The sequence below is a fragment of the Micromonospora sp. WMMD736 genome (assembly GCF_049179015.1).
GTDB lineage: Bacteria > Actinomycetota > Actinomycetes > Mycobacteriales > Micromonosporaceae > Micromonospora.
The window spans coordinates 4,432,207-5,349,375 of the sequence record NZ_JBMHMI010000001.1 but is presented as its reverse complement, the minus strand read 5'-3'; the positions used below and the strand labels follow the sequence as shown (position 1 = coordinate 5,349,375).

832 protein-coding genes, 10 tRNA genes, 7 pseudogenes and 3 riboswitches (2 of these 852 cut by a window edge) are annotated in these 917,169 nt (G+C 71.6%); of the genes and pseudogenes, 385 read left to right on the top strand and 464 right to left on the bottom strand.

From position 1 onward, the window contains the following. Positions 1-1,492 carry the beginning of a transcription-repair coupling factor gene (gene mfd / locus ACN269_RS24155; RefSeq protein ID WP_421474561.1) on the bottom strand. The gene continues 2,138 nt to the left of window position 1, outside the view, so only the first 1,492 of its 3,630 coding nucleotides appear in the window; it begins with the start codon at positions 1,490-1,492; the stop codon falls past the left edge of the window. Between the two features lie 408 nt (positions 1,493-1,900). Here mfd and ACN269_RS24150 point away from each other — a divergent pair, with 408 nt between their 5' ends. The 4 genes from ACN269_RS24150 (at position 1,901) to ppc (ending at position 7,994) form a co-directional block, all read left to right on the top strand. Then, the gene (locus tag ACN269_RS24150; RefSeq protein ID WP_421474560.1) at positions 1,901-2,809 is read left to right on the top strand and encodes a cyclase family protein; all 909 of its coding nucleotides are present in this window, start codon (positions 1,901-1,903) and stop codon (positions 2,807-2,809) included. A 59-nt stretch (positions 2,810-2,868) separates the two neighbouring features. Further along, positions 2,869-3,789 carry a helix-turn-helix domain-containing protein gene (locus tag ACN269_RS24145; protein WP_421474559.1) on the top strand — a complete coding sequence of 307 codons (921 nt, stop codon included), beginning with the start codon at positions 2,869-2,871 and terminating at the stop codon, positions 3,787-3,789. A 276-nt stretch (positions 3,790-4,065) separates the two neighbouring features. After that, positions 4,066-5,079 (top strand): hypothetical protein, encoded by a 1,014-nt coding sequence (locus ACN269_RS24140; protein WP_421474558.1) that lies wholly within the window; start codon positions 4,066-4,068, stop codon positions 5,077-5,079. A gap of 128 nt (positions 5,080-5,207) precedes the next feature. Next, on the top strand, positions 5,208-7,994 hold the full coding sequence (ppc, locus tag ACN269_RS24135; RefSeq protein WP_421474557.1) for a phosphoenolpyruvate carboxylase: 2,787 nt from the start codon (positions 5,208-5,210) through the stop codon (positions 7,992-7,994). Positions 7,995-8,130: 136 nt separating this feature from the next. Here ppc and ACN269_RS24130 read toward each other — a convergent pair whose 3' ends face one another. Then, entirely contained in the window at positions 8,131-8,967 is an 837-nt protein-coding gene (locus ACN269_RS24130) for a hypothetical protein (protein ID WP_421474556.1), read from the bottom strand. 54 nt (positions 8,968-9,021) lie between these two features. On the opposite strand from ACN269_RS24130, the gene ACN269_RS24125 reads away from it, so the two are divergent. Continuing rightward, positions 9,022-10,170 (top strand): DNA recombination protein RmuC, encoded by a 1,149-nt coding sequence (locus ACN269_RS24125; RefSeq protein ID WP_421474555.1) that lies wholly within the window; start codon positions 9,022-9,024, stop codon positions 10,168-10,170. A gap of 10 nt (positions 10,171-10,180) precedes the next feature. Here ACN269_RS24125 and ACN269_RS24120 read toward each other — a convergent pair whose 3' ends face one another. Beyond that, positions 10,181-10,609, bottom strand: coding sequence for a hypothetical protein (locus ACN269_RS24120; RefSeq protein ID WP_421474554.1), 429 nt, complete (start codon positions 10,607-10,609; stop codon positions 10,181-10,183). A 44-nt stretch (positions 10,610-10,653) separates the two neighbouring features. Beyond that, complete coding sequence (locus ACN269_RS24115; protein WP_421474553.1) at positions 10,654-11,637, bottom strand: 4-hydroxy-3-methylbut-2-enyl diphosphate reductase; 984 nt, start codon at positions 11,635-11,637, stop codon at positions 10,654-10,656. Between the two features lie 161 nt (positions 11,638-11,798). Here ACN269_RS24115 and xseA point away from each other — a divergent pair, with 161 nt between their 5' ends. Together xseA and ACN269_RS24105 are read left to right on the top strand one after the other, a co-directional pair. Beyond that, positions 11,799-13,037: an exodeoxyribonuclease VII large subunit gene (gene xseA / locus ACN269_RS24110; RefSeq protein ID WP_421474552.1), complete on the top strand. Its 1,239-nt coding sequence runs from the start codon at positions 11,799-11,801 to the stop codon at positions 13,035-13,037. A 30-nt stretch (positions 13,038-13,067) separates the two neighbouring features. Continuing rightward, positions 13,068-13,289, top strand: a complete 222-nt coding sequence (locus ACN269_RS24105; protein WP_421474551.1) for an exodeoxyribonuclease VII small subunit — start codon at positions 13,068-13,070, stop codon at positions 13,287-13,289. A gap of 46 nt (positions 13,290-13,335) precedes the next feature. On the opposite strand, the gene ACN269_RS24100 is transcribed toward ACN269_RS24105, so the two are convergent. From ACN269_RS24100 to ACN269_RS24090, 3 genes are all read right to left on the bottom strand, one after another. Beyond that, on the bottom strand, positions 13,336-14,187 hold the full coding sequence (locus ACN269_RS24100) for a hypothetical protein (RefSeq protein ID WP_421474550.1): 852 nt from the start codon (positions 14,185-14,187) through the stop codon (positions 13,336-13,338). A 236-nt stretch (positions 14,188-14,423) separates the two neighbouring features. Continuing rightward, a complete protein-coding gene (locus ACN269_RS24095; RefSeq protein ID WP_421474549.1) occupies positions 14,424-15,236 on the bottom strand; it encodes a hypothetical protein in 813 nt (270 codons plus the stop codon). A 115-nt stretch (positions 15,237-15,351) separates the two neighbouring features. Next, positions 15,352-16,107 carry a DUF4245 family protein gene (locus ACN269_RS24090; protein WP_421474548.1) on the bottom strand — a complete coding sequence of 252 codons (756 nt, stop codon included), beginning with the start codon at positions 16,105-16,107 and terminating at the stop codon, positions 15,352-15,354. A 158-nt stretch (positions 16,108-16,265) separates the two neighbouring features. Between ACN269_RS24090 and glpX the strand changes: the two genes are divergently transcribed. Together glpX and ACN269_RS24080 are read left to right on the top strand one after the other, a co-directional pair. Further along, complete coding sequence (gene glpX / locus ACN269_RS24085; protein WP_421474547.1) at positions 16,266-17,297, top strand: class II fructose-bisphosphatase; 1,032 nt, start codon at positions 16,266-16,268, stop codon at positions 17,295-17,297. After that, positions 17,294-18,271, top strand: coding sequence for a DMT family transporter (locus tag ACN269_RS24080; protein ID WP_421474546.1), 978 nt, complete (start codon positions 17,294-17,296; stop codon positions 18,269-18,271). The genes glpX and ACN269_RS24080 overlap by 4 nt, the downstream gene beginning before the upstream one ends. A gap of 124 nt (positions 18,272-18,395) precedes the next feature. Here ACN269_RS24080 and ACN269_RS24075 read toward each other — a convergent pair whose 3' ends face one another. From ACN269_RS24075 to ACN269_RS24045, 7 genes are all read right to left on the bottom strand, one after another. Beyond that, positions 18,396-20,009, bottom strand: a complete 1,614-nt coding sequence (locus ACN269_RS24075; protein ID WP_421474545.1) for a hypothetical protein — start codon at positions 20,007-20,009, stop codon at positions 18,396-18,398. Positions 20,010-20,074: 65 nt separating this feature from the next. Further along, positions 20,075-21,043: an NAD(P)/FAD-dependent oxidoreductase gene (locus tag ACN269_RS24070; RefSeq protein WP_421474544.1), complete on the bottom strand. Its 969-nt coding sequence runs from the start codon at positions 21,041-21,043 to the stop codon at positions 20,075-20,077. 105 nt (positions 21,044-21,148) lie between these two features. Next, complete coding sequence (locus ACN269_RS24065) at positions 21,149-21,802, bottom strand: rhomboid family intramembrane serine protease (protein WP_421474543.1); 654 nt, start codon at positions 21,800-21,802, stop codon at positions 21,149-21,151. A gap of 105 nt (positions 21,803-21,907) precedes the next feature. Continuing rightward, positions 21,908-22,582: a lytic transglycosylase domain-containing protein gene (locus ACN269_RS24060; RefSeq protein WP_421474542.1), complete on the bottom strand. Its 675-nt coding sequence runs from the start codon at positions 22,580-22,582 to the stop codon at positions 21,908-21,910. Between the two features lie 278 nt (positions 22,583-22,860). Next, complete coding sequence (locus ACN269_RS24055) at positions 22,861-24,276, bottom strand: PhoH family protein (protein WP_421474541.1); 1,416 nt, start codon at positions 24,274-24,276, stop codon at positions 22,861-22,863. A gap of 429 nt (positions 24,277-24,705) precedes the next feature. After that, positions 24,706-25,059, bottom strand: a complete 354-nt coding sequence (locus tag ACN269_RS24050) for a hypothetical protein (protein ID WP_421474540.1) — start codon at positions 25,057-25,059, stop codon at positions 24,706-24,708. A gap of 31 nt (positions 25,060-25,090) precedes the next feature. Then, the gene (locus tag ACN269_RS24045; protein ID WP_421474539.1) at positions 25,091-25,447 is read right to left on the bottom strand and encodes a hypothetical protein; all 357 of its coding nucleotides are present in this window, start codon (positions 25,445-25,447) and stop codon (positions 25,091-25,093) included. Between the two features lie 264 nt (positions 25,448-25,711). Between ACN269_RS24045 and ACN269_RS24040 the strand changes: the two genes are divergently transcribed. From ACN269_RS24040 to otsB, 3 genes are all read left to right on the top strand, one after another. Beyond that, on the top strand, positions 25,712-26,155 hold the full coding sequence (locus ACN269_RS24040; RefSeq protein WP_421474538.1) for an XRE family transcriptional regulator: 444 nt from the start codon (positions 25,712-25,714) through the stop codon (positions 26,153-26,155). A 162-nt stretch (positions 26,156-26,317) separates the two neighbouring features. Then, positions 26,318-26,671 (top strand): hypothetical protein, encoded by a 354-nt coding sequence (locus ACN269_RS24035; protein ID WP_421474537.1) that lies wholly within the window; start codon positions 26,318-26,320, stop codon positions 26,669-26,671. A gap of 67 nt (positions 26,672-26,738) precedes the next feature. After that, positions 26,739-27,563 carry a trehalose-phosphatase gene (gene otsB, locus ACN269_RS24030; RefSeq protein WP_421474536.1) on the top strand — a complete coding sequence of 275 codons (825 nt, stop codon included), beginning with the start codon at positions 26,739-26,741 and terminating at the stop codon, positions 27,561-27,563. 5 nt (positions 27,564-27,568) lie between these two features. Here the strand turns inward: otsB and ACN269_RS24025 are convergent, their stop codons facing one another. From ACN269_RS24025 to ACN269_RS24010, 4 genes are all read right to left on the bottom strand, one after another. Then, positions 27,569-28,339, bottom strand: coding sequence for an isoprenyl transferase (locus ACN269_RS24025; protein ID WP_355048880.1), 771 nt, complete (start codon positions 28,337-28,339; stop codon positions 27,569-27,571). Positions 28,340-28,370: 31 nt separating this feature from the next. Beyond that, a complete protein-coding gene (locus ACN269_RS24020) occupies positions 28,371-29,513 on the bottom strand; it encodes an NAD(P)/FAD-dependent oxidoreductase (RefSeq protein WP_421474535.1) in 1,143 nt (380 codons plus the stop codon). Positions 29,514-30,037: 524 nt separating this feature from the next. Next, positions 30,038-30,898: a hypothetical protein gene (locus tag ACN269_RS24015; RefSeq protein WP_421474534.1), complete on the bottom strand. Its 861-nt coding sequence runs from the start codon at positions 30,896-30,898 to the stop codon at positions 30,038-30,040. A gap of 37 nt (positions 30,899-30,935) precedes the next feature. Further along, the gene (locus ACN269_RS24010; protein ID WP_421474533.1) at positions 30,936-32,780 is read right to left on the bottom strand and encodes a phosphoenolpyruvate carboxykinase (GTP); all 1,845 of its coding nucleotides are present in this window, start codon (positions 32,778-32,780) and stop codon (positions 30,936-30,938) included. Positions 32,781-32,916: 136 nt separating this feature from the next. Here ACN269_RS24010 and ACN269_RS24005 point away from each other — a divergent pair. The 4 genes and pseudogenes from ACN269_RS24005 to ACN269_RS23990 all read left to right on the top strand — a co-directional run. Continuing rightward, a pseudogene (locus ACN269_RS24005) lies at positions 32,917-33,003 on the top strand (GtrA family protein); the annotation flags it as partial. A 217-nt stretch (positions 33,004-33,220) separates the two neighbouring features. After that, positions 33,221-33,757: a GtrA family protein gene (locus tag ACN269_RS24000; RefSeq protein WP_421476531.1), complete on the top strand. Its 537-nt coding sequence runs from the start codon at positions 33,221-33,223 to the stop codon at positions 33,755-33,757. A 63-nt stretch (positions 33,758-33,820) separates the two neighbouring features. Next, complete coding sequence (locus tag ACN269_RS23995; protein ID WP_421476530.1) at positions 33,821-34,531, top strand: GtrA family protein; 711 nt, start codon at positions 33,821-33,823, stop codon at positions 34,529-34,531. Beyond that, entirely contained in the window at positions 34,528-35,229 is a 702-nt protein-coding gene (locus tag ACN269_RS23990) for a MaoC/PaaZ C-terminal domain-containing protein (protein ID WP_421474532.1), read from the top strand. The genes ACN269_RS23995 and ACN269_RS23990 overlap by 4 nt, the downstream gene beginning before the upstream one ends. A gap of 49 nt (positions 35,230-35,278) precedes the next feature. Here ACN269_RS23990 and ACN269_RS23985 read toward each other — a convergent pair whose 3' ends face one another. Together ACN269_RS23985 and ACN269_RS23980 are read right to left on the bottom strand one after the other, a co-directional pair. Further along, positions 35,279-35,851 (bottom strand): PH domain-containing protein, encoded by a 573-nt coding sequence (locus tag ACN269_RS23985; protein ID WP_421474531.1) that lies wholly within the window; start codon positions 35,849-35,851, stop codon positions 35,279-35,281. Between the two features lie 181 nt (positions 35,852-36,032). Beyond that, on the bottom strand, positions 36,033-36,908 hold the full coding sequence (locus tag ACN269_RS23980) for a biotin--[acetyl-CoA-carboxylase] ligase (protein ID WP_421474530.1): 876 nt from the start codon (positions 36,906-36,908) through the stop codon (positions 36,033-36,035). A gap of 85 nt (positions 36,909-36,993) precedes the next feature. Between ACN269_RS23980 and ACN269_RS23975 the strand changes: the two genes are divergently transcribed. Next, positions 36,994-38,577 carry an acyl-CoA carboxylase subunit beta gene (locus tag ACN269_RS23975; protein ID WP_421474529.1) on the top strand — a complete coding sequence of 528 codons (1,584 nt, stop codon included), beginning with the start codon at positions 36,994-36,996 and terminating at the stop codon, positions 38,575-38,577. 127 nt (positions 38,578-38,704) lie between these two features. Here ACN269_RS23975 and ACN269_RS23970 read toward each other — a convergent pair whose 3' ends face one another. The 4 genes from ACN269_RS23970 to ACN269_RS23955 form a co-directional block, all read right to left on the bottom strand. Continuing rightward, complete coding sequence (locus ACN269_RS23970) at positions 38,705-39,550, bottom strand: hypothetical protein (protein WP_421474528.1); 846 nt, start codon at positions 39,548-39,550, stop codon at positions 38,705-38,707. Next, a complete protein-coding gene (locus ACN269_RS23965; protein WP_421474527.1) occupies positions 39,543-40,043 on the bottom strand; it encodes a SigE family RNA polymerase sigma factor in 501 nt (166 codons plus the stop codon). The genes ACN269_RS23970 and ACN269_RS23965 overlap by 8 nt, the downstream gene beginning before the upstream one ends. A 62-nt stretch (positions 40,044-40,105) precedes the next feature. Beyond that, complete coding sequence (locus ACN269_RS23960) at positions 40,106-41,089, bottom strand: ketopantoate reductase family protein (protein WP_421474526.1); 984 nt, start codon at positions 41,087-41,089, stop codon at positions 40,106-40,108. A 23-nt stretch (positions 41,090-41,112) separates the two neighbouring features. Continuing rightward, complete coding sequence (locus ACN269_RS23955) at positions 41,113-41,856, bottom strand: M50 family metallopeptidase (protein WP_421474525.1); 744 nt, start codon at positions 41,854-41,856, stop codon at positions 41,113-41,115. Between the two features lie 89 nt (positions 41,857-41,945). On the opposite strand from ACN269_RS23955, the gene ACN269_RS23950 reads away from it, so the two are divergent. Both ACN269_RS23950 and ACN269_RS23945 read left to right on the top strand, forming a co-directional pair. Next, positions 41,946-42,491 (top strand): Uma2 family endonuclease, encoded by a 546-nt coding sequence (locus tag ACN269_RS23950; RefSeq protein ID WP_421474524.1) that lies wholly within the window; start codon positions 41,946-41,948, stop codon positions 42,489-42,491. A gap of 126 nt (positions 42,492-42,617) precedes the next feature. Beyond that, a complete protein-coding gene (locus tag ACN269_RS23945; RefSeq protein ID WP_421476528.1) occupies positions 42,618-43,370 on the top strand; it encodes a GH25 family lysozyme in 753 nt (250 codons plus the stop codon). Between the two features lie 81 nt (positions 43,371-43,451). Here the strand turns inward: ACN269_RS23945 and ACN269_RS23940 are convergent, their stop codons facing one another. Further along, positions 43,452-43,679: a hypothetical protein gene (locus ACN269_RS23940; RefSeq protein ID WP_421474523.1), complete on the bottom strand. Its 228-nt coding sequence runs from the start codon at positions 43,677-43,679 to the stop codon at positions 43,452-43,454. 65 nt (positions 43,680-43,744) lie between these two features. After that, entirely contained in the window at positions 43,745-45,721 is a 1,977-nt protein-coding gene (locus tag ACN269_RS23935) for a protein kinase domain-containing protein (RefSeq protein ID WP_421474522.1), read from the bottom strand. A gap of 90 nt (positions 45,722-45,811) precedes the next feature. Between ACN269_RS23935 and ACN269_RS23930 the strand changes: the two genes are divergently transcribed. From ACN269_RS23930 to mycP (ACN269_RS23915), 4 genes are all read left to right on the top strand, one after another. After that, positions 45,812-46,006: an acyl-CoA carboxylase epsilon subunit gene (locus ACN269_RS23930; protein ID WP_421474521.1), complete on the top strand. Its 195-nt coding sequence runs from the start codon at positions 45,812-45,814 to the stop codon at positions 46,004-46,006. Positions 46,007-46,096: 90 nt separating this feature from the next. Further along, positions 46,097-46,555 (top strand): hypothetical protein, encoded by a 459-nt coding sequence (locus ACN269_RS23925; protein WP_421474520.1) that lies wholly within the window; start codon positions 46,097-46,099, stop codon positions 46,553-46,555. After that, positions 46,552-47,916, top strand: a complete 1,365-nt coding sequence (locus ACN269_RS23920; RefSeq protein ID WP_421474519.1) for a hypothetical protein — start codon at positions 46,552-46,554, stop codon at positions 47,914-47,916. Before ACN269_RS23925 ends, ACN269_RS23920 begins: the two co-directional genes overlap by 4 nt. A 20-nt stretch (positions 47,917-47,936) precedes the next feature. Further along, entirely contained in the window at positions 47,937-49,070 is a 1,134-nt protein-coding gene (gene mycP, locus ACN269_RS23915) for a type VII secretion-associated serine protease mycosin (protein WP_421476527.1), read from the top strand. Between the two features lie 62 nt (positions 49,071-49,132). On the opposite strand, the gene ACN269_RS23910 is transcribed toward mycP (ACN269_RS23915), so the two are convergent. Next, positions 49,133-50,257, bottom strand: coding sequence for an IS30 family transposase (locus ACN269_RS23910; RefSeq protein ID WP_421470828.1), 1,125 nt, complete (start codon positions 50,255-50,257; stop codon positions 49,133-49,135). 238 nt (positions 50,258-50,495) lie between these two features. On the opposite strand from ACN269_RS23910, the gene ACN269_RS23905 reads away from it, so the two are divergent. Together ACN269_RS23905 and ACN269_RS23900 are read left to right on the top strand one after the other, a co-directional pair. Then, positions 50,496-51,203, top strand: coding sequence for a Maf family protein (locus ACN269_RS23905; RefSeq protein WP_421474518.1), 708 nt, complete (start codon positions 50,496-50,498; stop codon positions 51,201-51,203). Beyond that, positions 51,200-51,853, top strand: coding sequence for an O-methyltransferase (locus tag ACN269_RS23900; protein ID WP_421474517.1), 654 nt, complete (start codon positions 51,200-51,202; stop codon positions 51,851-51,853). The genes ACN269_RS23905 and ACN269_RS23900 overlap by 4 nt, the downstream gene beginning before the upstream one ends. 144 nt (positions 51,854-51,997) lie before the next feature. Here ACN269_RS23900 and ACN269_RS23895 read toward each other — a convergent pair whose 3' ends face one another. The 3 genes from ACN269_RS23895 to ACN269_RS23885 form a co-directional block, all read right to left on the bottom strand. Next, on the bottom strand, positions 51,998-52,753 hold the full coding sequence (locus ACN269_RS23895; protein ID WP_421474516.1) for an ABC transporter permease: 756 nt from the start codon (positions 52,751-52,753) through the stop codon (positions 51,998-52,000). Between the two features lie 17 nt (positions 52,754-52,770). After that, the gene (locus ACN269_RS23890) at positions 52,771-53,730 is read right to left on the bottom strand and encodes an ATP-binding cassette domain-containing protein (RefSeq protein ID WP_421474515.1); all 960 of its coding nucleotides are present in this window, start codon (positions 53,728-53,730) and stop codon (positions 52,771-52,773) included. A gap of 152 nt (positions 53,731-53,882) precedes the next feature. After that, on the bottom strand, positions 53,883-54,494 hold the full coding sequence (locus ACN269_RS23885) for a PadR family transcriptional regulator (protein ID WP_421476525.1): 612 nt from the start codon (positions 54,492-54,494) through the stop codon (positions 53,883-53,885). A gap of 139 nt (positions 54,495-54,633) precedes the next feature. Here ACN269_RS23885 and ACN269_RS23880 point away from each other — a divergent pair, with 139 nt between their 5' ends. Both ACN269_RS23880 and ACN269_RS23875 read left to right on the top strand, forming a co-directional pair. Further along, positions 54,634-56,382, top strand: a complete 1,749-nt coding sequence (locus tag ACN269_RS23880; protein ID WP_421474514.1) for an acetyl/propionyl/methylcrotonyl-CoA carboxylase subunit alpha — start codon at positions 54,634-54,636, stop codon at positions 56,380-56,382. Between the two features lie 86 nt (positions 56,383-56,468). Then, positions 56,469-57,908: a GuaB1 family IMP dehydrogenase-related protein gene (locus ACN269_RS23875; RefSeq protein ID WP_421474513.1), complete on the top strand. Its 1,440-nt coding sequence runs from the start codon at positions 56,469-56,471 to the stop codon at positions 57,906-57,908. A 207-nt stretch (positions 57,909-58,115) separates the two neighbouring features. Here the strand turns inward: ACN269_RS23875 and ACN269_RS23870 are convergent, their stop codons facing one another. Next, complete coding sequence (locus tag ACN269_RS23870) at positions 58,116-58,667, bottom strand: TetR/AcrR family transcriptional regulator (RefSeq protein ID WP_421474512.1); 552 nt, start codon at positions 58,665-58,667, stop codon at positions 58,116-58,118. 84 nt (positions 58,668-58,751) lie between these two features. On the opposite strand from ACN269_RS23870, the gene ACN269_RS23865 reads away from it, so the two are divergent. The 4 genes from ACN269_RS23865 to ACN269_RS23850 all read left to right on the top strand — a co-directional run bounded on the left by ACN269_RS23865 (position 58,752) and on the right by ACN269_RS23850 (position 63,474). Continuing rightward, complete coding sequence (locus ACN269_RS23865) at positions 58,752-59,198, top strand: DoxX family protein (protein WP_421474511.1); 447 nt, start codon at positions 58,752-58,754, stop codon at positions 59,196-59,198. A gap of 24 nt (positions 59,199-59,222) precedes the next feature. Next, complete coding sequence (locus ACN269_RS23860) at positions 59,223-59,705, top strand: MarR family winged helix-turn-helix transcriptional regulator (RefSeq protein ID WP_421474510.1); 483 nt, start codon at positions 59,223-59,225, stop codon at positions 59,703-59,705. Then, positions 59,699-61,432, top strand: a complete 1,734-nt coding sequence (locus tag ACN269_RS23855; RefSeq protein WP_421474509.1) for an ABC transporter ATP-binding protein — start codon at positions 59,699-59,701, stop codon at positions 61,430-61,432. The genes ACN269_RS23860 and ACN269_RS23855 overlap by 7 nt, the downstream gene beginning before the upstream one ends. A gap of 122 nt (positions 61,433-61,554) precedes the next feature. Then, positions 61,555-63,474, top strand: a complete 1,920-nt coding sequence (locus ACN269_RS23850; protein ID WP_421476523.1) for an ABC transporter ATP-binding protein — start codon at positions 61,555-61,557, stop codon at positions 63,472-63,474. Between the two features lie 5 nt (positions 63,475-63,479). Here the strand turns inward: ACN269_RS23850 and thrS are convergent, their stop codons facing one another. Then, a complete protein-coding gene (gene thrS / locus ACN269_RS23845) occupies positions 63,480-64,694 on the bottom strand; it encodes a threonine--tRNA ligase (RefSeq protein ID WP_421474508.1) in 1,215 nt (404 codons plus the stop codon). 506 nt (positions 64,695-65,200) lie between these two features. Between thrS and ACN269_RS23840 the strand changes: the two genes are divergently transcribed. From ACN269_RS23840 to ACN269_RS23825, 4 genes are all read left to right on the top strand, one after another. Next, complete coding sequence (locus ACN269_RS23840; RefSeq protein ID WP_421474507.1) at positions 65,201-65,815, top strand: DedA family protein; 615 nt, start codon at positions 65,201-65,203, stop codon at positions 65,813-65,815. Positions 65,816-65,860: 45 nt separating this feature from the next. Continuing rightward, positions 65,861-66,229 carry a type II toxin-antitoxin system RelE/ParE family toxin gene (locus ACN269_RS23835; RefSeq protein WP_421474506.1) on the top strand — a complete coding sequence of 123 codons (369 nt, stop codon included), beginning with the start codon at positions 65,861-65,863 and terminating at the stop codon, positions 66,227-66,229. Beyond that, entirely contained in the window at positions 66,226-66,558 is a 333-nt protein-coding gene (locus ACN269_RS23830) for a helix-turn-helix domain-containing protein (protein WP_421474505.1), read from the top strand. The genes ACN269_RS23835 and ACN269_RS23830 overlap by 4 nt, the downstream gene beginning before the upstream one ends. Before the next feature lie 135 nt (positions 66,559-66,693). Next, complete coding sequence (locus ACN269_RS23825; protein ID WP_421474504.1) at positions 66,694-67,428, top strand: DUF998 domain-containing protein; 735 nt, start codon at positions 66,694-66,696, stop codon at positions 67,426-67,428. Here ACN269_RS23825 and ACN269_RS23820 read toward each other — a convergent pair. Continuing rightward, a complete protein-coding gene (locus tag ACN269_RS23820; protein WP_421474503.1) occupies positions 67,362-68,765 on the bottom strand; it encodes an NAD(P)H-quinone dehydrogenase in 1,404 nt (467 codons plus the stop codon). The two genes, ACN269_RS23825 and ACN269_RS23820, sit on opposite strands and share 67 nt — an antisense overlap. Positions 68,766-68,930: 165 nt before the next feature. Between ACN269_RS23820 and ACN269_RS23815 the strand changes: the two genes are divergently transcribed. Next, positions 68,931-69,386 carry a gamma-glutamylcyclotransferase gene (locus tag ACN269_RS23815; RefSeq protein ID WP_421474502.1) on the top strand — a complete coding sequence of 152 codons (456 nt, stop codon included), beginning with the start codon at positions 68,931-68,933 and terminating at the stop codon, positions 69,384-69,386. A gap of 72 nt (positions 69,387-69,458) precedes the next feature. Here ACN269_RS23815 and ACN269_RS23810 read toward each other — a convergent pair whose 3' ends face one another. The 6 genes from ACN269_RS23810 to ACN269_RS23785 all read right to left on the bottom strand — a co-directional run bounded on the left by ACN269_RS23810 (position 69,459) and on the right by ACN269_RS23785 (position 73,663). After that, positions 69,459-70,418 carry a GNAT family N-acetyltransferase gene (locus ACN269_RS23810; protein ID WP_421474501.1) on the bottom strand — a complete coding sequence of 320 codons (960 nt, stop codon included), beginning with the start codon at positions 70,416-70,418 and terminating at the stop codon, positions 69,459-69,461. Between the two features lie 77 nt (positions 70,419-70,495). Next, a complete protein-coding gene (locus ACN269_RS23805) occupies positions 70,496-70,906 on the bottom strand; it encodes a type II toxin-antitoxin system VapC family toxin (RefSeq protein ID WP_421474500.1) in 411 nt (136 codons plus the stop codon). Beyond that, entirely contained in the window at positions 70,903-71,181 is a 279-nt protein-coding gene (locus ACN269_RS23800) for a type II toxin-antitoxin system Phd/YefM family antitoxin (protein WP_421474499.1), read from the bottom strand. The genes ACN269_RS23805 and ACN269_RS23800 overlap by 4 nt, the downstream gene beginning before the upstream one ends. Positions 71,182-71,243: 62 nt before the next feature. Next, positions 71,244-71,978 carry an SCO6745 family protein gene (locus ACN269_RS23795; RefSeq protein ID WP_421474498.1) on the bottom strand — a complete coding sequence of 245 codons (735 nt, stop codon included), beginning with the start codon at positions 71,976-71,978 and terminating at the stop codon, positions 71,244-71,246. Between the two features lie 76 nt (positions 71,979-72,054). Continuing rightward, positions 72,055-73,026 (bottom strand): hypothetical protein, encoded by a 972-nt coding sequence (locus ACN269_RS23790; protein WP_421474497.1) that lies wholly within the window; start codon positions 73,024-73,026, stop codon positions 72,055-72,057. Positions 73,027-73,030: 4 nt separating this feature from the next. Next, the gene (locus tag ACN269_RS23785) at positions 73,031-73,663 is read right to left on the bottom strand and encodes an MBL fold metallo-hydrolase (RefSeq protein ID WP_421474496.1); all 633 of its coding nucleotides are present in this window, start codon (positions 73,661-73,663) and stop codon (positions 73,031-73,033) included. A gap of 93 nt (positions 73,664-73,756) precedes the next feature. Here ACN269_RS23785 and ACN269_RS23780 point away from each other — a divergent pair, with 93 nt between their 5' ends. Next, on the top strand, positions 73,757-74,719 hold the full coding sequence (locus tag ACN269_RS23780; RefSeq protein WP_421476521.1) for a DUF4349 domain-containing protein: 963 nt from the start codon (positions 73,757-73,759) through the stop codon (positions 74,717-74,719). Here the strand turns inward: ACN269_RS23780 and ACN269_RS23775 are convergent. Both ACN269_RS23775 and ACN269_RS23770 read right to left on the bottom strand, forming a co-directional pair. After that, positions 74,676-75,935, bottom strand: coding sequence for an amidohydrolase (locus ACN269_RS23775; protein ID WP_421474495.1), 1,260 nt, complete (start codon positions 75,933-75,935; stop codon positions 74,676-74,678). The genes ACN269_RS23780 and ACN269_RS23775 overlap by 44 nt on opposite strands. Positions 75,936-76,376: 441 nt before the next feature. After that, positions 76,377-77,960 (bottom strand): acyl-CoA mutase large subunit family protein, encoded by a 1,584-nt coding sequence (locus ACN269_RS23770; RefSeq protein WP_421474494.1) that lies wholly within the window; start codon positions 77,958-77,960, stop codon positions 76,377-76,379. A 206-nt stretch (positions 77,961-78,166) separates the two neighbouring features. On the opposite strand from ACN269_RS23770, the gene ACN269_RS23765 reads away from it, so the two are divergent. Both ACN269_RS23765 and ACN269_RS23760 read left to right on the top strand, forming a co-directional pair. After that, positions 78,167-80,230, top strand: a complete 2,064-nt coding sequence (locus ACN269_RS23765; protein WP_421474493.1) for a protein kinase domain-containing protein — start codon at positions 78,167-78,169, stop codon at positions 80,228-80,230. Between the two features lie 47 nt (positions 80,231-80,277). Further along, positions 80,278-81,945, top strand: a complete 1,668-nt coding sequence (locus ACN269_RS23760) for a phospho-sugar mutase (protein ID WP_421474492.1) — start codon at positions 80,278-80,280, stop codon at positions 81,943-81,945. A gap of 146 nt (positions 81,946-82,091) precedes the next feature. On the opposite strand, the gene ACN269_RS23755 is transcribed toward ACN269_RS23760, so the two are convergent. Together ACN269_RS23755 and upp are read right to left on the bottom strand one after the other, a co-directional pair. Then, complete coding sequence (locus ACN269_RS23755; RefSeq protein ID WP_421474491.1) at positions 82,092-82,769, bottom strand: GOLPH3/VPS74 family protein; 678 nt, start codon at positions 82,767-82,769, stop codon at positions 82,092-82,094. Between the two features lie 74 nt (positions 82,770-82,843). Then, positions 82,844-83,476 carry a uracil phosphoribosyltransferase gene (gene upp / locus ACN269_RS23750; RefSeq protein WP_421474490.1) on the bottom strand — a complete coding sequence of 211 codons (633 nt, stop codon included), beginning with the start codon at positions 83,474-83,476 and terminating at the stop codon, positions 82,844-82,846. Positions 83,477-83,601: 125 nt separating this feature from the next. Here upp and deoC point away from each other — a divergent pair, with 125 nt between their 5' ends. From deoC to ACN269_RS23700, 10 genes are all read left to right on the top strand, one after another. Continuing rightward, positions 83,602-84,561, top strand: a complete 960-nt coding sequence (deoC, locus tag ACN269_RS23745) for a deoxyribose-phosphate aldolase (protein WP_421474489.1) — start codon at positions 83,602-83,604, stop codon at positions 84,559-84,561. A gap of 6 nt (positions 84,562-84,567) precedes the next feature. After that, the gene (locus ACN269_RS23740; protein WP_421474488.1) at positions 84,568-85,998 is read left to right on the top strand and encodes an aldehyde dehydrogenase family protein; all 1,431 of its coding nucleotides are present in this window, start codon (positions 84,568-84,570) and stop codon (positions 85,996-85,998) included. Beyond that, on the top strand, positions 85,991-86,815 hold the full coding sequence (locus tag ACN269_RS23735) for an aldehyde dehydrogenase family protein (RefSeq protein ID WP_421474487.1): 825 nt from the start codon (positions 85,991-85,993) through the stop codon (positions 86,813-86,815). The genes ACN269_RS23740 and ACN269_RS23735 overlap by 8 nt, the downstream gene beginning before the upstream one ends. 419 nt (positions 86,816-87,234) lie before the next feature. Next, positions 87,235-87,696: a BlaI/MecI/CopY family transcriptional regulator gene (locus tag ACN269_RS23730; RefSeq protein ID WP_421474486.1), complete on the top strand. Its 462-nt coding sequence runs from the start codon at positions 87,235-87,237 to the stop codon at positions 87,694-87,696. Positions 87,697-87,703: 7 nt separating this feature from the next. Then, positions 87,704-88,609 carry a M56 family metallopeptidase gene (locus ACN269_RS23725; protein WP_421474485.1) on the top strand — a complete coding sequence of 302 codons (906 nt, stop codon included), beginning with the start codon at positions 87,704-87,706 and terminating at the stop codon, positions 88,607-88,609. Positions 88,610-88,777: 168 nt separating this feature from the next. Then, positions 88,778-90,028, top strand: a complete 1,251-nt coding sequence (locus ACN269_RS23720) for a cytochrome ubiquinol oxidase subunit I (RefSeq protein ID WP_421474484.1) — start codon at positions 88,778-88,780, stop codon at positions 90,026-90,028. Between the two features lie 11 nt (positions 90,029-90,039). Further along, on the top strand, positions 90,040-91,044 hold the full coding sequence (locus ACN269_RS23715) for a cytochrome d ubiquinol oxidase subunit II (RefSeq protein WP_421474483.1): 1,005 nt from the start codon (positions 90,040-90,042) through the stop codon (positions 91,042-91,044). Continuing rightward, complete coding sequence (cydD, locus tag ACN269_RS23710) at positions 91,041-92,717, top strand: thiol reductant ABC exporter subunit CydD (RefSeq protein ID WP_421474482.1); 1,677 nt, start codon at positions 91,041-91,043, stop codon at positions 92,715-92,717. Before ACN269_RS23715 ends, cydD begins: the two co-directional genes overlap by 4 nt. Beyond that, the gene (gene cydC, locus ACN269_RS23705) at positions 92,714-94,513 is read left to right on the top strand and encodes a thiol reductant ABC exporter subunit CydC (protein ID WP_421474481.1); all 1,800 of its coding nucleotides are present in this window, start codon (positions 92,714-92,716) and stop codon (positions 94,511-94,513) included. Before cydD ends, cydC begins: the two co-directional genes overlap by 4 nt. A gap of 68 nt (positions 94,514-94,581) precedes the next feature. Further along, the gene (locus ACN269_RS23700; protein WP_421474480.1) at positions 94,582-95,256 is read left to right on the top strand and encodes a permease prefix domain 1-containing protein; all 675 of its coding nucleotides are present in this window, start codon (positions 94,582-94,584) and stop codon (positions 95,254-95,256) included. Positions 95,257-95,266: 10 nt separating this feature from the next. On the opposite strand, the gene ACN269_RS23695 is transcribed toward ACN269_RS23700, so the two are convergent. Next, a complete protein-coding gene (locus ACN269_RS23695) occupies positions 95,267-95,599 on the bottom strand; it encodes a PadR family transcriptional regulator (protein WP_421474479.1) in 333 nt (110 codons plus the stop codon). A gap of 160 nt (positions 95,600-95,759) precedes the next feature. Here ACN269_RS23695 and ACN269_RS23690 point away from each other — a divergent pair, with 160 nt between their 5' ends. After that, complete coding sequence (locus tag ACN269_RS23690) at positions 95,760-96,731, top strand: DNA primase (RefSeq protein ID WP_421474478.1); 972 nt, start codon at positions 95,760-95,762, stop codon at positions 96,729-96,731. Between the two features lie 39 nt (positions 96,732-96,770). Beyond that, complete coding sequence (locus ACN269_RS23685; RefSeq protein ID WP_421476519.1) at positions 96,771-99,170, top strand: transposase; 2,400 nt, start codon at positions 96,771-96,773, stop codon at positions 99,168-99,170. 236 nt (positions 99,171-99,406) lie between these two features. Here ACN269_RS23685 and ACN269_RS23680 read toward each other — a convergent pair whose 3' ends face one another. The 4 genes from ACN269_RS23680 to ACN269_RS23665 form a co-directional block, all read right to left on the bottom strand. Then, on the bottom strand, positions 99,407-100,000 hold the full coding sequence (locus tag ACN269_RS23680; protein WP_334628720.1) for a GTP-binding protein: 594 nt from the start codon (positions 99,998-100,000) through the stop codon (positions 99,407-99,409). Position 100,001: 1 nt separating this feature from the next. After that, entirely contained in the window at positions 100,002-100,379 is a 378-nt protein-coding gene (locus ACN269_RS23675; RefSeq protein WP_357130437.1) for a DUF742 domain-containing protein, read from the bottom strand. Between the two features lie 98 nt (positions 100,380-100,477). Next, entirely contained in the window at positions 100,478-100,882 is a 405-nt protein-coding gene (locus ACN269_RS23670) for a roadblock/LC7 domain-containing protein (RefSeq protein WP_007455462.1), read from the bottom strand. Further along, positions 100,879-104,490: a nitrate- and nitrite sensing domain-containing protein gene (locus ACN269_RS23665; protein WP_421474477.1), complete on the bottom strand. Its 3,612-nt coding sequence runs from the start codon at positions 104,488-104,490 to the stop codon at positions 100,879-100,881. Before ACN269_RS23665 ends, ACN269_RS23670 begins: the two co-directional genes overlap by 4 nt. Positions 104,491-104,992: 502 nt before the next feature. Here ACN269_RS23665 and ACN269_RS23660 point away from each other — a divergent pair. Next, positions 104,993-105,310 carry a hypothetical protein gene (locus ACN269_RS23660; protein ID WP_421474476.1) on the top strand — a complete coding sequence of 106 codons (318 nt, stop codon included), beginning with the start codon at positions 104,993-104,995 and terminating at the stop codon, positions 105,308-105,310. 6 nt (positions 105,311-105,316) lie between these two features. Here ACN269_RS23660 and ACN269_RS23655 read toward each other — a convergent pair whose 3' ends face one another. Beyond that, positions 105,317-106,390, bottom strand: a complete 1,074-nt coding sequence (locus ACN269_RS23655) for an adenosine deaminase (RefSeq protein WP_421474475.1) — start codon at positions 106,388-106,390, stop codon at positions 105,317-105,319. A 44-nt stretch (positions 106,391-106,434) separates the two neighbouring features. Next, positions 106,435-106,848 carry a PPOX class F420-dependent oxidoreductase gene (locus ACN269_RS23650; protein WP_421474474.1) on the bottom strand — a complete coding sequence of 138 codons (414 nt, stop codon included), beginning with the start codon at positions 106,846-106,848 and terminating at the stop codon, positions 106,435-106,437. 59 nt (positions 106,849-106,907) lie between these two features. Here ACN269_RS23650 and ACN269_RS23645 point away from each other — a divergent pair, with 59 nt between their 5' ends. Together ACN269_RS23645 and ACN269_RS23640 are read left to right on the top strand one after the other, a co-directional pair. Then, on the top strand, positions 106,908-107,399 hold the full coding sequence (locus ACN269_RS23645) for a MarR family winged helix-turn-helix transcriptional regulator (protein ID WP_421474473.1): 492 nt from the start codon (positions 106,908-106,910) through the stop codon (positions 107,397-107,399). A gap of 1 nt (position 107,400) precedes the next feature. Further along, a complete protein-coding gene (locus ACN269_RS23640; RefSeq protein WP_421474472.1) occupies positions 107,401-108,459 on the top strand; it encodes a putative RNA methyltransferase in 1,059 nt (352 codons plus the stop codon). Positions 108,460-108,461: 2 nt separating this feature from the next. Here ACN269_RS23640 and ACN269_RS23635 read toward each other — a convergent pair whose 3' ends face one another. The 11 genes from ACN269_RS23635 to ACN269_RS23585 all read right to left on the bottom strand — a co-directional run bounded on the left by ACN269_RS23635 (position 108,462) and on the right by ACN269_RS23585 (position 121,797). Beyond that, positions 108,462-109,142: a DUF4272 domain-containing protein gene (locus ACN269_RS23635; RefSeq protein ID WP_421474471.1), complete on the bottom strand. Its 681-nt coding sequence runs from the start codon at positions 109,140-109,142 to the stop codon at positions 108,462-108,464. Between the two features lie 90 nt (positions 109,143-109,232). After that, positions 109,233-110,513: a thymidine phosphorylase gene (locus ACN269_RS23630; protein ID WP_421474470.1), complete on the bottom strand. Its 1,281-nt coding sequence runs from the start codon at positions 110,511-110,513 to the stop codon at positions 109,233-109,235. A 143-nt stretch (positions 110,514-110,656) separates the two neighbouring features. Further along, on the bottom strand, positions 110,657-111,361 hold the full coding sequence (locus ACN269_RS23625) for a cytidine deaminase (RefSeq protein WP_421474469.1): 705 nt from the start codon (positions 111,359-111,361) through the stop codon (positions 110,657-110,659). 426 nt (positions 111,362-111,787) lie between these two features. After that, positions 111,788-113,065: an ABC transporter permease gene (locus tag ACN269_RS23620; protein ID WP_421474468.1), complete on the bottom strand. Its 1,278-nt coding sequence runs from the start codon at positions 113,063-113,065 to the stop codon at positions 111,788-111,790. Positions 113,066-113,068: 3 nt separating this feature from the next. After that, a complete protein-coding gene (locus ACN269_RS23615) occupies positions 113,069-114,421 on the bottom strand; it encodes an ABC transporter permease (RefSeq protein WP_421474467.1) in 1,353 nt (450 codons plus the stop codon). Further along, positions 114,418-116,004 (bottom strand): ABC transporter ATP-binding protein, encoded by a 1,587-nt coding sequence (locus ACN269_RS23610; RefSeq protein ID WP_421476517.1) that lies wholly within the window; start codon positions 116,002-116,004, stop codon positions 114,418-114,420. The genes ACN269_RS23615 and ACN269_RS23610 overlap by 4 nt, the downstream gene beginning before the upstream one ends. A gap of 250 nt (positions 116,005-116,254) precedes the next feature. Continuing rightward, entirely contained in the window at positions 116,255-117,322 is a 1,068-nt protein-coding gene (locus ACN269_RS23605; protein ID WP_421476515.1) for a BMP family lipoprotein, read from the bottom strand. Positions 117,323-117,600: 278 nt separating this feature from the next. Continuing rightward, positions 117,601-117,948, bottom strand: coding sequence for a hypothetical protein (locus ACN269_RS23600; RefSeq protein ID WP_355246136.1), 348 nt, complete (start codon positions 117,946-117,948; stop codon positions 117,601-117,603). A gap of 68 nt (positions 117,949-118,016) precedes the next feature. Beyond that, on the bottom strand, positions 118,017-118,910 hold the full coding sequence (locus ACN269_RS23595) for a sugar ABC transporter permease (RefSeq protein WP_421474466.1): 894 nt from the start codon (positions 118,908-118,910) through the stop codon (positions 118,017-118,019). Beyond that, positions 118,907-120,547 (bottom strand): ABC transporter permease subunit, encoded by a 1,641-nt coding sequence (locus ACN269_RS23590; RefSeq protein WP_421474465.1) that lies wholly within the window; start codon positions 120,545-120,547, stop codon positions 118,907-118,909. Before ACN269_RS23590 ends, ACN269_RS23595 begins: the two co-directional genes overlap by 4 nt. Beyond that, positions 120,547-121,797, bottom strand: coding sequence for a sugar ABC transporter substrate-binding protein (locus ACN269_RS23585; protein ID WP_421474464.1), 1,251 nt, complete (start codon positions 121,795-121,797; stop codon positions 120,547-120,549). Before ACN269_RS23585 ends, ACN269_RS23590 begins: the two co-directional genes overlap by 1 nt. A 199-nt stretch (positions 121,798-121,996) precedes the next feature. Here ACN269_RS23585 and ACN269_RS23580 point away from each other — a divergent pair, with 199 nt between their 5' ends. Together ACN269_RS23580 and ACN269_RS23575 are read left to right on the top strand one after the other, a co-directional pair. Continuing rightward, on the top strand, positions 121,997-123,043 hold the full coding sequence (locus ACN269_RS23580; RefSeq protein ID WP_421474463.1) for a LacI family DNA-binding transcriptional regulator: 1,047 nt from the start codon (positions 121,997-121,999) through the stop codon (positions 123,041-123,043). Positions 123,044-123,116: 73 nt separating this feature from the next. Continuing rightward, positions 123,117-124,739, top strand: a complete 1,623-nt coding sequence (locus tag ACN269_RS23575) for a glycoside hydrolase family 13 protein (RefSeq protein WP_421474462.1) — start codon at positions 123,117-123,119, stop codon at positions 124,737-124,739. Between the two features lie 186 nt (positions 124,740-124,925). On the opposite strand, the gene ACN269_RS23570 is transcribed toward ACN269_RS23575, so the two are convergent. From ACN269_RS23570 to ACN269_RS23545, 6 genes and pseudogenes are all read right to left on the bottom strand, one after another. Further along, positions 124,926-125,363: a hypothetical protein gene (locus tag ACN269_RS23570; RefSeq protein WP_089017805.1), complete on the bottom strand. Its 438-nt coding sequence runs from the start codon at positions 125,361-125,363 to the stop codon at positions 124,926-124,928. A gap of 86 nt (positions 125,364-125,449) precedes the next feature. Next, positions 125,450-125,827, bottom strand: coding sequence for a GntR family transcriptional regulator (locus tag ACN269_RS23565; RefSeq protein WP_421474461.1), 378 nt, complete (start codon positions 125,825-125,827; stop codon positions 125,450-125,452). 8 nt (positions 125,828-125,835) lie between these two features. Then, the gene (locus ACN269_RS23560; protein ID WP_421474460.1) at positions 125,836-126,759 is read right to left on the bottom strand and encodes a YhjD/YihY/BrkB family envelope integrity protein; all 924 of its coding nucleotides are present in this window, start codon (positions 126,757-126,759) and stop codon (positions 125,836-125,838) included. Between the two features lie 79 nt (positions 126,760-126,838). Beyond that, positions 126,839-127,408: a 2'-5' RNA ligase family protein gene (locus ACN269_RS23555; RefSeq protein ID WP_421476513.1), complete on the bottom strand. Its 570-nt coding sequence runs from the start codon at positions 127,406-127,408 to the stop codon at positions 126,839-126,841. A gap of 27 nt (positions 127,409-127,435) precedes the next feature. Next, positions 127,436-128,461 carry a tryptophan--tRNA ligase gene (gene trpS, locus ACN269_RS23550; RefSeq protein ID WP_421474459.1) on the bottom strand — a complete coding sequence of 342 codons (1,026 nt, stop codon included), beginning with the start codon at positions 128,459-128,461 and terminating at the stop codon, positions 127,436-127,438. Between the two features lie 189 nt (positions 128,462-128,650). Continuing rightward, positions 128,651-129,625 (bottom strand): annotated as a pseudogene (locus ACN269_RS23545) (hemolysin family protein); the annotation flags it as partial. Between the two features lie 225 nt (positions 129,626-129,850). On the opposite strand from ACN269_RS23545, the gene galE reads away from it, so the two are divergent. Together galE and galK are read left to right on the top strand one after the other, a co-directional pair. Next, positions 129,851-130,780 carry a UDP-glucose 4-epimerase GalE gene (gene galE, locus ACN269_RS23540; protein ID WP_421476512.1) on the top strand — a complete coding sequence of 310 codons (930 nt, stop codon included), beginning with the start codon at positions 129,851-129,853 and terminating at the stop codon, positions 130,778-130,780. A gap of 114 nt (positions 130,781-130,894) precedes the next feature. Then, the gene (gene galK, locus ACN269_RS23535; RefSeq protein WP_421474458.1) at positions 130,895-132,064 is read left to right on the top strand and encodes a galactokinase; all 1,170 of its coding nucleotides are present in this window, start codon (positions 130,895-130,897) and stop codon (positions 132,062-132,064) included. Between the two features lie 142 nt (positions 132,065-132,206). On the opposite strand, the gene ACN269_RS23530 is transcribed toward galK, so the two are convergent. The 8 genes from ACN269_RS23530 to ACN269_RS23495 form a co-directional block, all read right to left on the bottom strand. Beyond that, positions 132,207-133,502: a sulfate adenylyltransferase subunit 1 gene (locus ACN269_RS23530; protein WP_421474457.1), complete on the bottom strand. Its 1,296-nt coding sequence runs from the start codon at positions 133,500-133,502 to the stop codon at positions 132,207-132,209. Then, on the bottom strand, positions 133,502-134,413 hold the full coding sequence (gene cysD, locus ACN269_RS23525; RefSeq protein WP_421474456.1) for a sulfate adenylyltransferase subunit CysD: 912 nt from the start codon (positions 134,411-134,413) through the stop codon (positions 133,502-133,504). Before cysD ends, ACN269_RS23530 begins: the two co-directional genes overlap by 1 nt. A 65-nt stretch (positions 134,414-134,478) precedes the next feature. Continuing rightward, entirely contained in the window at positions 134,479-135,309 is an 831-nt protein-coding gene (locus ACN269_RS23520; RefSeq protein ID WP_421474455.1) for an inositol monophosphatase family protein, read from the bottom strand. A gap of 135 nt (positions 135,310-135,444) precedes the next feature. Further along, positions 135,445-136,035 (bottom strand): aminoacyl-tRNA hydrolase, encoded by a 591-nt coding sequence (gene pth / locus ACN269_RS23515; protein WP_421474454.1) that lies wholly within the window; start codon positions 136,033-136,035, stop codon positions 135,445-135,447. 90 nt (positions 136,036-136,125) lie between these two features. Continuing rightward, positions 136,126-136,824, bottom strand: coding sequence for a 50S ribosomal protein L25/general stress protein Ctc (locus ACN269_RS23510; RefSeq protein WP_421474453.1), 699 nt, complete (start codon positions 136,822-136,824; stop codon positions 136,126-136,128). Between the two features lie 311 nt (positions 136,825-137,135). Continuing rightward, on the bottom strand, positions 137,136-138,116 hold the full coding sequence (locus ACN269_RS23505; RefSeq protein ID WP_355048964.1) for a ribose-phosphate diphosphokinase: 981 nt from the start codon (positions 138,114-138,116) through the stop codon (positions 137,136-137,138). Positions 138,117-138,173: 57 nt separating this feature from the next. Next, positions 138,174-139,733 carry a bifunctional UDP-N-acetylglucosamine diphosphorylase/glucosamine-1-phosphate N-acetyltransferase GlmU gene (gene glmU, locus ACN269_RS23500; RefSeq protein WP_421474452.1) on the bottom strand — a complete coding sequence of 520 codons (1,560 nt, stop codon included), beginning with the start codon at positions 139,731-139,733 and terminating at the stop codon, positions 138,174-138,176. Positions 139,734-139,843: 110 nt separating this feature from the next. Continuing rightward, positions 139,844-139,915: transfer RNA gene (locus ACN269_RS23495), tRNA-Gln, on the bottom strand. Between the two features lie 392 nt (positions 139,916-140,307). Here ACN269_RS23495 and ACN269_RS23490 point away from each other — a divergent pair. Beyond that, the gene (locus ACN269_RS23490; RefSeq protein WP_421474451.1) at positions 140,308-141,273 is read left to right on the top strand and encodes an acyl-CoA desaturase; all 966 of its coding nucleotides are present in this window, start codon (positions 140,308-140,310) and stop codon (positions 141,271-141,273) included. A gap of 222 nt (positions 141,274-141,495) precedes the next feature. Beyond that, positions 141,496-142,182, top strand: coding sequence for a TetR family transcriptional regulator (locus ACN269_RS23485; RefSeq protein WP_421474450.1), 687 nt, complete (start codon positions 141,496-141,498; stop codon positions 142,180-142,182). A gap of 8 nt (positions 142,183-142,190) precedes the next feature. On the opposite strand, the gene ACN269_RS23480 is transcribed toward ACN269_RS23485, so the two are convergent. The 6 genes from ACN269_RS23480 to ACN269_RS23455 all read right to left on the bottom strand — a co-directional run bounded on the left by ACN269_RS23480 (position 142,191) and on the right by ACN269_RS23455 (position 148,162). Next, positions 142,191-142,667: a DUF4383 domain-containing protein gene (locus ACN269_RS23480; protein ID WP_421474449.1), complete on the bottom strand. Its 477-nt coding sequence runs from the start codon at positions 142,665-142,667 to the stop codon at positions 142,191-142,193. Between the two features lie 224 nt (positions 142,668-142,891). Further along, entirely contained in the window at positions 142,892-143,347 is a 456-nt protein-coding gene (locus ACN269_RS23475; RefSeq protein WP_421474448.1) for a DUF4383 domain-containing protein, read from the bottom strand. Positions 143,348-143,449: 102 nt separating this feature from the next. Further along, positions 143,450-145,255, bottom strand: coding sequence for an ABC-F family ATP-binding cassette domain-containing protein (locus tag ACN269_RS23470; RefSeq protein WP_421474447.1), 1,806 nt, complete (start codon positions 145,253-145,255; stop codon positions 143,450-143,452). Positions 145,256-145,362: 107 nt separating this feature from the next. Then, complete coding sequence (locus ACN269_RS23465) at positions 145,363-146,313, bottom strand: 4-(cytidine 5'-diphospho)-2-C-methyl-D-erythritol kinase (protein ID WP_421474446.1); 951 nt, start codon at positions 146,311-146,313, stop codon at positions 145,363-145,365. 86 nt (positions 146,314-146,399) lie between these two features. Continuing rightward, positions 146,400-147,269 carry a 16S rRNA (adenine(1518)-N(6)/adenine(1519)-N(6))-dimethyltransferase RsmA gene (gene rsmA / locus ACN269_RS23460; protein ID WP_421474445.1) on the bottom strand — a complete coding sequence of 290 codons (870 nt, stop codon included), beginning with the start codon at positions 147,267-147,269 and terminating at the stop codon, positions 146,400-146,402. Next, the gene (locus ACN269_RS23455) at positions 147,263-148,162 is read right to left on the bottom strand and encodes a TatD family hydrolase (protein ID WP_421474444.1); all 900 of its coding nucleotides are present in this window, start codon (positions 148,160-148,162) and stop codon (positions 147,263-147,265) included. The genes rsmA and ACN269_RS23455 overlap by 7 nt, the downstream gene beginning before the upstream one ends. 76 nt (positions 148,163-148,238) lie before the next feature. Here ACN269_RS23455 and ACN269_RS23450 point away from each other — a divergent pair, with 76 nt between their 5' ends. Further along, entirely contained in the window at positions 148,239-149,486 is a 1,248-nt protein-coding gene (locus tag ACN269_RS23450) for a hypothetical protein (protein WP_421474443.1), read from the top strand. Between the two features lie 43 nt (positions 149,487-149,529). Here ACN269_RS23450 and metG read toward each other — a convergent pair whose 3' ends face one another. Continuing rightward, positions 149,530-151,332, bottom strand: coding sequence for a methionine--tRNA ligase (gene metG / locus ACN269_RS23445; RefSeq protein WP_421474442.1), 1,803 nt, complete (start codon positions 151,330-151,332; stop codon positions 149,530-149,532). 158 nt (positions 151,333-151,490) lie between these two features. Between metG and ACN269_RS23440 the strand changes: the two genes are divergently transcribed. Beyond that, complete coding sequence (locus ACN269_RS23440) at positions 151,491-152,615, top strand: hypothetical protein (protein WP_421474441.1); 1,125 nt, start codon at positions 151,491-151,493, stop codon at positions 152,613-152,615. A gap of 13 nt (positions 152,616-152,628) precedes the next feature. Here ACN269_RS23440 and rsmI read toward each other — a convergent pair whose 3' ends face one another. Next, positions 152,629-153,468: a 16S rRNA (cytidine(1402)-2'-O)-methyltransferase gene (gene rsmI / locus ACN269_RS23435; RefSeq protein WP_421474440.1), complete on the bottom strand. Its 840-nt coding sequence runs from the start codon at positions 153,466-153,468 to the stop codon at positions 152,629-152,631. Between the two features lie 255 nt (positions 153,469-153,723). On the opposite strand from rsmI, the gene ACN269_RS23430 reads away from it, so the two are divergent. The 3 genes from ACN269_RS23430 (at position 153,724) to ACN269_RS23420 (ending at position 157,715) form a co-directional block, all read left to right on the top strand. Then, positions 153,724-155,277 (top strand): dolichyl-phosphate-mannose--protein mannosyltransferase, encoded by a 1,554-nt coding sequence (locus tag ACN269_RS23430; RefSeq protein WP_421476511.1) that lies wholly within the window; start codon positions 153,724-153,726, stop codon positions 155,275-155,277. Between the two features lie 360 nt (positions 155,278-155,637). Beyond that, positions 155,638-156,933 (top strand): VWA domain-containing protein, encoded by a 1,296-nt coding sequence (locus tag ACN269_RS23425; RefSeq protein WP_421474439.1) that lies wholly within the window; start codon positions 155,638-155,640, stop codon positions 156,931-156,933. Then, entirely contained in the window at positions 156,933-157,715 is a 783-nt protein-coding gene (locus ACN269_RS23420) for a peptidase (protein ID WP_421474438.1), read from the top strand. Before ACN269_RS23425 ends, ACN269_RS23420 begins: the two co-directional genes overlap by 1 nt. Positions 157,716-157,767: 52 nt before the next feature. On the opposite strand, the gene ACN269_RS23415 is transcribed toward ACN269_RS23420, so the two are convergent. Then, on the bottom strand, positions 157,768-158,037 hold the full coding sequence (locus ACN269_RS23415; protein ID WP_421474437.1) for a hypothetical protein: 270 nt from the start codon (positions 158,035-158,037) through the stop codon (positions 157,768-157,770). Between the two features lie 184 nt (positions 158,038-158,221). On the opposite strand from ACN269_RS23415, the gene ACN269_RS23410 reads away from it, so the two are divergent. After that, positions 158,222-158,878 (top strand): 4'-phosphopantetheinyl transferase family protein, encoded by a 657-nt coding sequence (locus ACN269_RS23410; protein ID WP_421474436.1) that lies wholly within the window; start codon positions 158,222-158,224, stop codon positions 158,876-158,878. Positions 158,879-159,018: 140 nt separating this feature from the next. After that, the gene (locus tag ACN269_RS23405) at positions 159,019-159,858 is read left to right on the top strand and encodes a DUF4352 domain-containing protein (protein WP_421474435.1); all 840 of its coding nucleotides are present in this window, start codon (positions 159,019-159,021) and stop codon (positions 159,856-159,858) included. Positions 159,859-159,910: 52 nt separating this feature from the next. On the opposite strand, the gene ACN269_RS23400 is transcribed toward ACN269_RS23405, so the two are convergent. Next, the gene (locus ACN269_RS23400; RefSeq protein ID WP_421474434.1) at positions 159,911-160,921 is read right to left on the bottom strand and encodes a hypothetical protein; all 1,011 of its coding nucleotides are present in this window, start codon (positions 160,919-160,921) and stop codon (positions 159,911-159,913) included. A gap of 200 nt (positions 160,922-161,121) precedes the next feature. Here ACN269_RS23400 and ACN269_RS23395 point away from each other — a divergent pair, with 200 nt between their 5' ends. From ACN269_RS23395 to ACN269_RS23355, 9 genes are all read left to right on the top strand, one after another. Next, entirely contained in the window at positions 161,122-161,817 is a 696-nt protein-coding gene (locus ACN269_RS23395) for a hypothetical protein (protein WP_421474433.1), read from the top strand. 316 nt (positions 161,818-162,133) lie between these two features. Then, entirely contained in the window at positions 162,134-162,712 is a 579-nt protein-coding gene (locus ACN269_RS23390) for a hypothetical protein (protein ID WP_421474432.1), read from the top strand. A gap of 144 nt (positions 162,713-162,856) precedes the next feature. Next, positions 162,857-163,540 carry a lytic polysaccharide monooxygenase auxiliary activity family 9 protein gene (locus tag ACN269_RS23385; RefSeq protein WP_421474431.1) on the top strand — a complete coding sequence of 228 codons (684 nt, stop codon included), beginning with the start codon at positions 162,857-162,859 and terminating at the stop codon, positions 163,538-163,540. Positions 163,541-164,192: 652 nt separating this feature from the next. Then, positions 164,193-165,233: an iron-containing redox enzyme family protein gene (locus ACN269_RS23380; RefSeq protein WP_421474430.1), complete on the top strand. Its 1,041-nt coding sequence runs from the start codon at positions 164,193-164,195 to the stop codon at positions 165,231-165,233. A 79-nt stretch (positions 165,234-165,312) separates the two neighbouring features. Further along, positions 165,313-166,020: a 2OG-Fe dioxygenase family protein gene (locus tag ACN269_RS23375; RefSeq protein WP_421474429.1), complete on the top strand. Its 708-nt coding sequence runs from the start codon at positions 165,313-165,315 to the stop codon at positions 166,018-166,020. A gap of 153 nt (positions 166,021-166,173) precedes the next feature. Then, on the top strand, positions 166,174-167,073 hold the full coding sequence (gene dapF, locus ACN269_RS23370) for a diaminopimelate epimerase (protein WP_421474428.1): 900 nt from the start codon (positions 166,174-166,176) through the stop codon (positions 167,071-167,073). Further along, the gene (locus tag ACN269_RS23365; RefSeq protein WP_421474427.1) at positions 167,070-169,151 is read left to right on the top strand and encodes a molybdopterin-containing oxidoreductase family protein; all 2,082 of its coding nucleotides are present in this window, start codon (positions 167,070-167,072) and stop codon (positions 169,149-169,151) included. Before dapF ends, ACN269_RS23365 begins: the two co-directional genes overlap by 4 nt. A gap of 21 nt (positions 169,152-169,172) precedes the next feature. Continuing rightward, a complete protein-coding gene (locus ACN269_RS23360) occupies positions 169,173-170,162 on the top strand; it encodes an aldo/keto reductase family protein (protein WP_421474426.1) in 990 nt (329 codons plus the stop codon). Between the two features lie 27 nt (positions 170,163-170,189). Continuing rightward, entirely contained in the window at positions 170,190-171,335 is a 1,146-nt protein-coding gene (locus tag ACN269_RS23355) for an aminotransferase class I/II-fold pyridoxal phosphate-dependent enzyme (protein ID WP_421474425.1), read from the top strand. A gap of 69 nt (positions 171,336-171,404) precedes the next feature. Here ACN269_RS23355 and ACN269_RS23350 read toward each other — a convergent pair whose 3' ends face one another. The 8 genes from ACN269_RS23350 to ACN269_RS23315 form a co-directional block, all read right to left on the bottom strand. Beyond that, entirely contained in the window at positions 171,405-172,397 is a 993-nt protein-coding gene (locus ACN269_RS23350) for a DMT family transporter (protein ID WP_421476510.1), read from the bottom strand. 161 nt (positions 172,398-172,558) lie between these two features. Continuing rightward, the gene (locus ACN269_RS23345; RefSeq protein ID WP_421474424.1) at positions 172,559-173,194 is read right to left on the bottom strand and encodes a LysE family translocator; all 636 of its coding nucleotides are present in this window, start codon (positions 173,192-173,194) and stop codon (positions 172,559-172,561) included. Between the two features lie 218 nt (positions 173,195-173,412). Further along, a tRNA-Ala gene (locus ACN269_RS23340) sits at positions 173,413-173,486 on the bottom strand. Between the two features lie 344 nt (positions 173,487-173,830). Beyond that, positions 173,831-174,619: a hypothetical protein gene (locus ACN269_RS23335; protein WP_421474423.1), complete on the bottom strand. Its 789-nt coding sequence runs from the start codon at positions 174,617-174,619 to the stop codon at positions 173,831-173,833. Positions 174,620-174,789: 170 nt separating this feature from the next. Next, on the bottom strand, positions 174,790-175,440 hold the full coding sequence (locus ACN269_RS23330; RefSeq protein ID WP_421474422.1) for a GNAT family N-acetyltransferase: 651 nt from the start codon (positions 175,438-175,440) through the stop codon (positions 174,790-174,792). Between the two features lie 55 nt (positions 175,441-175,495). Then, positions 175,496-176,809 carry a gephyrin-like molybdotransferase Glp gene (gene glp / locus ACN269_RS23325; RefSeq protein WP_421474421.1) on the bottom strand — a complete coding sequence of 438 codons (1,314 nt, stop codon included), beginning with the start codon at positions 176,807-176,809 and terminating at the stop codon, positions 175,496-175,498. Then, the gene (locus ACN269_RS23320) at positions 176,806-177,768 is read right to left on the bottom strand and encodes a UTP--glucose-1-phosphate uridylyltransferase (protein WP_421474420.1); all 963 of its coding nucleotides are present in this window, start codon (positions 177,766-177,768) and stop codon (positions 176,806-176,808) included. The genes glp and ACN269_RS23320 overlap by 4 nt, the downstream gene beginning before the upstream one ends. Before the next feature lie 9 nt (positions 177,769-177,777). Beyond that, the gene (locus ACN269_RS23315) at positions 177,778-180,135 is read right to left on the bottom strand and encodes a diguanylate cyclase (RefSeq protein WP_421474419.1); all 2,358 of its coding nucleotides are present in this window, start codon (positions 180,133-180,135) and stop codon (positions 177,778-177,780) included. Positions 180,136-180,247: 112 nt separating this feature from the next. Here ACN269_RS23315 and ACN269_RS23310 point away from each other — a divergent pair, with 112 nt between their 5' ends. Together ACN269_RS23310 and ACN269_RS23305 are read left to right on the top strand one after the other, a co-directional pair. Beyond that, positions 180,248-180,898 carry a 5-formyltetrahydrofolate cyclo-ligase gene (locus ACN269_RS23310; protein WP_421474418.1) on the top strand — a complete coding sequence of 217 codons (651 nt, stop codon included), beginning with the start codon at positions 180,248-180,250 and terminating at the stop codon, positions 180,896-180,898. A 63-nt stretch (positions 180,899-180,961) separates the two neighbouring features. Next, positions 180,962-181,330, top strand: coding sequence for an FmdB family zinc ribbon protein (locus ACN269_RS23305; RefSeq protein WP_421474417.1), 369 nt, complete (start codon positions 180,962-180,964; stop codon positions 181,328-181,330). 73 nt (positions 181,331-181,403) lie between these two features. Here the strand turns inward: ACN269_RS23305 and ACN269_RS23300 are convergent, their stop codons facing one another. Next, positions 181,404-181,586 (bottom strand): hypothetical protein, encoded by a 183-nt coding sequence (locus ACN269_RS23300; RefSeq protein WP_421474416.1) that lies wholly within the window; start codon positions 181,584-181,586, stop codon positions 181,404-181,406. A gap of 51 nt (positions 181,587-181,637) precedes the next feature. Here ACN269_RS23300 and ACN269_RS23295 point away from each other — a divergent pair, with 51 nt between their 5' ends. After that, entirely contained in the window at positions 181,638-181,964 is a 327-nt protein-coding gene (locus ACN269_RS23295; protein ID WP_421474415.1) for a hypothetical protein, read from the top strand. Between the two features lie 37 nt (positions 181,965-182,001). Here the strand turns inward: ACN269_RS23295 and ACN269_RS23290 are convergent, their stop codons facing one another. Then, positions 182,002-182,484, bottom strand: a complete 483-nt coding sequence (locus ACN269_RS23290) for a hypothetical protein (protein ID WP_421476508.1) — start codon at positions 182,482-182,484, stop codon at positions 182,002-182,004. Between the two features lie 199 nt (positions 182,485-182,683). On the opposite strand from ACN269_RS23290, the gene ACN269_RS23285 reads away from it, so the two are divergent. Next, positions 182,684-183,112 carry a Fur family transcriptional regulator gene (locus tag ACN269_RS23285; protein WP_421474414.1) on the top strand — a complete coding sequence of 143 codons (429 nt, stop codon included), beginning with the start codon at positions 182,684-182,686 and terminating at the stop codon, positions 183,110-183,112. A gap of 75 nt (positions 183,113-183,187) precedes the next feature. Next, positions 183,188-184,045: an oxygenase MpaB family protein gene (locus tag ACN269_RS23280; protein WP_421474413.1), complete on the top strand. Its 858-nt coding sequence runs from the start codon at positions 183,188-183,190 to the stop codon at positions 184,043-184,045. A gap of 126 nt (positions 184,046-184,171) precedes the next feature. Here the strand turns inward: ACN269_RS23280 and ACN269_RS23275 are convergent, their stop codons facing one another. The 11 genes from ACN269_RS23275 to ACN269_RS23225 all read right to left on the bottom strand — a co-directional run bounded on the left by ACN269_RS23275 (position 184,172) and on the right by ACN269_RS23225 (position 192,613). Continuing rightward, on the bottom strand, positions 184,172-185,092 hold the full coding sequence (locus ACN269_RS23275; protein ID WP_421474412.1) for a RecB family exonuclease: 921 nt from the start codon (positions 185,090-185,092) through the stop codon (positions 184,172-184,174). Positions 185,093-185,136: 44 nt separating this feature from the next. Next, the gene (locus ACN269_RS23270; protein WP_421474411.1) at positions 185,137-185,751 is read right to left on the bottom strand and encodes a MarC family protein; all 615 of its coding nucleotides are present in this window, start codon (positions 185,749-185,751) and stop codon (positions 185,137-185,139) included. A gap of 41 nt (positions 185,752-185,792) precedes the next feature. Continuing rightward, a complete protein-coding gene (locus ACN269_RS23265; RefSeq protein ID WP_421474410.1) occupies positions 185,793-186,665 on the bottom strand; it encodes a PHP domain-containing protein in 873 nt (290 codons plus the stop codon). 81 nt (positions 186,666-186,746) lie between these two features. Beyond that, a complete protein-coding gene (locus ACN269_RS23260; protein ID WP_421474409.1) occupies positions 186,747-188,009 on the bottom strand; it encodes a hypothetical protein in 1,263 nt (420 codons plus the stop codon). Then, positions 188,006-188,803 carry a SigE family RNA polymerase sigma factor gene (locus ACN269_RS23255; protein WP_421474408.1) on the bottom strand — a complete coding sequence of 266 codons (798 nt, stop codon included), beginning with the start codon at positions 188,801-188,803 and terminating at the stop codon, positions 188,006-188,008. The genes ACN269_RS23260 and ACN269_RS23255 overlap by 4 nt, the downstream gene beginning before the upstream one ends. A 103-nt stretch (positions 188,804-188,906) precedes the next feature. Beyond that, a complete protein-coding gene (locus ACN269_RS23250) occupies positions 188,907-189,782 on the bottom strand; it encodes a PH domain-containing protein (RefSeq protein ID WP_421474407.1) in 876 nt (291 codons plus the stop codon). Positions 189,783-189,788: 6 nt separating this feature from the next. Next, on the bottom strand, positions 189,789-189,947 hold the full coding sequence (locus tag ACN269_RS23245; protein WP_007455302.1) for a hypothetical protein: 159 nt from the start codon (positions 189,945-189,947) through the stop codon (positions 189,789-189,791). Between the two features lie 116 nt (positions 189,948-190,063). Further along, positions 190,064-190,774 (bottom strand): DUF6758 family protein, encoded by a 711-nt coding sequence (locus ACN269_RS23240; protein ID WP_421476506.1) that lies wholly within the window; start codon positions 190,772-190,774, stop codon positions 190,064-190,066. 47 nt (positions 190,775-190,821) lie between these two features. Then, positions 190,822-191,445, bottom strand: coding sequence for a TrmH family RNA methyltransferase (locus tag ACN269_RS23235; RefSeq protein ID WP_421476504.1), 624 nt, complete (start codon positions 191,443-191,445; stop codon positions 190,822-190,824). A 39-nt stretch (positions 191,446-191,484) separates the two neighbouring features. Beyond that, positions 191,485-192,009 carry a hypothetical protein gene (locus ACN269_RS23230; RefSeq protein WP_421474406.1) on the bottom strand — a complete coding sequence of 175 codons (525 nt, stop codon included), beginning with the start codon at positions 192,007-192,009 and terminating at the stop codon, positions 191,485-191,487. A gap of 88 nt (positions 192,010-192,097) precedes the next feature. After that, the gene (locus tag ACN269_RS23225; RefSeq protein WP_421474405.1) at positions 192,098-192,613 is read right to left on the bottom strand and encodes a MaoC family dehydratase; all 516 of its coding nucleotides are present in this window, start codon (positions 192,611-192,613) and stop codon (positions 192,098-192,100) included. A gap of 548 nt (positions 192,614-193,161) precedes the next feature. Between ACN269_RS23225 and trxA the strand changes: the two genes are divergently transcribed. From trxA to ACN269_RS23210, 3 genes are all read left to right on the top strand, one after another. Then, positions 193,162-193,524 (top strand): thioredoxin, encoded by a 363-nt coding sequence (trxA, locus tag ACN269_RS23220; RefSeq protein WP_421474404.1) that lies wholly within the window; start codon positions 193,162-193,164, stop codon positions 193,522-193,524. A 153-nt stretch (positions 193,525-193,677) separates the two neighbouring features. After that, positions 193,678-194,118, top strand: a complete 441-nt coding sequence (locus ACN269_RS23215; protein ID WP_421474403.1) for a hypothetical protein — start codon at positions 193,678-193,680, stop codon at positions 194,116-194,118. Further along, positions 194,115-195,047, top strand: coding sequence for an MFS transporter permease (locus ACN269_RS23210; RefSeq protein WP_421474402.1), 933 nt, complete (start codon positions 194,115-194,117; stop codon positions 195,045-195,047). The genes ACN269_RS23215 and ACN269_RS23210 overlap by 4 nt, the downstream gene beginning before the upstream one ends. On the opposite strand, the gene ACN269_RS23205 is transcribed toward ACN269_RS23210, so the two are convergent. Then, positions 195,011-195,430 (bottom strand): thiol-disulfide oxidoreductase DCC family protein, encoded by a 420-nt coding sequence (locus ACN269_RS23205; protein ID WP_421474401.1) that lies wholly within the window; start codon positions 195,428-195,430, stop codon positions 195,011-195,013. The genes ACN269_RS23210 and ACN269_RS23205 overlap by 37 nt on opposite strands. A gap of 91 nt (positions 195,431-195,521) precedes the next feature. On the opposite strand from ACN269_RS23205, the gene ACN269_RS23200 reads away from it, so the two are divergent. Both ACN269_RS23200 and ACN269_RS23195 read left to right on the top strand, forming a co-directional pair. Further along, the gene (locus ACN269_RS23200; RefSeq protein WP_421474400.1) at positions 195,522-196,568 is read left to right on the top strand and encodes an Rv2578c family radical SAM protein; all 1,047 of its coding nucleotides are present in this window, start codon (positions 195,522-195,524) and stop codon (positions 196,566-196,568) included. A gap of 26 nt (positions 196,569-196,594) precedes the next feature. After that, complete coding sequence (locus ACN269_RS23195) at positions 196,595-197,002, top strand: CoA-binding protein (RefSeq protein ID WP_421474399.1); 408 nt, start codon at positions 196,595-196,597, stop codon at positions 197,000-197,002. Between the two features lie 103 nt (positions 197,003-197,105). Here ACN269_RS23195 and ACN269_RS23190 read toward each other — a convergent pair whose 3' ends face one another. Beyond that, positions 197,106-198,302 (bottom strand): acyl-CoA dehydrogenase family protein, encoded by a 1,197-nt coding sequence (locus ACN269_RS23190; protein WP_421474398.1) that lies wholly within the window; start codon positions 198,300-198,302, stop codon positions 197,106-197,108. Between the two features lie 176 nt (positions 198,303-198,478). Between ACN269_RS23190 and ACN269_RS23185 the strand changes: the two genes are divergently transcribed. Beyond that, positions 198,479-199,012: a DUF4190 domain-containing protein gene (locus ACN269_RS23185; RefSeq protein WP_421474397.1), complete on the top strand. Its 534-nt coding sequence runs from the start codon at positions 198,479-198,481 to the stop codon at positions 199,010-199,012. Between the two features lie 12 nt (positions 199,013-199,024). Here the strand turns inward: ACN269_RS23185 and ACN269_RS23180 are convergent, their stop codons facing one another. Beyond that, a complete protein-coding gene (locus ACN269_RS23180; RefSeq protein WP_421474396.1) occupies positions 199,025-199,930 on the bottom strand; it encodes an SDR family NAD(P)-dependent oxidoreductase in 906 nt (301 codons plus the stop codon). 117 nt (positions 199,931-200,047) lie between these two features. Between ACN269_RS23180 and ACN269_RS23175 the strand changes: the two genes are divergently transcribed. After that, positions 200,048-200,590 (top strand): DUF4190 domain-containing protein, encoded by a 543-nt coding sequence (locus ACN269_RS23175; RefSeq protein ID WP_421474395.1) that lies wholly within the window; start codon positions 200,048-200,050, stop codon positions 200,588-200,590. A gap of 78 nt (positions 200,591-200,668) precedes the next feature. Here the strand turns inward: ACN269_RS23175 and ACN269_RS23170 are convergent, their stop codons facing one another. Next, the gene (locus ACN269_RS23170; RefSeq protein WP_421474394.1) at positions 200,669-201,625 is read right to left on the bottom strand and encodes an HpcH/HpaI aldolase/citrate lyase family protein; all 957 of its coding nucleotides are present in this window, start codon (positions 201,623-201,625) and stop codon (positions 200,669-200,671) included. A gap of 126 nt (positions 201,626-201,751) precedes the next feature. Here ACN269_RS23170 and ACN269_RS23165 point away from each other — a divergent pair, with 126 nt between their 5' ends. Continuing rightward, positions 201,752-202,576 (top strand): SDR family NAD(P)-dependent oxidoreductase, encoded by an 825-nt coding sequence (locus tag ACN269_RS23165; protein ID WP_421476502.1) that lies wholly within the window; start codon positions 201,752-201,754, stop codon positions 202,574-202,576. A 10-nt stretch (positions 202,577-202,586) separates the two neighbouring features. Next, entirely contained in the window at positions 202,587-202,862 is a 276-nt protein-coding gene (locus ACN269_RS23160; protein WP_421474393.1) for a hypothetical protein, read from the top strand. Between the two features lie 18 nt (positions 202,863-202,880). Here the strand turns inward: ACN269_RS23160 and ACN269_RS23155 are convergent, their stop codons facing one another. Beyond that, positions 202,881-203,840, bottom strand: a complete 960-nt coding sequence (locus ACN269_RS23155) for a DMT family transporter (RefSeq protein WP_421474392.1) — start codon at positions 203,838-203,840, stop codon at positions 202,881-202,883. Positions 203,841-203,934: 94 nt separating this feature from the next. Here ACN269_RS23155 and ACN269_RS23150 point away from each other — a divergent pair, with 94 nt between their 5' ends. Further along, entirely contained in the window at positions 203,935-204,648 is a 714-nt protein-coding gene (locus ACN269_RS23150; RefSeq protein ID WP_421474391.1) for an HAD family hydrolase, read from the top strand. A gap of 5 nt (positions 204,649-204,653) precedes the next feature. Here the strand turns inward: ACN269_RS23150 and ACN269_RS23145 are convergent, their stop codons facing one another. Both ACN269_RS23145 and ACN269_RS23140 read right to left on the bottom strand, forming a co-directional pair. Beyond that, positions 204,654-205,184: a hypothetical protein gene (locus tag ACN269_RS23145; protein ID WP_421474390.1), complete on the bottom strand. Its 531-nt coding sequence runs from the start codon at positions 205,182-205,184 to the stop codon at positions 204,654-204,656. Between the two features lie 12 nt (positions 205,185-205,196). Further along, positions 205,197-206,072 carry a PhzF family phenazine biosynthesis protein gene (locus tag ACN269_RS23140; protein ID WP_421474389.1) on the bottom strand — a complete coding sequence of 292 codons (876 nt, stop codon included), beginning with the start codon at positions 206,070-206,072 and terminating at the stop codon, positions 205,197-205,199. Between the two features lie 33 nt (positions 206,073-206,105). Between ACN269_RS23140 and ACN269_RS23135 the strand changes: the two genes are divergently transcribed. The 3 genes from ACN269_RS23135 (at position 206,106) to ACN269_RS23125 (ending at position 209,218) form a co-directional block, all read left to right on the top strand. Beyond that, entirely contained in the window at positions 206,106-207,392 is a 1,287-nt protein-coding gene (locus ACN269_RS23135) for a magnesium transporter MgtE N-terminal domain-containing protein (protein WP_421474388.1), read from the top strand. After that, positions 207,385-207,993 carry a DUF1003 domain-containing protein gene (locus tag ACN269_RS23130; RefSeq protein ID WP_421474387.1) on the top strand — a complete coding sequence of 203 codons (609 nt, stop codon included), beginning with the start codon at positions 207,385-207,387 and terminating at the stop codon, positions 207,991-207,993. Before ACN269_RS23135 ends, ACN269_RS23130 begins: the two co-directional genes overlap by 8 nt. A 76-nt stretch (positions 207,994-208,069) precedes the next feature. Continuing rightward, positions 208,070-209,218, top strand: a complete 1,149-nt coding sequence (locus tag ACN269_RS23125) for an Mrp/NBP35 family ATP-binding protein (RefSeq protein ID WP_421474386.1) — start codon at positions 208,070-208,072, stop codon at positions 209,216-209,218. Between the two features lie 77 nt (positions 209,219-209,295). On the opposite strand, the gene ACN269_RS23120 is transcribed toward ACN269_RS23125, so the two are convergent. Next, positions 209,296-209,718, bottom strand: a complete 423-nt coding sequence (locus ACN269_RS23120) for a preprotein translocase subunit TatB (protein ID WP_421474385.1) — start codon at positions 209,716-209,718, stop codon at positions 209,296-209,298. Between the two features lie 76 nt (positions 209,719-209,794). Beyond that, positions 209,795-211,201, bottom strand: a complete 1,407-nt coding sequence (locus tag ACN269_RS23115) for a trypsin-like peptidase domain-containing protein (protein WP_421476500.1) — start codon at positions 211,199-211,201, stop codon at positions 209,795-209,797. Positions 211,202-211,486: 285 nt separating this feature from the next. On the opposite strand from ACN269_RS23115, the gene ACN269_RS23110 reads away from it, so the two are divergent. Next, the gene (locus tag ACN269_RS23110; protein ID WP_421474384.1) at positions 211,487-212,074 is read left to right on the top strand and encodes an O-methyltransferase; all 588 of its coding nucleotides are present in this window, start codon (positions 211,487-211,489) and stop codon (positions 212,072-212,074) included. 29 nt (positions 212,075-212,103) lie between these two features. Here the strand turns inward: ACN269_RS23110 and ACN269_RS23105 are convergent, their stop codons facing one another. Continuing rightward, a complete protein-coding gene (locus tag ACN269_RS23105) occupies positions 212,104-213,579 on the bottom strand; it encodes a leucyl aminopeptidase family protein (protein WP_421474383.1) in 1,476 nt (491 codons plus the stop codon). 146 nt (positions 213,580-213,725) lie between these two features. Beyond that, positions 213,726-213,893, bottom strand: coding sequence for a DUF3117 domain-containing protein (locus ACN269_RS23100; RefSeq protein WP_007455245.1), 168 nt, complete (start codon positions 213,891-213,893; stop codon positions 213,726-213,728). A 190-nt stretch (positions 213,894-214,083) separates the two neighbouring features. Between ACN269_RS23100 and ACN269_RS23095 the strand changes: the two genes are divergently transcribed. From ACN269_RS23095 to ACN269_RS23080, 4 genes are read left to right on the top strand one after another with little or no spacing between them, the layout of a single operon-like run. Continuing rightward, entirely contained in the window at positions 214,084-214,902 is an 819-nt protein-coding gene (locus ACN269_RS23095) for a PaaX family transcriptional regulator C-terminal domain-containing protein (RefSeq protein ID WP_355049029.1), read from the top strand. A gap of 4 nt (positions 214,903-214,906) precedes the next feature. Continuing rightward, positions 214,907-215,698, top strand: coding sequence for an enoyl-CoA hydratase-related protein (locus ACN269_RS23090; RefSeq protein ID WP_421474382.1), 792 nt, complete (start codon positions 214,907-214,909; stop codon positions 215,696-215,698). Between the two features lie 59 nt (positions 215,699-215,757). Beyond that, positions 215,758-217,056, top strand: a complete 1,299-nt coding sequence (locus ACN269_RS23085; RefSeq protein WP_421474381.1) for a DUF1800 domain-containing protein — start codon at positions 215,758-215,760, stop codon at positions 217,054-217,056. Positions 217,057-217,073: 17 nt separating this feature from the next. Continuing rightward, complete coding sequence (locus tag ACN269_RS23080) at positions 217,074-218,315, top strand: DUF1501 domain-containing protein (RefSeq protein WP_421474380.1); 1,242 nt, start codon at positions 217,074-217,076, stop codon at positions 218,313-218,315. Between the two features lie 162 nt (positions 218,316-218,477). Here the strand turns inward: ACN269_RS23080 and ACN269_RS23075 are convergent, their stop codons facing one another. The 4 genes from ACN269_RS23075 to ACN269_RS23060 are packed head-to-tail and all read right to left on the bottom strand — an operon-like array spanning position 218,478 to position 220,939. Continuing rightward, on the bottom strand, positions 218,478-219,101 hold the full coding sequence (locus tag ACN269_RS23075) for a hypothetical protein (RefSeq protein ID WP_421474378.1): 624 nt from the start codon (positions 219,099-219,101) through the stop codon (positions 218,478-218,480). Between the two features lie 25 nt (positions 219,102-219,126). Then, positions 219,127-219,696, bottom strand: a complete 570-nt coding sequence (locus ACN269_RS23070) for a DNA-3-methyladenine glycosylase I (RefSeq protein ID WP_421474377.1) — start codon at positions 219,694-219,696, stop codon at positions 219,127-219,129. A gap of 47 nt (positions 219,697-219,743) precedes the next feature. Then, positions 219,744-220,241, bottom strand: coding sequence for an SRPBCC family protein (locus ACN269_RS23065; RefSeq protein ID WP_421474376.1), 498 nt, complete (start codon positions 220,239-220,241; stop codon positions 219,744-219,746). Further along, positions 220,238-220,939: a DivIVA domain-containing protein gene (locus tag ACN269_RS23060; protein ID WP_421474375.1), complete on the bottom strand. Its 702-nt coding sequence runs from the start codon at positions 220,937-220,939 to the stop codon at positions 220,238-220,240. Before ACN269_RS23060 ends, ACN269_RS23065 begins: the two co-directional genes overlap by 4 nt. Before the next feature lie 153 nt (positions 220,940-221,092). On the opposite strand from ACN269_RS23060, the gene folP reads away from it, so the two are divergent. Further along, a complete protein-coding gene (gene folP / locus ACN269_RS23055) occupies positions 221,093-221,962 on the top strand; it encodes a dihydropteroate synthase (protein WP_421474374.1) in 870 nt (289 codons plus the stop codon). Positions 221,963-222,055: 93 nt separating this feature from the next. On the opposite strand, the gene ndhC is transcribed toward folP, so the two are convergent. Then, positions 222,056-222,433 (bottom strand): NADH-quinone oxidoreductase subunit A, encoded by a 378-nt coding sequence (gene ndhC / locus ACN269_RS23050; protein WP_421474373.1) that lies wholly within the window; start codon positions 222,431-222,433, stop codon positions 222,056-222,058. A gap of 127 nt (positions 222,434-222,560) precedes the next feature. On the opposite strand from ndhC, the gene ACN269_RS23045 reads away from it, so the two are divergent. The 3 genes from ACN269_RS23045 (at position 222,561) to ACN269_RS23035 (ending at position 227,090) form a co-directional block, all read left to right on the top strand. Beyond that, positions 222,561-223,991 (top strand): hypothetical protein, encoded by a 1,431-nt coding sequence (locus ACN269_RS23045; RefSeq protein WP_421474372.1) that lies wholly within the window; start codon positions 222,561-222,563, stop codon positions 223,989-223,991. 224 nt (positions 223,992-224,215) lie between these two features. Beyond that, a complete protein-coding gene (locus ACN269_RS23040) occupies positions 224,216-226,063 on the top strand; it encodes a 2-oxoacid:acceptor oxidoreductase subunit alpha (protein ID WP_421474371.1) in 1,848 nt (615 codons plus the stop codon). Then, on the top strand, positions 226,056-227,090 hold the full coding sequence (locus tag ACN269_RS23035) for a 2-oxoacid:ferredoxin oxidoreductase subunit beta (protein ID WP_421474370.1): 1,035 nt from the start codon (positions 226,056-226,058) through the stop codon (positions 227,088-227,090). The genes ACN269_RS23040 and ACN269_RS23035 overlap by 8 nt, the downstream gene beginning before the upstream one ends. A 70-nt stretch (positions 227,091-227,160) precedes the next feature. On the opposite strand, the gene ACN269_RS23030 is transcribed toward ACN269_RS23035, so the two are convergent. Further along, positions 227,161-227,805 carry an FMN-dependent NADH-azoreductase gene (locus ACN269_RS23030; protein WP_421474369.1) on the bottom strand — a complete coding sequence of 215 codons (645 nt, stop codon included), beginning with the start codon at positions 227,803-227,805 and terminating at the stop codon, positions 227,161-227,163. An 82-nt stretch (positions 227,806-227,887) separates the two neighbouring features. Here ACN269_RS23030 and ACN269_RS23025 point away from each other — a divergent pair, with 82 nt between their 5' ends. Further along, a complete protein-coding gene (locus ACN269_RS23025) occupies positions 227,888-228,370 on the top strand; it encodes a MarR family winged helix-turn-helix transcriptional regulator (RefSeq protein WP_421474368.1) in 483 nt (160 codons plus the stop codon). A gap of 9 nt (positions 228,371-228,379) precedes the next feature. On the opposite strand, the gene ACN269_RS23020 is transcribed toward ACN269_RS23025, so the two are convergent. Beyond that, on the bottom strand, positions 228,380-229,393 hold the full coding sequence (locus ACN269_RS23020; protein ID WP_421474367.1) for a potassium channel family protein: 1,014 nt from the start codon (positions 229,391-229,393) through the stop codon (positions 228,380-228,382). A 323-nt stretch (positions 229,394-229,716) separates the two neighbouring features. Here ACN269_RS23020 and ACN269_RS23015 point away from each other — a divergent pair, with 323 nt between their 5' ends. From ACN269_RS23015 to ACN269_RS22990, 6 genes are all read left to right on the top strand, one after another. After that, complete coding sequence (locus ACN269_RS23015) at positions 229,717-230,304, top strand: helix-turn-helix domain-containing protein (protein ID WP_421474366.1); 588 nt, start codon at positions 229,717-229,719, stop codon at positions 230,302-230,304. A 135-nt stretch (positions 230,305-230,439) separates the two neighbouring features. After that, positions 230,440-231,039 carry a ClpP family protease gene (locus ACN269_RS23010; protein WP_421474365.1) on the top strand — a complete coding sequence of 200 codons (600 nt, stop codon included), beginning with the start codon at positions 230,440-230,442 and terminating at the stop codon, positions 231,037-231,039. Between the two features lie 55 nt (positions 231,040-231,094). Continuing rightward, complete coding sequence (locus ACN269_RS23005) at positions 231,095-231,862, top strand: hypothetical protein (protein WP_421474364.1); 768 nt, start codon at positions 231,095-231,097, stop codon at positions 231,860-231,862. Positions 231,863-231,967: 105 nt separating this feature from the next. Further along, positions 231,968-232,318: a DoxX family protein gene (locus tag ACN269_RS23000; RefSeq protein ID WP_421474363.1), complete on the top strand. Its 351-nt coding sequence runs from the start codon at positions 231,968-231,970 to the stop codon at positions 232,316-232,318. 64 nt (positions 232,319-232,382) lie between these two features. Then, positions 232,383-232,763, top strand: a complete 381-nt coding sequence (locus tag ACN269_RS22995; protein ID WP_421474362.1) for a VOC family protein — start codon at positions 232,383-232,385, stop codon at positions 232,761-232,763. Further along, entirely contained in the window at positions 232,760-233,536 is a 777-nt protein-coding gene (locus ACN269_RS22990) for an alpha/beta fold hydrolase (protein WP_421474361.1), read from the top strand. The genes ACN269_RS22995 and ACN269_RS22990 overlap by 4 nt, the downstream gene beginning before the upstream one ends. 115 nt (positions 233,537-233,651) lie before the next feature. On the opposite strand, the gene ACN269_RS22985 is transcribed toward ACN269_RS22990, so the two are convergent. The 4 genes from ACN269_RS22985 to ACN269_RS22970 form a co-directional block, all read right to left on the bottom strand. After that, positions 233,652-233,727 (bottom strand) — tRNA-Arg (locus ACN269_RS22985). Positions 233,728-233,896: 169 nt separating this feature from the next. Next, complete coding sequence (locus ACN269_RS22980) at positions 233,897-234,532, bottom strand: serine/threonine protein kinase (RefSeq protein WP_421474360.1); 636 nt, start codon at positions 234,530-234,532, stop codon at positions 233,897-233,899. A gap of 33 nt (positions 234,533-234,565) precedes the next feature. After that, positions 234,566-235,015 carry a SitI3 family protein gene (locus ACN269_RS22975; RefSeq protein WP_421474359.1) on the bottom strand — a complete coding sequence of 150 codons (450 nt, stop codon included), beginning with the start codon at positions 235,013-235,015 and terminating at the stop codon, positions 234,566-234,568. Between the two features lie 279 nt (positions 235,016-235,294). Further along, a complete protein-coding gene (locus ACN269_RS22970; RefSeq protein ID WP_421474358.1) occupies positions 235,295-235,672 on the bottom strand; it encodes a Pycsar system effector family protein in 378 nt (125 codons plus the stop codon). A gap of 391 nt (positions 235,673-236,063) precedes the next feature. Between ACN269_RS22970 and ACN269_RS22965 the strand changes: the two genes are divergently transcribed. The 13 genes from ACN269_RS22965 (at position 236,064) to ACN269_RS22905 (ending at position 248,377) form a co-directional block, all read left to right on the top strand. After that, on the top strand, positions 236,064-236,759 hold the full coding sequence (locus ACN269_RS22965) for a Crp/Fnr family transcriptional regulator (protein WP_421474357.1): 696 nt from the start codon (positions 236,064-236,066) through the stop codon (positions 236,757-236,759). Positions 236,760-236,812: 53 nt separating this feature from the next. Next, entirely contained in the window at positions 236,813-237,535 is a 723-nt protein-coding gene (locus ACN269_RS22960) for a Crp/Fnr family transcriptional regulator (protein ID WP_421474356.1), read from the top strand. A gap of 96 nt (positions 237,536-237,631) precedes the next feature. Further along, on the top strand, positions 237,632-238,390 hold the full coding sequence (locus tag ACN269_RS22955) for a hypothetical protein (protein WP_421474355.1): 759 nt from the start codon (positions 237,632-237,634) through the stop codon (positions 238,388-238,390). Continuing rightward, positions 238,380-239,885 carry a hypothetical protein gene (locus ACN269_RS22950; protein WP_421474354.1) on the top strand — a complete coding sequence of 502 codons (1,506 nt, stop codon included), beginning with the start codon at positions 238,380-238,382 and terminating at the stop codon, positions 239,883-239,885. The genes ACN269_RS22955 and ACN269_RS22950 overlap by 11 nt, the downstream gene beginning before the upstream one ends. 26 nt (positions 239,886-239,911) lie before the next feature. Next, positions 239,912-240,220, top strand: a complete 309-nt coding sequence (locus ACN269_RS22945; RefSeq protein ID WP_421474353.1) for a hypothetical protein — start codon at positions 239,912-239,914, stop codon at positions 240,218-240,220. After that, positions 240,217-241,386: a hypothetical protein gene (locus tag ACN269_RS22940; protein WP_421474352.1), complete on the top strand. Its 1,170-nt coding sequence runs from the start codon at positions 240,217-240,219 to the stop codon at positions 241,384-241,386. The genes ACN269_RS22945 and ACN269_RS22940 overlap by 4 nt, the downstream gene beginning before the upstream one ends. 25 nt (positions 241,387-241,411) lie before the next feature. Next, positions 241,412-242,119, top strand: a complete 708-nt coding sequence (locus tag ACN269_RS22935) for a vWA domain-containing protein (RefSeq protein WP_421474351.1) — start codon at positions 241,412-241,414, stop codon at positions 242,117-242,119. A gap of 368 nt (positions 242,120-242,487) precedes the next feature. Continuing rightward, complete coding sequence (locus ACN269_RS22930) at positions 242,488-243,417, top strand: protein phosphatase 2C domain-containing protein (RefSeq protein WP_421474350.1); 930 nt, start codon at positions 242,488-242,490, stop codon at positions 243,415-243,417. Then, positions 243,414-244,418, top strand: a complete 1,005-nt coding sequence (locus ACN269_RS22925; RefSeq protein ID WP_421474349.1) for a hypothetical protein — start codon at positions 243,414-243,416, stop codon at positions 244,416-244,418. The genes ACN269_RS22930 and ACN269_RS22925 overlap by 4 nt, the downstream gene beginning before the upstream one ends. A 322-nt stretch (positions 244,419-244,740) precedes the next feature. Beyond that, on the top strand, positions 244,741-245,097 hold the full coding sequence (locus ACN269_RS22920) for a protein DA1 (RefSeq protein WP_421474348.1): 357 nt from the start codon (positions 244,741-244,743) through the stop codon (positions 245,095-245,097). Next, positions 245,094-245,675, top strand: a complete 582-nt coding sequence (locus ACN269_RS22915) for a hypothetical protein (RefSeq protein WP_421474347.1) — start codon at positions 245,094-245,096, stop codon at positions 245,673-245,675. The genes ACN269_RS22920 and ACN269_RS22915 overlap by 4 nt, the downstream gene beginning before the upstream one ends. Before the next feature lie 18 nt (positions 245,676-245,693). Continuing rightward, positions 245,694-247,109, top strand: a complete 1,416-nt coding sequence (locus ACN269_RS22910) for a hypothetical protein (protein ID WP_421474346.1) — start codon at positions 245,694-245,696, stop codon at positions 247,107-247,109. After that, entirely contained in the window at positions 247,106-248,377 is a 1,272-nt protein-coding gene (locus ACN269_RS22905) for a DUF4407 domain-containing protein (RefSeq protein WP_421474345.1), read from the top strand. The genes ACN269_RS22910 and ACN269_RS22905 overlap by 4 nt, the downstream gene beginning before the upstream one ends. Before the next feature lie 280 nt (positions 248,378-248,657). Here ACN269_RS22905 and ACN269_RS22900 read toward each other — a convergent pair whose 3' ends face one another. From ACN269_RS22900 to ACN269_RS22850, 11 genes and pseudogenes are all read right to left on the bottom strand, one after another. Further along, entirely contained in the window at positions 248,658-249,383 is a 726-nt protein-coding gene (locus ACN269_RS22900; RefSeq protein WP_421474344.1) for a hypothetical protein, read from the bottom strand. Positions 249,384-249,717: 334 nt separating this feature from the next. Beyond that, entirely contained in the window at positions 249,718-251,127 is a 1,410-nt protein-coding gene (lpdA, locus tag ACN269_RS22895) for a dihydrolipoyl dehydrogenase (protein WP_421474343.1), read from the bottom strand. Between the two features lie 75 nt (positions 251,128-251,202). After that, positions 251,203-252,396: a cytochrome P450 family protein gene (locus ACN269_RS22890; RefSeq protein WP_421474342.1), complete on the bottom strand. Its 1,194-nt coding sequence runs from the start codon at positions 252,394-252,396 to the stop codon at positions 251,203-251,205. A 30-nt stretch (positions 252,397-252,426) separates the two neighbouring features. Beyond that, positions 252,427-253,812, bottom strand: a complete 1,386-nt coding sequence (locus tag ACN269_RS22885) for a DHA2 family efflux MFS transporter permease subunit (RefSeq protein ID WP_421474341.1) — start codon at positions 253,810-253,812, stop codon at positions 252,427-252,429. Between the two features lie 63 nt (positions 253,813-253,875). Then, positions 253,876-254,658 carry a thioesterase II family protein gene (locus ACN269_RS22880; RefSeq protein WP_421474340.1) on the bottom strand — a complete coding sequence of 261 codons (783 nt, stop codon included), beginning with the start codon at positions 254,656-254,658 and terminating at the stop codon, positions 253,876-253,878. Next, positions 254,655-259,331, bottom strand: a pseudogene (locus ACN269_RS22875) (acyltransferase domain-containing protein); the annotation flags it as partial. The gene ACN269_RS22880 and the pseudogene ACN269_RS22875, both read right to left, overlap by 4 nt. A 26-nt stretch (positions 259,332-259,357) precedes the next feature. After that, positions 259,358-270,733, bottom strand: a pseudogene (locus ACN269_RS22870) (SDR family NAD(P)-dependent oxidoreductase); the annotation flags it as partial. A gap of 38 nt (positions 270,734-270,771) precedes the next feature. After that, the gene (locus tag ACN269_RS22865; RefSeq protein WP_421474339.1) at positions 270,772-281,307 is read right to left on the bottom strand and encodes an SDR family NAD(P)-dependent oxidoreductase; all 10,536 of its coding nucleotides are present in this window, start codon (positions 281,305-281,307) and stop codon (positions 270,772-270,774) included. 8 nt (positions 281,308-281,315) lie between these two features. Further along, the gene (locus ACN269_RS22860; protein WP_421474338.1) at positions 281,316-285,902 is read right to left on the bottom strand and encodes a type I polyketide synthase; all 4,587 of its coding nucleotides are present in this window, start codon (positions 285,900-285,902) and stop codon (positions 281,316-281,318) included. Positions 285,903-285,925: 23 nt separating this feature from the next. After that, a complete protein-coding gene (locus tag ACN269_RS22855; protein ID WP_421474337.1) occupies positions 285,926-298,813 on the bottom strand; it encodes a type I polyketide synthase in 12,888 nt (4,295 codons plus the stop codon). A gap of 41 nt (positions 298,814-298,854) precedes the next feature. Then, positions 298,855-300,513, bottom strand: a complete 1,659-nt coding sequence (locus ACN269_RS22850; protein ID WP_421474336.1) for a hypothetical protein — start codon at positions 300,511-300,513, stop codon at positions 298,855-298,857. A gap of 648 nt (positions 300,514-301,161) precedes the next feature. Here ACN269_RS22850 and ACN269_RS22845 point away from each other — a divergent pair. Then, positions 301,162-301,992, top strand: coding sequence for a M23 family metallopeptidase (locus tag ACN269_RS22845; RefSeq protein WP_421474335.1), 831 nt, complete (start codon positions 301,162-301,164; stop codon positions 301,990-301,992). A gap of 126 nt (positions 301,993-302,118) precedes the next feature. On the opposite strand, the gene ACN269_RS22840 is transcribed toward ACN269_RS22845, so the two are convergent. Next, positions 302,119-302,772 (bottom strand): CGNR zinc finger domain-containing protein, encoded by a 654-nt coding sequence (locus tag ACN269_RS22840; protein WP_421474334.1) that lies wholly within the window; start codon positions 302,770-302,772, stop codon positions 302,119-302,121. 178 nt (positions 302,773-302,950) lie between these two features. Here ACN269_RS22840 and ACN269_RS22835 point away from each other — a divergent pair, with 178 nt between their 5' ends. Continuing rightward, on the top strand, positions 302,951-304,168 hold the full coding sequence (locus tag ACN269_RS22835) for an MFS transporter (protein ID WP_421474333.1): 1,218 nt from the start codon (positions 302,951-302,953) through the stop codon (positions 304,166-304,168). A 144-nt stretch (positions 304,169-304,312) separates the two neighbouring features. Here ACN269_RS22835 and ACN269_RS22830 read toward each other — a convergent pair whose 3' ends face one another. Further along, positions 304,313-305,704 carry a glycoside hydrolase family 6 protein gene (locus ACN269_RS22830; protein WP_421474332.1) on the bottom strand — a complete coding sequence of 464 codons (1,392 nt, stop codon included), beginning with the start codon at positions 305,702-305,704 and terminating at the stop codon, positions 304,313-304,315. Between the two features lie 494 nt (positions 305,705-306,198). Between ACN269_RS22830 and ACN269_RS22825 the strand changes: the two genes are divergently transcribed. Beyond that, entirely contained in the window at positions 306,199-307,173 is a 975-nt protein-coding gene (locus ACN269_RS22825) for an IS110 family transposase (RefSeq protein ID WP_421472077.1), read from the top strand. A 108-nt stretch (positions 307,174-307,281) separates the two neighbouring features. Here ACN269_RS22825 and ACN269_RS22820 read toward each other — a convergent pair whose 3' ends face one another. Next, positions 307,282-307,875, bottom strand: a complete 594-nt coding sequence (locus ACN269_RS22820) for a TetR/AcrR family transcriptional regulator (RefSeq protein ID WP_421474331.1) — start codon at positions 307,873-307,875, stop codon at positions 307,282-307,284. A gap of 78 nt (positions 307,876-307,953) precedes the next feature. Here ACN269_RS22820 and ACN269_RS22815 point away from each other — a divergent pair, with 78 nt between their 5' ends. Beyond that, positions 307,954-308,862: an alpha/beta hydrolase family protein gene (locus ACN269_RS22815; RefSeq protein ID WP_421474330.1), complete on the top strand. Its 909-nt coding sequence runs from the start codon at positions 307,954-307,956 to the stop codon at positions 308,860-308,862. A 40-nt stretch (positions 308,863-308,902) separates the two neighbouring features. Here ACN269_RS22815 and ACN269_RS22810 read toward each other — a convergent pair whose 3' ends face one another. Together ACN269_RS22810 and ACN269_RS22805 are read right to left on the bottom strand one after the other, a co-directional pair. After that, the gene (locus tag ACN269_RS22810) at positions 308,903-310,138 is read right to left on the bottom strand and encodes a hypothetical protein (RefSeq protein ID WP_421474329.1); all 1,236 of its coding nucleotides are present in this window, start codon (positions 310,136-310,138) and stop codon (positions 308,903-308,905) included. Then, positions 310,125-310,658, bottom strand: a complete 534-nt coding sequence (locus ACN269_RS22805; RefSeq protein WP_421474328.1) for a SigE family RNA polymerase sigma factor — start codon at positions 310,656-310,658, stop codon at positions 310,125-310,127. Before ACN269_RS22805 ends, ACN269_RS22810 begins: the two co-directional genes overlap by 14 nt. Before the next feature lie 214 nt (positions 310,659-310,872). Here ACN269_RS22805 and ACN269_RS22800 point away from each other — a divergent pair, with 214 nt between their 5' ends. After that, positions 310,873-312,114 (top strand): PP2C family protein-serine/threonine phosphatase, encoded by a 1,242-nt coding sequence (locus ACN269_RS22800; protein WP_421474327.1) that lies wholly within the window; start codon positions 310,873-310,875, stop codon positions 312,112-312,114. An 8-nt stretch (positions 312,115-312,122) separates the two neighbouring features. Here ACN269_RS22800 and ACN269_RS22795 read toward each other — a convergent pair whose 3' ends face one another. Beyond that, a complete protein-coding gene (locus ACN269_RS22795; RefSeq protein ID WP_421474326.1) occupies positions 312,123-312,461 on the bottom strand; it encodes an STAS domain-containing protein in 339 nt (112 codons plus the stop codon). 217 nt (positions 312,462-312,678) lie between these two features. On the opposite strand from ACN269_RS22795, the gene ACN269_RS22790 reads away from it, so the two are divergent. From ACN269_RS22790 to ACN269_RS22770, 5 genes are all read left to right on the top strand, one after another. Then, the gene (locus ACN269_RS22790) at positions 312,679-313,083 is read left to right on the top strand and encodes an ATP-binding protein (protein WP_421474325.1); all 405 of its coding nucleotides are present in this window, start codon (positions 312,679-312,681) and stop codon (positions 313,081-313,083) included. A 344-nt stretch (positions 313,084-313,427) separates the two neighbouring features. After that, positions 313,428-314,798 (top strand): ricin-type beta-trefoil lectin domain protein, encoded by a 1,371-nt coding sequence (locus ACN269_RS22785; protein ID WP_421474324.1) that lies wholly within the window; start codon positions 313,428-313,430, stop codon positions 314,796-314,798. Between the two features lie 301 nt (positions 314,799-315,099). After that, positions 315,100-317,541 carry a ricin-type beta-trefoil lectin domain protein gene (locus ACN269_RS22780; RefSeq protein ID WP_421474323.1) on the top strand — a complete coding sequence of 814 codons (2,442 nt, stop codon included), beginning with the start codon at positions 315,100-315,102 and terminating at the stop codon, positions 317,539-317,541. A 200-nt stretch (positions 317,542-317,741) separates the two neighbouring features. After that, positions 317,742-318,011, top strand: coding sequence for a hypothetical protein (locus tag ACN269_RS22775; protein ID WP_421474322.1), 270 nt, complete (start codon positions 317,742-317,744; stop codon positions 318,009-318,011). A 48-nt stretch (positions 318,012-318,059) separates the two neighbouring features. Continuing rightward, the gene (locus ACN269_RS22770) at positions 318,060-319,394 is read left to right on the top strand and encodes a GAF domain-containing protein (protein WP_421474321.1); all 1,335 of its coding nucleotides are present in this window, start codon (positions 318,060-318,062) and stop codon (positions 319,392-319,394) included. Between the two features lie 21 nt (positions 319,395-319,415). Here the strand turns inward: ACN269_RS22770 and murQ are convergent, their stop codons facing one another. Beyond that, positions 319,416-320,309, bottom strand: a complete 894-nt coding sequence (gene murQ / locus ACN269_RS22765) for an N-acetylmuramic acid 6-phosphate etherase (protein ID WP_421474320.1) — start codon at positions 320,307-320,309, stop codon at positions 319,416-319,418. A gap of 243 nt (positions 320,310-320,552) precedes the next feature. Between murQ and ACN269_RS22760 the strand changes: the two genes are divergently transcribed. Genes ACN269_RS22760 through ACN269_RS22750 form a run of 3 tightly spaced genes read left to right on the top strand, consistent with a single transcriptional unit; the run spans position 320,553 to position 326,193 of the window. Further along, the gene (locus tag ACN269_RS22760) at positions 320,553-322,112 is read left to right on the top strand and encodes a sodium:solute symporter (protein WP_421474319.1); all 1,560 of its coding nucleotides are present in this window, start codon (positions 320,553-320,555) and stop codon (positions 322,110-322,112) included. An 11-nt stretch (positions 322,113-322,123) separates the two neighbouring features. After that, complete coding sequence (locus ACN269_RS22755) at positions 322,124-323,299, top strand: anhydro-N-acetylmuramic acid kinase (RefSeq protein WP_421474318.1); 1,176 nt, start codon at positions 322,124-322,126, stop codon at positions 323,297-323,299. Positions 323,300-323,325: 26 nt separating this feature from the next. Further along, complete coding sequence (locus tag ACN269_RS22750) at positions 323,326-326,193, top strand: FAD-binding and (Fe-S)-binding domain-containing protein (RefSeq protein WP_421474317.1); 2,868 nt, start codon at positions 323,326-323,328, stop codon at positions 326,191-326,193. On the opposite strand, the gene ACN269_RS22745 is transcribed toward ACN269_RS22750, so the two are convergent. From ACN269_RS22745 to ACN269_RS22735, 3 genes are read right to left on the bottom strand one after another with little or no spacing between them, the layout of a single operon-like run. Further along, entirely contained in the window at positions 326,190-327,686 is a 1,497-nt protein-coding gene (locus tag ACN269_RS22745) for an MFS transporter (RefSeq protein ID WP_421474316.1), read from the bottom strand. The two genes, ACN269_RS22750 and ACN269_RS22745, sit on opposite strands and share 4 nt — an antisense overlap. Further along, a complete protein-coding gene (locus ACN269_RS22740) occupies positions 327,683-328,939 on the bottom strand; it encodes an MFS transporter (protein WP_421474315.1) in 1,257 nt (418 codons plus the stop codon). The genes ACN269_RS22745 and ACN269_RS22740 overlap by 4 nt, the downstream gene beginning before the upstream one ends. After that, positions 328,936-329,646: a siderophore-interacting protein gene (locus ACN269_RS22735; RefSeq protein WP_421474314.1), complete on the bottom strand. Its 711-nt coding sequence runs from the start codon at positions 329,644-329,646 to the stop codon at positions 328,936-328,938. Before ACN269_RS22735 ends, ACN269_RS22740 begins: the two co-directional genes overlap by 4 nt. Before the next feature lie 105 nt (positions 329,647-329,751). Between ACN269_RS22735 and ACN269_RS22730 the strand changes: the two genes are divergently transcribed. Next, complete coding sequence (locus ACN269_RS22730; protein ID WP_421474313.1) at positions 329,752-330,309, top strand: GNAT family N-acetyltransferase; 558 nt, start codon at positions 329,752-329,754, stop codon at positions 330,307-330,309. A gap of 8 nt (positions 330,310-330,317) precedes the next feature. Here ACN269_RS22730 and ACN269_RS22725 read toward each other — a convergent pair whose 3' ends face one another. From ACN269_RS22725 to ACN269_RS22715, 3 genes are read right to left on the bottom strand one after another with little or no spacing between them, the layout of a single operon-like run. Next, positions 330,318-331,013 carry a hypothetical protein gene (locus ACN269_RS22725; RefSeq protein WP_421474312.1) on the bottom strand — a complete coding sequence of 232 codons (696 nt, stop codon included), beginning with the start codon at positions 331,011-331,013 and terminating at the stop codon, positions 330,318-330,320. Continuing rightward, positions 331,000-331,626, bottom strand: a complete 627-nt coding sequence (locus tag ACN269_RS22720; RefSeq protein ID WP_421474311.1) for a DUF305 domain-containing protein — start codon at positions 331,624-331,626, stop codon at positions 331,000-331,002. The genes ACN269_RS22725 and ACN269_RS22720 overlap by 14 nt, the downstream gene beginning before the upstream one ends. Continuing rightward, positions 331,626-333,458, bottom strand: a complete 1,833-nt coding sequence (locus ACN269_RS22715; protein ID WP_421474310.1) for a sigma-70 family RNA polymerase sigma factor — start codon at positions 333,456-333,458, stop codon at positions 331,626-331,628. The genes ACN269_RS22720 and ACN269_RS22715 overlap by 1 nt, the downstream gene beginning before the upstream one ends. 212 nt (positions 333,459-333,670) lie before the next feature. Between ACN269_RS22715 and ACN269_RS22710 the strand changes: the two genes are divergently transcribed. Beyond that, complete coding sequence (locus tag ACN269_RS22710) at positions 333,671-334,471, top strand: SDR family NAD(P)-dependent oxidoreductase (protein WP_421474309.1); 801 nt, start codon at positions 333,671-333,673, stop codon at positions 334,469-334,471. Positions 334,472-334,486: 15 nt separating this feature from the next. Here ACN269_RS22710 and ACN269_RS22705 read toward each other — a convergent pair whose 3' ends face one another. Further along, positions 334,487-335,554 carry a DUF2855 family protein gene (locus ACN269_RS22705; protein ID WP_421474307.1) on the bottom strand — a complete coding sequence of 356 codons (1,068 nt, stop codon included), beginning with the start codon at positions 335,552-335,554 and terminating at the stop codon, positions 334,487-334,489. Positions 335,555-335,892: 338 nt separating this feature from the next. Here ACN269_RS22705 and ACN269_RS22700 point away from each other — a divergent pair, with 338 nt between their 5' ends. Then, positions 335,893-336,624: an RNA polymerase sigma factor SigF gene (locus tag ACN269_RS22700; RefSeq protein WP_421476498.1), complete on the top strand. Its 732-nt coding sequence runs from the start codon at positions 335,893-335,895 to the stop codon at positions 336,622-336,624. A 7-nt stretch (positions 336,625-336,631) separates the two neighbouring features. Here ACN269_RS22700 and ACN269_RS22695 read toward each other — a convergent pair whose 3' ends face one another. The 3 genes from ACN269_RS22695 to ACN269_RS22685 all read right to left on the bottom strand — a co-directional run bounded on the left by ACN269_RS22695 (position 336,632) and on the right by ACN269_RS22685 (position 339,950). Next, a complete protein-coding gene (locus ACN269_RS22695; RefSeq protein WP_421474306.1) occupies positions 336,632-337,663 on the bottom strand; it encodes a medium chain dehydrogenase/reductase family protein in 1,032 nt (343 codons plus the stop codon). A gap of 90 nt (positions 337,664-337,753) precedes the next feature. Further along, entirely contained in the window at positions 337,754-338,296 is a 543-nt protein-coding gene (locus ACN269_RS22690) for a TetR/AcrR family transcriptional regulator (RefSeq protein ID WP_421474305.1), read from the bottom strand. Positions 338,297-338,405: 109 nt separating this feature from the next. Then, the gene (locus ACN269_RS22685; RefSeq protein ID WP_421474304.1) at positions 338,406-339,950 is read right to left on the bottom strand and encodes an MFS transporter; all 1,545 of its coding nucleotides are present in this window, start codon (positions 339,948-339,950) and stop codon (positions 338,406-338,408) included. Between the two features lie 107 nt (positions 339,951-340,057). Between ACN269_RS22685 and ACN269_RS22680 the strand changes: the two genes are divergently transcribed. From ACN269_RS22680 to ACN269_RS22655, 6 genes are all read left to right on the top strand, one after another. Further along, a complete protein-coding gene (locus ACN269_RS22680; RefSeq protein WP_421474303.1) occupies positions 340,058-340,537 on the top strand; it encodes a winged helix-turn-helix transcriptional regulator in 480 nt (159 codons plus the stop codon). A gap of 242 nt (positions 340,538-340,779) precedes the next feature. Beyond that, a complete protein-coding gene (locus ACN269_RS22675) occupies positions 340,780-343,794 on the top strand; it encodes a S8 family serine peptidase (RefSeq protein ID WP_421474302.1) in 3,015 nt (1,004 codons plus the stop codon). Positions 343,795-343,891: 97 nt separating this feature from the next. Then, on the top strand, positions 343,892-346,324 hold the full coding sequence (locus tag ACN269_RS22670; RefSeq protein WP_421474301.1) for an ATP-binding protein: 2,433 nt from the start codon (positions 343,892-343,894) through the stop codon (positions 346,322-346,324). Between the two features lie 94 nt (positions 346,325-346,418). After that, complete coding sequence (locus tag ACN269_RS22665; RefSeq protein ID WP_421474300.1) at positions 346,419-347,294, top strand: SMP-30/gluconolactonase/LRE family protein; 876 nt, start codon at positions 346,419-346,421, stop codon at positions 347,292-347,294. A 137-nt stretch (positions 347,295-347,431) separates the two neighbouring features. Further along, entirely contained in the window at positions 347,432-348,535 is a 1,104-nt protein-coding gene (locus ACN269_RS22660; protein WP_421474299.1) for an L-dopachrome tautomerase-related protein, read from the top strand. A gap of 41 nt (positions 348,536-348,576) precedes the next feature. Then, the gene (locus ACN269_RS22655; RefSeq protein ID WP_421474298.1) at positions 348,577-349,095 is read left to right on the top strand and encodes a DUF421 domain-containing protein; all 519 of its coding nucleotides are present in this window, start codon (positions 348,577-348,579) and stop codon (positions 349,093-349,095) included. 1 nt (position 349,096) lies between these two features. Here the strand turns inward: ACN269_RS22655 and ACN269_RS22650 are convergent, their stop codons facing one another. Next, positions 349,097-349,852, bottom strand: a complete 756-nt coding sequence (locus ACN269_RS22650; protein ID WP_421474297.1) for a dienelactone hydrolase family protein — start codon at positions 349,850-349,852, stop codon at positions 349,097-349,099. A gap of 167 nt (positions 349,853-350,019) precedes the next feature. Here ACN269_RS22650 and ACN269_RS22645 point away from each other — a divergent pair, with 167 nt between their 5' ends. From ACN269_RS22645 to ACN269_RS22635, 3 genes are all read left to right on the top strand, one after another. Beyond that, positions 350,020-350,943 carry an SDR family oxidoreductase gene (locus ACN269_RS22645; RefSeq protein WP_421474296.1) on the top strand — a complete coding sequence of 308 codons (924 nt, stop codon included), beginning with the start codon at positions 350,020-350,022 and terminating at the stop codon, positions 350,941-350,943. A 104-nt stretch (positions 350,944-351,047) separates the two neighbouring features. Further along, complete coding sequence (locus ACN269_RS22640) at positions 351,048-351,440, top strand: hypothetical protein (RefSeq protein WP_421474295.1); 393 nt, start codon at positions 351,048-351,050, stop codon at positions 351,438-351,440. Positions 351,441-351,469: 29 nt separating this feature from the next. Beyond that, on the top strand, positions 351,470-351,805 hold the full coding sequence (locus ACN269_RS22635; protein ID WP_421474294.1) for an SAV_915 family protein: 336 nt from the start codon (positions 351,470-351,472) through the stop codon (positions 351,803-351,805). Here the strand turns inward: ACN269_RS22635 and ACN269_RS22630 are convergent. The 9 genes from ACN269_RS22630 to ACN269_RS22590 all read right to left on the bottom strand — a co-directional run bounded on the left by ACN269_RS22630 (position 351,766) and on the right by ACN269_RS22590 (position 363,522). After that, the gene (locus tag ACN269_RS22630) at positions 351,766-353,769 is read right to left on the bottom strand and encodes an FAD-dependent oxidoreductase (RefSeq protein WP_421476497.1); all 2,004 of its coding nucleotides are present in this window, start codon (positions 353,767-353,769) and stop codon (positions 351,766-351,768) included. The two genes, ACN269_RS22635 and ACN269_RS22630, sit on opposite strands and share 40 nt — an antisense overlap. Positions 353,770-353,874: 105 nt before the next feature. Then, complete coding sequence (locus ACN269_RS22625) at positions 353,875-354,555, bottom strand: response regulator (RefSeq protein WP_421474293.1); 681 nt, start codon at positions 354,553-354,555, stop codon at positions 353,875-353,877. Next, on the bottom strand, positions 354,552-357,104 hold the full coding sequence (locus ACN269_RS22620) for a DUF4118 domain-containing protein (RefSeq protein ID WP_421474292.1): 2,553 nt from the start codon (positions 357,102-357,104) through the stop codon (positions 354,552-354,554). Before ACN269_RS22620 ends, ACN269_RS22625 begins: the two co-directional genes overlap by 4 nt. Before the next feature lie 72 nt (positions 357,105-357,176). Beyond that, complete coding sequence (locus ACN269_RS22615) at positions 357,177-358,058, bottom strand: potassium-transporting ATPase subunit C (protein ID WP_421474291.1); 882 nt, start codon at positions 358,056-358,058, stop codon at positions 357,177-357,179. Continuing rightward, positions 358,058-360,232, bottom strand: a complete 2,175-nt coding sequence (gene kdpB, locus ACN269_RS22610; RefSeq protein ID WP_421474290.1) for a potassium-transporting ATPase subunit KdpB — start codon at positions 360,230-360,232, stop codon at positions 358,058-358,060. The genes ACN269_RS22615 and kdpB overlap by 1 nt, the downstream gene beginning before the upstream one ends. A gap of 20 nt (positions 360,233-360,252) precedes the next feature. Next, positions 360,253-361,908, bottom strand: coding sequence for a potassium-transporting ATPase subunit KdpA (gene kdpA / locus ACN269_RS22605; RefSeq protein ID WP_421474289.1), 1,656 nt, complete (start codon positions 361,906-361,908; stop codon positions 360,253-360,255). Then, entirely contained in the window at positions 361,908-361,997 is a 90-nt protein-coding gene (kdpF, locus tag ACN269_RS22600; protein ID WP_036410889.1) for a K(+)-transporting ATPase subunit F, read from the bottom strand. Before kdpF ends, kdpA begins: the two co-directional genes overlap by 1 nt. Next, positions 361,994-362,170, bottom strand: a complete 177-nt coding sequence (locus ACN269_RS22595; RefSeq protein WP_421474288.1) for a hypothetical protein — start codon at positions 362,168-362,170, stop codon at positions 361,994-361,996. Before ACN269_RS22595 ends, kdpF begins: the two co-directional genes overlap by 4 nt. 311 nt (positions 362,171-362,481) lie before the next feature. Beyond that, a complete protein-coding gene (locus tag ACN269_RS22590; RefSeq protein ID WP_421474287.1) occupies positions 362,482-363,522 on the bottom strand; it encodes a TRM11 family SAM-dependent methyltransferase in 1,041 nt (346 codons plus the stop codon). A gap of 72 nt (positions 363,523-363,594) precedes the next feature. Between ACN269_RS22590 and ACN269_RS22585 the strand changes: the two genes are divergently transcribed. Beyond that, complete coding sequence (locus tag ACN269_RS22585) at positions 363,595-364,428, top strand: zf-HC2 domain-containing protein (protein ID WP_421476495.1); 834 nt, start codon at positions 363,595-363,597, stop codon at positions 364,426-364,428. 26 nt (positions 364,429-364,454) lie between these two features. Here the strand turns inward: ACN269_RS22585 and ACN269_RS22580 are convergent, their stop codons facing one another. Next, entirely contained in the window at positions 364,455-365,108 is a 654-nt protein-coding gene (locus ACN269_RS22580; RefSeq protein ID WP_421474286.1) for a TetR/AcrR family transcriptional regulator, read from the bottom strand. A gap of 113 nt (positions 365,109-365,221) precedes the next feature. After that, positions 365,222-365,449: a hypothetical protein gene (locus ACN269_RS22575; RefSeq protein WP_421474285.1), complete on the bottom strand. Its 228-nt coding sequence runs from the start codon at positions 365,447-365,449 to the stop codon at positions 365,222-365,224. A 180-nt stretch (positions 365,450-365,629) separates the two neighbouring features. On the opposite strand from ACN269_RS22575, the gene ACN269_RS22570 reads away from it, so the two are divergent. The 7 genes from ACN269_RS22570 to ACN269_RS22540 all read left to right on the top strand — a co-directional run bounded on the left by ACN269_RS22570 (position 365,630) and on the right by ACN269_RS22540 (position 371,820). After that, entirely contained in the window at positions 365,630-365,848 is a 219-nt protein-coding gene (locus ACN269_RS22570; protein WP_341870175.1) for a helix-turn-helix transcriptional regulator, read from the top strand. Positions 365,849-366,045: 197 nt separating this feature from the next. Continuing rightward, on the top strand, positions 366,046-367,206 hold the full coding sequence (locus tag ACN269_RS22565) for an acyl-CoA dehydrogenase family protein (protein ID WP_421474284.1): 1,161 nt from the start codon (positions 366,046-366,048) through the stop codon (positions 367,204-367,206). After that, entirely contained in the window at positions 367,196-368,344 is a 1,149-nt protein-coding gene (locus tag ACN269_RS22560; protein WP_421474283.1) for a CaiB/BaiF CoA transferase family protein, read from the top strand. Before ACN269_RS22565 ends, ACN269_RS22560 begins: the two co-directional genes overlap by 11 nt. A gap of 69 nt (positions 368,345-368,413) precedes the next feature. Then, the gene (locus ACN269_RS22555) at positions 368,414-368,692 is read left to right on the top strand and encodes a hypothetical protein (RefSeq protein ID WP_421474282.1); all 279 of its coding nucleotides are present in this window, start codon (positions 368,414-368,416) and stop codon (positions 368,690-368,692) included. A 129-nt stretch (positions 368,693-368,821) separates the two neighbouring features. Beyond that, entirely contained in the window at positions 368,822-370,066 is a 1,245-nt protein-coding gene (locus ACN269_RS22550) for a DUF2786 domain-containing protein (protein WP_421474281.1), read from the top strand. 147 nt (positions 370,067-370,213) lie between these two features. Next, positions 370,214-370,570, top strand: a complete 357-nt coding sequence (locus ACN269_RS22545; protein ID WP_421476493.1) for a YciI family protein — start codon at positions 370,214-370,216, stop codon at positions 370,568-370,570. Further along, on the top strand, positions 370,567-371,820 hold the full coding sequence (locus tag ACN269_RS22540; protein WP_421474280.1) for an RNA polymerase sigma factor: 1,254 nt from the start codon (positions 370,567-370,569) through the stop codon (positions 371,818-371,820). Before ACN269_RS22545 ends, ACN269_RS22540 begins: the two co-directional genes overlap by 4 nt. A gap of 19 nt (positions 371,821-371,839) precedes the next feature. On the opposite strand, the gene ACN269_RS22535 is transcribed toward ACN269_RS22540, so the two are convergent. The 7 genes from ACN269_RS22535 to ACN269_RS22505 all read right to left on the bottom strand — a co-directional run bounded on the left by ACN269_RS22535 (position 371,840) and on the right by ACN269_RS22505 (position 377,757). Beyond that, entirely contained in the window at positions 371,840-373,309 is a 1,470-nt protein-coding gene (locus tag ACN269_RS22535; protein ID WP_421474279.1) for an alpha/beta hydrolase, read from the bottom strand. Then, the gene (locus ACN269_RS22530; protein ID WP_421474278.1) at positions 373,309-373,578 is read right to left on the bottom strand and encodes a hypothetical protein; all 270 of its coding nucleotides are present in this window, start codon (positions 373,576-373,578) and stop codon (positions 373,309-373,311) included. The genes ACN269_RS22535 and ACN269_RS22530 overlap by 1 nt, the downstream gene beginning before the upstream one ends. Continuing rightward, on the bottom strand, positions 373,575-373,922 hold the full coding sequence (locus ACN269_RS22525; protein WP_421474277.1) for an ArsR/SmtB family transcription factor: 348 nt from the start codon (positions 373,920-373,922) through the stop codon (positions 373,575-373,577). The genes ACN269_RS22530 and ACN269_RS22525 overlap by 4 nt, the downstream gene beginning before the upstream one ends. A 162-nt stretch (positions 373,923-374,084) precedes the next feature. Next, on the bottom strand, positions 374,085-374,258 hold the full coding sequence (locus tag ACN269_RS22520) for a CsbD family protein (RefSeq protein ID WP_278150219.1): 174 nt from the start codon (positions 374,256-374,258) through the stop codon (positions 374,085-374,087). A 74-nt stretch (positions 374,259-374,332) separates the two neighbouring features. Beyond that, entirely contained in the window at positions 374,333-376,582 is a 2,250-nt protein-coding gene (locus ACN269_RS22515; RefSeq protein WP_421474276.1) for a heavy metal translocating P-type ATPase, read from the bottom strand. 12 nt (positions 376,583-376,594) lie between these two features. Then, complete coding sequence (locus tag ACN269_RS22510) at positions 376,595-377,533, bottom strand: hypothetical protein (protein WP_421474275.1); 939 nt, start codon at positions 377,531-377,533, stop codon at positions 376,595-376,597. Positions 377,534-377,547: 14 nt separating this feature from the next. Next, complete coding sequence (locus ACN269_RS22505) at positions 377,548-377,757, bottom strand: heavy-metal-associated domain-containing protein (RefSeq protein ID WP_421474274.1); 210 nt, start codon at positions 377,755-377,757, stop codon at positions 377,548-377,550. Between the two features lie 93 nt (positions 377,758-377,850). On the opposite strand from ACN269_RS22505, the gene ACN269_RS22500 reads away from it, so the two are divergent. After that, positions 377,851-378,147: a metal-sensitive transcriptional regulator gene (locus ACN269_RS22500; RefSeq protein ID WP_355235159.1), complete on the top strand. Its 297-nt coding sequence runs from the start codon at positions 377,851-377,853 to the stop codon at positions 378,145-378,147. 3 nt (positions 378,148-378,150) lie between these two features. Here ACN269_RS22500 and ACN269_RS22495 read toward each other — a convergent pair whose 3' ends face one another. Continuing rightward, positions 378,151-380,172, bottom strand: coding sequence for a copper-translocating P-type ATPase (locus tag ACN269_RS22495; protein ID WP_421474273.1), 2,022 nt, complete (start codon positions 380,170-380,172; stop codon positions 378,151-378,153). 312 nt (positions 380,173-380,484) lie between these two features. Between ACN269_RS22495 and ACN269_RS22490 the strand changes: the two genes are divergently transcribed. Next, positions 380,485-381,843 (top strand): YibE/F family protein, encoded by a 1,359-nt coding sequence (locus ACN269_RS22490; RefSeq protein ID WP_421474272.1) that lies wholly within the window; start codon positions 380,485-380,487, stop codon positions 381,841-381,843. A gap of 166 nt (positions 381,844-382,009) precedes the next feature. Further along, a riboswitch (cyclic di-AMP (ydaO/yuaA leader) is annotated at positions 382,010-382,140 on the top strand. Between the two features lie 4 nt (positions 382,141-382,144). Then, positions 382,145-383,164: a coiled-coil domain-containing protein gene (locus ACN269_RS22485; protein ID WP_421474271.1), complete on the top strand. Its 1,020-nt coding sequence runs from the start codon at positions 382,145-382,147 to the stop codon at positions 383,162-383,164. Between the two features lie 58 nt (positions 383,165-383,222). Here ACN269_RS22485 and ACN269_RS22480 read toward each other — a convergent pair whose 3' ends face one another. Then, positions 383,223-383,933 carry a carbonic anhydrase gene (locus ACN269_RS22480; RefSeq protein ID WP_421474270.1) on the bottom strand — a complete coding sequence of 237 codons (711 nt, stop codon included), beginning with the start codon at positions 383,931-383,933 and terminating at the stop codon, positions 383,223-383,225. Between the two features lie 160 nt (positions 383,934-384,093). Here ACN269_RS22480 and ACN269_RS22475 point away from each other — a divergent pair, with 160 nt between their 5' ends. Next, positions 384,094-384,411, top strand: coding sequence for a helix-turn-helix transcriptional regulator (locus ACN269_RS22475; protein ID WP_421474269.1), 318 nt, complete (start codon positions 384,094-384,096; stop codon positions 384,409-384,411). Between the two features lie 130 nt (positions 384,412-384,541). Then, on the top strand, positions 384,542-385,780 hold the full coding sequence (gene mycP, locus ACN269_RS22470; protein WP_421474268.1) for a type VII secretion-associated serine protease mycosin: 1,239 nt from the start codon (positions 384,542-384,544) through the stop codon (positions 385,778-385,780). Positions 385,781-385,832: 52 nt separating this feature from the next. Here mycP (ACN269_RS22470) and ACN269_RS22465 read toward each other — a convergent pair whose 3' ends face one another. From ACN269_RS22465 to eccCa (ACN269_RS22440), 6 genes are all read right to left on the bottom strand, one after another. After that, a complete protein-coding gene (locus ACN269_RS22465; RefSeq protein WP_421474267.1) occupies positions 385,833-387,185 on the bottom strand; it encodes a WXG100 family type VII secretion target in 1,353 nt (450 codons plus the stop codon). Positions 387,186-387,203: 18 nt separating this feature from the next. Further along, positions 387,204-387,767 (bottom strand): hypothetical protein, encoded by a 564-nt coding sequence (locus ACN269_RS22460; protein ID WP_421474266.1) that lies wholly within the window; start codon positions 387,765-387,767, stop codon positions 387,204-387,206. A 37-nt stretch (positions 387,768-387,804) separates the two neighbouring features. Continuing rightward, positions 387,805-389,271, bottom strand: a complete 1,467-nt coding sequence (locus ACN269_RS22455; RefSeq protein ID WP_421474265.1) for a S8 family serine peptidase — start codon at positions 389,269-389,271, stop codon at positions 387,805-387,807. 117 nt (positions 389,272-389,388) lie between these two features. Beyond that, positions 389,389-389,667 carry a WXG100 family type VII secretion target gene (locus ACN269_RS22450; protein ID WP_234590027.1) on the bottom strand — a complete coding sequence of 93 codons (279 nt, stop codon included), beginning with the start codon at positions 389,665-389,667 and terminating at the stop codon, positions 389,389-389,391. 25 nt (positions 389,668-389,692) lie between these two features. Beyond that, a complete protein-coding gene (locus ACN269_RS22445; protein ID WP_355049151.1) occupies positions 389,693-390,001 on the bottom strand; it encodes a WXG100 family type VII secretion target in 309 nt (102 codons plus the stop codon). Positions 390,002-390,217: 216 nt separating this feature from the next. After that, entirely contained in the window at positions 390,218-394,180 is a 3,963-nt protein-coding gene (gene eccCa / locus ACN269_RS22440) for a type VII secretion protein EccCa (protein WP_421474264.1), read from the bottom strand. A 166-nt stretch (positions 394,181-394,346) separates the two neighbouring features. Here eccCa (ACN269_RS22440) and eccD (ACN269_RS22435) point away from each other — a divergent pair, with 166 nt between their 5' ends. Continuing rightward, positions 394,347-395,747, top strand: a complete 1,401-nt coding sequence (gene eccD / locus ACN269_RS22435) for a type VII secretion integral membrane protein EccD (RefSeq protein ID WP_421474263.1) — start codon at positions 394,347-394,349, stop codon at positions 395,745-395,747. An 8-nt stretch (positions 395,748-395,755) separates the two neighbouring features. Here eccD (ACN269_RS22435) and ACN269_RS22430 read toward each other — a convergent pair whose 3' ends face one another. Next, entirely contained in the window at positions 395,756-396,943 is a 1,188-nt protein-coding gene (locus ACN269_RS22430; protein ID WP_421474262.1) for a type VII secretion protein EccE, read from the bottom strand. A 149-nt stretch (positions 396,944-397,092) separates the two neighbouring features. On the opposite strand from ACN269_RS22430, the gene eccB reads away from it, so the two are divergent. The 8 genes from eccB to ACN269_RS22390 all read left to right on the top strand — a co-directional run bounded on the left by eccB (position 397,093) and on the right by ACN269_RS22390 (position 403,643). Beyond that, positions 397,093-398,619: a type VII secretion protein EccB gene (eccB, locus tag ACN269_RS22425; RefSeq protein WP_421474261.1), complete on the top strand. Its 1,527-nt coding sequence runs from the start codon at positions 397,093-397,095 to the stop codon at positions 398,617-398,619. 87 nt (positions 398,620-398,706) lie between these two features. Next, positions 398,707-399,075, top strand: coding sequence for a hypothetical protein (locus tag ACN269_RS22420; RefSeq protein WP_421474260.1), 369 nt, complete (start codon positions 398,707-398,709; stop codon positions 399,073-399,075). Next, positions 399,068-400,351, top strand: a complete 1,284-nt coding sequence (locus ACN269_RS22415; protein WP_421474259.1) for a WXG100 family type VII secretion target — start codon at positions 399,068-399,070, stop codon at positions 400,349-400,351. Before ACN269_RS22420 ends, ACN269_RS22415 begins: the two co-directional genes overlap by 8 nt. Before the next feature lie 184 nt (positions 400,352-400,535). Further along, on the top strand, positions 400,536-400,889 hold the full coding sequence (locus tag ACN269_RS22410) for a hypothetical protein (protein WP_421474258.1): 354 nt from the start codon (positions 400,536-400,538) through the stop codon (positions 400,887-400,889). A gap of 236 nt (positions 400,890-401,125) precedes the next feature. Next, positions 401,126-401,923, top strand: a complete 798-nt coding sequence (locus tag ACN269_RS22405; RefSeq protein ID WP_421474257.1) for a hypothetical protein — start codon at positions 401,126-401,128, stop codon at positions 401,921-401,923. A gap of 74 nt (positions 401,924-401,997) precedes the next feature. After that, complete coding sequence (locus tag ACN269_RS22400; protein WP_421474256.1) at positions 401,998-402,336, top strand: hypothetical protein; 339 nt, start codon at positions 401,998-402,000, stop codon at positions 402,334-402,336. A 30-nt stretch (positions 402,337-402,366) separates the two neighbouring features. Next, entirely contained in the window at positions 402,367-402,774 is a 408-nt protein-coding gene (locus ACN269_RS22395; RefSeq protein WP_421474255.1) for a pyridoxamine 5'-phosphate oxidase family protein, read from the top strand. 224 nt (positions 402,775-402,998) lie between these two features. Next, positions 402,999-403,643: a C39 family peptidase gene (locus ACN269_RS22390; RefSeq protein ID WP_421474254.1), complete on the top strand. Its 645-nt coding sequence runs from the start codon at positions 402,999-403,001 to the stop codon at positions 403,641-403,643. An 8-nt stretch (positions 403,644-403,651) separates the two neighbouring features. On the opposite strand, the gene ACN269_RS22385 is transcribed toward ACN269_RS22390, so the two are convergent. Next, positions 403,652-404,971, bottom strand: a complete 1,320-nt coding sequence (locus tag ACN269_RS22385) for an FUSC family protein (RefSeq protein ID WP_421474253.1) — start codon at positions 404,969-404,971, stop codon at positions 403,652-403,654. A 180-nt stretch (positions 404,972-405,151) separates the two neighbouring features. Here ACN269_RS22385 and ACN269_RS22380 point away from each other — a divergent pair, with 180 nt between their 5' ends. Next, on the top strand, positions 405,152-405,760 hold the full coding sequence (locus tag ACN269_RS22380) for a hemerythrin domain-containing protein (RefSeq protein WP_421474252.1): 609 nt from the start codon (positions 405,152-405,154) through the stop codon (positions 405,758-405,760). Positions 405,761-405,830: 70 nt separating this feature from the next. Here the strand turns inward: ACN269_RS22380 and ACN269_RS22375 are convergent, their stop codons facing one another. Further along, positions 405,831-406,001: an antitoxin gene (locus ACN269_RS22375; protein WP_396832127.1), complete on the bottom strand. Its 171-nt coding sequence runs from the start codon at positions 405,999-406,001 to the stop codon at positions 405,831-405,833. Positions 406,002-406,202: 201 nt separating this feature from the next. On the opposite strand from ACN269_RS22375, the gene ACN269_RS22370 reads away from it, so the two are divergent. Beyond that, positions 406,203-407,357 carry an AI-2E family transporter gene (locus ACN269_RS22370; protein ID WP_421474251.1) on the top strand — a complete coding sequence of 385 codons (1,155 nt, stop codon included), beginning with the start codon at positions 406,203-406,205 and terminating at the stop codon, positions 407,355-407,357. Positions 407,358-407,372: 15 nt separating this feature from the next. Here ACN269_RS22370 and ACN269_RS22365 read toward each other — a convergent pair whose 3' ends face one another. After that, a complete protein-coding gene (locus ACN269_RS22365; protein ID WP_421474250.1) occupies positions 407,373-408,050 on the bottom strand; it encodes a dienelactone hydrolase family protein in 678 nt (225 codons plus the stop codon). Between the two features lie 159 nt (positions 408,051-408,209). On the opposite strand from ACN269_RS22365, the gene ACN269_RS22360 reads away from it, so the two are divergent. Further along, a complete protein-coding gene (locus tag ACN269_RS22360; RefSeq protein ID WP_421474249.1) occupies positions 408,210-408,404 on the top strand; it encodes a hypothetical protein in 195 nt (64 codons plus the stop codon). A 45-nt stretch (positions 408,405-408,449) separates the two neighbouring features. Here the strand turns inward: ACN269_RS22360 and ACN269_RS22355 are convergent, their stop codons facing one another. From ACN269_RS22355 to ACN269_RS22310, 10 genes are all read right to left on the bottom strand, one after another. Continuing rightward, positions 408,450-410,825 carry a glycoside hydrolase family 65 protein gene (locus ACN269_RS22355; RefSeq protein ID WP_421474248.1) on the bottom strand — a complete coding sequence of 792 codons (2,376 nt, stop codon included), beginning with the start codon at positions 410,823-410,825 and terminating at the stop codon, positions 408,450-408,452. Continuing rightward, complete coding sequence (locus ACN269_RS22350) at positions 410,822-411,595, bottom strand: HAD family hydrolase (RefSeq protein ID WP_421474247.1); 774 nt, start codon at positions 411,593-411,595, stop codon at positions 410,822-410,824. Before ACN269_RS22350 ends, ACN269_RS22355 begins: the two co-directional genes overlap by 4 nt. 61 nt (positions 411,596-411,656) lie before the next feature. Further along, positions 411,657-412,121: a DUF4442 domain-containing protein gene (locus tag ACN269_RS22345; protein WP_421474246.1), complete on the bottom strand. Its 465-nt coding sequence runs from the start codon at positions 412,119-412,121 to the stop codon at positions 411,657-411,659. A gap of 62 nt (positions 412,122-412,183) precedes the next feature. Beyond that, complete coding sequence (locus tag ACN269_RS22340; RefSeq protein ID WP_421474245.1) at positions 412,184-413,230, bottom strand: hypothetical protein; 1,047 nt, start codon at positions 413,228-413,230, stop codon at positions 412,184-412,186. A 93-nt stretch (positions 413,231-413,323) separates the two neighbouring features. After that, positions 413,324-414,625: an ABC transporter ATP-binding protein gene (locus ACN269_RS22335; RefSeq protein ID WP_421474244.1), complete on the bottom strand. Its 1,302-nt coding sequence runs from the start codon at positions 414,623-414,625 to the stop codon at positions 413,324-413,326. A gap of 132 nt (positions 414,626-414,757) precedes the next feature. Next, positions 414,758-416,968, bottom strand: coding sequence for a bifunctional glycosyltransferase/CDP-glycerol:glycerophosphate glycerophosphotransferase (locus tag ACN269_RS22330; protein ID WP_421474243.1), 2,211 nt, complete (start codon positions 416,966-416,968; stop codon positions 414,758-414,760). A 16-nt stretch (positions 416,969-416,984) separates the two neighbouring features. After that, a complete protein-coding gene (locus tag ACN269_RS22325; RefSeq protein WP_421474242.1) occupies positions 416,985-419,021 on the bottom strand; it encodes a DUF5941 domain-containing protein in 2,037 nt (678 codons plus the stop codon). Then, entirely contained in the window at positions 419,018-419,764 is a 747-nt protein-coding gene (locus tag ACN269_RS22320) for an ABC transporter ATP-binding protein (RefSeq protein ID WP_421474241.1), read from the bottom strand. Before ACN269_RS22320 ends, ACN269_RS22325 begins: the two co-directional genes overlap by 4 nt. Position 419,765: 1 nt before the next feature. Continuing rightward, a complete protein-coding gene (locus ACN269_RS22315) occupies positions 419,766-420,593 on the bottom strand; it encodes an ABC transporter permease (protein WP_357393085.1) in 828 nt (275 codons plus the stop codon). A 72-nt stretch (positions 420,594-420,665) separates the two neighbouring features. After that, positions 420,666-422,036 (bottom strand): L-serine ammonia-lyase, encoded by a 1,371-nt coding sequence (locus ACN269_RS22310; RefSeq protein ID WP_421474240.1) that lies wholly within the window; start codon positions 422,034-422,036, stop codon positions 420,666-420,668. Between the two features lie 543 nt (positions 422,037-422,579). Between ACN269_RS22310 and ACN269_RS22305 the strand changes: the two genes are divergently transcribed. Beyond that, positions 422,580-422,789 carry a PspC domain-containing protein gene (locus ACN269_RS22305; RefSeq protein WP_355049178.1) on the top strand — a complete coding sequence of 70 codons (210 nt, stop codon included), beginning with the start codon at positions 422,580-422,582 and terminating at the stop codon, positions 422,787-422,789. 497 nt (positions 422,790-423,286) lie between these two features. Here ACN269_RS22305 and ACN269_RS22300 read toward each other — a convergent pair whose 3' ends face one another. The 7 genes from ACN269_RS22300 to pdxH form a co-directional block, all read right to left on the bottom strand. Further along, on the bottom strand, positions 423,287-424,081 hold the full coding sequence (locus ACN269_RS22300) for a DUF4230 domain-containing protein (protein WP_421474239.1): 795 nt from the start codon (positions 424,079-424,081) through the stop codon (positions 423,287-423,289). Between the two features lie 99 nt (positions 424,082-424,180). Next, complete coding sequence (locus ACN269_RS22295) at positions 424,181-425,341, bottom strand: acyl-CoA dehydrogenase family protein (protein WP_421474238.1); 1,161 nt, start codon at positions 425,339-425,341, stop codon at positions 424,181-424,183. Positions 425,342-425,434: 93 nt separating this feature from the next. Further along, positions 425,435-425,740 (bottom strand): type II toxin-antitoxin system VapB family antitoxin, encoded by a 306-nt coding sequence (locus ACN269_RS22290; RefSeq protein WP_421474237.1) that lies wholly within the window; start codon positions 425,738-425,740, stop codon positions 425,435-425,437. A 187-nt stretch (positions 425,741-425,927) separates the two neighbouring features. Beyond that, a complete protein-coding gene (locus ACN269_RS22285) occupies positions 425,928-426,530 on the bottom strand; it encodes a nitroreductase family protein (RefSeq protein ID WP_421474236.1) in 603 nt (200 codons plus the stop codon). Continuing rightward, entirely contained in the window at positions 426,530-427,459 is a 930-nt protein-coding gene (locus ACN269_RS22280) for an aldose 1-epimerase family protein (RefSeq protein ID WP_421474235.1), read from the bottom strand. The genes ACN269_RS22285 and ACN269_RS22280 overlap by 1 nt, the downstream gene beginning before the upstream one ends. Before the next feature lie 18 nt (positions 427,460-427,477). After that, positions 427,478-428,776 (bottom strand): MFS transporter, encoded by a 1,299-nt coding sequence (locus tag ACN269_RS22275; protein ID WP_421474234.1) that lies wholly within the window; start codon positions 428,774-428,776, stop codon positions 427,478-427,480. After that, positions 428,773-429,402: a pyridoxamine 5'-phosphate oxidase gene (pdxH, locus tag ACN269_RS22270; protein WP_421476491.1), complete on the bottom strand. Its 630-nt coding sequence runs from the start codon at positions 429,400-429,402 to the stop codon at positions 428,773-428,775. The genes ACN269_RS22275 and pdxH overlap by 4 nt, the downstream gene beginning before the upstream one ends. 280 nt (positions 429,403-429,682) lie before the next feature. On the opposite strand from pdxH, the gene ACN269_RS22265 reads away from it, so the two are divergent. The 3 genes from ACN269_RS22265 (at position 429,683) to sepH (ending at position 433,387) form a co-directional block, all read left to right on the top strand. Continuing rightward, on the top strand, positions 429,683-430,789 hold the full coding sequence (locus tag ACN269_RS22265) for a citrate synthase 2 (RefSeq protein ID WP_088986659.1): 1,107 nt from the start codon (positions 429,683-429,685) through the stop codon (positions 430,787-430,789). A 202-nt stretch (positions 430,790-430,991) separates the two neighbouring features. After that, positions 430,992-432,119 (top strand): phosphoserine transaminase, encoded by a 1,128-nt coding sequence (serC, locus tag ACN269_RS22260; protein ID WP_421474233.1) that lies wholly within the window; start codon positions 430,992-430,994, stop codon positions 432,117-432,119. Positions 432,120-432,304: 185 nt separating this feature from the next. After that, positions 432,305-433,387, top strand: coding sequence for a septation protein SepH (sepH, locus tag ACN269_RS22255; protein ID WP_421474232.1), 1,083 nt, complete (start codon positions 432,305-432,307; stop codon positions 433,385-433,387). Between the two features lie 140 nt (positions 433,388-433,527). On the opposite strand, the gene thpR is transcribed toward sepH, so the two are convergent. The 5 genes from thpR to ACN269_RS22230 form a co-directional block, all read right to left on the bottom strand. After that, the gene (gene thpR / locus ACN269_RS22250) at positions 433,528-434,109 is read right to left on the bottom strand and encodes an RNA 2',3'-cyclic phosphodiesterase (protein WP_421474231.1); all 582 of its coding nucleotides are present in this window, start codon (positions 434,107-434,109) and stop codon (positions 433,528-433,530) included. A gap of 10 nt (positions 434,110-434,119) precedes the next feature. Continuing rightward, positions 434,120-434,629 (bottom strand): hypothetical protein, encoded by a 510-nt coding sequence (locus ACN269_RS22245; protein WP_421474230.1) that lies wholly within the window; start codon positions 434,627-434,629, stop codon positions 434,120-434,122. A gap of 121 nt (positions 434,630-434,750) precedes the next feature. Then, the gene (locus ACN269_RS22240) at positions 434,751-436,034 is read right to left on the bottom strand and encodes an MFS transporter (RefSeq protein WP_421474229.1); all 1,284 of its coding nucleotides are present in this window, start codon (positions 436,032-436,034) and stop codon (positions 434,751-434,753) included. 73 nt (positions 436,035-436,107) lie between these two features. Next, a complete protein-coding gene (locus tag ACN269_RS22235; protein ID WP_421474228.1) occupies positions 436,108-436,557 on the bottom strand; it encodes a MarR family winged helix-turn-helix transcriptional regulator in 450 nt (149 codons plus the stop codon). A gap of 117 nt (positions 436,558-436,674) precedes the next feature. Next, positions 436,675-438,153 (bottom strand): NCS2 family permease, encoded by a 1,479-nt coding sequence (locus ACN269_RS22230; protein ID WP_421474227.1) that lies wholly within the window; start codon positions 438,151-438,153, stop codon positions 436,675-436,677. An 89-nt stretch (positions 438,154-438,242) separates the two neighbouring features. On the opposite strand from ACN269_RS22230, the gene ACN269_RS22225 reads away from it, so the two are divergent. Next, entirely contained in the window at positions 438,243-438,488 is a 246-nt protein-coding gene (locus ACN269_RS22225) for a DUF2530 domain-containing protein (protein WP_421474226.1), read from the top strand. Between the two features lie 27 nt (positions 438,489-438,515). Here the strand turns inward: ACN269_RS22225 and ACN269_RS22220 are convergent, their stop codons facing one another. Next, positions 438,516-439,355 (bottom strand): DUF3027 domain-containing protein, encoded by an 840-nt coding sequence (locus tag ACN269_RS22220; protein ID WP_421474225.1) that lies wholly within the window; start codon positions 439,353-439,355, stop codon positions 438,516-438,518. 89 nt (positions 439,356-439,444) lie between these two features. Between ACN269_RS22220 and ACN269_RS22215 the strand changes: the two genes are divergently transcribed. Next, complete coding sequence (locus tag ACN269_RS22215) at positions 439,445-441,046, top strand: MFS transporter (protein WP_421474224.1); 1,602 nt, start codon at positions 439,445-439,447, stop codon at positions 441,044-441,046. Further along, positions 441,043-441,693: a futalosine hydrolase gene (locus tag ACN269_RS22210; protein WP_421474223.1), complete on the top strand. Its 651-nt coding sequence runs from the start codon at positions 441,043-441,045 to the stop codon at positions 441,691-441,693. Before ACN269_RS22215 ends, ACN269_RS22210 begins: the two co-directional genes overlap by 4 nt. Here ACN269_RS22210 and ACN269_RS22205 read toward each other — a convergent pair. After that, positions 441,656-442,498: a GNAT family N-acetyltransferase gene (locus tag ACN269_RS22205; protein WP_421474222.1), complete on the bottom strand. Its 843-nt coding sequence runs from the start codon at positions 442,496-442,498 to the stop codon at positions 441,656-441,658. The genes ACN269_RS22210 and ACN269_RS22205 overlap by 38 nt on opposite strands. Positions 442,499-443,095: 597 nt before the next feature. Between ACN269_RS22205 and ACN269_RS22200 the strand changes: the two genes are divergently transcribed. After that, positions 443,096-443,944: a 1,4-dihydroxy-6-naphthoate synthase gene (locus tag ACN269_RS22200; RefSeq protein WP_421474221.1), complete on the top strand. Its 849-nt coding sequence runs from the start codon at positions 443,096-443,098 to the stop codon at positions 443,942-443,944. On the opposite strand, the gene ACN269_RS22195 is transcribed toward ACN269_RS22200, so the two are convergent. Together ACN269_RS22195 and ACN269_RS22190 are read right to left on the bottom strand one after the other, a co-directional pair. After that, complete coding sequence (locus ACN269_RS22195; RefSeq protein WP_088986676.1) at positions 443,905-444,291, bottom strand: cold-shock protein; 387 nt, start codon at positions 444,289-444,291, stop codon at positions 443,905-443,907. The genes ACN269_RS22200 and ACN269_RS22195 overlap by 40 nt on opposite strands. A 27-nt stretch (positions 444,292-444,318) precedes the next feature. Beyond that, positions 444,319-444,942 carry an HAD family hydrolase gene (locus ACN269_RS22190; RefSeq protein ID WP_421474220.1) on the bottom strand — a complete coding sequence of 208 codons (624 nt, stop codon included), beginning with the start codon at positions 444,940-444,942 and terminating at the stop codon, positions 444,319-444,321. 84 nt (positions 444,943-445,026) lie between these two features. Here ACN269_RS22190 and ACN269_RS22185 point away from each other — a divergent pair, with 84 nt between their 5' ends. Beyond that, complete coding sequence (locus tag ACN269_RS22185) at positions 445,027-447,510, top strand: helicase-associated domain-containing protein (protein WP_421474219.1); 2,484 nt, start codon at positions 445,027-445,029, stop codon at positions 447,508-447,510. 25 nt (positions 447,511-447,535) lie between these two features. Here the strand turns inward: ACN269_RS22185 and ACN269_RS22180 are convergent, their stop codons facing one another. Further along, positions 447,536-447,772 carry a hypothetical protein gene (locus tag ACN269_RS22180; protein ID WP_421474218.1) on the bottom strand — a complete coding sequence of 79 codons (237 nt, stop codon included), beginning with the start codon at positions 447,770-447,772 and terminating at the stop codon, positions 447,536-447,538. Between the two features lie 481 nt (positions 447,773-448,253). Here ACN269_RS22180 and ACN269_RS22175 point away from each other — a divergent pair, with 481 nt between their 5' ends. After that, positions 448,254-449,933 (top strand): DNA repair helicase XPB, encoded by a 1,680-nt coding sequence (locus tag ACN269_RS22175; RefSeq protein ID WP_421474217.1) that lies wholly within the window; start codon positions 448,254-448,256, stop codon positions 449,931-449,933. An 84-nt stretch (positions 449,934-450,017) separates the two neighbouring features. Here ACN269_RS22175 and ACN269_RS22170 read toward each other — a convergent pair whose 3' ends face one another. Next, entirely contained in the window at positions 450,018-450,590 is a 573-nt protein-coding gene (locus ACN269_RS22170; RefSeq protein WP_421474216.1) for a TetR/AcrR family transcriptional regulator, read from the bottom strand. An 87-nt stretch (positions 450,591-450,677) separates the two neighbouring features. On the opposite strand from ACN269_RS22170, the gene ACN269_RS22165 reads away from it, so the two are divergent. Continuing rightward, on the top strand, positions 450,678-451,046 hold the full coding sequence (locus tag ACN269_RS22165; RefSeq protein ID WP_421474215.1) for a DUF4267 domain-containing protein: 369 nt from the start codon (positions 450,678-450,680) through the stop codon (positions 451,044-451,046). Positions 451,047-451,051: 5 nt separating this feature from the next. Here the strand turns inward: ACN269_RS22165 and ACN269_RS22160 are convergent, their stop codons facing one another. The 3 genes from ACN269_RS22160 to ACN269_RS22150 form a co-directional block, all read right to left on the bottom strand. Beyond that, positions 451,052-451,282, bottom strand: coding sequence for a hypothetical protein (locus ACN269_RS22160; protein ID WP_421474214.1), 231 nt, complete (start codon positions 451,280-451,282; stop codon positions 451,052-451,054). 193 nt (positions 451,283-451,475) lie between these two features. Continuing rightward, positions 451,476-456,461, bottom strand: a complete 4,986-nt coding sequence (locus tag ACN269_RS22155) for a carbohydrate-binding protein (protein ID WP_421474213.1) — start codon at positions 456,459-456,461, stop codon at positions 451,476-451,478. A 92-nt stretch (positions 456,462-456,553) separates the two neighbouring features. Further along, positions 456,554-457,255, bottom strand: a complete 702-nt coding sequence (locus ACN269_RS22150; protein WP_421474212.1) for a hypothetical protein — start codon at positions 457,253-457,255, stop codon at positions 456,554-456,556. A 681-nt stretch (positions 457,256-457,936) separates the two neighbouring features. Between ACN269_RS22150 and ACN269_RS22145 the strand changes: the two genes are divergently transcribed. From ACN269_RS22145 to ACN269_RS22125, 5 genes are all read left to right on the top strand, one after another. Then, entirely contained in the window at positions 457,937-458,170 is a 234-nt protein-coding gene (locus tag ACN269_RS22145) for a hypothetical protein (RefSeq protein WP_421474211.1), read from the top strand. A 247-nt stretch (positions 458,171-458,417) separates the two neighbouring features. After that, on the top strand, positions 458,418-459,833 hold the full coding sequence (locus ACN269_RS22140; protein ID WP_421474210.1) for an N-6 DNA methylase: 1,416 nt from the start codon (positions 458,418-458,420) through the stop codon (positions 459,831-459,833). Beyond that, entirely contained in the window at positions 459,830-461,548 is a 1,719-nt protein-coding gene (locus tag ACN269_RS22135; protein WP_421474209.1) for a restriction endonuclease subunit S, read from the top strand. The genes ACN269_RS22140 and ACN269_RS22135 overlap by 4 nt, the downstream gene beginning before the upstream one ends. Further along, positions 461,545-463,161: an AAA family ATPase gene (locus ACN269_RS22130; protein ID WP_421474208.1), complete on the top strand. Its 1,617-nt coding sequence runs from the start codon at positions 461,545-461,547 to the stop codon at positions 463,159-463,161. The genes ACN269_RS22135 and ACN269_RS22130 overlap by 4 nt, the downstream gene beginning before the upstream one ends. Beyond that, positions 463,158-464,072 carry a hypothetical protein gene (locus ACN269_RS22125; protein ID WP_421474207.1) on the top strand — a complete coding sequence of 305 codons (915 nt, stop codon included), beginning with the start codon at positions 463,158-463,160 and terminating at the stop codon, positions 464,070-464,072. The genes ACN269_RS22130 and ACN269_RS22125 overlap by 4 nt, the downstream gene beginning before the upstream one ends. 513 nt (positions 464,073-464,585) lie before the next feature. Here the strand turns inward: ACN269_RS22125 and ACN269_RS22120 are convergent. Next, entirely contained in the window at positions 464,586-464,795 is a 210-nt protein-coding gene (locus ACN269_RS22120) for a GntR family transcriptional regulator (RefSeq protein ID WP_421474206.1), read from the bottom strand. Between the two features lie 475 nt (positions 464,796-465,270). Here ACN269_RS22120 and ACN269_RS22115 point away from each other — a divergent pair, with 475 nt between their 5' ends. Next, positions 465,271-465,531 (top strand): hypothetical protein, encoded by a 261-nt coding sequence (locus ACN269_RS22115; protein ID WP_421474205.1) that lies wholly within the window; start codon positions 465,271-465,273, stop codon positions 465,529-465,531. A gap of 84 nt (positions 465,532-465,615) precedes the next feature. Here the strand turns inward: ACN269_RS22115 and ACN269_RS22110 are convergent, their stop codons facing one another. Further along, complete coding sequence (locus tag ACN269_RS22110) at positions 465,616-466,560, bottom strand: zinc metalloprotease (RefSeq protein ID WP_421474204.1); 945 nt, start codon at positions 466,558-466,560, stop codon at positions 465,616-465,618. Between the two features lie 218 nt (positions 466,561-466,778). Between ACN269_RS22110 and ACN269_RS22105 the strand changes: the two genes are divergently transcribed. After that, a complete protein-coding gene (locus ACN269_RS22105; RefSeq protein WP_421474203.1) occupies positions 466,779-467,441 on the top strand; it encodes a tetratricopeptide repeat protein in 663 nt (220 codons plus the stop codon). Here the strand turns inward: ACN269_RS22105 and ACN269_RS22100 are convergent. Continuing rightward, positions 467,438-468,193: a TIGR03089 family protein gene (locus tag ACN269_RS22100; RefSeq protein WP_421474202.1), complete on the bottom strand. Its 756-nt coding sequence runs from the start codon at positions 468,191-468,193 to the stop codon at positions 467,438-467,440. The two genes, ACN269_RS22105 and ACN269_RS22100, sit on opposite strands and share 4 nt — an antisense overlap. A gap of 146 nt (positions 468,194-468,339) precedes the next feature. On the opposite strand from ACN269_RS22100, the gene ACN269_RS22095 reads away from it, so the two are divergent. Further along, on the top strand, positions 468,340-469,371 hold the full coding sequence (locus tag ACN269_RS22095; RefSeq protein WP_421474201.1) for a hypothetical protein: 1,032 nt from the start codon (positions 468,340-468,342) through the stop codon (positions 469,369-469,371). A 47-nt stretch (positions 469,372-469,418) separates the two neighbouring features. Here ACN269_RS22095 and ACN269_RS22090 read toward each other — a convergent pair whose 3' ends face one another. Next, positions 469,419-469,787, bottom strand: a complete 369-nt coding sequence (locus ACN269_RS22090; protein WP_421474200.1) for a MerR family transcriptional regulator — start codon at positions 469,785-469,787, stop codon at positions 469,419-469,421. 58 nt (positions 469,788-469,845) lie between these two features. Here ACN269_RS22090 and ACN269_RS22085 point away from each other — a divergent pair, with 58 nt between their 5' ends. From ACN269_RS22085 to ACN269_RS22075, 3 genes are all read left to right on the top strand, one after another. Then, positions 469,846-470,754 (top strand): NAD(P)-dependent oxidoreductase, encoded by a 909-nt coding sequence (locus ACN269_RS22085; protein WP_421474199.1) that lies wholly within the window; start codon positions 469,846-469,848, stop codon positions 470,752-470,754. A gap of 150 nt (positions 470,755-470,904) precedes the next feature. Then, entirely contained in the window at positions 470,905-473,205 is a 2,301-nt protein-coding gene (locus ACN269_RS22080) for an esterase-like activity of phytase family protein (RefSeq protein ID WP_421474198.1), read from the top strand. 162 nt (positions 473,206-473,367) lie between these two features. Beyond that, positions 473,368-474,015, top strand: coding sequence for a TMEM175 family protein (locus ACN269_RS22075; protein WP_421474197.1), 648 nt, complete (start codon positions 473,368-473,370; stop codon positions 474,013-474,015). Here the strand turns inward: ACN269_RS22075 and ligD (ACN269_RS22070) are convergent. Beyond that, positions 474,012-474,923 carry a non-homologous end-joining DNA ligase gene (ligD, locus tag ACN269_RS22070; RefSeq protein ID WP_421474196.1) on the bottom strand — a complete coding sequence of 304 codons (912 nt, stop codon included), beginning with the start codon at positions 474,921-474,923 and terminating at the stop codon, positions 474,012-474,014. The genes ACN269_RS22075 and ligD (ACN269_RS22070) overlap by 4 nt on opposite strands. Then, positions 474,913-475,854, bottom strand: a complete 942-nt coding sequence (gene ligD, locus ACN269_RS22065; RefSeq protein WP_421474195.1) for a non-homologous end-joining DNA ligase — start codon at positions 475,852-475,854, stop codon at positions 474,913-474,915. The genes ligD (ACN269_RS22070) and ligD (ACN269_RS22065) overlap by 11 nt, the downstream gene beginning before the upstream one ends. A gap of 85 nt (positions 475,855-475,939) precedes the next feature. On the opposite strand from ligD (ACN269_RS22065), the gene ACN269_RS22060 reads away from it, so the two are divergent. The 6 genes from ACN269_RS22060 (at position 475,940) to ACN269_RS22035 (ending at position 481,289) form a co-directional block, all read left to right on the top strand. Beyond that, the gene (locus ACN269_RS22060) at positions 475,940-476,962 is read left to right on the top strand and encodes a Ku protein (protein WP_421474194.1); all 1,023 of its coding nucleotides are present in this window, start codon (positions 475,940-475,942) and stop codon (positions 476,960-476,962) included. A gap of 71 nt (positions 476,963-477,033) precedes the next feature. Continuing rightward, a complete protein-coding gene (locus ACN269_RS22055; RefSeq protein ID WP_421474193.1) occupies positions 477,034-477,672 on the top strand; it encodes a DUF4241 domain-containing protein in 639 nt (212 codons plus the stop codon). Positions 477,673-477,773: 101 nt separating this feature from the next. Then, positions 477,774-478,499, top strand: a complete 726-nt coding sequence (locus tag ACN269_RS22050; protein ID WP_421476489.1) for an FKBP-type peptidyl-prolyl cis-trans isomerase — start codon at positions 477,774-477,776, stop codon at positions 478,497-478,499. Positions 478,500-478,688: 189 nt separating this feature from the next. Then, on the top strand, positions 478,689-479,513 hold the full coding sequence (locus ACN269_RS22045; protein ID WP_421476487.1) for an SCO6745 family protein: 825 nt from the start codon (positions 478,689-478,691) through the stop codon (positions 479,511-479,513). A gap of 32 nt (positions 479,514-479,545) precedes the next feature. Continuing rightward, entirely contained in the window at positions 479,546-480,199 is a 654-nt protein-coding gene (locus ACN269_RS22040) for an HAD family hydrolase (protein ID WP_421474192.1), read from the top strand. 76 nt (positions 480,200-480,275) lie between these two features. Further along, on the top strand, positions 480,276-481,289 hold the full coding sequence (locus ACN269_RS22035) for an NADPH:quinone reductase (RefSeq protein ID WP_421474191.1): 1,014 nt from the start codon (positions 480,276-480,278) through the stop codon (positions 481,287-481,289). A 186-nt stretch (positions 481,290-481,475) separates the two neighbouring features. Here the strand turns inward: ACN269_RS22035 and ACN269_RS22030 are convergent, their stop codons facing one another. Beyond that, positions 481,476-483,110 (bottom strand): long-chain fatty acid--CoA ligase, encoded by a 1,635-nt coding sequence (locus ACN269_RS22030; RefSeq protein WP_421476485.1) that lies wholly within the window; start codon positions 483,108-483,110, stop codon positions 481,476-481,478. Between the two features lie 71 nt (positions 483,111-483,181). On the opposite strand from ACN269_RS22030, the gene ACN269_RS22025 reads away from it, so the two are divergent. Further along, the gene (locus ACN269_RS22025; RefSeq protein ID WP_421474190.1) at positions 483,182-483,673 is read left to right on the top strand and encodes an NUDIX domain-containing protein; all 492 of its coding nucleotides are present in this window, start codon (positions 483,182-483,184) and stop codon (positions 483,671-483,673) included. A gap of 110 nt (positions 483,674-483,783) precedes the next feature. Here ACN269_RS22025 and ACN269_RS22020 read toward each other — a convergent pair whose 3' ends face one another. Further along, positions 483,784-485,460 carry an MDR family MFS transporter gene (locus tag ACN269_RS22020; RefSeq protein WP_421474189.1) on the bottom strand — a complete coding sequence of 559 codons (1,677 nt, stop codon included), beginning with the start codon at positions 485,458-485,460 and terminating at the stop codon, positions 483,784-483,786. A gap of 137 nt (positions 485,461-485,597) precedes the next feature. Beyond that, positions 485,598-486,140 (bottom strand): type 1 glutamine amidotransferase domain-containing protein, encoded by a 543-nt coding sequence (locus ACN269_RS22015; protein WP_421474188.1) that lies wholly within the window; start codon positions 486,138-486,140, stop codon positions 485,598-485,600. A 124-nt stretch (positions 486,141-486,264) separates the two neighbouring features. Between ACN269_RS22015 and rfaE2 the strand changes: the two genes are divergently transcribed. Both rfaE2 and ACN269_RS22005 read left to right on the top strand, forming a co-directional pair. Continuing rightward, positions 486,265-488,061 carry a D-glycero-beta-D-manno-heptose 1-phosphate adenylyltransferase gene (gene rfaE2 / locus ACN269_RS22010; RefSeq protein ID WP_421474187.1) on the top strand — a complete coding sequence of 599 codons (1,797 nt, stop codon included), beginning with the start codon at positions 486,265-486,267 and terminating at the stop codon, positions 488,059-488,061. Beyond that, positions 488,058-488,933 carry a glycosyltransferase gene (locus ACN269_RS22005; RefSeq protein WP_421474186.1) on the top strand — a complete coding sequence of 292 codons (876 nt, stop codon included), beginning with the start codon at positions 488,058-488,060 and terminating at the stop codon, positions 488,931-488,933. Before rfaE2 ends, ACN269_RS22005 begins: the two co-directional genes overlap by 4 nt. Here ACN269_RS22005 and ACN269_RS22000 read toward each other — a convergent pair. Genes ACN269_RS22000 through ACN269_RS21990 form a run of 3 tightly spaced genes read right to left on the bottom strand, consistent with a single transcriptional unit; the run spans position 488,923 to position 491,083 of the window. Continuing rightward, positions 488,923-490,029 carry a glycosyltransferase family 9 protein gene (locus ACN269_RS22000; protein WP_421474185.1) on the bottom strand — a complete coding sequence of 369 codons (1,107 nt, stop codon included), beginning with the start codon at positions 490,027-490,029 and terminating at the stop codon, positions 488,923-488,925. The genes ACN269_RS22005 and ACN269_RS22000 overlap by 11 nt on opposite strands. 8 nt (positions 490,030-490,037) lie before the next feature. Beyond that, positions 490,038-490,586: an Hsp20/alpha crystallin family protein gene (locus tag ACN269_RS21995; protein WP_421474184.1), complete on the bottom strand. Its 549-nt coding sequence runs from the start codon at positions 490,584-490,586 to the stop codon at positions 490,038-490,040. Next, positions 490,583-491,083 (bottom strand): DUF2231 domain-containing protein, encoded by a 501-nt coding sequence (locus tag ACN269_RS21990; protein ID WP_421474183.1) that lies wholly within the window; start codon positions 491,081-491,083, stop codon positions 490,583-490,585. Before ACN269_RS21990 ends, ACN269_RS21995 begins: the two co-directional genes overlap by 4 nt. A gap of 164 nt (positions 491,084-491,247) precedes the next feature. Here ACN269_RS21990 and ACN269_RS21985 point away from each other — a divergent pair, with 164 nt between their 5' ends. Then, the gene (locus tag ACN269_RS21985) at positions 491,248-491,865 is read left to right on the top strand and encodes a pyridoxamine 5'-phosphate oxidase family protein (RefSeq protein ID WP_421474182.1); all 618 of its coding nucleotides are present in this window, start codon (positions 491,248-491,250) and stop codon (positions 491,863-491,865) included. A 4-nt stretch (positions 491,866-491,869) separates the two neighbouring features. On the opposite strand, the gene ACN269_RS21980 is transcribed toward ACN269_RS21985, so the two are convergent. Then, on the bottom strand, positions 491,870-492,265 hold the full coding sequence (locus ACN269_RS21980; RefSeq protein ID WP_421474181.1) for a VOC family protein: 396 nt from the start codon (positions 492,263-492,265) through the stop codon (positions 491,870-491,872). A 56-nt stretch (positions 492,266-492,321) separates the two neighbouring features. On the opposite strand from ACN269_RS21980, the gene ACN269_RS21975 reads away from it, so the two are divergent. The 8 genes from ACN269_RS21975 to ACN269_RS21940 all read left to right on the top strand — a co-directional run bounded on the left by ACN269_RS21975 (position 492,322) and on the right by ACN269_RS21940 (position 501,812). Beyond that, positions 492,322-492,966 (top strand): class I SAM-dependent DNA methyltransferase, encoded by a 645-nt coding sequence (locus ACN269_RS21975; RefSeq protein ID WP_421474180.1) that lies wholly within the window; start codon positions 492,322-492,324, stop codon positions 492,964-492,966. Between the two features lie 82 nt (positions 492,967-493,048). Further along, positions 493,049-493,906 (top strand): patatin-like phospholipase family protein, encoded by an 858-nt coding sequence (locus ACN269_RS21970; RefSeq protein WP_421474179.1) that lies wholly within the window; start codon positions 493,049-493,051, stop codon positions 493,904-493,906. Between the two features lie 98 nt (positions 493,907-494,004). Further along, the gene (locus tag ACN269_RS21965; RefSeq protein ID WP_421474178.1) at positions 494,005-494,259 is read left to right on the top strand and encodes a hypothetical protein; all 255 of its coding nucleotides are present in this window, start codon (positions 494,005-494,007) and stop codon (positions 494,257-494,259) included. Next, the gene (eccD, locus tag ACN269_RS21960; protein ID WP_421474177.1) at positions 494,256-495,584 is read left to right on the top strand and encodes a type VII secretion integral membrane protein EccD; all 1,329 of its coding nucleotides are present in this window, start codon (positions 494,256-494,258) and stop codon (positions 495,582-495,584) included. The genes ACN269_RS21965 and eccD (ACN269_RS21960) overlap by 4 nt, the downstream gene beginning before the upstream one ends. Before the next feature lie 11 nt (positions 495,585-495,595). After that, a complete protein-coding gene (locus ACN269_RS21955; RefSeq protein WP_421474176.1) occupies positions 495,596-496,534 on the top strand; it encodes a hypothetical protein in 939 nt (312 codons plus the stop codon). Positions 496,535-496,546: 12 nt separating this feature from the next. Further along, complete coding sequence (eccCa, locus tag ACN269_RS21950; protein WP_421474175.1) at positions 496,547-500,503, top strand: type VII secretion protein EccCa; 3,957 nt, start codon at positions 496,547-496,549, stop codon at positions 500,501-500,503. Further along, positions 500,503-500,862 carry a hypothetical protein gene (locus ACN269_RS21945; protein WP_421474174.1) on the top strand — a complete coding sequence of 120 codons (360 nt, stop codon included), beginning with the start codon at positions 500,503-500,505 and terminating at the stop codon, positions 500,860-500,862. Before eccCa (ACN269_RS21950) ends, ACN269_RS21945 begins: the two co-directional genes overlap by 1 nt. After that, complete coding sequence (locus tag ACN269_RS21940) at positions 500,847-501,812, top strand: DUF6177 family protein (protein WP_421474173.1); 966 nt, start codon at positions 500,847-500,849, stop codon at positions 501,810-501,812. The genes ACN269_RS21945 and ACN269_RS21940 overlap by 16 nt, the downstream gene beginning before the upstream one ends. A gap of 8 nt (positions 501,813-501,820) precedes the next feature. Here the strand turns inward: ACN269_RS21940 and ACN269_RS21935 are convergent, their stop codons facing one another. From ACN269_RS21935 to ACN269_RS21895, 9 genes are all read right to left on the bottom strand, one after another. Further along, positions 501,821-502,189, bottom strand: coding sequence for a hypothetical protein (locus tag ACN269_RS21935; protein WP_421474172.1), 369 nt, complete (start codon positions 502,187-502,189; stop codon positions 501,821-501,823). Positions 502,190-502,219: 30 nt separating this feature from the next. Continuing rightward, entirely contained in the window at positions 502,220-502,516 is a 297-nt protein-coding gene (locus ACN269_RS21930) for a hypothetical protein (protein WP_421474171.1), read from the bottom strand. 18 nt (positions 502,517-502,534) lie between these two features. Then, positions 502,535-503,230, bottom strand: a complete 696-nt coding sequence (locus ACN269_RS21925; RefSeq protein WP_421474170.1) for a hypothetical protein — start codon at positions 503,228-503,230, stop codon at positions 502,535-502,537. Positions 503,231-503,311: 81 nt separating this feature from the next. Continuing rightward, entirely contained in the window at positions 503,312-504,004 is a 693-nt protein-coding gene (locus ACN269_RS21920; protein ID WP_421474169.1) for a hypothetical protein, read from the bottom strand. Further along, positions 504,001-506,133: a hypothetical protein gene (locus ACN269_RS21915; protein WP_421474168.1), complete on the bottom strand. Its 2,133-nt coding sequence runs from the start codon at positions 506,131-506,133 to the stop codon at positions 504,001-504,003. Before ACN269_RS21915 ends, ACN269_RS21920 begins: the two co-directional genes overlap by 4 nt. Before the next feature lie 206 nt (positions 506,134-506,339). After that, positions 506,340-506,699: a DUF6507 family protein gene (locus ACN269_RS21910; protein ID WP_421474167.1), complete on the bottom strand. Its 360-nt coding sequence runs from the start codon at positions 506,697-506,699 to the stop codon at positions 506,340-506,342. 38 nt (positions 506,700-506,737) lie between these two features. Further along, entirely contained in the window at positions 506,738-507,040 is a 303-nt protein-coding gene (locus tag ACN269_RS21905; protein WP_421474166.1) for a pore-forming ESAT-6 family protein, read from the bottom strand. Between the two features lie 17 nt (positions 507,041-507,057). Continuing rightward, positions 507,058-507,393 (bottom strand): hypothetical protein, encoded by a 336-nt coding sequence (locus ACN269_RS21900; RefSeq protein WP_421474165.1) that lies wholly within the window; start codon positions 507,391-507,393, stop codon positions 507,058-507,060. Positions 507,394-507,795: 402 nt separating this feature from the next. After that, positions 507,796-507,869 (bottom strand) — tRNA-Thr (locus tag ACN269_RS21895). 144 nt (positions 507,870-508,013) lie between these two features. Between ACN269_RS21895 and ACN269_RS21890 the strand changes: the two genes are divergently transcribed. Continuing rightward, positions 508,014-509,750, top strand: a complete 1,737-nt coding sequence (locus ACN269_RS21890) for a metallophosphoesterase family protein (RefSeq protein ID WP_421474164.1) — start codon at positions 508,014-508,016, stop codon at positions 509,748-509,750. Positions 509,751-509,868: 118 nt separating this feature from the next. Here the strand turns inward: ACN269_RS21890 and ACN269_RS21885 are convergent, their stop codons facing one another. From ACN269_RS21885 to tmk, 6 genes are all read right to left on the bottom strand, one after another. Continuing rightward, positions 509,869-510,708, bottom strand: a complete 840-nt coding sequence (locus ACN269_RS21885) for a PSP1 domain-containing protein (RefSeq protein ID WP_421474163.1) — start codon at positions 510,706-510,708, stop codon at positions 509,869-509,871. A 353-nt stretch (positions 510,709-511,061) separates the two neighbouring features. Further along, positions 511,062-511,742: a hypothetical protein gene (locus ACN269_RS21880; RefSeq protein WP_421474162.1), complete on the bottom strand. Its 681-nt coding sequence runs from the start codon at positions 511,740-511,742 to the stop codon at positions 511,062-511,064. Next, positions 511,742-512,047 (bottom strand): hypothetical protein, encoded by a 306-nt coding sequence (locus ACN269_RS21875; protein ID WP_355049258.1) that lies wholly within the window; start codon positions 512,045-512,047, stop codon positions 511,742-511,744. The genes ACN269_RS21880 and ACN269_RS21875 overlap by 1 nt, the downstream gene beginning before the upstream one ends. Position 512,048: 1 nt before the next feature. Beyond that, positions 512,049-512,378: a YbaB/EbfC family nucleoid-associated protein gene (locus ACN269_RS21870; protein WP_355049259.1), complete on the bottom strand. Its 330-nt coding sequence runs from the start codon at positions 512,376-512,378 to the stop codon at positions 512,049-512,051. 122 nt (positions 512,379-512,500) lie between these two features. After that, entirely contained in the window at positions 512,501-513,757 is a 1,257-nt protein-coding gene (locus ACN269_RS21865; RefSeq protein WP_421474161.1) for a DNA polymerase III subunit delta', read from the bottom strand. Beyond that, positions 513,757-515,847: a dTMP kinase gene (tmk, locus tag ACN269_RS21860; RefSeq protein ID WP_421476484.1), complete on the bottom strand. Its 2,091-nt coding sequence runs from the start codon at positions 515,845-515,847 to the stop codon at positions 513,757-513,759. Before tmk ends, ACN269_RS21865 begins: the two co-directional genes overlap by 1 nt. Positions 515,848-516,164: 317 nt before the next feature. Between tmk and ACN269_RS21855 the strand changes: the two genes are divergently transcribed. After that, positions 516,165-517,370, top strand: a complete 1,206-nt coding sequence (locus tag ACN269_RS21855) for an amino acid deaminase/aldolase (RefSeq protein ID WP_421474160.1) — start codon at positions 516,165-516,167, stop codon at positions 517,368-517,370. 70 nt (positions 517,371-517,440) lie between these two features. On the opposite strand, the gene ACN269_RS21850 is transcribed toward ACN269_RS21855, so the two are convergent. Next, positions 517,441-518,031: a TetR family transcriptional regulator gene (locus tag ACN269_RS21850; protein WP_421476482.1), complete on the bottom strand. Its 591-nt coding sequence runs from the start codon at positions 518,029-518,031 to the stop codon at positions 517,441-517,443. A 226-nt stretch (positions 518,032-518,257) separates the two neighbouring features. On the opposite strand from ACN269_RS21850, the gene ACN269_RS21845 reads away from it, so the two are divergent. Then, on the top strand, positions 518,258-519,574 hold the full coding sequence (locus ACN269_RS21845) for a D-arabinono-1,4-lactone oxidase (protein ID WP_421474159.1): 1,317 nt from the start codon (positions 518,258-518,260) through the stop codon (positions 519,572-519,574). A 53-nt stretch (positions 519,575-519,627) separates the two neighbouring features. Here ACN269_RS21845 and ACN269_RS21840 read toward each other — a convergent pair whose 3' ends face one another. The 7 genes from ACN269_RS21840 to ACN269_RS21810 all read right to left on the bottom strand — a co-directional run bounded on the left by ACN269_RS21840 (position 519,628) and on the right by ACN269_RS21810 (position 528,947). Then, on the bottom strand, positions 519,628-520,854 hold the full coding sequence (locus tag ACN269_RS21840) for a CapA family protein (protein ID WP_421474158.1): 1,227 nt from the start codon (positions 520,852-520,854) through the stop codon (positions 519,628-519,630). Between the two features lie 78 nt (positions 520,855-520,932). Continuing rightward, on the bottom strand, positions 520,933-523,770 hold the full coding sequence (topA, locus tag ACN269_RS21835; RefSeq protein ID WP_421474157.1) for a type I DNA topoisomerase: 2,838 nt from the start codon (positions 523,768-523,770) through the stop codon (positions 520,933-520,935). 323 nt (positions 523,771-524,093) lie between these two features. After that, positions 524,094-524,843 (bottom strand): hypothetical protein, encoded by a 750-nt coding sequence (locus tag ACN269_RS21830; protein WP_421474156.1) that lies wholly within the window; start codon positions 524,841-524,843, stop codon positions 524,094-524,096. After that, positions 524,834-525,373 carry a hypothetical protein gene (locus ACN269_RS21825; protein WP_421474155.1) on the bottom strand — a complete coding sequence of 180 codons (540 nt, stop codon included), beginning with the start codon at positions 525,371-525,373 and terminating at the stop codon, positions 524,834-524,836. The genes ACN269_RS21830 and ACN269_RS21825 overlap by 10 nt, the downstream gene beginning before the upstream one ends. A gap of 101 nt (positions 525,374-525,474) precedes the next feature. Further along, positions 525,475-527,823 (bottom strand): sodium-translocating pyrophosphatase, encoded by a 2,349-nt coding sequence (locus ACN269_RS21820; protein WP_421474154.1) that lies wholly within the window; start codon positions 527,821-527,823, stop codon positions 525,475-525,477. 333 nt (positions 527,824-528,156) lie between these two features. Beyond that, positions 528,157-528,594, bottom strand: a complete 438-nt coding sequence (locus ACN269_RS21815; RefSeq protein WP_355049271.1) for an ATP-binding protein — start codon at positions 528,592-528,594, stop codon at positions 528,157-528,159. Then, entirely contained in the window at positions 528,591-528,947 is a 357-nt protein-coding gene (locus ACN269_RS21810; RefSeq protein WP_355049272.1) for an STAS domain-containing protein, read from the bottom strand. Before ACN269_RS21810 ends, ACN269_RS21815 begins: the two co-directional genes overlap by 4 nt. A gap of 131 nt (positions 528,948-529,078) precedes the next feature. On the opposite strand from ACN269_RS21810, the gene ACN269_RS21805 reads away from it, so the two are divergent. The 3 genes from ACN269_RS21805 (at position 529,079) to ACN269_RS21795 (ending at position 532,466) form a co-directional block, all read left to right on the top strand. Continuing rightward, a complete protein-coding gene (locus ACN269_RS21805) occupies positions 529,079-531,421 on the top strand; it encodes a DEAD/DEAH box helicase (protein WP_421474153.1) in 2,343 nt (780 codons plus the stop codon). Between the two features lie 99 nt (positions 531,422-531,520). Next, on the top strand, positions 531,521-531,724 hold the full coding sequence (locus ACN269_RS21800; protein ID WP_421474152.1) for a hypothetical protein: 204 nt from the start codon (positions 531,521-531,523) through the stop codon (positions 531,722-531,724). A 163-nt stretch (positions 531,725-531,887) separates the two neighbouring features. Further along, positions 531,888-532,466 (top strand): hypothetical protein, encoded by a 579-nt coding sequence (locus ACN269_RS21795; RefSeq protein ID WP_421474151.1) that lies wholly within the window; start codon positions 531,888-531,890, stop codon positions 532,464-532,466. Between the two features lie 278 nt (positions 532,467-532,744). Here the strand turns inward: ACN269_RS21795 and ACN269_RS21790 are convergent, their stop codons facing one another. From ACN269_RS21790 to ACN269_RS21750, 9 genes are all read right to left on the bottom strand, one after another. Beyond that, on the bottom strand, positions 532,745-533,197 hold the full coding sequence (locus ACN269_RS21790; RefSeq protein ID WP_421474150.1) for an Rv3654c family TadE-like protein: 453 nt from the start codon (positions 533,195-533,197) through the stop codon (positions 532,745-532,747). After that, the gene (locus ACN269_RS21785) at positions 533,197-533,547 is read right to left on the bottom strand and encodes a TadE family type IV pilus minor pilin (protein WP_421476481.1); all 351 of its coding nucleotides are present in this window, start codon (positions 533,545-533,547) and stop codon (positions 533,197-533,199) included. The genes ACN269_RS21790 and ACN269_RS21785 overlap by 1 nt, the downstream gene beginning before the upstream one ends. A gap of 77 nt (positions 533,548-533,624) precedes the next feature. Next, the gene (locus tag ACN269_RS21780) at positions 533,625-533,792 is read right to left on the bottom strand and encodes a DUF4244 domain-containing protein (RefSeq protein WP_234584142.1); all 168 of its coding nucleotides are present in this window, start codon (positions 533,790-533,792) and stop codon (positions 533,625-533,627) included. 22 nt (positions 533,793-533,814) lie between these two features. After that, positions 533,815-534,453: a type II secretion system F family protein gene (locus ACN269_RS21775; protein WP_421474149.1), complete on the bottom strand. Its 639-nt coding sequence runs from the start codon at positions 534,451-534,453 to the stop codon at positions 533,815-533,817. Next, complete coding sequence (locus ACN269_RS21770; protein WP_421474148.1) at positions 534,453-535,595, bottom strand: hypothetical protein; 1,143 nt, start codon at positions 535,593-535,595, stop codon at positions 534,453-534,455. The genes ACN269_RS21775 and ACN269_RS21770 overlap by 1 nt, the downstream gene beginning before the upstream one ends. Continuing rightward, on the bottom strand, positions 535,592-536,803 hold the full coding sequence (locus ACN269_RS21765; protein ID WP_421474147.1) for a TadA family conjugal transfer-associated ATPase: 1,212 nt from the start codon (positions 536,801-536,803) through the stop codon (positions 535,592-535,594). Before ACN269_RS21765 ends, ACN269_RS21770 begins: the two co-directional genes overlap by 4 nt. Next, complete coding sequence (ssd, locus tag ACN269_RS21760; RefSeq protein ID WP_421474146.1) at positions 536,800-537,900, bottom strand: septum site-determining protein Ssd; 1,101 nt, start codon at positions 537,898-537,900, stop codon at positions 536,800-536,802. The genes ACN269_RS21765 and ssd overlap by 4 nt, the downstream gene beginning before the upstream one ends. A 222-nt stretch (positions 537,901-538,122) precedes the next feature. Then, positions 538,123-539,124: a CU044_5270 family protein gene (locus tag ACN269_RS21755; RefSeq protein ID WP_421474145.1), complete on the bottom strand. Its 1,002-nt coding sequence runs from the start codon at positions 539,122-539,124 to the stop codon at positions 538,123-538,125. Next, the gene (locus ACN269_RS21750; protein ID WP_421474144.1) at positions 539,124-539,675 is read right to left on the bottom strand and encodes an RNA polymerase sigma factor; all 552 of its coding nucleotides are present in this window, start codon (positions 539,673-539,675) and stop codon (positions 539,124-539,126) included. Before ACN269_RS21750 ends, ACN269_RS21755 begins: the two co-directional genes overlap by 1 nt. 103 nt (positions 539,676-539,778) lie before the next feature. Here ACN269_RS21750 and ACN269_RS21745 point away from each other — a divergent pair, with 103 nt between their 5' ends. The 5 genes from ACN269_RS21745 (at position 539,779) to ACN269_RS21725 (ending at position 544,549) form a co-directional block, all read left to right on the top strand. Further along, the gene (locus ACN269_RS21745; protein ID WP_421474143.1) at positions 539,779-540,387 is read left to right on the top strand and encodes a DUF4240 domain-containing protein; all 609 of its coding nucleotides are present in this window, start codon (positions 539,779-539,781) and stop codon (positions 540,385-540,387) included. Between the two features lie 349 nt (positions 540,388-540,736). Beyond that, complete coding sequence (locus tag ACN269_RS21740; RefSeq protein ID WP_421474142.1) at positions 540,737-541,543, top strand: HAD family hydrolase; 807 nt, start codon at positions 540,737-540,739, stop codon at positions 541,541-541,543. 221 nt (positions 541,544-541,764) lie between these two features. Beyond that, positions 541,765-542,661, top strand: coding sequence for a hypothetical protein (locus ACN269_RS21735; RefSeq protein WP_421474141.1), 897 nt, complete (start codon positions 541,765-541,767; stop codon positions 542,659-542,661). Continuing rightward, positions 542,658-544,022, top strand: a complete 1,365-nt coding sequence (locus ACN269_RS21730) for an isoprenylcysteine carboxylmethyltransferase family protein (protein ID WP_421474140.1) — start codon at positions 542,658-542,660, stop codon at positions 544,020-544,022. The genes ACN269_RS21735 and ACN269_RS21730 overlap by 4 nt, the downstream gene beginning before the upstream one ends. Continuing rightward, positions 543,917-544,549 (top strand): TetR/AcrR family transcriptional regulator, encoded by a 633-nt coding sequence (locus ACN269_RS21725; protein ID WP_421474139.1) that lies wholly within the window; start codon positions 543,917-543,919, stop codon positions 544,547-544,549. Before ACN269_RS21730 ends, ACN269_RS21725 begins: the two co-directional genes overlap by 106 nt. A gap of 8 nt (positions 544,550-544,557) precedes the next feature. Here ACN269_RS21725 and ACN269_RS21720 read toward each other — a convergent pair whose 3' ends face one another. Further along, a complete protein-coding gene (locus ACN269_RS21720; protein WP_421474138.1) occupies positions 544,558-545,304 on the bottom strand; it encodes an oxidoreductase in 747 nt (248 codons plus the stop codon). A gap of 229 nt (positions 545,305-545,533) precedes the next feature. Between ACN269_RS21720 and acs the strand changes: the two genes are divergently transcribed. The 5 genes from acs to ACN269_RS21695 all read left to right on the top strand — a co-directional run bounded on the left by acs (position 545,534) and on the right by ACN269_RS21695 (position 554,903). Then, positions 545,534-547,498 (top strand): acetate--CoA ligase, encoded by a 1,965-nt coding sequence (acs, locus tag ACN269_RS21715; protein ID WP_421474137.1) that lies wholly within the window; start codon positions 545,534-545,536, stop codon positions 547,496-547,498. A gap of 243 nt (positions 547,499-547,741) precedes the next feature. Further along, positions 547,742-550,534 carry an immune inhibitor A domain-containing protein gene (locus ACN269_RS21710; protein WP_421474136.1) on the top strand — a complete coding sequence of 931 codons (2,793 nt, stop codon included), beginning with the start codon at positions 547,742-547,744 and terminating at the stop codon, positions 550,532-550,534. 334 nt (positions 550,535-550,868) lie between these two features. Next, complete coding sequence (locus ACN269_RS21705) at positions 550,869-553,304, top strand: immune inhibitor A domain-containing protein (protein ID WP_421476479.1); 2,436 nt, start codon at positions 550,869-550,871, stop codon at positions 553,302-553,304. 204 nt (positions 553,305-553,508) lie between these two features. Continuing rightward, positions 553,509-553,907: a hypothetical protein gene (locus tag ACN269_RS21700; protein ID WP_421474135.1), complete on the top strand. Its 399-nt coding sequence runs from the start codon at positions 553,509-553,511 to the stop codon at positions 553,905-553,907. A 63-nt stretch (positions 553,908-553,970) separates the two neighbouring features. Continuing rightward, a complete protein-coding gene (locus ACN269_RS21695; RefSeq protein ID WP_421474134.1) occupies positions 553,971-554,903 on the top strand; it encodes an alpha/beta fold hydrolase in 933 nt (310 codons plus the stop codon). 3 nt (positions 554,904-554,906) lie between these two features. Here ACN269_RS21695 and ACN269_RS21690 read toward each other — a convergent pair whose 3' ends face one another. Both ACN269_RS21690 and ACN269_RS21685 read right to left on the bottom strand, forming a co-directional pair. Beyond that, positions 554,907-555,272, bottom strand: a complete 366-nt coding sequence (locus tag ACN269_RS21690; protein WP_030486287.1) for a hypothetical protein — start codon at positions 555,270-555,272, stop codon at positions 554,907-554,909. Beyond that, positions 555,269-558,130, bottom strand: a complete 2,862-nt coding sequence (locus ACN269_RS21685) for an SseB family protein (RefSeq protein ID WP_421474133.1) — start codon at positions 558,128-558,130, stop codon at positions 555,269-555,271. Before ACN269_RS21685 ends, ACN269_RS21690 begins: the two co-directional genes overlap by 4 nt. A gap of 152 nt (positions 558,131-558,282) precedes the next feature. On the opposite strand from ACN269_RS21685, the gene mycP (ACN269_RS21680) reads away from it, so the two are divergent. After that, the gene (gene mycP, locus ACN269_RS21680; protein ID WP_421474132.1) at positions 558,283-559,500 is read left to right on the top strand and encodes a type VII secretion-associated serine protease mycosin; all 1,218 of its coding nucleotides are present in this window, start codon (positions 558,283-558,285) and stop codon (positions 559,498-559,500) included. Positions 559,501-559,585: 85 nt separating this feature from the next. Here the strand turns inward: mycP (ACN269_RS21680) and ACN269_RS21675 are convergent, their stop codons facing one another. Together ACN269_RS21675 and ACN269_RS21670 are read right to left on the bottom strand one after the other, a co-directional pair. Beyond that, positions 559,586-559,879, bottom strand: coding sequence for a WXG100 family type VII secretion target (locus ACN269_RS21675; protein WP_396800471.1), 294 nt, complete (start codon positions 559,877-559,879; stop codon positions 559,586-559,588). A 20-nt stretch (positions 559,880-559,899) separates the two neighbouring features. Beyond that, positions 559,900-560,220 carry a WXG100 family type VII secretion target gene (locus ACN269_RS21670; protein WP_357123575.1) on the bottom strand — a complete coding sequence of 107 codons (321 nt, stop codon included), beginning with the start codon at positions 560,218-560,220 and terminating at the stop codon, positions 559,900-559,902. A 290-nt stretch (positions 560,221-560,510) separates the two neighbouring features. On the opposite strand from ACN269_RS21670, the gene eccE reads away from it, so the two are divergent. The 4 genes from eccE to rarD all read left to right on the top strand — a co-directional run bounded on the left by eccE (position 560,511) and on the right by rarD (position 564,432). After that, the gene (gene eccE, locus ACN269_RS21665; protein ID WP_421474131.1) at positions 560,511-562,421 is read left to right on the top strand and encodes a type VII secretion protein EccE; all 1,911 of its coding nucleotides are present in this window, start codon (positions 560,511-560,513) and stop codon (positions 562,419-562,421) included. Positions 562,422-562,507: 86 nt separating this feature from the next. Continuing rightward, positions 562,508-562,894: a phage holin family protein gene (locus ACN269_RS21660; protein WP_421474130.1), complete on the top strand. Its 387-nt coding sequence runs from the start codon at positions 562,508-562,510 to the stop codon at positions 562,892-562,894. Between the two features lie 111 nt (positions 562,895-563,005). After that, positions 563,006-563,503 carry a GNAT family N-acetyltransferase gene (locus ACN269_RS21655; RefSeq protein WP_421474129.1) on the top strand — a complete coding sequence of 166 codons (498 nt, stop codon included), beginning with the start codon at positions 563,006-563,008 and terminating at the stop codon, positions 563,501-563,503. Beyond that, positions 563,500-564,432, top strand: a complete 933-nt coding sequence (gene rarD, locus ACN269_RS21650) for an EamA family transporter RarD (protein ID WP_421474128.1) — start codon at positions 563,500-563,502, stop codon at positions 564,430-564,432. Before ACN269_RS21655 ends, rarD begins: the two co-directional genes overlap by 4 nt. A gap of 71 nt (positions 564,433-564,503) precedes the next feature. Here the strand turns inward: rarD and ACN269_RS21645 are convergent, their stop codons facing one another. Both ACN269_RS21645 and ACN269_RS21640 read right to left on the bottom strand, forming a co-directional pair. After that, positions 564,504-565,226: an anti-sigma factor family protein gene (locus ACN269_RS21645; RefSeq protein WP_421474127.1), complete on the bottom strand. Its 723-nt coding sequence runs from the start codon at positions 565,224-565,226 to the stop codon at positions 564,504-564,506. Beyond that, the gene (locus tag ACN269_RS21640; protein ID WP_421476477.1) at positions 565,223-565,738 is read right to left on the bottom strand and encodes a sigma-70 family RNA polymerase sigma factor; all 516 of its coding nucleotides are present in this window, start codon (positions 565,736-565,738) and stop codon (positions 565,223-565,225) included. The genes ACN269_RS21645 and ACN269_RS21640 overlap by 4 nt, the downstream gene beginning before the upstream one ends. Before the next feature lie 215 nt (positions 565,739-565,953). On the opposite strand from ACN269_RS21640, the gene ACN269_RS21635 reads away from it, so the two are divergent. After that, on the top strand, positions 565,954-568,080 hold the full coding sequence (locus tag ACN269_RS21635; protein WP_421474126.1) for a PhoX family protein: 2,127 nt from the start codon (positions 565,954-565,956) through the stop codon (positions 568,078-568,080). Positions 568,081-568,191: 111 nt separating this feature from the next. Here the strand turns inward: ACN269_RS21635 and ACN269_RS21630 are convergent, their stop codons facing one another. Then, on the bottom strand, positions 568,192-568,974 hold the full coding sequence (locus tag ACN269_RS21630) for an IclR family transcriptional regulator (RefSeq protein WP_421474125.1): 783 nt from the start codon (positions 568,972-568,974) through the stop codon (positions 568,192-568,194). Between the two features lie 154 nt (positions 568,975-569,128). Here ACN269_RS21630 and ACN269_RS21625 point away from each other — a divergent pair, with 154 nt between their 5' ends. Next, positions 569,129-570,310 (top strand): MFS transporter, encoded by a 1,182-nt coding sequence (locus ACN269_RS21625; RefSeq protein ID WP_421474124.1) that lies wholly within the window; start codon positions 569,129-569,131, stop codon positions 570,308-570,310. Between the two features lie 146 nt (positions 570,311-570,456). Here the strand turns inward: ACN269_RS21625 and ACN269_RS21620 are convergent, their stop codons facing one another. From ACN269_RS21620 to mqnC, 20 genes are all read right to left on the bottom strand, one after another. Continuing rightward, the gene (locus ACN269_RS21620) at positions 570,457-571,542 is read right to left on the bottom strand and encodes a polyprenyl synthetase family protein (protein WP_421474123.1); all 1,086 of its coding nucleotides are present in this window, start codon (positions 571,540-571,542) and stop codon (positions 570,457-570,459) included. Positions 571,543-571,632: 90 nt separating this feature from the next. After that, a complete protein-coding gene (gene nuoN, locus ACN269_RS21615; RefSeq protein ID WP_421474122.1) occupies positions 571,633-573,186 on the bottom strand; it encodes an NADH-quinone oxidoreductase subunit NuoN in 1,554 nt (517 codons plus the stop codon). Further along, entirely contained in the window at positions 573,183-574,715 is a 1,533-nt protein-coding gene (locus tag ACN269_RS21610; RefSeq protein WP_421474121.1) for an NADH-quinone oxidoreductase subunit M, read from the bottom strand. The genes nuoN and ACN269_RS21610 overlap by 4 nt, the downstream gene beginning before the upstream one ends. A 64-nt stretch (positions 574,716-574,779) precedes the next feature. Continuing rightward, positions 574,780-576,705 carry an NADH-quinone oxidoreductase subunit L gene (nuoL, locus tag ACN269_RS21605; RefSeq protein WP_421474120.1) on the bottom strand — a complete coding sequence of 642 codons (1,926 nt, stop codon included), beginning with the start codon at positions 576,703-576,705 and terminating at the stop codon, positions 574,780-574,782. A gap of 12 nt (positions 576,706-576,717) precedes the next feature. Beyond that, positions 576,718-577,017, bottom strand: a complete 300-nt coding sequence (gene nuoK / locus ACN269_RS21600; RefSeq protein WP_421474119.1) for an NADH-quinone oxidoreductase subunit NuoK — start codon at positions 577,015-577,017, stop codon at positions 576,718-576,720. Continuing rightward, positions 577,014-577,784: an NADH-quinone oxidoreductase subunit J gene (locus tag ACN269_RS21595; protein ID WP_421474118.1), complete on the bottom strand. Its 771-nt coding sequence runs from the start codon at positions 577,782-577,784 to the stop codon at positions 577,014-577,016. Before ACN269_RS21595 ends, nuoK begins: the two co-directional genes overlap by 4 nt. Further along, entirely contained in the window at positions 577,781-578,422 is a 642-nt protein-coding gene (gene nuoI, locus ACN269_RS21590) for an NADH-quinone oxidoreductase subunit NuoI (protein WP_421474117.1), read from the bottom strand. The genes ACN269_RS21595 and nuoI overlap by 4 nt, the downstream gene beginning before the upstream one ends. 1 nt (position 578,423) lies before the next feature. Next, positions 578,424-579,776, bottom strand: a complete 1,353-nt coding sequence (gene nuoH, locus ACN269_RS21585) for an NADH-quinone oxidoreductase subunit NuoH (RefSeq protein ID WP_421474116.1) — start codon at positions 579,774-579,776, stop codon at positions 578,424-578,426. Beyond that, positions 579,773-582,265, bottom strand: coding sequence for an NADH-quinone oxidoreductase subunit G (locus ACN269_RS21580; protein WP_421474115.1), 2,493 nt, complete (start codon positions 582,263-582,265; stop codon positions 579,773-579,775). Before ACN269_RS21580 ends, nuoH begins: the two co-directional genes overlap by 4 nt. Then, complete coding sequence (gene nuoF, locus ACN269_RS21575) at positions 582,265-583,581, bottom strand: NADH-quinone oxidoreductase subunit NuoF (RefSeq protein ID WP_421474114.1); 1,317 nt, start codon at positions 583,579-583,581, stop codon at positions 582,265-582,267. Before nuoF ends, ACN269_RS21580 begins: the two co-directional genes overlap by 1 nt. Further along, a complete protein-coding gene (nuoE, locus tag ACN269_RS21570) occupies positions 583,578-584,777 on the bottom strand; it encodes an NADH-quinone oxidoreductase subunit NuoE (protein WP_421474113.1) in 1,200 nt (399 codons plus the stop codon). Before nuoE ends, nuoF begins: the two co-directional genes overlap by 4 nt. Further along, entirely contained in the window at positions 584,774-586,099 is a 1,326-nt protein-coding gene (locus ACN269_RS21565; protein WP_421474112.1) for an NADH-quinone oxidoreductase subunit D, read from the bottom strand. Before ACN269_RS21565 ends, nuoE begins: the two co-directional genes overlap by 4 nt. After that, positions 586,096-586,833, bottom strand: a complete 738-nt coding sequence (locus tag ACN269_RS21560) for an NADH-quinone oxidoreductase subunit C (protein WP_421474111.1) — start codon at positions 586,831-586,833, stop codon at positions 586,096-586,098. Before ACN269_RS21560 ends, ACN269_RS21565 begins: the two co-directional genes overlap by 4 nt. Beyond that, entirely contained in the window at positions 586,830-587,507 is a 678-nt protein-coding gene (locus ACN269_RS21555; protein WP_007454590.1) for a NuoB/complex I 20 kDa subunit family protein, read from the bottom strand. Before ACN269_RS21555 ends, ACN269_RS21560 begins: the two co-directional genes overlap by 4 nt. A 14-nt stretch (positions 587,508-587,521) precedes the next feature. After that, positions 587,522-587,887: an NADH-quinone oxidoreductase subunit A gene (locus ACN269_RS21550; protein ID WP_007454588.1), complete on the bottom strand. Its 366-nt coding sequence runs from the start codon at positions 587,885-587,887 to the stop codon at positions 587,522-587,524. Between the two features lie 135 nt (positions 587,888-588,022). Further along, positions 588,023-589,300: a geranylgeranyl reductase family protein gene (locus tag ACN269_RS21545; protein ID WP_421474110.1), complete on the bottom strand. Its 1,278-nt coding sequence runs from the start codon at positions 589,298-589,300 to the stop codon at positions 588,023-588,025. Positions 589,301-589,439: 139 nt separating this feature from the next. Then, positions 589,440-589,664 (bottom strand): hypothetical protein, encoded by a 225-nt coding sequence (locus tag ACN269_RS21540; RefSeq protein WP_421474109.1) that lies wholly within the window; start codon positions 589,662-589,664, stop codon positions 589,440-589,442. A 112-nt stretch (positions 589,665-589,776) separates the two neighbouring features. Next, a complete protein-coding gene (locus tag ACN269_RS21535; RefSeq protein WP_421474108.1) occupies positions 589,777-590,487 on the bottom strand; it encodes a demethylmenaquinone methyltransferase in 711 nt (236 codons plus the stop codon). Positions 590,488-590,614: 127 nt separating this feature from the next. Beyond that, the gene (locus tag ACN269_RS21530) at positions 590,615-591,865 is read right to left on the bottom strand and encodes an LPXTG cell wall anchor domain-containing protein (RefSeq protein ID WP_421474107.1); all 1,251 of its coding nucleotides are present in this window, start codon (positions 591,863-591,865) and stop codon (positions 590,615-590,617) included. A 359-nt stretch (positions 591,866-592,224) separates the two neighbouring features. Further along, positions 592,225-593,415, bottom strand: coding sequence for a cyclic dehypoxanthinyl futalosine synthase (gene mqnC / locus ACN269_RS21525; protein ID WP_421474106.1), 1,191 nt, complete (start codon positions 593,413-593,415; stop codon positions 592,225-592,227). Between the two features lie 165 nt (positions 593,416-593,580). Here mqnC and ACN269_RS21520 point away from each other — a divergent pair, with 165 nt between their 5' ends. Both ACN269_RS21520 and ACN269_RS21515 read left to right on the top strand, forming a co-directional pair. Next, on the top strand, positions 593,581-593,976 hold the full coding sequence (locus tag ACN269_RS21520; protein WP_421474105.1) for a hypothetical protein: 396 nt from the start codon (positions 593,581-593,583) through the stop codon (positions 593,974-593,976). A 39-nt stretch (positions 593,977-594,015) separates the two neighbouring features. Then, a complete protein-coding gene (locus ACN269_RS21515; RefSeq protein WP_421474104.1) occupies positions 594,016-594,543 on the top strand; it encodes a hypothetical protein in 528 nt (175 codons plus the stop codon). A gap of 185 nt (positions 594,544-594,728) precedes the next feature. Here ACN269_RS21515 and ACN269_RS21510 read toward each other — a convergent pair whose 3' ends face one another. From ACN269_RS21510 to paaA, 7 genes are read right to left on the bottom strand one after another with little or no spacing between them, the layout of a single operon-like run. Next, positions 594,729-594,923, bottom strand: a complete 195-nt coding sequence (locus ACN269_RS21510) for a DUF397 domain-containing protein (protein WP_421474103.1) — start codon at positions 594,921-594,923, stop codon at positions 594,729-594,731. A gap of 7 nt (positions 594,924-594,930) precedes the next feature. Then, positions 594,931-595,341 carry a DUF5753 domain-containing protein gene (locus ACN269_RS21505; protein WP_421474102.1) on the bottom strand — a complete coding sequence of 137 codons (411 nt, stop codon included), beginning with the start codon at positions 595,339-595,341 and terminating at the stop codon, positions 594,931-594,933. A gap of 16 nt (positions 595,342-595,357) precedes the next feature. After that, entirely contained in the window at positions 595,358-596,467 is a 1,110-nt protein-coding gene (paaE, locus tag ACN269_RS21500; RefSeq protein WP_421474101.1) for a 1,2-phenylacetyl-CoA epoxidase subunit PaaE, read from the bottom strand. Beyond that, the gene (gene paaD / locus ACN269_RS21495) at positions 596,464-596,970 is read right to left on the bottom strand and encodes a 1,2-phenylacetyl-CoA epoxidase subunit PaaD (RefSeq protein WP_421474100.1); all 507 of its coding nucleotides are present in this window, start codon (positions 596,968-596,970) and stop codon (positions 596,464-596,466) included. Before paaD ends, paaE begins: the two co-directional genes overlap by 4 nt. Next, positions 596,967-597,692 carry a 1,2-phenylacetyl-CoA epoxidase subunit PaaC gene (paaC, locus tag ACN269_RS21490; RefSeq protein WP_421474099.1) on the bottom strand — a complete coding sequence of 242 codons (726 nt, stop codon included), beginning with the start codon at positions 597,690-597,692 and terminating at the stop codon, positions 596,967-596,969. Before paaC ends, paaD begins: the two co-directional genes overlap by 4 nt. Before the next feature lie 58 nt (positions 597,693-597,750). Next, a complete protein-coding gene (paaB, locus tag ACN269_RS21485; protein WP_266248073.1) occupies positions 597,751-598,038 on the bottom strand; it encodes a 1,2-phenylacetyl-CoA epoxidase subunit PaaB in 288 nt (95 codons plus the stop codon). Then, positions 598,035-599,114 (bottom strand): 1,2-phenylacetyl-CoA epoxidase subunit PaaA, encoded by a 1,080-nt coding sequence (gene paaA, locus ACN269_RS21480; RefSeq protein ID WP_421474098.1) that lies wholly within the window; start codon positions 599,112-599,114, stop codon positions 598,035-598,037. Before paaA ends, paaB begins: the two co-directional genes overlap by 4 nt. A 371-nt stretch (positions 599,115-599,485) precedes the next feature. On the opposite strand from paaA, the gene ACN269_RS21475 reads away from it, so the two are divergent. Together ACN269_RS21475 and ACN269_RS21470 are read left to right on the top strand one after the other, a co-directional pair. Further along, positions 599,486-600,481 carry a hypothetical protein gene (locus ACN269_RS21475; RefSeq protein WP_421474097.1) on the top strand — a complete coding sequence of 332 codons (996 nt, stop codon included), beginning with the start codon at positions 599,486-599,488 and terminating at the stop codon, positions 600,479-600,481. After that, positions 600,481-601,437 carry a hypothetical protein gene (locus ACN269_RS21470; protein WP_421474096.1) on the top strand — a complete coding sequence of 319 codons (957 nt, stop codon included), beginning with the start codon at positions 600,481-600,483 and terminating at the stop codon, positions 601,435-601,437. The genes ACN269_RS21475 and ACN269_RS21470 overlap by 1 nt, the downstream gene beginning before the upstream one ends. A gap of 81 nt (positions 601,438-601,518) precedes the next feature. On the opposite strand, the gene ACN269_RS21465 is transcribed toward ACN269_RS21470, so the two are convergent. Next, on the bottom strand, positions 601,519-602,370 hold the full coding sequence (locus ACN269_RS21465; protein WP_421474095.1) for a menaquinone biosynthetic enzyme MqnA/MqnD family protein: 852 nt from the start codon (positions 602,368-602,370) through the stop codon (positions 601,519-601,521). Between the two features lie 457 nt (positions 602,371-602,827). On the opposite strand from ACN269_RS21465, the gene ACN269_RS21460 reads away from it, so the two are divergent. The 6 genes from ACN269_RS21460 (at position 602,828) to ACN269_RS21435 (ending at position 608,543) form a co-directional block, all read left to right on the top strand. Further along, positions 602,828-604,978, top strand: a complete 2,151-nt coding sequence (locus ACN269_RS21460) for a HelD family protein (RefSeq protein WP_421474094.1) — start codon at positions 602,828-602,830, stop codon at positions 604,976-604,978. Positions 604,979-605,054: 76 nt separating this feature from the next. After that, entirely contained in the window at positions 605,055-605,693 is a 639-nt protein-coding gene (locus ACN269_RS21455) for a transporter (protein ID WP_421474093.1), read from the top strand. Next, positions 605,690-606,016: a winged helix-turn-helix domain-containing protein gene (locus ACN269_RS21450; RefSeq protein ID WP_421474092.1), complete on the top strand. Its 327-nt coding sequence runs from the start codon at positions 605,690-605,692 to the stop codon at positions 606,014-606,016. Before ACN269_RS21455 ends, ACN269_RS21450 begins: the two co-directional genes overlap by 4 nt. Beyond that, positions 606,013-606,936, top strand: a complete 924-nt coding sequence (locus ACN269_RS21445; protein WP_421474091.1) for an ABC transporter ATP-binding protein — start codon at positions 606,013-606,015, stop codon at positions 606,934-606,936. The genes ACN269_RS21450 and ACN269_RS21445 overlap by 4 nt, the downstream gene beginning before the upstream one ends. A 10-nt stretch (positions 606,937-606,946) precedes the next feature. Then, a complete protein-coding gene (locus tag ACN269_RS21440; RefSeq protein WP_421474090.1) occupies positions 606,947-607,684 on the top strand; it encodes an ABC transporter permease in 738 nt (245 codons plus the stop codon). A gap of 94 nt (positions 607,685-607,778) precedes the next feature. Next, on the top strand, positions 607,779-608,543 hold the full coding sequence (locus tag ACN269_RS21435; protein WP_421474089.1) for a VOC family protein: 765 nt from the start codon (positions 607,779-607,781) through the stop codon (positions 608,541-608,543). Positions 608,544-608,562: 19 nt separating this feature from the next. On the opposite strand, the gene ACN269_RS21430 is transcribed toward ACN269_RS21435, so the two are convergent. From ACN269_RS21430 to ACN269_RS21415, 4 genes are all read right to left on the bottom strand, one after another. Next, entirely contained in the window at positions 608,563-609,351 is a 789-nt protein-coding gene (locus tag ACN269_RS21430; protein WP_421474088.1) for an ABC transporter ATP-binding protein, read from the bottom strand. After that, positions 609,348-610,445 carry a FecCD family ABC transporter permease gene (locus ACN269_RS21425; protein ID WP_421476475.1) on the bottom strand — a complete coding sequence of 366 codons (1,098 nt, stop codon included), beginning with the start codon at positions 610,443-610,445 and terminating at the stop codon, positions 609,348-609,350. The genes ACN269_RS21430 and ACN269_RS21425 overlap by 4 nt, the downstream gene beginning before the upstream one ends. A 31-nt stretch (positions 610,446-610,476) precedes the next feature. Continuing rightward, positions 610,477-611,406, bottom strand: a complete 930-nt coding sequence (locus tag ACN269_RS21420; protein WP_421474087.1) for an ABC transporter substrate-binding protein — start codon at positions 611,404-611,406, stop codon at positions 610,477-610,479. A 111-nt stretch (positions 611,407-611,517) separates the two neighbouring features. After that, positions 611,518-611,582, bottom strand: a riboswitch (cobalamin riboswitch). An 87-nt stretch (positions 611,583-611,669) separates the two neighbouring features. Continuing rightward, the gene (locus ACN269_RS21415) at positions 611,670-613,547 is read right to left on the bottom strand and encodes a M14 family zinc carboxypeptidase (protein WP_421474086.1); all 1,878 of its coding nucleotides are present in this window, start codon (positions 613,545-613,547) and stop codon (positions 611,670-611,672) included. A gap of 213 nt (positions 613,548-613,760) precedes the next feature. Here ACN269_RS21415 and ACN269_RS21410 point away from each other — a divergent pair, with 213 nt between their 5' ends. Further along, entirely contained in the window at positions 613,761-615,098 is a 1,338-nt protein-coding gene (locus tag ACN269_RS21410; protein ID WP_421474085.1) for a C39 family peptidase, read from the top strand. 124 nt (positions 615,099-615,222) lie between these two features. Here ACN269_RS21410 and ACN269_RS21405 read toward each other — a convergent pair whose 3' ends face one another. From ACN269_RS21405 to mqnE, 3 genes are read right to left on the bottom strand one after another with little or no spacing between them, the layout of a single operon-like run. Then, complete coding sequence (locus ACN269_RS21405; RefSeq protein ID WP_421474084.1) at positions 615,223-615,528, bottom strand: DUF4229 domain-containing protein; 306 nt, start codon at positions 615,526-615,528, stop codon at positions 615,223-615,225. A gap of 38 nt (positions 615,529-615,566) precedes the next feature. Continuing rightward, positions 615,567-616,004 carry a hypothetical protein gene (locus tag ACN269_RS21400; protein WP_421474083.1) on the bottom strand — a complete coding sequence of 146 codons (438 nt, stop codon included), beginning with the start codon at positions 616,002-616,004 and terminating at the stop codon, positions 615,567-615,569. Positions 616,005-616,027: 23 nt separating this feature from the next. Next, positions 616,028-617,197, bottom strand: a complete 1,170-nt coding sequence (gene mqnE, locus ACN269_RS21395; protein ID WP_421474082.1) for an aminofutalosine synthase MqnE — start codon at positions 617,195-617,197, stop codon at positions 616,028-616,030. Between the two features lie 237 nt (positions 617,198-617,434). On the opposite strand from mqnE, the gene ACN269_RS21390 reads away from it, so the two are divergent. From ACN269_RS21390 to ACN269_RS21375, 4 genes are all read left to right on the top strand, one after another. Beyond that, on the top strand, positions 617,435-618,991 hold the full coding sequence (locus ACN269_RS21390) for a C40 family peptidase (protein WP_421474081.1): 1,557 nt from the start codon (positions 617,435-617,437) through the stop codon (positions 618,989-618,991). A 112-nt stretch (positions 618,992-619,103) separates the two neighbouring features. Next, positions 619,104-620,690, top strand: coding sequence for a hypothetical protein (locus ACN269_RS21385; RefSeq protein ID WP_421474080.1), 1,587 nt, complete (start codon positions 619,104-619,106; stop codon positions 620,688-620,690). A gap of 197 nt (positions 620,691-620,887) precedes the next feature. After that, on the top strand, positions 620,888-622,876 hold the full coding sequence (locus ACN269_RS21380; RefSeq protein WP_421474079.1) for a DEAD/DEAH box helicase: 1,989 nt from the start codon (positions 620,888-620,890) through the stop codon (positions 622,874-622,876). 107 nt (positions 622,877-622,983) lie between these two features. Beyond that, positions 622,984-623,604 carry a putative glycolipid-binding domain-containing protein gene (locus ACN269_RS21375; RefSeq protein WP_421476474.1) on the top strand — a complete coding sequence of 207 codons (621 nt, stop codon included), beginning with the start codon at positions 622,984-622,986 and terminating at the stop codon, positions 623,602-623,604. Between the two features lie 13 nt (positions 623,605-623,617). Here ACN269_RS21375 and ACN269_RS21370 read toward each other — a convergent pair whose 3' ends face one another. Together ACN269_RS21370 and ACN269_RS21365 are read right to left on the bottom strand one after the other, a co-directional pair. Continuing rightward, positions 623,618-624,709 (bottom strand): PLP-dependent cysteine synthase family protein, encoded by a 1,092-nt coding sequence (locus tag ACN269_RS21370; RefSeq protein ID WP_421474078.1) that lies wholly within the window; start codon positions 624,707-624,709, stop codon positions 623,618-623,620. 22 nt (positions 624,710-624,731) lie between these two features. Further along, a complete protein-coding gene (locus ACN269_RS21365) occupies positions 624,732-625,190 on the bottom strand; it encodes an Lrp/AsnC family transcriptional regulator (protein WP_421474077.1) in 459 nt (152 codons plus the stop codon). A 269-nt stretch (positions 625,191-625,459) separates the two neighbouring features. Between ACN269_RS21365 and ACN269_RS21360 the strand changes: the two genes are divergently transcribed. Beyond that, positions 625,460-625,726 (top strand): BldC family transcriptional regulator, encoded by a 267-nt coding sequence (locus tag ACN269_RS21360; protein WP_007454516.1) that lies wholly within the window; start codon positions 625,460-625,462, stop codon positions 625,724-625,726. 75 nt (positions 625,727-625,801) lie between these two features. Here the strand turns inward: ACN269_RS21360 and ACN269_RS21355 are convergent, their stop codons facing one another. Then, positions 625,802-626,431 carry a UbiX family flavin prenyltransferase gene (locus tag ACN269_RS21355; protein WP_421474076.1) on the bottom strand — a complete coding sequence of 210 codons (630 nt, stop codon included), beginning with the start codon at positions 626,429-626,431 and terminating at the stop codon, positions 625,802-625,804. 119 nt (positions 626,432-626,550) lie between these two features. Here ACN269_RS21355 and ACN269_RS21350 point away from each other — a divergent pair, with 119 nt between their 5' ends. Next, positions 626,551-627,555 carry a terpene synthase family protein gene (locus ACN269_RS21350; protein WP_421474075.1) on the top strand — a complete coding sequence of 335 codons (1,005 nt, stop codon included), beginning with the start codon at positions 626,551-626,553 and terminating at the stop codon, positions 627,553-627,555. On the opposite strand, the gene mqnP is transcribed toward ACN269_RS21350, so the two are convergent. Further along, positions 627,552-628,526, bottom strand: a complete 975-nt coding sequence (mqnP, locus tag ACN269_RS21345) for a menaquinone biosynthesis prenyltransferase MqnP (protein WP_421474074.1) — start codon at positions 628,524-628,526, stop codon at positions 627,552-627,554. The genes ACN269_RS21350 and mqnP overlap by 4 nt on opposite strands. Next, positions 628,526-629,983 (bottom strand): menaquinone biosynthesis decarboxylase, encoded by a 1,458-nt coding sequence (locus ACN269_RS21340; protein ID WP_421474073.1) that lies wholly within the window; start codon positions 629,981-629,983, stop codon positions 628,526-628,528. Before ACN269_RS21340 ends, mqnP begins: the two co-directional genes overlap by 1 nt. A gap of 311 nt (positions 629,984-630,294) precedes the next feature. On the opposite strand from ACN269_RS21340, the gene ACN269_RS21335 reads away from it, so the two are divergent. Further along, the gene (locus ACN269_RS21335) at positions 630,295-631,113 is read left to right on the top strand and encodes an alpha/beta fold hydrolase (protein ID WP_421474072.1); all 819 of its coding nucleotides are present in this window, start codon (positions 630,295-630,297) and stop codon (positions 631,111-631,113) included. An 18-nt stretch (positions 631,114-631,131) separates the two neighbouring features. Here the strand turns inward: ACN269_RS21335 and ACN269_RS21330 are convergent, their stop codons facing one another. The 3 genes from ACN269_RS21330 to ACN269_RS21320 form a co-directional block, all read right to left on the bottom strand. Next, a complete protein-coding gene (locus tag ACN269_RS21330) occupies positions 631,132-631,320 on the bottom strand; it encodes a DUF397 domain-containing protein (RefSeq protein ID WP_421474071.1) in 189 nt (62 codons plus the stop codon). Beyond that, positions 631,311-632,117, bottom strand: a complete 807-nt coding sequence (locus ACN269_RS21325; RefSeq protein WP_421474070.1) for a helix-turn-helix domain-containing protein — start codon at positions 632,115-632,117, stop codon at positions 631,311-631,313. Before ACN269_RS21325 ends, ACN269_RS21330 begins: the two co-directional genes overlap by 10 nt. 113 nt (positions 632,118-632,230) lie before the next feature. Continuing rightward, entirely contained in the window at positions 632,231-632,785 is a 555-nt protein-coding gene (locus ACN269_RS21320; RefSeq protein WP_421474069.1) for a carboxymuconolactone decarboxylase family protein, read from the bottom strand. A 59-nt stretch (positions 632,786-632,844) separates the two neighbouring features. On the opposite strand from ACN269_RS21320, the gene ACN269_RS21315 reads away from it, so the two are divergent. Both ACN269_RS21315 and ACN269_RS21310 read left to right on the top strand, forming a co-directional pair. Next, entirely contained in the window at positions 632,845-633,321 is a 477-nt protein-coding gene (locus ACN269_RS21315; RefSeq protein WP_421474068.1) for a MarR family winged helix-turn-helix transcriptional regulator, read from the top strand. A gap of 222 nt (positions 633,322-633,543) precedes the next feature. Beyond that, complete coding sequence (locus tag ACN269_RS21310; RefSeq protein ID WP_421474067.1) at positions 633,544-633,732, top strand: hypothetical protein; 189 nt, start codon at positions 633,544-633,546, stop codon at positions 633,730-633,732. Positions 633,733-633,876: 144 nt separating this feature from the next. Here the strand turns inward: ACN269_RS21310 and ccsB are convergent, their stop codons facing one another. The 6 genes from ccsB to hemL are packed head-to-tail and all read right to left on the bottom strand — an operon-like array spanning position 633,877 to position 639,854. Beyond that, positions 633,877-634,854 (bottom strand): c-type cytochrome biogenesis protein CcsB, encoded by a 978-nt coding sequence (ccsB, locus tag ACN269_RS21305; protein ID WP_421474066.1) that lies wholly within the window; start codon positions 634,852-634,854, stop codon positions 633,877-633,879. Next, positions 634,854-636,479 carry a cytochrome c biogenesis protein ResB gene (gene resB, locus ACN269_RS21300; protein ID WP_421474065.1) on the bottom strand — a complete coding sequence of 542 codons (1,626 nt, stop codon included), beginning with the start codon at positions 636,477-636,479 and terminating at the stop codon, positions 634,854-634,856. The genes ccsB and resB overlap by 1 nt, the downstream gene beginning before the upstream one ends. Beyond that, on the bottom strand, positions 636,476-637,297 hold the full coding sequence (locus tag ACN269_RS21295) for a cytochrome c biogenesis CcdA family protein (RefSeq protein WP_421474064.1): 822 nt from the start codon (positions 637,295-637,297) through the stop codon (positions 636,476-636,478). Before ACN269_RS21295 ends, resB begins: the two co-directional genes overlap by 4 nt. Then, positions 637,297-637,863 carry a TlpA family protein disulfide reductase gene (locus ACN269_RS21290; RefSeq protein ID WP_421474063.1) on the bottom strand — a complete coding sequence of 189 codons (567 nt, stop codon included), beginning with the start codon at positions 637,861-637,863 and terminating at the stop codon, positions 637,297-637,299. Before ACN269_RS21290 ends, ACN269_RS21295 begins: the two co-directional genes overlap by 1 nt. Beyond that, a complete protein-coding gene (locus ACN269_RS21285; RefSeq protein ID WP_355048316.1) occupies positions 637,863-638,510 on the bottom strand; it encodes a histidine phosphatase family protein in 648 nt (215 codons plus the stop codon). Before ACN269_RS21285 ends, ACN269_RS21290 begins: the two co-directional genes overlap by 1 nt. 6 nt (positions 638,511-638,516) lie before the next feature. Then, positions 638,517-639,854, bottom strand: a complete 1,338-nt coding sequence (gene hemL / locus ACN269_RS21280; protein ID WP_421474062.1) for a glutamate-1-semialdehyde 2,1-aminomutase — start codon at positions 639,852-639,854, stop codon at positions 638,517-638,519. A gap of 191 nt (positions 639,855-640,045) precedes the next feature. Between hemL and ACN269_RS21275 the strand changes: the two genes are divergently transcribed. After that, positions 640,046-640,381: an STAS domain-containing protein gene (locus tag ACN269_RS21275; protein ID WP_421474061.1), complete on the top strand. Its 336-nt coding sequence runs from the start codon at positions 640,046-640,048 to the stop codon at positions 640,379-640,381. A 143-nt stretch (positions 640,382-640,524) separates the two neighbouring features. Here ACN269_RS21275 and ACN269_RS21270 read toward each other — a convergent pair whose 3' ends face one another. Both ACN269_RS21270 and ACN269_RS21265 read right to left on the bottom strand, forming a co-directional pair. Continuing rightward, complete coding sequence (locus tag ACN269_RS21270; RefSeq protein ID WP_421474060.1) at positions 640,525-642,162, bottom strand: ABC transporter permease; 1,638 nt, start codon at positions 642,160-642,162, stop codon at positions 640,525-640,527. Beyond that, positions 642,159-643,055 carry an ATP-binding cassette domain-containing protein gene (locus tag ACN269_RS21265; protein ID WP_421474059.1) on the bottom strand — a complete coding sequence of 299 codons (897 nt, stop codon included), beginning with the start codon at positions 643,053-643,055 and terminating at the stop codon, positions 642,159-642,161. The genes ACN269_RS21270 and ACN269_RS21265 overlap by 4 nt, the downstream gene beginning before the upstream one ends. A gap of 91 nt (positions 643,056-643,146) precedes the next feature. On the opposite strand from ACN269_RS21265, the gene ACN269_RS21260 reads away from it, so the two are divergent. Next, the gene (locus ACN269_RS21260; RefSeq protein WP_421474058.1) at positions 643,147-643,644 is read left to right on the top strand and encodes a GbsR/MarR family transcriptional regulator; all 498 of its coding nucleotides are present in this window, start codon (positions 643,147-643,149) and stop codon (positions 643,642-643,644) included. On the opposite strand, the gene ACN269_RS21255 is transcribed toward ACN269_RS21260, so the two are convergent. Beyond that, the gene (locus ACN269_RS21255) at positions 643,636-644,190 is read right to left on the bottom strand and encodes a response regulator (RefSeq protein WP_421474057.1); all 555 of its coding nucleotides are present in this window, start codon (positions 644,188-644,190) and stop codon (positions 643,636-643,638) included. The genes ACN269_RS21260 and ACN269_RS21255 overlap by 9 nt on opposite strands. Then, a complete protein-coding gene (locus ACN269_RS21250; protein WP_421474056.1) occupies positions 644,187-648,554 on the bottom strand; it encodes a HAMP domain-containing protein in 4,368 nt (1,455 codons plus the stop codon). The genes ACN269_RS21255 and ACN269_RS21250 overlap by 4 nt, the downstream gene beginning before the upstream one ends. A gap of 253 nt (positions 648,555-648,807) precedes the next feature. On the opposite strand from ACN269_RS21250, the gene ACN269_RS21245 reads away from it, so the two are divergent. Further along, positions 648,808-650,877, top strand: a complete 2,070-nt coding sequence (locus tag ACN269_RS21245; RefSeq protein WP_421474055.1) for a SpoIIE family protein phosphatase — start codon at positions 648,808-648,810, stop codon at positions 650,875-650,877. A 113-nt stretch (positions 650,878-650,990) separates the two neighbouring features. On the opposite strand, the gene ACN269_RS21240 is transcribed toward ACN269_RS21245, so the two are convergent. Beyond that, on the bottom strand, positions 650,991-652,349 hold the full coding sequence (locus tag ACN269_RS21240; RefSeq protein WP_421474054.1) for an FAD-binding oxidoreductase: 1,359 nt from the start codon (positions 652,347-652,349) through the stop codon (positions 650,991-650,993). Positions 652,350-652,445: 96 nt separating this feature from the next. Between ACN269_RS21240 and ACN269_RS21235 the strand changes: the two genes are divergently transcribed. Beyond that, positions 652,446-654,542 (top strand): S9 family peptidase, encoded by a 2,097-nt coding sequence (locus ACN269_RS21235; RefSeq protein WP_421474053.1) that lies wholly within the window; start codon positions 652,446-652,448, stop codon positions 654,540-654,542. A 52-nt stretch (positions 654,543-654,594) separates the two neighbouring features. Here the strand turns inward: ACN269_RS21235 and ACN269_RS21230 are convergent, their stop codons facing one another. The 9 genes from ACN269_RS21230 to ACN269_RS21190 form a co-directional block, all read right to left on the bottom strand. Next, positions 654,595-656,007 (bottom strand): bifunctional polysaccharide deacetylase/glycosyltransferase family 2 protein, encoded by a 1,413-nt coding sequence (locus ACN269_RS21230; protein ID WP_421474052.1) that lies wholly within the window; start codon positions 656,005-656,007, stop codon positions 654,595-654,597. Then, complete coding sequence (locus ACN269_RS21225) at positions 656,007-656,720, bottom strand: polysaccharide deacetylase family protein (protein ID WP_421474051.1); 714 nt, start codon at positions 656,718-656,720, stop codon at positions 656,007-656,009. Before ACN269_RS21225 ends, ACN269_RS21230 begins: the two co-directional genes overlap by 1 nt. Beyond that, the gene (locus ACN269_RS21220) at positions 656,717-657,148 is read right to left on the bottom strand and encodes a hypothetical protein (protein ID WP_421474050.1); all 432 of its coding nucleotides are present in this window, start codon (positions 657,146-657,148) and stop codon (positions 656,717-656,719) included. The genes ACN269_RS21225 and ACN269_RS21220 overlap by 4 nt, the downstream gene beginning before the upstream one ends. A 544-nt stretch (positions 657,149-657,692) precedes the next feature. Beyond that, positions 657,693-659,231 (bottom strand): SpoIIE family protein phosphatase, encoded by a 1,539-nt coding sequence (locus ACN269_RS21215; RefSeq protein WP_421476472.1) that lies wholly within the window; start codon positions 659,229-659,231, stop codon positions 657,693-657,695. Between the two features lie 2 nt (positions 659,232-659,233). Then, complete coding sequence (locus ACN269_RS21210; protein ID WP_421474049.1) at positions 659,234-660,604, bottom strand: sensor histidine kinase; 1,371 nt, start codon at positions 660,602-660,604, stop codon at positions 659,234-659,236. Beyond that, positions 660,601-661,608 (bottom strand): SpoIIE family protein phosphatase, encoded by a 1,008-nt coding sequence (locus tag ACN269_RS21205; protein WP_421474048.1) that lies wholly within the window; start codon positions 661,606-661,608, stop codon positions 660,601-660,603. Before ACN269_RS21205 ends, ACN269_RS21210 begins: the two co-directional genes overlap by 4 nt. Next, on the bottom strand, positions 661,605-662,024 hold the full coding sequence (locus tag ACN269_RS21200; protein WP_421474047.1) for an anti-sigma regulatory factor: 420 nt from the start codon (positions 662,022-662,024) through the stop codon (positions 661,605-661,607). The genes ACN269_RS21205 and ACN269_RS21200 overlap by 4 nt, the downstream gene beginning before the upstream one ends. Beyond that, a complete protein-coding gene (locus ACN269_RS21195; RefSeq protein WP_421474046.1) occupies positions 662,021-662,431 on the bottom strand; it encodes an STAS domain-containing protein in 411 nt (136 codons plus the stop codon). The genes ACN269_RS21200 and ACN269_RS21195 overlap by 4 nt, the downstream gene beginning before the upstream one ends. Continuing rightward, positions 662,431-663,291, bottom strand: coding sequence for an STAS domain-containing protein (locus ACN269_RS21190; RefSeq protein ID WP_421474045.1), 861 nt, complete (start codon positions 663,289-663,291; stop codon positions 662,431-662,433). Before ACN269_RS21190 ends, ACN269_RS21195 begins: the two co-directional genes overlap by 1 nt. 165 nt (positions 663,292-663,456) lie before the next feature. Between ACN269_RS21190 and ACN269_RS21185 the strand changes: the two genes are divergently transcribed. Continuing rightward, positions 663,457-663,813: an STAS domain-containing protein gene (locus ACN269_RS21185; RefSeq protein ID WP_007454464.1), complete on the top strand. Its 357-nt coding sequence runs from the start codon at positions 663,457-663,459 to the stop codon at positions 663,811-663,813. 13 nt (positions 663,814-663,826) lie between these two features. Here ACN269_RS21185 and ACN269_RS21180 read toward each other — a convergent pair whose 3' ends face one another. Further along, positions 663,827-665,095, bottom strand: a complete 1,269-nt coding sequence (locus tag ACN269_RS21180; RefSeq protein ID WP_421474044.1) for an MFS transporter — start codon at positions 665,093-665,095, stop codon at positions 663,827-663,829. A 50-nt stretch (positions 665,096-665,145) separates the two neighbouring features. On the opposite strand from ACN269_RS21180, the gene ACN269_RS21175 reads away from it, so the two are divergent. The 4 genes from ACN269_RS21175 (at position 665,146) to ACN269_RS21160 (ending at position 667,242) form a co-directional block, all read left to right on the top strand. After that, on the top strand, positions 665,146-665,841 hold the full coding sequence (locus tag ACN269_RS21175) for a FadR/GntR family transcriptional regulator (protein ID WP_421474043.1): 696 nt from the start codon (positions 665,146-665,148) through the stop codon (positions 665,839-665,841). Positions 665,842-665,880: 39 nt separating this feature from the next. Further along, complete coding sequence (mscL, locus tag ACN269_RS21170; RefSeq protein ID WP_421474042.1) at positions 665,881-666,354, top strand: large conductance mechanosensitive channel protein MscL; 474 nt, start codon at positions 665,881-665,883, stop codon at positions 666,352-666,354. 81 nt (positions 666,355-666,435) lie between these two features. Beyond that, positions 666,436-666,687, top strand: coding sequence for a hypothetical protein (locus tag ACN269_RS21165; protein ID WP_355048337.1), 252 nt, complete (start codon positions 666,436-666,438; stop codon positions 666,685-666,687). A gap of 186 nt (positions 666,688-666,873) precedes the next feature. Next, positions 666,874-667,242, top strand: coding sequence for a hypothetical protein (locus ACN269_RS21160; protein ID WP_421474041.1), 369 nt, complete (start codon positions 666,874-666,876; stop codon positions 667,240-667,242). 1 nt (position 667,243) lies between these two features. Here ACN269_RS21160 and ACN269_RS21155 read toward each other — a convergent pair whose 3' ends face one another. After that, the gene (locus ACN269_RS21155) at positions 667,244-668,410 is read right to left on the bottom strand and encodes a benzoate/H(+) symporter BenE family transporter (RefSeq protein ID WP_421474040.1); all 1,167 of its coding nucleotides are present in this window, start codon (positions 668,408-668,410) and stop codon (positions 667,244-667,246) included. 58 nt (positions 668,411-668,468) lie between these two features. Between ACN269_RS21155 and ACN269_RS21150 the strand changes: the two genes are divergently transcribed. After that, the gene (locus ACN269_RS21150; protein ID WP_421474039.1) at positions 668,469-669,029 is read left to right on the top strand and encodes a helix-turn-helix domain-containing protein; all 561 of its coding nucleotides are present in this window, start codon (positions 668,469-668,471) and stop codon (positions 669,027-669,029) included. Positions 669,030-669,036: 7 nt separating this feature from the next. Here ACN269_RS21150 and ACN269_RS21145 read toward each other — a convergent pair whose 3' ends face one another. Beyond that, complete coding sequence (locus tag ACN269_RS21145) at positions 669,037-670,056, bottom strand: AAA family ATPase (RefSeq protein WP_421474038.1); 1,020 nt, start codon at positions 670,054-670,056, stop codon at positions 669,037-669,039. 62 nt (positions 670,057-670,118) lie between these two features. Here ACN269_RS21145 and ACN269_RS21140 point away from each other — a divergent pair, with 62 nt between their 5' ends. The 7 genes from ACN269_RS21140 to ACN269_RS21110 all read left to right on the top strand — a co-directional run bounded on the left by ACN269_RS21140 (position 670,119) and on the right by ACN269_RS21110 (position 676,105). Next, on the top strand, positions 670,119-670,838 hold the full coding sequence (locus tag ACN269_RS21140; protein ID WP_421474037.1) for a PP2C family protein-serine/threonine phosphatase: 720 nt from the start codon (positions 670,119-670,121) through the stop codon (positions 670,836-670,838). Positions 670,839-670,941: 103 nt separating this feature from the next. Next, entirely contained in the window at positions 670,942-671,280 is a 339-nt protein-coding gene (locus ACN269_RS21135; RefSeq protein ID WP_421474036.1) for a PadR family transcriptional regulator, read from the top strand. Then, positions 671,277-672,122, top strand: coding sequence for an ATP-binding cassette domain-containing protein (locus ACN269_RS21130; RefSeq protein ID WP_421474035.1), 846 nt, complete (start codon positions 671,277-671,279; stop codon positions 672,120-672,122). The genes ACN269_RS21135 and ACN269_RS21130 overlap by 4 nt, the downstream gene beginning before the upstream one ends. Next, complete coding sequence (locus ACN269_RS21125) at positions 672,119-672,811, top strand: ABC transporter permease (RefSeq protein WP_421474034.1); 693 nt, start codon at positions 672,119-672,121, stop codon at positions 672,809-672,811. Before ACN269_RS21130 ends, ACN269_RS21125 begins: the two co-directional genes overlap by 4 nt. A 54-nt stretch (positions 672,812-672,865) precedes the next feature. Beyond that, positions 672,866-674,056 (top strand): GNAT family N-acetyltransferase, encoded by a 1,191-nt coding sequence (locus tag ACN269_RS21120; protein WP_421474033.1) that lies wholly within the window; start codon positions 672,866-672,868, stop codon positions 674,054-674,056. Between the two features lie 42 nt (positions 674,057-674,098). Then, positions 674,099-674,848: a ZIP family metal transporter gene (locus ACN269_RS21115; RefSeq protein WP_421474032.1), complete on the top strand. Its 750-nt coding sequence runs from the start codon at positions 674,099-674,101 to the stop codon at positions 674,846-674,848. An 87-nt stretch (positions 674,849-674,935) separates the two neighbouring features. Then, positions 674,936-676,105: a hypothetical protein gene (locus ACN269_RS21110; protein ID WP_421476471.1), complete on the top strand. Its 1,170-nt coding sequence runs from the start codon at positions 674,936-674,938 to the stop codon at positions 676,103-676,105. Here the strand turns inward: ACN269_RS21110 and ACN269_RS21105 are convergent, their stop codons facing one another. Next, on the bottom strand, positions 676,106-677,188 hold the full coding sequence (locus ACN269_RS21105) for an NAD-dependent epimerase/dehydratase family protein (RefSeq protein WP_421474031.1): 1,083 nt from the start codon (positions 677,186-677,188) through the stop codon (positions 676,106-676,108). Between ACN269_RS21105 and ACN269_RS21100 the strand changes: the two genes are divergently transcribed. Next, positions 677,187-677,411: a hypothetical protein gene (locus tag ACN269_RS21100; protein ID WP_421474030.1), complete on the top strand. Its 225-nt coding sequence runs from the start codon at positions 677,187-677,189 to the stop codon at positions 677,409-677,411. The two genes, ACN269_RS21105 and ACN269_RS21100, sit on opposite strands and share 2 nt — an antisense overlap. 80 nt (positions 677,412-677,491) lie before the next feature. Continuing rightward, positions 677,492-677,563: transfer RNA gene (locus ACN269_RS21095), tRNA-Lys, on the top strand. 84 nt (positions 677,564-677,647) lie between these two features. Here ACN269_RS21095 and ACN269_RS21090 read toward each other — a convergent pair. From ACN269_RS21090 to ACN269_RS21080, 3 genes and pseudogenes are all read right to left on the bottom strand, one after another. After that, positions 677,648-678,241: pseudogene (locus ACN269_RS21090) on the bottom strand (site-specific integrase); the annotation flags it as partial. A gap of 4 nt (positions 678,242-678,245) precedes the next feature. Beyond that, positions 678,246-678,702: pseudogene (locus ACN269_RS21085) on the bottom strand (replication initiator); the annotation flags it as partial. Positions 678,703-679,767: 1,065 nt separating this feature from the next. Then, a complete protein-coding gene (locus ACN269_RS21080) occupies positions 679,768-680,628 on the bottom strand; it encodes a hypothetical protein (protein WP_421474029.1) in 861 nt (286 codons plus the stop codon). Between the two features lie 217 nt (positions 680,629-680,845). Here ACN269_RS21080 and ACN269_RS21075 point away from each other — a divergent pair, with 217 nt between their 5' ends. Then, positions 680,846-681,130 (top strand): hypothetical protein, encoded by a 285-nt coding sequence (locus tag ACN269_RS21075; protein ID WP_421474028.1) that lies wholly within the window; start codon positions 680,846-680,848, stop codon positions 681,128-681,130. Positions 681,131-681,599: 469 nt separating this feature from the next. On the opposite strand, the gene ACN269_RS21070 is transcribed toward ACN269_RS21075, so the two are convergent. Further along, positions 681,600-682,067: a hypothetical protein gene (locus ACN269_RS21070; RefSeq protein ID WP_421474027.1), complete on the bottom strand. Its 468-nt coding sequence runs from the start codon at positions 682,065-682,067 to the stop codon at positions 681,600-681,602. A gap of 289 nt (positions 682,068-682,356) precedes the next feature. Between ACN269_RS21070 and ACN269_RS21065 the strand changes: the two genes are divergently transcribed. From ACN269_RS21065 to ACN269_RS21050, 4 genes are all read left to right on the top strand, one after another. Then, a protein-coding gene (locus ACN269_RS21065) for an IS3 family transposase (protein WP_421471394.1) occupies positions 682,357-683,522 on the top strand; the annotation gives its coding sequence in 2 pieces (ribosomal slippage) (positions 682,357-682,641 and positions 682,644-683,522; 1,164 coding nt in all). 68 nt (positions 683,523-683,590) lie between these two features. Continuing rightward, positions 683,591-683,830 (top strand): type II toxin-antitoxin system Phd/YefM family antitoxin, encoded by a 240-nt coding sequence (locus ACN269_RS21060; protein WP_421476469.1) that lies wholly within the window; start codon positions 683,591-683,593, stop codon positions 683,828-683,830. Continuing rightward, on the top strand, positions 683,827-684,084 hold the full coding sequence (locus tag ACN269_RS21055) for a Txe/YoeB family addiction module toxin (protein ID WP_421474026.1): 258 nt from the start codon (positions 683,827-683,829) through the stop codon (positions 684,082-684,084). Before ACN269_RS21060 ends, ACN269_RS21055 begins: the two co-directional genes overlap by 4 nt. Before the next feature lie 349 nt (positions 684,085-684,433). Further along, positions 684,434-685,282: a hypothetical protein gene (locus ACN269_RS21050; protein ID WP_421474025.1), complete on the top strand. Its 849-nt coding sequence runs from the start codon at positions 684,434-684,436 to the stop codon at positions 685,280-685,282. Between the two features lie 78 nt (positions 685,283-685,360). Here ACN269_RS21050 and ACN269_RS21045 read toward each other — a convergent pair whose 3' ends face one another. The 4 genes from ACN269_RS21045 to ACN269_RS21030 all read right to left on the bottom strand — a co-directional run bounded on the left by ACN269_RS21045 (position 685,361) and on the right by ACN269_RS21030 (position 687,180). Further along, positions 685,361-685,750: an Imm32 family immunity protein gene (locus ACN269_RS21045; protein ID WP_421474024.1), complete on the bottom strand. Its 390-nt coding sequence runs from the start codon at positions 685,748-685,750 to the stop codon at positions 685,361-685,363. Positions 685,751-685,801: 51 nt separating this feature from the next. Next, the gene (locus ACN269_RS21040) at positions 685,802-686,119 is read right to left on the bottom strand and encodes a hypothetical protein (protein WP_421474023.1); all 318 of its coding nucleotides are present in this window, start codon (positions 686,117-686,119) and stop codon (positions 685,802-685,804) included. Positions 686,120-686,284: 165 nt separating this feature from the next. Next, positions 686,285-686,788, bottom strand: a complete 504-nt coding sequence (locus ACN269_RS21035) for a DUF4279 domain-containing protein (protein ID WP_421474022.1) — start codon at positions 686,786-686,788, stop codon at positions 686,285-686,287. Between the two features lie 83 nt (positions 686,789-686,871). Beyond that, positions 686,872-687,180, bottom strand: a complete 309-nt coding sequence (locus ACN269_RS21030) for a hypothetical protein (protein ID WP_421474021.1) — start codon at positions 687,178-687,180, stop codon at positions 686,872-686,874. Between the two features lie 477 nt (positions 687,181-687,657). Here ACN269_RS21030 and ACN269_RS21025 point away from each other — a divergent pair, with 477 nt between their 5' ends. Then, positions 687,658-687,984: a hypothetical protein gene (locus tag ACN269_RS21025; RefSeq protein WP_421474020.1), complete on the top strand. Its 327-nt coding sequence runs from the start codon at positions 687,658-687,660 to the stop codon at positions 687,982-687,984. Between the two features lie 9 nt (positions 687,985-687,993). Here ACN269_RS21025 and ACN269_RS21020 read toward each other — a convergent pair whose 3' ends face one another. The 7 genes from ACN269_RS21020 to ACN269_RS20990 all read right to left on the bottom strand — a co-directional run bounded on the left by ACN269_RS21020 (position 687,994) and on the right by ACN269_RS20990 (position 694,292). Then, the gene (locus ACN269_RS21020; protein WP_421474019.1) at positions 687,994-688,566 is read right to left on the bottom strand and encodes a hypothetical protein; all 573 of its coding nucleotides are present in this window, start codon (positions 688,564-688,566) and stop codon (positions 687,994-687,996) included. After that, positions 688,563-689,885 carry a hypothetical protein gene (locus tag ACN269_RS21015; protein WP_421474018.1) on the bottom strand — a complete coding sequence of 441 codons (1,323 nt, stop codon included), beginning with the start codon at positions 689,883-689,885 and terminating at the stop codon, positions 688,563-688,565. Before ACN269_RS21015 ends, ACN269_RS21020 begins: the two co-directional genes overlap by 4 nt. Then, complete coding sequence (locus ACN269_RS21010; RefSeq protein WP_421474017.1) at positions 689,882-690,679, bottom strand: ATP-binding cassette domain-containing protein; 798 nt, start codon at positions 690,677-690,679, stop codon at positions 689,882-689,884. The genes ACN269_RS21015 and ACN269_RS21010 overlap by 4 nt, the downstream gene beginning before the upstream one ends. A gap of 11 nt (positions 690,680-690,690) precedes the next feature. Next, positions 690,691-691,497, bottom strand: a complete 807-nt coding sequence (locus ACN269_RS21005; RefSeq protein WP_421474016.1) for a zf-HC2 domain-containing protein — start codon at positions 691,495-691,497, stop codon at positions 690,691-690,693. Beyond that, positions 691,494-692,045 carry an RNA polymerase sigma factor gene (locus ACN269_RS21000; RefSeq protein WP_396800621.1) on the bottom strand — a complete coding sequence of 184 codons (552 nt, stop codon included), beginning with the start codon at positions 692,043-692,045 and terminating at the stop codon, positions 691,494-691,496. The genes ACN269_RS21005 and ACN269_RS21000 overlap by 4 nt, the downstream gene beginning before the upstream one ends. Before the next feature lie 183 nt (positions 692,046-692,228). Beyond that, a complete protein-coding gene (locus tag ACN269_RS20995; RefSeq protein WP_421474015.1) occupies positions 692,229-693,479 on the bottom strand; it encodes an acyltransferase family protein in 1,251 nt (416 codons plus the stop codon). Positions 693,480-693,683: 204 nt separating this feature from the next. Continuing rightward, complete coding sequence (locus tag ACN269_RS20990) at positions 693,684-694,292, bottom strand: NADAR family protein (RefSeq protein WP_421474014.1); 609 nt, start codon at positions 694,290-694,292, stop codon at positions 693,684-693,686. Between the two features lie 142 nt (positions 694,293-694,434). On the opposite strand from ACN269_RS20990, the gene ACN269_RS20985 reads away from it, so the two are divergent. From ACN269_RS20985 to ACN269_RS20975, 3 genes are all read left to right on the top strand, one after another. Next, on the top strand, positions 694,435-695,205 hold the full coding sequence (locus tag ACN269_RS20985) for an IclR family transcriptional regulator (protein WP_421474013.1): 771 nt from the start codon (positions 694,435-694,437) through the stop codon (positions 695,203-695,205). 441 nt (positions 695,206-695,646) lie between these two features. Next, positions 695,647-697,077 (top strand): extracellular solute-binding protein, encoded by a 1,431-nt coding sequence (locus ACN269_RS20980; protein ID WP_421474012.1) that lies wholly within the window; start codon positions 695,647-695,649, stop codon positions 697,075-697,077. Between the two features lie 101 nt (positions 697,078-697,178). Continuing rightward, positions 697,179-699,095 carry an ABC transporter permease subunit gene (locus tag ACN269_RS20975; protein WP_421474011.1) on the top strand — a complete coding sequence of 639 codons (1,917 nt, stop codon included), beginning with the start codon at positions 697,179-697,181 and terminating at the stop codon, positions 699,093-699,095. Positions 699,096-699,171: 76 nt separating this feature from the next. On the opposite strand, the gene ACN269_RS20970 is transcribed toward ACN269_RS20975, so the two are convergent. From ACN269_RS20970 to ACN269_RS20955, 4 genes are all read right to left on the bottom strand, one after another. After that, positions 699,172-700,065, bottom strand: coding sequence for a CDP-diacylglycerol diphosphatase (locus ACN269_RS20970; RefSeq protein ID WP_421474010.1), 894 nt, complete (start codon positions 700,063-700,065; stop codon positions 699,172-699,174). A 258-nt stretch (positions 700,066-700,323) separates the two neighbouring features. Then, on the bottom strand, positions 700,324-701,220 hold the full coding sequence (locus tag ACN269_RS20965; protein ID WP_421474009.1) for a bifunctional helix-turn-helix transcriptional regulator/GNAT family N-acetyltransferase: 897 nt from the start codon (positions 701,218-701,220) through the stop codon (positions 700,324-700,326). A 10-nt stretch (positions 701,221-701,230) separates the two neighbouring features. Then, positions 701,231-702,394 carry a low temperature requirement protein A gene (locus ACN269_RS20960; RefSeq protein WP_421474008.1) on the bottom strand — a complete coding sequence of 388 codons (1,164 nt, stop codon included), beginning with the start codon at positions 702,392-702,394 and terminating at the stop codon, positions 701,231-701,233. A 73-nt stretch (positions 702,395-702,467) separates the two neighbouring features. Beyond that, positions 702,468-702,641, bottom strand: a complete 174-nt coding sequence (locus ACN269_RS20955) for an SAM-dependent methyltransferase (RefSeq protein ID WP_421474007.1) — start codon at positions 702,639-702,641, stop codon at positions 702,468-702,470. Between the two features lie 43 nt (positions 702,642-702,684). On the opposite strand from ACN269_RS20955, the gene ACN269_RS20950 reads away from it, so the two are divergent. Together ACN269_RS20950 and ACN269_RS20945 are read left to right on the top strand one after the other, a co-directional pair. Further along, entirely contained in the window at positions 702,685-703,155 is a 471-nt protein-coding gene (locus ACN269_RS20950) for a hypothetical protein (RefSeq protein ID WP_421474006.1), read from the top strand. 70 nt (positions 703,156-703,225) lie between these two features. Then, entirely contained in the window at positions 703,226-703,852 is a 627-nt protein-coding gene (locus tag ACN269_RS20945; RefSeq protein WP_421474005.1) for a phosphatase PAP2 family protein, read from the top strand. Between the two features lie 4 nt (positions 703,853-703,856). Here ACN269_RS20945 and ACN269_RS20940 read toward each other — a convergent pair whose 3' ends face one another. Next, positions 703,857-704,564, bottom strand: a complete 708-nt coding sequence (locus tag ACN269_RS20940) for a prepilin peptidase (RefSeq protein WP_421476467.1) — start codon at positions 704,562-704,564, stop codon at positions 703,857-703,859. 673 nt (positions 704,565-705,237) lie between these two features. On the opposite strand from ACN269_RS20940, the gene ACN269_RS20935 reads away from it, so the two are divergent. The 12 genes from ACN269_RS20935 to ACN269_RS20880 are packed head-to-tail and all read left to right on the top strand — an operon-like array spanning position 705,238 to position 714,498. Beyond that, positions 705,238-705,804 (top strand): hypothetical protein, encoded by a 567-nt coding sequence (locus ACN269_RS20935; protein ID WP_421474004.1) that lies wholly within the window; start codon positions 705,238-705,240, stop codon positions 705,802-705,804. After that, positions 705,798-706,715 carry a hypothetical protein gene (locus ACN269_RS20930; protein WP_421474003.1) on the top strand — a complete coding sequence of 306 codons (918 nt, stop codon included), beginning with the start codon at positions 705,798-705,800 and terminating at the stop codon, positions 706,713-706,715. The genes ACN269_RS20935 and ACN269_RS20930 overlap by 7 nt, the downstream gene beginning before the upstream one ends. A gap of 34 nt (positions 706,716-706,749) precedes the next feature. Then, positions 706,750-707,409, top strand: coding sequence for an SAF domain-containing protein (locus ACN269_RS20925; protein ID WP_421474002.1), 660 nt, complete (start codon positions 706,750-706,752; stop codon positions 707,407-707,409). 2 nt (positions 707,410-707,411) lie between these two features. Next, positions 707,412-708,212, top strand: a complete 801-nt coding sequence (locus ACN269_RS20920; protein WP_421474001.1) for a ParA family protein — start codon at positions 707,412-707,414, stop codon at positions 708,210-708,212. Next, complete coding sequence (locus ACN269_RS20915; RefSeq protein ID WP_421474000.1) at positions 708,202-709,743, top strand: ATPase, T2SS/T4P/T4SS family; 1,542 nt, start codon at positions 708,202-708,204, stop codon at positions 709,741-709,743. Before ACN269_RS20920 ends, ACN269_RS20915 begins: the two co-directional genes overlap by 11 nt. A gap of 4 nt (positions 709,744-709,747) precedes the next feature. Then, on the top strand, positions 709,748-710,650 hold the full coding sequence (locus ACN269_RS20910; RefSeq protein WP_421473999.1) for a type II secretion system F family protein: 903 nt from the start codon (positions 709,748-709,750) through the stop codon (positions 710,648-710,650). 37 nt (positions 710,651-710,687) lie between these two features. Continuing rightward, positions 710,688-711,557 carry a type II secretion system F family protein gene (locus ACN269_RS20905; RefSeq protein ID WP_421476466.1) on the top strand — a complete coding sequence of 290 codons (870 nt, stop codon included), beginning with the start codon at positions 710,688-710,690 and terminating at the stop codon, positions 711,555-711,557. A gap of 26 nt (positions 711,558-711,583) precedes the next feature. After that, positions 711,584-711,787, top strand: a complete 204-nt coding sequence (locus ACN269_RS20900) for a hypothetical protein (protein WP_421473998.1) — start codon at positions 711,584-711,586, stop codon at positions 711,785-711,787. 5 nt (positions 711,788-711,792) lie between these two features. Then, entirely contained in the window at positions 711,793-712,239 is a 447-nt protein-coding gene (locus ACN269_RS20895; protein ID WP_421473997.1) for a TadE family protein, read from the top strand. Further along, on the top strand, positions 712,236-712,703 hold the full coding sequence (locus tag ACN269_RS20890) for a TadE/TadG family type IV pilus assembly protein (protein WP_421473996.1): 468 nt from the start codon (positions 712,236-712,238) through the stop codon (positions 712,701-712,703). Before ACN269_RS20895 ends, ACN269_RS20890 begins: the two co-directional genes overlap by 4 nt. Further along, entirely contained in the window at positions 712,700-713,146 is a 447-nt protein-coding gene (locus ACN269_RS20885) for a pilus assembly protein TadG-related protein (protein WP_421473995.1), read from the top strand. The genes ACN269_RS20890 and ACN269_RS20885 overlap by 4 nt, the downstream gene beginning before the upstream one ends. A gap of 14 nt (positions 713,147-713,160) precedes the next feature. Beyond that, positions 713,161-714,498, top strand: coding sequence for a LysM peptidoglycan-binding domain-containing protein (locus ACN269_RS20880; RefSeq protein ID WP_421473994.1), 1,338 nt, complete (start codon positions 713,161-713,163; stop codon positions 714,496-714,498). A gap of 489 nt (positions 714,499-714,987) precedes the next feature. Here ACN269_RS20880 and ACN269_RS20875 read toward each other — a convergent pair whose 3' ends face one another. Then, positions 714,988-715,842, bottom strand: a complete 855-nt coding sequence (locus tag ACN269_RS20875; protein ID WP_421473993.1) for a DUF2231 domain-containing protein — start codon at positions 715,840-715,842, stop codon at positions 714,988-714,990. A 185-nt stretch (positions 715,843-716,027) separates the two neighbouring features. On the opposite strand from ACN269_RS20875, the gene ACN269_RS20870 reads away from it, so the two are divergent. Further along, positions 716,028-716,828 carry a crotonase/enoyl-CoA hydratase family protein gene (locus tag ACN269_RS20870; protein WP_421473992.1) on the top strand — a complete coding sequence of 267 codons (801 nt, stop codon included), beginning with the start codon at positions 716,028-716,030 and terminating at the stop codon, positions 716,826-716,828. A 1-nt stretch (position 716,829) separates the two neighbouring features. Here the strand turns inward: ACN269_RS20870 and ACN269_RS20865 are convergent, their stop codons facing one another. The 7 genes from ACN269_RS20865 to ACN269_RS20835 form a co-directional block, all read right to left on the bottom strand. Further along, positions 716,830-720,540, bottom strand: coding sequence for a discoidin domain-containing protein (locus ACN269_RS20865; RefSeq protein WP_421473991.1), 3,711 nt, complete (start codon positions 720,538-720,540; stop codon positions 716,830-716,832). A gap of 133 nt (positions 720,541-720,673) precedes the next feature. Continuing rightward, positions 720,674-723,580 carry a discoidin domain-containing protein gene (locus tag ACN269_RS20860; RefSeq protein ID WP_421473990.1) on the bottom strand — a complete coding sequence of 969 codons (2,907 nt, stop codon included), beginning with the start codon at positions 723,578-723,580 and terminating at the stop codon, positions 720,674-720,676. 147 nt (positions 723,581-723,727) lie between these two features. Further along, the gene (locus ACN269_RS20855; protein WP_421473989.1) at positions 723,728-725,389 is read right to left on the bottom strand and encodes a glycoside hydrolase family 13 protein; all 1,662 of its coding nucleotides are present in this window, start codon (positions 725,387-725,389) and stop codon (positions 723,728-723,730) included. Between the two features lie 98 nt (positions 725,390-725,487). Next, a complete protein-coding gene (locus tag ACN269_RS20850; protein WP_421473988.1) occupies positions 725,488-726,375 on the bottom strand; it encodes a carbohydrate ABC transporter permease in 888 nt (295 codons plus the stop codon). A gap of 11 nt (positions 726,376-726,386) precedes the next feature. Then, the gene (locus tag ACN269_RS20845) at positions 726,387-727,343 is read right to left on the bottom strand and encodes a carbohydrate ABC transporter permease (protein WP_421473987.1); all 957 of its coding nucleotides are present in this window, start codon (positions 727,341-727,343) and stop codon (positions 726,387-726,389) included. An 81-nt stretch (positions 727,344-727,424) separates the two neighbouring features. Next, on the bottom strand, positions 727,425-728,804 hold the full coding sequence (locus ACN269_RS20840; RefSeq protein WP_421473986.1) for an ABC transporter substrate-binding protein: 1,380 nt from the start codon (positions 728,802-728,804) through the stop codon (positions 727,425-727,427). A gap of 292 nt (positions 728,805-729,096) precedes the next feature. Then, on the bottom strand, positions 729,097-730,101 hold the full coding sequence (locus tag ACN269_RS20835; protein WP_421473985.1) for a LacI family DNA-binding transcriptional regulator: 1,005 nt from the start codon (positions 730,099-730,101) through the stop codon (positions 729,097-729,099). A gap of 104 nt (positions 730,102-730,205) precedes the next feature. Here ACN269_RS20835 and ACN269_RS20830 point away from each other — a divergent pair, with 104 nt between their 5' ends. Continuing rightward, positions 730,206-730,421 (top strand): helix-turn-helix transcriptional regulator, encoded by a 216-nt coding sequence (locus ACN269_RS20830; RefSeq protein ID WP_354853544.1) that lies wholly within the window; start codon positions 730,206-730,208, stop codon positions 730,419-730,421. 125 nt (positions 730,422-730,546) lie between these two features. Here the strand turns inward: ACN269_RS20830 and ACN269_RS20825 are convergent, their stop codons facing one another. After that, the gene (locus tag ACN269_RS20825; protein WP_421476464.1) at positions 730,547-732,022 is read right to left on the bottom strand and encodes a dihydrolipoyl dehydrogenase family protein; all 1,476 of its coding nucleotides are present in this window, start codon (positions 732,020-732,022) and stop codon (positions 730,547-730,549) included. Positions 732,023-732,111: 89 nt separating this feature from the next. On the opposite strand from ACN269_RS20825, the gene ACN269_RS20820 reads away from it, so the two are divergent. Next, positions 732,112-733,188: a serine hydrolase domain-containing protein gene (locus ACN269_RS20820; protein ID WP_421473984.1), complete on the top strand. Its 1,077-nt coding sequence runs from the start codon at positions 732,112-732,114 to the stop codon at positions 733,186-733,188. Here ACN269_RS20820 and ACN269_RS20815 read toward each other — a convergent pair whose 3' ends face one another. Together ACN269_RS20815 and ACN269_RS20810 are read right to left on the bottom strand one after the other, a co-directional pair. Continuing rightward, positions 733,189-734,514, bottom strand: a complete 1,326-nt coding sequence (locus ACN269_RS20815) for a cryptochrome/photolyase family protein (RefSeq protein ID WP_421473983.1) — start codon at positions 734,512-734,514, stop codon at positions 733,189-733,191. Further along, positions 734,511-735,434: a phytoene/squalene synthase family protein gene (locus ACN269_RS20810; protein WP_421473982.1), complete on the bottom strand. Its 924-nt coding sequence runs from the start codon at positions 735,432-735,434 to the stop codon at positions 734,511-734,513. The genes ACN269_RS20815 and ACN269_RS20810 overlap by 4 nt, the downstream gene beginning before the upstream one ends. 64 nt (positions 735,435-735,498) lie before the next feature. Here ACN269_RS20810 and ACN269_RS20805 point away from each other — a divergent pair, with 64 nt between their 5' ends. The 8 genes from ACN269_RS20805 to ACN269_RS20770 all read left to right on the top strand — a co-directional run bounded on the left by ACN269_RS20805 (position 735,499) and on the right by ACN269_RS20770 (position 741,071). Further along, a complete protein-coding gene (locus tag ACN269_RS20805) occupies positions 735,499-736,641 on the top strand; it encodes a polyprenyl synthetase family protein (RefSeq protein WP_421473981.1) in 1,143 nt (380 codons plus the stop codon). A 28-nt stretch (positions 736,642-736,669) separates the two neighbouring features. After that, positions 736,670-738,151: a phytoene desaturase family protein gene (crtI, locus tag ACN269_RS20800; protein WP_421473980.1), complete on the top strand. Its 1,482-nt coding sequence runs from the start codon at positions 736,670-736,672 to the stop codon at positions 738,149-738,151. Continuing rightward, positions 738,148-738,768 carry an isopentenyl-diphosphate Delta-isomerase gene (gene idi, locus ACN269_RS20795; protein ID WP_421473979.1) on the top strand — a complete coding sequence of 207 codons (621 nt, stop codon included), beginning with the start codon at positions 738,148-738,150 and terminating at the stop codon, positions 738,766-738,768. The genes crtI and idi overlap by 4 nt, the downstream gene beginning before the upstream one ends. Next, positions 738,758-739,702: a MerR family transcriptional regulator gene (locus ACN269_RS20790; protein ID WP_421473978.1), complete on the top strand. Its 945-nt coding sequence runs from the start codon at positions 738,758-738,760 to the stop codon at positions 739,700-739,702. The genes idi and ACN269_RS20790 overlap by 11 nt, the downstream gene beginning before the upstream one ends. Before the next feature lie 75 nt (positions 739,703-739,777). Continuing rightward, complete coding sequence (locus tag ACN269_RS20785; protein ID WP_421473977.1) at positions 739,778-740,566, top strand: polysaccharide deacetylase family protein; 789 nt, start codon at positions 739,778-739,780, stop codon at positions 740,564-740,566. Between the two features lie 154 nt (positions 740,567-740,720). Continuing rightward, positions 740,721-740,793: transfer RNA gene (locus ACN269_RS20780), tRNA-Glu, on the top strand. Between the two features lie 31 nt (positions 740,794-740,824). After that, positions 740,825-740,898 (top strand) — tRNA-Asp (locus ACN269_RS20775). Between the two features lie 99 nt (positions 740,899-740,997). After that, positions 740,998-741,071, top strand: a tRNA-Phe gene (locus ACN269_RS20770). Positions 741,072-741,220: 149 nt separating this feature from the next. Here ACN269_RS20770 and ACN269_RS20765 read toward each other — a convergent pair. After that, positions 741,221-742,345, bottom strand: a complete 1,125-nt coding sequence (locus ACN269_RS20765) for an IS30 family transposase (protein WP_421470828.1) — start codon at positions 742,343-742,345, stop codon at positions 741,221-741,223. Positions 742,346-742,465: 120 nt separating this feature from the next. Beyond that, a complete protein-coding gene (locus ACN269_RS20760) occupies positions 742,466-743,464 on the bottom strand; it encodes a hypothetical protein (RefSeq protein ID WP_421473976.1) in 999 nt (332 codons plus the stop codon). A gap of 201 nt (positions 743,465-743,665) precedes the next feature. Here ACN269_RS20760 and ACN269_RS20755 point away from each other — a divergent pair, with 201 nt between their 5' ends. Continuing rightward, complete coding sequence (locus ACN269_RS20755) at positions 743,666-744,187, top strand: SRPBCC family protein (RefSeq protein ID WP_421473975.1); 522 nt, start codon at positions 743,666-743,668, stop codon at positions 744,185-744,187. A 20-nt stretch (positions 744,188-744,207) separates the two neighbouring features. Here the strand turns inward: ACN269_RS20755 and ACN269_RS20750 are convergent, their stop codons facing one another. Further along, entirely contained in the window at positions 744,208-744,912 is a 705-nt protein-coding gene (locus ACN269_RS20750; protein WP_421473974.1) for a DUF2786 domain-containing protein, read from the bottom strand. 128 nt (positions 744,913-745,040) lie between these two features. Between ACN269_RS20750 and ACN269_RS20745 the strand changes: the two genes are divergently transcribed. Further along, positions 745,041-745,490 carry a hypothetical protein gene (locus ACN269_RS20745; RefSeq protein WP_421473973.1) on the top strand — a complete coding sequence of 150 codons (450 nt, stop codon included), beginning with the start codon at positions 745,041-745,043 and terminating at the stop codon, positions 745,488-745,490. A 41-nt stretch (positions 745,491-745,531) separates the two neighbouring features. Here ACN269_RS20745 and ACN269_RS20740 read toward each other — a convergent pair whose 3' ends face one another. Further along, positions 745,532-745,921: a hypothetical protein gene (locus ACN269_RS20740; RefSeq protein ID WP_421473972.1), complete on the bottom strand. Its 390-nt coding sequence runs from the start codon at positions 745,919-745,921 to the stop codon at positions 745,532-745,534. 155 nt (positions 745,922-746,076) lie between these two features. On the opposite strand from ACN269_RS20740, the gene ACN269_RS20735 reads away from it, so the two are divergent. After that, on the top strand, positions 746,077-747,420 hold the full coding sequence (locus tag ACN269_RS20735) for an ABC transporter substrate-binding protein (protein WP_421473971.1): 1,344 nt from the start codon (positions 746,077-746,079) through the stop codon (positions 747,418-747,420). A 66-nt stretch (positions 747,421-747,486) separates the two neighbouring features. On the opposite strand, the gene ACN269_RS20730 is transcribed toward ACN269_RS20735, so the two are convergent. Together ACN269_RS20730 and ACN269_RS20725 are read right to left on the bottom strand one after the other, a co-directional pair. Next, positions 747,487-748,230, bottom strand: coding sequence for an enoyl-CoA hydratase/isomerase family protein (locus ACN269_RS20730; RefSeq protein WP_421473970.1), 744 nt, complete (start codon positions 748,228-748,230; stop codon positions 747,487-747,489). Next, positions 748,227-749,084: a 3-hydroxyacyl-CoA dehydrogenase family protein gene (locus tag ACN269_RS20725; RefSeq protein ID WP_421473969.1), complete on the bottom strand. Its 858-nt coding sequence runs from the start codon at positions 749,082-749,084 to the stop codon at positions 748,227-748,229. Before ACN269_RS20725 ends, ACN269_RS20730 begins: the two co-directional genes overlap by 4 nt. A 160-nt stretch (positions 749,085-749,244) precedes the next feature. Here ACN269_RS20725 and ACN269_RS20720 point away from each other — a divergent pair, with 160 nt between their 5' ends. After that, the gene (locus ACN269_RS20720) at positions 749,245-749,535 is read left to right on the top strand and encodes a hypothetical protein (protein ID WP_355048402.1); all 291 of its coding nucleotides are present in this window, start codon (positions 749,245-749,247) and stop codon (positions 749,533-749,535) included. Positions 749,536-749,580: 45 nt separating this feature from the next. Here ACN269_RS20720 and ACN269_RS20715 read toward each other — a convergent pair whose 3' ends face one another. After that, on the bottom strand, positions 749,581-750,360 hold the full coding sequence (locus ACN269_RS20715; RefSeq protein ID WP_421473968.1) for a class I SAM-dependent methyltransferase: 780 nt from the start codon (positions 750,358-750,360) through the stop codon (positions 749,581-749,583). Positions 750,361-750,413: 53 nt separating this feature from the next. On the opposite strand from ACN269_RS20715, the gene ACN269_RS20710 reads away from it, so the two are divergent. Beyond that, entirely contained in the window at positions 750,414-750,809 is a 396-nt protein-coding gene (locus ACN269_RS20710) for a PPOX class F420-dependent oxidoreductase (RefSeq protein ID WP_421473967.1), read from the top strand. Positions 750,810-750,876: 67 nt separating this feature from the next. Here ACN269_RS20710 and ACN269_RS20705 read toward each other — a convergent pair whose 3' ends face one another. Together ACN269_RS20705 and ACN269_RS20700 are read right to left on the bottom strand one after the other, a co-directional pair. Continuing rightward, positions 750,877-751,086: a BldC family transcriptional regulator gene (locus tag ACN269_RS20705; RefSeq protein ID WP_007073996.1), complete on the bottom strand. Its 210-nt coding sequence runs from the start codon at positions 751,084-751,086 to the stop codon at positions 750,877-750,879. Between the two features lie 251 nt (positions 751,087-751,337). Then, positions 751,338-752,177: a hypothetical protein gene (locus tag ACN269_RS20700; protein WP_421473966.1), complete on the bottom strand. Its 840-nt coding sequence runs from the start codon at positions 752,175-752,177 to the stop codon at positions 751,338-751,340. Between the two features lie 195 nt (positions 752,178-752,372). Here ACN269_RS20700 and ACN269_RS20695 point away from each other — a divergent pair, with 195 nt between their 5' ends. Next, positions 752,373-753,455: a Glu/Leu/Phe/Val family dehydrogenase gene (locus tag ACN269_RS20695; RefSeq protein WP_421473965.1), complete on the top strand. Its 1,083-nt coding sequence runs from the start codon at positions 752,373-752,375 to the stop codon at positions 753,453-753,455. A 302-nt stretch (positions 753,456-753,757) separates the two neighbouring features. Continuing rightward, a complete protein-coding gene (locus ACN269_RS20690; RefSeq protein ID WP_007454329.1) occupies positions 753,758-753,973 on the top strand; it encodes a DUF3073 domain-containing protein in 216 nt (71 codons plus the stop codon). Between the two features lie 142 nt (positions 753,974-754,115). Here the strand turns inward: ACN269_RS20690 and amcA are convergent, their stop codons facing one another. The 5 genes from amcA to ACN269_RS20665 form a co-directional block, all read right to left on the bottom strand. Beyond that, complete coding sequence (gene amcA / locus ACN269_RS20685) at positions 754,116-754,352, bottom strand: multiple cyclophane-containing RiPP AmcA (RefSeq protein WP_421473964.1); 237 nt, start codon at positions 754,350-754,352, stop codon at positions 754,116-754,118. Beyond that, positions 754,321-755,424 (bottom strand): cyclophane-forming radical SAM peptide maturase AmcB, encoded by a 1,104-nt coding sequence (gene amcB, locus ACN269_RS20680; protein WP_421476462.1) that lies wholly within the window; start codon positions 755,422-755,424, stop codon positions 754,321-754,323. Before amcB ends, amcA begins: the two co-directional genes overlap by 32 nt. A 126-nt stretch (positions 755,425-755,550) precedes the next feature. Further along, positions 755,551-756,705, bottom strand: coding sequence for a phosphoribosylformylglycinamidine cyclo-ligase (purM, locus tag ACN269_RS20675; RefSeq protein WP_355048408.1), 1,155 nt, complete (start codon positions 756,703-756,705; stop codon positions 755,551-755,553). Between the two features lie 62 nt (positions 756,706-756,767). Continuing rightward, positions 756,768-758,306 carry an amidophosphoribosyltransferase gene (gene purF / locus ACN269_RS20670; RefSeq protein ID WP_355048409.1) on the bottom strand — a complete coding sequence of 513 codons (1,539 nt, stop codon included), beginning with the start codon at positions 758,304-758,306 and terminating at the stop codon, positions 756,768-756,770. Positions 758,307-758,474: 168 nt separating this feature from the next. Next, positions 758,475-758,828 (bottom strand): sterol carrier family protein, encoded by a 354-nt coding sequence (locus ACN269_RS20665; RefSeq protein ID WP_421473963.1) that lies wholly within the window; start codon positions 758,826-758,828, stop codon positions 758,475-758,477. Positions 758,829-758,988: 160 nt separating this feature from the next. On the opposite strand from ACN269_RS20665, the gene ACN269_RS20660 reads away from it, so the two are divergent. Continuing rightward, positions 758,989-761,016 carry a hypothetical protein gene (locus ACN269_RS20660; protein ID WP_421473962.1) on the top strand — a complete coding sequence of 676 codons (2,028 nt, stop codon included), beginning with the start codon at positions 758,989-758,991 and terminating at the stop codon, positions 761,014-761,016. A 299-nt stretch (positions 761,017-761,315) separates the two neighbouring features. Here the strand turns inward: ACN269_RS20660 and ACN269_RS20655 are convergent, their stop codons facing one another. Genes ACN269_RS20655 through purS form a run of 4 tightly spaced genes read right to left on the bottom strand, consistent with a single transcriptional unit; the run spans position 761,316 to position 765,783 of the window. After that, complete coding sequence (locus ACN269_RS20655; RefSeq protein WP_421476461.1) at positions 761,316-762,071, bottom strand: 2-phosphosulfolactate phosphatase; 756 nt, start codon at positions 762,069-762,071, stop codon at positions 761,316-761,318. 4 nt (positions 762,072-762,075) lie between these two features. Next, the gene (purL, locus tag ACN269_RS20650; protein WP_421473961.1) at positions 762,076-764,784 is read right to left on the bottom strand and encodes a phosphoribosylformylglycinamidine synthase subunit PurL; all 2,709 of its coding nucleotides are present in this window, start codon (positions 764,782-764,784) and stop codon (positions 762,076-762,078) included. Between the two features lie 55 nt (positions 764,785-764,839). Then, positions 764,840-765,523 carry a phosphoribosylformylglycinamidine synthase subunit PurQ gene (gene purQ, locus ACN269_RS20645; RefSeq protein ID WP_421473960.1) on the bottom strand — a complete coding sequence of 228 codons (684 nt, stop codon included), beginning with the start codon at positions 765,521-765,523 and terminating at the stop codon, positions 764,840-764,842. Next, a complete protein-coding gene (gene purS, locus ACN269_RS20640) occupies positions 765,520-765,783 on the bottom strand; it encodes a phosphoribosylformylglycinamidine synthase subunit PurS (RefSeq protein WP_007454310.1) in 264 nt (87 codons plus the stop codon). Before purS ends, purQ begins: the two co-directional genes overlap by 4 nt. Before the next feature lie 357 nt (positions 765,784-766,140). Here purS and ACN269_RS20635 point away from each other — a divergent pair, with 357 nt between their 5' ends. Together ACN269_RS20635 and ACN269_RS20630 are read left to right on the top strand one after the other, a co-directional pair. Next, entirely contained in the window at positions 766,141-766,824 is a 684-nt protein-coding gene (locus ACN269_RS20635) for a S1 family peptidase (RefSeq protein ID WP_421473959.1), read from the top strand. 23 nt (positions 766,825-766,847) lie between these two features. Continuing rightward, on the top strand, positions 766,848-767,411 hold the full coding sequence (locus tag ACN269_RS20630) for a YbjQ family protein (protein ID WP_421473958.1): 564 nt from the start codon (positions 766,848-766,850) through the stop codon (positions 767,409-767,411). 93 nt (positions 767,412-767,504) lie between these two features. On the opposite strand, the gene purB is transcribed toward ACN269_RS20630, so the two are convergent. Then, positions 767,505-768,929, bottom strand: a complete 1,425-nt coding sequence (gene purB / locus ACN269_RS20625; protein WP_421473957.1) for an adenylosuccinate lyase — start codon at positions 768,927-768,929, stop codon at positions 767,505-767,507. A gap of 54 nt (positions 768,930-768,983) precedes the next feature. Next, positions 768,984-770,276, bottom strand: a complete 1,293-nt coding sequence (locus ACN269_RS20620; RefSeq protein ID WP_421473956.1) for an acetyl-CoA C-acetyltransferase — start codon at positions 770,274-770,276, stop codon at positions 768,984-768,986. Positions 770,277-770,330: 54 nt separating this feature from the next. On the opposite strand from ACN269_RS20620, the gene ACN269_RS20615 reads away from it, so the two are divergent. The 7 genes from ACN269_RS20615 (at position 770,331) to ACN269_RS20585 (ending at position 777,457) form a co-directional block, all read left to right on the top strand. Next, positions 770,331-771,689 carry a 3-oxoacyl-ACP reductase gene (locus tag ACN269_RS20615; protein ID WP_421473955.1) on the top strand — a complete coding sequence of 453 codons (1,359 nt, stop codon included), beginning with the start codon at positions 770,331-770,333 and terminating at the stop codon, positions 771,687-771,689. After that, entirely contained in the window at positions 771,689-772,738 is a 1,050-nt protein-coding gene (locus ACN269_RS20610) for a MaoC/PaaZ C-terminal domain-containing protein (RefSeq protein ID WP_421473954.1), read from the top strand. Before ACN269_RS20615 ends, ACN269_RS20610 begins: the two co-directional genes overlap by 1 nt. Positions 772,739-772,831: 93 nt before the next feature. After that, positions 772,832-773,587: an NUDIX hydrolase gene (locus ACN269_RS20605; protein WP_421473953.1), complete on the top strand. Its 756-nt coding sequence runs from the start codon at positions 772,832-772,834 to the stop codon at positions 773,585-773,587. Next, the gene (locus tag ACN269_RS20600; protein WP_421473952.1) at positions 773,584-774,549 is read left to right on the top strand and encodes a serine/threonine protein kinase; all 966 of its coding nucleotides are present in this window, start codon (positions 773,584-773,586) and stop codon (positions 774,547-774,549) included. Before ACN269_RS20605 ends, ACN269_RS20600 begins: the two co-directional genes overlap by 4 nt. Positions 774,550-774,559: 10 nt before the next feature. Continuing rightward, positions 774,560-775,522, top strand: a complete 963-nt coding sequence (locus ACN269_RS20595) for a hypothetical protein (protein WP_421473951.1) — start codon at positions 774,560-774,562, stop codon at positions 775,520-775,522. Beyond that, entirely contained in the window at positions 775,519-776,781 is a 1,263-nt protein-coding gene (locus tag ACN269_RS20590) for an adenylosuccinate synthetase (RefSeq protein WP_421473950.1), read from the top strand. Before ACN269_RS20595 ends, ACN269_RS20590 begins: the two co-directional genes overlap by 4 nt. Before the next feature lie 55 nt (positions 776,782-776,836). Then, positions 776,837-777,457: a DedA family protein gene (locus ACN269_RS20585; RefSeq protein WP_421473948.1), complete on the top strand. Its 621-nt coding sequence runs from the start codon at positions 776,837-776,839 to the stop codon at positions 777,455-777,457. 3 nt (positions 777,458-777,460) lie between these two features. On the opposite strand, the gene ACN269_RS20580 is transcribed toward ACN269_RS20585, so the two are convergent. Further along, positions 777,461-778,099: a TetR/AcrR family transcriptional regulator gene (locus tag ACN269_RS20580; RefSeq protein ID WP_421473947.1), complete on the bottom strand. Its 639-nt coding sequence runs from the start codon at positions 778,097-778,099 to the stop codon at positions 777,461-777,463. 68 nt (positions 778,100-778,167) lie between these two features. Here ACN269_RS20580 and ACN269_RS20575 point away from each other — a divergent pair, with 68 nt between their 5' ends. The 3 genes from ACN269_RS20575 (at position 778,168) to ACN269_RS20565 (ending at position 781,648) form a co-directional block, all read left to right on the top strand. Continuing rightward, the gene (locus ACN269_RS20575; protein WP_421473946.1) at positions 778,168-778,620 is read left to right on the top strand and encodes an SCP2 sterol-binding domain-containing protein; all 453 of its coding nucleotides are present in this window, start codon (positions 778,168-778,170) and stop codon (positions 778,618-778,620) included. A gap of 1 nt (position 778,621) precedes the next feature. Then, entirely contained in the window at positions 778,622-779,836 is a 1,215-nt protein-coding gene (locus tag ACN269_RS20570) for an acyl-CoA dehydrogenase family protein (RefSeq protein ID WP_421473945.1), read from the top strand. Between the two features lie 249 nt (positions 779,837-780,085). Beyond that, the gene (locus tag ACN269_RS20565) at positions 780,086-781,648 is read left to right on the top strand and encodes an AMP-binding protein (RefSeq protein ID WP_421473944.1); all 1,563 of its coding nucleotides are present in this window, start codon (positions 780,086-780,088) and stop codon (positions 781,646-781,648) included. 26 nt (positions 781,649-781,674) lie between these two features. Here the strand turns inward: ACN269_RS20565 and ACN269_RS20560 are convergent, their stop codons facing one another. Next, entirely contained in the window at positions 781,675-782,316 is a 642-nt protein-coding gene (locus tag ACN269_RS20560) for a response regulator (protein ID WP_421473943.1), read from the bottom strand. Continuing rightward, entirely contained in the window at positions 782,313-783,458 is a 1,146-nt protein-coding gene (locus ACN269_RS20555) for a sensor histidine kinase (RefSeq protein ID WP_421473942.1), read from the bottom strand. Before ACN269_RS20555 ends, ACN269_RS20560 begins: the two co-directional genes overlap by 4 nt. A gap of 146 nt (positions 783,459-783,604) precedes the next feature. Between ACN269_RS20555 and ACN269_RS20550 the strand changes: the two genes are divergently transcribed. Further along, on the top strand, positions 783,605-784,672 hold the full coding sequence (locus ACN269_RS20550) for a DUF418 domain-containing protein (protein ID WP_421473941.1): 1,068 nt from the start codon (positions 783,605-783,607) through the stop codon (positions 784,670-784,672). A gap of 89 nt (positions 784,673-784,761) precedes the next feature. Here the strand turns inward: ACN269_RS20550 and purD are convergent, their stop codons facing one another. The 3 genes from purD to ACN269_RS20535 all read right to left on the bottom strand — a co-directional run bounded on the left by purD (position 784,762) and on the right by ACN269_RS20535 (position 787,786). Then, positions 784,762-786,012: a phosphoribosylamine--glycine ligase gene (gene purD, locus ACN269_RS20545; protein ID WP_421473940.1), complete on the bottom strand. Its 1,251-nt coding sequence runs from the start codon at positions 786,010-786,012 to the stop codon at positions 784,762-784,764. Between the two features lie 72 nt (positions 786,013-786,084). Next, positions 786,085-786,312 (bottom strand): type IV toxin-antitoxin system AbiEi family antitoxin domain-containing protein, encoded by a 228-nt coding sequence (locus ACN269_RS20540; RefSeq protein ID WP_421473939.1) that lies wholly within the window; start codon positions 786,310-786,312, stop codon positions 786,085-786,087. 184 nt (positions 786,313-786,496) lie between these two features. Continuing rightward, positions 786,497-787,786: an adenylosuccinate synthase gene (locus ACN269_RS20535; protein ID WP_421473938.1), complete on the bottom strand. Its 1,290-nt coding sequence runs from the start codon at positions 787,784-787,786 to the stop codon at positions 786,497-786,499. 124 nt (positions 787,787-787,910) lie between these two features. On the opposite strand from ACN269_RS20535, the gene ACN269_RS20530 reads away from it, so the two are divergent. Both ACN269_RS20530 and ACN269_RS20525 read left to right on the top strand, forming a co-directional pair. Next, entirely contained in the window at positions 787,911-788,942 is a 1,032-nt protein-coding gene (locus ACN269_RS20530; RefSeq protein WP_421473937.1) for a diacylglycerol kinase family protein, read from the top strand. Between the two features lie 536 nt (positions 788,943-789,478). Then, positions 789,479-791,326, top strand: a complete 1,848-nt coding sequence (locus ACN269_RS20525) for a chromosome partitioning protein (RefSeq protein WP_421476459.1) — start codon at positions 789,479-789,481, stop codon at positions 791,324-791,326. Between the two features lie 45 nt (positions 791,327-791,371). Here the strand turns inward: ACN269_RS20525 and ACN269_RS20520 are convergent, their stop codons facing one another. Then, the gene (locus ACN269_RS20520) at positions 791,372-791,800 is read right to left on the bottom strand and encodes a DUF3151 domain-containing protein (RefSeq protein ID WP_421473936.1); all 429 of its coding nucleotides are present in this window, start codon (positions 791,798-791,800) and stop codon (positions 791,372-791,374) included. A gap of 249 nt (positions 791,801-792,049) precedes the next feature. Here ACN269_RS20520 and ACN269_RS20515 point away from each other — a divergent pair, with 249 nt between their 5' ends. Then, complete coding sequence (locus ACN269_RS20515; RefSeq protein WP_421473935.1) at positions 792,050-793,243, top strand: LOG family protein; 1,194 nt, start codon at positions 792,050-792,052, stop codon at positions 793,241-793,243. Positions 793,244-793,295: 52 nt separating this feature from the next. On the opposite strand, the gene fbaA is transcribed toward ACN269_RS20515, so the two are convergent. Continuing rightward, the gene (gene fbaA, locus ACN269_RS20510; RefSeq protein ID WP_088986918.1) at positions 793,296-794,321 is read right to left on the bottom strand and encodes a class II fructose-bisphosphate aldolase; all 1,026 of its coding nucleotides are present in this window, start codon (positions 794,319-794,321) and stop codon (positions 793,296-793,298) included. Positions 794,322-794,456: 135 nt separating this feature from the next. Continuing rightward, positions 794,457-794,840 (bottom strand): phage holin family protein, encoded by a 384-nt coding sequence (locus ACN269_RS20505; protein WP_421473934.1) that lies wholly within the window; start codon positions 794,838-794,840, stop codon positions 794,457-794,459. Between the two features lie 122 nt (positions 794,841-794,962). Here ACN269_RS20505 and ACN269_RS20500 point away from each other — a divergent pair, with 122 nt between their 5' ends. Both ACN269_RS20500 and ACN269_RS20495 read left to right on the top strand, forming a co-directional pair. Further along, positions 794,963-795,175, top strand: a complete 213-nt coding sequence (locus ACN269_RS20500) for a hypothetical protein (protein WP_421473933.1) — start codon at positions 794,963-794,965, stop codon at positions 795,173-795,175. Between the two features lie 134 nt (positions 795,176-795,309). Then, positions 795,310-796,878 (top strand): LPXTG cell wall anchor domain-containing protein, encoded by a 1,569-nt coding sequence (locus ACN269_RS20495; RefSeq protein WP_421473932.1) that lies wholly within the window; start codon positions 795,310-795,312, stop codon positions 796,876-796,878. A gap of 69 nt (positions 796,879-796,947) precedes the next feature. On the opposite strand, the gene ACN269_RS20490 is transcribed toward ACN269_RS20495, so the two are convergent. Beyond that, positions 796,948-798,012 (bottom strand): LCP family protein, encoded by a 1,065-nt coding sequence (locus ACN269_RS20490; protein ID WP_421473931.1) that lies wholly within the window; start codon positions 798,010-798,012, stop codon positions 796,948-796,950. Then, complete coding sequence (locus ACN269_RS20485) at positions 798,009-798,494, bottom strand: SigE family RNA polymerase sigma factor (protein ID WP_421473930.1); 486 nt, start codon at positions 798,492-798,494, stop codon at positions 798,009-798,011. The genes ACN269_RS20490 and ACN269_RS20485 overlap by 4 nt, the downstream gene beginning before the upstream one ends. 181 nt (positions 798,495-798,675) lie before the next feature. Between ACN269_RS20485 and ACN269_RS20480 the strand changes: the two genes are divergently transcribed. Beyond that, a complete protein-coding gene (locus ACN269_RS20480) occupies positions 798,676-800,223 on the top strand; it encodes an LPXTG cell wall anchor domain-containing protein (protein WP_421473929.1) in 1,548 nt (515 codons plus the stop codon). A gap of 121 nt (positions 800,224-800,344) precedes the next feature. Next, positions 800,345-801,172, top strand: coding sequence for a DedA family protein (locus ACN269_RS20475; RefSeq protein ID WP_421473928.1), 828 nt, complete (start codon positions 800,345-800,347; stop codon positions 801,170-801,172). Between the two features lie 171 nt (positions 801,173-801,343). Here ACN269_RS20475 and ACN269_RS20470 read toward each other — a convergent pair whose 3' ends face one another. The 9 genes from ACN269_RS20470 to ACN269_RS20430 form a co-directional block, all read right to left on the bottom strand. Continuing rightward, on the bottom strand, positions 801,344-801,721 hold the full coding sequence (locus tag ACN269_RS20470) for an ArsR/SmtB family transcription factor (protein ID WP_007454255.1): 378 nt from the start codon (positions 801,719-801,721) through the stop codon (positions 801,344-801,346). A 57-nt stretch (positions 801,722-801,778) separates the two neighbouring features. Then, the gene (gene pyrE, locus ACN269_RS20465; RefSeq protein ID WP_421473927.1) at positions 801,779-802,318 is read right to left on the bottom strand and encodes an orotate phosphoribosyltransferase; all 540 of its coding nucleotides are present in this window, start codon (positions 802,316-802,318) and stop codon (positions 801,779-801,781) included. Positions 802,319-802,486: 168 nt separating this feature from the next. Beyond that, the gene (locus ACN269_RS20460) at positions 802,487-803,296 is read right to left on the bottom strand and encodes an SDR family NAD(P)-dependent oxidoreductase (protein WP_421473926.1); all 810 of its coding nucleotides are present in this window, start codon (positions 803,294-803,296) and stop codon (positions 802,487-802,489) included. Positions 803,297-803,306: 10 nt separating this feature from the next. Continuing rightward, a complete protein-coding gene (locus ACN269_RS20455) occupies positions 803,307-803,963 on the bottom strand; it encodes a hypothetical protein (RefSeq protein WP_421473925.1) in 657 nt (218 codons plus the stop codon). Between the two features lie 72 nt (positions 803,964-804,035). Then, positions 804,036-804,917: a hypothetical protein gene (locus tag ACN269_RS20450; RefSeq protein WP_421473924.1), complete on the bottom strand. Its 882-nt coding sequence runs from the start codon at positions 804,915-804,917 to the stop codon at positions 804,036-804,038. A gap of 90 nt (positions 804,918-805,007) precedes the next feature. Continuing rightward, the gene (locus ACN269_RS20445) at positions 805,008-805,586 is read right to left on the bottom strand and encodes a DUF4178 domain-containing protein (protein WP_421473923.1); all 579 of its coding nucleotides are present in this window, start codon (positions 805,584-805,586) and stop codon (positions 805,008-805,010) included. 125 nt (positions 805,587-805,711) lie between these two features. Beyond that, positions 805,712-806,089, bottom strand: a complete 378-nt coding sequence (locus tag ACN269_RS20440) for a hypothetical protein (protein ID WP_421473922.1) — start codon at positions 806,087-806,089, stop codon at positions 805,712-805,714. A gap of 101 nt (positions 806,090-806,190) precedes the next feature. Beyond that, entirely contained in the window at positions 806,191-808,782 is a 2,592-nt protein-coding gene (gene clpB, locus ACN269_RS20435) for an ATP-dependent chaperone ClpB (protein WP_421473921.1), read from the bottom strand. Positions 808,783-808,867: 85 nt separating this feature from the next. Then, entirely contained in the window at positions 808,868-809,503 is a 636-nt protein-coding gene (locus tag ACN269_RS20430) for a TetR/AcrR family transcriptional regulator (RefSeq protein ID WP_421473920.1), read from the bottom strand. Between the two features lie 85 nt (positions 809,504-809,588). On the opposite strand from ACN269_RS20430, the gene ACN269_RS20425 reads away from it, so the two are divergent. Next, the gene (locus ACN269_RS20425; protein ID WP_421473919.1) at positions 809,589-810,722 is read left to right on the top strand and encodes an epoxide hydrolase family protein; all 1,134 of its coding nucleotides are present in this window, start codon (positions 809,589-809,591) and stop codon (positions 810,720-810,722) included. Positions 810,723-810,793: 71 nt separating this feature from the next. Here ACN269_RS20425 and ACN269_RS20420 read toward each other — a convergent pair whose 3' ends face one another. Next, complete coding sequence (locus tag ACN269_RS20420) at positions 810,794-811,051, bottom strand: hypothetical protein (protein WP_421473918.1); 258 nt, start codon at positions 811,049-811,051, stop codon at positions 810,794-810,796. 232 nt (positions 811,052-811,283) lie between these two features. Between ACN269_RS20420 and ACN269_RS20415 the strand changes: the two genes are divergently transcribed. From ACN269_RS20415 to ACN269_RS20400, 4 genes are all read left to right on the top strand, one after another. After that, on the top strand, positions 811,284-811,511 hold the full coding sequence (locus ACN269_RS20415; protein WP_421473917.1) for a winged helix-turn-helix domain-containing protein: 228 nt from the start codon (positions 811,284-811,286) through the stop codon (positions 811,509-811,511). Between the two features lie 66 nt (positions 811,512-811,577). Next, positions 811,578-812,078, top strand: a complete 501-nt coding sequence (locus ACN269_RS20410; protein ID WP_421473916.1) for a cation:proton antiporter regulatory subunit — start codon at positions 811,578-811,580, stop codon at positions 812,076-812,078. 5 nt (positions 812,079-812,083) lie between these two features. After that, positions 812,084-813,289 carry a cation:proton antiporter gene (locus ACN269_RS20405; protein WP_421473915.1) on the top strand — a complete coding sequence of 402 codons (1,206 nt, stop codon included), beginning with the start codon at positions 812,084-812,086 and terminating at the stop codon, positions 813,287-813,289. A gap of 209 nt (positions 813,290-813,498) precedes the next feature. Beyond that, the gene (locus ACN269_RS20400; RefSeq protein ID WP_355048464.1) at positions 813,499-813,930 is read left to right on the top strand and encodes a hypothetical protein; all 432 of its coding nucleotides are present in this window, start codon (positions 813,499-813,501) and stop codon (positions 813,928-813,930) included. Between the two features lie 178 nt (positions 813,931-814,108). Here the strand turns inward: ACN269_RS20400 and ACN269_RS20395 are convergent, their stop codons facing one another. The 5 genes from ACN269_RS20395 to dnaK form a co-directional block, all read right to left on the bottom strand. Further along, entirely contained in the window at positions 814,109-814,291 is a 183-nt protein-coding gene (locus ACN269_RS20395) for a hypothetical protein (protein ID WP_421473914.1), read from the bottom strand. A 130-nt stretch (positions 814,292-814,421) separates the two neighbouring features. Next, a complete protein-coding gene (locus ACN269_RS20390) occupies positions 814,422-814,862 on the bottom strand; it encodes a heat shock protein transcriptional repressor HspR (protein WP_355048782.1) in 441 nt (146 codons plus the stop codon). 30 nt (positions 814,863-814,892) lie between these two features. Next, a complete protein-coding gene (gene dnaJ, locus ACN269_RS20385) occupies positions 814,893-816,080 on the bottom strand; it encodes a molecular chaperone DnaJ (protein ID WP_421473913.1) in 1,188 nt (395 codons plus the stop codon). Between the two features lie 85 nt (positions 816,081-816,165). After that, complete coding sequence (gene grpE, locus ACN269_RS20380; protein ID WP_421473912.1) at positions 816,166-816,924, bottom strand: nucleotide exchange factor GrpE; 759 nt, start codon at positions 816,922-816,924, stop codon at positions 816,166-816,168. A 47-nt stretch (positions 816,925-816,971) separates the two neighbouring features. Continuing rightward, complete coding sequence (dnaK, locus tag ACN269_RS20375; RefSeq protein WP_421473911.1) at positions 816,972-818,840, bottom strand: molecular chaperone DnaK; 1,869 nt, start codon at positions 818,838-818,840, stop codon at positions 816,972-816,974. 219 nt (positions 818,841-819,059) lie between these two features. On the opposite strand from dnaK, the gene ACN269_RS20370 reads away from it, so the two are divergent. The 3 genes from ACN269_RS20370 to ACN269_RS20360 are packed head-to-tail and all read left to right on the top strand — an operon-like array spanning position 819,060 to position 823,845. Then, positions 819,060-820,901, top strand: a complete 1,842-nt coding sequence (locus ACN269_RS20370) for an ABC transporter (RefSeq protein WP_421473910.1) — start codon at positions 819,060-819,062, stop codon at positions 820,899-820,901. After that, complete coding sequence (locus ACN269_RS20365; RefSeq protein ID WP_421473909.1) at positions 820,898-822,583, top strand: GTPase; 1,686 nt, start codon at positions 820,898-820,900, stop codon at positions 822,581-822,583. Before ACN269_RS20370 ends, ACN269_RS20365 begins: the two co-directional genes overlap by 4 nt. A gap of 38 nt (positions 822,584-822,621) precedes the next feature. Further along, on the top strand, positions 822,622-823,845 hold the full coding sequence (locus ACN269_RS20360) for a hypothetical protein (protein ID WP_421473908.1): 1,224 nt from the start codon (positions 822,622-822,624) through the stop codon (positions 823,843-823,845). A gap of 50 nt (positions 823,846-823,895) precedes the next feature. Here ACN269_RS20360 and ACN269_RS20355 read toward each other — a convergent pair whose 3' ends face one another. Both ACN269_RS20355 and ACN269_RS20350 read right to left on the bottom strand, forming a co-directional pair. Beyond that, positions 823,896-824,519 (bottom strand): phosphoesterase PA-phosphatase, encoded by a 624-nt coding sequence (locus tag ACN269_RS20355; protein ID WP_421473907.1) that lies wholly within the window; start codon positions 824,517-824,519, stop codon positions 823,896-823,898. 261 nt (positions 824,520-824,780) lie between these two features. Further along, on the bottom strand, positions 824,781-825,617 hold the full coding sequence (locus tag ACN269_RS20350) for a hypothetical protein (protein ID WP_421473906.1): 837 nt from the start codon (positions 825,615-825,617) through the stop codon (positions 824,781-824,783). A gap of 522 nt (positions 825,618-826,139) precedes the next feature. Here ACN269_RS20350 and pdhA point away from each other — a divergent pair. The 6 genes from pdhA to ACN269_RS20320 all read left to right on the top strand — a co-directional run bounded on the left by pdhA (position 826,140) and on the right by ACN269_RS20320 (position 835,037). Continuing rightward, positions 826,140-827,315 (top strand): pyruvate dehydrogenase (acetyl-transferring) E1 component subunit alpha, encoded by a 1,176-nt coding sequence (gene pdhA / locus ACN269_RS20345; protein ID WP_421473905.1) that lies wholly within the window; start codon positions 826,140-826,142, stop codon positions 827,313-827,315. Then, complete coding sequence (locus ACN269_RS20340; RefSeq protein WP_421473904.1) at positions 827,315-828,304, top strand: alpha-ketoacid dehydrogenase subunit beta; 990 nt, start codon at positions 827,315-827,317, stop codon at positions 828,302-828,304. The genes pdhA and ACN269_RS20340 overlap by 1 nt, the downstream gene beginning before the upstream one ends. Before the next feature lie 5 nt (positions 828,305-828,309). Continuing rightward, positions 828,310-829,800 (top strand): dihydrolipoamide acetyltransferase family protein, encoded by a 1,491-nt coding sequence (locus ACN269_RS20335; protein WP_421476457.1) that lies wholly within the window; start codon positions 828,310-828,312, stop codon positions 829,798-829,800. A 219-nt stretch (positions 829,801-830,019) separates the two neighbouring features. Next, positions 830,020-830,160: a hypothetical protein gene (locus ACN269_RS20330; RefSeq protein ID WP_355048476.1), complete on the top strand. Its 141-nt coding sequence runs from the start codon at positions 830,020-830,022 to the stop codon at positions 830,158-830,160. A gap of 365 nt (positions 830,161-830,525) precedes the next feature. Further along, positions 830,526-833,075: an LppU/SCO3897 family protein gene (locus ACN269_RS20325; protein WP_421473903.1), complete on the top strand. Its 2,550-nt coding sequence runs from the start codon at positions 830,526-830,528 to the stop codon at positions 833,073-833,075. Between the two features lie 123 nt (positions 833,076-833,198). After that, positions 833,199-835,037, top strand: coding sequence for an NHL domain-containing thioredoxin family protein (locus tag ACN269_RS20320; protein ID WP_421473902.1), 1,839 nt, complete (start codon positions 833,199-833,201; stop codon positions 835,035-835,037). A gap of 24 nt (positions 835,038-835,061) precedes the next feature. On the opposite strand, the gene ACN269_RS20315 is transcribed toward ACN269_RS20320, so the two are convergent. The 3 genes from ACN269_RS20315 to ACN269_RS20305 are packed head-to-tail and all read right to left on the bottom strand — an operon-like array spanning position 835,062 to position 837,380. Then, the gene (locus ACN269_RS20315) at positions 835,062-835,811 is read right to left on the bottom strand and encodes a LamB/YcsF family protein (RefSeq protein ID WP_421473901.1); all 750 of its coding nucleotides are present in this window, start codon (positions 835,809-835,811) and stop codon (positions 835,062-835,064) included. Beyond that, positions 835,795-836,757, bottom strand: a complete 963-nt coding sequence (locus ACN269_RS20310; protein ID WP_421473900.1) for a biotin-dependent carboxyltransferase family protein — start codon at positions 836,755-836,757, stop codon at positions 835,795-835,797. The genes ACN269_RS20315 and ACN269_RS20310 overlap by 17 nt, the downstream gene beginning before the upstream one ends. Next, complete coding sequence (locus ACN269_RS20305) at positions 836,655-837,380, bottom strand: 5-oxoprolinase subunit B family protein (protein WP_421473899.1); 726 nt, start codon at positions 837,378-837,380, stop codon at positions 836,655-836,657. The genes ACN269_RS20310 and ACN269_RS20305 overlap by 103 nt, the downstream gene beginning before the upstream one ends. A gap of 172 nt (positions 837,381-837,552) precedes the next feature. On the opposite strand from ACN269_RS20305, the gene trhA reads away from it, so the two are divergent. Continuing rightward, positions 837,553-838,230, top strand: coding sequence for a PAQR family membrane homeostasis protein TrhA (gene trhA / locus ACN269_RS20300; protein WP_421473898.1), 678 nt, complete (start codon positions 837,553-837,555; stop codon positions 838,228-838,230). Between the two features lie 68 nt (positions 838,231-838,298). Here trhA and ACN269_RS20295 read toward each other — a convergent pair whose 3' ends face one another. Next, positions 838,299-838,586 (bottom strand): DUF6458 family protein, encoded by a 288-nt coding sequence (locus ACN269_RS20295; RefSeq protein ID WP_421473897.1) that lies wholly within the window; start codon positions 838,584-838,586, stop codon positions 838,299-838,301. 114 nt (positions 838,587-838,700) lie between these two features. Between ACN269_RS20295 and ACN269_RS20290 the strand changes: the two genes are divergently transcribed. Further along, on the top strand, positions 838,701-839,240 hold the full coding sequence (locus ACN269_RS20290; RefSeq protein WP_421473896.1) for a SixA phosphatase family protein: 540 nt from the start codon (positions 838,701-838,703) through the stop codon (positions 839,238-839,240). Positions 839,241-839,287: 47 nt separating this feature from the next. On the opposite strand, the gene ACN269_RS20285 is transcribed toward ACN269_RS20290, so the two are convergent. The 4 genes from ACN269_RS20285 to ACN269_RS20270 all read right to left on the bottom strand — a co-directional run bounded on the left by ACN269_RS20285 (position 839,288) and on the right by ACN269_RS20270 (position 843,624). Beyond that, the gene (locus ACN269_RS20285) at positions 839,288-839,557 is read right to left on the bottom strand and encodes a DUF6458 family protein (RefSeq protein WP_007454197.1); all 270 of its coding nucleotides are present in this window, start codon (positions 839,555-839,557) and stop codon (positions 839,288-839,290) included. Positions 839,558-839,785: 228 nt separating this feature from the next. After that, positions 839,786-841,642: an acyl-CoA dehydrogenase gene (locus ACN269_RS20280; RefSeq protein WP_421476455.1), complete on the bottom strand. Its 1,857-nt coding sequence runs from the start codon at positions 841,640-841,642 to the stop codon at positions 839,786-839,788. A gap of 117 nt (positions 841,643-841,759) precedes the next feature. Further along, positions 841,760-842,887: a PP2C family protein-serine/threonine phosphatase gene (locus tag ACN269_RS20275; RefSeq protein WP_421473895.1), complete on the bottom strand. Its 1,128-nt coding sequence runs from the start codon at positions 842,885-842,887 to the stop codon at positions 841,760-841,762. A 101-nt stretch (positions 842,888-842,988) separates the two neighbouring features. Continuing rightward, the gene (locus tag ACN269_RS20270) at positions 842,989-843,624 is read right to left on the bottom strand and encodes a septal ring lytic transglycosylase RlpA family protein (RefSeq protein WP_421473894.1); all 636 of its coding nucleotides are present in this window, start codon (positions 843,622-843,624) and stop codon (positions 842,989-842,991) included. Between the two features lie 186 nt (positions 843,625-843,810). Here ACN269_RS20270 and ACN269_RS20265 point away from each other — a divergent pair, with 186 nt between their 5' ends. Genes ACN269_RS20265 through ACN269_RS20255 form a run of 3 tightly spaced genes read left to right on the top strand, consistent with a single transcriptional unit; the run spans position 843,811 to position 845,937 of the window. Next, the gene (locus tag ACN269_RS20265; protein WP_421473893.1) at positions 843,811-844,362 is read left to right on the top strand and encodes a phosphoribosyltransferase family protein; all 552 of its coding nucleotides are present in this window, start codon (positions 843,811-843,813) and stop codon (positions 844,360-844,362) included. Between the two features lie 33 nt (positions 844,363-844,395). Next, positions 844,396-845,445, top strand: a complete 1,050-nt coding sequence (locus ACN269_RS20260) for a hypothetical protein (RefSeq protein WP_421473892.1) — start codon at positions 844,396-844,398, stop codon at positions 845,443-845,445. A 57-nt stretch (positions 845,446-845,502) separates the two neighbouring features. After that, complete coding sequence (locus ACN269_RS20255) at positions 845,503-845,937, top strand: ASCH domain-containing protein (RefSeq protein WP_421473891.1); 435 nt, start codon at positions 845,503-845,505, stop codon at positions 845,935-845,937. A 7-nt stretch (positions 845,938-845,944) separates the two neighbouring features. Here the strand turns inward: ACN269_RS20255 and ACN269_RS20250 are convergent, their stop codons facing one another. Then, the gene (locus tag ACN269_RS20250) at positions 845,945-846,826 is read right to left on the bottom strand and encodes an LLM class flavin-dependent oxidoreductase (protein WP_421473890.1); all 882 of its coding nucleotides are present in this window, start codon (positions 846,824-846,826) and stop codon (positions 845,945-845,947) included. Between the two features lie 131 nt (positions 846,827-846,957). Between ACN269_RS20250 and ACN269_RS20245 the strand changes: the two genes are divergently transcribed. Both ACN269_RS20245 and ACN269_RS20240 read left to right on the top strand, forming a co-directional pair. Then, the gene (locus ACN269_RS20245; RefSeq protein ID WP_421473889.1) at positions 846,958-847,662 is read left to right on the top strand and encodes a dihydrofolate reductase family protein; all 705 of its coding nucleotides are present in this window, start codon (positions 846,958-846,960) and stop codon (positions 847,660-847,662) included. Between the two features lie 27 nt (positions 847,663-847,689). Then, positions 847,690-848,334 (top strand): dihydrofolate reductase family protein, encoded by a 645-nt coding sequence (locus ACN269_RS20240; protein WP_421473888.1) that lies wholly within the window; start codon positions 847,690-847,692, stop codon positions 848,332-848,334. A gap of 63 nt (positions 848,335-848,397) precedes the next feature. On the opposite strand, the gene ACN269_RS20235 is transcribed toward ACN269_RS20240, so the two are convergent. Then, entirely contained in the window at positions 848,398-848,544 is a 147-nt protein-coding gene (locus ACN269_RS20235; protein WP_421473887.1) for a hypothetical protein, read from the bottom strand. 194 nt (positions 848,545-848,738) lie between these two features. On the opposite strand from ACN269_RS20235, the gene ACN269_RS20230 reads away from it, so the two are divergent. Beyond that, positions 848,739-849,026, top strand: coding sequence for a 2'-5' RNA ligase family protein (locus tag ACN269_RS20230; RefSeq protein WP_421473886.1), 288 nt, complete (start codon positions 848,739-848,741; stop codon positions 849,024-849,026). Further along, positions 848,963-849,232 (top strand): hypothetical protein, encoded by a 270-nt coding sequence (locus ACN269_RS20225; RefSeq protein WP_421476701.1) that lies wholly within the window; start codon positions 848,963-848,965, stop codon positions 849,230-849,232. Before ACN269_RS20230 ends, ACN269_RS20225 begins: the two co-directional genes overlap by 64 nt. Positions 849,233-849,257: 25 nt before the next feature. Here the strand turns inward: ACN269_RS20225 and ACN269_RS20220 are convergent. Continuing rightward, a pseudogene (locus ACN269_RS20220) lies at positions 849,258-850,371 on the bottom strand (helix-turn-helix domain-containing protein). 696 nt (positions 850,372-851,067) lie between these two features. Here ACN269_RS20220 and ACN269_RS20215 point away from each other — a divergent pair. After that, on the top strand, positions 851,068-851,331 hold the full coding sequence (locus ACN269_RS20215; RefSeq protein ID WP_421473885.1) for a hypothetical protein: 264 nt from the start codon (positions 851,068-851,070) through the stop codon (positions 851,329-851,331). A gap of 301 nt (positions 851,332-851,632) precedes the next feature. Further along, positions 851,633-852,295 carry a tyrosine-type recombinase/integrase gene (locus tag ACN269_RS20210; RefSeq protein WP_421473884.1) on the top strand — a complete coding sequence of 221 codons (663 nt, stop codon included), beginning with the start codon at positions 851,633-851,635 and terminating at the stop codon, positions 852,293-852,295. Positions 852,296-852,374: 79 nt separating this feature from the next. Here ACN269_RS20210 and ACN269_RS20205 read toward each other — a convergent pair. Continuing rightward, a tRNA-Gly gene (locus tag ACN269_RS20205) sits at positions 852,375-852,448 on the bottom strand. Positions 852,449-852,650: 202 nt separating this feature from the next. Between ACN269_RS20205 and ACN269_RS20200 the strand changes: the two genes are divergently transcribed. Further along, positions 852,651-853,637, top strand: coding sequence for a zinc metalloprotease (locus ACN269_RS20200; RefSeq protein ID WP_421473883.1), 987 nt, complete (start codon positions 852,651-852,653; stop codon positions 853,635-853,637). 75 nt (positions 853,638-853,712) lie between these two features. Here the strand turns inward: ACN269_RS20200 and ACN269_RS20195 are convergent, their stop codons facing one another. Continuing rightward, positions 853,713-854,261, bottom strand: a complete 549-nt coding sequence (locus ACN269_RS20195) for a pyridoxamine 5'-phosphate oxidase family protein (RefSeq protein ID WP_421473882.1) — start codon at positions 854,259-854,261, stop codon at positions 853,713-853,715. A 77-nt stretch (positions 854,262-854,338) separates the two neighbouring features. Here ACN269_RS20195 and dcd point away from each other — a divergent pair, with 77 nt between their 5' ends. After that, positions 854,339-854,917 carry a dCTP deaminase gene (gene dcd / locus ACN269_RS20190; protein WP_266247661.1) on the top strand — a complete coding sequence of 193 codons (579 nt, stop codon included), beginning with the start codon at positions 854,339-854,341 and terminating at the stop codon, positions 854,915-854,917. A gap of 82 nt (positions 854,918-854,999) precedes the next feature. Here the strand turns inward: dcd and ACN269_RS20185 are convergent, their stop codons facing one another. Then, positions 855,000-856,040, bottom strand: coding sequence for an NlpC/P60 family protein (locus ACN269_RS20185; RefSeq protein ID WP_421473881.1), 1,041 nt, complete (start codon positions 856,038-856,040; stop codon positions 855,000-855,002). A gap of 12 nt (positions 856,041-856,052) precedes the next feature. Then, positions 856,053-856,188, bottom strand: a riboswitch (cyclic di-AMP (ydaO/yuaA leader). Between the two features lie 233 nt (positions 856,189-856,421). Between ACN269_RS20185 and ACN269_RS20180 the strand changes: the two genes are divergently transcribed. Next, positions 856,422-858,377: an N-acetylmuramoyl-L-alanine amidase gene (locus tag ACN269_RS20180; protein ID WP_421473880.1), complete on the top strand. Its 1,956-nt coding sequence runs from the start codon at positions 856,422-856,424 to the stop codon at positions 858,375-858,377. 84 nt (positions 858,378-858,461) lie between these two features. Here the strand turns inward: ACN269_RS20180 and ACN269_RS20175 are convergent, their stop codons facing one another. The 5 genes from ACN269_RS20175 to ACN269_RS20155 all read right to left on the bottom strand — a co-directional run bounded on the left by ACN269_RS20175 (position 858,462) and on the right by ACN269_RS20155 (position 864,834). After that, positions 858,462-859,475: an NlpC/P60 family protein gene (locus ACN269_RS20175; protein ID WP_421473879.1), complete on the bottom strand. Its 1,014-nt coding sequence runs from the start codon at positions 859,473-859,475 to the stop codon at positions 858,462-858,464. A 167-nt stretch (positions 859,476-859,642) separates the two neighbouring features. Further along, a complete protein-coding gene (locus ACN269_RS20170; protein WP_421473878.1) occupies positions 859,643-860,644 on the bottom strand; it encodes a hemolysin family protein in 1,002 nt (333 codons plus the stop codon). Then, positions 860,637-861,959 carry a hemolysin family protein gene (locus ACN269_RS20165; protein ID WP_421473877.1) on the bottom strand — a complete coding sequence of 441 codons (1,323 nt, stop codon included), beginning with the start codon at positions 861,957-861,959 and terminating at the stop codon, positions 860,637-860,639. Before ACN269_RS20165 ends, ACN269_RS20170 begins: the two co-directional genes overlap by 8 nt. 104 nt (positions 861,960-862,063) lie before the next feature. Then, positions 862,064-864,262 (bottom strand): (Fe-S)-binding protein, encoded by a 2,199-nt coding sequence (locus ACN269_RS20160; protein WP_421473876.1) that lies wholly within the window; start codon positions 864,260-864,262, stop codon positions 862,064-862,066. A 308-nt stretch (positions 864,263-864,570) separates the two neighbouring features. Continuing rightward, complete coding sequence (locus tag ACN269_RS20155; RefSeq protein ID WP_421473875.1) at positions 864,571-864,834, bottom strand: cell division protein CrgA; 264 nt, start codon at positions 864,832-864,834, stop codon at positions 864,571-864,573. 221 nt (positions 864,835-865,055) lie between these two features. Between ACN269_RS20155 and ACN269_RS20150 the strand changes: the two genes are divergently transcribed. From ACN269_RS20150 to ACN269_RS20135, 4 genes are read left to right on the top strand one after another with little or no spacing between them, the layout of a single operon-like run. Beyond that, positions 865,056-865,859, top strand: coding sequence for a DUF881 domain-containing protein (locus tag ACN269_RS20150; RefSeq protein WP_421473874.1), 804 nt, complete (start codon positions 865,056-865,058; stop codon positions 865,857-865,859). Next, positions 865,856-867,415: a class E sortase gene (locus tag ACN269_RS20145; RefSeq protein ID WP_421473873.1), complete on the top strand. Its 1,560-nt coding sequence runs from the start codon at positions 865,856-865,858 to the stop codon at positions 867,413-867,415. The genes ACN269_RS20150 and ACN269_RS20145 overlap by 4 nt, the downstream gene beginning before the upstream one ends. Positions 867,416-867,419: 4 nt before the next feature. Then, positions 867,420-867,707 carry a hypothetical protein gene (locus tag ACN269_RS20140; protein ID WP_421473872.1) on the top strand — a complete coding sequence of 96 codons (288 nt, stop codon included), beginning with the start codon at positions 867,420-867,422 and terminating at the stop codon, positions 867,705-867,707. A 2-nt stretch (positions 867,708-867,709) separates the two neighbouring features. After that, positions 867,710-868,360, top strand: coding sequence for an aminodeoxychorismate/anthranilate synthase component II (locus tag ACN269_RS20135; RefSeq protein ID WP_421473871.1), 651 nt, complete (start codon positions 867,710-867,712; stop codon positions 868,358-868,360). Between the two features lie 2 nt (positions 868,361-868,362). On the opposite strand, the gene ACN269_RS20130 is transcribed toward ACN269_RS20135, so the two are convergent. From ACN269_RS20130 to ACN269_RS20095, 8 genes are read right to left on the bottom strand one after another with little or no spacing between them, the layout of a single operon-like run. Continuing rightward, positions 868,363-869,052: a SanA/YdcF family protein gene (locus tag ACN269_RS20130; RefSeq protein WP_421473870.1), complete on the bottom strand. Its 690-nt coding sequence runs from the start codon at positions 869,050-869,052 to the stop codon at positions 868,363-868,365. Positions 869,053-869,066: 14 nt separating this feature from the next. After that, the gene (pknB, locus tag ACN269_RS20125; RefSeq protein ID WP_421473869.1) at positions 869,067-870,884 is read right to left on the bottom strand and encodes a Stk1 family PASTA domain-containing Ser/Thr kinase; all 1,818 of its coding nucleotides are present in this window, start codon (positions 870,882-870,884) and stop codon (positions 869,067-869,069) included. Then, positions 870,881-872,287 carry a protein kinase domain-containing protein gene (locus ACN269_RS20120; protein WP_421473868.1) on the bottom strand — a complete coding sequence of 469 codons (1,407 nt, stop codon included), beginning with the start codon at positions 872,285-872,287 and terminating at the stop codon, positions 870,881-870,883. Before ACN269_RS20120 ends, pknB begins: the two co-directional genes overlap by 4 nt. Before the next feature lies 1 nt (position 872,288). Then, positions 872,289-873,794, bottom strand: a complete 1,506-nt coding sequence (locus ACN269_RS20115) for a peptidoglycan D,D-transpeptidase FtsI family protein (RefSeq protein WP_421473867.1) — start codon at positions 873,792-873,794, stop codon at positions 872,289-872,291. Then, on the bottom strand, positions 873,791-875,281 hold the full coding sequence (locus tag ACN269_RS20110; protein WP_421473866.1) for an FtsW/RodA/SpoVE family cell cycle protein: 1,491 nt from the start codon (positions 875,279-875,281) through the stop codon (positions 873,791-873,793). Before ACN269_RS20110 ends, ACN269_RS20115 begins: the two co-directional genes overlap by 4 nt. Positions 875,282-875,311: 30 nt before the next feature. Beyond that, positions 875,312-876,772 carry a PP2C family protein-serine/threonine phosphatase gene (locus tag ACN269_RS20105; RefSeq protein WP_421473865.1) on the bottom strand — a complete coding sequence of 487 codons (1,461 nt, stop codon included), beginning with the start codon at positions 876,770-876,772 and terminating at the stop codon, positions 875,312-875,314. Beyond that, on the bottom strand, positions 876,769-877,254 hold the full coding sequence (locus ACN269_RS20100) for an FHA domain-containing protein FhaB/FipA (protein WP_007454124.1): 486 nt from the start codon (positions 877,252-877,254) through the stop codon (positions 876,769-876,771). Before ACN269_RS20100 ends, ACN269_RS20105 begins: the two co-directional genes overlap by 4 nt. Before the next feature lie 6 nt (positions 877,255-877,260). Beyond that, positions 877,261-878,049: an FhaA domain-containing protein gene (locus ACN269_RS20095; RefSeq protein WP_007454122.1), complete on the bottom strand. Its 789-nt coding sequence runs from the start codon at positions 878,047-878,049 to the stop codon at positions 877,261-877,263. A 207-nt stretch (positions 878,050-878,256) separates the two neighbouring features. Between ACN269_RS20095 and ACN269_RS20090 the strand changes: the two genes are divergently transcribed. The 3 genes from ACN269_RS20090 (at position 878,257) to ACN269_RS20080 (ending at position 880,326) form a co-directional block, all read left to right on the top strand. Next, positions 878,257-878,342, top strand: a tRNA-Leu gene (locus ACN269_RS20090). A gap of 65 nt (positions 878,343-878,407) precedes the next feature. Next, the gene (locus ACN269_RS20085) at positions 878,408-879,523 is read left to right on the top strand and encodes an NAD-dependent epimerase/dehydratase family protein (protein WP_421473864.1); all 1,116 of its coding nucleotides are present in this window, start codon (positions 878,408-878,410) and stop codon (positions 879,521-879,523) included. Further along, positions 879,520-880,326: a WecB/TagA/CpsF family glycosyltransferase gene (locus ACN269_RS20080; RefSeq protein ID WP_421473863.1), complete on the top strand. Its 807-nt coding sequence runs from the start codon at positions 879,520-879,522 to the stop codon at positions 880,324-880,326. The genes ACN269_RS20085 and ACN269_RS20080 overlap by 4 nt, the downstream gene beginning before the upstream one ends. Before the next feature lie 69 nt (positions 880,327-880,395). Here ACN269_RS20080 and ACN269_RS20075 read toward each other — a convergent pair whose 3' ends face one another. Continuing rightward, positions 880,396-881,952 carry a S8 family peptidase gene (locus tag ACN269_RS20075; RefSeq protein ID WP_421473862.1) on the bottom strand — a complete coding sequence of 519 codons (1,557 nt, stop codon included), beginning with the start codon at positions 881,950-881,952 and terminating at the stop codon, positions 880,396-880,398. A 215-nt stretch (positions 881,953-882,167) separates the two neighbouring features. On the opposite strand from ACN269_RS20075, the gene ACN269_RS20070 reads away from it, so the two are divergent. Continuing rightward, positions 882,168-882,770 carry a hypothetical protein gene (locus tag ACN269_RS20070; RefSeq protein WP_421473861.1) on the top strand — a complete coding sequence of 201 codons (603 nt, stop codon included), beginning with the start codon at positions 882,168-882,170 and terminating at the stop codon, positions 882,768-882,770. Here ACN269_RS20070 and ACN269_RS20065 read toward each other — a convergent pair. From ACN269_RS20065 to ACN269_RS20055, 3 genes are all read right to left on the bottom strand, one after another. Beyond that, a complete protein-coding gene (locus ACN269_RS20065) occupies positions 882,738-883,139 on the bottom strand; it encodes a hypothetical protein (RefSeq protein WP_421473860.1) in 402 nt (133 codons plus the stop codon). The two genes, ACN269_RS20070 and ACN269_RS20065, sit on opposite strands and share 33 nt — an antisense overlap. 198 nt (positions 883,140-883,337) lie before the next feature. Continuing rightward, positions 883,338-883,559, bottom strand: a complete 222-nt coding sequence (locus tag ACN269_RS20060) for a DUF397 domain-containing protein (RefSeq protein ID WP_355048523.1) — start codon at positions 883,557-883,559, stop codon at positions 883,338-883,340. Then, positions 883,529-884,404: a helix-turn-helix domain-containing protein gene (locus ACN269_RS20055; protein WP_234584497.1), complete on the bottom strand. Its 876-nt coding sequence runs from the start codon at positions 884,402-884,404 to the stop codon at positions 883,529-883,531. The genes ACN269_RS20060 and ACN269_RS20055 overlap by 31 nt, the downstream gene beginning before the upstream one ends. A 623-nt stretch (positions 884,405-885,027) precedes the next feature. Here ACN269_RS20055 and ACN269_RS20050 point away from each other — a divergent pair. Together ACN269_RS20050 and ACN269_RS20045 are read left to right on the top strand one after the other, a co-directional pair. Beyond that, positions 885,028-885,312, top strand: coding sequence for a hypothetical protein (locus tag ACN269_RS20050; RefSeq protein ID WP_355048524.1), 285 nt, complete (start codon positions 885,028-885,030; stop codon positions 885,310-885,312). A 98-nt stretch (positions 885,313-885,410) separates the two neighbouring features. Next, positions 885,411-885,851: a hypothetical protein gene (locus tag ACN269_RS20045; RefSeq protein WP_421473859.1), complete on the top strand. Its 441-nt coding sequence runs from the start codon at positions 885,411-885,413 to the stop codon at positions 885,849-885,851. A 7-nt stretch (positions 885,852-885,858) separates the two neighbouring features. On the opposite strand, the gene ACN269_RS20040 is transcribed toward ACN269_RS20045, so the two are convergent. Next, positions 885,859-886,668 (bottom strand): PASTA domain-containing protein, encoded by an 810-nt coding sequence (locus ACN269_RS20040; protein WP_421473858.1) that lies wholly within the window; start codon positions 886,666-886,668, stop codon positions 885,859-885,861. Positions 886,669-886,806: 138 nt separating this feature from the next. Then, positions 886,807-887,508: a PASTA domain-containing protein gene (locus ACN269_RS20035; RefSeq protein WP_421473857.1), complete on the bottom strand. Its 702-nt coding sequence runs from the start codon at positions 887,506-887,508 to the stop codon at positions 886,807-886,809. 122 nt (positions 887,509-887,630) lie between these two features. On the opposite strand from ACN269_RS20035, the gene ACN269_RS20030 reads away from it, so the two are divergent. Next, positions 887,631-889,124 (top strand): hypothetical protein, encoded by a 1,494-nt coding sequence (locus ACN269_RS20030; protein WP_421473856.1) that lies wholly within the window; start codon positions 887,631-887,633, stop codon positions 889,122-889,124. A 171-nt stretch (positions 889,125-889,295) separates the two neighbouring features. Here ACN269_RS20030 and ACN269_RS20025 read toward each other — a convergent pair whose 3' ends face one another. Beyond that, complete coding sequence (locus tag ACN269_RS20025) at positions 889,296-890,774, bottom strand: glutamate--cysteine ligase (RefSeq protein ID WP_421473855.1); 1,479 nt, start codon at positions 890,772-890,774, stop codon at positions 889,296-889,298. Positions 890,775-891,055: 281 nt separating this feature from the next. After that, complete coding sequence (locus tag ACN269_RS20020) at positions 891,056-891,637, bottom strand: YceI family protein (RefSeq protein WP_421473854.1); 582 nt, start codon at positions 891,635-891,637, stop codon at positions 891,056-891,058. Between the two features lie 100 nt (positions 891,638-891,737). On the opposite strand from ACN269_RS20020, the gene ACN269_RS20015 reads away from it, so the two are divergent. Beyond that, complete coding sequence (locus ACN269_RS20015) at positions 891,738-892,235, top strand: MarR family winged helix-turn-helix transcriptional regulator (protein WP_421473853.1); 498 nt, start codon at positions 891,738-891,740, stop codon at positions 892,233-892,235. Between the two features lie 225 nt (positions 892,236-892,460). Here the strand turns inward: ACN269_RS20015 and ACN269_RS20010 are convergent, their stop codons facing one another. The 3 genes from ACN269_RS20010 to ACN269_RS20000 all read right to left on the bottom strand — a co-directional run bounded on the left by ACN269_RS20010 (position 892,461) and on the right by ACN269_RS20000 (position 898,002). Beyond that, entirely contained in the window at positions 892,461-895,127 is a 2,667-nt protein-coding gene (locus tag ACN269_RS20010) for an ATP-binding protein (RefSeq protein ID WP_421473852.1), read from the bottom strand. Between the two features lie 130 nt (positions 895,128-895,257). After that, entirely contained in the window at positions 895,258-896,406 is a 1,149-nt protein-coding gene (locus ACN269_RS20005) for an acyl-CoA dehydrogenase family protein (protein ID WP_421473851.1), read from the bottom strand. A gap of 63 nt (positions 896,407-896,469) precedes the next feature. Next, the gene (locus tag ACN269_RS20000; RefSeq protein WP_421473850.1) at positions 896,470-898,002 is read right to left on the bottom strand and encodes an acyl-CoA carboxylase subunit beta; all 1,533 of its coding nucleotides are present in this window, start codon (positions 898,000-898,002) and stop codon (positions 896,470-896,472) included. 161 nt (positions 898,003-898,163) lie between these two features. On the opposite strand from ACN269_RS20000, the gene ACN269_RS19995 reads away from it, so the two are divergent. Beyond that, positions 898,164-898,736, top strand: coding sequence for a snapalysin family zinc-dependent metalloprotease (locus tag ACN269_RS19995; protein WP_421473849.1), 573 nt, complete (start codon positions 898,164-898,166; stop codon positions 898,734-898,736). A gap of 55 nt (positions 898,737-898,791) precedes the next feature. Here the strand turns inward: ACN269_RS19995 and ACN269_RS19990 are convergent, their stop codons facing one another. From ACN269_RS19990 to ACN269_RS19970, 5 genes are all read right to left on the bottom strand, one after another. After that, positions 898,792-899,712 carry a hydroxymethylglutaryl-CoA lyase gene (locus ACN269_RS19990; protein WP_421473848.1) on the bottom strand — a complete coding sequence of 307 codons (921 nt, stop codon included), beginning with the start codon at positions 899,710-899,712 and terminating at the stop codon, positions 898,792-898,794. Between the two features lie 204 nt (positions 899,713-899,916). Continuing rightward, positions 899,917-901,254, bottom strand: coding sequence for an acetyl-CoA carboxylase biotin carboxylase subunit (locus ACN269_RS19985; protein ID WP_421473847.1), 1,338 nt, complete (start codon positions 901,252-901,254; stop codon positions 899,917-899,919). A gap of 71 nt (positions 901,255-901,325) precedes the next feature. Next, the gene (locus ACN269_RS19980; RefSeq protein ID WP_421473846.1) at positions 901,326-901,925 is read right to left on the bottom strand and encodes a TetR/AcrR family transcriptional regulator; all 600 of its coding nucleotides are present in this window, start codon (positions 901,923-901,925) and stop codon (positions 901,326-901,328) included. A 62-nt stretch (positions 901,926-901,987) separates the two neighbouring features. After that, entirely contained in the window at positions 901,988-904,852 is a 2,865-nt protein-coding gene (locus ACN269_RS19975) for a hypothetical protein (RefSeq protein WP_421473845.1), read from the bottom strand. Next, positions 904,849-906,642: an HSP90 family protein gene (locus tag ACN269_RS19970; RefSeq protein ID WP_421476453.1), complete on the bottom strand. Its 1,794-nt coding sequence runs from the start codon at positions 906,640-906,642 to the stop codon at positions 904,849-904,851. Before ACN269_RS19970 ends, ACN269_RS19975 begins: the two co-directional genes overlap by 4 nt. Before the next feature lie 121 nt (positions 906,643-906,763). On the opposite strand from ACN269_RS19970, the gene ACN269_RS19965 reads away from it, so the two are divergent. The 3 genes from ACN269_RS19965 to ACN269_RS19955 are packed head-to-tail and all read left to right on the top strand — an operon-like array spanning position 906,764 to position 909,748. Next, the gene (locus tag ACN269_RS19965; protein ID WP_421473844.1) at positions 906,764-908,005 is read left to right on the top strand and encodes an MFS transporter; all 1,242 of its coding nucleotides are present in this window, start codon (positions 906,764-906,766) and stop codon (positions 908,003-908,005) included. Positions 908,006-908,036: 31 nt separating this feature from the next. After that, positions 908,037-908,573 carry a SigE family RNA polymerase sigma factor gene (locus tag ACN269_RS19960; protein ID WP_421473843.1) on the top strand — a complete coding sequence of 179 codons (537 nt, stop codon included), beginning with the start codon at positions 908,037-908,039 and terminating at the stop codon, positions 908,571-908,573. Continuing rightward, positions 908,570-909,748 (top strand): hypothetical protein, encoded by a 1,179-nt coding sequence (locus ACN269_RS19955; RefSeq protein WP_421473842.1) that lies wholly within the window; start codon positions 908,570-908,572, stop codon positions 909,746-909,748. The genes ACN269_RS19960 and ACN269_RS19955 overlap by 4 nt, the downstream gene beginning before the upstream one ends. 64 nt (positions 909,749-909,812) lie before the next feature. Here the strand turns inward: ACN269_RS19955 and ACN269_RS19950 are convergent, their stop codons facing one another. The 4 genes from ACN269_RS19950 to ACN269_RS19935 form a co-directional block, all read right to left on the bottom strand. After that, on the bottom strand, positions 909,813-910,715 hold the full coding sequence (locus ACN269_RS19950; RefSeq protein ID WP_421473841.1) for a sulfurtransferase: 903 nt from the start codon (positions 910,713-910,715) through the stop codon (positions 909,813-909,815). A gap of 94 nt (positions 910,716-910,809) precedes the next feature. Further along, positions 910,810-911,256: an imidazolonepropionase-like domain-containing protein gene (locus tag ACN269_RS19945; RefSeq protein WP_421473840.1), complete on the bottom strand. Its 447-nt coding sequence runs from the start codon at positions 911,254-911,256 to the stop codon at positions 910,810-910,812. A gap of 2 nt (positions 911,257-911,258) precedes the next feature. After that, complete coding sequence (locus tag ACN269_RS19940) at positions 911,259-912,026, bottom strand: SGNH/GDSL hydrolase family protein (protein ID WP_421476451.1); 768 nt, start codon at positions 912,024-912,026, stop codon at positions 911,259-911,261. Positions 912,027-912,258: 232 nt separating this feature from the next. After that, positions 912,259-912,489 (bottom strand): winged helix-turn-helix domain-containing protein, encoded by a 231-nt coding sequence (locus ACN269_RS19935; RefSeq protein WP_421473839.1) that lies wholly within the window; start codon positions 912,487-912,489, stop codon positions 912,259-912,261. Between the two features lie 573 nt (positions 912,490-913,062). Here ACN269_RS19935 and ACN269_RS19930 point away from each other — a divergent pair. The 4 genes in view from ACN269_RS19930 to ACN269_RS19915 are tightly spaced (at most 56 nt apart) and all read left to right on the top strand, a layout consistent with a single transcriptional unit that may run on beyond the window. Next, positions 913,063-914,112: a transporter substrate-binding domain-containing protein gene (locus tag ACN269_RS19930; protein WP_421473838.1), complete on the top strand. Its 1,050-nt coding sequence runs from the start codon at positions 913,063-913,065 to the stop codon at positions 914,110-914,112. Continuing rightward, the gene (locus ACN269_RS19925; protein ID WP_421473837.1) at positions 914,076-915,155 is read left to right on the top strand and encodes a hypothetical protein; all 1,080 of its coding nucleotides are present in this window, start codon (positions 914,076-914,078) and stop codon (positions 915,153-915,155) included. Before ACN269_RS19930 ends, ACN269_RS19925 begins: the two co-directional genes overlap by 37 nt. 51 nt (positions 915,156-915,206) lie before the next feature. Next, complete coding sequence (locus tag ACN269_RS19920) at positions 915,207-916,976, top strand: proline--tRNA ligase (RefSeq protein ID WP_421473836.1); 1,770 nt, start codon at positions 915,207-915,209, stop codon at positions 916,974-916,976. 56 nt (positions 916,977-917,032) lie between these two features. Further along, a protein-coding gene (locus tag ACN269_RS19915; RefSeq protein ID WP_421473835.1) for a CBS domain-containing protein crosses the window boundary here: on the top strand, positions 917,033-917,169 show its 5' end (the start). The gene runs 289 nt beyond the window's last position; 137 of the gene's 426 nt are visible here — the first part of the coding sequence; its start codon is at positions 917,033-917,035; its stop codon lies beyond the right edge, outside the window.

Genomic DNA, 917,169 nt, shown 5'->3' with positions numbered 1-917,169 from the left:
CGGTCAGCAGCACGAAACGGGACGCCTCGTCGACGAATCCGCTGGTCAGCGCGCCGCAGGTGACGACCAGGTCACCGGGAGCGGGTGCGGTGGGCACGTCCTCGGTGAGCCGTGCGCCCAGGCCGGCGTCGCGCAGCACCTCCACGGCACGCTGGGCGGGGCCGTGCCCCTCGAAGACCAGCGCGATCGACCAGCCCTCGCCGGCCCAGCGCTTGAGGTCGTCGACCACCCGCGCGGTCTCGCCGTGGTAGAGCGGGGCGGGCTGGGCGGCGAGCGTCACCGCGATGGCGTCGTCCGGGGTGACCGCCGCCTGCTCGGGGGCGTCCTCCCAGGGCTGCCGCGCCTCGGCCGTCTCCGCCTCCACCAGGCCGAACGGGGACAGCGTCCACCAGGGTTGACCGAGGGTGCCGGCGGTGGCGCGTACCTCGGCCAGGGTGCGGAAGGCGGCGGCGCCGACGTCCACCGGGGCCTGGCCGCCGACCGCGGCGGCGGCCCAGGAGGCCTGGAGGAACTCTTCCGAGGTACGCACCAGATCGTGCGCCCTCGTACGGATCCGCTCCGGGTCGCAGAGCAGCACGTGGGTGCCGGCCGGCATCGCGTCCAGCAGCAACTCCAGCGAGTCGGGGCCGACCAGCACCGGGGCCAGCGACTCCATCCCCTCCACCGGGATGCCCTCGGCGAGCTTGTCGAGGATCTCGGCCAACTCGGGATGCTGTTCGGCGAGCGCGGCGGCCCGCTCACGCACCGCCGGGGTCAGCAGCAACTCGCGGCAGGGCGGCGCCCACAGCAACGGCACCTGCTCGATGGTGCGCTGGTCGGCGACCGCGAAGGTGCGGATCTCCTCCACCTCGTCGCCCCAGAACTCGACCCGGGACGGGTGCTCGTCGGTGGGCGGAAAGACGTCCAGGATGCCGCCGCGCACCGCGAACTCGCCGCGCTTGGTGACCAGGTCGACCCGGGCGTACGCCATGTCGGTGAGGCGGCGGGCGACCTCCTCCAGATCCGCTTCCGCACCGGCGGCGAGCTGCACCGGATCCAGGTCACCGAGGCCCTTGAGCTGCGGTTGCAGCAACGAACGGACCGGGGCGACCACCACCCGCAGGGGACCGGTCCGGCCGTGCGCGTCGGCCGACTCGGGGTGCGCGAGGCGACGCAGCACGGCCAGCCGGCGGCCCACCGTGTCGGACCGTGGGGAGAGCCGTTCGTGCGGCAGCGTCTCCCAGGAGGGGAAGACCACCACCTGCTCGGGCGGCAGCAACCCGCCGAGCGCGGCGGCCAGGTCGTCGGCCTCGCGGGTGGTGGCGGTCACGGCCAGCACGGGGCGGCCGGCACCGTCGGTGTCCGCGGCGACGGCCGCGACGGCGAACGGGCGCAGCGCGGCGGGAGCGGTGATGTCGAGGCCGTCGACCTGGGCGGCACCGGAGCGCGCCAGGTCACGCGCCCGGGCCAGCCCGGGATCGGCCAGGGCGGCGGAGAACAGACCGGTGAGCAAGGGAGTCCTTCCAGGGGATTCGACGCACACGACGGGAGCCCCGCGTCCAGCCGGACGGGGGGTGCACGTCCTCAAGCCTATCTCCGTCCACCGACACCCACCCCGTTCCGCCCAGGTCCCACGCGCGTCGCCCGCCCCGCGCCCCGCGCCCCGCGCCCCGCGCCCCGCGCCCCGCGCCCCGCGCCCCGCGCCCCGCGCCCCGCGCCCCGCGCCCCGCGCCCCGCGCCCCGCGCCCCGCGCCCCGCGCCCAAGATCCTCACAACATCGGCGAAGTTGCTGCCTCAGCGGCCCCGCAGACAGCAACATCGGTGAAGTTGCGCGGATCTTGCGCTGCGAGCCGGCCGTGCGAACAGCGCGAGCCGTCGCAGGGATCTTGACCAGGGCGGGGTGTCGTGGTCGAGTGCGTGGATGGGCGAGCAGTGGCGGGTGCAGTTCGACGCGGAGGTGAGCTTCGCCAACGGCGGCGGGCTGCGTACCGAGGGGTTCCGGCTGGACGTCCCGGGGCGGGAGATCGACGACGACGACCTCGCCGCGCTCTTCGTCGGGCATCTTGGGCTGCTCATGGTCGACGAGGTCCGGATCAGCGCGAAGACGATGATCCAGGAACCGCACAAGGGTGGCCGCGCCGTCGCCACGACCGGCGGCGGTCGTCGGCTGGTGGAGTTGAGCCACGTGATCAGTGACGGGATGACCACCCTGCCCGGGTGGCCGGGCCCGCGGGTCACCGACTGGCTGACGTACGCGGCGTCCCGGGAGCGGTACGCCCCGGGAACCGAGTTCCACGTGGCCCGGATCGACATGATCGCCAACACCGGCACGTACGTGGACACCCCCGCCCACCGCTGGGATGGCCGCGAGGATCTGACCGGGGTGCCGCTGGACCGCCTCGCCGACCTGCCCGGGGTGGTGGTCCGGGTGCCGGCCGACACCCGAGCGGTGGATCGGCTGATGCTGGCGCCGTACGAGGTGGCCGGGCGTGCGGTGCTGCTGCACACGGGGTGGGACGCGCACTTCGGCACCGAGCGGTACTCCGCGCCGGAGGCGCCCTTCCTGAGCGAGGACGGCGCCCGGGCACTGGCCGACGCGGGCGCGGCCCTGGTCGGCATCGACTCGATCAACATCGACGACATGAGCCCGGCGGCGCACGGCGTACGCCCCGCACACAGCATCCTGCTCGCCGCCGGGATCCCGATCGTGGAGCACCTGACCGGCCTGGAGGCACTGCCACCGACCGGGTTCCGGTTCACCGCGGCGCCGCCGATGGTGGCCGGGATGGGTACCTTCCCGGTCCGCGCCTTCGCCGTGGTCGAGAGCTGAGGCCGTGGCGGTCACGCAGCGCCGGGCGGTCCCGGGCCACTCGGGAGTCAGGGGAAGCGATGCCCGCTGAGCAGTTCGGCAGTGATCCGCGTCGGCACACCACGCCGGCCCGTTGGCGGGTGCTCGGGCACCCGGACGGAATGCTGATCTACCAGGTGCGCTGCATCGTCGAGAACCACGGGTGGACGGAGACCGTCACCCAGGATCGCCACAAGATCATGCTGGGCCGGTCCGGGGCGTACCGGCGGCGGCTCAACGGGCGGGACGAACTCTCCGACGCCACCTCGGTGCTGCTCACCCGACCAGGTGACGACATGGCGGTGGCGCACCCGTTCGGCTGCGGCGACTCGTACACCTGCCTGGAGATCGATCCGGCGGTGCTGGCGGAACGGCCGGACGCCCAGCGCTGGATGGACCGGAGCGGCTGGACGGGCACCTCGGACGCCACACTCGACCTGGCGCACCGTCTGCTGGTGGCCGAGTTCCGGCGCGGGCTCGACCGGTTCGAGATGGCCGAACGGCTCCAGCGGTTCCTGGCCCGCCTGCTGCACCACAGCGACCTGGCTGCCGACGAGGTGGACGCCGAGGTCGAGCGGGCCGTCCGCCGACGCCCGGCGACGTTGGCCGCGCACCGGCGGCTCGCCGACCAGGCGCGCGAGGTGCTGGCCCACTCCGGTTTCACGCTCGGCCTGAGCGAGGTGGCCCGGGAGGTGGGCAGCTCACCGCACCACCTCAGCCGGGTGTTCCAGCGGGTGACCGGCAGCAGCCTGACCGCGTACCGCAACCGCCTGCGGGTCCGCGCGGTGCTGGACACCCTCGCCGAGCCCGACGGCCGTCCGCTGGGCGCGCTCGCCACCGAGTACGGCTTCGCCGACCAGGCTCACCTGACCCGGGTAGTCCGCGAGCAGGTGGGGCATCCGCCCGCGCGCCTGCGTCGACTGCTCGCCCCCGCCGGATCGGACCCCACCCTCGCCGCCTGACCTCGGACGCGGGATGGAGGTGCCGTACCTGGGGGTGTACGGCACCTCCATCGGGCGCGGGTCCGGCCGGGCTTCGGGCCTCCCCGAACAGGCCCGCCTGCTCCGGTTCGGCCACCCCGGCTGGGGAGACCTCCGGACCGACGAGAGTCATCGTCGCCGTGTCACCTTGAACAGGTCTTGAAGAAAATTGCTCGGCTGCGCGGGATGACGGTCAGGATCGGACGCGCGCCGGCAGAAACGCCGCAAGTAGGGCAAAACGCACCCTAGGCTGGCCAGGTGGACGAGTCGCCGGAGATCCGGATACGCGACCAGCTCCCCCGCACCGCCGGACTGCTGCTCGGCACCCTGGCGCTGGCCGTCGCGTTCATCACCGCGTACGTCGGCGCCCTGCACCAACCCCACCCCCGCGACGTGCCGGTCGGCGTGGCGAGCGGCGACCAGGCCGCCCGAACGGTCCTGACCGCCGTCCGCGACCGGACCAACACCATCAAGGCCATCGAGTACGCCGATCCGGGCGCCGCCGACGACGGCCTGAACAGCCGAGAGGTGTACGGGGTACTCGGCTCCACCCCCGATGGCGGGCTCGTGCTGACCACCGCCAGCGCCAGCGCGCCGGCCGCCACCGAGGTCGTCGTGCAGGTGCTCACCGCCGCCGCCGCGCAGTCCCGGATGCCATTGCGGGTGGCCGACGAGGTGCCGGTCGCCGACACCGACCCGCGCGGTCTGGTCCCGTTCTACCTGGCGATCGGGTGCGTCCTCGGCGGGTACCTGGCCTCGACCGCGCTCGGCATCGCCGTCGGCACCACTCCGCGCACCCTGCGCCGCGCGGGCGTACGGATCGGCGCGCTCGCCGTCTACAGCGTCCTGCTCGGCATCGCCGGCGCGGTGATCGTCGGCCCGGTGCTGGACGTCTGGCACCACGACCTGCCGGCCGTCGCCAGCACCGGCATGCTGGCCGCCTTCGCCGCCGCGATGGTGGCCGCCGCCGTGCAGGGCTGGTTGGGCGTGCTCGGCACCGGACTGGTGATCCTGCTGCTGGTGGTGCTCGGCAATCCGGGCTCCGGCGGCATCTACGCCCCGGAGTTCCTGCCCACCTGGCTGCGCGGCATGCACCGGTGGAACGTGCCCGGGCTCGCGACCGATCTGGTCAAGTCGGCGGTGTACTTCGACCGGCGGTCGATCGGCTGGCCACTGACCGGGCTGGTGCTGTGGGCGGTGGTCGCCCTGGCGGCCCTGCTCGCCGCGACCGTGGTGCGGGGAGGCCGGGCCGGCACCCGCGCAAGACCCTGAGGTGATCTCCGGGGTGTTTCGTCTCACGACGCGGCACGCCCGGAGCCCCTCCTGCCAAAGGGCCGGACGCGGATACCATCCAGGGAGTCGGACAGCGCTGTCCTTCGTACTCACGTAAGGAGCGCATCGTGACCGACCAGCACGACCACGACGGCCCGGACGCCGCGCTGCGCGCCGACATCCGCCGGCTCGGCACCCTCCTCGGCCAGACCCTGGCCCGTCAGGAGGGCCGCCCGCTGCTCGACCTCGTCGAGGAGATCCGCGCCCAGGTACGCACCGACGTCCCGGCCGCCGCCCAGCGGCTCGGCGGGCTCGACGTGACCACCGGCACCAAGCTGGCCCGCGCCTTCTCCACCTACTTCCACCTGGCCAACATCACCGAGCAGGTACACCGCGCACGGGACCTGCGTCGCCGCCGCGCCGTGCAGGGCGGCTGGCTCGACCAGGCGGCCAAGATGATCGCCGAGCGGGGCGTACCGGCCGAGGAGATCGCCGCCGTGGCCCGCCGACTGGCGGTCCGGCCGGTCTTCACCGCCCACCCGACCGAGGCGGCCCGCCGGTCGATCCTGTCGAAGCTGCGGGCCATCGCCGACGAGCTGGACACCGAGACCGCCAACGCGATCCTCTACGGCGCGAGCGACGAGGGCCCGGCCAACCGCCGGCTGGCCGAACTGCTGGACCTCATGTGGCAGACCGACGAGCTGCGGCTGGACCGGCCGGACCCGACCGACGAGGCCCGTAACGCCATCTACTACCTGCGCGACCTGTACGCCGAGGCCGCGCCGCAGGTGCTCGACGACCTGGCCGACACGCTGCGCACCCTCGGCGTGGAGACGTCGCCGACGGCCCGCCCGCTGAGCTTCGGCAGCTGGATCGGCGGCGACCGGGACGGCAACCCTTTCGTCACCCCGGCGGTCACCCGCGAGGTGCTGACCATCCAGCACGAGCACGGCATCGCCGCCACCGAGAAGGCGATGGACCACCTGATCAACGAGGTTTCGGTCTCGCGCCGGCTGCGCGGGGTGTCGCTCGACCTCTCCGCCAGCCTCGCCGCCGACCTCGACGCGCTGCCCGAGGTGGCGCCCCGGTTCCGTCGGGTCAACGCCGAGGAGCCGTACCGGCTCAAGGCGCGCTGTGTGAAGGCCAAGCTCGCCAACACCCGGCAGCGACTGCGCCAGGGCACCGCGCACGTCCCGGGTCGGGACTACCGCGGCTCTGCCGAGCTGATCGCCGACCTGGACCTGCTGCGCGCGTCGCTGGCCCGCAACTCGGGGCAGCTCACGGCCGTCGGCCGGCTGGCCTCCACCATCCGGACGGTGTCCGCGTTCGGCCTGCACCTGGCGACCTTGGACGTCCGGGAGCACGCCGAGGCGCACCACGCGGTGCTGGCCCAGCTCTACGAGGCCGTGGGCGAGGTGGCCGACTACCCGTCGTTGAGCCGGCTGGAACGCACCAAGCTGCTCGCCGACGAGCTGACCGGCCGCCGACCGCTCTCCACCGCGGACACGCCCCTCTCCGAGCTGTCCCGCAAGACGTTCGACGTGTTCACCACGATCCGGGAGGCGCAGGACCGCTTCGGCAGCGAGGTCATCGAGTCGTACATCATCTCGATGACCCTGGGCGTCGACGACGTGCTCGCCGCCGTGGTGCTCGCCCGCGAGGCCGGGCTCGTCGACGTGCACAGCGGCCGGGCCCGCATCGGCTTCGTGCCGCTGTTGGAGACCCCGGCCGAGCTGAACGCCGGCGGCGAGATCCTCGACGAGCTGCTGTCACTGCCCGCGTACCGGGCGCTCGTCGCGGCCCGTGGCGACGTGCAGGAGGTCATGCTCGGCTACTCCGACTCCAACAAGGAGGCGGGGATCACCACCAGCCAGTGGTCGATCCACCGGGCCCAGCGCGCGCTGCGTGACGTGGCCGCCCGGCACGGCGTACACCTGCGCCTCTTCCACGGCCGCGGCGGTACGGTCGGGCGCGGCGGTGGGCCTACGCACGAGGCGATCCTGGCCCAGCCGTACGGCACGCTGGACGGCGCGATCAAGGTGACCGAGCAGGGCGAGGTCATCTCCGACAAGTACACCTTGCCCTCGCTGGCCCGGGAGAACCTGGAGCTGACCCTCGCCGCGGTGCTCCAGGCGACGCTGCTGCACACCGCGCCCCGGCAGCCGGCCGAGATGCTGGAGCGCTGGGACGCGACGATGGACGTGGTCTCCGAGTCGGCGTTCCGGTCGTACCGGTCGCTCGTCGAGGACCCGGACCTGCCGGCGTACTTCTGGGCCTCCACCCCCACCGAGCTGCTCGGCGCGCTGAACATCGGCTCCCGGCCGGCGAAGCGTCCCAACACCGGCGCCGGACTGTCCGGGCTGCGGGCCATCCCGTGGGTGTTCGGCTGGACGCAGACCCGGCAGATCGTGCCGGGCTGGTTCGGCGTCGGCTCCGGCCTGGCCGCCGCCCGCGAGGCCGGGCTGGCGGACGTGCTGGCCGAGATGCACCGCAACTGGCACTTCTTCCGCACGTTCCTGTCGAACGTCGAGATGATGCTGACCAAGACCGACCTCAGCATCGCCCGCCGGTACGTCGAAACCCTGGTGCCGAAGAAGCTGCACCCGATCTTCGAGCAGATCGAGCGGGAGTACGAGCTGACCAAGCGCGAGGTGCTGGCCGTGACCGCCTCGCCGGCCCTGCTGGAGAACTCACCGGTGCTCCAGCGCACCCTGGCCGTCCGCGACACCTACCTGGAGCCGCTGCACCACCTCCAGGTGGCGCTGCTGCGCCAGTACCGGGAGTCCGGAGCGGCGGGCCGGGCGGTCGCCACCGCGCCGGGCGGTCGACGTGCCCCGAGCGACGGCACGGCCCTGGAACGGGCGCTGCTCACCACCGTGAACGGCATCGCCGCCGGCATGCGCAACACCGGCTGACCAAACCCCAGGCCGGGCCCGGCCGGCCCGGCCGGCCCGGCGAGCCCGGTCGATCATGGAGTTGTGGTGCCCCGCAAAGGCCGCCAACAGCGGCGAAGCGGCCACCACAACTTCATGATCGTCGGATCGGGCGGGGTCAGAAGTCCCCGCCGCCGAAGTCGCCGCCACCGAAGTCCCCGCCGCCGAAGTCGCCGAAGCCGCCACCGCCGAAGTCGCCGCCGGCGTAGTCGCCGCCGCCGAAGTCGCCCGCCTGGTCGCCACCGAAGTCGCCGCCCTGGTCGCCGTAGTCGCCGCCCTGGTCGTCGGCGTAGTCGGCGCCGTCGCCGAAACCCTCCTGGTAGCCCTGGTCGTAGCCGTACCCCGGGTCGGCGAAGGCCGGCGAGAACAGCGCGTCGGCGATCAGAATGCCGCCGAGCACACCGGCGCCCGCGCCCAGCGCGGTCTTCCACCACGGCGTCGAGTACCAACCGGCCGGCACCGGCCGGCCCTGGTACCGGCCGCCGGGGTAGTAGTAGGGCGTGTCCCGGCCCGGCTGTGGGCCGGCCCGGAAGGTCTGGCCCTGCACGTCGACCTCGCGCTCCTTGGTGAGCTGCCCGACGCCCCGCGCGGCGGCCAACGCCGGCACCTCCGGCCCGGGATCGATGCCCAACGCCGTCCGCGCCGCCCGGATGTACGCCAGCCCCTCCAGCGCGGTCTCCCGGGCGAGCGCGAACTGGTGCGGCGTCCGCGCCTGCTCCAGCTGCGAACCGGCCGCGTTGTAGCGCTCCCCGGCGTCGGCCAACGCCTGCCGGACGGCGGGCTCGTCGCCGTGCAGGGTCATCAACTGGCCACCGAGACGCTCGTACCACCGTTGCGCGTCCGCGCGGGCGTCGCCGAGCGCGGCGCGTCGCTGGGCGTTGACCCGGGTGTAGGCGAGCAGGCCGGCACCCACCACGCCGACGAGGACGACCGCGAGGCACAGCAGAGCTTCCATGTCAACGAACGTACCCCCGGGTGTCACGTCGTACCCGTCTGGCAAGCTCCGGTGATGGACGTCTCGACGTTGCTGGTGGTGGTCGTGTGCCTCGGTGCCGGCGGGGCGGTGGGTTGGTTCGCGGCCCGGTCCCGGTCGGCGGCCGACATCGCCCGGCTGGACGCCACCCTGACCGCTACCCGCGAGGGCGAGGGGCGGCTGGAGCAGTCCATGCGCGCACTGAGCTACGAGGCGACGGCGCAGTCCCAGGAGGCGGTGGCCCGGGCCGTGGCGCCGCTGCACGACAGCCTGCGCCGCTACGAGCAGCGGGTGGCCGAGCTGGAACACGACCGCGTCGACGCGTACGCCGAGCTGCGCGAGCAGGTCCGCTCGATGAACGCGGTCTCCGGTGAGCTGCGCACCGAAACCAAGCAGCTGGTGGCCGCGCTGCGCGCGCCGCAGGTGCGGGGCCGCTGGGGCGAGCACCAACTCCGCCGGATCGTCGAGGCGGCCGGCATGCTGGAGCACTGCGACTTCTCCGAGCAGGTGACCGCCGCCACCGACGATCAGGTCGTCCGACCGGATCTGGTGGTACGCCTGCACGGCGGCCGGTCGGTGGTGGTGGACGCGAAGGCGCCCTTCGACGCGTACCTGACGGCCATGGAGGCCCGCGACGAGCGTGGCCGGGACACCTACCTCGACGCGCACGCCCGACATCTGCGCGGGCACGTCGACGCCCTGGCCGCCAAGTCGTACTGGGCCGCGTTCGACAGTTCACCCGAGTTCGTGGTGCTGTTCGTCCCGGCCGACCCGTTCCTCGACGTCGCGCTCCAACGCGACCCGACGCTGCTGGAGCACGCGTTCGCCCGCAACGTCGTGCTGGCCACGCCGGCCACCCTGGTCGCGCTGCTGCGTACGGTGGCCTACTCGTGGCGGCAGGAGGCGCTGGCCCGCAACGCGGTGGCGGTGCACACCCTCGCCCGGGAGCTGTACGGCCGGCTCGCCACCCTCGGCGACCACGTGGGCAAGCTCGGATCGTCGTTGACCGGCGCGGTGACCGCGTACAACCGGGCGGTCGGCTCACTGGAGGCGCGGGTGCTGGTCAGCGCCCGCAAGCTCGCCGAGCTGGGCGTCTCGGATGACGAGCTGGCCGCCCCCGCCCAGGTGGAGCTGACCCCGCGCCAGCCGCAGGCGCCGGAGCTGCTGGACGACGCCGACCGCTGACGGCCGCGGGCTAACGGCGGTTGGCGCTCTCGACGACGAACGGGGTGCCCTGCTGACAGGTGGTCATCGTGCCCTTCTCCACCCGGCCGGTGACGGTCACTCGGGCACCGGGGGTCAGCACGTCGCGGGGACCGCCCACGAGCAGATACCCGTCGAGGAGCACACAGTTCGGCTCCACTCCGGCGGTGATCGTGCCGGTGAGTTCGGCGCTGCCGGCCGGCGGCGGAACGGTGGGCCCGCCGGGCGACTTGATCGGCGGGGCGGGAGTGCTGGGGGACTCGGGAGTGCCGGGCGACTCGGAACTGCTCGGCGACGCGGGGGCGGACTGCCCGGACGACGCCGACGGTCCGCCGGGGGTGGCGGGACCGTCGGTTCCACCGCAGGCGCTCAGCGCCGCGCAGACGAACAGGGCGGGGACGACGAGCCGAAAAGTCCTCATGCCGTCTTCGACGTATGGCACGGGCGCGGCGTTCCCAGCGCTTCTCAGCCGCGGGCCGCGGCGGCCTTCATGTCCCGCCTCAGCTCCTGCGGGAGCGAGAAGGTGAGCCGCTCGTTGGCGGTGGTGATCTCTTCGACGTCGGCGAAGCCACGCTCGGCCAGATGTGCCAGCACATCGCGGACCAGGTCCTCGGGGACGCTCGCGCCGGAGGAGACGCCGACCGTACGGGCATCCGTCAGCCAGGCGTCGTCGATCTCGTGGGCGAAGTCGACGAGGTGACCGGCGCGGGCGCCGGCGTCCAGGGCGACCTCGACGAGGCGGACCGAGTTGGACGAGTTCGTCGAGCCGACGACGATCACCACGTCACACTCCGGGGCGATCTCCTTGACCACGTGCTGCCGGTTGGAGGTGGCATAGCAGATGTCGTCGCTGGGCGGGGACTGGAGCAGTGGCAGCCGCTGCTTGAGCCGGGCGACCGTCTCCAGGGTCTCGTCCACCGAGAGCGTGGTCTGGGAGAGCCAGACCACCTTCTCCGGGTCGCGCACGGTGACCTTGTCGACGCCGTCCGGGCCGTCCACGAGCTGGATGTGCGCGGGTGCCTCACCGGCGGTGCCGACGACCTCCTCGTGCCCCTCGTGGCCGATCAGCAGGATGTCGTAGTCCTCGGCGGCGAAGCGCTTCGCCTCCTGGTGCACCTTGGTGACCAGCGGGCAGGTCGCGTCGATGGCCTTGAGCGAACGCTCCCGCGCCTGCTCGTAGACCTCGGGTGCCACGCCGTGCGCGGAGAAGATGACGGTCGAGCCCTCCGGCACCTCCTCGTTCTCCTCCACGAAGATCGCGCCCTGGGCCTCCAGGGTCTGCACGACGTGCTTGTTGTGCACGATCTGCTTGCGGACGTAGATCGGGGCGCCGTACAGCTTCAGCGCCTCCTCGACGGTCTGCACCGCGCGGTCCACACCCGCGCAGTAGCCGCGAGGCTTGGCCAAAAGCACGCGCTTGCCGGTCCGGAGATCAGTCACGTCCCCCATCCTACGTGCCCACCCCCGACCCACCACCGTCCACAACCCGGGCCCCCACCCCAGCTCGTCGATCATGAAGTTATTGCCACGACACGCCGCCACCGAGCGCAATAACTTCATGATCAACGGGGGCCGGCGGGGTGCCGGCGGGGTGGTCGTAGGGTGGGTGCGTGAGTGGTGGGGGTGGCGAGGGCAAGAGCAGCGCCGAGGAGCCTTGGCCGGTTCGGGTCGTCTCGCAGAAGGTCGGGGCGTGGATCGCCAAGCTGGGCTGGGTGTGGGTGGACGGGCAGGTGGCGCAGATCAGCCGCCGTCCCGGGGCCACCACCGTCTTCCTGACCCTGCGTGACCCGTCCGCCGACCTGAGCCTGACCGTCACCACCAACCGTGACGTGCTCGACGCCGGTGCGCCGGAGTTGCGCGAGGGCGCCCGGGTGGTGCTGCACGCCAAGCCGGAGTTCTACGCCGCCCGGGGCACGTTGAGCCTGCGGGCCGACGAGATCCGACAGGTGGGTCTCGGTGAACTGCTGGCCCGGTTGGAGAAGCTCAAGAAGCTGCTCGCCGCCGAAGGGCTCTTCGACCGGGCCCGTAAGCGCCGGCTGCCGTTCCTTCCCGGCCGGATCGGTCTGATCACCGGCCGGGCGTCCGCCGCCGAGCGGGACGTGCTGACCAACGCGCGACGGCGCTGGCCGGCAGTGGAGTTCCGGACCGTGAACGTGGCGGTGCAGGGCCCGTCCGCCGTGCCGCAGATCGTGGACGCGCTCAAGGTCCTGGACGCGGACCCGAGCATCGATGTGATCATCATCGCCCGGGGTGGTGGCGGCATCGAAGACCTGCTGCCCTTCTCCGACGAGGCGCTGTGCCGGGCCGTCTTCGGCTGTCGTACCCCGGTGGTCAGCGCGATCGGCCACGAGACGGACGCGCCGCTCGTCGACTACGTGGCCGACCTGCGGGCCTCCACCCCGACCGACGCGGCCAAGCGGGTGGTTCCCGACCTCACCGAGGAGGTACGCCTCATCGGTCAGGCCCGGCACCGGCTCCAGCGGGCGGTGCGCAACCTGGTCGACCGGGAGTCACACCGCCTCGACGGCCTGCGGTCCCGGCCGGTGCTGGCCCGACCCCAGGTCATGGTGGAGCACCGCGCCAGCGAGCTGACCGCGCTACGGCAACGCGCCGGGCGCTGCCTGGACCACCGGATCGCGGCCGCCGACGACGACCTGCGGCACACCCTCGCCCGACTGCGCGCCCTCTCCCCCGCCGCGACGCTCGACCGGGGGTACGCGATCGTGCAGCGCGCCGACGGGCACGTCGTCCGGGCGGCGGCCGAGGTCGGCAAGGGCGACCCGCTACGGGTACGCCTCGCCGAGGGCGAGCTGGCCGCGACGGTCGACGGGGACGTGGCGACGCGGTGACACCGACCGGCGTGTGCTGAGATGGACGCGATGACTGACGACACGAAGGCCGGGCCGGACGAGCGGCTCAGCTACGAGCAGGCCCGCGCCGAACTGGCCTCGGTGGTCGAGCGGCTGGAGGCCGGCGGCACGTCCCTGGAGGAGTCGCTGGCGCTGTGGGAGCGCGGCGAGGCGCTGGCGGTGATCTGCCAGCGCTGGCTGGACGGGGCCCGGGCGCGGATCGACGCCGCCCGCCAGGACCCGTCCGCCTGACCGTCGTGGGGGTGGGATGGCCGGAGCCACCCCACCCGTACGACGGTCAGTTGAACAGGCTGTACAGCTCGGCGGGGGCCTCGACGACCTGGTCCGCCGGCGGCTTCTGGGCCGGGCTGGCGGAGCCGTAGTCGGAGTACGTCATCTTGATCTCCTGGGCCGTGGTCTGCCCGGAGGCCGGGAGTTGCAGCACCAGCTCGCTCAGCCGGCCCTGCGGGTCGACCTTCGCGGTGAACGGGACCGTCTTCGCCTGGGTGCCGAGCGCGGCGATGGTGGCCGCGTTCAGCGAGCCCGCCTCGGCGGCCTTGGTGACGTCGATGGTGCCGGCGTACGTGCCGGTGCCGGTGCTGCGGACCTCGGTGATGCCCTGGGTCAGCACCGCGCTGCCGGCCGGGTCGACCTTGTCGAAGTCGAAGCCGAGGTTCTTGTTGCCCTTGATGCGGGCCTGGTCGAGGTGCTGGTACTTGCCGAGGTTGAGCTGCTTGATCGCGGGCAGGCTGTCAGCGGTGGGGCCGGTCAGTTCCAGCTTCACCCAGCTGTCCGGCTTGGCGTGGATCACGTCGAGCTTCATGGCCAGGTCGGAGGAGGGGCCACCGATGGCGAACTTCAGCGCCGCGCTCTGACTCGGCTGGTGCACCTGCCCCTCGGCCGTGGAGCCGGCGCCGGACAGGGTGAACCGGAAGTTCCCGTCGCTGATCGCCTTGGTGGAGTCGAGCAGGGCCTGCTTGGCGTCGCCGGACACCGGCGCACCGCCGGACTGGCTCGGCGCACCGGACGCGCTCACCGTCGGGGACGCGGTCGACCCGGCCGTACCGGTCGTACCACCGGCGCAGGCGGCCAGGGCGGGCGTGAACAGGGCGGCGGCTACCAGGCCGGCACCCAGTCGTCGGACAGTCATACGTGTCTCCCAAGGGGGTCACCCGACGACCTGGTCGGCGCCGGAAACCGGGCGACGCGGCAGCCCTTCGGCCACGTCGCACGATCCGGGCCGAGCGGCACGCCCGGATCGCTCTCTTCTTGTTCCCTGTCGACGCGTCGGACAATCACCCTTGTTGTCCGGTTGTTCGCGGACAACCGGTGCCGAACAGAGGCGGGCCGGGGTGACCCGTGGTCACCCCGGCCCGCCCCGCCGGCCTACTTGAACATCTCGTACGTCTCGGCCGGGGCCTCGACCACCTTGTCCGCCGGCGGCTTCTGCGCGCCGGTCCCGGCGCCGTAGCCCGCGTATCCGATCTTGATGTCGTGCGCGGCGGTCTCACCGGCGGCCGGCACCGAGATGACCAGCTCGGTGAGGCGACCCTGCGGGTCCAGCTTGGCGGTGAACGGCAGCGACTTGGCCTGCGCGCCGAGCGCCTTGACCACGTCCTCGTCGAGGGCGACCGACTCCGCGGAGGCGGTGATGTCGATCTTGCCGGCGTAGCTGCCCTCGCCGGTCTTCTGCACCTCGGTCACACCCTTGACCAGGGTCTCGCTGTCGACCGGGTCGAACGTCTCCGGGTCGAGCTGGAAGTCCTTGATCTCCTTGGCCTTGGTCTTGTCGAGGTGCTGGTACTTGCCCTTGTTCTTCGCCAGCTCGGGGACCATGGCCGCCATCTCGCCGCCGAGCTCCATCTTCACCCAGCTCTCCGAGTCGATGTAGATGAGGTCCATCTCCATCGAAACGTCCTGGGAGGCGTCGCCCATCTTCATGGTCAACTGGGCGCTGTTGCTGGGCTTGTGCACCAGGCCACCGCCGGTCAGGTCGGCGCCCGCGATGGTGAACGTGAAGTCGCCCTTGGCCATCTCCTTCGTGGAGGCGAGCAGCGCCTCCTTCGGGTCGGCCGGTACGGCCGGAGCGGACGCGCTGGGGGCGGCGGCCGGCTCGGCCGCGTCGGACTTGCACGCGGCCAGGCTGGGGACGAGCAGGGTGGCGGCGAGGAAGCCGAAGCTCCACCGTCGAATGTTCACGGAGTTCTCACTTCACAGAGATGGACGTGGCCCGGCCCCGATGTACGGGCCGGACCGAGCCGAGGGAGCGTACCGGACGAGCCCCTCGGCGTGTGTCCCGTCGACTGTGGACCGCTCAGCGGAGGGAGCCGGCCAGCTCCCGCAGCTCGTTGTCCCGCGCGTCACCGATCACGAGCACCGTACGGGTCGGCTCCAGCAGGGCCAGCGCCTGCTGGTTCCCCCGGGCCGTGTACCGCTGCCAGGTGCGGCCACCCAACTCGGTCGGACCCTGTGGCTGCCCCTGGTCGGTCAGCTCGGCCGGGAGCAGCCGCTCGGCCGGCACGCTGCTCTGCACGAGCTGCACACCCCTGCCCTCCGGCGTCAGGTAGCCGATCCGCAGCGTCGCGCCGCCGTCGACGCTCTGGTAGCGGGCGCTGACCGTACGCCAGCCGGACCCGAGCCCCTGCGGCTCGCTCACCGGAACCGTGTTCGCGGACCGCGCCTGTTCGATCGCCGGGGCGGGGTCGACGGTGGTGGCCTGGTCCCCGCCCAGGAAGCCCCGGTAGAACGCCAGCAGCAGCGCGATCGGGATGAGGAGCACCAACAGCGAGATCGCCATGTCCTTGGGCGACCGCTCGGACCTGGCCGCCGTCGCTGTCGCGCGGGGCGGCGACGGCCGGGCCGCCGGCCCATCTCCTGCGCGGGTCGGCTCGGCCACGGGGGTCGCCTCGTCGGCGACCAGGGCCGGCTCGCCGGTGGTCGGCGCCGTCGGATCCGCCGGGCCCGTCGCGGCGGACCGGGCGCCGGGGGCGTCCGGGTGGTCGGCCGGCGGCTGGCCGTCGGGCGGCGTCCGGTCGGCGGGTACGCGGTCAGCTGGCTGTGCGGGTTCCACCCTGCCATCTTCGCAGCTGCCCGACCGGCGGTATCCGGCCCATCACCGCCCCGCACCGGCGCTCGGTCGGCCATCGTGTGAGGATCAGCGACAAAGCCGGCGGCGGCACCACCGAGCCGCCGGCCGTCCCCGCACCGTCGCGAGGAGGAGCAGCCGTCATGACGAACACCAGGACGCGGATCCCACAGGATCTCGACCGTAACCTGGCCCTGGACCTGGTCCGGGTCACCGAGGCCGCGGCCATGGCCGCCGGTCGCTGGGTCGGCCGGGGTGACAAGGAAGGCGGCGACGGCGCCGCCGTCGACGCCATGCGCAAACTGATCAACTCGATCCAGATGCGCGGCGTCGTGGTGATCGGCGAGGGCGAGAAGGACAACGCCCCGATGCTCTTCAACGGCGAACACGTCGGCGACGGCACCGGCCCGGAGGTGGACGTCGCGGTCGACCCGGTGGACGGCACCACTCTGATGAGCAAGGGCATGCCGAACGCCCTCGCGGTGCTCGCCGTCTCGGAGCGCGGCGCGATGTTCGACCCCAGCGCGGTCTTCTACATGGAGAAGCTCGCGGTCGGCCCCGCCTACGTCGACGTGATCGACATCAACGCCGGGGTCGCCGAGAACCTGCGCCGGATCGCCAAGATCAAGGGCACCGACGTCTCCGAGGTGACGGTCTGCGTTCTGGACCGCAGCCGCCACGAAGACCTGGTCACCCAGATCCGCCGGGCCGGCGCGGGCATCAGGTTCATCTCCGACGGCGACATCGCCGGCTCCATCCTGGCGGCCCGTGGCGAGTCGGACGTCGACGTGCTCATGGGCATCGGCGGCACCCCGGAGGGCATCATCTCGGCCTGCGCGCTCAAGTGCATGGGTGGCGCCATGCAGGCCAAACTCTGGCCGCGTGACGCCGAGGAGCGGGAGAAGGCCCTCGCCGCCGGGCACGACCTGGACCGGGTGCTCGGCACCGACGACCTGGTCACCGGCGACAACTGCTTCTTCGTGGCGACCGGCGTGACCTCCGGTGACCTGCTGCGCGGGGTGCGGTACCGGTCCGGCGGCGCGTACACCCAGTCGATCGTCATGCGGTCGAAGAGCGGCACCATCCGGGTCATCGACTCGTACCACCGGCTGGAGAAGCTGGCGCTCTACTCCGCCGTCGACTTCGACGGTCGTCCGCTCGCCGAACAGGAGTGAGCGGCACCGGCACCGCGGCTCCGCCGACCCTGCCAGCCGCCCGCCGGATCATCGGTGTCGCACTGGCGTCGGTCGCCGGGGTCGCGGTGGCGGCGCAGTCCCGGATCAACGGCGAACTGGGCGTACGCCTGGCCGACGGTTTCGCCGCCGCGGTGGTCTCGTTCGGGTTGGGCCTGGTGGTGCTGCTGGTGCTGGTGCCGGTCACCCCCGGCGGGCGGCGCGGGCTGCGCGCCGTACGGCGGGCCCTCACGGCCGGCACGCTGCGCCCGTGGCAGTGCCTCGGGGGAATGTGCGGCGCGTTGCTGGTGGCCACGCAGGGGCTCACCATCGGCTCGCTGGGGGTGGCGGTCTTCACCGTGGCGGTGGTGGCCGGCCAGTCCGGCAGCAGCCTCGCGGTCGACCGCGCCGGGATCGGCCCGGCCGGGCGGCAGCCGGTCACCCGGCAGCGCCTGGCCGGCGCGGTGCTCACGGTGCTCGCGGTCGTCCTGGCGGTCGGCGACCGGCTCGGCGACCCGGGCGCGCTGGCGCTGGCGCTGCTACCCCTGGTGGCCGGGCTGGGCATCGCCTGGCAGCAGGCGGTGAACGGGCAGGTCCGGGCGGCGGCCGACAGTGCCTTGACCGCCACGCTCGTCAACTTCGCGGTGGGCACGGCGACCCTGCTGGTCGCGTTCGCGGTCGACGTCGCCGTACGCGGTTGGCCGACCGGTCACGCGCCGAGCGAGCTGTGGCTCTACCTGGGCGGCCCGATCGGCATCGTGTTCATCGCGATCGCCGCCGCGATCGTGCGCTTCACCGGTGTGCTGCTGCTCGGCCTGGCCACCATCGCCGGTCAGATCGTGGGGGCCGTGCTGCTGGACCTGGTGCTGCCCACCGCGGCCTCCCACCCCAGCGTGAACAGTCTGCTCGGGGCCGTGCTGACGTTGGTGGCCGTACTGCTAGCCGCCCTCGCCCCACCCGCCGCCCGGCAATCCTGACCAGCGCCGGCAGCACACCCGCCCGCGCCGATCTTGCGGTTACTGTCGCGACATGAGCCGCAGATGCACACACTTCGTCGACAGAAAGCGCAAGATCGGCGCGGGCGGGGGTCGCAAGCAAGAATCAGCGCAGCGGCACTCGCGGCGGCAGGGGTTGGTACGGCGGGTAGGGCGGCGTGTCGCGCCGGTTCTCTTCGCGGGCCGGGTCGGCGAGGCTGGCTAGCCGGACGGCCAGCAGCAGTCCCGGCACGGTGGCCAGCAGGGCCAGCGCGACCGCCACCGGCGTCTGCTCGGGAGTGCCGTTCACCCAACCGGCCAGCGGCAGTCCGGCCAGGAGCACGGTGAGCAGGAGAGTTCCCGCGGTCCACCCGACCCAGCTCCCCGGAGCGCTGCTGAGCCACGGGACGAGGAGCAGCCCCGCCACCGCCAGCGCGCCCAGCGGAACGATGATGATCAACGCGGTGTACACGGTGCTCGTCTCGTCGACCCAGAACCAACTGGCCCCCAACTGAAGTCCGCCGAGCAGGATCGCGAAGGCCCCGGCGATTCCCCAGCCGTGGCTGCCGCCGCCGCGTCGAATCGCCAGGTGTCCGGCGAGCACGGTGACCGCGCAGCCGAGGAGCAACACGAGCGCGATGGCAAGCCACACGTCGACCTCGCGTTGCACCCGTCCACCGTCGTACACAGCGGGTAGTTCGGGCGTGACAGCCAGGGGCGACTGGCTTTCGAGGAATCCTTCGCGTCGCCACCCGCCGTCCGACAGACGGCGCAGGAATCCGTCCCGGCCGTTGGCGACCAGGACCTCGTGGCCGCCCCCGGCGTGCGGGTAGACGACGAGTTCGCGGGATGAGAAGTGGCGACGGACGTCACCCGGCTCTTTGTACCGGCGGGCCAACTCGTCGCGCCGCGGATCCGCCACCTCCCAGGCCACCTGCCAGGTGACTCCGGCGTCGTCGCTCTGCTCCACCCGCAGGTGCCCGGCGACCACCCGGTAGCAGCGTCGGGGGTCGTCCGGCGCGCACGCCTGCTGGCGTGGGGAGTCCTGGGCGTCCAGCCGGGTCTTCTCGTCGTCGGTGGACTCTCGCCAGGTGGTCGCGGCGTCCTCGCTGACTTGCCAAAGGCCATCGGCCGGCTCGTCCGGCATGGACGAATTCTCGTAGCCCAGGCCGACCGAGATCGCCGGACGGCCGTCGAGGGTGGTGGCACCGAGCGCGTAGGGGTAGCTGGCCGCGCTGGTGGCGGCCACCGCCAACACCGCCGGCGGCAGCACCACCAGCAGCCGGACCAGCCGAGCCGTCCGGTGCCGCACCGGTCGCCTCCGCGCCCGCGTCCAGCTCCACCACGCCAGGCCGAGCGCCGGTAGCGTGAACAGGTCGGTCCGGTCGGCCCGAACCAGAGACGGCCCGGCCAGTGCGGTCCATGCCGAAGAGGCCAGCTCAGCGGCGTACCCACTGGATTTGACGACCGCGAACCCGGCACCTGCCGCGACCAGGCCGACCAGCGCGGCCGTGCGGGCCGCCAGCCGCGGCAGCAGCAGCGTGAGCAGCACCGCGACCAGCGGCGGAGCGAGCACCAGGCCCGCGACGTCGCTCAGCTTGCCGGTCACCAGGCCCGGGTACGCCGCCTTCCACAGATGGTCGTTGACGACCAGCACGACGAGCGCGAGCAGGGTCGCCGGGTGGCAGAGCCACGCCAACGTCGTCGGTGCGCCATCGCGTGGTTTCTCGGTCCCCGTCATCCCCTCAGGGTCCGGTGGACCCGTCTCGATCCGGGCACGGACCGGTCAGTGTCCGGTATCGACGGTCAGCCCGCGTCGGACGAGTGCCCGGGGAAGAGGTGGGCGCTCGGGTCGATGGCGACCGCCGCGTTGTTGACCGCCGTGGCGGCCTCGCCGAAGCCGGTGGCGATCAGGCGCACCTTGCCCGGGTACTCGGTGATGTCGCCGGCCGCGAAGACCCTCGGGAGGTTCGTCGCCATCGCGCTGTCCACCACGATGTGCCGGCGGTCGAGCCGGAGCCCCCATTCGGCGAGGGGGCCCAGGTCGGCGGTGAAGCCGAGGGCGGCGACCACCGTGTCCACCGGCAGGGTCTCGGCCGCGCCGCCGCGCACCGTCACCTCGGCGCCGGTCACCGTGGCGTCCCCGATCAGGCGGGTGACCTCGGCGTTGACGACCACCCGCACCGGCAGCGACAGCACCCGGGCGACCGTCGAGGCGTGCGCCCGGAACTTCTCCCGCCGGTGCACGAGGGTCACCGAGCGGGCCAGCGGTTGCAGGGCCAGCGCCCAGTCGAAGGCGGAGTCGCCGCCGCCGACGATGAGCACGTCCTTGTCGGTCAACTCGGCCGGGTCGGTGACGAAGTAGACGATGCCGGCACCGGGGGCACCGTCGGCGCAGGGCAGCGGCCGTGGGCTGAAGCTGCCGAGCCCGCCGGTGACCACGACCGCGCCGCAGCCCAGATGCTCGCCACCGGCCAGGCCGAGCACCGGCCGGTCATCGGTGTACGAGAGCTTCTCAGCCCTGGTGCCGAGCAGGTACCGCGGGGCGAAGGGCGCCGCCTGGGCGACCAGGTTCGCGACCAGGTCACGGCCCTTGACGGCGGGAAACCCGGCCACGTCGAGGATCAGCTTCTCCGGGTACATGGCGGTGACCTGGCCGCCCGGCTCCGGGAGCGCGTCGATCACCGCCACGGACAGGCCACGGAATCCGGCGTAGTACGCGGCGAAGAGACCGGCGGGACCGGCCCCGATCACGGCGACATCGACCTCGCGCATGGCGTACCGTCGCTTTCCGCTCGCGGATCAACGCGTGCTGATCTCGACGGTAGGCGGGGCGCAGCGGTCGGGCAAGCATGTCCCAGAGGCGCGTCGACGGGCAGGTCAGGGCAGGCTGAGGGTGGATCCCGAGTAGTCCGGACCGTCCACCGTGGGCCGGCGGCGGCGGAACAGGATCGCGGCCACCACGCCGCCGAGCAGCCCGAACAGGTGACCCTGCCAGGAGATCCGCTCGTCGGTGGGGAGGATGCCGACGAGTTGCCAGCCGTAGAGCAGGCCGACGAGCAGGAAGACGGCGAAGTTCCACCAACTGCGCTCGACGATGCCCCGGGTGAGCAGGATGCCCAGGTAGCCGAAGATCACGCCGCTCGCGCCGACCACCACCGAGTTGGGCGAGCCGGTGAACCAGACCCCGAGACCGGAGACCAGGATGATGATCAGGGTCGACCACAGGAACCGCCGCGCGCCGGCGGCCAGCACGAAGGTGCCCAGCAGGATCAGCGGGATGCTGTTGCTGTAGAGGTGGTCGAAGCCGTGGTGCAGGAACGGCGAGAAGAAGACGCCGTCGAGGCCGTCGATGCGGTGCGGGATGATGCCGGCCGTGGCGTCCAGGCCGAACGCGAGCCCCTGGTCGATCGCCTCGATGAGGAAGAGGAACGGGACCACCGCGCACATGGCGACGAAGGCCCGGCCGAGGGCGGCGTAGAACGCCTCGGTGCCGAACCGGAACGGGTCGCCGCTTGGCGGGTGCAGGCTCACCCCCCAACTGCTATCAGCAAAAGGGGCCGACCGCCACTCACGTCCCGACCGGCATACGCGACGGCGGGGCGGGTGGTCGCCCACCCGCCCCGCCGTCGTACGTCGTCAGTAGTGGTTGTTGTTCTGGAAGTAGGTCCAGGCGCCACAGGGCGTCCGGTACTTGCCCTTGATGTAGCCCAACCCCCAGATGATCTGGGTGGCCGGGTTCGTCCGCCAGTCGTCCGCGACCGTGCCCATCTTGCTGCCGGGTAGCGACTGCGGAATGCCGTACGCGCCGATGGGGTTGGCGGCCTTGTGGTTCCAGCCGCTCTCCTTGGTCCAGAGCTTCTCCAGGCAGGGGAACTCGGAGATGGGGAAGCCCTTCTCCAGCATCAGCGCACAACCGATCTTGCGGTTGCCGCTGTACTCGGCGCAGGATGCCGGGATCGGTCCGTCGTACGGCTTGGCGGCCTGCTCCGCGGCCTCCCGCTCGCGCTTGCGCGACGCGGCGGCGGCCTCGGCCTTGCGGGCCCGTTCGGCGGCCTCCTTGGCCGCCTGGGCCGCCCGCAGCTTGGCCTGGTACTCGGCGGCCCGCTGCCGGGCGAACGCGACCTGGTGGTTGGCCTGGCGCTCGCGCTGGTAGGAGAAGTCGACGCGATCGACTTCGACGCCCATCTGCGCGGTCAGGCCCTGCTGCTGGATTTCCCGGTCCTGGCCCAGGTAGAAGCCACCCGCGACGCCCACGGAGAGCAACGCGACAGCGGCCGTACGGGCACCCAACCGGCTCCACAGCCGACTCACGAAGTGGTCCCTTCGTCGGGGGCAAGGACACGGCGCGGCACCGGGCCACGTCAGCCCTCAGCCGTGCCGTGAGCGCCCCGACCGGTGAGCCGGTCGCGCCGACGCACCGACCGTCACTGATGCCGCCCTGACCTCGGGCGAGCGATCACCGACGATGCCTGTGGTGCGTGGGCGCTCGTGGGACACCATCGCGCACAGTGAGGCACATGGGAAACCGACCGCGCCGTTTGTGACCTGCGCCACATCCAAAATAGGGACGAAAGGTTACGAATCACCCATCACTGCGGGATGTCCTCCAGGAGATCCGTCACCATGGCGGCGATCGGCGACCGCTCCGACCGGCTGAGCGTGACGTGGGCGAAGAGCGGATGGCCCTTCAACGCTTCGATCACCGCGGTCACACCGTCGTGCCGGCCGACCCGCAGATTGTCCCGCTGGGCGACGTCGTGGGTGAGCACCACCCGCGACCCCTGCCCGATCCGGGACAGGACGGTGAGCAGCACCCCGCGCTCCAACGACTGGGCCTCGTCCACGATCACGAAGGCGTCGTGCAGGCTGCGACCCCGGATGTGGGTCAGCGGCAGCACCTCCAGGATGCCGCGTGAGGTGACCTCCTCCAGCACGTTCTCGTGCACCACCGCGCCGAGCGTGTCGAAGACCGCCTGCGCCCACGGCGACATCTTCTCCGACTCCGACCCGGGCAGGTAGCCCAGCTCCTGGCCGCCGACGGCGTAGAGCGGCCGGAAGACGATCACCTTCTTGTGCCGGCGACGCTCCATCACCGCCTCGAGGCCGGCGCAGAGCGCCAGCGCCGACTTGCCGGTGCCGGCCCGGCCACCCAGCGAGACGATCCCGATCGTCTCGTCGAGCAGCAGGTCGAGGGCGATCCGCTGCTCGGCCGACCGGCCGTGCAGCCCGAACGCCTCCCGGTCACCCCGGACCAGGCGGACCGACTTGTCCGGCAGCACCCGGCCCAGCGCGGAGCCGCGCGTCGAGTGCAGCACCAGGCCGGTGTGGCAGGACAGACCCGCCGCCTCGTCGAGGTCGAGCGTCTCACCGGCGTACAGCGCGGAGATCTGCTCCTCACCCAACTCCAACTCGGACATGCCGGTCCAGGTGGGGTCGCCGGCCTGACCGTGGCGGTACTCGTCGGCGCGCAGACCCACCGAGGCGGCCTTGACCCGCAGCGGCATGTCCTTGCTGACCAGCGTGACGTCCCGCCCCTCGGCAGCGAGGTTGAGCGCCACCGACAGGATCCGGGCGTCGTTGCTCTCGGTGCGGAACCCGGGCGGCAGTACGCCGTCGTCGGTGTGGTTCAGCTCCACCCGCAGCGTCCCGCCCGCGTCGTTGGCGGGTACCGGTCGGTCGAGGCGGCCGTGCCGGATGCGCAGTTCGTCGAGCATCCGCAACGACTGCCGGGCGAACCAGCCCAGCTCCGGATGGTGCCGCTTGCCCTCCAGCTCGGTGATGACCACCAGTGGCAGCACCACCTCGTGCTCGGCGAAGCGGTGGAACGCCGCCGGGTCGGACAGCAGCACGGAGGTGTCGAGAACGAAGGCCTGCCCCGCTGGTCGGGGCTCCTTGTTCTCGGCCGGCGCGGCGTCCGCCGCACGGCGGCTCCGGGTGGCACGGCGGGTCGTGGCAGTCGCGGCCGGGGTCTGGTCGGCACCGGCGGTGGTACGGCGAGTCGTCACAGGCCTGCTCCGACGGATGGGCACCCGGCCACCCGTTTTCCGCCTCGTCCGGTACCCGGAGGGGTCGGATGCGGAACCCCGTGCGCGAGGTCGCAGATCCGGGTGGACCGGCTGGCTCGGGAGAACCCCGCGCCATGCCTAGACGCTAGCTGCGGCGGACCGTCCCGGCTAGGGGCGATCGTGGATCTCTGGGGACGGCCGTGTGAACAGCGCCGAACGGACGAGCCGGCGGGGACGACGCGCGGTGTCCGTCAGCGTGGCGGCCGGACGCGGCGAGCCGGCCGGGATGCATGCCCCCTGCGCGCATCCCGGCCGGCGGGGCCGCCGTCACCGGTCTGACGTGGCCCCGACGGTGCGTGTCCGCGGACGACGCACCGCGTTCTCCGCTTGCCGGTCGGCGGGACGCTCGGGGGCGACCCGCCAGCCGGCTCAGCCGGTTCGTCGAACCAGCGTGCCGGTCGGGTGCCGCCCGGTGATCGGGGCGGCCGGCGCGGTGAACGACGAGCCGGTGTAGGTGGTGCCGGGGCGGGCCGCCGCATCGGGGCGGACGACCGTGCCGGCGGAGCGGACGGCAGCAGGCGAGGAGACCGACAGCGCGGAGGCGATCGCCGCCTGGGCATCGCGACGACGACGGTTCCAGGCACCCCGGTCACCGTCGAAGTAGCCCTGGCGGTAACCGAAGCGATAGCCGACGCGGTAGCTGAGTTGCCCGTGCAGGCGACCGGCGGCGTAGCTGGTGGCACCGAGCACCAGGACGAGGAAGACCACGAGGAACGGGCTCATCGGGCGGCCTCCGCCCGCCCCGGACGCCGGCTCATCGCTCCTCCGGCTCAACCGTGGTGGGGTCGGCGGTGGGGTCCGCGACCAGCAGCCGGTCCAGGTCGTCGGTGCTGACCTCCTCGACCAGCTCGACGGTGATCCGGCAGCCGTCCAGCATGACCTCGGCGACCGAGGATCGACGGATCTCCCCGCCGGCGTCGTAGACCCGGACGCTCAACTCGGGGCAGCCGAGGTGGGTACGCCAGGCGTTCCACTCGGTGCGGTCGCCGACGCTCAGCGACAGGTATCGGCAGCCTCGGGCGAGGTAGAGGCGCCACGGGGCACTGAGCCCCGCTGCCACTCCCTCGGCGATCAGCCCGAAGGCCTGGGCTCGGGTGGCGAGCTCGGTCACCACACCCCCTCGGCACCGGGAGCGTGACGCATGTGAGCACCAGTCGTCTCATGCACGTGACACACCGTAGATTGTCCCATGAGCGTGACAGTATCAGCTTTTCGTCCCCTTACATTCACCACGACGGGCATCTATTCTGCCCGGGTGACACCCCTCCAAAACGGCGCTGGATCGTTGACCACAAATCCGAGCGTGTCGTCACGTCCGCGTGACAGCAGCGTGCCTGGGCAAACACCCGCGGACGGCTGGCCGTACCGTCACGGGGTGACCGAGACGGCCAACGCGCGAAAAATCGCCTTCGCCACCTTCGTTCGGCGCGCCCTCGACGAGGCGCGGGCCACGCGCGCCTGGAGCGGCACCGAGGTGTCACGGCGGACCGGCGTCTCCCGGCAGACCATCAACCGGTGGGTCCGGGGCGACTGGGCCAGCGACCCCGAGGCCGAACGTGTGGTCGCCTTCTGCGAGGGACTGGGCCTGAACCCCGCCGCCGCCTTCGCCACGCTGGGTTGGGACCGCACCGCCAGCGGCCCGCGAGCCGGCCAGCCGGCCCCTCCGATGGACCCGGACGTGGAGGCCCTGCTGCGCCGCCTGGTCGACCCGAACGTGTCGGACGCGGAGAAGTTCCACATCCGCGAAACCATCAGATACCTCGCATACCGCCCAACGCTGCCGGTCGATGTCCGAAAAAGAGGCAATCAGGCGGGGTAGTTCCTCAGATGGCGAAAGAACGCCTGGTCAGGTTCATTCGTTTCGCTCCGGGGCAGGAACGGGCACGCTAGCGTCCCTATTCGTACTGCTTGGGCTCGTCATCGGCGGGGGGACGGGACAAGGCCGAACCTAGCCCTGCGGGACAGAAGGAGGGGTCTGTCCATGACCCTGAAGTGGTGGGGAGTCGTGGTCGCCACGGTGTCGATGACACTGTGGGCGACCGGCAACGTGGTGACCCTCGCGGTCAACGGTGGGCAGCTGCCGCTGCTCGTCAACCTTCTCGCGCTCACCAGCGCCGGCACGGCGGTCGTCCTGGCCGTCGTCGCGGAACTGCACGAGCGGCTCAACGACCGGATCAGCGCACTCACCGAGTTCCTGGTGGCGCGCCTCAACGAGATCGAGACCCACACCGGGGATCGCAACACCGGGTTCGTGGAGGGCTACCTGCTGAGCCACGGACAGGAGGCGGCGGTGGTGCCGTTCGGACGCCGTGGACGAGGGGCCGCCGAACGCTGACCCAGCGCCGCCGAGTGGGTCCGCTCGGCCAGGAATGAGCCCCCGACGCCGGGGTACGCTGACGCGCGTGCCGCCGTTGAATCTGGGCAACCACCAGCCGAGGATCCCGTTGAACGCCGACCAGGCTTGGCAGATAACCGCCGGCCGGGCCGGTGGGACCGTGCTCTTCTTCGACTTCGACGGCACACTCGCGCCCGTCGACGACGATCCGACGGCGGTCCGTCCCGCGCCCAACGCGCTCGCCGCGATCGAGGCGCTGGCCCCGGTGGTGCAGCGGATCGCGATCGTCTCCGCGCGGCCCGTCGAGTTCCTCCGCGACCGCCTCGGTGAGCTGAGCGGCGTGGACCTGTACGGCCTCTACGGCCTGGAGCACAGCCACTCCGGCGGCGAGACCGTCACCGAGCCCACCGCCCTGCCCTGGGTGCCCACCATGGCCGAGCTGGCCGACCTGGCCCGGGAGGAGCTGCCACCCGGCGCGCTCGTCGAGTTCAAGCGGCTCTCGGTGGCGCTGCACTGGCGTACGGCCCCGCAGCTCGGTGCGACGGTGCAGCAGTGGGGTCAGTCGCAGGCCGACCGCCTGGGGCTGCGGGTGCAGGCCGGTCGGATGGTGCTGGAGCTCAAGCCACCGGTCGACCGGGACAAGGGGATGGTGATCGGCGAGGTGGTCCAGAGCGCCACCGGCGCCTGGTACTTCGGCGACGATGTCTCCGACATCAAGGCGTTCGCGGCGCTGCGCGCCCGCGCCGAGGCGGATCCGGACTTCTTCGGTGTCTGCGTGGCGGTGGCCAACCCGGAGACCGGCCAGGAGGTGGCCGACGCCGCCGACCTGACCATCGAGTCACCGACCGCGCTGGGGGACTTCCTGACCCGGGCCCTGGATCAGCTGCCCTGAGGCCCTCAAGCGCCGTAGCGGCGCTGGCGGGTGGCGTACGAGCGCAGCGCCCGCAGGAAGTCGATGTGCCGGAAATCCGGCCAGTTCAGCTCGCAGAAGTAGAACTCCGAGTGCGCGGACTGCCACAGCATGAACCCGGACAGTCGCTGCTCCCCACTGGTACGGATGACCAGGTCGGGGTCGGGCTGGCCACGGGTGTAGAGGTGTTCGGCGATGTGCTCGACGTCCAGCACCTCGGCCAACTCCTCGAGCGTGCCGCCGGTTGCGGCATGCTCCAGCAGCAGCGAGCGGACGGCATCGGTGATCTCCCGCCGGCCGCCGTAGCCGACCGCGATGTTGACCTCCGCGCCACCGCTGCGGTCCCGGGTACGCTCCTCGGCGCCCTTGAGCGCGGCGGCGGTCTGGGCGGGTAGCAGGTCGAGCGCGCCGACGATGCGCAGCCGCCAGGGGTTGCCCTCCTCTGCCAGCTCCACCACCAGGTCCTCGATGATCTGCAGCAGCGGGTCCAGTTCGCTGGCCGGGCGGCGCAGATTGTCGGTGGCGAGCAGGTAGAGCGTGACGTGGCCGATACCGGCCTGGTCACACCACCCGAGGACGTGCTTGATCTTCGCCGCGCCGACCCGGTGCCCGTCGTTCGGGTCGACGTAGCCCATTTCCCGGGCCCACCGGCGGTTGCCGTCGCACATCACCCCGACGTGCCGGGGCACCGGCTTGCCCGCGAGCTTCGCGGTGAGCCGGCGCTCGTACACGGAGTAGATAAGGTTCCGCAGCGTCATCACCTAGCAGCGTAGCGACCCGCCCGCCGGATCACCCCTTCGGAGGGCGATCCCCGCCGGACAGTTCGATGCCGATCATGCCCAGCGTACGGGCGGTGAGCCGCCCGTCGCCGAGCCCCAACTCGACCACGTCGTCGAACACCCGGTCGTCCCGACGGGCCGCCCGGACCGCCGCGTCGACGACTCGCCGCCGCCGGGCCAACCAGGCGGCCACCGAACTGTGGCGCAGATGTGTGCCCAGGCGGCGGCGCAGACCCGCGGCGTAGCGACGGGCCGCTGCCTCCGGTTCCCGAGCCGCAGCGGCTCCGGCCAACGCCCCGGAGAGCAGCGCGTAGAAGATGCCCTCCCCGGTGAACGGATTGATCAGTGACAGCGCGTCGCCGGCCAGCAGGGTGCGGTCCCGACCCGGTGCCGGCCGGTGCGTGGACAGCGGCAGGTGATGGGCGCGCAACGCGGTCACCGTCGACAGGTCGGTGCCGGGCAGCAGCGCCGCCAGCCGATCCAGCAGGTACGCCCGGCTCAGCGGCTCGCCGCGCAGCACCTCCCCGTACCCGACGTTCGCCCGTCCGTCGCCGATCGGAAACGACCAGGCGTACGCCGGCCAGCGCGCCTTGGAGGTGACGATGAGCTGTTCGGCCGGGCCGGGCAGCGCGGGCGCGTACCCACGGATGGCCAGCGCGAGGTGCCGGTCGGGGTTGACGGGGTGACCGAGGGCCCGGCGCACCACCGACCCGGCGCCGTCCGCGCCCACCACCACGCGGCCGGACAGCTCCCCGTCGAGCACCACCCGGTCGCCACGCGGCTGCACCCGGCGGACGCTGTGCCGGTGCAGCTGCGCGCCGGCCGCCACCGCTGCGGCCACCAGCCGCGCGTCGAAGACCTCCCGGGGCACGGTGTACGCCGGCCGGGGCAGCGCCCGAGCCACCGCCTGGCCGCCCGGCGCGACCATCCGCAGCGCGGGCAGCGGGGCGTAGCCGGCTACCGCCTCGGTCACGCCCAGCTCGGTGAGGACGTCCACCGAGTGCGCCGCGATCCCGTCGCCACACGCCTTGTCCCGGGGAAAATCGGCACGGTCCAGCAGCAACACGCTGGCACCTGCCCGGCGGGCGGTCAGGGCGGCCGCCGCTCCGGCCGGCCCGGCACCGACCACCACCACGTCGAACTCGTCGCTCACCGCGCGCCTCCCTCCGACCGGGGCGACACGGCTGGTATCCGTCCCGCCCAGCGATCACCTGGGCCATCGACACCGGCCACGGTGACCGACGTCACCCGTCATCCTGCCCCCTGGCCGCCTGCCCGCACGCCTGCCGCGCTGCCGCGCTGCCGCCTGCTGCCGACCTGTGGACCGGCGGATCCGAGACGGCACCCCTGCCGCCTGCTGCGTTGCCTGTCGAGCTGCCCCATTGGTGGGGCAGGGCAGGGGCTCCGAGCGCGCCCTGCGCGACCGCCACGCCCAACGGCACGATGAGCGCGCCGACCGACTGGCGCGAGTTGGCGGGTCCTCAGCGCGCATCGGATCGCGCCGAATCCTCGCCACCGCCCGGGAGGCCTACCGCCGGGGGACCGCTCACCGGGAGACCTGCCGCCGGGGCCACGGGCAGCCGAGCCGGTCCATATCCGGGGCAGCTCGACAGCGCTCGCACAACCCCCTGCCAGCCCCGCGCCCGCCGACCGCTGAGCCGGCCCTCGCGCAGGCTGTCAGACGGGGACAGCGGCGTCCGGCGCACGCGATGCCCGACGCAGGCCGTAGAGGGTCAGGGTCGCGGCGGCCAGCAGCGGGGCGCCGTCGCGGACCAGGCCGTCCAGGCCCAGCAGCCACCAGCACAGCGGCAGGTCCACCGCGAGTACGCCGAACGTGACGACGACCAGCAGACCGCGTGCCCAGTCCTTGCCACGCATCAGGAACGCGGTGCAGAACAGCACGGCGTAGCTGGCCGCGATGCCGGCACCGAACCAGAACAGCACGGCCGGCACGGCGGAGAGACGATCGTCCAGGATGGCGCCCCCGGCCACCAGTGCCGGCACCAGCATCAGCGGGCTGTAGGTGAACGCCGCCACCCGGCTGGTCAACAGCCACGCGCTCGCCTGCGGCCGGCGCGGAGGCGTCTCGCGCCACGAGATGCCGGTCTTGTCGATGACCAGTCGAGGCCGGTGCCGGACCAGGTGCCCGGCGAGCGCCGACGAGCGGTAGAGCAGCCAAACCACCGCCACACACAGCGCGGTGAGCGCGGCGAAGCCGAGGAGTCCCGGCAGCGGTGGCACTCCCTGCCGGGGCACGATCAACCGGCCGACGGCGAAGATCGTGGTGACCGCGAGGATCAGCCCGAAGGGACGGGCCACCGTCCGGCCCCGGCGCACGTGCCCGATCAGCAACAGGAAGCCGAACGAGCGCAGCATGGCCCAGCCGGTCCGTACGGCCAGACCGAAGCCCTGCTCTGGGGCGTACCACCAATTGAGCAGCTCGACCACGACGGTGGCCGCCGCCGTCGTCGCCAGCAGGAGGGTGAGCGCCCGGACGGCGGACGGCCGCCGGACCTCGGTCTCGGCGGCCGTCCTCATGGGATCCGATGATGCCCGCAGCGGGCGATGTTCACACCTAGCGCTGCGGCTGTGCCGCATCCAGGCGGGCGCGCAGCGCGTCCAGCTCGGCCCAGAGCACGCCGGGCAGCTTGTCACCGAACTTCTCGAACCACTCGGTGATCATCGGCAGCTCGTTGCGCCACTCGTCCGGGTCGACCTTCAGCGCGATCCGGACGTCCTCCGGGGTCATGTCCAGTCCCTCGACGTCGAGCGCGTCCTGCGCCGGGACCATGCCCACCGGGGTCTCGACCGCGTCGGCCGTGCCCTCGATCCGCTCGACGATCCACTTGAGCACCCGGGAGTTCTCGCCGAAGCCCGGCCACAGGAACGAGCCGTCCGGGTCCTTGCGGAACCAGTTGACGTAGTAGATCTTCGGCAGCTTGGACTCGTCGCCGTCGGCGCCCTTGCCCATCTCGATCCAGTGCCGGAAGTAGTCGCCCGCGTGGTAGCCGATGAACGGCAGCATCGCCATCGGATCGCGGCGGACCACACCGACCGCGCCGGACGCGGCGGCCGTCGTCTCGGACGAGAGCGTCGCGCCCATGTAGACGCCGTGCACCCAGTCGCGGGCCTCGGTCACCAGCGGGATGGTGTCCTTACGGCGACCACCGAAGAGGATCGCGTCGATCGGTACGCCGTTCGGGTCGAAGTACTCGTCGGCGAGGATCGGGCACTGCGTGATCGGGGTGCAGAACCGGCTGTTCGCGTGCGAGGAGAGGCTGTCGCTGTCCGGCGTCCAGTCGTTGCCCTTCCAGTCGATCAGGTGCGCCGGGGGCTCCCCCATGCCCTCCCACCAGATGTCACCGTCGTCGGTGAGGCCCACGTTGGTGAAGACCGAGTTGCCCCGGTCCAGCGTGCGCATGGCGTTGGCGTTGGTCTTCCAGTCGGTGCCGGGCGCGACGCCGAAGAGGCCGTACTCCGGGTTGACCGCGTAGAGGCGGCCGTCCGGGCCGAACCGCATCCAGGCGATGTCGTCGCCGATGGTCTCGACCTTCCAGCCCGGGATGGTCGGCTCCACCATGGCCAGGTTGGTCTTGCCGCAGGCGGACGGGAAGGCCCCCGCGATGTGGTGGACCTTGCCCTCCGGAGAGGTGATCTTGAGGATGAGCATGTGCTCGGCGAGCCAGCCCTCGTCCCGGCCCATCACGCTGGCGATCCGCAGCGAGTAGCACTTCTTGCCGAGCAACGAGTTGCCGCCGTATCCGGAGCCGTACGACCAGATCTCACGGGTCTCCGGGAAGTGCGAGATGTACTTGGTCTCGTTGCAGGGCCACGGCACGTCCTGCTGGCCCGGCGCGAGCGGGGCGCCGATCGAGTGCAGCGCGTGCACGAAGTCCGCGTCGTCGCCCATCGCCTCGAGGATCGCCGCGCCCATCCGGGTCATGATGCGCATCGACGCCACCACGTACGGGCTGTCGGTGATCTCGACACCGAACATCGGGCTCTCGGCCTCGACCGGGCCCATCACGAACGGGATGACGTACATGGTGCGACCGCGCATCGACCCGCGGTACAGCTCGGTCATCGTCCGCTTCATCTCGGCCGGCGCCATCCAGTTGTTGGTGGGGCCGGCGTCCGCCTCGTCGACGGAGCAGATGAAGGTGCGCTCCTCGACCCGCGCTACGTCGGACGGGTCGGTGCGCGCGTAGAACGAGTTCGGCTTCTTCTCCGGGTTCAACCGGATGAGGGTGCCGGCCTCGACCAGCTCATCGGTGAGGCGACGCCACTCCTCGTCGGACCCGTCCACCCACACGACCCGGTCGGGGGTGGTCAGTTCCGCGACCTCACGGACCCAGGCAAGCAGTTTCGGATGGGACGTCGGGGCCTGATCGATACCCCGCACTACAGCCGGAGCAACCATGACACATCTCCTTGTGGTCGACGCTGACCGATCTATGGGATGCACGAGTCTCAGCGACGCGAAGCGCCGCCTTCGTGGAAACCTGGGATTGGGCTCAGCGTAAACCGGGCAGCCTTCCGAGTCAGTGGGACTGGTTGTGAAGAACTGCACAAGGTACGGCCACGCTGCGGCATCACGATCTGATACCCGCTTTCCTGCGCAGTTTCACGCAAATCTTGTTGTGCACCCCCGGTCGACGCGCGTTGCGGTCGGGCCGTCAACCCACCCCGCCGACCGGTTGGTGGATTCCCGTTCCGAGGCGCATCAGTCCTCCGACTGGTTACGCTGCGTTCAACAGCGGCACACCGGGTGAATGGGTCGCGACGGGCGACGATGTCCCCTCGCCGTTGCTCCCCCGCCGACACCTCCACAGCCGGTAGGCTCGCCCCGTGGCCGCCACGATGACCGGGGAGCAACCGGGCCCCCGGCAGACCCGACCGGGTCTGGTCCGCGCACTGCTCGACCGTTTCGGGCACCTAGTGCGCGAGCTGAGCAAGTTCGCCACCGTCGGCGGGATCGCCTTCCTCGTCGACTTCGCGCTCTTCAACTACCTGACGACCGCGCGCGGCATGGAACAGGTGACGGCCAAGACCATCTCGACCGTGATCGCCGCGACCTTCGCCTTCCTGGGCAACCGCTTCTGGACCTGGCGGCACCGCCAGCGCAGCAACCCGGCGCGGGAGTACGCGCTGTTCTTCTTCTTCAACGCTGTCGGCCTGGGGATCGCGGTGGCCTGCCTCGCGATCAGCCGCTACGGGCTCGGCAGCATCTGGCCCGCGGTCTTCCAGACCCAACTGGCCGACAACATCGCCAGCTTCGTCGTGGGCACCGGCCTCGGGACGCTGTTCCGATTCTGGTCCTACCGGCGGTTCGTCTTCGTCGAAGCGGGAACTCCGATCGTTCCGCAGGTGGAGGACGACCGGGATCACGGGGCGTGACCTGTCGCCCACCTCGTCCGGCCGGTGACCGCCGGCTTCACCGACTGCCCTAAGGTGTCTCGCATGCGTCTTGTCCGTCTGCTGCCTGAGCGCTGGCAGAAGTTCATCCACGAGGCGCTCAAATTCGGCATCGTCGGCGGCATCAACACCGTCATCAATTACGCGGTGTTCAATGTCCTTGCACTTACCGTTTTCGTCAACGGTCAGTTGAAGGCGACCGTGATCGCGACGATCGTCGCCACGATCACGTCGTATCTGATGAATCGCCACTGGACGTACCGGGATCGCCCGAAATCGGCGCTTCGCCGGGAGTACGTCCTGTTCTTCCTGTTCAACGGTGCCGGCCTGCTCATCGAACTCGGCGCGGTGGCCGCAGCCAAGTACGGGCTCGGCGTCCACGGCCTGCTGGCGCTGAACGTGGCCAAGACCGCCGGTGTCCTGCTGGCCACGCTGTTCCGCTTCTGGTCCTACCGGACCTTCGTCTTCCAGCCCGTCACGCCGGCCGAGGACGCCACCAAGACCGAGCCCACCTGGCACGACATCCCGCGTGACGAGTGGGACACCATGGCCGAGATGGACCCGGTCGCCGAGCTGGCCGAATCGGTCTCCGAGCTGGAGGAGGCGCAGTCCGCCGACCGGCCCGGCCCGACACCCGGTCCGACCGGCGCCGCTCCCGTGCAGGGACGACCGATGACCGCCGGCCTCCCCGCCGATCTGGACGCGGAACTCGCCGCGGAGCTGCACGCCGGCACTCGTCGCGCACCCCGCCGGTGACGGCTCCCGCCCCCCGCTCCGGCACCGGAGCGCCCGCCGAGCTGTTCTTCGAGGACCTCGTCCCGGGGCTCACCGTCGACCTCGGGACGGTGACCGTGGACAGCGACGAGATGCGGGCCTTCGCCCGGCGCTTCGACCCGCAGTGGTACCACCTCGACCAGGAGTTGGCCGAGGCCAGTCGGTACGGCGGAGTCATCGCCAGCGGCTTCTACACGGTCAGCCTGTTCATGCGGGCGTACGTCGATCACCTGCTGTCCCGCGCGGCGGCGGACGCCTCTCCCGGCCTGGAGGAGTTGCGGTGGCTCGCCCCGGTCCGTGCCGGGGACCGTCTCGCCGTCCGGGTCGACGTGATGGGTGCGCGCCCCTCGGACGCCCGCCCGGGGCTCGGCACCGTCATCCTCACCGGCACGATGCTCCGCCTCGGCCCGGACAACCAGCCCGAGCAGGAGGTGCTGCGGACACGCTTCCGCGGCTGGTTCGCGCTCCGGCCGGTCGAGCCGACCCCCGGCCCTGTGCCGTCCCCGACCGAACCGGCCTCGCCAGGGTCCGGGGTTGGGGAGCAGCCCTCCGCAGCGCCGGGCGAGGCCGGTCCTGCGCAGAACGGCCCGACGCAGGACGGGCCATCCGAGGCGGGGCCGGTGCAAGCCGCCCCGGTGCAGGCCGGACCGGCGGCGGCCGGGGCCGGGCAACACTCCTGACCACCCCGGCCCGGTGCTCGGGCCGGGGCCGGTCAACGCCGATCCGGGATCAGCTCGTGGTGTCGCGCAGCGGCTTGCCCTCGCGCATGTCGGCGAGGATCTCGCGCATCTCGCCGTCGCCCAGCGAGTGCTTGTCGTGCTGCGCCTCGACCAGCTCGTAGAGGGTGGTCTGCACCCGGCTGACCCCCGGCACGTCCTTGAGCACCGACTGGCCGCGTTCGCCGGCGGACTCGATGGTGAGGGTGCCGCAGCCGAGCAGCCGCTCGAGGAAGTGCTGGTTCATCGAGTGGTCGTTGATCCGGGTGAGCGGGAGGTCCCGCCGATCCCGGGAGAAGACACCCTGCTGCAACAGCACACGCTCGTTGGTGAACAGGTAATGGGTGGTACGCCAGACCAGGAACGGCCACAGACCGAGCCAGAGGACCGCGACCAGGCCGATCGCGCCGATCACGGCCAACGCGATCGAACCGCCGGAACTCTCGGGCAGCAGGAGCACGCCGACCACCACCGCGGCGATGGCGAGGACCAGCACCAGGATCGGCCGGACCAGAGCCTTCCAGTGCGGGTGCAGGTGCAGCACGACGTGCTCGTCCTTCGTGAGCACGTCTTCGGGGAACGCCACGACAACCTCCAACGCCGTTACTTTGACGCGCCGACGGTAAACCCCAGAAGCCACCGGACAACATCCGCCACGCGGCCCCACCCCAGCTTCCGTGATCTTGGACTTTCGGTCGCCGTTACGCGGCCTTGAGCCCGGTACGGCACCACAGAAAGTGCAAGATCGCCGAGGGCGGGCAGGCGGGCTAGCGGAGGTGGAGGACGTCTCCGGCCGCGATGGTTCGGGTTTCGGTGGGGGTGGTCAGGTGGAGTTGACCGTCGTCGTCTATGCCGGTGGCGGTGCCGGTCCGGGTCTCCCCGTTGGGTAGCAGGACCCGTACCTCGCGGCCGATCGTCGCGCAGGAGGCCAGGTAGGCGTCGCGCAGCCCGCTCGCCTCGGCGTCCCCGCCGGCGGTGCGCCAGCGGTCGTACCAGTCCGCCACCGAGCGCAGCAGCGCCCGCAGCAGCGGGTCCCGGTCGGTGGCCACCGCACCGGCCAGTTGCAGCGACGTGGCCGGCAACCCGGTCGGGTTCACCGGCAGTTCGTCGGCGCGCAGGGTCACGTTGAGGCCGATGCCGAGGACGATGGCGGGCGGTTGGGCCGGTGAGCGCCCCGGCACCGCCTCGGCCAGCACACCGGCGCACTTCGCGTCGCCGATGAGCAGGTCGTTGGGCCACTTCAGCGCGGCGTCCAGCTCGGCCAGCCGGGCCACCGCCTCGACCAGCGCGACGCCCGCGAGCAGCGGCAGCCAGCCGTACCCCGTGGCTGGAACGGCCGCCCACCCACGGTCCGGCACGGCGTCGCCGGGCCGCAGCAGGACGCTGGTGGCGATGCCCGCGCGCGGCGGCGACTGCCAGACCCGACCGCGCCGACCCCGCCCGGCGGTCTGCCGCTCCGCGACCACGACCAGGCCCTCCGGCTCGCCCGCGGCGGCGGCCTCGGACACGTCCGCGTTCGTGGAGCCCGTCTCGGCGTACAACTCCAGGCGGGTCCACGGCCCGTTCGGCGCGACCAGCGCGCGCCGCAGCCGGGCCGCCGACAGCGGCGGTCGGTCCAGATCGGTGTACGGGGAGCCCGGCATCCCGTCAGCCTACGGCGGCGACCGGTACCGGCGTTGAGGCGTACTGCACAGCCGCGCTGACCTGAACCATCGTTATATTCCCTGGGTGACTACCGAGACCGGGACCAACATCCACAGCACTGCCGGCAAGCTGGCGGACCTGGAGCGTCGGGTCGACGAGGCGGTGCACGCCGGATCGGCGCGCGCGGTCGAGAAGCAGCACGCCCGGGGCAAGAAGACCGCCCGCGAGCGGATCGAGATGCTGCTCGACGAGGGCTCCTTCGTCGAGCTGGACGAGCTGGCCCGGCACCGGTCCACGGCCTTCGGGCTGGAACGCAACCGCCCGTACGGTGACGGCGTGGTGACCGGCTACGGCACGGTCGACGGCCGGCAGGTGTGCGTCTTCGCGCAGGACTTCACCGTCTTCGGCGGCTCGCTCGGCGAGGTCTTCGGCGAGAAGATCGTCAAGGTGATGGACCTCGCCATGAAGATCGGTTGCCCGGTGATCGGCATCAACGACTCCGGCGGCGCCCGCATCCAGGAGGGCGTGGTGTCGCTCGGCCTCTACGGCGAGATCTTCTTCCGGAACGTCCGGGCGTCCGGGGTCATCCCGCAGATCTCGCTGGTGATGGGTCCCTGCGCGGGCGGCGCGGTCTACTCCCCGGCGGTCACCGACTTCACCGTCATGGTCGACCAGACCTCCCACATGTTCATCACCGGCCCGGACGTGATCAAGACGGTGACCGGCGAGGACGTCGGCATGGAGGAGCTGGGCGGGGCCCGCACCCACAACACGCGCAGCGGCAACGCGCACTACCTCGCCAGCGACGAGGAGGACGCGGTCGACTACGTCAAGGCGCTGCTGTCGTACCTGCCGTCGAACAACCTCGACGAGCCGGTCGTCTTCGAGGCCCCGGCCGAGCTGGAGGTCACCGACGAGGACCGCGAGCTGGACACGCTCATCCCCGACTCGGCCAACCAGCCGTACGACATTCGCACCGTCATCGAGCACGTCCTCGACGACGGGGAGTTCCTGGAGGTCCAGCCGCTCTACGCGCAGAACATCGTCATCGGCTACGGCCGGGTGGAGGGTCGGCCGGTCGGCGTGGTCGCCAACCAGCCGATGCACTTCGCCGGCACCCTGGACATCGCCGCCTCCGAGAAGGCAGCCCGGTTCGTACGCACCTGCGACGCGTTCAACATCCCGGTGCTGACCTTCGTCGACGTGCCCGGGTTCCTGCCCGGCACCGGCCAGGAGTGGGACGGCATCATCCGCCGGGGCGCCAAGCTCATCTACGCGTACGCCGAGGCGACCGTTCCCAAGGTCACCGTGATCACCCGCAAGGCGTACGGCGGGGCGTACGACGTGATGGGCTCGAAGCACCTCGGCGCCGACCTGAACTTCGCCTGGCCGACCGCGCAGATCGCGGTGATGGGCGCGCAGGGCGCGGTGAACATCCTCTACCGCTCCGAGCTGGCCGGTGCCGAGGACCCGGCGGCGGTCCGGGCCGCGAAGATCGCCGAGTACGAGGACACCCTGGCCAACCCGTACGTGGCGGCCGAACGCGGGTACGTCGACTCGGTGATCGCCCCACACGAGACGCGTACCCAGATCGTCCGGGCGCTGCGCGTCCTGCGGACGAAGCGCGAGACCCTGCCCCCGAAGAAGCACGGCAACATCCCGCTCTGACCGCCGACGCCGTCGCGCCTCGCGCCTCGCGCTTGATCCGCGCAACTTCGGGGAAACTGCTGCTTCCCGGCGCCGGGAGGCAGCGACAACCCTGAAGTTGCGCGGATCTTCGCCGGGCGGCCGGCAGTCAGCAGGCCGGGTTGGCGGCGGCGCACATCCGGCGGGCGGCGACCTCCGCCAGGCGGGGCAGATCCAGCTCGGTGCCGGCCTCCCCCACTTTGAGCACCGTGATCAGGTCACCCACGCGGACCACGGCGGTAATGTCCGGCTGGGGCACCGAAGCGATGGGCTTGCCCGTCTTCTGGTCGACGGCCTGCGTTTGGGTGTGCCGCAACAGCACGGCCCCGTCGCCGGCGAACCCCCGCTGGACCACCGCCCACCGGTGCGTCGCCATCCCGGTGCCCCGCGCGCCGCCCGCCTCGTACTTTCCAACGCTGGTCCACTCGGCACACGGGGCGATCACGTCGTCCAGGGTGGCGAGAAGCTGGACGGCCGCGTCCGGGGTCAGCCGGAACAGATCCTGCGTGACCACGCCATCCGATTGGGTGAGGTTCGGCGTCGCGCTGGGCACGAACGTCTGCGAGCGGGACAGGATCGAGTACACGTTGCCGGACGAGCGCCCCTGGCTCGTCCGGCAGACCTCGAGCCGGTAATCCATCCGGACCGGCTCGCCCAGCCCCGATTGGCTGAGCTGCGCCTCGACCTGCTGCGACAGGTCGGCCGGCTGGAGGAGCGCGTCGAGGGGAATCTCGTGCCGGGTCGGCGCGGCCGCCGGTAGACCGGGCGCCGGGGACTTTCCCGGGGCGGCGACCGCCACCGCGGAGACCCCGGCGAGAGCCAGTACGACGGTGGCCACCGCGATCCTGCGCTGGCTGCGGCGACGGGCTCTGACGCGGATCTCCTCCGGGCCAGGCCAGCGCACGTCCCGCAGCTCCCGCTGGATCTGTTCGACGAACGTCGGGTCGTCAGGCATCGGTGGCCTCCTCCAGATCAGAGACGCCTAGCAGGCCGGCGAGCGCGGCGCGCCCCCGGGAGAGCCGAGCCTTGACCGTGCCGACCGGGGCGGCGGTCTCCCGCGCCACCTCGGCGACCGGCATGCCCACCAGGTAGTACAGCGCGATGGCCACACGCTGCTCCTCGGGCAGCCGACGCAGCGCGGCGACCACCGCGACGGTGTCGGTGCCCGGCCCGGGGACGGTCTCGGTCGCACCGTGCCGCAGGTACGCGCGGGCGCGACTGCGCAGGCTGCGCCACCGGCTCACGGCGATGCGGCTGGCCACCACCCGTACCCACGCCTCCGGGTCGTCGTACGCGCTGATCGTGGACCACCGCTGCCAGGCCCGGATGTACGCCTCCTGCACGGCGTCCTGAGCCTCGACCCGGTCGCCGGTGAGGGCGTAGACGAAGCCGAGCAGCCGTTGTCGGCTCCCCCGGTAGAACTCGTCGAACCCGTCGACGTCCGGCACCCGCTACCTCCCCGTGTCGGTCGCAGGGAACACGCGCCGCGCGGGGTCTCCGGTTGCCCGGTTCAGGCGAACATCTTCTCCAGCTCGGTGAGCGGGAACGCGCCAGCCGCGATCCGATGCCGCGCGGCCCGCCGAACCGCCCGCTGCACGGCCACGTTGACCGGCGTCGGTACGCCGTGCAACCGGCCGAGCAGCGCGATCTCCCCGTTGAGGTGGTCGACCTCGGTCGCGCCGGTGCCCCGGGCGAGGCTCTGCCAGGTGGAGCCGCCGGACCGCTCAGCGCCGCCGACCGGGCGCTGCTGGACCAGGTCACCGCGTTCGGCCCGCTCCTCGTCCGGGGAGGTGTGCGGGATGCGGGCGGCGGCGAGCGCGGCGACGCCCTCGGCGCGTACCCGCTCGGCGAGGGCGTCCGGGATATCCTCCCCGAGCAGCGCCTGAAGGCCGTTGCCGAGGTTGCTGAGCAGCTTGCCGTACTTCCAGCGCAGCACGTCCTCGCGGACCGGCGCGACGAACCCGGCGGCGGTCAGGTCGGCGGCGATCGCCCGGTCCGTGTCGTCGGCGCCGCCCGGATAGCGGCCGATGTGGAGCATCCCGGGGTGCGGGTGCCCGTTCGCCACCACCACGCCCGGGTTGAGGTGGGTGGCCGGCAGCCAGACGCAGACCGGGTGCACGTCGGCGAAGAGCCGCAGGGCGGCCCGTTCGTTCGCCACCCCGTTCTGGGCGGTGACCAGCGGCAGCCGCTCGCCGGCCATACCACCGCCGACGACCGGTGCGTCCACCCACGCCGCCAGCGCGCCCTCGGTGTCCTGCGACTTGACGGTGAGCACCAGCACCGTGTCGGCGGGCAGCGGCCGGTCACCCGGGCCGTCGACGGCGGCGAGCCGGGCGGTCACCTCGCCGTCGGGCTGCCGCAGCGTAAGGCCACGCTCCCGGATCGCGTCCAAATGCGCCCCGCGGGCCACCAGGGTCACGTCCCGGTCGGCCTGCGCCAGCCGCACACCGATGGTCCCGCCAACCGCGCCCGCCCCAATGATCACGTACCGCATGGGCCCATTCTGCCCGGGTGGGATCAGAGGGTCAGGCCGGCGTCGGTGAGGATGGGGCCGGTCAGCAGGAGGGCGCCGGCTACCAGTGCCACCAGGTTGACCAGGGCGAAGACCGTGACCCAGAAGAACGCCGGGAACGGCGTCAGTCCGGCGAGCTGGTCGGCGTCCGAGGCGGGCATCCGGCCACGCGCGCGCAGACGTTGCAGCTCCACCACCGGCCGCACCCCGCCGAGCAGCAGGAACCACACCCCGGTGTACGCGAAAGCGGCCTGCACCTGCGGCGTCGCGTACCACGAGACGGCGAACACCAGCGCCCCGGTGACCAGCAGCGACACCACACCGAACGCATTGCGGATCATCACCAGCATGGCGAGCAGCAGCGCAACCGCGACCCAGAGCAGCAGGGTGATCCGGTTACCGCCGAGCAGCCAGGCACCCGCCAACCCGATCAGCGGTGGGGCGACGTACCCGGCGAGCAGGGTCAGGATCATGCCCGGTCCGGTGGGTCGACCGGCGGAGAGCGTCAGCCCGGACGTATCCGAGTGCAGCCGGATGCCGCGCAGCTTGCGGCCGGTGAGCAGGGCGACGAGCGCGTGCCCGCCCTCGTGGGCGATGGTGATGGCGTTGCGGGCGATCCGCCACGGCAGCCGGGTGGACACCACCACCAGCGCGACGGCAGCGGTGATCAACACCAGCAGCGGGGGCGGGTCCGGCTGCGCGCCGAACAGCGTGTCCCACATGTCGCCCAGTCCGTCGATCGACATCATGGGGCGCGAGCCTACCGGCGGCGTTCCGCGTGGCTGCCGAGGCACCGGCTGATGACGCGTCAGGCTGATTGGACGAGGAGGGGATCGCGGTGAGACCTGTGTCCGTGGAGCACCACATCGGCCCGTGGACCGAGGCCGACTACTTCGCCCTGGGCGAGACCCCGGACCGGATCGAACTGCTCGACGGGAGCCTGCTTCTGAGCCCGGTCCCGACCAAGCGGCACCAGTTGGTGTCACGGCGGCTGGCCGACCACATCGCGCGTGCCGCCGGCGATCTTGCGGTCTTCAACGCGGTGAACGTCCGGCTCACCGTGGACCGGATAGTCATCCCGGACGTCGTCGTCGCAGACACCGACGACGAGGGCACGGCGGTCGAGGCCGCCGATGTGGTGTTGGTATGCGAGATCGTCTCGCCCGGCAACGCTGCTGCCGATCGGCTGGTCAAGATGCAGCTCTACGCCATCGCACGCATCCCCTGGTACCTGCTGGTTGAGCAGGACGGTGACGGTCACTCGTTGCGCCTGTACCGGCTCGACGGCGAGCACTACGTCGAGGACCAGGTCGCCAAGGCCGGCGAGACGTTGACCCTGGTCGAACCGTTCCGCTGGCAGCTCGACCCCGCCACGCTGCGCTGATCCGTTCGACTCCCGCCCCCGGGGCGATCGTAGCCCGTCGATGAAAGTTTTCTCTACAACTCTTGCGATCAAGGGCACTTAGCTCCAAAGATGGGCGTCAATAGACCGGCGTCCCTGGAGGCACTCATGGCCCGTACCCGATCATCGCTGCGCCGCGCGCTCGCGGCCGGCCTCACCGTCCTCGCCGCCGCGGCGGCGACCCTGGTCGCGACCGCCGGCCCGGCGACGGCGGCCACCACCGCCGGCGTCGACGTGTCCCGCTACCAGGGCAGCATCAACTGGTCCAGCGTCCGGAACGCCGGCATCGAGTTCGCCTTCATCAAGGCGACCGAGGGCACCAGCTACAAGGACCCCAACTTCAACACGAACTACGTCAACGCCTACAACGCCGGGGTGATCCGTGGGGCGTACCACTTCGCCCGGCCCAACATCTCCGCCGGCTCGACCCAGGCCGCGTACCTGGCCTCCAACGGCGGCGCCTGGTCGGCGGACAGCCGCACCCTGCCGGCCGCGCTGGACATCGAGGCGAACCCGTACAGCGGCGGCTACTGCTACGGCCTCAGCACCACCGGGATGCGCAACTGGATCCAGGACTTCCTGAACACCTACCGCTCGCGCACCGGCCGGTACGCGGTCATCTACACCACCACGAGCTGGTGGAACCAGTGCACCGGCAGTTGGACGGGCCCGTGGGCCAACCACCCGCTCTGGCTGGCCCGCTGGTCGAGCACCCCGGGCTCCCTGCCGGCCGGCGCGTCGGTGTGGAGCTTCTGGCAGTACACCAGCACGGGTGCCGTCTCCGGGATCAGCGGCAACGTGGACCGCAACTACTGGAACGGCGACCGGAGCCGCCTCATCGCCCTCGCGAACAACACCTGATCGGGCCGTTGGCGGCAGCGGGATCGACTGTCACCGCACGGTGCACAATCGGTCCGGCTGCCGCCACACCACCGTTACGGGTCAGGCCCGCCGTCGACTCAGGGCCGGCACCTGGCTCTCCTCGGAGGCCAGTGCGCCCCGCCGGGTCAGCCGCCACGCGCCGACCCCGCAGACGGCAACGGTCACGACGCTGAGCAGGGCGATGAACGCCGGCAGTCCCATGGCGATCAGCAGCAGGACCGCGTCGCCGAAGGCGACGAGCATCCACAGTGCCAGCCGGGGCCGAGCATCCCTCCGTCGGTAACCCATGTCGTACCTCCTTCCGTCGTCGAAGGTCAATTACCCACGACAACGGAAAGTCATGCGAATGAGTTTCAGTCCTTGCGGTCGGGCACGAATCCCTTGGCGATCCGGTCGAAGTTCGGCAGGTTGGCCTGCCAGTCCTTCTCCGCGACCTCCCACCGCAGGGCGTACCCTCGGTTGCTGGCCGTCACGAACCCGCGGTTACGGACGTGGATCCGCTGCCCGTCGCGGGTCTCCAGCCACTCCCAGTCACCGCACGTCTTCCAGAAGTCGCACGGCTTGATGCTGAGGTACTGGTAGCTCTTGACCAAGTTCTTACGGTTCGGCTCCTGCTCCCGCCAGTCCGCGACCGCATCGTCCTTCGGGGTGCTGGTCCACTGCACGAGCAGCTTTCCCGGCCCGCTGGACTGGTTGAAGACGACCGTGTTGCTGTTGACCTGGCTACGCACCCAGCCATCGGGGATCGGCAGGGCGAAGCCGGTCGGGTCCTTGTGCAGCTTCCAGCCCGCCGGCAGCGCGTTGGGGTCCACGGACGGCGTGGCCGACGGAGTCGGGCTGGGCGGGGCGCTCGTCGGCGGGGGTGCCGCCGGGGCGGTCGTCGGCGCAGCGGAGGTCGCGGCGGCGGTCGTCGGATCGGCCTGCGGGGTGTCGTTGTCGTCGCCCTTGGTCAGCATCGGCACGATCACCACGAGGCCGACCAGCAGCAGGGCCACCAGCGCGCCGATCAGCACGTTCCGGCGACTGTTGTTCGGCTTCGTACCCGCGAAATGCGGGACCGCCGCGCGCCCGGCCGGACCCACCGGCGGCATCAACGACGTGGGCGTCGAGGGTTTGCGCTGCTCCGGCGCGACCGGCGGCGGGCCGTCGACGACCGTCGGCTCGTCGTCGCCCACCGTCGTACCGTCATCGGGTTTCTCGTCGGCGGCCGGCACCGTCGCGGTCGGCTCAGCCTCGGACGAGCGGTCGATCTTCGCCGTCGGCTCGGCCGGCACCGCCGCCGTCGGGTCCGCGGCGGGCGGCACGACCTCCGTCGGCGTCGCGTCGGCCACCGCCGGGCCGGACGCGGCAGCGGCTACCGGACCCGGGGTACGCGGAGCCGGCGGCGACACCGGGCGGTCGGTGACCTCCTCGGCCGGGCGGGGTGCCGGCACGAGCGGCGGGCGCGGCTCGCGCGGACCGTTCGGCCCCGGCCGGCGTACGCCGTCGAGAAGTGAGATGGCCCGCGTCCGCTTGCCACCCGCACGACGCAGCATCCGTTCCGCCACCTCGGCGGTGATGCGCTCCTTCGGGTCCTTCTGGAGCAGCCCGTTGAGCACCGGCTTGAGCGGGCCGGCGTTCTTCGGCGGGGGCATCGGCTCGGTGGCCAACGCGGCCAGCGTGGCGATGGCGGACGGCCGCGCGTACGGCGACTTGCCCTCCACCGCCGCGTACAGCGTCGCGCCCAGCGACCACAGGTCGGCCTCCGGCCCGGCGGTGCCCTCCCGGGCCCGCTCAGGCGAGATGTACGCGGGCGAACCGAGCACCATGCCGGTACGGGTGACGTTCGGGTCGCCGGGGATCGTGGCGAGACCGAAATCGGTCAACACCACCCGGCCGTCCTCGCCCAGCAGCACGTTGCCCGGCTTGACGTCACGGTGCATGACGCCCGCCTTGTGCGCGGCGTTCAACGCGCCGAGCACGCCCAGGCCGATCTCGACCGCGCGGGCCGGCGACACCGGGCCATCCTCGGCGAGAGTGTCCTGCAACGACCTCGACGCCACGTACTCCATGACGATCCACGGGTCACCATCGGTCCGCAGGACGTCGAAGATGCGTACCACGTTGACGTGGTTGAGCCGGGCGATGGCCCGCGCCTCGCGCAGCGACCGTTCCCGCATCTCACGGCGTTCCTCGTCGGTGAGACCGGGCGGCGGCACCAACTCCTTGATGGCGACGTCGCGGTGCAACACCTCGTCGCGCGCCTTCCACACCCGACCCATGCCACCCTGGCCGAGCGGCGACAGAAGCCGGTATCGGTCAGCGACGAGTTGGGGAAGCGCGTTCGACATCGCTGAGACGGTACCCGGACCCGCCGACGGTCACACCGCCGGCACGCCACTGTGCGCTTGACGTGACTTCGGGCCGCGTACCCTGGCGGCATGTCTGCCGAAGAGCCGCTGTTCCGGGTCGTCCGCGGCGTGCCCACCGCCGAGGAGTTGGCCGCCCTGGTCGGGGCGGTCATCGTGCGGTCCCGGCCGGCCACCGCACCCGCGCCGGCGGCCACGTCCGCCTGGGCGCGCAGCGGCCGCCCGGCGCGCCCCGACACCTGGCGCGCGTCCGGTCTCCCGCGCTGACCCCGGTTGCCCCTTGTGGGGGCTGCCAGGATGGCGTGCAGCCGTTAACCTCACTGAGGGAAACGGTGCGGTGACGGACAGGGAGGACCGATGATTCCCGAAGAGGACCAGCCGGCGCCCTGGCTGCGCGGCTACGGCGGCATCGAGGCCGACATCCGTCAACTCCGCGACTTCGCCGACCGGCTCGCCGCCGAGGTCGAGAGCAACTACGCGCCCCACCTGTCGTACATCGCCGAAGACATGTCCGCGAAGGTGCCCAACCCCTGCGACGCGTTCGTCGAGCTGGTCACCTTCCTGCATGCCCACCACGAGACGCAGCAGGCCACGACCGACATGGTGTACGCCGTCCGCGGCGCCACCGGCCACCTGGCCGCAGTCGCCGACCGGGTCGCCACCCAGTACGCCGACAGCGACGCCTTCTCCGCCGCCCGGGCCGTGGACGTCCGACGCGCCCTCGCCGACCCGGGAACCGTCCTGCCCGGCAGCCGGACGCCCGCACTGAACGACCCCACCGGCCCCGACAGCGAAAGGCCGGTGGTCCTACCGTGATCGAGCGTGGAGGCGGCCGCACCTCCGGCCAGACCGACTGGCACCTCATGGACCTCAACAGCATGTGGGCCTGTCTGCAGGACCACGACACCACCAACCACTGGAAGCAGGTCGCCGGCTGGCGCAAGGTCTGCGACCTGGCCCAGATCCACCTCGGCCGACTACAGGAGTACCGGCGAGGTCTCGCCGAAGCCTGGCCCCCCGAGACCAGTGCCGCCTCCGCCACCTACCTCGCCCAACTCGACGACCTCGTCGCCAAGGTGCGCCACACCCACGACGCCGCCGCCGCCAACTACACCGCGCTGTCCGCCGCCACCCAGGCCATCGGCGCCACCCGCGCCGAGCTTCGCAAGCTCCACGAGGAGTACGCGACAAAGCTCCAACAGAAGCGGGCGTACGAGGCCACCGCCGCCGATCCGAAGGCGGTGATGGGCAATCGGGTCGTGGACGCGCCGGTGACGGATAGCGATCTGGAACGGCTGAACGTGCAGGCGCGGACGATGATGTTCAACCTCAGTGGCGAACTACAACAAGCCCAAGCCACCCTCCAAAAACCCCCACCCCCGCCGCCGCGGTTGCGGCGAGATCCGTCCGGCACAGACGTCTATGACTATGCTCCGGGCCCAATCATTCCGCCGATTGTTCCCGTTCCCGTTAGACGGGAGACAGCCGCGCCAAAGCTCACGCCAAATATTGCGGCCAAGTCGAATCCCATTCAATCCGTTGGCGGAGTTGGACCAGTACTTGGCAGCACCGGGCCCGGCACCGCACCAACTCCGACAAACACAGGATTGCAGGGCGTCACTTCAAATAACTCAACTACCGGCTACGGTACGGCTCAAGCATCGCTGGGTTCGCTTGCCCGACCGCACATGCCACCACAAGGTCAATCGAACAGTTTGGAACGGTTTACTAGGGGAGCCAACAGGGGGGTTCCACCTGTTTCACCGCCCCGACCTACACCGACCAACGGCATAATTGGTGCCACGCCCGGCTTCGGGGTTAACTCACCTTCACCTGGCAGCAATTCCGCCCGAAAGGTAAATCCGATCGGCGGCGTAATCGGCGGTGGCGGCGCCGGGACCACGCCGACTGGCGGTGCCGGCACACGCCCGGGCGGCGGTCGAGGCATTGCCGGAGCGCAGAGCTTGCCACCCATTGGCGGCACCCCTGGCATGGGGGGCAGTTCTGGCGCTTACCCTCCCCCCGGCCGTACAGCCAACAGGGAGGGCGACAGGAATGGGAGCACGTGGGACCCCGACCACCCTTGGCGGACCGACAAGGGTGTAAGTCCAGTCGTCCGCCCTCCGGACGAGACCGGGCCAGTTGACCCAGGGCCGGCCATCGGCCTCGATCGGTGACGTACTTCGTTTCGCAGGGTTTGGCGGCGCTAGCCGCCTCGGTTGCCCTGATCGCGCCGATCGCAGACCAGACAGCCAGCCAGCTAACCTTTGAGCCCAACGAGGCAGAACTAGTCCGGGTAGATCAGTGGCACCTTAATTACCTCAGAATCCCCGACGCCCAGCGGATTACGCAAGGAGCGGGGATTGTCGTCGCAGTTCCGGACACGGGAGTTCAACCCCATCCTGATCTAGACAAGAATCTGCTGGATGGTATCGATTTGATTTCCGGAGACGGCGACGGCAAAAACGACCAGAACAGTCACGGTACTGGCATGGCCGGCTTAATCGCTGCCCACGGACGAGGAGGCGATTTAGGCGCCCTAGGCGTGGCCCCAGGCGCAAAGATCTTACCGATTCGCGACACCTCCAGTGACGGCCAAGGGGAACCCGACGCCCTAGCAGCCGGCATCGATTATGCCGTTCGCAACGGGGCAGATGTGATCTGCATATCTTCAGTCGGTGGCGCCGGAATTCAGTTGCAGCGATCGATAGAAGCAGCAATTGCTGCTGACGTGGTTCTGGTCGCAGCCGCCGGCAACAAGCCAGGGGATGCCGTTGTTGGTTACCCGGCATCAGAGGACGCAGTCATCGCGGTCGGAGGGGTAGGTCGCGATGGGAATCATGCAGACATCTCGGTAACCGGGCCGGAAATTGACGTCGTCGCACCGGCAGTAGACATCTACAGCACCAGCATTAACGGCAAGTACCGCAAGGGCACCGGTACGTCCGATGCTACGGCGATTGTGGCTGGGGCGGCGGCGTTGATCAGGTCGAAGTACCCCTACCTGCCGGCACAGGAGGTAGCCCACCGGCTCACGGCCACGGCCGTCGACAAAGGCCCGCCCGGCCGAGACGACGAGTACGGATATGGCGTGATCGATCTTGTGGCGGCTCTGACGGCAGACGTACCTCCGGTGGGGTTTGAATCGGTGAGCGCTCCGGCCGGCGGTGGCCCACCCACGGCGGCCGGTGCTCGCCCGGGGGATGGTGATGGCGCGACCCTTCGTGGGCTTGCCACCCTCGGTGTGATCGTCGCCGTCGGCGTCGGGTGGGTGTTCGTGGCGCGTCGACGGCGGCGCGGCGAGGATCCGCCGCCCAGAATCAGCCGTTAGGCGGCTCAGGGGCCTCGATCGACTCGGGTTCCTTGAAATCGCGGTGTCCGTGGGTGGCGGTTTCAAGTGGTGGTTGCAACCAGGTGTTTGTGGAGTACCTCGGCTGGATTCTGCCAGTCGAGGGTTTGGCGTGGTCGTCCGTTGAGTTCTCGGGCCACGGCGTCGAGGTCGTCCTGGGTCCAGGTGCGAAAGTCGGTGCTGGAGCGGGGGAAGTACTGGCGCAGGAGACCGTTGGTGTTCTCGTTGCTGCCGCGTTGCCATGGGCTGTGGGGGTCGCAGAAGTAGACCTTGCAGTCGGTGGCCAGGGTGAACACCGGGTGGTAGATCATCTCGATGCCCTGGTCCCAGGTCAGGGTCTTGCGCAGCTCGGCCGGCAGCCGGCGCATGAGACCGGTGAGGGTGTCGATGACCTGTTCACTGACCCGCGATTCGGGCAGAGCGCCAAGCATCACGTATCGGGTGGCCCGCTCGACCAAGGTGATGATCGCGCTGGAGCCTCGGGCGCCGATGACCAGGTCACCTTCCCAGTGCCCGGGCACGGCCCGGTCTTCGACCTCGGCCGGGCGGGTTGAGATGTGGAAGTCACGCACCCACGGGCGTCCCCGCAGCGCGCCGGCCTGGCGCGACTGGGGCCGTCGGCCAGCGCGTCCCGAGCGCAGCGCGACTTGCCGGGCGAGTTCCTGGCGCATTCCACCTCGGGCCTGGAAGTAGATCGCTTGGTAGATCGTCTCGTGTGACACCCACATCTCCGGCCTGTCGGGGAACTCCCGCCGCAGCGACCGAGCGATCTGCTGCGGCGAGTGCCGCTGACACAGACGATCCTTGACCGTCTGCCACAACGGCGGCCACGCCCGCCCCCACCTCGGACGCAACTTGCCCTCACGAGGACGCCGCGCCCGCGCATCCGCCTTGTCCTGAGCGTTGCGGTGAGAGTACTTCCACCGGTACGCCCCACCCCATCCCTTCGGATAGCCCACCCCGGCCACATAACCCGGGTCAGGCCCGAACGGATGCCGCTGACCCGCCGGCACCCGACCCCCGGTGCCACAGTGATTCCGCGACAACTCCCGCCAAACCGTCGAGCGATGCCGCCCAATCACCTCCGCGATCTGCGGGAACGTCAACCCCTGACCGAACAACACCTCAATCTGCGCCCGCTCCGCGGACGACAACCTCTGCCCCGGCATGACCCCTCATCCTGACGAGAATCCACCCCGTTGCAACAACCACTTGAGCCCAAGGGTGTGGGATGCCCCGGTTTGCGGGAAGCCGAGTGGATCACGGTTGCGGGTGGCTTCGATCGACTCCAGGTCGCCGATGTGGGGGTTTTCTTACAGGCTGATGGCGCGCGATATCGGCGATGTGGAGTGGATCAAGTGCCAGCACGCGGGGACGATCGGGGGGCGGGCCGGTAACGTCGGGCTGGTGTCTGACACTCTGCCGCTGCGCCTCGTGCTGGCCTCTGCCAGTCCTGCTCGTCGAAAGTCACTCCGGGCCGCCGGCATCGAGCCGGACGTGCTGGTCAGCGGGGTGGACGAATCCCTGGTGGTGACCGATCGCGCTGAGGATCTCTGCCTGGAGTTGGCTCGGCTCAAAGCCGAGGCAGTGCTCGCCCGGCTGAACCTGACCGCCACAGCGAACAGCGCAACCACCAGCAACACGGACCCAGCCGGTCAGCGGACCCTGGTCATCGGGTGTGACTCGGTGCTCGAGTTCGACGGGGAAATTCTCGGCAAGCCGGCGGATGCCGCTGACGCGACGCGGAGGTGGTTGCGGATGCGGGGGCGCAGTGGAGTGCTGCACAGCGGACACTGCCTGATCGACGGTGTCGCCGGGCGGCGAGCGGAGGCGGTCGCCTCGACGGTCGTCCACTTCGCCGAGATCAGTGACGACGAGATCGCCGCGTACGTGGCCACGGGTGAGCCGTTGGCGGTGGCGGGCGCGTTCACCATCGACGGGTTGGGCGGGCCGTTCGTGGAACGGATCGAGGGTGATCCGGGGACCGTCGTGGGATTGTCGATGCCGTTGCTGCGTCGGCTCCTCGCCGAACTGGGTCTGCAGATCACGGACTTGTGGACAAAGGTCGCGCCGGGCGGCCAATCGGTCGAGCCGGTCGGTACCGTCCGCTCATGACCACGAAGTCGATCCCGCTCACCGACGAGTTGCACGCCTATCTGGTCGCGCACGGCGCGCCGCCTGACGAGATCATCCGGGATCTGGCCGAGGAGACCCGGTCGGTGCTGCCGGAGCACGCCAGCATGCAGGTGGCGCCGGAGCAGGCGGCGTTCCTGACGTTCCTGACCCGGCTGCTCGACGTACGGCAGGCCGTCGAGGTCGGCACGTTCACCGGCCTGTCGGCGCTGGCCATCGCCCGGGGCCTGCCCGAGGGTGGGCGGTTGACCTGCTTCGACATCTCCGAGGAGTACACCGGGATCGCCCGGCGTTACTGGGCCCGCGCCGGGGTGCAGGACCGCATCGAGCTGCGGATCGGCCCGGCCGGCGACACGCTTCGGGAGCTGCCGCAGGAGCGCCACCTGGACTTCGCGTTCATCGACGCCGACAAGACCGGATACCCGGTCTACTGGGCCGAGTTGGTGCCGCGGATGCGGCCGGGCGGGGTGATCGCCGTCGACAACGTGCTGCGCGGCGGGCGGGTGATCGCTCCGCAGGACGTCAACGACCGGGCCATCGCGGCGTTCAACGACGAGGTGTTGGCCGACGTACGGGTCGACCCGGTGATGCTGCCCATCGCCGACGGCCTCACCCTCGCCCGGGTGCGCTGACCTGGTGCTCTGATCCACTCGGGTTCCTGGAAGTCGCGGCATCCCCGACGGTAGGACACCCCAACTTCCAGGAACCCGAGTCGATCAAGCCGGGCCCGCCCCAGGGCCGGCCGGGCCCGGGCCAAGCCGGGCCCGGGGCGAGCGTCAGCGGACGCTGCGGGCGAACTGGCGGGCGGCCCAGAAGACGCCCAGCGCGGCGAGGACCGCGGTGATGGTCAGGCCCTGCCAGACCTTGTCGCTGCCCAGGTCGCCGGCGAACAGCGCCCGGGTGCCGTCGACCGCCCAGGAGAACGGGTTCCAGTCGGCGATGCCCTGCAACCAGCCCGGCGCGAAGGTCAGCGGCAGCAGGATGCCGGAGAGCAGCAGCACCGGCTGTGCCACGGTGTTCATCAGAGGGGCCAGCGCGTCCTCGCTCTTGACCTTGAGCGCGACGCCGTAGGAGACGGCCGAGGTCATGAGCGCGATGAGAGCGAGCATCAGGTACGCCAGCAGCAGGTCACCGATGAAGACGCGCAGGTCGAACAGGAGCGCCAGCAGGGTGATGATGACGGCCTGCACGATGAGCGAGACGACGTCGCGCAGGGAGCGGCCGAGCAGCAGGGCGAGCCGGCTGATCGGGGTGACCCGGGAACGTTCGATGACGCCGGCACGCAGTTCGGCGATCAGGCCGAAGCCCTGGAAGAGACCACCGAAGATGGCCAGCAGCACCAGCAGGCCGGGTACGAAGATCTTGTACGCGGCGGCCTGGGTGGGCGCGTTCAGGGCCGGCTTGAGCAGGGGGGCGAAGAGCAGCAGGTACATCACCGGCTGGAAGACGCCGACGAAGACCCAGACGGGATTGCGCAGCAGGAGCTGGATCTGCCGCTGGAAGATCAGCCACGTGTCGCGGGCGAGTTTCATGAGTCGTCTCTCCGGGGTCAGGACTCGCGCAGCGAGCGGCCGGTCTTGGTCAGGAAGACGTCGTCCAGGCTGGGCCGGTGCAGCTCGATAGAGCGCAGTTCGAGCCCGGCGTGGTCGAGGCGGCGCAGCACCTGGGGAATGGCGGTGGCGCCCTCGTCGACGTAGAGGCGTAGACCGCCCTCGTCGGCGGTCTCCAGCTTGTTGACGTACGGCTCGCCGTCGAGCGCCTTGGCGGCCTGCGGGGTGGCGGCCAGGTCGAGGCCGACGAGCACCACGTCGCCGGAGATCTCGCGCTTGAGCTCGGCCGGCGTGCCCTCGGCGACGACCTCGCCATTGTCCATGATCGCGATGCGGTCGCAGAGGGCGTCGGCCTCGTCGAGGTAGTGCGTGGTGATGAAGACGGTCATCCCGTCGCTGCGCAGTCGCCGGATCTCGTCCCACATGTGGGCGCGGCTCTGCGGGTCGAGGCCGGTGGTCGGCTCGTCCAGGAAGACGATCTTCGGCTCGTGGATGATGCCGAGCGCGATCTCGACCCGCCGACGCTGGCCACCGGAGTAGGTCTTGCACTTGCGATCGGCGTACTCGGTGAGCTGGAAGGCCTCCAGCGCGCGGACCGCGCGCTGCTGCGCGTCGGCCTTGCCGATGCCGTACATCCGGGCGTGCAGGACCAACTCCTCGCGGGCGGTCGACTCGTCCCAGGTGCTGCCGCCCTGCGGCACGTACCCGATGCGGCGGCGGACCTCGGCCGGGTCCTTGCGCAGGTCGGCCCCCGCGATGGTGGCCTCGCCGCCGTCGGGCTCGATCAGCGTGGCGAGCATCCGCAGCGTGGTGGTCTTGCCGGCGCCGTTGGGGCCGAGGAAGCCGAAGATCTCGCCCTCGGCGACCTCGAGGTTGACGCCGCGCACGGCGTCCACCGTCTTCGTCTCTCGACCCGCGCGGGAGCGGAACGACTTCCGCAGCCCCCTGGTCTCGATCATTTCTACTCCTGGTCGGTCGGGCCGGCCGCGCCGGCCGTCGTGTTTCGGTCGGGCCGGTGGGCCGGCCGTCGAGTGGGACGACGCCGGACGGCGCACTCCCCCGCTGTGCCGACAGCAGGCTAACGCGATATAGCGTTTCTAGTCAACGTTGATTATTTCGCGTCAGGGTCGACCCGCTCCTCGCCCTCCCGCCGACCCGACCAACCCTCGGCGTTCGCCAGCTCAGCAGGCAGGTACGACACTCCGGACTCGATCCGCTCGGCAATGCGCTCACACCAGCTCAGCTCCGCCTCCGCCCGCGCCGACCACAGCTCGAACATCCAACTGACGTGCACCGGCTTGGTGTTACGCACCCAGTCCGACTGGAGCGAGGCGCGCATCGACTCCATGCCGGCCCGCAGCAGGTTGGCCCGGTTGCGCAGCGCCGCCGCCGCCTCCGACCGGGGCATCGCGGGCAGGAACGAGAAGGCCGCGGTGAAGGGGTCGACGGGCTCGGTGAAGTTCCACCAGAAGTTGCGCAGCAGGGTCTCGAACTCGTCGTCCCCCTTCGGCGTGACCTCGTAGGTCGTACGCGCCGGACGGGCGCCGACCTGCTCGGTGGCGACGGCCCGCAGCAAACCTTCCTCGGTGAGTTTGCGCAGCGCGTGGTAGATCGAGCCGGGCTGCACGTTCGCCCACTTGTCGGCGCTCCAGCTCAACAGCTCGCGGCGCACGTCGTAGCCGTGCACGGGCTGCATCCACCGCACCAGGCCGAGGATCATCATCCGAGTCGCAGACACCAGACAAGCGTAATAGCCAAGTTTGACTACACCAGTGCCCCATCCCACACTGAGCGATCGTTAGGGGCCGCCCGGGCCGGCCGATACACTCCCCGTCAGTAACCTGCCGGGAGGAGCCACGAAGGTGCGCAAGGTACTGATCGCCAACCGCGGCGAGATCGCCGTCCGGGTCATCCGCGCCTGTCGTGACGCCGGCCTGGGCAGCGTCGCCGTGTACGCGGACTCCGACCGCGACGCCCTGCACGCCACTCTCGCGGACGAGGCGTACGCGCTCGGCGGCGACAGCGCGACCGACACGTACCTGCGCATCGACAAGCTGCTCGACGTCGCCGCCCGCGCCGACGCCGACGCCGTACACCCGGGTTACGGCTTCCTCAGCGAGAACGCCGACTTCGCCCAGGCCGTCATCGACGCCGGGCTGACCTGGATCGGCCCGACCCCGCAGGCGATCCGCGACCTGGGCGACAAGGTGACCGCCCGGCACATCGCCCAGCGCGCCGGCGCACCGCTCGTCCCCGGCACCCCGGACCCGGTGGGCAGCCCGGACGAGGTGATGGCGTTCGCCGTCGACCACGGCCTGCCGGTCGCCATCAAGGCGGCCTTCGGCGGCGGCGGTCGGGGCCTGAAGGTCGCCCGCACGATGGAGGAGATCCCCCAGCTCTTCGAGTCGGCCACCCGCGAGGCCGTCGCGGCGTTCGGTCGGGGCGAGTGCTTCGTCGAGCGCTACCTGGACCAGCCCCGCCACGTCGAGGCGCAGGTCCTCGCCGACCAGCACGGCAACGTGATCGTGGTGGGCACCCGGGACTGCTCGTTGCAGCGCCGGCACCAGAAGCTCGTGGAGGAAGCTCCCGCACCGTTCCTCACCGAAGCCCAGCGCGCCCAGATCCACGAGAGCGCCAAGGCGATCTGCCGCGAGGCGGGCTACCACGGCGCCGGCACGGTGGAGTACCTGGTCGGCAGGGACGGCACGATCTCCTTTCTGGAGGTCAACACGCGACTTCAGGTCGAGCACCCGGTCACCGAGGAGACCGCCGGCATCGACCTGGTCCGCGAGCAGTTCCGGATCGCCGACGGCGAGAAGCTGCGGATCACCGAGGACCCGACGCCGCGCGGGCACGCGATCGAGTTCCGGATCAACGGCGAGGACCCGGGCCGCAACTTCCTGCCCGCGCCCGGCACGGTCACCGCGCTGCGCCTGCCCAGCGGCCCGGGAGTGCGGGTCGACACCGGCATCTCGGCCGGCGACGTGATCGGCGGCAACTTCGACTCGCTGCTCGCCAAGGTGATCATCATCGGTGAGACGCGCACCGAGGCACTGGAGCGCGCCCGCCGCGCCCTCGACGAGATGGTCGTCGACGGCATGGCCACCGCGCTGCCGTTCCACCGGCTCGTCGTGCGGGACGAGGCGTTCACCGCCGAGCCGTTCACCGTGCACACCCGGTGGATCGAGACCGAGTTCCAGAACACCGTGCCGCCGTTCGCCGCCGCCGCCGCCGCCGACGCGCCGGCCGAACGCGACACCGTCGTGGTCGAGGTCGGCGGCAAGCGCATCGAGGTCAGCCTCCCCGCCGGCTTCGGCGGGAGTACGACCACAGCCGCACCCGCCTCCCGCAAGCCGACCCGGCGCGGGGGCGGCGCCAAGGCCGGCGTACCGGTCGGCGGCGACGCGCTCACCTCCCCGATGCAGGGCACCATCGTCAAGATCGCGGTCGCCGACGGCGACACGGTGGCCGAGGGCGACCTGGTGGTGGTGCTGGAGGCGATGAAGATGGAGCAGCCGCTGCACGCCCACAAGGCGGGTACGGTCAGCGGACTCGCCGCCGAGGTCGGTGCCGTGATCACGGCGGGCGCGGCAATCTGCACCATCTCCTGACCTCTTGCTGGCGGTTTGTCCGGGCAGGTGGGTGGTTTCCCGCACCGGGGTGGGCGTGGGCGGCCGCTGGCGGGAATGATGGCCGGGTGCGGTTCCTTTCCGGCGCGGCCCCCGCGCACGACCTGACCTACACCGACGTCTTCATGGCGCCGGCCCGCTCCGACCTCGGCTCCCGCCTCGACGTGGACCTGTCCACCGGCGACGGCACGGGCACCACCATCCCGCTGGTGGTGTCGAACATGACGGCGGTCGCCGGCCGGCGGATGGCCGAGACGGTGGCTCGTCGGGGCGCGATCACCGTGATCCCGCAGGACATCCCGATCGAGGTCGTGGCGAACGTCGTCTCCTGGGTCAAGCAGCGGCACCTGGTCTACGACACACCCATCACCCTCGGCCCGACCGAGACCGTCGGCGACGCGATCCACCTGCTGCCCAAGCGGTCGCACGCCGCGGTGATCGTGGTCGACGAGGCCGGCCGGCCGGTGGGCGTGGTCACCGAGGCGGACACCGTGGGCGTGGACCGGTTCGCCCAGCTGCGTCACGTCATGTCGACCGAGCTGCACACCGTGCCGGCGGACGCGGACCCGCGTACCGGCTTCGACCGGCTCTCCGCCGGCCGGCGTCGACTCGCTCCGGTGGTGGACGCCGACGGCCGGCTGGTCGGGGTGCTCACCCGGCAGGGCGCGTTGCGGGCCACCCTCTACACGCCGGCCGTCGACGACCGGGGTCGGCTGCGTATCGCGGCGGCGGTCGGCATCAACGGGGACGTCACGGGCAAGGCCGCCGCGCTGCTCGAAGCCGGGGTGGACACGCTGGTCGTGGACACCGCGCACGGCCACCAGGCGCGGATGATCTCGGCGTTGCAGGCGGTCCGCAAGCTGGACCCGGGCGTACCGGTGGCGGCCGGCAACGTGGTCACCGCCGAGGGCGTACGCGACCTGGTCGAGGCCGGCGCGGACATCATCAAGGTCGGTGTCGGCCCGGGCGCGATGTGCACCACCCGGATGATGACCGGCGTGGGCCGGCCGCAGTTCTCCGCCGTCCTCGACTGCTCGACGGCCGCCCGGCAGTTGGGCCGGCACGTCTGGGCCGACGGCGGCGTACGCCACCCCCGCGACGTGGCGCTCGCGCTCGCCGCCGGCGCGTCGAACGTGATGATCGGCTCCTGGTTCGCCGGCACCTACGAGTCACCCGGTGACCTCTACACCGAACCGGACGGGCGGCGGTACAAGGAGAGCTTCGGCATGGCCTCGGCCCGGGCGGTCAGCGCCCGTACGGCCGACGACAGCCCGTACGACCGGGCTCGCAAGGCCGTGTTCGAGGAAGGCATCTCCTCGGCCCGGATGTACCTGGACCCGCACCGGCCCGGCGTCGAGGACCTGATCGACGAGATCATCGCCGGGGTACGCAGCGCCTTCACCTACGCCGGCGCCCGCAACCTGACGCAGTTCCACGAGCGGGCAATCGTCGGTGTCCAGAGCGCCGCCGGCTACACCGAAGGAATGCCCCTCCCCACCAGTTGGTGAGCCCCCGCTACCCGCCGTCGCCCGCCACCCGCCCGCCGCCCGCCCGCGTTGATCATGAAGTTATTGCCATGACACGCCGATGCGAGTGGCAATAACTTCATGATCAACCAGGGTGGGGCCGACGGGCAGGGTGCGGGAGGCGGCCTGGGCGAGGGCGGGGCGGGGGCCGGCCTGGGCGGAGTGGGGCCGGCCTGGGCGGGGTGGGGGTTAGGCGGTTAGGCGGCTCAGGACTTCTTGGGCTGCCTTGCGGGGGTTGTCGCCTACGCGGTCCGGTAGGGCGCCGGCCAGCCAGAGGGTGGCGAAGCCGTGGGCGATGGACCAGGCCGCGAGCGAGTCGTGGTCGGGGTCGCCGGATGCGCCACGGGCGGCCACCCCCGCGCGGAGTGCCGTCCCGGCGCGCTCGCGTGCGGCGGTCAGCTCGGGGTCGTCGGGCCGGTACAGCTCGGGCCGGAACATCACCTCGAAGTAGGCGCGATGCGCCACGGCGAAGTCCACGTAAGCGACGCCGGCCTTGAGCAGGTCGTCGCCGGCGGCGACCAGCGCCTGCGCCAACCGGTCGAAGCCCTGCGCGGCGAGGACGGTGAGTAGCCCCGCCTTGTCACCGAAGTGGTGGGTGGGCGCGGCGTGCGAGACACCGGCCCGGCGAGCCAGGTCGCGCAGGCTCAGCGCGGCGGGTCCCACCTCCTCGATCGCCTCCAGTGCCGCATCGAGGAGGGCGCGGCGAAGGTCGCCGTGGTGGTACGCACGCGTCTCGGTCATCCCCGAATCCTAATCTTGTCATTGACAAGATGTCATCGGCGGCCGCAATCTTGTCACCGACAAGTTTCCGCGAGGAGGATTCCGATGGCACCCCTGATCGCCCTGATCGTCGGCAGCGCGCTGGCCCGCCTGGCCGGCCTGGCCGGCATCACCGCACTCGACGGCTGGCATCCCGCACTGCGGGTGGGCCTGGCCCTGATGTTCGCGGTGACCGGCATCGCGCACTTCGTGGGCCGACGCCGCGTCGACCTGATCGCGATGGTCCCGCCCCGACTGCCCCGGCCGGATCCGCTGGTCACGCTCACCGGCGTGCTGGAGCTGGCCGGCGCGGTCGGGCTGCTCATCCCGACGACCGCCCGGCTCGCCGCGGCCGGGCTCGGCCTGCTGATGCTCGTGATGTTCCCGGCGAACGTCTCGGCCGCACGCCGGAGGCTGACCCTCGCCGGGCGCCCGGTCACCCCGCTGGGGCAGCGCACGATCCTGCAACTCGTGTTCGTCGCCACTGCTGCGGCTATTTCGTTTGGCCCCTGACTATCAGGGGGCTAATCTGCGCTCGTGGAACTCATCACCCTCCAGGATGTGCCGCTGGGCCGACTGCTGGTCGTGGCCGGGCACCTCGTCGGGCAGCGGTGGAACCGCTACCTCGCCGAGGAGCACGGCCTCACCCAGGCCGGCATGATCACCCTGATGACGCTCGCCCGGCACGGCGAGCTGCCCCACCGCCAGGTCGCCGAGAAGGGGTTCGTCCGCCCGGCCACCCTGACCGGCATCGTCGACACCCTCGAACGCGACGGCCTGGTCGAGCGCCAGCGCGACGACAGCGACCGGCGCAGCATCCGACTCGCCATCACCCCCGCCGGCCGGGAGCGGGTCGCCGCCCTCGGCGCCCTCATGCACTCCGGACGCCCGCTCACCTCGGTCGACGCCGACCCGGCGAAGGCCCAGGTGATCCGGGAGTTCCTACTTGAAGTCATCGGCAGCGGAGACGACCCGCGGCTGACCGGACGACCCACCGACGCGGAGGAACCGTCGTGCTGATCCGACTGTTACGCGGCCAACTGCGCCCGTACTCCAGACCGCTGTTGGCGGTGGTGCTGCTCCAGTTCGTGGGCACCATGGCCTCGCTCTACCTGCCCAGCCTCAACGCGGACATCATCGACAAGGGGGTGGCCCGGGGCGACACCGGCTACATCGTGCACACCGGCGGCTGGATGCTGCTGGTCAGCCTGATCCAGATCGTCTGCTCGATCGCGGCCGTCTACCTGGGCGCGCGGGTCGCCATGGGATTCGGCCGGGACGTCCGGGCCCGGCTGTTCGGGCACGTCAACAGCTTCTCCGCCCGCGAGGTGGCCCGGTTCGGGGCGCCGTCGCTGATCACCCGCAACACCAACGACGTCCAACAGGTGCAGATGCTCGTGCTGATGAGCTGCACCATGCTGGTCGCCGCACCGATCATGAGCGTCGGTGGGGTGGTCATGGCGCTGCGCGAGGACATCGGGCTCTCCTGGCTGATGCTGGTCAGCGTGCCGGTGCTGGCCGTCGCGTTGAGCGCGATCATCCGCCGGATGGTGCCGGGCTTCCGGCTGATGCAGACCCGGATCGACACGGTCAACCGGGTGCTGCGCGAGCAGATCACCGGCATCCGGGTGGTCCGCGCGTTCGTCCGCGAGCCGTACGAGACGCAGCGCTTCGGCGTCGCCAACGCCGACCTGACCGCCACCGCCCTGCGTACCGGACGGTTGTTGGCGTTGATCTTCCCGGTGGTCATGTTGGTGCTCAACGTGTCCAGCGTGGCGGTGCTCTGGTTCGGTGCGCAGCGGGTCGACTCCGGCGCGATCCAGATCGGCGCGCTCACCGCCTTCCTGGCGTACCTGATGCAGATCCTGATGGCCGTCATGATGGCCACCTTCATGCTGATGATGGTGCCCCGGGCAGCCGTCTGCGCCGAACGCATCGTCGAGGTGCTGGACACCGACTCCTCGGTGGTCCCCGCCGCGACGCCGGTCACCGAGCTGCCCAGCCGGGCCGAGTTGGAGCTGCGCGGGGTGCGGTTCCAGTACCCGGGCGCGGTCGAACCGGTGCTGCGTGACATCTCCTTCCGTGCCACCGCCGGCACCACGACGGCGATCATCGGCAGCACCGGCGCCGGCAAGACGACCCTGCTGTCGCTCATCCCCCGCCTGGTCGACGTCACCGACGGCGCGGTACTGGTCGACGGGGTCGACGTACGCGAGTTGGAACCCGACGAGCTGTGGCGACGCATCGGGTTGGTGCCGCAGCGGCCGTACCTGTTCACCGGCACGGTCGCCAGCAACCTGCGCTACGGCAACCCGGACGCCACCGACGAGGAGCTGTGGGCGGCGTTGGAGATCGCCCAGGCCCGGGACTTCGTGGCCCAGATGCCCGGCGGGCTGGACGCGCCGATCGCCCAGGGTGGCAGCACCGTCTCCGGCGGGCAGCGGCAACGCCTGGCCATCGCCCGGGCGCTGGTCCGGCAGCCGGAGATCTACCTGTTCGACGACTCGTTCTCCGCGCTGGACCTCGGCACCGACGCCCGGCTGCGGGCGGCGTTGCGGCCGGTCACCGCGCAGTCCGCGGTCGTGATCGTGGCCCAGCGGGTGTCCACGATCGTCGACGCCGACCAGATCATCGTGCTCGAGAACGGAGGGGTCGTCGGAGTGGGACGACATGCGGAGTTGCTGGAGACCTGCCCGACGTACGCCGAGATCGTGGCCTCTCAGCAGACGGCGGAGGTGGCGGCGTGAGCGAGCAGAACGAGCCGCGCGCCGCGGCCGTACCCAATCAGAAGGCCGGCGGCGACGGGCGGACGCCGAAGCGGCTGCCGGCGGGCCGGCCGGGCGGCGGACCGCCGTGGATGAGCGCGGGGATGCCCGCCGAGAAGTCGATGAACTTCGGGCCGTCGGCCCGGCGGCTGCTCGGCCGGCTGCGCCCGCACCGGCTGCACCTGGCCGCGATCATCACCCTCGCCGTGGTGAGCGTCGGTTTCAGCGTGGCCGGTCCGAAGATCCTCGGCCACGCCACCGACCTCATCTTCAGCGGGGTGATCGCTCGGCAACTGCCGGCGGGCACCACCGCCGACCAGGCCGTCGCCGCGGCGCGGGCCAGCGGCAACGAGAGCTTCGCCGACATGCTGGCCCGGATGGACGTGGTGCCCGGGGTGGGCATCGACTTCGACGCGCTGGGCCGGGTGCTGCTGTTGGCGCTCGTGCTCTACCTGGCGTCGAGCGTGCTGGCGTGGTGGCAGGGCTGGCTGCTCAACGGGGTGGTCCAGCGCACGGTGCTGCGGCTGCGCGCCGAGGTGGAGGAGAAGCTCAACCGGCTGCCACTGCCCTACTTCGACCGGCAGCCCCGCGGTGAGCTGCTCAGCCGGGTCACCAACGACATCGACAACATCTCCACCAGCCTCCAGCAGACCCTCAGTCAGCTGCTCACCTCGCTGCTGACCGTGGTCGGCGTGCTGGCCGTGATGTTCTGGATCTCGCCGCTGCTGGCCCTGGTGGCACTCGTCGCGGTGCCACTGTCGGTGCTGGTCACCCAGCGCATCGCCAAACGCTCGCAGAAGCAGTTCATCGCGCAGTGGACGCACACCGGCGCGTTGAACGGCCAGATCGAGGAGGCGTACACCGGGCACGAGCTGGTGAAGGTCTTCGGCCGGCAGCGCGAGGTGGAAGCCGCCTTCCACGAGAAGAACGAGGAGCTGTTCCGGGCCAGCTTCGGCGCGCAGTTCATCTCCGGGATCATCATGCCGTCGATGATGTTCATCGGGAACCTGAGCTACGTGGCGATCGCCGTGGTCGGCGGTCTGCGGGTGGCCTCCGGGGCGATGAGCCTCGGTGACGTGCAGGCCTTCATCCAGTACTCCCGCCAGTTCACCCAGCCGCTCACCCAGCTCGCCTCGATGGCCAACCTGCTCCAGTCCGGGGTGGCGTCGGCCGAGCGGGTCTTCGCCGTGCTCGACGCCGACGAGCAGAGCCCCGACCCGGTCCAGCCGGCCCGGATCGCCGACCCGCACGGCCGGGTCGAGTTCGAGCACGTCTCGTTCCGGTACGCGCCGGACAAGCCGCTGATCGACGACCTCTCGCTGGTCGCCGAGCCGGGGCACACCGTGGCGATCGTCGGCCCGACCGGCGCCGGCAAGACCACCCTGGTCAACCTGATCATGCGCTTCTACGAGCTGGACGCCGGACGGATCACGCTCGACGGGGTGGACATCACCACGCTGCGCCGCGACGACCTGCGGGGCCGGATCGGCATGGTGCTCCAGGACACCTGGCTGTTCGGCGGCACCATCCGGGACAACATCGCGTACGGCCGGCCCGACGCCACCGAGGAGGAGATCGTCGCCGCGGCCCGGGCCACCTTCGTGGACCGGTTCGTGCGCAGCCTGCCCGACGGCTACAACACCGTGATCGACGAGGAGGGGAGCAACGTCAGCGCCGGCGAGAAGCAGCTCATCACCATCGCCCGGGCGTTCCTCGCCGAACCGTCGCTGCTCATCCTGGACGAGGCCACCAGCTCGGTGGACACCCGTACCGAGGTGCTGCTCCAGCGGGCGATGGCGGCGCTGCGCTCGGACCGGACGAGCTTCGTCATCGCACACCGGCTCTCCACCATCCGGGACGCCGACCTGATCCTGATGATGGAGGACGGTCGCATCGTCGAGCAGGGCACCCACGAGCAACTGCTCGCCGCCCACGGCGCGTACCACCGGCTGTACCGCTCACAGTTCACGCAGGCGGTGGTCGACGAGGAACCGGCCACCGCCGCGCAACCGGCGTCGGTCTAGCGATGTCAGCCCGGGAGCAGCGCCGCCGAGCGGGCCGCGACCTGCCCGCCGATCAGGGCGATCGCGGCGCCGGTCGGCATCGGGGCCAGGGCGCGGCCGTCGCGCAGCCGGAGGGCGAGCGCGCCGGCCGCGACCTCCCGGGCACCCAACACCCCGAGGTACGGGACGCGGCGGCGGGCCGCGTCCCGGACCCGGGCGCCCAGCGAGCCGGCGGTGTCGACCTCGACCCGCAGCCCGGCGTCGAGGGCCCGCCGGGCCAGGTCGGCCGCCGCGTCGGCCTGCCCGTCGTCCACCGGCAGCAGCACCAACTGGACGGGCGCGTACCAGGCCGGGAACGCGCCCTCGTGCGCCTCGATCAGGTACGCGAACAGTCGCTCCATGCTGCCGACCAGGCTGCGGTGCAGCAGCACCGGCCGACGCCGGCTGCCGTCCGAGTCGGTGTACGACAGGTCGAACCGCTCCGGCTTGTCGAAGTCCACCTGGACGGTGGAGATGGTCGACTCCCGCCCCGCCGCGTCGACGATCTGGATGTCGATCTTCGGGCCGTAGAAGGCGGCCTCACCCGGCGCCTCGACGTACTCCTCCCCGGCCAGCGCGCCGCGCAGCAGGTCCTCGGCGTGTGCCCACTGCGCGTCGTCGCCGACGTACTTCCCGCCCGGCCCGCGCAGCGACAGCCGGAGCCCCGCCGGGCGTACGCCGAGCGCGGCGTGCGCGGTGCGGATCAGCCCGAGGATCTCGCCGACCTCCGCGCCGACCTGCTCGGGAGCGCAGAAGATGTGCGCGTCGTTGAGGGAGATGGCGCGAACCCGGGACAGCCCGCCGAGCACCCCGGAACGCTCCGAGCGGTACATCCCGCCCAGTTCCGCGACCCGCAGCGGCAGCTCCCGGTAGGAGCGGCCCCGGGCGCGGAACACCAACGCATGGTGCGGGCAGAGCGCCGGTCGGAGAACGAACTCGTCGTCGGCGCTCAGCCGCAGCGGCGGGAACATGTCGTCGGCGAAGTAGCCGAGATGGCCGGAGAGTTCGAAGAGTTCCCGCTTACCCAGCGGCGGCGAGTAGACGTGCTGGTGTCCGCAGCGGCGCTCCAACTCCCGGACGTACTCCTCGACGGCGTGCCGGGCGGCGGCGCCCGCCGGCAACCAGATGGGCAGGCCGGCGCCGGTCAGCGGGTCGGAGACGAACAGGTCCAGCTCGCGGCCGAGCCTACGGTGGTCGATCATGTCGGGCTCCTGGATCGGGTACGACCCGGAGGCGACCTGGACACCGAACGCCGAACGGCCCCCGGGGGCGGATCGCCCCGGGCCTGGTCGACGGTGGTTACGTCAGCGCGGCACGCCGGGGACACCCGGCGTCGTCGTCATCACTACCGCCCTGCGCATGCCGCGACGCTACCCGCGGGGTGCTCGGGGACGCACCCGGATTTACGGCGGCGGGAAAAGGGGCGGGCCGCCGGCGCGGGACCCGCCGGCGGCCCTGGGCGGCCCGCATCGTCAGGAACGGGGGACCCGGCGTGCTGGGCCGCGCCGACCACGGTACGCCGAGGCACGCCTATCCGGCGACCACCTCGGGCCGCACTGGAACCGTCACCAGCGGGAGGCTTGCCTCGTTGGGACAGGGTGGCCCTGTGGTGTCCGCAATCACGACACAGCAGGCCCGTCCACGGTGACGCCGGCCATGCCGTCAGGCTCAAGACACCCAATCGGCCGCATCCGGCGAGGTGGCAGGCGTGCCCGAACTACTGACTGACGTCGCGTCGCCGACGTGGGCGTACCTGGTGCTGCTCGGGCTCCTCGTCGCCGACGCCTTCGTACCCGTCATCCCCACCCAGATCGTCATGATCACCAGTGGCGCGCTGACCGTCTACGGCGGTCTCAGCCTGCCGGTCACCATCGCTGTCGGCGCGCTCGGCGTGTTCGCCGGTGACCTCGCCTGCTATCTGCTCGGCCGTCTCGCCCCGGACCGGCGGGCACCCCGGCACGCGGAACTCAGCCGCGCCCGCCGCGTCGCCACCCGGGTCACCCAGGGTCTCCGACAACCCGGGCCACTGGTCATCCTGCTCTGCCGGTTCGTGCCGGGCGGACGGATGGCGGCCTGCTTCTCGGCCGGCCGCAGTCGCTACCCGTACCGGCTGTTCGCGCTCTACGAGACGATCGCCGCGCTGGGCTGGGCCAGCTACGGCGCGCTGATCGGGCACCTGGGCGGCGCCGCGCTCACCGAGTCGGCCTGGCGGTTGGCCGTCATCGCCGCCGCCGCGGCGGCCGGGTTCGCGGCGGCCGGATGGGCGATGACGGTGGTCAGCGCCCGCCACGCCCGCGCGGCCGCCGAAGTCCCCGTGGACTGAATGTCACCCAGCCCTGCGGGTATAAGGTTGACTTATATTGACGATATGTGGGAGGTCAAACTTCACCCCGAGGTTGAGAAGTGGTTCCTCCACCTCTGCGAGACGGCACCGGCCAGCGCCGACCTCGTCAGCGAGGCCATCGACCTCCTCGCCGAACACGGTCCCGCTCTCGGCCGCCCTTTGGTCGACCGCCTCAAGGGCAGCATCTTCCACCACATGAAGGAGTTGCGACCCGGCTCGGCCGGCTCCACGGAGATCCGCATGATCTTCGCTTTCGATCCCGTCCGGGAAGCAGTCTTCCTGGTCGCTGGAGACAAATCGGATCAGTGGCAGAGTTGGTACAGGACGGCGGTCTCTCTCGCGGACGACCGATTCCAGGAGCACCTCTCGAGGCTGAAGGAAGCGCAGAGATGACCGACGGAGTGGACTGGCGGGACGTTCGGGCCAAGGCCCGAGAACTCGATCCGTCCTGGGAGCACCCAGACCGGATCGCCCGACGAGCGCAGCACCGCGAGCAGATGTTGGCGCTGGTCAGCGGCGCGCAACTGGCGGAGATCCGCAAGCACCTGGGGATGACCCAGGCTCAACTGGCCGAGGCCGCAGGGTTGAGCCAGGCCAGGATCAGTCAGATCGAGAACGGCGAACACACCAGTCTGGACACCCTTCGCGCCTACGTCACCGGCCTGGGCGGCCACCTCGACGTCGTCGCTCGCATCGGGAACATCCACCTCAACGTCGCCTAGGGCACCCGGGCCAATCCCGACCAGCTGTCCCGCCACGGCACGGTGGGGAGGAGCGGCCTCTAGGGGTGGGTTTTGGGGGCCGGGTCGGTGGCGGTCCCGGATCTGGCTGGGGTGTCAACGGCGACAGGCTGAGGCATGCCTGGAACCCGGAGCACCAACCTGCTGACCCTCGGCGGGATCGCCGTGGCGGCGCTGCTCACCGTGATCGGCCACCTGGAAGTCAACGACGACCTCAACCCGTGGGCGCTGACCATCAGCGACTTCGCCGTCTCCGACCGGGGCGGCGTCATCGACGTCGCCATGGTGGTGCTGGCGCTCGCCACGGTGGCCCTGCTGTGCGGGCTGCGCCGTACCGGCCCGCCTCCCGGACGGGCGGTGGAGCTGCTGCTCGGCGCCTGGGTGGTGGGGCTGCTGCTGGCCGCCGTCGTGCCGACGAACGAGCCGGGCACCGCCATGACCGCGTCCGCCTACGTGCACCGGTACGCGTCGGTGGTGGCCTTCCTGGCTCTCCCGATCGGCGGTTGGCTGCTCGCCCGGCGTCCCGACCTGACGTCCGCCGCCGGGACGCTACGCGCCCTGGTCGTGCTGAGCCTGGCCCTGTCAGCGGCGATGGTCTGGTCCGCCTATCCCGGCGACCGGCTGCTGATCGGCCTGGCCGAACGCCTCCTGATCCTCACCGAGGTAGCGGTCCTGGCAACGGTGGCGGTCCGGCGCGTACCCGTCGATCATGAAGTTGTGCTGCCACACGAAGGGGGTGTGGCGGCACAGAACGGCCACCACAAGCCCATGATCGACGAGAACGGCTACTCGAGTTCGTGCAGCATGAGCTGGCGGGCCGACTCGGTGATGGAGCCGGAGAGGCTGGGGTAGATGGTGATCGTCTGAGCCAGCTCGTTGACCGTCAGATTGTTCTCCACGGCCATGGTGATGGGCAGGATCAGCTCGCTGGCCTTCGGTGCGACCACCACGCCGCCGATCACCTGGCCGCTGGCGGGCCGGCAGAACAACTTCACGAAGCCGTCGGAGAGGTCGTCCATCTTGGCGCGGGCGTTGCCGGACAGCGGCAGCATCACCTGCCGGGCCGGCACCTTGCCCGCGTCGACCTCGTCCTGCGAGACGCCGACGGTGGCCAACTCGGGGTCGGTGAAGACGTTCGCGGCCACGGTCCGCAGCCGCAGCGGGCGGACGGCCTCGCCGAGGGCGTGCCACATGGCGATCCGACCCTGCATGGCGGCCACGCTAGCCAGCAGCAGGACCCCGGTGCAGTCACCGGCGGCGTAGATGCCGGGCACGTTCGTCCGGGAGACCCGGTCGACCGTGACGTACCCGCCCCGGCCCAGCTCCACGCCGTACTCGGCCAGACCCAGCTCGGCGGTGTTCGGGATCGAGCCGACCGCGATGAGGGCGTGCGAACCGGTGACCCGGCGCCCGTCGGAGAGCTCCACCTCGACCCCGTCGGCGGTACGCCGCACCGCGTCGGCCCGGGAGTTGTTGAGGATGTTCATCCCCCGGTTGCGGAACACCCGCTCGATGGCCGACGCCGCGTCGGCGTCCTCGTGCGGCATCACCCGGTCGCGGCTGGAGACGAGGGTGACCTCCACCCCCATCGCGAGGTACGCGCTGGCGAACTCGGCGCCGGTCACGCCCGAGCCGACCACGATCAGGTGCTCCGGCAGCTCCGACAGGTCGTACACCTGACGCCAGGTCAGGATGCGCTCGCCATCGGGTACGGCGGTGGGCAGCTGCCGGGGCGTCGAGCCGGTGGCCACCAGCACGGTGGACGCGTCGATCGGGTACTCCTCGCCACCGTCGGCGGGCGTGACGAGGACCCGGTGGGTGTGCCCGAGCGCGTCCTCGCCGAGGCGGGCGGTGCCGGCCACGAAGGTGACACCCGCCTTGAGCAGCTTGGCGTGGATGTCGGCGGACTGCGCCAGCGCCAGCCGCTTCACCCGCGCGTGCACGGCCTGCGCGTCGACGGTGACCGCCTCCAGGCCGTCCGAGTGCACCCCGAACTCCTCGGTGTCCCGGTAGCCGGTGACCACCTGGGAGCTGGCGATGAAGGTCTTCGACGGGACGCAGTCGGAGAGCACGCAGGCCCCGCCCGCGCCGTCGGCCTCGACCACGGTGACATCGGCGTCCAGTTGGGCGGCGACCAGTGCCGCCTCGTACCCGGCCGGCCCACCGCCGATGATCACGATCCGGCTCACAGCGCCATCCTTTCGCTCGCTGCTGCGGGGCTCCGCTGCGCTGCACTCCTCGCGCTCACCACGTTCGCCCTTCGTTGATGCTCACAGTGACTTTCTTCTCCCGAGCGCATCCGACACGCACAGTCGTATTCTCCCCCACCCGTCCGCCGGGCTATCGTCATCGCCGTGGGTCATCACGCCGCCTACGGCTCAAACCTCGATCCGTCCCGGATGCGGGCCTACTGCCCGCACTCCCCGATGGTGGGCACCGGCTGGCTGGAAGGGTGGCGGCTGACCTTCGCCGGGGAGGACGTGGTCGGCTGGGAGGGTGCGGTGAGCACCGTCGTCGAGTCTCCCGGCGACCGGGTGTTCGTGGCGATCTACGACATCCACCCGTACGACGCGGCCCAGCTCGACGAGATCGAGGGCGTGACCGCCGGCACCTACCGCAAGCTGCACGTACGGATCTCCACCCTCGACGGCGACGTCACGGCGTGGATCTACGTGTTCGACGGGTACGAGGGTGGCCTGCCGACGTCGTGGTACCTGTCCGAGATCGCGAACGCCGCCGAGAAGGCGGGCGCGCCGGACGACTACGTCACCGAGCTGCGGTCCCGCCCCACCGGCACCGCGTCCCCGTAGCGCGTATCCCACGCCCCCAGTCTGCTACCGGCACCGACCCGGACGCCCGTCGGGCCCGGCCGGGGTCGCCAATCACACACCGGCGGCCGGGACGACCCGCTCGTACATGTCGGTCCACTCCGTCTCCCGCAGGCCCACCGAGCGGTAGAGCGACAGCGGGGCCGTCGGGTTGGTGAGGTCCACGCCGAGGCCGGCGAACTGCCGGCCCTTGTCGGCGTAGCGGGCGAACGCGCGGCGCAGCAGCGCCGCACCGACACCCCGGCGACGGTACGCGGGCAGCACCGACAGGCTCTTCACCCAGCCCTCCTGCCGGTCCAACGCCTGGTCCGAGGACTGCAACGCGCCGGCGAGCACCCCGTCGACCTCGGCGACGAACCACTCGTCCCAGGCGGTGACATCGCCGATGCGGGCCCGCCACCGCTCGTACGACAGCGGCTCGTGGTCCGGGGTGTCACCGAAGGCGATGTCGTGGATCCGGTGGAACTCCCGCAGCTCGGCCTCGTCGTCCGCGCGAACCGGCCGCACCGTGACACCGGTCGGCGTGGCCGGCTCGGCGGGCAGGTCGGCCAACGGACAACGCATCCGGACGTACCGCTTGGCCAGGGTGAAACCGGCGGCCCGCAGGTCCCGGTCCCAGTCGCGTTCCGGGGCGAACACCGCGCAGCGGGCGGTGAGCGCGGGCAGTCCCCGCTCCGCGGCGCGCTCGGCGACCCGGTCGAGCTGGCGGGCGAGCAGCGGCGCACGGAGCGTGGCGGCCCGCTCGGGGTCGACGTAGACCTCCACGAACTCCCGGCCGGTCCCCGTCGGGTTGTCCACCGTCGCCCAGCCGACGACGGTGCCGTCCGGGTCGAGCGCCAGCCAGGAGTCCCGGCTCGGGTCGAAGTAGGGCGCGCTCAGCGCCTCCTCGACGTCCTCGGCGTCGAAGTCGGGGTAGCCGATGGCGAAGGTGTCGGCCGCGTGCACCACCGCGAGGATCGCCGGCACGTCGTCGAGGGTGGGCCGGCGCGCGGTCCAGCCGGCGGGAAGCGTCACGGCAGGAGATCCTGGCAGCCGACGGCCGAGAGCGCCGCCCATTTTCCGCCGGGCGGGCGGATGTACCGACCCGTGGGTCAGTTCTGGCCGGGGCTCGCGACGGGCAACCCCGCTTCCTTGGCGCATTCGAGCAGTCGGCGATCGTAGGTGACGAAGGCGACGAGTGCGGTGCCGGACTCGTTGGTCAGGAGCTGGGCGGTGGCCAGGTGGATGGCATCGAGACTGCGGAGCATCGGTTCGGCGAACGCGGCCGCGGTGGCGCGGATCGTAGCGTCGATCTCCAAGCGAAAGAGCCGTCCGACGGCCGCGGGCACTCCGATCAACGCTTGCGGAGCGGATCGGCGCAGGGCCCTGGGCACCTCCACCTCGACGAGGGCGGAGGACACCAACGGCACGTCGGGGTGGCTGTTGAGCCAGGCGACGAGGTCGGCGCTGCACGCCTCCTGCCTGACCAGCTTCACGACGGCGGCGGAATCGAGATAGATCACCAGCGCTCCTCGTCCCGCAGCGCGGTGAGCGTGGCCGCCACGTCGACTTCCTCGTCGCCCAGCTTCGGTGGGAGTGGCACCGGCCCGCCGCCGGTGGGGGCGACGGCCCGACCGGACGCCACCAGCTTGGCCAGCATCGACCTGTCGTCGCTCACGGGCACGAGTCGGGCTACCGGGCGACCGCGATCGGTGATCTCGACCGTCTCGCCGCCACTCACCCGCGCCAGCACCTGACTCGTGTTCTGGTTGAGCTCCCGGACACCGATGCGCTCCATAAACGAATTGTAGAACCAGATGTTCTACACTGCCACCTCTTCCGGTCCGTCGCTCGGGCCGTTCAGGTGCGGGCGGTGTGGGTGTGGTGCAGCAACTCCACCAGCTCGGCGCCGTCGGCGGGGCCGAGCGCCACGAACGCGGGCGCGGCCAGCCGGTTGGTCACCGCCTCCGCCCACAGCCGCCGACGCACCAACGGCCCCACCGCCGGGTACGGCGGCGGCCAGCCGCACGCCACCGCGCCGGCCTCGCCCTCCGGCCCGGCCAGCACCGCCTCCAGCGGGGTCATGCCGGCGGCCCGTACCGCCAGCAGGTAGGCGCCCGTGAAGTGTTCCCGCAGCAGTCGCAGCCCGGCGGCGCTGCGGGCCCCCGGCGAGTGATCCGGCAGCGGCATGGTCCGCCATGCGGCGAAGAGCGGCATGCCGCTGCTGTCGGCGGCGGCGACCGCCCGCTCGACGAGGTCGGCAAGGCGCTCGATCCCGGGCAGCACCCCCAGCATCTCCGTCCCCCACCGGCAGCACTCGGCGAGACTCGCGGCGGCCACCTCGACCGGCGGCAGGACCCGGGCGGCGGCGTCCCAGCCGTCGGCGACGGCGTCCGGCGCGACGAAGCCGATCGCCGCGGCGGCCGTCTCCGCGCGTACGTCGCCGAGCGCCCCGGCCCGACCGCTGATGTAGAAGGCCCAGCCGGAGATGCCGAGTAGCCGAGCCCGACGCAGCGTGCTCGGGCACCTGCTGAACCCGTCGCCGAGGTCGAGGACGGCGGGTTTGCTGGCGGCCGCGAGCTGCTCTGGCGTCATCCGGACGCCCTCGGCGAGCGCCGCTCGGGGGCACCCGGCCACCGACGGCCCACCCACTCGTCGTCGTCCATCGATGTCAGTCTGCCGCCCCACCGCCCGCGTCCGCATCCCCCTCTTCGGCCACCAACGCCTCGACGGCCGCCTCGACCTCGCCCGCCCGGCGGCGGGCCACGGTCACCGCCCGTTCGGCCGCGCGCCGGGCCAGCTTGGCCCGGCTCAGGTCCTGCTCCGCCACCGCGCGCCGACGTTCCAACTCGGCCAGCTCCGTCTCGATCCCATCGAGTACGGCGACACCGTCGCGCTCCTGCCCGGCCGCCTCGGCCAGCTCGTCCTCGGCCCGCTGCTGGTCGGCGCGGGCACGGTCCAACTCGCGGTCCAGTGCCCGACGGCGGCGGGCCCGCTCGGCCCGGGCCGCCCGCTGCGCCGCCCGTTCGGCCTGCGCGGCGCGTTCCCCGGCCCGGTCGGTACGGCGGGTCGGCTCCGGGCTCTCCCGCTGGGTGCCCGGGCGTCGGGCCGGAGGCTCCTCCTCGTCGCCGGTGACCAGTCGCAACTGCGGTCGGGGCACCTCACCGAAACCGGCGTAGGTGGCCGAGCGGAGCAGACGCCCCGCGCGTACCTGCTCGGCGACGTCGGCGTCGGACAGCGCGGCGTTCAGGGTCGCCTCCACCTCGGCGAGCGGCAGCCGGCCGGCCGGTGGCGCCTCGGGCTCCCGCGCGGCGAGCGTGCGGACCTCGGCGACCAGGGCCGCGACCACCGCACGGCGCTGGGCCGACAACTCCCGCAGTCGGGGGCCACGCAGCTCCCGCTGGGCCGCCCGTAGCGCGTCGGCGAGACCTACCAGGTCGGCCACCAGCTCGGGTCGTTCGATGGCGAGCAGGTTGACCAGCCAGGCGGCGACGGTGGGGCGGCGCAGCCGGGCCAGTTGCCGGGCGGTGGTCGCGTCCCCGGCTCGCCGGGCCTCGGCCACCGCGGCGTCCCGGGCGGCCACGAAGCGGTCCGGTGGGGTGCGGTAGAGCTGCCGCACCAGCTCCACGGAGGGGCCGGGCATCGCGTCAGACGTCGACCCGGGTACCGGGCTCCAGACGCTGGTACTCGGTGCCGGACAGGGCCGCGTACTGCCGGTTGAGCACGCCCAGCCCGTTGTGGTTGAGCAGGGCGTCGTGCAGGGCGTACGCGCGGCGCGGGGCGACCGCCCGGATGAAGTCGAGCACCTCGGAGAACTTCGACCAGGGTGCGTGGATCGGCGCGAGGAGCGTGTCGACCGGCGTCTCCTGCGGTACGACGAGCGAGTCACCGGGGTGGTAGACCTCGTCGTTGATGAGGTAACCGATGTTGTCGATCACCGGGATGTCCGGGTGGATGACCGCGTGCCGCCCCCCGTAGGCGCGGACCGCGACCCCGGCGGCGGTGAACGACTCGCCGGGCTCGACGGGGCACAGCGCCTCGGCCGCGTCACCCAGGGCGTCGGCGAGCGAGGCGGGGCCGTAGATCGGGAATGGCCGCCGGTCGAGCTGGAGGCGCACCGCGGCCGGATCGAGGTGGTCCGGATGCTCGTGGGTGACGAGCACCGCGTCCGCGCCGTCGAGCGCCGTCGCGGGATCGCTGAACACTCCGGGATCGACCACGAGCACTCCGCCGTCGTGTTCCACCCGGATACAGGAGTGGGCGTACTTGGTGAGCCGCATCGTGACTCCTCGACTATCGAATCGTGATGTCCTCAGCGCAGTCTGCCGGAACCAGCCGGTGGACGCGTCGCGTCCGAACTATCGCCACCAAAGCTGACGACGATGGGAGCGGGGATGGACGGACGGAGAGGACGACGCCGCAGCGCACTCCTGGCGGCGGGAGTACTCGTGACGGCGCTGGCCCTCGCGGGGTGCAGTGCCGGCGACAGCGGATCAGCGGACTCGGCGGGTGTGGCGGCCGAGGCCCCGCCGGACGCACAGGGCGCGCTCGACAAGGGCAGCGGCGCGGACGCGGCCGGAACCGCCGGGGCCGGCGCGCCGGATCTGCGGGTCGACCAGCGGGCGATCATCTACACCGGATCGATGCGCGTGCAGGTGGCCGATGTGGACGTGGCGGCGCGCGAGGTCAGCGCGATGGTCACCCGGGCGGGTGGTTTCGTCGGCGGCGACCAGCGGCGCAGCGCCGAGGCCGACGCGGTGGCCGAGCTGGAGTTGCGGGTGCCGGCGGCCAAGTTCGGCCAGGTGGTGGAGGAGGTCGCGAAGCTCGGTCGACAGCAGAGCCGCGAGATCAACACCCAGGACGTCACGGAGGAGACCGTCGACCTGGAGGCCCGGATCGTCACGCAGCGGGCGCGCGTGGAGAGCGCGCGACGGCTGCTCGGCCGCGCCAACTCGATCTCCGACCTGGTGTCCCTGGAGAACGAACTGGGTCGCCGGGAGGCCGACCTGGCCTCACTGGAGGCCAAGAAGCGCCGGCTGGCCGACCTGACCGCCCTGTCCACGATCACGGTGTCGCTGGCCGGGCCGGCGGCGAAGACCAGCGAGGAGAAGGCCGAGACCGGTTTCCTGGTCGGGCTCAAGGGCGGCTGGGAAGCGTTCGCCACCTCGATGACCATCCTGCTCACCGTCCTGGGCGCGCTGCTGCCGTGGCTGGTGGCGATCGGCGTACCCCTGGCGGTCGTGCTGCTGGCGCTGCGCCGGCGACGGAGGTCGCCGGCGCAGGTCACCGAGGTCAGCGGGCCGCCGCCAGTGCCCGCAGCGCGGTCTGCACCATGACGCGGACGCCGGCCGGGATGGCCCGCTCGTCCACGTCGAAGGACGCGCGGTGCAGGTCGACGTTCGGCCCGATACGGCCGACGCCGAGGCGGGCGAGTGCGCCGGGGACGTACTCCAGGTACCAGGAGAAGTCCTCGCCGCCCATGCTCTGCGGCGTCTCGGCGACGCCGTCCGGGCCGAGCGCCGCACTGGTGGCGGCGGTCAACACCTCGATGGCCCGCGAGTCGTTGCTGACCGGCGGGCGGCCGCGCAGGTACTCCAGGTCGACGGTCGCGCCGGTCGGGGCGATCACGTCGCGCACCACCTGAGCCACGATCTTGGGAGCCTGCTCCCAGGTGTCGCGGTCCATCACCCGAAGGGTGCCCGAGGCGGACGCTTCGGAGGGAATGACGTTGTAACGGGTGCCGGCCGAGGCGTGGCCGAAGACCAGCAGCAGCCCGCTGTTGGCCGGCACCCGGCGGCTGACCAGGGCCGGGACCTCGGTGACCAACCGACCGAGGGCGTCGACCAGGTCGACGGTCAGGTGCGGGCGGGCGGTGTGCCCGCCCGGCCCGGAGAGCCGGACGGTGACGTTGTCGGCCGCCGCCGTGATCGGGCCGACGCGCAGGCCGACCTGGCCCACCGGCAGGTTCGGGTCGCAGTGCAGCGCGAAGATCTGCACCACGTCGTCCAGGCCGCCGGCCTCGATGACCTCCAACGAGCCGCAGGGCAGGATCTCCTCGGCCGGCTGGAAGATGAGCCGGACCCGGCCGTCCAGCTCGCCGAGGTCGGCGAGCTGGGCCAGCAGCATGCCGACGCCGAGCAGGATCGAGGTGTGCACGTCGTGGCCGCAGGCGTGGCAGACGCCCTCGATGGTGGAGCGGTACGGCACGTCCTTGGGGTCGTCGAGCGGCAGGGCGTCGATGTCGGCGCGCAGCGCGACGACCGGGCCGTCCGGACGACCGTTGACGTCACAGATCACGCCGTTGCCCTTGGGCAGCAGCCGAGGGCTCAGGCCCGCCAGGGAGAGTTCCCGGGCGATCAGGGCCGCCGTCTCGAACTCCGTACCGGACAACTCGGGATGCGAGTGGAGGTGACGGCGCGTGGCGATGAGTCCGGGTACCCGAAGGGCGAGCAGGTGGTCCAGGTCGCGGGGCAGGGGCTGGGACCCGGGCGGAGTCTCCAGCCAGGACGACGCCAGCTGGCCGCCAGTGGGCAGCGTCAACGCACTCGTCACGTCGAATTCTCGATCACTAGAGATGGATGGATCATCGGGGACAGCAGACAGCCTAGACCTCCGACGGTGACGCTGCGCAACCTCGTTACGGTGATGATCGGACCGCGTAGCGTCACGTATGCCCTGCTGAGCGCGCTCGTCGAGGTGCGGGACCGCAGGTAGATCGCGTTCGAACGCCGCCATCTGCCCCCTCACCTCCTACAACGCGTAACCAAGCCGCGTGGCCACGAGTTGCGACGCCACCCATGGACCCACGCTGCGAATTGTCGCATTAGTCGGGGTGATGAACTGACACTCCGACAATAAGACGACCACTCTCCGCAACGGGCTGGACAAGGACGCTCACATGACCTCGCCGGGGCCGACCGCACACCGTGTGCGTTCCGGCCCACCTGTCGGCGTACCCCCGAAGCCGGGCGGGCACACCCGGCGCCGGTCGCGTCAGAACCGGTCGGTGGGCCGGTACTGCCCCCACACCTCGCGCAGCGTGCCGCATACCTCGCCCACCGTGGCCCGGGCCCGCAGCGCCTCCCGCATCGGGTACAGCACGTTGTCCGAACCCTCGGCCGCGGCCCGCAGGTCGGCCAACGCCCGCGTCACCGCGTTGGCGTCCCGCCCGGCGCGCAGCCGGGCCAACCGCTCGGCCTGCGCCGCCTCGATGGCCGGATCGACCCGCAGCGGCTCGTACGGCTCCTCCTCGTCGACCGTGAACCGGTTGAGCCCCACCACCACCCGCTCGCTGGAGTCGATCTCCTGGGCGATCCGGTACGCGGACTGCTCGATCTCCCGCTTCTGGAATCCGGCCTCGATGGCGTCGACCGCCGAACCGTGATCGGCCACCCGCTCCATCAACTCCACGGCGGCGGCCTCGATCTCGGCGGTCATCGCCTCCACCACGTACGAGCCGGCGAACGGGTCGACGGTGGCGGTCAGGTCCGTCTCGTACGCCAGCACCTGCTGGGTACGCAGCGCGAGCCGGGCCGCCTTCTCGGTGGGCAGCGCGATCGCCTCGTCGAAGCTGTTGGTGTGCAGCGACTGCGTGCCGCCGAGGACCGCGGCCAGACCCTGCACCGCGACCCGGACCAGGTTCACCTCCGGCTGCTGGGCGGTGAGCTGCACACCGGCGGTCTGGGTGTGGAAACGCAGCATCATCGACTTCGGATCCCTGGCGCCGAAGTCGTCACGCATGAGCCGGGCCCAGATCCGCCGGGCGGCGCGGAACTTCGCCACCTCCTCCAGCAGGGTGGTGCGGGCCACGAAGAAGAACGAGAGCCGGGGCGCGAAGTCGTCCACCGCGAGCCCCGCGGCCAACGCCGCCCGCACGTACTCCACGCCGTTGGCCAGGGTGAACGCGATCTCCTGCGCGGGCGTCGCGCCGGCCTCGGCCATGTGGTAGCCGGAGATGGAGATGGTGTTCCACTTCGGCACCTCCTTGCGGCAGTACGCGAACGTGTCGGCCACCAGGCGCAGCGACGGCTTCGGCGGGAAGATGTACGTCCCCCGGGCGATGTACTCCTTGAGGATGTCGTTCTGGATGGTGCCGTTGAGCGCCGAGCCGGCGACCCCGTTCTCCTCCGCGACGAGCTGGTAGAGCAGCAGCAGCACCGAGCCGGGCGCGTTGATGGTCATCGAGGTCGAGACCCGGTCCAACGGGATGTCGGCGAAGAGCAGCCGCATGTCCTCGATGGAGTCGATGGCCACGCCGACCTTGCCGACCTCGCCGTGCGCGATCGGGTCGTCGGAGTCGTACCCCATCTGGGTCGGCAGGTCGAAGGCGACCGAGAGACCGGTAGTGCCGGCCCGCAACAGTTGGTGGTATCGCGCGTTGGACTCGGTGGCGGTGCCGAAGCCGGCGTACTGGCGCATGGTCCACGGACGGGAGGTGTACATGGTGGGGTACACCCCCCGGGTGTACGGGAACTCGCCCGGACCGCCCAGCCGGGAGTCCAGATCCTCCGGAAGGTCGGCCGCCGTGTAGACGCCCTTGATCGGATAGCCGGACTCGCTTGACCGCCGTTCGCTCATCCTTCGGATGGTAGGTCGCCCTGGCTCGTGGTCGGGTGAGGGATACCGCACAGTGCGTCCCGACCGGTCGACGGGAGGTGAACGCTCGGGCACGATCTGTCGACTTCGGTAAACGTCCGCCGCGTCGGCTTTCGCATCGGGCGTCGGAACCAGCAAGATAGGGGGGTTGTGTCCCAGCCCCCTCGATTTCCCCCGGTGGCTTTTCTGTGACTCAGATCCCGACGTGGAGCGGCGGACAGGTAAGTCCCGCCAGCGGACGAGCAGCGCCCGGCACCACCATCGGTGACCGGTACTCGCTGCGGTCCGCGGTGGGCAACGGCGGCATGGGCACGGTCTGGCGTGCCACAGACACTCTGTTGCGCCGCGACGTGGCGGTGAAGGAGGTGGTGCTGCCCCCGGGCCTGGCGCCCAGCGACCGCGACGCCATGTACGAGCGGACGCTGCGCGAGGCGCGTGCCGCAGCCGCCATCCAGCACCCCGCCGTGGTGCAGGTGTACGACGTGGTCACCGAGGCCGGTCGGCCGTGGATCGTCATGGAGCTGCTGGACGCCCGCAGCCTCGCCGACATGGTCATCGAGGACGGCCCGGTCGCCCCCCGCGCGGTCGCCAAGATCGGCATCGCGCTGCTCGGCGCGCTGGAGGTCGCGCACGCCATCGGCGTCCTGCACCGCGACGTCAAGCCCGCCAACGTGCTGATCTGCTCCGATGGCCGCTGCGTGCTGACCGACTTCGGTGTCGCCCGGATGCCCACCGACGTGCAGCTCACCACGCCCGGCATGGTGCTCGGCTCCCCGCACTTCATCTCACCCGAGCGGGCCATGGGCCAGGAGTTCGGCCCGCCGAGCGACCTCTTCTCGCTGGGCGTGACGCTCTACACGGCCGTCGAGGGGCGTCCGCCGTTCGACAAGGGCGACCCGATCGAGACGATGCACGCCGTCGTCGAGGACCCGCCGGCCCCGCCGCAGCGCAGCGGCCCGCTGACCCGGGTGCTGATGGGTCTGCTGGAGAAGGACCCGGCCCGCCGGCTGGACGTGCACACCTCCCGGGGCATGCTGCGGGAGTTGCTCGCCGGCCCGTTGGGCAGCACCGCCACCGCCGTGCACTCGGTCACCGACCCGTACGCCGTGGTGCCGGTGCAGCAGCGCCCGGCCCCCGTGCACGCGCCGGCCCAGCCGGAGTCGAAGCCGGACAGTCAGATCGGCGGCCGGGCCATGCTCGGCCCCGGCGAGTCGTTGACCGACCGGTTGGCCTCGCTGCGCCGGGGTGAACGCCCCCAGCCGGCCGGCGCGGCCGCCGCCGCGGCTCTCGACGAGACCAGCGCCGACGCTCTCGCGGGCCCGCTGCACACCCCCACCGGCGCGATGCCCGCCGCGGGTCGCCCCACAGCGGGGCGCACCTACGGCGGCAGCGCGGACGCCACCCAGCGGGTGGATGCCGGCGCCCACCCCGATGCCACCCAGCGGGTCACCTACGGCAACCGGCCCGACGCGACGCAGCCGGTCGGCTACGGCGCGCCCGAGGCCACCCAGCGCATCGGCGGCACCTACGGCGGCGGCAACCAGTGGTCGGTCCCGGGCACCGGCCAGCCCTGGACGACGACGCCACCCCCGGCCGCCGGCGGCGGCAGTGCCCTGGACAAGGTCCGCGCGACCGGTGGTCAACTCGTCACCACGGTGAAGGGCTGGCCGCGCAAGATGCAGCTCGCCGCGGCCGGTGGCCTGGCCGTGGTGCTGCTGATCAGCATCGTGGCGCTCTCCGGCGGGGACGACCCTCAGCCGACCGCACCGCAGGCGCAGCCCACCCCGTCCGCCCCGGCGGGCCCGGCCGTCGAGATGCAGGAGCACACGGCCCGGGGCATCCAGGTGATGGTGCCGAAGGGTTGGAAGAAGGCCACCGGCGGCTCGTACACCGACTACATCGACCCGGAGAACGACGGTCGCAAGATCCGGATCCTCACCGAGAAGTGGACCGGAACGCCCACCCGCTGGGCGGAGAGCGCGCAGAACTTCCTCCGCACCAAGAGCACCAACTGCAAGAAGCCGTACGAGCAGGTGGCCATCGCCGAGCAGCAGTTGGCGGGCAGCCCGGGCGTCGAGTTCGAGTACACCTGCGGCTCCGGTGGCGAGATGCGCCACGGGGTGTGGCGCGCCGTCGTCAAGGACGGCAAGTCGTACTCGTTCTACCTCTCCGTCACCGAGGACGCGTTCGCCGAGAGCAAGCCGATTTTCGACGAGATGGTGAAGACGTTCCAGCTCACCGGAAACGGCTGAGCCGAGGGAACCGACAGCGGTGGTCCGCCGTCGTGCTATCAAGGGGCATGGCGGCGGACACCACTGACATCGACGACATTCGCGAGCAAGCTCGGCGCTGGCTGGCCGACGATCCCGACCCGGCCAGCCGGGACGAGCTGACGGCGGTGCTCGACGGGCTGCCGGCGAGCGCTCCGGAGCTGGCCGACCGGTTCGCCGGCCCGCTGACCTTCGGCACGGCCGGTCTGCGCGGCCCGCTGCGCGCCGGCCCGAACGGCATGAACCTCGCCGTGGTCACCCAGGCCGCCGCCGGCCTGGTCACGTGGCTCGCGGCTGAGGGTGGCGCCGGGCCGTTGGTGATCGGGTACGACGCCCGGCGCGGCTCCCGTCAGTTCGCCGAACGCACCGCACAGGTGGCGACCGGCGCCGGCCGTCCGGCATTGCTACTCCCCCGCCCGCTGCCCACCCCGGTCCTCGCGTACGCGGTGCGTCAACTGGGCGCGGTGGCCGGCGTGATGGTCACCGCCAGCCACAATCCACCTCAGGACAACGGCTACAAGGTGTACCTCGGCGCGGAGCTGGGTGGTGAGCTGGGTGCCGGGGCGCAGATCGTGCCGCCGGCCGACGCCGGCATCGAGGCTGCCATCCGGGCGGTCGGCCCGCTGACCCAGGTGCCGCTGGGGCGGGCCGGCGAGGTGCTCGGTGACGACCTCGTCGCCGCGTACGTCGAGCGGGCCGTCGCCGTGATCGACCCGGACGGCCCACGGGACCTGTCCGTGGCGTACACCCCGCTGCACGGGGTGGGTGCGGCGGTGCTCACCGCGGCGTTCGCCCGGGCCGGCTTCCCGGTCCCGGGCGTGGTCCCCGACCAGGCGGAGCCGGACCCGGCGTTCCCCACCGTCTCGTTCCCCAACCCGGAGGAGCCGGGGGCCGTCGACCGGCTGATCGCGCTGGCCGACGCCACCGGCGCGGACCTCGCCATCGCCAACGACCCGGACGCCGACCGCTGCGCGGTGGTCGTCAGGGACAGCTCTGGCGGTTGGCGGATGCTGCGCGGCGACGAGGTGGGTGTGCTGCTCGCCGACCACCTGATGCGGCGCGGCGTGACCGGGCTCTACGCCACCACCATCGTCTCGTCGTCGCTGCTCCGGGCGATGTGCGCGGCGCGGGGCCTGCCCTACGACGAGACACTGACGGGCTTCAAGTGGATCGTGCGGGCGGGCGGCGGAAGCGCGCCGCTGGTCTTCGGTTACGAGGAGGCGCTCGGTTACTGCGTCGCCCCGGAGCACGTCCGGGACAAGGACGGCATCACGGCCGCGCTGACGGTGGCCGAGCTGGCCGCCGGCCTCAAGGCGCAGGGTCGTACGCTGACCGACCGGCTGGACGAGTTGGCCGCCGAGTTCGGCGTGCACCAGACCGACCAGCTCTCCGTCCGGGTGGACGACCTGCGGGAGATCGCCGACGCGATGGCCCGGATCCGGACGGCCACGCCGGCCACGCTGCTGGATCAGCCTGTCGACAGTGTCCGGGACCTGCTGCCCGAGTCGGACGTGGTGATCCTGCGTACCGCCACGGCCCGGGTGGTGATCCGTCCCTCCGGCACCGAACCGAAGCTCAAGGCGTACCTCGAGGTGGTGGAGCCGGTGGCCGACGGCGCTGTCGCCGCCGCCCGGAGCCGGGCCGGTGCGGCGGTCGCGCGGCTGCGGGCCGACGTCGCCGCCGCCCTCGGCATCTGACCGCGACCGACCCACCGGGATCGACCCCACCCACCTGTCACGCTCCCTTTGCTCTGCTTCAGCGGAGGCAACACCCGGCGGCCGAAAGTGTTGCGCGGGTTGAAGCAGAGCAAAGGGGGCGGCGGAGGTGGTTTGGCCCCGGCGGTTCAGGCGCGCTTGCCGAGTGCCTGGTCGACGGCGATGCCCAGGGCGGCGACGACCAGGCCGACCGACGGGCGGACCACCGAGTCGTCGGTGCTCACCTGACCGGAGAAGCCGGCACCGGTGGCGATCTCCTCCAACCGGCGGCGGGCGGTGGCGGCCTCCTCGCCGCTGACCCCCAGGGCGGACTCCATCCGCAGCACGACGACCAGGGTGGCGAGGGCGGCGGTCCGCTCGTCCGGGGCGGCCGCGCCGGCCAGGGCGTCGGCCAGCCGGCGGCGGGTGTCCGCCTCCACGGAGGTGTCCACCACGGGGTAGCGGTGTACGTGGATGAAGCCCAGCTCGGTCTCGTCGACGTCGCGGACGACCCCCTGGGCGCAGAGGTCACCGAGGATCTTGTCGCGCAGGCCGTGCCGTAGGCGCTGCACCCACGAGGCCGGCGTGTGCGGGGTGTCGGCGCCGATCCGGGCGAGCACCTCGTCGGTCACCGGCTCGCCGGTGGGCGTCGGGTCGACCACGGTCAACGACCCGTCGGCGTATGCGATCCGGCCGGCCAGTGCCAGCTCGACCAGCACCGCGGCGGCCATGCCCAGGTCCAGGCTGATCCGCGGCATGGTCGCCTTGCCGGTCGAGTCGTCGTAGGCGAGGAGCAGCAGTTCCTCGGCGAGCGCAACACCAGTCATGGCCGGAGACGGTAGCGGGTCCGCGCACCACCGCGCGCGGACCCGCCGGACCCGGCACCGACCGGGTGTCACGCTCAGAACCGGGGCATGCCACCGAACTGGCGGTCGCCGGCGTCGCCGAGCCCCGGGACGATGAACATCTTGTCGTTGAGGCCCTGGTCGATCGAGGCGGTGACCAGGCGCAGCGGCAGGCCGGAGCGCTCCAGCCGCTCGATGCCGACCGGCGCGGCGAGCACGCAGAGCACGGTGATGTCGGTGCAGCCCCGGTCGGCCAGCAGCCGACAGGAGTGCTCCAGCGAGCCGCCGGTGGCGAGCATCGGGTCGAGGACCAGCACCGGCAGACCGGTCAGGTCCCGGGGCAGCGACTCCATGTAGGCGCGCGGCTCGTAGGTCTCCTCGTCGCGGGCCAGGCCGACGAAGCCCATCGAGGACTCGGGCAGCAGGCCGAGTGCGGCGTCCGCCATGCCGAGGCCGGCCCGCAGCACGGGCACCAGCAGCGGCGGGTTCGCCAGTCGGGTGCCCTCGGTGCCGGTGACCGGCGTCTGCACCGGGTACCGCTCGACGGGGAAGGTGCGCGCCGCCTCGTACACCAGCATGGTGGTCAGTTCGTGCAGCGCCGCCCGGAACGTCGAGGAATCGGTGCGCGCGTCCCGCATGGCGGTCAGCCGGGACTGGGCCAGCGGGTGGTCAATGACGTGTACGTCCACGATCGCTCAACCTACCCGTCCGGTCGGCGTGCCGGTGGGGGTGCGGGCGGACCGGCGACCTCGCTCACGCCGGGCACCCGCCGTGACCAAGATCACTCAGCGGTTCCGTGCGTAGACTTCTCGGCATGACGGCGACAACGACGTCGGCCCGGTCGGACCTCTCCGAGCTGGGACGATCCGAGACCGCTCTGCGGACCTTCCTGCACGGCCTGCCCGGCGTGGACCAGGTCGGCGCGGAGCAGCGGGCGGCACAGCTCGGCACCCGCTCCATCAAGACCACCGCCAAGGCCCAGGCGATCGACCTGGCGATCCGGATGGTCGACCTGACCACCCTCGAAGGGGCCGACACCCCCGGCAAGGTGCGCGCGCTGGCCGCGAAGGCGCTGCGCCCGGACCCGGCCGACCCGTCGTGCCCGCACGTCGGCGCGGTCTGCGTCTACCCGGCGATGGTCCCGTACGTCGCCGAGGTGCTGAGCGGATCCGCTGTCCACCTCGCGAGCGTGGCGACCGCGTTCCCGTCCGGCCAGGCGCCGTTGGAGATCAAGCTCGCCGACACCCGGGCCGCCGTCGAGGCGGGCGCCGACGAGATCGACATGGTGATCAACCGGGGCGCGTTCCTGGCCGGGCGCTACCAGGAGGTCTACGACGAGATCGTGGCCACCAAACAGGCCTGCGGGGACGCCCACCTCAAGGTCATCCTGGAGACCGGCGAGCTAGCCACCTACGACAACGTGCGCCGTGCCTCCTGGCTGGCCATGCTGGCCGGCGGCGACTTCATCAAGACCTCCACCGGCAAGGTCCCGGTCGCGGCGACCCTGCCGGTGACCCTGGTCATGCTGGAGGCCGTCCGCGACTTCCGCGCGGCCACCGGTCGGCAGGTGGGCGTGAAGCCGGCCGGCGGCATCAAGACCACCAAGGACGCGATCAAGTACCTGGTGATGGTCAACGAGACCGTCGGCCCGGACTGGCTCGACCCGGACTGGTTCCGCTTCGGCGCGTCCAGCCTGCTCAACGACCTGCTGATGCAGCGCACCAAGCTGACGACCGGCACCTACTCCGGTCCCGACTACTTCACCCTGGACTGATAGCCGATGTTCGAATACGCCCCCGCCCCCGAGTCCCGCTCGGTGGTGGACCTCAAGCCCTCGTACGGGCTGTTCATCGACGGCGCGTTCGTCGACCCGACCAGCGGCGGCAGCTTCAAGTCGATCAACCCCGCCTCCGAGGAGGTGCTGGCCGAGGTCGCCGAGGCCGACGCCGAGGACGTGGAGCGTGCGGTCCGGGCCGCCCGCAAGGCGTACGACAAGGTCTGGGGTCCGATGTCCGGCCGCGACCGGGCGAAGTACCTGTTCCGGATCGCCCGGCTCATCCAGGAGCGCTCCCGCGAGCTGGCGGTGCTGGAGTCGCTGGACAACGGCAAGCCGATCAAGGAGTCCCGCGACGTCGACCTGCCGCTGGTCGCCGCGCACTTCTTCTACTACGCGGGCTGGGCCGACAAGCTCGGTCACGCCGGCTTCGGGCCGAACCCGCAGCCGATCGGGGTGGCCGCGCAGGTCATCCCGTGGAACTTCCCGCTGCTCATGCTGGCCTGGAAGATCGCCCCGGCCCTCGCCGCGGGTAACACGGTGGTGCTCAAGCCCGCCGAGACCACCCCGCTGACCGCGCTGCTGTTCGCCGAGATCTGCCAGCAGGCCGACCTGCCGGCCGGCGTGGTCAACATCGTCACCGGGGCGGGCGACACCGGCCGGGCGCTCGTCGAGCACCCCGGCGTGGACAAGGTCGCCTTCACCGGCTCCACCGAGGTCGGCCGGGCCATCGCCCGGTCGGTCGCCGGCACCCGCAAGAAGCTCACCCTGGAGCTGGGCGGCAAGGCAGCCAACATCGTCTTCGACGACGCGCCCATCGACCAGGCCGTCGAGGGCATCGTCAACGGCATCTTCTTCAACCAGGGGCACGTCTGCTGCGCCGGCTCCCGCCTCCTCGTCCAGGAGAACGTCGCCGAGCGCGTGCTGGAGTCGCTCAAGCGGCGGATGGCCCAACTGCGCGTCGGGGACCCGCTGGACAAGAACACCGACGTCGGCGCGATCAACTCCGCCGCTCAGCTGGACCGCATCCGCGAGCTGTCCGACGCCGGCTCCGCCGAGGGCGCCGAACGCTGGTCGACGCCGTGCGAGCTGCCCGACCGGGGTTTCTGGTTCGCGCCGACCATCTTCACCGGCGTCACCCAGGCACACCGCATCGCCCGCGAGGAGATCTTCGGGCCGGTGCTGTCGGTGCTCACCTTCCGCACGCCGGCCGAGGCCGTCGAGAAGGCCAACAACACACCGTACGGGCTGTCGGCCGGGATCTGGACCGACAAGGGCTCCCGGATCCTGTGGATGGCCGACCGGCTGCGCGCCGGAGTGGTCTGGGCCAACACGTTCAACAAGTTCGACCCCACCTCGCCGTTCGGCGGCTACAAGGAGTCGGGCTACGGTCGCGAGGGCGGCCGGCACGGGCTGGAGGGGTACCTCAATGTCTGAGCGGGTCGCGGTACGCAAGACGTACAAGCTCTTCATCGGCGGGAAGTTCCCGCGCAGCGAGTCGGGACGGTCGTATCTCGTGCAGTCCTCGAATGTGTCACTGGCCTCCCGCAAGGACGCCCGGGACGCGGTGGTCGCCGCCCGCGCCGCCGTCAAGGGCTGGGCCGGCGCGACCGCGTACAACCGGGGTCAGATCCTCTACCGGGCCGCCGAGATGCTGGAAGGCCGCCGCGAGCAGTTCGTCGCCCTGGGCATCGGTGGCGACGAGGTGGACGCCGCGGTGGACCGCTGGGTCTGGTACGCCGGCTGGGCCGACAAGCTCGCCCAGGTGTACGGCGGCGCGAACCCCGTCGCCGGCCCGTACTTCAACCTCTCCGCACCCGAGCCCACCGGCGTGGTCGCGGTGGTCGCCCCGGAACGCCCGGCGCTGCTGGGCCTGGTCAGCGTGATCGCCCCGGCGATCGTCACCGGTAACACGGTGGTGGTCGCGGCGTCGCCGTCCGAGCCACTGGCGGCGGTGACGCTGGCCGAGGTGCTGGCGACCTCCGACCTGCCCGGCGGTGTGGTCAACATCCTGACCGGTGCGATCACCGAGACCGCGCCGACGTTGGCCTCGCACCTTGACGTCAACGCGATCGACCTGACCGGCGTGGCCGACGCGTCCCTCGCCAGCGACCTAGAGGTCAAGGCGGCCGAGAACCTCAAGCGGGTGCTCCGGCCGGCCCCGGCCGACCACGACTGGACCGCCGACCCGGGCCTGACCCGGATGACCACGTTGCTGGAGACGAAGACGGTGTGGCATCCCAAGGGGGTGTGATCTGGGTTGTTGGCGGGTTGCGCAGGGGGTTTTCCGGGGGAGCCCGCCCACTCCGGGCGGTCAGGCTTGATCCCTGCGTGGGCGGACTCCCCCGGAAAACCTGACCTGGGCCACGCCCGTCGGGTGGGTCAGCTTGCGTGTCCCGCCCGACGTCGAGTCGCCGGGCTGCGGGGCCGATCGGGCGAAGCCGACCGCGCGACCGCTACCGCCGGCCGCGACGGGTACGGCCGGCCGCGCGGTCATGATCTGCGCAGCTTCAGGGATGTTGCTGCCTCCGGGGCGCTGGAGGCAGCAACATCCCTGTTCTTGTGCGGATCTTGCGCGGCGGGCGAACGGGCGCGGGCGAACGGGCGCGGGCGGTGGGCGGCGGGCACCGGACGCGGGGGTGGGGGATCTACTACCGGGGGTAGGATTGGGCTGTGACTCGGTTGGGCGATCTTGAGCGTGCGGTGATGGACGTGCTGTGGGACGTGGTCCCGGGCACGTCGGACGGTGTGACCGTGCGCGAGGTCGCGGACGCGCTCGACGGCCGGGAACTGGCGTACACGACGGTGATGACCGTCCTCGACCGGCTCGCCGGCAAGGGCATGGTGCAGCGTGAACGCGAGGGCCGCGCCTGGCGGTACCGGCCGGCGGCCAGCCGCGAGGCGCACATCGCCCAGCTCATGCTCGACGCCCTCGACCTGGGCGGCAGCCGGGACGCGGCGCTGGTGCGCTTCGCCCGCTCGGTGACCGGCACCGAGGCCGAGGTGCTGCGGGCGGCCCTGGGCAGCGAGGCCGGGCTGACCGGGCCGGTCACGACCGGCAGCGACGCCGGGCTGACCGACCGGGTGGACCCGCCGACGGGCCGACGGCCGGCCGACGAGACAGCGGAGCGGTAGGCGCGCCATGGCCTTCGCCGTGCACTTCGCCGCCACCATGCTGGCCTGCTATCTGACCGCGCAGGTGCTGGCCCGTTCCACCTGGACGTGGCGCAGTCCGCGGGTGGCGATCGTCTGCTGGCAGGCCGTCGGGCTGGCGTTGGGTCTCTCCGCGATGGGGCTGCCGATGGCGCTCGGGCTGGCCGCGTACGACCGGCCCACCGGGAGCGCCCTGCTCGCCCTGACCAACGATCTCGTCCACGGCACCCTGCCGGTCGGCGTGACGGCGCTGCACCTGGGCGGCGTCGGGGTGGGCTTCGGCATCGGCGCGGTGCTGGTCACCACGACCGTCCGCAGCATCCACGGCACCATCCGCGCTCAGCGCCGGCACCGGGACCTGCTCACCCTGGTCGCCCGGGACGACCCGGCCGCCCCGGGGGCGCTCGTCCTGGACCATCCGAGCGCCGCCGCGTACTGCCTGCCCGGGGTGAAGCCGCAGGTGGTGGTCAGCGCGGGCACCCTGAGCCTGCTGGACCGGGCCGAACTGGCCGCCGTGCTCTCGCACGAACGCGCCCACGCCCACGAGCGGCACGATCTGGTGCTGCTGCCGTTCACCGCGCTCTGCCGGGCGCTGCCGTGGTTCGGCTGGGTCCGCGACGCGCACGAGCGGGTCGCCCTGCTGGTCGAGATGCGCGCCGACGACAAGGCCCGCGAGCTGCACGCGGAGGCCCCGCTGGCGGGTGCGCTGCGTCGCTTCGCGGCCGCCGGGCACCGGGTCACCCCGGCGGGCGCGCTGGGTCTGGGCGACCGTGACCTCGACGTACGCGTCCAGCGCCTCCTGGTCGCCGACCGCCCTCCCCGCGCCCTCGGCGCCACCGCCCTCGCGGTAGCCACCACCCTGGTGGCCCTCCCCCTAACCCTCTTCCTGACCTAACCCCCACCCCCACCCACCTCCGGGCGCGGTGATCAACAGGTTCGCGTCAAGAACCGCTCGATATCTGACGCGAATCTCTTGATCACCGCTTTTGGTGATCAGACGTGTAGGGAGACTACGTGTAGGGTTGCTATGACAAGGGAGCCAACAGCTAGGAAAGAGCCGGCCATGGACACGCTGCTCCTCGCTCGCCTCCAGTTCGCCACCACCACGTCGATCCACTTCCTGTTCGTGGTCGTCACGCTCGGGCTCGTCACCCTGCTGGTCGGCATGCAGACGGCCTGGGTGGTCACCGGCAATCCGAAGTGGGAGCGACTGACCCGGTTCTGGGGCCAGCTCTACGTGATCAACTACGTGCTGGGCATCGCCACCGGCATCGTGATGGAGTTCCAGTTCGGGCTGAACTGGAGCGGCCTGTCGCGCTACGTCGGCAACGTCTTCGGCGCGCCGCTGGCGATCGAGACGCTCGTGGCGTTCTTCCTGGAGTCCACGTTCCTCGGGATGTGGATCTTCGGCTGGCACCGGCTCCGCAAGGGCGTCCACCTGGCACTGCTCTGGGGCGTGGCGCTCACCGCGTACGCCTCGGCCTTCTGGATCATGGTGGCCAACTCCTGGTTGCAACACCCCGTCGGGTACGAGGTCCGCGACGGCGTCGCCCACCTCACCGACTTCGGCGCGCTGCTCACCAATCCCAGCCTCGGCATGGCCTTCGGGCACGTGGTCTCCGCCGCGCTGCTGGTCGGCGGGATGCTGATGGCGGCCGTCAGCGCCTGGCACCTGATCCGGCGTACGCCGGACTTCGCCCTGTTCCGCACCTCGCTGCGGATCGGCCTGGTCACCTCGGCGTTGGCGATCTCGCTGGTGCAGGGCTTCGGGTTCGCCCAGTTCGGGCCGGTCGGCGAGGTGCAGCCGACCAAGTTCGGTCAGGGGCCGGAGGCGCAGGCGTTGATCGCCGACTGGACCGCCCGGTTCGGCCCGGGCGACTACACCCCGCCGGTGCTGGCCAACGTCGGGCTCGGCTTCATGATCCTGATCGGCTTCACGCTCGGGTGCGTCTGGTTCCTGCTGCCGCTGCTCTTCCGGGACTGGATCATCCGGCTGCGCTTCCCGCTCTGGCTGATCCTGCTCGGCACGCCGCTGCCGTTCGTCGCGGTGATCCTCGGCTGGATCGCCCGGGAGGTCGGCCGCCAGCCCTGGGTGGCGTACGGGGTGCTCCCGACCGAAAAGGCCGTCTCCGCAGTCGGCGCACCGGTGATGCTCACCTCGCTGATCGGCTTCAGCCTGCTGCTGGGCACCCTCGCCGTCACCAACTGGGTGCTGCTCGCCCGGCACGCGGCCCGCGGCGCCGCCGACCCGGCGCTCGGCCGCCCGCCGGCACCACCCACCGAACCGGCCCAGCCGGAACCCGTACTCGCCTGAGGAGATCACCCGTGGACCTCGCCTGGTACGCCCTGCTCGGCCTCTTCTTCGCCAGCTACCTGGTGCTCGCCGGCTACGACTACGGCGTCGGGCTGCTGCTCGCCCGGGGCGGCACCCCGGCCGGACGGCGGGCCGCGCTCACCGCTCTCGGGCCGTTCTTCCTCGGCAACGAGGTCTGGCTGGTCGCCACCGTGGGCATCCTCTTCGGTGCGTTCCCGGTATTGGAGGGGGAACTGCTCGCCGGCTGCTACCCGGCGGTCGCCGGTGCGCTGGCCGGGGTCGTCCTGGTCACCGCCGGGGTGCAACTGCGCAGCCGGCCGGACGAGCGGGTCCGCGCCCGCTGGGACCGGGTCATCGTGGTCGGCAGCGCGCTCGCCGCGCTCGGCTGGGGTGTGCTGCTGGCCGCGCTGCTCCAGGGCGTGCCCCGGGCGGCCGACGGGCACGTCCTGGGTGTGTCGCACCTGGCCACCCCGTTCGCCGCCGCCGCCGGGCTGGCCATGCTCGCCCTGGTCGCGGTGCACGGTGCGACCTTCCTCACGCTGCGCCTGCCGGCCGACGCCGCCGCCGTGGCCGGGCGCACGGCCACCCGGCTGATCCCGGTGGCGCTCTGCGCGGTGGCCCTGGCCACCGCCGTGGGTCTGCTCTCCGAGCGGGTACGCGACGCCGTCCAGCGACCGGCGGTGGCCGTACTCCTGCCGGTGGTGCTGGTGGCGGCGCTGCTGGCGGCCCGGACGGCGCTGGTGCGGCGGCGGCCGGGGTGGGCTCTGGTCGCCACCGGCGCGGCGCTGGCGCTGCCGGTGGCGCTGGTCGGCGCGGCCCTCTGGCCCTACGTGCTGGTGTCCACGGCGGACGCGGACGCCTCGCTGACGGTGGCCGACGCCGCCGCCAGCGCCCCGACGTTGCGTCTGCTCGGCTGGGTGGCGCTGCCGCTGCTGCCGGCCCTACTAGGCTTCCAGGCGATGTGCTGGTGGGTTTTCCGGGGACGGACCGACGGCAGGGCACCGGTGTACTGGTGAACCGCCGTCCGTTCGACCCGCGTCTGCTGCGTCGGGTCCCCGCGGCCCGGCGCGACCTCGCCGTGCTCGCGCTCCTCGGCGTGGTCGCCGCCGCGTTGATCGTCGCGCAGGCCACCGCCCTGGCGGCGGTGCTGGCCACCGCCTTCGACGGGCGTCTGAACCGGCCGGCGCTGACGGGCTTCGTGCTCGCCGTCGCCGCCCGTTCGGCGCTGGTCTGGGCGCAGGGCACGGTGTCCGCGCGGGTCGCCGCCACGGTCAAGGCCACCCTGCGGGCCGACCTGCTCGGTGCGGTGGGCCGGCACGGGCCGGGCTGGGTGGCCGGGCAGCGGGCCGGCGAGCTGGCCACCCTCACCGGACGCGGGTTGGATGCGCTGGACGCCTACTTCACCGGATACCTGCCGCAGTTGGTGCTCAGCGTGACGGTGCCGGTGGCGGTGCTGGCGCGGATCGTCTTCGCGGACTGGAGCTCGGCGCTGATCATCGCGTTGACGCTGCCGCTGATCCCGGTCTTCGGCGCGCTGCTGGGCTGGCAGGCGCAGGCCGCCACCGAGCGGCAGTGGCGGCGGCTCGCCCTGCTGGGCGGGCACTTCCTGGACATGGTCGCCGGGCTGCCGACGCTGCGGGCGTTCGGGCGGGCCCGGGCACAGACCGACGTGGTGCGCCGGATGGCCGACGGGCACCGGGTCGCCACCATGAAGACGCTGCGCATCGCGTTCCTCTCCGCGCTGGTGCTGGAGCTGGTCGCCACCCTCTCGGTGGCGCTGGTCGCGGTGCCGGTCGGCATCCGGTTGCTCGGCGGCGGGCTGGCCCTGCACACCGCCCTGCTGGTGCTGCTGCTCACGCCGGAGGCGTACCTGCCGCTGCGGGCGGCCGGCAGCCGCTTCCACGCCAGCATGGAGGGGCTGACGGCACTGGACGAGGCGCTCACCGTCTCCGCCACGCCGGCCACCCCCCGCGCCGCCGAGGGCGCCGCCGTCCCCGACGGGCGCGGCGAGATCCGCCTGGACGCCGTGACCGTGGCGTACGAGCGGACCACCGCGCTGCGCGATGTGACCCTGACCATCCGACCCGGCGAACGGATCGCCGTCATCGGACCCAGCGGCGCCGGCAAGAGCACCCTGCTCGGTCTGCTGCTCGGCTTCGTGACGCCGACGTCGGGCCGGGTCACCGTGGACGGGATCGACCTCGCCGCCGCCGACCTGGACGCCTGGCGTCGACAGCTCGCCTGGGTGCCGCAGCGCGCCCACCTGTTCGCCGCCTCGCTGACCGACAACATCCGCCTCGGCGCTCCGGACACGCCAGCAGAGGCGGTCTTCACCGCGGTGCGGGACGCGGCCCTGGACGACGTGGTCGCCGGCCTGCCCGACGGTCTGGACACCCGGCTCGGCGAGCGCGGCCACGGGCTGTCCAGTGGGCAGCGACAGCGGGTGGCGCTGGCCCGCGCGTTCCTGCGGGACGCGCCGGTGGTGCTGCTCGACGAGCCCACCGCACGGCTCGACACGGCCAGCGAGGCGGTGGTGCTCGACGCCACCCGCCGACTGGTCGCGGGCCGGACCGCGTTGCTGGTCGCGCACCGGCCGGCGCTGCTGGCCGACGCCGACCGCGTCCTGCGCGTCGAGGACGGGCGGGTCACCGAGCTGACGCCCGAGCCGACTCCGAAGGTGACGAGATGAACACCGTGCCCGAGCCGGTGGACCCCGCGCCGGGCGTCGACGCGGCACCGAGCGGGCGGGTCGCCGCCGAACGTGCCGTACTGCGGCTGGCCCGCCCGTACCTGGGTCGCCTGGCCGGTGCCGGGCTGCTCGCCGCCGCCACCGAGTTCGCCGGTCTCGCCCTGATGGCCACCGCGACATGGCTGCTGATGAGCGCCGCCGGCCGACCCCCACTGGACCGCCTCACGGTGGCGATCGTCGCGGTCCGGGCCCTCGCCATCAGCCGGGGCGTCTTCCGGTACGCCGAACGGCTCGCCGGGCACGACGCCGTGCTGCGCATGATCACCGACGTCCGGGCCCGGGTCTTCGCCACCCTCGCGGCCCGTCGCCACACCCGGCACCGCTCGGGGGACGTCCTGAGCCGGCTGGTCTCCGACGTCGAGGCGGTCCAGGACCTGCTGCTGCGGGTCCTGGTGCCCGGCGCGGCGGCGGCGCTGGTCGGGGTGCTGGCGGTGCTCGGAGCGGCACTGATCTCGCCACCGGCCGCCGGTGTGCTCGCCGTCGGCCTGGTCGTCGCCGGTGTGGCGCTGCCGGCGCTGGCCACCGTGGTCACCCGACGCAGCGCGGCCGAGGTGGCGCCGTTGCGTGGCGCGTTGGCCACCGATGCCGTCGACCTCACCCACGGCGCCGCCGACCTGGCCGCGTTCGGGGCGACCGACGCCGCGCTGCGCGCCGCGGAGCGGCGGGCCGACCGGTTGGCTCGCCTGGAACGCCGGTTGGCGGCCACCGGCTTCGCGGTGGACGCGGCCGGGGTGCTGGTCGCCGGGCTGACCGCCGCCGCCGTGGTGCTGGTCGCGTTGGCCGCCGACGTGCGGGGCGTCCTGGTCGGGGTGCTGGCCGTCGGCACGCTGGCCGCCGTGGAGGTGGCGCTGGCCCTGGTCTCGGCCGCCCGGCAGTGGACCCAGCTGCGGCCCGGCCTGGCCCGGGTCGCCGTCCTGCTCGACGCCGCCCCGCCCGCCCACACCGCTTCCGCCGCCGGGGCCGAGCCGTCCGGGCCGCACGACCTGCGCTTCGCCGAGGTGAGTGTGCGGTACCGGGCCGGCGCGGCACCGGCGCTGGACCGGGTGAGCCTGGACCTGCCCGCCGGCCGGCGCATCGCCGTCGTCGGCCCGAGCGGCGCCGGCAAGAGCACCCTCGCCGCGGTGCTGACGGGCGCGGTCCGCCCCACCGCCGGCCACGTCACCCTGGCCGACCGCGACCTGACCGCGTACGGCGAGGAGGAGCTGCCCCGGGTCGTGGGTGGGCTGCTCGCCGAGGCGTACGTCTTCCACGCCACCGTCCGGGAGAACCTGCTGCTCGGCCGGGCCGGCGCGAGTGAGGCCGAGCTGACCGGGGCGATGACGGCCGCCGGACTGCTGGACTGGGTCCACGCCCAGCCGGCCGGCTGGGACACCCTGGTCGGCGAGGAGGGCGGCCAACTCTCCGGCGGTCAGCGCCAGCGGCTCGCGCTCGCCCGGGCCCTGCTCGCCGCGCCGCCGGTGCTGGTGCTCGACGAGCCCACCGAAGGGCTGGACCCGGCCGCCGCCGACGCGGTGCTCGCCTCGGCCCTCGCCGCCACCCCCACCGGGCACTCGGTCCTGCTGATCAGTCACCGGCTCAGCGGGCTGGCCGGCCTCGACGAGATCATCGTCCTCGACGGCGGTCGGGTGATCCAGCGCGGCCGGCACGCCGAGTTGATCGCCGCCCCCGGCTGGTACCGGGACCAGTGGCTGCTTCAGACAGCGGCGGAGCACGGCTACCTGGCGCTCGCGCCCTGAGGTGTCTCGGGGACGGACCAGGGTTCTCCCCGACGTCGACGCTGACGCGCCCGTGGCAGGGTGGTGCCATGCGGCATGCGGACGACTTCCTGGTCGAGGAGCACCTGCGGGACCTGGAGTCCCGGTTGCAGGGCCCGGCACGGTTGAAGTCCGAGCTGTTGACCGAGGCGCGTCACGACCTGTTGGACGCCGTCGACGCGTACCGCGAGAGGGGTGTACCGCCCACCGAGGCGCAGCGTCGGGCGGTGGCCGAGTTCGGCGCACCGGCGCAGGTGTTGCCCTCCTGGCAGGCGGAGCTGGCGGTGGCCGCCCTGCGTGGCCTCTCCCTGCGGATGCTGGCCGTCGCCGGGGTGGCGGTGGTGGCGGGCGACCTCACGTGGCGGGGGTCGAGTTGGAGCGCGGGTCCCCAGCCGCCCACGGCCTACCGGCTGCTGTCCGCCTCGGTCGACTGGATCTGGTCCGGTGGGCTGCTGCTCGCGGTGGCCGGCCTGCTGGTGGTCTGGGCGGGCGCGCGGTCGGCACGATCACACCTGGCGGTGGCGCAGCGGGCGGTGGGCATCGGCCTGACCGGCACGCTCGCGCTCGGCATGGTGGCCGGTGGTGCCCTCTTCGCCTGGTCGATCGACCTGTGGGACGCGGCGCTGACCTGGCCACCGATGATCGTCGGCATGGTGGTGGCCGGCGCGGCGTACTTCTCGCTGACCCGCGCGGCGCGCGGTTGGGTGCGGGCCACCGCGGGCTAAGGGTCGCCGTTCAGGCGGGGGCGCTGCCGGGGTCGAGGAACCGGCCGACCGTCGCCGAGAACTCCTGCCACCCGGCCCGCTCCCCGGCCAGGGCGCGGCGGCCGGAGTCGGTGAGCTGGTACGTCCGCCGCTCCCGACCGTTGACGGTGCTCCAGCTGCTGGCCACGTGCCCGGCACGCTCCAGCCTGCGCAGCGCCGGATAGATGGTGCCGGTGGGCAGGTCGAGGCTGCCGTCGCTGCGTGTGCGCAGGGACTCGATGATGGCGTAGCCGTGCAGCGCGCCCTGTTCGAGGACGGCGAGCAGAAGGGCGTCGAGGTGACCGTGCAGCGACTGGGCCTTCATGTGTAGCTACGCTACTTGTCCGGCGGCCGGTCCGCCACCACCGCGCACCCGCAGGTACGAGACGTTCCTCGGCCGGCCACCGGGGTGCGGGCTCCGGGCTTCCCGAGTCGCCGACTAGGGTATGTGCCCAGAGTCACTCGCCGGTCGGAGACCCCGGTGGGTGGGCAACCCGAAGCACACGGAGGTCAGCGTGGCCCGCCAGTCGCCCCAACGGCCCGACGCCGACGAGCCCGAGCTCGACGACACCACCGGCCCGGCCGAGCCAGACGCGGCCGAGGAGGCCGACGACAACCCCCGCGCGTCGGTCGACAGGTCGCTCTGGGAAGAGCTGCGGATCGACCCGGTGGAGATCGCCCTGCCCGCCGGCACCGGCTTCACCCTGCGCGCGTACCGGCCGGCCGGCTCGCTGACCCCGACCGACGTGACCGAGCGCGACCAGGACGACCCGTTCCTCGCCCGCCGCCAGGTCGTCGAGGAGGAGGACGACGAGACCGTCGTCATCCTCGACGAGGAGCTGGCCGAGGAGTTCGCCGACGCCGACGAGGAGGAGAAGTCCTCGCGTCGGCGCCGCGACGGCGACGCGGACGCGGACGCGACCGCCGACGAGGACGACGACGAGGACGACGCCACCGACGAGGCGGACGACGAGGAGGTGCCCGTCTTCCTCAGCCACCGGGGCAAGCTGCTGCTGTTCAAGACCCCCGAGTCGCTGGTCAGTTTCGTCCGTTCCGGCGCACCCAACGATCTGTCCCAACTGGACAGCTGGAATGAATTGGCCGAACGGGTGGAGCCGGCCGACATCGCGCCGCTCGACGAGGACACCTACGAACTCGACCTCGTCGTGGAGAACCTGCGGGGCGGCCACGACACCTGGGATTCCACCCTGCTGATCGAGGCCGGCGAGGTCGCCCGCGACCTTTCGTACGCGTTGCGCCTGCCTGCGGTCCTGGACATGCTCTCCGCCGGCTCCAGCCTCGACGACCTGGACGAGGCGCTCCGCGCCTCGGCCAACGGCGGCATCGGCGCCTTCCTGGGCCGGCGACGGCTGAAGAAGATCGGGGCACAAACCGCGAGTTTGGGTTGGCGCACCATTGTCGGCAAGATCTCTGCGGTGGTGGACTGGCGCGACTGACCCGTACCGGGGAGCATCAGTTGCTGGCAGTAGGAAGACCTGTCCCGGGAGGAGGACGACGCCGTGGCGCTCGTGCGCGTGTACTGCGGTCTGGCCTCGGCGGATCCGGCTGACCGACCGGCCTCGGCCGGTTCGACGCTGACGTCCGCTGTGGTCGACGACGCAGGCCGTCTGCTGCATGTCTGCGAGATCGGCGACGACGCGGCTGGCTACGCCCAGCTCGTCGCGCTGCTCGTGGAGCGGTCGGGCGGGCCGAGCGGTGCGGCCATCGCCGCCGACAGCGACGACCACACGGTCACCTCGCTGTTGAGCGCGGCGGGTCGACCCCTGGCGATCGCCGACGACGACTCCGTCGACGACTTCGCCGAGCGCTTCGCCGACGACGACTCGCTGGAGGAGATGCAGTCACCCCCGGCCGAGCGCCGGGCCGTCGGCCTGGCCCGCGCGTTGCAGGCCGGCGCTCTCTCCGCCGTCACCCTGCCGGCTCCCCGGGACCTCGCCGGCTACAAGCAGGTGCTCGCCGCCCACGCCGCCCTGGCCAGCGGCCGGCACTCCGCCGCCGTGGCGCTGCGCGAGGTGCTGCGCGAGCTGTATCCGGCGGCGCTGCGCGCGTACCCGGACCCGGCCGAACCGGTGTCACTGGCCGTGCTGGACGCACTGCCCGAGCCCGGCATGCTCGGCGGCACCATCGCTCGTGGGCGCGAGGTCTCCGTCGCCGCCGACGCCATCGCCGCTCACCTCGCGGCGGACGGGGTCGCCGACGCCGAGGAGATCAACGAAGCGGTCACCGCGCTGCGGGTCGCCATCTCGGAGACGCCACGTCGCGCCGCCGTCAACCGGGCGCTCACCTCTGCCGTGGCCGAGACGGTCCGGCAGGCCGTCGCCTCCGTACGGGCCTGCGACGCGGGCTGCGAGGCGCTGGTCAGCGCGCTCAGCGCCCGCGTCAGCACCCCCGCGCCGACTCCCGGCCGCCGGGCCGCCGCCCGACGCGGCGAAGCGGTCGGCGAGCTGACCGGCCTCGCGGGCACGGCCGCCGGCCTGCGCTCCGTCCGACCGTCCCCAACCCCCGCCGAGCCCACGCCCGTCGGCGGTCGACGCAGCCGGCCCGAGCCCGCGCCGGGCAGCGCTCCGCTGGCCTCGCCCCGGCCACTCGGCCCGCCACCGGTCGCACCCGCTCCGGTCACCCCGCCACCGGTCGCGCCCGCTCCGGTCGCACCGGCCGCCGTGGCCGGCCCGCCGGTGTCCGCGCCCCCCGGTCGCGCCGAACCGCTCCCCAGCCGGATCGACGGCCCGACCAACCGGCCGGTCTCGTCGCCCCCGCCCCCGCCACCGGGGATCACCCCGATCGCACCGGCCCAGCGGGGCACGGTGCCGCCGGCCGAGGCGGGCGAGCCGTTCCGGCCCACGTTGACCACCGCCGCCATCAACAGCGCGCGGGCCGAGCGGCAGCGCACGGTCATTCCGCCCCGCCCGAAGACCAACGGCGAGCGGCAGAGCCACCCGCAGCGACCGTCGGTCCAGGACCCACCCACCGGTGGGTTCAGCGTCACCGACCTGAGCATCCCGGTGCCCGCTCCCCGGCCGGAGCAGGAGCCCGCGCCGCCCGGGTCGCGGGCCAACTGGCCGCTCGTCAACAACCCGGAGGACCCGGCCGACAGCTCGCCGAACAACCCGGTCGCCTACCCGTACGGCGGCAACCGCGGCGTCGACGCCCCGACCGAGCCGGGTCGGGCCGACGGGCGGGTAACGCCGCCCTGGCTGGCCGACGACCTGCCCCAGGAGCCGCCCATGCTGCGGCTGGTCGAGCCGCCGCCGCTGGCCGACCGGGCGCTGCGGGACGGGCTCAACCCGCCCACTGGGGAGTCCCGCCTGGACACTCCGCCGCTGCGGCTGGTCGACCGCGAGCAGGCCAACCGCAACGGCCGTCCCGCACCGCTCGTCGAGCGGGCCGCCGAGCACCGGCCGCCGCCCCCGGTCGAGCACCGGCCACCGCCGGTCGCCGACGAGGGGGACGGTGACCTGCTGATCTTCGCGCAGGCCAAGTCCGCCTGGTTCGTGGGCCACGGCGACGACGAGTCCGACCTGGACTGGTCGACCACCGCCGACACCGGATGGCAGGCCGCCGAGCAGGCCGCCCGCCCCGCGGTCGGTGCCGAGACCAACGCCGGCCTGCCGAAGCGCGTTCCGCAGGCCAACCTGGTCCCGGGCTCCCCGTTGCGGGAGGAGCGTCCACTCCGGATCGTGCGGGACGCGGCGAGCCTCGCGGAGAACACCACCGGCTACTTCCGTGGCTGGCGTCGCGGTCAGGAGATCGGCGGGTTCGCGGTGGGCGGTCGTCCGGGCCGCGAGGCCGCCGGTGGTTGGGACTTCAGCCGCGACCACGGGGACCGCGACGACGACCGCGAGTACGAGTACCGGTCGGCCGGCTACCAGTCCTGAGCGCCTCTGTCGCGCCCGTTCTTCCTCCCGCCCTCACGCCGACATGGCTGAGGGCGGGAGTGCGTTCAGGAGCGAACTCGGCGGGCCGCGTCGTCACCGCAGCACTGCCCACGACGCAAAGAATCCTGGAAGGGCCGCAGCGGCCGTTCCAGGATTCTTCGTCGCGTGCGCGTGGGTGCGCAGCATCGCCCGCCCGGTGGCGGCCGAAACCACCACCGGGCGCGGAAGCCTACCGGTCAGGCCGGGGCGACGGCGCGGGTACGACGCATGGTGAGCACGTACTCGACAAGCGAGATCAGCACGTGCTTCGTCGACTCCCGGTTACGGGCGTCGCAGGCCACCACCGGCACGTCACTCGAGATCGCCAAGGCGTCCCGGACGTCCTGCGGGTCGTGGTACTGCATCCCGTCGAAGCAGTTGATGGCGACCAGGTACGGCAGCCGCCGGTGCTCGAAGAAGTCGATCGCCGCGAAGCAGTCGGCCAGCCGGCGGGTGTCCACCAGCACGACCGCACCGATCGCACCCCGCACCAGTTCGTCCCACATGAACCAGAATCGGGTCTGACCCGGCGTACCGAACAGGTACAGGATCAGGTCACGGTCGATCGAGATCCGGCCGAAGTCCATGGCCACCGTGGTCGTCGTCTTGCCCGGCACCTGCCGGGTGTCGTCGACGCCCACGCCGGCCGAGGTCATGATGGCCTCGGTGGTCAGCGGCGTGATCTCCGAGACCGAGCCGACCAGCGTCGTCTTACCGACGCCGAATCCACCGGCGATAACGATCTTCGCCGACGTCACGCGCCCACTCGGGGTCGGTGGGCGGTGCGACATGTCAGAGCCTGCGAAGTCCACTCAGCACCCTCTCCAGCAGTTCAGTGCCCACCGCGTCGTCGGAGTCGTCCAGGATGGTCGGCTCGTGGACCGCGACCAGGCCGTCCGTCGCCATGTCGGCGATGAGCACCCGGGCCACACCGAGCGGCAGCTGCATCCGCGCCGCGATCTCGGCGAGCGATTGCACGCGTCCGTCACACAGCGCGGCAATGTACTGGTGTTCGCGGCCCTGGCCGCCGCTGCCATTGGCAGTGGCCCGGCCGCGCACCGTCGTCTCGACGAGCGCCTCCAGCGCGATGTCGAGCCGGGGACGGGTTCGACCACGGGTCACGGCGTATGGACGGACCAACGCTCCGGTCGGTTCGTCACGATCGGCCATGTCGCCGCTCACCTCCTTCGCACCCCGTACCGGCTCCCACCGGTGGAACTCGTCGTTCTTGTCGTATCAGTTGCGCCGACCGCACGATCGGCGAGACGTCAGCCCAGCATGCCCGCGGCCGCGCGCGGCTGCGGGGTCAGGGCGTCGCCCACCCGGTCGACCAGTAGCGCCATCTCGTAGCCGACCTGCCCGACGTCGGAGCTGCGGGCCGCCAGCACGGCGAAGGACGAACCATCCGAGATGGACATCAGGAACAGGAAGCCATTGTCCATCTCCACGACGGTCTGCAGCACCGCGCCTCCCTCGAAGCAGCGGGCCGCTCCCTGGGTCAGGCTGACCAGACCGGACGCGATCGCGGCGAGCTGGTCTGCCCGGTCCCGCGGCAGGTCCCGTGACGACGCGAGGAGCAGGCCGTCCGCCGAGACGGCGACCGCGTGTGCGACACCCGGCACCCGATCGGCGAAGTTGGCCAGCAGCCAACCAAGATCCTGCGTAGTTGTCATCCTTCTTGCTCCTTCTGCCCGCTCCCGGCCGCTGAGCCTGAGCCAGACTGCGAGGATTGCTGCCCTCCCGGAGTCTCCTCCGGGCTGGTCGGGTTGTCCGAGGTGCTACGCCCTCGCTGCACGCCCCGATGGTAGGCGGAGAGCAGGCCACGGACCGCCTCCGGGGAGCGCCGCTGGACCGAGGTGACGGGCTTCTCCACCGCGCCCGGCACCAGCTGCGCCATCGGCTTGCGCTTGGGCAGGCCGGTCGTGGTGGTCTCGTTCACCGGCACCGCGCTGGCCGCTGCCGAGGCGGCACGCCAACCGTCGTCGGCGGCGGTCTGCCACCCGTTGCTCGGCGATTGGGGCCGGCGGTTCGGTAGGCCCTCGGCGAGATCGGGGCGTGGGCCGCCGTTCGCTGTCGCCCCGTTGTCCCGCGGCGCTCCTCCGGCCGTCGGAGTGTCTGCCATCGGTGCGTTACCTGTCGTTCCGGGTGGTGTCTTGGCTGCCCGACCGGTGGCATCGACCGTGGCGAACTGCTGGGTCGCGTCGCCGCCGTTCGTCGACGGCGCGGCGCTGGCCTCCTCCGGACCCGGACGGCGGGTACGGAACCAGGCGGACTCGAGCTCCCGGAAGATCGGCAGCTCCATGGTCTCGTCCGCGTACCGCTGACGGTTCTGGGCCTGCGGCTGCTGCGGCGCCGGACGGGCCGACGCCTGGGCCTGCGGGACCGGCATCGACGCCTGCGGGGCAGCGACCGGCGGCGCCTGCGGCGCGGGAGCCGGCGGCTGGACCGCGGTGGTCGGCTGCTCGCCGGGGCGCGGCACCCGGGGCAGCTCCGTCGTCATGTCCAGGGCGGCGGCGAGCCGCTCGGGCACCGGCGGGGTCTGCGTGTCCCGCTCGCCGCCGGGTACCGGCGGCCAGGCCGGCGGCGCCGGAGTGCCGGGCGCCGGTGCGGGCGGGGCGGACCGGGGGGTGAAGCCGCTGAACGACTGGCCGGAGACCGGCGGCGCCGAGTACGGCTGACCGGAGGCCGGAGACGCCGAGACGGGCGCGGCGGACACCGGCGGACCGGCGTACGGCTGACCGGAGGCGGGCGCGGCGGACACCGGCGGACCGCCGTACGGCGCACCCGAGTAGGGCTGGCCGGAGTACGGCTGGCCGGACGCGGGCGAGGCGGAGACCGGCGCGCCGGAGTAGGGCTGGGCGGAGACCGGCGGCGCCGAGTACGGCTGTGCCTCCGGGCTGCTGGGCAGCTGCCGGGGGATGGTCGGCTGCTGGCCACCGTTCGGCTCGTCGCCGGCGCGGCGCTGCGGCAGCGGGTCGATGGACTGCCCGTTGGCCGTCCGGGGGGTGAACCCGTCGCCGCCGTTGACGCCGTTCGTCGCGCTCGCGCTCGCGCCGGTCAGGTCCGACCAGGCGGGCATCGAGCGGTACCCACCGGTGTTGGCGGGCGTGCCGGAACCGTTGCGCGACGCGGGGTCGAACGGCCGACCGCCGAGGGTGACCTGGTTGCCGGACTCGCCGGAACGTGCCCCGTTGCCCAGCGCGGGCAGCGCGCCGAGGACCGGCGACGGCGCGGCGGACTGCGGCCCGGCGGCGGGCAGGGCCGGCGGCTGCTGGACCCGGCCGGAGAGCGCCCGGGGTACCAGCACCGAGGTGGGCAGGGTCACGTCGGCGACCGTGCCACGGTCGGAGCCGGGACGCAGCTCGACGCGCACGCCGTGCCGCGAGGCCAGGCGGGCGACCACGACCAGGCCCATCATCCGGGAGACGGCCACGTCCACCTGGGGCGGCGTCGCGAGCTTGTCGTTCAGCTCGTGCAGCTGCTCGCGGCTGATGCCGATGCCGCGGTCCTCCACGTAGAGCGAGGCGCGGTCACCGACCCGGCGGGCCTCGACCATGACCTGCGAGTCCGGCGGGGAGAACGCGGTGGCGTTGTCGAACAGCTCGGCGACGAGGTGCACGAGGTCGTTGACCGCGTGCGCGGCGACCTCGATGTCCCGGTCGATGACGCCGAACTCGATCCGGGTGTAATGCTCGACCTCGGACTGCGCGGCGCGCAGCACGTCGATCAGTGCCGCCGGCTCACGCTGCACGCGGGTGGAGTCGGCGCCGGCGAGCACGAGCAGGTTCTCGTCGTTGCGCCGCATCCGGGTGGCCAGGTGGTCGAGCTGGAACAGCTCGGCCAGCCGGTCCGGGTCCTCCTCGCCGCGCTCCAGCCGGTCGAGGTGCCCGATGAGGCGGTCGACCAGGATCTGCGAACGACGGGCCAGGTTGACGAACATGGTCGCGACGGAGGCGCGCAGCGCCGCCTGCTCGGCGGCCGTGCGGACGGCTTCCAGGTGGACGGCGTTGAACGCCTCGGTCACCTGGCCGAACTCGTCCTTGCTGCGGACCGGCAGCGGTTCGGCGATCTGGTTGGCCAGCTGCACCGGGGAGAGCTGCCCGACGACCTGCGGGTCACGCAGTCGGGCCACCGCCTGCGGCAGGCCGTACTGGGCGACGGAGAGGGCGCCCTGGCGTAGCTCGCGCAGGGACCGGGCCATCGAGCGGGCGACCAGGTACGCGAAGAGGATGGCCAGGAGCAGCATGCTGAGCAGCAGGCCGGTCTCCAGGAACACCTGGCGCTGGACGTCCGACCGGATGTTGTCGGCCTCGGCGACCACGTCACCGTCGAGCTTCGTCTCGACTGCGCGGATCAGCTTGGCGTTGGCCGTCATGGCCGACTCCCACTGGTCCGGGCCGAACGGGGCGCCGCGCATGTCGCCGGTGGTGTTGCCGTCGATCCAGCCGATGTAGTTCTGCGCCTCGCGCCGGTCACCGCCGGCGACCGTCTGGTCGTGGAACTTCGCCTCGTCGGAGCTGGCCACGGCCTTGAAGCTCTGCAGCGCCTGCTGCTGACCGGTGCCGCTGGCGATGTAGTCGGTGCGCAGCGCCGGGGTCATCCGCTGACCACCCTGCACACCGAGCGCGCGGTGCACGACGACCCGCCGGAGCGACAGGAACTCCTTCTCCCGGGCGACCGCTGCCGCGGCCCGCATCCGGTCGCTCAGCTCGTTGTTGCCGGCGAGTTGGGTGGCCGAGTCCCGGATGGCGAGCAGGTCGTTGATCAGACCCTCGTACGCCTGGACGGCCTCGGCGAGCTTGAGCTTGCCGTTGAACACCTGGCTGCGGACGCCCGGCAGGTCCTTCAGGCTCTGGTCGATGCCGCCGAGCACGCCCTCGAGGCTGCCCGGCAGGTCCTCCACGTCGCCCCGCTGCTGCCGGTAGGGGGTCATCGCCTGGTCGACCCGGGTGTTCGCCCGGTTGTAGGCCTCCTGGTACTGCGCCTTCGGCTGCGTACCGGTCGCCTGCAGCAGCAGGACGGCGGAGGTCCGCTCGTCCTGGAGTTTGTCGACCAGGTCACCCGAGTAGCTCGACAGGTTGGCCAGGTCGCCGGCCCGGTTGGCATTGTTGAGCGTCTCCAGGTGGTCGACGAGACCACTGGTGCCCACAACGACCGTGGCGATGGTCGGCACGATCATGATGAGACCGAGCTTGGACCAGATCGGCATGTCCCGGAGTCGACTGGCCGGCCGGCGCAGTCGCGACAGGAAGGAGCCCGCCGTCTTTGGCCGTTTGCTCACGTCACCGCCCTCGCGATTACAGCTTGAACGCGTTGCCCCGGGCAACGCCCAGCGACCGACCCGGCGGGTCGGACCCCCGAGATTCCATCACGCCGCTCGACAAGAAGAAAGCCCAGGTTGTCACCGGCCGAGAGTGTGATGAGATGTTGATGCGATTTGATAGCAGTCCGTCTGGCCGGAGTAACTGAAGGTAATGGATCATCCCCACCGCGTTGTCCTGCTCGCCGGCCCCTCAGGCTCCGGAAAGTCGTACATAGCGCAGCAAACCGGCCTGCCTGTGCTGTGCCTCGACGACTTCTACAAAAACGGCGATGACCCTACGTTGCCGCGACGAAACGGCCAGGTCGATTGGGAATCCCCGCAGTCCTGGGACGCCCTGACGGCCGTCGAAACGATTGCGCGCCTGGCCCGCGAGGGCCGTGCCGATGTGCCGGTTTATGCGATCGGCGCGGATCGACGGGTGGCCACCCGGCCATTTGATGTCGACGGATCGCCACTTTTCGTGGCCGAAGGGATTTTCGCCGCCGAGATCGTCGAGGAGTGCCGCCGCCGCGGGCTGCTCGCCGGGGCGTACGCGCTGCGTCGCCCACGCGGAGCGACGTTCCTGCGTCGGCTGGCCCGGGACCTGTCCGAGCAGCGCAAGGCGCCCCGGGTGCTCATCCGGCGCGGCGTGGCCCTGCTGCGGGCCGAACCCGAGGTGCTGCGCCGCCAGACGGGGTTGGGCGCCGAGGCGGCCCGGGCCCGGGAGGTGCTGCGTCGGGTGGCCGGCCTGCTCGCCGGCCACCACACCCACCACCGACCGGACCACCCGCGCGGCTGACGCGGGTCAGGCCAGCAGCTTGGCGTACGCCGGCTTGATCACCTCGTCGATGATCCGGAGCCGCTCGTCGAACGGGATGAAGGCGCTCTTCATCGCGTTGATGGTGAACCACTGCAGCTCACGCCAGCCGTAGCCGAACGTCTCCACCAGCAGCGACATCTCCCGTGACATGGACGTGCCGCTCATCAGCCGGTTGTCGGTGTTGACGGTGGCCCGGAACCGCAGGTCCCGCAGGAGGCCGATCGGGTGCTCGGCGATCGAGGCCACGGCACCGGTCTGCACGTTCGACGACGGGCACAGCTCCAGCGGGATCCGCTTGTCCCGGACGTACGCGGCCAGCCGGCCGAGCGTGCCGTCCGGGGCGATGTCGTCCACGATCCGTACGCCGTGACCGAGCCGGTCCGCGCCGCACCACTGGATCGCCTGCCAGATCGACGGCAGCCCGAACGCCTCACCGGCGTGGATGGTGAAGTGGAAGTTCTCCCGCTGGAGGTACTCGAAGGCGTCCAGGTGGCGGGTGGGCGGGAAGCCCGCCTCGGCGCCGGCGATGTCGAAGCCGACCACCCCGGTGTCCCGGTGCCGCACGGCCAGCTCGGCGATCTCCTGCGAGCGGGCCGCGTGCCGCATGGCGGTGAGCAGTGTCCCCACCCGGATGGTCAGACCCGCCTCGGCGGCCTGGGCGTTCCCCTCGGCGAACCCGGCCAGCACGGCCTCGACGACCTCGTCCAGGGTCAGGTCCCGCTCCAGGTGCTGCTCGGGAGCGAAGCGGACCTCGGCGTAGACGACGCCGTCGGCGGCCAGGTCCAGCGCGCACTCACGCGCCACCCGGCGCAGCGCCGGCCCGGTCTGCATGACCGCCACGGTGTGCGCGAACGTCTCCAGGTAGCGCTCCAGCGACCCGGAGTCGGCGGCCTCCACGAACCAACGGCCGAGTGCCTCGGGGTCGGCGGTGGGCAGCTCGTGCCCGACCTCGGCAGCCAACTCGACGATCGTCGCGGGACGCAGCCCGCCGTCGAGATGATCGTGTAGCAGCGCCTTCGGAACCTTGACGATGTCCTCGTACCGGATAGTTGCGACCATGCTCAGACCCTAGTCAGCTTGCGGGGGCCGGCCACGCAGCACGCTCATCCGGGCCAGCCGTAGACGCGGTCGACGGCGAGTCGCAGGACCAGCCGCCCGTCGGCGACCATCGCGACGCGGTAGTCCGCCCAGTCCGGATGGTCGCCGCGGATCCCCCGGTAGACCTCGACCAGTTCGTCGACCGTCGCGTCGCCGGTTGCCGTTGCCGGTTCGGTGAGCGTCACCGTCCCCTCGGCGACCGCGTACGCGCCGCCGTCCGGCGTGGTCACGTGGAAGCTGGCCCGGGGGTCGCGGCGCAGGTTGCGCACCTTGGCCCGGTCGCCCGTGGTGGAGCAGCGGATCAACCCGGGGTCGGCCAGGTAGTCGAGGTTCGACAGTTGGGGTCGACCGTCGCGGCGCAGGGTGACGAGCACGCCACGGCCACGGGTGCCGAAGAGGTCCCACAGATTAGTTGACATGTCATCGACCGTAGGAGGCGATTCGATGACATGTCAACCAAGACGCTAGGCTGAGCGGCATGGACGCGACCCGGTGGCTGGACGAGCGCCAGGACCGTGCCTGGCGGGGCTACCGCCGGATGCGTCGCCTGCTCGACCTGGAACTGGCCCGGGAGCTGACCCAGGACGCCGGCCTGTCCGAGCCGGACTACGACGTGCTCTCCGACCTCTCCGAGACGCCACAGGGCCGGCTGCGTCTCAGCGAACTGGCGGACCGGATGCTCTGGTCCCGCAGTCGGCTCTCCCACCACCTGACCCGGATGCAGCAGCGCGGCCTGGTGACCCGGGAAGAGTGCCCGGACGACGCCCGCGGCGCGATCGTCGTGCTCACCCAGGTCGGTCGGAACGCCATCGAGGCCGCCGCCCCCGGCCACGTGACCGCCGTCCGGCAGCACTTCCTCGACCTGCTCACCCCGGCCGAGGTCGAGGCGCTCGGCGCGTTCACCCACCGGGTCGTCGACCACCTCGCGCAGAGCCGCGCGCCCCGCCCCCGCCGGGGCCTGGAGGCCTGACGTGGACCCGCGCATCCTCGACCGGCTGAGCTGCCCGGTCTGCGGCGAATCGCTGACCGGGACGACCTCCGGTACCGCCCGGGCGCTGCGCTGCCCACGCCGGCACACCTTCGACGTCGCGCGTCAGGGCTACGTGAACCTGCTCACCGGTCGGTCGCCGCACGTCGGCGACAGCGCCGAGATGGTCACCGCACGCGCCCAGTTCCAGGCCGCCGGCCACTACGACATCATCTCGGCCGCGCTGGCCGCAGCCAGCACTGAGGCGGTCGCGCGACTCCGCGCGACGCCCACCGCACCCCCTCCTGCCGCCCCGCCGGAGACAGCCCCGCGACCGGGCACGACGCCCCCCGCACCCCCTGCTGCCGCCCTTTGCTCTGCTTACACCGACGCAACACTTTCCGCACCGCAGTGTCGCGTGGAGGTAAGCAGAGCAAAGGACGCAACAGCAGGGGTACGCGCCGAACCGGCGCGCGCGGACTCTGACGCGTACCCCCTGGTGGTGGACGTCGGTGCGGGCACGGGCCGCTACCTCGGCGCGGTGCTGGCGGCGCTGCCGGACGCCGTGGGTCTGGCCCTGGACGTCTCCAAGCCGGCGCTGCGGCGCGCGGCGCGGGCGCACCCGCGGGCGGCCGCGGCGCTCGCCGACACCTGGCAGCGGTTGCCCCTGGCCGACGGCGCGGCGGCCGTGCTCTTGAACGTGTTCGCTCCACGCAACGGCCCGGAGTTCCACCGGGTGCTCGACCGCGAGGGCACGCTGCTGGTGGTGACGCCCGCCGCCGAGCACCTCACCGAACTGGTGGACGCCCTGCGCCTGCTGCAAGTGGACCCGGACAAGGCCGACCGGGTGGCCGCGACCCTGGGCGGCCACTTCACGCCGGTCAGCTCGACCGTGCACCGCGCGGAGCTGGCCCTGACCCGACCGGAGGTCGCCACGCTGGTCGGGATGGGGCCGAGTGCCTGGCACACCGACCCGGCCGCGCTCGCCGACCGGCTGGCCGCGCTGCCTGAGCCCGTCCGGGTGTCCGTGGCGGTCCGACTGGACGCCTACCGGCCCCGCTGACCTCAGGTGGAGAGGTCGACCTCTTCCCAGCCGGGCGGCTCGTCGTGGTACGGCCCGCGCAGGATCACCGCCCACTCCAGCGCCCAACGTCGCTGCCCGATCGCGTTGGCGTCGACCAGGCCGGGCAGCGGGCGGCCCATCCGCTCCGACTCCAGGTACGCCCAGTCCAGGCAGTAGTGCAGGTCGAGCAGGGCCGCCGCGTCGGCCGGATGCTGCGGCGCGGCGAGGATGCGTGACTGCCAGTGCCCGAACGTCTCCCCCTCGGCGATGTGCGGCAGCCGCTCGACCAGCCGCTCGTCCACCGACAGGGTCGGGTCGAGCTGCTTGCTCAGCCCCAACACCCAGGTGAGCGCGAAGAGCGCGTCGTGGTGCAGCACGAACGAGCGGTGGTCACCCTTGCCGCCCATCACGAACTGCCACTCGGGCGGGGTGACCATCTCGACCAGGTGCGAGCCGAGCAGCCAGCTCATCGCCGCCTGCGGGGGCATCCCGAAGCAGCGGGCCAGGATGAGGTGCAGCACCGCGATGCGCGCCTCGATCTCGGCCCGGGGACGCAGCTCGATCGCGTCACCCGGCTCCCACACGAGCGGAAACTGGGCCGGTGGCAGCGGCAGACCGAGCCGGGACAGCTCGTCCAGGCTCGCCTCACGCACCTCGCGGGGGTCGGGGGCAGGTACGGTCACGGGGCAACTTCCTGTCTGCACGCGACGCCTTTGGCCTGCGACAATAGCGCTCCCAGGTGACCGGCACCATGCCGGCCCGCCCCTGTTTGGTCAGCTGATCCGCTCGATGACCAGAGGCGTGCCGGCCGGCGCGGTCGGTGCAATCTGCACCGCGCGAGTTGCCTCCGCCAGAGCCGCCGGAATTCGGGTCGAATCCTCCGCGCGCAGCTCGTACAGCGGGTCGCCGGCCCGCACCGTGTCGCCCGGCCGCCGATGCAGCACCACACCGGCCGGCACGCTGACCGGGTCCTCCTTGCGGGCCCGGCCCGCCCCGAGCCGCCAGGCCGCAACCCCCATGGCGTACGCGTCGACGGCCGCCACGTATCCGTCCCGGTCGGCCCGGACCACCTCGACCTCGCCGGCCGTCGGCATGGGCGCGTCCGGGTCGCCGCCCTGCGCCCGGATCATCGCCCGCCAGGAGTCCATCGCCCGCCCGTCGCGCAGGGCGGCCTCCGGGTCGGCGTCCGGCAGGCCGGCGGCGTCGAGCATCTCCCGGGCCAACGCGAGGGTCAGCTCCACCACGTCGGCGGGCCCACCCCCGGCCAGCACCTCGACCGACTCGGTCACCTCGACGGCGTTGCCGATGGCCAGGCCCAGCGGGGTCGACATGTCGGTGAGCAGAGCGACCGTCCGTACGCCGTGCGCCCCACCCAGCTCCACCATGGTGCGGGCCAGCTCGCGTGCCTGGTCGACGGACTTCATGAAGGCGCCCGAGCCGACCTTGACGTCGAGGACCAGCGCGCCGGTACCCTCGGCGATCTTCTTGCTCATGATCGAGCTGGCGATCAACGGGATGGCCTCGACGGTGCCGGTGACGTCGCGCAGCGCGTACAGCTTCCGGTCGGCGGGGGCGAGCCCCGCGCCGGCCGCGCAGATCACCGCGCCGACCTCGCCGAGCTGGCTGATGAACTCGTCGTTGGTCAGCGCAGCACGCCAGCCCGGAATGGACTCCAGCTTGTCCAGCGTGCCGCCGGTGTGCCCGAGGCCGCGCCCGCTGAGCTGCGGAACGGCGGCGCCACAGGCGGCGACCAGCGGGGTGAGCGGCAGCGTGATCTTGTCGCCGACGCCGCCGGTCGAGTGCTTGTCGACGGTGGGGCGCCGGACCGCCGAGAGGTCGAGCCGTTCACCGCTGGCGATCATCGCGGCGGTCCACCGGGCGATCTCCGGGCCGGTCATGCCGTTGAGCAGGATGGCCATGGCCAGCGCCGACATCTGCTCGTCGGCGACGACCCCCCGGGTGTACGCGTCCATCACCCAGTCGATCTGCGCGTCCGACAGCACCCCCCCGTCCCGCTTGCTCCGAATAACATCAACAGCCGCAAAACCACTCATCAAAAGATCTTTCCTAGTCTGTTGCAGATCCCGACCCACGGCAGTCCATTACGTCGGGGCGGGGGCCGACCGTGCCCGGCGCAGGGATCAAGCCTGACCGCCCGAGGCCGGGCACGGTCGGCCCCCGCCCCCAACCGCAACCACTAAGACCACCGAACCGGGATCTCGGCAGGCGGCTCCCCCTCGCCGGCCCAGAAGATCGTGCCGGTCTCGTCCACCACGACGACCCGGGGCGTCCGGGCCATCCCCCAGGTGATCGCCTCGGCGGGATCGTCCCAGCTCGGTGCCTCCTCCAGCACACCGGTCTCGGCGCCCACGTCGTCACCGGCCGACCGCTCCCAGTACGCCGTCCAGACCTGCTGCCCGGCGGACATGTCCGGGTGCACGAAGACGGTGCCGCGACCGCGCCAGGCGGCCAGCCGCTCCGGGACGACCGGCACCGGCGTCTCACCGGTCACCGCCTCCAGGTCCTCCACGCCGAAGGCGTGTGGCAGCAGCTCGGCCATCCGCAGCGGCCGGGTCTTCGTCTCGATCAGACACTCCGGGCCGCCGTGCTCCCAGAGCAGTTGCCGGCACCGGCCGCACGGCATCAGCGGCTCGCCGGTGGCGTCGACGCAGGAGAGTGCGACGAGCCGACCGCCACCGGTGGCGTGCAGGCTGGACACCACTCCGCACTCGGCGCAGAGCGTCACCCCGTACGCGGCGTTCTCCACGTTGCAGCCGACCACGACGCGACCGTCGTCGACAAGTGCGGCCGCGCCGACGGGAAAGGTCGAGTACGGCGCGTACGCGTGCCGCATCGCCTCGACGGCGGCAGCGCGGAGACCCGCCCAGTCAATGTCGGTCATGCCGCCATTCTGCCCAAGCGGCCCAGGTCAGGCGCGGGCAGGGCGGGGTCCGCGACCTCGGCTACCCACGGCCGGAGGGGTGCACGGTGATCTCACTGCCGCGCAACCACTGGTCAGGCGGAGCAACTGTTCGTCAACCGGCCCCACTCCGCGATCTTGCAGTTTGTGTCCCGACATAAGGTGCATTCCACTCATATAGCCAACAGAAAGTGGAAGATCGGCGCGAGGGCGGGGCATTACCGATCTTCGACGATCGGCCTGCGGTACGGAGCCCAGGCCACGAAGCGATCGAACACTCGCGTGGGCTTGGACCGTCTGCGCTGCGCACCACTTCGACGACGTACCCGCAGAGGGTGTTGGTGGGCGCGGACGGCGAGCACCGCGTCGTGCCCGGCAGGTGAGTCCTGCCGGGCACGACCGTCGGTGTCAGCCCTTGATGTACGGCTTGCCGTCGGCGGCGGGCGCCCGGACCCGGCCGACCAGACCGGCGACCGCCAGGATCGTCGCCAGGTAGGGCAGCATGGCCAGGAATTGGCTGGGAATCGAGCTGTTGATCGCGCTCAGGTAGGTGGCGAGCTGGTCGGCGAAGCCGAAGAAGAGCGCGGCGAGCAGCGCCCCGGTCGGGTTCCACCGACCGAAGATGAGCGCGGCCAGCGCGATGAAGCCCTTGCCGCCGATCATGTTCTTGGTGAACGAGTAGAGCGCCAGCGTGTACGACGCCCCACCGATACCGGCGACCACACCGGCCAGCAGCACGTTGCGGTAGCGCACCCGGAGCACCCTGACACCCAGCGTGTCCGCGGCGATCGGGTGCTCGCCCACCGACCGGGTCCGCAGCCCCCACCGGGTGCGGAACAGCCCGATGTGGATCACCAGCACCAGCAGCAGGCCCAGGTAGAGGAAGATGTTGCCGCGGAACAGTGCCGGCCCGAGCACCGGGATGTCCTTGAGCAGCGGGATCTCCCAGTTGCTGAAGCGCGGCGCGCTGTTGTACTTCTCCGCGTCGGTCTGCATCAGCCGCTCGTAGAGGAAGCCGGTGACGCCGACCGCCAGCAGGTTCAGCACGATGCCCATGACGACCTGGTCCACCAGGTAGCGAATGGCGAAGATGGCCAGCAGCAGCGAGATGAACGCGCCACCGATGGCGGCGGCGACCAGACCCACCCAGACGTTGCCGGAGAGGCTGCCGAACAACGCGCCGCTGAACGCGCCCATCAGCAACTGGCCCTCGATGGCTACGTTGACCACGCCGGACCGCTCGCAGAGCACACCGGCGAGCGCGCCGAAGATCAGCGGCAGGGCCAGGATGAACGTGCCCCGGATGATGTTGACCAGCGGCATGAAGTTCTGCCCGGTCGGCGCGGCGGAGACCTGCCAGCAGAGGAACGAGAGCACGAAGGCGACCAGCCCGACGCCGAGCACCGGCAGGAACCAGCGCTTCGGCACTCCGGCGAGCAGGGCCGCACCGGCGGCGATCGTGATGATCCCGAACAGGATCGCGCCGATCGTGCCGTTGATCTCCAAGGCGGCACCGGCCGCGTCGTCGCTGAGCGTGAACCGGGCCTGCTGGTCGGTGGCGAGCGCCCCGAACAGCACCGCCGCCAGCAGGCCGAGCGCCGTCAGCGTGAGGCCGACCTTGCGGGTCCGGGTCCAGAAACCCTCGTCGACGCCGACCGCGACGTCGGGGACAGCCATGGTGGACATGCGTTACCAGCCCTTCGCCAGGCTCGTCTGCAACCGGGCGGCTCGTGCGGCCCGGAGCTGGAAGATCGCCTTCACCAGGGCGGGCGCGGCGATGAAGATGACGATCAGCGCCTGGAGCACGGTCACCAGCTCCAGCGAGATACCGGAGTACGACTGCATCCGGTTACCGCCGGCCTGAAGCGCGCCGAACAGCAGCGCGGCGAGCAGCACTCCCCACGGCTTCACCCGGCCCAGCAGCGCCACCAGGATGCCGTCGAAGCCGATCTGCGCCACCACCAGCGGCGTCAACGCGCTGGCGGTGGAGCCGAGCACCATGTTCGAGCCGCCGAGACCGGCCAGCACCCCGGAGAAGACCATGATCAGGATGTACGTCCGGGTGACGCTGATGCCGGCCGTCCGCGCGGCGTCCGGGTTGGCGCCGACCGCCCGCAACTCGAAGCCGAGGGTGGACCGGTTGAGCAGCCAGGCGACCGCCCAGGTGGCCAGCACGGCGAGCAGGATGCCGGCGTGCACGCGCAGGTTGTCACCGAGCAGGCGGGGCAGCTGCGCGGAGGTGTCCACCGCCTTGCTGATCGCGTCGGGCCGGGTCGGATCCTGCACGCCGTTCTGCACGATGAGCCAGGTCAGGAAGTACGTGGCGACGTAGTTGAGCATGATCGTGTTGATCACCTCGTGGGCGCCCGCGCGGGCCTTGAGGATGCCCGGGATGAAGCCCCAGATCGCCCCGCCCAGCGCGCCGGCGAGCACCGCCACCAGCAGGTGCAGCCCCGGCGGCAGCGGCAGCAGGAAGCCGGCCAGTGCGGCCAGGATGACGCCGACGGTCGCCTGCCCCTGCGCGCCGATGTTGAACAGGCCGCCCCGGAAGGCCAACGCCACCGCCAGGCCGGTGAAGACCAGCGGCGCGGCGTACGTCAGCGTCTCGGAGATCGGCGCCAGCACGGCCTGCCAGCCGTTGCTGCCGTTCACCCAGCCGGAGAACGCCTCGGGGTCGAAGATCGAGCCCTTGAACAGGTTGGCGTACGCGTCGCTCACCAGCGTCCAGCTCGAACTGAACGCGTCCGAGGGGCGGGCGGTGATGTAGGTGTAGGTGTGCAGCACGTCCGGATCGGAGACGATCATCAACACCGCGCCGACGGCGATCGCCAGCACCAGCGACAACAGGGTCACCGTGAAGGTGTTGGCCGCCCAGAGGTTGTCCAGGAAGAGCCGGCCCAGCGACGGCTTCGGCTCCGGCGTCTTCTCCGTGGTGGTGGTCGTCTCGGCCCGCTCGGTGTTGCCGAGGGCGTTCTGCGCCGCCTGCGCCTCGCTCGCCGGCTCCTTGTCCGGAGAGCCCGACTGCGGATTGGGGTTGGTCATGCCTCGTCCTCGCTCGCGGGGCCGTCGGCGCGCGCCGGACCCCCGTCGGCCACGCCACCGGAGGTAGCCGTGCCGGGCTGGGCTGCGGTGCCGGCGGTGGTCGCGTCGGGTTCGGCCGGTGTGCCGGCGGTGGCCGCGTCCGGGTGGATGCCGGCCATCAACAGGCCGATCTCCTCACGCGGGGTGTCCGGGCCGACGATGCCGATGATCCGTCCGCGGTACATCACCGCGATCCGGTCGGCCAGCCCGACCACCTCGTCAAGCTCGCTGGACACCACCATGACGGCGGTGCCGACGTCCCGCTCGTGGATGATCTGGCTGTGGATGAACTCGATCGACCCGACGTCCACGCCACGGGTCGGTTGGGCGGCGATGAAGAGCTTCAGCGGCCGGGACAGCTCCCGCGCCACGATCACCTTCTGCTGGTTGCCGCCGGAGAGGGTGCCGACCGCCGCCTCCGCCGATGAGGTACGGACGTCGAACTGCTCGATCCGCTCCTTGGCCGAGGACGCGATGGCGTCCGGCTTGAGGGCGAGCCCGGCACCGAACGGCGGCCGGTCGTAGATGTCCAGCACCAGGTTCTCGGCGACGCTGAACTCCTTGACCAGGCCGTCGACGCTGCGGTCCTCGGGCACGTAGCCGACCCCGGCCCGCAGGACCTTCTTGGTCGTCCAGCCGTCGATCCGGTCACCGCCCAGGCTGACCGTGCCGGCGAGCACCGGGCGCAGACCCATGATCGCCTCGATCAGCTCCGTCTGGCCGTTGCCCTGCACGCCCGCCACGCCGAGCACCTCGCCCGCCCGTACGGTCAGGTCCACGCCGTCGACCGCCCGGATCTGCCGGTCGTCGTCGACGACCAGCCCGGCCACCTCCAGCACCGGCTCGCCCGGGGTGGCCGGCGACTTGTCGACGGTGAGTCGCACGCTACGGCCGACCATCAGTGCGGCCAGTTCGTCCCGGCTGGTCTCCGGCGACGCCGTGCCGACCGTCTTGCCGCGCCGGATCACCGTGATCCGGTCGGCGATCGCCTTGACCTCGCCGAGCTTGTGGGTGATGAAGACGATCGACTTGCCGGCCGCCTTGAGCGACCGCATGACCGTCAACAGCTCGTCGGTCTCCTGCGGGGTGAGCACCGCGGTCGGCTCGTCCAGGATGAGCAGGTCCACGTCGCGGGTGAGCGCCTTGACGATCTCCACCCGTTGCTGGATGCCGACCGGCAGGTCCTCGATCACCGCGTCCGGGTCGACCCGCAGGTTGTAGCGCTCGGACACCTCGGTGACCTCGCGTCGGGCCCGCCGCCGGTCCAGGAAGCCGGCGATGCCGCCCCGGACCTGTTCCGCGCCGAGCATGATGTTCTCGGCGACGGTGAACACCGGCACCAGCATGAAGTGCTGGTGCACCATGCCGATCCCGGCCGCGATGGCGTCGGACGGCCCCTTCAGCTTCAGCGGCGTGCCGTCCACCACGATCTCGCCCTCGTCGGGCTGGTAGAGCCCGTAGAGCACGTTCATCAGGGTCGACTTGCCCGCGCCGTTCTCGCCGAGCAGGGCGTGGATCTCTCCAGGCTCCACCGTCAGATCGATGTGGTCGTTGGCGACCAGATCACCGAACCGCTTGGTGATGCCGCGCAGTTCGAGTCTCAGCGCAACCTCCTGGAGTGCGAGCGATGGTGCAGCCTAGCTGCCGTCGGGCGGACCGGAACGGCCCGGCCGACGCGGTGCGCGATCGGCCGCTCCGGACCCCACGGTCACCCGCGGGGGCCGAAGCGGCCGATCGGTCGTACCTGTGCCCCGCAGACCTTCCGATGATCTCACCGGAGCGGTCCGCCGGACGTCACTTGGTCGGCTGAGCCTTCGAGGTGACGGTGATGGTGCCGGCGGCGATGTCCGCCTTGATCTTGTCGACCTCGGCCTTCAGCTCGGCCGGAACCTTGCCGTCGAAGTCGTGGTACGGGGCGATCGAGACACCGGTGTTGGCCAGGGTGCCGACGAAGCCCGGGTTGGCCTGGAGCTTCTCGCCACCGGCGGCCTTGACGACCGCCTCCTTGACGGCCTCCGGGATGTTCTTCACCACGGTGGTGATGATCGCGGCGCAGTCCGGGGTGCTCTCGCAGCCGTCGACGTCCACCCAGATGGTGTTGTACTTGCCGCCGGAGGCCTTGGCCGCCGCGGTGGTGCCGAGGCCGGAGCCGCCGGCGACCGGCATGATGATGTCCGCGCCCTGGGCGACCAGCGCGTCGGAGACCTTCTTGCCCTCGTCCTGCTTGGCGAAGTCGTTGGTGAAGGAGCCCTTCTGGGTCTCCTTGTTCCAGCCGAGCGCCTGGACGTTCTTCTTCTTGGTGGTGTTGTAGTACGCCACGCCGTCGACGAAGCCGTCCATGAAGATCGTCACCGGCGGGATCGGCAGGGCGCCGTAGGTGGCGACCTTGCCGCTCTTGGTCATCCCGGCGGCGAGGTAACCGGCCTGGAACGCGGCCTGGGCGGTGTCGAACTGCATCGGGTAGACGTTGGCGTCACCCGGCTTGGCGTCGACGATGCCGAACTGCTGGTTCGGGTTCGCCTTGGCGATCTTCGAGGTGGCGTTGGCCATCAGGCCACCGACCGCCAGGATGAAGTCGCACTTCTGGTTGACGTACTGCGTCAGGTTCGGCTCGTAGTCGGCCTCGGCCTTCGACGCGACGTACTTGATGTCGATGTTGTCGTTGGCGGCCTTGGCCTCCTGGAGACCCTTCCAAGCGGACGCGTTGAACGACTTGTCGTCGATGCCGCCGACGTCGGTCACCATGCAGGCGCTGAACTTCTTGGCGCCACTGCCGGCGTTCTTGTCATCATCCGGGGCCTCGCCACACGCGGCGGCGCTGAGCGCGAGCCCACCCACCGCGAGGATCGAAGCGATCCGCATCCCACGCACCGAGCGCAAGACGTCTCCTTCCCATTGCACACCGCGCCTAGTGCGGTGGCAGCCCATCAGCCGACCTGCGGGTGTGCCGCCGGCTGTCCCACGTTACGGACGGGAGCGTACGCCCGCGCCCACCCACCGGCCGACAATCGTGCACGACTGTTGGGTGCCTGTTACCCGGGTGTAACCCTTGCGTGGGGCACATCACTCTTCGTGCTGCTAACCGAGCCCCAAGGTGTCGCCGAAGTCCGTTTTTCGGGGTGCGGCTCCCCCCTCGGACGCTACCGCCAAAAGACCGCCACTGCCGCGTTCACCAGGGTCAGGCCGACGATCGCGAGGAAGTGGCCACGGTTGACCACGTCCCGCTTACGGGAGAAGAAGACCATGACGAAGATCAGCAGCGCGATGACCAACTTCGTCACAAGTTTCGCCGGGTCCGGCTCGGCGTCACCGCCACCGCGCAGCGGCGCGGAGAGCCCGAGGCCGGTGAGCAACTGGATCACGGCGCCCCAGAGCATGGCGGCGTTGATCCGCAGCTTTCCGCTGACGTACTGGGCGATCGAACCGCCGAGCAGCAGGGCGAAGCCGATCAGATGGACATAGAGGAGGATGAGTCGCAGTGCTTCCACGGCACCCATCCTCCCCTATCAACGACACTTCGTAGTAGTGGGGCCGACCGATCGGCGCGTCGAGGGGTTCATCCCTTGACCGCTCCGGAGGTGAGGCCGGAGACGATGAAACGCTGGAGGAACTGGAACACCAGCACGGTCGGGATCGCGGTGAGCAGGGTGCCGGCGGCGAAGATGCCGAAGTTGGTGTTCCGCTCGGCGCCCTGCAACATGCCGCGCATGCCGACCGCGAGGGTCTTGGCGTCCGTGTCGGTGAGGAAGACGCTCGCCATCAGGAACTCGTTGATGGTGTTGATGAAGGCGAGCAGCCCGGTCACCGCGAGGATCGGCGCCACCAACGGCAGCATGATCCGGAAGAAGACCTGCGCGTGCGACGCGCCGTCCACGGTGGCGGACTCGTCCAGCTCCCGGGGCAGGGTGTCGAAGAAGCCCTTCATCAGCCAGGTGTTCACGCCCAGCGCACCACCCAGGTAGAGCAGCAGCAGACCCCACGGGGTGTTGAAGCCGACGGCCGGCCACAGGTCGGTGATCGTGCCGAAGATCAGGAAGATCGCCACGATCGCCAGGAACTGCGGAAACATCTGGATCAACAGCAGCGACAGCAACCCCACCCGTCGACCCTGGAACCGCATCCGGGAGAAGGCGTACGCCGCCAGCGCCGAGAGGAACACCGAGGCGAACGCGGCGCCACCGGCGATGAGCAGCGAGTTCAGAAACCAGTGGGCGAACTCGGTACGCGCGAACAGGTCCCCGAAGTTCTCGAACGACACCCCGGCGGTCGGCACCAACTCGGTGGACGAGAGGGTGCCGAGCGGGTTGAGCGCCGCCGAGACGACGAAGACGAGCGGGAAGAGGCTGAACAGCACGCCGAGCAGGCCGACCAGGTGCCGCCAACCGACCTGGGTGAGCCAGCGGCTCCTCCGCCTCCCCGTCGGGCGGCTCGGGTTGATGAGCGTCCTCACGCGTACACCTCCTCCTGTTGACGGCTCCGCCGGAAGCTGATCGCGGACACCACGGCGACGATGGCGAAGATGAACAGCGAGATCGCCGCGGCGAAGCCGAACTGTGCCGCCTGCCCACCGAACGCCAGCCGGTACGTGTAGGTGATCAGCAGGTCGGTGGCCCCGTTGCTGGGGTTGTCCGCCGGGAACGGCGCCCCCTCGGTGGTCAGGTAGATCGCGTTGAAGTTGTTGAAGTTGAACGCGAACGACGAGATCAGCAGCGGCGAGAGCGCGACCAGCAGCAGCGGCAGGGTGACCGCACGGAAGGACTGCCAGGGTGAGGCCCCGTCGACCGAGGTGGCCTCGGTCAGCTCCCGCGGGATGGCCTGGAGCGCGCCGGTGGCCACCAGGAACATGTACGGGTAGCCGAGCCAGAGCTGCACCAGGATCACCGCGGCGCGGGCCGTCCAGTCCTGGCCGAACCAGTCGACGCCGAGCCCGAACAGGTTGTTGATCAGCCCGAAGTCGGTGTTGAACATGTCCCGCCAGACCAGCAGCATCGCGAACGACGGCATGGCGTACGGCAGGATCAGCAACATCCGGTAGAGGTTGGTGCCCCGCATCCGGGGCGAGTGCAGCGCAAGCGCGATCAGCAGACCGAGCGCGAAGGTGCCGCCGGTGGAGCCGATCGCGAAGGCGAAGTTCCAGACCAGCGTGCCGAGGAACGGCCCGGAGATCCGCTCGTCGGTGAGTACCCGGGTGAAGTTGGCCAGCCCGACGTTCACCTTCCACCCCTGGGCCAGGCGCTCGCCGTCGGCGGCGACGAACGCGCCCGCCGCGCCGTCCGCGGTCCAGGTCCTGCCGGTGTCGCTGTCCCGGACGCAGTCGCAGCCCGCGTCGTACGCCCGCACGGCCTTGCCCTCGTACGCCCGGGACAGGCCGGACGAGCGCAGCGCGCCCCCGGCGGTCGGCACCACCAGGTCGGTGATGTCCCTGCTGCGGGCGCTGGCCTGACCGACGTTCAGCACGGTGTAGCCGTCGGCGGCGGTGACCTTCCCGCCGGCCGCGACGGTGACCGCACCGGGGTCGAGCGGACGCAGGCCGCCGCTGTCGCCGACGGAGACGGTCCCGGTCGCCAGGTCGGTGACCAGGAAGACCAGGGCGCCGGTGGCGGGATCGCCCTTCGTGGCGACGGACAGCGGGTACTGGGCGGAACCGGGGACCTGCCGCACCGAGCTGCTCTGGATCGCGACGATCGCGTCGTCCTTGCTGCCCCGATGGCCGTCACCGAAGTTGGTGAAGGCCGTGCTCGCGGTGTAGAGGACCGGCACGATCTGAAAGGCGATGAGGAAGAGGGTGCCCGGGACGAGGTACTTCGCCGGGACGTGCCGGCGCCCCACGTACAGGTAGAACAGCGCGGCGGTGGTCAGTGCCAACACCGCCAGCCCGATCCACTGTTCGGCGTCCACGAGCGGGAACGCCGCCCAGATCGCGATGCCGGCCACCAGGCCGAGCAGGATCACCTTCGCGGCGAGACCGGCCGCGGTGATCGGCGCGTGGTTCCGCGCGGTACGCAACGTGCGCGGGGACCCGGTGCCCACGGGCCCCCGGCCCGGGGCCTGCTGGGCAGTCCCCGGGCCGGACAGCGGCGTACTCATTACTTGATCGAACCGGCGATCGTCCTGCCGGCCGCGGTGACCGTGCTGGTCGGGTCGGCGCCGCCGATGACGGCGGCCTCCGCCTTGCCGAACGGGTCCCAGATCGCGGCCATGGCCGGGATGGCCGGAAGCACCTGGCCGTTCCTGCCGGCCTCGATGAACTTGGCCAGGTCCGGGTCGCTGCCCTTGACCTGGTCCAGCGCGGCGGTCAACGCCGGCGGGCGCGGGTCGGCCTGGTAGAGCGCCACCGCCAGTTCCGGCTTGGCGACGTGGTTGACGACGAACTCCTGGGCGAGCGCCTTGTTCTTGCCCTTGGCGGCCACGTAGAAGGACTGGACGCCGATGAACGGAGCGGCCGCCTTGCCGCCGGCGAAGCCGGGAACGGCGGAGATGTCGTACGCGATGCCGGCCTTCTTCACGTCGGCGGTGGCCCACGGCCCGGAGACCAGGAAGGCGCACTTCCTGCCGGTGAAGGTGGCGGTCGCGTTGGTGTCGGCGATGGAGCGCTTCAGCACGCCCTCGCCCTTCTCGCCGAGCGCGGCGATCTTCTTGAACGCGGCGATCGACTCCGGCTTGCCCACGCCGAGGTCCTTCGGGTCGTAGTCCCCGTTCGCGGTGGTGCCGAAGAGGTAACCGCCGGCCGAGGCGTACAGCGGGTAGATGTGGTAGGCGTCGCCCTTCTGTCCGACCTGGAGGCAGAGCGTCTCGGTGACCTTCTTCTGCGCCTTGAGCTGCTTGCCCGTGGCGACCAGGTCCTCGATCGTCTTCGGGGCCTCGGGGGCCAGCTCGGTGTTGCGGATCAACGCCAGGTTCTCCTGCGCGTACGGCACGCCGTAGAGCTGGCCGTTGAAGGTGACGGCCTTGACGGCGCTCTCGCTGAAGGCCGCCTTCTGCTCCTCGGGGAGCTGCACCGGATCGATCGCGCCGTTCTGGACCAGGTTGCCGATCCAGTCGTGCGCGCCGATCACCACGTCCGGACCGCCGCCCTGACTGGACACGGTGACGAAGTTGTTCTGGAGGTCCTCGTTCGGGACGGCCTGCACCTCGACGGTGACGCCGTTCTCCTGGCCGAACTTCTCTGCGAACGGCTTGAGCGCCGCGGTCCGCTTGTCGTCGGCCCAGATCACCAGTTTGCCGCCGGCGGCCGTGGGGGTTTCCTTCGTGGCCGGCTCGTCGCTGTCGCCACCGCAGCCGGAGGCGGCGAGCGCCAAGCCGAGAACGGCGACCACACCCGCGGTACGGATGCGCATCGGTACTCCTGTCGTCATGGCGGGTCCGCCGGGGGAAGGACGCCCCGCCAGTGGGAAAGCTGAAAGTTCTTGCTGATCGGCGCAGCGATTCTGCGCCGCCACCCTCATATGTTGCGGGGACGTTAGCAAGACGTTGCAGATAATGGAAGGGCTTGCAGAGAGCCCCGCAAGAACTTGCCGGTGGGCTACAGTGCCGCACATGCGCGCTCGACTGTCCGACATCGCCCAACAGGCCGAAGTCAGCGAGGCCACGGTGTCGCGGGTGCTCAACGACCGCCCTGGCGTGGCACCGGAGACCCGGCAGGCCGTTCTCACCGCCCTCGACGTGCTCGGCTACGAGCGACCGGCGCGACTGCGCAAGCGCAGCGCCGGCCTGGTCGGCCTGGTGGTGCCGGAGCTGGACAATCCGATCTTCCCGGCGTTCGCGCAGGTCATCGAGTCGACACTGGCGCAGAGTGGGTTCACCCCGGTGCTCTGCACCCAGACGGCCGGCGGCGTCACCGAGGACGAATACGTGGAGATGCTGCTGGACCGGCAGGTCTCCGGGATCGTCTTCGTCTCCGGCCTGCACGCCGACACCGCCGCCAACCACGACCGCTACCGGGCGCTGATCGCCCGCCCGTTGCCGGTCGTGATGATCAACGGGTACGTCCCCGACGTCGCCGCGCCCTTCGTCTCCTGCGACGACCGGGAGGCCGCCGACCTGGCGGTGGCCCACCTCGTCGCCCTGGGACACCGGCGGATCGGTCTGATCACCGGTCCGGACCGGTTCGTGCCGGTGCGGCGCAAGGTGGTCGGCTGGCGGGCGGCGATGACCCGGCTGGCCGGCGTCGCCGAGGCCGATCTCGCCCCCCTGGCCGAGCTGACGCTGTTCGGTGTGGAGGGTGGCGAGGCGGCGGCCGGCCGGCTGCTCGACCGCGGTGTCACCGGACTGGTCTGCGGCTCCGACCTGATGGCGCTCGGCGCGGTGCGGGCGGCCCGCCAGCGTGGTCTGTCCGTTCCGGGCGACCTCTCGGTGGTCGGCTACGACGACTCGCCGCTGATGGCCTTCACCGACCCGCCGCTGACCACCGTGCGGCAACCGGTGACCGCGATGGCGGTGGCCGCGGTCCGGGCCCTGGTGGACGAGATCAACGGGCACGGCGCCCCGCACTCCGAGTACCTGTTCCGCCCCGAACTGGTCGTCCGCGGCTCCACCGCAGTGGCCCCGGCCGCCGTGCGGTTTCCTTACGCAAGATCTGCTTGACTCTTGCAAGGGCGGGCGGCATATTGCTGGCACAGCCGCGCCCGAGCCTGAGACAGACGGGGAAACATCACCAATGACCGTCAGCACCACGACCCTGCCCCGCACCGACGACGACTGGTGGCGCTCCGCGGTCGTCTACCAGGTCTACGTGCGCAGCTTCGCCGACAGCAACGGTGACGGCATCGGCGACCTGGCGGGCATCCGGGAGCGCCTGCCGTACCTGCGCGACCTCGGGGTGGACGCGCTCTGGCTGACCCCCTTCTACACCTCGCCCATGGTCGACGGCGGGTACGACGTCGCCGACTACCGGGACGTCGACCCGATCTTCGGCACCCTCGCCGACTTCGACGCGATGATCACCGACGCGCACGCCCTCGGCCTGCGCATCATCGTCGACCTGGTGCCCAACCACACGTCGAGCGCGCACCGCTGGTTCGTCGACGCCCTCGCCGCCGGTCCCGGCTCGCCCGAGCGGGCCCGCTACCTCTTCGCCGACGGACAGGGCGCGCACGGCGAACTGCCGCCCAACGACTGGGAGAGCATCTTCGGCGGTTCCGCCTGGACCCGGGTCGCCGACGGCCAGTGGTACCTGCACCTGTTCGACCCGGCCCAGCCGGACCTGAACTGGCGCCACCCGGAGGTACGCGCCGAGTTCGAGGACGTGCTGCGGTTCTGGCTGGACCGGGGCGTGGACGGCTTCCGCGTCGACGTGGCCCACGGCATGATCAAGGCCGAAGGGTTGCCGGACGTCGGCTTCAGCACCGCGACCACCGGGCAACGCCAGGTCGACCTGCTCGGCAAGGGCCGCCTGCCCTACTTCGACCAGGACGAGGTCCACGAGATCTACCGCGCGTGGCGGCCCATCCTGGACAGCTACCCGGGCGGCCGGATGGCGGTCGCCGAGGCGTGGGCCGAGACGCCGCAGCGACTGGCCCGCTACATCGGCCCGGACGAGCTGCACCAGGCGTTCAGCTTCGACTTCCTCGACGCCACCTGGTCGGCCGACTCGTTCCGCAAGGTGATCGACACCGCGCTCGCCGAGGCGACGGTGGTCGGCGCGCCCACCACCTGGGTGCTGTCCAACCACGACAAGCAGCGGCACGTGACCCGCTACGGCGACGGCCCCGAAGGGCTGCGCCGGGCCCGCGCCGCCAGCCTGCTGATGCTCGCGCTCCCCGGCTCGGCCTACCTCTACCAGGGTGAGGAGTTGGGCCTGCCCGAGGTCCTCGACCTCCCCGACGAGCTACGGCAGGATCCGTCGTTCCTGCGTACCGGTGAGAGCCGCGACGGCTGCCGGGTGCCGATTCCGTGGAGTGGAGAGCTGGCGCCGTACGGCTTCGGGCCGGCCGGCAGCGAGCTGAGCTGGCTGCCGGCCCCGGCGACCTGGCGCGGCCTGTCGGTCAGCACGCAGGCCGGCACCCCGGGCTCGACGCTGGAGCTGTACCGGGCCGCCCTGCGTATCCGCCGCGAGCATCCGGCGCTGGCCGCCGACGACGGCGAGGTCACCTGGTCGCACACCGAGCCGGGCGTCCTGGCGTTCTCCCGCAGCGCGGGTGACACCGTGCTGACCTGCGTCGTCAACCTCAGCGCCGCGCCCGTGGCGGTCGACGGGTACGGCACACCGCTCGTCGCCAGCGCCCCGCTGACCGACCGCCTGTTGCCGGTCGACGCGGCTGCCTGGTTGGAACGGCGCTGAGCGGGTAAGCCAACCTCGACCTGGTCGTCCGTCGTGCCCCGCGCCAACGGGCGACTGGGCTGCCGACCCCTTGTGGTGGGGGGTGAGGTACACCGGCGCCACGCGGAACGGACTCCGCGCGGCGCCGGTGTTCGTGTGCCGTCCGTGGCGTGTCCCGTCGCCACTCCGAGGCGCTGACCCGCCGGGTCACTTCGCGGTGAGCAGCGCCGCGATCCGGGTGAAGCCGGCGCGCACCTCGGCCTCGTCCGGCGGCTCGGCAGGCTCGCCGTGACCCGCCTCGTCGGCTGCGGCGTCCAACTCCTCGTCGATCACGTCCTCGAAGTCCCCGTACAGGTCGGCCCCCTCGACCTGCCGGGCCTCGTCCTCGGCGGCCACCTGCGCGGCGGCGATCTCGCTGCGGATCTCGTCGGCCGACAGCGCCGGCAGCAGCGGTTCCACCACGGCCATCAACTGCTCCTCGGCCACCACCGCCTCGGCCAACGCCAACGCGTGCGGCCGTTCGTACGGCCCGCAGACCACCGGCTCCCACTCGTCCAGGTCACCGAGCGGCCCGAAGGTGATGATCCACGGCAGGCCGAGCATCGGCGAGTCGGCCGGCAGGTCCAGTGTCATGAGTGCGCCCACGGGCTCATCATGGTCCGCGAACGTGAGCGCCGGTGCCGTTCTGCTCGGTTACCGCCCGTCCGGCGGTGGATGAGAGACCGGTCGGCTCAGTCGTGTCGGGTGGCGTCCAGGGCCGCCCGCACGAGCGCGACAGCGCGGTCCGGGGACACGCCGAGCCGCCGCGCCTCGGCGGCGTAGTCGACGGCGACCCGGTGCAGCCGGTCGACGGCGTCGTCCCGGCCGGGCGCGACGAAGGTGCCGTTGCGTCCCCGGGTCTGCAACAGGCCGGCCGCCTCCAGTTCCCGGTAGGCCCGCGCCACCGTGTTCGCGGCCAGTCGCAGGTCGGCCGCGAGCTGCCGGACGGTGGGCAGGCGGCTGCCCACCGGCAACCGGCCGTCGCCGATCAACTCGGCGAGCTGCACCCGCACCTGCTCGTACGGCGGCACCGGTGAGTCCTGGTCGACGGTGATCAGCACGTCGGACATCTCCACCCTCACCCCGCACCGCCCGGAGCGCCGGGGTCGGTGTCTTCGTCGATGTCCACCACGGGGGCGCCCTCCGCCAGATCTACCACGCGCCCGCTCTGGCTGGTCGCGAGCAGCGCCGCGCCGAACAGCACCAGTTGGTTCAGCAGGTAGAGGTAGAGCAGCAGACCGACCGCGCCGGCCACCACGGTGTACGCCGGGTTCCGCTCGGTGCGCACCACGTAGTACCGCCCGAGCGTGTTGAGCAACGTGATGCCGACCGCGACCAGCAGCACCACCGGACGTAGCCGGGACCGGCTCATCCGCAGCCGGGGCACCGCGAGCAGCAGCGCGGTGGCGAGCACCGCGTTGACCAGCACGCTGAGTACGGCGCTGACGGTGGTCAGGCCGATCGACCCGGTGCTGCGCAGCAGGAAGCGCAGCAGAGATTCCAGCGCGTCCACCGCCGCCACGGAGAGGCCGAGCAGCACGAAGACGCCGATCATCACCCCGAGGTCGACCAGCCGCCGGACCACGAGGTTGCCGGGCTGCTGGTTGAGCGCGTACATGAGCCGCTGCGAGGAGCGGATCGCCTCCACCCAGCCGATGCCGGTGAACACGAGGATGACCAGGCCGACCACGCCGACCGTGCCGCTGGAGTTCGCGATCTGCTGCGCGTCCAGGAACGGCAGGTTCTCCTTCAGGAAGCCGGTTGCCGCCTCGCTGACCTCGTCGTTGTCCTCCAGGATCGCGCCGAAGACGGAGTACGCGACCAGGGCGAGAGCGAAGACGGCGAAGAAACCGTAGTACGCGATCGCCGCGGCGAGCCTTCCCGCCAACACGTCGGCGTACAGCGTCCCGGCACGCCACAGGTGGTCGAACAGGCCCGACCGGGCACGCGCGGCACCCACCCAGCGGTCGATGCCCGCCTCGATCCGGCCGATCACGTTCACGCGATCATCCTCGCCGATCTCCCGCCACCGTCCCGGCAACCAGCACAAGACCGCTCGCCATCCGGCGCGTCGCCGAACGTCAGTCGCCGAGGCGGAAGTCCCGGCGGGGCTGCCACCGGGCCTGCCCACTGTGCGAGAACAAAGTGAACGCGTCGACCTCGAACATCGCGGAGAAGTCGGCCAGATCCTCGTACACCTTGTCCAACGCCTCGGGAGCGACGTCGTGCGCGACGGTGACGTGCGGATGGTACGGGAAGCGGGTCTGGCGGTGCAGGCCCGGCGCGGCCGCGATGGCGGCGGCCAGCAACTCACATTCGCTGATGCCGGCGGCCACCGCGACGAATACCACCTGCGTCACCGGCCGGAACGTGCCGGTCCCCCGCAGGTGCAGCGTGAACGGCAGGTGCGCGGCGGCCACGGCGGCGAGGTGCCGCTCGACGCCCGGCAGCACGTCGGTCGGGATCTCGGTCGGACCGAGCAGTGTCACGTGCGCGGGCACCGCGAGGGGATCACCCGCCTCGATCCGTCGCCGGGTGAGCTGCGTCCCCCAGGGCTCCGGGATGTCCACCGCGATCCCGATCTGCACGGTGTCGCCCGACGGTGGCACCCCGCCACTGCGATCCACGCTTCGTGCCGCCACGTCGGCCACCGACTCGCCCACCCCGTCCCCGCGGCGCTATTCGCCGCGCACCGGCGGGAAGAAGCCGACCCGCTCGTACGCGGACCGCAGGGTCGCGCCGGCCACGGACCGGGCCTTCTCCGCGCCGGCGGCGAGCAGCTTGTCCAGTTGGGCGGGGTCGTCGAGGTACGTGCGCGTGCGCTCCTGGATGGGACGGACGAACTCCGCCACCACCTCGGCCAGCTCCTTCTTCAGGTCGCCGTAGCCACGGCCGGCGAACGCGGACACCAGGTCGTCGATGCCACGCCCGCTGAGCGCGGAGTAGATGGTCAACAGGTTGGACACGCCCGGCTTGGTCTCGGCGTCGAAGACGATCTCCCGACCGGTGTCGGTCACCGCGGAGCGGATCTTCTTCGCCGAGCGGGCCGGGTCTTCCAGCAGGTCGATGATGCCGGCCGGCGAGGACGACGACTTGGACATCTTGGCCGTCGGGTCCTGCAGGTCGGTGATCTTCGCGGTGTCCTTGACGATGTGCGGCGCGGGAATCGTGAACGTCGCGCCGAACAGCGAGTTGAACCGCTGGGCCAGGTCACGGGAGAGCTCGAGGTGCTGACGCTGGTCCTCGCCGACCGGCACCGCGTTGGCCTGGTAGAGCAGGATGTCGGCGGCCTGGAGGACCGGGTAGGTGAACAGCCCGACGCTGGCCCGCTCGTTGCCCTGCTTCTGCGACTTGTCCTTGAACTGGGTCATCCGGCTGGCCTCGCCGAAACCGGTGATGCAGCCGAGCACCCACGCCAACTGCGGGTGCTCGGGCACCTGCGACTGCACGAACAGGGTGCTGCGGTCCGGATCGATACCGACCGCGAAGAGCTGGGCGGCCGCCACCCTGGTCCGCTGGCGCAGCACCGCCGGATCGTGACCGGCGGTGATCGCGTGCAGGTCCACCACGCAGTAGAACGCGTCGTGGGTGTCCTGTAGGGCCACCCAGTGCCGCACGGCTCCCAGGTAGTTGCCGAGGTGGAACGAGTCGGCCGTCGGCTGGATGCCGGAGAAGACGCGGGGTCGCTCGGGAACGTCGGGCATGACGATAATTCTGTCAGCAAGCATGCGGAGCCGTCATGACGGGCCGGCGCGTCGGCCCCGGCCTGCCGGTGTCGGGGCGCTGACCTCGCGTGGTCCGCTCGTTCCCAGCCGTGGGCCCGGCCCGACCGAGCTGCCCCGCTGCTGTCCCGCCGCGCCCCGGTCCGCCTCGCGCTGATGGCCGACGGCGGGATCGCGCCGCGGCTCCGGCACCCGGGCCGCCGTCACCGCGAGCCGGGCGACCCGGCGTCCGTCCAGGGTCAGCACGCGCAGCAGCCAACCGTCGGCCGGTGCCGCCGGATCGGGCCCGCCGCCGTCGGGCGGCTCGGCGGGCACCGGCACCTCGTCGCCGGTCAGCGGCAGGCGGCCCAGGACGGCCATCACGTACCCACCCACGGTCTCGTACGGCCCGGCGGGGAGCGTCACGCCGGTCCGCTCGGCGAAGTCGGCGAGGTTAAGCCGGCCGTCGACCACGGCCGGCAGCCCGGCGTGGGTCGGGTCGGGAGGCCCGCCGTACCCCTCGTGGATCTCCCCGACGAGTTCCTCGATCAGGTCCTCCAGGGTGACGATCCCGGCGGTCCCGCCGTACTCGTCGACCACCACCGCCAGGTGGTGCCCTTCCCGGCGCATCTCGGTCAGCGCGGCCAGGACCCGCTTGCTCCCCGGCACCTGCTTGACCTCCCGGGTCAGCTCGCCCACGGTGGCGCAGGGGTCGGCGTCCGGACGGAGCAGCACGTCCCGTAGGTGCACGAACCCGACCACGTCGTCGTGGGTGCCGTCGGTGACCGGGTAACGGGAGTGCGTCTCGGCGCGTACCAGCCGGGCGGCCTCAGCGATGGTCAGCCGGGCCGGCAGGAACACCACCTCGGTGCGGGGCATCATCACCTCGCGGACGAGGCTCGCGCCGGCCACCAACACCTCGTCGATGATCCGCCGCTCGTCCGGGTCGAGCACCGTGTTGACCGCCACGAGGTCCCGCAGTTCGGCCTCGGAGATGCGTTCCCGACCGGCGGCCGGGCCGGTGCCGAGCAGGTCGGTGACGAGACGGGTCGCACCATCGGCGGTACGCACCAACACCCGGGCGACGGCCCGCGCGAGCGGCCCGGGGTCGCGGCGAGACCGTTTCCGCACCCGCCGCCGGAGCCCGGAACGGGCTGCTTCCCGCATGAAAGAGATGGTAGACACCGGGTGCCCACCGCACCGGATATGTGCGGCTCTGTTTAAACGTGAGAGATTATGATGGAATGGCGTGCGGCGCGATCCAGACTGCTCCCGAGCGCCGCCGTAGGGTGAGCTACCGAGGGCCACGTCCCGGCGGGCCAGGCAGGAGGCAACGACGTGAAACTGCTCGTCACCGGGGGTGCCGGCTTCATCGGCAGCGTGGTGACCCGGATGCTGCTCGACGCCGGCCACCAGGTCGTCGTCCTGGACGACCTGCGCACCGGTCACCGCGAGGCACTCGCTCCGGACGCGACGCACGTCGAGGCGTCCATCCACGACGCCGCCCAGGTCGTCACCGCCGACGCCGGCTTCGACGGGGTGCTGCACTTCGCCGCCCTCATCGCCGCCGGCGAGTCGATGGTGAAACCGGAGCTGTACTGGGAGAACAACACGGTCGGCACGCTCGCCCTGATCAACGCGGTCCGGGCCGCCCGGGTGCCCCGGATGGTCTTCTCCTCCACCGCCGCCGTCTACGGCAACCCCACCGAGCTGCCGATCTCCGAGACCGCGGTCAAGGCGCCCACCAACACCTACGGCGCCACCAAGCTCGCGGTCGACATGGCGCTCACCTCCGAGGCCATCGCGCACGGGCTGGCCGCCGTCTCCCTGCGCTACTTCAACGTGGCCGGAGCGCACCTCGTCGGGGACGTCGCACTCGGCGAGCGGCACGACCCGGAGACGCACCTCATCCCGATCGCCCTGGAGGTCGCCGCCGGCCGGCGGGAGAAGCTCCAACTCTTCGGCGACGACTACCCGACCGTGGACGGCACCTGCGTGCGCGACTACATCCACGTCGCCGACCTGGCCCGCGCGCACCTGCTCGCGCTGGACGCCGCCACCGCCGGTCAGCACCGCATCTACAACCTCGGCAACGGCAACGGCTTCACCAACCGTCAGGTGGTCGACGTGGTCCGCGAGGTCACCGGTCGACAGCTTCCGGTCGAGGTGGCGCCGCGCCGCGAGGGTGACCCGGCCGAGCTGGTCGCCTCGTCCGCGCTGGCCCGCGACGAGCTGGGCTGGGTGCCGCGCAAGCCCACCCTGCACGACATGGTCGGCGACGCCTGGGCCTTCTACCGCGCACACGTCCTGGAGCAGTCGTGAGCGCGAGGAGTGAGCCGGGTTTGCGAGCCCCGCAGTCGCGAACAAGGGAGGCACCGTGAGCGCGAGGAGTGAGCCGGGTTTGCGAGCCCCGCAGTCGCGAACAAGGGAGGCACTGTGACCAGCCCCACCGGTGACGTCGCCGAGCGGGCCGCCGCCGGCTTCATCGACCAGTACGACGCCACGGCCTCCGGCCTGTGGGCCGCACCCGGTCGGGTCAACCTGATCGGTGAGCACACCGACTACAACGACGGGTTCGTGCTGCCGTTCGCGCTTCCCATGCGTACCGTGGTCGCCGCCGACCGGCGCGACGACGAACGCTGGACGGTCTGGTCCGAGCTCTCCGGCGAGACGGTCACCTTCGCCGCGGACGACGTGGCCGAGCCCGGCCGGGTGACCGGCTGGGGCGCGTACGTGGCCGGGGTGGTCTGGGCGCTACGCGACGCCGGCCACGCGGTGCCCGGCGCCCGGCTGGCCATCGCCTCGGACGTGCCGCTGGGCTCCGGGCTCTCCTCGTCGGCCGCGCTCGAGTCCGCCGTGCTCGCCGCCCTGCTCGACCTCGCGGGGCTGGAGCTGCCCGCCGAACGGCAGCCCCGGCTGGCGCAGCGGGCGGAGAACGTCTACGTGGGCGCGCCGACCGGCATCATGGACCAGTCCGCGGTGATCCGCTGCCGCGCCGGGCACGCGCTCTTCCTCGACTGTCGCGACGAGTCCGTCGAGCACATCCCGTTCGAACTGGACGCCGCCGGGCTCACCGTGCTGGTCGTCGACAGCCGAGCGCCGCACCGGCACGCCGATGGTGAGTACGCGGCCCGCCGCCGCTCCTGCGAGGCCGCCGCCAAGACGCTCGGGGTGCCCGCGCTGCGCGACGTGACCGTCGACGAGCTCGACGCCGCTCTGGCCCGGCTCGACGACGCCGAGACCCGACGCCGGGTCCGGCACGTGGTCACCGAGGACCAGCGTGTGCTCGACACCGTCGCGCTGTTGCGCGCCGGCCGGGTCCGGGACATCGGTCCGCTGCTCACCGCCTCGCACGTCTCGATGCGCGACGACTTCGAGATCACCGTGCCGGAGATCGACACGGCGGTCGAGGCGGCCCTGTCGGCTGGCGCGTTGGGCGCGCGGATGACCGGCGGCGGATTCGGCGGCTGCGTCCTCGCCCTGGTCGAGACCGACCGCGTCGACACGGTGGCGGAGGCGGTCCGAACCGCCTACGCCGAACGCAGTTACACGCCCCCCACTACGTTCAAGGTCCACCCCGCCCCCGGCGCCACCCGCCTCTCCTAACCCCAACCCCGCCCCAGCCCGCGCCGATCTTGCACTTTCTGTGGCGACATAAGGTGCGATTACTGACCTATGGACAACAGAAAGTGCAAGATCGACGCGGGTCAGGGGCGGGGTTCGCGCGGGCTGGGGCGGGTGGCGCGAGTTAGGCGGCTTCGACGATCATGGCGGCGCCTACCGTGCGGTTGGTGGTCTCGTCGATGATGACGAAGCCACCCGTCGTACGGTTGCGGCGGTACTCGTCGGCCAGCAGCGGCACCGTCGTACGCAGCCGTACCCGACCGATCTCGTTCAGCCGCAGCTCGTCGGCCGACTCGTCACGGTGCAGCGAGTTGATGTCCAACCGGTAGTGCAGCCCGCGCACGATCGCCCGTGCCGAACGGGTGGTGTGCTTGATCGCGTACCGGCCGCCGACCCGCAGCGGGGCCGACTCGTCCATCCAGCAGACCATCGCCTCGATGTCCTGGGCGACGGCGGGCGCGTTGTTCGGCCGGCAGATCATGTCGCCCCGGGAGATGTCGATCTCGTCGGTCAGCCGTACCGTCACCGACATGGGCGGGAACGCCTCCGCGACCGGCCCGTCGGCGGTCTCCACGGCGGCGATCCGGCTGGTGAAGCCGGACGGCAGCACCATCACCTCGTCGCCCGGCTTGAGCACGCCCGAGGCGACCTGACCGGCGTAGCCGCGGTAGTCGGTGACCGTGGTCGACTGCGGACGGATCACGTACTGCACCGGGAACCGGACGTCGACCAGGTTGCGGTCACTGGCGATGTGCACCCGCTCCAGGTGGTGCAGCAGCGACGGCCCCTCGTACCACGGCATGTTCTCCGACCGGGCCACGATGTTGTCGCCCCGCAGCGCGGAGATTGGCACGACGGTCAGGTCCGGTACGTCGAGCTTCGCGGCGAACGCGGTGAACTCGTCGGCGATCTCCTCGTAGATCTCCTGCGACCAGTCGACCAGGTCCATCTTGTTGACGCAGAGGACCAGGTGCGGCACCCGCAGCAGCGAGCAGAGGAACGCGTGCCGGCGGGACTGCTCGACCAGGCCCTTGCGCGCGTCCACCAGGATCAGCGCCAGGTCCGCCGTGGAAGCGCCGGTGACCATGTTCCGGGTGTACTGGATGTGCCCGGGGGTGTCCGCGATGATGAACTTGCGCCGGGGCGTGGCGAAGTAGCGGTACGCCACGTCGATCGTGATGCCCTGCTCCCGCTCGGCGCGCAGGCCGTCGGTGAGCAGCGCGAGGTTGGTGTACTCGTCGCCCCGTGCCGCGCTGACCGCCTCCACCGCTTCCAGCTGGTCGGTGAAGAGCGACTTGGTGTCGTACAGCAGGCGGCCGATCAGGGTCGACTTGCCGTCGTCCACGCTGCCGGCGGTCGCGAACCGCAGCAGGTCCATCGCCCGCGCCTCGGCGGGCGGGGGCAGGGTCTCGGTGCTCATCAGAAGTAGCCCTCCCGCTTACGGTCCTCCATGGCGGCCTCGCTGACCCGGTCGTCACCACGGGTCGCGCCCCGCTCGGTGATCCGGGTGGCCGCCACCTCCTCGATGACCTTCTCCACGGTGTCCGCGTCCGAGCGGACCGCCGCGGTGCAGGAGGCGTCGCCGACGGTGCGGTACCGCACCTGGGCCTTGAACCGCTCCTCGCCGGCGCGCGGCCGGAAGAACTCGTTGACCGCGTAGAGCATGCCGTCGCGCTCGATCACCTCACGCTCGTGGGCGTAGTAGATCGACGGGAGCGGGATGCGCTCGCTGGCGATGTAGTGCCAGACGTCCAGCTCGGTCCAGTTGGACAGCGGAAAGACCCGGATCGACTCGCCCGGGTGGTGCCGGCCGTTGTAGAGCGACCACAGCTCCGGACGCTGGTTCTTCGGGTCCCACTGGCCGAACTCGTCACGGAAGCTGAACACCCGTTCCTTGGCCCGCGCCTTCTCCTCGTCGCGGCGGGCGCCACCGAACAGCGCGTCGAAGCGGTGCTTCTCCACCGCGTCCAGCAGCACCGGCGTCTGGATCCGATTGCGCATGCCGTCGCCGGACTCCCGGACCAGCCCGCTGGCCAGGGCCTCCGGCACGCTCGCCACCACCAGCTGCAACCCCAGCTCGGCGACCCGCTGGTCGCGGTACTCCAGCACCTCGGGGAAGTTGTGCCCGGTGTCGACGTGCATGACGGGGAAGGGGATGTTGGCCGGGGCGAACGCCTTCTGCGCCAACCGCAGCATGACGATCGAATCCTTGCCGCCGGAGAAGAGCAGCACCGGACGTTCCATCTCGGCGACAACCTCACGCATCACGAAGATGCTCTCCGCCTCCAGGGCGTCCAGGTGGGAGACGCGGTAGGCCGCGGGGGAGATCATGACACTCGCTCGCTCATCCGATTTCCAGACCTTTCCGGTCGGACATGTCAAGAAGTGCGCTCAGGCTACCCGGAATGCCTCTGCAGCGCTGCAAGCAACCGGCTGGCGAGATCCTTGCGACAGACCAACAGGTCCGGCAGGCGCGGATCCGCCTCGTTGTATCGAAGCGCAGAACCGTCGATCCGGGAAGCGTGCAGTCCGGTGGCCGTCGCCACAGCCACCGGCGCCGCCGAGTCCCACTCGTACTGCCCGCCGGCATGGATGTACGCGTCCACCTCGCCGGTCACCACCGCAGCGATCTTCGCCCCGGCGGAACCCATCGGCACCAGGTGCGCGCCCACGTCCTCGGCCAGGTCGGTGAGGAAGACCGGCGGACGACTCCGACTCGCCGCCAGACGGATCTTGCGCTCACCGGCGGTCGCCGCCTCGACCGTCATCGGCGGGTACGCCGGCGGATAGTCGGTGCCCAGCACCCGGTGCTGCGCCGGCAACCCCACCGCGCCGGCGACCAGCCCGTGCGGGCTCGGCGCGCTGCGCGCCCAGAGCGCCACGTGCACCGCCCAGTCCGAGCGGCCCTCCTCGGCGAACTCCCGGGTGCCGTCCAACGGATCGATGATCCAGACCCGGTCGGCACTCAGTCGGGACACCGCGCCCGCGTTCACCTCCGCCGCCCAGGCCAACCGCGAGCCCTCGTCCTCCTCGGAGAGCACCGCGTCCCCCGGCCGCCACCGCGCCAACTCGGTGCGGATCAGGTCGTGCGACACCTTGTCCCCGGCCGACTTCAGCGCCCCGGTGTCCGAGAAACCCAACTCCGTACGCAGGTCCAGCAGCGCCTGACCGGCCCGGGAGGCCAACCATCGGGCGAACGCCCCGTCGATCATCGGAGGACTGCCCATCTGCCCGCTCCCGTCGCCTCGCCGCGGCCCGTGCCCGCACGCACCGATCGGCCGCGACCCGCGTCGCCGGTCACGGCACGCCGAAAGGCGCAGACTACCGGCCCGGCGTTTCCAATCCGGTACGCACCGCCCGACTCAACCCCCGTGATACAGGTTCTGGGTCGGTTCCACGCCCTTGACGATCACCGACTCCACCACGTCGGCAGCCCGGTCCACCAGGAAATCGAGCTCCTTGCGCTCCACCGCGCCGAAATCCGACAGCACGAAATCCGCCGGATCCTGCCGCCCCGGCGGGCGACCGACCCCGAACCGCACCCGGGCATAGTCCTTGGTGCCCAACGACTTCGACATCGAGCGCAGGCCGTTGTGCCCGCCCTCGCCGCCGCCGAACTTGATCCGCACCTGGCCGAAGTCGATGTCCAGCTCGTCGTGCACCGCGATCACCTGCGCCGGGGGGACCTTGTAGAACTGCGACAGCGCCGCCACCGGCCCACCGGAGAGGTTCATGTAGGTCAGTGGCTTCGCCAGCACCAGCTTCGGACCACCGAACCCCAGCCGCCCCTCGGCGACCTCGGCCACCGCCCGCTTGTGCCGACCGAACCGCGCGCCGACCCGACCCGCCAGCAGCTCGGCCACCATGAACCCGACGTTGTGCCGGTTCCCGGCGTACTCCCGACCCGGGTTACCCAGGCCGACCACCAGCCACGGCCCCGCCTCGTCCGTCACGACCCGCCCCTCAAAACGTCTTCACTGACTCCCGATACGCCGGCAGGCGCCCCCGATGCTCGGGAGCGCCTGCCGCACGATACGAACCGATCAGGCCTCGGTGCGCGCCTCGGCGGACTCGTCGCCCTCGGCGGCCGGGGCGGCGTCCGCACCCTCGGAGCCCTCGGTGGTCTCGCCGACCTCGGCCTCGGCCTCGTCGGTAGCCGTCTCGACCTCGGGCAGCGTCGCCTCGAGCTGCTCAGCCGTCGGGGCGGCGGTCACCGAGGCGACCGGCAGCTCCGAGTCGGCGGCCAGCTCCACGCCGGAGGGCAGCTCGACGTCGGCGGCGGTGATCGTGGTGCCCGCCTCGGCGCCCTCGATCGACGCCTCCAGGTGGTCCGGCACCTTGGTGGCGTCGGCGGTCACCGAGAGGGTGTCGTGGTCGTGCACGATCAGGGTGTCCTTCGCGGCCTCACCGGTCAGCTGGACCGGGACCTCGACGGTGACCTTCTCACCGCGGCGGACCAGCAGCAGGTCCACGTGCTCGAAGGTGTCCTTGATCGGGTCACGCTGGATCGCCTTCGGCAGCGCCAGCACCTGGGTGCCGTCGGTGATGTCGATCGCGAAGAGCTGGTTGGCGCCACCCTTGCGGATCGCGGCGGCGAACTCCCGCGACGGCAGCGCGATGTGCTTGGGCTTCTCGCCGTGGCCGTACAGCACGGCGGGCACCTTGCCGGCCCGGCGGGTACGACGGGCACCACCCTTGCCGAACTCGGTGCGGGGCTCGGCGCTGATCTTTACCTCGGACACGGGAGAACTCCTGATGCTTCGCTGCGGCGGCTTGTCGTCTGGCGGTGCTGGGGCGAGGGGCTCGCTGGGGCTCATGCGTCATGAACGACTGCCCGGAGCACCGCGTCGATGACGGTGCCTCCGTGCGGCGCTCTTCAGCGGCCCGCCGGGCACCCTCGCCGTGGCAACCGCACCAGTCTACCCGAGCCAATTCCCAGGTTTCCGGCAGTCCCCGGTCGCAGCTCCAGGCCGATCCGCCGGTGGTGTTTCCCACCGGCGGATCAGCCCGTTTCGACCAGTTTGTCAGCCCTATCCGCCGGCCCCGACCCTGTTCAGCTCAGACCACCGAACAGGGTGGTCACCGAGCCGTCGTCGAACACCTCGCGGATCGCCCGTGCCAGCAGCGGCGCGATCGACAGCACGGTCAACTTGTCGAGCTGCTTCTCAGGCGGCAATGGCAGCGTGTTGGTCACCACGACCTCGCTGATCGGGCTGTTCTTCAACCGCTCCGTGGCCGGGTCGGACAGGAGCGCGTGGGTGGACGCCACCACGATCTCCGCCGCCCCCGACTCCTTGAGGATGTCCGCCGCCTTCGTGATCGTCCCACCCGTGTCGATCATGTCGTCGACGATCAGGCAGACCCGACCCTCCACCTCACCGACCACCCGGTTCGCCACCACCTGGTTCGGCTTCATCGGGTCACGGGTCTTGTGGATGAACGCCAAGGGGCAACCGCCCAGCCGGTCGGTCCACCGCTCGGCCACCCGTACCCGGCCCGAATCCGGCGCCACCACGGTCATCGGCCGACCGGCGTACCTGTGCTCCACGTACTCGGCGAGCACGTCCATCGCGAAGAGGTGATCCACCGGCCCGTCGAAGAAGCCCTGGATCTGCGCGGTGTGCAGGTCGACCGTGAGGATCCGGTTCGCACCGGCGGTCTTCAGCAGATCCGCCACCAGGCGGGCCGAGATCGGCTCCCGACCACGGTGCTTCTTGTCCTGCCGCGCGTACGGGTAGAACGGCAGCACCACGGTGATCCGCTTCGCCGAACCGCGCTTCAACGCGTCGACCATAATCAGGGTCTCCATGACCCAGGTGTTCACCCCGTGCGTCACGGACTGCACCACGAAGGCGTCCGAACCACGCACCGAATCCTTGAACCGTACGAAGATCTCGCCGTTGGCGAACTCGTACGCGTCAGCCGGCGTCGGTGCCACGCCGAGCACCTCGCCGATCTCCTTGGCCAACTCCGGGAAACCCCGTCCGGAGAAGAGCATCAGGCTCTTGCGGTTTTCGGCGACGATGCTGCCCATGGGCCCGTCTGCTCCCGTTTGTCGGCGGTACCCGGCCCGGTGGTGGTGGGCCGGGGACTATTCGGTTGCAGTATCTCCCGCGCCGGACGTACCGCCCACCGTCTCGGCCCCGCCGTGCATTGCCTCACTGTCACTTGCGGTGCCGACCGCCTCCGACGCACCCTTCGCGTCGCCGGATCCCTGCGCGCCCTTCGCCGCGCGGGCACGCTGTGCGGCCTCGGCCGCCGCCGTACCGGCCCGCCGCATCACCACCCAGCCCTCGATGTTGCGCTGCCGCGCACGGGCGACACCCATCGCGCCCGGCGGCACGTCGTCCACGATCACCGAGCCGGCCGCCGTGTACGCCCCGTCGCCCACCTGGACCGGCGCCACGAACATGTTGTCCGCGCCCGTGCGGGCGTGGCTGCCGATCACCGTACGGTGCTTGTTGACCCCGTCGTAGTTCACGAAGACCGACGCGGCACCGATGTTGCTCTGCTCGCCGATCGTCGCGTCACCCACGTAGGTCAGGTGCGGCACCTTCGAGCCCGCCCCGATCTCGGAGTTCTTCACCTCGACGAACGTGCCGACCTTCGCCTTGTCGGCGAGGCGCGCGGCCGGCCGCAGGTACGCGTACGGCCCGACGCTCGCGCCCGCGCCCACCTCGGCGCCGACCGCGTGACTGCGCACCACCGACGCGCCCTCCCCCACGATGGTGTCGACAAGCGTGACGTCCGGCCCGACCAGCGCGCCCGCGCCGACCACCGTGGCTCCGCGCAGCTGGGTGTTCTGGTCGATCACCGCGTCCCGGTCCAGCGCCACCGTGACGTCGATCCAGGTGGTGACCGGGTCGAGCAGACTCACCCCGGTACGCATCCACGCCTCGTTGACCCGGTCGCGCAGCAGCCGGCGCAGCGACGCCAACTCCACCCGGTCGTTGCAGCCCAGCGTCTCGACATGATCGACGGCCACGTGCACCGCGACCGGCTCGCCGGCCGAGCGGAGCAGACCGAAGACGTCGGTCAGGTACTCCTCGCCCTGGTCGTTGTCCGTGGAGAGCTTGCCCAGGGCGGCACGCAGCCGGGCCGCGTCGAAGGCGTAGATGCCGGCGTTGATCTCACGGATCGCGCGCTGCGCCGCGTCGGCGTCGCGCTCCTCGACGATCTGCTCCAGCCGGCCGTCGGCGTCCCGGACGATCCGTCCCAGCCCGGTCGGGTCGGGCACCTCGGCAGCCAGCACGGTGGCCGCCGCGGTGGCCTCCTCGTGCGCGGTCACCAGCGCGCCCACCGTCTCCGGACGCAGCAACGGCACGTCTCCGTTGATCACCACTACCGTGCCGGCGCCCTCCGGCACGGCGTCCAACGCGATCCGCACGGCGTGCCCGGTGCCGAGCTGCTCGGCCTGCAGGACGGGCGTGGCGTCGGGGGCGATCTCGGTGAGGTGCGCACGAACCTGGTCGGCGCCGTGACCCACCACGACGACCGTCCGGTCGGCGGCCAGCGGTGCCGCCGCGCTCAACACGTGGCCCAGCAGGGTGCGACCGAGCAGGGGGTGCAGCACCTTGGGCAGTGTCGACTTCATCCGCTTGCCCTCACCGGCGGCGAGTACGACGACGGTACGAAGGTGGGGCTGGGGCACGACGTGGCTCCCGTCGGGACGGCGGACACTCTCGCGGCCATGCTAACCACGTGGCCCGGCACGGTTCCCTCTTACCCCCAGTAGAACCCAAAGCGGACTTATGGGGACAGCTCGGCCGCCAGGGTTCGAACCTGAAATACGGGTACCAAAGACCCGGGTGTTGCCAATTACACCACGGCCGATCACATCGTCAAGGACCTCGACGCGGCAGGATGCGCATCCCGCCGCTACACCTTAACGCCCGACCTCGTCGACGCCAGCACTCATATCCTTCATGATCCCCTGGACCTTCCACCACGAATACCGCGACCTGGGCACCTCGACCAGGAGACGGTCGGGGTGACCGACGCCCGCCAAGCGCGCTGGAGACGCTTCCGCGCGATGCCGCAGGAGAGCTGTCCGACGGTGCGCAGGCGGCGCACCCCGACGACGAGCACATCGGTCGTGACCAGCAGTTTGGAACGGACGTACCAGGGTTCTTCGAAAGTTCCTCGTGCGATCTACCGGGCCGTAAGTTACGGTGACGTAGGCGTAGGTTAGTGATCTTTTTCCCCCGTTCCCCCTGCGAGGTGTCATGTCCACCACCGTGCTCGAACCCAACACCACCGGCCCCGGCCCGAAACCGCTCACCGACGGCACCCAGTCCCCCGGGATCCTGGCCGCGCTGTGGGCGTTCGTCGTGATCCCCTTCGTCGCGCTGCTGGTCGCCGTGCCCGTCGCCTGGGGCGGCTGGCTGGGCTGGACGGACGTGATCATCGGCCTGGTCTGGTACGTGGTCTCCGGGCTCGGCATCACGGTGGGTTTCCACCGCTACTTCACGCACGGCTCGTTCAAGGCCAAGCGGTGGCTGCGGGTGAGCCTGGCGGTCGCGGGTTCGCTGGCGGTGCAGGGTGAGATCATCCAGTGGGTTGCGGACCACCGGCGGCACCACGCGTTCTCCGATCTGGAGGGTGACCCGCACTCGCCGTGGCGTTTCGGCACGAGTGTCTGGGCGTTGACCCGGGGCCTGTTCCACGCCCACGTGGGCTGGCTGTTCCGTCGTGAGTTGTCCAACCGCGAGCGTTTCGCTCCGGACCTGATCGCCGACCGGGACATCAGCCGGGTGGATCGGCTCTTCCCCGCGCTGGTGACCGTCTCGTTGCTCGGCCCGGCGCTGATCGGGGGTCTGGTGACCTGGTCGTGGCAGGGTGCGCTCACCGCGTTCTTCTGGGCCGGCCTGGTCCGGGTCGGCCTTCTGCACCACGTCACCTGGGCGATCAACTCGGTCTGCCACGTGTACGGCGAGCGTCCGTTCGCGATGCGTCAGGGCGACCGCGCGTCGAACTTCTGGCCGCTGGCGATCCTGTCGTTCGGTGAGAGCTGGCACAACCTGCACCACGCCGACCCGACCAGCGCGCGGCACGGTGTGCTGCGGGGCCAGGTGGACATCTCGGCCCGGGTGATCTGGTTCTTCGAGAAGGTCGGCGCGGCGTCGCACGTGCGCTGGCCGAAGCCCGAACGCATCGCGGCCAAGCTCGTGAAGCCGGTCGCAACCCGGTAAACCGGGCGGTGCCGCGGCGGGTCGCCTGGCAGGATGGCCGGATGACCGAGCGACACGGGGGGACCGGACGGCTCGGCGGACGAGGGCCGCGCCCGATCCGGGTACGGTCGCACGGCACGGCAGGGCGGTCGAGCTGCCCGCCAGTGAGGCGACGACGTGAACGGGCACAGCGGAGACACCATTCCACGGCAGGGCGTGACCGAACGCCAGCAAGGCGGCGACGTGCCCGCAGTGAGTGACGAGCCGGCCGGCCGGCGGCCGGCGCCGGCCGCGGCGGCGAAACCCAAGGCCACATCCCGGGTACGCATGTCGGCGGCGCAGCGTCGGGAGCAGTTGATCGCCATCGGCCGGCAACTGTTCGCCGAACGCGGTTTCGACGCCACCTCGATCGAGGAGGTGGCGGCCCGCGCCAAGGTCTCCAAGCCGGTGGTGTACGAGCACTTCGGTGGCAAGGAAGGGCTCTACGCGGTCGTGGTCGACCGGGAGGTCCGGGCCCTGCTGGACCGGATCACCACGGCGCTGACCGCCGGGCACCCGCGGGAGCTTTTGGAGCAGGCGGCGATGGCTCTGCTGGGCTACATCGAGGAGGAGACGAGCGGGTTCCGGGTGCTGGTCCGCGAGTCGCCGCTGATGTCCGGCACGGCCACCTTCAGCAGCGTGATGAACGACGTCGCGCACCAGGTCGAGCACATCCTGGGCGCCGAGTTCAAGAGCCGGGGGTACGACCCCAAGCTGGCCGAGCTCTACTCGCAGGCGCTGGTGGGCATGGTCGCGTTGACCGGCCGTTGGTGGCTGGAGGTGCGCAAGCCACGTAAGGAGACGGTGGCGGCGCACCTGGTCAACATGGCGTGGAACGGGTTGTCGCACCTGGAGGCGAAACCCACGCTGATCACCGCCCGCCGGCGCTGACCCCCGTCTCAGCTCCGGTGCGCGTCCGCCACCGGGTGTTTGCGGCGTTCCAACTCCGCCTCGGCGTGCTCCGACGGGCCGACCTTGTCGTACAGGCCGGTGCCGAGCAGGATCAGGCCGAACAGCATCGACACGATCACGGTCGACATCGAGAAGTTGAGGAAGTTCGCGTCGGTCTGCAGCACGGACATCATGAGGATGCTGGTCGCCAGGAACACCACCCCGGCGGTGAGGTTCATGTAGTGGCCGAGGTTGGTGCGCCGGGACGCCCCGATGATCAGGACGACTCCGAAGACCACGGAGGCGAGCGAGAAGGCCAGGTTGGTCCGTAGTCCGAGGGCCCAGGTGCTGCTGCGGGCGAAGAGCGGGTCACCGATCGTCTCGGCCACTCCCCAGACGCCGAAGACCAGGATGTACACCCCGATCAGCCCGGAGAGCACCCGGTAGAGCGGCCGTGCCGGATGGTTGACCGGAAAGTGCGGCATCGCCGAGACCCCATCCACCTGAGTTTGACCGTTCAGGAGGATTGTCACCCAAGGCAGAGCCAACTGTCCGAAGAACCATAAAGCCGGCAGGGTCCGCCGAGAGGCTGGAGCAGGTCAGGTTTTCGCCGGAGCCCGAGCTGCGCAGGGATCAAGCCTGACCGCCCGGAGCAGCTCGGGCTCCGGCGAAAACCCACGGCCGCAACCAAGAAAGCAACCAAGAAAGCTCAGAGCACCAGCCGAGCCTTCTGGAACGCCTCCGCCTCCTCGTCCGTGCCGACCTTGCCGTACATGCCGGCCATCAGCAGCACCAGGCTGGCCGAGAGCAGCACCATCACCGTGATGACGTTGAAGTTGAAGATGTTGGCGTCGGTACGGATGAACGCGAGACCGCCGAGGCCGATCACCATCAGGGCGTACGCGAGCCACTGGTTGACCGCCACGTCGATGTTGCGACCGAGCGCGGCGCCGACCAGGACGACGAGCCCGAGCAGCACGCTGAGCAGCGAGAAGCCGAGGTTGGTGCCCTGACCGAGGACGCGGGTGTCGTCCTGCGCGAGGACCTCGTTGCCGGCGCTCGCGATGATGCCGAGCACACCGAAGACCACCAGGTACAGACCGGTCAGGCCGGCGATCGCCCGGTAGATCGGCCGCGCGGGGTGGTTGATGGGGGTGTGGGCCATGTCTGGGTCTCCAACGCCGTGGGGTGAGGTGTCGCCGATGATTGTCCCGCATGTGCCGGTGTGACGCCGCACACGGCCCCCGCGCCGGCGCGCCCGGGCAGGTCAGCCCTCGGGCAACTCCTCGGCCAGGGTCATCCAGCTCTCCTCGATCCGTTCCCGTTCGGCGCGCAGGTCCTTGAGCTGGGTGTCCAGCTCGGCGACCCGGGCGTAGTCGGTGGCGTCGGCGGCGAGTTGGTCGAGCAGGGTCGCCTCGCGCTGGTCGAGCTTGCCGAGCTGCCGTTCGAGGCGGGTCAGCTCCTTGCGGGCCTGGCGCACCTCGGCGGCGGACATGCCACTCGTGGCCGGGCCGGTGGGCGCGGCGGTCGAGGTGCCGCCCGCCCGGGTCGAGCCGGCCCGCTCGGCGGTCCGGGCGAGGTACTCGTCGACGCCACCGGGCAGGTGCACCAGCCGGCCGTCGCCGAACATCCCGTACACCGTGTCGGTGACGCGTTCGATCAGGTAGCGGTCGTGGCTGGCCACGATGATCGTGCCCGGCCACGAGTCGAGCAGGTCTTCGAGCGCGGCCAGGGTGTCGGTGTCCAGGTCGTTCGTCGGCTCGTCGAAGAGCAGTACGTTGGGCTCGCCGGCGAGCAGCCGCAGCATCTGCAACCGGCGGCGCTCACCGCCGGAGAGGTCGCTGACCGGCGTCCAGAGCCGGCGGTCGTCGAAGCCGAAGACCTCGGCGAGCTGCGCGGCGGAGACCTCACGGTCGCCGAGCTGCACGCGGCGGGCGACCTCCTCGACGGCTTCCAGCACCCGCAGGTGTCCGGGCAGTTCGGCGAGTTCCTGGGACAGGAACGCCGGTCGGACCGTGGAGCCGGTGGTGAGGCGACCCCCGTCGGGCCGGGTGATGCCGGCGAGCATTCGCAGCAGCGTGGTCTTGCCGGCGCCATTGGCGCCGAGAATGGCGATCCGGTCGCCGGGGCCGATCAGCCAGGTGGCGTCGCGCAGGATCTCCTTCGGCCCGGCGTGCAGCTCGACGTCCGTGAGCTCGTACACCTGCTTGCCGAGACGGGAGACGGCCATGCGCTGCAACGACATGGTGTCGCGGGCCGGCGGGACGTCGGCGATCAGCGCGTTGGCGGCGTCGATACGGAACTGCGGCTTGGAGGTGCGGGCGGGTGGGCCACGTCGCAGCCAGGCGATCTCCTTGCGGAGCAGGTTCTGCCGGCGGGCCTCCACGGCGGCGGCGACGCGTTCCCGCTCCGCGCGGGCGAGGGTCCAGGCGGCGAAGCCACCCTCGTACGCCCGGACGGTCTGGTCGGCGACCTCCCACGTGGTGGTGCAGACGGCATCGAGGAACCACCGGTCGTGGGTGACCACGACGAGGGCGCCCTTGCGGCCGACGAGGTGCCGGGCCAGCCAGTCGACACCGCCGACGTCGAGGTGGTTGGTGGGCTCGTCGAGGATCAACAGGTCCGCGTCGCGGACGAGCAGCGCGGCGAGCGCCACCCGGCGCCGTTCACCACCGGACATCGGGCCGACCGGCTGGTCGAGGCCGAGGTGTGGCATGCCGAGGCCGTCGAGGATGTTGCGGACCCCGGCGTCGCCGGCCCACTCGTGCTCGGCGCCCATGCCCTCCACCAGCCAGGCGGTGCCGAGCACCACGTCCCGGACGGTGGCGTCGGGAGCGAGGGTGAGCTGCTGCGGCAGCCAGAGCACCCGCAGGTCGCGGCGGTGGGTGACCCGGCCGTCGTCGGGCTCCTCCTGCTTGGTGAGCAGCCGCAGCAGGGTGGACTTGCCGGCGCCGTTGAGGCCGACCACACCGATCCGGTCGGCGTCGTCCAGGCCGAGCGAGACATCCGTGAGCAGCCGCCCGGCGGCGCCGTACCCCTTGGACACCCGGTCCAGGTTGACGATGTTGGCCACGTTCCACCCTTCAAGATCAAGGCGTCCGGGTGCCGGCGGGCACCTCGGGACGCCTGACCCAAGGGTACGCGGACGTCCCGGCCGGCCGCGCCGGCCGGGGAGCGCCGTCAGACGATGCGCGCGCCCGCCACCGGGCCGTGTGCGACCCGCGCCTCCCGGCAGACGCCGGCGCTGGTCAGCTCGGCGGCGATCCGTTCGGCGTCGGCGGCGTCGGTGGTGAGGAAGACGCAGGTGGGGCCGGAACCGGAGACGATGCCGGTGAGCGCTCCGGCGGCCTCGCCGGCCTTCAGGGTGTCGGCCAGCGCGGGACGCATCGCGAGCGCCGCGTCCTGGAGGTCGTTGCCGAGCGTACGGGCGAGGACCCGGGGATCGCGCTGGCGCAGCGCACCGAGCAGGGCGTCGGTGCTCCCGAGCGGCGTGCCGGCGGTGCCGGAGTCGCGCAGCCGGTCCAGTTCCCGGTACGCGGCCGGCGTGGACAGGCCCCCGTCGGCGATGGCCACCACCCAGTGCCACGAGGTGGGTCGGGCCAGCACCGGGCTGACCGCCTCGCCGCGGCCGGTGCCCAGCGCGGTGCCCCCGTAGACGAGGAACGGCACGTCCGAGCCGAGGTCGGCGGCGATCCCGGCCAGCTCGTCGCGGGACAGTCCGGTGCCCCAGAGCGTGTCACAGGCCACCAGCGCGGCGGCCGCGTCGGCGCTGCCGCCGGCCAGCCCACCGGCCAGGGGGATCTGCTTGCGCAGGTGCAGCCGGGCGTGCGGCAGGACCCCCGCGTAGCCGGCCAGGGCGTGCGCCGCGCGGATCACCAGGTTGGAATCGTCAAGCGCCAGCTCGCCGGTGCCCTCGCCCTCCATGGTCAGGGCGAGGGTGTCGCCCCGGCGGGCGGTCAGCTCGTCGTAGATGGAGATCGCGTGGTAGACGGTGTTCAGCTCGTGGTAGCCGTCGCGGCGCAGCGGACCGACCCCGAGGTGCAGGTTGACCTTCGCGGGCACCCGCACCCGTACCGGGCCGATGGCCCCGCGTCGCTCGTCCTCGTCGTCCGGTCGCCAGGCCTCGGTCACGGGGTGATGTCCCGCACGTGCAGGCGGATGTCGAACGGCTTGGCCACGATCAGCTCCTCGGCGTCCTCGGCGGGCACGGCGTCAGCCTACTTCGCGGCCGACGTACCGGCCGGAGCCGACGCGGCGATGGCCGCGAACTGCTCGACGGTCAGCGACTCGCCGCGGGCGCCGGGGTCGACGCCCGCGGCGGTGAGGGCGGCCTCGGCCCGGTCCGGGCCGCCGGCCCAGCCGGCGAGCGCCGCGCGCAGGGTCTTGCGGCGCTGCGCGAAGGCCGCGTCCACCACGGCGAAGACCCGCTCCCGGGGTACGTCGGGTCGGGGCGGCTCGTGACAGGTGAAGGCGACCAGACCGGAGTCGACGTTGGGGACCGGCCAGAACACGTTCGGCGGCACCCGTCCGGCGCTGCGGGCGTCGGCGTACCAGGCGAGCTTGACCGACGGGATGCCGTACACCTTGGAGCCGGGACCGGCGACGAGCCGGTCGGCGACCTCCTTCTGCACCATGACCAGGCCGTGCCGCAGGCTGGGCAGCTCGGCGAGCAGGTGCAGCACCACGGGCACGGCGACGTTGTACGGCAGGTTCGCGACCAGCGCGGTCGGCGGCGGGCCGCCCAGCTCGGCGGCGGTGACCCGCAGCGCGTCGGCGCGGTGCACGGTGAGTCGCTCGGCGTCCGCTCCGGCGTGCCGCGCGGCGGTCTCCGGTAGCGCGCCCGCGAGCGTGGGGTCGATCTCCACGGCGTGCACGTGCCCGGCGACCGGCAGCAGTCCCAGGGTGAGCGAGCCGAGGCCGGGGCCGACCTCCAGGGCCACGTCGTCGGGCGTCAGGCCGGCGGCGGTGACGATCCGCCGGACCGTGTTCGGGTCGTGCACGAAGTTCTGGCCCAGCTTCTTGGTGGGCGCGACGCCGAGTCGGGTGGCGAGTTCCCGGATCTCCGCCGGGCCGAGGAGGCTCACCACGGGCCGAAGACCCGGTCACCGTTGGCGGAGATGGCCGTGCACAGCTCGTCCAGGTCACTGCCGGTGGTCGCGGCGAGGGCGCGGACGGTCAGCGGGATCAGGTACGACGCGTTCGGCCGGCCCCGGTGCGGCGTCGGCGTGAGGTAGGGGGCGTCGGTCTCCACCAGGATCTGGTCCAGCGGTGTGAGCGCGGCAGCCTCGCGCAGCGCGGTGGCGCTACCGAAGGTGACGGTGCCGGCGAAGCTGAGCAGGTAACCGCGGCGCACACACTCGCGGGCGAACTCGGCGTCGCCGGAGAAACAGTGCAACACCACCGTGTCCGGTGCGCCCTCGTCGTCGAGGATCCGCAGCACCTCCGCGTGGGCGTCCCGGTCGTGGATGACGAGCGCCCGGTCGTACCGCTTGGCGATGGCGATGTGTGCCCGGAAGCTGTCCTCCTGCGCGGCCCGCCCCTCGTCGCCCGTGCGGAAGAAGTCCATCCCGGTCTCGCCGATCCCCCGGACCCGGTCCCGGGCGGCCAACGACTCGATCTCCCGCAGCGCCTCGTCGAGGTCCGCCAGCCGGGGCGCCTCGTTGGGGTGCAGCGCCACGGTGGCCAGCACGGCCCGATGCCGGTCGGCGATGTCCGCGCCCCAGCGCGAGGAGGCGACGTCCACCCCCACCTGCACCAACCGGTCCACCCCGACCGAGGTGGCCAGGTCGACCGCCGCGGCGACCGGGTCGTCCGCCGGCCCGCCACCCGGTACGCCAGCCTCACTCACCGTGATGTCCAGGTGGGTGTGGCTGTCCAGCACCGGCCGGGGCAGCGGCTCGGGGGCGGGCGGGAACTCTCCGGCCCGCCGGGCGGCACGCTCGCGGCGGGTTTCAGTCGGCTCGCTCATCAGCGACAGCATCACACACCGGCGTCGTCCATCCGCCCGCCACCCGGCGTTCACCTCGACTACGCCGCGCGACGCTACCGTCGCGGCAATGACGGTCACACCGCGCGCGGACGACGCCGCCGGCGAACGGACCGGGCTACGGGTGGCGTTCGGCGGGGACGTGTACCCGGCCGAGGAAATCGCCCGGGGCGCCGCGTACGAACTGTTCAGCGCCGAGGAGGTGGCCGGCTTCGACCGTGCGCCCCGCCCGGGCAGTGCCCTGCCGTGGCATCGGTTCGTGCACGTCACCGAGGTGGACACGGTGCACGGGGCCGTCGAGGCAGCCGAGGAGCCGGAGACGCCGCTGATGCTGCCGGCGCACCGGGAGCACGGTTGGTCGCACGTACACCAGCTCAGCCAGCAGCCGTCGGCGGCGGGTGACCCGGTGTTGGCCGCGGTGCGCGCCTCGGCGGTGGTGCGGCGCGGAACCCGGATGGTCAAGGTGCTCTCCGCGCGGCAGCTCGCCGGGTACGTGCGGGGCTGGCTGCCACACGGCTTCTGCTACCGGGAGCACGACGTGGCGCACCTGCGCACGCCGGTGACGACCACCGTGCTGCGCACCGACGGCGACGTCGGGCGCGACGGATCGGACGTGGCGTACGCGCTGCGCTGGCGGGCCGCCGACCCGGGCGACTACGACGTGCCGGTGGGCGAGGCGCACCGGGGGCTGACCGCGCTCCGGCCCCGGGACCGGGTGGGCCCCGCGGTGCTGGGCACCGGCTTCGTCCCGAGCAACGGGCAGCTCATCCCGGAGTTCGTGACCCGGGACTTCGCCGACCTGCCGATGCCGGCGAACGCGACGCTGCTCGCGTACACCGCCGAGGGGGTGGAGGTGGTGCTCTACAGCTACCAGGCCGAGCAGCGCGCGTGGCTGCGGATGGTGGGCCCGCAGTGGCGGCACCTGCTGGCCGCGGTGCCGGGCCTCTCCCCCGACCAGGAGTTCGTACCGACCGGCGACGCTCCGCGCTCCACCCAGCTCGTCGGCCGCTACGGCGACACCGAGTACGAGGCGGTGGCCGACCTGCCCGGGGGTTTCCGGGTGCTGGCGATGACCCGGGCGGCCCGCTACCCGGTGGAGACGGTGGCCCGTCGGCTCCGGTTCGCCACCTGGCGGGGCGTGCCGTGCCTGGTGCTACGCGAGGAAGCTGGCTGGCTGCGGCTGCGGCTGCGCCACCCCGACCCGGACGCGGTGGTCGACACCGGCGCGCAGTGCCACGACCGGGGCGTCTACGAGACCTGGGCGCCGGGCGGCGAGGTCACCGAAGGCCGGGTCATGGACACCCGGTACGCGCTCTGACGGCGCGCGGCGGCAGGACGTGCCGCCGCGCGCCGCCCGACGCTCAGCCGGCCAGGCGGGCCAACTCCTCGTCGACGATCGACGGGTCGAGCTTGCGGAACACCGGCGTCGGCGCGGTCAGCGGCCGGCCGGTCTCGATCGGCACCGACTCCCAGCGCGCGCCCACCGTGTAGTCCCCGGTGAGTACCGGGTACGCCGGGCCGCCGTCCAGGTCGTCGACCTGCTCGATGACGGGCATCGGCGCGTGTACGCCGGTGCCGCCGAGCAGCTCGTACACCTTCTGGGCGGAGTGCGGCAGGAACGGGGTGAGCAGCGTGTTGGCGTCGCTGACGACCTGGAGGGCGACGTGCAGGATGGTGCCCTGGCGGGGCTTGTCGGCCTCGGCCTTGAGCTTCCACGGGGCCTGCTCGGAGAGGTACTTGTTCGCCTCGGCGACCACCCGCATGGCCTCGCCGATGGCCTGCTTCTGCCGGTGCCGGCCGATCAGGTCACCGACCGTGTCGAAGCCGGCCCGGGCGACGGCGAGCAGCGCCTCGTCCGCCTCCGTGAGCCCGGCCGGGTCGACCGGCGGGACGGCCCCGAAGTTCTTCGCGGCCATCGAGACGCACCGGTTGACCAGGTTGCCCCAGCCGGCGACCAGCTCGTCGTTGTTGCGGCGCAGGAACTCGGCCCAGGTGAAGTCGGTGTCGTTGCTCTCCGGCCCGGCGGCGGCGATGAAGTAGCGCAGCGCGTCGGCGTCGTAGCGTTCCAGGAAGTCCCGGACGTAGATGACCACCTTGCGGGACGAGGAGAACTTGCGCCCCTCCATGGTCAGGTATTCGCTGGAAACGACCTCGGTGGGCAGGTTGAGCCGGCCCAGCTCGCCCGGCTCACCGTCGCGGGCGCCCGCACCGGAGTAGCCGGAGAGCAGCGCCGGCCAGATCACCGAGTGGAAGACGATGTTGTCCTTGCCCATGAAGTAGTAGGACTGGGATTCCTTGCCCTGGCCGTCGGCGGACCACCACTTCCGCCACGCCTCCGGGTCGCCGGAGCGGCGGGCCCACTCGATCGAGGCGGACAGGTAGCCGATCACCGCGTCGAACCAGACGTAGATCCGCTTGTCGGGGCGGTCGCGCCAGTCGTCGAGCGGGATCGGCACACCCCACTCCAGGTCGCGGGTGATCGCCCGGGGCTGGAGGTCGTCGAGCAGGTTGCGGGAGAACCGCAGCACGTTGGGCCGCCACCCCTGGCGGGTGTCCAGCCACTGCCGGAGCACGTCGGCCAGGGCGGGCAGGTCCAGGAAGAAGTGCTCGGTCTCGACGAACTTCGGGGTCTCGCCGTTGATCCGCGACTTCGGGTCGATCAGGTCGATCGGGTCGAGCTGGTTGCCGCAGTTGTCGCACTGGTCGCCTCGGGCGCTGTCGTACCCGCAGATCGGGCAGGTGCCCTCGATGTACCGGTCGGGCAGGGTGCGCCCGGTGGACGGGGAGATCGCGCCCATGGTGGTCTTGGGCACGATGTAGCCGTTGCGGTACATCCCCTCGAACAACTCCTGCACCACCGCGTAGTGGTTGCGGGTGGTGGTGCGGGTGAACAGGTCGTAGGAGAGGCCGAGACCGTGCAGGTCCTCCACGATCACCCTGTTGTACCGGTCGGCCAGCTCACGCGGGGTGACCCCGTCCGCGTCGGCCTGCACCTGGATGGGGGTGCCGTGCTCGTCGGTGCCGGAGACCATGAGCACGTCGTGGCCGGCCATCCGCATATACCGGGCGAAGACGTCGGAGGGAACGCCGAAACCGGAGACGTGGCCGATGTGGCGGGGGCCGTTGGCGTACGGCCAGGCCACTGCCGCGAGAACGTGACTCATGAGCAGCAAGCCTAGTGACCCGTCCGGCGGGCCCGCGAACCAATAGGGGGTGCCGGGCCGACGGACCGGGCCGACTCCCTCGGCCTTTGGTCCGATTTGTCGCCGACACGCGGTCCAGCTGCCCGTTCAGCCCGCACTACCGGTGTGCAATGAACATCGTGACTGGCAGACGAGCGGCCCGGGACCATGACGAGCGTCCCACCGGGCCGGCGGCCGGCGACGAGCCCGGCAGGGCGTCCGAGGCGGCCCGGGGCGGCGCGGTCGCGCCCCAGCCCCGGCTGGTGCCCACCGCCGACCCGAGCGCCGCCACCCGCCCGGAGTCCGCGCCGGGCCCTCCGCCGCGCACCGGTGCCGGGTCGCGGCCGAGCCCCACCCCCCGGCCGCCGACGCCGACCCCGGCGCGCCCCAGCCCGACGGCGCCCATCCTCGACCCAGCCCGGCCGCACCCGCCAGGCCCGGCCGCCGAGAGGTCGACGGCCGGTTCGTACGCCATGACGACGGCGGCCGGAAGCACAGCGCCCGCCACCGAGCCGGGTCAGGCGGCGACGGTCGAGGTGGAGCCGACCACCGGGGCGCCGGTGGACGCGGTGCCGCGCCGGGTGCCGGTCCGTCAGCAGAGCCGCGGCCGGAACGCGCACCGGTCCGCTGGCACGGAGCCGCCGGACGACGACGGTGTCTTCTGGGCGCCCATCGAGGAGGTGCACTGGGACGGCACCCCGGTCCGGAAGGACCCCGCTCCCCGGCCCCGCACCCCGGCGACAGGTCGTCGCGCCACCGCACGCCCGGCCGCACCGCCCGACCCGCTGGCCGGACTGTCCGTGCTGGTGCTGTTGAGCCTGGTCACCGCCTTCTTCGCCTGGGTCAGCGCGGGACCGTTCTGGCTCGCCGTCGGGCACGCGCGCGACGGCACGGTGGTGATCGACTCCTGCGCCGGCCAAGGGCTCACCCAGCGGTGCCGGGGAATGTTCACGGCGGACGGGGACCGGTTCCTGGCACCCGGTGTACGCGTCAGCGGCGTGCCCGCCGGAGGCGGGGCGTCCGGGACCGCGCACCGGGCCCGGATGACCGGACCGGACGGCGGCACCGCGTACGCCGACACCGGCGCGAGCCGACACCTGCGCTGGCTGCCCGGGTTGGTGGTGGTGTTCGGCTGCGCCGCCGGCATCGTCCGGTGGACCGGGTCGGCCCGGCTGCCCGGTCGGCGACACCGCCGCTGGGCGGTGGCCGCCGCGCTCGCCGGCCCGACGTTGATCACCTTCGGCTTCCTGGTCGCCGCCTGGTGAGCGCGGCGGCGAGTCAGCTGTGCACGATCGTGTAGACCTCGCGGCGGCGTAGGGCGTACTCGGTGGCGACATCGGTGATGGCGTCCCGGCGGGACCGTCCGGCGGCCTCCCGCTCGGCGACTGCGGCGCGCAGGGTCTCGTCGTCGGGGCGTTGCGCGGTGGTGACCGGCGCGCCGGCCACCACCAGGGTGATCTCCCCGCGTGGCTCGGTCTCCGCGGCCCAGCGGGCCAGCTCGCCAAGGGGACGCCGGAGGACCTCCTCGTACGTCTTGGTCAGTTCCCGGCAGAGCGCGGCCGGCCGGTCCGCGCCGAACGTGTCGGCCAGGTCGGTGAGCGCCGCGCCGATCCGGTGCGGCGCTTCGAAGAAGACGAGGGTGCGCTCCTCGGTGGCGAGCGCGCGCAGGCGGGACCGGCGGGCGCCCCCGGCCCGGGGTAGGAACCCCTCGAAGCAGAACCGGTCGCAGGGCAGCCCGGAGACGGCGAGGGCGGTGGTCACCGCGCTGGGCCCGGGGGCGACGGTGACCGGCGCCCCGACGTCCAGCGCGGCCCGGACCAGCCGGTATCCCGGGTCGGAGACGCTCGGCATGCCGCCGTCGGTCACCAGCGCCACCGCGTACCCGCCGAGGATGACCTCGACCAGTTCGGGCGTCCGCCGTTCCTCGTTGCCCTCGAAGTAGGAGACGATCCGCCCACCGACGGTGATGTCGAGGTCGCGGGCCAGCCGGGTGAGGCGGCGGGTGTCCTCGGCGGCCACCACGTCGGCGCTCGCCAGCACCTCGCGGAACCGGACCGAGGCGTCGGCGGGGTTGCCGAGCGGGGCACCGAGCAGGATCAGGCGCCCAGCTTCGGACATTTCACCCACAACATCGTCTCCTTAATCGACAGCGGATACCGGTATCAGGGACGACGGGCGCCACAGGACACCCTGGCAGCCTACGATCGCCGGGTGACGAGTGCGTCGACAGCGCAGAGCCCGAGCGTCGAGCCGGCAGGAACGGTCGAGGTGTCCGGCGAGCCCAGCCCCCATCAGGAAGCGGCGACACCGCGCACCGACGGCGGCGGCGTGACCGCCGTGGTCCGTCGCCGGCTCGCCACCGTCGACGGCCGGATGGACCCGTACTCGTGGCTCGCCACCGGCGTGGTGGTGGCCATCGCGGCGATCCTGCGCTTCGTCGGCCTGTCCAGTCCCAAGGGCAAGATCTTCGACGAGACGTACTACGCCAAGGACGCGTACGGACTGATCAGCCGGGGCGTCGAGTGGAACTACAAGGACAACGTCCCCTCGTACGTGGTGCACCCGCCTCTGGGCAAGTGGCTGATCGGTATCGGCGAGTGGGCCTTCGGCTACCAGGACGCCGACTCGAAGGTCTCCGTCGGCGGGCACCTGTTCACCACCGCGCCCGAGTTCGGCTGGCGGTTCTCGGCAGCCCTGATCGGCACGCTGTCGGTGCTGCTGCTGGTCCGCATCGGCCGGCGGCTGTTCCGCTCGACGGTGCTCGGCTGCGCGGCCGGCCTGCTCCTCGCGCTCGACGGTTTCCACCTGGTGCTGTCCCGCGCCGCGCTGCTCGACATCTTCCTGCTGTTCTTCGTACTGGCCGCCTTCGGTGCGCTGGTGCTCGACCGGGACGCCCGGCGTCGGCGCTGGGCACGCGCGCTGGACGACGGCCTCGATCCCGGCTTGCCCGGGCGCGCGGGCCGACCGTCGACCGGTTGGCGCACGTGGCCGTGGTGGCGGCTGGCCGCCGGCGTACTGATCGGCTGCGCCTGCGCGGTCAAGTGGAGCGCGCTCTACTTCGTGCCGGTGTTCGCCCTCTTCGTGGTCCTCTGGGAGGTCGGGCTCCGCCGGTCGGTGGGCGTCCGCAGGCCCTGGCGGGACACCCTGCTCGACGAGGTGCCCTGGCTGGTGCTGGCGGGGGTGCTGATGATCGGCACCTACCTGGCGACCTGGTCGGGGTGGCTGCTCAGCGACGACGGCTACTACCGGCTGGCGACGTCGTCGGCGTACCCGACGGGGTCACTCAGCGACACCCCGGTCATCGGCCCGCTGGTGAACCTCTACGAGTACCACCGCGCCGCGTACGGTTTCCACGCCCAGCTCGACGACCCGCACAAGTACCAGTCGTGGCCGTGGCAGTGGCTGTTGCTCGGTCGCCCGGTCGCCTTCCACTGGTCGGGGGACGGCGCCTGCGGCGCACCGACCTGCGCGTCGGAGATCCTGCTGCTGGGCACCCCGCTGCTGTGGTGGTCGTTCCTGCCCGCTCTGGTGGCGCTCGTCTGGTTGGGCATCGCCCGACGGGACTGGCGGGCCGGCGCGATCCTGCTGACCGTGGCGGCGGGCCTGCTGCCCTGGTTCTGGTTCGCCCTCGACGGCCGGACGATGTTCTCGTTCTACGCGGCCCCGGCGCTGCCCTTCCTGGTCCTCGCCGTGGTGTACGTGCTGGGCGCGTTGATCGCACCGGCCGAGGGTGACGTGGGTGAGGCGAAAGCCCTGGTGCCCGGCGACGCCGGCTACGAGAGACGTCTGGTGGGCAGCATCGCGGCCGGGGCGTACGTGCTGCTGGTGGGGCTCTGCTTCGCCTACTTCTATCCGATCTTCGTGGGCAAACTGATCCCGTACTCGGACTGGCTGGCCCGGATGTGGCTCGACGGTCGCTGGATATAAGCACCGGCAGGCGACGCGCCGCACAGCGCGAAGGACATCGGGCCCGCACGCGTGATGCGTGCGGGCCCGATGCTTGCTCGCGAAGCTCCAGACAAAGACGCGCGCCCCGATCGCCTGCCACGGGGGAAGCGGGCGATTGGGGCGCGCATGAAGAGCTTAACCACCGCGCGCCACCGGCACAACGGGTCAACTTGGGTCGGATTTCCGACCGATTCCAGCCGGACCGAGGACTATCCTCCGGCCGTTGACCGAGGGTGACCTGACGTGGACCCAGCGCCCTCAACGAGGGGCGCTGCGGCCGTCCGGGACGACCGAGCACCCCGGCGGTCCTCCAAAGTGGATCTCACTACACTGCGGGCCGTGATCAACTTCAGACGATCGGCGGCCGTCCTTCTCGGACTGCTGGCGACCACCGCGCTGACCGGGCCGGTCCCGGCGGCGGCCGACGAGGAGCAGGTGGCCGAGCCACCCCGGGTCGAGCTGGTGCTCGACGTCAGCGGCTCGATGCGGGCAGCGGACATCGACGGACGCAGCCGGATCTCGGTGGCCCAGCAGGCGTTCAACGAGGTGGTGGACGCGCTGCCGGAGGAGACCCAGCTCGGCATCCGGGTGCTCGGCGCGACGTACAAGGGCAAGGACAAGAAGGTCGGCTGCCAGGACACCCAACAGATCGTGCCGGTCGGCCCGGTCGATCGGACCGCGGCCAAGGCAGCGGTGGCGACACTCCGGCCGACCGGGTTCACCCCGGTCGGGCTGGCGCTGCGCTCCGCCGCCCAGGACCTGGGCACCGGGGCCACCACCCGGCGGATCGTGCTGATCACCGACGGAGAGGACACCTGCGCCCCGCCGGACCCGTGCCAGGTGGCCCGGGAACTGGCCGCGCAGGGCACCAGCCTGGTCGTCGACACGCTCGGCCTCGCACCCGACGAGAAGGTGCGCCGGCAGTTGCTGTGCATCGCCGGGGCGACCGGCGGCACGTACACCGCGGCGCAGAGCGCCGACGAGCTGACCGGCCGGATCAAGCAGCTCGTCGAGCGGGCCGGCGACACCCACACCCGGGCGCCGACCGTGGTCGGCGGAACGGACGCCTGCGAGTCCGCGCCGCTGCTCGCCCCCGGGGTGTACGCCGACCGGGAGTCGTTCTCCGAGCACCGCTACTACCGGGTGCCCGTACGCGCCGGTCAGGAGCTGCGTGCGTCGGTCAGCATGGCGCTGGACCGACCGGTGAACCGGGACTACGGGGTGCTGCTGCGGGCCACCGCGGCGGACGGCCGGGAGCTGGTCCGGGGCGCGGACGCCGGCAGCGGCCGGGCGGACGTACTCTCCGCCGGTCTGCGCTGGTCGGCCACCGCCGACGACGAGGCGACCACCGACGACGAGGACACCTCCGGGACGAGCCCGACTCCCGGCGTCGAGCCCACCACCGTCTGCCTGGTGGTCAGCAACTCGTTCGCCGCGCGCCCGGGCACCGCGGCGACGCCCGGCATGCCGGTGGAGCTGACCATCGACGTGGTCCCCGCCGCCGGCACCCCGGACGGCCCCGATCTCGGCCGTGGCTGGGTACTGCTCGCCCTGCTCACCGTGGCGGGTCTGCTCACCGGTCTGGTCGCCGGCCTGCTCACCCGCTGGTGGGTCGCCACCTGGAGGGAGAACTGATGCGTACCGCACTGTTCCGGTCGCTGGCGGCGCTGCTCGCCACCGGCGGGGTCGCGTTGCTGCCCGCCGCGGCGCTGGCCACCCCCACCCCGTCGCCGGGCGCCACCCCGGTGACCCGGGCCGGCACCTCGTTCCTCACCGCCACACCCATCACCGCCGGTCAACCGGTACGCGTGGACGCCTCCGTCGGGGATCACCTGTACTGGTCGTTCACCGCGACGGCCGGGCAGGTCCACGAGATCAACGCAACCGTCACCTTCCCGAAGGCACGCAGCGGCGCGTCCACCTGGACGATCGACGTGTTCGACGGGCTGCGCCGGCGGCAGGCGTGCACCGCCGGGGCGCAGACGCCGACGGTGGACGGCAAGGCGTCCAGCGTGGCGTTGGGCTGCACCCTGCGCGAGGTCCGTCCCTGGGCGGAGCCGTGGTCGGCCGATCCACTGCCCGGCACGTACGTGGTCCGGCTCTCGGTCACCGACCTGCCCGAGCCGGACCTGGGCGCACCGGTCGACGTGGACCTGCTGGTGGGCGTCGTCACGGACCGGGGCGCCTCAGCCGATGACGGTGAGCTGGCCGCACCGCTGGTGCCGAACACGAAGGCGGGCACGGTGCTCAACGCCGTACCGACGCCGGAGCCGGAGGCCGAGGACGAGGGTGGCTCGCTGACGGACTGGCTGCCGGATCTCGGCTCGCGCTGGATCTGGACCGGCATCGGCGGCGTGCTCGCCGCAGTGGCCGGGGTGGTCGGCTTCGCTCTGACCCGGCGGCCCCGGCGACCCTGAGTCGACCGTGGACGTCGGTGGCCCCGCCCGGTCGGGCGGGGCCACCGGCGGTTCAGCTTCGTCGCGTCCCCCGCGGTAGCCAGCCGATGAAGCGGTCCTGCAACGACATCACCGGCGCTGCCCGCAGGTCCTCGGCGGCGGCGGCGAGACAGGAGCCCAGGTAGACGCTGAGCATCGCCCGGTCACCCCCGTACTCCGCCAGCAGCCGGTCGCGCTTCGTGGCGCACGGCCACTCGTCGCCGCAGGAGCCGCAGTTCCAGCCCGGGGTCGTCGGTGCGTGGTCGTCGGCCCGACCCCCTGGCCGTTCGGCGCCATCGCTCATCGCAGCTCCTCTTAGATGTTCGCGGGACTTGCCAGCTCTTGATGGTGGTCCCCCCGGAGCCATCATGGAGAGCGCGACGCGTCCCTCCGGTGTTACATCTTTGCGGTACGTTCTCCGGTCGTGGGAGTCGGAAATTTGACGGTCGAGGGAAGACCTGCTCGCTACCCGTCGGTAAGGCCGCGCCGTGCGTGAGCTCCTGCCGCCAACGGTCGCCGTGGCGGTCGCCGCGCCCGACGACTGGACCGGAGACCTCCTCGACGCGGAGCGGGCGTGTCTCAGCGACCAGGCGGTGCAGACCCGTCGACGGGACTTCACCGCCGGCCGGGTCTGTGCCCGCCGGGCCATGGCCGACCTCGGTCTGCCGGCGATGGCCGTGCCCAGCGCCGCCAACCGGGCGCCGGTCTGGCCGGCGGGCGTGGTGGGCGCCATCACCCACACCGCCGGCTACTGCGCCGCCGCCGCCGCGCGCGCCACCGACGTGCGGTCCGTCGGTATGGACGCCGAGCAGCACCGTGAGATCAATGCGGGGGTACGCCGACTCGTGCTGCTGCCCGAGGAGGAGGAGCACTGCGCACGGCTGCCCTCCGGCATCCTGTGGCCGATCATGTTCTTCAGCGCCAAGGAGACCGTCTACAAGGTCTGGCACCCGGTCGTCGGGACCTGGCTGGACTTCCACGACGCCCGGCTGGAGATCGACCCGGACGCCGGCACGTTCACCGCCCGGATCGCGCCGGAGCGGGTGGACGCGGCGGAGGTCGCGGACCCGCCGAGCACCATCCACGGCCGATTCGTGGTCGCCGACGGCCTGGTCCGCACCGCTGCCGTCCTCGCACCGCGCTGACCGCGCCACCGTCCACGCTGGCCACCGCGGCGGGCTGCCGGGGCCGTGGGACGCGGGCCGGCGTGGCGACCGGCCGCTCGGCGCCGCGAGGTAGCGTCGGCGCGTTCCCGAACCGCACGTACGAGGCGTCAAGGAGTACGGTGACCCACCCCCAGCCCCCCGTCGGACCGCAGGACCTTCAGCAGCCGCGTCCGGAGCCGCTGCTCCCGGCCACACCGCAGCAGTCCGCCACAGACCCGACGGTCCCGCCGACGACGCCCAGCCCCTGGTCGGCTGCGGGTAGCGAGCCGGTCCCGCCGCCGTACTCCGGCGCCGCGTACCCGCAGGGCGACGGGCCGGGTCACCCGCTCACGATGCCACCGCCCGTGGTGCCGACGACGTCGCAGCGGACCGTGGTCGCCGTCGCGGTGACGACGGCCGTGCTCGCCCTGCTGTTCTGCGCCGGCGGCATCGTGGCCGTCGTCACCGGCGCGAAGAGCGCCACCAAGGTGACCGAAGCCCTGCCCACCCCCGGCGTCACCAGCGACGCCGGGCAGCCGGTGGCCGGGACCATGCCCTCGCCCGTACCGTCGGTCGCCGGCAAGGCCCGGAACATGTCCGTCGGGGACACCCTCGTCATCGACGACAACGGCGGCACCGTCGAGATCACCGTGACGAAGTTCCACACCGCCACCAAGCCCTGCAAGACGTACGGCCTGAAGCCCGACGAGGGCATGTTCGTGATCGCGGACGTGACGGTCGCGGTGACCAAGGGCACCGGCTCGGCGAACCCGCTCTTCTTCCAGTGGGTCGCCGCCGACGGCACCGAGACCAACGCGGTGACGGGTGCCTTCTCCGGCTGCGGCAAGCCGATCCCGGCCGGCAACGACCTGGCTGCGGGCAGCAGACGTACGGGCAGCGTGGTGTTCGACGTGCACGACACGTCGGGAGTTCTGGAGTATCAGCACCGGTTCGCGACCGCTGGCTACTGGAAGCCCTGAGACGCCCGTGGGGCCGGTCCGATGATCGGACCGGCCCCACGCGTTCGACAGGTCAGCAGCCGGTCCACCGGACCGGGGTCACCCGGTCGGCGTTCCGGAAGCCGACGATGGCGCCGGTGTCGGCGATGGACCGGGCACCGAGGCCCACCCGCTCGCCGCCGCCGGGCAGGACCCGGGAGGTGGCGCCGCGGGCGACCCGGTCACCGCCGACCACGACACCCTTGGCGTTGACGTCGTCCAGCCCCATCTCCTGGTCGAGGAAGGTGTACGAGCCGTTGCGGACGTCCCAGCGCACCTTGGCCGGGCTGGTGCCGCCCAGCCAGACCTGGCCGATGGCCCAGTGGCCCGCAGCGGCGTTGACCGTGGTCGAGCCACCACCCGGAACCGTCATCGGCTTGATCTTGCCGTTCGGACGGCGGACCCATCCGGTCCAGTCACCGAAGGGTCCCGCCTGACCGACGATGGTTCCGTTCGTCGCGATCCCGACCGGCTGGGCGTTGGCCGGGGCGTCGAGCACCTCGACCGTGCCCGGACGGGCGGCCGGCCAGCGCAGGGCGACGAATTCGCCAGGCACGATGTCCGACCCGTAGCCGACGATGTCCCCGGCGGAGTTGATGGCGGAGACGAAGATGCCGGTGGACGGCAGCACCGGCAACTGCTGGAGCTTGCCGTCGCGGTACGCCCACGGCCGGCCGATGCCGTTCTCCGCCCAGCCGTTTCCGATCACGGTTCCGCTCTCGTTGACGTCGACCGGGTCGATTCCGTTGCCCGGCGCCACGGTCTCGGTGAGCTGCTGCCCGTCCCAGAGCAGCAGCAGGTACTGGTTGTCGTTCGGACCGACCCGCAGGGCGTTGCCGGCGACGAATCGGCCGGACGGGTCGATGGCGTTCGCCTCGGCGCGGTAGGTGTCCGTCGGGTAGGGCAGCGTGCTGATCGTGCAGGCGCGGGCGGTGCTCCTGGCCGTCGAGGCGGTGGCCGTCGAGGACACGGCGACGCCGAGGGAGGCGGCCACCAGTGCGGTGGCGGTGCCGGCGAGCATCCTGCGTCGAGCGGTGTACGTCATTCTTTCTCCCCGTGTGGAGCCCGGCGTACCGGGCGTCGACTGATGCCAGATGCACCCCTGAGGCCGCCCCGGGGTTGCGGCCTGTCCGATGAGCGACGCGATCGTTTCGACCGGCAGTCCGTCTGCTATGGACGGCCGCGGCCCGGCACGCGGGCGGACGGTCCTTGCCAGGGATCCGCCGTGGTCCCAGGATCGGACGGATGATCGACGATCCCCGTTCGGACCGCCCGTTGGACTACCACCTGGTCCTGCCCGCTGCGGGCGGTGACGACGGGGAGGGCATCCTCGTCGAGGAGTTCATCCGCCAGGACGACTTCTGCGCCACCGGCCTGCGCAGCGTGAGTTGGACGCCGGGTGGCGGCTGGTGGAGTTCCGCCACGCTGAGCCGCGACCTGCGTGCCGACCTCGCCGTACTCGCCCGGGTCGTCCCCACCGGACACGCCGAGGCGACGGACGCCTACCGCCGCCTCGGCGGCGGCGAACTACCGTCCGGGAGCGTGCTGCGGACGTACTTCCGCGACCATCAACCGATCGCGGCGACCGCGCCCCTGCGACTGGGCCCGGCTCAGCCGCCGGAGGGCTTTCGCGAGCGCCGCGTGTACCGCGTCCTGTTCGCCAAGGACCTGGCGACCGAGCAGGTGACGGCGTTGCGGGGCCGCTGGCGCACGACGGGCGGCGGCAGCGCCGGATCGGTCGCCGACGGTCGGCACGAAATCGGCGGCGTCCGGTTCACCTGGGACCTGAGACGGGTCGGCCGCACCCTCGCCTGGGCCCTCGACGTGACGGTCCTGATGCGAGGCGGCGGGGCCGAGGCGGTGCGCGAGACCCTGACAGACCTCACGAACCTGCTGCGACAGCAGGGGCTGATCGCCGTGACGACCGAGCGGTTCGCCTAACCACTGTGCCGATTTTGCAATGATGTACGTCGATGTTGCCAGAGTGGTGCCAGACGTGCTGGAATGGCTCGTATCGACGCAGCGCGGGGGCAACCGCGCTGGGAACGGCGAGCGCGGGAGCAGCGCAGCGCCGGCAGCGCGCCACTTGGGCAGACGCTCGCCATGCGCACAGCCGGGCCACCTCCGTGACGACGGACGGCTCGCCGTGTCCGTCGTCCGCGCCCCCGACACGTGCCCCCGATGGCCGACGCGCCCGTCGGGGCGTCCGGTCCGGTCCGCCAGGACGCCGGAACCGGCGACGAGGTGAGAGGCAATGATGAGTTCCCCAGAGAATGCCGTCAGGTGGTACCGGAACCGCCTGGTGTGGGTGGCGGTGATCCTGCTGGCGGTGTCGGCCGGCGCGGTCGTACTGGTCAGGCAGGCGGACCAGGACGCCCAGCCGGCGGACCTGCAGGCCCAGATCACGGCCCGGATGCGGACGACACTCGAACAGGCGGACCCGGGGCAGCACAACCATGCCGGCCACGACACCCAGCAGGTGACCACCGAGGGTAAGCCGTCGGTGATCTGCGGGGTCCGCGTCTACGGGTACGAGCCGACCGATGCCGCCGCGCTGGCCGACGTACGGACGGTCTACGGCTTCCACCTGTGCGGAGTGGCCGAGAAGAAGCGCCCCTGGGACGTGGCGGTCAAGCTGGCCGGTCCTCTGATCATGGACATGTCGACCAACCCGCCGGGCATCCAGGTGGTGGAGGCGACCGCCGATGTCATGTTCGTCGACCGACTCCGGCAGATGTTCCCGGACAAGTACGAGGAGTTGGCGCTCAAGGAGGCGTTGACCCCGTCGGAGATGGCCGATCAGCGTCGCCGGTACGACGCCGTAGCCGGCCTCTGACCACGCTCCTCCGAGCGGCGGTGACCGCTCTGACCACCGCATGTCCCCTTTTATATTGATCAGCATTGATATTTAGACACATGGATGTAACAGTGGGTTTGGGAGCGTTCCCACCCGATCACCCCCGAGAACGGAGGATGAACCGTGCGTTCAACCAAGTCCGATCAATCCGGCGGGCGACCCCGGTCAACCGTCCGTCGGTCCCTCCAGGCGCTGGTCCTGCTGTTCGCCATGGTGGCCGGCACACTGCCCTCGGTCGGCGCGGCCCAGGCACACGGCACCGTCATCAACCCGGCAACTCGCGCGTACCAGTGTTGGAAGACCTGGGGCAACCAGCACACGAACCCGGCCATGCAGCAGCAGGACCCGATGTGCTACCGGGCATTCCAGGCCAACCCCGACACCATGTGGAACTGGATGAGCCAGTTGCGCGACGGTCTCGGCGGCCAGTTCCAGGCCCGCACCCCGGACGGGCAACTGTGCAGCAACGCCCTCTCCCGGAACGACTCGCTCAACCAGCCGGGAGCCTGGAAGTCGACCCCCGTCAGCCGCAACCTGACGATCCAGATGTACGACCAGGCCAGCCACGGCGCTGACTACTTCCAGGTCTACGTCTCGAAGCAGGGGTTCAACCCGGCCACCCAGAAACTCGGGTGGGGCAACCTGGACCAGATCGCGACGACCGGCCGCTACGCGCCGGCGCAGAACATCTCGTTCAACGTCACGATCCCGTCCTCGCGCAGCGGGAACCACATCCTGTTCGTGCTCTGGAAGGCGTCGCACATGGACCAGACGTACATGTGGTGCAGCGACATCACCGTCAGCTGACGGCAGGACTCGACAGTCGGAGCACAACCGCGAGGGCGGGTTCCCGGTTCCCCGGGAGCCCGCCCTCGACCCGCGTGGCGGGTCCACCCGGCGGGCCCACCGTCACCCGGACCCCGGCTTGATCGCATCACGAGGATGCCGCCCGCGTGCCACATCCTGGGATGGCAGCCAGCCTTCAGCACACCCGATGAGCACGAATTTCAGGCTCCCCACGTCGCCCTTAACCGCACCGTCGGCAGTATTTCCCGAATCTCACCTCGACATCCGTCGATGTCCTCAGTAGGGTGACTCCTTGTGTTCGGGGGATCACTCCCCGGCGCATGCACGGGGAGTGTCGTCAACGGGGCCGTCCTCTCAGAATCACCGCTTTCTGCGACTGCCGATCCCGATCATCCCGAAGCCGCGGCCACGCCACGGGCCGCCTCCCGGTGGTCGGCACGCCGTACCGCCTTGTCGGAACGCCGTCCTCACCACTCGTCGGACCGCCGCCACCCCGGGTGCGCGGGGTCACCTGGCGCGTCGGTCCGGGGTGCACGCCGGCGCGCGGCGGGTCGGGATACGGCGCGGCAGCGCGGCGGGGCTCGTCGTCCCGCGCACACGCCAGGTCACGAACACCGTTCACGTGGCTTGACCAGCACCAGGGGGAGGTTCAGTGCCCATCGTCAGTGACCGGCTCCGGTTCGCCGCCGGGCCGACATCGGCAGCCGATGTGGTGGAACAGATCAGTTCATGGTTCGCGGTTCCCGCGGACAAGGTCGACGAAGACCTGCGGCACGACCGGGAGCGCATCCTGTCGGCCGTCCGTACGATCAACGACCGCGCCGCAGCCAACCAGCCCGACGCCCTGTACCACCAGCAACTGCTGCTCGCCCGGATCTACGCCCTGATCACCGCGCTGCCCGACGGCGCGACGGCCGAAGGCTCGGTGATCATCCACGAGGTGACCCGCCTGCTGGAGCAGGCCACCATCGCGGCCGAGGACAGCTGGATCGAACCGACTGTCTACGACGCCATACCCGGCCCGGGCCAGCCGTTCCTGTCCTGGTTGAAGGGGGTCGCGCGGCAGCACCCGGTGTTCAAGCACCCCTACTACGTCGACTTCATCAACCACCGTGCCAGCTCCGCCGACCTGCGCACGTACGTCATCCAGGAGTCCCTGGTCGACGGACGGTTCGACGACCTGCTCGCGATGATGCAGGTCGGCACGAGCGGCGCGGCCAAGATGGAGATCGCGGAGAACTTCTGGGACGAGATGGGCAACGGCAACCCGGCCGAGGTCCACACCCACCTGTTCAACAAGATCTACGACGTGTTCGACATCTCCGACGAGGAGTTGGAGAGCGCGATGACCGCCAACGACCTGCTGGCCGGAAACCTCGCGGTGCTGCTCTGCCGGTACCGGCAGTTCTACCCGGAGGCGGTCGGCTTCCTCGGCATGACCGAGTGGCTGGTGCCGGACCGGTTCCAGAACGTCGTCCGGGCCTGGGAGCGCCTCGGCCTGCCGGAGGTCGGCATCACCTACCACCGCCTGCACATCACGATCGATTCCAAGCACGCCGCCGGCTGGTTCCACAACATCGTCGTCCCGGCGAGCGAGTCGCCGCAGATGCGCCGGGGGATCGCCCGCGGTTCGCTCTGGCGGATGAACTCGTCCGCCCGGCACCTCGACGAGCGGCTGGCCCGCGCGGCCTGACCTGGCGGTCGAGGCGCCGGCCGCGCCCCCGCCACCAGCACCTGCGGCGACACCCGTACCCGAAGCGAAGGGGAACGACATGCCAATCACCGACGAAGGGTTCAAGCTCGTCGAGATTCCTCCGGTCACCGAGGAGGTCCTGGCCAGCTACGACCGCTGCCCGCCCGACCCGTACATGGGCAACCTGACCCGCTCCAAGCGGTTCTCCCAGTACCGCGTGTCGCACAAGGGCGACGACGGGTGGCAGTTCGAGAAGCTGCCGCACCGCGCGTACACCGCGTTCAAGAAGTTCAACTCGATCGGCGGCGGGATGCGGCGGCCGTACGAGCCGCTGGAGGTGGACCTGACCCCGTGGGCCAGGTTCGGCGCGGAGTCGATCCCGCTGGACACCTCCGAGGACTGGCAGCTCAACGTGCACCAGAACCGCAGCCGGGCCACGCTGGAGAAGCCGGGCCAGCTCACCCCGGAGGGCATCCACCAGGACGGTCACGAGTACGTCATGATCGCCATCCTGCGTCGGCACAATGTCGTCGGCGGCGAGACGCGGCTGTGGCGGCCGGACGCCACCGAACCGTTCTGGACCGGCACCCTCGAACCCGGTCAGGCCCTGCTGCTCGACGACCGGGCGATCCTGCACGACGTCACCGACATCGAGCCCGAGAACGGCCAGCCCGGCCACCGGGACATCCTGATCGTCGCCTTCTCCCGGTGGCGGGAGAAGTGGTACGGCGAGGAGCACGACGCCGCCGTGCTGGCCGACGGTGAGCCGGTCGTCTCGGCGATGTGAGCGCGTCCGCCGAATGAGGCGGTCCCGCCGTGGTCCGGTCACGCACCGGGCCACGGCGGCCCGCCGGGCAGGCGGATGACCCAGTCGGCGGCCACCGGGAGGGACCCCGGCGGGCAGGACCAGCGGCTCGCCGCCGGACAGACGGGAGCGAGGATGAGCGACTTCGTCAAGTACCACGCGCTCGGCAACGACTACCTGGTCGTCGACCCCCGACGGCTGAACATCGCGCGGACCGGCGAGACGGCCCGGCTCCTGTGCGACCGCCGGTACGGGGTCGGCGCCGACGGCCTGCTCGTCGGCCCGGTCGGCCCGGTGGTCCCGGGCGAACCCGTCGACCTGTTGATCTTCAACGCGGACGGCAGCCCGTGCGGCCGCAGCGGCAACGGCATCCGGATCTTCGCCAGTCACCTGCTCGACCGGGAACCCCACCTCGGCCAGGGCCCGGCCGGCAACCAGGTCACTGTCCGCACCAGCGGCGGCACGTCCCGGGTGGAGATCCACGATCCGGACAGCGGCACCGTCCGGATCGCCACCGGCGCGCCGGCCTTCACGGTGGTCGATCCGGGCGCGACGGACCGCGCCGCCCGGCTGCTGCGCCCGCTTGTCGTCGGTGACCGGACCCTGTCCGTGGTCGCCCTCGACGACGGCAACCCGCACCTCGTGGTGCCGCTGCCGGCGGTGGACCGGGCGGTCGCCGAGGCGCTCGGCGAGCCGATCGCCGGCCACCCGGAGTTTCCCGGCCGGACCAACGTGGAGTTCCTGCGGGTCCTGGACCGTTCCACCATCGAGATCGAGGTCTGGGAGCGCGGGGCCGGTTACACCACCGCGTCGGGCAGCGGCGCCTGCGCCGCCGCCGGTGCGGCCCACGCGCTCGGCCTGGTCGACGAGCACATCGTCGTACACATGCCCGGCGGCACGGTCGAGGTCGGCATCGACGCCGACGGCACGGTCACCCTCACCGGGCCGGTCCACGAGGTGTTCGCCGGTGAGCTGAGTGGCGACCTGATCGCCCGGGTCACCACCGAGAAACGGGAAACGGAGCGGATCGGATGACGGACACGCGTGAGGTCGTCGGGGGATGCCCGCTGGACTGTCCGGACGGATGTAGCTGGAAGGTCACCGTGACCGACGGGAAGGCCGTGCGGCTGCGCGGCAACCCGGACCACCCGTACACGCGGGGCACGCTCTGCGTGAAGGTCAACCAGTACCTCGACCACGCCGCCTCCCCGGACCGGCTGCTGTACCCGATGCGCCGGACCGGTCCCAAGGGCTCCGGCCGGTTCACCCGCATCGGCTGGGACGAGGCGCTGACCGAGATCGCCGACCAGCTCAACCGGATCGTTCGGGAGAGCGGCGGCGAAGCCATCTGGCCCTACCAGGGCACCGGCAACCTGGGCTTCCTCCAGGGCTTGCAGGGCCAGGCCGGTTCCCGACTGTGGCATGTGCTCGGCGCCTCCCGGCACAAGATGACCATCTGTTCGATCGCCGGGCTGCACGGCACCGAGTACGCCACCGGGACCACCCGGGGCATCGATCCGGAGTCGATGGCGCACGCCCGGCTGATCCTGCTCTGGGGTGTCAACACCCTCACCACCAGCCACCACCTGTGGCGCTTCATCGACCAGGCCCGCCGCGCCGGCGCACACGTGGTGGTCATCGACCCGGTGCGGACCCGGACCGCGCGGCAGGCCGACGAGCACATCGCCCCGCTGCCCGGCACCGACGCGGCCCTCGCCCTGGGCCTGCTGCACGTGGTGCTCGCCGAGGGCGCCGAGGACCGTGACTACCTGGAGCGGTACACCCTCGGCTGGCCCGAGTTCCGGGACCGGATCCTGGAGTACCCGCCGGACCGGGTTGCCACGATCACCGGCCTCAGCGAGGAACAGATCGTCACCCTGGGCCGACGGCTGGCGCACACCCGCCCTACCGCGATTCGGGCCGGCATCGGGGTGCAGCGGCACGCCGGTGGCGGCGAGGTGCTGCGGATGCTGGCCTGCCTGGTCGGCGTCACCGGCGACTGGCGGTACCCGGGCGGCGGGCTGGCGTTCTCGACCGACGGCTACTTCGGCGGCGACCGGGACGCGCTGGCCCGCCCCGACCTGCTCACCCGGCCGGTCCGCAAGCTGTCCATGACCCGGCTCGCGGAAACCCTGCTCGACGTGGACGACCCGCCGGTGCGGGCGCTCGTCGTGTACGGCGCCAATCCGGTCGCCAGCGCACCCGACCAGAACCGGATCCGCCGGGCGCTGACCCGGCCGGACCTGTTCACGGTGGTCCTCGACCACTTCCCGACCGACACCGTCGACTACGCCGACATCGTGCTGCCGGCCACCATGCAGACCGAGCACCTGGACGTGCTCGACGGGTACGGGCACATGTACATCACCTGGAACGAGCCGGCGGTGCCGCCGCCCGGGGAGTGCCTGTCCACCACCGAGACGTTCCGCCGGCTGGCCCGGCACCTCGGGCTGACCGAACCCAGCCTGTACGAATCCGACGAGGAGTTGGCCGGGCAACTGCTGGCCACCGACGATCCGTCACTGGCCGGGATCAGCATGGAACGGCTGCGTACCGAGGGCTGGGCCCGGCTGAACTACGAGCCGGCGTTCCTGCCGTTCGCGGACGGCTTTCCCACCCCGTCCGGCCGGCTGGAGTTCTACTCCGAGCGGGCCGCCGCGGACGGGCTCGACCCGCTGGTCGGGTACGTCCCGCCGAAGGAGCCGAACGACCCGGACCTGTCCCGCCGCTTCCCGCTGACCCTGATCGCCGGTGCCGGACACTTCTCCATCAACACGGTCTTCGGCAACAAGCCGGAACTCGTCCGCCGGTCCGGCGGGCCCCGGATCGTCCTGCACCCGGACGACGCCGGGCCGCGCGGGCTCGTCGACGGCGGCCAGGCGCGGATCTTCAACGACCGGGGCGCGTTCACCGCGACGGTGAGCGTGGACGCGGACCACGTCCGGCCCGGGGTGGTGGCCACGACAAAGGGCCACTGGCTCAAGCTCACCGGCGGCGCCGGGGTGAACGCCACGGTGGACGAGCGGGACTCGGACATGGGCGGCGGCGCCGTCTTCCACGACAACCGGGTGCAGATCGAACCCGTCGTGCCCGGGGACGTCGAACCATCGTGACCAGAGACTAGGAGACCGTCCATGGAGTTCCGCCCACTCGGTCGCAGCGGCCTTCAGGTCAGCGAGATCGCGTACGGCAACTGGCTGACCCACGGCTCGCAGATCGACGTCGACACCGCGCGGGCATGCGTGGCAGCGGCGCTCGGCGAGGGAATCACCACCTTCGACACGGCCGACGTGTACGCGGGTACCCGGGCCGAGGCGGTGCTCGGCGAGGCGCTGACCGGGGTACGCCGGGAGTCGCTGGTGCTGTGCACCAAGGTGTACTTCCCGACCGGCCCGGGCCCCAACGACCAAGGGCTGTCCCGCAAGCACATCGTCGAGTCGCTGCACGCCTCGCTGCGCCGGCTGAACACCGACTACGTGGACGTCTACTACGCACACCGGTTCGACCACGCCACCCCGCTCGTCGAGACGCTGCGCGCGTTCGACGACCTGGTCCGCCAGGGCAAGGTGCTCTACCTCGGGGTGTCCGAGTGGACCGCGGAGCAGATCGTCACCGCCCGACGGCTCGCCGAGGACCTGGGCCTGACCGCGTTCGTCGCGAACCAGCCGCAGTACAACATGCTGTGGCGGGTGATCGAGGACGAGGTGGTGCCGGCCTGCGAGAAGGCCGGCATGAGCCAGGTCGTCTTCTCGCCGCTGGCCCAGGGCGTGCTCAGCGGCAAGTACCGGTCCGACGGGCCGCCGCCGCAGGGCTCCCGCGCGCTGGACGCGAACGGCGCCGACTGGGTCGGCCCGTACCTGCGACCGGAGGTGTTGGAGCGGGTGGCGGCGCTGCGTCCGCTGGCCGCCGAGGCCGGGCTGACCACGGCCCAGCTCGCGGTCGCGTGGACGTTGAACAATCCGAACGTGGCGGCGGCGGTGATCGGGGCGTCCCGGCCGGAGCAGATCCGGGAGAACGTCGCGGCGGTCGGGGTACGGCTCGACCCGGCGCTGCTCCGGCGGATCGACGAGACCCTCGGCGACGTGATCGAGCGTGATCCCGGCAGGACGGAAAGCGCCGCCTGACCGACCGGCGAGGAGAATCGAGGCCACATGAGTTTCGAACCGTTCGCGCTGGTCGAATGGCAGTCCCGGTACGAGCCGACGGTCGAGTACACGCTGGCGGACAGCAGCTGCCAACCGGTACGGCTGCGGGAGTTCGTGGCCGAGGCGGACGCCGACCGGCTGCTCGACGGCCGCCAGCACTACCCGTCCGTGCGTGGTAACCCGGCGCTACGCGAGTTGATCGCCGACTGGCAGGGCTGCCGACCGGAGGACGTGCTGGTCACCGTCGGCGCGGCCGAGGCGAACACCTTGATCATGGACGCGCTGGTCGGGCCGGACGACCACGTGGTGTTGCTGGAACCCGGGTACCGGCAGGTGTGGGGGCTGGCCCGCAACGCCGGCGCGAAGATCGACACCTGCGCGCTGGACGAGGAACGCGGGTGGCGGATCGACCTGGCCGCACTGGAGAGCCTCGTCCGGCCGGACACCAGGGCCATCGTCGTCACCAACCCGAACAACCCGACCGGCTCGGTGCTGTCCGCGCCGGAACGGGCGGCCCTGGTCGCCGTCGCTGCGCGCAACGGTGCATGGCTGGTCGTGGACGAGGTGCACCGGGGTACCGAACTCGACGTCGACACGGTCACCCCCACCCTGTGGAACGGGTACGACCGGGTGATCTGCGTCGGCAGCCTGTCGAAGGCGTTCGCCCTGCCGGGGCTGCGGGTGGGCTGGATCGTCGCGCCTGCGGAGTTCCTCACCCGGGTGTGGCGCCGGCACGAGTACCTGACGGTCAGCACCGGGATGCTCGCCATGCAGGTCGCCGAGTTGGCCCTCGCCGCCCCGACCCGGGACCGGCTGCTGGACCGCAACCGGGGGCTGATGCGCGCCGGGCGGTCCCTGCTGGTCGACTGGGTCCGAGCGCACCAGGAGCTGGTGTCGATCGTCCCGCCGACCGCGACCGCACTCGGTTTCGTCCGGTACCGCGCGCCGGTGACCAGCCTGGCGCTGGCGAACGCGCTGCGGGTGCGGGGTGGGGTGCTGGTCGGGGCCGGCGCCCACTTCGGCTGGGAGGGGCACTTCCGGGTGATCCACTCACTGGACCCGGAATACGTCTCGGCGGCGCTGGACCGGGTGGCGGCGGTGCTGGCCGAGGGGGTCGCAGGTGTGCTGCCGGGGGACGTGGGACCCGGCTGACACCGGTCGACGACGCGGACGCGGGGTCCGCCCGGTGGGATGTCCAGCCGGACGGACCCCGCGTCCGGCTCAGCCGGTCCGGGCCGGAGACGGCCGCCGGTCGGCGTCGGTCGCGTTCGCCGGCCCTGCCCGGTTGGCCCGCCGCTCGGCGAGCGTCAGCGCGACCACGGCGCCGAGCAGCACCACCGAGCCGGCGCTGGCGGCTACGGTGAGCCGCTCGTCGAACCAGAGCACGGCGATCACGGCGGCGGTGACCGGCTCGATCAGCGCGATCACCGATGCCGTCGTCGCCCGGACGGTGGCCAGCCCGGCGAAGAACAAGCTGTACGCCAGCGCCGTCGGCGCGAACCCCAGGTAGCAGACCAGGCCCAGCGTCTGACCGACGTCCCCCGAGGTGGGCAGCAGCCCTTCGAGCAGGGCCAGCGGAAGCAGGAACACCATTCCGACGGTGAATCCGCCCAGTGCCATCACCTGCGGGCTGCCGCCGCTGTCCCGGCCCAACTTGCGGTTGAGCAGTGTGACCCCGGCGTACCCGGCGGCCGACAGCAGCGCGCAGGCGAGCCCCAGCGCCGGTGCCGAGGCCGTGCTGGCGCTCCCGCCGCCGACCAGCAGAAGCAGCCCGGCCAGGGCCATCGCCACGGTGGCGGCCCCAGCTCGGCCGAGCCGTTCACCCATCAGGAGATGGGATCCGATGGCGATCAGGACCGGCCCGGATCCGAGGGTCACCACCGTCGCGACGGCCAGCCCGGCGTAGTCGACGGCGGCGAAGTAGGCGGTCTGGTAGACCGCCAACCCCACTCCGGTCGTCACCACCTGCTGCCAGCGCGGCCGGGTGGGGGTGCCGGTACGGCGGCGGAGCAGCAGGTGAGCGGCGGCGAGGAGCAGGACTCCACTGGCGAACCGCCAGAAGGACACCGCCACGGGTCCCATGCCGCTGTCGTCGTAAAGAACGGCCGCTGCGGCGCCGCCGGTCCCCCAGGCGACAGCCGCGACACAGATGTAGAAAATTCCACGCCCGACGGACGGGCGTATATCGGTATTCACACAATTCTCCGAAGTCATCGCCACCGGGGCACCATCAACAAACCCGGGCTCAGAAAAGAGGGAACCGGGTTGGGACAGGTTTCGTTACCGGTCCGCCGGTGGTGGTGAAACAACGAAGAATTTCACCAGGACACCATACCGTCGTCCCCGGTGATCAGACAGTCACGCCGTGCCGTGGGTCAGTCCCGGACCAGCATCAGCCGTAGCGCGAGGCCGACGAACACCGCCGCGGTGGCCACGTTGAGCGCCTTGATGATCCGCCGGCTGCGGCGCAGCCACTGACCCGCGCGCCCGGCCGCTAGGCCGATCACGCCGTCGATCATGAGGTCGATGACCACCAGGGTCAGGCCGAGGATGAGGAACTGGCCGGGGACGTTGCCGAGTTCCGGGTTGACGAACTGGGGCAGGAACGCGGCGTTGAACAGGATCACCTTCGGGTTGAGCAGGTTCACCACGGCCGCCTTGCGGAACGCCACCCACCGGTCCACGCGGCCCGGCTCGCTGGCCGGCGCGGTCAGGGTCGTCTCGTTGCGTTCGAGGTACGTCTTGACGGCCAGGTAGACCAGATAGACCGCGCCGGCCCAGCGGATCACGTCGTAGAGGAGCGGTGCCACGGCGAAGATCGCGGCGAAGCCGAGGATGGCCGCGACCGCGTGCACGGCGAGGCCGGCCGCCACGCCCAGCGCGGCGGAGAATCCGGCCAGCGGGCCGCCGCCGACGCCCATGGTGATGATGAACGCCATGTCGGGTCCCGGCACGATCACCAGAATCACGGCCGCCAACACGAATGCCTGGTAAAGCGACAGATCGATCACCGACATAGTATTCCACACCGGTGCAGACCGGCAGGCGTCCGCAATCCGTCCACCGTTCCCACCATTCGGGCAGCCGACTCCGCACGGAAACAAGTGGTTAATTACTGTCAGGCTGTGGCAGGTCGGCCGGATCGGTGTTCGCGCCGCACCGCACGGCAGGCCACCCGCTCCCCCGGCATAATAAAAGGCCCTGACCGCTGGTCAGGGCCTTACATGGGTGGAGCTGAGGGGATTTGAACCCCTGACCCCCTCGATGCGAACGAGGTGCGCTACCAGTCTGCGCCACAGCCCCCCACCGGCGAACCGGCTTCGGTCCCACCCGGCTTTCACCGGGCGGGCCGGCAGCAAGGCTAACAGGTCGCCCGCCTCCACCGCGAATCCACCCCCGGCGTGCCGCCCCGCCGGCCCCGAGATCCACTCAGCATCCAGGAAATCGCGGCATCCCGGGCACCCAGACACCACGCCTTCCCGGAAGTCGAGTCGATCAAGCGCCGCAGGCCAAGGCCGCCGTCAGCCCGGCAGGGCAAGGCCGCCGTCAGCCCGGCAGGGCAAGGCCGCCGCCAGCCCGCAGCACGGCGAGGCCGCCGCCAGGCACGGCGAGGCCGCCGCCCACCCGGCACGGCGCGGCCGTCTCGATCAGGCGCCGCGGCCGGCCTCGTAGGGGCGCCCGCGCAGGCCACCCGAGCGCCGGTACGAGACCGAGCCGCCGTTGACCGCCGCCGGGAGGTCCGCGGGCCGGTCGAGACCCATGGCAGCTCGGCGTACCCCCTCGCGTTGGGCTGCCAGACGGCGCTGCGCCTCCCGGCGGGCCGCCGCGCGACGGGCCTGCTCGCGGCGGACCTCGGCCTGGCGGGCCGCCAACCACGCCGCCTCCCGGGCCCGCGCGCGACGCCGGCGGCGAGCGGCGAGGGCTCGCCTGCGCAGGTGTACGACGTACAGGGCCAGCAGCATGAAGGTGACCGAGAAGCCGATCCAGAAGCCGGGGCTGACGAACAGCACGCCGATCAGTTCGACGACGTTGAGCAGCAGCAGCGCGGCGAGTACCCGGCGTCGCCGGTACACGGCGGGGGTGTGCTGCCGGCGCGGTGGACGGCGGCGGGGGCGCTTCGGGGCCGGAGGTACGGCACGCAACCGGCCCGATCGGCGGGCGGCCGGCGGCGCGGAGACCGGTACGGCCAACTTGCCCGTAGCCGCGTCCTCGCTGAGCGTGACCACAAGCGAGCGCGGGGGGTGCAGGGGCTGCCGTCCCGGCACAGTGCGACGCCGCCGACGGCGCTGGAGCACCCGCGCCGTCGACTGCGCCCGCTCCGCCACCAGCCGCTCGGTGGCGTCGTACCGGCGGACCAGCGCCGGTGCCAGGGCGAGCAGGCCGGCGGCGGCGAGGACGGCGAGGAGCACCGAGGTCGGCACCCTCACCCCTCCCATCACCGAATTCGGAGCAACCGCTCCCCGACCGCAGGATCTTCCACCAATCACGCCTGAGCGCGTGGATCGTCCGGACGGTGAGCGCTTGCCGCAGCTTGCAGTTACTTGAGGTTACGGTGAACCGACCGGGATACCACTGCGCCGCGCCGATCCCGTGCGTGGGACAGCCACTACCGCGCGGTCGCGCGGATCCGGTGCCAGCGGGCCAGCAGACCGCCCTCGGCGGCGACTTCCTCGCTCGTCATCGCGTATCCGATGTGGTCACGCCACGCGCCGTCGATGTGCATGTAGCGCACGTGGTACGACTCCTCACGGAAGCCCAGCTTCTCCACCACCCGCCGCGACGGGCGGTTCTCCGGCCGGATGTTGACCTCGATCCGGTGCAGCCCACCCGGGCCGAACGCGTGGTCGACGGCGAGCGCGAGCGCGGTCGGGATCACACCCTGCCCGGCCACCCGGGCGTCCACCCAGTAGCCGACGTAACCGGAGCAGAAGGCGCGGCGCACGATGCTGCCGACGTTGAGGTGCCCGACCAGCCGCTCCCGGTCGGCCTCCCGAAGGCAGACCGCGAAGGGCATCCCCTCGCCCTCGCGGGCCGAGCGCCGCTGGTCGCGGTGCACCCACCGGAACGCGGCCGGCGAGTTCAGCTCGTCCCAACCGCCCGGCAGCGACGACTCCCAGGGGGCCAGCCAGGCCTGGTTGGCCCGGCGTACCTGCGACCACGCTGCGGCGTCGGAGCGCCGGTAGGGGCGCAACAGCACCGGACCGTCGACCAGCACCGCCGGCCAGCCGGGCGCACGGACCGGTCCGAAGAGACTCACCCGCACAGTCTCCCGCGCGGGACCGGTTCGCGCGCAAGTGGACCTCCGGGGGATCTCACCGACGGCGGTCCAGCAGCAGCACGTCCACGGTGGAGCCGGCGGCGGCGGTGGTGACCCGCTCGCCGAGCACCAGGAGCCCGTTCGCCTCGGCCAGGCCGGAGAGGGTGAACGGGCCACCACGCAGCGGTTGCACCGTGTAACCGCCGCCGCGTCGCTCGGCGACGTGCGCGGGCCGGAACTCACGCAGCCCGCCGGGTGACGACACGGTCTCCAGCAGGTGCGCCCGGACGCTGGGACGGAACACCGGTTCCGCGCCGGCGAGCAGTTGGATGGCCGGACGAGCCAGCACCTCGAAGCCGATCAGCGCGGCGCCCGGGTCGCCGGGCAGGCAGACCACCGGCACCTCTTCGGCGCCGACCGTGCCGAACCCGAGAGCGGTGCCGGGATAGAGCGCCACGTCGGTGAAGGCCACCGGCCCGGCCCGGCCGCCCTCGCGGCGGGACAGGATCCGCCGGACCATGTCACCCGGGCCGGTGCCGGTCCCGCCGGTGGTGATGATCAGATCGGCCCGCAGGGTCTGGTCCTCCAGCAGGCCGCGCAGCCCTTCCGGGTCGTCGTCGCAGATGCCCACCCGGTACGCCAGCGCGCCCACCTCGGCCGCGGCGGCGGTCAGCGCGTGCGAGTTGGCGTCCACCACCTGGCCGGGCTGGCTGCCCCGGCCCACGTCGACAAGCTCGTCCCCGGTAGCCACGATGACCACCCGGGGACTCGGCCGGACCACCACGTGGCCGATGCCGGTGGCCGCGAACACGGCGACGAGGGCCGGGGAGACGTACGTGCCGGCACGGGCGAGCAGCGTGCCGGCGGGCAGCTCCTCACCGGCGCGGCGGACGCCGTACCCCCGCTTGGGGGTGCGGAAGATCTCGACGGCGGCCATGCCCTGGTCGGTCCACTCCACCGGGACCACCACGTCCGCGGCGACCGGCAGAGGCGCCCCGGCGGCCACCGAGAAGCACGAGCCCGGGGTGAGCCGCACCGGACGCCAGCTCGCCGCGCCCAGGTCGCCGACCACGTTGAGCCGGATGCTCCGCCCGCCGGGCGTGCCGGAGGGGGCCGGGACGTAGCTCGGGCCCCGGCCCCCTCCGGAGATGTCCTCCCAGCGGGCCGCGTACCCGTCCACGGCCGCCTGGTCGAAGGCCGGGAAGGCGTGCGGCGCGACGACGTCCTCGGCGAGGACGTTGCCGTGCGCCTGGGTGAGGTCGAGGTCGAGTGGCGGCAGCGCTCGTAACCTGCGCAGCACGCTGCCCAGGTAGTCGGCGAGCGGCGTCAACTCGTTCGCGGCCGCCTCGGCGTCGGCCGTCGCGGTCATGTACCAGATCCGCCTGCCGCGTCGGCCTTGACGAACTCGGCCAGCCAGGCGCGGAACTCGGTGCCGAAGTCCTCGCGTTCGGCGGCGATCTGCACCACGGTCTGGAGGTAGCCCAGCGGCATGCCGGTGTCGTAGCGGGTGCCCCGGTAGACGATCGCGTGCACCGGGGTGCCCTCGCTGCGCAGCAACTCCATCGCGTCGGTCAGCTGGATCTCGCCGCCGCTGCCCGGCTTGGTCCGCCGGATCGCGTCGAAGATCGTGCCGGGCAGCACGTACCGGCCCAGCACGGCCAGGTTGCTCGGCGCGTCCTCCGGCTGCGGCTTCTCGACCATGCCGGTCACCTTGACGACCTCGCCGACGTCGGTCAGGTCGGCCTCGGCGGGCTCGACCGAGGCGATGCCGTACCGCTTGGTGTCGGCCGGGTTCACCTCGAAGAAGGCGAGCACCACGCCGCCGGTGCGGGCCTGCAACTCCAGCATGGCCGGCAGCAGCGGCTCGGACGGCTTCACGAACTCGTCACCGAGTAGCACCGCGAAGGGCTGGTCACCGACGTGGGCCTCGGCGTACCCGATCGCGTGCCCGAGCCCGAGTTGCTCCGGCTGCCGGACGGTGTAGATCTCGGCCAGCTCACCGGGCCGACGCACGGCCGCCAGCCGCTCGGCGTCGCCCTTCTCCTCCAGCCTGGTCTCCAGGTCGGGGCGACGGTCGAAGTGGTCCACCATCGACGTCTTACCCCGACCGGTGATCAGCAACACGTCGCCGATGCCGGCCTGGGCGGCCTCCTCGACGATGTACTGCAGCACCGGCCGGTCGACGACCGGCAGCAGCTCCTTGGGAACCGCCTTGGTGGCCGGCAGGAAGCGGGTGGCCAGTCCGGCGGCCGGGATGACGGCCTTGACCGCCAGGGGACGGCCGGTTGCGGCGACCGTCGCTGAGGGGTTCGCTGAGTGCTCCGACATGCCGCGAGACTATCGGCCACGGCTCTGCCGCGGCGGGTGTGGCCCAGAAGACGCGCCGCCGCCCGGCCCCGGCCGCGCCGCGTCCGGGCCGGCTCGCGCGGCGTCCGCCGGGCCGTCCGGCGGATCCGGCCGCGCGTGCGCCGGCTCCGGACGGTTCGATTCGGGTACGCCCACAGCCGACTCCGACCGGGCGTGACCGCCCGGCTCCCGCCGGACCTGCGTGGACCGGCCGGCTCTCGGCAGCCCGTCGGGTGGGCTTACCGCGCCGGCCGGCACCGGGATCTCCCGCGTCGGCACGTCCGGGCGGACCTCTGCGACGCGGTAGGTGTCCCGGCCGGCGGCCTTGGCCACGTAGAGGGCGTCGTCGGCGGCCTCCAACACCTCCCGCCCGGTGCTGCCGTGGTCCGGGTAGACGGCGATGCCGACCGACACGGTCACCACGATCGGCCCCGCGTACGCCTCGACGGCGATCGGCGTCTCGCGTACCGCCGCGCCCAGCCGCTCCGCGACGATCGCCGCGCCCCGGGCGTCGGTCTCCGGCAGGAGCAGCACGAACTCCTCCCCGCCCTGCCGGAACGCCAGGTCCACCTCGCGGATCTCTCCGCGTACCCGCCGGGCGAACTCCGCCAGCACGGTGTCCCCCGCCGCGTGCCCGTACGTGTCGTTGACGTCCTTGAAGAGGTCCAGGTCGAGGGCGAGGACGCTGAGCATCCGGCCGAACCGGCTGGCCCGCTCGACCTCCCGGCGGATCGACTCGCGCAGGTAGCGGTAGTTCCACAGCCCGGTGAGCGGGTCCGTGAGGGAGAGCCGCTGGGCCTCCTCGTGCACCCGCACGTTCTCGACCGCCACGGCCGCGTGCCCGGCGAAGGTACGCAGGGTGACCATGTCGTCGTCGTCGAACTCGTCCGCGCCCACCCGGTCGTAGAGCGCCAGCACGCCGAGGGCCACCGCCGCCGCGCCCGCCTCGTCGGCGGTCCGCTCGCCGCCCGGGATGGTCGTCGGGCAGCCGCCCGGGGTGGTCGTCGCGCCGCCGCCGAGCCCGGTCGTGCCGGGGGCCGCGAAGGGGACCGCCACGTAGGTACGGCAGCGCGGCTCGCCGGTCGGCGGCTCGGTCGGTTCCACGCGTCCCCGCTGCGGCTCGCCGGTCGCGGCCACCGCGCCGACCACGCCGACGCCCACCGGCACCCGCAGGGTCTGCGGTCCGTCCGGGTCGGGGACCGGCCAGCGCCCGTCCAGACCCTCACTGCACTGTGCGACGAGCACCCCACCGCTCTCCACCAGCAGCACCGCGCCGGCCCGTGCGCCGGTGGCCGCGATGGCGCTGTGCAGGATCACCCGCAGGATGCGTTGCAGATCGTGGGTGCTGGCCAGGGTGTCGCCGAGCACCGCGAGGTGCCCGCGGAGCTGATCACGGCTGCTGGTGAGCGCGGCGACGTACGAACCGGTCTCGCGGATCATCCGGTTGAACGCCTCCGCGAGCCGGCCCAGTTCGTCCCGGCCCCGTACCGGCACCCGGGCGGTCAGGTCGCCGTGCGCCACCCGGTCGACCGCGCCGGCCAACTCCGCCAGGGGCCGGGTCGTCACCCGGGCCAGCCACCACGCGGTCAGCACGGCGAGCAGCCCAGCCAGGACGACCACGCCGGCCAGCGTGGCGTGCAGCCCCGGTGGCCGGGTGCTCGGCACCGACAGCACCAGCGGCAGCGGCTGGCCCACGGACGGCCCGATCCGCCGCACGTACCGGCCCTTGGTGGTTTCGGTGACCCGCTCGCCGGTGCTGTGGCCGGCGGCGGCCAGCACCCCGTCGCGTACCTCGCGGGACTCGGTGGTGTGGGTGAAGCGGGCCGCGCTCGCGCCGCCGTCGAGCAGCGTGACCGCGACTCCGCTCACCGCCGCCAGTCGGGCCACGAAGGCCGGGTCGACGAGCTGAGCGGCGGCCACACTACCCAGCAGGGTGCCGGCCGGGTCCCGGCGGTCGACGCGGGCCGCCAGCGCGCGGACCGGCCCGGACGTCGCGGCGACCGGCTCCGAACAGTCCCGCCAGGGTGTCGACGGCGCGCCCGGCGAGACGTACGTGACCCGTCCGCTGACGTCGCTGACCAGCACCGCCGCGGCCAACCCCCGCCCGACGAGCTGGCCGGCGACGACGGCCGGATCACCGGTGAGGGCGACCGCGTCGGCGGCGGCGCGGAGCTGCTGGCAGAGCGCGTCGACCGAGGTACGCACCGCGGACGCCGCCACGGCGAGGCGTTCGGTGGACCGGGTGCGGTCGACGGCCGTGACGGTGGAGGCGACGAAGAACGCACCCAGCAGGACCGGGCCGAGCACCACCACGAGGAAGGCTGCCGTCAACCGCCCGCGTAGCGTCACTCGGTCCCCCCGGAAGTTCCGCCTCCGTTGCTTGCGATGCTGACACAGAGCAACCGTGGGAGTGGCGTTGCGTCAGGAGTGTTGCGTGTCAGATTTTTCTGATGAAGCGGAAGTGACCCGGATGACGAAGCGGGACACCCGGGTACGGCTGCTCGCCCACCGTCGGACCCTGGACGACGCGGCGCGGGCCGCAGCGGCCCGGCGCGTCCAGGCCGAACTGGTCGCCCTGGTACGCCGGCTGCGCCCCCGCCGGATGACGGCGTACGTGCCGGTCGGGTCCGAGCCGGGCGGGGCCGACCTCGCGGAGGCGTTGCGCGGGGCGTTACCGGCCGAGGGCGAGTTGCTGCTCCCGGTGCTCCGCGCGGACCTCGACCTGGACTGGGCGGTGTACACCGGGCCGCACGCGCTGGCCGCCGCCGGACGGGGCATCCGGGAGCCGGTCGGCCCCCGCCTCGGTGTGGACGCGGTATCCGGCGCGGAACTGGTGGTCGTGCCGGCACTCGCCGTCGATCATCACGGCCGACGGCTGGGCCGTGGTGGAGGTTCCTACGACCGGGCGCTGGCACGGGTGCCCACGGCGAGCCTGACCGTGGTGCCGTTGCACGACGGTGAGCTGGTCGAGGCGCTGCCCACCGAGCCGCACGACCGTCCGGTCCGCGCGGTGGTCACCCCCTCCGGCGGAATGCGTACGCTTGATGACGGCCCGGGTACGGCGCAGGGTGTCGCGCCCCACACGTCCGCTGGACGAACCCGGCCCGAATGACGCACCATTGGCACTCGAATACGTCGAGTGCCAACTGGCCGAGTCCAGATACCGGAGGAGAACGTGCCTACGTACCAGTACGCCTGCACCGCGTGCGGTAACCAGCTCGAGGCGGTGCAGTCCTTCTCTGACGAGCCGCTGACCGAGTGCCCGGCGTGCCAGGGGCGGCTGCGCAAGGTCTTCAACTCCGTCGGCATCGTCTTCAAGGGCTCGGGCTTCTACCGCACCGACTCCCGCGCGTCCGGCTCGGAGACGTCGGCCGGCGGCACCGCGACCAAGCCGGCCAAGTCCGAGTCGTCCTCGTCCTCGTCCTCGGGTGGGGACTCCGGTTCGACGTCCTCGACGTCGTCCGGGTCGACGTCGTCCGGGTCGTCCTCGTCGTCCGGTGGGTCGGGTGGCGGCAAGGCGCCGGCGGCCAGCTCGGCGTCCTGATCCCGCTCGGCCGCAGGCCGCGACGTCGGCGATCCGCCGCCGGTTCCCGGGCGAGGCCCGTTCCGCCCGGGATTCAGTCCCAGTGCGGTGGGCGTTGGGCGAGGAGCCAGTCGTCGTTGCCGCCGCTGTGCTCGCCCCAGCCGTGGTCGGTGTCGTCCGAGGTCTGCTCGGGCAGCACCACGAAGTCGTCGCTCAGCTCGACGGTGCGGTCGTCATCGCCGCGCGTGACGGCGGCGCCGGGGTCCTCGGTGCTCACGAGCGGCAAGACTAGCGCAGGCAGCCGGCTCCGTTGGTAGCCTCGGACGGCGTGACGACCCCCAGCGGTGGCAGCACCCCGGACGACTACTGGCGTCGCCCCGGGACCGGCGACGGCCCGACGGTGGACCACCCGCCGCCCGCGACACCACCCACCGGTGGGTACGCAGGGCCGCCCCCGAGCGTGCCGCCTCCGGCGGGCTGGCGTCCCCCCGTACACCTGGAGCCGGCGCCGCCACGACGCCTGCCACCTCAGGACATGGCCGCCCTGGACGCGGCGGAGCAGCGGTCGCAGCGGGTCACCTACGGTTTCGGAGCCGCTGCCGCCGTGGTGGTGGTGGCCCTCGTCTGCCTGCTCTGCTCGCGGATCCTCTTCTGATCACCGCGCAAAGGGCTTCGCCGACCGGCCGGCGGCGTCAGAGGGTGGTGCCCCAGACGGCTTGGGCACCGGTGTGACCGGTCAGCGCGACGTAGACCAGGGCGGCGAGCGACAACGCGACGACCGCCACCGCGAGCAGCGGCGTCACCAGGGCCGGCAGCCGAGGCACCCGCGGGTGACCGCTGGTCGCGACGAGCAGCGCGATGGCCACGATCCCCAGCGGCACCACGATCCGGAAGAGGATGTCGCCGTAGCGCGAGTGCTCGAAGATCTGGTCGAGGATCTGCCCCTGGTAGCCACGGGCGACCAGGGCGTCGGTGAACGCCTCACCGGACTCCACGGCCAGGAAGGCCGTCACCGGCGTCACGACGGCGAGGATGCCCAGCGCCCAGTCCAGGCGGTGCCGCCAGCGCGGCAGCCCCACGTACGCGATGGCCAGCACCGCCAGCAGGGGGACGAAGACCACCATCGCGTGCACGACGAAGACGTGTGTCGGTAGACCCAGAATCTCCTCGAACATCGACACCTCCAGGCGGATCACGGTCACGGGATCGCCAGCGTACGTACGAACCGCCGGTCGTCCCCGTGCTCTCCCCCGAAAGACACGCGCACGACACTGACGAGGTTCAGTGCCCGGGTCGATCTTCACGAGCTGTGTTCGTGACCACCGCCCTCGGCCGACTGTTGTCGTCGCTGGTCGCACGTGCTGTCATTGGCGCGTGTCCAGAGGTGAGGAACTGCTGCGATCGCGGGGGCTGCGCGTCACCCGACCGCGCCTCGCGGTGCTGGACGTCCTCGCCGACGGTGGCCACCTGGAGGTCGACGAGATCACCCGGCGGGTCCGGGAACGCCTCGACTCCGTCTCCACCCAGGCGGTCTACGACGTGCTGGGGGCGCTGAGCAGGGCCGGGTTGTCCCGTCGGATCGAGCCGGCCGGCAGCCCCGCCCGGTACGAGGCACGCGTCGGCGACAACCACCACCACGTGGTCTGCCGGGGCTGCGGCGAGATCGCCGACATCGACTGCGCGGTCGGCAGCGCACCCTGCCTGGATCCGGGCGTCACGAACGGCTTCGAGGTGGACGAGGCGGAAGTGACCTTCTGGGGTCTCTGCCCGAGCTGTCGGTCGCGTCGCGCCGTCGACGGCTGACCTCCGCCCTGTCGCCGGAGGCCCGGCCGGCCGGGCTGGCCGGCACCGACTAGCCAGCCGTGGCACGCTTGGTCGGTGGACTCCGATGACCTCGGCCTCTTCGGTCCGGGTTCGGTCACGTGGAAGGTGCACGAGGAGCCGATCCTGATCGTCGCCGGCCTGCGCTCGCTCTACCTCCAGGCGTTGCATCCCCGCGCCATGGCCGGCGTCGCGCAGAACAGCAACTACCGCTCGGACGCGTGGGGACGGCTGGTCCGCACCGCCACCTACGTGGCGACCACCGTCTACGGCACGACCCTGGACGCGGAGCAGGCCGGCGCGCGGCTGCGTCGACTGCACGCCCGGCTGCGGGCCACCGACCCCGCCACCGGCGAGGAGTTCCGGGTCGACGATCCGGCCCTGCTGCGCTGGGTGCACGTCACCGAGGTCGAGTCGTTCCTGAGCACAGCCCGACGGGCCGGTCTGCCGCTGACCGATGACGAGGTGGACGGCTACTACACCGAGCAACGTCGGTCGGCCGCCCTCGTCGGGCTGGACCCGGCCACGGTGCCGGGCACCGCCGCCGAGGTCCAGGACTACTACCGTGCCGTTCGGCCGGAGCTGCGGATGACCCGGGAAGCCGCCGAGACGGCGCTGTTCCTCACCGCCCCGCCGCTGCCGTGGAAGCTCGGTCTGCCGGCCCGGCTGGGCCTCAACCTCGGTCCGCCACGGTGGGCGTACCTCGGAATCGCCGGCACCGCGCTCGCGCTGCTCCCCCCGTGGGCCCGGCGGATGTACGGCGGCTTGGGGCTGCCCACCACCGAGTTGTCGGCGGATCTCACGGTTCGCGCGCTGCGACTGGCGCTCGGCGCGGTGCCGCGCCGCTATCTGGAGGGGCCGTTGATCCAGGCCGCCAAGCAACGTGCGGCCGACCGGGCGGCGCTGGCCGGCTGACCGACCGCACGCGCGGCAGGCCGCCGGTCGGCGGCCGCAACGGCCAGCCAGCGGCACGGGACGCGCCACCACGGCCAGCCAGCGGCACGGGACGCGCCGCCGCGTCGAGCTGGTCGACGGACGCGCTCAGCCCTCGACGGACCGTTCCACGGCCGCCCATGGCTCCTTGCCCGGGGTCTGCGCCCCGGTGGGACAGTGCCGCCGGTAGTCGCACCAACCGCAGCGCGGCCCGGGTGCCACCGGGAACGCTTCGTCGGCGTCACCGCCGTCGGCGACGACCCGCTCGGCGGCCATGATGTCGCGGGCCGTCTCCTCTGCGCGGGTCAACTGGCGGGCCAGCGACTCGACGGTGTGGTCGTGACCGGCGACCGTGCCGGTCGGCAGGTGGTGCAGCTCGACCCGGCGGCACGGCTTGCGGAACACCCGCTCGGCCGCGTACGCGTAGAGGGCCAGCGCCTGCGAGCCCCGGGCGTCGTCGGCGTCCAGCCCGGTACGGCCCGTCTTGTAGTCGACGATGACCAGCTCCGCCCCCTCGGGCCCGGGGCGGGAGTCGATGCGGTCGGCGCGGCCGTTGAAGGCCAGGACGGCGGTCTTCACCGCCACCACCCGCTCGACGCCCAGCGGGTCGGCCTCCGGCTCCAGCGTCTCGACGTACGCCTCGAGCCAGCCCAGCGCCCGCCGGTAGGCGGCCCGCTCCTGCTCGTCGTCGCGGTAGCCCTCCCGGACCCAGGTGCCCTTGAGCAGGGTGGCCAACGCCTCGGGGCGGCGTCGGTCGGCGGGCAACGCGTACCAGTTCTTCAGGGCGGTGTGCACGCTCGCGCCGAGCGAGTTGTGGGCCCAGGGCGGGCCCTTCTGCGGTGCCGGCCGGTCGACGTAGGAGTAGCGGTAGCGGCGCGGACAGTCGGCGTACGTCCCGAGCTTGCTCGGGGTGCAGACGAAGAGCCGTTCCGGCATTCCCTCGAAGCCGAGCTGCTCGCCGCCGCCGGGGCGCTGCTGGGGCGCCCGACCGCCGGCGGCGGGGCGTGGAGATGAAGAGGCTCGTCGCACGTCTGCGATCCTGCCATCCACCCCCGACATCCGGACTGTGCCGGTCAGGTCATGTTCACGTAGTGCGTGACGAAGGCGGCCACCGCGTCGGCGATGAGCTGGACGGCGATCGCGGCCAGGAGCAGGCCGGCGATCCGGGTCAGCACCTCGATGCCTCCGGGGCGCAGGATCTTGACGATGCCGCCGGAGAAGCGCAGCACGATCCACACGGCGACCATGACGGCGAGGATCGCGGCGGCGATGGCGGTGAAGTCACCCAGCCCGTCGGCCTGCTGGACGAAGAGCATGGTCGCCACGATGGCACCCGGTCCGGCCAGCAGCGGGGTACCCAGCGGTACCAGCGCGATGTTCGAGGTGACCTGCTGGCTGGGGTCGTCGGCCTTGCCGGTCAGCAGTTCCAGGGCGACCAGCACGAGCAGCAGTCCACCGGCGGCCTGCAATGCGGGCAGGTCCACGTGCAGGTAGTCGAGCAGCGTCTGCCCGGCCACCGCGAAGATCACGATCACACCGAGCGCCAGCGCGACGGCCTGCCACGCCGCCCGGTTACGGTCGCGCGCCGGCAGCGGCCCGGTCAGCGCCAGGAAGATCGGCATCATGCCCGGCGGGTCGGTGATCACCAGCAGGGTCACGAAGACCTCGCCGAACAGCTTCAGATCCACGCGATCAACCTAGCGGCGCGGTGGTGGGCGAAATACGCGGATCAGGCCGAAGCGACCTCGGTCACCCCGGCATCGACGATCCGCTCGTACGCCTCGACGCTGGTGCCGAACGCGCCGAGCTGGACGGTCTTGTGGGTGCCGTGGAAGTCGGAGGAGCCGGTGACCAGGAGGCCCAATTCGGCGGCGAGCGCCCGTACGTGCGCCCGCTCGGCCGGGCTGTGGTCCTCGTGGTCGGCTTCCAGCCCGGCCAGCCCGGCGGCGGCCAGCTCGGCGATCAGCTCGTCGGGCACCACCCGGCCACGTCGGGTCGCCCGAGGGTGGGCGAACACCGGTACGCCCCCGGCGGCCCGGACCAGCTTGACCGCCCGGAAGACGTCGATGTCCTCCTTCGGCAGCCGGTACCGCTCACCCAGCCAGTCCGGGCCGAACGCCGCGCGGGTGTCGGCGACCAGGCCGGCGCGGATCAGCGCCTGCGCGATGTGCGGGCGACCGACTGTCCCGCCGGCCGCGGCGGCGAGGATCTCCGGCCAACTCACGTCGATGCCATCGGCGCGCAGCAGCGCCACGATCCGCTCGCCACGCTCCTCGCGGGCGGCCCGCACCCGGGCCAGCTCGGCGACCAACTCCGGGTGCTCCGGGTCGAACAGGTAGGCCAGCAGGTGCAGGGGGATCGCCGGTTCGGCGCCGTCCCAGCGGCAGGACAGTTCCGCGCCCCGGATCAGCAGCAGGCCGGGCGGCAACGCCCGTACGGCCGGCGCCCAGCCCGCAGTGGTGTCGTGGTCGGTGATGGCCAGCGCGGCCAGACCCGCCTCGGCCCCGGCGCGGACCAGTTCGACCGGCGTCAGTGTGCCGTCGCTGGCGGTCGAGTGGGCGTGCAGGTCGATCCGGGGCGCGGAGCCGGTACGCGAGGTCACTCCCCGACGCTACCGAGCGGACCCGAAGCAGACTCGCGTAGGTGTCGGAGCGACTCCGGCACCCACCCGGACCCGCGCGGGTCAGGAGCCGCTGACCAGGACCGGCCGATCGCCGGGCACAAGGCCGGGCACGGGCGTCGGCTCGGCCTGTTCGCCGGCACGGACCCGCCTGACGTCCACCCGGACCAGCCGGCCGGAGCTGTCGATGTAGGCGACCTGCGACTCGCTCGTCCAGGCGATCGCGCCGCCCACCGTTGGGCCGACCGGTACGGCGTCCAGCGTCGTACCGAGTCGGTCCAGGTCGATCAGCAGGGAGCGGTCGGTCGACCCGACTCTCCCGTTCACCAGGAGCCACCGTCCGTCGTCGGACATCCCGCCCACGCCGTCCGGGCTCAACTGCGTGCCGCAGGCGGTACGTGCGGCCTTCGTGGCCCGCTTCGGGTCGACCAACGCCAGGCAGGTCCCCTCCGCCGAGTTCGCCGACACCTGGCTGACCAGCCGCCCGTCCGGCAGCGCACCGTACACGTTCAGGGTGTCTTGCTCGGGCACCTCGGTCAGCTTGTCCGCGCCGGGCCGCCAGAGGACGAGACTCGGCCGTTTCGGATCGAGCCGGACCAGCAGGCTGCTGCCGACGAACCGGACGGGTTGCGCGTTGTCCGGGACCGCGATCCGCACCGTGCCGATGAGCTGGGTGCCGACGACTCCCGCGACGAGCAGGTCCTCGCCGTCCCGCCAGGCGACCTGGGTGGCGTCGGGCGCGAGGACGATCTGACCCGCGCCGGCCAGCAGCACCTGCACCAGACCGTCGTCCTGGGCGACCCAGAGGGAGCGCCCGGCGGCGGTGGGTGCGCCGACCACCAGCAGGCCCGCGCCGTTGGGCAGCCGGTGCGCGAGTTCGGCGGGGCCGACACCGGGCAGCGCCAGGCGCCTGCCGTCGGCGTCGATCAAGGCGCTGGCGAAGAGCGCGTCGGCGGCCGCCTTCGACGACGGCGAGGGTGGGGCGACGCTGGCCGTGGCGAGCGGTCGGGCCGACAGGTCCGGGTCGCCGATCACGACGATGGGCGGCCCCTGCTGGTCGGAACCGCCGGACAGGTGTGTCATGCCGGCGCCGATCAGCACGGTGGTGACCACCCCGAGCGCGACGCCGACTCCGGCACGCCGCCGTCGGATCCGGTTGGCGCGCCGGATGGCCTGACCGGCCGGGTCGGCGGTCAGTGGACGGGTGACGGCGACCTGGCGCGAGAGAGCCTCCCGCACCGCACCTTCGAGCTGGTCACGTCGCACCTGATTAGGACGCCGCAGGCCACCCGTGAGGTTGCCGGGGAACCGCGGAAAGACGTTCACTGCTGCTCTGCGGGGCCGGTGCCGACAGGCACGGCCACCGGAGCGGTGGGCAGGTCGACGGCCGGGGCGATCGGATGGGGCGCGGACGGGCGCGGCACGACCGGCTCGGCCCGACCGACGTGGGGACGCGGCGGCACCGCGGAGCGGGCTCCGGACATCCCCCCGACCGAACCGGGGCGGACCGCCTCGACAGCCCCGCCGGGTCGGGCGGTCTCTCGGGAGCGGCCGGCAGCAGCGGCCCGGCCGGGTCGCGGGGCAGTGCCGTTCTCGGCCGGTCGGGAGGCGGCGGCCAGATCCGGAGTGTCGGCGCCCATGCGGCGGCGCAACGTGGCCAGCGCCCTGGATGCCTGACTTTTTACAGTTCCAGGCGAAATATCCAACAGTGCCGCCGTCTGCGCTTCCGACAGATCCTCGTAGTAACGCAGGACGAGCACCGCCCGCTGCCGGCTGGGCAGCTCCTTGAGGTGCCGCCAGAGCAGGTCGCGGTCGAGTTGCTGCTCGATCTCGTCGAGGCCGGGGCGTTCGGGCAGCACCTCGGTGGGGCGCTCACCGTGCCAGCGCCGCCGCCACCAACTCGTCGACGTGTTGACCATCACACGTCGGGCGTACGGCTCGACCGCCTCGATCCCACCGAGCCGCTTCCACGCCAGGTAGGTCTTCGTCAGCGCCGTCTGGAGCAGGTCCTCGGCCGTCGCCCAGTCGCCGGAGAGGAGATAGGCGGTACGGAGCAGGGCGGCGGAGCGAGCCGCGACGAACTCGCGAAACTCCTCCTCCAGGGGATCCCTGCTCGCCACCACACACCTCCGCACCCAAACCGTCCTGGAAGAGTGCCACGTCAGCGGCGTTTCGGTCCATGACGAAAGGTGCGCACTTGCTCCGATGTTCGGACGAAAACTTTCACGCGCCGTCGTCGGCCTTGGCCTCGTCGGCCTCCTTGCCCAACCGCGCCTCGACCGCCTGCGGCTCGTACATCTCTTCGACGACCCGTAGGTAGAGCTCGTTCGGGTTGGGTAGATTCTTGATCTCCCGCAGCGCCTGCTCCTGGCCCGCGGACTCCAGCACGAAGGTGCCGTAGTTGAGCGCCCGGCCGGTCGGGGTCTGCTCGTACTTCATGTCGGTGACCCGGACCAGCGGCATCATGGCGACCTTGCGGGTGACGATGCCGTTGACCACCATGACCCGCTTGTTGGTCAGGATGAACCGGTCATACCACCAGTCGGCGACCTTCCACGCCACCCAACCCATCACGGCGAACCAGAGCAGCACCGCGATGGTCGTCAACGCGCCGACGTTCTGCCCGGCGAGGAAGCCGGACAGGTAACCGAGCACGAAGGTCGCCGCGATGCCGATCAGGAGCGGGTTGGTGAGGTGGATCCAGTGCCGCTTCCACTCACCCCGGTAACGCTCGGTGGGGAAGAGGTAACGGGCAACCAGCGAACTGGGCTCGTCTTCGAGTGGGAGGACCCGCCGGGGTGTCGACCCCATGGCGTCGGCGCGCAGCCCCGCCAACTCCTCCTCGGAGATCTGCGGCGGCTGGTTGGCGGCGTCGGGATCGCGGATCCAGGCCCGACCGGAGCGCCCTTCGCCGGCATAGCCGGGCCCGTCGCCGTAGCCGACGTCGTCCGAAAGGGATGGCCCGTCGGACAGGCCGGGACCGGCACCGTAGCCCGGGCCGTCATCGGGCCCGATCCGCGGGATCGGCTCGGTGTCGCGCTCGCGGCGGTCCCGGTCGGGGTCGTCCGGGTCGAAGGGTGGACCGGAGGGGCTGCCCATCGGCGGCTAGGCGACGAGGCTGGTGAAGAAGTCGCCGAACCCCTGGGCGATGTCCATGATCCCGCCGCCCAGCGACTTGAACACATCAGCCGCAGAGTTTGGCCGATAGGCGACGAAGAAGATCAAGAATGCGATGCCAGCCCAGGTGAGGACCTTCTTGACCATGGCGGGCCATCCTCTCGCGCGGCGCCGGGTCCCATTACCGCAGCGGCACCCAGAGTATCAGTGTGGTGTCGTACAGTGAATATCTGCGTCCGTTCTCCGTCAAGCCGGAAGAGATGTCAAGCTCTCCCGGACAGGTACGGGGACGGTGCGCCGTACACGAGTTCGGGCGGAGTCCACTCGGTCAGGTCGTGCAACACGACATCCTCCGCGAGCAGATGACCCGCACTCGCCGGCCAGGCTATCGCATGCAGCCACATTCCCCGAGCCTCGCCGGCGTACGCGCTTCGATCCGTCGGAGAATTCACCAACCACAGTGGAGTCGGGTGCCCGCCGACCCTGATCCTGGCCTGCCCGACGTGCTCGGGGTGCCCCGGGCCGGGGTCGGTGAGCGCGTCGGCGAGTTCCGGTCCGGGATCGGGCCCGGCCAGGCCGGCGAGTCGCGTACCCAGGCCCACGCCCGGCTCCTCGGCGACGAAGACCAGATCCGCCGGACCGTCGTCGAGCGGCGCGGGCCCGGCACAGGCCACCGCGGTCGCCCGCACGCCGCTGCGGTCGTCCCCGGCGTACGCCACGCCGGTGAGGGTCCACCCGGGCGGCAGTGGCCACGGGCACCACAGTGGTGTCCCGGATGGACCGGGAGCCGCGGTGATCCGCTCCACCACGCTCGCGACGATCTCCGCCCCGATGTGTTCGGGCACGTGCAGCGGCGGCACGGGTCCGCAGCGCAGGCACCTCGACTCGGTGTGCATCAGATCCGGCGCCCGTACCGGGCCCCCGCATCTCGGACAACTCACCGCGACACTCACATCCCCACCGTCACCCCACATCGCCGGCACGTCAAGCCGGAACGCCGGACGCGTCGACGGGGCGAGGGTCAGTCCGGCGGTGGGCCGGCGTGCGTCCGGATCCACGCGTGCATGGCGATACCGCTGGCCACACCCGCGTTGATGGACCTCGTGGAGCCGTACTGGGCGATGGAGTGGAGCTGAGCGCAGGCGGCCCGGGCGGGCGCGGACAGGCCCGGCCCCTCCTGACCGAACAGCAGCACGCAGTCACGCGGCAGGACGGCGGTCTCGATCGGCCGGGAGCCGGGCAGGTTGTCGATGCCGAGAACGGGCAGCTGCCGCCCCGCCGCCCAGGCGACGAACTCCTCGATCGTCCCGTGGTGCCGGACGTGCTGGTAGCGATCGGTCACCATCGCGCCGCGCCGGTTCCACCGACGCCGGCCGACGATGTGCACCTCGGCGGCGTTGAACGCGTTGGCGTTGCGGACCACCGTGCCGATGTTGAAGTCGTGCTGCCAGTTCTCGATGGCGACGTGGAAGCCGTGCCGCCGTCGGTCCAGGTCGGCGACGATCGCCTCGTGCCGCCAGTAGCGGTAGCGGTCGACGACGTTGCGCCGGTCGCCCTCGGCCAGCAGTTGCGGGTCGTAGCGCGGATCCTCGGGCAGGTCCCCCGGCCAGGGGCCCACCCCCACCTCAAGCTGGTCGTCGGTCACGGTCATCAGAGAGTACGGCCACCCGGGCGTCCCGCGATCTCAGCCCAGGCCGAGCGCGGCACCGAGCCGGTCCAGGAAGCGCCGGTCCGCCGGGCTGGCCGGAGGCCCGTCGAGGCCGGGCACCGCCCGGCAGACACGGGCCGCGACCGACTGCACCCACTGGCGGTACGCCGCCGAGTCGGCCGGATCGGCGCGCCGACCCAGCACCCGGGTCGCCGCCCGACACGCGGCCAACAGGTCGACCAGATCGGTGAGCCGCTCGGCGGAAGCCGGCGCGCCGTCGTGGCGGGCGTAGATCGCGGCGACCACGGCCCGGACCAGATCGCTGTCGAACCCACGGCCGGCGGCCACCGCGTCCAGGCCGGCCAGTCCCGCCTGCACCCCGCGCTCCGGACGGCCGACGCCGGGTGCGGCGGCGGCCACGAGGACCCGGGCGGGCAGGCTGGTGAGCAGGTCCCACTCGGCGGCGGAGTAGACGGCGGTGGTCGAGGGTGCGGCGCGGCGGCCGGCAGAGGGCGGCTCTCCGGCGACGGAGTGGCTCATCGGGACCTCCGGCGTCAGCATAAGCCGCGGAACGGGAACAGGGCGGCAACCGGCAGAACATCCCGGCGGCAGACGCCCTGCTCCGGCGACATGCGCCCGCCGAGCGCGCTCAGCGCGGCGTGGGGAAGCTGGGCCGCTCCGGGTCCACCCCGTCCGGCACCGCGCTGGCCGCGTACTCCTTCTTGGGGACCATTACCCGGCGGCGGAAGACGCAGACCATGGTGCCGTCCTGGTTGTAGCCCCGGGTCTCGACCGAGACCACGCCCCGGTCGGGCTTGGAGCCGGACTCCCGCTTGTCGAGCACCGTCGTCTCGCCGTAGATGGTGTCGCCGTGGAAGGTGGGCGCCACGTGGCGCAGCGACTCCACCTCCAGGTTGGCGATGGCCTTGCCGCTGACGTCCGGCACCGACATGCCGAGCAGCAGCGAGTAGATGTAGTTGCCGACCACGACGTTGCGCTGGAACTGGCTGGACGTCTCGGCGTAGTGCGCGTCCAGGTGCAGCGGGTGGTGGTTCATGGTGAGCAGGCAGAAGAGGTGGTCGTCGTACTCGGTGACGGTCTTGCCCGGCCAGTGCCGGTAGACCGCGCCGACCTCGAACTCCTCGTAGTAGCGGCCGAACTGCATCCTGGTCCCCTTCGACGGGCGGCGATGGAGTTCGGCACAGCATGCCTTACCGGTGGTTAAGGCGACGGTCGGGGCGGAACCTCGGCGGAAATGTCACACCGGTCACTCACCCGGGGGGAGACGCAATGAGCGGCGGGGCCCTCCCCGGCACCCGCCGCCCACGCTCTGATGTGAAGAAGTCTGCCCTACGGAGCCGTAGCTTCAACAGAGATCGCGGTCACATTTATCTTTTTGTAACATTACTGTGGGTGACGGACGGCGGGTTGATCAGCGATCTCCGCAGGCCGGATACCTCCTCGTCAGGGCTCAAGTTACCGATTCGTAGCGCTCGATCGGGTGGATCTCCCTGGAAACGCTCCCATTACCGCAGGTCACGCAAGTGCGTCATGCACTTGCGTTCCGCAGGACGAGATGAACTCACGGCGTTCGATGCTCGCCAGGGTCCGCGCGCAGCCCCGCGCACGTTTCGCGCGGACCGACCCGGGAATTCGATACGGTCAGCCCTGGTTCTACGGGACGCAGACAACCCGCGGTGATCGGAGAGTGCAATGGCAACCGTTGAGCTGACCTCGGCGAACTTCGACGAGGTGACCGGCAGCGACGGCATCGTCCTGGTCGACTTCTGGGCCGACTGGTGTGGTCCGTGCAAGCGGTTCGCCCCGGTCTACGAGCGCTCCTCGGAGAAGCACCAGAACATCGTCTTCGGCAAGGTCGACACCGAAGCCCAGCAGGAGTTGGGCGCGAAGTTCGACATCCGGTCGATCCCGACGATCATGGCGATCCGCGACGGCGTCATCGTCTTCGCCCAGCCGGGCGCCCTTCCCGAGTCCGCGCTGGAGAACCTGATCGAGCAGGTCGAGGCTCTGGACATGGACGACGTTCGCAAGCAGCTGGCCGAGCACAAGCACTGAGCCGTCCCCGCGACGGCACGCGAAGGCCGGGCCCGTTCGGGTCCGGCCTTTCGTCGTATCCCGACAGCCGCCCATGATCACCGACCCGGCCAGGCGGAACTGACCGTCGGTGGGACCCGAGTCGGCCGGTACATCCCGTATCGTCACCACCCGATGGAGACCCTGACCACCCGTGGGCGCGTGACCCGGCTGGGCGTGACCGCACTCGGTCTCGTTCTGCTGCTGGGGGGCACGTTCTGGGGTAGCGACGACGACTTTCCGTTCGGCCCGTTCCGGATGTACGCCACCTCGAACCCGCCCAACGCGCCCGCTCCGGACACCCGCGTGGAGGGCGTGAACAGCGCCGGAGCGGTGGTCGACCTGGACCAGAACGCCACCGGCATCCGCCGTGCCGAGATCGAGGGCCAGCAGGACCGGTACGCCACCGACCCCGCGCTGCTCGCCGAGGTCGCCGACGCGTACGCCGAACGTCACCCGGACGCCGCCGCGCTGGTCGAGGTCCGCATCGTCATCCGCTGGCACGGCATCCGCGCCGGCCGACCCACCGGGCGGCACACCGACGAGACGATCGTCCGCTGGCAGGTCTCCCGATGACCCGCTGGCTGACCGAGGCGGTGCCCCGCGGACGGATCGCCGCGTTCCGGACCCTGATCTACCTCTTCGTCGCCGCCGACCTGGTGGTCTTCACCCCATGGGTACGCACCAGGGCCAGCGTGCCCGGCGAGCTGTACCAGCCGCTGCTGATCGGCCGCCTGCTCCCGCTGCCGACGCCGACGCCGACGGTCGTGGCGGTGATCTTCTGGGGGCTCCTGCTCGCCGCGCTGCTCGCCGCGACCGGCCGGGCACCCCGACTGCTCGGCTGGACGGTCTGCGCGCTGTACCTCGAGTGGATGATCATCGCGATGAGCTACGGGAAGGTCGACCACGACCGGTTCGGCCTGCTCGTCGCGCTGGCCGTGCTGCCCACCGCCGGTCGGGCCCGGCACGGCGACACCACCCGCACGGAGGCCGGCGGCTGGGCCCTGCGCGTCACCCAGATCGCGGTGATCTGCACGTACTTCCTGGCCGCCTTCGCCAAGCTGCGCTTCGGCGGTCTGGACTGGCTGACCGGCTCGGTGCTGGCCCGGGCCATCATCCGCCGCGGCACCGACCTGGCAGACCTCATCGCCCAGGTGCCGTACCTGCTGATCGTCGCCCAGTTCGGCATCGTGGCCTTCGAGCTGCTCAGCCCCGTGGTGTTCCTGTTACCGGCCCGTTGGCGAACGGCCATGGTCGGCTTCTTCTACTCGTTCCACGTGGTGACCATCGCGACCATCACGATCTCGTTCGCGCCACACCTCGCCGCGATGACCAGCTTCCTGCCGCTGGAACGGGTACGGCCGCTGGTCTGGGCACGCCGGCTCGCGGGCCGCGAACCTCGGACGCCGACGACGGAACCCGCCGCACCTCCGGCGGACGTCGACGCGGGGCCGCCGTCCCCCGACCCTCAGGCGTCCGTGGTCGGCCGGCCAGCCGGGCCGTAGAGCCGCTCCCTGGCCTCCTGGGGCAGGGAACACGCCGCCGTACCGCCCGGGAGGCGGTGCCGGTTACGGGCCACCCAGCGGTACACCGGCCAGGCCGCGGCGCGCACCGGCGGGAACCGTAGACCCGCGCCGGCCATCCGCCACACCGGGCCGCTGCCGGCGAGCAGCTTCGCGATGGCGTCCGGGCCGGCAGCGCGTACGCCGTCCGCGCCGACCCACTGCACGGCCTCCTCGCACTCCGCCACCGACAGGCCGAGCGCGTCCAGGTCGGCGAACTGCCAGGGCACCACCCGTGCGCCGGTGGGAATCCGGCGTTCGATGAACTCCGCACAGGTCGTGCAGAACGCGCAGTCACCGTCGTAGACGAAGGTCGACCTCTCCATGGGTCCATCCTCCCCCGTTGAAGCGGCGATCACTCGCCGGTGTCCGGCGGGTCACTTGCGCACATCTCGTACACGTGTTCGAATAGTGCGCATGCGCTGGGAGAACCTGACCGCTCCCCCGGTCGAGGGAGACCCCGAGAGGGCAGCGCCAGCGACGCCACCCCTGCCGCTGGCGCTGCCCGGCGCCGTCGTCCGCACCTTCGACACCCCCGAGTTCGCCGGGATGACGTTCCACGAGGTGCAGGCCAAGTCCATCCTCAACCGGGTGCCGGGCCAGTCCCGCGTCCCCTTCGAATGGACCATCAATCCGTACCGAGGATGCAGCCATGCCTGTGTCTACTGCTATGCGAGAAACACTCACTCCTACCTCGACCTCGATGCGGGTGTCGACTTCGACCGGCAGGTGATCGTCAAGGTCAACGCCGGTGAGTTGGTACGGCGGGAGCTGGCCGCGCCGAAGTGGCGGGGCGCGCACGTGGCCATGGGCACCAACGTGGACTGCTACCAGCGCGCCGAGGGTCGTTACCGGCTGATGCCGCAGATCATCGCGGCCCTGCGGGACTTCGCCAACCCGTTCTCCATTCTCACCAAGGGCACGCTGATCCTGCGCGACCTGCCCCTGCTGCGGCAGGCGGCCGAGGTGACAAGCGTCGGCATCTCGTTCTCGGTGGGCTTCGTCGACGACCAGCTCTGGCGCGGCGTCGAGCCGGGCACGCCGCACCCGAGCCGTCGGCTCGACGCCGTCCGCCGGCTCACCGACGCCGGCTTCTCCGTCGGGGTGCTGATGGCGCCGATTCTGCCCGGCCTCAGCGACGACGAGGAGTCGATCGACGCCACGGTCTCGGCGATCGCCGCCGCCGGGGCGACGAGCGTGACCCCGTTGCCGCTGCACCTGCGCCCGGGCGCCCGCGAGTGGTACGCGCAGTGGCTCGCCCGGGAGCACCCACACCTCGTCCCCCGCTACCGCGAGCTGTACCGCTCGGGCGCGTACGCCCCGCAGACGTACCAGCGGGAGCTGACCGCGCGGGTGCGGATCGCCGCCCGCCGCCACGGGCTGCTCCGGGGCGAGGTGGGCGACAACCGTCGTCTGCCCGAGCCGCCACCGCCACCGGTCGCCGAGCAGCTGACCCTGCTGTAGCCGTCGGTCGGCGCTACAGTCGGCGGGTGCGTACCGCTCAGCAGATCCTCGCCGACTCCGCCGTGATCGCCGTCGTGGGGGCGTCCCGCGACCCGCTGAAAGCCGCGCACAGCGTCCCGCTGCAGATGCAGCGGTACGGCTGGCGGATCATCCCGGTCAACCCGAGCGTCGACGAACTCTTCGGCGAGCGGGCGTACGCGACGCTGGCGGACATCCCGCACCCGGTCGACCTGGTGGACGTGTTCCGGCCGGCCGAGGACGCCGTGCAGGTGGTGCGGGACGCGGCGGCGATCGGCGCCCCGGCGGTCTGGCTGCAACTGGGCATCGTGTCGGCCGAGGCGCGCGAGATCGCCGAGGCAGCCGGCATGGACTACGTCGAGGACCGCTGCCTCATCATCGAACGCGCCGCCGGAAACCTCACGCGCCTCCCCTAACCCCGGTCCCCCCGCGATCTTGCACTTTCTGTCGACGTTCTGCCCTGCCATGCGCCTTATGTCGCCACAGAAAGTGCAAGATCGCGGAGATTCGGGGGCGGGGTCAGAGCTTGTATTCCTTTAGCAAGCCTCGGCTGATGATGGTCTTTTGGATCTCCGAGGTGCCTTCGCCGATCAGCAGGAACGGGGCCTCGCGCATCAGCCGCTCGATCTCGTACTCCTTGGAGTAGCCGTAGCCGCCGTGGATGCGGAACGCCTCCTGGACGACCTCGGCGCAGTACTCGGAGGCGAGCAGCTTGGCCATGCCCGCCTCGACGTCGTTGCGCTGGCCGGCGTCCTTGAGGCGGGCGGCGTTGACCATGAGAGCGTGTGCGGCCTCGATCTTCGTACCCATCTCGGCGAGCTTGAAGGCGATCGCCTGGTGCTTGGCGAGTGGCTGCCCGAAGGTCTTGCGCTGCTGGGCGTAGCTGACCGCCAACTCGAAGGCGCGCAGCGAGATGCCGCAGGCGCGGGCGGCCACGTTGACGCGGCCCACCTCGATGCCGTCCATCATCTGGTAGAAGCCGCGGCCGACCTGCTCGGCGCCGCCGAGGATCGCGGAGTCGGGCACGGTCACGCCGTCGAGGACCATCTCGGTGGTCTCGACGCCCTTGTAGCCCATCTTGTCGATCCGGCCGGGGATGGTGAGGCCGGGTGCGGTCTCGCCGAAGCCCGGCTCCTTCTCCAGCAGGAAGGTGCTCATGTTGCCGTACACCGATTCGGCGCCGGTGTCGGTCTTGACCAGGGTGGCGACCACCGAGGAGTACGCCCCGTTGGTCAGCCACATCTTCTGTCCGTCGAGCACGTAGTTGTCGCCGTCGCGGACCGCCCTGGACTTGATCGCCGAAACGTCGGAGCCGGTGTCCGGTTCCGACATCGAGAACGCGCCGCGCACCTCGCCCGTCGCCATCTTCGGCAGCAGGCGGGCCTTCTGGTCGGCGGAGCCGTGCTGGGAGATCAGGTACGCCACGATGAAGTGGGTGTTGACGATCCCGGAGATCGACATCCATCCCCGGGAGAGCTGCTCCACCACGAGGGCGTACGTGAGCAGCGACTCGCCGAGTCCGCCGTACTCCTCGTCGATGGTGAGACCGAACAACCCCATCTCGCGCATCCCGTCGAGGATGTCTGTGGGGTACTCGTCGGCGTGTTCGAGCCGCTGGGCGTGCGGGATGATCTCCTTGTCGGCGAACTCCCGGACGGTCTCCAGGATCGACTGCTGCACGTCGGTGAGGCCGGGCGTCTGGGCGAGTCGAGCCATCTCGGCCTCCGGGTATCAGCGCACTACTCGTGGGTAACTGAACGCTCGGTAAGTATCGGCCTCCCGGCCCGCCAGGCCAAGGTGACCAGTCCACACAACCGCTGTGAAAAGGTTCACCGCTACAGGTAGCGTCCGGCAAGAAGGACTTTTCCGGCACCGCCAGGAGGAGGACAGCCGTGAGCTACCCGCCGCCGTCGGGCCCGCCGGGAGACGAGCCGCCATCACCCTACGAGCCGCCCCGGGACCAGTCGCCGTACGCGCCACCGCCGCCCGGCCAGTCGCCGGACCCGCCGCCGCCGGACCAGTCGCCCTTCGGGCCGCCGGAGCGCTCACCGTACGGGCCGCCCGCCGACGAGCCGTCGCCGTACGAGCGGCAGGGGCCACACCAGTCGGCGCACTGGAGTCAGCAGCCGCCGTACCCACCGCAGGGCCCCTACGGCCAGTACGGCCCACCTCCCGGCGGCCCCGGTCGGGGCACCAACGTGTTGGCGATCCTGTCGCTGGTCTTCGCCTTCGTGTTTCCCCCAGCCGGCGCCGTCCTCGGCCACCTGGCCAAGCGGCAGATCCGCACCAGCGGCGAGGAGGGCGACCAGCTCGCGACCTGGGGCCTGATCCTCGGGTACGTGTTCACGGCGTTGACCCTGCTGGCCTGCTGCGGCTGGCTGGCGCTCGTCATCCTCGGCAACACCGGCGACAGCCGTGGTTACTGAACCACGGCCAGGTCAGCGGAACCGGGCCTCCCGGACGCTGTTGCCGCCGTCCACCACGAGCATCTGACCGGTGATGTACGAGGCGGCCGGCGAGCAGAGGAAGCTGATGGCGGCGGCGACCTCGTCCGGGGTGCCGGGTCGGCCGACCGGGGTGCCCAGGCCCTGCTTGACCTCGGCCATCGTGGACGCTGCCGTGTAGATGGTGCCCGGCGCGACCGCGTTCACGGTCACCCCGTCGGCGATCATCTCCATCGCCAGCGCACGGGTCAGCCCGACGACACCGGCCTTCGCGGCGGCGTACGCGGCTTCGGTGGGCAGCGCGTTCACCGGGCCGGCGGTGGCCGCCAGGTTGACGATCCGCCCCCAGCCCCGCTCGGCCATTCCGCCGATGAAGGCCCGGCTGCACAGGAACGCGGTGGACAGGTTCCGGTCGATCTCGCCGCGCCACTCGTCGTAGGTCAGCTGCGCGACCGGCCGCAGCACCCCCTGACTGGCCCGGCTCGCCAGGCCCGCGTTGTTGACCAGAACCTCGACGTCGCCCAACTGCTCGGCCACCGCGTCGGCCAGCGCGCCCACCTCGGACTCGTCGGTCAGATCCGCGACGAAACCGGTCACGCCCAGCTCACCGGCCCGCTCGTGGATGCGCCGGGTGGTCGACACGATGGCGACCCGCGCCCCCAGGTCGGCGAGGCGTCGCGCGGTGGCGTACCCGATGCCGTCCGCACTGCCCGCCCCCGTCACCAGGGCGACCCGGCCGTCCAGTCGCATGGTCACCGGATCGGCCAGCGCGACCGGCTCGTCGGCGCCGGTCGCGCCGGTCGACGTCGCCGCCCGACCGCGCCGGGCCACACCCGGGCGGCTCACGTCCCGTCTCGGTCGGCTGCCGGAACGGTCCGCGGCACGCGCGTCAGTTGCCATGCCAGGGATCCTGCCCGTTACGACCGGCCCGAGCAACGCGGCACCCGGGAGCAGGGGCGTCGGGTTTGGTCACTCCTGGCTACTCTGGCGGCGCACCCGAGCCGACGGAGATCACGCATGACCAATCCCCCGCCCCCCGGCGACTGGAACGACCCCACCTGGTCGGCTCAGCCGTCGAGCACACCGCCCGACCCCACCCTGGTGGCCGGTCAGCCGGTGCCCACCCAGCCCGGTCCCGTGGACCCGTACGCGCCGGTCGACCCGTACGCGGGCGCGAAGCTGCCACCGGGCACGCCGGGGCCCGGCTACCCGCCGCCCGGGTACCCCGCGCCCGGGTACGCCCCGGCGGGTTATCCGCCGCAGTACCCCGGTTACGGCTACCCGGTCCCGCGCAAGACCAACGGGCTGGCCATCGCGTCTCTGGTACTGGCCCTGGTCGGTCTCGCGTCCTGCGGCATCACCGCGCCGATCGGGGCGATCCTCGGCCACGTCGCCCAGAAGCAGATCCGGACCAACGGCGAGGACGGCGAGGGGTTCGCGAAGGCCGGCATCATCGTCGGTTGGATCGTCACCGCGCTGATGGTGCTGGGGATCGCCGCGTACGTCGCCGTGATCATCTTCGCGGTCACGACGGGCGCGAGCAGCAGCAGCGGTTACTGAGGGCGGGCGCGCTGGTGGGCGTACCGCCGGATGCGGGACCGGGTCGACAGCCGGCGGCGGTCGACCCGGCCCGGCCGCTCACTCGGCCGGTGGGGTGAACGACGAGGTACGGCTCATGCCGGCGGCGCGGCCCTTGGCGGCGATCACCAGCGCCATCTTGCGGGACGCCTCGTCGATCATCTCGTCGCCCAGCATCACCGCGCCCAGCTTCCCGCCGGCCTCCGAGGTGTAGTGCTCGTACGCGTCGAGGATCAGCTCGGCGTGGTCGTAGTCGGCCTGCGCCGGCTGGTAGACCTCGTTGGCGGCGTCGATCTGGCCCGGGTGCAGCACCCACTTGCCGTCGAAGCCCAGCGCCGCCGACCGCTTCGCCACCTCGCGGAACGCGTCGACGTCCCGGATCTGCAGGAACGGGCCGTCGATGGCCTGCTTGTCGTGCATGCGGGCGGCCATCAGGATGCGCATCAGGATGTAGTGGTACGGGTCGCCCGGATAGTCCGGGATGAGCCCGCCGACCACCAGCGACCTCATGTTGATCGAGGCCATGAAGTCGGCCGGGCCGAAGATGATGGTCTCCACCCGGGGCGAGGCGGCCGCGATGGCGTCCACGTTGACCAACCCGGCCGCGTTCTCGATCTGCGCCTCGATCCCGATCCGGCCGACCTCCAGGCCGAGCGTCTTCTCGATCTGGGTGAGCGTCAGGTCCAGCCACCGCACCTGACCGGCGTCCTGCACCTTCGGCAGCATGATGCAGTCGAGGTTCGCGCCGGCGCCCTCGACCACCTCGATGACGTCCCGGTACGTCCACGGAGTGGTCAGGTCGTTGACCCGCACCACCCGGGTCTTGCCGGCCCAGTCGCCGTCGTTGAGGGCGGCCACGATGTTCTTGCGCGCCTCCGGCTTGGCCAGCGGCGCAACCGCGTCCTCCAGGTCGAGGAAGACCTGGTCGGCGGGGAGCCCCTGCGCCTTGCCGAGCATCTTGACGCTGGAACCCGGTACGGCCAGGCACGACCGGCGGGGACGACCGACTGCGGCCATGGATGTGCTCCTTCCAGCGACCGGCGGGCACGCCGACGCCGCCTGAATCCGAGGAAAACTTAACGATCCCAAAGGGTTGTGGTGACGCCACGGTAACCTCGCGCCATGACCGCGGTGAATGGACCTGTGGAAGATCTCACTGGGCGTCGGCTGGTGGTGGTGACGGGTGCCAGCTCCGGCATCGGGTTGGCCGCCGCGGTGGCGTTCGCCTGCCGTGGCGACCAGGTGGTGCTCGTCGGGCGGGACCCGGCCCGACTACAGGCCGCGGCGGAGCGCGTACGGGAGACGGCCGGCGAGCGCCCGGAGCTGTTCCGAGCCGACTTCGCGGTGCTCGACGACGTACGCGGCCTGGCCGAGCGGCTGCGCGACGCGTACGACCGGATCGACGTGCTGGCCAACAACGCCGGAGCCATCGCACTCCAACCGCTCACCACCGTCGACGGCTTCGAGCTGTCGATCCAGGCCAACCACCTGGCCCCGTTCCTGCTCACCAACCTGCTGGCCGACCGGGTGGGCCGGACGGTGGTGACCGCCTCGGGCGCGCACCGCTTCGGCGCGCTCGATCCGGACGATCTCAACAAGCCGCTGCGCGGCTACCGTCCGATGGGCGCGTACGGGACCAGCAAACAGGCGAACATCCTGTTCGCCGCCGAGGCGGCACGGCGCTGGCCGGGCATCTCCGCGTACAGCTTCCATCCGGGAGTGGTGCGGACCCGGTTCGCCAACGACAGTCGACTCGTCGCCTTCGGCATGCGGTTCATGCCGTTCCGCAGCCCGGAGAAGGGCGCCGAGACGCTCGTCTGGCTGGCGAACCAGGACCCGACGCGGCTCGCCGACGGCGGCTACTACTACAACCGTCGGCCGCGTCGGCCGTACCGCAAGGCGGCGGACCCACAGCTCGCCGCCCGGCTCTGGGCAGCCAGCGCCACGGCCGTCGGCATCGATGGGTAGCGTGGCCGCCATGCTGACGCTTGTCGCGATCGTCGAGTACGCCGCCGGGGCCGAGACCGCCGGGCAACGCTACGAGGACACCGTGCTGGCCCTGCTCGACCGGCACGACGGCCGGCTGGAACGGCGGCTGCGCGGCACCGATGGCCGGAGCGAGGTGCACGTGATCACGTTCGCGGCCCGCACCGGATACGAGTCGTTCCTCGTCGACCCGGAGCGTGCCGCGCTGCGCGCCGACCTCGGCGACGCCGCCCCGACCACCCGGGTCATCGAGGTGACCGAGGTCTGAGGAGTCCGTCCCGTTGGCTCACGGCTCCAGCGGGGCGGCGTCCGCCGGTAGCGGGGTGACGGGCGCGGCGCGGCGAGCGGCGCGGGCGCCGCCCAGCACCACCACCGCCACGCCGACGAGCAGCAGGACCATCCCCACCAGCGCGTAGGGGCGGGGCACCTGGTCCAGCCAGAGCCAGGCGAGCAGCGCCGCGCCGGGCACCTCGAGCAGGATGAGCACGCTCACCGTGGTCGCCGAGATCCTGTGCAGGGCGTAGTTGAACATCGAGTGCCCGAGCAGTTGGGCGCCCACCACCAGGGCCAGGATCGCCAGCCAGGTACGCCCGTCGAAGCCGACCACGCGGATCCCGCCCAGCAGGCAGATGACCAGCAGGATCACCGCGCAGATGCCGTAGCAGATGGTCGTGTACGTGGTGGTGCTGATGCTCGCGCGGGCCCGCTCACCGAAAGCGGTGTAGACGGCCGCGAAGATGCCGCCGGTCACCGCCAGCAGGTCACCGACGACGGCTCTGCCGGACACACCCACGTCCGCACCGGTGGCGATGACCGCTCCACCGACGGCCACGGCGATCCCCGTCCACACCACCGGCGGCAGCCGGCGACCCTGCACGCGGGCGATCAGCCCCTGCCAGACCGGCTGGGTGGCGACCAACGCCGTGGCCATGGCGACCGAAGTGAGCCGCACGCTCGGCATCCAGGTGGCGAAGTGCCCGGCCAACGCGATCCCGGAGAGCACGCAGAAGAGTCCCTCGCGCCGGCCGGTGGGTGCCGCGAGCGCACGGAACTCGCCGCGCCTGCGGGTCAGCGAGAACGGGCTCAGCACGACCACCGCGAGCAGGTTGCGCCACAGGGCGACGGCCAGCGCCGGAGCGGCGGCGTACGCGATCAACGGCGCGGACGACGACACGGCGACGACGGCCAGGCCGATCGCGCCGGTGGTCAAAGGGTCCAGGGGCGGTCGAGGGGACACGGGAAGCAATCTTCACACGACCACGGACAGCACGGAACGTCAGCACTCCGTTACGATCACGCGCGTTCGCGCCGACGACCCTCGACCGCAAAGGCGCTCCTCCATGGCCGGCTACCAGGCGGTGCTCTTCGACTTCTTCGGCACGCTGACGCGTTCGGTGCAGCGCGGCGCCGCGCACCTCGGCACCGCCGAACTGCTCGGCTGTTCCAGCGAGACGCTGAGCGAGGTGCTGAACCGCACCTACTACGAGCGCGCCACCGGCCGCCTCGGCGACGCGGAGACGACCATGCGGTGGGTCTGCGCCCAGGCGGGCGTACACCCGAGTGACCTGGCCCTACGGGCGGCGGTGGTGTCCCGGCACCGCGCGATCCGCGCGGACACCCGGCTGCGCGCCGACGCGGTGCCCGTGCTGGCGGCGCTGCGCGGGCGCGGCGTCCGCACCGGCGTGATCAGCGACTGTACGCACGAACTGCCGGCCTTCCTGCCGCACCTCCCCGTGGCGCCCCTGCTCGACGTGCGGGTCTTCTCCGTGCAGGTCGGACGCTGCAAGCCGGATGCCGCGCTCTACCTGACCGCCTGCCGTCGACTCGGGCTCGCGCCGGACGACTGCCTGTACGTGGGGGACGGCGGCAGCCAGGAGTTGACCGGCGCCGAACAGGCCGGCATGACCGCGGTCCGGCTGGCCGCGCCCGATCTGGCCGAGCACATGGTCTTCAACGCCGACCGTCAGTGGCGTGGCGCCACGCTCGGGGCCCTGGGTGAGGTGCTCGACCTCGTCGACGCGAGGATCACCGCCCCCGCGGTGGCGGCGAGTTGACCCGATCAGCGGCGACGGACCCGGTGCAGGCGGAACGGCTTGCGGGTGGCGCGGACCGCCGGGGTCTCCCGGGGCTGCTCGGTCTGCGCGTCGGACGGTAGCTCCGTGCCGGCCAGGGGCGTGCCGGCCGGGGCGAGGCGGTTCAGGGCGCACCCGTCGGCGACCCAGCGGGCCACCAGGTCGGCGGTCGGACCGGGCGCGTTCAAACGCTTGCCCGCCACCAGCGGCGCGGCGGTGTCCCACGCCTCGGTGCCCGGCGCGAGCCGGGTCACCCGGGCCGGCCAGGTGACGATCCGCCCACCGTGGTCACCGCGCAGGGTGACCTGCGCCTCGGTCGCGTCGGCGAGGCCCGGCGCCGCCTGCTCGCCCGGCCCGCTCACCACCAGCAGCGCGCCTTCCAGCGGCGCGCACCAGAGCGCGCGCGCCGGTCCGCCGGACACGCTGACCCAGGCCACGGCGGCCTTCTTCATCGCCTCGTCCACCAGCGGCGTGCCACCGGCGGCGTCCTCGTCCGTCACACCCGCATCCTCCCGCATCGACGCCGTCGCTCAGCCCACGAACGGCGGCACGGCGATCTCACCCCGGGCCACCGGCATCACCTGGCCGGCGACGGTCGCGCCGACCGCCACGCCGTTCGCCGCGTTCACCGTGCAGGTCAGCGCGGACGGACGGCCCATCTCCACGCCCTGGCGCACCGAATAGTGCGACAGCCCCTCGGGCGGCAGCAGCCCGCCGGCCACCAGCCAGACGCCCAGCCCGAGGGCCGCCGAACCGGTCGCCGGGTCCTCCGGCACGCCGATCCCTGGCACGAAGACCCGGGCGTGCGCGGTTTGCGTGGCGGCGTCCCAGGAGAAGACGCTCACGTGCGCCACCCCCAACCGTTCCGCCGCCGCCGGGTTCACCCGTGCCCGGGCCACCGCGTCCGGGTGGACCGGCAGGTAGGGGAACTCCAGCCCGCAGCCGGCCACCCGGGGAGCGGGCCCGGCAGGGTCGTGGTCGGCCGCGCCCAGCCCGGCGATCTCCAACAGCGGCTCCGGGTCCAACTCGGGGCCGAGGGTGGGAACGCCTCCGGTGAGCGTCGCCCCGGACGACGTCACCTCGATCGGCAGCACGCCGGCCCCGCACTCCTGGGTGACCTGCCCCACATCGAACATCCCGCGCCGGCTCGCGGTGACCGCCGCGCCGACGCTCGGATGCCCGGCGAACGGCAACTCCTCGACCGGCGTGAAGATGCGGGCCCGATAGGTGGCGCCGACCTGCGTCGGCGGCAGCACGAACACCGTCTCGGAGAGGTTGAACTCCAGCGCGAGCGCCTGCATCTGCTCGGTGGCCAGCGCCTCCGCGCCGAACACCACGGCCAGCGGATTGCCGGCGAACGGGCGGTCGGTGAAGACGTCCACGATCTCGTAGGCCAAGGTCGACATGTTGATAAACACTAGGCGCTTAGGCTGGTGCCCGTGAGTACGCCGACCCGGGTCTACATCGCCCGCCTCGCCGGAGTCGCCGTCTTCGATCCGAACGGTGACCAGGTGGGCCGGGTCCGTGACGCCGTGGCACGGCTACGGGCGACCACGCGTCCCCCCGAGGTGGTGGGCCTGGTCGCCGAGATGCCCATGCGTCGGCGCATCTTCCTCTCCATCAACCGCATCACCTCGATCGACGCGGACGCGGTGGTGCTCGGCTCCGGCACGCTCAACCTGCGGCGCTTCGAGAAGCGCCCGAACGAGCTGCTGGTCCTCCAGGAGCTGCTGGACCGGCGCGTACAGCTCGACCCGGGCGGCCAGCCCGGCGCGGTGGTGGACGTCGCCATGGAGTGCACCCGGGGCGGCGAGTGGTCGCTGACCCGGGTCGCCGTCCGCGAGCAGACCGGCCGGCTCAGCCGCCGCGGCCACCTGCACCAGGTCGAGTGGGACCGGGTGCGCGGCCTCAGCGGCATCGCCGACAACCGGGGTACGGCGAACCTGCTCGCCGTCCTGGAGGACATGCGCCCCGCCGACCTCGCCAACGCGCTACAGGATTTGCCCGACGCCCGGCGCAACGAGGTGGCCGCCGCGTTGAACGACGAGCGGCTGGCCGACGTGCTCAGCGAGCTGCCGGAGCACGACCAGGTGGAGATCCTCGCCGCGCTGGATCGGGAACGCGCCGCCGACGTGCTGGAGGAGATGGACCCGGACGACGCCGCCGACCTGCTCAACGAGCTGCCCCCACCGGAGCAGGACGTCCTGCTGGACCTCATGGAGCCGGACGAGGCGGACCCGGTACGCCAGCTGTTGAAGTACACCCCGGGTACGGCGGGCAGCGTCATGACCTCGGAGCCGGTCATCCTGCCGCCGGATGCCACCGTCGCCGAGGCGCTGGCCCGGATCCGGGAGCCGCAGCTCTCCCCCGCCGTCGCCGCGCAGGTCTTCGTGACCCGGGCGCCGCAGAACACCCCGACCGGCCGCTACCTGGGCATGGTGCACTTCCAGGCGTTGCTGCGCGAGCCACCGGCCGACCTGCTGGGCAAGGTGGTGGTCAACGACATCGACCCGCTGCGCCCCACCACCCCACTGCCGGAGATCACCCGCCGGATGGCCACCTACGACCTTGTCGCCATGCCGGTGATCGACCGGAACAGCCGGCTGGTCGGCGCGGTCACGGTCGACGACGTCCTGGACCATTCGCTGCCCCGGGACTGGCGCGACCGGGACGCCGTGAACGCCCCGGGCACCCCGGACGCGGCACTGGACGGCGACGGTGGCTGAGCAGCGGCGCACCGAACGGCTCGACCAGCCCCGCGAGCCCCGGGGCATCACCCTCCCCCGGTTCGACGCGGAGGCGTTCGGCCGCTGGTCGGAGGGGATCGCGCGGGGCATGGGCACCGCGAACTTCATCGTCGTCATGACGGTGGTGATCGCGATCTGGTTCGGCTGGAACACCCTCGCCCCGGCCGAGTTGCGCTTCGACCCGTACACCTTCACGTTCCTCACGCTGGTGCTGTCGTTGCAGGCCAGCTACGCCGCGCCGCTGATCCTGCTGGCGCAGAACCGGCAGGCCGACCGGGACCGGCTGGCCCTGGAGGAGGACCGGCGGCGGGCCACCGCCCAGAAGGCGGACACCGAGTACCTGGCACGGGAGATCGCCGCGCTGCGGATCGCGCTCGGCGAGGTGGCCACCCGGGACTTCCTCCGCTCCGAGCTGGCCCGCCTGGCCGAGGAGCTGGACGAGGCGGGCCAGCGTCGGCAACGCCTGGAGCGCCGGCAGCAGGAGAAGGACAGTCAGCGGTCGACCGACGGCCCGGGGCTGGACGAGCCGCGCGACGAGCTGGACGGCGACTACGCCCGCGACGCCCGGCCCGAGCGCTGACGAACGCTCATCGTTTGGCTCACACCACCCTCGGCCAGCGGCCGGTCGGGATGCCCCGCGACGTAGCATTGCGGGCATGTCAGCACCCGTGAGCACCGTCGAGGACGCGATCCAGGCCGCCCTGGCCACCGTCAACGACCCGGAGATCCGCCGGCCCATCACCGAGCTGGGCATGGTCCGGTCCGCGACGATCGGCGCGGACGGCGTCGTCCGGGTCGAGCTGCTGCTCACCGTCGCCGGCTGCCCGCTCAAGGACAAGCTGCGCACCGACATCACCGCTGCCGTCGCGGCGGTGCCGGGCGTGGCCGGCGTGGAGATCGACTTTGGGGTGATGAGCCCCGAGCAGCGGCAGTCGCTACAGGCGCAGTTGCGCGGCGGCGGTGCGAGCGAGGAGCCGGTCATCCCGTTCGCCCAGCCCGGCTCGCGCACCCGCGTGTACGCGGTGGCCAGCGGCAAGGGTGGTGTCGGCAAGTCCAGCGTGACGGTCAACCTGGCGGCGGCGCTCGCCGCCCGAGGGCTCTCCGTGGGCGTGGTGGACGCCGACATCTACGGTCACTCGGTGCCCCGCATGCTCGGCGCGGACGGCCGGCCCACCCGCGTCGAAGACATGATCATGCCGCCGCAGTCGCACGGCGTGAAGGTGATCTCGATCGGCATGTTCACCTCGGGCAACGCGGCCGTGGTGTGGCGCGGCCCGATGCTGCACCGGGCGTTGCAGCAGTTCCTCGCCGACGTCTACTGGGGCGACCTGGACGTCCTCCTGCTCGACCTGCCGCCGGGCACCGGCGACGTGGCCATCTCGCTGGCCCAGCTCCTGCCCAACTCGGAGATCCTGATCGTCACCACCCCGCAGACCGCCGCCGCCGAGGTGGCGGAGCGGGCCGGTGCGATCGCCCTGCAGACCCACCAGCGGGTGGTCGGCGTCATCGAGAACATGTCGTGGCTGGAGCTGCCGGACGGATCCCGCATGGAGGTCTTCGGAGCCGGTGGTGGCGAGGCGGTCGCCGAGTCGCTGAGCCGGACGATCGGCGCACAGGTGCCGCTGCTGGGACAGATCCCGCTGGACACCCGGGTCCGCGAGGCCGGCGACGCCGGTAACCCGATCGTGCTGGCCGAGCCGGAGTCCCCGGCCGCGCAGGCGCTCGGCGGCGTCGCCGACCGACTCGCGCTGCGCCGTGAGTCGCTGCTCGGCAAGCCGCTCGGCCTCAAGCCCGCCGGGCGCTGAGCCGCACCCCACCACGACGGCGCCCCGCCGGCCGATCTCGGGCCTGCGGGGCGCGCTCGTTCAGGTGGCGGGTCGGATCAGGTGGCGTCGTCGTAGCTGACCCGGGGCGCGGGCGTGGCGGGCGTCCCGGTGGCGGTGCCGGGTCGCGTCCCGTTCGACCGCAGGTCCGCGGCGTTCGCCACGTCCTTCAGGTCCTTGTGCACACCGTCGACGTCCGCGCGCAGGTTGTCGTAGACGCCCTGCAACGGCTTGCGGATCGCCGCCTCGTCCTCCTCGCTGAGGAGGTGCTTGCGGATGAAGGCCTTCGGGTGCAGGTCTTCGAGCTGGATGTCGGTGCCCAGCTCACGACTGAGGTCGCCGGTGGCGTTGCGGGCCATGTTCCGCAGGTTACGGACCAGCCGCAGGCCGTCGTTGATCACGGTGGGCAGCCGGTCACCGAAGATCAGCAGCGCCAGGAGCAGCAGCGCACCGATCTCCCACCAGTTCAGGTTGTCGAGCATCCTGCGGGCCCCCTCTCGGCGTCAGCAGCAAGACTACGCACGCCGGGCGGCTTTCCGGCAGGGGGTGACCCGCTGTTCACTTGGCATCTGCGGCGAGGGTCACCGACGTGTTCCGTCGTGCGGTCCCCCGCCGGAACTCGACGGTCACCACCGACCCCGGCGCGAACTTGCGGACCAGGGCGATCAGGTCGGTCGGCTCGGTCATCGGCCGGCCGTCGAGCTTCAGGATCACGTCGCCGACCTTGAGCCCGGCCGCGGCCGCCGGTCCGGAGGGCTCCACGGCGGCCAGTCGGACGCCGCCGCCCGCACCCGCGCCGGGGCCACCGACCTGGGCGCCGATGACCGTACGCCGGGCCTTGCCGGTGCCGATGATCTCCTGGGTGACCCGCTTGGCCTGGTTGATCGGGATGGCGAAGGCGAGACCGATGTTGCCGGCCTCCTCCCCCTCGGCCACCAGCGACTTGATGGTGGAGTTCACGCCGACCACCCGGCCGGCGCCGTCCACGAGCGGGCCGCCCGAGTTGCCGTGGTTGACGGCGGCGTCGGTCTGGATCGCCGCGTAGTAGCGCACCGGGCCGCCCGGCTCACCGGCCTGCATCGTCCGGTCCAGGGCGCTCACGATGCCGGCGGTGACCGTGTTGGCCAGCGACAGGGGTGAGCCCATGGCGAGGACCGGGTCACCGACGGCCAACGCCTCGGAATCCCCGAACTCCACCGGTCGCAGACCCGTCCGGTTCACCTTGATCACCGCGATGTCGGACTCCGGGTCCTGACCGACCACGGTCGCCGCCGCGGAGCTGCCGTCGTTGAAGACCACCGAGGCCTTGCCGCTGCTGCCGGCCACCACGTGGTCGTTGGTGATGACGTGCCCGTCGGCGCTGGCGATGAACCCCGAGCCCTCGCTGGTCCCGCCGAGGCCGCTGACGCGGATGGTGACCACGCTGGGCAGCACGCGTTCGGCGACCCCGGCCAGCGACTCCGGCTTGCGCTGGGCCAACGCCGGCGGATCCGCGGCCTGGGCCCCGAGCACCGTGCCGGCCGCGCCGCCACGCACCGCGAACGCGTAGCCCAGCGCGCCGCCGAGGGTGCCGGCCAGCAGAGCGGTGATCACCGGAATGAGCAGCAGGTGTCGCAGCGTCGGTCGGCCGGGCGCGTCCGGGTCGGTGACCGGTTCCGGCTCGGTGCCGGCGGGCACCACCGAAGGCACCACGACCGCGGTGGGGGCCGCCGGGTCACGCCACGGATCGCCGAGCGCGTCGGACCACCACGGCGACGTGCCAACGGTGGGGGGCGGCTGATTCGGGTACGACACACTCGACGGCTCGGTCGTCGGTGCGCTGTCGGCGGCCGAGGGCGCGGTGCCGCTCCCCGGCGCGGCCAGCGGCCCCTCCGGCGGGGCTCCTGCCCCCGGCGGGCGCACCGGAGCCGGAGTCTCACCGCCCCGGCGCCATTCCCAGCCGTCGGTCACGTCGGTGCCTCCCAGTCCCGTCCCCCGGACCCCGTGCGGCCTCGCCCGGCCACGGTTCGGCACGGTCGAGACTGACGGAATACCGCTTCCAGGATTGCACGGATGCGCGCGGTGGAGTCAGCGGTTGCCTCCGGTGATCGCGGAGGGGGCGGAGGCGCGGCTGCGCCCCGCGCCGGTCGCCTCTACGCTCACAGTGCCAACCCGCCCCTCGCACCACGCGCCGCCCGGAGGTGCCCCATCGCCACGGTCGCCGGTTCCGGCAGTTCGACGACCCAGGCTCAGCAGTTCGCCGAGTCGTACGTGACCGAGGATCTCGTGCTGCGCACCGCCCGCAGCCTGGCCCACGAGGTGGGCCTCGTCGCGGTCACACCGGGAGCGGGGGCGGCGTTGCGGCTGCTGGCCGCGGCCGGCAACGCCCGCGCGGTCGTGGAGATCGGGACCGGTACGGGCGTGAGCGGCGTCTGGCTGCTGCGCGGCATGCGTGCCGACGGTGTGCTCACCACCATCGACGTGGAGGTGGAGCACCAGCGGATCGCGCGACGGATCTTCACCGAGGCGGGCTTCGCCGCCGGCCGTACCCGCATCATCACCGGCCGCGCGCTGGACGTGCTGCCCCGACTGGCCGACGGGGCGTACGACCTCGTCTTCGTCGATGCCGAGGCCACCGGGTTCCACGCCTTCGTGGAGGCGGCGCTGCGGCTGCTGCGCCCGGGCGGGGTGCTCGCGCTCAACGGGATGCTGGCCGGCGGCCGGATCGGTGACCCGGCCGCCCGGGACGCGGAGACGGTGACGGTCCGCGAGACGATCAAGGCGTTGCGGGAGTCGGAGCACTGGATCCCCGCGCTGCTCCCGGTCGGCCACGGGGTGCTCGCCGCGGTGAAGTGCTGACGGTGCTCGCCGCCGTACGCCGCTGACCGTCAGTCGACGGCGGCCAGCCAGCGCAGCAGCGAACGGACGCCCCAGCCCGTCGCGCCCCGGGTCAACTCCGCGTGGTCGCCGTCCGCCCAGGACGGGGCGGACATGTCCAGGTGCAGCCAGCGGTCCCGCAGGTCGCCGGTGAACTCGCGGAGGTAGAGCGCCGCCGTCACCGATCCGGCGCCCTGGGTGGGCGCGCTGTAGAGGTCGGCGATCTCGCTGCCCAGGTACTCGACGTAGTCACCGTGCAGCGGCATCCGCCAGGCCGCCTCGCCGGCCGCCTCGATCGCGTTCAGCACGTCGGCGGCCAGGTCGTCGTTCTCGCTGTAGAGGGCGGCGGTCCGCTTGCCCAGCGCGACGGCGTTGGCGCCGGTGAGGGTGGCGAGGTCGACGAGCAGGTCGGGCTTGAGCTGCTGCACCGCGTAGGCGAGCGCGTCGGCCAGGACCAGACGGCCCTCGGCGTCGGAGTCGGTCGTCTCGCTGGTCGTCCCGCCGTAGTGCCGGATGACGTCGCCCGGACGGAAGGCGGAGCCGCTGACCATGTTCTCGGCAAGCGGGGCCAGGGTGGTGACGCGGACCGGCAGGCGCAGCGCCGCCGCGCCGAGGGTGGCGGCGACGACCGCCGCCGCGCCGCCCATGTCCTTGCGCATCAGCTTCATGGCGGGCACCGGCTTGATCGAGATGCCACCGGTGTCGAAGGTGATGCCCTTGCCGACCAGCACCACGTGGGTGCGCGCGTTCGCGGGATGCCAGTCCAGCTCCAGCAGACGTGGCTCGCTGGCCGAGCCGCCGCCCACGGCGAGGATCCCGCCGAAGCCCTCGGCGGCCAGCTCGGCCGGGCCACGGACCGTCAGGCGCAGGTCCGGCAGGCCGTTGGCGGCGGAGGCCACCTGATCGGCGAACCACTGCGGGGTCTTCACCGAGGAGGGGGTATTGGTCAGGTCGCGCGCGAGACGGGTCATCGCGGCGGTGGTCAGCGCGGTGGCGACGGTCTCTTCGTGGGCAGCCGGGTCGGTGACCAGCAGGTCCACGCCGTCGAGCGCGGGCGGCTCGTCGGCGTCGGTCAGCCGGAACCGGTACGAGGCGAGCAGCAGCCCCTCGGTCAGCCCGCGCACGGCGGCCGCCGTCACTCCGGCCGGCAGAGCGATAGTGATATGCGTCTCATCTGATGTCGAGCGGGCCAGGGCCGCGCCCGCCGTCCGCCAGGAGGACTCCCCACCGTCGCCGATACCGAGCAGCACCAGCCGACCGGGGTCGCGCCCGGGACGCAGGTGGGTGTTGATCTCACCGGCCCGTCCGCTCAGTCGGGCGGCCGGCACCAGCGCGGCCGCCTCGTCGGCGGTACCGCCGGGCGGCGTCACGGCGGTCGGCGTCAGCTCCGCCGAGACGTCACCTCCCGCCGCCGGATCGGTGGGGCGTACGGGCAGGACGAGAACGTCGAGCCGTTCGGGCTCGGCGAGCGGACGGATGGCGAGCACGCGGAACCGCACCTCCAGGAAGTTTCACAAAGTGGATCGGGCCAGGCCCGCGCACAGATATGAAGACCCTGAGCCACCGGCGGTCCCGGTGGCTCAGGGTCCAAGAAACGCTCCGACCGGCGTACGCCGTCCGGGTCGTCCCTCACTCAGCCGGCGGCTGCCTTCAACGCGTCACCGAGCGCGTTGGCCTCGTCGGGAGTCATCTCGACGACGAGCCGGCCACCGCCCTCCAGCGGGACACGCATGACGATGCCCCGACCCTCCTTGGTGACTTCCAGCGGACCGTCGCCCGTCCGCGGCTTCATCGCCGCCATGTTGTCTCCCCTCAGACCTACACCAGGGTCGGTGGGTTGCCCCACAGCCACTTCGTCACGACCACCCGCAACGCTCGCGGGGGTGTCGACAGACGATTTTCCCTGATGAACACCGCCGGACCCAAACCGGAGCAGCATTGATGTAACAGCATCTAGCTTATCTTGAGAAGGCCTGTCACAATGTGCGGTCATGCAGGCACGGTCGGCACTCTTCGACCTGTACGGCGACCATCTCCGGCCGAGGGGTGGCCGCGCACCGGTCGCCGCCCTGGTCAAGCTACTGGCGCCGTTGGGAATCGCGCCGCCCGCCGTTCGCACCGCCGTGTCCCGGATGGTGCGTCAAGGCTGGCTCGACCCGCTCCGGTTGGCCTCCGGACCGGGATATTCGATCACACCAAAAGCCGCCCGACGACTCGACGAGGCGGCGGCCCGGATCTACCGGACCGGCCGGGTCACCTGGGACGGCCGATTCGATCTGCTCGTCCTCGACGCGCCCGGGTCCCGGCGGGACCGGCAACGACTCGCCGCGACCCTCAGTTTCCTCGGCTACGGCACCCTCGACGAGCAGACGTGGGTCGCCACCCGCCCCGCCGAGGACGTCGACCTGCTGCTGGCCGAGGCCGGCATCCGGTTCGAACGGTTCACCGCATCGCACTTCTCCGGCACCCCGGGCGCGATGGGCGTCGTCCGCCGCGCCTGGGACCTGGCCGAGATCGGCCGCGCGTACGAGCGGTTCGTCGCCGACCAGCGTCCACTCCTGAGCGCGGTCACCGTGCGCAGCAGCGACGAGGAGGCGTACGCGGTCCGGTTCCGGCTCGTGCACGCGTGGCGTACCTTCCTGTTCCGGGACCCGCAGCTGCCCCCGGCGCTGCTGCCCGAGCGCTGGCCCGGCACCGCCGCGGCCAGTTTCTTCGACCGGCACGCGGCCCGCCTGCGTCCAGCCGCCGACCGGTACGTCGAGCAGTGCCTCGACGCCGGCAACCGCATCGTTCGACAGAAGGGTCGTTAGACACGTGACCGAGCCGTTGCTCGTCGACCGGACCGACGCCGTCGTCACCCTCACGCTGAACCGGCCGCAGGCGATGAACGCGTTCGACGTCGCGCTGAAGGAGGCGCTGCGGGACACCCTCGCGGAGCTGGAGACCGACCGGTCCTGCCGGGCGGTCGTGCTGGCCGGAGCGGGTGGGTCCTTCAGCGCCGGGCAGGACCTGCGCGAGCACGTGTCGACACTCGAGAACGGCTCGGCCGACCCGCTGGGCACCGTCCGGCTGCACTACAACCCGATCGCCGCCCGGCTCGCCAACCTGCCCAAGCCGGTGGTGGCCGCCGTGCGTGGAATGGCCGCCGGGGCGGGCGCGTCGCTGGCCTTCCTGGCCGACATCCGCATCGGCGGGCCGAGCACCAGCTTCCTGATGGCCTTCGCCAAGGTCGGTCTGGCCGCCGACACCGGCGCCTCCTGGACCCTGCCCCGGCTGGTCGGCCACGCCAAGGCCGTCGAGCTGCTGATGCTGGCCGAACCGGTCCGCGCCGAGGAGGCCTGCCGGCTCGGGCTGCTGACCAGGCTGACGGACGACGACGAGCAGGTGCTGCCGGCCGCGCAGGAACTGGCCGCCCGACTCGCCGCCGGCCCCACCGTCGCGTACGGGGCGATCAAGCGGCAGCTCTCGATCGCCGACGCCGGCACCCTCGCCGACGCGCTCTCGGCCGAGGCCCAGGCCCAGGCGATCTGCGGTGCCACCGCCGACCACAGGGCCGCCACCCTCGCCTTCGTCGCCAAGCAGAAACCGGTCTTCGAGGGACACTGAACGCGATTCGCACCCCGCCCTTACCGTCCTCGTACGCGGGCCGCCTAGCGTCGGGCTCCATGAGCGATCGTGAAGCGGTGGCGCACCTGCTGCGCCGGGCCACCTTCGGGCCGACCGCCGACGAGGTGGACGCGGCCGAGCGGGCCGGGTCGGCGGCGACCCTGGACAACCTGCTCGCCCCGGCGCGGGCAGACCGGGGCGCGGCGGCCACCCCACCGCCGGTGCTGCCCGCCGACCCGTACGCCGCGCTGACCAAGGAGTCCACCCGCGAGCAGCGGCAGAAGGCCAACGCCCAGCGCAAGGAGCAGCTTCAGCAGGTCACCCTCTGGTGGTTGGACCGGATGGTCGCCGCCGAGGACGGGCTGACCGAGAAGCTGCTCTTCTTCTGGCACGGGCACTGGGCGACCAGCGCCCAGAAGGTCAAGTCGGCGCGGGTGATGCTGGGCCAGTTGGAGACGCTGCGCCGGCACGGGCGCGGGCCGCTCGCCCCACTGGTCGCGGCGATGGTGCGCGACCCGGGGTTGATCATCTGGCTGGACGGGCAGAAGAACACCCGTAAGGCGCCGAACGAGAACCTGGCGCGCGAGCTGATGGAGCTGTTCACCCTCGGGATCGGCAGCTACACCGAGGCCGACGTGAAGGCCGGCGCGCGGGCGCTGACCGGCTGGACGGTCGACCGCCGGACCGGGACCGCCCGCTTCGAGGCCAGACGGCACGACCCCGGCGAGAAGACCATCCTCGGGCAGACCGACCGCTTCGACGCCGACGCGTACGCCGAACTGCTGGCCGCCCAGCCGGCCGCGGCGACGTTCGTGGCCCGGCGGCTCTGGTTCCGCTACGCCGGCACCGACGTCCCCGCGCCGGACGGCCTGGCGGGCGCGGACACCGTCGCCACCCTGCGGGCGCTGTTCTCGTCGCCGGCCTTCGCGCAGACCCGCGGCACGCTGGTGAAGCAGCCGGTGGAGTGGCTCGTCGGCGCGCTGCGACAGCTCGGCATCCGCCCCACGGCGCTCCCCGAGCAGCAGCGCAAGCAACTGCTGGGCGGGCTGAACGCGCTGGATCAGGTGCCGCTGCGCCCGCCGAGCGTGGGCGGCTGGCCGGCCGGCCCGGCCTGGCTGACCACGTCGTCGTTGCAGGGCCGACTCCGGCTGGCCGGACTGCTGGCCACGGCGGCCACCCCGGCGGTCCTGGACCGGCTGAAGGCCGCACCGGTCGCCGGACGGGCGGACGCCCTGGCCCGGCTGCTGGTCGTCGACGGGTGGAGCACCCGGACCCGGGCCGCCCTCACCCCGCTGGCCGGCGACCCTCGAAAGCTACTGGCAGCCGGCCTGGTCAGCCCCGAGTACACCGTCAGCTGAACGGAGGAGTCGAGAAGATGGACACCCTGACCCGACGCAGGTTCCTGCTCAGCAGCGGGGTGGTCGGCGCGGGCGCGTTGGCCGCCGGCGCTGGCGCGTACGGCCTGCGGGACCTGCTGGACACCGCCGGGGACCGCGACCCCCAGTCACAGACGCTGGTGCTGGTGACCCTCTACGGCGGTAACGACGGCCTGAACACCGTCATCCCGTACGGCGACCCGGCCTACCGGGCGGCCCGTCCCGAGCTGGCGTACCCCGACAACGAGGTGCGTCGCCTCGACGACGACTTCGCCCTCAACCCGGCGCTGGCGGGCCTGCACCAGCGCTGGTCCACCGGCGGACTCGCGATCGTGCGCGGAGTCGGCTATCCGAAGCCGGACCGCAGCCACTTCCGGTCGATGGACATCTGGCACACCGCCCAACCGGACCGGCCCGGCACCACCGGCTGGCTCGGCCGCTGGCTCGACCGGGCGGGCGGCGACCCCCGCCTGGCGGTCTCCTTCGAGCCGGCGCTGCCGCCGCTGCTGGCCGGGGAGCGCAGCGCGGGCGCGGCAGTACCGGTGACCGACCGCAAGGCCACCAAGGGCCTGTCGGCGGACACGCTGAAGGCGTTCTCCGCCGCCGAGGCGGGCGAGTCACCGGCCCGCGCCCGCGCCGCCGCCTGCTTCGCCGACATGCGCTCGGTGGACGAGATGATCCGCGAGGTCCGCGACTCCGCCGACCCGGACACGACGGACCCGGACGGCGACCAGGCGCCCGCGACCGCCACCGGCGGGGCGCGTACGCCGCTGGACGCGCAACTGGACCTGGTCGCGCAGTGTGTGGAGGCCGGGGTGTCCACCCGGGTCTTCTCGGTCTCGCTCGGCGGCTTCGACACGCACGCCGACGAGAAGCAGTTGCAGGCCGTGCTGCTGGGCCAGCTCGACCGGGCGTTGACCAGCTTCGCCGACCGGATGAGCCGCACCGAGGCGGGCCGCAAGGTGGTGGTGGCGGTCTACTCCGAGTTCGGCCGCCGGGTCCGGGCCAACGCCTCCGACGGCACCGACCACGGCACCGCGTCCGACATGCTGCTGCTCGGCGCGGGAGTGCGCGGCGGCTGGCACGGGGACGCGCCCAGCCTCACCGACCTGGACGACGGGGACCTGAAATACACCACCGACTTCCGGGACGTCTACGCCACGCTCCTGGAACGGGTGCTGGACACCGACCCGGGCCCGGTGCTCGCCGACTGGCGCGGACGCCTCGACAAGCTGTTCTAGGGTCTGCTTCATAAGGGCGGTCGAGCCGAGGCGGAGTCCGGACGGCGATCCGGCAAGGCGCGGTGGGGTACGGATACCGGTGTTGTATCCGGACGTCACCGCAACGCCGCCGGTCGTCGTTCGGGCCCGCCGCAGGCCGGCCAGTTCTTATGAAACAGACCCTCAATCGTCCTCTTCCGGGTCCTGGTTGGCCTCCGCGCCGAGCACGAACGCCTGCATGGCCAGCTCGTCGTCGGACGGTGCGACGAAGGCGGGCAGCTCACGCGGCCCCAGCTCCTGCACGTACGACCAGAACAGGCGTACCGCCTCGGCGGGTGTGCCGGCCTCGATCGGCAGGTCCAGGCTGACCAGCCAGGTGCGCCGCGCCGGAGGTGGGCCGAGCTGGTCGGCCAGCGCCCGGAAGGCCGCCGGGTCCAGTGCGGTGACCGGCCCGTCGAGCGTGAGCAGGTCGGCCGGCACCGGCTCGTCGAAGGCCCGCCGGGTGTACGTCACGACGAGTGACTCCGGCTCGACCGGGGACTGCGGGTCGTCCGGGTCCTCACGGTGCCGTTGGGTCGGCGCGGCCACCCGGCCCAGGGCCACCAGGCGTGGCGGCGCGTCGACCAGCACCGCCACCCGGTCGCCGGGGCCCGGCCGCACCGCGTCGGTCAGGCCGGTCAGCATCAGGGAGTCGTGGTGCACCAGCCGCTCGGCCTCGTAACGCTCGGTGGGCAGCAGCACGGCCCAGGTGCCCGGCCCGTCGGCGTGGCCGGCACCGTCGGCCCGGTACGCGGTCTCGGTCGTCATGCCTGCCATCCCATCACGTCGACACTCAGCGGGTGACGTGACAGCCGACGATGTGATCGTCGACCATCCCGGTGGCCTGCATGAGGGCGTACGCGGTGGTGGGGCCGACGAACCGGAAGCCGCGCTTCTTGAGCGCCTTGGCCATCGCCGTCGACTCGGCGGTGATCGGCGCCAGCTCGGCGAACGAGGCGGGACGGGCCGGCCGGCGCTCCGGCGCGAACGACCAGAGCAGCGCGGACAGCCCGTCGGGCAGTTCCAGCGCGGCGCGGGCGTTGGCGATCGTCGCCTCGATCTTGGCTCGGTTGCGGACGATGCCGGCGTCGGCGAGCAGCCGGGTCACGTCCGTGTCGTCGTAGCCGGCGACGGTGAGAATGTGGAACTCGTCGAAGGCCAGCCGGAACGCCGGACGCTTGCGCAGGATGGTCAGCCACGACAGGCCGGACTGGAACGCCTCCAGGCTCATCCGCTCGTAGAGCGCGTCGTCGCCGTGCAACGGCCGCCCCCACTCGGTGTCGTGGTAGACGGCATAGTCGGGGGTGCTCGCCCCCCAGGCGCAGCGGGCCAGCCCGTCGGCGCCGATCACCAGGTCACTCACGTCGCACACGCTAGGCCATCGCACCGACAGCCCCGGCGCAGACGCGGTCAGGGCAGGCGGCCCTGCTCGACCAGCCGCGCGAACCTCTTGAGCGCCTGGGTGAGGCCCAGCTTGGAGCCGGGCCAGAGCACCGGCCAGGCGATCCGGCCAGCCGCGCCGCCGGGCAGGTGGAACCACTCGTGCCAGACGACCTGGGTACGGGCCTGCCCGAGTTCGGTGCAGCGCAGGACACCCGGGCCGCGCAGCACCTGGCCGTGGTGCACGACGCCGATCTCGTACGGCTCGTCCACCCGCACCACCAGCATCTCGTCGCGCAGCGTCGCCCGGCCGAGCGCGGTCACCGCCTCGATCCGGCTGCCCTCGCGCCCGTCGCCCTCGACGACCCGGACCCGGGTGAGCGGGATCCAGTCGGACTGCCGTTCCCAGGCGAGCAGCGCGGCGAAGACCCGCGATGCCGGCGCGTTGACGATGACCGTGGCGGTCACCTCACCGGCACCGGGTTGGGCCGCCTCCCGGAGAGCATCGGCGCTCTCCGGGCCGGTCACGCCGACTCCGACCGGACCACCGCGCCCTGCTGTCCGGTGCCCCGGGTCGCCTCGGTCGGGGCGTCGTCGGCGGGCGTGCGGACGCTCGCGTCGTCGGTGGCCGGCGCGACGCCGTCGGCGTCGGCGGACGACGAGGTGGCCTCCGGAAGCGAACCGGCACCGACCGGAGCCGTCTCGTCGGAGGTGGCCGGCGCTCCGCCGTCGGTGGCCGGTGCCACGCCGTCGGCGTCGGCCGACGAGGAGGTGGCCTCCGGGAGCGAACCGGCACCGACCGGAGCCGTCTCGTCGAGGGACGGGGCGGTCGCGTCGACGTCGGTCGCGTCGGCGGCCGGAGTCGAGGCCACGGCCTGCTCCCGCGCCCGGCGCAGCACGTCCGCGTCGTCGGTCCGGCCCTCGCGCAACGCGATGACCTCCGCCTCCAACACGCTGATCAGTTCGGACTTGTAGCCGATGTCGTAGGCGGCGCGGCGCATCGCCCGGTCGACCTGGGCCATCCGGTAGCCCCGCAGGCCGGTGTCGAAGCGGACCGCGCCCACGTCGGATTCGCGCAGCGGCCGGGTGCCCGGCAGCGGTACGGCCTGCGAATCCGGTTCCGTCGCAGCGAGACCGGGATCGCGCCCGCCGACCAGCACCGTCACGCCGAAAACCACCGCCGCGACAGTCAACGCCACGACCAGGAGGAGCAGAAGCTGACCCATGCACTGATCGTGGCACGACAGCCCGCCGGTAGCGACCCCACCACCCCGATCATCCATCGACGCCCACGCCCGCCCCGCGCGGGCCCGCCCGGACCGGCTAGCGTCGGTGGCGGCCGGAGCAGCAGCGACGGCGCGCAGGAGACGGGAGGCGGCATGGCCGGGGCACTTCGGCTCGGTTCGCGGACGTTCGCGCCCGGTGAGCTGGTGGTGATGGCCATCGTCAACCGCACACCGGACTCCTTCTTCGACCGGGGCGCCACCTTCGCCGCGGACAGCGCGCTCCGGGCGGTCGAGCGGGCGGTCGACGAGGGCGCCGAGATCATCGACATCGGTGGGGTCAAGGCCGGGCCGGGCACCGAGGTGGACGTGACCGAGGAGATCCGACGCACGGTGGACACCATCGCTGCCGTACGGTCCGCGTTCCCGCAGGTCGTGATCTCCATCGACACCTGGCGTGCCGAGGTGGCGACGGAGGCCGTGGCGGCCGGCGCGGACCTGCTCAACGACACCTGGTCGGGCGTCGACCCGGCGCTCGCCCGGGTCGCGGCGAGCACGGGCGCCGGGCTGGTCTGCTCGCACGCCGGCGGCCTGACCCCCCGGACCAGGCCGCACCGCGCCGCCTTCGACGACGTGGTCGCCGACGTGGTCGCGACGGTGACCGGGCTCGCCGAGCGCGCGGTGGCGGCGGGGGTACGCCCCGACGGGATCCTCATCGACCCGGCGCACGACTTCGGCAAGAACACCCGCCACTCGCTGGAGATCACCCGCCGGCTGGGTGAGCTGACCGCGACCGGCTGGCCGGTGCTCGTGGCGCTCTCCAACAAGGACTTCATCGGCGAGACGCTCGACCTACCGGTGGGTGAGCGCCTGGAGGGCACGCTCGCCGCGACGGCGGTCTCCGCCTGGCTGGGCGCCCGGGTGTTCCGGGCCCACCAGGTCGGGCCGACCCGTCGGGTGCTGGACATGGTGGCCTCGATCCGCGGCGACCGCCCCCCCAGTTCCACCAGACGCGGCCTGGCCTGACGCCAACCCCGTCCACCCCCGTTGATCATGAAGTTATTGCCCTGCCGTGCGGCGTGTCGGGACAATAACTTCATGATCAACGCGACTGGGCGCTCAGGTCCAGCGGAGGATGTTCCTGCGCCAGGCGTAGAGGATGCCGAGGGCGAGCACCGCCACGAAGATCGCCATCTCCACCACCGTGACCAGGCCGAAGCCGGGCCGGTCGAAGACCACCGCCCACGGGAAGAGGAACACCGCCTCGACCGCGAACAGCACGTAGAGGTACGCGTAGACGTAGTAGCGGATCTGCATCTGCGCCCAGTCCGCGCCGACCGGGTCGAGCCCACACTCGTAGCTGGCCCGCTTGCCGAACGGGTCGGCCGGGCGGGCGGGACGTAACACCCGGTTGGCCGAGAACGCCGTCACAAAGAACAGGACGCTCACGAGCAGCAAGAGCCCGAGCGTCGCGTACGAGCCCAGGTAACCGGTCACGACCGGAGCCTACCGCCCGCCCTGGAGGGGCCGTCCCCAACACGTTACGGATTTGTTTCCAGGTGAGACTAGTGCACCGGGGCAACTATTAAGAATATTGGACTCCCACCCTGCAACCGGAGGACAGATGGCCCGCGTGAAGGTTTCGCCCGATCGCTGGGCCGCAGGGCGGCATCCCACCCGCCTGCTAGCAACCGCGCTCGCGCTCGGGCTGCTCGCGACGCTCGCCGTCGCACCGGCCCTCGCCGGCACGGCGGCAGCGCACACCCATCCGGTCGCCGCCGTGACGGAGTCGGCGCCCGAACCGGATCCGGAGACCACTCCGGCGCAGGAGCCCACCCCGACCGTCGACCCGGGCGGCGACCCCGCACCGACCGACCCGGCCCCACCGACCACCGCGCCGCCACCGGAGACGACGCCACCGGCGCCACCGCCGACCACCGCGCCGCCACCACCGGCCACCAGCGCCCCCGCCCCGGGCGGCGCCACCCGGGGACCGACGCTCGGGCCACCCCCACCCGGTGTCCCACCGGTCAACCCGCCCCCGCCGGGCGGCACGCAGGCGCCGCCGAGCCCGCTGGGCGTGCAGGTGACCACCGAGGACGTCGCCCTCTCGGAGGCGTACTGGAACGCGCCCAGCACGACCACCACGCTGCGCGTCACCGTGGCCAACACCGGCACGGCCACGCAGCGGGTCCGGCTGTCGTACACCCTGCCGCCCGGAGTGAGCGACGCCGGCACGAACGGTTGCGTCGAAGAGGGTGGCGGCACGTACCGCTGCGGGGCGTGGACGACCGACGCGGGCACCCGGTTCAGCAGCCTGATCCGGCTACGGGTCGCCGGCGCCGCCTGGGAGCGGATGCCCCTCAGCGGCACCGTGCGGGTCGTCGCGGACGTGCCGGGTACGCCCGGCGAGGTGGCCGACGACCAGGGCTTCGCGGTGCTGTTCCCGCCCGGCCCGCCGGTGCCCGGGATCTCGCTGGCCGCCGACGAGGTCGCGTTCGACATCAGCGGCGCGCAGAGCACCCTCGCGGTGCGGCTGGGCAATGCCGGCACGGTGGACGCCACCGGGCTGGTGGAGGTGGTCCTGCCGTCCGGGGTGAGCGCGCCCGCCCCACCGGCGGGCTGCGTGGCGCTCGACGCGTCCCGTACCCGGTGCGACGCCGGTCTGCTGTCCGCGGGCGAGACCCGTGAGCTGCGGCTACCGGTGGAGGCGACGCCACAGGCCCAGCGGGAGGCGCCGCTGTCCGGGGCGGTGATCGGTCAACTCGACCCACGCAACGGCGCGACCCGGCGGTTGCAGATGAGTTTCCGGATCACCGCGGCGGCGGCGCTGGCCACGCCGGTCGTCTCGCCGCCCGCGCCGACCGGCTCCCAGGGCGTACTGCCGGCGGGCGCCACCACCGACGACGGCATGACCTCGGTCCAGCGCACCGCGGTCATCCTGGTCGCGGTCTCCGCGCTGCTGGTGGTGCTGGCCCTCACGTTGGCCACCACCTCGCTGCGTCGCCGGTTCGGCGGCTCGACGGCCGAGCCCACGCCCCCGCCCACGGACTGATCGATCGACGACCCTGGCCATCACCGCTCGGGGTCGTCCCGGGCCGACATACGGTGATCTGAATTACGGCGGGCGGTACGAAACCCCGCATTACACCGCAATTTCGGCGTTGATCCGGTCCCAGTCGGCGGACCTCCGGGGAGGCCCGGGGGTCCGTTCGACGTAGGCTCTGGGTGGGGAACGACAGCGCTTGCGAGCCCGCAGTCGCGAACGAAGGTGGCACAGTGACCAAGCAGATCCGTCAACTCGACCGGGTGGTCATCCGGTTCGCCGGTGACTCCGGCGACGGCATGCAGTTGACCGGCGACCGGTTCACCTCGGAGACGGCGCAGCTCGGCAACGACATCTCCACGCTGCCGAACTTCCCCGCCGAGATCCGGGCTCCCGCCGGCACACTGCCGGGCGTGTCGAGCTTCCAGGTGCACTTCGCCGACTACGACATCCTCACCCCGGGTGACGCGCCCAACGTGCTGGTGGCGATGAACCCGGCCGCTCTCAAGGCCAACCTGGTCGACCTACCCCGCGGCGCGGACATCATCGTCAACACCGATGAGTTCACCAAGCGCAACCTGGCCAAGGTCGGCTACCAGAGCAGCCCGCTCGACGACGACTCGCTGGCCGGGTACGTCGTGCACCCGGTGGCGCTGACCTCGATGACGGTCGGCGCGCTGGCCGAACACCAGGTGTCCAAGAAGGACGCCGAACGGTCCAAGAACATGTTCGCCCTCGGCCTGCTCTCGTGGATGTACTCCCGGCCGTACGAGTCGACCCTGCGCTTCCTGGAGACCAAGTTCGCCAAGCGTCCGGAGTTGGTCGCCGCGAACGTCGCCGCCTTCAAGGCCGGCTGGAACTTCGGCGAGACCACCGAGGACTTCGCGGTCCGCTACGAGGTCAAGCCGGCGAAGATGCAGCCGGGCACCTACCGCAACATCACCGGCAACGCGGCGCTGTCGCTGGGGCTGGTCGCCGCCGGGGTCCGCTCGGGGCTGCCGGTCTTCCTCGGCGCGTACCCGATCACGCCCGCCTCGGACATCCTGCACGAGCTGAGCAAGCACAAGCGCTTCGGCGTGCTGACCATGCAGGCCGAGGACGAGATCGCGGCGGTCGGCGCGGCGCTGGGCGCCTCCTACGGCGGTTCGCTCGGCGTGACCACCACGAGCGGTCCGGGTGTGGCGCTCAAGAGCGAGACGATCTCCCTCGCGGTGGCGCTGGAGCTCCCGCTGGTGATCGTGGACGTGCAGCGGGCCGGCCCGTCGACCGGCATGCCCACCAAGACCGAGCAGGCCGACCTGAACATGGCGCTGTACGGCCGGCACGGCGAGGCGCCCGTCGCGGTGATCGCGCCCCGATCGCCGTCGGACTGCTTCTTCGCCGCGCTGGAGGCGGCCCGGATCGCGCTGACCTACCGCACGCCGGTGATCCTGCTGTCGGACAACTACGTGGCGAACGGCTCCGAGCCGTGGCTGCTGCCCGACGTCGAGTCGCTGCCCGACCTGCGCGTCGAATTCGCCACCGCGCCCAACGGCGAGGACGGCACCACCTTCCTGCCGTACCTGCGCGATCCGGAGACCCTGGCCCGCCCGTGGGCCATCCCCGGCACCCCCGGTCTGGAGCACCGGATCGGCGGTCTGGAGAAGGCCGACAAGACCGGCGACATCTCGTACGACCCGGCCAACCACGACTTCATGGTCCGCACCCGGGCCGCCCGGATCGAGACGATCCCGGTACCGGACATCGAGGTGGAGGACCCGGACGGCGACGCCCGCGTGCTGGTGCTCGGCTGGGGCTCGACGTACGGGCCGATCGGCGCGGCCTGCCGTGGCGTCCGCCAGCGCGGCCTCTCCATCGCCCAGGCGCACCTGCGGCACCTGGCCCCGATGCCGGCGAACCTCGGCGAGGTGCTCCGCTCCTACGACAAGGTGGTCATTCCGGAGATGAACCTGGGCCAGCTCGCCCACGTCATCCGGGCCCGCTACCTGGTCGACGCGATCAGCTACAACCAGGTCCGCGGCCTGCCGTTCACGGCCGCCGAGCTGGAGACGACGCTGGAAGAGGTCCTGAAGAATGTCTGAGCCCGTCGCCCTCAAGCTCACCGCCAAGGACTTCAAGTCCGACCAGGAGGTGCGCTGGTGCCCCGGCTGCGGTGACTACGCCATCTTGGCGGCCATCCAGCAGTTCATGCCGGAGCTGAACATCCCCCGCGAGCGGACCGTGTTCGTCTCCGGAATCGGTTGTTCGTCGCGCTTCCCGTACTACATGAACACGTACGGGATGCACTCGATCCACGGTCGCGCGCCGGCGATCGCGACCGGTCTGTCGGTGTCCCGTCCAGACCTGTCGGTCTGGGTGGTCACCGGCGACGGCGACGCGCTCTCCATCGGCGGCAACCATCTGATCCACGCGCTGCGGCGCAACGTCAACCTCAAGATCCTGCTGTTCAACAACCGGATCTACGGGTTGACCAAGGGGCAGTACTCGCCCACGTCCGAGGTCGGCAAGATCACCAAGTCGACGCCGGCCGGCTCGGCGGACGCGCCGTTCAACCCGCTCTCGCTCGCCCTGGGCGCGGAGGCCAGCTTCGTCGGCCGCACCATCGACTCGGACCGCAAGCACCTCCAGTCGGTGCTGCGGGCCGCCGCCGAGCACCAGGGCTCGGCGTTCGTGGAGATCTACCAGAACTGCAACATCTTCAACGACGGGGCGTTCGAGCAGCTCAAGGACCCGTCCACCCGGGACGACTACCTGATCCGCCTGGAGCACGGCCAGCCGATCACCTTCGGGGCGGACGGTCGGTTCTGCGTGGTGCACCCGCCGGGCGCGTTCGGGCTGGAGGTCCGGGAGACCAGCTCCGTACGCCCCGAGGAGATCGTCGTACACGATGCCACGGTGGCCGACCCGGCGTACGCGTTCGCGCTGTCCCGGCTGCCCGGCCTGGACCTGCGCAACACGCCGATCGGGGTGTTCCGCTCGGTGGACCGGCCGTCCTACGACAGCGTGGTGCAGGAGCAGTTAGCCACCGCGAAGGCGAAGGTCACCGAAACCCCCGAGCAGCAGCTCGCGGGCCTGCTGGGCAGTGGCGACACCTGGACGATCCTCTGACCCGTCCGACCTGAAACGAGAGCGGCCGCCCCGATCCGGGGCGGCCGCTCTCGTCGTGTCAGGTGCCGTCTCAGCGCTGCGCCGAGGCCGGCGTCCACAGGTTGTCGATCTCCTTCTCGGCCGCCGTGCGGCTGGCCTCGTGCAGGGGGATCAGCTCGGCCATCGCCGGCACGGTGGGCGCCAGGGTCAGTTCCGTGCTGATGAAACGCGGCTCCAGGCCGGTCATCGACAGGCCGTGCGGGAGCCACTGCTCTGCATGGTCCCAGCCGTGCCGCGGGGTGCCCTCGCCGTAGCCGCCGCCCCGGGTGGCCACCACCACGAACTCACGACCGGTGAGCAGGCCCTCCTGCGTCTCCGGGTCGTACGTGAGGCCGGCGACGATCAGGTGGTCGACCCAGGACTTGACGCTGCTCGGTACGCCGTAGTTGTAGAGCGGCAGCCCGAGCAGGACCACGTCGGCCTGCTTCACCTCGTCGACGACGCGCAGGCTGAGCTCCCACGACGCGCGCTGGGCGGGGGTGTGCTGGTCCGGCGGCGTCATTCGCGCGAGCCCGCCTTCGGAGTCCAGGTGCGGCAGCGGCTCGGCGCCCAGGTCGCGGTAGGTCACGGTGCCGTCGGGGTGCGCGGCACGCCAGGCCGCGGCGGCCCGCGCGGTGAGCTGCCGGCTGACCGACCAGTCGCCCCGGATGCTCGAATCGATATGTAGCAGGTTCATGATTCCTCCTCCAAGGATCGTCTGTGTTGCACCAACTATTTATAGCAGGCAGATGTTCCGGGGCGTCGGTAGACTGGGTCACATGTCCGCCCTGCCGCTGGATCCCTCGGAGCACCGCTCGGGTGCCCTGCTGGACCATCTGGCGCGGCGGATGCGCCTGCGGGCGGAGTCGGTGCTCGCGCCGCTGGGCCTGCGCCCCCGGCACCTGGTCGCGCTCACGGTGCTGCGCGCGGGCGACGGCATCAGTCAGCAGGCGCTCGCGAGCACCCTCGAGATGGACAGCACCAACATCGTGGGGCTGCTCAATGACCTGGAGGCCAAGGAACTCATCGAGCGGCGGCGCTCACCGCAGGACCGTCGACGGCACGTCGTCGAACTCACCGAAGACGGGGTAAAACGCCTCAAAGAGGCAGAATGCGCCCTCGCGGGGGCCGAGGACGAGGTGCTGGGAGCGCTCGAACCGGCCGAGCGGGAGACGCTCTACAACCTGCTGCGGCGGGCGGCCACCACGACGCCGATCGCCTGCACCGGGGCCCTCAGCGAGGTGGACGCGGACGCCTGCTGACGCGCCGCGTCAGACGGTGGCCGTGGACTGCGGGCGGTCGTCGCGGACGTGCACCAGCATGTCGCCAGTCTCGATCACCGCGCCGGCCTTGTCGGCCAGGGTGACCACCTTGCCCCGTCGCACCAGGGCGATCACCAGTGAGTCCAGCTCGCGCGGTGAACGGCCGACCTCGTCCCGCTCCGCCGAGCGCATCGCCAACGCCATCCCCTGCCCCGGAGTGAGTAGATCCTCCACGACGTCGATCAGCGGCGGCGCCGAGGTCGACAGACCGAGCAGCCGGCCGGCGGTCGCCGAGGAGACGATCACGTGGTGCGCGCCGCTCTGCTTGAGCAGCGGGGCGTTCTCCGCCTCGCGGGCGGCCGCGATGATCCGGACCTGACCGGCGGTGAGTTGCCGAACGGTCAACGCCACCAGCACCGAGGCGTCGTCGCTGTCCGTCGCGATGATCACTGCTTTCGCGTGCTTGACGTGCGCCTCGTTCAACACCGACGAACGGGTCGCCGAGCCCTCGATCGCCACCAACCCCGCCGAGGTGGCCTGCCGCAGGGCGGCGCTGCTGCGCTCCACCACCACGATCCTGGACCGGTCCAGGCCGTTCTCCATCAGGGCGTTGACCGCGCTGCGACCCTTGGTGCCGTAGCCACAGATGATGACGTGGTCCTTCACGGTTCTCCTCCACCGCGACAGGCGACGGCCGGTCCGGTACTGCTCGGTCAGGACTTCCAGGGTGGTGCCGACCAGGATGATCAGGAAGAGCACCCGGGCCGGCGTGACGAACAGGACGTTGACCAGCCGGGCCGACGGCGCGGCGGGGGTGATGTCCCCGTAGCCGGTGGTGGAGAGCGAGACCACCGCGTAGTAGAAACAGTCGAGCAGGGTGAGGCCGTCCTCGTTGACGTCGCGGTAGCCGTCCCGATCCAGGTAGACCGCCGCCACCACGGCGAAGACCAGCGCAAGGGCGGCCGCGAGCCGCAGGCTCAGCGCGCTCAGCGGGCCCCGGCGCTGCGCGGGAAAATGGATCACCGTCGAACCTGCTCCGCCGCCGTCGCCTGCACGTCCACAACATAGCGGGTACGGCGCGGTTCGCACGTCCGGGTCGCTCGCGGGCAACCGACACCGGCCTCACGCCCGACTACAGGACGACAACGACGAACCGGTGCGGACCGGCAGACGGAGCGGGCACGACCCTCGTGAACAGCGAGGGGCACCGCGCACACCCACCTGCGCTGATGACACCCCGGGGCCCGCGCCGAACGAGCGGCGCGGGCCCGCATGGGTCGGCCCGGACGGCCGGGAACAGGCATGATGAGAATGTTCCCGACGACGACCGCGAGAGCGAGGTCCGCATGTCGCTGCTACGACGAGTCATCGGCGGGGTGCTGCGCCGGCTGCGCCAGAGCCAGGGCCGCACACTGCGCGAGGTCGCCGAGGCGGCCGGGGTCTCCGTGCCCTACCTGTCGGAGGTCGAGCGCGGACGCAAGGAGGCCTCGTCGGAGGTCCTGGCGGCGATCTGCCGGGCGCTCGGCATCCAACTCTCCGACCTGCTCGAAGCGGCCCGCGACGACCTGCGCCGGGTCGAGCGGCGCATCCCCGCCGCGCCCCGGGCCGCGCTGGCCCGGCTGGAGCAGGTGCCCGCCCCACGCAACGAGACCGGCCCCGCGCTCCGAATCGGCTTTCAGCCCGGTGGGGCGACGCCACCCGTGGCCGTCGTCGGGGCCCCCGCACCGCAACCGGCCGGACCGGTGCTGCGGCTGGGCGGGCCGATCCTGCACGTCGGCGGTCCAGCCTCGCCCGTCGGGTCGACCGTCGGAGGCGCTGGGCTGCGGGTCCGACTGATCGCCTCCGCGCCGGCCGGGTGCCCCGGTCCGCGTACCTCCAAGATGCTGGCCTGCCGCCGGGCCCGGACGGGCCGGCGGCGGCTGACCCGCGTGTAGGTCGGCGGGGTTCTGCCCTGGGCCGATCTGCCGGCGGCAGAAACCCTGGGCCGCGCCCGCCGCCGCGCGCACGCTGAAGGAGCCGGCTCCCCGGGCGGTTCCGCCGCCCGCCGGCACCGCGGAAGGCGGCGACACATGATCGGGTACGACGTGCGGATGCTGGACAGCGGTCAGCCGACCTTCGGTGACCAGGTGTTCGAGCGGCTGCTGCGGGAGCGGATCGTCTTCCTCGGCACCGAGGTGACCGACGAGTCGGCAAACCAGATCTGCGCGCAGATCCTGCTGCTCGCGGCCGAGGACGCCGACCGCGACATCTACCTCTACATCAACTCGCCGGGCGGCTCGGTGAGCGCGGGGATGGCGGTCTACGACACGATGCGCTACGTCCGCAACGACGTGGCGACGCTGGCGCTCGGCTTCGCCGGCTCGATGGGACAGTTTCTGCTCTGCGCCGGCGCGGCCGGCAAGCGGTACGCGCTGCCGCACTCGCGGATCATGATGCACCAGCCGTCCGGCGGGATGGGCGGAACCGCCGCCGACATCACCATTCAGGCCGAGAACATGCTGCACGTGAAGCGGACGATGCAGGAGCTCATCGCCGAGCACAGTGGGCGAACCCTCGACGAGATCCAGCGCGACTGGGACCGGGATCGTTGGTTCACCGCCGAGCAGGCCCGGGAGTACGGCATCGTCGACCGGGTGCTCACCCACGCCGAACAACTGCCGGCGGACTGACCCACCGTGTCGGCCGGGCCCCCCAGAGTGGACCTTGTTGGTTAGGGTCGCGTCTATGCGTCGACTGATCCCTGTCCTCTCGATTGCCCTCGCCGCCGCCCTCGTGGCCGGCTGCGACACCACTTCCGGCGACACCGGAGGGTCCGGCCCGGCCGCGGCCCCCACCACGCCCAAGCTCGAACCGACCGCCGCCGTCCGGCAGGCCATGGACCGCAGTCTCGCCGGCACGGTCACCATGGACGCCTCGGTCAAGGCCGGCGGCCAGTCGATCAGCCTCAGCGGCAAGGTCGACCCCGCCGCCAAGGCGATCCACGTCACCGGCACCGCCCCGGAGCCGGTCGAGGCCCGGCTGATCGGCGATGTCGCCTACATCAAGTCGGACTCGCTCGACGGCGAGAAGCCCTGGATGAAGATCGATCTCAACAAGCTCCGGCCGACCAGCTCGCTGCGCCAGTCGTTCGACCTGAAGGCACAGACCGGCCTCATCGGGGGCATCGTGACCGCCCAGGAGGTCAGCCCCGGCCGCTACAGCGGCACCGCCGATCTGAACAAGGCCGCCGAGACCGCCAGCAGCGACGGCGGCATGCGCGAGGGCCTCGAGTCGACCGCCAAGCTGGCGAAGGACCCCAAGGCCATCCCCTTCGAGGCGACCGTCGACGCCGACGGCCGACTCACCGCCCTGTCCTACACGGTCGCCACGAAGAGCCTCGGTGACCTCGTCACCAACATGAAGATGAGCGGCTTCGGCGAGAAGGTCACCGTGACCGCCCCGCCGGCCGCCGACACCGAGGCCGCCTCCGCCGAGATGTACAAGTTCCTCTGACCCCTACGACGACGAGGTGCCCTCCGGGACGACCCGGAGGGCAACGTTTGCTTGCCGGCTCTCCTGCGCCCGTGACTCTCGCGGCGCTGTCCCCAGGGAGGATCCATGTTCGCCGCTTACGTGACCGTCACCATCATCGCCTCGGTGTTCACCGCCATCGCCGCGGTCACCTACCTGATCGGCCACGACTACCCCAAGGCCCAGGCGGACATGAAGCGGGTGCCACACTCCTGGCTGCCCGTGCTGGGCACGCTGCTGGCCGCCGGCTCGGTAGGGCTGCTGGCCGGCTTCGCCGTACCGCTGCTGGGGACGCTCGCGGCCACGGGACTGGTGCTGTACTTCGTCGGAGCGCTGATCGCACACCTGCGCGTGGGGTCCCGCAAACTCGTGGGATGGGCGATCTTCTTCGTCACCGTGCTGGCCGCGCTGGTGGTGAACCTGGCCTACCACCGGTGACCGTCGAGGCGCCCTCCCGGTACGATCGCGAGCCTGTTCGCACTGCTGAGAGTAGGTTCCGTCAATGGCATGCCGGATCGGTGAGATCGTGCTCAAGTGCCGCGACCTCGAGGTGCTGGCACGGTTCTGGTGCGAGGTCCTCGACTTCGTGGAACTCGACCGCGAGGAGGGGGTCTACATCGAGGTAGGCCCACGCGAAGGGTTCGGCGGCCCGCAACCGACGATCTTCCTCATCCGCGACGACGAGCCGAAGAACGGCCCCGCCCGCCTGCACATCGACGTCAACCCGACCGACCGCGACCAGGCCGCCGAACTCGAACGCCTGCTGGCCGCCGGGGCCAGGCCGATCGACATCGGTCAGCCTGCGGACGCGTCCTGGCACGTCCTCGCCGATCCGGAAGGCAACGAGTTCTGCCTGCTGAAGCGCCGCCTCGACCCACTGTGACGGGGGTCGCGCGCGAGTTCTTCGCGGTCGAGGGCCGGAAGCTCTCCTATCTGGACTTCGGTGGTCCGGGCGCCCCGCTCCTGGTCCTGCACGGGCACTACAACGAGGCGTCGGCATTCGCGCCACTGGCCGAGGCGCTGACGCCGCAGTGGCGGGTGATCGCGCTCGACCAGCGCGGCCACGGAGCATCAGACCGTGCCAAGAGCTACGAGCGTGACGACTACGTTGCCGATGTCGCCGCGTTCCACCAGCATCTGGAGGTCGGCCCGGTGGCGGTGCTGGGCCATTCACTCGGCGGAGTGAACGCCTACCAGTACGCCGGGCGGTACCCGGACCAGGTCAGCGCGCTGATCGTCGAGGACATCGGCGCGGTCGTGGACGTCGACTGGTCGTTCACGACCAGCCTCCCCCGCCACGCGCCGTCGCGCGATGCGCTGGCCGCAGCCCTTGGTGCAGCGGCGCCCTACCTGGAATGCTCCCTCCGCCAGTCCGAGGACGGCTGGGGCTTCTCATTCGACATCGACGACACGGTGGCATCCCAGAAAGCACTCAGCGGCGACCACTGGACGGACTGGATCTCGGTGAGCTGCCCGACTCTTCTGATTCGTGGAACGCGCAGCGATGAACTGGCGGCCGGCCACGCTCGTGAGATGATCGCCCGTCGCGACGGCCAGGCTCGTCTGATCGAGCTGCCCGCCGGTCACGTGGTGCATCACGACGCTCAAGCGCAATTCGCCGCCGCTGTTCGCGCCTTCTTGTCCGGGTCCAGCTGAGGCAGGGGCGTTGTCAGTACTGCTTGATCTTGGCGCGATCCCACTACGAGCGGCCCGCTTCAGCTGATGCGCGAGCCCCAGGAGGCGGACAGGGTGCGTTGATCAGGCTGTGACCTGGTGCCCCCGGCAGGATTCGAACCTGCGACACACGGTTTAGGAAACCGATGCTCTATCCCCTGAGCTACGAGGGCGCGAGGGCCTAGTCTAGCGACCTGGGGGTTCACCTGGGGTGGCAGGGAGTGGCCCACGTTCGCCCGCGTCACCCGGACTGTCGTTCGCCCAGCCCAGGACCACAGCTCGAGCACACGAACCCCGGTTTGCGACCGGCGGTCGGCGGCGGTGACCCGCGTTGGCACCGGTTCACCCGGGTTGGCATCCGCTGGAGAGCAATGGGGAGTCGAGGAGGTGGTGGATGGTGCGGCCGAGGGTGTAGACGGTGGTGCGCTGGTCGATGACGCCGCCGCGGACGAATTCTTCGGGAGCCATGTAGCGGCGGCATCCGGGGAGGCGGCCTGTGCCGAGGGTGAACGGCCCGGGCCGGTACTCGTCGAGGTCGATCAGGCGGAGTCGGCGGGCGTGGAAGTCGTAGAGGAAGCAGCCGTCGTAGAGGTCGACCGCGACATATCCGGCGACGGTTACGGCCAGGTGTGCGTCGAGGATGGTGTTGATGGCTGTTTCAACGTCGGGCAAGGGTAGTTGCTGAAACCGGTGCAGTGCGCTGCGGTCCGAACCGTCAACGGTGGCGTGGTTAAGCACGCTGCCGTCATGCCATGGGTAGACCAGCGTCGGCCCGTCGAGGACCTGCTCGGGGCGCACGATCGCCGGGTGCTGGACCGCGGCGTGGAACTGGGCGGCTCGCAGCAAGGAACGGCGACTGGGCGCGGTGGTGGCTGTCTTGACGAACCAGCGGCGCCCGGACGCCTCGACGCCGTAGGAGACGCACCCGGAGTCCTGGGCGTCGAAGATCGCGAACGCAGAGTCCAGGGATAGTTCCACGCAGGGAGAGTAAGGCAGGTAGGCGCACGCCCTTCAGGGGTGGAGAATCCTGTCGTAGTCTTCGTCGCTCCAGCCGTCGGTGTTGTGCTTTCGAAGGCTGCCCGCGACGCGCGTCAGCATCAGCACGTCGCCGTTGAGAGTCAGGGCCGCATCCTCGGCCGTGCCGGCGAGGATCCTGGCCACCGTCGCCAGCATCTGGGGTTTACCCCTGTCGACCAGGGTGTCCTTGCGGATGTAGAAGTTGACATCGACGTAGGGCTCGGGCTCCCACTCCCACAGAGCACCACCGTCGTCCTCGGCGCTGCAGTAGCCGCGCCGGCCGCCGGTGACGTCCACGACGTACCCGTGCTCGTCGTTCAGGTCGCCGCTGAGCATCCTGCCGCCGGACGCCGTGGACGTTTCGACCGCTCCGGGAGCAGCAAGCTGCGCCAGCTGCTCGAGTGGGATGTCGCCAGCCAGCGTCAACCGGTACTCGACAGCCATCCGCGTCCCTTCGTTAGCCTCGCCGGATGATCTGAACGATCACACCTCGATGGGCTTCCGCGGCCATGTCGTTTCGACAGGGACATGCGGTCTGGACGAACTGCCGCCGGTGCACAGCGAGGGTAGGTGCCTCCGCCTGGGTGAGCCGAACTCGGCCTGTTCGGATTTGATGACGTGCACGCGCCGCGGTGGATAGGGAGCGCTCGGCGCTGGGGACCTCAAGTTGTCCTTCGTCGTGAGCCAGTCTACCGGCGGGCGTACCCGGGTACGGACCACCGGTCAGAGCAGGGCGATCAGCATTCCGGCCACGGCGAGCCCGATGGCGGCGAATCCGACCCGGACCAACTGATACTTCCGCATCGCTGTCCGGCCAGTCCAGGCCAGCTCGGCCAAGAGCACGTCGAGCGGCGCGGCGGCGCTGTCGCGCAGCGCGGCGGACAACTGACTCAAATCGTCGGTCAGCCGGCTCACATCGCCGAAATAGGTGACCCGGTCTGTGCATGCCCGCCCGAGCCACGGATAGGCGGCCACGCCGAAAGCAGCCGAAGCCGTAGCCCAGAAGACACAGGCCAACCACCAACTGAGCCGACTCAGCCGGTCGAGTTCCTCGGGCCGCCAGGTTCCCTGAGCCAACGACGAGGACCAGAGCACAGCCATCGCCCCTCCTACGGCAAGGCCCTGCAGGGCCTTGCCGTCTGCCCGGCGAAGCTCCTCGCGCGCCTGACTCAGGAGCCGATCCGCCGCGCGGACCAACTGTTCCTCTTCAGGGTCGGTGCTGGGCGCGGCAGTTGCCGTCGCCCTTGCCGCACCATCGAACCTTCGGGTCCGTCCGCTTCTGCGCGCCATACGGCCCACTCTCGCTGGCTGAAGACCGAGCGGCGACGCCGATGTCGTGCCAAGAAGTGTGTCAAATGGCTAACTGGGCCTGAGCGGAAACGCGCACTGATAAGTCGGGCGGCCAACGTGACCGACCCGACGGACGACGATTGCACGATTCGCGGTGCCCTAGGGTGGGAACACCTCACGTCATCGAACACGCGGGAGCGCCATGCACAAGAAGGCGACACATCCGAATTCCTTCCTGACGGCGCTGGAGCCCGAGGTCCGCCAGTCGCTTGAGTCTCTCGGCGCTCGACTGTCCTACCAACCTCGAAGCACCCTCTTCCACCAGGGTGATCCGTCCCGACACGTGGTGCTCATCCTGGACGGTTGGGTGAAGGTCACCTCTACGTCCCGCACCGGCGAAGAAGCGCTTCTGGCCCTCCGAGGGCCGGGAGACATACTCGGGGAATTGGCGGCAATTGATGGCGGCTCTCGGTCTGCAGCTGCCCATGTGCTGTTGCAGATAACAGCAATCGTCATTGACGGGGAGCGGTTTGTCGGATTCTTGACAAAACATCCTCCCATCGCTCTTGCGCTCCTCCGTCATATTTCCCGGAACCTGCGGGAATCCGATCGCCACCGGTTGGAATACGTCTCCACGAGCAGTTCGGCACGGATCGCAGCTCGTCTTCTCGAACTGGCGGCCCGGCACGGCACCCACACTCCTGACGGGGTGGTCATCGACCTGCCGCTGTCACAGCGGGAACTGGCCACCGCCGCTGCCACCTCCCGGGAGGTGGCAGCCCGTACGCTGCGGGCGCTCCGCGAACGTGACGTGGTGCAAACCAGCCGCCAGCGGATAGTGGTGGTGCGACCGGAGGTGTTGCGGTCTCTCTGCCGCTCTGTGCCAACGGACACATAGAGACTGTGATCGACGAACACGTCAGCCCGCACGCGCTCGTACACGCTGCTGCCATGGGCTCGACCAGCCACGGACTCCGACGCTTCACCGACCGCCGGCCCGCCACCGGACGGGTGACCGACGCGCGGCCATCTCCGCCGCCGCAAACCGACCGGGACCGATATCCCCGGATGTGGCAGATCCTCAGCGCGGCAGGCCGCCGCCGCCCGCTGACCGGCGGCGCCACGCTGCCATCCCCGGACCAGCGAACCGGTGCCATCACGCTCGTCGTGGAGGGTGCGGTGAAGGAGGTGGGCCTAGCCGAGAACGGCACCACCGCGACCCTCACCGTCCGGCCGGCGGGCAGCATTGTCAGCCACTTCGGCGATCCCACCGCGGTCCGGCGGTCGGTGGTGGCGGTGCTGCCCTCCCTCCTGGTGACGGTCTCGACTTCACAGGTGTCCGCAGTGGTACGCGATCACTCCTGGCTCGCGGCACCGCTGCTGGACAGCATCGGCTGCCAGACCGCAGAGGCGGATCACCGGCTACTCGACCACCTCGCCTACGACGCACCAGAGCGGGTCCGACGGTCCCTGCTCCACCTGGCGCACCTGTTTCGGGGGGCACCCGGCTCCACCGTCGTACCCCTGGCTCAGCAGGACCTGGCCGACCTGGCGGGGGTCTCCCGCGAGGCCACGGCACGGGAGCTGCGCCGATTGCGCGAATCAGGAGCCGTTCGCACCGGCCGCTCCCGGATTGTGGTGCTGCGGACCGACCTGATCGCCAGCGAAGCCTGACCATTCCGGCGGACCGGGAGCGTTCTGTGTCTCCGTACACAGAACGTCAAACAAATCCCCACTAAGAGTGAATGGCACTGGATCGCGGGAGGCGTCATGAATTTTCAACCGTTCCATCACACCGTCGTGGCCACCGACGTAGTCGGTTCCAGCATCCGGCACGACCAGCTTCAGCTCAAGATGCGCACCGACCTGCTCGACCTACTCGGCCGGGCGCTACGGCGACAGGGCCTGAACATCGACGGGCTCACGCCAGCGGACCTTGGTGACGGCTTCCGGCTGCACGCGCCATCGAGCGTCTCCCCCCTGTCCATGGTCAGCCCGTTCCTGCATAACCTCGCGACCGAACTGCGGGTGCACCGGCAGTCCGCCAACGAACGTTCCCGCCTCCGGCTGCGGCTGGCGATCCACATGGGACTGTTGAACCGCGAGGACAGCGGTGGGCTGTCCGGTGTGACGCTGAGCGAATGCGCCCGGCTGCTCGACGCGCCGGCCGCGCGGGAGCTGATCGCCGACGCACCCGATGCCGACCTGGTCGTGGTCGTTTCGGACGCGGTCTTCGAGGCGGTGGTGCGGCAGGGCTACGGACCGGCCCCGGAGGACTTCCAGCGAATTCCGGTGGTGGTGAAGGAGACCAGCACCCACGCTTGGGCGTACCTGGCGGGGCGACCCGACACCGGACGGCCGATCGGCGCCCAGCCCGGGGATCGGCACACCGCGGACGGCGGGCCGGACCGGACGGATACGGGCGGCCCGCCGGCCGGTGTCGTCCTCAACTCCGCACGCGCCTGGATCCACAACGGTGGCCGAAGTTGGGCTGACGCCGGATCGAGGGCTACCGACCATGACGAGTGACCCGACTTCCCTGCCTCCGGGCGGGACGGCGATCGCGGTGGACCGGTACCTCTGCTCGCACGCCCACCTGTCACCGTCGTTCGCCCGCTACGTGGTCACGGAATTGGGCGCGCCCAGCCTGCGGTCCACGGGACAGTCCTTTGGGGTCGATCTCATCGCGCTGGTTCGGCACGCCACCGCCGCATACCGGCGGGCAATGTGGATGCGAGTACTCCTGTCGGCCGACCTCGCCGGCCTGGTCATGGCGGTGCTGCTACTCCTCGTTTCCGGCAGCCTGCCCTACGGCGACGCGGTCGGCGGCTTCGCGGTGGTCGCCGTCATGACCGGTCTAGTCCTGCCGTACGCGGTCATCCTGGCCAGCATGCTCGACGCGCACCGGTATGCGCAGCGGATCAACTCCGCCGGTGCCGATCTGCGCGACCTCGTCCGCCCGGTCGACCCTCGGCTGGAACGACGGCTCGGTGAGGTGATGACCGGCAACGTGGTGGTGTTCCGGGGCGGTTTCCCGTTCGGCAGCTGCGGCCTTCCGTTGGGCAGCTGGTCGATCGACGTGGATGCCACGAAGCCAGCTCTGGACCCGGCCGGCAACCCTCGGCAGGTCATGCCCTTCGACCCCGTCGACCTGCATCGGGAGCTGACCCGGACGGTGCGCGCGGCCGGCATCCCCGACCTGCGCGTGCACAACCGACTCTTCGTCGGTGGGACCGGGCTGGCGGCGGTTCCGACCCTGCTCCCCGATCCGATGGACCGGCCCGCGGCCCGGGTCAGCCCGCAAGCGCTCCGGCTGGGCATCGCCCGGCCGCGACCCGATGTCCGCACCTATCTGTGCATGGAGAAGGTGTCCTGGAACGGCGAGTTGGTGGTCAGTCTCTTCGTCCGGGCTGGGCTGGTCGCCGGGGACCTTTTCGTCGAGGGGCACGCCTTCGTGCTGCTGCCGGTCCGGGCCGAAATGTGCGGGCTGGACCGGTTGGCCCGCAACACCCGCGAGATTCTCTGGTACGCCGCGCGGGACACCTTCCGGTCGGCCTGGCGCCAGCTCGGACGCAGCCCGCTCGACCTGCTGCGGATCGGGATGCTGCACCTCGCCCGGTCCCGCGCGCTGGCTGTCGATCGAAGGCGGGTCCTCCGTGCCCAGATCCTCGACCGGGGCGCGGACACGAGCATCCGCGCCCTGGTCGCCGACCGGAACCGTATCTACCTCTTCGCGCTCTCGGACGAGGAATCGATCCTCAACGCCCTGCGCCGGCGGATGCTCAGCGGTGTCGAGCAGTTCCTGGACAAGCACGGAGTGGACACCACCCAGTTCACCCAGCAGAAGTTGAACATCGTCAACACCAACTACAACATCGGGACCGCCCTGGCCAATGCCATGGCCATCGGCACCAACGCGGTCGTCGGCCCCACCGGGCAAACGCAGCCCGCCGCAGCGGGCACCGCTGGCGCACCCCCCGCCGGCTCCGTACCGGCCGACCCACCGTGGGCGGGCACCCCGTGACCCCTCCAACCGAGCAGGAGACCGAGATGAGCACCTACAACGTCGGGCAGGCGAACGCGAATGCCCTGGCCATCGGCGACAACGCGCAGGCCACCAACGACTCCAGCCCAGGTGACCCGTTGGACCGGCTGGCCGCTGCGGTCCGGGCGGAACGCGATGCGCTGACGCATCCCGAACTTGTCGAGAGGGCTCTTCGACAGCTGCGCGTACTGCTCGTGGACGACCCGGATTCGGTCGAGCTCCAGCCCCTGCTGGGCCTCGTCGTGAGCAACGCACAGCAGGCGCCGGCGGTGTTGGCCGCCGCTGCGGGACTACGCCGACCGGAGCCAGCATGACGAGGCCCACAGCCGCCACACCCGCACCGTTCGGCAAGCGGGTGGCGGACGCCCGCCACTATCTGACGGAGTTGACCGACGACCTGTCGCTCTCGCACCAGATGGCCTTCTCCGATGGCATCGGCCTACTCCGGTTGCTGCTCGACCGGCTGCAGGAGATGCCTGTGGACCTCACTGGCACCCCCGCCGCAGCCAACCGGATCGGTGCTCTACTCACGATGGTGGAACTCTGTTGGATCCGAGTCGGCGGCGCCGGGCATCGGCAGCAACTGAGGCTCGTCACGGCGCTCAACCAGGACATCCGAGACAGCGGGCGAAGCCTCGAGGAGTTGCTCCGGCTCGCGGACCCCGAGGGCGAACCCCGCACTCGACGATTCCGGCTGCTCGTCGAAACACAGCAGCGTGCGCTCGGTCAGACGGCCGACCGGGTGGATTCGCAGGTCGAACGGCTGGAGGAGGCGCTCCGCCGAAGCCGCGGCACCGACGAGCGGTTGAAGCAGATGAGCGCCGAGCACGAGCTGAGGACTGCCGATCTCCAGGAAACCCTCGACGAGCGGGTCGCAGAGCTGCTGCACCAGGAACGCGCCGCATACGACCAGGAACTGAAGCGCGTCGGCAAGCTACGCGAGGAGGCCCGGCGGCTAAGCGCCGACCTGCAGGTACATCGGGCAAACCTATGTACAGACGACGGCACCCGGGACCGGGAGCGCCGGCAGGCGGACCGGTGGCGTCATGTAGGGATTGGTTTCGGCCTTCTTGGACTTGTCGTCCTGGTCGCCGGCGCGCTCGCCCACCGGAACGCTCCGCATTGGCCCACGCTTGTCGCCTCGCTCGGCATCACCACGACCGCCACCTATCTGATGGCGCTCTGCCTGCGCGAGTCAGCTGGGCACCGGGCCCATGAACGGCAGCTCGGCGTGGACCAGCACTACCTCGCCAAGCTCATCCTCGCGGTTGGTGAAACTGACCCCGAGAAACGCTCGGACCTGATGGAACAGCTGTTTCGGAAGCTCATGGACGGCGACGTGCGCCTCCGGTCCGCCGACGCGCCCTCCCCCGAGGAGCAGCCCGTCTTCTTTGCCCTGCTCGCCCAGCTCCTGACCGCACTCGCCGACAAGGGCGCCAACAGCACCAGCCCGGAGCTCGGCACCGGCCCTCGCACCTGACCGAAAACAAGGACGGAGACAACCAATGCCTGATCAGGGAATCTTGCTCCCCTTCTACCTCGTCGTCGACGTGTCCTGGTCGATGAAAGGAGACAAGCTCGAGGCGGCCCGCGAGATTTTGCCGACTGTCGCGAACACGCTCGCGAAGAACCCGATCCTCAACGACAAGGTCAGGTTCAGCCTCATCGACTTTGCCGACGAGGCGCAGGTTCTCGTGCCGCTTTGCGACCTGTCTCAGCAGGGCACACTGCCCAGCCTGGAGCTCCGCGGCGGTACCAGCTACGCGGAAGCGTTCCGTACCCTCCGTGAACAGATCTTCAAAGATGTGACCCAGTTGCGCGGCGACGGCTATCGGGTGCACCGCCCGGCCGTCTTCTTCATCAGCGACGGCGAGCCGCTCGACGACTGGCACGACGCCTTTTCGGCCCTCACGGAGTACGACCGGGAGGCAGGGACGGGATTCCGCTGGTATCCGGTGCTCGTCCCCTGCGGGGTGGACACCGCCGATCGAGACGTTCTACGGAAACTCGTCTACCCGCCGCAGAAGAGCAAGCTCTACATGATGCGAACCGGCGCTGACGCCGCCGGGGCGATCCGGGCGATGACCGAGGTGCTGATCTCCTCGGTGCTGGCCTCCGGTCAGAGCATCGCCCGCGGCGACTCCGGACTCATCCTGCCAGGTCCCGGTGACGTGCCGGCCGACCTGGACGTCGAAGACGACTGGCTCGACTGACGATGGAGCAGCCGAACAGCGCACAGCCGGCCGCTGTCACACCCGTCCCGGAGGGTGACGCCGCCGGCACCACCGGGAGGACCGCCAGCGGCGAGCAGGTCTGGTGGTCGGATCATCCCGAACGCCCCTACCCAATCCGAGGGGGGGCCGGGGATCGCGACGTCGACCCGGCCCCCGATCTGGGTCGGCGGGAGGAAGCACAGCGCGCGTCCGACGTCGCTCCCCAACCCGAGGAACGACGGATGAACGGGCAGCCCCGCAGCACGCCCTGGCCCGGGCAGGCAGTTGCGGGCGCCGGTCCGACCCGGGCTGCTCGGCGGCCGGAGGCCGGGGCCCCGATCGAGCCCCCGAAGAGCGCCCGGGAACCCGTGAGGCCAGCGGGCCACGAGCGGGTGGACGCGCCACCACCCGTACGGTTCTGGCGGATCGGTGACCCCGGGCGCTCCTTCACCGAGGTCCACCCACTGATCGGGGACGCGCTCGACGCTCCGGACACCATCCTGGACGGCGGTCAGGTCGGGCCGTTCTCCGTGTACGCGGCGAGCGTCCGCGGTCTGTCGCACCGGCAGGCCGGCACACCTCGGCAGGACGCCTACGGGGTGGGGGTGTCCAAGGACGGTCGATGGCTGGTGGTCACCGTCGCGGACGGTGTGTCCGCCGGCCGTCATTCACACCGTGCCGCACAGATGGTGGCCCGCCACGCCACCCGGCGAGTAGGGCGGATGATGGACGGACGGGATGAGGTGCCCAGCCGGACCGAGTGGTACGAGCTCTTCGAGGAGCTGTCCCGGCTGATCCTCGGCACCGGTGCGCAGAAGCTCAAGCTACCGCTGAACGAGGTGGCGGCGGTGATGGCGACCACCGCGACCATAGTGCTCTGCCCGACCGATGCGGTGGACGGCCAGCGACGGGTCCAGGTCGCCTGGCTGGGCGACTCGCCCGCCTGGATCATCGAGCCCGACCGGACGTGGTCCTGCCTCACTTCGGTGAAGGGAGCCGGTAGCGAGGTCAGCTCCTCGGCGGTCGTCGCCCTGCCTCAGCTGCCCGAGGATCCGGCGATGCTCTCCGTACGCGAGGAACTCGTCCCCGTCCAGGCCGTGCTGCTGGCGATGAGCGACGGGGTCGGGGACCCCCTTGGCGACGGCACGGGCCAGGTCGCGGCGGCGCTGACCCAGGCGTGGTCCGGGCCTCCGGCGTCGGCGTTGGACTTCGCGCTTCAGGTGGGCTTCGGCCGGAAGAGTTTCGACGACGATCGGACGGTGGTGGGTGTCTGGGACCCGGAGGGATTCCTGGCGTGAGCGGCAAACCCGAACCCACCACCGTCTCGGTCGCCGACCTGGGCACACGGCAACGGCTCAACTCGGGCGCCAACGGCACCATCCATCTGCTGCCAGGCATGCAGCTCGCGGGAGTGCCGGGCCCACTGGTGTTCAAGGAGTACAAGCTCCACTCGACGGCGGTGTCGCTGAGTGGTCTGCAGAACCTCGTGGCGGTCCGGCACCGGATGGAACCGCAGCGACGGGCCGTCTTCGACGAGTTGACGGTCTGGCCGCTGCGGGTGGTGATCGATGGTGGAACAGCAGCCGGCGTCCTGATGCGGTTGATCCCTGACGACTTCATGCAGGAGATCGCCTTGCCCTCCGGGAGCCGGGAGCGCATTCCACGGGAGGTACAGCACCTGATCTTCGACGCGGCTACCGCCCGCCGGAGAGAGATCGACGTGCCCGCCGACGGCGACGTGCGCTCCCGGATGGCCGTCTGCGCCCGAATGGCGTACGCGATGTCGCTGATGCACGGCGCCGACCTGGTCTACGGCGACCTCTCCGCTCGGAACGTGCTCTACGGGCTGCGGCCCAGGCCCACGGTGTTGCTTGTGGACTGCGACGCGGCCAGAGTGCGTGGCAGCGCGGCTGTAAACCGACAGTTGGACACCCCGGATTGGGAGCCGCCGGAACGGGCGGACGGCCCGATTCCCCAGAGCCAGGTGACCGACCGTTACAAGTTGGCCCTGTTCATCCTGCGCTGCCTAACCCCCGGTCGCGGTTCCTCGGTCAACCGGGACTGGTCGGTGGCCGCACCGGCACTCGGCCGGGCCGGCACCCAACTGCTGCGCGCCGCGCTGGATGGGCCCCCGAGGGACCGTCCCAAAGCGCGCGAGTGGCTGTTCCATCTGCGGGAGCGGCTCGGGGCTCCACTGATACCGCCAGCCCCGGCAGTCGTACCCGCACGAGCCCGGAAGGTGGTGACGACGGATGGTTGGCGACGGGACGCCGACGGTGTCTGGATTCCTGCCCGCTAACCAACCGCATCGGTGCGGGCTATGCGGGCTAGTCCTGGGCAACCGTTGGCAGGAAAGCCAGCTGGGCGAACGCTTCTGCCTGGCTCACGAAGACGCCCCGGCATGCCGGCTCTGCGCGGCGCCGATCTCCGGCGCTCCCACCGGGCACTACTGCGCAGGCTGCCGGGCCACCGCCATCGACTCGACCGCCGAGCTCCGCCGCTATCTACCGGAGGTCCGGGCCGAACTACACCGGATGGGAGTCCGGCTCGGCAACCCGGTACGGGTACGGTTGGGTGCGGGGACCGAAGGTGGCGGTGCCGGCACGGGACAGGGCGGATCGGTGACAGTCGGCGTCACTCACCTGCTCGACGGCACCCCCACCGGGATCACCATCCGCGCCGGACTGCCCCGGATGTCCTTCGGGTCGACAATCGCGCACGAAAGCCTGCACGTCTGGATCCATCAGCACCGGATCCCGCCGCTCGCTCCGCCAGTCGAGGAAGGGCTCTGCCAACTCGCCGCGGACGAGTGGTTGCGCCGGCAGTCGGATCCGCGGGCCGGGCTATTGCGACGGGCCATCGCAACTTCGCCGGATCCCGTCTACGGTGCCGGTTTCCGTGCGGCGCGCGACGCGCTCGGCGGACGTCGAGTGGGCGAGCTGCTTCGCTACGTCGGACGCTACGGGGTCCTACCATGATCTTGCCGCCCCCGCCCCGCTCGGGGCACGAACTCGTGGTCTTCCTCGTCGACGGCTCGGTGGTACATCAACCGTGGCTCGCGGCGGGCGTCGACGGGGTGGTCGCCGCCGCCCGACGTTCCCCTGCCGCCCCCAACCACGGCTTCGCCTGGGTGCTGCTGGACACGACGGTGCGCGGGCTGTGCGGGTGGCAGGGCCAGCTCTCGGGGCGCGCCCTTGCCGGCACCGCCCGGCGGCTGCTCACCGGTCCGGCCGCATCCCCGGCTGCCCTGGACGCCGGCCTCGCCGCGGCGTACCAGATGGCCCGGTCGTTCCTGGACCAACGGGATGACGGCCTGCCCGCGGCGGTGGACCTTTTGGCGGTATTGGGACCACACGGCGACTGCCGCGGTCCCGGGCACACCGAGGTCGCCAGCGACTACCGGGTCCAGTTGGCCATCGCCGGGTACGGCGAGCCGGGCCCCGCCCCCGACGGTCTCGATCACACCCGGATCTCCGGCCCGGATCTGGTTGCCGTTTGGACGGCGGCCCGCAGCCGGAACGCCGCTCGGCGACGTCCCCGCCTGGTGCTGGGGTGACTCGTGACAGATAAAACGATGCGGGTCGAAGTCGTGCGGACGGTCTCGGGGTCGGCCCGGCTGGTGTCGGCGGGCCTGCCCCGGCTACCCACACCCGGGGACGTGCTCGGGTACGACCCCACGGACGGGGACGCCGGAACCGCCCGGGTGTTCGAGCTGTCCGGGGAGCCAATCCGGGCCGCCCGGTTGACGTGGGTGCGCCAGGGCCGACATGGGTTGACCGAGCTGCACGCCCGGCTGGACCAGATGCCCGACCCGCACCCCGGCGCGTTCGGTGCCGTGCCAGCCTGGCAGGGGGCGGTGCGGGACGCCACGGGCCGGGAGCGGATCGCCCTGCTCGGCGTGGACCCGCACATCGACCACCCCTGCTCGCTGCACGACCTCCTCGACACGGAGCCGTCAAGGTATCTCGCCCGACCGTTCTGGGAACGGCTGCGACTGGCCGCTGACGTCGCTGCGGCCGTCGCCGCGCTCGGCGCGGTGCCGCTGGTTCACGGCGGGATCAGCACGGCAACCGTGCTGGTCGGCCAGGAGAGGTCGACGGCGGTACTGACCGGGGTCGACGAGGGAACGGTCGGTCAGTCGGGGACGACACGGCTGCCGATGCTCGACGGTCACCTCGCAGCGGAGTCGTACGACGGCTGCGGGGTGCATCCGGAGATGGCCGACTCGACCACCGACAGTTGGGCGCTCGCCGTCGTGCTCTACCACGTGCTCTTCGGCACACATCCGTACTGTCACCTGCCCGACCTCGCCCCGGCAACGCTCCGGGCGGCCCGGTCAAGGCCGCTCGGTCCGCCACCCGACCCGGCTTTCCGGGCCTACCGGGACTGGTGGCGGAGCGAATTCGCCGCTCTCCCGCCCATCGTGGCCGACCTGTTCCGTCAGGTGCTTGGCACGGGCTGGGCCGACCGACAGGCCCGTCCAACGGCAGCGCGGTGGGCGGCCGAGTTGGGACGCTGGGGCGGGCCACCCGAGGTCGACCTGTTCGAGGTGGACCGCTCGTACGTCGTGGCGGGCGAGCCCGTCACGTTGACCTGGCGGACCCGGCATGCGGAGCGCGTGCTCGTCGCCGCGCAGGGCCACGGTGTGGTGACGGGCGACACCAGCGGCTCGATCCAGCTCATCCCGACACGCAGCGGTCCGGCACGGCTGTGGGTGACCGGGCCGCTGGGCTCGGTGATGGCGACGTCCACCGCGGTTACCGTGCTGGCCGTACCGCCTTGGCGGGCTGCCGTCCCGCTGCCGCCCGTCTGTCAGGTGGCTGCTCCGGCTGCCGCAGTGGCCCGGCCAGACCTACGACCGGCCCGCCCCACCTCCCGCCCTGGAACCCCGCCAGACGTGCCGCGCTTCCGGATCGGTCGGGCACTGCGGTGCCCGATGCCGCCATCGCCGACCACCCCGTTCGTTCCCGATCCCAGGGAGGACTCGTGACCAACCGCATTTTCGTCTGGCTTGCCGCCGCCGACGCCGACATCCTCGACAGTTGCCCGAGCGAGCGGCACCGCTACCAAACGACCGGCGCGGCGGTGCTCGTCACCGCAGTCCTCGGCGCCGTCTCTGGGGCATTTGCCCTGAACACGGCGGTTGGGATACCGATGGGCTGGGCGGCGATGGGCGGCCTGTTCTGGGGCTTGGCCATCATGTCCATCGACCGGATGCTCATCGCGGGAGTGACCCGCCGCTCCACCGCCCGTGCCAACCTGGTCGCCGCCCTGCCCCGGCTTGCCCTGGCACTGCTGATCGGTACGGTGATCTCGACTCCGCTGGTTCTCCGAATATTTCAAGACGAGATCAACACCCAACTGGAGTTCAATCACCGGGTCGCGCGCGAGGCCTTCGCACGAGACATCGCCGAGGACCCTCGATTTACCGCGATTCCCGAGCTGACGATGCGGGCCGCCACGTTGCAATCCACCGTGGATGAAGTCGGCGGCGGCAGCGTCGACGACGACCCGACGGTGAAGCGGCTCAGCGCCGAGTACCAGCGAATCAACGCCGACTACGAGACCGCCGACAAGGCGGTGGTGTGCGAGAAGGAGGGCAGATGCGGTAGCCGAAAGCCCGGCGCAGGACCCGCATACCAGGAAAAGCTTGACCGCCGGAACCGACTCGCTACCGAGCGTGAGCAGGCGCGGGGCGCACTCGCCGCCGCTCGTGTCGACGCGCAGCGGACGCTCAACGGCGACCAGGCAAATGCCCGGGTGAGCGCCGCCGCCGAGCTGAAGACCGTACGCGAGGAACTGGAACGTTTAGGGGGACAGCGACGGTTCGAGGAGGCGGAATACTCCGCGCGGCTCAGCAACGACGATGGCCTGCTGGCCCGCATCGACGCCTTGGACGATCTGCGCGAGCGCGACGCGACGCTGGGCCTCGCCTACCTGGCGCTGATGCTGCTGGTTACCGCATTGGAGATGTTGCCCGTGCTGGCGAAACTGCTGGTGTTCCTCGGTCCGGTGACAACGTACGAGCGGATCCGCGAGCTACGGGAGGCGCGTGAGGTTCAACGCTCCCGAACCCAGAGCCTGATCCAGGAGGAGGAAGAAGACGCTCGCCTCCTCGCCGGAACCAGAGCTGCAACAGAGAAGGCTGAACGGGAGTCCCGCGCCCATATAGACCTTCACGGAATGCTGCTCGAGCGGTGGCTGCAGGAACAGCGAGATCTAATCGACCGGGATCCCACCCGCTATGTCGTCGGGTGACGGCCTCGGCCGACCGTCGGCTGCGGCCCCCTATGCCCGTGCAGCCCCTTCCTCCCAGGTGCCGCCAGGCATGAGCCGCGTCATAGCAGTCCAGCAAGTCGGCGGAAACGCACCCGCAGATGTCAAAGTTCTCCGCTTTCGCGCGGCGTGTCACCGCAGACATCCAACCGGCCGCTAACCAACCCGTCCGAGCGAGACCCGACTGAGTCGAGATTCCTGGCTTGATGGAGGGTGATGGCGTACATGGGCCAGGTACTGGTGCCGAGGAAATCAGCCGCTTCTAGCGCCTGCCGGGTAGCGCCCTATGCCGCACCAGGTCGTTCCGCGAGGCGGCGGAGCTGCCCTCGTTGTGCTTCAGCTCGGCCGGACCGAGCCACGCCTGCAGAGCCCAAGCACACGAGCACAGCAGCGTGCTTGTGCGACCAGCGAGTAGGCGACCTAGGCAGAGAAGCCGCAGGTCAGCGGCCTGCGGTATGTCGCCGTGATTGAGCTGTGCCGGCGCGTCGCAGCGGGCCAGCAGACTGTCCAGAGCCTCTCGCTGGCCCTCACTGAGGTACCCCTCGGCCTGGTACCGAGCCACGCGCTCGGAGTAGTCGAAGGTGGGCGAGAACCGGGCGGCGGGGTAGGTCCACTCGTTCAACGCGGCGATGCAGTCCAGGATGGCATCGACCTCCCGGGTATCGAGCTCCCGCTCGGGGTAGCGTTCGACCGCGACAGGCGATGCGTCGACCCATTCCAGGACCAGCAGCCGGTCACGGTCGCTATGGAGCAGCCGAGGAACACGGACCGGCGCGGTGGTGTCACCGAAGACCTCGTACACGTCCAGCTCGTGCCGCCACTTGGCCGCCCAGAACGGATCCGGGTCGATCAGGTATTTCGGCGCTGCCGGTTCGCCGCGGAACGAGTCTCGCGCCAGCAGGATCTTAGCCGTGCGCCGTAGCACCGTGTCGATGGTCAGCCCGATCGCGGCTGCTGAGCCGGGCAGATCAGGCGGCGTGTGCGACAACGGCGGTCTCCTTGATCGGGTCGATCAGCCGATGACGAAGGTCAGTCTCGGAGCATTCCGGTGCCAGAACGCGGTGATCTCTACGACGCAGCGTTGGACGTACTCGTCGTTGAGCGCCAGGCGTGCCAGGGAATGCCAGTACACATGACGGCGGTGTACAACCGGAAGTGCTGCGCCTTTGGCGTGCGGGCGGACCAGCGTCACCACATCTGTTCGATGCGAACCCGGACCACGCGATGCTGCTGGAACTGACCGCCTCGGACGGCGGAGAGACGCGGCCGGCCCGGTCCGCACGACGGACCGGGCCCGGCACCCGCCTCTGACGCTGCCGCCGTCACATGTTGATCATGTGCCCGGCCAGGCCGTGAATGGCCTCCTTGACCGCCTCCCCCAGGGTCGGGTGGGCGTGGACGTTGCGTGCCAGCTCGGTGACCGTCAGGTCCCACTGCTGAGCCAGAGTCAGTTCGGGCAGCAGTTCGGTGACATCCGGCCCGATCAGGTGACCGCCGATCAGCTCGCCGTGCTTCGCGTCGCTGATCAGCTTCACGAAGCCGGTGGTGTCGCCGAGGCCGTGCGCCTTGCCGTTGGCCATGAACGGGAACTTCGCGACCTGGACGTCATAGCCGCGCTCCCGGGCCTGCGCCTCGGTGTAACCGAAACTGGCCACCTGCGGCTGACAGTAGGTGGCTCGGGGAATCATCGCGTAGTCCAGCGCCATGGTCTCGGCACCGGCGATCGTCTCGGCGGCGACGATGCCCATCGCCTCAGCCGTGTGCGCCAGCATCAGCTTCGCCGTGACGTCGCCGATCGCGTAGATGTTCGCGACGTTCGTCCGGCATCTGTCATCGACCTCGATGGCGCCGCCCGCGGTGAGCCGTACACCGACCTTGTCCAATCCGTAGCCCTCGACGTTGGGTCGGAAGCCGATGGCCTGCAACACCTTGTCGCTCTCCAGCACCGAGGTCTGCCCCGCGCGGGAGACGGTGACGCGTACCTTGTCGCCGCTCTCGTCGATCTGCTCGACCTTGGTGCCGGTGAGCACGTCGATGCCCAGGCGCCGGTACTGCTTCTGGAGCTCGGCGGAGACCTCTTCGTCCTCCAGTGGAAGCATCCGGTCGAGGTACTCGACGATGGTCACCTGCACGCCGTAGTTGTGCATCACGTAGGCGAACTCGACACCGATCGCGCCCGCGCCGACAATGACGATGCTCTCCGGGAGCGTGTCGGTCAGGATCTGCTCCTCGTAGGTCACGACCCGCTCCGAGCGGGCGGTGCCCGGCAGCAGTCGCGGGGTGGCCCCCGCCGCGACGATGCAGTGCCCGAACGTGATGGTGCGGTCCTCCACCTGCAGGGTGCCGGCGTCGACGAAGGTACCCCGGCCGTGGATCTCGGTGATCCCGTTCTTCTTCATCAGGTAGTGGACGCCCTTGACCCGGCCGTCGGCCACCTTGCGGCTGCGCTGGTGGGCCACCCCGAAGTCGAAGGACACCTCGCCGGTGGTGGAGATCCCGAAGGTCTTCGCCTCGCGCGTGAAGATGTGCGCCAGCTCGGCGTTGCGCAGCAACGCCTTGGACGGGATGCATCCGACGTTGAGGCAGACTCCGCCCCAGTACTTCTCCTCGATGACCGCCGTCCGCAGGCCGAGCTGCGCGCCGCGGATGGCCGCGACGTAGCCACCGGGGCCGGCACCAAGAACGATCAGGTCAAAGTGATCGGTGCGGCGCTGAGGATCGTGATCTGCCACCGTTCCGCCCTTCCCTCGTCTACCAGGTCGCAGTTGGCGCGCCGCCAGGGCGGAACACCCTGGGGCGGCGCGGTTTCAGAACGTTACCGGAACGCTGAGTGGCACCCGGAAGATGTAGCTCGGTCTCCAGGCGATCTCCTCGGCCGGCACCGCGAGTTGCAGCTTGGGGAACCGCCGCAGCAATGTCTCGAGCGCCACGTGCAACTCGTGCCGGGACAGCTCGGAGCCGGGACAGTGGTGCGGCCCTCGTCCAAAGGCGATGTGGTGGTGCAGATTCGACCGGTGGATGTCCACCCTGTCCGGCACCGGGAATTCGCGGGGATCACGGTTGGCGGCAGCGAGCGAGAGCAGCACGGTGTCCCCGGCCGGGATGGTCACCGAACCGATCGTGACGTCCTCGGTGGCGAAGCGACGGACCCCGGTGTGCGCCGTGCCGTAGTAGCGGAGGACCTCCTCGATCGCGCGGGGCAGCAGTTCCGGCCGCGCCCGCACCTGCTCTAACAGCTCAGGATCGCGCAGTAGGGTGATCGCTCCCGCACCGATCATCCCGTACGTGGTGTCGTAGCCCCCGAACAGCAACACGAACGCCTGCCCGATCAACTCCTGTTCGGTCTGCCGCTCGCCGTTCTCGTCCTCCGCGGTCACCAGGTGGGACAGCAGGTCGTCCCCCGGCGTGGCGGTCTTCAGAGCGAGCAGCCGGTGCAGGAAGCCGACCATCTGTACGCCGGCCTCCTGCATGACGGCCGGATCCCCGCCGAACAACCCCTCCATCCATGCACCGAAGTCAGCCCGGTCGGCGTCCGGGACACCGAGGATGTCGCCGATGACGGTGATCGGCAGCGGTGCCGCCAGCGTCGGCATCAGGTCGGCCGAGCCGGAGCCGGCGATCGCGTCCAGCGACTGATCCACGATCTGCTGCATGTTCGGACGGAGCGCGGCGACGCGCTTCGGAAGGAAGGCGAAGTTGATGAAGCGACGCAGCCGGGTGTGCTCCGGGGGGTCCTCCGTCATCACGTTGCCGGAGCGCAGCGGTCCGGGCAGCACGTCCTGGACGTACCCCGGCCCCGCGTAGCGGACGCCGCGGGCGAAACGCTTGTCCGTGAGCGCCGCGCGCACCTCCTCGTAGCCGGTCAGCAACCACACCGGCACGCCGGTGGGAGTGGTGATGCGGTGCACCGGCGCCACGTCGTTGAGCTGGGCGTACCGACGGTACGGGTCGGCGAAGTAGTCCTCGTCGAACGGAGCCGTCAACGGTGATTCGGTCAGCAACGGTCATCCTTTCTCAAAACTGTCGCTCTGCTAGGCAGAGGCGCTCTCCTGCTTGGCGGCCGTCTGCACCGGCGCGGGAGCCGGCCGCGGGCCTGGGATCGCCAGTGCCACCAGGGCGCCGGCCGCCGCGACCGCGACCGAGATCCACAGGCCCGGCACCATGCCGTCGGTGAAGGCCGCCGCGCTGCCGAAGCCTCCGTTCACGGCGAAGACACTGGCCAGCACGGCGATACCGCACGCGCCACCCAGCTCGCGCACCGTGGTGTTGGCACCGGACGCCGTGCTGAAGTCGGCCGGGCCCACGGCGGAGAGCACCACGGTGGTGATCGGCGCGAAGACCAGACCCATGCCGGTACCGGCCAGGATGAACGGCACGACGAACAGGCCCGGCGCCGCGTCGGGCGACACGACCAGGGCGAACGAGGCCACCCCGGCGGCACAGAGCGCCAGGCCGATCGCGACCAACCGGCTGCCGCCGATCCGGCCGGCGATGGCGCCGGCCTTCGGGGCCACCAGCATCGGCATGATCGACCAGGGCAGCGTCCACAGGCCGGCGGCCAGGGCACTGCGCCCCTGGGCGAACTGGAGGAACTGGGCGATCAGGAAGACCGCGCCGAACATGGCGAAGTAGACCGCCCACGAGATGACGTTCGCGAGAACGAACGCTCGGCTGCGGTAGAAGCGCAGCGGCAGCAGCGGATCGGCGGCCCGCTTCTCCCACAGCACGAAGACCACGAGCAGTACGGCGGCGCCGACGAACGCGCCCAGCACGGCGGCGGACGTCCAGCCCCGGTCCGGCGCGGACAGGACGGCCCAGACCAACGCGAGCACCGCCACGCCAGCGAGCAGGATGCCGAGCACGTCGAGCCTGCGGGGAAGCCGCTCGGACTCGTTCAGGCCGCGCAGCGCGAGCGGCAGGGCGACGATGCCGACCGGGACGTTGATCAGGAAGATCCAGTGCCAGCTGAGGCCTGTCGTGATCGCACCGCCCAGCAGTGGCGCCACCGCGACCGCAAGGCTGCTCACCCCGGCCCACAGCCCGATCGCCGCACCCCGGCGCTCCGGCGGCACAGCGGTGGCCAGCAGGGTGAGCGACAGGGGCATGATGGCGGCCGCACTGACACCCTGCAGCGTCCGGAACAGGATCAACAGTTCCGCCGAGCCGGCCAGGCCCGCCCCGATCGAGGTCAGGGTGAAGGCCACGATGCCGATCAGGAACACCCGACGGCGGCCGAACCGGTCCCCGAGGCCCGCGGCCGCCAGCAGGCACGCCGCGAAGGCGAGGATGTAGGAGTTGCTCACCCAGCCCAGCTCGGTGAGTGAGGCGCTCAGATCATTCCGGATCTCGTTGAGCGCGTTGGTGACCACCAGGTTGTCGAGGGCGACCATGAACATCGGCAGCGACGCCGCGAACACGGACAGTCCAAACGAGCGGGTCCGAGGTTGCGAGGACAACGGGTATCTCCAGGGGATCGATGGTCAGACACGTGTCGTGGTGCTGGAAGTGACTCCAAGGCCGGCGATGACGGCCTGGGCGACCTGCGGAAGCAGGCCGTTGAGGTAGAAGTGACCGCCGGGGAACCAGCGCACCGTGCAGGCCGCCGTCGTGTGCTCTCGCCACGCCTCGGCCTCCTGCCGGGTGACCTGCGGGTCCTCGGTGCCGTTCAGCACGATCAGCGGACAGTGCACGGCGGTGTTGGGAACGGCACGATAGGTCTCGATGGCAGTGTAGTCACCGCGGACCGCCGGCAGGATCATCTGCACCATCTCATCGTCGTCGAGTACCCGCAGGTCGGTGCCGCCGAGGCTGCGGATCGCATCGACCAGACCGTGGTCGTCGCGAAGATGGATCCGATCATCGCGGTACGTGCTCGGCGCCCGCCGGCCCGACACGATCAGCGCCACCGGCTCGACGCCCTCCGCCTGCAGGCGCAGCGAGACCTCGTACGCGAGAGTGGCGCCCATGCTGTGACCGAACAGTGCCATCGGCCGCTGCCCGGCCAACGGCAGCAGCACCGCGGTGACCTCGTCGGCCAGCACCTCCACCCGGGTCCGCACCGGCTCACGGCGTCGGTCCTGCCGGCCCGGGTACTGCACGGCGAGCATGTCGAGCGGCGGTGCGACGTGGGCCGTGAGCGGCTGCCAGGCGCTCGCAGCCGCACCCGCGTGCGGGAAGCAGACCAGGCTGAGTCCGCTGTCGACGGCCGGTCCGTACCGGCGTAGCCAGACACCCTCCCGCTCGGTCAGGTCAAGAACGCTCATCGGGCATCGATCACCTCTCGTGGTGCGGGCATGGACGGGTCGGTGACCCGGTCGGCGGTCCAGGCTGCGACCGCCCGGGCCGTGCTCTCCGCGTGCTCGGCGAGCACACTGAAGTGGTCGCCGGGCACGTCGGCGACGGTGCCGGCGTACTCCCACGACGGCGGTCGACCGGGATCGTCGGCGGCGCGCAACAGCAACGTCGGGACGGTGACCGGCTCGGGCACCCAGCTGCGGAAGAGGTCGAGGTAGCGGCCCATCGCGAGCAGGCGCGCGTCGGTCAACTCAGCGAACGGACCGTCCACTCCGGTGAGCTGCTCGGCCATCCGGGGCAGGGCGAGGTGGTCGGCGTTCCTGGAGTAGGTGTCGACGAGGACCACGCCGGACGGCGGACGGCCGGCGGCGGCCATCCGGGCCCCGACGGCGTGTGCCAGCCAGCCACCGGACGACCGGCCGAGCAGCAGCGGAGCCGGGGCCCCGATCGGCGCGACCGCGGCGGCCAGCGCCTCGACCAGAGCGTCCCGGTCTCCCGGCAACTCCTCCCCGGCGCGGTAACCGGGTAGCGGCACGGCCCACACCTCCCGTTGGCCACGCAGTGCGCCCGCGAACCGCAGGTACTCCGGCGGACCGGAGGTGGCGCCGAGCGACGGGAAACAGACCACCGGCGGCCCGTCGTGCCCCTCGGCCAGACGGATCGGGTCGACCGCGGCCGGCGACGCGTCGATCGCGGGTACGAGCCCCGAGGCCGCGATGAGCAGATCGGCCGCGGCACCAGAGCGACCGGTCGCCACCGCATGCCGGAACAGCGTCGCCAGGGTGGAGCCTCCGTCCTGCCCGGCATCGTCACCGGTCAACCGATCGGCGAGTTCGGTAGCGAGCGCCTGCGGGGTCGGATGGTCGAACACCAGGCTCGCGGGCAGTGGTCGGCCGAGCACCTCACCGAGCCGGTTGCGCAGCTGCACGGCGGTGATCGACTCGAAGCCGAGATCGGTGAACCGCCGGTCGTCGGTGACCTCCTGTTGGTCCGGGTGACCCAGTACAGCGGCCGCCTCGGCCCGGACCATCGACAGCAGGGCGGCGCGACGCTCGGGCTCCGGCAGGGCGGCCAGCCGTGGGCCGGTCGGCGCCGGAGCGGACCGCCGGACCCGGCGACGAACCGGGGTCGGGCCGGGCTCGGTACCGCCCGTCGCCGGCTCGGCGGTCCGCAGGCTCACCGCCCCGGCGGTCAACACCCGCGCACCGGAGACGTCCGACATAGCGAGGGTGATCGTGCCGGAGTCCGTCGGTGCGATCCGGACCCGCACCTCGGTTGCTCCGCGGCGGTGCAGCGTCACGTCCTCCCAGCGCGCCGCCGACGGCGACGGTCCGCCGGCGCCGGACAACACGGTGAGGCCCAGTGCGGCGGTGATGAGCACCGGGTTCACCGAGTCGGTGGACTCCGGGGCCCGTAGTTCGGCGACGAGCGCGGCGCCGTCACGCCAGACGGCCTGCACCGCCTCCGCCGCTGGGGGGTCGAGACGCGCGTCCACCTCGTCGAGCCCGATCGGTTCGGCGCGCGGTGGCGGCCACGCCGTCGCCGGCAGAGCGGTCCCGGTCGGCTCGGCGGCGAGCGATCCGCTGGCGGCCACCGTCCAAGGCGTGCCCAGCGGGGCTCCGACGGGCTGGACCAGCAACCGCAGCGCCCCGTCCGGGTCGACCTCCCCGCGCACCCGGAGGTCGCCCGCCGCCACGGTTGCGGGGTCCGTCACCTCCAGCCGGGCGAGGCCAGCGGCGCCGGCCAGGTCGGCGGCGGTGACGGCCACCTCGAACAGCGCGGCGGCGGTGAGCGGGCCGGCCATCCGGCCCAGCAGATGCAGACCGTTGCCGTCCGCACTCCCGGTCACCGCACCGACCACCGGATGGTCGACCGGTTCCAGACCGATCGAGCCGACGTCACCGCTGCGGCGCCCCTCCCCGAGCCAGTACGAGCGCCGCTGGAACGCGTACGTGGGCAGCTTGACCAGCCGGGCGTCGCCGTAGGCGGCAGTCCAGTCCACCGGCACCCCGCGCACGTACGCCTGGGCCACGGAGCGCAGGAACTGCGCCGACGTGCCCTGGTCGCGCAGGAGTGAGCCGATCGCCACCGCACCCGCGCCCGCGTCCGCGACGGTCTCGCTGAGGCCGAGCGTGAGCACCGGGTGCGGCGAGACCTCGACGAGTACGGACACACCACGATCCAGCACCGCCCGGGCCGCACTGTCGAGCGCGACGGTCTCCCTCAGGTTGCGGTACCAGTACGCCGGACCCAGCTCGCTGGTGTCGAGGAGATCGCCGGTGACCGTCGAGCAGAACGGGACGTCCGACGGCCGGGGCTCGATGCCCGCCAGCTCGGCGAGCAACGTCTCCCGGATGCTCTCCACGTGAGCCGAGTGGGAGGCGTAGTCGACCTGGATCCGGCGGGCGCGTACGCCTTCGGCGGTGAGTCGGGCCACGAGGTCGTCGAGCGCGTCGGCGGTACCCGAGACGACTGTCGAGCCGGGACCGTTGATCGCGGCGATCGACAGCTCGCCCCGGTACTCCGCCAGCCGGGCGGCCAGTCCGGCGGCGTCGAGCGCCACCGAGGCCATCCCGCCGGTGCCGGCGATCGACCGGATGATCCGGCTGCGGACGGCGACGACCCGGGCGGCATCGGGCAGGCTGAGCGCCCCGGCGACACAGGCGGCGGCGATCTCACCCTGCGAGTGGCCGATCACGGCGGAGGGCCGCACCCCGTACGACTCCCAGAGCGCGGCCAGGGCGACCATCATCGCGAACAGCACCGGCTGCACGACATCGACCCGATCCAGGCCGGGCTCCCCCGGATCGCCGCGCAGCACCCCGAGCAGCGACCAGTCGGTGTGCGGTCGCAGCGCCGCCTCGCAGTCGAACAACCTGCTGCGGAAGACCTCCGACTCGGCCATCAGCGCAGTCGCCATCTCCGGCCACTGGGAGCCCTGGCCGGGGAAGACGAAGGCCACCTCCGCCAGGTCCCCGTTCGCCGTACCGGTGATGACGTCGGGCGCGGGCTCACCGGCGGCGAGGGTGTCGAGCAGCTCCGCCGGATCGGCGCCGATCAGGACGGCGCGGTTCTCCAGCCGGGAGCGGGTGGTCGCCAGGGAAAGGCCGACGTCCCGGGGATCGAGATCCGGGTGCCGGGCGAGGTGATCCCGCAGACGGGACGCCTGGTCCCGTAGTGCGGCCTCGGTGCGGCCGTGGATCGGCCACGGCACCGGCTGCCCGGTGGCCGGGGACGACGGCACGACTTCGGGCCGCTCCGCCGGCTCCTCCAGGATCACGTGGGCGTTCGTACCGCTCATCCCGAACGACGAGACCGCGGCCCGGCGGACCCGACCCTCGATGGTGGGCCAGGGTTGCTGCTCGGTGAGCAGCCGCAGGCCCCCGGCGTCCCAGTCGACGTGCGGCGACGGCTCGTCCACGTGCAGGGTGGCCGGCAACGTGTCGTGCCGCATCGCCATGATCATCTTGATCACCCCGGCCACGCCGGCGGCGGCCTGGGTGTGGCCGATGTTGGACTTCAGCGACCCCAGCCAGACCGGATCGGCGGTGCCGCGCTCCCGGCCGTACGTGGCGAGCAGCGCGGACGCCTCGATCGGATCGCCCAGCCGGGTACCGGTCCCGTGCGCCTCCACCACGTCCACCTCGGACGCCGACAGGCCGGCAGCGGCCAGCGCGGCCCGGATCACCCGCTGCTGGGCCTGCCCGTTCGGGGCGGTCAGGCCGTTGGAGGCGCCGTCCTGGTTGACCGCCGAGCCCCGTACGACGGCGAGCACCGGATGACCATTCGCCCGCGCGTCGGAGAGCCGCTCAAGGAGCAGCAGGCCGGCGCCCTCGCCCCAGCCGGTGCCGTCCGCGCCCGCCGCGAACGCCTTGCACCGTCCGTCGCGGGCCAGGCCGCCCTGGCGGCTGAACTCGATGAACGGCCCCGGTGACGACATCACCGTCACCCCGCCGGCCAGCGCCAGCCGGCATTCACCGGCCCGCAGCGAGTGCGCGGCCAGGTGCAGCGCCACCAGTGAGGACGAACAGGCGGTGTCGATGGTGACGGCCGGCCCCTGCAGGCCGAGGACGTACGCCACTCGCCCGGACGCGACGCTGCCCGCGGTGCCGGTGCTGAGGTGGCCGCCGAGATCGTCCGGTACGGCGCTGAGCCGGGTCGCGTAGTCGTGGTGGATCAGACCGGCGAAGACCCCGACCTCCTCCCCACTCAGCGAGAGCGGATCCATGCCGGCGTCCTCGACCGCCTCCCACGACGTCTCCAGTAGCAACCGCTGCTGGGAGTCCATCGCGAGCGCCTCACGCGGCGAGATGCCGAACAGGCCCGGATCGAAGTCCGGGGCCTCGTGCAGAAACCCACCTCGCAGCGTGTGCGAGGTGCCGGGGGCGGCGGGGTCACCGGTCAGGGCGTTCAGGTCCCAGCCACGGTTGTCCGGAAAGCCGCTGAGGGCGTCACGCCGCTGGGCGACCAGCTCCCACAGGTGGTCCGGCGACTGGACGCCGCCGGGGAAGCGGCAGCTCATACCGATGATCGCGACCGGCTCGGCCGCCCTCTCCTCGCTCTCCCGCAGCCTGCGCTTGGTGTCGCGCAGTTCGGCCGTGGCCCGCTTCAGGTACTCGAGCAGTTTCTCTTCATTGCTCACGCTGACAGCTCCCCGTATCCACCCGGTCAGGAGTTCTCGAACTCGGAGTCGAGGAGATCGAAGATCTCCTCGGCGGTGGCCGATTCCAGCTCCGCTCCCCCGGTGTCGGTCTCCGCCTCGCCCGCCCAGCGGGCCAGCACCGAGCGCAGCCGCGCCGCGAGGGCCGGATCGGGAGCCGCGGTGCGCAGCGCCTCCTCGAGGCGGTCGACCTGGTCGTGGAGCGCCGGGGCCGGCTCGGCGGCCGGTTCCGACGGGCCGACCTGGTCGGCCAGCTCACCGGCGAGCGCCGCCGGGGTCGGGAAGTCGAACACCACGGTCGACGGCAGCCGGAGCCCGGTCGCCAGGCCGATGCGGTTGCGCAGTTCCAGGGCGGTCAGCGAATCCAGGCCCAGATCCTTGAAGGTCCGGTTGGGCCCGACCTCGGCAGCTGAGGCGTGGCCGAACACCGTGGCGGCGTTCGCCCGGATGATCCCCAACAGCGCCCGCTGCCGCTCCTGCCTCGGAAGCCCGGACAGGTCGGTCACCGGTGCGACCGCCGGACCGGCGGGCCGGGGGGCCGGTCGCACCAGGCCGCGGAGCAGCGGCGCCACCGACGTGCTCCGGCCGAGATCCAGCCGGGCCGGTACGAGCACCGGCCGCGGCACGCCGATCGCCATGTCGAGGAGGCCGAGTGCCTCCTCGGTGCCGAGCGCCGTCAGCCGTCGACGGTCGGCCTGCGCACTGATCGTGCTCTCCTGCGCCCACAGGCCCCAGGCGAGCGAGAGAGCCGGCCGGCCCTGCGCACGACGCGCGGTGGCGAGTGCGTCGAGGTACGCGTTCGCGGCGGCGTAGCTGCCCTGGCCGGGGTTGCCGAAGACACCGGCCGCCGAGGAGAACAGCACGAACGCGGCGAGATCCTCGTCCCGGGTCAGCTCGTGCAGGTGTCGCGCGGCGTCCGCCTTGGGACCGAGCACAGTGGTCAGCCGATCGGGGTCCAGTGCGGTCACCACACCGTCGTCGAGCACCGCTGCGGTGTGGACCACCGCGGTCAGCGGATGCTCAGCGGGCACCGTCGCCAGCACGGCAGCCAACTGGTCGCGGTCGGACACGTCACAGGCCACGATCCGGACCTCGGCGCCTACCTGCTCGGAACTCAGCTCGGCGGCGCCGGGCGCGTCCGGACCGCGCCGGCTGAGTAGCAGCAGCCGACGTACCCCGTGCGCCCGGACCAGGTGACGGGCCAGCACCGCGCCCAGCGCCCCGGTGCCGCCGGTGACCAGGACGGTTCCATCGGGGTCCAGCGGGGCTGGCACGGTCAGCACGATCTTGCCGACGTGCCGGGCCTGGCTCATGAAGCGGAACGCCTCGGGTGCACGCCGCACGTCCCAGGCGGTGACCGGCAACGGCCGCAGCGCACCGTCCCCGAAGAGCTGGACCAGGGCGTCGAGCATATGCCCGATCCGGTCCGGCCCGGCGTCGAGCAGGTCGAAGGCGGTGTAGCGCACGCCGGGGTAGGCCTCCGCCACGTCCTGCGGACGCCTGATGTCCGTCTTGCCCATCTCGACGAACCGGCCTCCCGGTGCCAGCAACCGCAGCGACGCGTCGACGAACTCGCGGGCGAGCGAGTCCAGCACCACGTCCACGCCGCGACCCCCGGTGGCCGCCCGGAAGGAGTCCTCGAAATCCAGCGTCCGTGACGACGCGAGGTGCGCCGCGTCGAGACCGAGGCGGTGCAGCACATCCCACTTGCCGGGGCTGGCGGAGGCGTACACCTCGGCACCGAGGTGGCGCGCGAGTTGCACGGCCGCCATGCCGACACCGCCCGCTGCGGCGTGGATCAGTACCGACTCCCCGGCCCGCAGCTCGGCCAGTTCGACCAGACCGTAGTAGGCCGTGAGGAAGGTGATGGGCACACCGGCGGCCTCGGCGAAGGACCAGCCGCGCGGGATCGGCGCGACCGTCCGGTGATCCGCGACCGCCTCCGGACCGAACGCGCCGTCGAAGATGCCCATCACGCGATCACCCACGGCCAGGCCGGTCACGCCCGGTCCGACCTCGGTGACCACGCCGGCACCCTCGCCGCCGAGGACGAAGTCGCCCGGGTACATGCCGAGGGTGAGCAACACGTCCCGGAAGTTGAGGCCGGCCGCGCGAACGGAGATGCGTACCTGACCGGCGTCCAGCGGTTCGCGCGGCGCCGCCACGACGGCGAGGTTCTCCAGCGTCCCCTTGCCGGACAGTCCGAGCCGCCACTCGCGCTCGGGAGTCGCGAGCACACCGTCGAGCATCCCCGTGGCGAGCCGCGGCGCGAGGAGCGTTCCGGCTCGTACCGCGAGCTGCGGCTCGTCCTGTCGGACCGCTGCGGCCAGCAGGGCACCGGACACCGGGCCGTCGAGGTCGACCAGCACGAGGCGGCCCGGATTCTCCGCCTGCGCCGACCGGACCAGACCCCACACGGCCGCGGCGGCCGGGGCCGCGAGTGGCTCCTCCGCGCCGACCGCCACCGCCCCACGGCTGACCAGCACCAGCCGGGAGTCGGCGAAACGCTCGGCGGCCAGCCATTCCTGCACCAGGCGCAGCGCCGCTTCCAGCGCCGGAGCCGGATCGGCACCGGCGGGGCAGTCGACGAAGACGGCCGACGGTACCGGGTCCACCTCCGCCAGGCGTGCCCCACTTCGTACCGTGAAGCCCGCCTCCGCCAACGCCGCGGCGGTGCCGGCTCGGTCTTCACCTAGGACGACGTACTCACCGGGCGGCGTGGACGCCGCCTCGACCGGCGCCCAGTCGATCCGGTAGAGCGGCGCCCGATCCGGTACCTTTCCGGCCGGCAGCGCCCGCAGCACCAGCCGGCCCACGGTGACGACCGGCTGTCCCGCCTCGTCGTCGATGCGCAGCCGGACGCTCTCGCCGCCGGCCGGACCGAGCCGTACCCGCAGCGTGGTCGTCGCGGGCCCGTGCGCGGTCACGTCGTGCCAGGAGAACGGCAGACGTGTCCCGGCCGGCCCGTCCAACACGCCTCCGAGGGCGAGTGCGTGCAGCGCGGCGTCGAGAGCGGCCGGGTGGATGCCGTACCCCGCGACCGGGATGTCCGCCCCAAGCGTGACCTCGGCGAAGATCTCGTCGCCGGCACGTCGGGCGGCGCGCAGGCCACGGAAGGCGGGCCCGTACTCAAGGCCACCCTCGGCCATCCGGTCGTAGAGGTCCGCCACGTCGGCCGGGTCGCCACTCCCGGCCCACGGGATCGGTTCGGCGGGATCGCTGCGCGCGTCGAGCAGCCCGGTCGCGGTACGGGTCCAGGCAGGGTCGGTGGCGTCGGCCGAACGCGAGTGCACACTCAGCGCGAACGTCCCCTGCTCGTCCTGCTCGGCGACACGCAGCAGCAGCTCCACCGCGCCGTCCGGCGGGAGCACCACGGGCGCCTCGATGACCAGCTCAGCCAGCCGGGTGGCGCCGGCCTGGCGGCCGGCCTCGAGGGCCATCTCAACCAACGCGGCACCCGGCACCAGGATCTCGCCGCCCACCCGATGGTCAGCCAGCCATGGCTGCGTGGCGACCGAGAGCCGCGTGGTGAGCAGGACGGCGGCGTTGTCCGGCAGCGCGAGCCGGCCGGACAGCAGCGGGTGCCCGACCGCGCTGAACCCGGCGCCCAACCCCGTCTCCGGGGGCACGTCGAGCCAGAACCGGGTGCGTTGGAAGGGATAGGTCGGCAGGTCGATCCGGTGCGTGCCGTCGCCGACGAACGCGTTCCAGTCCGTGAAAGCCCCGGCGAAGGCCGCCCAGTCGGGGCTGGTCCCACGAACGTGAAGGGCAGCGACCGCGGCCGCCGCCGTGGCGGTCTCCCCCTGCTCACGACGGAGGAGCGGGACGAAGGTGGCGTCCTCGTCCGCCGCGAGGCAGTGCTGCCCCATCGCCGTGAGCACCCCGTCGGGGCCCAGTTCGAGGAACGCGGTCATCCCGTCGGCCAGCAACTGCCGGACGCCGTCGTGGAACCGTACCGTCGAACGCACCTGATCCACCCAGTACTCGGCCGTGCCCATCTCGTCGCCGACCCGTCCGCCGGTCAGCGTCGAGACGATGGCGATGCGGGGCGGATGGTAGGTGATGCCCTGCGCGACGGCACGGAAGTCGTCGAGCATCCCGTCCATCCGAGCCGAATGGAATGCGTGGCTGACCTGGAGCCGGCGGGTGCGGCGGCCCAGCGCGGCGAAGTGGTCGCCCACCTCGGCGGCGGCCTGCTCGTCGCCCGAGATCACCACCGCGTTCGGACCGTTGACCGCGGCGATGGAGAGCTCTCCCGCACGGCCGGCGAGCAGCGGCTGGACCTCCTGCTCGGTGGCGACGACCGACACCATCACGCCACCCGACGGCAGCTGCTCCATCAGCCGGCCGCGGGCGGCGACCAGGGCAGCGGCGTCCGGCAGGGTGAGAACACCGGCGACGTGCGCGGCGGCCAGCTCGCCGATCGAATGACCGAGCAGCGCCGCAGGGGTTAAGCCCCAGCTCTGCACCAGCCGGAAGAGGGCGACCTCGACGGCGAAGAGGGCCGGCTGGGTCCACCCGGTGCGGTCGAGCAGGCCGTCCGGATCCTCCGCGGCCCACATGACGTCCCGGATCGGCCGCTCCAGGTGCGGGTCCAGGGCCGCCGCCACCTCGTCGAGGGCGGCGGCGAAGACCGGGTACGCGGCCGCAAGCTCGCGCCCCATGCCCAGCCGTTGCGCACCCTGGCCGGTGAACAGCATCGCCAGGCGGGGCGCGCTGCCGGACCGAGTTCCCGGTACCTCGCCGCGCGCGATCGCTGCCAGCCCCGCCAGCATCTCCTGGCGACCCCCGGGCGGCACGGCCACCCGGTGCTCCAGCGCGGCCCGACCGGTGAGCAGCGCGTGGGCGACGTCGTCCAGGACGACCTCGGCCTCGCCGTCGAGCCGGACGATGAGCCGGGCGGCCAGGTCACGCAGGGCCTGCTCGCTGCGGGCCGAGAGCACCCAGGGCAGCGTCGCCGGACGTTGCGGGTCGCCGGACGGAACCTCGCGCGGAGGCGCCGCCTCGATGATGACGTGGGCGTTCGTGCCGCTGATGCCGAACGAGGAGACCGCTGCCCGGCGTGGCCGGCCGGCCTCGACCCACTCCTGCTCGGCCGTGGCCAACTGCACGTGACCGGCAGCCCAGTCGACGTGTGGGGTCGGCGCGTCGACGTGCAGGGTGCGCGGGATCCGGCCGTGGCGCAGCGCCATCACCATCTTGATGATGCCGGCGACGCCGGCCGCGGCCTGAGTGTGGCCGATGTTCGACTTCACCGAGCCCAGCCACAGCGGCCGGTCCGCGTCGCGGTCCTGGCCGTACGTCGCCAGCAGCGCCTGCGCCTCGATCGGGTCGCCGAGCGAGGTGCCGGTGCCGTGCGCCTCGACCACGTCGACATCTGCGGGCGTGAGCCCGGCGGACGCCAGTGCGGCCCGGATCACCCGCTGCTGGGCGGGCCCGCTCGGCGCGGTGAGACCGTTGGAGGCGCCGTCCTGGTTGACCGCCGAGCCGCGGACCACGGCGAGGATGCGCCGGCCGTTGCGCAGAGCGTCCGAGAGTCGCTCGACCAACAGCACGCCGACACCCTCGCCCCACCCGGTGCCGTCGGCGGCCGCCGCGAAGGCCTTGCACCGCCCGTCTCCGGCGAGGCCGCCCTGCTTGCCGAAGTCCAGGAAGGTGGTGGGGGTGGACATGACCGTCACGCCGCCGGCAAGCGCCAGTTCACACTCACCACGGCGCAGCGCCTCCATCGCCAGGTGCAGGGCCACCAGCGAGGACGAGCAGGCGGTGTCCATGGTGATCGCCGGGCCCTCGAAGCCGTACAGGTAGGCGACCCGCCCGGAGACCATGCTGGCCGAGCCGCCCGTGCCGAGGTAGCCGGCCAGTTCCTCGGGGACCGACTTGAGCCGGCTCAGGTAGCTGGTCGACATCACTCCGGTGAAGACCCCGGTCCGCGATCCGCGCAGCCGGAGCGGGTCGATACCGGCGTCCTCGAAGGTCTTCCAGGTGGTTTCGAGCAGGAGCCGTTGCTGCGGATCGATGGCCACCGCCTCGCGGGGCGAGATGCCGAAGAAGCCGGCGTCGAACTCGGCCGCGTCGTGCAGGAACCCACCGACCGGCTCGAAGTCGGCGTTCCGCGGAATCCGCCAACCACGGTCACGCGGGAAGGCACCCATCGCGTCCGTCCCGGTGGCCACCAGCCGCCACAGGTCCTCCGCGGTGTGCACACCGCCGGGATAACGGCAGCCGATGCCGACGATGGCGATCGGCTCGTCGGAGCGCCCGGAAGTCACGTCCGGGAACGGGAACCCGGACCGCTGGTCTGCGGTCGCCGGCTCGTACCCCTCGAGCAGGTTCGCCGCGAGGGCGTCCGGCGTCGGGTGGTCGAAGACCAGTGTCGCCGGCAGTCGGTTGCCGGTCAGCTCGGTGAGCCGGTTGCGCAGTTCCATCGCCGTGAGCGAGTCGAAGCCCAGGTCCCGGAAGGCCGTGTCCGGCCCCACGACTTCCAGGCCCGCATGCCCGAGCACGTCGGCGACCTGGGCCCGCACCACGTCGAGCACCATCCGGTGGCGGTCCGCCTCGGGGGTCGCGGCGATCCGCTGCGCGAAGGTGTCGGCACCGGCGGCGGTCGTGGCGACCCGGCGGCGTGCCGCCGAGCGCGACGAGGCCGGGGACACCGCCCGGTCCAGCCGGATCGGGACCAGCACCGCCTCTCCGGTGGCCGGTGCCGCGTCGAAGGCGGCGAGGCCCTCCTCGGCGGAGAGCGGCAGCACTCCGGCGCGCGCCATCCGTCCGGCCCCGGCGCCGTCCAGCTCGTCGGCCATGCCACCGGCCCCCTTCCAGGGGCCCCAGGCGAGCGACAGCGCGGGCAGACCGGCGGCGCGGCGGCGGGTGGCGAGGGCGTCCAGGGCGGCGTTCGCGGCCGCGTAGCTCGCCTGTCCCGCCGCGCCCAGCACCCCGGCGGCCGACGAGAACAGCACGAATCCCGCAAGGTCGAGGTCGCGGGTCAGCTCGTCGAGGTGGACAGCGGCGTCCAGCTTGGGGCGGAGCACGGTGTCGATCCGCTGCGGCGTGAGGTTGCTCAGCGTCCCGTCGTCGAGCACACCGGCGGCGTGCAACACCGCGGTCAGAGGTCGCTCGGCCGGGATGTCCGCGAGCAACGCGGCCAGCGCGGCACGGTCGCTGATGTCGCAGGCGGCGAAGCGCACCGCGTCGCCGAGCTCGGCGGCGAGTTCGGCAGCACCCCGCGCGTCAGCTCCCTGCCTGCTGACCAACAGCAGATGGCGTACGCCGTGCACGGCCACCAGGTGCCGGGCGAACAGCCGGCCCAGCGCTCCCGTACCGCCGGTGAGCAGCACGGTGCCCTCCGGGTCGAACGCCCAGCCCGCACCGGTGCCGGCACCGGTCACCCGGACGACCTCCGGCGACTCGGCTCTGCCGTCGCGCAGGCGCACCTGGGGCTCTCCGGCGGCGAGCACGGCGGGTAGGCGCTCGTACGAGGCCGCAGAGCCGTCCACGTCGACGAGCGTGATCCGATCCGGGTTCTCCGCCTGGGCGGAGCGCACCAGGCCCCACACCGCGGCCCCAGCCACCGACCGCAGACCATCCCGCGTGATCACGGCCAGCCGGCCGGAGCGTTCCTCGGCGAGCCAGCGCTGGACCGTGTCCAGGGTCCGGTGGACCGCCTCCCGCACGTCACCGGTGACCGGAACCGCGGTGACGACCATGGCCGACGCCGGGTCGACCGGCCCGAGGGCGGCGCTGAGCTCGTCCGGAACCGCGCCGAGGAACGCGACACCGCCCGGGTGCCCGTCGACCACCGGCAGCGACCGCCACCGGACGGTGTGCAGGACGTCGCCGACGATGCCGGCGGACACCGGGCGCAGCGTGACGCGTCGCGCAGCCAGGACCGGCGCACCGGTCACGTCCGCAGCCTGCACCTCCCCGTCGGCGCCGAACCGGACCCGCAGCGCGGTCGCGCCGGAGGCGTACAGGACCACCGACCGGTAGGAGAACGGCACCGACGCCGTTCCGTCGCCCGTTCCGGCCAGGCCACTGACCTGGACCGCAGCGTCCAGCAGGGCCGGATGGATGCCGAACCCCTCGTCGGCGGCGGCATCGAGGACCAGCTCGGCGCAGACCGCGTCGCCGCTGCGCCAGGCGGTCCGCACCGCCTGGAACAGCGGACCGTACTCCAGGCCGGCGGAGGCGAGCCGGTCGTAGAAGTCGTCGACCGGCAGCGGCACCGACCCGGCCGGCGGCCACTGCCGCAGGTCGAACGTGGGCGGTGCGGTGGCGACCGCGAGCGTCCCACTTCCGTGCCGGACCCAGGGCTGCTCGTCACCGACCCGGGCGAAGACCCGGACGGCGTACACGCCCGTGTCCGTCTCCGGTTCCAACCAGACCTGCACGGTCACCTCGGCGCCGGGCTCGACCAGGAGCGGAGCTTCCAGGGTCAGTTCCTCGATCAGGTCGCAGCCGACCTGCTCGCCGGCCCGTAGCACCAGGTCGACGAGGGCGGATCCGGGCACGGTCACCGCGCCCCGGACCACATGCTCGGCGAGCCACGGCTGACTCCGCAGCGAGAACCGGCCGGTCAGCAGCACCGCGTCGTGGCCTGCCACGCTGACCGCCGCGGCGAGCATCGGGTGCCCCGTGCCGTCGAGCCCCAGGCCCGCAGCCGCGGCAGCCGCGTCCAGCAGCGGCGGCGCGTCCAGCCAGTGACGTTCCCGGTCGAAGGCGTACGTCGGCAGCCCGGACGGGTCCACCGGCGTGGCGCCGAAGTAGGCGGCCCAGTCGACCCGCGCACCCGCCGTGAACAGCCGGGCCAGGGCGGTACGCAGCGCCGCCGGTTCGGTCCGATCGCGGCGCAGGGTGGGGATCAGTTCGGCCGGATTCTCCTCGCCGAGGCTGTCCCGCCCCATCACGGTCAGCATCGAGACGGGCCCGAGCTCGAGGTACGTGCCGACGCCCTCCCGGTCGAGGCGCGCCATCACGTCCAGGAAACGGGACGCGTCGCGGATGTGCCGCACCCAGTAGGCGGGGTCCGCGACCGTGGCGAGGTCGAGCAGGTCGCCGGTGAGCGAGTCGACGACCGGAATGACCGGCTCGTGGAACGTCACGGTGGCGATGAAGTCCCGGAAGTCGGCGAGGATCGGATCCATGTGCGGGGAGTGGAAGGCGTGACCGACCCGGAGCTGCCGGATCACCCGCCCCTCGGCGGCCCAGCGTTCGCTCAACTCGTCGACGTAGGCGGCGTCCCCGGAAACGACGATCGAGCGCGGACCGTTGATCAGGGCGACGTCCACCCGGCCGGTACGGTCGGCGATCTGGTCACGGATCTCCTGTTCGGTCCCCTCCACGCCGACCATCGCCCCGCCCGGCGGGAGTGCGTTCATCAATTTGGCCCGGGTGGCCGCCACCAGCGCGGCGTCCGACAGGGACAGCACACCGGCGGCGTACAGCGCGGCCAGGTCACCGACCGAGCCGGCAGCGACGTAGTCGGGCTTGACTCCCCAGTGCGTGAAGAGTCGGAAGAGTGCCACTTCGAGCGCGAAGATGGCCGGCGACGAGTAACCGGTGGTGTCGAGCAGTGCCGCCTCGACGGTGCCGGGTCGTGCCCACATCACGTTCCGGATGGGATGTTCGAGGTGTGCGTCGAGCGCGGCGCACGCCTCGTCGAACGCCTCGGCGAAGACCGGGTGGTGCTCGTACAGCTCGCGGCCCATGCCCAGGCGCTGCGCACCCTGGAACGTGAAGAGGACGGCCAACTTGCCGGGGCGCCGGCTCACGGCCGGGGCGCTTCCGTCGGCCAGTGCGGCCAGTCCCCGCAGCAACTCCTCGCGGCTGTCCGGGGCGAGCGCCGCGCGGTGCCCGAAGGCGGCCCGGCCGGTGGCGAGCGTGGCCGCCACCACGGCGTCCGTGGCGTCCGGACGCTCGTTCAGGTGCCGCAGCAGCGCCCCCGCCTGGTTGCGCAGAGCGGGACCGGTGCGGGCGGAGAGCAGGAACGGCCCGTCCTGCGTCCGCGCGGCGGCGGGATCCTCCGCCGGCTCCGGCTCAGGTGCCTGTTCCAGGATGACGTGCGCGTTGGTACCGCTGATCCCGAACGAGGAGACGGCGGCGCGTCGGGGCTGGTCGGCCGGCCAGGGGTGGTTCTCCTGTAACAGGCGTACGGCGCCGACGCTCCAGTCCACCTGGGTGCTCGGGCGAGCGGCGTGCAGCGTCTTCGGCAGGGTCCGTCGGCGGATCGCCTCGACGACCTTGATCACCCCGGCCACCCCCGCGGCGGCCTGGGTGTGGCCGACATTCGACTTCACCGAACCCAGCCAGAGCGGCCGGTCCTCCGCACGGTCCTGGCCGTAGGTGGCGAGCAGGGCCTGCGCCTCGATGGGGTCACCGAGCCGGGTCCCGGTCCCGTGGGCCTCCAGCAGGTCCACGTCGGCGGGCCGCAGTCGTGCGTCGGCGAGCGCCTGCCGGATCACGCGCTGCTGCGAGGGGCCGTTCGGTGCCGTGAGGCCGTTCGACGCGCCGTCCTGGTTGACAGCGGTTCCCCGGACGACGGCGAGGATCTGCCGACCGTTGCGACGGGCGTCGGAGAGCCGCTCCAACAGGAGCATGCCGACTCCCTCGGCCCAGCCGGTGCCGTCCGCGTCCTCGGCGAACGACTTGCAGCGCCCGTCCGCGGCGAGCCCGCCCTGCTTGCTGAAGTCGACGAACGTGGCCGGGGTGGACATGACCGTGGCCCCGCCCGCGAGTGCCAGCGAGCACTCCCCCCGGCGCAGCGCCTGCACCGCGAGGTGGAGCGTGACCAGGGACGATGAACAGGCGGTGTCGACGGTGACCGCCGGGCCCTCGAAGCCGAAGGTGTACGCGATCCGCCCGGAGGCGATGCTGCCGGCGCTCCCGTTGCCGAGGTGTCCCTCGAGGCCGGGCGGTACGACCGGGAAGCGGGCGGCGTAGTCGTGGTACATCAGCCCGGCGAACACCCCGGTGGCCGTGCCGCGCAGGGCGGCGGCGTCGATCCCGGCCCGCTCGATCGCCTCCCACGACACCTCCAGCAGCAGGCGCTGCTGAGGGTCCACCGCCGTCGCCTCGCGCGGCGAGATGCCGAAGAACCCGGCGTCGAACTCGGCCGCGTCGTAGAGGAAGCCGCCCTCGCTGCGATAGCCGTCGGGTAGCTCGGCCGCCCAGCCCCGGTCCTCGGGGAAGGCGCCGACCGCGTCGACACCGGATTCCACCAGGTGCCAGAGCTGGTCGGGTGTGGTCACTCTGCCCGGGTAGCGGCAGCCGACGCCGACGATGGCGATGGGTTCGGCTGCAGCCCCCTCCACCTCTTCGAGACGGCGGCTCACCCTGCGCAGTTCCCCGGTGACCTTGCGCAGGTAATCGACGATCTTCGAGTCGTCGGTCATCTGTCACCCTTCCTGGCTGTTGTCGGACCGGGTCACAGCTGCCCGAACTCCTGGTCGATGAGGCTGAGCAACTCGTCGGCGCCGGCACCGGCGAGATCGTCTTCGGCGTCGGCCGGCGTCAGGCGCGTCAGCAGGTCGCGCATTCGCTGCACGGCACGCTCCCGGTCGGGGTCACCCACCGGCAGGCCGGCGGCCAGCTTCTCCACCTGGTCGAGCACGGCGAGGACGTCACCGTCGGCCTGCGGTTCCGGCTCCAGCAGGCGTACGAGTTCGGCCGCGAGCACGAGCGGCGTCGGATGGTCGAAGACCGTGGTGGCGGGAAGCCGCAGTCCGGTGGCGGTGTTCAGGGCGTTGCGCAGCTCGACCGCGGTCAGCGAGTCGAACCCCAGGTCCCGGAACGGCCGGTCGGGTTCGACGACCTCCGCGTCGGCGTGCCCCAGCACCGATGCCACATGGTTGCGGACCACGTCCAGCACCAGCTCGTTGCGGGCCTGCTCGTCCGGTGCAGTGCGCAGGGCGGTCGCCAGCGACACCGGCTCCGCCTGTGCCGTCCGGGCGCTCGCCGGCCGCTGCACCAGGCCGCGCAGCAGCGGGGGCACCGCGTCCACGGGCACCGCGGCCGGATCCAGGTGCACCGGGATCAGCAGCGCCCGGTCCCGGCTGAGCGCCGCGTCGAACAGCGCCAGGCCCTCGTCGGCCCCGAGCGGGCGTACCCCGGCGCGGCGGATCCGCTGCTGGTCGGCACGGCCAAGCTCACCGGCCATGCCGTCGGCCTGTTCCCACGGCCCCCAGGCGAGCGAGACCGCGGGTAGTCCCTGGGCGCGCCGCTGCTGGGCCAGCGCGTCGAGGAAGGCGTTGGCGGCGGCGTAGTTGCCCTGACCCGCCGAGCCGAACACCCCGGCCATCGAGGAGAACAGCACCATCGCGCTCAGTTCTCCGGTCAGCTCGTGCAGGTGCAGGGCCGCGTCCACCTTGGCCCGCAGGACGGCGTCCACCGACTCGGGTGTCAGTGACGTGACGACACCGTCGGCGAGTACGCCCGCGCAGTGCACCACCGCGGTCAGCGGCCGCTCGGCCGGCACCTGCGCGAGCATCCCGCGTACCGCCTCGCGGTCTGCGACGTCGCAGGTGACGATGCTGACGTCGGCGCCCAGCTCGGTCAGTTCCCGCTCCAGCGCGACGGCGGCCGGTGCGGCGGCGCCCGCGCGGCTGGCGAGCAGGAGATGCCGTACCCCGTGTGTGGTGACCAGGTGCCGGGCGACCCGGCGGCCGAGGCCGCCGGTCGCCCCGGTGACCAGGACGGTGCCGGTCATCGCCGGTGGCTCGGTGACGGCCTTCGGGGCCCGGACGAGCCGGGGTACGTACGCCCGGCCGGCCCGCACCGCCGCCCGAGGCTCGTCGCTGGCGAGCAGCGCCGGCAGCGCCCGGTACGACGCGTCGAGGTCGTCCACGTCGATCCACCGGAACCGACCCGGCCGTTCGGCCTGCGCTGCGGCGACCAGACCACCGACCGCGGCACCGGCGAGGTCGTCGACCGTGGCATCCGGCTCCACGGCCACGGCGCCCCTGGTGAGGATGACGAGCGGCGCCGCGTCCTCGCGCTCCAGCACCCGCTGGAGCAACTCCAGCACCGCCTTGGTGCACTGGTGGGCGCGGGCAGCCGCATCGCCGGAGACGGCCATCAGCCAGCTCTGCAACAGGAGGGCCTCGGTGCCGATCGGGGGCAGCGATTCGCCGGTGTGCTCGTCGACGGTCACACCCGTGCCGGCCAGCGCCGCGACGATCCGTCCATCGCCGCCGAGCACCGTCCATCGTCCGGCGGCGGCGGGCGCGACGGCCGCCGGGGTCCAGTCGACGGCGAAGAGCGAGTCGTCGAGGGCGCCGGCCGGGCGGACCGCCTCGGCTGCGACCGGCCGGGTGGCCAGCGTCGCGACAGCGCCCACCGTGGCACCGTCCGGGTCGACGGCCTGCACCGACGCCGCGCCGTCCGCGCCGAGCACCAGGCGGACCCGTAGGTCGCTCCCGGTTCCCGTCCAGGTCAGCCCGGTGAAGGAGTACGGCAGGCGTACCCGCCCGTCCGGGTCGGTGGTCATGCCGAGGCCGAGGCTGTGCAGGGTAGCGTCCAACAGGACGGGGTGGACGGCGTACCCGTCGGGGTCGAGGCCGGCCGGTAGCGCCAGTTCGGCGAAGATCTCGTCGTCGAGACGCCAGGCCGCCCGGACCGCCCGGAAGGCCGGGCCGTAGTAGAGACCCGCCCCGGACAGCGTCTCGTAGAGCTCGCCCACATCCGCGGCCACCGCACCCGCCGGTGGCCAGGCGGAGGGACCGTCGAGCGGCGCGGGTGGCGTCGCCAGCAGTGTGCCACTGCCGTTGCGGGTCCACTCCGCGACGTCGTCCGACGGTCGTGAGTGGATGGTGAACGGCCGGCTCCCGGCATCGTCGGCCGCACCGACGGTCATCCGGAGTTGGACGCTGTCGCCGGTCAGCACCAGCGGCGCCAGGAGGGTCAGCTCCTCGACACCCGGGCTGCCGGCCGCCTCGGCGGCGTGCAGGGCCAACTCGGCGAGGACGGCGCCGGGCACCACGACCGCGCCGTGCACCCGGTGATCGGCCAACCAGGGCGCGACGCGCAGATCGATCCGGCCGGTGTAGACGGTGACGTTCTCGTCCGGCACCTCCACCACCGCACGGAGCAGTGGGTGGCCCGTCGTGTCGAGCCCCGCGCCGGCCAGATCGCCGTCCCACGTCGGCTCGGCGTCGAGCCAGTAGTGGGTGTGTTGGAAGGGGTACGGGGGCAGGTCGACCGGTTGGCCCGGTTGCAGCACGGACCAGTTCACCGGCACGCCACGGGTCCACAACTGCGCGACCGCGGAGCGGATCGCCCGTACCTCGTCGACACCACGACGCTGCACCGGCACCACCGCGTCCTGAGCATCAGCCGGCAGAGAACCCCGGATCAACGAACTCAACACCGGATCCGGACCAACCTCGACGAACGTGTCGACACCCGCCTCACGCAGCGCCGCCACCCCATCAGCGAACCGCACCGCCTCACGCACATGCCGCACCCAGTACGCCGGATCCGTCACCTCGTCGGACACCAACCGGCCAGTCAGATTCGACACCATCGGCACCACCGGCCGAGCCAACCGCAACTGCCCCACCACCGCCGCGAACTCATCCAACATCGGATCCATCAACGACGAATGAAACGCATGACTGACCCGCAACCACCGACACCGCCGACCCGCCGCCTGCAACCCCGCGACCACCCCGGCCAGCACCACCCGCTCACCCGAGAGCACCACCGACGACACACCATTGACCGCCGCCAGCGACACCCCCACCGGCAACTCACCCACCTCGGCCACCGCAGCATCCACCGCCACCATCGCCCCACCCGCCGGCAACCGCTGCATCAACTGCGCCCGCGCCGCCACCAACCGCGCCGCATCCGACAGCGACAACACCCCCGCCACATGAGCCGCCACCAACTCACCCACCGAATGGCCACCCACAAACGACGGCACCACACCCCAACTACGCAACAACCGGAACTGCGCCACCCCCACCGCGAACAACGCCGGCTGCGTGAACCCCGTGCGATCCAGCAACTCCTCGTCGCCGCCCCACATCACCTCACGCAACGACCCCGGCAACCACCGATCCACCTCATCGCACACCTCACCAAGCGCAGCCGCGAAAACCGGAAACTCCCCCGCCAACTCCCGACCCATCCCCAAGCGCTGCGCACCCTGACCCGAGAACAACACCGCCACCCGAGCACCCGCGGGCACACCCCGCACCACACCCGCAGCCACACCACCCGCGGCCACCGCCGCCAAACCCGCATCCAACTCACCAGCATCAGCAGCCACCACCGCCGCCCGCACCGGCAACCCCGACCGCGACAACCCCAACGACAACGCCACATCCACCGGCGAACGACCCGCCAACAACCCCCGAACCTGAACCGCCACCGCCCGCAACCCCGCCGCCGAACCCGCCGACAACGGCACCACCACACCCGACGACGACCCCGAAACCCCCGCCGGCCCCGAAACCACCGCCGGCTCCGGATCACCCTGCTCCAACACCACATGAGCATTCGTGCCAGAAATACCGAACGACGACACCGCCGCCCGCCGCACCCGACCCACCCGCGGCCACTCCCGCCGCCGCGTCACCAACCGCACCCCACCCGACGACCAATCCACATGCGGAGACGGCTCATCCACATGCAACGTCGCCGGCACCACCCCCCGCCCCAACGCCAACACCATCTTGATCACACCAGCCACACCCGCAGCCGCCTGCGTGTGACCAAAATTCGACTTCACCGACCCCAACCACAGAGGCTCACGCCCCTCACGACCCTGCCCATACGTCGCCAACAACGCCTGCGCCTCGATCGGATCACCCAACCGAGTACCCGTCCCATGCGCCTCCACCACATCCACATCACCCGGCCCCAACCGAGCCACCGCCAACGCCTGCCGAATCACCCGCTGCTGCGACGGCCCATTCGGCGCCGTCAACCCATTCGACGCACCATCCTGATTAACCGCCGAACCCCGAACCACCGCCAACACCCGATGACCACGCTCCCGCGCCACCGACAACCGCTCCACCACCACCACACCAGCACCCTCACCCCACCCAGTGCCATCCGCAGCAGCAGCAAACGACTTACACCGCCCATCCACCGCAAGCCCACCCTGGCGCAGGAAGTCCAGGAAGGTGCCCGGCGTCGGCATCACCGTGACGCCCGCGGCCAGCGCCAGGGAACACTCACCACGGCGGAGCGCCTGAACGGCCAGGTGCAGCGCCACCAACGACGACGAACACGCCGTGTCCACCGTCAACGCCGGCCCCTCCAGACCCAGCACATACGACACCCGCCCCGACAACACACTCGCCGCCCCCGCGGTTCCGGAGTAGCCGGCGACGTGTTCCGGCAGTCGAGGTAGCCGGGTGAGGTAGTCGTGGTACATGACGCCGGCAAAGACCCCGGCGTTGCTGCCGCGAACGGTGGTGGGGTCGATGCCGGCGTGCTCCAACGCCTCCCAACTCACCTCCAGCAACACCCGCTGCTGCGGATCCATCGCCAACGCCTCACGCGGCGAAATCCCAAAGAACTCCGCATCGAAACCCGCCGCGTCGTCGAGGAAGCCGCCCTCAGCGCGGTGGCCGTCGCCCAGATCGGCATCCCAGCCCCGGTCGACCGGGAACGGGGACATCGCGTCGGTCCCGGCCTCGACCAGCCGCCACAGGTCGTCCGCCGAACGGACCCCGCCCGGGTAGCGGCAGCCGATGCCGACGATCGCGATGGGCTCGTCGTCGACGGGGGTCCCCACGACGGGCTGAGCGGGCGCCGGCCCGGCGGGTACGGCCGGCGCCAGCGCGCGGGCGAGATGCACGGCGAGGACGGACGGACGCGGGTAGTCGAATACGAGGGTGGCCGGCAATCGGGTGCCGGTGGCTTCCGCCAGGAGGTTGCGCAGCTCCATCGCGGTCAGGGAGTCGAGGCCCAGATCCTTGAAGGCGCGCTCGGCCGAAACCTGGTTGGCGTCGTACCCCAGGACTGCGGCCGCGCTGCTGCGGACCAGATCGGTGAGGACCTGGACCCGTTCACTCTCGTCCATTACGGCCAGCCGGTCGGCGAGTCGGCCGCCGGCCGACTCGGCCCGCCGCGCGGTGCGGCGGGCACGGCTGGGTCGCAGCTCCCGCAGCAGCGCCGGTACGGATTCCTCGTCCAGCGCGCCGAGCTCCAGCCGGACCGGCAGAACCACCGGATCCGCACCGGCGCAGGCACGGTCGAACAGCGCCAGCGCGTCCGCGGAGGGCAGCGGGGTAACGCCGGAACGCCGGATACGGGCCCGGTCCACGTCGGTGAGGCGGCCGCTGATCGTGCTCTGCGACTGCCACAGACCCCAGGCCAGCGAGGTGGCCGGACGTCCGGCCGCCCGACGGCGGACGGCCAGGGCGTCGAGGAACGCGTTGGCGGCGGCGTACCCGGCCTGCCCGGCGGCACCGAAGACACCGGCCGCGGAGGAGAACAGCACGAAGGCGGTGAGCGGGCATCCAGCCGTCAGCTCGTCCAGGTGCAGAGCGCCGTCCACCTTGGGCCGGAGCACCGCGTCGAGACGCTCCGGCGTGAGCGCCCGGAACACACCGTCGTCGGTCACGCCGGCGCAGTGCACGACTGCGGTGATCGGCCGACCGGTCAGCACCTCGCGCAGCGCCTTAAGGTCGGCGATGTCGACGGCGGCGAACTCGACGGCGGCACCGAGACCGGTCAGCTCCTCGTGGAGGGCACTCGCGCCCGGTGCGTGCTCGCCCTGACGGGAGAGCAGCAGCAGCGAACCGACCCCGTACGTCGTGACCAGGTGACGTGCGACAAGGGCGCCGAGGGATCCGCTCGCCCCAGTGATCAGCACGCTGCTGCCCGGGTCGAAGACCGCAGCCGGTTCTTCCGCGCCGGCCGACGGGTCTTCCGCTGGCACAGCTACCAGCCGTGGCACGAGCAGGTCGTCACCGCGGATCGCGAGTTGCGGTTCGCCGGTGGCGACCGCGGCCGCGAGCGGACCCGTCCCGTCGAGGGCCACCGGGTCTGGCGCGTCGACCAGGACGATCCGCCCGGGGTTCTCGGTCTGCGCCGTCCGCAGCAGTCCCAGCGCGGCCGCGCCGGCAGGGTCGCCGATCGGCTCGTCGGTGCGGGTGGCCACGGCGCCGCCGGTGACCACCACCAGACGAGCGGCCTCGAACCGCTCATCGGCCAGCCAGTCCTGCACCCGACCCAGGACCGAACGGCACCGGCTGTGCACGGCCTCCGGACCGCTACCCGCTTCCTCGGGCGGCAGCGGCAGGACCACGACGTCGGCGTCGAGGCCGGTCGGGACGCCGTCCAGGACCGCCCAGCTGGCGGTCGCGGCCTCGGCGGGCACCGTGATCGGCTGCCAGTGGACCCGGTACAGGTCGCGGCCGGCGCTGCCGACGGGGACGGCAAACTCGTCGGCCGCACGCAACGCCAGCGAGTCCACGACGGCGACGGGGGCGCCCGTGCCGTCGCTCAGCGCGACCCGCACCCGGTCGGGGCCGCTCATCGACATCCGGACGCGGCAGAAGGCGGCGCCGTCGGCGTACCGCGTCACGTCCGAGAAGGAGAACGGCACCCGGCCCCCGTCGGGCAGCACGCCCAGGCCGACGGCGTGCAGGGCGGCATCGAGCAGCGCGGGATGCAGGCCGTACGCGCCCGGGTCGGCGTCCTCGGGCAGCTCCACCTCGGCGAGGACATCGGCACCGTCACGCCAGGCGGCCCGCAGGTTCTTGAAGACCGGGCCGTACTCGAAGCCATCGGCGGCGAGGCGCTCGTAGAAGCCGTCGAGTGGAAGCTGCTGCGCACCCGGCGGCGGCCAGATCGCCTCGGACGAGGTCTCCTCCGGCACGGCGTCGACGGCCAGCACCCCGGCGGCGTGGTGCACCCAATCCGAGTCCGGCCGGGCGTCGGGCCGGCCGCTCACCTGGATCCGGCGGCGGCCCGCGTCGTCGGGTGCCTCCACCCAGACCTGCACGGCCACCCCGCCCTGCTCGGGCAGTACCAGCGGGGCTTGCAGAGTCAGCTCCTCGATACGGGCGCAGCCGACCTGATCGGCGGCCCACATCGCCATCTCGACCAGCGCGGTGCCGGGCACCACGGTGGCACCGAGCACCCGGTGATCGGCCAACCACGGTTGGGCGGCCGGGCTGAGCCGGCCAGCGAGCAGCATCGCGTCCTCGTGCGCGACGGTGGTGATCGCGCCGAGCAGGGGATGGTCGGCGGGTCGGAGTCCAGAACCGGTGACGTCGCCGACGGAGAACCGGGGACGGGCCCAGTAGTGGGTGTGTTGGAAGGGGTACGGGGGCAGGTCGACCGGTTGGCCCGGTTGCAGCACGGACCAGTTCACCGGCACGCCACGGGTCCACAACTGCGCGACCGCGGAGCGGATCGCCCGTACCTCGTCGACACCACGACGCTGCACCGGCACCACCGCGTCCTGAGCATCAGCCGGCAGAGAACCCCGGATCAACGAACTCAACACCGGATCCGGACCAACCTCGACGAACGTGTCGACACCCGCCTCACGCAGCGCCGCCACCCCATCAGCGAACCGCACCGCCTCACGCACATGCCGCACCCAGTACGCCGGATCCGTCACCTCGTCGGACACCAACCGGCCAGTCAGATTCGACACCATCGGCACCACCGGCCGAGCCAACCGCAACTGCCCCACCACCGCCGCGAACTCATCCAACATCGGATCCATCAACGACGAATGAAACGCATGACTGACCCGCAACCACCGACACCGCCGACCCGCCGCCTGCAACCCCGCGACCACCCCGGCCAGCACCACCCGCTCACCCGAGAGCACCACCGACGACACACCATTGACCGCCGCCAGCGACACCCCCACCGGCAACTCACCCACCTCGGCCACCGCAGCATCCACCGCCACCATCGCCCCACCCGCCGGCAACCGCTGCATCAACTGCGCCCGCGCCGCCACCAACCGCGCCGCATCCGACAGCGACAACACCCCCGCCACATGAGCCGCCACCAACTCACCCACCGAATGGCCACCCACAAACGACGGCACCACACCCCAACTACGCAACAACCGGAACTGCGCCACCCCCACCGCGAACAACGCCGGCTGCGTGAACCCCGTGCGATCCAGCAACTCCTCGTCGCCGCCCCACATCACCTCACGCAACGACCCCGGCAACCACCGATCCACCTCATCGCACACCTCACCAAGCGCAGCCGCGAAAACCGGAAACTCCCCCGCCAACTCCCGACCCATCCCCAAGCGCTGCGCACCCTGACCCGAGAACAACACCGCCACCCGAGCACCCGCGGGCACACCCCGCACCACACCCGCAGCCACACCACCCGCGGCCACCGCCGCCAAACCCGCATCCAACTCACCAGCATCAGCAGCCACCACCGCCGCCCGCACCGGCAACCCCGACCGCGACAACCCCAACGACAACGCCACATCCACCGGCGAACGACCCGCCAACAACCCCCGAACCTGAACCGCCACCGCCCGCAACCCCGCCGCCGAACCCGCCGACAACGGCACCACCACACCCGACGACGACCCCGAAACCCCCGCCGGCCCCGAAACCACCGCCGGCTCCGGATCACCCTGCTCCAACACCACATGAGCATTCGTGCCAGAAATACCGAACGACGACACCGCCGCCCGCCGCACCCGACCCACCCGCGGCCACTCCCGCCGCCGCGTCACCAACCGCACCCCACCCGACGACCAATCCACATGCGGAGACGGCTCATCCACATGCAACGTCGCCGGCACCACCCCCCGCCCCAACGCCAACACCATCTTGATCACACCAGCCACACCCGCAGCCGCCTGCGTGTGACCAAAATTCGACTTCACCGACCCCAACCACAGAGGCTCACGCCCCTCACGACCCTGCCCATACGTCGCCAACAACGCCTGCGCCTCGATCGGATCACCCAACCGAGTACCCGTCCCATGCGCCTCCACCACATCCACATCACCCGGCCCCAACCGAGCCACCGCCAACGCCTGCCGAATCACCCGCTGCTGCGACGGCCCATTCGGCGCCGTCAACCCATTCGACGCACCATCCTGATTAACCGCCGAACCCCGAACCACCGCCAACACCCGATGACCACGCTCCCGCGCCACCGACAACCGCTCCACCACCACCACACCAGCACCCTCACCCCACCCAGTGCCATCCGCAGCAGCAGCAAACGACTTACACCGCCCATCCACCGCAAGCCCACCCTGCTTGCTGAACTCGGTGAACACCTGGGGAGTGGACATCACGGTCACGCCACCCACGAGGGCGTACGTGCAGTCGCCGCGACGGAGTGCCTGAGCGGCCAGGTGCAGCGCCACCAACGACGACGAACACGCCGTGTCCACCGTCAACGCCGGCCCCTCCAGACCCAGCACATACGACACCCGCCCCGACAACACACTCGCCGCGCTACCGATGCCCCGGAAGCCCTCCAGTTGCGGATCGTCGGCGGTGACACTGGCGTAGTCCTGCCCGTTGGTGCCGATGAAGACGCCGGTCCGGTCGCCCTTGAGCGTCCGTGGGTCGATGCCGGCGTGCTCCAACGCCTCCCAACTCACCTCCAGCAACACCCGCTGCTGCGGATCCATCGCCAACGCCTCACGCGGCGAAATCCCAAAGAACTCCGCATCGAAACCCGCCGCGTCGTCGAGGAACGCGCCGATCTGGGTGGCCGACGTGCCCGGCCGGCTTTGATCGGCGTCGCTCAGTGTCTCGAGGTCCCAGCCACGGTCGGTGGGGAAGCCGGAGAGGCCGTCGCGTCCGGCGGCGAGCAGGTCCCAGTAACTGTCGACGTCGTGCACACCGCCGGGGAACCGGCAGCCGATGCCGACGATCGCGATCGGCTCACGGCTGGACTCGTCGGCTTCCCGGAGGCGCTCGTGAGCGTCGTCGAGTTCGGCGGTGACCCGCTTGAGATACTGCAGCAGCTTCTCTTCGTTGGACATGCGCAGATTCACCGAGCCCCGTACTTGTCGTCGATGTAGGCGAAGATGTCGTCGGCCGACTCCGGTGGATCGTCCGTCGTGCGCTGACGCGGGATCGGCAGACCATTCACGAGTGCCCGCAGACGGTCCGCCAGTTCGGCCCGGGTGCTCTCCTCCAGGTCGGCCGCGAATGCGGCCTCCAGCCGTTCGACGTAGCGCAGCGGCGACTCGTCGTTCTCCGGAGCCGCCGGGCGCACCAGGTCGCCGAGGTGTTCGGCGAGGGCCGCGGGCGTCGGATGGTCGAACACCGCCGTGGCGGCCACCGGACGACCGATGGCGGCACCGAGCCGGTTGCGGAACTCCACCGCCGCCAGCGAGGTGAACCCGAGCGCGGTGAACGGTTGGTCGGCCCGGATGGCTCGCTCGTCGCGGTGGCCGAGGACGGCGGCAGCGTGCTCCGCCACCAGCCGCAGCAGCGTGGCGTCGCGTTCGGCTTCGGTGAGGCGCGTGAAGTCCGTGGCCGGGACCACCGGCACCGGCGTCGGCGCGGACACAACCACCGCCGGCACCAGGTCGCCGAGCAGGGAGCCCGTCCCGGTCGCGGCGAACCGTGGCCAGTCCACGTCGGCGATTACCACCGTCGGCAGGCCGTCCCCGAGGGCGCTCGACAGGGCGTCGAGCGCGGCTTCGGGGGGCATCGGGCGGATGCCCGTGTGGCTCAGGCGGCGCTCCACCTCCGGCCGGTCGGCCATCCCGTCGCCGGACCAGGCACCCCAGGCCACGGACGTGGCGGGCAGCCCGGCGGCGTGCCGGGCCTCGGCGACCGCGTCCAGCGCCGCATTCGCCGCCGCGTAGTTGGCCTGCCCGGCCGCCCCCGTGGTGCCGGACATCGAGGAGAACAGCACGAAGGCGTCGAGTGGCAACTCCCGGGTGAGTTCGTCCAGGTGCCGGGCTCCGGTGAGTTTGGCGCGGGCGACGGTCGCCAGGCGCGTCGGGTCGAACCCTTCCACGACACCGTCGTCCAGGACGCCAGCGGTGTGGAAGACGGCCGCCAACGGCCGGTCGGCGGGCACCTGGGCGAGGACGGCGGCGGCCGTGTCGGGCTCGGCGATGTCACCGGCCACGACGCTCACCTCGGTCCCCAGCTTCTGGAGGTCGGCCACGAGTGCGTCGGTGCCGGGCGCGGCAAGGCCACGCCGGCTGACCAGGACGAGGTTCCCGGTGCCCGCCGCGGCGAGCCGCCGGGCCACCACGGCACCGAGCGCCCCGGTGCCGCCGGTGATCAGGACCGTACGGCCGGGCCAGGCGAAGGTCGGTGCTTCCACCGAGCCCCGCACCGTGACCAGCCGCCGGGTGAACGTTCCCGCCGCGCGCAGGGCGTATTCGCCCTCTTCCGCCGCGCCGAGCAGTGCGACGACCCGGTGCGCGTCCCGGGCGCCAGCCTCCGCGGGTAGGTCGATCAGACCACCACGCAGCTGGGGCATCTCGACAAAGGCGCTCCGCGTGAATCCCCACACCGAGGCCGCGTCGGGCGCGGGTGCTTCCGTGGCGACCTGCACCGCCCGCCGGGTCACGATCCACAGTGGTACGGCCAGCCCGGTCGCGGAGAGCTTCTGGATCAGCGTGGTGGTGGCGACCAGATCGTGACCGATGTCCGGGTGGTCCGGGTGCGGGCGATCGGAGAGGGTCGCGAGGGACACGACGCCGGCCAACGGCTGCGAAATGGTGCCGAGGGTGGCGGCGTCCCGGATGTCCACCTGGGCGCCCGCCCGGGTCAGCGCCGCGGCGACCGCGTCCGCGAGGGGGTCCTCGCCGGTCCCGGTGACGAGCAGCCAGCGACCGGACAGAGCCGGAGCCGACGGCTCGGTCACCCCGCGCCATTCCGATCGGTAGGTGAGAGTGGCCGCACCCCCGGCCGGATCCCCGGCCGGAGTCAGCCAGAACCGCTCGCGCTCGAAGGCGTACGTCGGCAGATCCACCATCGATCCGGACGCGACGTCACTCCAGTTGACGGGCACACCCCGGACGTGCAGGTGGGCGAGGGCGGCCCGCAGCGCGTACTCCTCGTCCTGGTCCTTGCGCAGCGTCGGGATCGCGACGGCGCGCTCCGGGTCGAGCGAAGCCGCCGCCAGCGCCGACAGGACGCCGTCGGGACCCAACTCGACCAGGGTGGTGATGCCGTCGGCGGCCAGGCGGTCCAGGCAGTCGCCGAATCGGACGGCCTCGCGGACGTGACGCGTCCAGTACTCCGGCGTACGGATCTCCGCACCGGCGACCGCACCGGTCCGGTTGCTGATGACCGGCATCTGGGGCTCTTGGAACGTCAGATCGGCCAGCACCGACCCGAACTCGTCGAGCATGGGGTCCATGTGCGGTGAGTGGAAGGCGTGGCTGACCGCGAGCCTGCGGGTACGCCGCCCTCGTCCGGCGAGCTCCGCCGCGACCTCCTCGGCGGCCGGCCCGTCACCGGAGAGGACGACGGCGCGCGGCCCGTTCACCGCGGCCACGGCCAACTCCCGTTCCCGCCCGGCGATCAATGCCAAAACCTCGTCCTCGGTGGCCTCGACCGCGATCATCACGCCGCCCGCCGGGAGGGCCTGCATCAAGCGGCCCCGGGCGGTGACCAGCACCGCGGCATCGGCCAGGGAGAAGATCCCGGCGGCGTACGCGGCGGCCACCTCGCCGATCGAGTGGCCGGCGACCGCAGCGGGCGTCACACCCCATCCGGCGAGGGTCCGGAACAGCGCCGCCTCGATGGCGAACAGGCCCGGCTGCGTGTACTCGGTCCGGTCGATGAGGCCGTCTGCCGGATCCGCCCAGAGCACGTCCTTCAGTGGTCGGTCGAGGTGCCGGTCCAGCTCGGCGCAGACTGCGTCGAACTCCGCCGCGAAGGCGGGCACCGCCTGGTACAGCGCCCGTCCCATGCCCGGGTGCTGGGCACCCTGACCGGTGAAGAGCAGGCCGGTACCGCCACCGGCGGCGACGCCGGTGACCACGGCAGCGGCGGTCCGCCCCTCGGCGAGCAGGTCGAGAGCGTCGAGGAGGTCCGCCCGGTCGGCGGCGAGCACCGCGCCGCGGTGGGGCAGCGCCGCCCGGGTCAGCAGGGTGGACCGCGCGACATCCCCGACGGCGTACGAAGGGCGATCGGTCAGGTGATCCCGCAGCCGCCGGGCCTGGCGGCGCAGCGCGTCCGGAGTGCCACCGGAGACGACCACGGGTGCGAGTGACCGCACGTCGGACCCGACCGGCGCCGGTTCCTCGTCGGGCGCCTGCTCGACGATGAGGTGGGCGTTCGTGCCGCTGGCCCCGAACGAGCTGATTCCCGCGCGGCGCGGGTGGTCGGTGGCCGGCCACGGCTGTTCCTCGGTGAGCAGCCGGACCGTCCCGGCGGACCAGTCCACGTGGCTGGTGCCACGGTCGACGTGCAGCGTGCGGGGCAGGATTCCGTGCCGCAGCGCCATCACCATCTTGATCACGCCACCGACACCGGCGGCGGCCTGCGCGTGGCCGATGTTCGACTTGAGCGAACCGAGCCAGAGTGGTGTGGCTGGCTCCCGGTTGCGGCCGTAGGTGGCCAGCAGCGCGCCGGCTTCGATCGGGTCGCCGAGCGACGTACCGGTGCCGTGCGCCTCGACCGCGTCGACGTCGGCGGTGACCAGTCCCGCGTTGTGCAGCGCGGCCCGGATGACCCGTTGCTGGGCGGGGCCGCTCGGGGCGGTGAGCCCGTTGGTGGCGCCGTCCTGGCTGACCGCGCTGCCGCGCAACACGGCGACGACCGGATGCCCGTTGCGGCGCGCGTCGGAGAGCTTCTCCAGCAGCAGCAGCCCGACGCCCTCGGCGAAGCCGGTGCCGTCGGCGCCGTCGGCGAACGCCTTGCACCGGCCGTCCGCGGCCAGCCCGCCCTGCCTGTCGAAGTCCCGGAACATCGCCGGGGTGCCCATCACCGTGACACCGCCGGCCAGCGCCAGCGAGCACTCCCCGTTCCGCAGCGCGTTGGCGGCGAGGTGGATTGCGACGAGTGACGAGGAGCAGGCGGTGTCGACGGTGACCGCAGGGCCCTGCAATCCGAAGGTGTACGCCAGCCGGCCGGTGGCGACACTGCCCGCGGTGCCGTTGATCAGGAAACCTTCCAGATCGTCGGGTACGGCGGGCAACCGGGCCGCGTAGTCGTGGTACATCAAGCCGGCGAACAGACCGGTGTCGGTGCCCCGCATGGCGTGCGGGTCGATCCGGGCCCGTTCGAAGACCTGCCAGGCGGTCTCCAGCAGCAGCCGCTGCTGGGGATCCATGGCGGTCGCCTCGCGCGGCGAGATGCCGAACAGGGCGGCGTCGAACTCGGCCGCGTCGTAGAGGAAGCCACCGGCGGCGCGGCCGGCGAAGCCGTGCCGATCCCAGCCGCGGTCGGCCGGGAAGGGGCCGATCGCGTCCGTGCCACTGTGTACGAGTTCCCACAGGTCCTCCGGCGAGCCCACGCCCCCGGGGAACCGACAGGCCATCGCCACGATGGCGATCGGTTCGCGACCGCTCTCCTCCAGCTGGGCCAACCGGCGCTTGGTCTCAGCCAGGTCGGCCGACGCCCGGCGCAGGTACGCGCGCAGTTTCTCCTCGTTGCTCATCGCTGACAGCACCTGTCCCGTCGTCACACCTGGTTGTCGAGGAAGGAGAAGAGCTCGTCGTCGCTGGCGGTCTCGAACGATTCGGGCGCGTCGCCGACCGGCGGGACGCCGCCGAGGGTGTCCAGCAGACCGCCGAGTTCCTTGCTGATCCGCTGCCGCAGCGGGTCGTCCGGCGAGACGTCCGCGACGAAGCGGCCGAGCCGCAGGATGCCGGCAAGCAACTGTTCGGGATCGGGTGCCGCGTCGGGCACCAGTTCGGCCCGTAGCCGCTCGGCGAGAGCCTCGGCGGTGGGGTGGTCGAACACGAGTGTCACCGGGAGGCGCAGGCCGGACACCCGGTTGAGCCGGTTACGCAACTCCAGTGCGGTGAGCGAGTCGAAGCCGAGTTCCTTGAGCGGCTGGCCGACCGGCACCGCCGCGGCGGAGGCGTACCCGAGCACCTCGGCGATCTCCTCGGCGACCACCTCACGCAGCAGGCGTTCCTGCTGCTCGGGCGGGCGGGTCTCCAGTCGGTCGAGGCGACCGGCCGAGGCCTCTGCCCGGGCCGCCCGGCGTGCCGGAACCCGGATGAGCGACCGCAGCAGGTGTGGAGCCGTCGCGGGGTCGGCCGGCCGCAGCGCGGCGGGGTCCAGATGCATCGGCAGCAGCAGCGCCTCGGGCGACCGTACGGCCGCGTCGAAGGAGGCCAGCCCCTCGGCCGCAGACATCTCGGCGATGCCCAGCCGGGCCAGTCGACGCACGTGACCCTCGTCGAGGTGCTCGGTCATGGTGCTGCGGACGCCCCAGAAGCCCCACGCCAGCGAGGTCGCCGTCAGGCCGAGGGCTCGGCGGTGTGCCGCGAGGGCGTCCAGGAAGACGTTCGCTGCTGCGTAGTGCGCCTGTCCGGCGGTGCCGAATGTGCCGGCCGCACCGGAGAAGAGCACGAACGCCCGCAGATCGTGACCCCGCGTCAGCTCGTGCAGGTGCAGCGCCGCGTCGACCTTGGGACGCAGGACGGCGTCGACCCGCTCTCCGGTCAGCGCGGTGAGGACCCCGTCGTCGAGCACGCCGGCGGTGTGGACGACCGCGGTCAGCGGACTCTCGGCGTCGATCCCGGTCAACAGGTCGGCCACCGCCGCGCGGTCCGCCACGTCACACGCGGCCCAGCGAACCCGGGCGCCGAGCTCGGCCAGTTCGGCGCTCAGCCGCTCGGCACCCTCGGCGGCGTCGCCACGCCGGCTGACCAGGAGCAGGTCACGCACCTGGTGTTCGCGGACCAGGTGTCGGGCCACCAGACCGCCAAGCGTGCCGGCCGCGCCGGTCACCAGCACGGTGCCGTCGGGGCCGAACGGGGTGGGCTGGTCCGGTGCCGGATGGAGCCGGGCCAGCCGCGGTGCCAGCACCACACCGTTGCGGATGGCCAACTGCGGCTCGTCGGCGGTGAGGGCGGCCGGCAGGACGCTGGCCGTACCGGACCCGTCGTCGAGGTCCACGATCGTGAACCGGCCGGGATGCTCCGCCTGCGCCGAGCGCAGCAGACCCCACACCGGGGCATCGGTGAGGCTCGGCGTATCGGCCGGGCCGGTCGCGACCGCGTTACGGGTCAGCACGACGCAGCGGATCCCGGCGAAGCGTTCGTCGGCGAGCCACGCCTGCAGCTCGGCCAGGGCGGCGCGGACCACGCCATGCACCTGCTCGGCGACCGCCTCCGAGCCGTTCACGTCCGACACGACGTCGAGCGGCAGCAGGGCGACGGCCGGGCGGCGGGCACCCGCGGCCAGCGCCTCGGCGAACTGGGCCATACCGGGGTAGTGCGGTGGCAGGCCCGCGTACTGGCCGCTGGTCAGGCCCGATTCCGCCCCGATCAGCACGATGTCCTGGCCGGCGGCGGCGCCGTCGACCGGGACCGGCTTCCAGTCCAGGCGGAAGACCGACGCCGCGGCGCGTTCGTCGGCGAGCCGCTCCACGGCCACCGGGCGCAACACCATCGCGTCGATGGTCAGCACGGCGGCGCCGCTGCCGTCGAAGGCTGCCACCGTGTACCCGCCGCCGTCCGAGGTGGTGAGGCGGACCCGCAGCTCGGTGGCACCGGTCGCGTGCAGGCTGATGCCGGTGAAGGAGAAGGGCAGCCGCCGGTCACCAGCGCCGAGGAGGAAGGTGCCCTGCAGAGTGGCGTCGAGCAGCGCCGGGTGTACGCCGTACCCGTCGTGCTCGGCGAGGTCCGCCGCGAGAGCGACCTCGGTGAGGATGTCGTCGCCGTGGCGCCAGGCCGCCCGGACGCCCCGGAACGCTTCGCCGTACTCGTATCCGGCCTCGGCGAACTGTGCGTACAGGTCGTCCACGTCGATCGGGACGGCATCCACCGGCGGCCACGGGCCGGCCAGTCCGGGCGCCGGGACGGCGTCGGTTGCCAGCCGGCCGCTGGCGTGCATGGTCCACGGCGGTCCGGAATCACCGGCCCGGGAGTGGATGCTCAGCTCCCAGCGGCTGTCGGCGCCGGGCCGCACCGTCACCTGCAGGTCGACACCTCCGCTGGACGGCAGGACGACCGGCTCGTGCAGCACCAGCTCCTCGACCGTGTCGCAGCCGACCGCGTCGGCGGCGTGCCGGGCGAGTTCGACCATCGCGGCGCCGGGCAGGATGACCGTGCCGGCGACTCCGTGCTCGGCCAGCCAGCGGTGCTCGCGCAGGGTCAGCCGGGTGGTGAAGGTGGCGGTGCCATCGGGCTGGGTGACCATGGCGCCGAGCAGCGGGTGGCCGCCCGGGGCGAGGCCGAGAGCGGTCGGTTCACCCGCGCCGGCCCCGTCCAGCCCGGACGTGCGCTGCCAGTAGTGCTCCGACCGGAAGGGATACGTCGGTAGGTCGACCGGTTGGGCGCCGGTGAACAGGGCCGAGAAGTCGACCGGCACACCGGAGACGAACAACTCTCCCGCCGCGGTGAGCACCTGCTCCCAGCCACCACTGTCCCGACGCAACGAACCCACCGCGACCACCGAGGCACCCACCACCTCCGCGGTCTCCTGCACCCCCATCACCAACACCGGATGCGGCGACACCTCCACGAAAACATCAAAACCATCCGCCAGAAGAGCCCGCGTCGCATCCTCGAACAACACCGGACGACGCAAATTCTCATACCAGTAATCCGCACCCAGCAAACCACCATCGACCGGCTTCGCCGACACCGACGAATACAACGGCACCACACCCGCCGACGGCACCACACCCGCCAACGCCTCCACCAGATCCCGCTCAATCAACTCCACCTGAGCAGAATGCGAAGCATAATCCACCGGAATACGCCGAACCGACACCCCGGAACCCTCACACGACGCGAAGAACTCCTCCAACGCCGCGACCTCACCCGACACCACCGTCGACGACGGACCATTCACCGTCGCCACCGACAACGACCCACCAAAACCAGCCAACAACCCCCGCACCCGCTCCGCCGGCAAACTCACCGACACCATGCCACCCAACCCCGACAACCGCAGCAACAACCGCGCCCGCAACGCCACCACCCGCGCCGCGTCCCCCAACGACAAAACCCCCGCCACACACGCCGCCGCGATCTCACCCTGCGAATGCCCCACCACCGCCGCCGGCCGCACCCCCAACGACTCCCACACCGCCGCCAAAGACACCATCACCGCAAACAAAACCGGCTGGACAACATCCACCCGATCCAACCCCGGCGCACCCTCCACACCCAACAAAACATCCAACAAAGACCACTCAACAAACGGCGCCAACGCCTCGGCAGACTCCGACAACCGCCGCCGGAACACCTCCGAAGAACCCCACAACGCCACCGCCATATCCACCCACTGCGAACCCTGCCCAGGAAAAACAAAAACCACCCCGGACCGATCCCCAGCCACCCCCGAAACACCACCACCAGCAGCAACCTCACCCAAACCCGCCACCAAAGCGGCACCATCACCACCCACCACCACCGCCCGACGCTCAAAACGCGAACGGTGGGCGAGCGAAGCGGCCACGTCGAGGGGCGGCAGGCCCGGCACCGAATCGGCGAGCCGGGCCGCCAGCGCACGGAGGGCGTCGTCGGTGCGGGCAGTGAGAAGCAGCGGCACGACCCGGTCGGACGCCGGGGCATCCGGCACGTCGGTCGCCGGTGGCGCCTGCTCGATGATGGCGTGCACGTTCGTGCCGCTGATTCCGAAGGCGGAAACGCCCGCGCGGCGGGGACGGCCGGTCTCCGGCCAGGCACGGGCCTCGGTCAACAACCGCACCGCACCCGCCGACCAATCCACATGCGGAGACGGCTCATCCACATGCAACGTCGCCGGCAACACCCCATGCCGCAACGCCAACACCATCTTGATCACACCAGCCACACCCGCAGCCGCCTGCGGATGCGCGATGTTCGACTTCACCGACCCCAACCACAGAGGCTCACGCCCCCCACGACCCTGCCCATACGTCGCCAACAACGCCGACGCCTCGATCGGATCACCCAACCGGGTACCCGTCCCATGCGCCTCCACCGCGTCCACATCAGCGGGTTCCAGGCCGGCGACCGCCAACGCCCGTCGGATCACCTGTTGCTGTGCCTGACCGTTCGGCGCCGCGAGGCCGTTCGACGCGCCGTCCTGGTTCACGGCGGTACTGCGCACCACCGCCAGCACCTGGTGTCCCCGCGCCCGAGCGTCGGACAGCCGCTCGACCACCAGGACACCGACACCCTCACCCCAACCCGTACCATCCGCGCTCGCCGCGAACGCCTTGCACCGACCATCCGCCGACAACCCCCGCTGCCGCGAAAACTCCAAGAACATCCCCGGCGACGCCATCACCGTCACACCCGCCGCCAACGCCAGCGAACAATCCCCCGCCCGCAACGCCTGCACCGCCAAATGCAACGCCACCAACGACGACGAACACGCCGTATCCACCGTCACCGCCGGACCCTGCAAACCCAGCGCGTACGCCACCCGACCGGAGACGACACTTGACGACTTGCCGGTCACCAAGAAGCCTTCGAAGCCCTCCGGCGCCTCGTGCCAGCGGGAGCCGTAGTCCTGGTACACCATGCCGGCGAAGACGCCGGTGTCGCCGCCGCGCAGCGACACCGGATCGATACCCGCCCGCTCCAACGCCTCCCACGACGTCTCCAACAACAACCGCTGCTGCGGATCCATCGACAACGCCTCACGCGGCGCAATACCAAAGAACCCCGCATCAAACTCCGCCGCGTCATACAAAAACCCACCACGACGCGCATACGTACGCCCCGACACCCCCGGATCCGGGTCGTACAACGCCTCCACATCCCACCCACGATCAGCCGGAAAATCACCAACCGCGTCCACACCATCAACAACCAACCGCCACAAATCCTCCGGCGACCGCACCCCACCCGGAAAACGACAACCCATCCCCACGATCACCACCGGATCATCACCATCCGACGACCGCACCACCGGCACATCAACCACCCCCGCCGAACCCACGAGTTCCTCGCGCAGATGCCGCGCGAGCCGCTCGGGCGAGGGATGGTCGAACAGCAGCGTGGTGGGCAGCTTCCGGTCGACGACACGACTCAACCGGTTGCGCAGTTCCACCACGGTCAGGGAGTCGAAGCCGCTGTCCTTGAAGGCTCGATCGGCCGGCACGTCCCCGGCATCGCCGTGACCCAGCACCGCGGCGGCATGGGTACGCACCAGGTCCAGCAGGGCCTGCGTCTGTTCGGCCTCGGAGCGGCCGTGCAGTGTGCCGGCGAAGCCGTTCTGCTCGGGTTCCTCGGTGGTGTCCGAGCTGGGTGCCACCAGCTCGGCCAGGAGCCGGTCGCGGGAAGGAGCGGCGGCGGAGAGGGCGTCCGGGTCGAGGTCCGCGACGACCGGGCAGGGCTCCGCCCCACCGACCAGATCGGCGAGCGCCTCCACGGCGAGGCCCGGATCCATCGCGATCACGCCGCGCCCGCGCATCCTCGTCTGCGCGCTCTCGGCGGCCATGCCGGCGCCGCCCCAGATGCCCCAGGCGATCGCGGTAGCGGGCAGGCCGTCAGCGCGCCGGCGCCGGGCGAGGCCGTCGAGGTACGCGTTGGCCGCCGCGTAGGCGGCCTGCCCGCCGTTGCCGAGGACGCCCATCACCGACGAGAAGAGAACGAACGCGTCCAGGTCGGAGGTGAGTTGATCGAGGTTGGCGGCGGCCACCACCTTGGGGCGAAGCACGTTGGCGATCTGCTCGGGGTCGAGGCCGTCCAGCACACCGTCGTCCAGAACGCCGGCGGCGTGCACCACCGCGGTCGGCCGGTCCTCGGCCGGCAGGCCGGCCAGCAACGCGGCGAGCGCCGCACGGTCGGCGACGTCACATGCGGCAAGGGTGACTCGTACGCCGAGGGCGGTGAGTTCGTCCCGGAAGTCGGTCGCGCCGGCCGCGTTCGCGCCACGCCGGCTGACGAGCAGGAGGTGCTCGGCGCCGTGCTCGGCGAGCCAGGTGGCGACGCGTCGGCCGAGCGCTCCGGTCCCGCCGGTGACCAGCACGGTGCCGCGGGGCCGCCATCCGGCCGGTCGTGCGCCGCTCGCGCTGGTGAGCCGGCGGGCGAACAGGCCGGCGGGCCGGATCGCCACCTCGGTCTCGCGAGCCGTACCGGACAGCACGGCCCCCAGGCGCTGGGCCGCACGATCGTCGAGTCGGTCGGGTAGGTCGACGAGGCCGCCCCACCGGTCGGGGTGCTCGACCGCGACGACCCGGCCGAGGCCCCAGAGCGCGGACTGCTCCGGCTCGGTGCGTTCAGCGCTGTCCGCGGACACACCGCCCCGGGTCATGAGCCACAGGGGAGCGTCGACTCCGGCGTCACCGAGCGCCTGCACGAGGGTGACCGTCGGCACCACAGCGGGCATCAGCGAGACGACCCCGGCCACGTCGCCGGCCCCGGCCAGCAGGTGGGTCATGTCGGCACGGTCGGTGCCGGCGGGCACGACGACCTCCACGGCACGCGCGCCCAGGTCACCGAGCGCAGCGGTGACGACGCCGGGTACGGGCCCGTCCTCCGGCCGTACCACCAACCACGTCCCGGTCAGGACCGTAGCGGCGGGCTCGGACACCACCGGGGCCCAGCTGATCCGGTACCGCCAACCGGCCGCGGCGGACTCGCCGGTACGACGCTGCCGCCATGCCGACAGGGCCGGCAGCACCGGAGCCAGGACGTCATCGTCGACCAGGCCGAGCATGGTGCGCAGGGCGCTGTCGTCGGCGCGGTCGACCGCGTCCCAGAAGCTCGCCTCGGCCGGGTCCCCAGCGGCTTCGGAACGCGTGGTCTCCAGCCAGTAACGCCGGCGCTCGAAGGCGTACGTCGGTAGGTCGACCGGTTGGGCGCCGGTGAACAGGGCCGAGAAGTCGACCGGCACACCGGAGACGAACAACTCTCCCGCCGCGGTGAGCACCTGCTCCCAGCCACCACTGTCCCGACGCAACGAACCCACCGCGACCACCGAGGCACCCACCACCTCCGCGGTCTCCTGCACCCCCATCACCAACACCGGATGCGGCGACACCTCCACGAAAACATCAAAACCATCCGCCAGAAGAGCCCGCGTCGCATCCTCGAACAACACCGGACGACGCAAATTCTCATACCAGTAATCCGCACCCAGAAAACCACCATCGACCGGCTTCGCCGACACCGACGAATACAACGGCACCACACCCGCCGACGGCACCACACCCGCCAACGCCTCCACCAGATCCCGCTCAATCAACTCCACCTGAGCAGAATGCGAAGCATAATCCACCGGAATACGCCGAACCGACACCCCGGAACCCTCACACGACGCGAAGAACTCCTCCAACGCCGCGACCTCACCCGACACCACCGTCGACGACGGACCATTCACCGTCGCCACCGACAACGACCCACCAAAACCAGCCAACAACCCCCGCACCCGCTCCGCCGGCAAACTCACCGACACCATGCCACCCAACCCCGACAACCGCAGCAACAACCGCGCCCGCAACGCCACCACCCGCGCCGCGTCCCCCAACGACAAAACCCCCGCCACACACGCCGCCGCGATCTCACCCTGCGAATGCCCCACCACCGCCGCCGGCCGCACCCCCAACGACTCCCACACCGCCGCCAAAGACACCATCACCGCAAACAAAACCGGCTGGACAACATCCACCCGATCCAACCCCGGCGCACCCTCCACACCCAACAAAACATCCAACAAAGACCACTCAACAAACGGCGCCAACGCCTCGGCACACTCCGACAACCGCCGCCGGAACACCTCCGAAGAACCCCACAACGCCACCGCCATATCCACCCACTGCGAACCCTGCCCAGGAAAAACAAAAACCACCCCGGACCGATCCCCAGCCACCCCCGAAACACCACCACCAGCAGCAACCTCACCCAAACCCGCCACCAAAGCGGCACCATCACCACCCACCACCACCGCCCGACGCTCAAAACGCGAACGGTGGAGCAGGGCGGCACCGACGTCGCCGGGGTGAAGCTGCGGGTTCCGTGCGAGGAAGGCGGCCAGGTTGCCGGCCTGAGCGCGCAGCGCGGACTCGGTCGGGCCGGACACCGTCCAGACGACCGGCCCGCCCGCGCGCTCCATCTCCGCCGCGACCGGCTCCGGCTCGGGCTCCGACTGCTCGATGATGACGTGGGCGTTCGTGCCGCTGACCCCGAAGGAGGAGACGCCCGCGCGGCGCGGGCGGCCGGTCTCCGGCCAGGCACGGGCCTCGGTCAACAACCGCACCGCACCCGCCGACCAATCCACATGCGGAGACGGCTCATCCACATGCAACGTCGCCGGCAACACCCCATGCCGCAACGCCAACACCATCTTGATCACACCAGCCACACCCGCAGCCGCCTGCGGATGCGCGATGTTCGACTTCACCGACCCCAACCACAGAGGCTCACGCCCCCCACGACCCTGCCCATACGTCGCCAACAACGCCGACGCCTCGATCGGATCACCCAACCGGGTACCCGTCCCATGCGCCTCCACCGCGTCGACCTCGGTAGCACCGAGACCCGCCGAGGCCAGCGCTCGCCGGATCACCCGCTGCTGGGCTTCGCCATTGGGTGCGGTCAGACCGTTGGAGGCGCCGTCCTGGTTGACCGCCGAGCCGCGGACCACCGCCAGCACCCGATGTCCGCGCGCCCGAGCGTCGGACAGCCGCTCGACCACCAGGACACCGACACCCTCACCCCAACCCGTACCATCCGCGCTCGCCGCGAACGCCTTGCACCGACCATCCGCCGACAACCCCCGCTGCCGCGAAAACTCCAAGAACATCCCCGGCGACGCCATCACCGTCACACCCGCCGCCAACGCCAGCGAACAATCCCCCGCCCGCAACGCCTGCACCGCCAAATGCAACGCCACCAACGACGACGAACACGCCGTATCCACCGTCACCGCCGGACCCTGCAAACCCAGCGCGTACGCCACCCGACCGCTGGCTACGCTCGCGGTGCTGCCGGTGAACTGATAACCCTCGGTCTCGGCAAGCGGCTCGTGCAAAGGCGCGCCGTACTCCTGCGCGGTGAGCCCGGCGAAGACGCCGGTGTCGCCGCCGCGCAGCGACACCGGATCGATACCCGCCCGCTCCAACGCCTCCCACGACGTCTCCAACAACAACCGCTGCTGCGGATCCATCGACAACGCCTCACGCGGCGCAATACCAAAGAACCCCGCATCAAACTCCGCCACGTCATACAAAAACCCACCACGACGCGCATACGTACGCCCCGACACCCCCGGATCCGGGTCGTACAACGCCTCCACATCCCACCCACGATCAGCCGGAAAATCACCAACCGCGTCCACACCATCAACAACCAACCGCCACAAATCCTCCGGCGACCGCACCCCACCCGGAAAACGACAACCCATCCCCACGATCACCACCGGATCATCACCATCCGACGACCGCACCACCGGCACATCAACCACCCCCGCCGAACCGACGAGCAGTTCGTCGAGGAGGGCGGCCACGTCCGCGGGCGTGGGCCGGTCGAAGAGGATGGTCGCGGGCAGCGGCAGACCGGTGGAGCGGCTCAGCTCGCCGCGCAGCTCGACCACGGTCAACGAGTTGAAGCCGAGGTCGCGGAACGTACGCCGCAGGGCGACCTCGCCCGGATCGGAATATTCCAGCACCGCCGCGACGCACTCCGCGACCAGGCGGAGCAGCGTCCGCTCACGATCGGCCGCCGGCAGCCCGGCCAGCCGTTCGCGCAGGGCAGCGCCGGGGTGTTCGACTTCGGGCTCCTCGTCCCCGGCGGGCTCGGGCGAGCTGGCGGTCACCGCGGCTACGGTTCCGTCGGGCAGCCAGTAGGGGCGCCGGGCGAACGCGTACGTCGGTAGTTCCGTCCATCGCGGACGGTGCGGCGCGAAGAGGGCGGCGTCGTCGAAGGATGCCCCGGCGACGTGGAGCTGGCCGACCGCCGCCGCGAGCGAGGCGGTCTCGGATCGGTCGCCGCGCAGCGTGGCCACGCAGGTCACCGATCTATCGGCGGCGGCGAAACCGTCCCGCGCCATGGCCGTGAGCACGCCACCCGGGCCGATCTCGACGAAGGTGTCGATGCCCTGGGCGACCATCTCCTCGACGGCGGCGTGGAACCGAACGGTGGCGCGGGCGTGTCGCACCCAGTATTCGGGGTCCTGGAGCTGCTCGGCCGGCGCGACCGCACCGGTCACCGTGGAGACGATCGGCAGCGTCGGCGGCCGGTAGGTCAGCGACGCCGCGATCTGGCGAAATTCGTCGAGCATCGGCTCCACCAGGTGCGAGTGGAACGCGTGGCTCACGGTGAGCCGCCGGGTCTTGTGACCACGGGCGGCCAGGGCGGCGGTCACCTGGAGCACCGCGTCCTCGTCACCGGACAGGACGGTGGCCTGCGGGCCGTTGACGGCGGCCAGACCGGCGCGGTCCTCGATCCCCGCCAGCAGGGGCAGCACCTCGTCCGGGGCGGCCTGCACGGCCACCATCGCGCCACCCTCGGGCAGCGCCTGCATCAGCCGGCCGCGCGCGGCGACCAGGGCCGCCGCGTCGGCAAGGTCGAGAACACCGGCGACGTGGGCCGCGGTGATCTCGCCGATGGAGTGTCCGGCGAGCAGTTCCGGCGCGACACCCCAGGAGCTGACAAGGCGGAACAGTGCGACTTCGAACGCGAAAAGGGCTGGTTGCGTGTAGCCGGTCTGATCCAGCAGCGCCGCCTCGGCAGTGCCCGGCGCGGCCACCATCAGGTCACGGATCGACCGGTCGAGGTGCGGGTCCAGCGCCGCGCACACCTCGTCCAGTGCGGCGGCGAAGATCGGATATGCCTCGGCCAGTTCGCGGCCCATCCCGGGCCGCTGGCTGCCCTGGCCGGTGAAGAGGAACGCGATCCGCGGTGACGCGGCGGCCACGCCGGTCCGCACACCGCTCGCCCGCCGGTTCCCGGCCACCGCCGCGAGGCCGGCGAGCAGCTCGTCGCGGCTTCCTGCGACGACTGCGGCGCGGTGCTCGAACGGGGTCCGGGTGCGGACCAACGCGGCGGCGACGTCGGCCGGGTGCGGTTGGCGCGTGCCCAGCCAATCGGCGAGCCGGGCGGCCTGGCCGCGCAGCGCGGCCTCCGACCGCGCGGAGAGCAGGTACGGCAACACGGCGGACCCGCCGTCCGCGACGCCCTCCTCCGCTGCCGCCGGATCGGGGCACTGCTGACTGCCGAGCACGACATGGCAGTTGGTGCCACCCATCCCGAACGAGCTGACGCCGGCCAGCACCGCGCCGTCGATGGGCTGTGGCGTGGTGGCCACCCTGAGGCGGAGCCGGTCCAGGTCGATGTCGGGATTCGCGGTGGTGAAGTGCAGGGTGGCCGGAATGGTGCGATGGGCCAGGGCGAGAGCGGTCTTGAGCAGCCCCGCGATGCCCGCAGCGCCCTCGAGGTGGCCGATGTTCGTCTTCACCGAGCCCACCAGCAGAGGATCGGCTTCCGGGCCACGGGCCGCGCCGAGCACCGAGCCCAGCGCCGCCGCCTCGATCGGATCGCCGACCCGGGTTCCCGTACCGTGCAGCTCGACGTACCGGACCTCGGCGGGCGCCACGTCGGCGTCCGCGTACGCGTCGCGCAGCACCGCCTCCTGACCGGTCCGGCTCGGCGTGGTCAGGCTCTCCCCGCCACCGTCGTTGTTCGTCGCGGAGCCACGGATGACGCAGTAGACGCGGTCACCGTCGGCAACCGCCGCGCTCAGCGGCTTGAGCAGGACGATGCCGCCGCCCTCGCCGCGCACGTACCCGTTGGCCCGGGCGTCGAAGGTGTAGGAGCGGCCGTCCGGGGAGAGCGCCCCGAACCTGGCGACCGCGACGGTGCCTTCGGGGTCGAGCATCAGGTGTACGCCGCCGGCCAGCGCGACGTCGCACTGGCCGGCCCGGAGGGCCTGTGCCGCGAGGTGCACCGCCACCATCGAGGAGGACTGGCCGGTGTCGACCGAGAGGCTCGGTCCCCGCAGCGCCATCGTGTGCGAGACCCGGTTGGCCATCATGCTTCGGTTGAGCCCGGTGACGGTGTACTGCCCGGCCGGGGTGCCGGCGCGGCGCAGCAGGGCCGCGTAGTCGTCCGACATCGCGCCGACGAAGACGCCCGCCGAGGTGCCGGCAAGCGCGTCGGGCCGGATACCGGCGTCCTCGACGGCCTCCCAGCAGAGCTCCAGCGTCAGCCGCTGCTGCGGGTCCATCGCCGCCGCCTCGCGGGGCGAGATCCCGAAGAAGGCCGGATCGAAGCCCTTGACGTCGGTGAGATAGCCGCCACGAAGCGGCACCGACCCGTCGGCCGGGCGCCGCTCGTCCGGCGTGTCGGTGATCGCGTCCACACCGTCGCTCAGCAGCCGCCAGTACTCGGCCGGTGAATCGGCCCCGGGTAGACGGCAGGCCATGCCCACGATGGCAATAAGATCGTCTCGCACAAAAACCCCCCGTGGTTTTTTCGATGAGCAGATCAGTTGCGTCAGGCGACGCCTGCGGCATGTGCGCCGATGTAGTCGTGGTCGAGGGCGGCGCGGGTCAGCCCCGGTGGCACGTCGAGGCCGGCGGCCAGCTCGAGTGCGCGGGGTGCGACCCGCTCGCACGCCTCGTTGAGCGCGTCGGGCAGGGCGCGCAGCAGCTCTGCCGGTACGGCACCGACGAAGTCGGCGGCGTCGCGGATGATCGTGCTCAACACGTGGATCGCCAGCAGGTCGGGGTCGGCCTCCTCGCCGAGAAGCTGCACCGTGTCCCGGAAGGCGACCGCCTCGGCGAACCGCTCGGCGAGCACCAGCTGCGCGTTGAACGTAGCGGGGGTTACCGATCCGTCGAGGCGTTCCAGCAGCTGCCGGTGCAGCTCCCGTTCCCGGGCGTACGCCAGCCGCAGCCAGGTCGCCGGGGCGTGCAGGTCGTCCCCGGCGACCGGTGGGGTGCTCTCCGGCACGTCGTATCCGGGGGCGCTGACCATGCCCCAGGCGGCCTCGATCAACAACATCTGGTTGTCCGCGGCGGCGGAGTTGTACGCCTGGGCCAGCCCTTGGTAGTCGACGAACCGGTTGATCGAGAAGAAGCCGAGTGCACCGGCCGACTGCCGGCAGAGCGCGATGGTGTGTTCGGCGAGCCGGGTGACGGTCACCTTGCGCAGCGACGTCACCCGCAGGGTTGCCAGATTGAGCTTGAGCGAGACGGTGCGCCGTACGGCGTCGGCGATGAGCTGCGCCACCCGGGCGCCGGCCAGCGCCGTGAGCAGGGTGTGCTGCTGGTTCACCATGCTGATGGCCGGCACCGGACGGTCGAAGGCACGGCTCACGAGCGTTCGCCGGTACGCGTGCGGCAGGGCGATGGCGACGGCGGCGCGGGTGACTGCGGCTTGCCCGATCACCACCGCGTCCCAGGCGAACCGGGTGAGCGTCAGGGTGATCCGACGGCGGATCTCCGGGCTGCCGACCGGATCGCTGAACCCACCGTCCGGCGCAATGCGCGCGACGTGCGGCAACCACGCCTCGAAGGGCAGCCGCACGTCGTCGAACGCCACGGCGGCGTAGTCCATCGGCAACAACGCGGTGGCGGGCTGGGCCTGGACGCCTACGCCCTCGCACGGTCCATCCTCGTCGCGGATGGGGACCGCGAACAGGAAGCTTCCGCACTCCCGGCCGTCGACGATCAGCTCGGCGGCGACGATCCCGAGTCGGGAAACACCGTCCGCGCCGACGCTTGGCGGGTACTTCACCGCCGCCCGACCCGGGGTCCGGAGGGTGAATCCGTGCCGGTCGGGATCATAGGTCGCCGTGGTGCCGACGCGAACGTTGCTGTTGCCGTGTCCGAGCTCGGTGAGCAGCACCGCACCGACGGCGTCCGCCTGCACCAACGCCGCGAGGTGTCCCGCGGCGTGTGCGGCGCCGAAGTCGAGGACCGCGCCGGTCGCCATGCAGTGGTGCAGCATCAGAACGTGGAACAACGAGGGATCGCGTATCGCGGCCCACTCGAGTAGGGGATGGAGGTACTCCGGCCGCTGTAGCAGCGGCTCACCGAGGTCGAGTGCCGCGGTGACGTACTTCAGCCGCCGATACGCCAGTAACGCCCGGTCGAGGCCGCTCTCGTCGCCGTCCGTCTGGAACAAGTCGGTGTCGAAGATTTCCGCCAACTGCCGGCGGACGTCAGCCCCCGAAGCCCGATTGCCAGAGACCGCGTTTGCAAAGTCCACTGTCAATTTAATTTCCCCGTTTGAACACAGCGACACGGCTGGCCCAACGCCCCGTTTTGCGTCTGCCAATACTACGCACTCCGATGGAGTGAGTCTTCCCCCCGTAACGGTGCAGTGCACCTCAACATCCACTTTGGAGCCGAGTCATCCAGCGACCAAACTCTATGAGGGACCCATGGCTCAAGCAAGAGAGATACCCGAAGCCGCCGCGTGAACAAAATCACGTGAGCGCCGCAAAATAGCCGCTGACCTGGGGATACAGCGCTCACTGACGGTCCCGGCGTGCTGCCGGAGCGCATCCGGGACCCGGGCCCTCGCCGCCGCACCCCAGCCCGTCCGCTCCGTCCGCGCCAACCCAGGGTCTCTTCGTGGATGCGGGAAACTGCACTCGACCCCTGAACCGTGCGGGTGCATTCCTCGCTGGATGAGTAGGGATTTGGAATTCGGTTATGATTCGTCCTGGTCAACTACGACCTGCCGCCGAAATACAATGGAAATCGAACCAGGCAGCCGGTAGGAAGCGCGACCGAACCAGGTGGCCGCAACGGATCCTTGCCCTTCGACGTGGTCAGGCCTTAGGTTGCATCGATGATCCTCAACGAGGAGCCTCGACGTGGCCCTGTCCTGGACCTGAGCCACGGCGGTCCGCGGCCCGAGGATCTTGACGGCCTCACCTACCTGCGTGGACTTTCGAGGCGCGGGTTCCTCACGAGCGCCGCGTTGGCGGCCTCGGGGCTGTCGGCCGCCTTCGGCCTGTTGCCCGGATCCGCTCAGGCTGGTGGCAGTTATCAGCGGCCGTGCGGAAGCGTGCGGATCTCAAGCTCCTGGCAGGATCACCGGAACCGGACGCCTCCCTCGGGGGAGCCGGGTACCGACTACGCGGTCGGAATCGGCACCCCCGTCATGGCCGCGGCGAACGGCACGATCCGTTTCGTGAAGACCGACACCTCGACCGCGACCGGACGCGTCGTGGGGATGGCCCACGACGACGGCAACTACAGCCGGCACCTGCACCTGTCGACGGTCACGGTCGCCACCGGTCAACGGGTATCGCGGGGTCAGACCATCGCGTACACCGGCGCTTCGGCGAACGGCAGTGACTCCGGCGTCGGACCGCACGTGCACACGAGCCTCTGGCTGAACACCGGCAGCCCGACGAACTTCCGCGCGACAGTGGACTTCGAGAGCTACGTCGGGGACCTCACCTCCCCGAACCCGCCCGACCAGGAGGTAGACGAAGTGTTCATCGCGAACGTGAAGGGCAACTGGTACCTGGTGGTTCCGCAGGGCACCAGCAAGCCACGTGCGGTGGTCCTCGGCGGCGACAGCAACGCCGCCGCTTCCGGCCTCCCCGTCCTGAACTTCAGTTGGGACCCGTCGATCAATGCGCTCAGGGCCGCGGTCGACGGCATCGGCTGATTCCGCCGCCCGAAGTGGTGGCCACACCGGAGACACTCAAGTTCAACCCGGACACCGGTGGCATCGAGGCGTTCACCGCTCCCGGGCGCAGCCGTGCCGCACGGCCTGTCGAGCCTCCCCCGATGCCTACGAGGGCGAGGACCGGGCTGCCCGGCGGCGCTCGGTGAGCCGGCGCGCCTTCACCACGTTGCCGCAGTCGGCCATGCGGCACCAGCGACGGGAACCGTTGCGGCTCTGATCGAGGAACAGCCAGCCACAGCCACCTTCGCGCACCGGGCAGCGGTGCACCCGGGTCAGTTCGGCGGTCAGCACAATGTCGAAGACGGCCTCGGCGATCCGGTCCGGCACCAACATGGCGGGCACCGTGCCGTAGGCCAGCCGCACCCGCGACGAGTCGAGCACCAATCTCGCGCGAGCGGCCGCTCCCGACCAACGCTCGTGCAGTCCGACCAGCGCGGCACGGGCCGCGACAGGGTCACCCGCCGCGTCACCGTCCGCGTCGGTGACGACCGCGAGCAGCACGAGGTGGAGCGCTTCACGAATGTCCCGTACGGCGGCGAGCCCCGCGTGCGCCGCCGCCGGCTCGTCGCGCCACGCCCGGTCGACCTGGTCGACCTCCGCGTCGCGGATGATCCCCACCCGGAGCGACCAGCTCAGCAGGGCGGAGCTGTCGGTCAGAAAGTCGTGGGGTGGCGAGTTGCCGCCTCGCTCGAGAGTGTTGACCAGGTCGAGCGCCGGGTGCCCGCCGACCAGCGGCAGCTCGGACACGTCGAGGGGCATATCGACGACGCTACCACTTATGCCACTGAAGACGGTAGCGCCGATGCAGCGACTGTTGATAGTAGAGCGCATCCATGGACTTCACGCTACCGTCTAAACGTGCTTAGGTGGAATCACACTCCGGCCCGATCGGTATCGCCGAAGGGTCGACCCTCCATTCAGGATTGGGAGGTAGCCGATGGCGCACCCTCGACGCGCGGTCCATGCCCTCGTCGCCTTGTCCGCCGCCACGTTCTGTTACGTCACCACCGAGGTGCTGCCGATCGGGTTGCTCACGCTGATCGCGCCGGACCTGGGCCGTTCCAGGTCCGAGGCCGGCCTGCTGGTGACCGGGTACGCCGTCGTGGTCATGATCGTGGCCCTCCCGTTGACCCGGGTCACCCGGCGAGTGCCACGGCGTCCACTACTCGTCGGCACCATGGGTCTCTTCGCCGCCGCGACGACGGTGTCCGCGCTCGCCGACTCCTACGAGGTGCTGCTCGCCGCACGACTGGTGTCCGCCACCACCAACGGCGTCTTCTGGGCAGTGGTGTTTCCCGTAGCGATCTCGATGTTCCCCGCGAGCGTCCGAGGCCGCGTGGTGGCTCGACTCTCGATCGGTAACGCGCTCGGACCGGTCCTTGGCGTACCGCTGGGCACCTGGTTGGGCGGGGAGTTCGGGTGGCGCAGCGCCTTCGCCGCGATGGCCGTCCTCGGCCTCGCCAGCTGCCTGGCGATAGCCCTGCTCCTGCCGGGCGGAGCACCGCGACAGAGCGCGGGAGACGTCGGGCCGATGCCGGATCGACAGCGCTTCGTCGTGCTCCTCGTCGCCACCGTTCTCGCGGTCACGGGCGCGATGGGCGCATTCACGTACATGACCGTCTTCCTCCTCGACGTGAGCGGGTTCGCCACGGCGTCGCTCGGCATGCTGCTCTTCGTGCAGGGCTCGTTCGGTGTCGTCGGCACCTGGGCGGTCGGCCGAGTCCTGGACCGGTTTCCGCTCGGTGTCGTACTGAGCCTGCTGGGGCTCCTCACCGCCGCGATGCTCGGCCTCTGGGGGATCGGCACGAGCAAGCTGGCGGCGATCCCGTTGCTCGCCGTGGCGGGGATGTCCTTCAGCTCGCTGATAGCGGGGATCCAGCACCGCATCATGCAGGTCGCCCCGTCGACCACCGACATGGCGTCGGCCAGCCTCAGCGTCGCGTTCAACGTCGGCCTCGCGGCCGGCTCGCTCATCGGGGCGGGCCTGCTCGCGACGGCTGGGGTACGCGTGGTCCCGTTGTTCGGTGCGCTGCTGACCGCCGCGGCGTTGGCGATGCTCGCCGGCCACGAGATGTCCCGCCGAAGACGAACGGACGGAGCGGCCCGCCGTGCTGCCGAGCCGCAACCGATCGGACGATCCGCAACTCACGCTTGAGTACGCGCGAAGCGGGCCGCCGTACGGGAGCGGTTGCTGAATCGTCACTGCGACGCTGGGCGCTCCGGGGCGTACCCCCCCCCCAATGGTGCTGGCCCGGCGCGGAGGTGGTCCTCCGCGCCGGGCCAGTGAGTTCGGTTGGGGTCAGGCGGCCACGCAGCTGGCCGTCGCGCCCGGGCCGGTGCCGGTGCCCTGGAAGCCGAAGTTGGTCGACTGGCCGGCGCCCACGCGTCCGTTGTAGCCCACGTTGGTGTACCGGACGGTGCCGCTGCTGCCGCTGGCCTGCGCGTTCCAGACACCGGTCACCGCAGCGCCGCTGGGCAGCGTGATGGTCACGGTCCAGCCGTTGATGTCCGCGGAACCGGCGGTGACCGTCACGCTCGCCGTGAAGCCACCGGACCACTGGTTGAGCGCCACCGACGCGGAGCAGCCGTTACCGGTCGGCGGCGGCGTGGTGGGCGGCGGCGTGGTGGGCGGCGGGGTGGTGGGCGGCGGGGTCGTCGGCGGCGGCGTGGTCGGCGGAGGAGTCGTCGGCGGGGCCGTCGTGGGTGGGTTGGGCACGCCGTTGGCCAGGCTGTAGGCCAGGTCGGGCTGGAACGAACCGGCGGTGAACCGGCAACCGTCCGCCTCACCCGGAGGCTTCACCCAGAGGTACGCGTCGATGTTGCTGTCGCCGGTGTTCGTCGTCGGGTACATCCCGATGCGCCGGTCGGTGTTGTCGTCGCCGCACCAGTCTCCGCTGGCCCCACCGTTGCGGCTGGTGTCGATCACCTGGCGCTTGCCCGAGATGCCCATGCCGTTGAGGGAGGAGATGACCGCCCGACCGAAGTTGGCCTCGCTGGAGGTCGAGTTGTAGTTCGACACGTTGCTGAAGAATCCGTCGGCGTACTGCACACCGGCTGCCCGCAGCCGGTTGGCGGTCTCACCCGCGCTGTTCCAGGTGGAGTGGCCGGCGTCGAGGTAGACCTTGGCGTTGGGATTGGCCGACTTGATGGTCCGGGTGGCCGTCGAGATCGCCTGGTTACGGGCGTTGATCTCGTTGCTGTTCAGGCACGTCAGCAGGGCGAGCGAGTCGGTCTCCAGGATGATGATCACGGTCTGGTTGCCCAGTCCCCGGGAGAAGTTGGACACCCAGCTCTGGTACTGGTTGAGGTCCGGCGCACCACCGGCGCTGGCGCCACCGCAGTCCCGGTTGGTGATCTGGTAGACCGCGATCACCGGGATCTGCTGCGCGGCGTTGGCGGCGCCGACGTACGCGGCGGCCTCGGACTGCGCGGTCGAGATGTTGAAGTTGGCGAACCAGCGGGCCTGCGGCTGGCTCGCGATCTTGTCGCGGATGACGGCGGCGCGCGAGTCGCCGGGGTTGGCGGCGACCCAGCGTACGACCGCCGAAGTCGGGTCGCGGTAGAGCGGCCCGGAGATCGTGCCGGCGGACGCGCTGCCGACGGCGAGGCAGACGCCGGCTGCGGTGGCGGCCGCGACCGCAGCCACGCCGAGTGCCGTGGATCTGCGTCGCCGGAGGGAGAGGATAGCCACGTCGTGTTTCCTCCTGATCACATTGATGTATCTAAGTTCATGGGAGCGTTCCCATGAAGGTAGCGGAGGCGCGCGCCGCTGCCAAGGTGCGCGAAACTTTCCGGTGCCCGCACACCCGACCCCGCGTCGACGCTTCTATAGGTGGGCCGGTTCCGGGAGGCTGGCATCGGTAGGGTTCGACGTCGGTGATCGACGAGTGACTCATGCAAGATCTGGCCGCCGTCAGAGGGTGTGCCGTGGAGTGCGACTTGTCCTCGTGGGTTACCGGCGTCGGCCCGGCCCACCTTGCTGGCCTGATCAGAAGCCTGTCCGCGACTGGTATCGCGTGACTCATCACAGATATGCCGCCGGGTGATCGTCTCCCGGGCCGACGCCGTCCGAACGTCGTCCCGTGCAAGGGAGAAGCGTCCGTGTCTTGCATCCTGACAGATCGCCTGGCCGACCGTGTCGACGCGGTTATCGGTGTGGATACCCATACCGATACGCACACCGCTGTGGTCAGCACCCCGGTCGGGACCGTGTTGGCCGAGATCACCGTGCCGGCCACCGCCGACGGTGCCGCTGTTCTGCTGGCCTGGGCCCGGCAGCAGACGAGCGTGCTGGGAACGGGCCGGCGGGCCTGGGCCCTGGACGGTGCCCGCTGTCACGGTGTCGGCCTGCTACGGGTCCTGCGTGCCGCGGGTGAAGATGTCCTGGAAGCACCCAAACCCGCGACCGGCCGCCGCCGGCGAGGCGGCAAGTCCGACGCGCTGGACGCCGTGCACGCCGCTCGTGCCGTGCTGGCCGCCGATCACGTCGCCGTGCCCCGCATCGACGGCGACCGGGAATCCCTGCGCCTGCTGCACGTCTGCCGCCGCCACTACAGCGACACCCGTACCGCCACCATCAACCTGTTCAAATCGGTGATCCTCACCGCCGACGACGACCTACGCACCCAACTACGTGGCCTGAGCACCCTGCGGCAGGTCCAGCACGCCACCACCCTCACCAACGACAACAGCGGCGACCACCTACGCCGCAGTCAACTAGCAGCCCTCGCCGAGCAGATCCTGACCCTCGACCGGCTCCTGAAAGCCAACCTCACCGAGATCCGCACCCTGGTCGACAAACTCTGCCCGACCCTGCTCGACCAACCCGGCATCGGCCCCGTCACCGCCGCGATCACCCTGACCGCCTGGTCACACCCCGGCCGGTTCCGCAGCGAAGCCGCATTCGCCTCACTCGCCGGCGTCAGCCCCGTCCCCGCCAGCTCCGGCCGCACCGTCCGCCACCGCCTCAACCGAGGCGGCGACCGCACCCTCAACGCCGCCCTGCACACCATCGCCAAAGCCCGACAACGCTGCCACCAACCCACCAAGGACTACGTCAACCGCCGCACCACCCAAGGCCACACCCCAGCCGAGATCACCCGCAGCCTCAAACGCTACATAGCCCGCCAAATCTGGCGCATCCTCGAAGCCACCGCTTGACAGCAACCCTCACAGATCTTGCACTTCCTGTCGCCACAAAAGAGGCGAAGAAGGCAAAGCGGCGACATTTCGTGCAAGATCGACGCCGGAAGGTGAAGGGCCGGCCCCCTAGGGTCGGCGGCGGCACCCTATGAGCAGGCGGGCCACCATGGCCTGTGCGTCGGCACGTTCGTACCCGGGGCCGAGGATGCACAGGTTCCCCACGGCGCGCATGAGGGTGTGCGCGGTCACCGTCGGGTCGATGTCGCCCTCCGCCACGCCTGCGTCGATCAGCGAAGCACACGCGGGGACGAGCCGCTCGAGCATCAGGGCGTGCAGGGTGAGCAGGCTCGGGTCCTCGGATTGCAGGGCAACCCCCAGACCGTGCTTCGTCACCAGAAACTCCACGAAAGAGCCGATCCACCGCGTCAGCGACTCTACGGCGGGAATGGGTTCGTCCCGCAGCGTGGCGGCGAGCGCGACGCACTCGTCGATCTGGTGACGGTAGACCCCGACCACCAACTCGGCCCGACTCGGGAAGTGGCGGTAGACCGTGCCGAGGCCGACGCCCGCACGCCCGGCGATGTCCCGGATGGGCGCCTGCACTCCCTGCTCCACGAAGACGGCCGCGGCGGCGGCGAGGAGTGCTTCGCGGGTACGCCGTGCACCTGCCTGACGTGCGCCGAGCTGGTCGGTCACAGCCCCTCCTTGTTGACGGAACATTGTTCCGCTACTGTTGACGGAACACGGTTCCGCCAAATTATGGCAGACCCGTCCCCGACTTCAAGGAAGCAGCGCGCCATGAACGGACAGCAGGCCACCCAGCGGATCATCGCGATCAAGCCGATCCTCGTGCCGACCGAGGGACGCGGTATCGACCTACCGGTCAAGGTCACCGCGCCGGCATCCGGGCGAGACCTCCCGGTGATCGTGTTCTCGCACGGCAACGCCTGGTCGATGGACGGCTACGAACCGCTCGTCGACCGGTGGGCGGCAGCCGGATTCGTCGTCGTCCAGCCGACCCACCTCGACTCCCGGCGCAACGGCATCGGGTTCGACGACCCACGGTTCGGCACCATCTGGCGCGTACGGATCGCGGATCTGCACGCGATCCTCGACAACCTCGGAGAACTTCTCGACCAGGCAGGCCTGCGCGGCCGCGCCGACGAGGCACGGGTGGCCGCCGTCGGGCACTCCTGGGGCGGCCAGACGGTCGGCACCCTGCTGGGCGCTCGCGTGCTCGACGCCGACGGCACGCCGGGCGAGGACTTCTCCCACCGCGCGGTCACGGCCGGGGTCCTCATCGCGGCGACCGGCACCGGCGACACCCTCACCCCGTTCGCGGCCGAGCACCTGCCGTTCATGCGACCCGACTACTCCACCATGACCACGCAGGCCCTGGTCGTCACCGGCGGCGAGGACCGGTCGGCGATGTCCACCCGCGGGCCGGACTGGTTCACCGACGCCTACCACCTCAGCCCCGCGCCCAAGAGCATGCTCACCATCACCGAAGGCCACCACACCCTCGGCGGCATCGCCGGCGAGAGCGTCGCCGAGACCACCGACGAGGACCCGGCGCGGGTGGCGCTCGTCGCCGACGCCGTCTCCGCGTACCTCCTGAAGGTTCTCGGGCTCGACGGCACCGCGTGGGGGGACCTCGACGGACGCGCCGCGACCAGCGGCGGCGCCTTCGCCATCGAGCAGAAGTAGACGCCGGACCGGACGTCGGTCGACGGCACACGTACCCCCACTACGGCCGTAGCGCCCGCGCGGCGGGGGTCCAGGTCGACTCGTTGCGGACTTCGGCCACCGTGATCCCCTTGGCGATCTTCTCCAGCTCGGCCAGGGACAGGTGACCGCCGAGACCATCGGAGCTGACCTGGAGGACGAACGTCCCGTCGGCACTCCAGATGTTGCAGAAGCCGCCGCCGGCGTTCCCGCCGCTGCGGTCGGACCCCTTGTGACACCTGGTGGCACCGGGCTCGGGCGACTGGTTCGAGCTGGCGTTCGGGGTGACGAAGATGTGGAACCCGTCCGCGATGCCGTCCCCGGTCGAGTCGTAGGGCGCCGTCAGACCCGAGGTGGGCGCGGATGGCTTGGTGTACGTCGCGCCGCCGTAGTCACCAGCGCGGGCCGCCGCGATGCCGCTGAGGCCGGGCATGGCGTGCGTGCCGATCTGCAGCGGTGCGTAGCCGGCCGGCACATAGCCCACCGTGAACGGCACCAGGGCCGGCTTCGGCGTGCTGGGCTTCAGTCCTTCGACGAGGCCGCCCAGGTCCTCGAAGCTCGGCGTCGCCGGGTCGGTGGAGATCGACCTGACGGCGGCCCAGGCGTTGTCGGCGTACTCCCAGGCGACCAGCTTGTTGCGCGGGTTCAGCTCCCTCTCTGGGTCGAGGCCGATCGGCAGCGTCGCCCGGATGACCCTACGGCCGTCCACCGTGATGTGGCTGCCGCCCTTGATTCGGGCCGGGTCGAAGGCACCCGGCCGGTAGACGGTCAGGTAGGCCCACAGGTTCGGCTTGTCGTCGGTTGCCACCTTCTTCTGCTGCTCGACGCTGAGGCCCGCGTCCGGGGGCGAGGCATCCTCCTCGCTCACCGGCCGGTCGTTCGTGTCGTGATCGTCGGAGTAGACGGAGGCGATCTGGTAGGCGGTGGACACCACGATCGGGTCCTGCACGTGCAACCGACCGGCGTCGTACCCGGTGAAGGTGAAGGTGAACGGCGCGGGGTCGGACCAGACGGCCGGACCGGGCCTGGACGCCGTCGCGCCGGCCGGAGCCGGCGTGGTGTTCTTTTCGGTGCTCAGGGCGGGCAGGACGAGCACACCGGCCACCGCGACCGCGACCAGACCCGCCGCGCCGGCCGACGCGAACCCCGCGCGGCGACGCCGCTCCGCCCGCCGCCCCAACAGGACGATGTCGTCGACGGTACGTGTCATCGGCGGCTCGTCGCCGGTCACCGTGTCCACGAGGTCACGCAACTGCATTGGTCCACTCCTCCATCGGGTTCCCGGTGAGATTGACGCGCTCGCCGGCGAGGGACTCGCGCAGCTTCGCCAGGCCCCGCGAGGCCTGGCTCTTGGCCGCGCCGACCGTGCAGTCGAGGACGCCGGCCGTCTCCTCCAGGCTGAGACCCAGGTAGTGCCGGAGCACGACCGCGGCCCGCTGCCGGGCCGGCACCGCGTCGAGCGCCACCCGCAGGCGCATTCGCTCGTCGGTCGCGACGGCCGGGTCCCGCACCACCACGTCCGGCATGGCATCACCGGTCGGTCGCTCACGCCGCCACGGCCGACGGGTCTCGTCGATCGCGGCCCGGTAGACCATGGTCTTGACGTACAGGTCGGGCCGGTCCAGCTTGCGCCAGCGCGGGTAGAGCTTGACCAGCGCGTTGGCGACGGCGTCCTCTGCCGTGTGCCAGTCGCCGCAGGTCACGTACGCCAGCTTGCGCAGGGACGCCATCTCTGACGTCACAAACTCGCGGAATGCCTGCTCGTCTTCGGCTTTCACGTCGACCGCCTCCTCGTGACGGAGGTAGAACGGAGCCGCCGTACCGGGAAGTTGCACCGACCGGCCAAGTAGTTGTGCGACTACGCAGCGATGGGTCGCACGGGCTGCTGCGGTCGTTCGAGCCGGACGCCCGCCTGGTGCGCCGGGCCCGAACGGCGTCCCGAGAGCCGATGCAGCCCACCCGGGCCTGCGGACGGGTGCTTATGCTCGACGGGTGGACGACAGCGGGCAGGCGGTGCTGACCGGGGTGTTGCAGGCGGCCGAGGACGCCGCCCCCGTGGAGGCGGTCGAGGCAGTCACCGGCACCATCGCCGCGGCGCTGCACGCGTCGAGTGTGTCGCTGCTGATCGCCGACCTCAGCGGCCGCGCGCTGGTCCGGCTGACCCACCAACCGGCCCCCGGCGGTCCCGGCCGTCGCCAGGACGAGGAGGCCGCCGAGGTCCTGCCGTTCGACGGCGGTCCCCGCGAGCAGGTCATCCGTCAGCAGAGCACCCAGGTGCTCATCGGCGACGACCGGTGGACCGTGCTGGCGCCGGTCACCGAGCGCGGCGAGGCCATCGGCCTGCTGGAGATCGACCTTCCGCAGGAGCCGGACGAGTCGGTGATCGCGCAGATCACCCGCACCGCGCACGCGCTGGCGTTCGTGGTCATCGCCAACCGCCGGCACACCGACCTGTTCGAGTGGGGTCAGCGCAGCACCCCGTTCACCCTCTCCGCGGAGATCCAGCGCCGGCTGCTACCCGCCGCGTTCACCTGCGAGGCCGGCGCCTTCGCGCTCTCCGGATGGCTGGAACCGGCGGCCAGTGTCGGTGGGGACACCTTCGACTACAGCCTGGCCCGGGACCTGCTGCACCTCAGCGTCACCGACGCGATGGGGCACGGCGTGGCCAGCGCGCTGACCGCCACCCTCGGGGTGGGCAGCCTGCGGAACACCCGCCGTCGTGGCGACAGCCTCGTCGCGCAGGCCGACCAGGCCAACCGGGCCGTCGCCGAGCACGCCAACGTGCCCGGCGCGTACGTCACCGCAGTGCTCGGCCGGATGGACCTGCGTACCGGTCACTGCGAACTGCTCAACGCCGGGCACGTTCCGCCGCTGCTGGTCCGGGGTGGCCAGGTCGTACCGGTGGAGCTGCCCAGCAACTTCCCGCTGGGCATGTTCCCCGAGGAGAGCTACCGCAGCGGCGAGATCTCCCTACGCCCCGGCGACCGGTTGGTGATCGTCACCGACGGGGTGCGGGAACGCAACGCCGCCGACCTGGACCTGGCCGCGGCGCTGCTCGAGATCGCCCACCTGCATCCGCGCGAGGCGGTCCGGGCGTTGTCCGACGCGGTGCTGGCGGCCGCCGGCCCGGTGCTGGCCGACGACGCGACCCTGCTCATCATCGACTGGTACGACGGCCACGGGCCGCGTCGCAGCACCGCCGGCGCTGATGTCGACCGGGCCAGCAGCCACTGAGACGACGTTCAGGACGCCGCTGGGGACGCCGCCTCGGCGTCCTGCACGGTGTCGAAGGATTCGATGACCCGGTCCACCGACGTGATCGATAGCACCTTGCGTACCGGCGGCTGGGCTCCGGCCAGGCCGAGCCAGCCGTCCCGCGCCCGCATCGCCTTGTAGGCGGTCACGAGTGCGCCCAGGCCGCTGGAGTCCATGAACCCGACGGCGGCGAGGTCCACCACCACCACCCGGGCACCGCTCTCGACCGCCTCCAGCAGCCCGTCTCGCAGACGCGGCGTGGTGCTCATGTCCAGATCGCCGGCGACCTCCACCACCGTGCCGACGCGCCCTCGCCGGGTTGCCAACGCGAAATCCACCACTCCCCCTCACGTGTGCTGCGTCGGCCCGCTGTGCGGTGCCTGCTCGCCCCCTACCGTGCCAGATGCCGCCACCTACCGCCCTGTCAAGGTTCCGGATCCGTTCGTGCGACACGGGTATCGGGGCACCCGGCCGTGGGTATGACAGGGTGGTCCGGGCTGGCGACGCACGGGTCTGGGAGGGGGCTTCGCGATGCGGGTGGGCATGACAGTGTCGCTCCCGCGCCAGCCGTCGGCGGTGGCCCGCGCCCGGCACATCCTCGCCACCCTGCTGAGCCTGACCGACGTCGACGATGACGTTCGCGCCAACCTCGCGGTGCTGATCAGCGAGGCGTGCTCCAACGCGGTGATCCACGCCGATCCCGGCAGCGTCGTCGACCTCAGGATCAGCATCGACGACGACGTGTGTGTGCTCGAAGTCGGCAACCGGGGCAGCACCCCGGACGCGGCCAAGCTCGACGCCGACCTTCCCGCGCCGCTGACCATCGGCGGCCGTGGACTGCCGCTGATCGCCGCGCTCTCCGACACGGCCGCCTTCGTCGACGGACCAGCGGACGAGGTGCTGCTGCGCATCACCAAGAACCTCAGCAAGGTACGAACAGCGCCGTAGCGCCGGCCCTTGCCGTCGGGTCGCAACCCACTCGACACAGCATTGACATATTTCACTGCCAGATCTAGCGTCGGGGCCGAATCGATTCGGCCGTAACGACGGTCGGTCGGGTGGCGTTTCGGGCGTACGACAAGGGCCACCGACGATTCGACGACCCTCTGGTCCGCCTGGGCAGCGAGACCAGCGGTGCACACCCGTGGCGACGAGCCGATCGGTCGTCGTGGGCACACCGCGTCGGGGTTTCGTCCGCGCCGAGCGGCGTCGGCAGCGGTGAGCGGTGGCGTGTCGTGGCCGCCGTGGATCCCCTCACCTGTTTCCTTCGTGCCGATTGGCGGGAGCCCATCATGACAGGACGTAGACCCATCCTCGGTTCTCTTGCGACGGCGGCGCTCGTCGTCGCGACCGTGGGTGCGGCGATAGTGACCGGTGGCGCGAGCACCACCGCGTCGGCCGCGAACGTCGCAGCGGCCGCAGGAACCGCCGGGTGCGGCAAGGCACCCACGCTGACCAGCGGTCAACGGTCCATCCAGAGCAGCGGTCAGAACCGTAGCTTCATCCTGCGGATCCCTGACAACTACGACCGGAACCACCCGTACCGGCTGATCTTCGGATTCCACTGGAACGGCGGCACCATGAACGACGTCGACGGCGGCGGGTCGGACGGTGCGGCCTGGTCCTACTACGGCCTGCGCCAGCAGGCCAACAACAGCACCATCTTCGTCGCTCCGCAGGGCAACGGGAACGGCTGGGCCAACCCCGGCGGCCAGGACGTCACCTTCGTCGACAACATGATCAACCTGATCGAGGCCGACCTCTGTGTCGACACGTCGCAGCTCTTCGCGCTCGGCTTCAGCTACGGCGGAGGCATGAGCTACTCGCTGGCCTGCTCCCGCGCCAACGTCTTCCGCGCCGTCGCGGTCTACTCCGGCGGCCAGCTCAGCGGGTGCAGCGGCGGCAACCAGCCGATCGCGTACATGGGCATCCACGGCATCGGGGATCCGGTGCTCAACGTCTCCGCCGGGCGGTCCCTGCGCGACACGTTCGTCCGGAACAACGGGTGCACCGCGCAGAGCCCGCCCGAACCGAGAGCGGGGAGCCTGACCCACATCACCACCACGTACTCCGGCTGCCGGTCCGGCTATCCCGTGGTCTGGGCCGCCTTCGACGGCGGGCACACCCCCGGCCCGGTGGACGGCGGCGGGGACAGCGGCGCGCGGACCTGGACCAAGGGCGAGGTGTGGCGGTTCTTCACGCAGTTCAGCAGCACCGACCCGACGCCGAGCCCGACCGTCTCGCCCACCGGCAATCCGACCACCCCGCCACCGAGCAGCACGTCGGCGGTACGCAACACCGCCTCCGGTCGCTGCCTGGACGTCAACGGCGCCTCGCAGACCAACGGCGCGGCGGCGATCATCTGGGACTGCCACGGCCAGAGCAACCAGAGCTGGACCTCGACGGCGTCGCAGGAACTGCGGGTGTTCGGCGGCAAGTGTCTCGACGTCAACGGCGCCGCCACGGCGAACGGCAGCTCGGTGATCATCTGGGACTGCAACGGCCAGTCCAACCAGAAGTGGCGGTTCAACTCGGACGGCTCGATCACCGGGGTCGGGTCCGGTCGGTGCCTCGCCCTGGTCAACAACGGGACCGCCAACGGCACGCGTGCCGAGATCCGGGACTGCAACGGCGCCGCCAACCAGCGGTGGACCCGAAGCTGAGCCTGGCGGTCGCGCAACGGTAGGACCGTGCTGCTGCCGCGCCACGGTCCGGCTCGGTGGCGGAACCATCAGGCTCCGCCACCGAGCCATTCATCGAATCTTTCATGGCCGCCACTCGAAGTCCGTCGACGCAAATGGCGGTAATTGAGCCAGGAAGCGGCATTGACCGTCGATCCATGCGGTGTCTAACATACGACGTCTGCTCATCAACGATCTTCGATCATCGGCCCCTGTGCCTTGCGACAGCTCGACAACCTGCCGTACGGCTTCGGGTGTCGGGACGGTCCGGGAGGCGAATCAGATGTTCGGTAGAGAGAGCGCCGGCGAGGCGGCACGACGCCAGTCATGGCGACACACGCGGCGGCCACGTCGGTTAACGGCCGCGCTGGCGGGGGCGCTCGTGGGGGCGGCAGCCGTGCTGACCGCCGTCGCCACCCCGGCGCAGGCGGCGACGGCCATCACGATCAACGGCGGTTCCGGTGGGCGGGCACTCGACGGAGTCGGCGCGGTCAGCGGCGGCGGCGGCAACAGCAGACTGCTGATCGACTACCCGGAACCGCAGCGCAGCGACATCCTGGACTACCTGTTCAAGCCGGGCCGGGGTGCCGCGATGCAGCTGTTGAAGACCGAGATCGGCGGCGACACCAACTCCACCTCCGGCGCGGAGCCCAGCCACGAGCACACCCGGGGCGCCATCAACTGCAACCGCGGCTACGAGTGGTGGCTGATGGAGCAGGCGCGGGCCCGTAACGCCAACATCGCCCTGGCGGGCCTCGCCTGGGGAGCGCCGGGCTGGATCGGCAACGGCAACTTCTGGTCGAACGACTCCATCGACTACCTGGTCGCCTGGCTGGACTGCGCGGCGACCCACGGGTTGACCATCAACTACCTCGGCGGGTGGAACGAGAAGGGCTACAACGCCACCTGGTACAAGAACCTCCGCTCCACCCTCAACTCCCGGGGCTACAGCAGCGTCAAGATCGTGGCCTCGGACGACTTCGGCTGGGGTGCCGCCGACGAGTCGCTGCGCGACCCGGCGTTCGCCAACGCCGTACAGGTCTTCGGCAGCCACTACGTCTGCGGCTACCGCAGCGCCCAGTCCAGCTGCCCCAGCTCGAACAACGCGATCTCCACCGGCAAGGCGCTCTGGGCCAGCGAGAACGGCTCCGACGACTACAACGCCGGCGCGCAGGCTCTCGCCCGGGGCATCAACCGTGGCTACATCGACGGCAAGATGACCGGCTACATCAACTGGCCCGCCATCGCCGCCATCACCCCCAACATCCCGTGGGCGACCACGGGCGTTGCGGTGGCCCAGCAGCCCTGGTCCGGCGCCTACTCGATCGGCAAGAGCGCCTGGGTGATGGCACAGACCACGCAGTTCACCGCGCCGGGCTGGCGGTATCTCGACGGATCGAGCGGCTACCTCGGCGGCAACCGCAACAACGGCAGCTACGTGTCGCTCAAGTCCACCAACAACAGCGACTACAGCACCATCATCGAGACGATGGACGCCGGATCGGCGCAGACCCTCGACTTCACCGTCACCGGCGGACTGTCCACCGGGACCGTGCGCGTCTGGTCGACGAACGTCAGGTCGAACAACACCGCCGACCACTTCGTCCGGGGCAGCGACCTCACGCCGAACGGCGGCCGCTTCTCGCTGACCGTCCAGCCCGGCTACGTCTACAGCATCACCACCACCAGCGGGCAGGGCAAGGGCACGGCGACCAGCCCGGCGCAGGGCACCCTGAAGCTGCCGTACAGCGACACCTTCGACAGCTACGACGTCGGCCGTGAGGCCAAGTACCTGATGGACCAGCAGGGTTCGTTCGAGATCGCCACCTGCGGGGGCGGGCACTCGGGCCGGTGCGTCCGGCAGATGTCGGAGCAGACGCCGATCTTCTGGACGTCCGGGCACGCCGAGCCGTTCACGCTGCTGGGTGACCTGAGCTGGCGCAACTACACGCTCTCCTCCGACGTCATGCTGGAGAAGTCCGGCTACGCGCAGCTCATCGGGCGTGCCAACACGTACAACCACCAGGGGCCGCAGAACCTCAACGGCTACTACTTCCGGGTGACCGACGGAGGCGCGTGGTCGATCCGAAGCAACAACACCAGCGGCAACTGGCGCACGCTGGCCAGCGGCAACACCTCGGCGCTGGGCACCGGTCGCTGGCACACCCTGGCGTTGACGCTCAACGGGAGTACCCTCACCGCGAGCATCGACGGCACCACCGTCGGCACGGCCTCCGACTCGACCTGGGTCGCCGGCCAGATCGGGTATGGGACGGGCCAGGGAGTCAGCGCCCAGTTCGACAACCTCTCCGTCACGCCGGTCGGCAACTCCGGTGAGCCGGGCCCGACCGGGACGATCCGTGGCGCCGGCTCCAACCGGTGCCTGGACGTCAACGGTCAGAGCCAGGCCGACGGCGCGGTCGTGCAGATCTGGGACTGCAACGCCGGAGCCAACCAGCAGTGGACGCTCACCAGCAGCAACCAGCTCACCGTCTACGGCAACAAGTGCCTCGACGTGGCGAGCACCGCGACGGGGAGCCGCGCACGGATCATGACCTGCAACGGCGGCGGCGGCCAGCAGTGGCGCGTCAACGGCGACGGCACGATCACCGGGGTAGCCTCCGGGCTCTGCCTGGACGTCAACGGCGCGGGCACCGCCAACGGCACCGCCGTGCAGATCTGGACGTGCACCGGCGGCAGCAACCAGCAGTGGATCCGCGGCTGATCGACGGTCGTCCGCACCCGGGCGTCGTACCGGATTGATGGCTCCCGGCCGCTCACCCGAGCGGCCGGGAGTCGCCGTTTCGGCGCGGGCTCCACGTCGGAGGGTGAGGGCGTATCGTGTGGTGGCCGCGCCGCAGGTGGCCGAGAGCTTCCGCCCGCCGAACCCGTGTTGAGTGAGCCGTGGTGAACCAGGAGGCAGGTATGACCGAGCAGGCGGCGACCAGGGTGGCGCTGTACACGTTCGCCCAGCACACCAATCGTCGGGTGGCCGAGTTTCGTTGGCAGCCCGGCCAGCCGGTGTCGCTGACCGTCCTCGACCCGGAGTGGGGTGCGCTCGCACAGGACTTCTACGACAACGGCGTGCCGGTCGGCGCGCAGCGGGTGTCGCCGGAGGCCGGTCCGGAGTTCATGCGCGCCCTGCTGCAACGTTTCCGGATGAGCTACTACAGGTTCGTGGACGAGAGCGGCTGACCCCGCCCTACTCGGCGACCCCGCCGCTCTTTCCGTATCCTGGCGGGCGTGGGCGTCCGACGCGCCGCACCGGAGAGGGGCGACCAGAGCATGACGGCGGTACCGGACCAGCGGGCGACCGCCGTACGGTCGTCGGACGCCGGGCAGGCGGCGCAGGACGATCTGCGAGCGCTGTTCGGGCAGTCCATCGCGGTGTTCGCCGCCCTGGTAGGGCCCACGCACGTGGTGGAGGCGGCGAACCCGGCGTTCTTCGCCGCCATCGGTTCGGAACGCGCGCGCACCGGGATCACGGTCGCCGAGCTGCTGCCCGAGTTGGCCGGTCAGGGCTTCCTCGACCTGCTGGACGAGGTCTACCGCACCGGCAAGCCGTACACCGGTCGGGACGCCCGGATCGTGCTGGGCGTCGGCCCGCACGCGCGGGAGGCGTTCTTCGACTTCACCTACGAGCCGCGCCGCGACGCCGACGGCACGGTGACCGGGATCCGCGTGATCGGCGTGGAGATCACCCAGGTCAAGCACGCCCAGCGGTTGATGGTCGAGCACCGCGCCCTGCTGGAGCAGATCGCCCGGCAGGCGCCCCTGACCGAGGTGCTGGACGGGATGGCCCGCTGCATCGAGGGTCTGACACCCGAGCGGGTGCTCGTCTCCGTGCTGCTCGCCGACGCGGACGGCCGGCACCTGCGCCACGGTGCCGCGCCGAGCCTGCCCGAGTTCTACAACGAGGAGATCGACGGGATCGCCACCGGCGAGGGTGTCGGTTCGTGCGGCACCGCGGCGTACCGGCGGGAGCCGGTCATCGTCACCGACATCGCGACCGACCCGTTCTGGGTGGACTTCCGGGATCTGGCGGAGCGGGCCGGTCTCGCCGCGTGCTGGTCGATGCCGATCCTGGCTCGCGACGGCGGCCTGTTGGGCACCTTCGCCATGTACCACCGCACGCCGCGTGTCCCGCAGGACACCGACCTGGCCCTGGCCCGGGTCTTCGCCGACACCGCGGCGCTCGCCATCGAGCGGCACCGGGTCGAGCAGGAGAAGGCGGCCGCCGAGGCGCGCGCCAGGGCGGCCCACGAGGAGCTGGCCAGGGCGGTACGCGCGGAGCGGCAGTTGCGCGCCGAGGCGGAGCAGCGGGCCGCCGCGGCCGCGGAGCTCACCGAGCGGATGCGTGACGCCGCCGCCACCCAGGCCGCCCGACCGCATCCGGAGCACTGCCAACTCGGCGGTGTCCAGGGCTGCTCCGCACCCGCCAGGGTCAAGATCGCCGATTCGTGGGGCGACTCGGCCTGGGGCTGCGACACGCACGTGGAGGAGGCCATCCTCAACGTGCGGTCGGTGTTCATCGCCAACGAGGAACTCGGCGGCCTCGCCGCGTACGTCAACCGCTGACCGCCCCGACGCGGCGGCCGGTCAGGCCGCGACGGCCGCCCGGACGTCGTCGTTGGCCTCGCGCAGCCGGGTCGCGGCCTCCTCGGCGGAGCAGTGCGCGAGCAGCAGCACGATGGCGGTCTTGGCGTGGCCCTGGGCTGCGGCCAGCGCCCCCGCGGCCGTGTCGAGATCGGTGTCGGCGGCCTCCGCGACGATGCGACGCGCCCGGTCGACGAGCTTGGCGTTGGTGGCGTTCATGTCCACCATCAGGTTGCCGTAGACCTTGCCGAGCCGGGCCATCGTGGCGGTGGAGAGCATGTTGCAGACGAGCTTCTCGGCGGTTCCGGCCTTGAGCCGGGTGGAGCCGGTGAGCACCTCGGGGCCGGTGGGCACCTCGATGGCGACGTCGGCGTGCCGGCTGATCACCGCGTCGGTGTTGCAGGCGACGGAGACGGTGGTCGCCCCGCGCGTGCGGGCGTGCGCCAACCCACCCACCACGTACGGGGTACGACCGCTGGCCGCAAGCCCCACCACGGTGTCGCGGTCGTCGACGCCGATCGCGTCGAGATCGGCGACGGCGCGGGCCGGGTCGTCCTCCGCACCCTCGACGGCGACGCCGAACGCGCCGGCCCCGCCGGCGAGCAGACCGATGACCCGCTCGGGCGTCGTACCGAAGGTCGGGGGGCACTCGACGGCGTCGAGCATGCCGATCCGGCCGCTGGTGCCGGCGCCCAGGTAGATCAACCGGCCACCTCGGCGCAGCGATGCCACGACGACGTCGACGGCGGCCGCGATGTCCGGCACGGCCCGGCGGACGGCGTCCGCCACCGTGCGGTCCTCGTCGTTCATGGCGAGGAGCATCTCGGTGGGCGACATGCGGTCGAGGTCGGTGGTCTTGTCGTTGCGGGTCTCGGTGCCGAGGGTGCTGAGGTCCACGGGGTGTTCGTTCCTCTCGCTGGTGACTCAGTCGCCGACCGGGCGAGTGCTCCCTGACCAGTTCGGCGACGCGCGCCAGATCGTTGAGAATCCGCCGGCAACGCACCGTTTGGGCCTCGCGTCCGCCCCGTATCGGCAAGCTGAGACCACAGCGTAACCAGACCGGACGGGCACTGGCAAAAAGTTTCGCGATAGTGTGGGCCAACGTCACTTATTGACAACCCCGCTGGTTGGGAGTGAACCGTGCGTCAACTCGACCTTGTCGTGATCGTGCTGTACCTCGTGGTGATCGCCGCTGTCGGACTACGCCTGTCCGGTAAACAGAAGTCGTCCAAGGACTACTTCGTGGGCGAGGGAAAGCTGCCCTGGTGGACCGTCTCGTTCTCCGTGGTCGCCACCGAGACCAGCGTCCTGACCGTGATCAGCGTGCCCGGCGGCGCGTACAGCAGTCAGGGTTTCGGCAACGTCGAACTGGCGCTCGGCTACGTGATCGGCCGCGTGATCGTGGCCGCGGTGCTCATCCCGCTCTACAAGCGGGGTGGCTTCGTCAGCGCCTACCAGTACCTCGGTGAGCGGTTCGGCCTGAAACTCCAGGGTCTGGCGTCGGTCACCTTCGTCTTCACCCGCCTGCTCGCCGAGGGCGTACGACTGTTCGCCTCGGCGATCCCGATCAAGCTGCTCCTCGACGAGTTCGGGCTGAACGTCGGCTACCAGGCGATCATCATCGTGCTGACGCTGATCACGGTGGTCTACACCTACCTCGGTGGCATCAAGGCCGTCATCTGGACCGACGCCATCCAGATGGGCCTCTACCTGGGCGGGGCGATCCTGGCCATCGCGGTGCTCAGCCACGCCATCGGGTTCGACGGCTACTCGCAGGCGCTGGACGCCGGCAAGTTCCAGCTCTTCGACACCAACTTCGACCTCGCGCACGTGCTCACCAGCCCGTTCGCCCTGCCGACCGCGATCATCGGTGGCGCGATCTTCGCGATGGCCAGCCACGGGTCGGACCAGCTCATCGTCCAGCGCATCCTGTCGACCCGCACGCTGCGCGAGGGCCAGTTGGCGATGGTCTCCTCGGGCATCTTCGTGGTCATCCAGTTCGCGGCGTTCTCGCTGGTCGGCGCGCTGCTGTGGTCGTACAACAAGGGCCAGACCTTCAAGGAGCTGGGCCTGAACAGCACCGACAACCTGTACCCGAACTTCATCCTGCACGCCCTGCCGGTGGGCATCTCGGGCCTGCTGGTCGCCGGCATCCTCGGCGCGGCGATGGGGTCGCTGTCGTCGGCGCTGAACTCGATGTCGAACTCCACCGTCGCCGACTTCATCCACAGCTTCTTCAAGAAGGTCCCGTCGGACGACACCATGCTCCGGCTGGCCCGGGTGATGACCCTGGTCTGGGCGGTGCTGATGGCGATCTTCGCCTGCGCGTTCAGCTCCAGCACCGGAAACGTCTACCTGACCGGTCTGACCATCGCCGGCTACACCTACGGGGCGCTGCTCGGCGCGTTCCTGCTCGGCCGCCTCGTGAAGCGGGCCAACCAGGTCGACGCGGTGATCGCCTTCCTCGTCACCGTCGCGGTGATGACCTACATCGTCCGCTACGTCAAGATCGATGTGACGACGGCCGGCACCACCACCGCGACCGCCATCGCCGCCCAGTGGCTGGTGCCGATCGGCGTCCTGATCACCCTGGCCGTCGGCGCGGTGTCGAGCTGGTTCCACCCGGCCCCGACGCCGTACGACCACCGCCGCGTCGACGATGACGACGAGACGACGGCGGCACCCGTGGGCCGGGCATGAAGGAGACCGCCATGCGCGTGATCGGCCTGATGTCCGGCACCTCGTACGACGGCATCGAAGCCGCCGCGGCCGAGTTCGAGCTGGACGGCGACACCCTGCGGATGCGCCCGCTGGGCCGGCTCGGCCACCCGTACCCGGACGAGCTGCGGGCTCGGATCGCCGCTGCCCTGCCACCCGCGCCGACCAGCACCGAGGCGATCTGCGTGCTGGACACCGGCATCGGCCAGGCGTTCGCCGAGGCCGGCACGCGGGCCCTCGCCGACCTGTGCGACGGTCGGGCCGACCTGGTCGTCTCGCACGGCCAGACCATGCACCACTGGGTCGAGGGCGGCACCGTCCGGGGCACCCTGCAACTGGGGCAGCCGGCCTGGATCGCCGAGGCCACCGGTCTTCCGGTCGTGGCCGACCTGCGCACCCGCGACGTCGCCGCCGGTGGCCAGGGCGCACCCCTGGTCGCCCTCTTCGACACGCTGCTCCTGCGCGGTCTGCCGGGCGTCCCGGCCGCCCTCAACCTGGGCGGGATCGCCAACATCACCGTCGTCGGGCCGGACGCCGACCCGCTCGCGTTCGACACCGGACCGGCCAACGCGCTCCTCGACGCCGCCGTACGTCACTTCACCGGTGGTGCCGAGGAGTACGACCGGGACGGGCGCGGGGCAGCCGCCGGGCAGGAGAGCCCGGCGCTGCTGCGGCGGCTGCTCGACGAGCCGTACTACCGGCTGCCCGGCCCCAAGAGCACCGGCAAGGAGCTGTTCCACCTGCCGTACCTGCTCGCCGCCCTGGCCGACGTGCCCACCCCGGATTCGCGGGACGTGCTGGCCACGCTCACCCGGCTGACGGCGGTCACGGTGGCCGACGCCTGCCGCGCGCACGGCGTCACCCGGCTCGTGGTCTCCGGCGGCGGGGCGCACAACCCGACGCTGATGGGCATGCTCGTCGACGAGCTGCCGGACGTCGACCTGACGTCCAGCGACGAGGTGGGTGTCCCGTCGGACGCCAAGGAGGCGCTGGCGTTCGCGCTGCTGGGCTACCTGACCGTGCACGGGCTGCCGGGCACCCTGCCCTCGGGCACCGGAGCGCGACACGCCTCGGTACTCGGCAGCATCACCCCCGGCCGCGAGCCACTGCGGCTGCCCGCGCCGGCTGGCACCGCCCCGACCCGCTTGCTGATCGTCGCGTCCGACTGACCGCCCCCGCACGGGAGGATCCGCCCATGAGCACCGTCGTACCCGCGCCGACCGCCGCCGGCGTCCGGGCCCGCGAGGTCGCCGACCTGCTGCGCTCCCGCCTCGACGACCCGAGCCGGGCCAGCGCCGAGCTGCCCCGGCGGCTCGCGGCGGCGCACGACGCCTCGCCGTACCTGTTCGAGCCGCAGGCGGTGGTCCGCGCCGCCTCGGCGGCCGAGGTGGGCGCGCTGATGGCCGGCGCCCGGGAGGCCGGGGTGCCGCTGACCCTGCGCGGCGGCGGCACCAGCCTCGCCGGGCAGGCCGGCGGCGCGGGCGTCCTAATCGACGTGCGCACCGACTGGCGCGACGCGGAGGTGCTCGACGACGGGCGGCGCATCCGGCTCCAACCCGGGCTGACGATCCGGCAGGCCAACGCCCGGCTGGCCCGCTACGGCCGTCGGCTCGGCCCGGACCCGGCCAGCGAGGCCGCCTGCACGGTGGGCGGCATGGTGGCCAACAACTCCAGCGGGATGACCTGCGGCACCACCGACAACGCGTACCGCACGATGGAGTCGCTGCGTTTCGTGCTGCCGTCCGGCACGGTCGTCGACTCCGCCGCCCGCGACGCCGACGAGCGGCTGCGGGCCGCCGAACCCGAGCTGCACGCCGGGCTGCTGCGGCTGCGCGACCGGGTGCGGTCCGACCCCGGCTCGCGGGCCACCATCGAGCGGCTGTTCGCCATGAAGAACACCATGGGGTACGGGCTGAACTCGCTGCTCGACCACAGCAGCCCGGTCGACATGCTCGCCCACCTCATGATCGGCAGCGAGGGCACGCTCGGCTTCGTGGCCGAGGCGGTCTTCCGTACCGTCGAGATCCGCCCGCATGCCGCCACCGGGCTGCTCATCCTGCCGGGTCTCACCGACGCCACCGACGCGCTGCCCGCCCTGCTCGCCGCCGGCGCGCGTACCGCCGAACTGCTGGATGCCGCCGCGCTGCGGGTCAGCCAGCGTGACCCGGGCGCGAGCGCGGCCCTGCGCGGGCTGACCGTGACCGGCCACGCGGCGCTGCTCGTCGAGTTCGCCGAGGACAGCGCGGAGCACCTGGCCGCGACGCTCGCCGACGCCCGGGGTGTGCTCGACCGGCTGCCCGCCGTCACCGGCACCGAGCTGACCCGTGACCCGCGCGAGCGGGCCAAGCTCTGGCACCTGCGCAAGGGCCTCTACACGGCGGTGGCCGGGGCCCGCCCGCCCGGCACCACGGCCCTGCTGGAGGACATCGCGGTGCCGATGGACCGGCTGACCGGCACCTGCGACGGGCTGATCGACCTGTTCGAGCGGCACGGCTACGCCGACGCGGTGATCTTCGGGCACGCCCGCGACGGCAACCTGCACTTCATGCTGACCCAGTCGTTCGACACGCCGGCCGAGGTCGACCGCTACGCGCGGTTCACCGACGCCATGGTCGACCTCGTGCTCGCCGAGGGCGGCACCCTCAAGGCCGAGCACGGCACCGGCCGGGCCATGGCGCCCTTCGTCCGCCGGCAGTACGGCGACGAGCTGTACGACGTGATGCGCGAGCTGAAGCGGCTGTGCGACCCGAGCGGCCTGCTCAACCCGGGCGTGCTGCTCAACGACGACCCGAGCGTGCACCTGCGGCAGCTCAAGGCCGTGCCGACGGTCGACGAGGAGCTGGACGCCTGCGTGGAGTGCGGCTACTGCGAGCCGGTCTGCCCCACCGCCGACGTCACCACCACGCCCCGGCAGCGCATCGTGCTGCAACGGCAGATCGCCCTCGCCACCGCCGCCGGTGACGAGGAGCGCCGCCGCGAGTTGACCGACGACTACGCGTACGCGGCGGTGGACAGCTGTGCCGCCGACAGCCTCTGCGTCACCGCCTGCCCGGTCGGCATCGACACCGGGGCGGCGATGAAGCGGCTGCGCGCCGAGCGGCACAGCCCGCGCGCCCAGCGAACGGCCGCCGGTGTCGCCCGGCACTGGAAGGCCGCCGTGACCGGCGTCCGGGTCGGACTGAACACCGCCCACGTCACCCCGACGCCGGTGGTCCGCGCCGCCACCGGGGTGCTCCGGTCCCTCGGCGGCACCGAACTCGTACCACAGTGGAGCGACGACGTCCCGCGGGCCGGCGCTCCCCGTCCCGCGCCGCGCAGCACGCCGGACGCCCAGGCGGTGTTCTTCGCGGCTTGCATCGGCAGCGTCTTCGCGGCCCAGGACGGCCCGTCCGGCGGGTCGGCGGCGGCGTTCCTGCGGCTGTGCGAGCTGGCCGGGGTGCCGGTGGTCGTACCCGCCGGCACGGCGGGGCTGTGCTGCGGAACGCCCTGGCAGTCCAAGGGCTACCCGGCCGGGCACCGCGAGATGGCCGAGCGCACCCTGGCCGTGCTCTGGGCCGCCAGCGACCAGGGCCGACTGCCCGTCGTGTGCGACGCGTCGTCCTGCACCCACGGCCTCGCGCAGTTGACCGCCGCGCTCGCCGTCGAGGACCAGGCGAAGTACGCCGGGCTGCGCTTCGTCGACAGCGTCACCTTCACCGCGCAGCACCTGCTGCCGACGCTGCCCGAGCCCCGGCGACTCGGGTCGCTCGCGCTGCACCCCACCTGCTCGACCGTGCACCTCGACGGCGTCGACGACCTGCACACGGTGGCCCGGGCGGTCGCCGACACGGTGACCGTGCCGGACAGTTGGGGGTGCTGCGCCTTCGCGGGCGACCGGGGGCTGCTGCACCCCGAGGTCACCGCCGGTGCGACCGCCGCCCAGGCCGCCGAGGTGAACCAGCGCCCGCACGACGCGTACGCCTCCTGCAACCGCACCTGCGAGATGGGCATGAGCCGGGCCACCGGGCAGCCGTACCGACACGTGCTGGAGGTGCTCGCCGAGGCCGTCGAGCCGCCGGCCTAGGAGCGCTCCGCGTCCGCGCGGCGCAGCAGCGCGGCGGCGAGCAGGCCACCGGCCAGGACGGCGGCGGCGCCGACCAGTTGCCCGGTCTCCAGCGCGGAGGCGAAGGCGCTGGTCACGGCCGCCCGCTGCGGTCCCTCCCGCGCAGCCGCGAGCGCCGCCGGGAACGAGTCCGCGCCGGCCAGCGCGGCGGGCAGCAGCGCCGCGAACCGGGCGTTCAGGACGGCACCGAGTACGGCGATGCCGAGGCTGCTGCCGACCTCGGTCATGGTCCCGTCCACTCCGGCACCGGCACCGGCCTTGTCGGCCGGGATCGCGCTCATCACCGCCTCCACGATCGCCGGGTTGGCCAGGGCGCAACCGACGCCCATGACGAGCAGGCCACCGAGCAGCACCCCGTACCCGCCGTCGGACAGCAGGGTCACCACCGCGAGGCCGGCCGCGAGCAGGCTCATGCCGACGGCGATGGCGGCGGCCAGCCCGAGGCGGCGGATCACGACGGCCGCCACCCCACTGACGTTGAGCAGCACGATGGACAGGGCGAAGGGGGCCATGCGCAGGCCCGCCTCCCAGGCCGGATAGCCACGGACGAACTGGAGGTGCTGGGTCAGCAGGAACAGCGCGCCGGTCGCCCCGAAGGTGACCAGGACGACCCCGGAGACCGCGCCGACGAACCGCCGGTTCCGGAAGAAGTGCATGTCCAGCATGGGGTGGGCGATCCGCCGCTCCCAGCGGACGAACAACCCGAGCAGGAGTACGCCGACACCGGCCGTGCCGATCACCTCGGTCGAGGTCCAGCCCCGCTCCGGCCCGGCGATGATCGCGAAGACGACCGCGCTCAGCCCGGCGGTGGAGAGGGTCGCTCCCCACCCGTCGAGTCGGCCGCCGATCGTGCTGCGGGACTCCGGCACGAGTGCCCGCCCGACGAGCAGGCAGACCAGCACGATCGGCACGTTCAGCAGGAAGATGGCGCCCCACGGCAGGTGGGCCAGGATGGTGCCGCCGATCGGCGGGCCGACCGCGAAGCCGAACGCGCTGGTGGCGGCCCAGATGCCGATGGCCCGGGAGCGTTCCGGACCGTCGAAGACCTGCATCGCCACCGCGAGCGTCGACGTGACCAGCAGCGCGCCACCGATGCCCATCCCCGCCCGTGCGGCGATCAACTGACCGCTGCTGCTCGCGAGGCCCGCCGCCAGCGAGCCGAGTCCGAACAGGACGAGCCCGGCGAGCAGCATCCGACGACGGCCGTACCGGTCGGCGGCGGCACCCGCCGTGAGCAGCAGTCCGGACAGCGCCAGGGCGTACGCGTTGATCATCCACTGCGCGTCGGCGGTGCTCGCGCCCAGCTCGGTGGTGAGCACCGGCACCGCCACGGTCAGCACCGTGTTGTCCAGCACCACGACGAACTGGGCGGTGCACAGCACGGCCAGCACGAGCCAACGGTGTGGTGGCCGGACCGTCGCCGCCGGGACGGCGACCGGCTGGGTGAGCGTCACACCGCCGCCCGTACGCCGGTCGAACGCTGCCCGGTCGTCGACCCGGAGGCGGTGTGGGGCGTGCGGGGGAACCGACGCTGGTGCGCCAGACCGAGGGCGACCCCGGCGGCGACCAGCACGACGGCGGCGACCGCCACCGGCGGGTAACCGACCCGGTCCGCCGCCGCCAGGCCCACCGAGGAGGCCACGAACGAGCACACCAGGCCGAACGACGACAGGACGGTGAAGTCCGTGCCACCGGTTCCCGGTCGCGAGTAGTCCATGTTCACCGTGTAGAGCACGACGTTGGCGATCGTGTAGGCCACCATGAAGCAGCAGAGCGCGGTGACGGTGCCGCCCAGTGGGGCGCGGCCGTTCAGCAACGGCAGCAGCATCGTCGTGGACACCACGAGGGCCACGCCGCCGACCACCAGCATCGCGCCGCGGCCGTACCGCCCGACGCCGACCCCGGCGACCAGCCCGGCCACGATGGCCGGCGCGCTGGTCACCACACCGGTCACCACGCCGATCCGGCCCAGCGACCATTCCGCGTCCACCAGGGCGGGCGTCACCAGCGCGTACGCCATGCCCGCGCCGACGTAGACCAGCGGCACGACGCCGAAGGTCCACCGCCGGCAGCCGGGCTGGCCGAACACCGACAGCAGCGCCCGGTAGGCGGTACCGACGCGCTCGACCCGGTCGGTACGGGCGGGCTCGGAGAACCGCCACACCACCAGCAGCCCGACCGCGGTCAGCGCGGCCAGCAGGCCGACCGCCGGCACCCAGCCGAGGAGGTCGTAGACCAGGACGCAGGCGCCGCCGCCGAGCAGGTTGCCGAGGTAGCTCGCCGCCACCTGGATGCCGTTGCCGGTCCCCCGGTCCGCCTCGTGGAGCATCCGCACGGCCACGGCGTCCACGGCGATGTCCTGCGTGGCGGAGAAGAAGACGTACGCGGCGCAGATGGCGATGACCGGCCCGAGCGCGTCGGCCGGACGGGGGAACGGCAGGAGCGCGAGCAGGGCCAGCACCAGGGCGCTCTGGAGGACGAGCAGCCAGGACCGGTAGTGGCCACGGCGACGGGAGCCGTACCGGTCGAGGATCGGCGCCCAGAGGAACTTGACGGGCCAGATCACGCCGACGACCTGGAGCAGCGCGAGGGTGTCCAGCGAGGTGCCGCCGTCGCGCAGGATGGCGGTCAGGCCGACGGTGATGAAGCCGATGCCGAGGTACTGGGTGACGTACAGCGCGGTGAGGGTGCCGAGCCGGCCTCTCACGGGGCTTTCCAGTAGCCGAGTGAGGTCAGCCGGTTCTTGTCCACGCCCAACGTCCGGCGGATGTGCCGGGTGATGCCCCGGGTGGTGGCCGCCTCGCAGGCGACCCAGTAGTGGGCCGCGTCGTTCGCCGGCAGGTCGGCGCGGAGAGTGTCGACGAGGTGCTGGCCGTCGGCGTCCCGGGGCACCCAGGTGACGTCGTGGTGTGCGCGGGCGCGCGGCGCGAGGGCCTTCTCGCCCTCGTGGGCGTACTCGAGCCAGATCGTCGCCGGGATGTCGGCGCCGGCGTCGAGCAGGCTGTTGACGGCCGGCAGGGAGGCCGCGTCGCCGACGAGGTAGAGGTGCTCCGGCGCGGGCTCGGGCAGCGCGAAGGCGCTGCCCTGCACGGTGGCGACGATGGTGTCGCCCACCTGCGCCGAGGTAGCCCAGCGGGCGGCGCAGCCGTCGTGGATGGCGAATTCGAGACTGAAGCGGCCGGTGGCCGGGTCGGGGTCGACGAGTGTGTACGCCCGCTGGTGCGCCCGCCCGTCGTTGTCGAACCAGAGTCGGACCCACATCGTGGGGTGGACGCCGCACTCCGCCAGGAGGCCGCCGTCGTCCAAAAGCAGCCGCTGGTAGTGCCCGTCCACCGACTCGGTGGCCCGCACCGTCAACTGAAAGTCCCGGCCTCCCATGGCCTTGAGGACCAGGGCTTCCCAGTTCCGTTTCACGCACCCCTCCAGGTAAGGCCAGCCTTCGTTAGGGCAGGCTAACCTACCTTCGCCGCAGACGGAACGCGTGCCCCTCTCTCGACTCCCTCAGCAAAGGACCACGACATGACATACCAGGAGAAGATCGTCGACCTCGGCGAGTTCACGCTGACACCTGTGGTGCCCGACCGGGACGCGGCGCTCCTGCACCGCTGGGTCACGCTGCCCCGGAACTCCTTCTGGGGAATGGGGGCGCACACCCTCGACGAGGTCCACGAGATCTACACCTTCGTCGACGGCCTGCCCACGCACCACGCGTACCTGATCCACGTCGACGGGGAGCCGGTCGGCCTGTTCCAGACCTACCAGCCCGAGGCGGACCCGGTCGGCGAGCGGTACGCCGTACAGCCCGGGGACGTCGGGATGCATTTGCTGCTCAACCCGCCACGGCACCTCGCCCGTGGCCTCACCGACGCGGTCGGCCCGGCCCTGGCCCGGTTCCTGTTCCGCGACCCGGCCGCGCAGCGGATCGTCGTCGAGCCGGACGTCCGCAACCACCTCGCACTGCGCCGCCTGGAGATGGAGGGGTTCACCTTCGACGCCGAGATCGACATGCCGGACAAGCGCGCCCAGCTCGCGTTCCTCACCCGGTCCCGCTTCGCGGCCGACCACCCGGCCGCCTGACCACCGGATCAGCGATTCGCGCTGAAGAAGCCGATCAGCGTCGCGGCCCACCAGCCGAGCTGGGAGGTGAGGGCGGCGGCGACGCCGGGCAGCAGAGCGGTCCAGTGCGGGTCGCCCTGGACCGCGACGAGTCGATCCCGCAGCCGGCCGAGGAAGAGACCGTTGACGCCGACCACGAGCACCGCGACGAGCTTGACCCACACCAGCGCCGAGGACGTGTCCGGCCCCAACGCGACGCCGCTGACGACGAGACCGACCAGACCCAGCCAGATGAGCGGGTGAGCTGCCCGTGCCGCGTTCAGCACGGCGTCGAGCGGTTCGCGGCGCAACAACCAGCGCAGGCTGAACCAGTCCACCGTCAGCACCGCGCCGAAGCCCACCACCAGGCAGGTCAGGTGGCAGAAGAGGGCGAGCATCCGCCCGCCCGGAGAGAGGGTGACGTGCGGCGCGGCGAGGACCGCGAGCAGCCACCCGAGGCCCACCAGCCCGCTCGCTCCGACCAGGGTGGCGTGGCCGGCGGCACGGCGGTGCCCACCGCGCCAGCCCGCCGTCCGTGTGGTCGCCGCACCCCGACGGGGCGGCACCGCCGCACCGGTACGACCTCGTCGGACGCTGCCCGGGTACCCGGTCGTCACGGCACGATGGGCCGCCCGCGACACCCGCGCCGGACCGCCCACGGTGTCGTACCGGTCAGTGGTCCGCATCGTCGGTCGCGCCGGGGCGACCCGCCAGGGCGCTCAGCTCGGCGGCCCGCGTCGCCTGGATCCGGCCGGCGAGCGCCCGCACCTCCGGGCTACCCCCGGCGTTCTGCTCGCCCCGACACAGCACGACCGTCTGCTCCAGGTGCGCCCGGAGCAGACCCACGGCCCGGGACGGCACCTCGGCGTCGGGGGCGGCGCGCAGCTCCGCGAGGCGGTCGTCGGTCACCATGCCGGGCATCTGGTGACCCTCGTGGATGTTCTGCTCCGGGACGTTGCCGGCGGCCAGTAGTCGCCGCAGCTCCGACGCCTCGGCCCGGTGCGCCGTGCGGATGTCACCGAGGACGGCGCGTAGCGCGGGGTCGGTGGCCGACGGACGGGTGTCGAGGTGGTCGATCAGGGCGAGGGCACCCTCGTCCATCGGGAGGAGCAGTTGGATGAAGGCGTCGTCGGTGCCGTTGAGCAGCACCGACGCGGCCGGCGCGGGAGCCGGTGACGCGGGCGCGGTGGATTGATCGGTGCGGCCCGCGTTCCGGGTCAGACCGACCGCCAGCGTCGTCGCGGCCAGGGTGACGGCGACGCCGGCGATCCGCCAGGCGGGAGCCTTGCGGGTGACCATCAGCGCGCGGCCTGGAACGCGCGGCCGATCGCCGTCGCCTTGTTGCCGTCGCTGAACAGCCCGGACTTGTCCTTGTCGGTCGCGGGCAGGCCGAACCAGGCGTACCGCTGCACGTAGGAGAGTTGGCCGAGCATGCTGGTGGCCGCGGTGAGGAAGGCGGCCTGCTGCTCCTGGCTGGGGAAGGTCTGACGCCCGCCGTCGTAGCGGATCAGCGCGAACTCGGTCAGCCAGATCGGCTTCTTGTAGCGCTGGTAGACGGCTTGCAGGTACTGCCGGAGCTGGTCCACCGCCGCGGCCGTGGTGAAGTCCCCGCCGTACCAGTGCAGGGCGATGAAGTCGACGCGATGACCCCGGGCCTCGGCGCCGGCCATGAACCTGCCCAGCCAACCCTGCGGATCCGCGCCACCGAAGGCGACCGCCGGGCTGCTCAGTTTGCTGCCCGTCGCCATCAGTTGCGGCCACAGGTCCAGTGCCTGCTCGACTGTCATGTTGGCCTGCTCGGGCAGGTCCGGCTCGTTGAAGCCGAGCAGGTAGGGCCCGGCGGCCCGGGCCCGGGCCAGCTCGCCGGCGTTGACGTTCTCCGCGCTACGGATCATGGGGACGAACGTCGCCCCCTTGGGGGTGGTGATGCCGGAGTGCTGGGTGCCCCAGGTGTAGTACCAACCGGCCTTCGAGTTGGCCAGCGCCTGACTCGCGCCCGCGAAGTTCCACACCCCGACGCCCTTGCGCGCGGAGCTGACCGCCGGCACCACCGGCGCCTTCGAGGGCGAGGGGCGCACGCTCGGTGACGGCGCCCTGCTCGGGGAGGCGACGACGGTGGGCGAGGCGGGCGGCGCTGCGGCCCAGGAGGGCGCGGCCTGTGGCGCGGCGGCCGGATCAGCCGGCAGGAGCACCACCACCGCGGTGATCGCGGCGACCGCCGCCGCCACCGAAGCGGCGAGGGACGGCAGCAGTCCACCGGGCGCGTGCGCCGCCAGGCCGGTGACGCTCGCCGACGGCCCGACGGCCGGTGCGACGACCATGGGCGCGGTCGCCTGGGGGAGTTGGGCGCTGATGCCGGCCGGCACCGGCAACAGCGACATCCCCGCGAGCAGCCGATCGATCGGCAGGAAGGCTGCGCCCAGGCGTCCGCAGAACGCGCAGTCGCGGACGTGTCGGGCCAACCGCTTGCGCCACAGCGGGCTGGGGTTGCCGTCCCACTCGGCGGTCAGGGCGTGCAGGTCCGGGCACCCGGGTCGTTCGTGCAGCGCGCGGACGACCCCTCGGGCGCTCTGGATCTGCTCCTTCATCCGGTGGATGCGGACCGCGACGTGCCCCGGCGACAGATTCGCCGCCTCGGCGATCTCGGTACGGGTCAGCTCGCCGGTCTCCTCCAACCACCACAGCGAGAGCAGTTCCTGGTCGTCCGGGTCGAGCCACCTGGTGGCCTCGGCGACCTCACGTCGCTGGTCGGTGAGGCCGAGCCGGAGGATGGTCATCCCGGCGAAGTCGGAGGCGGGGTCGGGCACGTTGTGGATCGCGTCCAGCCCGGCATCCCGGTTGAGGGCCACCCGTCGCCGCTGGTCCCAGTCGCGTACCTGCCGGATGGTGATCGCCACCAGCCAGGACCGGTACGCCGTCGGGTCGTTGAGGCTCGGCAGGTGCCGGATCACCCGTACCAGAGTCTCCTGGACCACGTCGTCGACGTCGGCGTGGCCGCGCAGCGCACGCCCGACGATGTTGTAGACCAGCGGAAGCGAGGCCGCCACCAGGTCGTCGAGAGCGCGCCGGTCGCCCTGTCGCGCCGCGACGACCAACCCGGGATCGGCAACTGCCCGACCGGCTGACGACATGGGTCTCACTCCTTGTGCGCTCGACGAGAACAGCGCCGGTGCGCGCTGACCGCTCCTGATCGGAGACGAGCGGTGGCAGGTCAGATTACGGTTTTCTGCTCGGACCGGACACCGGCCGCGGCCGTCGGGCGTGATCTGCCCGACTCACCCTGCCGGGTCCGGCAGACACCGTTACGGTCGAGGCTGCGGCAAGCGGAGGATGGGGACGGAACATGACGCTTCAGATCGACCTCACCGGTAGGACCGCGCTGGTCACCGGCTCCACCCAGGGCATCGGCGCGGCCATCACGGTCGGGCTCGCCCGGGCGGGGGCGCGGGTGGCCGTGAACGGCCGGACCGCCGCCAGCGTGGAGCGCGCGGCGAAGGCGCTGCGCGACGAGGTCCCCGGCGCGCAGGTCGTCGAGGTGGACGCGGACGTGTCGACCGACGAGGGCGCGGCGCGCACGCTCGACCTGCTGCCCAGCGTCGACATCCTGGTCAACAACCTCGGCGTCTTCGGGCCCACCGAGCCGCTGGAGATCTCGGACGACGAGTGGCGTCGGTACTTCGAGGTGAACGTGCTGGCCGGCGTCCGGCTGACCCGCGCCTACCTGCCGGCGATGATGGACCGGGGTTGGGGTCGGGTGCAGTACATCGCCAGTGACTCGGCCGTCGTCATCCCCGCCGAAATGATCCACTACGGCGTCTCGAAGACCGCCCTGCTCGGCGTCTCGCGCGGGTTCGCGAAGGCCGCGGCCGGCACCGGCGTGACCGTCAACTCGGTGCTCGCCGGGCCGACCCACACCGGCGGCGTGGAGGACCTCGTGGCCGAACTCGTGGGCGACAGCCTCCCCTGGGAGGAGGCCCAGCGGGAGTTCATGCGGCTGCACCGGCCACAGTCGCTGCTCCAGCGGCTCATCGAGCCCGAGGAGATCGCCAACATGGTCACGTACCTCGCCTCTCCGCTCGCCTCGGCGACGACGGGCGCGGCGGTCCGGGTCGACGGCGGCTACGTCGACGCCATCGTGCCGTAACGGCGGCCGGGCCCCTCAGAACTGGAGGACGTGGCCCATCCGTGCGGGCGTACGGCCGGCGAGGACGTCGAGCCAGGCGTCCCGCAGCGCCTCCGGACCGTGACCGACCCGCACGTCGAGCCATCCGCTCGCCTTCGGGACGAACCGCTGCCAGGCGTCGGTGAACCGCGCGTCGAGCCCGTCGCGCCCCCAGTCCTGGCTGCGCTTGCGCATCTGTACGGGCGCGAAGAAGACCTCCCCGGCGGCCTCGGCGTTGGGCGTCTGGGTGGTGAGCCCGACGGCGATGTCGCGGACGAGCCGGTCGCCGAGGTGTTCGCGGAGCGCGGCCCGGGTCGCGGGCGCGCCGGACAGGTCGAGGTACACGGTGTCGACCGCGTCGAGGGTGTCGACCGCGTCGTACGGCAGGACGTCGTCGTAGCAGCCCAGTGACCGGGTGAACGCGAGGTTGCCCGGTGAGGTGAGCCCGATCAGGCGGGTGCCGCGGCCGTGCAGTTCGCACGCGGCGGCGTACGCCGTCTTGCTCGACGCCGACGACAGCACGAGCGCCCGTGCGCCGTAGGAGTCGTTGTCGACGACCTGGTCGGCCAGCATGAACGAGGTGAAGAAGAGCGGCCGGAACAGGATCAGCAGATCCTCCTGCTCGGCCCGGTAGGCCGGGTCGCCGTCGGTCGCCCGGTACGCGTTGTACGGCGAGGGCAGACCGGCGCGGTGCGGACTCGCGTCGCGGAACCCGGACGCGTCCACCCGGTCCGGCCGGACCACCAGGTGGCCGGCGGACGGTAGATAGCCGTAGACCCGTTGGCTCACCTCGACGTCGGCGACCGTCGACGCGACCACCTCGGCGAACCCCCACAGCGGCACGAGCCCCCACTGTGGATCGAGCCCGCGCGGGCCGGGCGGGAAGAACTCCCAGTAGCGCATCGCCTCACCCAGCACGGCGTAGGTCACGTTGTTGGCGGTGAGGCCCACGCGGTCGACGCGCAGCAGCGCCGCGCCGTCGGGCAGGGCGGGCACGTCGCCGTCGGCGAGGGTGGTGCGCCCGAGGTCGTCACGGGCCACGGCGAAGGTCCACGAGTCAGCCATGGTGTGACGCTAGACAGCCCTCGACCCGGAGACAAGTGCACTCGGAGTGCAAAATCCCACTCGGCGTCGGATCGTCGCCCCACCTTCGGCCACTCATACTTTCGGCTAGTAATTACTCAAACTTTCGGGTAGCGTCGTGGCTGGCACACGAACGACATGACGCGGTGGCGAGGCCCGGGTTGTGACCCCCTTCGACAGCGCATCCGGTCCGTCCATGCGCTCCGGCGGCAGCCGGTTCGGATCTCTCTCCGGTCGGCCTCGTAGACGGGCACGCAGGAGAGGACCGTCCCGTGGCCACCACGACCGACACTGTTCAGGACCATCGGCGCACGGACGAGATCATCGTTGAACTGGTCACCACTCCGGCCGACGACCCGCGCCGACCGGCCCTGCGGGACCGCGCCATCGAGGCATGGATGCCGCTCGCCCGCCACCTGGCCCGTCGCTACTCCGGGCGCGGCGTGCCCGACGAGGACCTGACGCAGACCGCCATGGTCGGTCTCGTCAAGGCCGTCGACCACTTCGACGCCGACCGCGGCGTCGACTTCAGCGGGTACGCCATCCCGACCATCGCCGGCGAGATCAAGCGGTACTTCCGGGACCGCACCTGGGCCGTACGGGTGCCTCGCCGCCTCCAGGAACTCCGGCTGTCGATCAGCGCGGCCAACAGCACGCTGACCCACTCCCTGGGCCGCTCGCCGACGGTCGCCGACATCGCCGCCTACCTCGACGTCTCCGAGGAGGCCGTGCTGGAAGGGCTGGAGGGCGCCCGGGCGTACCGGACGACCTCCCTGTCCACGCCCGTGGGCGCCGACGGAACCCTGGAACTCGGCGACACCCTCGGGGTGGACGACCACGAGCTGGACCTCGTCGACCTCCGCGTCGCCCTCGGCCCGGCGCTCGCCACGCTGCCCGACCGTGAACGCCGGATCCTCAGCCTGCGGTTCCACGGCAACCTGACCCAGGCCCAGATCGCCGAGCGGATCGGCGTCTCCCAGATGCACGTCTCCCGGCTGCTCGCGCGGTCGCTGGCCACCCTGCGCCAGCACCTCTCCCCGGACGTCGGCTGAGGCCGGGTCAGGGCTCCAGCACCACCTTGCCGGGCCGGGTGCGGGCCTCGGCGAAGGCCAGCGCGGCGGAGACCTCGGTCAGGGGATAGCGAGCGGCGATCTGCGGCACGAGCACGCCCTGCCGGAGCAGGTCGAGCACGATGCCGAGGTCGGTACGCAGCCGCCGCCGGAACGCCGCGCCGCGCGTACGGCTGCCGGCCCAGAAGTTGTAGAAGCCGACCCGGTGGCCGTTCGGCAGGGCGTTCCACGTGTAGAGGCGGGCCAGCAGCTTCACGAAGACCCAGGCGATCGACCGTGCGGTGCCCGTGGCGGACGCGGTGCCGTAGACGACGAGCGTGCCAGCGGGAGCGAGCAGCCGGTACGAGGTGCGTACGCCCGGTCCGGCAACCGGGTCGAAGACGGCGTCGACACCGTCGGGGGACAGCTCCCGGACCCGCGCGGCCAGGTCCGGGGCGCGGTAGTCGAGCGGTTCGACGCCGAGCGCCCGCAGCGCCTCGTGGTGTCGCGGGGCGGCGGTGCCGATGACCCGCAGCCCGAGGTGGCGGCCGAGTTGGACGAGGACCGTCCCCACACCGCCGTTCGCGCCGTGCACGAGGATCGTCTGCCCGGCCCGCAACCGGGCCCGGTCCAGCAGCTGCCAGGCGGTGACCCCGTTCACCACGACGGTTTCGACCGCGGCCGGGTCCAGGCCGGGCGGTACGGGCGTGAGGTCGTCGACGTCCACGACGGCGTGCGTGGTCCAGGCGCCGGTCTTGGTGACCGCCGCGACCCGGGTACCGACCAGCGAGCCGTCCCCTCCCGGTCCCACCGCGCGGACGGTGCCGACCAGGTCGTAGCCGGGCACGAACGGGAACGCCGGCTGGCCCGGGTAGAGGTTCCGGCGCATGCTCTGCTCGGCGTACGAGATGCCGGTGGCCTCGACCTCGACGAGCGCCCGCCCGGCGGACGGAACGGGCATGGGGCGTCGTTCGACCTGGAGCCCGTCCGGCTCGACCACGCCGGGCAGCACCACTTCGGTGATCATGTCACTGCTGGTCATCGCTTCTCTCCTTGTTTGTGAGTGTGCACTCACTCATATGTGAGGTGGAAAAAGTGGGCCGCCGCAGCGGCCCGTGGTGGGACGAGGGAATCAGGGATGCCGGAAGCCGGCGGTCAGCGCCCGAGCCCACGGCTCGGGCACCTGCTCCAAGCCGGCCGTCACGATCAAATGACAGAGCTGGCCGTACGCGAAGAACTGCTGCACCTGGGCATCGTCGGCACCGGACCGGCTCTGGACGAAGGTGGCGACGCGCCGGTAGCCGGCCCGCACCGCCTCGGCGATCTCGGGCACGTCCGTGACGGCCTGCGCCTGCACCTGGAGCAGCAGCAGATCACGGTCGGCGATCAGGTCGGCGTAGGCGTCACCCATCGCGTCCAGGATCTCGTCGGGACCGGCGTCCCCGGCGCGCTCCGCGCCCATCTCCAGCGCCGCGACGATCCGCTCGAAACACGCCTCGGTCGCCGCCACGAACAACCCGAGCTTCCCGGAGAACAGCCGGAAGACGTACGCCTCGGAGATGCCGGCGGCGGCCGCGACCGCGGTGACCGGCGTGGCGTGGAAGCCGGTACGCGCGAAGGCCGACACGGCGGCGTTCAGAACGACGGCCCGACGGGCCTCGGCGGTGGATCGCATGTTTGTAAGTGTGCACTCACAAACAGAGCCGCGTCAACCTCACCTCCGGACGACTCTCCTCCGAGGCCGGACATCGGAGGAGAGTCGTCGTGCACATGACCGCACCGCGTCAGTGCTGGTGAGGGCGATTGCGGATGAGGGTGAGCGCGAGGACGGCGGTGACGAGGAAGACGATGCCGCTGATCCGCAGACCGGCCTGGACTCCGGAGGTCATGGCCTCGGCGAGCGCCGACCGGACCGGCTCGGGCAGCGGCTGGTCGCCGGTCGCGCCGGCCGCGACCGCCGCCTGTACGGCGCTGCGGGTGGGCTCGCCCACCTGGTGTGCGGCGAGCCGGTCGGGCAGGTCGGCCGCCATCGTGGTGGTGAGCAGCGTGCCCAGCAGGGACGAGCCGAGCACCGAACCGACCTGGCGGGAGGCGTTGACCGCGCCGGAGGCCATGCCGGCCTGGGCGGGAGCCACGCTGGCCAGCGCCGCCGCCGTGGCGGGTGCCACCACCAGACCGCTGGCGGCGCCGAACAGCACGAACAGTGCCCAGCGGTGGTCGAACGTCGTGGTCGGACCCTGCGCCGCCAGCCCGAAGGTGGCCACCGCGCCGAGCACCAGGCCGACGGTGAGCGGTGCCTTGAATCCGGTACGCCGGATGGTCCGCCCGGCGGCGAAGGCCATCAGGACGTACGCGCCGAAGAGCACCAGCATCCGCCAGCCGGTGTCCAGCGGGCTGAGCGCCTGGGCACGTTCGTGGAAGAGGACGAGCAGGATCGCCACGCCGGTGAAGCCGAACAGCGACACGGCGGCGACGACCATGACGGCGCTGAACGACGCCGAGCGGAACAGCCGTACGTCGAGCATCGGCGCGCTGCTGCGCAACTCGACCAGCACGAACGCGACGAGCGCGAGGGCCGAGACGATCCACGCGGTCGACACGACTGCGCTGGTGTAGCCGTCATGTCCGCCCTGGATCATGGCGTAGACGGCGGCGGCGATGGCGACGGTGCCGAGCAGCAGACCGGGCAGGTCGATCCGTCCGGCGCTGGGCCGCGACTCGGCCACCCCGATCGCGGTGACGACGAGGGTGACCACGCCGAGCACGATCGTCGACACGTAGACGCTGTGCCAGGAGTGCTGACGCAGCAGCGCACCGGCGATGAGCGGGCCCACCGCCAGACCGATGCCGGAGGCGGCCGACCAGGCGGTGATGACCTCGGTGCGGCGGTGCGGGTCGGTGAACGTCGCGCCGAGGATCGCCAGGCTGTTCGGCAGGATCAGGGCACCACCGAGGCCGGCCACCAACTGCCCGACGATCACCCAGCCCACGGTCGGCGCGCTGGCCACCGCGACGCCACCCGCGATCATCGCGAGGATGCCGCCGCCGAACATGCGCCGGCGTCCGTAGCGGTTGCCCAGGGTGGCGGCGGACAGCACCAGGCTCGCCACGACCAGGGTGTAGGCGCTGGGGATCCAGATCACGGTGGTGGGGTCGACCCGCAGGTCGGCCTGGATGGTGGTCAGGGCGGAGACCGTGGCGGTGATCTGCAGGAACGTGATCATCGCGCCCAGACACATGGCGATCAGCGTCACCGGGCGGGAACCGCGCACGGTCGCGCGGGTGCTGACGGTCGGCCCACTCGGAGCAGTGGTGTTGCTGGTGGTCACTGAGCGTCCTCGGGTCGGAGTTTGGCTGACTTATGCATAGCTAAGCCAGCGTAACGCCGGACGATTCCCCTGGCTAGCGTCAACGCAAGCCAGGTAAGCTGGACGACATGGAGGACCTACGGGAAGACCGCGAATCCTGGTCGATGGAGAACTGCTCCGTCGCCCGGGCGATGGACGTCGTGGGCAGCCGTTCGACGATCCTGATCCTGCGGGAGGCGCTGCTCGGCACGCGGCGGTTCGACGACTTCGTCCGCCGTGTCGGAGTCGGCGAGCCCGCCATGGCCGCCCGACTCAAGGAGATGGTCGCCGCCGGCCTCCTCGAACGGATCCCCTACCGGGAGCCGGGTCAGCGCACCCGCCACGAGTACCAACTCACCCGCAAGGGCCGCGACCTGCTGCCCGTCATCACCGCGCTGCGCAACTGGGGCGACACCTGGAGCGCCGGCGAAGCCGGGCCCGGCATCCGCGCCATCCACCACGACTGCGGCGAACCGGTCCGCGCGGTGCTCCGCTGCGCCGCCGGACACGACGTCGCGGATGGCGAGATCGACATCACCGCAGGTCCGGGCCTGATCCGCCGGCAGTGACGCCGCGCCCAGGCAGCGGGCGGATCGCCAGTGAAAACGACGCGCAAAGTACCCGCTGCGTTACGAGCTTGTTTCCAAGATGACAACGAGGTTACGAGCGCTTCTCGAAGATCGGCGCCGATCCTACGTTTCGGCCACCGTCATCAGTCGTGACGGCCGGCACCGAACGTGGAGGCAACGTGCCACAACCGATCACACATCGGCCCGGACGGACCAGACGCGGCGTCAGCATGCTGGCCGCCGTGGCGCTGACCGCGGCCGGCCTGACCAGCCTGCCCGGTAGCGCCACCGCCGCCCCGACCAGCAGTGGCCCGACGGCCCGTTACCTGGTCCAGCTCGCCGAGGAGCCGCTGGCGACGTACGCCGGTGGGGTCCCTGGGATCGCGGCGACCAAGCCGGCTCCCGGCGGCAAGCTGAACCGCACCTCCGGCACCGCCAACGCCTACCGGGCGCACCTACGGCAGCAGCGCTCGGCTGTCCTGGCCAGCGTCGGCGTGCCGGCCGACCGCACCCGGGTCACCCTGGAGACCGCGTTCAACGGCTTCGCCGCCGACCTGACCGGACCGCAGGCGGCCCGGCTGCGCGCGACGCGCGGCGTGCGGGCGGTGTACGAGAGCCGCACGGTGCACGCCGCCACCTCGCACACGCCCGACTACCTCGGCCTCACCGGCAAGGGCGGGGCGTGGCAGCAGCAGTTCGGTGGGGACTCCCACGCCGGTGAGGGCGTCATCGTCGGTGTCATCGACAGCGGGTACTGGCCGGAGAGCGCGAGCTTCGCGGCGTTGCCCACACCCCGGCCGGACCAGGCGATCATCGACGCCAAGTGGAAGGGCACCTGCGATGTCGGCGTCGAGGCGCCGGTCACCTGCAACAACAAGGTGATCGGTGCGCGCTGGTACAACGACAGCGGCATCGCCGACGCGTTCCCGGACGACTACGCCTCGCCCCGGGACCGCAACGGCCACGGCACCCACACCGCCAGCACCGCCGCCGGCAACCACGGCGTACGGGCGACCCAGGGCGGCCGTGACCTCGGCACGATCTCCGGCATGGCGCCGGCCGCCCGGCTCGCGATCTACAAGGCGCTGTACGACAACGGCGCCGGCTCGGCGTCCGGTACGGACATCGACATCGTGCACGCGATCGACGACGCGGTCGCCGACGGCGTGGACGTGATCAACTACTCGATCGGTGACGACAGCGAGCAGTTCGGCGCGGTCGACGCGGCGTTCTTCAACGCGGCGGCGGCCGGGGTGTTCGTGGCGGCGGCCGCCGGCAACTCCGGCCCGTACCCCAACACGGTCGACAACTCGACGCCGTGGGTGACCACGGTGGCCGCGAGCACCACCGACCGGCAGAACAACCGGACGCTCACCCTCGGCGACGGCACCCGGATCACCGGAGCGGGCCTGGGCGACACCGGTGTCGGACCGGCGCGGCTGGTCTTCGCGCGGGACAGCGCGCTCGATCCGGACGGCACGTACGGCGCGGGCCTCTGCGCCGACGACACCCTGGACCCGGCCAAGGTCAAGGGCGCCATCGTGCTCTGCCTGCGCGGCGAGATCCCGCGGACCGACAAGAGCATCGAGGTGGCCCGGGCCGGCGGCATCGGGATGGTGCTCTACAACGACGAGCTGAACTCCCTCAACGCCGACGTCCAGACGGTGCCGACCGTGCACATCAACGAGGTGGACCTGGCCACGGTCACCGCGTACGTCGCCAAGGGCAACGCCACGGCGAGCATCTCGCCGGCCAAGCTGGAGATCGTCGAAGCGCCGTCGGTCGCCGCGTTCTCGTCGGCGGGACCGTCGAACCTCAACGCCGGTGAACTGCTCAAGCCCGACATCAGCGCGCCCGGGCAGGACATCGTGGCGGCATTCTCGCCGTCCATCGGCGGGGACGACTTCGCCCTGGAGTCCGGCACCTCGATGGCGTCGCCGCACATCGCCGGCATCGCCGCTCTGCTGCTGGCCAAGCACCCCGACTGGTCGCCGGCGGCGGTCCGTTCCGCGCTGATGACCAGCGCCACGGACAAGACCGACAAGGGCAACCCGATCAAGATCGGCACCCGGGACGCGACCCCGCTCAACTACGGGTCCGGTCAGGTCAAGCCGGGCGACGCCTTCGACCCGGGCCTGGTGTACGACTCCGGCCAGCAGGACTGGCTCAAGTACCTGTGCGGGGTATCCGCCGACCGTGGCGGCGACTTCGGCCTCGGCGACCTGGCGGGCTGCGACACGATCGGCTCGATCGACACCGCGCAGCTCAACTACCCGTCGATCGCGCTCGGCCGGATGGTGGGCAAGCAGACGGTCACCCGGACCGTCACCAACGTCGGCGACAAGACCAGCACCTACACCTCGTCGGTGCAGGCCCCGCCGGGCTACAAGGTCAAGGTCACCCCGGCGAAGATGCAGATCCGGCCCGGTAAGTCCGCCCGCTTCAGCGTGGAGGTCACCAACACCGGGGGTGCGTTCGACACCTGGGCGGACGGCTCGCTCACCTGGAGCGACCAGTTCACGCACCGGGTACGCACCCCGCTGATCGTGCACAACTCCGGCCTGGTCGCCCCCGACGCCATCGTGGGCAAGGGGACCTCCGGCAGCGTCCGGATCGCCGCCGAGGTCGGCTACCGGGGCAAGCTGATCTCCCAGCTCTCCGGCCTGACGTCGGGCACCAGCAACACGGTGACCCTCAAGGGTGACGCACCGAGCTGGGACTGGAGCACGTCGAACAACCTGCCCGTCCCGCTGCCCGCGTCGATCAGCAGGAGCACGCTGCACGTACCGGCCGGCACCCGCAGCCCGATCGTGCAGGTGACGTCGGCGCGACCCACCTGCTCCCACATCGACTGGGACGACGAGGAGGGGGTGATGGAGTGCACGGAGTTCAGCGTCGACGTCTACGACAAGGACGGGAAGTTCGTCACCGCCACCGTCAGTGGCCGTGACGGTGCCAAGGTGACGCTGCCGGACGGTGCCGGCGACTACATCGTGGTCGTCGAGCAGGCGTTCACCGAGAACGTCCCGGACGGCACCAACGCGTACACCGTCACCAGCTACCTTCCGGGTGCGCCGGGCACCTCGACCGGCCGGTCCACCATCGACCCGAAGCAGCGCAGCGTGCAGCCGGGCGCGACGGCGAACCTCACCCTGCACTGGTCCGGGCTCCTGCCCGGACGGCGTTACCTCGGGGTGCTGGAGTTCCGCACCGGCGACGGGTCGCTCAAGACCGTGCCGGTCACCGTCCAGTCCTGAGAGCAACAACGGCCCGGCGGACCGGCGTGTGACCTGGGTCACCACCGGCCCGCCGGGCGGCCGACCGCCCACGCGGGGGTGATCTGCTCGCCTCACGGTGAGCGGCGGCGACGACAACACGACGCGGGGCGGCGGGGGTACCACCTTCGTTCGCCCCGCGCGCCTGCGCGGGGCCGTCGAGTTCGTCGGACGCCGCGCCGAACTGGCCCAGCTACGCCGCCTCGTCGAGACCCCACCGTGCCTGGTCCTGCTCGAAGGCGAGCCCGGCATCGGCAAGAGCCGGCTGGTCACCGAACTCCTCGCCACACTCGGCGGACGGCACCTCGTCGGCGAGTGCGACGACGTGCCGGAGCCCTTCCCCTTCGGCGTCCTGCTGGACGCCGTCCGGGCGGGCGCGGACCGACTCGGACCGGTCGACGCGCTCAACCCGGTGGCGGGTGCGCTGGCACCGCTCCTGCCCGAACTGGCCGACGTGCTGCCCGCCGCGCCGCCACCGCTGGCCGACCCGGTAGCCGAACGACACCGGCTGCTGCGGGCCATCGCCGCGGTGCTGGCCGCGCTGAGCCCGGCCACCCTGCTGCTCGAGGACCTGCACTGGGCCGACCCGGCGACCTGTGAGTTCCTCGGCTACCTCGGCGCCCGTCCGGTGGACGGTCTGGCCGTGCTGCTCACGGCCCGCACGCCGCCGCCGGGCGGCAGCACACCGATCCACGACGTGCTGTCGCGTACGCCCCGGACGGTCACCCGCGTTCCGCTGGGTCCACTCGACGCCGAGGACGTGCATCGACTGGCCGCCCGGACCCTGCGGCTGGACGATCCGTCGCCCCGGCTCACCGCCACCCTGCTCGACCGCACCGCCGGCATCCCGTTCGTGGTGGAGGAGGTGCTGCGTACCCTCGCCGAACGCGGCGGCGACCCACTGGCCGACGACAGCGTGCCGTTCGTCCTACAGGATGTGCTGCTCTGGCGACTACGCCCGCTCGACGACGCCACCCGCGAGGTGCTCGGCGCCGCCGCCGTGCTGGGTCGGGCGCCCGATCAGCGTGTCCTCGCCGCGGCGCTCGCCGAGGACCGGGCCACGGTGGGCGCGGCGCTGGCCGCCGCGCACCGGGCGGGTGTGCTGCACGACGACGGCGAGGGGTTGCGGTTCCGTCATGACCTGGCCCGCCAGATCGTGTACCACCTGGTGCCCCGGGAGACCCGGGAGTGGCTGCACCTGCGCGTCGCACGGGTGCTGGAGCAGGAGTTGCCCCGACCGGTCGCCCAGCTCGCCCACCACTACCGGCTGGCGGGTAGCGGCGCCGATTTCGTCCGCAACGCCGAGGCCGCCGCCGACCTGGCCACCGAGCGCGGCGACGACGCGACCGCCGCGAGCTTCCTGCTCCAGACGATGGACGTCGCCGAGCTGCCCCGCCCGGTACGGGCGCGGCTGGCCGGCAAACTCGGCCGGTCCGCCATCGACGGGCTCAGGCAGGCGACCGCGATTCCGGTCCTGGAACGGCTGTTGGCCGACCGCCGGCTGCCGCCCGGCACCCGGGGTGAACTGGGTCTGGTGCTCGGCCGGATGCTGCGTCAGCAGGGCGAGGCGCTGCGCGGGTACACCGAGATCGAACGGGCCGTGCCGTACCTGCGGGCACCGCGCCGCAGAGCCCCGGCCCTCGCGGTGCTGGCGGCACCCGACACGGTGGTCGGACGGCACGTCGACGACCACCTGGCGCGGTGCACGGAGGCGGAGGTCGCCGCAGCGGCCAGCCGGGACCCGGCGGCACACCTCGCGGTACGCATCGCCCGCGCCTCGCTGCTGCTGGAGCTGGGCGACCCGGGCGCGTGGGCGATCGTCGAGGAGCTGCGCGGCTCCGCCGATCTGGTCGACCGGCCCCGCGAACACGCACGGGCCTGCCTGAACTGGGCGCAGGGCGCGCTGCACGCCGGGCACCTGGCCCGGGCCACGGCGCTGCTCGCCGATGGCCGCGAGCTGGTCGAGGAGACCGGCTACCAGCGGCTCGCGCCCCTGGTGGAGGCGACCGAGCTGTCGCTGGACCGGGCCGCCGGACGGTTCGACGGATTGGCCGAACGGCTGTCCCGGCTGGTGGTCAGTGCCGAGCGGATGCCGGTGACCCTGCTCGACGCGCGGGCCGACCTGGCCACCGTGCTGGCCCGTACCGCCTCCGGCGACGACGAGGTACGGGCGGCCGACGACGCGCTCCGGTCGGTGGTGACGGACGCCCGGCGGGTGGGCGCGATCTGGCCACTGGTGCAGGCGCTCTCGACGCTGGCTCGGCTGGTCCTGCGCGGGCAGCCCGACGAGGCCGTGCGGTACGCGACCGAGGCGCTGACCCTGGTGCGGGCCAAGGGCATCCTGGCGTGGGCCGCCGATGCCGTGCTGGTGCTGGCCGAGGCCGCCGTGACGGCGGGTGAACCGGCCCGCGCGGCAGGGGCGGTCACCGAACTGGAGGCCGGGATCGCGGGCCGGGACGCGCCGCTCGCTCTCGCCGCGCTGCGCCGCTGCCGGGAGCTGATCCCGGCCTGAGCCGGCACGGGAGCGTGGCCGGTGGGGCGGCGGGGTACGGTCCGCGCAACGGCACGGACCCCTGCCGCCGCCGTAGAGCCGCAGGAGGAGCGAGATGGAGCTGACCGAACCGACCGTCTGGAACGCGGAGCGGTTGGAGCTGGGCGAGGGGTTGCGCTGGGTCGACGACCGGCTGGTCCTGGTCGACCTGCTGGCCGGGCGTCTGCTGGAGACCGACGGCGATCGACCCGCCCCGCTACGGGAGCTGCGCCGGCTCGACGTCCCGCTCGGCGCGGTCGCCCCGGTGGCCGACCGGCCCGGCGAATGGCTGGCCGCCGCCGGCACCGGCGTCGCCGTGCTGCCCGCTGCCGGCGCTCCCCGGCCGGTCGCCGAACTGGTCGCCGACGCGCCCGAGCCGACCCGGATGAACGACGCCGTCGCCGACCCGCACGGCCGCTTCTGGGCCGGCAGCATGGCGTACGCGCAGACGCCCGGCGGCGGCACGCTCTTCCGGCTGAACCCCGGCGCCGCTCCGGTGTCCGTGGTGACCCACATGGCCATCCCGAACGGGCCGGCGTTCGACGCCGCCGGCACCACCATGTACCTCGCGGACACACCGCGTGGCGAGATCGACCGGTTCACCGTCGACCCGGCCACCGGTGACCTACACGGCCGGACGCCGTTCGTGCGTCTCGCCCCGGGCGAGGGCAGCCCGGACGGGATGACGGTCGACGCGGCGGACCACCTCTGGGTCGCGCTCTGGGGCGGCTCGGCGGTCCGCCGCTACCGTCCGGACGGCACCCTGGATCGGGAGATCCGGCTACCGGCGACCCAGCCGGCCGGCATCTGCCTGGGCGGCCCCGACCTGCGGCGACTCTTCGTCGGCACCGCCTCGGTCGGCCTCACGTCGGTCGGTCCGGCGGACGGCGCGCTGCTCGCGGTCGACGTTCCCGTCCCGGGCCTGCCCATCTCCCCCGCCCACCCGGTCTGACCCGACGCCAGCCAGGTGTGTCCCCACTGCGGCAGGGCGGAGGCATATCGGACGTCGGGGCGGGAATAGCCACTCCGGAAGCGGCAGTGGGGTCGACCGACTGGGGGCTGGACGATGAACACCGTGGATCGTGCGTCGTGAACGGGCCGGTCGGTGACGAGCCGGTTGGCGAGTTGGAACTGGTGCACACCTTCACGGGTCCGATGCCGACCGGGGTGAGCGTCTCGCACCAGGGGCGGATCTTCGTCAACTTCCCGCAGTGGGGTGACGAGCCGCCGGCCACCGTCGTCGAGCTGCGCGACGGCCAGGAGGTGCCCTACCCCGACGAGGCGTGGAACAGCCCGTCCGGGGTCGACGACGCGGGCGCGTTCGTGTCGGTGCAGAGCATCGTGGTAGACCCGGCGGACCGGCTCTGGGTGCTGGACACCGGCAGCCCGATGTTCCAGCCCACGAAGCCGGGCGGGCCGAAGCTGGTCCGGATCGACCTGGACACCGACACGGTGGCCCAGGTGATCACCTTCCCGCAGGACGTGGCGCTTCCGACGACGTACCTCAACGACGTCCGCTTCGACCTGCGTCGCGGAGAGGCCGGGGTCGCGTACATCACCGACTCGGCGGACTCCGGACCGAACGGGATCATCGTGGTGGACCTGGCCAGCGGCGCGTCCTGGCGGCGGCTGCACGACCACCCGTCCACCAAGGCGGACCCGCTGACCACCTTCCGCCCCTTCGTCGAGGGGCGGCCGCTCCTGACCCGCCCGCCGGACGGCCCGCCGCAGCCGTTGACGATGGGCTCCGACGGCATCGCCATCTCGGCCGACCGCGCGCGGCTCTACTACTCCCCGCTGCTGTCCCGGCACCTGCACAGCGTCTCGGCCGAGGCGCTGGCCGACCCGTCGGTGACCCAGGAGGCGGTCGCGGCGACCGTCGTCGACGAGGGGGACAAGGGCACCGGGTCGGACGGGTTGGAGTCGGACGACAAGGGGCGGCTCTACTTCACCTCGTACGAACACAACGCGGTGCTGCGGCGACTGCCGGACGGCGAGTACGAGACCCTCGTACACGATCCGCGCCTGCTGTGGCCGGACACCATGTCGGTGGCCGCCGACGGGCACCTCTACGTGACCGCGAACCAGCTGCACCGGCAGCCGCAGTACCAGCGGGGCCAGGACCTGCGCCGCAAGCCGTACGCGCTGTTCCGGGTGCGGATCGACGCCGGCCCGGTGCTGCTGCACCGCTGACCGGGTAGGCATGGCCACGCGGGCGGCGGGTAGCCCGTCGGGTGGCCGACTGGCAGGAGCTGTTCGTCCCGGACGCCCCGCTGTTGGAGATCGTGGTCCGGGGCAGCGTCATGTACCTCGCGCTGTTCACCCTCCTGCGGGTCATCCTCAAGCGGGAGAGCGGCACCACCGGCGTCACCGACCTGCTGGTCATCGTGCTGCTCGCCGACGCCGCCCAGAACGGCATGTCCGGTGGCTACAGTTCGGTGACCGACGGGGTGCTGCTGGTCGGCGTGATCATCGGATGGTCGTACCTGCTGAACGCCGTCGCGTACCGGTGGCAGGCCGCCGCCCGACTGATCCGGCCCAGTTCGCTGGTGCTGGTGCGGCATGGACGGATCCTGCGGGAGAACATGCGCCGGGAGCTGATAACCGACGAGGAATTGCACACCCTGCTGCGCGAGCAGGGCGTGGTCGACCTCGACCAGGTCCGCGAGGTGCGGATGGAGGCCGACGGGCGGTTCAGCGTCACCACGCGTACGCCCGGCCGACGGCGTGACGCACGGGACAGCCTCGGTTGACTCAGTTCGCCGGCAGGGTGCGGTCCAGCAGGTCGAACAGGGCCGCCCAATGCCGCTCGGTGGCCTGCTCGTGGTACATCGGGGTGTCGGCCATCGTGTAGCCGTGGTGCGCGCCCTCGTACACCTCGGAGCGGTAGCGCACCCCGGCGGCGTCCAGCGCCTGCTCCAGGGTGGCGATCTGCTCGGGGGTCATGGACTGGTCCGCGTCGGCGTGCCCGAAGTACAGCTCGCCGGTGATCGAGCCAACGCCCAGATGCGGGCTGTCCGGCGTGTCGGTGACGACCCGCCCGGCGTGGAAGCTGGCGACGGCCGCGATGCGGTCCGGGTACGCCTCGATGGCCCGCAACGCGTTCGTGCCGCCCATGCAGTAGCCGGTGATCGCGACCGGGCCCGGCCGGACGTCCTCGCGGGCGGCCAGGAAGTCCAGGTAGGCGGCGGTGTCCCGGCTGATCACGTCGGGGGTCAACGCCCCGATCAGCGGCACGATCTTCTCGAAGAGGGCACCTCGCTGGTCGGCCTCACCGAGCCGGGACAGGTCGAACAGCGGCGCCCGGCCGGCCCGGTAGAACAGGTGGGGCGTGAGCACCAGGTAACCGCGTTCGGCGATCCGCTCGGCCATCTCCACCAGGCGGGGCCGGGGGCCGAAGGCGTCCATGAAGAGGAGCACGGCCGGGAACGGGCCGTCGCCGTCGGGCCGGGTCAGCCTCGCGTCCGCCGTTCCGTCGCTGGTCGGGATGTCCACCGTCGTCGTCTGCACCGAGCCTCCTCGTACGCCGATCTTGGTCCGTTCCGGACGCTACTCCCCCCACCTGGGTGTCCAGACAGGGACCGGTGATCCCTGGACAAGCCCACCCTGCATGCCGGGCGGCGACCGACCCAGTGTTGTCGGTGACCGATGAAGGACGCCGCGACGTGGAGGTTGTCGTGCTCGATGAGACCGTTGGAGACCTGACCGGGAGGCTTGCCGTGGTGACCGGCGGCAGCGACGGGCTGGGGCTCGCCCTGGCCGGTCGGCTGGCCCGCGCCGGCGCGGAGGTGGTGCTGCCGGTCCGCAACCCGGCCAAGGGCGCCGCCGCGCTGGACGCCGTCCGGGCCGCCACGCCGGGAGCGGCGGTGTCGACCCGGCAGCTGGACCTCGCCTCGCTGGACTCGGTGGCCGCACTCGCCGACACGCTGCTCGGCGAGGGGCGACCGATCCACATCCTGATCAACAACGCCGGTGTGATGGCACCACCCACCCGACACACCACCGCGGACGGCTTCGAGCTGCAGTTCGGCACCAACCACCTCGGCCACTTCGCGCTGACCGGACGGTTGCTGCCGTTGCTGCGGGCCGGCCGGGCCCGGGTCACCACCATGTCGAGCAGCGCCGCCCGCTCCGGCAAGCTGGACTGGGACGACCTGCAGAGCACCCGGCGGTACGGGGCGGTCCGCGCATACAACGCCTCCAAGCTGGCCACGCTGCACTTCGGGCTGGAACTCGACAGGCGCAGTCGGGCCGGCGGTTGGGGCGTCACCAGCAACGTGGCGCACCCCGGCACCACGATGACCAACCTGTACGCGTCCGGGCCCAACCTGGGCCGCAGTCGCCCCTCGGCGCACCACGCCGTGATGAGCCGACTGGCCCGCTGGGGCATCCTGGTGCAGTCGGTGGACGCCGGCCTGCGGCCCGCCCTCTACGCGGCCACCAGCGAACGGGCGCAGGGCGGCCGGTTCTACGGGCCGGACGGTCTGGGGCAGTTCACCGGAGCGCCGACCGAGTTGGCCGTCTACCGTTCGGCCCGCAGCACCGACGACGCGGCCCGGCTCTGGACCGTCTCCGAACGGCTGGTGGGCGTCGCGTACTGAGTGGCAACGCGCCCGCGTGAACGGCGCGTCAAGAATCGGCGCAGGCCCGTCGAAACGGCGTATCGGCGGGCCTCTCGCCGCCCTCCGGCGGTGACGATGGGTCCATGAGTCCTTGGCGGATGACACGCTGGGAACGCGGGAATCCACCGCCCGACACCGACCCGGTCGAGCCGGCCCCCGACGCGGACGGGCCCGAACGCCGACACGAGGCGCTGGTCAGCGTCCGGCTCGGCCCGTCCGCGCCCGGCAGCCACCTGGTCGAGTACCTGCGGCACGAGCCGTGCGCGGTCGACGCGTGGTGGATCGCCGCCGACGTCGACGCCGTGGTGCGGCTCTCCGCGCCGAGCGTGACCATGCTGCACCGGGCCGTGGCCGACCTGCGTCTGCGTGCCGGGGTGGAGGTGGTCGAGGCCAACTACATCCTCCGTGCCCTCGACCTGTCCGCGTCGGCCGAGCGCCGCCGTGACGTCCCGGCATGGGCGGTGTCCGCCGCATGAGCCGCCCCGGCGCTGACGGAAGGACCGCCGTGGACGACGGCCCGATGATCTACGCGGTGCCGGTGCGTGAGCTGCCCGGACGGCCGGTGGGAACGGTGCGGACCGGACGGACGCCGCAGGGTGAGCGGGTAGGCATCGCCTTCAGCCGACCCGACCTGTTGGTCACCGCGATGGGCGCCGACCAGCCCTGGGAGGAACTGTGCGAGTCGGCGCTGCGCGGCATGCTGCGTCCGCTCGGCATCGATCGGATCCAGGTCGACCCCCTGCTGGTGGCGCCGCCGCTGAGCCCGAGCGTCGGCGACCGGGCCGCGCCGACCACCCCCGTTCAGGCCGGTACGAAGCGCACCGCGTCGGCGACCACGTAGCCGTCGGTGTCCTCCGTACGGATCAGCACGCTTCCGTCGCTGCCTGCCGTGAACGGGTAGGCGCCGAGCGACACCCACTGGCCGCCGGACTGCCGCTGGTCGACGGTGCGGGTGGTCACCCCACCTGCGTACGCGACGTCCACCGGCACGTTCGTCGCCCGGTTCGGGTCGGCGGTCCACCGCAGGTGCACGGTCCACGTGCCGGCGGTGGGCAGTGCCGGGCGGAACCGCAGCCGGTTGACGCCCTTCGCGGTGTTGCCGTCGTGCTCGTAGTCCGCGCCGTAGTAGCCGCCGATGCTGGTGCTGCGCAGCCACGTCCCGGCGCGGGTGATCCCGCTGGTCGCCGCGTTGTCCAGGATCACCTCGCCGGGTGTCCCCCAGTCGAGCACCGCGCCGTCCTGGCGCAGCCGGGCCTGGAGGGCCGGTACGGAGACGGCCTGCACGGCGAGGTTGCCGGTGAGCGCCAGTGACGCAGCGGTGGCCGCCGCCTGCCCGAGAATCATGAACACGGGCTCCATCCGGATCGAGCCGTACGCGATGTGGCTGGCCGACAGGCAGACGGGCACGAGCAGGTTGGCGCACTGGGCCTGGTGCGGGACGATGGCGCGGTAGCTCACCGGGTACGGCTGCGAGACGCTGATCTGCACGTCGCCCTCGTTGCGCACCCTGCCGTCGACCACCACCCGCTGGCAGTTGTGCGAGTCCATCGTGTAGCTGGCCAGGCCCACCGAGTCGGCGGCGCGTACCCGGCCCCGGCAGTCGGCCTCGGTCATCACGTACGCGGAGACCATCCGGCGGGCCTCGCGGATGTAGAGCAGCGGCGGCCAGCCACCGGTGCTGGTGAACTCGTCGACCGGCAGCCCCCACCGGGCGGTCGAGTCGCGCACGGTCGCCGGCAGCCGCGGATCGTTGGCCAGGAACCACATCAGCCCCTGCTGGTACGCGCGGTGGTCGGCGATGATGCTCCCCCGGACGGCCCAGCTCGCCGTCGGGTACGCGTGGTTGAGGCCGATGTGGTCGGTGGAGACCGCGCCGTTGTTGTTGGAGTCGGTCTTGCCACCGCCGATCGAGTGCGTGGTGAAGTACGGCCCGGCGTAGCCGGCCTGGATGTGGCGCAGCAGCAGCTCGTACCGGATCGGGTCGTAGCCGGCCGGCTTGGCGAACGGGATGCGGTTCGCGGCCTGGGTGAGGCACATCCGGAAGCAGTACGCCTGGATGCGGTCGTCGCCGCTGCCGTGCGGGGCGAGCGGGGTGGTGGAGATGCCGGGCAGCAGGCCACTGGCCGGCGAGCCGGCCGTCACGTACGGGTCGACGGGGTAGACGAACTGGTGGGTGTTGCGGGACTGCACCCCGTTGATCGTCTCGCCGTACGTGTCGTTGGACTCCCGACCCACGGTGAAGCCCACCCCGGCCATGGCGAGCAGGTCCCCCTCGTACGTGGCGTCGACGAACATCCCGCCGGAGTAGACCGAGCCGTCCTCGGTGCGCAGCTCGGTGATCCGGTTGCCGGCGCGGCCGAGGCTGGACAGTCGGGCGCCGACGACCACCGGAACGCCCGCCTCGGCCAGCATCTCGGCGAAGACCTCGGTGGCGACGTGCGGTTCGAAGGTCATCCGCAGCGGGGACGTGGGGGTGAGCGTCCCGCCGTGGTACTTGACGTACACCCGGCGGTAGAACTCGGCGGCCAGCCCGCCGATGGACGCCTGGACGCCGGTGTCGGTGGCCCCGAGCCCGGCGGTGCTCAGCCCGCCGACGTGGCTGGTGGGCTCGACGACCACGGCGGTGCGGCCGAGCCGGCGCATGGTGATCGCGGCGGCCAGCCCGCCGGAGGTGGCACCGTAGACGACCAGGTCGGCGGTGGTGACGGCGGCCCGGGCGGGGCCCGCGCGGAACGGATCGGCCAGGCCGGCCAGGACGAGACCGGCGCCGCCGGCGGTCAACAGCCGGCGACGGGACAGGGGCATGGACACGGCGAACTCCATCGGGGTAACCGGAGGGGACGGTTACAGAAGCACGCCGCTGCCGCTGCGGTACGAAATTCTTCAATCTCTGCCGGCGGGTGTCAACGGTCAGGGGCGGTAGCGGTAGCCCATGCCCGGCTCGGTGATGAGGTGGCGGGGACGGGCCGGGTCGTCCTCCAGCTTGCGCCGGAGCTGGGCCAGGTACTGCCGCAGGTAGTTGGTCTCGTTCTGGTACTCCGGCCCCCACACCTCCTGCAGGAGCTGGCGTTGGCTGACCAGCTTGCCGGGGTGGCGCAGCAGCTTCTCCAGCACGCTCCACTGGGTGGGGGTCAGCTTGACCTCGGTGTCGTCGTCGGCCCAGACGCGGTGGTCGGCGAGGTCGACGGTGTGCCGGCCGATCCGCAGCGCGGGCACGGCCTCGCTGGGCGCGCCGAGTCGCCGGGTCACCGCGCGGATGCGGGCCAGCAGCTCCTCCACCCCGAACGGCTTGGTGACGTAGTCGTCCGCGCCCGCGTCCAGGGCGGCGACCTTGTCCTCGCTGCCGGCCCGGCCGGAGAGCACGATGATCGGTACGGCGGTCCAGCCGCGCAAACCCCGGATCACCTCGACGCCGTCGATGTCGGGTAGGCCGAGGTCGAGGACCACCAGGTCCGGCGGGTGACTGGCGGCGGCCTTCAACGCGGCGGCCCCGGTGGCGGCGACGTCCACCTCGTACCGGCGGGCGCGCAGGTTGATCCGCAGGGCCCGCAGGATCTGCGGTTCGTCGTCGACGACCAGGATGCGCGTCATTCCTGCGGCTCCTCCGAGGTGGTCTGGGCGGCGGCGGGCAGGCGCAGCACCATGGTGAGACCCCCGCCGGGGGTGGTCTCGGGGGTGATGCTGCCACCCATGGCCTCGGCCAGTCCCCGGGACAGGGCGAGCCCGAGGCCGACGCCGGTCTGGTTGTCCCGGTCGCCGAGGCGCTGGAACGGCAGGAAGACGTGCTCCCACTTGTCTTCCGGGATGCCGGGCCCACGGTCGATGACCCGCAGCTCGACCTGACCGGCGTGCGCGCTGGCGGTGATCGTGGGCGGCTGGTCCGGCGGGCTGTAGCGCAGCGCGTTGGCGATGACGTTGACCAGCACCCGTTCCAGCAGGCCCGGGTCGGCGGTGGCGGCCGGCAGGTCGGCCGGGATGTCCGTGGCGACGGTCGCGGCCGCCGGACCAAGTTCGTCCAGGGCCAGGGGTACGGCGTCCTCCAGGCCGATGGTGGTCGCCGTGATGCCCAGGGCGCCGGCCTGGAGGCGGCTCATGTCGAGCAGGTTGGCGACCAGTCGGGCGAGGCGGTCCAGCGACTCCTCGGCGGTCTCCAGCAGCTCCTCGCGGTCGGCCTCATCGAACTCGATGTCGTGGCTGCGCAGGCTGGTCACCGCCGCCTTCGCCGACGCCAGGGGCGTACGCAGGTCGTGGCTGACCGCCGCGAGCAGCGCGGTGCGCATCCGGTCGGCCTCGGCGAGGGGCCGGGCGGTGGCGGCCTCCTCGGCGAGTCGTTCCTGGCGAAGCGCGACGGCGGCCTGGGCGGCGAACGCCTCGACGATGCGCCGGTCGGCGGCCTCCAGCCGCCGGCCGCTGAGCACCACGGTGATGCGCTCGTCGACGGGTACCGCCGTCTCGCCGTCGTCGGGTGTGCAGGCCGGCTGCTCACCGACGCTGGCCACGACGCACCAGGCGTGCTCCTCGCGGGCCCGCTCGGGTCGGCCGATCGCCCCCTCGGCCAGCTCCAGCAGGCTCACCGCGCGCAGCCCGAACGTCTCGCGGAGCTGGTCGAGCAGGGCGGGCAGCGGGCGTTCGCCGCGCAGTACCCCACCGGCCACGGCGGCGAGGGTCTGCGCGTCGGCGGCGGCCCGGGCGGCCTCGCGGGTCCGCCGGGCGGCCACGTCGACGATCCAGCTCACCGCGAGGGCCACCCCGACGAAGACGGCGAGCGCGAGCAGGTTGTCGGCCTCGGCGATGGTGAGCGTCCGGTACGGCGGGGTGAAGAACCAGTTGAGCAGCAGCGACCCGCCGAGCGCCGCGACCAGCGCCGGCCACACCCCGCCGACCAGCGCGACGCCGACCACCCCGGCGAGGAACAGCAGGATGTCGTTGGTCAGCGTCAGGTCGGGCAGCGCCTTCAGCAGCAGGGTGAGCAGCGGCATGCCGAGCACCGCCAGGCCGAAGCCGAGCAGCCGGCGGCGGCGGGACAGCGCCGCCGGCACCGCCGCCGCCCGGCGGCCCTTGCCGGCCTGCTTGTGGGTGACCAGGTGCACGTCGATCGAGCCGGAGAGCGCGGTGGTGGTCACCCCGACGCCGCGGGCGAAGATCTGCGCGAGGCGGCCCCGCCGGCTGGCCCCGAGCACCAGTTGGGTGGCGTTCACGCCCTGGGCGAAGTCCAGCAGCGCGGCCGGCACGTCGCTGCCGAGCACCTGGTGGTACGTGCCGCCGAGGCTCTCGACGAGCACCCGCTGGCGGGCCAGTTGGGCCGGGTCGGCACCGGCCAGGCCGTCGCTGCGGGCCACGTGCACGGCGAGCAGGTCGGCGCCCTTGCTGCGGGCCGCGATCCGGGCGGCCCGCCGGATCAGCGTCTCGCCCTCCGGCCCGCCGGTCAGCGCCACCACGACGCGTTCGCGTGCCTCCCAGGTGGCGGCGATGCCCTGCTGGCTGCGGTACCTGTCGAGCTGCTCGTCGACCTTGTCGGCCAGCCAGAGCAGCGCCAGCTCGCGCAGCGCGGTGAGGTTGCCGACCCGGAAGTAGTTGCCCAGCGCGGCGTCGATCTTGTCGGGTCGGTAGATGTTGCCGTGCGCCATCCGCCGACGCAGCGCCTCGGGGGTCATGTCGACCAGCTCGACCTGCTCGGCCGCGCGGACGATCTCGTCCGGCACGGTCTCCCGCTGGGTGGTGCCGGTGATCTGCGCGACGACGTCGTTCACCGATTCCAGGTGCTGCACGTTGACCGTGGAGAGCACGTCGATCCCCGCGTCCAGCAGCTCCTGCACGTCCTGCCAGCGCTTGTCGTGCCGCGAGCCGGGCACGTTGCTGTGGGCCAGCTCGTCGACGACCACGATCTCCGGCCGGCGGGCCAGCACCGCGTCCACGTCCATCTCGGTGAACTCGACGCCCCGGTAGGTCATCGTCCGGCGGGGCACCTGCTCCAGGTCGCCGATCATCGCAGCGGTGTGCTGCCGGCCGTGCGTCTCCACGAAGCCGATCACCGCGTCGGTGCCGCGCGCGGCACGCCGCTGGGCCTCCTCCAACATCGCGTACGTCTTGCCGACGCCGGGAGCGGCCCCGAGGTAGATGCGTAGTTCTCCGCGTGGCACGGGAACCATCCTCCCTGGTCACAGTGGCGGGCGGGGCCGCACCCGGTGGGCACGGCCCCGCCCGCGATCGACTCAGCGCGCGGCGAACCGCTTGTCGAGGGCGAGGTTGAGTTCCAGCACGTTGACCCCGGGCGCACCCATGAACCCGAGCCCACGCCCGTCGGTGTGCTCCTTGACCAGCTCGCGGACCGCCGCCGGGTCCGCGCCGCGCTCCCGCGCGACCCGGTTCACCTGCACCTCGGCGTACGCCGGGCTGATCTGCGGGTCGAGGCCGCTGGCGCTGGCGGTGACCGCGTCGGCGGGCACGGCCGGGTCGGCCGGCGCGTCGCCGCGGATCGGGGTGACCACCCCGCCGGCCGCCACGTAGTCCGCACCGGGCTTGGCCAGCTCCACCGGCACCCCCTGGTACGAGGACACGAACGGCGTGGCCGGGGCGACCTGGTTGACGCTGACCACCCGGGTGACCGGGCCGGTCAGGCCGTCGGCGCGGAAGACGGCGAGCACGGCGCCCACCCCGTCGTCCGTGCAGAACGGGCGTCGCCCGTCGACGCCGTTCAGCTCCCCGACGGCCTTGCTGCGCGCGCACACCTGGGTGAGCAGGCTCTCGCTGGACTCCTCCGGGTCGGTGGCGATGGTGTCGACGACGCTCTCCGGGCCGAGGTTGCTGGCCGAGGTGGAGGTGGGGTCGTAGCCGTCGCCGGCCGCCGAGGGGCGGGACTGGAAGTAGCGGGCGACGGGGTTGCCGTCCGCGTCGGTGAAGGACTGGCCGATCAGGGAACTGCCGATGGTCGTGCCGCCCGAGGTGACGAGCGAGCCGTCGGCCTTGTGGTGCAGGCCGGGTAGCTGACCGAGCGCCACCAGGGCCAGCGGGTAGACGAGGCCGAGCAGCACCGTGAAGACGAGCAGGGCGCGCAGGGCGGCGAGGTGTTGGGCGATCCAGGTGGGTAGACGCATCACGAAATCCCCGGGACGAACTGGATGAGCAGGTCGATGAGCTTGATCCCGATGAACGGCACGATGATGCCGCCCAGGCCGTACACGAGCAGGTTGCGACTGAGCAGCTTCGAGGCGGCGGCCGGCCGGTACCGCACGCCGCGTAGGGCGAGCGGGATCAGCGCGATGATCACCACGGCGTTGAAGATGACGGCGGACAGGATCGCCGACTCCGGGCTGGCCAGCCGCATGACGTTCAGGGCGTCCAGGCTCGGGTAGAGGCCGGCGAACATGGCCGGGATGATCGCGAAGTACTTCGCGATGTCGTTGGAGATGCTGAACGTGGTCAGCGCTCCCCGGGTGATCAGCAACTGCTTGCCGATCTCCACGATCTCGATGAGCTTGGTCGGGTCGGAGTCGAGGTCGACCATGTTGCCGGCCTCCTTGGCGGCCGACGTGCCGGTGTTCATGGCCACCCCGACGTCGGCCTGGGCGAGGGCCGGCGCGTCGTTGGTGCCGTCACCGGTCATCGCGACCAGCCGGCCGCCCTCCTGCTCCCGCTTGATCAGCGCGAGCTTGTCCTCCGGCGTCGCCTCGGCGAGGAAGTCGTCCACCCCGGCCTCGTCGGCGATGGCCTTCGCGGTACGCGGGTTGTCGCCGGTGATCATCACGGTGCGGATGCCCATCCGGCGCATCTCGTCGAACCGCTCGCGCATACCGGACTTGACGACGTCCTTGAGGTGGATGACACCGAGCGCACGGGCGGGCTGCCCGTCGACGTGCTCGGCGACGACGAGCGGGGTGCCGCCGGTGCCGCTGATCGCGTCCACGATCTCGCCGACCTGCTCGGTGGGGTGACCACCGTTCTCGCGTACCCACTTCATGACGGCGGCGGCGGCGCCCTTGCGGACCCGGCGGCCGGCGCCCGACGCGCCGCCGTCGACGCTGGCGTCCGGGGTGAGGTCGACGCCGCTCATCCGGGTCTGCGCGGTGAACGGCACGAAGGTGGCGTGTGGCATGACGCCGGGTTCGCGCTCGCGCAGCCCGTACTCGTTCTTCGCCAGCACGACCACCGAGCGCCCCTCCGGGGTCTCGTCGGCCAGGCTGGAGAGCTGGGCGGCGTCCGCCACGGCCGCGGCGTCGACGCCCTCGACCGGGACGAACTCGGCGGCCTGCCGGTTGCCCAGGGTGATGGTGCCGGTCTTGTCCAACAACAGGGTGTTGACGTCGCCGGCCGCCTCGACGGCCCGGCCGCTCATGGCCAGCACGTTGCGCTGGACGAGGCGGTCCATGCCGGCGATGCCGATGGCCGACAGCAGCGCGCCGATGGTGGTGGGGATCAGGCAGACCAGCAGCGAGACCAGCACGACGCCGGTCACGCCGGAGCCGGTGATCGCCCCGCTGTCCGGAGCGGCGGCCTGGTACGCCTTGGAGAAGATGGCGAGGGGCTGGAGGGTGACCACGGCCAGCAGGAAGATGACGGTGAGCGCGGCGAGCAGGATGTTCAGCGCGATCTCGTTCGGGGTCTTCTGCCGGTTGGCGCCCTCGACCAGGGCGATCATCCGGTCGATGAAGCTCTCTCCCGGCTTCTGGGTGATCTTCACGATGATCCGGTCGGAGAGCACCCTGGTGCCGCCGGTGACCGCGCTGCGGTCGCCGCCGGACTCGCGGATGACCGGGGCCGACTCGCCGGTGATGGCCGACTCGTCGACGCTGGCGATGCCCTCGACGATGTCGCCGTCGCCGGGGATGATCCCGCCGGCCTCGACCAGCACGATGTCGCCCTGGCGCAGGTCCGGCGCGGGCACCGCCTCGTCGCGGTAGGTGTTGGCCCGCGCGCCCGGCTGCCAGTCGACCAGCCGGGTGGCGATGGTGTCCTTCTTGGCCTGCCGCAGGGTCGCGGCCTGGGCCTTGCCCCGGCCCTCGGCGACCGCCTCGGCCAGGTTGGCGAAGATCACGGTCAGCCACAGCCAGGCGGTGATCGCCCAGGCGAACACCGACGGGTCGGTCACCGCCAGGACGGTGGTGAAGGCCGCGCCGACCTCCACGATCAGCATCACCGGGTTGCGCCACAGGGTGGCCGGGTTGAGCTTGCGGACGGCGTCCGGCAGGGACCGGACGAGTTGCTGGGGGTCGAGCAGGCCCCCGCCGATCCGGTTGCCGCCGGCGGCGAGTTGCCCGGATGTCACGGACATGTCCTCGTTCCTCATGATGGTCAGAGCCCTTCTGCCAGCGGGCCGAGCGCGAGCGCGGGCAGGAAGGTCAGCGCGACCAGGACCACCGTTACGCCGACGACCATCCCGATGAACAGGGGTCGGTGTGTCGGCAGGGTGCCCTCGGACGCGGGGGTGGGTGCCTGGCGGGCCAGCGAGCCGGCCAGCGCCAGCACGAAGATCAGCGGCAGGAAGCGGCCCAGCAGCATGCACATCGCGAGCGCGGTGTCCCACCAGGCGGTGTTGACCGTGATGCCGCCGAAGGCGGAACCGTTGTTGTTGCTGGCCGAGGTGAACGCGTACAGCACCTCGGAGAGGCCGTGCGGGCCGACGTTGAGCGCCGTCGAGTTGTTGCCGGTGGCGAACGCGGCCGCCGTGCCGACCAGCACCAGGATCGGTGTGATCAGGAAGTAGAGCGAAGCGAACTTGATCTCGCGCGAGCCGATCTTCTTGCCCAGGTACTCGGGGGTGCGACCCACCATCAGCCCGGCCACGAAGACCGTGATCACCGCGAGGATCAGCAGGCCGTACAGGCCCGAACCGGTGCCGCCCGGCGCGACCTCGCCGAGCATCATGTTGACCATCGTCATCATGCCGCCGAGCGAGGTGAACGAGTCGTGGAACGAGTTCACCGCACCGGTCGAGGTGAGCGTGGTGGCGGCGGCGAAGGTGGCCGAGTTCGACACGTCGAAGCGCACCTCCTTGCCCTCCAGCGCCGCGCCGACCGCCTGCGGCACCGTGCCGTGGCCGGCCAGCTCGAAGACGTTGGTGATGGCGACGCTCAGGAAGGCGAGGATGCCCATCACCGCGGCGATGGCGTAGCCCTGCCGGTTCTGCCCGACCATCCGGCCGAAGACCCGGGGCAGGCTGAACGGGATCAGGAAGATCAGGAAGATCTGCAGCCAGTTCGTCCACGTGGTCGGGTTCTCGAACGGGTGCGCGCTGTTGACGTTGTAGAAGCCGCCGCCGTTGGTGCCCAGCTCTTTGATCACTTCCTGGCTGGCGACCGGGCCACCGGTGATCGTCTGGCTGCCGCCGGTCAGCGTGCTCACGTCGGTGCCGCCGGACAGGTTCTGCACCACCCCGCCGATCATCAGCGCGATCGCGCCGAGGACCGCGATCGGCACCAGGATCCGCAGCGTGATCCGGGTCAGGTCGACCCAGAAGTTGCCGAGCTGCCCGGTGCGGCTGCGGGCGAAGCCGCGGACCAGCGCGACCGCCACCGCGATGCCGACCGCCGCCGAGACGAAGTTCTGCACGGCCAGACCGGCCATCTGCACGAGGTGGCCCATGGTCGACTCGCCCGAGTACGACTGCCAGTTCGTGTTCGTCACGAACGACACGGCCGTGTTCCAGGCGCCGTGCGGCACCACCGGGTCGAAGCCCAGCGACAGCCACAGGTGGTTCTGCACCCGCTGGAACAGGTACAGGAACAGGATCGAGACGGCCGAGAACGCGAGCACGCTGCGGGCGTACACGCCCCAGGTCTGCTCGCCGGCCGGGTCGACACCGACCAGGCGGTAGATCCCCCGCTCGACCCGCGACTGCTTCGCGCCGGAGACCGCCCGGAACATGTAGTCGCCGAACGGCTTGTAGACGGCGACGAGCGCCGCCACCAGCGTCAGCACGAAGATGACGCCCGCTGTTGTCATGGTCATCAGAAGCGCTCCGGGAACAACAGGGCGAACACCAGGAACGCGCCCAGGACGACCGCGAGCACCAGACCGACGGCGTTGACCGCGTTCACAGCTTCTCCACCGCCCGGACCACCAGGGCGAGCACTGCGAACAGCGCCACCGTGAGGACCACGAACACCACGTCAGACACGCTGACTCCTCTTACCGGAAAGGTTCGTCGCGACCGCCTTCCGATCGCGCCCGGCAAGCTAAGCCCGCGTGCCCACCGCACGGCACGGGTCATAACGCGACCGTGACGGGGGTGCGGGTTTTCTTGACGCGGTTTTCACACGCGCGCCTGATCAGGTGAAACGCGGCACAGCGGCGCGGAGGCCGGCGGGGCCAGGGGTGGTCGCGCGCCCTTTGCTCTGCTTCAACGGAGGCAACACCGAGGCACCGGAACTGTTGCGTCGGTTGAAGCAGAGCAAAGGGCCGGAGGAGGGTGGCCGGGGGCCGTCCGGGGCGGGCGGTCCGAACCGGGGACGGTCCGGGCCGGTGGGACGGGCCGCGGAAACGAGCTGCGGGGCGGGCTGCGGGGGCGGGCTGGCGGCGGGGTCAGGCCGGCTTACGGGCCACCAGCACGTCGCGCATGATCGACTGGTCCACCCGGTGCCGCAGCGCGCGGTAGGGCTCGTCGTCGACCACGGTCAGGCCGGCGTCGGCCAGCGCCGCTGCCGCGTCGTCACGGCTCGCGACGTGCGTGTTCCACGAGATCCCGAGCGCGCCGCCGGGCCGCAGCACCCGCGCCCAGACCGGCGCGGCGTCCGCGAGCAGCGCCAGCGGGTCGCGCGACAAACCCTGATCGGCGGTACGACTACCGTGCTGTACGCCGTACGGGGCGTCGGCGACCACCAGGTCGACGGTCTCCGGGCGGAAGAACTCGCCCGCCCGGGTGGTGTCGGCGTTCACCACGTCCAACAACTGCGTGCGGCCCGCCTTGTGCTCCTCGCGGGTCGGGGCCAGCTCGATGCGTACCCGCCGGCCGACCACCTTGCGCTCGCGCCGCACCGGACCCGATTCCAGCACCCGGTGCTTCACGCGCTTCTGCTTCAGCCAGGTGGTGACGAACGCCCGGTACGCCTCGACGTCCTTCTGGTCCCGCTCGATCCCGGCCGCGTCGAAGCCGTACATCAGCGCCTGGTTGAGGGTGGTGCCCCGACCGCAGAGCGGGTCGAGCACCCGGAACCGGCGCTCGGTCAGCTCACCGGCCCAGTCGGAGGCGAGCAGGGTGACGTTGAGCAGCAGCTTGGTGAACTGCTCGTTGGTCTTGCCCACGTACTTCTGGATGGTGAGCAGGTCGTCGTCGTACCGGTCCAGCCGGCTCCACTCGACCGGGCGTAGCAGGTCACCGACGATCTCGAACAGCGCGTACCCGGCGGAGAGGTTGCCCAGGACGGCGAGGTCGCGCTCGGTCAGCCCGTCACCCGCGAACGTGACGTACGTCGCGCCACCCACGACATCGGTGGCCAACTCGCCGATCCGACCGTCGAGCGCCGAGCGGCCGAAGATCTCCAGCTCGGCCCGGGTGAGGTCGATGGCGGAGCGGGCGTACACCCGATTGGTGGCGGGGAGGATCAGCAGGCCGTAGCGCGTCATGATCGGGCGAGTATTCCACAACGCGTGACGACCGCCGGGAACCGGAGCGACGCCCGGACCGACTACCCACACATGGGGTGTGAGCAGTGGCGGGAGATCCTGTCCGCGCAGCTGGACGGGGAGGAGACCGCCGCCGAAGGGGCGGCGGCGCAGGGGCACCTGGACGAGTGCGCCGCGTGCCGGGCGTGGTTCGCGACAGCGGCGGCGGTGACGCGCCGGGTTCGTACCCGATTGGTCACCGATGTCCCCGACCGGACCGACGCGATCCTGGCCGCCATCGGCGGCGTCCCGGCCGATGCGACTGTCGATGCCGGCGCGGTTGCCGACGCCGCGCCAGCGGCCCGGCGCTCGCGCTGGCGGCCCCACCTGCCCGGACTCGGCGCGCTGGTCTTCGGGCTGCGCGCGGCGCTCGGGCTGCTCGGCGCGGTCCAACTGGTGCTGGGCCTGGCCCAGGTGGGCCGGGGCGCCACCGCAGAGCACCTGCACGCCTCCGGCCAGCACCTGTGGCACGAGTCGGCCGCCTGGAACGTGGCGGTCGGGGCCGGTTTCCTCTTCGTGGCGGTACGCCGCAGCCCACCGGCGGGTCTGCTGCCGATGCTCAGCGCGTTCGTCGGCACCCTGCTGCTGCTCTCGGTCAACGACCTGGCCACCGGGTCGGTGAGCGGCGAACGGCTGGTCAGCCACGGCTTCCTGGTGGTCGGTTATCTGATCACCGTGCTGCTGTCCCGCCCCGGGCTGCGTCCCGGCGGGCCCGCGCCGCAGCGGCAACCGACGCCGTCGCGCTGGCGCTTCGGCACGGACGAGGGCGAACGGCCGCTGCGGGTGGTCAACTCCGGGGCGTACCCCGCGCAGGCCGCCGACCGGTACGCCGCCCCGGCGGCACGGACCGACCGACGGGCGGCCTGATTCCAGGAGCGGTGCCCTGCCGCTGACTAGGCGCGGGGGTCGACCGGGTGCGCGGGCGCCTCGGCGGCGATGACCTGCGGGATGACCTGCTCGACGATGGTCAGCAGCGTGGTGGTGAGCAGCAGGTGGACCTGGGCACGGGTCAGCGCTCCCCGCTGGAGCCATTCCCGGGCCGTCGACGTGGCCAGTCCGCCGTACGCCCGGACCATCCCCCGCAACTCCTCGCGGTGCTCCGCCTCGTCGGCCAGCCCGACGGCGACCAGCATCCGGTCCGCGGCGACCTCCTCGGCCTCGGCCAGCACCCGCTCCACGTCGGCGTCGCCGCCCATTCCCCGCGCGGTGACCGCCGCCAGCCAGGACGTGCTGTGCCGGGACACCACGTCGAGGAACCACGAGACGCTGGCGTCGACCCGGGTCCGCAGATCACCCTTCGGCAGCCGTTCGAGGGCGACCTCCGGGATGGTCACCATGACCCGGACGACCTCCAGGTAGAGGTCCTTCTTGGTGCCGAAGTAGTGGTTGACCAGGCCCCGTGCGACGCCCGCCTCCCGGGCCACGTCGGTGGTCGACACGTCGGCGTACGGCTGTTCGCCGAACAGCCGTACCGCACAGGCCAGGATCTGGCCGCGCCGGGCGTCCGGCTCCAACCGGCGACGGCGAGGAGCGGTCTCGACACTCATCTGCCCGACCCTAGCGGCAGCACCACCACCCTCGTCTCGATCCGTTCCGTTCCGTGATCGTTTGCTGCTCAGCAGTTCCGCGAGCGCTCTGACAACTCGTGAGGATCAAGTGATCATCGGAGCCGTCGACGGCGGACCAGGTGTCGGCCGAGGTGCCGCAGGTTGGACGTCTCGGAGTAGAGCGCCGCGTTGATCGCACCGACCGCGACCCCCGGGGCGCGCTGCACCCGGTCGACGTCCTGCACCACCCGGCCGATCAACGCCAGCCGACACCGCAGGTCGAACAGCTCCCGCCGCGCGCAGTGCAACGCCGTCTCCAGTCCCCCGACCCGCTCCCGCAACCACGCCAACTCCCTCGCCTGATTACCACGCCCACCCCTCGCGAACCGCACCCACCTGGCCCATCCGCCGCAGGCCGCCTCTGACGACCACTCTCGCCCCATCGAACGCCCCTGTCAATATGGAGACCCCCTTTCGGGGAGGGCTGATCGGGGATACGCGAACGTGCCTAGTGTCCAGGTGTGGGCGACAAGGGTCCGGGCGAGCTGATGGGGCCGTATGAGATCGGTCAACGGCTCAACGTGTCCCGGAGCAGGTTTCAGCAGATCGCCATGCGGCCGAGCTTCCCGAAGCCCTACCAGGAGCTTCGCGGCATGAAGGTCTGGCTGCGGGCTGACGTGGAGGCGTGGATCGCCGAGCACCGCCCGCCGCGCCCCACCGACGGCGACGAGGCCGAGTAGCACCTGCCCGACGTGATCCACACGAGATCGCCGAGCTGGGCGTATCCGATCGCTCGCGCCCGGGCCGCTTGATCGACTCGACGTCCTGCAAGGCGGGGTGTCCCGCTCGGACGGATGGCCCGACTTCCCGGAAGCGGAGTCGATCAAGGCGTCGACGGCTTGTTGACATGCTGCCAACAGGGCGCGAGGGTGGTGCCATGCCCACGCCCGATGGCTCACCCTCACCCTGGCGGCGGCCCGAACACGACGACCTCGCCGAGCTGGCCCGCACCTTCTTTACGAAGGAGGTGCTGCCGCACACCGAACGCCTGTCCGCACAGGGGCACCCGGACCGCGAGCACTACCGACGCGCCGGTGAGCTGGGGCTGCTCGGCCTGTCCGTGCCCGAGGAGTACGGCGGCGGGGGCGGCGACTTCACCCACGAGGCCGTCGTGCTGCACGAGCAGACGTACGCCGGGGAGGGCAGCCTCGGACTCGCCGTACACAGTGGGATCGTCACCGGCTACCTCGTGGCGTACGGCAGCGAGAAGCAGAAGCGACGGTGGCTGCCCGGCCTGTGCAGCGGTGAGCTGGTGGGTGCGATCGCGATGACCGAGCCGGACGGCGGCTCGGACCTTCAGGCGATGCGGACGCGGGCGGTCCGCGACGGCGACGACTACCTGGTCAGCGGCGCGAAGACGTTCATCACCAACGGCGGCTTGGCCGACCTGGTCATCGTGGCAGTGAAGACCGACCCCGAGCAGCGGGCGGCCGGCATCTCCCTGCTGGTCTGCGAGGTGGGCGGCGACCCCGAGGGGTTCCGTCGCGGCCGGCTGCTGTCCAAGATCGGGCTGCACGGCAACGACACGGCCGAGCTGTTCTTCGACGAGTTCCGGGTGCCGGCGGCCAACCTGCTCGGCGGCGTCGAAGGGCTGGGCTTCGTCCAGATGATGCAGCAGCTTCCGCAGGAGCGCCTGGTCATCGGCGTCGGCGCGGTGGCGGCCATGGAACGGGCGCTCGCGCTGACCGTCGCGTACGCCAAGGAGCGCACCGCCTTCGGCAAGCCGCTGATGGGCCACCAGAACACCCGGATGGTGCTCGCGGAGTGTGCGACGCGTACCCGGGTCAGTCGGGTCTTCCTGGACGACTGCGTCGTCCGGCACACGCGTGGTGACCTGGACCTGGCGACCGCGGCGATGGCCAAGTCGTGGCTCACCGACGGGCAGTGCGAGGTCGTCGACCGGTGCCTCCAGGTCTTCGGCGGCTACGGCTACACGACGGAGTACCCGATCGCCCGCATGTACGCCGACGCTCGGGTACAGAAGATCTACGGCGGCACCAACGAGATCATGAAGGAGCTGATCGCCCGTGCCCTCTGAGGCGTCCACGCGCGGCACGGACGGATCGTCGCGGGGCGGACCGCTGGCCGGCGTACGGGTGGTCGAGCTGGCCAGTCTCGCGCCGGCGCCGTTCGGCTGCATGGTGCTCGCCGATCTCGGTGCGGACGTGGTGCGCGTCGACCGGCCGGGTGGCCCGGGGGCCGGCCGGCTAGCCGCGCCGAGCGGAGGACCGTTGCAGCGCGGCCGGCGGGTCACCGCGCTGGACCTGAAGTCCCCGGCCGGTGTGGCGGACCTGCTGCGCCTCGTCGAGCGGGCGGACGTGCTGGTCGAGGCGTACCGGCCGGGGGTCGCCGAGCGGCTCGGCTTCGGCCCGGACGTCTGCCGGGACCGCAACCCCCGCCTGGTGTACGCGCGGATGACCGGCTGGGGCCAGGACGGCCCGCTGGCCGCCCGGGCCGGCCACGACATCGACTACATCGCGGTCGCCGGAGCGTTGGAACCGCTGGGCCGGGCCGGTGAGCGGCCGCACGCGCCGTTGAACCTGATCGGCGACTTCGCCGGTGGCGGCATGCTGCTGGCCGTGGGCGTGTTGGCCGCGCTGCTCGAACGGGAACGCTCGGGCCTCGGCCAGGTCGTCGACGCGGCCATGGTCGACGGTTCGGCGCTGCTCACCTCGTTCCTGCACGGGCTGCTCGGCACCGGCCTGTGGTCGGCCCCGCGGGGGCGGAACCTGCTCGACGGTGGAGCGCCCTTCTACGACACGTACGCCACGGCCGACGGCGGCTTCATGGCGGTCGGGGCGCTGGAACCGGCCTTCTACGGCGAACTGCTGACGGGTCTCGGCCTCGCTGACGCGGACCTGCCCCACCAGTACGACCCGAGCGGCTGGGACGAGCTGCGCAGACGGCTCACCGAGCGGTTCGCCGAGCGGACGCGGGACGAGTGGACGGCGATCTTCGCCGACCGGGATGCCTGCGTGGTCCCGGTGCTCGCCCCCGGTGACGCGTACCGGCACCCGCACAACGCGGCGCGGGGGACGTTCGTCGAGGTGGACGGCGAGGTGCAACCGGCACCGGCGCCGCGCTTCGACCGTACGCCGACGGGCCCGCCGCTTCCGGCGCCCGACCCGGAGCGGGACGTGTCGCCGGTCGAGGCGATCCTGACCGCGTGGCGGTAGCCGGCGGGGCAGCCGTACGGGGGTCGCGTTGATACGGTCGGGCACCGACGGTCCGGGGGGAGTCAGCGCATGGGTACGGACAGTTGGAAGGGCCACGTCAACGGGATCCTGTACGCGGTCCAGTTCGACAGCGCGCTCGACGAGGCGGTGGTGACCCGGGTCGCCGACGGGGTGGCCGCCGGGCACTACCCGGGCGACCGGGCCGGGACGCGGGACGCGCTGGATCAGGCGCTGCGCTACCCGGGCCCGCTCAACGACCAGGCCGAGACGCACCACAGCGAGGACGACATCCGCGCGTTCCTCCGCCGGCTGTCCGCCGCCCTGGCCTCCACCCCGCCCCAAGGTTGATCAAGAGGTTCGCGTCAGAGAACGGCGGCGCCGTGACGCGAACCTCTCGATCACGCCACGAAGGGGGCGGGGCGGCATGATCATGGTGGGGGCGGGTCAGCGTGGGTCGCCCTGGCCGAGGGGGTGCCGGTGTTGGACGCGGAGGACCTGGTCGCCGACGCGCTGGCGGCGGTGCGCGGCACCGACGTACGCCAGGCCGAACGGCAGCTCGACCGGCTGATGGTCGGCACCGGGACGGCGGACGGCGCGACGGCGGTGGACGCCGCCCTGGCGCGGCGGCTGGTCCGCGACCTTGGACGACTCTGGCCGCGCGGCTGGCAGCCGGTGGACGTACACCGGATCGTTCTGCGTCGGCTCGATGCCGGCGCGGCCCGACTGGTCCGCGACGCGCTGGCCGCGCAGCGACGCGAGCAGGCCGAGCCGGTCCCCGCCTGGTGGGACGACCAGCTCCGCGCGCTGACCGCCGAGGGCCGAGGCGATGGCCAGGACCTGGTGGCCGCCTGGACCCGCGCGGAGGGGCTGGACCGGGTGGACGCGCTGCGCGTGGCCGTCGACGTGCTCGCGCTGGTGGAGAGCCTGCCCCCGATCGCGGTGCTGCGCCCGCCGCCGGGCTCGACCCCAACGGTGCTCGCCCGCGCCGCCGGTACGGCCCGCAGTGGCTCGCCGATGCTGGACCGGGTACGCGCGCTGCTGGCCAAGGCGGAGTCGACCACCTTCCCGGCCGAGGCGGAGGCGTTGACCGCCAAGGCGCAGGAGCTGATCGCCCGGCACAGCATCGACGAGGCGCTGCTGGCCGCCGGTACGGAGCGGGGTGACCTGCCGAGCGGGGTACGCCTGGGTGTCGAGACCCCGTACGCCGGGGCGAAGGCGCTGCTCGTGCAGGAGGTGGCGGCCGCGAACCGGTGCGAGGCGATCTGGTCCGACGACCTCGGCTTCACCACCGTGCTGGGGTGGCCGGCCGACCTCGTGGCGGTGGAGCTGCTCTACACGTCGCTGCTGGTGCAGGCGACGGCCGCGATGCTGCGCGGGCGTGCCGAGCGGCGGCCGGGATCGGGCCGCCGGACGAAGGTCTGGGACGAGTCCTTCCTGAACGCGTTCGCCCTGCGCATCGGTGAGCGGCTGCGCGCGGCCACCGACGCGGCCACCGAGGCGGCGGGCCAGACGGAGGCCGGAGCGGACCGACTGTTGCCGGTGCTCGCCGAGCGGGGCGAGGCGGTCCGCGAGCGGCTGGAGACGCTGTTCCCCGGCGTGACCCGGCACCGGCTCAGCGTGCGCGACGCCGAGGGCTGGTCGTCCGGCACCTCGGCCGCCGACCGGGCGTCCCTGGACGTCGGCGGCGGTTCCAAGCCTCGGCAGGTGCCGGGCCGACCCTGATCCGAGCGGCGTGGGAACGCCACCGGCAGAGGTTTCTGCGATTTTCTTCGGTACGCGGTAGGGAACGGGGTGACGGCTCCGACCCTCCCGTGAGTCGCACCCCGGCCGGGGCGCGACCAGGAACCGAGGAGCATCCCCGTGAAGTACATGTTGCTGATCTGGAACCGGCCCGGCTTCACCGAGGAGCTGACCGAACAGGACCGCACCGCCCTGTTCGGCGAGGTCGACGAGATCATGAAGGAGCTGACCGAGAGCGGCGAGCTGATCGGCGGCCAGGCGCTGGCCGACCCGTCGCAGACCCAGACGGTCCGACTCGCGGGCGGTCACCCCGAGATCGTCGACGGGCCGTTCATGGAGAGCAAGGAGCAGTTCGCCGGCTACCTGGCCGTGGAGTGCGACAGCCCGCAGCGGGCCGCCGAGATCGCCGCCCGCTGGCCGGACGTACGCTTCGGCGGCGCGATGGAGGTCCGCCCGATCATGGACGAGGCCGGGACGGAGATGTGACCGACGACCGGACGGTCGAGGACCTGCTGCGCACCCTCGCGCCGCAGGTCCTCGGCCTGCTGGTGCGCCGGCACGGCCAGTTCGACAGGTGCGAGGACGCGGTCCAGGAGGCGCTGCTGGCCGCCGCGACGCAGTGGCCCGCGCAGGGCGTACCGGACAACCCCCGTGCCTGGCTGCTCACCGTGGCAACCCGCCGACTCACCGACGAGTGGCGCAGCGAGAGCGCCCGCCGCCAGCGCGAGGTCACGGTGGCGCTGCGCGAGCCGGGGTACGCCCAGGTGGCGGCCCCGGCCGACGCCGAGCCGGCGGTGCCGGACGCGGACGACACCCTGACCCTGCTGTTTCTCTGCTGTCATCCGGCGCTGAACGGGTCGGCGCAGGTGGCGCTCACGCTACGCGCGGTGGGTGGTCTCGGCACCGCGCAGATCGCTCGGGCGCACCTGGTGCCGGAGGCGACCATGAGCCAGCGCATCCGGCGGGCCAAGCAGCGGATCGAGGCGGCCGGCGCACGGTTCGCCATGCCCGGACCGGCCGAGCGGGAGGAGCGGCTGCGCACGGTGCTGCGGGTGCTCTACCTGATCTTCAACGAGGGGTACACCGCGTCGAGCGGGCCGGACCTGCACCGGGCCGAGCTGACCACCGAGGCGATCCGACTCGGCCGCATCCTGCACGGGCTGTTGCCGGACGACGGCGAGGTGACCGGGCTGCTGGCGCTGATGCTGCTCACCGACGCGCACCGGGCGGCACGGGTGGGCCCGGACGGGGAGCTGGTGCCGCTGGCCGAGCAGGACCGTTCCCGGTGGGACGCGGCCGCCATCGCGGAGGGGATCGCCCTGGTCACCGAGGCGTTGACCTGGTCGCCGCCCGGCCCGTACCAGCTCCAAGCCGCCATCGCCGCCGTGCACGCGGAGGCGTCGACGGCGGCGGAGACGGACTGGCCGCAGATCGTCGCGCTCTACCGGCTGCTGGGCCGGATCGCCCCGAACCCGCTGGTCACGCTCAACCAGGCGGTCGCGGTGGCCATGGTGGACGGGCCCCGGGCCGGGCTCGCCCTGCTCACCCCGTTGGACGCCGACGAGCGCACCGCCGGGCACCACCGGCTCGCCGCGGTCCGGGCGCACCTGTTGGAGCTGGCCGGCGAGCCGACGGCCGCGCGGGAGGCGTACCTGGCGGCGGCGCGCGGCACCACGAGCCTGCCCGAGCAGCGCTACCTGGAGCTGCGCGCCGCCCGGCTGGCGGCGCGGCGGTGAGCGCCGCGCCGCCCGCCCGTCAGACGTCGACCGCCGGGCAGCTCGTGCCGCGAGCCGGCACGACCGCATTGATCAGGTAGGAGTCGACGGCCCGACCCACGCACGGGCTGGTGGAGTAGCTGCCGTGCCCCCAGCCCTGGTAGGTGAGCAGCACCCCGTGCCGACCCAACTGCCGGGCCACCGCACGGGCCCAGGCGTAGCCGCTCGCCGGGTCGTGCACGGTGGCGGCGATCAGCAGCGGCACGTCGGTGCGTACCCGCAGCCGGTGCTGGGGGTTGGCGACCGTGGGGGTGCCCAGGCAGGTGACCAGGGCGAACAGCGCCGGTGGGTAGCGCAGGTCGGGCGCGAGCCGGGCGCTGCGGCGCAGGTGCGCGTCGTACTCGGCGTAGTCGCGGACCGGCAGGCTCCAGTCCTGGCAGAAGACCGCGAAGGGGTACGGGACCACGGCGTCGTCGGCCAGCGCGGTGACGCCCGGCGTCGGTGCGGCGGCCAGCTTGTCGATCCACTCGGCGAGCCCCGGCCACCGGTCGGTCTCGTAGAGCTTCTTGTGGGCGAGGCGGCTCAGCTCGAAGGGTGCGAGCGGGGCGCCGGCCCGGTCCGGGTCGGTCAGCGTGCCGGCCTCGGCCCGGACGTGCAGCCCGGCCCAGATCGCCCGCACGTCCTTTCCGTGCAGGGCGCAATCGACGGATCGGGCACACCAGTCGAGGTACTCGTCGAACGCGTCCTCGGCGGCGACGGCCTGGGTGTCGAGGAAGGCGCGGGTGTCGAGGCTGTGGTCCATCGCGGCTTCCAGCACCATGGCCCGGACCCGCTCGGGGAACAGCTCGGCGTACCGCTCGCCCAGCAGGGTGCCGTACGAGCTGCCGTGGAACGTGAGCTGCCGTTCGCCGAGCGCGGCGCGGACCGCGTCCAGGTCACGGGCGGCGCTCGTGGTGTCCACGTGGTCGTAGAGCGCGCCGGTCCGGGCCCGACAGTCGGCGCGCAGCAGCGCGTTGGTGGCCAGGATGGCGTCGAACTGCGCCTGGTCGGCGATCACCTGGGGTTGCCGACCGAGCAGCTCGCGGGAGCAGCGCACCGGGTGACTGCCGCCGGTGCCGCGCGGGTCGAAGCTGACGATGTCGAACCGGCGCTGTAGGTCGGCGCTGAACCGGGACATGCCGTTCACCACTCGGTCGACCCCGCTGTCGCCCGGCCCGCCGGGGCCGAAGAACAGCGTGCCCTGCCGGGCGGTCGGGTCGGTGGCGACCCGGCGGGCCAACGCCAGCTCGAAATGCTCCCCCCTGGGTCGGTTCCAGTCGACCGGCAGCGACAGGCTGCCGCACTCGGCCGGGGCCGGACCGGTCGGCGGTTCCTCCTCGGGCACGCCGTTGGCACAGGGGTGCCAGTTGATGGCGGGTCGGGCGGCGGCCGGGTTCGCCGGTGTCAGGCCGGCGGCCGTGAGGGCCAGGGCGACCGCCCAGGCCACTCCGGATTTGCGTACGCGCAGCATCAGTCGACCTCGCGCAGGACGCGTTCGAGATTGACCATTCGGGTCTCCATCCCGCCCAGCCGGCCGTCCATCGCGGTGAGCAGTCGGGCGTTCTCCGCCTGCGCCTGCGCGGCGGTCTCGGCGAGCTTGCGGTAGTCGTCCGCGCGGTCCGCCTCGTACCGGGCCCGCCGGGTCTTGGCGAACTGCACGACGGTCACGCTGAAGATGCTGATCAGCAGCGCGAACACGCCGAACGCGCCGACGACCTCGGTCCAGTCGTGCTCGCTCATGACCGCGCCTCCGGCTGCTCGCCCGACTCCGGCACGGTCAGCGTCTCGACCGCCGCCGCGATGACCTGGGGGGTGAGTGTGAGCACGAACGGCTCCACCTCGTAGTAGTTCATGGCCTTCCCGTCCTCCGACAACTCCATGCGGGCGGTGACCAGTCCGGCCGCCGCCAGCTTCCGTAGGTGGACCTGCAACAGCGCGCGGCTGATGCCCAGTTGCCGGGCCAGCCCGCTGACGTACGCGCGCTCGCGGGCCAACGCGGCGACGACCCGCAGCCGGTGCGGGTTGGCCAGGGTGGCCAGCACCCGGACCAGGTCGTCGCCGATCGGCGGCGGAGCCGCGCTCATAACCAGCCCTTGCACATGCCAACAGAAGTTAGCAGGTGAGGCGACGCGGCAGTGCGGCACGGAAGCGGAATCAGGGGGATCTCAGGGTCGCGAGAAGGTCCGGACACGACAGCACGCCGGGCCAGTGAGATCACTGGCCCGGCGTGCGGGTGACGTCGTACGTCAGCTCTTGAAGGCGTCCTTGATCTTCTCGCCGGCCTGCTTGAGCTTGGCCGTGGACTGGTCGGCGCGACCCTCGGCCTCGAGCTGCTCGTTGTCGGTGGCCCGACCGGCGCCTTCCTTCAGCTTGCCGGCCGCGTCCTCGGTGGCGTTATTGACCTTGTCGTCGAATCCCATTGCCAACCTCCATCGCAAGCGTCGCTACGACAGCAGAGGTACCCCCGTCGCCGCAGGTCCAACCATCTTGTGCGTCACAGGTCGGCAGCGGCCGACCGGAAGCGACGCAGCCGCAGACTGTTGGCCACCACGAAGACCGACGAGAACGCCATGGTCGCGCCCGCGATCATCGGGTTGAGCAGCCCGGCGGCGGCCAGCGGCAGGGCCGCCACGTTGTAGCCGAACGCCCAGAACAGGTTGCCCCGGATGATGCCGAGCGTGCGCCGGGACAGCCGGATGGCGTCCACCGCGGCGTCCAGGTCGCCCCGGACCAGGGTCAGGTCGGACGCCTCGATCGCCACGTCGGTGCCGGTGCCCATGGCGAGCCCCAGGTCGGCCTGGGCCAGCGCCGGGGCGTCGTTGACGCCGTCACCGACCATCGCCACCGACCGCCCCTGCGCCTGGAGCCGCTTGACCACGTCGACCTTGCCGGCCGGCAGCACCTCGGCGATCACCTCGTCCACGCCCACCTCGGCGGCGACCGCCCGGGCCACGGTGGTGTTGTCGCCGGTCAGCAGGACCGGCGTGAGCCCCAGGGCACGCAGCCGCGCCACGGCCGCCCTGCTCGTCGGCCGGAGCACGTCGGCGACCGCGAGCACGCCCCGGGCCCGCCCGTCCCAGCCAGCGACGATCGCTGTCCGCCCGGCGGCCTCGGCGTCCCGCACGGCCCACTCGACCTCCGGCGGTACGTCGACACCGCGGTCGCGCAGCAGCCGGAGCCGGCCGAGCAGCACGACCCGCTCGTCGACCGTGCCGGTCACGCCCAGCCCTTCGAGGTTGGCGAAGCCGGTCACCGGGGGCAGTTCGCCCGCCTCGGCGGCGCCCACGGCGACGGCCCGGGCGATCGGGTGCTCGGAGGCGGCCTCCACGGCCCCGGCGAGCCGGAGCAGCTCGGCCCGGTCCTCGCCACTGGCCGGCACCACGTCCACCAGGGTCATCCGGCCGGTCGTCACGGTGCCGGTCTTGTCCAGCACGACGGTGTCCACCCGGCGGGTCGACTCCAGCACATCCGGCCCCTTGATCAACACCCCGAGCTGGGCCCCGCGACCGGTGCCGACCAGCAGCGCGGTCGGCGTGGCCAGGCCCAGGGCGCATGGGCAGGCGATGATCAGCACGGCCACCGCGGCGGTGAACGCGGCCGTCGGGCCGGCGCCGGTGCCGAGCCACCAGCCGAGGGTGCCCACGGCCAGGGCGATGACGATCGGCACGAACACCCCGGAGATCCGGTCGGCCAGCCGCTGCACCGCCGCCTTGCCGCTCTGCGCCTGCTCGACCAGGTCGGCCATCCGGGCGAGTTGGGTGTCCGCGCCGACCCGGGTGGCGGTGACGATCAACCGACCGCCCGCGTTGATCGTCGCGCCGACCACGGCGTCGCCCGGACCGACCTCGACCGGCACCGACTCGCCGGTCAGCATGCTGGCGTCGACGGCGGACGTGCCCTCGTCGACGACACCGTCGGTGGCGATCTTCTCGCCGGGGCGGACCACGAACCGGTCACCGATGGCGAGCCGGTCCACCGGGACCAGGGTCTCCACCCCGTCCCGCAGCACCGCCACCTCCTTCGCGCCGAGGTCGAGAAGGGCGCGCAGGGCCGCGCCAGCGGTCCGCTTGGACCGGGCCTCGAAGTAGCGACCGGCCAGGATGAACACGGTGACCCCGGCGGCGGCCTCCAGGTAGATGTTGCCGGCCCCGTCGCTGCGGGTGATGGCGAAGCGGAACGGGTGCGTCATCCCGGGCATGCCGGCGTCACCGAGGAAGAGCGCCCAGAGCGACCAGCCGAACGCGGCGAGCGTGCCGAGCGAGACCAGCGTGTCCATGGTGGCCGCGCCGTGCCGCAGGTTGGTCCAGGCCGCCCGGTGGAACGGCAGCCCACCCCAGACGACCACCGGGGCGGCCAGGGTCAGCGAGAGCCACTGCCAGTAGTCGAACTGCCAGGGTGGCACCATGGCCAGCAGGACCACCGGCACGCTCAGGATCGCCGAGACCCACAGCCGGGTACGCGGACCGCGCAGCGGGTCCTCTACCTGCGCCTCCGCGGTCGGCGGCGTCGGCAGGGCCGCCGTGTAGCCGGTCTTCTGGACGGTCTCGATCAGGTCGTCCGGGGTGACCTCGTCGGCGTACCGGACGGTCGCCTTCTCGGTGGCGTAGTTGACGGTGGCGCTCACCCCGTCCATCCGGTTGAGCTTCTTCTCGACCCGCGCGGCGCACGCGGCGCAGGTCATCCCCCCGATCGCCAGTTCGATCCGGTTCGGCGCCTCGGGCAGCGGTCTGCTGGTGGTGGTCATCGTCCGGTCCCGTCAGTTGTGCCCATGCCCGGGGGTGCCGTGGTCGGCGCTCCCGGTCGGTGTCGGCTCGCCCGCCGCGGCCGGGGCAGCGCCCGCCACGATCGTGAACTCGGCGGTGTGCACCCGCCCGCCGTGCCGGAAGTCGAGGTAGAGCCGGTAGGTGCCGGCCGAGGGCACCTCGGCGTGGAAGGTGACGGCGGGGCCGGGCGGGGTGCGTCCGTCGCCGGGCGTGCCGTCCGGGTGCACGTGCAGGTACGCCAGGTCACCCCGACGCAGCGCCACCAGGTGCCCGTACGCACCCAGGTAGGGCTCCAGGTCGGTGACCGGCTGCCCGCCCCGGCTCACGGTCAGGGTGAGCGCCGACGTGCGGCCCGGCTGCGGCGTACCGGTCAGGGTGACCGTGTAACCGTCGACCGTGGTGCTGGTCGCCGGGGCGGGCAGCGCCCGCTCGGTCAGCTCGCCGGGGACGGCCACGTCCACGCCGAGGGTCAACGGCTCGCCGCCGGTCGGGGTGAAGTCGGCGAACGCCCGCCACTGCCCGGCACCGGCAAGCGGGGTGGCGACCCGCCAGGTGCCGTCCGGGGCCAGATCGGGGTGCACGTGCCGGAAGCCGGACAGGTCCCGTCGGGCGACTATCAGGTGCATCCGCTTGTCGTGCGCGACGTCGTACCTGGTGACCGGCTGGCCGTCCGGCCCGTCGATCCGGAAGGCGAACTCGCCCGGCGGCGCGGTGACCGGTTGGAGGGTGTAGCCCCGGTCGGAGACGAGCAGCCCACCGGGGACGAGGTCGGCCGCCTCGTCGCTCGTGGCGGGGCCCGGGGTGCGGACGACGTCCGGCCGGCTCTGCGCGACCGGGTCGGCCGGATCGACCACCCGACCGACCCCGTACGCCGCACCGAAGACCGCCGCGAGACCGAGGGCGAACGCGCCCAGCCTGGTCACCGTGGTCATGCCGGGCCCTCCGCTCACGCCTCGACGAGGTCGTAGCCGGCCTCGTCGACCGCCGCCCGCACGACCTCGGTGTCGACGGGCTGCTCGCTGCTGACGGTGACCTGACCGGTGGCGAGGTCGACCCGCACGTCGCGTACGCCCTCGATCGCGCCCACCTCGGCGCTGACCGCGCTGACACAGTGCCCGCAGGTCATGCCCTGAACCTGGTACGTCGTCTCGACCATCGGAGGCTCCTCTCGTGGTACCGGTACCCGGTGGGGGTATCTGACGGGAACGGAGGTTACCATACCCCCCTGGGGTACGCTATCCTCGTCGCCATGACCGCACCCACCCCGATCCGCGGGTACACCGCCAGCAAGGACCAACTGCTCGCGCGGCTCCGCCGCGTGGAGGGGCAGGTCCGGGGGATCGAGAAGATGGTCGACGAGGACCGCTACTGCATCGACGTGCTCACCCAGATCTCCGCGATCCAGGCCGCGCTCGACAAGGTGGCCCTGGGCCTGCTCGACGGGCACGCCCGGCACTGCATGCACGAGGGGGCGGCCGAGGGCCGAGCCGACGAGATGGCCAGCGAGATGATGGCGGCCGTCGGCCGGCTCATGAAGCGCGGCTGAGGGTCACGTCCGCTCCGGGTCGAGCCGTACCCGGCGTAGCAACTGCGCGTTGAGCGCCACCACGATGGTGGACGCGGACATCAGCACCGCCGCCACCGCCGGGCTCAGCGCCACCCCGGCCCCGGCGAGCACCCCCGCCGCCAGCGGCAGCGCCACCACGTTGTAGCCCGCCGCCCAGGCCAGGTTCTGCCGCATCTTGCGGTACGACGCCCGGGAGAGCCGGACCACGGCCCCGACGCCGCGCGGGTCGGACGACGCCAGCACGACCCCGGCCGACTCGATCGCCACGTCGGTGCCCGCCCCGATCGCGATGCCCACGTCGGCACGGGCCAACGCCGGAGCGTCGTTCACCCCGTCACCGACCATCGCCACGGTCAACCCACGCCGCTGGAGTTCCGCCACCCGGCTGTCCTTGTCGGCCGGCAGCACCTCGGCGAAGACCTCGTCCATACCGCCACGGAAGCCGAGGTCGGCGGCGACCGACTCGGCCACCGGCCGCGCATCGCCGGTGATCATGGCGATGGTGCGGACGCCTTCCGCTCGCAGCTCGGCGATGGCCTCGCGGGCCTCCGGGCGTACCGCGTCGGTGAGCGCGAACGCCGCGAGCACCGTGTCCGGCAACCGCAGGAGATACAGCACCACGGCGCCGCGTGCCGACCAGCCACCGGTCGCCTCCCGCATCTCGTCCGGCAGCGGTCCACCCCGCTCACCCAGCAGGGCCGGCCCGCCCACCGCGTACTCCGTACCGTCGACGGTGGCCCGCACCCCGCGGCCCGGCAGCGAGCGGAAGCCGGCTGCCCGGGCCGGACCACCCGGCCCGGCCGCGGCCACGATCGCCCGGGCCATCGGGTGCTCGCTGTCGGACTCGACACCGGCGGTGATCCGCACCGCCTCGTCGCGGCTCACGCCAGGGGCCGTCACCAGATCGGTGACCGCGTGCTCGCCCCGGGTCAGCGTGCCGGTCTTGTCGAACAACACGGCGTCGACGGTCCGCATCCGCTCCAACGCGAGCCGGTCCTTGACCAGGATCCCGCTCCGCGCCGCCAGCGCCGTGGAGAGCGCGACGACGAGCGGAATTGCCAGCCCGAGCGCGTGCGGGCAGGCGATCACCAGAACGGTGACGGTACGCACCACCGCCTGGTCGGGCTCACCGAGCGCGGTCCAGACCACCAGGGTGAGCACGGCGGTACCGGTGGCCACGTAGAACAGCGCGGCAGCGAACCGGTCGGCGAGCAGTTGGGCCTGTCCACCCGAGCGCTGCGCCTGCGCGACCATGCGCTGGATGCCCGCGAGCGCGGTCTCGTCGCCAAGCGCCTCGACCCGGACCCGGATCGCCGAATCGGTGGCGACCGTGCCGGCCACCACCCGATCGCCCGTCGACCGGGCGACCGGACGCGACTCGCCCGTGATCATCGATTCGTCCAACTCCGCGTCACCGTCGACGACCCGGCCGTCGGCCGGCACCCGGCCCCCGGGTCGGACCAGCACCACGTCGTCGACCCGCAGCCCGTCGACCGGTACGCGCTCGACCCGCCCGTCCGCCGCGACCCGTTCGGCCTCGTCGGGCAGCAGCGCCGCCAGTGCCGCGAGTGCCCCGCGGGCCTGCCCGATGGCCTTCATCTCCTGCCAGTGCCCGAGCAGCATGATGGTGACCAGGGCCGCCAGCTCCCACCAGAAGTCCAGGTCGAAGACGCCCAGGCTGGTCGCCAGCGACGCCGTGTACGCCACGGTGATCGCCATCGCGACCAGCAGCATCATGCCGGGCGCGCGGTCCCGCACCTCGCGTACCGCGCCGACCAGGAACGGCCAGCCACCCCAGAGGAACACCACCGAACCGAGCACCGGCCCCACCCAGGAGCGACCCGGCACGTCCAGCCGGAGCCCGAGCCGGTCCACCACCAGGTGACTGGTCAACACCACCGGCACGGTGAGCACCAGGCAGACCCAGAACCGGCGACGGAACATGGCCGGGTCGTGCCCCGCGTGCTTGTCGTGCTGCCGGTGGGCTGTGGATGGCTCAGGCATGACTCCACCATCCCGCGCGCCCGGGGCAGTGTCAGCGGTTCGACTCCCCCGACACGTCCGCACGACCTGCGACACCCCGTCGCGCTGGTTAGCATCGTCCAGCGATGACCCATCGGATCCCGCCGCCGAGACGGGCGACGGCGCCGCCACGGCGCGGCCCCGTACCGCGCCGACCGGGTCGCTTCATCACTCTCCGTAATTGCCGGATCGTCAGGCGGCGAGCCGACGCGCTCCTGCCCGGGTTCGTCCGGCGGAACTGAACCGCACAGGCCGCCGGCACGTACCCCGCACCGGATCGTTGGGAGTCTCGCATTGGGTTCCGACCACAGTCATTCCGCTCGGCCCGCCCCGCCCCGGGTACGACGGATCCTCGTCGCGACGGTGGTGCCGCTCTTCGTGGCCACCGTCGTCGCCGCCGTGGTGCTGTGGCCACGCGACGGCGCGCCGGCGAGCGGCGGCGGCGCGGACACGCCGCGCCACCACGGCACGGTGACCCGGGTGGTGACCGAACCATGCCCACCCGTGACCGGCCCGGAGGGCACGCCGACCGGCGGGCCGTGCGGCACGGTGGACGTCCGCGTCGACGACGGTCCAGAAGCCGGCGGGCAGGTGAGCACGCCCATCCCCGCCGGGCCCGGCGCGCCGCGCGTCGAGGTGGGCGACGAGGTCGTCCTGGTCGAGCTGACCGACCCGACCGATCCCACCACCAGCACCTGGAACATCGCCGAGCACCAGCGCGGTACGCCGCTGGTGTGGCTCGTGGTGGTCTTCGCCGCCGCCATCGTGGCGTTCGGCCGGTGGCGGGGCCTGGCCGCGCTCGCCGGCCTGGCCGCCAGCTTCGCCATCCTGCTCACCTTCGTGTTGCCGGCCATCGGCGCGGGCCGGTCACCACTGCTGGTGGCGGTGGTCGGCGCGGCACTGATCATGTTCGTGGTGCTCTACCTGACACACGGAGTGACCGCGCAGACCTCCGTCGCGGTCCTCGGCACCCTGGGCAGCCTGGTGCTCACCGGCGTGCTCGCGGCCGTCGCCACGGCCACCACCCAGCTCACCGGCTTCGGCAGCGAGGACGCCACCACCCTCTCCATGCTCCAGACCGATGTGGACCTGCGCGGCCTGTTGCTCGCCGGGATCATCATCGGCTCACTCGGGGTGCTCGACGACGTGACCGTCACCCAGGCCGCCACCGTCACCGAGCTGGCGCACGCCAACCCCGGGCTGACTCGACGACAGCTCTACCGGGCGGCCACCCGGGTGGGCCGGGCACACATCGCCTCCACGGTCAACACCATCGTGCTGGCGTACGCGGGCGCGTCACTGCCGCTGCTGCTTCTGCTCACCGCCGACTCGCGTCCCATCGGGCAGATCCTGACCAGCGAGTTCCTCGCACAGGAGATCGTCCGCAGCGCGGTCGCCACACTCGGCCTGATCGCCGCCGTACCCCTCACCACCGGGCTGGCCGCGGTGGTGACCGCGGCCGGATCGTCGGCCACGCCGGACGCGGACGCCCCGCCACCGCGCCCACGCGCGGATCGCACGGAGGCGTTGGCCGCTCTGAGTTCCCCGCCGACGGGTCGGGCCGACGGGCCCGACCCGCAGCGGGACGCACCCCCATCCACCGCCACCACCGGGTGGCCAGAGCCGAACAGGAGCACGGATACGGCATGGTGACACTCCTCAGCGTGACCGGATCGGGCACCCGCCCTGAGAACCGCGTCACTGGTCACTCAACGCCATGGCGAAATGACGCTTTTAGTCGGCATCAGGACGTAGCTCAGGCGGTGGACTCTCGGGTAACCTCGCTGCCGGTCACCGACGAAGGCGCGCAGCGGCGCCTGCGGTGCCACCGCCCAATCGCCAACCGGCGAGCCGGGGACCCAGGCACGTGGGGTGAATCCGCGACAGCGGTAGGGGCCTCTTCCGCCCCGAACCCGTCAGCTAACCCGGTCGGCGGTCGACGGAAGGGAAGATTGTGACGGCACCCCTACGCCGCTGGTTGACACCTGTGGTGGCCGTGCTTGCTGCGCTGAGCGTGCTCGCCGGGCCCCTCCCGGCCCACGCCGCCCCGACGCCCCCCACACCCTCCGGGCACGAGGACAGCGACGAGCCCACACTGATCACCGACGTCATCGAGCAGACGAACCGGGACTACGTGGCGGCCAAGTCCAAACTGGACAAGTCGAAGAAGCGGCAGCTCGAACTGGCAGCCGAGGTCGAGCGGGCCAAGGCCGACCTGGCCGCGCTGGAGCCGCAGGTCGCGCAGATCGCCGCCCAGTCGTACCGGACCGGGCGAATCGGCGCGATGGCGATGCTGCTGGAGAGCGACGCCCCGGACTCGTTCGTCCAGCGGGCGGCGGCCCTCGACGAGATGAACATGGTCAACGGGAAGAAGCTCGCCGAGGTCAACGCCGTGAAGTCCCGCGCCGAGCAGGCCAAGCTGTCGCTCGACGCGGAGGTACGCGAGCAGCAGAAGCAGACCGCGCTGATGGCGAAGGACAAGCGCGACGCGGAGAAGTCTCTCGCCCTGGTCGGCGGTAAGGGCTTCACCGGTGGCCTGGTCGACGCCACCTCGCCGGTCGCCCGGATCGGCCCGGGTCGCACCGCCGACGGCGACTGGAAGCCGCAGTCGTGCAGCGAGGACGACCCGACCACCTCCGGCTGCGTCACGCCGCGCACCCTGCACGCGTACAAGGAGGTCAAGCGGGCCGGGTTCAACCGGTTCGTGGGCTGCCACCGCAACGGTGGACCGTACGAGCACCCCAAGGGTCGCGCCTGTGACTGGTCGTTGCAGAAGAGCGGCTTCAGCCCGTGGCACAACGACGACACCCGGATGTACGGCAACAACGTGGCCGCGTTCCTCATCCGCAACGCGGACCGGCTCGGCATCTACTACGTGATCTGGAACCGGCAGATCTGGTTCCCGGCGACCGGCTGGAAGTCGTACAGCGGGCCGTCGAACCACACCGACCACGTACACATGTCGCTGCTCTGATCCGACGCCCAGCAGTACGAGGGCCGTCCCGCCGTCCGGCGGGGCGGCCCTCGGTGGTTCAGGCGGCGGCGGTCGCGGCCGGCTCGTCGCCCGTGGGAGCACCGGTCGGTACGGGGGTCACGGGTCGCACCACCCCGGCGGCGAGCCGGTACGACATCCCGACCACCGCGCACCGCCCCCGCGCCACCTCGTCGGCCAGCAGGGGCGACTGCCCGAGCAGCGTCTCGACGGTCTGCGCGATGTGGATGTCGACGATGCCGTCGATGTCGTGCACGCCCTCGGCCGTGGCGCGTCGCAGGCTGGGCAGCACCGCGTCGACCACCGCCGGGAGATGCCCCGGGGGCGCGACGCCGGTGGCCGCCGATTCGCGGGCCGCCTGCACGGCACCGCAGGAGTCGTGGCCGAGCACCACCACGAGTGGAGTACCGAGCACAGCCACCGCGTACTCGACGCTGCCCAGCACCTCGGGGCCGGTGGTGTGCCCGGCGGTCCGCACGACGAAGAGGTCACCCAGGCCGCGGTCGAAGATGATCTCGGCGGCGAGCCGCGAGTCGGAGCAGCCGACGATCACCGCGAAGGGGTGCTGCCCGTCCGCCACGGCGGCGCGGTGCCCGGCGTCCTGGTTGGGGTGGCGCGGCTCTCCGGCGACGAAGCGCCGGTTGCCGGAGACCAGCTCGGCGTACGCTCGGGCCGGCTCGCTCGCGACCGGCGACTGGTCGACGGTCCGCTGCGTGCCCGGCTGCCCGCCGGACGTACCGGAAAGGCTCATCCCCGCACCTCGTCTCCACGCGTTTGACCTGCTCAACGGGCTTTTCAGCCGGGCCGGCGGCGGGCGCTGGCTCGCGCTCAACGGTCACACGCACGGCAAGATGCGTCAAGATATGCGTGATTTAGATTTCATACGTTGACTCCCGGAAAGGCGGCCCACGATGGCGAGCACGACGGCCGGAGGCGGCCGGAACTGGACATTCCTCACCAACCACGGACATGTGCTGCTCGCCATCGCCCGCGACCCCACCGCCCGGCTCCGTGACGTGGCGGCCGAGGTGGGCGTCACCGAGCGGGCCGCCCAGGCCATCGTCGCCGACCTGGAGGCCGAGGGTTACCTGCACCGCACCCGGGTGGGGCGTCGCAACGAGTACACCCTCAACCCCGCCGGCCGGTTCCGGCACCCCGCCGAGGCCGAGGTGCAGGTCGGCGACCTCCTCGCGTTGTTCACCGCACCCGCCGCCGACGACGCTTCCTGATCGGCCTGCGCCGCGCTCCCTGAACGGCGGCGGGCCACCGCCGCAACCCGACCAGGGCCGACGTCGCAGCCCGACCCGGGCCGACGTCGCCGGGCCGTTGCCCGACGCGGCGCAGCGGTAATCTCTGCGGGTGCGCGAATGCCTGCCGCCGAGCGCGACCGAGCCTCCCCGCCGTACCGTCCGCGCCGTCCTCAGTGGAACGCTCGCGGCCCTGCTCGGGGCCGCCCTGGTGGTGACGCCCGGCGGGCCGGCCGCAGCGGCGGCACCCGTCTGCGGCCCGGCCGGTGAGGACGGCCTGGTGGAGATGCCGTGGGCGCTGCGTCGGCTGGATCCGGTCTCGGCCTGGCCGATCTCGCGGGGCGCCGGGGTGACGGTGGCGGTCATCGACTCCGGGGTCTCGGCCGTCCACCCGGCCCTGAAGAAACAGGTCCTCGCCGGGCGGGACTTCAACAACCTGCCCGACAACCGGGGCCAGTGCGACCTGGCGGGCCACGGCACGATGGTCGCCGGCATCATCGCCGGCCAGGACGGCACCGGGGCGCCGTTCAGCGGAATCGCCCCGGCCGCCCGCATCCTGCCCATCCGGGTGCTGCCCGACGCCAAGGGCACCAACGACGAGGCGCTGCCAGGCCAGATCGCCGCGGCCATCGACTGGGCGGTCGACAACGACGCCGACGTGATCAACCTGTCCCTGGTGACCCTGCCCCGACCCGAACTGGCTCAGGCCGTCGAACGCGCCCTCGCCAAGCGGGTGATCCTGGTCGCCGCCGCCGGCAACCGGCAGGAGACGCAGGAGGACAAGCCGGCGTACCCGGCCGCCTACCCAGGCGTCATCGCCGTCGCCGGTGTGGACGAGCAGGGCGGGCACGTCGGCACCTCGGTCAGTGGCAGCTACGTCGACGTCGCCGCGCCGGGCCTCAACATCGTCGGTCCCGCGCCCGGTGGGGCCGGCTACCGCGCCGAGCCGACGGGTGGCACCAGCTTCGCCGCCGCGTACGTCTCGGGCACGGCGGCGCTGGTCCGGGCCGCCTACCCGGACCTCACCCCGGAGCAGGTAGCCGACCGGCTGGAACGTACGGCGGACAACCCGCCGCAGGGCCGCAACGCCGAGGTCGGGTACGGCGTGGTCAACCCGTACCGGGCGGTGTCGAGCCTGCTGGGCACCCGCACCGACCCGCCGGTCGGCGCGCTCGCCCCGCCCACTCCCGAACCCGATCCGTTGAGCTGGCAGCGCACCGCGGCGCTCTGGGCGGCCGTGGTCGGCGCCCTGCTCACCGTACTGCTGCTGATCACCCGGCCGATCGTGGCGCGGGGCCGCCGACGCGGCTGGCGTGCCGGCCGCCGCGCGGACGAGCCGGTCACCGGCTGAGCGCGGTCACGGCGTTGCTGCGGTCGACCACACCAGCGCCGTGCCGCAACGCTCAGCGCAGGATGCCCGAGGTGCCGCCGCCGTCCGCGCCCCACACGTCCTCGTCCTCTTCCAGCCAGGTGTTGCGGGCGGTGTCCTCCTCGCCGTAACCGGCACCGCCACCCGTGCCGGCCACGCCACCGACGCCGCGCGCACCCGCGCCACGCCCTGCGGCGCCCGCCGCGCCACGACCGGCACCGCCACGACCGGCACCGCCGCCACCACCGGCGACGCCACCCATACCCGGCGCCATGCCACCGGCCAGCTTGCCGCCCGCGCCGAGCCGACCGCCGGCACCCCGGCCGCCACCGCGACCGGCACCCGCCGCGCCGCCACCCATCATCGGGCCCATGCCCGGGGAGACCGCCCGACCGAGCGCGCCGCCACCCGCGAGAGCGCCGACACCGCCCCCGGCGCTGCCCAGGCCGCCACCGCCGCCGAGCCCGGGGGAAGAACCGAGGCCACCGGAGCCGAGTCCGCCGCCCAGCCCCGAGCCGAGCCCGGGGGAACCGCCACCGCCCGCGCCCGCGAGGCCGCTGCTGAACTCGTCGTCCACGCCCCCGACGCCCGGAACGCCGCCGCTGCCCGGGTAGTCGCCCGTGCCGGTGTCGTACCCGCCGGAGAGGTCGGGGTGGGTGCCGGACCCGCTGGGCAGGTTGCCGGTGCCCGGCAGGTCGCTGGTACCGATCGAGGGCGTGGCACCGAGGCCGCCACCACCGCCGCCACCGCCGCCGAGCTTCGGCACGCCGCCGCCACCGCCACCACCGCCACCCCCGGTGTCCAGGTTGGGGACCTGACGGGTGGGGTCGCCGGTGAGGAGGTTGGGAGTGGTGTCGCCGGGCGCGCCGGATGCGGTGGTCTGGTAGTCGTCCCGCACCTTCTCGTAGACCCGGGCGGCGTCCTCCGACTGGTCGTTGATCCAGTCGGCGATGGCCGTCACCGGGTCGAACCAGCCCAGGAAATCCGGCGAGACCTTCGCCTCGAAGAAGCCGACCCCGAGGGTCAGCTTGGCGTTGCGCGCCTCCAGCACGTCGTTGACGCAGGTCGCCGGGATCGGAAAGTCCCGCTGGGCGGCGGTGAGTTGGTTGGCGGCCGACTTGAGCGACTGGACGATGCCGGTGCCCTTCTCGGCGTCCGCCACGATCTGCCCGGTGTCCTTGGCGATCTGCTCGACGTGGCCCTTGAACGCCTCGTACGCCGGGCCCTTCCAGGTCGTGCCCAGATCCTTGATGTTGGACTCGAGGCTCTGCTTGACGTTGTTGAGATTCTTGAGCAGTTGCTCCCAACCGAGTGCGGCGCTCTCCACGTCACCCGGTCGGCCGTCGATGACGACCTTCTGGCACATCTCTTCCCAGCTCAGGCCCATCTGCCGTCCTCCCCCGTCCTAGCGTCCGTCGCCGTTGCCGGCCACGTCGCCGAAGACACGCTGCATCTCGGCGGCGGACATCCTGTTCTGCTCCTCCGCCGTCTCGTAGTTCTGCTTGACCTGGCGCAGCGCCTCCGCCGCGTCGTACAGGCTCTGCGAGAGCTTGCGGACACCGGACTCGGTGCCCTGGTAGAGCCCCTGGTGCTTGGCCGCCAGCCGGGCCGCCCAGTCGAACCCCCCGAGCGGGCTCGGCTGACCGCCGGCCCCGCCCGCCATGCCGCCGGCCGCCCCACCCATCAGGTCCTGGATGTCGACCATGTCGTAGGAGAGCTTGTTCAGGTACGCGGCGTGGGTCTCCAACCAGGTGATGGCCGAATCCAGGCTGGTCGCGTCCCACTCGGTCTTGACGCCGGCCTCACCGGGCGCGGCGATCAGGCCCTCCGGCGTCGCGGCGTGGTTGACGTTGTCGATCTCCAGGCCGGTCACGGCCAGACCCGACGTCGGCATCGCGCCAACCGGGACCGGAATGTAGAGGTCGTCGTTCACGTACCGTTCCGGCTGGGTGGTCCTGTCGTCCGTCATCGGTCCCCTCCCCGAAACCCTGACTGGTGGTGTGCGCTCACTGCTGCTGATGCGGGCCCGGCGACGGCGGGCCCGAGCCTGGCCAGCCGGACCCGGCCGGCGGTGTCGCCGGAGCGGTCGGCGCCGGCGGATAACCCTGGACGGGATGGCCGGGCGGGTACCCCGGGCCGGGCTGGCCCGGCGGCGGACCGTACCCCGGGACGGGCTGGCCCGGTGGCGGGCCGTACCCCGGGACGGGCTGCTGCGGCGGGCCGTAGCCGGCCGGCGGCGGCTGGGTGGCGGGCCAGCCGGGTGGCGGCACGCCGGGTGCGCCCGGGTACGGGCCGACGGCCGCCGGCGTCGTGCGCCGCTTGCGCCGTCGCAGCACGACGAACAGCACGATCAACCCGATGATCGGTACGCCGATGCACAGGCCTGCCTGGACGATCGCGCCGGTCTTGTTCGAGACGCCGAACTCGACCGCCGGGCCGTCGTCGTCGCCCGGTCGGGTTGCGCCGCCGGGGCGGGTCGGGCCGGCCGCCTCGCCCTGCAACAGCGGGTTCGCCGTCACCGCGGGCACTGAGCGGGTCAGCGCGGCGACCGGGTCGACCCGGCCGAAGCCGAACTGCGGGTCCCGGCCAGCCGGGCCGGCGTCGCGGGCCGTCTCGATCAAGCGGCTGATGACATTGGGCGCGTCGAGCTTCGGGTACTTCGCGCGAATGAGCGCCACCACGCCGGAGATGATGGCGGCTGCCGAACTGGTGCCGCTGCCCACCGAGTAGCCGTTCGGCGAGACGGCTTTGGGCGCCGGACTGATGATGCTCTCCATCGGACTGGCGATGACGGTCTCCGGACCCTGCACCGAACCGGCGAAGAAGCCACCACGCTTGTCGAATCCGGATACGGCGATGACACCGGGGATGCTGGCCGGCGAGGTGACCTGCCGGTCGCCCTGCTCGAGGTTGCCGGCGGAGGCGACCACCACGGCGTCCTTGCTCAGCGCGTAGTTGACGGCATCCACCACCTCTGGAGAAGCCGTACGGTTACCGCCGCCGATCGAAACGTTGATGACGTCGGCGCCGTTGTCGGCGGCCCACCGGATGCCCAGGACGAGGTCCTGGTCATTGAACCGGTCGCTCATCGAGACCGGGAGGATCTTCGCGGCCGGAGCGATGCCCAGCTGGTGCATCGCACCACCGCCACGCCCGGCCACGATGCCGGCCATCGAGGTCCCGTGGCCCTTCACCTTGTCATCGTCACGCCGGCCGTCCGAGGCGGCCATGGCATTGGTGCCGTGCCCCGCGAGCACCTGACCGCGCAGGTCAGGATGACTGGCCTCGACCCCGGTGTCGACGACGGCGACCACGACACCCGCGCCCTTGGTGATCTGGTGCGCGGCGGGGATCTTGAGATAATCCAGGTACCACTGGAGGCCACGGACCGTATCAGCGGCCCGAGCCGGCGTCGGCGCGACAGTCACCGCGGAGGCCAGCGCGGCGCACAGCGCCAACGCGGCCGCACCCACGGCCCGTGCCGATCGGAAAGGCTTCCCCGTACGCATCGCTCTCCCGTATCTCGCCGACGCCAACACGATGCGGCTCCGGCCCGGTCGAGCCGGACCGGAGCCGCATCGGTGATTGTGTCAGCCCCACACCTTGGAGTTGCTCATCTCGGTGGAGACGTAGTTCTCGCGGGCGATGCCGACGGCACCACCGATCTCGTTGAGGATCCGGTTGATGTCCCGGACCGACGAGTCCCACTTCGCCTGGTGCTGCTCGTAGGCGGCGCGGTCCTCGCCCTCCCACTGGAGCTTGGACAGCATCGACCGCAGCGTGTCCAGCTTCTCGTCGATGGTCTTCGAGATGGCCTGCATCTGCTGGTTGCTGCTCTCGAGGACCGCGTAGTCAACCTTGATCGTCACGACTTCCTCCTCTGCTGGCTACGGATCACGGGTTGAGAGCAGAGTGGAACTTGTCCAGCATCTGCTGCTGCTCCTCGTCGTTGACCTGGTGCGTCGTACCCGACTTGTCGAGCAGGTCCGCGATGTTGTCCATCGCGGTCAGCAGACTCACGGTGTCCTCGTTCCAGCGAGTCATGAGCGACTGGAACCCCGTGGACGCCTGACCCTTCCACGCCATGGCCAGGTCGTCGACCACGTTCCACAGCTTCTTCAGCTCGCCGTCGACCTCGCTGCGCGTGGACCGCACGTCACTCGCGGCGGTATGCAGAGTCGCAGCTTCGACCTCGAACGCCATGCTTCACACCCTTCCGTCATGTTGTGTGGCGTCGGCTCTGCCGCGCCCCTCCCCCGCGGCAAGGCAGCAACACCCCACCGACGGACACTCCACCAGAGACGGTAGCGGAACCGGTCCAGCCACCGCAGCCCTGACCGGGGCCGTTCGATGGATGGTGGTGGATCGGGCCGGTTGCGCGATCCGTACCGGCAGGCACGGGCCAGCCGACCGGCTCGGTCAGGCCGGCTCGGACCAGGCGGTCTGGATGAGCTGTTGGCCGTCCCGCCGCCGGACGAGCGTGCCCCGACCGGGTGGCTGCGGGCTCGGGCGCAGCGTGCCGAACACCGCGCCCTCCTCCCGGTTGCCGGACATCAGCAGACCGGGAGAATCCAGCTCACGCAGGCGTTGCAGCACCGGCTCGTAGAGTGCCCGGGCCACCCCGCCGACCCGACGGGTGATGATCAAGTGCAGCCCGATGTCGCGCGCCTGCGGCAGCAGCTCGTGCAGGGCGCTCAGCGGGTTGCTGCCGCCGGAGGCCACCAGGTCGTAGTCGTCGACCAGGATGTACAGGTCCGGGCCCTTCCACCAGCTGCGGTCCCGCAGCTGGGCGGTGGTCACGTCCGGGCCCGGCAACCGGTTGGACAACGCGCTGCGGATCGAGCCGAGCCCCTGCGCGAACGCCTGGTTGGACGGCGCGTAGTCGAGCAGGTGATCGCCCTCCACCGCGCCCAGCAGGCCACGCCGGTAGTCGGCGATCACCAGCCGGGCCTGAGCCGGCGTGTACCGCTCGGCGATGCCCCGGGCGATGAGCCGCAGCAGGTTGGTCTTGCCGCACTCGGCGTCCCCGAAGACGGTCAGGTGCGGCTCGTTCGCCAGGTCCAGGTAGACCGGCGCGAGCGCCGACTCGTTGACACCGATCGGGAGGCCGGGCGCCGACCGGTCGATGATGCGGGCCAGCTCGGACACCGGCAGCCGACGCGGCAGCAGCCGTACCTTCGGCGCGGGACGCCCCGGCCAGTTCGCCGCCACGTGCCCGGCGAGCGCGACCGACGCCTCGCTCAGGTCCTCGATGTCGCGCCGACCGTCGATCCGCGAGATGGCCGTCAGGAAGTGCAGCTTGTCCCGGGTCAGGCCGCGACCGGGCGACTTCTCCGGCACGTTCATCGCCGAGCGCCGGTCGATCTCGGATTCCGCGGCGTCGCCCAGGCGCAGCTCCAGCTTGGTGCCGAGCAGGTCCCGCATGTTGATCCGGATTTCCGCCCACCGCACCGCCGTGAGCACGACGTGCACCCCGAAGCCGAGGCCCCGGTTGGCGAGCGTCGTGATGGTCTGCTCCAGCTCCTCGTAGTCCTGGCGCAGCGTGTTCCAGCCGTCCACCACCAGGAACACGTCGCCGAACGGGTCGTCGGCGAACTCGCCGGCCGCCCGCCGACGTCGGTAGCTCGCCACCGAGTCGATGCCGTACTGGGCGAAACGCGTCTCCCGGTCGTCCAGCACCGCGACCACCTCGGCCACCGTGCGGCGTACCGCCTCGACGTCCCGTCGGCCGGCCACCCCGGCCATGTGTGGCAGCCGTTCCAGGCTGCGCAGCGCGCCGCCGCCGAAGTCCAGACAGAAGAACTGCACCTCGCGTGGCGTGTGGGTGAGCGCCAACGAGGCCAGTAGCGACCGCAGCATGGTGCTCTTGCCGCTGAGCGAACCGCCGACGATGACCACGTTGCCACCCGCGCCGGCCAACTCGACCATCATCGGGTCGCGGCGCTGCTCGTACGGACGGTCCACCACGCCGACCGGCACCGTCAGGCGTCCCCGGCCCGGCCAGGACGCCGTGCACAACCCGTAGGTCGGGTCGACGGCCAGCGGGCCGAGCAGCTCGCCCAGGCCCGGCGGGTCGGCCAGCGGCGGCAGCCACACCTGGTGCGCCGGTCGGCCCCGGCCCTTGAGCTGGTCGATCAGCACGTCCAGCATCGCCACGGCCTTGCCGTCGGCCGGCTGCTCCGGCTCCGGCGCGGTGTCCACCGACACCTGCGGCACCTGCGCGGGGATGAAGTTGACGCCGTACGGCACGATCCGGCGCTGCACGAGGGCCTGCGCCGCGGAGGCCTGCTGGCCGGGCGCCCGGTACGGCCCCGAGACGTACGCCGCCCGGAACCGCAGCATGGTGTTGGTGTCCGTCTTCAGGTAGCCGTGCCCGGGCGCGCTCGGCAGCTCGTACGCGTCGGGCACGCCGAGCACGATCCGGCTCTCCACGGCCGAGAAGGTCCGCAACCCGATCCGGTACGACAGGTGGGTGTCCAGACCCCGCAGCTTGCCCTCCTCCAGGCGCTGCGAGGCCAGCAACAGGTGCACACCCAACGACCGACCCAACCGGCCGATCATCACGAACAGGTCGATGAAGTCCGGCTTGGCGGCCAACAACTCGCTGAACTCGTCACAGATGATCAACAAGCTCGGCATCGGCGCCAACGGCTCCCCCGCCGCACGCGCCTTCTCGTACTCGAACCGCGAGACGTAGTTGCCCGCCGCCCGCAGCAACTCCTGCCGACGCACCATCTCACCGGCGAGCGCGTCGCGCATCCGGTCGACCAGCGGCAACTCGTCCGCCAGGTTCGTGATCACCGCGCTGGTGTGCGGCAACGCCTCCAGCGAGGCGAACGTCGCGCCACCCTTGAAGTCCACCAGGACGAAGTTCAGCTCCTCCGACGAATGGGTCACCGCGAGCGCGGCCACCACCGTACGGAGCAGTTCGCTCTTGCCGGAGCCGGTCGCGCCGATGACCAGGCCGTGCGGGCCCATACCCTCGTGCGCGGACTCCTTGAAGTCCAGCTCGACCACGTTGCCGTCCGGGCCGACACCCAGCGGAATACGCAGCCGGTCGCGGTGACCGCGCGGCCGCCACGTCTGGTGCACGTCCACGGCCGCGGCGTCGCCGACACCGAGCAGGTCCGGAAGCTCCATGCTGCGGGACAGCGGCTCCTCGCTGCTGGTCTGCTGCTGCGACAGCCGGTACGGCGCGATCTGCCGGGCCAGCCCTTCGGCGGCCTCGGCGGAGAGCCGGTCGGGTCGACCGAGACGGGAGGTCGAATTGCCCCGGATCAGGTCGAGCGCGGTGCCGTCACCCGCGTCCAGGCAGAGCAACCAGCGGCCGGCGTCGCGCGGCACCGTACCGGACAGGTCGATCAGGGTGACGCCGAGCAGGCCCTGACCCACCAGCTGGCAGGTCGGGGAGATCTCGCCACCGTCGACCACCACGACGAGGTGCGGCACGGTGGTCAACGGCTTCGCCTCGGCCGCGAAGCGGGGTCGCCCGGCCAGCTCGGCGGCGAGGGAGTCCTCGGCCTCGGCCAGGCTGGCGAAGACCAGACGACGCGCTCCGGCGGCGTCCGTCCGGCCACTGTGGTGGGCGTGCGGCAGCCACTTCACCCACTCCCAGGCCGGCTGCCGGTCGGGCGCGGCGACCACGGCGACCACCAGGTCGTCGGGGGCGTGGAAGGTCACGAGCTGGCCCAGGGCCGCCCGCGTCAGGTCGAGCACCGGCTCCCGCTCGCCGCGCAGCACCACTCGGCTGAACGCGCGGACCGACAGCGCGGTCGGCAGGTCGGGCACCGTGGTGTGCGCGCGGACGAACCGACGCAGCGCGATGGCGCTCATCGGCTCCAGGTCCTCGACCGGCTTGGTCTCCGGCGGGACGATCTCCACCGCGAGCCGCTGCGGGCCCACCGCGATCCGCGTCTCGCCGAAGTCGGGCTCGGTGATCCGCCGCTCCCACAACCGACGGGACGCCGCGATCGACCAGAGCGCGTCGGGCTCGGGGTGCCGCCAGTCCATCGCATCGCGCTGCTGCCCCGCCGCACGACGGGTGCGCTTGCGCATCTGCGCCAGGTACCGCATGTAGTCGCGGCGGTCGGCGTTCAACTCGGCCTTGTCGTTGCCGCCGTTGCTGAGCGAGCCGATGGCCATGCCGAGCATCGACACACCGAACAGGCCGCCGGCGACGTACGTCATCATGCCGCCGCCCCGACCGGCGTAGAGGAACGCCATCGCGCCGACGCCACACACCATCGGCAGGATCATGAGCAGCTGCCCCATCCCGCGCGGTGTCGGCTCGGGCAGCTCGGGCGGGGACTCCAGCACCACCTCGCCGCGCGGCAACGCCGGCCCCGGTTGGCGCGGAGGTCGGCGGAACACCACCGTGCTCACGGCTGTCTCCTCCCCAGAAGCGGCCCTGCCGTCGTGCCGGCGCGGCGCGAAGCTCGCGGGTGGGCACTGTACGTGCCCGTCATCGTAGGTAATCTCCCGTGGGCGCGGTGCACCCGCACCGATACGCCGCGGCCCGCTGATCGTAGATGGACACCAGGAGGCCACTGTGGCTACGAAGTCGGCGACCGGCGGTCTGAGCCGGATCACCATTGTGGCCCCCCGTACCCGGATGGACCTGGCGCTGCCGTCGGACGTGCCGATGGCCGACCTACTGCCCACCCTGCTGCGCTACGCGGGGGAGGACCTGGCCGACGACGGCGTACGGCACGGCGGCTGGGCGTTGTCCCGCCTGGGCGCGGCGCCCCTGGACGGTGGTCGTACCGCCGCGCAGCTCGGTGTCCGCGACGGCGAGGTGCTGTACTTCAACCCGCGCTCCGCCGCCGCCCCGGAGATCGTCTTCGACGACGTGGTGGACGCGGTCGCCACCGCCACCACGCAACGGCCCGGCTCCTGGCAGGTCGACTCGACCCGGTCGTTCGCCGTGCTGTTCGCCGCGGCGGCGTTCGGCGCGGGCGCGGTGGCGGCCCTGTTCACCGGCCCGCCACACCTGCCCGCCGCGCTGGCTGCCCTGCTGGTCGCGGTGGCACTGCTGGTCGGCGCGGCGGTGCTCGCCCGGGCGGTGGGCGACAGCCGGACGGGCTCGGTGCTGGCGATGGCCGGGCTGCTCTACGCGGGTACCGGTGGTCTGCTGCTGCTCGCCGGGGACCGGAAGCTGACCGAGCTGGCCAGCCCGCACGTCCTGCTCGCGGCCACCGCCCTGGTGGTCGCCGGGGCGGTGGCCGTGCTGGCCGTCGGCGACGACCGGTACCCCCTCTTCTTCGCCGCGATCGGCCTGGGGGCGGGGGCCGGCGTGGGCGCGCTGCTCTGCCTGCTCCTCGACATCGACGCCGCGGCCGGTGCCGCGGTGGTGGCGGCCGTCGCCTTCGGTCTGGTGCCGGCGCTGCCGATGGTGGCCTACCGGCTGGCCCGCCTGCCGGTGCCGTCGATCCCCACCGGCCCCGACGACCTGAAGACCGACAGCGAGACGGTGGACGGGCGGCGGGTGCTCGAACGCAGCGATCGCGCCGACGCGTTCCTCACCGCTCTGCTGTGGACGTTGTCGCTGCTGGTCCTCGGCGCGGAGCTGGTGCTGGCCCTGGACGGCAGGCTGGCGGCCGTACTGCTGTGTCTGGTGCTGGCCCTGTTGTCGCTGCTGCGAGCGCGTCCGCTGCTGGGCCGGGCGCAGCGTGTTCCGGTGCTGCTCGCCGGCACCGTCGGGCTGGGCCTGGCGGCCGCCGCCACCTTCGCGGGCGGGGCGCTGGCGGTCCGGCTCGGTCTCATCCTCGGTGGGCTGCTGCTGGCGGCTGTGGTCAGCCTGATCTACGGCCTGTCCGTCGCCGGCAAGCGGATCTCACCGGTGTGGGGTCGGCTGCTCGACATCGTCGAGATCCTGCTGATCATCGCGTTGGTGCCGCTCGCCGTCTGGGTCTGCGGTATGTACGACTGGATCGTCAACCTGCGTCCCTGACGGGACCGTCAGCGGGGCTGCCGGCGGCCGAGGCCGCCGAACGCCGAGGCGACCGGCGCGCTGGCGTACACGCCCGGCCCGTGCTGGCCGTCCATCGGCCGGGCCGGCATGCCGGCCCGGTGCGCCATGTCCCGAACGACCTTGACCAGCGCCTCGACGTGGTTGTCCATGGCCGCGACCCGCAGCAGCGGAGCCGCCGCACGCCCGTCGGGCGACACCGCCACCGCCACCGTGTGCGAGGGCGCGGACGTGGCGGTGACCGCGTCCACCAGCGGGCCGAGTGGCGCGTCCGGCCGACCGCGCAGGGCCAGGCAGCGGTGCGTCCAGCCACCGCCCCGCAGCCCCGACCAGGTCTCCGTCGGTGGCTCGGGCACGAGGTCCAGTCCGGCCGCCGAGACCACGGCGGCGCGCAGCTCGTCGCGGCCCAGCGGTCGGTGGGTCAGCCCGGCCGCCGTCAACGCCTTGCCCAACCGACCGATCCCGGCGGCCAACGTGCGGTGGACGCCCGGCAGACCGCCGCCCCGGCTCACCGTCTCGACCCGTGCGTCACGGACCGTGAGCCGCAGCGCCACCCAGACGGTACGGTGTGCGGCCGGCGGCGAGCCGGCAGCGGGGTACCAGACCAGGGTGTGCGCGACCACCTGGGCTCGGGAGACCGGCGCCGAGAAGTCGGCGAGCACCCGCAGCGCCCGGTCGACGGTCGACGCCTCCACCGAGCCGACCGCGGCGCCGGTGGCCGGCTGCAACGCGACCGCCGCGAACCAACCCTGCTCGTCCTGCCCGATGCCCAGCCGGGTGCCCCGGTCGGTCAGCTCGATCACGCCCAGCTCCGGTGCCAGCGCGGCCAGCCGTGGGTCGACGGCCGCCCCGCCGGCCAGGGCGGCGGCGGCCCGTTCACGGCGGCGACGCATCCGGCGGCGCAGCAGCACGTCCTCGAACCACCACCGACCACCGCGCCGGGCGAACGCAGACAGCACGATCACCGCCGCCACGACGGCCACCGTCGCGAGCAGCCAGCTCGGACCGGCCGTCGCGGCCCAGACGGCGACGGCACAGACCTCGAGTACGACGAGCTGGCCGACCAGGACGGGACCGATGCGCCCCCGACCCGCTCGGTCGGCCGCAGGGGTGACCCGCGCTGGATCACCGGTAGGTCGCATGGCGGCATCCGCGGGTGGCGCCTGAACCTGCGTCATCGCTGACTGTCCCTCCTGGACGGTACGGCCCGGTGCCGGGGGTGGACCGGCGGCGGCCCCGAGGACCGGCCGTCGGCCCCTTATCGTAGGGAAGCCCGCGACGGCACCCCGAGGACATCGTCGCGGATCCACCCCGCCGGAGGTAAGTCATGCGGACCCGCCGCGATCAGGTGCAGGCGTACCGCTTCGTCACCCGCCGGATCGTCTCCGCGCTGATGTCGGGTGATCCGGAGACCACCAATCTGCCGATGCGCCGGCTCGGCATGGCGGTCTTCGGGAGCGTGATCGCCGCCGCCGTGGTCCTCGGCGGCGTTGGCGCGTACGGCCAGTTGACCGGAAACACCGCGCCGCTGGACGAGAACACGCTGGTCATCGAGCGGGAAACCGGCGCCACCTACGTGTTCGCCCAGGGGCAGCTGCACCCGACGCTCAACTACACCTCCGCGCGGCTGATCCTGAACGAGCCCGATCCCACGGTGCGCACGATGTCGCAGGCGTCGCTGCGGGACCGGCCACGGGGCCGTACCGTCGGCATCGTCGGGGCGCCGGACGCGCTGCCGGACCGAAAGTCGTTGACCGGCCTGCCGTGGTCGGTCTGCGACGTGCCCGACCCGGTCGACCCGCGCCACTCCACCACCCGGGTCGTGATCAATCGGGCGCTGCCCGGCGGCACGCCGCTCGGTGACCGGGCGGTGCTGGTCACCGTGGACGGTCAACGGCACCTGCTCGCCGCCGACTCGCGACTCGAGATGCGCGGCGGTGACCAGGCCGTCGCGGCGCTGCGGATGACGGGTACCGCTCCGCTGCCGGTCGGGCAGCAGCTCCTCAACGCCGTACCGGCGGGGCCGCCACTGCGCAAGCCGTCGCTGCCCGGCCTGGGTGAGCGCAGCGGGTTGAGCGTGGCCGGCCGGCCCGCCACCATCGGCCAGGTCTTCCAGGCGGCCGGTCAGCACTACGTGCTGGCGCGCGAGGGTCTCGTCTCGGTCAGTGAGATCACCGCACTGCTGCTCATCAGTGGCGGCGGTCGGATCACCGACATCACGCCCGACCAGGCCGGACGTCTCCTGACGGAGCAGCGTGTGGACGCGGACGGGATGCCGAGGACGCTGCCGACCCTTTATCCGGCCCGGGCCGGACAGACCCTGCTCTGCGCGACGTACCGGGAGGGCACCGCCGGTGGCCCGCCGACCACCACGCTGGAGGTCTTCGACCGGGTGCCGGCGGAGCTGGCGGGCACCGAGCCGGGTTCGGTACCGGTACGCCAGGGCGCCCGGGACGCGGTGCGCACGGCCGAGTCGGTGCTGCTGCCCGGCGGCAAGGGCGTACTGGCCCAGGCGGCGCCCGGCGCCGGCACCAGCGGTTCCGGCGCCGCCGGCAGCACGGTCTACCTGATCAGCCCTCAGGGTGTCCGGTACCCGATCGGTTCGCCCGAGGCGCGGTCCGCCCTCGGCTACGACGGGGTCACCCCGCTGGCGGTGCCCGGCTCGCTGCTCGCGTTGATCCCGACCGGGCCGACCCTGGACCAGGAGTCCGCGCTCGCGCAGTTCGCGCCGGGTGACGTGGGAGCGACCACGCCGCCGTCGCAATCGAGCGCGTCGACGCCCGGCACGAGCGCCCCGGCGGGTGACGGCACCGGCGGCGGGGCCCCCGAGGCATCGACCGGCGCCCACGACTGAGCGGTTCGGACGGGTCGCACCGGCTCGCCGAGGTGGACTAACCTGGGTCCGCTGACGGTTGTCAACCAGAACGACGGGGATGTTGCCATGACCGGGCGTACGGAAGTCGACCTGCTGTCCCTTGAGGACTTCCACCAGCACCTCGCGCTGCGGCTGAGTCAGGCCGAGTCGGTGCTGCGCAAGCTCAACACCGAGATGCAGTGCAGTCCGCCGGCCCTGGGCTCCTTCACCGACGCGACCCAGAATTCGCGCCGCTACAGCGAGGTCCACCAGTCGTACGTGGAGCAGGCCGAGCGGCTCCGGCAGGCGGTGCAGGCGGCACAGCAGGCGACCGGCACCATCCTGGCCAACTACCGCACCGCCGAGGCACGGAACGCGGCCAACGCCACCGACATCACCGCGGCGCTGACCGGGGTCGATCGGGCGTTGCAGCCGAAGGGGGACGGGCGTGTCTGAGTACACCCAGCGTTACCAGGGTCGGAGCCACCAGGAGCTGTACGACGCGGTGATGGCCGGTAAGCCCGAGCAGATCGAAGGGATCGCCGCCCAGTGGGCCGCTCTCAAGGGCATCCTGGACGGCCTCGGGCGTGAGCTGAGCGGCGACCTCGAGAAGCTCGGCAACACCTGGACGGGCCCGGCGGGCCGGGAGTTCCAGCGGCGGCTGACGCTGATCGTCAACCACTCCGACGCCCTCGGTGAGGGCATGTCCGGCGTCAAGCAGGGTCTCACCATGATGGCCGGTCAACTGCGTACCGCGCACCAGAAGGCGGAGAGCCCCGAGGAGACCGACGACAACGACCAGGCCGTCTCGGGCGCGCTCAAGGGCGCCATCTTCGGCGTGCCCGGCGCGGTGGTCGGCGGCATCATGGGTCACCAGCAGGACAAGGAAGAGCAGGAGAAGGCCCACCAGCGGATGGTGAACCTCGTGGCCGAGTTGGCCGCCGGTTACGACCTCTCCGCGTACGACCGGGTGGTGGACCCGCCTCCGCCGGACCCGGAGACGCCGCGCACGGTCAACGACGACCGGCCGACGCCGCGCAGCGGTCCGGCCAGCACGACGCCGTCGGCCGCTCCGACCGCCACCGGTCTCACCGGGCACCCGGGCGGCGCGACAATCGCAACACCCGACGGCGTGGCCCCGGCGCCGACCACCGGGGGCGGCTCCGTTCCCGGCCACGACGGCGGCACGTCGGTCGTCGTCATCGGCCCCGGCGGCGTCGACGGCGACCCGTCGGGCACCACCTCCCTCGCCGGCGCGGACCCGCTGGTCAGCGGGGCGCTGCTCGCGGGCGGGGCGGCCGGACTGGCCGGCCTGTCCGGGCCGACCACCATGCCCGCGAGCGCCGGGGGCGGCCCGAGCCTGCTCTTCGGGGCACCGGGCGGCGCACCGGCCGGCGGGGTGCTGCGCACCTCCGCGCTCGCCGGCTCCAGCAGCACTCCCACCACGTCGGCCCGTCCGACCGGCGGCGCCGCCGGGGCCGAGAGCCGTTCGGCGAGCGGCGTGGGGCGGAGCATCGACGGCCGACGCGGTGAGCCCGGTCGGGCCGCCGGAGCCGGTCGGCAGGGCCTGACGGGCAACGGTCGGGCCGCCGGCCGCCCCGGAGTGCTCGGCGGTCAGGGCCGTGCCGAGGATGACGAGTCCGACGACCGGCTGACCTGGCTGACCGAGGACGAGATGGTGTGGGGCGACGGCGGTGACGCCGCGCCGCCGGTACTCGGCACCGGCGGCTGACCGTCGGCCACCGCAGACGAGCGCACGTGACCCCCGCCGGACCCGCTCCGGCGGGGGTCACGTGTTCCGGCCCGCCGCTCGACACCGGGTCGGCACCGTCCACAGTGTCGGCGGTGGCCGTGGTCACTCCCGTTGTGCCCACCGCCGTGCTGCGCCGCGCCCCGACGGGCGATAGGTTGGTCGGGTGTCGTCCGTAGCTCTGGTCCGCCCGGCCCGCTGGGCCGTGCTGCGGTCGCTACGGGAGCTGACCCGGCTGGCGGTCACCGCGCTGGTGCTCGCGATCGGTCTCGGCGGCGCGCTCGCCGCCACCCCGCCCGCGGAGGCGCAACTGCGTCCGTCCGCCGTGAGCAGCCGGGTGGACACCGTCCGGCCCGACGCCGCACCGGCCACCGAGCGGACGAGCCAGCCGGCCCCTGCCCAGCTGGTCGACGGAATCGCCGCCGCACCGGCCGGCCCGGCCCTCGTGGGCGCGGAGCACACGCCGGCTGAGGTGCCCGGTGGCGGTATCCCGCCCCGACGCGGCCCTCCCGCCCGCTGACCCCGGTCCGCCAGGTCACCCACCGCTTCGCCCGACCCGCATCCGGGTCGTCGTCCGGGTGCCTGACGCGCAGCCGCGCCCGCTCGGGCACGCCCCGCCCCGCGACGGCTCTGCGCCCCGGCCCGCCATCGGAACAGCTCATCCCCGACCACTCGGAGCCCGACGCGTCGAAGCGACGGCCCGTTGCGGTCGGGACCCATTCCTCGACACCGTCATCCGACCGCGAGGTGCTGATCATGCAGACCGTCCTCTCCGCCGTCCTGCCCGACGTACCCCGGGCCGCCGCCATCTGGCTGAGCCTGCTCGGGGTGGTCGTGTTCGCCGTCGCCGCGCTCCTGGTACGACCCGGACGCCTCCGCCTCGACCCGGCCGCCCGCATCCGCGACGCGGCCATGCCCAGCCACCTCGAACAGGTGCAGGAGCAGCGGGAACAGCGCCGCTACGCGCAGGAGATCGCGGTGGCCGCCGAACGCGCCACCGCCACGGCCCAGCGCCGTCGGGCCGAGTGGGTGGCCGCGCAGGAGACCGTCGAGGTCGCCTGGCAGGCGTTGGAGGCCGCCGAGGCGGGTGTACGCCGGCTCGGCGGGGCCGCTGCGATGCCGCTGCCGCAGACCACCCGGACACCCGCCGAGTACGCCGACCGCGAGCGCTACCTGCACCGGGCCGCGCTGGACGCGTACTGGCGGCGGGAACTGTCGGTGGAGCAACTCAGTGACGTCTTCGCCCACCGGAACGGCTGGGATCCGCGTCTGCACCCCGTCGAGCAGGAGCTCGTGCTGCAACGGGCCATCCGCGACAACCTTTCGGCCAAGCACGCGGCCGCGGTGCAGACCGAGCAGGCAGCCTGGCGGGCTGCGGAGCTGGCCGTGGCGGCGGCGCGCAGCCTCCGTGTGGAGGTCCACGCGGCCACCGGACGGCGGACGGCGGAGTCGGCCTCGGTGCTGCCGCTCAGCGAGGTCCTGCGGCCCGCCGTCGAGCAGACCCGGGAGAACGCGGTGGTCGCCCGCGGCCGCGCGGCGGTGCCGGCGTTCTGACCCGGGCGCGGCTCACGATTCGCCCGGGACGGCCGTTCCGGGCCGGGTCGGCGTCGGTGGGTTAGCGTGACGGCATGTCCCGACAGTCGTGGGTCCTCGTGGTGGTCGCCGGCATCCTGGCGCTCGCCACACTGGTCGGCGCGGTGGTGCTGGCGGTGCGGGTGGTGCGTACGAGGCGGCTGCTCACCGGGCTCGGCGCGGGCGGCAAGGTGGCCTTCTACGGGGCGTTGATCTACACGATCTTCCCGGTGGACATCCTCCCGGACCCGATCTATCTGGACGACATGGGCGTCCTGGCCGGCGCGCTGATCTACCTCACGCGGCTCGTGCACAAGCGCCGGTCGGAGGGCCGTCGTCTACCCGGGCAGCCGGACGGTCCGTCGACCCCGGACCGCACCCGCTCCGTACGATGATCAGGTTGGCGCGCAGGACGGGAGACGCAGGTGGCCGGTGATCATCGACTGGACATCCACGACGACCGGGTGGCGGCGTTCTGCGCTGAGCGGCACCTCGCGACGCTGACCACCGTGCGCGCCGACGGCACCCCGCACGTGGTGCCGGTCGGGGTCACTCTCGATCCGGCGGCCGGGCTGGCCCGCGTGATCACCTCGGGTACGTCCCGCAAGGCTCGGCGGGTGGCCGCCGCCGGGGCGGACGGCACTCCGGTGGCCGTCTGCCACGTGGACGGCCGTCGCTGGCTGACGATCGAGGGCCGGGCGGTGCTCCGATCGGATCGAGCCTCTGTCGCGGAGGCGGAGCGCCGGTACGCCGAGCGGTATCGGACCCCGCGCCCGAATCCGGAGCGGGTGGTCATCGAGATCACCGTGACGGGGCTACTCGGCAGCCTCTGACGTCCCTTACGTCACTTATGTCGGGTTGATCCCGCCCTGCGGGGTGGTAACCGTGCGCCACACGCCACGCGGAATCCCGCACCGTCGGCGGTCGTTACGCCAGGTCGCGACGGCCCACACCGGCAGCCGGCGGTGGAATGCCGCCCGGAGCAGGGCCGTTACGTCCCCGGTAACCACGGCCGAGACCGCCACGGAGGCGGCTACCCCCGAACGGAGACTCGACCATGAACCCGATCGTGCAGAAGAGCGGCCTGTCCGTCGTCGGCCTGCTCGTCGCCGGCGGTTGCGCCCTCGGCCCCGCCGTCGCCGCGCAGGCCGCCCCCGCGCAGGCCACCCCGTCCACGTCGAGCCAGACCAACCGCAGCGCCGAGCGGATCCTCGACATCGACTACCAGGCCCAGCCGAACTTCTTCTACTGCGGCCCGGCCGCGACCCGCATCGCGCTCTCGGCCCAGGGCAAGGCGCTCTCCCAGGACGACGTGGCCAAGCTGCTCGGCACCACCGAGGCGGGCACCCCGTCCGCCCTCGACACCACCCGCGTGCTGAACGAGTTGACCGGCGGTCACTACCGGACCACCGAGATCCGTGACTCGGTGGCCCGCCCCGACCAGGTCGAGCAGCTGCGCCGGGACGTGCTGGCCGCCATCGACGCCGGTCGCCCGGTGGTCGCCAACATCAAGGGCACGACCGTCGACACCGACGGCAACCCGCACTCGTACGAGGGTGGCCACTACCTGACGCTCGTCGGCTACCGCGACGGTGGCGACCTCGTCCGGGTCGCCGACCCGGCCGACCCGGCGTTGGGCGAGTACTGGATGACCCTGCCGAAGGTCGCCAACTGGATCGCCGAGCGCGGCTACTCCTCCTGACCCGACGCTCACCGGGCCGGCCTCTCCCCTGCGGAGGAGCCGGCCCGGTCGCCTCTCCGGTTGGCGAGATGCGCCCGCCGACGTGCGCGGGCGGCTCTCGTCGGCCGGGCCCGGCGCAGCTGACGGCGGGCCGGCGGCGAGACGGCCGACCCGCCGGCGCCGGCCGCCCTGCGCACGATCCGGTTGGCGTCGTCCGCGTCGTAGCCGACCGCCCGCAGCAGGTCACTGGAGGCGGTACGCAGTCCGGTGACGATCGCGTCGCCGAACGACCTGACGCCCTTCGCGCCGGCTCGACCAGCCAGCTCGGCACACTCCTCGACGAGTTCCCGGGTGCGCTGCGGATCACCGCTGCTCAGGCACTCCGTCCGCATCTCCACCACCGCCTGTCCCAGCCGGCCGACCGCGTCCGGCAACTCAGGTGGGATCGGCTCGTCGTACTGAAGGGCGGTCGTCGACCAGCGGGCGAGGGCGCGACTGTCCAGCAGCAGCCGTTCGAGGTTCTCGGCGCTGCGGGCGTACCTGTGGAACTGCTGGCGGCGGTGCCAACGGGCGGGTGCGATCGTCACCACCTCCTCCGCGCCACTGAGCGCGTCGTGCAGTCGACCAATGTCCCCCTCGGTGCCGCGCAGCCTGTCCAGGACGCGTCTCGTCCGACCGCTGTCGCGCTGCCGGAGCGCCTGCCCCAGCTGGTCGAGTTGTTCGCAGAGGATCGTGAAGATCGGTGTGGCGGCCCGGTCCAGCACCCGCATGGGGTTGACCGGCAGCAGCAGTGCGACCACCACCAGACCGACCATCCCACCCACGAGCGCGTCGACGATCCGGGGTACCTCCAGGCCGCGGTCCATCGGGGCCAGCGTGGCGATCAGTACGGCGGTACCGCCGGCCTGACCGACCAGCGGCCCGCCCTTTCCGGCCACCAGGAGGGCGCTGGCGATGGCCAGGGCGACGATGACCCCGGTCTGCCACGGTCCCGAGCCGAAGATGACGCGCAGCGTGTCACCGATGACGATGCCCAGGCCGACACCGGCTAGCAGTTCGAAGGTGCGCCGGGCCCGCTGCCCGATGGCGGTGGCGATGGTGCCGACCGCGGCGGCGGGGGCGAAGACGTGTGATCCCGGGCCGAGGAAGTGCGTGGCGATCTGGGCCGCGAGCGCCGCCGCCAGACCGCTCTGGACGGCGATCACCAGGGTGATCTCCCACTGCCGGGCACGGATCCGGCCAGCCTGGCCGCTGCGGTGCCGCACCCGTTCGACCGCCCGGCCGCCGCGCTCGGCGGCCTCGTCGAGCCGCGACAGGTCACGGTCGGCCGGTGGACGGTCCTCGGGCATGGCGGCGGTTACCCCCGGGAAGCCCGGTCAATCGTGCCGTCGCGCCCCACGGTACCCAGCGGCACCGGCGGCACCAGCGGTGACCGGAGCGCGAATCCATCGGCGTTCGTAGGTTTGCTCGATCGGTGGGGGGTACCAGGGGCCACACACCCACCGATCCGCAACCGGTAAGGGGCCCAGATGAGCAGTCCACAGAGCACCGGGGAGCAGGATGTCGTCGACGTCCTCGTCGCCGACCACCGTGAGGTCGAGACCCTCTTCGTCGAGTTGGAGACGCGGCAGGGTACGCCCGAGTACCGCCGTCAGCTCGCCGACGTGGTGATCGCCGAGCTGGTCCGGCACGCCGTGGCCGAGGAGGCGTACGTCTATCCGACGGCCCGCAAGGCGCTGCCCGACGGCGACCAGATCGCCGAGCACGAGATCACCGAGCACTCCGACGCCGAGCGCACGATGAAGGACCTGGAGTCGGTGGACCCGTCCGATCCCCGCTTCGACGAGTTGCTGGCCCACCTGACCAGCACCATCCGTCACCACGTGCAGGACGAGGAGAACGATCTCTTCCCTCGGCTACGCGCCGCCACCGCCCGGGAGGAGCTGGTCGAGCTGGCCGGCAAGGTGACCGCGTTCAAGAAGATCGCGCCGACCCGCCCGCACCCGAGCGCACCGGACCACCCACCGGCGAACAAGCTGCTCGCCCCCGGAACGGGGATGATCGACCGGATACGGGACGCGCTGAGTAACCGGCCGACCTCGATGGACGAGCTACGCGAGCAGCAGCAGCAGCGCTGATCGACGGACGCTCCGCACAGGACGGTCCCGGGTCGCCGATCTCTCGGCGGCCCGGGACACGTCCGGTACGTCAGCGGACCTGGTCACCCTCGCCGGTACGCGCCTGGGCCTGGTCGACGCCCTTGTCGATCTGGTCGCCGTACTTGCCGCCGGTGCGCTTGTCGGCCATGTCGCCGGCCTTCTCCATGCCCTGGTCGACCTGCTTGTCGTGCTTGTCGGCGAAGTCCTTGGCCTTGTCCATGAAGTCACCCACGGCGCTCCTCCTCCTCGGGTCGTTCCCTCTCGCGTTCCCTGGTCCCGACAGCGCAAACGCTTTCCGTCCGGGCGTAGACCGCGAAGGCCCGGCCAGCGGACCCGTGCCGGCGTACGATCCGCGCGGACGGCCGGGTGTCGGCGCACGGCCGGCCGGGTACCGACCTCGCCGAGATCGAGGAGGGCCGAGATGACGGCAGACCAACCCGGGGCGGATGCCGCGCCGGCAACCGGCGGTACGCAGAAGACCGACACCACGGCGGCGGCACCCGGCGGTACGGCGGCGGTCGGTGACGCCGGGGCGCGGCACGCGTGGGCGGGGCTGCCGTGGCCGGTACGGACCGCGGTGCTCTGGAGCGCCTGCCTGGTGGTGATCGTCGCCGGGCTCTACCTGCTGGGTCGGATCGCCGTCCTGCTGGCCCCGCTCGCCATCGCCCTTGCCGCCACCATCTTCCTCACCGCGCTGTTGGACCCGGTGCTGCTCCGGCTGCGTCGCCTGCGCCTACCGGCGGCGTTGGCCGCACTGCTCACCGTCCTGCTGCTGCTCGGCATCCTCGTGGGCGTCGGAGCGCTGGTGTGGAACCTGACCGCCAGCCAGTTCGACCAGCTCAGTCAACAACTGACCCAGGGGCTCGACCGGAGCCGGGACTTCGTCACGTCCACCCTGCCGGTCAGCGAGGCCCAACTCGACAAACTCATCGACCAGGCCCGGGAAGGGCTCAGCGGCAGCTCTCCGGATCCGGTGTCCGGCGCCCGGACGGCCAGCGAGGTCGTCGGTTCCGCGTTGCTCGCCCTGGTGCTGCTCTTCTTCCTGCTGAAGGACGGCCGGTCGATGTGGCACTGGACGCTGTCCCGGATGGCCGGCCCGAACCGACCCCTGGTGGCCGAGGCCGGCCGGAACGGTTGGCAGACCCTCGGCGCGTACAGCCGGGGAACCATGATGATCGCGGCCATCGACGCGATCGGCATCGGCCTGGCCCTGGTGGTGCTACGGGTGCCGCTGGCCCTGCCACTGGCGCTGATCACGTTCCTCGGCGGTTTCGTCCCGATCATCGGGGCGACGGTCGCGGGCGCGGTCGCGGTGCTGGTGGCCCTGGCCGCCAACGGCCCGACGACCGCTCTGCTCACCCTCGCCGCCGTGGTCGCGGTGCAGCAGATCGAGGGCAACCTGCTGGAGCCGCTGGTCATGAAGCGCCAGGTACGTCTGCACCCCGCCGTGATCCTGGTGGCGGTCACCGCCGGCACCCTCGTCGCGGGCATCGCCGGCGCCTTCGTCAGCGTCCCGATCACCGCCGTCCTGTGGCGCGTGGTCGACACCGTGCAGCGCCGCCGCTCTGCCGGGTGACGCCGCGCCGCCCCCTCACCCGCGACGGGTCACGGTTGTCGCCCGGGTCAGCTGGGTGGTGAACCAGGCGCCGGCGTGCTCGGCGACCTGGTCGAGCGTGCCGGGCTCCTCGAAGAGGTGGGTGGCGCCCGGCACCACCCACAGCTCGCCCACGTCCCCGAGCTCGGCGAGCGCCCGCTCGTTGAGCGCCAGCACCTCCTCGTCCAGGCCGCCGACCAGCAGCAGGGTGGGAGACCGCACCTGGCCCAGCGCGGTGCCCGCCAGGTCGGGCCGGCCGCCCCGGGAGACCACCGCGCCCACCCGGTCGGCGCGGGACGCGGCGGCCACCAGCGCGGCGGCGGCACCCGTGCTCGCGCCGAAGAGAGCGATCGGCACGTCACCCGCCGGGCGTTCGGCCACCAACCAGTCGACGATCCCGGCCAGCCGGCTGGCCAACATGCCGATGTCGAACCGGAGTTCGGCCGTCCGGGCGTCCACCTCCTCCTCGTCCGGGGTGAGCAGGTCGACCAGGACGCACGCGAGGCCGCGGGAGTTCAGTGCCCGCGCCACCGCGACGTTGCGCGGACTGTGCCGGGAGCTACCGCTGCCGTGCGCGAACAACACCACGCCCACCGGCTGGGCGGGTAGCAGCAGATCGGCGGGGAGCTGGGCGTCCCGAACCGGAATGGTCATCGTGTCGTGCTGCTCGTCCATGCCGCACCTCCGTGCTCGGGTTACCCCGCCCGTCGCGTCGCACGCGCCCGGCGGAGGCGGCCGGATCGCGGCGTTTGCCGGGTGGGCCGCCGGGTACGCGACGAGGAGACCGCAGACCGTGTAGGCGCAGCCGCGCCCCGACGGATCGCGAGGATCACGATGGCCAAGCAGCAGATTTCCCGGCAGCAGCAGATGACCGAACGCGCCCAGCGTGAACAGGACGCCGAACGCAACCAGGACGTCGGTGACCAGGACTTCGGTGACCAGGCCGCGTCGGCCCGCCTCCCTGACGATCCCAAGGCGGCTGCGCCGCGGGACGCGATCGGACGCCCGTCGACCGGCGAGCCGGTCTGACGTACGCGCGCGACGGCCGGGACGGGAGTGCTCCCGCCCCGGCCGTCACTGCTGCTTGTCCTCGGGAAGCCGGAGCAGCGGCGAGCGCCCCGGAGGCTGCTCCGGCGGCGGCCCCGAGGGCTCGGCCGGCGGCACCGGCACCGTCACCGGTTCGTCACAGGTGACCCGCACCATCTGGTCGTGGTGCCGCAGCTCGACGACGTCGTCCGGGCCACCGTGGCGCAGGGAGTACGTCGTCTGGTGCGGGCGGACGTCGACCCGCAGCGCCAGCCCACGCCACTGGAGGGAGAACTCCAGGCGGTTGAGTCGGCTGGAGAGCCGGGGCGCGAAGGACAGTTCGCCGTCGTGGTCGCGGAGCCCGCCGAACCCGCTGACCAGGGCGAGCCACGCGCCGGCCAGCGAGGCCATGTGCACGCCGTCGCGGGTGTTCTCGTTGAGGTCGTGCAGGTCCATCAGCGCGGCCTCGCGCAGATAGATGTGCGCCAGGTCGGGATGGCCCACCTCGGCGGCGAGCACCGACTGGGTACAGGCCGACAGCGACGAGTCGCGCACCGTCCGGCGCTCGTAGTAGAGGAAGTTGCGAACCTTCTGTTCGGGGGTGAACGCGTCCCCCCGCCAGTGCATCGCCAGCACCAGGTCGGCCTGCTTGACGACCTGCTTGCGGTACAGGTCGAAGTACGGATAGTGCAGCAGCAGCGGGTACTTCTCGGCGGGCGTGTGCGCGAAGTCCCACTCCTGCAACCGGGTGAACCCCTCCACCTGCTGGTGCACGTCCAACTCGTCGTCGTACGGCACGTGCATCGACGTGGCGGCGTCCCGCCAGCTCGCCGCCTCCTCGTCGGTGACGCCGAGGTGGAACGCCTCGTCCCGGTAGCGCATGACGACGTCGGCGGCGGTGAGCAGGTTCCGCTGGGCCATCAGGTTGGTGTAGACGTTGTCGTTCTTCACGGCGGTGTACTCGTCCGGACCGGTGACCCCGTCGATGTGGAACCGACCGTGCCGGTCGTGGTGCCCGATCGAGCGCCACAGCCGGGCCGTCTCCACCAGCAGCTCCAGCCCGATCTCCCGCTCGGTGGCGGTGTCCCCGGTGACCAGCACGTAACGTCGGACCGCGTCGGCGATGTCGGCGGCGATGTGGAACGCCGCCGTACCCGCGGGCCAGTACCCGGACGACTCCGGCCCCTCGATGGTCCGCCACGGGAAGGCGGCGCCCTTGAAGCCGAGCGTCGCCGCCCGCTCCCGGGCCTGTTCCAGGGTGCTGTGCCGCCATTGCAGGGCGCTGCGCACCGCGCTGGGCTGGGTGTACGTGAGCACCGGCAGGACGAACATCTCGGTGTCCCAGAAGGCGTGCCCGTCGTAGCCGGGGCCGGTGAGCCCCTTCGCCGAGATCGGCCGCTGCTCGGCCCGGGCACCGGCCTGGAGCACGTGGAACAGCCCGAAGCGCACGGCCTGCTGGATCTCCGGATCCCCCTCGACGAGCACGTCGGCCGCGTCCCAGAACTCGTCCAGGTAGGCACGCTGCTCCCGGTGCAGCCCGTCCCAACCGTCCAGCCGGGCGCCGGCCAGCGCCGCGCCGACCTGGTCGCGCAGCGCGGGCAACGACCGCCGACTCGACCAGCCGTACGTCAGATACTTGACCACCCGCAGTTTCTCGCCCGGCCGGAGCACACAGCCGATGGTGGTGCGCACCCAGTCCTCGTACCCCTCGGACTCGATGGTGGTGTGGTCCGGACCGTGCACCTCGTGCTCCATGGCGGCGGCGACCCGCAGCCCGGACACCTTCGTCCGGTGGATGAGTTGGCCACCGTCCGGGGTGGTCAGCTCCTCCTCGGCCTGCAACGGCGATTCCAGCACCGCCGCGACCCGGGGGTCCTTGCTCTGCGCGGGCAGCGACTCGTTGGCCACCAGCTCGGACTGCACGATCAGCCGCAGTGGGCCGTCGACGGCCTCCACCTCGTAGCTGATCGCGGCGACCGACCGCTGGGTGAACGACACGAGTCGGGTGCTGCGGACCTTGACCTCGCGGCCGGCCGGCGAGCGCCAGTGCAGCTCCCGGTGCAGGGTGCCGGCCCGCATGTCGAGGATCCGCTCGTGGGACAGCAGCTCGCCGTAGCGCACGTCGAGCGGTTCGTCGTCGACGAGCAGGCGGATCAGCTTGCCGTTGGTGACGTTGACGATGGTCTGCCCCGACTCGGGGAAGCCGTAACCGGCCTCCGCGTACGGCAGCGGACGCAGCTCGTAGAACGAGTTGAGGTAGGTGCCGGGCAGCCCGTGCGGCTCGCCCTCGTCGAGGTTTCCGCGCAGGCCGACGTGCCCGTTGGAGAGCGCGAAGACCGATTCCGACTGGGCCAGCACGTCCATGTCGAGGCGGGTCTCCCGGATGTGCCAGGGCTCGACGGGATAGGCCCGCTCCCGGATCACGCGTGCCCCCGATCGCCGGGCGCGGCGTCGCCCCCGTCGAGCAGGTCGGCGAGATCCTGCACCACGATGTCGGCGCCGTGGGCCAGCAGCTCGTCGGCCTGCCCGACCCGGTCGACACCGACCACGTACCCGAAGCCGCCGGCCCGGCCGGCGGCCACCCCGGAGAGCGCGTCCTCGAAGACGGCGGCCTGCGCCGGGTCGACGCCCAGGATCCGGGCGCCGGCCAGGAAGGTGTCGGGGTGCGGCTTGCCGCGCAGCTGCTGCTCCCGGGCCACGACCCCGTCGACCCGCGCTTCGAGCAGGTCCGCGAGCCCGGCGGCGGCGACCACCTCGCGTCCGTTGGCGCTCGCGGTGACCACCGCCCGTCGCAGCCCGGCGGCGGTGGCCGCCCGCAGGTAGCGCACCGAGCCCGGGTACACCTCGACGCCGGAGGTGCGCAGCCGGTCCAGCAGGAGGACGTTCTTGCGGTTGCCGATGCCGTTGACCGTGTCGGCGTCCGGCGGATCGTCCGGGCTGCCCTCGGGGAGCACGATCCCCCGGGAGGCGAGGAACGACCGGACGCCGTCGGCACGGGGTCGGCCGTCGACGTAGCGGTTGTAGTCGGGGCCGGGATCGAACGGCTGGAAGGGTTGCCCGGTTGCCGCGGCGCGCTTGCGCAGGAACTCGTCGAACGTCTCGGTCCAGGCGGCGTTGTGCACCCGGGCGGTCTGCGTCAGCACACCGTCCAGATCGAAGAGACAGGCGGTCACATGAGCAGGTAGGCCCAGCACGGTACGAATCTAACCACCCGGCTGGGTCCGCAAACCCGTTTTGCGCCGCCGGCGGGCCGGCTCAGTTGGGCCGCAGGGTCCAGATCACCGTCATGGCCGACGTGGGCGTGCCGTCCTCGGTGGCGATCTCCACCTCGACTCCGAACTCGGGCCGCTGACCGGACTCCAGCTCCGCGACCACCTCCGACGCCGGACGCGCGAGTCGCGCGGTCGCCCGCACCGCCCCCAGGGCCAGCTTGCGGTAGGCGATCTCGGCCCGGACGGCGAGCGGCACGGCCCGGTCGAGCAGCTGCCCGAAGGCGGCCAGCACGACCGCGCCGGAGGCCGTCTCGCCGAGCGTGAACATCGCCCCGGCGTGCGGGCCACCCACGTGGTTGTGGGTGGCGGGCGTGTCGGGGAGCCGGACGACGGCCCGCACGCCGCCGTCCGCCTCGGGCGCCACCTCGACGAACTCGATGCCGAGCGTGCGGGCGAACGGCACCGCCTGCAGGATGCCGGCCGCCACCTGGCGGGAGTCGATGGTCATGAGCTGACGTTACTTCCCGGTAACCAAGCCGGCAACCAGGGATCTCCCCGACTTCGACCCGGTCAGAGGTTGGCGATCGTGCGCAGGATCTCCGCGTAGAAGTTGCCGTCGATGCTGCGGAAGAGCGAGAAATCCTGACCCGGGTCGCCGAAGAACGGACGCAGCGTCCACGCCAACTGGGTGCCCACGAAGCCGAAGAGCAGGATCCAGATGTAGAGCAGCGTCATGCTGGCTGGGCGTTGCGTGGGCTCGACCCGCCGGGCCGGCGGGTTGACCCAGTGGCGCTGCTGCGCCGGGTAGCCCGGCGGCACCATGCCGGGCGGGAACGCGGTACCGGGCTGTCCGCCCCACTGCGCGGGAACAGTCGCCGGGGCCGGCGTGGTGGTCGTGGCGCTCGCGCCGTCGGGCGCGGCACCGTTCGCCGCCGACGCGGCCGCCGCGCCGGCCGGAACCGCCACCGGCTCGGCGGCACCCGCCGTCGCAGTGGTCGGAGTGCCCCCGGCGGGCACGGCGACCGGAGCGTCGACCTGGGCCGGCGCGCTGGCCGCCGCCGGGGCGGCGACCTGGGCCGGGGCGCTGGCCGTGGCCGTCGCGCCCGTCGCCGGGGCGAGCAGGCCGTGGTCGTTGAGCACCTGCATGCCACCGGTCAGGAAGCGCAGCCCGACAAGCGCCGACAGCGTCAGGATCGCGACGTTGAGCAGCTTGAAGAAGCCGTAGTCCGGTGCGGTGATCAGGAAGAAGAGACTGATCGGCGCGAACGCCACCGCGAGCATCGAGGTGACGGTGATCGCCACCATCACCAGCGCCAACGACTGACGCACCGAGAGCCGGGCGCCGAACACCAGGTTGAACAGGTAGAGCGTGGGCAGGCAGATGGCCAGCGTCACCAGGAACAGCAGGGGCAGCTTCAGCGCGGACGTCAACGCCATCAGCGGGCTGTGGAACGCACCGAGCACCGCCCCGTAACAGGCCAGGGCGATGGCGGAGCTGGCCAGCATCCGCCCGGTCAGGGCGTTGAGGTCGCCCTCGGCCACGATCTGCTGCCAGATGCCCTGGCGGTCCCGCAGGATGCGCTCGATGACGAGCGGACTGGGACGGTCACCCGACACGGGGGCACCCCTCTCGGTCAGGCACTAAATGGACTGGGTGCGCAGACGGTAGGGCACCGGACGGGCGGGCCGCCACCCCGCTCCGGCGTGGCGTCACCGCCATCCCACGTCGATGCGTGCGCCGCGCTCGTCGAAGAAGTGCAGCGCGTCCATCCGGACCGACACGGCGAGCGGATGCCCGGCGGTGACCGCCGGGTACGGCGCGAGTCGCACCGCCAGCTCCGCCGGACGGCGGTGGTGCCGACCCGGGTCGGGCAGCACGCTGGTCGTCCGCGACGAGGCGTTCGGCACCTCCTCGGACTCCACCGGCTTGCCGGTGAGCCGCTGCATCACCGCGCCGAACCGGCGCAGACCCCGCTGGCCCACCGGCGGCGGGTCGAGCGGTGCGCCCATCTCGTCCACCATGATCGCGGTCGCCCCGATGTCGAGGAACGCCAGCGACTCGTGCCCGTGGTGCTCCAGGTAACGGATCCGGCCGCGCAGCACGTCACCGGGGCTGTCCGGAGCGACCGGGGTGAGCGCCTCGGCCCGCATGCCGACCACGATCCGCTCGCCGTGGTAGTGCGCCACGGCCCGGCTGCGGATGTCGTTCCAGGGCAGGTAGAGCGACTGCTCGCCGAGGTTGAGCGCGATGTACCGGTCGAGGTGGACGTAGACCGACGCCTCCAGCAGGTTCATCCGGGGGCTGCCCAGGAACGCGGCCACGTAGAGCGTCGCCGGTCGGCCGTAGACCTGGGTGGGCGTGCCGACGTCCTGGAGCACACCACGACGCATGATCGCCACCCGGTCGGCCATGGTCAGCGCCTCGGCCTGGTCGTGGGTCACGTAGACGGTGGTGACGCCCAGCTCCCGGGTCAGCCCGGAGATCTCCGCCCGCAGCTCGGCGCGCAGCCCGCTGTCCAGGTTCGACAGCGGCTCGTCCATCAGGAACAGCCCGGGTCGCCGGACGATCGCGCGCCCCATGGCGACCCGCTGGCGCTGACCGCCGGAGAGCTGGCCGGGCTTGCGGCCGAGCACGTCGCTGATGCCGAGCGCGCTCGCGACGTCGGTGACCCGCTCGCCGCGCGGTTCCGGCTCCACCCCGGCCAACCGCAGCGGGAAGGCGATGTTGTCGCCGACGGTCATGTGCGGGTAGAGCGCGAAGTCCTGGAAGACCATGGCGATCTTGCGGTCGCGTGGCGGCAGGTCGTTCGCGAGTTCGCCGTCGAGCAGCACCGCGCCCTGCGTCGGGTCCTCCAAACCGGCGATCATGCGCAGCACTGTGGACTTGCCGCAGCCCGACGGCCCCAGCAAGACCATGAACTCGCCGTCGTTCACGTCCAGATTTATGCTGTCGACGGCGAGTGTGCCGTCCTTGAAAACCTTTGTCACATCTTTGAGTGCGACGGTGCTCACCGTCATGTCCCCCACGTCTCTCGGCCGAACTCCTGATGACTGTGACCAGGAACATTGGTCCCGCACATCGGGTAAACGTCTCATGTTCGGCTTATGACGCCACCATTACACGGCGTACGGGGGACCGAGCGGTCAGCAGCCCCGCGGCTGTTCAGGCAGCTCGCCGAGGAAAACCCGGCGCACCACCCGCTCGGCAGCCCGCCCGTCGTCCAGCCCGCAGAACCGGCTGCGGAAGCGCTCGCGGGCCTTGTTCGACGCGTCCGAACGCACCGCGTCGGTGCGGAACAGGTCGAGCAGGTCGGCGAACGTGGCGGCCACCGCGCCCGGTGGCTCCGCCGTGACGTCGAAGTAGACCCCCCGGGCCAGGCGGTACGCCTCCCAGTCCGGTGTGTAGAGCACGATGGGCCGGTCCAGCACCGCATAGTCGAACATCGCCGAGGAGTAGTCGGTGACCAGCACGTCGGCGACCAGGTAGAGGTCCTCCACCCGCTGGTGGCCGCTGACGTCACGGACCCGGTGGAACTCCGACGGACGGCCGGGCCGGCGCTCCCGGTCATGGAAGTAGTGGCTGCGCATCAGCAGCTGGCCCGAGCCACCCAACACGTCGACGAACCGGTCCGGGTCGAACGGCGGCCGGTAACCGGGCAGGTGCTCGCGGTGCGTCGGGGCGTACAGCACCACCTGCTCGTCGGGGGCGAGGCCGAACTCGGCGCGCAGCCGGGACACTTCGTCGGGACCGGCAGTGACCAGCCGATCGTTGCGCGGATAACCCACCTCCAGCGTGGCGTACGTGGCCGGATAGGCCCGATCCCACATCTGGGTGGAGAAACTGTTGGAGCTGACGCTGTAGTCCCAACGGTCCACCCGGCGCAGCAGGCCGGCGAAGTCCATCCGGCCCGCGCCGATCGGATAGCGCTGCTGGTCCAGCCCCATCACCTTGACCGGCGTGCCGTGATGGGTCTGCACGTGCACCTGCTCCGGCCGCTTACGGACGAAGTCCGGGTAGTTCACGTTGTTGACCAGCCACCGGGCGCGGGCGAGCACCCGGTAGTAGGCCGGCGTGCCGGCGACCACGTACTCCACCCCGTCCGGCACGGAGTCCACCCGGTCGCGGCGCACGATCCACACCCCGCGCACCTCGGGGGCCAGCCGGCGGGCGGCCTCGTAGATCGCGGCCGGATTGCAGGAGTAGCCCCGGAACCAGTAGGCCGCGTACACGACGAGCGTCGGGTCCACGGGCCGGCGCAGCTCCGCCCGGTAGTACTCGCGCAGCAGGCCGTCGCGGGTGAGCCGGGCACCCCGCCGGGCCACCGGGCCGAGCCGACGCCGGGCGGTACGCACCTGCGTGCGGGCCGTGTCGCGGGCCCGGCTGGCGGCCCGCAGAGCGCTGAACGTCCGCCATCGGCCACTCGCGACGAGCCGGTGCTTCACCCCTTCGACGCCCTCCGGCACGGGGTACCCCCCGACCGGCAGCCACCGCGCGTAGTCCGCGGTGATCTGCGCGAAGAACGCCGGCCGCAGCTCGGGGGCGATCCGCTGACCGTTGCCCAGCACGGTGAGGTAGTGCCAGATCATCCGCTCGAAGACCGCCGGTCGCAGCGCGTCCACCGCCGGTGACCAGGCGTCCAACAGGCGGAAGACCCGGTGCCACTGGGCGAAGACCTCGAAGTGCCGGTCGCCCCGGGTCTTGGTGATCGCGCCGGCGCGGCGCTGCCGGTAGTTCACGCACACCCGATCGAGTACACCGATCCGGCGGGCCGCCATCAGCACCGGGTAGCTGAACGAGACGTCCTCGTACCAACCGTCCGCGAAGCGCAGACCCAGGTCGACCAGGAACTCCCGGCGGACCAGCCGGTTCCAGGCGGTGTGCAGCAGCCGCATGGCCTCCGGCCGCTCCCGCAGCCCGAACGTCTCCGGACCGGGCGACTCCGGGAACACCTCGACCATGGCGCTGCGGGTGGCGGTGTCGTTCCAGTGTGTCCGGACGTGGTCCACCAACAGCACGTCCGGACGGGTCGCCCGCAGGCGCTCGGCCACCTCCGACAGGCAGTCCGGCGCCAGCCAGTCGTCCCCGTCGAGGAACCACACGTACTCGCCGACGGCCCGGTCCAACCCGATGTTGCGGGCTGGACCGAGACCGACGTTCTCCGACAGCCGGACGGCCCGGACCCGCTGGTCACGGGCCGCGTACTCGTCGATGATCTCGCCGCTCGCGTCGGGCGAGCAGTCGTCGACCGCGATCAGCTCGAGGTCGGTCTCCGGCTGGCCCAGGATCGAGTCCAGGCACTCACGCAGATAACCCTGCACCCGGAAGGCCGGCACCACGAAACTGATCAGGGTCATCCGGCGGTCCCTTTCGTCAGCGCGGCGCGACACCTCCCGCGCCCACCGTCGCGGCCGACGCCCGCGCGCTACGCGCCGGCCGGACGAACCAGGCCAGGACGACGCTCACCACGAAAACCACGAGAAGGTACGCACCGAGTGTAGCCATGCCGATACTCACGACGCCGGCAATCCCCAGGAGGGCGAGCAGCACCGATCGTCCGTCCCAGCCCAGCGTGGCGGCGTGCAGCGGCGGCGCGGCCTGCCGCTTCTCCAACCGGGCGGTCAGGTCGTAGTGGTGCACGGTGAGCACGAAGACGTACCCGAAGATCAGCCATCCCGGGGCGCCACCGACCACGCCGACCGCGATCGCGAACAGGTACTCGGCGGCCCGCAGCGCGGCCGGCACCAGCCAGTCCAACGGCCCGTTGTGCGCGGCCCCCGCGCCGAGGCCGCCGGCCAGCAGCACCAGCAACGCCACCGGCACCGCCCAGCGCAGCCCGTCCGGCGCGTCGCCGAGTCCGGCGGCGACCAGCAGCGCCGCCGGGCCGAGCGCGGCGATCACCGCCAGGGTCAGCGGACCCATCGGGCGGACCACCGGCAGTCGACGGGCCAACGGACCGTCGTCGCGGTGCAGGGTGGCGTCGACCGTGTCCAGCACCGGCACCCACATCCAGCGGGCCCGCAGCGTCCGCAGGGCACCGGTGTACGCGAATGCCAGCCCACCCCAGACCAACACCGCGACGAGGCTGACCAGCGGGTTGAACAGCGCCACGGTCAGCGCGATCAGCGCCCACCGCTCCCCGATCGGGAAGACCACGGTCCGCTTCAGCCAGTACGACACCGAGCCGGTGTCCGCCTGCACCCGGGTGGACGCGGCGTTCAGCCGGTCACCGATCCCGCCGCTGGCGCCCGTCGTGGTCCGCGGTCGACGCGCCGCCTCGTCGTGCAGTACCCCGTACCAGGTGTCGGTCATGTGCCGGACGGTCTGCAACGTCATTGCGGCGATGGCGAGGGCCCAGCCGTTGCCCAGCCCGGCGTGGCTCACGCCGAAGCCCAGCCCGGCGTAGACCAGGTACTCCTTGGCCCGGTCGGCCATCGTGTCCAGCCAGCCGCCCCAGGCGCTGAAGTGTCGGGTGTAGCGGGCCAACTGGCCGTCCACGCAGTCCAGCACGAAGCCCAGGTAGAGCAGTACCGCGCCGCTGACCAGCGCGAGCCGCCCACCGACCCCGAACAGCACCGCGGCGGCCAGCGCGAAGAGCACCGAGATCACCGTCACCCCGGTCGGGGTGAGCCGCAGCCGAGCCGCCAACCGCACCACGTACGGCGACCAGGTGCTGACGAAGTAGGTGGAGAAGAAGTCGTCCCGCTCCTTCACCGACAGCCGCAGCTCGGCCCGGTCCTCGTCGACGGAGGTCACCGCCGCCTCGGCGGCGACCAGCGCGGCCTCGTCGTCGACCCGGTGCGCCACGAGCAGACGTACCCGCTGGGCGAAGATCAGGGTGCCGAGGGCCGCGAGACCCGCGACCAGCCGGTCCACGGCGGACCCGGGGTCGTGGCCGGCGGACCCGCCCGCCGGCAGCGGCGCGACGTCGCCGGCCGGGCCGACCGGGGCGACGGGACGCGCGCCGACGGCGGCGGCCCGCGCGGCGGCGGCGAGGGTCGGCAGGTCGTCCACGCCGACCCGGAGCGCGCCACCGAACACGCCGGTCGCGTCGCCGTCGAGGGCGTCCAGCGGGCCGGCGTCGACCACCTGGCCGCGCTCCTCCCGCACGGCCGTCCGACCCGGCGCCGGCGGGTCACCCAGCACCAGCGCCACGGTCGGTCCCACCGGACTGGTGGCGAGGTGCCGCAGTACGGCGGTGTGCGCCACCAGGTCGGTACCGGTGACCAGCAGCGGACCGTCGGCGGCGTCGGCAAGCGTGGCCAGCTCGTCCAGGGTGGCGGCGAAGCGCACCTCGGCCGCCCCGGCCCGGCGCAGCTGGTCGGCGAGCCGGTCGGCCAGCGGCTCGCCGCTGGCGGTGGTGAGGCCCGCCGCGGACGTCCCGGCGGCGAGCACGATCGCGAGCGTCACCGCGGGACCGCGGCGTGGTACGCGTCGAGCGCCTCGGCGATGGTGCCGTCGAGCGTCAACCGGCCCGCGTCGAGGTACAACCCCCGACGGCAGAACCGGGTCAGGTCCTTTTCGTTGTGTGACACCAGCACGAGCGTGCGCCCCTCCCCGAGCAGACGATCAATCGTCGCGTAACACTTCTTGCGGAACTCCGCGTCCCCGACCGCGGTCACCTCGTCCATCAGCAGGATCGGGTGCGGCAGGTGCGAGATGATCGCGAAGCCCAGCCGCACCTTCATCCCCGACGAGTAGTGCCGCACCGACGTGTCGATGGCCCGCTCCACCTGCTCACCGGCGAACTCGACGATCTCGTCGAAGTGCCGCTTCAGGTAGCTCGTCGACAGCCCGTGCAGCCCACCGACCAGGTGCAGGTTCTCCCGGCCGGTCAGGTCGTTGGAGAAACCGGCGGACAACTCCAGCAGCGGCGCCACCGCGCCACGCACCCGGATCTCGCCCTCGTCCGGGATGAGCACCCCGGCGATCAGCCGCAGCAGGGTGCTCTTGCCGGTGCCGTTGCGCCCGATCACACCGACCGTCTCGCCCGGCTCGACGGTGAACGACACATCGCGCAGCGGCCAGAACTGGCCGGGCAGGGCGCCGCGCCCGCCCCGATGGATGAACAGCTCCCGCAGCCGCAGTTGACGGCGACGGTTGCGGACGAACCGGATCCCCAGACCGTCCGCCTCGATGATCGGCGCGGCCACGTCAGAGCTCCTTGAGCACGGCGGGCTCCAAGCGACGGAACGACCACCAGCCGGCGGCCAGCACCAGCAGGCTGCCGGCGATCGTCGTGGCGAGCAGCCGGGCGTCCGGAAACTCGTCCGGGTACCAGATCGCGTGGTGCAGCTGGAAGATCCCGACCAGCGGGTTCAGCTCGTACACCACCTTCAGCCAGTGCGGCAGGCCGGACTCCCGGACCAGGCTGAGCGGATAGATGATCGGCGTGGCGTAGAAGAGCACCCGGATGATCAGCCGCATCAGCCGTTCCACGTCGCGCATCAGCACGTTCCAGGCCGACAGCAGCAGGGCGAGCCCGATCAACAGGACGGCCTGCACGGCCACCGCCAGCGGCAGGGCGAGCAGCGACCAGCCGGGGTGGATCCGCCCGTGCGCCGCGTAGATCACCGCGATGGCGGCCAGGATCGGCAGGCCGGCCGCGTACTCGGCGAACCGCCCGCTGACCCGGCCGATCGGGAAGACCTGCCGGGGCACGTTCATCGTGGTGATCAGCCGGGACTGGCCGGTCAGCGCGTTGGTCGCCTCACTCAGGGCCGAACTGGTCCACATCCAGGCGAAGATGCCGGTGATCAGGAAAAGCGGGTACGACCCGGCCGCCTCGCCCAGGTGCCGGCCGGTGTCGCGGGAGTAGAGCACGCCGAAGACGAACCAGTAGATCGCGCCCATGCCGAGCGGCTCGATCAGCGACCAGAAGTAGCCCAGCACCGACTGCTGGTACTTCACCGCCAGATCCCGTCGGACCAGGATGCGCAGCGAGTTGCGGTGCGACCACAGGGCCGCGACGCCAGAGGTCACCGCCGCCTCCCGCCTCCCGCAAACGGACGCCAGGTTAGCAGTCGGTGAACGAATGCCCTGAATCGACCAGCTTCAGCACTCGATCACGTTGACGGCCAGACCGCCACGCGCCGTCTCCTTGTACTTGACCTTCATGTCGGCGCCCGTCTCCCGCATGGTCTTGATGACCTTGTCCAGCGATACCGCGTGCACACCGTCGCCGCGCAGCGCCAGCCGGGCGGCCGTGATCGCCTTGATGCTAGCCACGGCGTTGCGCTCGATGCAGGGGATCTGCACCAGGCCACCCACCGGGTCACACGTCAACCCGAGGTTGTGCTCCATCCCGATCTCGGCCGCGTTCTCCACCTGCTCCGGCGTGCCGCCGAGCGCCTCGGCCAGGCCCGCCGCCGCCATCGAACACGCCGAGCCGACCTCACCCTGGCAGCCGACCTCCGCGCCGGAGATCGACGCGTTCTCCTTGAACAGCACCCCGATCGCGCCGGCCGCCAGCAGGAACCGCACCACACCGTCGTCGTCGGCGCCCTCGACGAACCGGCTGTAGTAGTGCAGCACCGCCGGGATGATCCCCGCCGCGCCGTTCGTCGGGGCGGTCACCACCCGACCCCCGGCCGCGTTCTCCTCGTTCACCGCCAGGGCGAACAGCGTCACCCAGTCCATCGCGTGCAGCGGGTCGGCCGTCCCCGCGTCCGCCTCCAGGCCGCGCCGCAGCTCCGCCGCGCGCCGCCGGACCTTCAAACCCCCGGGGAGTACGCCGTCCCGCTCGCAACCCCGCTGCACGCACTCCCGCATCACCCGCCAGATCTCCAGCAGGCCCGCCCGGATCTCCGCCTCGCTGCGCCACGAGCGCTCGTTGGCCAGCATCACCTCGCTGATCGACAGGCCGGTGCGGGACGTGACGTCGAGGAGTTGCGCCCCGGTCAGGAACGGGTACCGCACCCGCGTGCTGTCCGGCTTGATCTTGTCCGCGCCCGCCGCCGCCTCGTCCACCACGAAACCGCCCCCCACCGAGTAGTAGGTGCGGGTCCTGACCTCCTCGCCGGCCGCGTCGAAGGCCGCGAAGGTCATCCCGTTCGGGTGGTACGGCAACGACCGGCGACGGTGCAGTGTCAGATCCCGATCGGGATCGAAGTCGATCTCGTGCGCGTCGAGGAGGCTGATCCGCCGCTCGGCACGGATACGCTCGACGCGCGGCCCGACGGTGTCCGTGTCGACCGTCTCCGGGGACTCGCCGGCCAGCCCCAGCAGCACCGCAGGCCCGCTGCCGTGCCCGTGCCCGGTGGCGCCCAGCGACCCGAACAGCTCCGCCTGCACGCGGGCGGTGTCGGTGAGCAGCCCGTCGGCCTTGAGCCCGGCGACAAACGTACGCGCCGCCCGCATCGGCCCCACCGTGTGCGAGCTGGACGGCCCGATGCCGACGCTGAAAAGGTCGAAAACACTGATCATGACTGCGCTTCCTCGGCGTCCACCCGTGTGGGGATTCCGCCCGGTCGTGGCCGCCGGTCGGCAGCCCCGCTCGTGGCCGCCCGGTCGGGTGGCCGCCGGTCACCCGGGGTACGGGTGCCTGACCTGTCAGCCTACCTGCCCAGCTCACCCCTTACGGTCGCCCCCGCCGCACGGTCGCCCCCTGCCGCACGGTCGCCGCCGCCGCACGGTCGCCGGCCCGCATGATCGCGCTCGAACCTGGTTGTAGTGGCCTCGGGCGTGGCGGATGGCCACTACATCCCGGGTCGAGCACGACCTTGACGCCCGAGGGGCGCGAGGGCGCGCGAGGGCGCGAGGGCGCGGGGGCGCGGGGGCGTCGGGCGCGGGCGCGGGCGCGGAGGCGTCGGGCGCGAGGGGACGTGGAGGCGTCGGGCGGAGGCCGCACGGGTAAGCACCTACGGGTCCACGGGTCGCCGATCCTCCTCGGGACCGAGGGCGGAGCGGCCGCCCCTTTCTACCGTGGATTGCAGACGCGGCGCAGCGCCGCAGAGTGGGAGTACGACGATGAGTCGCAAACTGGTTCGGCCCCGCCAGGGGCGCATGCTCGCCGGTGTCTGCGCCGGCCTCGGTCAGCGGTTCGGCATGTCCGCCGGGATGGTCCGGCTGCTGTTCCTGCTGTCCCTGCTGCTGCCCGGCACCCAGGTGGTCGTCTATCTGATCCTCTGGATCCTGATGCCCAACGAGGACCGCTACCTGGCCTCCACCGGCCACTGACCCACCCCCTGCCCCGATGCAGGCCGGCCGCAGCCAGTCACAACTTCGGGGATACTGCTGCTTCCCGATCGTCGGAGGCAGCAGGATCCCCGAAGTTGCGCGGATCTTGGCAGCCCGTCGCTCGCCGGGCCCTTGATCCACTCGACATCGTCGATGTGGGGCTTTCCGCGGGCGGGTGATACCCCGAGATCGGTGATGTGGAGTGGATCATCCCGTTCGGCGGCGCGGCAAGCCGGCCAACGGAGGCGGACCGGGCAACGGCGACGCGGCAGACCGGCCAGCGCAGGCGGACCGGGCAGCGACGACGCGGCAGACCGGGCAGCGGAGGCGCGGCAGACCGGGCAGCGGAGGCGCGGCAGACCGGGCAGCGGAGGCGCGGCAGACCGGGCAGCGGCGGCGGACGACACGGCAGACGGGGCAGCGCCCGCCTCGACCATCGTCGGGGCGGGCGCTGTGTAGGACCAGGGCGCCGAAGACCAGACGCCGAGGCGCCGAGGTCAGGGGGCGGTGTAGGTGACAGTGACCTGTTGGTAGCCCAGCGAGCGCAGCAGCCCCTCCAGCATCTTGCGGGTGTTGGCCTCGGCGCGGGCGGAGAGCCCGCTGTCCCGGGCGGCGGCGGTGATCCGCTCCTCGGCCAGCTGGTAGATCTGCTGCTGCCTGTTGGGGTCGTTGCCGACCAGGTCACCGAGCCGGTTGAGCAGGCCGCGCTGCTCGGCGAAGACGTAGCTCTTCTCCATGTCGAGGTTGGTCTCGCCGAGCTGCGGAGCGGGCAGCTTGATCTCGACGGACTTGCCGTCGGCCGACTGCACGATGGCGCCCTCACCGATCTTGGTGAAGTCGACGTACGCCTCGACGCTGCCGGCCCCGACGAACAGGGTGCGCTCGTTGAGCAGGAAGTCCGGGACGTTACGCCGGTCGTTCTGGGTGTCCACCACGACCTGGAAGTTGCCTTCGGCCGCCACGTAGCGGCTCAGATCCTGGATCGACTTCAGCAGTGGCGGCTGACTGCGGTCGGTCTGCTCCTTGGCGAACGGGTTGCGGAAGTCCGGCAGGAAGCCGGTCGCCTGCACGCCGAGCAGCACCACCACGGCCAGCGCGGCGGCACCGAGCAGCAGGAGCAGCCCACGAGCCGCACCCCCACCCGCGCCCCCGCCGGTGCCAGGACCATCGGGGCCATCCGGGCCGCCCGGAGTCGGGTCGGGTGTCGCGGCCGAGCGCTCCCGCAGGTCGTCGCCGGTCGGGTAACCGGGGAACTCCCTCGTGGGCTCGTTGATGTCAGCGTCGCGAGCCATCACACTCACCGTCCTCGTCAGACACGTCGTCTGTCAATGACGGTACGGCCCCCGTACGACAGCCGCGCGGCGAGCGGCGGGAATGCGTAAACGGGCAGGTCAGGCGAAGGCGGAGAGCCCGGTGAGCCGCTGGCCGACGATCAGCTGGTGGATCTCCGAGGTGCCCTCGTACGTCAGCACGCTCTCCAGGTTGTTCGCGTGCCGCAGCACCGGGTACTCGCCGGACACGCCGTTGGCGCCGAGGATGGTGCGGCACTGCCGGGCGATGGCCAGGGCCTCCCGCACGTTGTTCAGCTTGCCCACGCTCACCTGGTCGGGGCGGAGCCGGCCGGCGTCGGCGAGCCGGCCGAGGTGCAGCGCGAGCAGTTGCGCCTTCACCAGCTCGACGGCCATGTCGGCGAGCTTGGCCTGGGTGAGTTGGAACCCGGCGAGCGGTCGACCGAACTGGGTCCGCGTGATGGCGTACGCCAGGGTGGTTTCCAGGCAGTCGCGGGCCGCGCCGACGGCACCCCAGACGATGCCGTGGCGGGCCTCGGTCAGGCAGCTCAGCGGGGCCTTGAGCCCGACGGCCTCGGGCAGCTGGGCGTCGGCCGGGAGCCGGACGTCGTCGAGCACGATCTCGCCCGTCAGCGACGCGCGCAGCGACATCTTGCGGCGGATCTCGCGCGCCGTGACACCGGGCGTGTCCATGGGTACGGCGAAACCGCGTACCCCGTCGTCGGTACGCGCCCAGATCACGGCCACGTCGGCGATCGGCGCGTTGGTGATCCACATCTTCCCGCCGGTGAGCACCCAGTCGTCGCCGTCCCGGCGGGCCCGGGTGGCCATGGAACCCGGGTCGGAGCCGTGGTCCGGCTCGGTGAGGCCGAAGCAGCCGATCGCCTCGCCGGTCGCCATCGGGGGCAGCCAGCGCTGCTTCTGCTCCTCGCTGCCGTAGCGCCAGATGGCGTACATGGCCAGCGAGCCCTGCACCGAGACCAGCGAGCGGACACCGGAGTCGGCGGCCTCCAACTCCTGACACGCCAGCCCGTACGCGACGGCGGACGCTCCCGCGCAGCCGTACCCGCTCAGGTGCATTCCGAGCAGGCCGAGCTTGCCGAACTCCCGGGCCAGCTCGCGGGCCGGCACGCGGCCCTCCTCGTACCAGTCGGCGACGTGCGGGCGGACCCGGTCGTCGACGAGTCGGCGGACGACGTCGCGGATCTGCCGCTCCTCCTCGGTGAGCGACGGGTCCAGGTCGAGCAGATCGAGGGCAGTCATGCCGCCACCTTAGTGAAGCCTCAGGCCGGGCCGCACAGTCGATCCCGCGCCGCACAGTCGATGGCCGCGCCGCTCACCCGATGGCCGCGCCGTTCAGTCGGCGGGCTCGGCGAGCACCAGGACCCGGGCGTGGATCTGGTTGCGCTGTTGCAGCGCGGCGCGCAGCGCGCGGTGCAACCCGTCCTCCAGGTAGAGGCCACCGCTCCACTGCACGACGTGCGGAAAGAGGTCGCCGTAGAAGGTCGAGTCCTCGGCGAGGAGCTTGTCGAGCGCCAACTCGCGCTTGGTGGTGATCAACTGATCCAGACGCAGCGGACGGGGCGGGATCTCCGCCCACTGCTTGAGCGTCAGGTTGTGCTCCGGGTAGGGACGCCCATCCCGGACCGCTCTGAAGATCACGACGGCACGCTCCCCTCCCCGTGACCGGACGGACCGACGGCGCCGAGCCGGGCTGCGACGGGCGCCGCGCGGCGCGGCGCCGATGACCGTGCCAGCCTAGCGGCCCCACGCACGCGACGTTCTGCTCCCCGATGTCAGTTTCGCCATCGCTCGTCCGATCCTCAACCGGACGAACGGGACGCCGCACTCAACTCCACCGGCCACGCCGCACCACCTCGTCGATTCCACGACGACCACGACGCAACGATGGTGACCGATGGTCCGGTGCGCGGTAACCGATTGTGACGGCACCGATGGGCTGGTACTCCACCGGCACGCCGAAGCTCTCCCGGTACGCGGCCAGCCGCTGGGGTGGGATCCCGAAGAAACACGCCCCCAGCCCCTCGTCCACCGCCGTGAGCAGCATGAGCAGCGCGGCGAAGCCGGTGTCGACGTACCAGTAGGGCACCGGCCAGCGGTCCGTCGACCGGTCGGTCCAGCCCTTGTCGGGCTCCGCGTACCGGGTCAGGTAGGCGGACTCGTTGGCGTGCGGCACCACGATGAGCGGCGCGCGGCGCATCCCCGCCAGCCAGCGCTCCCGTCCGCCGCCGTCCGGCGTGGTGGCCGCCCAGAACCGCTCCCGGTCGGCCGCCTCCTCCAGCACCAGGAATCCCCAGCCCTGGGCGAAGCCGGCCGACGGGGCGCGTACGGCGTGGTCGAGCAGCCGGTCCACCACGTCGGGCGGGACCGGACGGTCCGGGTCGTAGTTGCGGACCATCCGTCGACGGCGGACGACCTCGGCGAACTCCATCAGGCCCCGGGACGGATGCCCCAGGCACCCCGCCAGGTCGTGCCGGGCTTCAGCGCGAGCACGTCCCTGCCCGACCGGAACGCGTCCGGCGGGCAGGTCATCGGCTCGATCGCCACCGACCGGCGGTGTCGCTCGCCGGTGAGCGCGTCGCCGGTGAAGACCTGCCACCAGCCGAACTCCGCGTCCGCCCAGATGCTCACCCCGGACGAGGAGTCCGGTGCCGCCAGGCTCACCGAGGAGCCGCCGTCCGCCTCGCGGACGACCTCGCCGAAGCACAGGTCCAACTCGGCGTCGCCGATCCGGCGCGGGCTGATCCAGTCGTACTCGGTGCCGGCCACCGGCGTCGCGCCGACCGGGAGCAACCGGCCGTCCACCATGATCCGGGTACGCGCCGGAAGCCGCATGACCAGGTCGTCCACGGCGACACCCGGCAGTTGCAGGTACGGGTGCACGGAGAAGCCGAACGGGGCGACCTCGGTGCCGACGTTCGTCACCTCGTGCTCGGCCCGCAGCCCGTCCGCGCCCACGCTCCACCGGCTGACGAGCCGCAGCGGCCACTCGTAGCCGGGCTGCGGCGGCAGGTCGTAGCCGAGGGTCACCGCGTCCGTGGACTGCTCCAACAGCCGCCACGACACCCAGTTGACCAGCCCGTGGATGGCGACGTGCCGCTCCGGCTCGGTCAGGGCGAGCTGGTGCGTCCGGTCGCCGTACGCGTAGCGCCCGTCCCGGATCCGGTTCGGCCAGGGCGCGAGCACCTGTCCGGCGCAGCCGGGGCAGACCTCGTCGACGCCGTACCCGTCGAGCAGGTCGACGCCGTCGTGCCGGTACGTCCGCAGCCCGCCGCCCACCTCGACGATGACGGCCTCGTGGCCCGCGGCGGCGATGGTCCACTGTGCGCCGGAGAAGGGGCGCTGCTCGGGGCTTTCCATGCCGGCGACCCTAACCGGTCACGGCCGGTCGCCGCTCGACGCCGTGGTGGCGCGGTAACGCAGCAGCGCCGGGAAGGCGACGGCGAGCACCACCACGAGCACCGCCGAGGCGAGTCCACCGGCGACCCAGGCCACCCCGCCGCCGAACCCGGCCGCCATGGTGCCGGCCCGCAGGTCGCCGAGGCGTGGTCCACCGGCCACCACCACCGTGTTGACGCCCTGGAGCCGGCCGCGCATGCGGTCCGGCGCGTACACCAGCAGCATGGACTGCCGCAGGACGGCGCTGACCAGGTCGGCGGCGCCGGCCACGGCGAGCAGCAGGACCATCAGCCAGAGCTGGTGGGCCAACCCGGCGGCGGCGATCGCGAGGCCCCAGCCGACCACCGCGACGACCAGGCCGACGCCCTGCCGGCGCAGCCGCCCGATCCAGCCGGAGGTCAGTCCGCCGATCATGGAGCCGATCGCGATGGCGCTGTAGAGCAGGCCGACCGAGCCGCCCCCACCGAACCGCTCGTTGGCGATCTCCGGGAACAGGGCCCGCGGCATGGCCAGGATCATCGCGATCAGGTCCACCCCGAAGGAGAGCAGCAGGACGGGTGTGGTGGCCAGGTACCGGAAGCCGTCGATGACGCTGGCCAGGCCGGCCCGGCGGACCTGACCGTCGGCGCTCGGTTCGGGCGGCAGCGCCGGCAGGCGCAGCGCCGCCCAGAGCATCGCCGTGAACAGCACCGCGTCCAGCCCGTACGCGATCGGCAGCACCACCCGGGTGTCCGACGAGGCGGCGAGGATGAGGCCGGCGGCGAGCGGGCCGGCGACCGACGCGGCGGTGAAGGTCGTGTAGTTGAGGGTGCTGGCGGCCGGGACGAGGTCGTCGGGGACCAGGCGGGGCAGCATGGCACTGCGGGCCGGCGAGGTGATCGCGAACGCCACCGACTGCACCGCCATCAACACCAGCAGCAGCACCGGACTGCCCACGTCGAGCAGCGCCTGGACCAGCAGCCCGAGAGTGGATGCCCAGAGCAACAATGAGCCGCCGAGCAGCACGGCACGGCGGTCGCGGGCGTCGGCGACCGCGCCACCCCAGAGCCCGAAGATCAGCAGGGGTACGAAGGCAGCCACGCCCAGCAGGCCGACCCAGAACGAGTCCCGGGTCAGGGCGTACATCTCGACGGGCACCGCGACGGCGGTGAACTGGAAGCCGAACATCGCCACGGTGTTGCCGAGCCACAACCGCCGGTACGCCGGTACGCGCAGTGGGCGGACGTCGATCGCCCAGCGGCGCGCTCCACGCGGCCGGGCCTCCTGCACACCGGTCACGGTGCCAACCGCTCGACGATCCAGTCGCCCTCGTCGACGAGACGGAAGCGCAGGCGGTCGTGCAGCCGACCGGCCCGGCCCTGCCAGAACTCCACCGAGTCCGGCCGGACGCGCAGGCCACCCCAGTGCGGCGGGGGCGGGATGACGCTCTCGTCGGCGTACCGTTCGGCCACCTCCCGGTAGCTCTCCTCCAGCGTGGCCCGGTCCGGCACCACCGACGACTGCGGGCTGGCCCACGCGCCCACCTGCGATCCGCGCGGCCGGCTGGCGAAGTACGACTCGGTCACCGCCGGATCGACCGGGGCGACCGATCCTGCGACCACCACCTGCCGCTGCATCGGAAACCACGGAAAGACCAGGCTGGCGTACGGGTTGCCGGCCGCCTCGACGCCCTTGCGGGACAGGTGGTTGGTGAAGAAGACGAAGCCGTCCGGGTCGTACCCCTTGAGCAGCACCGTCCGCCCACTCGGTCGACCGGCGGCGTCGGCCGTGCCCACCACCATCGCGTTGGGTTCGGGTAGCCCGTGGGCCACCGCGTCGGCGAACCACCTGTCGAACTGGGTGTACCAGTCGGCGGCCAGGTCAGCCTCGGTCAGACCCAGGTCCGCGGCGTACTCGTTACGCATCGCGGCCGGGGTCGGTGTGTCGCCCGTCACGTTCCCACTCCTTCTCGGCGTGCCGACCGGTGCCCTCCCGCGCTGGCCAGACCGCTTCGCCCAGTCTCACCGACCGACGCGCAGAATGCGCGCCCGGAGATGTCGCGTGCAGCACAGTCGCACTGGGTCGCGTATCCGGTTACCCAGCAGGCAAGATGTTCCGAACACATCCCTGAGGGTCGCCTAAGGCGCTCGGCCGACCGGGCCGGATCAGCTGATCGGGCGCACCGAGCAGATCCAGGAGAACGACATGGCCGACTTCAAACCCGGTCTGGAGGGCGTCGTCGCCTTCGAGACCGAGATCGCCGAACCCGACCGCGAGGGTGGCGCGCTGCGCTATCGCGGGGTCGACATCGAGGATCTGATCGGCCAGGTCTCGTTCGGCAACGTCTGGGCGCTGCTCGTCGACGGCCGGTTCGGGCCGGGCCTGCCGCCGGCGGAGCCGTTCCCGGTGCCGGTGCACTCCGGTGACATCCGGGTCGACGTGCAGTCGGCGGTCGCCATGCTGGCCCCCTACTGGGGCCTCAACCAGCTGTTGGACATCTCCGACGAGCAGGCCCGCGAGGACCTGGCCCGGGTGTCGGTGACCGCGCTCTCCTTCGTCGCCCAGTCCGCGCGCGGTCTCGGCCTGCCGGCCGTGCCGCAGAAGGAGATCGACAAGGCGCAGACCATCGTCGAGCGGTTCATGAAGCGCTGGCGGGGCGAGCCGGACCCGCGGCACGTCAAGGCCGTCGACGCGTACTTCATCTCGGCCGCCGAGCACGGCCTGAACGCCTCCACCTTCACCGCGCGCATCGTCGCCTCCACCGGCGCCGACGCGGCGGCCTGCATCTCGTCGGGCATCGGCGCCCTCTCCGGCCCGCTGCACGGCGGCGCGCCCTCGCGCGTGCTCAGCATGCTCGAGGCGGTGGAGCGCAGCGGCGACGCCGAGGGGTACGTCAAGGGTGTCCTCGACCGCGGTGAGCGGCTGATGGGCTTCGGCCACCGCGTCTACCGTGCCGAGGACCCGCGGGCCCGCGTGCTCCGGCGCACCGCCAAGGAGTTGGGTGCGCCGCGCTTCGAGATCGCCGAGGCGCTGGAGAAGGCCGCCCTCGCCGAACTTCAGGCCCGCCGTCCGGACCGGGTGCTCGCCACCAACGTCGAGTTCTGGTCGGCCGTCGTGCTGGACTTCGCCGAGGTACCGGCGCACATGTTCACGTCGATGTTCACCTGCGCGCGGATGGGCGGTTGGAGCGCGCACATCCTGGAGCAGAAGCGCCTCCAGCGGCTGGTCCGGCCGTCCGCCCGCTACGTGGGTCCGGAGACCCGCAAGCCGTCCGACGTCGAGGGTTGGGGCGCCGTCCCGCACGGCGTCTGAGCTGCGTAAAAGGGCCCCCGTCCGACGTTCCGCGTCGGACGGGGGCCCTTTCGCGTCGCGGCCCGCCCGAGCACGGCGGTGTGGCGAAGGACTCAGACCGCCGGTCGGGACCCCGGCCGTCGCCGCCGACCCAGGGTGCGAGGATGAGGGCCGGCAGTGTCGCCGGGCCCGCCCTCGCCCTTGCGGAAGGATCTTCAGAACCGTGGCTGACGCACCGATCATCCGGATTCCCGACGAGATCAAGCCCGCCGACGGCCGTTTCGGCTGCGGCCCGTCCAAGGTCCGTCCGGCGGCCGTGTCCGCGCTCGCCGAGGTGGCGACCAGCTACCTGGGTACGTCGCACCGGCAGAAGACGGTCCGCGACCAGGTGGCCCGGCTGCGCTCCGGCATCGCCGAGTTCTTCTCCCTGCCCGAGGGCTACGAGGTCGTGATCGGCAACGGCGGCACCACGGCGTTCTGGGAGGTCGCCACCTTCGGCCTGGTCCGTGACCGGGCCCAGTTCGCCAGCTTCGGCGAGTTCGGCGCGAAGTTCGCCAAGTCGGTCGCGGACGCGCCGTTCCTGGGCGAGCCCACCGTCCGCAAGGCCGCCGCCGGCAGCGCCCCGGCCCTGGTCGCCGAGGCCGGCGTGGACGTGTACGCGACCCCGCAGAACGAGACCTCGACCGGCGTGGCCGTGCCGATCAGCCGGGTGGCCGGCGCCGACGAGGGTTCGCTGCTGCTGGTCGACGCCACCTCCGGCGCGGGCGGCCTGGAGGTCAACGTCGGCGAGACCGACGTCTACTACTTCGCGCCGCAGAAGTGCTTCGGCTCGGACGGCGGCCTCTGGCTGGCCCTGATGTCGCCGGCCGCGCTGGACCGGGCCGCCGAGATCAAGGCGTCCGGCCGTTACATCCCGGCCTTCCTGGACCTGGCGACCGCGATCGACAACTCGCGGCTCGAGCAGACGTACAACACCCCGGCGCTGGCCACCATCTTCCTGGCCGCCGAGCAGACCGACTGGATGAACGCGCAGGGCGGCCTGGCCTGGGCGGCGAAGCGCACGGCGGAGAGCGCCGCCACGGTGTACGGCTGGGCGGAGCGGTCCACGGTGGCCACTCCGTTCGTCACCGACCCGGCGCTGCGGTCCAACGTGGTCGCGACCATCGACTTCACCGACGGGGTGGACGCCACCGCGATCGCCAAGGCGCTGCGCGCCAACGGCATCGTCGACACCGAGCCGTACCGCAAGCTCGGCCGCAACCAGTTGCGGGTGGCGCTGTTCCCGGCCGTCGAGCCGTCCGACGTCGAGGCCCTGACCGCGTCCATCGACTACGTGGTCGAGCGGCTCTGAGCTTCGTCACGGTGGGTGTCCGTCGACGCCTCGATGGACACCCACCGTGATCATTGCCGCAGCTCAGTCACGACATGCGGGGTGTCGCTTCCCCCACCCTGAGACAGATGCGCGTACGGTGGTCCGAGACGCCTGGGTGGCCGACTCGTGGCGTGCGGCCAGCGAAGCGGGACGGAGGCAACGTTATGCGCCCAGTACGCTTCGTCGCCCTCTCCGAGGACGGCCATGCTCTGGTTCTCGCCGACGAGGTCGGGCGGCTGCTCGCCCTCCCTATCGACGAGCGGATCGCCGGTGCGCTGCACGCGGAGCCCGGCGCGACGCCGCTCGCGGTGGCGCCGACCGCCGCCGACCCCGTTCCGTCCCTGTCTCCTCGGGACATCCAGGCCCGCATCCGTTCCGGTGAGTCGGCCGAGGACGTCGCCCGGATCGCCGGGGTGCCGGTCGACCGGGTCCTGCGCTACGCCGGGCCGGTGTTGCAGGAGCGGGCCATGCTCGCTCAGCACGCCCGTCGCACCCGGCTCAAGGGCGCGGAGAAGCCCACCCCACTGGCCGAGGTGGTCAACGGTCGGCTGAGCCAGCACGGCATCGACACCGAGAAGATCTCCTGGGACGCGTACCGGCGCGACGACGGCACCTGGCGCATCATCGCCACCTGGCCGTCGGGCAAGGCCACCGCCCAGGCCATCTGGGATCTCGACAAGACCCGGCAGGTGGTCACCCCGCACGACGACATGGCGCAATATCTGTGCGCCGAGCGGCCCACGCCGATCCTCGGCCAGGAGCCGGCGCCGGAGCGCAGCGGGCACGGCCTGCCCGGTCCGTCGCGTGGTGAGCCGAGTCGCGGTGGGCACGGGTTGCCGGCGGCGTCCGAGCACCCGCGTCCGGGCCGCGATCCGATCCGGGCCGGCCGGGACGCCCTGCTCGCCTCGCTGGACCGTCCGCTCGGGGCCTCGTCGGGTCGCGGGCTCGAACCGCGTACCCCGGCTGCTCTCGCCGGGCCGGACGCACCCCGGCAGCGGCCGGTCGGCGGTGGCGCTGCGGCGCTGCTCGGCGGCGGCCAGGGCTCGGCCTTCGACGACGACTCGGACGCGCCCAAGGAGGTCCCGGCCGTGCCGTCGCTGGCGGTGCTGCGACCCCGGCGGACCGGTACGGCCGCGGCGGCAGCCGGTGGCGAGACCGCCGAGGCCGGCGGCAAGCCGCGCAAGCGCCTGCCGAGCTGGGACGACGTCCTCTTCGGCAGCGGTCCGGCCGCCCGCGAGTCCTCCTGACGCAGCCACTGCTTGATCCACTCGGGTTCACGGAAGTCGGGCTGTCAGCGCCCGCAAAACACCCCGACTTCCAAGAACCCGAGTGGATCACGCCTCAGGCGGTGAGCAGATCGTCGAGCCGTTCACGCGGGATCGACGCGTCAGAGCGGCCAGGCGGCGAGCCGCTCGTAGCGCGGGCGTGCCGCCCCGAGGCGGCTGCGCATCAGCAGCAACTCCGTCGTCCGCCACTCCGGTCCCGCGTACTCGTCCAGGTCGGTGCGGTCGGCTTCGACGGCGGTCGGGTCCATCCGGTCGCCGGGCCGGGCCACGGTCAGGTGCGGGCGGAAGGGCTTGTCGTCGTACGGCAACCCGGCCACGCGTAGCCGCTCTCGCACGAGCCGGGCCAGGCCGTGCAGCACCTCGACGTCGCCCCGGGCGTCCACCCAGAGCAACGTGCGCCGGCTGTCGCCGAACACGCCACCACCGCCGAGACGTAGCCGGGGCGGGGCTTCGCGGCCGGCGCGGAACGAATCGGCGGCGAGCCCGAGCGCACTCTCCACGTCGACCAGCCGGGCGGTCTCGACGTCGCCGAGGAACGCCAGGGTGAGGTGCAGATCGCACGGGTCGACGAGCCGCACCCGGGCGCCGGCGGCCGCCGCCGCGCCGACCCGCAGCCGGGCGATCTGGGTGCCGAGATGGCTGACCACCTCGGCGGGCGGACAGACCGCCACGAAGAGCCGCATCCAGGACCGTTCAGCGGTGCCGTTGCCGGTGCCCGGCTCGGGCGGCCGGCAGGGTCAGGCCGGCGGCGTGCAGCACGCCCTCGACGCGTACCCGCTCGATCTCCTCGTCGACGCCGGTCAGCTCGGCGAGATGCTCGGTGATCCCGAGGGCGCGGCAGGCCAGCCGGAGCCGGTCGTCGTACGCCTGGACCACCGCTGGGTGCCAGACCACCGGCCGGCCGATGCCGCCGATCCGCTGCCCGCCGAGGCGGCGCAGGTCGGCCGCGAGCTGTTCCAGGGGACGACGGTCGGTACGGTCGAACTCGCTCAGGTCGATGTCCCGGGTCAACGCGTCGGCTTCGATGGCCCGGTCGAGGCGGGCGATGGTACGCCGCTCCCGTCGGCGCTCCCGCCACTCGGCCCAGCCGCAGACCACCCGGTCGAGAATCTCGTCGTAGCAGAAGAGCAGGGCGAACACCGCCGGGATGCTGGCCACGGCGAGGAACGCCAGGGCCAGCATCAGCGCGCGTCCGACTCCCACATATCGACGCTAAGCCCCGTCGTGCCACCTCGCCAGCGATTTGGCCGCATCCGTGCGTGTCAGTCGATCCGGACCGCGCTCGGGGCCCCGGCCCGGTTGGCGGGGGCCCCGAGCGCGCGGGTCAGCAGTCGGCGGAGGTGACGTAGAAGCGGGGCATGGGCAGCACCCGGAAGCGCAGCCGCGCACCGGAGCGGCGCAGCTGCCAGGTCAGCGCGATCAGCGCGGTGGCCAGCGAGATCAGCCCGCCCATCCAGATGCTCGCGCCGGCGCCGAAGTGCTCGGCCACCCAGCCGATCAGCGGCGCACCGACCGGGTTGGTGCCCAGGAACACCAGCACCCACAGGGCCATCACCCGTCCCCGGAACGCGGCGTCCACGCCGAGCTGGACCCGCTGGTTGGCGGCCTGGGCAAAGAAGACCATGAAGAAGCCGGTGGGCACCAGCAGCGCCACGACCAGCCAGTACGTCGACGCGAAGCCGACCAGGGTGCCGAAGCTGGCACAGCCGATCGCGGCGCCGAGCACCAGCCACACCGACGGGCGGCTGCGCCGACCGGTGCCGCTGAGCGCGCCGCCCAGCGCGCCCACGGCAAGGGCGGTGCTGAACAGGCCGAACGAGGCGGCACCGGTGTTGAACACCGTCTTGGCCAGCGCGGCCAGGGTGAGCTGGAAGTTGAACAGCGACATGCCGATCACCGACATCACCGCCATCGGCAGCAGCAGGTCCGGCCGCCGCCACACGTACCGCAGCCCGTCGACGACCTTCGCGGACGCCCGCTCGTCGCGCGGCGGGAGCGCGTCACGCTGTAGTTCGGCGGTCCGCATCCGGACGACGTTCACCAACGGCGCGATGGAGCTGACGGCGGTGAACAGGAAGACCGGGCCCACATCGAAGGCGGCGATGGCCAGACCGGCGACGGCCGGACCGACGATCCGGGCGGAGTTGAACACGGCGGCGTTCAGCGACAGCGCGTTGGGCAGCAACGGGGTGCCGACCAACTCGGAGACGAACGCCTGCCGGACCGGGGTCTCCACGGCGTTGGCGGTACCGAGCAGCGCGGCGAAGGCGAAGACGTGCCAGAGCTGCACCAGGTCGGTGAGGACCAGCAGCGACATGACGAGCGCCAGCACGCTCCAGAAGCTGTTGGCGGCGAACAGCAGGACCCGCTTGTCGTACCGGTCGGCGAGGCGACCGGAGAAGAGGGTGAGCAGCAGCACTGGCGTGAACTGACAGGCGGTGACCACGCCGAGCGCGGTGGCCGAGTTGTCGGAGAGATCGAGGACGAGCCAGTCCTGGGCGATGAACATCATCCAGACGCCGATGAGTTTGATCAGCTGCCCGGATGCGAAGAGGCGGTAGTTGCGGACCTGTAGGGACTGGAACATCGTGCTCAGCTTGGCCTGCACTCTCGGTGCGCCTCCTCAAGGACGTACGCGTCATCGTCAGGTGACGGCACGGCCCGGTGGCGCGGGCGCGAGCTCAGGCGCGAGCGAGCTGCTGGAGAATCTCGGCGGCCCGGTGCAGGGTCGCCCGTTCGTCCTCGTCGAGCGCGGCCAGCCGGTGGGCCAGCCATTCGTCGCGGGCCCGCTCGAACTGGTCGAGCACGGCCTGCCCTTCTTCGGTCGCCGCGAGGATGACCTGCCGGCCGTCGGTCGGGTGGGGGGTCCGTCGCACGAGGCCACGGTCCTCCAACTTCGCGACGATCTTGGTCATCGTCGGCGGCTGCACCCGTTCGATCTCGGCCAGTTCCCGGGGCGTCATCGCGCCCGCCAGCCGCAGGCTGGTGAGCGCGGAGACCTGGGTGACCGTGAGGTCGCCGACCGGCCGGGCCCGTCGGACCCGCCGGTTGAGTCGGGTGATCGCATCTCGCAGCTGGGGAGCCAGCTGCGCCGGTGGCACGCGTTCCGCCGTCACCGTCCGCTCCGTCACGTTAGTTAGCTTAACTAATGAGCCTGGCTAACGACATCTGTTATGACCAGGCTCACCGGGATGTTTGTGCTGTTCCGGGCGGGGAATCACCGTCGACCCCCGCCCGGACGACGGCTGTCAGAGCACCAGCGACTCGATGGGCCCGCGCAGGAAATACAGCACGAAGAGGGCGGCCACCCCGTACAGCAGCGGGTGGATCTCCCGGCCCTTGCCCCGGGCCAGCTTGACCACCACGAAGGTGATCAGACCGGCGCCGATCCCGTTCGAGATCGAGTAGGTGAACGGCATCAGCACGATGGTGAGGAACGCGGGGATGGCGATCTCGTAGTCCGACCAGTCGATCGTCCGTACCGCGGTCATCATCAGGAAACCGACCACCACCAGCGCCGTCGAGGCCGCCTCGAACGGCACGATCACCACCAGCGGCGCGAGGAACATCGCCAGCAGGAAGAGGGCGCCGGTGACCAGGTTGGCCACGCCGGTCCGGGCACCCTCCGCGACACCTGCGGCACTCTCGATGTACGACGTGTTGCTCGACGTGCTGGCCGCACCGCCGGCCGCCGCCGCGATCGAGTCGACCAGCAGGATCTCCTTGGCCTTCGGCGGGGTGCCCTTCTCGTCCAGCAGGCCACCCTCCTGGCCGACCGCCACCATCGTGCCCATGGTGTCGAAGAAGTCCGTGATGAGCAGCGTGAAGATGAACATCAGCACGACGACCCAGCCGGCCCGACCCCACGAGTCGAGCACGTTGAACTTGCCGAGCAACGACAGGTCCGGCACGTCGACGACGGTCTTGGGCAACTCCGGCACGTTCAGCGCCCAGCCCTTCGGGTTGGGCTTGCCGTCCACGAACGACGGGCCGATGTTGCCGATCGCCTCCACGATCACCGCCAGCACGGTGGACGCGAGGATGCCGATCAGGATCGCGCCCCGGACCCGGCGCACCACGAGCACCAGGGTGAGCAGCAGGCCCACCACGAAGACCAGCAGCGGCCAGCTCACCAGCTTGCCGCCGACGCCTAGGCCGACCGGAACGGTGGTGTTGGCGGCGTCCGGGAGTCGCCGGACGAAGCCCGCGTCCACCAGGCCGATGATGGTCAGGAAGAGGCCGATGCCGACGCCGATCGCCGTCTTCATCTGCGTAGGCACCGATCGGAACACGGCGGTACGCAGACCGGTCAGCACCAGCACCGCGATGATCACACCCTCGATCACCACGAGGCCCATCGCGTCGGCCCAGGTCATCTCGGGGGCGATCTCGTACGCCACCAGAGCGTTGACGCCCAGACCGGCGGCGAGCGCCAACGGGAAGCGGCCGACGACACCCATCAGGATGGTCATCAGGCCGGCGACCAGTGCCGTCGCGGCGGCCAGCGCCGGAATCGGAAGGGTCTTGTTGTCACCGTCGACGGCACCGCCCAGGATCAGCGGGTTGAGCACGACGATGTACGCCATCGTGAAGAAGGTCGCGAGACCACCGCGTACCTCACGGCTCACCGTCGAGCCGCGGGCGGAGATCTCGAAGAACCGGTCGAAGCCGTTACGCGGTTGAGCGGGGTGGGAAGGTGTGTCGTTCTCGGGCGGCGCTACTGCCATGAGGACCCTCACAGGTGATCTTCCGGTTGTCGCGCGCATCGTCCCAGATCGCCGGCGGGCAGGGGAAGTACATCGCGTACGCTTGCCCGATGCCGAACGACCAGCCACCGCGCCCCGCGCCGCTGGACCCGCCGATGGTGCCGTTCGCCGTCGCCGGCCTGATCGCCTGGGCGGTCGTCGGACTGGTGCTGCTGGTGTTCTTCCGGGGCTGGTTGACCGAGCACCATCACGAGAACTGGCTCTGGACCTGCCTCGCCGGTTTCCTGTGGGGCTTCCCCGGCCTCGCCGTCATGATGCGGCACGACGCCAACCGACGTCGGCGCCGGGCGAGCTGAACGCACCGGCCCGCGCCGGAGCGCGGCTCAGGAATGCCCGTACGGCTCCGCCGGCTCCGCCGCCTCGACCGAACCCGGCGCACGGCTGACCGACATGGCCTCCACGGCGCTGTCGTCGTACACCGTTGGTAGGTCCTCGACCGCGGTCTCGGCGGCCTCGATCAGCGTCTCGGAGTGCGCGCCACAACCATGGTCGGCGCTGACCACCCGGCCGTCGTCGGGTGCGTAGAAGTTGCCGCACGCGCCGAACGCCTGCCGCATCGCCCCGGCCAACGGAAGGTAGAAGCCGCAGGTGCCGCAGCGGGCGGCGGCCGGGGCGGCGGTGGAGATGGCCGCCGTCGGGCCGTGGTCACCGTCGTACCAACGCTGCGCCGCGTCGGCCCGACCCTCCCGGGAGAGCACCCGGGCCCGACCGAGACCCAACTCCCAGGCCGTCTCCTCGACCGCCGGGTCGTCGGAGAGCAGGTAGCCGGGGACCAGCCGCTCATCCTCCGGAGCGGTCGGCAGCAGGTCACCCGGGCCGAGGTCACCGGGCTTGAGCCGCTCCTGCCAGGGCAGCCAGCCGGGCGCGAGCAGCGCGTCCGGGCCGGGCAGCAGCACCGTCTCGCAGATGGTCACCGTACGACTGCGCGGGACGCGGGTGACGGTGACCGCCCACCGCCAGCCGCGGTAGCCGGCGAGGCGGCACTCGAAGTAGTGGGTGACCAGCCGTTCGCCCTCGGAGACGACCTGGAGGTGGTCGCCGACGTCGTCGGCACCGACCTCGGTGATGCCGGCACGGGCCACCTCGACGGCGGCGGCGCAGACCTGGTCGAGACGGGCGGCACGGGTGGAGGCGGGCCTGGTCACCCGACCATTGTTCCCCATGCTCCCCGCAGGGGTGACAGGGACTCCCGGGGAACCTTTCGCCGCGACTGATGCGGCACACCTGCGTCGGATGGGCGAGGATGGTGCACATGCCGCCGTACTCCCACTCCGGGCGATCCCTCCTCGGGCGGACCGTCGGCACCGGCATCAGGGCCATCCGTCTGCTTCTGCGCGGCTCGGTGGGCAGCGGCCGCTGGGTGACCCGCCGGGCCAGTCACGCCCGGGCCCGAGGGGCCGGCGGCGAGGTCGGCATGGTCCGGCTGTTCGACCTGCACGCGCTCTCCTGCGCGGGTGACACCCTGATCGCGATCGGCCTGGCCGGGACGATCTTCTTCAACGTGCCGCTGGGTGAGGCCCGCAGCAAGGTCGCGCTCTACCTGCTGGTGACCATGGTGCCGTTCGCGATGCTCGCACCCGTGGTGGGGCCGCTGCTGGACCACTTCCGGCACGGCCGGCGGTACGCGCTGGCCGCCACCATGCTCGGCCGGGCGTTCCTGGCCTGGCTGATCTCGGACTACATCCACGGCTTCGGGCTCTATCCGGCCGCGTTCGGTGTGCTGGCGCTGTCGCGCGCCTACGGCGTGGCCCGCTCGGCGGCGGTACCCCGGCTCCTGCCGGAAGGGCTGGGCCTCTCCCAGGTGGGTGCCCGGGCCAGCGTGTACGGCACGGTGGCGGGCGCGCTGGTGGCCCCGATCGGGTTGGCCGCCTTCTGGTTCGGGCCGCAGTGGCCGCTGCGGGTCGCGTCAGTGATCTTCCTGATGGGCATGGTGATCTCGCTACGGCTGCCCCCGAAGGCGGACTCGGAGCCTCCCGAGCGCGTCCCCCGCGCGCTCCGCGCCCTGGGCCGCCGTGAGGACCGACCGCTGGGCCGGGGTCGGCCCGCCGGACGGCTGGTGATCGCCACCCTGATCGGTGCCGCGACTCTGCGTGCCGTGTACGGCTTCCTCCTGCTCTTCCTCGCGTTCGCCATCAAGAAGGGTGATCTGACCACCGGGGTGTTCGGTCGGGACCTGGGCGCGGAGTGGGCGCTGGGGTTGATCGGCGGCGCCCTCGCCGTCGGCAGCTTCCTGGCGACCGCCGTCGGCACCCGGCTGCGCATCCACCGGCCGACCGCCATCCAGTCCAGCAGCATGATCATCGTGGCGGGGGTGGGGGTACTCGCCGTCATCCAGTTCTCGCTGCTGATGGTGGCCCTGCTCTGCCTGGTCACCGCGCTGGTCAGCGGAGTGGCCAAGCTCGCCGTGGACGCCTCGATCCAGGAGCGCATCCCGGAGCGGCTGCGGGCCAGCTCGTTCGCCCACTCCGAGACGGTGCTCATGCTCGCCTTCGTCGCGGGCGGCGGCCTCGGGCTGGTGCCGTTCGCCGGCCGGACCGGCATCGCGGTCGCCGCCGGGGTGGGCATCGTGGCCGCCGTACGCGGAGTGCTGGTGGCCGCTCGGCTCCGCGCCGAGAAGCTGGCCGGCCGGCCGCTGGGTGACGACGAACTGGTCAAGGACGAGCCCGAGACCGTCGCGCCCGAAACCGTCGCGCCCACCTCGCCGGCGCCACCTCAGGCCACGTCGCAGCGCCACGACGAAGCGGGGCTCGCACCGCCCGGCTACCACATCTACCGGCCTTCGTCGTCGGTCGGCGGCCCGGGTGGGGGCGCGGACGACGAGACCCGCCGCGAGTCCCCCGGCTCGCTCTCGTGACCGGTCTGCTGGTGGTGACCGCGGTGCCGGCCGAGGCGGATGCCGTGCAGGCCGGGCTGACCGCCACCGACGTGACCGTCGCCCCGGTCGGGGTGGGCCCGGCCGTCGCGGGTGCCGCCACGGCGCGGCTGCTGACCCTGGCCGAGGCGGCCGGTCGCCCGTACCGTGCGGTGGTCAGTGCCGGCGTGGCCGGCGGCTTCACCGGGCGCGCAACCGTCGGCGACACCGTGCTCGGCACCGCGAGCATCGCGGCCGACCTGGGCGCCGACTCACCGGACGGCTTCATCGGCATCGAAGATCTGGGTATGCCGCCCGCGCTGCTCGGCAGCGGCAGCGTCGTACCCGCGGACCCGGCGTTACTGGCAACGCTGCGGGCCGCCCTACCGGTGGCCACGATCGGACCGGTGCTCACGGTCAGCACCGTCACCGGCACCGCCGCCGGCACCGCCGAGCTACGCCGACGGCATCCGGAGGCGGTGGCCGAGGCCATGGAGGGGTACGGGGTAGCCGTCGCCGCCGCGCAGGCCGGAGTGCCCTTCGCCGAACTGCGCACCATCTCCAACCCGATCGGCCCGCGCGACCGCGACGCCTGGCGGCTGCGCGAGGCCCTCACCGCCCTGACGAAGGCGGCCTCGGCGCTGGGCTGACCGTGGGCTCCCCTCGGACGTCGAGCAGCAGCGCCGACGGTCGGCTCGCCCGCAGTTCGAATCCGCAGGCGAGGAGAAATTCGACGGCGCCGAACTCGGCGACCGCATGGACGCTCCGGATGTGGGCCCGCGCCACCTCCGTCGCCAACAGCTCGACCAGTCGTCGACCGATGCCGAGGAATCGCAGGTCCGGAGCAACGACAAGACCCTCGAGCACCACGTCACGCCGGTCGCCCAGATCCTCGCCGAGCAGAAGGTCGGCGCTCCGCTCGTGGGCCCGCAGCTCGCCCACCGGTCCGGCGTCGGGTACCTCGGCGAGCAACCGCCAGGACGTGGCCGGCAGGTCTTCGCACGCGCGCCGGAAGGTAACCCGCGCGCGGGTCTCCTGCCGCCACCGTCGCTTGTCCCGCCGGGCCCGGTCCAGGTCGTAGGTCAACTCGGGCACCCGCAAGGGCCACGATCGTTGCGGCAGTGTGTACGAGTGCGCCCACCACGCACCCGGCCAGTCCCTGAGCGTCCGCACCCGGCGGACGTCAAGGTGCGCCGGATACCGACGGTCGGCCTCGTCCCGTGGCTCGTCGACAGGCATGCCCACCGGAACGCCGCGCGCGGTGGCGAAATGGTCACCGGGCAACCGGAACGCGAGTTCGCCGCCTGCCGCCCGAACGAGCCGCGCCACCGTGCGAAACGCCGGCTCGCCACCCTGCCCGGCCTCGATCCGGGCCAGCGTGCTCTTCGGCACCCCGGACCTTTCGGCCAACTCCCGCTGGCTCAGGTCCGCGCGTCGACGAAGATCGCGCAGCACGGCTCCCACGTCAGGCGCATCCCCGCCAACTCCCATCCGTTCATGGTTTTCCGGACGTCGAGCGTCGTCAACAGAGCCTCCTCCGTCTGTGGATAACCTTGTGGACAACGCGCTGGGGCTGTGGGTATCCCTGTGGGTGGTCGGCCCCTGTCGAGCTGCCCCAGAAGTGGGGCGGACCCCATCGTCCGACGCCGGCCACCATCCACCAGCGCCACGATCAGCCACCAATCCCCAGCGCCACGACCGCCGCCAACACCAGCGCCAGGACCGCCACCGGTGCTCTGTCCCGCCGGCACCCTGTCGCCCCACATCTGGGGCAGCTCGACAGGAGGCGACCACACCACCAACGCCACGGCCGCCACGATCAGCCACCAACCGCCACCGCCAAGACCGCCACCGGTGCTCTGCCCCCGCCGGCACCCTGTCGCCCCGTATCTGGGGCAGCTCGACAGGAGGCGACCACACCATCCACCCCCACCCCATGCCCGGCGGGCGCGGCGAGGGAGGGCACGGAACGTGCAGCGAACTGGTTTGTCGCGGATCACCAGACACGGGGGCGCACCGACGGGCCGCGCGGGCGGGGCTAACGTGAGGGGCGTGGCGCTCTCTCTGGCGATCTCGCCCTGCCCCAACGACACGTTCGTGTTCGACGCCCTGGTGCACGGGCGGGTGCCCGGCGCACCGCCGGTCGAGGTTACGTACGCCGACGTCGACGTCACCAACACGGCGGCCGAGCGGGGCACGTTCGACCTGGTGAAGGTGAGCTACGCGGCGCTGCCGTGGCTGCTCGACGACTACCACCTGCTGCCCTGCGGTGGCGCGCTCGGTCGCGGGTGCGGGCCGCTGGTGCTCACCCGGGGCGACCGTGACGGCGGTCCGGACCGTGCCGACCTGACCGGCGCCACGGTGGCCGTGCCGGGCGACCGGACCACCGCGTACCTGCTGTTCCGGCTCTGGTCGGCCGGACGGCCGCCGGCCCGGATCGAGGTGGTTCCGTTCCACGAGATCATGCCGGGCGTCGCGGCCGGTCGCTATGACGCGGGCCTGGTCATCCACGAGGCCCGCTTCACCTACCACCGGCACGGCCTGACCGCGCTCGTCGACCTCGGCGAGTGGTGGGAGGCCGACACCGGCCTGCCCATTCCCCTCGGCGCGATCCTGGCCCGTCGCGGCGCGGTCGACCCCGAGGCCGCCGCCGGCTGGATCCGCGAGTCCGTCCGGCAGGCCTGGGCGGACCCGACGGCCAGCCGGGAGTACGTCCTCGCGCACGCTCAGGAGATGGAGCTCGACGTGGTGGACCGGCACATCGGCCTCTACGTCAACGAGTTCACGGCCGACCTGGGCGAGGCCGGCTTCGCCGCGGTGACGGCGCTCCTCGACCGCGCCGCCACCGCCGGGCTGGTGCCTCAGACCTCCAGCTCGCGCGCGACCGCGTGGACCAGCTGAGCGATCTTCTGCGCGGTCTTCTTGTCGGGGTACCGGCCCCGACGCAGGTCCGGCTGGACCTTCGCCTCCAGCACCTTGATCATGTCTTCGACGAGGCCGTGCAGCTCCTCGGCCGGCCGGCGCCGCAGCTCCGCCATCGACGGCGGCGCGTCCAGCAGCTTGACGCCCATGGCCTGCGCGCCACGGCGGCTGTCCACCACGCTGAAGTCGACCCGTTGACCGCCCTTGAGGTCGGTGACGCCCGCCGGCAACGCGCCCTTGGGCAGGAACACGTCACCGCCCTCGTCGCTGGTGACGAAGCCGTATCCCTTGGCCGTGTCGTACCACTTCACTCGACCCGTAGGCACCTGAAAACCCCTGCTTCACTTGAGCCGCTACTGCTCCAAGGCTAGCTGGATCATGCCGTCGAGCGCCGCTGGGAATCCGGTGAGATCGTCAAGCACCACGCTCGCCCCGGCCGCGCGCAGCTCATCCGGGGAGCACGGGCCCGTGGCCACGGCGATTCCGGGCACCCCGGCTACCCCCGCCGCCACCATGTCCGCCACGTGATCGCCCACGTAGTGGGTCGCGCCGTGCTCCCGCAGGGCGGTCGCCTTCTGCTCGGCGAACAGATCGCCAGCCAACTCGTCCACCACCAGGCCGAGATGGTCCAGGTGCAACTGGGCCAGCCCGGCGACCTTGGAGGTGACGACCAGCACCCGGCCGCCCCGGGCGCGGATCGCGTCGACGGCCTCCCGGGCGCCGGGAAGCGGGACCGTCGGGGTGATCGCGTACGCGGGGTACAGCTCGCGGTACAGCAGGACGGCCGATTCGACCTGCTCCGGCGGGAACCAGTGGGCGATCTCGGTGCGCAGCGGCGGGCCGAGGCGGGACACCGCCAGGTCGGCGTCCACCGGAACGCCGGTCTTCGCGGTCAACGCGCGGTAGGCCGCGGCGATGCCGGGGCGGGAGTCCACCAGGGTCATGTCGAGGTCGAAGCCGACGGTCAGTGCGGGCATGTCGAGAAACGTACCCGGCGACCGCAGACCGGCCGTACATCCGAGGGGCGCGACCGGCCCACCCCGGGCTAGCGTGGAAAGACGATGACCACCTCACTCGCCGACCATCTGCAGTCGCTGCCCGACGAGTCCCTGGCCGCACTCCTGCAACTGCGGCCGGACCTCGTCGTGCCCGTGCCGGCCGACATCTCCGCCCTGGCCATCCGCGCCCAGTCCCGGGTCTCGGTGGCCCGCGCCCTGGACGGGCTGGACCAGTTCACGCTGCTGATCCTGGACGCCGGCCGGCTTACCCGGCACCCGGACGAGGGCACGACCGCCACCGACTCGATTCTCGCCATGGCGACCGCCGGGCCGCACCCGCCGGCGCCGACCGCGGTCCGGGCCGCCGTGGGCCGGCTGAGGGCGCTTTTTCTGCTGTACGGCCCCGAGCACGCCATGCACGTGGCGGCGGCCGTCGACGAGGTCTCCCCGTACCCCGCTGGGCTCGGTCGACCCGCCGCGGACCTGGACGTTCGCGCGGCCGCCCTCTGCGCGGACCCGGCGAAGTTACGCCGGACGCTGCTCGCGGCGCCCCCGTCGGCCCGGGCGATCCTGGACCGGCTGGCGGCCGGGCCGCCGGTCGGCAGCGTGCCGCCGGGCGCGTTGCATGCACCGGCGATCGGCGCGCAGGACGCCGTCCTCGCCGACCCGACCAACGGTGGTGCGCCCACCGGCTCACCGGTGCGTTGGCTGGTCGACAACAGGCTGCTGGTGACCGTTTCGGCCGGCTCGGCGACCGCCGGTGGCACCGTCGAGCTGCCCCGCGAGGTCGGCCTCCTGCTGCGGCGGGACAGCGGTCCGCTCGGGCCGTTGCAGACCGGCCCGCCGTCGGTGGCTGCTGCTCCCCGCGAGCCCAAGATGGTCGACTCGGCCGGCGCCGGGCAGACCATGGAGGTGGTCCGGCACACCGAAGGACTGCTGGAACAGCTCGCCGCCGAACCCGCCCCGGTGCTGCGCTCGGGTGGCATCGGCGTTCGTGACCTGCGCCGGCTGGCCCGTACCGCTGGCCTGGACGAGCCGACCACCGCGCTGCTGCTGGAGGTGGCGTACGCGGCGGGGCTCGCCGGTGAGATGGAGCTGACCGGTTCGACCACCGGTCGGTACGGGGCGGACCAGCAGGTGCTGCCGACCGGCGGGTACGAGGTGTGGCGGGCCGGGTCGCTGGCCCAACGGTGGGAGCACCTGGCGCGCGCCTGGCTGACCATGACCCGACAGGTGGGGTTGGTCGGACGGCGTGACGACCGGGACCGGCCGATCACCGCGCTCTCGGCGGAGGCCGAGCGGGCCGGGGCGCCCGCCACCCGTCGGGCGGTGCTCGGGGTGCTGGCCGACCTGGAGCCGGCGACCGCGCCCACCCCGGAGGAGTTGCAGGCGTTGCTGGACTGGCGGACGCCACGGCGCAGCCGGGGTCGGGAGGCCGCCCATCGGGAGGTGCTGGCCGAGGCGGCGCAGCTCGGCATGACCGGACTGGGGGCGCTCACCTCGTACGGACGGTTGTTGCTGGGCGAGTTGACGTCGACCGACGAGTCCGGCGACGACCCGCTGGGGTTGCACGCGGACACCGAGAGTGGCGACCCGTCCGGTGCGGCGCGGGCGTTGGACGCGCTGCTGCCCGCCCCGGTCGACCACTTCCTGGTGCAGGCCGACCTGACCGTGGTGGTGCCCGGACCGCCCGAGCCGGCGCTGGCCGCCGAGTTGGAGGCGACGACCGAACTCGAGTCGGCCGGCGGGGCGAGTGTGCACCGGGTCACCACGGCGAGCGTCCGACGGGCGTTGGACGCCGGTTACACGGCCGACGACCTGCACGAGTTGTTCCGTCGGCGGTCACGTACCCCGGTGCCGCAGGGGCTCAGCTACCTGGTGGACGACGTGGCCCGTAAGCACGGTGGGCTGCGGGCCGGCTCGGCCGGGGCGTACCTGCGCAGCGACGACGAGGCGTTGCTCACCGAGGTGCTGGCCGACCGGCGGTTGGAGTCGTTGACGCTGCGCCGGCTCGCGCCCACGGTGTTGAGCACCCACTACCAGGTCAACCGGATGCTCACGGCGCTGCGCGACGCCGGGTACGCGCCGGTGCAGGAGGACGGCACGGGCAGCACGATGCTGACCCGGCCACGGGTAAGACGCGCTCCAGCGCGGGTCACGGTGACCACCAGGACGTTGGACCCGCTGGCCGCCCCGAAGCTGCCGATGCCCCGGCTGCTCGGGGTGGTGGAGCACATCCGGCGGGGTGAGGCGGCGGCGCGGGCGGCCCGTCGCGCCCCGGCGGTGGTCCGGGGTGGGGCTGCGGGGCTGGGCGGTGGTCCGGTGCCGGCGCACACGCACAGCGAGGCGCTCGCCGTGCTGCAACAGGCGGTCCGGGACCGGGCGCTGGTCTGGGTCGGGTACGTGGACGCGCACGGGGCGACCGCGTCGCGGCTGGTGAAGCCGGTGTCGATCGGGGCGGGCTACCTGCGTGCCGAGGACGAGCGGACCGAGATGTTGCACACCTTCGCCCTGCACCGGATCACCGCGGCGGTGCTGGCGGACTGAGCGGCTCCGTTTCTCCGGTGATCGGTCAGCGGCGGCTGCGGCGTACGGTGCCGACCACCGAGATGACCAGCAGAAGGGCGAAGCCGGCTCCGGCCGACTCGCCTACCGAGTCGACGAAGCCCTGTCGGAGTACCAACCACCCGAAGAGGAACCACCCGAAGAGCAGCGCCGCCGCGAAGGCGTACGCGAACACGGTCGCGCGGGACACCTCGTCGGGCGGTGCCTGCTCGTACTGCGTCACCACTTCACGGTCGACCGTCATACCCAGCCTCCCCGCCCGGTCCGGTCCTGGACTCCCAGCGTGACACTCCTGCGACCGGTGTGACAGGGAATAAAACCCAGAATTGGGGCGTGTCGCTCAGACGACGTCGACATGCGGAGGATGCGGTGGGCCCGCCGCGCTGGTCGACCCGGACGTGCCCGCTCGCCCCCGATGCCTGCTCCGCCGCACGACCGGGGCGGCTCCCCCGCCACCACTCCCGCCGGACCGCGGATCGAGCGTGCACGCGCCGGTGTCGACCAGCACGACCACCACCAGGGCAAACAGCCGGGAAGTGCGCCGGACACGCGGCGTGGCACCCTCCCTGGACAGTTGTCCCTTTCCTAGACGTTCGTAAGTGCCGTCCTGGTTGCATCCGGTGAGCATCTTTCTTGGGACGTTCTCCGCCGTGCAACACTGGATGGTCGGCCTGCGGCGGGTCATGAGCCGCAGCCCGACGGCCAACCGAGGAGAGGACGCTGGCGTGAGTGGTGGACCCCTGATCGTGCAGTCGGACAAGACGCTGCTGCTGGAGATCGACCACCCCGACGCGCAGGCCTGCCGGATGGCGATCGCGCCCTTCGCCGAGTTGGAGCGGTCCCCGGAGCACGTGCACACGTACCGGCTGACCCCGCTGGGGCTGTGGAACGCCCGCGCGGCGGGGCACGACGCCGAGGGCGTCGTCGACTCGCTGATCAAGTACTCGCGCTACCCGGTGCCGCACGCGCTGCTGGTGGACGTGGCCGAGACGATGGACCGGTACGGCCGGCTCCAGCTCGCCAACGACCCCGCGCACGGTCTGGTGCTGCGGGCGCTCGACCGGCTGGTGCTGATCGAGGTGGCCAAGAGCAAGAAGCTCGCCGGCATGCTCGGCGACAAGATCGACGACGACACGATCCGGGTGCACCCGTCCGAGCGGGGCCGGCTCAAGCAGGCGCTGCTCAAGCTGGGCTGGCCGGCGGAGGACCTGGCCGGCTACGTCGACGGCGAGGCGCACCCGATCGAGCTGGCCGAGGCCGGCAAGGACGGGCGCAAGCCGTGGACGCTGCGGTCGTACCAGCGCGAGGCCGTCGAGGCGTTCTGGGCCGGCGGGTCGGGCGTGGTCGTGCTGCCCTGCGGGGCCGGCAAGACCCTGGTCGGCGCGGCGGCGATGGCCGAGGCGAAGGCGACGACACTGATCCTGGTCACCAACACGGTCGCCGGCCGGCAGTGGAAGCGTGAGCTGATCGCCCGTACGTCGCTGACCGAGGAGGAGATCGGCGAGTACTCGGGCGAGCGCAAGGAGATCCGCCCGGTCACCATCGCCACGTACCAGGTGCTCACCTCCCGAAAGGGAGGCGCGTTCACCCACCTGGACCTGTTCGGCGCCCGCGACTGGGGCCTGGTCGTCTACGACGAGGTGCACCTGCTGCCCGCGCCGATCTTCCGCTTCACGGCGGACCTCCAGGCCCGCCGTCGGCTGGGCCTGACGGCCACTCTGGTACGCGAGGACGGCCGTGAGGGCGACGTGTTCAGCCTGATCGGGCCGAAGCGGTACGACGCGCCGTGGAAGGACATCGAGTCGCAGGGCTGGATCGCGCCGGCCGAGTGTGTCGAGGTACGGGTGACGCTCACCGACGCGGAGCGGATGTCGTACGCGACGGCGGAGGCCGAGGAGCGCTACCGGATGGCGGCGACCGCGCGTACCAAGCTGCCGGTGGTCAAGGCGCTGGTCGACCGGCACCCCCAGGACCAGGTGCTGGTGATCGGCGCGTACATCGACCAGTTGCACCAGATCGGCGAGTACCTGGACGCGCCGATCGTGCAGGGCTCCACCACGAACAAGGAGCGCGAGCGGCTGTTCGACGCGTTCCGCACCGGCGAGCTACGCACGCTGGTGATCTCCAAGGTCGGTAACTTCTCCATCGACCTGCCCGAGGCGGCGGTGGCGATCCAGGTGTCCGGCACGTTCGGGTCACGCCAGGAGGAGGCCCAGCGGTTGGGCCGGGTGCTGCGTCCGAAGGCCGACGGCCGGCAGGCGCACTTCTACACGGTGGTCTCCCGGGACACGATCGACACCGAGTACGCGGCGCACCGGCAGCGCTTCCTGGCCGAGCAGGGGTACGCGTACACGATCGTCGACGCCGACGACGTCCTCGGCCCGTCCCTGCCGTCCTTCGACTGACCCTGTGATCGACTCGTTTTCCTGGAAGTCGGGGTGTCCCGGCGCCCCGACACCCCGCCTTCCGGGAACCCGAGTTGACCAAGCTCAGCGGGAGAAGCGGTCGACCAGCGCGGCGAGCCGGCGCTCGTGGCCTTCGCGACGAAGTCGGCCGCTGCGCATCAACGTGACCAGACCGTGCAGGCCACTCCAGAACGTCTCGGTGAATATCTCCAGGTCACCGTCCCCGGCGAACGGTCGTACCGTCTCGGCCAGTTCGGCGAAGCCGCGGGCGAGGTCGGTCGGGACGTCCTGGCTGGCGAACGGCAGGTCCACGGCGAGGGTGAACATCGCGTCGTAGAGGGCGGGCCGCTGCTCGGCGAACGCGACGTACGCGGCCGCGACGTCGGCGACCGCCTGTTGCGGGTCGGCTGCCGAGGCGCGGGCGGTCACCAGCGAGGTCGCCAGCTCGGCGAAGCCCTCGACGGCGACCGCCGCCATGATGGCGTCCTTGCCCTTGAAGTGGCTGTAGAGGACGGGCTGGCTGTACTCGATCTCGGCGGCGAGCCGCCGGGTGGTCACCGCGTCCCAGCCCTCCGCCAGGGCCAACTCCCGGGCGGTGGCGACGATGGCGCGTTCCCGCTCCGTCCGCTCCCGTTCCCGGCGTGCTTGCGTCGACATGACCTCATGCTAGCACTGCTAGCGATTCTGCCGGTGCTCTGCTAGCGTCGCTCACATACCTAGCGGCGCTAGAAATTGGAGCGGATCATGTTGTCACCCCTGGCCTACGGGCTCGCCGTCGTCCTCAGCCTCTTCGTCGTCTTCATCGGGGCGCGGTTCCTGCTGGTACCGCAGGCCGCAGCCGCCGGGTACGGCGTGCCGGCCCGGCCGGGCGACTCCGCCTACCTGACCGTCAAAGGGCTCAAAGATCTGACGTTCGGGTTGCTCGGCCTCGCTCTGATCGCCTTCACCAACGCCGACGCGGTCGCGTGGTACATGCTGGTCGTCGCGCTCGTCCCGCTGGGCGACACCCTCATCGTGCTGCGCAACGGCGGCACGAAGGCCACCGCCTTCGGCGTCCACTTCGCGACGGCCCTGGTCGTCCTCCTCAACGCCGCCCTCCTCTTCGCCCTCTGACGCGGTTACGGCGTGGGGGGTGGGCAGCGGTCGGGGAGGGTTACCTCGCCGGGTTGGTGGTCGAAGGTGTCCAGGGTGAACCACTCGTCCAGCTCGGGGTCGAAGAGGTTCTGCAGGCCGAACTGCAACACCTGCACCCATCGACTCGGGTCGCGCTGGTCGACGTAGATGTCGCCGAGCGCGAGCGGGAACCGGAAGAACTCCCCCGGCACGGTCGAACCGCCGACCACGCCCACCCGCCAGTGGTCGACGTGCCGGTCCGTCGCACCCTGGAGGATCTTCGCCCCGGGCCTCGATCGACTCGGCTTCCGGGAAGTCGGGGTGTCGGAGCGCTCGGGAGACCCCGGCTTCCAGGAACCCGAGTCGATCAACGAACAAGCCGGCCCGGGACCAGCATCGGTCCCGGGCCGGCGTTCACACGAAACCTGCCTACTTGATCAGCTTCCAGGGGCCGTTCGGGTCGCCCGGCTCCTGGCCGCGCGTCCACCACTTCGCCTCGTAGACGTGTCCCTTGAAGGACACCCGGTTGCCGGCGGTGTACACCTTGGTCAGCGTCCAGGCGGCCGGGCTGTTGTCCGGCGGGGTCGGGGCGATCTCCTCCCAGGGCCCGTTACGGTCACCCGGCTTCTGGTTGCGGCTGTACCACTGGGCCCGCCACTTCTTACCGTCGTACATCGCGAAGTCGCCCGAGTTGAAGATCCGCGACGCGGTCCAGATCGCCGTACCGTCCTCGGTCATGGCGATTTCCTGCCACGCGCCGTTGGCGTCCGCGCCCGGCTTCTGGTTCTTCGTGTACCAGGAGGCCCGGAAGACCCGGCCCTGGTAGGTCACCCGGTCGCCGTCGTTGTAGACCGTCGACGAACTCCACTCGGCCGGCAGGGTCACCGTCAGAACCGCGGTGGCCTCGACCGGGGCGAGGTGGTCGTCACCCGCGTACGACGCGGTCAGCGTGTGCTGACCGCCGGCCAGGCCCACCGGCAGGGTGAACGTCGCCGAGCCGTTGGTCAGCGTGGCCGAGCCGCGCACGGTCGTACCCTCACGCAGCTCCACCGCCCCGGTGACCGGCGTGCTGCCGGCCGCGACCGTGACGGTCACCGTCGCCGCCGTACCCCAGGCGGTCGGGGTGGTGGTGACGGTCATCGTCGGGACCTTCTTGGCGGTGGTGAACACCGCCGGCTGGGCCACCGCCTCGCCGCCGTCGGCGCTGCGCGCCGACACGATCCAGCCGTACGAGCTGCCCGGCAGGAGCTTGTCCCACGTCGTCGTGGCCACGTCGTTCGAGGTCACCTCGTCGGTGCCGATCGTGCCGGCCGGCACGTACGCGGCGAGCGAGTCGGTGGTGAACGACGTCTTGCGGGTGGTGAGGTCCACCGGCAGGGTCAGGTTGTCCTCCGCGCCGTTGTAGCGCGGCTTGGTCTGGCTGCCGTCCTGGCGGATGTCGTACTCGGTCGCCCCGAAGTTCTTGAGGAACGGCGAGTACGTGTCGATGTGCATCTCGGCCCGGTCCACGTCGAACTGGAGCAGCCGCAGGAAGCTCGCCCCGAACTGCAACCGGTCGGTGGCCTTGTGGTCGGGCGTGCCGTCCCCGTTGACGTCGATCGTGCCGTCCGCGGCGACCTGGTTCGGCCACAGCTCGGCGGCGGTGACCGTGTAGAACTGGTAGTCGGCCAGCAGCTCCACGACGTCGTGGCTGACCGTCACGCCGATCATCGACTTCAGGTTGGTGCCGACGCCGTGCTCGTGACCGGCGAGGACCAGGAAGACGTTCGGGTTGGTCTCGACGACCTGCTTGAACAGCGGCGAGCCGTCCGGGGCGGAGAAGTCCGCACCCCGTCCGTCGGGGTTGGCCGACGGCTTCAGGTAGTCGTGGGAGAGCAGGATCCCGTTGCGGTCCTTGTACCGCTTGAAGATCGAGTCGGCCCACTTGGCCTCGGCCGGCGTGACGCCGTACGACAGGCCGACCGCCACGAAGTCCAGGCCACCGGCGGAGAAGAGCAGGTAGTTGTTCTGGTTGTCCCTGCCCGGGGTGACCGAGCCGTCGGCGTTCGTCTTCTCGTCCCAGGCGTGGTACTCGGTGCCCTTGGGCCAGGCCTTCGCCGTCCCGTAGTACCGGTCGGCGCTGAAGGTACGGCTGAACCGCGAGGTCGGGCCGGTCTCGGCGCCCAACTGGTCGTCGTGGTTGCCCGCGATGACCTGGTTGACGACACCGTTGTCGTCGAGGATCTTCTGGAAGCCCGAGGCGGTGGCGAGTTCCTTCTCCACCTGCTCGTGCAGACCGGGCCGCTTCAGCGAGCCGTCCGGGTTCTTCGCCAGCGGGTCGTAGTAGTCGTTCTCGATGACGTCACCGGTGTGCGCCGCGTACGCGATCTTGCGGCTGTCCGCGTTGTCGGCGATCCACTGCATCTGGTCGCGGTACGCGGCCGACCAGATCGCCTGCTCCTCGGCGGTCTCGACGTCGGAGGGCTCGGCGTTGCCGTCGAAGTCGTCGTACGTGCCGCCGGCCGCGCCCTCGGTGACGTACTGGGTGTCGGTGAAGTGCGCCAACGAGAAGTCGTACGACGCGGGGTCCTCGAAGCGGTCCTTGTCGTTCTGCGCCGTCGAGTCGCGCGGCGACAGGTCGTCGGCGAACGGGTCCTCGCCGGTGACCAGCACGTGCACCACACCACCGTCGCGGTAGCCGGCCTCGACCGGCGCGGTCAGGACGGTGTCCTGACCGGCCTTCCCCCGGGAGCTGGTCAGCACGACCCACTTCCCGGTCGCCGGGTTCCACGCCCGCAGCGCCACGATCCGCGCCGGGTCGATGCTGCCCGACCAGCGCAGCGTCGGCTCCTGCTTGGTGGCACCCAGTGCCAGGTCGTACCGCTGGAAGACCACCCCACGGCTGGACGGGCTGTCGATGGTCGCGCCGTCGAGCGGACGCAGCGTGGTGACGTCCACGCTCCTGTCGTGCTGGACGTCGAGCGTGGTCGGCACGTCGGCCGCCTCGCCCTGGTACCCCTTGGTGGGCAGGACGACGTCGGCCTTGGTGAAGGTCGCGGTCAGCCCGACGCCCTCGGTGCCGGGGATCCGGGCGGACAGCTCCGCCGAGAGCGGGTCGGTGTTCCGGACGGTGGCGTTCAGCTCGGTCGGGACGTCCGGGATGCTCGCGCTGCTGAACCGCACCTCGCGGGTGGCGGTGTTGCCGAGCGCGTCGGTGGCCGTCATCGCGATGGTGTGCTCGCCGGCCGGCAGGCCGTGACCGATCTGGTCGCCCTGCTTCACGGCTGCGCCGTCGAGCGTGATGGCCGGCGTGCCGACCACGCCCGAGGCGTCCTTGACCGTGAGGTCGAGCGCCACGGTCGACGTCAGCCGCTGACCGGCCGCCGGGACGCTGCTGGCGATCTCCGGCGCGGTGTTGTCGGTGGTGAACCGCCGGGTGGAGGTCTTGTCGCCGACGACCGCCTTGATGGTATGGGCGCCGTCCGCGATCGTCGTGCTGTCCACGTCGGCGCGCTTGCCCAGTGCCGGCAGTGCCGAGCCGTCCGAGGCGGTGACGTCGAACAGGACCATCGTGGTGAGGACGCCGTTGAAGCTGCTGCCGCAGGTGCCGTCGCCGACGTACGTGGTGACGGGCGAGCCGGCCGGGTAGGTGGCCGAGCCGATGGTGACCGTCGTCTGCGCGACCGAGCGGGTCAACCGGGTCGCCTTCGCGCCGCTGGGCAGCAACTCGAAGTCCCGCAGCGTGAAGTCGTCGTAGTTGTCGCAGCCACCGGGCTTGGCGCTGCCGTGGTCGCTGCCCGCGACGAACTCCAGGGCGTTGACGCCCGGCACCAGCCACTCGTTCGGGAAGGTGAGGTCGGCGGTCTCCTTCTCCCACATGCCGATCTCCAGCGGGATGCCGTTGACGAGCACCTTGTTGTCGTACCCGTTGTCGCTGCCGTTGCCACCGACGAACATCTTCAGGTGCGCGTCGCCGGCGGCGGCGAGGGTGTCGACGGTGCGGGTGGTCGGCGCGTCCGCGATGGTGAAGTGGAACTCGGCGTCCTTGTTCGGCCCGCAGGTGCCGTCGCCCAGCGCCAGGGACGCGGCGGTCGTCTCCGCCTTCGTCACGGTCGTGCCGCTGGTGGTGACGAGGTACGTGGTGCCGGGCGTGACCGTGCCCGCCGTGCTCAGGGTGAGGCTGGTGGCCTCCCGGGTGAGCTTGAAGTCGTCGTGGTTGGCGCAGGTCGCACCGTTGAGCGTGCCGTTGTAGTCGCCCGTCTTCACCTGGACGACGTTGTCGCCGAGGTGCAGGAACCGGTTCGGGAACGCCAGCTTCACGGCCTCCGCACCGAGCGCGCCGTAGTCGCCGCCGAGGTCGACCCGGTGGCCGTTGACCAGCGCGTAGTTCTGGTAGCGGGCCTCGATCGAGTTGCCAGCCTCGACCGCGAGGCCGAGGGTGGCGGTGCCGGTGGCCAGCGTCTCCGCGGTCTCGGCCGGCTTGTCGTCGATCGCGAGCGACTCGACGCGGTCCTTGCCGTCGGTCGCGAGCGCGGCGATGACCGGCTGCGTTCCGCGTACCCGGGCACCGTCGCCGGGGGTGACGACTGCCGCGCCGGCCGGGGCGTTGTTGACGTCGACCGTGACGCTCGTCTTCGCGCCCGACAGGGCCGTCGCGCTGACGGTGTGCGTACCGTTGGTGAGCTTCGTGGTGTCCAGGTCGGTACGCAGGCCGGACGTGCTGCCCGGCGTGCCGGAGATGACGAAGGTGAGGTCCTGGTTGAGCAGCTTCGCCGAGCTGCCGCAGGTGCCGTCGCCGAAGTTGTAGCTGAACAGGTTCTGCTCGCCGTCGGCGACCACGCCGAGGAGGCTGAGGCTGATGCTGCTCAGCGCGTAGTCGTCGTAGTTGGGGCAGCGGCCACCCTCACCGTTCGGCAGCTCCTGGTAGCCGACGGCGGTCTTCGTGGTGGTGTCGACCCAGTTCGCTCCGGCGTGCACCGAGACGGTGTTCGGGCCGGGCTTGAGCCAGTCGCCCGGGAAGTCGAGGGTGCCGACCCGGCCGCCCGGGATGTCCGGGAAGTAGACCCGGTCGGCCTCGGCCGTGTGCCCGTTGACGGTGAGGTAGTTGCGGTAGCGGGCCTCGGTGCCGTTGCCGCCCATCTCGAAGGCGAAGTGGGCGGTACCGGCGGTCTTGTCGGCGCTGATCTTGTCGCCGTCGACCGCGAGCGTGGTCACGGAGTCGTTCTCGGTGACCGGCTCGACGACGACGGGAAGCGTGCCCTCGACGTTCTGCCCGGCGCTCAGGTTGATCAGCGGCGTGGTGGCGCTGGCCGGCACGGCCTCCGCTCCGGCCAGCGCCGGATGCAGGGTCGTCGCCGGTCCGGCAATGAGGACGAGCGCCATCGCGGACAGCAGTCCGCGTGTTCGCTTCCGGCGCGCACGTTTGTCGTGCGTCATGGCGGGGTTTCTCCTTCGTTGGGTGCGAGAACCGCCGACGCCGTGATGCCGGCCGCGGCGGGCAGAGGGGGCCGCCCCGATGGCGGCCGGTCTCAGGACGACGGTCGGACGCGGGTGATCCGTCGACGCCGTAGCTGGCGTCGCAGCAACGACCCGACGGCCGCGACGAGCAGCAGGGGGCTGACGCTTCTGGCGACCTTCCAGGCGGTGGCGGGATCGTGATCAGCCGCGCTCGTTGGGGGCGCGTTGCCCAGCACCCAGTCGTGGGAGTAACCGTCGGTGCCGTACACCTGGCGTTTGCCCTTGGGTCCGGTCGCCACCGTGCGGTACGCGGGGTCGAGGTCGCTCAGCATCCGGATCTCGATGCGGGCTACGCCGACCGGGCCCGGGCAGGCGTAGTCGACGTCCACACCGGAATCGCTCGCCTTTCCGACGACGCCGGCGCACGCGCGGCCGTCGCTGCTGACGGTCATCTGCTTGAGCAGGTAGTCCGCGAACGGCTCAGCTCCGGCGAGGATCGTCGCGTCCGTGTCCCGGGTGTCGACCGCGCCGTCGAGCAGGACGCGGTCCTGCGGCAACAGGCCAAGGTGTACGCCGAGCACTGTCAGCTCGTCGACGCCGCCTGGCTTCCACCTCAGGTGCACCACGTCGGGGCGGGCCGCGTCCGGCGTGACGGTCACGGTCTGCGGATAGCCGTACGGGTGGGCGTCGGCGGGTACCGCCGTGGCGAGCAGGGTGAGGGTGAACGCCGCCGAGATCACGACACGGCGGGGCCACCGAGCGGTTACGGGCATGCCAGCGCTCCGGTCTACAGGTGCTGTGGCACGCCGGTGGGCGCGACCGTCCAGTGACCCTGCCGGCCGTTGGCGAACTCGCCGCGCAGGCCCGATGAGGAGCGGGCGCAGCGAGGGTGAACAGTTAGTTGATCAACTGCGCTCTTCAACGCACCACGCAGGCTGCCCGACCGCTCAGGCAGCGCTGAGCTTCCGGGATGAGTCCCGCTAACGTCTCTAGGCTAGGACTTGACCCCGCCGGGGGGATGCGGACTCAAGCTGTCGGCTACTGCCAGGTAGTGCCGACCCGCGTCGACGAGCAGGTGCCGAACGTCGGCGGTTGACGTTCGGCTTCGGCCCGCATCAGAGCTCGCGCTGCCTTCTTGCTGCCTCGTTGCCTGATGCCTCGCTTACAAGAGGAACATGCCACTGGCGCGGCGCCCGGCTGCCTGGAAGTAGCAGAGAGTGGTTCATCTCAGTCACGCCTAGAGCTACTTCCGTCTGAGCTGTGTGCATTTCGGCAGGCGTCCGGCAACGGCCGCACGCTCGGAGCCTCGTCGATGCCAGTGCTCGTCACATGCTGCCGTCCGGGGCCCGGTCGTCTGTCAGCGTTGCTGAACGGCGCCTTCGCCAGCACCCGCAGCCGACGAAGACTCCGTTAGGACTATCGCGCCCACGAACCTCCCGGCCACACTTGTATCCGTGAGCCGCTTCGTTGATGAGATCCGCCAGGCTCGAGCCGCCGGCCGGCTGGGTGACCGCTTCCGTCCGGACGACGTCCGTCGCGGCTGTCCCGGCTGGGCAGAGCACACGTATGGCGTCTTCCTGCCGAAGCATCGGCAAGGGAACCCAGGTGGCTACACCGCGTACTTCTATCAGAACCCGGACGGCACCTACAGCCTGCTTTCCTCGACTGTCGTGCACAGGGACCAGTGAGGGGTGGGCAAACTGCGGCCGGCTCCCGCGACGGCCTGGTCCTGCCCGACTTGGTGCGGCTCACGCCGGCACGACCTCTGGACTACCCGGTTGGTCCGGACGCGCTGGTGTACCGCCTGGTAGTGCTTTTGATCCACCCGGTCGGTAGCCTCGTCGAGGCTAAGCCTTCCTACCAGGAAGCCCCCAGGGTGACTCCACCACGGGACTGGCCGCGCTTGCAAAGCTGACAACAGGAGTGACAAGACTCATGGCAGACCTCGTAGCAAGGTTGTGGAGCTTCTGCCACGTCCTGCGCCATGACGGCATCGACTACGGAGACTACATCGAGGAGCTAACGTACCTGCTCTTCCTCAAGATGGCCGATGAGCGCGACGTAAATCTTCCCGCTGGCTCAGCATGGCCTGATCTCATAGCAGCTGAGGATGAGGACCTGCTTCCGCAGTATCGGTCCGCCCTGCAGCGACTCGGCGAAGAGGGCGGGATACTCGGAGAGATCTTCCGCAGTGCCCGGACCGGCTTGGGCAACTCGGAGAACTTGAGGAAGCTGCTTCAGCTCATAGACGAGATGCAGTGGACCGCCCTAAATGTCGACGTCAAGGCTGCGGCTTTCGAAGGACTACTGGAGAAGGCTGCAGCCGAAGGCAAGCGAGGGGCTGGCCAGTATTTCACACCGCGCCCTCTGATCAAGGTGATGGTCCGGCTTATGAAGCCGGACCCCCGTGAGGCAGAAGACTTTAAGGTCATGGACCCGGCATGCGGGACAGGCGGCTTTCTTGTCGCCGCCTACGAATGGTTTGCCAGCCAGGTGGGAGGTACTCTCCCGTCGCACATCGCGCGGCGAGTACGGGAACGGACGTACTTTGGAACGGAGTTGGTGCAGAGGCCTCGACGGCTTGCATTGATGAATATGTTCCTTCATCAGGTCCAGCCGCACATCGAACTTAAAGACGCCATCTATGGAGCGGTCGGACCCCGCAAATATACTGTCGTTCTGACAAATCCTCCATTCGGCAATAAGGGGATTGCTGGGAGCCCAACCAGGTCGGACTTTTCTGTGGCCACCAGCAGTAAGCAACTGAACTTCTTGCAACACGTTCTCACGATTCTTGAGCCTGACGGCCGAGCAGCAGTCGTGATCCCGGATAATGTCCTGTTCGCCGATCAGGCCGGAGAGGTCTTCCGAAGTCTGATGGAGGCGGCCGATGTGCATACGCTGTTGCGCTGCCCGCGTGGCACCTTCAACCCATACACCGACGGAACCAATACCAACGTCCTTTTCTTTACCAAGGGTCGGTCTACGAAAGATGTGTGGATCTATGACGCGCGGTCGGATGTACCAAAGATAAATAAGACGAGCCGTCCACTGACGGAGGATCTGTTTAGAGAGTTCGAAGCCTGCTATGGCGACGATCCAAACGGGACGTCAAAGAGATCTTCCAAGGCGAGTAAGCAAGGTCGCTGGAGGCCCTTCTCGATCGACGAAGTGCGCCAGAACGACTTCAAGCTCGATTCTTTTAAGTGGATGGGCGAGCAGGTCCTCGGCGAGACAGAGGGTCGTCGGCCTGACGAATTTATAGAAGAGGCGATCGTACAGCTACAGGCCAGCATGCAGAACCTAGCTGAAATCGACCGCCTTTTGACGGAGTTTGAGGCTGCCACATGAACTGGAGCGAGCATTCCTCTCTACCCGACGGTTGGCAGTTGTCAACGCTGGGCGATGTTGCAGAGGTGGTCGGCGGAGGGACGCCCCCTACATCCGACCCGGCAAACTTCTCGGAGGTTTCAGGGCACCCTTGGGTCACACCAGCTGATCTAACGGGCTATACCGAGAAGTACATCAGTCGTGGACGGCGCTTCTTGACTCAGCAGGGCCTGAAAAAGTGTTCAGCAAGGTACGTGCCGGCAGGAACGGTTCTCTACTCCACCCGCGCACCCATCGGGTATGTAGCCATTGCTTCTGAATCCCTGACAACTAACCAGGGATTTCGTAGCCTGGTGCCGTCAGAAGTGATCGACTCGAACTATCTATACCACGTTCTCAAGTACCTTACCCCGCTGGCGAGAGAGCGCGCGAGCGGAACAATCTTTGCTGAAATCTCCGGAGGAGCCCTCGCGCTTCTTCCGATCGCTTACCCTTCGCTTGAGGATCAGCGTCGGATCGCTCAAACCCTCGACGCAGTCGAGCTTGAGGCGCGACGCGGACGAAACCACCTGGCCGAGGCCCAGGCCAATTTGTCTTCTTTCAGTCAGGCGCTGATTTCGTCGGCCTGCATCGGTAACCTCACTCAAGACCTGGCCGTGCAGCAACGTCACCAAACCCAGCCTGTAGAAAAACGGCTAGCTTTACTTGCGAAGGTAAAAAGGGCCGGCCGCGGCAGGCGGCCGGCCGCGGCCGTTAACCTTCCCCTGCCTGACCTACCATCCGGCTTTGCAACGGCCACCATTGGTGACGTGGCGGTTCAAATCGACTACGGGACTTCCCAAAGGGCCGAAGCCACAGCGTTCGACGGGAGCATCCCAGTTCTGCGCATGGGGAACATCCAGAATGGGAAGCTGGATCTCTCGAGTCTGAAGTACTGCCGAGTCGACAATGAGGTATCCAAAAAGATCCTTCATCCTGGAGACCTTTTGTTCAACCGGACCAATAGCGCCGAATTGGTCGGAAAGACTGCGGTATTCCGCGAACAAACGGAGATGAGCTTCGCGTCCTACCTAATTCGCGTACGACTCGACGAGGAGATTGTAGAACCAGAGTTCGTTGCCTATTGGATTAACTCGGCATGGGGACGGGCGTGGGCCCAGCTGGTCAAGAGCGATGGAGTCAGCCAGTCCAACATCAATAGTTCAAAACTGGCAGCCATGCCATTGCCAATCCCTGCCCTTGCTGAGCAGAAAGAAATCATAAACCGGGTCTCCCGGCTACTTCAGCTTCGCGCAGAAGTCGGTCAGGCGCTCGCAATTGCGGAGGAGAATGTCCGGCTTGCTTCCGTTGCAGCGCTGGAGGAGCTCATGCATGGGTCGGCCGAACCATCACTCCCTAGATCGCCGAGGCAAATTCCTCGTCAAGGCGGCAGGGCGCTTCCAATCGCCGTTCCTGACAGTACCGATGAAGGACAGCGGCGCGCGGTTCGCGCTGAGCAAGCAAGAGAAGGCGCGGCAAGTAAGAAGGCGACCGATGCGCAGTCGGTGCCTGCGGATGCCCCGTTGACACATATCGTCCGGAGCATCGCGGGCGGCGCCGCCGTGAAGGCGCTATGGGAGAGGTCAGACCTGCCTGTCGACGCGTTCTATAGTCAGCTACGCAGAGAAATCGACGAAGGGCTTCTGCGCGAGGTGACGGACAGCCAGCCAAGAACAATAATTGAGGCCGAAGCATGAGGATTGATTGCTTAAAGATCCTCGACTTCCGAAACCTACGCGACTTTCGGATCGATTTCGATGAGACGAGATTTTCCACCGTACTCATCGGCGAGAACGGTACCGGAAAATCCAATCTCCTTGAAGCAATTGTACTCATTTTTCGCGACCTCGACTTGGGCCAGCTGCCGCCGTTCGGGTACGAAATCACCTACCGATGCCGAGGCCGACGCGTACAGGTGGAGGCTGAACGCGGCCGACGTCAAATCGTAAAGGTAGGCGACCAGGGTGTCGAGGAAACGCTGACGTGGTCGCGCTTCGAGGAGCGCAAGGAGGAGCTACTTCCACGATATGTGTTCGCATACTACTCGGGCCCCTCTGGTCGGCTTAGATCCTACTTCGAGCAGCACCAAAAGCGGTTTTATGACGCATTATTGAAGGATGACACGGGCAAGGCTCCACCTATTCGACGATTGTTCTACTGTCTGCCCGAGCACAGTCGGTGGGTCCTCCTCGCGTACTTCCTTCGCGGCGAGGAGCCTCCGGACTTTGTAAAAGAGCATTTCGGAATCGACGGGTTCGACTCAGCGCTGTTGGTGCTCAAACGACCGTCATGGGCCAACAACTGGACAGCAAAACGGCCCCCGCCCAAGCGCATTGCCGAACTTGGCGACGCACGATTCTGGTGGTCCCGGGGGGTGGTGAAGACATTTCTCCAGAGACTCTGGGACCAAGCCCTTGCTCCGATGTATGTGACGGAGGATCACCAAGAGGACTACCGGACCAGGCCTGTCCAAGAGGAGCGACTGTACTTATACCTTAAAGATTTGGCATCGCTACAGCGGCTGAATAGTGCCTACCCCGACGAAGCAGCCTTCTTCGCGGCGCTTGAAAGTACTGAGATATCAAACTTGATTCGAGATGTGCGCGTTCGCGTCCGCCGACGAGGTGAGTCGATTGTGTTCTCCGAATTGAGTGAGGGAGAACAGCAACTCCTCACGGTGATCGGGCTTATGCAGTTTACGCGTCACGAAGAGTCGCTCTTTTTGCTTGATGAGCCGGACACACACCTCAACCCGATGTGGAAGCTACGCTACCTCCGAGAGCTCACCCGACAAGTTGGCCTGCCAGACGCCGCTGACGACGGCGCCCTAGCGCCTCAGTCCCAGCCTGACCAATCAAGCCAATTGCTCATGACGACACACGATCCACTTACTATCGCTGGACTAAGAGCCCCGCAGGTGCAGATCTTCGAGCGTCGGGAAATCTCGACCGTTGCCCATCAGCCTCAGGAGGATCCGCGCGGCATGGGCGTAGCAGGGGTGCTCATCCACATGTTCGGGCTACCGACGACGCTTGACCCGCAGACCCAAGACAAAATTGATGAGCGAAATGGGCTGGCTCGTCTCGTCACCCGAACGCGAGAGCAGGAGGACCGCCTTAGCATCCTTGCCAAGGAACTCTCTGAGCTTGGCTTGGCCTACGAGGCTCGGGACCCCGACTACAGGCGTTATCTTGAGGCGCGCCACCGATGGGAGAAGACGCGCGGGATTCCGATCGCGTCCTTGCCGATGGAAGAGCAGGAGCGGGTGGTCGACGAGATACTCGACGAGCTTCTTGGGAGGCTCTCGTGATAAAAATCGAGGTTCGTCCCGAAGACATCCCGCCTGCATGGCTAGAAAAGGCGAGCGCGCTTACCGCAAAACTGAAGGCCTGCCGCGACGACGGCGACGACGTGCCGGAAAAGGATAGGCTTACCGCAGCGGAGAAGCGCAAGAAGATCATCGACGACAATTCACGGATGTGGTCCGAGCTAAAGAATGTTCTCCTTCGATGGTCGTACCAGAAGTGCTGGTACTCGGAATTGAGGGAAGACGGATCCGACTATCACGTCGACCACTTCCGGCCGAAAGGGCGCGTGGCAAACGACGGCGAGCCAATGCGAGAGGGCTACTGGTGGCTCGCGTTCGACTGGCTAAACTACCGAATTGCCGTCTCGTATGCAAATTCGCCCCATAGGAGCGTTGCCGGCGACGTCCGTGGCAAGCGTGACCAATTTCCTCTCGCTCCTGGGAATACGCCAGCTGGCGTCGATGAGGATCTGAGCGCAGAGATTCCTGTACTGCTCGATCCGTTGAGTAGTTATGACGTCATGCTTATAGATTTCGATGAGATGGGGATGCCCGTACCAGCCGCAGCGGGATGGAACGGCGAGCGGGTGCGAGTCACAACCCGCCTGCTTCACCTCGATGCGGTCCGAATGGTCGAGGCGCGGCAGCGTGTATGGAGAGAATGCGAGGAAGCACTTCAACGTGCGGCAGAGGCGATCAGCGTCCCAGCTGGCGAGCATCGGCGTCGGGACGACAAAACGGCTGAGGATTGGATCGCCTTGGTGTGTCGAATGCTCAGGCCTGACGCACCGTTGTCCGCTGTCGCCCGTGCGTGCGTGGCGAAGAGCATGTTTCCGTGGGCCAGAAAGTTACCGTCACATCCGGCCGCTCAACTACAGCGGCCTTCGAGCGTTGCCCGGGCCGGTGGTAGCTGAGCCACGGAGGGGCCCAAGTAACCGGGCACCAACGGACCCCGCTCTGCGCTGGCGGTCGTCATCACCTGTGGCACCTACCATCCCGTCTGCCTCGACCCGCCCATTCGGGAGAGTCGGCCGACCGCGGGCCCTCAACGTCAAGCGGACCTTGACGCAGGCGGAACTCCACCAGTGGCTCCGGCAAATCCACTATCCGAACACCGAGGAACACCTGGATCCCCTTCGTGGCGGGGTCACCCCACCGAGGCGCGTAGAACCGCACCCCTCGGAGGAGTCCGTTCTCCGCCCGCCTGCAGCTGTTGCCGTGACGCTCGAAGCCAATTGGCGCCAGGACACCGCGGTGGAGGCGATTCACGGTACCGGGGGGAGGCTCCAGCGACCGGGCACATATGAGATGTTAGGCCCGGCCAACTTCTAGCCACGGTTGTCACACATGTCCCGAGACTGATCTGTCACGGAGGTCCTGAGACCGGACACGCCGGCAACCCCGTTCGACACCGGGTCTCAGTAAGGTCAGCCCCTCTTCGACTCAGCGACGAACACGCCGCGCCCAGGGCGACCAACCAGCACACCCTGCTCCCGCAACGTGGCAACCGCCCGCTGGATCGTCGAGTGCGAAACGTCGTAGGAGTCGGCAAGCGCGCGACCCGAGGGCAACTGGCTGCCCGGCGGATACGTCCCGTCCTTGATCTTGCCTCGCAGGTCGTCTAGCAGCTCGTCCATAGTGGGCGGGATAGGCACGATGCGGCCCCTTGCAGTCGGTTGGCCCACCCAGTATTGATCCACCCCCTCGATGTAGGCAATGCATGTACTGAAAGAGGTGATGGTGGTGATATAGCTGAAGGTGATGATGGTTCAGTAAAAGAAGATGAAGCCTTACTTGACGTAGGTGATGCTGCATCGGTAGCGTCACTGTCGGTGATGCGGTGCTGCTGCGGTCGGTTGGCGCCTTTCGTACCGGTCTCGCATCGCCGCCGAGACCCCACCCTCCGCGCTCCCCCGGCGCGGCCCTGCTGCCGTACCGCCGATAGAGGCTGCGGTCGCAGGGTGGGGCGGTCTCCGCCGCCCGCAACCGGCGGAGGCCGCCCCCTCCACTTCGACGCGACCCGACGAAGGGCAGTCCCCCCATGCGCGACCCGATCCGCCGGCCGCTGGGCCGACGCAAGCAGCGACCACCGACGGCAGCAAGTCACGACCGATGACCGAGCGTTGGGTGATCCACCTGCCGGTGACCGCGCCTGACCTGTTCCGCGCTCGGATTCTCGCCCGGACCGCCGCCCGCGTGCTGGCCCGGCTCAGCGTCCGCGTCGAGCCGGGCGGGGTGACCGTGTCGGCCGAGGACCAGCAGTGCGTACGCCATTGGGTTTTCTGCGATCAGCGACTACCCGGCGGCGGCCGATGCGCGCTACCGACCGACCACACCGCGCCCTGCTCCCGGCGGGCCCTCTTCCGGAGATGACCAAGAGGTTTGCGTCACCGATCAGCCTTCCGGTGACGCAAACCTCTTGATCAACGCACTCAAGCTGCACGGCAGCCCAGAAAATCAGCCGGCGCGGAACGCCACCCAGGCGTCGCTCATCCGGTCGGCCTGGCCGGGGGTGAACATGTCCATGCAGGAGTCCTGCGTGTAGTCCATGAAGTTGTGGATCGGGTCCAACCCGGGGGCGGTGCAGGTGTCCGCGCCGACCGGGCAGTCGAACTGCGGTGCCGCCTCGCGCGGGGTGTCCGCCACGAAGTCGCCGGAGGCGGAGCAGCCGTGCGCGAAGGTGTGCTCCAGCATCAGCCAGTGCCCGACCTCGTGCGTCAGCGTGTCACCGAGGGCGTACTTGCCGGCCGTGCCGCCCGGCATCGAATCGTCGAGCATCACCACGCCGTCGATGTAGTCGCGGCCGTTGTTGTAGCCCTTCGGGAAGTACGCCCAGCCGAGCAGCCCACCGCCGATGTTGGCCGCGTACACGTTCAGGGTGCGCGAGTCGCCGGTGTAGAGCGCCTTCTTCATGTCGCGCTCGTTCTTGCCCGGCTCGACCGTGTACCAGGCGCTGTTCACCGTCCACGTGGTGTCGACCAGCGAGAACCGAAACGGCGTGTCGGAGGCGTCCGCCGACGTGCGGCCGGCGTACGAGTCGTTGAGGACCGTCATCTGTGCCGCGATGAGGGTCTTCCAGCGGGCCGTCTCGGCGGCGGTGAACTGGTGGTCGGAAACCATGTGGAAGACCGTCGGCACGGTGACGCTGCCGTTGGGCAGGCGCGGGGCGTCCTTGATCACGCCGTAGGCGTTGGCCTCGTTCTTGGAGTACAGCGCCGGCTCCTGGGCGGTCGCTCCCGCGGTGACCCGGGCGGCGCTCTGCTCGCCGGCGCAGGCCGCGACGCCCGGGGAGGCGGTCACCGGGGCGGCGGTGGCCAGCGCCCCGGACGCGCCGCCGGACGCCAGGAACGTGGCGGCGGTGGCGGTGAGGACCGCCAGCCGGAAGGGGGATCTGCTCTGCATCGGTGCACCTTTCGGTGAGGGAGCGGTGCGATGTCGACGATGCCGTCGCTTCGGTATGAGAACACGCCGACGACGTCCACAAAAGCCCCTCTGAGCAGGGCAGATGGCGATGTAACGGAACCGGTTCGGGCGGCGCTGATTGGGGTCGCTCCGCGCGCTTGTGGACCACTAGGCTGCTGATCCGGCACGCAGTGGCGATGCCAGGACGGGGGCGGCTGATGAATGCCGAGGATCGCATCGAACGGGCCCGGAAACTCTACGAACAGGCCGTGTACAGCGGCGATGGCCGCGTACTGGCCGACGCCGAACGGGACCTGGACGCGGTGGAGGCCGACGCCGCACTGGCCCGCGGGCGGATCCTGCACGCCCGGTACCTCGACGAACGCGCCCGGGGCGACACGTCACCCGTCGAAGACCCGGCCGAACTGCCGTTGTTCGAGCGCGCGAGCGAGCTGTACCAGGCCCTCGCCGACACGCGCGGCCAGGCCGAGGCGCTGTTCTGGATCGGCTGCCTGCACCAGATCATCCGGCGCGACAACGAGACCGCGGTTCCGCACTTCGAGAGGTCCCGCCACCTGGCGGCGCAGGTCGGCGACCGGTCGACCGAGGCGGAGGCTCTGCGTCACCTGGGCATCGCCGCGCACCTGGCTGGTCGGCTGGATGAGGCGCGCGAGCGGCTGGAGGAGTCGTCACGGCTGCGCCGAGAGATCGGAGCGCTGCCGGGCGTGGCCGCCAACATGGTCGGGCTGGCCTACGTCACCGCCGCCCAGGACCGCTACGCGGACGCGGTCGCGACCCTCGACGAGGCGTACGCCATCGCGCAGGCGCACGGCGCCCATGCCATCGTGCGGCAGATCGAAGAGGCGAGAACGCAGGTCTAGGTCAGAATTCGGGTGACCTGCTCGGCGGCGACGACGGCGTCCCGGCGGGCCGGGTCGAGGTTGGCGCTGATGACCACCGACGCGCCCGCTGACAGCGGCGCGAGCAACCACTTCAGCGGCTGCTCGTACTCGGCCGCGTCGACCAGCAGCCGGTCGCCGGCCCGCAGGTCGAGCATCCCGGCGACCTCCCGGGCGAGCGCGCCCCACTGCCCGTAGGTGGTGCCGTCCGCGCTGGCCGGATCGTTTGGGTGGATGGCGGTGTGGTCGGGCGTCACGTCCGGGTGGCGAAGCACCTCGGCGGACCAGTCCAACCAGCCCAGCGGCACGTCGGCGAGCCGGCCCGGTCCGGTGCCGACCAGGTAGCGGTGCGGCGCGTCCGGCACGTCCTCCAACCAGTCATCCTGCCGCTCGGGGGTCACGAAGACCGCGTCGAACGGCCGGTCGCCGCCGGGCTCCAGCACCGGCAGGCCCGCCGTGGCGCGCGGCCGGAACGACACCGCCAGGCCGCACGCCCACGCCCCCAACAACACCGCTGCGGTACGCCAGTGCGGCGGCAGTAACACCGCTACGCGGCTGCCGGGGCCGAGCCCGCAGCCGTCCCGCAGCAGGCTCGCGCTGCGCGCGGACCACGCCCCGACCTGCTGGGCGGTCAGGTCGACACGCTCACCGGTCGCCTCGTCGCGGTAACTGAGCAGCGGACTCTCGGCGGCGGTGGGCGGAACCGTCAGGTCGGCCGTGGCGTGTGGCTGCATCCGCGTGCTCCCGGTGGTGACGACGTCCGCACCACCCTACGCAACGACTTTGGTCGCCGTCCCCGTCGGCCGATGGCCGTAGCGGCTGGCCGGATGGCTTCCGCACGGTGACGGGTGACCCCCGACCGAGCCACCGAGGAGCGTCCGTGCCGACAGAGCCCGACCCCACCGACCGTCTCCCGCTGCGCCGACGGCTCGTGCCGGTGGTGGCGTTGCTGCTGCTCGCGCCCTGGGCGGCCGAGTGCTCGTGGGGTGGCTTCGCCATCGACGACTTCCTCCCGGTGATCATCGGCCTGGGTCCGATGTACGGCGGGGCGGCGATCCTGATCCGGGAGACCGCCCGACGCCTCGGCGCGGGATGGCCGACGATCGTGCTGCTCGCCGCCGCGTTCGGCGTCCTCCAGGCCGGTCTGGTGGACCAGTCGCTGTTCAACCCCGGCTACCTTGACGACACGCAGTACGCCGACACCCGCGCCACCGCCGAGGCGTCACTCGTGCCGGGGCTCGGGTTCAGCCTCCGGCAGGCGTACGACTACGTGGGCAACCACATCCTGCTGACGATCTGCGCGCCGATCGTGTTCGTCGAGTCGTTCCTCGGTCCGAGGCGGCGGCATCGGCCGTGGCTCGGGCGACCCGGGCTGGCCGTGGTCGGGGTGCTCTACCTGCTCGGCAGCCTGCTGGTCTTCACCTCGCCCGAGGGCCGCAAGAACTTCCTGGCCAGCCCGCTGCAACTGAGCTTCGCCACGGTTCTCGTCCTCGCCCTGGTTGCGGTGGCCCTGCTGCCCCGCTGGCGTCGTACCCGCCCGCGCCGGGTCTGGCGAGTGCCGCACCCGCTCTGGGTCGGCCTGCTGATCGTCGTCGCCCACCTCTTCACCGACCCGACGCCCGGCTGGCCGGGGGTGGCCGTCGCGCTGGCGCTCACCGCCGCGCTGGGAGCACTCGTCGTGTACTGGTCGGCGAGCGAACGCTGGGGGCAGCGGCACGTGCTCGCCGCCGCCTCGGCGAACGTGGTCAGCGCCGCCGCGTTCGCGTACCTGGTGCCGCCGTACTCCCCGGCGAGCCCGGCGGCGGCCCTGGCCGGCGACGTCGCGGTGAGCGTCGTGACCCTGGCCCTGGTCGGCGGCGCGTGGTGGCGGCTGCGCCGCCCATCGCCGGCCGTTCATCCCGCCTCGGGCTGACGCGCGGAAAGATTGCGGCGGGCCGGAGGTACAGCGGCGGACGATGCTCAGGACTGGTCGCGGTCCGCCGGGCCGGCCTGGATGAGCCGATCCAGCACAGCGCGGGCGGCAGCGAGCCGATCCATGGACGCCGTGATCCGGGCGCGCTCGACCGCCAGCGCGTCGAGCAGTTCGGGGCAGGTGGGGGCCAGCACGGTCACGTCGTCGGGGATGCAGGGAAGGATCTCGGCGATGGCCGCGGTGTTCAGGCCGGCGGACAACAACAGTTGAATGTGCCGCACCGTCCCCACGGCCTGCGGGTCGTAGTGACGGTAGCCGCTGGCGAGCCGGGCCGGCCGCAACAGGCCCTGCTCCTCGTAGTAGCGCAGGGCGCGTGGAGTGGTGCCGGCCGCCCGCGCCAGTTCGCCGATCCGCATCCCGCCAGCAGATCAGGGCTTGACCTTCACGTCAACGTGAAGGTTTAGCGTCGCGGCTGTGACACACCGAAACCTGAACAATCAATCCGGCACCGTCGCCGTCCTGGGGCTCGGCCCGATGGGGCGGGCGCTGGCCGCCGCGTCCCTCACCGCCGGCCACCCCACCGTGCTCTGGAACCGTTCACCCGGCAAGGCGGCCGCGCTGGTGGCCCAGGGGGCGGTACTCGCTCCGACGGTGGCCGACGCGGCACAACGGGCATCGGTCGTCATCGCGTGCGTCATCAACTACGAGGCGGTCCGCGCCGTCCTGTCGGGACTCGAACGCCCGCCGAGCGGACCGTTCGTCAACCTCAGCAGCGGGCACGCCGCCGAGGCACGGGAGATGGCGAGCTGGGCGGCGCAGCGGGGCGTCAACTACCTCGACGGCGCCATCCTGACGCCCGCGCCGACCATCGGGACAGCGGCCGCGACAATCCTCTACAGCGGACCACGGGCCCTCTTCGACGAGAGTCTTCCCTGGCTGGAGAGCTTCGGTGGATCGCGCGCCTACCTCGGGGCGGACGTCGGCACGGCGGCGGCGTACGAGATGGCGTTGCTCGACCTGTTCACCATGTCCGTCGGCGGCCTCGCGCACGCCTTCGCCCTGGCCATCACCGAGGGCATCGCCCCGACCGCGTTCGCCCGCTTCGCCAGCGGAATCGGTGGCCTGTTGCCGGACCTGGCCGACCGGTTCGCCGACCAACTCACGTCCGGGACCTTCGCCGCCGACATCTCCACCATCGCGTCGGCGGGCTCGGCGGTCGCCCACGTCCGCGACGCCGCGACCGCGCGCGGTGTCGACCCCGCGCCGCTCCAGGCCGTGCAGTCGATCATCGAACGGGCGGTCGCGGCGGGCCACGGAGGCGACAGCTACGCCCGACTGGCCCAGTCGCTCGTACCAGCCGACGCGGCGGAGGCGGCACGCTGAGCACGATCGGCCGGCGCACTCTGGCGGCTGAACATCGTCGCGGCGTCTCACGGCAGCGCGGCGATTTGCCCGCTGTTCACGTCGGCGCAAGCTGACGCTTCCTGGCGGGTGCCAGCCTCCGAGCGGGTACGACCTACACGGAGGAAGTTCTTGACACTCAGCAGAGCACTCACCGCGCTGACCGCGGCCGGTGTCGCCGCCGTCACCCTGACCGGCGTCACGCCTGCGTCGGCCGGCGGACATCACCACCCGTCGCTCGCCTTCGACCGGGTCGCCACGTACCCGGTGTTCCAGAACCGTCCGGCCGGTGAGGGCCCGGCGACCGCGACGGTCGCCGAGATCTCGGCGGTCAGCGAGGACGGCCGCACCCTGATCTACACCGACGCGCTGGCCCGGCGCATCGGCTTCCTGGACATCTCCCGCGCCGACCGGCCGCAGGGCCTCGGCACGCTCGCCCTCGCGCAACTCGGCGACGCCGAGGACGAGCCCACCTCGGTCGCCGTGGTCGGCAAATACGTGCTGGTGGTCGTGAACACCAGCAGCAGCTACACCGAGCCGTCCGGCCGACTCGACGTGATCGACCTGGCGAGCCGCCAGCGGGTGGCGAGCTTCGACCTCGGTGGCCAGCCCGACTCGATCGCGATCAGCAAGGACAAGCGGTACGCCGCGATCGCCATCGAGAACGAGCGCGACGAGGAGGCCACCCCGCCCGGCGGCGAGGAGGGCGACCTTCCCCAGGCACCCGCCGGCTTCGTGCAGATCGTCGACCTGACCGGGAAGTCCCCGGCCGGGTGGCGGCTGCGTCCGGTCGCTCTGACCGGCGCCGACGGCAGCGCGCTACCGGCCCTGGTCAAGGCGGGCCTCGCCGCGCCGACCGACCCGGAGCCGGAGTACGTCTCGATCAACAGCCGCAACGAGGTGGCCGTGACGCTCCAGGAGAACAACGGCGTCGCCCTGATCGACCTCCCCACCGGCCGGATCACCAAGGTGTTCAGCGCGGGCACCGCCACGATCAGCGGGATCGACACCAAGAAGGACGGTGTCATCGACCTGACCGGCAGCATCACCGACGTGCCGCGCGAGCCGGACGCGGTGGCCTGGGTCGACGACCGTTACCTCGCCACGGCCAACGAGGGTGACTGGCGCGGGGGCACCCGAGGTTGGTCGATCTTCGACAGCCGTACCGGGCGGGTCGCCTGGGACGCCGGTAACACCTTCGAGCGCCTCGCCGTCACGTACGGGCTGCACAACGAGGACCGGGCCGCCAAGAAGGGCACCGAGCCGGAGGGCGTGGCCATCGCCGAGTACGACGGCGTGCGGTACGCGTTCGTCGGCTCGGAGCGCAGCAATTTCGTCGCCGTGTACGACCTGGGCGACCCCACCCGGCCGGTGTTCCGGCAGATCCTGCCGACCACCAACGGCCCGGAAGGGCTGCTGCCGATCCCGTCGCGCGGGCTGCTCGCGGTCTCCAGCGAGGTCGACGACGCTTCGGTCAACGTCCGCGCCTCGGTGTCGCTCTTCCAACTCGGCAAGGGCACCCCGGCGTTCCCGAGCATCGTCTCCGCCTCGGACGCCTCGGGCACCCCGATCGGGTGGGGCGCGCTCGGCGCGCTGAGTGCCGTTCCCGGGAAGCGGGACCAGCTCTACAGCGTCACCGACGCCGCGTACAGCCGGACCCGGATCCTCACCATCGACGCGAAACGGTCCCCGGCCGTGATCACCGGCGCGCTGCCGGTGACGGACGCGGCCGGCGCTCCGGTCGGATACGACGCGGAGGGAATCTTCGCGCGGCCGCAGGGCGGCTTCTGGCTCGCCGTCGAGGGCGCCACGGGCACGGAGAACAGACTGGTCCGGCTCGACGCGGCCGGGGTGACCCGGCAGAGTGTCGCACTGCCCGCCGAGGTCGCTGCCGGCCTGGGCAAGCAGGGCCTGGAGGGCGTCACGGCGACGACCGACCGGCAGGGCCGGGAGATCGTCTGGGTGGCCGTGCAGCGGGAGCTGAGCACCGACCCGGCCGGCATCGTGCGTCTCGGCCGGTACGACGTCAGCGCGGGCACATGGAGCTGGTTCGGTTACCAGTTGGAGCGCACTTCCGTGCCGGGTGACTGGCTGGGCCTGTCCGAAATCACCGTGGTCGGCGACCGGTTGGCGGTCATCGAGCGGGACAAGTTGAACGGCCCGGCCGCCACGGTGAAGCGGATCTACACGGTGCCGATGCCGGCCGGCGCAGCGACCGGCCCGCTGACCGTGCTCCCGAAGACGCTCGCCGTCGACGTGCTGCCCGCGCTCCGCGCCTCCAACGGCTGGACCCAGGAGAAGCTGGAGGGTCTCACCGTGGCCGGCAGCGGCGAGGTGTACGCGATCACCGACAACGACGGGGTCAAGGACGCCACCGGCGAGACGGTGCTCCTTCGGCTGGGCGTGAGCCGGAAGGTCTTCGGCCGCCACTGACCGTCGGCTGCCCGGCGCCCACCGGAGTGGGCGTCGGGCAGCGCGGTCCAACTTCTCCATCGCCCTCTGGGCCCGCCGTCGATCACCGCTGAGCAGCATGGCGAAGGCTCTGCGGTCTGGCGCGGCGCTGCCGCCGGCCAAGCAGGTGGCAGACTGATCGCCGTGACGGCAGCGACTCGCGACAGTGCCCCTGCGAACGAGACCGATGGCACCGACCGAGGGCTGGACCGCCTGGTCTTCTTCTCGGACGCGGTCATCGCCATCGCGATGACGTTGCTCGCGATCGAGCTGCCACTTCCCGAAGGCGACGACGACGCGGCCCGCTGGCGCTCCCTCGGCGAGCTTGTCACCGGGGAGTACCTGTCGTTCCTGCTCAGCTTCGTGGTGATCGGCGCCTTCTGGTCGGTACACCACCGGCTCTTCCAGCGGGTGGCCCGGATGGGCCCGTGGATCGCCTGGCTGAACCTGATCTTCCTGTTCACCATCGTGGTCCTGCCACTCGCCACCCGACTGCACCGTCAGGAGGGCGCCGAACAGGTCGGCGTCGTCGTGTACGCCGCAGTGGTCGTCGGCGTCGGCGTCAGCCTGCTGCTGCTGCTCTGGCAGCTCCACCGCGCTGGGCTGCTCCGGTCGGACGCCCCGCCGGAGACGGTACGGGGGGCCGCGCGGGCCATCGCGGTGCCGGTGCTCGCCTTCGCGGTCTCGATCCCGGTGGCGTTCGCCAGTACGACCGCCGCCGAGTACACCTGGCTGCTTCCCGTCGTGGTGCTCCTCGTCGTGCGCGGCTACCGCCGTTGGTGGCGGGCCTAGGACGGCAACTCGGGGCCGTCGTCGAGCAGCGGTGCGAGCAGGTCGCCGTACTCCTCGACCCGGTCCAGGACCTCGGCGGCGGTGAACTGGCGCACGGCCGGCTTCCGGCCGCGAGCGCCGGCCTCGACCTCGTCCCAGGTCAGCGGCGTCGATACCGACGGCGTCCGCTGGGCGCGCAGCGAGTACGGCGCGACGGTGGTCTTCGCCGCGTTGTTCTGGCTCCAGTCGATGAAGACCTTGCCCGGGCGCAGATTCTTCGCCATCTTCGAGACGATCAGCTTCGGGTGCGCCTGCTCCAACTCCTGGGCGATTCGCCGGGCGTATCCAGAAACAAGATCGGACGACTGGGTGCCGGAGATCGGGCAGCAGAGCTGCATGCCCTTCTTGCCGGACGTCTTCGGGTACGAGTCGATGCCGTCGTCGGCGAGCCGGTCGCGCATCAGCACCGCCACCGGGCAGCACTCGGCGAGCCCGGCGGGCGGCCCCGGGTCCAGGTCGACCACCATCATGTCCGGGTGCTCGTCGACCTTCCACTGCGGCGTGTGCAGTTCCAGCGCGGCGAGGTTCGCCAGCCAGACCAGGGTGGGCAGGTCGTCGGCCACCACGTAGTCGATGGTCTCCCGGCCCTTGGTCGAGCCGGGGGCGGGCAACGTCTCGACGCGTACCCAGTCCGGGGTCGCGGCCGGTTTGTTCTTCTCGAAGAAGGACTTGTCGTCGACTCCGTTTGGGAAGCGGATCCGGGTCACCGGCCGGTCGGCCAGGTGCGGCAGCAGCACCGGCGAGATCCGGGTGTAGTAGTCGATCACCTCGCCCTTGGTGAAGCCGACGGCCGGATAGAGAATCTTGTCCAGGTTGGACAGCTCCAGCGCGCGGCCCTCTACGTCCACCCGCAGCTTCTCAGCCGGCATCGTCGACCTCCTCCGGCGGTTTGTCCGGGCGCAACCGCAGCACCCGGGGGAAGCGCAGCCGACCATCGGGGGTGCGCTGGCCGTACTTCACCTCCACCACCACCCGGGGTGCTACCCAGATGGCGCCCCGGGCATCCTCGCGCGGCACGCCCGCCGCGAACGGTGACGTGCCGGAGCGCAGCGGCTCCAGCTCGGCGAGGAGCTGCCGTTCGATGGCCGCGCCGATCCCGCCGCCGACCCGGCCCCGGTAGATCAGGCGGCCGTCCGGGCCGGGCACCCCGACCAGCAGCCCGCCGATGCGGCGCGCGCCCGGCCGCCAGCCCCCGATCACGAAGTCGCCGGTCACCTCCAGCTTGACCTTCACCCAGTCCGGGGAGCGCACCCCGGGGCGGTAGACGGCACCGACCCGCTTGGCCATCACGCCCTCCAGGCCGTGCTCCCCGGCGGCCTCGTACGTCGCCGGCCCGTCGGCGAAGACCGGCGGCACGGCCCACCGCGCGCCGCCGAGCGCGAGCGAGTCCAGGGCCTCCCGGCGGCGCTCGTACGACCAGCCGGTCAGGTCGTCGCCGTGCAGGCGCAGCAGGTCGAAGATCATGTACGTCACCGGCATGACCGCCGCCAGTCGGGCGGCCTTGGTGCGGTCCCGCACGTGCATCCGCTCAGCGAGGGCGGTGAACGACGGCTGCCCGCCCTCGCCCAGCAGCACCACCTCGCCGTCGAGCAGCGCGTCGTCGATCTGCTCGGACAGGGTGGCCAGTTCGGGGTACGCGGCGGTGATCTCCACGCCGGAGCGGGCATACAGGTGTTGCGCGTCGCCGGAGATGTCGGCGAGCGCCCGGACCCCGTCCCACTTGAACTCGTACGCCCAGCCGTCACCCGCCGGGAGCGGCCCGGTCATCGCGAGCATCGGCTTGAGCGGCGCGCCGGGCACGACCCGACTGTAGTAGCAGGCCGAACACCTCGCGTGGAGTTCCTGCGGATGCGAGCATGGTCGATACCGGGGAAGGGAGCGCAGGATGCGTGCCATCTGGAAGGGAGCCGTGTCGTTCGGGCTCGTCTCGATCGGGGTGAAGCTCTACTCCGCGACCGAGGAGAAGGACATCCGGTTCCACCAGGTGCACCGCGAGGACGGCGGCCGCATCCGCTACAAGCGCACCTGCTCGGTCTGTGGCGAGGAGGTCACCTACGACGACATCGCCAAGGGCTACGACATCGGCGGCGGCGAGATGGTGATCCTCACCGACGAGGACTTCGCCGACCTGCCGCTGACCAGTTCCCGGGCGATCGACGTGCTGGAGTTCGTCCCCGCCGAGCAGGTCGACCCGATCCTCTACAACAAGGCCTACTACCTGGAGCCGGAGGGCACCGCCACCAAGCCGTACGTGCTGCTGCGGGACGCGCTGCTCGACTCGGAGCGGGTGGCCATCGTCAAGGTCGCGCTGCGCCAGCGGGAGCAGTTGGCGACCCTGCGGGTCCGCGAGGGTGTGCTGCTGCTCAACACCATGCTCTGGCCGGACGAGATCCGTACCCCCGACTTCGGCTTCCTCGACGAGGACCTGAAGGTGCGGCCGCCGGAGCTGGCGATGGCCAGCTCCCTCATCGACTCGATGACCGGCGAGTTCGAGCCGGACGTCTTCACGGACGACTACCGGGCCGCGTTGCAGGAGGTCATCGACGCCAAGGTGGAGGGTCGGGAGGTCGTCCAGCCGGAGGAGGTCGAGGAGGCGCCGGCCGCGGCGGTGGACCTGATGGCCGCGCTGAAGGCGTCGGTGGACCGGGCTCGGGCCGCGCGCGGCGAACAGCCGTCCCGAGGTGGTGGCGGCGAGCCGACGCCCATCTCGTCGGCCCGCTCGGCGCAGAAGGCGGCGGAGAAGAAGGCCGCCAAGGCGCCCGCGAAGAAGACCGCGACGAAGAAGACCGCCGAGAAGAAGGCGGCCGAGCCGGCGAAGAAGACCGCCGCCAAGAAGACCGCCGCGAAGAAGGCCGAGCCGGCCAAGAAGACCGCCGCGCGCAAGACCGCACCCCGCAAGAGCGCCTGAGGTACGCGGCACCGACGGTGTCCGCCAGAGCGGGTACGCTCCGCCGGCCGTCGGCCACCGGAGGAGCCCTCATGTCGTACACCCCTGACCTGGACCGGTTGTTGACGCCCGGGGCGCGTTTCACCGACGAACACGGCGCGTACGTCGTCGAGGCCCACCCGCTGGGCGACGTCGTACTGCCGACCGGCCGGGTCGTCGGGTGCGATCCGCTGGTCGTGTCGGAGGCCGAGCCGTACACGGTGACCGTCGCGCCGGGGCGGTACCCCGCCCGCGCCTGGGTGGCCGTGGTGCTGCGGGAGGACGCCGAGGTGGACCGGCGGGTGGCCGCGCTGGAGCTGGTGATCAGCGCCGAGCCGACCACCCGGTGGGAGCCGGCCGTGGTGGGCGACCAGGACGTCGCCGACCTCGGCGACGACGACTACTTCGGGTACGGCGTGGATGCCGGCGCCGGCACGCTCGCCGACCCGACCGCGCTCGCCGCCCTGGAGAGCTGGGACGAGGAGCGGATCGAGGACGTCTTCATCCCCGCCGAGCTGCCCTCGTCGCCGGTTCCGGGGCTGATCACGGCCGTCTTGGACGAGGTCACCGGCGCGAACATCGTCACGGTCGCCACCGGCTGGGGGGACGGCTGCTACGGCACCTGGATCGGGCGGACCGCCGACGGGCAGGTCACCTCGTTCGTGACCGACTTCATGGTGGTCCCGGAGTAACGTCCTGCGGACGGCGTTTCTGGACGATTCGAGGCGTCCGGGGCGGGCACAGCGGGCCGCTGGGCGGGTACCGTGTGCGTCGGCTTTCCCCCCGGCACCGGGTGCCGGCCACACCTTCGCAGCAGGGAGTCGACGACGTGAGCGAGCGCACGCAGGAGAACCGGTCGGAGGGCCAGAGCCCGGCGACGAAGGCGGGGCGGCGGCTGGCCGCCCAGTTGGCGGCGCAGAAGGCGGCCGAGGCGAAGCGCCGCCGCCAGGCCTGGGCCGGCGGACTCGCCGGTGTCGCCGTGATGGCGCTGCTGATCGGCGGTTTCGTCTGGATCGACAGCAACCGGGACGACAAGCCCAGCAACGCCTCCGGCGCCAACCCGTCCGCGTCCGCCCCGGCGGACGCCCCGGCTCAGGACGCCCCCACCGCGCCGCCCGCGCCGCAGCTTCCCGAGGGCGCCGACCCGGCGTTGGGCAGCAAGCCGACGGTGAAGGCCGGCACGGGCGAGCTGAAGAAGCTCACGGTCACCCCGATGATCAAGGGCACCGGCCCGGCGGTCAAGAAGGGGCAGAACATCACCACCAACTACGTGGGCGTCTTCTACAAGGACGGCAAGGAGTTCGACTCGTCCTGGAACGCCGGCCAGCCGGCCACCTTCCCGATCGGCGTGGGTCAGGTCATCCCGGGGTGGGACCAGGGCCTGATCGGTGTGACCGTGGGCAGCCGGGTGCAGCTCGACATCCCGGGCGAGCTGGCGTACGGCAACGACGAGGCCAAGGCCGGCGGCCGTCCGACCGGTCCGCTGCGCTTCGTGGTGGACGTGCTCGCCGCCCAGTGATCCGCCCGGATCGCCCCGGTTGTCACCCCGGCGCGATGGACTTGTTCACATGGGGCTTCCTGACCGTCACCCTCCGGCAGTAGGTTCGGCGTCACCCCGGGCGGCCACAGCCCGGGGTGACGACGCGGACGCGGGACGGTGGAGGTACGTGTGACGGCGCTGGAGGACCTCGGGCGTACCACCCGGGTGATGTGGACGTACTTCGAGCCGGTGCACGCGGTCACCTACTTCCACCCTCGGGCCCGTGCCGCGTACGAGGCGGTCGGACTGCGCGGCTACTGGCGGGGCTACTTCGCCGGTCGGGCCGCGCCGCTGGGCGCCGCCGAGGCCCCGCCGGTGGTCGCCGCCTTCTTCAGCTTCGCACCGCCGATGGTGAGCCGGGCCCTGCCCGCGGTGTGGCGGCTGGCCACCCCGTCGGAGGCGTTGCGCGCCCGGCTGACCGGCGCGGTGCAGGCCCTCGCGGAGCTGACCTACGAGCTGCCCGAGGGGCACCTGGCCGAGGCCGCCGACCTGCTGGAGCGGGCCGCCTCGGCGGCGCAGACCGCCGGTCGGGTGCTCGGGGCGGCCAACGCGGCGCTGCCGGTCGGGGAGTACCCGCTCGCTCGACTCTGGCAGGCCGCCACCACGCTGCGGGAGTTGCGCGGCGACGGACACATCGCCGCCCTGGTGTCCGCCGGCCTGGACCCGGTGGAGGTGCTGGCCTGGCGCGTCGCGGTGGACATGTCGGCCCAGAACCTGCTCGGTCGGGGCTGGTCCGAGGAGCAGTGGCAGGCCGCCCGCGAGCGGCTGACGCAGCGCGGCTGGCTGGCCGGGGACGGCAGCCCCACCGACGCCGGCCACGCCGAATTCCAGGCGATCGAGGACGCCACCGACCGCGCCGCCGGGCATCCGTGGCAGGCGCTCGGCCCGGGCGACACCGATCGCCTTCGTGAACTGCTGGAACCCCTGGCCCGGTCCTGCCACACGGTGATCCCGCCCGACAGCCCGATCGGGCTGCCCGCGCTGGCCGGCTGACCGCAGGTCCCACCGTCGGGCAGGATGGGCCCGTGGCGAATGCGGTGGTCTTCGACCTGGACGGCGTGATCGTGGATTCCGAACCGGTGTGGGAGGAGGTCCGGCGGGCGTACGTGGCGGCACACGGTGGCACGTGGCAGCCCGACACCCAGCGCCGGCTGATGGGCATGAGCACCGGCGAGTGGGCCCACTACCTCAGCGGCGAGCTGGGGGTGCGGCGCACCGCCGCGCAGGTGGCCGACGAGGTGGTGCGGGAGATGGCGCAGCGCTACCGGGAGCACGTTCCGTTGATCGACGGCGCGGACGACGTGGTACGCCGGTTGGCCGGTCGGTGGCCGCTCGGGTTGGCCAGTTCCTCGCCGACCCGGCTGATCGCGGCGGCACTGGAGGCCACCGGCCTGACCGACGCGTTCGGCGCGACCCTGTCGACCGAGGAGACCGAGCGGGGCAAGCCGGCGCCGGACGTGTACCTGAGCGTCGCGCAGCGCCTGGGCGTCGACCCGGCCCGCTGTGTGGCCGTGGAGGACTCGTCCAACGGCGTACGGTCGGCCGCGGCGGCGGGGATGCGGGTGGTGGCGGTGCCGCACGCGTCGTACCCCCTCGATCCGGACGCCGCCGGGCTCGCGGCCGTAACGCTGAGGTCGATCGGCGAGTTGACCCCGGAGGTGGTCGACGGCTTGGCATGACGGCATCGGCGCGGGGTACCGCAGCAGCCGCGACACGCCGCCCGCGTGCAGCGCCGGCCAGCGAGGAGACCCACGGATGAAGGCCATCGTGTACGAGCGCACCGGCGATCCGTCGGTGCTGAAACTGGTGGACCGACCGGTGCCCGAGCCGGGCCCGGGCGAGGTGCTGGTCCGGATGGCGGTCTCGGGGGTGAACCCGACGGACTGGAAGTCGCGCCGCTCGGCCGCGCCGGACGGGTGGCAGATTCCGGGGCAGGACGGCGCGGGTGTCGTCGAGGCGGTCGGTTCGGGTGTCGACCGCGAGCTGATCGGCGAGCGGGTCTGGATCTGGGAGGCGGCCTGGCAGCGGCCGTGGGGCACCAGCGCGGAGTACACGCTGGTACCGGTGCGGCAGACGGTGCCGCTGGGCGACGCGTCGTTCGAGCTGGGGGCGAGCCTGGGCATTCCGTTCCTCACCGCGCACCGCTGTCTGACGGCCGGCGAGTTCATGCCGGACGCGTTGCGTGCCGGCGCGCTGGCCGACCACACCGTGCTGGTGCAGGGCGGTGCGGGCGCGGTGGGCAACGCGGCGATCCAGCTCGCCCGCTGGGCCGACGCCACGGTGATCGCCACGGTGAGCAGTGCCGAGAAGGCGCAGCTCGCGGCATCAGCCGGCGCTTCGTACGTGATCAACTATCGCGAACAGGACGTGGTCGAGGAGGTCAGGAGGATCGCCCCCGACGGGGTCCACACGATCGTGGAGGTCTCCCCCACCACGAACGCGGCGATGGACGCGCAGCTGATCCGGCAGGGAGGCGCGGTCTGCATGTACGCCAGCGACGGCGGCGGATCCGACCTGACGATCCCGTTCGGCTCGCTCTTCGCGATGAACGCCCGGTGGCAGTTCGTGCTGGTCTACACCGAGCCGAACGGGGCCAAGGCGCAGGGTGTCGTCGACGTGGCGGCGGCCGCCAACCAGGGCGGCATCCGGGTGGGCGCGGACGCCGGTCTGCCGCTGCACCGCTACCCGCTCGCCGACACGGCCGCGGCGCACCAGGCGGTCGAGGACTCGGCGGTCGGCAAGGTGCTGATCAGCACCAGCGACGCCTGAACGGGTCGTCGGGCACCGGATTTCCCCGTCACCAGGACAGAGGCGAACAATTTTCGCAAGAATGACGGTGCGGGATCACCCGCGTGGAGCGGGCGGCCCCGGCGCGGTGCGAACGCCGGGGCCGCCCTCTGGGGAGGAATGTCAGGAGTACTCCTCTGCCCATAGGCGACGGTGCCCGGTCAAACGTTACGGTGCTGTCAGCTCCCGGACAGTCAGCTCGCCTTCGGCGTACCGCGAACGGACGACTTTCTTGTCGAACTTGCCCACGCTGGTCTTCGGCACGGTGTCGATGAACGCCCACCGCTCGGGCAACTGCCAGCGGGCCACCGCGCCGGCCAGGAAGTCCCGCAGCTCCTCGGCGGTCACCGAGGCGCCCTCCCGGACCACCACGGTCGCCAAGGGCCGTTCGTCCCACCGCTCGTCCGGGACACCCACCACGCACGCCTCCAGCACGGCCGGATGGGCCATCAGCGCGTTCTCCAGCTCGACCGACGAGATCCACTCGCCGCCGGACTTGATCACGTCCTTCGCGCGGTCGGTCAGCCTGATGTACCCGTCCGTGGAGAGCGTGCCGACGTCGCCGGTCCGCAGCCAGCCGTCGCGGAACTTCTCCGGATCAGGGGCGTCGTCACCGACGTACCGTGCGGTCACCCACGGCCCACGGACCTCCAGCTCGCCCACGGCCGTGCCGTCGGCGGGCAGCGGCTCGCCGGACGGGCCGACGATCCGGGCCTGCACGCCCGCCGGCACGCGCCCCTGCGTGTAGCGGTAGCGCCACGCCTCGTCCCCGGCCACCCCGGCGGGCGGACGCGAGACCGACCCCAGCGGCGACATCTCGGTCATCCCCCAGGCGTGGATGACGTCGATCCCGTGCCGCTCGTCGAACGCGTGCATCAGCGCCGGCGGGCAGGCCGAACCGCCGACGATCACCTCGGTGAGCGAGGAGCTGTCCACGTCGTGGCTGTCCAGGTAGGCCAGCAGGTCGGTCCAGATGGTCGGCACCGCGCCGGCCAGGGTGGGCCGCTCGGCGGCGATCATCTCGGCGATCGGCGCGGCCTGGAGAAAGCGGTCCGGCATGATCAACGACGCGCCGGAGAGGAACGCCGCGTACGGCAGGCCCCACGACATGGCGTGGAACATCGGCACGATGGCCAACTCCCGGTCGGTCGGCCCGAGACCGAAGCCCTCCGGCATGCAGACCTGCAACGAGTGCAGGTAGATGGACCGGTGCGAGTAGGCGACGCCCTTCGGGTTGCCGGTCGTGCCGGACGTGTAGCAGAGCGCGGCGGCGTCCCGCTCGTCCACCTCCGGCCAGTCGTAGACGTCCGGACGGTCGGCGAGCAGCGCGTCCCAGTGGTGCACCGTGATCCGGTCGCCGGCAGCCGCCACCAGTGGGGCCGGGTCGCCACCGCCGACCACCACCACGTGCCGCACCGTCTTTAACTCGCCGATCACCCGGGCCAGCAGCGGGATGAGCGTGGTGTCGACCAGCACCACGCGGTCCTGCGCGTGGTTGGCGATGTAGACGACCTGGTCGGGAAAGAGCCGGATGTTGAGCGTGTGCAACACCGCGCCCATGCTGGGCACCGCGAAGTAGGCCACCAGATGCTCGTTGTTGTTCCACATGAAGGTGGCGACCCGCTCGTCGCCGGTCACCCCGCACGCGTCGCGCAGCGCGTGGGCCAGCCGGGCTGCCGAGCGACCCACCTCGGCGTACGTCATCCGGCGGGGCTCGGCGCCCGTCCAGGTGACCACCTCGGCGGTGCCGTGCACCCCTGCGCCGTGGTCGAGGATCCGGGAGACCTGCAGGGGAGCGTCCATCATCGTGCTACGCATGGGTAACAAGCTAGTGTCGGCGGTCACACGTTGGGAACCCCCGTAAATTGTCGCAGGTGAGCATCTCCTGGGCCGACTCGTACGTGGGGCAGTTGCGCGCGCTCGCCGGGGACCGGACGCTGATGTTCGTCGGCGCCCGCGCCGTCGTCAGCGACAACGCGGGACGCATCCTGTTGATTCAACGCTCGGACAACGGCCAGTGGGCCATGCCCGCCGGTGCCATGGAGCTGGGCGAGTCCATCGCCGACTGCGCGGTACGCGAGGTGCGCGAGGAGACCGGGCTGCGGGCACTGAGGGTCTGCGCGTTCGCGCTCTACACCGGCCCGGACCGGACCAGCACCAACATGTACGGGCACACCTACCAGGTCTTCACCACCGCGTTCAAGGTGGAGGAGTGGGACGGGGAGCTGACCCGGGTCACCGACGAGACCACCGACGCGGGCTTCTTCGCCCGTGACCGCTTCCCGTCCCCACTCTCCGCGTCGGTCCTGGAGACCCTGGCCGACCTGGACGTCTTCGAGCAGACGAACCGGCTGATCCTCAAGTAGCGCGGTGGCGGGTGCGCTGCGTGCGCGTCCGCCCCGAAGAGGCTGATGCCGGTGAGGCATCAAGATGACTCACCGGCATCACGCTCAGACGGAAGTTGGGGGCCCCCACCTCAGATCATCGTCTGGGACTTGGCCTCCATGTCGGCGGCTGCCTCTTCCTTGGACTCCCGCGTCAGCGGCTTGCCGCCCGGTGCCGGAGCCTCACCGCCGAGCGGGTCGGCCCCGCCCTTAGCGCCCTGCGGGCCGGTGCCTCGCAGCTCCTTGTTGGGCATCGCCAGTGTCACCAGCACCGCCAGGATGGCTACCAGCCCGGCGGTCAGGAAGACCATGTCCAGCGCGTCGACGAAAGCGTTCTGGATCGCCGCCCGCACCGGTCCGGGCAGCGCCATGATGGTCGCCGGGTCGTTGATCGAGATGTTGGTGCCGCCGCTCGCCGCGACCGCCGCCCGCTGCTCCGGCGGGAGCTGGGCGATCGCGGCCGGCAGCCGGTCCGACAGGCCCCCGGCGAGTCGCGTGGAGAGCACCGCGCCGAGGATCGCCACCCCGAAGGAACCGCCCAGTGACCGGAAGAAGGTCGCCGACGAGGTGCCCGCGCCCAGGTCGCGTACGGAGACGGCGTTCTGCACGGCGAGGACCAGCGACTGCATGCACAGGCCCAGGCCGACGCCGATCACGATCATGAAGGCGAACGCGAGCCAGAGCGAGGTGCCCACCCTGAGCTGGGTGAACAGCAACATGCCGACCAGCAGCGTCACCGACCCGGCCACCGGGAACCACTTGTAGCGGCCGATCCGGCTCATCGCGCGTCCGGTGATGATGGAGGTGACGATGATGCCCGTCATCATCGGCAGCATCAGCAGACCGCTGCGGGTCGGCGAGGCGCCCTTGACGATCTGCAGGTACAGCGGGATGAAAATGATCGACCCGAACATCACCAGACCGAGCACGAAGCCGGCCGAGTTGGCCAGCGCGAACGTCGCGCTGCGAAACAGCCGCAGGGGCAGGATCGGCTCGGCGACCCGCGCCTCCTGGAGTACGAACAGTACGGCGAGCACGGCACCGGCGACGAAGAGACCGATGATGACGCCGGAGCCCCACGCGTACTCGTTGCCACCCCAGCTCAGCGCGAGCAGCAGGCAGCTCACCCCGGCGACGAGCAGCCCCGCGCCGAGCCAGTCGATCGCGTGGTCCCGCCGCTCGAACGGGATCAGCCGCATCACGTGGTAGCAGACCACGATGGCCAGGATCGCCAGCGGCACGTTGATGTAGAAGATCCACCGCCAGTCGGTCTCGGCGAAGTACCCACCCACCAGCGGTCCCGCCACCGACGCGATGCCGAACACCGCGCCGAAGAGACCCTGGTAGCGGCCCCTCTCCCGGGGTGACACCACGTCCGAGATGATCGTGAAGGCCAGCGTCAGCAGACCACCCGCGCCCAGTCCCTGGATGCCGCGCGTGACGATCAGCTGGGTCATGTTCTGGGACAGCCCGGCCAGCAGCGACCCGAGCAGGAACGTCCCGATCGAGAAGAGGAAGACCGGGCGACGCCCGTACAGGTCGGCCATCTTGCCGTACAGGGGCGTCGACGCGGTCGAGGCGAGCAGATACGCCGTGACCACCCACGAGTAGTGGTTGATCCCGCCCAGCTCACCGACGATGGTCGGCAGGGCCGTACCGACGATGGTCTGGTCGAGGGCGGCCAGCAGCATGCCGGTCATCAGACCCAGCATGAGAAGCCTGATCTGCTGGCGGTTCAACACCGGAGTAGCGGACGCGTCGGCAGTCATACGCCCTTCTATCCGCCCCACCCCAGAACATGCACCCATCCCCCGCCCATATCGGCGTTGATCATGAAGTTATTGCCCGGACACGCCGAAACCGGTGGCAATAACTTCATGATCAACGGGGCGAGTCGGGCCTGGGGTCAGGAGGCGGCGAAGGATTTGGTGATCTGGGCGCAGAAGGCGGGGAGGTCGTCTGGTTTGCGGCTGCTGACGAGGTTGCCGTCGGTTACGCACTCCTCGTCTACCCAGGTTGCGCCGGCGTTGGTGAGGTCGGTGTGGAGGCTGGGCCAGGAGGTGATCTTGCGGCCGCGCACCACGTCCGCCTCGATCAGCGTCCACGGGCCGTGGCAGATCACCCCGACCGGCTTACCTGCCTCGAAGAACGACTTCACGAACCGGACCGCGTCCGGGTCCGACCGCAGGAAGTCCGGGTTCGCCACCCCGCCTGGCAGCACCAGCGCGTCGTACCCGGCGGCGTCCGCCTTGTCGGCGGTGACGTCCACGTCGTACGTCTTGGACTGGTCCAGGTGGTTGAAGGACTGGATGGAACCGGGCTTGAGCGAGACCAGCTCCGCGGTCGCGCCGGCGTTCTCGACCGCCTCGCGCGGCTGGACGTACTCGACCTCCTCGACACCGTCGGCGGCCAGGAACGCGATCCTCTTACCCTGCAATGTCGCTGCCATCTCGGTACATCTCCTCTCCGGGGTACCTCAGTTCCCTTCCCGCGACCTACCGCCCGAAACACCCCACGAGGGACGTCACATGGGCCCAGGTTTGTCCCCGAGGCCGCTGGGGACCCGGGGAGGCATGGCAGGAGCAGCAGCGGAACAGCGCACGCTCGCCACCGTCGTGGAGAGCTGGCTCGGGCGTCCGGTCCTGATCGTCGGTGACGCCATGCTGGACGAGTGGCGGTTCGCCGAGTCCGACCGGCTCTGCCGGGAGGCGCCCGCCCCGGTCCTGACCCTGCGTCGGCGGATCTCCGCCGCCGGTGGGGCCGCGAACACCGCCGTCAACGTCGCCACCCTCGGCGGTCGGGCCGTGCTGGTGGCGCCGGTCGGCGCGGACGTCGCCGGGGACGAACTGCACGACTGTCTGGACCGGGCCGGCGTCTGGGACCGTACCGTCAACCAACCCGGCCGACCCACCCCCGTGAAGCGGCGGATGCTGGCCGGCAACCAGATCCTGCTCCGGGAGGATTCGGGCGACCCCGACGACGCGCTCGACCCGGACGGCGTGGCCCGGCTGCTCACGGCGCTGGACTGCGCCACCGAGGAGCTGCGCGCCGCCGCCGACGGCGAGGCGCCGACCCTGGTGGTCTGCGACTACGGCCTGGGGGCGCTGCCCGCGCCGGTCCGCGCGTGGCTGGTCGAGCACCGCGAGCGGTACGCCACGGTCGCGCTGGACGCCCACGACCTCGCCGACTGGCGGGGGCTCGCGCCGACCGTGGTCACCCCGAGCTTCGCCGAGGCGACCCGGCTGCTGGCCCGCGCCGGTGGTGCGACCCGTACGACGGCCGGCACCGACCTGCACCTGGAACACCCCGACTTCGACCCGGCCGACGGGCCGTCCGAGCTGAGCGTGGGTGCCGCCCCGGGCGGGGCCCGCGCCGACGACCGTCCCGGCCCGGTCGGCGAACCCACCCCGGGCGAGAGTCGGGTGGCCCTCACCGGCGACGGTCTCAGCGTCACCGGCACGGGCGTCACCGTGAACACCGAGGCCGGGGCGGGCGTGGACCGGGCCGTGCTGGCCGAGTCGCGCCTCGCGGAGCTGCACGCCCACACGGGGGCGGACGTGGTCGCGGTGACCCTGGACACCGACGGCGCGGTGGTCGGTGGCGCGGACGGCGAGCGGCGGCGAAGCCACAGCACCCCGGTCCCGGCGAGCCACGCCGTCGGAGCGGGAGACGCCTACCTGGCGGCGATGACGCTGGCCCTGGCCGCCGCCGCGCCGCTGCCCACCGCCGCGCAACTCGCCCAGCTCGCGGCCACCATCACGGTCTCCGACACCGGCACCTGCGTGTGCCTGCGCGACGACCTGCTCGCCGCGCTCGACATGCCGTCGGAGGCCAGCGGGCACCCGGCGGTGGTCGGCACCGACGAGTTGGACGCGATCGTCGCCGAACACCGCGAGGCGGGACGGTCGGTGGTGTTCACCAACGGCTGCTTCGACGTGCTGCACCCCGGGCACGTGCGCTACCTGGAGCAGGCCCGCGCCCTGGGCGACCTGCTCATCGTGGCGGTCAACTCGGACGGCAGCGTACGCCGGCTCAAGGGTCCGGACCGGCCGGTCAACCCGGTCGAGGACCGCGGCGCCCTGCTGGCCGCGCTATCCTGCGTGGACCATGTGGTGGTCTTCGAGGAGGACTCGCCCGCCGCGCTGATCGAGGCGGTCCGGCCGGACGTCTACGTCAAGGGCGGGGACTACCCGCCCGAGCTGGTGCCGGAAGCGCCGCTGGTGCGGCGGCTCGGCGGTCAGGTGCGCACCCTCGGGTACGTGGCGGACCGGTCCACCTCCGCGATCATCGAACGCATCCGGTCACACGGTCAGGACCCGTCGTCGTACGCCTCCGACCCGTCGTTGAGCACCCGTACCCAGTCGTCGTGAACCGGCCACTCGCCCTCGGCGTCCCGGCGGAGTTCCGCGTCGACCGGCTCGTCGACGTGCTGATCCCGACCCGCAACCGGCCCACCGAGCTGGCCGTCACCCTGGCCGGGCTCGCCGCGCAGGAGGGGGTTCCCGGCTTCGGCGTGGTGGTCAGCGACCAGTCCGACGGTGACCCGGCGTACGCCCACCCGGCTGCGGCCACCATGGTCCGGGCGCTGCGGCACGCCGGCCACCCGGTGCTGCTGACCCGCCGGCTGCCGCGTCGTGGCCTGGCCGAGCACCGCGCGTACCTGCTCGCCGCGTCGGCCGCCCGGTACGTGCTCAACCTCGACGACGATGTCTGGCTGGAGCCGGGGGCGCTGCGCCGGCTGGTCACCGCGATCGAGGAGTTGGGCTGCGGGTTCGTGGGCAACGGCGTGCACGGTCTGTCGTACGTCGACGACGTCCGCCCGGACACGCACGGGCACTACGAGGAGTGGGCGGGACCGCCCGCGCCGGAGCGGATCCGCCCCGGCAGCGTCGAATGGGACCGCGCCCGGATCCACTCGGCGGCCAACCTGCTGCACGTCACCGCCCGGGCAGGGCTGCCATCCGGGGCGTGGCGGGCGTACAAGGTGTCCTGGATCGGCGGCTGCGTGCTCTACGACCGGGCCAAGCTCCTCGACTCGGGCGGGTTCGACTTCTGGCGGCGGGTGCAGGAGCGACATCAGGGCGAGGACGTGGCCGCCCAGCTCGCGGTGCTGGCCCGGCACGGCGGGGCGGGCATCCTGCCCAGCGGCGCCTACCACCTGGAGACCCCCACCACGGTCACCGAACGGGACGTGGAGGCGTGGGAGGTCGTCCTCGCCGACGAGGGCGCCGCTACGGGTTGAGCAGTTCGCGGGCCGCCTCGCGCACCTCGGCCACCGGCACGTCGGTGACGAACGAGTCGCGGTGCGGGCACTCGCCGTCGCCGGGCCGGTGCGGGTAGATGCCGGGCGTGCAGTCCACCCCACAGACCGGGCAGTGCACCATCCAGGAGGTGATCGGCCGGTGCCGGCCGCGCAGCGGCGTCGCCGTGTTGATCAGGTTGCCGACCCAGAAGATGCCCACCGTCGGCGTACCCACCGCGGCGGCCAGGTGCAGCGGGCCGGTGTCGTTCGAGACGACCAGCGCGCAACCGGCGTAGCAGCCGGCCAGCCCGCCGAGGCTGAGCGTGCCGACCTGCGGCCGGACCGGTGCCACGGCCGCCGCGACCACCCGGTCCACGACGTCCCGCTCGGCCGGCGTACCGGTCACCAGCACCTCGTAGCCGTCGTCGTGCAGCGCGTCCGCCACCTCGGCGAACCGCTCGGCCGGCCAGCGCCGTCGGGTGTCGCTGGCACCGGGATGCAACGCCACCCGGGGCCGCTCCGGAGGGCCGAGCACCCGCTCCGCCTCGCTCCGGTCGGCGTCGGTGACCGCCAGCGTCGGCACGATCGTGGTGGCCGGAGCGCCCACCAGGGCCACCGTCTCCAGGTAGCGGATCACCTCGTGCTGGTAGTACACGTAGCGGACCCACCGGTCCAGCGGCGGCGCGTCCTCGGCGCGCAACCCCACGGTCACCCGGGCCCCGAGCCGACTGACGAACGGATTGGAGTTGGCCCCACCACCGTGGACCTGTACCGCCAGGTCGAAGCCCTCGTCCCGGGCCGCCGCCACGAAGTCGTCGATGGTCGAGGTCGACTCGTCGGCCACCGGCTCGCGGATACCGGGCCCCGGCGGCACCACCAGCACCCGGTCCACCGGGCCGGGCCGGTCGCGCCAGAGCGCCGCGTGCCACGGCGCCCCGAGCAACACGATCTCCGCCGAGGGGTACGCGGCACGCAGCGCCTCCAACGCCGGGAGGACGAAGATGAAGTCGCCGAGGGCGTTGGCGCGCAGCACCGCGATCTTCCGCACGTCTTCGACTCGCCCGGCCGTCGGGCCGAGCAGGGACGGGGTGACCACCTGGCCCGCTACGGCCGGTCGATCTCGCCGACGGCGTCCGGGTGGTGCAGCTCCCGGCCGGCCGCAGGGTCGGCCGGAACCGGCGTACCCCCGGACAGGCCGCCGGAGCGCGGCCCGCTGCGGCCGACGGTGATGGTGCGCGGCGCTGGCCGCGCCGCCCGGGGCAGGTGGACCCGGAGCAGCCCGTGGTCCATCACCGCGTCGATGCCCTCCGGGTCGACCCGTGAGGGCAGGTCGACGCGGTACTCGAAACCGCGTGTCTCGAAGCCACCGGGGATGCCCTGGTCGGCGTTGACCTCGGCCTCGGAGCGGCCCCGCACGCACAACTCGCGGTCGTCCAGCTCGACGGCGACCTCCTCCGGCGCGACGCCGGGCAGCCGCACGATGACCTGCCAGCCGTCCGCGGTCTCGGTCAGCTCGACGTCGGACGCCCCGGCCCGGCCGCCGACCAGCCGGCTCAGCTCGGCGCGCAGCGACTGCAACTCGCCCATCGGATCCCAGCCCTGTTGCCGGCTACGCCATCCCCGGCCGAATCCACCGGCCTGCTGCTCGCTCATCGCGCGTCTCCGATCCGCTGGGTGGTGGGCCGCAGTGAGCTGGGCGCGTTCAGATCGGCGTCGGGGTCGACGCCCACACCGAGCCGGTCGACGAGCTCGCCACCGAGCCAGGCGCTGATGCCGAGGATCGCCACCGCGACGATCTCGATCGCGATCAGCGCGCCACCCGCGGCCCGTGAGTCCGCGTTGAGCCGGACCACCCACACGGCGGCGAAGAGCAGGACCACCGCGATGTTCGCGCCCGCGTGCAGCAGACCCACCCGCTTCGCGCGGGTGCCGGTCGGGATGGCCAGCAGGTCGAACGAGCCGGCCGCCGCGGCCAGCAGGCCGCCGATCAGACCGACGGTGATGTTCCAGTAGGCGACCTCACCGAGGAAGTCGGGGCCGCCGACCGTGTCGACGATGTCGAACAGCACCGCGGTGACCAGCAACGCCACCGGGAACATGACCAGCATCGGGTGGACTGGGTGACCCAGCACCTTGAGTCGGCTCTCCATCTCCCGGCCTCCACTGGTCGGCGTTCCTGCGGACGGTACGTGCGGCGGGCGTGTCGGGTGGGGCCGTACCCCCGGCGGCAATGCGCAAACCTCGCACTGGCCACGTCGGCCTAGGCTGACGTCGGTGGTGCCCGCCACCAGCTCAACGGCTGAGGGAGGATCACGTGACGGTGGAGATCACCACGCACGAGGAACTACGCGAGCTGCTCGGGACGCCGCACCCCCGGGCCGCCAACAAGGACCGCCCCCGCCTGCACGAACGCGACCGGCAGTGGCTCGCCGCCGCGCCGTTCTGCCTGATGGCGACGGCCGGCGCGGACGGCACCTGCGACGTCTCCCCCAAGGGCGACCCGGCCGGGTTCGCGCTGGTGCTCGACGACACGACGATCGCGCTGCCCGAGCGGCCGGGCAACAAGCGCGCGGACGGCTACCGGAACATCCTGGACAACCCGCATGTCGGGCTGCTCTTCCTGATCCCGGGCCGCACCGACACGCTGCGGATCAACGGTCGGGCCCGCCTGGTGCGCGACGCGCCCTGGTTCGACGACATGGTGGTCAAGGGGCACCGACCGGTACTGGCCGTGGTCGTGGAGATCGAGCAGATCTTCTACCACTGCGCGAAGGCGTTCCTGCGATCGGCGCTGTGGCAGCCGGAGACCTGGCAGCCGGACGTCCTGCCGTCCCGCGCCCGCCTGATCAAGGAGGTCGAGGCGCCCGCCGAGAGCCTGGCTGAGTTGGAGCAGCACTACGGCCCGGAGTACGCCAAGAAGATCTACGTCTAGTCGGTCAGGCCGACACCATCCACAGGTGACCGTCCGGATCGGCGACGACGCCCGCGTACCCCCAGGGTTGTGTTTTCGGCTCGGTGACCACCTCGCCGCCGGCGGCGCGCGCCCGCTCGACGATCGCGTCCGCCTCCTCCGTGCTGTCGGCGCTGAGGCCGAGCAGGCACTCGCTCTGCCCCCTCGGGGCGACCTCGCGCGGGCCGATCACCCAGCCGAAGCCGCCGGTCGGGACGAGCATCAGGCGTAGCCCGTCGTTCACCACGAACTGCAACGGCTCCGGCAGGCCGTCGTCGGCCGGCTCGCCCACCGCGTCGAGGCCGAGGCCGTCCCGGTAGAAGCGGTACGACACCGAGCGGTCGGCGATTGGCAGGCTGAGGATCACTGGCGCAACGGGCATGGGCAGAAGCCTCCGTGGGGTGTGGTGACGACACGATGTGCGTCTAGCCTTCCCGGATGGACGCGGACGACTGGTTGACCGACACACGTACCTCGTACGACACAGTAGCGGTCAGTTACGCCGAGCTCGTCCGTGACTTTCTGGCGAGCGCGCCGTACGAGCGGGCGGCGCTGGCGCTCTTCGCCGAGCTCGTGCGCGCCGGTGGCGGCGGGCCGGTCGCCGACGTGGGCTGCGGAACCGGCCGCATCACCGCTCACCTGCACGGACTGGGTCTCGATGTGTTCGGCATCGACCTGTCCCCCGGGATGCTGGCGGTGGCGCGGCGCGAGAACCCCCAGCTCAGATTCGAGGTCGGCTCGATGACCGACCTCGACCTGGCCGACGGCTCGGTGGCCGGCCTGCTCGCCTGGTACTCGCTCATCCACGTTCCGGACCGGCAGCTCGGTCAGGTCCTCGCGCACTTCCACCGGGTGGTTCGGCCGGGCGGCCCGCTGCTGGTCGGTTTCCACGTCGGCGACGAGACGACCCTCAAGACCGAGGGGTACGGCGGCCATCCGATGCGGATCCACGTGCACCGCCGCCGGCCGGCGCGGATGTCGGACTGGCTCCGCGACCACGGCTTCGCGGTCGAGGCCGAGATGACGGTCACCTCACCGGAGAGCAAGCTCGGCGGGATCATCTTCGGCCGGCGGAAGCCCTGAGCCACCGGTTGTCAGCCCTCCAGATCCCCTGCTACCGTCAAACTGCGAACGGCGTTAGCAGTAACGCGGCGGGAGGATGGCGATGGCGGACGACACGCGGCCGGTCTGGGTGCTCGGTGGCGGCGGAGTCGCCGGCATCGCCTGGGAGGTGGGCGTCCTCGCCGGCCTCGCCGACGAGGGGCTGACCATGGCCCCGGACGCGGTGCTGCTCGGCACCAGCGCCGGTGCCGTGGTGGGCGCCCAGCTCGCCAGCGGCACACCCCTGCCTGAGCTGTACGAGCGCCAGCGTCAGGGCGTGCCCCACGAGACCGCGCCCGCGCTGGGCCTGCTCGGCCTCCTGCGGCTCGCCCGCGCACAGCTGTTCGCCCGCAGCCCCGAGCAGGCCGCCCGGCGCATCGGCAAGCTCGCGCTCGCGGCCCGCATCGACGACCCGTCACGGCAGCGCCGGATCGCGGAGGCCCGCCTCCCGGACCACGACTGGAAGGACGCCGACCTCCGCATCGCCGCCGTCGACGCCGAGTCCGGCGTCCTGCGCCTCTTCACGCGGCACGACGGCGTACCCCTCGTGGACGCGGTCGCCGCGAGCTGCGCCGTGCCGCAGTCCGCCGCTCCGGTGACGATCGGCGGCCGCCGGTACATGGACGGTGGCATGCGCTCCAGCCTCAACCTGGACCTCGCACCCGGGCACGGCCCGGTGATCGCCCTCGCGCCCAGCACCGCTGCCATCGGGCCGTGGGCCCGGATCGAGAAGCAGCGAGCCGCCTTGGACCCGGGTCGCCCGGTCGAGCTGCTGCTCCGCGACACGGCATCCAAGCGCGCGCAGGGCGCGAGCGTGATGGACCGGTCCGTCGTGCCGACGCTCGTGGCCGCCGGCCGGGACCAGGGTCGGCACGAAGCGCCACGGGTGGCCGCCGCGCTCGACGCGACCAGCCGCTCGTAGGGGCCCGATCGACATCGACGCGTCGCCATGGCAGGCCCACGCGGCAGCGCGCGATTGCCTACCCTGATCACATTAGCTCCGATGGATAGAATCGAGCCGTGGCCCGGGAATTCGACACTCAGCTCATCGAGTCGGTCGCGGTTCGCCGCGCCCGCATGCGTGAGCTGCTGCTCTGGGGCCGGCAGCGTCGCGTCCGCGCCACCGGCGACGGGTTCCGCTGGCTGCGGACCGGTCTCGTGCTGGCGGCGGTGGCCTGCGCCGTGTGTGTGGGCTGGTCCTTCCTGCAGAACGTCGTCGCCGAGCAGCAGAAGGCACGCAACCCGGCAGCCGTCCAGCCGACGGGCCAGCGATGACCGGCCCGCAGACCCTCGCGTCCACCGGTCATCTCAGTCGGGTGACCCTGGCTGGGCCACACCGCCGCATCGACCTCGTGTTGCCCGCCGACGAGCCACTCGGCCTGCTGCTGCCCGAGGTCGTCGCCCTGGTGGGTCACCCACCGACGGACAATTCGCGGGGCTACCAGATCAGCACCCTCGACGGTACGGTGCTCGATCCCGCCGGCAGTCTGCGGCAGGCCGCCGTACCCGACGGAGCCCTGCTACGGGTCGACCCGATCTCGGAGGCACCACCGGCGGCGATCGTCCACGATGTCTCCGACGAGGTCGGCGACGACCTCACGCGCCGACGCGGCCGGTGGGGTGACGTTCCTCGGAGGTGGACCGCGACCACCGCCTGCCTGGTGGCCGCCACCACGGCCGCACTACTCTCCGGCCCCCGACTCGGTCCCGCCCTGATCAGCGTCGTCGGCTGTGCGGTCGCCCTGGCCGGCCTCCTCCTCGGGGTGGCGGGCCGCCGGGCCGTCGGGGTGGCGGTGGTGCTCAGCGGTGCCGCGATCGTGGCGACCACCGTGCCCGGCTGGACCGACACCACCGCCGGACAGCTGGCGCTGTGGGCCGTGGTGATCGGCTGCACCGTCCTGGCCGTGGGTGCGGCGACGGGCAACGGCCGCGCCGGCCTCCTCGGCGGCGGGACAGCACTCCTCCTGGTCGCGGGCTGGGGCACCCCGCTGCTGATCGGCGTTCCCGACGAGCGGACCGCGGCGGTGATGGCCATCGCGTCGGTGGGCGTACTGGGGCTGCTACCCCGGTTCGCGTTGATCACCTCGGGCCTCACCCGTCTCGACGACCGACGCAGCAACGACGAGCCGGTGAGCCGGGTATCCGTGCAGGCCGCCGTCGACTCCGCGCATCGAGGCCTGGCCGTCGCGGCGATCGCGGCGGCGACATCGGCGGCGATAGCCGGGCTCGTCCTGGCGGCCACGCCGGGTCCGTGGCCCCTGGCGCTGGCAGTCCTGGTGGCCGCCGCCCTGCTGCTGCGGATGCGCGCCTTCCCGCTGGCGGCCGAAGTGGTGGCGCTGGTGACCGGCACGCTCACCGTCGTGGGTGGCCTGCTGCTGAGCTGGATACACCAACGACCCGACACGTGGTGGGCCACCGCCGTGGCGGCCCTCGGTGTCAGCGCGGTCTCCCTGGCGATCCTGGCGTACCGGCCGCCGCCACACATCCTGGCGCGGGGCCGGCAGCTCGCCGACCGTGTCGAGGCCCTGACCGTGATGGCGCTGGTACCCGTCGCGGTCGGGGTGTTCGGGCTCTACTCACGACTACTCGACACCTTTTGAGAGGGGGTGGCATGAGCGCTCCACCGGTGCCGCGCACCGCACCGCCGGCCGGTCCCCCGGTGGCGGAGCCGAACAACCCGCCGATCGCACGCCATCCCCCCTCCGGCGACTCGGCGCTACGGCGTACCTGGCGCAGCGCCAGCCAGATGTTCGCCAGCGGCCGGCAGAACCGGGAACTCGCCGACCTGGCGGCCGAGGTCCAATCGCCCGTACACACCGGCCGGCGCATCGCGGTGGCCTCCGTGCACGGTGGCGCCGGGAAGTCCACGGTCGCCGCGCTGCTGGCGTCGGTGTTCGCGGCCCGTCGTGCCGATCCGGTGCTCGCCGCGGACGCCGACCCGTACGAGGGCTCACTGACCTGGCGCCTCGGCGTGCCGAGCGAACCGTCGCTGCACCAGCTGGCACCCGGCCTGCTCGCGGCACGAGGCGGCGACCTACGCGAGCTGGCCCCACTCCTGCCCCGCACCGGGACGGGCCTCTGGGTGCTGCCGGGCGGCACCACCAACGCGAACCTGTGCACTGCGGTTACCCGCGCGCTGTCGCGCCTCTTCGCCGTCACCGTCACCGACTGCCCACCCGGGCTGGAAGCCCGTACCCCCGCCGGGGTGATGGCGGACGCGCACGCCGTGGTGCTCGTCGCGGCGGCCACACCCGACGGGGTACGGGGCACCTACCAGGCCCTACGCCGGATCGTCGACGACGGGTACGGGGCCTGGCTGGACCGGGTGGTCGTCGTGCTGAGCGCGGGCAACCCGCACGGCCGCTCGACGCTGGACCAGCGCGCGGCACGGGAGCTGATCGGGCAGACCGGTGTACCGGTGGTGGCGCTGCCCTACGACCGTCACCTGGCCGCCGGCGCGCTCATCACGCCGTCACGGATCGGCGAGGCGACGCTCGTGGAGGTGACCCGCGCCGCCGCGTTGGCCCTGACCCGCGCCCGGCAGACGTGACCGGAGGACCGTATGTCGACGCGCATGGTGCACCGCCCCGCCCGGATGGCCCGCCCGATGTCCACGATGGATCCGCTGGTGCTGGATCCACCACCGCAACTGCCCGACGGCCGGTCCGCGATGGGGCTTCAGGCGCTGCTGCCGATGGCCGGCGCGGGGGTGGCCATGAGCATGATGATGTTCCTGCGTGGCTCGGGATTCGCCGCCCTCGGCGCGGTGGTGATGGTGGCGGCGCTGGGCGCCGCCGGAGCGATGTACCTCACCCAGCTGGGCAAGGCCGGCCGACAGCGCCGCGCGCAGCGCGAGCGCTACCAGGACTACCTGGAGGAACTGCGGGACCAGCTGCGCGAGACCGAGCAGCGGCTGCGTGAGGAGGCCAGCCTCCTCGACCCGCCGGTGAACCGGCTGCTCGACGTCATCCGCAGCCCCGCCCGGCTGTGGGAGCGCCGACGCGCCGACATCGACTTCCTGCACGTCCGACTGGGTGTGGGCGCACTGCCGGTGCGCCCCATCGAGCTGCGCGAGCAGAGCACGCCCACCAACCCGCTCGATCCGTTCATGCGTCACGAGGCGCGTTCACTGATCCGCCGCTTCGCGCTGACACCAGGGCTGCCGCTGCGGGCGAACCTCGACTGCGCCGGGGACGTCAGCGTGATCGCGCCGAACCACGCGGAGGCGGTGGCGGTCGCCAGGGCGATCCTCGTGCAGGTCGCCGCGTTCCACGCACCGGATGACGTGACGCTCGCGATCATCACCACCGGAGAGCGGGCCCGGGACTGGCGGTGGGCACGGTGGCTGCCCCACCTGCTCGACCGGACCTCGATCGGCCCGTCCGGCCCGACCCCGCTGCTGGTCACCACCGCGCAGACGCTCGTGGAACTACTTCGCGACGACCTGGAGGAGCGGGCCACCAGCGCGCTCAAGGCGTTCCGCCACGGTGGCGGGCGAGCCGAGGCGAAGGCCCGGCCGCGCCTGCTGGTCATCGACGACGCACACGGCGAGTTGGCCCGCGTGCTGGCCAGCCCCGACCCGACGGTCGGACTGGCCAGCCTCGGTGTCACCGTGGTCCACCTGCTCGCCGACCGGCTGCACGAGCCCGGCGACGTATCCCGCCGGATCACCATCGACGGCGACTCGGTCATCCTGGAGGACCTCACCGCGTCCCCCGTGGTGAGCGTACGAGGCACCCTCGACGCGGCGCCGGGGCCGCTCGTGGAGGGGCTGGCCCGCAGCATCGCACCGCTGCGCCTGTCCGCCGACTCCTACGACGACGGCACCGGCACGCCACCGGCGGACTTCCAGGAGCTGTTGGGCCTGTCCGACCCCACCGAGCTGGATCTGACCAGCCTCTGGCGGTCACGCGGAGAGCGGGACTTCCTCCGCGTCCCGATCGGGGTCGACCCCGCGGGGCGTCCGGTGCTGCTCGACCTGAAGGAGCCCGCGCAGCTCGGCATGGGACCGCACGGGCTGTGCGTCGGAGCGACCGGCTCGGGCAAGAGCGAACTGCTCCGTACCCTGGTGCTCGCCCTGGCGGCGAGTCATCCGCCGGAGCGGATGGCGATGGTCCTCGTGGACTACAAGGGCGGGGCCACCTTCGCGCCGTTCAGCGACCTACCGCACCTGGCCGGACTGATCACCAACCTGGCCGCCGACGCGGCGCTGGTGGAGCGGATGTACACCAGCCTCGACGGCGAGGTGCAGCGCCGTCAACAGGTGCTCGCCGACGCCGGCAAGGTCACCGACATCACCGAGTACCACCTGCTCCGCGCCCAGGGCGAGCGCGGCGACCTGCCCCCACTGCCCCACCTCCTGGTGCTCATCGACGAGTTCGGTGAACTGCTCGCCGCCAAGTCCGAGTTCATCGACCTGTTCCTGCGCATCGGGCGGATCGGCCGGTCCATCGGCGTGCACCTGCTGCTGTCCAGCCAGCGCGTCGAGCAGGGCAAGATGCGCGGGCTGGAGAACTACCTCGCCTACCGGATCGGCCTGCGTACGCTCACCGAGATCGAGTCGCGCACCGTCCTCGACACGGTCGACGCGTTCCACCTGCCGCCCCTGCCCGGGAACGGGTACCTGAAGGTCGACGTGTCGATCTACCAACGGTTCAAGGCCGCCTACGTGTCCGGCCCGCTCGACGACGACGCGGACGCCGAACTCGCCCCCATCGTCGGGCCGCTGGCGAAACCGATGCCGGTCTTCGGAACCACCCGCGCCGACGTCGACGAGAGCGCGCCGGACGAGCCGACGGCCACCCGGCGCACCACCGGACCGACCCTGCTGTCCACGGTGGTCGGTCAGCTCGCGGCGAGCGGGCAGCGCGTCCCGGCGATCTGGCTACCACCCCTGCCGTCCCTGCTCACCCTCGACGAGGTGGCCGGCGGGGTGGACACCACACCGGATGGCGTACGCCTGGGGATGAGCCCGCTGCCCGGCGGCGGCCTGCCGGTTCCGCTGGGCCGGCTCGACGACCCGGCCCGCCAGTGGCAGGGCCCCTGGGTGCTGAACCTCGCGGGGAGCGGCGGCAACCTGCTCATCCTGGGCGGGCCCGGCAGCGGCAAGACGACGGCACTGCGCACCCTGGCCCTCGGCCTGGCCACCACCCACCGTCCCACCGACGTCGGGATCTACGGCATCGACCTGCTGGGCAACGGCCTGTCGGGGCTCACCGAGCTACCCCACGTCGGCGGCGTCGCCGGCCGTGAGGACCGTGAGCGTGTCCGCCGTGTCGTCGACGAGGTGCACGCGATGCTCACCCGCCGGCAGCGCATCTTCAGCCGACACCAGTTCGACACCGTCGAGGACCTGCGCGACGCCGACGAAGGCGTACGCGCCGAGGTCGGCTGCGTCGACGTGGTGTTGCTGATCGACGGGTACGGACAGCTCAACGCGGAGTTCGAGAGTCTCGAAGCCAAGGTGCACGGCCTGCTCGCCCGGGGCGGTCGCTACGGCATCCACGTCATCGGCACGGCCCGGCGGTGGAACGAGGTCCGCGCCGCCCAGCAGGTCGCTTTCGCCAACCGCGTCGAGCTGCGGCTCACCGAGCCCGCCGAGTCCAGCATCGACGGCAGGCAGGCCCGCGCCGTACCAGCGGACCAGCCCGGTCGCGCGCTGACCAGCGAGAAGTTGTTCGCCCAGGTGGCGCTACCCCGGCTGGACGGGGTCGCCGACCCGGCGGTCGCCGGTCTGGTCGCGGCCGCCCGATCGGTACGGGCGGCCTGGACGGGCGCGCTGCCGCCGCCGGTACGCGTCCTGCCCGCCGTGCTTCCCGTGGCCGACCTGGCCGGCACCCCCTCCGGTCACGGGGTGGTTCCCTTCGGCCGCTACGAGCACGACTTCTCCCCCGCCGTCCTCGACCTCTTCGGCCGCGACCAGCACCTGCTCGTGCTCGGGGATCCCCGGACCGGCAAGACGAACCTGCTGCGGCTGGTCGCCGAGGAGTTGATGAGCCAGTACGACTCCGAGGAACTGGTCTTCGCCGTGTTCGACCCGCGCCGTGCCCTCAGCGACGTGGTGCCCGACTCCTACTGCGGGGGGTACGCCCCCAACCCGGCGCTCGCCCAGCAACTGTCCAGGGCGGTCTCCGACGAACTGGCGAAGCGGCAGTCACCCGAGGCCGCGCGTACCCGGATCGTGCTGCTCATCGACGACTACGACATCCTGGCCGCGTCGGCCACACAGCCGCTCGGCGCGCTGGTGCCGCACGTGGCGGCCGGCCGCGACACCGGGTTGCACGTCGTGATGGCCCGCCGGGTGGCCGGTGCCTCACGCGGCCTGTTCGAGCCGTTCCCGCTGGCCGTACGGGAAGCCGGCTGCCTCAGCCTGCTCATGTCCGGCGACCGGACGGAGGGCCAACTCTTCTCGGGTGTGCGGCCCATGGTCCTGCCGACCGGTCGCGCGCAGCTGATCCGCCCCGGCGACGGTCCCCGCATGGTGCAGACCGCGTTCACCGGTACGACGAGGGAGCAGTGATGACGTTCGACACGGTGGCGCTGTGCCGCGCCGAGCCCGACGCGGCGGCGATGCTCGGAGCCCTGCTCGCGGCCGGCTCCGAGCTGAAGATGGACACCGTCGAGGCCGCCGGGCTGGTGCAGCTGTTCGACCCCGTCGACGGGCGGCTCCTGCTGAGCGTCGAGGCCGCGCGTCTCGTGCGCGTACCCGGGGAGGCGCGGCGGCTCCTGGGCATCGCCCCCGCCGACGACGTACCCGAGCCGGTGTGGTGGGTGGAGAGCAGGGCGCCGGGCGCGGACCCGCAGGCCGCGGACGTGGCCCGTCGCTTCACCGCCGCGCTGGTCGAGATCACCGGAGGGCTGACATGGGCGAGCCGATGACCGGCGCGACCGACACGATCAGCGACCGGGCCGTCGTCCTGCACCAGGACCGCGCGGTGGTCGGTCTGGCACCGTGGCTCGCGCAGGCCGCCGTCGACGCGGTACGCGACGGTCTGCTGCTCCAGGTCGTCACGCCGGCCGACGGCGTCATCACGTACCCGTTCGAGACGATGCTCGCCCAGGCGCAGGGCCAGTGGGTGGTGCGGGAGGGCGAGCAGTACCGCGACGGGCTCACCGGGTTGCCGCTGCGCTGGGACGGTCACCGCTTCGCCAGTTCCGACACTGTGCGATCCGCTGGATCGCTGCCCACCGACACGCCGTGGACGGGTGGCCTGGAGATCCAGATCGTCACCGTGCACCCCGCCACCGAGGCACTGCGACTGGGTGCCAGCGCCGAAGCCGCCGTCCGCGCCCTCACCGGTGCCGAGCCGACCGGTTGGGGGGTCGCGGAGCCGGCCACCGAGCCGTGGTCGCGCCATGAACTCACCGCATTCTGTCGAACACGCGCACCGGCACCCACCAGCCTGACCGTCGTCGGCGGCGAAGACGAGTCGGCGACGCTCGGGGTCCTGACGGTCGAGCGGGTCGACGTCGGCGTCCGCGAACAACTCCGGTTGGCCGGCCCACCCCTGTCGGTCGTCGACGCGGCGACGCTCGAAGGGCTCGCCGAGAAGCTGGCGGGTACCGCCCGCAGCATGATCGTGACTGTGCATCCGGGCCGGTCCGGCGGGCTGCGGTCGAGCACGCCGAGCATGCCGGCGTTGCCGTGGGGGATCCTCGTCGGCCATCATGAGCGGCCCGTCGAGTCCGCGCCGGAGGTGGTCGTGGGCCGCGCCTTGGGGCGGGGCGCCCGGCGGGCGTGGTGGTACCGACTGGACGGCGGTCCGGGTGCGCCGTACGAGACGCTGGGGGCGGTGCTGCGCCGCTACGGCCTGAACGTCCCCCGCTGATCGTCAGATCAGTCGATGGACTCAAGAATCTCCTGGAGACCTCTGACCAGGTAGACGGGTCGGTAGCCCAGCCTCTCCAACGCGACGAACATCTTCCGCGCGGCCGCTTCGTCCAACTGGCCGCGCTGGAAATCCCGCACCGTCAACACGTACGGCATGTCCTCGAACGGGACCCCCGCGTCGTCCTCCAGCTCGTGGCCCGCCGTGAAGTCGATCGCCACGTCCTCAGTCCGGCCCAGGTAATCGGCGTAGGGCTGGTCGGACGGCTCGAACGGGACACCCAAGGCTGAGCTGACCTGATCGGCCACCCGTTCGCGGTCCTCGGTGGACCCGAAGTAGATCTGCACGTAGTTCGGCATCAGCGCGTTGCCTGCCAATCCGGTCTGCTCTGCGCAGCGGTGCCGACTCTAGGCTCTTGCGCGCGCGTAGTCCTCGATCGTGATGCCGCCGTGCTCGTCCCCGCCGATCTCGCGATAGCCCGCGATCTCCTCGAAGTCCTCGTCGTCGCTGAACTTGACGACCAGTTCGGAGCCGGCGGTGTCAGCGAGAAACCTCCAGAGCGCCTGCGTGAGCTGCGGATCCTCGGAGGTCAAGTGGTCGCCGATGGAGAACCCGATGACCGTCCCACCCTGTTCTCTCAGCCGCTTACCAAGCCCGATCATCAACTGGCGCGACGGACACACCAAATAGCTCGAAACACTCACGAATCTACCCCCGGATAATTAGATCGGCTCGTTCTGGTGGCCGATGGATGAGCTCACGCTCTCGGCCTCGGCGCGGGTCTTCTCGTGGAGGCCCGGATCGTTCGCCAGCCGGTCGAAGTAGTCCTTCTCCTGCGAGCCGCTGAGATCCAGGATCGTCGGAATGGTGATGATCGTCATTCGCCACTGCAGACGAGGCGTGGCGTCTTTGAGCAGTTCGACGATCCGAGCTCGTTCCGAATCGTCCAACTGATCAGGGCCCACCTGCCGGAACCAACGGACCAGGCTCTCGGCCGCCCCTCGGAGGATGAAGAAGACCCATGACCGACCAATGCTGTCGATCATCTCGTCCGGTGGCGTCGTCCAGGTGACCCCGAAGACGTCCTCCGGGTCCAGATAGGCCTCGGCCCACTCGCGCACCCTCTCGGGCGTGACATCGGCAAGGGTCGGCATCGACTGCTTCAACCGCGCGTACAGGAGGAACCAGTAGTCGTCGAAGAACGCCTTCGGAAGTCCCCAGTCGGCCTCGTCGCCGTAACGGTCCCGAACATCCACCAGGTACGCGAGGCAGGTCTCCAAGGCCGTCAGTGCCTCGACCCGGTGCAGCGGATCGGGCGGCAGCTCGCGCGTCGCCTTGCCACGCTCGACGGGATCCGCCAGCCGCCACGGAACTGGCACGGCGGCCAGCATTTCGTGAGCTACCCAGGAAGCGGTCACAGGAAATCAACTCCGTAGGGCGGCGAGGTTGCCGTTGCGATGCAAGAGCCTCTGACGAGGCGCATGGGTTGAACGACCTCGCTAGATCGATTCGTGCTGCCGCTCGATGAATGAGCTCACACTCTCCGCCTCGGCGCGGGTTTTCTCGTGCAGTTCCGGATCATTCGCCAACTGGTCAAAGTAGGCACGCTCATCCGACCCACCGAGACTCAGAATCACCGGAATGGTCTCGATCGTGTGACGCCACGGCAGCCGCCGTGTGGCCGTCTTGAGGAGGTCGAGCGCCCTGGCGCGCTCTTCGACATCCAGATGATCTCGTGCCACCCAACCCAGCCAACGGAGCAGATCCACCGTCAGACCATTGACGATGAAGGTCGCCCACATCTGTCCGACCGCCTCGATGAGCTCATCCGAGGGCTCCGTCCACGTGGCGTCGAGGATCTCCGCCACGTCGCCCTCCTGCAGCCAGTCACGCACGTTCGTGTGCGTCACGTCGGCGAGGGTCGGCAGCCGCCGCTTGAGTCTTACCTGCAGCAGGAACCAGTCGTCGTTGGAGAACGCCTCAGGCAGCCCCCAGGTCGGATCCTCGCCATAACGAGCGGCCGAGTTCACCTGGAATGCCAGGCACGCTTCCAGGGCCGAGAGCGCCAGCGCCCGCTGCTCAGGATCGGCCGGCAGGTCTCTGATCACGGGGTGACGTCGACCTGACTCCGCCGCCTGCCACGAGGGCGGCAGGCTGGCCAACAGTTCAGGCTCTACCAGAAGGTCGCTCACAGGAACCTAACTCCAAAGGGTTCGAGGAAGTCGCGTGCCGCAGCGAGGTTCGGCATGTGTTCGTCGAACCAGGCTCCCGCTTGGCCCCGCTTCATGGGGTGCGCCGGATGCACTGACGCCTCCAGAGCCGCCTCACGCAGTTGGCGCAGCTGATCCGGAGTCAACGTACGCCCGCCAATCTGGACCGACACGTCCGCATCGGCGATCCGGTCGAGCGCATACTGCTTCGGCTTGGGGTTGGTCATGCTGAACAGGCCCTTCAACCCCTCGTCGGTCCCGACCCGGTAGCTTACTTCCCGCCCTGCGGGATCTGCCGCCCGCCATTCAAGCATCCGGCTCAACTGATCGGGCTTCTCATCGAGCTTATTGGCCACCGTCTGCGCGGTCGCCTTGACCTCGTCCAAATGCACCTTGCCGTCCCTGGTCTGGTAGACCAGATCACTTTCTGGGACGCGTCCGGTGTCGACGACCGTACCGGTGCCGAAATCGACTGGCTCATTCTTGACGCTGATACCGATCTTCGAGCCCGGCATGAGATCGGGACTATTGAGAACGTCGTTCGCGGCACGCAACTCAGCGGCCGCGCCCGCCGCAGCGGATCGGTCCCCACCCAACTGATCCATCATGTCGCGCAGGACCTGGGCCTGCCGATCCGCACTGCCTGCCAACCGCCCGGAATCCTGCAGATCGACGAAGTCCCGGACGGCGCGGTTGGCCACCCCGTCCGGCAGGTCGGTACGGGCGAGCAACTCCAACGCCTGGGCCTTCGCTGCCGGATTGAGCCGATCGGCCTGATGAACGAACCGCTGTTGCTCATCCGGCGTGAGATCCCGCCCGCGATCCGGGTTTCCTCCACCCGGCGGGTTCCCGTCAGGCGGGTTGCCGTCCGGCACGTTGCCACCGGGTCCGTTGCCCTCTGGCAGGTTGCCACCAGGCCCGTTGCCCTCGGGGAGGTTGCCGCCGGGCGTGTTGCCGTCCGGGAGGTGCCCACCGGGCGTGTTCCCATCCGGGATGTGCCCACCGGGCGTCAGGTCACCCGGGACGTGGCCGCCCGGCGTGTTCCCGCCAGGCAGGTGGCTACCCGGCCCGTTGCCGCCGTCCATGTGCATCGCGTCGCCACCGCGAACGGTAGGCATCTCGACCTCGAAGCCACGCCCGATCGGCACGTCGCCGGCGATCGCCGGAACCAAACCGAGCTGCGGAATCTTGATGTCGAACTTCCTGGCGAAGTTGATCGCCACCTCGCTGACGGTGGGCAGCTTGTCGAGCCAGTTACCGGTACGCACCAGCGCGGCGCTGACCCGCGCGGCGGTGGCGCTGCCGCGGATGGTGTTGACGGCCGCGCCCGCACCGCGCAGCCCGGAGGCGGCACCCTTCGTGCCCACGACAGCCGAGACGATGTTGAAGGTGGCCATGCCGGCCGCCTTCGACTTGTCCTCGCCCCAGGTGTCGTACGCGATGATGGTCTTGCCCGCGTTGAGCAGGAGGTTTCCCGCCTCGCGCTGTTCCATGAACGGCATGCCGACGGTCTGGTCGATCACGATCGTCACCGGGTTGATGTAGATCGAGACCGCCCACACGAACTTGCCGAGCCCCAGCCACGACTGGCCGGCGGTGCCCCAGCTCCACTCACCGGTGGTGGGATCCCGGCCGATCAGTGAGCCCAGGTCCCCGAGCATGGTCATGAAGCTTTCGCCGACGCCGACGAAGAACGCCCCCACGTCACCGAGGAAGCCGCGGTCGTGCTCCTCGTTGCTGCCCCAGGGCAGGGCGCCGTCCTCACCGGCAGCGGCGTTCAGCGTGTCGGCGGTGAAGCCGTACTCGCCGTCTTCGGCCTGGCCGTCGGCGTTGTCGGCCCGGTACTGGCGGCCGCCGTACAGGGCGTTGATGGTGTTGGCGCACTTGCGCTGCGCCTCGAAGAACGCGGCCACCTGCGTGTTCACGGCGGTGATCAGACCGTTGTGCTTGTCGACCTTGCCCTGGTCCTCGCGCCAGTCCTCGTCGTCCTTGAGCGAGCCGACGAACTGCTCCGCCTGGACCTTGAGCGCGGCGAGCTGCGCCTTGATCTCCTTGACCTCGGTGGCGTACGTGGCCAGCGCGGCCCCGACGGCCTGGATGTCCTCGCCCACCGAGGCCGACACCGTACGCACCGGGCCGGTGGCGGCGAAGAGCTGCGTCGCCTCCGGTGCCTCGTACACCGCCGCCAGCCCCTGCCAGGTGCTGTCGACGGCCTGGCCGGTGTTGGCGAAATCGACGCCCGCGGTCCGAACCGTCTGCGCGTGGGTGGCCAGCGCATCCATGTTGCCGGGGATCTGCGGGATCTCGCCCGGGTTGATCATCGCGGCACCGCCGGTCGGCCCGGCCCCGGCATCGTGGCCGACGGGTCGGGCGCCGCCGACGCGCTGCGCTGCGCGTTCGCCGCCATCTCCAGGTCACCTTCGACGTAGGCGTTCGTCGCCTGCGCCGCTGCCTGCATGCACGCCCCCGTGCGAGTGAACACGAACTCGAGATCCGTCCGAATCGACTCCACGAAGCCCTGAAGCGCCTGGCCCACGATCTCCGAACTGGACTCGGCGGCCGATCCCTCCAACGCCGAGTTCAAGCTCTTCATCTGCCCCTCGAAAGGGGTGGCCGCGGCATGGGTACGGGTCAGGACGTCGCGCACTCCACCGGGGGAGATGTCCCACGCGCTCACGCTCGTGCTCCCTCGTCAACAACTCGTCGGATAACGACTCAGCCGATCGACTGCACCGCAGAGCGGGCCCGGGACAGCGTGGTGTTCGCCGTCTCGTCGTTCTTCGTCATGGTGGTCTTGACCAGGTCGATGATCGTGCGGACCTCGCCCGCCGCCCGGTTCCACCGGTCCTCGACGGTCCGGTACTCCTCGGACACACCGTCGGCCTGGAAGTCGGCCATCGCCGCCGCGACGTCGGAGCTGCGCTGCGAGATCACCGCCTCAAGTCGGGCAACGATGCCGGCGAGGTCACCCTGGACCTGCTGGGAAGTGCCGGTATCGAAACTGCGTCGGTCTGTCATGACTGTCACTCCCCGTGTCAGCGGCTGCTGGAGAACCTGGCGGCGTCGAAGTTCGCGGTGCCCTCGGACGACCTGGCATTGTCCGACATCTCGGTGTCACCCTGGCCGAATGCGGAGTCCATCCCGCCCTGACCACCCAGAATCGCGCCCAGGGACGAGTTCAATTCGGCGGTGATCGAATCGGCGTTGGCCTTGAACGAATCGAATGCCACCCGCCCGGCCCCGTTGAAGTTGCCCTGCAACGGCTCGGCCGCAGCGATCAGCTGCTTGATCAGAGAACCGAGATCATCGGATGACCCCTGCGTCTGCTTGGTCAGACTCCCAAGCGTCTGCGCCCCCATGTCGAACTTCATGCCAATCCTCCGTCACACCCCGATCCAACGTCCCGCATCTATGCTACGAGACCCGCGCCACATCGCTACAGGTGAATTTCGTGCAAACCGATAGCTGCGGGCCTGTCGCCACCGGCTGGGGTGCCGCGTCACTCCTCAGGCTCGGTGAGGAACACGCCGAGGCCCAACGCCACCAGAGGAATCAGACAATGGTTGGTGAACACTTCCCGTGGACCCCAGCTTTCCGCCGCCACCCCGAGAGCGGGTGCGAGGAGGCCGGACGATGCCGGCTAGCACTGCGAAGACGAGCGGCGGGTACTCCCCAGGCGTGAGCCGCAGGCCGATGAGGGCGGGAACGGGGGCGGCGTCGTGGACCTTGGAAAACGGCGAAGCCCAGGCCATTGACCTGGGCTTCGCGTGCCGAGCCGCCTGACGGAATCGAACCGTCGACCTACGCATTACGAGTGCGTCGCTCTAGCCGACTGAGCTAAGGCGGCAACGATCAGCAAGTGTACGGCACCCCGCGCCCATGGGCCGAGCGGGATACCCCTGGCGCTCCGGACAGCGCCAAACGGACAAGCTCCGCCATCCGGCCAATTACCGGACAGCGCTGCATCCGGAGCGGTACTACGCTGCGGCGGGTGACTGACGAACGCGACGATCACCAGGCACCGGAGGACGCGCAACCCGACGGAGAGCCGGCTCCTCGCCGCCCACGCTCCACCGACCCGCTGGAACTGGGCTTCACCCCCCGCAAGCCGGTGCCGTGGCTGGCGCCGTTCCTGTTGATCAGCACCGGCATCCGGACGCTGCTGGCGATCCTCTTCGGCGCGTACCTCGACAAACGCGAACTGCAGAACGCCTTCGGCGACGGCATCTTCCGCCAGGCCGGGCCGGACGGCGGCCTCTGGCTCGACTACGTGGCCGACCTCGGGGACGGCTTCCACGCCACCTACTCCGTCGCGTACCTGCTGGCGCAGCCGGAGCTGACCATGGACGGGCACCGGCTGCCCCGGGCACAGACCCTGGTGATGGGCGGCGACCAGGTCTACCCGTCGGCGGCCTACGCGGAGTACGAGAACCGCTGCAAGGGCCCCTACCAGGCCGCGTTGCCGGCGACGCCGCCCGAGCGTCCCACGCTGTTCGCGGTGCCGGGCAACCATGACTGGTACGACGGCCTGACCGCTTTCCTGCGGCTGTTCGTCCGCTCCCGGGACCGTAACTTCGCCGGCTGGCGTACCGGGCAGTCGCGGTCGTACTTCGCCGTGGAGTTGCCGGCCGGCTGGTGGCTACTCGGCGTCGACGACCAGTCCGGCTCGTACCTCGACGATCCGCAGCTGGCCTACTTCGACGAGGTGGCCCGGCGGCTCACCCCCGAATCGAAGGTGATCATTGCGACGCCGTCGCCGACGTGGGTCAAGGCCGCCGACAGTCCGACGGCGTACGACTCGATCGACTACTTCGTTCGGACGATCATCGACCCGACCGGGGCACGGGTGCGGTTGCTGCTCTCCGGCGACCTGCACCACTACGCCCGCTACGCCGGGCAGGACCGGCAGTTGATCACCTGTGGCGGTGGTGGGGCTTACCTGTACCCCACGCACAAGCTGCCCGAACGCCTCGAGGTGCCACCGCGGGACACGCTGGCCCGGCGGGCCAGCCGCACCCAGCCGTACGACCTGGTGGCCCGCTACCCGGACGCGGCCCGCTCGCGCCGGTACGGCTGGGGCATCTTCGGACGTCTGCCGTTCCGCAACCCCGGCTTCGCGACCCTGCTCGGCACCCTGCACACCCTGCTGATGCTTGCCATGGCGGGCGCTGCGGCCAACTGGGGAGACAGCAGCGACCAACGGCTGTTCAGCGTCCCGCTGGTGCTGATGGTGCTCGTGACGGTGGTCGCGGCGGTCCTGTTCGCCAAGCCGCCCAGCGCCAGCGGCAAGCGGCACGCCCGGCACTGGCTCCTCGGCGTCGGCCACGGTGTGGCCCATGTGGCGTTGGCCGCCGGGGGCACCTGGGTCTGGCTGGCGCTGCCCTTCTACGGTTGGCCGTGGCCGCTGCCGGCGGTCGCCGCCGTCGTGGTGTACGGCCCGGTCATCGGCCTGGTGGCGAGTCAGCTCGTCGCGGCGTACCTACTGGTGGCGGGCGCGTTCGGGGTGAACGTCAACGAACTGTTCGCCGGGCAGGGTATCGAGGATTCCAAGTCGTTCCTGCGGCTGCGCATCGACCCGGACGGCACGCTGACCGTGTATCCGATCGGCGTCGACCGGGTGTCCCGCGACTGGCAGGTCAACCCCGACCAGACCCCCACCGCAAGCTGGCTGCTCCCCAAAACCCCCCTGACCCCCCACCTGACAGAACCCCCGGTAGTCCTCACCTGACAGACCCACACCCCCGTTGATCATGAAGTTATTGCTCCGACACGCCGACAGCGATGGCAATAACTTCATGATCAACGGGGTCAGGCGGGGGGCCGGGGACCCGCAGGGCGGGGCCGGGTCAGGCGGGGTAGTGCTGGTCGTGGGCTTGGCGGGGGGCGCAGACGGAGGCGCGGGAGCAGGAACAGCGGGAACCGTCCGCGTCGAGGCGTACGGTCACCGCGTCGCGGGGCACGCTGTGGCCGACCACCCGACCACTGCCCTCGGGCGTCGTCACCCGGCTGCCGACGGCGGGTGCGGTCTCCTGGAAGCGCTGGTACAGCGGGTGTTCGTACTTGAGGCAACACATCAGCCGACCGCAGGCCCCCGAGATGCGCAGCGGGTTAAGCGGCAGGTCCTGGTCCTTCGCCATCCGGATGGTCACCGGCTCGAAGTCGGTGAGGAACGTCGCGCAGCACAGGTCCCGACCACACGAGCCGATGCCGCCCTGGACCCGGGCCGAGTCGCGCGCCGACAGCTGGCGCAGCTCGACCCGGCAGTGCAGGGTGGCGCCGAGATCGCGGACCAGTGACCGGAAGTCCACCCGGTGCGGGGCGGTGAAGTAGACCGTGCTGCGCTCGCCGCCGCCGTCGGCGGAGCCGAGCACATGGTCGACGGCCACCACCTTCATCGGCAGGCCGTGCGCGCGGATCAGCCGCTTGGCAGCCACCTTCGCCTCGGCCTTACGACGACGCAGCGCCTCGTCACGGCGCAGGTCGTCATCGCCCGCCAACCCCACCAGCCGGGGGAAGCCGTCGGTCTCCTCGCTCACCCACTGGGCGGCCCAGACGCACTCGGCGACCTCGGGTCCGTCGTCGGTCGGCACGAGCACCCGGTCGCCCACCTGGGGACGCAGGTCACCCGGGTCCAGGTAGTAGAGGCGCCCGTACCGGTTGAAGCTGACCGCGCAGAGCATGCCCATCCCCCCACCCTACGACGGATCACCGCGGAGAACGCGGTGGGCGATGCTCCATCTCCATTCATGACCGTCGACTCGACCGATTGCCGGGCCACCCGTCGTGCCGATGGTCCTCGCCCGGACGGTTGAATCCGTGCCCGGGAAGGGGACAAACGCTGCCGGACAGCGTTGAGTGGAGACAGACCTGCGGGGGGTGCAGGGGGAAGACCACGGCGTCGCCGTGTGCGCCGGCTCTGCTCTGGCGCCCGCGAGCGACGCCGTGGTCTGCCCGCCAATCAACACCACCACCAGTCCCGAGCAACGCCGCGCGCCGACCCACCCACCACCATCGGCCCGGGCGCGGACGCCGGATGGGGCTACCAGCCGACCCGGGTGTGCTGGTCGTAGCGGGCTCGCTCCTGGGTCGGCGACCGCCAGGTGGACTCGGCCAGACTCGGCGCCCACTGGCGCAGCAGGGTCTCGGCGCCGTCGTACGCGACGCAGAGCACCGCCAGCACCCGCGCGGCGATCTCGGCAGCGTCGGCCACGCCCGGCCCGACCGGCGTCAAGCGGTTGGGTGGACCGGCGGCGGTGGCGGCGACCACGGCCACCGCCTCGGCCGAGCGCAGCAGGTCGGCCAGCGTGCGGGCGAGGGCGAGACGGCTGCCCTCCACCCAGTCGGCGAGCGCGTCCGCGTACCCGGCGGTGGATTCCATCCGCCCGACCAGGCTCTCCGGCCCCTCGTCCAGGTGGCGCAGCAGCGCGGCACGCTCCTGCCCGTACGCCGAGGCGGCGGGCCCGGACCAGAGCACGGGGTCGGTGAGGGCGGCACCGACGTCGTCGTACCCCCGGACGAGCCGGCGCACGGCGTGCCCGGCGCTGACGAGCGGTGCCGGGTGCAGATCGAGGAAGCCCCGGACGGCGTCGCCCGGCAGCACCTGCATCCGGCGGAGCAGGGGCCACACCCGGTGCCCTTCGGGAACACCGGCCGCGAGCAACACGTCCACCCGGCGCAGCAGGTCGAGGCCAGGTTCGGCGAGCCGGTCCAGTGGGTCCATCACGGCTCTCCGGTGATCCGGCGGCGGGCCGCGCGGTCGACCTCGGCGTACCGGTCGGCTGCCTCGCGGACCGCCGAGGCGGCGGCGGCGAGGCGGCCGGCGGCGGCTCGCGCCTCGCGGGCCCGGTCGTCGGTCGCGGCGGCCCACTGCCGATGCAGCGCGCGACCGATCTCGCCGGGGCGGCCCGGGGCGTCCGCGCCGAACGCGGCCTGGGCCGGGTCGCTGGCGGTGACGGTGTGGGACAGGGTGGTGAGCGTGGCGCTCGCCTCGTCGAGCCGGGCGGAGAGCGCGCGCAGCGTGTCCATGTCAGGCCCCCGCGAGCGGTCGGTAGGCGGCGAACGTCTCGTTGTGCAGCTTCTCCCGGGCCCACTCGGCCGCGTCCGCCGCCGCGGTGACCGCGGCCTGCACGGAGCCGGCCACGTCGCGGGGGCTGCGGGCGTGCAGTGGCCCCAGGAACCGGACGTCGGTGATGCGCCCGGCGGCGGTGACCACCACCTCGACCAGCCCGTCGGGCGAACGGACGGTGACCTCGACCGTCGACACGGCCTGGTCGAACTCGGCCTGCAACGACTCGATCCGGCGATAGCGCCGCACCGCCTCCTCGATCCAGGCCTCGTCGATCTCCCCCCGCGGCATCGGCGACTCCTCCCGGACGGGTCCTCACTGAGCGTGCCGTCACCGTCACCACGGCACACCGGACCGTACCGCACAGCAATCGCACGTGTCGATGGCTGTGGACAACCGGCGGGAGCTGCGGGTCAGCCCTTCCAGAGGGCGAGCATCATCGCCTCGACGGCGATGCGCGGCTTGACGTTCGCATCGATCGCCGCACGGCAGGCCAGCACGGCCTCCAGCCGACGCAGCGATCCCTCGGCGTCCCACTTCTGGGCCCCGGCGTCGGCGAGCGCGGCGGTGTCGGTGTGTACCGGGTCGACGGGTGCGCGCAGCGCCATGGTGAGCGCGTCACGGTAGAAGCCGGCCAGGTCGACGAGCGCCCGGTCGAGCGCGTCCCGCTGGGCGCGGGTGGCTCGCGACTTCTGCCGCTTCTCCAGTTCCTTGAGCTGACCGGCGGCCCCCCGGATCGCGCCGGCCGCGCCCCGGCCGGTGCCGCCCGCGCCGAGCGCCGTCTCCAGCGCCGCCCGTTCGGCCGCGTCGGCCTCGGCGACCGACGCCTCGGCCTCCGCCTCGGCCGCCTCGATCAGCGCGGACGCCGCGTCGAACGCCGCGCCCACGCCGGTCAGCCGGCGCGGCACGGCGAGCACCGCCTCGCGCCGCTTGCGGGCCTCCGGGTCGCGGGCCAGCCGGCGGGCCCGACCCACGTGCCCCTGCGCGGCCGCCGCCGCCCACTGCGCCACGTCGGGCGCGATGCCGTCCCGGCGGACCAGCACCTCGGCCACCGCGGTGGCCGGCGGCTGCCGCAGGGGTACGACCCGACAGCGCGACCGGATGGTCACCGAGATGTCGTCCGGGTGGGTGGACGGGGCGCAGAGCAGGAAGACCGTCCGCGGTGGCGGCTCCTCGATGGCCTTGAGCAGCGCGTTGCCGGCCGCCTCGGTGAGCCGGTCGGCGTCCTCGATGACCACCACCTGCCAGCGCCCACCGGACGGGGTGCTGGCAGCGCGCAACACCAGCGCGCGCATCTCGCCGACGCCGATGGAGAGCCCTTCCGGCACCACCATCCGGACGTCGGCGTTGGTCCCGCCCATCGTGGTGTGGCAGCCGGGGCACTCGCCGCACCCGGTGCCGTACGCGCACTGGAGCGCGGCGGCGAAGGCGCGCGCGGCGACCGAGCGACCGGAGCCGGGTGGCCCGGTGAAGATCCAGGCGTGGGTCATCCCGCTGGCCGGGTCGGAGGTGCCGGCGGCGGGCGCGGGGTCGGCCTCGCCGGCGGCGACGAGCGCGGGTGTCCGGTCGGTCGCGGCGGCGCGCAGCACGGCGGCCGCCGCGGCGGCGGCGCGGCGCAGTTCGGTCACCGCCTCGTCCTGACCGACCAGGTCGGCGAAGACGTCCGGCATCAGGTCTTGTGCTCCATCGTCACCAGCTCCGCGTCGGATAACTCGGGCTGGACCGAGGTGTCCGGGCCCTGCGCCGGTCGGGGGTGCACGATGCCGCCCGGCTTGCCGAGCATCTCCTCGACGCGCCGGACCACCAGCCGAGTGATCTCGTCGGCCGGCCGGGACGCGTCGAGCACCAGGTAGCGCTTCGGGTCGGCGGCGGCGAGGTCGAGGAAGGCGTAGCGGACGCGCTCGTGGAAGGCGATCGACTCGGCTTCGAGCCGGTCGGCCTCCCCGCTGCGCGCGGTGACCCGGGACAGGCCGGTGCGCGGCTCGACGTCGAGCAGCACCACCAGATCGGGCTTGAGCCCGCCGGTGGCCCAGGAGGAGAGCCAGGAGACCTCGTCGACCGGGAGGGTACGCCCGGCGCCCTGGTACGCGAGCGACGAGTCGACGTACCGGTCGCTGATCACCACGTCGCCGCGGACCAGCGCGGGCCGGACCACGGAGGCCACGTGGTGCGCCCGGTCGGCGGCGTAGAGCAGCGCCTCGGCGCGGGGGGACGGCGCCTCGTCACCGGAGGTGTCCAGCACCAGCGACCGGATCCTCCGCCCGACGGCCGTCGCCCCCGGTTCGCGGGTGACCAGCACGTCGCGCCCCTCGGTACGCAGCCGCTCGGCGAGCGCGGCGAGTTGGGTGGACTTGCCGGCACCCTCACCACCCTCGAAGACCACGAACAGACCGGCGGAGACGAACGGCTCGGCCGGCGTCAGCGGCCGGCCGCGGATCGAGCCCCAGAGGTCGGCGAGGACCGGGACGCCCTTCTTGTCGTCCATCTGGCCGAAGGCGCTGATCCCGGCGAAGATGCCGGCGGCCCCGGCCGCGAGCAGCAGCAGCCGGGTGGAGGACACGGAGATGCCGAGGTCGGCGATCTCCAGCTTGCGCGAGCTACCGACGCCCACCAGCACGCTGCTCAGCCCGATGGCCAGGATCAGCACCAGCCGGGTGCCGATCTGCACCACCGCGAACACCCGGCCGCGCACCTCGTCGGCCACCTCACCGCCCAGCAGCGTGGTGCCGGCCAGGAAGGCCATGCCGGCGCCGGCGCCGACCAGCACCGCGCCGACGATCGCCATGGACAGGTGGATGGCGAAGGCGAGGGTCATCACGGCGGCGCTGGCCAGCACGATGCTCATGCCGAACCAGCGACGCCGGGACATGTCCTTGACGACCATCGGGCCGAGCCCGATGCCGAGCGCCAGACCGACGAAGATCGCGCCGAAGAGCAGCGAGAACGCGGCGTCGCCGGCGCCCAGTGAGTTGGCGAAGAACTTCGCCGTGCCGACCACGATGCCGCCGCCGGCGAACGCGCCGAAGATGCCGAGCACCAGGCCGCGGACGAGCGGGGTCTGGCCGATGAACTTCCAGCCCTCGGAGAACTGCCGGAACATGCTCTGCTCGGAACGCCCCGCCTCGCCGCGCTGCGCGTGGCTGATCTCCTTGATCCCGAACGCCACCACCAACGCGGTGGCGAGCCGGGAGAAGGCGTTGAACCAGAGTGCGAGTTGAGCGGGCTCGGCCCAGTCGGGTAGGTCGCCGCCCACAGCGCCTCTGACACCACGGTCCAGCACGGCGAGGCCGATGGCCGCGGCCACGGGGGTGAGGCCGTACGTGGTGATCAACGTGAGCTGGTTGGCCGCCTCCAGGCGGGCCCGTGGGATCAGGTTGGGGACCGCGGCCTCCTTGGCCGGGATCCAGAGCAGGGTGAGCGACTCGATCAGGAAGGTGGCGATCAGCGCCCAGCCGACCACCAGGCCGCCGGCGGCGCCGCTGAGGGCGTAGAGCGGGATGGAGGCGAAGAGCACGAAGCGCAGCAGGTCACAGATGACCATCGTCCAGCGCCTGTCGAACCGGTCGGCGAAGACGCCGGCCACCGGGCCGAGCACCAGCGCGGGCAGCAGGCGGATCGCGGTGACCCCGCCGAACGCGGCACCCTGGGCGGTGCTGCCCTGCACCTGCGAGGCGGCGAAGAGGGCGGTGGCGAGCAAGCCGAGCCAGTCACCGAAGGAGGCCGCGCCGAGCACGATCCAGAGCCGGCGGAACGGCCTGATCCGCAGTACCGAGCGGATCGCGGCATAGCCGGACGCGTCGACCTGACCACCGCTGGACTGGTTGGCGGCGTTGCCCGACTGGTCACCCGCGCGCGACACGCCGGGCGACTCGCCGCTGTTCTGGCTTTCGATGGCCGTACCTCCACGTGCCGGCCCATCGCTGGGCACCCCCGGTGGAACACTCTAGACCCGGTGGGGGCCGCCCCACCGGCGACATTCTCCTGCTCGCTGAGCCTAGGCCGCCGGAGCCATCGACCGCAGCCCGGGACGTATGCGAGGGTATTTCGCATTCATCGTCGGACAGTTAGCGTGCACACGTGGCCATCGAAAGCGACAAACTGCGCGAGCGCCTGGACCGGGCGACCGCCCATCTCGACCCCCCGTACGCCGTGGTGGATCTCACCGCCTTCGACGCCAACGCGGGGGCCCTGGCCGACCGCGCCGCCGGCAAGCCGATCCGGCTGGCCAGCAAGTCGGTGCGCAGCCGGGACCTGATCGGCCGGGCGCTTCGTCGACCCGGTTGGCGGGGTGTCATGGCGTTCACCCTGCCCGAGGCGATCTGGCTGGTCCGGGCCGGTCTGAGTGACGACGTGCTGGTGGCGTACCCGAGCGCCGACCGGGCGGCGCTCACCGAGTTGGCCGCCGACCCGACGCTCGCCGCCGCGATCACCCTGATGATCGACGGCACCGGCCAGCTCGACTTCGTCGACGCCGTCCGTGCCCCGGGGCAACGCGCCGAGCTGCGACTCTGCCTCGACCTCGATGCCTCCTGGCGACCGCTGCGTGGCGTGCACGTCGGCGTCCGCCGCTCGCCGGTGCACAGCGCCCGGGCCGCCGGCGCGCTCGCCGCCACCGTGGCCGGGCGCGCCGGCTTCCGGCTGGTGGGGCTCATGTCGTACGAGGCGCAGATCGCCGGCCTGGGCGACGCGCCGCCGGGGCGGACGCTGCTGGCCGGCGCGATCAGGCTGGCCCAGCGCGGCTCCTACCGCGAGTTGCTGGCCCGCCGGGGCGCCGCGGTGGCGGCGGTACGCGAACACGCCGACCTGGAGTTCGTCAACGGCGGCGGCACCGGCAGCGTGGCCGCGACCAGCGCCGATCCGGCGGTCACCGAGGTCACCGCGGGATCGGGCCTGTACGGGCCGACGCTGTTCGACGCGTACCGCGCCTGGCGGCCCACCCCGGCGGCGTTCTTCGCCTGCGCGGTGGTCCGTCGGCCGACGCCGGAGTTGGCGACCGTGCTCGGCGGCGGTTGGATCGCCTCCGGCCAGGCCGCCGACAGTCGGCTGCCCCGGCCGTGGCTGCCGGCCGGCCTGAAGCTCGTCGGCACCGAGGGTGCCGGCGAGGTGCAGACCCCGCTCTCCGGCGCGGCGGCGGCCACCCTGTGCGTCGGCGACCGGGTGTGGTTCCGGCACGCCAAGGCCGGTGAGCTGTGCGAACGGGTCAACGAGCTGCACCTCGTCAAGGGGGACGCGGTCGTGGCGACGGTGCCCACCTACCGGGGCGAGGGCCACGCGTTCCTCTAGGGCGCGCGTCAAAGCCCTCGGCTCGACCGAGGGCTTTGACACGCGGCCTAGGTGGCCCCGCACCGCCGGGTCAGGCGGACTGGGTGGCCTCTGCGCGCTGCTCGCTCTCGCACCCGTCGACCTGGCGGTGCAGGTACTCCCGGATCAGCGCCTTCGCCTCGAGCAGGACCCGCTCGTCACCGTCGGACTTCCGCCGGAACGCGAGCTTGATCAGCGCGTCGGCGGCCTCCACGGCGATCTCCAGGACGAAGCGCAGCTTCGGCACGTCGGTCAGCCCGAAACGCTCGGTGAGCACCCGCGCCAACTGGTCGGCGATGACGCCGTTGTTGTCGCGCTGCTCGTCGAGCAGGTGCAGGTCGACCACGTCGCCGAAGTGCAGGGTACGGAAACCGGGGACGGTGCGGTGCATCGTGATGTACTCGTCGATCCCCGCGTCGACGCCGTCCCACCAGTGGGTCATCTCGTCGGAGGCGAAGCGCTCGTCGAGCCGTTGCAGGTAGGACTCCATCGTGCGCAGGGTCAACGCCTGCACGATCGCCCGCTTGTCTGGGAAGAACTGGTAGACCGACCCGATCGCCACTTCGGCGCGCTCCGCGAGCAGGGTCGTGGTCAGCCCCTCGTACCCCACCTCGTCGACGAGTTCGGCGCAGGCGTCCAACATGCGCTGTACCCGCGCGACACTTCGACCCTGCACCGGTACGCGGCGCAGCGGCCCGGTCGTGGCGGCTGGTGTGGACACTCGGCGCCACCCCCCTTCGACGGATGAACATATCTCCACGTCACGACTCCGTGACTACCGGTACAACGAGCGGACCGCAATTGCGGTATTTACCAGGGACAACGTTCCTGATATGAAGTCAGTTCACATTCATGAATGAGGAGCGAGCATGGTCGGCACCGCACCGCTCACCGCCGCATGGTCCAACTGGGCCGGCAACCAGCGTGGCAGCGCCACCGCCATCCTGCGCCCCGGCTCGCCGGACGAGGTAGTGGAAGCCGTCCGGGACGCCGCCGCCGCCGGAGGCAGCATCCGCGTCGCCGGCAGCGGTCACTCGTTCACCGCCGTCGCCCTCGCCGACGACCGGCGTATGGAGTTGTCCGAGCTGGAAACCGGGGTCAGCGTGGACGTCGCACGCCGACTGGTCACCGTACCGGCGGGAATGCCCCTGCACACGCTCAACGGGCTGCTCGCCCGGCACGGCCTCGCGCTGCCCAACCTGGGCGACATCGACGCGCAGACCATCGCCGGCGCCATCTCCACCGGCACCCACGGCACCGGCGTCGGCTACGGCTGCCTCTCCACCTTCGTCGAGGCCCTCACCCTGGTCACCGGCACGGGCGAGCTGCTGCGCTGCTCCGCGGACGAAAACCCCGACGTGTTCGCCGCCGCCCGGGTGTCGCTCGGCGCGCTCGGCGTCCTCGTCGAGGTGACCCTGCGCTGCGTGGACGCCTTCATCCTGCACGCCCACGAACGCCCCGCCGCCCTCGACGACGTGCTCGGCGACCTGCCCGCCCTGATCGGCCGGCACGACCACGTCGAGTTCTACTGGTTCCCCTACACGTCCCGGGTCCAGGTCAAGGCCAACGACCGGTCACCCGCCAACGACCGGCCGCTGTCCCGCTGGCGCGGCTGGCTGGACGACGACTTCCTGTCCAACCGGGTCTTCGCCGGCGCCTGCCGCCTCGGCCGGGCCGTGCCGGCCCTGGCCCCGGGGATCAGCGCCGTCTCCGCCCGCGCGCTCACCGAACGCCGGTACACCGGACGCTCCGACCGGGTGTTCTGCACCCCGCGCCGGGTCCGCTTCGTGGAGATGGAGTACGGCCTCCCCCGCGCGGCGCTACCCGAGGCGCTCACCGCGCTGCGCCGGATCGTGGACGAACTCCCGTTCAAGATTCTCTTCCCGGTCGAGGTGCGCTTCACCGCCGCCGACGACATCTGGCTGTCCCACGGCTACGGCCGGGACAACGCGTACATCGCCGTGCACCAGTACGTCGGCATGCCGTACGAGCCGTACTTCCAGGCCTTCGAGAAGGTCGCGGCGGCACTGGGCGGCCGCCCGCACTGGGGCAAGCTGCACTACCGCGACGCGGCGTCCCTGGCCGAGGCGTACCCCCGCTTCGCCGACTTCCAGGCGATCCGCGACCGCCTGGACCCGCACCGCGTCTTCGCCAGCGGGCACCTGACCCACGTCCTCGGCGCCTGACGGGACGGCGTCCGCCCGGGTGGTAGCTGCAACCGCGTCCTCGGCGGTGGCGCTCAGCCGCCCGACGCCACCACCTGGTCCGGGCCGGCACCCAGGGCCCGGACGTAGCCGAGCACCCGCTGGTACGCCGCCCGATAGTCACCCCGCAGACCTGGTGGGGTGCCCGGGTCGGCGAGCGCTGCGGTCAGGTCGACCAGCCGGAGGGCCGGCGTCAGGACGGTCCAGGTTGGCAGCGCCTCCATCCGGGTCACCGCCCAGCGCCCCGGAGCCGTCTCGGTGAAGGTCGCCCGGACCATCACACCCTCGCGGTTGTCGTTGATCGGCTCCTCGTGCCGGGCCAGTTCGTTGCCCATGCCGAAGACCACCCACTTGTCGCCGAAGCGCTGGAACGGCTGCACCACGTGGGCGTGATGGCCCAGGATGAGGTCCACGTCGGGCGAGGAGATCAACTGTTGGGCCCAGGCCCGCTGGTCGGCGTCCGGCAGGTGCTGATACTCCGTACCCCAGTGCAGGCTGAGCACGACGATGTCGGCGCCGGCGACCCGCGCCCGGTGGGCGGCGGCGAGGATCTTGGGCGGATCGATCAGGTTGGCCAGCCACGGCTTGCCCGCGGGGCGACTCAGCCCGTTGAAGTTCAGGCTGTACGACAGGTGCGCGACGCGAACGTCGCCGACCTGGTAGATCCGGGGTCGGGCCGCTTCGGCGGCGCTGCGGGCACTGCCGGTGTGTCCCAGCCCGGCGGCGTCGAGTGCGCGGATCGTCCGGGCCACCCCGTCGGCGCCCTGGTCGAGGGTGTGGTTGGAGGCGGTTGAGCAGCCGTCGAACCCGGTGGCGCGCAGCCCGTCGAGCACCTGCGGGGGCGCGTTGAACGACGGATAGCCGGCGAACGGACCGGCGGGATCGGCCAGTGGCGTCTCGAGGTGGCACAGCGCCAGGTCGGCGTCGCGGACCACCGGGGCGACCCCGGCGAACATCGGGGCGAAGTCCATGCTTCCGGCACGGGCACCGTCCCGGCGCGCCTGGTCGGTCACCGCTGGATGGATCAGAACGTCGCCTGCGGCGACGAGTCGCACGGTCCGCCGGTCGGCGGCACTCCGGGTCGGCCCGGCGGACGACCCGGGGGCGACGGCCTGCGGTGAAGCGTGCGACACGGTGGCGCCGGCTGGCGAGGGGTCGTCCGCGTCCATCGTTTGGATGCCGATCGCGGCCACGGCGAGCAGCAGCGCACCCGCCGCAGCACCGACGAGAACACGGCGGCGCGGGACAGGGACTGCGAACATTCCCTCACGTTAGGCAGTCCACGCAAGATCAGCGCCACTAAATCGGACATTTAACCCATTTGGGGCTATGGTCGGTCGTCACCCTTCGGCAGGACCGGTGGTGGCCTTCCTCGGAGCCGCCTTCTTCGCCGCCGTCGCCTTGGCAGTGGTGGTCTTCTTCGCGGCGGTGGACTTCGCGGCGGCAGCCGTCTTCTTCGTCGCCGTGGCCTTCTTAGTCGCCGTCGCCTTCTTCGCGGGAGCCTTCTTCGCCGCCGCCTTCTTGCGCGGGGCCGGGCCCTTGGCGCGCTTGTCGGCCAGCATCTCGGACGCTTCCTCGATGCTCAGCGCCTCCGGGGTCTGCCCGCGCCGCAGGGACGCGTTGACCTCGCCGTCGGTGACGTACGGTCCGAAACGCCCGTCCTTGATGACCAGAGGCTTCTCGGTCAGCGGATCGACGCCCATCTCGCGCAGCGGTGGGGCGGCGGCCCGGCGGCCCCGAGTCTTCGGAGCGGCCAGCAGGGCCAGCGCCTCGTCCAGGGTGACCGTGAACATCTGCTCTTCGGATTCGAGCGAGCGGAACTCCTCGCCCCGCTTCACGTACGGGCCGTAGCGTCCGTTGTTGGCGAACACCTCGACGCCGTCGGGCGCGACGCCCACCAGCCGGGGCAGGCTGAGCAGCCGCAGCGCCTCGTCGAGGGAGAGCGACTCCGGCGTCTGCGAGCGCAGCAGCGAGGACTTGCGCTCGCCGCTGGAGACGTACGGGCCGAAGCGGCCGGACTTGAGCACGATCGGCTCGCCGGTGGCCGGGTCGTCGCCGAGCTTGCGCTCGCCGCTGCCGCCGAGGAACAGCTCGTGCACCTTCTCCGGGGTCAGCTCGTCCGGGGCCAGGCCCTCGGGGATCGGCGCCCGGTCGCCCTGGGGAGCGGCCTCCTCGCCCTCGGCCGGGGCGGCCGGCGGCTCGCCGGGGACCGCCCGCTGGAGGTACGGGCCGTAGCGGCCGACCCGGACGACGACCTCGCGGCCCTCGTCGTCGGTGAAGAGTGGGATCGAGTTGACGCTGCGCGCGTCGATCTCGCTCAGGTTCTCGGTGACCAGCTTCTTCAGGCCACCTGCGTGCGCGATGGCCTGGTCACCTGTGCCGTTGGTGCTGCCGAAGTAGAAGGAGGTGAGGAAGTCGACCGCGGCGTGGTCACCGCCGGCGATCTCGTCCAGCTCGTTCTCCATGCTGGCGGTGAAGTCGTAGTCGATGAGGCGTGGGTAGTGCCGCTCCATCAGGCCGATCACCGCGAAGGCCAGGAACGTGGGGATCATCGCCTGGCCGCGCTTGGTGACGTACCCCCGGTCCTGGATCGTCTGCATGATCGACGCGTAGGTGGACGGGCGGCCGATGCCCAGCTCCTCCAGCGCCTTCACCAGCGACGCCTCGGTGTAGCGCGACGGCGGCTGGGTGTGGTGGCCCTGCGCGGCCAGCTCGTCGGCGGTCAGCGGCTGGTCCTTGACCAGGGTCGGCAGCCGGCGCTCGGCGTCCTCGGCCTCGGCGTTCTCGTCGTCGCTGGACTCGACGTACGCGCGCAGGAAGCCCGGGTCGGTGATGGTCTTGCCGGTCGCGCCGAAGTCCGCCTCCTCCTGCGAGGTGGAGACCGCGCGGATGCGCACCGACACGCTGGAACCGACGGCGTCGGTCATCTGCGAGGCGATGGTGCGCCGCCAGATCAGCTCGTAGAGCTTGAACTCCTCGGCGGACAGCTCCTTGGCCACCTCGCCCGGGGTACGGAAGTTGTCTCCCGCCGGGCGGATCGCCTCGTGCGCCTCCTGGGCGTTCTTGACCTTGCCGGTGTAGCGGCGGGGCTCCGGCGGAACGCTGCGCTCGCCGTACAGCTCGACGATCTGCCGGCGGGCCGCCGAGATGGCGGTCTCCGACAGGTTCACCGAGTCGGTACGCATGTAGGTGATGTAGCCGTTCTCGTACAGGCGCTGCGCGATGCGCATCGTCTGCTGCGAGGACAGGCGCAGCTTGCGGGCCGCCTCCTGCTGGAGGGTGGAGGTGATGAACGGCGCGTACGGGCGGCGACGGTACGGCTTCTCCTCGACCCGGGTGACCGTGAACGGTCGCCCATCGAGCCGGGCCGCCAGACCCCGGGCACCGCCCTCGTCGAGGTGGACGACGCCCGCGCCGGCCCGGACCTTGCCCGTGGTGGGCTCGAAGTCCTTACCGGTGGCGATCCGGTCGCCGTTGAGCGCGATCAGGGTGGCGTTGAAGGTGCGCGGCCCCTCACCGGCGTTCGCCACGGCGAGGGTGGCCAGGATGTCCCAGTACTCGGCGGTGCGGAACGCCATCCGCTGCCGTTCCCGCTCGACCACGATGCGGGTCGCCACGGACTGCACCCGGCCCGCCGAGAGCTTCGGCATGACCTTCTTCCACAGCACCGGAGAGACCTCGTAGCCGTAGAGGCGGTCGAGGATGCGCCGGGCCTCCTGGGCGTCCACCAGGTCGCGGTCGATCTCCCGAGGGTTCGCCACGGCGGCCTGGATCGCCGGCTTGGTGATCTCGTGGAAGACCATCCGCTTGACCGGCACCTTGGGCTTGAGGGTCTCGACCAGGTGCCAGGCGATGGCCTCGCCCTCGCGGTCCTCATCCGTCGCCAGGAAGATCTCGTCGACCTCCTTGGCCAGCTTCACCAGCTTGCTGATCTGCTGCTTGCGGTCGGCCGAGACGACGTAGAGGGCGTGGAAGCCGTTGTCCACGTCGACCCCGAGGCGGGCCCAGGACTCGCCCTTGTACTTGGCCGGCACGTCGGCGGCGTTGCGCGGCAGGTCGCGGACGTGACCGAAGCTGGCCTCCACGACGTACCCCGGGCCGAGGTAGCCCGAGATCGTCTTGGCCTTCGCCGGTGACTCGACGATGACCAGACGGGTGGTTCCAGCGTTGCTCGGCACGTCTCTCCCCGACCTCACTCCTGCTCGTGGCCCGCCGGCGCCTTACGACAGCGACCGCTCTCGACCCCGCCGTGGCACCGGCGGTCCGGATGTCCAACGTAACGCGCCGTCCGCGTTTCGGGTTTCGCGGGCGGCAATCCGCTGCGGCGCGGCGGTCGACTCCGCCCGCCGTGCTCGACACTGCCGGACGGCGCCACCGTACACCGTGGGTAGGGCTCGGAGCGGGTCACTGTGACGATGGCGGGCCCTCCACCGGCCGGTTCAACCCAGTTGTCCAACACCGGACACCTCACCCCGCTCGCGTCGGGCGGGGCGGGCGGGGGTCAGGGCCAGGCGTTCGTGGGTGCCGCGGGTGGTGGGGCGCCGACCAGCTCGGCCAGGCGGGCCAGGCGGCGGCGGCCGGTGATCAGGTACGCCGGGCCGCCCTCGTCGGGGCCGAGGAGCGTGCCGGCCAGGCCGGCGGCGGCGAGGGCCGCGCCAATCGCGTCCCAGGACCGCTGGTCGTCCGCGCCGAGGCGGAGCAGGAAACCACTGGGCGGCTCCGGGGTCCCGGCGGCGGCGAGCCACAGTCGGAGCCGCCGGCCGGTCAGGTGGAAGGCCGCCGGAGGACGCTTCGCCGGGCCGTCCAGCCAGGCGACTGCGAGCGGCTTCAACAACCGGGTGTACGACGTCCGCACGGCGTGCCGCTGGTCCTCGGTCGGCTCCCAGCTCGCGGCCAGCCCACGCAGCGCCAGCTCGGCGACGAGCACGTGCACCCGCCAGGCGGCGTCCACCCGTACCGCGAGTCGGGCGGTACCGCCCATCCGGACGACCTCGCCCGGCCCGGCGAGCAGCCCGGCCAGATCGGCGATCGCCGGTTCGGCGGCGTCCGCGCCGAAGAAGACGAGTTGCCGTCCCGCGTCCCCGGCCCGGGACGGCCCGGGAAGGGTCGGCTCGGAGCGGTCGGCACCGCCGCGCCGCCGGCTCGGACCCGCAGGCGGCGGGTCGGCGGGCGACGGGTCGGGCTCGGGTACGGGGAACAACGCCGGCAGCGACTGCGCGGCCGGCGTGTCACCGAGCCCGTTCAGCGACACTCGGGCACCTCGTCGAAGGCCCGTTTCAGCTCCTCGGAGTTGAGCTTGCTGGTGTCCAGCGCGCTGGCGTCGTACTCCTTGTTCAAGGTGTCCACGGCGGCGCGGACGCCGTCGTAGAAGGCGGCGGGTTCGCCGGTGCCCAACCCCTCGATGGTGTCCCGGGCCCGGCCGTAGGCGTCCCGCATCTTCTCCAGCGACCCACGGAAACCGGCGGAGATGGCCTCGCCGTTGTCGGTCTCCGGGACCCCGGCCTGCTCGACCTTGCGGCGCGCGGTCTCGCTGGCCTGTTCCGCGCCACCGAAGAGCCGCACCAGGTTCTCCTTGGCCTGCGCCGGGGTGGTCTGCGCCGTCATCTGCTGATCGGTGCTGCTGGTCAACTTGCTGATCTCGGAGCGCCACGGGGTGAGCGCGCCACAGACCGAGGCCGCCCAGGCCCGTGGGCTGGGCCCACCGCAGCCGGTGAGGACGACGACGAGCGTGGCCAGGACCACCGTGAGCTTTCCGGCGGCAGACGCCCGGCACGTACGCATGCGTTGCAGCGTACGACCTTCGGCCAGGTGTGGCACCGATCCGGATGGCCGGGGTCCCCGCCCGACGGGTGCGTCGGACGGGGACCCCGGTGCCGCCGGTGTCAGGCGTTGACGGTCTCCGGACGGTGGTCGGCGCTGCCCGCGCCGGTGTCGGAGTCGTCCATGGCGATGCCCTTGCGCTTGCTGAAGACCACCGACGCCACGATGATCAGCGTGGCGACCAGCGCGATGCCCACCCGCAGGCCGACGTTGCGGTCGTCGCCGACGCTGTACGCCACCACGGCGGGCGCGATCAGCAGCGAGACCAGGTTCATCACCTTGATCAGCGGGTTGATGGCCGGGCCGGCGGTGTCCTTGAACGGGTCACCCACGGTGTCGCCGATGACCGTCGCGGAGTGCGACTCGGAGCCCTTGCCGCCGTACGCGCCGTCCTCGACCAACTTCTTGGCGTTGTCCCACGCGCCGCCGGAGTTGGCCAGGAACACCGCCATCAGGGTGCCTGCGCCGATCGCGCCGGCCAGGTACGAGGCCAGCGCGCCCGGGCCGAGGCCGAAGCCGACCGCGATCGGCGCCAGGATGGCGAGCAGGCCGGGGGTCATCAGCTCGCGCTGCGCGTCCCGGGTGCAGATGTCGACGACCTTGCCGTACTCCGGGCGCTGGGTGCGGTCCATGATGCCGGGCAGCTCACGGAACTGCCGGCGGACCTCCATGACGACCGCGCCGGCCGAGCGGGACACCGCGTTGATGGCCAGACCGGAGAAGAGGAAGACGACCGCCGCACCGATGATCAACCCGACCAGGTTGCGCGGGTTGGCCACGTTCAGCGAGTTGAGGATCTCGGTCCCGACGTCGCCCACCCCGGCGTCCGCGTACGCGGTCCGCAGGGTGTCCGTGTACGAGCCGAACAGCGCGGTCGCGGCGAGGACCGCCGTGGCGATCGCGATGCCCTTGGTGATCGCCTTGGTGGTGTTGCCGACCGCGTCCAGCTCGGTGAGCGTCCGCGCGCCGTGCTCGTCGATGTCGCCGGACATCTCCGCCACGCCCTGGGCGTTGTCCGAGATCGGCCCGAAGGTGTCCATGGCGACGATGACGCCGACGGTGGTGAGCAGGCCGGTACCGGCCAGCGCCACCGCGAACAGCGACAGCGTGATGGAGCTGCCGCCGAGCAGGAACGCCCCGAAGACACCGGCGCCGATCAGCAGCGCCGAGTAGACCGCCGACTCCAGGCCGACGCTGATGCCGGCGAGGATGACGGTGGCGGCGCCGGTCTGCGAGCTCTTGCCGATGTCCTGCACGGGCCGCTTGTTGGTCTCGGTGAAGTAGCCGGTCAGCGCCTGGATGGCGGCGGCCAGCACGATGCCGATGACCACCGCGCCGATGGCCACCAGGCGCGGGTTGCGGTCGACGTCGCCGAGGCCACCCTCCAGTTCGGCGAAGGTCGCCGGCAGGTACGCGTACGCGGCGATCGCCACCAGCACCGCGGAGATCACGGCGGAGATGTAGAAGGCCCGGTTGATCGCGGTGAGGCCGTTGCGGTCGGAGGCGCGCAGCCGGGTGATGAAGACGCCGACGATGGCGACCAGCACGCCGATCGTGGAGATGATCAGCGGGAAGACCAGACCGTCCTCGCCGAACGCGGCCCGGCCCAGGATCAGCGCGGCCACCAGCGTCACCGCGTACGACTCGAACAGGTCGGCGGCCATGCCGGCGCAGTCACCGACGTTGTCGCCCACGTTGTCGGCGATGGTGGCGGCGTTGCGCGGGTCGTCCTCGGGGATGCCCTGCTCGACCTTGCCGACGAGGTCGGCGCCGACGTCGGCGGCCTTGGTGAAGATGCCACCGCCGACCCGCATGAACATGGCCAGCAGGGCGGCGCCGAAGCCGAAGCCCTCCAGCACCGTCGGCGCGTCACCCCGGTAGACCAGGACGACCAGCGCGGCACCGAAGAGGCCGAGGCCGACGGTGAGGAAGCCGACCACGCCGCCGGTCCGGAAGGCGATCTTCATGGCCGCCTCGCGGCCGCCCTGTCGCTCCCGGGCGGCGGCGGCCACCCGCAGGTTGGCGCGGGTCGCCAGCCACATGCCGGCACCACCGATGGACGCGCTGAACACGGCGCCCACCACGAAGAAGAGCGAGCGGCCGAGCTTCACGGCCATCTCGCTGCCGTCGGTGTCGTGCACCGGCAGCAGGAAGAGGAGCACCACGGCGACGACGACGAAGATCGCCAAGGTGCGGAACTGGCGGAGCAGGTAGGCCGAGGCGCCCTCCTGGACCGCCCCCGAGATCTCCTGCATATTGGTGGTGCCCTTGCCGGCTGCCAGCACGGCCTTCGTCAAAGCGGCGGCGAAGACGAGCGCCACCAGCGCGATGACCGCGGCGATGACGACGTACGTGACATTGCTTCCGGTAAGGGAAAGCCCGCCGCCATCGGCGGCCAAGGTCTCGGACATCTGTGTCCTCCTGTTACCGAACACTCGCGTCGACGGGTGGAGACGCACCGGTCGACGCCTGGATGCGGACTCGCAAGCGCGCGCCAACCCACCCCAGCGGACCAGCGATGACCACCCATACCCGCTGGCTGCGGGATGGATCACTTGCTGACAACCCGGGTACTGTAGCCCTCCACAGTGTTCGAGGTCACATGCAGGGGGCACCGTGTCTCGATGATCTTCGTCGCTGTGTTATGAAACGAAATCTGATATAGGGCCCGATCCATGATGACAAGGCCGCATCCCCAGTGGGGACACGGCCTTGCTCTTTCTCGATTCGGTGGCCCTGACGGGTCAGCGGCCCACCGGCCACACCATCCGCACCTCGGTGCCGATGCCCTCGTCGACCGGGCGCACCTGGAGGTCCTCGACGAAGCCGGCGAGCAGGGCGAACCCGACACCGGTGGTCAGCGCCTCGTCGGTCAGCGACTCGTCGGCCAACTCGTCCGGCGGCAGCGCCGCCAGCCCGATGCTGGCCTCGATCGGCGCCCGGTCCACGACCCGCACCGCGTACGTGCCGCCGTCGGACATCTCCACCAGCACCGGATCGGCCAGGCCGTACTGACGGTGCAATGCGACCGCCCGGGTGCACGCCTCACCGATGGCCAGGCGCACCTCGTCCAGCAGGTCCTCACGGACACCGGCCCGCCGGGCGACGGCCACGCCGACCAGGCGGGCGGTACGCACGTGCACCGGGGCCGGAGAAAAGGAGAGCCGGACCGTCGCCATCACGCGTTGGCGCCGCTCGGGCCCGCGCCGGCCGCCGCCTCGACCGTGGCGTGCAGCGGGAACACCTGATCCAGCGCCGTGATCCGGAAGATCTTGAGCAGCGGCTCCTTGTCACAGACCAGGGCGAACGAGCCGCCGGCCGTGCGCAGCCGCTTGTGCGCGCCCACCAGCACGCCCAGCCCGGTGGAGTCGAGGAAGTCCACCCGCCCGAGGTCCACGATCACGTGCCGGGCACCGCCGTCGATCAGCTCGAGGAGACGTTCGCGGAGCCGGGGCGCGGTGTAGACGTCCACCTCACCGCCGACCTCGAGCACCGTGTGCTCGCCCACGGTACGCGTCGCCAGCGACAGCTCCATCGGTCCTCCTCGCCAGAGCCGTAAACTCTCCTGGGCATCTAACCACTACCGCCGGGACACCCTGCGGTCACCGGCGGCGGCTCTTCCTTACCCCCGGGCCCGGCTTTTCATCTCCGAACACCAGTGCGAGAGTGCAGGACGTGACTACCTCCCCGCCGGCCGACCTGCTGCGCCGGTTGCGCTCCCGGGGCGCGGGCGACCCGGTCACCCACGTCGAGCGGGTGCCCGCCCGCATCGGGGCGCCCGCACCGTGGCCGGCGTGGACGCCGCCGGAGCTGGAGGCGACCTTCGCCCGCCGCGGCGTGGTCGCGCCCTGGCGGCACCAGGCCGAGGCGGCCACCCTGGCGTACGAGGGTGGCCACGTGATCGTCGCCACCGGAACCGCGTCCGGCAAGTCCCTGGCGTACCAGCTCCCGGCGCTGGCCACGCTGCTCGCCGACCCCCGGGCCACCGTGCTCTACCTCGCACCGACCAAGGCCCTCGCCGCCGACCAGCTGCGGGCCGTCGCCGGCCTGGAGCTGGAGGGGGTACGCCCCGCCTGCTACGACGGGGACACGCCGCGCGCCGAACGGGAGTGGATCCGCCGACACTCCCGCTTCGTGCTGACCAACCCGGACATGCTGCACCACGGCATCCTTCCCGGCCACGCCCAGTGGTCCGGGTTCCTGCGCCGACTGGCGTACGTGGTGGTCGACGAGTGCCACACCTACCGGGGTGTGTTCGGCTCGCACGTGGCGCACGTGCTGCGCAGGTTGCGCCGGCAGTGCGCACGCTTCGGCGCCAGTCCGGTCTTCGTCCTCGCCTCGGCCACCTCCGGCGACCCGGCGACCGCCGCCACCCGCCTCACCGGCCTGCCGGTGACCGCGGTCACCGAGGACACCTCGCCGCGCGGCGGGGTGACCTTCGCGCTCTGGGAACCGCCACTGCTGCCACCCGACTCGGGCTCCTCTTCCCCGGTCCCCCCGCAGGCGACGGGCGACCACGACGACCTTCGTCAGGTCCGCCGGTCGGCGCTGCGCGAGACCGCGGACCTACTCGCCGACACGGTCGCCGAGGGGGTACGCACCCTCGCGTTCGTCCGGTCCCGCAAGGGTGCCGAGGTGGTGGCGGCCAACGCACGCCGGGCGCTCGACGACGCGGTGCCGGGGCTCGGCGACCGGGTGGCCGCCTACCGGGGCGGCTACCTGCGCGAGGAGCGCCGCGAGCTGGAACGGGCACTGCTACACGGCGACCTGCTCGGCCTGGCCTCCACCAACGCGCTGGAGCTGGGCGTCGACCTGGTGGGGCTGGACGCGGTGTTGATCTGCGGCTACCCGGGCACCCGGGCGTCGCTGTGGCAGCAGGCGGGCCGCGCCGGGCGTTCCGGCCAGGAGGCGCTCGCGGTGCTGGTGGCCCGGGACGACCCACTCGACACCTACCTGGTGCACCACCCCGAGGCGATCTTCGGTGCGCCGGTGGAGGCGACGGTGCTCGACCCGGCCAACCCGTACGTGCTGGCTCCGCAGCTGGCCTGCGCCGCCGCCGAGGCGCCGCTGACGCCGGCCGACCTGGCGCTCTTCGGCGACGGGGCGAAGGAGGCGGTGGACGAGTTGGTGGCGGCCGGGGCGCTGCGGCAGCGGCCCACCGGCTGGTACTGGCGGCACCGCGAGCGCCCCGAGGTGGACCTGCGCGGCGAGGGCGGCGCACCGGTCTGCGTGGTGGAGTCGGCCACCGGCCGACTGCTCGGCACCGTCGACGGTAGCTCGTCCCACTTCCTGCTCCACCCCGGCGCGGTCTACCTGCACCAGGGCGTCTCGTACGTGGTCGACGAGCTGGACCTCGCCGACGGCTGCGCGTTGGTGCACGTCGAGGAGCCGGACTGGTCCACCCACGCCCGGGACGTCACGGACCTGTCCGTGGTGTCGGTGCGCTCCTACGTCGACGCCGGGCCGGTCGGGATGTTCCTCGGCGAGGTGGACGTCACCAGCCAGGTGGTGTCGTACCAGCGGCGCAGGATCGCCACCGGCGAGGTGATCGACACCCGGCCGCTGGACCTGCCGGCCCGGGAGCTGCGCACGGTGGCGGTGTGGTTCACGCTCTCCGAGCGGTCGCTGACGTCCGCCGGGGTGCAGCCGGCCGACGTGCCGGGCGCGCTGCACGCCGCCGAACACGCCGCGATCGGCCTGCTTCCACTGATGGCGACCTGCGACAGGTGGGACATCGGGGGCCTCTCCACCGCCCTGCACCCGGACACCGAGGCACCGACGGTCTTCGTCTACGACGGGCACCCGGGCGGCGCGGGCTTCGCGGAGCGCGCCTACGGGACGGCGTCGGCGTGGCTGCGGGCCACCCGCGACGCGATCGCGGAGTGCGGCTGCGAGGCCGGCTGCCCGTCCTGCGTGCAGTCGCCGAAGTGCGGCAACGGCAACAACCCGCTCTCGAAGCCGGATGCGATCCGGGTCCTCGACGTGGTGCTGGGCAATCTGCCCTCCTGAGTCACCTTGCATGAATCCCGGTCGCACTGGGCACAATGGTGTGGGAGCGCTTCCATCGATGCTTGTGTTGTAGTTCGCCCCCGCGCCCGAGGAGAAGTTGTGGCCGACACGATCGCCGAGACCGTCGACCTGCTCTACACCATCGACCAGGACCATCTCACCCTCGACCAGCAGATCGCACTCGGGGCCGCGCTGGCCGCGCTGGCTCAGGCCGAACGGCTGGAGCAGATCAACGAGAGGCTGCGCAGCATCCACCAGGTGCTCAACACCTGGTCGTTGCGCTCGACGGTGGACAGTCGCTGAAACCGCGCGTGGCCGGTCCGGCCGGGCGGACCGGTCAGCTGGGCCAGTCGGGGCGAACTGGTCGGGGTGGGTGTGCCGGTCGGGCATGGGTCGGTTGGGCACGGGCCGGCAGGGGTTGCCCGGTTGTGCGAGACTCCGGCGCGACGCCCCCTGAGGAGAACACATGCAGCTCGACAACTTGCAGACCCTGCAGCAGTTCCACATCCGCCAGCGGCTGCGGATGATGGTCAACCAGTACGAGGTCCGGGCGGTCGCCCCGGACGGCAGCGAGGGCGAACTGCTCGCCTTCGCGCAGCAGAAGCGGCTCGCCTTCAAGGAGCAGGTGACGATCTACACCGACGACTCCAAGCAGCAGCCCCTGCTCGGCTTCAAGGCCCGCCAGCGCCTCGACCTCGGTGCCACGTACGACGTCACCGACGCGGCCGGCAACCCGATCGGCCTGTTCCGCAAGGACTTCGCCCAGTCCCTGCTCCGCTCCACCTGGCACGTCGAGCAGACCGGTCTGCCGCAGGTGACGGGTCAGGAGCGCAGCCTGCCGGTGGCGCTGCTGCGCCGGTTCGTCGACTCGCTGTCCTGGCTGCCGTACCACTTCGACTTCCTCGCCGGCGGCCAGCCCGTCTTCTCGGTGGTCAAGAAGTGGGGCCTGCGCGACAAGTACGTCGTCGAGGTGCAGAACCCGCAGATCGACCGCCGCCTCGTCATCGCCATGGCCGTCGCCCTCGACGCGCTCCAGGCTCGCTGACGCACCCGACCGGCGTTTCTCGCCACCCCACCCGCGATCTTGCACTTGGTGTCCCGGCATAGGCCACGAAAGCCACATCTCGTTGACACCAAGTGCAAGATCGGCGGAGCCTCCCTCAGCTCGGCTGGCGGGGCAGGGCTCACAGCCCCGCCCCGCCGTCGATCCGCTGCCCAGTCCAACCCGACCGAGCCCTACCCACTCCGACCCGGGCCGGGCGCAGCCGTTCGGCCGGGCGCAGCCGTTCAGTCGGGCTCTGTCGTTCAGTCGGGCTCTGTCGTTCAGCCGCGTACCGGACCGGCGCGGGCCGTCGACGTCGCGACCCGCGTCAGACCCGGAACCGGGGTGAACGCCACCTCGACGGTCACCAGCACCTCCAGCCCATCGACGACGCAGTCCACCAGCCGGCCGTCGTTGCGCTGGGCGATGTCCGTGGCGTACGCGCACGCCGTCAGGTCCCCGTCGAGCGCTCGGGTGGCCCCGGCCAGCGCGCCGAGATCAGCGGCCACCGCCGCCCGCTGGGCCGCCATGCCGGTCGCGGCGACGGCGGCGCCGAATGTCCCGACCAGCACGAACACCAGCCCCAGCGCGAGCAGCAGGATGGTCGCGCCACCCCGCTCCCCGTCTGCTCGGCCGTCTGGGTCTCGCCCGCTGTCAGGGCTGCGGCTACGGAATCGACCGTGGCCCGGGCCGCGGCCGTTACGGCGCGCCGGCACCCTTGGCCGGGGCGGCATCACCGGCTCACCACTTGGGCACCAGGTTCCACGGCTGCGACGGCGGTGGCTGCCACGGTGATCCGTGGGAGCCGGCCGCCAAGCGCACGAACCGGGGCACGAACGGTCGCCCGCACCCGATCACCGTCGACCGACACCGACATCTCCGTGCCTGGTGGCGCGGTCTGTTCCCCGTCCGAGGCGCTGGCACCCCGAGCGACGGCCAGCGCTGCTTCGCGGGCGGTGTGCAGGCAACTCGCCTGCGTGCTGACGGCGTTCAGCACCGTCAGGCCGGCGAGCAGGAGCACCAGGAGCGCCGGCAGGCCGGCCGCCAGTTCGGCGGTGAAGGATCCCCGCTCGCCGCCGACGATGTGAACCCACCGGGCGCCGTCGAACGTGTGCCCGGGAGCGTCCGGGTTCCGCCTACGGTCGACCTGCCGGCGCCGGATCACTTGAGTGCCCGGTCGATGACCGCGGTCAGCGCGGACTGGACGTTGCCCGAGGTCAGCACCTTCAACAGGATCCCGGCGAAGGCCACCGCGGCGAGCGTGCCGACGGCGTACTCGGCGGTGTTCATCCCGTCGTCGCCGCGCAGTCGGGCGATGAGTTTGCGCATGGAACTTCCCTTCCTCGATGGGTCAGAGCACGTCGCCGAGGACGGCGACGATCACCGGCACCAGGCCGGCGAGAATGAACGCGGGCAGGAAACAGAGCCCCAGTGGCAGCACGATGAGGACGCCCGCCCGACGGGCCGACGCCTCGGCGGCGGTGGCCCGGTCGGCCCGTAGGTCGTCGGCGAGACGGGTCAGCGCGCCGGCCAGCGCCGCGCCACTGTTGGCCGAGCGGAACGCCGCCGCGGCCATCCGATCCGCCCCTGGCACACCGTCCAGCGCCGACCACGCCTCCGCTGGACCGCCGCCGAGGAGCAGCGTGCGGCCCACCCGGGCGAGTCGGGTGGCGAGCGGACCGTCCAACGCGTCGGCCACCGCCAGGACCGAGCGGTCCACCGGCGCACCGGCCCGCATCGCGGCCGCCAGGAGGTCGGCGGCGAGCGGCAGGTCAGCGGCTTCCCGGAACCGCTGGGCACGTACGGCGGGCGGCTCGATCCGCCGCAGCGACACATCCAGCAGGACGGCGACCGGAACGGCGGCCAGCAACCCGAACCAGCCCTCGACAACCACTGCCACGGCAAGCCCGGCCATGCCCGCCGCGAGCCGGATCGCATCCGGACGGCGGCGCAGGCCCGCAGTTCGTCGAGTGGGCAGCGCCGGGGACATCAGGTGGTCCGTCCCGGCCCGGCGCCCAGCCGCTCAGCCCAGAACAGGCCGACGATCTGCAGGCCGACGGCGAGAACCGCGCACACCCCGCCGACCGTGTCGTGCAGGAGCACCGCCAGGGGATCGACCCCGATCCCGTACCCGAGCCCGATCCCGCCGATCGGCAGAGCCGCCAGCAACCAGGCGGTGGCGCGTGCGCCGGCCGCCTGTGCCGCTGCGGCGGCCAGCCCACGGTCGGTAGCACGGGCGTCCGCCTCGATCCGCTCGATCAGCTCCGCCAGCGGCGCGCCGGTCCGATCTGCCAGCCGCACGGCGGCCGAGGTCAGGTCGCGAAGCCGGTCGACGCCGTTCACCGGTGCTCCTGCACCCGAGGTGATCCCGAGGGCCGGCGGTACGGGCAGACCTGCCCGGAGGTCCGCCGCCAGACCGCACAGCAGGTCCAGGGTGTGCCGTCGACTCAGCTCGGCCTGTCGATTCGTTCTCCAGCGCAACAGGGCGCGGGTAGCGAGCGTGCCGTAGCCGGCCATCGCCACCGCAGCCACCGGCCCACCGGACACGGTTCCGACACCTGCTCCCGCCAGACCGACCAGGAGCAGCACGCGACGCGGTGATCGTCGGGCGCGTACCGCAGGGGTCACGAGCGGCCCACCGTCCCCCGGACCCGGCGGTTCCGCGAGCAGCCCACCGCCCGCGTGGTTCTGCGAGTCGACGGCCTTGAGGGTCGTGACCTCCGGCCCGGTGCTGGCAGCCGGGCGGCGCGAGTCTCGGCGGGCCGGCGGACGCGCCGGGCCGGCCGGTCGGGTGGGCCCCGCCGGTCCACCGACCGCCCTGGAACGGCCCGGGCCGTCGTCCAGGTCGCGAGCGGACCAGGCAACCGCCGTCCGCCCGGTGTTGGGCGTCGGCTGCGCGAGTACGCCAGGTTGGGCCGGTGCCGCCACGCCGCTGACCTCGTCGGTCGGACGGTCCTGCGCGCGGGCGAGGTCTCTGATCCACTCGACCAAGGCCTCGTCCGGGTCGACGACGACACGCCGGGACGGGACCAGCACCCGACGTCGGCGGTCCCTGATCCTCTTCGCCCGCCAGACCACAAGGGTCGCGGTGGCCAGCAGCAGCGCCGCGACCAGCGGCATCGTGGCGTTCACGCCGGACCTGCCGAACCGGGCCACGGCTCGCTGAGGATCGGCGGGACCGCGACGCCCCGGTCCCGCAGCAGCGCGCCGAACGTACGAGCGGCCAGCCCCAGGCCTCGTCCACGTGTCCAGGCGGGTACCACGGTCGCCAGGCGTTCCGGGCCTTCGGGGAGCAACAGGCAGATCGATTCGAGGACGCGGCCCTGATCGCCGCGACGTACCTGGAGCAGCACCTGAAGCGCGGCGACCACCTGCGCGTGCAGCGCGGCGCGGGGTAGCCCACCGAGCATGCCGAGCGCCTCCAGCCGGGCCGGCACGTCGGACGGGGTGTTGGCGTGCAGCGTGCCGGCTCCGCCGTCGTGACCCGTGTTCAACGCGGCCAGCAGGTCGACCACCTCCGCGCCCCGGCACTCCCCGACGACCAGGCGGTCCGGACGCATCCGCAGCGCCTGCCGGACCAGGTCGCCGAGGCTGACCACGCCCGTCCCCTCGACGTTGGCGGTACGGGCCTGGAGTCCGACCACGTGCGGATGCCCCGGTTGGAGTTCTGCCGCGTCCTCCACCAGGACGATCCGTTCGGTGGCCGGCACCAACCCGAGCAGCGTGTTGAGCAGGGTCGTCTTGCCCGAGCCCGTGCCGCCGGTCACCAGGTACGCCAACCGGGCCGCGACGACGGCGGCGAGCAGCGGTGCCACCGGTCGCGGCACCGTCCCCTGGCTGACCAGCTCATCGAGCGTGTAGGGGCGATGCCGGAACGTCCGCAGCGACAGGTAGGGACCCTCGGTCGCCACCGGAGGCAGCACGGCGTGCAGGCGGGTGCCGTCGGGCAGCCGGGCGTCCGCGTACGGGGAGCCGTCGTCGAGCCGCCGACCCGCGCCGGCGATGAGCCGCTGCGCCAACCGGCGGACGTCGTCGACCGAGCCCACCGGGATCGCCACCTGGTGCAGCCCCGCGCCCCGGTCGACCCAGACGCGCACGCCGTTGACCAGGACGTCGGTCACCTCCGGATCGGCCAGCAGCGGGGCGAGCGGCCCGGCGCCGACGAGGTCGTCGTGCACCCGGTCGGCGATCCGCAGCACGGCGGTGTCGCCCAGCACCGCAGCGGTGGGTTCGGCGCGTACGGCGGACACGATCGCCGCCGGGGTGACCGGGTCGGTGGCGGCGACGATCCGCTGCCGTACCCGGGCCGCGAAGGTGGCGTCCTCCGGCCGGCCGCTCATGCCGCACCGCTCGTGGCGCCGGTGAGGTCGGCGACGATCCGCTGGCACAGCGCGGCGAGCGGGCCCTTGCCGGCCGCCGCCGGGGCTTCGCCGCGTTCGAGGCCCCGGCAGAGTCCAGGCTCGGGGCGCAGCGTGCCGGCGAGGGGAAGGCCCAGCGCCCGTGCTACCTCGGTGGCGCGCAGGCGGCCGGGGGCGGGCCCGCGCACCACCACCGAGAGTGCCTCGCAGTGTGGTGCGGCCACGGCCACCACCCGGGCGGCGGCCGCGGTGGCGCGCAACTCCGCCGGTACGACGACTAACGCCTGGTCGGCCGCCTGCAACGCGACCACGGCGGCGTCGTCGAACTGCCGGGGCAGGTCGATCACCACGAAGTCCCGGCCCCGGTGGGCGGCGTCGACGGTCGACGCCATCGCCGCGGCGGGCAGCGCCAGCATCTCCCCGCGATCCCAGGAGAGCACCACCAGGTCACCTCGACTGGGCAGGGCCTGGACCAGCGCGGGAGCGTCGACCCGGCCGTCCGCGCTGGTGAGCGACGGCCACCGCAGCCCTTCGAGCTGTTCCCAGCCGAGGACGAGGTCGAGGCCACCGCCGAGCGGGTCGGCGTCGATGAGCAGGGTGCGCAGTCGGGCCCGCGCGGCGGTCACGGCGAGCCCGCCGGCTAGCACACTGGCGCCGGCGCCACCTCGGCCACCGAACAGCGCGACGATCCGCGCGTTCGGGCCGTCCGGCTGGTCGGGGCCGTGTTCGGCCAGCCGGTCCACGAGCCACGGCTCGGCGGCGGGCAGCGCGGCGACGTGTTCGGCGCCGATCAGCTCGGCGATCTGCCAGCCGGGGTCGATCTGGCCGGCCCTGCCGACGAGCACCAACCGGGGCCGCTTCGGTAGTCGGGCCCGCAGGCACGCCTGCGCCTGGTCGACACCGAGCAGCACCAGCGGCGCGGAGGCCCAGCGGGTGCGGGCCGCAGCCGGGTCGGCGGCGAGTTCCACCTCGGTCCCGCCGGCGGCGGCGAGTCGGAGCAGGTCGTCGAGCAGGTCGCCGTCCCCCGTGACGACCAGTGGGAGCCGTCGGATCGGCGGAACGGAGGTACGGGGTGCCATCGCGGCCTCCAGCGGTCGGGATCGGATGCACCGCCGACCCTGCTCGCGATGAACCCCGAACGACGCCCTCGACCCGGCCGCCTGTGGACAACTCAGGGGCCTGTGGACAACGCCCGCCGAGGCGGTCGATCTGCTATGCGCACTGGCGTTCGTGCAGCTAGCGGCACTGCCGCAAAAACACCGCAGGGCCGCTCCCGAGGAAGCGGCCCCGAAAATCGCCGGTCAGCCGACGCGGTCGGTCCAGGCGGTGTCGATGATCAACTGGTACGCGCTGAGCCGTACCGGCATGAGCGTCAGCATCTCGTGGGCGAGCAGGCCACCGGTGTTCGCGTCGAAGATCAGGAGGAACTGGACGTCGTGTTCCCGGTCGTCGTAGGTGACCGCGACACCGGCCCGACCGGCGCGGTCGGTCACCTGACCCCGCCAGCGCAGGCCCGACAGGTCGGCGAGGACCCGCAGGATCTCCGCTCGGATCGCGCGCGGTAGGACGTACCGGGCATAGAGCGTGCCGACCGCCTTGCTGGCCGCCCCCGGGCCGTGCTCGATCCTGAGCAGTTCCCGCAGTCGGGCCGGTTCGGCCGGTGGTGGCGTCAGCTCCATCGGCGGCAGCGGGATCGGCGACGACTCGGCAGCACCGGCCGCCCGGCCCTGGGGGATTTTGCGCTGCCAGTACGCCCGGGACTCCTCGTCGGGGTACTGCGGCTCCAGTTGGGTGTTGGCCTGGCTGCCGGTCCCGTCCGGGGCCTGCCAGACCTTCGTCTCGCCGACGAACGCGACGTGGTGACCGTCGGGCGAACTCATCACCGGGTCACCCCACACCTTCGTGTGGTGGTACATGTAGCGCCCGCCACGGGTGTCGTACCCCGCGTTCTTGATCCTGGTGGCCAGCGTGCACAGCCGCGGGCCGGCAGCCGGCGGGTCGACGTCGAACTGATAGGCGACCGGCACGAGCACCAGGCCCGCCGCGTCCCCGGGCCCACCCGGGACGTCCGGCGTGCGCTCGCCGGACGGCCGCAGCGCGGCCGCCACAGCCGCCGCCACCGCGAGGGTCCCGGCCGTCAGGACGAGCCGGCGAGTCGGGCGTACGCGACGATGCGCCGCAGCTTCGGCGACGCCGGCACGGTCGATCAACTCGTGGGCCGCGACCGAAGGCGGTGCGACGGTCGCGCTCCGCGCCGGATCGGCCGGGCCGATGAGGGTACGGGTACGTGCCACCTGGGACATCACAGCTCCTCTCGCGCGGTCGTCAGCAGCTGACGGCGGGAACGCACCGGCCGACTCGACATCGCCACGGCCAGACGGCGGCGGGCGCGATGCAGGCGCACGGCGGCGGTCGTACGGGTACAGCCGAGGACCTGGGCCGCCTCGGACACCGTCAACTCCTCCCAGCCGACGAGCCGCAGGATCTCCTGATCGAGATCGTTGAGGGTCGCCAGCGCGGCCCGGATGTCGGCAACCCCCAGGGCCGTGTCGGCAGCCGAGGGATCGGCCGCCCGAGTCAGGTCGGCCTCCGTGATCGGCAGCAGGTCCGGCGCGGCGCGCCGGGACCGCCACTGGTTCGCCAACAGGCGCCGGGCCACCCCGTACAGCCAGGGCAGAGCACGGTCCGGTATTTCCCCACGCCGCCGCCACGCGACGACGAACACCTCCTGGGCGAGTTCCGCCGACGCGTCGGCGTCGCCGAGCCGGCGCAGGCCGTACCGGACGATGTGCGCGTACTCGGCGGCGTAGAGGCTGGTGAACCAGACCTCGTCGCGCTTCCCCGGTGGACCCACCCGAACCCCCATCACGTCGGCGATCTCACCCTGGCTTGTGTCGCGGGACGCCCGACGATTACCGCGCCGCGAACTGTCGGACCCGTCGGGCACACTCCCGCCCGTGAATGTGGCGGAGTTCTGGAGCGTCGTGGCGAGGGCACGGGCTGCGGCAGGCGTGGCGGCGGACCAACCGCAGCGCGACGGTCAGCCGAGTGCGCTGGCCGACGCCCTGGTGACCGAGCTGACGCGACTTCCGTTGGCCCAGATCGTGGCGTTCGACCAGATGTTCGGCGAGGTGGCCGATCGAGCGGACACCTGGGACGTCTGCGCGGCCTGCTGGATCATCGAGTACGGCTTCCTCTCCGACGACGGATTCTCCGACTTCCAGGCGGGGCTGGTCGGTCTGGGCAGGGATGCGTTCGAGTCAGCAGTGCGTGATCCCGACTCGCTCGCCGAACATCCCGCGGTACGGCGGATCAGCGCATCGGAGGGCCGCCATCTGTGGATCGGCGACGAGGCCCTTCTGTGCGCCGCAGAGGCGGCGTACGAGCGGCTGACGGGCGACTCGGAGGCCTTCTGGGAAGCCGTTGAGGCAGCCCAGCCTGCGGCTACCGCTCCAACGGAGCCGCCCGCCGACGGGCGCTGGGACCTCACCGACGAAGCCGAGTGGCGCAGGCGGCTGCCCCGGCTGTTCGAGCTGTTCCGCGCCCGCCGACTCGCGGCCCGGTAGGCCGGGCGGGAGCGCTCCCCGACAAAGGGACGACCCCCGTCGGGGGGAGACGGGGGTCGTCAACGGTTCGGCTCCGGGGGGGTCGAGCCGAACCACTCAGCGGTCACGGGGGGTGCAACCGCCGAGGGCCTGTCTGTTTCGGGGATGTGAAAGCACGTCGTGCGGACAAGTCTGCCTGAGCGGGCCCGTCACGTCGAGTGGTGTCCACTCCACTCAGCGCGAAAATCTCCTCGCCGAATGTGAGCACGGTCACGCTGAGCGGTGGTGGGGGTACCCGTCCGCAGGTCCAAGGGGTGGCCTGACCCCGGGCACCCGCCGACCATAGACCATCCGGCTAGACTTTCGCGCCGTGGGCCGAAGTGCCGCTTTTTTCGATCTGGACAAGACCGTCATCGCCAAGTCGAGCGCCCTGGCGTTTGGTCGGCCGTTCTACCGGGACGGGCTGATCACTCGGCGTGACGTGGTCAAGTCGGCGTACGCGCAGCTGATGTTCCGGCTGGGCGGCACCGACGAGCAGACCATGGCCCGGACACGGGACTACCTGGCCGCGCTCTGCAAGGGCTGGCAGGTGGAACAGGTCCGCCAGATCGTCGCGGAGACACTCCACGAGCTGATCAACCCCTATGTGTACGCCGAGGCCGCCGCCCTGATCGAGGAGCACCAGGCGGCCGGGCGGGACGTGGTGCTGGTGTCGGCGTCCGGCGAGGAGATGGTCCGCCCGATCGGCGAGCTGCTCGGGGTGACCGACGTGATCGCCACCCGGATGACGGTGCGCGACGGCCGTTACAGCGGTGAGGTCGAGTTCTACGCGGCCGGTCCGAGCAAGGTCGAGGCGGTCACCGAGCTGGCGGCCGTCCGGGACTACGACCTGGCCGACTCGTACGCCTACTCCGACTCGTACAGCGACCGCCCCCTGCTGGAGTGCGTGGGGCACCCGAGCGTGGTCAACCCGGACCGACAGCTGCGCAAGCTGGCCTCGGAGAACGCCTGGCCGGTGCTGGAGTTCCGGCACCCGATTCCGCTGGGCCGCCGCTGGCGGGAGCGGCCGGCCGTCCCGGTGGCGGCGGCCGCGCTGGGGGTCGGCGTGGGAGTGGCCATCGGCATCGCCTGGTACGGCCGGCACCGCCGCACTCGCGCCGCCGCCACCCCGGCCTGACCGCGGCCCGCCCGGGCAACGCGCGGCTGCGGCGCGCCGCCGAGGACGCCACCCTCGGTAGGCGTTCGTTCACTCGCCGCTCACCTCTCCGGCTGTCACCGCCATCGTCGACAGTCGTCTATCCGACACACTCCATCGCCCCCGGTCCCACGCCGTATTGAGCGGACGCTCAAAAACACGTACGCTCCGTTTGAGCGACCGCTCAAGACGGGGAGACGGGCATGAACGACGACACTGAACCGACACCGCAGAGAACGAGCGCGCACTGGATCCTGGCCGGGTTGATCACTCTCTTCGGAGTGGTCGTCTTCGTCGTGGTGGTGCGGCAGGGCCGGATCGACAGCGCGGTGCTCTTCGTGGTGCTCCCGGTGCTCCTGGCCGCCGCCCTCGCGCTCGCACCCCAGCGGACGGCTCACGGCAGGGTCTTCGCGATCACCACGGTGGCCCTCCTGGTGGCAGCGGTGGCCCTGCACGAGGGCGCGATCTGTGTCGTCCTGGCCGCCCCGCTGGTCTACGGGGTGGCGCACGGCACCACCGCGCTGATCCGCGCCCTGCGGGAGGCGAACCGCCCGTACGTCGTCGTGGCCGTACCCCTGCTGCTCCTGCCCGGCCTGGAGGGCAGCGGTATCGCTCCCCGGATGGCTCCGGAGCAGACGGTCGAGGTGACCCGGGTCGTCGGGCTTCCGGTCGACCAGGTGGCCCAACGTCTCGCCGCCGGCCCTCGACCGACCGACGTCCGGTCGGTACCGCTGCGGCTCCTGGGCGTACCGACGCCCGGCCAGGTCACCGGCGACGGGCTCGACGTGGGCGACCGGTGGATGTTCGGCTACCACGGCAGCGCGCACGGACCGGGCGGTCACCTGCTCGCCGAGGTGGCGAGCGCCGCACCGGGGCAGGTGGGCTTCGACTTCGTCGAGGACAGCTCCATCACCGCGCGCTGGTTCACCTGGCGGCACGCGGAGTTGAGCTGGCGGGCGGTCGACCCCGGGCACACCGAGATCCGGGTCCAGGTCGACTACACGCGGGGCCTGGACCCGTCCTGGTACTTCGGTCCGATCCAGCAGGTGCTGCTCGGCGCCGGGGTGGGGCACCTGCTCGACATGCTGACGCTCGAATGACCGTCGCTCGCTGGCTGAGCCTCGCCGTGCCGCTGGCCGCCGTGCTGGCCGTCGGCGCCCGGGAGCGGGACCGGTCCGTCCGGGCCGCCGGGCTGCTGGCGTTCCTGGCCGCCGCGATCGGCATCGCCGCGCTGCACGAGGTCTCCCGCCGGACCGGCTGGTACGCCTTCGCGGCGGTCGACGGCGCGTACCGGGGAATGCCGGTGGACCTCTGGATCGGCTGGGCGGCCCTCTGGGGCCCGTTGCCGGTGCTGCTCCGTCGGGCGCTGCCGCTGCCGGTCGCGCTGGGTCTGCTCCTCTGGGTGGACGCGGTGACGATGCCGGCGCTGCACCCGCTGGTCGACCTCGGTCCGCACTGGCTCGTCGGGGAGGTCGTCGGCCTGCTCGCGGTGGCGCTGCCCGCTCAACTGCTCGGTCGCCTCTGCGCCGACCGCCGGCACCTGGGCGCACGGACCCTCCTCCAGATGGGAGTCTTCGCGGCCCTGCTGCTCTGGTTCGCCCCCACCCTGGCGTTCGAGGTCGGCGACGGGTCCTGGGGCGACCTCGTCGCGCTGGACCGCACCGGAATCCTGGTCGTCGCACAGGTGGCGCTGCTACTGGCCGTGCCGGCGCTGGCCGCCGTCAGGGAGTTCGCCGTGCGGGGTGCGGGCACGCCCTATCCGTGGGATCCGCCGCGTCGGCTGGTCACCACCGGCCCGTACGCGTACCTGGCGAACCCGATGCAGCTCGTCGCCGTACTACTGCTGCTGTTCACCGCGGGAGTCACCGCAAGCGTCGCCCTGGCGCTCGGCGCGGTGTCGGCGGCGGTGTTCGGCGCGGCGGTGGCCGGGCCACACGAGCAACACGACCTGCGCACGCGGTACGGCGACTCCTGGCGCTCCTACCGGCGGCAGGTACGCGACTGGTGGCCCCGCTGGCGGCCGTACCCCGCAGAACCGCCGGCCGTGCTCTGGCTGGACGACGACTGCGGACCCTGCGCCGCCACCTGGCGGATGGTGGCCCGTCGGCACCCGGTCGGCCTGCGGATCCGGGCGGCCCGGGAGCACGAGCGCGTGCTGTGGCGAGCGGAGTACGTGGGCGGCGACGGCCACACGGAACGGGGGGTGGCCGCCGTCGCCCGCTCGCTCGAACACATCCACCTCGGCTGGGCGCTGGTCGGCTGGACGTTACGGCTGCCCGGGCTCACCTGGCTGGCTCAACTGGTCACCGATGCGATGATCGCACCGCCGCACCCGTCCCGCCCGGCAGGAGAGCCATGTCCGACACCAAGCAGCGTCTCCTCGACGGTGCCATCGCCGCCATCCGGGAGCACGGCATCGCGGGTGTCTCGGCCCGTACCATCGCCGCCGCCGCGGGCGTGAACCAGGCGCTGGTCTTCTACCACTTCGGCACGGTCGACGACCTGCTCGCGGCGGCCTGCCGGGCCAGCACCGCGGAGCGGGTCGCGCACTGGTCGGCACGGCTGGCCTCGACCGGTTCGCTGCGCGAACTGCTCGCGGTCGGGCGGGCCCTGCACGAGGAGGAACGGCAACTCGGCAACGTCACCTTCCTGGCCCAGATGTTGGCGGGCGCACAGGCGGACCAGCGCATCGCCGCCCCCACCGCCGGAGCGCTCCAACTGTGGGTGGACGAGATCGAGCAGGTCCTGCGGAGGCTGCTCGCCGGGTCACCGTTCGCCGAGGTGGCCGACGTGCCCGGCCTGGCCCGTGCGGTCTCGGCCGCCTTCATCGGGCTGGAGCTCTACGACGGGGTGGACCCGGCGGGCGCGGACCGGGCGATGGCCGCGCTCGACCAGCTCGCGCTCCTCATGGAGATCGTCGACGATCTCGGGCCGATCGCCCGCCGCGCGCTACAGGCCAAGGTCAACCGGGCCACGCGGCGGGACTGAACCACCGCTCACGCGGCGGCGAGGATGTCGTCCCCGATGGTGGTGAGCTGGTCGGCGCCGACCTCGACGGCCGCCATATAGTGGCGCAGCCAGGAGCGCAGCCCGTCCGGGGTGCCGGTGGCGAACGCGCCGGCCGCGCCGACGTACTCGGGCTCGCGTTCGGCGTGACCGACGTCCACGGCGAGCAGGCCGCGCGGGTCGAGGCCGCTGGCGAGCAGCACCAGCCGGGCGGCGCCGCGCGCCACCACGCCGGACGGCCCGGCGAACGGACGCAGGTTGAGCAGTTCTCCGTGTACGACGGCGGCGAGCACCAGCGGGGACACCTTCGTCCCGCCGGCCACCAGACCGGCCAGCGCGTCGAGGCGCGCGGCGACCACCGGGTCGGCGACCGGACGACCCAGCTCGGCCTCCGGCACGATGTCCCGGGCGGCGAGGACGTGCAGCCGGGCGAGGGCCTGTCGGGGTGCCTTCGGCCAGAGTTCACTCAGACCGGGCAGGGCCCCGGCGACCCGTAGCGCCCCCTGGAGCACCGGCTCGGTGACGGTGCCGGCGCGTACCTCCTCGCGCTCGTGGACGGCCCCTTCGAGCGCGGCGCTGGCCACCGCCGAACGGAGGCTGACCTCGGCGGCGACCTGGCCGCCGTGGCGGCGCAGCGCGCGGTGCCCGAGCGCCCGGTCGAAGCGTTCGCGGGCTCGGTCGACGGCGGGCGCGATGTCGGCGAGCGCGAGCAGCGGCGCGAGCGGGTCGGTGGTCACCCCGCCACGCTAGCGACCCCACCGGGCCGATCGGCCCACACCCGCCCGCAACGCGACCCGGACCACCCGGCCCGGTCACCGTCGGGTCGATCGACCCGGGACGGGCCGTCGGGCGCGTGGCGGGGGCCACTCGGCGCGATGAGGTGGGCAGCGGTCGCCGCCACGGTGGCCCGCGACTACCCTCGTGCCCATCGAGACGCAGGTCACCCCGAGGACGAGGAGTCACGGCATGAGCGAGGCATTGGCCAATCTGCTGAACGAGACGCGCCAGTTCCCCCCGCCGGCCGAACTCGCCGCGCACGCCAACGTCACCGTCGACGCGTACGCCGAGGCGCAGACCGACCGGCTCGCCTTCTGGGCCAAGCAGGCCGACCGGCTGGCCTGGTCGAAGAAGTGGGACGAGGTGCTCGACTGGTCGAACCCGCCGTTCGCCAAGTGGTTCGTCGGTGGTCAGCTCAACGTGGCGTACAACTGTCTGGACCGGCACGTCGAGGCGGGCCGCGGCGACAAGGTGGCCATCCACTGGGAGGGCGAGCCGGGCGACACGCGGACCCTCACCTACGCCGACCTGCACGAGCTGACCTGCCGCGCGGCGAACGCGCTCACCGACCTGGGCGTGACCGCCGGCGACCGGGTGGCGATCTACCTGCCGATGATTCCGGAGGCGGCGGTGGCCATGCTGGCCTGCGCCCGGATCGGCGCGGCGCACAGCGTGGTGTTCGGCGGGTTCTCGGCCGACTCGTTGAGCAACCGCATCCAGGACGCCAGCGCCAAGGTGGTGATCACCGCAGACGGCGGTTACCGGCGGGGCAAGCCGTCGGCGTTGAAGCCGACCGTGGACGAGGCGGTGGCGAACTGCCCGTCCGTGGAGCACGTGCTGGTGGTCCGCCGTACCGGCGAGGACGTGGCGTGGTCGGAGAAGGACCACTGGTGGCACGAGACGGTCGAGACGGCGTCGGCCGAGCACACCGCGCAGCCGTTCGACGCCGAGCACCCGCTGTTCATCCTCTACACCAGCGGCACCACGGCCCGCCCGAAGGGCATCCTGCACACCACCGGCGGATACCTCACGCAGGCGTCGTACACGACGCACGCGGTCTTCGACCTGAAGCCGGAGACGGACGTCTACTGGTGCACCGCCGACATCGGCTGGGTCACCGGCCACTCCTACATCGTGTACGGGCCGCTCTCCAACGGCGCCACCCAGGTCATGTACGAGGGCACCCCGGACACCCCGCACAAGGGCCGGTTCTGGGAGATCGTCGACAAGTACCAGGTGAGCATCCTCTACACGGCGCCCACGCTGATCCGCACGATGATGAAGTGGGGCGAGGACATTCCGGCCGGCTTCGACCTGTCGTCGCTGCGCCTGCTCGGCAGCGTCGGCGAGCCGATCAACCCCGAGGCGTGGATGTGGTACAGGCAGCACGTCGGCCGGGGTGAGCTGCCCATCGTGGACACCTGGTGGCAGACCGAGACGGGCGCGATCATGATCTCCCCGCTGCCGGGGGTGACGGCGACGAAGCCGGGTTCGGCGATGGCCCCGCTGCCGGGCGTCGTCGCCGACGTGGTGGACGACCAGGGCCAGTCGGTGCCGAACGGCGGTGGCGGCTACCTGGTGCTGCGCGAGCCGTGGCCGTCGATGCTGCGCACCATCTGGGGTGACGACAACCGGTTCATCGAGACGTACTGGTCGCGGTTCGAGGGGATGTACTTCGCCGGCGACGGGGCGAAGAAGGACGACGACGGGCACATCTGGCTGCTCGGTCGGGTGGACGACGTGATGCTGGTGTCCGGGCACAACATCTCGACGACCGAGGTCGAGTCGGCGCTGGTGTCGCACCCGTCGGTGGCCGAGGCGGCGGTGGTGGGCGCGACCGACCCGACCACCGGCCAGGCGATCGTGGCGTTCGCCATCCCGCGCGGCAGCACGGACATCAGCGGTGAGGCGGGTGAGCAGCTCATCGCCGACCTGCGCAACCACGTGGCGAAGACGCTCGGGCCGATCGCCAAGCCGCGACAGATCATGCTGGTGCCGGAGCTGCCGAAGACCCGCTCCGGCAAGATCATGCGGCGGCTGCTGCGGGACGTGGCCGAGAACCGCTCCCTCGGCGACGTCACCACCCTGCAGGACTCTTCGGTGATGGAGCTGATCTCCTCCGGGATGAGCGGAGCGAAGTCCGACGAGGACTGACGGCAGGCGTACCCCGAACGGTGGGTGATGGTCCGCACGGACCGTCACCCACCGTCGTCTTTTGTGGACGTCGACCCTCCCGCGTACCGCCCGCCGAGGGCTCGACGGATAACGCCTGCATCACGTTCCCGCCGTTCGGCTGGATTCTCATTTAGTTTCACGAAGGTCGGCTGGCCCTCGACGCGACGCTGCGTGCCCGGTGTCTGCCGGCTTCCCTCGCCCATGCCCGAGAAACGGAGCGGCATGAACAGAAACTCCCATCCGGGGTCGCGCCGACGACTACTCGTCGCGCTGCCCGTCATCGCCCTCGCGGCCACGTCACTGACCGTGAGTGGCAGTGCGGCGGCACAGCCGTCCACCACCCCCCGGGCGGTGATTGGGGCTGACGAGTACTACATCAACTACGCCGAGCCCGAGGTGCAGCCGGACACGTCCGGCCGTGAGGTCAAGGGCAAGAACGGCGTCTACACCCCCGCGGCCGACGACGCCCGCGCGTTCGACAAGAAGCACGCGCGCGGCAACCCGGTGACCGCCCGCCAGCTCGCGCAGATCGAAGCCAAGTCGATCAAGACGGGCAAGAGCCCGCGCCAGATCAAGCAGGCGCCCACCACACAGACGGCGAAGCTGCTGACGCTGCTTGTCGAGTTCAACGACAAGGCCAACGACGACTTCACCGACGTGATGGTCCCGAAGACCGTGTTCGAGGACCGGACCTGCGTTCCCGGCACCGTGCAGAACGGACCGAAGCACAACAAGCTCCCGGACCCGGCGCGGCTCGCGCACGAGGACAACAACACGTTCTGGGTGCCGGACTTCTCGCCGTCGCACTACAACAAGATGCTGTACAGCAAGAAGGGCATCACCGAGCGGGTCCGCACGGACCTCAAGGGCCCGGACGGCAAGAAGGGCATCGACATCTCCGGTCGCACGATGCACAACATGTACCTGGAGATGTCCAAGAACGCGTACACGGTCGACGGGCAGGCCAGCCCGTGGATCACCGTGCCGCACTCGGAGGGCTGGTACGCGGCCAACCGCTGCACCCAGGACGAGAACGGCAACTGGGTACCCGGCCGCGAGCAGTCGATGAACGGCCACCCGGACAACCCGGCCGGCGCGGGCCGACTGGCGACCGACGCCATCGCGGCGCTCGCCGCAAAGGACCCGAACTTCCCGTGGGCCGACTACGACAAGGAAGACCAGGCCGACCGCGACGGTGACGGCAACCTCTTCGAGCCGGACGGCGTGATCGACCACCTCGTGCTGGTGCACGCCGGCAAGGGCAAGTCGAGCGGCGGCGGCGACCAGGGCGTGTACGCCGTCTGGGCGCACTCCTCCTCGGTTCCGGGCGGCTACACCATCCCGGGCACCAGCCTCAAGGTGTCGAACTACATCGTGCAGCCGGAGGACGCCGGCGTCGGCGTCTTCGCCCACGAGTTCGGTCACGACCTCGGTCTGCCGGACCTCTACGACACCTCCGGCAACGCCGACTCCGACGTGGACTTCTGGGACCTGATGGCCTCCGGTTCGCACTCGGGTGAGATCTTCCAGGCGCTGCCGACGCACATGGGCATCTGGGACAAGTGGGTGCTCGGTTGGGCCGACCCGCTGACCATCCGTCCCGGTTCCAACCCGCGTGAGGTCAAGCTCGGGCAGACCTCCCGTACGCCGATCGACGCCGAGGACGGCATCAAGGTCGACCTGCCGGACAAGGTGACCGTCCTGGCCACCCCGCACAGCGGCACCAAGATGTGGCACAGCAACAACGACCAGAGCTGGGCCGATGTCAAGCTGAGCCGCTCGGTCGACGTGCCCAACGCCGCGGACGCCAAGTTCTGGATGTGGAACAACTACATCATCGAGGAAGACTGGGACTTCGGCTTCCTCGAGCTGTCGACCGACGGTGGGACGACCTGGTCCGAGCAGAAGGTGTACGCCGAGGACGGCACGGTCGTCACGACGCCGGACAACTACGGCGACCCGAACGGCCGGATGCACGACTTCGGTGGCAAGAAGTACGGCCTCACCGGCAGCACCGACGGCTGGCGTCACGACTACGTCGACCTGTCGGCGTACGCGGGCCAGACCGTCCAGCTGCGACTGCGGCTGGCCACCGATGAGGCGTTCGAGGAGCGCAACTGGTTCGTCGACGACTTCTCGGTCACCGGCGGCGGCGCTACCACCTGGAGTGACGACGTCGAGGGCGGCGCCAACGGCTGGGTGACCAGCGGCGGCACCTTCGTCGACACCACCGGCGCGGGCTGGAAGGTCTCCGGCGGCACCGAGGTGCACGCGCAGTACTACCTGGCCGAGTGGCGCAACTTCGACGGCTTCGACAACGGCCTGAAGTACGCCTACGACACCATCTACTCGCGCGACGCGTGGAAGGTCGACCGGATCTCCTACAACGCGCCGGGCATGCTGGTGTGGTACCGGGACAGCGCGCTGGGCGACGTCAACCACGTCACCGGTCAGATGACCTCGCTGCCGAGCTACGGCGCCAAGGGCGGGCTGCTCATCGTCGACTCGCACAACGAGCCGTACCGGCGTACCGGCGTGGCGGCCGAGAAGGACCCGTCGGTGACGGACAACCTGCCCAGCCGTCCGCAGTCGTCGAACGCGGCCTTCACGCTCCAGAAGACGTACCCCTTCACGGAGTGCCTGGAGGCGGCGGGCGAGCCGTACAGCGCGTACTGCACGAAGTTCAAGGCGCAGAAGCCGGTGAAGGGCTTCACCGACGCCAAGGGCTGGTACCCGGGCATCGAGATCCGCGACGGTGCGGCGTACGCCCGGGACAACGACGCCTCCGTGGTGATCCCGTCGCGTGGCAACGCGCCGTACACGACCCGGGTGACCAACCCGGACGGCAGCCCGGCGCCGGACTACTACGGCGTGACGCTGGGCGGCGGCGCGATCGTGCTCGGCACGGGTAACCCGGCCGACGCGGGCGTGGCGAACGGCGTCTCGTTGACGATCCGTAAGGCCGCGAAGGACAACTCGTCCGCCACGATCTACGTCACCCCGGCGAAGAAGTGACGGTTTAGCGGGTTCGGCAACTGATGGTGGGGCCGGTGGCGGGAACGCGACCGGCCCCACTGCCGTTTTCGGCCGATCTTATTGATCGAAATGCATCGCTGCCGACGTTGACGACCAGTCCGCCCCGGTTCGAGCGCAGATGAAGCGCGGGGGTGTGACGGTGAAAAGCATTCCCAACAAAATCTTGCAACAAATCGACGCGCGCATCTTCCCACCCGTCCCAGCAGTGTCTATGTTCACCATTGGTCCCACTAGTGGGATCGATCTTTCACCGGCCCGTACCCCCGTTGGGTCGGTTCCCTCACACCGGAGGTACCACGTGCGCAAAGTCGCAGTGGGTCTGCTCGGGCTCTCACTGACGGCGACGGGGCTGGCGTTCGGACCGTCCGCCAGTGCCGCGCCGCAGCCGAAGTTGCCGACGGCCGCTCCGTCGGTCGCCGAGCCCGCCCATGCCGACCACGACCTGCCGAACCCGCTGGAGGACAAGCGGCGAGCGCTGCGCCAGGAGGGCCTGAGCAAGGTCCTGTCCGGCAAGGCCAAGGCGGAGAAGGTCAACGGCAGCACGGTCGTCAAGGTCGGCAAGACCCAGGCCGACGGGGCCGCCGCCCGCACCACCGGGGCGGGCACGGCCCAGACGGAAGACCAGTACGTCGAGCTCTCCCGCGAGCGGACCGACAAGATCTTCGTGATCCTTGCCGAGTTCGGCAACGAGCGGCACCCGGACTACCCGGACAAGAACATCGACCCCAACACGGCGGGGCCGACCAAGTTCGACGGACCGCTGCACAACGAGATCCCGGCGCCCAACCGGTCGGTGGACAACTCCACCGTCTGGCAGCCGGACTACACCGCCGACCACTACCGGCAGCTCTACTTCGGCACCAACCCCGGCGACGAGTCGCTGAAGCAGTACTACGAGGCCCAGTCCTCGGGTCGCTACAGCGTCGAGGGCGAGGTCACCGACTGGGTCAAGGTCAAGTACAACGAGGCCCGGTACGGCCGCTCTGACGACCCGATCGCCGACGACGACGCCGCCAACCCGGCCAACGACCCGGCGGTCTGCGACAGCAACGTCTGCGACAACACCTGGGACCTGGTCCGCGACGCGGCCAACCAGTGGGTCGCCGACCAGAAGGCCGCCGGCCGCACCGACGCCCAGATCGCCGCGGACGTCAAGTCGATGGACCAGTACGACCGGTACGACTACGACAACGACGGCAACTTCAACGAGCCGGACGGCTACATCGACCACTTCCAGATCGTCCACTCCGGCGGCGACCAGGCCGACGGTGACCCGATCCAGGGTGAGGACGCCATCTGGAGCCACCGCTGGTACGCCTTCGCCTCGGACCAGGGCAGCACCGGCCCGGACACCTTCGCCGGCGGCGGCACCGAGATCGGTGACACCGGCGTCTGGATCGGTGACTACACCATCCAGCCGGAGAACGGTGGCCGGAGCGTCTTCTACCACGAGTACGGCCACGACCTCGGTCTGCCGGACGACTACAACGTCGTCAACGGTGGCGACAACAACAACGAGCACTGGACCCTGATGGCCCAGAGCCGACTCGGTGGCAAGAACGACGGCGGCATCGGCGAGCGCGGCGGCGACCTCGGCGCGTGGAACAAGCTCCAGCTCGGCTGGCTCGACTACGAGACGGTCGTCGCGGGGCAGAAGAAGACGCTGGTCCTCGGCCCGCAGGAGTACAACTCGCCCGAGGCGCAGGCCGCGGTCGTCGTACTCCCGAAGCGGGATTACACCTTCTCGAACGGCGCGCCGTTCGAGGGCAGCAAGCAGTTCTTCACCGGCAACGAAGACAACATCAACAGCACGATGACCCGGACCCTGGACCTCACCGGGAAGTCGTCGGCCGCCCTGACCATGAAGGGCCGCTACAACATCGAATCCAACTTCGACTACCTGTTCTTCGAGGTGTCGGCCGACGGCGGCAAGACCTGGGCGACCCTGCCCGGCACCGTCAACGGCAACCCGCTGAAGGAGATCTCCGCCGGGCGCTTCGCCCTGGACGGCTCCAGCGGCGGCAAGTGGGTCGACGTCAACATCCCGATGAACTCGGCGGCGGGCAAGGTCGTGCAGTTCCGGCTGCGCTACCAGACCGACGGCGGCGTCTCCCGGGGCGGCTTCTACGGTGACGCGATCACCGTGACCGCCGACGGTCAGACCGTGTTCACCGACGGCGGCGAGAACGGCGCCAACGGCTGGACGTTCGCCGGGAAGTTCGAGATCGCCTCGGCCACGTACACCAAGGCGTTCGACAACTTCTACATCGCCGGCACCCGGTCGTACACCTCGTACGACAAGTACCTCAAGACCGGCCCGTACTACTTCGGCTACCAGAACACGCGCCCGGACTGGGTCGACCACTACGCGTACCAGGAGGGTCTGCTGATCTCCTACTGGAACACGCGGTGGGCGGACAACGACACGTTCGCGCACCCGGGTGAGGGTCGAAACATGATCATCGACGCCCACCCGGAGCCGTCCTACAACCTGACCGGCGCCCCCTGGCGGGCCCGCGTCCAGGTCTACGACGCGCCGTTCAGCCTGAAGAAGGCGGACTCGTTCACGCTGCACATCAACAGCCAGGCCCAGTACGTCCGTGGCCAGGCGGCGCAGCCGCTGTTCGACGACACCAAGCAGTACTGGTTCCCGGAGCTGCCGAACCACGGCGTCAAGCTCCCGGCCACCGGCACCAAGATCAAGGTCATGTCGCAGGACGGCATCAACACCACCGTCCGCTTCAGCTGATCCTTCGATCAGGCACCACCCGCACCACGGCGATGCCCGGGCAGGTCACCTGCCCGGGCATCGCCCGTTTCCGGGAACCTCGACCGGGTAGCGCGCGTCCGATCACCCGTGCAACCGCGAACCCGTACCACCCTGACCGGCGTCGGTCTGACCGTCCTGTTGGCGCTGGCCGGCTGCGCCGGGACGCGGAACGAAGGAGACCCGGTGTCCGCCGAACAGACCCCGTCCGGCACCCCGGCGACCAGCGCACCACCGGCCTCCGCCGCACCGACCGAAGGCGGGCCCACGCCGTCGGCCCCCGCCGGCCGCCCGTCGCGCTCGCGAGCCCCGCTGCCCACCCTGCGCCCGCCGAGCGGACCACCGCGCAAGCCCACCGACGCCCGCCGGGCCAACGCCTTGGCGGGACGGATCAACCGGGGCGGCGACGGCCCCTGCTACGGCCTCGTCACCGACGACGGACGGCAGTACGCGCTCCACGGCACCGGCAAGGGCACCTTCGCCGTCGGCACGACCGTCCGGGTGACCATCGGCCCCGCCGACCCGGCCGCCGAGTGCGGCCCGGGCATCCCGGCCAGCATCGTCGACATCGACCCGGTCGTCTGACCTCCGGGCCAGACACGGGCCGGCGAAATGGCCACCTCCCGACGGGGTCCTAGGCTGTCAACCATGACCGACCAGCGCGGCGAGACAGTCGACGAGTCCTGCGTCCTCACCGAGGGACCGTGGACGCACCGTTTCGTCGGCGCCAACGGCAGCCGCTTCCACGTGGTCGAGGCCGGCACCGGCCCGATGGTGCTCTTCCTGCACGGCTTCCCCGAGCACTGGTGGGCCTGGCACCAGGTGCTCCCCGCGGTCGCCGACGCCGGCTTCCGCGCGGTCGCCGTGGACCTGCGCGGCTACGGCGCGAGCGACAAACCACCCCGGGGGTACGACGGTTACACCCTCGCCGCCGACATCGCCGGCCTCATCCGGGCCCTCGGTGAACGCTCGGCGACGCTCGTCGGCAGCGGCGTCGGCGGCATGGTCGCCTGGACGGTGGCGTCGTTCCACCCATCCCTGGTCCGCCGGTTGGTGGTCCTGGGCGCACCCCACCCGCTACGGCTGCGCGCCGCCATCTTCGCCGACCCGCGCGGGCAGTTCGCCGCCTCCACTCCGGCGTTGAAGTTCCAGCTCCCCCGCTACGAGCACGTGCTCACCAAGGACGGCGCGGCGGGCGTCGGGGAGATCCTGCGCCGCTGGGCCGGCCCACGCTGGGCCGCCAGCGCGGACTTCGAGGCGTACGCCGAACGGTGTCGGGAGGCGATGCGCATCCCCCAGGCCGCCTTCTGCGCGCTGGAAGGCTACCGCTGGGCCTTCCGTTCGGTGCTGCGGCTGCACGGCTACCGATTCGTACGCCTCATGCAGAAGCCGCTGGTCACCCCGACCCTGCAACTGCACGGGGCGGCCGACATCGCCGCCCTGCCACGGACCGCCCTCGGGTCGGGCCGGTACGTCGTCGCCCCGTACGAGTGGCGTCTGCTGGACGGGGTGGGCCACTTCCCGCACCTGGAAGCCCCCGAGCTGGTGCTCGGCGAGATCCTGCGGTGGGCCAAGTCATAACCGTCAGACCCGCTGCTCACGCAGGTCGGTTACCTCGGCGGCCGGCGCCCAGCCCTGGTAGACGCCGAAGTCGAAGACCTCCAACCGCATCGCCTCGGCCACCGGCCAACGACCACCCGTGTACTCGACGCGCAGCCACGCGTCGTGCTCGCCGAGCACGATGAACGGCTGGCCCTGCCAGGTGCAGGTGGTCCGCACGTACGCCAGATCCTCGATCTCACTCGCCGGCAGCACCCGCACGTAGCGGCCCGCGCGGACCTCCTCGAAGCCCTCGCCCGGCTCGGGCTGGTAGAGCCGGATGTCGTCGCCGTCCGGGCTGGCCTGGTACTCCCGGCCCTGCCAGCGGGCCACGTAACCGTCGCGCATCACTCCTCCGGAACCCGCCGCCAGGTGACCGCGTCCGTGTCGAGCACCGCCACCACCCGCTCGGTGCCGTCGCCACCGATCCGCCAGAGCTGTGCGCCGTGCGGGAGACGGGCGCTGTCCACCTTGAACTCCGCCACCACGTCACTGCTCTCGCCGGGGGCGAAGCCGTTGCCCCGGAACGGCGGGCGTTCGATGACCCAGCCCTCCATGGCACGCATCGCCGCCTCGTTCTGCCCGCCGTACGGAATCCGGTAGAGGCTGGGCCGGTGCGCCGGCCACCGCAGCACGTAGATCTCCTCGGCGTCCCGTCGGAACGGCGAACCGGGGTAGCTCAGGCCCAACGCGTCGTGCAGCTCGGCCGGCGTGGTCAGGTGGGCCAGCTCACCGGCCCGGTGCACGAAACCCGAGACGCGGTCGTACCCCCGCTCCAGGTAGTACGCGAGCTGGCTGGGCGCGATCGCCTTCTGCATCACGGTCGGGCGGGCCGGGTCCACCGCCGCCGGGGCGTACCGGGGACGGGCGGCGGGTTCCGCCTCGGCCGCCGGTTCCACCGGGTCGACCTCCAGGTCGTCGCCAAGGCCCACCTCGGCGGCCCAGTTGGCCAACGCCACGATCTGATCACCGGGCAACTTGGCCCCGACCGGGGTGCCCGGGTTGACGGCGAACGACCAGTCCTCGTCGGGCCAGTGCCGGATCAGCTGGGCGAACTTCACCCGGACCGTGTCGACCTCGGTTTCGATGTGGTCGGCGAGGCGCTCCGGGGACGTGTAGACCACCACATACGTCTCGCCGTCCAGGCGAGCGGTGCGCCAGACGAAGCCCGGGTCGCCGGGACGGCTGCCCCGCTTCGAGTCCGCCGCCGCCGGCAGCAGCACGCGGGCCAGCAGCAGAGTGGACAGGAACGTGTCCGTGCTCCCGGCCCCGGCAGCGCCGAGCAGGTCCTCCTCGACGGTGTTCGCCGGCTGGAACTGCGGCGACGCCGGCTCGTCGACCGTCGGAGGCTCGACGGCGTCAGCGATCCTGGCCTCCGCGGCGGGGTCGGGGTCCACCGGCTCTGGTTCGTAACCCACCGGGGATCGGGACGACCGCCCGGTACCGTCGTCGGCGCTGTCGCCAGCGTCGCCGACCAGACGGGCACCGCCCAGGCCTGCGTCGCCGCCCGGAGGGGCACCGCCCAGGCCGGCCTCGGTGGCCGAGCCGGGACCGCCGAGGCCGGCGTCGGCGGCCGGGTGGACTCCGACCAGACCGGCGTCGGTGGTCGGGCTGGCTTCGGGTGGATCGAGCAGGCCCGCTCCACCGTTCGACGCGGCCCAGGCGGACGGGCCGGGCACGGACGGGCTGAACGGTGGCGGGGCGGTGGTGGTCGAGTTCGATCGGCGTGCGGTATCGAAGAAGGGACCGACCTCGGGCGGATCGGGAAGATCCCGGGACTCGATGATGGTGCCCTCGATGACGATGGGTGTGAAGCCGCGACGGGGGGCGGGCGGGCCGGAGACCGGTTCCGCGACCGTCGGCGGCAGCTCCTCCACCGGTTCGAAGCGCCGCCGTTCAGCGGGGCGGCCATGCGGGATCGCCTGGGTCTCGTCCGCCGAGGGCGCCGGCTCCGGGGTGCGGGCCGGTGGCGGCCCGCCGTTGACCGGACCGGGCATCCGGAACGCGCGGGTGGGCTCCTCGGCCAACGGGTCGGGCCGCCGCGGTGGCAGCGGCTGCGTGGCCTCGTCGTCGGTCGACGGCGCTCGTACCACCCGGGATGTGCCCAGGTCGGCCGCAGGCGGCCACGGTCCGCGGCTGGCGTCCGGCGCGGGCATCGCGAAGGCCTGCGTCGCGCTGTCGCCGCCCGGCGCGTCGGCGGGGCGGCGGCGCGGGAAGGGCTGACTGCCGCGCCCGAACCGCGACGGCGGCGCGGCGCGGTCGCCCGTCCGACCGTCGCCCGCAGGCATGCCCGACTTACGACCGGACGTCGGTTCGAAGAAGGATCGCCGGCCGTCCTGGTCGGTGGCATCACCGAGAGCAGGACCGTCGCCCTCGCCGGCCGGCCGGATCGCGGACGGTCGGCCGGCACCGGGAATCGACTGGTCGACCGGTGCGGTGCGGGTGCGGTCGGCGCCCAGGGGCACGTACCGCGACGCGGCGGTGCGGCTCACCCCCGGTCCGCCGCCGACGCCCGGGCGGGCGGTGCGGGGCGATTCGGTCGGCTGCGGTGGCCCGGCGGCCGGCATGTCCTCCGCGCCGGAGCGGCGCGGCAGGTCACCCGGGCCGGGCGAGCGGGTGGGATTACCTGGAGCGGAGGGCGGGGACACCGGAGGCGGCCCGCTCCTCACCCCGGGTCGTCCGGGCGACGTCGCCTCGGGGACCGGCGGTGAGGGCGGTACGAACCCGGCGGCGGGCGGGGCTTCCCGACCGGTCGTACTCGCCCGGAACCGGGAGAGGGTCTCGGCCCGCTCCAGCCGGGCCCGGGCGCCCATCGCGCGGCCCGGCAGCCGGACGTCACCACGGGAGAGCTGCGACACGAACCAGGACGGCAGGTACCCCTCGACGGGCAGCCCGGGATTGACCGCGAGCCACCACTCGTGGTTCGGCCAGCCCAGCGCGAGGTCGGCGAACGGGACACGCCGGTGGGTGCCCGCGTGCTCGCCGAGGCAGGCCCGCAGCGCGGTGGCGGAGGTGAAGGCCAGCACGTGCGTCCGACCCCCGGTCGTCCAGGTGCCCCAGCCGGCGGCCTGACCGGACGCCGCCGGAGTGGACACGGGCAACAGCAGCTCGGTGCGGGACAGGAGGCGGAAGTAGAGCTCCTGGTCGTTGGCGCGCAGCGCGTCCCACATCGCCACCTCGGCCTCCGTGGCCGGCTTCCATTCGGTCACGGCCACCTCTCCTCCCGAGAACAGGCCACAGGTATCGCGTACAACCTACAAGGTGGCATCAAGATCACAATGGCTGGCCGGCGGCGGTCCGCCCCGGTGACGGCGAAGCGATAACATCCCGTTCCGGAGCCGACACGATACGGAGGCTGTCGATGTCCCGGTCGATCGCGCGCCCGGTCCTGGCCGCTCTGGCGGTCGCGCTGCTGACCGGCGCGACCGGCCCGGCCGTCGCCGCCGGCCCGCGCCGATCGGCTCCGGCCTGCGCGACCCCGCTGACGCCCGTTCGACCGGTCGAGGCCACACCGTGGCCCCAGCAGCGGTACGACCCCGCGCGGCTCGCGCCGCTGACCACCGGCGCGGGGGTGACGGTCGCGGTGGTCGACTCCGGCGTCGACCGGGCGCACCCCCAACTGGCCGGTCGGGTGCTGCCCGGTGCCGACCTGCTCGAAGCGGGTGGGGACGGCGGCCAGGACTGTGCCGGGCACGGTACCGGTGTGGCGAGCATCATCGCGGCGGCGCCGCGTCCGGACGTCGCCTTCCACGGCCTCGCGCCGGCCGCCCGGATCCTGCCGGTACGCGTGAGTGAGCAGCAGGTGGTGCAGGGCCGAGAATCGGGGCGCACGGTCAGCGCGGGTGAGTTCGCCCGCGCCATCCGCTGGGCCGTCGACCACGACGCCGACGTGGTGAACCTCTCCGTGGTGCTGTACGCCGACGACCCGCAGGTCCGTTCCGCCGTCCGGTACGCCGTGGAGCGGGACGTGGTGCTGGTGGCCGCCGTGGGCAACCTGCACGACAGCGGTGACCCGCGCCCGTTCCCGGCCGCGTACGACGGGGTGCTCGGGGTGGGCGCGATCGGGGCGGACGGCGCGCGGGCCACCTTCTCGCAGACCGGCGCGTACGTCGATCTGGTCGCCCCTGGCAGCGAGGTGCTGGTCGCCGTGCCCGCTCAGGGCCACCAGCGGGTGGAGGGCACCAGCTATGCCGCGCCGTTCGTGGCCGCCACCGCGGCGCTGCTGCGCGCGTACCGACCCGAGCTGACCGCCGCCGAGGTGGTGGAGCGGATCGTCGCCACGGCCGATCCGGCGCCCGGCCCGGGACACGGCGGCGGGTACGGGGCCGGCGTCCTGAACCCCTACCGGGCGGTCACCGAGACCGGCGGCCGGCCGAGCGGCCCCCGATCCGCCGCCGCGCTCGCCGACGACCGGGCCGATCAGGCCGCGCTGGCCCGCCAGGCGCGTCGCGCGACCGCCCGCGACCGAGCCCTGGTGGGCGGCGCGGTGATCGGCGTGACGGCCGTCGCCGTGGTGGTGCTGGCCCTCGTGCTGCCCCGGGGCGCGCGCCGACGTTGGCGACCGGCCGAGCCGGCCTGACCCGGCCCGGTCACCGCCGTGGCCCGCGCCCGGGGGCGGCCGGGACGCCGACGCGGTCATGGTCAGCGCTCCCGGCCCACCGACGTCACTGGAACAGCCCGGTGTTCTTCTTCTCGGTGTCGAGATAGTCGGCAGCGGAGTCGTCCACCGCCAACTTGATGGCACGCAGCATCGCCTGTAGGTCCTGCGAGGCGGAGCGCCACCGCGCCTGGCGCTGCTCGTACGCCTGGCGGGCGTCACCGGACCAGGCCGACACCAACGGCGCAGCATCCCGTTCGAGCTGGCCGAGCTGCGAGTCGAGCGTGTTCAGCGCCCGTTGAATGTCCGCGCCGGCCTGTTGCAGCGCGGCAAAGTTGACGACCAGCACACCGTTGTCCATCGGAACACCCTCCCGGCAGGTCAGAGCGGCAGCTGGATGCCGCCGCGGTTGGTGCCGGCCACCCGGCTGGCCGCCTCGTCGTCCGAGACGTCGTACTGTCGGCCGGCGGTGCGAATGGCACCGGCGGTCTCCCGCAGCGCGCGGTGCAACGCCGCCTGATCGTCTGCCCACTGTCGCTTGACCTGCTCGAACGACCGCCCACCGGCGCCGCGCCAGGCCTGCTGCAACACCTCCAACTCGGCCAGCAGGCCGGTCAGCATGGACTGCAACGACTGGTCCACCTGCTCGAACTTCGCAGCGGTCTGCTTCATCACCGCTGCCTCTGCCTGGGTCTGGGACACCCGGACGTCACCTCGTCTCCTCGGTCGTGCCTGGCTGTCAATGCGCCCGCGGTGGGAGCGCACCGCTCGCGTGGCCCGCTCGATCGAGCACGGTCGGACACGGGTCAGCGATGAACTTCGTGGCTGACGGTAGCGGCCCGGTAGCGGTTCGGCTACCCCACGGCTCTCCCCTGTGGACAACCACGCCATCCATCGGTCGCCTACGATGTGCTGCAGCCCCGTCGCGGCGCGTGACGGGCATCCGGGGGCGGTCGGCCGCCGGGCACGTCCAGACTGGTCGAGGAGGCGCGGTGCCGCCGATCACCACTTCAGGCGCGCAGCCGGCGAGCCACGCCGGGCCGGACCTCTTCGCCGTCCCTCCGGTCGACACCGCACCGGACGTCGGACCGACCACTGTCGACGGCAGCACGCCGGGCACCTCCGGTACCGGCGTACGCCCTCGACGAACCACCGCGCGGTGGGCCGCCATCGGTCGGCTCGGTGCGGAGTTGCGCGCGGGCCAACTGGTCGCCGGGCAGATCGCCGTGGCGGTCGTCCTCGCCGCCGTCGGCCGGGGCACCCCGATCATGATCGCCGCACTGCTGATGGCGGCGCTTCTGGTGACGGCCGTCTGCGTCCGGTTCCGGGGCCGCTGGCTCTTCGAGTGGCTGGGGACCGCCGCCGGGCACCTGACCCGCCGTCGCGGGTTGGGCGAGCGGGCCGGTCCGGCCGAACTGCTCGACCTGGTCGCCCCCGGCGCCGTGGTCGGCTCGACCGAACTGTCCAGCGGGCCGGCGGCCGTGCTGGAGGACACCGGCGGCATGGTGGTGATGCTGGAACTCGGCGACCCCGGCGACCTCCTCGGCGACGCGTCCCGGGCGATCCCCGCGCCGGCCACGCTGCTGCCGGCGCCGGGGCCGGAGGTGCCACCGGTACGGATCCAACTGCTGCTCACGGGTACGCCTGCGCCCGTACCCACGGCGGGTGGCACGGTCGGGACCTCGTACCGGCAGCTCACCGACGGTCGCCTCGTCGGGCGGGAGCGGGCGGTGCTGGCGGTCCGGGTGCTGCGGGCGGACGGCTGGACGCCGGAGGCGCTTCGCCGGGCGCTCGCCGGCACGACCCGCCGAATCATCCGTCGGCTCGGACCACTGACCGCCCGGCCGCTCGGCGTACCCGCGGCGCTGCGGGTACTGGGTGAACTGGCCCATCACGACGGCGAGCCGGTGCTCCAGGCCTGGCCGTCGCTGCGCACCGGAACTCTGGTCCAGGCGACGTTCCGGCTGGTCCGCTGGCCGCAGGCCGGTGGGGCGGGGGCACGGCGGCTGGTACCCCGGCTGCTGACGCTGCCGGCGACCGCGACGACCGTGTCGCTCTGCGTGGGGCCGGCCACGGATGCGGACGCGGTGACCGAGCTGACCGTACGCCTGGCCGCCACGTCGACGGCAGAGCTGACCGTGTCCGCCGACGCACTGGGTCGCCTCGTCGACGGCGCGGGCGGGGAGCTGCGGCGGCTCGACGGCGCACACCTGGACGGTCTGGCCGGCACGCTGCCGCTGGCACTCATGTCGGCCGGGCGGTCCGAGGCCACGCTGGACGACTGGGAGCTGACCCTGGGCGAGGCCGGGATGATGGTCGGCACCAACCGGCACGGTGGCGCGGTCACCGTGCGGCTGTTCCGGCCGGAGGGCACGCGGGTGCTGTTGCTGGGCGGGGTGCGTGCCGCACAACTCGTCGCGCTGCGGGCGATGGCCCTGGGGGCGCTGGTGGTGGTGCAGACGGCGCGACCCCGCGCCTGGGAGCCGTTCGTACGGGGGGTGGGCGCGCCGGGCGGAACCATTCCGCTCATTCCACCGGGCCGGCCGGTCGCCGACTCGGCCGGCGGCGCACTACGGCCGTTGCTGCTGGTCGTCGACAGCGGACCGGTGCCGGCCGAGACCGAACCCGGTCCGGCGTGGCGGGCCACCCTCGTGGTGCGCGACGAGCTGACACCGGCCGACGTGGACGCGTTGAGCCGCGCCGACCTGGCGGTGTTCCAGCGGCTGTACCCGGCGGAGGCGACGCTGGCCGGCGCGGCGCTGGGCCTGGGCCCCTCGGCCGACTGGCTCACCCGCGTCCGGGACGACATGGTGGCGGTGGTGAACCGTCGCGCGTTGCGGTGGGCGCTGCTCTCTCCGACGCCGATCGAGGCCCAGCTGATCGGTCCGACGGCCCGGGCCTGAGCGCGGTCCGCGCGAGGCGGGCCGGTCGTCCTCGATGGTCAACTGCCGGGTTACGCCCGTGGAAGGTCCGTGGCACGATCCCCGCCATGGGTTTTCTGAAAGGGTTGCTGATTCGGCTGGCCACCACGGCACTGGCCTTCTGGCTGGCCACGCTGCTCATTCCGGGCATCGACCTGGAGTCGACCTCCGCCGTCGGGACGGTCACCACGCTGATCCTGGTGGCGGCGATCTTCGGCGTCGTCAACGCGGTGCTCCAGCCGGTCATCAAGACCGTCGGCTGCGGCTTCTACCTGCTCACGCTCGGTCTCATCGCGCTGGTGGTGAACGGGCTGCTGTTCCTGCTCACCAGTTGGATCGCCGACCAGGCCGGACTGCCGTTCTCGGTGGACGGGTTCTGGCCGGCCGCCGTCCTCGGCGCCCTGTTCGTGAGCATCGTGACGTGGATCCTCGGGGCCGTCCTCGACCGCGACTGACCACCACCACCGTCCCCGGACCGCCCGGCCCCGACGGGCGGGGCGGTCCGGCGACCAGAGTTCGGGAATTGGCCGGCTGGTGGACCTCTCGGATCGGCTAGCGTCGCCGACGTGTTCACCCTGACGCGGGCCGACGGCCACCTGCTCAGCACGGATCCCGCCCGACTCGACCTGGACCGCGTACACCACTGGCTGTCCACCGACGCTTACTGGGCACTGGGACGAGATCGGGACAGCGTCGTGCGGGCGTTCGCGGGGTCGCTGCCGTTCGGCATCTACCGGACCGATGACGACAGCCAGGTCGCGGTCGCCCGCGTGGTCACCGACCGCGCTACCTTCGCCTGGCTCTGCGACGTGTACGTCGACCGGGCCGCACGAGGGCTCGGCCTGGGCACATGGCTGGTGGGCGCGGTCCGCGACCACCTGGACGAGCTGGGCGTACGCCGGATCCTGCTGATCACCAACGACGCGCACGAGGTCTATGCGCGGGTGGGCTTCACCCCGTTGGACGTTCCCGAGCGGTGGATGAACCTCGACCGGCGTCCGCCGGTGACCCCTGTCACCCAAAAGGCGCAAAACGGAGTTTCGCCCCTAACTTTGGAGTCGTGACGCCACTCCGCCTGGGATATCTCTACGGCATCGGCGCGTACCTGCTCTGGGGCTTCTTCCCGCTCTACTTCAAGGTGCTGCGACCCACCGGCCCGTTGGAGATCCTGGCCCACCGGATCGTGTGGTCGGTGCTCTTCGTGGCCCTGCTGCTCGGCGCGCTGCGCAACGTCGGCTTCCTACGGGCGCTGCTACGCCGACGCGCGGCGCTCGCCGGGATCGTCGCCGCGGCGGCGCTCATCGCCGTCAACTGGGGCACCTACATCTACGGGGTCAGCTCCGACCGGGTGGTGGAGACCGCGCTCGGCTACTTCATCAACCCCCTGGTGGTGGTGCTGCTCGGGGTGACGGTGCTGCGGGAGCGGCTGCGGGCCGCGCAGTGGGTGGCTCTGGGCATCGGCGGGTCGGCCGTCGCGGTGCTCGCCGTCGACTACGGCCGGCCGCCCTGGCTGGCGCTGACCCTGGCGTTCAGCTTCGCCGGCTACGGCCTGATCAAGAAGCGGCTCGGGCTGCCCGCCGCCGAGGGGCTCTTCGTCGAGTCGGCGGTGCTGGCGCTGCCCGCGCTGGGTTACCTGGCCTGGCTGTCCCGACACGGCGGGCTGACCTTCGGGCACGTCTCGGCCGGGCACACCGCGCTGCTGGTGCTGGCCGGCGCGGCCACCGCGATCCCGCTGCTGCTCTTCGCCGGGGCCGCCAACCGGCTGCCACTGACCGGCCTCGGCATGATCCAGTACCTGGCGCCGATCCTCCAGCTCGCCTGCGGTGTGCTGATCTTCCACGAGCCGATGCCACCCGCCCGCGTCGCCGGCTTCACCCTGGTCTGGCTAGCACTGGTGGTCTTCACGGCGGACGCCATCCGCGCCTCCCGCCAGTCGCGCCAGGCCCGCCCCATCGTGGTCGATCATGAAGTTGTGGCGCCCGCCGAGCACTAGTTCGGGCGCTTTGTCACCCACCACACTCCATGATCGACGAGGTGGGGGGCGGGGCGGGCAAGGGGGCGGGGTTAGGGGACTGCGTAGGTGAGGAGGGGGGTGCCGTCGGCTCGTTGGAGTTCGACGCTGACCAGCTCCGCGTCGGTGAAGCGGGTCATGCCGGTGAACACCAGGTCGTCGCCCGGCGCGGCGAGCCAGGAGCCGATCTGCTCGCTGGCGCCGCTCGGACCCTTCGCCACCAGCCGGAACGGGTACGCCTTGCCGTAGCTCGTCCGTGCGTCGTACCCGCAGTGCATGGTCACCTCGGTACCCCACTTGCTGCCCGTCAGCCCGATGTCGGCGTGCACCGGACCGGCGAGTGCCACCGGCCGCATGGCCACCATCGACACCTGCGGTGCGGGACGGGACGTGCCCCGCGCTCCCGGGTCACCCGACGGGGCGACCGGTCGGGGTAGCACGGCGGCCGTTCCCACGCCGACCACCAGCGCCAGCGCGGCGGCGGCCAGCGTGGTCAGGGCGTACCGACGACGGGTCCTGGCACGCTCGCGGCGCCGACGCGCCCGGGCCTCCTCGATCAGCGCGGGCGCCCGGGGCGCGGTCGGCGGTGGCAGGAACTGTTCCAGGCCCGCCGGGTCGAGGCGGCCGAGCAGGCCCGGTAGGACGGCGATCTCGGCGACGGCGTCCCGGCAGGAGGCGCAGCCACCGAGGTGTCGCTCGTAGGCCGCCCGCTCGGCGGGGGCCAGGGCACCCAGCACGTACGCGCCGTCGTCGTGCGCGAACTCGCACCGAGTCATCCCGTCACCCCCATCTCGGCCAGCACCAACCGTAGTGAGCGCAACGCGTAGTGCGTGCGCGACTTGACGGTGCCCGGCGGCACCCCCAGCCGCGCCGCCGCCTCCGCCACCGACCGCCCCTGGTAGAAGCACTCCACCAGGACTTCACGATGGGTCGGGCTGAGCCGGTTCAACGCCTCGGCGACGGTCCACGCCTCGACGGCGCGTTCGGCCTCGTCGACGACCGCCGGCGGCTCGGGAATCTCGTCGGTGAACACCTCACCTACCCGGGTGGAGCGTCGACGCCAGGCGTCGATGGCCAGGTTGCGGGCGGTCGTGAACAGCCAGGCCCGCACGGAGCCGCGTCGTGGGTCGAGGGACTCGGGATGCCGCCAGGCCCGCAGCAGCGTCTCCTGCACCAGGTCCTCGGCCCGCTGCCGGTCGCCGTTGACCAGCCGCAGGGCGTGTGCGTACAACGCCTCCGCGTGCTCGTCGTGCAGCGCCCGCAGCAGTTGGGCGTCATGGTCGCTGATGGCGGTCTCCTCACTTCCGGCGCGTGTCCGGCGGTGCGTCCGCCCGGGAGTACGTGCGGTGACGCCGAACGGTTCAGCCCGAGGTCAGACCACTGGTGGCCGGGCAGGTGTTCACGCCTGGTTCACATCGCGGCCGACGACCGCTCACCGCGTCCTCCTAGCGTCCGGCTGGTACGCCGCCTGTCGCGCCACCCACCCACCTGGAGGCTCCTTCCATGAGCGACCGTCCCCGGCTGCTCCCGTTGTTGACCGGTAAGCGCCACGGCACCCGTGACGCCATGACCTGCCTGTACCGCTGCGGCAACGCCTGTGACCACCCGGTTCCGAACACGTCCGACAACGCGTACTTCGGTGACGTGGTGGACGCCGAGGTGTCCCGGCGCGGCGTGGTCCGGGCCGGCGCGGTCGGTGCCCTGGTGCTCGGCTTCGGCGGCGCGGCGGTCGGCGCGCTGGCCGGCGCCGCTCCCGCCGCCGCCGCCCCCACCACACCCGAGGTGCCGGAGGACTTCGGCTTCGGCCGTCCCACCACGGGCGTCGGCAGCGGCGCGCTGACCTTCAAGCCGATTCCGCCGAACAAGCTGGACACCCTGGTCGTGCCGAACGGCTACGACCACGCCGTGGTGATCAAGTGGGGTGACCCGGTGCTACCGGGCGCCCCGGCGTTCGACCTGCACCACCAGAGCGCCGCCGCGCAGTCGAAGCAGTTCGGCTACAACAACGACTTCGTGGGCGTGCTGCCGCTGGACAAGCAGGGCAAGCGGGCGCTGCTCGTGGTCAACCACGAGTACACCAACGAGGACCTCATGTTCCCGGGCTTCCCCGGTCTGGACGGACTCTCCGTGGAGCAGTTGCGCACCGCGATGGCCGCGCACGGCATGTCCGTGGTGGAACTGGAGCGGGTCGGTGGCACCGGGCAGTGGCAGCCCGTGGGCAACGGTCGCCGGCCGTACAACCGGCGGGTCACCGCGCTGAGCACCAAGTTCGACCTGACCGGCCCGGCGGCCGGCTCGGCCTGGCTGAAGACCGCCGCCGACCCCAAGGGCCGTACGGTCGTCGGCACCCTGAACAACTGCTCCGGTGGCGTCACCCCGTGGGGAACCGTGCTCTCCGGCGAGGAGAACTTCAACCAGTACTTCGTGGGCGCGGACGCCGCCCCGGCCGAGCTGAAGCCGAGGCTCGACCGGTACGGCATCAGCACCGCCAGCCGCTACCCCAGCGGCAGCCGCAAGTGGGAACGCGCCGACGAGCGCTTCGACCTGGCCAAGCACCCCAACGAGGCGCACCGGTTCGGGTGGGTCGTCGAGATCGACCCGTTCGACCCGGAGAGCCGCCCGCGCAAGCACACCGCGATGGGTCGGTTCAAGCACGAGGGCGCGAACGTCATCGTCGCCAAGGACGGCCACGTGGTCGCGTACATGGGCGACGACGAGCGGTTCGACTACCTGTACAAGTTCGTCTCGGACAAGAAGTTCCTCAAGGGCAACTCCTGGGCCGCCCGCAAGCACAACCTGACCCTATTGGAGTCCGGCACGCTCTACGTGGCGAAGCTCGACCAGACCAGCGCCGCCGAGATCGACGGCTCCGGCACGCTCCCCGCCGACGGCGCGTTCAACGGCCGGGGACGCTGGATCAAGCTGGTGAGCGGCAACAGGTCGTTCGTCGACGGGATGACCGCCGCGGATGTGCTCACCTTCACCCGGCTCGCCGGTGACAAGGTCGGCGCGACCAAGATGGACCGTCCCGAGGACGTCGAGCCGAGCCTGCTCACCGGCAAGGTGTACGTGGCACTGACCAACAACACCGACCGCGGCAAGGCCGGCAAGGCGGCGGCGGACGAGGCCAACCCGCGCAACGCCAACAAGCACGGGCAGATCCTGGAGCTGGTCGAGGACCGCAACGACAACACGGCGGAGACGTTCGCCTGGTCGCTGCCGATCGTCTGCGGCGACCCGACCGACCCCTCGACCTTCTTCTCCGGGTACGACAAGACCCAGGTCTCGCCGATCTCCTGCCCGGACAACGTCGCCTTCGACGCCACCGGCAACCTGTGGATCTCCACCGACGGCAACGCGCTGGGCAGCAACGACGGCCTCTTCGCCACCGCCGTCGAGGGCCCGGAGAAGGGCCACCTCAAGCAGTTCCTGACCGTGCCGATCGGAGCGGAGACCTGCGGCCCGTTCATCACCGGCGACAACCGCTCGGTGTTCGTCGCGGTGCAGCACCCGGGCGAGATCACCGGCGCCTCGGTGGAAAACCCGGCGTCGAACTGGCCCGACGGCGACTACGCCAAGCCGGGCGTGGTGGTCACCTGGCGCCTCGACGGCGGCCCGGTGGGCAGTTGACGTTGCCACAGGCGGCCAGCAGGCCGCTGACGTTGCCCTGGCGGTTCGGCGCTGGACCGCCGCGAGAGGCCCCCTCCCAGCCCGGGAGGGGGCCTCTCGGCCGTCCTGCGGTCAGTGGTCGGCGGCGATGCCGTCGGCGACCGTACGGGCGACGGTGAGCAGCTTCGCGCGTACGACACGAGCGGAGGTCATCATCTCGCTCGCGGGCAGGGCGCAGGCCAGCACGACCCGACGTTCCATGTCCTTGTCGGGCGCGACGAGCACCGCCGCGCAGGCGACCCCCTGGCGGAACTGTCCCAACTCCAACTGCATCCCTCGACGGTCACCGGCGGCAAGGTCGGCCTCGAACGCCTCGCTGGCGGTCAGCGTGGCGCTGGTGAAGGGACGCATGCCGTACTCGCGGAGGTAGCGGAAGCGCTGCTCGGCGGTCAGGGTGGCGAGCAGGGACTTGCCGAGGGCGGTCGCGTGGGCTCCCTCGTCGAAGCCGGGAACGAGATCCTCCAGGTAGGGCGAACGGTGCCCCTCGGCCACCGCCGTGATGGCGACCTGACCGCCCACGAACCGACCCAGGAAGTGGCTGTAACCGGTGTCGACGGCGGCCCGCCGCAACGTCTCGCCGACCACCGGCGGCCCACGGAACGCGGTCACCAACTCGCGGTAACGATCGGCCACCTCAAGGCCCACGATGTACGTGCCGTCCTCGCGACGGATCACGTAACCCTCGTATGCAAGGGTGCGGACGAGGTGGTAGGTGGTGGCCACGGTCAGCTCACACCGTCGGGCGATCTGCTTGACGGTCAGGCCCTTCGGGGCGCGACCGACCGACTCGAGCACCCGCAGTGCTCGGGACACGCTGCGGATCAGGTCCGAAGGTTCTGCCAAGGGGTCGCGCACAACCACCTCCGCCGCCGGGGACTTACACCATATGAAAAACAGGCCGCGTGCGAAATGCCTGTTCGGGTCGAGGATGCCAGATCACCATCCACTCTTCGTACGGCGGCGGTCACCTGGAGTTGCCTGAGAGCGACTCGCGTAGGTTTGCCGCACGATGACCGACACCGCCCTCACCCCCGCGTACGTCCGCACCCGCCCGATCTGGGCCAGCATCGGCGCGGTGGCCACCACCGTGGCCTGCGTACTGCCCGTCTTCCTGCTCGGCGGCCTCGCCGTCCAGATGGGTAGGGATCTCCGTTTCTCCCCCGCCGGACTGGGCCTGGCCGTCTCGGTCTACTTCGGTGTGAGCGCGCTGGCCTCGGTGCCCTCCGGACGCGTCGTCGAGCGGTACGGGCCGGCGCTGGTAGCCCGCTGCGGCATCGTGCTGGCCGCCGGGTCGATGCTGGCCGTGGCAGCGCTCGCCCGCTCGTACGAGGTGCTACTCGCCCTGCTGGCGGTCAGCGCCGCCGCGAACGCCCTCGGCCAACTGGCCAGCAACGCGGCTCTCGCCGAGCACGTCCCGCCGAGGAGGCAGGGACTGTCGTTCGGCGTCAAGCAGGCGGCGATCCCCGTCTCGACCCTGTTGGCCGGAGTGGCGGTGCCCACCATCGCGCTCACCGCGGGCTGGCGCTGGGCGTTCGTGGTCGCGGCAGTCGCGGCGCTGACCGCGCTGCCGGCCGTACCCCGGCAGGTGTCCGGTCGTGCGCGTCGGGCCGACGGGACGCGCGCTGGCCGGGCCACGACGGCCCTGGTGGTGGTCGGCGCGGCGGCGACGTTGGCGGCGGCCGCGGCCAACGCGCTCGGCACCTTCCTGGTCGACTCGGCCGCTGCCCGGGGCCTCTCGCCGGGTCTCGCCGGCCTCATCCTGACCCTGGGCAGCGCGGTCTGTGTCGTCGCCCGGGTGGGCACCGGCGGGCTGGCCGACCGCCTGGCCGGTGGTCACGTCGCGCTCATCGCCGCGATGCTGGTGATCGGGGCGGTGGGGCTGGGCCTGCTCGCGGTGGCCGGCCCGGCGCCGCTGGTGGTGGGCGTGGTGCTCGGGTTCGGTCTGGGCTGGGCGTGGCCCGGCCTCATGAACTTCGCGGTGGTCCGGCTGCACCCGCAGGCTCCGGCCGCCGCCACCTCGATCACGCAGACCGGGGTGTACGCGGGAGGCTGTCTCGGCCCGCTGAGCCTCGGCCCGCTCGCCGCCCACCTGGGCTACCCGGCGATGTGGATCACGGCGTCGGTGGCGATGCTCCTGGCCGCCGCCCTGATGCTGACCGGCAGCCGCCTCCTCACCGCAACCCACCCCTGACCCGCCGCCCCAACCCCGGCCGCCCCAACCCCGGCCGGGTGATCATGAAGTTATTGCTCGATCACTCGGCGTGTCGAGGCAATAACTTCATGATCAACGTGCGCTAACGGGGGGGAGGGGGAGGGGGAGGGGAGAGGGGGAGGCGGTTAGCTGGTGCGGTCGGCTATGTAGTCGCAGAGCGACTCGAGGGCCTGGCGGGACGAGTTCGCGGGCAGCGGGGCCAGGCAGGCGCGGGCATCCTCGGCGTAGCTGCGCACGGTCTCCCGGGCACGCTTGAGCGCCGGGCTCTCCCGTAGCAGCCCCAGCGCCTCGGCGTGCAGCGCGTCGTCGGTCAACGGACCGGTCGCCAGGATCTCCCGCAGCCGCACCGAGGAGGCGTCGGAGTCGTCGGCCGCACGGGCGTAGAGCACCGGCAGCGTCGGGACTCCCTCGCGCAGGTCCGTGCCGGGCGTCTTGCCCGACTGCACCGACTCGCTGGCGATGTCCAGCAGGTCGTCGGAGAGCTGGAAGGCGACACCGATCGTCTCGCCGTACCCGGCGAGAGCCTCGACGTGCTCCGCCGGAGCGCCACTGAACATGCCGCCGAAGCGGGCCGACGTGGCGATCAGGGAGCCGGTCTTCTCGGCGATCACGTTCAGGTAGTGCGCGACCGGGTCGTCGCCGGCACGCGGCCCCACCGTCTCGGCGATCTGCCCGTGCACGAGCCGGGCGAAGGTCCGCGCCTGCAACCGGACGGCCTCCGGGCCGAGGTCCGCCGCGATGTCCGCGGCGCGGGCGAAGAGGTAGTCGCCGACCAGGATGGCCACCGAGTTCGTCCAACGCGAGTTGGCGCTCGGCGCGCCCCGCCGCACGTCCGCCTCATCCATCACGTCGTCGTGGTAGAGCGTGGCCAGGTGCGTGAGCTCCATCACCACGGCCGCCGGGACCACCTGCGCACCCGTGGGATCACCGAACTGGGCGCCGAGCGCCACCAGCAGCGGCCGGAACCGCTTACCCCCGGCGTCGAGAAGGTGCCGGGCCGCCTCGGAGACGAACGGGTCGGCGCTGGCCACACTGGCACCCAACTCGACCTCGACCGCTTCCAGCAGGCCCAGCACGGACGCCTCGACGCGGGCATCGGCGAGATCAAGGCCGAGCGCGCCGAACTGACTCATGCTCGCCCGACCCCGGCGACCGCCGGAACCGGTGGCACCTGAACGCTCGCCAGCCGGAATCACCACACCATCAACCATGCCACACCCGTTCTACCTGCTCCGGCTCGGGGATACGCACCGGGGGCCGGCACGCTGTCGCGCGCCGGCCCCCGGTGGTCGAGCCACGTCTCACCGCACGAATTCGGCAGCTCCGGTAGCCAGGTCGAGCAGCGGCGCCGGGGCGACACCCAACGCCAGGGTGGCCACCACGCCGATCATCAGGGCGGCAGAGGTGAGCCCGCCCGGCACCGTCACGGTCGGGGTGGACTCGCCCGGCTCGGACAGCCACATCATCACCACGACCCGCAGGTACGGGAACGCGAGCACCATGCTGGTCAGCACACCGGCGATCACCAGCCACGCCTGACCGCCCTCCAGGGCCGGCCCGAAGATGGCGAACTTGCTGGTAAACCCGCTGGTCAGCGGGATACCGGCGAAGGCCAGCAGGATGAACGTGAACACCGCGGCGAAGAACGGCGAGCGCCGGCCCAACCCCGCCCAGCGGGACAGGTGGGTGGCCTCGCCGTCGGCGTCCCGGACCAGGGTCACCACGGCGAACGCGGCGAGCACCGAGAAGCCGTACGCGACCAGGTAGAACATCGTGCCGGAGAGCCCGTCGCGGCTCGGCGCCAGCACGCCGACCAGCAGGTAGCCGGCATTGGCGATCGAGGAGTACGCGAGCAGCCGCTTGATGTCGGTCTGGGTCACCGCGAGCACCGCGCCGACGAGCATGGTCAGCACCGCCACCGCGCCGAGGACCGGGGTGAAGTCCCAGCCTCCGCCCTCGAACGCGACGTGGAAGACGCGCAGCAGGGCACCGAACGCGGCGACCTTGGTGCAGGCCGCCATGAAGCCGGTGACCGGGGTCGGCGCACCCTGGTAGACGTCCGGGGTCCAGACGTGGAACGGTGCCGCCGCGGCCTTGAAGAGCAGACCGATGGCGAGCAGCGCCATGCCGGCGAAGAGCAGCACCGGGCTGGCCGGCGACTCGCTCACCGCAGCGTTGACGGTCGCGAAGTCGACACCGGCGGAACGGCCCGGAACACCGGCGGTGAAGCCGTAGATCAGGGCCACACCGAACAGGAAGAACGCCGAGGCGTACGCGCCGAGCAGGAAGTACTTCATCGCCGCTTCCTGGCTCAGCAGCCGTCGGCGGCGAGCCAGTGCACAGAGCAGGTAGAGCGGGAGGGAGAAGACCTCCAGCGCGATGAACATGGTCAGCAGGTCGTTCGCCGCCACGAAGATCAGCATGCCGCCGATGGCGAACGTGATGAGCGGGTACACCTCGGTGAGGCCGTTGCGGCCCTCGGCCTGCTTCCGGTCGTCGGCCGACTCCGCCGTCACGGCGGCCTGGGCGACGAAAGCGCCGCCCCGCTCCACCGAGCGGTCGCCGATCAGGAGCAGCGCCATGGCCGCCAGCACCAGGATCGCGCCCTGGAGGAACAGCGTCGGCCCGTCCACCGCGATGGCCTGACCGGCCGTGATGAGCCGGTCGTCGGCGTTGAGGACCACCATGGTCAGCGCGGCGAGCACGGCCAGCAGCGCCAGCGTCAGCTGCACCAGGTGCCGCGAGCGCCGGGGCACGAAGGCCTCGACCAGCACGCCGAGCAACGCGGCGCTCAGCATGATCATGATCGGGGCGAGCGCCGCGTAGTCGAGCGACGGCAGTTTCAACTCGGTCACTTTGCCGCCTCCTGGACGGTGCCCACCGATGGGGCGGGGTCGGTCCTGCCGATGTCGTCCATGGTCGCCTGGACGGCCGGGTTGATCACGTCGGTGACCGGCTTGGGGTAGAAGCCGAGCAGCACGATCAGCGCGATCAGCGGGGCGACCACGACCTTCTCACGCAGGTTGAGGTCCCGGCGCATCCCGTCCACCTCGGTCAGTGCCGGGTTGAGCGTGCCCTGCGTGGTGCGCTGCACCATCCACAGCACGTACGCCGCCGCCAGGATGATGCCGAGCGTGGCGATGACCGCCACCGGCTTGTTCACCGTGAACGTGCCGATCAGCACCAGGAACTCGGAGATGAACGGCGCGGTACCCGGCAGCGCCAGCGAGGCCAGACCGGCGAAGAACAGCACACCGGCGAGCACCGGGACCAGCTTGCCGGCCCCACCGAAGTCACTGATCAGCGCCGAACCGCGCCGGGCGACCAGCATGCCCACCACGAGGAAGAGCAGGCCGGTGGCCAGGCCGTGGTTGAGCATGTAGAGCACCGCGCCGGTGCCGGCCTGGGTGGTGAACGCGAAGATGCCCACGCCGATGAAGCCGAAGTGCGCGATCGAGGTGTACGACACCAGCCGCTTGAGATCGTTCTGACCGACCGCCAGCAGCGCCGCGTAGATGATGCCGATCACGCCCAGCGCCAACGCCCAGGGCGCGAACCACTTCGACGCCTCGGGGAACAGCGGCAGGCAGTAGCGCAGGATGCCGAACGTGCCGACCTTGTCCAGCACACCGACCAGCAGCGCAGCGGCACCCGCCGGGGCGGCACCACCGGCGTCCGGCAGCCAGGTGTGGAACGGGAAGAACGGGGCCTTGATGGCGAACGCGAGGAAGAAGCCGAGGAACAGCCACCGCTCGGTGCCGGTGCTGATGTCGACCTGCGAGAGCGCCTGCCAGTCGAACGTCTTGCCGCCGACCACCCAGAGGCCGATCACCGCGGCCAACATGAACAGACCGCCGACGAGCGAGTAGAGGAAGAACTTCACCGCCGCGTACTGCCGCTGGTGGCCGCCGTAGCTGCCGATCAGGAAGTACATCGGCACGAGCATGACCTCGAAGAACACGTAGAACAGGAAGACGTCGGCGGCCGCGAAGACGCCGATCATCGTGCTCTCGAGGATCAGCAGCAGCGCGAAGTAGACCGGGATGGACCGCTTCGACGACTCGGCGTCGTGCCAGGACGCCAGGATCACCAACGGCACCAGCACCGCGATCAGCATCAGCATCACCAGCGCGATGCCGTCGGCGGCGAAGGTGAAGCTGACACCCCAGTTCGGGATCCAGGAGTACGACTCCCGGAACTGGAACCGGTCACCGCCGGCGTTGAAGCTGACCCACATCACCACCGAGAGCACCAGCACCAGCAGCGACCAGGCGAACGCCACCTGCTTAGCCAGCTCCGGGCTGCGGCGCGGCAGGAAGGCCACCACCAGAGCGCCCACCAGGGGTGCCACGGTGAGCACCGAGAGGAACGGGAAGTTGGACATTATGCGGCCTTACCTCCGTCGTGGATGCGTGGTCCGCCGGCGGGGGCGGGCGTCTTCGGGTCGGTCACGCCAACCACCCCGCCTGCACCGCCAGGAACGCCGCCATCACCAGCAGCGCGCCGGCCAGGATCGAGGTGGCGTACGAGCGGACGAAGCCGGTCTGCATCCGCCGGAGTCGACCCGAGCCACCGCCGACGGCGGCGGCGAGCCCGTTGACGAGGCCGTCGATGCCCCGGTTGTCGAGGAAGACCAGCGCCCGGGTGAGGAAGATGCCCGGCTTCTCGAAGACCGCCTCGTTGACGGCGTCGGTGTAGAGGTTGCGTCGGGCGGCGGTGACCAGGATTCCGGCCGGCTGCGGCGCGGTGGCCGTACCGGCCCGGAACAGGAACCAGGCCAGGCCGGCGCCGAGCACGGTGACCAGCAGCGACAGCGTGGTGATCACGAGGTGCGAGAGGACCGGCTCGTGCTCCGCGTGCTCACCGCCGAGTCCGGCGGTGGAGGTCAGCCAGTCCGGCACCGAGGTGGAGAGCAGGAAACCGGCCCCGACCGAGCCGATCGCCAGCAGGATCAGCGGGATGGTCATCAGGTTCGGCGACTCGTGCGGGTGCTCGATGTCCTCGGTCCACCGCTTCGGACCGTGGAACGTGAGCACGAAGAGCCGCGTCATGTAGAAGGCGGTCAGCCCGGCACCGAGCAGCGCGGCACCGCCGTAGAGCCAGGCGGTCCAGTCCTCCCGCTCGAAGGCGGCCACGATGATCGGCTCCTTGGAGAAGAAGCCGGAGAACGGAAACATGCCGATGATGGCCAGCCAGCCCATCATGAACGTCAACCAGGTGACCTTCATGTACGACGACAGCCCACCGAAGCGGCGGATGTCCACCTGGTCCTTCATGCCGTGCATGACCGAGCCGGCGCCCAGGAACATGTTGGCCTTGAAGAAGCCGTGCGCCAGCAGGTGCACGATGGCCAGCGCGTACGCCCCGCCACCGAGGCCGACGCCGAGGAACATGTAGCCGATCTGGCTCACCGTCGACCAGGCGAGCACCCGCTTGATGTCGTCCTTGGCCGCGCCGATGATGCAGCCCATCAGCAGGGTGAGCGCCCCGACGCTGACCACCACGAGCTGGAGCGTCGAGTTCGCGGAGAAGATCGGGTTCGAGCGGGCGATCAGGTAGACGCCGGCGGTGACCATGGTGGCGGCGTGGATGAGCGCCGACACCGGAGTGGGGCCCTCCATCGCGTCCGGCAGCCACGCCTGCAACGGGAACTGGCCGGACTTACCGGCCGCGCCGAGCAGCAGCAACAGGCCGAGGACCAGCACGGTGGTGCCGGTCAGCGAACCGACGCCGTTGAAGACCTCGTCGTACTGGGTGGTGCCGAGGGTCGCGAACATGATGAAGATGCCGATGGCGAGGCCGGTGTCACCGACCCGGTTCATCAGGAACGCCTTCTTGCCGGCCGTGGCGGCGCTCGGCCGCCCGTACCAGAAGGAGATCAGCAGGTACGACGCCAGACCGACGCCCTCCCAGCCGAAGTAGAGCATCACGTAGTTGTTGCCGAGCACCAGCAGCAGCATGGCGGCGACGAACAGGTTGAAGTACGCGAAGAACCGGCGACGCCCCCCGTCGTGCGCCATGTACTCGACGGCGTACAGGTGGATCAGGAAGCCGACGCCGGTGATCAGGAGCACGAAGACGGCGGCCAGCGGATCGAACAGCAGGCCGAAGTCGACCCGCAGGTCACCGACCGCGATGAAGTCCCACAGGCTCAGCTCGACCGACTTGTTCTCCAGGCCCCGCAGCTGGAAGAAGGACGCCAGCCCGAGGACGAACGCGGCGCCGATGGCTGCGACGCCCAACCAGTGCCCCCAGCGGTCGGCCCGCCGGCCCAGCAGCAGCAGGATGGCCGCGCTGACCAGCGGGATCGCCACCAGCAGCCAGACGCCCCCGAGCAACCCCGTGGCGTGGGCGTATTCCACAGTCTCTTCCACCGGTGGACCCCTTTAGTACTTCAGCAGGTTGGCGTCGTCGACGCTCGCCGAGCGTCGCGTCCGGAAGATGGCCATGATGATCGCGAGGCCGACCACGACCTCGGCGGCGGCCACCACCATCACGAAGAACGCCATGATCTGGCCGTTGAGGTCACCGTTGATCCGGCTGAAGGTGACCAGCGTCAGGTTGGCGGCGTTGAGCATCAGCTCGATACACATGAACAGCACGAGCGCGTTGCGCCGGACGAGCACCCCGGCGGCGCCGATGGTGAACAGCACCGCGGCCAGCACCAGGTAGTAGTCGGGCGTCATGAGTCCGTCCCCTTCAACGTGGTCTCCTGCGCGGTCAGCTCACGCACCGGCAGGATGTCCGGCGTGCTCCGCTCGGTGAGCCGGCCGTCCGGCAGTCGCGCCGGGGTGGCCACCGAGGAGGAGGTCGCGAAGACGCCGGGGCCGGGCTTGGGGCCCGGGTAGTTGCCCGGCGCGAAGCGCGCCCGCATGGTCGCCGGCTGGTCCAGCTTGTCCTGCTTGCGCCGCTCGATGTGCGCGAGCACCATGGCGCCGACCGCCGCGGTGATCAGCAGCGCCGAGGTCAGCTCGAACGCGAAGACGTACTTGGTGAAGAGCAGCCGGGCGATGCCCTGCACGTTCCCCTCCGCGTTGGCCTCGTCCAGGCCGACCGCGGTGGTGCCCTCCAGCGCCCGGTAGAGCGCGCCGCCGACCAGACCGGCGAAGCCCAACCCCAGCACGATCGCGGCGACCCGCTGGCCGCGCAACGTCTCGATCAGAGAGTCGGTGGAATCCCGGCCGACCAGCATCAGCACGAACAGGAAGAGCATCATGATCGCGCCGGTGTAGACGATGATCTGCACCATGCCGATGAAGGGCCCGGCCTGGAGCACGTAGAACACGCCCAGGCAGAGCATGGTCAGCACCAGCCAGAGCGCCGAGTGCACCGCGTTGCGGGCCGCCACCATCCCGATCGCGCCGATCAGCGCGAGCGGCGCGAGGATCCAGAAGGTGACCTGCTCGCCGCCGGACACCCCGCCCGCCGCGGCCAGCACCGTAGACGTGGTCATGCTCCCTCTCCCTTGCCGACCGCCGCGCGCTGGGCGGCCTGCTCGGCGCCCGGGAACGTCACGCCGGGGTGCTCCTCGACCTGGTAGCGGCCGGGGCCCATCGGCGACGTCTCGGCCCCCGCGGAGGTGCCCGGGTTGTCCAGCGCGCCGACGTAGTAGTCCTTCTCGCTGTCGCCCAGCCGCATCGGGTGCGGCGGCTGCTCCATGCCCTCCAACAGCGGGGCGAGCAACTGCTCCTTGGTGAAGATCAGATCCTGCCGGTTGTCCCGGGCCAGCTCGTACTCGTTGCTCATGGTGAGCGAACGGGTCGGGCAGGCCTCGATGCACAGCCCGCAGAAGATGCACCGGGCGTAGTTGATCTGATAGGTGCTGGCGTACCGCTCACCCGGCGAGAAGCGCTGCTCGTCGGTGTTGTCGCCACCCTCGACGTAGATCGCGTCCGCCGGGCAGGCCCAGGCGCACAGCTCGCAGCCGATGCACTTCTCCAGGCCGTCCGGGTGCCGGTTGAGGATGTGCCGCCCGTGGTAGCGCGGCGCCGACACCGGCGGCTTGAACGGATAGTCGGTGGTGACGACCTTCCTGAACATGTGCGAGAAGGTGACACCGAATCCCTTGAACGTTCCGGTGATCGCGCCCACGTCACACCTCCCTGGAGTCCGAGCCGGCGACGATGTTGGCCGGCTCCCGCTCGGCGACCACGCGCGTGATACGCGGGCTCGGTGGTACCTGTAGATCCATCGGCGGCAGCGGGAAGCTCCCGAACGGCCGGCTGTCGACCTGCTCCTGCGTGGTCGGCTTCGGCTGCGTCTTGCGGCTCGGCCAGAACAGCGTGGCCAGCAGCAGGATGCCGGCCGGGACGCCGACCGCGATGACCTTGCCGCGCGTGTCCCAGTCCTCGATCGAGCGCAGGCCCGACAGGACCAGGATCCAGACCAGGTTGATCGGCAGCAGCACCTTCCAGCCGAAGCGCATGAACTGGTCGTAGCGCAGTCGGGGCAGCGTGCCGCGCAGCCACACGAAGACGAAGACCAGCGCGATCACCTTGCCGAAGAACCAGAGCATCGGCCACCAACCGGAGTTGGCGCCCTCCCACAGCGTGATCGGCCACGGCGCCCGCCAGCCGCCGAGGAACAGCGTGGTGGTGACCGCGGACATGGTCACCATCGCGACGTACTCGCTCAGCATGAAGAGCGCGAACTTCAGCGAGCTGTACTCGGTCATGAAGCCCGCGACCAATTCGGACTCGGCCTCGGGCAGGTCGAACGGCGCCCGGTTGGTCTCACCCACGGTGGCGATGAAGAAGATGATGAAACTCGGCAGCAGCAGGATCGCGTACCAGCCCGGTGCCGGGATCGTCTGGCCGAAGATGGACAGCTGCGTACCGTGGGCCTGCTTGGCGACGATCCCGCTGGTGCTCATCGTGCCGGCGGTCATGAAGACCGCCACGATGCTGAGCCCCATCGCGACCTCGTACGAGATCATCTGGGCGCTCGACCGGAGACCACCGAGCAGCGGGTACGTCGAGCCGGAGGCCCAGCCGCCCAGCACGATGCCGTAGACGCCCATGGAGGAGCAGGCCAGCAGCAGGAGCACGGCCACCGGCACGTCGGTGACCTGCAACGGCGTGTGGTGGCCGAAGATGCTCACCATCGGGCCGAACGGCACCACCGACAGGGCGGTGACCGCGCAGATCACCGAGATCGTCGGTGCGAAGAAGTAGACGACCTTGTCGGCCGCCTTCGGGAGGATGTCCTCCTTGAAGGCCATCTTCAGGCCGTCGGCCAGGGTCTGCAGCAGGCCGAGCGGGCCGACCTGGTTCGGGCCGGGCCGCACCTGCATGTAACCGACCACACGCCGCTCGAACCAGACGCCGAGCAGGGTGGCCAGCAGACCGAACGCGAAGGCGAAGACGATCTTGCCGAGAACCAGCCACCACGGATCCCTGCCGAAATCGGCGAGCGTCGGATCCTGGGCCAGGACGATCGAGTTCACTGGTTACCCCCAGAACTGAGGATGGTCTCGTCGGCCGCCACGCGTCCGGCCGGGATGGCCGTACCCGATGCGGGGACGGAGATCCGGACGACCGTGCCGGACGTCGCCCCGAGGCTGCGTCGCACGGTCGAACCGGGTGAGTTCGTGGGCAGCCAGACCACGCCGTCCGGCATTTCGGTGAGCTCCGCCGGCAGCGTCAGCGCACCCCGGTCGGTGCCGACCGTGACCGCGTCACCGTCGGCGACACCGAGCGCCTCGGCGGTGCCCTTGCCCAGCCGGACCACCGGCGGGCGGGCGGTCCCGGCCAGGTGCTCGTCGCCCTCGGTCAGGGTGCCGTTGTCGACGAGCTGGTGCCAGGTCGCCAGCACGGCCTCCCCGGCGCCCGGGTGCGGCACCGTGCCGGGCGACACCGACGGCGCGGACGGCCGGGTCGTACGCGTGGCCGGCAGCGAACCCAGCTCGCGGCGGACACTCGGCACGTCGGCGGTGCCGAGGCGAACGTCGAGGAGCGCGGCCAGCGCGTCGAGCACCCGCCCGTCGGTCATCGCGGCGGTGTTCAGCACCGCCTCGAACGGACGCAGCCGGCCCTCCCAGTCGAGGAAGCTGCCGGCCTTCTCGACCACCGGCGCGACCGGCAGCACCACGTCGGCCCGCCGGGTCACCGCGCTGGCGCGCAGTTCCAGGCTGACCAGGAACGGCACCGCGTCCAGCGCGGCCTCGGCCAGCCGCGGGTCGGCCAGGTCGGCCGGGTCGACACCGCCGACCACCAGCGCGCCGAGCTGTCCGTTGGCCGCCGCCGCCAGGATGCCGTCGGTGTCCCGACCGGCCTGGCTCGGGATCACCCCGGCCGGAATGTCCCACGCCTCGCCCAGCTCGGCCCGCGCGGCCGGCTCGGTGACCAACCGGCCCCCGGGGAGCAGGTTGGGCAGGCAGCCCGCGTCGACCGCGCCGCGGTCACCCGCGCGCCGCGGCACCCAGGCCAGCTTCGCACCGGTACGCCGGGCCACGTCCGCGGCGGCGGAGAGCCCACCCGGCACGGTGGCCAGCCGCTCGCCGACGATCAGGATCGCGCCGGGCGCGCTGAGCGCCTCGCTGACCGTGGCGTGCTCGGCGAGCACGCTCGCCTCCTCGCCCGGCACGACCCGGGCCAGCTTGGCACCGAGCTTCTCCAGGCCGCGGGTGGCGAACGGCGCCAGCGCGTACACCGTCAGGGTCTTCTTGAGGTACGCCTTGCGCAGCCGCAGGAAGAGGATCGGGCACTCCTCCTCCGGCTCCAGGCCCACCAGCACCACGGCCGGCGCGTTCTCCACGTCGGTGTAGGTGACGTCGGTGACCCCGGCGACCGAGCTGGCCAGGAAGTCGGCCTCCTCGCGGGAGACCGGCCGGGCCCGGAAGTCGATGTCGTTGGTGTTCAGCGCGACCCGGGCGAACTTCGCGTACGCGTAGGCGTCCTCGACGGTCAGCCGACCGCCGGTGAGCACCGCCGTGCCCTGGCCGCCCTCGCGGGCCGCGTGCAGCCCCTCGGCGGCCCGGGTCAGCGCCTCGCTCCAGGACGCCTCCCGCAGCTCACCGGTGTGCTCGTCGCGGACCAGCGGAGTGGTCAGACGGTCGGCGGCCCGGGTGTACTGGAAGCCCCACCGACCCTTGTCGCAGTTCCACTCCTCGTTCACGGCCGGCTCGTCACCGGCGAGCCGGCGCAGCACCTTGCCGCGCCGCCAGTCGGTGCGCTGCCCGCAGCCGGCCGAGCAGTGCTCGCAGACGCTCGGGCTGGACACCAGGTCGAACGGGCGGGCCCGGAACCGGTACTGGGCTCCGGTCAGCGCCCCCACCGGGCAGATCTGCACGGTGTTGCCGGAGAAGTAGGAGTTGAACGGGACGTCACCGTCGTCGCCCTGCTCGCCGTACGCGTCGTCCCGGTAGATGTTGATCTCCTCGGCGGACGACCGGCCCATCAGGTCGATGAACTTGTCGCCGGCGATCTCCTCGGAGAACCGGGTGCAGCGCTGGCAGAGCACGCAGCGCTCGCGGTCCAGCAGCACCTGGCTGCTGATCGCCATCGGCTTCTCGTACTCGCGCTTGTGCTCGTGGAAGCGCGAGTCGGTGCGGCCGGTGGACATCGCCTGGTTCTGCAGGGGGCACTCGCCGCCCTTGTCACACATCGGGCAGTCGAGCGGGTGGTTGAGGAGCAGCAGCTCCATCACCCCCTCCTGCGCCTTCTGGGCGACCGGGGACGTGAGCTGGGTCCGGACGACCATGCCGTCGGCGACGGTCTGGGTGCAGGAGGCAACCGGCTTGCGCTGCCCCTCCACCTCGACCAGGCACTGCCGGCACGCGCCGGCCGGGGCCAGCAGCGGGTGGTCGCAGAACCGGGGGATCTCGGTGCCCATCTGCTCGGCGACCCGGATCAGCAGCGCCCCCTTCGGGGCGGTGACCTCGACGCCGTCGATGGTGAGGGTGACGGTCTCGGTCTGCTTGGCTACGTCGGTCATCAGTGCGCCCCTACCAGGGTCTTCTCCGACAGCATGGGAGCTTTACGACCCTCGATGTAGTCGAGGTAGTCCTGCTTGAAGTACTTCAGCGACGAGGTCACCGAGCTGGTCGCGCCGTCACCCAGGCCGCAGAACGAACGGCCGAGGATGTTGTCGCAGGTGTCCAGCAGGGTGTCCAGGTCCTCGTGGGTGCCCTGGCCGGCGAGGATCCGCCGGTAGACCCGGACCATCCAGTAGTTGCCCTCGCGGCACGGGGTGCACTTGCCGCACGACTCGTGGTGGTAGAACTCCAGCCACCGGTAGGTCGCGTAGACCGGGCAGTCCTGGTCGGAGAAGATCTGCGTGGCCGTGGTGCCCAGGATCGAGCCGGCCGCCGCCACACCTTCGAAGTCCAGCGGCACGTCCAGGTGCTCGGCGGCGAGCAGCGGGGTCGACGATCCACCCGGGGTCCAGAACCGCAGGTTGTGACCGGGCTGCATGCCGCCGGCCAGTTCCAGCAGCTCGCGCAGCGTGACGCCCATCGAGCACTCGTACTGGCCCGGGTTGGCGACCCGTCCGGAGAGCGAGTAGATCATCGGCCCGGAGGACTTCTCGGTGCCCATCGACTTCCACCAGTCGGCCCCGCCGAGCACGATCGGCGGGACGCTGGCGATGGTGCCGACGTTGTTGACCACCGTCGGGCTCGCGTACAGGCCGTGGGTGGCCGGGAACGGCGGGCGCAGCCGGGGCTGCCCCCGGAACCCCTCCAGCGAGTCGAGCAGCGCCGTCTCCTCGCCGCAGATGTACGCCCCGGCGCCGGAGTGCACCACCAGCTCCAGGTCGAAGCCGCTGCGCAGGATGTTCCGGCCCAGGTAGCCCTTGTCGTACGCCTCCTGGACGGCGTTGCGCAGCCGCCGGGCGGCGTGCACGGCCTCGCCCCGGATGTAGATGTAGGCGCGGCTGGCCCGGATCGCGTACGACGCGATGATCACGCCCTCGACCAGCGCGTGCGGGTCGTGAGTCATCAGCGGCAGGTCCTTGCAGGTGCCCGGCTCGCCCTCGTCGGCGTTGACCACCAGGTAGTGCGGCTTGCCGTCGCCCTGCGGGATGAAGCCCCATTTCAGACCGGTCGGGAAGCCGGCGCCACCACGACCGCGCAGTCCGGAGTCCTTGATCAGCTGGATCAGGTCGTCCGGGTGGGCCTTGAGGGCCTTGCGCAGCGCGGCGTAACCGTCGAGCTGCTCGTAGGTGCCGATCCGCCAGGCGTCCGGTGACAACCAGCGCTTGGTCAGCACCGGCGTCAGCTTGGCCAGCGTCTCCGGGCGGGGAGTGGTCACTTCTGGGCCCCCGTTTCGCTCGCGGCGGCGTGGTCCGTGCCATCCGCGTCCGCCGACGCTTCGGTGAGGTTGCGCTCCTGTGCGCCGGTCGAGTCACCGGCCGGCTTGCCGTCGCCGGCCGGGGCGTTGGCCGCCGCACCAGCGGCCTGGGCTGCCTGCGCGTCGCGCGGCGCCGGCGGCGAGGTCTGGGCCGGCGCCTTGGTGCCGGGCGCGTCCGGAACCGCCGTGCCCGCGTCGGGCTGCCGGGTCTCGGCGGTACGCACCTGCGGCGACTTGTCGTCCGGCGCCTTCACGTCCGGCGCGGTGCTGCCGGTGGCCGCCGCCGGCTCGACCGGCTCGGCGTTGCCGGTGGGGGTGGCCGCGCCGTCGCCGCCGGTGACCGGAGTTGCCGGTGCCGCGGTCGGGGTGGCCGCGCCGTCGCCGCCCTTGACCGGTGCCGTGGTGGCCTCGACGGGGGCAGGCTTGGCCGCCTCCGCCTTCGCCTTCGCCTCGGCGGCCGCCTTGTCGGCCTCGGCCTTGCTGCGGATCGGGGTGTTCGGGTCGAAGCCCGGCACCGAGACGCCGTGCTCCTGCGCCAACCGCAGACCCCGCAGGGTCGGCTCGCCCGGCCCGCCGTCGGCGACCGCGCCGTCGCGCTCGTCGGCGAAACCGGCGAGCTGCACCGCCATCTCCTTCAGCGTGCACAGCCGCGCGCCGCGCGTCGGCATCGGCCGGCCGCCCGCCCGCAGCTCGTCGACCACACCGACCGCCGTGGTCGGGTCCACGCCGTCGAAGAAGTCGTAGTTGACGGTCATCACCGGGCCGTAGTCACAGGCCGCCAGGCACTCGGCGTGCTCCAACGTGATGGTGCCGTCGGCGGTCGTCTCGTCGTGCCCGACACCCAGGTGCTCGGAGAGGGTGTCGTAGACCTCCTGGCCGCCCAGCACGTTGCACATGGTGTTGGTGCAGACGCTGACCAGGAAGTCGCCGGTGGGCTTGCGCTTGTACATGGTGTAGAAGGTGGCGACCGCGCCGACCTGGGCCTTGTTCAGCCCGAGCACCTCGGCGCAGAACGTCACGCCGGCCGGAGAGACGTACCCCTCCTCGGCCTGGACCAGGTGCAGCAGCGGCAGCAGCGCCGAGCGGGACCGGTCCGCCGGGTAGCGGGCGATGATCTCGCGCGCCCGCTCCCGGGTCTCTTCGGTGAAGACGGTCATCGGTCACACCCACCCATCACGGGATCCAGCGAAGCGCCGCCGGCGATCACGTCGGCGATCAGGCCGCCCTCGGCCATCGCCGGGAGGGCCTGGAGGTTGACGAAGCTCGGCTCCCGGTAGTGCACCCGGTAGGGCCGGGTGCCACCGTCGGAGACGGCGTGCACGCCCAGCTCGCCGCGCGGCGACTCGATGCCGACGTACACCTGGCCGGGCGGGACCCGGAAGCCCTCGGTGACCAGCTTGAAGTGGTGGATCAGCGACTCCATCGACTGACCCATGATCTTCGCGACGTGCTCCAGCGAGTTGCCCATGCCGTCGACGCCGATGGCGAGCTGCGCGGGCCACGCGATCTTGCGGTCGGCGACCATCACCGGGCCCGGCCGCAGCCGGTCCAACGCCTGCTCGACCAGCTTCATCGACTCCCGGATCTCGGCGAGCCGGACCTGGTAGCGGCCCCAGACGTCACCGTCGGGGTGGGTCGGCACGTCGAACTCGTACGTCTCGTAGCCGCAGTACGGCATGGTCTTGCGCAGGTCCCAGGCGAGCCCGGCCGAACGCAGCACCGGGCCGGTGACGCCGAGCGCCACGCAGCCGGTCACGTCCAGCACCGCGACGCCCTTGGTCCGCTCGGTCCAGATGGGCTGGCCGGAGAGGAGGTCCTCGTACTCCTTGAGCTTCTTCGGCATCATCTTGAGGAACTCGCGGATCTTGCGGATCGCGTCGTCCGGCACGTCCTGCGCCACACCGCCGGGCCGGACGTACGCGTGGTTCATCCGCAGGCCGGTGATGGTCTCGAAGATGTCGAGGATGTACTCCCGCTCGCGGAAGCCGTACAGCATGATCGAGATGGCGCCCAGCTCCATGCCGGTGGTGGCCAGCCAGACCAGGTGCGACGAGATCCGGTTGAGCTCCATCATCAGCACGCGGATGGTGGTGGCCCGCTCGGTGACGTCGTCGGTGATGCCGAGCAGCTTCTCCACCGCGAGGGCGTACGCCGTCTCGTTGAAGATCGGCGAGAGGTAGTCCATCCGCGTCACGAACGTCGAACCCTGCACCCAGTTGCGGTACTCGAGGTTCTTCTCGATGCCCGTGTGCAGGTAGCCGACGACCGAGCGGGCCTCGCGGACCGTCTCGCCCTCCAACTCGAGGATCAGTCGCAGCACCCCGTGGGTGGACGGGTGCTGCGGACCCATGTTGACCACGATGCGCTCGTCGTTGATCGGGTCGGTGCCCGACACGACCGTGTCCCAGTCCCCACCCGTGACGGTGAAGACCCGGCCCTCGGTGGTCTCGCGTTCGGTCGCGTAGTTCGACGTGGTCACTGGTAGGACCTCCTACGGTCCGGCGGTGGGATTTCCGCGCCCTTGTACTCGACGGGCACGCCACCGAGCGGGTAGTCCTTGCGCTGCGGGTGGCCTTCCCAGTCGTCCGGCATGAGGATCCGGGTCAGGTTGGGGTGGCCGTCGAAGACGATGCCGAACATGTCGTACGCCTCGCGCTCCTGCCAGTCGGCCGTCGGGTAGACGGCGGTGACGCTGGGCAGGTGCGGCGAGCCGGCCGGGACCGCGGCCTCCAGCCGGAGCCGGCGGCGGTAGGTCATCGAGGTGAGCTGGTAGACGACGTGCAGCCGGCGCTCGTCCGCGCCGAGGTAGTCCACCCCGGACACCGAGGAGCACAGCTCGAACCGCAGCGCGAGGTCGTCGCGCAGCACCTGGCAGACCTCGGCGATCCGCTCCGGCCGGACGTGCAGGGTCAGCTCGCCCCGGTCGACGACCACCTTCTCGATGGCGTCGCCGAAGGCCGGGTACGCCTCCTCCAGCGCGTCACGGACCTCGTCGAAGTACCCGCCGTACGGCCGGTTGGCCTCCTCGATCGGCTGACGCGGGCGGACCAGGCCGCCGTAGCCGGACACGTCACCGGTGCCCTGGTTGCCGAACATCCCGCGACCGGCCGGGGTGGCCGGCGGGTACTCGGCCGGGGCGGTCGCGCTGGCGCCGGGCGGCGTCACCGGTACCGGCACCCCGCCGTCGTTGGTCTTGTCCGTGGGAGACGTCATTTCGGGCCTGCCTGCGGGTGGAGATGGTTCTGGGCGTTCATCCAGTTCTCGATCCGCAACTGCTCCTCGCGCCCCTCGCGGACCGCCTGGGTCCACTCGGCACGCCGGGCCTTGTCGTTGCGGTAGGAGGACGGCATCGAGCCGTACGGCACGACCGGAACGTCACCGCGCTCCTGGCGGGCCGCCAGCATCTTGCGACCGTTCGGGCCCAGCGGCTCGTACATGATCTTCTCGCGGAGCTTGAGGATCGCGTCGATGAGCATCTCCGGCCGGGGCGGGCAGCCGGGGAGGTACATGTCGACGGGTACGACGTGGTCGACGCCCTGCACGATGGCGTAGTTGTTGAACATGCCGCCGCTGCTGGCGCAGACACCCATCGAGAGCACCCAACGGGGCTCGGCCATCTGGTCGTAGATCTGGCGCAGCACCGGTGCCATCTTCTGGCTGACCCGGCCGGCCACGATCATGAGGTCGGCCTGTCGGGGCGAGGCCCGGAAGACCTCCATGCCCCAGCGGCCCATGTCGTAGTGCGGACCACCGGCGGCCATCATCTCGATGGCGCAGCAGGCCAGGCCGAAGGTGGCGCCCCACACGGACGACTTCCGGGACCAGTTGACCAGCTTCTCCACCGAGGTGAGCAGGACGCCGGCGGGGAGCTTCTCCTCGATGCCCATCTGACGTTCCTTCCTCAGTCCCAGTCCAGGCCGCCGCGCCGCCACACGTAGGCGTACGCAACGAAGACCGCGACGATGAACAGGACCATCTCCACGAAGCCGAAGATCGGCAGAGCGTCGAACGAGACCGCCCAGGGGTAGAGGAAGATGATCTCGATGTCGAAGACGATGAAGAGCATCGCCGTCAGGTAGAACTTGATCGGGAACCGCCCACCGCCGACCGGCTGCGGGCTGGGCTCGATGCCGCACTCGTACGCCTCGAGTTTGGCCTTGTTGTAACGACGGGGACCGGCGAAGCGGGCGGCGCCGACGGAGAACAGCGAGAACGCCGCGGCGAGGGCGAACAGCCCGATGATCGGTGCGTAAGGCGAGAGCGACATCGTTTTCTCCTGCTCGTCCTTCCCTGCCGTCAGTGCTTGACGAAAATCACACTATTCACGTCCCTCGCGGTGGCTGCCGGCGGGGGTCGATCTTTGTCGGCGTCGGGGCTGTGACCAGCACCGATGCCGTCCTGTCTAGACCGCGGGCGCGGCCTTCGTCAGCGCATTGATGACCCGGTCCATCGCGTCCCCACCACGGGGGTCGGTCAGGTTGGCCAGCAACTTGAGGACGAAACGCATCAGCGTCGGATGGGGCATGCCGTGCTTGGTGGCGATCCGCATGATCTCCGGACGGCCGATCAGCTTCACGAAGATGCCGCCGAGGCGGTAGTAGCCGCCGAGGCGGGCCTTCAACTCGTTCGGGTACGCCAGCAGCGCCCGCTCCCGCTCCGGCCCGGCCGGACGCGCGAGCGCCTGCACCACCACCTCCGCGGCCAGCTCGCCGGACTCCATGGCGTACGCGATGCCCTCGCCGTTGAACGGGTTGACCATGCCGCCGGAGTCGCCGACCAGCAGGACGCCACGGGTGTAGTGCGGCACCCGGTTGAAGCCCATCGGCAGGGCGGCACCGAGGATCGGGCCGTCCGCGTTGGCCTCGTCGGTCATCCCCCACTCGGCCGGGGTGTTGGCCAGCCAGTCGGTGAGCAGCCGGCGGTAGTTGGTCTTGCCGAACGCGGACGACGAGTTGAGCACGCCGAGGCCGACGTTGACCCGCCCGTCGCCGAGCCCGAAGATCCAGCCGTACCCGGGCAGCAGGTTGTCGCCGCTGTCCTTGCTACGCAGCTCCAACCACGACTCCAGGTAGTCGTCGTCGTGCTTGGCCGGCGAGTGGTAGTAGCGGCGGACGGCCACGCCGATCGGCCGGTCCTCCCGCTTGGCCAACCCGAGCGCGAGCGGGAACCGGCCGGAGACGCCGTCGGCGGCCACGACCAGCGGGGCGTGGAAGGTGGCGGGCTCCTTGCCGGGTCCCACCTCCGCCTGCACGCCGGTCACCCGGCCGTCGTCGTCGAGCACCGGGCCCAGCACGTTGACCTGGGTCCGCAGTTTGGCGCCGGCCGCGACCGCCCGCTGGGCGAGCAGGTCGTCGAAGTCCAGCCGGGTACGGACCAGCCCGTAGTTCGGGAAGCTGGCCAACTCGGGCCAGTCCAGTTCCAGGCGTACGCCGCCGCCGATCACCCGCAGACCCTTGTTGTGCAGCCAGCCGGCCTCGGGCGAGGTGTCCACGCCCATCCGGATGAGCTGGCGCACCGCACGCGGGGTCAGTCCGTCACCGCAGACCTTCTCCCGGGGAAACTCGGTCTTCTCCAACACCAGGACCCGTACGCCGTGCCGGGCCAGGTGGTACGCAGTTGCCGATCCACCGGGACCGGCGCCAACGACGATGACATCGGCGTCGTGTTCCACCGCGGTCATTCGCGCCTCCTCCCGCACGCTCGTGAAATGCTTCACAAGCCAGACGGGACGAGTGTATGACCGGCGTCATACCTGCGCAGGATCAGGGGTACCTAACTCGCCGATGTGACAGTCAGCGACCGTCCACAGCAGCCGACTGTCAGGCCGGGCTGGGCGCGTCCAGGCCGGCGTCGACCCGGATCGTCTCCGGTAGATGCTCGCGTAGCGCGCCGCCCGCCGCACGGTCCAGGGCGGCCAGCACCTCGGCGACCACCTGCCGGACGTCCGCTGGGTCCGCGCCGGCCAGCGCGCGCAACTGCGCGATGAGTTCGGCCGCGTCGTCGTCGGTGGCGGCCACCGGGCTCGCCGGGTCTGCTCCGGTCATGGCGAAGAGCCTACGGCGCAAAGTGGACTAAAGTCGGATATTCCCTAAACGCGCAGGCGTCTCGCGTGCTACGCGCGGACGGCCCGGCTGCTACGCGCGGACGGCCCGGCTGCTACGCGCGGACGGCCCGGTGCAGCGCCACCACGCCACCGGTCAGGTTGCGCCACGCCACCCGACCCCACCCCGCCGCGGCCACCCGGCCGGCCAGCGCCGCCTGGTCCGGCCAGGCCCGCACCGACTCGGCCAGATAGACGTACGCGTCGGGATTGCTCGACACCGCGCGGGCCACCACCGGCAGCGACCGCATCAGGTACGACAGGTAGACCGTCCGGAAGACCGGATTGACCGGGGTGCTGAACTCGCACACCACCAGCCGGCCGCCGGGCCGGGTGACCCGGGCCAGCTCACGCAGCGCGGCGTCGGTGTCGTTGACGTTCCGCAGGGCGAAGGAGATGGTCACCGCGTCGAAGCTCGCGTCGGCGAACGGCAGCCGCAGCGCGTCGCCGGCCAACAGCGGCACCTCGGGACGCACCCGCTTGCCGACCTGGAGCATGCCCAGCGACAGGTCCGCCCCCACCGCGTACGCCCCGGACTGGGCCAGCTCACGGGTCGACACACCGGTGCCCGCTCCCACATCCAGCACCCGCTCACCGGGCCGCAGCCCCAGGGCCGCGCGGGTGGCCCGCCGCCAGGAGCGGTCCTGCCCGAAGGCGAGCACGGTGTTGGTCAGGTCGTAACGCTCGGCCACGCCGTCGAACATCGCGGCGACCTCGTGCGGTTGCTTGTCGAGACTGGCGCGCTGGCCCTGTGGGGAACGGCTCACCCCGTCCACTCTGCCAGCCCGACGCGAGCCGTCGGCCGCTGGGTCCGCGTACCCCGAGCGTCCGGCGTCCGTCGACACGCGAGAGGGCGGGATGGTCGCCCACCCCGCCCTCTCGTCGTGCCTGGTGTCAGTCGTTCGACGTCTCGTCGCCGGGGGCGACCATGACGACCTTGCGTCGGCGGGAGAGCACCAGCAGCGCCCCACCGGCGAGCAGGATCAGACCACCGATGCCACCGATCAGGCCGGCCTGCACACCGGTCACCGGCAGCCCACCGCCGCCGGAGCCACCGCCGCCCGCGGTCGGCGACGTGCTCGTGCCCGGCGTCGTCGTGCCACCCGGAGTCGGCGTGGCGGTCGGCGTCGGCGTGACGGTCGGCGTCGGGGTCGGCTGCGCGCTGAGGTCGACGAACACGTCGAACTGCGCCGTGTTGTCCACCTCGTCGGTCTCGGTGAACGCCCGGCGTTGCGCGCCGGAGGCTTCCCGCGGCTCCTCCTCGGGGCTGCCCTGGGCGGCCTCGAGACCGGCGGCCCAGACGAACCCGGGCCGGAGCACCGACTCGGTCACGTCCTCGCCGACCTTCACCTGGACGTCGGCCGTGTAGAACTGCCCGGGCTTCAGCACGACGCCACTGTCCTCGCAGTAGGCGTTGGCGAACCCGCCGAGCGGCTGCTCCACGCAGCCGTCGGGCAGCTTGGCGAAGGTGACGCCGGCCGGCAGCGTGATCCCGTACGCCACGCCGGTCGCCTTCTTGCTGCCGTCGTTGTAGACCGCCCAGTCCAGCGGCGCGGTGTCGCCCCGCTTGACCGGCTTGAGGCCGGACTCGCCCGCCTCGTCGCCGTCCACCGTCACGTCGGCGTAGACGTCCTGCACCCAGGTGGTCAGGTCGTAACCGGGCTTGGCGACGGTGATGTCGTGCCGCACCGTGTTGTCCCGCAGGTTGGGGTCGGCGGTGGCCGAGCTGATGCTGACCACCAGCGTGCCGGCGTCGCCGCGACCGCCGGTCGAGAAGATCGGAATACCGAAGTCCTCGGTGGTGCCGGCGGCCAGATCGCCGAGCAGGCAGGTGAAGGTCGTGCCCTTGAGGTCGCAGCCGTCCGGCGCGATGACGCCGACCTTGCGGTTCTTCAGGCCCTTCGTCTCCACGGTGACCTGGACGTCCTTGGCGTCGACCGTGCTCCGGGTGTTGTCGACCTGGAACTTGAACGGCTTCGCCTTGGCCGCCTTGACGCCCTGCGCCAGCTCGTAGCTGAGCGGCACCAGGGCCAGGTCGGCCTGATCGGCGGCCTGCGCCGGGGCGGCGACGGTGGCCACGCCACCGGCCGCGAGCAGGGCCACGACGCCGGCACGTACCAGGGCCGAGCGGTGGAACGCTGTCATCAGTCCCCCGGGGGTAGGGAAGAAGGAATGGTTGCGGAACGAGCGGACGTTATCCGAGGTCGATCTCCCGCGCCAGCGTGGCGGCCGGTTTTCAACCGTCCGGTCCGGACCCGACACACGGATCGGGCGGGATGGTCACCCATCCCGCCCGTACCGCCGTGCGTTATGTGAACGACCCTCATGGGCCGATGGAGGACGCGCCTCAGACGGACGGCCGCACGCTATCCGTCGGCGATCATCTCCACCAGACCCACGCCGGGCTATGCACCGCCGAGCCCACCGGGAGGACCCGTACCGCCGAGCGGACGCAAGCGGAAGCAGGATCCCCGCTCAGCCGAACGGCCGGACCGCGACGGGCCTCAGTTGACCTCCACCAGCGGCAGCGACCGGCCCGCGCCGCCGCCGGGCAGCGCGATCGAGGAGAAGTGCGAGACCACCCGCTCGTCGGTCGGGTCGTCGGCCGGCGTGTGGTGCACCGCCAGCCGGTTGTAGAGGGTGTCGCGCTGCGCCGGGATGCGGTCCGCGGAGCGGATCATGCCGATCAGCTCGTGCAGGTTGGAGCGGTGCCGGGCGCCGGCAGAGGAGATCACGTTCTCCTCCAGCATGATCGAGCCGAGGTCGTCCACGCCCATGTGCAGAGCGAGCTGCCCGACGTCCTTGCCGGTGGTCAGCCAGGACGCCTGGAGGTGCGGCACGGTCTCGAAGAAGAGCCGGGCCACCGCGACCAGCCGCAGGTACTCCAGCGTGGTCGCCTGCGTACGGCCCTTGAGGTGGTTGTTCTCCGGCTGGTACGTCCACGGGATGAACGACCGGAACCCGCCCGTACGGTCCTGCACGTCGCGGATCATCCGCAGGTGCTCGATCCGCTCGGCGTGCGTCTCACCGGTGCCCATCATCATGGTCGCGGTCGACTCGACACCCTGCCGGTGAGCCAGCTCCATGACCTCCAGCCAACGCTCACCCGACTCCTTGAGCGGGGCGATGGCCTTGCGCGGACGCTCGGGCAGCATCTCCGCACCGGCGCCGGCGATCGAGTCCAGACCGGCGGCCTTGATCCGGGCGATGGCCTCGTCCAGGCTGACGCCGGAGACCTTGGCCATGTGCAGGATCTCGCTCGGCCCGATCGAGTGGATGGCGAGCTGCGGGTACGCCTGCTTGACCGAGGAGAACAGCTCCTCGTAGTACTCGACGCCGTAGTCCGGGTGGTGCCCGCCCTGGAGCATCACCTGGGTCGCGCCCAGCTCGACCGCCTCGCCGCAGCGACGCAGGATCTCCTCCGTCGGGTGCGTCCACCCCTCGGCGTGCTTCGGCGCGCGGTAGAACGCGCAGAACTTGCACGCCGTCACACAGACGTTCGTGTAGTTGATGTTGCGATCGATCAGGTAGGTGACGACGTTGTCCGGATAGCGCCGCCGGCGCACCGCGTCCGCCGCCTCGCCCAACGCGTGGAAGGGCGCCTCGGTGTAGAGCAGCAGGGCCTCCTCGGGCGTGATCCGCCCGCCGTCCGCGCCACGCTGCAGGATGTCGTCGATCTCCCGGCTCACCGTCACGTCATCGAGCCTACGTCGGCGACGACTCACCTCGCCGAGCTGGGGACGCCGATGTGACCCCAACCGAGTTCCATCATATTTTCAAGATCGAAATATGATGTTGAGAGACCGTTGACTTCTTATGTTTCAACCCCGAAGATATTGCCGAGGTCAAGGAGGCGCGATATGAGCGACACGGACACCGCTCCGGGCATCGCTGCCCGCTGTCGAGCCGACGGCGGACTAACGCAAGCAACTCTGGGCGAGTTACGGGACGAGTTGGGCTACCGAAAGCTCGGCCGCTGGGTCCTCGCGGAGATCGCTGAGACGCTTAGAGCTACTGGCCTCGGCTTCTTCCCTCCAGAGCGGCTCACTGCCGAACTCAACACCGAGCCGCGCCAGTGGCAGACGGTCTGGATTTACGTTCGGGATGGCGGGTCGCGGGCGCGAGTGATCGATGCCGTGCTTCAGCCCGACGACTGCGATGTACGCGCAGAACTCGACGCCATCGGCACCAAAAACCCGGCAACGCTGACACCGCAGCAGAGACTGGATCGGATCCGAGACATCCTCAACGCGTAGGCCAGGGTCAGCGACCACCACAGGAAGGGTGCACGCGCCATGAATGCGCACGTCTTCGTGGACGAGACAAAGGAGCGAGGGCTTCTCGTCGCGGCTGTGGTCGTGCTCCCGGCGGACCTGACCGCTGCCCGCCGGACCATTCGCGACCTGATCCTGCCCGGCCAGCGCCGCATCCACTTTCACAAGGAGAAAGACGACCGGCGCCGGCAAATAATCGCTGCCGTCGTCAAACTGTCCGCCCACGCGGTTATCTTCGACGCGAAGAGACACCACGATCCAAGGGCGGCCCGCGAAGCATGCCTCGTCGAGCTCGTGCAGCACGCAGCGAAGATCAGCGCGACACGTCTCGTCCTGGAGCGCGATGATTCGACATTCCAAGCCGACCGGCGTCTGCTCTTCGAGCAGGTGAGAAAGTCGGGAACGTCCAACAACCTGCGTTACGACCAACTGAGAGCCCACGAGGAGTGCTTGCTGGCCATTCCCGACGCACTGGCCTGGTGCTGGGCCAAGGGCGGACGGTGGAAGACGTCCGTGCAGCGCGTCGTCACGGAGGCGCGGCAGGTTTGACCAGGACCGGGAAACGCGAAACCCGGCTCACCCACCGTCCGGAAGGCTGCCGGGTCCACTTCCAAAGAGCTACTGCCCCTGGCAGTTGCAGGCTACCTCTGTCCGGAGCTTCCGGACAAGGAATTGACCAATTCCGTCTCTCACGCCCACCCTCAGCCTCTCCTGTCCGTGACGGGTCATCCGGGTTAGCGCTCCGACGGCATGCGACAAACGAATCGGGCCCAAGCTGCACGCTCGAAGGCCAAGACCGGACCAGCCTGGTCCTTCGAGTCGCGTACGGCGATCGCGTGGGTCAACTCGGCGACCTCGACGCAGTTGGCGTTGGTGCCGCTGCGGCTGGACTTGCGCCAGGTCGCGCCGGACAGCTCCGGAGTGATCATCGAGGGCTCACTCTCGCTCGTGCTCCGTTGCGACGCGCGCAACGAACTCCACCGATTCGACGGGGCTCAGCGCCACCTCGGCCAGCCTATCTGCCTCCCGCCGGAAGTGCGCCACCTGCGGCGGCTCCTCCAGGAACAGCCCGGTCAACTTGTGGTCCAGGTAGACCACCGATCGGTTGCGGGGAAAGTCGAAGAGCGCGAACGACCCGTCCAGCCCGGTGTGTCCGCCGACCGCCAGCGGCACCACCTGCAAGGTCACGTTGGGCCGTTCCGCGGCATGGATCAGGTGTCGAAGTTGACGGGCCATCACCCGGGGGCCGCCGAGCACCCGGCGCAACACCATCTCGTCGAGCAGAGCGTGCAACGTCGGCGGCGTGGCGCGGGTGAGAATTGCCTGCCGGCCCAACCGGGCCGCCACCCGCCCCTGCGCCTCGTCAGGCGTCGTAGTCGACCGTGAGCTTGTCGGTGGTCGGGCTGGACTGGCAGGTCAGCACGTAGCCGGCGGCCACCTCGTCCGGCTCCAGGGCGTAGTTGCGGGCCATCGTGACCGACCCGTCGACGACCTTCGCCTTACAGGTCGAGCAGACACCGCCCTTGCAGGCGTACGGCAGCTCGCCACGCACCTTCAGCGCCGCGTCCAGCACCCGCTCCTCACGGCCCATCGTGAAGCTCGACGATCGGCCGTCGAGCACGATGGTGACGTCCGTACCGACGCCCGGCTGCCCGGTGGGCCGCGCCACCGGCTCCGGCGGCGCGTCGACGTGGAACAGCTCGGTGTGCACCGCCGACTCGGGCAGCCCGCGCGCGGTCAGCACCTCCCGGGCGTCGACCACCATGCCGTACGGGCCGCAGAGGAACCATTCCTCGATCAGCTCGCCCGGAACGATGGTGCCCAGCAGGCGTGCCAACCGTTCGGCGTCGATCCGTCCGGAGAGCAACGGCGACTCGCCCTGCTCCCGGGACAGCACGTGCACCAGGTGCAGCCGGGACGGGAAACGGTCCTTCAGGTCGGCCAACTCCTCGGCGAACATCACGGTGTTCGCCGTGCGGTTGCCGTACACCAGGGTGAAGGTGCTGGCCGGTTCGACGGCCAGCGCCGTCGCGACCAGCCCGAGCACCGGCGTGATCCCGGAGCCGGCGACGACCGCCCCGTAGTGGCGGACCCGGTCCGGCGCGAACGCCGTGGTGAAGGCACCCAGCGGGGGCAGCACCTCGACCGTGTCGCCGCCGCGCAGCGCGCCGCACGCGAAGGCCGAGAAGGCGCCGCCGGGAACCTCCCGCACCCCGATCCGCAGCCGGCCGCGCCGGGCCAGGTCGTCGGGGGTGGAGCAGATGGAGTACGACCGGCGCACGTCCTCGCCGTCGTCGGTCACCCGCCGCACGGTGAGGTGCTGGCCCGCGCGGAACGCGAAGGTCTCCCGCAACTCCTCGGGTACGGCGAAGGTGACCGCCACCGAGTCGTCGGTGAGCCGGTCGACGGCCGCGACCGACAGCGGGTGGAAGGCCGGCCGGCGACGGACCGGCCGGGTGATGGTGACTGTCACAGCGCCTTCAGGTGGTCGAAGGGTTCGGAGCAGGAGCGGCAGCGCCACAACGCCTTGCACGCGGTCGAGCCGAACCGGCTCACCTGTTCGGTCTCCGGCGAGCCGCAGCGCGGGCAGCGGACCGCGAGGGTCAGCGCCACCACGCCCGGGGCGGACGCCGGGGCGGGCGGGGCGATCCCGGCGGCGGCGAGCTTCGCCCGACCGGCGTCGGAGATCCAGTCGGTGCTCCACGCCGGGCTGTAGACCATCCGCACCTCGACGTCCGGATATCCGGCCGCCGTCAGGGCGCGTCGCACGTCGGCCCGGATCACGTCCATCGCCGGGCAGCCGGTGTACGTCGGGGTGATGGTGACGACGACCCGACCGGTGACCGGATCGTCCTCGACCGCGCGCAGGATCCCCAGCTCGTCGATGGTGATCACCCGGATCTCCGGGTCGACCACGCTCGCCGCCGCCGTCCACGCGTCGGTCCCGGTCCGCTGTGCGGTGGCTCCCGCGCTCACCACTGCGCACCCGGATGTGCGCGGTGCAGCACCTGCATCTCGGCCAGCAGGTAGGACAGGTGCTCGGTGTGCACGCCGGCCCGCCCGCCGGTCGGCGCCCAGCCGCGCTCCGGCGGGGTGAGCGTCGCCTCGGCCAGCACCGGACCGACGACCTCGTCGAACGCCGACCGCAGGCCCGCCGGGTCGACCGGCGCCGCCGGGTCCGCCCCGAACAGCTCGTGGGTGTACGGCCAGACGTGGTCCACGGCGTCCTGCATCCGGCGGTGCGACTCCTCGGTGCCGTCACCGAGCCGCTTCAGCCACAGCGCGCCGTGGTCCAGGTGGTACGCGGACTCCTTGCGCGCCTTCGCGCCGATCGCGGCCAGCCGCTCGTCCGCGCAGCCGGCGAGGGCGGTGTAGAGCGGCACCTGGTACGCCGCCAGGAAGAACAGCTTCGCCATGGTCACCGCGAAGTCGCCGTTGGGCAGCTCGACCAGGAGCACGTTGCGGAACTCGCGGTCGTCGCGCAGGTACGCGAGCGCGTCCTCGTCCCGACCGGCGGCTTCCAGCTCGCCCGCGTACGACAGCAGCAGGCGGGCCGCGCCGAGCTGGTCGAGGGCGATGTTGGCGAGCGCGATGTCCTCTTCCATCTCCGGCGCGCGGGTCGCCCACTCGGCCAGCCGCTGCGCCGCCACCAGCGCGTCGTCACCCAGGCCGAGAGTGAACGCGAAGGGCCCGTTCACGCCGCCACCTCGCTCCGCCCGGCGTTGCTGGGCTGGCTGGTTCGCTCGCTCCGCTGGCTCACAGGTGTGCCACCCCGTCCGGCACCTCGTAGAACGTGGGATGGCGGTAGACCTTGTCGGCGGCCGGGTCGAAGAAGGCGTCCTTCTCGTCCGGGCTGGACGCGGTGATCGCGCCCGCCGGCACCACCCAGATCGACACGCCCTCCTGGCGGCGGGTGTAGAGGTCACGGGCGTTGCGCAGGGCCAGCTCGGCGTCCGGGGCGTGCAGGCTGCCGACGTGCGTGTGCGACAGGCCCCGCCGCGCCCGGACGAAGACCTCCCACAGAGGCGAGTGTTCGTTGCTCACGCGGCCACCTTCTCCCTCGTGTCGGCGCGCTTGGCGGCGTACGCCGCGGCGGCCTCGCGTACCCATGCGCCGTCGGCGTGGGCGGCCCGGCGGTGCGCCATCCGCTCGCGGTTGCACGGACCGTCGCCCTTGATGACCCGCATCAGCTCGTCGTAGTCCGGCTGGCTGTAGTCGTACGCCTGCCGCTCCTCGTTCCAGCGCAGGTCGTCGTCGGGAATGCGCAGCCCGAGGACCTCGGCCTGCCCGACGCACATGTCGACGAAGCGCTGCCGCAGGTCGTCGTTCGAGAAGCGCTTGATCTTCCAGGCCATCGACTGGGCGGAGTGGGTGGAGTCGCCGTCCGGCGGACCGAACATCGCCAGCGACGGGTACCACCAGCGGTCGACCGCGTCCTGGGCCATGGCCTGTTGCGCCGGGGTGCCGTGCGCGAGGGTGTGCAGGATCTCGTACCCCTGGCGCTGGTGGAACGACTCCTCCTTGCAGACCCGGATCATCGCCCGGGCGTACGGCCCGTAGGAGCACCGGCACAGAGGCACCTGGTTGACGATTGCCGCGCCGTCCACCAGCCAGCCGATCGCGCCCACGTCGGCCCAGCTCAGGGTGGGGTAGTTGAAGATCGAGCTGTACTTCTGCCGGCCGTCGAGCAGCAGCTGGACCAGTTCGTCGCGGCTGATGCCGAGGGTCTCGGCGGCGGCGTAGAGGTAGAGGCCGTGACCCGCCTCGTCCTGCACCTTGGCCAGCAGGATCGCCTTGCGCTTGAGCGAGGGCGCCCGACTGATCCAGTTGCCCTCGGGCTGCATGCCGATGATCTCGGAGTGGGCGTGCTGGGCGATCTGCCGGATCAGCGTCCGCCGGTACGCCTCGGGCATCCAGTCGCGCGGCTCGATCTTCTGCTCCGCGTCGACCACCTCGGTGAAGTAGGCCGCCAGATCCTCGTCCGGCGCCGGGCCGCCGCGACGTTCACGAGCGGCGGCGGCGCGCAGCTCGGCCTCGGCCGCTTCGACCTCGCCGAGCAGGCCCGCGCCGGGCGCGTCGTCCGGTGCGTCGCCGGGGGCGGAGAAGTCGTTGCCATACATGAGGACAAGTGTTACAGCTTGCGCCCGAATGCACTAGGGGGTGTAACAGGAAACCGGAGTGACGTTGCGTCACTGATGGGCAGATCTCCGCTACCCACCGCGACATCGGCGGTTATGACCTGGATCACGAGAAGCAGGTCAAACCTCCCATAAGCCACAAAGTTCCGGGATTTTCTCCCGATTTCGCACGTTGCCTGGTGTCGACCTCTGGCGATCGGCCCGTCCGGACGTAGACTTCTGCCGGTCACACGATCGGCTGCCCCCACGCCGGCTTCACAGAGGCCACCTCCCCCGGCCTCGGCGCACGCACCGGTCGCCCCGGACAACGAAGCCGGTCCCCCCGGCCCTGACATCTGGAGCTCACCCAACTCATGCGATCTCGCGTGACCATGGTGCTCGCCGTCGTGGCGGTGATCCTCGGTGGCGTTCTACTGGTCCCCACCGCGTACGCCCGACTGTCCAGCGACGCTGGCGGAGGCGGCGGTGGTGGCACCACCAGCAGCGTCGCCGCGCCCGCGCCCGCGCCGGCCCCGCCGCCACCCCCCACGCTGGCCGCAGGCCGCGTCTCGGTGGCCTTCAAGGGCGACTTCTTCTCGTGGGCGCTGCTCGACCGGGGAACCGGCAAGATCTCCGGATCGTCGAACATGAGCGCGACCAGCTCCACCGAATCGATGATCAAGGCGTGGATCGTCTCGGACTACCTGCGCCAGCTCAAGGACAGGGAGCCGCCGCCCGCGCTCAAGCAGGCGGCCAGCCTCGCCATCATCGACAGCAACGACGGCGCGGCTGACAAGGTCCACGCTGCGGCGGGCGGATCGTACAAACCGTCGAAGAGCGCCACCCCCGATCCGGTGATCCAGCGAGCGATCAGGATCTGCGGTCTGACCGACACCAAGCGCGGCAACGTCGAGCCCTACACCGGCTACTGGAGTTTCACCCGGATGTCCCCCCGCGACGCCGCCCGCGTCGGCGACTGCATCGCCGACGGCAGGGCTGCGGGCCCGAAGTGGACCAAGTGGGTGCTGGACCAGATGAGCAAGGTCCGCGGCACGACCGCGAAGAAGGACCAGCGGGCCAGCTCCGGTGGTGGCCGCTGGGGGATCATCGACGGCCTGCCCAAGTCGATCACCGCACAGGGGCCGGTCAGCATGAAGAACGGCTGGACTCCGCTCTCCTACGACGGAAACTGGCACGTCAACTGCCTCGCGGTCAACGGAAAGTGGAGTCTCGCGGTGATGCTGCGCTACCCGGTCAAGCAGGGGCTGGACTACGGCGCGCAGGTCTGCGCCAGCGTCGCCACCCAACTGGTCACCCCGCAGCCCGGCGCCGCGCTCAAGGTGCCGCAGCAGCCGGTCGGGAAGCTCTGATGGCCGGGAACCGGCGGGCCGATCGACGCGGCGAAGGGGAGACTTCGCCACTGCGCCTGATCGCCGTCGCGGTCATCCTCATCGGGCTGGTACTGGTCTCCCTGCGCCTGCTGCCCGGGTCGCCGTTCGAGTCGGCCGCCGCCGCCAAGTGGGGTGACTCCGAGACGACGAGCAGCGGCCGGTCCACCGACGCGGCCACCGACCGCAGCGCCCGCCAGCCGGCCCCGCCGAGCCCCAGCCCGTCGCTGGCGCCGCTGCCGTTCCAGGCCAAGAACCTCGACCTCGACATCGAGGGCTGGTACTCCTGGAGCGTTCTCGACCGCCGGACCGGGCAGATCATCGGTTCGAAGAACATGGGCGAGACCAGCACCACCGCCTCGCTGATCAAGTCCTGGATCGTCGCCGACTACCTGCGCCGCGCCGCCGAGACCGGTCAGACACCGAGCGACGCGAAGCTCGCCGACGCCACCCGCATCATCCGGGACAGCGACAACACGCGGGCCGAGCAGTTCTACAACTCGGTCGGCCGGGACGCCTCGATCCGGCGGCTGCTCTCCATGTGCAAGCTGACCGACAGCGGCGTCGCCCCGGACAAGGGTTGGTCCCGTACGGCGCTCTCCCCCCGTGACACCGCGCGACTGGGCAACTGCATCGCCACCGGCACCGCCGCCGGGCCGAAGTGGACCAAGTGGCTCCTCAACGAGATGAAGCTGGTCCGGGGTGCCGGCGACTTCGGCATCCGCAAGGCGTTCCCGCCCGCGCAGCAGAAGCAGATCGCCATCAAGAACGGGTGGATCGACCGGACCGCCGAGCAGGAGATGCACATCAACTGCCTGGCCATCGGCGACACCTGGACGATGGGCGTGATGGTCCGGTATCCGATCGACATGGGCTACGAGTACGGCATGAAGAACTGCCAGAAGATCACCGAGGCGCTGCTGCGCCCCGGCATCTGACGCGACCGTCCTTCCGCGTCCCGAGCGCCGCTCTGTCCGTCAGAGCGGCGCTCCGTCCATTTCGCGGCGCAGCGGCGCTGATCAACCAGCGAAGAACTCCGGGCCGTCGGCGGGCAGGGCCGGGACCTCGCCGAGTGCGGCGACGCGCCGGGCGAACTCCCGCAGCCCGGCGACCTGCCGCTCGCCCAGCGAGAAGTCCAGGGTCCGGAAGTACGTGGCCAGCGTCGCGGCGTCGAACGTCTCCCACCGTGCCGCTGCCTCGGCGACCTGGTCCAGCTCGGAGAGGCAGAGGTCCCGCGAGCGCAGGAACGCCTCGTGCACCTCCTTGACCAGGCCCGGGTGCGCGGCCGCGAAGTCGCGGCGGACCGCCCAGACGGCGAAGACCATCGGCAGCCCGCTCCAGTCCCGCCAGGCCTGCCCGAGGTCGGTCACCGTGAGGCCCCGCAACGGCGCCTCGTGGTACGCCCGCAGCGCCACGTCCCCGATCAGGACCCCGGCGTCGGCCTCCAGCAGCATCTGGGTCAGGTCCGGAGGGCAGCGGAAGTACTCGGGCCGTACCCCGTACCGCTCGGTGAGCAGCAACTGCGCCAGCATCACCCCGGTCCGCGACGTCGAGCCGAGCGCCACGCGCGCACCGTCCAGCTCGGCGAGTGGCCGGGTGGAGACCATGTTGACCGAGAGCACCGGCCCGTCGCTGCCCACCGCCAGGTCCGGCAGGAGGAGCAGCTCGTCGGTGTGCTTCAGGTACTCCATCAGGGTGATCGGACCGATGTCGAGGTCGCCGGCCACCAGCGCCGCGCTCAGCCGATCCGGCGAGTCCTTGTGCAGGTCGACGTCGAGCAGGCTGCCCGAGCGCATCAGGCCCCAGTAGATCGGCAGGCAGTTCAGGAACTGGATGTGCCCGACCCGCGGGCGTGCGACGCGCTCAACCATGACCCGACCGTATCCCCGGCCTCGGGATCCAGCCCGTCGGGCCGGCTCGTAGTGGCCAACCCCGCACCCGACCCACCCGATCGCCGCGCTCCACCGCCGGCCCGCCGGCCCGCCGGCCCGCTGGCCCGCAACCGGCGTAGCCGGGCGGTGATCGACTCGACTTCGCTGAAGTCGGGGTGTCCGGGGCCGGTTGACACCGCGATATCGGTGAACTCGTGTCGATCATGCCGACCTGGCAAACCGCTCTCTCGACGAATTCAGGCCTGGACGGCGCGCCGACTCGTCCGGGTGGTTGGCTCGGTAATTCGGTGGAAGGGGTGGCGAGAAGAGCGTAGGGTTGCAGCCCGCTTGACGGCCGAGGTGAGCTGCACCGGAACGGACGTCGTCGCGCCGGGAGGTCGGCCATCCGCCCCCGGAAACGCGAGCGAGCAGCAGATGTGAACGATGGGACGTCAGCATGCCCGCACCTGACCTCGACACGGATCTCGACACCGACCTCGCGTCCGAACGAGCCCACCTGGCCGCCTCGCGCGCGGCCCTGCGCCGGATGCGGGAGCGGGCCGAAGCCCTCTTCTCCACCGGTGACCAGGTCGCCGGCGACTCCTACGCGGCGGAAACCCTGGGCCGCACACTCGCCCGCCGGGTCGCCGAACTGGCCGACGACCCCACCACCCCGCTGTTCTTCGGCCGCCTCGAATTCGGCGGACAAGCACCGGACGAGGACACCGCGAGCGGCCTGACGCAGGCCACCAGCAGCCCGACCAACAGCAGCCCAAGCGGCAGCGCAGGCGAGCATGCTGGTCGGCGGTATCACGTGGGGCGGCGGCACGTCACCGACGAGCTCGGTGAGCCGCTGGTACTGGACTGGCGGGCGCCGGTCTCCCGCTCGTTCTACCGGGCCAGCGCTCGCGACCCGCAGGGTGTCGCGGTGCGGCGGCGGTTCGGGTTCAGCAACGGGGTGTTGACGAGTTTCGAGGACGAGCGGCTGGACCGGGGCGAGGAGCTGGGTACGGCGAGCCGGATCCTCGCGGCCGAGATCGAGCGACCGCGCGTGGGGCCGATGCGGGACATCGTCGCCACCATCCAGCCGGAGCAGGACGAGCTGGTCCGGGCCGACCTGGCCGACTCGATCTGCGTGCAGGGGGCACCGGGCACGGGGAAGACGGCCGTCGGCCTGCACCGGGCCGCGTACCTGCTCTACCTGCACCGGGAGCGGTTGCGGCGGGCGGGTGTGCTGATCGTGGGGCCGAACCGGGCGTTCCTGTCGTACATCGCGGCGGTGCTGCCGGCCCTCGGCGAGGTCGAGGTCGAGCAGGCCACCGTGGAGGAGCTGATCTCGCGGGTGCCGGTCCGCGCGGTGGAGACGTCGGCGGCCGCCGCGCTGAAGCACGACGCGCGGATGGCGACCGTGCTGCGCCGGGCGGTGCAGGCACAGATCGGTACGCCGACCGACCCGATCACCGTCTCCGACGGCTCGTTCCGGTGGCGGATCGGGCTGGAGCCGCTGCACCGGATCGTCGAGGAGACCCGCCGGGAGGAGCTGCCGTACGGCACCGGTCGGGAGCGGGTTCGGGCGCGGGTGGTGAGTCTGCTGCAACGGCAGGCCGAGGCACGGCGGGCCGAGTCGCCCAGCGACGCGTGGCTGCGCCGGATGGGTCGGTGCCGGCCGGTGGTGGACTTCCTGGACGCGGTGTGGCCGGCGCTCACCCCGGAAGGTCTGGTGCACGGCCTGTTCGCCGACCCGGCCCGACTGGCCGCCGCTGCGGACGGGCTCCTCAGCGACGCCGAGCAGGAGTTGCTGGTCTGGGCGAAGCCGGCGCGTACCCCGAAGGCCACCCGCTGGACCGCCGCGGACGCCGTGCTCGTCGACGAGGCGGCCGGGCTGTTGGAGCGGCCTTCCGGGTTCGGGCACGTGGTGGTGGACGAGGCGCAGGACCTGTCGCCGATGCAGTGCCGGGCCATCGCCCGGCGCAGTGAGCACGGTTCGATCACGCTCCTCGGCGACCTCGCGCAGGGCACCACGCCGTGGGCGGCCACCGACTGGAGGGAGTCCCTGCGGCACCTGGGCAAGCCGGACGCCGTGGTGGTCCCGCTGACGGTCGGCTTCCGGGTGCCCGCAGCGGTGGTGGCCTTCGCCAACCTGCTGCTGCCGGCGCTCGCGGTGGACGTACCCCCGGCGGAGTCGCTGCGGCACGACGGCGGCCTGGAGGTGCGTACCGTGGCCGATCTGACCGCCGCCACGGTGGCCGAGGTGCGCGCGGCGCTCGCGCACGACGGGTCGGTCGGCGTGATCGCCGCGGACGACGCGGTCGACGGGCTGCGCGCGGCGCTCGCCGCCGCGGGCGTGGCCAGCGCGACCGCCGACGACGTCACGGCCGCCCAGCGGGTCACGGTGGTGCCCGCGACGCTGGTCAAGGGCCTGGAGTACGACCACGTGGTGGTGGTCGAGCCGGCCGCGATCGTCGCGGCCGAGCCGCGCGGGCTGCACCGGCTGTACGTGGTGCTCACCCGCGCGGTGTCCCGGTTGTCGGTGCTGCACACCGAACCGCTGCCCGCGCCGCTGCTGACCGCGCCGCAGGCCACACCGCTCACGCCGGTACCGCTGTAGGCCCGCCTGCCGTGTGTCGGCAACCAGGCAGTCCACGGGACACACCGGCTTGACTTTGCGCCGTAAAGTAGTTTGCATGGCCCCTGAAGACGACCTGCCACCCTCCGACGCCGCCAGCGCTCTCCGGCTGATCGACGACCAGCGCGCGGCCACCGTCCGTCGCCTACAGCCCGACGCACGGCTGCTCTACTGGCCGTGGGGCGTGGCCTGGCTGATCGGCTTCGGGCTGTTCTTCCTGCGCTTCTCCCCGGGCGGTCGGGTGCTGGTCGCCCTGCCCGACTGGCTGCCGCTGACCGTGCTCTTCGCCCTGCTCATCGCCGCCGGAGCGATCCAGGCGGTGGCGATGGGCAGGGCGTACGGGCAGGTGACCGGCGACTCGGCGGTGCGCGGCCGCTGGTACGGGTGCGCCTGGGCGCTGGGCTCGGTGAGCGTGTACGCGGCGGTCGGCCGGGTGTCCGAGCACCTGCCGTACGACCTGGCCGGTCTACTGTGGTCGGCTGCGGCCGTCGGGCTGACCGGCGCGCTGCACATGGCCGGCGGCGCGATCTGGCTGGACCGAGACCTGTTCCGGCTCGGCGTCTGGATCAGCGTCATCAACGTGGTGGGCGCGATCGCCGGGCCGGGTTGGCACCCGCTGGTCGTCTCGGTGGCCGGCGGCGTCGGGATCCTGGTCGCCGGGACGATCGCCCGACTGCGCCAGCGGGGACGTTCGTGACCGACCTCGACCCGGTCATCCACGCCCAGGCACGGCTGCGGGTGGTCGCCGCGCTCTCCGCGCTCAACGACGGCGACCGGGTCACCTTTCCCCGACTTCAGGACCTGCTCGCGATGACCGCCGGCAACCTCTCCGTCCACCTCCGCAAGCTGGAGGACGCCGGGTACGTCGAGATCAACAAGACCCACCGTGGACGGACGCCGGCCACCCTGATCCGGCTCAGCCGGCGCGGCCGGCTGGCGTTCGAGGAGTACACCGAAGCCATCCGCGCCCTGCTCGACCCCACCTCACTCGGCTCCACCCCGTCGAAGGAGCAGCCATGACCCTCGCCCGCGCCGACCAGGTCAGCCGCCGGTACGGCGACGTCCTCGCCCTCGACCGCGTCGACCTGGAGGTCCGGGCCGGCGAACTGGTCGGCCTGCTCGGCCCGAACGGCGCCGGCAAGAGCACCCTGATGAACCTGCTGGTCGGGCTGCGCCGACCCAGCTCCGGCCGGGTCGAGTTGAACGGCCGCGACCCGCGTGACCCGGCAGCCCGGCGGCAGATCGGCGTCACCCCGCAGGAGACCGGCCTGCCGGGCACGCTGCGGGTGGGCGAGGTCGTCGACTTCGTCTCGGCCCACTACCCCGACCCGGTCCCCCGGGGTGAACTGCTGGACCGGTTCGGTCTGGGCGACCTCGCCCGGCGGCAGACCGGCGGGCTCTCCGGCGGCCAGCGTCGCCGGCTGGCCGTGGCGCTGGCCTTCGTCGGCCGGCCCCGACTCGTCCTGCTCGACGAGCCGACCACCGGCCTGGACGTCACCGCCCGGCACACCCTGTGGGACGCCATCCGCGCCTTCCACGAGGACGGCGGGACGGTGCTGTTGAGCAGCCACTACCTGGAGGAGGTGGAGGCGCTCGCCCGCCGCGTGGTGGTGATCGGGCAGGGTCGGGTGCTCGCCGACGACACCGTGGACGCCGTACGCGGCATCGTCGGCGTACGGCGGGTCAGCCTGGTCACCGACGAGCTGCCCGAGCTACCCGGTGTCGTCCGCGCCGAACGGGTCGACGGGCGCCTGCACCTGCTCACCAGCGACGCCGACGAGCTGGTCCGCGCGCTGGTCCGCTCCGGGGCCACCTTCGCCGACCTGGAGGTCCGGCCAACCTCGCTGGAGGAGGCGTTCCTCGCCCTCACCGGGGGGACGGAAACACCGGAACAGGCCTCACCCGCTGCCACCGCCAGCGGCCAACCCACCGCCGTCTGAGGAGGCGCACGTGCAGCTCGCCCTGGTCCACGCCCGCTACCAGCTTCTGGAGATCATCCGAATTCCGGTGGCCGTCTTCGGCAGCGCCTTCTTCCCCGCCGCCGCCATGATCTTCTTCGTGGTGCCGTTCACCGGGGACGATCCGGTCGGCGCCACCTTCGCCACCGCCTCGATGATCACCTTCTCGGTGATGAGCGCCAACATCTTCCAGTACGGCGTCGGCGTCGCCGAGGACCGCGACCAGCCGTGGAACCCGTACACCCGGACCCTGCCGGCCGGGCCCGCGCCCCGGTTCGCGGGCCGGGTGCTGGCCGGCCTCGCGCTCACGTACCTGTCGCTGATTCCGGTCGTGGTGATCGGCGCGACGCTCACCCCGGCCCGGGTCACCGCGGCGGCGTTCCTGTTGACCGCGCTCGTCGTGGCCGTCATCTCGGTGCCGTTCACGCTGATGGGCCTCGCCATCGGCTACTCGCTGCCCAGCAAGGCGGCGATCGTGGTGGCGCAGGTCGTCTTCCTGCCGCTCGCGTTCGGCGGCGGGCTGCTCTCCGCACCGGGCGACGCGCCCGGCTTCATCGAGACGATAGCGCCGTTCCTGCCCACCCGGGGCGCGGCCGAACTGATGTGGTGGGCAGTCGGCGGCTACCGGGTCGAACCGCTGTCGTTGGTCATGCTCGGGGTCTGGGTGGTGCTGCTCGCCGCGCTCGCCGCCTGGGCGTACCGGCGGGACGAGGGTCGCCGGTTCAGCTGACGATTCGTCCGTTTCCGCCCCGTGCCACAGCGGGACGGTGCCAGGATTCCCGCAGGGGGCCCGCCCGGGGCCGCCGGCCGAGAGGGGTCTTGACGTGAGCACCGTCCCGCCGGGTACGCCGTGCTGGGCCGATCTGGCCACCCCGGACCTGACCGACGCGCGGCGCTTCTACCCCGAACTGTTCGGCTGGACCGGACGGGTGACGCCGGAGCCCGAGGCGGGTGGCTACACGATCTTCCTGCTCGACGGCAGGCCGGTGGCCGGCGTCGGCCCGCCCGCCATCGAGGACCAGGTGCCGATCTGGTCGACGTACATCGCCACCGACGACGCGGCACTGGCCGCCGGCCGGGTCGAACGGGCCGGCGGGCAGGTCGTCGTACCGCCGTTCGAGGTCTTCGACCGGGGCTGGATGGCCGTGTTCTCCGACCCGGCGGGCGCGACGTTCAGCGTCTGGCAGCCGCTGGCGATGCCCGGGGCCGAAGTGTTCAACGTGCCCGGCGCGATGAGCTGGAACGAACTGGTCACGCCCGACCCGGAGGGCGCGAAGGCCTTCTACGAGCTGGTGTTCGGTTGGCAGCCGGACGAGCAACCCGTCGGCGGCATGACCTACACCGGGTGGCGGCTCGGCGCGCGGATCGTCGCCGGGATGATGCCGCCGCTGGGCGACGGCTACCCGGCCGACCTGCCCGCCTACTGGACGGTGTACTTCGCGGTCGCCGACGCGGACGCCGCCGCCGCGCGCGCCGCCGAACTGGGCGGGACGATCCTGGTGCCGCCCCGCGACATCCCGACCGGCCGGTTCGCCGCCCTGCGCGACCCCCAGGGCGCCCTCTTCTCGGTCATCGACCTGGGTCCCTGACCGCCGCCCGCCGCCCGGGTCACGCACCAGGGCGGACGGGGACCACCAGAGGGCCGTTGGTGCCGGGGACGACCCGGACGCTCGCCCGGTAGTGGGTGGCGAGGAGGTGCTCGGTCAACACCTCGTGCGGCGTACCGGTCGCCACCACCCGCCCCTCGGCGAGCATCACCATGCGGTCGGCGTACTCACCCGCGAGGGAGAGGTCGTGCATGGTGGCGAGCACCGTCAGGCCATGTGCCCGACGCAACTGGTCGACCAGCTCCAGGACCTCCTGCTGGTGGCCGATGTCCAACGCGCTGGTCGGCTCGTCGAGCAGCAGCAGCGTCGCGCCCTGGGCGAGCGCCCGGGCCAGGAAGACCCGCTGCCGCTCTCCCCCGGACAGGGTGGCCAGCTCGCGGCGGTGGAACCGGGTGAGGTCGAGGCGGTCCAGCACGTCGTGGACGGCGGCCACGTCGGCGGTCGACTCGCGACCGAGCGGCGGGATGTACGGGGTACGCCCCAGCAGCACGTAGTCCAGGACCGACATGCCGGGCGGCACCACCGGGGACTGCGTCACCGTCGCCACCACCCGGGCGCGTTCGCGACGGTGCAGCGCACCGGTCGGCGTACCGAAGAGGGAGATGGCGTCCGGCGCGGGCAGCAGGCCGCCGACGGCGCGCAACAGGGTGGACTTGCCCGCGCCGTTCGGGCCGATCACGGTGACCCACTCGCCGACGGCGACGGTGAGGTCGACGCCGGTGAGGATCGGCGTGCGGTCCAGGCTGACGTGCAGCGCGCGGACCTCGACGGCCGGCGCACCCGCGCTCACGTGAGCACCCGGCGGGCGGTGCGCAGCACGAGGACGAAGAACGGGCCGCCGAGCAGGGCGGTCACCACGCCGATCGGCACCTCGGCCGGGGCGGCGGCGGTCCGGGCGACCACGTCGGTCAGGGCCAGGAACGCCGCGCCGAACAGCAGCGACAGCGGCAGGATCACCCGGTAGCTCGATCCGGCGAGCAGCCGGACGGTGTGCGGCACGATGATGCCGACGAAGCCGATGAGGCCGGTCGCCGAGACCGCGGCGGCGGTGCCCAGGGACGCGGCGGCGATCAGCAGGTAGCGGGAGCGTTGCGGGTGCAGGCCGAGGCTCGTCGCCTCGTCGTCACCGAGCGCGAGGACGTCCAGCTCACGGCGGTGCAGCAGCACCACGACCGTGGTCACCGCGGCGTACGGCAACACGAGCAGCACGTCGTGCCAGCCGGCGGTGGCCAGCCGACCGAGCAGCCAGGAGTAGACCGGCTGGATGCTGTCGGAGTGCCGTTGCAGCAGGTAGGTCTGCCCGGCGGAGAGGAACGTGGAGACGGCGACCCCGGCCAGGATCAGCATCGCCGGGGACCGACCCCGCCCGCCGGCCGCCCCGAGCAGGTAGGTCATCGTCACGGCGACCAGCGAGCCGACGAACGCGGCCAGCGGGATGGTCAACGGCAGCCCGGAGATCGCGCCCTGGCGACCGACGCCGCCGAGGGCGATCACGGCGGTGACCGCGAGTCCCGCTCCGGCGGCCACGCCGAGCAGGAACGGGTCGGCCAGCGGGTTGCGGAAGACGCCCTGGTAGCAGCCACCGGCGAGGGCGAGCAGACCGCCGACGAGCAGGCCCAGCACGACCCTGGGCAGCCGCAGTTCGGTGACGATGGCGATTTCCCGCTCGGTCAGTCCGCTGTCGAGGTGCATGCCGGGGATCAGGTTGAGCAGTTCGGCCGCGACGCTGCCCGGGGGCAGGCTGACCGGTCCGAGCGACACCCCGGCGACGAGCGCGACGAGCACCGCGAGGACACCGATGACCAGCCAGCGCGTCCGCAGCCCGGCGGGCCGGGACGCGCGGGGCGTACCGGCCGGCCGGGTGGTGGGTGCTTCGGCGGTCATCTGCGACGTTCCGGTCACAGCCGGACCACGGTCACGCGGGCACCTTGGCGACCGCGTCGATGATCGTCCGGAGGAGGTCGACGACGCGCGGGCCCCAGCGGGAGGCGATGTCGTCGTCGAGCGTGACGACCTGGTTGTTCTTCACGGCGGTGAGCCCGGCCCAGCCGCTGCGGGCCTTGACCGAGTCGGCGTTCTGCTGGCAGCACTTGGAGTCGGCCAGGAAGACGAAGTCCGGGTCGGCCTTGACGATGACCTCCTGGGACAGCTGCGGGTAGCCGCCGTTCTTGCCGTCGGCGTCGGCCGGGTCGGCGATGTTGGTCAAGCCCACCAGACTGTAGATCGAGCCGATGAAGGTCTTGCTGGTCGCGCTGTACAGCTCCGGGCCCAGCTCGTGGTAGTAGGTGAGCTTCTCGGCGCGCTGCGGCAGGTCCTTGACCAGCTTGGCGATGTCGTCCTTCATCCGCTTGGCGACGTCGGCGGCCTGGTCGGCATGCCCGGTCAGGGTGCCCAGGTCGGTGATCTGCTGGTACGAGTCGTCGAGCGTGGTCGCCGCCGGGGTCAGGTACACCGGGATCTTCAGCTTGCCGAGCTGGTCGACGATCTTGTTGGTGTCGTTGGAGAGCACCACCAGGTCCGGGTTCTTGCCGGCGATCGCCTCGGCGTTCGGCTGGAAGCCGGACAGGTCGGTCTTGGGCGCGTCGGCCGGGTAGTTGGACTGGTCGTCGACGGCGCTCACCTGCGAGCCGGCGCCGATCGCGAAGAGCATCTCGGTGGCGCTGGGCGACAACGAGACGATCTTCTCGGGCCGCTTGTCGAGGGTGAGCGGGCCGACCGTCACCGGGTAGTTGGCGGCCGCGGTGCCGGCGGCCGGCTTGTCGTCGGTCTTCTCGGCGCAGGCGCCGAGGGCCAGCGCGGCGACCGCGAGGGTCGCGGCGAAGAGCCGAGGGGTACGTCTGAACATGGGGGCCTCCCGTCGGTCGAGGAGTGTGGTGCTTCGCCGACAGGACTTCGGTACGCCCGCCCACGAGGCGCCCTTCCTCGAGAGCGCGTGTCGCGACCCCGCCGCAGGCGACCTGGCTCGTCCCCACCGTCGGGCGGGGCATCACAGTTGCGGGACAGCGCCGGTTTCACACCGGCTTCGCTGCGGAGTGGTCGCTAAGACGGTAGCGCAGGCCCGGGAGCAGGTGGTGGGGCCCCGCAGGGGCGGTACGGGGCCCCACCCGCTCAGGAGGCGGTAATGGTGACGTTGTCCACAGCCGCCTCTACCAGGCTCGCGCCGGAGGCGTCCGCCGCCTCGACGAGGATGCGGACGGACTGCCCGGCGTACGGGCTGAGGTTGAGGCTGGCCACCGCCCAGCTTCCGTTCCGGTTGCTGGCCGCGCCGGCCTGGGTGAGCAGCGCGGTGGTGCCGCCGTTGTGCACCACGCTGACCCGCAGGTAGTCGGCCGACGAGGCGTTCGAGCCGTGGGCCAGGTACCAGGCGAGCGAGAGCGTCAGCGTGCCGGACGACGGCAGGGTCACCGCCGGGGACCGGGCGCTGGTCACGCCGCCGTCGACGTCGTAGTCACCGGCCGCCGAACCGGCGAGCCGGCCGGTGACCAGGTCGTTCGAGCCGGCGTACGGGGTGAGCTGCTTCGCGCCGGAGGAGGTGGTCGCCTGGGCCGCGCCCACCTCGAACGCCCCGAGCGTCGCGGTGTCGGTGCCGGACGGGTTGATCGTCCAGCCGGTGGCGGTCTCGAAGGTGTCCGACCAGACCGTGGTGCCCCCACCGCCGCCGCAGTACTGCGACTGCTTGCCGATGGCCCGGTACGGGCAGTCGGCGTACTCGCTGAGCATCAGCACGGCCTCGCGGTTACGGGTGGTCTGCGCGGGGATCACCTCGTCGGGCGGGTAGAAGCCGCCACCGCCGGAGGAGCCCGGGTACATCTCGAAGGTGTACGCCCAGATGCCGTGGGTGGCCCACATCCAGTCGATGCTGGTGCCGTCGGCGATGTAGAGGTCGCTGGACTGCTCCGGCGTGTAGCTGTTGGTGGCCGCCATCTGCTGACCGATGGTGGCGAAGGTGTTGTACTGGTCCGCGCTCATCCCGGACGGGTTGTTCGCGGTGGTGTAGCCGAAGGGCCACAGCACCAGTTGCGAGTACGTGTGGAAGTCGATGTTCGCCTTGATCTGCTGGACGCCACCGACGACCCGGCTGTTGACGAAGTTACGCAGCGCCTGTGTCTCCGGCGCGGAGAACGCCGACGGCCCACGGTACGTCTCCGACGAGGTGGTGCCGGACGACCCACCGCAGCAGCCCCACTGGTAGGACCAGTTGCGGTTCAGGTCGGTGCCGACGTTCGACGAGCCGCTGTTCGGTTGGCGGTTCTTGCGCCAGGACCGGTACGACCCGGTGGCGATGTCGTACTCGCTGCCGTCCGGGTTGACCGTCGGCACGATCCAGATCTCCCGGCTGTTGACGATGTTGGTGATCCGGGAGTCGCTGCCGTAGCTGTCGGTGAAGAGGTTGAGCAGGTAGATCGCCATCTCGACGGTCAGGTGCTCGCGGGCGTGCTGCTGTGCGTTGAACAGGATCTCCGGTTCGTTCTCGTCGGTGCCGACGTTGTCGGAGATCTTCACGGCCATCAGGTCGCGGCCCTCGTACGACGTACCAATGCTGATCTTGCGGGCGATGGCCGGATGGTCGGCGACGGCCTGGTTCACGACGGCGGTCAGTTCCGCGTAGTCGTGGTAGTTGGAGTCGGCGGGCGGGAACGCCAGCGTGCCCACCTCACCCGCGCCGCGCTCGGCGCTCGGTGGCGGGGCGAGCGGTTCGAGCCGGAAGCCCAGCTTGCCGATCGCAGCGGCCTCCGCGGCGGTGGCCGAGACATGCAGGACGCCGTGCTCGGAGTAGTCGATGGCGGCCCCGGTGCGGGCCACCGCGTTGCGGTCGGCGAAGGTCCGGGGCCCGAGTACCCGGTAGCCGGCGGCGGCCGACTCGGCGGTGCGGTCCGGCGCCGGCTCGGCGGCGACCGGTCCGGCGGCGACGGTGACGATTCCCAGCCCGGTGACGACGGCGAGCACCAGGACGCGGCGGAGAGAGTGAGGTGGGCGGAGGGCCATGGACTACCTCCTCGAAGGGCGGAAGATCCCGCTCGGTGATGCACACTTCACCACCAGTCACATGGTCATATCAATATCGATCGCTTCGAATTCCATCCCAGGTTGACCATCGCTGCGGCAATGATTTTCTGCCACCGAACATCTGGCGAAACTTCCCTCCAAGCGGAAAACTGACCAGCGACGATGCCCCCACTCGACACCCGTGGAGCGCCCATGGCCCTCACCCGCCTGCACGCGGCCGCCCTCGCCGGCGTCAGCGCGCTCACCCTGCTCGCCACCGCGGCCCCCGCCGCGGCGGCCCGTCCGCCCGCACCCGCCCACGACGAGCAGATCACCTTCCAGGACTGGTCCGGGCCCGCCGACTGGCACCGGGGCAGCCAGGCCGGCACGCGCGTCGTGCCCGGCCCCCGCGCGGGCGTCACGCTGGGCCGCCCGACCGGCACCACCGAGTACGCCGACCCACACACCGGCACCACCCGCACCTGGGAGTACGGCACCTGGACCTCGCCGGTCACCCGGATCGGGTTCGACGCCACCGAGCTGATCGCCTCCTGGAACGCGGAGACCCCCGCCGGCACCTGGATCCAGGTGGAGATGCAGGGCGGCTACACCAACGGCGACCAGACCCCGTGGTACGTCCTGGGCCGCTGGGCCTCCGGCGACACCGACATCAAGCGGACCAGCGTCGACGGGCAGGGTGACCCCTGGTCGACGATCTGGACCGACACCTTCAGCATCGACGACGCCGACGCCGGGGTGCTGCTGCGGTCGTACCAGCTCCGGCTGACCCTCTACCGGACGCCCGGGCAGACCGCCGCCCCGGTGGTACGGATGCTCGGCGCGATGAGCTCCACCGTGCCGGACCGGTTCACCGTGCCGCCCAGTGCCGGACACATCGCCTGGGGCGTCGAACTGCCCGTGCCGCGCTACTCGCAGAACGTGCACAAGGGGCACTACCCCGAGTACGACGGCGGCGGCGAGGCCTGGTGCTCGCCCACCTCCACCGAGATGGTCGTCGAGTACTGGGGCCGCAAGCCGTCGGCGGCCGACACGTCCTGGGTGGACCCGACCTACCCCGACCCGACGGTCAACCACGCCGCCCGGATGACCTTCGACTACGCGTACGACGGCGCGGGCAACTGGCCGTTCAACACCGCGTACGCGGCCAGCTTCCCCGGTCTGGAGGGGCGGGTCACCCGGCTGCACTCACTGGACGAGCTGGAGCGTTTCATCGCCGCCGGCATCCCCGTCGTGACCAGCCAGTCCTTCCTCGCCAGTGAGCTGGACGGGGCGAACTACGGAACGTCCGGGCACCTCTTCGTGGTGGTCGGCTTCACCGCCGACGGCGACGTGATCGTCAACGACCCCGCCTCGTCCAGCAACGACGTCGTCCGCAACGTCTACAAGCGCACCCAGTTCGAGCAGATCTGGCTGCGCACCAAGCGCACCAACGCCAGCGGCGGAGTGTCCGGAGGCTCCGGCGGCATCGCCTACCTCATCAAGCCCGAGTCCAAGCCCTGGCCCAAGGTCCCCGGCTCCACCAACTGGTAACCGGCCGACCCTCGCCCCGACCCACTCCCCCGACCCACTCCCGCGGCCCTCGCCCCCGGCCCACTCCCGGTGATCATGAAGTTATTGCCCGGCCGCTCGGCGTGTCGAGGCAATAACTTCATGATCACCGCTGCGGGTCGGTGGGGGTGGGAGGGGTGGGAGGGGTGGGAGGGGTGGTGGGGGGTTCGTCGTCGCCGGCCAGGGCGTCGCGGAGGCGCTTCTTCTCCGCCTTACGCCGTTCCGTGGCCTCCGCCATCTCGTGGGCCATCTCGTCGCGCCAGCCGCGCAGCAGGAAGAAGGAGAGCGCGGCGGAGAACGCCAGCGCCAGGATCAGCTTCAGGAAGATGTCCACGTCGACCAGCCACAGCGCCGCCAGTACGGCGACGAACAGCCCGATCCGGCCCAGCGTGTACTTGAGCGCCGCGCTCACCTCATGCACTCCTTCTCCACGCCCGGTGGGCGGGTCATTCAGCCCGTCCGGCGGGCCAGCCAACGGACTCCGGGGAACCAGATCGTCGCGTACGCCACGGTGAACGCGGCCGCCGCCAACGCGCCGGACAGCAGCGGCGGCAACCCCGCGCCCAGCCCGGCGACCAGCAGCCCCACGAACACCGCGACCGCCGCCGCGACGAGCGCCGCCACCACCCGGGCCGCACCGAACCCCCAGGCCCGGAAGTCGTCCCAGAACAGCCAGGCCGGCAGGATCACCGCCAGCCAACCGTTGGTGTGCCCGAAGTCGCCGGCGCCGAACGAGGCAAACGCCCACTCGAACAGCACGAGCGCCAGCACACCGATGACCAGGCCGGCCAGGCACACCCCGAGCAGGTCGCCCAGCGTACGCACGCGTCCCTCGGCGTCCCGTCGGGGAAAGCCGCCCTGCTGCTCGGCGCTGCGCTGCTCGGTCATCGACTGCGAGGGTACGTGGTGTCTCAGGCCCAGACCTGCTGCGGCTCGGCGCGGCGCTCGGCCAGCGACGGCGCCCGGTCGTACTCCCGGACCACGTTGTAGCGGGTGTCCCGCTCGACCGGCTGGAAGCCGGCGTCCCAGATCAGGTTCAGCAGGTCCTCGCGGTGCATGGTGTTCGGGGTGCCGTACGAGTCGGCGTCGTGGGTGATCTTGTATTCGACCACCGAGCCGTCCAGGTCGTCCACGCCGAAGTTCAGCGAGAGCTGGGCCACCGACAGGCCGTGCATCACCCAGAAGTTCTTCACGTGCGGCACGTTGTCGAAGAGCAGGCGGGACACCGCGAACGTCTTCAGCGACTCGGCCGGCGAGGCCATCGTGGTCCGCGCCTGGATCCGGTTACGGATCTTGCCGTCCGCCGAGTCGACGAAGTCGTGCTGGTAGCGCAGCGGGATGAAGACCGCGAAACCGCCGGTCTGGTCCTGCAACTCCCGCAGGCGCAGCACGTGGTCGACGCGGTGCCGGGGCTCCTCGATGTGGCCGTACAGCATGGTCGCCGGGGTCTTCATGCCCTTGGAGTGCGCCAGGGCGTGGATGCGCGACCAGTCCTCCCAGTGGCACTCGTGGTCGACGATGTGCTGGCGGACCTCCCAGTCGAAGATCTCCGCGCCACCGCCGGTCAGCGACTCCAGCCCGGCGTCCATCAGCTCGTCGAGGATCTCGTCGGCGCTCAGGCCGCTGATCTTCTCGAACCACTGCACCTCGGTCGCGGTGAAGCACTTGAGCTTGACGTTCGGCAGCGCCGCCTTCAGCTCACGCAGCACCTTCGGGTAGTAGCGCCACGGCAGCGTCGGGTGCAGGCCGTTGACGATGTGCAGCTCGGTGAGCTGCTCACCCTCCATCTCCTTGGCCTTGCGGACCGCCTCGTCGATGCGCATCGTGTACGCGTCCTTCTCGCCTGGCTTGCGCTGGAACGAGCAGTACGCGCAGGACGCCGAGCAGACGTTCGTCAGGTTGAGGTGCCGGTTGACGTTGAACATCACCCGTTCACCGTTCAACTCGGTGCGCCGGTGGTGCGCCAGCCGCCCCAACCAGGTCAGGTCGTCGCTCTCGTAGAGGGCGACGCCATCCTCCCGGGTCAGCCGCTCACCGGCGTACACCTTCGCTTCGAGCTCACGCTTGAGTCCGGCGTCCATGGCACGTCCCTTCCACCTGCGGTCTTTCCCGAGGGTACGTCGGCCCCCCGGTGGGCCCGGCGGCACGGTCGGCGACAGCGATCGGCTTCACCCGACTCTCAGCCTCCCGTAACCTGCCGACGCATCGACATCGCTGGCGCCGTGCGGTAAGACAAGATGGGGCGGAACTCACACACTGGTACCGTCCCGACGGCCGCGCCCACCGAGCGCGGCGACGAGCACCGGACGGGGAGCGGAATGGTCGACAGCGGGCGCGGGCGACGGCAGCGACGACGGAGCCCGGTGATCTCGCCGGTGCTGCGGCCGAAGCTCTGGGCCGCCCTGCTCGGCGCGATCGCCGCCGCCGTGCTGGCCACCCCCGCCTACGCCGATCCCACCGTGCCCTCGACCGTGCCGGACACCGGCTCGCGTCCGCCGGCCATCGGCGCCCCGCAGGTGCCCGGCAGCCCGCCCGTCGCTGGCGTCCCGGCACCCCCGGTGGTCAACCTCGGCAACGGCCCACTGGCCGCCCAGATCGCCGCCGCCGAGAGCCAGGTCGGCCTGCTCGGCGACCAACTACTGCTGGTCCGGCAGAAACGCACCGACGCGCAGACGCAGCTCGTCGCGGCTGGCAAGGTGCTGGCGACCACGCAGGACGCCCTCCTGCGCGCCCAGCAGGCAGCCGACTCCGCCGCCTCGGACGCGGTCAAGGCGGCCGCGGCGCTGCCGCCGGGTGACTTCGTCGACGACATCCAGGGGCTGAGCCGGCTCCAGCGCATCAACCGCGGCGAGAAGGTCGAAGGCGCCACCACCGCCGTGACCGGCGAGCTGGCCCGGGCCCGCGCCAACGAGCAGGACGCCTACCAGAAACACACCACCGCCAAGGCGGCCGTCGATGCCGCCGAGGCGGAGTTCACCACCGGCGAGAAGGCGCTGCACACCGCCGAGGCCAACCTGCTCAAGCTCCGCAAGGACAACGCGGCACAGCTGATCCTGCTGGAGCGGCAGCAGGAGGCCGCCGAGCAGCAGTTCGGGTCGGGCTACGTCGCCGGGCAGAACACCAGCGGCATGTCCGCGCACCCACGGGCCATGGCCGCCGTCCGCTACGCGCTCGCCCAACTCGGCGACCCGTACAAGTGGTCCGAGGAGGGGCCGGACCAGTTCGACTGCTCGGGTCTGATGTGGGCCGCGTACCGGTCCCCGGGCGCCGACTACTTCGACCTGCCCCGGGTCTCCCGCGACCAGTACGCCGCCACCCGCGCCCGCACCGTACGACCCACCGAGGCGCTCCCCGGTGACCTGCTGTTCTTCGCCTCCGGCAGCAGTTGGACCTCGATCCACCACGTGGCCATGTACATCGGCAACGGCAAGATGGTGCAGGCGCCCACGACCGGTGACGTGGTCAAGATCTCGGTGGTCGGCTGGTCCCGGCTCTACGCCGTGACCCGGGTGATCGGGGCGGTGCCGACCCCGAACGTGCCCCTCCCGCCCGTGCCGCCGCCCACCACGACCAAGCCGACGCCGCCCGCGAAGCCGACGCCCACCCCCAAGCCGAGCCCCACCGGCAAGCCGACCACCAAGCCGCCGACCCCGCCGACCGGCACGGGTACGCCGACGCCCACCGGCACGCCGACCGGTACGCCGAAGCCGACCGGTGGCACCTCGCCGACCCCGACGGACAGCCCGACCAACACGCCGACGACGCTGCCGCCGCCACCCACCACGGCACCGGCCAACTCGTCTGCGTCCGCCACCGCCACACCATCCACGAGCCGGAGCGGGACGACCAGCGACAGCCCGAGCGCGGGTCGCTGATCCGCCACCGGGGCTCCGGCTGTCCGCCTGGGACGATCTGTGGCACGGTGACAACCAGGCACACCCGGTCCGATGTCGCGGGCCGGGTGCGAGCGTGGCGCGGAGGGCGGAGATGGCCGAGCAGAAAGATCCGGCGGAGAGTGTCGACGTCGACCGGGCCACGAGGCTGACGACCGCAGACCCGGCGACCGCAGACCCGGCGACCGACGCCGACACCGGCTCGCCGGCCGGTGCGCCCAGCGCCACGCAGGCGGGCACCGATCCGGACACCGCACCCACCGACGCCGCGCCGGGCGGGAACGCCACGCTCGACGGCGACCCCGGCGACGGGCCCGCGGAGCCCGGCGGAAAGGCCGTCGGCACGTACGACGTGACCGCCGGGGACGACGACGCGGGGGACCCCGTCGACGACGCCGCCGCTGATCCGACCGCCGCCCCGGTGCGGGCGCGGGCCAGCGTAGCGACAGCCCACCCACGCCCCGGTGATCTTCCCGTGAGCGCTCCAGCCGCCGCGACCACCTACCGTGGTTCGGCCAGCGCACCGCCCGCTCAGCGGGAGGGTACGGCCACACCGGCAGCGGCCGACGTCTCGACCACCCCGGCACGCGCCCGCGCCTCGGCGTCGGTGACCCCCAACCCCACCGCACCGACCAGCGCCACCGGCCCGACCCCGGCGCGGGCCAGCGCCACGGTCCCCGGCAGCAGCCGGGTCGCGGCCGGCGGCGAGGCCGCGCCGGCACCCCGGGCGGGCACGTCCGCCGTCTACCGGTCGGGACCGGTGAATCCCGAACCGCCGGAGCCGGCGCAACCCCCGGAGCCGGCGCAGCCACCCGCGCCTCCGGCCCCGGAGCCGACGCCACCGGGACCGGGCGAGCCGGAGCCCGCACCGAGCCCTGGGCCGTACCCACCCGGTCCGACGCCGGGTCCCTTCCCCACGCCACGACCGGACCCGGTGCCGCCGGTGCCGGGACCGCCCGTGCCACCACCCTCGCCACTGCCGCCTGTCCCGGGGCCCCCGACGCCACCCGTACCCGGGCCGCCGATGCCGCCACCCGGCCCGCCGGTACCCGCGCCACCGCCGCCGCCCGGCCCGATGCCGGCGCCACCGTTCCCGCCGCCACCGGCGACGACCGGCACGCCAGGCGGACCCGCCACCGGGTCGGTCTCCGCGCCGCCGGCCACCTTCCCCGGATGGACCGCCGCGCCGCCCGCCCCGGGCAGCGCCTGGTCCGGGACTCCCGTGTCCGCCCCGCCGGTGGTTCCCGCGCCCGCGCTGCCGACGTGGCCGCCGTCCACCACCACCCCCCTGACCGGGGGTACGGAGCTGACCGGGGGTACGGAGCACCGGGCGAGCACCTCACCGGGCGGGGCCGAGCGGCGAAGCACGGCGGCCGGTGGTCGCACCGGAGCCCGTGCCGGTGGCGCCGACCAGGCGGGCACCGTCTACGCCGGCGGTGACGGGCCGGGTTTCACCACGATCGCCCTGCCGGCCAACGCGGCGGTGGAGAACTCCGGCTCGCTGACCGGCCACATCCTCGCCCAGGGCTGGGCGGACGGCCCCGCCGAGCGGTCCCGCAACACGCGCGTGGTGATCGTCCTGATCGCCGCGTTGGGGCTCCTGATCGGGATCAGCGTGCTGGTCGTCCTGCTCGCCAACAACGCCCTGGACGGCCTGATCGGGGGCATGCTCGACGGCTGACCCAGGCGACGGAGGCGAGGGTGAGTCCGCCCACTACGGTCGGTCAACCGGCTGGCGAGTCCGCCGAACCGCCGTACACTGGTCGGGATCACTGACCTGGCGTGCCCGGTGCGCGCCCATGGGCGATCTTGCGGGCGATCCGGCGGCACAGCCGCGGCAGGCCATCGCGAAGATGCGCCCCGCTCGAAAGGCATTTGTTGACCACCTCTGCTGACCCCAGCACCGTTCCGTCCGTTTTCGATTCCGCCCCGGCGGCGATCGACGCCCCCGAGACGACCGACGCCCCCGAGACGTCTGACGCTGTTCCGGCCGAGACCGCCGAGTCGATCGACTTCGCCGGTCTGGGCCTGCCCGAGCCGCTGGTTCGCGCTCTGGCCCGACAGGGCATCACCGCCCCCTTCCCGATCCAGCGGGCCACCGTCCCCGACGCCCTCGCCGGCCGGGACGTGCTCGGTCGTGGGCAGACCGGGTCGGGCAAGACCCTCGCCTTCGGCCTCCCGCTGCTGGCCCGGGTCGCCGCCGGGCGTCCGGCGCGTCCCCTGCGGCCGCGCGCCCTGGTTCTGGTACCGACGCGCGAGCTGGCCATGCAGGTCAACGACGCGCTCCTGCCGTTGGGCAAGGCGCTCAACGTGTTCCTGAAGACCGCCGTCGGCGGTGTCCCGTACGACCGCCAGATCGACGCGCTCCGGCGCGGTGTGGAGATCATCGTGGCGACGCCGGGTCGGCTCGGCGACCTGATCGAGCGGGGTGTCTGCCAGCTCGACGACGTCGAGGTGACGGTGCTCGACGAGGCCGACCAGATGGCCGACATGGGCTTCCTCCCCGAGGTGACCGAGCTGCTGGCGAAGACGCCGGCCGACGGTCAGCGCCTGCTCTTCTCCGCCACTCTGGACGGAGACGTGGACGCGCTGGTCAAGCGATTCATGAACGACCCGGTGACCCACTCCACCGCGCCGTCCACCGCCTCGGTGTCCACCATGGACCACCACGTGCTGCTGATTCCGCCGCACGACAAGTTCCCGGTCGCCGCCTCGATCGCGGCCCGGGACGGGCGGACCATGGTGTTCGCGCGTACGCAGATGGGCGTCGACCGGCTGGTCGAGCAACTGGCCGCGGTCGGCGTACGGGCCGGTGGGCTGCACGGCGGCAAGACCCAGCGGATGCGGACCAAGACCCTCGCCGAGTTCCGCGAGGGTCGGATGAACGTCCTGGTCGCCACCGACGTGGCGGCCCGGGGCATCCACGTCGACGGGGTCACGCTGGTGCTGCACGTCGACCCGCCGAAGGACCCGAAGGACTACCTGCACCGTGCCGGTCGTACCGCCCGGGCGGGCGAGTCCGGCGCGGTCGCCACGCTGGTGTTGCCCAAGCAGCGCCGTACCACCCTCGCGATGATGGAGAAGGCCGGCGTCGCGCCGGCCGAGACCCGCGTCCGGGTCGGCGACCCGGTGTTGGCCGAGCTGATCGGCGCCCGCGAGCCCAGCGGCGTTCCGGTCCGCGTGGAGGCGGAGCCGCGCGGCTTCGGTGACCGCTCCGGCGGTGGGCGACGGTTCGACGACCGCTCCGCTGGCCCGCGGCGGTTCGGCGACCGGCCCACCGGCGAGCGTCGGTACGGCGACCGGCCGCAGGGCGAGCGGCGCTACAGCGACCGGCCGACCGGCGAACGCCGCTACGGCGACCGCCCGCAGGGTGACCGGCAGTACGGCGACCGGCCGCAGGGCGAGCGCCGCTACGGCGACCGGCCGACCGGCGAGCGTCGGTACGCCGACCGGGACGGTCGCGGCTACGGCGACCGCCCGCAGACCGACCGGAGCGACCGCCCGGCCGGCGAGCGGCGCTATGGCGACCGGCCGCAGGGCGACCGGCAGTACAGCGACCGCCCCCAGGGCGAACGCCGCTACGCCGACCGCCCGCAGGGCGACCGGCAGTACAGCGACCGTCCCCAGAGCGAGCGCCGCTACGCCGACCGGCAGTACAGCGACCGGCCGCAGGGCGAGCGCCGCTACGCCGACCGTCCGCAGGGCGACCGGCAGTACAGCGACCGGCCGCAGGCCGACCGGGGTGAGCGGCGTTTCGCGGACCGCGACAGCCGGGGCGGCTACCGCTCCGAGGGCCGTGGTCGGGACGACCGGCCGCGTGACGATCGGCGGGGTTTCGGCGGGCGGCCACCGGCGCGTACCCACTGATCTTCTGATCCACCGGAACGCCGTCGCGGAGCTTGCGCTCCGCGGCGGCGTTCGCGCATGCGCTGCCGACGGCGTCCCGGTCGCGTAACGTCCGGCACATGGCGACCATGACCAAGTCGATTTTCTGGTCCCGGACGGACACCGCCGGCAGCGAGCAGGCCCTGCTCGACGACGGCGGCGCGATGTCGGCGCGCGGCACCATGCTCGCCGTCGACCCGATCCCGTTCACCGCCCGCTACCGGCTGACGACCGCGCCCGACGGGAGCACCGCCCGGGTCGAGGTCGAGGCCGAGGGGTCGGGTTGGCTGCGGCGTGTGACCCTGGAGCGGACCACGTCCCGGTGGCGGGTCACCACCGCCGAGCAGGGCGACCTGGACGCCGCGCTGGTCGGGGCCGGACACCCGCGGGCCGGCCTGCCGGGCACCGACGACCCGGATCGCCTCGCCGACGCGCTCGACGTCGACCTGAGTGGCTCGCCGCTGTTCAACGCCCTTCCGGTGCGTCGCCTCGGGCTGACCGGCGGACCGGCCGACATGCCGCGTCGGATCACGGTCGCCTGGGTGCTGCTGCCAGGGCTGGAGGTGGTGCCGGCCGAGCAGATCTACACCGGGCTCGGTCCGGGCCGGGTACGGTTCGCCAGCGGCACCTTCACGGCCGACATCGACCTGGACGCCGACGGGTACGTGGTGCGCTATCCGGGCCTGGCCGAGCGGATCGACCCCCGCTGAGGGTGCGCCCCGCTCAGGCGGGCCACTCCCCGCTGCTCAGGAAGCGCTCGACGATCGCGGCCTGCGGCGTCAGGTCGAGGCCCTGGGCGGCGACCCAGTCGTCGGAGTAGTACGTGTCGACGTACCGGTCACCGGCGTCGCAGATCAGGCTGACCACCGAACCGGTCCGCCCGTCGGCCAGCATGCCTGCGATGAGGCCGAACGCGCCCCACAGGTTGGTGCCGGTGGAGCCGCCCACCCGGCGACCGAGCACCGCCGAGCCGGCACGCATGGCGGCCAGCGACGCCGCGTCCGGCACCTGGACCATCCGGTCCACGACCGAGGGCAGGAAGGACGCCTCGACGGTGGGCCGGCCGATCCCCTCGATGCGGGAGCCCTTGCCGGTGCGTACGGACCAGTCGGCGGCCACCCAGGCGGGGTAGAAGGCGGAGTTCTCCGGGTCCACGACGCAGAGCTTGGTGGCCAGGCGGCGGTAGCGGGCGTACCGGCCGATGGTGGCGCTGGTGCCGCCGGTGCCGGCGCCGACCACGATCCAGGCCGGGATGGGGTGTCGTTCCAGTTCCAGCTGCGCGTAGATCGACTCGGCGATGTTGTTGTTACCTCGCCAGTCGGTGGCCCGCTCGGCGTACGTGAACTGGTCCATGAAGTGGCCACCGGAGTCTTCGGCCAGCCAGCGGGCCTCGACCACCACGCCAGCCGGGTCGTCCACCAGGTGGCACCGGCCGCCCTGGAACTCGATCTGCGCGATCTTCTCGGGCGAGGTGGAGGCGGGCATCACGGCGATGAACGGCAGACCGAGCATGCGCGCGAAGTACGCCTCGGAGACCGCGGTGGAGCCCGAGGACGCCTCGACGATCGTGGTGTGCGGCCCGATCCAACCGTTGCACAGGCCGTAGAGGAACAGCGAGCGGGCCAGCCGGTGCTTCAGCGAGCCGGTCGGGTGGGACGACTCGTCCTTGAGGTAGAGGTCGATGCCCCACGCGCGGGGCAGCGGGAAGGGCAGCAGGTGGGTGTCGGCCGAGCGGTTCGCGTCGGCCTCGACGGCGGCGATCGCCTCGGTCACCCAGCTACGGCTGGCCTCGTCGCACCGGTCGAGATGAGTCACGCTCGGAAACCTAGCAAGCAGGTCAGGTGGCCTGCGGGCCGACCGGCTGGGGGCGGTTCTCCCACTTGGTGGAGAGGGCGATGGCGGTGCGGGTGGAGGCGACCCCGGGGGTCCGGTTGAGCCGCACGATGAGTTGCTCCAGCTCGGCGATCGTGCCGACCCGGGCCTTGAGCAGGAACGACTCGACGCCCGCCATGAAGTAGCAGGATTCGATCTCGGGCAGCACCCGCAGCGACTCCAGCATGTCGTCGGAGTCCGCGCCGGAGTCCTCGACGATGCCGATCAGCGCGGTGACGCCCAGCCCGATCGCCTCGGGCGCCACGTCCGCGCGGTAGCCCAGCACCACGCCGCTGCTCTCCAGCTTGCCGACGCGTTCGTGCACGGCCGGGGCGGAGAGGCCCACCTGCCGGGCCAGCTCGGCGTACGACAGGCGGGCGTTGCCGCGCAGCAGGTCGACGAGGCTCAAGTCGATGGCGTCCACGGAGAGTGACCTTAACGCGTTGGGCGTAACGCGAGGCCTTCGGCATCCGTTGGTCAGAACAGTGAGTAACTGTTCATAAACCGACGGTCTAGGTAGAGGTTGCACCAGTACCATTTACTAACTTCCCAGTCAGTGCATTTTTCGCGTTTGGCGGACAGGCCAGGTCCCTGGTGCTGTAATTGCCATACGTCCCTCATGACGGCTCTGGGCTCGCACCAGCCGGGGGCAGTGTGTTCAGCCAGGGGCTTCGTCGACGCGAGGAGGGGGCTGTGGACACTGGAGATCGCCTGCTGACACCGGGTGAGGTCGCCGCGCTGTTTCGGGTAGACCCGAAGACTGTGACGAGATGGGCGGCGGCCGGCCGGATAGGAAGCATCCGGACTCCAGGCGGGCATCGCCGGTTTCGGGAATCCGAGGTGCGAGCCCTGCTTGAGGGGGAGGGCATGCTGGACGAGGTGGACGAGGTCGGAAAGCCACGCAACGTGGGTCCGGCCGCCTCCACCGGGCCGGGTCCGGCCAACGCCGGCATGTACTGAACTGGTGCGGACAACGTCAGGCGGACCGGACAGCAGTCCGGTCCGCGCACCACCGGATCACACCCGGTTGACGGTTCAGCTCCGGGCAGCGCCGAGCTGGCCGGACCACCGGCGGAACAGGGTGTGTGGCACACCGAGCGCGTCCAGCACCTTGCCGGCCACGAAGTCGACAAGTTGCTGCGCGCTGGCCGCCGCGCCCGCGCCGTAGAAGCCGGGGCTCGCCGGCAGCACGACCGCGCCGGCATCGTGCAACGCGATCAGATGCTCCAGGTGGCTGCGGGTCACCGGAGTCTCCCGGGGCACCACCACGACCGGTCGACGCTCCTTCAGGTTGACCTCGGCGGCACGTTGTAGCAGGTCCTTGGAGAGCCCGATCGCGATGCCGGCGCAGGCCGCGGTGCTGGCGGGCACGACGGCCATGCCGCGTACCCGGTAGGAACCGCTGCTGGGCCCGGCGGCCAGGTCGCCGGCCGGCCAGTGGCGTACGTCCGCTCCGGTCAGGTCCCGGCCCAGCCAGGCCGCGAGGTCTTCGGTCCAGTGCGCGTCGCGGAACGCGCGTCCGGTCTCGTCGAGCAGGGTGAGCCGTGCCGCCCGGGACACGATGAGGTCCACCGGCTCGCCCGCGTCGAGCAGCGCGCCGACGACGGCTGCCGCGTACGGCGTACCGGAGGCACCGGAGACGCCGACCACCCATGGTTCTCGCATGCCCCCAGCCTGCCTGGTCGGCGCCGTGTGCCGCTGGGCACCCCACGATCAGCCACGTGGCAGCCGTCCGAGTTGTCCGGCCGGGTCGGTGGTCGCTCCACCGACCTGCGATGCTGCCGGTGGCGATTCGCACCGGGAGCAGTTTCGTGCGGGAGGCATCGGTGACGACCGGCGAGATCCTCTGGGCGCTGCGCGCCGAGTGCCCGATTCCGCCCCGGCTCTCGCCGCACGCCGACCGGGTCCAGCAGTGGCTCGTCGACATTCTGCCCGAGCTGGGCATGCCGCTGGACGACGCCGCGCTGCACCGGCTGACCCGGGGCGGCTTCGCCCGGTACGCGGGGCGGCTCTACCCGGATGCCAGCGAGGCCGACCTACGGGTACTGACGGCCCTCTTCACCTGGTTCTTCCTCGTCGACGACGCCTGCGACGGCCCACAGAGACTGCGTCCGGCGCAGATCCGGGCGCTGCGCGACGGGACGTTGGCACTGCTGCACGACGGTCCCCGCGTCCGGCACAGCGGGCTGAGCGGGCCGCTGCGGCGACTGCTGGTGCTGGCCTGGCGGGAGCCGCGCAGACGGATGCCGTCGCGGTGGCGGCTGCGCTTCGCCGACGCGGTGGACCGGCACCTCGACGGCACCTGGCGGGAGGCGACGAACAAGGAGGCCGCCGTCCGACCCGGCGTCGACGCGTACGTCGAGTTGCGGCGGGCCACCTCGGCGGCCGAGGTGTCGTATCCGCTGGTGGAGTTCGTCGGCGGCCGGCCACTGCCCGATCCCGTCTACCACCATCCGCAGCTGCGCCGCATCGCCCGCACCGGCAACGACCTGCTCTCCTGGTACAACGACCTGGCCTCGCTGGAGAAGGACCGGGCCACCTCGGGCGGGCACAACCTGGTCCTGGCGACGCAGGCCGAGTGGGGCGTCTCGTCGGAGGAGGCGGTGCGGCGGGTGGCCGACCGCTGGCGCGAGTCGATGCGACGGTTCGTGGCGCTCCGCGCCGCCGTGCCGTCGTTCGGGCCGGCGTTGGACGAGGCCGTCAGCGACCATCTCGACGGGGTCGCGAACGCCGTCCGCGGCACCATCGACTGGACGCTGGAGAGCGGCCGCTACCCGACGGCCGCCTAGGGACGCAGGTCCAGGCGGATCACCAGGTCGAGCAGGGCGAAGACGAACAGGGCGATGCCGACGAACCCGTTGGCGGTAAAGAACGCCCGGTTGACCTTGCTGAGGTCGGTGGGGCTGACCACCAGGTGCTGGTAGGCGAACGCGACGGCGGTCAGCGCCAGGCCGACCCACCAGAGCCAGCCGAACCCGATCAGTGCCCCGAACCACACGAACAGCCCGAAGGTCACCACGTGCGCGAGCGTCGACGCGTGCAGCGCGAAGCGGCGACCGTACCGGGCGGGCACGCTGTGCACGCCGATCTCCCGGTCGATCTCGGAGTCCTGGCAGGCGTAGATCAGGTCGAAGCCGCCGATCCAGAGACCGACGGCCGCGCCGAGCACCCACGCCGGCCCGGAGCCGTCCAGGGTGCCGGTGACCGCGAGCCAGGCGCCGACCGGGCCGACCGCCTGGGCGATGGCGAGGATGGCGTGCGGCCAGTTGGTGAACCGCTTGCCGTACGGGTAGACGACCAGCGGCACCACGGCGAGCGGCGCGAGCATCAGGCAGAGCGGGTTGAGCAGCGCGGCGGCGACGAGGAACACCACGAGCGCGACGGCCGCGCCGGTCCAGGCCGTCCGCACGCTCACCGCCCCGGTGACCAGTTCCCGTCCGGCGGTACGGGGATTCCGCGCGTCGATCCGCCGGTCGAGGATGCGGTTGGCGGCCATCGCGAACGTCCGCGCCCCGACCATCGCCACGGTGATCAGCAGCAGGTCGACCCAGCGCACCCGACCGCCGTCGACCTGCATGGCGCTCAACGCCGAGAGGAAGGCGAAGGGAAGCGCGAACACGGAGTGCTCGATGGTGACGAGATCCAGGAAGGCACGCACCCTCCCCCGCGATCTTGAACTTTCTGCTGGGACATCTGGGGAGGAAGGGCGCGAATCGTCGACAGAAAGCGCAAGATCGAGAGGGTTGTCGGGGGTCGCCATCAGATCCCGTACTCCTTCCAGCGCTTGTCGACCAGGGCGGTGACCTCGGGGGCCATCCTCATCTCCTCCGGCCAACCACGGGTGTAGCCCTCCGCCGGCAGCTTGCGGGTCGCGTCCACGCCCACCTTGCCACCCCAGAACTGCTGGTACGACGAGTGGTCGAGGTGATCCACCGGGCCCTCGGTGAGCAGCAGGTCCCGCGCGTAGTCGACGTTGCCGAAGGCGCGGAAGGCCACCTCGTTGTAGTCGTGCACGTCGCAGTCCTCGTCGACGATCACGATCAGCTTGGTGAGCGACATGAGGTGCGCGCCCCAGATCGCGTTCATGACCTTCTGCGCGTGCTTCGGGTAGCGCTTGCGGATCGACACGATCGCGCAGTTGTGGAACACCCCGGCGGCCGGCAGGTCGTAGTCGACGATGTCCGGGATCAGCAGCTTGAGCAGCGGCTGGAAGATCCGCTCGGTGGCCTTGCCGAGGCCATGGTCCTCCTGCGGCGGCTTCGAGGTGACGATCGAGTGGTAGACCGGGTTGCGCTGCATGGTCATGGCCTCGATGTGCAGCACCGGGAACGGCTCGACCGGCGTGTAGAAGCCGGTGTGGTCGCCGAACGGCCCCTCGGGCAGCCGCTCGCCGGGCTCCAGGTAGCCCTCCAGCACGATCTGGGCGTGCGCCGGCACCTGCAACGGCACGGTGAGGCAGTCGACCATCTCCACCCGCTCGCCGCGCAGGAACCCGGCGAACAGGTACTCGTCGATGTCGCTGGGCAGCGGCGCGCTGGCCGCGTACGAGACAACGGGGTCGCAGCCGATCGCGACCGCGACCGGCAGGCGTTGCCCGAGTCGTTCGGCGACCGCGTGGTGGGCGGTGGAGTCCTTGTGGATCTGCCAGTGCATGCCGAGGGTGTTGCGGCCGTGCTGCTGGAGTCGGTAGAGGCCCAGGTTGCGCTTGCCGGTCTCCGGGTGCTTGGTGTGGGTCAGCCCGTAGTTGTGGAAGATCCCGCCGTCGCCGGGCCACACCTGCAACCCGGGCAGCCGGCCTAGGTCGACGTCGTCGCCCCGGTAGACGACCTCCTGGCAGGGCGCAGTCTTGACCTTGCGCGGCGGCACCGACTTGAGCTGCATGACCTTGCCCAGACCCTCGCGGATGCCAGACCAGCCGACCGGCAGCTCCGGCTTGATCAACGCGCCGATCCGCGCGCCGACCTCGTCCAGCGAGTCGACGCCGAGGGCCATCGCCATCCGCTTCTCGGTGCCGAACAGGTTGATCGCCACCGGCATCTCACCCCGGGTCGGACGCTCGAAGAGCAGCGCCGGGCCACCGGCGCGCACCGTGCGGGTGACCACCTCGCTGATCTCCAGGGTCGGGTCGACGGGGACGTCGACCCGGCGCAGCTCCCCCGCGCGCTCCAGCGCCGCGAGGAAGTCCTTGAGATCGGTGTACGGGAAGCCGCGAGCCATGTCGCCCAGTCTCCCGCACCGGGTGCGGCGCGGCCCACGCCGGGTGCTGTGAGACCCGCGACGACCCCGGTTCGTCCGATCTTGATCCACTCGGGTTTCCGGAAGTCGGGGTGTCCGGCGGCCTGGAACGGCCCGACTTCCGGAAGACCGAGTCGATCAACGTTCGAGCGCCGCGTCAGCAGGCATGCGCGGCGCGCGCAGGTATGGCCGCCGGTCGAGCGGGTAGCCGGGCAGCCGGCGGACGGGGGCGGCGAATGGGTGGCGATCGGGTTCCGGAAGGGTTCACCGAGCAACGGGCACGGGTCGGGCGGATGACCACGAACTACGTCCGTGGTGGCAGCGGCCCACCGCTGGTGCTGCTGCACGGGTACCCACAGTGTTGGTACATGTGGCGGCACCTGCTGCCCGAGTTGGGGCGGTCCTTCGAGGTGGTCGCGCCCGACCTGCGCGGATTCGGGGACAGCGACGCCCCGGCCGACGGGTACGACAAGAAGACCGTCGCCGCGGACCTGCACGGCCTGCTCGACCAGCTCGGCCTGACCGGTGACCTGCGAGTGGTCGGGCACGACCTGGGGACGATGGTGGCGTACGCGTACGCCGCCGCCCATCCTGAGCGGGTGAGTCGGCTCGCGCTCACCGAGGCGCCGATCCCGGACGAGAGCATCTACACGTTCCCCGCGCTCACGGCGGCCGGGCCGGGGGTGTGGAACTTCGGCTTCTTCACGCTCGGCAACGGGCTGCCGGAGGAACTGGTCCGGGGGCGGGAGTCGCTCTGGGTGGACCGGTTCACCGACGCCCTGATGGTGCACAAGGGCAGCATCGCCACGCCGGACATCGAGGAGTTCGCGCGCCACCTGCGCGACCCGGCGCACCTGCGGGCGAGCTTCGCCCACTTCCGGGCGTTCGACCAGGACATCGCCGACAACGCGGCGCACCGGGCCACGAAGCTCACCATGCCGGTGCTGGCCGTCGGCGCGTCGGCCAGCCTCGGCGGCCAGGTCGCCGAGCAGGTACGCCGGTACGCCGACACCGTGCGCGGTGAGGTGATCGACGACTGCGGGCACTGGCTGTACGAGGAACGCCCGGACGAGATGCTCGCCCTGCTGCGCGACTTCCTCGGTGCGGCCTGAGCCGCAGCCCCGGTAGGGTCAGTGGGTGCGGGCCAGGGCGACGAAGGAGCGCCACGCGGCGGGGCTGAAGGTCAGCACGCCGCCGTCGCGGTCCTTGGAATCGCGGACGTGCACCCGGCCGGGCAGGTTGTCGGCGACCTCGACGCAGGCGCCGCTGTTGTTGCCGCTGCGGGTGGACTTGCGCCAGTGAGCTCCGGTCAGATCCATGGCTTCACGATCTCCTCGAGCAGGTCGATGGACTGCTGCCGGGGCAGCGCGTCGCTGCGCAGACTCTCCCACCTTCCGAGCAGGGTCGCCACCTCGTTGTTCTCGTCGACGGCCGTGCCGCCGGTCTGGTTGTCGAGGAAACCGAGCCAACTGCCGTCGGCGGTGCGACCGAGGATGAACGGCCCGAACATGCCGGCGTGCAACCCGACCGCCTGGGGCAGCACGTGCACCCGGATGTGGGGGCGGCGGGCGCACGCCACCAGGTGCCGGAGCTGGCCGGCCAGCACTCCGGCGCAGCCCTCGGCGAAGCGTCGCAGGGCGGCCTCGTCGATCACGGCGGTGAGCTGCGGTGGGTGCTCCCGGTCGAGGATCGCCTGCCGTTCCAGCCGGGCGGCCACCAGCTCCTCCACCCGCTCGGCGGTGAGCCCCAGGTCGAGCCGGAACACCGCGCGGGCGTAGTCGGCGGTCTGCAACAGCCCGGGGATCATCGTCGCCTCGAAGCAGCGCAACTGGGTGGCCACCCGCTCGACCTCCAACCAGGGGCGGAACCAGACCGGCTCGCCGTCGCGGCGGCCTAGCTCGCGCAGCGAGACCAGCAGGCCGCCGGTGTCGAGCACCTCGTCGGCGCGGGTCAGGTACGCCAGGTTGGGCACCGTCTGGCCCACCTCGACCGAGGACACCATGGACGGTGAGTAGTGGGCCCGCTTGCCGTACTCCTCCTGGCTGAGCCCGGCCGCGAGCCGTGACCGCCGGAGCTGGTCTCTGATCATTTCCGCTGTGGACAGTGTCGTGGTCATCGCGCCTCGCCTTTCGCTGCCGAGGAGGGCCATCTCGACCCTCCTGGCGCAAGGTAGCGAAACCGCGACCCTGAGTCAGCCCTCTGCCGGCATGTTGCGGTAACGCGGGCCGGTCAGGCGGCGGGCGTCCAGGCGTGGGCGTCCAACGGCGGGTCGAGCGGCGCGCGGGTGAGGCGGTTGGCGAAGGTCGACATGGTGTACGCCCCGACGCCGAGCACCACGTCCAGCGCCTGCCGGGGCTGGTAGCCGGCCGCCCGGAACGCGTCGAACTGGTCGTCGGGCACCGCGCCGTGGTGCTTGAGCACGGCAAGCGTGAACTGGCGCAGCGCCTCCAGTCGCGGCTCGGGCAGCTCCGTGCCGGCGCGCAGCGCGGTGATCAGTGCGGCGCTCGCGCCGATCTCAGTGATCTTGCCGGAGTGCAGAGCCACGCAGAAGTGGCATTCGTGGGAGGTGGAGACGGTGAGGATGACCACCTCCCGCTCGACCGGCGCGAGGCTGGTCTGTTCGAACCCCGCGCTGGCGGCGAGGAAGCCGTTGAGCAGCTGTGGTGACTCGGCAATCAGCGCCACTGCGGTGGGCAGCCAGCCGAAGCGGCCTCGTACTCCCTCGATGGCCCGCCGGGCGGCAGCGGGTGCGGTCTCGGCGGTGTGGGCGGTGAAGACGGACATGGGTGCCTGCCCTAAGATAGTCAACGTGGTTGACGAAATAGTAAACGTGGTTGTCGAACATGACAAGCCCTGAGCCGCGCCGGCCCGGCTTCCAGCTCCCGCTGCTGCTGCTGGCCGGCTTCCGCACCCTGATCGACGACCTGCACGCCGAGCTGGCCCGCGAGGGGCATCCCGACCTGCGCCCCCTGCACGGGTTCGTGCTCCAGGCCGTGGGCGTCGACGGCACCACCGCCAGCGAGCTGGGGCAGCGACTGGGCATCTCCAAGCAGGCCGCCGGCAAGACGGTCGATCGGCTGGTCGCCGTCGGCTATCTGGAACGGCTCGACGATCCCGCCGACGCCCGCCGTCGGCTGGTCCGGATGACACCGCGCGGCGTCGACGGGCTGCGTCGCTCGGCCGAGATCTTCGACCGGCTACGTCGCCAGTGGGCCGAACGCCTCGGCGAGGAACGGGTCGACGCCATGGAGGACGACCTGCGCACGATGGCCGCCGCCAACTGGTTCCGCCTCGACATGCCGGGCTGGTTCGGCGGCTGACCGAGATCGACACCAGATCGCCGACGTGGTGCCTTGCCGGGCGAACGATGCCGCCAGATCGCCGACCTGGAGTGGATCAAGACCGCGGGACGGCGCAAGCGCGGCGGCACGACTCAAGCGCGGCGAGACGGCGGGACGGCGTCGGCGCGGCGTGCGTCAAGCCCTGCGGACACATCTCACCCGTCCTGGCCGAACGGCCGGGCCCGGTGCAGGCTGATGGGCATGTCGGACGCATACGTCGTCGGCGACCCGGACGGATTGTCACCACTGCTGGTCGCGGTGCGCGACGCCATCGCTCGCGAACTGCACGCACAGGTGGCGCTACGCGGTGAGCGCATCGAGCTGGTCGACGTGCCCGAGGTCGCCTACCAGGTCACCCTGCGGGTCGACGAGACCCTGCGCCGCCGCTGACCGCAAGCCCGCCCCACACCACCCGCCAAGCGTGTCACCTCGTTCGAGGCAGCAAGTTCGGGGATGTTGCTGCCTCGCGCGCGGCTGAGGCAGCAACATCCCCGATGTTGTGACGATCTTGGGCGTTTGGGGGGCCCGCCGGGGTCAGTTCAGCCCGCCGTACGAGTGCAGGCCGGTGAAGAAGATGTTCACGCCGAACAGGTTCATCAGCATGGTGAGGAAGCCGAGCACGGCGATCCAGGTGGCCACGTTCCGCTTCACGCTGGGCGTGGCCCGTGCGTGCAGGTAGCCGGCGTAGACCACCCAGGAGATGAACGCCCAGGTCTCCTTCGGGTCCCAGCCCCACGGCCGGCCCCAGGCCGCCTCGGCCCAGATCGCGCCCGCGATCACCGCGAACGTGAAGATCGGGAAGGCGAAGGCGTGCAGCGTGAAGGTCAGCCGCTCCAGGCTGGCCGCGGCGGGCAGCCGCTTCGCGAGGGTGTACGGAAAGCTCCGCTTGCCCTGCTCGTACCCGTTGCGCATCAGGAAGCCGACGCCCGGCACCGCGCCGAGCAGGAAGATGCCGGACGCGAAGACGATGGTCGAGACGTGGATGACGAACCAGTACGAGTTCAGGGCCGGCACCAGCGGCACGATCGGCACGTACAGCACCAGCTCGGCGGTGGCCACCAGCAGCACCATGACCAGGGTGAGAAACAGCCCGAGCTTGCGCAGCGACGGCCGCTTCCAGAGCACCACCAGCCAGGCCGCGACCCCGATGAACGTCACCGTGAGCACGAACTCGTACATGTTGCCCCACGGCATGCGGTCGGCCGCGAGACCACGGGTGACCAGCGCCGCGAGGTGCAGCACGGCGGCGAGCGCGGTGGCCGCCACCGCGACCAGCCCGGCGATACGCGCCCGGCGGGCCGAGCCGTCCACCGACGGCGGGACCTTCGCGGGCGGCTCGGCGGTCACGCCGCCGGCACCGCCGACCCCGGCACCCACCAGCTCGCGGGCGGGCGACGCCACGGCGGCCCGGGTACGGGCGTTGCCCAACGCGTACTCCACGGCGTGGCTGATCATCGCGATCAGGTACGTCAGGATCGCGAAGGTCACCAGATTGTCGGAGAGCGCGGACATCACTCGGTCCCTTCTCGCACACCGGCCCGCTCGGCCGCCCGTTCGTCACCGTTCACGGCGGTGACCAACTGGGCGAACTCGTCGGCGAACCCTGGATAGTCGGTGCGCGGCAACCCACCGGCCTCCATCAAGCTACTACCGTCCGTCGGAGATCCATTCCCGGGGTCGGCCGGCAGCACCCGGAACCACACCCGGCGACGCCGCCCGAACAACGAGCCCATCAGCCCGACCAGCAGCACACCGCAGCTCACCAGCAGCGGCGTCGAGCCGGGATCGTGCCGGATGGAGAGTGTCACGTACCGCTCGGTGCCCAGGAACTCGACGGTGGTGCCGTCGTCGAGCGTCCACTTCTCGCCCTTGCGGAGCAGCTTGCTGCCGACCTCCTTGACCTTGCCGGCGCGTACCTGCCGCTGGTCGAGTTGGTAGACCGAGCCGGGGATGCCGGCGTCCATGCCGAGGTTGCCCCGGTAGGCGACCAGGTTCAGCGCCGGGTTGCGCTCGGTCGGGTACTCGGAGCGGACGAACGGGGCCTGCTGCGGCGCGGTCGGCAGGTAGATGCCGGTGAAGGCCATCTGCTCGCCCGGCACCCGCTTGCCGGTCGCCGGGTCGACGTTCGCGTCCGGGAAGGCGGCCAGCCCCTCGCTGGTCAGGCCCATGTCGCCGGTCGTCAGGAACGGTTCGTCACTGACCTGGCTGTTGCCGTACCGGTCGGTGTAGCGGATCACCGGGGCGTACCCGTGGCCGAGCAGGTAGACGCTCGCGTCGGCGAGGCGCAGCGGCGAGTTGACCGAGAAGTCCGCGCTGCGGGTCGGCTCGTCCGGCCCGTCGACGGTGACCCGGGCGTTGAAGAACTCCGGCTGACCGGACGGCAGGAACCGGGCCTGGAAGTCGTCCAGCCGCAGGCAGAAGCGGGGCAGGTCGGCGCTGTCCACGCGGGGGCCGAGCTTGGCCTCGGCGTACTGCTGGCGGGTGTTGCAGAACGCGTTGTCCGCGCCGGCCACCAGCAGGCGGTTGCCGCTCCACCCGTACCACGAGCCGAGCGCGACGCCGATCAGCACCGCGATGAGCGAGGTGTGGAACAGCAGGTTGCCGGTCTCCTTGAGGTAGCCCTTCTCGGCGGAGACCTCGTTCCCGCGTACCTCGACCCGCCAGCGGCGCTTGCGCAGCACCTCGGCGACGGCGTCCACGCCGCCGGCCGGGGTGGACAGCGTGGTGTGCTGCGGCAGCCGCTCCAGCCGCCTGGGCGCGACCGGCGGCCGGGACCGCAGCGCCCGGACGTGGTCACGCAACCGGGGCGTGATGCAGCCGATCAGCGAGGTGAACAGCAACAGGTAGATGGCGGAGAACCAGACCGAGCCGAAGACCTCGAACGCGCCGATCCGGTCGAGCCGGGGGGCCCAGTCCGGGTGGTCGACGAAGTACTGGTTGACCTTCTCCGGGCTGATCCCGCGCTGCGGCAGCACCGAGCCGGGGATCGCGGCGATCGCCAGCAGGAAGAGCAGGATCAGGGCCGTACGCATGCTGGTGAGCTGCCGCCACGAGTTGCGCAGCAGGGCCAGCAGCCGGCTGGGCCGGCGGCGCGGCGCCGGGGCCTTGGCCTCCGGGCGTTCGTCGACGACCGTCATATGCTCACCTCGCCCACCCCGACGGTGGTCTGTAGCCAGATCACGAAGCTCTGCCATCCGCCGGTGACCAGCGCCAGGCCGATCAGGATGAGCAGGGCGCCGCCGATCCGGGTGACCCAGCGGCTGTTGCGCCGGATGGCGCGGAAGACCCCGAGCAGGCGTTGGAAGCCCAGCCCGAAGACGACGAACGGTATCCCCAACCCGAGGCAGTACGCCACGGCGAGCACCACGGCCCGGTCACTCTGCCCGCTGGTGGCCGCCATGCCCATCACCGCGCCGAGCGTCGGCCCGGTGCACGGCACCCAGCTCAGCGCGAAGACCGCCCCGAAGACCGGGGCGCCGAGCAGGCCGGCCGACGGCAGTCGGGAGATCCGGAACTCGCGTTGCAGGGCGGGGATCATCCCCAGGTAGCCCAGGCCGAGCACGATGATCAACGCGCCGACGACGATCTCCAACTGCCGCTCGTAGTCGAAGAAGACCCGACCGATGCCGGCGAACAGGATCGCGGTGGCCACGAAGACCACGGTGAAGCCGGCGATGAAGAGCAGCGTCCCGGCGAGCACCCGGCCCTTGACCGCCGCCACCGCCGTCGTCCGCTCTTGGACCGCGACGCCACCAGCGCCGTCGGGGGCCGGGGCCGCCGTCGGCCGCCGGCCGTCGAGGTCCGCGCCGGCCAACCCGGTGACGTACGACAGGTAGCCCGGCACGAGTGGCAGCACGCACGGGGAGAGGAAGCTGACCAGGCCGGCGAGCGCCGCCGCACCGATGGCGAGCACCAGCGGCCCGCTCCGGGCAAGCTCCTCGAACGTCTCGCCCATCAGTTCGACGCCGGCTTCTCGGCCGCGATCTTCTCCACGATCGGCCGCAGCTCGTCCTGGGTCACGGCACGGCGGATCACCACAGCGATCCGGCCGTCACGGTCGAGGACCACTGTCGCCGGTGTGGCGTTGGGCGGGATGTCGAAATTCAGCGCCTGGCGGCTGGCCGGGTCGAAGATGCTCGGGTAGGTGACCCGCCCCTGCTCGAAGGCGATCGCCTTGTCCCTGCTGTCCTGCACGTTGACCCCCAGGAAGGTCACCCCGGACGCCTTGGTGGCCTGGTAGGTGGCCTCCAGATCGTCGGCCTCCGCACGGCAGGGCGCGCACCAGGAGCCCCAGAAGTTGACCACCACCACCTGGCCGCGTGCCTGGGAGATGTCGTACTGGCCGCCGGTGAGCAGTTCGCCGCTCATCTTCGGGGTCTTCGACCGCTGGTCCTCGGCACAGGTGACCGTGAGGCCGTCGCTGGTGCAGTTCTTCTCCCCGCTGCCACCCGAGGAACAGCCGACGAGCGCCACCGCGGCGACGGTGGCGAGCAGACCGGCGGTCCACCTCCGGGTGGTCATCAGGCCCCCTTGGCCGTCCGGGCTGTCGCGGAGAGAGCGACGAGGTGCGCGGCCGGCTCGCTGTAGCCGATGCCCACCACCTTCGCGTCGTCGAAGTGGAACGACGTGAGGCTCGCCAGCCCGCACTGGCGCTTGCGCGGGTCGTGCCAGAGCCGCTTGCGCTCGACGTAGCGGCGCAGCGTCCAGATCGGGAGCTGGTGCGAAACCAGCACCGCCTCGCGTCCCTCGGCGGCGACCCGGGCGGCGTGCACGGCCGCGAACATCCGCTCGGCGATCACCCGGTACGCCTCACCCCAGGACGGCGTCACCGGATCACGCAGCACCCACCAGTTGCGCGGGTCGCGGAACGACCCGTCGCCCGGAGAGACCTTCTTGCCCTCGAACCAGTTGGCGCTCTCGATCAGCCGCTCGTCCACCCCGACCGGCAGCCCGAACTGGGCGGCGATCGGCTCGGCGGTCTGCTGCGCGCGCTCCAGCGGGCTGGCCACCACGTGCACGATCTCCCGCTCGGCGAGACCCTGCGCGGCGGCCTTGGCCATCTGCACGCCCAGCTCGGAGAGGCGGAAACCGGGCAGCCGCCCGTACAGGATCTGGTCGGGGTTGTGCACCTCGCCGTGCCGGAGCACGTGGACCACCGTCTTCGCCACTGTCTGTTACCCCCCGTGACCGGCCGCTGCCGCCGCGTTCGCCGCCGTCGGCAGCGCGGCGGCGATGTGCTCCAGAGCGGCGTCGTCGATCGCCGCCGACACGAACCACGACTCGAACGCGCTCGGCGGCAGGTAGACGCCGGAGGCGAGCATCGAGTGGAAAAACGCCTTGAACGCCGGCACCTGCTGGGTGCGCGCGCTGTCGTAGTCGACCACGTCGGCGTCGGTGAAGAAGATCGAGAACATGCTGCCCGCGTACGACAAACGGTGCGGGACCCCGGCGGCGGCCAGCGCGTCGGACGCCAGCCTGCCCACGACGGCGGCCGTGTCGTCGAGCTTGCGGTAGAGCGCGTCGTCGGCGAGCCGCAGGGTCGCGAGGCCAGCGGCGCAGGCCAGCGGGTTACCGGAGAGCGTCCCGGCCTGGTAGACCGGGCCGGCCGGCGCGAGACGCGCCATGATGTCCGCGCGCCCGCCGAACGCCGCGGCGGGCAGGCCACCACCCATGACCTTGCCGTACGTCCACAGGTCGGCGTCGGAGGCGTCGAGGCCGTGCCACCCGGCGCGGGAGACCCGGAACCCGGTCATCACCTCGTCCACGACGAGGAGTGCGCCGTGCGCGTGGGCGATCCGGGCCAGCTGCTGGTTGAAGCCGTCGCGGGGGGCCACCACGCCCATGTTGCCGGCGGCGGCCTCGGTGATCACGGCGGCGATGTGCGGGCCCTCGGCGGCGAACGCCTCCTCGACGGCCCGGATGTCGTTGTACGGCAGCACGATCGTCTCGCTGGCCGCCGCGCCCGTGACGCCGGGCGAGTCGGGCAGGCCGAGGGTCGCCACGCCGGAGCCGGCGGAGGCGAGCAGCGCGTCGACGTGACCGTGATAGCAGCCGGCGAACTTGACGATCTTGGAGCGACCGGTGAAGCCCCGGGCCAGCCGGATCGCCGACATGGTCGCCTCGGTGCCGGAGTTGACCAGGCGGACCTGCTCCACCGGCGTCCGGTCGACGATCTCGGCGGCCAGCTCCACCTCGCCCGGCGTGGGCGTGCCGAAGCTGGTGCCCCGGGCGGCGGCGGCCTGCACGGCGTCCACCACCTCCGGGTGGGCGTGCCCGAGGATCAGCGGACCCCACGAACACACCAGGTCGACGTAGCGGCGACCGTCGGCGTCGAACAGCCACGGCCCCTCACCACGGACCATGAAGCGCGGGGTGCCGCCAACCGCCTGGAAGGCGCGCACGGGGGAGTTGACCCCGCCGGGCACGATGGCGCGGGCGCGGTCGAACAGGGCCTCGGAGGCCGGCGCGTCGGCCGGGTAACGGCCAGATCCGGCGAAAACGATGTCGGTCACGATGCCGCCATTGTGTCAGCGCCGGACGGTCAACCAGCAGCCACCCCGGGCGAGGGTTACCGGGCTCACCCGCTCTCGACGCTCGTCACGGGCTCGGCGGGCGGCGCGGTGTCCGGCTGGGTGGCGCGGGGTCGCAGCACGGCTCGTCGCCTCGACAGGCCGGGTCGGCTGGATCGCGCTAGGCTGACCGAGTGGATCGTGCCGAACTGTCCATCACGCTACACCGGACGGGTGACGAAGCAGTGCTTCGCCTGGCCGGTGAGATCGACATGCTCACGGCCGCCCAGCTCAGCACCGTGGTCAACGAGGTGCTGACCGATCCGCCCCCGCGGATCGTGCTCGACCTCGGCGGCGTCACCTTCTGCGACTCGCAGGGCCTGGGCACGCTCGTGGTGCTCAGCCGCAAGGCCAGCCACGCGCAGAGCCTGCTGATGCTCACCCACGTCGGGGACTTCCTCATCCGCGTCCTGGACATCACCGGCCTCCGCAGCGCCCTGATGATCCGCAACGACCAACCCACCGGCTAACCCCCCACCCCTCCCCTCCCCTCTCCCGCGCCACGCCCGCCCGCCCGCAGGCGTTGATCATGAAGTTATTGCCAAATTCCGTCCCATTTGTCGGCAATAACTTCATGATCAACGCGCTTCGGGTGACCGAGCCGGGCCGGGTTTCAGGGAGTGGGGATGTTTCGGGTTTGGAAGGTTTTTAGGGCCACAGCCAGGAGGAGGGCGGCCAGGGCCGTCAGGGTCAACAGGGGGGTTGCGGTCCAGTTGTCGGACAGGATCTGGGGGGTGTGGGTGAAGGGGCTGAGGTCCAGGACCCACTGGCTCAGCTTCAGGACCGCGCCGATCTGACCCAGCAGCAGGCAACCGGCGAGCACCGCCCACGCCGCCCAGGAGAACCGGGGTAGCCAGCCGACCAGCAGCGCCGCCAACCCGGCGAGCACCCACGCCGCCGGCACCTGGGCGAGCCCCACGCCGAGCATCCGGGGCACCTCGCCGCCGACGTCACCGACGCTGAGGCCGTACGACAGTCCCGTCGCCGCTCCCGTCACGGCCAGCACCACCACCGGACCGAGCAGCGCGAAGAGCAGGTGCGCCGCCAGCCAGCGGGACCTGCTCACCGCCGTGGCGAGCAGCGGTTCGGCCCGCCCGGCCGTCTCCTCCGCCCGCGCCCGCAGCGCGGCCTGGATGCCGTACCCGGCGGCGGCCAGCGCGGTCAGGCTCAACGTGCTGCCGAGGTACGCCTCGGCCAACGTCGACGACCCACCCAGCCGGGCCAGCAGCTCGGCGACCTGCTCGTTGCCCTGCACCGCGTCGCCGGCCGCGTCCGCCGCCCCGCCCAGCACCAGACCGAGCAGCCCGAAGCCGACCGTCCAGCCGAGCAACTGGCCCCGGTGCAGCCGCCAGGCCAGGCCGAACGGCCCCGCCAGCGTGCCGGTGGCCGGGCCGAGGCGGGGTGGCAGCACGCCGGCACCCACGTCCCGGCGTACCGAGACGGGGTACGCGACGAGCGCCACCGCCACGCTGAACAGCACCGGCAGCAGCAGCACCCACCAGCGTTCACCGGCAAAGGGCCGCCCCCGGGCCGCCCAGCCGAGCGGGGAGAGCCAGCTCAACCATTCGGCGCTCCCGCCGCTGCCACCGGAACCTCCGGCGTCGCCGCCGAGTCGCAGCGCGAACGCCAACCCGAGCACGCCCAGGCCGATGCCGCGCGCCCCGCCGGCGCTCTGGGTGAGTTGCGCGGCCAGGCCGCCGACCGTGGCGAACGCGACGCCGGTCAGGGCCACGCTGACGCCGAACAGGAGCGACCCGGCACCGGGCAGGCCCGCGGCGACCAGACCGCCGGCGATGAGCAGGCCGAGCAGCAGATTCGCGGCGTACGTGACCAGCAGCGCCGCGGTCAGCCCGGCGTACCGGCCGAGGACCGACGCGCCCAGCAACTCCCGCCGACCGGCCTCCTCCTCGGTACGGGTGTGCCGCACCACCGTCAGCACGCTCGCCAGGGCGGCGACCAAGGCGAACAGACCCGCCCGCTGGACGGTGAGCGCGCCGATGCTGTCGCCGTACACCGGACCGAGCAGCGCGACGATCGACGGGTTGCTCGCCGTGCCGGCCAGGTAGGCGGCCCGCTCGGCGGCGGTCGGATAGAGGCCGGCGTACGCGCCGGCATAGCTGGCCGGCAGCACGGCCAGCGGAAGTATCCAGATGGGCAGCACGATCCGGTCCCGCCGCAGGATCAGCCGGACCAGGTGCCGGGTGCCGGTGAACGCGCTGGCTCGCGGGCCCGGCTCACTCCGCGCGCTCACGACGACACCTGCTCGGTCTGGTAGTGCCGCAGGAACAGCTCCTCCAGCGTCGGCGGTTGGCTGACCAGGCTGCGTACGCCGATCTCGGTGAGCCGACGGAGCGCGACGTCCAGCGCGGCGTCCTCCACGTCGAAGCGCACCCGCTGCCCGTCCACCCGCAGGTCGTGTACGCCGGTGAGCTGACCCAGGCCGTCCACCGGGCCGGTCAGCTCGGCCTCGATGGAGGTGCGCCGCAGGTGTCGCAGCTCGCTCAGGGTGCCGGTCTCCACGTCCCGCCCGTTGCGGATGATCGTCACCCGGTCGCAGAGCGCCTCCACCTCGGCCAGGATGTGGCTGGAGAGCAGCACGGTACGACCGTCGGCCTTCGCGCGGCGCACCCAGTGCTGGAAGACCTCCTCCATGAGGGGGTCCAGGCCGGAGGTCGGCTCGTCCAGGATGAGGAGTTCGGCGTCCGACGCGAGAGCGGCCACCAGGCCGACCTTCTGCCGGTTGCCCTTGGAGTACGTCCGGCCCTTCTTGCGGGGATCCAGCTCGAAGGAGTCCAGCAGTTCGGCGCGGCGGGCCGGGTCGAGGCCGCCGCGCATCCGGCCGAGCAGGTCGATGACTTCGCCGCCGGAGAGGTTGGGCCAGAGCGTCACGTCGCCCGGCACGTACGCCAGCCGGCGGTGCAGGGCCACCGCGTCGCGCCACGGATCGCCCCCGAGCAGGCGGACGACCCCCGCGTCCGTCCGCAGCAGACCGAGGAGCGCCCGGATGGTCGTCGACTTGCCGGCGCCATTCGGACCGAGGAAGCCGTGCACCTCGCCGGCGCGGACGGTCAGGTTCAGACCGTCGAGCGCCCGGACCCGGCCGAAGGTCTTGACCAGGCCGGACACGTCAATCGGAGTTTCCATATATCGGAAGCTACACTCGTTTCACAAAGTTGTGAAGACAGTGTGAGCCGGGCACCATCGGTGCCCAACGAACCACGCGGGAGGGGCAGAAATGGCAGCGGCCGACGGCCACGACCCGGTGCACCTCTTCGTCGAACGGATGGCCCTCACGTTCGCCGAAGTCGGCTTCCCACGGATGGCCGCCCGGGTGCTGTTCACCGTCATGAGCGCGGACGATCCGCTGACGGCCGCCGAGATCGGCGAACGGCTCGGGGTCAGCGCGGCGGCGGTCAGCGGCGCGGTCCGCTACCTCACCCAGTTCGGCATGCTGATCCGGGAGCCCGTCCCCCGCTCCCGCCGCGACCGTTACCGGATGCCGGAGAACCCCTGGTACGAGGGGACCATCACGAAGACCGCGATCTACAAGACGTTCATCGACGTGGCCGAGGGCGGCATCGGGGCCCTCGGCGCGGACACGCCAGCCGGCGAACGGGTGGCCGAGATGCGGGACTTCTTCCTCTTCGTCCAAGAAGAAATCGACTCACTGGGCGAACGCTGGCGCGTCCGCCGGGCGCAGGCCGGTCACCTGCGCCCGGGTGAGTCAGGCTGAACTGCCCCAGCGGGCCTGCTCCAGCAACTCCATCGCCCGGTCCCGCGCCCCGGAGTCGTCGGAGCGCAGGAGCGTGGTGGCCTCGTCCACCGCGTCGGTGAGCCGCCGCCACTGCGCGTCACGCTCCCGCACCAGGTCCGACTGGGCGGCCAACTGCCGGGTCTTCACCCACAGCTCGACGAAGACCGACACCTTGGCCCGCAGCACCCATGGGTCGAACGGCTTGGTCAGGTAGTCGACGGCACCCACCTGGTAGCCCCGCAGGGCGAGCTGGGCGTCCCGGTCGGCGGCGGTGAGGAAGATGATCGGCACGTGCCGGGTGCGCTCCCGGCGCTTAATGTGGCTGGCCGTCTCGAAGCCGTCCATGTCCGGCATCTGCGCGTCCAGCAGGATCACCGCGAAGTCGTCCACCAGCAGCTGCTTGAGTGCCGCCTCGCCGCTCTCCACGGCCACCGACTGGACCGGCAGGCCCTGGAGGATCGCCTCCAGGGCCATCAGGTTCTCCCGGCGGTCGTCCACGAGCAGCGCCTTGGCCATCTGGGTCACGAAGTCTCCTCGGTGCGGCTGCCGCTGATCCAGGACGACATCAGCTCGATCAGGTCGTCGAGGTCGACCGGCTTGGTGATGTAGTCGCTCCCCCCGGCCGCGAGCGCCGACTCACGGTCGCCCGGCATCGCCTTCGCGGTCAGGAAGACGACGGGAAGGTCGGCGAACCGGTGGTTACGCCGGATCTGCCGGGTCGTCTCGTACCCGTCCTGGTCGGGCATCATGGCGTCCATCAGCACGATGTCCACCTCCGGATGCTCGGCCAGCAGGCGGACGCCGTCCGCCCCGTTGTCCGAGTACAGCACGGTCATGCCGTGCAGCTCCAACGCGCTGGTCAGAGCGAAGACGTTGCGCACGTCGTCGTCCACGATCAGCACCGTGGCCCCGTCCAACTGCCGGGTGGCCGGCGCCTCCGGCCGCTCCGGCAACAGCTCCAGCGGCGGCATGAGCAGCGAAGACGGCAGGCCGGCGCGCTGCGGAGACGGCGGTTGCGGCGCGACGACCGCGTCCGGAGCCAGGACCTGGGGTACGAACAGCGTGAACGTCGAGCCCTGCCCGGGGGCCGACGAGACGGTGATCGTGCCACCGATCAGTCGCGCCAGGTCCCGGCTGATCGACAGACCCAGACCGGTGCCGCCGTAACGGCGGCTGGTCGTGCCGTCCGCCTGCTGGAACGCCTCGAAGATGATCGACAGCTTGTCGTCCGAGATGCCGATCCCGGTGTCGATCACCGTGAACGCGATCACCTGCTGGGCGTTCGTCAGCGCGGGCACGTCGAACACCGCGTTCGGCGCGGCCGGCGCGATCCGCAACGTCACCGCGCCGTTGTCGGTGAACTTCACCGCGTTGGAGAGCAGGTTGCGCAGGATCTGCTGCAACCGCTGCGCGTCGGTCACCAGCGCTGGCGGCAGATCCTTGCTGACGCGTACCTGGAAGTCGAGATTCTTCTCCTCGGCCTGCGGCGCGAACGCCTGCTCGACGAAGCCGCGCAGCTCGGTGAAGCGGATCTCGGTGGGCTCGACATCCATCCGGCCCGCCTCGATCTTGGACAGGTCGAGGATGTCGTCGATCAGGCGCAGCAGGTCGGAGCCGGAGCCGTGGATGGTCCGGGCGAACTCGATCTGCTTCGGGCTGAGGTTCTGCTCCGAGTTCTCCACGAGCAGACGGGCCAGCAACAGCAACGAGTTCAGCGGCGTACGCAGCTCGTGGCTCATGTTGGCCAGGAACTCCGACTTGTACGCCGACGCCCGGGTGAGCTGCTGCGCCTTCTCCTCCAGGCCGAGGCGGGCCAGCTCGATCTCCCGGTTCTTGGTCTCGATGTTGCCCTTCTGCTCGGACAGCAGGGTGGCCTTCTCCTCCAGCTCGGCGTTGGTGCGCTGCAACTCCGCCGACTGCTCCTGCATCTCGTGGGCCAGCCGCTGCGACTGGGCCAGCAGCTCCTCCGTACGCCGGTTGGCCTGGATGGTGTTGACCGCGATGCCGATGGTGAGCACCAGCCGCTCCAGGAACGACAGGTGCAGCTCGGAGAAGGCGGACACGCTGGCGAACTCGATCACCCCGAGCAGCTCCCCCTCGAACAGCACGGGGAGCACCACCAGGTCGGTCGGGGGCGTCTCGGCCAGGCCCGAACGCAGCGTGAGGCGGCTGTTCGGTGGGGCGCTGACCCGGATCGTCCGGCGCGACAGGGCGGTCTGCCCGACCAGCCCCTCGCCCGGCCCGAAGGTGACGTCGTGCCCCCGCGCCACATAGCCGTACGACGAGGTCAACCGCAGCCGCATGCTGCCGTCGGTGTCGTCGGCGAGGAAGAACGCGCCGAGCTGCGCGTCGACCAGCGGAGTCACCTCCGTCATGATCATGCGGCAGACCTCGCCCAGGTCGCGCTGGCCCTGCAACAGGCCACCGATGCGGGCCAGGTTGGAGTCCAGCCAGCCCTGCTCGGCGTTCTTCTTGGTCGTCTCCCGGAGGGTGACGACCATCTGATTGATGTTGTCCTTCAGCTCGGCGACCTCGCCCTGCGCCTTGACGGCGATCCGCTGGGTCAGGTCGCCCCGGGTCACCGACGTGGACACCTGGGCGATCGCCCGTAGCTGGGTGGTCAGCGTCGAGGCGAGCTGGTTGACGTTCTCGGTCAGGTCACGCCAGGTGCCGGAGACGCCCTTGACCTGCGCCTGACCACCCAGCTTGCCCTCGATGCCGACCTCGCGGGCCACCCGGGTCACCTCGTCGGCGAACGACGAGAGCTGGTCCACCATCGTGTTGACGGTCGACTTCAGCTCCAGGATCTCGCCCTGGGCGTCCACCGTGATCTTCTGGCTCAGGTCGCCCTTGGCCACCGCCGTCGTCACCGAGGCGATGTTGCGGACCTGGCTGGTCAGGTTCGAGGCCATCGAGTTCACGTTGTCGGTCAGGTCCCGCCACGTACCGGAGACGCCCTTGACCTGCGCCTGACCACCCAGCTTGCCCTCGGTACCCACCTCACGGGCCAACCGCGTCACCTCGTCGGCGAACGACGAGAGCTGGTCCACCATCGTGTTGACGGTCGACTTCAGCTCCAGGATCTCGCCCCGCGCGTCCACCGTGATCTTCTGCGACAGGTCACCCTTCGCCACCGCCGTCGAGACCTGAGCGATGTTGCGGACCTGGGCGGTCAGGTTCGACGCCATCGAGTTCACGTTGTCCGTCAGGTCCCGCCAGGTGCCGGCGACCCCGCGCACCTGGGCCTGCCCGCCGAGCTTGCCCTCGGTGCCCACCTCACGCGCGACCCGGGTCACCTCGTCGGCGAACGACGAGAGCTGGTCCACCATCGTGTTGACGGTCGACTTCAGCTCCAGGATCTCGCCCCGCGCGTCCACCGTGATCTTCTGCGACAGGTCACCCTTCGCCACCGCCGTCGTCACCGACGCGATGTTGCGGACCTGGCTGGTCAGGTTCGACGCCATCGAGTTCACGTTGTCCGTCAGGTCCCGCCACGTACCGCTGACGCCCTTGACCTGCGCCTGCCCGCCCAGGTTGCCCTCGGTACCGACCTCGCGGGCCACCCGGGTCACCTCGTCGGCGAACGACGAGAGCTGGTCCACCATCGTGTTGACGGTGTTCTTCAGCTCCAGGATCTCGCCCTGCGCATCGACGGTGATCTTCTGCGACAGGTCACCCTTGGCGACAGCCGTGGAGACCTGGGAGATGTTGCGGACCTGGCTGGTCAGGTTGCCGGCCAGCTGGTTGACGTTCTCGGTCAGGTCACGCCAGGTGCCGGACACACCCCGCACCTGCGCCTGACCACCCAGCTTGCCCTCGATGCCGACCTCACGCGCCACCCGCGTGACCTCGTCCGCGAACGACGAGAGCTGGTCCACCATCGTGTTGACGGTGTCCTTCAGCTCCAGGATCTCGCCCTGCGCCGCCACGGTGATCTTCTGCGACAGGTCACCACGGGCCACCGCCGTCGAGACCTGCGCGATGTTACGGACCTGGGCGGTCAGGTTCGACGCCATCGAGTTGACGCTGTCGGTGAGGTCCTTCCAGGTGCCCGCCACGTTCGGCACCTCGGCCTGGCCGCCCAACTTGCCCTCGGTGCCGACCTCACGGGCCACCCGGGTCACCTGCTCGGCGAAGAGCCGCAGCGTGTCCGTGAGGTAGTTCATCGTGGCGGCCAACTCGGCCACCTCACCGCGGGCGCTGACCGTGATCTTCTGCGACAGGTCGCCCTTGGCCACCGCCGTCGCCACCTGCGAGATCGACCGCACCTGGCCGGTGAGGTTCGACGCCATGGTGTTCACCGAGTCGGTGAGGTCCTTCCAGGTGCCGGCGACACCCCGTACGTCGGCCTGGCCGCCCAACTTGCCCTCGGTGCCCACCTCACGGGCCACCCGCGTCACCTCGTTGGAGAACGAGGACAACTGGTCGACCATCGTGTTCACGGTGCGCCCGATGCGCAGGTACTCACCGCGCAGCGGCCGACCGTCGATCTCCAACGCCATGTGCTGGGACAGGTCGCCGTCGGCGACCGCCACGATGACCCGGGCGATCTCGGTCGTGGGCCGGCCCAGATCGTCGATCAGCGAGTTGATCGCCCGTTGCCCCTCCGCCCAGGAGCCGTCCAGCCCTTCGTCGTCGAGCCGTTCGGTGAGCCGGCCGTCCCGACCGACGATCCGGCTGATCCGCCGCAGGTCCAGGTACTGCCGCTCCTGGAGCGAGACCACCTCGTTGAAGGCGTCCGCCACCTCACCCGCCTTGCCGGCGCGGCGGGGCAACCGGACCTTCAGATCACCGCGACGCACCCGTCGCAGCGCCTCGGTCAGCTCACCGAGAAGCGCCTCCTGGTCGGTCGCGGACGGATCCGCGTACGCCTGCTTCGCCGTGGTCATGATGCCTCGCTCACCTGGGGGGGGTCCGTGCCCGTACAGACACACCGGCACCCCATATTGTGCCCGCGCCGGCCGCAGTGCCAGGGTGCGCGACCCGCCGATCGGCCCCGGCGGCCCCCGCGATCCTCGCGCCGGCACCCAACCCGACACAGACGCCGCCGAGTGGCGCTCGTCACGTCGGAGAGGCCGCAGCGCCTCCCGCCGATCCGCGATCGGCTTGGCACCTGGCCGGGGGACGGTAGAGGATACGGGGGTGTCAGCCGAGGCGGGGCCCGCGACGGCCGGGGCCCGGAACGGGGCCGTCCGGCGTGTCCGTCTGCCCGCCGACCGTCGTACGCCCGCCGCCGCCCGCGCGGTCGTCCGCTCCGTCCTCACCGAGGCGCACCTCGACGACCTGGCCAACGAGGCGCTGCTGCTCACCACCGAGCTGACCACCAACGCCGTCGAGCACGCCGGCACGGAACTGGACATCGAGGTCGTGGCGGACGGTGTCGGGCTCTCCGTGACCGTCTCCGACTTCGCGCCCAGCCCCGGCAACGACGAGCTGACCGTCGGCGTCCGCAACGACACGACCGAGATCGACGAAGTCTCCGAGCGAGGTCGCGGACTGCTGCTCGTCGACCACTTCGCCAGCCGCTGGGGCACCACGTACCTGCCGACCGGCAAAGGTGTCTGGTTCCGCCTGGACCGTCCCGGCACCGAGCCGAGCGTCGGCGCCAGCGCCGGCGGCACGTCGGTGGTCGGCGTCCCCGGGGCCGGCGACAGCTCGGCACCGAGCGCGGGCGCGATGAGCGAACTCATGCAGACCGCCCCCGACATGTACGCCGACGACCCGCTGCCGGACTTCGCCGCCAGCCTGCTCAGTCGGGTCGCCGAGATGGTCGGCGCGGCCGGTGGGGCGGTCCGCCTCGACCGGGGCGACGGGCAGGGCCGACAGCTGTTGGCCCGGTTCGGCCGGCAGCCCCGCCCCGACAGCGAACTGCTGCGGGTGCCGCTGACCGTGCACCGCCCGTACAGCGGGGAGTTGGAGCTGGACGCCGCGCCGTCGGCGTACGCCCGCCCGTTGGCGGTGCTCACCGCGGAACGGCTGTCGCTGCACCTGGAGAACGACCGGCTGCGCCGGGCGGACGTCCGCCGGCAGGTGTGGCTGACGTTCCTCGCCGAGGCGAGCGAACTGCTGGCCCAGTCGCTGGACGTCGAGCTGACCATGGCGTTGATCCCGCAGTTGGTGGTGCCCCGCCTCGGCCAGTGGTGCGCCGTGCACACCACCGACGAGTGGGGTCGGCTACGGCTGGCCGCGACCAGCCACGCCGACGAGTCGGTGCTGCCACAACTGCACCGGGTACTGGCGGAGACCGGCCCGGATTCCATCCAGGCCCGACTGCGGGAGGCGTCCCGCAGTGCCGCGCAGATCCCGCTCGGCGGCCCGATGGAGGGTTTCGCGGTCCCGCTGATCGCCCGTGGCCAGCGCCTCGGCACTCTCGCGGTGGGCCGGCACCAACGGCACCGGCACGACCCGGACGAGGTGGCCGTCCTGGAGGACGTGGCCCGGCGGGCCGCGCTGGCGATCGAGAACGCCCGGATCCACGCCGAGCGCCGAAGGGTCGCGCAGACGCTCCAGAAGTCCCTGCTGCCGCCCGTGCTGCCGGTGGTGGAGGGCATCGGCTTCGCCGCCGAGTACGTACCCACGGGCGACGACGCCGAGGTGGGTGGCGACTTCTACGACGTCGTGCCGCTGCCCGACGGGCGCTGGCTCGTGGTGATCGGCGACGTGTCGGGCAAGGGCGTCCAGGCGGCGGCGGTCACCGGGCTCGTCCGGGACGTGATCCGGGTGCTGGTGGGTGACGGCAAGCCGCTGCCGGAGGCGCTGGCCCGGCTCAACGAGACGCTCGTCGAGCGGGGCGGCGGCCGGTACTGCACGTTGGCCCTGGCCGCGGTCGGGCCCGGCGACGGCCACCACCTCGACGTGTCGCTGCACCTGGCCGGGCACGATCGGCCGGTGCTGCTGGCCGGCGCGGGCGGCGCCCGGTTCGTCGGGGTCGGGGGTACGGCGCTGGGTCTGCTCGACACCATCACCTCACCGACGACCGAGATCACGCTCGCCCCCGGCGACTCGCTGATCTTCTATACCGACGGGGTCACCGAGCGGCGGCACGGTCGGGAGCTGTTCGGCACCGACCGGCTACGCGACGCGGCCGCGCCGCTGGCCGGCTACTCCGCCGACGTGGTCGCCGCGCGCCTGCGCGCCGCCGCCATCAACTTCTCGGTCGAGCCACCCCGGGACGACATCGCCGTCCTGGTCCTCCGCAACGACGCGGTCTGATCGCACGGCCTCACGGGCCGGCGCGGCCTCACGGGCCGGCGCAGCCTCACGGGGCCGGCGCGGCGTCACGGGGCCTCCCCAGCGTGCTGGACGGCCGCACAGGTCAGCGCGCCTCACAGACCGCCGGGGAGGCGACCGGGGGCCAGGCGACGGTCCGGGTCGAGGTGCTCTTTCGCGGCGCGGAGCTGGACCAGGCCCGCCAGCTCGCCCCACAGGTCGACGGCCTGCCGGACCGCGGCCGGGGCGGAGACGACCACGCAGCGGCCCTGCCGGGCCAGCAGCACACCCCGGACGGCAGCCAGGATGGACGCCACCCGGTCGGGCGCCACCGCGCCGGGCAGGGCCGCGTGCACCACGCCCAGACCGGCCGAGCCCCGCACCGGCACGGGTGCGCCGGCCGCGTCGCGCAACGCGTACACGGCGGCGTGCAGATCACTGATCGGCACCTCCAGGCGTAGTGCCGTGTCGCCGGGCGCGAAGGGGTAACGACGCCACCATGGCGGCGCCGAGTTGGTCACCGTCGCCTCGCCGTGCAGCAGGCCGACCAGGCGCTCGGCGCGTTCGTTCACCTCGGCCGGGCCGCCTTCGAGCAGTACGACGAGGCTGCCCGCCCGGGACGGGGCCCCGGACCGGCCCGACATCGACGGGTGGCGCTCGCGGGCGGTGGCGGACGGATGGCCCGGCGGGTACACGGTGCGTGGCCGGGGCAGGCCACCGGGCAGGTCCAGCTCGATGGCCGCCGGGTCGAGGCGGGCGGCGAGGATCGACCGGATCAGCTCATGGACCTCCAGCGGGGTCCACACCGGCCGGGACACCCACAGCCGGCTGGCCGGCACCGGCTGCACCCGCAGGCTCGCCGAGACCAGCACGCCGAGCGCACCCTGCGAACCACACAGCAGTCGGGCCAGGTCGAGCCCCGGCGCGCCGCCGCCGGCACTGACCAGCTCACCGTCGGCGGCCAGATAGCGGACGCCGACGAGCTGGTCGCACGGGCTGCCGTGGCGGTGCCGCAGTGGACCGGCCTCCCCGGCGGCGAGCACCCCGCCGAGGGTCGCGCCGGGCGAGGCGGTGTCCATGGCGAGCCGCTGCCCGGTGCGCTCCAGAGTGGCCTGTACCGCCCGCAGTGGAGTGCCCGCACCCACCTCGACCACCGGGGCGCCCACCGGCTCGTGGCCGATGCCGGCCAGCCGGCCCGTGTCGAGCAGGATGTCGACCTGGGTCGGGGTGGCCCCCCAGTCGATCTTCGTGCCGGCGCCCCGGGGAACCACCGTCAGGTCGTGGGCAGCGGCCAGCCGCAGCACCTCGGCCGCGGCGTGCGGACCGCCGGGCACCGCCACCCAGCGGGCGGGCCGCCCGGCCACCTCGTCGGCCGGGCCGGCGAGTCGGGCGAACGGCGGACCGCAGATCGCGGTCAATCGTCGGGTGATCTCGATGGCTCCGGACCGGCCGAGGGAACTCGCTGCTGCCGCCATGCCGGCTATCGTACATGTGTTCTAAAGACGAGGTGGTGGTGTTCGGGAAGCCACTGGTCCGGCACGGAGGGTGAGCCGGCCGGTAACGTGGCCGCCGTGACCACCGAGACTGCCCCGCCCGCGGCGAAGCGGGTGCCCACCGAGCGCACCCACCACGGCGACACCGTCGTCGACGAGTACGCCTGGCTCGCCGCCAAGGACGATCCGGAGACGATCGCCTACCTGACCGCCGAGAACGCGTACACCGAGGAGCGCACCGCGCACCTGGCCGCCCTGCGCGCGGAGCTGTTCGAGGAGACCCGCCAGCGCACCCTCGAGACGGACCTGTCGGTGCCCACCCGCAAGGGCGGGTACTGGTACTACACCCGGACGATCGAGGGCCAGCAGTACGGGGTGCACTGCCGGCGCGCGGTTCGCGACGGCGAGTCCGACCCGCCGGTCAGCGCCGACGGCGCCCCGCTCGACGGCGAGGAGGTGCTGCTCGACGGCAACCTGCTGGCCGAGGGGCACGACTTCTTCTCGCTGGGCGCGTTCGACGTGAGCCCGGACGGGCGTTGGCTGGCGTACTCGACGGACTTCTCCGGCGACGAGCGCTTCACCCTGCGCGTCAAGGACCTGAGCACCGGGGAGCTGCTGCCCGACGAGGTGCCGGACACCTTCTACGGCACCGCCTGGTCGGCCGACGCGTCGGTGCTGTTCTACGTGACGGTCGACGACGCCTGGCGGCCGAACCGGGTCTGGCGGCACACCATCGGCTCCACCGCCTCCGACGACCAGGTGGTGCACCAGGAGGACGACGAGCGGTTCTGGGTGGGCGTCGAGCTGACCCGGTCGGAGAAGTTCATCCTCGTCGACATCCACAGCAAGATCACCAGCGAGGTGCTGGTGATCCCGGCCGGCAACCCCACCGGCACGCCGGCCGTGATCGCGCCCCGCCGGCAGGGCGTCGAGTACGCGGTGGAGCACCACGGCCACCGCTTCCTGATCCTGCACAACGACGGCGCGGAGGACTTCGCGCTCGCGTACACCTCGGCGGACGTGCCCGGCGACTGGGTGCCGCTCATCGACCACACCCCCGGCACCCGGCTGGAAGCGGTGGACGCGTTCGCGAACCACCTGGTGGTGTCGCTGCGCACCGACGGACTCACCGGGCTACGGGTGCTGCCGGTGGGCGGCGGCGACGCGTACGACATCGACTTCCCCGAGCCGCTCTACAGCGTAGGCCTGGACGCCAACCCGGAGTACCGCACCGGGCAGGTCCGGCTGCGCTACTCGTCGCTGGTCACGCCCGACTCGGTGTACGACTACGACCTGGTCACCCGGCAGATGGTGCTGCGCAAGCAGAAGCCGGTGCTGCCCGGCCCGGACGGCCGACCGTACGACCCGGCCGAGTACGAGCAGCACCGCGACTGGGCGCTCGCCGACGACGGCACCCGGGTGCCGATCTCGCTGGTCTGCCGGGTCGGCACGCCCCGGGACGGCTCGGCCCCCTGCGAGCTGTACGGCTACGGCTCGTACGAGGCCAGCATGGACCCGTGGTTCTCGGTGGCCCGACTGTCCCTGCTGGACCGGGGCGTGGTCTTCGCCGTGGCGCACACCCGTGGCGGCGGCGAGCTGGGCCGACGCTGGTACGACCAGGGCAAGATGCTGGCCAAGAAGAACACGTTCACCGACTTCGTGGCCTGCGCCCGGCACCTGGTCAAGGCCGGTTGGACGGCCAGCGACCGGCTGGTGGCCCGGGGCGCGTCGGCCGGCGGCCTGCTGATGGGCGCGGTCGCCAACCTCGCCCCGGACGCGTTCACGGGGATCGTGGCGCAGGTGCCGTTCGTGGACGCGCTCACCTCCATCCTCGACCCGTCGCTGCCGCTGACCGTCACCGAGTGGGAGGAGTGGGGCAACCCGCTCGAAGACCCCGAGGTGTACGCGTACATGAAGTCGTACACGCCGTACGAGAACGTCGCGGCCGTGGACTACCCGGCGATCCTCGCGGTGACCAGCCTCAACGACACGCGGGTGCTCTACTCCGAGCCGGCGAAGTGGATCGCGCGGCTGCGGGCGACCGCGCCGCAGGGCGACTACCTGCTCAAGACCGAGATGGGCGCCGGCCACGGCGGTCCGAGCGGTCGCTACGACGCCTGGCGCGAGGAGGCGTTCATCAACGCCTGGATCCTGGACCGCCTGGGCCGCGCCTGACGCTCGATCCCGGATGTGGTGGCAACGATCCACCACATCCGGGAAACAGCGCTCACCGCTGGCCGGCGCCGATCAGCGCGGCGACCTCACCGGTACGCACCATGCGCTGCCAGCGCAGCCGGTTGCCGATCAGCGCGGTCACCACCGACTGCACCACCACCAGGTACATCAGTTGCCGGTAGATCACCTGCTGGAACGGCAGCGCCCACAGCGGTCCGTACCGCTCCCGGTCGAGGCGCAGCGCGTACCCGGCGGTGGCCGCCTGGAGCAGGAGCAGACCGACCCAGGCCAACGCCAGGGTCGACCACGGCAGGAAGAGCAGGCCGTACACGGCGAACACGTCAACCGCCGGCGCGGTCAGCGGCAACACGACCTGGAAGACCGTGAGGTACGGCAGACCGCGTCGACCGAGCTTGCCGCCCGCGCCCGACTCGCGCAGCGCGTGCCGGTGCTTCCACATCGCCTGCATCGTCCCGTAGCACCAGCGGTAGCGCTGTCGCCAGAGCTGACGCAGCGACGAGGGCGCCTCGGTCCAGGCGATCGCGGCCTCCTCGTACACCACCCGCCAGCCGGCCCGGAGCACCTTCATGGTCAGGTCGGTGTCCTCGGCCAGCGTGTCCGACGGCACGCCGCCCACTCGCAGCAGCACCTCACGCCGGAATGCGCCGATCGCGCCGGGGATCGTCGGCATGCACTCCAGGACGTCGTACATCCGCCGGTCGAGGTTGAAGCCGATGACGTACTCCAGGTGCTGCCAGCGGCCGAGCAGGCGACGGCGGTTGGCGACCTTCGTGTTGCCGCTGATCGCGCCGACCGACGGATCGGCGAACCCCTGCACCAACCGGTACACGGTGTCCGGCTGGAAGACGGTGTCCCCGTCCACCAACACCAGCAGGTTCGCCCGGGCGGCCCGGATGCCGGTGTTCAGCGCCGCCGGCTTGCCGGCGTTGGCCTGCCGGATCACGCGTACCCCGCGGAGCCGCATCCGCTCGACGATGTCGGCGGTGCCGTCGTCCGACCCGTCGTCGACCACGATCACCTCCAGTGCCGGGTACGCGCTGGCCAACAGCGAGCGGACGGTGGCCGCGATGTTCGCGGCCTCGTTGTACGCCGGCACGATCACCGACACCGGGGCGCGTACCTCCGGGCGGGTGTGCCGGGGTCGGCGTACCCGACGCACATGCCGCTGCGCGCAGACCACCTGCACCACCAGGCGTGCCACGCCGAGCACCAGGGCCACGGCCAGCAACAGGTTCATCGCCTGCGCCGACCAGTGTGCGGCGCGTTGGGTCCACCGCAGCGCCGTACCGCTGAGGCGGCTACCGGCGGGGGCGGCGACCATCGACGGCGCGGCGTCGATGCCGGCGGAGACGGTGGTGAACCGATAGCCCTGATCGGTCAGCGCCGGCAGCAGCCGGTCCAGCGCGGCCACCGTCTGCGCCCGGTCCCCGCCGCCGTCGTGCATCAGCACCACCGCGCCCGCCCCCGTTTCGGGGTGGCGGCCCGCGCGATCGCATCGACGCCGGGACGCTGCCAGTCCCTGGTGTCCTGGTCGGCGAGGACCGCGACGTGCCCTTCGCCGGCAGCGGCGCGCAACGCGTCGTACTCGGGCCCGGTCAGCGCGTTCGGCACCGACGAGAACGGCGGCCGCAGCAGGGTGACCTCCCGACCGGTGGCGCCGGCGATCGCCTTACGGGTCAACGAGAGTTCGAGCTCACGCCGCCACGGCGGGGCGGCGGCGAGGTCCGCGTGGGTGAAGGTGTGCGACCCGATCTCGTGGCCCTCGGCGATGATCCGCCGGACCAGCTCCGGATGCTCGTTCACCCGGGCGCCGACCACGAAGAAGGTGGCGTGCGCGCCGTGCCGGCGCAGCACGTCGAGCACCTGCGGGGTCCAGCGCGGGTCGGGTCCGTCGTCGAACGTCAACGCGATGGTCCGATCCGGCAGGGCCCGGCTGACCGGCTCGTCCCCGTCCAGCCGCAGCACCGGCCCGCCCGTACCGACCCCGGGAGGCACGCCGGCGCCGGAGCCCTCGGCGGGCGCCGGGCCGGAGCCGCCGGCGATGCCGGTTACCAGGCCGTTCACGGTGAGCGCCGCGAGCAGCAGGAGCAGCCCGAGCAGCAGCAGGAGCCAGTGTGCCCGCGGGTCGCGCCGGGCCACGTGTCGCGCCCTCGTCACTGCGGCTTACCCGGCGGCCGGCTCGGCTTCGCGGTGTTGCGGTGTTCGTCGCCTCGGCCCGGCTGGGCGCTGGCGGACGGCGTCACGGTGATGGTGGAAGGCGGCGAGGACCGTCGCGCGCTGACGGTCGCCGTGGGGCCGGGCACCGGCGGCGACGTACGGGTCACCTCCGGGGGCGCGGCCGGACCGAGGGACGCCCGTGGCTGGTCGACCCCGTCCACGCCGGCCTCCACCGGCCGGGGTGCCCGGGTGTCGTCGGACCAACCCGGCAGCGGCACGGACGTGTCCATGAAGAGCCCCGCCGCGATCAGCCCAAGGCTGGTCAGCAGGCCGAGGCCCATGGCGGTACCGGCGACGACGGTCAGCCGACGGCGACGGCCGGTCCCGTCGACGAACACCGGCGGGGCAGCCCCGGGTTGGTTGTGCATCTGGAGTAGCTCCCACCGTCACCCGCGGCACGGACCGTCCGTTCCGTGACGGGGAACCCGATGGTCGGGCTCCCGATGCGCACAGCGGCACCGCAGGCTGCGGCGTTACATCGCTCAGGCCGACACCGACCGTCACCAGGCCCGCCGCCAGGGCGCCGGGACCGAGCCAGGCCAGCTGCTCCAGAGGTACGGCGACAGTCCGCTCTGTGGCAGCGGTCCGCACGACCCGGGTGTACTGGTCGCGGGTGGCCGGGTCGTCGCAGAGCGCCGCGGTGGCGTTGCACACCAGCCTCGACGATGCGCTCCTGGTGAGCCCCACCCCACCCCACCCCACCCCACCCCGCCCCGCCCCGCCCCGCCCCGCCCCGCCCCGCCCCGCCCCGCCCCGCCCCGCCCCGCCCCGCCCCGCCCCGCCCCGCCCCGCCCCGGGTGATCATGAAGTTATTGCCCCGACACGCCGATCCGGCGGGCAATAATTTCATGATCACCGGCGCAAATGGGGCCGGGACCGGCCGGCAGCCGGGGTGGGGTGGGGTGGGGTGGGTCAGTGGCGGCGGAGGACTACTACGGCTACGTCGTCCTGGATCTTGTCGGGGGCCAGTTCGACCAGGAGGCGGGCGCAGAAGTCGTCGAGGCTCGCGTCCACCGTGGCCGACACCGCGGCCAGCGCGGCAAGCCCCTCGTCGATGGTGGTGTCCCGGCGCTCGATCAGCCCGTCGGTGTAGAACACCAGCGTCGCGCCGGTCGGCAGGACGAACTCCAGATCGGCCGGTCGGGGCGCACGGACGCCGAGCAGGGGCGCCGAGTGCTGCACGAACTCGACCTTGCCGTCCCGGTGCAGCAGCGGCGGCAGGTGACCGGCGCTGGCCAGCCGGACCCGTCCGCTCGGCGGGTGCAGCAGCAGGACGCAGAGCGTGGCCAGTTCGTTCGGCAGCAGGGTACGCATAAGCTCGTTGACCCGGTGCAGGATCTCGCCGGGTTGGTGCCCCTCGACGGCGTACGCCCGCACCGCGTGCCGCAGCTCGGCCATCACGGTGGCCGCGTGCAGCGAGTGGCCGGCCACGTCCCCGATCGCCAGCAGGAGGTGTCCGTCGAGCATCACCAGCTCGTAGAAGTCGCCGCCCACCTCGGTCTGCGCGCTCGCGGGCTCGTAGCGCACCGCGAGGTCCAGGCCGGCGATGGTGGGCAGGCTGCGCGGGAGCAGGCTGCGTTGGAGGGTGACCGCGATCCGGTGCTCCTCGTCGAAGGAGCGCTGGGCCTCGACGGCCGCCGCCACGGCCTGGGCGAGCTGCACGAGCACCGGTGTCCGGGCGGTCTGGGTGGCGGTGGGTACGACCACGTAGAGCGGCGCGCGGTCCTCCCGTAGCCGGGCCGCGGCCACGGTCACCGTGTCGTCCGGGGGCCAGCTGAGCAGCCCCCAGTTCTCCGGCGATTCCACCCGTACGGTGGCCCCGGTGGGCACTCCGGTGTCGTCGACGACCCACGGCACGACGGCGGCGTCCGCGCCGGGGCCGGCGCAGACACCAGCGATGCAGTCACCGTCGAACGTCTCGGCGATCACGGCGGCGGGGCTCTTGAAGATCTGCGCGGCACCTTCCGCGGCGACCTCGAGCAGTCGCCCGAACGTCGACGCGGCGTGCACCGCGACGGTGGTGTCGGCGAGGCCGAGCAGCCGCTCGGCGAGCAGTTCGGCACGCTGCCGGGCCTGGTAGTAGCGCAGCACCGCCCGGGAGGTGGCGATCAGCTCCTCCGGCTCGATCGGCTCGGCCAGGTACGCGTCCGCCCCCCGGGTCAGGCCCTGGGCGCGGTCGGCGACGTCCACGGCGTGCGCGGAGACGTGGATCACCGGCATCGCCGGGTGCGCCGCCTTGATCCGCTCGCACACCTCGTAGCCGCTCAGGTCGGGCAGCCGCACGTCCAGCACCACGAGGTCGATGCGGTCCGTCTCGACCCGGGTCAGCGCCTCGGTGCCGCTCTCCGCTTCGAGCACGGTGTAGCCGGCCCGGGTGAGCCAGCTGACCAGCAGGTAACGCTTGGTACGACTGTCATCGACCACCAGGACGGTCGTCGGCCCGCCGTCCACCGTCACGCTCCACCTGTGGGCAGGGAGACGGTGAACGTGCTGCCCCGACCGGGCTCGCTGGTCAGCTCCAGCGTGCCACCGAGCAGGGTCGCCAACCGCCGGGCGTACGGCAGACCGAGGCCGGTGCCGCCGACCCGGGTCGCGCCGGGCACCTGGTAGAACTCCTCGAAGATTCGATCGTGCAGCTCGGGGGCGATGCCCGGGCCGGTGTCGCTGACCTCGAAGTTCCACCGGTCGTCGTGGCGTCGGGCGCGCAGCCGTACCTCGCCGCGCTCGGTGAACTTGAGACCGTTGTGCAGCAGGTTGCGCAGCACCTGACCGAGGAGCACCTCGTCGGTACGCAGCACGGCCGGCGCGGTCGGCTCCTCCACCGTCAGCTCCACCCCGGGCCGGGTGGCCAGCGCCCGCATGGTGCCGCGCAGTTGACCGAAGACCGGCCGGAGGTCCACGTCCGCCCAGTCCGGCTCGATCCGGCCCGATTCGGCCTTGGCGAGGTCCAGCAGTTCGTTGACCAGGCCGAGCAGGTCCTCGGCCGAGGAGCGGATGAGGCCGACCTGACGGACCTGTTCGGTGGTGAGGGGGTCGGACGAGGAGTCCGCGAGCAGGCGTCCCAGCCCGATGATCGCGGTCACCGGAGCGCGCAGCTCGTGGCTGACGTTGGCCAGGAAGCGGCTCTTCGACTCGCTCGCGGCGCGCAACTGGGCGGACTTCTCGTCCAGCTCGGCGTAGAGGGCGACGACTCCCCGGTTGGTCTCCTCCAACTCCTCGGTGAGCTGGTTGTAGAGCGCCACCACGCCACGGTTGGTCTCGGCCAGTTCCTCGTTCAGCACGGCCAACTCGTCGCGCTGGCTGCGCACCTCGTCGAGTGCCGCGATGAGCTGGCCGTTCTGCACGGTCAGTTCGTCCAGCGCGCTGCCCGGCGCGGTGCGGCCGAGTTGGGCACGGAACTCGGCCAGCCGCTCCGGAATCGGCGTCGGCGCGTTCGCCGGGACTCTGCGGGACATCCTTACGACCGTAACCCCCTCGACGGTCGTCACGCTCAGGGTGTCGACCAGGCGGGACACCGCAGCGGACTGCGGCTCGTACCGGCCGTCCGGGAGGGGAGTCACCGGTGCCAGGTCGGCGCGGAGGTGGAAGCGGCCGTCGGCGCCCCCATCGACGTGGAAGGTGACGTCCGCGCCGTCGGTTGTCCGCAACAGGTCCCGGGCGACCTCGCTGAGCGCCGTCGCGATCCGTACCTGGTCCTGGTGTTCGAGGCCAACGACGCCGGCCACCTCGCGGCCACGCTGGCGGATGACGAAGATGTCCTGTTCGACGCGGAGCGCCATCTGCAGCAGCGGCTCGGCGGCCGGCACGCTCGGGTCGACACTCATGCCCAGGACCTCGCCACCAGGACGCAGGCGTCGTCACGCCGTACCCCGGCGTCGCGCAGCAGGGTGGCCGCCAGCACCAGCGGGGACCGTTCGGCGACGCCCGGGTAGTCGGCCATCCGCCACCGGTCGACGACGCCGTCGCTGTGCATGACCAGCCGGTCGCCCGGCCCGAACGGGTAGTCGTAGCCGCGTACCGTCGGCCGCTGGTGCCCGGCGATGCCGGGCAGCGACACGAGCCCGCGGCGCTGTCCGTCGCTGTCGACGATCACGCCGGTGATGTTGCCCAACCCGGCGTAGTGCAGGACGTGGCCGGCCAGTTCGGCGACCGCGAGCGCGGCCCCCCGGGTGTGCGACATGCTCCGGTGCAGGTGGCTCACCACCGCCGCGGGCGGGCCGGCCGGGGCGCCCCGGAAGGCGGCGAGCGCGGCCTCGGTGGCGGCGGCGGCCAGCGGGCCGTGCCCGAGACCGTCGCTGACGAGCACCTGGTGCCGGCCGTCGACGAGCCGCACGGCGTACCCGTCACCGCTGACCGTCTCGCCGGGGATCGGCCGGGTGAGGCCGCCGGCCCAGGACGGTGCCGCCGGTTCGGCCGGCCAGACCTGGACGGCGAAGACCGTCCCCTTGCCGGGCAGGGAATACCCGTCGAACCAGCTCGCCTGCCGGACGATGGCACCGAGGCCGATGCCGAGCGTGCCGGTGGTGGAGTGCCCGTCGCGGGAGGAGACGGTGAGGTCGGCCATGCCGGGCCCGGAGTCGATGGCGACCATCTCCACGCCGGCCTGCCCGGCGCGGCGGACCGGCCGCAGCAGCAGGACTCCGTTGTCGGCGTGCTTGACGAGGTTGCTGGTCAGTTCGGCGGCGACGATGGCCAGGTCCGCGATCCGGGCGGCACCCATCCCGACCTGCTCGCCGAGGCGTTCGGCCGCACGTCGTACGGCGCTGGCCGCGCTGCTGGCCTCCACGCGGAACCAGATGCCACTGTCGGTGACCGCGTCTCCGTTCACCGGGCCCACTTGGTGACGGTGATCCGGGTGCCGGTCTCCGCCGATGTCTCGATCTCGAACTCGTCGACCAGCCGACGGGAGCCGCTTAGGCCGAGGCCGAGCCCGCCACCGGTGGTGTACCCGTCGGTCAGGGCCAGGTCGAGGTCGGCGATGCCCGGGCCGGAGTCGGCGAAGACGATCCGGAGGCCCTTGCGTCGACCGCTGTCCACGGTCGTCACCTCGACGGTGCCGCCGCCGCCGTACACCAGGGTGTTGCGGGCCAGCTCGCTCGCGGCCGTGACCACCTTGGTCTGATCGACCAGCGACAGTTTGACGGCGACCGCCACCGACCGGACCAGTTGCCGGACGCGGACCACGTCCTCGTCGCTGCGGACCGACTGCGCCTGCGGGTGGCCCAGTCCGATGTCCGTTGTCACGGCGTGGCCGTCTCGGCGTCCGGATCGTCGTCGAGCTGGTGGTCGAGCTCGTCGGCGTTGGCCGCCGCGATCAGCTCCATGCCGCGCTCGACGTTGAGGGCGGTACGGATGCCGTTCAGCGACAGCCCCAGTTCGACGAGGGTGATGGCGACGGCGGGCCGCATGCCGACCACCACCGTCTCCGCGTCGAGGACCTTGGAGATCGAGGCGATGGTGGAGAGCATCCGGCCGACGAACGAGTCGACGATGTCCAACGCCGTGATGTCGATGATGACGCCGTGGCAGCCGGTGGCCACGATCCGCTCGGCGAGATCCTCCTGTAGCTGGACCGCCGTCTGATCGGACATGTCGAGCTGGATGGAGACCAGCAGGATGTCACCGATCTTGAGGATCGGTACGCGTTCCATCAGGCGTCCCTGCGGGACTGGCGACGGGCGGTCTCGACCCCGGTGAGCCGCAACACGTGGCGCAGCGCGTCGGCGAGGCTGGCCTTGGTGGCGATGTCGCCGAACTCGATGCCGAGCGCCACGATGGTCTGCGCGATCTGCGGCCGGATGCCGGAGATGATGCAGTCGGCGCCCATCAGCCGGGCGGCCACCACGGTCTTCAGGATGTGCTGTGCGACCTGGGTGTCCACGGCCGGGACGCCGGTGATGTCGATGATCGCGTACGGGGAGCCGGTGTCGACCAGGGTCTGCAACAGCCGCTCCATGACCACCTGGGCCCGGGCGGAGTCCAGGGTGCCGACCAGCGGGACGGCGACCACGCCCTCCCACAGCTTGACCACCGGGGTGGAGAGTTCGAGCAACTGCTCGGCCTGGTCGGCGATCAGGCTCTCGCGGGTGCGTACGAAGCTCTCGAAGGTGAACAGACCCAGATCGTCGACCAGCTTGGAGTAGGCGACGAAGTCATGCAGCGCGTTGGCTGTGCCGGACTCCTGGAGCAACTCGGCCAGCACGTCCTTGAGCGCGAAGACGCTGATCGACGTCTCGGTGGCGGAGAAGCCCTGCCGGGCCCTGCCCCGGGACAGCTCGGAGAGCGTGGCGCGCAGTTCGCCCGCGTTCTCGGCGGACAGGTCGAAGCTGCCCTGCTCGGCCACGCCGACGATGGCCCGGTGCAGGTCCTCGACCTGTCGGCGCAGCTCGGCGTGGCTCAGGCGGCCCCGCAGCGAGCCGGCGACGATGTCGGTCCACCGCTGCGTGACCTGCTCGGAATGCCCGCCCAGCAGCGCGGCGAGTCGACCACTTTCCTCGGCGTTCAACGCCATCGCGAAAACCCCCTCGACCTGGACCGGCCGGACTCTATCACCGGGGTCTGCACGAGTACTTGCTGCGCAGCAACGAAATGACGATCGCCACCGGATGCCGGCTCCCGTTCTGCGTACGACCCCGGTCGTGGGATACCGTTCCCCCGATAACAGGAGGTCTGGCGAATGTCCCTGACGGTGCACACGGAACAACGCGGCGACGTGGTAGTCGTGTCGGTCGCGGGCGAGCTGGACATGGCAACCGCACCGCAGTTGCAGGACCAGATCACCGACCTGCTCGACAAGGGCCGCAACCGGCTGGTGTTCGACCTGGCGGACGTCTCGTTCTGCGACTCGACCGGGCTGTCGGTGTTCGTTCGCGCCAAGAACAGCTGTGACGAGGCCGGCGGTGTGGTGCGGTTGGCCGCTCCGCAGCGGGGCGTGCTGCGCATCCTCGAGGTGAGCGGGCTCGTCGAGGTGCTGCACACCTATCCGACGGTGGACGAGGCCGTCGCCGGCGAACCGACCCCGGCGTCCTCCTGACCACTGTTTCGACCTACTCGTCCTCGACGTAGCGGGGACGGGCGATCGCCATGCCCGCCGCCGTCTGCACGGCGAGAGCGGCCAGCAGGAATCCGATGGGCGCCGTCCAGCCGCCGGTCATCTCGTAGAGGATGCCGACCGACAGCGGGCCGAGGGCGGCGATCACGTACCCGGTGCTCTGCGCGAAGGCCGAGAGCGCGACGGTCCCGTCGGCGGTGCGCGCGCGCAGACCGATCGTGGTGAGGATCAGCGGGAACGCCCCCTGGCCGAGCGCCAGCAGGGTCACCCAGAGCAGCGCGGCGCCGTGCGGTGCCAGTGCCAGCCCCAGGTAGGCCAGCGCCGACGCGCCGGTCAGGCCGAACACCAGCGGGCGCAGGGTGGCGAGCCGACCGGCGAGGGTGGGCATCAGCAGCGCGATCGGCACGCCGAGCGCGGTCACCCCGGCGAGCAGCAGCCCGGCCGCCTCGGGCCGGTAGCCGGCGTCGCGGAAGAGTTGGGCCAGCCAGCCCATGATCGCGTACCCGCTCAGCGACTGCGCCCCGAAGTAGATCGCCATGGCCCAACCCAGCCGGGTCCGTGCCGGCCGGACCCGCGCGGCGACGGCCGCCGTCGGGGTCGCGCGCCGCGCGCCCCGGCGGGTCCGCAGCGCCAGCGGCACCCACGGGAGTACGGCCACCGCGGCCAGCCCGGCCCAGACGCCCAGCCCGGCCCGCCAGGACCCGAAGGCGTGCGCGATCGGCACGGCGCTGGCGGCGGCCACCGTCGTGCCCAGGGTCAACGCCATGGTGTACGCCCCGGTGACGAGGCCGGTCCGGTGGCCGAAGTGCTGCTTGACCAGCATGGGCAGCAGGATGTTGGCGACCGCGATGCCGGCCAGCGCCAACGCGCTGGTGAGCACGAAGATCCAGGCCGAGTCGGTGGCGGCCCGGAGCACCTGGCCGACGGCCAGGGCGATCATGGCGACCACCAGCACCCGCGCCGGGGCGACCCGGCGGACCAGCCACGGGGTGAGCGCGCCGAGGCCGGCGAACGCGATGGTCGGCAGGGTGGTGACCAGCCCGGCCATGACGCCGGAGAGCCCCAACCCGGCGCGGATCTCGTCGAGCAGGGCGCCGAGGCTGGTGACCGCCATGCGCAGGTTGAGCGCCACCAGCAGCATTCCGACCAGCACCAGCGCGCCACCGGTCACCGGGTGCGTCCGCCGGGGCGCGGACTCCCGCGTCGGGTGGGTGGCGGCGGCGGGTGTGGGCAGGGCCGGAGCGGCGGCGGCTGGCGGGGTCATGACCTCTAACCTACAATCATGGGATGAATTCTGGGCCGGTGATGTAACCAGTGCCACCGTCGGTCGATTCCCCCGCCGCGCAGCCGGCCGTGCCTCCCCGGGGGCACCGCGTCCGGCAGACCATCGAGCAGCTCCGGGCCCGGATCCTCGGCGGGGAGTGGCCGGTGGGTGGCCGCATCCCCACCGAGCCACAGTTGGTCGCCGCACTGGGCGTCGGGCGCAACACGGTCCGCGAGGCCGTCCGCGCCCTCGTGCACGCCGGGGTGCTGGAGTGCCGGCAGGGCTCCGGCACCTACGTGGTGTCCACCGACGAACTGGCCCCGGTGGTGGCCCGTCGACTGGGCGACGACCGGATGACCGAGGTCATCGAGGTACGCCGCGCCTTCGAGGTGGAGGCGGCCCGACTCGCCGCGCTGCGGCGTACACCGGAGGATCTGGCGGCGCTCGACGGCGCGCTCGCCGACCGCGAGGCGGCCTGGCGCGGCGGCCGGGTCGACGCGTTCGTGGAGGCCGACGCGGCGCTGCACGTCGCGGTGGTCGCCGCCGCGCACAACGCCATGCTCGCCGAGCTGTACGCCTCGGTCGGCGTCGCCCTGCGCAGCACCGTCGCCCAGGCGATGGGTGACGCGCTCACGCCCGAGCGCTACGTCGACCACACCCGGCTGGTCGAGGCGATCCGGGCCGGCGACGCGGGTCGGGCGGCGATCGAGGCCGGTGCTTTTCTGGAGCCGGCCGACGGGGCATAGGTTGTCCGCGACGGAAAACCGGACACCTCGGGAGTACGGATGCTCAAGGGCTTCAAAGACTTCATCATGCGCGGCAATGTCGTCGACCTGGCGGTCGGTGTCGTCATCGGCGCCGCGTTCACGACCGTGGTCACGTCGCTGACCAACGCGTTCCTCAAGCCGCTCATCGCGCTCTTCGTGCTGTTGATCACGGGCAAGAGCAACGGCCTCGAGGGTGCCGCCTGGACAATCCGCGGCGTCGAGTTCGACTGGATCAGCTTCGTCAACGCGGTGATCACGTTCCTGCTCACGGCGGCGGCGCTCTACTTCCTCGTGGTGTTCCCCATGAACAAGCTGGCCGAGCGGCGCAAGCGGGGCGAGGAGCCGCCGCCGGCCGCGCCCAGCGAGGAGGTCAAGCTGCTGACCGAGATCCGGGACGCCCTGGTCTCCGCCGGTCACACCACCCCGGGCCAGCAGCGCGGGGCGCTTGACGACGTGCTGGGTCGGCGCACCGAGCCGCCCGCGCCGCGCTGATCGGAGCGGATGCACATCGGCCCCTGCGGGATTCCCGCAGGGGCCGCATCCTCTCGTACGTGTGTTCGATAGAGTCCGGCCATGGAGCAGCGCAAGCACTGGTGGAACGGGAAATGGGGGCGGCTGGCCCGACGGGACGTCTTCCTCCGGGTGGACGCCGATCGGTGGCACGTCGAGCAGCGGGCCGGCGGCGCCGAGGGCATCTCCCGGTTCTACGAGTACGGCAGCGCGGACGAGGCCGAGGAGACGGTCCGGGCGCTGCTCGACGGCACTGACACCTGGCGGGAGCTGTCGCCCCGTCCGCCGGGCGGCTGGACCCTCCCGAACGGCTGACCGACGGCCGGACGGTGGCGCTGGACGGCCGCCACTGTTGCGCGCTGCTCGGGGGCGATGTCGCTTCTGGCGGTGATGACTCTCCGGCATATTTATGCCTGAGGGTCATCAGGCCCTTCGGGGCGGTCGCCCCGGACCGGCCGGCGATGGCGTTTAGTGACGCGCCGCCTCGGGAACCGCTGAGAGATGGACCAGCAGGACGAGCAGCAGGCGACCATCTCGCGGATCACCACCGGGATGCCGGTGATCGACGTCGCGGGCACCGAGATCGGCACCGTGGACCTCGTCCAGCGGGGCGACCCGAACGCGGTGACCGTGCAGACCCCGACCGCCGACCCGGGCAGCAGCCTGGACGAGCTGATCGAGGCGACGGCGGTCGAGGAGCCGGACGTGCCGGCCGACTTGGCGGCACGTCTGCTGCACACCGGCTACCTGAAGGTCTCCACCGAGTCGGCCGACGGGGCCGTGTACGTCCCGGCCGACCGGATCGGTTCGGTGGCCGACGGCCGGGTCCTCCTCGCCGTGGGCATGACCGACCTCCCCCGCGAGGAGTAGCTCAAACGGGCGAGGCCGGGCGGCGGCGGAAGAGCAGCAGCATGAGGCAGCCGGCGATCAGCCCCCAGAACGCGCCTCCCACGCCGACAAGCGTCACTCCCGAGGCGGTCACCACGAAGGTGACCACGGCGGCCTCCCGGCCCTCGGGTTCGGTCACCGCCGCGGCGAGCGCGGTGGCGAGCGCGCCCAGCAGGGCCAGCCCCGCGACGGCCTCGATGAGGATCGGCGGCGCGACCGCGACCAGGGCCGTGGCCACGCCCGCGCCCAACCCGAGCAGGGCGAGCCCGACGCCGGCGGTGACCGAGGCGACCCACCGACGGTCCGGGTCCGGGTGCGCGTCGGGGCCGGCGGCCAGCGCGGCGGTGATCGCCGCGAGGTTGACGGCGTGTCCGCCGGCCGGGGCGGCCAGCAGGCTGGCGAGCCCGGTGGCGCGGAGCGCGGCACCGAACGGCGGACGGTAGCCGTAGCCGACCAGCACCGCCATGCCGGGCACGTTCTGCGCCGCCATGGTGACCAGGAACAGCGGCAGGGCCAGTCCGACCAGCGCGGAGACGTTCCAGGACGGCGCGGTCAGGGTGACCGACGGGATCAGCGCGGCCCCGCTCAGCCCGGCCGGCGGCGCGGTCAGCGCGAGCGCCACCACGGCCACCAGCAGCGCCCCGGGCACCGCCCAGCGGCGGGCGAACCGGTGCAGCAGCAGCCAGCCGGCCACCACCGGCCCGGCCACCAGGGGCAGCTCGACGAGCGCCCGGACCGGAGCGGTGCACAACGGCAGCAGCACCCCGGCGAGCATCGCGCCGGCCACCGGCTTGGGGATGGCGGCCACCGCCCGGCTCAGCGGCGGGAAGAGACCGGCCGCGACGATCAGCGCCCCGGAGACGAGGAACGCGCCCACCGCGACCGGCCAGCCGCCGGGCGGTGGCCCGGTCGCCACCAGCAGCGCCGCGCCCGGCGTGGACCAGGCGACGCTCATCGGAATGCGGTGCCGCCAGCCCAGCCAGGCTGCGGCGAGACCGCACGCCACGCAGAGCGCGAGCAGGCCGGAGGCCGCCTGCGCGTCCGACGCGCCGACCGCCCGGAGCCCGGCCAGGACGACGGTGAACGAGCTGGCGAAGCCGACCAGCGCGGTCACCACGCCGGCCAGCACCGGTTGCGCGCGTCCGCCCATGCCACCCACCCCCCATGTGTTCCGTTTACGGAACGACGGCGTGTAGCACCATAGTCGGATGCCGCAGCCACCACCAGCGGGCCGCCCCGGCCTCGACGTGGACCCCGCCGTCGTCGGTCGGCGCGTACGCGCCCTGCGCGAGGAGCGGGGAATCTCGCTGTCCACACTGGCCCGGCTCGCCGGCATCGGGAAGGCGACCCTCTCCGGCCTGGAACACGGCACCCGCAACCCGACCCTGGAGACACTCTGGGCGGTCACCGCGCAGCTCGGCGTGCCCTTCACCGCCCTGCTGGCCGACCCGACCCCCGGGCCGGTGGTGCACGGCACCGCCGTCACCGCCACCCTGCTGGAGGTGTTCACCGACACCGACGCGACCTACGAGCTGTACCGGATGCGCGTCGCGCCGGGCGTCGTGCAGACGTCCCCCGCCCACCAGCCGGGCGTCACCGAACACATCACCGTGTTCGCCGGGGTGCTCCGCGCCGGACCGGCCGACGCGCCACTGACCGCCCCGGCCGGCGGTCACCTCCGCTGGGTCTCCGACGTGCCGCACACGTACGCGGCGGTGGGCGACGAGGAGGTCGCCGCGAGCCTGCTGCTGCGCTATCCCCGCCGCTGAGGCCGGCTCAGTCAACCGGCGCGGGTACCGGCATCCGCCGGCGTACCGCCCAGAGCGCCACCTCGGTACGCGACGCCGAGCCGGTCTTGCGCAGCAGGTTCGACACGTGCACGGTGACCGTCCGCACCGAGATGCCGAGTGCCTTCGCGACCTGCTTGTTCGACATACCGCTGACCAGGCAGCCCAGCACCTCGACCTCCCGGACGGTCAACTCCGGCTCGACCGCCTCCACCGGGCCGGGGGGCGTACGCGGGCCGGGCAGCCGTCGCAGCAAGGCGTCCGGCCCCTGACCGGCGTACGCGGCCAGCAGCTCGATCAACGCGTACGGGTTACCGCCGGTGTGTCGCCAGACCGAGGTGACCAGCCGGTTCGACGGGCTGCTCGCGTACACCTGGGCCAGCACCTCGGCGACCTCGGCCGGGCGCAACGGCCCCAGGTGCTGACGGACGACGCCGCGTACGCCGCAGAGCCGGGCCAACGCGCGGCGGGTGAGGTCCGGGGCAACCGCGTCGGCGGCCGGCCGGCTGGCGACGATCAGCAGCGCCGGCAGCTCGGCCACGGTGGCCAGCTCACCGACCAGATTGACGCTGGCCGGGTCGAGCGCGTGCAGGTCGTCCACGACCAGCACCGCCGGGCCCGCGCCCACCAGCAACTGCACGGTACGGACGGCGAGGCGCAGCAGGGTGCCGGGCGCGTAGCGCTCGCGCGGCGCGGTGGGCTGTTGGGCGAGCCATGCCAGCGCGTCGGGTGGCAGGGCGAGCGAGCCGGTGTCGCGGCCGGTGAGCACCGCCGCCAACCAGTCGTACGGAGCCGGGCCGTGTACCCGGGCGGCGCCCGAGAGCACCACGGACGGACGCGGCGTGAGGGCGTCCACCGCGGCGGCGACCAGCAGACTCTTGCCCACGCCGGCCGCGCCGGTGAGCACCACGACGGTCGGCGCGCGGCGCTCGGCGGCTGCCACGGCGGACCACGCCCGGTCGAGCTCGGTGAGCTCTCCGGCGCGTCCGACCATGGAAACCGGCATCATTTCTCAACCCTACGCAGTAGTGCGTAGAGACGAAGGCGGGGTGTTCTTGGCAAGCTGGCACCATGACGCTGATCCTCCGCTCGGCCATCCTCAACGACATCGGTCTGGTCCGCACCAACAACGAGGACTCGGCCCTCGCCGGTGACCGCCTGATCGCCGTCGCCGACGGCATGGGTGGCCTGCCCGCGGGTGAGGTGGCGAGCGAGATCGTGATCCGGATCCTGGACGAGCTGACGCCACCCACCGAACCGGACGCGGCCGCGGACGCCCTGCGTGCCGTGGTCAGCACCGCCAACCAGCGCATCCACGCCGCGATCACCGTGGACCCGGCACGCGAGGGGATGGGTACCACGCTCACCGCCGCGCTGCTGGCCGGCGAGACGCTGGTGCTGGCCCAGGTCGGCGACTCCCGCTGCTATCTGCTGCGCGACGGGGAGCTGACCCAGCTCACCCGGGACGACACGTTCGTGCAGGCGCTCGTCGACCAGGGCACCCTCTCCCCCGACCAGGCCCGGCACCACCCGCAGCGTTCCCTGGTGACCCGGGCCGTCCAGGGCGCGGACACGCCGCCGGCCGTCGGTGTGCTCACCGTGACGCCCGGCGACCGGCTGCTGCTCTGCAGCGACGGGCTCTCCGACTACGTCGAGGACGACGCCATCGCGGCGGCGCTGGGCATGTACTCCGACCGCCAGCAGTGCGGCGAGCAGTTGGTGAAGCTGGCCCACCATGCCGGCGCTCCGGACAATGTGACGGTCGTCGTCTCGGACGTCACCACCCGCTGACCGATCCGGCCCGCTCGACGGTCCCCCGAGGGCCGTCCGGTCGGGTCCGGTCGCCTCAACTAGGTGGTTGTGCCATCTAGGTTGCGGCGCTAGTGTCCCGGCTGTGGATTCCGACCGGCGCGGGCAGTGGCTGCGGGGGGTGCTCGACATCTGCGTCCTGGCCCTGTTGGCCGACCGCGAGTCCTACGGCTACCAACTCGCCCAGGCGCTCGACGCGGCGGGCATCGGGCCGATCCAGGGCGGCACGCTCTACCCCGTCCTGCTGCGCCTACAGAAGACCGGTCTGGTGACCGCCCAGTGGCGGGAGGGCACCGCCGGGCCGGCCCGCAAGTACTACCGGCTCACCGACGACGGGCAGGCGGCGCTGCGCGAAGGCGGCAACGCCTGGCTCACCTTCGTGCGGCCGGTGAACGACATCGTCACGAAGGGGGTTGCCGGGTGAACGCCGACGACTGGCTCCGGACATTCGCCGCCGAGCTGCACCACCGCCGGGTCGGGGCGGACGCCGCCCGGCACGTGGTCGCCGAGGCCGCCACACACCTGCGCGACTCCGGCGGTGATCCCTGGGTCGTCTTCGGTCCACCCCAGCAGTACGCGGGCGCGATCGTGGAGAGCATCGGCACCGCCCCCGGGCCACGCCCCGGACCGGTCCGGCTGCACGCGGCGGGCATCACCAAACGGTACGGCCGGCAGACGGTGCTGCGGGACGTCTCGCTGACCGTCCGGGCCGGACAGATCGCGGCGGTGATCGGGGCGAACGGCTGCGGCAAGAGCACCTTCCTACGGATCTGCGCCGGGCTGATGTCGCCCGACTCCGGCGAGGTGACCGTCAGCGGGCGACTCGGCTTCTGCCCGCAGTCCGGCGGCACCTCCGACTTCCTGCTCGCCGACGAGCACTTCGTGTTGGTCGGCGCCGGCCAGGGCATTGCCCGTGGACCGGCCCGCCGCGCCGGCCGTGCGGCGGCCCGACAGCTCGGCTGGGAGGCGGACGGCTCCGTGCAGGCCCGGCACCTCTCCGGCGGCACGCGGCAGAAGCTCAACCTGACCATCTCCACCCTCAGCGAGCCGGACGTCCTGCTGCTCGACGAGCCGTACCAGGGCTTCGACCAGGGCACCTACGTCAACTTCTGGGATCAGCTCAGCCGGCTGCGGGACGAGGGCGCCGCGATCGTGGTGGTGACCCACCTGCTCAACCAACTCGACCGGGTGGACACCGTGCTCGACCTGACCCCGGCACACCAGTCCGGGCGGGTCGCGCCCGGTGTTCGAGGAGGCCGCCCGTGAACAGGCTCGTCACCGTCGCCGAGATGACGCTGCGGGAGCTGCTGCGGCGCCGGGGCGTACTCCTGCTGCTGTTGTTGATGCCGTTGACCTTCTACCTGATCCGGCGGGACGCGTGGCTCGGTCAGTCGGTCCGGTCGTTGCTGCTCGGCGTGTGCTGGGCGGTGAGCACCGCGGCGCTCTTCGCGACCACCGCCGCGCGGGAGCTGGAGCCGAGACTCCGGCTGGCGGGCTACCGTCCGCACCACCTCTACCTGGGCCGGATGCTCGGCCTGTGGGCGGTGGGGCTCGTCATCTCCGTACCCTTCTTCCTCCTGCCGATAGTCGACGGCGCGGACCTGCGGTACGGCGGCCTGATCGCGGCGCTGCTGTGCTGCGTCGCGGTGGCCGCGCCGTTCGGGGTGCTGATCGGCACGCTCCTGCCCCGAGAGATGGAGGGGACGCTGCTGCTGCTCACGGTGGTGACCGTGCAGATGCTGATCGACCCGGCCGAGTCGGGGGCGAGGTTGACGCCGTTCTGGTCGAGCCGGGAGATCGCCACCTGGGCGGTGGACCGCACCGACGACGGGTACCTGACCCGGGGTCTGCTGCACGGCCTCATCGTCACCGCCCTGCTGGTCGTGGGCGTGGCCGCCGTGGCCAGTGTGCGGCTGCGCCGCCGCCGGCACCTGCGCCACCTGCCCGTCGGCTGAGCGGATCTGGTCAATCCGGTTGCTGTCGCCCTTCGGGCGGGTTGAGATGAGCGGATGACCATCCGCCGGGTGACCGCCGACGAGCGTCTCACCACCAGCTTCCCGCTGGCCGCGTACGCGTTCGAGTCGTCACCGCTGGGTGCCGCGCGGGTCGAGCAGTTCCGTGACTACCTGCCCTACAACGAGGGCAACACGACGCTCGCCGTCGAGGAGGACGGCGACACGCTGGCCGCCGCCTCGGCCATCCCGATGCGGCAGAACCTGCGCGGGGTGGTCCTGCCGATGGCCGGCGTCGCCGGGGTGGCCACCCACCCGCTGGCCCGCCGGCAGGGGCACGTACGGACGCTGCTGCACCAACTGCTCGACGAGATGCGCGACGAGGGGCACGCGCTCAGCGCGCTCTACCCGTTCCGGCCCAGCTTCTACGCGCGGTTCGGCTACCTCGGGCTGCCCAAGCCGCGCACGGTCACCTTCACCCCGGCCGACCTCGGGCCGCTGCTACGCGCCGAACTCCCCGGCGCGGTGGGCTGGGAGCGGATCGGCGCAGGCTACCCGGCGTGGCGCGCGTTCACCGAGCGCTGCCTACGGGAGCGGCACGGCTTCTCGCTCTTCCCCGACTACCGGGCGGTAGGGCTGCGTGACCGCGACGAGCACTGGCTGCTCACCGCCCGGGTGGACGGTGAGATCACGGGCGCGATCACCTACCGGATCGACGAGCACGGCGGCACGCTGCACGGCAACGAGCTACTCGCCACCGACCCGCTTGCCCGGATGCTGCTGTTGCAGTTCTTCGCCCGGCACGTCGACCAGGTCGAGCGGATCAGCGTCCAGGTACCGCCGGACGAGCTGCCCGAGCTGTGGCTCACCGACCTAGACGTGCACGTCGAGGCGCGGGCGGGCCGTCCCGGCTCGTCCGCGCCGATGGCTCGGCTGTTGTCAGTGGACGCGCTGCGCGGGCTGCCCGCCGAGCCGGGTCGGGTCCGCGTCGAGCTGACCGGGGACCGGTGGCTGGCCGGCACCCACCTGCTGGACGGTACGAGTGGCACCCTCGACGTGGTCGTCGGCGACAACGGCCCGGCACCGACCGCGACCCTCACCGCGGCGGGACTCTCCGCCCTGGCGTACGGGGTGCTGGATCCGTCGGAGCTGCCGTTGCGCGGGCTGGGCGAGGTGCCGGTCGACGCCGCCGCCGAGCTGCGCGGCATCTTCCCGCGCGCGGTGCCGTACCTCTTCGCGGACTTCTGAGCGCGGTTTGCCGCCCCCACCACCCGGGGTACGGTCCCGGGAATGCCGGAGTGGTTACAGGCGGGCGGATGGGGACTGCTGGCCGGGTCGGCGCTGCTGATCGGGGCGGCGGTCGGCTGGTTCGTGCGGGTGCCCCAGCGGCTCATCGCGTCGGTCATGGCGTTCGGCGCGGGCGTACTGCTCTCCGCCGTCTCGTACGAGCTGATCGAGGTCGCGCACGAACAGGGCGGGATGCTGCCCACCGTGCTCGGCGCGGCCGGCGGCGCGGGCGCGTACACCCTCGCCAACGTGGGCCTGGCCCGGTACGGCGCGCGGAACCGTAAGCGCTCGGGCGGTCAGCAGCCCTCCGAGGGCGAGCAACCCGGCTCCGGGTCGGCCATCGCCGTCGGGGCGCTGCTGGACGGCGTACCCGAATCGGTGGTGATCGGCGCGAGCCTGCTGGCCGGCGGCGCGGTCAGCCTGGTCACGGTCGTGGCGGTGTTCCTCAGCAACATCCCGGAGGGGTTGTCCAGCGCCGCCGGCATGCGCCAGGCCGGCCGGACCCGCCGGTACGTGTTCCTGCTGTGGACCGGGATCGCGCTGATCAGCGGGCTCGCCGCGCTGGTCGGCAACACGCTGCTGGGCGACGCGCCACCGGAGGCGTTGGCCGCCATCACGGCGCTGGCCGCCGGGGCGATCCTCGCGATGATCACCGACACGATGGTGCCGGAGGCGTTCGAGAACGCCCACCTGCTGGTCGGTCTCATCACGGTCGCGGGCTTCCTGACCGCGTTCGCCCTCTCCCACGCCTGACCGGCGGCCGACCCTTAGCCATGGGTTAAACCTGGCCCGGCGGATTCGGTGTGACGGCGTCGCGGCTCCTAGAGTCACTGGGTGCGCATGACGTCGCTTGCCGCCCTGCTCGTCCTCGGTGTCGCCACCGCGACCCTGCCCGCGTGCGGGTCCGGTGAGCCGACGCCGACCGCCACGCCGTCCGCCTCGCCACCGGCCGTGGCGACGGGCGACCAGGACGTCGTGCCGGCGGGCCGCGACGGTCTCGGCGGTCCCGGGGCCACCGCCAGCCCGAAGCCGACCACTTCGGCTGCCAAGGTGCTTGCGGCGGGCAACCCGAACGGCCGCGCGAGCGTGCCCACCGAGGCCCGTGCGGTGGACACCTCGAAGCCGACCCGGACCGTGGGCACCGGCACCCCGGCGAGCTGCACCTCAGCGGCCGTGGTGAAGGCGGTCGCCGCCGGCGGGGTCATCACGTTCGACTGTGGACCCGCCCCGGTGACGATCAAGATGGCCGCGACCGCGAAGGTCCGCAACGCCAACGGGCCGAAGGTCGTGCTGGACGGCGGCGGCAAGGTCACGCTCAGCGGCCAGGGGCAGCGCCGCATCCTCTACATGAACACCTGCGACGAGGCCCAGGGCTGGACCACCTCGCACTGCCAGAACCAGGACCATCCGCAGCTCACCGTGCAGAACCTGACCTTCGCCGACGGCAACTCCACCGGCGACACGGCCGAGGGTGGCGGCGGAGGCGCGATCTTCGTACGCGGCGGGCGGCTCAAGATCGTCAACTCGCGCTTCGTCGGCAACCGCTGCGACCGTACGGGCCCGGACCTGGGCGGCGCGGCCGTACGGGTGCTGAGCCAGTACGAGAACAAGCCGGTGTACGTCGTCAGCAGCACCTTCGACGGCGGCTCCTGCTCGAACGGAGGGGCACTGAGCAGCATCGGCGTGTCGTGGACGGTGCTGAACAGCCTGCTGCGGAACAACGAGGCCATCGGCAACGGTGCCAACCCGGCCAAGTCGGGTACGCCCGGCGGTGGCAGCGGCGGCGCGATCTACTGCGACGGGAACGAGTTCGCCGTCCGCATCGCCGGCACGATCATCGAGAACAACAGGGCCAACGAGGGCGGCGGCGCGATCTTCTTCGTGAGCAACAACCGCACCGGCACCATGAAGATCGAAAGCTCGACCCTGCGCCGCAACCCCAGCGGCAAGTTCGAGACCCCCGGCCACCCCGGCATCTTCTTCCTGGGCGCGAGCCTTTCGGTGCGGTGATCAGTAGGGGTTCCCCTGGCCCGGTGGGTTGCCCGCCAGGAGGCCGGTGGGGCGGCCCGGCTGGTGTGGCGCGGCGGACAGGGGCGGGCTGGGGGTGTGTTCGCCACCGGCCATGCCGGCGAACAGCTCCTTCAGCGCGGTCAACGCGTCGATCTTGGGTGTCCAGCCCAACTCGGTCTCCGCCCGCTCGCTGGACATCAGCGGCGCGTTCAGGCCCAACTCGACCCAGCCCGCGTCGACCGGTTGCAGCCGCGCCCGCCACGTCAGCGCCGCCGCCGCCCGCAGCACCGGCGCCGCGACCGGCACCGTCCAACCGTGGAAGTGCCGAGCCACCAGCTCCGGGGTCAGCACCGGGTCCGCGGCGACGTTGAAAGCGCCGCGCGCATCACCCAGAACCGCCCTGGCGTACGCGTCAGCCACATCGTCGGCATGCACCGCCTGCATCCGCAGCCGGCGGTTCGTGGGTACGAGCGGAATCCGACCGAAGCGCAGCAGTCGTACCGGCGCGAACGGGCCGAGAAAATACCGGGTGATCTCCACACCGGCGTCCCGCTGAAAGATCAACCCGGGCCGCAGCCGTACCACCCGCAGGGCCGGATGCTCCCGCTCCAACCCGTTCAGCAGCGCCTCGACCTCGGCCTTGTGCTCGCTGTACGACGAGCCGGACACCCCGGTCGCCGGCCACCGCTCGCTGATCGGGTGGTCCTTCGGCCCGGGCGCGTACGTGCCGACCGACGACGCGTACACCAGCGCCGGCACCCCGGCCCGCGCCACCGCGTCGAACACCGCCCGGCTGCCGTCGACGTTGGTCCGCCGCAGGACCCGTTGATCATGACTGGGCTGGATCTGCCAGGCCAGGTGCACCACCGCGTCCGCGCCCGCGAAGATCTCGGCCAACTGGCCAGGAGCAGTCGGCGCGCCGATGTCGCAGGAGTGCCACTCCACCTGGTCGTACGGCGTACCGGCATCCGGTCCGGGCAACCGCCGGGCCACCCCGGCCAGCTCCACCCCGCGCTCCCGGCGCAACCGCCGCAGCACCGCCGTACCGACGTTGCCGCTCGCCCCCACCACCACGATCCGCATGTCCGACCCCGTACCCGCCCAGCAGCCCCTCAACCGCCGTCCGTCCCGGCGTGAGCTGCGTGATCGACTCGGCTTCCCGGAAAACGGGGTGTCCCGCCCGCCCGGATGCCCCGCCTTCCTGGACGTCGAGTCGATCAAGGGCGAGCCACTTGATCCACTCCACATCGCCGACCTGGGTCCATCCCCCGCCCCGGACACCGCCACATCGCCGACCTGGTGTTGATCACGTGCGCTGACGAGGCATCGACGGCCGGCCGGAAGCCGAGAGCCGGCAGCGCTGACTGTCAGGTAACCTGAGCGCGCGGGCCGCTAGCTCAATGGCAGAGCTGTGGACTTTTAATCCATAGGTTCAGGGTTCGAGTCCCTGGCGGCCCACTCTTCCGCAGGTCAGCGGCCCTTCGCGGGGCCGCTTTTGTTGTGTTCCGGGCCGGTACAGCAGCGAAGTACAGCAGTAGGGCCTTAACGATCCAGTGCGCTGCCGAGCCGCTTGAGCGCGTCGCGGGTCGCTGCCGAGGAGACCACCGTGTAGATCTCCATGGTGATGGCGAACTGCGCGTGCCGAAGGATCCGCATCGCCACCCGGGGATGCACGTCCAGGTCCGCCAGGAGCGAGGCGCAGGTCCGCCGGGCATCCCTGACAGTGATCCGCCGGACTCCGGCCGCGTCACAGCGGCGGTCCCAGAAGCGGTTGAAGTTGCGCGGCTCGACCGGCCGGCCGTAGCGGGTAGTGAAGATCAGGTCTGAGGGCTGCCAGGCCGGACCGGCGGCGTCCCGGACGGCGGTCTGCGCGGTGCGGCGGCGGCCGAGCGCCACGGCGCAGATGTCCGGCAGCGGCAGGGTGGCGTCCGAGGCGGCCGTCTTCGTCTCCCGGTGCAGCAGTTCGGCACCGACCCGCTGGAGCTGCCGATCGATGGTCAACTCCCCCGCGTCGAGGTCGACGTCAGCCCAGGTGAGCCCCAACATCTCGCCCTTACGCAGACCAAGCACCAGGACCAAGACGTACGCGGCGTAGAGCGGGTCGTCGTCGGCGCGGGCCGACTCCAGGAAGCGCCGACCAGCAGTCGCAGCGGCGCCGGTTGCGGCAAGTGTGGCGGGCGACGTGGCGGTGGTGGATTGGGCCGAAGGATGGAGCGGTGGAGGTGGCAAAGACGACCGGGGCCGGCCGATCGAGGCGGGGACGCCCTTGCCGCCGGTCAGCCCGCGACAGACGACTTGGTAGGCGTCGCCCTGGTAGACCCAGGCGCAGTCCGGGCACACCGATTCGCGACGGTTGCCGCACGCCTTGTAGAGCGCGCGGTCGGGCAGCTCGGAGGTGTGCGGCCGGCCGGTAATGCGGCCGGTATCTCGCTCGACGGCTGCGAGGGTGCCGGTGAGGCGAATCGGACGGCTACAGCCGCCGGCGGGGCGGGTGTGCTCCAGCCAGCCGGAGAACTCCAGAGAGACGGCCCGGTGCAGGACCTGGGCGTCACGGCCAACGGCGAGACCGGGACGTAGAGGGTGAGCGGGGTGGACACGACTGTCTCCTCATCAGGGGCGGCAAGGACGGGAGACGAAGCACCATCAGCCGTGGACGCATGTCCGCTGGTGGTGTTCGTCGTGTCTCCTGGCAACGCCGAGAGGGCGGTTGACGCCGGAGGGCGGAGTCGTGGTCGTGCCACTGCCCGCCGATGGGTCATGTCCTTTCACGCTTCTGGACTTGGCAATTGAGGCTGGCACGGGTGGGGAGCCTGGATGTCGGCATCCGGCGGGTTGCCGCAGACCGCCCCCACCGTGGAGATGCGCGAATCCGGGCCGACGTAGACGGCAGGAAGACCGTGCTGGGCCGTTCAGCGGATTCGGGAGGCCGGCACAGCGGCCGTTGCGATCGAGAGCCGACGGGGGGTGGCCCGCATCAGCGGTAGGAAGGCCGCTCGGCCTCTCCGACGTCGAGTCCAGCGATCCGGCAGGAAGGCCGCGCCGGCGCGCTCGACGAGCGCCAGAGTAGCACCGGGTGCCGGACACGTCACCCCGTCGTGACTCCTGCGGCCGGGGTGGGACGGCCGGCTGCCGGCCGGTGTGGGAGGACTTTCTGTACGTCTCTATCAAGGCGGCCCTGAACGGGCCGCACGCGCCGCCGCCTGGGCGCGTGGCCGTCGCTCCGCTGGCGCTCCGACTCCGGCCATGCAACACGCCCGGCGGCTGGCGCGGAGGACGGGAAGCCCGGTGCCGCCGCAGACGGCAGAGGCGAGCGTGGTTGACGCCGCGTCGTCGAGCGGCTCGACGGACGGGTCGGGCCAGAGCCGCCGGTTCGTAGGCCAGCAGCCGGGACGGGACGCAGCGGCCCTCGCACCGTCGAGCCGTCGGGCGAGTCACCTCTGGCCGTGGTGGGGATGCGGCGCGGAGGATGCGGGGCAGCCCCTCCGACCTCAAGGGTGCTTCGCATCGCTGCGCGACGGCCCTACGGGCCGCCCTTGACCCCGGAGCCTCTGCGACCCCTCGGGCCGGCAGTCGCCGGCAGGTCAGGGCCTGCCCGGGTAGCGCGCGTCGCATCCCCACCGCGGCCTCAGTTGGCCGCCTCGCCCCGCCGACTACATCTGTCGCTAGCCACGAGAGCCGTTTTCGCTACGGGGCATGCGACCCACAGCCGTCAGATCAAGAAGTCGTTGCTCTCGCAAGAAGCCCTCCCACGTTTTATCAATTTCTTCAGTCAAGTCGTATTTGACGTTCATATTAATGATCGCCCGACGCATCAACGCAGTCGCCGATATTTCATGATCCAAGTATTTGACAGCCTCTGGTGAAATTCCATGCATAAACTTCTTCTGCGCACCTTGAGGGCTGATCGCCAGGGATTCTCCTACGCCGGCCCAGGTAGCCCCACGGTAGCGAGCGTCAGTAACAAGCCCTTCCGCTTCATAGCCAAGCTGCCTCAGGACCTCCTGCGCCCCTTCAACAAGAAGGAAGACGCGCTCCAATGGGGCGTAATCATCGATGTTGCTCGGCTCACCCAGAAACGCTTCCAGGATGACCATTCTTTGAGCCGGCGTCTTGCAATAATCATCCCATCGCCGAAAGTCCTCCGGAGGCAGCTGCCAGCCAATCTTTCGGATACGTTCAAGGGCTTTCCCGGCCAGCCCTGACCCATATCTCTTCTGCGCTCCCTGCGCCGTAACCCAAGCGAAACGGCCGATTTCGCCCCAACTGCCACCCAGCTTCCGTGCTTCGAAGACCAGGGCCGCCGTCTCCATCTGCAGCTCAGACCTCAAGTCCAGAGTTCGGCGCAGCACCTGAAGCACAATCTCAGCGGGATGCATAGCGACCAAGAGCTGCTCGGTCGCTTCATCGAGAGGCTCATCTGGATCATGATTAAAGGCGGCAGTCCACAGGTGCTTCTGCAGCCGGTTGCAGGAGTAGCCCGCTGGTCCCCTGGCGGGGGAGGCCCAACGCCACGTAGCACTCATGGACTCAACTCTGGCTGATAGCTGCGCCGACGCCAAGCCCTAGAGTCTCCTGAGCACCACCACCTGGTGTCGGATGGTGGCCAGTCACGGAACTCAACCGTAGTTGATGGCCAATGTCCGGCCCGGTCGTACAGTCGCAATAGCAACCGCAACACCAAGCAAAGAAGCGGCCCCCTGGTTGCACCCAGAGAGCCGCAAAGTTCAATCCCCCGACCCGGTGAAGATCAGCAAAGGACAGAACTACGTGGCAACCATACCTCCCCAACCTAACCAACGCCAGCTGAGCAGTTCAAATGACTCTGATGTGCCACTGGCGCGGCTGCTCGTCGCGATCGTCGTCATCTCTGTACTTGCCGTCCTGGCTGTCGTGGCGATGAGCCCGGGTGCAATCAACCAGGTGGCACCCAGTGCGATCGCGGCCATCAGTGGAGTCGGGCTCGCCGCGATCGGCTCCTTCAGCGTGGTTCTGCGTCGTAGAACAAGACGAAGCACCCGCTCGTAGAGGAACCGTTCGGGGTGACTAACTGAGTGACGACGGCGAGACACATCACCGGACGGCGGTGGACGCTCGCGAACCGTCGACCAACTCCACCCAGATGCCGGCGCAGCTCAGCCGCGACCGATCATTCCTTCACACCGAAGGCGTCCAGTGGCTCCACGTCGGTCCCGACGGGCAACGGGTGCAGCCAGTCGTCTCGCACGCTTCAACGTCCCAATGGATGCTGCTCGTCGCCGGACAGTTCTGTCGGCTGCACTCCGTCGAGTCATCCTCGTGCAGGGTCACCGTTCCGAGACACGATGGAGCAGGCTCGACGCCATTCGGGAACCGGGCCACGAGCACCTTCCTGAGTGGCTAGCTGGGTGACGATCAAGAAGCACAACGCTGGACGTGGGTGGACACTGGTGGACGATCCTGCTCAGCGTAGCCGGCAGCCACCGCAGGTCAGGACGTCGTGTTGGTTGCCTGGGGGTCAAGGAGTAGGGGCTGCATGGTCGCGAAGGAACGACTGCGCCGCAGCCTTCATGGCCGCTACCGCTACCTCCGCCTGGTCATGTGTCGCGCCCCATCCGGCGTACAGCTCTAGGAAGCGATCGCCGACCGCTCGCAGCTCCGGCATTCCTGAGTAGTACGCCTGCCAGTAGATCTCGTGGGCCAGGTCCTCGGGGTCGTCCTTCCCCACAACGATGTTCTCCGCCGCCTCACGCATGAGGTGCAGCCGGGCGCCGCTCTTGTCCGGCACCGGACAGCCCAGTTCGTGCATCGCCTGCCGGAACAGGTCCACGGCCTCCCGCGACTGGCCCTTTGAGAGTCCAGCGAGCTCACGCAAGCTCGGAGAGTCGACGCCTCGGGTCAGAGCGTGAGCAGCCGCCATCGGCAGGTCATCGCCGACCGGCTCGTCCATCGCCAGCCGGATGGCAAGGTCGCGCAGCTGCTCCATGCCGCCGAGGCTAGGCGTTGCGTGAATCACGGGCCAAGGCGAGAGCAGGCGTCCGGGACGCCTCGACGGAGGCTCTGGGACGCAGGCAGGGCACAAGACACCGTGAAACGTCGTCAACCGGTGCCGAACAATGTCAGCCCCAGACGCCGCATGAGCGGACGTCCAAGTTCGACTCCGCTGGCTACGAGCTTGCGGACCTCAGTTCCGCTTCTACGTCTGACGGGTCTGCTGCACCGATAGGTGACATCTGAGATGGCTTGCCCTGACGGCGAGCTGGAAGGATGTCGCTGTGCCCAAGCCCTACCCCCGAGAGTTCCGCGATGACGTCGTGCGGGTCGCTCGTGACCGCGAGCCAGGCGTGACGGTCGAGCAGATCGCCAAGGACTTCGGCGTGCACCCGATGACCTTGTTCAAGTGGCTGCGCCAGGCCGACGTCGACGCCGGCGCCACCCCTGGGACGTCCAGCAGCGAGTCGGCCGAGCTGCGCGAGGCGCGTAAGCGGATCAGGTTGTTGGAGCAGGAGAACGAGGTCCTGCGCCGGGCCGCAGCCTACTTGTCGCAGGCGCATCTGCCGGGAAAAGGCTCTACCCGCTCGTGAGCGAGCTGGCCGCCGACGGGATCCCCGTGGCGGTGACGTGCCGGGTATTGAACATCGCTCGTCAGCCCTACTACCGGTGGCGTGCCCACCGTGTCACCGACGCCGACCTGGTAGCGGCGTATCGGGCGGACGCGTTGTTCGACGCCCATCGCGACGACCCGGAGTTCGGCTACCGGTTCCTGGCCGACGAGGCCCGCGCTGCCGGCCAGCCGATGGTCGAGCGCACCGCCTGGAAGATCTGCTCCGGTATGGGCTGGTGGAGCGCGTTCAGCAAAAAGCGTCGGGGCAAGGGCGGCAAGGTCGGTCCACCGGTACACGACGACCTGGTCCAGCGGGACTTCACCGCCGACGGCCCGAACCGGTTGTGGCTGGCCGACATCACCGAGCACCGCACCGGCGAGGGAAAGCTCTACCTGTGCGCGATCAAGGACGTGTGGTCCAACCGGATCGTCGGCTACTCCATCGACTCACGGATGAAGTCGAGGCTGGCCGTCAACGCCCTGCACAACGCCGTAGCCCGCCGTGGTGACGTGGCCGGCTGCGTGCTGCACACCGACCGCGGGTCGCAATTCCGGAGCCGAAAGTTCGTCCACGCTCTCCACCAGCACCACGTGACCGGGTCGATGGGCAGGGTCGGCGCCGCCGGCGACAACGCTGCCATGGAGTCGTTCTTCGGCCTGCTGCAGAACAACGTCCTCGACCGCCGCACCTGGACCACCCGGCAGCAGTTGAGGACCGCGATCGTGACCTGGATCGAACGGACCTACCACCGCCGCCGACGCCAACGATCCCTGTCCCGGTTGACCCCCGTCGAGTACGAGACCATCATGACCCGACCGGCCAGTCAGGCCGCGTGACTGAAACTGTCACCTATCGGTGCAGCAGACCCCCTGCCCCCAGACCCGCCTGAGGTACACGGCAGAACCTGGCCGCCGAACTCGACCGCGTCATCAACGACGCGGAGGAAGTGGTGGTTACCCGGTCCGGCCACGAGCCCGTGGTGATCGTGCCGCTTGCCGAGTACGAGTCGATGAAGGAGACCGAATATCTCCTGCGCAACCCGAGCAACGCCGCCGCGCTGCGCCGGTCGATGGCGGAGCTTGGGAAGGGCGACGCGGCCGAGCGGGATCTGGTCGACCCGGCCACCGTGCGGGATGTTGCATGAGGCTGGTCTTCACCGCGACAGCGTGGAGCCAGTACCTCAGCCACACGGACCGAAAGACGGTCAAGCGCATCAACGACCTCATCGCGGACGTGATGCGCAACGGATACGAGGGCATCGGCAAACCGGAACCCCTGCGGGGCGAGCTGTCCGGCTTCTGGTCCCGCCGGATCGATCGTGAACACCGATTGGTGTACCGGATCGCCGAAGACGACGTCGGAATCATCGCCTGCCGCTACCACTACGGCGACCGCTAACGGACCGGACTGGAACCGGCAGCGCGGTTGGGCCATGCCGTCCGCTCGTCCGGCAGCCGTCGGCGTTGGACGTCCGAGCTTCGCATCGCACCGGCCACCGACGCCTCGGTGCCGCTGCGCCACGGCCCCCATGACAGGGTGCGCGGGCGGTAGCATCGCGCGGCGGAACGTGCCGATTCGGTGACGGAGGGAGCAGCGGTCGGTCATGTCCTTCGTGCCTCCTGCACCGACGAGCCGACACTGGACCTTCACCTCCGTGGCCACCGCGGTCGCCACACCAACGTTGGTGTGGGGCGTCGACCGGTCGTACCGGTCCACGGAGCGATGCCTCCAGGCGCACGGCTCGTCGATGAGCGATCCAAAGGCCGAGGTGCCGGACGCCTGCTCGGATACCAGCGCCCTGCTGGCCCTGTTGGTACTGGTCGCCGCCGCCTACGTCGTCGCGACGGCGATCACCGGACTGTGCGTGGGTGTGGCCGAAGGACGTCGTCGACGTGGGGTCGGACACCGCCGCTGGTTCGCCGTGGCCGTGGTCGGTGTCGCCGCCCCATGGGCACTGGCCACCTACGTCGCTGGCTACGGCACCGGCCGGCTGCTGAAGCCTCCTGCCATAGACACGTCGTGGGCGGACGGTCGTGACGCGGCGCGTCGTACCCTCGAATTTCTCGCCCTGGGCGGACAGCCCGGCCCGGTGTCCACGCCGGGATTCCTCATCGAGGAACCGGTTCACCTGGACGCCCAACTGCACTACGCGCGGCACTACAGCACCACCGTGACCTACCAGCAGACCTCGGCGCTGGCGTTCGGGTCGGCGGCCTTCGTCACTGGCGCTCTGCTCGCCAACGCCGTCGGCAACAGCAGTGTCCGCTCGCGAGCCGAGCGGCTGGCCCGCCCACAGTGGCGCGAGCACCAACTGACCCGGGTGGTGCTCACTCCCACCAGAACCTGGTGCCACTCCTCCGGGCGGTGGCTGTCGTTCGACCACGCCGCCGTCATGGAATATCACCTGGACGCGCACGGTGTGGTGCTCCTGTTCGCCGACAGTGAGCCGTTGCGCCTGACCGGGCCCGCCGCGTGGCTGCACGCGGTCCTCTTCGCGTACTTCCGCTTCGGCGCCCCGGCACTGACGACCGCAACCTTCCTGATGCCGGTTCGTGCCGGACATTCCGGATCGCAGGCCGTGACCGGCGACCGCTGACCACTGGACCGGGCCTACCCCGGCATACCCTCGGATCGTCGGTCGGAGTTGGTGGCGTCAATGGCTGGACGCCGTTGTTCATGCGTCTGGCCAATCAGCCGCGATGATCAATGAGACTGAGTCCGGCGACCGGTATTCGTCACCAGGGGAGTACTCGATGTGCTGATGCCGGCGAACTGCCCGGTCGTCGGCGGTCTCGGCTTGCTCGGCCACGCCATCGAGCGCGTCCCAGATGATGTCGAGATACTCGTGCCCGCCGGAGAAGTGCAGCGTGGTCCCGCCGAGCAGACTGACAAGCAGCGGGCCTGCGGTCACCTCCTGGCCGACGGCCCCGTCGGTGACCGCCACCTCGAAGGGCTCAACGTGGTGGCGTAGCAGCCGGCTGAGGGCGCGGAGCGCAGCCGGGGGCCCGGCAAGCTCCAATTCGGCGTCGCTGGCGGAGAGACGGCAGCGCCGGTGGTCATCCATCGGCGCATTGTCCTGTAGTGGGCGAGCCGGGGCCGAGTAGCCGCCCAAGGGTCAGGACCGCGCCCACGGCGGGGTGTACCGGCTCACGTAGTCACGGGCACGGGGCAGCGGATCTTGCCAGTACTGGTGTGGCATGCGGGAGTGGTGCGCCTCGCAGAATTCGGCGAGACCATCCACGATCTTGACGCTCTCCAGCGGGCGGCCCTCGAAGGAGATGTTGGCCTCCAGCAGCTCCAGTTCGGCGTTCCAGCCCGAGTGGTCGAACGCCCAGCCGTCCCAGAGCGCATAGACGTGGAAGACCTGCCATCCGCCTGCCAGCCGCACTCCCGCGATCTCGATTGGCCGGTCCGGATAGGAGGCCCGGCACATCCAGGCGAGGATGTGACACGCTCCGGCAGCGAAGAAGGCCTGGTCCGTCCGGTTCCAGGAGATGCGCTGATCAGCTCGCTCGATGGGTGTCCGACGATATGCACCCGCTGCTTGGGCCGCCACTGGCCGAACGTTAGCCGATTGCCCGTCCAACCGGGCCAAGCCTCAGTCATCGCCGTACTCGTCCACATCGAGCTCGGCTCCCGTGTGGTGCAGGAAGTTCAATATCCGGCGGTCGAGATGCCAGCCGAGAGACTGATGCTGCGGACTCTCCTCCGCGTCGCCATCGTCACTGAGGTGGCGCACTACCTGGAGCGTTCCGGTGACGCCCTCCCCCTCCGACGCATCGATCTCTCTGGCGAGGGCCGCGATCTCATCGGCGAAGGGCTCAAGCCGGTCGATGACACGGTCGATCTGCTCTTCGAGCGTCAGGCCGCTGTCACGGCACACGACCCTCCACGCATGAACACGCGGCACCGGAGGGCTCTCTCGCTTACTGGCCTTGACGGTCACCTCGTCTGCCCCGAGACCCAACCGCGCCGCCATCTCGTGAGCCGGCATGTGGTCCGATCGCAAGGAGAAGTAGACGTACTGATGCACCCGCATAGCGTCGATCATGACAACGGTCGAGGTAGCCGTCGATGGCCACGAGGTGGTGTACCGGATCATCGCCTCTCGTCACACCAACGCCTGAGCAGGGCGGGTCCATCCGAGCGATGACCTGGCAACACGACCGCCGCAGGGCAGGCTGCCTACTTGACCTTCTGCATCGGTTGACCGGTCAAGGCGCTGTAGCCGACAGTCACCAGAATCATGATGCCGGCCGCTACGAAAGCTACGCCTATCGCCCGTTCCAGCAGGATGAAGCGGGCCAGACGCTCCTCATCCGGGACATCGGGTAGCCAACGCCAGGGCGGGATCCGCCGCAACCCGCCCGCGAAGGACATCGATTGCCGCACGTGCCACTCCGTCACCCCGCGAAAATTGGTGGCCAGTGCGACGCCGAGAAGGCTCAGAGCTGCGCCGAGGATGACAGCCGCTACGACACGCCACGTCTCCATCTGTCGCCTCCGGGTGTGTTACCGCAGTTTCATTGGGGCCGGTGAGCCTACAGTCGCAGACGCACTCGAACGACAGGCCGCTGCTCGTCGGGGCCGCACTCCAGCGCGACCGGACGGGAAACCGTCCCTACTGGACGATGAAACCATCAGCGTCGGAGTCCGGAGTTGGGTCGACGCCGTCGATCTCCACCTGCATGAACTCGGCGAACGCACCCCATGCCGCCTCGACATCGGTCACCGATTCCGGCTCGGCTGACAGCCCACTCTTACGCGGGTCAGCGCTGACGTACCGCCGTGATGCCCCGCCGGGTCCGGGGATTTTCGGATGTCCAGGTACGGCGCACGATGTCATCATGGCGAGATGGCGACCCCAAAGAATGGATCATGAGCCGTAGGCCTCCCCGCGATCTACGACTGCCTCGGTATACGAAGCACGCCGACGCCTCCCCCCGTGTTCCCGACGGGATCTCGGCCAAGGTGCTGCGGCAGATCACCGAAGCCGCACAGGCAGGGCGCTGTGAGGACGTGGAGTCGATGGCCTCGGCCGTCGCCACCTTGGAGCGGTTTCTCCGGCGATCCGGCGCGGTGTTGACGCTCGATCAGGACGCCGACTGCCCCTGCTGTGACCCGCGTCAGGCGATGGACACCCGGCACAGGATCGCCAGGGCGGTCCCCATTGCCGGCAGGCGCGAGGTCCAGGCGATCATGGGTCCCCTTGCTGAGCGGCACCGCGCCCGAACCCTGCACGATCCGAGCCGGCCACAGGACAGTCCGTGGTGGTGGCGACGCATCGCCGATCGCTGAGCGCGTCCGTCACTCGCGTCGGGCGGCGCCGCGCATCGCGTACGCCACAATGCCCGTGACCGCCAGGACGGCCGCGACCACGGCGGCCGACCTGCTGGTGTGGGGTTGGCCCGGCCAGGTGGCGAGCGCGCCCCACGTGCTCGACTGGGGGAACATGGCGGCGACGACCGCCCAGCCCACGGGCAGGAACCAGGCGCGGGCCGCGCCGACGACCGTCGCGCAGAGCGCGGTGAGACCGAGCAGGCCGGCGGAGTCGCGGACCACCAGCGCGGTGGGACCGAAACGCGCGCCGGTGAGCTGGGTGGCGAGCAGCACGACGAGTACGAGTACCAGCACGGCCAGCAGGTGCACGGCGCGCCGCCACGGCCAGCGCAGTGCGGCCGTGCGTTCCAGGTCCTCGTCCGGGGCGGCCAGCGTGGTCGACAGGGCCGCCACCATCAGCGTGACCGTCAGCACGACGAGCAGGAGGACGACATCGCGCTCGGTGGAGAGGGTCAGCCACAGCGCCCAGTTCAGGGCTGCCACGCCGACCGACGCGGCCAGTGCCAGGGGTACGCGTCGTGCGCGTAGGTGCAGGATCATCGCGACAGCAGTCCGGTGGGGTTCTGGCAGGTCAGGATCGCGTCGCGTACGGCCGTCACGCGGGAGAGCGCCTCCGGCGCGGGCAGCTTCTGGAGCTCCCGCCACAGGGCGACCGCCTCGGCGTTGAGCTGCGGATCTTCCTCGATCATTCCGGGGATGACGCCGACGTCGGAGACCGGTTCGCGGCCGAGCAGGTGGTAGGCGGCGGCTCGTTCGACCGCGCCGTCGCGCTCGCAGTCCGGGCCGCCGTATCCGGCGCCCAGGCCGAACACCATCTGCGGGACCACGGCGTCGGGATGAGCGAGGCCGCCGTGGTCGTCGATCCGGACGTCGATCGTGACGACCTCGGGGTCACGGGCGGGCACATCCCCGATCAGGTAGGCCCGCGTGTCCTCGTGCGCCTGCGTGGGGGCGTCCGGCATTTTCCCGAGGGCGGCCAGGCCCTGACGGGCGAGCGGGGTCAGCGCGTCCAGCACGTTCGCGTTGACCCGGGTGACGCAGACCCTCGGTGCGTCGTCGGTGCAGACGAGTTCGCGGGCCACGGGGTCGATCGGCGCGACGAGGCTCGCCTCGTCGCGGGGGACGATCGCCGCCGCGACGCCGAAGCCGAGCAGCACCGGCAGCACAGCGGCCGTCGCGGTCCGTGGACCTTGCGCGACCAGCAGGAGTACGCCGGTGAGCGCCAACCCGCCCATGAAGATGGCGAGCACGGTGGTGACCTGCGGGTCGATGGTCTGGAACGGATAGAACGCGCTGCTGCCGTACGCCGGAGACAGGATCGCGCCCACCCAGTCCGGCCGCATGATCGCGGTGAAGAAGACCAGCAGCACACCGGCCACGGCGAGCACGGGGGCGGTCACCAGGGCGGGTAGCAGCCGACCGATGCCCAGGCCGAGCCAGGCCGCCGCGACCAGGGAGAACGCGCCGACCAGCGTGATGGCGACGACGTCCGGTGGGAAGTAAGCGGCGGTGGACGCGATCCGCATGCCGCCCGCGCCGACCACCAGCAGGAACGCGAGCCCGAGCGTGGCGCCCATCGCGACGAGGACCGGGAGCATCCGGCGAGCGCGGGACCGGGGTGTGGTGGCGAAGAGTTCCCCGACCTTGGCCCGGTGCTCGCGGCGGCCCTGCCACGCCCCGGCGGCGAGCGCGATCGGCCAGAGCAGGAGCAGGTACTCCTTGCTGGTCAGCGTGAGGGACATCCATCCCTCCGACCAGCGGCCCGGGGCGAGGTAGAGGGCGGCGACGCCGACCGCCAACGCGAGCAGTGCCGCGCCGGCCGCGGCGGAGCGCCGAAGTTCGATCCGCAGGACACTCATCGGTTGGCCTCCTCGTGCCGGCGGAGCAGCGCCGAGTAGCCGCGTTCGGCGGGACTGTCGCCCGGGTGGCGCTCGTCGCCCTCGGCAGCCAGACCGGCGGGCGTGCCCTGCCACACCAACCGCCCCTCGTTGATCAGCACCACCTCGGTGCAGGCGGCGACCACGTCCTCGACGAGGTGGGTGGAGACCAGCACGCACGCGTCCGTGCCCAGGTCGCGCAGCAGCTCGCGCAGGTCGAGGCGCTGCTCGGGGTCGAGGCCGACGGTCGGTTCGTCCAGCAGCAGCACCCGTGGATCGTTGACGATGGCCTGGGCGACGCCGGCCCGGCGCAGCATCCCGCCGGAGAGTGTGCGGAGCTTGGCGTCGGCCTTGGCGCTGAGTCCGACGCGGTCGATCGCGCGCTGCGTGGCCGCCGGGATGTCGGGCTTCGGCATCTCCTTCAGCCAGGCCAGGTACGCCACGAACTCGCGCACGGTGAACCGTGGGTAGTAGCCGAAGTGCTGCGGCAGGTAGCCCAGCGAACGCCGGGCCTGGCGCAGGTCGGCGCGACCGTCCACCGAACTGCCGAGCAGGGTGAGCCGTCCTCCGGCGGGTTTGATCACGGTGGCCAGCGCACGCATCAACGTCGTCTTGCCCGCGCCGTTGCGCCCCAGCAGGCCGTGGACGCCGGTGCCCAGGCTCAGGTCGAGCCCGTCGACGGCCAGGTGCCGACCGGCGCGCACCTTCAGCGCCTCGGCGTGGATGGCCCAGGGGTGGATGGTGGTGGCCGTCTCGGCCAGGCTCACCGCTCGCATGGTGGTTCCCTTCAGAACGAGGTGAGGCGCCGGAAGCTGTCGGCGCGTAGGAGGGTCAGGGCGGCCAGCACGACCGTGACGATGGCCCACCCGCCGATGGCCGCGGGTTCCAGGAGCACCGGCAACTCGGCGGTGGCGAGGCTGGGCGCGACCACGGCGGCGGCCCAGGCCGCCATCAGCCCGACCGCGGCGCGGCGGACACCGACGAGGGAGCCGAGCAGCAGCGTGGCGGCGGTGAAGGCCAGGCACGGCAGCAGCATCAGCGCGGGGTTCACCCGGCCCGCCCCGTAGGCGGCGAGCACGCCGAGCACCGGGATGACGAGGACCAGCACCGCCGTCGTACGGCGCAGGAGCATCGTCAGACCGGCCGAGGGGGTGCCGATGACCAGCTCCCAGGCCGGATCACCGCGTCTGCTCCAGGCCGCCGCGACACCGGGCAGCGGCGCGAGGGGCGCGAGCAGCAAAACGATCGACGGCAGCTCGGACAGGAAGTAGGTGAGCAGGGCCGCCGTGCCGAGCACCCCGGCGGTCATGGCCACCCAGGGCAACAGTGCCGCCACGAACCAGCGCTGTCGCAGCGGCGTACGGAGGAAGGCTGTGGACCGTGGGGCGGGCCCGGCGGCGATCGCACGGTCGACGACTGCCGCGACCTCGGCGACCAGGGCGCGCGACTCGGCCGTGGTGCTGCCGGCGAGGCGGGCGCGACAGTCGGCGCAGCTCTCCAGGTGCACCTCGATCGACCAGACGGTCGCCTCGTCGAGACCGGCATCGCCGTCGGCGTAGCGGTCGATGTCGTTGAGGGTGGGATGCGTGCTCATGACAGTGCCTCCCGCAGGACGATCCGGGCGCGGCGGATCCGGGACTTGACGGTGTTCTCGGGTACGCCCAGCAGCACGGACGTCTCGCGGACGGTGAAGCCGTCCAGGACGGTGGCACGTAGCACCGCGCGGACCTCGGGCGGCAGCACGGCGAGCGCCTGTTCGAGTTCCTGCCCGACCCGACCGGCGAGCGCCTCGTCCTCGGCGGCGGGCACGACCGTCTCGACCGGGTGCACCTGCGGCACCCGGGCCTGCCGGGAACGACGCCGGAACGCGTCCACCAGGCGGTGCGCGGCGATGGTCCACAGCCAGCCGACGGCGCTGCCGCTGACCTGGTCGCCGGTGAAGCTGCCGGCCGCCCGCCAGACCGCGAGGTAGGTCTCCTGGAGGACGTCGGCGACCACGTCCGGGTCGGCGCACCGGCGGCGCAGGCGCACCTCCAACCAGGGCGCGGTACGCCGGTACAGCTCGTCGAAGGCCCGCCGGTCACCGCGGGCCACCCGGCGGACGAGTTCCTGCTCGTCAGCCGCGTCCAGGCTTCGTCTCACGACAGGTAAGACGACCGCCCCTCCGAGATCGGGTTCCACGCTACTGTGACCGTCGTCACTCCCACCGGGTCGTCCGGCCGGCAATGGCGTTGCGCGTCCCTCGATGTCCTGTTCGGCCCGCTGCGACGCGGGCCGAACAGGACATCGAGCAGCGGGACCGGACTTAGCCGGTCGCCTCCCGGATCATCGGGCGTCGTAACTCCCGGTGCTGCGATAGACGCCAGGCTCGAATTCGTGGCTGGTGACCCCGCGCCCGGCCAGGATGACCTCGGTGGGCTGCTCGGATGCCACAGCCAGTTCCTGTGGCTCCTGAACCGCGGGTGGCGTGGGCGTCGCAGGCGGAGCAGGCGGCACGCGTAGCGGATAGAGATTGCGCAGGAAACGTTCCACCGGGTGTTCGATCCAGCGGTAGCAGGCCCAGGCCAGGGCGATGCCCATCACCGTCCAGATCAGGAGGACCTTGAGGTTCGTCCAGCTCGCGGGGCTGGCCTTCACCGTGCCCATCAGCCAGTGGATGACCGACAGGTGCACCAGGTAGAAGGCGTAGGACCAGGCGCCGAGGGCGACGAGTGGTTTGCTCCGGAAGATCGAGGGCCGTCCGGAGACGTCACGGATCGCGGCCGCGAGGACCACCAGGACGCAGGCGGGCACCAGGCCCTGCTGCGACCAGTGCGGACCCCACCAGCCCAGCCGAGCGCCCCACCACAGCAGCAGCACCGAGGCGGGCACCGTCGACAGGGCGACCCACAGGTTGAGTTTCGGCCGCCATCCGCGAAGGAGGGCGGCGGCGGCGATCATTCCCAGCAGGAATTCGATGAATCGGATCGGCGGGAAGCGGATATACCAGGAGAAGTCGATCCAGTATTGCTTCGGATCGATGAGATCCTGCACGAAGAACCAGTAGGCCCACTCGACGAACAGGCCGACCGCCGCGACGATCGCGAGCGCCGGCAGCCGAAGTCGCAGCAGCGGCCGGATGACGAACGGGAAGAGCAGGTAGAAGAAGGCCTCGCAGGAGACCGACCACGCGACCGGGTTGGCGACGGAGAAGGCAGCCGGAGGAAACCACGACTCGATGAGCGACAGGCTCAGCAGCGTACGCTTCCAGGACTCGTGCCAGACCTGGTCGAAGCTGACCCACGCGATGGCGGTGCTGACCACGAGCGCGGGCCAGACCCGGGCGAAACGGCGCCAGTAGAACGTCCCGGCGCCCACCTTGGGAGAGAACGACCAGGTCAGCACGAAGCCCGAGAGGACGTAGAAGAACGTGACCCCGGCGTCACCGAAGCGGAAGAAGTCACCGGGCCTGATGCCGTAGACGGTGGGCAGCTTGATGATCTGGTTCGCGTGGAACAGAAAGACGGCGAACGCGGCGAACCAGCGCAACCCGGTCAATGATTCGACCCGAGGCATGCGTTCTTTGGCGGAATTCATCGTGATCTGGCACCTTTTGGGCATCGGCCTGACCGAGGGTCGGCTGGCGCTCCAGGCATAATGCCAGGCATCCCACCGCAGCGGCAGAGGGGCCTGTCGGCCACCAGCCCTTCGGGACCGAGCAGCGCAGGCACTCCGGGGTCTCTGCACCTGCTCGGCGTCCGAACGTCCGAACGGATGTGAGCGGAACCGGCGCGGCGGGCGCTAACGGTATGGCGTCGCCCGGGCGCGTTGGTTTGCCGAAGTCTCCTGGCCCAGTTGTGCGCGGGCACTCATCAGCGCGAACCCGAGGAGATTCTGGCCGCGCCACTGGGCTGGGTCCTCGGCGCGCGGGTCCGTGGCCGCCAGTCCGATGCCCCAGACGCGGTCCCTGGGGCTGGCCTCCACCAGGATCCGGTTGGCCGTGCCCGACAGGTACCGCCCGAGGTCGGGGTGCTGACTGAACTTCGCCACGTTGCCGGCGACGACCAGGCCGAAGCTGTGCTCGTCCCAGCTGGCCTGATCGAATCCGCGTACCTGCCGGCCCAGGGCCTTGACCGCGCCCGGATGTGAGGCCGTCAACATCTGCGCGGCGATCGCCTCGTCACCGAACAGGCGGGCCTTGCCGACCATCATGTAGTGCTCAGCGGTCAGATAGCGGTCGCCATCCACGGTGAATGGCGCCGGCCACCACTGACTCAGGCACCCTGGACCGATGCTGCCGTCGGCCTGCGGCCGGTGACCCCAGAAGAACAGGTACGTGGGACGCCGGCCCTCAGCGACATGGGCGCGCAGGCTGGTGAGGTCGCAGGGCGACGGATCCGTCGTGGTCACGTCGAGCAGGGTGCCAGACCTGTGCGACATCGCCATCGGTTGCTCTCGCCTGGCGCGGGCGGCTCACGTGGCTATCCTCTTCAGGTGCTGGTCCGTGTGGAGATCGTTGACGCGGGTCCGGCATTTCGAAGGGACTAGCGACATGCCCCGTGTGGTACCGGCAGTTATCCGCGCACTCGACGTCCTCGAACTGTTCCTGGACTGCCCCCAACTGTCGGCCCGCCAGGTGATGGAGCGGCTCGACCTGCCGCGCACCACCGTCCACGAGCTGCTGGTGACGCTCGAGGCCCGCTCGTACCTGATCTCCGTGCCGGGTCAACCGGTGCAGTACCGGCTCGGAATGCCGCTGTTCCAGCTGGGCGCGGCGTTCGCGGGTCGGCTCGATCTGGTACGCGAGGCGCAGGGCGTCGCGCGGGACGTGGCCGCCGCCTGCGACGAGGCGGTTCACGTGGCGGTGCTGGACGGCGCCGACGTCGTCTACCTCGTCAAGTTCGACAGCATCCACCCCGTCCGGATGGTGTCCGGGGTCGGGCTGCGGCTGCCCGCGCACTGCACGGCGGTCGGCAAGGTGCTGCTGTCTGCCCTCGATCCGGAGGACCTGGACGCGGTCCTGTTGAAGGATCCCCTGCCGGGGATGACGCCGGACAGCATCACCGACCCGGACCTCCTGCGGGAGCATCTCGACCAGGTCCGGGCGGAGGGCGTCGCGGTCGACGTCGGCGAGTCGGACAGCGCGATGCGGTGCGTGGCGGCGGCGATCCGGGATCACTCCGGTGCCGTCATCGCCGCGATGAGCCTGTCCGCGCCGATCATCCGCTGGACGCCGCAGGTGCAGGTGGAGTGGACCGGGCTGGTCCGCGAGGGCGCGGCCGCGCTGTCGGCGCGGATGGGCTACCGGGCCCAGTCCCGGTAGCAAACCTCCCGCTTTTGGTTCGAAACAGCATCGAAACATTGACATCGGTGACCGGGCTGCTCTAGCGTCGCACCACTCGATGCGGTATATCGAACCTTGTTCGAAATCTCGAACGGCGGTGGTCCCGTGGCACGACCGAACCGGAACGTCAGCGCCACTGTCTCGGCCCTGCCGCCGATCGACTCGACCACGTCGCGCCATCCGAGGTGCGGCACCCGACAGATCTCGGGTGGCTCGGACGGAACGTGCGTGAGCGGACGTCCCACATCGGCGGGCGGACCCGCTCGCCGACACGGCGGCCGACGAACGAACTGATCTCGACAGGCGGCCCTCCGCGGTCGCCAGCACGGAAGCCCAACTGGAAACACGACGATCGCGGCGTTCGCCGGGTACGCCTTCGGCGTGCGGCCGTGCGCGGCGAGATGAGGGAGGCGGGTGTCCATGGAGGACAAATCGGGTTGGTCCCGGCGCGGCGTGCTGGGGATGGGGGTGGGAGTGCTCGGCGCGGCGGGTCTGGCCGCGTGTGGGGGCACCTCCGAATCGCCGACCAAGGTGCAGCCGGAGGTCCCGCAGGAGCTGATCGACGCCGCCGCGTCGATGAAGGGCTCCTCGATGGGGATGTTGTCGCAGAAGCTGTACTCGACGGCGGCGAACGACGCCCTCGACAGCTCGATCAAGAAGTTCGCCGACAGCACCGGCACGAAGATCGAGAACAGCCTGGTCCAGGCCGACGCGGGTGACGTGGTCGCCAAGATCGACGCCGAGGTCAAGGGCGGGGTGGCTCGTGACCTGGCGTTCATGACCGACTCCCGGTTCGTCGCGCAGTTCCAGGCGCTGGGCGACCTGGAGGACGTCACCGACGTCGTACAGGCGCTGACCGCCAAGTACGGCGAGCCGTGCGCGGAGGCCAAGAACTTCTGCGTCTTCGACGGCAAGTGGTTCGCGATCCCGTACCACTTCATCGGGATCGGGTCGTTCCTGCGCAAGGACTGGATGCAGGAGAAGGGCATCACGCCCAAGGACATCTACAGCTGGGAGGAGTTGCGGGACGTCTGCCTGGCGATCTCCGATCCCGGCAAGCGCCGGTTCGGCTGGGGCATGACGATCAACCGGTCCGGTGACGCCAACGGCATGATCGAGGCGCTGATCAACGCGTACGGCGGGTCGATCGCCTCCAACGACGGCAGGAAGGTCACGTTCGACTCACCGGAGACGGTGCAGGCGGTGACCTTCCTCGGCGACATCTACACCAATCCCAAGTACAAGCCGATGCTGCCCCCGGGGATCGCGAGCTGGACCGACACCAGCAACAACGAGAACTGGCTCGCGGGGATCCTCGGCTACACCCGCAACCAGTTCAGCGTCTACGCGGACTCGCGGACCAAGAAGAACCCGGTGCACGCCAACACCCACGTGTTCTCCGACTGCATCGGTCCCGCCACCAACAATCCGCTGCTGCTCGGCCAGTCGCAGGGCTTCGTCGTCTTCAAGGGCGCCAAGAACCCCGCGCTCGCCAAGCTCCTGGCGCAGTACCTGGTCAGTGCGCCCGCGCTGCTCGGAGTGGCGAAGGAGGCGCCCGGTCTGGTGATGCCCGCCTGGGAGAAGGTCTGGGACGCGGACCCGTTCTTCACCAGCGGCGACCCGGCGTTCCCCATGCTGCGCAAGATCACCCAGTTGCAGCTGCCGTTGAACACGAAGAACGGCCTGACCTTCCCGCAGAAGGCCAGCGCCGGCCAGCAGGCCGTCGGCTCGGCGTACGTCCTCACCGACATGATGCAGCAGGTCGTGCAGGGCACCGCGCCCGCGCAGGCCGTGCAGGCGGCCCACACCAAGATGGTGCAGATCTTCAACCAGCAGGGGCTGCCGCAGTGAGGACGCTCCGTCCCGTACGGGTCCCGGCGGCGAGGGCGTCCTCGCCGCCGGGATCCGGCTCCCTCACCGCGACCCAGCGCCGGCTGGGTCGTGACTGGCGAATGGCGGCGCTGTTCCTGACGCCGATGGCCGTGCTGGTCGGCGGCCTCGTGCTGGTACCGATCGCCCGGTCGGTCGTCACCAGCACCACCGAACGGCACGGGCAGGAGTCCGTGTTCGTCGGCCTGGACAACTACCTGCACCTCGTCGGCGACGACCAGTTCCACACGGGCGTGGTGAACTCGTTCGTCTTCACCGCGTACGCCGAGATCTTCAAGGTCGTGCTCGGGCTGGCCGCGGCCCTGCTGCTGCACCACCGACGCCGCGGGCGGGCGGTGCTGGCGGGGTTGCTCCTGGTGCCGTGGGTGGTGCCGACGGTGGTGACGGCCTTCAGCTGGCGCTCGCTGCTCGACCCCATCTTCGGCAGCGTCAACAACCTGCTCACCGCCACCGGGATCGGACCGCTGCTGGTCGACCTGCACCTGGTGGACAGTTGGCCGGCCGGCTGGCTCTCCGACCCGTCGCTGGCGATGCCGTCGGTGATCATGGTGAACGTCTGGAAGGGGGTGCCCTTCTTCACCGTGTGCTTCCTCGCCGGGTTGAAGGCCATCCCGGCCGACCTGTACGAGGCGGCGACCATCGACGGCGCCTCGGCGTGGCAGCGGTTCGCGAACGTGACGCTGCCCGGCCTGCGCCACGTGATCACCGTGACGGTGACCCTGTCGTCGATCTGGACGTTCAACAACTTCGACCTCGTCTGGCTGCTCACCCAGGGCGGTCCGGGCGACGTGACCGCGCCGTACGTGCTGGTCGCGTACTCGAAGGCGATCCTGCAGTTGCAGTACGGCGCGGGCGCGGCGGTCACGCTCGTCATGCTGCCGGTCATCGGCGGGCTGGTGTTCTTCCTGGTCCGGCTGTTGCGCCAGGATTCGGGGGCGAAGCTGCCCCGGGCCCGACGCGCGACGCTGCGGATCGGCATCCGGGCGCGCAAGGCCCTGCCGTGGGTGATCACCGCAGTGGTCACCGGCCTGCTGATCTGGGCGTCGCCGGAGATCTTCTGGAAGGCGGCGGTCGTCCTCGGGGTGATCCTGCTGATCGCGGCGGCGGTCGGTCGGGTGGTGTCGACCCTCCAGTCGCGCGGCGGTCGCCGGTCATCGTCGGCGGTCTCCAGCCTGGGCTCCTGGGTCGCGCTCGCCGGATTGCTCTTCTTCGTGCTCGGCCCGCTGTACTGGATCGGCGTCACGGCCTTCAAGTCCGAGGGCCAGGTCGTCATGCGGACGGACGACCTGTGGCCGACGCCCTGGACCACGGAGCAGTTCACCGCGCTCTTCGCCAACCAGCCGTTCGGTCGCTGGTACCTCAACACGCTGCTGGTGTCTGCGGCGTCCACCGCGGTGGCGCTGGTCTGCGCCGCTCTCGCGGGGTACGCGCTGGCCCGGCTGCGGTTCCGGGGCGCGCAGGGGTTCACCGTCACCGTGCTGCTCACCTACGTGATGCCGGGCGCGCTGCTGTTCATCCCGCTCTACCAGATGCTCATCGGCGTACGCCTCACCGACTCGTTGTGGTCGCTGGTGGTGACGTACCCGACGTTCACGCTGCCGTTCGCCACCTGGCTGCTGGTCGGCTACTTCTCCTCGATCCCCGTGGAGCTGGAGGAGGCCGCGCTCGTCGACGGCTGCACCCGGCTACAGGCGTTCGGCCGGGTGGTGCTGCCGCTGGCCAAGCCCGGACTGCTGGCGGTCGCGCTGTTCACCCTGACCAACGCCTGGAACGAGTTCCTCTTCGCCTTCGTGTTCATCACCAAGGACGAGTACAAGACGCTGCCGGTGGGAATGCAGTCGATGATCGCCGGAGACGTCGTACCGCAGGGACAGCTCGCCGCGGCGTCGCTGCTCGTCAGCATCCCCGTGGTCATCATGTACGCGCTCGGGCAGCGCTTCCTGACCGAAGGGCTCACCGCCGGTGCGGTCAAGGGCTGATCGGCGGCCGGTGGTGGAGCTTCGCGCTCCCCCACGGCCGCCTCCCGCCGGGGCTGGAGCGAGCAAACCTGAGGAATCAGGCGTACGCGAGCAGGAAGTCGACTGTGCCCGTCCCGCCGGGCTGGCCCGGCGGGGTCTGAAGGGCGGGCTCGCTGTTGATGACATAGAACCCGCCGTTGCCGATCAGGCGAGGGGTGACCGCCATCGCCTGGTCGGCCATGTTCGCCCCGGTCGGGCGTACGACGTAGTCGCGCAGCAGCGTGAACAGGTTGTTGTTCAGGTTCGCCACCTGGAGTACCCGGTAGGAGCGGGGAGCAGGCGCTCCGCCGCTCGTCAGGCCCCAGATCGGGATGATCTGGTTCGGCCAGTTCGCCGGGTTGTTGCTGATCACGTTGTCGTAGTTGTTGAGCTGGGTCTGGATGCCACTGTGGATGCCGGCCAGGTGGATGTGCAGTTGGTCCTGCTGGCGGGCGCTTGCGGAATTGATGCCGAGCCCGATGTTCGGGTACACGACGTGCGAGGGCTGCCCAGGCTGGGCGTTGATCCAGGCATCCAGCCAGTAGTTGGGCGCGGCGGCGGTCGCGATCCACGGGCACTCGATGCCGCTGATCCGGCAGGTGGGCACCAGCAGGAAGTTGTGGTTGTTCGCCGGTCTGCCGTTGAGCACCACGTAGTCGTTTGCCGTGGTCAGACAGTTGGTCGCCGGAGTGGTCCTCGTGCCCAGGCAGACCTGCACCCGGTCCCACAGGTCGTACCTGCCGCCGGTCTGGTTCCGGAAGCCGCACAGGGCCGACTCGGTGGGGCAGTTGGCACCGCCCGGGGCGGGTGGTGAGGGCTCGGGGGACGGGCCGCCGTCGGCCATCCCGCCGTCGGCTCCGGCCAGGGCCAGCAGACCGCCCGCGCTGGCGGCCCCGGACAGCTTGACGAACTGACGTCTGGCTATCTGATCGATCCGTTTGCTGCCGCTCATCGCCAATCTCCACCCACGATCCGAGGTCGCCGCCCGCCCGAAGTCCCTGCTCAGAGGTTCGGACGGGAAGGCTGGAACGTGCCGAGATTAGGACAAAGTTTCACACCTCAGCGGGTCGCCGGTTGCGGGGTCCCCTGATCGTGTCGCGAGGCGGCCTACCTGGGGAGCGGGTTGGCGACGCCACCCGCGACCTGTCCCACGTCCCCGCCGGCCACCTGCACCACCGGTTCCTGGGCTGGGCCCGGCGATGACGTCTGCTCAGGGCGCGAGCGGCTTCTCGAACCAGTGGTGGGCGTAGTGCTCGGTGTTGTACGGCGGGATCTCCCGGTAACCGGCCGAGCGGTACAGGGCGATCGCCTCGGTGAGGTTGCGGTTGGTGTCCAGCCGCACGGCTGTCGCACCGCGCTCGGCCGCGTACCGCTCCAGCTCGCCGAGCAGCCGCCGCCCGACGCCCAGCCCGCGCACGGTGTCGGCCACCCAGACGCGTTTGATCTCGGCGCGTCCGTCGCGGTGGAGTTTGACGGCGCCGCAGCCGACGGGCTCGCTGTCGAGGGTGGCGAGCAGGAGTACGCCAGCCGGCGGTACGAGCGCCTCGTCGTCGACCGGGTTGCTCAGCGCCGGGTCGAAGCCGTCGTCGAACCGTCGTCCGATCTCCCGGGCGTACGCGCGCAGGCAGGCGCGGGCCCGCCGGTCACTTGGCGGACACGGCTCGATGACCACCATCGACCCGACGAGCAGCCGTTCGACCTCGGCCATGGCGGCGACGAGTCGGTCCCGACGGTGTGCGCTGAGCGGTTCGAGGATCGAGGCCGCCAGTTCGTCGGACCGCCGGTCAAGTTCGGTCCACTGGGTACGGCCGGCGTCGGTGAGGGCGGCGGTGCGGACCCGACCGTCGCCGCCTACCTTGCCTGCCGGCCCCACGGTGACGAGCCCGTCGTTCTCCAGGGCGCGCAGGAGCCGACTGAGGTATCCCGAGTCGAGGCCCAGCCGGGCTCGCAGCGCCGCGACCTCGGCACCCGCCGGGCCGATCTCCCAGAGCAGCCGAGCCTGCCCGAGCGGGCGTCCCTGGGCCATGTACTCGTCGTCCAGCGCACCCACCCGCTGGGTCACCGTCCGGTTGAACCGCCGCACGGCGGCGATGAGCGCGGCGTCCATACCCCTGACTTTAGTCAGGCTTCTCCTCGCTGCGGTAGGAGAAGATGCCGGCGCGGTCCAGAACGACCACCACGAGCACCACTGAAGTGGCGACCGCGCTGACCGCCAGCAGCGGCAACCGCAGCGCTGCCGCCGCGCCGGACAACGCGAACAGGGCGGCCACCCGGGGCCAGGAGAGCCGCCGGTGGATCGCCAGGGAGAACAGGATCCTCCCGATGAGGAACAGCGTGGGCCCGCCCAGGATGACCACCACCGCGGTCAGGTCACCCTCTTCCGTCGGATGGGCGATGCTCAGCTCGGCGCCGACGGCGGTGACCACCAGGCCGCCGATCATCACGAGGTGCAGATAGCCGGTACGGACGGCGAGCCGGATGGGATTGCCGTGCTCGATGGCCGGGGCCAACCGCCGGCCGGCGGGCGTCAGATAGAGCAGGCCGATCAGCACGGCGGTGGCGAACACCAGCAGGAACGCGGCGGTCTCCGGCAGGTGCAGGTCGGTGTCGGCGTACGAGAGACCGGCGACCAGGACGAGTTCACCGAGCGCGATGATCATGATCTGTTGGTACCGCTCGGCGAAGTGTCCGCTGACCAGGCGCAACTCCTCCGGCTTGGCGCGGCCGAGGCGCGGCGTGGGCCAGCCGAATCGTGGTCCGTTGAGGTCGATCGCCAGCGCCAACAGCCACAGCGGAACCCGCCAGCCCATCAGGAACGCACCGGCCAGCCACGGTACGGCGGAGACGCTGTACCAGATCAGGATCCGCAACGCCCGGCGCTGCCGCGGGTGCCCCCGCAGCGTCATGGCGGTGACCACGCCCCGACCGACGACCAGCCCGACGTACGCGCCGGCGAAGAGCAAACCGCGACCGTCCAACGCCTGCGGGATCGCCACCCCGGCCAGCAGACTGCTCAGGGCGGCGGCGAGCAGCAGCAACCGGATCAACGGGCTCTCCGGGTCGTACCAGTCGGCGAACCAGGTGGTGGTCACCCAGATCCACCAGACCGCGGTCAGCAGCAGGCCGGTCCGCAGCACGCCGACCACGGTCAGGTCGTGCAGCAGCTGGTCGGCCAACTGGCTGAGGGCGAGGACGAACGCCAGGTCGAAGAACAACTCCAGGAACGAGGCGCTGAGCGGGGTGTCGCTTCCCCGTAGCAACCGTTCGGGCCGGCCCGCCATCGGCGCTCCTCCCGATGGCACGCCCTGACTCCGTTCGTACCACCCGGAGCCGACCGCCGAAGGCGAAAGCGGGTCAGCGGCGGACGCCGACCCCGGCGTACCCGTGCGATTCCACGACCTCGGACTCCCCGTCCGGCCGCCACCGGGTGGTCTCCACCAGGCCGGGCTCCACCAGGTCGTACCCGGCGAAGAAACGCAGCGTCTCGCTGACCCCTCGTGTCGTTGATCCGGCTGCACCCCTGCTCAACGCCGACCACGGTGGGGGCACCCGCGCACGAGGAGGGACGCCGATGACCAGTCGACGGGAGACCGTACGGGTCGAGAAAGACCTGTTCCGCGCCGTGTACGACTCGCCCGCGTCACTGCCCGGCCGGCACCGGTGGACCACGCCGGAATCAGACGTCCGGCGTCTGGAGAAGCTGCTCGGCATGCCGACGCGCACCATCGGCGCCCCGCTCTGGGTCAGCGGCGACGAGCCGGACTGCCCGAAGTGTGGCCGGCGGATCACCTGGTACGACATCGTCTCCTCGGCGGTCACCGGGCTGCACGACAAGGGCATGATCGCCGAGGTCATCCTCGGCGACCACAAGTACGTCAACACCGAGGTCCCGGACACGATCGCGGGCGTGCACTGCGCCGACTGCCACACCCCCATCGAGGGTCTGCGCAGCTTCAAGTGCCACAACTGGGCGTACGCCTTCGAGGCGCTGGAGGCCGTCCGGGAGCGGATGAACGGCGGACCGGGACCGGCGCAGCTCTGAGCCGCCTCACCTTCGCGTTTCCAAGATGCCTCCAAGTTGAACGGGGTATGAACGTCTGGTGAGGTGATTCATGGCCGACAACGGCAGCACGGACGTCCCAGAGATCAGCGCCGAGTGGTACCGCGACATCGTCGACGCGGCCGCCGCCACCCCGCACCCGGTGCAGTGGTTCGTCGGGCACGCCACCGAGGGGGTGATCCTGCTGCTCGGCGCGCTGTTGGTGACGGCCGCGCTGCGCCGCCTGGCCGGCAGCCCGCACCAACGGGCACTCGCCCTGGTCGCGCCGCTGCCGACTCTCCTGGCGTACGCGGGCAGCGAGTGGCTCAAGACGGTGGTGGACGAGGACCGACCGTGCCGGACGATCGGACGAGCGATCATCGCCGGCACGTGTCCACCGCCCGGCGACTACTCCTTCCCGAGCAACCACGCGACACTCGCCGGCGCGCTGGCCGTCACCATCCTGCTGCTCTCCCGGCGGCTCGGGCTGATCGCGTTGCCGCTGGCCGTGCTGGCCGCGTTCTCCCGGGTCTTCGTGGGCGTGCACTACCCGCACGACGTGGCGGCGGGTCTGCTGCTCGGTGCCCTGGTCGCGCTCGTCGCGACCCCGCTGCTGGCCCGACCGACCGCCGAGGCGCTGCGTCGCCGCACCGACGCGCGCCGTCCGGTGCCCGACCTGGCCGGCCGACCCCGCCCGTAACCCCTCAGGTGGCCAGGAGGGCACCCGCCGTGCCGAGGAGCAGGAACGGGCCGAACGGCAGATGGGTGGTCCAGCGGACCCGTCGGGCCACCAGCAACCCCACGCTCACCAGCGCGGACAGCCCGAACGTGAGCAGCAGCCCGAGCACGAGGACAGGCCAGCCGTACCAGCCGAGCAGCGCTCCCACGCCGAGCGCCAACTTGGCGTCGCCCAGCCCGAAACCCCGCCGACCGAGCAGCAACGTGCTGGCGGCGAAGAACAGCGCCAGCCCCGTACCGGCGGCGACGGCCCGTACCCAGGGACCGGCCCCGGCACCGGCCAGCGCCGCCACGCCGAGCAGCAGCCACGTCCCGGCCGCCGCGGGCAGGGTGAGCCGGTCGGGTAGCCGGTGCACGGCCAGGTCGACGAAGACCGCCGGTAGCGTCCAGCCCAACCACCAGGCGAGGGCCGGCAGCGCCCCGAGCGGCGGGCCGACGAGCACGAGCAGCGCCACGGCGGCGAGCGTGGCCAGCTCGACCGTGCCGGGCGGCGGCCCGACCCGGCCGCGGCACCGGCCGCACCGCGCCCCCGGACCGAGCGCGGGCCACGGCCTGGTCAGGCTGATCGCGGCCCCGCAGGCGTCGCAGCCGGTCCGGCCGGGAGCACCCGAGGGTACGGCGTGACGCACGACGGCCAACCGCAGCGGCGGAGTGACGAGCAGGGACGCCGACACCGTGCCGAGCCGGGGCCGGGCAGCACCCGCGACGGGCCCGGCCTCCGTGGCCGCAGGCCTGCCGGAGGAGGACGATTGGTCGGACGGTTCAGCCGTCAGCGCCACGTCGACTCCACTGATGGGCGGGCCACCCTCGCCAAAGGTGAACACGGATCGTGACTGAACGTTCGCTCGGGTGTAGCGGATGGCGCGGAAAGCGACGTCCTCCATCGACGACTTCCGCCTCGAAGCGATCCGCACGACGTGCGGTCACCGCTGAGCCGTGACGCGGACCGGATGCCGGGATGCGGGCGCGATGTCCCACTCTCGTAAGGGGCGCAGGGGTCAGGACGGATCGACCCGCGTCGGCGGGGCCGGGTCGTTCGCGACCCCTCGACCGACACTCGTCCGAAGCGCGGCACGCACACCTGCCACCACCACCCGTCATCACGCAGAGTGTTCACTTGAATTGCCTCTGTTGCATCGGCGATCGTGAGCTTATGCTCGCCCCTTGAGTGTGACGCAAGCCTCACATCGATGACCGGACAACACGGGACCTTGCATTTGTAGAAGATCCGCAACGGTGAATGCAGAAGCGCAATGAACGGCCGGATGCAGTGATCCGGGCGCGCTTTCGCATGCTCGACATCGGCGCCTCGTCGCCACGTCGAGCTATCACGAGGAGGGTTCGGCGGTGCGCGGACGGCAGCTCGGACGAGCGGCAACCTGCCTGCTGACGATCGTGGCGGCGGTGGCGGTCACCGCCTGTGGCAGCGGTCAGGAGGCGGTCGACCGCCCGGCGTCGGGGCGGGCCGACGGAGTACGGGCGGATTCGGATGTCGAACGCGGAGCTGCCGAAAAGGCGGCGCTCGACGCGTACTCCGGATATCTCACGGCCTCGCGCACGGCGAGTCGGCGCGGCGATCCGCACGCGCCGGAACTGTCCAGGTTTCTCGCTGATCCACTGTTGACCCGGGTGCAATTGTCCATTCGCGACGCAAAGGAGCACGGCGCGATGCGTACCGGGACGTTGAGATCCGATCCCACCGTGATCGCCGTCGACCTCGACTCGGACCCGGCAACCGTGGAGATCCAGGACTGCCTGGACGCGACCGGTTACCGGCTCGTCTACAGCAAGGACCAGAAGGTCGTGCCGGGCAGCGGTGGCGGCAGGCACCTGGCCACCGCCACCGCCACCCGCTATCCGGACGGCCGGTGGCTGATCAGCTCCGGCGCCGCACACCAGGACCAGCCGTGCTGAGCCGTCGCGTCCTCGCCGGGGTCGGCCTGGCGGTGCTGCTGGCGGTCACCGCGACGCCGCCGGCCGCCGCCGCCCGCCGCGCAGGCCCGGGGGTGGAGTGCCCGCCCGGACAACCGGACTGCAACGTCTGGGACGACGAGCCCGGCCACCCCGGCGACCCGGGGGGCGGCGGGGACAACGGCGGCGGAGACTCCGGCGGCGGTGGGGGTGGCGGCGTCTGTCAGTGGGGCGGAAAGACGATCCCCTGCTACGACGACCTGCTGGGCTGGTTCAACAACGGCGACGGCTGCTACTACAAGCTCGCCGTGCCGCAGAAACCGGCGGAAGAGGGCCAGCAGTGGTACGTCCAGACCTGCAACGGCGGTGACCTGGGCGCGCAGGACACCGTACTGCGTGACGGGCCGCCGCCCGGCTTCGGCGCTCCGCCGGACCCGGAGGAGCTGGCCCGCCGTGCCCTCGCCTCGATCAAGCTGCTGCCGGCGCTGCTCAAGGTCGCCCCCCGCAAGAACATCGGCCCCGGTCTGGTCGGCCTGCCGGTGTGGATGTGGGCTTCCTCGAGCGCCGACTACTTCGGGCCGCTGCACGCCTCCGCCTCCGACCGTGGGCTGACCGTCTCGATCGAGGCCAAGGTCGAGCGGATCGTCTGGAACATGGGCAACGGCGACACGGTCACCTGCACCACGCCCGGCACCCCGTACGACCCGAACGGCGAGCGCGCCGGCCTCACCTCGCCGGACTGCGGCTACGACGACGGCTACCCGAAGGCGGGCACGTACCGGGTGGGCGCCACCACGTACTGGACGGTCCGCTGGTGGACCGACAACGGCGTCGAGGGCGACCCGATCGCGCAGACCCGGACCAGCGGCACCGTACCGGTACGGATCAATGAACTCCAGGTGGTGACCAGGTAATGCGAGCACCTCAGGCGCGAACGGAGATCGAACGGTGAGTCTGGCGACGCGTAACGCGACCGGCCCGGTGGACGCGCCGGTCAGCCCGCCCAAGGTGGTCCGGCAACGCCGCGTCCGCCCAGGTCTGCTGGGTCTCGCCGTACTCCTGATCGCCCTCGGTGGGCTGGGAGCCGCGTTCGCGGTCACCTCGGTCCGGGCCACCGGCAGCTACCTCGCGGTCGCCCGGCCGGTGGAGGTGGGGCGGGAGGTCACCGCCGCCGACCTGATCACCGTGCAGGTCGCCGGCGGCCAGGGGCTGCACCCCGTGCCGGCGGGCCGGCTGGACGAGGTGGTCGGCAAGCGGGCCGCCGTGGCGCTGGTGCCGGGCACCCTGCTCACCCTCGGCCAGGTCACCGACGACCCGCTGCTCGGCCCGGGACAGCAGCAGATCGCGCTCGGCCTCAAGACCGCCCAGGTGCCGGCCCGTACGCTCCACCCCGGCGACAAGGTGCTGCTGGTCAGCACCCCGGACAAGAACGCCACCGGAGCGGCCGCCACGGCGGGTACCCGGTTCTCGGCCACCGTCATCGACATGAACAGCCCGACGGACAACGAGAAGGTGGTGTACCTGGCGCTCCTCATCCGGGACGTACCCGCCGTGGTGGCGCTTGCCGCCCAGGAGCGGATCGCCGTCGTGCTGACCGAGGCGGCCTGACCATGGCGATCATCGCGCTGGTGTCCGCGAAGGGCTCGCCCGGCGTGACCACCGCGGCGTTGGCCTGCGCCCTGACCTGGCACCGCCGGCTGGTCCTCGCCGAGTGCGACCCGGCCGGCGGATCCATCCTCGCCGGCTACCTGGGTGGCCAGTTGGATGGCCCGCGCGGCATCGGGGAGCTGGCCGTCGGCGAGCTGCGCGACGGCAACCTGGAGACCGCGTTCTGGTCCCAGCTGGTCGACCTGGACGCGCCGCGCCGGGAACGGCTGCTGCTGCCCGGGCTGGTCGACCCGGCACAGGCCGGCAGCGTCACCCCGCTCTGGCAGCGCTTCGCCGACTACTTCAACGCCCTGGACCGGGGCACCCCCGGCTACGACGTGCTCGTCGACTGTGGCCGGCTGCACGTGAACGGTCCACCGTGGCCACTGCTGCGGGCCGCCTCGGTGGTGCTGCTGGTGACCCGGGCCAACCTGCCCGACCTGTCCGGGACTCGGGCGGTGGTCACCGCGATCGAACGGGACTTCGCCGAGCACCGGGTACCCCCGGGCACCCTGCGGCTGTTACTGGTCGGCGACGGGCACGGGCGCGCCGAGATCAGTCGCGGGCTGAAGCTGCCGGTGATCGCCCGGCTGCCGCACGACCCGCGTACCGCCGGAGTGCTCGGCCTCGGTGGAACCGTACGCTCCGGGCGGCCGCTGCTGCGGGCGGCGACCGCGCTCGAGGTGCCGGTCGGCGCGCTGCTGGAGCGCCGACGGGCCCGGCTGGCCTGGCCGGTGCAGCAGGGGGTGCCGGATGCGGTTTGAGCCCGTCTCGGCCGACCCCCGCCAGCAGCCGCCAGGTGCGACGTCCACCGCGCCGCCGCTGCCCCCGGCGAACGGCCGGCACCACCACGCGACGCCGATGCCACCGCCGATGACCTCGGCCACGCCACCGTCCGAGCCGACCCCCCGACCCCGCATGGACTTCCAGGTGGTCCGGGAGCTGCGGCGGGAACTCACCGAACGCCTCACCCTGTGGCAGCGCGGCCGGGAGTTCACCGTCGACGAGGAGGACACCGAACGGGCGCGGCTCGCCGTCCAGGTGGTCGCCGAGTACGCCGACGCGGTCCGCCGGGCCGGCACACCGATGGCCGCCGGTGAGGAGCGCCTGCTGCTCGACCAGGTGACCGCCGAACTGGTCGGGCTCGGCCGGCTCCAGACCCTGCTGGTCGACGACACCATCGAGGAGGTGCACATCCTCGGCTGCGACCAGGTGCGCATCACCCGGCACGGCGGCGGCGTGGACTGGGGCGAGCCGATCGCCGACAGCGACGCCGAGCTGGTGGAGATCCTCCAGGCGGCGGCGCGGCGGGCGGGCGCGACCGAGCGTTCCCTGTCCACCGTGAAGCCCACCCTCGACCTGCAACTGCCCGACGGCAGCCGGTTGGCGGCGGTGTTCCTGGTCAGCCACCGCCCGTACGCGGTGATCCGCAAGCACAACACCCTGGACGTGAGCCTCGACGACGTGGCCGGTAGCCGGGGCGACCTGGACGAGATGATCGACCCGCTGCTGCGCGACTTTCTGCGCGCGGCGATGCGCGCCGGGTTGAACATCATGGTCGCCGGTCTGGCCGGCGCCGGAAAGACCACGATCATCCGCGCGTTGATGAACGAGATCCCGCCCGACGAGCCGTACGTGCTGCTCGAGGAGAGCCGCGAACTGCTACCGGCGCGTCGCCGCGAGCGGCACCGGGCGGTGATGAGCTTCGAGGCCCGCGAGGGGCACGGCGAACGCGGCTTCGACGGCCGACCGGCGGGTGAGGTGACGATCGCCGACCTGATCCCGCTGTCGCTGCGGATGGGCGTTCTGCGGATCATCGTGGGCGAGGTGCGGTCCCGCGAGATCGTGCCGATGCTCCAGGCGATGACCACCAGCCGGGGATCGATGTGCACCATCCACGCCCGTACGGCGGCCGGCGTCGGCGAGCGGATCGTCGAGCTGGCGCTGGCGCACGGCCGCGAGATGACCGTCGACCAGGCGCGTCGGATGGCCGGCAACGCCCTCGACCTGATCGTCTACGTCACCGTCGAGGACGAGAGCGCGATCGGCGGACGTAAGCACCGGTTCGTCTCGCACGTGGAGGAGGTGATCGGGGCCGGCGAGGCCGGACGAATCACCACCACCACCGTCTTCGGTCCCGGCGCGGACGGCCGCGCGGTCCCCCGGCACCTACCGGAACGGGTCCGCGACCAGTTGCTCCGCGTCGGGTACGACTCCCGGCTGTTGACCCGGTGGATCGAGGCCGGTACGGGCGCGTGGCGGCGACCCCGACAGACCCGACTGGCTCGGCGGTGACGTGATGGGGAACAGCCTGGAGTTGATCGCGGTGGTCTCCGGGGCCGCCTGCGTGGCAGGGCTGCTGTTGGCGGTGGTCGCGCTGGTCGGCACCCGTCGACCCGCCGGTCCCGGCCCCGGGGAAGGGCCCGGCCTGAGTCGTCTCTGGCGTGGCTCTGGCGCCACGCCCGCCGAGCGCCGGTCCTACCAGGCGCTGCTGCTGGCTGCGGTGGTGGCCGGGGCGTTGGCGTTCCTGCTGACCGGGCTGCCGGTGGTGGGTCTGCTGGTGGCGGTGGCGGTGCCCGGCACGCCGTGGCTGTTCGCGGTCGGCAAGGCCGAGCAGCGGGCGATCGCCCGGATCGAGGCCGTCGGCGAGTGGACCCGCCGGCTCAAGGACGTCTCGGGTACGGGTCAGGGCCTGCAACAGTCGATCATCACCACGATCGGCAGCGTCCCGCCCGGCATCGAGGACGAGGTACGACTGCTCGCCGCCCGGTTGCAGGCCGGCTGGCTGGCCCGGTCCGCGCTGCTGGCGTTCGCCGACGAGATCGGCGACCCGGTCTGCGACCAGGTGGTGGCGGCGCTGATCCTGCACCTCAGCGACCGGGGTGAGCGGCTGGGCGACGTGCTCGGCTCGATCGCCGGCGCGGCGGCCGCCGAGGTGGCGACCCGCCGGGAGATCGAGGCCAAGCGCACCCAGCCCCGGTTCGCCGTCCGCTTCCTGACCGGGATGACGCTGGTGACGCTGGCGTACGGGCTGGTCAACTCCGAGTACATCAAGCCGTACGGCACGCCGGGGGGTCAGATCGTGATGGCCGCGCTCGGCGCTGCCTTCATCGGCCTGCTGGCCTGGGTCCGCTCGATGAGTCAGCCACAGCGACCGGCCCGGTTCCTGCCGGCGCCCGACCCGCAGGAGGTCGTCGCGTGAGCGCGAACGCCACCGCATCCGTAGGGATCTCACGGTGATCGTCAACTGGCTCCTCGGCATCGCCGTGTCCGGTGGAGCGGCCATCGGGTTCGGTGTCTTCCTGGTGATCCGCGAGCTGGTGCCGGCCACCCCCGCGCTCGGGCCGGCACTGCGCCGCCTGCACCAGCCGCCGGGTACCGGACGGGTTTCCACTCCCGCCTCCCGGCGGTTGGACTGGCTGACCGGGCTGTCCCGCTGGCTGCGACCGCCGCACCGGCAGCTCGCCCTGATCGGTCAGACCCCCGAGCAGTACGCGCTGTCGGTGCTGCTGTCCGCGTTGATCGGCCTGGCCGCACCGACCCTGCTCGTGATGGCGCTGTTCGTGCTCGGCGTCTCGCTGCCGGTGGCCGTACCGGTGCTCGGGGGCCTCGGCATGGCGCTGATCGCCGGTCTGCTGGCGCACCGCTCGGTGCTGTCGAAGGCGGACGCCGCCCGGGACGAGTTCCGCCAGGCCGTCTGCACGTACCTGGACCTGGTGGCCTTGCAGCTCTCCGCCGCGCACGGGCCGGTGCAGTCGTTGGAGCGGGCCGCGGCGGTCTGCGACGGCTGGGTGTTCGACCGCCTCCAGGAGGCGCTGCGGATCGCCCAGATGCAGATGCACGCACCCTGGGACGAGCTGCGCGATCTCGCCGACAAGATCGGCATCCCGGAGTTGGGCGACGTCGGCGCGATCATGCGCTCCTCCGGCAGCGAGGGCGCGCAGGTGCACGAGACCCTGCGCAGCCGGGCCGACTCGCTGCGCGACCAGATCCGCACCGACAACCTGGCCCGCGCCGAGGGCGTGACCAGCAAGCTCGACATCCCGGGCGCACTACTCGTCTTCGTGCTGCTCGGTTTCGTCGTCTACCCGTTCGTGGTCCGCATCTGAAAAGAACCCCAGTGAAGGAGTACGCCATGTCCATCCTCACCTACCTGCACGTCGTGGTGGCGACGCGCCTCGCCGAGTTGCGCCGCGACGGCGAGCGCGGCGACAGCCCGGTCCCGACGGCCGTGATCATCATGGGTCTCGTCTTCGTGGCGACCGTCGTCACGGGCCTGGCCCTCGCCCGGGCCAGAGGCTGGATGGACGCCATCCAGGCACCCGCGAACCCGCAGTAGCCGGCATGCGCCGACCCGCGTTCCCGGGGTGGCGTCGGACGGTTCTCGCCGCCCGACGCCGCCTCCTGGCCGGCGGCCGGGAGCGGGGCGCGAACCCGGTGGAACTGGCCGTGGTGATGCCGCTGATCCTGGTGCTGCTGTTCGCGTCGCTCCAGATGGCGGCCGTCTTCCTGGCCCGTTCCACGGCGTTGAACGCCGCCCAGAGCGGGGTCAACGCCGAACGGCGGTACAACGCGTCCGACGGTGCCGGGGTCGCCAGCGCCACCCAGTTCCTGTCCACCACCGGCGACTGGCTGCTGGGCTGGAACAGGGCCGGCGGTCCGAGCTGTGTGACAAGCGAGGTCGATGTGACCTGCACGGTGACCGGTCGATCCCTGTCGGTCGTACCCGGCGTGAGCTTCGCCGTCCGGCAGACCGCGCACGGACCGGTGGAACGGGTGACAGCGCCGTGAGCCGGGTCACCGAGCGCGGCTCGGTCTCCATCGAGGTGGCGGTGCTCGCGCCCGCGTTCATCGCGCTGATGGTGCTGGCGGGCGTGGCCGGCCGCAGCGCGGTGGCGGCGGAAGCCATCGATGCCGCCGCGCACGACGCGGCCCGCGCCGCCTCGATCTCCCGCGACCCGACCGACGCGCGCGAGCAGGCCCTCGATGCGGCTCAGCAGCAGTTGGACTGGCGTGGGCTGAGCTGCGGCGGTGCTCCGACCCTGACGTTCAGCGGCAGGGTCGGCAACAACGACACCGGTTTCGACGACGCCTACCGCAGCGCGCTCGGCCAGAACGCGACGGTCACCGTCACGGTCGAGTGCCGGGTGTCGTTCCGCGACCTACGGCTCAACGCCGTACCGGGCATGCCCAGCGAGAACCGCATCCGGGCCAGCTTCACCTCCCCACTGGACCGCTACCGGAGCCGCGGATGAACCTCCGTACGCTCTCCGGCGACCACGGCCGGGTCAGCATCTTCCTGGCCGTGGCGATGATCGGTGTGCTGGCCATCGTGGGACTCTCGTTCGACGGCGCGGGCCAGCTCCGCACGCTGCAACGCGCCGACAACCTGGCCGCTGAGGCGGCCCGCGCGGGCGGGCAGGCCATCGACCGGGCCACCGCGATCGAGGGCGGACCGACACGGATCGACCAGACGCAGGCCCGCGTCGCGGTCGCCGACTACCTCGCCGCCGTCGGCTCCACCACCAGCCACACCGTGAGCTTCCCGCAGATCGCCGGGGAGACCGTCGTCCGGGTACGCCTCACGATCACCTACCGCCGCTCGATGCTCGGCCTGTTCGGCCTCGCCGACCAGGTCACCATCACCGGCGAGGCGACCGCACGGGCCATCACCACAGCCCCGGCCCCCGCTCCATAGGAAGGAAGGCAGCCATGACCGCATCGGGTCGGTCCGTCGTACGGCGGACAGGACGCGTCCTCACCGGCCTCGGCGCGCTCGTCGTGCTCTGCGCCCTGGTGGCGGGCGCGCCGGTCGCGCTGCTCGCCTTCGCCGGCAATCCCCTGCCCGACCATCTGCCCACCCTCGCCGAGGTGGGCACCACCCTGACCAGCCGGGACGACGGGCAACTCTTCCTGCGGGCCCTGGCGCTGGCCGGTTGGTTCGGCTGGGCCACGTTCACCTTCTCGGTCCTCGTCGAGTTGGGCGCGCAGATTCTGCGCCGGCCGGCGCCGAAGCTGCCGGGGATGAGCCGCCAGCAGAAGGCCGCCGCCGCGCTGGTCGGTTCGGTCGCCCTGATCCTCGCCGCCAGCCCGGCCGCTGCCAGCGCCGCCGCGGTCTACGCCGGCCCGGCGTACGCCCAGCCGAGCGCGGCGACCGCCACCACGCGGATCACCGAGAGCGCGCCGCTTGGCCTGGCCGCCAGCGGGCCCCGCGATGCCCTGGGGAGTGGGCCGCTCGGACTTGTCGCGCCTGGCGGGCCGAGTGCCGGCGACCAGGTTGCGCCGGTCTATCGCGTCGCTCGGGGCGACTACCTCGGCGAGGTGGCCGAGCGGTACCTCGGCGAGTTCGACGACTACCGGCAACTCGCCAAGCTGAACCGGCTGGACGACCCGGACCGCATTCGTCCCGGGCAACTGCTCCGGCTCCCGGCGGAGGCCACCGACCAGGGCGCACGCTCGCACGCGACCGGCAAACTCGTCGGTCGACCCGCCGCGCCGAAACCGCCCGCGTCGCGCCCGACGCCGGAGCGGTCCGCGCCGGAGCACGCGGAGCAGGCACCACCCGACGGTACGGAGTCGACGGGTCAGGCCCCCACGATGACCGTCGGCGCGGCCCGGGCCGGCACCACCGACCGGGTGAACCGACCGCTGGCCGTCTCCGCCGTGCTGGCCGTGGCGAGCATCGTCGGTGCCCAGATCGGCGCGGTCCTCGGTCTGCGTCGTCGGCCCGCCACCGCAGGTGCCGCACCCCGGCTGACCGCAGCCACCCGTACGCCGCGACGCCGCGCGAGCAACGTCGGCGGCAGTTCCACCACCGGCAGCCCCGCGCAAACCGGCAGCCCCGCGCAAACCGGCAGCCCCGCTCGGAGCGGTGACGCGGGCCGAGCTGGCAGCGGTGCCGCCTGGGCCGCCCGTCGTGCGGCGGCGGCCACCGAGTCGCCTGCCCCACCGACCGGCACCCCGCTGGCCCTGCCCGGTCGCAGCGCCGGAGCCGTCGGCGAATGGGACGGCGACGATGGCGTCCAAGGCGGTCGGCACCGGCGCGGTTGAGCCGAAACCCGCACGCGCAGGTCGCGGCTCAGCGTCGAGTTCTCCGCGCCGACGATCCCCGGGAGCTGACGCCAGCACCCGGCCGATGCCCGAGCGTCGTGGCCCGCATACAGCCGATGTCCGGGAGCTGAGGCCCTCACACGGCCGATACCTGAACGCCACAGCCCCCCGAACAAGGTCCGATGCCCGGCGCTGAGCCTCGCGGCCGGGAACCACGCTCGGAGCTGAGACTCGCGGCCGGCCCCACGCCCGGAGCTGAGGCGCCCGCAGCCGGCCCGACGCCCGGGACCGGACACTCCACACAGGCTGATGCCACACAGTCATCAAGATGACTGCGTGGCATCAGTGCGTCGAGGGTGGCCGGTCGCCGAAAGCCGACCGCCTCGATCCCGGTCCGGCCCGACCTCCGATCGCACTCCGCACCGGGCACGCCTGGCCGCCGCCCATGCCGCTCGCGCCGCGCCGCCCCGCACCGCTCGCTGTCTGCTGTCAGGGGAGGCGGGTCTGCAGCACGCCGTTCTGGATGCGGGTGGGCAGGATCTGCTGGTCGTTGCCGGAGGGCCCCTGCATGACCTCGCCGCCGTTGAGGCGGAACGCGCTGCCGTGCCACGGGCAGACCACGCACGCGTGGCCGTCGATCTCCTGGACCTCGCCCTCGCCCAGCGGCCCGCTCTGGTGGGGGCACCGCTCCAGCATCACCGTGACCTCGTCACCGTGGCGATAGAGGATCACCGAGATGTCGTCGTCCACCTCTCGGGTGATCAGGGTGCGCTGCGGCAGGGTGGCCATGTCCGCCAGCGAGTGCCAGCCGTCGCTCATCCGGTGCAGCTCGGACACACTCTGGTTGACCTGGGCGCCCTGCTTGTACGCCAGGTGCCCGCCGATGTACGCGCCGAGGCTGACGGCGGAGAGGCCGAGGAACCCGAGCGCCTTGCCGACGCCGCTACGCCCGGAGAGCCGCGCCGCCAGTGAGCCGGCGTAGAGGCCGACACCGACGGTGTTCGCGGCGGCGTGCACGAGGCCGACCCGGCGTTGGTCCCGGGAGAGCGCCGCCCAGTCGTTCAACCCGGCGACCGCCGCCGGCAGGGCGCTGACCGTCCCCAGGCCGACCAGCACGGTCGCCGGTCGGCGCTGTCCGGGCATCAGGTCCAGCACCGCGGCACTGATCCACGCCCCCACCGGTACCTGCACCATGGCCGGGTGCAGCGGGTGCCCCAGCGTCACGCCGTGCAGCAGGTCCCGCAGTCGCCGCGGTCGCAGCGTCCCCAGGACAACCTTCTGCAACCGGTCACCCGTGCGGTCCAGCCGGGAGTCCTGCTCAACTTTCGTCAATAGCGCTCGCACGACTACCGACTTCCCGTCCTTCCCCCTCCCAAACCGGAAGCTAACGACAAACCTGCCACGTCTCCCGCTCCCGCCGATCTTGCACTTTCTGCTGCGACAAACCCCTCCACAGAGCGCGAATCAGCAACCCAAAGTGCAAGATCGACGCGATTGTGGGGGCGAGGGGCAGGGGGCATGCTGGCGGGATGGGTGTGCGGGTGGAGCGTCGCGGGGCCGTCAGCACGGTGATTCTGGATCGGCCGGAGGCTCGGAACGCCGTCGACGGGGCTACCGCTCGGGCGCTCGCCGACGCGTTTCGCGCCTTCGAGGCTGATCCGGACGCGGCGGTCGGCGTGCTCTGGGGTGCGGGCGGCACGTTCTGCGCCGGGGCCGACCTGAAGGCCATCGGTACGCCGAGGGGCAACCGAGTGGAGCCTGAGGGAGACGGCCCGATGGGACCCACCCGGATGGTGCTGAGCAAGCCGGTGATCGCGGCCATCTCGGGGTACGCGGTGGCCGGCGGCCTGGAGCTGGCGCTCTGGTGTGACCTGCGGGTCGCCGAATCCGACGCCACGCTCGGGGTGTTCTGCCGCCGCTGGGGAGTGCCGCTGATCGACGGTGGCACCGTTCGGCTGCCCCGGTTGATCGGCGAGAGTCGGGCGATGGACCTGATCCTCACCGGGCGGGCGGTGCCGGCCGACGAGGCGTACACCATGGGGTTGATCAACCGGGTGGTGCCGCCGGGCCAGGCGCGGGCGGCGGCGGAGGAGCTGGCGACGGCGATCGCCCGGCATCCGCAGACCTGCCTGCGCAACGACCGGGCGGCCCTGCTGGCCGGCGTCGGGCGGCCCGAGGCGGAGGCGCTGGCGACCGAGCTGACGTACGGGATGGACTCGCTGACCACCGACGCGCTGGCCGGCGCCGCCCGGTTCGCCGCGGGCGAGGGCCGGCACGGCACGACGCCGCCGGGAGGGTGGGACCTCCCGGCGGCGTCGGCTACCGGGTGAATCAGTTGCGGTTGATGGTGAAGGTCGTCGTGGTGTTGCGGATGTCCTGGTAGTTGTTGGTCAACCGCAGGTTGTTGAAGGTGACCGAGCCGACCGCGGGACCCTGACCGGGTTCCGGCATCTCGTTGGCCCAGACCGCGAAGCCGGACTTCGCGTCGTACGCGTCACCGCTCTTACGGACGCCACTGATCGAGATGTTGGTGAAGACCGTGTCGGTGATCGGGTTCTCCGGCTGCGACCCGGTGTACTTGGTCTGGAACATGATTCCGGTGTACGTCGGATCGACGATGTCCACGTCGGACACCCGGATGCCGCGGAACTCCTTCGACGCGGAGAACACCCAGATCGCGGGGAACGTCTGGGATCCCCAGAAGTGCCCACCCGCCCGGATCAGCGAGATGTTCTGGAACTGGGTGGGCGGGCTGGATCCGAACCCGATGAACGGGTACCCGAAGTCCAGCGAGCTGATGGTGATCCCGGAGTACGTCAACATGTCCGCGATGTAGAGGTTGCGGAAGATGTTGTTGTAGCCGCCGTACACCGCCAGCCCGGCCGCCCGCCAGGTCAGCGTGGCCGTGAGGTTCTCGAACACGTTGCCGTTGTTGCCGACCGATGCGCCCTGGTCGGTCGCCGAGAAGAGGGCGAACGCGTCGTCGCCGTTCGACCGCCCCTCGGTGTTGGTGACCAGGTTGTTGGTGCTGCCGTTGGTCAGGTTCACCCCGTCGGCGAAGGTGTTGCGGAAGCGGCTGTTCTTGATCGTCAACCCGCTGACGCTCACGCCCCAGTACGCGCAGACGGTGTGCTCGACCCAGACGTCGTCGAGCGTCATGTTGTCGACGTCCTTCAGCTCACCCCAGACCTTGCCCGGCCCGTCGATGCGGTTGGTGTAATTGCCGAAGAACGCCAGGTGGGAGAAGGACGACCCGCTCGCCGAGGACTCCACCCGGAAGCCCGCGTCGGTGTTCGACTGGCTGGTCGGCGTCTGGAAGCGGGTGTACCAGATACCCGCGCCCACCACGGAGATCGGCTTGCCGTACACCTGGAACTTCTGCGCGGTCTCGTACGTGCCGGCCGGCAGGTAGACGCCGATCAGGTTGCCGGTGGTGTCCATGCGGACCGCGTCGAGGGCGTTCTGCACGTCCTGGTGGCTGAAGCCGGACGGCACGCGGTAACGGGCCGGGTCCGGGTTCGCGCGGGGTGCGACCAGCTCCAGGTTGATGAAGTCGATCGCGTACGTGGTGGTGTTGGCCGGGTCCTTCTGGAGGCGGATCTTGCTGCCGGCCGGGATGGTCGAGTTGAGCATCACGTTCGCCTCGTCGTACAGGTGGCGAGGCGGACCGGCGCTGGGCGAGTCACTCGGGCCGGCCTCCGCGCCGTACAGCCAGATGTGCTTCGAGGTCAGGTTGATCGGCTTGTGCAGGGTGCCGTTGACGTAGATGTTCAACGTCGAGTCGATGCCTCCGCCGCCCGGCGAGTCGGGGATGGAGAAGCGGGTGACCAGGGTGTTGGTCGCCGCCCGGGTGGTCCACTCGACGTACGCGCCGGTGCTGTTGAGGGTGACGGCCCGACGCCCGGACGCCTCGCCGCCCAGGTTGCCGATCTCCCGGTTCGGCCCGACCTGCCCGGCGCCGCCGCCGATCGTGCCGTCCTCGGCCTCGTACATGTCGTAGCCGAGGTTGGCGCCGCGACCCACGAAGAGCGGCCGGTCGCTGGTGTTGTTGGTCTGCTTCACCGGCAGCTCGTTGCCGTCCACCGCGACCACGACCCGGACGGTGTACTTGCCGTTCGCGGCGGTCCAGGTGCCCAGGTTGATCGGGCCGACCGTCGCTCCGGCGTTGATCACACCGGAGTAGGAACCGGTCAGGGTCCGCACGACCGTGCCGGACTCGTTGAGCACGGTGAGGGTGATGCCGTGCGCGCCGGACGCGGACGCCTGGTTGCCGGCGTTACGGACCGACACCGAGAAGGTGACCGTGCTGCCCGGCGGCGGGTTGCCCGGCGACCAGTCGACGGCGGAGGCGACCAGGTCGGAGCTGGCGACCGCGCTGACCACCAGCGGGCTGGGGTTGGTGTAGCTGTTGTTGGTGTCGTCCTGCTCGACGACGGTGTTCGACTCGTCGACCTTCGCGCTGAGCGGGTAGCTACCCGCGTCGCGGGTGCCGATGCTGGCGCTGACCGTGGTCGACGCGCCGGCCGCGAGGCCACCGACCGAGGCGGTGCCGACCCGGGTGGAGCCCAGGTAGAAGTTGACGTTGGTCGCGGCGGAGGCCGCCGAGCCGGCGTTGCGCACGGTCGCCGAGAGCGTGATGGTGCTGGTCTCGACGGGTGCGGACGGGCTGAACGACATGCCGGTGACGGTGAGGTCCGGGTTCGGCGCGGGGGTGCCGAAGACCTGGAACTCGGCCACCTGACCGGCCGGTGCGCCGGTGTTCGAGGCGATCGAGAGGCGTACGTCGGCCGCTGCCCCGGAGACCGGGATGGTCACCGTGTTGCCGCTGCCCGGGTTGAACGTGTAGTTCGTCGCGCCGACGAGCGTGGTGAAGCTCGACGAGTTCTGGTCCCGGCCGAGGACGGTGATGTTCTGGGTACGGGTGCCCCACGCCGAGTCCGGGTTGAGCTTCAGCACGACCTGGCTGAGGCTGGCGTTCGCGCCGAGCTGCACGGTCAGCGTGCTCGGGTTGCCGTTGCCCTCCCAGTAGGTGGCCACGTTGTTGTCGTTGGCGTTGGTCGCCACGAACGTGTGCACGAACCCGGAGGCGGTGATCGGCTTACCGATCGCCAGGTTGCTCCCGGTGGGCGGGCTACCGGTGCCGGTGCGGGTCACCGTGTTGCTGTTCGACGACTGGTTGCCCGCCGCGTCCTTGGCCCGCACGTAGTACGAGACGGTGGCGCTGTCCGCCTGGCTGTCGGTGTACGTCAGCGTCGAGCCGCCGACGCTGCCACGCAGCGCGCCGTTGGCGTAGACGTCGTACCCGGTCACGCCGACGTTGTCGCTCGACGCCGACCAGGTGAGCCGGATCTGCCCGCTGGCCGGCTGGGTGTACGCCAGGTTGCCGGGGGCGCTGGGGGCCTGGGTGTCGGTGCTGCCGCTGGAGCCGTACACCTCCACCTCGGAGAACTGCGCGGCCGGCCAGCCGGTGTTGCCGGTGACCTGGACCCGCACGTAGCGGGTGCTGGCGGCGGTGAAGCTGACCGTCGCGGTGTTGCCGCTGCTCGGGTTGAAGGTGTAGTCGGCGGACGCCTTCAGGGTGCTGAAGGACGAGCCGTTGGTGGAGCCGAGCACCGACAGCGTCTGCGTACGCGTCTGCCAGTCCGACGACGGCGGCAGCTTCAACACGACCCGGTCCACGCCGACCGTCGCGCCCAGGTCGGCCTGGATCCACTGCGGGAAGGCGTTGTTGGCGCTCTCCCAGTAGGTGGAGGCGTTGCCGTCGTTCGCGTTGCTCGCCACGTAGTTCTGGTTGTAGCTGCTGGCGCTCATGGTGGCCGAGAGCCCGGCGAGCAGGGCCGCGCGGGCGGAACCCGCGGGTGCGGAGGCGGGCGTCGCCGCCGGTGCCGCGGTCGCGGGGGTGACGGCGGGAACGGCGGCGAGGAGCAGTCCGGCGAGCGTGCCGGCGAGCAGTCGGCGGCGGGCGGGCGCCCGACCGGCGCGGGGGTTCGAACCGGGCGAGCCGGTTCGTGGGGTGCCTCGGGTGGGGCCGTTTCTGGACATCGGTGGCTACACCTCTTTCGGGGGTGGTGTGGGGTGCGTTGCCCGGTGACGGGTGCAGGGGTACGCCCGTCGTGCCGCGACAGGTGGGGGACGGTGCGGTGGCCCCCGCCCTGGTCGGGCGGGGGCCGTCGGCCTAGCTGGAGTAGACCTCGAACTCGCTGAGCTGACCGGCGGGCCAGCCCGTGTTGCCGGTGACGGTCAGGCGCAGGTACCGCTGGCTGGTCGCCGTGAAGGTCACGGTGACCGTGTTGCCGCTGGACGGGTTGAAGGTGTAGCCGGCGGACGACTTCACCGTGCCGAACGACGAGCCGTCGGTGGAGCCGAGCACCGCCAGCGTCTGCGTACGCGTCTGCCAGGCCGACGACGGCGGCAGCTTCAACACGACCCGGGACACCGTTCGGGTCGCGCCCAGGTCGACGGTCAACGACTGCGGGAAGGCGTTGTTGGCGCTCTCCCAGTAGGTGTTGGCGTTGCCGTCCACGGCGTTGGGCGCGGCGTACACGTCGGAGTGGCTGGTCTCCGTGATCGACCGTCCCGCCGCCAGGTTGCCCGTGGGGGCGGGCGTGGTCGGGGGCGGGGTGGTCGTCGGAGGCGCGGTGGTGGGCGGTGGCGTGCTCTGGGTGCCGCCGTACACCTCGACCTCGCTGAGCTGGGCTGCCGGCCAGCCGGTGTTGCCGGTCACGGTGACCCGGATGTAGCGGCGGTCACCGGAGGGCAGGCCGATCGAGACGGTGTTGCCGGAGCCGGGGGCGAAGACCCGACCGGCGGACGACGCCAGCGTGCCGTACGACGAGCCGTCGGTGGAGCCGAGCAGCGACAGCGTCTGGGTGCGCTGCTCCCAGCCGGCGGGCAGCTTGAGCACCACCCGGTCGACCGAGCGGACCGCGCCCAGGTCGACGGTGACCGACTGCGGGAAGGCGTTGTTGGCGCTCTCCCAGTAGGTCGAGGCGTTGCCGTCCACCACGTTGCCCGCCGTGTAGTTCTGGTTGGTGCTGGTCGCGACCGTCGAGCGGTTCAGCGCCAGGTTCCCACCGGTGGGCGGCGGGGTCGTCGGAGGCGCGGTGGTCGGGGGCGCGGTCGTCGGGGGCGCGGTGGTGGGCGGCGCGGTGGTCGGGCCGGTGGTCGGCGGGGTGCTCGGTCCACCACCCCACTGCGGCTCCGGCCACGGACCGCAGTACGGCGTCGTGGTGTACCAGCCCGAGTTACCCGAGCCCTGCGTGATCTGGAAGCCACCACCCACGCAGTTGTGCATCGGGTTGCTCTGGGCGATGTTGGTGGCCCGCACGTTGGTGAACGACACCTGGCTGGGCGCCTGCACCTGGAGCGCGTACGTGCCGGCGCCGTCGATCCGGACGTTGGTGAGGTTGATGCCGCTGGTCTGGCCCTCGATCCAGTGCAGCGCCGCGTACGAGCTGTCCAGGATGTCGGTGTCGGTGATGTTGATGGTGGCCTGCTGGAACGCCTCGTTGAGTGCGGAGAACCAGATCGCCCCGACGCCGAAGTTCCAGTTGTAGTCGGAGTTGCCGTTGCGGATCAACGTGTTCCGGGCGATCGTCCAGGTGCCCCGGACCGCGGTGTCGCCCTGCACGCCGGGGTAGCGGTTGGCGACGTGGATGCCGCCGCCGTTGGTCAGCGAGTCGGCCGTCACGTTGTCAGTGATCTTGATGTCCCGACCGCCGTAGCTGACCAGGTGGTTCGCCAGCAGCGTCACGCCGATGGTGTTGTGCGTGAAGGAGTTGTTGACGTTCGGCACGCTCTGCGCCCACATGGCCAGCGCGTCGTCGCCGGTGTTGCGGACGAACGTGTTGGTCACCGTCGAGTTGGTGACACCGGTGTGGAAGTTCACCCCGTCCGCGGTCTGGTCCAGGATCCGGCTGTTGCGGATGGTGAAGTTGTCCATCGGCCCGTCCATCCACGCGCCGACCTTGGTGTTCTCCAACCAGAGGTTGTCGACCACCGAGTTGGTCATCGCCCCGCCCAGCGCGTTGACCTGGTCGTCGTCGACCCGCTCGCGGATGTCGCCGATGATGGCGAAGTCCCGCAGGGTGACGTTGCGGCTCGGCCCGTTCGCCTCGTGCGACCGGATCTCACCGGTGTAGCCGCCGCCGGGGACGTACTTGCCGTAGATGCCGGCCGCCCGCTTGCGGTCGGTGGGGTGCCGGCCGCCGAGCACCGAGTACCAGGGGCCGGCGCCGCGCAGGGTCACCCCGTCGACCACCACGTGGTCCCAGAGGGTGAACGTGCCGGTCGGGATCCAGACCGCCCGGCCCTGGGCCTTTCCGGCGTCGACGGCCGCCTGGAACTTGGCGGTCGAGTCGGTCGCGCCGGTCGGGTCCGCGCCGAAGTCGGTGACCACGTCGATGACACCGGAGGGCTTGGTGATCGGCGCGACCACCTCGAAGTCGGCCAGGTCGATCGTGAAGGTGGGTGACTGGGCGGTCGAGGAGACCTGCAACCGGATCTTCGTACCGGCCGGCTGGGTGCTGCCGAACAACGCCCGGGTCTCGTCGTAGAAGTGGTGCGGGTTGGTGTCGCCCGGGTTGTTGTTGAACGGGTAGCCGCCGTAGTACCAGCCGTACTTCGACGTGACCGGGACCGACTTCAGCAGGTTGCCGTTGGCCCGCAGGTCGATGGTGGCGTCCCGGCCCGTGCCGGCCGAGTTGTCCGGCAGGCTGTACCGGAAGGTGACCGCGTTGGCCGGAGCGGTGAGCGTGAACTCGACGTACTCACCGACGGCGTCGAGGGTGACCGCCTCCCGGCCGGACGCCTCCGACGGCAGCGTGCCGTAGCGCCGGTCCGGGCCGATCTTCGTCCCGTTGTGCGCGGCCTTCTCCGCCTCCTGCTCGATGAAGGGGACGGTGGCGCCTCGGCCGGAGATGTCGAAGGGGGACAACCCGGCCGCCGAGGCCGGGGTGGCACTGCCGGTGACCGCCAGGGCGGTCAGCGAGGTCGCGGCGAGCAGGGTGGCGGCGATGGCGGCCAGCCCCGCCCGGGTCGGGCGTCTGAGTTGGTACGACGTGCCGGTGGTGTGGTTGGCCATGAGCTGCGCTCTCCCTTTCGTCAGGCAGGCCAGGTCCCCCGTGTCGGTGCGGCGTGGCGGTCCCTCGTCCTCCTCTCGCGGGCGCGGTGCGCGGGTGGTGTGGTGCCGGCGGTCGGGACGGGACCGCCGGCACCACGTGGGGTCGGATCAGGTCAGGGCGGCGGCGTCCGCGCGCGGTCCGTCCACCTCTTCGGGGGTACGTAGCCAGACGGCGGTGTCCGACGGCAGCAGCCCGTCGTCGAGTGGGCCGCTGGCCAGCAGCACCTCCCCGTCGGCGGGCATCGGCACCGCCGCGTCGGTGAGGTTGACCAGGCAGCGGAAGCCGCCGCCACGGCTGAAGGCCAAAACACCGTCCGGGGCGGGCAACCAGGTCAACTCGCCGTCGCCGAGCGCCGCCTCGCCCCGCCGGATGCGGATGGCCTCCCGGTACAGCTCGAGCATCGAGGCCGCGTCGCCGGTCTGCGCCGAGGCCGTCCGGTCCTTCCAGTCGGCGGGTTGGGGCAGCCAGGGCGCCGCCGAACCTTCGGGGCTGAATCCGAACGGCGGCTCGTCACCGGTCCAGGGCAGCGGCACCCGGCAACCGTCCCGGCCGGGGTCGACCCGTCCGGAGCGTTCCCACATCGGGTCCTGCCGCAGCGCGTACGGGATGTCCTCGACCTCCCAGAGCCCCAGCTCCTCGCCCTGGTAGACGTAGACGGCGCCGGGCAGCGACAGCGACAGCAGCGCGGCGGCCCGCGCCCGACGGGTGCCCAGCTCCAGGTCGGTGGGGATCCCCTCGCGCTTGGCGGCGAAGCTGAACGTGGTGTCCGCCCGGCCGTAGCGGGTGACGTGCCGGGTCACGTCGTGGTTGGAGAGCACCCAGGTGGCCGGCGCACCCACCGGCGCGTGTGCGCTCAGCGTGCCGTCGATGCTCTCCCGCAGCGCGGAGGCGTCCCAGGCGCAGCCGAGGAAGTCGAAGTTGAACGCGGCGTGCAGCTCGTCCGGGCGCAGGTAGTTGGCGAACCGCTGCCGGTCCGGCAGCCACACCTCGCCGATCAGGGCGCGGTCCGCGTACGAGTCGGCGACCCGCCGCCAGCCCCGGTAGATGTCGTGCACGCCGTCGAGGTCGTGGAACGGGTGCGGCCGGTCCGGCTCGACCTCCGGCAGCGTCCCGTCCTTCACGAGCAGACCGGCGGAGTCGATCCGGATGCCGTCGACGCCCCGGTCGAACCAGAACCGGAGGATGTCCTCGAACTCGGCCCGTACCCGGGGGTGGTCCCAGTTGAAGTCCGGCTGCTGCGGGGCGAAGAGGTGCAGGTACCAGTCGCCGGGCGTGCCGTCCGGGTTGGTGGTGCGGGTCCAGGTCTCGCCCCCGAACTCGCCCACCCAGTCGGTGGGCCGCTGGTCGCCGTTCGGGCCCCGGCCGGGACGGAACCAGAACAGGTCCCGCTCGGGCGCCCCCGGACCGCCGGCCAACGCGGCCTGGAACCACGGGTGCGCGTCGGAGCAGTGGTTGGGCACCACGTCGACGATCGTCCGGATGCCCCGCTCGTGTGCCTCCGCGATCAGCGCCTCGACCTCGGCGAGGGTGCCGAAGACCGGATCGATGTCGCGGTAGTCGGACACGTCGTACCCGGCGTCGGCCATCGGCGACGGATACCAGGGACTGAACCAGATCGCGTCGATGCCAAGCGCGGACAGGTGGTTCAGGCGGGAGCGGATACCTGCGATGTCACCGATGCCGTCGCCGTTGCCGTCGGCGAAACTGCGTGGGTACACCTGGTAGATAACGGCTCCACGCCACCACGGACTGCTGTCTGCTGTGGACACGAGCACCTGCTTTCTGCGTCAGTACGTCGCCGGGTACGCCGGTGGCGATTGTGTGTCGGACGAACGGCCGTTGTTCGCTCCGCTGCCTGCGGTGGTGGCTATCCCTTGATGCTGCCGGCGGTCAGGCCAGACATGATGTTCCGCTGGAAGATCAAAAAGACGATAACGGTCGGGATGGCGGCGATGACCGACGCGGCGATCACGACGTTCATGGGCGTACCGCCCGCGAAGGAGTAGATGCCGACGCTGACCGTCCGGGTCTCCGGTGAGGGCATGACCAACTTCGGCCAGAGGAAGTCCTTCCAGACCGCCGTCATGGCCAGAATGGCGACGACGCCGAGGATCGGGCGGGACATCGGCAGGATGATCGACCAGAGCGTCCGCAGCGGCGTCGCCCCGTCCACCAGCGCCGCCGCCATCAACTCCTCGGGAATCGAGTCGAAGAATCGCTTCAGCAGGAAGATGTTGAACGCGTTCGCCACCAGCGGCAGCCAGATGGCGAACGGTGAGTCGAGCAGATTGATGTGCAGGATCGGCAGGTCGATCACGGTCACGTACTGCGGGACGATGAGCACCATGGCCGGGATCATCAGCGTGGCGAGCATCAGCCCGAGGATCACGTTGCCGAAGATCGGTCGCAGTTTCGACAACGAGTACGCGGCGGCCGCGTCGAACACGAGCTGGAACAGCACCGCGCCGATCGCGTAGTAGAACGTGTTGAACAACAGCTTGGCCAGTTCCAAATTGTTCCAGGCGTCGATGTAGTTCTGCGGCTGCGGGTCCTTCGGAAACAGCGTGGGCGGGGTCTGCGCGATCTCCTGGCCGGACTTGAGCGCGCCGGTGACCATCCAGTAGAGCGGACCGAGGAAGACGAGCGTGAATGCCGTCACGACGACGACCAGCAACGTCCAGTAGAGAATCCGCCCGCGTCCCCGGCTGATCTGGGCGTGGGAGATGAGGGTCCGGGTGCCGGAATCCTGTGCCATTGCGCGCCGTCCTAGTCCTGTTTCGCAGTCAGCCGCACGTACACGGCGGAGAAGCCGGCCAGCACCACGAGCATGAGTACGCCCAGCGCGGCAGCGCCGTTGAGGTCGTTCTGGAAGAACCCGTGCTGGTAGATGAGGTACGCCACCGTGGTCGCGGAGTCCTCCGCGCCCGCGCCGTTGGCGAGGATCAGTGGCTCGATGAAGAGCTGCATCGTGGCGACGATCTGGATCATCGCCAGGAGCGCGAGAATGAGCCGGGTCTGCGGGATCGTCACGTGCCGGATCCGCTTGAAGATCCCGGCGCCGTCGAGTTCGGCGGCCTCGTACAGCTCGCCGGGGATGTTCTGTAGCGACGCCAGGTAGATCAGCACCGCCCCACCCATGTTCATCCAGGTGGACGCAATCACCATGGCCGGCATCGTCATCTCCGGCGACTGCATCCACTGCGACGTCGGCAGGTGCAGCGCCTTGAGGATCGCGTTGAACAGGCCCGCCTCGCTCGGGTCGTACGCGTAGAACTTGAACAGGTACAGGGCCGAGGCCGGCGGGAGCATCACCGGCAGGTAGACCAGGATCCGCAGGTAACCCTTGGCGTGTCGGAACTCGTTGAGCAGGATCGCCACGAAGAACGGCACCGCGTACCCGAGCACGAGCGCGAGCAGCGTGAAGTAGAAGGTGTTCTTCCAGGCGGGCCAGAAGCTGGGATCGGCGAGGAGACGGGTGTAGTTGTCCCAGCCCACCCAGGTCGTCTCGCCGCGCCTGGTCCGCTGGAAGCTCATCACGACGCCGCGGACCATCGGATACCAGGAGAAGACCACGAAGCAGAGCACGGCGCCGATCAGGAAGGCGTGCCCGGTGAGGTTGTCCCGTACCTTGCGGCCGAGGCTCGTACGCTTCGGCCCTGCCGCGTACGACGGCATCGGGCGGCCCGGTTTCCCGGGGGCCTGGGGGGCGGCGGTGATCGCCACGGCGCTCTCCTGCGAAGGTCGTGAGGCGGACGGTGCGGCGCGGGGTGTGGGGGCCGGTACGCCGACCCCCACACCCGCGGATCAGCTCTGCGCGGCTAGGAGCTGGTTGACCTTGTCTTCGGCCGTCTTGAGCAGTGCGTCGATGTTCGCGTTCGGGTTCGTCAGCACTCCGGACATCGCGGCGTCGAGCACCGCGTAGATCGCCTGAGCGTTGCGCGGCTCACCCTTGATCGGCACCGGGGTCGCCTCGAAGAGGGCGAAGTTGGCGGTGTCGACGTTCGCGTTCGCCTTACGCAGGTCGAGTTCCTGCTTCTGCGCGTCGCTGCCGTTGGCGAACAGCAGCGGCTGGGGCAGACCCACCGGGTAGTTCTGCGGCTTGGCGCGCACGTAGTCGAACTGGCCCTTGCCCGGGGTCAGCTTCTGGTACGCGATCCACTTCAGACCGGCCTTGACCTGCTCCGGGGAGAGGCCCTTCTTGAAGAAGTAGCCCTCGCCACCGCCGAGCGTGCCCTTCGCCGGGCCGTCCTGGCCGGGCAGCGGGGCCATCGCCCAGTCCTGGAACTTGCCCTGGAACTGGCTGACGATGGCCTGGGTGGCGTCGGGTGCACCGATGAACATGCCGACCTTGTTGGCACCGGCGTTCGTCAGCAGGTCGCCCCACTGGAGCAGCTGACGGGCGCCCATGCTGTTGTCGCCGTACCGCATGTCCTTGAGGTTCTGCAGGACCTGCTTGCCCTGGGCGTTGTTGAAGTCGGCCTTCTTGCCGTCGGCGGTGAGCACCTGGCCGCCCTGCGAGTAGAGCAGCGAGGTGAAGTGCCAGCCGCCGGTGTTGCCGGCGCTGTACTCCGAGTAGCCGGCGATGCCGTTGCCGAGGGCGGAGATCTTCTTGGCGGCGGCCCGGACGTCCGCCCACGTCTTGGGCGGGTTGTTCACGTCCAGGCCGGCCTGCTGGAACAGCACCTTGTTGTAGATCAGACCCATCGAGTAGTTCTTCACCGGTACGGCGTACAGCTTGCCGCCGTCGGTGAAGACCTCCTTGAGCGCCGGGTCGACGCTGTCCCAGGTGGGGATGGTGTCCTTGTTGGCGTACTCGGTGATGTCCATCGCCTGGCCGGAGTCGAGCACCTGCTGGACGTCGGTCATGTAGCCGTAGAACACGTCGGTGACGGTGCCGCCGGCCAACCGGGCGGTGAAGTCCGGCGGGTTGTTGCACTGCTCGCCGACGCTCACGCTCTTGACGACGATGTCCGGGTTCTCCTTCTGGAACGCGGCGACGTCGTCGTTCCAGTTCTGCAGCAGCTCTTTCTGGGCGCCGACCGGCTGGCAGTCGACGGTGATGGTGACCTTGCCGCCGGCGCTCGCGTCCTTGTCGTCACTCTTCGTGGAGCAGGCCGTGAGGCTGAAGCCCAGGCCGGCCACGAGCGCCAGGGTGGCAGCCCTTCGGTATTGCGGTACGGACATCTGTCCATCCCTTCGGGAACGGGTGTCTCCGTGAGGTGCGCTTCTGCGGTGATACGACCTGACGCCCTGTAGCTGTGCCGGAGCCAGGTGTGAGTGGAGTCACTGTAACGAGCACGACTCATTTCAGCAAGGTGTCGACGATGTTTTGAAAGGATTCGACATCGGGGCGGCAAACGACGACAGGATGCGGGATTGCACCCGTTATGCGGCTACTTGGGCACCAAAAAGGCCGCCGACCGCGAGAGCGGTCGACGGCCTTTGCGGCGGTCGGGTCAGTAGGTCACGGGCGCGTTCATCGACTGGGCGCGGGCGCGGTGGAGCCGCGGACCACCAGTTCCGGCTCGAACAGCAGCTCGTCCTGGAGGACGCCGGCACCCTCGATCTGGGTCACCAGCAGGTCCACCGCCGCCTGACCCATCGTCTCGATCGGCTGCCGCACCGTCGTCAACGGCGGATCGGTGCAGGTCATGAACGCGGAGTCGTCGAAGCCCACCACCGAGATGTCCGTCGGCACCGCACGACCCAGCCGCCGGGCCGCCCGGATGGTGCCCAGGGCCAGCACGTCGCTGGCGCAGATGATGCCGGTGACACCGCGCTCGACCAGCTTCGTCGCGGCGACCCGGGCACCCTCCATCGAGAAACTGGACCGCTCAACGCACTCCCGCTCGGCGTCACCCCAGTCCGCGGCCTGCACCATCGCGTCCAGCTTGCGGCGGGACGGCACGTGCCCCTCCGGCCCGAGCACCATCCCGATCCGCTCGTGGCCGAGCGAGCGCAGATGCCCGTACGCCTGCTCCACCGCCACCGCGTCGTCGGTCGAGACCCGGGGAAAGCCCAGCTCGTCCACACCGGCGTTGACCAGCACCACCGGCAGGCCCCGATCGGTCAGCCGTCGGTAGTGGTCGTGCTTGGCGTCGGCGAGCGCGTACGAGCCGCCGGCGAAGATCACGCCGGACACCTGGTGGTCGAGGAGCATCTCGACGTAGTCCATCTCGGACACGCCACCGATGGTGCGGGCGCACAGGGCCGGCGTGTAACCGCGCTGGGCGAGCGTCCCGGTCACCACCTCGGCGAGCGCCGGGAAGATGGGGTTCTGCAACTCGGGCAGCACCAGCCCGACCAGCCGGGCACGCTCACCGCGCAGCTTGGTCGGTCGTTCGTAGCCGAGCACGTCGAGCGCGGTCAGCACCGCCGTCCGGGTCGCCTCGGAGACACCGTCCCGGCCGTTGAGCACCCGGCTGACGGTGGCCTCGCTGACGCCCGCCTTCTTGGCAACTTCAGTCAACCGCTTGGTCACGGCCGCAATCGTACGTCGCAAAACTGAAAGAAATGAACCGCGATTGAGGCGAAATTTGCGGCCTGACTGCCAACTCCAAGAGCAGGTCGTCTTACGTTCGGGCCATGGACCGAGGGCCAGGTCAGCTCATGGGGCCGTACGAGATCGCCGAGCGCCTGGGCGTCTCGCGCCAGCGCTTCCAGCAGCTTGCCCGGTATCCCACCTTCCCGAAGCCGTATCAGGAGCTACGGGGGACGAAGGTCTGGTTGGCCGAGGATGTCGAGGCTTGGATCAAGAAGTACCGCCAACCTCGCCCGACGGAGGACGACACCCCGGGCTGACCGAGTCGACGGCAGCGCCTCTCATCCATGTGCGTGATGACTCTGAGGCATAAATATTCCTCAGAGTCATCACGCTTGTCACGGCACCGCCCGTCAGGGCGGGCTCTGAACAGCACACGTCGTCGTCAGGACAGGTCGCGCAGCGCGTCCTCGATGGCCCGGTGGAACGTCGGATACGCGTAGATCATGTGCCGCAGTTGGCTCAGCGGCACGGCCGCGTGCACCGCCACCACGAGCGCCGACAGCACCTCACCACCGGCCGGGCCGACCGACGTCGCACCGATCAGCACGCCCTGGTCGGCGTCCGCGACGAGCTTGATGAAGCCCTCGTCGCCGACCTGGTGGATCCAGCCCCGGGTCGAGCTGCTCAGCTTGGTGAACCCGACCTGCACGTTGATGCCGCGTTCGCGGGCCTGCTGCTCGGTCAGCCCCACGGCGCCGACCTCGGGATCGGTGAAGGTCACCCGGGGCAGCGCCCGGTAGTCCGCGCGCGGGACGGTGCCGGCCGAGCCGCTCGACCCGCTGGCGGCCAGCGCGCTGGAGGCACCCATCGCGCCGCCGACCACGCTGGCCGTCCCGCTGGCGTCCGGCCCGGCCGTCGCCTGCCGGTAGTGGGCGAGCATGTCCGACACCACGATGGCCGCCTGGTACATGGCGATGTGCGTGAACGCTCCCTCGCCGGTCAGGTCCCCCACCCCCCAGATGCCCTCGGTGACGTGCATGCGGTCGTCCACCGGCAGGAAACGCTGCTTGGCGTCGACACCGACGGTGTCCAGGCCCAACTCCTCCAGGTGCGCCCGACGGCCGGTGACCACGAGCAGTCGCTCGGCGGTGAACTCCGCTCCACCACCACCGCGCAGCGTGAAACGGTCACCGTCATGGTCGACCCGTTCGGCGCGTACCCCGGTGTGGATCTCGACGCCGTCGGCGCGCAGCGCGGCGGCGGCCACGTCGGAGGCCTCCGGTTCCTCCACGGCCAGGACCCGGTCCAACGCCTCCACCACGGTCACCTGAACGCCGAAGCGCGCGAAGACCTGGGCCAGCTCCAGCCCGATCGCGCCACCGCCGAGCACCAGCAGCGACTCCGGCAACTCCTCGACCTCGATCGCCTGGTGGTTGGTCCAGTACGGCGTGTCGGCCAGGCCGTCGATCGGCGGCACCGAGGGTCGGGTGCCGGTGCCCAGGACGATGCCGTGCCGGGCCTGGAACACCTGGTCGCCGACCCGGACCCGGCCGGGGCCGTCGAGCCGGCCGCTGCCCCGGACGAACCGGCCACCCTTGCCGGTGAACCGCTCGACCGCGACCTTGTCGTCCCAGCTGTCGGTGGCCTCCGCGCGGATCCGCTTCGCGACCGGCGCCCAGTCCGGCCGGACCTGCGCGGTGCCCGCCAGCCCGTCGACCCGACGCGCCTCGGCCAGCGCGTTCGCGGCCCTGATCATCATCTTGCTCGGGATGCAGCCCCAGTACGGGCACTCGCCGCCGACGAGGTCCCGCTCGATGCCGACGACACTCAGGCCGGCTTCGGCGAGTCGTTCGGCCACCTCCTCGCCGCCGACCCCGAGGCCCACCACGACAACGTCCACCAGCTCCGGCTCCGCCACTCCGACAGCATCCCCCAGCGGCACCGTCCCGACCACCGGGGTCCGGAAAGTCGGCGGGCTCACCGCGCCGGAGCACCTACGGTGATCCGATGCACCCACGCTTCGCCCCCGTCCGGGACTGCTTCCACGACCTGCTGACCGCCGGCCGGGAGACCGGTGCCAGCCTCACCATCTGGTACGACGGCCAGCCGGTGGTCGACCTGGTGGGCGGATTCCGGGTCGGCGACCGGGCGGCCGGGCAACCGTGGCGGCCGGACACCCTGGTCAACGTCTACTCGGTCGGCAAGCCGGTGGCCGCGCTGTGCCTGCTGCTGCTCGTCGACCGGGGCCGGGTCGACCTGGACTCGCCCGTGCAGGCGTACTGGCCGGAGTTCCGTACCCCGGCCACCGTGCGACACGTGCTGTCGCACACCGCCGGGCTGCCGGCGTTTCCGGTCCCCCGGCCCGCCACCGCGGTCGCGGACTGGGACCTGCTCGCCGGCGACCTGGCCGCCGCCGAACCCGAATGGCCGCCGGGAACGCTGGCCGGCGAGCACGCCTGGACGTACGGCCACCTGGTGGGCGAACTGGTCCGCCGGGTGGACGGCCGCAGCGTGGGCCGCTTCCTCGCCGACGAGATCGCCGGCCCGTGGCAGCTCGACCTCGGGTTCGGGCTGGCGGAGACGGACCAACGGCGCTGCGCGGACCTGCGCTACGGCGACCCGGCATGGCCGGTGCGCAAGCTGGGCGAGCCGGAGACGCTGCGGGCGAGGGCGTTGGGCAACCCGGCCGGTGGGCTCGACCTCGCCGTGCTGAACAGCCCGCTCTGGCGGGCAGCCGAGATGCCGGCGGTCAACCTGCACGCCACCTCCGTGGGCCTGGGCCGGCTGTACGCCGGTCTGCTGGCCGGCGGCATCCTGGACGGCGTACGGCTGTTCAGCCCCGCCCTTGTCGACGAGGCGACCCGGGTCCAGTACGACGGGCCGGACCTGGTGCTGGACCGCCGGGTCCGGTGGACGCTGGGCATGCAGTGGGAGCCGGACCAGAGCTGGGGCATGGGCGGGATCGGCGGTAGCAGCGCGTGGGCCGACCCGGTGCGGGGCTACGCGCTCGCGTACGTCACGGCCCAGCTCGCCGAACACGACCGCGTCGACGAGTTGGCCGAAGCGCTGCACTCCTGCCTCTGATCAGCGCAGCCACACCGGATCGGTGCCGGGCACGGTGAGCGGCGGCGGATAGTCGAGCGTGCGGCGAAGGTCGTCGGGCAGCTTCCACGGCTGGTGGATGGCCTTGCCCGACACCTGCGCCAACTCCGGCACCCAGCGGCGTACGTAGTCGCCGGCCGGGTCGTACCGCTCGGCCTGCCGGACCGGGTTGAACCCCCGGTACGGCTTGGTGTCGTTGCCGGTGCCCGCCACCCACTGCCAGTTGCCCGAGTTGTTGGCCACGTCCCCGTCGAGGAGCCAGCGGAAGAAGACCCGCACGCCGGCCCGCCAGTCCTGCCCCAGGTGCTTGGTCAGGTAGCCGGCGGTGATCAGCCGGGCCCGGTTGTGCTGCCACCCCTGGGCCCGCATCTGGCGCATCCCGGCGTCCACGATCGGCATGCCCGTCCGGCCCTCGGCCCAGGCCGTGAGCGCGTCGTCGTCGTAGCGCCACTCCTCGGTGGCGCCCCGCCGGTACGCGGCCGTCGAGATCTGCGGGAACGCGGCGGTGACCTGGTAGTAGAAGTCGCGCCAGCAGATCTGCCGCACGAACGGCCCGGACCGGTCGCCGGCCCGGTTGGCCACCGACAGCGGCGACACGCAACCGAAGCGCAGGTACGGGCTGAGGCGCGAGGTGTCGTCGCCGGCCATGTCGTCGTGCTGGTCGTCGTACCGGCCCAGCTCGGGCAGCCAGTCGGCGAGCCGCTGTCGGGCGACGCGTTCGCCACCGACGGCCGCCTCCGGCGACTCCCCCGCCGGCGGTGCCGGCAACCGGCCCACACTCACCCGGTCGGGCAGCACGACCCGGCGGGGAGCGGCCAACTCCTCGCGCCACCGGGCGGCGGCCCACGCCCGGTGGTACGGGCTGAACACCCGGTAGTGGTCGCCTCCTCCGCCGGGCCGCAGGGTGCCCGGCTCGACGACCGTCAGCCCCGGGAAGAGCCGCAGGTGCAGTCGGTGCCGCTCGCACTCGTCGCGCAGGCGACGCTCCCGGCGGCGGGCGTAGTGGCTGACGTCGGCGGAGAGGGCGACGGCGGTGGCGCCGACCTTGCCGGCCAGCCGGACCGTCTCGGCCACCGGGTCGCCCCGCCGCACCACCAGGTCGCCACCGCGCTCGCGCAGCGCGTCGCGCAGGTCGGCGAGCGCCTGGTGCAGGAACCGGGTGCGGTTGGCGGACAGCCCGGCCAGGGCCGGGTCGAGCACGTACAACGGCACCACCCGGTCGAACGCCGCGCAGGTGGTGGCCAGCGCCGGGTGGTCGTGCACCCGCAGGTCGCGGGTGAAGAGCACGACCGCGGTGCCCCCGCTCACCGGGCCGCCGGCTGGACCGTCGGGCCGGGGATCGTGACCGGGGTACCCGTCGACGTCAGCAGGGCACGCGCGGCCACCGCCATCCGTCGGCGCTGCGGTACCAGGGCGCGGCGGGCGAAGACGTCGTAGTCCTGGGCGGCCACCTCGTCGAGGATGCCGCCGTAGAGCGCGTACGCCGTGCGCATGCACGCCTGCGAGGCGGGCGCGAGCATGGTGATGCCCGGCGCGGCGGCGGCGTAGTGCGCCTGGGCCCGGGTCACCTCGTACTCGATCAGCTCGCGGGTGCGGGGCGTGCCCTGCCCCCGGTCGCGGGCCTCGATCAGCTCTTCCCGGGTGACGCCGAACTTCGCCAGGTCCTCGTCGGGGAGGTAGGTGCGGCCCCGGTCGAGGTCCTCGGCGACGTCCCGGATGAAGTTGGTGAGCTGGAAGGCGAAGCCGAGCTGCCGGGCCGGCTCGCGGGCCGCCGCCGGGTCGGAGCTGCCCAGGATCGGCAACATCATGGTGCCGATCACCGCCGCCGAACCCTCCATGTAGTCGAGCAGGTGGTCGTACGTCGGGTACGAGGTGACGGTCAGGTCCATCGCCATGCTCTTGAGAAACGACGCGAAGTCGTCCCGGTCGAGATCGAAGATGGCGATCGTGTGCAGCACGGCCGGCAACAGCGGGTCGTCGACCGACGCGCCGTGCAGGCCGGCCACGAACCGGCTGGCCCAGTCGTCGAGCAGGGCGGCCCGCTCGGCGGGTGGCAGATCCTCGGTGCTGTCCACGATCTCGTCGGCGTACCGGGTGAACCCGTAGAGAGCGTGCACATGTCGTCGTTTCCACGCGGGAAGCAGCCGGGTGGCGAGATAGTAGGTGCGACCGTGGCGTTTGTGCAGCTCACGGCAACGGTCATAGGCAGCGGTGAGATCGATGTCCACCGGCCCTCCTCAAATATCGACGCACCAATCGACGCAACTGGTACCCTAGGGTACGCTCGCCCACATGGCCAACGACGCAGTTGCGGGCAACGCGGTACGTGTGGCGCCGGCGGAACCAGGCGAGCGGGACGACCCGGTCCGCGCTGTCCTGGCCGCCTACACCCAGGACCTGATCACGGCGGTCGACGAGAACCTGTCCACGTTCCTCACCGCCGAAGTCGACGCACTCACCGAGATCGACGCAGCCATGGGCGGGTTCGCGTCCGCCGCACGGGCAGCCGTGCTGTCCGGGGGAAAGCGGATCCGGTCCACGTTCGGCTACTGGGGTTGGCGCGGGGCCGTCGGTGGCGACGAACCGCTCACCGCAGTCCTACCCGCGCTGGCCGCCCTCGAACTGCTGCACACCTTCGCGTTGGTCCACGACGACGTGATGGACGCCTCCACCACCCGTCGCGGCCGACCCACCGCGCACGTCGCGCTCGCCGCCCAACACGTCGCAGCCGGCCACCGGGGCGACCCCGACCGGTTCGGCGAGGCCGCCGCCGTGCTGATCGGCGACCTCTGCATGGTCTGGGCCGACAAGCTGCTCGCCCGCGCCACCATCACCCCGGCCCGACTGTTCGAGGTCCGCCGCTGCTACGACCAGATGCGGGTCGAGACGGTCGCCGGGCAGTACCTCGACGTGCTCGGCGAGAACGACCCGGACAGCTGGTCGGTCGACCGGGCACTACGCGTGGCCCGCTACAAGACCGCCAGCTACACGGTGCAGCGACCGCTGCTCTTCGGCGCCCACCTGGCCGGGATGACGACCGACGCCGCGCTGGTCACCGCGTACACCCGCTACGGGCTGGCCGTCGGCGAGGCGTTCCAGCTCCGCGACGACCTGCTCGGCGTCTACGGCGACCCGGAGTCGACCGGCAAACCGGCCGGCGACGACCTACGCGTCGGCAAGCCCACCACGCTGCTCATGCTGGCCCGCCAACTGGCCACACCGAGCCAGCTCCGAGCGCTGGAGCAGACCGACGGCGAGCCCGTCGAACGGCTCGCCGACGTGGTCGCAGAGACCGGTGCGGTGGCCCGGGTGGAGCGGATGATCGCCGAGCGGGTGGGCGACGCCCTGGCCGCGCTCGACAGCGCGCCCGTGGACCGGACGGCGCGTACCGCGCTGACCGGGTTGGCCACCGCTGCCACCAGTCGGCGGGCCTGATGTCCGAGTATCTCGAGGAGGTGGTCACGTGCGGACGGTGACGGGACGGACGGACCGGGTGGTGGTCGTGGGTGCCGGGCTGGGCGGGCTCGCCTGCGCGCTGCACCTCGCCGGCAGCGGCCGGCAGGTGACGGTGCTGGAGCGCGAGTCGTTCCCCGGCGGGCGGGCCGGGCGGCTCGCGGTCGACGGCTACGAGTTCGACACCGGCCCGACCGTGCTCACCATGCCCGACCTCATCGCCGAGGCGCTCGGTGCCGTCGGCGAGGAGCTGCGCGACTGGCTCGACCTGACTCCGCTGGACCCGGCGTACCGGGCGTACTACCCGGACGGGTCGACCCTCGACGTACGCACCGACACCACCCGGATGGCGGCCGAGATCTCCCGGGTCTGCGGTCCCCGTGAGGCCGACGGCTACCTGCGCTTCGTCGACTACGCGCGCGAGCTGTGGCGGCTGGAGCGGGCCGACTTCATCGAGCGCAACCTGGACGCGCCGACCGACCTGATCACCGGCAACCTGCTCAAGCTGCTCACCGGCGGGGCCTTCCGCCGCCTCCAGAACAAGATCAACCAGTTCTTCCGGGATCCGCGCACCCAGCGGATCTTCTCCTTCCAGGCCATGTACGCCGGGCTCGCCCCGCACGACGCGTTGGCCATCTACGCGGTCATCGCGTACCTCGACTCGGTGGCGGGGGTCTACTTCCCCCGCGGCGGCATCCACGCGGTCTCCCGGGCGATGGCCGGCGCGGCCGAGAAGCACGGCGTGCAGATCCGGTACGACACCACGGTGACCCGGGTGGAGACCGCGAACGGCCGGGCCACCGGCGTGCTGACCGCCGACGGCGAGCTGGTGCCGGCGGACGTGGTGGTGCTCAACCCGGACCTGCCGGTCGCCTACCGGGACCTGCTCCCCGCCGCGCCCGCGCGACGCCTCACCTACTCGCCGTCCTGCGTCGTCCTGCACGTCGGCTCGCGGCAGGGCTATGCGAAGATCGCCCACCACAACATCCACTTCGGACGCGCGTGGAAGGGCACCTTCGATGAGGTCATCCGCAGGGGTGAGCTGATGACCGATCCGTCGCTGCTCGTCACCAATCCCAGCCGGACCGACCCGTCGGTGGCGCCACCGGATCGGCACACCTACTACGTGCTCGCGCCCGTGCCGAACCTCGACCGGGCGCCCTTCGAGTGGCGTGGCGACCTGACCCAGCGCTACGGCGACCAGCTCATCGCGACGCTGGAGGAGCGCGGCTACGTCGGGTTCGGCGACGGCGTCGAGGTGCTGCGGGCGATCACCCCCGCCGAATGGGCCGACCAGGGCATGGCCGCCGGCACACCGTTCGCCGCCGCGCACACCCTCTTCCAGACCGGGCCGTTCCGCCCGTCGAACCTGCACCGACACCTGTCGAACGTCGTCTTCGTCGGCTCCGGCACCCAACCCGGCGTGGGCGTACCGATGGTGTTGATCTCTGGCAAGCTGGCCGCCGGCCGGATCACGGGGGAGGGACGATGAGCAGCCGCGAGGACCATCTCGTCGAGCTGGTGGACGACACCGGGCGAGCCCAGGGCGACACCACCGTCGCCGCCGCCCACCAACCGCCGGGGCAACTGCACCGGGCGTTCTCGGTCATGCTCGTCGACCCCGACGGCCAGGTACTGCTGCAACGACGGGCCGCGGTCAAGACCCGCTTCCCGCTGCGCTGGGCGAACTCCTGCTGCGGTCACCCCCGGCCGGGCGAGTCGCTCACCGAGGCGGCCAACCGGCGGCTGCGTGAGGAGTTGGGCACCGGTCCGGTCGAGCTGAGCCAGGTCGGCGTCTACGTCTACTACGCCGAGGACCCCACCACCGGCCGCGTCGAGTTCGAGTACGACCACGTGCTGCGCGGCGACTTCCTGCCCGCCGCACCACTGCGCCCCGACCCGGACGAGGTGGCCGAACTGCGCTGGGCCGACCCGGCCGCCCTGGAGGCCGACCTCGACCGGGACCCTCGTTCGTACGCGCCCTGGCTGGGTGGAGTGGTGAACCGTCTGCTGCGCCCCTCGGGGTCCTCGTCGGACACCCCCGGCTCCACCACGACCCCGCCCGGATCACCGGCGGACGACGCGGTGGAGCGGTCGGGTGGCCGATGAGGCGTTGAGCGCGGGCGCCGTCGCGCGCCGGCTGGGGGTCGCGGTCACCACGCTGCGTACCTGGCACCAGCGCTACGGGCTCGGGCCCAGCGAGCACGTGCCCGGCCATCACCGCCGGTACACACCGGCCGACCTGGCCCGCCTCGAAACCATGCGGCGGCTGACCGCCGAGGGCGTCAGCCCGGCCGAGGCGGCCCGATGGGCCCGGCAGGCGCCGGACCGTACGCCCCGGGACACCGGCACCCGGGGTCGGCTCCGTCCGACGAGCCGCGACGGCGGCGGCGCAATCGGGGTGGGCCGCGCCGGCCCGGCGGCCCGGGGCCTGGCCCGTGCTGCCATGCGCCTCGACGCGGCGGTGATCAACGAGACGATCGCGCACACGATCGCCGCCAGCGGGGTCGTCGCTACCTGGGAGACCCTGCTGCGGCCGGTGCTCGCCGGCATCGGTGACCGGCATGTCGCCACCTCCGGCCTCATCGAGGTGGAGCACCTGGTCTCCCGGTGTGTGTCGGAGGCGTTCGCCGCGGCCAGCCGGGCCAACCCGCCCGCCGGACCCGCCCGGATCCTGCTCTCCTGCGCCGACGAGGAGCAGCACACCCTGCCCCTCGAAGCGCTGGCCGCCGCGCTCGCCGAAGCCGGGGTGGGCTACCGGATGCTGGGCGCGCGGGTGCCGGTGGCCGCCCTCGTCGAGGCCGTCAACCGGACCGGACCGGCCGCCGTGGTGCTCTGGTCACACACCCGGGCCACCGCCGATCCGGCCCAGCTCAGCGCGCTACTCGCCGCGCCCCGCCGCCCGCTGCTGATCCTCGCCGCCGGCCCGGGCTGGCGGGACGACGGGCTGCCCGCCGGAGTGGTCCGGCCGGTCGACCTGGCCGAGGCGGTCTCGCTGGCGGTGGCCGTCCGCGACTCGCTGGACCAGTCGCGGGAGGCCTGACCGACCTGTCGGCTCCCCGGTCGCTTCCACTACCGTCGAGTGGTCCGCCCACCCCGACCCTCCGGGAGCGAACAGATGCAAGCCCGCGCCGCCCTGGCGTCCGTCCTCGCCGTGGTGCTGGTCTTGTCCGGTTGCGCCCAGCCAGACACTGCCATCCACGTCGCCGGGCCGCCGTCGCCCGTCGAGTCGGCCACCGGCCCCACGCCGAAGCCCACTCCGAGCGCCATCCGCACCAAGCCCCCGAAACCGCCGCTGCGACCGCTGCCGGCGAAGCTCCCGGCCGGGCTCCGGCGCAACACCGGCGTACGGCCCGTGGCGCTGACCTTCGACGACGGGCCCAACCCCACCTGGACGCCCAAGGTGCTCGACCAACTGAAGGCGGCCCACGTCACGGCCACCTTCTGCGTGGTGGGCCGCGAAGCCCAGCGGCACCCGGAGCTGATCCGGCGGATCGTCCGGGAGGGCCACCAACTGTGCAACCACAGTTGGCGTCACGACCTCGACCTGGCCCGCCGACCGGTGGCCGACATCAAGGCGGACCTGGCCCGGACCAACAAGGCCATCCAGACGGCCGCTCCGGGCACGCAGGTGCCCTTCTACCGCCAACCCGGTGGCCGGTGGACGCCGGAGGTCCTCGCCGTGGCCAAGGAGCTCGGCATGCGCCCCCTGCACTGGGCCGTCGACCCGCAGGACTGGGACAAGCCGACCGCCGCCACGATCGCCAAGCGGGTCCATAACTCGGCACGTCCCGGCTCCATCGTGCTGCTGCACGACGGAGGCGGAAACCGGTCCGCGACGCTCTCCGCCTGCCCACACCTGATCGCCGACCTGAAGCACCGCTACGGCATCACCCGACTCAAGTAGGTGGGCTCTGACCTGCGGTTATACGGCCCAGCACGACCCCGGCCATACCGGTTTTGTCGACCGGCCAGGCATCACGTATGCTTTCCAAGCCTCCGGCGGGGCCGGATGGGAGCAAGTCCGCTTGAAGTTGCGAGTGTGCAATGATGGCGGGGCCGCCCTCATCGTCTAGCGGCCCAGGACGCCGCCCTTTCAAGGCGGTAGCACGGGTTCGAATCCCGTTGGGGGCACGACCGGCGCAAGCCGGAGCAACACAAGCTAGGTCCTGTGGAGCAGTTGGAGTGCTCGCCGCCCTGTCAAGGCGGAGGTCGCGGGTTCAAGTCCCGTCAGGACCGCAGCGCTGACGCCGCGCATCGCGCGGCGTTCTGCGTATCGGAGCGTGTGATCCTGTGAGCAGTTCGATCTGCTGACGGGTAGCATGAGCCGAGCAACACGGCCAGGTAGCTCAGTTGGTACGAGCGTCCGACTGAAAATCGGAAGGTCGGCGGTTCGACCCCGCCCCTGGCCACATAGCCTTTCGCCGGGCTACAGAGGTCCCCACCAGCGAATACGCAGGTGGGGATCTTGCTTTTGTGCCCTGAGCGCCCTACCGAACGACCCGCCTACCCCTTGATCGACTCGCTTTCGGCGAAGTCGGGGTATCGCAGCGAGGCGGTTTCAAGTGGTGGTTGCAACCAGGTGTTTGTGGAGTACCTCGGCTGGATTCTGCCAGTCGAGGGTTTGGCGTGGTCGTCCGTTGAGTTCTCGGGCCACGGCGTCGAGGTCGTCCTGGGTCCAGGTGCGAAAGTCGGTGCTGGAGCGGGGGAAGTACTGGCGCAGGAGACCGTTGGTGTTCTCGTTGCTGCCGCGTTGCCATGGGCTGTGGGGGTCGCAGAAGTAGACCTTGCAGTCGGTGGCCAGGGTGAACACCGGGTGGTAGATCATCTCGATGCCCTGGTCCCAGGTCAGGGTCTTGCGCAGCTCGGCCGGCAGCCGGCGCATGAGACCGGTGAGGGTGTCGATGACCTGTTCACTGACCCGCGATTCGGGCAGAGCGCCAAGCATCACGTATCGGGTGGCCCGCTCGACCAAGGTGATGATCGCGCTGGAGCCTCGGGCGCCGATGACCAGGTCACCTTCCCAGTGCCCGGGCACGGCCCGGTCTTCGACCTCGGCCGGGCGGGTTGAGATGTGGAAGTCACGCACCCACGGGCGTCCCCGCAGCGCGCCGGCCTGGCGCGACTGGGGCCGTCGGCCAGCGCGTCCCGAGCGCAGCGCGACTTGCCGGGCGAGTTCCTGGCGCATTCCACCTCGGGCCTGGAAGTAGATCGCTTGGTAGATCGTCTCGTGTGACACCCACATCTCCGGCCTGTCGGGGAACTCCCGCCGCAGCGACCGAGCGATCTGCTGCGGCGAGTGCCGCTGACACAGACGATCCTTGACCGTCTGCCACAACGGCGGCCACGCCCGCCCCCACCTCGGACGCAACTTGCCCTCACGAGGACGCCGCGCCCGCGCATCCGCCTTGTCCTGAGCGTTGCGGTGAGAGTACTTCCACCGGTACGCCCCACCCCATCCCTTCGGATAGCCCACCCCGGCCACATAACCCGGGTCAGGCCCGAACGGATGCCGCTGACCCGCCGGCACCCGACCCCCGGTGCCACAGTGATTCCGCGACAACTCCCGCCAAACCGTCGAGCGATGCCGCCCAATCACCTCCGCGATCTGCGGGAACGTCAACCCCTGACCGAACAACACCTCAATCTGCGCCCGCTCCGCGGACGACAACCTCTGCCCCGGCATGACCCCTCATCCTGACGAGAATCCACCCCGTTGCAACAACCACTTGAGCCCAAGCGACCGGGATACCGCGATATCGCCGAAGTCGAGTCGATCAACCGGGTCGGGCGCGCTGGGCGGTGGTCACTGGTCCCCGCGGCCCTGTTGACGGTGCTGGGCGATCCCACCCTGGATCGCCTCCCACACGCTGCGTCCGGCCTGCCGGATGCTCTCGCCCGCCTGCTCGGCGAGCTGCGCCGCGCTCTGGGCCGCCGCCTGCGCCCCGCCCGCGACACCGCCGCCACCTTGCCCACCACCGTGCTGCTGACCACCACCTGGCTGCTGACCACCACCGCTCTGCGGACCACCACCGCTCTGCGGACCACCGCCCCGCTGCTCGCTCGGGCCGCCGTCGGGCCGACCGCCCCCGCCTCGACTCGTCGGGCCGCCACTGCCCGGCGCCCCGGTCGGGCCACCAGCCGGACGGTCTGCGCCCGGGCCGCCACCAGTCGGACCAGCGCCGGGGCCACCACCGCCAGGGCCACCACCGGCCGGGCCACCGCCGGTCGGACCCCTGTCACCCTTCCCGCTTGCGGGAGGCCCGGACGGGCCAGGAACGGAGGTGGGCGCGGGCGGACCGGCCGGTTTCGCCGGGCGGGCTGGTCGTCCCGGCGACTCGTCGGCGGGCACACCCCTTCGCCCGGCCGGTTCGTCGCGTAAGCCGGCATGTTCTGCCCGGGCGGTGATCTCGGTGGTGCTGGCCGCCAACTGCTCGCTACTGCGGTTCACGTCGTCGAGCGCGCCGCCGCCTGCCCGGGAGAGAGATTCGATGATCTGCGGGTTGTTGTCGATGGTGTCGAGCGCGCGGCCCAGGAGGGTCACCAACTGCTCCAGTCGTACCCGTAGCTGCGCCTCGGCGTGCACCCCGTCGATGTCCAGTTCGACGCCGTGCAGGTGGACCCGTACGCCCGCGTCGAGTTGAAGCAGGTTGGCCAGCCGGGCGCGCAGCGAGAGGTCGGCGTCCAGCCCGTCCACGGCCAGCCGGATCGAGTCGACCGAGACCTTGGGTATGTCGAGGAGGACGTCCGGATCTCCGGCATCGGCGTCCCGCTCCGGCCGTCGCTGCTGCGCGTTCTCGCTCATGCTCTCCCGCTCCGCCCCGCCCGTGCGTGTCCAGCGCCGCGACACTGGCCGCTCCCGGCCGACCCGGTCGTCCGGGCCGTCCGGCGCGGGTACCCGCTTTCCGGCGGGCCATCCCGTCCGTGACGACTCGGCAACCCACTGTCTGGAAAAGGGGCCGGGCGAAGCTGCACACCCGGGCATCAGCCGGTATGGTCCGGGCCTATGGGACAGGGGATGGCTGATCCGGCCGACATTCGGCAGGACCTGGAGCGCTTCTCCTTACGGTGCAGTCTCCTCGTCCCCGGCTCCGCCGAACGGGCGTTCGCGGTGTTCACCGACGAGCTGACCGAGTGGTGGGTCACCGAGTACACCTGGTCAGGTCCGGAAGCTCTCGCCGAGCTGGGCATGGAACCGCGGGCCGGTGGCATGCTCTACGAGATCGGCCCGTACGGCTTCCGCGCCGACTGGGGCCGGGTGCTCACCTGGGATCCGCCTCGACGGCTGGTCTTCGCCTGGCAGCTCGGCCCGGACCGGGTGCCGGTGCCGGATCCGGCGAAGGCGAGCGAGGTCGAGGTGCTGTTCCTGCCCGACGGACCCGAACGGACCAGGGTCGAGCTGGAGCACCGGCACTTCGACCGGCACGGCGAGGCAGCCGAGGGCTACCGCACGGCGCTCACGGCGGGCTGGCACGAGTTGCTGACCCGCTATCTCGCGACCGTGTCGCGCAGCCCGCGCGCCGCCTGAGCCCTGCTGCCGGGCCGGAGTCAGTGGCCGAGTTGTCGACCGACCCGGCCGGTGTCGAGATTCCGGCCGCCCAGGTGGGCGCGGCTGCCCGCCTCGGCACCGGAGCCGAAGCCGGTGCCGCCGAGGCGACGAGCCGGAGCGGTACGCAGTCGCGGGTACTCCTCGGTGAGCCGTCGCTGCACCCGGTCGGAGCGGTCCGCCAGCACCAACGCCATCGACGGGGCGCCTGACTCGCTGGCCGCCACCGACTCGGCCGCCCAGAGCCGCCCCCCGATCACCTCCGCGAAGCCGGCGAGCCAGGACCGCCGGAAGGCGGCCGGATGGTCGTCCGCCGGCACCGGCGTGGCCGCCAGGCCGTGCGCGGCCTGCACGAGCAGCGAGGTGAAGAGCAGGTCCACGCGTTCGAGGTCGCTGGCGAAGCCGAACAGGTGGGCGACGAACCCGTTGCCCTGTCTGCGTCGCACACAGCGGCAGCGCAGCGGCTCGGCGACCGCCGCGAGCAGGCCGACCTTGTCCCGGGCGTACGGGGCGACGATGTCGAGCACGCGGTCGCCGACCGGGTCGGTGGTCGGGTCACGGACCGCGAGCAGCGCCCTGTCGACGCCGTAGCGGGCGATCAGCTCGGTCGCCTTGGCGGTGAACGCCGCCGACTCGGCGGGCGTGCAGGCCGGATCCTCGGCCTGGGCGAGCAGCTTGCGCACCTTGCTGAGCATGGCCTCGGACATGTCCCAGAGCTATCACACCCGACCGACGATCCCGGACCACACCACAGTTGATCGATCAGTATCATCGTCACGGTCCGCTCGTCCGTCCAGTACGGACAGTCAATCAACTGTTTCCGGAGGCCGACTGCATGTCATCCCCGACCGCTCGCCTGCTCGCCGTCGCCACGGCTGCCGCGCTGCTCGCCACCGGCGCAACCGCCCAGGCCGCCAGGGCCACCCCGAGCGCCGACCCCACCGATGTCAGCTCGGGGCCGAACCTCTTCGCGCCGCTCGCCACCTGCTACGGCGGCGCGGTCCGCTCGTTCTTCCAGACCGGCGGGTACGGCGGCCAGGCCGGCCCGTACCGCACCACGACCCGCTGCCGTGACATCAACGTCCGCAACACCAGCGCGTACGCCACCGAAGCCTGCGTGATCTTCATCGACAAGACCAGCAAGTGCAACTACTGGACCTACCTGCCGGCCAACTCCGGCTGGACCGTCGTCGCGACGAACGTCCGGGACGGGGTCAACTTCCGGGTCCGCTTCGAGAACCTTCGCTACGAGTACGAGCCGCTGGTCGCGTACCACGCCTTCTGAAACGGCCCGGATGGGCGCGGCACCGCCGACGAGGGCCGCGCTCATCCGGCGCGGCTGCGCAAGGTAGCGATCGTCGAACCGGCGAGCGTGAGCAGGCAGTCGGAGAGCAGCCCGTCGGCCGCCGCGGCGCCGAACAGGGCCTCCCCGGTCGGTACGTCCCGGTTGGCGTAGGCGCTCACGAAGCGTGCCACCCAGCGGGTGTCGTAGTCCGCCTGCTCGATGCCCGGGAACTCCAGCGCGCATCCGGTGCCCGGTGGCGCGTCACCGACCATCGTCGCGGCCAGGCACCAGGCGACCCCGTACGCCCCGGACAGGCCGGCCCGGTCGACGACGGCGTCGAACCTACCTGTCACGGCGTCGGAGTCCCCGGCCAGCGCCGATCGGAGCACGGCGGTCGCGTCGTCGAACGTCTGCTGTGGTAGGTCCGTCACGCAGCGCACAGTAGGACGGGGGGTCAAGCCACCGCATTTTCGTCACTGTGCGTGTCGAAGGTGAGCTCGCTACGCATTGCGCCGCCTCCACGGTCCCGCGACCGGCCCCGGCACGCTAATGTGCGCAACGGACCTTCGCCGGAGGAAGGACGACCATGCTCGTTTCACGCCGCTCGCGGGTAGCCACACTGGCTGCCTGCGCGACGATCCTGCTCGCCACAAGCGCTTGCGGGGATGACAAGGCCCAGGAGGGGAGCGCCCAACAGGTGCGCCTCTACGGCACGGACGGCAACATGCTCAACTCCTACCCAGCGGAGTTGAAGGAACGTGCCGACCTCGTCGACGGAATGAAGGGGACCACGCCACTCACCCCGCTGCCCGACGACTTCAAGGGCCGGCTACGGTCCGTCAATCCGGCGCTGACGGACTACCTCTACTCGGCCGAGACGTACGACGCGGTGGTCATCGGTGTGCTCGCCGCCCAACTGGCCGGCAGCACCGACCCGGCGGCGATCGCCAAGCAGATCGTCGGCGTGACCAACAACGGTCAGCGCTGCGAGGACCCGGCCAGCTGCCTCGCGCTGGCCCGGGCCGGGCAGGACATCGAGTACCGCAGCGTCTCGCTGACCCGCGCCGGCTTCACCGACAAGGGCGAACCGGCCACCGCGAGCTACGCCACGCTGACCTTCGACGGCCAGCAGCTCAACGACGGCAAGACCGAGTTCGTCGGTGCGGGCTCCGAGTCGGCCGCGAGCACGAAGACCCCGCCGAAGGGCAAGAAGCCACGCGCCGGTGACGCCGCCGACCAGAAGCCGCTGATCGTGGGCGGTCTGCTGCCGAAGACCGGCGACCTGGCGATCGCGTACCCGCCGATGGCGGCCGGCGCGGCACTGGCCATCCGGGAGATCAACGCCGCTGGCGGCGCGCTGGGCAAGCCGGTCACGTGGAAGGACGGCGACGACGGCACCAGCCCGGCGGTGGCCAAGGCGACCGTCGCCAAGCACGTGGCCGACGGGGTCAGCATCATCATCGGCGCGGGCGCCTCCGGCATCTCCCGGGAGGTGCTGCCGGACGTGGTGAAGGCCGGCAAGATCCTCTTTTCGCCGTCGAACACCGACGCCGGTCTGACCGACGTCGAGGACAAGGGCCTCTACTTCCGTACCGCCCCACCGGACAGCCTCCAGGGCCGGGCGCTGGCCGACGTGGTCCTCCGCGACGGATCGCAGAAGATCGTCATCGTCGCCCGTAAGGACTCCTACGGTGAGGGCCTCCAGGCCACAGTCCGGGACGAGTTGGAGAAGGCCGGCATCCCCGGTGACCGACTCAAGCTGCTCACGTACGACCCGCCGGCCGACGCCAAGGCCGCCCCGGTGGACTTCTCCGGCGGCGCGAAGGAGATCAAGGAGTTCGGTGCGGACGCCGTCCTGATCATCGGCTTCGGTGAGTCGGCCCAGGTGATCCGGGCGCTCGCCGACACCGGGGTGCAGTTCCGGCACTGAGCACCACCCGCGGACCGCGACGGCCGCACCGGCTCGACAGCCGGTGCGGCCGTTTCCGTTGCCGCGTCAGCGGGCCCGGCGGCGCTCCAGGAACTCGGTCATGCGGCGGTGCTTCTCCTCGTCCTCGAAGAGCACCGCCTGACTCACCAGGTCGAGCTGCGGGTGCGCGGCGGCGGGCGCGTCGACGGCCAGTTTGGTGAGCCGCAACGCCAGGGGCGAGGCCTGGGCCATCTCGTCCAGCAGCCCGTGCGCCGTCGTCAGCAGCTCGCCGGGTTCGTCCACCACCCGGTTCACCAGACCGATCCGCAGGGCCTCCGCCGCGTCCACCCGACGGCCGGTGAACAGCAGTTCCTTGGCCCGACCTTCGCCGACGAGGGCGGGCAGTCGGTGGGTCGCGCCAGCACCGGCCAGGATGCCCAACCGCACCTCCGGCTGACCGAACACCGCCCGGGCCGTGCACACCCGCAGATCGCAGGCGTACGCCAGTTCCGCACCGCCGCCCAGCGCCGGCCCGTCCACTGCGGCCACACTGGGCATGGGCAGTGCCCTGATCCGCGCGAAGGCCGCCGAGTTGATCGCGGCCAGGGCGTCCGTACGGCCCCGCTCGCGGAGCTGGCCGATGTCGGCGCCACCGGCGAAGATGCCCTCCGCGCCACCGGTCAGGAGCAGCAGCCGGGGACGGGCCTCCAACTCGGCGCAGACCTCGTGCAGCTCGGCGATCAGGTCGGCGTCGATGGCGTTGCGCTTCTCCGGTCGGGCCAGCGTCACCACGAGCCGGTCCGACCGCTCCTCGATCCGCAGACCACTCACTGCTTGACGCCACCTTCCCAGCGGTAGAAGCCGTGCCCGGACTTCTTGCCCAGCCGGCCGGCCGCCACCATCTCCACGAGCAGCTCCGGTGGCGCGAAGCGGTCGCCGTACGCGGCCTGGAGGGTACGGGCGATGTCGAGGCGCACGTCGAGGCCGACCAGGTCGGTGAGTTCCAGCGGTCCGATGGGGTGCCGGTAGCCGAGCACCATCGCCTTGTCGATGTCGGCCGGGCTGGCCACCTCGTCGGCGACCATCCGGATCGCCTCCAGCCCGAGGGTGACCCCGAGGCGGGAGGTCGCGAAGCCGGGCATGTCGCGTACCACGACGGGGTCCTTGCCCAACCGGCCGGCGAGCGCGACGGCCGCGGCGGTGGTCTCCTGGGCGGTGGCCGGGCCGACCACGATCTCCAGCAGCGTCATCGCCCAGACGGGGTTGAAGAAGTGCAGGCCGAGGAAGCGTTCCGGGGCGGCCAGCCCGGCGGCCAGCTCGCCGATGGCGATGCTTGACGTGTTGCTGCCGAGCAGGGCCGGCTCCAGGGCAGCGGCGTCGCGCAGCACCGCCCGCTTCAGGTCCAGCCGCTCCGGCACCGCCTCCACGACCACCTGCGGCGCGGCGGCGACCTCGGCGAGACTCGGCCGCAGGATCACCCGCTCCCGGTTGGCGGCGGCCTGGTCGGCGGTCAGCTTGCCGCGCTGCACCGCGCGCTCCCACAGGTCGGCGAGCCGGGTCAGCGCGGTCGCGCCCCGGTCCGCATCCACCTCGACCAGCTCGACGGCGTGGCCGGCGCCGGCCGCCACGTACGCGATGCCGAGCCCCATCGTGCCCGCACCGACGACCACGAAACGATCGTTCATCACGCCTCTCTGTCCGCCCTGGCGACGCGCGGGGTCTCCGCCACGCCCGCCACGCTCACTCATGGTGCGACCCTAGACAGCGCCCGAGCCGGCCCATGCGTGGGGGAGCGCGGGATCGGGTACGTACGGCCCGTCAACCCAAGGGAAGGACCGCATCGAGATGAGCCAGGCACCGGAGAGCGTCACCACCGACTCCGAGACCGTGGAGACCCGGGGCGACGAGCGGGTCGACCTGCTGCGCGCCGACACCAACAACGACGGCAAGACCGACGTGTGGGTGGTGGACACCGACGGCGACGGCAAGGCCGACCTGTTCCAGTTCGACACCGATGGTGACGGCAAGGTGGACATCACCATGGTCGACATCGACGAGGACGGCACCCCCGACGAGGTCGTCGACGGCGACGGCGGCCTTCCGCCCGAGCCGCTGCCCCCAACCGTCCAGGTCTGAGCCGTACGACGGCTCCTGCACCCGATACGGCGCAGGAGCCGTCGCTCAGCCGGCGAGCCGCAGGGTGGCCAGGTAGTAGGGGGCGTCCCGGTCGTCCACATCGGTCAACCGCCACCCGCTGCCGTGCACCAGCTCGGCGAACTCGTCCGGCGAGCAGACCAGGTAGTCGAACCATTGGGTGCCCAGTTCCCGGTAGCGCAGCCGGAGCCGGAGCTGACCACCGAGCCTCCCCCGGCGTCGGTTGCGCTCGTGGTAGCCGGTGTGCAGCGGGTCGCGGGTGCCGTACGGGTTGGTGCCGTGCGCGATGATCTGCGCACCCGGTCGGGCCAGCGCGGCGAGCGCGGCGAGGAACACCGGAGCCCGCTCGCGCCCCTCGAACAGCCCGAGATTGTTGCCGAGCAGCAGGAACGTGTCGTAGCGCCGGCCGTCGGCGACGTGCGAGTCCACGGTTCCGTGCACCAGCCGTCGTACGCCACGCCGCCGGCTCACGTCCAGCGCGCCCGCCGACGTGTCGAGGCCGGTGACGGGTACGCCGCGCTCCTGGAGCAGCAGCGCGATCCGGCCGGCGCCGGTGCCGACGTCCAGCGTCTCGCCCCGGGCCCGGTCGACGGCCCGGTGGTCGTACGGCTGCCAGTCTGCCGGCCCGTCGAGGTAGTGCGCCGCCGGAGCGCCGTTGATCAGACCGTCGTCCCGTTCGATGATCTCGATGACCGGCCGGGGCAGTCGGCCGCCGACCATCGGCCGGGGGCCGACCCCGGTCGCCACGGCGAGCGCGTCCCGCAGCAGTTCACCGACCACGTCACCGTTAAGTGGTTCCCCCGTCACGACGTTCACGCTATCTGGCCGCTCAGTGGCCCGCGGCGGCCTATCCTGGCGGCGTGACCACGCTGGACCGGCTGTCGGCTGAGAAGTACATCCTGCTCACGACCTTCCGCAGGGACGGCCGGGCGGTGCCGACCCCGGTCTGGGCGGTCCGCGACGGGGAGGCGTTGGCGGTGTGGACGCGCGCCGACTCGGGAAAGGTCAAGCGGATCCGCCACAACGGCGAGGTGACCGTGGCGCCGTGCGACGTGCGGGGCCGGCCGCACGGTGCGGAGGTGCCCGCTCACGCGACCCTCTACGCTGGCCGCGACACGGGCCGGGTCCGTGACCTACTCAAGCACAAGTACCGGGTGATCGGTCGGTTGAGCCTGCTGGGCAGCCGGTTGCGGCACGGCGAGGGTGGCACGGTCGGCATCCGGGTGACGTTGACCGGTCCCGACGACGCGGACTGACGAGGGCAGGCATGAAAACGGGCGGTGGATCGAGATCCACCGCCCGTTTCCGGAAACCTCTATCGGGTCAGTCGCCCTGCCGCTGCTGCGGGATCTGGCCCTGTAGTAGCGCCCTGACCTCCGACTCGCGGTATCGACGGTGGCCACCCAGGGTGCGGATGGCGCTGAGCTTGCCCGCCTTCGCCCACCGGGTCACCGTCTTCGGGTCGACACGGAACATCGACGCCACCTCGGCCGGTGTGAGCAGCGGCTCTGGTTCGTGCGTTCGCGATGCCATCGGTCACTCCTCCACATGTATAGACATCGGCCGGGGTCCCGCCGGCCGACGCGTCTCCCATGGTCCGGCTAGTCCCCGATGTCCGACATGGGCCGAACGGATGAAGGTCCCTAGACGGACGGATGAACCATGCCCGATTTTTACGACTTTTACACGGCAGAAAGTACCTTATTCGGACTCATGATCACGGTTCGTGATGCGTCAACTACGAGACACCCTCGCTTTGGGAGCGCTCCTAAGGGCGATTTGCCTTAGTTGCACCGCTCCAGGAGCTGCACCGCGCGCCAGCGGGCCACCAACTTGTCGTACGCGGCCGACGCCTCGTCCGCCTCACCCCGCGACAGCCCCGCGAGGCCGCCGGCAACCAACTCCGGCGAGTCGTCGGCGGCGAGAGTCTCGTCGGAGAGCAGGTCAACGAGGCCGCCATAGTCCAGCTCCACCATCGAGCCCGGGTGGAACTCCTCCAGCCAGCGCGCCGCCTCCTGGACCGCCTCGGTGATCGGCGCCTCGCCCACCGACTTACGCAGCACGGACAACGCCCGGGACGAGCGACGACGGGCCTTGGAGATCTCCGTCCGGTAGCGCAGCGCCCGCCGGCCCGGTTGGGTGACGAGGTCCCGCTCCGTCGGGTCGAAGAGCACGAACCACCGCAGGGGTACGCCCCAGGTGGCGATCTGCTCGTGCACCCGGGGCACCCCGTGCTCCAGCACCCGCGCGCCGCTGCGCCAGTCGTCGACGACCGCCCGGGCCTGCCCGGCGAGCACCGGCGGCACGAAGGCGTCGGCAAGCACCGCGGGCACCCCGTCCCGGGCGTTGAGCGCCGCCTCAGCGACCCGGATGCGCAGGTTCCAGGGGCAGACCAGCAGGCTGTCGTCCGTCTCCAGGACGTACGCCTCCTCGGGCAGGTCGGGTAGGCGGGTCCAGCCCGCGCCCAGCGCCTCGATCACCGCCGTCCGCTGACGGCCGGGCCCCTCGACCGGGGCGACCGCCCGTCCCTCCGAGACGTAGCGACGCCAGTAACTCTGCCGGTCCCGGTCGAAGGCGGTCAGCGGCTCGTACACGCGCAGGTAAGAAGCGAAGAGCGACGGCACCGCGCGATCCTCCCACGAACCGCATCCGCGCGCGGCCAGCGGCCGGACCGCGTCGCCCCGCACCGTGGGACGGCGGCGGCGCGTCGGGCGGTCGCGCGGCGGCCGATACTAGGCTCGATCACACCGGCAGCATCCCCGCCGGGGTCCACCAGGTCCGCGTCCCACAAGGAACGCACACCATCGTAGGAGCCAGTCATGGGCGTATTCGCGAGCACCGACGACCCGGTATCGACCGGTCACGAACAGGTCGTCTTCTGCCAGGACAAGCAGAGCGGCCTCAAGGCGATCATCGGGATCTACTCCACCGCGCTGGGGCCCGCGCTCGGCGGCACCCGCTTCTACCCGTACGCCAGCGAGGAAGCCGCCCTCGCCGACGTGCTCGACCTGTCCCGTGGGATGGCGTACAAGAACGCGCTCGCCGGCCTGGACCTGGGCGGCGGCAAGGCCGTCATCTGGGGCGATCCGGAGCAGATCAAGAGCGAGGCGCTGCTGCGCGCGTACGGCCGCTTCGTGGAGTCCCTGGCGGGCCGCTACTACACCGCCTGCGACGTCGGCACCTACGTGCCCGACATGGACATCATCGCCCGCGAGACCCGCTACGTGACCGGCCGCAGCGTGGAGCACGGCGGTGCCGGCGACTCGTCGATCCTCACCGCCTGGGGAGTGTTCCAGGGGATGCGCGCGGCCGCCGAGCACGTCTGGGGCACGCCGAGCCTGCACGGCCGCCGGGTCGGCGTGGCGGGCCTGGGCAAGGTGGGCAAGTACCTGACCGGGCACCTGCTGGACGACGGCGCCGAGGTGGTCGCCACGGACGTCAACCCGAAGGCGCTGGCCTGGGTACGCGCCAACCACCCGCAGGTCACCCTGGTGGACGACGCCAGCGCGCTGGTCGCGGCGGACATCGACGTGTACGCCCCGTGCGCGCTGGGCGGCGCGCTGAACGACGACACCGTTCCGGCTCTGCGCGCCAAGGTGGTGACCGGTGCGGCGAACAACCAGCTCGCGCACCCGGGGATCGAGAAGCTGCTGGCCGACCGGGGCATCCTCTACACGCCGGACTACGTGGTCAACGCCGGCGGCGTGATCCAGGTGGCCGACGAGATCGAGGGCTTCAACTTCGACCGGGCGAAGCTGCGGGCCACCCGGATCTACGACACCACCCGGGAGATCCTGCGCCTGGCGGACGCCGAGGGCGTGCCGCCCGCGGTCGCCGCGGACCGGCTGGCCGAGCGGCGGATGGCCGAGGTCGGTCGGCTGCGCTCGATCCACCTGCGCTGAGACACCCCGGAGGCGGATCGACCGGGATCCGCCTCCGGGCCTTGCGTACCGGCTCGACTCGGTAAGCTGAGGCCCGGGTCACGTTTGGTGTGTTTTGCCCGGTGTCACGGGTGCTCTCCGTTCCGCTCCTTACCAGGTACACTGGGTGACGGCCGGATCGCCGCGACGCGCAGAGCCGGCTGACGGTAACCCGAGGTGCCGAACGATGGCATCCCCATGTACCGTAAGAGCCACGAGAGATGCCTGACGTCATCGGGGCCCGCCTTCGGGCTGCCCCGCATTCTGTGCGAGGGGGTCGAGCCATGGGGCGCGGCCGTGCTAAGGCCAAGCAGACGAAGGTGGCCCGGGAGTTGAAGTACCACTCCCCGAACACCGACCTCACCGCCTTGCAGCGCGAACTGGCGGGTGCTGGTAAGTCTGAGCACCACTTCGACGACGACTCGAAAGAGTTCGTCGACGACGATGATGAGAATCACGCGGACGACGACCCGGATCCCTGGGTACGTCCGACCCGCTGACCTCTCGACGTAGCTGAGCACGCGGTAACCCCCGCGTGCTCACGCATGTGTCCTTCGGGAGCGAGATCGGTGCCGATCATCAGGGGCCTGCCCTGGCCGGGGACCACTCCGACCGCCCGACAGGCCCCTGATCACGGCCGCCCTAGCGCGGCCGGTTGTTCCAGTTGTAGAAGGTCGGGATGTTCTCGAAGTGGTTCCAGGCGCAGACCGCGCTGACGCCGTCTCCGCCCGGCACCTCTGCCCGCAGCCGCCGTGCGTCGGCGGCCTCCTGCAACAGCGCGACGAGCCCGGGGGCGGCCTCCCGCACGCGTTCGGCGACGTCGTCCGGGGCATCGTCCGCTTCGCGCTCAGGCCGCCGGTGACTGGTTTTCTCGGGCATGCTCCAACACTCCCTCCAATAGGCGGATCTTGCTGTTGCGGCAGTGCTCCGTCTCCGTACCGTCAAAACGCCCCAGCTCGAAGTAACGGTTGGCGGCGTGGCCGCCACCACAGAAGCCGAAGTACGGGCACGACGCCCGGCACGCTTCCACCCCGGTCAGGAACTCGCCGACCCACGGGGTCGACGCGGCACCGGCCAGGATCCGGGCCAGCGGGGTGGTCAGCACGTTCCCACTGCTGAAGTCGTCGTAGTGCGGGTCGGTGAAGCCGGCCAACTCCGGGGAGAGCACCGTCACCGAGCCGTCGTGCCCGATGGTCGGTATCGGATCCAGCCGGCGGGGCAGCACACCGTCCGCCGTGCCGTCGAGCACGGCCGCCGCGTACCGCAGCGACCACTCGACCTCACGCAGGTGGATCCGGGGCGCCCGCCGCCAGGCCGTCACCAGCTCGGCCCAGAATGTGGTCACCGCCGCCGGGTCGTGACTGTTGTCGCGCGTGTTGACGCCTTCGGTCTCCTCGATGTTGATGCCCAGCACGTCGCAGCCCAGGTCGAGGAAGTAGTCGTACAGCTCCGCGGCGAGGCCCGGCACCGGCCGGGACACCACGGCCAGCGCCGAGAAGGGCAGGTCGTGCCGGCGCAGCGCCGCCACGCCGCGCAGGATCCGGTCGTACGCCGGCTGACCGCCACGGTTGACCCGGTCGCCGTTGCGCTCGCGCGGCCCGTCCACGCTCACGCTCACCCGCATCTCGTGCCGGGCGAAGAACTCGCACCACTCGTCGTCGATCAACGTGGCGTTCGTCTGTACGTGGTGTTCGACCTCGGGCCCGAAGGGGGCGATCAGGGCGGCCAGGTGCTCCCGACCGGCCGCCAGCGGCTCACCGCCGTGCCACACGACGGAGAAGCGCCCGGAGACCGCCCACGGGTTGACCGCCGCCGCCACCGCCTCGGCAACCGGCACCGACATCCGCCGGTCGGCGGCCCGGAACGGCAGGTAGCAGTACGCGCAGTCGAGGTTGCACAGGGTGGTGGGCTGCATGACGACGTACGACGGGACGGCGGCCAACCCGCGCATCCCGCTGAACGTCGGTTCCCCAGCAGCCATCACCCTCCTCCGCCCAGCCCGAGCCTTTCAGGCTAGGCGGAGCCGGCCACTCGGGTGAAGCCCTGATCAGGTACCCGTACGGTCACCGGAGCGTGATCACCCGCGGGTGTGCTGGCCCACCATCTGCACGTTGCCGGTGCCCTCGATGATCTCGCCCGCCTGCCAGGCCTCGACCCCACGGCCGGTCAGCGTCGCCAGAGCACGATCGGCGTCCTCGGCCGAGACGATCGCGAACATGCCGACGCCCATGTTGAACGTCGACTCCATGTCCTGGTCGTCGATCCGGCCCTTCGACTGGATCAGGTCGAAGATCGGCTGCGGCTTCCAGGTGGACCGGTTGACCACCGCGTCGACGTGCTCGGGAAGGACCCGCACCAGGTTGCCCGGGATGCCGCCGCCGGTGATGTGCGACAGCGCCCGCACCTCGGCCTCCTCGATCAGCTTGAGGCAGTCCTTGGCGTAGATCTTGGTGGGGGTCAGCAGCTCCTCACCGAGGGTCCGCTGCCGGCCGAAGTCGTCGATCACGATGTCCAGCCGCATCCGGGCGGCGCCGAGCAGCACGTGCCGGACCAGTGAGTAGCCGTTGGAGTGCAGGCCGGAGGAGCGCATGGCGATGACCACGTCACCCACCTCGACGCGCTCCGGGCTGAGGATGTCGGCCTCCTCGACCACACCGACGCCGGTCGCGGAGATGTCGTACTCGTCCGGGCGCAGCACACCGGGGTGCTCGGCGGTCTCCCCGCCCAGCAGCGCGCAGCCCGCGTACCGGCAGCCGTCGGCGATGCCCGCGCCGATCTCGGCCACCTTGTCCGGAACGACCTCGCCGGTGGCGATGTAGTCGAGCAGGAACAGCGGCTCGGCGCCGCAGGCCACCAGGTCGTCGACGACCATCGCGACCAGGTCGATGCCGACCGTGTCGTGGATGTCCATCTGCTGGGCGATGACCAGCTTGGTGCCCACACCATCGGTCGAGGACGCCAGGATCGGGTTCTTGTACTTCTTCGTGTCCAGCCGGAACAGGCCGGCGAAGCCGCCGAGGTCACCCAGCACCTCGGGGCGCCGGGTCTCACGCACCTTCGACTTCAGCAGCTCGACCGCGCGGTCGCCCGCGTCGATGGAGACCCCGGCGTCGGCGTACGAGACGGAGCGCTTGCCCCGCTGGCGGCCGGCACCGCCCGTCCACGGCTGGTGGTCGCTGCCAGCGCCGTTCGGGCTGCTTCCTGCGCCGCTGCGCTCGGACACGTGCGTCACGGTTCTCCCCTTTTGTGGTTCTCGGTGCCGCGCCGGCGGTGGCCGGGCCGCGCCGGTTGGTGCTACGGGCGGTTTGCGGTCACGCCACCCGGAGTGGCGACGAGCGAGCCGAAGCTCTCCGGAGCCTCCGGCGTCGCGTTCGCGACCCGGCGGCCCATCCCTTCGAGCACGTGCTTGCCGATCAGGTTGCCAGCCGGCAGCTCGATCGGGTACTCCCCATCGAAACACGCCCGACACAGCCGGGTCTTCGGCTGCTCGGTCGCGGCGATCAGGCCGGGAAGCGACACGTAACCCAGCGTGTCGGCGCCGATGGAACGTCGGATGCCGTCGTTGTCCAACCCGTTGGCCAGCAGCTCCGCCCGGGTGGCGAAGTCGATGCCGTAGAAGCACGGCCAGCTGACCGGCGGGGAGGAGATCCGGACGTGCACCTCGAGCGCTCCCGCCTCGCGCAACATCCGGACGATGGCCCGCTGCGTGTTGCCGCGCACGATCGAGTCGTCCACGACCACCAGCCGCTTGCCACGCACGTTCTGCCGCAGCGGGTTGAGCTTGAGTCGGATGCCGAGCTGACGCAGGGTCTGCGACGGCTGGATGAACGTCCGCCCCACGTACGGGTTCTTCATGAGGCCGGCGCCGTAGGTGATGCCGGACGCCTCGGCGTACCCGATCGCGGCCGGGGTGCCGGACTCGGGCACCGGAATGACCAGGTCAGCCTCGACCGGGTGCTCCTTGGCCAGCTGGCGGCCGATCTGCACCCGGGCCGCGTGCACGTTGCGCCCGGCGATGGTCGCGTCGGGGCGGGCGATGTAGACGTACTCGAAGAGGCAGCCCTTCGGCTCGGGCGCGGCGAAGCGGGTGGACCGCAGACCCTCCTCGTCGATCGCGATCAGCTCGCCGGGCTCGATCTCGCGCACCACGCTCGCGCCGACGATGTCGAGTGCGGCGGTCTCGCTCGCGACCACCCAGCCCCGCTCCAACCGGCCGAGCACCAGCGGGCGTACGCCGTGCGGGTCGCGGGCCGCGTACAGCGTCGACTCGTCCATGAAGACGAAGCTGAACGCTCCGCGTAGCTGCGGCAGCACCTCCAGCGCGGCGGCCTCGACCGACAGGTCGGGGCGGCTGGCCAGCAGCATGGTCACCAGTGAGGTGTCGTTGGTCGAGCCGTCCGCGACGAGGCCGCGCTCGGCGACCTCCTTCTCCAACTCGGCGGTGTTGACCAGGTTGCCGTTGTGGGCCAGCGCGATGGTCGTGCCGGAATCGGTCGACCGGATGGTCGGCTGGGCGTTCTCCCAGTTGGACGCGCCGGTCGTGGAGTACCGGGCGTGCCCGATCGCCAGGTGGCCGCGCAGGCTGGCCAGCGTGGGCTCGTCGAAGACCTGGGCCACCAGGCCGAGATCCTTGTAGACCACCACGCCCGAGCCGTCGCTGACCGCGATGCCGGCGGCCTCCTGGCCGCGGTGCTGCAGGGCGTAGAGGCCGAAGTAGGTCAGATTCGCGACCTCTTCGCCGGGGGCCCACACGCCGAAGACGCCGCAGGCATCCTGGGGGCCAGGTCGTTGGGGGTCAAGGTCGTGGCTCAGCCGGCCGTCGCCTCGGGGCACTACCGCTCCCTCATGCTGGTCTGGACCGGCCTGGCGGGGATCACGGGGCGGATCCACACTTCTCGGCCGGGACCACTGTCGTCGCCTGACAGTGTACGCGAGTCAACGTCAATACAGATAGTCACGATTTCCCTGCCGAGAGTCACGATCACTCGGACATCCGGGCAGCTAGAGGGGCAGATACGCCGAGATGTCCGCCCGAATGCCGCTCACCTGCACACGACCATCGGTGACCGCGTCGACCCACCCGAGCCGGCCGGTGGCGAGTTCCAACCAGGTCTGCGGCGACATCTCGACCACGTTCGGCGGGTTTCCTCTGGTGTGTCGAGGACCGGGGACGCACTGGACCGCCCCGTATGGTGGAACGCGCACCTCCACCGATCGGCCGGGGGCGCGCTCCGTGAGGACGGCCAACAAGGACCGGACCGCCTCCCGGAGTACCGGCCGTTCGGGCGTACGCCCCTCGTCGAGCGCCGACAGAGCCGCCACGACGGCGGCGGACTTACTGTGCGGAGAGGACACGACGGGACGATACGACCCACAGGTGGAGCACCTGACGCTGGCCCTGGGTCGCGCCGATCCAGTGAGACAAGGCATAGTGGCCGACGGCGTATTCGTACCGTGATGATCCCCGGCCCGGCGCCCCGCCGGTCGAGGGACGTCAGCCCGGAAGGCGGTGGACGTGTCAACACACCGACGTGCCTGGAAGCAGCGGGCCGGTGTGGTCGCAGCGCTGGTTGCCGGCGCTCTGCTCGCCGTCCCCGCCACACCAGCAATGGCCGCAGAGGTCGACGTCTCCCCCGGCTCGGTCACCGTGAACGCCGGCAGCGATGCCACCATCACCGTGCGCGTCACTCCCGGTGACAACGACCGTCAGGCCAAGATCAGCCTCTCCGGCCTACCGTCCGGCGTCAGCTGCGCCAGCGGCTGCGGCGACGTGACCTTTCCCGGTCTGGGCAGCCCACAGGCCCGATCGGTGCTGGTCCGGATCGCGGCCAACGACAACGCCGGTGACGCGACCGCCACCGTGACGGTGGCTGTCGAAGCCGACTCGGGTCCGGACACCGCCACTGTTTCGCTGACCGTCAAGGGCAAGGCCGCATCGCCGCCCCCGCCGCAGCAGAACCAGACGGTGAAGTCGGTCTCGGGCAAGGTGGTCAAGAAGGCCGACGGCGAGCCCGTGCCGAACGCGTTCGTGGTCCTCCAGGACACGGGCGGTCACCGCTACGACGCCATGAGCGACGGCAGCGGCAACTTCAAGTTCAACGGCAGCAGTCAGAGCCCGATCACCCCCGGTCGGATCGACCTGGGTGCCTCCTCCGAGAACATCAAGGCGTTCAAGAGCTTCACCGCCAGCGCCGGGCAGTCCATCAGCGGACAGCGGATCATCCTGGAAGTCAAGGTCGAGGTGACGCCGAGCGCCACCCCGTCGCCCACCGCCGACGCCACCCCCACCGACGAGGCGACCGAGGAGGGTGCCGAGGAGCAGCCCTCCGAGGAGGCCAGCCCGGGCGCTCCGGCGAACGCCAGCAAGGAGGAGGACGACGGCGGCGGCTTCGGCTCGTACCTGATCATCCTGCTCGGCGGCCTGCTCGTCGCGGCCGGCGTCGGCACGATCGTCCTGCTGTGGATGAAGCGCCGCGAGAGCGGTGACGACGATGACGAGCCGGCGGCTGCTGGCGCGGGCGGTGCCGCTGGCGCGGTGCCGGCGGCCCGTGGGGCCTTCCACGGGGCCGACGACCAGACGCGGGTGGTGAACCGTCCCGGTGGCGGTCCCGACCCGACCATGGTCGGCGGCGCGGCGCTGAGCGAGGCACCGACCATGATGCACCGCCCGGTCGTCGACGACGTCCCGCCGGACCCGTACGGCGCGCCAGCGCAGCCCTACGGTGCGGCGGGCCAGCAAGGCTGGGGCGGAAACGGCTACGACGACGAGCCCGGCCAGGGCGGCTACGGCGGCTACGGCAACGCCCCCGCTTCGGGCGGCGGCTACGGCACCGGGGCAGCGCCGGACGGCGGCTACGGCGGTGGCGCGGACGGCTACGGTGCCGCACCCGGCTCCGGCGCGGGCTACGGCGGCGCCGCGGCCCCGGATGGCGGCTACGGTGGCGCGCCCTCCTCGGGCGGCGGCTACGGCAGCCGTGACTACACCGCGCCGGCCGGCGGCGGCTACCCGGCGGCTCCCGCCGGTGGAGCGGCCGGCGGCTACGGCGAGCGCTTCGACGAGCCGACCGGGCGGTACACCGGCGACAGCACCCAGTACCCGGCGCCGGCCGACCCGTACGCCACCGGCGTGTACCAGCCGGAGCAGGGCCAGGGCTACGGCCAGCCCGACCCGACCACCCCGTACGGCGGCGGTCGTGGGGCGGAGCCGACGGGTGGCTACGGCCAGCAGACCAACGCGTACGACCAGGGTGGCTACGGCCAGACCGGCGGCGGGTACGACCAGGGCGGCTACGGCCAGGAGCCCCCGCAGCACCGCGGCGGCTACGACGACCGGGGCTACGACCAGGGCGGCTACGGTCAGCAGCAGGGTGGCGGGTACGACCAGGGCGGCTACGGCCAGGAGCCCCCGCAACAACGCGGCGGCTACGACGAGCGGGGCTACGACCAGGGCGGCTACGGCCAGCAGCAGGGTGGCCGGGCCCGGCAGGATACTCCCCCGCCCACCGAGCGCGGCGGCCGCCGCCTCGACTGGCTGGACGACTGACCCACACCACCCCCAGCGCACGGCAAACGGCCGCCCGGAGAACCGGGCGGCCGTTCCGCTGCACCCCCACCCCCACTGCCACCCCCGCCCCGTCCCCATCCCACCCCCACCCCCACCCCACCCCCACCCCCACCCCCACCCCGTCGATCATGAAGTTATTGCGCCGACACGCCGAGTGCGTGGGCAATAACTTCATGATCACCGGGGTGGGTGGGTGGCGCGGGCGGCGGGTGGCGCGGGCGGCGGGTGGCGCGGGCGGCGGGTGGCGCGGGGGGGCACCGCGCGGGCGGGTGGCTGGGTCAGGCGGCGGAGAAGACGCCTTGGCGGAGGACCGGCACCACGTCGGACACGCCGACCTGGACGGCGATGTCGACGTCGGCCTCGAAACCGCCCTCGGTCAGCTCCCGGCCGGAGACGCTGCCGCGTACCGCGGCGGGTACGTCCGGAGTGCTGGCCAGCGCGGCGAGCGCCATGGCCGCCTCCACGGAGAGACCGCCCGGGACCCCGGACAGCGCGTCCAGCACGCTCGCCGCGCCGAGTTGATCCTCGACGCAGGGGCGCAGCGACCCGTCCGGCCACCGCTCTCCCGAGGCGATCACGCCGATCGGGGCGTCCGTCGTGCCGTACCCCTGGCGGCGCAGCCAACGCCCGACGGCGCGCGCGTTACGCAGGCACGCCGCCACCACCGGTAGCCCGGTGGCGCTGGCGGCGGCGCTGATGGCCGAGCCGTTCGGCGAGGGCAGCACCAGGTCCGCGACGGTCGGCGCGGCGCTCAGCGCGGCGGGTGAGAGTGACCACGGATGGGCGGCTGTCACCCGGCGACGGCCGACCGCCGCCACCGCGCCGACCCGCAGCGCGTACTCGGCGGCCTGCTCACCCCACGGGAAGGGGTGCACCCGCATGCCCCGGGCGACCGCCACCTCCACGGCGGTGGTGAACGAGAGCACGTCCACCACCACCAGCGCCGCGCAGACCCGGCCGAGTTCGGCCGCCCCGGTCAGGCCCCAGTCGAACCTGGCGCCTGACCCGGGCTGGCCGTAGACGGCCGCCGACAACGCCTCAGCGCTCGTCAGACGACGACTCGGTGGCACCGGAACCAGACTCGGACGGCTGCTCCGACCCGATCGGGTCGACAGCTCCGGTCTGCGGGGACGGGCCGGCCGAGGCGATCGGCTCGGAGAGCACCTCCGACGCGTCCACCGGCTCGGCCGGTTCGCCCGGCAGCGGCACGGCCTCGACCGCGCCCGCCACACCGGCGGCCGGGGCGGGCACCTCGGCGACGGCGGGCTCCACGGTCGCGGACGCCTCGACGGCGGCCGACGCCTCGGCTGCGGCGGTGCCGCCGAAGAGGCGCGGAAGCGTCTCGGTGTGCGCGGCGCGCAGCTCGTCCAGGCTGATCCGGAACTGCCCGTGCACCTCGAGCGCCCCGCCGGACGGGTCGGTGACACCGATCAGCTCGAACGGCACGCCCCGCTCGGCGCAGAGCGCCGCGAACGCCTTGTCGTGGCCACGCGGCACCGACACCAGCGCCCGCGTGGCGGACTCGCTGAACAGGTAGACGAAGGGCATCGAGCCCTCGGCGAACTGTTCCGGCACGGCGATCCGGGCACCGACGCCACGCCGCAGGCAGGACTCGACCAGGCTCTGGGCGAGACCACCGTCGGACAAGTCGTGAGCCGAGCTGAGGTGGCCCACCCGGGCGGCCTCGGCCAGCAGGTCGGCCAGCGCCTTCTCGCGCAGGAGGTCGACCTGCGGCGGGATGCCGCCGAGGTGCTCGTGCGTCACCCAGGCCCACTCCGAGCCGGACAGCTCCACGTTCGTCTCACCGAGCAGGTAGAGCTGGTCGTGGTCGCCGCCGGGACGCGGGACGAAGCCCATCGGCACCCGGTCGGCCACGTTGTCCAGCACGCCCAGCACACCGACCACCGGGGTCGGGTGGATGGGCGCCGCGCCGGTCTGGTTGTAGAAGCTGACGTTGCCACCGGTCACCGGGATACCCAGCTCCAGGCAGCCGTCCGCGAGGCCGCGCACGGCCTCGGCGAACTGCCACATCACGCCCGGGTCCTCCGGCGAGCCGAAGTTGAGACAGTTGGTCACGGCGATCGGCTTCGCGCCGGTCACCGCCACGTTCCGGTACGCCTCGGCCAGCGCCAGCTTGGTGCCGTTGTACGGGTCCAGTCGGGCGTACCGGCCGTTGCCGTCCACCGACAGCGCCACACCGAGACCGGTCTGCTCGTCGATCCGGATCACGCCGCCGTCCTCCGGCTGGGCGAGCACGGTGTTGCCCAGCACGTAGCGGTCGTACTGCTCGGTGACCCAGGTCTTGTCGGCCAGGTTCGGCGACGCGATCATGCGCAGCAGGGTCTTCCGCAGCGCGTCCGGGTCGGCCGGGCGGGGCAGCGTCTCGGCCCGGTCGGCCTGGAGCAGGATCAGGTCCGCCGGCTCGCGCATCGGCCGGGCGTAGACCGGGCCGTCGTCGACGAGCGAACCCGGCGGCACGTCCACGACCAGGTGGTCCCGCCAGGTGATCAGCAGGCGACCCGGGCGACCGTCCGGCTCCGGTGCGGTGACCTCGCCGATCGCGGTGGCGAGCACGCCCCACTTCTCACAGGTCTTGAGCACCGCGTCGAGCTTGTCCGGCTCGACGACCAGCAGCATCCGCTCCTGGGACTCACTGGCCAGGATCTCGTGCGGGTCCATCGAGGGCTCGCGCAGCGGGACCCGCTCCAGCCAGACCCGCATGCCGGTGCCGGCCGCGGCGGCGGTCTCGGTCAGCGCGCAGGTCAGCCCGGCACCGCCCAGATCCTGGATGCCGACGACGAGCTGGCCGTCGTACAGCTCCAGGCAGGCCTCGATCAGCAGCTTCTCGGTGAACGGGTCGCCGACCTGCACGGCCGGGCGGCGGGCCTCGCTGCCCTCGTCGAAGGTGGCGCTGGCCAGCACCGACACGCCGCCGATGCCGTCCCGGCCGGTCTTGGCGCCCATCAGCACCACGACGTTGCCGGGGCCGGCGGCGGCCTTGTTCTGCAGGCGGTCGACCGGCAGCACGCCCAGGCAGAGCGCGTTGAGCAGCGGGTTGCCCTGGTACGACGGGTCGAAGACCAGCTCACCGCCGATGTTGGGCAGGCCGAGGCAGTTGCCGTAGCCACCGACACCGGCGACCACGCCGGTCAGCACCCGGGCGGTGTCCGGGTGGTCCGCCGCGCCGAAGCGCAGCGGGTCCATGACCGCGACCGGGCGGGCGCCCATGGCCAGGATGTCCCGGACGATGCCGCCGACGCCGGTCGCCGCGCCCTGGTACGGCTCGACGAAGCTCGGGTGGTTGTGCGACTCGACCTTGAAGGTCACCGCCAGCTTGTCGGAGACCTGCACGACACCGGCGTTCTCACCGATGCCGGCGAGCAGGCGGTCGCTCTGCGGGGCCTTCTCACCGAACTGGCGCAGGTGCACCTTGCTCGACTTGTAGGAGCAGTGCTCGCTCCACATGATCGAGTACATGGCCAGCTCGGACTGGGTGGGTCGACGGCCGAGGATCTGCCGGATCCGGTCGTACTCGTCGTCGCGCAGGCCCAGCTCGGTGTACGGCTGCAGCTCGCCCGGGGTGCCACCGGCACGCGGCACGGTGTCCACGCCGTCGGTCCAGTCGGCGTTCGCCGGCTGCGCCGGAGCGGCCGCCGGGGCGGTGGGCTGCGCCGGCGGCTCGGTCGGCTGCGCCGGGGCGGAGTACGCCTCCGGAGTGTCCCGTACCGGGTCCGGATGGGTGGTCATGACCTCTCCTCGCTGCGCTCGTGCCCGCCAGTCCGGCGGTTGAGCTGACCGATGCTCACGCTGGGGTCCCCACCAGGTGCTTGAGGACCGAGGTGAAGAACCCGAGGCCGTCCAGCGAGGGGCCGGTGAGCGCCTCCACCGCGTGCTCCGGGTGCGGCATGATGCCGACCACGTTGCCGGCGGGGTTGGTGATCGCGGCGATGTCGCGCTGCGACCCGTTCGGGTTGCCGCCGACGTAGCGGGCGACGACCCGACCCTCGGCTTCGAGCTGGTCGAGCGTCGCGGTGTCGGCGACGTAGCAGCCCTCGCCGTTCTTGACCGGGATCAGCACCTCCTGGCCGGCCTGGAAGGCGTTGGTCCACGCGGTGCCGGCCGACTCGATGCGCAGCATCTGGTCCCGGTTGCGGAAGTGCAGGTGCTGGTTGCGGGTGAGCGCGCCCGGCAGCAGGTGCGCCTCGCAGAGGATCTGGAAGCCGTTGCAGATGCCGAGCACCGGCAGGCCGCCCTTGGCGGCGTCCACGATCGTCTCCATCACCGGGGCGAACCGGGCGATGGCCCCGCAGCGCAGGTAGTCGCCGTAGGAGAACCCGCCGGGCAGGACGACGGCGTCCACACCGTGCAGGCTCTCATCGCCGTGCCAGAGCCGGACCGGCTCGGCACCGGCGATCCGGACGGCGCGGGCCGCGTCCCCGTCATCGAGCGAGCCGGGGAACGTGACCACACCGACCCGGGCGGTCACGAGCGGGCGTCCGCGGTCTCGTCGGTCTCGACCAGGCGGACGGTGAAGTCCTCGATGACCGGGTTGGCGAGCAGTTTGTCGGCGATTTCCCGGGCGCGGTCCAGGTCCGGTTCACCGGTGAAGTCGATCTCGATCCGCCTGCCGATCCGGACTGAGGCGACGTCGCTGACGCCGAGCCGGGGCAGCGCGTTTGCGACGGCCTGGCCCTGCGGATCGAGGATCTCGGGCTTGAGCATGACGTCGACGACGACGCGAGGCACTGGGCACTCCTGACTGTGTACGCAGTTGGGTGCCTACCCACAACGGGCGAGCGCAGCCAGCGTACCTGGCAGATTCCGTCGCGGACGCACCGGCCGGGCGCAGTTCCGGCAGTGATCCACATAACCGGCGGCGAGTTCGCTCCGCCACGCGGGACAGGCCGTCCCAGCAGGGCATATACGGCGCAACGGGTGGCCGAATCGTTACATTGGTCAATCTCGATCACGTTCTTGAAAATGATCCTCGTCGGCCCTACAGTACATCGACATAGCTCGATGCAAGCGGCGGCGGGGACCTCCCGTCGTCGCCACCGGGCACCCGGCGACCCCGGGCCCCACCCCGCCCCAAGGAGTCCACTGATGCGCGTTCGTCCCCTGCTCGCCCTGATCAGCACGGCGCTGGTCGGTGCCCTCGGCGCCGCCTCCGGCGCGTCCGCCGCCCCGGCCGGCCCCCAACCCATCATCGGCGGCGGCACCGTCTCGTCCGCCCCCTGGGCCGCCGCCGTGCTGAGCAACGGCTCGTTCACCTGCTCGGGCAGCGTGATCGCCGCGCAGTGGGTGCTCACCGCCCGGCACTGCATCAGCGGCACGATGTCCGTCCGGGTAGGCAGCGTCTACCGCGCCTCGGGTGGGGTCACCCGCACCGTCAGCGCCACCTACACCCGTAACGACCTGGCCCTCATGCGCCTCTCCAGCACCGTCAGCACCTCGACGGTCTCCCTGGCGAGCAGCAACCCGCCGGTCGGCTCGACCAACTCCATCTACGGGTGGGGCATGACCTGCTACAGCGGCTGCTCCGCGTCCAGCCAGCTCAAGACCGCCACCGTCCAGGTGACCAGCACCAACGTCACCGACGCGTACGGCGGGCAGGCCATCCGCAGCACCCGCATCAACGGCAACGCCTGGCGGGGCGACTCGGGTGGCCCGCAGTTCTACAACGGCCAGCAGGTCGGCGTCGCCTCCACGGCCGACGGCTACACCATCCAGAACTACGGCAGCGTCGCGTACAACCGGGCCTGGATCACCTCGGTGGCCGGTGTCTGACGGTTAGCGCCCGTACGGCGCGGATGGTCGGCCCCGCGCCGGCCGTCCGCGCCGCGCCGTTTTGCAGCATCCGATCAGGTGAACACGGCACCCGATCGGGTCGCGCAACTCCTGACAGCATCGGAAACGTGCTGGTCGTGACGACAGAGCAACTGCCCGGCTACGAGATCCGCCAGATTCTCGGTGAGGTGGTGTCATCGATGGCCAGGACGCGCAACCCGTACCGCGAGGGGGTCAAGAACCTGCGCGGTGGCGCGTACGACCCGATGGCGCCGGACAACCTGACCCGGTGGCGGACCGACTCGGTGACCCGCCTCGGCGAGGAGGCCCTGCGGCTCGGCGCGAACGCCGTGATCGGCATGCGCTTCGACAGCCGGGACTGCGGCGAGATGTGGATGGAGATCTGCGCGTACGGCACGGCTGTCATCGCCGTACCCACGATGCCCGAGACCATGCCGGCCGACCAGCCGGCGGTGGCGGCGGAGACCGCCACCGACCCGGCCTTCGCCGAGTCCCTGGGCGGCATCGCCGAACCCGCGAGCGCCCCCACCCTGAGAACAGCCGCCGAAACCCCCACCGGCGAGTAGCACCCCTCCGCCACCCCGGTGATCAAGAGGTTTGCGTCACCAGGGAGATCAAAATTGACGCCAACCTCTTGATCAACGTGAGAAAGCGGGGGGTCAGAGGATGGGGGGTGGGGTGTAGGTGGCGGCGTCGGGGTGGGTTTCGACTACCTTCGTGATTCTGCGGGTTACCGACTCCACCTGGGACTTTGCCGCTCCTGCGAAGGCGGTGCGGTCGGCTACCAGGGTGTCGATGTCGGCACGGGACAGGCCGAGGCGGCCGTCGGCGGCCAGGCGGTCGAAGAGGTCGTTCTCCGGGGCGCCCTTCTCGCGCATGGCCAGCGCCACCGCGACCGCGTGCTCCTTGATCACCTCGTGGGCGACCTCCCGGCCGACGCCACGCCGGACGGCCCCAACCAGGATCTTGGTGGTGGCCAGGAAGGGCAGGAAACGCTCCAGCTCCCGGTTGATCACCGCCGGGTACGCGCCGAACTCGTCGAGGACCGTCAGGAAGGTCTGGAACAGCCCGTCGGCGGCGAAGAACGCGTCCGGCAGGGCCACCCGGCGGACCACCGAGCAGGACACGTCCCCCTCGTTCCACTGGTCGCCGGCCAGCTCGCCGACCATCGATAGGTAACCCCGGATGATCACCGCGAAGCCGTTCACCCGCTCGGACGAACGGGTGTTCATCTTGTGCGGCATCGCGCTGGAACCGACCTGGCCCGGCTTGAAGCCCTCGGTGACCAGCTCCTGGCCGACCATCAGGCGGATCGTGGTGGCCAGCGACGACGGCGCGGCGGCGGTCTGCGCCAACGCGGCCAGCACGTCGAAGTCCAGCGAGCGCGGGTAGACCTGCCCGACGCTGTCCAGCACCCGCGAGAAGCCCAGGTGCTCGGCGACCCGCCGCTCCAGCTCGGCGACCTTGCCGGCGTCACCGTCGAAGAGGTCGAGCTGGTCGGCGGCCGTGCCGACCGGGCCCTTGATGCCGCGCAGCGGGTAGCGGGCGATCAGTTCCTGGAGCCGGTCGTACGCGATGAGCAGCTCCTCCGCCGCCGACGCGAAGCGCTTGCCCAGCGTGGTGGCCTGCGCCGCCACGTTGTGCGAGCGGCCGGTCATGACCAGCTCGGAGTGCTCGTACGCGAGCCACGCCAGCCGGGCCAGGGTCGCCACCACCCGGTCCCGGATCAGCTCCAGCGAGGCGCGCACCTGAAGCTGCTCGACGTTCTCGGTGAGGTCCCGCGAGGTCATGCCCTTGTGCACGTGCTCGTGCCCGGCCAGCGCGCTGAATTCCTCGATACGCGCCTTCACGTCGTGCCGGGTGACTCGCTCCCGCTCGGCGATCGACGCCAGGTCGACCTGGTCGAGCACCCGCTCGTACGCCTCGACCACGCCGTCCGGGACCGCCACGCCCAGGTCACGCTGCGCGCGGAGCACGGCGAGCCACAGCCGCCGTTCCATCCGGACCTTCTCCTCGGGCGACCAGAGGGCGACCAACTCGGGCGAGGCGTACCGGTTGGCGAGCACGTTCGGGATCGTCGTCACGTACCTCATTGTCCCGCACCGGTTGACCAGCCCGGGAAGGAGGGCCGGCAGGGCTCAGCGCTCCAGGATCGCCGTCACGCCCTGGCCGCCGGCGGCGCAGATGGAGATCAGCCCGCGTCCGCTTCCCTTCTCGGCCAGCAGCTTGGCCAGCGTGGCGACGATCCGCCCGCCGGTGGCGGCGAACGGGTGCCCGGCGGCCAGCGACGATCCGTTCACGTTGAGGCGGTCGGTGTCGATCGCGCCCAGCGGGGCGCCCAGTCCTAGCCGGTCCTTGCAGAACTCCGGCGACTCCCAGGCGGCGAGGGTGGCCAGCACCTGCGAGGCGAACGCCTCGTGGATCTCGTAGTAGTCGAAGTCCTGCAACGTGAGCCCGGCGCGGGTCAGCATCCGGGGCACCGCGTACGCGGGGGCCATCAGCAGGCCCTCGTCGCCGTGTACGAAGTCGACGGCCGCCGTCTCGGACCAGCTGAACCAGGCCAGCACCGGCAGGTTGTGCGCGGCGGCCCACTCCTCGCTGGCCAGCAGCACCGTGGACGCGCCGTCGGTGAGCGGCGAGGAGTTCCCGGCGGTCATGGTGGCGTGCTCGGCGTCCGGGCCGCGGGTGCCAAAGACCGGCTTGAGCGCGCCGAGCTTCTCCACGCTGGTGTCCGGGCGCAGGTTCTGGTCGCGGGTCAGGCCCAGGTACGGCGTCATCAGGTCGTCGAAGAAGCCCCGCTCGTACGCGGCGGCCAAGCGCTGGTGCGAGCGCAGTGCCAGCTCGTCCTGGGAGCGCCGGTCGATCTGCCAGCGCAGGGCGGTCCGGGCGGCGTGGTCACCCATGGACAGGCCGGTACGCGGTTCGGCGTTGCGGGGGATGTCCGGCTTGAACGGCTGGAGCGGGCGCAGCTTCGCGGCGATCTTCAGTCGCTGGCCGACCGTCCGGGCGGAGTTGAGTTTGAGCAGCGTACGACGCATGTCCTCGTTGACCGCGAGCGGCGCGTCCGAGGTGGTGTCGACGCCGCCGGCGATGCCCACGTCGAGCTGACCGAGGGCGATCTTGTTGGCGACGAGGATCGCGGCTTCCAGGCCGGTGCCGCAGGCCTGCTGGATGTCGTACGCCGGGGTGTGCGGGTCGAGCCGGGAACCGAGGACCACCTCGCGGGTGAGGTTGAAGTCGCGGGAGTGCTTGAGCACCGCCCCGGCGACCACCTCGCCGACCCGCTGACCGGCCAACCCGTACCGGGCGATCAGCCCGTCGAGCGCCGCGCCGAGCAGGTCGGCGTTGGACGCGTCGGCGTAGCGGGAGTTGGAACGGGCGAAGGGGATGCGGTTGCCCCCGATGACCGCGACCCTCCGGATGCTCTGCACGATCCGCCTCCTCGCGAGTGTTGCTCGAACCTTACTCGCCAGTAGGCTACGCGCATGACCGACAGGTACGCGAGCTTCGTCCAATCGGCCGCCGGCCGCGCGCTGGTGAAGCGTCTCGGGCTGCCCGATCCGCCGCGACTGCGCCGACACCAGCCCGGCGACCCGCTGCTGCCCGGCCCGGCGCTGCTCGGCGCGGCCGACGGCGGCCGACTCGCCGAGCCGGTCCGGACGATCCTGACCGCCGCCGGGGTCGAGCTGCGCGACACCGGCACGGTCGCTGCGCAGGACCGCTTCGGTGCTCTGGTGTACGACGCGACCGGCATCACCGACTCGACGCAACTGCGCCAGCTCTACGACTTCTTCCACCCGCACGCCCGCACCCTGCTGCCCAGCGGCCGGGTGATCGTGTTGGGCGCTCCGCCCGGGGAGTCTCCGACAACACGCGGGGCAACGGCCCAGCGGGCCCTGGAAGGGCTGGTCCGCAGCATCGGCAAGGAGTTCGGTCGGGGCACCACGGCCCAGCTCGTCCGGGCGACCCACCGCGTCGAGGGCACCGGCACGCTCACGAGCCTCGAGTCGACCCTGCGGTTCCTGCTGTCCGGGCGGTCCGCGTACGTCTCGGGGCAGGTCGTCCGGATCGGCACCGGAACGGCGACCGCGCCGGCCGACTGGGACCGCCCGCTGGACGGGCAGGTCGTCCTCGTCACCGGTGCCGCCCGGGGGATCGGTGCGGCCCTGGCCAAGGTGCTCGCCCGCGACGGCGCCCAGGTGGTCGCGCTGGACGTCCCGGCGGCCGGGGACGCCCTCGCCGCCGTGGCGAACGACATCGGCGGTACGGCGGTCCAGCTCGACCTGACCGCCCCGGACGCGCCGACCCGGCTCGCCGACCACCTGGCCAGCCGGCACGGACGCGTCGACGTGGTGGTGCACAACGCCGGCATCACCCGGGACAAGACGCTCGGCCGGATGGACGCCGACCGGTGGGACCAGGTCATCGACGTCAACCTGTCCAGTCAGGAGCGGATCAACGACGTGCTGCTGGAACGGGAGTTGATCCCGGCCGGCGGGCGGATCATCGGGGTGTCCTCGATCGCCGGGATCGCCGGCAACCGGGGGCAGACCAACTACGCCACCAGCAAGGCCGGCGTGATCGGCCTGGTCGACTCGCTCGCCCCGACCCTGCGCGGCCGGGGCATCAGCGTCAACGCTGTGGCGCCCGGCTTCATCGAGACCCGGCTGACCGCCCGCATCCCGCTGGTCGTCCGCGAGGCGGGCCGGCGGATGAACAGCCTGGCCCAGGGCGGGCTGCCGGTCGACGTCGCCGAGACGATCGGCTGGCTCGCCTGGCCGGCGAGCGGCGCGATCAGCGGGAACGTGGTCCGGGTCTGCGGCCAGAGTCTGCTGGGGGCGTGATGGCCCGCAAGCGAGAGCCGGACGACCTGTCGGTCGACGATCTGATCGAGGGCCCGACCGAGATCCTGTCGTCCGAGACGCTGGACGCGATCCGCCGGCCGGCAGTCGCCGGCACCGATCTGGACGTCGAGCAGACGCACGACCTGAGCGCGGCGGCGGCCGAGGTGACCGCCGACCTCGGCGGCCACGGGACGGCTGGCGCGGATGGTCGCGAGCGCGTCGAGCTGGCCCGGATGCCGGCCGCCGGGGCGCTGTACCGGCAGGCCGTGCTCGGCGCGCTGCCGGGCCTCGGTCGGGGACGTGGTGGGAACGACCTGCCAGCGGTCGAGCTCGCCGTGCGCGGCGTACGGGTCGACCGGGCGCACCTGGCCGACTACGACCGGGTGTGCGGGTTCCGGCTCACCGACCGGCTACCCGGGACGTACCCGCACGTGCTGGGCTTTCCGCTGGCTCTGCGGCTGATGACCGCACCCGGTTTTCCCATCGCGCTGACCGGCGTGGTGCACGTCGGCAACCGGATCACCGTGCACCGCCCGATCAGCGCCGACGAGACCATCGACTTCACGACGTACGCGGAAAACCTGCGCCCGCACGATCGGGGGCGGCAGGTGGACGTGGTGCTGGTCGGCTCGGTCGACGGGGAGGAGGTCTGGCGCGGCGTCTCGACGTACCTGGGTCGCGAGCGCACATCCGGCGGACGCGAGCGGGGCGAACGTCCGGCACCGCCGACGGCCACCGCCCGGTGGCGGGTCGAGCCCCGGGTGGGCACCGAGTACGCACGGGTCTCCGGGGACCTCAACCCGATCCACACCTCGCGGCTCGGCGCGCGACTGTTCGGCTTCCGCCAACCGATCGCGCACGGCATGTGGAGCAAGGCCCGCTGCCTCGCCGCGCTCGAGACGCGGCTGGCGGACGCCTACACCGTCGAGGTGGCCTTCAAGCTGCCCGTACCGCTGCCGAGCACGGTGAACTTCGCCCTCCTGCCGGACGACGGGTTCGCCCTGCACGACTCGGGTGGCCGACCGCACCTGGTGGGTCTCGTGCGCTGACGCGCCCCTGCCGATCCGATTCGAGGGGTTGGCAGGGGCGCACGTCTACGCTAAGTTGTTCTCACAGCGAGATGTTCTCAGAATGAGAGTGACATGGTGGACGAGCAGGACTTCCTGGCCGCGTACGACCCCCGCGACTATCCGGCGGTCGCGGTGACCGTCGACGTGGTGGCGCTGACCATCCGCGACGGCGAGCTGCACCTGCTGCTCATCCGACGCGGCCAGGCGCCCTTCGCGGGGCACTGGGCGCTGCCCGGCGGCTTCGTCCGCCCCGAGGAGGACCTGACCGCCGGAGCCCGACGGGAGCTGGCCGAGGAGACCGGGCTCGGCGGCGAGGAGCTGCGACGCGTACACCTGGAGCAGTTGGGCAGTTACGGCGCTCCCGACCGTGACCCGCGGATGCGCGTCGTCTCGATCGCCCACCTCGCGTTCGCCCCCGACCTGCCGGACGCCGCCGCCGGCTCGGACGCCGACGAGGCGATCTGGCTGCCGGTCACCGCGCTGACCAGCCGGCAGCTCGCCTTCGACCACGGCCGGATCATCGATGACGCGCTGGAGCGGGCCCGCTCCAAGCTGGAGTACACCCCGCTGGCCACCCGCTTCCTCGCCGCCGAGTTCACCATCAGCGAGCTGCGGGCCGTCTACGAGACGGTCTGGGGTCACCCGCTGCACGCCGGCAACTTCCACCGCAAGGTGCTCTCGGTGCCGGGCTTCGTGGAGAGCACCGGCGCGAGCACCGAGCACGGCGGCGCCCGGGGTGGCCCCCGCGCCCGGCTCTACCGGGCCGGCGACGCCCGACTGCTGCACCCGGCGCTGCTGCGACCGGCCCGCGAGGAGACGGTGCGATGAGGACCGCCGAGGCCGTCGACCTGGTCACGGCCGCCCGCACCGACGCCGACCTGTTCGGCGACGATCAGCCGGCCCGCCGCTACCGCGAGCTGGTCGCGGCCCTGCACCCCGACCGGCTGCCGACCGACCCGGGGGTACGCGCCGAAGCCCTCAACGCGTTCATCCACGTCACGACCCGCTGGCAGGCCCGGCGGACGACCGTCCTCGGCGACTACCGGCTCGGCACGCCGGCCCACTCGGGCGACCTGGCCGACCTGTACGACGTCGGCGACGACCGGCTGCTCAAACTCCCCCGGCGACCCACCGACAACGACCTGATGGCCCGCGAGGCACACGCGCTGCGCACCATCGCCGAGCGCGGCGACCCGCGCTACCTGCCGTACGTTCCCCGGCTCGTCGACGAGTTCGGACACCGCGACTCCGCGACCGGCGCGGAACGCCGGATCAACGTGCTCGCCAGCGCGCCCGGCCTGCACGACCTCGACGCGGTGCGGCGCGCGTACCCCGACGGGTTGGACGCCCGGGACGCGGCCTGGATGTGGCGGCGGCTGCTGGTGGCGCTCGGCCTGGCCCACCGCGCGGGCATCGTGCACGGCGCGGTCCTGCCGCGCCACGTGCTGATCGAGCCGCACGGCCACGGCGTGGTGCTCGTCGACTGGTGCTTCTCGACCCCGACCGGCAGCACGGTCCCGGCACTCGTGCCCGGCCACGAGGACTGGTACCCGCCGGAGGTCCCGCGCAGGCGGCCCTGCGGTCCGGGCACCGACATCGCGCTGGCCAGCGCGTGCATGAGCTGGCTGATGGGGCCGCGCGCACCCCGTGAGCTGGACACCTTCGCGCAGGGCTGCCGGCAGGACGCCCTGAGCGCCCGACCCGACGACGCCTGGGCGCTGCTGCGCGAACTCGACCAGGTGCTGGACCGGCTCTACGGGCCACGCACCTTCCGACCCTTCACCCTCTAGAGGAGCTGTCATGGGCAGTGGAACCTGGTCCACCGACGTGTACGACGCCGCCGACCGCTACCGGCGTGCCGCCGGCCGCAGCGCGTTCTCCTACAGCGACAGCGGGGCACGCACCGTGCACCCCGCGCTCGACCCCCGCGACGCGATGCGCGAGAGCCGCGACTCCGCCGAACACCCCCGCTCGACGCCCGTCGCGGTGCTCTTCGACGTGACCGGCTCGATGCGCACCGTGCCGCGTGTCCTGCAGACCAAGCTGCCGCAACTGCTCGGGCTGCTGCAACGGCAGGGCTACGCCAGCGACCCGCAGATCATGTTCGGCGCCATCGGCGACGCCACCTGCGACCGGGTGCCGTTGCAGGTGGGCCAGTTCGAGTCGGACAACCGGATGGACGACGACCTCGGCCGGATCGTCCTCGAAGGCGGTGGCGGCGGGCAGATGAGCGAGTCGTACGAGCTGGCCCTGTACTTCATGGCCCGGCACACCGTCACCGACAACTGGGAGAAGCGCGGCCGGCGCGGCTACCTGTTCGTCATCGGCGACGAGCTGGCGTACCAGCGGGTCAAGGCGCGGGAGGTGGCCGGGCTGATCGGTGACGACCTGGGCGAGGACGTGGCGCTCCGCCAGATCGTCGACGAGGTGACCCGGCGGTGGGACACCTACTACCTGCTTCCCGCCGGCAGCAGCTACGCCGGCAACACGAAGGTGCTCGACTTCTGGCGGGACCTGCTCGGGCAGAACGCCGTCGTCCTCGACGACCTGGACGCGGTCTGCGAGACCATCGCGGTCACCATCGGCCTCGGCGAGCAGGCCATCGACCTGGACGAGGGCCTGCGCCACCTGGATCGCGCGGGCTCCGGTGCCGCCGCCGGAACGGTGTCGAAGGCGCTGGCCCGGCTCGGCCGGGGTCGGCGGGCCGAGGTGTCGACGCTGCCGGCGTTCCGCGACACCACCGCCGGGGTGACCCGGCTGTGAGGCACGTGGCGGTGGTCGACCTCGGCTACGGCGACGCGGGCAAGGGCACGGTCGTGGACTGGCTCTGCGCCACCCGCCCGGTGCACACGGTGGTCCGCTTCAACGGGGGCGCGCAGGCGGCACACAACGTCGTGTTACGCGACGGGCGGCACCACACGTTCGCCCAGTTCGGGGCCGGCACCTTCCACCCCGGTGTCCGGACGCACCTGTCCCGGCACGTGGTGGTGGACCCGCTGGCCCTGGCCGCCGAGGCCGACCATCTCGCCACGGTCGGGGTGCCCGACGCGCTGGACCGGCTGACCGTCGACGCCGAGGCGCTGCTCGCCACCCCATACCACCGGGCCGCCAACCGGGCCCGGGAGATCGCCCGGGGCGCCGACCGGCACGGCTCCTGCGGGCTGGGGGTGGGCGAGACCGTCGCGTACGGCCTCGCCCACCCCGACGACGCGCCCCGGGTCGCCGACTGTCTGCGACCAGCGGTGCTGCGCCGCCGGTTGGCAGCGCTGCGGGACCGGCTGACCGCCGAACTCGGCCCGCTGGACGCGCCGCCGGTCGACGACTGCCTGCCCGCGTTCACCGGGTTCGCCGGGCGGGTCGCCATCGTCGACCGGACCTGGCTCGCCCGCGCGCTGCGTTCGGGGACCTGCGTCTTCGAGGGCGCGCAGGGGGTGCTGCTCGACGAGTGGCACGGCTTCCACCCGTACACGACGTGGAGCACCACCACCTTCGCCAACGCCGACCGCCTGCTCGCCGAGGCGGGACAGGCCGGCGAGGTGACCCGGATCGGCGTGCTGCGGACCGTCACCACCCGGCACGGCCCCGGCCCGCTCGTGACCGAGGATCCGGCGCTGCCCTTCGTCGACAGGCACAACCCGACGAACCCGTGGCAGGGCCGGTTCCGGTTCGGCCACTTCGACGCCGTCGCCCACCGGTACGCCCTCGCGGCGTCCGGCGGGGTCGACGGCCTGGCGCTGACCCACCTCGACCTCGCCGGCCCCGAGCTGCGGATCTGCCGCCGTTACGACACGGGCGACCGGCTCACCCCGGGTCCGCCCGGCGACCTGGACCGACAGGCCGCGCTCACCGACCGGCTGCTGCGCTCCCGCCCGGTGTACGACGACGCGCCGGCCGACTGGGCCGAGGCGGTCAGCGCGGAGTTGGCCGCCCCGGTGGTGCTGACCTCGCACGGGCCCACCGCCGACGACAAGAGGACGCGCGGCCCGCTGCTCACCCCACCGGCACTGATCGGCACGCGCTGAGGCGTCTTCCGGCGACTCGCCCACCGGGCCGGTCGTACCCGGCGAGCATGGTGGGATGGACGCCCTGCTCGACCTCCTCCGTGGGACGGTCACCTCGCCATGGGTGTACCTGCTGATCTTCGGCCTCACGGCGGTCGACGCGTTCTTCCCGGCGGTGCCGGGCGAGGCCGCCGTGATCACCGCCGGGGTGCTGTCCGCCAGCGGCGGTCACCCCAGCCTGACCCTGGTGATCGTCAGTGCCGGCGTGGGCGCGCTGGTCGGCGACCACGTCTCGTACGCCATCGGGCGCGGCGGCGGCGCGAGCCGGCTGGCCCGGCTGCCCGACGGCAGTCGGCGGCGGGCCAGCTCCGAGTGGGCCCGACGGGCGGTGGACCGCCGGGGCGGGATGATCCTGACCACCAGCCGCTACGTGCCGGGTGGCCGGACCGCCGTCACCCTCACCATGGGCGCGGTGGGCTACTCCCGCCGGGCGTTCCTGCTCTACGACAGCATCGGAGCGTTCACCTGGGCGGTGTACTGCGGGCTGCTGGGGTACTTCGGTGGCCTGGCCTTCGAACGAGACCCGGTGAAGGGCGTCCTGGTCGGGGTCGGGGTCTCCCTCGTCGTCACCTTCGGCTTGGAGGGGATCCGCTGGCTGCGTCGCCGCGCGCACCGGCGGGCCGCCGCACGCCGATGACCGTCAGTCGACCGGCGGACGCCAGGTGACGCCGTGCAGGAGTTGGGCCGCGCCGAGCCAGGCCACGTTCATCATCCGGGTGGCCGTCTTCTCCGGGTCGGCCTCCGGGTGGTCGGCGAGCCAGTCGGCCAGCGACTCGGTCGCGCCGACCAGGGCGTACGCGACGACCTCCAGGTCGGTGGGTGCGATCTCGCGGCCTTCCTCGCGCAGCGCGTGGTCGAGCATCCCGGCGACCACCTCGACCAGCCGGGCGCGCATGGTGGCCAACTCGCCGGCGAACGGCTGCTCGCCTCGGGCCTGCCGGTAGAGCACCGCCCAGCCGTCGCGGTGCGCGCCCACGAAGCCGAAGAACGCCTTCAGCCCACGCCACAGCCGCTCGTCGGCCGGCAGGTCGGGGGCGGCGGCACCGGCGATGGCCTGCATCATCCGGGTCGCCTCCCGGTGCAGGCAGGCGACGAAGAGCTCCTCCTTGGTGCCGAGGTACGCGTACACCATGGGTTTGGAGATGCCGGCGTCCTCCGCGATCTCGTCCATGCTGGCGGCGTGGAAGCCGCGCCGGGAGAAGACCTTCACGGCCGCGTCGAGCATCTGTTGCTCGCGTACGGCGCGCGGCAGGCGCTTGAACGCGGGGGGCGTGGACACCTTGCGAGCATACCTACTCGTGCGTAGGGTTACGCACGAGTAGCCAAATCTTCCGGAAGGCGCATCTCATGACTGACTTCGACCCGGCCAACTTCGCCAACGTCGGGCCCAAGGAGTTCGCCCAGCTGGTCAAGTCCACCCCGGACGACAAGATCGCCCAGGTGATGGCCGGCGACCTGCGCGGCAAGGTGCTCGGTGAGGTGTTCGGCCGGATGCCGTCGCTGTTCCGCGCGGACCGGGCCGGCTCCACCAACGCGGTCATCCACTGGATCATCACCGGGCGCCCGGACGGCGGCAGCGACACCTACGAGGTGGTCATCGCCGACGGCAAGTGCGAGGTGAACGAGACCCCGCAGCACGACCCGAAGCTCAGCCTCACCATGGGCCCGGTCGAGTTCCTGAAGATCGTCTCCGGCGGCGCCAACCCGGTCATGATGTTCATGACCGGCAAGCTGAAGGCCAAGGGCGACCTGGGCCTCGCTGCCAACATCGCCAACCTGTTCGACATCCCCAAGGCCTGACATGGCCGAGTTCTCGCTCGACCTGAACGAGGAACAGCGGGACCTGCGCGACTGGGTGCACGGCTTCGCCGCCGAAGTCGTGCGCCCGGCCGCCGCCGAGTGGGACGAACGCGAGGACACCCCGTGGCCGGTCATCCAGGAAGCCGCCAAGGTCGGCCTCTACGGCTTCGAGTTCCTCGCCACCTGCTGGGCCGACCCGACCGGGCTCTCCCTGCCCATCGCCAGCGAGGAACTCTTCTGGGGTGACGCCGGCATCGGCCTGAGCATCTTCGGCACCTCGCTCGCCGTCGCCGCCATCTACGGCACCGGCACCCCGGACCAGCTGGTCGAGTGGGTGCCGCAGTGCTTCGGCGACGTCGACTCGCCGGCCGTCGCCGCGTTCTGCACCAGCGAGCCCGAGGCCGGTTCCGACGTCGGCGCGATGCGCACCCGGGCCGTCTACGACGAGGCCAGCGACGAGTGGGTGCTCAACGGCCAGAAGGCGTACGCCACCAACGGCGGCATCGCCGGAGTGCACGTGGTCACCGCCTCCGTCGACCCCTCGCTCGGCTCGCGCGGCCAGGCGGCGTTCGTCGTACCGCCGGGCACCCCCGGGCTCGCCGCGACCCGCAAGCTGCGCAAGCTCGGCCTGCGCGCGTCACACACCGCCGACGTCTTCCTCGACGAGGTACGCGTACCCGGCCACTGCCTGCTCGGCGGCAAGGACGCCCTGGACGAGCGGCTGGCCCGCGCCCGGTCCGGGCAACGCGCCTCCGGGCAGGCCGCGATGCGGACCTTCGAACTGTCCCGACCCACCGTGGGCGCGCAGGCACTCGGCGTGGCCCGGGCCGCCTACGAGTACGCCCTCGACTACGCCAAGGACCGGGTCCAGTTCGGACGGCCGATCATCGAGAACCAGGCCATCGCGTTCACACTGGCCGACATGCGGATGGAGATCGACGCCGCCCGACTGCTGGTCTGGCGGGCCTCCTGGATGGGCCGCAACAATCGCCCATTCACCGCGGGCGAGGGCTCGATGTCCAAGCTCAAGGCCGGCGAGGTCGCGGTGTCCGTCACCGAGAAGGCGGTACAACTGCTCGGCGGCGCTGGGTTCCTGCGCGACCACCCGGTCGAGCGCTGGTACCGCGACGCCAAGATCTACACCATTTTCGAGGGTACGTCCGAAATCCAGCGACTGGTCATCTCCCGAGCGATCTCCGGCATGCAGATCCGCTGACCCTCCGCTCCTCGCGCTCCGACCAGCGTCGGGCCGGCGGCCGCTCCGGCCGACGGCCCGACCGGTCGGTGCACGCCCAGGTCGGTGCCGCTCGACCCGTTCGCCGACGACCTGCTCCTGCCTAACCGTGCCGACTACGTCACCCCACGCCGACGTCGGCTGGGTCCTCCGCCGCGCCGGGTGCATGATCAAGGAAGACGCCCCTGCGGATGGGGCTGTCCGCGTACCACCCCCAAGGAGGTCTGCGGCATGGACCTGCCGTTCGTCGTCACCACGCTGACCCGTCGCGGTCTGCTCACCCCGGGCCGCCCGGTCCGGATCGCCTCACAGCTCAACGCGCTGCGTACCTGGGGATGGAGCCTCGCCGGCGAACTACGCCAGGCGGCCGCCCGCGACCCCGGGCGAGCGGCGATCATCGACGAGAACGGCGTCGAGCTGACCTACCAGGCACTCCTCGACCGGGCCGAACGGATGGCCCGGTCGATGCGGTCCGGCCTCGGTGTACAACCCGGCGACCGGATCGGCGTCCTCTGCCGCAACCACCATGGACTGATCGAAACGATCGTCGCCGCGACCCTGCTCGGCGTCGACGCGGTGCTCGTCAACACGGGCCTCTCCGCAGCCCAACTGGCGACCGTCACCGAGGAACAGCGGCTCCGGCTGTTGGTGCACGACGACGAGTTCGCCGAACGGGTCCTCGGCCTCCCCGCCGAACTGCCCCGCCTCGACGAGCGCGCCCGCGAGGAACTGGTGGCCGGGGCGCTACCGGGCGAGCTGCACCCGCCGGAGCGCGACGGCCGGATCATCGTGCTGACCTCGGGCACCACCGGCGCTCCCAAGGGCGCCCGCCGTCCCACACCCAACGGCTTCGGACCGCTCGTGTCCATCATCGACCGCATACCCCTGCACACGAAGGACCGGGTGCTGATCGCCGCCCCGATCTTCCACACCTGGGGATTCGCCGCGCTCCAGGTGTGCTTCGCGCTGCGGGCCACCATCGTGCTGCACCGCCGCTTCGACCCGGCCGCCACGCTCGCCGCCCTGGTCACCCACCGCTGCGACGCCCTCTTCGCCGTGCCCGTGATGCTCCAGCGGCTGCTGGAAGTGCCCCCGCCGGACCCACGCCCCACGCTCAAGGTCGTCGCGGTCAGCGGATCGGCCCTGCCCGGCGGGCTCGCACCCAGATTCATGGACGCGTACGGGGACGTCCTCTACAACCTGTACGGATCCACCGAGGTCTCCTGGGCGTCCATCGCCAACCCGGCCGACCTGCGCCAGGCCCCCACCACGGCCGGCCGACCACCACACGGCACCCGGCTGGAACTGCTCGACGACGCCGGCCAACCGGTGCCGCAGGGGCAGGTCGGGCGCATCTTCGTCGGCAACGAAATGCTCTTCGAGGGATACACCTCGGGGGCGACCCCCCAGGCTCGCGACGGGTTGCTCGACACCGGCGACCTCGGCCGGCTCAACCCCGACGGGCTGCTCTTCGTGGACGGCCGGGCCGACGACATGATCGTCTCCGGCGGCGAGAACGTGTTCCCGTCGGAGGTGGAGGACCTGCTCGCCCAACTACCGCAGGTACGCGAGGCCGCCGTGATCGGCGTACCCGACCCCGAGTACGGCCAGCGACTCGCCGCGTTCCTCGCCCTGCACCCCGGCGAGACGCTCGACCCCGAGGCGGTCCGCGAGTACGTCCGGCACTACCTGGCCCGGTTCTCCGTACCCCGGGACGTGGTCTACGTGAAGTACCTGCCCCGCAACGCCACCGGCAAGGTCCTCGCCCGGGAACTACGCCGCTACTACGGCTGATCATCCGGGCGGTCCGACGGCCGGCCTCACCGACGAGGACCCAGACCCGCCTCCTGCGCCAGCAGCGCCGCCTGGGTCCGGTTGTCGCAACCGAGCTTGACCAAGAGCCGGGAGACGTAGCCCTTGACGGTGGCCTCGGACAGGTGCAGGCGGCGGGCGATCTGCTGGTTCGACCGACCGGCACCGAGGCTCTCCAGCACCTCCACCTCGCGCTCGGTGAGCGACAGCAGCAGGTCACGGGCACGCTGGCTCCGCACCGTCTGCGCGACGAGACGGTCGGCCGCGACCGCGGAGAGCACCGTGTGCCCGGCGGCCGCCACCCGGACCAGGGCGAGCAGATCGTCGGGCGGCGTCGACTTGAGCAGGAAGCCGGCCGCACCGGCCCGGAGCGCTCCGGTCACGTAGTCGTCCAGGTCGAACGTGGTGAGAGCCAGGACCCGTGGCGGCGACGGCAGCGTCGTGATCCGCTCGGTGGCCCTGATCCCGTCGACGCCCGGCATCCGGAGGTCCATCAGCACCACGTCGGGTCGTAGTCGCACCACGGCCTCCACCGCGTCCGCCCCGTCGTACGCCTCGCCGACGACCATCAGGTCCGACGCGGACCCGAGGATCGTGCACAGGTGGGCACAGACCATCCGCTCGTCGTCGACGACGAGTACCCGGATCACGACCGCACCGCCGTCGACACCCGCACCGGCAGCTCCGCGTGAACGGCGAAGCCACCCGACGCCGTCGGTCCGGCCTCGAACGTCCCGCCGAGCACCTCGACGCGGTGCCGCAACCCGCTCAGTCCGGTGCCGCCTCCGGCGGCGGCCAGGACGGCGTCGGGCGACCGACCCGCCGGAGTGTTCGACACCGTGACCAGCACCTTCTGCCTGCCGTACTCGATCGACACGGTGGCGGCGGCGCCCGGCGCGTGCTTGTGCACGTTCGTCAGCGACTCCTGGATCAGCCGGAACAGTGTCCTGCGCACCGTCGGTGCCAGCCCTTCCGGCTCGCCCACTTCGCAGAGCCGCACCGGCAGACCGACCGCACGGGAACCGTCGACCAACCGGACCAGCTCGGGGGTGTCGTCCGGCACCGGATCAACCCGGGGACGTCCGTCCTCGCCACGCAGCACCCCGACGAGGTCGCGCAGCTCCGTCAAGGCCTGGCAGCCGGTCGCCCGCAGTTCCTCGGCCGCCGCCCGGGCCGCCGGATCGGTGGTGGTGACCCGAAGCGCGCCCGCCTGCAACACCATGAGGTTGATCCGGTGGGTGACCACGTCGTGCATCTCGGCGGCCAGCCGTACCCGCTCGTCGGCGCGTGCCTGATCGGCCAGGAGCAGGCGCTCCCGCTCGGCCCGCTCCGCCCGGTCGGTCAACTCCGCCAGCAGGCTCCGCCGGGCCCGGACGTACATGCCCAGGACCGCTGCGGCGAGGATGACGGTCGGCGCGGTGAACGGGTCGTCGATCGACCAGGCGCTCGCCCCCACCAGGAACGCCACCGACAGCAGCCCGATCACCGTCCACTGTCGCCACCGCCGACCACAGCCGTACGCCGTGACGGCGTACGGAACGAGGAGGGCGGCCCAGGCCGGCGCGAAGAGGCTGATCCCGGCGATGGTCAGCGCGGCGGTGTACGGACGCTGCCGACGCACCAGCAGCATGGCCGCAGCGGCCACCTGCGCGGCCACGTAGGCCCACATCGGTGCGGCGATCAGCTTGGTGTCGACGTCCGGATCCGCCAGTTCCAGCCCACCGCCGGCCGCTGTCGCCACAAGCGCGAGCAGCACGTCCACGGCGACCCGGAGCAACCGGCCTCGGCCCATGGCAGCAGGGTAGCCGGGCACCCGGAAAACGGCCCGCCACGCGTGCGGGGACCAGACGAACCCACCACCGGAATACGACGAAAGGAGGTAGCGGTCACGACTTTCTCCGCTGACGACGCTCGGCGACCCCACGATGGGATCGACCCATGACCGAATCGGTACGGACGACTGAGCGGCCACCGGAATCGACCGACGTCTCCACCGTCGGGCCGCGTATCGGCGCGCTGGACGCGCTGCGCGGCTTCGCGCTCTGCGGCATCCTGATTATCAACATCTATCAGCAGGTCGTCTTCCGCGGTGCGGCGGCCGGCACCTCGTCACAGCTGCCGGAGACGGTGCAACTGCTCTTCTACGAGCGGTTCTACCCGATCTTCTCGATCCTCTTCGGTGTCGGCTTCGGCATCTTCCTCCGGCGCGCGGCGACCCGGACCGGCCGGCCCCGGATGGTGCTGGCCCGCCGACTGGTCGTCCTCCTGCTGATCGGTGTCGCGCACTTCGTCGTCCACCCCGGCGAGGCGCTGACCGCGTACGCGTTGGCCGGTCTTCTCGTGCTGCTGCCGCTGAGTTACCTCGGCGGGCGCACCGCCCTCGTCGTCGCGGTACTGCTGCTCCTCGTCGGCGGGCAACTCGTCGTCGGCTACGGGCCCATCCCGGGCCTGCTCGTCCTCGGCTACGCGCTGGCAGAGCTGGGCGTGCCGGCCGCGCTTGAGCGTCGCGCCGGCCGGGTGGCGATCGCGTTCGTCGTCTTCGCCGCGCTCGCGGCGACCTGGATCGTGCTGACCATCCGTGAGGTGGAGCTGCCGTTCGTCAACGTCCTCGGCGGACCGGGCGGCGGCGTGAGCCTGTTGCCCCCGCTCGCCGGCATCGCCACCGGTCTCGCCTACTGCTGCGGTCTGGTGCTGCTGCTCCACACGCCGGTCGGGCCGGCACTGTCCGCGGTGTTCTCGCCGCTGGGCCGGATGGCCCTGACCAACTACCTGAGCGCCACCGTGCTGTTCCTGCTCGCCGGACCGCCGCTCGGCATCGACAGCACCGACGACCTGCCCCGCATCGTGGGACTGACCGCCGCGATCATCGTCGTCCAGGCGGTGTGGAGCGTGCTCTGGCTGCGGTCGTTCCGGTACGGCCCGGTCGAGTGGGCGTGGCGGTGCCTCACCTGGTGGCGACGCGCGCCGATCCGGCGGCGGGGCGCGGAGTCGGCGACCCCGGACTGACCCACGCCGATCGGTGGCTCCAGCTCGTCGACCTCGCGCCGACAGCGCTGTCCACGCTGGGCCGGCCGATGTCGGAGCGGTCGGCCGCTTCAGCCGGGGATCGTGATCCGGTCCTCGATCGCGGCGGCGGCAATGTCGGTGCGGTGCTGCGAGCCGGCCAACTCCACCCCGTTCACCAGCGCGTACGCGGCATCCCGGGCAGCCGCCAGGTCGGGGCCGGTGGCCGTACCACAAAGGACCCGGCCGCCAGCGGACAGCAACGCGCCGTCGCTGGCCCGGCGGGCGGTGCCCGCGTGGATGATGCCCGGCCGGTCCGCGCCGGTGATCACATCGCCGGTACGCGGCGCGGCCGGATAGCCCTGCGCGGCGAGCACCACGGTGACCGCGGCGCCGTCCCGCCAGCGCAGCGGCGGGTGCCCGGCCAGCGTGCCGGTGGCCGCCGCGTGCAACAACCCACCCAGCGGCGTCTCCAGCAGCGCGAGCACCACCTGGGTCTCCGGGTCACCGAAGCGCGCGTTGAACTCGATCACCCGCGGGCCGGCGGCGGTCATCGCGAGGCCGACGTAGAGCAGGCCCGCGAACGGCGCGTCCCGGCGACGCAGCTCGGCCAGCGTCGGGTGGACCACGTCCCGCATGACGTCGTCGACGAGGCCCGGCGGCGCCCACGGCAGGGGCGCGTACGCTCCCATGCCACCCGTGTTCGGGCCGGTGTCGCCGTCGCCGATCCGCTTGAAGTCCTGTGCGGGCAGCAGCGGCAGGGCCGCCTCGCCGTCGGTGACCACGAACAGGCTCACCTCGGGGCCGTCGAGGAACTCCTCGACCACGACCCGACCGCACTCGGCGGCGTGCGCCAGCGCGGCGGCCCGGTCGTCGGTCACCACCACGCCCTTGCCGGCGGCGAGACCGTCGTCCTTCACCACGTACGGAGCGCCGAACTCGTCCAGCGCACGCGCGGTGCTCTCCTCGTCCGTGCAGACGTACGCCCGGGCGGTCGGCACGCCGGCTGCGGTCATGACGTCCTTGGCGAACGCCTTGGAACCCTCCAACTGCGCGGCCGCGCCGGACGGGCCGAACACGGCGATGCCCTTGGCGCGTACGGCGTCGGCGACACCGGCGACCAGCGGCGCCTCCGGCCCGATCACCACCAGGTCGGCCGCGGTCTCCACGGCCAGCGCCGCGACGGCGGCCGGATCGGTCGCGGTAACGGCCCGCACCTCGGCGACCTCGGCAATCCCCGGATTACCTGGAGCGGCAATCAACGAATCGACAGCCGGATCACGAACCAACCCGAGGGCAAGCGCATGCTCGCGCCCCCCACCACCCACCAAGAGAACCCGCACAACGCGCCATCCTACTGCCCACCCCTCCCCACCCACCCCCACCACCGCCCACCCCCGCCCCCGCCGCGGTGATCATGGACCAAAGGATTCCAGCGCCGCTCTGATCTGCGCCCGACGGGGAACTCCGTCATAGAGGTCGGCGTCCACCAGGTAGCTGCCACGCGCAACGACCCGCCAGCGACCGGCGCGGCAGAGCCGCTGTACCTCGTGGGTGGTGAAGCCAGCGGCACGCGCCTGACTGAGCGTCACTATCCCGTCTCGCGCGTGAGCGACGCGCCGCGCCGCAGCCAAGGCATCCACCCGGCCACTCTGGCGGACCAGAAAACCGTCCGGAACCCCCTGTGGACAACCACTCCGCCCCTGTGGATAACCCAACGCGCTTGCACACGGTGATCATGAAGTTATTGCCGCGACACGCCGAGCCGACGGGCAATAACTTCATGATCAACGGGACGAGGGACGGTAGGGCCTCGGGGGGCGGGGGTTAGGGGAGGAGGGGGTGTTGGAGGACGTTTTCGTCTCGGCCGGGGCCTACGCCTATGACGCTCACCCTTGTGTTGCAGAGTTCTTCGATCCTGGCGATGTAGCGGCGGGCGTTCTCGGGCAGGTCGTCGGGGGTGCGGGCCTTGGTGATGTCCTCCCACCACCCGTCCAGCTCCTCGTACACCGGCGTGGCGTGGTGGAAGTCCGTCTGGGTCATCGGCATGTCGTCGACCCGCTTGCCGTTGATCTCGTAGCCGACGCAGATCGGCACCTTCGGCAGCCCGGTGAGCACGTCCAGCTTGGTGATGACCAGGTCGGTGACGCCGTTGAGGCGGCAGGCGTACCGGGCCACCACGGCGTCGAACCACCCGCACCGGCGCTCCCGGCCGGTGGTGGTGCCGTACTCCGCGCCGATCTTGCGCAGGTGCGCGCCGTTGGCGTCGAACAGCTCGGTCGGGAACGGCCCGGAGCCGACCCGCGTGGTGTACGCCTTGCTCACCGCGATCACCTGGTTGATCGCGGTAGGCGGGATGCCGGCGCCCACGCAGGCGCCACCGGCGGTCGGGTTGGACGAGGTCACGAAGGGGTACGTGCCGTGGTCCATGTCCAGCATGGTGGCCTGCGCGCCCTCCAACAGCACCGTCTCGCCCCGGTCCAGGGCGTCCCAGAGCATGGCCCGGGTCTCGGCGATGTACGGCTTGAGCCGCTCCGCGTACTCCAGGTACTCCTCGACCGTGGCGTCGACGTCGATCGCCTTGCGGTTGTAGACCTTGAACAGCATCTGGTTCTTCTCGCGCAGCGCGAGTTCCAGCTTCTTGCGCAGGATGCCCGGGTCGAGCAGGTCCTGGAGCCGGATGCCCATGCGGGCGACCTTGTCGCCGTACGCGGGGCCGATGCCCCGACCGGTGGTCCCGATCCGGGACGAGCCGAGGTAGCGCTCGACGACCCGGTCCAGCGCCCGGTGGTGCGGCATGATGAGGTGCGCGTCACCGGAGATCCGGAGCCGGGACACGTCCACGCCACGCTCGGCGAGACCGTCGATCTCGGCGAGGAGCACCTTCGGGTCGACGACCACGCCGTTGCCGATGACGATCATCGCGTTCGGCGAGAGCGCCCCGGAGGGCATCAGGTGGAGCGCGTACTTCTGGCCGTCCGGGGTGATCACCGTGTGCCCGGCGTTGTTGCCGCCGGAGTAGCGCACGACGTAGTCGACCCGCTCACCCAGCAGGTCGGTAACCTTGCCCTTGCCCTCGTCGCCCCACTGAGCGCCGATGAGCACGATCGCTGGCATCTTTTCCGCCTCCAGAAGGCTCGGGTGCCAGGTGGCGACCGCTCGGCGAGCCCGGGGTGTCAGGTTAACAAGTAGTGACGGCGCGGCCGGCAGGGGTCGCGTCGAGAGGCAGGAGGCTCCTTCGGTGTACGACGTGGTGCTGCTCACCCTCGCGTCGGAGCGGGGCGCTCCCGGCGGGTGCGGCAGCGGCGAGGCCTGCTGCGGCGGCGCGGACGCGACCGGCGCGGGCGTCGAGGGGGCCGACACCGGACCGACGCCGGGTGACGCCGACAGTTGCGCCACCGACCGGCCCCGGGTGCCGGTGCTGGCCTGTGCCGACGCGCTGACTGCCCGGGGTGCCCGGGTGCAGATGGTCACCGCCCACTCGGACGCGGAGATCGACGCCGTACTCGCGCAGCTCGACGGCCCGGCCCGTCCGGACGGCCTCACCTGGCCGGACGCGGACGGCAAGACCCGGCTGGTCGTCGCCACGGCCAGCGACGGCCAGTTGCGCGCCGTGCTGCGCCGGCTTGTTCGGCGGTACGCGCCAGCGCCGAGCCGCCGCCCGGCGGACCTGCGCGACGACCGCACCCTGCCCGATCTGCCGCCGGTCGCCGTACTCCCGCTCGACCCGGCACGCGGCGGCACCCAGCGGGACCTGGCAGCCCAGCTCGGGTTGCCCCGCGACCCGGCGGCCGTGGCGGCTGCGGTGCTCGACGGCACGCCGCGTCGGCTGGACCTGCTGCGCAACGACGGCGGCTCGGTGACCCTGGACGGCGCGCTGCTCGGGGCCGCCGACGACGCGGGTCGACCGCTGCACTGGCGGGCGCGGGTGGAGGTCGACGACACCGTGCTCACGAACGGCGACGAACCGTTGCTGGCCTGCGCGGTCGGCAACGCCGGCGGGTACGCGTCGCTCGACGACGTGACGTTGCTGGCCGCGCCGGACCCGGCGGACGGCCAGGTCGAGGTCGCGGTGGCCGTCCCGGTGGTCGTCCGATCGGCGTGGGGTCGCAAGCGGGTACGCCTCGAAGTGCGGCGGGCTCGCGGACGGGCGGTGTCGGTGCTGCCCCGCGAGGGAAAGGTGCCCTACCTCGACGACGGCGTCGAGGGTGAGCTGACCCGCAAGCGCTCGTGGTGGGTCGAACCGGGTGCCTGGGCGGTCTGGGTGGTCTGACCCCCGTTTCGCCGACCGGCCCCGGTCGGCCGGTGGGCCTATCCTCGCAGGAGGACTGGGGAGGAACCGTAATGGACAAGAACGCCGACCGGGCGCAGGTGCCCGGCCAGCAGCCGGTGCCGGAGCGGGACATCGAACCACTGTGGCCGCCGGATCCGGCACAGCAGGGCGCAGAGGTGGTACCGCCGTGGGCGGCGGTCGCCGAGCAGCAGCGGGTCGCCCCGTCGCAGTCCGCGTCTGCGGCCGTGTCGCCGCCGGTCGCCGCACCGCCGATCACGGCGCCGTCGGCCGGCCGGCCCGGCGTGCCCGGGCAGCCGGGCGCAGCGGCCCTGCCGCCGCCGTCTCCGTCGGACTATCCGTCGCTGACCGGGGCGGTGCCGCCACCGACGGGCTGGGGCGCGAACGGGCCGGGCGGGCCGGGCACGGGCTGGGCGCCGGCGCAACCGAGCTGGCCTCCGGCCGATCCGCCGGCCGCGTCACCCGCGTCGACGACGTCACCCGCGCCTGCCGCGCCGTCCGTACCGCCGACGCCGCCGCTGCCGCCCGCGGTGGGCGGGCTCATCGGGCCCGGCACTGCGCCCACCGACAGCGCCGCGCCGAACCCGGCGGCCACCGCCGCGTCGCCCGGCGGCGCGAGCGGCGCAACCGGCACCGGGACGGCCGCCGTCGCACCGGAAGCGGCAGGCACGGTCCCCGGAGCGCCGTCCACCTCGACTGGAGCAGTCGGCAGCCCGCCCGGGGCGGGGTCGGCGGACGGGTCCGGTGCCGGCCCGGTCCCCGGTCCGTCCGGCGGCGTCGACCTGGACCTGCCGTTCTCCCTGGACCGCCCACCGGTCGTAGCCGCAGCCGCCGAGGGAACGGCCACCGCGAGCCCCGGCACGGCCGGTCCAGTCGCAGCGGGCACGGCCAGCCCGGCCGTACCAGGGCAACCCGCAGCAGGCGCAGCCACGGCGGGCCCCGGCACGGCAGGGCCGACCGCGGACCCCGGGTCGCCGGGTGACGGGGAGACCCCGCCGGCCGTCGGGGCGGCTCGGCCCACGACCGAGTCACCCTGGGCGTACCCACCGCAGCGTCCGGCCAGCCCGACCTCGTCGGGGCAGGAGCAGGTCGACATTCCGCCACCGCCGATCCCGACCCCGCCGGTTCCGCCACCGCCGACACCCGCCGTCGACAGCGGCGGCACGGCGGGGCAGGCGTACGCGGGTCAGGTCTACGGCGGCCAGGCGGGAATCCCTGGTCAGGCCGGCCCGGCACCGGTGCAACCGCAGCAGCAGGACGCCGTGCCGACCCCGCCGCCGGGGCCGTTTCCCCCGTCACCGGGCTGGTACCCGCCACCCTGGCAGCAGGGCACGGCGGCGGCGCCACCGGTCCCGCCGCAGCAGTACCAGGAGACCGACCCGGTGGCGCGGGTGCCGGCCACGGGTTACCCGGATGCCACGTGGACGCCGGAGACCACGGCCGCGCCGACGGCGGAGGATTTCGCCCGCCGTCGGCAGGTCCGGCCCGCCGACCCGGTGGCCACCATGGGCGTACGGGCGGTGGTCAACAAGATGGGTCTGCTCCGGCTCTCTCCGGGGCGGCACGAGCAGGAACTCAAGCGGGACATCGAGATGGTGCGCCGCAACTTCGGTGGGCTGCGGCAGGTGACCGTGGTCAACCCGAAGGGCGGCGCCGGTAAGACGGTGGCCATCCTGCTGCTCGCCATGACGTTCGGTCAGAAGCGCGGCGGCTACGTGCTGGCCTGGGACAACAACGAGACCCAGGGCACCCTCGGGATGCGCGCCCAGCAGGACTTCCACGCCCGCACGGTGCGCGACATGTTGCGTGACCTCGGGCAGTTCCAGGGTGCGCACGGGCGGGTCGGCGACCTGTCGCAGTACGTGCGGTCGCAGGGCGAGGGCATGTTCGACGTGCTCGCCTCGGACGAGTCGGCCACCGGCGGCGAGATGTTGACCGCTGCCGCGTTCGCCGAGATCCGCGAGGTGGTCAGCCGGTTCTACAAGTTGATCTTCGTGGACACGGGGAACAACGTCCGGGCGCAGAACTGGCAGGCGTCGATGGATGCCACCGACCAGCTGGTGGTCACCATGTCCGCCCGTAACGACTCGGCGGAGACCGCCGCCCGGATGCTCGACCACCTGGAGCAGAGCGGCCGGCAGCGGCTGGTCCGGCAGGCGGTGACGGTCGTGTCGATGCCGCCGTCCCGCAAGGAGATCGACCTGCCGGCCATCCAGGAGCACTTCGCGGCTCGCACCCGGGCCGTGTTGCTGGCGCCGTACGAGCGGCTCATCGACAGCGGCGAGCCGATCCGGTACGGCGGTCTCTCCTCGGCCACCCGGGACGCATGGCTGAAGATCGCCGCGGCGGTCGCCGAAGGGCTCTGAGCAGCCGACGGCCGGCCCACTGTCGGGCCGGCCGTCGGAACGGGGTCAGTTGCTGGCCAGTGCGTCCGCCGCTGCCGGGTCGCAGTCGCGCAGGAACTGGGCACAGCGGGCCGCCTCGTCGGCCTCGCCGATCTCGTCGGCGGCCCGGGAGAGCACGTACAGGCAGCGCAGGAAGCCCCGGTTGGGCTCGTGGGACCACGGGACGGGCCCGTGGCCCTTCCAGCCGTTACGGCGGAGCTGGTCCAGGCCACGGTGGTAACCGGTGCGCGCGTACGCGTACCCGGTCACCACCTGACCGGCGGCGAACGCCCGGGCCGCGAGCGCGCCCCACGCCGCGCTGAAGGTCGGGAAGCGGGCCGCGACCTCGGCGTACGCCTCGTCGGTGCCGGCCTCCTGGGCAGCGGCCAGGGCGGCGTCGGCCTCGTCGTTCGCGGGCAGGAGGGTGGCCGGTGGCTCCGGCAAAAGGTTCTGCATCGCCCCATTCAACCCGCTGGACAGGGCGACATGCGAGCGGGTCGGCGGACGCGTCCCGCTGAACGGCTGAGGAGTTCATCACGCCTGCGGCCTATGCCGCCGCCAGGTGTTTTCCACTACAACTAATGGTCCGGAGCCTCCCCAGGACCCGGTTACGCAGGAGCCCGGTGGCCACGACCGCCGGGCTCCTGTCGCGTCCGGGGGCCGTCCGGGGTTTGGCCGACCTCGCCGAAGGGGCAGGATGGCCGGGTGCCGACCCCACCACCCACCGACGTCATCGAACCGCACCTGCACGCCGACGAGATCCAGACCCGGGACGAATTCGACCGGCAACTGGTCACCGGCCGGCTGACCGGGCTGACCGTGCAGGGGCTACGCCTCGACCTCGCCCCGGTGCCCGACCTGACCGGCGTCGAGGTCACCGGCACCCTCTTCGTCGGCTGCCGGTTCGCCGCCCGGGAGGTCGGCGCCGACCTGGTCCGGCGCGGCGCGAACGTGGTGCCGCCGTTCTCCGGGCTGCCGTACCCGACCCAGCCGGGCCACCTCTACAGCCCGGACGACCTCGCCGCCGGGTTCGCCGAGGGCGGGTTCGCCGGGATGTACGACACCCGGGTGTACGAGCACTACCGGGCGCACGGCGGCGCGCTGCCGGACGTGAAGGAGGCGCTCGGCCAGCGGCTGCACGACCACGGCGTGGACAACGCGCTGGGTGACGCCACCCGGGCCTGGTTGGCCGCGCACGGGTCACAGTCGGTGGTGGGCATCATGGGCGGGCACGCGGTGCGGCGCGGCAGTCCCGCGTACCGGATGGCGGCCGTGCTGGGGTGGGAGCTGGCGCGGGCCGACCGGCTGGTGGTGACCGGCGGCGGCCCCGGGGTGATGGAGGCCGCGAACCTCGGCGCCTACCTGGCGGACCGACCGGCGGCGGACCTGACGGCGGCGATCGACCTGCTGGCCACCGCGCCCGACTTCACCGACCACCACCGGTACACGGCGGTGGCGTTGACGGTCCGGCAGCGGTACCTGCGCGTACCCCGCCAGCGGGGCGACGACCTCGGTTGGGCGCGGGCCGGTGGGCTGGCCATCCCGACCTGGCTGTACGGGCACGAGCCGGCGAACCTGTTCGCGGGACGGATCGCGAAGTACTTCTCGAACGCGATCCGGGAGGACACCATCCTGCGCCTCGCGCGGGGTGGCATCGTGTTCGCGCCCGGGCGGGCGGGCACGGTGCAGGAGGTGTTCCAGGCGGCCACCAAGACCTACTACGGCACCGACGGGGCCAGTGGCGCGTACGTCTTCCTGGACCGTTCCTACTGGACGCGGGAGCTGCCGGTGGAGGCGTTGCTGCGTCCACTGCTGGCCGCGTCGCCGTTCGGTGACCTGTCGTCGACGATCCACCTCACCGACGACGTCCGCGAGGCCGTCCGCCTGCTGACCTCCTGAACGCCGACGGCCGGCTCCCCACCAGGGGGAGCCGGCCGTTTGTGGCGCGTCGTTACTTGGTCATCGTGGTGCCGGTGGAGCGCAGGTGCTCGCACGCCTCGACGACCCGGGCGGCCAGGCCGGCCTCGGCGGCCTTGCCCCAGGCGCGCGGGTCGTACTGCTTCTTGTTGCCGACCTCGCCGTCGATCTTCAGCACGCCGTCGTAGTTGCGCAGCATGTGGTCGGCGACGGGACGGGTGAAGGCGTACTGGGTGTCGGTGTCGATGTTCATCTTCACCACGCCGTAGTCGAGCGCCTCACGGATTTCGCTGAGCAGGGAGCCCGAGCCGCCGTGGAACACCAGGCTGAGCGGCTTGTCCTTGCCGTACTTCGCGCCGACCGCCTCCTGGATCTGGTTGAGGATCTCGGGGCGGAGCTTGACGTTGCCCGGCTTGTAGACACCGTGCACGTTGCCGAAGGTCAGCGCCGCCATGTAGCGGCCCTTCTCGCCGAGGCCGAGCGCCTCGACCATGGCCAGACCGTCCTCGGTGGTGGTGTAGAGCTTGTCGTTGATGGCGTTCTCGACGCCATCCTCCTCACCACCGACGACGCCGACCTCGATCTCCAGGACGATCTTGGCCTTGGCGGCCTCGTCGAGGAGCTGGGCGGCGATCTCCAGGTTCTCGGCGACCGGCACGGCCGAGCCGTCCCACATGTGCGACTGGTACAGCGGCTCCTCGCCGCGCTTGACCCGCTCCTGCGAGATGCCCATCAGCGGACGCACGAACTTGTCCAGCTTGTCCTTCGGGCAGTGGTCGGTGTGCAGGGCGATGTTCACCGAGTACTTCTTGGCCACCTCGTGCGCGTAGGCGGCGAACGCCACCGCGCCGGTGACCATGTCCTTGATCGAGGGACCGGACAGGTACTCCGCACCACCGGTGGAGACCTGGATGATGCCGTCGCTCTCCGCGTCGGCGAAGCCCTTGAGCGCCGCGTTCAGCGTCTGGGAGGAGGTCACGTTGATGGCGGGGTACGCGAACCGGCCAGCCTTGGCGCGGTCCAGCATCTCCGCGTAGGCCTCGGGGGAAGCGATGGGCATGTGATGCGCTCCTTACTTACCACTCTCGGCCGTGCTGGCCGCTGTTGTTCGTCTGTGCGCCGGACCGCGCTGTCCTCCGCCCGGCAGTATCCCGCAGGTGCGGTAGGCAGGACCAACCGAGGGGGTGTCACCCGCTCATCGGGTGTCCAGACTGTCCGGCACGATGACGCTGATCAGCCAGGTGACCACGGTCATCACGATCGCTCCCCAGAACGCCGCCCAGAAGCCGTCCACCTGGAACGGCAGGTCGAGCCCGCGTGCGATCCGATCGGTGAGCAGGAAGAGCAGCGCGTTCACCACCAGGGCGAACAGGCCGAGGGTGAGCAGGTAGAACACACAGCCGACCACCCTGATCACCGGCTTGAGCACGGCGTTGATCACACCGAAGATGAGCGCCACCACGATCAGTGTGAGCACGGTGTTGCCACCCGAGCGGCCGTGCACGTCCACCCCGGGCACGATCAGCGTGGTCACCCACAACGCGACCGCGGTGATCGCCAGTCGGATGAGGAAGCCCACGGCACCATCCTGGCACCGGGTCCCACCGTCCCGGGGTGATTCGGCCGACTCGGCTTTCCGGCGCGGAGCGGACGCAGCCCGTACGGTGGTGGGAACCGTGCCCCGAGACCCCGGGAGGGACGATGGGTCAGCCCGACGAGGACTTCACCCCCGGCGACCACCTCGCCGCGGACGAACGCGATCCGGAGGCGGAGCCGGCCGACGCGGTCGAGCAGGCCACCTCGGTCGCCCCCGCTGACGTCGATGCCGAACCGCACCGCGGCATGGAGGTCGACGACTGGGACGCCATGGAGCAGGCCCGGGTGGTCACCGCGGACGAGGACGACTACCGCTGACGTCGCCGCGCGCTGGACTGGCCCGTTGCGCCAGAGGTGCCCGGCCGGTCGGACAGTTGCACGCGTATCGATAGAACAGGGCCCGGATTCTCCCTAGGTTGAACGAGCGCCACCTATCCCCTGGGAGGATCCTCGTGTTCAAGCACCCGATCCGCTGGCTGGTCGGACTGGGTGCCGTGAGCGCCCTGGTCGCCGCATCCGCGACACCCGCCGTCGCCGCGGCCACGATCGAGCCGTACGTCCAGGACACCACTCTCGCCGTCGGTTCGGCGAAGACCACCCGGGTGTTCCTGTACGCCGACGAGCCGACGACCCTCGACGACGTCTCCGTGCGGTACGACTACCGCTCTCTCGCCGACAAGGTCAGCATCGCGCCGGCCGACCAGCAGGAGTGCACGACTCCGGAACCGGGCGTTCTCGTCTGCGCGGAGCAGTTCGGTGTCGCCCTCAGCGAGCTGCCGCCGCTCGGCAGCGGGATCTACCGTGGCGTCACCAAGCGGGTGAGCATGACCGCCACGCAGGAGGCGCAGCTCGGCGACTCCGGCGACCTCGTGGTCAGCTTCGAGGCAGCCGGTGGGAAGCGGGGCAGCTACACCTCACGGATCCGCGTCGGCGAGGGCGTTGACCTGGCTGGCGGTCCGTTCACCAACTTCACCGCGAAGCCGGGCGGCAAGGTGCCGGTGCCGCTGGCCGTGGCCAACGTCGGCGAGAAGACCGTCACGGGCTTCGTCGCGGTCTTCGACCTGCCGTATTCGATCCGGACGAAGGATCGGTTCAGCAACTGCCGCTACTCCGACGACCACCTGCTCTCATGCCAGTTCGACGAGGAGATCCCGGCAGGCGGGGCATTGTCCGCGACGCTGAACCTCGAACTCGCCAAGGACACCTACGCGCCGACCAACCAGTCCGGCTATGCCCAGTTCATGACCATCGCCGACTACGAGGACCTGACCCGGGTACGGGAAGCCGTTGGTGCCCGAGCTGCGGTGCCGGGCACCGGCCCGAAGCTGACCCTGGCCGAGGCGCCCAGCCGGGCGCGGCAGGCCGACCAGACCGACGTCGGACCGGGCTACGACTACACGGGTTGGATCATCAAGGTCACCGGCAGCAACGGCACCGACCTCGCGGCGATCGGCGCCACCCTCAAGGGCGGAGTCGGCACGGTCGTGACGGCAACGGTCGGCTTTCGCAACAACGGCCCGGCGACGCTCGACAACGTGAGCGAGGAATGGGAGGCCGCCACCCACACGCTCGTCGAGCTGCCGCCCGGCACCACGGCCGTCGAGGTTCCCGACAGTTGCGGACTGCGGCCGGGCACCCGGACGTACCAGTGCGCCTCGGAGATGCTGCTGGTGGCCGGCGAAACCTACACCGTGGAGTTCCGCCTGCGTATCGACCGGGTCGTCCCCAACGCCAAGGGCACGGTGTGGGTCAACGCGCCGTGCGAGTGTCCCGGCGGCGGTAGCTTCACGGCCGACATCAAGCCGGCCAACGACCGGGCCACGATCCTGGTCAACCCGGGCCAGGCCGGCGGCAGCGGTGACGGTGACGGTGACGAGGGTGGAGGCAACGGTGGCGGTGGTTCGCTGCCCATCACCGGCACCCCCACGAGCCTGCTCGCCGGCCTCGGTGGCCTGCTGCTCGCCACCGGCCTCGGCACCTACCTGCTCGCCCGACGTCGCAGCACCCACTTCGTCGCCTGACCTGCGCCGCCTGACCGGCACCCCGCCGTCGTTCCCGGGGCGGTGGGGGTGCCGTCGCAATCCACGGAGTCACCGGGCCTGGTCGACCAACGTCGGGTGACGGGCCGCCCACTCGCCGAGGCGGTCCTCCCGCAGCGCCTTAAGGAACTCCGGCACGAACGTCGGGTCGGCCCGCAGGGAGCGGTCCCTCGCGCTCGGCAGCGCGACCGGCAGGCCGAGCCCGACCGGCTCGACCGACCGCAGCGTGGGAGCGATCCGCAGCAGGTCCAGGATGGCCGCCCGGTCGGGTGACGCCACGAGGTCGGGGCCGACGGTGGTCAGCAGCCGCGTGAGGCGTACCGGATCGGTGAGTACGCCCTGGTCGGTGGCCTGGCGGACGAGACCGGCGGCGAAGAGACGAGCGTTGCGGTCCCGGTCCTGGCTGCCCGCGGGCAGACCGTAGCGCTGCCGGAGCAGGTCGACCGACGCGGCACCGTCGAGGCGTTGGCAGCCGGCCGGGAAGACCCGCGGAGTGTGCACGGAACGCACCCGGTCCTTCAGGCAGACCTGCACACCGCCCACGGCGTCGGTCAGCGCGCTGACGGCGCGGTACGTCAACACCAGGCCGGCATCCACCCGGACCCCGGTCAACTCGACCACCGTGCGCCGGGTCAACTCGTACCCCTTGGTCATCTCCGGGCGGGTCGATCCGACGCCGGCCGGGAAGGCGGCGTTGAGCTTGTCGGTGCCGTGGCCCGGAATCGACACGCCCAGGTCCCGGGGCAGCGACACCAGGTAGGGGCGGCTGCGGTCGGCCGGGATGTGCACCAACAGCACCGCGTCGGCCCGCGTCGCCTCCGGCCCGTCGCCGTCGAGGCCGAGCAGCAGGATGTTCAGCGCGCCGGTCGGTACCGGCCGGGTGGTCTCGTAGAGCAGCTCGGCGACCGGCGGCCGCCCTCCGCGCTCCGGAGTCAGCAGCGGCACCCCGATCCCCAGCACCCCGAGCAGCGCCAATGCGACACCACCGGCCTGCCAGCGGCGACGCCGACGACGACGGCGGATGGTCAGGCGGTCGATCGCGGCGCGCAGCGGGCCGGTCGGTGGGATCAGCGGCTCGTGCCGGGCGAAGGCGGCACGCAGGTCATCCTCGATCATGAGGGAACCTCCACGTACTCGGCCCGGAGCGTGGCGAGGGCCCGGGAGATGGACGAACGGACGGTCCCGACGGCACAGCCGAGGATGTCGGCGATCTCGGCGTCGGGCAGGTCCTCGTAGTAGCGCAGCACGAGGGTGGCGCGCTGTCGGCGCGGGAGCCGGGACAGCCAGGTCCAGATCTGGTCCCGGTCCACGGCGGACTGGGCGTGGTCGGCGGGGGCCGGCAGGGAGTCGTCGGGTTCCCCACGCAGCAACACCCGACGCATCCACGAGCCGCGCTTCCAGTCGACGTACTGGTTGGTGAGCATGCGGCGCACGTACCGTTCGGGCGAGTCCGCGCGGGCGACCCGCCGCCAGTTCAGCTGGACCCGGACCATCGTCTCCTGCACCAGATCCTGTGCCTGGTGCGGATCACCGGTGAGCATCACCGCGTACCGCAGCAGCGGGGCAAGCCGCGTGTCCGCGAACTCCTCGTACGTCATTGCACCTCCCGGGGTCCTGCCTCAGATGACGGGAGCGGACGCGCCGAACATTGCAGTCGCGGTGGTCAGCCTTTCGGTTCGTCCTGGTCGCCGTGTGGTGATCAGGGACGGCGGTGAACCTTAGCGGTTCCTTAAGATCCACGGGCTGCACCTGAATCCCCCTACTGGAGGAATCCCCCTCATGCTCACGCACTCCACCCGGCGCTGGCTTGCCGGACTGGGCGTCGCAGGCGCGTTCGTCGCCGCCTCCGCCAGTCCGGCCGTCGCCGAGGAGCCCTCGAACGAGGTCTTCCTGTACGCGAACAACGCCCTCCTCGCCGCCGGTGGCGAGGCCAAGTCCGTCACGCTGCTGGCCTTCGCGGAAGCGCTGCCCGAAGAGTTCACGGTCACGGTCGGTCGCGGAGCGGTGACCGACTTCGCCTCGGTCACCGTCGCCGACGGGGCGGACTGCAAGGAGGCGGGCCCGGTCATCGCCTGCACGTTCAAGGGCGCCGAGACCATCGACTACGTCCTCGATCTGACCGTCAAGGCCAAGGACTCCGCCAAGGTCGGGCAGAAGGGTGACATCAACCTGACCCTGGCCGCGAAGGGCCGGCCGAGCGTCACCGTCATGTCCACCGTCGAGATCGGCGAGGGCATCGACCTCAAGGCGGACGACTCGCTCGACGTCTCCGGGAAGCCGGGATCGACCGTCAAGGCGCCACTGCGGGTCGCCAACGTCGGCGACAAGCCGGCTCGAAACGCGGTGCTGCTGCTGAGCAGCATGCCCAGCATCACGCCCGCTCAGCGGTACTCGAACTGCTCCTACCTGAACGAATTCGGGACGACCTTCGCCCGCTGCGAATTCAAGCAGGAGATCGCGCCCGGTGCCGTCCTCCAACTGGACGCCTCTCACGCGCTGAAGATCGGGCCGGACACCTGGGCGCCCAGCACCCAGTACGGCGCGGGCCTGTGGTTCGCCGATGGTGACTGGGCCGAGTTCCTCGCAGACTCCCCGTTCGAGAGTGACGACTGGGAGAAGGGCACCGGCGAGGAGTTGACCCTGGTCCCGGCTCCGACGGCGCTGGCCCGACAGCTCAAGCAGACCGACGAGGATTCCAGCAACAACTACACCGAGATCGTGGCAACCGTGACGGGCAACCAGCGGGCCGACGCGGCCGCCACCGGGGCCGAGGTTGCCGGTGCGGTTGGCAAGACCGTCACCACCAAGGTCGGCTTCGTCAACAACGGGCCGGCGGTCATCAACACGTACTCGCCCCGGGAGATGACCACCGCCGCCGAGATCACCATCCCGGCCGGCGCGACGGTCGTGACCGCGCCGGACGAGTGCTCGCCGTTCGTAAACGGCGAGGAGGTCGGCGGGTTCGGCGAGCCGGGCGCCCGCGTCTACCTCTGCCAGTGGTACGACAACCTGCGCAAGGGCGACGCGGCCGTGTTCGAGTTCGGGCTGCGGATCGACAAGCTGTCCGGCGCGGCGGGCAGCGTTCACCTGCTGCACTTCAACCTGGATGGCGAGGGGTCGACCATCGCCGACCTCGACCCGAAGAACGACACCGCCGCGTTCACCATCAAGGGCGCGGCCGGCGGCAACGGTGGCGGTGACGGTGGCTCGCTGCCGATCACCGGTCAGTCGACCGGCCTGCTCGCCGGCCTGGGCGCGCTGCTGCTCGCCGCGGGCGTCGGCGGCTACCTGGTGGCCAAGCGCCGCCGGACCCGCTTCGTCGCCTGATCCGTCCCAGCAGTACCGGTGCCCCGTCGACCAGCCTGGTCGGCGGGGCACCGTCGTATCCGGCCACCGGGTGGTGAGCACCGGTCCGGCGCGGCCCGGACACCGGGCTTCGGTACCCTTTGTGGCCGTGGACACAGCTGAGAAGACCCGCGCTCTCACGGAGAGCGTCGCCCTGAACCCGCTCGATCCCAAGGACCTGTTGCAGACCTTCGGGCTGGTCGGCGTCTGGGTGATCCTCTTCGCCGAGACCGGCCTGCTGGTGGGCTTCTTCTTCCCCGGCGACTCACTGCTGTTCCTCGCCGGTGTGGCCGCCTCGCCGGTGGCGGACGCCATCTTCGGCGACGGCACCCGGCTCTCGCTGGCCGGCCTGCTCATCGGCGGGCCGATCTGCGCGATCGTCGGCGCGCAGTTGGGGCACTGGCTCGGCGCGCGCTACGGCCGCCGGATGTTCGAGCGGCCCAACTCGCGGCTCTTCAAGAAGGAGTACGTGGAGAAGGCCGAGTACTACTTCCAGAAGTTCGGCCCGGCGAAGGCCGTGGTGCTGGCGCGCTTCATCCCGATCGTGCGGACGTTCCTCAACCCGGTCGCCGGGGCGCTCGGCATGCCGGCTCGTCAGTTCCTGCTGTGGAACATCGTCGGCGGGATCCTCTGGGTGGACGGCATCCTGCTGATCGGCTACCTGCTGGCCGACCGGATCTACAAGGCGATCGGCGACAAGATCGACCACTACATCCTGCCGGTGGTCGCACTGATCATCCTGATCTCGGTGCTGCCGATCTTCTTCGAGCTCCTCCGCGACCGGCGGGCGCGCAAGCGTGGCGAGGCGGTCGCGGTCGTCGCGGCGGCCAGCGCCGCGGGCGCGGTCGACGCGGTGCGCGAGAAGTTCGACCACGACGAGCACCCGCACGACCGTCGGGGGGACGGGCACGGGTACGGCCAGCAGCGCTGATCCCAGATACGACGACGGCCGGCCCCCTGGTGCGGGGGTCGGCCGTCGGCATGTCGGACCCGGTCTCCGGCGGTGCGGCCGGGAACGAGCAGGTATCAGCTACCGGTGGCGCCACCCCTGGTTCGCCACCGGACACCGCCCCGGGTACGAGACGGTGCGCAGCGCCTTACGTCAGCGGGCCTTCTTGGTGGCCCGCTTACGCGGCGGGGTCAGCAGGTCGGCGATCGTCGCGATCGCGCTCGGGACCAGCCGGTAGTACGCCCAGACACCGCGCTTCTCCCGCTCCAGCAAGCCGGCCTCGGTGAGGATACGCAGGTGGTGACTGACCGTCGGCTGAGAGAGGCCGAGCGGCGCGGTCAGGTCACAGACGCACGCCTCGCCCTCGGGGGCCGACTGGATCAGGCTGAGCAGCCGCAGCCGAGCGGGATCCGCAAGGGCCTTGAGGACCCCGGCGAGACGCTCGGCATCGGCACGTTCGATCGGCTCACCGGCAAGCGGCGAGATCTGAGGCATAGTCATTTCGGCCAACGCAGTTCCCACGTATTCCATCCTTCCACCAGCAGCATCGATCCGCCTGCATATCAGCAGATACGAATCGGCAGACTTTTACGCCACAAGGCCGAGGTCAGCCAACGTATAGGCCGCCCGGTACGGCAATCCGGCGGCTCGCACCGCGTCGCCGGCGCCTCGATCAACAATAACCGCCACGCCCACGACTTCCGCTCCGGCCTCGCGAAGAGCCTCGACGGCGGTCAACACACTTCCGCCCGTTGTGGACGTGTCCTCCACCGCCAACACCCGACGGCCGGCCACATCCGGTCCCTCGATCCGTCGCTGCAGACCGTGGGCCTTGCCCGCCTTTCGCACCACAAAGGCGTCCAGGGCACGGCCGGTTCCAGCGGCGGCGTGCAGCATCGAGAGCGCGACAGGGTCCGCGCCCAGGGTGAGGCCACCGACCGCTTCGTACTCCCAGTCGGCGGTGAGGTCGAGCAGCGCCCGACCGATCAACGGAGCGGCCTGGTGATGGAGCGTGACACGTCGCAGATCGACGTACCAGTCAGCCTCACGGCCCGATGAGAGCACGACCCGTCCGTGGACCACGGCCAGGTCGGTAATGAATTTGCGCAGGTCGTCGTGGTCCCCCATGGCGATAGAGGTTACTGCGCAACTCTGAACGCCGTGTGGACGGGCCGGCTGAATCGGAGCGGTGAGACACCGATGACTGGCGATGTTCGACTACGCTCTGCGACCGGCGTGATCGCGGTGCGCCAACGGCCGGCGGCGGCGTCCGCAGCGCGACAACGCACCCCGGGCTCAGCGTTCCTCGCGACCGATCCGACCGCGGGTGTCGCGGGAGACCACCTCCAGCAGCCGGCGCGGCGCGTGCCGCAGACCGGCGACGGCCAGCTTGTACTTCCAGGCCGGAACACTCACCAACTTGCCTTTGCGCAGGTCACGAAGGGCCTCTCCGACGACGTCCTCGGCTCGCAGCCACATCCAGTCCGGCGTCTTGGACATGTTGATGCCGGCCCGCTCGTGAAATTCGGTACGGGTATAGCCGGGGCACAGGGCCATCACCCGGACGCCGAAAGGGCGTGCCGACTGGCCCACGGACTCGCTGAAATTGGTGACCCACGCCTTGCTGGCCGAGTAGGTCGACCCGGGCATCACCGCGCCAAACCCAGCAACCGAAGAGACATTTATCACTGCCCCGTTGCGCCGTTCGGTCATCGGACGGAGCGCAGCCAGTGTCAATCGCATGACGGCGTGCACATTGAGGCGGAGCAGCCGGGCCTCGTCCTCCGCTGTGGAGCGCAGGAACGGCTTGTTCAGGCTGATGCCGGCGTTGTTGACCAGCAGGTGAACGGGACTGTCGGACGCCAGCCGCTGTTCGACGGTGGCGCAGCCGTCATCGGTCGACAGGTCCGCCGGCAGCGTCTGGACGTCGTGACCGTGTCGGGCACTCAACTCGGCGGCCATCGCGGCCAGTCGATCCGCGTCCCTGGCGACCAGCACCAGGTGCCAGCCATCGGCCGCCAGACGCCTGGCGAACGCCGCGCCGATGCCGGCGGTGGCGCCGGTGATCAGGGCCCGTCGCTCGACGGAGGTGGATTCGAGCGTCACGGGCGGTTCCTCACCTGGGCGGGTACGGGGGCGTGGCCGGCGCCTGCGGGGTTTGGTGCGACGCGGGCGCAAAAGCGGGCGGGGCGGTCGGTGCCGTGCGGCGGTGTCGACCGAACCAGGCGTTCGCCGCCGGCAGGGCCAGCAGCGCGGCTACCACAAGGTAACCGAGCGCCTGTCCGACGGAAAGCCCGGCGTTGAGCGGGATCCACCAGGACGGGTACGCGTCCGCGATGAGGCCCAACAGCTCGGCGGTGGCCCGCTCGTCCGTCCCCAGCCGCAGCGGCGCGGCGCGTTCGCCGACGAGCACCGCCACGCTGCAACAGGCCGAGAGAAGGCCGAGCCCGCTGACCACCCAGGTGGCCACGCGTACGCCCGGTCGACCCGTCAACAGTCCGAGGGCCAGCCCGGCGAGCACGAGCGCGGACAACCCGGCGACCACCGCGGTCAGTGCCGCCGACCCGCGCAGCAGGGCAACGAGGCCGTCGATCTGCTGCGGGGTGGCCGAGGTGTTCCGCGCGGCGGCACGGAACGCGTCCACCGTCCGGCCCAGCACCGCCAGGTCGACGGCCGCGTACGCGAGCGCGCCGACCGCCATCAGCAGCAGCACGGCGGTGGCCGCCAGGACCACGGCGGGCCGGCGGGGCGGTGCCGGTTCGGGGTACGACACGACGGATCCCTCCGGTAGGCGTCGGGTTGCAACCTACTCGGAGGGACCGTCGGCGTCGTGCCTATCCGTGGGTCAACTCGTCGACGGCGGGGTCGTGCCGGGGCGGTCCGTCGGCGGCGTGTCGTCCGGACGGTCCGAGCTGGACGGGGTGGCCGGCTGCTCGGGCTCGGACGCCGGACCGGGAGTCGACGGGTAGGCCGGCTCCCCGCTCGACGGCTGAGGCGGGGTCGACGGGTAACCGGGCTGGCCAGGAGCCTGCGGGTAACCGGGCTGGCCGGGAGCCTGCGGGTAACCGGGCTGGCCGGAAGCCTGCGGGTAACCGGGCTGGCCGGAAGCCTGCGGGTAGGCCGGGTAGCTGGCGCCCGGAGTCGGCGGCTCCCACGCGGCGGCGGGCTTGCGGAAGAACTCGTTGGACTTCGGCAGAGCCAACAGGATCAGGGCCGCCAGCAGAGCGAGCAGGCTGATCACGCCGAGCAGGAGGCTGACCGGGGTGATCCAGGACGGCAGCGCCTCGTCGAGGCGGCGCTGGATCTCGTCGGGGCTCGGCGCGTCGCCGCCGCTGTTCCCGCCGGTGTTGAAGCCACCGCCCGCGCCGCTGAGCAGGCCGCCACCCGTGCAGCAGACCAGGATGCCGCCGACGATCCAGGTGGTGATCCGGGCGCCGTTCTTGCCCTGGTTGTTGAACATGGCCAGCACGCCCAGCACGACCGCCAGCAGGAGCAGGAGGATCGCGGCGCCGAGGCCGAATGCGAAGACGAAGGTCGCGATCTGGTCGGCGCCCTCGGTGGTACTGCCCGCGTACGCCTCGCGGAGCACGTCCCGGGTCTTGCCGATGGTGGCGAGGGTGATGATGAGACTGATCACCTGGCACGCCAGGAACAGGTAGAGCAGGTAGCTGGAAATCGTCACGGTGGAGGGCCGTTGGCGGGCCGGCGTGCTCGGGGAGTCGACCACGATTCTCCTTTCCTAGATCGGGCCCACACCGTATCGGCAACCGGCCACTCCGGCATGCCGTGACGAAAGCGGCGCGCTGGGCGAGGTCGCTCAGCGCGCGTCGTCTGCGGGTCGGATCGCCAGGTCGGCCGGGTCGAGCAGGTCACCGCGCGCGATCCGCCAGCCCTCTTCGCCGTACGCCTCGAAGGAGAGCCGGGCACCCCCACCCGACTCGTAGTCGTGGTAGCGCATCGTCCCCGCCGCCGGCAGGCCGGTCTCCCCGGTTGAGGTGTAGCGCGCCTGCCCGGTCTCGGCCCAGGTGTACCGCCGCCCGCCGAGGTTGATCTCCGGGGCACCGGGGGTGACGGTCGCGCCGGGTTCGGTGGTCCAGAGCACCAGCTCCAGCTCGGGTCCCCCGTCACCCTCCACGGAGAGCCGGTGCGGCGTGCCGGAGGCGTCGTCGAGGAGGTGCTGCACCCAGGTCCAGTCCCCCTCGACGAGTCGGATGGTGCCGCTCACGACGTACTCCCGCTGGCGGATCCGCACGCGATCACCCGGTGCCAGCCGGCGGGTCGGCGGGAGGCCGGTGGGCCGGGCCGCGGCCCGGCGCCGGGCGCGCACGACGGCCACGAGCACGACCATCATGAGTACGACAACGGCCCCCACCAGGGACGCCAGCGACCCGTCCACCCGACCACCTCCCCAGGTACGTCGGCGCAGACGGTAACAACCGGGCGCACCGAAATGAGTCGCGTCGTGACCGAAAGCTCAACCACCCACGACGGACCGCCGACGTGTGGGGTGCGCGGCGATCGTCAGGCGGCGGCGAGGCGCTGGGTGGCGTAGTCGCCGAGGGTGGAACGGCCCATGACGCAGCCGATGAAGGTCGTGAACTCGGTGGCGTCGCCGCGCAGCGACGTCCAGGTCGCCTGGGCGGCCGCCGGGTCGACGCGTTCCAGCAGCGTCGCCGCGTACGCGCGGCCGGCGGGCGAGCCCTCGGCCAGCAGGTGGTCGAGTTGCCGGCGTACCTCGTCGGGGTGCTCGTCGAGTGCGGCCTCGACGCGGCGGTACGCCTCGGTCACCGGCAGCACCTCACCGGCGAACCCGACACCGCCGAAGGCCAGCGTGTCGGCGGTCATCAACTCGTCGGTCGCCGCCCGAAGCTCCCGCTCCCACCCACTCATCCCGAACATGTCCCACTCCTTTCCCCGTCGGCCCGCCGCTCACCCTTTTGATCAAGAGGTTTGCGTCATGGGAAGACGTCCCGATGACGCAAACCTCTTGATCGCGGGGCTCAGGCGGGGGTGACCGTCAGGGCGTTTCCAGCGGGGTTCAGGTCGGCCTTGACCGTGTTGCCGTCCCGGATCGTTCCGGAGAGCAGGGCCTTGGCCAACTGGTCGCCGATAGCGGTCTGCACCAGTCGGCGCAGCGGTCGGGCGCCGTAGATCGGGTCGTAGCCGTGCTCGGCCAGCCAGCCCCGCGCCGCCTCGGTGATCTCCAGACCGAGTCGCCGGTCGGCCAGCCGGCGTCGCATCCGGTCGAGCTGGATGTCCACGATGGAGCGCAGATCGTCCCCGCGCAACGCCGCGAACACCACGATGTCGTCGAGCCGGTTGAGGAACTCGGGCTTGAAGTGCGACCGGACGACGGCGAGGACGCCCTCGCGGCGCTGCTCCTCGGCCAGCGTCAGGTCACTGATCACCGACGATCCGAGGTTGGAGGTGAGGATCAGGATGGCGTTACGGAAGTCCACCGTCCGGCCCTGGCCGTCGGTGAGCCGGCCGTCGTCCAGCACCTGGAGCAGCACGTCGAAGACGTCCGGGTGCGCCTTCTCCACCTCGTCGAGCAGGATCACCGAGTACGGCCGGCGGCGGACGGCCTCGGTGAGCTGGCCGCCCTCCTCGTAGCCGACGTAGCCGGGCGGGGCACCGACGAGGCGGGCGACAGAGTGCTTCTCGCCGTACTCGCTCATGTCGATGCGGACCATCGCCCGCTCGTCGTCGAAGAGGAACTCGGCGAGCGCCTTGGCCAGCTCGGTCTTGCCGACGCCGGTCGGGCCGAGGAAGAGGAAGCTGCCGGTCGGGCGGTCCGGGTCGGCGACACCGGCCCGGGCCCGACGTACGGCGTCGGAGACCGCGCTGACAGCCTCGGCCTGGCCGACCACCCGGCTGCCGAGTGACTCCTCCATCCGCAGCAGCTTCGCCGTCTCGCCCTCCAGCAGGCGGCCCGCCGGGATGCCCGTCCAGGAGGCGACGACCGCGGCGATGTCGTCCGAGCCGACCTCCTCCTTGAGCATCGCGCCGTCGGCCTGGAGCTGCGCCAACTCCTCCTCGGCCTGCGTCAGCTCGGCCTTGAGGGCCGGGATGCGGCCGTAGCGCAGCTCGGCGGCGCGCTCCAACTCGCCGTCGCGCTCGGCCCGCTCGGCCTCGCCGCCCAGGCGCTCCAACTCCTCCTTGGCCGTGGAGAGCTTGGTGATGTGGCTCTTCTCGGTCTGCCAGCGCTCGGAGAGCACGGTGAGCTGCTCGCGCTTGTCGGCCAACTCCTGGCGCAGCCGGGCCAGCCGCTCGGCGGAGGCGGCGTCGGGCTCCTTGGCCAGCGCCATCTCCTCGATCTCCAACCGGCGCACGGCCCGCTCGATCTCGTCCACCTCGACCGGCCGGGAGTCGATCTCCATCCGGAGCCGGGACGCGGACTCGTCGACCAGGTCGATCGCCTTGTCCGGCAGGAACCGGTCGGTGATGTACCGGTCGGAGAGCGTGGCGGCGGCGACCAGCGCGGCGTCGGTGATCCGTACACCGTGGTGCACCTCGTAGCGCTCCTTGAGCCCGCGCAGGATGCCGATCGTGTCCTCGATCGTCGGCTCGCCGACCAGCACCGGCTGGAAGCGGCGCTCCAACGCCGGGTCCTTCTCGATGTGCTCGCGGTACTCGTCCAGCGTGGTGGCACCGACCATCCGCAGCTCACCGCGGGCCAGCATCGGCTTGAGCATGTTGCCGGCGTCCATCGAGCCCTCGCCCTTGCCCGCGCCGACGACGGTGTGCAGCTCGTCGAGGAAGGTGATGACCTGCCCGTTGGAGTTCTTGATCTCCTCCAAGACGGACTTCAGCCGCTCCTCGAACTGGCCCCGGTACTGCGCACCGGCGACCATCGCGCCGAGATCCAGCGAGACGAGCTTCTTGTCGCGCAGCGACTCGGGCACGTCACCGGCCACGATCCGCTGGGCGAGCCCCTCGACGATGGCCGTCTTGCCGACGCCGGGCTCGCCGATCAGCACGGGGTTGTTCTTGGTACGCCGGGAGAGCACCTGGATGACCCGGCGGATCTCGGAGTCCCGGCCGATGACCGGGTCGATCTTGCCGTCGCGGGCGCTCGCGGTGAGGTCGACGCCGTACTTGCTGAGCGCCTGGTAAGTCTGCTCGGGATCGGCGGTGGTGACCCGCCGGTCTCCGCCCCGGACGGTCGGGAACGCCGCGATCAGGGCCTCCTCGGTCGCGCCGGCGGACTTGAGCGCGGCCGAAACGGCACCGCCCACGCGGGCCAGGCCGGCGAGCAGGTGCTCGGTGGAGGTGTACTCGTCACCGAGCGGACGGGCGATCTGCTCGGCGGCACCGATGGCGTTGACGAACTCGCGGGCCAGGGTGGGCTCGGCGATGCTGGAGCCCCGCGCGGCCGGCAGGGCGTCGACCGCCCGCTCGGCGGCCCGGCGCAGCTCGGCGGGGTCGGCCCCGACGGCGCGCAGCAGACCGGCGGCGGTCGAGCCTTCGGTGTCGAGCAGGGACAGCAGCAGGTGCCAGGGCTCCACGGTCGCGTGGCCACGCTGGTTGGCCAGCGACACGGCGCCGGTGATGGTCTCGCGGCTCTTGGTGGTGAGTTTCTCGGTGTTCATGGGCTCCCCCGGATCGGCGTTGTCCACTGTCTTGGACGCAACCAGAGTTGAGCGTATTCCACTCAACCTTACCGTGTGACGCCCGTCACTCCCGGCGACGCCACCGCCAGTCGAACTCCCCGGCCGCCGGGGGCGGGCCGGGCAGCGCGCCCGGGTCCGGTGCCGTCGACAGGCCGCCCAGCAGCACCGCGAGCTGCCGGCGGCGCAGCTCACGGGTGCGCTCCGCGTCGGGTACGCGCACCGCCGCGCAGCCCTCCAACACCAGCCCCAGGTCCTGCACGACCACGTCGGCGCGCAGCCGCCCACTGGCGTGCGCCCGCTCGACGAGCGTCGAGGCCAGCTCGCCCGCGCGCACTGCGTCGCGGCCCATCTCCTCGGTCGGCGTGAACGTGCCGGCCAGGTGGACGGTGAGCGAGTGCACGTCGGCGTCGACCACCCGGGCCAGGAACCCGGCGAACGCGGCCCAGTCGTCCGGCTCGGCGAGCGCCTCCTCGGCCACTTCGATGTAGCGGCGCAGCCCGTCGTGGCAGAGCTGGCGCAGCAGGGCCTCCTTGCCCGCGTACCGCCGGTAGAGCGCGCTGATCCCCACGCCGGCGCGGTCCGCGACGGCGGCGATCGGGGCCTTCGGGTCGTCCAGGAAGACGGCGCGGGCCGCTTCGAGGATCACCTCGTCGTTACGGGCGGCCTGGGCACGGCGGCCGGCCAGGGGTCTCGTCGACATGACCTGAGCCTAACACTGGAACGGATCGTTCCGGTCTGCTATCGTCATAGCAGAACGAAACATTCCGTTCCGAAGGAGCATCGAGATGACCGGCACCGCGATCCGCCCGTTCCGCGTCGAGATCCCGCAGACCGCCCTCGACGACCTGGCCGCCCGCCTGAGCCGCACGATCTGGCCCGCCGAACTCCCCGGCGTCGGCGACGCGTACGGGATGAGCGGCGACCGGGTCCGCGCGCTCGCCGACCGCTGGCGCGACGGGTTCGACTGGCGAGCGGTCGAGGCCCGGCTCAACGCCCACCCGCAGTTCGTCACCGAGATCGACGGCGAGCAGATCCACTTCCTGCACGTCCGCTCGTCCCGGTCGGACGCCACCGCCCTGGTGCTCACCCACGGCTGGCCGGGCTCGGTGCTCGAATACCTGGACGTCATCGGCCCGCTCACCGAGCCGAGCGACCCGGCCGCGCCGGCCTTCCACGTGGTCGTCCCGTCGCTGCCGGGCTTCGGGTTCTCCGGGCCCACCCGCAGCGCCGGCTGGAACCGGTACCGCACGGCCCGCGCCTGGGCCGAGCTGATGAACCGCCTGGGGTACGACAGCTACGGCGCGGTCGGCAACGACGGCGGCTCGTTGATCTCGCCCGAACTGGGCCGGATCGACCGCAAGCACGTGCTCGGCGTACACGTCACCCAGATCTTCTCGTTCCCGTCCGGCGACCCGGCCGAGTTCGCCGACCTGCCCGAGGCGGACCAGGCGGCGCTGGGGCACCTCCAGTGGTTCTACGAGAACAAGTTCTCCTTCAACCAGGTGCACAGCCAGCAGCCGCAGACCCTGGCGTACGCGCTGGCCGGCTCGCCCGTCGGGCTGCTGGCCTGGAACGCGCAACTCTTCGACGAGAGCCTGGAGGCCGATTTCGTCCTGGCCAACGTGGCACTGTACTGGTTCACCGGCACCGCCGCCTCGGCGATCCGCTTCTACTGGGAGGACGCGCACGCCGACGAGCAGCCGGCCGAGCCGACGACGGCGCCCACCGCGGTGGCCATGTTCCCCGGCGACTTCCAGTCCATCCGGCGCTTCGCCGACCGCGACCACGCGAACATCGTCCGCTGGACCGCGTACGGCACCGACGTCGAGGGGCGCGGCGACGTCGGCGGCCACTACGCGGCCCACCAGGCGACCGACGTCCTGGTCGACGACATCCGCGAGTTCTTCGCGACTCTTTGATCGACTCGTGTTCCCGGAAGTCGGGGTGTCCCGGAGGTCCGGACACCCCGACTTCCGTGATGTCGAGTGGATCAGGCTCGGCGGGGCAGGCGGGCGGTGCAGGGCGTCTCGTGGTCGGCGCGGAGCACGCAGCGTCGGCCACCGTCCAGCCGTCGGTCGCAGAAGACCCAGTGCCGTACGCCCTGGTCGTCCTCGGCCGAGACGGTGATCCCACCGAGGTCGATCCGGGCCAGGAACGCCAACGACCGACCGGCGGTCCGGCCCAGCATCTTGGCGCGCGCCAGATCCGGCGCGGAGATCGGCAGATGGATGACGAAGCGCCCGGTCATCGCCGCCGCAATCGGTGAGGCATGGCTGACGGTCCTCCTCGCAGTGGAAGGCAGAGCCGGGACGAACAACGGGGGGAAGCTCGCCCCGGCTCGGTGAGCGCTCCAGTGCCATCCGGAAGCGTTCTCTCCGAACCTACAATCGGTGGCGGTTGTAGGTCAACGACCTGGCTCCGATTGCTTGAGGTTGTAGGTGGTCGCGTGATCGAATGGGCGTGCCATCCGGGGAGTGTGTATGCCCAAGCAGCAGTATCAGGTGCTCGCAGACGAGCTACGAGCGAAGATCGAATCGGGAACGTGGCAGCCCGGCACGAAGCTGCCGAGCCGATCGCAGCTCTGCAAGGAATACGGCGTGTCGGACACCGTGGTCGGCAAGGCCATGATGATCCTCCGCGCGACCGGGCTCACCGAGACGCTGGAAGGCGTCGGCGTGTTCGTGGCGGAGAAGCCACCGACCTCCTGACGGGTCGACGGCTCTAGATCAACGTCCAAGATCTGCGTTTCGTTAACGTGGCGGTAGCCTTGGCGGGTGCGAGTACGTGTCGAGCAGACCGCCCTTCCCGGGATCGGGGTACGCCACGATCTGGTGACGGAGTCCGGACGCCGCCTGGGCGTCGTCTCCCACCGCAATGGCCGCCGTGATCTCGTCCTCTACGACCCTGACGATCCCGACTCCTGCCAGGCGGACATCCCGCTGACGGACGACGAGGCGGAGGCGCTGGCCGACATTCTCGGCGCGTCGCTGATGCTCGGCCAGCTCTCCGGGCTGCGCGAGCAGGCCGCCGGGCTGCTCACCGAGCAGATCGCCATCCCGGCCGGGTCGCGGTACGTCAACCGTCCGCTCGCGGACACCAAGGCGCGTACCCGCACCAGCGCCTCCATCGTGGCGGTGCTGCGTGACGGCGAGGTGATCGTCTCGCCGCTCCCCTCGTTCCGCTTCGCCGCCGGTGACGTGGTGGTCGTCGTCGGGACCCGCAGAGGTCTCGACGGTGTGTCCGCCATCCTCGCCGACAGTGACCCGGACGGCTGAGGCGGATGCACGATTTCACCACGCTGCTCATCGAAGTCGGTGCGCTCCTCCTGCTGCTCGGGCTGCTGAGCCGGCTCAGCCGGCGCTTCGGCCTCTCTCCCATCCCCCTCTACCTGCTCGCCGGGCTCGCGTTCGGGCACGGCGGGCTGCTGCCGCTGGACGCCAGCGAGGAGTTCTTCGCGGTCGGCGCCGAGATCGGCGTCATCCTGCTGCTGGTGATGCTCGGCCTGGAGTACTCGGCCAACGAGCTTGTCGGCAACCTCCGCTCGGCGGCACCCGCCGGACTGATCGACGGGGTGCTCAACGCGCTGCCCGGCGCAGGGTTCGCCCTGCTGCTCGGCTGGGACTGGGTGGCCGCCCTCGTACTCGGCGGCATCACCTGGGTCTCCTCGTCCGGCGTGATCGCCAAGGTCCTCGCCGACCTGGGCCGGCTCGGTAACCGTGAGACCCCCGTGATCCTCTCGGTGCTCGTCATCGAGGACCTGGCGATGGCGCTCTACCTGCCCCTGGTCACCGCCGTACTGGCCGGCACCGGCCTGCTCGGCGGCGGGATCGCGCTCACCGTCGCGGTGGGCACGGTGCTGATCGTGCTGGTGGTCGCCATCCGGTACGGCCACCTGATCTCGTCCGCGCTCTCGGCGAAGGACCCGGAGGCGCTGCTGCTCGGCGTACTCGGTCTGACGTTGCTGATCGCGGGCATCGCGGCGTCGCTCCAGGTGTCGGCGGCGGTCGGCGCGTTCCTGGTCGGCATCGCCCTCTCCGGCCCGGTGGCCCACCACGCCACCCAGCTGCTCTCGCCACTGCGGGACCTGTTCGCGGCCGTGTTCTTCGTCTTCTTCGGCCTGACCACCAGCCCGCAGGACATCCCGCCGGTGTTGCTGCCGGCGCTCGCGCTGGCCGTGGTCACCATGGGCACGAAGACGCTCACCGGCTACCTGGCGGCCCGCCGGGTCGGCATCGCCGAACCCGGTCGCTGGCGGGCCGGTCTGGCGCTCGTACCCCGAGGTGAGTTCTCCATCGTCATCGCCGGCCTCGCGGTCGCGGCCGGCAGCGTCGAGCCGCGGTTGGCCGCGCTCGCCGCGACGTACGTCCTCATCACCGTGGTGACCGGACCGATCCTGGCCCGGCTGCCCGACACCCCGTGGTTCAAGCGGTGGCTGCGCAACCGGGCCCTGGCCCAGCGGCGCGAGCCGATCCCCGTTCACGACTGATGTTCACCGCCGCTGTCCTGCCTCGTGAGGTGGGACAGCGGCGCTGGCCAGGACACCCGAACGGCCGTTCGGGGCGGGCCGGCCGACGGATGCCGAATTGCGCCCTGCGGGTACTACCGCAGCAACCAACGGCGGGTTACCGTTTCGCCCCAGCAGCCAGCGTCCGCAGGCAGCGTTGCCACCCGCGGGCGAGAGCGGAAGGTTGGCCGGTGAGCGTGCAGGAGTCGACGTTCCACGGCTTCGCGAACCCCGTCGATCCGAGCCCGGCGGAGTTGCGAGCTTGGGCGTACCAGCCGGATTCGGTCCCGTTGGCGTCCATGCCACCCGACTGGGATCTCCTGGTCTCGGGTGACCGGCTGGTGTTGACGCTCTTCGAGCTGGCCATGGATCCGACGTGTCCGGCCCGGCGCTTCGCGCTGCACTGCCTCTACATCTATGCCGCCGACGGCATCCGGACGAACTTCCGGGCCCATCCCAAGCGCCGCTTCCGCAAGCTCGTGGAGCAGGCCGAGCGCGACGGCGACGAGCTGATGCGGATCTGGGCGCACAACGGCCGCGTACTGCTGGCGAGGCCGGATCTCTTCGTCTACCGGGACTGGTGCGAGGGCGGCCTCGTCCGCGAAAACCGCCGCCTCGGCTGAGAGCCCCTCCCACCCCCATTGCGCCGCCAATCATGCACTTTCTGCGGCGACAAAAGGCGTGTGGGGGGACATATCGCCAACCGAAAGGCAAGATCGGCGCGGGATACCGCGCGTTCGCACAGCATGGCGAACGGGCCGGGACCCCCCGTGGGTCCCGGCCCGCACGTCGGTCACCGGTTCAGTCGCGCTTGCGGTTCGGGTCTGGTTGGGTTGGGCCGCCCTGTTCGGCGAAGCGCCCCTCCTTGATCCGGTCGCGGAACGTTCCCTCGGTGACCTTGTCGAACTTCTCGCGGACGGTGTCGGCCAGGCCTTCCAACCGCTCCTCCGTCTGTTGAGCGACTTTCTTCGCCGGCTCCGCCATCGCTCCCCCTTGCCATGCCGGTAGGCCCGAATTAAGCCGTTTGTACCCCGTATCGACAGGTTAACGGAAGCGGCCCGGTCCGCGCCGGGAAATCGGAGCGCGGGCCGGGCCGAGGAGGCGGTACGTGGGGTCAGCGGTCGGTGTTGCGGCGGGGACGCCAGACCACCAACGCGGTGGACGTGCGGTTGGTCGGCACCAGATCACGACCCGGGAAGCGGGCCAGCGACTCCAGCTCGGCCACCCGGCGGTACGCGGCGTCCAACTCCGCCTCCAACCGCGCCACCCGCTGCTGCGCCTGCTCCAGCAGCCGCTCCAAGCCGATGATCCGCTTGACGCCGGCGAGGTTGATCCCGTCGTCCTGACTGAGCCGCTGCACCTCGCGCAGCAGCACCACGTCCCGGACGCTGTAGCGACGACCACCGCCGGCCGCCCGACCGGGCTGCACCAGCCCCAGCCGGTCGTACTGGCGCAGCGTCTGCGGGTGCATCCCCGCCATCCGCGCCGCCACCGAGATCATGAGCACCTTGGCCTCGTAGGCAGGGTCACCCGAACCGAGGAACTCGCCCGACATCCCGCTCACCTCCGCGTCCATCCCACCGGACTATCCGACCCGACGCACGCGCGCGTCGAGATGTTCCCGCGCCGCCGGCGGACTCTGCTCGGCGAACGCCTCCAGCGCGGCCCGCGCCTCGTCCGTCAGTCGAGCGGGCACCACCACGTCCAGGGTGACCAGCAGGTCGCCGGCCTGCCCGTCGCGGCGGACCACGCCCTTGCCCCGGGCGCGCAGCACCCGCCCGCTGGGCGTGCCCGGCGGCACCCGCAGCGTCACCGCGCCGTCGAGCGTGGGCACCCGCAGGTCCGTGCCGAGCACGGCCTCCGGGAAGGTCACCGGCACGGTCAACGTCAGGTCGTCCCCGGTACGCCCGAACAGCTCGTCCGGTCGGACCTTCACGTGCACGAACAGGTCGCCGGCCGGGCCGCCGCGCTCACCCGGCTCACCGCGCCCGGCCAGCCGGATGCGTTGGCCGTCGGCCACCCCGGCCGGGAAGCGCACGTTCATCGTGCGGGTCTTGGTGACCCCGCCGCTGCCGTGGCACTCCGGGCACTTCTCCTCCACCACGGTCCCGACGCCCTGGCAGTTGCCACACGGCTCGGAGAAGCTGAACGACCCCTGGTTGCGGGTGGTCACCCCGGCCCCGTGGCAGACCGGGCAGGTACGCGGTTGGGTGCCGGGCTTGGCGCCGTTGCCGTGACAGGTGTCGCAGACGCCGGGGGCGCGCAACGTCAGCGGCAGGGTCACCCCGCGCACCGCGTCACCGAAGTCGAGCGCCACCTCGGTCTCGACGTCCCGCCCACGGGCCGGACCGCGCGCCGCGGCCTGCCCACCGGCCTGCCCGCCCGAGAAGATCGAGCTGAACAGGTCCTGGAAGCCGGCTCCGCCGCCGAAGCGACGGTCGCCACCGCCCGCGCCGCCGCCGAACAGGTCGGAGACGTCGAACGGCATCCCGCCCGGCTGACCGCCGGCCCGGGCGTTACGCCGGAACGCGCCCGAACCGAACAGCGAACGCATCTCGTCGTACTCCCGGCGACGGCCGGGGTCCGACAGCACGTTGTACGCCTCGGAGACGGCCTTGAACCGCTCCTCGGCCTTCGGGTCGCCCGGATTGTGATCCGGGTGCGATTCCCGGGCCAGCTTGCGGTACGTCTTCTTGATGTCATCCGCGGAGGCGGCCTTGTCCACGCCGAGCACGGCGTAGAAGTCCTTCTCGAGCCAGTCCTTCGAACTCACCGGTCCACCCCCTTCCGACCGTCGTGGCCCGGCCGTCCCGCCCACCGCAACGCGGAGGACGGGACGGCCCGGTCACCGTCTCGCACTATTCCGGATCCGCGACCGCGACCAGCGCGGGGCGCAGCAGCCGCTCACCGAGCTGGTAGCCGCGCCGCATGACCTGCACGCAGGTCGGCTCGCTGACGTCGGCCGAGGTCTGGTGCGCGACGGCCTCGTGCCGGGTCGGGTCGAACGGGTCGCCCTGCTCGCCGAAGGCGGTCAGGCCGAACTTGCCCAGCGCGCCGGTGAGCTGGTCCGCCACCGTTCCGAACGGTCCGACCAGGTCGCCGTGTTCCCGCGCCCGGTCCAGGTCGTCCAGGATCGGCAGCAGCGCGGCCAGCACCGAGCCGGTCGCCTGCTCCTGCACCAGGGCACGGTCGCGGTCGACCCGCTTGCGGTAGTTGGCGTACTCCGCCGACACCCGCTGCAGATCCCTGGTCCGCTCGTCCAGCTCGGACCGGAGCGCGGTCAGCTCGGCACCGAGCGAGGTGCCCGTGCCGCCGCCGTCCACCGGCTGCGCCGGGGCGTCCACCACCGGCGGACCGGAGGGTTCCGGCCCGTCGGTGGCGTTGACCTCGACCTCGATCTCGTCGACCACGACCTCGGCGTCCTCGACGAGGCCTTCGGCCGGTACGCCGGTCTCCGCGTCGGCGGCGGTGCCCTCCGGCTCCGTCGCGTCACTGAGCTTGCGGTTGTTGCGGATGACGACCCGCTCCTCGGCGTCGGTGGTCGACTCCGTGGGCGCGGAGCCACCCGGCGTCGACCCGGTGTCGTCCGAGTCGGCGGCTCGTGGCTTCTGCGTCATGGGGCTACCTCATCCTTTCGCCGTGGATACGTGTCGGAGGCGGGCAGTCACTTCTTGCCGTCCTCGTCCACGATCTCCGCGTCGACCACGTCGTCGGGGCCGCCGGTCTGCGGGCCACCCGTGGCACCGGCCGCACCGGCCGCGCCCGGGCCGGCCTCGCCGCCGGGCTGACCCTGCTCGGCCTGCTGGGCGTAGAGCAGCGAGCCCGCCTGCTGGGAGACCTGCGCCAGCTTCTCGTGCGCCGACTTGATCTTCTCGATGTCCTGGCCGCCCAGGGCGCCCCGCAGCTCGCCGAGCGCCTCGTTGAGCTGGCCCCGGTTCTCGCTGGGCAGCTTGTCGCCACTCTCGGCCAGGAACTTCTCGGTCTGCCACTGCAGCGCCTCGGCCACGTTGCGCGTCTCGGCGTCGTCGCGACGACGCTTGTCCTCCTCCGCGTGCTCCTCGGCGTCCCGGCGCATGCGCTCGATGTCGTCCTTCGGCAGCGAGGAGCCGCCGGTGATCGTCATCTTCTGTTCCTTGCCGGTGCCCAGGTCCTTGGCGTGCACGTTGACGATGCCGTTGGCGTCGATGTCGAAGGCGACCTCGATCTGCGGCACGCCGCGCGGCGCCGGCGGGAGGCCGGTCAGCTCGAAGGTGCCGAGCTTCTTGTTGTAGGCCGCGATCTCCCGCTCGCCCTGGAACACCTGGATCAGCACCGACGGCTGGTTGTCGTCGGCGGTGGTGAACACCTCGGAGCGCTTGGTCGGGATGGTGGTGTTGCGCTCGATGAGCTTGGTGAAGATGCCGCCCTTGGTCTCGATGCCCAGGCTCAGCGGGGTCACGTCGAGCAGCAGGACGTCCTTGACCTCACCCTTGAGCACACCGGCCTGCAGGGCGGCGCCGACGGCGACGACCTCGTCCGGGTTGACGCCCTTGTTGGGGTCGCGGCCGGTGAGCTGCTTGACCAGGTCGGTCACGGCCGGCATCCGGGTCGAACCACCGACCAGGATGACGTGCTCGACGTCGGAGATCTTGATCCCGGCGTCCTTCACGGCCTGCTCGAACGGGCCCTTGCAGCGGTCCAGCAGGTCCTGCGTCATCCGCTGGAACTCGGCGCGGCTGAGCGTCACGTCCAGGTGCAGCGGGCCGGCGGAGCCGGCGGTGATGTACGGCAGGTTGATGTTGGTGGTGGTGGCGGCGGACAGCTCGATCTTGGCCTTCTCGGCGGCCTCACGGAGGCGCTGGAGGGCCATCTTGTCCTGACCGAGGTCGATGCCGTGCTCACCGCGGAACGTCTTGACCAGGTGGTCGATGATCCGCTGGTCCCAGTCGTCGCCACCGAGGTGGTTGTCACCGCTGGTCGACTTGACCTCGATGACGCCCTCGGCCAGCTCCAGCAGCGACACGTCGAAGGTGCCGCCACCGAGGTCGAAGACCAGGACGGTCTGCTCCTTGGAGCCCTTGTCCAGCCCGTACGCCAGGGCGGCCGCGGTCGGCTCGTTGACGATCCGCAGCACGTTGAAGCCGGCGATCTCACCGGCCTCCTTGGTGGCCTGGCGCTGGCTGTCGTTGAAGTAGGCCGGGACGGTGATCACCGCGTCGGTGATCTGCTCACCCAGGTACGCCTCGGCGTCCCGCTTGAGCTTCATCAGGGTCCGGGCCGAGATCTCCTGCGGGGTGTACTTCTTGCCGTCGATGTCGACGGACCAGTTCGTGCCGACCTCACGCTTGACCGAACGGATCGTCCGGTCCGGGTTGGTCACCGCCTGGCGCTTCGCGACCTCACCGACGAGCACCTCGCCGTTGCGGGCGAACGCGACGATCGACGGGGTCGTCCGCGAGCCCTCAGCGTTGGCGATGACGGTGGGCTCACCGCCCTCGAGAACGCTGACGCAGGAGTTCGTCGTGCCGAGGTCGATACCGACCGCACGTGCCATCTTCGCTTCCTCGCTTCGTAAGGTTGTGCAGGTGACGGGCACCGCCCGCTACTGCTCGGCGGGCCCGCCCGCAGCGGTCCCGACCACAAGTTGAGTGAACTTGACTCAATAGTGCCACGCGTCTGCCAATCGTCAAGTCGAGTTGAGCCGACCCGACGCAACCCAGACGTTATTACCGTCCGGTTGTCTTCCCTTGCATCGGTCGGGCACGCTTTAGCGGTGACGACGCACGGCGATTCCGCCACCCGTTCCGGCGCGCCCGCCGTCGCCGCCCGCACCGTCCCGCCGGACGCTGCCCAGGAGCCGTCAGTCACCACCGGGGACGACAGCCTCCCCGGCGCGCTGGCGGGCCTGAGGGCCGCGATCGGCGCGACCCGCTACCCGCTCGCGCTGCCCTCCGCCAACGCGGCCCGGCAGGCTGCCGGTGCCCTCACCGATCAGCTCGACGACTACCTGCTGCCCCGGCTGGCCCGGCTCGACGCCCCGCTGCTCGTCGTGGTCGGCGGCTCCACCGGCGCGGGGAAGTCGACCCTGGTCAACAGCCTGGTCAAGGCCCGGGTCAGCGCCGCCGGGGTGCTGCGTCCCACCACCCGCTCCCCGGTGCTGGTCTGCAACCCGGCCGACGCGACCTGGTTCCGGCAGGGTGACCTGCTACCCGGGCTGACGCGTACCACCGAGCCGAGTGACGACCCACGCTCACTACACCTGGTCAGCGCGCCGGCCCTACCCCCTGGCCTCGCGTTCCTCGACGCGCCGGACATCGACTCGGTGGTCGACGCCAACCGCGCCCTCGCGGGCCAACTGCTCGCCGCCGCCGACCTCTGGCTCTTCGTCACCACCGCCGCCCGGTACGCCGACGCGGTGCCCTGGGAACTGCTACGCAGCGCGCGGGGCCGGGGAGCCGTGATCGCCATGGTGCTCGACCGGGTGCCGGCCGAGGCCAGCGACGAGATCGCCGCGCACCTGACCGAGATGCTCGCCACCCAGGACCTGGACCGGGCACCCCTGTTCGTCCTGCCGGAGACCTGGGTCGACGGTCAGGGGCTGCTGCCCGAGGGGGTCACCGCGCCGCTGGCCGAGTGGTTCGCCCGACTCGCCGCCGACGCCGACGCCCGTTCCGCGGTGGTCCGGCAGACGCTGGACGGCGCGCTGGCCGCCCTGCACCCCGCCGTCGAGGAGCTGGCCGACGCCGCCGACGAGCAGGTCACCGCCGCCGACGCGCTGGACGAGCGGGTACGGGCGGCGTACCGCACCGCCGAGCGGACCGTCGAGCAGGGTCTGCGGGACGGTCGACTGCTCCGCGGTGAAGTGCTGGCCCGCTGGCAGGAGTTCGTCGGCACCGGCGAGTTCTTCCGCACCCTGGAGGCCCGCATCGGGCGTCTGCGGGACCGGGTGGTGGCCGCCGTCACCGGCCGGCCCGCGCCCGCCGCCGAGCTGCGCAACGCCATCGAGTCGCAGCTCGTCACCCTGCTGCGCGGGGTGGCGTCCGAGGCCGCCGAATCCGCGTATACCGGGTGGAAGGCGCACCCGGCCGGCGCGGACCTGCTCGATCCGGCGCTCGCCCACCCGAGCGGCGACCTGCCCGAACGCGCCGAGCGGATGGTCCGGGACTGGCAACGCGGCGTGCTGGAACTGGTCCGCGTCGAGGGTGGCGACAAGCGGTTCGTGGCCCGGACGGCCGCGTACGCGGTGAACGCCACCGGGCTGGCCGTGATGATCGCCGTGTTCGCCTCGACCGCGTTCATCCCCACCGGGTTGGAGGTGGCGACCGGGGCCGGTACGACGGTCGCCGCGCAGGCCGTACTCCAGGCGATCTTCGGCGACCAGGCGGTGCGTACCCTCGCTGCCAAGGCCCGGGTCGACCTGTTGGCGCGGGTGCGGACGCTGCTGGACGCGGAGGCCGACCGCTTCCTCGCCCGCACCGCCGACGCCCGGCCCGCCGGGGCGGCCGGCGAGACGCTGCGCCAGGCTGCCGGGCGGGTCGAGCTGGCCCGGCACCGCAGCGGCCTCGCCGACCACGACGGCACCCTGCCGGCCGGCGACGAGGAGGGTTCGCGATGAGCAACATCGCCGGCCGGGTACGCGAAGCCTTCCGCGGTGACCAGCGGATCGACCCGGACGGGCTGATCGCCCGCCTGGACGCGGTACGCCGGCTGCTGACCGCCGTCGACGGTCTGCTGCCCGACGCCGAACTGGTGCCCGCGCACACCCTGGTCGAACGGGCCGGCACCCGGCTCGCGCTGTCCCGCGACCACACCGTCGTCGCCCTCGCCGGCGCGACCGGGAGCGGCAAGTCCAGCCTGTTCAACGCGCTGGCCCAACTCGAACTCTCACCGGTCGGCGTGCGCCGGCCCACCACCGGTGTGACACACGCGTGCGTGTGGGGCCCGCTGGAGGACGCCAACCGGCTGCTCGACTGGATCGGGGTGCTGCCCCGGCACCGCTTCGTCCGCGAGAGCGCGCTCGACGGCGACGACGAGACGCCCCTGCACGGCCTGATCCTGCTCGACCTGCCCGACTTCGACTCGGTGCAGCGGTCCCACCGCCTCGAGGTGGACCGGTTGCTCGGCCTCGTCGACCAGGTCGTCTGGGTGGTCGACCCGCAGAAGTACGCCGACCGGGTCATCCACGACAGCTACCTGCGCGAGTTCCACCGGCACCGGGACGTCACCCTGGTCGTGCTCAACCAGGCCGACCGGCTGCCCGCGGCCGAACTGCCCCGCGTCCTGGACGACCTGCGCCGACTGCTCGACTCCGACGGGCTGACCGGCGTACCCCTGCTCGCCACCACCGCCATCGACCCGGCGGGGATGGTCGGGCTGCGCACCGCGCTGGAGCGTACGGTCGCCGAGCGGCAGGCCGCCCTGCGTCGACTGGCCGGCGACGTCGACACGGTCGTCGCCGGGCTGGACGAGATGATCGGCTCGGCCCGACCGGTCGGCGGTCCGAACGACGCGACCGTCGCCGGGCTGAACCGGGCGCTGGCCGGCGCCGCCGGAGTGCCGGCGGTGAGCGAGGCGGTGGAGCGGGCGTACCGACATCGAGCCGGTGCGGCCACCGGCTGGCCGGTGGTCCGGGGCTGGCGGCGGCTGCGGCCCGACCCGCTGCGCCGGCTGCACCTGCCCGGCCCGACCGGCGCGGACGCCGACCCGGCCGAGAGCCTGGTGGCGGCGACCTCGGTGCCCGATCCGACGGCCGCCCAACGGTCGGCGCTCGGTCTGGCGATCCGTGCCGTGGCCGACCGGGCCGGCGGCGACCTGCCCGCCGCCTGGCCGACGGCGGTGACCTCCGCGGCCCGGTCCCGCCTCGACGACCTGCCGGACGCACTGGACCGCGCGATCGCCGGCACGGACCTCGGCCTCAACCACCAGCCGGTCTGGTGGCGGGTCGTCGGTGGCGTGCAGTGGCTGGTCACCCTGGCCGCCGTGGTCGGCCTGGGCTGGCTGGCACTCGGCTACGCGCTGCGCGCGCTCGGCCTGCCCGCGCTCGACAACCCCATGGTCGGGCAGGTGCCGCTGCCGACCGTGCTGCTGCTCGGTGGCCTGCTGGCCGGGCTGCTGACGGCGGCGCTGACCCGACCGGTCGTACGCTGGGCGGCCCAACGTGCGCGGGCCCGAGCCCGGCAGCGCCTGACGGTCCGGGTCGCCGAGGTCGGCGAGGAGTACGTGCTCGCCCCGGTACGGATCGTGCTCACCTCGTACGCGCAGGCGCGCGACGCGCTGCGCGAAGCTGCCCGCCGCTGACGCCTCTGCGTACGCCCCGAGCGGCGTAGGGTCGAAGCATGGCCACGCCTCAGACCCCTTACGACGCGGTGCTGCACGCCGCACGCGACGTGACCAAGCTGGAGTCCGCCCTCGACGCCGAGATGCTCGGCAGCGCGCTGCTGGGCAGTGTCTACGCCATCGCGGAGACCGACCGTGACACCGCCGTGCGGGAGTTCGTCACCGGGTTCCTCGCCGCCACCGCCCGCCGCCGGATCGCGGCGGCGACCACCATCCGCCAGGTCTTCGCCGCGCTCGTCCCGACCGCCGAAGGCGTCGAGCGGGTACGTCCCGGCAGTCAGGCCCCGGCCTGGTCAGGCCAGCTCGGCCGGGTGCACCTCACCGGCAGCTGGGCGTACGGCGACGTCTACGGCGACCAGACCTCCTACCTCGCCACCTTCGCGTACGACGACGCGGCCGGCGGCCCGGAGCACGCGCTGGTGGCCCTCGTCGACCACAACATCGGGATCACCAAGGACATCTTCGTGGGCGGGCCCGCCGAACGGATCCTGGACCAGGTCCGGCAGATGTGCGCGGACGACGAGCTGACCTGGTTCCGCACCGAGGACCCGGCCCGGCTGCGCGGCGAGGTGGCCCGTCACCTCTCGGTCACCGACGACCTGGGTGAGTTGCCCGGCGAGGGCTCGCTCGCCACCGACCGCGCGCTCGTCGGCGCCCGGCTCGCGATGCTGCCCACGGCCGCCGTGCCGACCGGCCCGGACGAGGTCGAACCGCTATCCGCCGCCGAGCGCACCGACCTGGTCCGGCGGTTCCTGGCATCACCGGAGGCCGCCCGGTTCGGCCTCGACACCGTCGACGGTCCCGAGCTCGCATCGCTGCACTTCTGCCTGAGCCTGCTGCTGGACCACGCGGCGTCCTTCCCCGACTCCGACCCGATGCGGTGGAGCCCGGCGGTGTCCGGGCTCTTCCTGCTCGACTGGGTACACCGCCGTGCCGTGCTCGACATGGACGACGCGGCGATGCTGCCCCGGGTACTGCGCGCCTGGGCTCGGTACGCGTCACAGCAGCGCGGACTGCCCGAGGCCGCCGCCGAACGGACCGACGAGGCGATCGAGGAGATGGTGCCGGAGTTCGCCCGGCTCTACTCGACCGGCGAGCGACGTAGCCCGGCCACGGCGGCCGTCGCGCAGCTCATGGCCGACGGCGTGGACCCGGACGACCCGGCCGCGCTGGACGCCTGGATCGAGGCGAACCGGCACCGACTCGCCGACGACGGCGCCTGACGGCATCGGGCGGGTGGCAGCACCGAGCCGCCCGCCCGGCAGGTCCGTCCTCAGCGCAGGGCACCGAAGACGACCGCGGCGATCAGCGCGCCGAGTCCTCCGCCGGCGAGCACCTGCGCGACGGTGTGGTCCCGCAGGCGTACCCGGGCCCAACCGACCACGCCCAACAGCGGCGCGGCGACCAGGAACCCGCGCCCGAAGGTCAGCGTCAGGATGACCAGGGTGCCGGCGGAGACCGCCGAGTGGATCGACATCTTCCACCAGTGGCTCACCGACACGGCGACCACCAGTCCGACCAGCCCGGCCACCGCCAGCGCCAGCAGGGGCCGTGGTGCGCCGAGGACGACGAGCAGGGCGAGCCCGGCGGTGACCGAGCCGAGTCCGACCAGCAGGGGGATCCGGCGCTGCTCCCGGCGGCCGATGTGGTGGTCGGTGAGCCGCCCCCGGCGGACCCCGCCGACGATGTAGGCGAACGGGATGCCGGTGACGAAGACCGTCGCGAGCAGGCCCCACACCAACCCTCGAACGCTGCCCCGACTGCTGTGCCAGCTCACGGTGATGATCAGCAGCGACACCAACACGGCCGGGGCGGTCAGCTCGGTGACGAGCCGGGCGACCCGCAGCCCAGGACCACGACGAGGGCCGACCGGGCGGGGTTCCACACCGCCGCCCACGCCACCCCCTCCGCTGACCAGCGCCGTCTCGGCGACACCTGCCCGACACCGTACCGCCGAAAAGGCCCCCGAACGGCAGCTCCCGCCCCCGGACCCGCCCCCGCCCAAGCGGCCGCTCGCGGTGATCAAGAAGTTTGCGTCACCACGACCGCGCTTCTTGACGCAAACCTCTTGATCACCGAGGTCCGGTGGGCTGCGCGGGTCCACGATCGCGCCGATCTTGCGGTTTCTGCTGTCGTTTTGGGCGTATCACGCCTTATGTCACGACAGGAAGTACAAGATCGCGGCGGGTTCGGGGGCGGCGGCGGGGATGGGCGCGAGCGACGGTGACGGCGCGGTGGTGGGCGGACGTGGGGTCGCGGACGGGTGTGGGGTCGCGGACGGGGGTGGGGTGGGCGACGGGGGTGGGGTGCGCGGGGGCGCGGAGAGCGTGTTGGTGGGGACGGCGGTGGCGGTGGGTGTCGTCGGATCGGTCGTGGCGGGCGTACCCGGGTCGGTGGCGGTGGGTGTCGTCGGATCGGTCGGCGACGGGCTCGGGGTGGACGTCTCGGTCGGGTCCGGGTCCGGTGGCGCGGTCGGCGACGGTATCGAGGACGGGCTGGGCGGCGACCCGGCCGGCGGGGTGCTGCGGGTGGGCCGGGGTGCCGGAGGCGCGGACACCACCCGGCGGGTGGGCACCCGGTCGTCGACGTGCGGGCCGTACCACGACTCGTCCGGGACACGCCGCGGAGCGCCGGGCAGCCAGTCGGTGGTCGCGGTCGGGCCGGCGCTGGGTGTGCCGGGGGACGGGAGCACGGGCGGCGGCGGCTGACTGGTCACCGGCATCGGGATGACCACCGGCCCGACCGACGGGGTCGGGAAGAACGGCGTGCTGGTGTCCGGCAACGCGGAGGTGCCGGGGGTGGCCGAGCCAGCGCTGAGCGCCGCGAGCACGGGCATCGACGCGGTGCCGGCCAGGAGTGCGACGGTGAGCAGGTATCCCCGGGAGGGAGCACCCGCTCCGGGTGCCCGGTGCGCCCCGATCACCCGGCGGTAGCCGCCTGGCGAACGGTGGCGGCCGAGCACGGGTGTGCCGGGCCCGTCACCTGACTCGTCCACCGCACACCCCTCGTCGTCGGACCCTGTGGTCGCTGTGGGCACCGCGTGGGGCGGTTAATCCGGCCAATCACCCGATCGGTGCGATCCTGCGGGAATCAGCGTCGCCCAGTTACGGTCCGTCAGCCAACACCCACCGCGTGTCGACACGCGACACTGACCGAACGGTGACGAACCAGCACCGGATGCCCGGTGGACGCGCAGCGGCACGATGACGACAAAGGCCGGCAAACCGTAGACGGTCGGAATGCGACCCGGGCGTACTGTGGGCACGCTCACCTGCTCTGAGAATATGGAGCACGACGGCAACGCAGCCGCGACCTCCGCGCACCCCCGCGGCAGGCGCGGCCCGGCGCCGGCGCTCCCGATCCGGGTTCGGCCAGAACCCGGCTCACGCCGCGCGGCAACCCCCACCCGGGCTAGGCGCGGCCGCCAGGAACCGGTCCGGCAGCAGCCGGACAGGCGCACGAGTTGCGTGGCCGGGTGACCCCCCGGTGCCGACGCAGACACGACAGGGAGAGACCGATGGCAAAGGGCGACCCCGGGGGCACCACCCGCAGCAGGCGGGCAGCTCCCCGCTCCAGAAAGGGCGCGGCCGGCAACCCCGAGCTGGTGCAGCTGCTCACCCCCGAAGGCGAGCGGATCGACAGCGCCACCGGACCGGACGGCACCGAATACCGCGTCGACTTCACCGACGAGGAGTACCGCGGGCTCTACCGCGACCTGGTGCTGGTCCGCAAGCTGGACGCCGAGGCGACCGCATTGCAGCGGCAGGGCGAGCTGGGCCTCTGGGCCAGCCTGCTCGGCCAGGAGGCGGCGCAGGTCGGCTCGGGGCGCGCGCTGCGTCCGCAGGACATGGCCTTCCCGACCTACCGGGAGCACGGCGTCCTCTACTGCCGGGGCATCGACCCGATCATGCCGCTCGGCCTGTTCCGCGGCGTCGACCAGGGCGGCTGGGACCCGAACGAGTTCAAGTTCAATATGTACACGATCGTCATCGGGGCGCAGACCCTGCACGCGACCGGGTACGCCATGGGCATCACCATGGACGGCAAGGTCGGCACCGACGACGGCGAGGCCGCGATCGCCTACTTCGGCGACGGAGCCACCAGCCAGGGCGACGTCAACGAGGCATTCGTCTGGGCCAGCGTGTTCAACGCGCCGCTGGTCTTCTTCTGCCAGAACAACCAGTACGCGATCTCCGAGCCGCTGGAGCGGCAGACCCGTGTCCCGCTCTACCAGCGGGCCGCCGGCTTCGGTTTCCCCGGCGTACGGGTGGACGGCAATGACGTGCTGGCGTCGTACGCGGTCACCCGCACGGCACTGGACAACGCGCGGCACGGGCAGGGTCCGAGCCTGATCGAGGCGTACACCTACCGGATGGGCGCGCACACCACCTCCGACGACCCGACCCGCTACCGGATCGCCAGCGAAGTGGAGTCGTGGCAGGCGAAGGACCCGATCCTGCGGGTCAGGACCTTCCTGGAGAAGCAGCAGATCGCCGACGCGGCCTTCTTCGCCGAGGTCGACGAGCAGGCCCGCCGCGAGTCGGTGCACCTGCGCGAGCGGGTGCTCGCCATGCCCAACCCGGAGCCGGTGACGATGTTCGACCACGTCTACCCCAACGGCTCCCCGCTGCTCGACGAGCAGCGTGCGCAGTTCAACCGCTACATGGAGTCGTTCGAGGGGAGCGCCCACTGATGGCCACGGAGACGCTCACCATCGGCAAGGCCCTCAACACCGGTCTGCGTCGCGCCCTGGAGAACGACCCCAAGGTCGTCATCATGGGCGAGGACGTCGGCAAGCTCGGCGGCGTCTTCCGGATCACCGACGGGCTCCAGAAGGACTTCGGCGACCAGCGGGTGATCGACACCCCGCTCGCCGAGTCCGGCATCATCGGTACCGCCGTCGGCCTGGCCATCCGTGGCTACCGGCCGGTCTGCGAGATCCAGTTCGACGGCTTCGTCTACCCCGCGTACGACCAGATCGTGTCGCAGGTGGCGAAGATGCACTACCGCTCGGGCGGCAAGCTCAGCATCCCGATGGTGATCCGGATTCCGTTCGGCGGCGGCATCGGCGCGGTCGAGCACCACTCCGAGTCGCCGGAGGCGTACTTCGCGCACACCGCCGGCCTGAAGGTGGTGACCTGCGCCAACCCGCAGGACGCGTACGTGATGATCCAGCAGGCCATCGCCTCGGACGACCCGATCGTCTTCCTGGAGCCCAAGCGGCGCTACTGGGAGAAGGGTCAGGTGGACCTGGACGCGCCGCTGTCCGACGCGTACCCCCTGCACTCGGCCCGCGTGGTGCGGCCCGGCACGGACGCGACCGTGCTGGCGTACGGCCCGATGGTGCGCACGTGCCTGGAGGCCGCGACGGCCGCCGCCGAGGACGGCCGGGAGCTGGAGGTCATCGACCTGCGCACGCTGTCCCCGCTGGACCTGGGCGCGGTCTACGAGTCGGTGAAGCGCACCGGCCGCGCGGTCGTGGTGCACGAGGCGCCGTCCAACATCGGGCTGGGCGCCGAGCTGGCGGCACGGATCACCGAGGAGTGCTTCTATTCCCTGGAGTCGCCCGTGCTGCGGGTGACCGGCTTCGACACCCCCTACCCGGCGGCCCGGGTGGAGGAGGAGTACCTGCCCGACCTCGACCGGGTGCTCGACGCCGTCGACCGCACCTTCGGCTGGTGAGCGACATGTCCCGGATCAAGACGTTCAACCTGCCCGACCTGGGCGAGGGACTGACCGAGGGCGAGATCCTGGCCTGGCTGGTCAAGGTCGGCGACACCATCGAGCTGAACCAGCCGATCGTCGAGGTCGAGACGGCCAAGGCCGCGGTGGAGATCCCGGCGAAGTGGGCCGGGCAGGTGCAGGCGATCCATCACCCGGAGGGCACCACGGTCGAGGTCGGTACGCCGATCATCGCGATCGACACCGACCCCGGTGCGGGCCCGCTGGACACCACGGCCACGCCCGCCGGTGACCTGCCCACTCCGTCGGCGGCGTCGCTGGCGGCCGTGGAGGTGGCTCCCGCCGAGGGCATGGTCGAGCCGGGCCTGATCGGTGGTGCCGCCCCGGGCGGCCGCACGGCGGTCCTGGTCGGCTACGGCCCCCGTACGACAAGCGCGAAGCGCCGCCCCCGCAAGGGTGCCGTCCCGGCGCAGGCCGCGACCCCCGTGGCCCCCAGTGGGGTCGATCATGGAGTTGTGGTGGGTGACAAAATCACCCCGACCTCCGCAAGGCCGGCACCACAAGTCCATGATCGACGCGGCGGGGCGGGCGGGGCAGGCACGGCGGTCGTGCTGGCCAAGCCGCCGGTGCGGAAGTTGGCCAAGGATCTTGGGGTTGACCTGCGGGTGCTGATCGGGTCGGGGCCGCTGGGCTCGATCACCCGGGAGGACGTACAGCGGGCGGCGAGCGGGACCCCCACGGTGGCCGAGCCGGTCGCGGTGACCTCGACCGCGACGAGCGCCGCGAACTTCGGCGCGGACCGTGAGCAGCGCATCCCGGTCAAGGGGGTCCGCAAGCTCACCGCCGAGAACATGTCCCGCTCGGCGTTCACCGCCCCGCACGTGACGGAGTTCCTGACCGTCGACGTGACCCGGGCGATGAGGGCGTTGGAGCGCCTGCGGGGCCGGCGCGAGTGGCGCGATGTACGGGTCTCGCCGTTGCTGCTGGTGGCGAAGGCCGTACTGCTGGCCGTCAAGCGTCACCCCATGGTCAACTCGACCTGGGCGGGTGACGAGATCGTGGTCAAGGAGTACGTCAACCTCGGTATCGCGGCGGCGACCGAACGCGGCCTGATCGTGCCCAACGTCAAGGACGCCGGTCGGCTCTCGCTCCGCGAGCTGGCGGACGCGTTGAACGACCTGGTGCAGACGGCGAAGTCCGGCCGCACCTCGCCCGCCGACATGTCCGGCGGCACCCTGACGATCACCAACGTCGGGGTATTCGGCGTGGACACCGGAACGCCGATCCTGCCGCCGGGTGAGTCGGCGATCCTCGCCTTCGGCGCGGTGCGGGAGATGCCCTGGGTGCACAAGGGCAAGGTCAAGGTTCGGCAGGTGACCACCCTGGGGCTGAGCTTCGACCACCGGATCATCGACGGTGAGCTGGGCTCGAAGTTCCTGCGCGACATCGGCGACTTCCTCGCCGACCCCGAGGCGGCGCTGCTCGCCTGGACCTGACGGTTCGCGACGCCAGCCACGGCCGGTGTGCCACGGGTTAACGCCCGGCACACCGGCCGTGTCCGTTGGTCGACGAAATCGTCGGCAGCACCCCCTTGTTGACCTTCGATCATTAGGCAGGTGTCCGAGCTCACCTAATAATCGATGGAAGTTGGCCGGCTTCTGCGGTTGAATAGACACATCAGGGGCCGACAACCGAATAGCCAGGGGGACCCAGCAATGAGCAGCATGATCGAGCGAATCCGCAACCACCGCGAGGCCAACCGCCGCGCCCGTGCCATCGAGCACGCGTTGCGCTCGGCGAACTCGCCGGCCGTTCGCGAGGAGCTTCTCGTCATCGCCCAGCGTCACATGAGCTGACGCTCCACGACTTCCCTCACCTCCTCCAGATCGATGGCCCTCCCGGCTCACCGGGTGGGCCATCGGCATTCCACCCGCGCGTCACACCGGGACGCCCGCACGTGACACCGGGATTCCGCGCTGCCGCAGCGCCCGGTACGGTGGGCTTCGGTCGCCGCCCGCCGGCCCGGCCGACGCCGAGCCGATAGAAGCTGCTCGACACCACCCGGCGACGGGCAGTGACGACCGGTGCTCCTTTGGACGCCCCAAGGGGCCACCGGATACGGTGCGGGGAGCCGGCACGGCGGTACGCCGGTGACGCCGGCAGCCATGCCGAGGAGACCGATCGGCACCGGCGGCCGACATGTGATGGAGGAGGCGCACCCATGACGTCCGAGGGCCCGCACCGTCCCGGCCAGGAGCCGGACGAGGTGTCACCGGGCGCCGGCGGACCGGCGCCGTACGGCGACCGCCCGGCGCAGCCGGACAACGGCAACAACGCCGCCGGCCCCGACCTGGGCTGGGCACCACCCCCGCCGCCCGCGCGACCGAACCCGTCCTGGGCGACCCAGGTGGAGCCGCAGCCGAACCCCGCGTGGGGCGCCGCCGCCGCGCCGCAGCCCAGCGAGCCGGCTCAGCCCGCCTGGGCCGCCGGAGGTCCGCCGGAGCCGGCCCCGACCGCCCAGTGGACCCCCGCGCAGCAGGCCTGGACGCCACCCGAGCAGCCGGCCCCCGCCTGGCCCGCCGCCTCCACCGAGCAGCAGCCCGACTGGGCACAGACCCAACCGGCCGCGCGTGGCGCCGCCCAGGTGCCCCCGGCCACCACCGCCTGGCCCGCCCAGGACGACCCGTCCCGCTCCGGCGGATGGGCCGGCGGGGCTGCCCCGGTCAGCCCTCCAGCCCCGGAGTGGCACGCCGAGCCGGCGCAGCCCGCCGGCCGCGCTGGCGTACCCACGCAGCAGGACGACCCGTCGGGATCGGGCGGATGGTCCGTCGGTGCCGCCGCCGCCCGGGAAGACCAGCCCGTGTGGACGCCGGCCGAGCAGGCGCCCCAGACCTGGGGCCAGCCGGCCGAGCAGGCGTCGCCCGGCTGGGCGCCCGCCGAAGCGGCCGGGGCACGCGGCGCGGCCCAGGTCCCGGCCGGTACCTGGCCCGGGCAGGACGAGGCCCCGCAGCCGACGGCCTGGGGTGGCGCAGAGAGCCGTCCGCAGCAACCGGACTGGGTGCTTCCGTCCCAGGACCAGCCGGTCGAGCGTCCGGAACCGACCGCGTGGCCCCAGGCCGAGCAGTCCGGCCCGGCGTCCGCCCGGGCCAGCGTCAGCGTGCCCGGCAACGACGCGACGCCCGGCTGGGCCGCCGCCGGCCCGGACAACCAGGCGCCTGCCGCTCCCGGCGTCGCCCAGGCCGAGCCGTGGGCAGCGGGCGAGGTGTGGGGCCGCGCCGAGGCGGAGGCATCCGCACAGGCCCGCGGCGGCTGGGACGCCGACCGGAGTGACGAGCCGCCGGTGTATCAGCCCGCACCCGCGCCCGGCATCTCACCTGCCAACGCCGTGCCGCTGCCACCGCAGGAGCAGCGCGTACCGGGTGCGAGCCTCGCCGCCGCCCCACCGGCCGACTACGTACCCTCGCCGCCGTTCGCCCCGCTTCCCGAGCAGCCGGCGTACCCCGAGCGGGACACTCCGGACGTACCGCACGAAGCCGAACCGGTCGGCTGGGGCCGGGCCGAGGAGGCGGCGGCTGGTGCCGCCGTCGTGCCCGCTCCGCGTACCTCGCCGGAGTCCGGGGCGGGCCGCGCGGTCGTACCGGCGTCGGACGCCGAATCGGCCGCGGGCGCGGCGGGCCGCGCCTCGGCGAGCGCTTCGGTGCCGCTGGCCAGCCGCGTGATGCCCCCGGCCGACCAGGCCATGCGGCCCGCCAGCACGGCCGCACCCCAACCTCGGGTGTACGGCCGCCCGGCCCGGCCCGAGGAGGACGAGCCGGAGCAGGCGGGTCCCGAGGCGTTCCAGGCCAACCCGAGCCCCGAACACCCGGGCGCACCCGACTGGCAGCAGGAGGCCGACCGCCCCGGCGCCCCGGACTGGCAGCAGGCGCCCGAGCGCCCGGCCGTACCGGACTGGCAGCAGGACGCCGGCCGTCCCAGCGTCCCCGACTGGCAGCAGGCGCCCGAGCGCCCGGCCGTACCGGACTGGCAGAACGGGCCGGAACGGCAGGGCTTCCCCGGCTGGGGCGAGGAACCGCCGTCCGCGCCGAACGCTTTCGGTGAGCCGCCCGCAGCGGCTGCCGCCGCACCGCCGGCCTTCCCGCCCGGTGTGCCGTCCTTCGTCGACGCGCCGGGCAACAACCGGCCGATGAACGGGGTACGGCCGCAGTCCGGCGGGGAGCGTCCGGAGGACCGGTTTGGACCGGGTGCGCCGGCTTCCGGGAGCGCCGCGGTGAACGGTGCTGCGGGCTTCGGCGGGCCGGTCGTCGAGCAGCCGCCGGGGGCGCAGTTCCCGGCCTTCCCGCCGCCGCAGCCCACGCCGTCCTGGGGCCAGGAGCCCAGCGAATCGGACCAGGGTCGGTTCGACGCGTTCAAGCCGGACGCGGCGGAGGAGCCCAAGGCGGAACCGCCCACTCCGAAGGTACGCAACGGGCGGGTCCTGGCCGCGGTGCTGATCGCCGCCGTGCTCATCCTGGCGGTGCCGCTCGGTCTGCTGATGTTGCTCGGCAAGTTCGGTGGCGGCGACGACACGCCGGCCTTCGACCCGGCAGTCGGCACCTGCGTCAAGCAGGTCGGCCAGGGTGCCTCGGAGGTGGCCTGCACCGAGGCGGGCGCGTTCACGATCGTCTCCAAGGTGGATGCGAAGGAGAAGTGCGCCGACCCGGCGCAGCCCCACGTGGTGCTGCCCGGCGAGGGCACCAACCGGGTGCTCTGCCTCAAGCCGGCCACCAAGTAGGACCGACGACGGCGGGGTCACGGGCGACCGTGGCCCCGCCGCTTCGCGCCCGGGATGGTCCCGGCGCGTGATGTCGTCCGGGTCACGACGGCCGCGCCGATGCCGCGTGGCAGGCTGGCAGGCATGGGAACGACAGCGCGCGTACGGGCACCTGAGCTTCGGGGCCGGCAGTGGCTCAACACCGGCGGCAAGGACCTGACCCTCCAGGATCTGCGTGGCAAGATCGTTCTTGCCGATTTTTGGACCTTCTGCTGCATCAACTGCCTGCACGTGCTGGACGAGCTTCGGCCGCTGGAGGAGAAGTACGGCGACGTGCTCGTCGTGATCGGCGTGCACTCGCCGAAGTTCGAGCACGAGAAGGACGCCGACGCGCTGGTCGCCGCCGTCGAGCGCTACGGCGTGCACCACCCCGTACTCGACGATCCCGAGCTGGACATGTGGCAGCAGTACGCGGCCCGCGCCTGGCCGACCCTGTCGGTGATCGACCCCGAGGGGTACGTGGTGGCCACCATGGCCGGCGAGGGTCACGCCGAAGGGCTGGCCCGGCTGATCGACGAGCTGATCGCCACCCACGAGGCGAAGGGCACCCTGCACCGGGGCGACGGGCCGTACGTCCCTCCGCCGGCACCGGAGACCGCGCTGCGCTTCCCGGGCAAGGCGGTGCTGCTGCCGAACGGCAACCTGCTGGTCTCCGACTCGGCCCGGCACTCCCTGGTCGAGGTGGCCCCGGACGGCGAGACGGTGGTGCGCCGGATCGGCTCGGGCGAGCGGGGTCGGGCCGACGGGCCGGCCGGCTCGGCGACCTTCTCCGAGCCGCAGGGCCTGTGCCTGCTGCCCACGCAGGTCGCCGAGGTGGCCGGTTACGACCTGGTGGTGGCCGACACCGTCAACCACCTCCTGCGTGGCGTACGGCTGGAGTCCGGCGAGGTGGTCACCGTCACCGGCAGCGGGCGGCAGTGGCGTGCCGTGGTCGACGACCACGCGCACGACGCGCTCTCGGTGGACCTGTCCTCGCCGTGGGATCTGGCCTGGTACGACGACAAGCTGATCATCGCCATGGCGGGCATCCACCAGCTCTGGTGGTTCGACCCGATCAAGCGGACCGCCGGCATGTACGCGGGCACCACCGTGGAGGCGCTGCGGGACGGGCCGCTGCCCGAGGCGTGGATGGCGCAGCCGTCGGGGCTGTCCGTCTCGGCCGACGGCGTCCGGCTCTGGGTGGCCGACAGCGAGACCAGCGCCGTCCGGTACGTCGAGAACGGGGTGCTGGGCACCGCCGTCGGCCAGGGTCTGTTCGACTTCGGGCACGTGGACGGGCCGGCCGAGTCGGCGTTGTTGCAACACCCGCTGGGTGTGTGCGCGTTGCCGGACGGCTCGGTGCTGATCGCGGACACCTACAACGGCGCGGTGCGCCGCTTCGACCCGGCCAGCAACCAGGTCTCCACGGTGGCGGACGGATTGGCCGAGCCGAGCGACCTGGTGCTCACCCCGGCCGGTGAGGTGCTGGTGGTGGAGTCCGCCGCGCACCGGCTGACCCGGCTCGCGCCGGGCGCCCTGTCGGCGGCGGGCGCGAGCACGGTGGACGGCCCTCGGCACCGCACCGAGCGCAAGCCGACCGACGTGGCGGCCGGCGAGGTCACCCTGGACATCGTCTTCACCCCGGCCCCCGGCCAGAAGCTGGACGAGACGTACGGGCCGTCCACCCGCCTGGTCGTCTCGGCGTCCCCGCCGGAGCTGCTGCTCGACGGCGGCGGTACGGGCACCGAGCTGTCCCGCCGACTCGTGCTCAACGGGGAGGTCACCGGCGGGGTGCTCCAGGTGACCGCGCAGGCGGCGACCTGCGATGCGGACGTCGAGCACGCCGCCTGCCACCTGACCCGGCAGGACTGGGGGGTGCCGGTGCGCGTGGTGGACGGCGCCGCGACCCGACTGCCCCTGGTGCTGCGCGGGCTCGACGCGTAACGCCGCGGGCTCGACGCCCTGCGCTCAGGCGAACGGCGCCACCGTGACGTCGGCGTCGATCAGGCTGGCGCGAACCAGTTCGGCGGCGGACACTGCGCCCGGGGTGTCGCCGTGGACGCAGATCGACTCGACCGGGCAGGGGATCACGGTGCCGTCCACCGCCACGACGGTCCGTTCGGTGGCCATCCGTACCGCCCGGGTGGCCACCTCCTCCGGGTCGCTGATCACCGCGCCGGGCGTGCCGCGCGGTACCAGCGACCCGTTGGGCAGGTAGCCGCGGTCGGCGAAGGCTTCGGCGACCACCGGGAGGCCCGCGCCGACGGCGAGTTGGGCGAGCGTGGAGCCGGGCAGACAGAGCACGGGCAGGTCGGGGTTGTGGTCGCTGACGGCGGCGACCACGGCCGCCGCCTGGGACTCGTCGGTGGCGGCGGCGTGGTACAGCGCGCCGTGCGGCTTGAGGTAGCGCACCCGGGTCCGGAAGATCCGGCAGAACGCGTCCAGGGCGCCCAACTGGTAGGTGATCTCGTCGCGCAGCTCGGCGAAGTCGTACGCGATCCGTCGCCGGCCGAAGCCGGCCAGGTCGCGGTAGCCGACCTGTGCGCCCACCGCGACCCCGTGCCGTACCGCGCCCTCGCAGACCCGTCGCATCGTGGACGGGTCGCCGCCGTGGAAGCCGCAGGCCACGTTGGCGCTGGTCACCAGGGCCAGCAGGGCGTCGTCGTCACCGAGCCGCCAGATGCCGAATCCTTCGCCCAGGTCAGCGTTGAGGTCCATGAAACCTGACGGTAGTACCTGGACGGGCCTGCGCGAGCGGGGTCACGTCGGTGACCACCCCGATGACCGGGTAACCGCCGGTGGTCGGATGGTCCGCCAGGAAGATCAGGGGTTGGCCGTCCGCCGGCACCTGCACCGCGCCGAGCACGATGCCCTCGCTGGGCAGTTCGCCGGCCACCGCGCGGGGCAGCGGCGCGCCGGCCAGCCGCGCGCCGACCCGGTTGCTGACCGGACTGATGGTGTACGCGCTGCCGAACAGCCGGTCGAGAGCGGTCGGGGTGAACCAGTCTTCACGGGGTCCGAGGCGTACGCCCAGACGCAGTTCCGGCGCGGGGGTCGCCCCGATGGTGACGTCCACCGGTGCGGGTTCCCCGGTCGGCACGCCGAGCGGCAGCCGGTCACCGTCGCGCAGTGGGGCCGGGCCGAGCCCGGCGAGGGTGTCGGTGGCGCGGCTGCCCAGCACCGCCGGCACGTCGATGCCCCCGGCGACGGCCAGCCAGCTCCGTACGCCCTGACGGGCCGGGCCGACGCGCAGTACCGTGCCGGCGGGCAGGCTGAGCGGACGTCCGGTGTCGCCCGCCCGGTCCCCGGCCCGGACGGTCACCTCAGCGCCGGTGATGGCCACGGTGGTGGCCCGGGTCAGCCGCAGCGTGCAGCCGGTCAGGGTGATCTCCAGGCCGGCGGCCTCCTCGGCATTGCCGACCAACCGGTTGGCGAGCCGCAGGGCGGCCGGGTCGAGAGCGCCGGACCGGGGCACGCCGAGGTGCGCCCAGCCGGGCCGCCCGAGGTCCTGCACGGTGGTGAGCGCTCCGGCGCGCAGCACCTCGATCTCGGCGGGAGGTGTCACGCCGCCACCATTCGTACGCGGGTGCCGGGGCCGAGTCGGGCCGGCGGGTCGCTGTCGACGTCGAAGAGGGGCAGGTCGGTCCGGCCGACCAGCAGCCAACCGCCGGGGGACGCGCTGGGATAGATCCCGGCGTACGGGCCGGCCAGGGCGACGGAGCCGGCCGGTACCCGTGGGCGTGGGGTGGGCAGCCGGGGCAGTGCCAGCTCGGCCGGGAGCCCGGTCAGATAGGGAAAGCCAGGGGCGAAGCCGCAGAAGGCGACCCGAAAAGACGTGCCGGTAAGCCGATGCCGCACCCCCGCCACGTCCACGCCCCACCGCTCGGCGACGACCGACAGATCCGGCCCGTCGAACAGGACCTCGACGACGACCTCCGCGCCTGCCCCCTGCGTCGATCTTGCAGTTTCTGCTGTCGATATGACCTGATCGGGGCGTTCTGTCGGCACGGCAAGTGCAAGATCGGCGGGCTCGGCGGGGGTGTGGGCCGCGGCGGTGACCGTGGGTGCCCAGCGGGACAGCTGGGTTGCGGTTACGGCGGGGTTCGTGAGCCCGTCCAGCAGGACTGTGTTGGCTGCTGGGACGATCTCCGTGGCGGTCAGGTCTCCGCGTTGGCGGCGTTGCCACAACTCGGCCCGCCAGGCCTCGACGAGTTCGGACGCGGCCAAACCGCCAACCCCACCACACTCGATCAACAGGGCATGCGCCCCCACGGGCCGAATCCGCATCGCCCCATCTTCACCGACGGACGGCCTCTCCATCCCTCACGATCTTGCACTTTCTGTGGCGACAAATAGAGCTATCCACTCATCTCAACCACACAATCTGCAAGATCGGCGCGTGCCACGCGTCACCGGTCGGACTACTTGAAAGTAACCTACGGTGCCGTAACCTGAGGGCGTGACCACCTCCGCCCCGCTTCGCCTGAAGCCGGTCGACATCGGCAAGCCCCGGATGCGCGGCTGGCTGCACACGTACGCCTTCTTCGTCGCCCTGGTCGCGGGCATCGTGCTCTGCTCGATAGCCGCCACCCGCCCGGGCTGGACGCCCCTGGTGAGCTGCGCCATCTACAGCCTGACGGTCTGCGGGTTGTTCGGCACCAGCGCCCTCTACCACCGTCGGGTGTGGTCGGAGCGCGGCTACCAGGTGATGCGCCGGCTGGACCACTGCATGATCTTCGTGTTCATCGCCGGCACGTACACCCCGCTCTGCGCCATGCTGCTCTCGACCCGGCAGGCCACCATCATGCTGGCCCTGGTCTGGGGCGGGGCTCTCGGCGGTGTGGCGCTGAAGCTCGTCTGGCCGCACGCGCCGCGCTGGGTCTCCGCGCCGCTCTACCTGGCGCTCGGCTGGGTCGCGGTCGCCATGCTGCCGGACATCCTGCACGGCGGCGGTGTCACGGCGCTGGTGCTGCTGATCGTCGGCGGGGCGATCTACAGCGTCGGCGCGGTCTTCTACGCCCTGCGCCGGCCCAACCCGTGGCCGACGGTCTTCGGCCACCACGAGTTCTTCCACGCCTGCACGCTGGTGGCAGCGCTCTGTCACCACGTGGCGATCTACTTCGCACTGTTCGCCTGAGCCGTCATCCACAGCAGCGAGCCGGGACCCCGCCACGCTGCGGGACCCCGGCTCGGACGGTTCGCACGTCAGACCGGACGACCCGGCCGACGCACCTCGCGGTACTCCCGCATGACCTGGTCGTCCTGGACCGGCACCACCCGGTCGACCACCACCGGCTCCTCGCGGACCGGCGCGGCGACCACGGTACGACGGCGGCTGTTCCAGAAGTAGAGGGTGACCAGCAGGCCGGCGACACCGGCGAGCATCAGCACCCAGCCGACGACGGACAGGTTCAACCAGCCCAGGTCGGCCTCCACGGCGAATGCGAAGATCGCGCCCAGCGCGATCAGGAAGATGCTGCCACCAATGCCCATGTCTCGCTCCTCGGCTCTAACCTGGCGTACGACCCGCCGTGGGCCGTTGGTAGGGGGTGCGGCATCCCTGGACTTACCCCGACAGGGAGATCGCCAATCGGGCAAGCTGGGGGCATGACGGACAGCCCCGCCGAGGCGCGGACACTGGTGTTGCTCCGGCACGCGAAGGCCGAGCCGGGCAGCGAGGGTACGGACGACGCCCAGCGCCCACTGAGCGCCCGTGGTGAGGCCGACGCGGCGGCGGCCGGAGCGTGGTTGGCCCACCACGACCTGCTGCCCGACGTGGTGATCTGCTCGACCGCCCTGCGGACCCGGCAGACCTGGCACGGCGTGGCGATGGGGATGACGGGTTCGCCCCCGGAGGGCGGGCCGGCTGGTCCGCGCCCGACCGTGCGTTACGAGCCCGGCGCGTACGACGCCCACCCCGAGGAACTGTTGTCGCTGGCCCGGACGGCCGATTCGGCGGCTCGGGTGGTGCTGTTGATCGCCCACAATCCGGGTGTCTCGCTGCTCTCCGCGTTTCTCGACCCGGAGACGGCGGACGAGGAGGGGCTGCGGACCGCCGAGTTGGCGGTGCACCGCAGCGCGGCCGCCTGGACCGAGTGGGACCGGGGCGGAGCGCCGATCGCCCAGCGGCACACGGCACGCGGCTGAGCCACCCGCCGTTCGGACGGGTGGCTCAGGCGTACGCGCTCAAGGGGTCAGGACGGTGGCGCGGTCGGCGGCGGAGGGTCCGGCGGCGGAGGCATCATCGCCGTGGGATGGGACAGCCGGTTCTCCTCCACGATGAGGGTCCGGGCCCGCTTGCGCCGGTCCTGCCAGAACCAGAGGGTGGTCAGTAGCACCGCAAGCCCGGCCAGGATGAACACCCAGCCGACCGCGCGCAGGTCGATCCACCAGACGTTGGCCCGGATCGCGAAGGTCATGATCGCGCCGAGCGCGATGAGAAAGATGCCGCTTCCTACACCCATGTGCGCTGCATTCCCCCGTGCGGTGGCTCTGGGCGTTCCCGTGGTCGAGGCGGGTTACCCGCCACGGCAGCGGCATACCCGGCCGCGCCCGGCCAACACGCGCCACCTCTCGTGCGCCTCGGGTGTGACCCGGACGCGGCGACGGCCGGCGGGGCGCAGGCCCCACCGGCCGTCACCGAGGGTGCCGGGTGGTGCGACCCGGAACCGCTCAAGCGTGCCGTGGCGCGGTCAGAAGGCCTCCTCCGGGAGGTCCATGACGTCGAGGTCGGTGCCCTCGATGATGCGCCGGTCGGCGCCGATCCGCGGCAGCACCTCACGGGCGAAGAACCGGGCGGCGGCCACCTTGCCGGTGTAGAACGCCTTGTCGGTGGCGGAGACCTCGCCGGCGAGGGCCTTGAGCGCCACGTCGGCCTGCTTCTGCAACAGCCAGCCGACGACCAGGTCACCGATCGCCAGCAGGAACCGCCGGCTGCTCAGGCCCACCTTGTAGAGCGCGCGGGGGTCGCCGGCCTGCGCCTCGCCCAGCCAGCCGGTCAGCACACCGAGGATGTTCTGGATCTCGGCCAGCGCCCTGCCGAGCGCCTGCCGCTCCTCCTTGAGCTGGCCGTTGCCCGCCTCGGTGGAGATGAACTCCTGGATCTCGCCGGACACCGCCAGCAGCGCCTTGCCGTTGTCCCGAACGATCTTGCGGAAGATCAGGTCGAGGCTCTGGATGGCGGTGGTGCCCTCGTACAGGGTGTCGATCTTGGCGTCCCGGACGTACTGCTCCAACGGGTAGTCCGCAAGGAAGCCGGAGCCGCCGAAGGTCTGCAGGGCCTCGTGCCCGAGCAGCTCGTACGCCCGCTCCGACCCGACGCCCTTGACCAGCGGCAGCAGCAGGTCGTTGACCCGCTTGGCCAGCTTGGTGGCCTTCTCGTCGCCGGCCGCCTCGGCGAGCGCGACCTTGTCCTGCCAGGTGGCGGTGTAGAGGACCAGGGCGCGCAGACCCTCGGCGTACGACTTCTGCAACAGCAGCGAGCGCCGCACGTCCGGGTGGTGGGTGATGGTGACCCGGGGGGCGGTCTTGTCGGCCTGCTGGACCAGGTCGGCGCCCTGCACCCGGTTCTTCGCGTACTCCAGGGCGTTCAGGTAGCCCGTGGAGAGCGTGGCGATCGCCTTGGTGCCGACCATCATCCGGGCGTACTCGATGATCATGAACATCTGCCGGATGCCGTCGTGCTTGTCGCCCAGCAGCCAGCCCTTGGCCGGTACGCCGTGCTCGCCGAAGGTCATCTCGCAGGTGTTGGAGACCTTCAGACCCATCTTGTGCTCGACGTTCGTGGCGTAGACGCCGTTGCGCTCGCCCAGCTCGCCGGTGGTCTCGTCGAAGTGGAACTTGGGCACGACGAAGAGGGACAGGCCCTTGGTGCCGGGACCGCCGACACCCTCCACACCGACCGGGCGGGCCAGCACGTAGTGCACGATGTTGTCGCTCAGATCGTGCTCGCCAGAGGTGATGAAGCGCTTCACGCCCTCGATGTGCCAGCTGCCGTCGGGCTGCTGGATCGCCCGGGTACGACCGGCGCCCACGTCCGAGCCGGCGTCCGGCTCGGTGAGCACCATCGTGGAGCCCCACTGCTTGTCGATGAAGAGCTTGGCCCAGGCCTTCTGCCGCTCGGTGCCCTCGACGTGCAGCACGTGCGCGAAGGAGGGGCCGGAGGAGTACATCCAGACCGGCGCGTTCGCGCCGAGCACCAGCTCGGCGAGGGCCCACCAGAGGGCTCGCGGGGCGTTGGTGCCACCGAGGGCCGGCGGCAGGTCCAGCCGCCAGAACTCCGAGTCCATGAACGCCTGGTACGACTTCTTGAACGACTCCGGCAGCGGCGCGGTGTGCGTGGCCGGGTCGAAGACCGGTGGGTTGCGGTCGCTGTCCGTGTAGCTGGCGGCGAGGTCCTCGCGGGCCAGGCGGTCCACCTCGGCGAGGAAGCTCCGGGCCGTGTCGGTGTCCAGTTCCGAGTACGGCTCCTGGCCGAACGCCCGGTCCGCCCCGAAGACCTCGAAAAGGTTGAATTCGAGGTCCCGAAGGTTGCTCTTGTAGTGGGTCATGCTCACTGGCCCCGCTTCCGGACAGGTGTTACCGATCAGTAACCACGACTGTATTACTCGTGGGTAGGCAGCGACAACCCGATCAGCGGAGTGACGGCGATTACACAGTCCCCGCGCTCAGCTCTCGGCGGCGCCGACCTCCCAGCTCGGCACGGCCGACGTCACTCCCTTACGGGAACCGACGTACTCCATGAGGACCAGCGCGATGTCGTCGTCCAGCCGGCCGTGTACCCACTCGACGAGGGCGGTCTCGAGCGACGCGAGCCCGTCGGCGACCGTGCCGTGCCCGAGCAGCCGCCACGCCCGGTCGGCGGTGGGGAAGAACTCCCCGTCCCGCCGGGCCTCACCGAGACCGTCGGTGAACAACAACAGCCGGTCGCCCGGTTCCAGGCGTTCCACCCGGGGACGGACCGCCGGCATGAACCCGAGCGGCGGCGCGGGCGCCGGCGGCTCCAACGGGATCACCGCGCCCCGGCGCAGCAGCAGCGGGGAGGGGTGGCCGCAGTTGACGATGGTGAGCGTCCCGCCCCGCTCCTCGACCAGCGCGGCGGTCACGAAATCCTCGTCGCCGACGTTGCGGGCCACCGCGCGGTCCAGGTCGGCGACGACGGCACGCAGGTCGGCCCGCTCGTAGGCCACGTGCCGGTACGAACCCAGGACGATGCTGGCCAGGCGGACCGCGTCCAGACCCTTGCCGCGTACGTCACCAATGATCATGCGGACGCCGTACGGGGTGTCGATCGCCTCGTACAGGTCACCGCCGATCTCGGCGGTGGCGGTGGAGGAGATGTAGCGACCGGCCACCGAGAGCATGCCGATCTGGGGTCCGAGCGGTCGCAGCACGGCCTGCTGGGCCACCGACGCGAGCTTGGTCAGCTCGGCGATCCGCTCCGCCTGCCGCTGTCGCACCCAGGCCACCGCCACGGCCAGCCCGCTCGCGAGCCCGACCGCCACCATGTTGACCGAGGTCACCAACATCATTTTCGGGTCGGTCGCCGCGAAGGCGATCCCGATCAGGGTCGCCACGGTGCCCACGCCCAGCACCACCCGCCAGGCCGCCAGCGCGGCGGCCAGGATCGGGGCGGCGGCCAGGAGCGCGACGTAGTGCGCCCGGCGGCCGTCGGCCAGTTCCAGCACCGAGACGATCGCGAGCAGGACGACGGCCGCGCCGATGCCGGCGCGGGATCCGGGGCTCAGCGGGCTACGGCCCGACTGGAGGAGTCGCGTGGGTACGAGGGACAGCATGCCTGATCGACGTGAACGGGTGAATGAACCTGGCCCGTCGTCCGAGGATGTTCTGTCCGCCCGGCCCACGCCGGCGACCGGATCGGCGTTCTCGAATACGCTCAGCCGAGAACCTCGTAGCGAACGGTGAGCGCACCGACGTCGACCGAGGCGATGGTCGCGAAGGCGGCACGGGACAGGTCGAGGCAGCGGCCGTCGATGAACGGCCCACGGTCGTTGATCCGCACGACGACCGACTTACCGTTGTTCGGGTTGGTCACCCGGACCTTGGTGTTGAACGGCAGGGTCTTGTGCGCCGCGGTCAACTCGTTCGGGTTGAACGACTCGCCGTTGGCGGTGAGCTGCCCGTCGGAGTAGAAGGACGCGCCGCACGAGCCGCTCTCCAGCACCTTCGCCGCCGCCGTGGTCTTCTTGACCTTGGGGCTCGGCTTCGGCGACGCGGTGCGGGCCTTGCCCCGGGAGGCGGCCTGCGGCGACCGGCTGGCGGACGGGCTGGCCGTCACGCTCGGTGTCGCGGTGGCACTGGCGCTCGGGGAGGCGCTCGGGGAGCCGGGGGTGAGGCTGCCGGCGATGGTGGGGGTGAAGTCCAGCGCGGCCTGCCCCGACTGGCCGGAGCCCGACGTGAGCTGGACCGCGCCGACCGTGCCACCGACGGCCAGGGCGACACCGACCGCCGCGGTGGCCGCGATGCCCGCCGGGGAGGAGAAGATGCGGGTACGGGAGTGCCTACCTGCCACCGGCCCGGTCCTTTCGTCGATTGAACAAACCGGGTCGGACCGTAACGAGAGAAGCACTTCCGAAGTCAACGTGATCATGGTGGTATGCCAGTATTTGCCCCGTACCTATAGCCGATCATCCGAGCCGGGGTCAGTCGAGCGGCCCAGGTGCGGACGCGTCGAGCGCCCGTGCCGCACGATGGACGGATGCCCACCGATCTGACCGAACGTCTGGCCGCCCTGTTCCGCTGGATCGACCCCGGTCCGGGCGTCAGCCACCTGGTCAGCGACATCTCCGGCTGGTGGCGCGACCCGACGGTGCTGGCCGAGCTGGGACCGGCCCTGGTGGCCCCGTACCGGGCGGCCCGACCGACGGTGGTGCTCGCCCCGGCGGTCACCGGCCTGCTGCTCGGACCGCTGGCCGCGACCGCCCTCGGGGTCGGGTTCGTGGCCGCGCACAAACCCGGCGACGGCAGACTCCCGGCCGGGCCACTCACCTGGGCACAGAGCCCGCCGGACTACCGAGGCCGGCAGGTCGACCTGGCCGTACGGGAGCGACACCTCGGCCCCGACGACCGGGTGCTCGTGGTGGACGACTGGGTACGCACCGGCGCCCAGATCCGCGCCCTCTACGACATCTGCGCCACGCGTGGCGCACAGGTCCTCGGGGCGGCCGTGGTGGCCGTCGACTGCCCGCCGGAGACCGCCGCCGCGCTGCGGATCACCGGCCTCATCACCGGCGCGGAATTGCCGGGTTGACCTGAAGCGCGCTTCACCTTCGACGATCGACGCATGAGCGACGGAATCCTCGACGAGGCGTACGAACGACTGCACCACACCGGTCCCGAGTACGAGGGCTGGCTCTCCAACCACGGCCCGATGGCCGTCGAGGCGCTGGCCCGGCACGGGCACGAGCGACAGGTACACCGCTGGCTGGACGACTACCTCACCCGACTGGACGAGCTACCCCGCGGGCTGCGTCCGATCGACGACTGGCGGGCGGCGCTGGGCGACGCGAAGCGGGCCGGCGACTGGCTGGCGTACTTCGACCGGCAGCTGCGCGAGGCGCCGTGGCGGGACGTGCTCGGCACCTGGTGGCCCCGACTGCTGCCCGGCATCGCGGCGGGCGCCACCCACGGGGTGATCCGGGTCGGGCACGCGGTACGCGCCCTGCACCTGCACGGGGCGAACCCGCCCCGGCTCACCGAACTGGGCCAGGCCCTCGGCTACTGGGCGGCCCGTTGGCAGCCGGTGCCCGGCGCCGACCGGCTGCTCGCGCCGACCTCGTCGGGCCACCCCGGCACCGCCGGGCCGGACGTGGCCGCCGCGCTGGCCGGGGTGCCCCGGATCGACGACCAGAGCGGTGGCATCCGGGAGCGGCTGGGCCGGCTGGTGGGCGTACCCCGGTGGGAACCGGCGCTCGCGGCGCTGCGCCCCGCGCGGACGCCGGGTGAGGCGGAACGCGGGCTCGGTACGCTCGTGCACCGCGCCGGCCTCGACTACCTGCGCTTCGGGCACGCCGAGCCGGTCATGCTGGTGCACGCGGTGACGGCGCCGACCGCCGTGCTGCGTACCCTGCCGGCACTCGACCGGGCGCTCTGGGCGCCGAGCTTCGCCGCGGCCTGGACCGCGACGGCGGCCGTGACCTCGGTGTACGCCCCGAGCGACGCGGTGACGCCGCCGTCAGTCGCCACCGGGACCCCGGCGGAGGTGTTCGCGCGGGCGGCCCGACATGGCGACGCGCACGTGGTCAAACTGGCCGACGCGGTCCTCGACGCCCACGCGACCACCGGTGACCAGCGGCTGCTTGACGCCGCCGGCTACGCCGCGCAGATGATCTGAGCCGCGGCGGACGAATTACGAGGGCGCGTCCGGCCGCGCTGGCCTAGCCTCGGCAGGATGTGGCCTCGGATCGGTGACCTGCGCACGCTCGCCCTCGGCACGCCGGGCGAGCTGCGGACGACCCTCAACACGCTGGTGCTGGCCGGCGTGAAGACCGCGACCGCCGGCCGGCTGGCCGAGTACGCCGAAGAGAACGAGGAACTGGAGCAGGTCGGCGAACGACTGGCGCTCGTCGACGACGACGACGACGCGTTGGCGGGCGTCGTCGAGATCACTGGCGTCGACGTGGTCCGCTTCGGCGACGTGCCCTGGGAGTTCGCCCGGGCCGAAGGTGAGGGCGACCGCTCGATCGAGGAGTGGCGGGCGGGGCACGCCGCCTACTGGGCGCGGCTCGGCACACCCGTCGACGACGACACCCCGATAGTCTGCCTGCGCCTGCGGCTGGTCTCCGGCGGCGAGGGCGGCCTGGCCACCGGAGACCTGGGCACCTGAGCCGGCGTTAGCCGCGCAGCTCGGGCAGCAGTCGGGTCGCCACGTCGACCAGGACGGCCTCGTCGCCGGCGTACCAACTGCTGGCGCGCGGCCAGTGCGTCACCACGTCGGTGAAGCCCAGCTCCGCGGCCCGGCCGACCTGGTCGGCGAAGAACTGCGCGCTGCTCAGCGAGAACACCGGCGCGGAGTCCAGCAGGAGGTAGCGGTCCAGCGTCGCCGGATCGCGGTCGGCCTCGGCCAGCGTCCGGTCCATCCGCGCGGACAGCGTCGAGACGCTGGTCCACCAGCCCGCCAGGTCGTTGTCGTCGCCGGTGCCGGTGGTCACCCATCCCTGCCCGAAGCGGGCCACCAGCCGCATCGAGCGCGGCCCGTTGGCGGCCACCACGAACGGCACCCGGGGCTGCTGCACGGAGCCGGGGTTGTTGCGGGCGTCCACCGCCGCGAACCACTCGCCGCGCCAGGTGGTGCCGTCCTGGCGCAGGATCAGATCCAGCAACTCGGTGAACTCGGCGAACCGGTCGACCCGCTGGCGCGGCGGCAGCGGGTCGCCACCCAGCACCGCCGAGTCGAAGCCGATGCCACCCGCACCGAGACCGAGCAGCAGTCGACCGTCCGACACGTCGTCCACCGTGGTGATCTGGCGAACGAACGCGGCGGGGTGGCGGAAGTTCGGCGACGCCACGAGCGTGCCCAGTCGAATCCGGGACGTCACGGTGGCGGCGGCCGTCAGGGTGCTCATGGAGTCGAACCACGGGCCGTCGACCAGGTCGCGCCAGCCCAGGTGGTCGTACGTCCACGCGTGGTCGAAGCCCCACTCGTCGACCTGCCGCCAGCGGTGCTGCGCTTGGCTCCAGCGCTGGTCCGGCAGGATCACGATGCCAATCCGCATGATCGGCAGCCTACCGGGCCTGGTGAGTGACCCAGGTCACAGTGCAACCCGGTAGGGGCAACCTGCTCGACTCCGACCTCGTTGCGAGCAGGCACCCGACGGGTGCCACCGGAGCAGAGGGATCACGCGAGATGACGAAGGTGACCGCACAGCTGTCGGTTTCCCTGGACGGGTTCTACGCCGGCCCACAGTTCGACGGCGACGGCGACTGGATCGACTCGGCCGAGGCCGCTGGCTTCTTCCGGGTCACCCGCTGGGCCACCGAGGCGGCGGCCTGGCGCGAACGGCAGGGCTTCGCCGGTGGCGAGCACGACGCCAACTCCGACGTGCTGGCCGAGACGTTCGAGGCGGCTGGCGCGTACGTCATGGGTCGGCGGATGGCCGACGGCGGTGAGGCGCCGTGGGGCGACGAACCACCGTTCCGCGCCCCGGTCTTCGTCGTCACCCACCGGCCCCGCGAGACCCTGCGGCGCGGCGGTGGCACCAGCTTCACCTACGTCACCGACGGCGTAGCCAGCGCGGTCGAGCAGGCGCGCGCCGTGGCCGGTGACAAGAACGTCGCCGTGGCCGGCGGCGGCAGCCTCGTGCGACAGGTACTCGGGGCCGGACTGCTCGACGAGTTGGAGCTGCACGTCGTACCGGTCGTGCTCGGCACCGGCCTGCGGCTCCTCGACGCCGACCTCGGCCTCGCGGCCAAGGAGGCGATCGAGCTGACGCCCACCCGCGTCATCCACACGCCGCAGGTCACCCACATCCGGTACGCCGTGGACGGTCGCGCCCCGCTCGTGCTCGACGACCGGGGTCGCGGCGGCGGACCGACCGCGACCGTCAACTGACGTCCGCCGATCTCACGAGGAGTCTTCATGCCACAGCTACTGCGGGTGCAGTGCTTCAACGTCTCGCGCGACGGGTTCGGCACCGGGGAGGGGCAGAGTCTGGAACGTCCCTTCGGCCACGCCGACCCCACCCCGCTCTTCTCCTGGCGGGCCGCCACCGCCAGCTTCATCTACCGCAGCGAGCCCGGCGGAACCCGGGGCCTGGACGACTACCTGACCCGCGACGCCGAACACAACATCGGTGCCGAGATCATGGGCCGCAACAAGTTCGGCCCCCAGCGTGGGCCGTGGGAGAACTACGAGTGGCAGGGATGGTGGGGCGACAACCCGCCGTTCCACACGCCGGTCTTCGTGCTCACCCACCACGTACGACCGTCGTTCACCCTGGCCGACACCACGTTCCACTTCCTCGACGCCAGCCCCGCCGAGGCACTGGCCCGGGCGAAGGAGGCAGCCGACGGGCGGGACGTACGCCTCGGCGGCGGGGTGGCGACCATCCGCGCGTTCCTCGACGCCGACCTGGTCGACACCATGCACATCGCCGTCGCCCCCGTCGACCTGCACCGGGGCGAGCGGCTGTGGGAGAGCCCTAACGAACTGCTCGACCGCTTCCACCTGGATACCGTGCCCAGCCCCAGCGGCGTAACTCACCTGCTGTTCTGGAGGCGGTGACGGTGGTCGGCCCTCGGCCGCCTCGCCGAGGGCCGGATCGGGCCTGTGCGCCACTCGGCCGCACTAACGGCTCGCCAGGGTCACGAGCAGTGTCGTCGCGGCTGCCACCAGTCCGGCGAGGGCAGCCACCAAGCCGGTGACGTCACGGATCCACTCGCGCGCGCTCCGACCCCGATCGCCACCGTCCGGGTTCTCTTGCCTGTCCGTCACCATCGCCTCCCATCGCCCTGCATCAACGGAAACGCAACATGCCGCTCTGCCGGCGGACCCGCGATCACCTGTGGATGACGCGCCGGCTATCCACAGGCACGCAACGCAACACTCCGATCACGCATCGCGCATCGGGTCATGGGGATCGATGCCCGATCTCGCGCAACCTCGGCTGACCCTGCTGTCCTCGCCCAATGGCACGCGGTGTTGCTCCCTCGCCGGCCCGGCACCGGTGGCTTCTCTACCCGTTTCTAGCGCCACAGCAGATCAATGAGCAGGCCCTGACCGTGCTGGGCAGGACCATTGCCGGCATACCGCGGTTCGACGTCGAGCTGACGCGCATCGGCTGGTTCGGTGACGCGGTCGTATGGCTGGCACCGCAGCCGGACCGTCCGTTCGTGAACCTCACCATGGCGGTGTGGCAGCGGTTCCCGAGACCGCCCCCTATGCCGGGGAGCACACCGACGTGGTGCCGCATCTGACCTTCGGCCAGGATGCCCCCAAGCCCACCTTGAGCCACGCCGCCGAGACCGTCGCGGCGCAGCTGCCGATCGGTGCGGCCGTCGACATGGTGCGCCTCATCGCCGGAACGCCCGGCCTGAGCCCCTGGCGCACCGTCTGCGAGTTCCCGTTGGGGGCACACGCAGCTGCCGAGGAACAGCGGGGACGGGCTGGGAGGACGCGCTGATGATCACTCTGCCCCCGTCCGACGATCAGCCAGCCGCGACGGTGCTTTCGTTCCCGCGCCGGTGGCAACCACCGGCCCGCTCGACCTCGCGAAGCATAAGAGCAAGGCTCTGCGATCGGCGTTCGGCTGGGAGGGCCTCCCACGCCTGGCGTGCGTAGGCGACCCCGCCGGCCCGGTCGCCAGCCTTCGTCATGGTCAGGCCCCGGTGCAGCTCGATGTGCGTCGCGAATCGGGGTAGGCCCGCCGGCCGCGTCCGGTCGGCCTCTTGCTGCGCCTCACTGCCCGGTCCGAGCATGCCGAGGCGGGCGTACAACATGCTGCGGAAGGTCGCCATGCGCCACGGCGGCACGGCGGTATCCGAGCCTTCGCCGTCGGGCGACGCAACGTGGTCGAAAACCCGTCGAGCCTCGGTGTCGTGCAAAACTGCCCCTGCCTCATCGCCGCGTCCGGCTGCGACGTGCGCCTGTGCCATGAGGGCCTGTACGCGCCCGAGTGACGGCCGGTCGGAAAGTGCAATGGCCTGTTCGGCATAGCGCCGGGCGGTGGGCAATGCTGCCCCTTCGTAGGCGAGGGCGATGGCTGCCCTTCCGCGTACCCAAACACGCACACCGAGGTCGTCGGACCGGTCAGCGGCCGTTGCCGCGAGGTCATACCAGCGGATTGCCTCGACGGGGTTGGGCGTGGTCTTGCCGTAGGTCACGAGCGCTCGCGCTGCGTGCGTCCACATGCGCGGCGTGTCGAGGTGCTGCTGAAGGATCACGAGGTTGCTCGCGAGACGCGCCTGAAGTACCGCCGCGCCTACGGCCATGTAGTCCCGCCCGTATTGGTCGACTCGCTCGCGCCAGTCCTCCTCGGCCCCTCGCCCATCAAGAGCTGCGCTGAAACCGGCCCGGATCAGCTCACCGGCTTACTACGGGACCGACGGCACCCGCCGCGAGCCCGAGCACCTGTCGACGGTTCACGTCACCCTCCCCGAATGCCCGCGCGTAGGCGAGCACGATGTCAGGGGTAGCGGTCCGTCGTCCTGCCTCGACGTTGCTCAGATGCGAAGCCGAATAGCACGACCGCGCCGCCACCGAGGCGAGCGAAACGCCGGCCTCGATGCGAGCTTGACGCAACTGCCCGCCTAGATCTTCCACGGGTCCCCCTGCTGAAAGCCGCTGAAAGCATCGACCTACTTCCCAGCGTAGTCCTGTCGTCGCAGGGTGGAACCAGACGGCGCGGCCGGCAGGGACCCGAACCCGGCGGACGTGTTCGTACCGGGGCCGCCCTGTCCGGCGAGCACTTTCGGGGCGGCCCTTCCCAAGACGACAGCGCGAAGGAGGCACCGTGCGTTTCTCGTTCCGGCGCAGCAAACCTGTCACGAAGGTCCTGAGACCCGACAATTTCGGAGGCCACGCTCCCGTCAAGGCCAAGTTCCAACCGGCCAAGGTGGACCGGTCGATGAGGTCGCCTACCGCCGGACTCCGGCAATGCCGCCTCTTCCACCATTGGCCCGGAGCGTGTCCACGGGGGAGCGAAGAGCCGCCCGGGTTCGCGGTCGGGGGTACGTGCAGTGAACCTCACTGCGCGGGTCTCGACGGCACGGAAGGCGGTGGTCCAGCCGCACCGGAAGGCTGTCGGCTCCTACCTCAAGAAATCCTCAAGATTGACTTCGATCGTCTGGCAGATAGATCAAGACTGATAGCGTCCAACGCGTCACCCACGCAAGAAGGGAAACGGGGAAATTGAAGAAGAATCAGTCTCGGCGCTTAGCGGCGCTTGTCGGAACGGTCGGTGCCACGTTGGCAATCGGTCTAGTGCACGCACAGCCGGCGGCGGCTGCGGTCTGCACCATGAACATCACCAAGCCCTTCCTGTCATACGGTGTCATCTACGCCGGTGCCAACGTTAGCGGCGACTGCTCGAGCGGCACGTACAAAGTTGGCCTATGGAAGAAGAGGCTGGGAGTCTGGGATTTCAAAGCCTACTCGCCCACCTTCAATGTCGGTGGCGGTACGAGCGTAGGCGTGCCGTGCAGTTCTGGAACTTGGGTGGCTAACCTTTTCAGGGGAGCCACCGAAATCACTGACTCGGCTGAGGTAAATATCACCTGCTGAAGCAGTCGCGAATGGGAACGCCGTTGTTAGCCGCTTTAAGGCAACGACGGCGTTTCCATGATCGCTGACGGTAGCGTCGACAGGCCGGATTGCCGCACCTGGCGGTTGGGGTCGCACTCCTGTTGCTGCCTTACAACTCGGGGATCGAGTGGAGCCGGAAAATGCCGGCAGCCGGACGACATCCCGTGGGTGACCGATTCAAGCCAGCGCGGGGAGTCCTCTGGCCGCCCGGTCGACGTTCAGCTTTTGGCTCACAGATGGCCAGTCCTCGGCGGTAACGCTGTAGTAGATCGAGTGCCGGATGTGGCCGTCTCGCAGGATGCGGTGGTTCCGGAAGGTCCCTTCCTCCGTCCCAAGTCCCTTGATGGCCTGCTGTGGCCCAGGTCTTTCAGCTCGCCGACATCGTGCCCGGCCGGTTTCGCGCCTTGATCCCGCTCGCCGCCTCCGCAAGCCTCCGCTACGGGGAGCTGGCCGCCCTTCGCCGCCGCGACTTCGACCCCCGCTGTCGGACGCTCACGGTCCGCGCGACGCTGGTCGAGCGCTCAGACGGCAGCCTCACCTTCGGACCGCCCAAGACCGATGCCGGCATCCGGATCGTCACCATTCCCGACGCGATCCGCCGCGACGTCCGTTCGTTCACACCTGGACGACTTCGTCGACGAGGAGCATCTTCACCGGCGCGAAGGGAGCCACCCTGCGCCGCTCCAACTTCCAGACCGCCTGCAAATGGCGCGAGTCGGTGGCTGCGGCTGGCTTGCCCGGCTTCCACTTCCACGACCTGCGGCACACCGGCAACACCTTGGCTTTTCGGACCGGGGCGAGCCTGGCTGACCTGATGGCCCGGATGGGTCATGCCTCGACCCGTGCGGCGATGATCTATCAGCACACCGCGGGCGAGCGCGACGAGCACATCGCCGACGCGCTCAGCTCACAGATCAAGCAGAGCAGGGGATCTGGCACGTAGCGGGCACGGCCAGCGTAAGAAGCGGTAGCAACGATCAAAGCCCCAGCCAGGAAACCTGTCCTGAGCTGGGGCTTTGCGTTGGAGCGGGTGACGGGAATCGAACCCGCACTGTCAGCTTGGGAAGCTGATGTTCTGCCATTGAACTACACCCGCGGGCGGCACCACTGTACCCGAGTCGTCGCAGCCGTGCACCCAGCCACCCCCACGCGCCGGCCGGCGACGCCAACCCCGAAGAAGTTTCCAGACGGCAACATATGGCCGTTCTCAAATGCGTCGATGAGTTGTAACGTCTGCCACACGTTCTCAGCCACGGCGTGACACACCCCCTGCCGCGCCGCCAGAAAGAGGTGGGCCCATGGGACTCCGTCCCAACCTGCTGACCCGGCGTGTCGCCGGTGTCGCGTCGACGACCCTCGCGCTGCTGCTCAGCACCGCTGCGGTGGGCGTCGTCCCCGCTGCCTCGGCTTTCTCCGCAGCGCCGGGTGGCGCCTGCGCGGAGCCGGCCGACAGCCACGCCAACGCCCGGGTCAAGCCCGGCGCGGTGGCCAAGCACGACCCGAACGAGTTGACCGCCAAGCAGGTCCGCGAGCGGGACGCCGATCTCGCGGCAGCGCTGCGTGAGCGGGCCAACTTCCGGGCCGGCGCCGGTGCCACGGCGCTGGCAGCCACCGTCACCATCCCGGTCGTGGTGCACGTGATCCAGGAGAACAGCACCCGGGCCGGGGGCAACATCCCCGACTCGATGATCACCTCGCAGATCAGCGTGCTGAACCAGGCCTACGCCGGGTCGACCGGCGGTGCGGCCACCGCGTTCGCCTTCCGGCTCGACAAGATCAACCGGGTGACGAACCCGTCCTGGTACCCCATCGTCCAGGGCTCGTCCGCCGAGCGGTCGATGAAGTCGTCACTGCGGGTGGGCGGCAAGAACACGCTCAACATCTACCTCGGCGAGTTGAGCGACGACCTGCTGGGCTGGGCCACCTTCCCGCAGCGGAACCTGAGCAGCATGGACGGCGTGGTCGCGCTGAACGAGTCGCTGCCGGGCGGCACCGCCACCAACTACAACCAGGGCGACACCGGCACCCACGAGGTGGGCCACTGGCTGAACCTCTACCACACCTTCCAGGGTGGCTGCGGCGGCTCCGGCGACCAGGTCAGCGACACCCCGGCCGAGGCCTCCCCGGCGTACCAGTGCCCGACCGGACGGAACACCTGCTCGGCGACCGGCCTGGACCCGATCACCAACTTCATGGACTACACCTACGACTCGTGCATGTACCAGTTCACCGCGGGTCAGGCGAGCCGCATGCTGACCGCGTGGAACGCGTACCGCGCGGCGTAGCTCTCCTCGCGTACACCAGGTGCCGGCTCCGTCACGACGGAGCCGGCACCGGCGTTTTTCTCCCCAGGGCCGTGGTCAGGCGGCCGTGCACTGGACGTCGCGGCTGCGACGGGTCGGCCGCGTCTGCGGTACGGCGGCAGGCGCGGTCGCCGCGGGCGGAGTGTGCGGATCGAGCCAGACCTGGACGGCCGGACGCCCCACGGCGATGCCCAGGCCGTGCTGGTCACGGCGGGTCAGCATCGCCACGTCGACGGTGAACTCGAACAGCCGCCAGTCGACCCGCGGCTCCGCCCGGGCGCTCTGCGCCAGCCGCGCCACCCGGACCGGATCGGTGACCGGCCAGGCGTGACCCGCCACGTACGCCTCGTCGTCGCTCTCCTCCGGAGGGAACGAGTGCAGCGCGTACCGGCCGTCCCGTTCGAGGTCGCGGCGCTTCGGCGAGTCGATGATGAAGCAGAAGAGGCCCTCGTCGGTGATGACCGGGGAGACCGGATGGACCCGGGGCCCACCGTCGGCGCGGACCGTGGCCAGATAGCCGAAGCCCGGCCCGTACTGCTGCAGGAGAACGCGGATGCCGTCGGCGAGACGGGGCTCGTCGGCGGCGAAATCGGACCAGGAAGCCATGCGAGCATTCTATCGAACAAATGTACGAGGAGCGACCTCGACACGCTGGTCACCGCCCACCTCGCTATGGTGGTCCGATGCTGCTCTCCGACCGTGACCTGGTCTCCGAGATCAAGGCCGGCACGCTGGGCCTGGAGCCGTTCGAGCCCACCCTGGTCCAACCCTCCAGCATCGACGTACGACTCGACCGGTTGTTCCGGGTCTTCAACAACCATCTCTACACCCACATCGACCCGGCCATGCAGCAGGACGACCTGACCTCGGTGGTCGAGGTGCCGGACGGCGAGCCGTTCGTGCTGCACCCGGGGGAGTTCGTGCTCGCCTCGACGCTGGAGGTGATCTCGCTCGGCGACCAGCTCGCCGGCCGGCTGGAGGGGAAGAGCTCACTGGGCCGCCTCGGCCTGCTCACCCACTCCACCGCCGGGTTCATCGACCCGGGCTTCTCCGGGCACGTCACGCTGGAGCTGTCCAACGTGGCGAACCTGCCGATCACCCTCTGGCCCGGCATGAAGATCGGTCAGCTCTGCATCTTCCGGCTCTCGTCGCCGGCTGAGCACCCGTACGGCTCGGTGGTGTACGGGTCGCGTTACCAGGGTCAGCGGGGGCCGACGCCGAGTCGCTCCTGGCAGAACTGGCGGGCCTGGCCGACGCGTTAGCGGCCGTTCCCAGCCGAGTGCCGGACGACACAGGGCCCGCCGCGAACGGATCGCGACGGGCCCTGACTGCGTCCCGCGTCGGTCAGCCGGGGCGACCGTAGCTGTGGATGGGCCCGTCGTCGGCCCTCTTCATCTTCACCGGCACACCGGCCTGGGAGGCGTGCACCACCCAGCCGTCGCCGACGTACATGCCGACGTGGTGGATGTCGCTGTAGTAGAAGACCAGGTCGCCGGGGCGCAGGTCGCCCTTGCTGACGTTCCTGGTCACCCGGCTCTGCGCGGCGGCGTTGTGCGGAAGCGACACACCGGCCTTCGCCCAGGCGGCCAGCATCAGCCCTGAGCAGTCGTACGAGTTCGGGCCCTCGGCACCCCACACGTACGGCTTGCCGATCTGCGCGCAGGCGAACTTGACCGCGATGCCGGCACCGCCGCCCGGGTAGCTGGCCGGGCAGGGTGCGGGACGCAGCGGACCGCCGCCGCCGTTGCCGTACACCTTGAGGCGCAGCTTCTGTAGCCGGTCGATCTCCTCGTTGATCTGCTTCTTCTTCGCCGCCAACTGGGCCTCGGTGCGGGTCAGTTGGGCCACCATCTCGTCCAGCGGCGCCTTCTGCCGGGCCAGCTCGTTGCGCAGGTCGGCGACCTGACGGACGTCCTCCTGCTGGTTGTGCGCGAAGCGGTCGAGCATTTCGAGCTGACCGACCATCTCGCTCGGCGACCGGCTGCCGAGCATCGTGTTGACGGTCGACAGGTTCTCACCCATGTACGCACGGACGGCCAGCGCGCTGACCTTGTCCATCGCGGCGTCGACCTGACGCTCCAGCGGCGTGATGCGGGCGGCGAGCGCGTCGGCCTGCTTACGCTTGAGGGCCAGGTCGGCGCGGGTCGCGTTGTGCCGCTCGATGATCGGTTCGAGCTTGTTCCAGTCCTCGTCGATCTGTCGTTCGATCTCGGCGACGGACGGGTCGGCGTGGGCCACCGTGGCGCTGCCGGTCAGGACGACGGCGACGCCGACCAGGGCGGCGAGAGCGGTGGTGAAGCGGGACCAGCGTGGACGCGGCACGGTCGACGTCGGGTCGGCCGGAGCCGACCGTCCGGACGACGGCCGCGGGGCTTTAAGGGCCACCGGGTTCCGTACTCCTTCTTCCTGACCGCCTACCGGGTTAGCTGACGGGTTCGGGCGGGAAGTGGGCGCCCTACCGCAGGAACTGCGGATTCACCCCGGGGAACGTGGGTCCCCGGCTCGCTCGCGAGCGACTCGGCGGTGTCGGTCCGTTACCGCCCGGGTGGGCAGACCTGCTACCGGGCCGACGAATGACCAGAGTAGAGACGGCCGTTACCGATCCGCAACCCGTGCGGCCGTGACACTCCGTACCGATTCAAGCGGTCCATCGAGCGGAAGTGAAGGTTTCTTACTGCACGTTTTGAAGCATGGAAAGGTATTGACGCGGACTCCCGGCGGCGCGAAGGTGACCGGACCGATACCAGTTCACATGTAGGGAGTTCGATGAAACGTCCGACCCTGCTCGCCGTCGCGCTCGTCACCGCCACGGCGGCCGTACCGCTACCCGCCGGCCCGGCCGCCGCGGCCCCCGCCGCCGACCGCCAGCAGCAGTACGCCGCCGCGGCGACCGAGTACGGCGTCCCCATCGACGTGCTGCTCGGCGTCTCCTACCTGGAGTCCCGCTGGGACAGCAACGCCGGCACGCCGAGCACCAGCGGGGGCTACGGCCCGATGCACCTGACCGATGCCCGGCACGTGGCCGCCCTACCCCGACGCGGTCACCACGACGCCCCGGGGGAGGACCCGCGCGGCGACGAGTCCCGTCGCGCTCTCGCGCCGGCACCCACCACCGGAGACGCGCCGCCCAGCGCCGCGCTACAGACCGTGGACGCCGCCGCGGCGCTCACCGGCGCCACCCCCGAGGCGTTGCGCACCGACCCGACGACGAACCTCCGGGGTGGGGCGGCGCTGCTGGCCGCGTACCAACGGGAGGTCGGCGCGCCCGTCGGAGTCGGCACCGACCCGGCCACCTGGTACGGCGCGGTGGCCCGCTATGCCGGCGCGGACAGCGCCGATGCCGCGGCGGCCTTCGCCGACGAGGTCTTCACCACGATCGGCGCCGGCGAGACGCGGGTGACCGACGACGGCCAGCGGGTCACGCTGCCGGCCCGGACGGTACGACCCGAGCGGTCCTGGCTGGACCGACTGGGACTGCGGCGACTCGCCCGCCCGGACGGGTTGGAGTGCCCCCGCACCGTGTCCTGCGAGTGGATCCCGGCACCCTACGCGGCGTTCGGCGACGGCGACTACGGCAACCACGACCTGTCCGACCGGCCCGCTCGGCAGAAGATCGAGTACATCGTCATCCACGACACCGAGGCGAGCTGGGCGACCACCCTGCAACTCGTTCAGGACCCGACCTACGTGAGCTGGCACTACTCACTGCGTTCCGTGGACGGGCACATCGCCCAGCACGTCCGTACCAAGGACGTCGCCTGGCACGCGGGCAACTGGTACGTCAACGCCAAGTCGATCGGGCTGGAACACGAGGGCTTCGCCGCGCAGGGCACCTGGTACACGGAGGCGATGTACCGGACCTCGGCGAAGCTCGTGCGGCACCTCGCGCTACGGCTGGGCATCCCGCTGGACCGCCAGCACATCATCGGCCACGACAACGTGCCCGGCACCACCGCGTCGACGGTCCGCGGGATGCACTGGGACCCGGGGCCCTACTGGGACTGGACGCACTACTTCGACCTGCTGCACGCCCCACGGCTGGACACCGGCACCCCGGCCACCGGGCTGGTCCGCATCGACCCCGACTACGCGACCAACCAGCCGGCGTTCACCGGGTGCGTCACTCCGGGGACACCGTGCGCGCCGCGCGGCTCCTCGTCGGTGGTCCTGCGTACCGCGCCGTCGGCGGACGCGCCGCTGGTCAACGACATCGCGCTGCGCCCCGACGGCACCCCGAACACGATGGACGTGTCGGACCACGGGGCCCGCGCGTCCGCCGGCCAGACGTACGCGCTGGCCGGTCGACAGGGCGACTGGACGGCAATCTGGTACCTCGGGCAGCGGGCGTGGTTCCACAACCCGGCGTCCGCGCCGACGGCCACCTGGACCGTCGGCACGGTGGTCACCCCGAAACCCGGCCGGGCCACCATCCCGGTCTACGGCCGGGCGTACCCGGAGCAGGCCGCCTACCCGGCCGGCGTGCCGTACCAGGCGATCTCACCGTTGCAGTACACCCTCGCCGCCGGCCAGCGGTACGCCGTCGGCGCGGTGCTGCCCGGCGAGTACTACCGGGCCAGCACGTTCGACGGCTCCTCGCCCGGCGACTGGACGGTGATCCGGGGGCAAAACCGGTACGTCCAGATCCAGTTCGGCCACCGCGTCATGTACGTCGACCTCGCCGACGTACAGCTCCTGCCATCCCCGGTGGGCGCACCACGCTGAGAAAACCGGTCGGCGCACCGCGCTGCGGAAACACGACGGCCCCCGGTCGAGGTGACCGGGGGCCGTCGTCGTGCGTGGTGGGGATCAGCCAGGTCGGCGGAACCCGGCGACCGGCATCGTGTTGATGCTGGACACCTGCACCGGTTTGCCGGCGCGTGGCGCGTGCACCATCTGGTTGTTGCCCAGATACAGCCCGACGTGACTCAGGCCGGAGTAGAAGAAGACCAGGTCACCGGCGCGGGCGTCGGCGCGCGAGACGGCCTTGCCCTCGTTCCACTGATCACCCGTGTGGTGGGTGAGGTAGATCCCGGCCGACTTGTAGGCGTACTGGGTCAGGCCCGAGCAGTCGAACGCGTTCGGACCGACGGCACCCCAGACGTACGGGTCACCGACCTGCTGGCAGGCGGTCTTGATCGCCTTCTGCGCCGCCACGGAGACCACACCGTTGATGGTCGGGCAACCGGCGGTCTTGACCGTCGTCTTCGGCATCGACGCTTCGAGCTTCTTGATCTCGGCGTCGATCTGCTTCTTCTTCGCCGCCAGGTCGTTCTGCTGCTTGGTCTGGGTGGCGATCAGCGCGTCCAGCTTCTGCTTCTCGCCGTCGTACTTGGCCCGGACCGCCAGCACACCCTCGACCTGCTTGCGCTCCTGGGCGGCGAGCCGGTCGAGGAGGGTGAGCTGCTCGGTGAGCGTGTCCGGCTTGGCGCTGACCAGCAGTGCGCCGATCTCCTGCGAGGGGCCGGACATGTAGTAGCGGGAAGCGAGGTCACCAACGCGGTTGAGGGCCAGCTCGCTCTGCAGGGCGAGCGGCTCGATCTTCTTCTGCAGCGCGGCGGACTTGCTCTTGTTGACCTTCAGCTGCGCCCGCACCTTGTTGTACTGCTCGATCGTGGGCTCCAACTGCTCCCACTTCTTGTCGATCTGCGCCTCGATCTCGTCGACGGTCGGCTCGGCCTGCGCGGGCACGGCGAGCATCCCGGCACCGACCGCCGCAGCCGCGACCAGCACGAGCAGACGGTGGGCGACCCTGCGCAGACCGCCCGGTCGAGCGGGCAGTCCTGGTGCGTGACGATGAGGGGGCATGGTTGCCACCGGCACCGACTCCTTTGCAACCGACCGCCGGGCGCCTCGCGTGAGGGAAGGGCCGAGGCAGACGACCCACAGCGGTCGGTGCACCACATTAGGGAAGCGCCGGACCGGAATCAAGGCGAGCCGAGTCACCGTCACTGTCGCGCAACCGTCTGCACACCAAGGGTGTCGGTCAATTAGCCAACGATTGCGGTCAATACATCATCGAGCGTCACCACACCGAGAGGTCGACGCCCGTCACTGACCAGCACCATGTGCCGCCGTTCCCGACGCATGGCCAGCAGCAGATCGGCGAGCGTACGGTCCGGCGGCACCACCGCCAACGGCCGGTACACCGCCGCCGGCACGGGCGCTCGGCGACCCTGCCCGGCGTACCCGAGTACGTCCTTGACGTGCACGAAGCCCAGTACCCGCCGGGTGGACCGCTGCACCACCGGAAATCGGGACCGGCCGGTACGGGTCGCCAACACCTCCAGCGACGCCGGTGAGACGTCCTCGGCGACCGTCGTCACCGTCGACCACGGTTGCAGGGCGTCCGCCGCCGTACGGGTGTGCAGGGCCAGCGCGCCGGTGATGCGGGCGTGCTCCTCGGCGTCGAGCAGTCCCTCCGTACGCGCCTGCGACACCAACCCCGCCAACTCCTCGGCCGTGAACACCGTCTTCACCGCCTCGGTCGCCTCGATCCGCCAGAGAGCGAGCACCCGGCGGGCCGCCCACTTCATCGCCAGCAGCAGCGGCTTGGTGGCCACGCAGAACGCCAGCATGGCCGGGCCCAGCCAGAGCGCGGAGACCTCCGGACCGGCCAGCGTGATGTTCTTGGGCACCATCTCGCCGACCACCGTGTGCAGGAAGACGACGACAGCGAGCGCGAGCACGAACGCCACCGGGTGCACCGCGCGCTCGGGCAGACCGACAGCGTGGAACGGCGACTCGATCAGATGGGCCAACGCGGGCTCGGCGATCGCGCCGAGGCCCAGCGAACAGACGGTGATGCCGAGCTGCGCACCGGCGATCATCAGTGGGATCTGGTTCATCGCCGACAACGCCCAGCGGGCCCGCTTCGAACCGGCCGCCAACGGCTCGATCACCGTTCGACGGGACGCGATCAGCGCGAACTCGCTACCCACGAAGAAGCCGTTGCCGAGCAGGAGCAGCACGGCCACCAGCAGCTCAGTCATCGGCGTCCGGATCCGCCGGGCGCAGCACCCGGACCTGCTCGATCCGGTGTCGCTCCACCTCCACCACGGTGAACTCCCAACCGTCGGCGTCGACCGTCTCGCCCGGCAGCGGGATGTGTCCGAGCCGCGCCAACAGGAAACCGGCCAGCGTCTCGTACGGCCCCTCGGGTAGCCGGAAGCCCGTCTGCTCGACCAACTCGTCGGAGCGCAGCACCCCGTCGACCAGCACTGTCCGCTCCCCGCCCGGAACGGTCAGCTGATGCGGTTCGGCGTCGTCCACGCTGGCCGGGTCGAACTCGTCGGCGATCTCGCCCACCAGCTCCTCGACCAGGTCCTCGATCGTCACCACGCCATCGGTGCCGCCGTACTCGTCGACCACGATCGCCAGGTCGTCGCCGGCCGCCTTCAACGCCGCCAGCACGCCGTCCAGGTCCAGGCTCTCCGGCACGTACACCGGCTCACGGGCCACCGCTGCCACCACCGTCGACGCCCGCGCGGCCAGCGGCACGCCCAGCGCGTCCGGTACGCCCGCAACGCCGGTGACGAGGTCGAGGGTCTCCTCGTACACGGGGAAGCGGGTCCGTCCCGTCCGCCGGGACTCCTCCAGCAGCTCGGCCACCGTGGCGGTGGCCCGCAGCGCGACCACGTCGACCCGCGGGGTCATCGCCTCGGCCGCCCGTTTGTCGCCGAACCGGATGGTGCGCCGCAGCAGCATCGCCGTGTCCGGCGGCAGCGCGCCCGCGCGGGCCGAGATGGCGGCCAGCAGGCCCAGTTCCTCCGGCGAGCGGGCGCTGGCCAACTCCTCCTGCGGCTCCACGCCGAGCGCCCGGACCAACCGGTTCGCCGACCCGTTGAGGCCCCGGATCAACCAGCCGAACGCCCGGGAGAAGGCGTGCATCGGCCCGGCGGTGGCCAGCGCGGCGGGCATCGGGCGGGCCAGGGCCGCGTTCTTGGGCACCAGCTCGCCGAAGAGCATGGAAATCAGCGTCGCCAGGGCCAGCGCCAGGAACGGGGTGAACCGTTCGGTGCTCTCCCCGGTCACCGGACGCAGCAGCGGGGTGAAGATCCGGGCCAGCGCCGGTTCGGCCAGGTAGCCGGTGAGCAGCGCGGTGATGGTGATCCCGAGCTGCGCCCCGGAGAGCTGAAAGGACAGCTCACGCAGCGCGGCGCGTACCGTCCGGGCGGCGTCGTCACCGGCGGCGGCCCGCCGATCGATCTCCGCGCGGTCGACCGTGACCAGGGCGAACTCGGCCGCGACGAAGAACGCGTTGCCGGCGGTCAGCGCAACGAAGCCGACCAGCGGCAGCAGCGTCATAAAGAGCAGGCCGTCGATGTCTCCTCACCTCGGCGAGATTCTTGCACGGCGGCGGCGACCCCTGAGGGCCGCCGCCGCCGATGCGCGAAACCGAGGTGTACGCCTCAGCCGACGACCGGCGTGGCCTCCTTGTCGCCCCGCGGCTGCTCGGGCTTGACCGAGCGCAGCAGGACGCTCGCCACGTCGACGACCTCGACCTGCTCGCCGGCACCCTTGCCGTTGACGCCGTCGTTGAGCATCGTCGAGCAGAACGGGCAGCCGACCGCCACCGTCCTCGCCCCGGTGGCCATGGCCTCCTCGACCCGGTCCACGTTGATCCGCTTGCCGATCTTCTCCTCCATCCACATCCGGGCGCCGCCGGCACCGCAGCAGAAGGAGCGCTCGCTGTTGCGCGGCATCTCGGTCAGCTCGCCCTGGATGGAGTCGCCCAGGACCTCACGGGGTGCGGCGAAGACCCGGTTGTGCCGTCCCAGGTAGCAGGGGTCGTGGTAGGTGACGCCGCCGTCGACGGGCTGGACCGGGGTGAGCTTGCCGGTGGACACCAGGTGGGCCAGCAGTTGGGTGTGGTGTACCACCTCGAACTCGCCGCCGAGCTGGCCGTACTCGTTGCCGAGGGTGTTGAAGCAGTGCGGGCAGGTGGCGACGATCTTGCGCTTGGTCTTCTCCCGACCCTCGAACGCCTCGTTCAGCGTCTCGACGTTCTGCTGGGCGAGCATCTGGAAGACGAACTCGTTGCCGATCCGGCGGGCCGGGTCGCCGGAGCACGTCTCGCCCTCGCCGAGGATCGCGAAGCTCACGCCGGCCTCGTTGAGCAGGGTGGCGACCGCGCGGGTGGTCTTCTTGGCCCGGTCCTCGAACGCGCCGGCGCAGCCGACCCAGAACAGGTACTCGAAGTCGTCCACCTCGCCGACCCGCGGCACCTCGAAGTCGAGGCCCTTGGTCCAGTCCTCGCGGGTGTTCTGCGGCGCACCCCACGGGTTGCCCTTGTTCTCCAGGTTGCGCAGCATCACGCCGGCCTCGGAGGGGAAGCTCGACTCGATGAGCACCTGGTAGCGCCGCATGTCGACGATGTGGTCCACGTGCTCGATGTCCACCGGGCACTGCTCGACGCAGGCACCGCAGGTGGTGCAGGACCAGAGCACGTCCGGGTCGATGACCCCGCCCTCCTCGGCCGTGCCGATCAGCGGCTTGTCCCCCTCGGCCAGCGACAGCACGTCCAGGTGCGCGAGCTGCGCCTGGGTGGCCTTCTCCTCGCCGGTGAGGTCCTTGCCGCCGCCGGCCAGCAGGTAGGGCGCCTTCGCGTACGCGTGGTCGCGCAGGCTGAGCACGAGCAGCTTCGGCGACAGCGGCTTGCCGGTGTTCCAGGCGGGGCACTGCGACTGGCAGCGGCCGCACTCGGTGCAGGTGCTGAAGTCCAGCAGGCCCTTCCAGGTGAACTGCTCGACCTGAGCGACGCCGAACTGGTCCTTCTCCGGGTCGGCCTCCTCGAAGTCGAGCGGCTTGCCCTCGCTGGTCATCGGACGCAGCGGACCCAGGCCGGAGCCGGCCGGCTTCTCCGGGTCGCGCTTGAAGAAGATGTTGGGGAACGCCAGGAAGCGGTGCCAGGCGACGCCCATGGTGACGTTCAGCGAGATGACGATCAGCCAGGTCATCGAGATGACGATCTTGATGAGCGCGGCGACGCTCGCGCCGTCCGACCAGTCCGGGAGGATCGCGCCGACCGCGTGACTGACCGGAGTGGCCCAGACCGGGTACTCGAAGTGGTCGGTGGCGACCTTGAAGCCCCGGATCACCAGGCCGAAGATCAGGACCAGCAGCACGATCCACTCGACGAAGTAGCCCTGCCACATGGTCGAGCCGGTGAAGCGGGAGCGACCGCCGGGCCGGTTCGGCCGGTTCCGCAGCCGGATCGCCATCAGCACCAGGATCCCGACCAGGCCCAGTACGGTGATGATCTCGGTGGCCAGCCCGAACACGGTCCAGTGCCCGATGATCGGCAGGCCGCCGGTCGGCGTGACCACCTCGAAGTACGCCTCGAGCACCAGCAGCGACAGCACGATGAAGCCGACCATCACGAACCAGTGGGCGGCGCCCACCACACCCCACTTGAGCATCCGGGTGTGGCCGGCGGTCTCCACCAGCATCTTCCTGGTGCGGGCGCCCTTGTCGGCGAACCGCTCCGGCGCGGGTTGCCCCAGCCGGATGACGGCCGTCATCTTCATGACCGCGCGCACCGCCAGCCACACCGCCACGGCGGTGATGCCGGCCGCGAGGATCGTGGTGACGATCTGGACGCTGCCCATCGAGTTGGCCTCCCCGGTCTGCTGCTCGGCGAGCGGTTCAGCAACCGGGACCGAGGCAGAGGTGGGGCAGCGTCGCGCCGCTGCCGCACCTGCGACCGGACCGGTCGATGACCTCGCTCCGCTCGGTCATGCAGTGCAGCCTACGCGCAAGGTTACCCAGCAGTAACGTGAGTCATCTCGCAATAGGCCGCGCCGCCTGCGGACACCATAGGGTGCCCGGCCCGGTCCTGCCGGGCAGGGGGACGGCGGGTGGCGCAGATCCTGCGTCCGGTGGTGGCTCCTGCGGTGCGGCAGCGGCCCGACCGGGCTCAGCGCCAGCGGGAGAGCAGCACCAGCGACGCGACCATCGCGCCGAAGCCGACGGCCAGGTTCCAGTACTGCCACGAGGCGACCGGGTACTCCTGCTCGGAGAGGTAGTAGACGACAAGCCAACCGATGCCCGCGACGATCAGAGTGACCGCGGTGATCGGCAGCCACACCGGGCTAGGCTTGCGCGACGCCGCCGTCGTCGTCGGACGGACGTCCGTCGGCGGGGTGTACACCTTCTTCTTGCGGACCTGAGACTTGGGCACGGCGCTCTCCAGAGGGGGTGACAACCTCGTCCGGCCTGACAACCGGACGCGGAGGCGACGGTTCATGGCCAATAATGTTCGACAGCTAGCGTAGTCCCGAACGGCCGCCTGGACCACGAATGGGGTCAGGCAGGTACATGGAGTGACCGAAAAAGGCGGGACTGTTCGCATCGCGGCCCAGTCGTCACGAACCGGTCCCCGACACTCGGAAGGAACGCTCGGTGGAGTACACATCCGGCGCCGCCTCCTGGCAGAAGGTCCTCCGACGGGCCGTCGCCGGGCTGCTGCCCCGGCGGCCACGCCAACGGCGACCGGGCTGGTCGATCGGGGTGCCCCTGATCGCCGCCGCGGCGGGACTGCTCTTCACCACCACCGCGACCACTGCCGGCGGCACTGCCCTGCGGGAGGATCGGCGACCCCAGCTCAACCAGCTCATCGAGGAGCGGCAGCAGCAGGTCACGGTGAGCGAGCGTCGCGCCGCCACCCTGCGCGACGAGGTCGAGCAACGGACCAACACGCTGGCCGACTCGGACGCCCCGATCAAGGCCCAGCAGAACCGGGCCCAACGCAGCCTCGCGGCGGCCGGTTTCACTCCCGTCACCGGCACGGCCGTCACGGTCGAGCTGAACGACGCGCCCCAGCACAACGACGAGGCTCACTCCGACGCCACCAACGACGACCTGGTCGTGCACCAGGGCGACGTGCAGGCGGTGGTCAACGCGCTCTGGGCGGGTGGTGCGGAGGCCATGTCAATCATGAACGTCCGCGTGCTCGCAACCAGCGCGGTACGCTGCGTCGGTAACACCCTGCTGCTACATGGCCGGGTGTACTCCCCACCGTTCAAGATCGTAGCGATCGGCGATCCCGCTGCCCTCCAGCAGGCCCTCGCCAGCTCTGAGGGAGTCCGGTTGTTCAAGGACGCAGTCGACGACTACCAACTCGGCTACAAGGAGTCCGTCTCCACGGTGACCGTCCCGGCCTTCGAGGACTCGACCGCCCTGCGCTCGGCGACGGTGCCCAAGTGAGCGGCCCCGACGGCCGACACCGGGACCAAGCCGACGAGCCGACGGCCTTCCTGCCCAAGGTCAACCGACCCGAGCCGGGTCGCTCCGAGCCGCCCGCGGCCCGGGCGGAGTCCTCCCCGGGCCACGCTGAGCCCATCGGCGGTCGGCCCGAGTCGTCGCCGGCCCGCCCCGAGCCGACGCCGGGCCGGCCCTCGACCGGTAACTGGCCCGATCCGGTGCTGCCCGGTCGCTCACGGCCGACGAGCCCACCCGCCACCTTCGCGGCGCAGGGCGCCGGATGGCCCGACCCGCAGGGCACCCCCGACCACCCGTCCCCCACCGCGCCACCGCGCTGGCCGGGTAACGCCGCACCGCGCGTCGAATCCGGCCCTCCCGGCAACGCTCCGAGCACCCCGGCCGCTGCCGGCGACCCCGGCCGCTCGACGCCCGGCGCGACCGCGACGCCGACCTGGGCCTCGGCACCCCCCGGCGGCGCGCCGCCGCCGAGCGCCAGCACACCGCCGAGCACGCCCACGCCACCAAGCGCCGACCCGAACGCCACCGCGGTCATCCCGAAGGTCACCTCCGGGTCCACGCGTCCCACCAGCGCCCCGGGCGCACCCGTCTCCCCGGCCGCGCCCGGCCACCCCGCCGACCCGAACGCCACCGCGGTCATCCCCACCCTGACCGGCAAGCCGACACCCCGGCCCCCGTCCATCGACACGACGGCGCTGATGGGTGCGGTTCCCCGTACGCCTGCGCCGGAGGGGGCGACCGGCGAGGGCGACAGCGCCGCCGAGCCGCCCCGACCGCGTCGGGGCGAGCGGGTCGTCCAACTCCGGCCGCACCAGACCGGCGAGGGCTACAAGAGCGTCTACTCGGAGCTGACCCGCCCGTCCGTCGCCTCCCGACTCCGGACCGGCATCCGGGCCACCGGCGAAGTCCTGATCACCTTCGGTTTGGTGGTGCTCCTCTTCGCCGGCTACGAGGTGTGGGGCAAGTCCGCCGTCGTGGACGCCCACCAGAACGACCTCAGCAGCCAACTCGCCCAGGAGTGGGGCCCGACCGACGACCCGACGGTCGTACCGTCCAAGGGCCCGAGCGCCAAGCCGTCGCCGCCGGTGCGCGGCAAGCCGATCGCCGGCCTCTACATCCCCAAGCTCGACAAGAGCTGGGTGGTGGTCGAGGGCGTCACCCAGGACGACATCCGCTACGCGCCGGGCCACTACCCGACCAGCGCGCTGCCCGGCCAGGTCGGCAACTTCTCCGTCGCCGGCCACCGGAACCGGGCCACCTTCTGGCGGCTGGACGAGTTGCACGACGGCGACGCGATCGTGGTCGAGGGCAAGAACGACTGGTACGTCTACCGGGTGGCACAGACCCGCATCGTCAAGCCGACGCAGGTCGAGGTGGTGGCACCCGTGCCCGGCGAGCCGAACAAGAAGCCGACCAAGCGGATGCTCACCCTCACCACCTGCAACCCCAAGTGGGACAACTACCAGCGCCTGATCGTCCATGCGGAGTTGGACCGGACCCAACCCAAGTCGGCGGGTCGCCCGACCGAGCTCGGGGGCTGAAGCGATGTACGCGTTCATCTGGCGCAAGCTCCCGTTCGGCCTCGCCGGCAAGCTCGTCGGTTCGGTGCTGCTCGCGGCCGCCACGGTGGCCCTGCTCTGGTACGTGGCCTTCCCGTGGGCCGAGCCCCTGCTGCCCTTCGACGACGTCCAGGTCACCCAGGAGGATTCCGGCGTGCCCGGCGAGCCGAACGACGGCGGTGCCGTGACCGAGGAGACTCCGGCCGGCGACGAACACGACCTGCCGTACGACACGGAACGGAACAACCCCGAACCGTCCTCCACGAGCAGGTGACGATGCGCGTCCTGGTGATCGACAACTACGACTCGTTCGTCTTCAACCTGGTGCAGTACCTGGGCCAGCTCGGCGTCGACTGCGACGTGCGCCGCAACGACGAGATCGACGTCGCCGAGGTCGGGCGGCTGGGCGCGGCGGGCGTCCTGCTCTCACCCGGCCCGGGCAGCCCGGACCGTGCGGGCATCTGCCTGGACGTCATCCGGGAGTACGCGGGCGAGCTGCCGATCTTCGGCGTCTGCCTCGGCCACCAGGCCATCGGGGAGGCGTTCGGCGCGACCGTCACCCGGGCTCCCGAGCTGCTGCACGGCAAGACCTCCGAGGTACGGCACCAATCCGTCGGCGTCCTCGCCGGCCTGCCCGACCCGTTCACCGCCACCCGGTACCACTCGCTGGCCGTCCTGCCCGAGACGCTGCCCGACGAGCTTGAGGTCACCGGCTGGACCGGTTCCGGCGTGGTGATGGCGATGCGGCACCGGACGCTGCCCATCGAGGGTGTGCAGTTCCACCCGGAGTCGGTGCTCACCGAGGGCGGCCACCTGATGCTCGCCAACTGGCTGGCGAGCTGTGGTCACACCGAGGCGTTGGAGCGCGCGCCCGCGCTGGCCGCCGAGGTGGACGCCCGGCGGCTCGCCGCCTTCGCCACCTCCTAGGGTCAGCCGCTGAGCGCGTCCCGCACGGCCGGGTTCGCGGGTGACCGGACCGCGGGTGGCCGCTCCCGGAACGCGTCCCAGGCCGCCTTGCCGCTGGCCAGGTAGTCCCGGACCGCCTTGCCGGCGAGCATGACGGAACCGCACCCGTCGCAGCGGGCGGCCACCCCGTCGACGTCGAGGCCGAGGTGCCGGCAGAGCGTCACCGCCCGGGACAGGTGGTAGGACTGCGTCACGATCAGCGCCCGCTCGACGCCGTACACGTCCCGGGCGCGGACGCAACTGTCGTACGTGTCCAGGCCGAACGGGTCTGCCACCACCCGTGCCGGGTCGACGCCGAGCCGCTCGGTCAGGTACGCGGTCATCGCCGTCGGCTCGTCGCCGGAGGTGCCCTCCCCGTCGCCGGACACCAACACCGCACGCCCCCGTCCGGTACGTACCAGCTCGGCGGCGGTCTCCAGACGGCCGGCGAGCCGCTCGCCCGGTTGCTCTCCGTCGGCCGCCACGGCAGTGCCCAGGACGATCACGACGTCGGCGGCGGGTGCCCCCGCCTCGTCGTGGGTGTGCCCGCGCGCGCCGAGCGTCGTCCACAGCCACGGGACGCTGCTCAGCGCCACCAGGACCACGCCGAGGACCGCCGCACGTCGCAGCCGCCGTCGCCAGCCGCCCACCGAAGGGCGGTCGTCGACGGGCACCCGGATGCGGACGGCTACTCCCCGTCCACCCGGAACGGCGGGATGATCGGCTGACCGGTGCCACCACCGTTGCCGGGCGTGGTCGAGCCGCTCGGCGTCGGCGTCGGGGTCACGGGCGGGCTGGGCGTCTCCTCGACCTCCTGCGGGATACCGATCTCGATGGTCACGGTCTTGCCCTGGGCCAGCTCGGTGCCGCCCTTCGGGTTCTGCTTCTGGACCCGGCCGGCCTCGGCGGGCGGCACCTCGTCGCCGTCACGGAACGAGACCTCGTACCCCGCCGCGCGGAGTTCGGCGGCGGCGTCGTCCTTGGTGGAGTTGACGACGTTGGGCACCTTGCTGACGTTGCCGCGTGAGACCTCGACGGTCACCTCGCTGTCCTGCGGGACGGTGCTCCCCGAGGGTGGGCTGACCTTGACGACGATGCCCTTCTGCGCCGGGTTGTCGACCGGCTTCTCCTTCACGACCAGACCCAGCGCCTCGAGCTGGTCCTTCACGTTCTCAAGCTGCGAGTTGACCAGCCCAATGGGGATCTTGACATCGGGCTTGCCGTCGCAGATCTGGACGGTCACCGTGCTCGACGGCTTCAGCCGGGCGCCCGCCGCCGGATCCTGCTTGGCGACGGTGCCCTTGGTGCAGTCGTTGGCCAGGATCGGGTCGCCGACCACCGGGTTGAAGCCCGCGTTGCGGATCTCGGTGACCGCCGCGTCGCGGGTCTTGCCGGCAAGGGTCGGCACGGACTTCAGGTCCTTGTCCTGCTGCTGACTCCAGAGCAGCGCAGCGACCAGGGCGATCACCGCCAGCACACCGACCGCGCTGAACAGGGCGATCAGCCAGGAGGACGCCTTGCGCTGGCGCGGATCGCCGACCCGCGCCGGAATCTGCCGGGTCTGCGCCCCGGTGGCGGGCGGGTAGCCGGCAGCACCGCCGCCGGCCGGGGCCATCGCCACCGTCTCCGCCTCGCGCAGCACCGGAGTGGCCAGCACCGGTCGCCCGGCGGCGGCACGCAGCAGGTCGGCGCGCATCTCGCCGGCACTCTGGTAGCGGTTCAGCGGGTTCTTCGACAGCGCCTTGAGCACGATCGCGTCGACCGCCGGAGTGACGTCCGGGTTGATGTCGCTCGGAGTCGGCGGAGTCTCCCGTACGTGCTGGTACGCGACGCTGACCGGGCTGTCGCCCACGAACGGCGGGTGACCACAGACCAGCTCGAAGAGGACGCAGCCGGCCGCGTACACGTCGGAGCGGGCGTCCACGGCCTCACCGCGCGCCTGCTCCGGAGAGAGGTACTGGGCGGTGCCGATGACCGCGCTGGTCTGCGTCATGGTGGTCGCACCGCTGGCCAGCGCCCGGGCGATGCCGAAGTCCATCACCTTGACCTGACCGGTCTGGGTGAGCATGACGTTGCCCGGCTTGATGTCCCGGTGGATGATCCCGTGCCGGTGGCTGAACTCCAACGCCGCGCACATGTCGGCGCAGATCTCCAGCGCACGGCGGGGCTGCAACCGGCCCTCGACGCCGAGGACCTCCTTCAACGTCCGTCCGTTGACGAACTCCATGACGATGAAGGGCAGCGTCTCGCCGGTCGGGGCGGTCTCCTCGCCGGTGTCATAGACCGCGACGATCGCCGGGTGGTTGAGCGACGCGGCGTTCTGCGCCTCCCGACGGAAGCGCATCTGGAATGTCGCGTCCCGGGCGAGGTCGGTACGGAGCATCTTGATCGCGACGTCCCGACCGAGCCGGAGGTCGCGACCGCGGTGCACCTCGGCCATGCCGCCGTAGCCGAGCAGCTCGCCGACCTGGTACCTGCCACCGAGCAGGCGGGCCTGCGCTGTCATCGCGTCTGTCGTCCTTCGCTCGTCGTCGTCCCGCCGTCACCCGGCCGGAGTCGTACCTCACGACGGTACGACGTCCGGGTCGCATCGTCGCGTCCGTCGAGCCGCAGCGCGCCGGACGTCACGGTCTGTGCAGTCGTCGCCCCGGACGCACCCGTCTGCGACGCCTTCCGCAGCTTGTAGGAAATCACGCCGGAGCAGAGCAGGACCAGTAAGGCCAGCAGGACGGCGACGAGCACCATCCCGGGCCGGGACCGACCCGGCTCGGCCGTCGGACCGGCCGGCCGGGCGTACGCCGGTGGGTGTTCCTGCCGGGTCTGTGCCGGCGGCACCGCCGCGGCGCCGCGCGGATAGCCGGCCTGGGCGACCGGCGGCCGGGCGTGCGGTACGGCCGGCGCGACCGCTGTCGGGCGGGGTTGCTGGGCCGGCGCCATCGCGGTCGGTCGCTGCCCGACTGGCGGCTGCCGGTGCGGCGCGTTCGGCGGGCGGAACTGCTGCGCCTGCGGCACCTGCGCCCGGCCGGGCGCGGCGGGCGAGGACGGCGCCCCGGAGATCGGCGCGGCGTGACCGCCGGCCCGGGCCTGCTGGGACAGCGCGGCCTTGAGCTGCCGGGCGACCGAGGCGAGGGCGGCGGCGCTCGGCCAGCGGGCGGCCGGGTCCTTGGCCAGCGCCCGCTCGACGACCGCCCGGACCTGCGGCGGAATGTCGTTGGGCAGCGGGCGGGGCGTCTCCCGGACGTGCCGCATGGCGATGTCGAGCGGGTTGTCCCCCTCGAACGGTCGCCGGCCGGCGAGGCACTGGTAGGCGACCACGCCGAGCGCGTACACGTCGGACGCCGGGGTGGCCACCTGCCCGGTGGCCTGCTCCGGCGAGATGTACGAGGCGGTACCGAGCACCGAGCCGGCGGCGGTGAGCTGGCCGACGATGTCCGAGCGGGCGATACCGAAGTCGGTCAGCACGAGCGTGCCGTTCGGCCGGACCAGCAGGTTGCCCGGCTTCACGTCGCGGTGCACGATGCCCTTGGAGTGCGCGGCGTGCAGCGCGTCCGCGGCCTGCGCGACGAGCGCCATCGTCCGGGCCGGAGTGAGGCGGCCGACCCGGCTCAGCGTGGACGACAGTGCATCGCCCTCGACGTACTCCATGACCAGGAACGCGATCTGCTGGTCGTTACCGAAGTCGTAGACGTCGACGACCCCGGGGTGGTTGATGGTGGCCATCGTCCGGGCCTCGCCCCGGAACCGCTCCGCGAAGTCCGGGTCGTCGAGCAGCGCGGGGAGCAGGCTCTTCACCGCGACCGTCCGGCCGAGCACCTGGTCGGTGCCGCGCCAGACGTCGCCCATGCCGCCGCTGGCGATCCGCTCGTCGAGACGGTAGCGGTTGCCGAGCTGGACGCCGGGGCTGAGCATGTCAGCGGCCCCCCGGGTCGGCGATGGCGGCCCGCATGATCTGGCCACCGATCCGCGCCGCCTCGGAGCTGCCGCCGCTGCCGGCCTGTTCCAGGACGACGCACACGGTCGAGACCGGGTTGCCGTTCTTGTCCAGTGCGAAGCCGATGAACCAGCCGTGGTCGGGGCGGTCCGGCGCGGACTGCGCCGTACCCGTCTTGCCGCCGACCGTGTAGCCGCTGATCGCCGCCTTCTGGCCGGTGCCCTTCTGGACCACGCTGACCATCATGTCGCGCAGGTCGGAGGCGACCTGCGGCTCGACGGGCTGGCGCAGCTCGCGGGCCTTCGCGGTGTAGTAGCTGGTGGTCCGGTCCGGGGCGAGGAGCTGCCGGACCAGGTACGGCCGCATCTGGCTGCCGCCGTTGGCGACCGCCCCGGCGATCATCGCACCCTGCAACGGGGTCATCCGGACGTTGTTCTGACCGATCGAGGACTGGGCCAGCGCGGCCGGGTCGGTGCTGCCGTCCGGGTTCTGCATGTCGCCGGTCCGGCTGGCCGCCGTGCGCAGGCCGCCCTCGCCGAGCTGGCCGACGGTGAGGTCGTCCTGCTCGAAGCCGAACTGGCGGGCCTTCTCCTTGACCTTGTCCGCGCCGAGCCGCACGCCGAGCTGCGCGAAGCCCGTGTTGCAGGATTCGGTGACCGCCTCCTGGAGGGTGACCTGCGCCTCGGGGCAGATCGACGGGACGGCGTTCCGGATCGGACTGCCCGAGGTGGGCGGCGTGTAGCTGGACCCGGCCGGGATCGGGGTCGACTTGGTCACGCCGTTCTCCAACGCCGCCGCGGCAACCACGATCTTGAAGGTGGAGCCCGGGGGCAGCGTCTCGGAGAGGGCACGGTTCTTCAGCGGACCGTCCGGGTCCTGCTCCAGCTTGTTGATCTCGGCAGCCGCCGCGGTCGTGTCGTGACTGACCAGCGGGTTCGGGTCGAAGCTGGGCATCGACACCAGCGCCTGCACCGCACCGGTACGCGGGTCGATGGCGATCGCCGCGCCCCTCTTCGCATCCACCTGGTTGTTGCGCATCTGGTCGTACGCCACGTCCTGCGCCCGCTTCGAGAGCGTGAGCAGCACGTTGCCGCCAGCGGTCTCGTCGCCGGTGAACATGTCCTTGAAACGGTCGCCGATCAACTGGTCGCTGGTGCCGGCCAGGAAATCGTTCTCCACCTGCTCGATGCCGGTGTCGGCCAGGTTGACCGGCTTGTAGCCGAGCACGTGGGCGTACTTGGCGCCGCCCGGGTAGGTGCGCTGGAACTTCAGCTTGCCGGTGGTCTCCTTGCTGGTGGCCAACGCGGTGCCGCCGGCCTCGATGTTGCCCCGCTTGCGCTTGTAGTCGGCGACCTGGACCCGACCGTTGTAGTCACTGGTGCGGTACTCGTCGGCCTTGTACGCCTGGATCCAGTTCAGGTTCGCGAAGAGCAGACCGAACAGGACCATGACGACGACACCGACACGACGCAGGGGTGCGTTCACGGCTTGATCACCTCCGTGGGAGCACCGTGCAACTGCTCGGGCGGACCACCCGACGGCCGGGCCGCCTTGGCGGCGCCACCGGTCACCGGCCGCCGGGCCCCGTCGGAGACCCGCAACAGGACCGCGATGAGCAGCCAGTTCGCCATCAGCGACGAACCACCGGCGGACAGGAACGGCGTGGTCTGGCCGGTCAACGGGATCAGCTTGCTGATACCGCCGACGATCACGAAGACCTGGAGGCCCAGGGTGAAGGCGAGACCGCCCGCGAGCAGCTTGCCGAACGAGTCACGGACCGCCAGCGCAGCGCGCAGACCCCGCTCCACGATCAGCAGGTAGACCACCAGCAGCGCGGAGAGACCGAAGAGGCCGATCTCCTCGCCGATGCCGGCGAAGATGAAGTCGTTCTGCACCTCGGGCAGGATGTCCGGCTGACCGCCACCCGGTCCCGCGCCGAAGAGTCCACCGGTGCCGAGGGCGAGCAGGCCCTGGACGAGCTGATAGCCCTTGTCGGTCGGGTCGGCGAACGGGTCCAGCCAGATCTCGGCGCGCACGTAGAAGTTGGCGAACGGCCCGCCGACCGTCGAACCGAGGACGTACGCGAGGTAGGCGCCACCGAAGAAGAGGAGCAGACCGATCAGCAGCCAACTGACCCGTTCGGTGGCGATGTAGAGGGTCACCACGAACATGCCGAAGTACAGCAGCGAGGTGCCGAGGTCCTTCTCGAAGACCAGCACCAGGAGGCTGATCAACCAGACCACGACCACCGGACCGAGGTCCCGACCGCGCGGGAAGTCGATACCGAGGAACCGTCGGCTGGCCAACGAGAGCACCTCGCGCTTGCGCACCAGGTAGTACGCGAAGAAGACCAGCAGCGCCAGCTTGGCGAACTCACCCGGCTGGATCGAGAACCCGCCGAGCCGGATCCACAGCTTGGCGCCGTTGATCTCGGACATGCTGCGCGGCAGCACCGCCGGGAGCATCACCAGCACGATGCCGGCGAGCCCCAGGGTGTACGCGTACCGGGACACCGAACGGTGATCGCGCATGATCGCGAGGAGGGCCGCTGCGAGGATCACCGAGGCGAGCGTCCAGGCGAGCTGCCGGCCGCCGATGCCGGCGAAGGTGGCCAGGTCCTCCCGGTCCACCGGGGCGGCCTCACCCAGGTCGATCCGGCGCAGGAAGCCCACGCCGAGACCGTTGAGCAGGGCCACCGCCGGCAGCAGAGCCGGATCGGCGAACGGGGCGAGGAACCGGATGACCAGGTGCAGGCCGAGGAAGACCGCGCCGAGCGCGGCGGCGGGCATCCAGAAGTCCGGAGTGACCGTGTCCAGGAGGTTCGCCTCGACGGTCGCCATGTACGCGGCCACCAGCACCATGGCCAGCAGCAGCAGGGACAGCTCGGCGTTGCGCCGGGACCGGGCCAGGCGTACGCCGGACTCCCCGCCCGTGGTGGCGGGCGAGGATGCCGGTGTGGCCGCTACGGTCACGGATGGAGTCCTTGGGATCTCAGTCGACGCTCACTCGGGAGACCGGCAGGTGGCCGGGTCGAGCGCCGGCGGTGCCGAGTCGGAGGGCGTGGCGTCGGGTGCGGTGGTCGGATCGGTCCCGCCCGTGGTGGCCGCCGTGGTCGGGCTCGCGCTGAGGACCCCGTTCACCGACGCGCTCGGGCTGGTGGCCGGGGTCGGGGTCGTCGCGGGCGGAGTCGGGGAAGGAGGGGGCGTCGGTGAGCCGGTCACCGCGCCCGTGTCGGGCGGGCAGAGCGGCTTCAGGTTCGGATTGGTCGGCGTGTCGCTGGTCAGCTCCGCGAGCTGCCGCTCGGCGTCCGGCTCGCTCTTGGCGCGGATGCCCACCTTGACCGTGTCCTGGGCGGCGACGGTGAGGTCGTCCAACCGGGTGCCGCTGGTGCGGTGCACGGTGGACAGGTCCATCCCGGCGATCTGCCCCTGGATGCCACGGAAGACGGCGACCTGGCCCTCCTCGGTGGCGCCCACGTAGTACTGGCGCTGGGTGTACGTCCAGCCGGCGAAGAGTCCGCCGCCGAGGATCACCAGCAGGGCCACGGCCATGGCGGTGGCGCGTACCGGCCGGCGCTTGCGCGGCTCCGGCTCGTCGTCCGCGGCGGCGGGCTCCTCCGGCGCGGCGGGGCGCGGCGCGGAGAGCGCCGAGGCCCGGGCGGCCGGGGTGGAGTCGTCGGCGGAGGTGGCCATGCCCCGGTCCCGGGCGGCGGCGCCGCCGACGATCGGGGTCGCCTCGACGATGTCGTGGTCGGTGGCATCGGCGATGATCACCGTGATGTTGTCCGGGCCGCCGCCGCGCAGCGCGAGCTGCACCAGCCGTTCGACGCACTGCTGCGGATCGGTGTACTCGCGCAGGGTCTCGCCGATGGTCTCGGCACTCACCACACCCGAGAGGCCGTCGCTACAGATCAGGTAGCGGTCACCGGGGAGCACCTGGCGCACCGAGTACTCCGGGTCGATGTCCCGGCCGTCCAGCGCGCGGGTCAGCAGCGACCGCTGCGGGTGGCTGCTGGCCTCCTCGGCGCTGATCCGGCCCTCGTCGACGAGCATCTGGACGTATGTGTCGTCCTTGGTGATCTGCGAGAACTCGCCGTTGCGCAGCAGATAGGCCCGCGAGTCACCGATGTGGACCATCCCCAGCTTGCTGCCGGAGAAGAGGGTCGCCGTCAGTGTGGTGCCCATCCCCTCCAACTGCGGGTTGGCGTCCACCGTGTCGCGGAGCTGTTGGTTGGCGGTGCCCACGGCCGAACGCAGCGCGTCGACGAGGGCGTCCCCGGGGACATCCTCGTCGAGCGGTGCCATGGCACCGATGACGATGTTGCTGGCGACGTCACCGGCGGCCATGCCGCCCATGCCGTCGGCAACGGCGAGTAGCCGCGGCCCGGCGTAGACGGAGTCTTGATTGCCGTCACGGATCAGACCGCGGTCGCTGTGGGCCGCATAGCGCAGGGTCAGAGTCATGGCCGTAATTCGAGGGAAGTGCGGCCGATCCGGATCGGCACGCCGAGGGGTACGGGGGTTGGTCCGGTGACCTTAGCGCGATCGAGGTACGTGCCGTTAGTCGAGCCGAGATCCTCGACGAACCACTGGCCCTCGCGCGGTACGAGTCTCGCGTGCCGCGCGGAGGCGTAGTCGTCGGTGATGACCAGGGTGGAGTCCTCGGCCCGACCGATGGTGATCTGCGCTTCGCCCAGGGTGATCCGGGTACCGGCCAGTTGACCGGCGGTGACCACCAGCTGGTGGGCCGCCCTACCCCGCTTCACCTTCGCCGGTTTGGCCGCCTGCCCCGTCGAGGCGCCAACCGCGCGTGGTGCCGCCACCAGGCGACCGGACCGGGCTCCCGCGAAGAGATCTCGGCGGATCACGCCGACCACCGTGAACACGAAGATCCACAGCAGGATCAGGAACCCGAACCGGGCAACGGTGATGACCAGTGCCGGCAAGGCGGCTCAGCCGTCCACGCGGAAGGTCAGCGTCGTGGTGCCGAGCTGGACCATGTCACCGGGGTTCAGCGCGACGGCGGAGACCCGCTGCCCGTTGACCATGGTGCCGTTGGTGGAACCCAGATCGGTCAGCACAACCTGGCCGCCGTCGAAATCCAGTCGGGCGTGTCGCCGGGAGATACCGACGTCGGGCAGGCGCAGGTTCGCCTGGTCCCCACGACCGATCACCGTCGACCCCATCTGGAGGGGGTAGGTACGCCCGTCACCGGAGACCAGCCGCACGTTGCGACCGCCGCCGTGCCCGGGCGGCGGGCCGTAGCCGCCTCCCTGGTCGTACGCGGGGTAGGCGGGCGGACCGGCGTCGTAGCCGGGCGCCGACACCGGGGCGACCTCGCCGCCGGTGTAGACCTCGGCGGTGACGCGGAACATGCCCGTGTCCAGGCCCTCGCCCCGCTCGATCTCCACGATCACATCGCCGTAGACCGTCCAGGCCTGCTCGCCGATGAACTCCGCCTGCGACTGGGCCAGCTCCTGGGCCAGTGCGGCGGCGTACGGCGCCAGACGACTGTGGTCGAACGGCGAGAGATCGATCACGTAGCGGTTGGGCACCAACGTGCGCCCACCGGCCAGGATCGCCTTGTGCGCCTCGGCCTCCCGCTGCATGGCGTTGAGGATCTCCACGGGGTGGACCACCCCTTTGAAGACCTTGGCGAAGGCCCCTTCGACCAGGCCTTCCAGACGCTTCTCGAAGCGTTGCAGCACGCTCACCGGCTCCTCCTCGGGTCCCGAGGACATGATGGTATCCGGCCGGCGCGCGCGCAGCTCACACGCCGCTCGGCCGCCTGCTCCCGACCCGTTCGGAAGGACCGGGACCGCCGTGCTAATCTTTCGTCCGCCACGAACGGTAACCGCTCGTGGCGAGCGTCCGGGACAGCGTAGTATTCCCGAGGCCTGTTGGAGACAGCGGGTTCGGGGCGGCTACAGTGTCCCGGGTCGTGCCACGGGGATGTGGCGGAATGGCAGACGCGCACGGTTCAGGTCCGTGTGCCCGAAAGGGCGTGGGGGTTCAACTCCCCCCATCCCCACCAAAAGGCGAGGGCTCCGCTTGATGCGGGGCCCTTCCGTCATATCGGGGCGTGCCGGGCATCACGCTATGCTCCGATGGTTTCTGCCTCCGATGGACCAGGAGTGGCGTGTGACTGTCGCGTTGGTGACCGGGTCGGGCGGTCTGATCGGCTCCGAGGCGGTCCGGCACTTCGCCGGCCTCGGTCTGGACGTCGTCGGCATCGACAACGACATGCGCCGGTACTTCTTCGGAGAGGACGGCTCCACCTCGTGGAGCCTGGAGCGGCTCGGCCGCGACCTCGGTAACTCGTACACCCACCACGCCGTGGACATCCGGGACCGGGACGGCCTGGAGCAGGTGTTCAAGAAGTACGGCTCGGACATCGCCGTGGTGATCCACAGCGCCGCGCAGCCCAGCCACGACTGGGCGGCCAAGGAGCCGTACACGGACTTCGACGTGAACGCCGGCGGCACGCTCAACATGCTGGAGAACACCCGCCAGTACGCGATCGACGCGGCGTTCATCCACTGCTCGACCAACAAGGTCTACGGCGACCGGCCCAACAGCCTGCCGCTGATCGAGCTGGAGACCCGGTACGAGCTGCCCGAGGACCACCGCTGGTACGAGGGCATCACCGAGGAGATGTCGATCGACCACTCGCTGCACTCGGTCTTCGGCGCCTCGAAGGTGGCCGCGGACGTGATGGTGCAGGAGTACGGCCGCTACTTCGACATGAAGACCGCCTGTTTCCGGGGTGGCACCCTCACCGGTCCGGCCCACTCGGCCGCCGAGCTGCACGGGTTCCTGGCGTACCTGATGCGCTGCGTCATGGAGGGTCGGACGTACAACCTGTTCGGCTACAAGGGCAAGATGGTCCGGGACGCGATCCACTCGCACGACGTGCTGACCGCGTTCGAGGCGTTCTTCCGGTCGCCCCGCTCGGCCGAGGTCTACAACCTCGGTGGCGGCCGGCACTCCAACACCTCGCACATCGAGGCGTTCGCGATCGCCCAGGAGATCACCGGCCGCGAGGCGCGGATCAACTACGTCGAGCAGAACCGCACCGGCGACCACCAGTGGTACGTGAGCAGCATGGGACGGTTCGAGGCGCAGTACCCGGACTGGAAGATCACGTACGACGTGCCGATGATCCTGCGGGAGATCTACGAGGCGAACGTGGACAAGTGGGTGCCGCAGCCGTGACCCGCCAGACCAAGCGCAACGTGCTCGGCGTCCTCGTGGACGCCACCGACTACGCCTCGGCGACCGACGCGGTGGTGACCGCGGCGCACGAGCGACGGCCTCTCGCGCTGACGGCGCTGGCCGTGCACGGCGTGATGACCGGGGTGCTCGATCCGGCGCACAACGCCCGGTTGAACTCCTTCGACGTGGTCACCCCGGACGGGCAGCCGGTGCGCTGGGCGCTCAACCTGCTGCACGGCGCCGGGCTCACCGACCGGGTCTACGGGCCGACGCTGACCCTGCACGTGCTCTCCCGGTTCGCCGACGAGGGGCTGCCCGTCTACCTGTACGGCTCGACCGAGGAGACGCTGGCGAAGCTGATCCCGGCGTTGGAGCGGATGTTCCCGGCCCTGAAGATCGCCGGGGTGGAGCCGTCGAAGTTCCGCACGGTCCAGCCGGGCGAGGACGCCGAGATCGCCGACCGGATCCGGTCCAGCGGCGCCCGGCTCGTCCTGGTCGGGCTCGGCTGCCCGCGCCAGGAGGTCTTCACGTACGCCATGCGCCCGCTGCTGGACATGCCGATGATGGCGGTCGGCGCCGCGTTCGACTACCACGCCGGGCTGCTGCGCCAGCCGCCGCCGTGGATGCAGCGCGCCGGCCTGGAGTGGTTCTGGCGGCTCGGGCTGGAGCCGAAGCGGCTGTGGCGTCGCTACGTGATCCTCAACCCCGCGTATCTGGCCCGGCTCGCCGGCCAGAAGACCGGCCTGTGGAAGGCCCGCCCGCCGGCCCCGGCGACCGAGCGGCCGGCCACCTTCGCGGTCTGATTGCCGATCAGGTACGACACGAGGCCCCACCGGGATCGTCCGGATGGGGCCTCGTCCCTGGGGAACAGGTCAGACGGTCAGGGTCCAGCTGTTGATGTAACCGGTGTCCGCCGAGTAGGTGTCGCGCACCTGGAGCCGCCAGGTGCCATCCGCCGCCTCGCCGGACAGGTTCACCGAGTACGTGGCGTTCACGTTGTCGGCGCTGTCCGAGGTGCTGCTGTTCTTCAGCCGGTACGAGCTGCCGTCCGGGGCGAGCAGGTCGATCACCAGGTCACCGCGGTAGGTGTGCACGATGTTCACCGCGACGGTGGCGGCCGAGGAGGCGTTGCGGCCACAGCCGGAGATGCTGATCGAGCTGGTCACCGCCGCGCCGGCGTCCGGGATCGAGACGTCGGTGCCGTTGGTGCCGGTGCAGCCGGTGGGCGGCGGGGTGGTGCCGCCGCTGCCGACGTAGAGCAGCAGGTTCGGTGAGCCCGAGCCGGCATTGCTGATCACGTTCGGGGTGGCGTTGGACACCAACTGGTTGCGTACCTGAGCCGGGGTCCAGCTCGGGTTGGCGCTGGCCACCAGAGCCGCCGCGCCGACCACGTGTGGCGTGGCCATCGAGGTGCCGCTGATCGTGTTGGTCGCGGTGTTGCTGGTGTACCAGGCCGAGGTGATCGACGAGCCGGGCGCGAAGATGTCCAGGCAGGTGCCGATGTTGGAGAACGACGAGCGGGCGTCCGAGCTGGTCGTCGAGCCCACCGTGATGGCCTCCGTGGTACGCGCCGGCGAGGTGTTGCACGCGTTCGCGCCGCTGTCGTTGCCGGCCGCGAGGCCGTACGTCACACCGGAGGCGATCGAGTTGCGGACGGCGTTGTCCAGTGAGGTGTTCGCGCCGCCGCCGAGGCTCATGTTCGCCACCGCGGGCTTGATCGCGTTCGCGGTGACCCAGTCGACACCGGCGATCACACCGGCGTTGGTGCCGCTGCCGGAGCAGTTCAGCACGCGTACGCCGACGAGCTGGACGCCCTTCGCGACCCCGTACGTCGAGCCGCCGACGGTGCCGGCGACGTGCGTGCCGTGCCCGTTGCAGTCGTCCGCCGACCCGCCGTCGACGGCGTCGTAGCCGGAGGTGGCCCGGCCGCCGAAGTCGTTGTGCGAGAAGCGGATGCCGGTGTCGATGATGTACGCGTGCACGTTGCTCGCCGTGTTCGGGTACGTGTAGGAGCTGTCCAGCGGCAGGTTTCGCTGGTCGATGCGGTCGAGGCCCCAGGACGGCGGGTTGGCCTGCGTTCCGGAGATGGACACGGTGTGGTTCTGCTCGACGTACGCGACGGCCGGGTCGGCGGCGATCCGTGCCGCTGCCGCCGCGCTGACGGTGACCTCGAAACCCCGCAGCGCGGTGCCGTAGGTGCGGGCGACCTTTCCGCCGTGGCGGCCGGTCAGCCTCTGGGCGGTGTCGCCGACCCGGTTGGGTGCCACGGTGCTGTCCTTGAGGACGACGATGTAGCTGTCCGGCACGGCGGTGGCTCCGCCGGCCTCCCGTACGACGCCCACCGGCTCGGCGGCCAGAGCCGGGGCACCGACGGCCAGCACGGTCGCGGTGGCCACCCCGACCAGTGCGGACCTCCGTGGAAGATTCATCTCCCTACCTCCCTCCGACCGGCGTCGAAGCGCGACCACCGGTGCTATTGATCGACCATTGCCGATTTGGCTGAGCGTAGGTCCGCCGGTCCGGCAGATAAACATGCCGAAAGGGCCATCACCTGGATGGGATGCCCCCTACGGGCCCGGCTTCCGGGGCCAACGGGGGTCCGGCCCGGATTCGCCGGATCGAAGAACGGGAAAGACTCTCCGACATGGAGAGTCAGCTCACCATCCTGTTGCCGGTCGCCGCCGTCTGGCTGGCCGCCGGGGTCCTGGCCGACCGACTGCCCCGGCTACGCGACGCGCGTGCGCTTCGTCGGCGTACCGGATGGTTGCTGGCGCTCGCGCTGGCCGGCGTCGCGCTGATCGCGGCGGTGTCCGTCGGCGGCCTGACGAGCGCCGGCACCGCGCCGATCGACCGTGCGGCCGCCGGACTCGCCCTCGCCACCGGCCCGGCGCTCGTGGTGGCCGTCTGCTCGGTACGCCGGATCCGCCGGCTGCGGGCCGGGGCCGGCGCGTTCGAGAGCGCCCCCGGCACACCCGCTCCGCACGGGCTGCGGGCCGCTGCGGCCCACCCTCTCGTCGGCGTTCCGTTGCAGGTAACCGCCCTGGCGACCGTTCCGGCGGTGATCGCGGCGGCCGGCACGGACCTCGGCGCCGAGCCCGGGATCACCGGCCCGGCGATCACCGTCGGCGCGCTGGCGGTGGCGACCATCGGAGTTCGGCACGCGCTGCGGCACAGCCGGCTCGTCGAGCGGGCGCAGCCCACCTCCGTCACGCGGTCAGCGCGAGCGGCCGGCCCCCTGCACGTATAGGAGTTCCAGGATCGCCCGGGTCGCCTCGAACCAGCGGTCCAACCAGCCGGGCGGCGGCACGCTGCCCTTCGGCGGCAACTCCAGCAGCAGGCCACGCAGCAGCGGATGGTCGGCCAGCGAACTGGTGGGCTCGATGGGCCAGCCGTCCGGCGGGAACGACGGCTCGACCAGCGGGTTGGGGTCCAGTGACGGCAGCGAGAGCGGCGGGTCCAACGGGTCCGGATCCGACCCCTCCCGCCCGTCCAAATCCTGGTCGGTCGAGACCACCTCGGTCAGTACGGTGTCCCGACGCGCCCCGCGGTACTTGCCACCGAAGCGCTCCGGCTTGGCCGGACCGTTGGTGAGGTTCTCTGAACCGATCGTCGTCATCCGTCTCGCCTGTCTCGCTCGGTTGCTGGTCGGTGCGGCGGGTCGTCTACCAGGCCGTACCGACGGGTTCAACGACGCGGGCCCGTTGTGGCGACGGGATTCCCGGCGGAACCTGGCAGCGCCCGGGTACCGGGAGGACGGACACGGAACGTCCCCGCCCGGTCGAGGACCGGACGGGGACGTTCATCGACCACTCGGTCAGGCCGAGCCCAACACACCACCCCTGGCTCCGGCAACGAAGGCACGCCAGTCGCCGGGAGCGAAGACCAGGGCCGGGCCGGCCTTGTCCTTCGAATCCCGGACCCCGACCGCGCCGGTCACGTACGCCACTTCCACGCAGTTGTCGCAGTTGGGCCCGCTCTTCGAGCTCTTGAACCACGTCGCCTGCGTCAGGTCCACGGGGAACCTCTTGGTCGCCATTTCGGCTCCTCTGCCAGTTTTGCGATGTGTGCGACGGACTCCTCCGGACGAATGGCCGCAGCGCGGATGTGATCGAAGATGAAGCTGTACTTCTGCAGTTCGTCGCTCTTCTCGAGGAAGAGCCCACCCGTGGCGTTCTCCGCGTACACAACATCCGGATCACCGGGCTCAGGGAAGCTGAGGATCGTGAAGGTACCGTCCATGCCGGCGTGCGCACCCACCTCGAAGGGGAGGATCTGGAGCGTCACGTTCGGCAACTCGGCCACCTCGACCAACCGCCTGAGTTGGCCGCGCATCACCTCGTCCCCGCCCACCGGCCGACTTACCACCGCCTCATCGAGCACCACCCACAGATCGACCGGATCGTCCTGGGTCAACAACGACTGACGGCCCAGACGGACACGCACCCTTTGATGTACCTGATCGGCGGTGAAGTCCGGACGGGCGGCGCGGATCATCGCCCCGGCGTACTCCTCGGTCTCCAACAGGCCCGGGACGACCTGCTGTTCGTACGCCCGGATGGAGCTGGCTGCCGCCTCCAGGCCGACGTACGCACCGACCAGCACCGTGCTGTACGGGTGCCACCAGCCCTTCTGGCGGGCCTCCCGGGCGATCTGCACGAGTTCGTCGCTCTCGGCGCCCACCACGCCGTAGATCCGTAGCATGTCGCGCACGTCGCGCGGGGTGGCCGTGGTGTGCCCCGTCTCGATCCGGGAGACCTTGGACGCCGAGCACTCCAACTGCTCGGCCACCACCTCGATGGTGATCCCCGCCGACTCCCGCTGCCGGCGCAGCTCGGCGCCGAGCCGTCGCCGTCGGATCGTCGGGCTGCGCCGTTCACTCATCGCGCGGCCTCGGCTGTTCTGGCCCTCGCCACTGGTTGCTCGACCCCACTCTCGGGCTACCTCCGGTCGACGCGCCCACTGGTTGCCGCTTGCCGGGGGCGCGACCGTCGGCCGGCGAGCGTTCGCGACGAGGGGTGGTGCCGGTCATCGGCCGGCCGCGACGGGCGAAACCGGCCCTCAGTGTGCCGCCCACACGCGGATCGCTTCAAGCGCCGCTTTGCGTGGCGAACTCACGTATCGGCAAAAGTCGACGTGCAACTTGCAGGAAGCACGTCGCTGATGCACTCTGTCCGTATGGCTCGGATCACTCAGCGTTTCGGTCCGCTCTCCGGGAGTGGTGCACCCACCGACCCCGGGCAGCCGGACGGAACGCGGGCCCGGCCAGCGACACCCGGACCTGCGCCGGGGTAATGACCCCACCGCTGCAAGCCAGTTGACTGCGGCGGTGGGCGCGGTTCCCGGCAGCAGTCAGGTGATGGTCGGGTGGCGGCACGCCACCAGCGGGTACGGCCCGACCACCACCAGCACCACACGGTCCACGAGGCGCGATCCCGCAACCGGGCCCAGACATCCCAGACCAGTCACCGCCGGCACGCCGCCGGCTTACTCCCCCAGGAGCCCATGTGCTTCCCCGCTCCGGTGACGTTCTGCACGTGACTCGCGCGGCGAGTGTCCAGTTCCTCAGGCCGATCATGTTCCGGGTGATCCGGGTGCTCGACTGGCCGACCTACGACGGTTGGCTCTGGCTCGACGGCTACGAGCTCAACGCGGCCGGCGACGCCGTGAACCGCCGGTCGATCTTCGTACAGCGGGAAGGGCTGCAACAGGTGCAGGCCGCGCCGGTGCCCCGCCCGCACACCGTACGGACCCGGCGACCGGTTACCCGTACGCCGGTCAGGGTCGGCTGACCAGCGCGATCCGCCGCGGGTAGGCGTGCCGTCGCCATAGAATCGGTACGCCCACCCCGGCACCGTTCCACCCGCACGTCCAGGACCCTGAGCCTGGGATGGTCATGGTCAATCAGCCCGCCGTGCGGCGGCACCACCGCTGGAGTATCACCTACGCTCTCGGACTGCTCGCCCTCCTCGGGGCCCTGACCATCGTCGTGGTCCTGGTCCATGATCCGGCGTCGTCGTCCACCCGGCTTGCCGTTCCGGTACCGGCGCCGGAGATCACCGTGGCCGGCTCCGACCCACCCGTGGACGAGTACGGCTGGATCGGTGCCGACACCACCGACGGGAACCCCGGTGCGGCCGACGCGACCGAACCGGCCACCGGATCCGGCGCTGGTGGTCAGGCCGACGGCCACCAGGGACCCACCGAGACGACGTCGGGCGGCCACCACGGCACCGACGTACGCCGATCGCTCTTCTGGTCCGGGATCTTCGGCCTCACCATCTCGCTCGCCGGTCTCGGCCTCGTCGGCACCCGCCGCCGCATGTGGTGAGCACCGGTCACGGCGTGGCCGTCGCCGTCGGGCTCGGGCTGGTCGAGCTGTCGGCCGGCGACGGGCGGGCCTGGGAGATCACCACCAGCACCTCCCGGTCGGTCGGCACCAGGGTGCCGGCCTCCGGCTCGGTCCGCACCACCGTGCCCGGTGGCAGCTCGGACGGGCGGTACACCACCCGGTAGCTCAGGCCCAGTCGGTCCAGTAGTCCCTCGGCGGTCGACTGCGGAAGGCCCGTCAGCGGCGGCACCGGTATCTGTGCCTCCTCGGTGGTGGGCGCCGGGCTGCTCGGCGTCGCACTGGTGGGCGCCGCCGACGTCGGGGCGCTGCTGCTCGGCGCGGCGGTGACGCTGGTCGGCGGGACGGACGGGGTGGCCGGGTCGTCGGGGTCGTCCTCCCGCGCGTTCAACACCACCCACAGCGCCGCACCGAGCAGGGCGGCGAACAACAACGCGAGTACGCCCCAGAGGATCGGCAGCCACCACCGACGGCCACCCTGCTCCTCCACGTACCAGTCCGCTGACGGCTCGGCCGGTCGCGGTGCCCGTACCTCGGCCCGCCCCGACCACGACGGTGGCGTCGAGCGCTCCGCCGGCATCCTCGCCGTCCGGTCAGCCGGAGACGCAGACGCGGCCCGGTCGATCGGCATCGTCTCGTCCGGCGCGGTGCCACCGCCCGCCGCGGCCCGGTCGATGGGCATCGTCTCGTCGGGCGACGCGGTCGGTTGCGGCGGCTGTGGGCGGTCGGCGGACGGCAGCGGGCGCGTGCGGTCGTCGTCGGGTGTCCCGGCGGGCGGCTCCTGGCGGTCGTCGCTCATCGCACGTCCTTTCCCGAACCGGGCGGGCGCCCTGGCCCTCGACGTCAACCTAACCGGCCAGGTCGACATCGGCCGGTATCGGTGACGCGGCGTGCCGTCGGCGGGTCGGGGCCGCTCGACGGGCCGAGCCGGGTCGGGTCAGGTGGTGGGCTTCGTGATCGGCTGACTCGGTGGGGCCGCCGCTCCGCACCAGATGCTGACCTCGTCGTTCCAGCGGGCCGGGCCGTCCTCGGCCGGGTTCTGCTGAGTGACCTTCCCGCTGCGCCCACTCTGGTAACGCGGGTAGAGCCCCTCCTCGACCAGCTCGTCCGCCGCCTTGGCGCAGTCGTCGCCGACCACGTCCGGCACCTCGGCGGCCGGCGGCGGCCCGGCGATCTGGAGCTGGACCGTGGTGCCCCGGGTCACCGACGTGCCCACGGGCGGGGACGAGCTCTCCACCGTGCGTCCGATGCCGGTGCCGAAGACCAGCCGCCAACCCAGCCGCTGTTTGCGCAGCAACTCGCGCGCCTCTAGGAAGTCGGCGCCGACCACCGGGGGTACGGTCAGCCCGGTCCCCTTCGTCGCGGAGGCGGTCGTCCGGGGCGCGGACGGGGTGGTCCGGCCGGTGGTCGGCCGAGACGAGGTGGCCTCCCCGGTGGGCGCACCCGCCGTGGTGGCGACCGCCTGCGGAGTCGCCGGAGACTCGTCGTCGTCGCCGGCCAGCAGCCATCCGCCGGTCCCGCCGACCACGGCGAGGAGCACCGCGACCAGTCCGCCACCGAGCACCACACCGGCCCGGCTCCCGCCGCCGCCGTCCCGGCCGCCGGAGGAATCCTGCCGACCCGTGTTCGCGTCCGTCATACCGTCCACCGCCTCATCACCGGCGACCGTACCGTTCGCCGCCCACCACGTTGTGCCGACGGTCCGTACCGGCGGGTCGCTGCGACTCGCCGCACCGACGACGGGACGTTACGCTGCCCGGCATGGCCAGACGGGGCTGGGGAGTATCGATCGCGACGGCGGTCGGGGTCGCTGCCGGCGCGGGCGCCGCGCAACTGGGCTTCGGCTACGGGCTCGGCGTCATCACCTGGACGCCCACCGAGGTCGGGGCCAACGGCACGGCCTGGGCCGACGGCCTCGCCTGGGCCACCTGGCTCGCCGCCAGCTCCACGGTGCTGGGAGCTGTCTGCGCGCAGCGACTGCACCAGCGTGCCGTAGCCACGTCGACGACCGGCACCCCACCGACGGACGAGGCTGACCTGCCGCAGTCCGCGACGCTCACGCCGGGCCGACCGACCGAGGGCACCGACGTGGCGCAGGATCGGCCGGTCGTCGATCGGGCGGAACCGGTGCCCGTCGAGCACCCCGGTCTGCTCCGCCGGCTGTCCCTGGCGCTCGGCGCAGGGCTCGGTGGACTGGTCACCGTGCTGCTGGTCGCCGTACCGGCCCGGGTCGCCGCGGGCGCCGACACCGGCGCGCCGCAGCGGGTCGCGGCTCTGCACGCGGCGCTGGGAATCCTGATCGGCGTCGTCGTCGCACTCTGGGCGCTGCGCTCCCGCACGGTCGCGGTGAACGTCACCGCGACGGCCGCCTGGCTGTGGCTGCTCGCCGTGGTCTCGGTCGTCGACGGGGTACGCGTCGGACGCGGGCTGACCGGCGCCCAACTCGGCACCTGGCAGCTCGACCCGGACCATGGGCGGTACTGGATCGGAGGCCAGATCTACTGGCCCGGCGCGCTGCTGGCGCTCGTACCCGCGCTTCTGATCGGCGCTCTCGCCGCCCGCGGCGCGGTGCGTCCGGGCGGGCGCCGGGTGGGCGCGGCAGCCTCCGGCGCGGCCGGCCCGCTGCTCGTCGCGCTCGCCTACCTGACCACCGTGCCGAGGTGGGCGGCCCCCGGCCCGGCACAGTTCTCGACCCAGCTCATCGCCCCGTACGCGGTGATCGCCGGTGTCGGCGGCTCGATACTTGTCGCCCGACTCGCCGAGAATGCCCGCCACCAACGTGCCGCCGACCGCCGACCGACCGCCCCGGCCGCCGGTCCGGATGCCGCCTCGGCAGATCCGACGGCCCACCCCGGGCTGACAACGGCCGACCGGTCCGACGCGGTGTCGACCCCTGCGGCAGGCTCACCCGACCCGGTGCCGACCTCTCCGGCCGGCTCACCCGGCTCGACGTCGGCCTCTACGACGGATTCCACCGGGCTCGACCCGACCGCAGGGGCGACTCCTCCCCGCGAGGGCGTGGCGGACGGCGCGCGACCCGGACGTCGCGCCCGCTCGGTGACCGACGCCGCGACCGGCTCGGCAACCCGACGCGGCAGGACCGCCGCAGCACCGACAACTTCGGACACCCATCCGGCCGAACCGCCCACCGCCACACCCCGCGTCCCGACCCAACGCCCCGACCCGGACGCCGAGTCGTCAACCGAAGCCCCGACCTCCCACCGAGCGCGCCCACCCCGCCGCCCCACCACCTGACCCCCCAACCGCCCACCCCCGGCTCTCTCCGCGCGCCCACGCCACCACGGTGCGTCGATCATGAGGTTATTGCCGCGACACGCCGGGCCGGCTGGCAACAACTTCATGATCGACAGGGTGCGAGGGTCGGGGAGAGGGCCGGGGGTGGGTGGGTGGGTGGGTGGGTGGGGGTTAGTCGACCGGCCAGGTGTGGACTGGTTCGTTGGTGCGTTGGAGTTCCGCGTAGCGCTTGACCATGTGGTGCAGGGCTGCCGGGCGGTCCATGCCGTGGTGGCGCTCCGCGGCCCAGACCGCCTCGGTCTGCCAGACGGAGCCGTTGCGGCCGGTACGGCAGCGCTGCTCGATGATGCCGAGCAGCCGGTCCCGCTGCGCCGGCGCGACGCCGAAGCCGTCCAGCCCGGTTGCGGCGACGGGCAGCAACTGGTCCAGGACGAGCTTGGTGACCGGCACGTCACCGGCCCGGGGCCAGTGCAGCACGGCGTCCAGACCACGGCGGGCTGCCGCGTGGAAGTTCTCCTCGGCCGAGGAGAAGGTGAGCTGGCTCCAGATCGGTCGGTCGGCCTCGACCAGACCACGCACCAATCCGAAGTAGAAGGCCGCGTTGGCCAACATGTCCACCACGGTCGGGCCAGCGGGCAGCACCCGGTTCTCCACCCGCAGGTGCGGGCGGCCGTTCATGATGTCGTAGACCGGGCGGTTCCAGCGGTAGACCGTGCCGTTGTGCAGCCGCAGCTCGCTCAGTTGGGGCACCCCACCGGCGTGCAGCACCTCGACCGGGTCCTCGTCCTCGCAGATCGGCAACAGCGGCGGGAAGTACCGGACGTTCTCCTCGAACAGATCGAAGATCGAGGTGATCCACCGTTCGCCGAACCAGACCCGGGGACGTACGCCCTGGGCCTTGAGTTCCTCCGGGCGGGTGTCGGTGGCCTGCTTGAACAGGGCGATCCGGGTCTCGGCCCAGAGTTGGCGGCCGTACAGGAAGGGCGAGTTCGCCCCGACCGCCACCTGCACTCCAGCGATGGCCTGGGACGCGTTCCAGTAGTCGGCGAAGCTGTCCGGCGCGACCTGGAGGTGGAACTGGAGACTCGTGCAGGCCGCCTCGGGCGCGATCGAGTCGGTGTGCGTCCGCAACTGCTCGACACCACGGATGTCGAGTTCGATGGCCTCGCCCCGGGCGCCGACGATCTGGTCGTTGAGGACCCGGTAGCGCTCGTTGGTGGAGAGGTTGTCCTCGACCAGGTGCCCCTCGGTGAGAGTGGGCAGGATGCCGACCAGGAGGATCTTCGCGTCGGATCTGGCGGCCCGCTCGTCGGCCCGGGAGAGGCTGCTGCGCAGGTCGTGCTCGTAGTCGGCGAAACCGGCGCCCTCGATCAGCCGGGGCTCGGCGTTCAACTCCAGGTTGAACTGCCCCAGCTCGGTCTGGAAGAGCGGATCGGCGATCTCGGCGAGGATCTCCTCGTTGCGCATCGCCGGCTCGGCCGCCGAGTCGACCAGGTTCAACTCGATCTCGAGACCGGTCATCGGCCGGTCGGCGTCGAACCCGAAGTCGTCAAGCATGAGGGCGAAGACGTCGAGGGACCGCCGGACCTTCTGCCGGTAGCGGACGCGGTCCTCCGGGGTGAAGGCGCCCTGCGAGACGTCCCTGCCCATGTGTCCTCCCGACAACCGGCGCGGTCGGGATTCTGCCGTCCCGGAAGCGCATTGTGAACCATCAACGGTAAGAGCGCTCGCCTGGCCCGGGTCAGAAGGCCGACGACGGTGAGCCGACGGCGGCCGAGGCATTCGCTCGTGGCGACATCTCTACCCCGTCGCCGGCACGCCGGACACCACGGGGGTAAGAACAAGTCGTGACAATTCACACGCGCGGCAGGGACGACACCGGGCCCGCGCCGACGTGCGACGCGGGCCCGGTGTACGGGTGATCCGGGGGATCAGGCCTGGCGGACGGCCTCGCCCTCGATCTCGATCTTGATCTTCTTGCCGACCAGCACGCCGCCGGTCTCCAGGGCGACGTTCCAGGTCAGGCCGAACTCCTCGCGGTCGATCTCGGTGCTCGCGGAGAAGCCGAAGATGTCCTGGCCGAACGGGCTGCGACCCACGCCCTCGAACTCGACCTCCAGCTCGACCGGGCGGGTGACACCCTTGACGGTCAGCTCACCGTCGAGCACGAACTCGTTGCCGCTGCGGGACTTGACGCCGGTGCTGCGGAACTCCAGGGTCGGGTACTGCTCCGCGTCGAGGAACTCGGGGCTGCGCAGGTGCGCGTCCCGGTCGTCCTGGGTGGTGTCGATGCTGGCGGCCTGGATGGTCGCGACGACCGAGGACTGCAGCGGGTCCTCGGCGACGGTGATGGTGGCGGTCGCCTCGTTGAACTCACCGCGGACCTTGCTCACCATCATGTGCCGGGCGACGAAGCCGACCCGCTTGTGCGCCGCGTCCAGCACGTAGGTGCCGGCCGCCGGGATGGTGAGACCGTCCCAGTCGCGGGTAACCGCGTCGATGCTGCTGGTCATGGCTGCTGTCCTCCAGTAGATTGTTTAATAGTCCAACGACTGCCTACGCAAATATAACCGCAACAACATTCCCCGTGTCAAGGACTGGTAGGGTTAACGAGTGACCAACGTGTTCGACGACCCCCGGATCACCGCGGTTGGCCTTCTGTACGAGGCCCACGCCGGGCTCTCGGCCCGGTTCGCCGCCCAACTCGAGGAGCACGGCCTCTCCCAGGTCGAGTTCGAGGTGATCACCCGACTGGCCCGCTCGCCCGGCAACCAGCTGCGGATGACCGACCTCGCCGCACAGACCTCACTGTCCACCAGCGGTGTGACCCGGGTGGTCGACCGGATGGAGCGCGACGGCCTGCTCACCCGTCGAGCATGCCCGAGCGACCGCCGCAGCTCGTTCGCGGTCGTCACCGCGTCCGGGATGCAGCGGCTCGACGAGACGCTGCCCGGGCACCTGCGGATCATCGAGCAGTGGTTCACCGGCCAACTCGAACCCGAGGCCCTGGCGGCACTGCTCGACGGCCTGCGGCGGGTGCGGGACGCGGTCCATCCTGGAGCGACCGCTGGCAGCACCGAGGACATTGCCGACGACTGTGACCCGATCTGACCCTCGGGATGGGCGTCCGGGCGGTACCGGCAGAAAGACCGGCAGAACTGACCCTACAAACCGGACAAACCTCTTGAAAACCCTCTTCTTCCCCGGCAACGGTGGCAGGCTTTCGCCCACCGGGGAATCACCGGGGGGTGACGGCGCGGGCGAACAGCGAGGGGTAGCACCAAGGGGGCTCTTCGCCCGCGCCACTCTCCATCCGGCGGTCCGCCGAGTCCCCGCTCACCGTTCGGTGACTCCACCCCGCGCGGCGATCAACGCGTAGAGCAGCCCGGACTCCTGCGGCAGCAATCGGATCCCGGTCTCCTCGCAGGCCCGGTCGAGACGATCGAGGACCGTCGGGTCCGCAGTGCTCGCGGCGAGGCCCACCAGCGCCTCCACGACGTCCCGGCGATCGTGGCCGGCCTCGACGGCGGCCGTGAACCACTCGGCCGCCAACTCCCGATCACCCCGGTGCAGCGCCAGGTTCCCCTCGATCAGCGCGCAGATCCCCGCCTCCGGTCCGCTCCACGACAACACCGCGTCGTCCGAGCGTGGTCGCGGCAGTCCGAGCTGCCCCATCCACTCCCGACCCGGCACGGCGACGGTCGCCTCGGCGCCGCCCGCGCGCAGTTCCGCGAGCACCTCGGTCGCCTCGGCGGCACGGCCGTCCTGAGCGAGCGCCAGACCGACCGTGCCGAGCACCCGACGGCGATGCCCCGGGTCGCCCAGCTCGAACAGCGCCGCCACCGCCCGCCGCCCCTGGTCGACGGCGTCGGCGTACCGGCCCTCAAGGCGGGACACCTCGGCCCGGTTGGCCCAGGCCAGCACGCGCAACCGCTGCTCACCCCCCTCGGCCGCGAGCCGGTCCACGGCGGCCAGCCGCCGTCGTGCCGCCGCCAGGTCGCCGACGCGGATCTCGTGCCAGGCGAGGCTGTTCTGCGCCACCGCCAGATCACGCGTACGACCGTTGCGGGCGGCGAGCCGGAGCACCGCCTCGGCCTGTTCCCGCGCCTCGTCGTGCCCGCCGACGCTGGTCAGCAGAGCGCCGAGCACGCCGCGCGCCTCCAACTCGCCGGTCACGTCACCGGACTGTCGGAAAATCTCCAACGCGGCGCGTGCCGTTGGCAACTCCTCTGCCTCGGCGCCGTGTTCGGCCGCGAGCCGCGCCACCCCGAGGCTGGCCCAGCCGCGCAGGATCGGGTCCGCGTCGGCGGTTCGCGGGTCGGCCAGCAGACGTCGCAGCCACTGCCGCCCGGCGACGTCCCGGCCCCGGAAGCGCCACCAGCGGGGGAGGCAGGCGGCGAGCCGGAGCGCGATCAGCGGGTCGTCGGTGGCCGCGTGGGCGAGCGCGGAGCTGATGTCGCTGCTCACCTGGTCGAGCCGGTGCACCGCGTCGAGCATCCGTGGGCCGGCCAGGTCGGCGGCGGTCCGCGCCACGAGGCGGGCGGTCACCTCCGCGTGCCGACGTCGTACACAGGTCAGCTCACCGCCGCCGACCGCCTGCTCCACGGCGAAGTCACGGACGGCGTCCAGCAGGCGGAACCGGAACGGCCCGGTGCCGCGAACGCTCAGCAGGCCCAGCTCGACCAGGCGGTCCAACAGCGGGACCGGATCGACGGCGACGGTCCCGTCCCGGTCGGCCTCGTCGGCGAGCATCTCCTCGGCCATCTCCACCGACCACCGGTTGCCGAACATGGCGAGCCGCCGCAGCGCGTCGCGCTCGTGCGGCGCGAGCAGGCGGTAGCTGGTCGCCACCGCGTCCCGCAGGGTCACCGCCACCGCCGGCCGGCTGGCATCGGTGGCGTACGGACGGCGGGTGGCCGACTCCGACCCGTCCCACCGGGCACGGGCCTCCTCGGCCGAGGTGGTCAGGTCGAGCACGCGGTCCCCGTACCGGTCGAGCAGTTCGGTGAGGTCGAGCAGCCGGCCCCGGGCGGCCATCAGCTCGATGGCCAGTGGCAGACCACCCAGCCGGCGGACCAGGGCGGCCAGTGCCGGTAGCTCGTCGGGTCCGGGCGGTTCCCGACGGACCTGGGCGAGCCGTGCGATGAACAGCGCGACCGCGGGCCACGAGACTAGGGTGGCCGGACCGGTGTGCTCGCCGTCCGGCGGCGGCACCTCGAGCGGGGCGACCGGCCAGACCCGTTCGCCGGGCAGCCCGACCGGGTGCCGGCCGGTGACCAGCACCCGCAGTGACGGCAGTACGGTGCCCAACCGGTGCAGTGTCTCGGCCACCGGGCCGGGGGCGCGCTCGACGGCGTCCATGACCAGCAACGCCCGCCGGCCGGCGAGGCGGGCGACCAGTTCCGGTAGCCGGGCGGCGCCAAGGACGGTCATCGAGGCCGCGAGGACGTCGGGGCCGTCCGAGCCCTCGCCGACCAGCACGCCGGCCACACCGCCCGGATGCGCCGGTGCCGCCGCATGGGCTACGGCGAGCGCGAGCGCGGTCTTGCCGACGCCGGCCAGGCCGACGAGGCTGACCAGCCGTGGTCCGTGTTCCGCGGTCAGCATCGCGGCCAACTCCGTGACGTCGCGATCGCGTCCGATCAGGGCGACCGGGGGCGGGAGGGCGACCGGCGCATCGGTGGCTTGCGCCGACCCGACGCCGACCGGGCCCGAACCGATGTCCAACGGCGGCTCCGGGCCGACGGGGCCGCGGGCCGTGGCCAGGAATGCCGCCCGGACGGCACCGGTCAACCCCAGCGCCGTGGCCAGCAGATCGACGGTGGTGCGCTGCGGCCGGACCGAACGACCACGCTCCAGGTCCCGCACCGTCCGCACACCGACCCGCGCGCGGGAGGCCAGTTCCGCCTGGGTCAGACCGGCGGCGCGCCGATGCGCACGGAGCAGCTCCGGCAGCCCGGTACGACCGGCCGGGCTCCGCGACCGCCCATGATCCGGAGTCATGGGCACGAAGAGTACGGTTCGCCTCCGACCATCGGCAGTCGAACGTCGTCCTGCCGACGTCCGCCCGCCGATAATCCGACAGCCGGCCACTTGATCGACGAGGCTCGGTCGCCGGTGCCCTCCGGTGGGGTCAGAGACCCAGATCGCGGGCGATGATCATGCGTTGCACCTCGCTGGTGCCCTCGCCGATCTCCAGGATCTTGGAATCGCGCCAGAACCGGGCGACCGGATACTCGTTCATGAATCCGTAGCCGCCGTGGATCTGGGTGGCCTCCCGGGCGTTGTCCACCGCGATCGTGCTCGCGTGCAGCTTCGCGATGGCGGCCTGCCGCTTGAACGGCTCGCCGGCCAGCATCCGGGCGGCGGCGTCGTAGTAGGCCAGGCGGGCGGTGTGCGCCTTCAGCTCCATGTCCGCGATCTTGAACTGAATGGCCTGGTTGTCGCCGATCGGCCGGCCGAAGGCGTGCCGCTCCTTGGCGTACCTGATGGACTCGTCGACGCAGCCCTGGGCGAGGCCGACAGCCAGCGCGGCGATGGCGATCCGGCCCTCGTCGAGGATCCGCAGGAACTGCGCGAAGCCCCGGCCCCGCTCGCCGAGCAGGTTGGCCGCCGGCACTCGGCAGTCGTCGAAATTCAGCTCGTGGGTGTCCGAGGCGGTCCACCCGACCTTGGAATAACCGGGCGCCACCGTGAATCCGGGCGTGCCGGTCGGCACGATGATCGTCGACAGCTCCTTGGAGCCGTCCGGGTTGGTGCCGGTCACCGCCGTTACGGTCACCATGGCCGTGATGTCGGTGCCCGAGTTGGTGATGAACGCCTTCGCGCCGTTGATCACCCACTCGTCGCCGTCCAGCACGGCCCGCGTCTGGGTGCCGCCGGCGTCGGAACCGGTGCCCGGCTCGGTGAGCCCGAAGCCGGCCAGCGCCTCCCCGCTGAGCAGCCGGGGCAGCCAGGTGGCCTTCTGCTCCTCGGTGCCGAAGCGGTAGATCGGCATCGCGCCGAGCGAGACGGCCGCCTCCAACGTGATGGCCACGCTGGAGTCGACCCGGGCCAACTCCTCCAGGGCCAGGCACAGCGCGAAGTAGTCGCCGCCCATCCCGCCGTGCTCCTCGGCGAACGGCAGGCCGAACAGGCCCATCTTGCCCATCTGCCGGATCACCTCGTACGGGAAGGTGTGCCGCTCGTAGTGCTCGGCGATCACCGGGGCGACCACCTCGCGGGCGAAGTCCCGCACGCTCTCCCGCAGCGCCGCTTGTTCGTCGGTGAGCCGGAAGTCCATCTCATCCTCCTGGTGGGACGGTGCCCTCGACGCTCGTGACGTCGGGACGGGTGGCGGTGCGGGTCAGACCGGGGTGACGCCGTGTCGTCGACGGGAGAAGGTGCGGTCCTTGGTGCGGGCCGCCGCGAACCGGCGGACCAGCTCGCCGCGCAGGTCGTGCGGCTCGACGATGGCGTCCACCACCAGCTCGCTGGCGAGCCGTACGACGTCGATGTCCTGCTCGTACTCGGCCCGTTTGGCGGCCACGAAGGCGGCCCGCTCGTCCGCGTCCCCGATCGCCGCGATCTTGTTGGCGTAGACGGCGTTCACGGCCGCCTCGGCACCCATCACTGCGATCTTGGCGGTGGGCAGCGCGATCGTCGCGTCCGGCTCGAAGCCGGGGCCGGCCATCGCGTACAGGCCCGCGCCGTACGCCTTACGCACGACGACGCAGATCTTCGGAACGGTCGCCTCCGAGATCGCGGTGATCATCTTGGCGCCGTGCCGGATGATGCCCTGCTTCTCCACGGCGCTGCCGACCATGAAACCGGGCACGTCGCTGAGGAAGAGCAGGGGCACGTTGAACGCGTCGCAGAGCTGCACGAACCGGGTGGCCTTGTCGGCCGAGTCGACGAAGAGCACCCCGCCCTTGAACATCGAGTTGTTGCCGACCACGCCGACGACCTGGCCGTCGAGGCGGCCGAAGCCGATGGTCAACTCCTTGGCCCACAGTGCCTGGATCTCGAAGAAGGAACCCTCGTCGAGCAGGCCCTTGACGTACCGTCGCATGTCGAACGCCTGCCGCTCGCTCGCCGGCACCAGCGCGGCCAGGTCGGCCTTCGCGGGCGCGGCGACCGCCGGCGCGGCCGGCGGCGGCTGGGTCCAGTTCGCCGGCAGGTACGACAGGTAGGTCTTCACCACGTCGAGCGCATCGGCCTCGGTCTTGCAGAGGAAGTGCCCGACGCCGGATTCGGCGGTGTGCACCTTGGCCCCGCCCATCGCCTCCAGGGTGGTCTTCTCCCCGGTGACCATCTCGACCATCCGGTCGGAGCCGAGATACATGCTGGCGTTGCCGTCGACCAGCGCGACCACGTCGCAGAACGCCGGGATGTACGCCCCTCCGGCGGCGCTCGGGCCGAACAGCGCGCAGACCTGCGGAATCGAGCCGGAGGCGCGGACCTGGTTCCAGAAGATCTTGCCGGCGCCACGGCGGCCGGGGAAGAGGTCGACCTGGTCGGTGATCCGGGCGCCGGCCGAGTCGACCAGGTAGACCATCGGGACGCCGGCTCCGTAGGCCCGCTCGATGATCCGGATGATCTTCTCGACGGTGCGGGCGCCCCAACTGCCGGCCTTCACGGTGGAGTCGTTGGCCATCAGGCAGACCTGTCGGCCGTCGATCGTGGCGGTGCCGGTCACCACGCCGTCGGCGGGCAGTCCGTCGGCGAGCGCGTTGGCGTAGAGGCCGTCCTCGACGAAGGAACCCTCGTCGACGAGGAGCGCGACACGTTCGCGGGCGAAGAGCTTGCCCTTGGCCTCGTTGGCCGCGTGGTACTTGTCCGCGCCGCCGGACCGGGCCCGCTTGCGCAGTTGTTCCAGCGCCTCACCGTCGAGCGTCACGCCGACTCCCTCGCCCGTGCTGACCTGAACGATCGTTAGGCTATCGCATCCGCGCACCCTCCGGCGACCCATGCCGCGCCGACGCCCCTTCAAAGCAAACATTGAAATCTATTAATCTCTGTGGATAGGCTCCTGACACCCCTCTCGGATAGGAGTCAGCGATGACCTCACGACTCAGTCGGCTCGCTGTCGCGGTGGTCGCGACGGCAGGTGCCACGCTCGGCGTCACGGTCGCCAACCCCGCGCCCGCGTCCGCCGCGATGACCATCTGCTACAACACCAGCCAGGCAGGCGCCTACGCGGGCACCGCCAACCAGGCCGCCTCGATCTGGAACAACGCCACCGTCAACCTGACGCTCTCCGCGAACTGCGGCTCCAACCTGCGGATCTACCAGATCACCGGCGGCGGCTCGTACGCCGTACGGACCAGCCTCGGCAACGGCCGGGTCTACATCGACACCCAGCAGGCCGCGCAGTACAGCCCGCTGCGGATCATGACCCACGAGATCGGGCACATCCTCGGCCTGCCGGACAACTACAACGGCAACTGCGCGATCCTGATGTCCGGCGGCAGCGCCGGCACCAGCTGCACCAACCCGTACCCGAGCAGCGCCGAGGCGAACCGGGTCAGCAACCTGTTCGCCGGCACGTTCAGCGCCACCGAGCGCAGCACCGACCGCAGCGCGGACATCTTCCGCGACAGCTGGCCGTCGGCGCTCACCACGGTCGGCTGACCGAACCCACGCAGCACGAAGGGGCCGGCGAACTGCCGGCCCCTTCCGCGTGTGCTCAGCTCGGCATCGGCGTCAGTCGCGTACGCGGACCCGCCCGCAGCACGCCGGACGGCAGCGTCCTGCCGAGCAGACCCTCGGCCAACTCGGCCACCTCGATCAGGGCTTCCAGGTCGATGCCGGTGTCGATGCCCATGTCGTGCAGCATGTGCACCGCCTCCTCGGTGGCCAGGTTGCCACTGGCACCCGGCGCGTACGGGCAGCCACCCAGGCCGCCGACGCTGGCGTCGAACTCGGTCACCCCCAGCTCCAGCGCGGTCAGCAGGTTGGCCAACGCCGTACCCCGGGTGTTGTGGAAGTGCAGCAGCACCGGCACGTGCGCGTTGCGGTCGCGGACCGCGGTCAGCAGCTCACGGACCCGACGCGGCGTGCCCATGCCGGTCGTGTCGCCGAAGGCCACCCGGTCCGCGCCGTCGCGGACGACCCGGTCGACGATGCCGGCCACCCGACGCGGGTCGACGTCCCCCTCGTACGGGCAGCCGAAGCTGGTCGCCACGATCACCTCGACCCGCGCGGACGCGCCGTGCAGGAGATCGATCAGCTCGGCGATGTCGTCCAGCGACTGGTCGGTCGAGCGGTTGACGTTGCGGCGGTTGTGCGTGTCGCTGGCCGACACCACCACCTCGATCTCGGTGAAGCCGGCAGCCAGGGCTCGCTGGGCGCCCCGGGTGTTCGGCACCAACGCCGAGTACCGCACCCCGTCGACCTTCGCCGCCCGCCGCCACACCTCGTCGGCGTCGGCCATCTGTGGAATGGCCCTGGGGTGCACGAACGACACCGCCTCGATCCGGCGTACGCCGGTCGCGGAGAGCGCGTCGAGCAGCCGCACCTTGGCGTCGGCGGGGACGGGCTCCTCGTTCTGCAACCCGTCCCGTGGCCCAACCTCGCGAATGGAGACGGAATCCGGCAGTTGGCTCATGGTCACCTCGCTGTGACGGCGGATGGGGCGGTGGTCGGTGCTGCGTCCTTTGCAGTGCTTCAACGGACGCAACACCCGACCGTCCGGTATCCGGACATCCCGTGTTGCCTCCAGGTAAGCAGAGCAAAGGACGTGAGTGCCAGTGTCGGCCCACCGGACCGGACCGGGGCATCAGCCCTGCGATCCGACGACGGCCGGGCCGGGTCAGCGCATCCGGGAGACGATGCCGGTGTCGTAGGCGCCGGAGCGGAACTCCTCGTTGCCCAGCAGCTCGGCGAAGAACGGGACGTTGTTCTTCGGGCCCTCGATCTGGAAGGCGGCGACCGCTTCCTGCGCGCGTTCGAGCACCTCGTTCCGGGTGTCGCCGGTGACGATCAGCTTGGCCAGCAGGCTGTCGTAGAACGGGGTGACGGTGTTGCCCCCGGTGTACCCGGAGTCCACCCGGACCCCCTCGCCGGTCGGTTCCACCCAGGTCCTGATCACACCGGGGCCGGGCAGGAAGCGCTTCGGGTCCTCGGCGTTGATCCGCATCTCGATGGCGTGCCCGCTCGGCGCGAGCGCGTCCGGATCGAAGGTCGGGGCCAGGCCGGACGCCACCCGCAACTGCTCCTCGACGAGGTCGATCCCGTAGACGTACTCGGTCACCGGGTGCTCCACCTGAAGGCGCGTGTTCATCTCCAGGAAGAAGAACTCACCGGAGGTGGGGTCGAGCAGACACTCGACGGTCCCCGCGTTGCGGTAGTCGACCGCCTCGCCGGCGCGTACCGCCGCCGCCAGGAGGCGCGCCCGCAGTTCCGGCGAGACCGCCGGCGACGGGGATTCCTCGACGAGCTTCTGGTTGCGTCGCTGCACCGAGCACTCCCGCTCGCCGAGCGCCACCACCCGGCCGTCCGCCAGGCCGAGGATCTGCACCTCGACGTGCCGTACCCGGGGGAAGTACCGCTCGATCAACACCGAGCCGTCCCCGAACATCCGCTCGGCGAAGGCGCGCACCTTGTCGTACTCGGTGCGCAGCGCGGCCTCGTCGGCGGCCACGCCCATGCCCATGCCGCCGCCACCGGCGGCGGCCTTGACCATCACCGGGTAGCCGATCTCGGCGGCGGCCGTCACGGCCGCGTCCAGGTCGGCGGCCGGGTCGGTCGTGCCGGGCGCGACCGGCACACCGGCCGCCGCCATCAGGTTCCGAGCATTGATCTTGTCGCCCATCGCGCTGATCGCGTCCGCGCCAGGTCCGACCCAGATCAGCCCGCTGGCCTCGACGGTACGAGCGAACTCCGCGTTCTCCGACAGGAAGCCATAGCCGGGGTGGATCGCCTGCGCGCCGGTGGACTTGGCGGCGGCGAGGATCGCCTCGACGTTGCGGTAGCTCTGCGCCGGGTTCGGCGGGCCGATGAGGATCGCCTCGTCCGCCTCGGTGACGAACGGCAGGTCGGCGTCCGCCTCCGAGTACACCGCGATCGCGCGGATGCCGAGCCGCTTGGCGGTCCGGATGACCCGGCGGGCGATCTCGCCCCGATTGGCGACCAGCAGTGACTCGATCATGTTTCCTCCCGGCGTCCGGATGTTGGGACGATGTCAGGGAATCATGACCGGCGCACTTCTGACGAGTCGGATCAGGCGAGCAGCGCGGCCAGGGTCGCTCCGCGCAACAGCTCGGCACGACGCCGCCGGTCCACCTCGCCGCCGAGGAACGGAGTCGAGTTCATCAGGCCGAACGCGGCGTGCGCGAGCACCCGCGCCTCGCCGTCGGGCATGCCCGGGTGCAGCGCCGTGAGCACCGTCACCCACTCCTCGACGTAGAGCCGTTGCAGCCGGCGGATCCGTCGCCGCGGCTCCTCCGGCAGCCGGTCCAGCTCGTGCAGGTGCAGCGCGATCACGGCCGGATTGGCCAACGCGAACTCGACGTGGAAGTCGATGAGGGACTCCAGCACGCCGCGCGGGTCGTCCGGGTGCCCGGCGGCGCGTTCCCGCCCGCCGGCCAGCAGCCCCTCGCTGACCGGGATCAGCGCGGCGGCCAGCATCGCCTCCTTGCCGGCGAAGTGGTGATAGAGCGCCGGGCCGGTCACCCCGGCTGCCGCGCCGATGTCGTCCATCGACACACCGTGGTAGCCGCGGGCGGCGAACAGACCGACCGCGATCTCCAGGATCTCGTCCTTGCGGGATCGACGCCGGCCCGTACCCGCCGCCCCCCGTGCCTGCTGCTCCACCGTCACCGGGCAAGCGTAGACCGCGAGCTGGACCCGGTGGGGCGACGGTTACCGCTCGGTCGCGGCGGTCAGTCGTCCGGGTCGAGGTCGTGCTCCTGCCGCAGGGCGGCCGCCTCGGCGGGCCGGTCGAGCAGATCCAGCGCACGGGACAGCAACCACGCCGTCTGGCGGACCGGCCGCGATCCGGCCGGCAACCCACCGAGTACGCGACGCAGCAGCGGCTCCGCCTCGGCCGGCCGGTCCAGTCGGAGCAGCAGCTCACCGACGAGGATCTCCACCTGGGCCGCCTCACCGAACGCCTCGATCGACCGCAACCGGTCGGGCACCCCGGCGAGCCGTTCCAGCGCCTCGTCCGGCCGGCCGTCCCCGGTCAGCACCCGCGCGCCGGTCTCGGCCGTCATCGCCAGCTCGTACGTCACCGGTGGCGTCGGCTCCGGCTGCCCGGCCACCACCGCCGCCAGCCCGTCCGCCAGTTCGACGACACGTACCGCCTCGGTCAGGTTGTCGGACCAGAACCAGGCGTACGCCTCCCGGCGACGGGCGCGCAGCTCGTCCAGCGGCAGGCCGGCGAGCCGGTACGCCGTGGCGGCGGCGGCGAACCGCTCGGCGGCGGCGGCGTCCCGGTCGGCGTCGTACAGGATCCCGCCGGCCTCCTCCAGCACCCGGGCCCGGTTGGGCAGGTTGTCCGGACCGTCCAGGTTGACCGACAACTGCTCCAGCAGGGCCAACGCGGGGTCGATCTCGCCGAGCCCGCTGTACACACCGGCCAGCAGGTGCCGGCAACGGTCGGCCTCCGCCTGCGCGCCCAGGCGGTCCAGGCCGAGCACGGCCTCCTCGGCGACCTCGGCCGCCTCGGCGAGCCGGCCCACCACCCGGTACGCGTTCGCCAGCTCCCAGCGCAGGAACGCGTCCCCCTCGGCGCCCCGCTCCACGCAGAGCGTCACCGCCTCGACGAAGTCGTCCACCGCGTCGGCGGCCCGGCCGGCGGAGAGCAGCGCCCGCGCACGGGCGACCCGTACGGGCAGCTCCGCGTCCGCCGGTGCCGCGCGCAGCGCCTCGTCGCAGGCGGCCACCGCCTCCGCCGGCTCGTCGGCCGTCCGCGCGCAGGTGAGGCAGGCCGCCACGACCAGCTCGCCGACGCCCAGCTCACTGGCAATCCGGCGGGCCCCCTCGGCGGCCGCGCGGGCCTCGTCGACGCGGTCGGACTGCTCCAGCAGATGCGCCCGGTGCAGCGCGATCCGGGCCGCCAGGTGCTCATCGCCACCCGCGTCGGCGGGTATCCGGTCCAGGGCCGCCAGGGCTTCCGCCCAGCGTTGCCGGTGCAGCAGCGCCAACGCCAGCCGGTCGTGACCGGCGGCGCGCTGCCGGGGGTCGCCGAGCCGGTCCAGCGCCTCGGCGGCCTCCCGGACCAGCGTCAGCCCCTCCTCGGCGTGCTCGTCGGCGTGGGTCAGCAGCACACCCAGCCGCCCCGCGACCACCTGGGCGGGCAGCTCCTCGCCCGCCGAGCGGTACAGCTCCAACGCCGCCCGGTTCAGCTCGACCGCGCCCTCGATGTCGTCCGCGTCGCTCCGCTCTCCCGCCCGCAGCGCCAGTCGGTGCGCGACCGTACGCGGCGGCAGGTCGGCGGCGTCGAACCGGTCGTCGTACGCGGCCAGCGCCGCCTGGAAGGTGGCCTGATCGTGCCGGCCCCAGCTCTCCTCGGCGAGGGTCAGCAGCTCGTCGGCGTCGGTGGGCAGGGGCACCGTGGACGCCTCGACGGGTGCCCGGACGGGGCGTTCGGACAACGCCGCCGCACCGGTCGGCGCGTCCCCGCCGGGTCGGGACGGCCGGCGCCGGACGCTCGCGGAGAGCGGCAGGTGCTCGCCGCTGGGCCGGACGGCGAGCCGACGCGCGATCCACTCCGACTGGTGGGTGGTGCCGTTGCGGGCGTCGAAGCGGGCGGCCAGCTCGGTCGCCGTACCGGCCAGCTCGTCGGCCAGCGTCGACGCCGGCACCTCGGCCGCCGGCCGGCCCTCGGCGGCCCGGCGGTACACGGTCGCCTCGCCGGCCTGACGCAGCGCGGCGGCGGCGGTCGCCGCGAAGTGCATGGCGGCGGCCGGCGACGGCGGTCGGTCCAGCCAGTCCAGGTGCCGCTCGACCAGCTCGACCGCCCGGGCCTCGTTGCCGGTGAGCGTGCAGAACTCGACGTGGTCGCCGATGTCCCACAGGTCGGCGAGGCTGCCGCGCAGCTTGCGGTACGCCTCACGGTGCGCGTCGCGCGCCGACTCACCCCGACCGGTACGCAGGTACGGCAGCAGGAGCGCCGTGAGGATCGCCTGCGGCTGCTCGGTGCAGGTGAGCCGCCCGGCGAGCACCGGTTCGGCGAGGGCGACCGCCTCGGCGTCCCGACCGGTGTCGGCCAGGTAGCCCACCTGGCTCGTCGGGTCACAACCCGCGCAGTCGGACAGGTCGTCGCGGGGCGTCGTCTGCCACAGCCGGTACCAGTGCGCGGCAGCCTCGGCGTCGCCCACGTGGTCGGCGACCCGGAACCGTTGCTTGTGGACGTTCTGCAGGCTGTGCCCGCCGGCCCGGTAACGCCGCTCCATGTCGTCGAGCACGGCGTACGTGCGGTCCAGTGGCACCTCGGGGAACCTCAGCAGACCCGACACCATGTACTTGAAGTGCCACAGCAACTGGTGCAGGTGCCGCTGGTGGTAGGGCTGCGGGTCACGGTCGAACTCGGACAGGCACCAGGAGAACGTGACGAACGACTTCGCCGGCTCGCCGCCGTAGACGTACCCGGTCGTCGCCTGCATCCGGGTGACGAAGGCGAGGTGCCGGTCGTCGGCGGTGTCCACCCGGCGCAGCAACTGCTCCAGCGCGGCGATCTGCCCCGCCCCGTAGGGCATGTCGGCGATGCCGCGCAGCACCCGCCACAGGTCCTCGTCGCTCACTCCTGCTCCCGTCCCGGCACAGCCCGGCCGAGCAGGCCGAGGAAGGAATCGTTCAACAGCGCGGCGTCGGCCGCGCGGATCGGATGGTGCCCGAGCAGCAGCGCCTGCCCGTACAGCGCCTCGACGGCGAGCCCGACCAGCTCCGGGTCGCCCAGCATGGTGACCCGCCGCACCAGCGGGTTGCGGTGGTTGAGCACCAGTTGCGGGCGGTCCGGTGGGGCGGTGGCGGCGAGCGCGTCGAGCACCCCGCCCCACAGCTCGTCGGCCCGGTCGCGGCTGGCGGCAAGCTGGTCGTTGAACGCCGCCGACCGGCTGACCAGGTAGAGCGCGGGCAGCGAGACCGGGTCGTACGCCCGGATGACCACCTCGCAGCCGGAACGCTCGACGGCCCGCTGCGCGGCGGTGAGGAACGGCCGCAGCGCCAGTTCCACGGACGGGTCGAGGGCCTCGAACCGGGTGGTGAGGTCACTCGGCTCCAGCCGCTCGATCAGCACCGAACGGTCCACCGCCGGCAGCCGCTCGATCAGCTCGGTGTCGTACGTGTAACCGGCGTTGACGACGGCCAGATCCTGTGCGGCGGCCACCGCGGCGAGCTGACGGAACTCGTCGAGGCTGGCCGCGTAGCGGACCACCCCGTGGCGTTCCCGGAACTCGGCGAGGGTGAGCGTGCCGACGTTGGTGTCCATCGGCCACCACCTGTCGACCAGCCGGAGCATGTCGTCGTCGTGCAGGGCCAGCGCCTTCACGCCGAGGTGGTGCACCTGGAGGAACTCGGCCAGCCGGTGCGGGTCGTGTCGCGCCAGCCGGACCAGCCAGCCGCGCACCTGGTCGCCGAGCGCCTCCCGGGTCGCGGTCAGCAGGGTGTCCTCGTACAGGGCCTCCCGGCTGGCCGTCGGACGCAACTCGGTGGCGTCGACGACGCACTGCGCGAAGAACGCCCAGTCCGGCAGCAGGCCGTCGGCGTTCTCGGTGAGCAGCATCCGCTTGAGGTAGACACGGTGGCCGGCACGGGCCGCCGGGTTCACCGGGGTCGGCAGGATGACGGCGACACCGGTCAGCCCGGCCTCGGGGACGCTCAGCGGCAACACGTCGAACGGGTCCACCCCGAGCGTCTCGCGGGCGTACGCGACCAGCGCGGCCCGGTCGACCGGGGCTCCGGGCGTCGTCGGCCAGGGCGGCTCGCCGACGGTGGTGACCACGTCGCCGACCCGGACGGTGACCGGCAGCAACGCGCCGAAAAGTCGCGCCAGGTCGACGACGGTCGGGGTGCTGAACCACTGGTCGGCGTCCCGCCGGGGCACCAGCGTCACGGTGGTGCCCACGTCGGCGCGGGCCTCCTCCGGCGGCGCCACGGTCACCGCGTACCGGCCGTCGGCGTACCCGGTCCACCGGACGGTGGGGTCGTCGCCGTGCCGGGTGAACACCTGGATCTCGTCGGCCACCAGGAAGCAGGAGAGCAGGCCGATGCCGAACTGGCCGAGGAACTCGTGGCGGGAGAAGCCCAGCTCGTCGCGCTTGGAGCTGCGGCCGATGGTGGCCAGCAGTTCGTGTACCTGCGTCTCGGTCAGGCCCACGCCGGTGTCGTGCACCCGCAGGGTGCCGTCGCCGGTGAGCTCCGGGGGCTCGATCCGGACCAGTGCCGACGCGGCCGGCTCGGTGGTGCGCCGGGCGGTGATCGCGTCCACGGCGTTCTGGAGCAGCTCTCGGACGTAGACCCGAGGGCTGCCGTAGAGGTGGTGGCTGAGCAGGTCGACCACGCCACGCAGGTCGACCTGGAAGGTGTGGTCCACGCCTGTGCTCTCCCCGGTCCCGATGCCGGCGCTCACCGTACCCAAGATCACCGATGGTCCGCGTCCCCCTTTCGCCCGGCGGCTTGACCCTCGACCCGGTTGAACCGGCACGGTCGGCGGCATGACCTCCTCCGTTCTGGGCCGGGACTTCCGGCTGCTCTGGTCCGCCGCCGTGGCGTCCCGCTTCGGGGACGCGCTGCGGACGCCGGCGCTGGCGCTGCTGGCGGCCACGCTGACCCGCGACCCCCGGGTCATCGCCGCGGTCACCGTGGCCGCGCAACTGCCGCCGCTGCTCTTCGGCCTGCTCGGCGGGGTGTACGCGGACCGCTGGGACCGCCGCCGGACGATGGCCGTCATCGACGGGGTACGCGCCGCAGTGGTGGCGGCGCTGGCCGTGGCGGTCGCCGTCGACCGGGCCGGCATCGGACTGCTGCTGGTGGCGGCGTTCCTGCTCGCCGCGCTGGGAACGCTCTTCGACTCCGCCTCGTTCGCGCTGCTCCCGGCCCTGGTGCAGCCGGCCGCGCTGCCCCGGGCGAACGGCCGCCTCCAGGCGGGTTCGGCGGTGGCAGGCGGTTTCCTCGGCGCTCCCGCCGCCGGTGTCCTGTTCGCCGCCGCTCCGGCCCTGCCGTTCGCTCTCGACGCCGTCACCTTCGCGGCGGCCGCCCTGCTCGTGCTGGCCCTCGCCCGGCCCGCGGCGGTACCGGCCAAGCCGGCCGGCGGGCACGGGTCGGTGTGGAGCGACATCGCCGAGGGGGTGCGGTGGCTGCGCGCGCACCGGACCATGTGGCGGGTCACCCTGCTCGCGGCGGCCAGCAACCTGGCGATCTCCGGAATCATGGCGGTGATGGTGCTCTACGCGCTGGACGTACTGCGGGTGCCGCCGGCCGGGTACGGGCTGTTCACCGCAGTGGTGATCCTCGGCGGGGTGGCCGGGGCGCTGGGATCGGACCGGCTCGCCGCCCGGCTCGGCACGGTGCCCGCGCTGGGCGCGGTTCTCGCCGCCGAGACCGTGGCGCTGACCGGGTTCGCGCTGGCCCGGCATCCGGTGCCGGGCGGGTTCGCGCTGGCCGTCTTCGCTGCCGGGACGGTCATGTGGAACAGCCTGTGGGCGTCGTACGGTCAGCGGCAGGTGCCATCGAGGCTGCTCGGTCGGGTCGGTGCGGCCCAGCGGATGGTCGGTCTGCTCACCGCCCCGGTCGGTGCGGGGCTCGCCGGGCTGGTCGCCGCCGCGCACGGGACTCCTCCGGTGGTGGGCGCGGCGGCGGGCGTCTTCGCGCTGGTGACGGTGGTGGCGTGGCGGATACTGCGACCGGCCGGGAAATCGGTCCAACCTTTTCCGCCCTCCCGTGCGTCTGTCGGTTGACGCGCACCACGGGCGGCCGGAAGGGGTGCGGATGGGATCGACGGCGGACGACGGCCGCGACGGCTACCTCGCCTTCGTGGAGAGCAACCAGCACCGGCTCCTGCGTGCGGCCTTCCTGATCTGCGGCAACCGGCACCAGGCCGAGGACCTTCTCCAGGACGCCCTGCTGAAGCTGGCGCTGCGCTGGACCTCGGTCCGCGACGGCGATCCCGCCGCGTACGTGCGGGCCATCCTCTACCGGGACGCCGTGTCCTGGTGGCGACGTCGCCGCCGGGAGTGGCTCAGCGCCGCGCCGCCGGAACGGGCCGCGCCGGACCGGGACGGTGCGCTGCGGCTGACCCTGCACGACGCGCTGGGGACGCTGCCGCCGCGGCAGCGGGCCGTGCTGGTGCTGCGGTACTACGAGGACCTGACCGAGGTCGCCACGGCCGAGGCGCTCGGGGTGACCGTCGGCACCGTGAAGAGCCAGTGCCACCTGGCGCTGCGGCGTCTGCGGGAGGTGGCACCCAACCTCACCGGCGAGGACCGACCGGGCCGGGGCGCCAACGGTGTGGAGGTGAGCCAGTGAACGAGCAGGACCTGCGTGACCTGTTCACCGTCAGCGTGCAGGACGTGCTGCCCACCGCACCGGCATCGGACGGCTGGGATCGGGCGCGGCGCACCCGACGTACCCGACGGGCCATCGGCGCGGTCGTCGTGGCCGTGGCGTTGGCCGGTGGCGCGGCGGTGGCCCTGCGACCGGCCCCCGGTCCACGCCTGGCCCATCCGGTGGCGCCGACCGTCGAGCCCACCCACGCCGGTCCCGTGCAGCGCCCGCCCGCCAAGCTGACCTTCCCACCCGACCCGCTGAGCCGGATCAGCGGCCCGCCGACCGTGGCGCTGTCCGCGCGACCGGTCCAGCGGGCGCTGGCGCTGTTCCAGCCGCTGAGCGAGGAGGGTCAACCGGACGGCCCGATCCGGATCCTCGGCGACGACGGCGTGGTTCGCAGTCTGGACGTGGTGACGCCGGAACCCACCTGGGACGAGAGCGGCAACGAGGCGACGGCGGTCAAGCCGGGCGTCCTGTCGCCGGACGGCCGGTGGGTGGCCTTCGCCCAGACCAACGAGCTGATCATGGTCGACCTCACCACGGCGGGCGTACGTCGCATCCCACTCGACGGCTACCTGGAGTTGGTGGTGTGGGCGCACGACCGGGTGCTGGTCGGCGGCGACAACCGGACGTACGTGGTGGAGCGGGACACCGAGGCGGCCAGCACCTCCGACGTGTCGGCCTGGAACGTGGTCGCACCCGATCCGGAGGCCGGTCGCGGGGCGGCTCTGCTCGAGATGGTCGGGGAGCGCGGTGGCCTGAAGTTGCAGAGCCGGACCGCCTTCGACAGCCCGGTCCGCTCCGAATCGCCGATCACCTTCGCCGGGTTGCCGCCGCCCTATCAGGTCAACGAGTTCTACGGCCGGGGTTGGCTGCACGGGGGCCGGCTGGCCAGCGCCGCATGGATCGTCAACAACGAGATCAGCGGCGCGGAGGGGGTGGCCGTGCTGGACTCCCGCACCGGCGCGGTGACCCACCTGCTCGACCTCGGGCGGGACCGTGGCAAGGGCTGCTGCCCGGTGTACGGCTGGGACAACAAAGGCGCGGTGCTGCTGCGCCTGGAACCGGCCGCACTGGCGCGCTGGGACCCGGAGACCGGCGCGATCACCGGAATCATCGCCGAGCTGCGCGGCGTGCTGGCGCTGGCCGGCTGAGGGGCGGCGTGCTGGCGCTGGCCGGCTGAGCAGCGTCGTTTGCTCAGCCGGCCAGGGCCGCGTCTCAGGCGGCGATGCCGCCGGGCTGGTCGCCCTTCACCACGGGTGCCCGGACCAGGTTGCCCCACTCCGTCCACGAGCCGTCGTAGTTGCGCACCTGCGGGTAGCCGAGCAGGTGCCGCAGCACGAACCAGGTGTGGCTGGACCGCTCACCGATCCGGCAGTACGCGATCACGTCGTCGTCCGGGCTGAGCCCGAGCTGGTCGGCGTAGATCGCCTTCAGCTCGTCGGCGGACTTGAACGTGCCGTCCTCGTTCGCGGCGGACTTCCACGGCTTGTTGACCGCGCCCGGAATGTGCCCGCCCCGCAGCGCGCCCTCCTGCGGATAGTCCGGCATGTGCAGCATCTCGCCGGTGTACTCGCCCGGTGACCGCACGTCGACGAGCGGCCGGCCCACCGCGATGTGGGCCATCACCTGCTCGCGGAACGCGCGCAGCGGCGCGTCGTCCCGCAGCGGCACCGGGTAGTCGGCGCGGGGTCGGGCCGGCTTGTCGCGGGTCAGCTCGCGCCCCTCGGCGACCCACTTCTGCCGGCCGCCGTCGAGCAGCCGCACGTCGGCGTGGCCGAAGAGCGAGAAGACCCAGAGGGCGTACGCGGCCCACCAGTTGAAGTTGTCGCCGTAGAAGACGACCGTGTCGCCCCGGCCGATGCCCTTCGCGGCGCACATCTCGGCGAAGCTGGTCGCGTCGAGGTAGTCCCGGGTGACCTGGTCGTTCAGGTCGAGGTGCCAGTCGACCTTGACGGCGCCGGGGATGTGACCGGATTCGTAGAGCAGGACGTCCTCGTCGGACTCGACCACGACGAGTCCCTCGTCGCCCAGGTGCTCGGCCAACCAGTCGGTGGTGACCAGCCGTCGCGGGTCGGCGTACGACTGGAGGCGGGGATCAGGATCGTTCGGCACAGACATGAGCCCCAAGGTACGCCGCGACACCGCCGGGCGGCCCGCCATCGAGGATCGGGGCGGTCACGGGTGTCGCAGCTAACGCTGCCGTCGCACGCGTTCAGGCGCGTCGGTGCGCGATCCGGCCGGCGACCACGGTCGCGAGGCAGGTTCCGTCGACGTCGTGCACCGACAGGTCCGCCCGGCCACCGGTGTCCAGGGTCGGTGCCACTGGTCCGGCCAGCACCAACAGTTCACTGCGATCGACGGCGGCCCGTAGTGCCGGATCGGCCAGCTGGTCGGCCAGCACCGCCGTCACTCCGGTGCGCAGCAGCGCGTGCACCCGCTCGCGCGGGGTGGGTGCCGCCGGCAGTGGGCCGTCGTGCAGGAGGCCGGGCCCCAGCGTGCCGGGCCAGCGACGGACCCGCGCCTGCCCGTGCGCCTCGGCCAACTCGGCGAGCGGGCCGACCGCCTCGACGCGGTCGCCGACGACCAGCACGGCGTGCTCCGGCACCGGCTCGCCGTCCCGTTCGCGGCGCAGCAGCGGCGCGGTGTGCAAGGTGCGCACGTTCAGTCGACGATCGGCCCGAGCAGCGGACGCTTCGCGGTCACCGTGTCGCCGGACGACCGGCCGGTGAGCCGCCGCTTGATCCACGGGGCCAGGTGCTGCCCGGCCCAGCGCAGGTCGGCCGCACGGGCAGCGAGCCACGGCGACGGCGCCGGGTGCGGCGGAACCAGCATCCACTCCTCGTCGCAGCCCACGCCGAGCGCGTTCAACACCTGACCGGCGACCCGTCGGTGGCCGGCCGGCGAGAGGTGCAGCCGATCGGTGCTCCACAACATCGGGTTGAGGAACGTGTCGTCGGCGTACAGGTCGACCAGGATCGCGCCGTGCCGCGCGGCGGTCTCGCCGACCGCCTGGTTGAGCAGTTCCACCCGGGGAGCGACGAGACGCTGGCCGGGGAGGCGTGCCATCACGTCCGCGAAGCGGAAGAGCAGCACGTCGGCGCCGCCCGACCGGAGCTGCCGAACGACCTCGTCGAAGCGGGTGACCAGCGTCTCCGGGTCGAAGGTGCGGCGCAGCACGTCGTTGCCGCCGGCCGCGAAGCTGATCAGGTCGGGCTTCATCGCCACCGCGGAGGGCACCTGCTCGGCGACCACGCTCGGGAAGAGCCGACCCCGGATGGCCAGGTTCGCGTACCGGAAGTCGGGGCCCGCCTCGGCGGCGAGCCGGGTCGCCACCAGGTCGGCCCAACCCCGGAAGGTGCCATCCGGGTACGCGTCGTCCATACCCTCGGTGAAGCTGTCCCCGACCGCGACAAAACTGCGCCAGCGCACCCGCGCCCCCTCACGCCACCCGTTGCCTGCGGCGACCAGTCTTCCACCGCACGCGCGTCGGCCGGTGCCCCGAACGGCCGACGTGGCGGAGGTCATGCGTGCGCCTTGATCGAGGGCCTAGATCGAGGGCCGTGATCGACACGAGTTCGCCGATATCGCGGTATCCCGGTCGTGTTGACACCGCAACTTCGGTGACCTCGTGTCGATCACCCGCAACGTCGGGCCGGTGACCTCACTGACCTGGCGCGTTCTCCTTGACGTACACACCAGCGCCAGGCAGCGACTCCGTGAGGCCTTGCATCTTCAGGATGAGGAAGACCCGATCCGCGACGAAACTGGAGACCTCGTACTGCTCACATAACTCAGCCCGGCTCGGCAGGCGCGAGCCGGGTGGGAACTCCCCGGACTCGATCCGCTTGATCAAGTCTTCGGCAACGCGCTGGTAGGCGTACTGCGGCGGCACTGGCGGTTCCCCTATCGATCGGCACCTCCCACTTAATCACCCATGGCGAGTGCTTGACTAGCAATGGTTAGCCATGGCAGGTTTCCTCATAGCGCCCCTATCGGTCGGCAACTGACGGGGTGCCGGATAGCGGTCCGGTCACCAGATCTGGGATCGGTGGCCGGACCTGCCAATCTTGCGGGAGGTGCCGTGATCGAGCGTGAACTACCCCGTTCAGAGTGGGTGCCGACGCTGGCCAAGCAGATCATCCGGCGGCACTGGATCCTGGGGTCCTGCGAGCGGTGTCAGGGCCGGGTTGGAACGTGTGGAGCGCTGACATGGGCCCGGGAGCGCATGACGACGTACCGCCAGCCCGGCAACCGGACGACCGACTAGCCCTCACGGACACAGTCGCAAATCCGGCTGATGGCGGAGTGTCGTGGTTCGCCAGCAGGCCCCACAATGGAGGGCCGGTCACCGGGCCGGGTAGCGGGGAGGGCCTAGTTGAGTCAGGCAAGCGAGCCGAGCCCCGCCGGGCCGGCCCCGGCGGCGGACACATCGTCGCGCGCCACACGGACCCGTCAGATCCGGCTCGTGGGAAGCGTCGTCATGCTGGCCGTCCTGGCGGCCGCCCTCGTTCCGATCGTCCTCGCCATGGGTCCGCCGACCCGGGACGAGTTGCTGGAGGACGCTCACCTCAAGGGCAAGCAGCAGCTCATCATCGGGGTGAAGGACGACCAGCCGGGCATCTCGCAGCGCCTTCCGAACAACGTCTGGAAGGGCTTCGACGTCGACATCGCGTACATGATCGCGAGCTATCTCGGTTTCGACCACTCCCAGGTGCGTTTCGTGCCGATCGAGAGTGAGGACCGGGCCCGTCGGCAGGCCCAGGACGGCGAGGGTTTCGTCACCGTCGACCTGGTCATCGCCTCGTACAGCATCAACGACAAGCGCCGGGAGGAGGGCGCGGTCTTCTCGGCCTCGTACCTGCACACCGAGCAGTCGGTGGTGACGTTGGCGGACTTCAAGGGCCAGGTGAGCAGCCTGGAGGACCTGCGCGGGCTGACCGTCTGTTCGCTGACCACCTCGACGTCCATCCAGCGCCTCGCCGAGGCCGGCGCGACGCCGGTGGGCCGGAACCGGATCAGCGAGTGCATCCAGGAGATGTACGACGGCAAGGTGCAGGCCGTCACCACCGACGCGGCGATCCTCGCCGGGTTCGTCACCGGCGATCGGCCGGGCGACGACGGTCAACAGTTCCCGGTGACCCTCAAGCACGTCAAACCGCTGCGGCACTGGGACATCGGCTCGTCGCCGCAGGAGCGGTGGGGCGTCAACACCGGCCCCAACAAGGCCCTGCTCGACCTGGTCGACCTCGCGCTCTACGAGTCGGCCAAGGATGAGGAGAACTCGGCCTGGGAGAACGCGTTCAACGCCAACCTCCGCTGGCAGCAGGGCTACAACCTTCCGCAGCCGGTCGCGGAACAGCAGCAACCCGATCCGAGGAAGGTGGAGGTGCGACAGTGGCCGTGGGAGAGGATCGCTCTGCCGCCCCCGGCGCACCCCGGTTCGCCACCGGTTCGTACTGGGCCGTTCGCCCGCGTCGCATGGCGGGGGCGCGGCAGGCGCAACAGTGGCTGCTGACCCTCCTACCCGCCTTTCCCGTCCTCCTGCTGGTACTGCGGCTCTGGCAGCTCAGCCAGCAGGACATGTCCACCATGCTGCTGCTGGTCCAGTACGTCAGCCCACTCGGCCTGCTCAGCGCCCTCCTGATCGCCCTGGTGTGGGCGTTCCCCGTCGTCGTGCTCACCTTCGGCGTCCTCGGTCGACTGCTCCGGCTCAGCGCTCCTGACCGGTTCGACCCGGAACGTTCACTGCTGGCCTCGGGTACGGCGCGTACCCCCGGATGGGTGATCAGCGCGGCGGTCGCGCTGGGGGCGCTCACCTGGCAGCTCCGCTTCCTGCCGTCACTGCTGATGCTCGGCCTGTGGCTGCTGGCGCTGCGTACCCGCTACCTGCACCCGGATCAGCCGATCCGCATCCTGTTCGTCAGCGTGGCCCTGCCGCTGGCGGCGGCGGTCCTGGCGTACAGCGTGCTCGGCCCGGCGATCTGGACGGCGTACCGGGAGGGTGAGCTGGCCACCGCCGCCCTGCTGGCGGTGCCACCCGCCGCAACCCTGCTGCTCACCGGCCCGATTCCGGGGTGGATCGCCCCGGCGCTGACCCATGGCCTGGCGTTCACGGTCGCCGCCGTGCTGCCCGTGGTGATGGGCGCGGTGTTCCTCCGGGTGCCGGTGCTGCCCACCGCCGCGATCGAGGTGCGTCCGAAGAAGGCGGCTGAGAGCGATCCCGCAGCCCCGACGGCCGCGAGCCCGACCCCAGCCCCGACGCGCCCGCCGGGGAGCGACGGTACGGCCCAGGACGGCCGGGACGTGGTGCTCGGGGCACTCATCACGGTCACCGACACGTCGACGATCGTGCTGGACCGCACGGCCACCGTACGGTTCCTGCCCAACGACTGGGTCGAGTCGCAGGTCCTCTGCCCCCAGGCGGCGGCGGTGCCGTACAGCCTCGTATCGGTGGGCGGTTGGCCGGTGGAGGAGACAGCCCTGGACTGGATGATGCCCCGCCGGCCGGTGGCCGACCCGGACATCCGCTGCGAGGGCCGCCTCCCCGGCACTCCCTGACCCGGCCCGAATTGGCTCGCCGTGCCCGGATCGCGGTCTTAGGCTGCGCGAATGCTGCTACGCATGTCGACCCTGTTGCTGCGAACCCTGCGCGAGGACCCGGCCGACGCGGAGGTGCCGAGTCACCGGCTGCTGCTGCGCGCCGGTTACATCCGCCGCGCCGCGCCGGGCGGCTACACGTGGCTGCCGCTGGGCAAGCTGGTGCTGGACCGGATCACCGAGGTGGTACGCGCCGAACTGAACGCGATCGGTGACCAGGAGGTGCACTTCCCGGCGCTGCTGCCGGCCGAGCCGTACCGCACCAGCGGCCGGTGGACGGAGTACGGCGACCTCCTCTTCACCCTCGCCGACCGGCGCGGCGCCGAGCACCTGTTGGCGCCCACCCACGAGGAGATGGCGGCGCTGCTGGTCAAGGACGTATTCACCTCGTACCGGGATTTCCCGGTGACGCTCTACCAGGTGCAGACGAAGTTCCGCGACGAGGCACGGCCCCGGGCCGGTGTGCTGCGGGGCCGGGAGTTCCTGATGAAGGACGCGTACTCCTTCGACCTGGACGAGGCGGGCCTGCGGGACGCGTACGCCCGACACCGGGCGGCGTACCAGCGCATCTTCGATCGGCTGGGCCTGGACCACACGGTGGTGCACGCGATGTCCGGCGCGATGGGCGGCTCGGCGTCGGAGGAGTTCCTGGCCTCTACGCCGGTCGGCGAGGACACCTTCGTCGGCTGCACCGCCTGCGACTACGCGGCCAACACCGAGGCCGTCGTCACCCGCGCGCCCGCCGCCGACGACCCCGCCGCCCGGCCCGCGACGCAGGTGCACGACACCCCCGAGACTCCGACGATCGCCAGTCTCGTCGAGTTGGCGAACAACCGCCGGCTCGGTGACCGCGACGACTGGACCGCCGCCGACACCCTGAAGAACGTCGTCCTGACCGTGCGTCAGCCCGGGGCGGATCGCGCGGAACCTCTGGTGGTCGGGCTGCCCGGTGACCGGGAGGTCGACCTCAAGCGGCTCGCCGCCGCACTGGAGCCGGCGCAGGTGGCGGTCTTCGAGGAGTGGGCCGAACATCCCGAGCTGGTACGCGGCTACCTCGGCCCGCAGGTACTCGCCAAGCTGGGCGTCCGCTACCTGGTCGATCCCCGGGTGGTGACCGGCTCCGCCTGGCTGACCGGGGCGAACGAGCCGGGTCGGCACGCTACCGACGTGGTTTGCGGCCGGGACTTCACGCCCGACGGCACGATCGAGGCGGCCGAGGTACGTGCCGGCGACCCCTGCTCCGCCTGTGACGACGGTCAGCTCACCATCCGGCGGGGCATCGAGATCGGGCACATCTTCCAGCTCGGCCGCCGGTACACCGACGCGTTCGCCGTCGACGTGCTCGGACCGGCCGGCAAGCCGGTCCGGCCCACGATGGGCTGCTACGGCATCGGGATCTCCCGGGCCGTCGCGGCCGTCGCCGAACAGCACCACGACGAGCGGGGACTCCGCTGGCCGGCGGCGGTCGCGCCGTGTGACGTACACCTGGTGGTGGCGGGCAAGGGCCCGCAGCTCGACGCGGCGCTGGACCTCGGCGGGCGGCTGGCCGCCGCCGGCCTGCGCGTGCTGGTCGACGACCGCACGCACGTCTCGGCCGGGGTGAAGTTCACCGACGCCGAGCTGATCGGCATCCCGCGCGCCGTCGTGGTCGGCCGCCGACTGACCGACGGGTACGTGGAGCTGCGTGAGCGGGCCGGTGACCGGCGCACGGAACTGCCGGTGGACGCCGTGGTGGAGCGGATCGTCGACGAGGTCGAGCGGGAGCGTGCGAACCTGGTGTAGCCGCCGCGTCACGGGGTAGTGCAGTCGGATCGGGTGAAGCGTCTTCGGAGGATCTCATGACCGGTTACCGGGTCAGCGACGTGATGACCAAGCAGGTGGTGTACCTGTCGGCGGAGACCACCCTGGACGAGGCGGCCAGGGTGATGAAGGAGGCGGACATCGGCGACGTGGTGGTCACCGACGGCGCCACCCT

What these genes read in the sequence shown, in the direction of transcription:
- ACN269_RS20195 (WP_421473882.1), bottom strand. Translation starts at nt 854,261, where the DNA reads ATGGCTTCCTGGTCCGATTTCGCCGCCGACGAGCCCCGTCTCGCCGAC.
- ACN269_RS21240 (WP_421474054.1), bottom strand. Translation starts at nt 652,349, where the DNA reads ATGGCGGCAGCAGCGAGTTCCCTCGGCCGGTCCGGAGCCATCGAGATC.
- ACN269_RS20160 (WP_421473876.1), bottom strand. Translation starts at nt 864,262, where the DNA reads ATGGGCAGCGTCCAGATCGTCACCACGATCCTCGCGGCCGGCATCACC.
- ACN269_RS23505 (WP_355048964.1), bottom strand. Translation starts at nt 138,116, where the DNA reads ATGGGCAGCATCGTCGCCGAAAACCGCAAGAGCCTGATGCTCTTCTCC.
- ACN269_RS21145 (WP_421474038.1), bottom strand. Translation starts at nt 670,056, where the DNA reads ATGATGCCGGTTTCCATGGTCGGACGCGCCGGAGAGCTCACCGAGCTC.
- ACN269_RS24070 (WP_421474544.1), bottom strand. Translation starts at nt 21,043, where the DNA reads ATGCGCGAGGTCGATGTCGCCGTGATCGGGGCCGGTCCCGCCGGTCTC.
- ACN269_RS22400 (WP_421474256.1), top strand. Translation starts at nt 401,998, where the DNA reads ATGTCCCGACAGTCGTGGGTCCTCGTGGTGGTCGCCGGCATCCTGGCG.
- ACN269_RS22165 (WP_421474215.1), top strand. Translation starts at nt 450,678, where the DNA reads ATGTTGTCACCCCTGGCCTACGGGCTCGCCGTCGTCCTCAGCCTCTTC.
- dapF (WP_421474428.1), top strand. Translation starts at nt 166,174, where the DNA reads ATGAGCGACTTCGTCAAGTACCACGCGCTCGGCAACGACTACCTGGTC.
- ACN269_RS21400 (WP_421474083.1), bottom strand. Translation starts at nt 616,004, where the DNA reads ATGACCGAGCAGCGCAGCGCCGAGCAGCAGGGCGGCTTTCCCCGACGG.
- thpR (WP_421474231.1), bottom strand. Translation starts at nt 434,109, where the DNA reads ATGCGGCTCTTCGTGGCGGTCTGTCCGCCCGCCGAGGTGGTCAGCCAT.
- cysD (WP_421474456.1), bottom strand. Translation starts at nt 134,413, where the DNA reads ATGATCTCCCCCGCGGCCTACCGCGTCTCCCACCTGGACGCCCTGGAG.
- ACN269_RS23900 (WP_421474517.1), top strand. Translation starts at nt 51,200, where the DNA reads ATGACCACGAAGTCGATCCCGCTCACCGACGAGTTGCACGCCTATCTG.
- ACN269_RS21260 (WP_421474058.1), top strand. Translation starts at nt 643,147, where the DNA reads ATGGCAGCGGCCGACGGCCACGACCCGGTGCACCTCTTCGTCGAACGG.
- ACN269_RS21865 (WP_421474161.1), bottom strand. Translation starts at nt 513,757, where the DNA reads ATGCCGGACGTCTTCGCCGACCTGGTCGGTCAGGACGAGGCGGTGACC.
- ACN269_RS20140 (WP_421473872.1), top strand. Translation starts at nt 867,420, where the DNA reads ATGTACGCGTTCATCTGGCGCAAGCTCCCGTTCGGCCTCGCCGGCAAG.
- ACN269_RS19995 (WP_421473849.1), top strand. Translation starts at nt 898,164, where the DNA reads ATGACCTCACGACTCAGTCGGCTCGCTGTCGCGGTGGTCGCGACGGCA.
- ACN269_RS22915 (WP_421474347.1), top strand. Translation starts at nt 245,094, where the DNA reads ATGATCTTGCCGCCCCCGCCCCGCTCGGGGCACGAACTCGTGGTCTTC.
- ACN269_RS21900 (WP_421474165.1), bottom strand. Translation starts at nt 507,393, where the DNA reads ATGAAGTTCGACATGGGGGCGCAGACGCTTGGGAGTCTGACCAAGCAG.
- ACN269_RS21970 (WP_421474179.1), top strand. Translation starts at nt 493,049, where the DNA reads ATGGCGGACGACACGCGGCCGGTCTGGGTGCTCGGTGGCGGCGGAGTC.
- ACN269_RS20265 (WP_421473893.1), top strand. Translation starts at nt 843,811, where the DNA reads ATGCCCACCGATCTGACCGAACGTCTGGCCGCCCTGTTCCGCTGGATC.
- ACN269_RS21460 (WP_421474094.1), top strand. Translation starts at nt 602,828, where the DNA reads ATGCCCGCACCTGACCTCGACACGGATCTCGACACCGACCTCGCGTCC.
- ACN269_RS22945 (WP_421474353.1), top strand. Translation starts at nt 239,912, where the DNA reads ATGAGCACCTACAACGTCGGGCAGGCGAACGCGAATGCCCTGGCCATC.
- idi (WP_421473979.1), top strand. Translation starts at nt 738,148, where the DNA reads ATGAGCAGCCGCGAGGACCATCTCGTCGAGCTGGTGGACGACACCGGG.
- ACN269_RS23645 (WP_421474473.1), top strand. Translation starts at nt 106,908, where the DNA reads ATGGACGCGACCCGGTGGCTGGACGAGCGCCAGGACCGTGCCTGGCGG.
- ACN269_RS20615 (WP_421473955.1), top strand. Translation starts at nt 770,331, where the DNA reads ATGACCGACAGGTACGCGAGCTTCGTCCAATCGGCCGCCGGCCGCGCG.
- ACN269_RS22935 (WP_421474351.1), top strand. Translation starts at nt 241,412, where the DNA reads ATGCCTGATCAGGGAATCTTGCTCCCCTTCTACCTCGTCGTCGACGTG.
- ACN269_RS23670 (WP_007455462.1), bottom strand. Translation starts at nt 100,882, where the DNA reads ATGACAACTACGCAGGATCTTGGTTGGCTGCTGGCCAACTTCGCCGAT.
- ACN269_RS22710 (WP_421474309.1), top strand. Translation starts at nt 333,671, where the DNA reads ATGACGCTTCAGATCGACCTCACCGGTAGGACCGCGCTGGTCACCGGC.
- ACN269_RS23455 (WP_421474444.1), bottom strand. Translation starts at nt 148,162, where the DNA reads ATGCTGTCGCTGATGAGCGAGCCGACTGAAACCCGCCGCGAGCGTGCC.
- ACN269_RS20735 (WP_421473971.1), top strand. Translation starts at nt 746,077, where the DNA reads ATGCTCGTTTCACGCCGCTCGCGGGTAGCCACACTGGCTGCCTGCGCG.
- ACN269_RS23590 (WP_421474465.1), bottom strand. Translation starts at nt 120,547, where the DNA reads ATGAGTACGCCGCTGTCCGGCCCGGGGACTGCCCAGCAGGCCCCGGGC.
- ACN269_RS23580 (WP_421474463.1), top strand. Translation starts at nt 121,997, where the DNA reads ATGCGCGCTCGACTGTCCGACATCGCCCAACAGGCCGAAGTCAGCGAG.
- ACN269_RS21880 (WP_421474162.1), bottom strand. Translation starts at nt 511,742, where the DNA reads ATGGACCCACTGGACCGGCTCGCCGAACCTGGCCTCGACCTGCTGCGC.
- ACN269_RS22155 (WP_421474213.1), bottom strand. Translation starts at nt 456,461, where the DNA reads ATGACGCACGACAAACGTGCGCGCCGGAAGCGAACACGCGGACTGCTG.
- ACN269_RS22955 (WP_421474355.1), top strand. Translation starts at nt 237,632, where the DNA reads ATGAATTTTCAACCGTTCCATCACACCGTCGTGGCCACCGACGTAGTC.
- ACN269_RS22090 (WP_421474200.1), bottom strand. Translation starts at nt 469,787, where the DNA reads ATGCGGATCGGCGAACTGGCGCGGGCGGCCGGCACCACTCCACGCGCC.
- ACN269_RS20215 (WP_421473885.1), top strand. Translation starts at nt 851,068, where the DNA reads ATGAACATCACCAAGCCCTTCCTGTCATACGGTGTCATCTACGCCGGT.
- ACN269_RS22375 (WP_396832127.1), bottom strand. Translation starts at nt 406,001, where the DNA reads ATGGACAAGGCCAAGGACTTCGCCGACAAGCACGACAAGCAGGTCGAC.
- ACN269_RS21115 (WP_421474032.1), top strand. Translation starts at nt 674,099, where the DNA reads ATGCCGGAGTGGTTACAGGCGGGCGGATGGGGACTGCTGGCCGGGTCG.
- ACN269_RS20490 (WP_421473931.1), bottom strand. Translation starts at nt 798,012, where the DNA reads ATGATCGAGGATGACCTGCGTGCCGCCTTCGCCCGGCACGAGCCGCTG.
- ACN269_RS20920 (WP_421474001.1), top strand. Translation starts at nt 707,412, where the DNA reads ATGGCGATCATCGCGCTGGTGTCCGCGAAGGGCTCGCCCGGCGTGACC.
- ACN269_RS20045 (WP_421473859.1), top strand. Translation starts at nt 885,411, where the DNA reads ATGGTCATGGTCAATCAGCCCGCCGTGCGGCGGCACCACCGCTGGAGT.
- ACN269_RS22820 (WP_421474331.1), bottom strand. Translation starts at nt 307,875, where the DNA reads ATGTTCCGTCAACAAGGAGGGGCTGTGACCGACCAGCTCGGCGCACGT.
- ACN269_RS23790 (WP_421474497.1), bottom strand. Translation starts at nt 73,026, where the DNA reads ATGCCCGGCCCCTCCGTGGAGCTGGTGCGGCAGCTCTACCGCACCCCA.
- ACN269_RS22880 (WP_421474340.1), bottom strand. Translation starts at nt 254,658, where the DNA reads ATGAGCGTTCTTGACCTGACCGAGCGGGAGGGTGTCTGGCTACGCCGG.
- ACN269_RS23475 (WP_421474448.1), bottom strand. Translation starts at nt 143,347, where the DNA reads ATGGCCCACACCCCCATCAACCACCCCGCGCGGCCGATCTACCGGGCG.
- ACN269_RS22590 (WP_421474287.1), bottom strand. Translation starts at nt 363,522, where the DNA reads ATGACGCGCTACGGCCTGCTGATCCTCCCCGCCACCAATCGGGTGTAC.
- ACN269_RS20120 (WP_421473868.1), bottom strand. Translation starts at nt 872,287, where the DNA reads ATGCTCAGCCCCGGCGTCCAGCTCGGCAACCGCTACCGTCTCGACGAG.
- ACN269_RS22480 (WP_421474270.1), bottom strand. Translation starts at nt 383,933, where the DNA reads ATGAGCCTTTCCGGTACGTCCGGCGGGCAGCCGGGCACGCAGCGGACC.
- ACN269_RS21185 (WP_007454464.1), top strand. Translation starts at nt 663,457, where the DNA reads ATGTCCCTGACGGTGCACACGGAACAACGCGGCGACGTGGTAGTCGTG.
- ACN269_RS21140 (WP_421474037.1), top strand. Translation starts at nt 670,119, where the DNA reads ATGACGCTGATCCTCCGCTCGGCCATCCTCAACGACATCGGTCTGGTC.
- ACN269_RS22475 (WP_421474269.1), top strand. Translation starts at nt 384,094, where the DNA reads ATGGCGAGCACGACGGCCGGAGGCGGCCGGAACTGGACATTCCTCACC.
- ACN269_RS20320 (WP_421473902.1), top strand. Translation starts at nt 833,199, where the DNA reads ATGGGAACGACAGCGCGCGTACGGGCACCTGAGCTTCGGGGCCGGCAG.
- ACN269_RS21825 (WP_421474155.1), bottom strand. Translation starts at nt 525,373, where the DNA reads ATGCGTACGTGCCGGGCGTCTGCCGCCGGAAAGCTCACGGTGGTCCTG.
- ACN269_RS22585 (WP_421476495.1), top strand. Translation starts at nt 363,595, where the DNA reads ATGGGGTGTGAGCAGTGGCGGGAGATCCTGTCCGCGCAGCTGGACGGG.
- ACN269_RS22430 (WP_421474262.1), bottom strand. Translation starts at nt 396,943, where the DNA reads ATGACGCAGGTTCAGGCGCCACCCGCGGATGCCGCCATGCGACCTACC.
- ACN269_RS20280 (WP_421476455.1), bottom strand. Translation starts at nt 841,642, where the DNA reads ATGACCCACTACAAGAGCAACCTTCGGGACCTCGAATTCAACCTTTTC.
- resB (WP_421474065.1), bottom strand. Translation starts at nt 636,479, where the DNA reads ATGACGGTCGTCGACGAACGCCCGGAGGCCAAGGCCCCGGCGCCGCGC.
- ACN269_RS22220 (WP_421474225.1), bottom strand. Translation starts at nt 439,355, where the DNA reads ATGGGGAACAATGGTCGGGTGACCAGGCCCGCCTCCACCCGTGCCGCC.
- ACN269_RS19985 (WP_421473847.1), bottom strand. Translation starts at nt 901,254, where the DNA reads ATGATCGAGTCACTGCTGGTCGCCAATCGGGGCGAGATCGCCCGCCGG.
- ACN269_RS23190 (WP_421474398.1), bottom strand. Translation starts at nt 198,302, where the DNA reads ATGGCTCGACTCGCCCAGACGCCCGGCCTCACCGACGTGCAGCAGTCG.
- ACN269_RS20945 (WP_421474005.1), top strand. Translation starts at nt 703,226, where the DNA reads ATGGCCGACAACGGCAGCACGGACGTCCCAGAGATCAGCGCCGAGTGG.
- ACN269_RS20290 (WP_421473896.1), top strand. Translation starts at nt 838,701, where the DNA reads ATGACGGACAGCCCCGCCGAGGCGCGGACACTGGTGTTGCTCCGGCAC.
- ACN269_RS22625 (WP_421474293.1), bottom strand. Translation starts at nt 354,555, where the DNA reads ATGACGCGCATCCTGGTCGTCGACGACGAACCGCAGATCCTGCGGGCC.
- ACN269_RS22960 (WP_421474356.1), top strand. Translation starts at nt 236,813, where the DNA reads ATGGGCTCGACCAGCCACGGACTCCGACGCTTCACCGACCGCCGGCCC.
- ACN269_RS20705 (WP_007073996.1), bottom strand. Translation starts at nt 751,086, where the DNA reads ATGGCATCGCGAACGCACGAACCAGAGCCGCTGCTCACACCGGCCGAG.
- ACN269_RS21210 (WP_421474049.1), bottom strand. Translation starts at nt 660,604, where the DNA reads ATGAGTGTCGACCCGAGCGTGCCGGCCGCCGAGCCGCTGCTGCAGATG.
- ACN269_RS21550 (WP_007454588.1), bottom strand. Translation starts at nt 587,887, where the DNA reads ATGTCGCTCTCGCCTTACGCACCGATCATCGGGCTGTTCGCCCTCGCC.
- ACN269_RS21540 (WP_421474109.1), bottom strand. Translation starts at nt 589,664, where the DNA reads ATGACCGGAGCAGACCCGGCGAGCCCGGTGGCCGCCACCGACGACGAC.
- ACN269_RS21990 (WP_421474183.1), bottom strand. Translation starts at nt 491,083, where the DNA reads ATGGAGAGCCGACTCAAGGTGCTGGGTCACCCAGTCCACCCGATGCTG.
- ACN269_RS20975 (WP_421474011.1), top strand. Translation starts at nt 697,179, where the DNA reads ATGGCGGCGCTGTTCCTGACGCCGATGGCCGTGCTGGTCGGCGGCCTC.
- ACN269_RS23835 (WP_421474506.1), top strand. Translation starts at nt 65,861, where the DNA reads ATGTGGGAGGTCAAACTTCACCCCGAGGTTGAGAAGTGGTTCCTCCAC.
- ligD (WP_421474196.1), bottom strand. Translation starts at nt 474,923, where the DNA reads ATGCCGGCTGAGAAGCTGCGGGTGGACGTAGAGGGCCGCGCGCTGGAG.
- ACN269_RS22345 (WP_421474246.1), bottom strand. Translation starts at nt 412,121, where the DNA reads ATGACCATCGACTCCCGCCAGGTGGCGGCCGGCATCCTGCAGGCGGTG.
- ACN269_RS21475 (WP_421474097.1), top strand. Translation starts at nt 599,486, where the DNA reads ATGCGATCTCGCGTGACCATGGTGCTCGCCGTCGTGGCGGTGATCCTC.
- ACN269_RS20060 (WP_355048523.1), bottom strand. Translation starts at nt 883,559, where the DNA reads ATGGCGACCAAGAGGTTCCCCGTGGACCTGACGCAGGCGACGTGGTTC.
- ACN269_RS20785 (WP_421473977.1), top strand. Translation starts at nt 739,778, where the DNA reads ATGCAAGCCCGCGCCGCCCTGGCGTCCGTCCTCGCCGTGGTGCTGGTC.
- ACN269_RS20425 (WP_421473919.1), top strand. Translation starts at nt 809,589, where the DNA reads ATGACCGGCACCGCGATCCGCCCGTTCCGCGTCGAGATCCCGCAGACC.
- ACN269_RS20585 (WP_421473948.1), top strand. Translation starts at nt 776,837, where the DNA reads ATGGACGCCCTGCTCGACCTCCTCCGTGGGACGGTCACCTCGCCATGG.
- ACN269_RS22405 (WP_421474257.1), top strand. Translation starts at nt 401,126, where the DNA reads ATGCAGACCGTCCTCTCCGCCGTCCTGCCCGACGTACCCCGGGCCGCC.
- galE (WP_421476512.1), top strand. Translation starts at nt 129,851, where the DNA reads ATGCTGCTCGACGCCGGCCACCAGGTCGTCGTCCTGGACGACCTGCGC.
- ACN269_RS21110 (WP_421476471.1), top strand. Translation starts at nt 674,936, where the DNA reads ATGACGTCGCTTGCCGCCCTGCTCGTCCTCGGTGTCGCCACCGCGACC.
- ACN269_RS21190 (WP_421474045.1), bottom strand. Translation starts at nt 663,291, where the DNA reads ATGGCGTTGAACGCCGAGGAAAGTGGTCGACTCGCCGCGCTGCTGGGC.
- ACN269_RS22280 (WP_421474235.1), bottom strand. Translation starts at nt 427,459, where the DNA reads ATGGAAAGCCCCGAGCAGCGCCCCTTCTCCGGCGCACAGTGGACCATC.
- ACN269_RS21725 (WP_421474139.1), top strand. Translation starts at nt 543,917, where the DNA reads ATGTCCGACACCAAGCAGCGTCTCCTCGACGGTGCCATCGCCGCCATC.
- glpX (WP_421474547.1), top strand. Translation starts at nt 16,266, where the DNA reads ATGACGAACACCAGGACGCGGATCCCACAGGATCTCGACCGTAACCTG.
- ACN269_RS21425 (WP_421476475.1), bottom strand. Translation starts at nt 610,445, where the DNA reads ATGACCGCCGAAGCACCCACCACCCGGCCGGCCGGTACGCCCCGCGCG.
- ACN269_RS20765 (WP_421470828.1), bottom strand. Translation starts at nt 742,345, where the DNA reads ATGCCGGGGCAGAGGTTGTCGTCCGCGGAGCGGGCGCAGATTGAGGTG.
- ACN269_RS22515 (WP_421474276.1), bottom strand. Translation starts at nt 376,582, where the DNA reads ATGACCACCACCAGCAGACCGCTGCCCGAGGCGCCGAACCGGATCGAA.
- ACN269_RS22110 (WP_421474204.1), bottom strand. Translation starts at nt 466,560, where the DNA reads ATGCAGAGCAGATCCCCCTTCCGGCTGGCGGTCCTCACCGCCACCGCC.
- ACN269_RS22225 (WP_421474226.1), top strand. Translation starts at nt 438,243, where the DNA reads ATGCCGAACGACCAGCCACCGCGCCCCGCGCCGCTGGACCCGCCGATG.
- ACN269_RS23250 (WP_421474407.1), bottom strand. Translation starts at nt 189,782, where the DNA reads ATGGGCAGCCCCTCCGGTCCACCCTTCGACCCGGACGACCCCGACCGG.
- ACN269_RS23205 (WP_421474401.1), bottom strand. Translation starts at nt 195,430, where the DNA reads ATGGAGAGGTCGACCTTCGTCTACGACGGTGACTGCGCGTTCTGCACG.
- ACN269_RS23375 (WP_421474429.1), top strand. Translation starts at nt 165,313, where the DNA reads ATGCCAATCACCGACGAAGGGTTCAAGCTCGTCGAGATTCCTCCGGTC.
- ACN269_RS21465 (WP_421474095.1), bottom strand. Translation starts at nt 602,370, where the DNA reads ATGGTTGAGCGCGTCGCACGCCCGCGGGTCGGGCACATCCAGTTCCTG.
- ACN269_RS24130 (WP_421474556.1), bottom strand. Translation starts at nt 8,967, where the DNA reads ATGGAAGCTCTGCTGTGCCTCGCGGTCGTCCTCGTCGGCGTGGTGGGT.
- ACN269_RS22810 (WP_421474329.1), bottom strand. Translation starts at nt 310,138, where the DNA reads ATGCAGTTGCGTGACCTCGTGGACACGGTGACCGGCGACGAGCCGCCG.
- ACN269_RS23625 (WP_421474469.1), bottom strand. Translation starts at nt 111,361, where the DNA reads ATGACCGACATTGACTGGGCGGGTCTCCGCGCTGCCGCCGTCGAGGCG.
- ACN269_RS23605 (WP_421476515.1), bottom strand. Translation starts at nt 117,322, where the DNA reads ATGCGGATCGCTTCGATCCTCGCGGTGGGTGGGCTCGCGCTCAGCGCC.
- ACN269_RS20260 (WP_421473892.1), top strand. Translation starts at nt 844,396, where the DNA reads ATGAGCGACGGAATCCTCGACGAGGCGTACGAACGACTGCACCACACC.
- kdpB (WP_421474290.1), bottom strand. Translation starts at nt 360,232, where the DNA reads ATGTCCGTGACATCCGGGCAACTCGCCGCCGGCGGCAACCGGATCGGC.
- ACN269_RS21335 (WP_421474072.1), top strand. Translation starts at nt 630,295, where the DNA reads ATGACCACGAACTACGTCCGTGGTGGCAGCGGCCCACCGCTGGTGCTG.
- ACN269_RS22910 (WP_421474346.1), top strand. Translation starts at nt 245,694, where the DNA reads ATGCGGGTCGAAGTCGTGCGGACGGTCTCGGGGTCGGCCCGGCTGGTG.
- ACN269_RS23320 (WP_421474420.1), bottom strand. Translation starts at nt 177,768, where the DNA reads ATGTCGGAGCACTCAGCGAACCCCTCAGCGACGGTCGCCGCAACCGGC.
- ACN269_RS22705 (WP_421474307.1), bottom strand. Translation starts at nt 335,554, where the DNA reads ATGGCTGACTCGTGGACCTTCGCCGTGGCCCGTGACGACCTCGGGCGC.
- ACN269_RS21330 (WP_421474071.1), bottom strand. Translation starts at nt 631,320, where the DNA reads ATGGATCTGACCGGAGCTCACTGGCGCAAGTCCACCCGCAGCGGCAAC.
- ACN269_RS23125 (WP_421474386.1), top strand. Translation starts at nt 208,070, where the DNA reads ATGTCAGCACCCGTGAGCACCGTCGAGGACGCGATCCAGGCCGCCCTG.
- ACN269_RS21005 (WP_421474016.1), bottom strand. Translation starts at nt 691,497, where the DNA reads ATGAGCACGCATCCCACCCTCAACGACATCGACCGCTACGCCGACGGC.
- ACN269_RS21385 (WP_421474080.1), top strand. Translation starts at nt 619,104, where the DNA reads ATGGCCGAGCAGAAAGATCCGGCGGAGAGTGTCGACGTCGACCGGGCC.
- trxA (WP_421474404.1), top strand. Translation starts at nt 193,162, where the DNA reads ATGGCAACCGTTGAGCTGACCTCGGCGAACTTCGACGAGGTGACCGGC.
- ACN269_RS23995 (WP_421476530.1), top strand. Translation starts at nt 33,821, where the DNA reads ATGCGTCTTGTCCGTCTGCTGCCTGAGCGCTGGCAGAAGTTCATCCAC.
- ACN269_RS23940 (WP_421474523.1), bottom strand. Translation starts at nt 43,679, where the DNA reads ATGGGTTACCGACGGAGGGATGCTCGGCCCCGGCTGGCACTGTGGATG.
- kdpA (WP_421474289.1), bottom strand. Translation starts at nt 361,908, where the DNA reads ATGACCATGACAACAGCGGGCGTCATCTTCGTGCTGACGCTGGTGGCG.
- ACN269_RS22285 (WP_421474236.1), bottom strand. Translation starts at nt 426,530, where the DNA reads ATGGAGTTCGCCGAGGTCGTCCGCCGTCGACGGATGGTCCGCAACTAC.
- ACN269_RS21645 (WP_421474127.1), bottom strand. Translation starts at nt 565,226, where the DNA reads ATGACTCGGTGCGAGTTCGCGCACGACGACGGCGCGTACGTGCTGGGT.
- ACN269_RS23420 (WP_421474438.1), top strand. Translation starts at nt 156,933, where the DNA reads ATGCGTACCGCACTGTTCCGGTCGCTGGCGGCGCTGCTCGCCACCGGC.
- ACN269_RS20395 (WP_421473914.1), bottom strand. Translation starts at nt 814,291, where the DNA reads ATGGCGGAGCCGGCGAAGAAAGTCGCTCAACAGACGGAGGAGCGGTTG.
- ACN269_RS22035 (WP_421474191.1), top strand. Translation starts at nt 480,276, where the DNA reads ATGAAGGCCATCGTGTACGAGCGCACCGGCGATCCGTCGGTGCTGAAA.
- ACN269_RS22420 (WP_421474260.1), top strand. Translation starts at nt 398,707, where the DNA reads ATGACCGGGCGTACGGAAGTCGACCTGCTGTCCCTTGAGGACTTCCAC.
- ssd (WP_421474146.1), bottom strand. Translation starts at nt 537,900, where the DNA reads ATGGCACCCCGTACCTCCGTTCCGCCGATCCGACGGCTCCCACTGGTC.
- ACN269_RS22975 (WP_421474359.1), bottom strand. Translation starts at nt 235,015, where the DNA reads ATGGCTGTCGAGTACCGGTTGACGCTGGCTGGCGACATCCCACTCGAG.
- rsmI (WP_421474440.1), bottom strand. Translation starts at nt 153,468, where the DNA reads ATGTCCGAAGCTGGGCGCCTGATCCTGCTCGGTGCCCCGCTCGGCAAC.
- ACN269_RS20335 (WP_421476457.1), top strand. Translation starts at nt 828,310, where the DNA reads ATGTCCCGGATCAAGACGTTCAACCTGCCCGACCTGGGCGAGGGACTG.
- ACN269_RS22535 (WP_421474279.1), bottom strand. Translation starts at nt 373,309, where the DNA reads ATGCTGCGCGTACGCAAATCCGGAGTGGCCTGGGCGGTCGCCCTGGCC.
- ACN269_RS22680 (WP_421474303.1), top strand. Translation starts at nt 340,058, where the DNA reads ATGGAGGACCTACGGGAAGACCGCGAATCCTGGTCGATGGAGAACTGC.
- ACN269_RS22640 (WP_421474295.1), top strand. Translation starts at nt 351,048, where the DNA reads ATGAGTCCTTGGCGGATGACACGCTGGGAACGCGGGAATCCACCGCCC.
- ACN269_RS23245 (WP_007455302.1), bottom strand. Translation starts at nt 189,947, where the DNA reads ATGGTCAAGAAGGTCCTCACCTGGGCTGGCATCGCATTCTTGATCTTC.
- ACN269_RS21710 (WP_421474136.1), top strand. Translation starts at nt 547,742, where the DNA reads ATGAACAGAAACTCCCATCCGGGGTCGCGCCGACGACTACTCGTCGCG.
- ACN269_RS22055 (WP_421474193.1), top strand. Translation starts at nt 477,034, where the DNA reads ATGTCGTACACCCCTGACCTGGACCGGTTGTTGACGCCCGGGGCGCGT.
- ACN269_RS22390 (WP_421474254.1), top strand. Translation starts at nt 402,999, where the DNA reads ATGAACCCGATCGTGCAGAAGAGCGGCCTGTCCGTCGTCGGCCTGCTC.
- ACN269_RS22170 (WP_421474216.1), bottom strand. Translation starts at nt 450,590, where the DNA reads ATGTCGACGCAAGCACGCCGGGAACGGGAGCGGACGGAGCGGGAACGC.
- ACN269_RS20415 (WP_421473917.1), top strand. Translation starts at nt 811,284, where the DNA reads ATGCCCAAGCAGCAGTATCAGGTGCTCGCAGACGAGCTACGAGCGAAG.
- ACN269_RS22230 (WP_421474227.1), bottom strand. Translation starts at nt 438,153, where the DNA reads ATGGCAGTAGCGCCGCCCGAGAACGACACACCTTCCCACCCCGCTCAA.
- ACN269_RS23770 (WP_421474494.1), bottom strand. Translation starts at nt 77,960, where the DNA reads ATGAGCGAACGGCGGTCAAGCGAGTCCGGCTATCCGATCAAGGGCGTC.
- ACN269_RS22965 (WP_421474357.1), top strand. Translation starts at nt 236,064, where the DNA reads ATGCACAAGAAGGCGACACATCCGAATTCCTTCCTGACGGCGCTGGAG.
- ACN269_RS24125 (WP_421474555.1), top strand. Translation starts at nt 9,022, where the DNA reads ATGGACGTCTCGACGTTGCTGGTGGTGGTCGTGTGCCTCGGTGCCGGC.
- ACN269_RS23450 (WP_421474443.1), top strand. Translation starts at nt 148,239, where the DNA reads ATGACGGTCACACCGCGCGCGGACGACGCCGCCGGCGAACGGACCGGG.
- ACN269_RS19920 (WP_421473836.1), top strand. Translation starts at nt 915,207, where the DNA reads ATGCTGCTACGCATGTCGACCCTGTTGCTGCGAACCCTGCGCGAGGAC.
- ACN269_RS21795 (WP_421474151.1), top strand. Translation starts at nt 531,888, where the DNA reads ATGCAGCTCGACAACTTGCAGACCCTGCAGCAGTTCCACATCCGCCAG.
- ACN269_RS21735 (WP_421474141.1), top strand. Translation starts at nt 541,765, where the DNA reads ATGAACGACGACACTGAACCGACACCGCAGAGAACGAGCGCGCACTGG.
- ACN269_RS21320 (WP_421474069.1), bottom strand. Translation starts at nt 632,785, where the DNA reads ATGTCCGTCTTCACCGCCCACACCGCCGAGACCGCACCCGCTGCCGCC.
- ACN269_RS20870 (WP_421473992.1), top strand. Translation starts at nt 716,028, where the DNA reads ATGGGTGTGCGGGTGGAGCGTCGCGGGGCCGTCAGCACGGTGATTCTG.
- ACN269_RS20805 (WP_421473981.1), top strand. Translation starts at nt 735,499, where the DNA reads ATGGCCAACGACGCAGTTGCGGGCAACGCGGTACGTGTGGCGCCGGCG.
- ACN269_RS21510 (WP_421474103.1), bottom strand. Translation starts at nt 594,923, where the DNA reads ATGATCACTCCGGAGCTGTCCGGCGCGACCTGGCGCAAGTCCAGCCGC.
- ACN269_RS21445 (WP_421474091.1), top strand. Translation starts at nt 606,013, where the DNA reads ATGACCCTCGCCCGCGCCGACCAGGTCAGCCGCCGGTACGGCGACGTC.
- ACN269_RS22495 (WP_421474273.1), bottom strand. Translation starts at nt 380,172, where the DNA reads ATGCCTGAGCCATCCACAGCCCACCGGCAGCACGACAAGCACGCGGGG.
- sepH (WP_421474232.1), top strand. Translation starts at nt 432,305, where the DNA reads ATGCGCCCAGTACGCTTCGTCGCCCTCTCCGAGGACGGCCATGCTCTG.
- ACN269_RS20840 (WP_421473986.1), bottom strand. Translation starts at nt 728,804, where the DNA reads ATGTCCGTACCGCAATACCGAAGGGCTGCCACCCTGGCGCTCGTGGCC.
- ACN269_RS21070 (WP_421474027.1), bottom strand. Translation starts at nt 682,067, where the DNA reads ATGGAGCAGCTGCGCGACCTTGCCATCCGGCTGGCGATGGACGAGCCG.
- ACN269_RS23005 (WP_421474364.1), top strand. Translation starts at nt 231,095, where the DNA reads ATGCGTCGACTGATCCCTGTCCTCTCGATTGCCCTCGCCGCCGCCCTC.
- ACN269_RS21155 (WP_421474040.1), bottom strand. Translation starts at nt 668,410, where the DNA reads ATGGGCGGACGCGCGCAACCGGTGCTGGCCGGCGTGGTGACCGCGCTG.
- mqnP (WP_421474074.1), bottom strand. Translation starts at nt 628,526, where the DNA reads ATGGCGACCCCCGACAACCCTCTCGATCTTGCGCTTTCTGTCGACGAT.
- ACN269_RS23045 (WP_421474372.1), top strand. Translation starts at nt 222,561, where the DNA reads ATGGCCCGCGTGAAGGTTTCGCCCGATCGCTGGGCCGCAGGGCGGCAT.
- ACN269_RS21035 (WP_421474022.1), bottom strand. Translation starts at nt 686,788, where the DNA reads ATGATCCGGTACACCACCTCGTGGCCATCGACGGCTACCTCGACCGTT.
- ACN269_RS22100 (WP_421474202.1), bottom strand. Translation starts at nt 468,193, where the DNA reads ATGCAGCCACACGCCACGGCCGACCTGACGGTTCCGCCCACCGCCGCC.
- ACN269_RS20895 (WP_421473997.1), top strand. Translation starts at nt 711,793, where the DNA reads ATGCGCCGACCCGCGTTCCCGGGGTGGCGTCGGACGGTTCTCGCCGCC.
- ACN269_RS22995 (WP_421474362.1), top strand. Translation starts at nt 232,383, where the DNA reads ATGGCATGCCGGATCGGTGAGATCGTGCTCAAGTGCCGCGACCTCGAG.
- ACN269_RS20250 (WP_421473890.1), bottom strand. Translation starts at nt 846,826, where the DNA reads ATGCGGATTGGCATCGTGATCCTGCCGGACCAGCGCTGGAGCCAAGCG.
- glp (WP_421474421.1), bottom strand. Translation starts at nt 176,809, where the DNA reads ATGACCGCGACGGCCGACGCCGAGGCGGCCGCGAACGAGTTGACGCCG.
- ACN269_RS23740 (WP_421474488.1), top strand. Translation starts at nt 84,568, where the DNA reads ATGTTCGAATACGCCCCCGCCCCCGAGTCCCGCTCGGTGGTGGACCTC.
- ACN269_RS19950 (WP_421473841.1), bottom strand. Translation starts at nt 910,715, where the DNA reads ATGTCTGTGCCGAACGATCCTGATCCCCGCCTCCAGTCGTACGCCGAC.
- ACN269_RS23060 (WP_421474375.1), bottom strand. Translation starts at nt 220,939, where the DNA reads ATGGGTCAGCTTCTGCTCCTCCTGGTCGTGGCGTTGACTGTCGCGGCG.
- fbaA (WP_088986918.1), bottom strand. Translation starts at nt 794,321, where the DNA reads ATGCCCATCGCTTCCCCCGAGGCCTACGCGGAGATGCTGGACCGCGCC.
- ACN269_RS21885 (WP_421474163.1), bottom strand. Translation starts at nt 510,708, where the DNA reads ATGGGCATGCTCTGCGCGGTCAGCTTCAACCGGTACGGGCGCCTCTAC.
- ACN269_RS24145 (WP_421474559.1), top strand. Translation starts at nt 2,869, where the DNA reads ATGCCCGCTGAGCAGTTCGGCAGTGATCCGCGTCGGCACACCACGCCG.
- ACN269_RS20690 (WP_007454329.1), top strand. Translation starts at nt 753,758, where the DNA reads ATGGGGCGCGGCCGTGCTAAGGCCAAGCAGACGAAGGTGGCCCGGGAG.
- ACN269_RS20830 (WP_354853544.1), top strand. Translation starts at nt 730,206, where the DNA reads ATGGACCGAGGGCCAGGTCAGCTCATGGGGCCGTACGAGATCGCCGAG.
- ACN269_RS20695 (WP_421473965.1), top strand. Translation starts at nt 752,373, where the DNA reads ATGGGCGTATTCGCGAGCACCGACGACCCGGTATCGACCGGTCACGAA.
- cydC (WP_421474481.1), top strand. Translation starts at nt 92,714, where the DNA reads ATGAACACCGTGCCCGAGCCGGTGGACCCCGCGCCGGGCGTCGACGCG.
- ACN269_RS22530 (WP_421474278.1), bottom strand. Translation starts at nt 373,578, where the DNA reads ATGAGCGAGCACGACTGGACCGAGGTCGTCGGCGCGTTCGGCGTGTTC.
- ACN269_RS19960 (WP_421473843.1), top strand. Translation starts at nt 908,037, where the DNA reads ATGGGATCGACGGCGGACGACGGCCGCGACGGCTACCTCGCCTTCGTG.
- ACN269_RS23575 (WP_421474462.1), top strand. Translation starts at nt 123,117, where the DNA reads ATGACCGTCAGCACCACGACCCTGCCCCGCACCGACGACGACTGGTGG.
- ACN269_RS22020 (WP_421474189.1), bottom strand. Translation starts at nt 485,460, where the DNA reads ATGACTGCCGACGCGTCCGCTACTCCGGTGTTGAACCGCCAGCAGATC.
- ACN269_RS20040 (WP_421473858.1), bottom strand. Translation starts at nt 886,668, where the DNA reads ATGAGCGACGACCGCCAGGAGCCGCCCGCCGGGACACCCGACGACGAC.
- ACN269_RS20720 (WP_355048402.1), top strand. Translation starts at nt 749,245, where the DNA reads ATGAGCCAGGCACCGGAGAGCGTCACCACCGACTCCGAGACCGTGGAG.
- ACN269_RS22030 (WP_421476485.1), bottom strand. Translation starts at nt 483,110, where the DNA reads ATGGACGCTCCCCTGCAGGTCTCCCGGATCCTCGACCACGGCGCAGGG.
- ACN269_RS20995 (WP_421474015.1), bottom strand. Translation starts at nt 693,479, where the DNA reads ATGAATTCCGCCAAAGAACGCATGCCTCGGGTCGAATCATTGACCGGG.
- ACN269_RS23890 (WP_421474515.1), bottom strand. Translation starts at nt 53,730, where the DNA reads ATGATCGAGACCAGGGGGCTGCGGAAGTCGTTCCGCTCCCGCGCGGGT.
- mscL (WP_421474042.1), top strand. Translation starts at nt 665,881, where the DNA reads ATGCTCAAGGGCTTCAAAGACTTCATCATGCGCGGCAATGTCGTCGAC.
- ACN269_RS24120 (WP_421474554.1), bottom strand. Translation starts at nt 10,609, where the DNA reads ATGAGGACTTTTCGGCTCGTCGTCCCCGCCCTGTTCGTCTGCGCGGCG.
- ACN269_RS20005 (WP_421473851.1), bottom strand. Translation starts at nt 896,406, where the DNA reads ATGGACTTCCGGCTCACCGACGAACAAGCGGCGCTGCGGGAGAGCGTG.
- grpE (WP_421473912.1), bottom strand. Translation starts at nt 816,924, where the DNA reads ATGACGCAGAAGCCACGAGCCGCCGACTCGGACGACACCGGGTCGACG.
- ACN269_RS21530 (WP_421474107.1), bottom strand. Translation starts at nt 591,865, where the DNA reads ATGACAGCGTTCCACCGCTCGGCCCTGGTACGTGCCGGCGTCGTGGCC.
- ACN269_RS22130 (WP_421474208.1), top strand. Translation starts at nt 461,545, where the DNA reads ATGAGGATTGATTGCTTAAAGATCCTCGACTTCCGAAACCTACGCGAC.
- ACN269_RS20750 (WP_421473974.1), bottom strand. Translation starts at nt 744,912, where the DNA reads ATGTCCGAGGCCATGCTCAGCAAGGTGCGCAAGCTGCTCGCCCAGGCC.
- ACN269_RS19990 (WP_421473848.1), bottom strand. Translation starts at nt 899,712, where the DNA reads ATGAGCCAACTGCCGGATTCCGTCTCCATTCGCGAGGTTGGGCCACGG.
- ACN269_RS22865 (WP_421474339.1), bottom strand. Translation starts at nt 281,307, where the DNA reads ATGTCCAACGAAGAGAAGCTGCTGCAGTATCTCAAGCGGGTCACCGCC.
- ACN269_RS23695 (WP_421474479.1), bottom strand. Translation starts at nt 95,599, where the DNA reads ATGAAGGCCCAGTCGCTGCACGGTCACCTCGACGCCCTTCTGCTCGCC.
- ACN269_RS22720 (WP_421474311.1), bottom strand. Translation starts at nt 331,626, where the DNA reads ATGGTCACCCGCAAGGCTCCCGCCTGGCGGATCGCCGGCGTCGCCGTC.
- ACN269_RS23230 (WP_421474406.1), bottom strand. Translation starts at nt 192,009, where the DNA reads ATGCTGACGCCGGAGGTCCCGATGAGCCACTCCGTCGCCGGAGAGCCG.
- ACN269_RS20180 (WP_421473880.1), top strand. Translation starts at nt 856,422, where the DNA reads ATGAAACGTCCGACCCTGCTCGCCGTCGCGCTCGTCACCGCCACGGCG.
- ACN269_RS20965 (WP_421474009.1), bottom strand. Translation starts at nt 701,220, where the DNA reads ATGGACGCCGCGCTCATCGCCGCCGTGCGGCGGTTCAACCGGACGGTG.
- ACN269_RS21870 (WP_355049259.1), bottom strand. Translation starts at nt 512,378, where the DNA reads ATGCCGCGGGGGGAGATCGACGAGGCCTGGATCGAGGAGGCGGTGCGG.
- ACN269_RS23735 (WP_421474487.1), top strand. Translation starts at nt 85,991, where the DNA reads ATGTCTGAGCGGGTCGCGGTACGCAAGACGTACAAGCTCTTCATCGGC.
- ACN269_RS21265 (WP_421474059.1), bottom strand. Translation starts at nt 643,055, where the DNA reads ATGGAAACTCCGATTGACGTGTCCGGCCTGGTCAAGACCTTCGGCCGG.
- ACN269_RS24150 (WP_421474560.1), top strand. Translation starts at nt 1,901, where the DNA reads ATGGGCGAGCAGTGGCGGGTGCAGTTCGACGCGGAGGTGAGCTTCGCC.
- ACN269_RS21105 (WP_421474031.1), bottom strand. Translation starts at nt 677,188, where the DNA reads ATGCGGATCGTGGTGGTGGGGGCGAGCGGCAACGTCGGTACGGCGGTG.
- ACN269_RS23530 (WP_421474457.1), bottom strand. Translation starts at nt 133,502, where the DNA reads ATGAGCACCGAGACCCTGCCCCCGCCCGCCGAGGCGCGGGCGATGGAC.
- ACN269_RS23225 (WP_421474405.1), bottom strand. Translation starts at nt 192,613, where the DNA reads ATGCAGTTCGGCCGCTACTACGAGGAGTTCGAGGTCGGCGCGGTCTAC.
- ACN269_RS20630 (WP_421473958.1), top strand. Translation starts at nt 766,848, where the DNA reads ATGGTCGGCCCCGCGCCGGCCGTCCGCGCCGCGCCGTTTTGCAGCATC.
- ACN269_RS22505 (WP_421474274.1), bottom strand. Translation starts at nt 377,757, where the DNA reads ATGGTCGAGACGACGTACCAGGTTCAGGGCATGACCTGCGGGCACTGT.
- ACN269_RS22750 (WP_421474317.1), top strand. Translation starts at nt 323,326, where the DNA reads ATGAGCACCGTCGTACCCGCGCCGACCGCCGCCGGCGTCCGGGCCCGC.
- ACN269_RS20275 (WP_421473895.1), bottom strand. Translation starts at nt 842,887, where the DNA reads ATGCTGTCCCTCGTACCCACGCGACTCCTCCAGTCGGGCCGTAGCCCG.
- ACN269_RS22730 (WP_421474313.1), top strand. Translation starts at nt 329,752, where the DNA reads ATGACATACCAGGAGAAGATCGTCGACCTCGGCGAGTTCACGCTGACA.
- ACN269_RS24105 (WP_421474551.1), top strand. Translation starts at nt 13,068, where the DNA reads ATGACTGACGACACGAAGGCCGGGCCGGACGAGCGGCTCAGCTACGAG.
- ACN269_RS21375 (WP_421476474.1), top strand. Translation starts at nt 622,984, where the DNA reads ATGACCAAGTCGATTTTCTGGTCCCGGACGGACACCGCCGGCAGCGAG.
- ACN269_RS22015 (WP_421474188.1), bottom strand. Translation starts at nt 486,140, where the DNA reads ATGGCAGCGACATTGCAGGGTAAGAGGATCGCGTTCCTGGCCGCCGAC.
- ACN269_RS23760 (WP_421474492.1), top strand. Translation starts at nt 80,278, where the DNA reads ATGGCGGCGGACACCACTGACATCGACGACATTCGCGAGCAAGCTCGG.
- ACN269_RS23175 (WP_421474395.1), top strand. Translation starts at nt 200,048, where the DNA reads ATGACCAATCCCCCGCCCCCCGGCGACTGGAACGACCCCACCTGGTCG.
- ACN269_RS24075 (WP_421474545.1), bottom strand. Translation starts at nt 20,009, where the DNA reads ATGACGGGGACCGAGAAACCACGCGATGGCGCACCGACGACGTTGGCG.
- ACN269_RS22525 (WP_421474277.1), bottom strand. Translation starts at nt 373,922, where the DNA reads ATGAGCGCGGCTCCGCCGCCGATCGGCGACGACCTGGTCCGGGTGCTG.
- ACN269_RS22785 (WP_421474324.1), top strand. Translation starts at nt 313,428, where the DNA reads ATGACAGGACGTAGACCCATCCTCGGTTCTCTTGCGACGGCGGCGCTC.
- ACN269_RS23180 (WP_421474396.1), bottom strand. Translation starts at nt 199,930, where the DNA reads ATGGCAACTGACGCGCGTGCCGCGGACCGTTCCGGCAGCCGACCGAGA.
- ACN269_RS20915 (WP_421474000.1), top strand. Translation starts at nt 708,202, where the DNA reads ATGCGGTTTGAGCCCGTCTCGGCCGACCCCCGCCAGCAGCCGCCAGGT.
- ACN269_RS22360 (WP_421474249.1), top strand. Translation starts at nt 408,210, where the DNA reads ATGGCCAAGCAGCAGATTTCCCGGCAGCAGCAGATGACCGAACGCGCC.
- ACN269_RS21780 (WP_234584142.1), bottom strand. Translation starts at nt 533,792, where the DNA reads ATGCGCAAACTCATCGCCCGACTGCGCGGCGACGACGGGATGAACACC.
- ACN269_RS22500 (WP_355235159.1), top strand. Translation starts at nt 377,851, where the DNA reads ATGACCGCACCCACCCCGATCCGCGGGTACACCGCCAGCAAGGACCAA.
- ACN269_RS20500 (WP_421473933.1), top strand. Translation starts at nt 794,963, where the DNA reads ATGGGTCAGCCCGACGAGGACTTCACCCCCGGCGACCACCTCGCCGCG.
- dnaK (WP_421473911.1), bottom strand. Translation starts at nt 818,840, where the DNA reads ATGGCACGTGCGGTCGGTATCGACCTCGGCACGACGAACTCCTGCGTC.
- ACN269_RS23025 (WP_421474368.1), top strand. Translation starts at nt 227,888, where the DNA reads ATGTCCGCCCTGCCGCTGGATCCCTCGGAGCACCGCTCGGGTGCCCTG.
- ACN269_RS23925 (WP_421474520.1), top strand. Translation starts at nt 46,097, where the DNA reads ATGATTCCCGAAGAGGACCAGCCGGCGCCCTGGCTGCGCGGCTACGGC.
- ACN269_RS22970 (WP_421474358.1), bottom strand. Translation starts at nt 235,672, where the DNA reads ATGGCTGTGCTCTGGTCCTCGTCGTTGGCTCAGGGAACCTGGCGGCCC.
- ACN269_RS21840 (WP_421474158.1), bottom strand. Translation starts at nt 520,854, where the DNA reads ATGTTCGCAGTCCCTGTCCCGCGCCGCCGTGTTCTCGTCGGTGCTGCG.
- ACN269_RS21845 (WP_421474159.1), top strand. Translation starts at nt 518,258, where the DNA reads ATGGTCGGCACCGCACCGCTCACCGCCGCATGGTCCAACTGGGCCGGC.
- ACN269_RS20325 (WP_421473903.1), top strand. Translation starts at nt 830,526, where the DNA reads ATGACGTCCGAGGGCCCGCACCGTCCCGGCCAGGAGCCGGACGAGGTG.
- ACN269_RS21515 (WP_421474104.1), top strand. Translation starts at nt 594,016, where the DNA reads ATGAATGCGCACGTCTTCGTGGACGAGACAAAGGAGCGAGGGCTTCTC.
- ACN269_RS20035 (WP_421473857.1), bottom strand. Translation starts at nt 887,508, where the DNA reads ATGACGGACGCGAACACGGGTCGGCAGGATTCCTCCGGCGGCCGGGAC.
- ACN269_RS23415 (WP_421474437.1), bottom strand. Translation starts at nt 158,037, where the DNA reads ATGAGCGATGGCGCCGAACGGCCAGGGGGTCGGGCCGACGACCACGCA.
- ACN269_RS21315 (WP_421474068.1), top strand. Translation starts at nt 632,845, where the DNA reads ATGACAAGCCCTGAGCCGCGCCGGCCCGGCTTCCAGCTCCCGCTGCTG.
- ACN269_RS23170 (WP_421474394.1), bottom strand. Translation starts at nt 201,625, where the DNA reads ATGGCCGCAGTCGGTCGTCCCCGCCGGTCGTGCCTGGCCGTACCGGGT.
- ACN269_RS24035 (WP_421474537.1), top strand. Translation starts at nt 26,318, where the DNA reads ATGACCCTGAAGTGGTGGGGAGTCGTGGTCGCCACGGTGTCGATGACA.
- ACN269_RS22215 (WP_421474224.1), top strand. Translation starts at nt 439,445, where the DNA reads ATGCCGCCGTACTCCCACTCCGGGCGATCCCTCCTCGGGCGGACCGTC.
- ACN269_RS22595 (WP_421474288.1), bottom strand. Translation starts at nt 362,170, where the DNA reads ATGACCCGTGCCGTGCGGTGGGCACGCGGGCTTAGCTTGCCGGGCGCG.
- ACN269_RS22330 (WP_421474243.1), bottom strand. Translation starts at nt 416,968, where the DNA reads ATGACCCTGATCAGTTTCGTGGTGCCGGCCTTCCGGGTGCAGGGTTAT.
- ACN269_RS21470 (WP_421474096.1), top strand. Translation starts at nt 600,481, where the DNA reads ATGGCCGGGAACCGGCGGGCCGATCGACGCGGCGAAGGGGAGACTTCG.
- ACN269_RS21975 (WP_421474180.1), top strand. Translation starts at nt 492,322, where the DNA reads ATGGACGCGGACGACTGGTTGACCGACACACGTACCTCGTACGACACA.
- ACN269_RS20305 (WP_421473899.1), bottom strand. Translation starts at nt 837,380, where the DNA reads ATGCGGATTCGGCCCGTGGGGGCGCATGCCCTGTTGATCGAGTGTGGT.
- ACN269_RS22190 (WP_421474220.1), bottom strand. Translation starts at nt 444,942, where the DNA reads ATGCCCGCACTGACCGTCGGCTTCGACCTCGACATGACCCTGGTGGAC.
- ACN269_RS23390 (WP_421474432.1), top strand. Translation starts at nt 162,134, where the DNA reads ATGAGTTCCCCAGAGAATGCCGTCAGGTGGTACCGGAACCGCCTGGTG.
- acs (WP_421474137.1), top strand. Translation starts at nt 545,534, where the DNA reads ATGAGCGAGGCATTGGCCAATCTGCTGAACGAGACGCGCCAGTTCCCC.
- ACN269_RS23145 (WP_421474390.1), bottom strand. Translation starts at nt 205,184, where the DNA reads ATGCGGGAGGATGCGGGTGTGACGGACGAGGACGCCGCCGGTGGCACG.
- ACN269_RS23365 (WP_421474427.1), top strand. Translation starts at nt 167,070, where the DNA reads ATGACGGACACGCGTGAGGTCGTCGGGGGATGCCCGCTGGACTGTCCG.
- ACN269_RS23120 (WP_421474385.1), bottom strand. Translation starts at nt 209,718, where the DNA reads ATGCTCGACAACCTGAACTGGTGGGAGATCGGTGCGCTGCTGCTCCTG.
- ACN269_RS21250 (WP_421474056.1), bottom strand. Translation starts at nt 648,554, where the DNA reads ATGACCACGGCGAAGCAGGCGTACGCGGATCCGTCCGCGACCGACCAG.
- ACN269_RS21020 (WP_421474019.1), bottom strand. Translation starts at nt 688,566, where the DNA reads ATGATCCTGCACCTACGCGCACGACGCGTACCCCTGGCACTGGCCGCG.
- ACN269_RS21055 (WP_421474026.1), top strand. Translation starts at nt 683,827, where the DNA reads ATGAGGCTGGTCTTCACCGCGACAGCGTGGAGCCAGTACCTCAGCCAC.
- ACN269_RS22185 (WP_421474219.1), top strand. Translation starts at nt 445,027, where the DNA reads ATGACCACCTCACTCGCCGACCATCTGCAGTCGCTGCCCGACGAGTCC.
- ACN269_RS22180 (WP_421474218.1), bottom strand. Translation starts at nt 447,772, where the DNA reads ATGACGGTCGACCGTGAAGTGGTGACGCAGTACGAGCAGGCACCGCCC.
- ACN269_RS23850 (WP_421476523.1), top strand. Translation starts at nt 61,555, where the DNA reads ATGCCCGCCGAGAAGTCGATGAACTTCGGGCCGTCGGCCCGGCGGCTG.
- ACN269_RS20105 (WP_421473865.1), bottom strand. Translation starts at nt 876,772, where the DNA reads ATGACTCTGACCCTGCGCTATGCGGCCCACAGCGACCGCGGTCTGATC.
- ACN269_RS23700 (WP_421474480.1), top strand. Translation starts at nt 94,582, where the DNA reads ATGCGGCATGCGGACGACTTCCTGGTCGAGGAGCACCTGCGGGACCTG.
- ACN269_RS20535 (WP_421473938.1), bottom strand. Translation starts at nt 787,786, where the DNA reads ATGCCAGCGATCGTGCTCATCGGCGCTCAGTGGGGCGACGAGGGCAAG.
- ACN269_RS23680 (WP_334628720.1), bottom strand. Translation starts at nt 100,000, where the DNA reads ATGTCGCACCGCCCACCGACCCCGAGTGGGCGCGTGACGTCGGCGAAG.
- ACN269_RS21635 (WP_421474126.1), top strand. Translation starts at nt 565,954, where the DNA reads ATGAGCGACCGTCCCCGGCTGCTCCCGTTGTTGACCGGTAAGCGCCAC.
- ACN269_RS22445 (WP_355049151.1), bottom strand. Translation starts at nt 390,001, where the DNA reads ATGGCGTTCGAGGTCGAAGCTGCGACTCTGCATACCGCCGCGAGTGAC.
- ACN269_RS23010 (WP_421474365.1), top strand. Translation starts at nt 230,440, where the DNA reads ATGATCGGGTACGACGTGCGGATGCTGGACAGCGGTCAGCCGACCTTC.
- ACN269_RS21045 (WP_421474024.1), bottom strand. Translation starts at nt 685,750, where the DNA reads ATGGATGACCACCGGCGCTGCCGTCTCTCCGCCAGCGACGCCGAATTG.
- ACN269_RS22695 (WP_421474306.1), bottom strand. Translation starts at nt 337,663, where the DNA reads ATGACCAGCAGTGACATGATCACCGAAGTGGTGCTGCCCGGCGTGGTC.
- ACN269_RS20340 (WP_421473904.1), top strand. Translation starts at nt 827,315, where the DNA reads ATGGCCACGGAGACGCTCACCATCGGCAAGGCCCTCAACACCGGTCTG.
- ACN269_RS21410 (WP_421474085.1), top strand. Translation starts at nt 613,761, where the DNA reads ATGGCCCTCACCCGCCTGCACGCGGCCGCCCTCGCCGGCGTCAGCGCG.
- ACN269_RS23970 (WP_421474528.1), bottom strand. Translation starts at nt 39,550, where the DNA reads ATGCCTGACGACCCGACGTTCGTCGAACAGATCCAGCGGGAGCTGCGG.
- ACN269_RS21580 (WP_421474115.1), bottom strand. Translation starts at nt 582,265, where the DNA reads ATGACCGACGTAGCCAAGCAGACCGAGACCGTCACCCTCACCATCGAC.
- ACN269_RS22555 (WP_421474282.1), top strand. Translation starts at nt 368,414, where the DNA reads ATGGGTACGGACAGTTGGAAGGGCCACGTCAACGGGATCCTGTACGCG.
- ACN269_RS20095 (WP_007454122.1), bottom strand. Translation starts at nt 878,049, where the DNA reads ATGTCCTCGGGACCCGAGGAGGAGCCGGTGAGCGTGCTGCAACGCTTC.
- ACN269_RS20135 (WP_421473871.1), top strand. Translation starts at nt 867,710, where the DNA reads ATGCGCGTCCTGGTGATCGACAACTACGACTCGTTCGTCTTCAACCTG.
- ACN269_RS22310 (WP_421474240.1), bottom strand. Translation starts at nt 422,036, where the DNA reads ATGATCAGTGTTTTCGACCTTTTCAGCGTCGGCATCGGGCCGTCCAGC.
- ACN269_RS23870 (WP_421474512.1), bottom strand. Translation starts at nt 58,667, where the DNA reads ATGACCGAGACGCGTGCGTACCACCACGGCGACCTTCGCCGCGCCCTC.
- ACN269_RS20430 (WP_421473920.1), bottom strand. Translation starts at nt 809,503, where the DNA reads ATGTCGACGAGACCCCTGGCCGGCCGCCGTGCCCAGGCCGCCCGTAAC.
- ACN269_RS20820 (WP_421473984.1), top strand. Translation starts at nt 732,112, where the DNA reads ATGCACCCACGCTTCGCCCCCGTCCGGGACTGCTTCCACGACCTGCTG.
- ACN269_RS20065 (WP_421473860.1), bottom strand. Translation starts at nt 883,139, where the DNA reads ATGACGACGATCGGTTCAGAGAACCTCACCAACGGTCCGGCCAAGCCG.
- ACN269_RS21775 (WP_421474149.1), bottom strand. Translation starts at nt 534,453, where the DNA reads ATGTCCCCGGCGCTGCCCACTCGACGAACTGCGGGCCTGCGCCGCCGT.
- ACN269_RS20610 (WP_421473954.1), top strand. Translation starts at nt 771,689, where the DNA reads ATGGCCCGCAAGCGAGAGCCGGACGACCTGTCGGTCGACGATCTGATC.
- ACN269_RS20030 (WP_421473856.1), top strand. Translation starts at nt 887,631, where the DNA reads ATGGCCAGACGGGGCTGGGGAGTATCGATCGCGACGGCGGTCGGGGTC.
- ACN269_RS20635 (WP_421473959.1), top strand. Translation starts at nt 766,141, where the DNA reads ATGCGCGTTCGTCCCCTGCTCGCCCTGATCAGCACGGCGCTGGTCGGT.
- ACN269_RS22835 (WP_421474333.1), top strand. Translation starts at nt 302,951, where the DNA reads ATGGCGCACCCTCGACGCGCGGTCCATGCCCTCGTCGCCTTGTCCGCC.
- ACN269_RS23355 (WP_421474425.1), top strand. Translation starts at nt 170,190, where the DNA reads ATGAGTTTCGAACCGTTCGCGCTGGTCGAATGGCAGTCCCGGTACGAG.
- ACN269_RS22140 (WP_421474210.1), top strand. Translation starts at nt 458,418, where the DNA reads ATGGCAGACCTCGTAGCAAGGTTGTGGAGCTTCTGCCACGTCCTGCGC.
- ACN269_RS22460 (WP_421474266.1), bottom strand. Translation starts at nt 387,767, where the DNA reads ATGACGGACGACAGGACCACCCAGCCGGAACGGTACGTGAACGACGAC.
- ACN269_RS21945 (WP_421474174.1), top strand. Translation starts at nt 500,503, where the DNA reads ATGACGTTCGACACGGTGGCGCTGTGCCGCGCCGAGCCCGACGCGGCG.
- ACN269_RS24000 (WP_421476531.1), top strand. Translation starts at nt 33,221, where the DNA reads ATGACCGGGGAGCAACCGGGCCCCCGGCAGACCCGACCGGGTCTGGTC.
- ACN269_RS22300 (WP_421474239.1), bottom strand. Translation starts at nt 424,081, where the DNA reads ATGGCTCGCGACGCTGACATCAACGAGCCCACGAGGGAGTTCCCCGGT.
- ACN269_RS23290 (WP_421476508.1), bottom strand. Translation starts at nt 182,484, where the DNA reads ATGTTCGAGGAGATTCTGGGTCTACCGACACACGTCTTCGTCGTGCAC.
- ACN269_RS21940 (WP_421474173.1), top strand. Translation starts at nt 500,847, where the DNA reads ATGGGCGAGCCGATGACCGGCGCGACCGACACGATCAGCGACCGGGCC.
- ACN269_RS24115 (WP_421474553.1), bottom strand. Translation starts at nt 11,637, where the DNA reads ATGGGGGACGTGACTGATCTCCGGACCGGCAAGCGCGTGCTTTTGGCC.
- pknB (WP_421473869.1), bottom strand. Translation starts at nt 870,884, where the DNA reads ATGACAGCGCAGGCCCGCCTGCTCGGTGGCAGGTACCAGGTCGGCGAG.
- ACN269_RS21620 (WP_421474123.1), bottom strand. Translation starts at nt 571,542, where the DNA reads ATGGTTGATGGTGTGGTGATTCCGGCTGGCGAGCGTTCAGGTGCCACC.
- ACN269_RS22775 (WP_421474322.1), top strand. Translation starts at nt 317,742, where the DNA reads ATGACCGAGCAGGCGGCGACCAGGGTGGCGCTGTACACGTTCGCCCAG.
- ACN269_RS21220 (WP_421474050.1), bottom strand. Translation starts at nt 657,148, where the DNA reads ATGCACAACCAACCCGGGGCTGCCCCGCCGGTGTTCGTCGACGGGACC.
- ACN269_RS23095 (WP_355049029.1), top strand. Translation starts at nt 214,084, where the DNA reads ATGCAGGCACGGTCGGCACTCTTCGACCTGTACGGCGACCATCTCCGG.
- ACN269_RS22380 (WP_421474252.1), top strand. Translation starts at nt 405,152, where the DNA reads ATGAGCAGTCCACAGAGCACCGGGGAGCAGGATGTCGTCGACGTCCTC.
- nuoK (WP_421474119.1), bottom strand. Translation starts at nt 577,017, where the DNA reads ATGACGCCCGACTACTACCTGGTGCTGGCCGCGGTGCTGTTCACCATC.
- ACN269_RS23785 (WP_421474496.1), bottom strand. Translation starts at nt 73,663, where the DNA reads ATGCGGCTCACCAAGTACGCCCACTCCTGTATCCGGGTGGAACACGAC.
- ACN269_RS21555 (WP_007454590.1), bottom strand. Translation starts at nt 587,507, where the DNA reads ATGGGCATCGAGGAGAAGCTCCCCGCCGGCGTCCTGCTCACCTCGGTG.
- ACN269_RS23895 (WP_421474516.1), bottom strand. Translation starts at nt 52,753, where the DNA reads ATGAAACTCGCCCGCGACACGTGGCTGATCTTCCAGCGGCAGATCCAG.
- ACN269_RS21520 (WP_421474105.1), top strand. Translation starts at nt 593,581, where the DNA reads ATGAGCGACACGGACACCGCTCCGGGCATCGCTGCCCGCTGTCGAGCC.
- ACN269_RS20245 (WP_421473889.1), top strand. Translation starts at nt 846,958, where the DNA reads ATGACGAAGGTGACCGCACAGCTGTCGGTTTCCCTGGACGGGTTCTAC.
- ACN269_RS22120 (WP_421474206.1), bottom strand. Translation starts at nt 464,795, where the DNA reads ATGGACGAGCTGCTAGACGACCTGCGAGGCAAGATCAAGGACGGGACG.
- ACN269_RS20520 (WP_421473936.1), bottom strand. Translation starts at nt 791,800, where the DNA reads ATGCAGAACCTTTTGCCGGAGCCACCGGCCACCCTCCTGCCCGCGAAC.
- ACN269_RS21415 (WP_421474086.1), bottom strand. Translation starts at nt 613,547, where the DNA reads ATGGCCCTCCGCCCACCTCACTCTCTCCGCCGCGTCCTGGTGCTCGCC.
- ACN269_RS22465 (WP_421474267.1), bottom strand. Translation starts at nt 387,185, where the DNA reads ATGGGCCTGAGCTGGGAAGAGATGTGCCAGAAGGTCGTCATCGACGGC.
- ACN269_RS20850 (WP_421473988.1), bottom strand. Translation starts at nt 726,375, where the DNA reads ATGGCACAGGATTCCGGCACCCGGACCCTCATCTCCCACGCCCAGATC.
- ACN269_RS20950 (WP_421474006.1), top strand. Translation starts at nt 702,685, where the DNA reads ATGACCAGTCGACGGGAGACCGTACGGGTCGAGAAAGACCTGTTCCGC.
- ACN269_RS23955 (WP_421474525.1), bottom strand. Translation starts at nt 41,856, where the DNA reads ATGATGTCGATCGACGGACTGGGCGACATGTGGGACACGCTGTTCGGC.
- thrS (WP_421474508.1), bottom strand. Translation starts at nt 64,694, where the DNA reads ATGATCGACCACCGTAGGCTCGGCCGCGAGCTGGACCTGTTCGTCTCC.
- ACN269_RS22815 (WP_421474330.1), top strand. Translation starts at nt 307,954, where the DNA reads ATGAACGGACAGCAGGCCACCCAGCGGATCATCGCGATCAAGCCGATC.
- ACN269_RS22780 (WP_421474323.1), top strand. Translation starts at nt 315,100, where the DNA reads ATGTTCGGTAGAGAGAGCGCCGGCGAGGCGGCACGACGCCAGTCATGG.
- ACN269_RS21310 (WP_421474067.1), top strand. Translation starts at nt 633,544, where the DNA reads ATGTCGGACGCATACGTCGTCGGCGACCCGGACGGATTGTCACCACTG.
- ACN269_RS22950 (WP_421474354.1), top strand. Translation starts at nt 238,380, where the DNA reads ATGACGAGTGACCCGACTTCCCTGCCTCCGGGCGGGACGGCGATCGCG.
- ACN269_RS22725 (WP_421474312.1), bottom strand. Translation starts at nt 331,013, where the DNA reads ATGCGGACCACTGACCGGTACGACACCGTGGGCGGTCCGGCGCGGGTG.
- ACN269_RS21230 (WP_421474052.1), bottom strand. Translation starts at nt 656,007, where the DNA reads ATGCACGACGGCGGCGGGGACCGGGCGCAGACGGTGGCCGCGCTGGAC.
- ACN269_RS23615 (WP_421474467.1), bottom strand. Translation starts at nt 114,421, where the DNA reads ATGACCAACCCCAATCCGCAGTCGGGCTCTCCGGACAAGGAGCCGGCG.
- ACN269_RS23080 (WP_421474380.1), top strand. Translation starts at nt 217,074, where the DNA reads ATGGACACCCTGACCCGACGCAGGTTCCTGCTCAGCAGCGGGGTGGTC.
- ACN269_RS23240 (WP_421476506.1), bottom strand. Translation starts at nt 190,774, where the DNA reads ATGTGGGGTGACGGTGGGGATGTGAGTGTCGCGGTGAGTTGTCCGAGA.
- ACN269_RS23075 (WP_421474378.1), bottom strand. Translation starts at nt 219,101, where the DNA reads ATGACGACCGAGACCGCGTACCGGGCCGACGGTGCCGGCCACGCCGAC.
- ACN269_RS21730 (WP_421474140.1), top strand. Translation starts at nt 542,658, where the DNA reads ATGACCGTCGCTCGCTGGCTGAGCCTCGCCGTGCCGCTGGCCGCCGTG.
- ACN269_RS20405 (WP_421473915.1), top strand. Translation starts at nt 812,084, where the DNA reads ATGCACGATTTCACCACGCTGCTCATCGAAGTCGGTGCGCTCCTCCTG.
- ACN269_RS20725 (WP_421473969.1), bottom strand. Translation starts at nt 749,084, where the DNA reads ATGAACGATCGTTTCGTGGTCGTCGGTGCGGGCACGATGGGGCTCGGC.
- ACN269_RS20070 (WP_421473861.1), top strand. Translation starts at nt 882,168, where the DNA reads ATGGAGAGTCAGCTCACCATCCTGTTGCCGGTCGCCGCCGTCTGGCTG.
- ACN269_RS21755 (WP_421474145.1), bottom strand. Translation starts at nt 539,124, where the DNA reads ATGTCCCAGGTGGCACGTACCCGTACCCTCATCGGCCCGGCCGATCCG.
- ACN269_RS20570 (WP_421473945.1), top strand. Translation starts at nt 778,622, where the DNA reads ATGGCCGAGTTCTCGCTCGACCTGAACGAGGAACAGCGGGACCTGCGC.
- ACN269_RS24100 (WP_421474550.1), bottom strand. Translation starts at nt 14,187, where the DNA reads ATGACTGTCCGACGACTGGGTGCCGGCCTGGTAGCCGCCGCCCTGTTC.
- ACN269_RS21325 (WP_421474070.1), bottom strand. Translation starts at nt 632,117, where the DNA reads ATGACCACGACACTGTCCACAGCGGAAATGATCAGAGACCAGCTCCGG.
- ACN269_RS19925 (WP_421473837.1), top strand. Translation starts at nt 914,076, where the DNA reads ATGGCGGGGGCGCGGCAGGCGCAACAGTGGCTGCTGACCCTCCTACCC.
- ACN269_RS23960 (WP_421474526.1), bottom strand. Translation starts at nt 41,089, where the DNA reads ATGCGGTACGTGATCATTGGGGCGGGCGCGGTTGGCGGGACCATCGGT.
- ACN269_RS23720 (WP_421474484.1), top strand. Translation starts at nt 88,778, where the DNA reads ATGGACACGCTGCTCCTCGCTCGCCTCCAGTTCGCCACCACCACGTCG.
- ACN269_RS20165 (WP_421473877.1), bottom strand. Translation starts at nt 861,959, where the DNA reads ATGACGCTGCTGCCGCTGGTCGGCTTCGTTGCGCTGACCGCCGGCAAC.
- ACN269_RS21295 (WP_421474064.1), bottom strand. Translation starts at nt 637,297, where the DNA reads ATGGGCGAGACGTTCGAGGAGCTTGCCCGGAGCGGGCCGCTGGTGCTC.
- ccsB (WP_421474066.1), bottom strand. Translation starts at nt 634,854, where the DNA reads ATGTCCGCGCTCTCCGACAATCTGGTGACCTTCGCGATCCTGACGTAC.
- ACN269_RS21180 (WP_421474044.1), bottom strand. Translation starts at nt 665,095, where the DNA reads ATGACCCCGCCAGCCGCCGCCGCTCCGGCCCTGCCCACACCCGCCGCC.
- ACN269_RS21195 (WP_421474046.1), bottom strand. Translation starts at nt 662,431, where the DNA reads ATGGAACGCGTACCGATCCTCAAGATCGGTGACATCCTGCTGGTCTCC.
- ACN269_RS23360 (WP_421474426.1), top strand. Translation starts at nt 169,173, where the DNA reads ATGGAGTTCCGCCCACTCGGTCGCAGCGGCCTTCAGGTCAGCGAGATC.
- ACN269_RS20210 (WP_421473884.1), top strand. Translation starts at nt 851,633, where the DNA reads ATGTGGCCGTCTCGCAGGATGCGGTGGTTCCGGAAGGTCCCTTCCTCC.
- pdhA (WP_421473905.1), top strand. Translation starts at nt 826,140, where the DNA reads ATGGCAAAGGGCGACCCCGGGGGCACCACCCGCAGCAGGCGGGCAGCT.
- ACN269_RS22665 (WP_421474300.1), top strand. Translation starts at nt 346,419, where the DNA reads ATGGAGCTGACCGAACCGACCGTCTGGAACGCGGAGCGGTTGGAGCTG.
- ACN269_RS23430 (WP_421476511.1), top strand. Translation starts at nt 153,724, where the DNA reads ATGGACCCGTACTCGTGGCTCGCCACCGGCGTGGTGGTGGCCATCGCG.
- ACN269_RS22370 (WP_421474251.1), top strand. Translation starts at nt 406,203, where the DNA reads ATGACGGCAGACCAACCCGGGGCGGATGCCGCGCCGGCAACCGGCGGT.
- ACN269_RS22045 (WP_421476487.1), top strand. Translation starts at nt 478,689, where the DNA reads ATGTGGACGTACTTCGAGCCGGTGCACGCGGTCACCTACTTCCACCCT.
- ACN269_RS23675 (WP_357130437.1), bottom strand. Translation starts at nt 100,379, where the DNA reads ATGGCCGATCGTGACGAACCGACCGGAGCGTTGGTCCGTCCATACGCC.
- ACN269_RS20480 (WP_421473929.1), top strand. Translation starts at nt 798,676, where the DNA reads ATGCTCACGCACTCCACCCGGCGCTGGCTTGCCGGACTGGGCGTCGCA.
- ACN269_RS23830 (WP_421474505.1), top strand. Translation starts at nt 66,226, where the DNA reads ATGACCGACGGAGTGGACTGGCGGGACGTTCGGGCCAAGGCCCGAGAA.
- ACN269_RS23395 (WP_421474433.1), top strand. Translation starts at nt 161,122, where the DNA reads ATGATCGACGATCCCCGTTCGGACCGCCCGTTGGACTACCACCTGGTC.
- ACN269_RS20860 (WP_421473990.1), bottom strand. Translation starts at nt 723,580, where the DNA reads ATGGCCAACCACACCACCGGCACGTCGTACCAACTCAGACGCCCGACC.
- ACN269_RS23800 (WP_421474499.1), bottom strand. Translation starts at nt 71,181, where the DNA reads ATGGAGCGCATCGGTGTCCGGGAGCTCAACCAGAACACGAGTCAGGTG.
- ACN269_RS20085 (WP_421473864.1), top strand. Translation starts at nt 878,408, where the DNA reads ATGCTCCGATGGTTTCTGCCTCCGATGGACCAGGAGTGGCGTGTGACT.
- ACN269_RS21820 (WP_421474154.1), bottom strand. Translation starts at nt 527,823, where the DNA reads ATGTCCGAGACCTTGGCCGCCGATGGCGGCGGGCTTTCCCTTACCGGA.
- ACN269_RS21875 (WP_355049258.1), bottom strand. Translation starts at nt 512,047, where the DNA reads ATGGACACGCTGCGCGCGCTCTCCGCCCGGCTCGACGAGGCGAGCGCC.
- ACN269_RS23585 (WP_421474464.1), bottom strand. Translation starts at nt 121,797, where the DNA reads ATGCGCATCCGTACCGCGGGTGTGGTCGCCGTTCTCGGCTTGGCGCTC.
- ACN269_RS22295 (WP_421474238.1), bottom strand. Translation starts at nt 425,341, where the DNA reads ATGACTGCCCTCGATCTGCTCGACCTGGACCCGTCGCTCACCGAGGAG.
- ACN269_RS22755 (WP_421474318.1), top strand. Translation starts at nt 322,124, where the DNA reads ATGCGCGTGATCGGCCTGATGTCCGGCACCTCGTACGACGGCATCGAA.
- ACN269_RS20980 (WP_421474012.1), top strand. Translation starts at nt 695,647, where the DNA reads ATGGAGGACAAATCGGGTTGGTCCCGGCGCGGCGTGCTGGGGATGGGG.
- purL (WP_421473961.1), bottom strand. Translation starts at nt 764,784, where the DNA reads ATGACCACCCATCCGGACCCGGTACGGGACACTCCGGAGGCGTACTCC.
- ACN269_RS23335 (WP_421474423.1), bottom strand. Translation starts at nt 174,619, where the DNA reads ATGGGAGGGGTGAGGGTGCCGACCTCGGTGCTCCTCGCCGTCCTCGCC.
- ACN269_RS20420 (WP_421473918.1), bottom strand. Translation starts at nt 811,051, where the DNA reads ATGACCGGGCGCTTCGTCATCCATCTGCCGATCTCCGCGCCGGATCTG.
- amcA (WP_421473964.1), bottom strand. Translation starts at nt 754,352, where the DNA reads ATGCCCGAGAAAACCAGTCACCGGCGGCCTGAGCGCGAAGCGGACGAT.
- ACN269_RS21765 (WP_421474147.1), bottom strand. Translation starts at nt 536,803, where the DNA reads ATGAGCGGCCGGCCGGAGGACGCCACCTTCGCGGCCCGGGTACGGCAG.
- deoC (WP_421474489.1), top strand. Translation starts at nt 83,602, where the DNA reads ATGACGGCGACAACGACGTCGGCCCGGTCGGACCTCTCCGAGCTGGGA.
- ACN269_RS20595 (WP_421473951.1), top strand. Translation starts at nt 774,560, where the DNA reads ATGGGCAGTGGAACCTGGTCCACCGACGTGTACGACGCCGCCGACCGC.
- pdxH (WP_421476491.1), bottom strand. Translation starts at nt 429,402, where the DNA reads ATGCGTAACGAGTACGCCGCGGACCTGGGTCTGACCGAGGCTGACCTG.
- ACN269_RS20025 (WP_421473855.1), bottom strand. Translation starts at nt 890,774, where the DNA reads ATGGGCAGGGACGTCTCGCAGGGCGCCTTCACCCCGGAGGACCGCGTC.
- ACN269_RS22845 (WP_421474335.1), top strand. Translation starts at nt 301,162, where the DNA reads ATGATCCTCAACGAGGAGCCTCGACGTGGCCCTGTCCTGGACCTGAGC.
- ACN269_RS20970 (WP_421474010.1), bottom strand. Translation starts at nt 700,065, where the DNA reads ATGAGCGGCAGCAAACGGATCGATCAGATAGCCAGACGTCAGTTCGTC.
- ACN269_RS21390 (WP_421474081.1), top strand. Translation starts at nt 617,435, where the DNA reads ATGGTCGACAGCGGGCGCGGGCGACGGCAGCGACGACGGAGCCCGGTG.
- ACN269_RS21790 (WP_421474150.1), bottom strand. Translation starts at nt 533,197, where the DNA reads ATGCCGCCCCGGCCAAGGGTGCCGGCGCGCCGTAACGGCCGCGGCCCG.
- ACN269_RS23885 (WP_421476525.1), bottom strand. Translation starts at nt 54,494, where the DNA reads ATGATGATCCTCGGCCTGGTGCGGTGGATGCAGCCCGTGCACGGCTAC.
- ACN269_RS23935 (WP_421474522.1), bottom strand. Translation starts at nt 45,721, where the DNA reads ATGTCGAACGCGCTTCCCCAACTCGTCGCTGACCGATACCGGCTTCTG.
- ACN269_RS20555 (WP_421473942.1), bottom strand. Translation starts at nt 783,458, where the DNA reads ATGGGCCGAGGCCGGTTGCTCCGGGTCGCCGTGGACGTGCTGCTCGCG.
- ACN269_RS23015 (WP_421474366.1), top strand. Translation starts at nt 229,717, where the DNA reads ATGTCGCTGCTACGACGAGTCATCGGCGGGGTGCTGCGCCGGCTGCGC.
- ACN269_RS21050 (WP_421474025.1), top strand. Translation starts at nt 684,434, where the DNA reads ATGAGCGATCCAAAGGCCGAGGTGCCGGACGCCTGCTCGGATACCAGC.
- ACN269_RS20600 (WP_421473952.1), top strand. Translation starts at nt 773,584, where the DNA reads ATGAGGACCGCCGAGGCCGTCGACCTGGTCACGGCCGCCCGCACCGAC.
- ACN269_RS22840 (WP_421474334.1), bottom strand. Translation starts at nt 302,772, where the DNA reads ATGCCCCTCGACGTGTCCGAGCTGCCGCTGGTCGGCGGGCACCCGGCG.
- ACN269_RS20485 (WP_421473930.1), bottom strand. Translation starts at nt 798,494, where the DNA reads ATGACGTACGAGGAGTTCGCGGACACGCGGCTTGCCCCGCTGCTGCGG.
- ACN269_RS22940 (WP_421474352.1), top strand. Translation starts at nt 240,217, where the DNA reads ATGACGAGGCCCACAGCCGCCACACCCGCACCGTTCGGCAAGCGGGTG.
- rfaE2 (WP_421474187.1), top strand. Translation starts at nt 486,265, where the DNA reads ATGGCAGGAGCAGCAGCGGAACAGCGCACGCTCGCCACCGTCGTGGAG.
- ACN269_RS20470 (WP_007454255.1), bottom strand. Translation starts at nt 801,721, where the DNA reads ATGGAATACGTGGGAACTGCGTTGGCCGAAATGACTATGCCTCAGATC.
- ACN269_RS23825 (WP_421474504.1), top strand. Translation starts at nt 66,694, where the DNA reads ATGCCTGGAACCCGGAGCACCAACCTGCTGACCCTCGGCGGGATCGCC.
- ACN269_RS21080 (WP_421474029.1), bottom strand. Translation starts at nt 680,628, where the DNA reads ATGAGTGCTACGTGGCGTTGGGCCTCCCCCGCCAGGGGACCAGCGGGC.
- ACN269_RS22305 (WP_355049178.1), top strand. Translation starts at nt 422,580, where the DNA reads ATGAGTCGCAAACTGGTTCGGCCCCGCCAGGGGCGCATGCTCGCCGGT.
- ACN269_RS21955 (WP_421474176.1), top strand. Translation starts at nt 495,596, where the DNA reads ATGAGCGCTCCACCGGTGCCGCGCACCGCACCGCCGGCCGGTCCCCCG.
- ACN269_RS21980 (WP_421474181.1), bottom strand. Translation starts at nt 492,265, where the DNA reads ATGCCCGTTGCGCCAGTGATCCTCAGCCTGCCAATCGCCGACCGCTCG.
- ACN269_RS23035 (WP_421474370.1), top strand. Translation starts at nt 226,056, where the DNA reads ATGTCTGAGCCCGTCGCCCTCAAGCTCACCGCCAAGGACTTCAAGTCC.
- ACN269_RS21120 (WP_421474033.1), top strand. Translation starts at nt 672,866, where the DNA reads ATGACCATCCGCCGGGTGACCGCCGACGAGCGTCTCACCACCAGCTTC.
- ACN269_RS22510 (WP_421474275.1), bottom strand. Translation starts at nt 377,533, where the DNA reads ATGACCACGGTGACCAGGCTGGGCGCGTTCGCCCTCGGTCTCGCGGCG.
- ACN269_RS20360 (WP_421473908.1), top strand. Translation starts at nt 822,622, where the DNA reads ATGGCCACGCCTCAGACCCCTTACGACGCGGTGCTGCACGCCGCACGC.
- trpS (WP_421474459.1), bottom strand. Translation starts at nt 128,461, where the DNA reads ATGCCCGACGTTCCCGAGCGACCCCGCGTCTTCTCCGGCATCCAGCCG.
- ACN269_RS22715 (WP_421474310.1), bottom strand. Translation starts at nt 333,458, where the DNA reads ATGTCGTCAGCCGGTCGGGCAGTTGCCGATCCCGGGTTGGTCGTCGCG.
- ACN269_RS22545 (WP_421476493.1), top strand. Translation starts at nt 370,214, where the DNA reads ATGTTGCTGATCTGGAACCGGCCCGGCTTCACCGAGGAGCTGACCGAA.
- ACN269_RS21160 (WP_421474041.1), top strand. Translation starts at nt 666,874, where the DNA reads ATGGACCAGCAGGACGAGCAGCAGGCGACCATCTCGCGGATCACCACC.
- ACN269_RS22135 (WP_421474209.1), top strand. Translation starts at nt 459,830, where the DNA reads ATGAACTGGAGCGAGCATTCCTCTCTACCCGACGGTTGGCAGTTGTCA.
- ACN269_RS23000 (WP_421474363.1), top strand. Translation starts at nt 231,968, where the DNA reads ATGTTCGCCGCTTACGTGACCGTCACCATCATCGCCTCGGTGTTCACC.
- ACN269_RS20755 (WP_421473975.1), top strand. Translation starts at nt 743,666, where the DNA reads ATGGGACAGGGGATGGCTGATCCGGCCGACATTCGGCAGGACCTGGAG.
- ACN269_RS20315 (WP_421473901.1), bottom strand. Translation starts at nt 835,811, where the DNA reads ATGGACCTCAACGCTGACCTGGGCGAAGGATTCGGCATCTGGCGGCTC.
- ACN269_RS21660 (WP_421474130.1), top strand. Translation starts at nt 562,508, where the DNA reads ATGGGTTTTCTGAAAGGGTTGCTGATTCGGCTGGCCACCACGGCACTG.
- eccB (WP_421474261.1), top strand. Translation starts at nt 397,093, where the DNA reads ATGCGGACCCGCCGCGATCAGGTGCAGGCGTACCGCTTCGTCACCCGC.
- ACN269_RS23490 (WP_421474451.1), top strand. Translation starts at nt 140,308, where the DNA reads ATGTCCACCACCGTGCTCGAACCCAACACCACCGGCCCCGGCCCGAAA.
- ACN269_RS23350 (WP_421476510.1), bottom strand. Translation starts at nt 172,397, where the DNA reads ATGACTTCGGAGAATTGTGTGAATACCGATATACGCCCGTCCGTCGGG.
- ACN269_RS23030 (WP_421474369.1), bottom strand. Translation starts at nt 227,805, where the DNA reads ATGAACCTGCTACATATCGATTCGAGCATCCGGGGCGACTGGTCGGTC.
- ACN269_RS22365 (WP_421474250.1), bottom strand. Translation starts at nt 408,050, where the DNA reads ATGGACGAGCAGCACGACACGATGACCATTCCGGTTCGGGACGCCCAG.
- ACN269_RS20230 (WP_421473886.1), top strand. Translation starts at nt 848,739, where the DNA reads ATGGCACGCGGTGTTGCTCCCTCGCCGGCCCGGCACCGGTGGCTTCTC.
- ACN269_RS23200 (WP_421474400.1), top strand. Translation starts at nt 195,522, where the DNA reads ATGCGCTGGGAGAACCTGACCGCTCCCCCGGTCGAGGGAGACCCCGAG.
- ACN269_RS21040 (WP_421474023.1), bottom strand. Translation starts at nt 686,119, where the DNA reads ATGTGCCGGGCCTCCTATCCGGACCGGCCAATCGAGATCGCGGGAGTG.
- ACN269_RS22115 (WP_421474205.1), top strand. Translation starts at nt 465,271, where the DNA reads ATGACCGAGCGTTGGGTGATCCACCTGCCGGTGACCGCGCCTGACCTG.
- ACN269_RS23100 (WP_007455245.1), bottom strand. Translation starts at nt 213,893, where the DNA reads ATGGCGGCGATGAAGCCGCGGACGGGCGACGGTCCGCTGGAAGTCACC.
- ACN269_RS20200 (WP_421473883.1), top strand. Translation starts at nt 852,651, where the DNA reads ATGGGACTCCGTCCCAACCTGCTGACCCGGCGTGTCGCCGGTGTCGCG.
- ACN269_RS20865 (WP_421473991.1), bottom strand. Translation starts at nt 720,540, where the DNA reads ATGTCCAGAAACGGCCCCACCCGAGGCACCCCACGAACCGGCTCGCCC.
- ACN269_RS21290 (WP_421474063.1), bottom strand. Translation starts at nt 637,863, where the DNA reads ATGACCACCCGGAGGTGGACCGCCGGTCTGCTCGCCACCGTCGCCGCG.
- amcB (WP_421476462.1), bottom strand. Translation starts at nt 755,424, where the DNA reads ATGCGCGGGTTGGCCGCCGTCCCGTCGTACGTCGTCATGCAGCCCACC.
- ACN269_RS23795 (WP_421474498.1), bottom strand. Translation starts at nt 71,978, where the DNA reads ATGACGCCAGAGCAGCTCGCGGCCGCCAGCAAACCCGCCGTCCTCGAC.
- ACN269_RS20055 (WP_234584497.1), bottom strand. Translation starts at nt 884,404, where the DNA reads ATGAGTGAACGGCGCAGCCCGACGATCCGACGGCGACGGCTCGGCGCC.
- ACN269_RS23945 (WP_421476528.1), top strand. Translation starts at nt 42,618, where the DNA reads ATGGCCCGTACCCGATCATCGCTGCGCCGCGCGCTCGCGGCCGGCCTC.
- ACN269_RS23400 (WP_421474434.1), bottom strand. Translation starts at nt 160,921, where the DNA reads ATGACGTACACCGCTCGACGCAGGATGCTCGCCGGCACCGCCACCGCA.
- ACN269_RS20170 (WP_421473878.1), bottom strand. Translation starts at nt 860,644, where the DNA reads ATGACTGAGCTGCTGGTGGCCGTGCTGCTCCTGCTCGGCAACGGCTTC.
- ACN269_RS23085 (WP_421474381.1), top strand. Translation starts at nt 215,758, where the DNA reads ATGAGCGATCGTGAAGCGGTGGCGCACCTGCTGCGCCGGGCCACCTTC.
- ACN269_RS20240 (WP_421473888.1), top strand. Translation starts at nt 847,690, where the DNA reads ATGCCACAGCTACTGCGGGTGCAGTGCTTCAACGTCTCGCGCGACGGG.
- ACN269_RS23520 (WP_421474455.1), bottom strand. Translation starts at nt 135,309, where the DNA reads ATGGGCAGTCCTCCGATGATCGACGGGGCGTTCGCCCGATGGTTGGCC.
- ACN269_RS23655 (WP_421474475.1), bottom strand. Translation starts at nt 106,390, where the DNA reads ATGGTCGCAACTATCCGGTACGAGGACATCGTCAAGGTTCCGAAGGCG.
- ACN269_RS24010 (WP_421474533.1), bottom strand. Translation starts at nt 32,780, where the DNA reads ATGGTTGCTCCGGCTGTAGTGCGGGGTATCGATCAGGCCCCGACGTCC.
- ACN269_RS20960 (WP_421474008.1), bottom strand. Translation starts at nt 702,394, where the DNA reads ATGGCGGGCCGGCCCGAACGGTTGCTACGGGGAAGCGACACCCCGCTC.
- ACN269_RS23150 (WP_421474391.1), top strand. Translation starts at nt 203,935, where the DNA reads ATGGCCGGCTACCAGGCGGTGCTCTTCGACTTCTTCGGCACGCTGACG.
- ACN269_RS22385 (WP_421474253.1), bottom strand. Translation starts at nt 404,971, where the DNA reads ATGCCCGAGGACCGTCCACCGGCCGACCGTGACCTGTCGCGGCTCGAC.
- ACN269_RS20550 (WP_421473941.1), top strand. Translation starts at nt 783,605, where the DNA reads ATGACCGAATCGGTACGGACGACTGAGCGGCCACCGGAATCGACCGAC.
- ACN269_RS20285 (WP_007454197.1), bottom strand. Translation starts at nt 839,557, where the DNA reads ATGGGTGTAGGAAGCGGCATCTTTCTCATCGCGCTCGGCGCGATCATG.
- ACN269_RS20075 (WP_421473862.1), bottom strand. Translation starts at nt 881,952, where the DNA reads ATGAATCTTCCACGGAGGTCCGCACTGGTCGGGGTGGCCACCGCGACC.
- ACN269_RS21995 (WP_421474184.1), bottom strand. Translation starts at nt 490,586, where the DNA reads ATGAGCGAGCAGCAGGCCGGTGGATTCGGCCGGGGATGGCGTAGCCGG.
- ACN269_RS22265 (WP_088986659.1), top strand. Translation starts at nt 429,683, where the DNA reads ATGGCCGACTTCAAACCCGGTCTGGAGGGCGTCGTCGCCTTCGAGACC.
- ACN269_RS21675 (WP_396800471.1), bottom strand. Translation starts at nt 559,879, where the DNA reads ATGGACAACGGTGTGCTGGTCGTCAACTTTGCCGCGCTGCAACAGGCC.
- ACN269_RS23650 (WP_421474474.1), bottom strand. Translation starts at nt 106,848, where the DNA reads ATGTCAACTAATCTGTGGGACCTCTTCGGCACCCGTGGCCGTGGCGTG.
- ACN269_RS23620 (WP_421474468.1), bottom strand. Translation starts at nt 113,065, where the DNA reads ATGTCCACCATGGCTGTCCCCGACGTCGCGGTCGGCGTCGACGAGGGT.
- metG (WP_421474442.1), bottom strand. Translation starts at nt 151,332, where the DNA reads ATGAGTCACGTTCTCGCGGCAGTGGCCTGGCCGTACGCCAACGGCCCC.
- ACN269_RS21545 (WP_421474110.1), bottom strand. Translation starts at nt 589,300, where the DNA reads ATGACCGCGGTGGAACACGACGCCGATGTCATCGTCGTTGGCGCCGGT.
- ACN269_RS20885 (WP_421473995.1), top strand. Translation starts at nt 712,700, where the DNA reads ATGAACCTCCGTACGCTCTCCGGCGACCACGGCCGGGTCAGCATCTTC.
- ACN269_RS22105 (WP_421474203.1), top strand. Translation starts at nt 466,779, where the DNA reads ATGAATGCCGAGGATCGCATCGAACGGGCCCGGAAACTCTACGAACAG.
- ACN269_RS22520 (WP_278150219.1), bottom strand. Translation starts at nt 374,258, where the DNA reads ATGGGATTCGACGACAAGGTCAATAACGCCACCGAGGACGCGGCCGGC.
- ACN269_RS21625 (WP_421474124.1), top strand. Translation starts at nt 569,129, where the DNA reads ATGACCGACACCGCCCTCACCCCCGCGTACGTCCGCACCCGCCCGATC.
- ACN269_RS23930 (WP_421474521.1), top strand. Translation starts at nt 45,812, where the DNA reads ATGTCTGCCGAAGAGCCGCTGTTCCGGGTCGTCCGCGGCGTGCCCACC.
- ACN269_RS23565 (WP_421474461.1), bottom strand. Translation starts at nt 125,827, where the DNA reads ATGTCCGACGTGCTGATCACCGTCGACCAGGACTCACCGGTGCCGCCG.
- ACN269_RS20295 (WP_421473897.1), bottom strand. Translation starts at nt 838,586, where the DNA reads ATGGGCATTGGTGGCAGCATCTTCCTGATCGCGCTGGGCGCGATCTTC.
- ACN269_RS23755 (WP_421474491.1), bottom strand. Translation starts at nt 82,769, where the DNA reads ATGACTGGTGTTGCGCTCGCCGAGGAACTGCTGCTCCTCGCCTACGAC.
- ACN269_RS22630 (WP_421476497.1), bottom strand. Translation starts at nt 353,769, where the DNA reads ATGCCCCTGTCCCGTCGCCGGCTGTTGACCGCCGGCGGCGCCGGTCTC.
- ACN269_RS23910 (WP_421470828.1), bottom strand. Translation starts at nt 50,257, where the DNA reads ATGCCGGGGCAGAGGTTGTCGTCCGCGGAGCGGGCGCAGATTGAGGTG.
- ACN269_RS21610 (WP_421474121.1), bottom strand. Translation starts at nt 574,715, where the DNA reads ATGTCCAACTTCCCGTTCCTCTCGGTGCTCACCGTGGCACCCCTGGTG.
- ACN269_RS22790 (WP_421474325.1), top strand. Translation starts at nt 312,679, where the DNA reads ATGACAGTGTCGCTCCCGCGCCAGCCGTCGGCGGTGGCCCGCGCCCGG.
- nuoE (WP_421474113.1), bottom strand. Translation starts at nt 584,777, where the DNA reads ATGACCGTCTTCACCGAAGAGACCCGGGAGCGGGCGCGCGAGATCATC.
- ACN269_RS21420 (WP_421474087.1), bottom strand. Translation starts at nt 611,406, where the DNA reads ATGTTCAGACGTACCCCTCGGCTCTTCGCCGCGACCCTCGCGGTCGCC.
- ACN269_RS23630 (WP_421474470.1), bottom strand. Translation starts at nt 110,513, where the DNA reads ATGAGTGGTTTTGCGGCTGTTGATGTTATTCGGAGCAAGCGGGACGGG.
- ACN269_RS20440 (WP_421473922.1), bottom strand. Translation starts at nt 806,089, where the DNA reads ATGTTCGGGATGAGTGGGTGGGAGCGGGAGCTTCGGGCGGCGACCGAC.
- ACN269_RS21560 (WP_421474111.1), bottom strand. Translation starts at nt 586,833, where the DNA reads ATGACGTCTCCCACGGACAAGACCAACGACGGCGGGGTGCCGGTACCG.
- ACN269_RS21905 (WP_421474166.1), bottom strand. Translation starts at nt 507,040, where the DNA reads ATGACAGACCGACGCAGTTTCGATACCGGCACTTCCCAGCAGGTCCAG.
- ACN269_RS23140 (WP_421474389.1), bottom strand. Translation starts at nt 206,072, where the DNA reads ATGTCGACCTTGGCCTACGAGATCGTGGACGTCTTCACCGACCGCCCG.
- ACN269_RS20605 (WP_421473953.1), top strand. Translation starts at nt 772,832, where the DNA reads ATGGTGGACGAGCAGGACTTCCTGGCCGCGTACGACCCCCGCGACTAT.
- ACN269_RS20745 (WP_421473973.1), top strand. Translation starts at nt 745,041, where the DNA reads ATGTCATCCCCGACCGCTCGCCTGCTCGCCGTCGCCACGGCTGCCGCG.
- ACN269_RS23160 (WP_421474393.1), top strand. Translation starts at nt 202,587, where the DNA reads ATGCTGACGCTTGTCGCGATCGTCGAGTACGCCGCCGGGGCCGAGACC.
- mqnE (WP_421474082.1), bottom strand. Translation starts at nt 617,197, where the DNA reads ATGGACGCCGGACTCAAGCGTGAGCTCGAAGCGAAGGTGTACGCCGGT.
- ACN269_RS20330 (WP_355048476.1), top strand. Translation starts at nt 830,020, where the DNA reads ATGAGCAGCATGATCGAGCGAATCCGCAACCACCGCGAGGCCAACCGC.
- ACN269_RS21165 (WP_355048337.1), top strand. Translation starts at nt 666,436, where the DNA reads ATGGAGCAGCGCAAGCACTGGTGGAACGGGAAATGGGGGCGGCTGGCC.
- ACN269_RS24015 (WP_421474534.1), bottom strand. Translation starts at nt 30,898, where the DNA reads ATGAGGACGGCCGCCGAGACCGAGGTCCGGCGGCCGTCCGCCGTCCGG.
- ACN269_RS23215 (WP_421474403.1), top strand. Translation starts at nt 193,678, where the DNA reads ATGGAGACCCTGACCACCCGTGGGCGCGTGACCCGGCTGGGCGTGACC.
- ACN269_RS21595 (WP_421474118.1), bottom strand. Translation starts at nt 577,784, where the DNA reads ATGACCACGTCTACGGTGCTGGCCGCGGCGGGCGGGGTGTCCGGCGGC.
- ACN269_RS21355 (WP_421474076.1), bottom strand. Translation starts at nt 626,431, where the DNA reads ATGCGAGAACCATGGGTGGTCGGCGTCTCCGGTGCCTCCGGTACGCCG.
- ACN269_RS22060 (WP_421474194.1), top strand. Translation starts at nt 475,940, where the DNA reads ATGCGTGCCATCTGGAAGGGAGCCGTGTCGTTCGGGCTCGTCTCGATC.
- eccD (WP_421474177.1), top strand. Translation starts at nt 494,256, where the DNA reads ATGACCGGCCCGCAGACCCTCGCGTCCACCGGTCATCTCAGTCGGGTG.
- ACN269_RS21010 (WP_421474017.1), bottom strand. Translation starts at nt 690,679, where the DNA reads ATGCGAGCGGTGAGCCTGGCCGAGACGGCCACCACCATCCACCCCTGG.
- ACN269_RS20255 (WP_421473891.1), top strand. Translation starts at nt 845,503, where the DNA reads ATGTGGCCTCGGATCGGTGACCTGCGCACGCTCGCCCTCGGCACGCCG.
- ACN269_RS21015 (WP_421474018.1), bottom strand. Translation starts at nt 689,885, where the DNA reads ATGAGTGTCCTGCGGATCGAACTTCGGCGCTCCGCCGCGGCCGGCGCG.
- ACN269_RS22580 (WP_421474286.1), bottom strand. Translation starts at nt 365,108, where the DNA reads ATGAGTGTCGAGACCGCTCCTCGCCGTCGCCGGTTGGAGCCGGACGCC.
- paaA (WP_421474098.1), bottom strand. Translation starts at nt 599,114, where the DNA reads ATGTATGGCAACGACTTCTCCGCCCCCGGCGACGCACCGGACGACGCG.
- ACN269_RS20910 (WP_421473999.1), top strand. Translation starts at nt 709,748, where the DNA reads ATGGGGAACAGCCTGGAGTTGATCGCGGTGGTCTCCGGGGCCGCCTGC.
- ACN269_RS20020 (WP_421473854.1), bottom strand. Translation starts at nt 891,637, where the DNA reads ATGACCAGCAGCATCGACGCGGTTACCCGCGACTGGGACGGTCTCACC.
- ACN269_RS22615 (WP_421474291.1), bottom strand. Translation starts at nt 358,058, where the DNA reads ATGCGTCTACCCACCTGGATCGCCCAACACCTCGCCGCCCTGCGCGCC.
- ACN269_RS24050 (WP_421474540.1), bottom strand. Translation starts at nt 25,059, where the DNA reads ATGAGCCCGTTCCTCGTGGTCTTCCTCGTCCTGGTGCTCGGTGCCACC.
- ACN269_RS20880 (WP_421473994.1), top strand. Translation starts at nt 713,161, where the DNA reads ATGACCGCATCGGGTCGGTCCGTCGTACGGCGGACAGGACGCGTCCTC.
- ACN269_RS21340 (WP_421474073.1), bottom strand. Translation starts at nt 629,983, where the DNA reads ATGGCTCGCGGCTTCCCGTACACCGATCTCAAGGACTTCCTCGCGGCG.
- ACN269_RS20365 (WP_421473909.1), top strand. Translation starts at nt 820,898, where the DNA reads ATGAGCAACATCGCCGGCCGGGTACGCGAAGCCTTCCGCGGTGACCAG.
- ACN269_RS23480 (WP_421474449.1), bottom strand. Translation starts at nt 142,667, where the DNA reads ATGCCGCACTTTCCGGTCAACCATCCGGCACGGCCGCTCTACCGGGTG.
- ACN269_RS21030 (WP_421474021.1), bottom strand. Translation starts at nt 687,180, where the DNA reads ATGGAGACGTGGCGTGTCGTAGCGGCTGTCATCCTCGGCGCAGCTCTG.
- ACN269_RS22690 (WP_421474305.1), bottom strand. Translation starts at nt 338,296, where the DNA reads ATGCGATCCACCGCCGAGGCCCGTCGGGCCGTCGTTCTGAACGCCGCC.
- ACN269_RS23725 (WP_421474485.1), top strand. Translation starts at nt 87,704, where the DNA reads ATGGCCTTCGCCGTGCACTTCGCCGCCACCATGCTGGCCTGCTATCTG.
- ACN269_RS21850 (WP_421476482.1), bottom strand. Translation starts at nt 518,031, where the DNA reads ATGTTGGACGCCTGCGCCGAACTCGTCGACGAGGTGGGGTACGAGGGG.
- pyrE (WP_421473927.1), bottom strand. Translation starts at nt 802,318, where the DNA reads ATGGGGGACCACGACGACCTGCGCAAATTCATTACCGACCTGGCCGTG.
- ACN269_RS24025 (WP_355048880.1), bottom strand. Translation starts at nt 28,339, where the DNA reads ATGACGCTGCGGAACCTTATCTACTCCGTGTACGAGCGCCGGCTCACC.
- ACN269_RS23210 (WP_421474402.1), top strand. Translation starts at nt 194,115, where the DNA reads ATGACCCGCTGGCTGACCGAGGCGGTGCCCCGCGGACGGATCGCCGCG.
- ACN269_RS20760 (WP_421473976.1), bottom strand. Translation starts at nt 743,464, where the DNA reads ATGAGCGAGAACGCGCAGCAGCGACGGCCGGAGCGGGACGCCGATGCC.
- ACN269_RS20900 (WP_421473998.1), top strand. Translation starts at nt 711,584, where the DNA reads ATGTCCATCCTCACCTACCTGCACGTCGTGGTGGCGACGCGCCTCGCC.
- ACN269_RS20985 (WP_421474013.1), top strand. Translation starts at nt 694,435, where the DNA reads ATGCCCCGTGTGGTACCGGCAGTTATCCGCGCACTCGACGTCCTCGAA.
- ACN269_RS23865 (WP_421474511.1), top strand. Translation starts at nt 58,752, where the DNA reads ATGGCACCCCTGATCGCCCTGATCGTCGGCAGCGCGCTGGCCCGCCTG.
- ACN269_RS20010 (WP_421473852.1), bottom strand. Translation starts at nt 895,127, where the DNA reads ATGACTCCGGATCATGGGCGGTCGCGGAGCCCGGCCGGTCGTACCGGG.
- ACN269_RS20565 (WP_421473944.1), top strand. Translation starts at nt 780,086, where the DNA reads ATGGACCTGCCGTTCGTCGTCACCACGCTGACCCGTCGCGGTCTGCTC.
- ACN269_RS19965 (WP_421473844.1), top strand. Translation starts at nt 906,764, where the DNA reads ATGACCTCCTCCGTTCTGGGCCGGGACTTCCGGCTGCTCTGGTCCGCC.
- ACN269_RS21150 (WP_421474039.1), top strand. Translation starts at nt 668,469, where the DNA reads ATGCCGCAGCCACCACCAGCGGGCCGCCCCGGCCTCGACGTGGACCCC.
- ACN269_RS23980 (WP_421474530.1), bottom strand. Translation starts at nt 36,908, where the DNA reads ATGCCGGGCTCCCCGTACACCGATCTGGACCGACCGCCGCTGTCGGCG.
- clpB (WP_421473921.1), bottom strand. Translation starts at nt 808,782, where the DNA reads ATGAACACCGAGAAACTCACCACCAAGAGCCGCGAGACCATCACCGGC.
- eccCa (WP_421474175.1), top strand. Translation starts at nt 496,547, where the DNA reads ATGTCGACGCGCATGGTGCACCGCCCCGCCCGGATGGCCCGCCCGATG.
- ACN269_RS21455 (WP_421474093.1), top strand. Translation starts at nt 605,055, where the DNA reads ATGGCCCCTGAAGACGACCTGCCACCCTCCGACGCCGCCAGCGCTCTC.
- ACN269_RS21100 (WP_421474030.1), top strand. Translation starts at nt 677,187, where the DNA reads ATGTCCGACCCCGTACCCGCCCAGCAGCCCCTCAACCGCCGTCCGTCC.
- ACN269_RS20390 (WP_355048782.1), bottom strand. Translation starts at nt 814,862, where the DNA reads ATGTCGGGCGAGTTCCTCGGTTCGGGTGACCCTGCCTACGAGGCCAAG.
- ACN269_RS22150 (WP_421474212.1), bottom strand. Translation starts at nt 457,255, where the DNA reads ATGCCCGTAACCGCTCGGTGGCCCCGCCGTGTCGTGATCTCGGCGGCG.
- folP (WP_421474374.1), top strand. Translation starts at nt 221,093, where the DNA reads ATGGCCGGGGCACTTCGGCTCGGTTCGCGGACGTTCGCGCCCGGTGAG.
- ACN269_RS22565 (WP_421474284.1), top strand. Translation starts at nt 366,046, where the DNA reads ATGCCCACGCCCGATGGCTCACCCTCACCCTGGCGGCGGCCCGAACAC.
- dcd (WP_266247661.1), top strand. Translation starts at nt 854,339, where the DNA reads ATGCTGCTCTCCGACCGTGACCTGGTCTCCGAGATCAAGGCCGGCACG.
- ACN269_RS22860 (WP_421474338.1), bottom strand. Translation starts at nt 285,902, where the DNA reads ATGAGCAACGAGGAGAAACTGCGCGCGTACCTGCGCCGGGCGTCGGCC.
- ACN269_RS20575 (WP_421473946.1), top strand. Translation starts at nt 778,168, where the DNA reads ATGACTGACTTCGACCCGGCCAACTTCGCCAACGTCGGGCCCAAGGAG.
- ACN269_RS21810 (WP_355049272.1), bottom strand. Translation starts at nt 528,947, where the DNA reads ATGGAGCTGTCGCTGGCGACGCGTACCGTGGGCGAGCACACGGTGCTC.
- ACN269_RS21695 (WP_421474134.1), top strand. Translation starts at nt 553,971, where the DNA reads ATGACCGACCAGCGCGGCGAGACAGTCGACGAGTCCTGCGTCCTCACC.
- mycP (WP_421474132.1), top strand. Translation starts at nt 558,283, where the DNA reads ATGTCCCGGTCGATCGCGCGCCCGGTCCTGGCCGCTCTGGCGGTCGCG.